A 922,746-nucleotide genomic window follows, 5' to 3' on the forward strand; every position below is an offset into this window, starting at 1 on the left:
TAATGTTAGGGTCGATGCAGGCAAACCGCAAAGGGTCGGGTCGAATGAGATAGCACCTACCATCGTCCCCATGATTGCTGCTACTCCTCCATTAAAAAAACCGGCAAGAACCGATTGTTTCTTTGCCACCGAACTGAATTGAGTGCCTATTACAATACCAATCCATAGGTTAACCGTACAGATAACCGTAAAATCCATCGGAAAAACCAAATATAATGTGATCGCGATGACAAAACTGGTAATTTGCCCCGCGGCTAAGGTAACTGTAAATCTGAGACGGTCGCTGATTCCAAAACGTAACTTATAGAATAATGCATACATATAAACGCCCAACAAACTACTTAACACGAGCAAAAATAATCCAAATAAGATCATCGTATGCCTCTCCTTATGTTTTTCGAGAAGACTTTGTCGCTTTAAACAACATCATAAATGAGCACAAGACGAATAATTCCATCATGATGGCAAACGGAATACTATATGACGCAGCAGCTCCAATCATCGGTGCCATCATTCCCGTCATAAGCCCGCTAATATATCCGGTGAGCAACGTTTGATTGTCAAAAATTCCTCCGAACAAACTTCCCACCAGCATCCCTGTCAAAGCAGCTACTACGGTCACTTCCATATAATAGACCGGGAATTCATAAATCAAGAGGACGCCCGTTCCAAGAGCCAGTCCTCCGCCCGCTACCATGGCGATATTCATGCCCAGATGAAAATCTATCAACTTTCTTCGCCTGTATAAAAACTGATAAGTGACACCAGCAAGTAGAAATTGAAAAATTAACAAGCTCCAAATCCATGCCGACAAACGGATTCCCTCCTCACGACATTGTATGAAAACGGGGAGTAAAAGAATCAAAAAAATGCCAAGCACCAACACAATTTAAAATTGCGTTGGTACTTGGCACCGATTTATTCTGATGAATTGTTTGTTAGTCATTTATCAACCAAAAGATATCACTTCATCGCATGGCAGTGAAAACACCCCACTATTATTTCAGTTAACTAATCGCAATTGAAACATACTGCGACTCTAAGAAGGCCTCAATCCCTTCACGTCCACCTTCACGTCCAACCCCACTTTCTTTCATCCCACCGAAGGGAGCTTGTACTGCAGAAGGTGTTCCATCATTCCAACCCACAATACCAAAGTTAAGTTGTTCGATTAAACGTGTCCCTATAGCAATGCTATCCGTAAATACATAAGCAGCCAAACCGTATGGTGTATCATTTGCTAATACGATTGCTTCTTCTATTGTGTCCACTTTCTGAATAGGAGCCACAGGTCCAAATGTTTCTTCTTTCATAATAACCATGGACGGATCCGCGTTACTAAGGACTGTTGGGGCATAGAAAGTCCCCCCATCTTTTGTAATTAGCTTGCCTCCTGTCATAAGGGTAGCGCCTTTAGACAGTGCATCCTCAACATGATGCGACACCTTCTCAAGACTTGCGCGATTTACTAATGGTCCAATATCTACATTTACATCTGTACCATTTCCTACTTTCAACTGGCTAACTGCTTCAGAAAACTTTTCTACAAACTCGTCATGAATACCTGACTGTACATAAATACGATTAGCGCAAACGCATGTTTGTCCAGCATTCCTGAATGCTGACGCAATCGTACCTTTCACTGCTAGATCTACATTGGCGTCATTTAATACAATCAAAGGTGCATGACCACCGAGTTCGAGTGATAATCGTTTTACCTGATGAGCACTTTGTTCGATTAAAATTTTACCGACTTCGGTAGATCCAGTAAAGGTAACTTTTCGAATTTTTTCATTTTCCATGATTGCTTTCCCTATTTTGCTTGAAGATCCAGTCACCAAGTTAATGACACCTTTAGGGAACCCAGCCTTTTCACATAACTCTATCATTTTAATGGCAGTCAGCGGACTTTCACTTGAAGGTTTAATAACAATGGTACACCCCGCCGCTAAAGCCGGCCCCATTTTCCTCGCTAACATGGCAGCTGGGAAATTCCATGGAGTGATAGCGGCTACAACACCAACTGGTTTTTTCCACACTTGCAAACGTTTGCTCGTCGTATGTGTAGGCAAGATTTCACCGTAAACGCGCTTGCCTTCCTCAGCAAACCATTCTAGAAAAGCAGCGGCGCTTGTCACTTCTCCTATGGATTCATTAATTGGTTTGCCCATTTCCATCGTCATCGTTTGAGCCAAATCATCACGATGTTCTATCATCAGTTCATAGAGCCTTTTCAAATAGTTCGCACGCTCATAAGCTGTCGTTTGTGACCACGCTTGAAATGCATCATAAGCAGCGTCAATAGCCACGTGTGCTTCTTCTTCCCCACCAATTGGCACACTACCTACGATTTGACCATTAGCTGGATTGATAACATCTAATTTTTCTAGATCTCCCCCAAGCCATTCACCGTTTATATACATTAAATGATGTTTCATTTCCTATTACCTCCACTCTCTATTTATTCAACAAACCTATCTATTTCTTTACTACCCTATTTATTCCCTAAGTATACGCTTTATTTCTTGCTTCATCTCTTCATGAGACTTCGCAGTTCCACATCACTACCTACTAGCCCCATCCTAGTTTGATGATTCGTAAAAGTCAAACTAATAGTGTTTTTTTCGAATTAAGAGCAGCCCCACAGTAAAAATGCCCCTGATGGAAATAGAATCAATCCAACTAAATAGAGCCACTTACAAAGACAAGAGATTGTAAAGCAAAATCTCGTCTTTATAAATGGCTACTAGCCCACATCTGTTGATTAACCAAAAGTAAACAGTGAATAACATAATTTCCTACTAGGCGCTACTTGTATAGTTGAATTTTCGAGTGCTCCGGATTGAATGACTTCTATACAGTTACCGGGATGTCTGGCTGTGTAGGGATACGACCTTGTCGCATCCCTACACAGTTTTTTCGGTAATCGTATGGTGGTCCTTCATCCATCGCGCTCTAAATGCATAAGTACTCGTAGTGCTGAAACTTTTTTTGACGAAAGAATAGGTGTCTTCTTAACTGGAAATAAGCCGCCAAAGATGCAATTTTGGCGGCTGATGCTTTCTATAAGACATCACATGAGTTTGATGCATAATCTTTACTAAAAGTAAGCAAGGAACACATTGTACAAAGTTCTAGAGTGCCCGAAATTGTATCTTCGGGCACTAACACTCTCTATAGAAAGTCATCTACTCATTTCTTTCAAAGCAACTGCATTTTCCACTTGAATAGTGTAGGAAGCCGTCCGAAAATAGTGCAGTGAAAATGTAGGTCATCAAACCCGACTCACCAGTATTTTATGCAAAAAACTGGGTAATCAACAGAAGTGCTGCTACCTATTATATATGTTGTAATAAAGAATCCTACCAACAACGCTCTGCGCTAGGGGATACCTCCCACAATAAGCCAGACAGAAAATCACTCTCAGTCTTATTGCTTCAGCTACCCCAGTAGACGCCTTCGCTGAAAATTATATAGTTGTATTATAAGGTTAATCTATTACCTTATCAAAAGTCATCGTACTCAATTAGATTGTTATAATTTATAGTCCATTACAATCGTTTTCTTCAATTGTTTTAAGTGGCGTTTTTCATGCAATCCAACAAAAGGAAACCACTGAATCAGTGGCACTTGCCCAAAAATTGGGTGTTTGAATGATTTTTCACGAAGTACGTCCTTTGTACTTGATTCATATACATCTAATAAAAAGAGGCGCGAATCATAGAGTGCATTTTTCATCTCTATTTTTGATTTGTACTCTTTCGTTGGTGCAGTATAGCCTGGAGCTTCCACTTTTATGAAACGAATCGTAGAAAGTGCAATTGGTTTCTTCATCGATTTCGGGCTATCAGGATTTGTTAGTTCTTTCGCTATATTTGTCGCAATGACTGTCTCCATACGTACAAGGTGTTCAAATATTTGTTTCGGAGACCATCCGCCATTTGAAGGTATTTTATTGAATTGTTCATCCGTTAACCCTTCAATTGCTTTAAATAACTCTTTTCGGATGATAGTATTTTTTCCTAAAATCATTTAAATATCTCCTTTGATAACCTCAGAAATCTTTTCCGTTATTGTTGTTTGCAAGTGGTACGTTTCACATGATAGTACAGTTAATGTGTACGCCTATTTGATAGTGTAGGAACTGATTTAGTCATCTTTTTATTTCCCTACCTACAATAGAAGCTTTTCTCTTTTTTCGCAAGTGATTTAGTGAAAAACACTTTTGCTAAAGACATTTTTATGTCGTTTAAAATGAGGCATTATTCAATTCGTTTTTTTAGTAATTATCCAGATAAAGTTAATCTACAATCAGAGGGGGGTTCTTACAGCCCGTTAATGCGGGATAAATACTAGGACATCGACTACTCGAATACACTCAATCTTTAAAAAGTATTCCTCTCGTTATCGATGAAAAGTTCCCTAATTCTTTTCAGAATTCGCGAACCAGTATGCCGCCCCAACGAACACAGCTCCACCAATTATATTGCCAATTGTTACTGGTACTAAGTTTGCCGTCATCCCGGCCAATGAAACAGTGTCCGGGTGAGGGATCATCAACGAGAGGGAAAGCAAGGTCATATTTGCGATACTATGTTCAAACCCCGAAGTGATAAAAGCAAATAAGCACCAAAAAATCATAATCAATTTTGCTGTTTCATCCTTAAGTTTAAATGCGCACCAAACAGCCAGACAAACGAGTATATTACACAGAATTCCACGCATAAGCAACTCTACAAATGGCGTATTCATCTTGGCGCTTGCCGCTGAATTGATATAGTCCGCCGTCCCACCTATGGCCAGTCCCGAATAGACAAAAAGTGCCGCAACGAGAATAGAGCCTGCAAAGTTTCCAACATAGCTGAATGTCCAAATTTGTATGGTTTCATACCAAGTCGTTTTCTTCGTCAATATACCAATCGTCATGATCATATTATTACTTGTGAAAAGGTCTGCCCCTGCCATTAACACTAAACTTAACGCAATCCCAAATGTAACGCCCATAATAATTTTCGTTCCTGCAAAATCAGTTGGTCCTAACAAACCACCAATCGTAAAAATAAGTATGATTCCAAATCCAACGAAAACCCCAGCCATCATTGTCAATGTTAGGTATCTACTTTTACTCGTATGTAATTGATTCACTTTCGAAATGGCTGTATCACCCAACACAGCGATTGTTGCTTTCATTTTTTTCCCTCCAACTACCATTAGCATGACTTTTTGGATGCCTAGTATCTTTTTTTACCCAAGTATATATTCTATCTCTAACGACTATACTACTAATCACAGATATACGGTACTTCCGACAGAAAACGGATGATAGTACAACGACCAATCCGAGATATGGGGTTGGTTTTTCGTCATTCAGACAATACACCCGTTAAACTAAACCTCCTACTAAGACAACAGTCATGGCACTGGGTAACGCCAACAGACCTTTTCGTAATTCAAGTGTATGATTGTCATGTATACTAGGCATAGTCCTAAACCCATTGTCCTATCATTAAGGGGAACTTAAAATCATTTGAGGTGTCTATCTATGAAAAAAACACGCTATGAAAATACGGATAAGAATGCATCACTTGCCACGTTTAAAGATTTACTACAGTGGCGCAAAGAAAGAAAAGGCAAACTGAAAGATTTATCATTCCAAGTGCCACTAGTAGATAAAACGGAAACAGCGTTCTTGCAATCAAATCGGACGATTCCAACAATCACTTGGATTGGCCATTCCACATTTTTAATCCAACTAAATGGACTGAATATCCTAACAGATCCAGTCTGGGCAAATCGTCTTGGCACAGATAAACGGCTGACACCACCAGGACTGCCAATTAAGGAATTACCGCCAATCGATATGGTCCTAATTTCACATAGCCATTACGATCACCTGAGCTATGGTTCTATTAAAAAACTAAAAGGTGATCCAACTTTTTTTGTGCCAATTGGACTTGGTAACTGGTTTAAAAGAAAAGGATTCAACAAAACTGTGGAATTTAACTGGTGGGATGAGCAACAAATAAGCGGATTAACGATTTCCTTTGTTCCAGCTCAGCACTGGTCAAAAAGAACGCCGACGGATACAAATCACTCACATTGGGGGGGATGGATTATCCAAAATCCAAATCAAACACTCTATTTCGTAGGAGACAGCGGCTATTTCGAAGGCTTTCACACTATCGGAGAAAAGTATGCCATTGATTATTGCTTGATGCCGATTGGCGCATATGAGCCGGAATGGTTCATGGCTGCTCAACACGTAAACCCTGAAGATGCTGTCAAAGCCTTCATCAATACACGGTCGAAAGTGATGATTCCGATGCATTACGGCGCTTATAGGTTAGCTGACGATACACCTAAAGAAGCACTTGATAGATTACAAGCTGAATGGGAGAAAAGAAAGTTAGATGGCAAGAAGTTAACTGTTTTGAAACTTGGGGAAACTATTCAGATGGAGACTCCAACTACTTGAGCTAAAAAGAGCGAACTCCCTATACTTTCAAGGGGTTCGCTCTTTTTAATGGGCCCCAACGCCGGAGACTTGGGTCAACAGGATGTTGGTTATTCAGTAGAAGTGGTGGAATTCTGCTAAATCAAGTTAAATTTCAATAATGACTGGAAGAATCATCGGCCTTCTTTTTGTCCGCGTATATAAAAGTGTTTCAACTGATTTTTTTATGTGTTGTCTGTGATTAATTCGTTGGTTTCCACTTTCGCCTCGCGAGTTGTTAATGGTCGTAATGACTAACTGATTCACTTCATTCAATAGTGCTTGTGAATCATTCCTATAGACGAATCCGCGTGAAATTGTATCCGGATCGGAAATTAGCTGTCCATCTGTTTTACTTAGCGTTAAAACAATAACGAGCATGCCCTCCTCAGAAAGCAATTTACGGTCACGTAACACGATGTTTCCAACATCACCAATGCCCAATCCATCTACGAAAATGTTCCCCGATTGGACTTTTCGTGTTTGGCGGGCAACGCGGTTGTTAATATCGACAACATCACCATTGTTAATAACGAAAATATTTTCTCTTTCCACACCTACGGATTCTGCTAATAAACGATGCTGATAAAGCATTCTAAACTCACCATGAATGGGAATGAAATACTTCGGCTTCATTAAGGTTAGCATTAATTTCAATTCTTCCTGACAGGCATGTCCTGAAACATGCATACCCGTTACAGTCCCCGATCCATAGATCACCTTGGCTCCCAAAAGATATAAATTATCAATAATACGTGATACACTTTTTTCATTTCCAGGAATTGGCGATGAAGCAAAAATAACCGTATCATCAGGGTGGACTTCTACCTCACGGAAGTTTGAACTGGATAGACGTGACAGAGCCGCCATAGGTTCTCCTTGACTTCCCGTGCAAAGAATAACAACCTTCTCCGGATCCATTCCCCTAACTTCATTTTTATCAATTAACATTCCTTCAGGGATAGTCAAATACCCGAGTTCTGAAGCAACTGCTACTACATTCACCATACTTCGGCCAAGCAATGCAAGCTTGCGGTTCGTTTTTTGCGCGGCATCTACTACTTGCTGTACACGATGAACGTTAGAAGCGAAAGTAGAAATAAATACTTTCCGACGGGCTTTGCGGAATGCTTCTTCAATATGCCCTCCTACAAGTATTTCAGACGGATTAAAACCAGGACGTTCCGCATTGGTACTTTCTGATAACAATAGCAACACACCATCACTGCCGATTTTAGCCATTTTATGAATATCCGGATAGTCATTATTGACAGGCGTTAAATCGAACTTGAAATCACCAGTATGCACAACTGCCCCCTCTGGCGTATGAAATACAACGCCTAAACAATCAGGAATGCTGTGGTTTGTTTTGAAAAATGTTACTTTCACTGTTCCAAACTCCAAATCCGAATCAGAATCAATCAGAACTAACTCAGTTTGCCTAAAAAGTCCGTGTTCTTTTAACTTAAGCCCAATTAAACCCAGCGTTAATCGTGTCGCATAAATCGGCATATTTAATTGCTTTAATACGTACGGAATGCCTCCAATATGATCTTCATGTCCATGAGTGATAACTAACGCCCGAATCTTATCCTTATTTTCCTGTAAGTATGAAATATCCTGGATAATCAAATCAATTCCTAATAAACTTTCATCTGGAAACTTAGCACCACAGTCAATCACAACGATATCGTCTTCATATTGTAGGACATACATATTTTTCCCAATTTCATTAATACCACCTAGTGCAAAAACTGATAATTTATTTTCAGTTTTAATCAAATTTAATAGCCTCCTACTTTTGAAATAGTACTCAAAGTATGCCCGTAAAAAATTCTTTTATGACTTAAGGTTCTTAAGAGAACATTCGAGTAGCAGTTTGGCTGATGATAAGTTCGACTGTCACTCTTTTTAGAGCTACCTCTTCCAACTATCTGCAGACATTAAAGTAAATAAAAACCGATTGCCATAATCAGATAAGCGGAGAAGAGGATTAGACCCTCGAACCAATTTGATTCACCATCACTGCACAGAGTAATGACAAGGAATGTTGCGGATACCATCGCCACTAGCTCTGGCACAGTGAAAACAAGTGCCATTGGTTCCGACATTGTTAGTGAAATGAGTACGAGGATTGGCGCAACGAACATGGCGACCTGCAACGTGGAACCTACTGCAATTTCCACAGCTACATCCATCTTATTCTTGACCGCCATTGTGATTGCGGACACATGTTCCGCCGCATTTCCAACAATAGCAACGATAATGACACCAATGAACAATTCGGTCCAACCAAACTTTTCACCAAGCATTTCAAATGTATGAACCAACTGCTCTGATACGAAAGCAACCGTTAGCGTTGCTAAAAATAGTACAAGAATCGACTTGCGCTTTGTCCATTCCGGCGTTTCCTGCTCCTCCACTACCTTATCAGAAGAGGCGAAGACACCTCGATGAGTGACGAGTTTGAAAAACAGCCCTGCAAGATAAAGTGCGATTAGTACAACCGCGATGCCGATACTCAAGTTAAATGTCGTTTGTGTATTCATTGACATGGAGAAAATCTCAGGAATGACAAATGCCACGATGACAGCAAAAATTAGCAATCCCGAATTGTATTGCGCATCATGGAGACTGAAATTTTGACGTTTGAATTTGATGCCCCCCGCGAAGAAGGAAAGCCCGAGCACAAGCAACAGATTCCCAAGTACAGAGCCTGTGAGCGAAGCCAAGACGATGCCCACCATTCCTGCCTTCAATGTAAAAATGGAAATGATGAGTTCGACTGCGTTGCCAAATGTCGCATTCAACAACCCACCAATCCTTGGTCCACTAACGATAGCAAGGCTTTCTGTAGCCCGGCCTATGTATCCTGAAAGCCCTATGATGCTTATACAGCAAAGGATGAACATCAAGATGTCCGACCAATTTAGGAATGCACCAGCAATCACGAGTGGGACACCGGTGATAACAAGGATGGCAAATAACCGATTCAACAGAATCACCTCTTGGGATAATTGAAATCTTCTCCCTATCTTTCCCTTATGAAGATAAAACAAACTTAAAAATGTGTTCATAACTTATTTTGATGCAGCCATATCGGAATACAATGATAGTTAAAAAAACCAACCGGATTACTCTCGGTTGGTTCTTAGTTTTTCTTATGCATTTGTAAATTGTTTACCAACTAATTTCATGCACCCGACGTCAATCCCGGATTTTTTAATCCAATTTTTAACAACTAACTATTTTCTACTATCACTTCTGTTGACTTGGCTTATGACGGGAGGAATCCCCAAGCGAATTCAATGGGGGGTTTTTATTTCAACCTATATATCATGACATTTCCATTAACTTGATTTTAGGTGCTCTTGAGCATGCAAACAATCTATAAGTTCTTTTACGGCAACTTCACCTGCATGAATCCACCTATTTTTATCAACGATTTTCCCATCTGGATCAATCGGTTTTTGGAATTGGCTAAAACCAGTTGCATTTAACAATGAACTTTCATCACTATCTAGACCAACATGCACGACATGCTTAATCACATAAGGTGTTTCAAATTCTATGGAAGCATTATATTCATCAAGTTCTCCGTCCGTTACGAAAAATGGAATTCGCACATAAATAGTTTCACCGCCTTCGCGGCATAAAATATGGTCAAAACATCCTTTATGATAATCCCAGTTTCCACCTAAGTGATAACCGAGCCCTTGAATACAATCACTTACAACACCAAATGAAGCCCTTTGCCCATCAAGCTCAGTTTGTAATTTCAACATTGTTTTTCCTCCTTGTAAATTGCTCTATAAACAGCATTCACAAAAGAAGGCGGAAAAATACTACCAACATTTACAAGGACAATAAAAGAAAAAATGCAGCAAGCAGTCTCTTTATTCCCTTCCCTATCCGCATCAAATTCATAGTGCATTAGATTATTTCCAAACCGTTCGACTAGATTGCCTACGAGGCATTTCCTATAATGTCCCCATTTCAGAACGTTAATTCTCCATTTCTTTTGCTAACATTGAGAGCTTGTTGATTGTTTTCCAATTCCGCATCGTCGAAGGTACCTCTAGTCTTTGTAAATTATTCGCAAGCTTAGCGTTTCGAACACCACGCTGGAACAACAGATAGACCTCCCGCCCTTCGATCAAATACTCATCATTGTCACTTTTATAAGCACCCAATCGATCGATTCTGTCTTGTGAAGGCTTGTCCTGCAATAAAGAAACGTAAAGGCTTTCTCCTTCTGAAGTAAGTTTTGCTTCTGCTACAGCTTCCTCAGTAAACGGACAATTCTTAGTAATCCATTCTAACTCTGCAGCCGTTCTGATTACAACATTGATCGAAAATCCGAAGACCTTCTCAATCTCCCTTTGAATACACTTGATTAGGGATTGCTCACTTTCATCTGATTCGAACAAAACGTTACCACTTTGAATATAGGTCTGCACCCGGCTAAAGCCCAGCATTTCAAATAGCTGTCGTAGTTCTACCATTTTTATTTTATTATGCCCACCCACGTTAATGCCGCGTAGTAATGCAATATTAATTCTCATCCCAATATCCCGCCTTTCTATTAGTAACAACCATTCATTCAAACAAAAGGTGTCTATCTTCTCTACCCAATCTATTAGTAAATTCCACTCATTTAGCCTAATTCCTCTAGCGTGTCATTACAATACGGTTTCGATTAAGTCACGCTGTGCGTTTTTTCGCGTGTTGAAGGATATCATTACCACGAGATGGGTTATGACCGTCTTGAGTGGAGTTATGATCGCCATGAATGGCTTTATGACCGTCTTGAAGCACATTATGACCGCCACACACGAGTTTATGCTCGCCATGCCCTTTTTCTCCAAAAAAAAATTGATTGTCTCCTAAAAAAGAGCCAATCAATTTCCATTGAATATTTATCCCAATATATCATTCACTCGCTTCACATATGGTTTCTTATCATAGGAACGATATAATTCACATGAAAGTTTAATAGGATCGCCAAAGAAAAATCGTTCATATAACGTTTCGCGAGTACCAAAAGAGCTCATCGTTAAATCCCATGCTAAACGAAATATTTTGACACGATCCTCTGCATTTTTGGATTTAGCCTGCAAATATTGATCTAAATCTTTTCTAACACTTGATTGAAAAGCTTTTTCCGTTGGAATGGACATCAAGCCACTTGCACCTAAAAGCTGAATGATTTCAGTAAATCTCGGGTAAACCCGTGGAAATATATTAATCGCGATTTGCAGCGTTGTTCGATTGGGTCGCATAAATCCCCATTCATCGATTTCAGCTTCGATTTCCGATTTCATTACCAATGCCTTCATTGTTTCTAAAGCTACAATAATTTCAGAAGCCTTTTCTTGAACATGCTGATATTCACCGATATTAATGGTTTCGATGATTGACTGAACTATTCCCAATACAAATTCCGTTTTGATAATTTGTCTAGAAACAACTTGATGCAACGTAAATGGTAAGAACGAACTCAAAGCCACGAAACTGTTCGATACTTCTATGTTGTCGTAGTAAAACACGCGCTCCCATGGGACCAATACATTGTCGAAAACAACGATCGTATCCATTTCCTCATACCGCGAACTTAATGGATAGTTAAATGTGGAGTCGCCCCCAACAAATGATTCTCTGCAGACAAACTTTAGACCATGACTATTACTAGGGATAGAAAACGCAAATCCATACGCTTTATCATCAACCCCACCCGCTGAAATCACCATGATTTCATCCGTTATGCCGCCCTGTGTTGCCAGCAACCGCGCACCTTTTATAATGATTCCCGCTTCGTTTCTATCCATCACTTTGGCAGCAATCGGCTCATCTGAATCTTCAAAATAGAATTGCCCCCGGTTTACTTGTGGGTCAATAAATGTATGTGTCATGGACAAATCATTTTCACGTGCATATTCATAGAACGCAAGTATGTTTTCCGGGAAACAATTTTCTTTTCCTTCCAATAAACCCACAGACGATGCAAGAGCCATTAACACAGTATTCATATAATCTGGACTTCTTCCCATCATACCATTGTTCGATTTAGCCCACTGTTGAACCATTGCCCGCCTTTTAACTAAATCCTCTTTTGATTTCGGCTGTAAATAAGACAGACCTATTGAATCTCCAGTTGATGGCGATGGATAGGTCATGACGTCTTTACATGTCGCATCATATTGCAAATCATATAGCGCTGCCTGGCTTTCCATGACACCTTTGAATGCAGGATGTTTAGAAATATTGTCCGTTACAAGTTTACCATCTATCCATACATTCGTTTGTAGCCGATCAATTCGTTCAAGATAATCGTTTCCTGTAATCGCTGGCATAGACACACCCCTAACTAATAGTAGCGGATTGTTTTAGCATCCATCTATTTCTTTAGTTGTATACTATTATTATGTTCTTTCGGTTGTTACAAGGTCATATCTATGCCCATGCGTATTATCAGCAAATCTTACTTAAAAGCGATAGCGGCTTTGACTGCTTTTTGCCACCCAGCGTATAAGTCTTCGCGTTGTTGCTGCTCCATTTTCGGTTCGAAAGGTCGGTCTAGATTCCAATGAGCCGAGATTTCTGAGCGATCCGTCCAAAAACCAACGGCAAGACCTGCTAAGTAAGCGGCTCCTAGTGCAGTTGTTTCACTAATCAGTGGACGCTCGACAGGTACATTTAATAAGTCTGCCTGAAATTGCATAAGGAAATCGTTTTCAACTGCGCCGCCGTCTACACGTAACGTTTTTAAAGAGATTCCAGAATCTGCTTCCATTGCATCAAGTACATCCTTTGTTTGATATGCAAGTGATTCCAATGTTGCACGAATAAGATGTTCTTTCTCTGTACCACGTGTCAATCCGAAAATGGCACCTCTTACATCGCTATCCCAGTAAGGTGTTCCAAGGCCGACAAATGCTGGCACAACGTAAACGCCTTCTGTCGATTCAACGCGTTTAGCGTATTCTTCACTTTCAGATGAATTACGGAACATTCTAAGTCCATCACGCAACCACTGAATGGCAGATCCTGCAACGAAAATACTACCTTCAAGTGCATACTCTACTTTTCCGTCGATCCCCCACGCAAGGGTTGTTAATAGACCATGATCTGACTTGACTGCTTTATCCCCCGTATTCATTAACATGAAGCAACCAGTTCCATATGTGTTTTTTACCATCCCACTTTCAAAACAAGCTTGCCCGAACAATGCGGCTTGTTGATCACCGGCGATTCCAGCAATCGGAGCAGCATGACCAAAGAAGTGACTTTTTTCCGTATGCGCATAAATCTCAGAAGAGGGACGGACCTCTGGTAGCATTGACGCAGGGACGTCTAAGATAGAGAGCAATTCCTCATCCCATTTTAATTCGTGAATATTGTACATAAGTGTTCTCGAAGCATTGGAATAGTCGGTTACATGCCTTTTCCCGCCAGATAATTTCCATACAATCCATGTGTCAATTGTTCCAAATAGAAGATCTCCACGCTCCGCTTTTTCTCTTGCCCCTTGTACGTTGTCCAAAATCCATTTCACTTTTGTGCCTGAGAAATAAGCATCGATAAGTAAGCCAGTTTTATCTCGAAACAGATCATTGTAACCGCTCTCTTTCAGATCGTCGCATATTTCAGCAGTTTGACGTGATTGCCAAACAATGGCATTGTAAATTGGTTTTCCTGTATTTTTATCCCATATAACTGTTGTTTCGCGCTGATTTGTTATGCCAATGCCTTCGATTTGTTCAGCTGCAATATTCTTTTCTGACAATACACCTGCAATAACAGCTAAAACGGAGCTCCAGATTTCGTCTGCATTATGTTCGACCCATCCAGACTGAGGAAAGTATTGAGTGAATTCCTGTTGGACTGTATGTAAAATCTTACCGCTTTTATCGAATAGAATTGCCCGCGAACTTGTTGTGCCTTGGTCAAGAGCCATTATATATTTTTTAGTCATTATTTAGTCCCCCATATAGTGAGTTTTTATTACATAATGTATGAATCATCTTAGCTATTCTGTAACACTTTGTTTTGCGTCTTGTGCTGACTCTTTTCTTAATGAATACTGTGCACCTAACAATACCGCTAACACAATACTACCAACAATCCAAAATGCAATGCTAGTAACACCTTCAAACACTTGTTGATAAAACAGCGCACCAAATGTTCCGCCCAATAACGGACCTACGACAGGTATCCATGCGTAACTCCAATCCGACTTCCCTTTCCCAGGAATCGGCAAAAAGAAATGGGCTATACGCGGGCCTAGATCACGGGCTGGGTTAATGGCATAGCCAGTTGTTCCACCCAATGAGACCCCAATGGCAACAATCAACGCACCTACAATTAGTGGATTCAGGCCTTCCGTAAACTCATTTGCACCGATTGCTAGTAAACCAAGCAGTAAAATGAACGTACCAATTATTTCACTCGTTAAATTGGAGAGTGGATGACGTATTGCCGGAATTGTAGCGAATACAGATAACTTCGCCGCTTCGTCTTCAGTTTCCTTCCAGTGAGGCAAGTAATGGAAATAAACAATGATTGCTCCACAAATCGCTCCAAGTATTTGAGCTAGCATATACATGGGGACATCAGCCCATGGGAATTCACCAATGGAAGCCATTCCGAGGGTCACCGCGGGATTCAAGTGTGCACCGCTGACACCACCAACTGCATATACCCCCATTGCAACGGCGAGTCCCCATCCAATTGTGATTACAATCCAACCAGAGTCTTGGGCTTTCGACTTCTTCATCAAAACACCACCGACGACTCCAGCACCGAAAATAATTAAAATCATTGTCCCAACTAGCTCTGCTATAAAGGGTGTCATTTTTAATCCACCTTCGTTTCTATTTTGTAGTGGTTGATTTTAGACATGAAAAAGCCCACGTTTAAACACCTACATTACGTAGGGTTCAAACGTGGACTCCTTAGCTCAACCACTTACTATTGACTTGCTATTAGTATATTCTTATTAAAAAAGACTGTCAATCTTTGATGAATGAATCCCACAGCTCATGGTCTGATGTTGTTACTGCGACAGCACCCGCATCCAATGCATCTTGGACATGTTTTTTTGTCCGAATCAAGCCTCCATTAATAATTGGAATTCCTGTTCTATCATACACTTCGCTAATGAGTTCTGGTATTACCCCCGGCAACATTTCAATATAGTCAGGAACTGTCTGGTCAATCAAGGAATAACTTTTTTCCAAAGCGATTGTATCTAAGAGAAACATGCGTTGAATAGCGATAATTCCTTTGGCTTTCGCTTTCATGATCATATTGGACCTCGTCGAAATAATGCCAGCTGGTCTAATGTCATTGCATAGAAAATCGGCAGCAAAATTATCCGTTTTCAATCCTTGAATCAAATCGGCATGGATGATTACTTTTTTCCCATATTTCTCTGCTTCTGTTTTGAGCGTTTTAAGATTGCCAACATGCACTTCTAAAAGAACAATGTATTCAAATGGGCTTTTTAGCAACTGTTCAAACTGCTTTAAGCTTCGCGCAGCGGGCAATATCTTTTGATCGTGAAAAGGCATCTTTTGCACTGCCTCCTTTCATGCTTCCTGTCTCCAATATAGCATGTTACAACACTGTTGTTGCAATTGTCAGCTCATCAGCCAGTTCTTTTTCGTATTGCTGACGCTCTGCATCTGTCCACTCGAAAATGAATGCCATTTCATCTAGCACATCTTTTTTCCCTGCTTTAACGTTGTCAATATTGAAGAACATATCCCCAGTTCTCCGAACAAAGAAATCAGTTGGTTTGGCAACCATTTCGGATTCAATTGCATAGCGTAATTTCACATAAAGAATACGTGGAATTGCTGTGTGTGCTTCAAAGGGTATCGCAAATACTTGGTCAACATTGGTGCCATAAAGTGTTGCCAAGTGTCGACTTTGTCGTTCTGTAAATCCAGCTAATTGACCTTTTTCAATCGCCTTGGCCATAAATCGGTTCATATTTGATGAACCACCAATATCACCACCTGAGATTGGCAAATTCTTCGTCCCACACTTATTAAAATGACGAATTTCTTCATGACTAAGCTGATCAACTATTTTATCCACCACAGTTTCCGCCATTTTACGATAGCCGGTCAATTTCCCACCTGCAATTGTAATAAGACCTTTCTCCGATTCCCAAATCTCATCTTTTCTCGATACTTCCGACGGACCTTTGCCCTCCTCATGGATGAGTGGTCTGACTCCTGCCCAACTTGACTCTACGTTTTCCGCTGTCAAGTTAAGACTAGGGAACATATATTGAATCGCATTTAAGATATACGAGCGATCCTCTTCAGTAATTTGCATCACTTTCGGATCTCCTTCATAGAATGTATCCGTTGTTCCCACATAAGCTTTTCCATCGCGAGGCACTGCAAAAATCATACGTTTATCGGGTGTGTCAAAATAAACTGCTTGGTGCAACGGAAAGTCTTTTTGATCGAATACAAGATGCACACCTTTTGATAAAATTAAGTGTTTTCCTTTTGTTGTAGCCTCGCCTTCGATCCCCTTCACATCATCTACCCAAGGTCCAGCCGCATTGACAACTTTTTTCGCCTTAATAACAACTTTTTTATTTGTTAATGTATCTAACACTTGCACACCGGCAATTTTTTCTTGTTTATAAATAAAGGTTTCTGCTTTTGCATAGTTTGCTAAGGTTGCGCCTTTTTCAGCGGCTGCTTTCATAACTTCAATTGTCAGGCGTGCATCATCAGTGCGGTATTCGACGTAAATGCCGCCGCCTAATAATCCTTCTTGTTTCACAAGCGGTGCTTTCTGAAGGGTTTCTTCTTTTGTTAACATCCTTCTTCTTTCAGCTTTCTTAACGCCTGCGAGAAAGTCATATACTTTCAAACCAAAAGAAGTCGAGTATTTGCCAAACGTTCCTCCTTTATGAAAAGGAAGGACCATCCATTCTGGAGTCGTGACATGTGGTCCATTTTCATAGACGATTGCCCGCTCTTTTCCAAGTTCCGCTACTTCTTTGATTTGAAATTGTTTTAAATAACGTAATCCGCCATGGACAAGTTTTGTCGAGCGGCTTGAAGTGCCAGAAGCAAAGTCTTGCATCTCGACAAGCGCTGTTTTCAACCCACGTGCCGTAGCATCTAAAGCGATTCCAGCTCCTGAAATTCCCCCTCCGATTATGAGTAAATCAAATTCCTCTGTTGCTAATTTGTCTAATGTCTCTTCCCGTTCTAATGATGAAAAGTTTGTCATTTATCTCGTCTCCTTCTAAATTATGGTATTTTATAAGTGAAAAAGAGACCTCAAGAAATAAGTTGCGATACGCAACCATTCCCTGAGGTCTCTCATTAGCTCAAACCCAATATATTAACTTACATCTAGTTTATCATATATCCAATGAATTACATAATAGTTTGTTTCATCGAATAACACTCTACCCGGGTTCATTTTTCTTCACTTATCTATAAAAAACAATTTAATTCCGAAACATTATTTCAAACGGAGTGAGATAAAGAATCCCATTGAATTCGCTACGGCTCCCCCTTGTAAGGCACCTTCGATCGGTAAATATAGGTATTCATTTATTCAACATATTATAGAAGGATCCATCTAAGGGCTTTTCATTTTTCTCTACTAATAGAAGGAAAGCAAACATACACTTTAGTAACTACGATTAGGGGCAGGCTAATATAGCTGGATAACAAAGGGTGGAGGCGTCTTATTCATTGATGGAAAAAGCACTTATTTTCATAATTTTATTGAGAATTTTATCAGGAAGTATTGATATTACAGCGGCAATGTTTATGTTTAAATTTAATGATTTAGAAAAAGCCTTTTATATCAACACCCTACTGGCCTTAGTAGGTCCATGTATTTTAATTATTACGACAGGAATAGCATTGGTTGGACTAACTGAAAAAATTTCATTCGTAAGGATGATTTGTCTCTTTGGCGGAATTTTACTCATCCTCATCAGCTTAAAATCTAAATAAGAAAAGCATAAGGCGTCTTCGGTGAATAAACCGATAGAACTATAAGCTTGCAGCCTTGTAAAAAAAAGTTTATTTTTCTATTGCATTATAATAAATTAAATGTTATTATCCGAATAGAAGTTTAATAGCGGATCACATGTTACTGACTCGATCAGGCATGGTGGTAAACTTAGAAGGTTTTTTTAAAATCTTCTTTTTTACCCCATGCCTTTTCTTGTTTGCTCGTTGTGATTGCACAATATAAATCGAGGGATACGAGCCCTACATCACCGACAATAAAGGAGTCCACAGACATGCTATCAAAATTATTCAAGAAGAGTAAATTACAGATATTCGCACCTATTAATGGAGAAATAATCCCACTTGACCAAGTTCCGGACCCAGTCTTTAGCCAAAAAATGTTGGGCGAAGGAGTCGCTATCATGCCAAAGAAAGGTAGTATTCATGCTCCTATAGATGGAACTGTCATCTTAGTATCCGATACAAAGCACGCCATTGGCCTCCGTTCAAGTGATGGGACAGAAATTCTTATTCACATCGGATTGGAAACGGTTTCATTAAAAGGAAATGGTTTTACAGTATTAGTCAAAGCAGGTGACGCAGTTTCGGTCGGTCAATCACTTATTGAAGTAGATTGGGATTATATTAGCGAACATGCAAAAAGCATTATAACACCCATCGTGATTACAAATAGTGCGGAACGGAATGTAAAGTGCGAAGTTGCAAAAGAAGGCATCATGGGAGAAACAGTGTTAATGACAATTTCCACTAAGTAATGCATGAGTATATCCAGTGAAAAGAAGGCGGTGACTTTCGATGAAAATAACAAAGATTCTCAATAATAACGCTGTCGTCGTACTAGATGGCCAGCATGAGAAGATTGCTGTTGGCACTGGGATTGCTTTTAATAAGAAACGCAACGACATTGTGAATGTCGAAAAAATCGAAAAGTTATTTGTTATGAGGGAGAATGACAAGTTACAGCAGCTTCTAAGTCGAATTCCAGAAGAGCATTTCACCATCTCAGAAGAAATTATTACATACGCAGAGGCGTATATGGGCACGAAATTAAACGAGCATATTCACATCGTCCTTACTGATCATCTGTCATTTGCAATCGAAAGAATTAGAGATGGTATTCATCTAAATAATAAGTTATTGCATGAAATAAAAATACTTTATAGAAGAGAATTTGAAATTGGGCTTTGGGCAATCCAACATATAAAAGAAAGATGTCAAGTGGACATGCCTGAGGATGAAGCCGCTTATATTGCACTTCATATCCATACCATGAAACCGCAAGGAGGTGATTTGCATCAAACCCTAAGACAAACGGCGATTATTAGAGACATGGTCCAAACAATCAAGGAACACTTAATGATCACGATTGAAGAGGACGATATTTCTTATCATCGCCTAATTACGCATCTTCGCTCCACCCTAACAAGAATGAATCAGTATGGGCTTCACACGATGGATGAGGAAATGTTGGTCATGATTAAAAAGAAGTTTCCTCTTTCATATAATTGTGCAACCGAGGTTGCAAAGGAATTAGTTGTGTTACATGCAGTCGAGCTGCATGAACAAGAGTTGGGCTATATCGCACTTCATATTGAACGATTAAGAAAGCAATAAAGTCAACATGAGTCGTCATCATATATATTCTTCCGAACAAACTATCTAAAAACTATGAATAGGGGTGAGTTTAACATGATGAAATACCTTCAAAAGCTTGGCCGTTCTTTGATGTTACCTGTAGCTGTATTACCTGCTGCGGCAATTTTAATGGGGATCGGGTATTGGATTGACCATGATGGTTGGGGTTCAGGAAACGTATTAGCTGCCTTCTTAATCAAAGCCGGGTCTTCGATTCTCGACAGCCAAAATATGTCTATTCTTTTCGCAGTCGGGGTAGCACTGGGTATGTCCAAAGATAAGGATGGCTCTGCCGCGTTAAGTGGTTTGGTCGCTTTCCTCGTAACTACGACATTGCTATCAACAGATTCGGTAGCTATGTTACTTAGCACGGATATTGCTAATGTAAATCCTGCATTTGAAAAAATTGAAAACCAATTTATCGGGATATTGTCTGGAATTATCGCATCCATTATGTACAATCGTTTTAGTCATGTACAGTTACCGGATGCACTTGCCTTCTTTAGTGGAAAACGCTTAGTTCCCATTATGACAGCTGCCGCTATGTTAGTCGCTTCAGCAGCATTATTCTTTATCTGGCCTATTGTATACACAGCTTTAGTTAGTTTTGGTGAAGGTATTAGTGGATTAGGTGCTACTGGTGCAGGATTATACGGCTTCTTTAACCGACTATTGATCCCTACCGGATTACACCATGCATTGAACTCCGTATTTTGGTTTGATGTTGCTGGTATTAATGACATTGGTAACTTCTGGGCTGGAACAGGCACGAAGGGTGTTACCGGTATGTATCAGGCAGGTTTCTTCCCAATTATGATGTTTGGGCTACCCGCTGCAGCACTTGCAATGTATCATACAGCTAAAACAAAAAGAAAAAAACAAGCAGCATCTTTGATGTTAGCAGCAGGTTTCGCTGCATTCTTTACAGGTGTTACAGAACCACTTGAATTTGCATTTATGTTCTTGGCACCAGCTCTTTATGTTGTGCATGCTGCGTTAACAGGTTTATCGTTGTTTATTGCCGCTACTTTCCACTGGACAGCAGGATTTGGATTTAGTGCTGGTTTTGTCGATTTAGTCTTGAGTTTCAGATTACCACTTGCTAACCAACCCTATATGTTAATCGTTCAAGGTTTAGTCTTTGCAGTCATTTACTACTTCCTATTCCGTTTCTTAATCGTGAAATTCAACTTAAAAACACCAGGTAGAGAAGACGATGAGGATGTAGCAGATGAGGATGTAGACGGAGTAGCAAGTACTACAACAGGTAATAAATTCTCAGGCATGGCCGCTACGATTTTTGAGGGGTTAGGCGGAGACGCTAACGTAACTTCCGTTGACTACTGTGCAACACGCTTACGTGTAGAAGTAAAAGATATGAATGCGGTCAACCAAAAGAAAATTAAAGATACAGGCGTACCAGGGATAAACGTGGTAGGGCCACAAAGTATTCAAGTTATTGTTGGCACAAATGTACAATTCGTTGCGGATGAAATCGATAAAATCCGCAAATGATAACATGCGATTATGAATGGACCAGGTCTCTGCAGACCTGGTCTTTTTGCATTTTAAAAACAACTATATATGTCGAACAAATGAATACGGCATATGCGCTTTACAAAGGGTTTTGGGAGGCCGCTGAAAAGTTCTAATACTAGAACTCCTACCAATACCGCTTCGCCGCTTTGTGGATGGACTATGTGAGAATGAGCTTTTCGTTATCGGAATGAGACCTGCAATCTCTAGTGCGTCCTTCTTGAACTAAATCACTTTCAAAAAATAATCACATTATAATCTCGGCATATACACTCCGAATCATAACTCTCTTCAATAATGAACAACGCTAGCGTAGGCGCGGCAAAGGGGTAGCCGAAGCCGTGAGACTGGATGCGAAGCGCCAATCCAGGCTTAGGGCGAGAGGCATCCCCAAAGCGCCAAGCGTTCTACAATCCACACCCCGAATTACACCTCTCTCATTATTGAGCGCCACAACAGATTCAATAGTATTTTTTAATTCAACATATATACTTATGAATACCTGTATAAATTGAGCGTATGCGCCTTACAAGAGGTAGCTGATGCGTGTTTGATGGAATATTTCACTATATACATACTCGTGATTACTACCTACTCTTTACTAGCATTCTTAGCCCAATAAATAGTGCCCATGCTTCATTCTTTTCATCAATAAAGAACCGAATCGGCTTCTCGAGCGGCATAATTATTAGTGTTGTCTCGTTACTTGCGCGAAGTGTGTAGGTTTTATTATCAATTGTTGCCATGACGGTTTGATCTTCTAATGAAATATCAACTTGGGACCCTTCAGCTGATATATATGTCCCTAGTACACGCTGTTTTTGTTCTTTAGTCATTTCAAATTCAGGCTCTGTGTTTCTCTTTTGGTCGATTGGGATACCTAATGCAGTATTCACAGCCGCAAGCCAAATTGCGTCGGCACTTACACCGCTCATATTCGCTAAAACGACAGCAACAATTCCCTTTTCTGGAATGAAACCGAAATTAGAAGATACACCCGGCTGGCCTCCGCCATGTTCGACTAATGTAACCGCTGAGTAATTTGGAGTCGTTTGAAGGGCAAACCCATAAAAACTCTTGTCATTCGTTTGATGAACGGGTTGTGCCATTTGTGAAGTATACGCCCTACTGACAATATTCCTTTCAAGTACATCCACATAGATGTTTCCGTATTTCAACAAATCAACTACCGTCGACCGAATACCACCCCCAACGGCATAATTTCCTAACGTCGGCCACGGACATGCTACCGGCTTACCATCCTCCAGCACATATGGTGTTGTGACATTTTCAAAACTCTGTAATCCAAGAAGATTATATGTCGTTCTGGTCATTTGTAAGGGGTTTATAATTTGATTATTGATATATGCCTGATAATTTTCGCCAGTTATTTTTTCAATAATTGCGCCCAGTAAGAGAAACATATCATTGTTATAGCACATATATTCCCCAGGCTTCCCTACCCAGCTCCATGCTTTTTCGTTTAAATAATGAAGATGTTCATCGAATTTCGTGAGTTGTTCCTTTCGCTCCATTGTTGCAAGACCTGTTGTGTGAGAAAGGAGATGACGTATTTTTATATCCTCCATATCGGCATAATCGACTAATTGAAATTCAGGAAGATGCTCGATCACCGCGTCTTCAACTTGTAAACGTCCTTCTTCTGCCAGTTTCATAATAGCAAGTGCGGTAAATGATTTTGTGATTGATGCGATTCCGAAAATCGTTTCTGGGGTGACCGGCTCATTCGTTTCAAAATTCCTTGTCCCAAATCCTCGCTCATAAATGGATTGTCCGTTTTTTGAAAGTGCAACTGCAACACCCGGTATTTGTTCCTTTTCCATTACTTCCACTATAAACTTTTCAAATTGTTCCCACTGCATCAATTGTATCAATCCCTTCGTAAGTTTATTGTTATTAAGTAGATAGGTAGTATTAGACAGGAAATGATTGTGTTAATAATAAGACTGTATAGGTTGAAATCTGGAACACCATTGAATCCGCTGCGGCGCTCGGGGATGCCTCCCGCCATAAGCCAAGCAGCTTTGCTGCCAGTCTTAGGGCTTCGGCTACCCCTTTTAAGGCGCCTTCGCTTAATTAATTATAGATATTACATTTATAGGGATTATGCTAGTAGATAACGTTATCTTAAACGATCTTTAGCAAACAAAAAAGTTGCCCCTGCTAATCAGGACAACTCTACATTAATTGGAACTGCATCTTGTCGGGACATTACTTTTTCATCGTGCAAATGACAGGCGACATAGTGGCCCTTCTCTACTTCCATAAACGCCGGTTCAAGCTCCGCACAAACTTTCATCGCTTTCGGACATCTCGTCCGGAACCTACATCCACTTGGAATGTCGATTGGACTAGGGACGTCACCTTTCAGGACAATTTGTTTTCTAGAGCGCTCCAGGTTCGGATCGGGCAATGGGATAGCTGAAAGTAGAGCCTCAGTATAAGGATGCAATGGTTTCTCATAAAGCGTTTCACTTTCCGTTAACTCCACAATTTTCCCTAAATACATAACTGCAATTCGGTCGCTTATGTATTTCACCATTGATAAATCATGCGCAATGAATAAAAAAGTAAGCTCTTTTTCTTTTTGGAGTTTCTTCAATAAGTTGACGATTTGGGCCTGTATCGATACATCCAGTGCAGCGATTGGTTCATCTGCGACAATAAATTCTGGCTCAACGGCCAATGCACGTGCAATACCGATACGCTGCCTTTGCCCTCCGCTGAATTCATGAGGATACCTTTGCGAATGTTTTTTGTTCAAGCCCACGAGCTCTAACAGCTCATTCACTTTTACTTCTCGTTCTTTCAATGATAACTCGGCTGAATGAATGACTAGCCCCTCTGAAATGATTTCCATAACAGTCATACGCGGATTCAATGAAGAATAGGGATCTTGGAAAATCATTTGCATATTGCGCTTCTTCTTTTTTTGCTCTTGTTTACCGCGTTTTGAATGGACTACTTCATTAGCAAAAAGAATTTGGCCACTCGAAGGCTCATAAATTTGAGTCATGGTTCTCCCGACTGTCGATTTCCCACATCCTGACTCACCAACAAGACCCAGCGTCTCCCCTCTTTTTATCGTAAAACTAATTCCATCAACGGCTTTTAATGTACTATTCTTATTAAGCTTGAAATGTTTTTTCAATTCTGTAACGACTAATAAATCTTCATTCATATTCATTATTTTACACTCCTAACTTTTTCCGGGACATGTTCGGCCGGCGTTCGCACATCTTGCAGCCAACATGAAACTGAGTGACTTTCACCAAGCTGCGTCGTTTCTGGATGGAAGTTATGACAGACCTTCATCGTATACGGACAACGGGCAGCAAATGGACAGCCTGTACCAAGTGTTGCTAAGTCTGGCGGTGAACCCGGAATAGGAATAAGTGGCTCGGATCGACTGGCATTCAAGTTAGGCATGGAATGAAGAAGTCCTAACGTATACGGGTGTTGTGGTTTATAAAAAATTTCATCTAGCGTCCCTTGCTCCACGATTTCACCCGCATACATGACAGCAACTCGATTAGCCATGTTTGCGACAACGCCAAGATCATGCGTAATTAAAACAATTGCCGTATCCATTTTTTCTTGCAAGTCCTTCATCAACCGCAGGATTTGCGCTTGAATTGTTACATCGAGAGCTGTTGTCGGCTCGTCAGCTATTAATACTTTGGGATTACAAGCAAGCGCCATTGCTATGACAACACGCTGCCTCATTCCACCTGAAAACTGATGCGGATATCCATCTAGGCGTTCTTCAGCATTCGGTATACCGACCATTTTAAGCATTTGAAATGCTCTTTGTTTGGCCTCTTTTTTTGTCATCTTCTGATGTTTTATGAGGCCCTCCATAATTTGTTTCCCAATTTTCATCGTCGGATTCAAGGATGTCATTGGATCTTGGAACACCATTGATATTTCTGAGCCTCTTACCTTCTGCATATCACTTAACGATAGTTTTAAAAGATCCCGCCCCTCGTAAGTGATGTCCCCTTGTGGAATTAATGTATTATGCTTTGGTAAAAGACGCATAATTGATTTTGCGGTAACAGATTTCCCTGAACCTGATTCACCAACAATCGCCAACGTTTCACCTTTGTTTAACTTGAAATTCACACCTCTTACCGCCTTAACCGCACCTGTTTGGGTCTGGAAGGAAATGTGTAAGTTATTGACTGACAATATTTCTTCATTCATTAAAGACCCACTCCCTATTTTCTCATTTTCGGATCTAACGCATCACGTAATCCATCAGCGAGTAGATTGAAGCAAATCATAATCGTACTTATTACAAGTGCTGGGAATAGTAGCTTGTATGCGAAATACCTCATAGATTTATAGCCATCTTCAATTAACACACCAAGCGATGCTTGTGGCGCCTGCAATCCTAAGCCTATGAAACTTAAAAAGGCTTCGAAGAATATGGCTGTAGGAATTGTAAACATGATGGTAACGATAATCGGCCCCATTACGTTTGGCAATAAATGCCTCCAAATCAATCTAGAATTTGATGCACCGAGCGTTTGGGAGGCTAGGACAAATTCTTGACTTTTCAATTGCAAAATTTGTCCGCGTACAACACGTGCCATTCCTACCCACCCGGTTATCACCATCGCTAAAATAATGGACGTAATACCCGGTTCAAGAATGAGTATGAATAAGATAATGATAATCAAATTCGGTATTCCCATTAATACTTCAATTATTCGTTGCATAACATTATCTACTCTGCCTCCGTAGAAGGAGGAGATACCGCCATAAACGACACCAATAACTAAATCTAAAGCCGCAGCAACAAGCGCAATGAAGAGTGAAATTTGCGTTCCTTTCCATACCCTTGTCCATAAATCCCGGCCAAATTCATCTGTCCCGAACCAGTAATTTGCTTCTATATTTCTTTTTTCATAAACATCTACACCTTTTATATCTGTTCCATCAAAACCAAGCCACCCGAGTCCAGGGACTTTTGCAGGTAGATTAGAGTGAACCAAGTTTTGACTTCGATACGTATGCTCATTCATTAAGGGACCTATTAGAGCCAAAATGATTAGCAATACGAGTAAAACCAGTGAAATAACTGCTCCCTTGTTCTTAAATAATCGGTGGAATGCCTCCTGCCAAAATGAGACAGATGGCGAATTGATATCTTCCAGTTCCATTGGATCCAGCGGAGCGGGCACGAATAGATCAGCTGTAATTCCATCTGTATTCATTTTAAAGTTATCCGTAGATTTGCTTTGAATGGACGAATCTTTTTCGATTTTGTTCATGCCTGTCCCCCCTGTTTATAATCAATCCGAGGATCCAGAAGACCATATAAAATATCAACAATAAAGACAACGAATATGAACAACGCACTATAAAATAAGGTAATTCCCATAATTACGCTATAATCGAGGACCATAATTGACAATGTGAACTGTTCCCCGAGGCCAGGTACTGAAAATATCTTTTCAATAACTAATGTTCCTGTCATGATCGAAACTGCTAACGGACCGAGCATCGTAACAACAGGGATTAGCGCATTTCGAATGACATGTTTCGCCATAACCGTGGATTCGTGCAAGCCTTTTGCTCTTGCTGTCGTCACATAATCCTGTCCTAATACTTCGAGCATTTCACTTCGTATGAAACGTGCGACCGTTGCGATAACTGTTACTGAAAGTGCGAACGACGGTAAAATGGTACTCGCATAACTTTCCCATAAAGCAACAGGTAATAATTCATACTTCACCCCAATGAAGTATTGTAGCAATGCTGCAAAAACGAACGATGGGATAGACATCCCGAGTACTGCAAGTGTCACAGCACCATAGTCAAGAAGTGTATTATGTCGTAATGCAGAAATAATACCGAGTACTAGCCCTACAATCGTCCCAAATACAAGTGCTTGTAAACCAATGAGCGCAGAAGGGCCAATACGATTAACGATCATACTTTTTACAGTTCGACCTTCATATTGGAATGAATAGCCAAGATCGCCTTGTACTAAATTCCCTAAATAGCGAATGTATTGGATTGCTGCCGGTTGATCTAATCCATATTTGGCATTTAAAATAACGAGTTGCTTATCAGATAACTTTTCCGGGTTTGTAAACGGCGTTCCCGGAAGGAATTGCATAAGAAAGAACGTTGCTGTGATAATGATAAACAATGTAATAATCATAAACCCGAATCTTTTTACTATGTAGCGCTTCAAATCGGACACCCCAATTCCTTAAAAAGCTCTTGATTTTCCTTCTATAAATGTTGATATAAAATATCCCATTGAATTCGCTTCGGCTAACCCTTGTAAGGCGCCTTCGCTCAGATTAAATAGATATTCTTTTCTCAAGTTATTTATCAATCAGAAAACGAAGATGCTCCAGTTGGATACACCTTCGCTTATCTGTTGCTTAAATCATATGTTTATTCGATGTGAGCCCATTTGTAAGTGAATTCAGCACCCGTTGGATGTTTAGCTAAATCTTTGATTTTATCACGTACAAGAATTGCAGACCCTCGTTGATAAAGAGGCGCAACTGCTGCATCTTCTTCCAACAAAACCTTTTCAATACCAAGCAACATCTCGTAACGCTTGCTTAAATCCGTCTCACCGCGTGCATCATGAACTAATGCATCTAATTTTGGATTGCTATAATCCATACGGTTTGAAGAACTGCCTTTTACCCACATATCTAAATAGGTCATCGGGTCACTATAATCTGGTCCCCATGTAGAAAGAGAAAGTTCATAGTCGACTGCTTTTTCAATTTCAAGACGCTGAGCGAATGGTACAGCTTTAATATCAAGCTTAAATCCAGGAAGATTGTCTTCAAGCTGCGCTTGTAAGTACTCAGCTACTTTTTTCATTTCATCCGAGTCAGCAATATTGAGTGACACTGTCAATTCTGTTTGTCCAACTTCAGCTAAAGCTTTTACCCATATTGCTTTTGCTTCTTCAGGAGTCCCTTTATTGAAGTCTCCATTTAACTCTCGGTAATCCTTATTCTCAGGCGAGAAGTAAAATCCTTCTCCAACTACTCCGTAAATTGGTGAAGAACCGTCTTTCAAAATAACATCTGTCAAACCTTGACGGTCAACTGCCATTCCAATCGCACGGCGAATTTCTGAATTCTTAAGCACTGGATGGTTGTGATTAAAGCGTAAGAAGACAATACCTGAGTCTTTTTCAACTTTAAAGTTTTTATCCTCAACATATTGGTCGATAAGTGCAGAAGTTAATTTGACGCGGTCAATTTTCTCTGTCTCATATAAATTCGCCCCGGCAGACGGGTCTTTAACGACAAATACATTTACCTCTTCAATTTTCACTTTTCCTGCATCCCAATAATCTTCATTTTTAACAAGTTTCCAGCTTTGTTCTTGTGACCAGTTATCAAGTTTGAATGGACCATTTGCTAAAATGTTGTCAGCTTCGAGTGCATACTGATCTCCAAGCTCTTCTACAAACTTTTGATTTTGCGGTAAGAATGTCGGGAATGCCAGTAATGTTTCAAATAATGGATTTGCACTTTCAAGTGTCACTTCAAGCGTTTTTTCTCCTGTTGCCTTAATACCAAGTTCTGCAGCATCCATTTCTTCGTTCATGATAGCTTCGGAATTCTTGATGCCTGCAGTAACAAGCATGTAATTATATGCACCAGCTTCTTTCATAACACGTTTCCACGCGTATTCAAAATCGGCAGCTGTTACAGGTTCGCCGTTGCTCCACTTCGCGTCTCTAATTGTAAATGTATGAACGATGCCATCTTCACTTTTCTCATGCTTCTCTGCGAGCGCGGGAACAGATTGGTTACTTTGATCCTGACGATACAGCCCCTCATTCACGTTATTCAAAACGTCAAATGCAATAGCGTCATGCGCTTTTGTTGAATCCAATGTTGGAATATCAGCCGTTGCACTCAAATTAAGTACTTGTGCAACCTTGCCGTCTGCTTCTTTTTCATCCTCTTTCTTGTCGTCTTTCTCTTCAGTTGATGAGCTGAAATTACAACCCGAAACAATCAAAGAAAAAATGGCCAAGAAAATTAAGCCTAACCATGTTTTTTTCTTCATTTCCCATTCCCCCCTTGTACTATTCTAGTAACTATATATAATTGTAAGTGCTTACAATCACAATAGCAATAATATTTTTAATTAATAGATATATCCCTATTGATCTATAAATAAGGTAGGAGTTGTTAACCTCTATGAAAAAGAAAAGCTTACTTCTTTCTTTTTGCATCACATCTTTCGTTATTTTATTCTCTACTGTATTTATGGCCCCAAAGTATATCATTATTTTACTTGATTTATTTTTCTATATCGGCATCATCATGTTACTAATCGGCAGTGTATTACTCATCATCCAAGATGGTTTTTTCACTAGATTTATCAACAACTCGAGACGTTTCTATTCAACCCTTAGCAAACGCGAGCAAGTTATACAGGACGTAGAAGGTAAAAACGGAGAAAACCCGAGTTATTTAAAACAGTTTCCCTTACTAGCCTATATTTTACCCCTCGGCGCTTTCTACTTCTCACTCAGCTTGATTGGCTCTCTTATTACCGTTCAATTAGGACGATGATCCATAAAGTTTTGGTAGGCAAAACCTTTGACCGTCTCTTCACTGTATTTTTTTAGCAACTCATTTAGTAAATTCGGATGCATAGATGCATCTTCCAAATTAACAATCTTCGACGAGATACCATCGAAGTCTGAGCCTAACCCAATTTGTTTCTCTCCGCCTAAAGAACAGAAATGGTCAATATGTTCGATTAGGTCTTTTATCGCAACTTCCCCTTGTTCCTTCACAAACGGCGGATTGTAGACAACATGGACGAGCCCATTTTTTTCAAACAGTGTTCTTGCCTGATCATCTGTCAGATTACGAACATGATTGCATAATGCTCTGGCATTCGAATGGCTCGCAATTGGATAGTTTGCTTCTTCCATGACATCCCAAAAAGCCTTTTCACACAAATGGGAGACATCGGTCAAAATTTTATGTTCATTATTGAAATGAACAATCTCTTTGCCAAACGACGTCAGTCCCGCTCCACGTGGTTCTCCCGCTCCGTCTGCTGCCAAGTTGGCATTATTCCAAGTAAGACCAATCGAACGGACTCCTAATTGATGGAGAATAGATAGCTTTTGTAGATCATTTCCGATTGCATCCACACCTTCAAGCGTTAACATCGCTCCAATTTCTCCGTCTTTTAACTCATCGAAATCGCTCCACTCCTTGATCAGTTTCATATTCGGATTGTTCCTAAGCACATCTGAATAGAAATAATGGATTTGATCTAAAGCAGCTTGAAATTTCTGATCTGACTTCATTTCCGGATACACGAATATAGCAAATGCTTGTACCTTTACTCCACCCTTTATTAATTTTTCATAACTCGTATCAAGTTCCAAAGAATCTTGAAATTTCATTGCCCCTTTTGATTCATACAATCTAAGCAATACATCACAATGCAAATCGATAATTTCCAATTTATTTGCCCCTTTCAGATACACAAATAGAATCAACAATTAGAACTATCTGTTAATAGAAATAGTAGCAAACAACTAGTTGGATTTCAACTTCATATTCGCAAAAATAAATCCATCGCCTATATAGTCCAAGTGATGGATTTCGAGTATCTATTCGATAAACAGTCATGAAGGTTTAGCAACTCACACTAATCCCTTACAAAGGAACTGTAGGTTTAACCTATACCTAAACAATACATTTCGTTTGAAAAAAATCGTGTTGACGAAAGCAGTTGGGTTACTATACAATAAATGAGTCAACAATTATTTAATTTAAGTTAACTCAAAGGGGATTTACACACTATGACTGAGTCAAGTTACAAACTACGAATGATGATTATTTCAGCACTATTCGCAGCAATTATCGGTGTATTAGCACAAGTTACAGTTCCATTACCACTTGTACCAATTACTGGGCAAACGCTAGCCATCGGACTTGCTGCGACAATATTGGGCGCACGATATGGTACATTGTCAGTACTCATTTATTTATGCATGGGCGCAATAGGTATACCGGTATTCGCACAGATGTCTGGTGGTTTAGGGATTCTAGTCGGGCCAACTGGTGGGTATTTGATCGGGTTCATCCCAACTGCACTTATCATTGGCTTTTTTCTTGAAAAAACGAGCTTTACGGTTAAAAATGCAATCATCGCAAACGTAATCGGAATGTTTATTGCGTTAACTTTTGGAACGGTTTGGTTAAAAGTCATTGCAAATCTTTCTTGGACCGCAGCATTTACAGGTGGATTTGCACCGTTTCTTCTTGTTGGCCTCATTAAAGCGACACTGGCAGCATGGGCTGGCATTACTGTTAGAAATAGGTTGAAATCAACAAATCTATTATATGCATGGAACGCTGAAGTAAAATAAATCATACCGGATTCCAAAACGGCTAGTAATTGTTTTGGAATTCGGTATTTCACATTATTCGTCTGCTATTCAACCTACTTTCTCCCTCATAAAACTCTAGTAGATTAACGTCCCATTCCACTATTTCATTCATATTCTAAACGCCAGATATGTGGTTTCTTTGCCATACGGAAAATATCATTGTAGTAATCGTCTTCTTCCCGAGAACTGTAATCGACAAATAATTATTGTGAATTTGGGAACGCTATCTCTTGAAGGTTTTTAAAAAAGTTGAAGGAGGAAGTATAATGACTAACATCAAACCGAATGATTCAGATGACAATGTAAATAGGCTAAAGAAAACCATCAGTAATATGGAAGCAGCCGAAGCAGCGATGGAATTCGCCGAGGGGAAAGAACTTGCTGCAATCAAGGAGAAAAACGAGCGACGTAAAGAAAGCATTGAAGGATTACAAACTGAAATACGGGCAGAAGAAGAATCACGAATTAACGGGTATAAAAAAAGAATGTAAGTATAGGTTTAGCCGACACTGTGCCTAGTTGTGCATTTCTACTACGTATGTATGCTTCGCACAATTTCTTAGCTATATGTATAGTGTCGACAACAGAACCCACCACGCCTCTTACAATGCGGACCATGGTGGGTTATTTTAATATTAAATATTTTTCCACAGATAAAGCCTAGGACTATTCCTATACTGATTAATAATAATTGCCAGACAGACAATCGAGCAATTTATGTATCTAAATATATATAAATAAGTATCCTTCGATTATTACAACGTTTCAATTAACCGTTTCTCATCAAGTTCTGTCGATTTAACAACGGATTCAGTTATATAATAGTCCGATCTTGAATGGTAGAATTTTTACCATTAGATATCGTCGTGATCGTTCTATCATAAGGTCTGGTGCCCAGATTTTTTAAAAATAGTGAAACAAAAGCCAGTATAAAATCAACCTGGTATATAAACATCTAAGTATCAAATAAACGTACCCGACCTAACCAGAGTTGGTCATCTAACCCTCTAGTAAAATACTTACGCTACAAATTTATTCGTTTCGTATCTTGTTATTTTGTAACTTCTTTCTTCAAATTCTTCCTTCGTATTCCGTAAACGATAGCTAACAAAAGTGGAAATATAATTCCGACTACTAATGTAAGGGAATTCCCCGTAGTATTGTCCCAATTCTGTTTATAGATAATATTAGGATAAACCACGAGAGAGAGAACCACTGCAATTATCCCCATTGGCATTATTAAGGGACGATAATCCTTCAAATTTAAGATTTGTGCAATTGCTAAAATAGTAGCGTAAAAATAAAGGATCAACTTGAAATAGAGAGAGATAATCCATAGTAAAGCCATTAATACTTCAATTCGCTCTATAAAATTTCCGACACTAATTCTTTTGGCCAATTCATAGCTTGGATAAAATTCGTTTGCCGTTTTTGCTGCTCCTAATACCGAGATACTCAAAAATGTAATGAGAATGATAATAAGTCCGCCAATTAGATTTCCAATTAGAAAGGATTTTTTTGACTGTTTAACTTCATTTACAAATGCGGGGAAAATCATTAATAAAACAATGGCATTTCCAGAAGACAAAAGGACATAAAAGAAGGAGGATTTGATCATCGTTTTCGGTTCTGCCTCAAACACAGGCTTTAGGTGGTCAACATGGATATCGGGTGCAATTAAAACGGTAAATATAATAAAGATGATGATGAAAAAGGCACCAAAGATTTCTGCAGAACGTGCAATGGTCTCTAACCCAAGGTAAACGCCCATTACCATAACTCCAGCCATCAGAATATTAAGGGCTGATATAGGCGTATTCGGCATAATATGGGTATTAAAAAAATTTCCTGATTGAAATAAAAGAGTTGAAGCATAAAGAAGTGACATCATTACAAATAAAACTGAAACGGCTTTACCAATCCATTTTCCAAATACTTTTTCATTCATTTGAACATAGGTGAGGTGAGGAAACCAAAGTGCTATCGCGGTGAAAAGCCATACAACCAATAACCCGATTCCCGTACCAATTATAGCTGTAATCCAGGCATCTTGGTTCGTTTTTGCTGCTAAAACTGACGGAACTTCTAAGATGCTCGTCCCAATCGTAAAAAAGATAACTAACACTAGAAATTGATTTGAATTTATTTTAATATTATGCATCATTTCAACTCTTCACCCTCCTTACCTCTCTAATTCAACTAACGGAAGAGCGTTTCATTTATTGGTCTTAGAATGAAAGTTAGTAAGTCCATTGGATTTGGAATGGGTTTTCCTAATACTTGAGCAATCCCTAAGCCTGTACCAATAGAAAGAAAGAGTAAAAAGACAACCAATTCTTTTTTGTTTTTTTTTAGTAATAGGGATGGAACTTCAAACCGTACGATTACTACTACTATCAACAGGATTCCAATAATTTTCAGCATATTTCTTTATTCCTCTAACTTTTGTAAGAATGAATTACTTACTGTACCCGTATCACGTATTTTCATATCAACCTCAACGTTCACTGTTAATTCCGTAAACTCTTCATCCCACTGATTTTTAATTTTTTTCCATGTTTTCGGATTGGATCGATGAATAGCTTGTCCAAATCCAAAAATATCTGACTTATATTGTTTTTGTAGCGTTTCAATTGTTTGATGAACGATTTCCTTCAATTCTTTTTCATAACTTTTTTCTAACGCATCTATTGTTTTTGTGTCTTTCATATCGATGTGACATTCCACAGCTCCCACATCCCCCTCTACCTCGATAGTTACATTTACTTCCGGTTTCCCTTTGTTAATCTTTCCTTTCAATTCAGATTTAGAATTAATTACCTCTATCGAAACTTTCCCTTCCTCGGGACATGAAATTGATGCTACTGTCGATTTAACGGAGTCGATAATATAGTTATATCCCTTACTTTCACTTTCATTTAACCATCCCACTAGTTTATCTTGCCTAAATACCGCCAAATAATCATATTGAATTTGGGCAGCAGGCGTAATTGACTCCACATTCTGCTTGCTTGAACCTACTTCCTGATTTCCAAACACCTGAATACCCGTTAAAACTGCATCCTTTCCATCTGTTATAAAATCGCCTAACAGCTCATCTAATGTAACCCCTTTCGTCACAGCCCAGTTTTCCTCAGACGTTTTAAGCGTATTAAACATTTTATTTGCAGGTATGCTTTCAATCGGTGTTGTAACATTCAGTATTTCTGCAGCAGTCTTATCCTTTGCAACAACAACATAAAAATCAGATCGTAGTTCCCAATCTCTTGATAGTAAATCCAATGACTCACCTACACCTGCTTTAGCTAATTCCTCGCCAATCACAAGCATTCGAAGATGACCGGGATATATCTTTCTGGGTGAGTCGATTGTCATTTTTCGAAAGGCTTCAAATATTGTTTCACCGGTAGCTTGGAATAAGGTTACTGTTGAACGACCAGAACTTTGTTTCATGGATACTTCCGACGGTACAACTACTTGAGCAGTTAATTGAAATTCTTCATCCACTTTGTCAATTCCTAGCGCTAAAGTGATCGCAATCTCATTTAATTCCCTCCTGTCCCAACATCCCGTTAAAACAAGACTCAGAATTAGGAGCACAAAAGTATATTTTTTCATCGTTTAGGCTCCTTTTACTCCTCATTTTTTGGTGGCTTTGGTTTTGCAGAAGCTGAATCTTGTTGCCTAACTATATTTTGTTGATTGATAAGACGAGGTCGAGTAATCATTGCCCATCTAGGCAATCGAATAAATGTATCCTTTTGATCGGAAATATTAAATGGACCCAATGGAGACATGTAGGGAATGCCAAAAGAACGAATACTACATAAATGGAGTACGAGGGCAATTAAACCCACCATAATTCCAAATAAACCGAACGAGGCAGCTATTCCCATAAAACCAAAACGCAGTAATCTTACAGCAATCGCTATATCATAAGTTGGAGAAACAAAGCTCGCGATAGCAGTTATTGAAACAATAATTACCATCGCCGCAGAAATCACACCTGCTTCGACAGCTGCCGTCCCTATGACGAATGCACCTACAATAGACATGGCAGATCCAATCGATCGAGGCATTCTTACGCCTGCTTCACGTAATATTTCAAAGGTCAATTCCATTAGCAATGCTTCAAAGAATGCAGGAAATGGAACACCTTCTCGTTGGGCAGTCAGACTAATTAGCAGTGCTGGTGGCAGCATCGTCTGATGAAAAGTTGTGATTGCAATAAAAAACGCCGGCGCCAGCAAAGAAATACCAAAAGAGCCAAAACGAAGGAGTCGAATAAAACTCGAAATATCCGCACGTTGATAATAGTCCTCAGAAGACTGGAAAAATTGAATGAACAACGCAGGAACGATAAGTACAAATGGCGTTCCATCTACCAAAATGGCTATTCTTCCTTCCAGTAGTGCTGCAGCTACTACATCTGGGCGTTCTGTATTGAAAATAGTGGGAAAAGGTGAATGAGGTGAATCCTCAATTAATTCTTCGATATATCCACTTTCTAGAATTCCATCAATTTCGATATTATCCAAACGCAAATGGACTTCTTTCACTATTTTTTCATCTGCAACACCGTTGATGTACATCAACGCAATATCCGTTTTCGTCCGTGTTCCAATTACCTTAGACTCCACCCAAAGATTAGGATCTTTAAGTTTCCGTCGAACTAATGCCGTATTTACGCGTAAGTTTTCGGAGAATCCTTCACGGGGTCCTCTCACTACCGTTTGAGCAACTGGTTCCGTTACCCCACGCTCAATCCAGTGCTTATTTGAAATGACTAATCCTTGTGAATAGCCATCGATTAGTATTATTGTATCGCCCGACAAAAGACCATTATAAAGTACTTCAAAAGTAGTGAAATCTTTTATCTCTCCTACTGTCATGGAAAAATCTTTTAAAATGCTAATAATACTTTGCCCAGTTGACAACTTTACCTGTAATTCAATATCTTTAGTATCCAACATAAGTGTTTCTAATATGAATTCTTGTAACGAAGTTGTATTTGTTAACCCATCAGTGTATATAATGCCCGCTTTAATGCTTCCTTCTTTTCCAATTCGAATTTCTCGAAAGACAATATCCGTACTTTTCCCAAGTGTATCTTTTAAGATTTGTATATTTTCCTGAAGACTAACTTTCAGACCATCTTTTTTATTTGGATCCACCATTTGACTTTGTGAGGGAACAGCTTTATTTGATTCGTTTGTTTTTTTCTTTTTAAAAAACCGCATACTCTCTGTCCCTCACTTTCTATTATGAATACGATTATATTCTGCTAATAAAAATTACATTATTCGGCGGGTCAAGTCCCTTTTATAGTATTCAGCATGAGCTATTTCTCTTTTTTTCATACGTTTGTTATGTCGTAGTCCATAGGTATTCTTGTAAGCTTAAACTAACTCCGTTGTGATTTTAAACCCCTGCTTATCCATCAATACTTACTTTATTAGACAATAGACATTTCAGTTTCGCTGCAAAAAACAACTCGCATCTGGATGAGCGAATACCATCGCAGATACGCATACTTTGGATTCCATCAGCAATCCTTCTGTTAACTGCATGCCAATATCTTCAGGTCTTTTCAAATTAAATAACTTGGCTTGTTTCTAGTAGAATCACGTCACTTTCGCTTGTATCTAAAAGTCATGTCTTACTTAATCAAACCTATTTTCACATGTGACAAGCAGCTTTTTCGTCGCAGGTCCAATTGCTCCAGCACAAAACTTGGCCACTGGTGTAATGATTTCTTCTGTATATTCCCCAACAAATTATACTCTCAGAAATTAATGTCATTACTTTGTCTCCAAGATGATAGTCGTTCAACACAACTGGTTTTCCATCGAACGTAATCATTTAAATGAAATCGGAACCCAGTACTAAATAACCTCCATGAGTATTTTCAATAACCTCTCGATTGCTAGATTAAATTCATTGCCAAATAAATTACACGTATATTGTACAGCATGCAAAATACGCTCCATACTATTGCGTGAGCAATCGAAACACCTCAGTATTATTTCTGCAGATGAAATACTACATGGGATTAATTTCGCCTTCTTTGCCACTACTATATTTGCGATTAGTAGTCTATTTGCCGAGATTTTGTTGGCCATTTGAATACGAAGAAAATCAAGAAATGGTTATCGGTAAAAATCACCTTAAGAGTTTCCACGTGAGAGGAGCAAAATAAGTAATTCACATATCTCAATACACATTAAAAAAACCAGACATTGAGCTGCCTGGTTTTCTTGCTATGCTCATGCAATTGTAGTGTCCCGCTTAGGTAGCTAATAAATTGGGTCGTTTCATAAATATAACCTGAATTGGGTATACTCATATTGTATCTGCATTTTTGAGAGAGATAGAAGATGAATACATAGACTTACTGATACAGGAGGATTAGCGATGAATATTCTAATCGAGTGGATTTACAAAACTCCAAAAGGAGCAGAAACCGTCTTCCGCTCCGAGGAGATGCCGGCAGCACAAGCCATACTAGTTGCGGAAGACTTGGCACGGACCGGACGTACCAAAAATGTACTATTCATTGATCAGTTCGACAGTACGTGGACGGTCAAAGAGATGAAAGGTTATTTGAAAGGAATTGAAACTGAACCACATAACATCACGGTTTATTTCGACGGTGGCTTCGATCATACGACCCGTAAATCGGGATTAGGCTGCGTCATCTATTACGAACAAAGCGGGAAATCATATAGGTTACGGCAAAATGCACCTTCTACCGAACTCTCATCGAATAACGAGGCAGAATATGCAGCACTCTACCTATGTCTACAGGAACTCGAGCTTTTGACTGTCCATCATCTACCAGTTCTCTTCATCGGGGATTCACAGGTGGTCATCAACCAGCTGACTGGAGAATGGCCGGCCCTCGAAAATAATTTGTCTAGTTGGGCAGACCGGATAGAAGAAAAGCTGAAAGACCTTGGTATCCAGCCAGAATACAAACTGGTACAGCGGAAGCTAAATTCAGAAGCGGATCGGCTGGCAACACAAGCGCTGAATGGAGTTTCGATTACGGCCACGAGCGAAGTTACAGTGGATTAGTAAGTCTATAAAGTTCAACTAAAGGCTATCTACAAACAGTCATGAAAGTTAAACTTTCATGACTGTTTCTTATATATACCAGAAATTGTAGTCGGTAATTCCTGGTGAAATTTCATTAAGTATTTCTTACTTGCCTTTACTCAATTTCTTCACAGTTACCTCTCAATCAGATATGTAAATCCCCCGAATTCCCCCTCCCACTATCAAATCTTTTGAATCTACTTATTATAGGAAACAGACATAAGAAAAGTTTCAATGCCCTAACTATTATCCCAAGTTTATTAAATGGGTATTCCAGATTAACTCACTACAAATACCTTTTCAGCTATATCCAATCATTGAACTGAATGAGGTTCTTCTTATCAGAGAATTTGTAAGTTAAGCAAAAGGTATAATACATTTTTAATAGGGTGAAAGGCATATATGTATATTCCGGATTGAATTTCGAGCAAAAACAACCTCCCCATGGCCTGCTTCTATTGTTAATGAGTGCTCCAATTTTGATGAAAGTCATTATTCCCGGAAAATAAATTTCTGGAAATCGGGACAACTTGTAACACTTTCCAACAATTTTAATATATTAGTAATAGCTTATATAAAAGGAGGTGATAAAATGCGTGATTATAGAAACGAAGACAAATGTAAGTATTACCATGAATACGGATGTGAAGACAAGCGAAAAGATAAATGCAAATGTGAAGATAAACATAAAGATGATCATAGGTTAAAACCTATGGTATTATCGACAGGTGTATTGAATACGGTTGTTGGCCAAACTGCAGCTCATATTGAAGTAGCTAACCTTGATCCAACTAGAACCTTTCAAGTAAGGGTACAAGTTATCAATTGGAATAGTGGTGGTCCAGAAGTCCTGCTCAATCAATTAGTGACTCTTTTACCGAATCAACACATCAACTTAAGTCAATTCGTTGAACCATTCCACTATGAAGTTAGAATCTTTCATCCTGGAAGTCCGAATGTTATTGCGAATACTTTTGCAATAAATGCAGGGACTTTCACTCTTCCTGGTTTAACCTTCAACCAAAAAGACCTTATGAAGTTAGATGTATCTTTCATTTAATTTCAAATTCCCCCAATAAATAACCCAGAAGCACCTCATGCTTTTGGGTTATTTTTCTATTACCTGTACATCTAAACATTCACAAGTGTTTCTTACACAGCATACTTCAAACTAGTATAATGGTTTACAAGACTGTTTTCACACGGTCCTATAGCCCCCTTACTAAAATCGAAAAGAGAGTTGGGATAAACAATGATGAATATAGACATACCTTTGTTGAATAAAGCAGCGGGAGAAAAAGCAACTTCTTACATAGCAACATTAACAAAACCTTTAGGTAGTTTGGGCAGGTTGGAAGAAATCGCAATTAGTCTGGCAGAAATGACAGGTAATTTGACTCTAGAGATTACACCACCAGGCATCATCGTATTTGCTGCCGATCATGGCATTGTAAAAGAAGGTGTTTCCGCTTATCCACAGGAAGTGACGCTCCAAATGGTAGCAAATATTGTAAATGGCGGAGCCGCTATCAATGTATTTGGTAGACAAATCGGTGCAAAATTCAAAGTCGTCGACGTAGGTGTAGCGGGAGATGTAACAGAGGTGCAAGTTATTCATAAGAAAATTCGTCAGGGCACTGGAAGCTTCCTCACCGAATTAGCAATGACACGAGAAGAAGCAGAAAAAGCGGTACTCATCGGTTATGAAGAAGGGATTCAGATTATAGAAAGTGGGATCAAATGTCTGATTATCGGTGAAGTCGGTATCGGCAACACGACAGCAAGTAGCGCTGTTCTAGCATCGATTACTGGTGCAGACCCCGCTGCAATTGTCGGATTTGGGACTGGTATTTCCACTGAACAGCATAATCGGAAAGTTGCGGTTGTTCGTGATGCAATCAGCTTACATCAGCCGAAACCGACGGATGCCATTGATATCCTGTCGAAAGTGGGCGGACTTGAAATGGCGGCAATGGCTGGTGCAATGCTCGCCGCTGCAGAAAAGCGGGTACCTATTCTTGTCGATGGTTTTATCTGTACGGTTTCCGCTTGTCTAGCTAAATTGATGGCTCCTACTGTAGTAGATTATATGATTTTATCGCATCAATCAGTAGAACCTGGACATACAACGGCAGTCAAACATTTGCAAAAAGAGCCGTTACTCCAACTAAATATGCGTCTCGGCGAAGGGACCGGTGCAGCCGTCGCTTTCCCGATTCTACAATCCGCAGTCAATATGATCAATGAGATGGCTACATTCGAAAATTCCGGTGTATCGGGCAAAGACGAGACAGAAGTGATAATGAATTCATAACAACGCAATATTCATAGAACAATTTTAAAACCTGACGCATAAGTGAATGGTGGTCAAAAAAATAGCAAAAACGCCAAGTTCACTCCGAACTTGGCGTTTTCATTAAATATATCTAGACATTCCCACAGTTACTCCCAACAAGCCAAGAACTGAAGAAGACCATCTCCTGTAATTTTCGGATGCATATATATGCACTGATCAATCATGATCGTTTATACTTTCAAGTTCATTTGAAAAATATGACAGCATCCATGCAATTAACTTTCTATCCAAAAACGTCTAACCACCGTTCCATCTTCTTCAATAAAGCTCTTGTCTTCAATGCCGCCATTCTTCTCTATCGTTTTTGCTGATCCAATATTGTCTTCATTACAAGTTACCAGTACCCGATCGATTCCGAGTTCACCGCATTTCTTCAATGCCTCTGCAAGAATCCATGTCGCATAGCCTTTCCTTCTTTCCGCAGGTCTCACACCATACCCGATATGCCCGCCGACATTGTGTAAGTAATCTGTCAGATCGTGCCTGATGTCGACCATCGCTAATATCCGGTCATTATAACCCACCAAAAAATAATTCGTACTAGGCACCCATTTTCCGTCTCCGCTTTCTCGGATTTGCAGTGCTTCTAAATACGTTTCATAGTCCTCGTGACCAGCTACATTAAAACTGCTGGGCGTTATCCGGGATTCATCCCACTCTTTCATGTAATCTTCATGCTCGTTTTTCCATTCAATGGATGGTCTCACTAATCGCATAGCCATTTCCCCATTCCCTGTTTTTATAAGTTACCTGTTAAAGACTCAAAAACAAACAATTCATTCGCCGACTTAAATTTGCGGATTGCAGCTTCAAATGCTTTTAGCCTGGCTAACTTTTAATTTCTTTCCTTTGATTGTCGTTTCTTTCATTGCCTGCATAACTAATGAACCTTTGTCATTCAGAATATCAACATAAGTCAACTCATCCTGAATGGTAATAATACCGATATCATCTGCTGTTACTCCAGGAATCTTCGCAATCGTGCCAACAAAATCTACGGCTCGAAGCTTCTTCTTTTTTCCACCATTGAAATGGAGTTTCATGACATCCTTGTTTGGTTGCACATGTATAGTATTTTTGGTTTTCTGACGACCACTGACTTTTTCATCGAAAGCATTTTTTCCAACAGCTACTTTCTGCTGCGTCGGCGCTTCCAAAACAGGTATCTCAAAGCCAATGTATGCTTCAATTGCTTTAATGAGTTTGCTGTCATTTGGAGTTGCAAACGTAATTGCTTTTCCTTTATTACCAGCACGACCGGTTCTGCCAGTTCGATGAACATAGCTCTCTTTTTCCACGGGAACGTCAAAGTTGATGACAAGTGTTATTTTAGCTACATCAATTCCCCTTGCAGCTACATCGGTCGCCACAAGATAACGAAAATTCCCCATTTTGAAGCCTTCCATAACCGCAAATCGGTCCTCCTGTACAATTCCACCATGGATCTTTTCACAAGAATAGTTAGACCTTTCCAATTCCGCAAAAACAGTGTCAACTTGCCCCTTAGTTCTGCAGAAGATAATACAGCTATCTGGGTTTTCAACAACAGTAATGTTTTTCAGCAACGTCATTTTCCCTGCTTCTTTCACTTCAATTACGCTATGTTCAATTGCACTCGTCGTGACTCCTGTAGAAGCGATTTGAATAGAAATAGGTTTTTTCATATAGGTATGGCAAAGATTCTCAACCTTTTTAGGCAACGTAGCGGAAAATACCATCGTTACTCTAGTAGGCGGAAGTTTTTGTATGATAGCTTCTACTTGGGCAACAAAGCCCATAGTCAACATTTCATCAGCTTCATCTATAACCAAGTATTTTATTTCATCTACACGAAACGTTCCTCTTTCAATATGGTCCATCACACGCCCAGGAGTACCGACGACGATATGTGTTTTTTGTTCCAACTCTTCCTCTTGTTTACTAAAGGATTCTTTGCCGTAAACCGCTAAGGCTTTAATTCTTTTAAAACGCCCAATAGCTGTTACATCCTCTTGAACTTGAACAGCAAGCTCTCGAGTCGGCGTTAGAATTAATGCCTGTGGATTTTCCTTCTCCCAATCAATCATTTCGCAAAGAGGGATACCAAAAGATGCCGTCTTGCCACTGCCTGTTTGAGATTTCACGATGAGATCCTGATTTTCCAGTGCTCTCGGCATGACTTCACTTTGAACCTCCGTTGGCCTTTCATATTTCAACAAGGCAAGTGCTCTTGTTATTTCATCGCTTAAATTATAATCCTCAAAACTTCTTTCACTCATTTAAGTAACCTCATTTATTATTATTTGACCCCGTTTTTTTCTGATCAAGTGTAGTCATCCCTAAAATAAAATAATGCTACCCAATACATAAGGTAGCATTATTTTGTACTGCTAGCAAACCATGAAAAGCCAATTATTAAGTCCCACAAAATGTTTGGTAAGGCCTTGTTGATTGCGCGGGAAGTGTGGAATAATCATCCTTCCCAGGAGTGTACGCATACGGATTTGATAGAACTTCTAATAGCCTTTCCATCACACTGTAATCACCTTGGTTCACCGCGGCTTCTAGCGCAGCTTCTACCCGATGGTTCCGTGGGATTAGTACAGGATTACTATCTCGCATTAACTGCTGTGAGCTGATCTTTGATTCTTGCTGTCTGCCTAGTCTTGACTGCCACAGTGCATACCAGTTGGTAAATTCCGGAGTCCCAAAAAGGACATTATCTTCTAAATTATCATACGTTAACGCGCGAAAAGTATTGGTAAAGTCAGCGCGATGTTTCTGCATTAGTCGAAGAAGGTCTTCAATAAGGGATTCATCCTGTTTCTCTTCATTAAATAGTCCTAGTTTCGCTCTCATTCCCGCGAGCCAATTCGCATGATAGTGCTCAGGGAAATCGGAAATGGCATCTTGCGCCAGTTTGGCACCCTCTGCATAATCTTCATGCAGTAATGGTATTAGGGTTTCAGCAAATCGCGCAAGATTCCACCCGACGATATTCGGCTGATTGCCGTAAGAGTAGCGACCTTGAATGTCAATGGAACTGAAGACCGTTGCTGGGTCATAGGTATCCATGAAGGCACACGGACCATAATCGATGGTCTCCCCACTTATCGTCATGTTATCGGTATTCATTACTCCATGGATAAAACCAACCATTTGCCATTGTGCAACCAAGGCGGCCTGACGCTTGATCACTCCCTGAAGCAACGCAAGATAGCGCCTTTCATCAGTTTCAACTTCAGGAAAATGGCGCTGTAGTGCGTAGTCGGCCAAAACTTGTAGTTCCTCATCCGTTCCCCATTTTGCAGCGTATTGAAAGGTTCCAAAGCGTAGATGACTGACGGCCACACGAGTCATAATGGCACCTGGAAGATCGGTTTCACGGATGATAAATTCACCGGTTGTCACTACTGCTAGACTTCGAGTAGTAGGAATACCAAGCGCATGCATGGCTTCACTGATGATGTATTCGCGTAACATTGGTCCAAGTGCCGCGCGACCATCTCCCCCGCGGGAATAGGGTGTTCGGCCCGAACCCTTAAGCTGAATATCAAACCGTTCACCTAAAGGGTTTATCTGTTCGCCAATTAACATTGCCCGGCCGTCCCCTAACATCGCAAAGTGCCCAAATTGATGGCCCGCATACGCTTGAGCAAGCGGCAAAGCGCCTTCAGGAATTCGATTCCCAGCAAGCACTGCCACTCCATCTTCGCTTTGCAACTCATGGACATCCAATCCCAAGGAAATTGCCAAGGAATCATTGAAAATGATCAACTTCGGTGACTGTACAGGGTTAGGGCTGAGGTTTGTAAAAAATGATTTTGGCAGACGGGCATAACTATTATCTAAATTCCAGCCTGATTCTATTAGTTCTTTTCGGTTTGTCATCGTATCTTCTATCTTCCTTTCGTCTGTTTGCCTGATTTTTTTATATAAAACATAAATCACGGTATCCCTATCCATAAGGTAGTCCTTCGTAGTGTCTTCTTCTGTTAATTTAGTATACCCTTTCCACACGTTGGTAACTCCCTTAGTTTTTCGCTAACTATGCAGGGTGCACTAATGTGTTTCCCATAAGTGTCGTATACAGTGACCGACAGCGTACCTACACCAACATTCTCAGTTCTTTATCATAGATTTTTGTCGTTTAGATGCGCGTGTATTTCAAGCATCACTCAAAACTTACGCCACATTTTAACACGATATTTGAACCATCAGGTCAGTGTGATATACCCGGCCATTTCACCATAATATAGTATAAATGGATTTAACTGAAATCCCATGTGGATAAGAACTTTCCTGCGACACATACTTTGGTAATACACAAATTGAGCACAGTTTTTTCAGTTCAGTAAATAATTACACTGAAAGAGGGGTATTCTATTGGCAAAAAAAGTTCTTTTATTTGGTGATATTGGAATAGATGACACAGTGGCCCTTATCTACGCCCACTTTAATGACGAGATTGATATCGTCGGAGTGGTAGCCGATTATGGGAATGTATCAAGAGAAGATGCAATGTCAAATATTCGCTATTTGTTTAACCTATTTAATTTCCCCAATAACATTCCAGTCATAAGTGGTGCAGAAATGCCGCTGACTGCCGAACTCCCCACCTACTATCCGGAAGTCCATGGCGTACATGGTCTCGGACCCATAGTACCGGATGACTATGAATTCGTGATAGAAAACTTCCTGGAGATTGTAAATATAATTAAAATGTATAAGGATGAGCTGATTATCGTAAATATTGGCCGCCTGACTTCACTTGCTACATTGTTTATTCTTTATAAAGAATTAATGGGCAACGTGAAGGAATTTTATATTATGGGGGGAGCATTCGGGGTACCTGGAAATGTAACACCTGTCGCGGAAGCAAACTTCCATGCAGATCCTGTAGCGGTGAAAATCGTCCTTTCTTATGCCAATAATGTCACAATAATTCCTTTAAATGCAACACAAAAAGCAATTGTCACACCTGAAATGGTCGATTATATTGATCACTTTGGAAAAACCGCAATCTTTAAGTCGTTAATGAACTTTTACACCGAATTTTATCAAGAACGGGATCCAACTCTTCAAGGAAGCCCCGTGCATGACGCACTTACACTGATGGCGGTCATACACCCTGAAATGTTCACGTTCAATTCGCGTTCTATCGAAATCGGGCAGCATTTGGAAGGACCTGCAAGGGGGCAAAGTATTGCTGATATACGGCCAGGTGACCAATTTTATGACAACGAAAAAAATCACCGCATTGCATTTGACTTGGACTACGAGACATTTTTCCACAACTTCCTGTCTGTCATGACAGGTAAACAGTCAAAATAAGGTGAGTACTAATCATTCAAAGACTCCACTTCTAAGCAGTGTAAAGTCAACATGGACGTTAACTTTCATTTCCTTGTACAACTCATCCCATTTCTCTTCCGTCAATTCAGAATGACGTACAGAGCTTCTGTAAAACTCACCATAGCCAAAAACATCCGATCCAAGTTTTTGGCAGTAGGCAATTACCCTTGAAATTTCACTTGACAGACTATTGCTAATGGCTTTTTCAAGTGCTTCCGTATTTTTGATTTTCCCTGTATTAACATTTGGTTTTATTTCTAATAATCTGGCTTGCACTGTGAGGTGTAAGTCAAATTCGGGCGTTGTGGCATTGACTACCTTCACATCTTTATGCGTTTTAATCGGATCGAATACCAAGTTAATTTCATCGGGGGGATTCTTCATTACAGATGAAGGCAAATCATCGCCTTTTATTTTTAATTCATATACTCCAGCGTGATAATCATCTCGACTTAACTTTATATAGAAGCTATCATCAACAGAAATTCCACCTATCATTTTGTCCTTTTTAAATAATGCGATTCCAGAAATCTCTATAAGCTCCTCATCTCTTCTTATAATAGGCATCGCTATGTCCTTACCCATGAAATAATAGTCTTTGGCTACTTCATGAAGAGTGGATAAAACCACTTGCTCACTTTTAACATTTTGCTCTAACAGCTTATAAATATGTTCCCCAATGTCTTCTATATCTGGGTATTGGTATTCCAGTAAGGGTTTCGTGTGACCTTCAACAACTGCCATAATAACATCCCCACTCATTGCAGGATTTTTCAACAAGTTATCAATATAATGACCAATGCCGCCTTTGGCAAATTCATCACCGAATAAAACTCCCCTCAATTGTCCGTTCATTATTTTTTCAGCTGCTCTGCGATTGATTTTTGCACGTGTCCCTTGACTTGTTTCGTTTTCAGCAGTAATAACTGCAACTTTACTTTCTAACTCAGTGCTCACTTGGCGAACAACTGCTGTAGTCTCCACGCTTTCCTCTTTCCCCAAATCATAGCCAATTAAAGTGACTAAACCTACCTTTTCAAGGAGTTTTGTTTCTGCACATCCTACCAAAGCTATGCAAAGAAATAGCAGTAGTAAAAAATAACGAAATTTTTTCATTCTATTTGCTCCTTACGTGATTTAAATTTCCTTTTCGCCACTGCTAAGACATACAAGATGATAGGATAAACAAAAACAATATAAAATGCCACCTGGCTAAAGTAATTATTAAATGTATTTATTTGAGGTCGAGTTTTAAGTATTAAACTTGCAATGAATATGATTAACGAGAATACCCAGACAAATTTATTCGCACTTATCTTTACTAGTCGTCTGGTTCCGCGAAAAGCGGCCCATAGAAATAGACAAAGATTCGGCAAAATAATCAACATCCAAAAACAAACCGCTATATACTCAAATCGTTCAATGAACGGAAATTTAACAATACTAAACAGAGACAAAGTCGCCCAAATTGTTTTAGTTAATTGTTCTCCGCTGAAATACGTTAGCGTAACCAACATGATGGCAAGGTAAATCAAGGTCGTCATGAGCAAACCAAGATGAATATGTTTTTTTGCATTCTTTTTATCCTTTACAAAGGGATAAATCACATATAATATTTCAAAGCCAACAATTGTAAAGGTCATGGACTTTACACCTTTCAGTATTCCGCTCATATCGGCCTCTAAAATAGGAAGAAGACTTCTCAATTCCATATATTTCATTGGATAAGCCAACATGGGGAAAAGCCATATGGAAAGTACAAAACTAAAAAAAGAAACGCCCACAATTACCCGTAGACCGCCCGTAAACGTATAAATCACGATTAGCAGCAATGAAGCTGCAAAAAACCAAGTATTCAAATCTGGAAAAACCCATGTTTGAACGACCTCAATATAGTTTCTCAAAACAGAGAAAAAGGCACCTGAACAATAAAAAATATAAATGATATTTAATAAATTCCCTATCCATTTACCAAATACATCTTGATGAATACCGTATAAATCATTTGAACCGTATATTTCCAACGTTTTAAGCATGAAAATTGCGATAATATGCGTGGCGAGACCTGCGAGTAGTACAGAAATCCATGCATCATGTTTTGCATCCTGGTATATAATCCGTTGAAATCCTTGTATCCCGATTCCTATTTGAGCAGTATGAATGATGAAAAAAAGTAGAAAAGCGTTAATCGTATCCTTAGGGCTAAGTTGTATAGAGTTTTTCACTCATTTCACCTTCTGTTCACTTTTTTCAGGATTTATGGGTTCGGGTTTATATTTGTCCTCATCTTCCGGTCTTGTATTTGAAGGTCGCTTAAATGTAAATGGCAACGGTAATCTAATAAGACTATCCCGCCAATCAAGCATGCGAGGAGGATAAAAAGGCGCTGTATACGGCGAACCTAGGCTTGTTTGACGCAAAAGGTGGATTAGGATAAAACAAAGCCCCAGCATAATGCCGTAAAATCCCCAAAGTCCTGCTAATACAATTAACGGAAATCGAATGATTCTGATGACATTACCCATCATGTAACTTGGTGTTGTGAAGGATGCCAATGCCCCTAAGGCGACAATGATAATTAAAATATTACTCGTAATCCCTGCTTGTACGGCTGCAGTTCCAATGACAATACCGCCAACAATACCAATGGTTTGACCAACCTTCGACGGTAATCTAACTCCAGCTTCTCTAAGTAGCTCAATAATGAGTTCTAAAAGTAGGGCTTCAAATAAAGGAGGGAAAGGAACCAATGCCCTTGATTCACTTAGCGGGACTAAAAGCGATTGCGGAATTACTTCATAATGAAATGTCAATGCTGCTACATATAAAGGGGATAAAAAAACAGATAAGACGACTGCACTAAATCTTAATAACCGGGTGAATGTAGCTATCTGCCATCGTAGATTTTGATCTTCCTGACTTTGGAAGAACTCAAGAAATGAGTGTGGGCAAACGATTGCAAGGGAACTTCCATCCACGATAACGCCCAATTTACCATTCAAAAGTTCAGCACAAAGCTTATCCGGCCTTTCTGTTAGTAACATTTGCGGAAAAATCGATAATGAGTTGTCATCTATCAGTTGCTCAAGAATCGAGCTATCTAATACCGAATCAACATTAAGGTCGGCAATCCTTTGTCTTAGCGTGTTCACCATTTCATCGGAAGCAACGCCTTTAATGTATAACATCGCAATCGTTGTCTTCGATTGTTTTCCAATTTCTAATCCTTCATTGCAAAGGTTTGGATTTTTAATATACCTTCGAATCAAGGAAACATTTGTTGAAAGACTTTCAGTAAACCCAACTTGGGCACCGATTACCTGGGATTCATTTTCCGGTGCTGATAATGCCCGTGATTCATTAGTGGAGATATTAGCCATTACAATTTGCGAGTAGCCTTCAACATGAATGAGTACCGTTCCATCCATCATTGCAATTACTGCTTCTCCTATTTCATTAGCCATTTTCACCTGCGCTATTGTCAGGGTGGATATTATATTTTCTGGTGATTCATTTGTATGCTTCAACAAGTCCTTAAGGATATGATTATTTAACGTCGGGACATCCACTAGGTTCTCTATATAAATGAGCGTAAGATTCGGTAATATCGATTTAGTGATTAAATCAGATGAATTGTGAGTAGCATCTTTTATCGACTGAATAAAAATATCACCAGAAGTTGATATCTGTATTTGTATTTCTTCTGTGTTTTTTTCAGCCACAACTCTTGCCTGTTTTTCCTTGGAAGATTTTTTGGACTTTTTGTAAAACAGTAGACTCACCTCATTTGTATCTTTGTCCCTAGAATAGCCTTTTGAGGGAGAATCTATACCCTTCTTTCGGCTTCAGTTAACGGGGAGAGATGGGGTTAATGGGGCGTACGCACTCTGTCTCCCCATTTTTTTAGGCGTTGTTTTTTCAAAATATCCTGGAATTGGTCATTGCAATCAACTACAGTTATTAGCCAATTTGGAAATACTTCAGTCAAAAGTAGCGTACGAATTCCTGTTCTAATTCCGTATCTAAAATCTGTAGTTCATTTTCTCTAACTATATTCACCTATGAAAATGCTTTTATGTTGAGCCCTCACTTCTAAGTGCTAGTCTAGCAAAAACTACCTAAAACCAACCTCTATACCAATCCCTTCCAGACACTTCGTTTTTCAACATAAAGGGTTCAGCTCTTCCTTCTGCGGGTATCACAAGTTGTGAAGCTTATTTTACAGAAGGGGATATATATATGTTTGGACTCAAAGATTTACTGTCATTGATTACTTCAGCATTTATCATCTTACCTCTTGTCATTTTTCTGAGGGAGTCTGGTTATTTTATTGTCAGTGGCATTTTCGGTGTTAAGAACCCAAGGTTGACCATCGGATCAGGTCCTCGGATTTTCAAAATCGGATTCTTTGATGTGCGAAAATATTATCATGTGTATAGTTGGTTTTCCTATGACTCATTGAAAAGAAAAAATAATTTTGCATATATATGTGTTTACTTGGGACCGATTCTTTCCAATCTTGTATTTGCTGTTACTATAAATGCACTTCTAGCCAATGGGATGCTTCACGAGTATAGAACATTTTGGGAGCGATTTATTTTCTATGCGTTCTATTATGTACTTTTTGACGCCATTCCCATGATAACTGTAAACGGTAAGCCGAATAACGGAATGATCATTTATGAAATGCTACGGCATGGTAAACGAACCGACTACAATAACGAGCCTTTTATCCCAGCGACTAGTGACGTAGAAGAGCAATATCAGAAAGAAATGGAAGGTATTCAAGAACTGGAAGAGGATAAAAAAAAGGCTAAACAAAGTATTATAAAGGAAATCCAAGACTTAAAGAAGAAATGAATGAATACACTCCTATCCCATCACGTGTATGAAATGTTTAACAAAAGAGGAAGTGAACCAAAACTTATTGGTGAACTTCCTCTTTCTTGGTTGCAACGTCCTACATTTTCCACAAAGTTTATACCTTCATATTGGCCCCCCTTTGCTAATGAAGATCATTGTACAACTTTAAAACTCTATTCTAGTAAGTAATAGAATAGAGTTTTAACCGCATCATATTAAATTGACATGCCTTCTTACAACTGCGTTTGTTCTTGGAGCTTTGCCGCGAGATATTTACGCGCGTCGGCGGTCAGAATCTGCAACCGAACTTCTTCCTGCCGTTCAAACTCGACAAACATCCCGCTTAAATTTTCATACACATAATGGACTTTAAAGCCCCTATCTAAATAGTCATCTACTTTTTTCATTTCATCCATGCTTAGTAAATGATCAGACATACACACACCTCGCTTTTCTTATTCTTCACCTTTTGCTTCGATTTCTTGCACGACAATATCGTCCCAATCGTGACCAACTGTAATACCTAAATACTTGGCGTCACTAGGATCGTCTAGTTCGGCTTGCGGGTACTTTTTAAACCACCAATATTTCGCCAAGACATAGTACACGAGTGCCCCCACGAAAAAGCCCACCAATGAAGAATACGTTGGGAACATATTCGCTGAGACACCACCAATCACCCAAGCGATTAGCCCCGCTAAGTTAAAGCCATTCATATACTTATATTGGCCGTCTAACTCGTACAGATCTTTTACGTTCACACGACGTTTACGGATTAAATAATAATCGGCGAATAATATCCCCACAATTGCTGTTAAAATACCACCAATGATTAATAGCGCATTGACTAAGACGCCAAATAAGCTCCACGGCTGTGCTAAAATCCCAATAATTCCCGCAATGATAACCCCAGCCCAGAACGGTACTCTGGGTCCACCAATGTTTGAGAAAATCGTGGCCGCAGGAATCACGTTTGCGGACGTATTTGTCGACCATTGCGCTAACACAATCATCAGCAATAAAATTCCTAACGCAATTCCACTTGCACTTTGCTGCAAGGCATTTATCGGATCAGCAGATGCCACGGCCATATAACATACTGCACCAATGGCTACGATAAATGTGTTGGTAATCGGCATCACGATTAAAGAACCAACTAACTGTGTTTTATTGCGTTTGAACCAATTGCGCTCATTTTTTGGCGCTTTAAAGAAACGTGATAGTGTTGGCATATCAGCTGCTAACGTTGCCCAGAATCCCATGTTCGCCATCATCACGACCATGAAAGCAGTAAAAGCTGCCATCCCTGTCGTTGGTGATTCCACCCATGCCCACACGTCTTTCCCTTGTGCCGTTGCTTTATCAGCAAGCGTATAGTACATCCAGCACGATATTAAAATAATAACCGGCGCCGCAAAATCCGCAAAGCGCTCAATGGATTTAATGCCAAGCGATGTGTTAATTAACTGCAATGCCGCAAAAATAAGGAAACATAAAAACCAATTATTAAAGTCGAATAATAAATTCAAAATCCCATTGATGGCCATTGCACCAAAATAGGTGTTAAGACCGAACCAACAAGCCGCTGTCACCCCACGAACGAGCGATGGTATATGCGTGCCAATTGTACCAAAGGGGGCACGCATATAAACCGGGAAGGACAAGCCGTGCTCAATACCAATATCACCGATTAATGTCATAAATACGCCGATTAAAACAGAACCTATCATTGTCGCTAAAATCACCATCGGCAATGGCAAACTTATAATAGCAGATCCACCAATTGCAAAGGCGGCTAAAACGATGGCCATGCCTACCCAAATCACTGCAAAACCAAATGTCCCGATACTTCTTTTTTGATGTGTAACTGGAAGTAAATCTGGTGATTTTAAATAATCCCCACCATTCGCCATTCATGTCTCTCCCCTATAGTAGATTTCCAGTTAACAATGAAAAGCGGCTGGCGCCTGGAGCCTGGACACAATGAATAGCGGAAGGCGCCTTGATAGACCCGAAGAGCGCTGGATGACCTTAAGATAAATGCGCTCTTTGCCCCTTTAACTTAGAACTGAAGCGACTCGAGCGGCTAGGCGCTTCAGTCTAGACACTGCTCCAAGTCTAAAAACGTATACTTTCTTACCTGCAAACAAACAATTGACCTCTTTTTTATGGCTCTACACCAAAATCTGTACTTGAGAGCATATTCCACTACTGATGAACTTTACTTTTTAACGAGCAAAACTGCTGATAAGTGATTGACGGTCGTTCCAAGTCATTGGCGCAATAGAGGACATTCTTTCGACCATCGAAATCGCACCTTCTACTGGGCACACAATCGAGCATAAATTACAGCCTACACAATCTTCTTCACGCACCTTTAGCATCGGACGACCACTCTCTGTGTACATGTCAATACATTGATGTGACGTATCTTCACACGCAATATGGCATTTATTGCAATTAATACAGACATCATTATTAATTTCAGCAACAACTTTGTAGTTTAAATCTAAGTCACCCCAGTTAGAATAACGTTGTACCGACTGACCGACAATATCCATCACCGAGGCAATGCCCTTCTCATCCAGATAATTATTAAGTCCGTCAATCATATCTTCGACAATACTAAACCCGTGGTGCATCGCTGCAGTACAAACTTGTACGCCTGTTGCACCCATCAGCAGAAATTCCGCAGCATCCTGCCAATTTGAAATCCCACCAATGCCTGAAATTGGTACATTGACGAAAGGATTTCGCGCACATTCTGCGACCATATTTAGTGCAATCGGTTTGACAGCAGGCCCACAATATCCGCCATGTGCCCCCTTCCCACCAACATGTGGAACCGTATTCCATGAATCTAAATCGACACCCGCTAAGCTGTTAATCGTATTAATCATACTAACGGCATCTGCCCCGCCACGCACTGCCGCTTCCGCCGTCATCGTAATATCCGTAATGTTTGGCGTTAACTTGACGATAACAGGTGTACGTGCAACTTCCTTCGCCCAGTGCGTTTGCTTTTCAACCAATTCAGGGACTTGACCAGAAGCAGCCCCCATTCCTCGTTCTGCCATCCCATGTGGACAACCAAAATTAAGCTCAAGACCATCAACCCCGACAGCTTCTACTTTTTTAACAATCTCATGCCACTTTTCCTGCTGTGGCTCTACCATTAATGAGGCAATAATGGCATGATTAGGAAACCTTTTTTTCGTTTCAAGAATTTCCTGTAAATTAACCTCTAACGGACGATCTGTAATGAGCTCAATATTATTAAAGCCCGCTACTCTCTGTCCGTTAAAGCTGACAGCCGCAAAGCGCGATGAAACATTTAAAATTGGTTCACCCAATGTTTTCCAGACTGCGCCACCCCAGCCCGCTTCAAATGCACGTTGCACTTGATAGCCCGAATTAGTCGGTGGTGCAGATGCTAACCAAAATGGATTCGGTGATTTAATCCCCGCTAAGTCAATTCGTAAGTCCGCCATGCTCCATCCCCCCTATGCGATCTCGCTCGGTTTTCTTAAACGCTCATGAATGATGTAAGCAGCATCTTTACCTTGCTGTGCAGCTGTTACCACCATTGCTTCCCCTTGGCCATTACCAAACACGACATCTCCACAGGCAAACACTTTGTCATTCGATGTTTGCATAGTCGTTTCGTCAATGTCTACTACTCCATTCGTATGTTGTAATCCAAACGCTTCAATGAGTGAGACAAAGCGCGTTTGTCCAATTGCTTTAATGACCGCGTCCACCTCTATAACAAACTCAGACCCTTTGATTACTTCAGGTCGTTGCCTGCCGTCTACACCCGCCTCTCCAAGTTTCATCTTGACGCATTCAAGTCCCACTACTTTCCCTGCCTCATCACCGATAATTTGTTTCGGCGCTGTCAGCCACTTAAATCCAACGCCATCCTGCTTGGCAAATTCATATTCAAACTGATAGGCAGTCATCTCTTTTTCTGTTCTTCTATAGAGAATGTCTACCTGCTCCGCACCTAGTCGCACAGCACAGGTTGCACCATCGATAGCTGTGTTACCAGCACCGATGACCGCAACACGTTTACCGATTAAGTCTTCTGTCAGTGCACCCATTTTCGTGTGCTTTACAAACTCAATAGCATCATGAACGCCAGCTAGTTCCTCACCTTTAATACCAAGATTAGGCACGGCCCCCATACCAACCGCTAAAATAACACTGTCATATTGCGCTAAAATTTCTGAAGCAGAAATATCCACGCCTACTGTTGTGTTTGTTTTAATGTCAACACCAAGCTTTACAACTTGCGCCACTTCCCAATCCACTACATCATTCGGTAATCGGAATGACACGATGCCGTAGTTGCCCAAGCCACCCGCCTTTGCTTCTGCTTCAAAAATTGTGACACTATAGCCAAAGCGACTAAGCTCACGTGCTGCCGATAAACCAGCTGGACCAGCGCCAACGATCGCTACCTTTTGTCCATTTGATTGACCTTTTTTAAATAGCTCGACGTCTGATTCCATCGCCCAATCTGTTGCATAACGTTGCAAATGCCCTATTTTAATAGGCTTTGTCGAGGAATTTAACACACATGCACCTTCACATAATTCCTCGGTCGGGCATACTCGCGCACAGCTTGCACCAACCGGGTTGGCCTCCATAATTGTCATGGCCGAACCTTTCATATTACTGGAAGCAATTTTTTTGATGAAATTCGGAATTTGAATACTTGTCGGACAAGCTGTAATACAAGGTGCGTCATAGCAGTACAGACAACGATTAGCCTCTTCTTGTGCTTCATTTTTTGTCATCCTGCTAGTCATTTCCACAAAATTCCGTTCGAGTTGCGAAGTCATTGAAACATTCCTCCTCATGGATTGATGTTTACACGTTGATTGTTTGCGCGATCGTCGGTTGTAGTGCACGCTTGATATATCGGCCATTGCCTAATGCTCCTACAAATTGTTTGTTTTTAATGACGTATTCTCCACGCACAAGTACACTGATTGGCTCTCCAGTCACTTCCCAGCCCTCATACGGGTTGTAGTCTACATTCATATGATGGGTATTCGCTGAAATTTCACGTTTTACAGTAGGATCAAAAATTACGATATCGGCGTCAGAACCAATAGCAATCGTTCCTTTTTGTGGATATAAGCCGAAAATTTTTGCGGCACTTGTCGAAATCATATCGACAAAGTCATAGATGGAAATTCGCCCTTTCGCCACACCTTCAGAAAATAAAATGCTGAAACGATCTTCGATAAACGGTCCACCATTTGGTATTTTAGAAAAGTCATTTAACCCTAATTGCTTTTTCCCGTTAAAGCTAAATGAACATTGGTCCGAACCAATTGTTTGCAGTTGCTTGGCTTTTAACGCATTCCACAAATGCTCTTGATGATATTTCGGGCGAAGTGGCGGTGACCAAACATATTTCGCCCCCTCGAAGCCTGGCTGTGCTAACGCTGACTGATCGAGCGTTAAATAAGGTGGACATGTTTCGCCATACACGTCATAGCCCTTTTCACGCGCTGCGATAATTTCATCCAAAGCCTCTTTACACGTCACATGTACAACATACAGCTTGGCACCTGCGATATGCGCTAGTTCAATGGCCCGTTTCGTCGCCTCACCCTCTAATTCCGCGGGACGTGTCAGTGCGTGATAAATTGGCGCCGTCTGACCAGCTTGCTTCGCCTCCTCAACTAATTCATCGATGACTGAGCCATTTTCACAGTGCACCATGACAACAGCGCCAATGTCTTTTGCAATTTTAAAGGCTTTGAACAGCGTACGGTCTGTCGCCTGGAATTCTTTCGCGTAAGCCATGAACACCTTGACAGACGTAATCCCTTCCTGCTCTAGTAACAACGGTAACTCGGCCTCTGTTTCAGGCGTTAAATCACCAATCATTAAATGGAAACCGTAGTCAATGGCTGATTTGTCCTTTGCTTTTACATGCCACTTTGCCACAGCCGTCGCAAGTTTTTCTTCACCCGCAGATAAGCAAAAATCTAAAATAGTCGTCGTCCCACCAAATGCTGCTGCAACTGTTCCCGACTTCCAATCATCGTCTGTCACCGTGTTGTTGAACGGCATATCCAAATGCGTATGCGGATCAATTCCCCCAGGCATCACGTATTTACCCGTAGCATCTACAATTTCCGCTCCATAAGCTGATAAGTTTTTGCCGATTTGCACAATTTTTCCATTCTCTATTAAAATATCTGCCTCATACATATCTGTTGCTGTCACAATAAGTCCACCTGTAATCACTTTTTTCACACTACCCTCACCCTTCGATTAATTAATGTAAAGTTTGTCAATATCCATTAATACGCTAGCTCTCCACCGTGGAGGGGTGGTTAATTTCCGTCTAGCTGGGGTCGTCCAACCTTCACTCCAATCAACCCGCATTCTAATGATATGCAGTTTAATCCAACGTCATCTCTAACTTTTAGTGATGAACCAATATGCTAGCGAATTATAGTATTTCAGCCTGCACTCATCATGAGTTTAGTGTGTATTTTTCGCCCATGCTGAACTTCTTTTGTAGTGTCAACACGGTTTCCAGTAACACGTCTGCCCCCTTTGCACAGTCTTCAAATGTTGTTTCTTCCTCCTCGCAATGACTTTTCCCCTTGATACTTGGAACAAAAATCATTGCCGAGGGGATGAAGCTCGCGATATACTGTGCATCGTGCCCCGCCCCGCTGAACATACGTTGGAAGGAATAACCAAAGTCATGGCATGATTTTTCCACTTCATTGCAAATAGCTGCATCAAATAATACGGTCTCCCGCCCCCATAGCTTGACCGGGCTAATGTGGCAACCGCTTTCCTCTGAAGCTAGACCTGTCAATAGCTTTTCTACTTTGAGCATCACCGCTGGATTTTGATGACGCGAATCCATGGTAAACACTACTTCGTTAGGAATGACTGTATGAATATTAGGTGCCACGTGCATACGCCCAAATGTGAACACAAGCTCTTCGTCGATTTTACCTAGCTGCTCATGCAAAGATGAAATTATACGAGACGCCACAATCATCGGGTCTTTACGCATCGACATTGGCGTTGTGCCAGCGTGATTTGATTCACCTGTCACGGTAATTTCATAGCACACCATGCCTAAAACGCCTTCTACCACCCCAATGTCACGTTGCTTTGCTGCTAATACCGGTCCTTGTTCAATATGCAGCTCAATATATGCAAGGGCTTCTGTTAAGCGATTTCCTTGCTCCCCCGCGTAGCCACTCGCCTGTAATGCTTCTTGAAAAGTAATACTATTTTTATCGATAGATTCTAGCATTTTTTCTTTACTGAATTTTGAAGCAATGACACCGGAACTCATCATCGCCGGATCGAAGCGCGCACCTTCTTCATTCGTAAAATTCACAAGCATTAATGGGATCTCGAGCTCAATGTCGTTTTCCTTTAACGTTCGTATCGCCTCTATTGCGGTTAAAATACCTAAGACACCATCAAACCTGCCACCTTTTTCAACCGAATCTAAATGTGATCCCATTACGATGGGTGGGCACTCTTTTTTTCCTGGTAGAATCGCATAGATATTTGCCATATCGTCTACTTGAATATCCATGCCTAACTCTATGCATATTTCACAAAGATAGTCTCTCGCTAATACATCCTCTTTTGAAAGGGACAAACGGGTTATGCCCCCATTGGCAGTTGCACCAAATTGACTAAATTGTTCAATTAACCCCTGTAATCTACTACTATTACATTTATACATATGCAAGTCCTCTCTTTCACAGTAATAAAATAGTGGTTGTATAAGAAAATTCTAAATTAATAGTTATCAGTAAGTGGTTGTTTATGACAATCATAAAATAGAAACTATTTGGAAGATATGGATATAAAACTAAGAAAGTATGTGCAAGTGCACAATATTTATGGTACGTTATTTGTATAATAAGGGGGGCTGTTATGGGAACGATTGGCAAAATCCTAGAGGGAGCTCTATTCCCGATGCTGACATTAGTAGCTGGAGAAAGCGGTTTGTATCGAAAAGTTTCAGGTATTAACGTAGTAGAAAGCATTGATTTAATCACGTTTTGCCGACCAAATGAATTAGTTGTGACAACAGGCATTAACTTTCCACACCAAAATACATCCTTAGAACAACTCGTTAAACTGGCGTACACTAAAAAAATAGCTGGTATTATCGTGAATACGGGACCTTATATTCCTGACATTTCCGAATCGGTCATCTCGTTTGCCAATGAGCATGAATTGCCCATTTTCCAAATGCCTTGGGACCGCCGTGTAGCCGACCTTTTAAAAACGACATTTCAATTTATCGCCACCCACGAGCAAGAACAATCCACCGAAGACCAAGTCCTTTACAACTTACTGTTTCATTACAAACAGCACGTCGATTCCACAAGGCAAAATTTAACCCAACTTGGATTTCCACAAGGCGCAGAATTGGCCATCATCACTTGTACAACAACAGATGCACGCAGTAGCATTGGCCGTTACGAGGTCCTCATTCAGTTTGCATTCCAAAATAGATATAAACGGTTTTTAAGACTCAAGCACAAAAACCACCTCATCTTTCTCATCAATCGAACACAGATCACTACATCCAATAGTCCTTTCTCAAAAACAGTTGAAGACATCTACGACAAGATCACCCAGAAAAGCGGCAGCTTAAATGTCATCATCGGCAAAGGGAATTTTTATGAAGACTACGAAAACATCCATAAAAGCTACGAGGAATCACTCACTGTCATTCAATTAGCACAGTTGCACAACAACCGCTTCTTATACAAATATAAAGAAATTGGAGCCTATAAAATTATTATGGGTGTGCAAAACCGGACATTAATTGAATCTTTTAGCCAGGATATACTTGGACAACTTTATCGATATGATGATTTACACAACACCGATTACGTGTCATTTTTACGTATTTTCCTTGAAGAAAACGGCAGTACGAGTAAAATTAGTGAACGTCTATTCATTCATCGCAACACTGTCCTATATAAAATCAAAAAAGTTGAACTGCTATTAGATATAGACGCCACCAACCCTTTTACAAAAAACAATTTGTATATGGCCTTTTTAATAGAAGATGTGTTGACGCATCAATAATTATGCGTGATAGGAGGACACTATGAATGAATTTCCACTCACTATAGCAGATGTACTGACGAAAAAGTTATTCAGTAGCGCGAAGCTTCTTGCTGGTGCAGAGGGGCAACTCAATATCATCAAATGGGTGCATATCGTCGAAACTATGGATGCTGCCAAATTATTAAAGGGCAATGAATTAATTTTGACTACGGGTATTCATTTGAAAAACAATGATGATGACTTCCATCACTTTATTCACCAATTAATAGCATCCAAATCAGCTGGGCTGTGCATTGAGCTCGGTAGCGTCATTCAAGAAATTCCTGATTGCATACAGCAACTGGCGACGGACTACCAATTCCCTCTCATCATCTTTCATCAGGAGGTAGCCTTTGTCGAAATCACACAAGAAATACACAGTATCCTCATCAATCAGCAATATGGCATGGTGAAAAACCTAGAGAACTACGCACAGCAAATTAATAAATATACACTGACCGCCAACAATTACGAGCAAATTTTAATGCACCTCTATAAACATCTTGGCTTGCAGGTCATCTTTACATTTAATGGGCAAAAGCCTGTGTTTATTCCCAATATTCAGCAGGACAAGTATGATAAGATGCAACAACAGTCAAGCCCTGATTATGTGGAAAAACATGTTATTCGCTGTGAGGTGAATATTTTCAACCAATATTATGGGGAGGTTTGTTTGTTTTCCCCACAGCGCGTCGTCAATGAATACGATGCACTGATTTTAGATCGCACGGTTATTGCACTTTCACACTATTTATTGCGGGTTTTGTATAGCGAGGAAAAAAAGGCTGTGGAGGATCGTGAAGTTCTAGAGCAATGGCTGAATGGGTTATCCAATATGGAGGAATTGACGCATTTCCTGCAAGACCATCATGCAGATATCACAACAAGTAATTGGCTGGTCATGATTCTTCAAATCCACAAAAGCAAAAGCAGTGATTTAACGTACTATAAGCTGTTTACGCGCAATGTCTTAGAGAAGTTAGAATTCTATCCGTTTATCATAGAAAAGCAACAACAGCTTATTTTTATTTTAGCGAATATACATGCGCAAGAAACATATAAGCAACGTATCGAACAAGCCATTACACAAATCCATGACAATCAGCAAAAATATAAATATGGTGACTTTAAAACTTCAGTCGCTGTAGGAAAATACGTGACTCATTTCCAAGCTCTCAATACTAGCTTTCTAACAGCCAAAGACACCTTACACATTCGATGGAAAGATCCACAGCTTTCGTATTTTTACGAGGATTTACACCTCCATCATTTAATTTTGCAATTACAAAAAAATCCATATATTATGGACATGATGACCGAATATATACAGCCCGTTATTGACTATGACCGCAAGCATAGCAGTAAATTAGTCGAAACGTTAAAAGTATATTTACACACCAATGGTCAAAAAAAAGACACTGCCGAACGCCTGTTTATCGTTAGACAAACACTGTACCATCGTTTGGAAAAAATTGAGCAGTTGCTAGGCTCAGATTTTATGCAAACAGAAAAGCGATTAGCACTAGAGTTAATACTGTTTAGCGACAACTAACCATTCTCTTCACTCACCTTATGTGAAAAGCAACAGCCTATTTATTTTACATTGTGTATAATGCTATTTTTACCGAAAAATCGGATAATAGATTTATAGCATGACACTAGCGTCGCATTATTTCTACCCACTCGCTCTAAATACTCAAAATATTCATTAATTTAATTTTTGCAAACTAAAAAGTCTTTCATAATGGATAAAGCCAGCTGGTACCCTTCCAAATCCAGATGAAAACGAACTTGTCGCACAAGTATAATTGTATATAAAAACCAAATGGATGGAATCACCTCTATTGAAGTGTTTCCCTTTTTGGCTCTGAAATGTGAAATTTAATAGAGTGAATTTTCTGCCTGTATTTATGCAACGCTAGTGATAGCATGATGATAAATGAAGGAGTGATGATGCTCGATGACGAATTTAACGAGTCAAAATTGGCAAGTAAAAGATGAACAATATGTATGGCATTCCATGAAGCCATACAACCCAAACGCGACGACAATCATTCAGAAATCGAAGGGCGCTTGGATAACGGACATTGATGGGAAACGTTATTTAGATGCCATGTCTGGTTTATGGTGTGTGAACGTGGGCTACGGGCGAGAGGAACTCGCCAAAGTCGCTTACGAGCAATTACTGGAAAATGCCTATACTCCTCTATCCGTTGGGCACATCCCTGCCATTCAACTGAGCGAAAAAATCAGCGAATTATTAGGCGATGATTATGTAGTGTTTTTCTCTAATAGTGGTTCAGAGGCGAATGAAGCCGCCTTCAAAATCGCACGTCAATACCATCAGCAAAAAGGTCATACAAATCGCACCAAATTTATTTCCCGCTATCGTGCCTACCACGGCAATACAATGGGGGCATTAGCGGCAACAGGGCAAGCACAACGCAAATATAAGTACGAACCGTTAGCACCTGGTTTCCTCCATGTTGCACCACCAGATGCCTACCGTGCAAACGAAGATCATATTACAGAGCCAACTGCCCTACCTTCTGTTCAGGCAATCGATAATGTCATGACTTGGGAATCATCCGAGACGATTGCCGGCGTAATACTTGAGCCTATTATTACCGGTGGCGGCGTGATTATGCCCCATGAGGACTATTTGCGTGGGGTAAAAGCTGTTTGTGAAAAGCATGGGGCCCTGCTCATTGTCGATGAAGTAATTTGCGGCTTCGGTCGTACAGGCAAAGCATTTGGCTTCCAAAACTATGGCATTCAGCCGGATATTGTCACAATGGCAAAAGGCTTAACAAGTGCTTATATGCCGTTATCTGCTACAGCTGTGCGTCGCGAAATTTATGAGGCTTTCAATGGGAGTGAGGAGTACGACTTTTTCCGCCACGTCAACACATTCGGTGGTTCTCCAGCAGCTTGTGCAGTTGCCCTCAAAAATATCGAAATCATGGAAAATGAAAATTTATTTGCTCGCTCAGAAGAAATGGGCGCAATTATTCATGCGGAACTACAAGAACGCTTAAAGGATCATCCAAATGTCGGCAACATCCGCGGTAAAGGCTTACTGATTGGCATTGAGCTTGTGAGTGACAAAAACAGCAAAGCGCCACTTGATGTAACTGCTGTCAACAAAGTCATCGCTTTATGTAAAGAACAAGGGTTAATCATCGGGAAAAATGGTGTCACGGTTGCAGGCTTTAACAATACGTTAACTCTCGCTCCACCACTGATTATTTCATTAACAGAAAAAGATGTGATTGTTGAAAAACTTACGCACGCTTTAAATGAACTACTGCAAAAAGCGTAAAACACAAGGGGGAAATGAATGTATGGTAACAAATACAGAGGTTAAAGAACTAGGACATTTTATTAATGGTGAAATCGTTGCAGGTACAAGTGGTCACTTCTCAGATGTTTTCAATCCGAGTTTAGGGGCAGTGATTGCACGCGTCCCTATTGCAACGAAAGAGGAAGTGCAAAGCGCAATTGCAACAGCTAAAGCAGCCTTTCCGGCATGGCGCGCCCTATCGATTGGCAAACGCGTTGAAATTGTCATGAAGTTTCGTCAATTGATGACCGCACGTATGGATGCGCTCATCGACATCATTTGTATCGAAAGCGGGAAAACAATCGAGGATGCCAAGGGTGAAATCACACGTGGTTTAGAATCCGTCGACTTAGCCATCAATGCCCCTCACCTATTAAAAGGTGAGTACTCCGTCAATGTTGGTGGGAATATTAATGCTTATTCCGCAAAAGCACCACTCGGCGTTGTTGCAGCGATTTCCCCATTCAACTTTCCAGTGATGGTGCCACTTGCCATTACAACTATGGCGGTCGCAGTCGGCAATTCCGTCATTTTAAAGCCGTCCGAGCGCGTGCCCTGCTCCGCATTATTTTTATCGGAACTGTGGAAAGAAGCGGGTTTACCAGATGGTGTTTGGACAGTCATCAATGGAGACAAGGATGCGGTCAACGAACTATTAGAAAACCCTGCAATTGAAGCCATTTCGTTTGTTGGCTCCACAGCAGTCGCTGATTATATTTACACAACCGGTTCAAAATACGGCAAGCGCGTTACGGCATTAGGTGGCGGTAAAAACAATATGATTGTCATGCCAGATGCAGATTTAGAACAGGTCGCAAACGCATTTTTAGGCGCGGCCTATGGTGCCGCTTCCCAACGCTGTATGGCTATTTCCACAATCATTCCCGTTGGCGAAGAAACAGCGAATAACCTCGTCAAAGTACTGGCTGATAAAATTGCAAAATTAAAAGTAGGGCCATACACAGATTCAGACGTTGATTTTGGGCCAGTTATTACAAAGCAATCAAAGGACGCGATCATTGGCTTTATCGACCGTAGCCTAGAAGAAGGTGCTACACTCGTATGCGATGGTCGCAATCCAGACATCGCTAAAAATTCCAATGGCTTCTATCTAGGTCCTACCTTATTAGATAACGTCAAACCTGGCATGGAGATTTATGAGCAAGAGGTATTCGGTCCTGCTCGTAATGTTGTTCGGGTAGATTCATTAGAGGAAGCAATCGACTTAATCAATGTACATGAGCTCGGTAACGGTGTCACAATTTTCACAAATAACGGAGCGGCCGCTCGCAAATTTACAACGGAGATTGACGTCGGCATGGTTGGGGTAAACGTACCAATCCCAATTCCTGTTGGTTATCATAACTTTGGCGGTTGGAAACGCTCGAGATTCGGTGAGGGGCATATGTTTGGGCCTGACCAAGCCCGCTTCTTCACCAAGACTAAAACCATTTCAGAAAAGTGGTTTGAAGAGAACAGTGAATCCGCGTCAACATTTGCTTTTCCAAGTAACAACGACTGATGGTTCACGTAAAATAAACTACTATATATGTTGAACAAATGAATACCTATATGAACTGAGTGAAGGCGCGTTACTAGGGGTAGCCAACCGAACAACGAAGAGTTCGGTTGGTATAATTTCTGCATTCTCCGCAGAAATTATACCGTTAATGCTAAGAGGCTATTCCATATAGTTTAAAGGATACCTCGTCTGGCTAAGGGCTGGAGGCATCCCCGAGCGCCGTAACGGATTTGATGGGAGTCTTTATTTCAACTTATATAGTTACTCTTGGTAAATCAACAGAAGTGTTGATTTACACAAAAATAATACCGGAATCCCGCCGAGTTTTGGTCGATGGATTTCCGGTGTTTTCTATTCAATAGAATGAAGTGTAATTCTCTCATTTTTCTTTTCATATCACATGTGCTAACTGCTGCAGGATCATTATTTTCTTGCTTCTGTCATTAAGTTTTGTGATGTTCTTTTTTCTCTTTAAACCGTTTCCAAACAATAAGTGGTATCAAAAGTAACGAAAGGTACATGCCGAGAAAGCCTAAAACAGCATAGCTTGAGTAGGCAACAATGATTCCTGACAATATACTGCCTGCTGTTCCAGCTAAAGCAACCCACACATCAACAGAACCTTGTGTTTTTGCACGTGTTGTCATATCAGTTGAATCAATGATGATTGCTGTTCCGCTGATTAAGCCAAAATTCCATCCAAGGCCTAGCACTATTAGTGCAATCGTCAACCAGACGAGGGAATCACCTGGAGAAAAGGCTGCTAGTAATCCCGCAAGTGATAACGTGACACCCGAAGCAATGACCATTACTGTACGACCGAATTTATCGACTAATAGACCTGTACCAAGCGATGGCAAATACATCGCCGCAATATGTAGACTGATCACCAATCCAACGACCGTCAGTCCAGATCCATGGTTTTGCATATGGATTGGGGTCATTGTCATGATCGCAACCATGACGAGATGAGACAAGACGAGAACCATCGCACCGACAAAAATACCGATTCGGTTTACCTTACTCTGTCGTGTTTTATTTACTGTTGTAGTATTTGAATCAACTTGTTTTTCCTGCTTTACCGCAATTGCTCTTGCAACTAGAAATGGATCAGGACGCAAATAGAAGAACAACGTTAGTCCAGCTACGAGATACGCCGCCGCTGCTAATATGAATGGCCCCGCTAAAGCTGGTATACCTAGCGTCATTGCGAAGTTCCCCATCGGTGTCACTAAATTAGGTCCCGCCACCGCACCTATCGTAGTTGAAACCATTGCGATGCTAATGGCAGTCGCACGCTGCTTGTCACTAGCCAAATCTGTTCCGGCGTAACGCGCCTGTAGATTCGTCGAAGTCCCTGCACCATAAACAAATAGCGAAATAAATAATAACAACACATTGTCCATAGTCGTTGCGAAGATGACACCTATCGCACCGATACCACCTGTGATAAACCCAAGTGACAACCCGTACCGACGACCAAAACGCTGCGAAATCCTGCCCACTAAGAACGCTGCAAGCGCAGATCCAAGTGTAAACAATGCAGCCGGCAACCCTGCAAAGCTTGCAGTTCCTAACATATCCCTAGCAATTAATGCCCCCACAGTAATCCCAGCTGCAAGTCCCGCCCCACCAAAAATCTGGGACATCACGACAACAAATAGCGACCGCTTATAAAGCTTTTGTTGTGCTTCAATTGAATCTACATAGTGTGCTAGCCCTAACGAGTCCTTTTTTCTCATATGGAAATCCCCCTTTACCAACTCAAAGAAACCGATAGGACCAAATTTAAGGGTAGTCGTCTAACATACTATCCGTGACTTTATTTTAACACCCCCGTACACTACAAGGGATTTTTATAATAAATTACCTATTTACGTGATTCAATATCCCATTTGATGGTTTATTGTGCTATTAAAAAATCCCGCTTTGGTACGCATTATGAAATGGCGTAGCGGGTGAAGTTGTTATTTGTTTCTGCGCAGACACTTTATTATTGAGTACGGTACAGGAAATTTTATTTTACCCATTCAAGAGAATTTAACAGTACTTCAAGCGCAAGTTGATGTAATAACACACTACACACTTGATTCCTAGAACAAACCGAAAGAAGAATAATATCACTGGTAAAGGGTTCTCGTCAGGGGGGAAATAAATAAAAAATGTAACACTTATTTCAACGCCCCAAAAAAGCATCGATTATAGCACCGATACTTTCTATTTTCAATTCAGGAAATAACGTATTATTTTTTATTTACTTAACACTAGTTCTTTCAATTTCGTGGCATTTTCCTTGTCCATTGTACCGTAAGTATTTTCAACCCTATCAATAATTGTTGCCGTTTCATTACCATCATTAAACCAAATAAAGTATTCAACTAATTTTTCAGTCATATGTTTATCAACACTGAAAAATAAAGTTACTTTTACATCTTCTCTTCTATCCATCTCAGCTTTTACATTTTGTTGCCATTCAATTTGGTCAAATATCACCCTCGACAAATCCACAATATCTTTATCGGTAATCATTACCGCTTCGTCATAGCTTTCATCAGGTTTCACCACTTGAACATCAACTCTAGTTAATTGTTTCACATTCACTTTACTTAGTTTTTCCTCATTATTGCTACAGCTTATCAAAAGCAAGGTAGATATTAAAATGATGGTAAGGGACTTAATCATTTTTTTCACAACTAACACCTCCTATTTCAGTATGTAAAGATTCAATTACACTACTGATGCATTAATATGTGCGTGAAATTAATAATACACATAACCCCAAAAATAGGAAGGAGTCCAAACAAAAAAATCTTTATAATGGAATGCACAGGCACTCTTTATTCAACTTCTCACCAGTCACATGGATCGTATAGTAGTGGGAATGAAGGCCCTTTATTTAACAATCGTAATCGGACAATTTACATGCTTCATTACTTTGTGACTGACGCTGCCGATTATCATTTCTTGAAAAGTATTTAAGCCGCGACTTCCGATGACAAGGTGGTCAATTCCTTCTGAATTCACATACTTTATTATTTCTTGACTTGGATTCCCTTTCAACATGGTAGTCTTCGTCTTCACTCCGACATCTTTTGCTAGTTCTAAAATAGGATGCATTTTTTGCTCTCGTTTTAATGTTAAGCTCTCTGGACTTTGCGATAACAGCCGCTCATCTTTTGCCTTATTATAGTCCGAGACATAAATAACTTCTAACTGCGCATCAGGTAAGTAACGGACGATCGTAATAGCATGTTTTGCTGAACGTAAAGCATTTTCTGACCCATCAATTGCTACAGCAATCTTCATGTGAATTCCTCCCTTATGTTAATCGTTTGTACAATTGTTCACTTGAAGAATTTAACCCTTGAATCTGTACCTTCACACCTTTTTGCTCAAGCTTCTGTTTCACTTTATATATTGCACCGACTGCAGATTCATCCCACAGCTGACTGTTTTCAAAATTAATGACGATTTCATTTTCTGTAACATTGTCGAATGACTGAATAAATTTCGTAGTTGATGCAAAAAACAAAGGTCCTTTCACCTTATATCCATCTAAATCATGCGTTACTGTCACACGAGAAATTTTTGCAACAAAAAATAGCGCACTTAATATAACACCACTAACAACACCAATCGCTAAATTATGTGTATATAAGATAATCGCAATTGTAATGAGCATAACAAGTGATTCCGATTTAGGCGCTTGTTTCAGAAACTTAAACGAACCCCAATTAAATGTTGTAATACTAACCATAATCATCACCCCGACAAGAACAGGCATCGGAATTTTGATAACTACATCACCTAAAACGATAATTAAAAACAGTAGAAATACACCCGCGGTTAATGTTGATAAGCGTCCTCGTCCACCTGATTTAATATTGATGATTGATTGACCAATTAAAGCACAACCTGCCATCCCACCGAAAAAACCAGTGATAAAGTTGGCGATCCCTTGTCCACGTGCTTCTTTATTTTTATTACTCGACGTATCAGTCATATCATCCAATACTTGGGAAGTAAGTAATGATTCCAATAAACCAACAATCGATAAAGCCAAAGCATAAGGGAATATGATTTTTAACGTTTCAAAGTTAAGTGGAATATCTGGAAGGAAAAAAACCGGCAATGAATTTGGCATCGTCCCTAGATCACCAATCGTCTGTAACTTCACACCACTTATGAGCGCAATACAAGTCATAACGACAATCGCAACAAGAGGTGCAGGAATAGCCGTGAAAAATCGTGGAATCGCGTACACTAAAATTAATGTAACAATCGCAAATAGATAGGTCATACTGTTTGACCCAAGTAAATAAGGCATTTGTGTAATGAAAATCATAATCCCTAGTGCATTCACAAATCCAAGCATGACGGAGTTTGGGATGAAGCGCATTAAATTCGCAACACCAAGTCCCCCGAGTATTAATTGAATAATTCCTGTTAATATTGTGGCTGCAAGTACATATTGTAGACCATGATTCGCCATTAAGCTGACGAGCACTAAAGCCATCGCACCTGTCGCAGCTGAAATTAATCCAGGTCGGCCACCTACAAACGAAATAATGACCGCAATTGTAAATGAAGCATATAACGCGACACGTGGATCTACACCCACAATGAACGCAAAAGCCAATGCTTCGGGAATGAGTGCCAGTCCTACAACCATACCTGCTAAAAGATCGGCACGCACATTCCCAAACCACTGTTGTTTTAAAGTATACATACGGTTCCCCTTTCATGATGTCTAAAATTATAAAAAAGCTTATGCCAATGTTAGAATGTTAATATCATATCATTTTTAGTCCCATAAGGTAATACTTTTGGGAAGTTAGGAGCGAAAAAATGAAATACGGATATATCCGTCCGATTGTCTTGGATCAACATTGCGCCCACCAATTAAATGAACTTTTCATTGATACATTATGTAAAGAGACACATGGACTTGCCAGGAAAAGAACAGAGCTTGAACACTTATTAATGGCACTTAAAAAAGATGATGAACTATTCGTCCAAAATATTGTAGTATTAGCTGATTCCCTGCAGCAGCTTTTAGATATTTTACGACTAGCAGAACGAGATCAAATCGCCATTCACTTCCTCGATGAACAATTATCCAATCAAACAATACAAAAAGCTTCACTACTTCAAAGTGCTACTTTTTTCGCGGATTTACAATCTAAATTTCTAAGCCATTCTTCTACATTTACGCTACAAGCTGCTAAACAACAGGGTAAATCGATTGGTCGTCCACGAAAACCAGATGACAATTTACAGCTGGCTTTTTCAATGTATGACAGTAAGAATTATACGTTATATGACATAAAAGAAGCGACTGGAATTAGTAAGTCTACTTTATATCGCTATTTGGATGATCGTTCTACATCGGTATCCGATGAGACAGAATAACAGATATAAAACTAGATATGTTGCAATAAAGAATCCTACCAACAACGCTTGGCGCTAGGGGGTGCCTCCCAATTGGTCTTCTTTCTGGCTTATCGCGGGAGGCATCCACAAAGCGTCAAAGCGGTATTGGCAGGAATTCTAATTAGTTCTAAGTATTAGAACTTTTTCAACGACTTCCAAAAAGAGTGGAGCTCCTCGCCTCGCAATCTAGCCAAACCACTCAGGATGAATCCGGCCGGCATCTCCTACTTCTTTGGATCCGCTGACAAAGATGTATGTTTTTGACCGGGCGTACGTGGATTATAAGCCCTCGATCTCTTCACAGACGATGGCATCTTTTTCGTTTGTAGATTGAAGAAAAACGTCCGCTTTTAAAAACTATTTCACCATTTTATTGTTAGGTTATCACCAGCATGAAATATACTTGTGCCTTTGATATCAATAGTATTACCAGTTGTTTTTGATTTAGAAATAGCACTACTGAATTCATTTCCTTTTAATAGGAAACCTAACTCTTTTATTACTTTATGCGTCTCATTAATCTTATTCAGATCCCATACCATCACACTCTTAGATCCTGCATAGTATCGGTATATCAATTTATTTTTTGTTTCACCTCCTATTTTAATACTTACTGATTCGGTACCTACATTATACTCATATCCATTCCCAAACACAGCCTTAAACTCTTCTCTCACACTATCCAGTGTCCTATTCACTATAGGAGCAGTCACAGGCGTTTTAACTACTGGAGGCGTAATAACAGGTGTAGTAACTACAAAACCCTTACCTTTTACCCTAGCATCTACCTTACTTATACCACTTTCTAATCACCTTTTCACTACGAATACAGGACGCGCTTATACCCCTTCGTATTTGTCACAATACGTGAAGAAAGAGATTACTAGCCTAGACCAATTGAACTTATCTGATCAAACGATGAAAGTCACACCTCACGTTTTTCGACATGTATTTGCGATCATATCAAAGATTAACCGAGTGGATATATACGACATTATGCGTTCTCTTGGTCACGAGAAGATCGAAACAACAATGATCTATTTAGAGAAAATCTTCGAGAAAGAACGTCATGCGATTCATGCATGGAAGCCAGACATATTTGGGGATTATATCTAATTGACATAAAAAAACTGACGTAACAGGACTAAAACCGTAGTTTTAGAGCTGCTGCGCGAGGGTACTCCTCTTAAGTCGTCGTCACAAATCAAGACATATAAAAAGGGTTACAAGGGCTTCACATCGTGAGAAGCCCTTGTAACCCTTCAATTTCTACCACAGAGGTTCATCTTTATTACTTAACTTTAAGAATGGAAGAATACACAACACTCGGAAAAGGAAACTTTGGATAAACTCAGTTAATGCTATTTATCTGCACGTCTTCTCGCAAATGTAGATGGGGAAAATGAAACTTTATATTTGTCTTCAAGTTCTCCCCTTAATTTCTCTGTTAAATACATACCCTGTTTATTATGTTCTTCTTCTAGTTCAATCCCATTTGGAAATACTCCATCTTTATCCCAATCAATCCATTTGCCATATTTCCATACCCATTCCATTAATTCTGATTTCAACGCAAGTGAAATTGGAATATCTTCTATATCCAAGTTACAACCACATTGATTACACCATATAGGGTCGGCTCCTATATCTCCTTCGACTTTTAAGTCATGTACTTCTTTTTGTTTACATAAACATTTCATATTATTTTAGACTCCTTTCTAATATATTGGCCCAGTTAGTCCCCATGCTATTTTGAGAATTGCCGATTCTCCCTTATCACGCAAATAATTGTATGTATACTTAAGTGAAGGTTATTTCGTCAATCAAAACTACGATCCTTTGTCCGATATTCTGTTTAAAGGCGCGAAAACTTAGGATACAGCTTTGCAATCACTGTACCCGAAGTCTCCTAATCCAGCAACTAATATGAACAATTAACTAGTTGCTTTACTCTTATATTAGAGCAATCGTTTTATATGTGAACTCTTCTGTTATCTGAGAGCTATTTCACATCCCCAAACCATTCCCAGTTTTTACGTACCCAACTTGCTTTTGGTGCGGGCTGTAAATAAACTGTACTAACTTCATCTGTAGTTTTCTTAAGTAAGACAGCAGTTTGATTACCTCTATACCAAAGACTTAATTGATTGCATGTAATTTCGCTGAATTGCGTTTTTCTTTATCCTAAATCCATCTATTAAATTTTTTGTGTCTACTTGGTAGTGTCCGTCTCGGGATTACTCGTTCAAAATAAGAATGCTTACTTGTTCGCTATTTTCCACCTGAACAAGGTTATTAATGCCCTATTCCGATTATAACGTTGACATATCAAACTGAATATCCAATCTACAAACTCGGGCTTTGACAAAGAACATTTTAAGTAGAAGGTTTTTCGAATACATTAATGAAATACCTTGAACGAGAAACCTAAAAAAATGACAGGGGCAAGGACTATAAGTCCTTGCCCCTGTCATTTTTATTCTTTCACCTTAATTATTTGAGGCAATCATAGTTTACCTCCGCTTGTCCCCCCGCGATTTATCAATAACGGAAAAGGGGGAGTCAACGATTTCAATGTCTGCTTTATCTCCTAAGTGAATCCAATAACATCGCTCCCCAAATAATCGCCCTCTGTAATATGTACCTGAACAGTAAGCGGCCAAAGCGTAAGACCACATCATGATCGAATCATAACAATTCCGAATTCCCATGATATACTTGAATATAGTCTTTATTTAATGAAATGATGAACATTATTTATAGAAGTTAGAAGGCATGATATTGGAAGGGGAAAAAGAATATGACTGATTCATTCGTAGAATCTATAAGCAAGAATTTAGAGCTATTTGAAGTTCAATTATTTGAAGCATCTTTAGGTAATCTGAAAATTAAAGAGGATCCTTTACGTTATAACAACTTTGCATATAGCTTTCGCGAATTGACTAGGCATATTTTAAAACGGTTAGCTCCCGATGCTGAAGTTAAAAATTGTCAATGGTATGTGGAAGAGCAAGAAGTAATTACTAGAATAAATAGAATGAAATATGCTGTACAAGGCGGTTTGACAAGTGAATTCCTGCAAGACGAATTGCTTGTTAATACGCCCCAGATCACAAAAGCATTTAAAAAGGTAATTGATAAACTAAGTAAATACACTCATATTGAAGAAAATAGTTTTAACATAGACGCTTCAATTGGGGATATAATGGTGGAAAACTCACTTAAAGCATTAGCAGACTTTCTTGACACTATAGAGTTATATAAAGAAGACATTAAAAGGGCTTATATAAAACGCGTATATCAATCAATAATAGAAGCAATTACTTCCGATACTATTAATGAAATTGATATTTTAGCAACAAACTACAGTATTGATGAAATCTATATAGAGGATGTTTATATTGATTCGATTAATTCATCTTTACTACTTGTTAATATTGCTGGCATAGTAGACGTTGAACATCAGTATGGTTCAAACCGTGATTTTAGAAATGGGGATGGGGTAAGAATGATTATGTCCCATCCATTCAATGTCGAATTGCAAATTGATGTAATTACTCCTTTAGAAATAGATATTGAAATTGATGATATTAAAGTAGATAATTCAGGCTTTTATGATGAGTGAATTTAAAGGGGCAAACTCCTTTATTGGAAGTTTTTGAGTACGCTTAAAACGTATATCCGGTGCATAGGCCCCCCCTATCCTCAAGTCCATTAGGTTCCTTCATGTATCAATGCATTCGATAATTTACATATTAATCATTAGGAAGTGAGAATCAATGATTAAACTAGATAACAGTAGAATTGAACGTTTAGCTGTTCAGGCGATTGTAAATGAAGCTAATAGACCTGGTAATCATTTACTCCCAAATATCCCTATTGGGGACAAAGGGATTTCATTTGACGGAGATATTCAAGTATTTGAAAACGAGAATGAAACAGTACAATCGCTATTAGGAAGAGTCCCTATACAAGTAAAAGGCACCCAAGTTAATAAGTTTACAAAAGGATTAATTTCATTTACTTTTTCAATGGAACACTATAAAAATTATTACCAAAATAATGGTGTTTTACTATTTGTCGTTGAAGTCCAGCAAGATGGAAGTACAAAAACCTTTTATAAGAACTTGTTGCCTCTCGAATTAAAAAAATTAATTACCGATTTCGGAGAAAATAAAAAGCAAAAAAGTCGAGTTGTTTACCTAAGAGAATTAGAGGAAACAAATATTCAAACTATCTGTGAAAACTTCCTTTCGGAGAGTCCTAAGCAATCAATTGGTCTAGTCGAATACTGTCCTATTGAAATAAATGAATTCGATTCATTTAGCTTTAAAAGTTTAACTTTTAATCCAAATAATATTTCTACAGATAATATTTTCGAACATGACTTTTATATATATGGTACAAAAAAAGACTTCGACTACCCTATTGGATTTGGAGTAATAGGAAAAATGACTAGGGAAGGAAAAGAAGATTTCGAGGTTGATGGACTATCTTTCAATTTCCACTTAAAAGTTGAAGAGCGGGAAAACTTTATAAAAGTAACGATAGAAAATTCATTGGAAGTCATTTTTGATATTAATGACTCGGAACAACAAATTAAGTTTAATCTCTTTAATTTTCACTCCATTGCATCTCAACTAAAAGTACTCCCCTTCTTAGAGCTCTTATTAGCTGGGAAAACCGTCAGTTTTAGAGGTTTTTTCATCGAAATGAATGACCTTGATACAAAAGAAATGATCGAAAACTCGAAGCATAACTTTAATCTACTAAATGAGGTCAAGCCTGTTTTTGAAGAATTGAATATTCCTAACGAAACAATTATTATTGGAAATATTAAGGACATCTATTTAAAGATCCAAATGATTGCAGATATATTTGTGAATCATGATTATTCGAGAATAAATAAAGAGAGTCTTGAAAAAGGGGGTCTACTAAACCTATATGTAGGTGATTTAAGAATACTCGTCTACTATAATCCAAATGAGAAAAAACTATTAATCAATGCATTCTCTGAAACTTATAGTAAGTTTGAAACAGTTTTGCACTTTTGGGAATCAGATGAAAGATTTGCAATTAGCCCATTTATATTTTCAACTTCGAAAGAGCTAGAAACATGTGCTAATATCAACTTAAGAGTAATTCAGGATTCCTTCATGGACCCTGTTAGGGTATTGAACAATGTGACCTTTCTATGGATAAATAAATTTTGTTTAAGTTGCATAACTTCTTATGATAATACACAAAATACACAGTTCCTTGAATTAGCAGAATATGTTTATATGCAATTGAAGGTAACTGAATTAGATGCGGATTATGAAATGCAAATTGAGATCAATGTACTCCAGGTTTATTATCGTTTGAATGGAAGTCTGAATAAAGAACAAATTGAAGTACTCATTAAAATGAAATACAGTGCAGAATTCCGCGAAAATATTGCAGCGATGTTTAGCTGTAACGTATTGTTAAATAGTAAAACCGAAGCGGAGCACTTCTTTAACCGCTTAACTATAGAAGAAAGAACAGATTACTTGGTGCTTCCAATATATCAATTATATCTAAATATGAATTAGAGTAAGTACGGTAATATTAGTAATTGATTTATAAAATGGTATTATTTAATATATTAGTTTTTTCAATTCAACCACTCCACCTCCAGTCGATACCTTGAATATATTGTAAATACCATGAACTGTAAATCTAATAAAAGTGATTAGGGCAAGGACTTATTGTCCTTGCCCTAATCACTTTTATTCTTATTTCACCTTAATTATTTGGGGTAATCGTAGTTTACCTCAACTTGTCCACCCCCGCGATTTAACCGTAACGGAAAAAGGGGGAGCCAATGATTTTAACATCTGCCTTATCTCTTTGGTGAATCCAATAACAACGCTCCCCAAATAATCTCCCTCTGAACTATGTAACTGAACAGTTAGCGGCCCAAGCGTTACCTTCGTAACAACCACATCATGATAAATCCAATTAATGATTTTTCGCCAATCATCCGAACGGGTGCCAGGAATGAGATTGATTGATTTTTATTTCCACCGAAGCGAGACATAAATCCTGCGAAGTCGTCGGGGGCATTCGTGCCGGGTGCAATAAACTCACCGTCTAATAAAACCTCTTGACCAACAAATATAAGCTCAGGGAAGCGACTGGTGGTTATTGTTCCATGACGAGTATATGAATGGTCATTTCCAACTAACAGCCGGATACCATCAAACTTCGGTTCGTATAACCATCCCTCATCAGAACGTACTTCCTCTTGAGACTCCAATAGCATAGGCTTAACTAACTTCATGCCCGCTTCTTTTGTTCCTTGATTGTTGCAATGCTTTTCTCCATTGCCTCCATTAAATTAATAACATTCGATGGTTGTTCTGCATTCTTAGGTATTTTACTCTTAAGCAATTTTACTAAGCGTTCACGATATTCGTCGTGGTATTTAGTCGGATCAAATTCTGCTGTTAGTTGTTCGATTAAAGATAATGCAATTTCTTTTTCTTTTGCAGTTAATTTGACGTTAGTGATTTGTGGAAGGTCAATTGTAGACCTAACTTCATCTGGGAAATGTAACGTCTCTAGAACTAGATGGTTATCAAGTACCCGTACAGCTGCAAGACGTTCCTTAGAACGTATCGTTATCTTTGCAATGCCAATCTTTTTCGACTTGGCTAACGATTCCCTTAACAATGCGTACGCTTTTGAACCGTTGCTATCTGCAGCCAAGTAATAAGTTTATCAAAATATACCGGATCAATTTCTTTCAACTTCACGAACTCTACAATTTCAACTGATTTTTCTTCTATATCACTCTTCAAGCCCTCTAATTCAGCATCTGTAATAACTACAAATCGGTCAGTCGCATACTCGTAGCGCTTCACAAGTGACTTGGAATCCACATCCTCGTTACAAATAGGACATACCTTTTCCTGTTTAATCGGTTTCTTACATTTATCATGAATCTGCCTTAGCTTAATCCCTTTATCCTCTGTTGCCGAGTGTAACTTTACTGGAATTGTAACTAGTCCAAACGTGATAAATCCTTTCCAAACAGTGTTCACATCAATCACCTCACTCCTACGCCTGATTCATTTGTTCAACATATATAGTTTATATTTCAAAAGCAGTAAAACTGCCTGCGTCATCAAAATCATAAACTTGAATAACCCTGTCTGAAAATTGTTCTACTATATGTATGCTGCTTCCGAGCACTAGGGAAAGAACGTTGAAATCCTTTTCTTTTTTCTTTTTGTTGAATTCTAGTAGAAATGAATCGTTTAAAGTGTCCTCACCATCCGTAACGAAAACCAAATCGGCTTGTTTAAACCGACTTTCATTGATTACATTCATCGCTTCATCAAGCGGAAGTGCAAAATTCGTACCCCCACCTAGAAAGGTTCGAGCCAAACTAACCATATCAGACCCTTTAATTTTCCCTTTTTCATATTTATGAATTTCTGTCAGAGTAGAGAATAATATTAAGCAAAAATCCCTTCGCTGCCTTCTCGCAATGGACATTAGGGTTAATATAAAACCTTTGGATTGTGTATCCAGTTTGTACATACTGCCTGACTGATCTAGACAAAGTACGATTGGCCCCTTCTCCAATACCTCACGCCCTTTCTGTTCATATTGCATGGTTTGGCCTTCCACAAAGCGACGAAGAAAATCGTTCTTCGATAGTGGATGCATGTATAAGCCAAATTCCATCGGGAGTAACCTCTCGATATCGTTGCCTAACGTAACTCCCCTTCTTCCCATAGACTCTTTATGTATGGATTTCTGCTTTTTACGGGCTATCTGTTTGAATCTACCCGCCCACTCCGCTATTTCTTTCATCGTTTTATCAGAAGCCATTTTTTCAGCTAATGCTAGTTGGTCGCGTAAAGGAACCTTTTTTAATTCCGCATCACCACTCCCTGCACTACAGCCGCCAAGCAAAGACTTTAGACCGTCTTTCACTTGTTTTGTTTCTTGCATGGCTTGAGCCAATGCTTGTGAAAAGCTATGACCGTTATTTTGAAGCAACTGTTGCAATTTCTCATCAAATTTAGTCATCATTTCATTAAAAATCTCTTCTAACACCCGACTTCCACTTCCTGGATTTTCTTGCCAATCCTGCTCTTGAAGTCGCCTTTGCATTGCGTGAATTTCCTGGATCTGTTTTTGAAAGTCTTCATCTTCCTCTTTTTGGTCAGCCAGCCATTGATTCGTCTTTTCTCCGAATTTCACCGTGCCGATAGCTGACAATAAATCATTCAATCGGGTGAAGCTTCGGTAGTGTACAAAGGATTCATCCGCCATGATTCTGTCCATGAGTGTTTTATTCACCTTAAGTACACTGTCTACGTCCCCTGCCAAAATTTCTGGTTTCATCTTATATAAGGAAGCCCAAATATCAGCCAATAATGGTTCGAACATTGGCAAAGCACCTTCACCTCTTACCTTTTGAAGACCCAGAGACATGTCGAAAATTTCTTTGAAACGTCTTTTATCGTATGCGTCCGTATTCAAGACTGAACGATTCTTCATAAAGAATACCCCCTTTCACATATTAAAAAAGGTGCTGGTGGAGCCCCTCTTGTCATTTTGGGATTCAAAATACCACGGTTCTAAAATACTATCCAGGATTTCATGTTCCATCGAGGTCACTTTATCAAGTAATGGGCCAATATCAGCCTTCCGACTTTGATTGTTACTTTGGAGATTCTTCAAATCAGCCACTAAAGCTTTCATTTTTTGAGTTGCTTCCATTCCTGCTTCTGGCGAATGATCCTGCAGTATGGCGTAGAATACTTCATTTGCTTCATTTTGTATGGAGTAGAGGATCTGAGTAACAACATCTTGTGAATGGTTGCGAATAATGGAAGACACGGTATCTTTTTGATCCACCGTTTCCCAGAGTACATTTTCCAGGATGACAATATCATCTATCTTCACAACTTGCCTTTGGTTTATCAACGCCTTCGCTTGAAGGACTGAAAGCGACTGTTGAAACCGCCTGTCAGAAGGCCGAATTCCCTCGTCACGCAAATTAGTACGAATTTCCGAAAGAATTTCATACACTTCATCCGGTATTGTAACCCTGTCCGTCAAAAACTGGAGTTGAATCAATTCATCCATCGTCAAGGAAGGCATGGCCTGATTTTGACCGGTCCCCTTCATCATAGAAACAAAATTCGTATCATCCGCAATATAGTTTAGCTCGAACCGAAGTAAAAACCTGTCGAATAGAGCTTCAAGCCCTTCTCCTTCTTCAGGATATTCGTTCGAAGCACCAATAACTGACATTAAAGGAACCTTTACTGGCGTTCCGTTATTATAGAAGAGTCTTTCGTTGATAAGCGTCAGTAAACTATTCAAGATTGCCGAGTTTGCTTTGAATATTTCGTCAAGGAAAACTAGATTAGCTTCTGGCATTTTAGTTGCTGTATTCCTCTTGTACACACCTTGTTCAAGGTCTTTTAACGACAACGGGCCAAAAACTTCTTCGGGTGTACTGAACCTTGTCAGCAACCATTGGAAGTATTCTGTTCCTTGTACGATTTTTGCTAATTCAAACGCCAATGCGGATTTCGCAGTTCCAGCAGGTCCAATCATGAGCATATGCTGTCTAGAGAGCAGAGCTACAAGAATCCCCTCAACTTCGTTCTCTCGTTCGAAAAACCTTGAATTGAGTGCCTGTCTGATTTCCTCTAATTTTTTAAAATTAGTAATTGTCATTTTATATAACTCCTAACTTTGGAATGTAATTAAAAAAGGTATTCGTCTTCAAATGCATCTTGCTTTCCTTTACAAAGAACATGTCGAATTTGCCTCTGAAAGATTCTTGTTCTACATAACAGTTTGATGGATACTCAGTCATTTTAATCATCCAATTACTATAATTTCACCATAGATGTCTTTGCACCAACTATTCTTATAGGTAACGTCATACTACTGTTGAGTAACTCATTCAGTTGGCGCTGGAAATCCGATGAATCATCCCATTTAAATAGAAGGCATCTGTCTGGAAATAAACAACGCCTACAGTTTACAACGAGGGGTCTTCAATATCTGACAGTGGTATAGACAATGATTATCATATGAAAGGCAGTGACTGGCGCCAGTCACCGCCTTTCATAATAGTTAGAAAAATGAAACTCTTATAACATACTTTCCGTATAAGAAGTAGATAAAAAATAAAAAAAGAGGAGGTAGTTGAGACTATGTACCATAATAAATCACGTTCGAATCGTATTTCTTTCTTCATAGAGAAGGTCTTTCGAGGGAAGACTGGCGTTGTCATATCTGCAGCTCTTACATTCCTATTACTTGTAGGCTGTACTCAAGACGAACCACAAGACAAAAACATAGAACTTATTCAAGGCTATCTGGAGTATGAATTGACTACTCCAAATAAAGAAGCAATACAAGCACACAATGAACTGTGGAAGTGGGCTGAGAAACAGAACCAGGCGAGCGTACCATTCAGTAAAGAGTATAGCGCATATTTAAAGGATAGCTACGGACCTTATTTTTCCGAAAGTGGTTACGATAAATTAGTGAGAACTTATGTATTAATGTTCCACTTAGCGGCGGACAAATACGATTATCAGACAACTGTTAGTAAAATCGTTATAGAGCAAAATAAAGACACCCCAACGAATTATTACTTTACTGTTTATATTGAATATGAAAAAAAAGGGGAAGATAAAGTGGATGCAGAAATAACAGGGATAGCGATTCTTCGCCCAGGTGGAATAGAGGAGATTAAGTACCTTGGTGATAAGAAAATGTTGAGAACGCTTCTATCAGACGATTAAGTAGGAAAAGTAGATAATGAAATTTCAAAAGAAATCACCCAACTAATGGATGCTTATAGTTGTAGTTGATAAGTTGTTGTAAAGTGTCTCTCATAACTCACAAAAAAATATATAAAAAGAGCGCTTTTAGGGCGCCCTTTTTTAATGCTTTTATCGATGATAGTCTTCTCTTTAACGTTCTGAGTAAAGTACGATTTCCATTGTTATTTGTTTATTCCCCCAAAAGAGACCCCGTTAGTTATGTCACTGAAATTCTTCTGTTATCTCTTCACTCGTGAAATCGTCATCCCATCCCCGATTGGAATAAGAAGCGATTCCAATTGGGGATGATTTGCTACCGTTTCATTGAATGTTTTCATTAATTCTGTATAACGTTTTGGTTTCGCCTCCGGATTCACTACACTACCGCCAGCCAGTACGTTATCCGTCACGATTAACGCACCCGCCTCCGCAAGTCGAATGCAATAGTCTAAGTAATTTTCATAGTTTTCTTTATCTGCATCGATAAAGAAAAAATCAAATCGCTGCCCCTCGTCAACTAATCCTTCAAGGCTTTTCAAAGCTGGCCCCGTCCTATAAGATACTTGATCACCAAAGCCAGCCTTCGCTAAATTGCTAGCTGCTAACGTTGCATATCTCTCCTCTAATTCAAGGGAAGTTAATTTCCCTTCACTACCAAACCCTTTGGCAAGACAAATTCCACTATAGCCGCCAAGCGCCCCGATTTCCAGCACATTTTTCGCCCCTGAAATGGCTGTCAGCATCGTAAGTAGCTTGCCAGAAGAAGGTGAAACCGATATGGCAGGCATACCGTTTCCTTCAATCGATGCAATCACTTCCTCCAACAGAGTATCTTGCTTCGTAAACACTGAATCGATATATCCGTTAATTTTTTTCATCCAACTCAATCCCTTCCTCATTAGCATCTACCATTGGCTTGCGATCCGACATTTCATCTACATTGATTTCAAATAGTTGAATAAACTCATTAATGATCATATCAATCGCTTTTAATTCACCTACTAAAATCGGCTGGATTGATAGAAACTCGGGTTGATCTAACTGTTGCATAATAGTTGAACGCTTCAGATGCATACGCTCTAAAAACGCAATTGCTCTTCCTCGACGAAAGGTTTTCGCACCACGCTGATGCACGCCCTCTTCCCCTCCGTGGCGTCTGCCGCGATGACGACCTTCTCCCTTGATATGTTCTTCTCTCATTTGTATTCTCCTCCCTTTGTATACATTTGTATACTCAGTGTTATTATCTTAATTGTATACAAACGTATACACACTGTCAATATTAAGTTGTTTGTGTTTATTATAGAAAATAGAGGCTTAGGACTGTTCTTAATCATTTCTCTTTGTTGAATGGATCAAGGCTCGTTAACTCATCGATTGTTATCTTCAGTAAATCTTTCCACATGTCAAATCCATCCCGTTTGGGTAAGCATGCTGTAAACTCTTTGATTTCAGAATTGCCTTGGAGCAGACGCTATATAGAAAGTGACAATGACTTAAATTCAAAACGATATGTTATAAAGATAGAGTAAGTAGTTATTCACTCGTTCCCAAAGTCTTTAGCACTTCGTGTACCTGTACCTTCGGAAAGCGACGGATCAAAGACCACCATACAATTAACGAAAATAGCTGTTTAGGGGTGCGACTTTATCGCACCCCTAAACAGCTATAAATCCCGATAATGATGCAGTAGTCGTTCAATCCAAAGCGATCCGCAAGCACGTGTACATGGGGTGTCTAGTATTCACCGCAAAAGTAAGCAGTAATTTAATGGTTAAATTTAGTTGATTACTATTTGTACAATTAACTCTTTTACTTTCCCTAAAATATAGACTTAATATCACATCCATACCGCGCCAATGAATAATAAAAGGGTGAATGCTACTAAGGGACTGTCCTTCTACGCTTTACGCACCAGAGGAATTTGACCGTTCTTTCATTTTTTGATGCAGCTCATTCAGCCGCGTCATCAGCTCATCATATTCAGACAAGCTGATGTTACAGAGCTGAATTTCTTCTGCGACTTGTTTCGTGATTGGCCCCTGATCGCGGTGCGCTTTTTCTTCTAAATAAATATACACTTTTCGTTCATCTTCTTGTGAGCGTTCTTTTCGTACCCAGCCGTTTTCCTGCATACGTTTAATCATCGGCGTCAGCGTTCCGGTTCCGAGGTCGAGTCGTGTACCAAGTTCTTTCATCGATACTTCATCTTTTTCCCATAACGCTAAAAGCACCAAGTATTGCGGATACGTCAAACCAAACGGCTGCAATACACTTGTATACAGCTTATTAAACTCTCCAGCCGTTTCGTATACAGCGAAACAAAGCTGGCTGTTCAATGACAGAAAATCCTTCATGATAAAATCTTGTTCAAATCTTCTTCGATTTTTCCAGGTTCAGTTTGCGGCGAATATCGCTTTACAACCTCTCCTTGTTGATTCACTAAAAACTTCGTAAAGTTCCACTTGATTTTTTTCGAAAACAACCCTTTTTTCTCTGTCGTTAAGTGTGTGAAAAGTGGATCCGCATCGTCACCGTTCACGTCAATTTTCGCAAAAATGGGGAACGTGACACCATAATTCACTTGGCAGAATTCTGTTGTTTCATTAATATCGTCAAACTCTTGATTATTAAACTGGTCGCAAGGAAATCCCAAAACCGTCAGCCCTTCATCTTTGTACTTTTCATAAAGCGACTGCAATCCGCCATACTGAGGGGTTAATCCACATTTACTAGCTGTATTTACAATAATTAGAGGCTTGCCTTCATATTCTTTCAGTGACGTGATTTCCCCATTTGTTTTTTTTACTTCAAAATCATAAACTGATACCATTTTAAGTCTCCTTTTAGTTAATCACTATTTCAACATCAACGTTACCATTGAGTGCTTTAGAGTACGGACAGTAGTGGTGCGCTTTATTCACATATTCTTCCGCGACGGAATGGTCAACGCCCTCAATTGTTACTTCGAGCTTGACGCCAAGTTTAACACCTTTATCTTCTTTATCTGGGTAAAGAGAAACAGTCGCTATTACTTCACTGCTTAAAAAGTCAACTTTCCCCTTCTCCAACTGTAACTCAAGCGCACTGTTAAAGCATGCGCTGTAACCTGCAGCAAATAGCTGCTCCGGATTCGTTGCAGTTGTGACATCGCCCCCTAGTGCTGCTGGTTTTGCAACATCCAAATTGAAAATATTGTCCGGTGAATAGACATACCCATCACGTCCGCCTGTGTTAATGATCGTCGTTTCATAAAGTGCTTTCATGTCAAAAACTCCTTTTTCTTTTATTTAAATCGTTCACAACTAAATCGTACACGATTCATATTAAAAATGCAAATATAATCTAATTTCTCTTTTTGTTATTTCTACGTTGTGACACCCCATAGATAATCACCAAAAGAACAGAGCCTGTTTATGATGGAATTCGTCAGTGGATCGCTAATTCGGGGTTTTGAATGCTGAAGCATAAAAAAAATTAAAAATCCCTTTGGATACTAGTACCCAAAGGGATAAACCGCTGTAACTTTTAATAAACAGTACGACTTTATTTCAGATGTGTATGGTTTCTGACACTCATATAACTGGAGCCAGTTTATATTAGCATTATTTACTTCTCACGAATAATACTTTATACCACTGATTTACTAGAAACGGCATACAGGACAAGCAATAAATATAACCTAATTGTATCCCACTTAATGTTGCGACTTCAAACACACCCGTAAGCGATGGAACAAATAACACTAAATGTAAACATATAAAACCTATTAAAAATGCTAGCCAAGTATAGAGATTCGAAAACACACCTATTGTGAAGATCGATTCTTTAGATCTAGAATTGAAGCCATGTACTAATCTTGACAAACATAATGTTGCAAATGCCATTGTGCTTGCTGTTTGCGTATCCCCCGTTGACAACCCTATTCGAAAAGCAATGATCGTAGCTATAGCAATTAATAAGCCTTCGAGTATCACTTGAGTCGTAAATGTTTTATTTAATAATGGAGTGTTAATATCTCTTGGCTTGTCCTTCATTGTGTTTTTATTATGCGGCTCTAAACCTATTGCAATTGCCGGCAAACTATCGGTAAGTAAGTTAATAAATAATAGATGCACGGGTGCAAAAGGGACGGGTAAACCTAATACTGTTGCATATAAAACAACAAAAATAGCACCTGCATTCCCTGATAATAAAAATAGAATGGCGTTTTTAATATTCGTATAGAGGCTTCTTCCATTCGAAATAGCTTTGACAATCGTTGAAAAATTATCATCCGTTAAGATCATAGAGGATGCATCTTTCGCTACCTCAGTACCGGTTATCCCCATCGCCACACCGATATCGGCTTGTTTTAAGGCAGGACCATCATTGACACCATCTCCCGTCATCGCAACTACATTTCCTTTTTCCTGCCAAGCTTTAACGATGCGAATTTTATGCTCTGGTGTTACACGGGCATAGACAGAGAAATCTTGAACCTTTTCTTGTAGTTGTTGATCAGTTAATCCTTCAATTTCATGTCCTTCGATCGCTTCTGATGGATCGTTTAAAATACCAATTTGTTTGGCTATAGCAGTTGCTGTTATTTTATGGTCACCTGTAATCATAACTGGTTTAATACCTGCTTTTATACAGCTTTCAACCGCTGATTTTGACTCTTTTCTCGGAGGATCCATCATCGCTATTAATCCGACAAAAATTAAATCTTTTTCGACTTCGACATCGATTAGTTGATTTTTCGATATCTCTTTGTAAGCAATTGCAAGTACTCTTAAACCATTCATAGAAAAGTCACGATTCACTTCTTCAATTTTATTACGATGTTCATCCGTAATATAAAGTACACCTTCTGAGGTTTCAATTTTCGCAATTTTGGATAGAAGAACATCTATTGCTCCCTTTGTAATCAAAGTATAGCGCTGATTGAACTGATGTACTGTACTCATTAGCTTTCTGTCTGAATCAAAAGGTATTTCGGCCAGCCTTGGATAGTGATTTCTTACGATTAATTCGTCAAGATTGTACTGCTTCCCCAATTTCACAAGTGCAATTTCAGTTGGATCACCAATTTCTTTACCATCTCTTTCCAAGGCGTCATTACACAATAGTGCCTTTAAGATAAGATTTTTCTCAATCGCATTTTCTGTATGTAGTTCATCATGCGAAATGACTTTTTGATCAATATATACTTGTTGAACACTCATTTTGTTTTCCGTTAATGTTCCCGTTTTATCTGAACAAATAACGGAAATACTTCCCAGACTTTCAACAGCATAGAGTTTACGTATAATGGCATTTTCCTTCGCCATTTTTTGTGTCCCAAATGCCAGCACAATGGTAATAATCGAACTTAACGCTTCCGGAATTGCTGCAACCGCCAGCGAAACAGCAAACATAAACGAGTCTACTAACTCGCGTCCTCGAAAAAGATCAATAATGAAAATGGCTAAACAGATCATCGTAATTCCTAAAGCTAATTTTTCCCCAAAACGATCTAAATTTACTTGTAAAGGTGTTTTCTTCTCTTTCGCAGTATCCAGTAAATTTGCGATTTTCCCAATTTCCGTTTCCATTCCAATGGATGTAACAATGACGGTACCACGTCCATTGGTGACAAAGCTTCCAGTGAACACCATATTCTTTTTATCGCCAATCGTTACACGATCTTCTTTGATGGGCGCAGTACTTTTCGCAACAGCCAATGATTCACCTGTTAGCGAACTTTCATTAATATGCAAATTATGGCTTTCTGCTAATCTGCCATCAGCACTTATATAGTCACCAGCCTCTAAATAGAGAAGATCTCCAACTACTATATCTTCTGAAGAAATCTCTACTATCTGTTTATCTCGCATCACTTTTGCAACTGGAGAGGTCAAAGCTTTCAGATTATCCAAAGACTGTTCTGCCTTCACATGCTGCACAGTGCCCAGGATTGCGTTTAAAATAACGACAATCATAATCACAATCGTGCTTTCTACTTCACCTAATAGAAATGAAATGAAAGCGGCAATCAATAATATAATGACTAATAAATCTTTAAACTGTCCAAAGAAAACGGAGAATGTACTTGTCCTTTTTCCTTCCAGCAATTCATTATAACCGTATACTTCTTGCCTATTTTGGACGTCATAATCGCTCAATCCTTGATTTGTCACGTCCAACATCTCCATGACTTCAACTGATGATTGTTGATGAAATTCTGACATTCGATTCCCCTTCCAGCGTAAATTTAGTAGACAATACAATAGCACTAAAGCCTAGAAGTGAAATCTCTATGAATTATATTCAGTAGAAAAAATACTTCTATTTAATAATCTTTCTGTTAGCAAATCTCGATTCCCGACGAGCAGACCTCTTATGGATTGTCCTATCTTACGTAGGGAGTGAATCCACTTGAATATATTCCAGAAAACAGCATTCGATAATAAGCTTTTCAATTTTGTTTCCAATCTACTCCACCTCCATAATACTCTACCAATACTATTCCTAGTTCTGTTCCAGTATGCTAATAATCGATATACAAATTAAGTTATTTATTGTATCGGTGAAAACATAAAATAGATTCACTATTACTCTTTAGTTGATTTTAATTATATTAGTTTGGTCCACAAAAAAATAACACCTGAAGTCCACCGACGTTTGGTCAATGGATTTCAGGTGTTTTCTATTCTAAATACGGTACTTATTCACTAAACCAATCATGTGTGAAAAATACAGTTTTGTTTGAAATATAGAATCAACTTTCTATAGGGATTGTAAATGCCCGAAGATGCAATTTCGGGCACTCTTGCACGTTATACAATGCGTTCCTTGCTTACTAGTAGCAAAGAGTATACACGTACCGCCTAAATAGGTAATCATGTTATTCACTAATCATCAGGTGTGGAAGTGCTGCTAATTTGTGCTTGGTATAGAAACAGCCAACCGATTAGAAATTAATTGAGTGTCTTTCCATTTCAAAAGGTTTTCAACATATCCTAATGTATCTGCATTTGTTGGTCCAATAATGCGCTGTAGGGCCAATAAATCATAATTGTAACTTTCGTTAGTTGTAATGATTGGATGTAAAGCTCCTAAGGCAAGAACTTCACCTTTTAACGGATTTTTTAGTAGTCCATTATCATCGTAATACTGTGCTAAATAATCATGGCCTTTGTTGCTGATATCTATGGTGAACAATAGGTTTTGCCGAGAACTTTCAACACGCACTTTATAGAAATCCTCATAATTTACTTGGAATGTGTATTTTTCATTGTAGCTATCGACATTAAAGAGTTCATGTAAACTGTTATTTCTAAAGGAATAGATATAAAAGATGCCATATCCCCCACTCCCACCCGTATCAATGCTTACCATTATGTCAGGTACAAGATCGTTGTCAAAATCGCCAAGGAACAACCGTGCATTATATCCCGCGTTGTTTTTGAGATGTACGGTTGTACTTTTATAAGACTTGCCATCTTGAATAATAAGTGTAATATTGTCAGCGAAGATACCCGGTGGTCCAGCGACTTGACCATATAAATAAACCGTGTCTAGAATACCGTCTCCGTTTACATCTCCTGTCTTCAAGTCCAACAATGTACGATTCCCGTAAAACGCAATCCCTCCTGTTCAAATTCAATTGTTGTCCTTGCACTATATGCTGAAATTAGCTAGAGGATTTCCTTCCAGCAAAACGGAGCCCGACATTATGCTTCTATATCATTTAAGACTTCCAACGATTCCAACACATGATCTAGAAATTCTGAAATGTCACCCATATGTTCCTCGTTAATTTTAGATTTGAATTTCACTTCAATAAGGTTCTGGTAACTTGACGCTTCTTGTTCATACACGAAGCTTACTGTTTGCGTTAACTGAATGTCAGTTTCCCAAATGATATTTAATGCTTGCTCAATTCGCTTGCATTGTACGGCTACATTTTGAACAGGTTTGTTAAAACGTACTACTAATAAACAACCTAGATTTTTACTAGGCAGCTCTAAAATCTCCCCTGCCAAATCTTTTACGGATGCCCGTAATACAATCTCTGCTGTCACATGGGGGTGATCTGCTAGCGTAAATTGAATAGCAAAATCTCGAGCCATAATGGCAAAATCCATTCGGTCGACCCGGTTAGTAATCATGATTTTTCGATCTACATTATCTAAATCATACACCTGATTTTCAAATGCTACTTTTAGATTTTCAAAAATTGTGGGATCATACAAATTGCTTCCTCCAAGTAACAACCGGTTTTAGTTGTGCTTTATTTTCCGCAACATTTTTTATATTTTTTCCCACTGCCACATGGGCAAGGTTCATTCCGGCCCGTTCTCCCACCCTCAATTACGCTAAATGGGGTGCTAGGTAGCGGCATTAAATGGTGTTTCCCCATTTGTGCAAGTTCATGAGGTGTATGACCTCTATTTTCCCAAATGCGCGTGGTGTTCGCAATCATGGTGATAACTTGCATATATTCATTCATTTGCTTCATATCTTTACATTTAAAACGCCCTAAAAAATTCTGCACTATTCCTTGGAAATTAACGTGCACACCTTGTAATTGACCGACCAATTCATCAATTTCATCTTTAATCATGAGCGTACTACCACCAAAAAAGTCTTTCGCAAGCATATTTCCAAGCTTTTCTTGATGGCTTGTCTTTTCATAATATAAATCATCTGCGTAGCGCAATAGCTCTTCTTTTACAGGTACATAAAATGGCTTTCCTATGGTTCCTTCTAAAAACGCAGAATAATTCTCGACATATTCAATGGCTTCATGGATCAATGCTCTCTTATGTGTAACCACACTTTCTTTCGCTAGCTGTTTTGCGGCATGAGTATCTGCTAACAGTGCCTGTAGCTCACTACTCGATACAGCTGGCTCATTTTGAGAATTATAAATCTCCAAAAACTTTGGATACTCAATCAATCCATATAAATTAGTACATGCTATAGCATACTGGACTATAAGGTTTTTGTTGGGCAGTAAGTCAGGATCTACCGACTTTGCACCGCGATATTTATCAGATAGCACATGATAATTTTCATGATCGATATATTGCCATTCTGTCTTTTTGTATTTCACATATTTTAAACGATCATTCAGCCAAGCAATGTCCAAAGGTAAGTAGAACTGCTCCTCCGCCCATGCATATGTGGATAAATAATCTGGATGTGTCGAATCTTGATACACTTCTAGAAAAGCTTCATATCCTGGGGGACCGCCAACATCCTCCGGTGGCGCCGTTCCTTCTCCATTAAGTAATGTGGGATAGCCAAAATAATAATCCTCTACTATTTCTTCAAGCTCCACAAGAATCCGCCAGTCGTCACCAAAATCATAGTTATAAATGAAATGACTGTGTTTTTCAAGATACGAATCGATTTTTATACTCGCTGGCTGCTTGACCGTTTTACCATAATAGGTCTTCCCTTTATATTCGTCTAAAATCGATTCATTATTTGTGATAAAATAATCATCTATCTCCACTCCAAAGGTATGGTACGCCTCAAGTGTGCTTTGAAAATTTGTGACGTTCTGGATTGTTTCATGTAAACGGTTAAATGTCGCACCTGCGGGTAAAATAATGCGCCTCCAGATATGCGGCTTTATGTCTTCAAAGGAAAGTTTTAAAATATATGCTTTCATATGTCATCCTCGTCATTTATTTTCATCTAATGTTATGGCTACTACCTATTTTAACGTAATTAATCCACAACATCGAAGAAAAGACCTTTCGCATGTTCAGTAAACTTGCGAAAGGTCTTACCTATTTGGGATAGTTTCTCACAGAAATACTTCAAATTCATTTCAAATAAAATAATCCGCCATTGATGATGTCAATTTTAATTCTCGCTTCGTATTGTTGGTCCATCGCTTCTTTCTCAATCTCATAACAATCCGGCTTATTTTCTACCCCTTCATAGAAGTATTCTAATACCCTGCGATCCTTTCGCCATCTCAACTTCGCTTCTTCAGCCCATGTGTGATCAGCTTTCTGTATGAAGTTATCAATTATCCCATCCAATCGTTCAAGGGCACGAATGGGTTTAATAATATAAGGTAAATTAAAGGTGTTTTCCGATATAGTGGTATCTAAATCCACTGCACTTAACAATTCCTGAAACCCTTCATTCACCTGGCCCGTCATTAAGTTTATACCTAACGAATAAAGAATTTCCTTCGTTTGATCGCTGTAATATGATATTTTATAATTAACAGCTAACCAAGGTGTTAATATGGTTTGCGTTCCAAGTTTATCTGCTACCCGTTCATACATCTGTACAAAAGAACCCATCTCTTTTGTTGCTTCAAACAGTTGACTGAGCCGTGGGGAACCGAAGTGTATAACTTCCCCTTTAACGTCTTCAACAAGCCTATTTTTATCAGTGATAAAAGTTAGTTGTGCTGGACTGGGCTCACCATCTGTACTCTCTAAGTATTTCCAATAAAATGGTCTGTTCATAATTTTTTTATCCATATCAACCGTTAATTGAACGTTGATATAATGATCATTGTCATTTAATATTTGGCAATTGTTTTCATTAAAAAACTGCAGTAAATAACTGTGAATTTGTTGTGGGTACATGTAATTCCTCCTTCAATTCCCCAAGACTTTCACCTCAAATGGACTCTTTAAAAGCAGATAAAATATCATCCAACTCACCCACTACTTGTTCAAAGACCCCAATTTTAACATGAAGCAAATCCAATATTTGGTCTTCGATTGTATTCTGAATGGCTAAATTATAAATATGAACGTCATGCTCTTGCCCTAACCGATGGACACGTCCAATGCGTTGCTCTAACTTCATGGGGTTCCAAGGTAAATCATAGTTAATGACGTGATGACAAAATTGTAGATTAATCCCTTCACTGCCGGATTCCGTCGCAATTAGCACCTGCGCTTGTTCTTTAAACAGCTGCTTCATCCACTCCCGTTTATTCTTATTGAATTGTCCGTTAAAAGGGACGCTTGTGATTCCTTTTGACTGTAAATACCATTGCAAATAGGTTTGACTTGCTCGATATTCGGTAAAGAGTATAACCTTATCATTTGCCTGAGTAATAATTTCATAAGCTTTTTCTGCTTTTGAATTTATGTCTAGTCCCATCAACTTTTGAATAATTCCTTCCATATAAGAAATGTCTTCTGGTTTAATGCATTTTTGAAGCATGTTAGTTAACGTTAAGCATGTAGCTTCCTTACTGCTGCACATTTCCCTTTGCAGCGTTATCATAGAGAAGGCATCCGAAAAAACGGGACAAACATTTTTAAGTTCTGAAATCAGATCGTATACTTCTTGTTCTTCTTTAGTAAAATCAATCGGTATTATTTGAACACGACGATTTGTCCATTCAATTCCAGTATCCTGCCTTCTATTTCTTACCATCACTTGATTAACCAATTCTTTTAAATAATCGTCGTGTTCCACATTGTGCTTACTCGCGGAAAAAGACGATTGAAAGGTTTCGTAATTTCCTAAGTGCCCTGGTTTTAGTAAAGAAATGAGATAGAAGAGTTCAAATACATCATTTTGAATTGGCGTGGCAGTCAACAACAAACAAAACTTTTTCTTTAAGTTTTGTACAAACTCATAATTTTTAGTTTTGTGGTTCTTTAATTTATGAGCTTCATCAATGATGATTAAATCATACTCTTGATCATAGATGTTTTCTTTATGCGGGCTTCTTTTTGCCATATCTATACTCATAACGACAATCGTACAATGGTTTAAATCGTAATTTTTTTTATATTGCATCGCTGGAATATGAAATTTTTGGTTCAGTTCTTCAATCCATTGATTGACAAGTGATGCTGGAACTAAAATTAACGCCTTCTTCACAAGGCCTCTGATTAAATACTCTTTCAAGATCAAACCAGCTTCGATGGTTTTACCAAGTCCCACTTCATCTGCAAGAATCGCTTTTCCATTCATCCTTTCAATGACCGTTTCCGCCACTTTCAATTGATGGGCTAGGGGTGTAAGATTGGGTAAATATTTAGGTGATTGAAGGCCATTAAAATCTGTAATCAAGTTCGTTTTTACCGCCTCATAACTCATCCTATATAATGTCCAATTATCCCATGCCTCCCGATTCTCCAGTCGCTCTGTAAAGCCTTCTTTCCACTCAGACGACCTTTCAATTATCATAACCATCACCTCATTTTCACTTTTTCTTTCTCATTAGGTTGTCCCAAAAGGAAGTTCCTATGTTTATTGAATTGAAGTTCGAATTTCAGACGTAATTTTTATTGAAAATTCAAAAAGACATGAAACGCTTAACCCTAAAGGTCAAACATTCCATGTCCTATTGTTTTATTCATAAAGGTTTCCGAAGTATACACCTGGTTCGTGAATCCTTTTTATCAGTACTTGTTTACACCTAAATGAGTTAAATTTTTAACTCTATTTTAGCATCTTCTTTTAGCTCTTCAACATGTTTAGCAAGTAACTTCTGTTGTTGTTCTTGATTAATCATTTCTTGGATTTGTTCACTTACTTCTTTAAGCGGTGGCATCTCTTGTCCCGCTTCTTTTGATGAAGACGCAGCTTGATCGTAGTATTCTTTAATTTCTTTATCCGATACTTTTTTCGCTGGAGCTATCTTATCTTGGTACTTTTTATAGATGATGGAATCTGCGATTTGTTCTTTCAATGTTTTTACATCCATGCTTTGAGCTTTGAGCGCTTTCTTCATTTCTTTTTCGCCGCCAAATTGCTTTTCAAATACTGAATACTCTTTATCAATTTCAGATGCAGATGCTTTTATTTCAGCTTCCTTTGCTTTTTGAAGAATCAATGCCTGGTTAACAAGCATATCAAGTGCTTGCATTTTTACTTGTTCCGCTGATTCTTTGCTCGATGGGTCTTGTCCCATTTGTTGCATTTGACCTTGAATTGATGTCACCGCTGCATTATAGTTGTCACCTTTAAGTTCTTCCTTATTTACAACAGCCACAATCTTCTTGTCGTCCACTTGCTGTTCAGCTAGCTTCTCTTGCATCTCTTTTGCAGATGCTTCTTGCTCTTTTGTAGCTTCTGGTTCCTTAGTATCTTCTTGTTTAGTATCTTCTTGTTTAGTATCTTCTTGTTTGGTTTCTTCTTGAGGCTTTTTATCAGTTGCCGCTTTATCTTCGCCACCGCAAGCAGCTAAACTTAATGCTAGTGCACCTGCTATAAATGGAACTAGTACTTTTTTGATCTTCATATCATGTAAACCCCTCTCAAATCTGCCGCTCTTTATTTCTAAAGCTTAGTTTGTATCTTAACGAACATTCATCAAAAGATAAACCCATATCCCTCCACGACACCGAATTGTCACCTGCATGTCATTTAGCAATCACTACAAACGCCTATTAGACGCAGATCTATCGAAATACTGTCATTGAATTATTACAAGGTCAAGTTACGTATAGTTTGCACATTTTCAATCTAATTTGCCCTATTCATTGGATTTTCACTACAGAAGTATAGTACATCTACTCTAGAAATTAGTAATTTAACTATATATGTTGAATTAATGAGTCCCATTGAATCTGCCGTGGCGCTCAATAATAGGAGAGTTGTAATTCGGGGTGTGGATTGTAGAACGCTTGGCGCTTTGGGGATGGCTTCGGCGACCCCTGTTAAGGCGCCTGCGCTAGGGTGTTCATTATCGAGAGAAATGTGATTTTGAGATGTATATGGAGAGACTTTAATGTGATTACTATTTCATACTAATTATATTCAAGAAATCCGCAATCTGGGTTGCAGACTTCATCACAGCTAATGAAATGCGCTTCTCACATAGACAATCCAGCGAAGACGCGACTTCGTGGTAGCCGGAGCGATAAGACTGAAAGCGGCCTCCTTTCTGGCTTATCGCGGGAGGCATCCACAAAACGTTGAAGCGGTATTAGCGGGAACTCCAATTCGTTCCAATTATCAGGACTTTTCGTCGGCATTCCAAAAGCCCTTGTAAAGCGCAAACGCCGTATTCATTTGTTCAACATATATAGCACAAAATAAAGACCATGAACATGAAGAAAAATTCACACTGACAGTTACTGACACCATTCATCCTCTCCGGGTTGTGGTTGAAGCTGCCCCCATACTTCATATGGTGAATATTGTGTATTTCAAAGTACTCATTTATAATTAACTTATGCAAATTTTTACTTACCCATAAAAACTACAATCTGATTTTTTTCAAATTGTTAAGAGGAGGAAATATGAAACTAGGAGCATTCTCTTCAAGTCTAAGTGTAAAAGACATTCATAAATCAAAAGCATTTTACGAAAACCTGGGATTTCAAGTGTTTGGAGGGGATATAACCCACAACTGGCTTATTATGAAGAATGAAAGTTGCATAATAGGACTATTCCAAGGAATGTTTGAAAAAAACATTCTGACTTTTAATCCAGGCTGGAATGAAAATGCCGAAAATCTCGATTCGTTTACGGATATACGAGACCTTCAAAAACATCTTAAAGCAAAAGGAATTAAAATGTTGACTGAAGCAGATGAGTCAAGCGTAGGTCCTGCGAGTTTTACAATTGAAGATCCAGATGGGAATTCAATTCTTGTAGATCAACACGTTTAATGAAGAGCTAATAACGTTTCAAGGAACTTTAGACTGATTTTATGACCACCCATTTCACTTCTTATATAGACACTTAAAACGAAAAAGAATACATCGAATAATTATTTCTTAAGCTCAAAAAAACACTGGAAACCCATCTATGTTCTGCCGATGGATTTCCAGTGTTTTTTTCGGAACATCAGTAAAGTGAAATGATGATGTGTTCCTTTGTAAAGTAAATTCATTATGGGTTGAACTTTCAGGATGCTCCTCTTGCACACAACATACCCAAAATTTATTTTCCGACGGGATCTATTGGTTCTTTCCCCGTTAAAACAGCTACTAAATTCTCTGCCGCTCGCATCGCCATTGCCGCTTCCGTTCTCGCTGTAGCAGATCCGATGTGAGGGACTGTCACGACATTCGACATTTGAAGTAATGGATTAGTTGGATCCACAGGCTCTTTTTCGAATACATCCAGTCCTGCTCCATGAATTTCTCCGTTTTGCAAAGCATGAATAAGCGCTTGTTCATCGACAGTCTGACCGCGAGATATATTTATGAAAACAGCAGATTTCTTCATCAATTTGAATTCCTCTTTACCAATGATTTGGAACGTTTCAGGCGTAAGAGGCGTCATCAACACAATGTAGTCGGAACGTGTTAACAGTGAGGTCAAATCGCAATACTCCGCACCATACTTCTCTTCAGCTGCCTGTTTTCTATTCCGATTAAAATAAAGAACATCCATATTAAATCCGAATTTTGCTCTTCTCGCAATCGCTTCTCCAATTCGCCCCATCCCAATGATGCCTAACGTGGTACTATGTACATCTTTCCCATAGATTTCGCGATAATTTGTCGTCGGTTTCCAGCTTCCCTCTTTGACGAATCGATCCAACTCAGTGATACGTCTAGCTGTGGATAAAATGAGGGCAAATGCTAAATCTGCAACTGTTTCATCCAATACATATGGCGTATTGGTTCCAATTACATTTCGTTTAGTCATAGCGTCTACATCAAAATTATTGTAACCAACAGATACGTTACTAATGACTTTTAGGTGAGGGGCGTGATTCAGTAACTCCTCATCAATTCTTCCAACCATACTGCTACCCCCAGTATATAACCCTTCAACATCAGCAATTTCCTCTAACAGAATATCCCTCGGAGTTCGCCCATCGCCATGCCATTCACGAATATCACAATACTGAGCCATATAGTCTTTCACTTGGTCAGGTATAGAATATGTTGAATAAATTTTTGGTTTCACTTTTCATTCCCCCTACTATTCACTAGCTTCTAACTCCATTGTGCCATAGTTTACAATCTTCGGCACGTGAAATTCCATAGTGTCAGTTGCCTTTGCAAGAAACTATCGTAACTATCTAAACTTTCATGATTTATTACTGTAGGTACCTGCAATAGTTCGAATTATGATCGCAACTTAAGTAATTCTGCATCATCTCCGGAAAGTTTTGCCATAATAACTGCATTTTTCACTTGAATAGTGTAGGCACGCGACAGGCTACTAGCCACAATAAGACTCCTTATAAATATGTCATGTATAGGTAGTCGAAAGCGGGCCGAAAATAGTGCAGTGAAAATGAAGGTCATCAAGCCCCACTCACCAGTTTTTTATGCAAATAAATGGTTAACCAACAGACGTGATGTTGTAATAAAGAATCCTCCCAACAAAGCTTGGCCCCAGTAGACGTCTTCGCTGGACATTATATAGAATCAAGGTATCGTTGAAAGTGATGAAACCTTCTTTCGTGAGTCTATGAAAGGAAATGAAATCCCCCATAGAAAGGCGAAGAAGCGTGGAGAGAAAGATGAAAAACGGGGAATTTCCAACCTGAAAATTGCCGTTGTAGTCGCACAAGACCGAAAAGGAAGTGTGGTTGCTCGTATTGCGGGAAGAGGTCGCCCAAAAGCCGAAGAAATTGACACGGTGATAGGTGAATACATTCACCCATCTGCTTTGCTATCTACAGACACAGCTACGAACTATAAGAAGTTCGCAAAAATAAAAGGACTCAAGCACGAAACGGTAAATGAACGACAAAAACAACGTGTTAAGAAGGGTATCTATCACATCCAACACGTAAACAACTTCCACAATCGTTTAAAGTCTTGGATGGTACGTTTTCAAGGAGTTGCCACCAAGTACCTTGACAACTACCTTTACTGGTTCCGCTGGCTTGACCTCGGCAAGAATTTATCATTTGAGAATCGGGTAGAGCAAATGCTTATTTCAGCGTGTCAAAAATCCAATCATACAACGGTAGCAATGTTGAAAACAACGTAAAAAAAGACCAATTTAATTGGTCCCATGGAACTTAACGGGTAACGCTGAACGAACCATGATTTTGTAACCATTTATCAATTGCTTGTTTGGAAAAGTATAACGTGCCATTAATCTGTATATACGGAAGTTCACTTGATGTACTGTTTTCTCCAGATGGAATTGGTCCCAACATGCTAACATCTTCCTCGCTCAAACCTAAATAAATAGCTAACTCACTCTTATTAAAAAATTGTGGTTTTATTACTTCTTTTTCTTTTTCAGTTTTTAGTGAAACTTCTTTAACACTGGTTGAATTTTCTCTTAATTCGTTAGTGATTAACCAACTTCCTATCATAAAGGATAACGCCAAACAAAAAATAGATAGTGCTATTAAGTTGTTTTTCATACTTTACACCCCTTTCGTTTACTTTCTCTTATTCTATACTTTCCCCTCTAAATTTACGCTCTATTAGCAACAATCTTTACGAAAAGAGCCTTAATTAAAAAGAACTGTCTTCCTAAGTCTGTAAAAAGACCGTAAAGACAGTTCCCTTTCTTCTTACGAATTAAAATAGCATTCAGAAGATTTTTTATATCACATCTAGTTTAGTGGTTGGCCTCTCCTGCTTCTCTTTTCTCCGTTACTCAGACAAGAGTTTAATTGCTTCGTCTAATGATTTCTCGATTGCAATCGGAGCATATGTAAACCACGGATCATCACCAATATAATAGACATCATTATTTTTTACAGCGTCAATACTTTTCCACAAAGAACTTTCTTCGATTTGAGAAAGCATACTATCCTTCTGCTGTGTTTCTTCCCCATACGTTAACATGATAATTTTGTCCCCTGCATAATCCGGCAACTTCTCCATTGATATATCTTCGTAAACAAACTCTTCAAAATCAGGGTCTTTTGCCAGCTTTTCTTGAATGAACGAAGGCGGAGTTAATTGTAATGATCGATAAAGGACATGACCAATGTTTCGTGCGCCATAAAGTCTAAGTGTATCTTTCTCATATGTCATAAAAATCGATACGATTTGATCTTTACCTATTTTACCAGCAATTTTTTCTCTTCCTTCAGCAGCTTTATCATCTAATCTGGCAATCCACTCATCGGCTTCTTTCTCTTTACCCAAGACATTAGCTACCTCTTTAAATTGAGTGAAAACATCTCCATACATCCATGGAATGACAATCGTAGGCGCAATTTTACTTAGTTGCTCCACTTCTTCAGGATCTGCTGAAATAATTAAGTCCGGTGCCATTTCCAGCACTTTCTCGATGCTGAATGGACTTCCAAGGTCTTCTACCCCAGCTTGTAATTCGCCTAAATAGTTATTGTCCAATACATGTGTTGGTGCGCCAATCGGCTTCACACCAAGCGCAAGCATCGCATCTAAATATTGAGTCGTCACAACACGCTGTGGATTGACGGGGATCTCTACTTCTCTTCCGGTTACATCCTTATAGATTCTTGTAGATGTATTCATTTCTTTGCTTTCACTTGATTTTGCTTCTTTTTCAGATTGTTTTGTTTCAGAATCTGTTTTATTAGTTTCTTGTTCGCTACATCCCACCAGCGCTAAGGATAGAAGCGTTATTATAAATAATGTGTGAAATAATAGTTTTGGTTTCATCTTTTGTTACTCCTTTTTCCTCTGCAATTCAACGCTTCTCGATACTATTTTAGAAAGATACGCTGGTATGCCACTATTAAAATAAGTTAGTTTTTCACTGCATACAAATGTTTGACCAATTCACGATTTTTCTCTTTAAAGATGTCATTATGTGAAGAGACCATTCCGTGCCCATAAGCATCTGGCGCGATATATTGTTTCGCTTTATTCACAGCATTAGCCGCGTCCTGAAACGCCCCTGCTATTAAATGAAGCTTCCCTTCATGATTCAAAATATCTCCTGCTGCAAAGAGCCCTGGTACAGATGTTTCACTCATGGGACTGCCTGCAACACTGTATTCATTCGCCATTTCTATATCTAACCCACTATTCGAAGTCAATTCTTTATCACGATCATAGCCATGATTAATAATCACTTCATCAACAGACAGCTGAATCAGATCTCCATCTTCTCCGTTAACTAACTCCACCTTCTCAATCGTTTCGTGGTCACTTGCTGCAATGAGTTTTTGGATTGATGTATTCAATAAGCACTCGACAGAACTATTGAATAGCTTCGATACTTCTGCCTCATGCCCTTTCAACATATCTTTCCGGTAAGTTAAATAGACTTTTTCCGCAATCGGTTCCAACTCATTCGCCCAGTCAACAGCGGCATTACCGCCTCCGGAAATCAATACGGTTTTCCCTTTAAAACGTGCAAGAGATTTCACTGTATAATGCAAATTTGCAACTTCAAAACGTTCTGCGCCTTCAATTTCTAATTTTGTTGGTTTCAAGATTCCCCCACCAACAGCTAAAATGACTGTTTTGGACAAATGCTTTTGGTTTGTAGATGTCTGAATAACAAAATTTCCATCCTCATTTTTGTTAATCGAAGTTACTTTTTCCCCTAATACAAGCTCGGGCTCAAAAGTTAATCCTTGCTGAATTACTTGTTCAATCAGTCGTTCTCCTGTAACCGGTGTGAGTCCGCCAATATCCCAAATCATTTTCTCCGGATAGACATGCACTTTTCCGCCCAAATAAGGTTGGAACTCAATGATCTTAGTTTTCATTTCCCTTAAACCACTATAAAAAGCGGAAAAAAGTCCCGCTGGGCCACCACCAATAATTGTTACATCATATAACTGTTCTGAATTCATCATCCATGCTCCTTTTTCATTTAGTCATTATGCAGCGCGAGAAAGCCAAACTAGTACCCAAAATACAATCTGTCGCCACGATATCTATTATCAATTTTCTTTATAGGCGAAATACCTTCTCTACGCCTAGCTAAACGTAAAAATTTACCTGAAATGATCTTTCCTCATCTTTTTGATAATGATAATCATTCTCACTATTTAACAGTATAAATCAATGTGGAATCGTTTTCAATACTTAACTAACAATCACAACGATATTGTTAAAATACGCTCATGCAGCACTACCATAAAAAAATTACTTCGTTGGATTTTCAATCAGCATGTCTACAAACAAGTCTATTTGCTCATAAATCGCAATCGGATCGTATCGGTAATATGTATCAAAGTCGTTGTAAAACACTCGATTATTCTTCATCGCATCCAATCCTTGCCAAACAGACGAATCCTTCAAGTTCTTTAAAGCCTCTCCTTTTTTCTCAGGATCGTAGGTTGTCAAAAACATATAGTCTGCGGCGTACTCTGGTAATACTTCCATTGACAGCTGGAGTGTTTGTTCTTCATTGTTGTTTTCATGTGGCATGTTAAGTTCCAACGCATTATACAGTGCTTGCCCCCCGCGTCCTGCATTGTCTCCAAAGATCCAAAGATCACCTTTGTCCGTTAATTCATAAATACCGAATGTTGCATCTGCATCAATAACGGCTGATAGCTTTTCCCTTCCTTCTTTTGCTTTCTGGTCAAATTTGCTTATGAATTTATCCGCTTCCTCATGATTTCCGGTAATATCTGCAAACAATTTGATCGTTTCTTGAATATTTGTTGCCGTTCCATATGGAATATGAATTGTTGGTGCAATTTTCGAAAGTTGCTCGTAATTTTCATCATACATAACAACAATTAAATCAGGTTTTAGTTCTAATACCTTTTCAATATTCACTGGCGTTCCAATCTCGACGGCATCTTTTAATAAATCCTTAATAAATGGATTGTCAAAAGCTGTTGGCTCAACACCTACGACATTTGCGTCAACAGAAAGCAACTCTCCTCCGTAATAATCTGTAACAATTCGCAATGGCTTTGTTGGGATTTCAACGGTACCTCTTTCGGTCTCGAACGACCGAGTTTCATCGGTTTGTTGCTCTACTTCTGCTTTTTCTGTCTCATTCTCTGTTTCTGAAGGTTTTGTCGTTGATTTATTACACGCAATTAGTATTGAAGCCAGCAAGAATAGCATTGCAGTCATGATCATTAATTTGTTTTTCTTCACAATCGGTTAACCCCTTTTCTAAATAACTTTTTTACTCAAGTTAATCAACACAAGTGAGAATGAGAATCATTTTCACTAACTAAGTGTATACGACAAAATCGAAAAATACAATAACTTATTTTCACGTCTGTTGATTAACCATTTATTCGCATAAAATACTAGGAAGTAGGGCTTGATGACCTTCATTTTCACTGCACTATTTTCGGCCCGCTTTCGACTAACTATTCGTGACAGATTTACTGAGGGGTCCTACTATGGCTAGAAGTCATTCAATCCGAAGCAATCGAAAAATGCAACTATACAAGTAGCGCCTAGTAGGAGATTATGTTATTCACTGGTTACTTTTAGTTAATAAACAGATGTGACTTATTTTATTAATCCTAAATAGACATCCATCAAATTCGATGTTAAAAAATAAAGAAGCCCTTATAAAGCCAACCTACTTTGAGTAATCAAATAATATCGCAAAGAAAAGATGCTCCTTAAGCCATACAACAGGCTGTGGAGCACCTTTTTCTATTTTTCTAAACTAGTGAGCCAAGTTACAAGCTCTTCTGTCTGAGCAAGGACAGCAATCGGATCATAATACCATGAACGTTCCTCTGGCCATACATAGAGGTGACCATTCTTGACCGCTGGCAGGCTGCCCCAAACAGGATCTGCTTCAAAATCGGCAACTGTTCGACTGTTGGAAGTCAAAATGATATAATCACCTGCGTAACTTTCTAACATTTCCGCCGAGAGTTCGGCCCATTGCTTCTCCATAATTTCATCGGCAATAACGCTAGGTGGTTTGCGTCCTAGTACTTGGTAGACTGGCTGTCCGCCACGGCCGAAATTATCACCGTATACATATGTTGATTTGTCAATGTCCTCCATAATCGAGAAACTTGCATCTTTGCCGATAGCTGCATCAACCTTAGCTTTAGCGTCTGCAATTTGCTGGTCATAATTATTTAGCCAAACTTCTGCTTCCTTTTCTTTACCAAGTAGTTGACCGAAAAAGGTCAGTTCCTCGTGAGCATTTTTCAAATCACCATATGGAATAACGATTGTTGGAGCGATTTTGCTTAAAATCTCATAGCTCTCTCCATTTCCAGTAATGATAAGATCCGGGTTAAGGGCGAGAATACTTTCAGCAGACGGACTTCCGTAAACTCCAGTATCAGAAACACCCAAAAGTTCATTTTCAAAATAATAGTTATTAATTGTCAGTTCCGGTGCTCCCACTGGTATAACATCTAAGGCAATCAGACTGCCAAGGTATTCCTCTGCTACAATACGTTGCGGTTTGACAGGAATTTCAATCTCTCCATTTACTGTAGCAATGGTTTTCGTAGTGCTGTTCGTGTTAGCTCCTGAATTTTGGTCCGATTCCACTTTATCGGCCGCTCCGCTATTTGAAGCTTTCTCTGTCGCTCCGCAAGCGGAAAGGACTATCAAGATTAGAAATAATACTAACGGAACAATTAGCCTCAGCCTCTGCCCCCAATGATGGTTTTCTTGTGTATACAACTTTAAATCCCCCTTAATTAATAATGATAATCATTATCACTTATAATATTAAGGGGTCTGGACAGAATTGTCTATGCACTAAAATGATCTAATCCCCTTCATTATTGTGATATTAGCACCCTCATAAGCTCATGCAACTGAGCTTGGGAGGACAGCGGGTCATAGCCATAAAACAAATCTGGCTGTTCAATTAAGTACATCCGATTTTGTTTGATTGCCTCCATCTTCAGCCAAGACTCTGACTGAAATAAGCGCTTCATTCGTTTCTTTGTCCCTGGATTTGAAGGTATCCCAGTAATAAAGATATGGTCAGCTGGGTGGTCTGCAATAGCTTCAATCTCTTCCTCTACAAACCCCCGTTGTTCAATACCATGCTTAAGCAAAGAGCCTGGAGGACGAAAGCCGATATCTTCATACAAGATTTGGCTTCCTCTTCCATGGCTACTATGAATGCTGTAAGCAGAACTTGTACCGATTTCCCACAATACTGCCGTTCCCCGTTTTCCAAGCTGCTGGTCCAGTTTCTGATTAAAGGCCCATATTTGTTCATCGTAATGTGCGAGCCATTCCTCTACCTGCTGTTGTCTTTCTACAACGTCAGCAATGTGGCGAAATTGCTCTCTCCAGCTCATGTCCATAAAAGGAAGGCCAAGCACGGGAGCCAGCGGTAGAAGTTCTTTGCTCCCCTTCACAGTATAATAATCAATGATTAAATCAGGCCGAGTGGAAGCAATGGTGTTATAAAAAGAGGATGTATTTATTCCAAATTCATAGAGTTTTTGCAAGGGATTCACTGGATTTACACTTTCCATCCAGGAGGAATATACGCCTAGCTCTGGCGTGATACCTAATGCCAGTAAGCATGCAGTATGGTTACTATTAAGAGCAACTACACGTTTTTTCTTTTGATGATAGGCGGTAGGTGATAAACCGACCAATTGCTTAAATTTCCGACTTAAATAAGCACCTTCTTTATAGCCCACTTCCTGTGCCAATTTCTCTAGTTTTGGCATATCGTATAGCAGCCTATTCTGAGATGCACGAATCCGTAGCAAGGCAAGGTAATCACTGAAGGTTTGAGAAGTATGTCTGCGAAATGCACGCGAGAAATGTTCAGGGCTTACTTGTGCGATTGTTGCCATTTGCTCACGCGTCACATCCTCATGAAAATGTGTGTCTACATAATGAAGAACTTGTTCCATCCACGCGTTATTTTTCTGTTGTTGTCCCTCTAGTTCATCATATAGCACCGCTAATAGCTCAACGAATAATTGTTGAAATTGAAACGGTTTACGTTCACTTAGTTGTTTCGAAGCCCTTTCTAGCTCGGCCGTCAGACTTAATATGTTCAAAGAACAGTTCCGAAGAGGTTCAGGATGCTTTAATACATTCGGTTGAATACCATCAGACGTTAAGCAACGGTAGCTAATCAATGTCCCCTTAAAACTTGTATGCAATTGTGTAGACACCTTCAATTCATGGGAATTATGCCATAGCATTACACAACCACGTGACAATTCGTATTGCTGTTCTTGAAGATCTAGTAAACCGCTTCCATTTATAATAACGAGAATACAAGGGAATCGTGTCATTTCTTCATCAATACAAGGTAAAGAACCTTCCCAGTTAGCTATGCTTACAGGGTAATAATATGTATGAGATAATGAGATATTATGCTTAGATAAATGATTAGCCATCACTACATCCCCTCTTAATCACTTAATTTCCAACTAGTAACAGTACAATTGACTATACCTAAGTATCTCAATTATATAGAAATCATTTCCTCACATAAAATCACACATGTGCTGATTAACCAACAAAAACAGTAAATAACTGAACCAACACTAGGAGCTTCGTGTACAGTATAATTGGATCGCTTTTGGATTAAACGACCTCTATACGATTACCAAGATGTCTTGATGTGTAGGAATGCGAGTTCATCACATCCCTACACATTTTTTTGATAATCGTATGGTGTTTATTCATCCTTCGCGCTCCAAATGCATACGTACACAAAGTGCTAACGTTTTTCCGGACGAGAGAATAGCTGGGCTTCTAATCTGTGTAAAAGCCGCCAAAGATACAATTTTGGCGGCTGATGTCTTCTCCAGAGTCTTGTCTTTTTTATTTAAGAAAGAGTCTCTTTCTTATAGTCCATTGCATGATAAGATGCATACTCTTTTTTTAAAGTAAGTAAGGAACACACTGTAGAAAGTACTAGAGTGCCATTTTCTTTCCATAGCTTGGGTTCTCTTTTACACTCCAAATTGTGCTTCGTGTAGTCTATTATAAGCCCCTTTTAGATCGAGTAACTCTTGATGACTGCCTTGTTCTGTAATACCTTCCTCTGTCACAACAATTATCCGATCTGCATTTTTAATCGTTGCTAATCGATGTGCAATCACAAGTGTTGTACGCCCAATAGATAACTCAGTTAAGGCTAGTTGAATTGCGACCTCAGTTTCAGTATCAAGTGCTGATGTAGCTTCATCCAAAATGAGGATAGATGGATTTTTCAGGAACATTCGAGCTATAGATAGACGCTGTTTTTGTCCACCTGAAAGTTTAACACCACGCTCCCCTATCATCGTATCCATTCCTTCTGATTGAGAAAGAATAATATCTTCCAACTGAGCTCTTTTCGCCGCTTCCCATATCTCTTCTTCTGAAGCATCTAGATCGCCATATGCGATATTCTCTCGAATCGATCCGTCAAATAGAAAAACATCTTGTTGAACAATTCCAATTTGGGCACGGAGAGAGGCAAGGGTCATTTTTCTAGTTTCAATTCCATCTATCAGTAAAGAACCTTCCTTTATATCGTAAAAACGAGGTAATAGACTACAAATCGTCGTTTTTCCAGCACCTGATGGTCCAACAAGGGCTACTGTTTCTCCAGCACGAATCGTTAAATTAATATGCTCCAACACATTATCTTTACCTTCATAACCAAACGATACGTCCTCGAACTTTATATTTCCTTCCAAATGACCGACATCCATTGCATCCGGAGCATCTGCTACATCTGGCTCTGTATCTAGCATTTCAGTAAATCGCTTGAATCCAGCAATTCCTTTGGGATACATTTCAATAACACCATTGATTTGCTGAATCGGTCCTAAAAACACATTCGACAGTAGGATAAAGGCAAGGAACTCTCCGTACGTCATGTTTTTATTGATAACAAACCATGTTCCGCATAGTAGAACAAACAATGTGACAATTTTCATGAGAATATAGCTAATCGATGAATTCCAAGCCATAACACGATAAGCGATTAACTTTGAATCACGAAAACGAACGTTGTTTTTATTGAATTGAGCAATTTCATGATCTTCATTGGAAAATGCTTGAACAACGCGCATTCCACTCACATTATTTTCGACACGTGCATTAAAATCTGCAATATCCGTAAAGAAGCGGCTAAATGCTACAGACATTTTCTTACTGAAGTATAAAGAAAGACTAATAATAAGTGGAACAATAATAAAAGTGAGTACAGCTAATTCTGGGTTTATCGTGAACATAATTGCAAATGCACCAGTGAGTGTCATAAGTGCTATGAAGAAATCCTCCGGTCCATGATGCGCGATTTCACCAATATCCATTAAATCGTTTGTCATTCTAGAAACTAAATGACCTGTTTTATTATTATCAAAAAATCGGAACGATAACTTCTGTACGTGCGTAAAGAGATCTTTTCGCATATCCGATTCTATATTAATGCCCAGCTTATGGCCCCAGTAAGTGACAACATAATGGAGAGCTGCACTGATAATATAAATTCCAAGTAACGAGACACACCCCCATAGAATCCAGGTCCAGTTTGAGCTAGGTAACAAATCATCCACTACACGATGGACCGCTAGTGGAAAGGCTAACTCTAGTAATGCGGCTATGACTGCACAGGAAAAGTCCAAAATGAAAAGTTTTTTATATGGTTTATAATAAGAGAAAAAACGTTTTAGCAATAGGTATCACGTTCCTTACATTATTGTTTTTGTGTGGGGCCTTCATCAACTATTCACTTGGTGAAAATGTTAAGAGGCTAGGTCTGACAGCACCCCCCATTCAGAACTAGCCTCCCCTTTATGAATTATTTTTCTTTTTGTTTCTTTTCAACAAGCATATCCGCTACTTCTTCCGCTTGCGCTAACACGGCAATCGGATCATATGGCCAAAACCGTTTTCCATCAAGATAGAAAACATTATCCTTTTTGACTGCATCTACAGATTCCCAAACAGGATCCTCTTTATCTAACGTACCACCATGTGATTGATCGAAAAAGATATAATCACCAGCATAATCAGTCAGTACTTCAAAGGAAACTTGTTTGAATGTCTCCCCAGCATCTATTAACTCTGTTTTAATACGCTCCTGCGGAGTTAACTGAAGATGCTTGTAGATTGCTTGTCCGCCTCGATAAATGCCATCACCATAGATGTACGAGTCTTTACCGAATGCGCCGAAGATAGAAACTGTTTCTCCCTCTCCCATTACCGCCTTGACTTTATCTCTTTGTTGTTGAATTTTCTCATCAAAAGAAGTCAGCCATTCTTCTGCTTCTTTGCTTTTGCCTAGCATCTCCCCAATTGCTCTTACTTCCTCGTAAGCATCGCTATATGTTTCGTAGGGAATAATCACAGTAGGTGCCATTTTGGAAAACTTCTCAAATGTGCTTTTTTCAGAATCCGCACTAATAATCAAATCTGGATTTAAACCCAATATTGTTTCCACAGCACTCTCGCCGGTACTCTCAATACCAGTTATCAAATCCTGTATATGTACGTTCTCAAGATCTGTTTTTGTTGCACCAACAGGTTTTTCTCCAAGGATAAGTAGTGTAGGTAAATAGCTATCTACAACAATCCTTTTTGCGTTTGCCGGTATTTCAATATCGCCGTGAATTGTTTTAACAATTCTTGTTTCTGGTTGTTCACTTTCAGCCTTATCATTCTTTGCTTCTTCCGTACCTTTCTTAGTATCTGATGTTTGACTGCTCGAACTTCCACAAGCAGCAATCATTATAGTAAGTATAACGAGTAATAGACTAAAGATAAGTTGAGATTTATTCTTAAACATTGATATCCTCCTTATTGATAACGATTTTCATTCTCAATGACATATAAAAAAATATAGCCAACTACGTCAATTTTAACGTGTTATTGTTTAAAATTGGAGTTGATTATATTCTCTTCTATACGAGTTTTACTTGGTAAGTGATTCTACAACACCATCAATAATTTGAGTATTAGCAATCGGTCCTGAATATAACCAGCTAGTCTCAGCGGCATATTCATAAATATGTCCATTTTTCACGGCCGGTATATTTTTCCATACTGGATCCAGTAACATTTCTGCGCCATTTCCTTTATCACTATTAATCAAGAAGATATGATCTGCATCTAGTTCAGCTAATCGTTCTAAGGAAATCTCCGACCAATTTCCTGTAGCGGTGCTTGAAATTTCTTTGACTACATTTGGAGTTGAAAGACCAAGATCACCGTATAAGACAGCTCCACTGGATACATTTTCGCTAACTATAAAGAATGTATTATTAACGAGCCAAACAGCTGCAGCTGATTCAGAGCCAATCGAATCCTGTATAATCTTCTTTGAGTCCGTTGCTTTTTTCTCATATTCTTCTAATACCTGTTTTGCTTCATCCGTTTTCTCGAAAATCTCACCTACTTTTAATAATTTTTCGCGCCAATCACTGTTATTCTCTACTTCAAGCACATATGTAGGCGCAATTTTTGAATACTGCTCGTATTTCCCCCCCTCCACTGCTTCCGCAGAGCTCATAACGAGTAAATCCGGAGAAAAGCTTGTCACGACTTCAAATGGAAGGTCATATGGAATTGTCGGTACGTCTTTTAAATAGTCTTGTAAATAATTTTGAATCGATGCGCCGTCATTTACTGTCCACTGTGCAAGAGGCGTAATATCGAGTGCTACTAAATTATCTTCTAAATAAGAAGCAATAATACGCTCAGGTTTTGCAGGTATTGTCACTTCATGCCCCATTGCATCTGTTAGTATTCGTTCCGTTGAAAGCTCTTCAGCTGCCTGTTCTGTTTTGGTATCTTTGGTTTTGGCACCATTTTCACTAGTGTCGCCACACCCAACTAAAGTTAGTGATAGTGCTAGAAAACTAGACATGATTACAGTTCTTTTTTTATTAGTTAACATCGATTCATTCTCCTACTATTCGTTTTTTTATCAAAGAAATAACAATTCTATAGAGTACAATAACTTCATAAGGATTTTTACACAGACGATGGCTCAGATACATCAATCTTTCAAGCGTGACAATAGGTAAAGGAAGTACGGTGCCCCAATAACAGCGACGACAATTCCTGCTGGTATCTCTGATGGCTGTAGTATCCAACGACCAAGTGTATCCGCAACAAGGACTAACAACCCCCCGGTCAAAGCTGCAGCTGGAATTAAAAATTGATGTCTAGATCCGACTAATTGACGTGCTAAATGAGGACCAATCAGCCCTACAAATCCGATACCACCACTAACTGACACGCTAGCTCCCGCTAATCCAACAGCTGCAGCAAGTAATATACGCCGCTCTTTTTCAATCGAGGCACCTAAGCCAGCTGCTGTTAAATCTCCTAAATTTAGTACGTTTAATACACGTGCTTTCGAAAATACAAATGGTATTAAAACGAGGATCCAGGGCAACAAGGACAGCACAAATTTCCAATTTGACCCCCAAATACTGCCCGCTAACCAAGTAGCAACAAATTGATAATTCTCTGGACTTAAGCGCAGTGTTAAAACAATCATGACCGAACTAATACCAGCCGCTACTGCCACACCCGTGAGCAGTAGCCGCATAGGTGAAATTCCCTCATGTCGTTTATAAGCTAACGAATAAATGATCACCGCTGTTATTCCTGCTCCTAAAAACGCTAAAACAGGAAGTAAAAAGACAGGTGTAGCTGTAGTTGATGGGAAAAATGATATAAATAGCATGACAGCTAGCCCAGCACCTGCGTTAATCCCCAATATGCCCGGATCCGCCAAAGCATTACGGGATATCCCTTGTAGCACACAGCCCGAAACTGCTAGTCCCATCCCTACCAATACTGCAATAACTATACGAGGTAATCGAAATTCAAATAGAATGAGGTGTTGCTTCTCCGTTCCAAACCCAAACAACGTTCGGATCACTTCAAGCGGTGTCAATTTAATAAAACCGGTATTCATGCTAATCATGAAAGCAACGACAATGAGCAATCCAAGAACACCGATAATCATCAGATTTTTAGTCTTTGCCCGATGTTGGTTCTTTGTCATATTAATCTTTTCTTTCATAGTTCTTTTCCTCCTTTTCGTGCAAGATACAGGAAGAATGGAACCCCGATTAACGCAATCAATGCGCCAATTGGTGTTTCATATGGAGGATTAATCATTCGTGCTCCGAGATCAGCCAAAACTACTAAAAGACCACCCAGCACAATTGAACAAGGAATAATCCAACGATAATCATGACCAACTAGAAAACGAGTAAGATGAGGAACGATTAATCCAACAAAACCAACTGCCCCTACTACAGAAACAGCAGCTCCAGCTAGGATTAGCACAATAATCATCCCAACTAGTTTAATCGTCTTTGTTCGTTGTCCTAGTCCAATTGCTACTTCTTCTCCAAGGCTTAAGAGTGTGATTGAACGTGAAAGAATCAGTGCACCAATCATTGCAACGATAATCCATGGGGTCATGATTTGGAGATGAACCCATTTCGTTCCCGATACACCGCCAGCATACCAAAAGGCTAAATCTTGCCCAATACGGAAATAAAGGGCAACTCCTTCGCTAAGTGCTCCTAACAATGCGCTTACTGCAGCCCCAGCAAGGACAAGTCGCATTGGAGTCAAACCGCCTCGTGACATCGAGCCGACTCCATACACGATTCCAACACCTAGACCAGCACCTAAAAAGGAATACATGATTAAGTACATATATGGTAAGCCGGGCAAAAAAGCAAAACAAAGTGCCAGCATAAATGCAGCACCTGCATTTAAGCCCAAAAGACCGGAATCCGCTAGTGGATTCCGAGTCATCCCCTGCATAAGTGCACCAGCTACAGCAAAACATGATCCAACCATTGCAGCACCAAGAACGCGCGGCATGCGTATTTCTCGAATAATTTGATGCTGTGTTAGATCAGGATCAAAATGAAACACAGCCGTCCAAACAGTTGCTAACTTAATGTCTGCAGCTCCAAATGAAATGGATAGACCAATTGCAACAAGTAATGCAAACATGCCTCCGAATAAAACAACAACAGCCACAATTGGATGTGAGTGTTTCTTAATTTCTGTTAGCTTTTCTATCTCGGCAGAAACCTCTGCTGAAGCAGACATACATTTTCCTCCCCAAAACGAACTTACAAACGGCATACCTCATTGAGAAAAAGGTTTACCGTTCCTTCTGACACAATTGATACGATAGACAAATTGGATTTTCACTAAATGGACAAGTTGTAATCCTGGCGTCTATGTTAAATACAAGCTGTAAATTAGCACAAGTCATCACTTCTTCTGGTGTCCCCTCTTTTACTAATGTGCCATCTTTCATGGCAATCAAATAATCAGAAAAACGGGATGCATGATTCAAATCGTGAAGAACCATGACAATTGTCCGGCCTTCCTCCTCATTAAGTCGCTGTAGGAGAAGTAAGATATCGAGTTGATGCGCTAAATCTAAATATGTAGTCGGTTCGTCGAGAATTAGAATTTCAGTGTCCTGCGCAAGCGCCATCGCGATCCACACGCGTTGCCTTTGTCCACCTGATAATGCTTCAACAGGGCGATCCTTAAACTCATTTAATCCGGTTACTTCAATCGCCCAGTAAATATACTCATAATCTTCCTTCTTTAATGAACCAAAGCCACTTTGGTGTGGGAAACGGCCATAGGAAACCAATTCAAATACAGTAAGTCCCCCTGGAGCGTTAGCTGACTGTGGCAAAATCGCCATCTTCTTGGCTACTTCTTTCGTTTCTAACTGATGGATTGCACGTCCATCAAGATAGACCGCACCGCTTTTCGTTTTCAATACGCGCGAAATTGCTTTCAATAAAGTAGATTTCCCACAGCCATTCGGACCAATGATCGTAGTTATCTTTTTTTCAGGAATAGACACACTTAATTCATCAATTATTAGTGTGCTTGAATAACCAATCGCAACTTGATCTACTGTAATAGCTGACATTTTCAGTACTTCCTTTCTATATGTAATCGTATCGATTGATTAAGGTTTCTTTCCTTCTTTTACTTTTCTAAGATTAGTTATACGTTAAATTTAATTGATAACGATTATCACTCTCATTTATATACTAGATACTTTTTAGAAGATTGTCAACAGCTTACAGAAGTTAAAGTGAGATTAGTTTTTTGGTGCAGTATTTGATTGTAGTGGACCTTCAATAATCGCATCGTTACGGGAGGTGGAGGGCAACGTTGATTGTCTTAAATTTGGATTTCTTTTTATTAATGAATACGGCGTATGCGCTTTACAAGGACTTTTGGGAGATCACTGAAAAAGCCCTTGTACTTAGAATGAATTAGGATTCCCGCCAATACCGCTTGGACGCTTTGTGGATGCCTCCCGCGATAAGCCAGAAAGAAGACCGCTTTCAGTCTTATCGCTCCGGCTACCACGAAGACGCGCCTTCGCTGGATGGTCTATGTGAGAAAGTGCATTTCATAATTTGTGATAAGATCTGCAACCTGGAGTGCGTCTTTCTTGAATATAATTAATAACAACTAGTAATCACCTTATAATCTCAGCATGTACATCTCAAAATCACATTTCTCTCGATAATGAACACCCTAGCGAAGGCGCGGTAAAGACATCTCCAAAGTGCCAACTGTTCTACAATCCACACCCCGAATTACAACTCTCTCCTTATTGAGCGCCACAGCTTCAATGGGATTCTTTAATTCAACAAATATAGTATATTTTCTTTAATATAAATAAGGATAACCTTGCCGATATAGCAAGGTTATCCTTATTTAAATATATGCAATTACCATCAATTCGTCTATATGACGGTGACAGCGGGAGTCCTCCAGCGTCCAGAGGCTCTATCAATTAAGCATCGTGTCTTCATCACTTTTGTATTCTAAAACATCACCAGGCTGACAGTCTAAAGCTTTACAAATCGCCTCTAAAGTGGATAGTCGAACCGCCTTTGCCTTTCCATTTTTCAATATAGAGAGATTAGCCATGGTTATTCCAACCCTCTCCGAAAGTTCTGTAACGCTCATTTTCCTTTTAGCCAGCATCACATCAATATTGATTATAATTGCCATCGTTATCACCTCAGACTATTAAGTCATTTTCCGATTTTATATCAATCGCTTCTTGTAAAAGTCTTTGAAGAACAGCAGCGAATACTGCGATTACCATTGAAGCAAAGATAGGGACCATTCCAATTATTATGAGACCTGGGGCATCGTCTAGATCTGCTACGAGATAAACAAATGGGATAATTACAACATACAAACCACTGATTGACATTGCACAAAACTTGATTTTTTTCAGAGATTTGACAGACAGTTCAGAGAAAGATTGGTTCTTGTCAATATAGCTTAAAAGTTTAAATGCCTGATACAATGCAAAGAAAAACGGGATAACTGATACATACATGCCTATTAAAATGGGATATAGTATGTGGGCATAGTCTGGATCTACTGGATTATTAGTTAACCAAGGTAACCCGAATATGCACAAAGCAAGAACTGGGATTCCAATAAGAAATACAGCTATCTTTAAAAAGAGTGTTGAACCTTGTTTCATAAAAAAACACCTCACTTATTTATTATTAATTTTATATTAGCACACAATTTATCGTTTCACAATAAATCATTATCCTTTTCACCGATAATTTTATCGTTTTATAAATTTCCTTTTAATTTTAGAGATAGATAAATAGCATTTTTCATTAGCAATAAATTCTTATAACTTTACAGTATTCAATTATTAACTTGTTCAACAGTGTCAATTTTATATATAGAGAACATAGTTTCACTCTTTTTATGCAAGAAGTTTGTTTTCTACTTATCTCCCAATACTCTCTTCCTACACTCATGCGTTGCTAAATCAGCATATCTTGTTGTAATCGGTAATCGACTATCCTTTTCTATAAAGTGTAATGTTAATTCTGTGGCCGTATCTAAATCAATCCAATTACCACAGGATACAAAAACAGGTTTTACGTTCTCTCTTGTTCGTAAGCATCTTCCATATACATCATTATTAATTACTATATCTGTGTATGCGCCTTTTAAATTTTCAGGCATTATAAAATCGACATCCTGTATTTTTAAATAACTCTTCGCGATACCAATCGTTGGTTTGTTTAGATAAAATGAAGCATGTGTAGCAATCCCCATATGTCTATAGTGCAAATAACCGTTGCCATCAAACATATATAAATCTGGATTTATTGTTAATCTTTCTACTGTTTTAAGCACCAAAGGCAATTCACGAAAAGCTAAAAAACCTGACATATACTGAATCTCTATTTTATCAAAGTACTCAATCTGCTCTACTACCTTTTTGGTTTCATGATCAATCACGACTATACAACAAATTCCATAGTCTATCCCCTTTTCAGACCAGTAAGCGATATCTACACCAGCTACAAGATTTATTTCACTTATGACAAAGCTATTTTCAAGTAAAATTTTAGGTTGCAATTTGTTTTGCATTTAAATAAAATCTCTAATCCATCTGTTAATCATCGAAAGTTGTCCATATATTTCAGATCACCTTCGTCTGGACCTGTTTTCTCTTCAATAAGATTTCCGTCTTCATCCCATTTTTTATATTGAATTGCTAACCCCGCAAATCTTTCCCCTTTAAACTCTATTTGTCCATTTTCATAATAACTTAATTGATTTCCATGTGAAGTACCCTTATTCATATTTGATATGGATTTAATCCTAGCATTTTTATAAAACCGAACAGACTGTCCTTCTTTAACCCCATCTTGATAATAAGAATAATATGCTAAATTATCATTATCATATAATTCATAAGCTAGACCAGTAAATGGTTTCCCACTATCCTCTGCATCTATGACATAATCCCCATAGGGTGGCGCAAACCATAATTCTTCATCAAAATCAACTCCATTTTCCATTACATATTCCTTTTTTAAAACATTACTTAACATTTTTAGGCACCTCCGAAATAAATTCAATACCTTCAGTAATATACTCACAATGCGGACATCGTTTCATCATTTGGCCGGCCGGCTTTAATTTTTTCCCATTTCATTAATAGCAAAATAATATTTCCCATTTGTTTTATCATACACACCCGCAAGTGCAGGACCCGCATCATTCTTACTTAGACCTGATAATTTACTAAGTTCCTTCGCTGTTTCACCACGCAAATTAATTCTTTGATGTAATTGCTCTGTTGTGAGTTTACCATACTTATTTTGTAGAAAATCAATTCTTGATAGTCCATCTACTCTGTTGACTCCCTTAGGAGGTTTACTCGTATTCAGCGAATTACTCGTTTCCTTAACACTAACTGCACCCAAAGATTCTTTTGGAGCTATTGCCTTCGCGCCACCCACAAAAGTTGTTGCGAGCCCTAAGCTGTCCAACCAATGTTCCTTGGAAAAGGGTTCTTCCGGTGCGATTGCCCCTTTAACCGTTCCAGCTAAACCGATAGTCCAGTAATTCGTAAAGTCAAAAGCTGAATTCCACATCTTATCCGTTCTGTTTTTTGCCCCCGAGATAATTCCACCTGAAATACCAAGTGTTGCATAGTTCGCAAAGTCATTAGGGGAATCCAATGCTTTATCCGTTCTTGTATTTACTTCATCTACAAAGCCAGTCCCGATTTCCTTAAAGCTATACAAAGATTTCATTACAGGATTAGGTGTAGAATTAGGAAAATCTTTTTGGCTATATTTCTCAAACTCTTTGTTAAATCCATTAATCGGACTTGCCCAAGTTGCCATGCCTGGATATGTGTAATTGCTAGCCCCAAATAAAGTTACAGGCGGGCTGTCCACCATCACCCCGGCTATGTTAGCCATCGGTGCAGTCCGTTGCGCTAAATCTGTCTGAAGTGTATTTTTCGCCGATAATGCTGCCCATTTATCCATTGGGAAGTCTATGGCCGTCACACCGTCAGTGAACAATCCTTCGATATCAGAAATCCATGTTTCCATCGTCTTCAGGTCATTCTCTATCGCTATTAAAGCCCTCGTCTGGTTCGCATCAAATTCATACAAATCGGCAATCGTTTGATCCCGTTTTCTCCGCGCATCTCGAACCCCCTCCTGCACATCACTATCATTCAGATGTGGAAGGGCAATGATATCGGCGACCTGATTCATAATGTCGTTCGCTTCGTCGGTGAGACTGCTTGTCAGTCTCGAAATTACCGTAAGTCCTTCTTCAACTTCTCCTTCAAGAAACGTTTGACGGATGAACCCGTTCATATCCGGCTCCAATGCATCAAGTGCGGAATCCATTTGGGTCAGGACATTTACGTAATTGCTTTTGAATGTCATAAAAAACTGTAAGAACGGCTGGTGGCACTCCGCATAAAATGTACGGATTGCATCACCACCTTGCCCTTTAAGGGAGTCTTCCAGCGCAACAAGTCCTTCGACTGCGGTCTCGATTGCTTTCATTTGATTTTCCAAACGATTTAGCATGGTATTATTCCGCCGCAAGACATCGTGGAAAGGGCCGGTTCTAATTACATTTACAATGAAATCATTTGAAGTTGGGTTTACTCGTAATCGGTGGATTACCCGTCCCCTTACCGCTAACGGTCCATTTTTTTGGAGCTACTGCCTTCATGCCATGCTAACCGTTTAAAATCAACGACATTTTAGGTTACTGCGTTTATGAAATCATTTTCGGTTCAAATGGCACATCCGTATTCACCAGGAACACTGTAAGGATACACGCAAAAAATCAACCATTTGAACATATGGCTGATTTTCGTTCTAACTGTAGGAAAGTGCAATCTATGCTTTGAATTAATCCTGGTACGACAACCCAGTTTTTAATCAATAGTTTTATCCCTGAAAAGTCACACCATTTATTACAATTTGCGAGGCACGGAATGGGATATTTATGTTTATCTTTTCAATATATGGCCCTAAAATGGCGTAGAATGACTCCCATTTCTATCAACCTATTCGTATTTACCATTCTGTTCTGAATAAAGGATACCTGTGTTAAAAAAATACCTGGTATCAACACAATTCGGAATTGTATCAGAACCAGGCACCTTTCACATGTGGATATAATGTAAGCGTCAAATATTAGTTATTTATATCTCTTGGTATTACATTTAACACAATACCAACAGGTCCCAATTTCTCAATTAATTTCTTAGCCTTACCATGCGGGAAATTTTCCATTAATATAAAAGGAGGATTTTTTGAACCCTTTAGTAAATCCGACGTTGAAACATCAGCCCCCAACACGCTTTTTATTTTTACTAAGTCTTTTAATCCCCCGCTTGGAGTTTTTATTAACAATATATCACAAGCATCAAGTGGTTCAACTATTGATTTCTGTACTTTTTCACTTGAACACCCACTATTAACCCATTTGCTAAAATCTGAGGTAATTGCAGTAGCATGATTTGGATTCATATCCCCTGAATCAACGACCACCACTTCTTTTTCCTTGGCACCTCGTAACATTAAGAAAACATTTCCACCACCATCATCACCAATAGAAACATGACCGCTTGCATATTCATCTACTTCCCAGGTCTCGTTCCGTTCTACAAGATCCCCAGTACCGTAAATTACCAATCCTCCGCCAATCGAAAAACTATTTGTATATCTTAATAATTCCTTATATACATTAGGTAATTTAATTTTCATTTGGTCTTCTACTTGTTGGATTTCAATATCACTTGCTGGATTATTCTTTATCAAATCGGGTACGTTAGATAAATCTATCATTTTACGAAACCTCCTAATTTATCGAAATATTTATATGAGTCCCCTATTGCCCTTCGTGCACTTTTCTGTTCAACCCCTGCCTCAATCATTTCCCTATAGCTTTCATTAAATTCATAACGTATATCAGTGTCAAACCCATCAGTTTTTCTCCTTCGCCTTTGCATAGAAGAAATTTCCGCATGTGGTTGGCCTGTGATTGACGGTAGAAGTATAGCATGAGCTTTCTTTTCGCTATAATCAAAACCTCCCCGTTTAGCCCATCTCTTTGCCCATTCATTTTGTATAGGGTGATGAGACTGAATTCGTTTATCAGAAGCTATATTTTTATTTCCTAATGCACGATTAACACCAGGACTTAAATAACCATGTTCATCTACATCCCCAGTTCGATAGCCCTCTGGTCTTTTAGCATTACCGTCAGACCTACTATCAACTGCGGGAGTCTTCTTTACAGGAAGATTCCCTTTATATTTGGATGGCTTAACTCCAGGGATGATAGCGAGCGCCATTTTTTTGAAGCCTTTTTGGACGATTGCCCTCGGATGGATATAATCCACAAATGCTAGCTTCGTACCTTCAAAATAGTTGTCGAGCTCACGAAAACCTCCGTCATCGAATTCTTCTTCCACTTCTTTTACCACTTCGTATTGAATCGGCTTTCTCGTCCCGAGTTGGTATTCTTTTACAATCAGACCATTTTCATAGATGTGGAATTTTAACAGATTGTAGCTTCCATAAGCTCCACGCTCGATTGTCTCGGCTCTTTTACTTTCAAGTGCCTGGAAGGCTCCTGCTTTGATTTCCGTGCCGATCAAATTATCCTGATCACTGTTCCCTAGGCCCCCCGCAACCGCAGAGGTCTGTTGATCGATGGCTGTTTGCAATCCGCTGTTCAGTGTAATTGCCGCCCACTGTTTAGACTCAAAATGGACGCCGGTGAGCCCACCCTTGAAGAGACTTTCGATATCTGCAAGCCATGTCTCCATGATGGAAAGTTCATTCTCTATAGTCATCAAAGCCCTCGTCTGGTTCGCATCAAATTCATAAAAATTGGCAATCGTATGATGCCGAATTCCTTCCTGCACAGCACTATCAATATAAAAAGTAAATAAAAAACAAGGTTACTAACCAAAAAAGCTGGTAGTCAACCTCGTTAATAGAGTATTTAAATATATAGATACTTCATAAATCACTTTAAACTCCAGAAGAGGTAATGATTACTTTGGGTTATTTTTTTTGGGCGAAACTATTTAATCTTTGAATAAATCTTCATCTAAAAATAATTCGATATCATCTAAATTGACATTTGTTTCTCTTTTATGAGGTGTAAATTTTAAAATAAATTCTTCAAAAGAGTTTGCTATAAGATAAAAATATTCTTTACCATCTTCGTCTACCTTTTCTCCTTCATGATACCAATAATAAATTTTACCTCTATAATTATCTTTTAATCCTAAACATATTAAATCTCCCCCGTCTGCGTCTGCAATAGGCATTATATCAGTCCCTAAAATTTCTAAATAAGTTTGAATTACCACTTCAATATCATAGGTATCATTTGTAATGCCATAAAAGCCGCCTATCGAGTCAAAACCATCCTTATGAATTACTGGGGCAATTTCAATTGGCTGATACATTCTATCCTCTTTTAAAAAACATCCTCCATATTCAAGTAAAAACTCTTTATATTCCAATGGTAATTTCACACCATAAATAAGCTCTATTGTAACAATCGATTTATTTGCATTTTCTTTTTTTGAAACTACCATTTCCGTATCAATTATCTCATTTAATAAACTTTTTAATCCTTTATCCAATTTTATTTTCCTCCTCTTAAATCTGATGCTGAACCAATATGTGCTACATTCTCATGCAAATCTGTTGGAATCAATTCAATTTCAGTTGAACTTTGTTGAGACTGAACGTTTTAATACTCTACTCTATCTTAATTATCACCTGAAATTCTATCATCTAGCTTTTCTCTGTCTTCAGCAATTTGTTCATATGAACTAATAAGGTTACTAATATAATCAATTTGAACCTCTCTATCATCTTGAAACAAATGTATTGTAGCCCCCTTACTTATTACAGCTTCCATTGTTTTCTTAAAATCTTTTAATTCATCCGTATCAAAATAATCACATTCTAGCACTACTTTACTATCTTCTATATTTTCTTTAATATCTTGAGTACTCGCCCTATTATTCTGTCTGATAATAGATACATACTTTAATTTATTGGAATCATTATCAATTTTCAATTTCATCTTTACCATAAAATTTCACCTCCCTAAAAGTCTTTAATTGGGATTATAGGTTCACCCGAATTACTTTTCCTCCAATTCCCACCATGCCATCCTTTTAAATGTTCATTAAAATTTACCGAATAGATTATTTCTCCTTTATCGGATGTGGATATTTCGAAGCACTATAACTATGATGCCCTGCAGTTGGTTTACCATCAAATTTAGGAGTTTTACCAGCAAGAATATCTTTTAACTGTTCTTGAGACCAATCTCGAGAAAGTGGTTCATGATTTAATAATCGTTGTTGTTCTTGATACCAAAATTCTTTAACTCCTTTATCCCTTTTAGCAAACTTTTTATTCCAAATGTAGTCTGCATACTCTTGTTTTGTAATAGTTCTAATATCAATTTTATCTCTTAACTCTTTCACTTTCTTAGAACTCATTTGTTTTGTCGTAGTTGGATGCTCATTTAAATCTAGTCCTTTTATCCTCACTGCTATAACATTTTTTGTTTCTTTCACATGAGGGATATCAGAAATTTCCTTACTAACTTCATCCGTACCCTTAGGCGTATTTTCAACTGTGGGAGTCTTCTTTACAGGAAGATTCCTTTTATATTTGGAAGGTTTGACTCCGGGAACTATAGCGAGCACCATTTTTTAAAAAGCCTTTTTGGACGATTTCCCTTGGCTGGATATAATCCACAAATGCTAGGTTCGTGCCTCCAAAATAGTCGAGCTCGCGGACACCACCGTAATCGAATTCTTCTTCCACTTCTTTAACCACTTCGTATTGAATCGGCTTTCTTGTACCAAAATTCTTGCACAAAAAAAGCACTTGTTGCCTAATTGCAATCAAATGCTTAATAATTAGCTATATAAAATAAATCATTAATATTCTATCTTTAAACCAATGAGCCTGTTAAATTTCGTGATTTATCCGCTTATTCTCTGTAACACTTTTTCATTCTTTTTTATCCATCTTTTGCTTTAAGTATTCTGCAATTTTTATTTGTCCTCTTTCAATGGCAAAGGCATAAGCATCCATTTCTTTCATACATACTCTATGATGGTACAACCATCATAGAGTATGTACTTTTTTTCAGCCTATTCTTTTCATTCTACTGCAAACATACTTCATTCGCATTAATCTATATATTCTGCCGTACCAATAAAGTCCAAATTATAGGTATTATTATCTACTAATTTAACAATTTTACCTTCTTTATTATAATCATAATTATAAATTAAAATGATAGTATTGTATTTAGACTTTAACTTAATGTTAATGTACTGTTGTATTAATTGATTATCATATGAAAAATCTACTAATAGCTTTTCTATGTCATCTTCAGCGTCAGTAATCCAATCTTTTTCAACTAAGTCCCTATCATAATAGCCTAATTTAAAATCTTTCTCAAAAATAGAGGGAATACTATCTCCATCTACATTATATTTTATTTCAGTGTACGTTTCGAGTTCATCAAAATCACTAAAGCGCCCTAACCATAAAGAAACATCTTTTTTCATTTTTCACCTCCTCAAACCTTCTGGTAAATCCATAATGCCATTTTTCATTCTATTTTCAGCCCACTCATTAAGCCCTTTAACAAGACTTTCATAGTCACAAGCAGAATCAATAATCTTTAACATCTCATTTATGTGCTTTTGTCGAACCTCTGCTTCCATGACGACCAGGTGGATTTACAAACTCAACGTCTTTGGTCAAAGACCTCATATCTTTAATGTCATCCATACTAATTCCCCGCTGCTTAAATTTAGGAGTTCTTGCTACAAGATGCCACTCATCGTATCCTCCTGGACGTCTAAAGAGATACTTTAAAAAGGTAACTGGTACTAACACAGTTCGGAATTGTATCAGAATCAGGCACCTTAATTTATCAAGCTTTTTTCTTAAAAGTAGTAATTCGTTTATTTTTTCATAAGTTGTTCAATAGGATTTAAAATTTACTTTTTAATTGATTCGATAATTTGTGAGGTACCACTGAATATGATATCTCGCATAACCTCGCTATAATTAGTGTACTCAGTAATATTAGTCATAATTATATCTAGTGCTTGTTTGAATTTACCATCAATCATTATTGTAATACCCTCAACCTCTTGATCTGTTTCACCATTAATAAATTTCTCATTTAACAAATTTAGTTTATTGTCTTGTTCCAAAGGAATTTATCCCCTTTCCTAATAATAATTACTTTCCTCTTTCAGAGAATAGTTTTTGTTATTTATCATCCAGTACGTTTCTTCATCTGGAACCTTGTCTAAGGCTGACATTTTCTACTTTCATAGCGCCATCAATATATATTAACAAGGAACCTATCAAATGCATAAATCTGTATCTTGTCTTTGATAGGTTCCAAGGCATTTTATATTGTTGAATCTCTGATGAAAATCAGTAAAGTCTACATTATTTTCTATGAAAAGCTGTGTAAGTACATCCAGTTCATTTTTCATATTTACACTATCCTTGTAATACATGGACTACTATACCGGAACAAACATGATTGTTATAAAGTTTCACAATTGAATGAGTGACAGTTACCTGATGCTTCTTAATCAGATTTATTGTAGAATCTCTAAAAACTCAGTAAAGTTATCTGCTACTCTGTAAAGAACTGGCTCAAACTCGCCTGACTCTTCATGCGACAACACACACACTGATGGATCCCCTTTATTTTCTCTAAAATCCAAGCATACAAAATCACTGGCGAATATACTAGCTATTGGTAATACTTCCGCGCCTAATAAATCTTCATTATCAGTCAATCTTTCCCCTATTTGCGAAAATACAACGTCAATACCATAGATTCCTTTTGGATTATTTTCATTGTCATTCAGCATACATAAAAACCTTTCTATCACATAAATACGATTGTTACATTCAAACGAAGCTTCTCCAACTTCTGCACCATTAGATACTTTAATAAAGTCTAAGAACGCCCCTGGAAATGTTAGTCTCCAAAATTTTTCATGGTTTTTTATTAATTCTTCTGAAGGTAATGGTTTTACAATAGTGTCCGGATTTATTTTCATGATTTTCCCCTTTCTTTATTATATTATCTAGGAGTATCTGCCCGTATTCCAGCTGACCTCCCACCATTATGAATAGTAATATTCTATAAAAAGCCTCAGAAAGAGACAGTTCGTACATTCTAACTTAGTGATAGGCGAAGAATCGTTCCTTTCTTTGGTGTAAAAATTCACAGAAAAACTCAACTTTTCTGTAGGTTTTCATCATTTAAATGCTCTTTTTTAAAATCCCCAGTTCGCCAATATATCGTTGGTTATATTTCCTGTATATTTTCCTACTCCTATTTCAATTAAAGATTATTAAAGATTTCTGTACATCCAGTTTTTTATAGTGGTGCATTCGACACTAGGTATCCCCTCAACAAAAAAAACTTGAAAGGGACTTGGCCAATCAAGGTTTTAAAATCACATTATATTTTAGGAATATCAACTAATTCACCTGGTGATTTACTAATAAGCAAATCTGATATATTCGGGTTATTTTTTCTAATCCTATATATCTGAATTTTCGTTAATTCAGGTTCAAATGATATATCTTTTGTCTTAAAATTCATTTTTATTAGTTTATTATAAACATTTAATAAAAATCTTTCCACTCTTCTAATGCTGAATCTGAAACTTCCTCTGGATTTTCTAACATTCGAAATCCATCTGCGTAATGAAATATTAGTAATCCTGTTCCTAAATCACAATACTCGTTTTCAATGAGTGCTTTTGGAACATCAAACCCACTATTCCAGTTATAATTTGCTGCAAAAAAATGGAGTATAAGTGGATTGTCTACATTGCCTAATTGACTGATTAAATTATTTTTTCCCTTATTATAAGGCAGTTCTTCCCGAAAAGTAATTTCTGTGTTGCCCTTCAATTGAGTCTCTTCTCCATACTTATAAGTGTTTTCTTTTCATAATTTGTAGTAGTAATAAAGTCAAAATCATTAGTTGAAGTAATTTCATTGTTATACTCAAAGTTATATATCAGAATTACTGCATTATATGATTTTTTCAAGTCTATACTTTCCTTAAATTGTGGGATGATAATTTCTTCATACGAACACCCAGCTAATAATGTGTAAATATCGCTACTACTATTCTTATAGACCGCTTTTTCTATAGTATCCTCATCTGTTTCATCCATATCAATATTAAAATCGATAAAAAATTTGGAAGGTACAGACTCGCCATCCTCATCATACGTTAAATCTACATACTCTCCTATAGAGTCCTCTACTTTAATATTACCTAACCAAAAAGAAACCCATCCTTGTTTTTTCATTATAGGATCCTCCTACTTTAATTTAAGACCTTTGGTATGTCAACACTAAATCAAACGATATTATTAAGGGCTATTTTTTTATAAGCAACCGGACTTAGGTAGCCTAATGTACTGTGCGAACGGATATTATTATACCAATTGACATAATCGAAAAGTTCAAGGGACAGCTGGTTAAGGGTTTGATAGTGGGCTCCGTTGATCAATTCTGTTTTTAAAATCTTAAATGTTGCCTCTGCCACCGCATTATCATAAGGATTCCCTTTATGGCTGAGTGATCTTTTAATTTTGTATCCACTTAATAATTCATCGATACCAACGTTTTTAAATTCAGAACCGCGATCTGTATGAAATAAGTTCACGTTTCCCAATTGGTATTTAACAGAATCGAAGGCACGCTGAACTAAAGCAGCGTCTTTTTGTGCTCCGACGCTCCACCCGACAATTTCACGATTGTATAGATCGATTAAGAAACAAACGTAACTCCAACGGTATCCTACTTTTACGTATGTTAAGTCGCTTACTAACACGGACATCTCTTTGTCCACTTCAAATTCTCGATTTAATACGTTTCGAACGGATTCTTCATTTGGTCCTGTTGCCATTGGTTTAAAGAAGGTTTGGCGTATTTTGATTGAAGTCCAAGTTCGCTCATCAATCTTCCAATTCGGCGTCTCGAGATTGGAAGGCCATCTGTCTCTTTATCTAGTTCTATTTTTAGTTTCCGAGTCCCATAAACGTGTCGGTTTTCATTGAAAACCTTAGCGATCTTTTCTTTTAATACGCGTTCTTCTTCCCGCTTTACTTGCTCTTTTTGAGCGGATACTTCAGTGTCATAATAGAAGGTGCTACGCGCAATTTTTAGGACTTTACACATTGCTGATACCGAATAGGTGTGACGGTTTTGTTGAATCACATCTATTTTCGTCCCATGATCAGCTCTGCTTGCTTTAAAATATCTACTTCCATTTCTAGTTGCTTATTTCTCTTCCGTAAGGCAATCAATTCCTGTTCCTCTGGAGATTGATTATCTTTCTCTTTGAATGAACCAGACTGCCTGAATTGTGTAATCCACCTATCAAGAGCAGATGCGGTTAATTCATATTCTTTGACAATATCTTGTCGGCTTTTCCCGTTTTCATATAGGGCTACCACTTGTTTTTTGAAATCTGTAGAAAATGTTCTTCTTTTTACGGACATAGTAGATCTCCTCACTTCTTGTGTATTATTCTACTAGCCCTTAATTTGATTGTCCAACTAAGTGTAACCTATCCACTTCCGGTAAAGATGAAACCCCACCCTCTAGTCTATAATTAGCCCAATTATTAAGTCGTCTTACAAATGTATTATAGTCGCTAGAAGTATCTAGGCTTACCCTTAAATTAGGTATTGTATCAGAATCAGGTACCTTAATTTAAGGATACTGCTTTAAGAGTGAGCTACATTGTTCATAGGTCTTTTAATGAACTGCTGAAAGCTATAGAGTAGCTTATAGTTTGTGAAAACTTGCAACTTCATTTAATCTATCCAATCCATCACCACTAACCACTAGTCTGCTCCTCTTTCGTGACGAATGAAATAGACCATGCCTTCATAATCGCTTCAAGAATTTAGTAAAAGGTACCTCTAGTTCACGCACAGCAGATTTAATAGCCACCGTTCTTCCCCCTTGGTTATTATTTAATGGGGGTGTTACCATTGTCTTCAACTCCTTCTTTTAGTGAATTTGAGGATTCGTAGTTCAAAGATTGGCACTACTCCTATAACCTAAAAATAATGGTTTTCTAATTTACAACTATTTAACATTAAGAAAACCTTATTTTCATGCAACTTCTTTAATCCATTTCCCGAAAATATCTGACGGCATTAAATCTTCGGAATTTGAGTATTGAATATCATAACTATACTTTCCATTCAGAGAATTCTTTTCGACATTATAAGATAGTTTCATTTCAGTGGGCATCTCTCTATTAAACTCTTTAAATTTATCATGTATTTGTTCCAAGTCTTCTCTTCCAATCTTCATGAGGGTCTTTTGTCGTTCAATAGAAGTATCATAAACATATCCGGCGGAAAATTCATTTAACATATGCTTATGAACAATACTTCCATTAACTTTATAAAATACATTAAAATAATATGTTTCTGGTTCGTAGGAGCAGTAAATATATATCTCCTCTGCCTTTCCATTTACATATTCCAAGCAAATAGAAACCATATCACCTTGTAGTTCTGAAAAATAATCTTCAAATACTTTCATTTTATAAAAACACCTCTATCTATAGTTTTTTATTGTAATAGCATCAAAAACACCGTCAATACCTTCTATTGTATCAATGGTGTTTTATGTCACCTAGTAATACAGCATAGTCCAAGCCTTATCCTTCCAAACCAACATTTTTTCTGTTTACATCAAGCACATCTGAAATACCAAACTCATCGAATTTCGCCATTAAAAAGTCATGCCCATTGTGTAAAGCTATTTCTCTTTCTTCTTCATAAATAGGGAGTAACGTATAAAAATTAATTATTCTATTTTCCATATCTAAAATACTGCCCATATCTTCAGATTCACTTACCAAAATACATGATAACGCTGTAGTGGCTGCAAATGGCATTGGCGGTTCCCCATTTGGAAGAATAACCCCTTCACCTAACCAACCATCATATTTATGCGGAATGTGCGCAACCATTCTCAGCCACTTCAATGGCCAATAATGATCGTTGTTCTTCATTTTCTCTTTACTGATTGGCCATTTTGCAGGTAATTTCAGGACTAATTCGGCGTACTTAAATTCCTCACTGCCTTCTGAATCGTCCATTGCAACATCACTCATCCCAGTTGTCACAAGAGTTATATAATCATGTTCTTTCGATGGCAGTATCACTTGAACATTAACCGCTACCTTACTGCCAGGGATGATTTCACTGATTGTGTGATCAATAGGACCAAACTGTTCAGTTATATAATCTAAAATCTCCGTTGTTTCATATTGCCTAGTATCCTTATATTCTTCTTTTTTATCTTGATCCAATAAATCAGCAATTGCCTTTTGCCCACGTTCATGCGCAAATGCTAATGCATCCATATTTTTCATAGATTCTCCTGTGTACTTCACATGAATGTCAATTCCATTTTCAATCAGAAGTTTTACAATATCTATATGTCCACCCAGAATTGCAGAAAATAAAGGATTCCTTTCTGGTTCGCTCACATCCAATTCAGCTCCACAGGACAATAAATATCTAACAATTTCAATGTGTCCATCTGAAGCCGCTTCATTAATTGCTCCACCACCAAGTATAGCACCGCGCCTATTTAGGTCAGCACCTAACTCTATAAGTTTCTCGACTATTTCAAGCTTTCCATGTTTGGCTGCTACATGAAGAAAAGTTCCAAATGTTGTCACAAAATTCAAGAGTTCCATATCTGAACAAATTAACTCGACTACTCGTTCGACATTATTTTGTTTGATAGCTGTACGTATTTCTTTAGCTAGTTGTATAATTTCCATATTCCCACTATCTCCTTTGAGCGGCTATACGACCTAATCGTTCAAGTATTTGAACTATATCATCCCGGTCACCGCCATTATTTTCCACTTCTTTAATCTTATCTACAACATTTCGAAGTGGCGTAATATCATGTTGACCTTTTATATTTGGTGCCCAAGTCAAATTTTCAAGGCCGTAAATTGGGTCTATATCATATTCTCTTAATATTTCTTGTCCTTCCTTAACAAGCTCTTGTTTAGCTTTTCCATTACCTCTCTTAAATAGAATGTGATGTGCGTGGTGATTCTTCATTTCTTCTGGCGGATCATCTTTGTGTTTTTTCAAGAATTTACCGAAGTCGAAGTTATCGATGTTAACATCTTTGTCAGCATCGATAGTATCAATAGCTTCTCCATTATTACTCGATGCACCTTTACCCTTACCAGTAACATTTTCAACTTTCTTAGGACTTATCCACTTCACAATTGAAGACTTTCTAACAAGTCTAATACCCGCGGTACCCGCTTTTATCGCTGGCACAAAAGGGGTAATCGAGGCCATGGACAGTCCCAGGAACTATCGGGATCCGTGATTGTTTTTAAGTCATCCAGGATTAAGAAGTTAGCTACTCCCAACCCGGCTTTATCAATGAGGCTCAGTTCTTTTGGTCCGTAATCCTTTGAAACACGAACGAGTCCTTGGTTCATCATGATGTATTCGCCTGTATGAGGATCGATTGCATAGTCATTCACAGGATTACCCACATGTTGTTCTTTTTCCATTGCGGCATAGAGTACCTTCAACCGCTCATCTTCAGACGTATTCGCCCCTACTAGATTGCCAAGTTCATTACCGAATTCTTGCCCGGCGTTTACACCGTCCGTTGTGTTAAATCCGTTTGAGTGTATTTTCCACCTGATTATCGTCCTTTTCATAAATTCTTTATTTATTGCTTATTCTAATCACCACAACCGTAACTTTCCATTATACAAAAAACCTTGAAAGGCTATTGCCAATCAAGGAATGAGTATTATTATTGCCTTTTAATTCACGACTCAACTTATTATATTTACCTTTCAGTTACTGATAAAAACTATTTTCTTGGTTGCTAAAAAATTATTGTTCCTCATATAAACTGTCAAGAAATTCATTGAAATTGTTTGATAAAAAATACATATTTTCCATTTTATCATGTTCCTCATCATGAGCCCAATGAAATATTTGTCCAAAACACTCTTTACTTATTCCAATGCATATTTGATTTCCACTTGGGTCATCTGCTATTGGAATAAATCCTATTTCTAATATTTCATCAAAAATATCAAATTTCTTCTTTAAATTATCATACATACTACCAATTCCGTAAAAAATATTTAATATACTTTCTCCCAACTCATCAGATATTTTATAAATACCAGGATTGGGATATCCACCATTATATTCTAATAAAAAATCTCTATAATCTTTTGGTAAGTTTATATTTTGATTTTTCTCAAAAAACTCTAAGTTTCCGATAGATAGATTATCATGGGTTTTTTCAATATTTACCACGCTCTCACTCCTTATTCACTATTTTTACCATTAACTTTTGATTGTCCACCTATGTGTTTAAATTCATCATGAATATCTTTTTCTACAAGAATCATTGTTTCTCCATCTTGATGATGATGCCAAGTGTATCCTAAAGGAGGTCTCCTTATGTCGGAAATTGGAGGATCAGTATCTTTACTAAGTTTAGCTGCTTTATTTGCATTTTCAAAATCTTTTGGATTATTTTTAGGTGAATGAACTTCTATTTTTATCGACTCAACATTTGGATGCTTATAAGGTATAAAATCTGGATAGCCATCTGGATACCTTATTGATATACCAGTCTTATTAGTATATTTCCAAGTTCCGTCACTATCAACAGAGATATCCCCACCCTTTTTATACCACTTTTCAGGTATTGGTGAGTTCATCGGTTTATTCTTTAAAATCTCCTTGGTAAAGTCTTCTAAATCCAACTTACCTTTCCCCATCCCCTTATCAGTAGCCTTTTCAACTTTCTTAGGTCTTATCCACTTCACAATTGAAGACTTCCTAACAAGTCTAATACCCGCGTTACCCGCTTTTATCGCTGGCCCAAAAGGGGTAATCGAGGCCATGGACAATCCCTTGGCCATGTAGGAACTATCGGGATCCGTGATTGTTTTTAAGTCATCCAGGATTAAGAAGTTAGCTACTCCCAACCCGGCTTTATCAATGAGGCTCAGTTCTTTGGGTCCGTAATCCTTTGAAACACGAACGAGTCCTTGGTTCATCATGATGTATTCGCCCGTATTCGGATCGATTGCGTAGTCATTCACAGGATTACCCACATGTTGTTCTTTTTCCATTGCGGCATAGAGTGCTTTCATCTGCTCATCTTCAGAAGTATTTGCCCCTACTAGATTGCCAGGTTCATCACCGGATCCTTGTCCCCCATTTACGCCGTCCATCCCGGCAGTTCGTTGTGCTAAATCTGTCTGAAGAGTATTTTTCGCCGACAATGCTGCCCATTTATCCATCGGGAAGTCGATGGCCGTCACACCGTCAGTGAACAATCCTTCAATATCAGAAAGCCATTTTTCCATTGTCTTCAGATCATTCTCTATCGCTATTAAAGCCCTCGTCTGGTTCGCATCAAATTCATACAAATCGGCAATCGTTCGATCCCGTTTCCTCCGCGCATCCCGAACCCCCTCCTGGACATCACTATCATTCAGATGTGGAAGGGCAACGATATCGGCGACCTGATTCATAATGTCGTTGGCTTCGTCGGTGAGACTGCTTGTCATTTGTGAAATTTCTGTAAGTCCGGCTTCAACTTCTCCTTCAAGGAATGTTTCACGGATGAACCCGTTCATATCTGGCTCCAATGCATCGAGTGCGGAATCCATTTGGGTGAGGACATTTACGTAATTGCTTTTGAATGTCATGAAAAACTGTAAGAACGGCAGGTGGCACTCCGCATAAAATGCACGGATTGCGTCACCACCTTGCCCTTTAAGGGAGTCTTCCAGCGCAACGAGTCCTTCGACTGCGGTCTCGATTGCATTCATTTCATTTTCCAAACGATTTAGCATGGTATTATTCCGCCGCAAGCCATCGTGGAACGGGCTGACATCTACTACTTTCATTATAACATCGCCTGCTTCGGTCCGGATAATGTACTATGCACGACAGTCGCTATTTTTTCGTCTGATTCACGCATGAATTCAACGGAGCTAGTCGTTGTTTTACTATTCTCCATTAATACAGTTTGATAGTTCATCAAAAGCTGTTCCAGTTGAATCGACAACTTCGTCTGTTTAGTCACGACATCCATCGTATTTCCCGTAATCGGTGGTTCAGCTCTTGGAATGAGTGACTCCGTTTTGCTATTCATTTCCCTTAATTGGTTTTCAACTTCTCCATAGTCTATCTTCACTTCGGTCGACATGATAGTTATCTCCCCCGTTGTTAGTTGGAAGTTTTCACTTCTTCTTTTTCCCTTGCCGCTTCCTCGGCCAATAGACGCTCGATAGTCTGTTGAATGGAGGCAATTTCTGCTTGAAGTGAAGCAATTTTTGCTGCAATTGCACTATATACGTTTGCGAACTGGGCACCTGCAATCTCCAAAAAAGCTGTGTGAATTCCCCCTTCACGAATAGCTTGAAAATCAGTAGCATGTCTACCATGCCAAGTCGTGGGCGAAAGTTCTGGTTCCAAACATTTATGTTCATTCATAGTGAATAGCTGCTGTTTTTCGCTTAGTGAGGATTGACACGCATTCAGACGTGCAACCTCCCCTTCCTTCTTACTCAATAGTGCATAGTAATAGCCAAGCAATCCTCATTCCCCCTACCTTTTTTATTCACCTCACATTTACCCCCCAATGACTTATCGGTTACTCGCATCAAAGACACTGATTAATTCTAATATAAGGTTGTAAAATTTTTTCTACTAATCTTGCGTTGCAGCGCATTATGGAACATCATTAAATCTATTATCAATCTAGTAATAACTATCCATAATTAACTCACGCCAATTCTCCATTATATTGTTAATAAAGAATGATATGGTATTTATCCATTGATACTATAAATAGCATTCTAATCTCCCCTTTGTCAAAGACATCTAATATGACATAAAGTTTCCATAAGACTATTATCCCTCTATATATTGTCCCTCCAGAATATTTGGTTCTTAATCACACCTACTTATACCGTCTAAGTCTATGAAATCATGACTTATATAGTAGGTACTTCGAGGTATCTATTCTAATTCCGTGACTTAAGATCCGTTTTCATGCGTATTCAAAAAAATGCTAGCTACAAGTGGTAATTAATAGGGATTGGACGTTGTATCATGCCCAAGCAAAAACGTTAAAAAGAAACCAGTGTCAATATGCAGAAATCTCTAAAGCGAAAAGAAAAGGAAATCTCAGGGACGCCTGTGGAAGCACTGGTAACTTCAGAATGAGTAACTGAGTACGTTACTACTTTGCACAAGAGTAAAAATGACTGATTGACAGACCAAATCCAAATGTGGATCGAAAAAAAAGGCGAAACTACTATTCTGGGCGAACATTTCTAAAATAAGAAAAGCCAAAGGATCTCCAGATTAAGAGATCCTTTGGCGAAAATTGTTTAGTTGCACTGAATTTCAATATAGACAGTCAGGATATTTTGGGGTCATTTGATTCAAAATACCTATAATGTTGTGCGTCAATCAAATATGAAAGTTTGAACAATCTATTTTTTATTTGCCAACTATCTATTTAACATAATAGCGTATCTGACAACTAAACTGGATAAACTTGTCACACGTGCTATACTAAAAATAGTACTTAATACTTTTATCCTATCATTTATGCATAGTAACAATGAATAACTACATAAAATTATGAGGTGATGACATGGTTAAATTGCAGAATTCTCAGTTTGGAAAGAATGTTATTATCGAAGAAAATCCGCTTTCAAGATGGTTATTTTCTAACACGATATCTGCATGGATATGGTTAGTTTTAAGATTATACCTTGGTTATTCTTGGCTGATGGCTGGCATTGGAAAAGTTACTTCTGACGTATGGACAGGTGCTAATGCTGGTGTTGCAATTGAAGGATTTATGGGTGGTGCCCTTGCCAAATCTGAATCGGGGGACGTCGCAGGGTGGTATGCTTGGTTCCTAGAGAGCATCGTGATTCCAAACGCAACACCATTTTCTTATATGGTCGCTTGGGGTGAAGTGTTAATTGGACTTGGCTTAATCGTTGGACTCTTAACAGGAATTGCGGCTTTCTTTGGTGCACTTATGAATATGTCCTTCTTATTGGCAGGTACCGTGAGTACAAATCCCGTTATGTTTATAATTGCAGTATTCTTAATTATGGCCTGGAAAGTTGCTGGTTGGTATGGGCTAGATCGTTGGGTGTTGCCTCGCTTAGGAACACCATGGTCGTCAAACAAATGAATTGTATAAATTGGATGATATCCCAAGTTCTTTTACTTGGGGTATTTTTTTAACTGCCCTACTTGTTTTCTAAAAAGGACTGCCTGCGCCAGACACAAGCACGAAAAATTCACATAGTCGAGTAGTAATAAAAAAAGAATAAAAAACCACATAGATATTGATCAGTTTTGTACTCTTATACAATTGCATTGTATAAGAGTAGTTCCGCACACTGGTACCAAACACTATGGAGATTCCATTACGCCAAGTTTTAGTTTATAAGAAACACGCTCTGTTCAATTTGTTTCATTTCATAGAAGTACCCTTTTTTATCCATCAATTCTTCAAATGTTCCAGACTCAACAATGGTTCCATTGTCCATCACAATGATTTGATCCATCTCTTCTAATCCTGTTAAGCGATGGCTAACGACAATAACAGTATCCACTTTTGCTTTTTCAAATAAATAGCCCATAATATGTGCCTCGGTCAATGCATCAATGGATGACGTTGGCTCATCTAATAGCCATAGAGGCGAATTTCTGAGCAGAGCTCGGGAAATAGCGAGACGCTGTTTTTCTCCGCCTGAAAGATTCTCCCCTTTTTCTAATACTTTATCATCTAAGGTAAAGTGCCCAAGCTTCACCATTCCCAACATGTCTTCCATTTCTGTTTCACTTAATTCATCATTAGCAAGCAGTAAGTTATCTCGAATGGTGCCATAGAAAAAATGATTTTCTTGTAATACCACATTTGTATTCTCCCAAATACACTCCTGTGTTATCTGATCAATCGAATCATTGTTAAAACGAATCTGACCTTGGTTTACACTGTAGAACTTTAATAGCAACTGCAACAACGTCGATTTCCCAGAACCACTCGGACCGACTATAGCTGTTTTTGAACCCGTTGGAAACGCTGTCGTTACATTTGTTAACGTATTATGTGTTTCATCTGGAAAAGCAAAAGTTACATCCTTCATTTCAATTGAAGGAACGCCCTGTATAGTACGTTGTTCAAAACTTTCTTGTGGTTTCTCTTGTACAAAATCTTTACCAACGACTGCGGTAAGTCTTGACGCAGCTTGCCGACTCTCTTCTAAATAGCTTGGGAAAGCTGCCATAGAAGTTGTATTTTCAAAAACTGTCAATGAAACCATGACAAACATCGCAAGGTAAATCCCATCCAGTTGACCATCTGCCACTAAATAAGCGCCAACACCTAAAACAAGCAATGATATGAGAAGCGATAGAAACTTGTTAGCAGCCTGGCTGAACAAATTATGAATACTTTCACGTTCTTGTTCATCTAAGTAGGCATGTACAGATTGATGCAGTTCGCCTTCTTTTTCTTCTAGTTGTTGGTGTATTTTTAAATCACGAAAGCCATAAATAAATTCTGTCACTTTGGTAGACAATTCTCCGCGTCTCTGTCTCACCAGTCGATCCACTTTTCGCTGCGTTAAAGCAAAAATTGATGGAACAACAAAGGTAGTTACTATCAGACCGACGAATACGACCAATGCTACTTCTATTGAAAACAATGCTGTAAAAAAGATTGTACATAAAAATACTAATAGTAAAACAACCGGTGGGTAAAAAACGCGCAAAAAGAAATTTTGTAATGCCTCCACATCACCCACTACTCTAGCAAGAAGATCTCCGCTTCGATATTTCCGGAATATCGTTGGTGCTAATGGTTCTAACTGCTCGTAAAAGGAAACACGCATATTACTTAACATCGTAAATGTCCCTCGGTGAGAAAAATAACGTTCTCCGTAACGACTTAATGCTGATATAATCCCTAAAATTTTAACCGATGCAACGATAATCATTAAGGTATAAATTGAAGGTGTTAAAGCCGCCTTGGAGATCAAATACCCACTGGATGCAAATAAACTAACAGCTGTTATCCCAGATATAAATCCGCAGATAATAGAATAGAAAATATCCTTTTTTTCTACGAATAATATCTTGGTAACAAATCCTAAGTCCTTCATTTTGCAATCCCTCCTTGTTGAACAGACACCATGTCACGATACACTTCCACCGATTCCAGCAGTTCCTCATGTGTGCCAGTTGCTAAGAGTTCTCCGTTGTCCAAGAAAATAATCTTGTCGGCATTTTTAATCGTATGAAGCCTATGAGCAACTGTAATGACCGCTGAAGCTTTAGACAGTTCCTTAATAGATGCTTGCAAGATTTTCTCCGTCCGAAGATCGAGTCCAGTTGTGGGCTCATCAAACAGAATAACAGATGGACTTTTTAAGAATGCTCTCGCAATAGCTATTCTTTGTTTTTCTCCACCTGAAAGGTCTCTTCCTCCTTCACCAATAGCTGTATCATAGCCATGTTTAAGTGAATCGACCAACTCGGAAATTCCAGCCTTTTCAGCAGCTTGTACGATCTCCCCTCGAGTAGCATCCATACGTCCGCCAATCGCAATATTTTCCGCAATTGTTCCTGAAAATAAATAAGGGTTTTGTGAAATATAACTTAATCGATCAAACCAATCTTTCTCTTGAAAGTTTGACCTTGGTTTCCCATTGATAAGCATTTCTCCCTCTGAGACCGAAACAAGTCCGGCAATTACATTTAATAGGGTTGATTTCCCCGCGCCAGTTTTACCGACAATCGCTACTTGTTCATTTGGAACAATTTCTAGTTGAATGTTTTTTAATGTAAATGCATCTTCTCCATAAGTAAATCCCACACCACGCAGTTCAATTGTTAGTGGTACTTCTCTTTCCAAGCTTTCTACTCCCCATAAAACAGGTTTCTCTGTGTCACTTAGTTCATCTGCTAGCTTTTTAGCCGCCCCCATACTTCCCCTACCCGTATGAAAAGCACTACCTAAGTCTTTTAATTTCATGAAAAACTCTGGAGCCAATACCAACATGAAAAACGCGGTAAAAAACGTGATATTCTGAAACACAATTAAACTAAGGGCAAGTTCTAGGGCTATTATCCCCATACTTAGCATCGATATGAATTCTAATACTAAGGAATTTTGGAAAGCAATTTTAAGTACTTCCATCGTCGCATCACGAAAATCAATACTGCTTTTTCGTATCGTTTCTTTTTGTTCTTTGGAACGACCAAGCAATTTAAGAGTTGTCAATCCCTGTAACGTATCGAGGAACCCTCCTGAAAAAGCAGCCATTTTATCCAATTGGTCTTCGGTTTTGTCTTTTGTTTTGATACCAATAATTATCATGAAAACCGGAATAAAGGGTGCAGTGATTATAATAATCACTCCTGTGGATATATGTTGTGTCAAGATAACCACTAGAATGATGAGTGGAATGATAGTAGCTTGAATTACTTGTGGGATATAACCGCTAAAATAACTGTCAACTTCATCCACAGTATCCATCATTACACTTACTTTTTTACCAGACTGTCCTTGAAGTGATGATTGAATCGTATTTCCAGAAAACTTATTCAAAAGGTTTTTCCGAAGATTCCCTTTAACCTGTGAAGCCATTTTCACTCCAGTTCTCCCACTAAGATACTGAAGGATTGTTCTTGCGGAAAACGCGAAGAACAATCCTATCAACAGCGGTACAACATCAGAGAATGATGCATCTTTTATAAAGATACGATCCACAATTGCGACTAATAAATAACCCTGTCCAATAATTGCTACACCTGTTGTGACAGCAAAAATGACCAAGAGAACCAGCTTTCTTTTCTGTTCTAATGCTAATTCCTTAAGTCCTACCATCTCTCTACACCTCCCGAAAAACAAGCTAATTTAGCGAAGTATCCAAAGTTTATACACTGGCAGTAAGACCGCTACCTCCACGTTATATAACTTAAGGATATTTGTTTGGAATTACCGCCAGAAAGCTACTTATATCAGTGGAAGACGCAAGAATCCTCCACTACTAAAAGTTTCAATTTATTTTTCTTTTGAAACAAATCCATCTTTTGGTGAAGTCCAGAATGCACATACTATTGCTGTGAAGATTATGGTACATGGAGCTACAAAGATTAGAATGTCATGTAGCATTCATCTTACTCCTTTTCCCTGTTTTCTATTACATACTCTTTATCAAAGAAGAAAGAATATACTTCCAAAAACAGGGGTAGTGCTCCAGTCCTCCCTGCCAGTTTCATAAAATTTGACCAAAGTAATGAAAGCCGCAGTCCATTCATGGTTCCAGTTACAACACCGACCGAAACCCAGGCGCCCAGCGTTCGGCTATTAGAATATAATGTTCGTTATTTTTCTTAATTACCACTCAATGGGCTATCATGAGTGGAACACCAACCCATATCGTTGCGTAAATAATATAAAATGAATAGGTAAGAAATATTAATTTCCACCTTCTATACAACATCTTTTCCCAAGCTCCGCTTTGAGTAAATTATACAACCAAGGTACATTAATACTATTTTCAAGTCGTAGACCCATTTTAACTGTAATTGACTGTTAGTAGGTGGATATCTTGTGACAGAAACGACGATCATGTGACCGCGATTGGGCATTCTTTAGTTGTAAAAAAAAACACTTAAAATCCAGCTACTATTCTCTGATAATTATGACACCTACAGAAAAAAATGTTAAAATAACAGTTAGAATATAATTCACTACGAAAAGGGAGGGATATAGATGCCGAATTCTTATGTATCGCATGAAGATATGGGGCTGAATACCGGAAATGCATATGTTGAAAAAATTATTTTCAGTTTGACTAAAAGTGGAGCAATTCTAAATGCGAATAAAGATTTCTGTACTCTTTCGGTGGAAAAAATCCCTTCTATAATTGGTACATCTATGTATGAATTTGTTCATGAGGATGATCGGTTGTTATTCATTGAGCGAATTCTTGAATGCTGTGATGGAAATTTGATTCCGTTTACTTTCAGGTTCACTACTAGTAAAAGGGATGGCATGCCGTTTTATGTAAATGTATGCAGGTGGATTAATCAGAATGAAGTGCTTATACATGCCATACCGATTGTAGATACGTTCGCCTATACATCTGTTGAACGCTCGTTAATTGATAAAGAACTCACGGTATTTGACATTACAGATAAAGCTGCCATCAATACTGGTTTTGACGGGACTGTTATTGGTGTTAATGACGCTTATATTGAACTCTTTGGATGGACACGTGAAGAGCTAGAAGAGAAGAAAGCCTCAATGGTTCCTGATTTTCTTATGTACGAACTTATAGAAATTAAGGAACGACTCATTAAGGGCGAAAAAGTTGTTCGTTTGAACACAGTACGAATAACGAAAAATGGACTAATGCTTCCTGTTAACATCGTTTTATTGCCTTATTATGACAGCGTTGGAATGGTTCAAGGCGTTTTTGCGCTTTCGAGAAAGCTTGAGGAAACGCTAGAAATGAAATCGTTTGTTGAAAAGCAGTTGGCAAATATTTTGCAACAGGAAGTATTAATAAAAGATATTACGAGAAATTTGGAATTCGGAGTTTGCCAGTATGATGTTAGAAAGGGAATGTACCTTTACGTAAGCCCTGGAATAGAACAACTTGTCGGTATCTCCGTTTTAGACTTAATGAAAGATCCCGCACTGTTTGTTTCAACATGTCATCCAGATGATAAAATTGAATTGTTTCGTTTTTTTGAGGAGTTATCTAAAGAAAGGACCGAAATTGAGTATCGCGTGCTAAATAAGGATGAAAAAGTTTGCTGGATTCGAACAAAGATTACCCCTGTTATTGATGGGGCGGGAGAAGTTGTAAGATATGTTTCAATTACTCAGGATATTTCTAAACTAAAAATGCAAGAGGAGCTTCTTAGAAAGTGGGACATGCTTAACATAGTTGGACAATTATCTGCCAGCTTTGCTCATCAAGTTAGAAATCCATTAACAACTATAAAAGGATTCATTCAATTATTTCCAATGGGGCCGGAAGATACGTTTGGTCCGATTATGACAGAAGAGCTTATTAAAATTGAAATGATTATAGAAGAATTTCTTCAACTTGCAAAACCGAGTAACGGAACAGGTTTTACAACTACCTCCATTTATAATGAAATAAACCGAACCATTTCATTGATGGAAAAAGAGGCAATACTTCATAATATTTCATTCAATATGAATCTTAATGATAAAGATCAATTCATTCATTGTGAACCGAAGCAAATTCAACAAGTGCTCATTAATTTAATAAGAAATTCGATAGATGCAATGCCAAACGGCGGAGAAATAACAATAGGGACAGTGGTCGAAGAAGGACAAGTCGTCAAAATCATACTTACTGATACTGGTATCGGAATACCAACAGAACGTCTCAATAAGCTTGGAGAACCATTCTATTCACTTAAGGAAAAAGGAACGGGTCTAGGCCTTATGGTTAGTTATAAAATTATTGAAAACCATCATGGATCTATTCAATTCAAGAGTAAAGAGGGTTATGGGACGACTGTAGAAATCACTCTTCCGTTAAGTGCCCCTGTGAATTGAAAATAATTAATACGGTTGACTATAGATTTAACAAGACTGACAGACTTTCATTCCTTTAAAAAGAGGTACTTGTGTCAGACCAAACGTGTTGTACATTAGCAAGATGATGCACAACACGAGTGGTCTCAGACACAAAGACGAATCACCCACATATTCGATTAATTATACGAAAAAACTAAGAAAACCGCACTATATGTTTTGATACGCTTTATAATTTCATATTTTATAGAAGTACAATTTACTTTTCCTTATCCGCTTCTTTTGGTTCATCGCTTCCACGATAGCGATTATAAGGTAGAACATTCCAAGTTCTTTCTTGTAAATAATCTTCACTCAGCACTCTCGGAATGTCCGCAAGAATCTTTTTAGCGACATCAAGTTCACGTTGGGATTCTTCCTTATCCTGATACAAGAATTCATCGGAAGCGGTAGTTGGAGCTAGCGACACTTTCTCCTCCAAGTCCTGAATGACCATTTCTTGTTGAACGCGCATTGACTCCCGGGCATCTGCAATCCACTCCGGTTGCAAACCTCGATTGACATCACCGACGCAACTAAACTCATCAAAAATGTCCCGATAAATTTGGTCTGCATTGGTGCGGACATCCAAGTTCGCCGCTTCCAAATCAAGGTTAGTGAGTTGCTCCACTGTCAAAGGTGTATTGCGTTTTCGTCCACCGAGCCTTGTTCTTGTTAAATAGAAAGGGAATATGCTATTAAGTGTTTTGCCAACCGGTGAAATGGATCTTTCAAACTCATCAAGCCCTTTTGGCTGAACCCCCTGCATCGCAATACGAGCTGATTCAGGACGTACAATTTCCTTCGGTGGCATAATCCCATGACGAAGCATTTCTCGTATACCCGTACCAGAAATATTGATCCGATACTGTTCATCATGTGGACAGGACTGCCCTGTAGCAGGACTATCACAACGTGTGCAGTAAAAGACTTCATGATACAGCCGAACCTCGATCCCTAACTCTTCCGGTTTAAACTCGTCAAATATACTATGACTCGCGTACTTATCATAATAATCACCAATTCCCGCGTGATCTCGCCCGATGAGCGCATGCGTACATCCATAATTCTTCATAATTAAGGCATGTAAAACAGTCTCACGCGGCCCTGCAAAAATATACGTCACTCGCAAAGGTGCAAGAATGGAGCGACCTTTTGGATAATACGTATCTAAAACGCTTCGATAAGACAACATACGGTATTCATGACGTGTATACTCACGTTTGGCCATCTCAACTAAAGGTTGAAGAAGTAAGCAATCCAATTCTTCTAAAGCGTTCTTATGAATATACTCATGACCTCTATGCAAGGGATTGGCCCCTGTTATAAAACCTGCCGCAGTACGAAACTTCTTCTCCTCATAAAATATACGCCACGTATCTTTTGGTTCCAGTCGAAGTTTCTCAAATGGTCCCCAATCCATTCGCCGTAATAACCGAATAGGTCCACCTAAAGAGACATCCCCCATTCTTCTATAAATTGCATCTACCCCTGGATGATTACGATCGGTTGTACCAAAAAGGGCAGATGCACGTCGTTCCTTATCATACTGAAAAACATCTTCTATTTTCATAATAGCGACAGGTTCATTGTTTTCATCGGCAAGTGTGATCTCATCTCCAACTTTTAAGGACTTGACGATTTCCTTGTTCCTATTACCTATTGGAGCAAAGCTTAGCGGCGCCGGCCATATTACGCCACTTGTTAATCGCCCTTTGGAAAGAACAGAATTATAATCAGCTTCGTTCATAAAGCCTTCATTGGGAGATAACACCCCTGTGGCAATCATTTCAAGCGTTATGGAAGCCTCCATGTCTACCATAATCGTTGGTAACTGCTTGGCCCTGACCAGCTCCTCTTCCCGCTCTGTTCCCGTCACAACCTTATCCACTAATTTGCCACCATGAGGCTGTTGTGGATAGTTCAAATACTTATTTTCCGCTACAACATTTACCATCTCATTTCCTCCCCCTTTAAATTGTTTGTCTATATATATATTTAAAAATTCAGAACACTAACACCACTATAACCGCACACTCAAAATAAATCAAATACTCTGAAACTTGTAGTCATTTACTAAAGATACTACTATTTTACAGATTTAAATCACTTGCTAGAATAACTCTACGCAAAAAAAACACAGCCATGTTACGCACAAGCTGAGTTGCATTCTTTTTTTTACTATTTCAGTCAAACTTCTAACTACTAGTTATTCCAAGTTTATCAATCCAGAATTTTAATTGTAACCGTTTTACGTCCCCAATTTAGTGCGTCTTGTTCATTTTCCATGAAGACATCAATTCTCTCACCCTTAATAGGACTACCAGTATCTCCCGCGATGACCTTTTTGTCAGGATTTGAACGCAAGTCAATACCGATGCAGTTAGAGAATTGCGTGCAGGAGGTAGCAATCGCGTGACACTATTCACCTCATTGATTTAATTGTCATAAAAAGAAGGGAACTGGAATATTAAAAGCAATTGGAACTATTGTATATCCATAGAATATCAGTACTTCAAAAGAGGAACTTGAAGCATTAAAAAGTCCATTGGGTACGGACAAGATTTGAGATGGTGTCGGATATGGCGAGTGCTACGCTAGGCACAGATATTGGTGGTTCTATTCGAATTCCCGTAACGGGTTCGGGCTAAGGTCACTTCTTGAGCTAATGAAGTGAAATTTGGTTGTTTGAGAAAAAGCGTGCATGCATACGGTTCGTTTAACAGGCAACCATATAGTTGCTTCACTTGAACAATGTAGAATCGCGACAGGCACTTATTTGCAACAGTATCACTGATAAGAGAGCTGTGAAAATGAAGGTCTTCAAGCCCAACTCGCCAGTGTTTTATGAAAATAAAAAAACTGTCAACCAAATCCGTTTGGTTGACAGTTTATTCATATCAAAGGGGTCCTATGTCAGGAATGAAGTTACACTTTGTTGACGACAATTTCTTCCTCCACGAGATCTACACGGACTTTTTCAACATGATCTTCTAAAATAAGATCTGTTAATGGATCTTCGATTTTATCTTGAATAACTCTGCGAAGTGGTCGGGCTCCGAATCGTTTATCATAGCCTAATTTGACCAATGCTTGTTTTGCTTCTTGGGAAATCGTGATGGCAATATTATTCTCTTCGATTGTTACTTGTAAATCAACAAGCATTAAGTCCACGATTTCCAGTAGATGTTCCTCTGTTAATTCGTTAAATGAAACAATTGCATCGAAACGATTGAGAAATTCAGGTTTGAAATAATCGCCCAGCATTTCGAGTTTTGTAACGGACTCATGTACTGTTTGATTGAAACCGACACTCACTTTTTTGTCACCTGTTCCAGCATTACTTGTCATAACAATGACCGTATCTTTGAAACTGACTGTCCGACCATGTGAATCTGTTAAGCGACCATCCTCCATAATCTGAAGGAACATATTTTGAACGTCTGGATGCGCTTTTTCAATTTCGTCAAGGAGTAAAATTGAATACGGATTCCGGCGTACTTGTTCTGTTAATTGACCAGCTTCTTCATGCCCTATATAACCTGGAGGGGAGCCAATAATTTTAGACACAGCATGTTTCTCCATATATTCACTCATGTCGAGGCGTATTAACGTGTCACGTGAACCAAATAATTCTTCTGCCAGGACTTTTGTGATTTCTGTTTTACCAACACCCGTTGGGCCAACAAATAAGAAAGAGCCAATGGGACGATTTTTGGCTTTAAGTCCCGCACGGCTACGACGAATTGCTTTTGCGATTTTATCGACCGCCTCTTCTTGACCGATGACTTTTTTGCTGAGATTTTCCTGAAGACCTTTCATTTTCACTTGTTCTGCTGCTTGTAGTTTTGTCACAGGAATTCCTGTTTTCTCTTCGACAATTAACTCAATATCTGCAACAGAAACTTCTATTTTTTCCGCTTCCCCACTCTGTTTCGCTTCTTCCAATTGTTTACGTAATTGAATTTCCTCAAAACGTAAATTTGCCGCTTTTTCATAGTCTTCCACTTCTGCTGCTTGTTCTTTTTCTTGAATGATTTCGCCGAGACGCATACCAATTGAATCTAAATCTGAATTAGTGGTGACATGTGTAAGGTTTAAACGTGACCCGACTTCATCCATCAAGTCAATCGCTTTGTCCGGTAAAAAACGATCTTGAATATAGCGTTGTGATAAGGTAACAAAAGCTTGCACCGCTTCATCTGTATAGCGTACTTCATGGAAATTTTCGTAACGTCCTTTTAACCCGTTTAAGATTTTAATCGTATCTTCTGCAGATGGTTCCTTGACGATAATCGGTTGGAACCGACGTTCAAGTGCAGCATCTTTTTCGATTTGACGATATTCTTTCAATGTCGTTGCCCCAATGAGTTGCAAGCCCCCCCGTGCTAAGGCTGGCTTCAAAATATTGCCGGCATCCATTTGCGATCCTTCTGTTGAACCTGCACCAACGAGCAAGTGAATTTCATCGATGAATAAAATTACATCTGTTCGTGCTTGAAGTTCTTCAATTAGTTGTTTCATCCGCTCTTCAAACTGACCACGAATGCCCGTATTGGTAACAAGTGAAGCAACGTCTAATAAGTACACTTCTTTATTCAGTAGTTTCATCGGTACATCGCCTTCGAGGATTTTTACTGCGAGCCCCTCGGCGATTGCTGTTTTACCAACTCCAGGCTCACCTATTAGCACTGGGTTGTTTTTATTTCTTCTATTTAGCGTTTCGATGACACGTCTCACTTCTTGATCACGTCCGATGACCGGGTCAATCAGTCCTTTTCTTGCTTCGTCTGATATATTTTTACCAAGTTGGTCTAACAAACCGTTGCCGTGACCTTCTTCTGTTTGCTTTGTTTGAGTTTTTGCCTGTTGGCCACCGTTTGCTTTGGAAAAGTGATTCGCATTGTCACTAAATGACGGCATCTTGCCTGCCTGTAATTGACCTTGGATTTCTTGAAAGCACGTAAGACACATATTGATGTGCATACCTTGCTGATTCACTTGAAATCTTAAACTCATCGTCGCTTCGTTTTTACCACAATGTTGACACTGCATATTCGTTTCCTCCCTTTATCTTCATTTATCTATCCCGCTTGGCTTTGACTATATTTGATCTATGAATTTATTGTACACTGACCTTTTTTGACTTTCAAGAAACTTGCTTGAATGTCTTTGATTTCCCCAATGAATCCTCATGCCCAAACAGAGTTTCAACATTTGGGATTAGTATCGTATGAAGCTGGGCAACCGCAACAAGTCTAAATTGTGTATACCGAAAGTATGCGTGCTTACAAAACAATAATGTCTAGTGTATCATTGACTTTTCAAGTCAATACCTAGAAATTGAAATAGGAGTGATTCTCTTGACGAGTAAAATTATTTTAAATGACAAAGTAATTCATTTATGTAGTTATGAAGACGAAAAAGTAAATGGATTATATAAAGTTTCAGTTGAATTTAACGTAACAAGTGATGATTACCATGACATTACAACTTTACTTTACAATGGAACTTTTGACGTGAATATTCCTGAGCAAGACTTACTTTTTAGAGGAACGATTCATAATTATTCTACTTCCATTACAAATTTGTACGTAAAAGATCAAATCGGAAAGTTTAAATTGACTTTGTTAGAAGTGAGTCATAAAGAAGAGGAGTAGAATGGAGTTTAACGAGATTAAGCATATTTGATCAGTTCCCGTTCTCTTTAAATAAAAATCGGTACCTATGCAACAAATAACAACGAACAATTCATACAATTACATAAGAATTTATATGACACTAGATATTGAAAAAAATACCTAGCCCGTGCCTAATAAACATGTAATTATAGTGGATTACCAGAATTGTTCCATGCATAGGTACCTGATATTTATTTTAGTCAGGATTTATAACCGCAATTGAATGATCGCTTCTTTCATTTGTTGAGCTGCTTTCTCTACTGTTGAGCGAGAGCAAGCAAGGTTCATACGGACAAATCCTTCGCCTCCAGGGCCAAAGACATACCCTTGATTTAAAGCGACTTTTGCTTTAGAGAGGAACAGTTTTTCCAACTCTTCGGGCGTGAGTCCCAATTCCCGACAATCAATCCAAGCCAGATAAGTCGCTTCTAATGGTAATACTTTTAATACGGGTAAATTGGATTTGAAATACTTCGTAATGAAGTGCAAATTTCCTTCAACATAGTCAAGAACTTCCTCCAGCCATTGTCCACCGTAATTATACGCGGCCTCTGTGGCAAGAGCACCAAATGAGTTCGACATTGTAACAGCGTATTTATCGCCTTCCATTACAAACTTCTCTCGTAGCGCTTTATTGGAAATTATGATATTCGATGTTTGTAAACCAGCAAGATTGAATGTTTTACTTGGTGCCGTACAAATGATGCTATTGTCAGCAAACTGTTCTGAAATAGCCGAAAATGGAATGTGTTTTCCAGGTTTGAATACAAGATCCTGATGAATTTCATCGGATACAACAAGGACTCCACGTTCCAGACAGATGTCACCGAGCCGTTTAAGTTCTGATTCCGTCCAAACACGGCCACCAGGATTTTGTGGATTACAAAGGAGAATCATTTTAACCGAAGAATCTATTTTTGAAATCAGATCTTCAAAGTCCATCTCAAATTTACCTTCATTGAACAGAAGTGGATTATATATGACCTGCCGATCATGATTATGAATCGCTTTCATGAATGGATAATATACGGGCGGTTGAACAATGATTTTGTCACCTGGCTCACTAAAAGCTTGGACAATTAAATTTAAAGCGGTAACGACCCCTGGACTATGACAAATCCACTCTTTTTCTATTACCCAATTATGGTGGTCTTTCATCCAATCGATTATAGCTTCATAGTAGCTTGGCTTCCTCGTCGTATATCCAAAAATACCGTGTTCTGCTTGGGACTGGATTGCTTTGACTACTTCATCTGGAACTTTAAAATCCATATCCGCAACCCAAAGCGGAAGCAACTCTTTTTCACCGAACAATTCCTCTGTTGCATCCCATTTCACAGATGCAGTGTTCGAACGCTCAACTACTTTGTCAAAGTCGTATTTCATAAAAACCGCCCCTTTTTCTACTCATTTGAATTCAAATGCCCTAGTAAGTCTGACATTTTCTCTACTTAAAATTGGATTTCACTTCAAAGCTGTCTATTATGCAGCTCAGTACTAGCAGCTAGTCCTAGGACAAAAGTTGAACTTGAACCCGAAGCTGTCTATCCAAACCATATTTCGGATTGTTCCCTACAATGGTAACATAAGCGCAACTGTTAACATCGCACGAAACGCTTCCGAATCACTAAATTCGCCAATTCCTTTATCTACTATTCTCCTTGTTGGAGTAACGCGCCCGTTTGCTTAATAGCGATGCTTCATCTCTGATTGGTAGTTTTATACAAAATTGATGATAATTTGTTGTCAATCAACGAAACAAACTGATTAACTAGTTACATGATCTAATCGTTAAATAACAAGATTAAAAAAATCAGACAACATATCACTGTCTGATTTCTCGCTACTGACTTAACATTTTAAATTTGAACTATGAATCCCTATTTTATGGTTTAATCAAATTGTTTTTTAGTTCTTTTTTCGCAAAGTAACTTTTTTAAAATAGTAATATACAATGAATCCTGAAAGAATAATGATTCCAGTCACATATTCATTGAAACCTTGTGAAAGCAATCCTGCCTGAATAAGAGTATAAACAAAGAATATAGTAATATTTCCTAATGCTGTTGCGATAATAAAATATGAAAGTCGAATGGTACTAACACCTGAAACACCGTTAATGATACTTGTAGGAGCAAAAGGAAATATTCTTGCCCCAAATACATACCATAGTCCACTCTGTTCTACTTTACTAATATTGGACAAATTAACTTTTTTTAGTACAAAATCTTGAAGGACATATCGAATACTTAGAAATACAATTATCGCACAGAGAATGCTCGTTAATATGCTCCACACGATACCTAATTGAAAACCAAAAAGAGTATTATTTATCAAAATGACAAGGAAAAGTGGTATTACAGGAAATGTATTATGAACCAACATAATCATGAAGGTAATGAACAAAGTGAAAGCTTTATTATCTCCTAATATAGAAGTGATAGACTCTATATTTCCGGAGATAATACTGCGAAATAAATCGGTATTTAAATTAACGAAGAACAAGATCATAATTACGAGAAAAATAATTGTCGCTTTTTTCCCCCTGTTCAATAAGCTCACCCTTCCTCGAAAACAATGCTTTAATTTTATATTCATCCTAGTGTTGATCTACCGTCTGGAATAGAAGTCCAATATTAAAGGCAATCGTTGATTACGGCCACTTGTGACATCTTATTTACCAGTCCACTCCAAGGGATTTACCACGCCACGCCAAATGTATTTGCCAGTTGTGTAATGCAATGTAGAAGTACAGACCTTTGCAACAAATTTGTACAGTTACATGTTGACATAAAGAATCCACTCAACAATGCTCGGCGCTTTGGGATGCCTCCCGCAATAAGCCAGACAGATGGAAGTTAAGGAATGATACTAAACGCTTAATTGTATACATTGGATAGGTCCACATTATCAAGTTCATTTCAAAACATATTCTGCTAGCACGCTTTGTACTTTATAAACATTCAAGGATTTATTGAATTTCTTTTGAATTGGTACAGAACTCCCCGATAGCCAGATTTTCAGTTCAGCCTCCAGATCAAACGTTCCTGCAGTTTCTATCGAGAAATGTACAATACTTTTGTACGGAATGGAATGATACTCAACTTTCTTTCCTGTGACGCCCTGTTTATCTACAAGAATTAGACGTTTATCCGTAAATATCAACAGATCTCTAATCAGTTTATATGCATGCTCTACCTTTTCAGTAAGTGCTAGTAAATCCTTCATTTCCTTCTCTACTTTGCTCACTTCAATTTCAGATACATTCCCCATTATGCCGTCAAAAATACTCATTATTATTCCTCCAATTCATAGTGTTTTCTAAGCCTCTATTAAAAGGTACCCAGTACTAATACATTATATAATTGCCTCGGGACCAGATTCGTTAAATTATTGAACCATTCTCCCACATTATAATACTCATCTGAATCAATTCATCCCGGCATTCGGACATCATTTCATTTCGCTAACATCAAAGACTGTTTCGTATATATTCTGTTAGCAACCACCCATGCAGCTCTAGCATTATACATCTTAATCGCTGGAATCACTTCCTGAATCAACTTTAACACCAACTGGCTTTAAAGAGGTAGCTCCGTGTCAGACACAATGACGAACACTTCACATTTTCAAGTAATTATGCACAAAGTAAAGAAAAACTGCATGGATGTTGATTTATTTTGTATTATTTAGAAATACTTGTATTTCTTTACTGAATAGGTACCTAAAATCTAAAACCCCTTAACCAATTTACATAGGCTAAGGGGTTTCGGTGGTTCAATATTAGTAATCTTCATTTTGTTTGGAAGCATTTACATTTATAATAGACCCCAGTTTGCGGACTTGTATGTCAAATCGATCAACAGCGGCTTTGCTGTTAGGGAAAACGATTTGCAGTTTGCCTTCCGATACACCGGTGATGTGGAATCTGTTGGAGTTTTTATCCCTCGAAATGATGGCAATCTTTTCGCCACCTTTTGGCATAACATATTCTCCAAATTGATCGGCCGTACCACCAAGATCGATTGTGAAAGTTGGTTTTTCTTCAAGCTTATGGACAGATAAATAAAAGGATGGCTTATAGACGGATGCAGCAACCGCATGGCGAGCTTTCTTTCCACTAGCGTATTGGACTGTCGCGATATATTCTCCCGGATCATCTATTGAAAAACACTCGGGAGCGGCGTGGAGAGGATGGTAATCACAAGATTTTAACTTAACTTCCTGTTGGATTGTTTCACCTTCCATCGTGGCAAGTGAAATATTTTTCACCTGTTCTCCCGATGAGCTTAAGAGAACTTCAGTCGTAAGGATGTCTTCTGACTCTTCCAATGTAATTTTTAATTGTTCGTCTTCTTTCGTCACATGTACATAATACTTCCTATAGTCGTCATGCGAATCCACACCTGTTATAGGATCCCTTGTACTTCCCGTCATAGAAAGCGTGGTAGTACCTTCACGCATAGGAACAAGTTGAATTTCTTCCCAGTTGAACTTATCACTTGCAACCGTATGAATGATGTTGTCTTGGTCATGGTAGCTCGAGTATGAATAGATGGAATTCCAGCCATAGTCAGCTGCTTTAAGCGTAACGATTGACGCTTTCACTTTCTCCGCTTTTGTAATGAGTACTGCAGCCTGTGCTCTTGAAATCGGTGCATTGGGGCTGAATGTTGTTGGAGTGGTCCCTGATGTGATCCCCATTTTGTACAGAATGTTAATAGTCGTTTGGTGACTGGCCAAACGTTGGGTATCCGTGAATGGATTTTCACTACTACTGTAGTAATAGGGAGGAAAACCAAAAGCTTTTACAAGAATGGAAGCCATTTGCGCCCGAGTAATCGAATCATTCGGTCCGAATCGTCCATCCCCGTAGCCATTAATAACGTCTGCATTGGCAAGTGCTGCAATTGCACCATAACTCCACTGAGACGACGCCACATCCTTGAATTTAGGGTCTTTGACATTCTTCGTATCATACTTCAACAGCTTCGCGATAATGGCAGCTGCCTGTCCGCGTGTGATGGATGCGGCAGGCTTGAATGTACCATCCTCGTACCCACTTATGATGTTTCGATTTGCAAGTTCATAAACCGCACTCGCATAATGTTTGGTAGTCGGCACATCCGAAAAATCGCTTGAAATTTCCGCACTAGCCTGCGAGACTAACAAACTGCCTGCAATTGCAAGTGCCACCACAGTCAACTTTACCTTTTGGATGAACATTTTATCAACTCCTCTGGAATTTATTAATATAGTAAAAGAGGTACTCATGTCAGACAGAAAGACAAACAATTCACATTCCCATGTAATTTTACAAAGAATCGAGAATAACCGAATAGGTATTGATTTACTTTGTATTATTATAGAATTGAGTTGTCTTTACTGAATAGCTCTGCGCACGGGTACCTAAAATTGAGTGAATGGAAAACCAGATTTGTGTCTTTATATAGTAAGCGGTTGGTTGACGGCTTCTTTTTCTGGACAAATAACACCTGGTTTTCCGAATATTAAAGAGGTACCTGTGTCAGACAAAAAGACGAGTAATTTACACATGCAAGTAATTATGCAAAAATTAAAGAAAAATCGCATAGGTGTTGATTTACTTTGCATTATTATAGAATTGTATTCTATTCCCTAAATAGTTTCGCGCACAGTTATCTAAAAATAGTGAAGTCTTTTTATCATTTCTTCAACGAATGTTTCTTCCCTTTCGTGTCTGTCACAATCAACTGCGTATCCGTCACTTCCATCCGTTTCCCAAGGATATTCGACAACTTGATTGTTTTTTTATCCAGTAAACTGTACTTGAAGACGCCTTTTTTATTGAAATAATACATCGTGGAGTGGTCTTGCAGCACGGAGAGGAATTCTCCGCCCGCTTCGCGATTTCTATGGACATCAAAAAGGTCAAATGTTGCACGTGCGTCAAAAGTAAATTCCTTCCTCTTTTCGCTGCTGCCATCCATCGCTGTGGAATAAAACACTAGCGTACTGTCCTTAAAATCATCCGGACCAATCGCGCGTGGACCCATATCTGTGTAGAAGATCCGGTCATTCCAAACAAACATATTACTCATCTGGCTCGGCTCTTTCATTTTCACCAAATCTTGTCCATCAATCTTCATCTTCATCACAGCGTAAGCGAATGGTAATTCATCCGCTTCATGAAATCCGCCGCTATAGTATGGGATGAAAATCTCTTCGTTATAGACAATAAATCGGGTATCTGAAAATAAGTATAAAGCACTGGAATAATCCCAACTGCTTATCGGTACGTCTTTGGACTTTAATAACACTTCACGTTTGTCGGTTGCCATATTTTTTTTGATAAGTTCAGAATACCCAACCTCATCCAAATCAATGAAATAGGTAAAGCCATCCTTTTCAACGGTTTTCCCTTTCGTGCTGACATATGAACGATAGCTACTGAGCTTCATCTTATCATCCATGGCACGGACTAAAAATGCCGAAAACTGTGCACGCGTGACAGAGTCTGATGGCATATATTTGCCGTTCGATCCGCCCGCGACACGCTGTTTTGCGATTCCGTTGATGTCTTGATAGGCCCAGTGTGACGGTGTGACGTCAATAAATGTTGCTTGCTTGTCGAGCGGCATGTCGAACGCGCGACGCAGGATCGCGGCCATTTGCGCGCGAGATGTTTTTTCACCAGGACGCATGTAGCCATTGTCGCCGCGGAGAATTCCTTTTTCATTCACCGTCGCCAGGATCTGATAATACGGTGATTTTTTGGATACGTCTTTGAATGCGACGGAGGTATTTTCCGCTAGTGGCATTTTTAATGCCTTGATGAGCATCGATGCGGCTTGCGACCGGGTGATTGGCTCATTCGGCTTGAATGTGCCATCCGGATAGCCGCCGATAATATTTCGGTCGGATAAATACATGATTTCATTTTTCGCCCAATGCTTACCCACGTCGGAAAACTGAGTGGCAGCCTGTGCTTGAAATGGGATCGCAGCGAAAATGAGCAGTAGAGCCGTCAATACGGCAGTCAGTTTACTTTTCAAAATGATAGAACCTCCTATTTTTTAATAAGGTGCCTGCGGAAAGAAATGATTCATTCCACAGGCACCTTAAATCCATACTGTTGAGTGGTTGGAAAACCACTATGGTATCTCCATATAAAAAGCGGTACCAGTGTCTAATACAGTTCGAAATTGTGATGGATGCTGGTACCCTAAATTCATTTATACTCCTTCCATCAGTGGTCCACGTAGACATCCTTGTACATACCAATATTCATAATAGGGCCTAATTGCTCTACATACACATTGATGCCTAGGAAATAATTGTCGGTATTGTCCGGGAACTTAATGGAGAATGAACCTGCTTTCTTGGCATCAGCGCGGAACAAGTTACTTTCTGGATCTCTTGTGACCACGGCAATCTGCTCGGCATCTTTTGGTAGTACATGTCTTCCTATCTCCCCATCTGCTCCCAAATTCAATGTCGCGGACGTCTTTTCCTCTAATATCCGCATGCTGAAATAAAAACTCGGAGCGGAACTTTCCACCACCATGCCATACCGTACTTCTTCTCCATCAGCAAAACGGACAGTGGCGATATACCGACCCGGTTTATCGATTCCGATACGGATATTATTATACTTGCCATCCTGATTGACCTCTTCAGCATCGTAGCAATCAGAGGGACTGTTCGAGAGACATTTGCTGAACTTCACGTTGTCAGACAGCTTCTTTCCATCCATCGTGGAGAGCGAAACGTTCTGGACTTGTTCTTTAACACTGATTATAGCTGGTGTAGTTAAAAAATCTTCGGTCTCTTCCAATGTCAACTTCAGCTCGCCATCGACTTCTTTGATATGCACATAATACTTTTGGTAGTATTTCTTATCCGGATTTCCCGAATACACTAAAGCGACACTAAATGTACCCGTCCCTTCTTGTAGCGGGACTAAGTGGATCTTATCCGCCGTACGGCTATTGGGTTTATCGCTTCCTACCACTGCATGGAACAAACCGGTATCCTTATGATTGGAATCGAACATTTTAAACTGTTCCCACTTGTAGTCGCTTGCCCGCACCGTAACAATCGGCGCCTTCGCTTCCTCGGTCGCCTTCAGCATTTTAGCCGCTTGTCCTCTTGTAATGGACTCATTCGGGCTGAACCTGTCAGCAGATTTTCCTGTAGTAATGCCAAGTCTGTAGATGGTCAAAATATTCGGATCATGACCTGTCCCACGTTTCACATCTTCGAATGGACTTTTATACGACGTGAAGTCATAACGCGGCAAATCGAACGCTTTAACGAGAATCGAAGCCATCTGTCCACGTGTAATTGGATCGTTCGGACCATAACGTCCATCCCCATAGCCGCTGATGATGCTTTTTTCCGCCATAGCTGCAATGGCTTTGTAGTAGCCGTTCGCTTTCGGGACATCTTTAAACCCTGGATCTTTCACTTTAGAGGTGTCCAACTTGATCATCTTCGCGATGATTGCGGCCGCCTGTCCTCTTGTGATAGAGTTTCCGGGTTTGAATGTGCCGTCCGGATAGCATCCGATAATATTGCGTTCCGCCAAATTATAGACTGCTTCTGCAAAATGTTTTGATGATGGTACGTCTGAAAATCGCTCTGTGCTTGCTGCAAACGTGCCGGATAAAGGCAGACCGCAAGCGAGCAATAGTGCGCCGAGTACCATAATAAGTTTCTTCCTCACTCGCATTCTTCCTTTCTATTCTAGTAGTAGTTTTTGATATAGAAGAAACTATTCGCTATTACCAATGTTTTTCAAACTAGCTGATGGAAAACCAGGTTGGTGTCTCTATATAGTGAGCGGTTGGTTGACGGCTACTTCTTCTGGACAGCTGCCAACCTGGTTTTCCGAAAAAAATTATGGCGGGGTTCCCATACCCCTCCTTTGCTATTCTGCTATCACCCAACGATCTGAGCCTGCATCCTGCTTCATTGTAAACACCCGCTCCGCTAGCCCTTCTCGCTCATATTGGTAGTGGATTTCAAGCTCATTCTCAGAAACAGGAGCCGTTTTCCGATAAGATGCCTCTAAAAAAAGTTCACCTAACCGGCTAATTTGTGTAAACGCAGGCGTTTCCGGCAAATTGCCGAAGCCCAACAGTTCGTCATACAAATACAAATCAAAATATTGCTCCGGTGTATATTCACCAGTAAGCTGTCCGGATAAATAATCCATATACATCGAATGGGTACGCTCTTCCGTTGCTATGCCTACAACTTCTCCATAAATTTTATGCACTGGGGTAATCGCTGCCCCCTGCACCGTTTTACTTGCTGGAAAATGGTTCACTAATAAATATTCGCGCGCATTCAACAGCTGGTCGTAACCTCCTACAATCGCGATTCCCTGTTTTTCATAACGATCCCTAATTTCAGATGGCAACGGTTTGCCGTTTATCTTCAACTGGCCGTTTTTCAGCACGACACGATCTCCCGGGACCGCAATCACCTCGTAGTAGGCATCCATATATGTCGGTAAATGGCTAGTCGTATTTGTCATCGTGCGTACAATGTCGCCCGCCTCATAGACAACCTCATCGAATAAATTCGCTTTGCGCTCAATGACCGTATGGAATGCATCCGAACTCCCTGTTAATGAAAATTTTTCTTTATCCACATAATATAGACCGTCGACTTGATCAAAATTCGGAAGTGACGCAAATTCCTCATAATCAACTGATGACAGTTGATTCTTCTTCTGCAGTGCCGAGATTTGCGCCAAGTCATCCAGTGGATCATATGGGACACCTGGTCCCTTATTTGAAGAAAGAAAATTCAGAGGGTCGATTGTGAGTATAAAAAACAGTGCAACTACAGGTATCGCCGCAGAGACAAATAGCACTTGCCAAGAAAACTTTTTAACCGGTGGCCGTACACGTTCATGTACACGCTGCTTTATCCGCCTTTCCTGCTTCGATGTATCGCCCATCATTTGATCGAGCTTACTTTTAAAATCGCTCAATTGCTCTCTACCTCCCCGTCCTCTTCCTCAAAAAATTCCTTTAGCTGCTGCTTTGCCCTTCGCAGCCGTGTTTTTACGGTATTTTCATTCAGCTGCAGATAGTTTGCTATTTCCGCTATAGATTGCTCGTCATAATAAAATAATATTAAAGGCTCGCGGTATTTTAACGGAAGCAGGAAAAGATTTTTTTCAAGTGTTGCCAGCCGCTCTTGCTCCAACACTACTTCTTCTGCGCCTTTTGCCGAAACAAAGATTGTATCGAACAGTACATCTTTTTTATGCTTCCACGAGCGCAAATAATCTTTTGCACGATTGGCTGTCATTTTCGTTAAATAGGTCTTCAAGGATGCCTCATTGCGAAACTGGTCACTCTTTTGAAAATACGTAATAAATACTTCTTGTACAACATCCTCCGCAGTCGACCAATTCTTCACATATAAATAAGCGATACGCACTAAATAACGCGAATGCTCATCGATTATTTGATCAATAGTACTCATTTACAAACCCTCGCCCTCTTCTACGGCCACGTCATATCCCCCTCCACATACGCAACAAATTGCTCAAACGACTTTTTTTCTGTTATTCCATATCGGCATACTTCATAATTTGAAGTCTTCCTATTTGCATACCCTTCGGTCGTCGTAAAGCCAATCAGCACCCCTGCCTCTTTAGCCGCCGCGATGAAATCCTCAGTATAATGCCCATACGGATAGGCTAATGAAACCGCTGCCGGCACTTGCTCAATATTTTGCCGTAAATCCAAAAGAATCTCTTCTTTTGAACGATCTAACGCAATACCTTCACCTGAAACCTTATTAAGTGAATGCAATTCATATGTATGTGCTTCGAACTGGAAAACATCCGCCAGCTCTTCTAAATCTGCAGCAGTAAAAAACTGCAGCGGACCTTCCGCATCAAACAGCTGCGCTCCCTGCGCCCGATCCGTACGTGAGGAAATAATGTGCTGAAGCGCACGAAACCCGTATTGCTTCAAAACGGGATATGCATACTCCTTCGTTGACAATAACCCATCATCGAATGTAATGAGCACTGCTTTGCTCGGTACAACAAGGCGCCCTTCCAAATAATCATACAGCTGATGTGCCGTCAGCGTCTCGAAATGATGATCCGCCAAGTACCCCATCTGCTGCTCAAATGCTTCCAATGAAATCGTACTATCCATCGTTCTCATCGACTCGCGAGGCAAAACCTGATGGTATACAAGCACTGGTAGTCCCGCATCCATTGCAACGGACTGCTTAGAAATATATCCTGGTCGCTCTCCTATTGTAAGGATATACCAATCCTCTTCCTCCCGTACAATCGGATAGCGAAACCCTTCTTCCAACTCCAGTATAACGCTGCTCTGCAAATCAGCATCCTCGTAAACTGCCGTTTTTTGCAGCGTATGAACCGCAGCCAACCGCTCCGTATGTACAACTGTCGAAAGCCTCTTTTTTTCAACCATCGCCTGCCCCTTACGGACAAAGGCTGTCATATTTCCCAATCGAAGCTCATAATATGCCTCATCCTCACCTGTGATAGCAACGGGCTGATCCGCCTCCAACTCGCCAATCTGCGTCAAGGCCGCCCCTTTCATGTAAATCGGCTGACGCTCCTGCACTGTCAACACCCGTTCAAATACCCGCTTCGTGACAAACCGCTCCGCTTCCTTACCCTGCGCAAACACTCTTCCTTGCGATTCAACCAAAATCCATATCTCACCAATACTCATTATAAATACAATCAAGCAAACAACAAACGACAATTTACTGGAAATCTTCCTCATTCCTTTACCTCCACTGTCTATTAAGCAACGTACAGACGTAGGTTTTCAGAAAAAGTTTCAAAAGTTTTTTAGGGATGGGAGAATCTATGCTGAAGCCGGGTGACTGCACGCAAAGATGAGGATACTTCATAGGTTAATCCCTCATTTGAATTAGCTTTTGTATTTCTTGATAAATAAGTCCGTTTGTCATTTGTTTAGCCCATCGCCCGCAGGTATTTGAAGATACGCAAAAAACTCAGCCCTTTTTACGTACAAGGCTGAGTTGCATTCTTTTCTTTACAATTTCAGTAAAACTTCTAACTACCAGTAATCGGTAATAGTATCAATCTAGAACTTTAATCGTAACCGTTTTACGTCCCCAATTTAGTGCGTCTTGCTCATTTTCCATAAAGACATCAATTCTTTTCCCCTTAATAGAACTGCCAGTATCTCCCGCAATGGCTTCTCCGTACCCTTCAACCCACACGCGTGTTCCTAGCGGGATTATTGTAGGGTCAACCGCAATGACCTTTTTGTCAGGATTTGAACGCAAGTCAATACCCGATGCCGTTACACCCGAGCATCCTTCACAATAAGCGGTATACGCTGTTGCTGAAACTGTCATTTCATTAGTTGCTGAAGCAACAGCTTTCCTTGTAACATTGTTAGTAGATGAATTTGCTGAAGCTGTTTTTGACCCTTCTACTACTAATTTTTCTCCTGGGCGGATGATATCACTTGAAATACCATTCTTATTCTTTAATTCATCCACTGAGAGGTTGTTATTTTTCGCGATTTCGAAAAGAGTATCACCTTTCACAACTACGTGTACTTCCATCTTATCTTCCACTTTTAGTTTTTGTGACGGATAGATACGAGTAGAATTTAATCCGTTCAAAGTTTGTAATTCTTCTACGCTTACATTAGCCTCTTGTGAAATAGACCATAATGTCTCTCCCGATTCTACCGTATGGACGCTAGATGCAGATGCTTGACCCGCCGCCCCTACTGATAATGTTGCTAGTGCCGCTAGTGCAATGATGTGTTTTTTCATGTGATGAATTTCCTCCCTTTCACTAACCTGCATTAGCATAACACCCGCAGATATCATAGCCGTTACAGAATTGTGTGCAGGAGATATCAATCGCGTGACACTATTCACCTCATTGATTTATTTGTAATATAAAGAGCAGGAGTGACTGGGTTTTAGTACGAAATTGAATGCAATCTATTAATGTATAAATATTACAAATAAGTGGGAATTATAATAGAAAGGGATTCTGTCTTCGAAAAAATCATTTGAACAAACTGATTTAGATGACACAGATATTGCAGTAACCTGATTTAAAGAGTGTTTAGTGATTGTTACCTATATAACAATCACTAAACACTTTTAAGCAATCACACTAAAAGTAAAGACAAACCGTATAGGTGTTGATTTACTTTATATTATAATAAAATTGTGTTTTTTTACTGAATAGGCACCAAAAACTAAGTCGTACGACCAAGTAAATTTGCTAAGTCATCCGTGTTCAGTTCAATAAGGCGCAGGCTAAGAAAGATGCAGAAGTTTTGTATTTCCATCGTAGTGGGAGACGGTCATGGTACAATGTGGTAAACAGTCATTGTGAAGTAGGAGGCATGGAACATGGAGCAAGAAAAAGACAAAGTTAGTGTTAAAAGTGCAGCTACTTGGTTTTGGAAATGGTTTTTAAATAATAAAGTTGTAACAATTTTATTGGTCTCATTATTGGTTTTGCTAAATCTCCTTGTATTTTCTAAAATCACGTATTTATTTAATCCAATCAAAGGATTTTTCAGTGTGATTGGTTTACCCATTTTAATGGCGGGTATTTTATTTTATTTGGTAAATCCTTTGATTGATTGGATGGAAAAAAAGAAAATCCCACGTATTGCTGGAATCGCGATTGTCTTTATGATTATTATTGGCTTGGTTGTGTGGGGGATTATCATTCTAATTCCAATCATACGTGAGCAGACAATGAGTCTAATTGAAAACTGGCCGAATTATTGGGACAAGGTCATTGCTCAATTCGATAATTTATTGAGAAGTAATATATTTTCCCAATTACAGGTTCAATTGACCGATGTAAATCAAAGCATTATAAAATCTATTTCTGAGCAGGCAAACAGTGTCGTGAATTCAACCTTTTCCGGAATTGGTAGTGTGCTAGGAACAATGACTAATATTGTAATTGCCCTTATTACGATGCCAATTATTTTGTTCTTTCTATTAAAAGATGGTCGAAATTTACCTTACTATACAATGAAACTTATTCCGACGAAGTTGCGATTAAGTACGTATAACTTATTAAAAGAAATCAATACGCAAATTAGTCAATATATCCGCGGCCAGTTATTGGTAGCTTTTTTTGTTGCATTAATGTTCTGGATTGGGTTTGCAATTATCGGTCTTGAATATGCAGTGTTACTAGCAATATTAGCTGGTGTATTAAATTTAGTGCCCTATTTAGGTTCTTTTCTGGCAATTATTCCAATCTTAATCATCGCATTAGTGTCTTCACCTGGGATGCTTGTTAAAGTAATAATCGTTTTTGCCATTGAACAAACTCTTGAAGGACGGCTAATACAACCATTAATTTTAGGCAGTAATTTGAAAATACATCCAGTAACCATTATTGTAGTCTTGCTGACGGCTGGGAAATTATTCGGTATTCCTGGAGTGATTCTTGGTATTCCAGCGTATGCCGTAATGAAAGTGATTTTTGAGCATCTATTTATACGGTATCAGACATATTCAGGTTTATATGAGCAGGACTATAATCCCGCCCCTAAACCAAGCACACCTATTGGGAAAATAAAAAAATGAGTGTCAGTGCAGGATGCTATACAGATCATCTATTATTTATTCATGCGACAAAATCATTTCTATTAACGAATAAAAGAGGTGCCTGTGTCAGACACAAAGAATAAAATTTACACATTCAAGTAATTATACAAAAAAGAACAGACATCCACAGATGTCTGTTCTTTTTTTAAAATATACTACTGAAATGCATTTTCGAAATTCATATTATGAATACGAGCAAACACACAGAACTGTTCGATCTTGTATTTTGAAGAAGTTTTCTAAACCTTCCCTATCCATACGAAAATCTGATTTTAGCCTTACGAAACAGCCTATTGAATGCAACATTTTTTCAAGTAAAATCATCGTGCATTGCATGTTCAAAGGAGATAGTTTGTTTCTAAGAAAGAACAGGAACATATTAGGTTAAATTATAAAAGTTTATGAAAGAGGAATATACATACACCAATTCAAATCTTCATCTTCGTCTACTCGTAAGGAAGAGTGAATTCGGTATTGTTTGATTTGGCCTTGATCATCTCCTATAGAAATAAAACTAACCTTCTTTTGCTCGATATGATGTTTTTCCCATAGGGATTTGAAGACCTGACTCTGTTCTTTTAGCTTTGCCAGAAGATCATTCAAAATCTCATCCTCTGGAAAACGATCATAAATACTTCTCCAGACAGCAACCGAATAGGCTGAAAATTCCTCTAAGTTTTGTAAGCGATCTCGAAAATTCTTTTCTAAAAACAATAGTTGAATCAAATGCCGCTCATCATAGCAGGGTACCAAAAATTAATTTAAGCAAATAAAAAAAGACCCTACTTGTAGGGTCTTTTTCTAGCTATTATTAAGCTTTTTGAACGTTTGTAGCTTGTAGGCCACGTTGTCCTTGTTCAATTTCAAACGTTACACTTTGACCTTCGTCTAAAGATTTGAAACCTTCGCTTTGGATTGCTGAGAAATGTACGAATACGTCCTCTCCTGCTTCACGCTCGATGAATCCAAAACCTTTTTCTGCATTAAACCACTTAACTGTACCTTGTTCCATAATTGTTGCCTCCTAGTGCGGATATCCACACAATGTGTTACTACCCTTGCTCAAATACTTAGACGAAAAACAAAATCTTTTCTCAATCTGAAAACGAACAAAAATAACTCTTTCTTAGAATAACAGATATATGTTAAAACAGCAAATGGTCCTGCTCTAAAAAGGGGTATCAGATACAAAGACGAACTACTTACACTTTTGAATAATTATACAAAAAAATAAAGAACTACACACCATAACGGTATCGTCTATGCTCTTCTTCTAAAGAAGACACTACGACCATTCCCTAGAAGATTTTGTATTAAAGATATCCAGACATTATGGTCAGGGTTTGGAGATTTAGATTTCCCCATTCTTGCTAACTGCTGTTCATACCAACCAATTTCTAACAAGGAAGCACTCTTGTCTATTCGTTTAATCCCCGTTCGGATTGGTTTTGCATGAACGGTTTCATAACTGCCATTAAAGATTCTATTTGCCAAGTCCGGCACTAAGGCAAAAGGTCTTGCAATTCCAACCATATCAATTTCTCCGTTCGCAATAGCTTCTTCCATGCCTTTTTGAGTACGAAAGCCGCCTGTGACTACTATTGGAGTAGTGATTAATGCCTGAGCCTTTTTTGCATAGTCTATAAAATACGCTTCTCTTTTTTTTGTAGTTTCTTTTACATCTACACCCATCATTATCGGATTCTCGTAATTCCCCCCAGAAATTTCAATGAGATCAATCCCTAATTCGGACATTTTCTGAAGAACTTCCATGGACTCGTCTTCAGTGAATCCACCCTTTTGAAAATCAGCTGAGTTAAGTTTAATACCGATTGGAAATGATCTCCCGACTTGTTTCCGGATTTCTTTATACGATTCTTCCAAAAACCTCATTCGATTTGCTAAGGTTCCTCCCCATTCATCTGTTCGCTGATTGTGGTAAGGGGATAAAAACTGGTTGAAAAGGTATCCGTGTGCTGCATGGATTTGAACACCTGTAAAGCCTGCTTTTTTCGCAATTCTTGCTGCTTCTCCAAATCGGTTAATCAAGTCTTCAATTTCAGACACCTGAAGAGCACGTGGTTGGTTAAAGAATCGTTTTAAACCTCCTGTAAGAGGAACTGCACTTGGTGCTACAGGTTCTTTTGAAATCATTTTTGGTGACTGCTTCCCTGGATGATTAAGCTGCATCCAAAGGTGAGTCCCATTTTCAGTTCCCGCTTTCGCCCACTTCATTAACATCTTTAAATCACGTTCATCTTCCAAAGCAACGTTATTCGGCTCTCCTAAAGCATTTCGATCTATCATAACGTTACCTGTCATGACAATACCCGCACCCCCCTCAGCCCAGGTTTTATATAAAGTAACCAATGATTCAGTTGGATTTTGATAAACCGTTCCCAACGCTTCACTCATGGCAGATTTAAAAATTCTATTCTTAATGATTGTTCCATTTGGAAGTGGTAGAGAAATACCCAAAACGGACTTTGATTGATTCATTTTTAGCATGTCTCCTTACTATTTCAGATATGTAGAGAACGCAAAGGTATTGATTTATTTTGTATTATTATACAATTGTATTGTATACGCTGAATAGTGTCACGCATAGTACCTAAAATTTAATAAGAAGCAAGAACGAACAATAATAACCAGACCAATAGCATTTAAGCTTAGGTCTGGTTTTTTATTATATAGAAATATCTTGTTCAGCAGCCTGACTAATTCGCTGTTTCTTAGACTTTCTAAAATAAAGCAATTCATATATACAAGGGATAACAATCAGAGTTAGCAGGGTCGCCATGGCTAATCCACCGATAACAACAATCGCGAGACTTTGTGATACTAAACTTCCTGATTCTGCTTGTTTCACTAAAAGTGGAAGCATCGCACAGATAGTTGCAATCGCAGTCATGAAAATCGGTCTCATCCTTGTTGCGGTTGCTTCAACAAGCGCATCACGAATAATCATTTTTTGTTCATTTTGTTTTACTCGGTCTAAAAGTACAATCGCATTTGTTACGACGATACCAATTAGCATTAATGCTCCTAGAAGTGCCGTGATATCAACTGGTATTCCACTGATAAGAATTCCTAAAATGGCTCCTATTGCAGCTAGTGGTAGAGAGCAAAGAATAGCGATTGGCGCTTTGATTGACTTAAATGTGATAACCATTATTAAAAATACAATCCCGATGGAAACAAGCATAATGAGAAATAAATCTGTAAAATCATCTGCTTGTTGGCTACTTGATCCTCCAACTAGAACATCGACATTCTCCGGAAGATCTATGCCTTTTTTGTCATTGTTATCGCCGGAAATTTCTAGATTTACTGCCTTCGAAATTTCCGATAGCTTTGCTGGATCAACTGAAGCTGTTACTCGGAGGTAGGCATCCCCATCTTTATGGAACTGGTTAGTTGAACGCTCTTCACTTTGTAACTTAGCAATGGATGATACAGGGACAAGACCCGTATCAGTCATGACTGGTATATTTTCTATGTCTTCAGGTGTTTTTGTATCTAGGAGAGGTTCTAGAAATACAGTTTTTTGTTTATCATCTAAACTAATCGTTCCAATTGGTGTCTTATTTAACATCACTCCTAACTGTTGTGCAATTTGTTCGGTGTTTCCTTTTGTTGGGTCTACAACGAGGGAGTATACTGTTTTCTTTTCATCTTGATTGGTCGTAACTTCCTCTACGCCTTCAAGGATCTGTACTTTTTCTTTTATAGTAGTTGCCACATCTTCTAAATCTGCTAAATTATCACCTACTACATCAATGATAATATTCGTACTTGCTCCTCCCATCATAAAGGAAGAGGTAGTTACTTCTAAGAGGGCATCAGGATATTGATCTTTTTTCTTTTCCATTTCTTTTACGATGTGTTCTGTATCATTTTTATCTTCTAATAAAATACTGAACGTTGCTTCAGTCTGTGATCCAACCCAGCCATATTGTGCCGCTTCAGCTGGAGAACCTACCTGTGAAAACACATGTTTTACTTCATCCATTTTTTGAATAGATGACTCCAGTTCCATTGTTTTTTCCTTTACTTTTTCAATTGGTGTATCATTCGGGTAACTTAGCGTGGTCAAGACATAGTCTGCAGAGGAGCTATCAACTGCACCTTTTGGGATGACAAAGTAAGTAGCGATGGATCCGATGAAAAGGAAGATGGAAATCGAGAAGACAATCCATTTATGGTTTAAGGACCATGTAACCATTTTCGGAAAACGAACGGCAGGCTTATATTCAGGCAACTTTGTATTCTTCAATAATCCCGCACTCATTAACGGAACAACCGTCAAAGCGACGAGCAGAGATGCGAGCAAAGAATAGGTAACCGTTAAAGCGAATGGTAAAAGGAATTCTTGAAGGCCCCCATTTAATAAGCTCATCGGTAAGAATACGGCTACTGTTGTTAATGTAGAAGCAGTAATAGCGACTCCTACTTGTTTCGTTGCATCAATAATCATTTGGACGGAGAATTTCTCTGTTTGCATTTTGCGAAAAATATTTTCGATGACGACAATACTGTCGTCAACTAGACGCCCAACTGCAACAGCGACACCGCCAAGTGTTAAAATATTCAATGTCACCCCAGACCATGACAGTAGAAATAGTGTGAAGCAAAGGGATAAAGGAATCGATACAATGGTAATAAAGGTAGAACGGATATTTCGTAGGAAGAGCATAATGACAATCGCTGCAAATAGTGCGCCAAGGAGTACTTCTTTTATCATCGTGTGAACAGAATTTTCTACCAAATCAGCAGAGGATATATAAATAACAGATTCTTGCTGATTATACTTTTCATTGATTTCCTTTGTTACTTTTTCAATTTCTTTGCTAATAGTCACTGCATTGGATTGACTATCCTTTGTGATGCTAATATCTAAGCTATCCTTACCGTTGAAACGGCTAATGAAATTCGCATCTTTTGTTTCTTCAACCGTTGCAATATCCGCAAGCGTTAAATCGGGTGTAATCGTTAAACCTTTCAATTTTTCGATGCTTGTTAAATCACCTATTACTTTAATATTACTTGTTTTTCCATCGATCATCTTTTCACCGACAGCTACAGCAGTATTTTGACCTTGAAGAATCCCCATAACCGCTTGAAGAGAAATCTGATTTTCAGCTAATTTTCCATCATCAATCTTGACTGAAATGATGGAATCTGTAATCCCATAGACATCTACTTTGGAAACCCCTTTAATTTCTTGATAGAGAGATGGAAGTTTTTCACGTGCAAAATCCAGATTTTCGGTAGTCAAACCTTCATTAAAGCTGACGGCAATGTTAGCAATTGGAATCATAGAAGTATTTAGCTGTGAGATTGTCGGCTTGGAGAGATAGAGAGGCAAAGCTACATTACTTAACGCTTCTTGTACGTCCTGTTTGGCTTGTTTCATATCAGTTCCTGCCTCGAAGAACAGATCCACTTTTGAAAATCCATCTCCAGTTGTAGAGTAGACTGAGGTTTTACCATTTAATCCTGTAATTGCTCTTTCAATCGGGATGGTTACTTCGGATTCCATTGTTTTGGAGTCAGTTCCCTGACCCATGGAAATAATAGTGACTTGCGGATTATCGGCAGATGGTAAAAACTCCATAGGTAGTCTAAAATAACTGACGACGCCTATCACTATTATTAAAATGGTTAATGCAGCTACAGCGGCCCTGTTACCAAAAGCCCATTTGGTAAATATCGACATAGAAAGTCTCCTCCTAAAAACTAAAGTAATTCAAAAAATCAGACTTGAAAGTATATGCTCCCTTCCATCGTTTTAGTTGCATCTCTATTGTATAAAATAGGAATATATTCCACATTGAACCTTAGTATTATCCTTTTCTAAGACCTAAGGCTTAGCGATAATGGGTAGCAGGTTCTCGTTGAATTTCGAATAGTTTCAGAACCGGATACTTTAAATTAATGATGTGTGGAATAAAGCTCTTTATTACGCAAAAAGCAGTATACCTCCCTATTCCAAAGGAAGTATACTGCTCTTGTACGTATTGTTAAACCATATTGTAGGTCATGATAGATGACAGTCACACTTTCAATTTAGAAACGACTCCGAACATCGGTCGTAATTTCCAGTTAACTGTCAACCACCTAAAGCAACATTCGCAAAAATTGTTCGAAATTCACGCCTGCCTCGTTCGGAACTTGCTCTTTTGACGTAGCTTCAATCGCAGCGGCTAAAAATGCCTCCGCAAGCTTCATGGACTCCACTATGTCCTGTCCACGCATCATTCCACCCATTATGACCGATGCAAACAAATCACCAGTTCCCGAATAACTCTCACCATTATAGTCACGGATACTATAAAATGAGCGATTTGCATCGATATACATATTGCCTACATAGCGTTTGTTCGCATCTGCTGGCGGCGGATTCAAACCAGTAATTATGACGTTCGCCCCTGTTTCATGCTGTAGCTGATGGCCCGCCTCCTCTAGCACCTGAATATAATCTGACTCATTTTGATAGTTCTGTAGCTTCTCATACGACAACCCTGTAAGCAAGCAACACTCTGTAATATTTGGCGTAATAATGTCAGCGGACTTCACTAAATCCTTCATACGATCAAGTAACTCGCCTGTAAACATTTTATATACCTCGCCCGTATCGCCCATTACCGGATCGACAAGCAGCTTCGTTTCACTCGAATGAAACACGTGTAAAAACTGAAATATGTTATCAATTTGCTCTTTTCCTGTCACAAAGCCTGTATGTATGCCATCAAAGGTTGCACCAAGCTTTCTCCATTCCTCCACAAAATAGTCCATTTTTGACGTTAAATCCTCACAATAAAAGCTTGGATACCCAGTCTGCGCCGTTAAAATCGCAGTTGGCAATGGAACTGCCTGTACACCCATCACTGATAGCACAGGAATTGCAGCCGTTAACGAGCACTTCCCAAAAGATGACATATCCTGAATTACAGCAACTTTTTTAATCACATTCGCCACCTAACTAATCCTACTTGTACTCTCTTCATCGTATCATAATAATGCAGAGGCGAAAATGCACCAAAAACTATTAATTTACAGACAAAACAATCTGACCCTTTACACTTCAATGAAATTGACACTTTAACAACAGTCAGCTCTTTGCTAAAGTTAAAGCAACCAAAATATTCATTAAAGTGAGGAAGATGCAGATGCAAAATATACAAAAACAAGCCTATATAAAACCACGAACGAAAACATTTGATTTAGTCATTACCGCAATTTTAGCAGCACTTATTTTCACCGCAACATTGATTAATATTAAGTTACCATTCGGGCAAGGTGGACTGATTCACTTAGGGACATCTATGCTTTTCATGGCAGCGATTTTATTCGGTCCTAAAAAAGGGGCACTTGCTGGAGCAATCGGAATGGGCTTATTCGATATCTTAGGTGGCTGGGCAATTTGGGCACCAACGACAATTATCTCCCGCGCATTACAAGGCTTAATTGTCGGGAAAATCGCTTGGTCTAATGGCCATAGAGGCGACAATATGGGGTTAAACATTTTGGGAGCAGTTGTTTCAATGCCCGTGATGATTGCAGTGTACTATATCGGGCAAGCGATTATGTTCAAAAGCTGGATTGCTCCTATGGCATCAATTCCTGGAGACATCATCCAAAACGTTGTAGGTTTACTTATCGCGATTCCAGTATGTATCGCACTGAAAAAAACACCGTACTTCAAAAAGAAATTTTAAAACGTACAACAGAAGCACGCCATCTCGCTGTTTTGCTGACAGCATAGATGGCGTGCTTCTATTTTTCTAAAATACAATTCAAAACAGGTACCTAAAATTCACTTTAACTTGTCTTTTTCGGCGTGAACCATGTGATAATGAACACTATTATAGAGATAACAAACATATAGAAGTACGTGTTACTCGCCGCACTACTATAACCTGTCGTAGATTCTAAAGAAACATTCAATAATTGAATAGAATAAATCGTCATGATAACTGCTGTACCAATTGCTCCAGCTAGTTGGCGAATTGTGTTATTAATCGCCGATCCATGAGAGGCTAATTCTCTTGGTAATGCATTTAAAGCAGCTGTGTTTAACGGCATCGTAATAAACGCCAAACCAATACGTAATAAAATTGTACGAACTAAAATATATGCTGTTGTTGTTTCTGGAGATAATTCAATAACTGCATACATCGATATCGCAATTAAACCCGTTCCTAAAATGAATAAAGGTTTTGCCCCATATTTATCGAATAGCTTACCTGCTACTGGGGAATGCGTTGCATTGATAATAGCTCCCGGAAATAATAACAATCCTGCTTCAAGTGCTGTAAACCCTCGTCCATCCTGCAAATAAATCGGCAGTAATATTAAATCGGCATACATTAAAATTGTAATCGCAATATTAACTACTGTCGTCATCGTAAATATTTTAAATTTGAAGACATTTAAATTCAATAAAGGTTCAGTAGCCTTTATTTGTCGATGACAGAACAATATCGTTACAAGCAAACCTCCGACAATTGATGTAATAACGATTAAATCATCCCACCCTCGGCTGCCTGCACTGCTAAAGCCAAATAGAACGAATCCAAAGCCAACAGTTGAGTAAATCACACTGACTATGTCGAGCTTTTCTTTTGACGACGTTTCAGCAACATTAACTAAATACTTACTTGCTATAATAATAATCAATGTTACGAAAGGAATCATGATGATAAATAACCATCGCCAAGATAAATACTCTAAAATAAATCCTGCTATTGTTGGTGCAATTGCTGGTGCAAAAATAATGGCGAAGCCAACATTCCCCATAATTGTGCCACGTTTTTCCGGAGGGTATAAATATACAATGACAGTCATCATTAACGGAATGATAATACCAGCACCCACAGCTTGAACCATTCTACCTGTTAATAGTACACCAAAATTATTCGCACATGCTGCGACAATAGAGCCGATTAGTAAAATAACAATGAGCTGATAAATAACTGACGTGTTGAAAAACGTTTCATTAAGTAAGCTGTAATGGGTACTAACACACCGTTTACAAGCATAAAGCCTGTGGCTAACCATTGAATCGTTGCAGCATTCACATCAAAAACAACCATTAAATCACTAAATGCAACGTTTAACAATGTTTGATTTAATGTAGAAAAAAAGGTTCCTGTTATCATGATGATAAGTAGCAATTTTTTAGTTCTACTCGATATTTCATTTTGCATATAAAATCCCTCCCCATATAGTACCTGTTATCGACGAATTGTCTAAAAAACAGCATAGCAGAAGAAGAAAAAAACCCATATACAATCAGGTCATTTTTGTCGATTAGCAGAAAATTAAATATAAAAAGGCTATGTTAAAGGGAAGGGTTGATTAATCTTAAAACGGAATGAAGAACACACTTCACATAATTAAAAAATGTTTAACCTCAATTGGATATTTATGTTAAAATAAATCTAAAGATTGTGAATAAAAGTATTGCCACTAACGGAGCGGTTTAGTGAAAGAAGAGTTTCATGTATATAAATAAAAAAACCTTCCTTTTCTACATCTATCTAAAAAAGGACATGGGGGATTAGAATGAGACGTTTGATAAACTTTTCAATTTTGTTGTTAATGGTTATTTTTATATCTGGTTGTACAGAAGTTAAAGAACAAAACAAAGGAATACAAGAAGAGGAACATGAAAAAGTGGATGATGACAATACTCCTATTGAAACCACTTACTATTTTTCATATAAAGGACAGGAATTTAAGATTATATCATTTTTTGATGAAGTGTTGGAATACGCAAGAATAATTAGTGAGAAACCTGAACTTGATAAAAATGCTATCTATACAGAGCATGTTTTGGAACCATTTAAAGATAAATCCTCTCTTCATTATTTACAGTTAGGAGTAACAAAGAATGACCCTCTTAGACCAACTTCTCAAGTAGAACAACTGAAAAAAAATACAAATGAGCTACTTAAAAAACAAGAAAAAATCAATCAATGGATTGAAGAAGCAATATTGGAATCAGCTGGGCTATTATCATCGGGTTCAAATACATCAATTTATCTATTTCCAGTTAATCCTGAAAACGGGTGGACGACGTATAGTCTGAATGGAGTGGGAGGCTTTGCTTATTTTGGTGATAACGTTTTACTAATGATTGACCCTACTGCATCAAAAGAAGTTATTAAATATGCCATGGCTCACGAATATCACCATACCGTCAATATGACTTTAAACGGCGAACAAAGTGTAAATAGCGTATTAGATTCAATAATTACAGAAGGGAAAGCAGATTCTTTTGCTACTACTCTCTATCCTGAGATAAGTCCTCCGTGGATACAAACTCTACCAGAGGATGTAGCAGCTAGGGTTTTAGATGAATTACGTATAAATGGTAATTCTACTGATTATAAAATTTACAATCGGTTTGTTTATGGTTACCCAGCTAAAGATATTCCACTATGGTCGAATTACAAAATAGGTTATCAAATCAATGAAAGCTTCATTGAAAACAACCCAGATAGTTCAATATTGGAATGGACAAAAACGAATGCAGAGGAAATAGTCAGTAAAAGTAAATATAAAGATAAAATATTTTAATAAAAATCCGAAGCCAAATCATTGATATGATAATTTTTACTATATGGATTAACAATCCTGATTCAACTGTCGAGGCTTTAGCAAAAAAACAGACACCAAAATACCGAGAGTTTGGATATATTTTTCAGGCTCTTTTTTATGTGCTTTATCATTCCATTTAGAATGCAAAGTTTCTCAGTCTCAACTTATCTGCGGTTTCCCAAGTTCCATGAACACTTGCCAAGATAAGCATTTGCTTTTTCTTGCTCAAATCACTTTCCATTTTTCTATTGTCGAGGAATTGAAACCACACTAAATACAGTTGTAAATACTTCGTAGAAACACCATTGAAGCGACTTATCCATTTCTTTAAACGGGAATGGTAATTATTAATATTATTGAGGTGGTATATGCCCTTCTTTACATATTCTTTCTTACTAGCGTTTATGATGATGTGTTCCACATCGTTAGTAGATGTGTAAGATTTGTAAGAATTGTGAGCATCGGAAATAAGCACCGTATCATTCTTAAAATGCGATGTAAGGGCGTTATCAATTTGTTCCATTAGAATTCTACCTGAACCGACTCGTTTTGAAAGGGTTGTTTTGTTTCGGTCTCTAGCTACTAATACACAGACTTGTTCATTAGAAATACCTCTTTTGGTAGCAGAACCGCCACGTTTTCTTGGTTTGCGATTCGGAATAACTCTTCGTCCTTTATAACTTTCTAAGAAGTATGTTTCATCTACCTCTACTATTCCTTCAAATATACCGATACTTTCTTTTGCAAGAGCAGACAACACTTTATGCCTCCAGTAAAAAGCAGTTACATGAGTGATGCCAATTTGAGAAGCTGTTTCACGAAGTGATTGACCATTCAACATACATTCAATAAATGGAATCCATTTGTGTGCCTTTTTCGAACGATACATAGGGGAATTGGTTAAATCACAACTTAATTTATGACAGTCTTTGCACTTATAACGTTGGCGACCGTCTCGCTTCCCGTAACGAACCACTGATGTACTTCCACAATGCCGGCAATGAAAACCGTGTGAAAACTTCCTTTCTCTCAATTCACCAATTAAAGCACCTTGTTGTGAGGATGAGGGCGAGAAATGACGAGTTAGATAATGTAAAATGTATTCTTTGTCCTTATCATTTAGAGAAGAAATATTACTTATTATGTTTGTTAAAGTCATTTAAATTGCCCCTTTTGTAAGATATACAGTCAGAATATTACAAAAGAGGACAATTTATTCAAAATCAACCACTAACTTTAACATAGCCTATAAAAAAGGAATAATTTAAATGACTTTTAAAGAAGGTTCTCGTCCCATACGTACACAGGAAATGCTTAAGGAAGCCCTACTAACACTTTTACAAGAAGGTCACTTACTACACCAAATTTCTATCCAAAAATTAACAAAGAGAGCGAATTTGAACCGGACCACCTTTTATTTACACTATCAAAATATCAATGAGTTGAAGGAACATTTGGTAAGTGATATTTTACAAGTGCTAACTGACAAAATAGAAAACTTAACTTCCATTTTTGGTAGGAATCGAAAAGAGCACTTAATACAGCTATTGGATTATCTTCTTGATCAAAGAAGTTACATACTTGCTTTAGTACAGTTTGAACAAGTTGAAAAACATTTACTTTTGTTGATGAAAGATTTAATAGTAACCCGCAGAAATCAATCTAAAATTAGTGGAAGAAAAATCATTGTAGATACAGATATTAAAGCTGCCTCTATTATTGGTGTCATTATATGGTGGTTAAAAGATGGCCTATACCTGGATTCAGCGTATATCGCAGAGCAAATTAATCTCATGAATCAATCTTAATTTTATTATCTATTAAAAATATGAAATGCCAAAACATTGATTGCACAACGTTTTGGCATTGATTTAGATTCTTGATAGCAACTTGCCATGGTACCTGTGTCAGTTACAAAGACCAACAATTAACACACCCGAATAAACAAACAAATGCATTTTATGGTAAAATTACTATAAATCTAAATACTCTATAATCACTTCTTACACAATAGATCAGCATTACGTAAGGGGGAAAAGTAAATGGAACCATACTTGATATTTGTAGGAGTTTTTCTTGTATTTGTATGTCCAAACCTTTTTTTGATAATGAAGGGTCAACCATATTCCTATTCAAAGAAATTGACTGCTCCGCCATGGGCAGACAAAGAGACCAAACAACTTTTCAGACAATTCAATCGCGCCTGGTCAAGGAAGATTGAGAAAACTGTAAATGTGCGTGTAAAGAATAGAAATCGTACGCTAACAGATGCCGAACTGCGAGAACAGTGGTATGAACTAAAGAAATTTCTTTTGTTAGCAGGTATCTCAAAAAGACTTCCGATGTTTTCCAAAAAGGTAGACGATATTTGGCACTTCTTTTTAGAAGAAGAGCAGCTGTATAATCAATTCTGTTTAGATTTCATTGGTGAACAGATTGAACATCACCCTCATGAAACACCAACACTTCTTCCAAATGAACGCGCTTGGTTCGACGTGTTATATCTTTCTTTTTTCAACGTTACTTCCCGCTCGCATCTATGGGGGAAATTCGCGCAAAAAAAGAAAGAACATGCAAAATGGATAGAGCTTATAGTGAATGATCCAAAAGGAATCATTGAGTCGTTTGGGCGTCACTCATCCGATGCCGCCTCGACACATACATTGGCTACCTTTCTCAAATTCGCACGACAACAAGTGATGAAGTCAAATGGAAAGCGTGTTAAACGAAAAGACGGCTATTGGTATGGTGCCTCACTATTCGCCTTTTATGAGTATGAAACAGTTCAAGTGAAGAAGAAAAAAGTGACCGGTGCTTTCGCAGACGGATCACCAGGCTTTGCAACCGACTTCGATTATAAAGAAGAATGGAACGAGATTGTCACCAATGTGAATTCGTTTGAAGTGGGAACAGACGCCGGAGCTATGCCAAGTGCACCTTCGGATGGAGGGAGCTCTGACTCCGGGAGTAGTTGTAGCTCGTGTAGTGGGTGTTCTTCATAAGAATAAGTAAGTGGAGGGCATCTGTGCTTGACACAAAGACAAATAATTAACACACGTGAATGACCATACAATAAAACCAGACATTCGCCAATTTGTCCGATCTTCATTCTATTATTATGTAATTGTAGCGAATGATCTGAGTAGCTCCACGTGCAGGTAATTGAAATTAAAAAAGGAGCACTTTATGAAGAAGTGGTTGATTATGTTGGCTGGAAGTATTCTTATTTTACAAGGTTGCGTTACAGGTGGGAAAGGTATACCTACCGAACAGAAAAGGGAGGAAAATACATTGAACCTAGAATTACTTAATGCGGTTGAACTTAAAGATACAAATAGCGTAAGTAGACTGATTACTAAAGGGGCAAATATAAACGTACAGGATGAAAACAGTCGTACTGCCACTATGTTAGCTACGTATAATAATGACGTCGTCACGGCAAAAACCTTAATTAAAGCCGGTGCAGACGTCAATATCCAAGATGACATGAAAAACAATCCTTTCTTGTATGCTGGCGCAGAGGGGTACTTGGACATTCTAAAGTTAACAATCGAGGCCGGTGCTGACCCCACTATTACCAACCGATATGGAGGAACTGCTCTCATCCCTGCCTCCGAACATGGATATCTCGATGTTATCAAGGAACTTCTTACTTCGACTGATATTGATGTTAATCATGTAATTAATCTCGGTTGGACAGCCTTAATGGAAGCAATCATTTTAAATAATGGAAACCAAGTACAACAGGAAACTGTACAATTACTTATAGATAACGGAGCAGATGTAACTATTCCTGATAAAAATAATGTCACCCCTCTACAACATGCACGAAAAAAAGGGTTTAAAGAGATTGAGCAAATATTAGTAGATAGTGGTGCTATGTAACAGTATTTTTTTATTTACTCATTAATGTTTATCGCAAAAATATTATTAACGATATAATTTCATCACCACAATTTACTTAATATAACAAACACCGCTAGGATAACTCTAGCGGTGTTTGTTGTTTTTAGCTCAATATACAGGTACCACCACTGGGCTAAAATTCATTTTATAACAGGGTCCATCGGTTCCTTCCCCGTTAAAACAGAAATGTAGATTAGGTAGTCGATTACGTAGGCCTCGCCAGATTCTCCAATCTTCCATACTAACAGATACTGGCTTCCCTTCGCTAAACCTATTATCTGGATGTAGATGATCTTGTTCATATTTAAAGTTTTTATTTGTCCAGTCAAGATTCAAGTAGTAAAGAACCTCTCCAACAACCCTACAACCTTTTTCCATGTTGAGTACATCTTCAATTTCACCATCTGTGACTCTCAAATTATTTATCTGGTCGAGCATTACAATAGTAATTTCATAAACAAAGTTATTGATGTTACTCTTTATCTGTTGCAGCTTATTTGTAGTGCCAGAACATTATCAATTGCTTTTTCTCTTGTAGTTTCATCTTAGAATCTTTCATTCAAGGATGTTTTTCATCTCAAATTGGGTTGGACTCAATCTTCCAATCTTTTCACTAAACCTACAAACTTCATCTGTAAGTAATTACTCTAAAAAGTGGGTATGTACAGTTCTGGGTTGTTTCTTTCAACTGTAAGAGTCACAATCTTATACACCATTTACCCCTCCGACATTATTTTCACACTACAAAGAATACAATCACACTATTCCATTAATTATAGATACTCATAAACTATTTGTATTTACTCACAGCAATAACATGAGAAAAACACCCTGCATTTCTGTAAGGCATCATATCTCAGTAGTCCGCCTATACTTTCATTTCCCCTTCAGCATCCTTGCCAAGTACGCGTCAGATTCGCCCTTCGGAATGCTTAGACTCTTCCACTGCTCTCCTTTAATCTGTTTTCCAATGAACATGACTTGTCCAATATGGATAGCATAATGCGCCATTTGCCGCTCAATCGCATCTATGACGGAATGTGCCTGCCCGCGAATATGAATATTCTTTTCCAAGTCTTGCTCATGCAAGCTTTCCAGCGCATCAAAAAAAACGCGCCAGCCATGTTCCCAATGATCCATCAGCTGCGCTTTTAACAATCTTTTCGTTTCGAATTCCCCATCACGATTACGGTCCGGCTTTTCACCGTCCGTCGTCAGAAAATCCGTCCACCTCGAAACCATATTTCCACTTAAATGCAGAATAAGAATCGCGATGCTGTTTGAATCGTCGTTTGACGTCCAATGAAAATCATCCTCATTCAACTGGTCGAATGTTTTTTCACCTTGCCCCTTTAACCCGATGAACCGCTCTCGAACAACTCGTAAATATTCTGTTCCAATCGACATATGGTGTTCCCCCTCTAGTTCCAAAAATCAGTTCGCTGATGTATTCGATGATAACGTGTGAGAATATTTTCACCATTGCTTAAGGCTGAATAGCCAGAAACGCATAAATCCAAAAAGCACCTACGCCAACAAGTACAGGTTCAATATCGAGAGGCGGTTTCCGGCTGGATGTTGAATAACGAGGCCATCAAAACATCCCATTCTCGTTTGGTGAATCTTCCGGCACCGGTTGGCCAACATCCCACATTTCAACAATCTTGCCTTCATGAAAACTGAAAATATGGACAACCGCTGCCCCTAGGTCCTCCACCTTCTGTTTGATGTGGGAATAAACCATCACGTTTTCTCCCTCTTCAATCGTCTGCTTCACTTCGAGCGTTTTGTTTGGGCTGATACCGTCATTCTCTTCCATCGCTTGCTTAAGCGAATCCGCATCCCCCGGGAAATATGGATTATGATGGCGGAAATCTGGGCTTACGTATTTTTTATAGGCTTCGTCAATCTTTCCAGAGACGATAAGATGTAGAAAGTCCACTGCTTGGTCTTTATGTGGTTTCATGATTTTAACATCCTTTCCTGATATCACTTCTTGATCAGCATATTATTGGTATTCTATAAAATAGCCAAATATCCTTTTCCAATTGTTTTGAAGTACGCATGCAATCCACTTAATATGCGGTCAGTCGCTTTAGAAACATCATAAAAGTTTAAACATTCATGATAGCTTCTTGCACAACGTACCTAAAATCATGTAAATGATGGGTGCGTTTCTTCCCATTTTCCTAGTTTAATTCCAGAACCATAAAGTTGCCCATAATCCATCGAAATGTTCATATTTCACCTCGATCTATGTATTTATAGGTACCGTCCGCTTACCGTTGTTTACATATACTCATTATCGGTAATGATTAATGTGCAATGTTAGTAACTATTAAACGAAGGAGCATGGACAATGACCAATCAAAACCAAGACATAATTACCTATTTTCAAAAACTGGACCGTAGCTTTTTCATGGATGTGCACAAGGAATTCGCCTATATGGACGAAGCAATTCCGATTGGGCATGAACAAACCATTTCCCAGCCTTCCCTCGTACTCGAAATGACATTGGCCCTCGATTTGCAGCCTTATTCAAAAGTGCTGGAAATCGGAACGGGTTCCGGCTTCCAGACCGCCCTACTCGCCGCCTTCTCGAACTCCGTTTATTCAATCGAACGAATTGCTGCCTTGCATGAACGGGCAAAAGCAAGATTAGAAATGGCCGGTTTCTCCAACATCCATTTCAAGCTTGATGACGGTAGCACCGGTTGGGAAGAACACGCTCCTTACAACCGGATTATGGTGACCGCCGCTGCTACCCAGGTGCCACGCGAACTCATAGACCAACTAGGTATCGGAGGGAAAATGATCATCCCAGTAGGAACACCCCTCCTACAGGAACTCTTGCTCTTGGAAAAATATGAAGATGGAGAAATCCATACCACAGTGTTGGATGAAGTGAGGTTTGTCCCATTGAAAGGAAAGTATGAATAGGTGACAGCACTTATTCCGTATCGGTTAAAAAATATAACGCAAAAGAAGTACCTATGCAAGACAAAAAGACAAACAATTCAAATGTTAAAGTAATAATAATAAAAGTAAAGAAAAATCGCATAGGTATTGAATTGAATTGAGTTGTATTTACTGAATCGATACCTAAAATTAATATCTATTAGTATTTCGTCGCTTCAGCAATTCTTTTTACCTTTTGGGCATGGCGGGCAATAAAATGGCTCATATACTTTTCCAAAAACAAATGATTAGCTGCTTTTCCTAAAATGCCAAAAGGGGATTTATATGAGAAAGTATCTATCATGCTCGTTTCTGTGACCCTTTCAATGAATTCATGTGTATGTGTAAAAGATTGAAAGGCACCACGAACCATGGAATCGGTGAATCTGTACAGCTTCACCATTTCAATGACTTGAGACGTTAATTTCTGTTTCATCCCTAAATGGGTCGTCTCCCAAGTAACGAAATCGCCACGCTCCATCAATCCAAACGTAATTCCTTCAATAGCTATTTGTTTCGTCAGCAACGTTTTCCCCGCATGAACTTCAACAGTTCTTGCAAGATCGAAACAAACTTGGATGGGAGCGTGGATTGAAATTTCATGTCTGATGATTGGCATGATGTCACCCTTTTCTGGTCTACCAATATTGTGACGGTTCCTATGCGCAGTGTATTTATAACAATTCAATAGGAAGCCCGTCGATGATAGCTAGTATCGGATTTCAGGTTACATTTTATGCAATTAACCAGGTGTGCCAGCGTCTATTACAAATTTTCAAAAACCCTAGCATCCATTTCTGAATACCATGGCCTTAATCATTCATATGTAGTTCTAAACATCCATCCCCCAGCCATTAAAAGAGGTACACTGTGTCAAAAAAAGACGAACAATTCACACATTCGATTAATTATACTAAAATCAAACACTCCGCCGATGCTGATCCAGATTCACACTTTCTGTATTCCGACAATCAGGATAATTACTGCAACCGTAAAATTTTCCGTATCTACCTGTCTTCAAGGTCAACTGCCCATTACACTTCGGACAAGCAGTATATAATAGTGAGGCATCAGTCTTGGACATCTTTTTCGCACGGCTTGTATGTGAACGTGCCGTCTGCTTGGCATCTTTCGCTTTTCGAATCGATTGCATGTGCTCAGCCTTGAATAGTTTCCTGTCATTTTTATATAGAGCCAAAAGTTCCGCGAGCTTTTCATTGATCCCCTTCACGGTATCCTCACTAATGTGCTGCTCCTTGTACTGGCTGATTGTCGTTAGAAGATCAGGGAACTGTATGACATGTGCTGAGGTGAAACCCTTATTGAATTTAAAAGTAGAGTTAGATGAAAATGCGATGATGGAACAGACATCCTGCATTCCTTCTTGTCCTATGTAGGTAAGTAAAGCTTGAACATGGCCATAATTTTGCCGGATTGGATTGTACATTTTTGTTTTCCGTTTATAAATAACTTGTGTCCAATAGGGTTTAAATTCATCACCAAAAATCCAACCGCTGTAATGTTTTGTTTCGATGACAAACACGCCATACACTGAGGTCACAATATGATCTACTTGCGTCAGTCCCCGCTCACCATTCGGAATATAAACATCATGGAAGACAGTGTATGCATCCCCTAATCTCCGAAGCTTAGTCTTTACAACCCACTCCCCATACTTCCCTTTAATAACCGGCATTTTCCGCTGCAGTATAATCCACAAGATCATGAATATGACGACAACTGGAAATGCAGTTGATGTAATAAGCATCTTGAGTGTAATCAAAATGCCCTCATAAAATCCCGTTATAATACTATTGTCTGCATTCATAATATCCCCCCAAGTTCATCACTCAGTTGTCGCACACACGTCAACGTGCCCACTTTTCCGACTATTACAACAATACCATATAATATGAAAATAGTTCCATAAAAATAAGTACCTGTGTCAACCATAGGAATACCCAAGTCAAATCGCTTCGTCCAGTTTCCGGGTACGTTCTTCAAAAGTAATTTCAGCGTCAATGCCTTTTGGAATATGGGACGATACAGTCTTTAATTTGTCCATCACCCAGAAGTCCCCCCCTACTTTATTGTTAGGTGCACGAAACTTTCATGTTTATTACAACAATCGGAATTATGTTTGAATTGTGTGGTTCACAGACAGCCATCATAAAAGCAATAGTCGTTTTTCCGAATTGCCGAATTAAAAACTTTTTTCACAAAGATGTCCCCTTTCCCCCACTTTTCTTCTATATAAAGAATAAAGGGGATATTCTTTATGACAACTTACCTATCTGAATACGCATACTTCACAAACAAACACGATCTAGACGCGGCAACAAGACAACATGTACTTACGCACTGGAACGATATGAACCAAACAGAGCGGGCTGTTCTCGATATGATTCGTCGTTACTCCGTTAAATACGGCGCTGCCCACTTGAAACACGAAACCATCGAAAAGGCTATCAAGAAATCAAATGCAACTGTTCGACGCGCCATCCGCAAATTAGTAAAGCTCGAAATCATCGAACGCATTCACTATATCCGCCCCGTTATGAGCGGTCTAGGCGCTAACATTTACGTCATTAAACCTACTAATGACCAGTCGAAATTGAACACCCCAGAGAATGACGAAAAACCTTCTAGCAGTAAGTTTGAACCCGCTAATCTACAAACCGAAGCTTTTCTTTCTAAAGCGATAAAACCTAAAGACCTTAAAAGAACGTCTCCTACGGAAGTTGTGCCTACTACACTTTTCGGCAAGATGAAATCTCTTCTTTCTTCAACAATCGGAGAAAGTAAATTAGCACGCAATTTTTACGGCGTCTACCGGAAACAGTCCCTGCAAATGCTAAAGTTCAGCATTCACGAAGACAAGGGGGAGCTTTTCGAGCAATTGGCCATGCATGCCCTTCGTATTGCGGTTCAAACAACCAAACAGAAAAAAATCCGGAATCTGCCCGGCTATTATTCAGGCGTCTTGCGCGAACTCATCGGTAAGGCTTTATTCAGCGAGGCTTTTATGGATTATGACGTGCCAGTTGAGGGATTTTTCTATCGCTGAAATGATTGTGCGGGTTATTGTATGGTGCAAAAACTTTAATGTTTATTTCAGCAAACATGAAGGTTTCATGGATAGAACGACTCAGAATTATGTTTGAATTGTGTGGTGCACAGGCAACCATCACTAACGCGCGCTATTTTGCATTATACAAGTGGATTTCAGTTTAAAAAGCACTTATTAAATGTTAAAATAAGTTAATTTGGTCTGAAGGGGAGCAATTGTGAATTTATTTATGAGGTACAGGGAAGCAAGGGTCAAAAAGTTCACCAACAAGAAGTTGTATGAACAGCTAACGCTGCTAAACAACGAAAAGTCACCGGACACCAGATCGATTATGGTCATTCTTTCGGAGATTGCCCATCGAGACCCTGCGGAGTATGAGGCGGGAAAAATCGAGGCAGAGGTGGAGAAGTCCAAACGCCACACCGTCATGGAGACAACAGACATCCTCTACCTCGAAATCAAGTACAATGAGGATTATCTCGCCAAGCCGGAATCTGAGACTGACCCTTACGAGCGCAAGCTCCGGTTGGCCATGCTTAAAATGGTCCAGAAGGAATTAGGACGTCGTACAATCTAGGTTAGACTATTGCTCTAAAAAAGGGAAAGCCCGATCATTTATTAGCCGTTCAGTTTTGATTTACTTTGCTTTGCATAAATTACACCCCGAAATAGCTAGTCAATTGGCTCTCTGCTTTGTTGATAATTCAATATCTTTCTTAATTATCAACATTGTAGTATGGTTAATAATGGTTTCCATAAATTTATAATGTCGAAATATGATTTAACAGGAGTGGACTAATGAAAAAATTAATAGGAATTATATCGATTGTAGGTCTCGTTATATTTTTAACAGCATGTAGCGGTGATAAGGAAGCAACCAGAACATTTGAGTTAGAGCATGATGGTATTATGACCACAATGATCTACACAGCTAAAGGAGATAAAGTTACCATGCAAACAACTGAAAATATTATTCAATATGACTTAGTTGGTCTTGCATCAAAAGATGAAGCAAAAGAACTTTTTGCTCCTATGATTGAACAATTTCAAAATATCGATGGATTGACGCATAAACTAGAATATGATGATTCAAAAGCAGTTGAAACTTTAGCGATAGATTATGAGGTCGTCAATTTCGAAGATGTCGAGAACCTACCGGGAATGTCCTTTAGCGAAGACCCTAAAGAAAAAGGCGTTAGCATGAAAAAATCTGTTGAACTACTAGAAAGCCAAGGTTTTGCAGAAGTTAAATAGATGAATAATCAACGCACTGGGATGTTTCAGTGCGTTTCCTTATGTTTTCAAAAATATATGCTACCTATTTCAAACACTATAAACTTCTCGTTTCATCTCAACCTTTTACTTGCACTGTCTTGACTGTAAAACTTTTTTCCTTTCACTATAAAATTTCACATAACAGCAGATGTTCCATCAGTAAACTGCATCTACGTTTTTTATAGTACAACTACTCGTAAAAGGACACTTAGAAAAAAAGAAAAGTAACGCTATAGTAGCACCACTCTTCCTAACTGTTTTTTCTGTTAGACTACCCTTTAATACAGACCTGTTCCTTTTAATTGCAGCAAGGTAGTGACAATATATCTTTTTCCAAGCTCCTCATCATCAAAATTCTTTTCGTAAGAGATATGGCCTCTTTCCTTAAAAAAGGTATACCATTTTCCTTCTTCCTTAAAATAATGGAAGCCTTCAACTAGCGTATCTTTGCTTGTTGACTCACTTTGTGGGAGGCCATGGATAGAAATATATTCATATACTTCTTCATAACTTACTGTAAAAACTTCGGAATATTTACGAGTCCTCATATCTTTCACACCTAATGTTTCACAAGCAAAGACTAATGCATTCCCATAAAGCAGAATCTGTACTTGGGTTTCTTTATCAACCAACTCACTCAACTCCTCTATCTATTTTTCAATATTTCTTCTTACATGCCGCCTGTGTACTTTACACCGTACAACATCAACGCAATTCAGAATAGTATCATGCACAGGCAATGGCTTTTTGACTTTTCATGGATAAAAAAACGTAATTGTGTTTGAATTGTGTGGTGCACAGGCAGCCATCACTCTTTTCTTCAATTATTATCTCTGAAAAAGTTCGTGTCATTAGTTGGAAAAATAATTGCTTGTACTATTGTATTGATATATTCATCACCTTGCTTAAAAGAGGTGGTTGTGGAATTAATAATTCCGAATTTCACTTCATTTAAATCAATTAGCTTGAATATAAAACTTTCTCCTTGCCCTCGAAAAGAGTTTGTTTTAAATACAGCATGCCCCAATCCTTTATTATCTTTAACACGAATTCTATAAATTGAATCCATATTAAAATCGCTTAAGCTTTCTATATGTGTATCAAATATAAGCTGTTTAGTAAAACTCATCATGCTTATCAAAAGTTCTTGTTTCTCCAAAAAGTTTATTTCATCTTGGTTTAAGGCCAATCTATTTCTGAGTTCTTTATTTTTTTTATCAAATGGTAATTTCCCTCTTTCACTCTCATATACGCTCAAATGGTTTTGGAAGTTGCTTTGATTCAAAATACACCATTCGATAAAACCAGTTCTTTGAATTTGCACCTGTAGGTCCTGCAATATTCTTTTTAATTTAGGCGGGGTATCTATATCTCCAAATGTTTTCACTATTTTACTTTGTAATAGCTCTAAAGTTAACTTTTCCAGACTGTCACCTAAATTTCTGCTAAGCACAACGAGCTCTTCCATGGTTTTACTGTCAAGGATTTCTCTAGCCACTCTCCCCCAGTATTCATTGTCTAAGTTCTCTTTCATCAATTCATAAGAATTAACAACACTAAAAAAATGATTTCCAAATCCTGAAATCTGATATCCATTTAGAGTACTCATAAAACCACTTAACGAATCTTCCGAAATCTCCTCTTTTAATGTTTCCAACAATTCCAAATAGCGTTTTCCTACTATTGTTTTTTTGAATATTTTCCCTACCTGATATGCACATTCTGGTACGTTCATTATTATTATTCCGCCCTTTCTTGCATCTTGAAAAACAATAAAATACCAATTATTGTATTTACATATTCTATCTTTTTTAAATCAATGTCAGGGATTGATCTTCCATGAACCAAATCATTTCGTTGACTTCTAATAGTTTCGATGTACTCAATATCTACTTCAGTCAAAGGTATTAACAATCTTGCGACCAAGTGTCTTAGGTTTTCCATCAATGGTGGGTTTGACAAAGAGCCTGCTATTATTTGTTTTACTTTAATAGCTTTTGGTTCTGCATCCGCTTCTAAATAAATTTCTTTAAATTGTTCCATTGCCTCATTAACAAAACGTCTTCTCAAAGTCCTCCCCAGTAATTCCTGAGGTTTTTCATCTTCAAGTAAAAACTCCAACGCAATACTAGTAAATATTAGTTTATCCTCCAAATTAGGAATGTCCCAGCTTTTCCTTAAATACCTTAATGCGATAAAAAGTGTTTTAACATTCGATTTTGATTCTTCTTCCATATCCATTATTAGAAGTTTTTCGTACCACTCCAACTTTTCTAATAATATTTCAAACCGATTATCAAGGTCCAAAAACGTTGGTTGTCTAATTAAATCAAGGCTGGTTATCATAAATTCATTTGATACAATATCTTGGATAAATATTAATTTATCTGAACTTACTACAGGACCATAGTTTTTTCTATTCCAAGATAAATTTTCAACTTGTTTATCAAAGAATAAAGAATCATGATTTTTTAAATGATAAATTGAATCTATGGCTTTTTCAATTTGATTTACAGCTAAATTTGTGGCTTCCCAAAAATTAAGACCTTCAACTAAAACTTTAGCATAAGAATCAAAAATAACATTTTGTTTCTCCAAGTGCATCTTCAAATCATCTATTCCAGTTATATAAGATTTATTAACTATTTCAACATTGCCAAGTCCAACACTGTTAGCGACTTTCAAATTATTGAGGGGAACTATACATTGGAAAGTTCGATTTCTTCCCTTAAAACCTTCGATACTGTAATCAATTGAGCTTTTAGCTAAAATAAAGTTAAGTAACTCTAGTGGCTCTCTAATTCTTGATTCCATAAAGGGCTGGATTGCTGTCTTTAAATAATACATAGCACTTGAAAATTTAAATATAAAGTTACTATTTTTCTTTCTCATTTCTAACAATATATTTGTAGAAATATGATTTTTTTGGAATGAATCATTAATATAAATTTTAAACTCTTGAAGCAATCTCATTTTGGATAAATGCAGATTTTCTTCACTTATTTCAATAGTTCCTTCCACATCATTATTTCTATAATTAAATGAATGGAATTTTTCGGGTTGTATAAATTCTCCTTTTATGAACTCTAGTTCATAAGAATATTTTTCAGCATTATTAATATCTTTTGATACTAATATATATAGTGGGCCATTGTTAATAATTTTGTTTCCATTATCCAATGGTGGCATATCATCCATAATAGAATTTAGTAACTGACAAATATCCGAAAACTTCTCTTTATCTTCCTCGTCTAGCTTTGTAATTATCGATAAAAGATATTCATAAACACCATTTATTTCGTTAATATTAACAGGTGTGATTTCATCATTTTTCAAACAATGACTCATTAATAACATTTCTTTTTTGCTTAAAGATTCAATAAATAAGAATTTCGAACACTTGTTATCTTGATATATTATTATTTCCATACATATTGTCGATTTTCGAAAAAAAGGAAGTCCGTCAAGATCTATATTCACAAGTTTATTCAAAGAGGTTTGAAATAACATATAATCCAACTCCTAATAAAAATTATATACTCAATATAACTAGTGTTGCATTAATTGAAACCGAAAAATAAAAGTTACCCAAATCTTCAAAAATATAATGAACCCAAAAGAAAAAGTCCTTTATAATGGTCTGTACAGGTAGTTCCTGTCCAAATCCAATAAAAAGGACCTATGCATGGACAAGAATACACTAAAAACTTCATTTGGTAAATGGGTTGGACCCATTAATTTTGATAAGCTTAGAAAATCTGTCGATTTACACAGACAGGATCATTATACGAAAAAATTAACGACGCAATCTTTCGTGTTATTGATGCTTTATTCTCATTTAAGCGGGCAAGAAAGCTTTCACGCCATGGAGGCTGCGCTTGCTGACGAGAACTTGCAAAATACTTTGGGCTTTTCTTCGATCAGTGTTTCTCAATTATCTAGAAAAAATAATGAAGTTGACCCAGCTATTCTCTCAAGTCTGTTTCTAGACCTTGTCGGTCAATTGAATGCGCGTTATCAACTGCCAAAGACAAAAATGATTTTGAAAATTATTGATTCCACAACGATTCCATTGAACTTGAATCATTTTAAATGGGCAGAATTTCGAAAAACCAAGTCGGGCGATAAACTACATCTACGCCTCGTATTCAACGAAGATGGTTCACACTATCCCGATAAGAAGGTTATGACAAATGCCAAGGAACATGACCGCGGGCAACTTGAAGTTCTTGTCGATGATAAGGAAGCCATGTATGTCTTCGACCGTGGCTATGTAGACTATAAACGCTTTGATACCTTCACAACTGATTTCCCCGTTCCTGGGCCGCCCTTGATTAGAATTGTATGCTTAGCCTCTGAAGCACTTTTGACTTCCTCATATAATGTAACCACTTTTTCATAGGCTACTTTTTGTTCATCCAATAGTATGAATTCCTCATTCCACTGAAATAGAGAACTCACTGTTTCGACTAGTTTTTTTGAAGGACGAATTTTACCTTCTTCGATGCTTTTGACAATTTCAAAGCCCTCACCTTCTGATACATCATTTTTTAGTTTCGCTGCCAATTCACGATCGTTAAACTGAAAGTAAATTGGTGTATCTTCTATGTAATTCAAATAGCGCGGATCAAGTAGTGGTTCATTAATTCTTGCTGGAATATAATTATGCAAATAAGCACAGGATGTAAGATTTATTGTTGAATCCAGATAGAGTGCATCATTGAAGCTTTGGAGATATCTTTTATAGGAGCGTGCTTGATAGGACGGATGAACAGTTTCCCGCTCTCTACCGCCTAAGAAGGTTCTTACAATGCCATCGCCTTTTTCTACCTTTGCTTTCTGCCATTGCTTTAATTCCACAATGACCGCATTTTTCTGTCCCTTTTGTCATGACCTGCTATTAGAAAGTCAATTCTTTTTTCGGTCGGTGGCAACTTGTACTCGAGTAATATATGTGTGTCGTCTTTAACATTTGCATCCCTTAGAACTCTAGCCATTTGTGGAAGCGAATTTTCCCACGATCTTAATTCACTTGCTGATATGGATTTATTCATGAGGTTCTATACGTTATTCTGTAGTACATAACCAATTTCATTATCTAGAATATGTTCTAAAAAACGAGACGATGGTTCGTTATAGATAATCAATTTAATCTGCCCCTTTTCTCAAGAACTATCAGCTAATAATTCCCACTTTCAATATATTTAAGTCAATCGTCATAGTTCAATAGTAACTTTATTAATTAACATAATTTTACCACAGTTACTAACTCAACACGTATGAATGTTCAATTAATTACTTTTTTGATTAGTTTACATTTGATGTATTCCCTTTTCAGATACCACATATACTATTCGCCCTTTATTAAAGTTAATTAAGGTAGCGCGAACCACACCGATTGCATGAAAAAAAACACCAACATCTCATCCTGGTATTTTCGGCTTTATGAAATTGTTAAACTTTCACGACTGCCCTCATACAGTTACTTCCATCCTTTGCTTCTCCTTCAACCGCTCAAATGATTACCCCCCTGGAACAATCCGTCGATTTGAAGGCTATCGATAACCTCGGAAAATCCAATACTTTATACATAGACGAGAATCCCATTATGATAGGATATAGTAAAGATGAGTAGTCACATTAGAAAGTTTTTCGGACCTCTTACATTGATAAAGGTGGGGAATGTTTGTGAAGGTAATATTATATATTGAAGATGATATAGAAATTGGTAGCATTGTTAAAGAGGACTTGGAGCAGCGTGGTTATTTGGTACGCTGGCTTACTTCCGGGGAGGGATCGGAAGAAGCGTTTGCTGATACGGACTTAGTCATTTTAGATGTGATGCTTCCTGGGCTAGATGGGTTTACCGTAGGGCAGCGGTTGAAAAGCAATCATCCAGAGATTCCAATTCTGATGTTGTCGGCTCGGACCGCTGTGGATGATAAGTTACAGGGGCTACAGTTCGCAGATGATTATGTGACGAAACCGTTTCATCCTGAAGAGCTTGCTGCAAGAATTGAAGTGTTACTAAGAAGGAATCGACGGACGTTACCTGAAGAGATTCAGATTGGTCATTTAACGGTTAACATAATGGAAAACCGAATTTTAAAAGATAACGGTGAAGAAGTTTTGTTGACGGCCAAACAGCGTCAAATTTTCATGTATTTATTGGAACATCCAAATCAAATTTTGACAAAAGAACAGCTTTACGAGGCTGTATGGGGAGAATTTTATCTTGAAGGGGATAAGACCTTGATGGTCCATATCCGCTACTTGAGAGAAAAGATTGAGAAAGAGCCAAGTTCGCCTAAAATTATCGAAACAATTCGTGGCCTCGGCTATAGGGTGAAACAATGAAAAAACTGCGAAAGTCATTATTGGCGCAGTATTTGTTAATCATTTTGGTTGCGATGATGATACTCCCTTTTTCCATGCCTGTTTTATCAATTATTTATTATAATAGTATCGAACAAGCTGAGTCTTCAGTTCGATACTATAATGGAACGGATTTAGAAGAAATGTGGATTGAAACAGCCAAAGGTTTATCAGGTGCTTCTGAACAGCAAATCCATCAAAGATTATCACAATTAAAAAATGTTTATCAAGAAGCATCTATGTATTGGGTTGATGATAGAGGGCAGACAAAAGATAAGTTTCCTGAATCGATTGCTGTACCCGACACATGGACAGCATTGGATGCCATTCATTTCATGAAAAAAAATCGTGGATACACAGTCGATCCATTTACCATTGTCGCCTTTATTGGGCATGAACAACAAGAAGGCTTTATGGTGTTACAAATCCCACGTCCGGATATGGTGAGTCCAAATGACAAATTAAGAGCAAAATACAATTATTTTTTCCCAGTGGCTCTTTTGTTTATATTTGCTCTATTTATATTAATTTCTACGCTCTTTTTTTATCGGATTCGAAAAAGACTACTTCATTTGCAAGAAGTAATGGCAACGCCTGAAGCGAATGGTATTCCACCGACTATTGAAGTGTCCAAGCAAGATGAAATCGGCCGCCTTGAACACTCCTTTAATCGAATGGTTCAAGAACTAGAAATGAGTAGAATGCGTGAGATTGAGGAAGAAGAACTTAGAAAAGAACTCATTGCGAATCTATCGCATGATTTACGTACACCCCTTACAACAATACGTGGACACGCTTATCGATTAAAGAAAGAACCACTCAGTACAAAAGGACAGGAGTCTCTAGACTTCATTGATGATAAAGTAGGTTATATGGGCGAGCTTATTGAAAATCTACTTTCGTACACCTTGTTGTCAACGGGAAAGTATCCGTACTATCCAGAAAATGTAGATATGGTTCGACTCGTTCGAAATTCATTTGCGGCATGGTATCCTACCTTTGAAAATCTTCAGTTTGATATTGAGTTAACGATTCCGGATAAACGGTTGATGTGGGATGTCGATCCTCAGTGGGTCCACCGTGTTTTGGATAACCTGTTTCAAAATATTTACCGTCACGCGAAAAGCGGACAGTTTGTAGCGGTTCGAATTGAAAATGAAACAATTGTGATTGAAGATCACGGGCCTGGAATGAAGGGTAATTCGAGCCAGAAAGGTCTTGGGATAGGACTCTCTATCGTTTCACTTATGCTAAAAGACATGCAGTTGGACTGGAATATTGAAACAAGCGAACACGGTACAATTATGACTATTCAACAGATTTAAAATGAAATAAAGCTTGTATCCATTTCCTTATTGTTTGGAAAGGTTACAAGCTTTTTAAATTTTTTTATGCTTTAATGGCTATGTAAATGTCCACCTGTGCATTTTGTGGGTTCTGGCATCTTTCATCATATACCTCAAAATCACCCGTATACGTCCGCTCCACTTCCTCTTGTTCAAACCAGTTCCAAATATCTTGCCATAGTTTAATTACGATTTCTGAAATCGGTCCTTCTTCAGACGTAAATACCAGATATGTTGCAGCTGGTATTGTTTTAACAACATAATCTTCTTGAATCTCGCTATGGTCACTTACTTCTAATCCAGCAGTTATACTATATTCTCCATTCACACCATCTATATAGTCTGAATACAGGCCATAAGTTACAAATGTATTGATAGGATTGGGAATCTCATTAAATAATTTTTGTCCATAATACCGTTCCCATAATCCCGCAATTTTCGCACCTGCTGTCATTTCATTAGCGTTTGTCGTCTTTACTGAAATACCTATAATAGTAAACCGGTCTTTCTTTTTTATTACTGGATTCATCATCTTTTTCTCCCCGCCTTTTTAGGTTTGTTTCAACTATATCAACCTAAACTTGACAGCAGTATGTCATATTGGTTTAATTGTTTTTTCGTATACATCAATGATGTGTCTTACCTTTTGTTGAATCTTTTCTCTTATATGAGCAGGCTCAAGCACCTCCACTTTATCAGCAAAACTTAAGATAAAACCGTATAACCATTCATCTTCTGGTATTTCTATCTTCACAATGGATAGATTGGACTCTATCGAATCCAAACCAAATAGCTCTTCAATTTTTAAGCGATAGTCTGGATGAAATGCCATTCTTAACGTGACCACCTTGCTCGGTGCATACCATGCCTTATCCCAGGGAAGTTCATCATTATTCACTTCTTTACGAATAAAAGATGTATTACACATCTCAAGATCCTTTATCCTCGCTAACTTAAATAGTCGGAACGTGTTCCTGAGAAGGCAATATCCATACACATACCAAATCCTCCCTTTTTGGATGAGCGTATGTGGCTCTATGGAGCGAAATGTGACGTTCCCCTCACTACTTGAATAAGAAAAACGGACACAAATTGTTGTCGTAATCGCGTTTTTTAGCAATGTTACCTTTTCTTTCAAACGAGCGTTTTGCCCCCACGGACTGTCATCTACGAATAGATAGTCGAAAGCTTGCTGTCCCTTCTTTTCCGCAAGTCCTTCTAATTTTTCTAATACCGCTTTAGCGGAAAGGTCTTCATGGGAAGTAAGTATGCTTTTTAAAGCAATCGAGATGGATGTGATCTCTTCCTCCGTAAGAATTTGCTTATCTATTCTGTAGCCTTCAAGCAGACCAATTCCACCATTTGCACCTTGATAACTAATAACGGGAATTCCTGCATTGCTGAGTGTATCAATATCCCTATAAACAGTACGAACAGACACATTAAAGAACTCAGCAAATTCTTGCGCTTTTACTTTTTTACGATTAATCAACATCATGGTCATTGTTAGTAACCTATCTATCTTCATTGGTTACCTCCATTTAAAAGTATTTGTATAATCATGAATTAGCTTATCAAAATATTCTTCTTCATTTTAAACGAAATTTAAACTTGATCACCCCCTCACTTTAACCTTCACACGGTAAGCTGTAAATGAGGTGAGAGAAATGAATGATTTTATTATTGAAACGAAGAAGCTGACGAAAAAGTTTGGCTCGACAAGAGTTGTTAATGATGTAGATTTGAAAGTGAAAAAGGGTGAGATTTATGGTTTTTTAGGGCCGAATGGTGCCGGAAAAACGACGACCATTCGAATGCTTCTCGGGCTTGCTCGACCGACAAAAGGATCAATCCATATTTTCGGCAAGGATGTTAAAAAAGAAAAACTCTCCATCTTAAAAAAGGTTGGATCACTGGTCGAATATCCTTCTTATTATGGGCATTTATCCGCCCGTGAAAATTTAGAAACGGTGCGCCTGTTATTGGACGTGCCAAAATCTAGAATTGATGAAGTCCTTTCAATCGTCCGTCTGACAAAGGATGCGAAACGACCTGTAAAAGGGTTCTCTTTAGGCATGAAGCAACGGCTTGGCATTGCGACTGCTTTACTTGGGAATCCTGAACTGCTCATTTTGGACGAGCCAACGAACGGACTGGATCCATCGGGAATTATTGAGATTCGTGAACTTATTAAAAGTATGCCAAAGGATCACGGGATTACGATTGTCCTATCGAGCCACTTACTTTCAGAAATCGACCAAATGGCGACACAAGTAGGCATTATTTCAAATGGCCAAATGATTTTTCAAGATTCCATTTCGAAACTAAGAGAGCAGTCTACGAGCAAGATTAAGTTAACAGTAAATGACGCGGAATCCGCTTGGAAGACATTATTGACACATGGGTATACTACGGATCTCGTTCACAATCAACTTTCAATTGAAAATGGTTCAGATGAAAAAGTCGCTAAAATTGTGAAATCCCTCGTTCAAAACGATTATTCAATTTACAGAGTAGAAGAAGAGAAAAAATCATTGGAAGAAATCTTTTTAGAATTAACCGGACAGGAGGGCAGTTTGTGATGACGCGGATAATGGCCTCTGAGTTTCTTAAAATCAAGCGAAAAATGATCCTATTTCTCGTACTTCTTGGACCAATGGGGGTCATTGGCCTGGAAGCCGTCAATTTTGGAATACGGTATGATTGGCTCACAGAAGTTTACAAGGATGATTTATGGGTGGGGCTCATTGGTGAGGTTTCTATGTTATCTATCATCACGATTCTCATCGGCTTAACGATATTGACATCAATGATTGCCAATATTGAGCATCAGACAAATGCTTGGAAGCAACTCTTGGCATTGCCCATTTCAAAAACTCAAGTATTTACAGGTAAAGTGCTTCTGTCCATTTTTCTCCTCTTGATTTCTTGTTTCTTCTTAGCGGTTGGTACGATTGTACTTGGCATTGCATTAAAATTCGGCACGGATATACCTTATCTCTATTTACTCAAAATGTGTTTCTTTCCATGTCTTGCTGCTTTACCTTTTATCATCTTGCAAATTTGGTTGGCGATTACATTGAAAAATCAAGCCATTCCATTAACATTTGGAATTCTCGGTGCAATCATCTCTATGTATTCAATGAACTTTGCCGACTGGGTTCCATGGAAATGGCCGTTGTTAATGAATGAATGGGAAAAACCAATGTACTCGGTTTTTGCTGGCCTTGGAACAGGGATTCTACTTTATTTCATAAGTCTCCTAGATTTTAATCGAAAGGACGTGAAATAAATGGGGAAATTATTTCAATCTGAGTTTCTAAAGTTACGAAAATCCTCGATATGGATGCTCATTTTCGTGAGTCCGATTTTATCGTTGTTGCTTGGGCTGAGTGAATTAAGTGAAATTCCAGATTTCAAACAACACCAATGGACCGCAACGCTTGGTATGATGACAATTAGTCACGCCATTCTTTTTTTACCGTTATTAACTGGGATCTTTTCAAGTTTTGTTTGTCGATATGAGCATGTTGGAGGTGGGTGGAAGCAACTTCTTTCACTTCCGGTTTCTAGAAAAAATGTGTATCTCGTGAAAATCCTTATTGTTAGCCTTCTAATTGCGGCCACACAAATCTTATTTATTATGGGTCTTTTCCTCATAGGATGGATAAAAGGATTCCCGGCTGACATTCCTTGGGGCACCATTTCCACAAGTGTCATCGGAGGATGGATTGCCTGCTTACCGTTAATCGCTTTACAAATGTTTGTATCTGTTGCATGGTCGAGCTTCGCCGCACCACTTGCAGTCAATGTGATTTTTACGATACCGAATATGTTGATTGTCAACTCAGAAAGGTTCGCTCCATACTATCCATGGGCACAACCATTTGAGATGATGATGTCCAATTCAGTTGAAAGTTTTGGTGCATTAAATGTTTCTCCTATCACGTTATTCACCGTAATTTTGGGGAGTTTTGTGCTTTTTTTAGGAACTGGCTTTGTTTACTTTTTGAGAAAGGAAGTATGAACGTTAGTGTCTGGCGTCCACATGGATGTTTTGACTGAAAAAGCGTATCCGAAAATTTAAAACAGAAAACCTCGAATGGGTCACTTTTTTTAAAGTGTCCACTATTCGAGGCTCAGTTCAAGACAGGATACTAGGCAATCCTTTTTACTTTGATATTATGTGAAGGGTAGTGCCCTCTACTCAATGACATTGAAGAGTAAACTTCGCTTTATCAAACTGTTTACTCTGAAGGTCGTTTTTATCGATACAAAAGTAAAGAATCCCAACATCGCCCCACATGACATCTATATCATCATCACTATCCATTTGAAACAATAAAACCATTTCATTACGTTTCTGTTTGATTTCCTTCGAGTTCCAATCTATTTTCTCATCGTTATCATAATAAATAATTTCTTCAAACACGTTATTCTGTATGGCAAAAGGTTCTCCAAACATATAGTGCATTGGAGAAGCAATTGATCCACTGTACCTTTCTACTTGTTGCATCATACTCCCTCTGAAATCAAAGTAGTTATCTAATTCCTCTTCGTTCAATACTATCCCCGAAAACTCTTCCGGAAAGGATAATAATTCATTAAACATTGCTTTAAATACAGGCAATTGGAAATAATCTTCTGTCTTTTCGGGATATGGTGTGCGTGTTAACTCTTTTACATCTCCATCGAAATAAAGAACTTTGAAACAATTCTTATCTTCTTTATCAAATCCCCAAGGTTGATCTACTACATCATAAAAGAAATAGAGAATTCCTGTTTTCGGAAGTAGGTTTTCCTTATCAAAAGGGCTAGCTTCTCTTAGATTCAATTGTGCTAAAAATGATAGATATCCATTATGGTATTTGGGAAATGAAAAGTGAGCAGGTAAATCGGGTAAACCACCAAATTTAGAATGCCCTATTGGAATATCCGCCTCGTCTACTAGTTCTTTAACCATTCCAATAGATGAAGCTGTGATTTTCAATAGATCTTCTTTTTTATGGACAAGTTTTATTCTTTCAATAACTTATCAATAACGTGCATAATGCATCTCCCCTTTAATGATTGTTATCCGTTCAACTTGATACAGCTGGGTCCTTGATTAGGTTTTATCATCTAGCCCATACTCTGCCATACAATATTCCGAAGCTCTTTGTCGACTAAAAATAGCCTCCAACAACTTCGTCACCTGGTAAAAAGCATCTATATCCAGATACTCTTCGCTCAGTGTGTTCCTCGCCATATCCCACGGACAAGTTGACGCCTTGTGTACACTTCCATTCCTGCATCGAACGAGATTTTTTCAAGCAACTCGCTACCTTTGTTTCTTTAATCATAGAATTTTTTTTTGATGCAATATTCCCCTAAACAAGAAGTCAAACAGTTCATACATTCAAATAATCATGTCTCACTCATTATCTTTATCCTTTTTGTCTCTACCTCTGTCTCTGTCTCTGTCTTTGTCTTTGTCTTTGTCTTTGTCTTTGTCTTTGTCTTTGTCTTTGTCTTTATCTTTGTCTTTATCTTTGTCCTTGTTTCTTTTGTCCTCCATATCCTTTTTATGTTCTTTATCTCTGTCCTTCCCCTTATCTTTCTTATCCTCTTTATCCTTTTTGTTTTCTTTATCTTTCTTCTGCCCGTTTTCTTTCCTTTTACTTTGTTTCTTTTTCTTCTTTTCAACCAATGGTAAATTAAATTCCTTGTTAGGCAATTCACTTATGGATTTAGATACTATTTGTTGAAAGATTATTGTCACCGTGACACCACTTGTTGCCGTCAAGTAATGGGCTTGATCCGTTTTATCATAGCCTAACCAAGTCGCACCAACGAGATCTGGCGTATATCCAACAAACCAGTGATCTTTTGAACCAGCTACACCAGGGAAAGGTAGTTGTGTAGTACCGGTTTTTCCAGCTACGTCTATTCCGGGTATCTGTGCATTTCTAGCTGTTCCGTTATCCACAACACCTTTTAGCATATACGTCATCTTTTGAGCAACTTCCGGTTCTGTAACCTGCGAAGACTTGTCACTCCACTTACCAATTATTTTTCCTTCTGCATCCTTTATTTCTGATATAGCATGAGCTTGCATCATTACTCCATCGTTAGGAAATGCGGAAAAAGCCTGGGCCATTAACAAGGGTGACGTTCCTTGGTGCAAGCCACCCAATGCTAGCCCGAGATTATGATCTTCTTTTTCTAAAGGAATACCAAACCGTTCAACTGTACTAAAACCTTTTTCAATTCCGATTTCATTTAATAGCCAAACTGGAGGTATGTTATAAGAGTTAATTAGTGCATCATAGAGTGTCACTTGTCCACGGTATCGTTTATCAATGTTTTGTGGTTGGTAGCCATCTATATTGATTGGTTCATCAACTAGCATATCGTCAAAGTCATACCCCTGCTCCAATGCAGCAGTGTAAACAGCAAGCGGTTTTAACGCTGATCCGGGTTGCCTTACTAAATTTGTCGCATTATTAAAACGTTTGTACGTATAGTCTCCTCTTCCTCCAACTAACGCGCTAATCCCACCCGTTTTAGGATTAAGAAATACGGACCCACTTTGAATAAGTTGATCGGGCTTACTATCTGGAAAATTGTCTTCATTTTGATAGACCTCTTCCGTAGCGTCCTGAATAACAGGATTAAGTTCGGTATAAATGTGAAGTCCCCCAGACAACACTTCATTCTCAGTCAAACCGTACATATTTACTGCTTCCTCGATAAGATAGTCCACATAATACGGATATTTCCCTTTATAATCTATCGTCTCTTTATCCGTTAATACGATCGGTTGATCAAGGTTTTTATCCAAATCCTGCTGACTGATGTAGCCTTCGCTCTTCATTAACGACAGCACGATATTTCTTCGGTCAAGCGCTTTTTCCATGTTTTTATAGGGCGATAAGTTAGACGGAGCTTTGACTAGTCCAGCTAGTGTAGCTGATTCGTTTAATGTTAGTTCACTCACATCTTTACCAAAATAGACATGTGCTGCTCTCTGAATGCCCCATGCGCCTTCCCCAAAATAGATTAGATTTAGATAGCGTTCCATAATTTCATCTTTTGAGTATGTTCGTTCTATCTTCTTTGTGAATATAAGTTCTTTGAATTTACGCGTATAAGTAGTTTCTGATGTTAGAAATACATTTTTCGAGAGTTGTTGAGTAATTGTACTACCACCAGCAACCACTTCACCTTTAACTAGATTTTTCATGAATGCTTTAGTAATACCGAAGTAATTAATTCCGTTATGCTTATAAAAATGTTGGTCTTCTGTAGCGACGAAAGCTTCGATGAGTTCTGTTGGAATTTGATCCAAACTCACTCCTTCTATTTTCGAGTTAGACACTTTACTAGCTACCTCGCCATTTATATCGTAAATGTATGTAGGTCTTGGTTCAACGATGTCCAATTTACTAACATCGCTAAACGTTATTAAAATCGTAAATGCCAATAGACCAAAAAAGATAATACCTATGAAGACAACTACTAGTCTACTGATGAGTTTTTTCGATTTAAACCATTCTTTACTTCTGCTTAATCGTGCTTGTTTATTCCTACGTTCCATTCTACTCAATCTAATACCACCTTCTACTTTATTGCCAAATAATTTAACACAAACTTTTGGCAACGCATACCTACCATCCAACACTAAACTAACTCCAATTCGATATCAATAGTGTCATTGTCGCATTCGATATCAGGTATCACCACAAGTTGAAGAGCTCAAAGACAAACGTTTTACACTTCTGAGTACTTATAAAAAAAATATAGTGAAAGTTTCATAGGCATTAATTTATTCGATAGTATGATTGCACCACTCTAAACGTTTTTTGAACCACTAAATATCATAAAATGCACCACCAAAAAACCATAAATTACACCAGATCGATATGTGAACCTGACGGAATCATGAATTTCGTCAGGTACTTTCTACAGTCTGGCTATTGTTAAATCAAAGTAATCCAAGCAAAAATAAAGGTATTGAACTATTTTGTATAAGTTTACTTTACTTTTATTAAAATCGAGTTTATAATTCAATTCAAGAGGTGATGGTCATGAAGAAAGATTTTGGGGATTCGATATCTAACAAGGTTTATGAATATCGTGTACTTGCCAGAATGTCTCAGCAAGAATTAGCTGAGAAAGTCGGTGTTTCCAAACAAACCATCTTCGTGATGGAAAAAGGAAATTATCTTCCGACTATGCTGTTGGCTTTTCGAATTGCCGATTTTTTTAGTGTTGATGTAAACGATATTTTTACTTATCTGAAAGGAAGTGATTAAATTGACAATTAAATCTACAGATATCTCTAATGCGATTTTTTCCCCTTTAAAGTCCTGGGCTGAACAATCTACGGGAAATTGGAATATTCTCATTGGAGTTGGTTTTTTACTGCTTATGGGTAGTGCGATTTTTACCTATGTATGTTATAAGAAGATTGGGCAAGACGACGAACGGACAAATAAAATCTTTTTGAAAAGCTGTTACTATATGCTCTTGGTAATTGTTCTATGTGACATAATTTTCCCAAAAGAATATATGTGGAACATCTTTTTCTTGTTCAAATATACATTGGCATTTTTAGCTAGTGGAATTTACATGGCCGTCCAATATAAAAAGGATTTTTCATAAGGAAAGATCGAAGAGTGAGACTCATCCATGGATGGTGGATTAGACAATGCTGATAAATAGGCTATCTAAACGAAATGGAAATCCAATAGGTTTAAAAGATCTCCCTCTGAATTACAACGCAAAGAATTCGTTTTTCACTGTTGACTTGTATTTATCTAACAAAGGCAGAATTTGATCCACGTTCTTTGTCGGACCGTCATCAAATGTTAAAGCAACGACCTTTTTTCCGTTTCAACTTGGTATGTTAACTCTCCAAGTAATTGAAATGTTCTTAATTTCGTAACCTCAAACGCACCTGCGAATAAAAATAAAAATCCAATTCCAAAAAATAAAATTTTCTTTTTCATCTGTTTTTCCTTTCTTTCAAAACCTAATATATAACGCTTGTATTTTAGCATAATGTAACTTTATTGAAATAAACATGCTACTTTAGTTCAACAAGAAAATAGAATCGTCTAAGTCGCTCAACGATTTTCAAGTAAAGCACTTGTTAGTTGAAGAAGGAATTATTTAACTTCCTCAATTTTAGAAACAGGAATTTCAATTTTTGTTCCTAATACATCATCAGAATCCAAGGATATATTAGCGATAGCTTCAAATTCATAAGTACCCGTCTTTAATTCAAGTTTTTCTATCCCTTTAAATTTTACTCTGTGAGGCTCATTTCGAATCAGTGTTGTTGTTAATAATGGTTGATTCATAGCACCAAAATATTCAAAACTACCATTTTGTTGATAAACATTAAAGAAAAAAATACTTCCACCATGATATATATCTTTTTCGGCTGCTTCTCCTATATAAGTAATTGTGGCATATACATTAAGGTCTTTTTCAACATTTATTGATACTTTGAAATCATCCACCTGTTTAGACTCATTGGCGATTTTCGGTTTACCACTTACATTTTCTTCATTGTTGTTATTTGTTACACAGCCAAATAGTCCGAAAATCAAAATTATAGAAACAACGATAAATAATCTTCTCATCGTTCCCACCCCCTTTTAGGATTAGACGGAATCCTAGTCGGTTTGTTTCATGCTTAATCATACTAACCTGCAAAATGGCCCGTTAGTTAAAGTGTAATCTCCACACACATTTCACTATCCATTATTCAAAATACTTCCAACCTAAAATATTTCAGTATCTTTCAACTTGTAATTCCATATTAATAATAACACTTTACTATCTCTCGTTTTGGGTCATTTATATCTTTGTAATACAAATAAATCTAAGGAAATTAGGGGGAGTTTTATGAAAGCTATCGTTTGTCACAAATATGGATCACCTGACGTACTTGAATTAAAAGAGATAGAAAAGCCTTTGCCTTTAGAGAATGAAGTACTGGTAAAAGTTCATGCAGCATCCTTGAACTTTGGTAACTTGGTTCTTTTGAAAGGCAAACCGTTCTTAGCTCGCTTTGCTTTCGGGCTACTGAGACCGAAATACGCTATACCGGGAGGTGACATAGCGGGTGTAGTTGAAGCTGTTGGCAAGAATGTTAAGCAGTTTCAACCAGGTGATGAGGTATTCGGTGACCTCTCTAGTAGTGGCTGGGGTGGTTTTGCTGAATATGTGTCTGTCCAGGAATTTGCTATAGCTTTAAAGCCAACCAACATCTCCTTCGAGCAAGCTGCTGCCTCACCTATGGGAAGTGTGACAGCCTTACAGGGACTACGTGATAAAGGAATGATTAAGGCAGGACAGAAGGTATTAATTTATGGCGCATCTGGAGGCGTCGGTACTTTCGCGGTACAAATAGCCAAATCATTCGGGGCTGAAGTAACAGGTGTATGCAGTACAAGAAATGTAGAAATAGTGCGTTCAATAGGTGCAGACCAAATCATTGATTATACAAAAGTGGATTTCACCCAAACAAAGGAGCGTTATGATTTGATTCTTGGTGTTAACGGGTCTAATTCCATTTCAGCTTATAAACGTGTATTAAAACCAAATGGGAATTTTGTTCACGTAGGTGGAGCCGAATCCCAAATGTTTCGATCTTTAGTTTTTGGACCTTTTATTTCAATGACTGGAAGTAAGAAAATAAGTAACCTTTTACAGAGAGCAAACCAAAATGATCTAATGTATGTAAAAGAATTACTTGAGACTGGAAAAGTAAAACCAATAATTGATAAACGGTATAAGTTAAGCGAAGTATCTGAAGCATTCAGATACTTCCTGGAAGGTCACGCTCAAGGTAAAGTTATACTTACTATATAATTATTATTAAAATGAAAAACTGACAATAACGAATCTAAATCATGGCTACTTATATAAAATAATTGGAACGCATAATTTTAGCCTATTAAAAATGTGCGTTCCAATTATTCCTTTTTCTTCAAACAAGGTGTTTATCTTTCTGAAGAAAGAATTAACCTCTCTTGCGGTAGATCGTGTTCCTCCCCCTCTCAGAACCGTGCTAAACCGACAAATCCGTACTACTTGACCTTCTACTGTCTCTACTATCATAACCTTTCCTCTTATGGCTTATCTAATTCAATTAGGACAAAAAACCTTCAGAATAAATCGGACTATTATTGTGGTCTAAATTTCCGTTGATGAACTACACAACTTCAGATATATGAGTTGGATTTGCTAAGGCTATCTGTATATTTTCTACTATCTTAACGCTTTTTAAGACAAAAGAGACTTATATATTTCTCCAATAATACCTTCGAGTTGATGAACACCCAATTCTGTATTCGTCATTATGACCGCCCCTTTCCCTAAATAGGGAAAGGCCACCATCATACATTGAAAACCCACTCCCCAACCAAGTGATGTAATTTCTAGTTCTTTTTCAGAGCCTTCAAGAAACACACCTAATCCAGTCCAACTTTTACCTCTTTGTGGGGATATCATTTCTATTGCTAAACTTTCCGAAATGCCAACCTTGCTTTCACCTTTTACAGCCTTCATTAACTCAAGAACTAATTCAGCTAAATCCATAGAAGTTGTCCATAATCCAGAAGCTGCTGGATAAGGATATATAGGATATTTCCCATCTACTAATTCACCGTTTTTATTGTGACCACAAGAAAAATTTTGCCTATCCACTTCCAATACTGTTTTATTGAAATGGCTATTTTCCATACCTAATGGTTTAAATATTTGCTCTTTCATAACTTGATGAAACGGTTTTTTCGCAACATCTTCTATAAGTTGTTGAATAATACAGAAACCGGCATCCGAATAATGGAATTCACTTTCTGGTTCACACTTGACGTCAATTGGAGTTTTACAATAAAGTGTTTTCCCCTCTAATAATTCAACCATCGAAGGAACAGCTATTTTCGAGTTCAGTTCAGGAAAACTACCTTCAGGGTCTTTAATTCCAGATTGATGACTTAGTAAGTTCCTCAATGTCACTTTTTTATTTTTAGTAAAGTCATTTTCCGGTGCTTTCCACTTTTTAAGATTTTCATTCACATCATCATCTAAATTTAGAAGCCCGTCTTCTACTAGCTTCATTACAAGTATTCCTGTTAAGAACTTACTAATTGAACACGCACTAAAAATAGAATCTTCATTTGCTTTTCTATTGCTTTCCACTTCTAATAAGCCATAATTTTCTGTTCCACTAATTTCATCGCCCTCAAGCAATGTGATACTTAAACCTTGCACATTATAATGTTTCATCCGTTCTTGAATTTTAATGTTTTTTAATTTCACGATTATCCTCCTTTGTTAGTAGTATCAATAAATCATAACACGAATGTACGTTCTCATATGTCTATTTGTAAAATAAATTTCTCTTCAACTATAATGCAATCTTATTTAAAAACCGGTAGACCATTTTCTATTTCTAATTAAAAATAAATCCCGTATCTTGCGCTTAGTTTGATCAGGATTGGAGGTTTTACCTGTTAACGCTATTCTAAGTAACTGCATTCGAAGAGATAATCATTTGCAAAACAATGACCGTAAGATTTAATGAAAATGCATACAATGGACACCAAGTGGCAAACTAAAATCATGGAGGTGTTTATAGTGAGTAACAGCCCGAAGAACAATTTAAGTGGTAACGTTAGTGATGAGCAAGCGGCTAAGAAGAATTTATCAAGGGAGTTTGATCATGAACTTGCAAACAAACCCTTGACACCGGCAGAGAGACATAATAATAAGAAAACGAAGAAGCGGCAATGAGCTAAAATGATGTAAGCCCGAATTTAAAAGAATTAGCGTACTTAATTCGAAAACACATTTACTATATACCGCTTATATCTGTAAAAGTTTCTTCAGGTATTCGTAGAGATCGAAACCGTTACTTTTGGCGGTTCTGCGATACTCAGACAGATGGCATTTTCTTTTCTCCAATACACCGCAAGGTATTAGGGAGAGCGCAATTATCTACAGTATCGCGGAGAATGCGAATGAAAATGGAATGCATCCGATGCGTATCCGACAGACGTAAAGCCTTGGACAAATTGATGCATTAGTCAGCGACATTACCTATTACGTGTATTGTCTTTAATATGTATCAAAATGATACAACAAGCCCCCCATCTATAGTAAGGTGGGGCTATTTGCCGCTTGCATTTATAATACAATCGCACAGTACAATCTCTATTCCGATGACAACGTATTATAATTTACACGAGAGGGGATTTTGCTGTCCGTTTTTTACTAAAGCCCCTTATAGTTGAATTAGGATTGTTAATCCAAACGGTAAAAGTCATATCTAAGACTTAGGATTCGCACCCAGTTAGTTCACGAAGTAAACCTGTTTTGCGTAGGACTCCCAATCTTTTTTATCGGTATTTATTTCAATTGTAGGAATGATTGAGTTTACAGCTTGATTTCTATACTCTTGTTGTTGTTCTAATAATAAATCACAAGCCATTTTCATTTCTTCTTCAGGTTTCCCTACCCATTCATTGGGATTCCTACTACTTATTCTTTGTTCTATGTTCTCTGGGGATACAGTTAGTAAGGCACATCTTGCTCCCATTTCAAACAACTCGACTTCTAATTGCTTAATTTCATCTAAAATAGTATGCGAGAATGCTACTCGATGATTTAAATGAAACCTTTCTAATATAAAGAATAAACCTTTTGAACGCTCGGATGATTGTCCAATTTCTCTTGACCAATCATTTAACTTTTTCAACATCATAACTCTTTCTGTTAAGAGTTGTAAGTGTTCCTCACGACCCAACCACTTTAATTCACCATCTACTTTGTGTAATATTTGCGAATAATGCTCACTAAGAATGACAACACTGCGTTCGGCATCATCACATGCCTGAAGTTTTTTCAGCGATTTCAAAACAGAAGTCTTTCCAGCATTCGAATAGCCTTCTAAGATTATCCCTCTAAATTTACTCATCTTCTCCCCCTTAATTAATGCTTTTTCTACTACAATAAAGGTTATAGAATTTTTTTACGCATCTTCAATTAAACTGCCACTTAGAAGATGGAGAAATCATCTAACAGAGCGAGATCCGGAATACATTAATTCTAATGTTGAACGTTAATGTTTGCGGAATGCAAATTAAATTGATATAACATCCGACCTGTTATCTCTAATTATTATGCGTTTCATCATGCATGAAATTAGTAGTATCCATGTTTTCGGGGTGACCGTATTCATATAAAATGACTCGATTCTTTTCGTAAACTTTATAAATATAGTCAACATTTTGTTCATTATCAAAAATCACTTTCACCTTTGTAGGTCTTATTTTTCTTCCTTCTTCTACAATTGTATCAATTGTCCATGTTTCATTCGGATATTTATCCTGAAGGTAAGTGTCAACTATTTCAATAGATTCTTCATACCTGTTCTGTAAGACTTGTTCTCGAATACCATAAAACACCCAGTAACCAATCAATATGGCAATGAATAATAAGGAAATTACTATTCTGCCACGCTTTCTTAAAAAGATAGCAATTAGGAACAATACGAACAAAATAACTCCCAGTAAGAATCGTTCAAGTGCATAATCTCCCATCCATGTTGCCTCCTCTAAATAACCTACTTTTCAATCAGACGAAATATATATAAATCTGTTACATGTAATTCTTCAACTATGTTGTCCCAAACTTAATAATAGCACTTCTAGCAAACGGTCTTTTGCTGTCAATTGTTCAGTAGTCATCGAACTTCTCATCCTTATATGCTTTGGATTAGCATTTTGGTAGCTACTATTTCGGTGTCTGTCACACTGAATTATCCTGACAAGTGTTTATTGTGGTAAAATGGAGAGGTTGGAATAATTATGAAACCTCTATTTACTAAGTTACGTTTATCCTGAAAAGGGTATTCGTTAAACAACACCAAATACTAGGAATAGAGTTGTCATTTCCTTCCCTACTGAAATATAAAAAGTTAGCATAACACAGGGAAACTTCTATAAGTGGCTACCCGAAATGAGAGAGGAATGGACAAATAATGCAATCAGTTGGAGTTTACATGGAGACAGAGAAATTAGCTCTCACGGACAAGTGTTTAAAACAAGCTATAGCTAAATTGCATTTACATTTGACAGAAGAGCAAATTGCAAAACACAAAGAGCTATTGACAGTTTTAATAAGCGAGTTTTCAAAAACACTTCTTTCAAGTAATGAAGAAATAGAGGATATGAATTTAGAATATGACATCGATAACTACTATTACAAAGATGGTACTTTACTTAAAGATACTATCGAAATAATAAGTACTTTTCGCCTGTCTCTTATGCAAGAAATTCAAAAAAAGGGGCTACTGGAGCAATATGATACAGAAGGAGTAGCTAAACTTTACGAGAAAATTACATTTGTTTTTGACGATGCAATTCGTAACACTACGAAAAAGTTTAATGAAAGTAATCAAAAAGTAATTAAAGCAATTGAAAAAGAAATTTTGCAACTAGCTGCACCCATTGTTCCAATTAGAGATGGTATTGCAATTTTGCCCCTAATTGGTGACTTTAGTGAAGAAAGATCGGCTTACATTACAAATACCGTAATTCCGAAAGTAACAAAGTTAAATATCGAGTTGTTGGTAATTGATTTTTCAGGAATTCATGCGATTGATACCTATGTCGCTCAACATGTTTTTCAAATAATCGATATCTTAAAGTTGCTCGGAATTGAGACTGTTATTACAGGTGTAAGACCGCAATTAGCCATGACCACTGTAGAGCTAGGCATAAATACAAAGAACTTGAAAACCTATGGTAACGTTCAACAGTTCTTGGAGACGTTTGATAAAAAAGAACAAGTGTAAGTAGGTGAAAAAATCCACATCTCCCGGTTAATTGAAATCGGGTTATTCTTTTTACTCATTTAAATCAAAAGAAAAATCTTAACTGCATGAATCTGACTAAATATTTTCCGTATGAATACCTAAGAAACGGTAGCTGTGCTGGCAAGTAGTCGTGATAGTCACGATTGTTTCTACACAGCAACCATAAGTGCAAACCGCATGACAATCACTATCTTTACGATAAACGCATATTAATTTTCACTCTTTAGTCACCATCCTCTCCCCGAATACCAAATCATAGAAATCCCCATTTAGAATGTAGATCTTGAATCTTTTTACTCGAATGGTTTTTCAAAGATCGGTACACTTACTATAACTTTGCAAGTTTAAATGTTTTTCCTCAAAATGGTTTAACTTAATGCAACACGGGTATCCATAGACTACAAGGCGAAACTACCGAAGGATGAACCTTAGTAGACGAGTAACCTACAAGTGATTCCGACGATGAACTGCACAGCCTTGGCGGAAAATTTGCTTTGCTGACGATAGGTACACTTTTTTAAGAACCGTGTTATCAGGTTCCAATTCTAATGTGTTAACCAAGCAGTAAGCGTTACGTTTTTTGTGAAAGTGCAACTTGAAGACTGATTTCAAAAGGGCAGATCGCGTACCAACCATCTTGCGACTGCATGGCCGGAATGGCTAATTGAGTCAGCCCTATCAAACTGCACTGACGAGAGTTACATGATTATTCGTCAGAAAGAACAGTTTGTGTGATTAAAAAACTATCAAATTTTCCGAGCGCACCCCCTTTTTATCGGGGTATGGAAAAAGCATGATCCCCTTTGTATAAGGATCATGCTTTTTTCTTGTTTATGGAACTATCACTACCTGCAAAAAAACTGCCCGCAAAAGCTGAATGACATCCAGCCTTCCGGACAGTTCCTCTTTTTATATTCTTACTAATTTCATACCCCTATTAAACAAATAAGCTTAGAAGTAAAACGAAACCGAGACCACTCACTGAAATAACAGTTTCTAGCACAGTCCAAGTTGCGAATGTTTCTTTCATCGTTAAGCCAAAGGACTCTTTAACAATCCAGAAACCAGTATCGTTAACGTGTGAAGCAATGATACTACCTGCACCTGTTGCTAATACCATTAATTCTAAATTGACATCTGTACCTGCCATCATTGGAATGACGAGTCCAGCTGTCGTTAATGCCGCAACCGTTGCCGATCCCTGTGCAACTCTTATAACAGCAGCAATCAGCCAAGCTAAAATTAACGGTGATATTGCACTACCTTCAAAAAGGACAGCGACATAATCGCCAACTCCACCATTGATCAATACTTGCTTAAGTGCGCCACCTGCACCAAGAATTAGTAACATCATCCCGATAGCTCTGACTGCGTTTTCTGCTGATTCCATAAGCTGTTTCATTGGAATCTTCCGTGCGATACCCATTGTATAGATTGCCAGTAATACAGACAGCAACATAACAGTTGTTGGAGATCCAATCATTGTAACTAGGTCAAAAAACACGTTTTCCGTATCATTTGCGTCTCTAGACAATTTGACGATTGTTGAGAAAGCCATTAAAATAACCGGAAATAATGCCGTGAAAGCACTGATACCAAATCCTGGTGTATCTTCTAGTTTAAATTGTTTTGTTTCACCTATCGAAGCAATACTACCGCTTGTACTATCTTTATCAAAAGCTTTTGGTACAAATTTTTTCGCGAACTTTGTGAATATAGGACCCGCGATAATGACGATTGGAATTGCGATTAGGAAACCGTAAAGCAATACCAATCCTACGTTTGCGCCGAATTCATTGGCAATAACTGTAGGACCTGGATGTGGCGGTAAAAATGCATGTGTAGCTGATAACGCGGCCGACATTGGAAGTCCTAAGTATAAAAATGGTACTTTTATTTGCTTAGAAATTTGATAAACGATTGGAATTAATAATACTAGACCTACTTCAAAGAACAATGCAATCCCTAGTATAAATGAGGCCACTACAACAGCCCATTGGATATACTTCAATCCGAATTTTTCAATCAACGTCATTGCAATACGTTGAGCACCACCAGAATCGGCGATTAGCTTACCAAGAATCGCTCCTAACCCAAAGACTAATGCGATACTACCTAACGTTCCCCCCATGCCAGTTTCAATTGATTTAACAATCTCATTTATTGGCATACCTAAAGCTAAAGCGATTAAGAATGAAACAACCACTAATGAAATAAATGTATTTATATTAAATTTCATGATTAATATGAGTAAAACAATAATCCCTAAAGCGACAATTACTAATGGCATAACTTTCTCCCCCTGTTAACTACAGTGTTGGTATAGTTTTAAAAGATGTTCGCTACTATTCTAGAGTTCATCTCTATTTCTTTGATATACAGCAATTGATGCTACCAATTGTGATTTTATGTACTAACCTGTTTTATCATAACTAGCAACGGTAATAACCTTTCGGCAGACTGCCTCAACAAGATCCTCTTGCAATTAACGTTGGTTGTAAACGATATACCTCAGGTTCCCCGTGTTCTTTTTCATTCATTTGCTTCATGAGTAATTTAACAGCTAGATTAGCCATTTCAATCATCGGCTGTGAAATGGTCGTAATTGAGGGTGTATAAAAACTAGCAAATGGCACGTCATCAATACCGATAACAGCTACATCTGCTGGGATTATTAAGTTATGATTTTTTATATACTTCAACACTTCCATTAGCACGAAGTCATTCCCCGCCAATATGGCCTCTGGTGGAGCAACAAGCTCGAACAATTCATCAAGGACCGATGATATGGCATCCGAGTCAGCCGTCTTCACATAGTCTGCGTTAACATTCAACTGATGACTCTCTAACGCTCTTTTATATCCTTGAATACGTTCAATTCGTGGACTAATATTTCTAATAATCGAAGTAGTAACAATGGCGATTTTGCTGTAACCGCTTTCAGTGAAATGGTTAACAGCCAATTCTGCCGCTTTATCGTTATCGAGAAGAACAGTTTCAATCCCGAGATCCGCGATTGTCCTGTCCATAAAAACAAGTGGAAAACCAGATTTTTTCATTCTTTTGTATAAGTCGATATTCCCACCTGTTGGAAATATGATAATCCCATCCACTTGTTTCGCCATGAGCATCTCGATATATTCCTTTTCTTTTTCCGGTTCATCATCCGCATTACAGACAATTATATGAAAACCATGTTCATAAAACTTGTTTTCAATCGCCCGGATAATATGAGTAGAGAACGAATGAAGTATATTTGCGACAATGACACCGACGGTAAAAGTAGACTTCTGCGTTAAACTGCGCGCTACTATGTTTGGACGATAATCCAATTCTTCGACTGCCAATTCAATTCGTTCTCGTGTAAGCTCACTCATATACTCATATCGTTTATTTAAAAATTGAGAAACTGTACTTTTAGATACCCCTGCTAATTTTGCTACATCCGCGATTGTTATGTTCTTCAAATGATCCAACTCCATTATCTAACTTTACACCATTATACACCGGAGTAAGCCATGAAGCCTCCATCTACTTGAATTGTTGTTCCTGTAACAAAACCAGAACACGATTCATCAACAAGAAACAGCATTGCACCAAGTAAATCTTCAGGTTTACCAAATCGTTTCATCGGTGTAGCTGCAATAATTTTAGTTGACCGTGCAGTATGGCTACCGTCTTCATTGAGCAGCAGACCACGATTTTGAGTTGTTAGGAAAAAACCAGGAGCAATCGCATTTACTCTCATCCCTGTTTCCGCGAAGTGAACAGCTAGCCACATCGTAAAATTATTGATAGATGCTTTTGCTGCACTGTACGCTGGTACTTTCGTCAATGGCGTATATGAACTCATTGATGAGAGATTCAATATAGAAGGTGTTTCTGATTTTAATAGTTCTTTTCCGAATACTTGTGTTGCCAAAAAAGTACCGGTAAAGTTTGTAGAAAACACTTCAGAAAAACCGTTTTCATCCAAATCGAAAAAAGTTTTACCCTCTTCTTGTTCATCATAGATCTCCGGATCGGTTATCGCATCAGCATGATTGCCACCTGCTCCGTTAATGAGCAAATCTACTTGGCCGAATTGTTTAACGGTTTCAACCCGTGCACGCTCCAATGATGCTCTATCCAGCACATCCGCCGCTAATGCAATGGCTGTACCTCCAGCTTCTTTAATGCTGTCAACGATTTTCTGACCTTTTTCAGCGTCGCGGTTTAGAATTACCACTTTAACACCTTGGCGCGCTAATTCACGCGCCATTTCTGAACATAAAACACCACTGCCACCTGTTATGACGGCTACCCGTCCATTTAGGTTGTTATGAATTGGAATCATGATTCACCATTCGCTTTTTTCGTTTCATATGCGTCCCATAATCCTAATAAATACATGATGCCTAAAGCACGGTCATACAATCCGTAACCTGGTCGGCAAACTTCTCCCCAGATATGGCGACCATGGTCAGGTCTGACGTATCCATCGTAGTTCTGCCTATTTAGTTCTTCGACGACACCTTTTACGTCAATTGAGCCATCTTGCGTATAATGAGATGTTTCTACGAAATCACCGTTATCATAAATTTTCACATTACGGATATGCGAGAATGGAGCACGTGAAGCGTATTTCTTCGCGACTTGAACCATATCATTCTCCGGATTTGCGCCCATTGAGCCCGTACACATTGTAAATGCATTTGACTCGGAGTCAGAAATAGCAATCAGTCTTTCGTAACTTTCTGGACCTGTCATAATGCGTGGCAGACCGAAAATCGACCAAGGTGGATCATCCGGGTGAATCGCCATTTTTATGCCGCAAGCTTCTGCAACAGGTAAGATCTCTTTTAAGAAAATCTCAAGATTTGCCCAAAGTTGCTCTTCGTCCACTTGTTTGTATGCTTCGAAAAGATCTGTAATCTTATCCAATTTCTCCGGTTCCCAACCTGGAAGCGTCAGATCTGAAGCTTCACTTACGGTACGAATTAACTCTTTCGGATCAAGGCCGTCCACTTTTGCCTTTTCATAAAATAACGCCGTAGATCCGTCTTCTAGCGGATGGAACATTTCCGTACGTGTCCAGTCAAATATTGGCATGAAGTTGTAACAGATAACTTTAACACCGAACTCTGAAAGATTACGGATTGTCTCTTTATAATTTTCAATGTATTTAGCACGATCTTCATTGCCAATTTTGATAGCTTCATGAACGTTTACACTTTCAACAACATCCGCATGGAAACCGAATGATTTAATGTAATCGACTTCTTCTTTAATGGCTTCTTTTTTCCAAACTTCTCCGGCAGGCACTTGGTGCAATGCCCATACGATACCTTTTGTGCCAGGGATCTGCTTTATGTGGTCGAGTGTGACAGTGTCATTGTCTCTTCCATACCAACGAAATGTAATATTCATTATGCCACTCCTTTTATTGTGAAATTTTGTTTATATATTGTTTACTCAGTTCCACTACTGCTTCGTACCCACCCGTTTTGTATGCTTTATTTAAATCACTACCGATTCCAACAGCAACTGCACCCGCAGCAAGCCAATCATTTATATTGTCCAGATTGATACCACCTGTTGGCATAATCTTCACTTGCGGTAATGGCCCGTTCACTGACTTAATGAATGACGGCTTAAAGTCGTTTGCAGGGAACAGTTTCAATACGTCACAACCTGATTCAAGCGCTTCCACCATTTCACGAATCGTCATACAACCCGGGAAATACGGAATGCCGTAACGGTTGCAAATACGTGCAACGTCTTTATTGAAATGAGGACTTACGACGAACTTCGCACCAGCCAAAATGGCATGACGTGCGGTTTCGGGGTCTAAAACTGTTCCTGCCCCTAAAAGGATGTCCTCATATTGCAACTCTTCGAACACTTTTTGAACGTTTGGCGTCGTATACGTCAATTCGATTGCTCGAATACCACCTTCAGCAGCTGCTTTTGACAACTGGATGGCTTCCTCTGCATCACTTCCGCGAATGACCGCAACAACTTTAGATTCCGCTATTTGTGCATGAGTTTCAAACTTTGACATGATTGTTAGCCTCCCTTAGTCGAATACAATAACAGCTTTGCGAACTTTATCTGGATTATTCTCCACAAATGTAAATGCTTCTTGCACATCAGCAAGTGCAAATGTATGTGTGATTAATCCATCGTGGCGAAGTTTCCCTGTGTTTAACAATTCAACAACTCTTGGCATTTGGTTCGTTTGCAATCTTGAGCCAACAATGGTTATTTCTTTTTTTGTTATTAATAACTGTGGAATTTGAGCCGGTCTTTCATCGAAACCAAGGACAACAACCGTTCCAGCTGGTGAAACAACGTCAATCCCCAGTTCGAATGTCATCGGCAGACACACTGCATCAATGACGACGTTTGCTCCCTCGCCTTGCGTCCACTCTTTCACGCATTCTTTCACATCTTCCGACCCTACTTGAACTATCCTATCCGCTCCGTTTTCCCGTGCGAATGCCAAACGTTCTTCGCTTAAATCGGTCATCATAACAGATGCACCTTGTAGTTTGGCGAATTTCAAGATACAGATTCCGATCGGTCCTGCTCCTTGGATAAGAACAGTATCACCTTTCCCGACTTGACCTCTCCATGTCGCTTGAGCGCCGATTGTGTAAGGCTCCGCCATAACAGCTTCGTTCCAATCAAGCGTCGAATCGACTGCGTGGAGTTGCTTTTCAGGAAGAACGAAATACTCTCTCATCCCGCCGTCTTCATGCACGCCGAACACCGATAGCTGTTCACAGACATTCGGACGTCCTTTGCGGCATGCGTAACATTCGCCGCAGTAACTAATCGGTTCTACGACGACATGGTCTCCGACTTTAAGCGTTGTGACATCCACTCCCGTTTCCACCACTTCGCCCGTTACTTCATGCCCGACCACGCGCGGCAATGTCGCCAGCGGATTTGTTCCGTGGTAGATATGCATATCCGATCCACAAATCCCTACGCGCTTCGTTTTCACCAGTACATCCGTAGTAGAAACTAGTTTCGGTTGTTCGACTTCATTGATGACAAGGTCATACGCTTTCCTGACTTGAACAGCTTTCATCTTGTCCACCTCACCTTTCGATACCTTTTTCTTGTCGGATGAAGGGCAATACTTCTTCTAAGTAAGGAAGTCCTTCATTGTCCCCGGATACAGTTGTAACAAGAGCTCCGACGCCATTTGCCAATTCAAGTCTTTCTTGCGGAGAAAACCCATTCAAATATGCGTAGATATAACCTGCATCGTATCCATCACCTGCACCAACTGTGTCCACAGGATTGACTTTAAATGCTTCTTTTTCATACCAAGTACCATCCGTGAGAACTCTTGAACCGTTTGCACCATCTTTTATCACGAACTGATTTATTTGGAAACGCTTTGCACAGTCAATTAGTGCTTCATCTGAAGAATCTTCAAGAATTAGTTCGATTTCATCGAGTCCTGTCAAGAGAATATCTACATACGGGAATATTTGCATAAACGTCGCTCTTGCTTCTTCAATCGTCCACATTTTCAACCGTAGATTCGGATCAAATGAGACTGGAATTCCTGCTTCTTTTGCAATTTCAAGAACTTGTTTCACGATTTCAATATTTTTTGGATTTATCGATAAAAACACGCCGGTGAGATGAATCACATCAACTCCTTCAAACATGTCTTTCGTAATATCTTTTGGCTCCATTGTAAGCATAGGAGACTGATGACGATAATAAAACGTCTTGCCCGAACCGTCTTCTTGAATTTCTTTAAAGTTTAGCGAGGTAGGATACCCATCCATGAGTTCGACATTCGTCACATCGATGCCTTCACCACGCGCGAAATTGTAAATGACCCGTCCAAACTCGTCATTTCCTAAACGGCTCACCCATTTTGACTTAAGACCAAGACGAGAGCATCCAATTGCAAAATTCAATTCTGCCCCGCCCACTTTACGAGAAAAATTTGTTACAAATCGTAAAGGACCAGTATCTGCCGGATTCATCGTAATAAGGCCATCACCAAGTGTTAGAATACTAAAATTTGAAGACACATAATTCCTCCTTTATGCCAATTCGAGCTGCTATTAGTTCTATAATTAATTCAATAAAACGGTTTACTAAATCGGTTTAGTAAATTATACAATGAAAAGGCTTACATAATCAAGCATTAGTTTATGAAATCTAAAAACTCTCTTTCTTACTCCTAATTTTCAAGTGTTTTTTAGAGAATGCTATCTATAGATTCGTTCAGTTTATATTAGGTATTCATTTATTCAACATATAGTCGTAAAAAAGTTTTCTGTTTAAAGTGGTTTATCTTAATTTCACCCGGGTATAGGTAGATTACAAGGCGGAACTACCGGAGGATGACCCTTAGTAGACGAGTAACCTACAGGCGATTCTGACGATGAATTGCACAGCCTTGGCGGAAAATTTGCTTTGCTGGCGAGAGGTACACTTTTCAAGAACCGAGTGATTAGGTTCCAATCTCTATGTGTTTACTAAGCAGTAAGCGTTACGTTTTTTGTGGAAGTGCAACTTGAAGACTGACTTCAAAAAGCAGATCGCGTACCAACCATCTTGCGACTGCATCGCCGAAATGGCTAATTGAGTCAGCCCTATCAAACTGCGCTGACGAGAGTTACATGATTATTCGTCAGAAAGAACAGTTTGTATGATTGAAAAAACTATCAAATTTTCCGAGTGCACCCCCTTTATTGGGGAATGGAAAAAAAGCATGGTCCTCTTAGTTTGAGGGCCATGCTTTTTTATGTACTATAGTGTTTGGTATTGACGATTTCTTATTGGCTTACGCTAGGTTTACCAATTGTCGCCATGTATTCTTTTTCCATACCGCCATCAAATCGGCCTTCCCACTTGGACATTACAACGACTGCCAATGAGTTACCGATTACATTGACAACTGTTCTTGCCATATCTAGAATTCTGTCAATCCCAGCGATGAAGGCAAGTCCTTCAAGCGGAATTCCCACAGTTCCAAGCGTCGCGAGTAGTACAACGAAGGAAACGCCAGGTACACCCGCAATCCCTTTAGAAGTAACCATTAACACGACCATCAACGTAATTTGTTGCATAATACTTAATTCAATTCCATACATTTGTGCAATGAAGATCGCTGCAAGTGCTTGATAAAGTGTAGAGCCATCCAAGTTAAAGGAATAGCCTGTTGGGATGACAAAGGAAACAATGTCTTTCGGACATCCGAATTTCTCCATTTTCTCCATCACTTTTGGTAATACCGTTTCCGAACTTGATGTGGAATAAGCCAACAATAGCTCATCTTTCAAGACTTTGATAAGGTGGAAAACGCTTGTCCCGCACATTTTAGCAATAGCTCCTAGTACCACTATTACAAAGAACGCCATAACTGCGTACACCAGAACGAGTAATTTCCCGAGCGGAATTAAGGATTCTAGTCCAAATTTTGAAACCGTTACACCGATTAATGCAAACACACCAAATGGGGCAAATTTCATAATAAGATTCGTTACCCAGAACATCGCATCTGCGGTTCCCTGGAAGAAGGCAAGTATTGGCTCCCCTCTCTTACCAATTGCCGCAACACCTAAACCAAATAGGACAGAGAAGAAAATAATTGCGAGCATGTCACCCTCAGCCATCGACTGGATAATATTGCTCGGAACAATGTTCACGATAATATCCATAATGCCATTATTCGATACTTCTTCAGTTGTTTGTACGTATTGTGAAATATCCCCTTTTTCCATTGTAGAGATATCCAAACCGACACCTGGTTTAAATAGATTTGCTGCTAACAAACCAACAATAATCGCAACTGTTGTAACAATTTCAAAGTAAAGGAGTGTTTTACCACCGAGTTTACCTAATTTTTTCAAATCCCCTGTACCCGCAACCCCAACGATTAAAGTTGAAATAATAATGGGAACAACAATCATTTTAATCATCCGGATAAACATGTCCCCTATGGGTTGCAGATACTTTTCAACTGCAGGGTTGCCAAAGAAAACTGCTCCGACTGTAATTCCTAATATTAAACCTAGTAAAATTTGATACGCCAATGTAAATTTAAATTTTTTCATGTACCCACCTCTTTTCAAAATATGAAAACGCTTACGAATTCGTTTTTTAGAACTTGTAAGCAATTATATGTGGGCATTGTAAAATCCGACAAAATCCGACATTTTGTTTTAATAGATTAGTTAAAACCTTCTTCGTAATGTAATAACTACAGTATTCTTCCTAATGAACTTAGTTTTGTACGTTAAGATTGATTGTGTTTTTCAACCGTATCAAAGTACATCACTTGAAGGAATTTCTTTATATTTATTTTCACTTTCGTTGATTCATTACTGTTTTGATCAATTTCTTTCATCCGTCGCCGTATTTCCTCAAATTCAAAATAGCGAGGCGCATAATATTCAAACTTCGGATTCATATAATCGATTGACCCTAATGAAGCCAAATTCGTGACTGCTGTCAGGATCGTTCTCCGGATTCGTTGTTCAATCGACTTACTTTCTTTCTTTATATCCTTGTTCTCTGTTGTATTTGAACTAGCTACAGCCTCATAAAGATCTTTCAATGAAGGAAATTGAGTGCTCGACTCTTTACGATTCATTAAAAACTCCATCATCAAAACCATATCCTCACTACCTGGTTCGCTGATAATACCTAACTCATTTAACAATGAATAAACAATTTCTTTTACGCTCTTCCTCTTCGGTAAAACTCCAGTTGAACCGATATGAGCTAATGATTCTCGAATAGACATTAACGAATTTTTCAGCCGGAACTGTTCTGACATTTTCCTTAGGATGCTCTGCACTTCAACACGATTAATTGGTTTATGTATAAAGAACTCAACACCTTTTTCATAAGCTTCCCCTACCATTTCCTTATTTACAATTTGAGAAATCATAATGAATTGGCCTTGGAATCCCAGTGTTCTTAAATGTTCCATCGTTTCGATTCCATCAAGCTCAGGCATTAATAAATCGATCAAGACAAAATCTGGGTTTGTTGAATGGACAAGTGAGAGTGATTTGACTCCGCTTTCCGCCTCACCAATGACAACACCTAATTCACCTTCCGTAATTATTTTCGCCAACATTTTCCGACTGGCCGTATCGTCATCTATAATAAAATAGCGCAACTTGATTCATCTCACTTTCTAATGTTCTTCGTTGGAATTCGGATTTGAAAAATCGTCTCTTCATCCAAAGACTCTACTTGAATTTGACCTTCAAGCGTTTGTATTATGTGTTGCACATGAGACAAGCCGATTCCCGTTGCGGCAACGCCATGATTGTTAAATTTCGTCGTATAACCCGCTTCAAAAATAATTGGTAAATCCTCTTCTAAAATCCCTATTCCCGTGTCTTTTAGTATGAAATGGGTGTATGCCGCTTCTTCGTATACCGTTACTGTAATTTCGCCTTTCTGCTCAATGGATTCAACAGCGTTTGCGGTAAGGTTATTCAATAGTGCGAGCAACGGGATTTGTTGAGTCGTCTCGAAATCAACTGAAAGCGATAGTTGAAAAGCGATTTTTTTCCTAAGCAAAATACTATATTTATCATTTGCGGTAACAACCAAGCTTAGCACTTCCGAAAGTAAGAGGACATCATTTCTTTTTTCTGTAGATATACTGGAAATCCCAGAAAGAATCCGCTGCGTGTCTTTTTTCACTTCGTGTATTTCTTGCGTGATAAGCAATGCTTGCACGCTTAACTCTTGAAGATTTTCCTTTTTTAATTTCCGATACAACTCATGACTCGCTGCCGTGATTTGCTCAATATGGTCCAATGACTTTTGTAGATAAAGACTTTCCGCATATAAGTCTGCACCCACGCCAAGCATTTCTTGCATCTGTTTCTTTTGTTCCGATACCGTGATCATGCTATAAAGTCCCACTACAAAAAAACTGCGAAACAAAGCCGTCCCAGCTATTAATGCCCATTCACGAAAACCTAAATCCACATGCATTGACAATAAATAGCGCATAAGATGCTCCGCGCTATTTCCGATAAATTCAAAAAGGAGAGCCCATGCGCCCAAAAGTAATGGAAACGCTTTGTATGGTTCAATTTTAATAATGCTAAATCCGATTGCAAATAGCACATAATACAAAAATGCAGGCAGGTGATTTTGTAAACTTGCCCAAAATGAAATAGTCTCAGTCGTAAAATCGCCAATTAATCGGAAACAAACCACCGTGATCCCCGTGATAAGACCCGTTCGAATCAATGGAATAGAAGGACGAATAAGAATGAGTAAAAAGAACGTAATACTTCCTAATCCGAAACGGAAATTCTCCCCGTTGAAAGGAATCACTTTAATCTCGCTAGCAATCGCGGTCAATAAAGCAATTACAACGTAAGTGACACCAGTAGTTCCGATACTATTTTTAAGTTTAGTTATAGACAACATTAATTTCTCCTTTTATGTCCCACCACACTGTTTGTGTACGATTATTATCAACCAATTTATTGATAAATGAAAGAAGTAAAATTTGTTTACTTGCGAAAGAGCGTACTGAATTCGATTTGCAGTGTGTTTTCCTGTATTTTGGGGACACTACAGCTTACTGGAGGAGATAAAATGGCTAGCAAAAATAGGATTTTGGTACCTGGTGCACGACAAGCGTTAGATCAGCTGAAAGCGGACGTCATGCAAGCCCAAGGCTACGACGTGGATAAATCTGCACCCAATAACGTGAAATTCGAAATTGCGGAGGAACTCGGCATTCCACTATCGAAGGGCTATAACGGAAAACTAACGTCGGAACAGGCGGGGAAAATCGGCGGCTCGATTGGTGGCAATATGGTGAAAGAAATGGTGAGAATGGCGCAAGAGCAAATGGCAAAGAAATGAATCTAACGCTTGTCCCGTAACCCAAGGGGCAGCGTTTTTGTTTGTTGGACGGTTCGATGTAATGGTTGGACACTTTAACGCGTTCGTTGGATACTTCAGCTTAATGGTTGGAAACCACTACGTTCGTTGGACACTTCGGGATAATGGTTGGACACTTCAGCTTAATGGTTAGAAACCACCACGTTTGTTGGACTAGTTCGGCGTAATGGTTGGACACTCTACCGCGTTCGTTGGACTCTTCAACATAATGGTTGGACACTCTACCACGTTCGTTGAACACTTCAGCTTAATGGTTGGAAACCACCGCGTTTGTTGGATAGTTCAGCTAAATGGTTGGGCACTCTACCGCTCTCGTTGGATAGTACGGGAACAAGACACTCCCAAAAAAGCACCAGCCAAATTGCAGCCGGTGCTACCAATTAAAACTTCGATCCAGTATCTCCGAACTCTTGGAGCAGTTCTCCAAAACTTTTATTTTTCTCACGTTCTTTGCGTTCAAGGCGAATTTGCTCTTGACGTTCCTCTTCTTTCGTCTCTTCAGCAGCTGACAATGCCTTTTTTGCCGCTTTCAATTTTTCAAGAATATCATCATCAAGTGCATCGGAAAATACCGATCCTTCATTGTCTCTTTTTTTCGGCTGAGGTGCAGTTTGTTTACGTTTTTTCGCCATTCTTTTCACCTACTCTCGTTCATGATCGTGTAACAATCGTTGCGACTCCCTGTCCCCCACCTATGCATAGCGTAGCAAGTCCGGATTTCACATCACGACGTTTCATCTCGTGAAGAAGTGTAACTAGGATGCGTGCCCCACTAGCCCCGATTGGATGGCCAAGTGCTATTGCGCCGCCATTAACATTAAGTTTTGATGCGTCAAATTCAAGTTCTTTTCCGACCGCGATTGACTGGGCTGCAAATGCTTCGTTCGCTTCAATCAAATCAATTTCGGATAGTTGCATATTGGCTTTAGTGAGTGCTTTTTTAACGGCTTCCACAGGACCCAGACCCATAACTGAAGGATCGACGCCCGCATTACCATTCGCTACGATTGTTGCTAGTGGCGTCAAGCCAAGCTCGTCTGCTTTTTCTTTCGACATAATAACGAATGCTGCTGCACCGTCGTTAATACCTGAAGCATTTCCGGCTGTTACACTGCCATCTTTTTTGAATGCCGGTCGCAGTTTACCGAGCTTGTCTGCAGTTGTTCCGGCTTTGACGTATTCGTCTTGATCGAAAAGGATAGGATCGCCTTTTCGCTGCGGGATTTCAATCGCAACGATTTCTTCTGCGAAAGTTCCGGCTTCAATTGCTGCCGCCGCTTTTTGTTGTGATGCTGCCGAAAATGTATCTTGCTCTTCACGGGTAATTGAATATCGATCACAAAGATTTTCTGCTGTGATGCCCATATGATAATCATTGAATGCACACCAAAGTCCATCTGAAATCATACTGTCGATAATTTTTTGGTCCCCCATTTTAAAGCCTTCTCGGCCATTTTTCATTATGTATGGGGCTTGGCTCATGTTTTCCATACCGCCTGCGACAATAATATCCGCATCTCCTGCAATAATTGCTTGACGTGCAAGATGCACAGCTTTCAATCCAGAGCCACAAACTTTATTAATTGTCAGAGCAGGAACGGTTTCAGGTAGTCCCGCTTTCATTGCCGCTTGTCGCGCCGGATTTTGACCTAATCCAGCCTGCAGGACATTCCCCATGATTACTTCGTCAACGCTCTCTGGTGCCACCCCTGCACGTTTCAATGCCTCTTTAATAACTGTCGCCCCAAGATCTGTTGCCGGTATATCTTTCAATGAACCAAGGAACGATCCGATAGCAGAACGAACCGCACTGATGATTACGACTTCTTTCGACATTTCTTTTCCCCCATTCCCTTATTTAAGTTGCCTGTATATGCATCCCTTCATTACAATATACTAGAGGAGGGATGATATGTTCATTTTACCAAACAACGTCACAATAATCGAGGTTGGTCCACGCGATGGGCTACAAAACGAAAAGAAACATGTCAATGAAAATGATAAGCTAGCATTTATTGAGGCTTTACAAGGGGCAGGCATTCAAGAAATGGAGCTAACTTCGTTTGTATCACCGAAATGGGTGCCGCAAATGGCGGATGCAAAAACGATTGTAGAAAAGTCAAAAAAGGTCGGCAGGCAATTCGTCCTTGCACCGAATGACAAAGGTGCTGAGCTTGCAATTGAAGCTGGTGCGACCAGTATTGCCGTGTTCGTTGGGGTGAGCAATACATTTAACAAAAAAAACATTAACCGAACAACCGCTGAAAGCATCGATGCGCTTCAGCCCGTCTTTGCGAAATTAAAAATAAATGACGTTTTTATACGGGCTTGTATTTCAACTGCGTTTTATTGTCCGTATGAAGGGAAGATAGAGATAGAGGATGTCGTCGCACTTTGTAAACGATTTGTCGCCATGGGTGCGAACGAACTTAGTGTCGCCGATACGATTGGGAAGGCGAATCCCCGTGAAAGTTATGAGTTGTTCAAGACATTGAAAGAGGAATTTCCAGACGTACTGTTGACAGCTCATTTCCACGATACACGCAAAATGGCGATAGCAAATATTTTTGCTGCGCTACAAGCAGGTATCAACCGTTTTGATACGTCTGCAGGCGGCTTGGGTGGCTGTCCATTCGCACCTGGTGCAACAGGCAATGTTGCGACTGAAGATGTTGTCAACATGCTCGATACGCTCGGCATCGAAACCGGTGTCGATGTAAAAAAAGTTTGTCAAGCAGTCCAAGTGATTGCGCCGCATGTGTCACGGCCAATTGACACAGGAATGTACAGATTGTTTGAGAACGATCAACTGTAAAGGGAGTTGAGTGGGTTGAAACGGCGCGTTCTTTATATAACCGGTGTGATCTCTAGCATTGTTACAGCGTTACTGAGCATTTTCGGATTTCTCGCAACGAATAGACTGATGTTTTTGAAGTTGAAGGATTCCAACTTTATTTTAGAACGTGAAATTATTTCGAAACGGTTCGATGAACATTGGTATGAAACAGTGCGCAAAGACAATATGTGGATTGAGTCACCAAACGGTTATTTATTGAAAGCGGTCTTTCTGAAACCACTTGAAACGGCTAGAACGGTAATCATTTGTCACGGCGTAACGGAAAATAAAATCAATTCAATGAAATATGCCCGTCTTTTTGAACGTCTTGGATTTAATTCTGTCATCTATGATCATCGACGACATGGTGATTCAGGAGGAAGGACGACAAGTTTTGGATATTATGAAAAGATTGATTTACAGGTAATTGTCCGTGCGGTACGGGAACGAATTGGAAAGCGAGCATTGCTCGGCATCCACGGTGAATCAATGGGTGCTGCAACGACGATATTATATGCGGGAACCTTTAAGGATGAAGCAAATTTTCATATCGTCGATTGTCCGTTTTCTGATTTCTCCGAGCAGATTCTTCATATTTTACGGACAAATACACCTATACGATCATCAATGGCTCTACGTGTTGCCAACGTCTTTCTTAAAATGCGCGATGGCTACACCCTGAACCTTGTCTCTCCGCGAGAAGTCGTCAGAAACATTACTAAACCGGTTCTGTTCATCCACAGTTTGGAAGACGATTTCATCCTTCCCTATATGACAGAGGAATTGTACGAAGCAAAGCAAGGCGACAAAATGTTGAAACTTTTTAAAAAAGGTGCCCACGCCAAATCGTTCAATGATAATCCTGTGCAATACGAAAAAACAGTACAGGAATTTCTAGGACGGTTTAAATTTAGAGATTGAAGAAATAAACAAGTTATGAACCATTGAACTGTACCCCGAATTTCGGACACTTTGAAAAAAGACCCGAAATTCGGGGTTTTTGTATAACTTTTTTTTGCGGGACCAAGCGTAAATACTTTGCTACCGATCATAAATGCCCCGCTATCAATCATATCCTATGCGAACCGATCATTAACTATCCACAGCCAATCATATCTTATGCCAACCGAGCATTAACGGCACACGACCGATCATATCCCACGCCTACCGAGCATAAACGACACACGACCAACATATACCACGCCAACCGAGCATAAACTACTCACGACCGAGCATTAACGACACACCACCGATCATATCCCACACCAACCAAGCATTAACGGCACACGACCAATCATATCCCACGCCAACCAAGCATTAACTACTCACGACCAATCATATCCCACGCCGACCGAGCATTAACGACACACGACCAATCATATACCACGCCAACCGAGCATAAACGACACACGACCAACATATACCACGCCAACCGAGCATTAACTACTCACGACCGATCATATACCATACCAACCGAGCAATAACGACATACGACCAATCATATACCACGCCTACCAAGCATAAACTTCACTCGACCGATCATATACCACGCCTACCAAGCATAAACTTCACTCGACCGATCATATCCCCGAGCGTTTACTTATCCTCAGTAGGAAATCAATATATTCCTATACAACAAAAAACCATCTTTCCTGTCAAGCGTTCAACAGAAAAAATGGCTTATTAAGTGATCGGTAGAAAGTTTAAGTAATCCGAGTAAATTTCAGGTGAAAGATTAACCTATGTATAAAAATTTGCAGGCTTTCCTTTTCACTAATCCTTTACATCCCCATTAATAACAGGTATTACGTAATTACTTTTTAACCTTTTTATCTTTTTTGTCACTTACTTTGTTCATTTGGTTCATCATTTGATTGATTTTTTTCTGTGAGGGTTTTTGTCCCATTTGCATCATCATCATACGTAACATGTCTTCATTAATCGGTGGGTTATCTTTCAAATATTTCATCATATATTGACGTGCAATGAAAAATCCGAGGGCCACACCTGCTAATAGCGCGACGATGATCAAAACGATCCACCATACTGTAGTCATCCGCTATACCTCCTCTACTTCAGTTATTCGATTTTACTCTACCATGATGGATTATACAACATTGCACTAGTGAATAGCAATGGACCACAATTAAATATTCTAATCATCGCATAATAGCATTTCTTACTTCACACTATTTAAACAGACAAAATAGACCCTATTTTTGAGATTTGGGTCCTTTTTGTCCCTATCCTTTAAATATCATGTCAAAGATATGCGGCTTCTTCATATGAACGAAAATCAGTCGTTTTGACCGGTTTCAGCCATCCCCATTCCCCGTGCCCATCCATAACAGCGAAGAAGCGATCTGCCGCCCCAGATAAGGCAACAAACAAATCTAAATCGAGCATGCGGGATCCGTCGCAAAAGACATTAAGCGAATACGATGATAACGAAATAAGAATGGATCCTTTGACGGGATGCGTCAGTTTGTATTCCCCATTTCGGGATTCAATCGACGTAAATCCTTCGCCAAGGTTTGCAATGATAGCCTCATCAATCATTTTCTCTTCAAGCCTGTCACATAAGTAATGGACTTCAGGCATACAATCATTATTCTGCTCATCTTCTTTTAATAGGTCATACAACAGCCGTTCACGTCCAATGACGAATGGCTGGTACATTTCTTTCACTTTATAAATTCCGTATGATCGCAATATCGCCACCCCCTAGAGATAATCCTACATGGTTTGATATAAAAAGGTTGTCATATTGCGGAATAGAACTGCACTATTATTGTCGGAAAAGATGGATAACTAAAAATTCTGTCAAGTAGTCTTGAAAAACAGTCCCGATTGCCAGAGTTTCTTCGGCGATCGGGACTGTTTCATTTATTTTTAGTTGTTGATTAACATTTTCACAGTTGCAAGAACATTGTCCTCTGTGAAGCCAAATTCTTTGATGACAGTATCTCCAGGTGCACTTGCTCCGAAAGTGTCAATCGCAATGATTGCTCCTTCGTCACCAACATATTTATGCCACCCTAATGAAACACCCATTTCGATACCAAGACGTTTTTTTACGTCTTTCGGCAATACGCTTTGTTTGTATGCATCGTCTTGTTTCTCAAACAGGTCCCACGAAGGCATTGAAACAACAGTAACATCGATTCCTTCAGCTAATAGTTTCGCCTGTGAAGATACCGCTAAGCTAACTTCAGAACCGGTTGCAATTAAAATTGCGTCCGCTTGTTTTTTGCTTGCAGGGGATACGATGTAAGCTCCTTTTTTGACGCCTTCCATCGCAAGTTCAGCTGACTTCGGCAGGACAGTCAAGTTTTGACGAGACAATACTAGTGCAGTTGGCGAGTTCTTCGACGACACTGCAATATTCCAAGCAGCTGCAGTTTCGTTAGCGTCAGCCGGACGAATAACTGACAATCCAGGCATCGCACGAAGCGCAGCAAGTTGTTCAACTGGCTCATGTGTAGGACCGTCTTCACCAACAGCTACGCTGTCGTGTGTAAATACGTATGTGACAGGGATACCCATCAGAGATGAAAGTCGGATAGCGGGACGTACGTAGTCACTGAACACGAAGAACGTCCCACCGAATACATGTAATCCGCCGTGCAAAGTCATTCCGTTTAACGCTGTTCCCATTGCAAACTCACGAACACCGAACCAAATATTACGGCCGGAATAATCGGTAGCAAGGAAATCTCCTGCTCCCTTAATTGTCGTCTTGTTAGAACCTGCAAGGTCCGCACTTCCACCAAAGAACGAAGGAAGCTGTTTAGCAATCGCATTGATAGCGTCACCAGATGCAGAACGTGTCGCGTGGGATGAACCCGCTTCATACGTCGGCAAAGATTTTTCGAAGCCTTCAGGTAGTTTACGCTCGATTGCATCTTTCAATTGCTTCGCAAGATCCGCATGTGTCGTTTCGTATTTTTCAAAAAGTTCGTTCCATTCCTGTTCTTTTTGCACGCCCAATTTCTCGGCAGATTCTTGGAATGTTTCATAGACGCCTTCAGGTACATGGAAATCTTCTTCGAACGTCCATTTATAATATTCTTTTGTCAATTTCATTTCATCTTCACCAAGTGGCATACCATGCGCATCTGATTTTCCAGATCTGTTTGGTGATCCGTATCCGATGACCGTTTTAACTTCGATCATTGTCGGACCTCCGACATTGCCTTTAGCTTCTTCGATAGCTGATGAAACGAGGCCAATGTCGTTACCGTCTTCAACACGGATGTAATTCCAACCATATGATTCAAAGCGCTTACGAATATTTTCAGAGAAAGACATGTCAAGCTCGCCGTCTAGTGAAATATCATTGCTATCATATAGGACAATCAGTTTATTTAACTGCAAGTGACCTGCAAGTGAAATTGCTTCAGCAGCAACGCCTTCCATGAGATCGCCATCACCGCATAGAGCATATGTGTAGTGGTCGACAACGTCAAAACTTGGTTGATTGTACGTTGCAGCAAGGTGTTGTTCTGCCATTGCCATTCCGACTGCCATACCAATACCTTGTCCAAGTGGGCCAGTTGTTGCTTCGACACCGACTGTATGACCGTATTCGGGATGTCCCGGTGTTTTAGAGTTCCATTGTCTGAAGTTCTTGATTTCATCCATCGGAAGTCCATAACCACCAAGATGAAGAAGACTGTATAAAAGCATTGAGCCGTGTCCTGCCGAGAGAACGAAACGGTCACGGTTAAACCACTGTGGATTTGAAGGGTTGTGTTGCATATGCTTCGTCCAAAGCGTATAGGCCATTGGAGCAGCCCCCATTGGTAAACCTGGGTGTCCAGAATTCGCTTTTTCGATTGCGTCAATAGAGAGCGTACGGATTGTGTTAATGGCTAGCTGATCAATTTGTTTAGTCATTGTGTACATCCTTCCCGTCATATGTAATTATCTACATATCTTAGTTTAGACAATTCGTGCAGTTAATGCAAAGCTCAGTTTAGATATTTTCCGCCACGGGCGTCTTTCACCTTATCAGGTGTCACATCATTGCCTTCAGTATCAAGAACTTTGACATTCTCAATTGTATTGCGCATTGATGAACGAAATGTCTCTAGATATTCTTTTCGCAGTTGTGTCTGTTCTTTGGCTTCTTCGACCGACAGACCTGCCGTCTTCGATTTTTTTGATAGTTCATTAATTCGTTTCATTTTATCAGCTGATAGCATATTATTTCCTCCATTATAGTTTATGACTACAAACGTATACAAAAAGAGCAGAAAGTGCAATAAATCAGCCTTCCTGCTCCACCTCATATTCTTTATACCTGCGATGCACGGTCGCTTTACTAATATCATGCCCCAGTCCTTTCAAGACACCAGTAATTTCTTCATAGGTTAGTCCTTTGTCCCTCAATGAAACGATTTCAGCTATCGGCACTTCAATCCGTTCACGACCGTCCACGTTACCCCTATTTTTCAAGTTACGCTCGGGTCGATAGCCCTCCCTTACTGCGCGTTTCATGCCCCTTTTGATTTTGGCGTTATGTAGTTTGCGCTGGTACTCTTCGACGATAGCTAAAATCTCAAGTAACATTGTATCCATTTCATTTAGTGCTATAGGTCCGCTATCATTATGTGAATAAATCGCCGTGTCCGTTTTTGCCAATAGATGTAAAACTGCCATCCTTGCATTTCCACGTCCAAGTCTTGTTTCGTCTTGAATTAGGATTGCATCGACTTCCTCGTCACGGATGTAATCCAGCAGACTTAGAAGCCCCTCACGGTCAATGTCAAAACCGCTATGCTTATCCATAAATGTCGCGACATGTTCGAGACCGAGTTCAGTTGCCAAGTCCACAAGCTCCTCTTCTTGCCTCACCAGTGACATTTCCTGCGTTTCTTTCTCAGTGCTCACCCGGCAATAGATGACACATCTTTTATAGTGCCCTGTCATCGATTAACACCCGCCAGTTGTGTATTGTTTTCCCCCACAGTCCGTACAGCAGGCAAAAGTAGATCCTCGCCTCTTTTTATTGTAGCAGATGATAGGTCATTCAATTTTATCACTTCTTTGATCCATTTATCTGTAGACATATTATCCGAGTGAAGATAAGCGAGACCCCAAAGCGTATCCCCTTCAGTAATTGTTATTTTCGTGACCATTTGTTCCTTCTCGTATTTACTTACACCTATAATTGCAAAAACCATACATAAAACGATAATAAGTACAACATAGCTATTTCTTTTAATAAAAGTCATCATTACTCCCCCTTGCGAATACTTGTTCGGAATGCTTGTTCTCATTATAGAAAAGGAAAATGAGTTTGTCAACACTTATTCGAACCTGTGTTTGCCATTTATACAAGAGACTGATATAATGAATCTATCGAAAAGACTAGATTGTCGGGAATTTATTTTACGACTTTCGGAAATTAGCAGAATATAAGGTGAGAGGTGAATAGGATGCAAAAAATTTCAAAAAGGCAGGAAGATATTTTGTCTTTCATTAAATCTGAAGTGAAGAAAAAAGGTTATCCACCATCCGTGAGAGAAATTGGCGAGGCTGTCGGTTTGGCATCAAGTTCGACTGTTCACGGGCATTTAGCGCGATTGGAAAGCAAAGGTTTCATTAGAAGAGACCCGACAAAACCGAGAGCAATTGAAGTACTCGATCCAGAAGGCTTAGAAACGTTGAAACCCGGCGTTCTTCACGTACCTCTTGTCGGTAAAGTTACGGCTGGTCTTCCAATTACAGCTATTGAAAATATAGAAGAGTACTTCCCACTACCTGAATCTTTTGGTACATCGGAAGACAATCTGTTCATGCTTGAAATAGTTGGTAACAGTATGATTGAGGCCGGAATTTTGAATGGCGACTATGTTGTCGTTAAACAACAACAGACAGCAAATAACGGCGAGATTGTCGTGGCAATGACCGAATACGATGAAGCTACAGTGAAACGTTTCTTTAAAGAAAAAGATTATTTCCGTCTGCAACCTGAGAATGCTTCAATGGATCCAATCATCCTTGATAACGTATCAATTCTAGGTAAGGTAGTTGGCGTTTATCGTATGATTCATTAATTCTAAGTATGCAAAAGGGCTGTTTCCTTCGATTGAAGGAAACAGCCCTTTTTATTTGTAGCGTTGAGGTGACAGTTTTCGGCTTTGCCGTGACAGTTTACCGTCTTGCCCTCACAGTTTCGCTGATTGCCGTGACAGTTCGGCGTTGCCATTACAGTTTTCCGCCTTGCCCTCACAGTTTCACTGATTGCCGTGACAGTTCGGCGTTGCCATTACAGTTTTCGGCTTTGCCCTCACAGTTTCACTGATTGCCATGACAGTTCGGCGTTGCCATTACAGTTTTCCTCTTTGCCCTCACAGTTTCGCTGATTGGCATTACAGTTCGGCGTTGCCCTCACAGTTTTCCGCTTTGCCCTCACAGTTTCGCTGATTGCCGTGACAGTTCGGCGTTGCCATTACAGTTTTCCGCTTTGCCCTCACAGTTTCACTGATTGCCGTGACAGTTCGGCGTTGCCATTACAGTTTTCCGCTTTGCCCTCACAGTTTCGCTGATTGCCGTGTCAGTTCGTTTAATTTAATTCCCGATTAAGTTTTCCTTAACTAGTTTACCGATTGAAGATAGCACGGCTACTTTTACATGCTCGTACGTCAAGCCACCTTGGACATACGCCGTATAGGGCGGTCTGATGGGGCCGTCTGCCGTCAGTTCGATGCTGGAGCCTTGGATGAATGTCCCTGCCGCCATGATGACATCGTCGGTGTAGCCGGGCATATACGACGGCTCAGGGGCGTAGTGCGCATTGATAGGCGAGTTTTCTTGAATTGACCGACAGAACGCAATCATTTGATCGGCATTTTCAAAGGATACCGACTGAATTAGATCGGTTCTTTTTTCTGTGTAATGCGGCGATGTGTTGAGTCCGAAACTTTCTAGAAGTGCTGCGGTGAAAAGCGCTCCTTTTACGGCTTGACTGACAACATGCGGCGCTAGGAAAAATCCTTGGTACATTTCCCGCAGCGTATCCAGCGATGCCCCGGCTTCTGCCCCTAGACCTGGTGAAGTCATCCGGTATGCACACTTTTCAACTAGGTCTGCACGCCCAGCGATATAACCACCCGTTCTTGCGAGACCTCCACCTGGATTTTTGATCAGTGAACCTGCCATTAAGTCAACACCGACTTGAATCGGCTCTTGTTCCTCGACAAATTCGCCATAACAGTTGTCGACAAACACAACGAGGTCAGGATTGATGGCCTTCGCTTTACGAACCATTTCACCAATTTCATCCACCATGAAAGATGGACGGTCTGAATAGCCTTTTGACCGCTGGATACCAATCATTTTCGTCTTACTGTGAATGTTTTTAGCTACTTCTTCAAAATCGACTGTACCATCTTCATTCAAATCGATATGTTTATAGGTGATGCCATAATCATGCAGTGAACCCGTGTCTTTCCCTTTTCCAGAAACAATGGAGTCCAATGTATCATAAGGTTTCCCTGTAATATAAAGGAGCTCATCACCTGGTCGCAGGATTCCGAAAAGACTGATTGAAATAGCATGTGTTCCAGATATAATTTGATTGCGTACTAGGCAATCTTCTGCTCCAAAAACGTCAGCGTATACTTGTTCCAATACATCTCGGCCCGCGTCATCATAGCCGTAACCTGTTGAACCAGTCAGGTGAAAATCGCTCACCGTATTTTTACGGAACGCAGCGAGTACTTTCCGTTGATTGTAAAAGGCAGTTTTTTCGATACCTTTGAAAAATGGTGCAAGTTTCTCTTCGATCGCTTCCGCATTCTCAAATAAAAGGTCGTCTTGTTCTGTAAACATAATTGGTATTCCTCATTTCATTAAATAGTCACTTCATTATCTTATCAGTCTGTCCGTAGAGGTCAACGTTTACAAGGTTTTCGTCATTGATTATTAATTGTTATCTGTTAGAATTCTTAATGGTATATTGAATGGGGGAAATGAAGTGGCTTGGGATGTTTTTAGCTTTATCGGCACCGCGGCATTCGCCATTTCAGGCGCAATTGTTGCAATGGAAGAGGAATATGACATCTTTGGTGTTTATATATTGGGTATGGTCACTGCTTTCGGCGGTGGTGCAGTTCGTAATGTCTTAATTGGTGTGCCTGTCTCTGTATTATGGGATCAGCAATTCTTATTTTTTGTGGCAAGTATTTTGATAACCATTATTTTCTTTTTCTCTAGGTATCTTCTTTCCCATTGGAATAGATGGGGTAATTACTTTGATGCAATCGGATTGGCTGCATTCGCCATTCAAGGCGCCATGCTTGCCATATCACTGAACATGTCAATTTATGCAGTTATGGTTGCAGCAGTTCTAACGGGAGCAGGTGGTGGTGTCATCCGTGACTTGCTCGCAGGAAGGAAGCCACTCGTCTTCAAACGGGACATCTACGCAGTGTGGGCTGCACTCGCCGGTCTTATAGTCGGCCTCGGGCTATTTAAGAGTGATCTGGCACTTTATGCGTTACTTGTGATGACAGCCGGTCTACGTATTTTCTCGCTTGTTTTCCAATGGAAATTGCCAAATGGAAAAATTCATTAAAACCAAAAGCGGAACGGGGATTTTACTCCCTGTTCCGCTTTTGGTTACGTCTAGACTTCAGCGCCTAGAGGCTCGGTCATAAGTCGGTCCAACTATGCGGCAAAGAACGCCGCTTCGTCGGCACGTCTTATGTCTGCCGCGGGCCCACAGGATGCTGGTCATGTAGCTGTTGCCACAGGAAGTGGCGCACTTAAGCTACATTCATTTGTTACAGGCGCTTTCGCTTTTGGTTACGTCTAGACTCCAGCGCCTAGAGGCTCGGTCATAAGTCGGTCCAACTATGCGGCAAAAAACGCCGCTTCGTCGGCACGTCTTATGTCTGCCGCCTCTGAACAGGCGCTTCCGCTTTTGGTTATTCCGTTTCGTCTTTTAAAATTACCGGTTTCGTTGGGACATATGTGGAGATCGCATGTTTATATATTAGTTGTTGCTTGCCGTCCGACTCAAGCAAGACGGTATAATTGTCATACGATTTAATAAGTCCTTTCAATTGAAATCCATTCAGTAAGAATACCGTTACAAATGTATTATTCTTTCGTAACGAGTTTAAAAACGTTTCTTGCATGTTAACCTGTTTCATACGCCGAATCCTCCAGTTGTCATAGCTATATTTCTAGTGCTCCACTTACTTTATTCGACCCGGATTATCGAAACCCTTCAAGATTGCCAAAATTCTATTTACAATTTCAGTAGTTCCCAATTCTGCATCGACCCAGCTGATGGCCAGTTTGTTGCGGAAATAGGTCATTTGCCGTTTTGCGTAGTTACGCGTATTTTTTTTAATTAATTCAACAGCGTCGTCTAGTAACAACTTCTCTTCGATATATTGATGAAGTTCTTTATAGCCAATCGCTTGTACAGATTGTACGCCACGAATTTCTTCATCCCATAATCGTTTCGCTTCCTCTAGAAGACCTTTCTCCATCATTATGTCGACACGGAGACCAATCCGTTCATAGAGCACATCCCGGTCCATTTCAAGACCAACAATGAGATGGTCATAAAGAGATGCGTGTCCTGCGTCGTCTTCATGATCTTCCTTTGTTTTACCTGTAACTTCAATGATTTCAAGCGCTCGAACAAGCCGGCGATGATTATTCGGGTGAATTTTTTCAGCACTCACCGGGTCAAGCTCAACCAGTTTTTCATACAGATATGCGGCCCCTTTTTCAGCAAGTTCCTGCTCCAAGCGTTTCCTTACTTCTAGATCCGCCGCTTCTTCTGTAAAACGGAAATCGAACAGTACGGATTGAATGTATAATCCGGTCCCCCCTACGATGATTGGCGTTTTTCCACGGCCCTGTATATCTTTTATCCACTTTCGTACATCCGTTTGGTACTCTGCAACAGAAAAAGGTTCATTCGGTTCTTTTACATCGAATAAATGATGCGGGATGCCATTCATCTCTTCTTCTGTGATTTTGGCTGTCCCAATATCAAGCCCTTTGTATACTTGCATCGCATCACCATTAATGACTTCCCCGCCAATTATTTTGGCAAGTTCAATACTTAACGACGTCTTTCCAGATGCTGTTGGTCCGACGATTGCGATTACTTCAGGATATTTGCTCATTTTTTTCAATCCAGTCATAAACGGTTTTGAATACGTGTTGACGGTTCTTTTCATGGAGCATTTCATGCCTGCCACCTTCAAACAAAAGTACCGTAACATCTTCTAGGCCCGCCTTATTGTATTGCTTTGCTACACTCCAAACCCCTTTTCCACTGTCACCTACCGGATCTTCACTCCCTGAAAAAAGGATAATAGGAAGTTTTTTAGGGATTTTATTTATTTCATCTATGTCATGGATTTCTCCAAGTCCTTTGAATAAATCCGCAAAAAAACGTGTGGTTGGGACTACTCCACAAGCGGGGTCAATCAAATATTTCTCAACAGCTTCAGTATCGGTAGAAAGCCAGTCAAATGGCGTTTTCGGTTGATGAACCGACTTATTGAAACCACCAAAAACGAGTTTGTTTAGGAAATTATCTGGCTGATCAAAACCGTTTTTCTTGCCGTGCAGATAAGCAACTGCCTGCCCTGCGAAGCGGCTTGCACCAGGGTCTCCGCCTGTCCCTGAAAATATTGCCTGGTCAACTTCACTGCCGTGGAGTTGGACATATCTCCGTGCGACGAACGATCCCATACTATGACCGAACAGAACGAAACGCGGGGATGGATACTGCTCCCGGAGTTTCGAAATGACTTCGAAAGCATCTTGAACAACGTGGTCAAAGCCGTCCTCATCGGCAAAATGCCCTTTCATTCCGTTCATTTTAGCCGTCTTGCCATGTCCCCGGTGGTCGTGACCAGATACGATATATCCTTTCTCCACGAGATAGTATGCAAATTCTACATATCTGCCAATATGTTCGGACATGCCGTGAAGAAGATGGATATGTCCAACCGGATTACCTTCTGGTTTCATCACGATGGCATGAATTAAAAAACCATCTGACATTTCAAGTGTCGCTTCTCTCATTGGAATGCACCGTCCTTCGCTTTTGTCTCAATAAATATGAACATTTTGATAGGGAATATCTCGTTCCAGTCACGTTTCCGCAACATTTAATACGGCGAATCACCTCTGTAGAGCGGTAAGAGGTCTCTGTCGCTAAGTTCCGAATCCTTGGCTAGCGACTCAAACAATCCACGTGTACACGCATTCAGCACGATTAAACAAGGAGTACGAATATATACTTCCTCAATCTGCTGCCTACATCACTCTTTTGAACATTTTTTCCAGTTCATACGTCGTGAAATGGATAAGCACTGGCCTGCCATGTGGACAAGTAAATGGATTGTCGACTGCAGATAGATCATTCAACAGCCTTTCCATATCTGCTAGTGTCAAATGGTGATTTGCTTTGATGGAGCGTTTACAACTCATCATAATGGCTGCTTCTTCACGCAATTTACCGATATCAATTTTTCGTGTAGTCAACACTTGCTCAATAATATCTTCGATGATAACCGTCTCTTCTCCTGTTGGAAACCAAGATGGATATTCTTTTACCGCATAGGAAGAAGGTCCAAACTCCTCTAGGAAGATACCGACTTCCTGCAACATACTCATGTTTTCCTCAATTTTCGTTTTCTCGTCTGCTGAGTAATGGAACATAAGAGGAATTAGTAACATTTGACGTTCTTCATTATCCGTCTCACTCAATTTATCCCTAAAAAACTCATACTTTATTCGTTCTTGGGCTGCATGCTGGTCAATCATGAAGAAACCGTCTTCATTTTGCGCAACAATATAGGTACCATGAACCTGCCCTACTGGCGCTAGAGCAGGGAATTTTTTATCTACTTCTTGTTGTTCAACTTCTTCTAGGGAAATCTGCGGTTCATTGACCATCCAAGGCGTTTGTTCAACGGGATCATTTTCAGGAAGATCATAAGAATCGTACGTTGGTTTTTCTAGTGGTTGCATTGACGGTACTGACGGTGCTGCCACTGTTGTTGGCCTTTCTGTTCGGAATTGATTCCACATATTTACTTGTTCAGATTGATTTTTCTTGGCAGGTTCTTTTTTTATAGCGTCAGGAACGATTGTGTTTTTCCGAATAGCCTTCTGGATAGATTCTTTAATGAGCGCCAGTAACTCGCCCTCTTTACTCATGCGGATATGTTGTTTGGAAGGATGCACATTGACGTCTGTCAAATAGGGATCCCCTTCAACGTTGATAACCGAGATTGGAGAGCGTCCAATCGGCAAATACGTATGGAATGCATCTAGAATTGCATGATTGATTGCATTGCTCTTCACCCATCTGCCATTGACGATTAACGTCATATAGTTTCTTGACGCACGTGTCATTTCGGGCAATGTTACATGACCCGAAACTTTGTAATCCGCATTCTCGCCCGCGAAGCTCACCATTTTACGGGCGACAGCTATACCGTAAATATCTGAAAGCACACGGCGTTGATCTCCGCTTCCCGCTGTCTGCAATAGTACTTGACTGTAATGCGAGAGTTTAAACGCGATTGTAGGATGGCTTAGTGCAAGTCGATTGACGAGATCGATTGTATGGCCCAGTTCTGTTTGAATTGTTTTCATATATTTTAGTCGTGCAGGCGTATTGAAAAACAATTGAGAAACAGTAATGTCCGTTCCTTTGCGGAATGCCGCATTATCATGTTTGACAAGTCGACCTCCGTCAATTTGGACTTCTGTGCCTTCTGTTTCTCCGTCAGAAGTCCACATAATTATCTTGGACACGGATGCAATACTCGCAAGTGCTTCTCCCCGGAACCCAAGCGTACGAATTCGGAATAAATCATGGTCATTTGATATCTTACTTGTTGCATGCCGCTCAAACGCTTGAACAGCATCTTTTTTAGACATGCCATTGCCGTTATCTGTTACACGAATTGTCAGTAGACCGGCTTCCTCAAGTCCAATTTCAATCACAGTACTTTCTGCATCAATCGCATTTTCAACGAGCTCTTTCACGATGGAAGCAGGACGTTCGACGACTTCGCCCGCAGCGATTTTATTGGACAGCGTATCGTCCATCACTTTGATGATGTCTATCGGTCTCACCCTTTCTTAGGTCTGAGCTTTTCTTTCAATTCATGGATGTATTGCAGTGCCTGGAACGGTGTCATATTAAGTAGATCAGCATCGTTCAGATTAGTCAGCACATCTTGCTCTTCTGCCGACAAGGTAACCTGCTCATCGTGTTGAATATCAAAAAAGTTCAATTGCGTTGGTTCATCTTCATGAACCGTTCGTTTTTCCACATTTTCAAATGTAGTGAGTAATGTTTTTGCTCGGTTGAGAAGCGATTCGGGTAGACCTGCAAGATCCGCAACGTAAATTCCGTAACTTTTATCAGCCGGCCCCGCCATCACTTTATGGAGAAAGACGACTTTTCCATCCTGTTCCATTGCAGCGACATGAACATTTTCAAGTCGAGATAGTTCATTATCTAAATTGGTCAGCTCATGATAATGGGTAGAAAACAGTGTATTCGCTCCAATTTCATTGTGAATATGTTCCATCATCGCCTGCGCTAATGCCATACCATCATATGTTGAAGTACCGCGTCCGATTTCATCAAAAAGGAGAAGACTTTGTGCAGTTGCATTTGCGATTGCGAATTGAGATTCCATCATTTCCATCATAAACGTACTTTGTCCTGAAGCTAGGTCATCCGCTGCACCAATTCTTGTGAATATTTGATCGGTAACAGGAAGTGACGCCTGATCGCAAGGTACGTAGCAGCCAATCTGCGCCATCACGACAATGAGCGCTACTTGCCGCATGTATGTACTTTTACCGGACATATTTGGTCCCGTGATAAGCAACATATTCGCTTCATCAGTCAATTTGCAGTTATTAGGAACATAAAGAGAATGGTCAATCATCTTTTCAACGACCGGATGACGCCCGTTCTTGATTTCCAATGCTTTTCCATCGTGAAATACTGGTTTTACGTAGTTACGCTTTTCCGAAACCGCTGCGAATGAAAGAAGGACATCCAGTTCGCTTAAGACACTTGCAAGATGCTGAATATGCCTAATATGTGTTTTCATGGAATCCCGAACCTTACTGAATAACTGATACTCTAGCTCTAGTCCTCCCGCTTCCGCATTGAGGATAAGATCTTCCTTCTCTTTTAGCTCAGGAGTTATGTAACGTTCAGCATTCGCAAGCGTCTGCTTTCTTTCATATCGTTCCAAATCGGCAAGGTGGATATTGGATTTCGTAATCTCTATATAATAGCCGAATATTCTGTTGTATCCTATTTTTAACGATTTAATGCCTGTCCGCTCGCGTTCCTCGCGTTCAAGTTCTGCAAGCCACGCCTTACCATTTTTTGAAGCATCACGGTATTGGTCAAGTTTTTCATCGTAGCCATCCTTGATGATGCCGCCTTCTTTAACGGATAGTGGCGGATTTTCAGCAATTGCTAGTTCAAGAATGTGTAGCGCTTCTTCGCAACCGTCAATTCGTTCGGAAAACTGATTTAGTAACGGTCTTTCTGATTCATGAAGTGCTTTTTTGATGTTTGGGACACGACGGAGTGAGTTACGAAGTTGTGCAAGATCCCTTCCACTCGCACTTCCCATTGAAATTCGCCCAGCGAGTCTCTCTAAATCGTATACTTCTTTTAGGCTTGTCTTCAATTCATCCCGCAGAAAAAACTCTTCAATAAGTTCAGTTACTGCATCCAGTCGATTTTCAATGGCTCTTTTCTCAGCTAATGGCTGATGAATCCACATTTTTAATTTACGGGCGCCCATCGCTGTAACAGTCTCGTCAAGCAACCAGTAAAGCGTGCCATCCTTGCTACCATTGCGAATTGATTGGATGAGTTCCAGATTACGCATTGAATTGGCATCAATGGATAGTTTCGTTTGTTTCTGGATAAATTCGAATGGACGTATATGATCGAGTGCCGTTTTCTGTGTGCGCCTAACATAAGATACAAGCATGCTACATGCTTCCTTGACCTCGTTCGGAATTGCACCAAAAAGATTCTCCATTTCGAACTGTTCCTCGCCATACTCGATGGACAATACAATACTGCGTTTCGCCATGCTATCACTGAGAGCGAGATGCAGTCCTTCATCGACAACGACTTCTTTCATACCCAGTGCCTCAATTTCGGCAATCAGCGTCCGCTCGTCGCCTTCCACAGACTCCACTTTACCTTCACCAGTTGCTAGGTCAAGATAAGCGAGTGCATACTTATTGCCATCAATAATGTCAGCCGATCCGATGAAATGATTCGTGTTCGCATCAATTGTTTTTCCTTCAGTCATCGTACCAGGGGTAATGATTTTAACGACTTCCCTTTTGACGATGCCTTTCGCTTCTTTTGGATCTTCCGTCTGCTCACAAATAGCCACTTTATGCCCTTTACGTACGAGCGTTTCTATATAACCTGCAGCCGCATGATAGGGTACACCGCACATCGGAATCCGATCTCGACTCCCAGAATCCCGACTGGTTAATGTAATTTCAAGAATTTGAGATGCTTCTTCCGCATCCGTGAAAAACAGTTCATAGAAATCGCCTAATCTAAAAAACAGAAAGGCATCTTTATGTTCCGATTTCACTTTTAAATATTGTTGGATCATTGGTGTGTGTGTTGTCATTTTTTAACCTCGCTACAAATTCTATTTTTTATTATTATAACAAACTTGGGCAACGAAGAGCCCAAGTTCTGCGTGATTTTTACGGTCTTCAAAAATCTAAGCAAATACCGGACAACGAAGAGTCCGGTATTTGTGTAATTGCAACTTCGTAATTCAAATTGCAACTTTTCGATTCTAACTGCAACTCCACCGTTCTAATTGCAACTTTTCGATTTTAACCGCAACTTCACCGCTCTAATCTCAACTTTGCATTTCTAATGGCAACTTCACGATTCTAATCTCAACTACACATTTATCATCATAAACTTCGGCTATGAAGGGTGCGTACCTGCACACCTACGAAATCCATCAAAAAGAAAAAAAGCCGGTAGTGTTTGCCGGCTCTCAAAATGACGATGATTCTCTACCTTGTTTCTGACTATGCCCTTGATCACTGCCCCGCACTTGCGCTTGCTCATGTCCTGGACTGTGGTCATGATCATGTGATGATGATTCATCACGGAATGACCATTCCTCTTCAAAACTTTGTGGATGGACCGTAATACAGACTTTTGTTTCGCCAACAACTTCTGCCATCAATTCTCGTTCGATCGTAATACAGAACTTCTCACCACATTCCGAAATAACCGCTTCTGTACAGTTCGGATGCTGGATAACATCAACGATGACTTCTTCATGCCCAGATGTCGGTTCGTCTCGATAATGCAAACGAATCCGGTCCTTGTAAGGAATTGACTCTGTAAACACAGATGTCTTTGAATGTTCTTGATGGGAATACCAAACATTGACGTCGAACTTACCGGTAACTTCGATGAATTTACCGACCTTTTTCGCCTGATGTGTATGGTTGATGACCCAACATCCGAGTATACTCGTCGGACTATTTGGCGGCTTCAGTGTCACAGTCGTCTCAGTCCGCTTCTTCCCCTTGGCAATAACCGTCTTCGTCACGATCTGACGTAAATTTTTCAGTTCGATTCCTCCTCCATTCGCTTCAATCCATCTTATGCAACAGAAGCCCAGAGAGTGAGAAAAATCGGCAGGAAATATTTTCCCACCGATTGGTATACTTACTTATAGTTTTTCATATGTCGTATTTTTTATATAAGAACCCGTTTCACCACGTCTTACATCGCCATCTGTCGCTTTGATGATTTCATCTGTGACAGTGTTTGCGATTGTGTTCGATACAAGTTGAAGTAAATCATTCACTTCGCCTTGTGATTGTTTAAATTCCTGAACAATAGGAACTTCGTCAATATCACCTTGGATTTTTTCGATTTTACCTTCAATGATACCCAACGCTCTTTCTTTTCCGTACTGTTGGAAATTGACTGCCTGCTTTTGCAATGATTTTAGACTTGCAATGTTTTCACGGATTTTTTGATTTTCATTAATTTGCTCTTCTGCCCGCTTGAAAAACTCCACTTGTTCTGTGTTCGCAATCATTACTGCGATCTCGCGTGCTTTTGCGATAATTTCATCTTTCGAATATAACTTTTCCATTATGACATCACCTTTTCCTTTTCTACTACGCCGATAAACTCACCGTCGAGTGACCATGTTTTGGCCTCTATTATTTTCACATTAACTATTTTACCAATTACAGATTGGGGTGCTTTGAAATTGACGAGTTTGCTCTTCTCCGTATATCCAGCGAGAACTTCCGGATTACGCTTACTTTCGCCTTCAACAAGTACCTCAACGATTTTACCTTTGTAAGGTTTCATCGCTTCTGCGGATAATTCATTGACGACTTTATTTAATCGCTGTAAACGCTCTTTTTTCACGTCCATCGGAATATTATCAGCCATTTTTGCAGCCGGCGTGCCATCCCGTGGCGAATAAATGTACGTGTAAGCAATATCGAAACCAACTTCCCTGTACAAGGATACTGTCTCTTCGAATTGCTCGTCCGTTTCATTCGGGAATCCAACGATAATATCCGTCGTTAATGTAACGTTCGGTATCGCTTTCTTAATTTTCCCCACGAGCTCAAGATAATGTTCACGTGAATATTTTCGCGCCATAATTTTCAAAATATCGCTGGAACCCGATTGAACGGGAAGGTGAATATGATCGACTAGATTGCCACCCTTCGCCAGCACTTCGATTAGATGGTCATCGAAATCACGGGGATGGCTAGTTGTGAAACGGATTCTCGGTATGTCGATTTTGCTTAAATCATCCATTAAATCGCCAAAACGATAACTCGTCTCGTCAAAATCTTTTCCGTACGCGTTAACGTTCTGACCAAGCAACGTAATTTCCTTATAGCCCTCTGCCGCTAACTGCCGTACTTCCTGGATAATATCTTGCGGACGTCTGCTTCGTTCCTTGCCCCTCGTGTATGGCACGATGCAATACGTACAAAACTTGTCGCAGCCATACATAATGTTGACCCAAGCCTTAATGTTTCCGTGACGGACTTTTGGAAGGTTCTCAATAATATCACCTTCTTTTGACCACACTTCTATGACCATTTCTTTTGATAAATAGGCCTCATTTAAAATATGGGGTAACCTGTGGATGTTATGTGTTCCGAAAATCATATCAACCTGATCATACTTTTTAAGAATTTTATTAACAACTGATTCTTCTTGCGACATACAACCACATACGCCGATTAAGACGTCAGGATTTCTTCTTTTCAACGATTGTAAATGACCTAGCTCCCCAAACACTTTGTTTTCGGCATTTTCACGAATGGCACATGTATTGAGCAACACGACATTCGCATCCTCAACGGTGTCTGTCGGTTCATATCCAAGGCCTATTAAAATACCAGCAATCACTTCTGTGTCATGTTCATTCATTTGGCAACCATATGTCCGTATATAAAACTTCCGATTCGCCCCCATTTCACGGAAACGCTCGTCAATTTCAAAGTTATCGTAGTAAGCGATTTCTTCTTTGCCACGTTTTTTAGCGTCTTTCAAAGAAGGCGGTGCGTAGGCTGTCTGAAAATAGCGGCTATAGTCCTTGTCAGCAGTTTTTGCTAGTTTCGGCTTCACTAGTCCTTCATTCAATCGCTGTTCCTCGTTCATTTAACTTGTCCCCTTTCATACAAAGCCTTGGGAATTTTAACGTATGATTACATTATACTTAATTGTTGACCACCTGTACAAGAAGTCAAAGCTTTGTCGGTTGTTTGTCACAGTTATGAAAAGCGGAAGGCGCCGTTTTAGACGCGACAGGCATAAGACGGAACGGCGAAGCGGCGTTCTTTGCCGCATAGCTGGGTGACTCACATCCTGTTAGCCTCCGAGCGTCTGGCGCCTGAAGCCTAGACACCATTCAAAGCTAAAAACTTAGTCTTATCTTCAAAAAAGAACTTTCTCTCGTGATACAACTAAAAGACCACAGGAAATTAACTTATCCTGTGGTCCTGACTCTTTCTAATTTACATATTACGCTGTCGTTTTTCAACAAGTAATTTCAATGCCGTACGTCCTTCACCGTTAATCTCGATATCAGTGAAAGCGGGTGCACAGATGAGATCTCCGCCACTTGGAGCGACGAATCCACGTGCAATTGCAATTGCCTTTATTGCCTGATTTAAGGCACCAGCACCTACTGCCTGCATTTCTGCGTATCCCTGGTCCCGGATAACTGCAACGAGTGCTCCTGCAACAGAATTCGGATTCGAGCGAGATGATACTTTCAATGGGTTCAACATGATTCCTCCTTATTTTTCGGTGTCTATGGATCGGAAATCTCCATAAACCATCCTATGATTCGGAGGTGATGTTTAGACGCATGTCAGCCTTTGAATGTACGGTCAGCATTGATGGCAACACGTTCAACTCTGATAGCTTTTCCTGTTTCATCATCTAATACTGCAAAAAGTCCGTTCAATTGGGTACGTCCTGATTTAGGAACTTCAAAACGAACTGGTAAATTCGTACGGAAACGATAGATGACGTCTTCTTTTTTCATACCCAGGATTTCATCGTAAGGGCCCGTCATGCCGGCGTCAGTTAAATAGGCTGTTCCACCTGGCAGAATGCGGTCATCCGCTGTTTGGACATGCGTATGCGTTCCTACAACAACAGATGCCTTCCCATCAAGATGCCAACCCATTGCGATTTTTTCACTTGTCGCTTCGGCGTGGAAATCAACGAAGACAAGCGGAGAAATCTCTCTTGCTTCCGCTACCAATTCCTCTGCCTTTTCAAACGGATCGCCGTGCGGAGGTAAAAATGTCCGGCCATGCAAATTGATGATAGATAATGTCACACCATTACGTGAAATTGTCGTCATCCCTTTACCAGGTGCTTCATCTGAAAAGTTCGCAGGACGGATAAGGTAATCTGTATCATCGATAAAATCGTAAATCTCTTTTTGGTCCCATGTATGATTACCCATTGTTACAACATCTACTCCAGCACGGAGCAGGTCATCGAATATCGCTTTTGTGATTCCTCTCCCGGCTGCTGCATTTTCCCCGTTCGCAATAATAACATCAGGGTTATACTTCCTTTTGAGTCGTGGTAAATAGTCAAATACCATATCTCGTCCTAGCGATCCTACAATATCACCTATAAATAATACTCTCATAAAATAATCTCTCCCAATAGAAAAAGAGGCTCCCGGACCGAAATGCACGGAAACCCCCTTTTCTTTATTTTGCGTATTCGACCGCCCGTGTCTCACGGATGACCGTTACTTTAATATGTCCTGGATAATCGAGCTCTTCTTCAATCCGTTTCCGGATATCTCGTGCTAGACGATGGGCTGTTATATCATCGATTTGGTCTGGGCGGACAATAATTCGAACTTCGCGTCCTGCCTGGATGGCAAATGATTTCTCCACACCGTCGTACGATTCAGAAATCTCTTCAAGTTTTTTCAGTCTGCGGATATAATTTTCAAGCGTTTCACTGCGCGCTCCTGGTCTTGCAGCGGATAATGCATCTGCTGCTGCAACCAATACGGCAATGACTGATGTCGCTTCAGTATCCCCATGATGGGATGCGATACTGTTAATAACAACAGGATGTTCTTTGTATTTCGTTGCAAGTTCAACACCAATTTCAACGTGACTTCCTTCTACTTCATGGTCAATCGCTTTTCCGATATCATGAAGGAGTCCAGCACGTCGTGCAAGCGTAACATCTTCTCCAAGTTCTGCCGCCAATAAACCTGCTAGATAAGCAACTTCTGTTGAATGCTTCAAGACGTTTTGGCCATAACTTGTGCGGAAACGCAATCTTCCGATGATTTTAATAAGATCTGGGTGTAGATTATGAATGCCAATATCGAAAGTTGTCTGTTCTCCAGTTTCGCGGATGAGTTCATCCACTTCACGTCTCGATTTATCAACCATCTCTTCAATGCGTGCTGGGTGAATTCGTCCATCTTGTACAAGTTTCTCTAATGCAAGTCGTGCAGTTTCCCGACGTACCGGATCAAAGCCTGACAAGATGACCGCTTCTGGAGTATCGTCGATTATTAGGTCAATTCCTGTCAACGTTTCGAGTGTTCGGATATTACGTCCTTCACGACCGATAATACGGCCCTTCATTTCATCGTTCGGTAGATTAACTACCGACACAGTCGTTTCAGCAACGTGGTCTGCTGCAAAACGTTGTAAAGCGATGGAAAGGATTTCACGCGATTTTTTATCCGATTCCTCTTTTGCTCGTTGCTCTGACTCTTTTGTCATTACAGCGATATCTGTAGCAAGTTCTTTCTCCACTTCACTAAGGATGAGCCTTTTCGCCTCATCACGTGTCAGTGATGATATCTTTTCAAGTTCAGTTTTCTGAACCGAAACAAGTTCTTCCGCTTTTTGTTCCATCTGTTCGATATGCTGTTGTCTTCCGGTAAGCGCTTCTTCTTTGCGCTCCAGACCTGCGTCTCTTTTATTGAGAGCTTCATCTTTACGGTCATGATTTTCTTCCCGTTGCAAAAGACGGCTTTCTTGTTTTTGCAGTTCCGCCCTTCGTTCACGGATCTCTGATTCCGCTTCAATTCTCAGTTTGTGAGTTTCATCCTTCGCTTCTAGTAGTGCCTCTTTTTTAAGAGCATCCGCTTCACGCTTCGCCTCTTCGACGATTTGTTCTGCCGTAAATTTGGCACCACTCACTTTTGAATCGTTCACTTTCTTATTAAAGAAATAGGTAACAACGGCACCAACGAGCAGACCGAGCAAAGCGGAGATAATCAATCCTAATGACATCCAGGTCACCTCCTCTTGCTATTCTTTTCATTTTCAGTCGGCTCATATATCGACGTACAACATACTGCCAAATTCATTTCAATGGAATGAAATTATACAATTCTAATTGTATCTATGTAAATTTGACATGTCAAGGATACACAGGTCTTTGAGACACATTATTCTTGGAATAATAATAGTTTTTTCGGAGAATATATAAAAACCGATCACGCCCTACTAAGAGGACGAATCGGCTTTTTGTCTAACTTATTCTTCACCAAGTAGCAGTTCCAACTCTTCGTCTTCGTCTACTTCATGAGCACCAATCACATAGTTTGAGCTTGCAAGTCCATATGATTCACGAATTTTGTTGGCGATTTCCGAACGGATATCCGGGTTTTCTTTCAAGAATTGTTTCGAATTCTCTCGTCCCTGTCCGAGTCGTTCTCCTTCATAGGAATACCAAGATCCACTCTTCTGGACAACTTCGGCTTCGGCACCAAGGTCGATAATTTCTCCTTCTCGGGAAATTCCTTCTCCGTACATAATATCAACTTCCGCTGTTTTAAACGGAGGTGCAACTTTATTTTTCACAACGCGGATTCGTGTTTTATTTCCCACTATGTCATTGCCTTGTTTAATCGCTTCTCCACGTCTTACATCTAGGCGTACTGAAGAGTAGAATTTCAATGCGCGCCCGCCTGGAGTTACTTCAGGGCTTCCGAACATAACGCCGACTTTTTCACGGATTTGGTTAATGAATATCGCGATTGTGTTTGACTTATTAATGGCGCCGGAAAGTTTACGCAATGCTTGTGACATAAGACGGGCTTGTAACCCGATATGCGAATCTCCCATCTCGCCTTCAATCTCTGCTTTAGGTACAAGCGCAGCAACGGAGTCCACGACAAAAATATCAACTGCCCCGCTTCGTACAAGCGCTTCAGCGATTTCAAGCGCTTGCTCTCCCGTGTCAGGCTGAGAAAGTAATAATTCATCGATATTAACGCCTAACTTACGCGCATAAATCGGATCGAGCGCATGTTCAGCATCGATGAATGCAGCAGTTCCTCCAGCTGCTTGTACTTCTGCAATGGCATGAAGGGCAACAGTCGTTTTACCAGAACTTTCAGGTCCGTATATTTCAATGACACGGCCGCGTGGATATCCGCCTATGCCGAGTGCAGCATCAAGAGCAAGGGAGCCCGTAGAAGAAGTTTCAACTTCCAGGTTTGTTTTTTCACCCAGTTTCATAATAGATCCTTTACCAAACTGCTTTTCTATTTGTTTTAACGCCATTTCTAAGGCGGCTTTACGATCGCTCAATTTATTTCCTCCCTCAAGGTAATGTTTCTGTTTTTCTTACTACCTCTAGTATACTCCTTTAATGAGAAATACTCAATCAAAAAGCGAACATTTATTCGATTAATTTTCTCGAATTAAATATATAAGTGAGAATACCTGGGTGTTTAACATTTTTAATTGAGAAAACGGCTTAAATCTTAACTTTGGCCTTCTTTTGTAGTTAGGTGTTTAATCAGATAATAGAGCGCAAATCTTGCTGCTCTGAGACGGTTTGCGTTTCTTGAACCCGATAGTAACAACTTAAATGTCTCTGTCTCTGCATTCGTAGAAGCGATACCAATCCACACAGTGCCGACTGGCTTCCCATCATGTGGATCTGGGCCAGCCGCACCTGTTAAACCAATTCCAATATCCGATTTGAACGTTCGTTTCACGTTTTCCGCAAGGGCAGCCGCGCATTCTGCACTGACGACACCATACTCCGCAAGTAGGGACTGCTCAATACCAAGTTGTTCTACTTTCGATTTCTCATTGTAGACGACAATGCCACCTTCTAGTGACGAACTAATCCCTGGTTCACCGGCCAGTTCTGCCATAAATAGACCTGCCGTCAGACTTTCCGCAGCAGCTATTGTCCAACCGTTTCGAATGAGAAGTTCTGCAGCTTTGGATGCCAATGTATCATCATCAGTTCCGTAGATGTAGTCTCCAACTAGTAAACGTATCTCCTCTTCTATAGGCGCAATCAGCTTCAACGCTGCATCGGTCGTTTTTGCTTTTGCAGTGAGGCGCAATGTGACCGCGTCAGCTGTTGCCAGCGGAGCAACTGTCGGATTCGTTTGTTTTTCCAAAATAGATTGAATCCGGTGTTCAAGCTCCGCCTCCCCAATACCGTAAAACTTCAGAACTCGCGATGTGATAACTTCCTGTTTGCCAGTAACACCTAACAAATAAGGAATCGCCTCATCCGTAAACATCGGCTCCATTTCATGCGGTGGACCTGGGAGAAGGATATAGCGTACTTCATCCTTTTCAACAGCCATTCCGGGTGCCATTCCTTTTCGGTTTGCTAAGACTTTAGCGCCTTTAAACACTAGTGCCTGTTTCTTATTATTCTCCGTCATAACCCTACCGCTACGTTCGAAATATTGCTGAATATAAAGAAGTGCCTCGTCATCGCTGACTAATGTTGTACCGATATGTTTCACGATGGTTTCTTTTGTCATGTCATCTTTCGTCGGTCCAAGTCCGCCTGTAAAGATTAGAATATCTGCACGTTTCATTGCAATTTCAATCACTTCATCCAAACGATCCGGGTTGTCGCCCACAACCGTCTGATAATGAACATCGATACCAATTTCTGCGAGTTTTAATGAAATGAATTTAGCGTTCGTATTCGTAATTTGTCCAAGTAATAACTCTGAGCCAATTGCAATAATTTCTGCCTTCATAGCTACTCATCCCCTTACATTGAATCAACCAGTACACGTCTGTTTTTATAGAAGTAATCGAAACCTGACCAAATTGTAAAGAAGAGCGCGATGTAAAGCATGATGACACCGAATGGTACACCAATCGACTCGAAAAATATATTATTCAACAACAGCGAAGTAATGGCTAAGATTTGTGCCACCGTTTTAATTTTCCCGAGCTGGTTGGCCGCTACGACTTCCCCGCCGCCTGCAAGGATAAGCCTAAGACCCGTCACAGCGAATTCCCGGCTAATAATAATGATGACAATCCATGACGGTGCTATTCCAAGTTCAACAAGTATGATCAAAGCAGCAGAAACAAGCAATTTGTCCGCCAGCGGATCCAAAAATTTCCCCATATTGGTAACAAGATTATTTTTCCGAGCGATATACCCATCAAGCCAATCTGTTATAGATGCAATAATAAAAATAAGTCCACCGATTAAATGTTCTTTCATCATTTCTGTACCAGCGATAGTTATAGTGCCCAATTTAAAATCAACTAGCATGAAAACCATAAAAACTGGAATGAGCAGAACGCGTGATACGGTTATTTTGTTTGGCAAATTCATAAAATACACCTTTCCTTTCAAAGAAAATAGTCATCTAAAGTAGATGACTATTACTCTTTCTTGTATTCAATCATAATATTTTGTGGAACAGTATCCTGTGGTGGCACACCGTATTCAAGTAACACACCGTTGACATATATTTCTGTAGACTTAGGACGCCCAACACGGATTCGTACAGATTCGGTAGCCGTCACATCAAATTCAATCGATTCCCCTGCTACCATAATACGTGCAGGTGTCATCCATTCTTTTCCGGAATTATCTTTTACACCAATCCAAGATCCCCCGGTTAAACGGATTTCAAGTTTGAACGATTCTGCTCCAGTTAGTCCGTACACTGATGTTTCTCCGCTTGCGCTTTCAAAAGCTAAAGTCTGTTCCGGTTTTTCCGGTTCTACCTCTTCCTCCACAGGCTTTTCTTCTACTTTTTCCGTGTCTTTCTTAGGAGGAGTTGGTTTACTATTTTCCATTATTACCGGTTGATTCGTTTCGACGCCATTCACATCATCTTTCTTGCCAGATGACCCTTGATAGAGAGTCCAAATAACAACCACGATAACGATAATAAATAAAGCGACGATGATTTTCGGCATCATTTCATTTAACTGATCATTATTTCTTAAACCTCTTTTACGTGTCAATGTCGACGAAGCACGCTGACCCGCCTCTTCCTCGGATGGCACTTCAGGAGACGTATTTTTATACATAGATAGCATTTCATCAGAATCTAGACCTACTGCCTCTGCATATTGTTTGATGAATGCCCGTACATAAAAAGATCCAGGCATCATGCTGTAATCTTCATTTTCGATACCGGAGAGGTACCGTTTCTGTATTTTCGTTATTGACTGTAAATCATCCAATGTAAATCCTTTAGCCATTCTCGCCTGCTTGAGACGATCACCTAATCCGGTCACCAAAAACACCTGCCTATCAGAAGTTGAATAAACCCGATCCATCCGTTATTCCATGGTCGGACATCATATGGTTTTTTTCCATCATTTCATATGTAATTTCTTGATCTGGTTCTGTTCTTAATTCAATAATATAATCAAAGTCTTCAATACTGTATTCCGAATGCTGAACAAACATATCCGGATGCTCCACAACTTTTATAGAGGGCATTCGCATCATTTCCCTGACAAGTTGCATGTGACGTTCGTCCTCCGCCTTACGCGTAACGATACCGTCCAAGATGAAAATATTATCTTTTGAAAACTCATCGCCCGCTAAGTTTTTCCGCAACGTTTGCTTAATCATCGTCGACGAAAGGAATATCCACTTTTTATTAGCACAAACACTTGCCGCTACGACTGATTCCGTCTTCCCTACTCGTGGCATCCCGCGAACACCAATCAATTTATGGCCTTCCTGTTTGAATATTTCAGCCATGAAATCAACAAGAATCCCAAGGTCATTTCGAAGGAAACGGAACGTTTTCCTTTCGTCTGCATCACGCTGTATATAACGTCCGTGCCTGACCGCTAGAATATCGCGCAACTTTGGCTCACGGATTTTTATTACATGAATCGTTTCCATCGTCTCGGCGATTTGTTCAAAACGCGCTATCTGGTCGTCGTTGTCAGTTCGTAGCAGCATTCCACGATGTCCGCCATCAACACCATTAATTGTAACAATGTTCACGCGCAACATTCCGAGCAACGACGAAATATCACCCAGAAGGCCAGGCCGGTTAACCTGAATTTCATATTCAAGATACCATTCACCCATCAGACACACACTCCTTTGTCCTTTTTTTTGAACACGCACTACTATATGACGCACAAGAAGTAATATAGTTCTATGATAGCTGATTAAATGCATTATGAAAAGGAAAAAGGGGATTGTTTTAATCCCCTTCCCCAATCAATTACATTGCGTACAAATTTTGAATTGCGCTTGCATGCCTCCATGATGCAGGTATGCTACGGGGAGGGATTGAACTACATCCCCCCTTGTTGCCTTTCCACGCACTTCAAAATTCGTGCTATCACCGGAGGCTTAAACTGAATTAAGTTAAATATACCAGCCGCCGTTCACTTTCATAATTTCACCTGTCATATAATCCGCCTTGCCGCTTAACAGGAAATTAACTGCTTCAGCGACATGTGCTGGTGTCCCGGAACTCATAAGTGGTATTTCATCGATAACCATCTGTCGTTCATCTAATGGTATGTCACTATTCATTCGCGTTTCTATCCACCCAGGTGCCACAGCGTTGACGCGTATTCCTGAAAAGGCGGCTTCTTTCGCGTATGCTTTCACAAATGCGTGTTGCGCCCCCTTCACAGCGGAGTACATCACTTCTCCTGCCGCCCCCGTATTACCCCATATCGAGCCAATCATGACAACGTACGATTGCTCAAACTTGCGTAATTGTGGAGATACCAGACTTATAAATCGTGCGGGGTTTTGTACATGGACTTTCCATAGTGCATCCATGTCTTCAGTGCTTGTTTCCGTCAACAGTTTCATCATCGATTGCCCATTTGCAACAACAACAGCACTAATAGTACGAACTTGTTGGACGAGTAATTCTGCTCCATCTTGTGCACTGAAATCTGCTTGGACTGTTTTAAAACTCAATTGCGGATAGGTCATACTCAGTTCCTGCTTCAAAAGAGTAGCATGTGCAGCATTTTCATTGTAATGAAGGAATAGCGACCAGCCTGCAGCCGCTAATGTTCGACTAATCGCATCGCCTATTCCACCTGATGCACCAAGTACAACGCAGTATTTCTGTTCCGTCATTCTGCCTTATCAGCTGGAACAATTGAATAGACCGTATAACCGCTTTCATCCGAAAACGTTTGGAATGCATCTTTCAAGTTTTCGAGCGTTAATTTCTCAAGTGTTGGAACAACATCGAACAAATTCATGTTGTTAAACGTATAGCGAGTAAACTGGTTGGCGATAAACTCCGGAGAATTCAAAGAACGCATGAATTGACCAATTTTCTTTTTCCTCATTCGATTAAGTTCCAAGTCCGTGATTGGCCATGTTTCAACGGTGTTTTTCACAGTTGTTCGGATTGCTTTTTCGAGTTGTTCCGGCTGGTCTGTATCAGAACCAATCATTGCGAAACCGAAGCCATTCTCCATTGTAAAATCATAAGAAAACGACTCATCAATAAGTCCATCATTATACGTTTCTGTATAGAATTCGGATGATCTGCCAAACAGGATATCCAGAACTAGACCCGCTGAAAGTTCCTGAATGAGCATCTCTTCTCCATCAATATCTGTATTAGTACATTTCATACCAATATTCAATTTCGGCTTCGATACGTCCATTGCAAGCTTCCGCTCAGTGATTGCTGCGGTATCCTTTTCAGTAGGGAAACTACGTACAATTTCTGCAGGATCATCGAATGTTTTTGCATCTTGATTTTTCTTGATGAATGCCATCATCTCTTCCGGATCAACAGCACCTACAACGAAAAGCACCATGTTGGACGGATGATAGAACGTTTCATAGCATTCATACAAATAGTCCGCCGTGATATCTTGAATCGATGCGACCGTACCAGCGATATCAATTTTCACGGGATGTTCATGAAACAGGTTTTCGATCGTACCGAAATAGAGACGCCAATCCGGCTGATCATCATACATCGTTATTTCCTGGGCAATAATACCCTTCTCTTTATCAACAGTCTTTTCCGTGAAGTACGGCTCCTGTACAAAATCAAGAAGAATTTCAGTATTGTCATATAATTTATCCGTAGCAGAGAACAAATAAGCAGTTCGTGTGAATGATGTAAACGCATTGGCAGATGCACCGTGCACACTAAACTTTTGGAATACGTCCCCATCTTCTTTTTCGAACATTTTATGCTCTAGGAAATGGGCAATGCCATCAGGAACTGTCACTTCCTCTGTTTTTCCACGCGGGATAAATGTCCGGTCGATTGAACCATATTTAGTCGTGAACGTCACGAATGTTTTCGAAAATCCACGTTTCGGTAAAATATAGACGTCCAAACCATTGTCGAGTTTTTCATTATATAATGTTTCCTGTAAATTATCGAAGTGAATATTCTTCATCATTAATTAGCCTCCTTGCCCGATAACAGATAGACGATTTCTAGTTTAATTTCAGATGCCATATTTTTAACATCGTCTTTTGTAACGGATTCCCAGCCTGCAATGATTGTATCTGCTGTGAAATTTTCATCCAGCTCTTTGTATTGATCAAATACTTCAATCTGTCCTCTTGCAGAATCAAACGCACTTTTAATACCGTTAGCAAGTAAGGCTTTTGTCTGTTCCATTTCAAGGTCTGTAATTTCACCTTGTTGAAGTGCAGTAAGTTGTTCACTAATAAGTTTTACGGCTTTTTCTTCCAGTTCAGCATCAATTCCCGCCATTACATAGAGAAGTCCATAATGCGAAGAATAGGAACTAGATGCGTAATACGCCATGCTTTCTTTTTCACGGACGTTAATGAAAAGCTTACTATGCGCAAAACCGCCGAAAACTCCGTTTGTCATTTGCATTTTCGCATAATCAGGGTGACGGAATGTAACTGGAGTGGTGAAGCCTAAATGGAGTTTTCCTTGTTTCATGTCTTGTTTTTCGCGAACATGACGGACTTCCCTTTCTTGAGTCGCCGTTTGTTGTGTAGCAGTTTGACGTTCATGCACTTTACGGCTATTGAATGTTAATAGTGACCTGATTTTTTCTGTCATTTCATCTTCGTCAATGTCACCGACAACGTAGATATCAATTTCATCTTCGTTTAGCATACTTTCGTATGCTGCAAATAGGTCTGCAGATGTAAGTGCATCTACATCCTCTTCCGTTCCATATGACGGTGCAGATGCGGCGCTATCGGGACGTAATAATTCAAGCATACGCTTTTGAGCATAACGTGTCTTGTCATCGTAAAGCGAACGAATTCGCTCTTTCACTGACCTTTTTTCACGGTTAACAACTGTTTCATCGAACTGTCCGTCCACGACATTCGGGTCAAAAATGACTGTTTTGATCAAGCTTAGTACTTCTTCAAGCACGCCACCTTCAGATAGATATTCGTCATTTACACATTCAGCTGATAGAGACACGATATGCGTTTCTCCACGTTTTCCAGCATCTGTGTACAATACTGTTCCGTATAATTCATCTAACGCATTGCGGAACTCAGTTTGTGACCTGTATCGACCGTTAGATTCTTCTAAAATATTCGCCAATACTGCGCGAGGAGCCGATTTCTTTTCATCAAGAGCCGTTTTCCACTTGACCGAGAAATTGACAGTTTTGAACTGTTCTGACTTGCGGATATATAATGTGACGCCCTCTTGTAGCTCAACTTTTTTGAACATATAAACACCTCTGTTTTAGTTAATATGCGGAATCCTCACTTCACTATACATTCCATAAGTCAAAAGATGCAAATAAACTAGCGGATGCATCGTAACTTATATGAAATATCGTATGCTGAAGGCCCAAAAATGCCCCTAAGTCCAACGTAACAGACTATCGGGGCATTTTCACTTTTTAACGATTTCCTTTGATATACGGTTGTCCACTCGCTTTTGGTGCATTTGCTCTTCCAATGAATCCTGCTAGCGCAAGAATGGTTAATGCATACGGCAAAATGTGGAAATAAACAGCCGGAACATTTTCCAAGTACGATATGCTTGATGAACTGATAGCAAGTGCTTGTGCGAAACCAAAGAACAATGCAGCTCCCATTGCACCAATCGGATGCCATTTACCAAAGATCATTGCAGCAAGTGCCATGAATCCTTGTCCGTTAATTGTCGCATGACTGAAATCATTCGTCATTGTTTGAGAATAGATAGCGCCACCAATACCAGCAAGACCACCTGAAATGATAACCGCAATATAGCGAATTTTAGTTACGTTGATGCCCATTGTATCAGCAGCCATCGGGTGTTCCCCAACCGACCTTAGACGAAGACCAAATGGTGTTTTATAAATGATGAACCAAGCTAAAAAAGCAAGGCCAATTGCCAATATCGATGAACCATAAATCCCAGTGAAAAACATTGGTCCGATAACCGGAATGTCATGTAAAATTGGAACGTTGAAACGCGGAATGCTTTGTTGGATGAAATCCGTCTGTCCTTTGTCAAAAATCATTTTTACAGAGAACAAAGCAATAGCAATCCCTAGCATGTTAATGGCAACCCCTGATACTACTTGGTCAGCACGGAATGTAATCGATGCGACCGCGTGCATAATGGAGAAGATTGCGGAAACAACCATTGCTACAAGTAAGGCAAGCCATGGTGTCCAAGAACCAAATGTATCGGCATAAGTTAGATTGAATATAATACCGATAAAAGCACCCATTACCATGAGTCCTTCAAGCCCAATGTTAACTACACCTGCACGTTCCGAGAACACGCCTCCGATTGCAGTGAAAATAAGAGGGGCAGCGTATGAAATGGTTAACGGAATGATGAAATAAATTATCTCAAGAAAACTCATATCATTTTGCCTCCTTTTTCTTTTTCATCTTGCTAAGAAGAACACGGATGATATAGCCCGATGCAACAAAGAATATGATAAGTGCAATTACAATTGAAACAATTTCAACTGGCACCCCTGCCTCATTCGGCATATTTCCGGCTCCGTATTTTAACGAACCAAACAAGGATGCCCCGAAGATAACACCTATTGGCGTATTAGCACCTAATAGTGCAACTGCAATCCCGTCAAACCCAATACCTGTGAATGCACTACGCGTCACCATATTACCAAATGTCCCAAGAGCTTCCATCGCTCCTCCAAGCCCTGCAAAAGCGCCAGAAACAACCATTGAAAGAATAATGTTCTTTTTCACATTCATTCCCGCATATTGAGAAGCATGGTCGTTAAATCCGACCGATTTTAGCTCATATCCAGTTTTCGTTTTCTCCAAAATGAACCACATAACTGCAACCATCGCCAGTGCGACAAAGATTCCGTAGTGCAATGTAGAGAAGTCAGTTAGATTAGATAAGAATTCTGAACGTAACGATGCCGTCTGGTGGATTTTTTCTGTCTTATATCCACCTTCAGAAACCGCTTTTATTAACGCATTTACTGTATGAAGTGCGATGTAGTTCATCATTATTGTAACAATAACTTCGTGTACATGAAGCGTTGCTTTTAAAATACCTGGAATCAGTCCCCATAGTGCTCCTGCTAATGCTGCTGCAATAAGGGCAAGTGGTAAGTGGATAAATTTCGGTAATTCAAATGCCATACCGACATATGCCGCTGCAAACCAACCAACAATCAATTGTCCTTCTACCCCAATATTGAAAAGCCCTGAACGGAATGCAAATGCAACCGCAAGACCCGCTAGTATATAAGGGCTTATTTGCCTGATTGTTTCTCCGATAGAATACATATCCCCGAAGATCCCTTTCCATAACGCGATATAGCCAGCAACCGGATCGTATCCGCTGAACCACATTACGGCTGCTCCCACTAACAATCCCAAAATAATCGAGATGATGGGTACCAGTATATTTACAAACCTATTCGACATGGTTATCATCACCTTCTTTCAGCGTAACAGCGCCCTTGTCCCTGGAGTGTCCTGCCATAAGAAGGCCGAGTTGCTGCTCTGTTGTTTCCGTTGGAATAACTGTATCAACGATTTCTCCGTCATAAATAACTGCAATTCGGTCAGAAACGTTCATGACCTCATCTAGTTCAAATGAAATGAGAAGAACTGCTTTTCCATTATCACGTTGTTCAATTAACTTTTTATGAATGAATTCAATTGCACCAACATCAAGACCACGTGTTGGAAGTGCTGCAATCAGTAATTCCGGGTTACGATCTACTTCTCGTCCAATAATAAGTTTTTGCTGATTACCGCCTGAAAGCGAACGGACTAACTCATGCTCACCTTGTGTCCGCACGTCAAACATGTCGATGATTTCTTTTGCTTTCTTAGATACGAGTTTATAATTCATAATGCCTTTTTTGGATAAAGGTTCTTTGTAATACGTTTGCAACGCCACATTATAGCCAACAGTGAAATCGAGAACAAGGCCATGCTTATGGCGGTCTTGCGGAATATGACCGAGACCGGATTCTGTTATTTCACGTGGCTTTTTCCCAGTTACATCCTTTGAATCTATGAAAATTTTTCCACTTTTCACTTTACGAAGACCCGCGATTGCCTCAATCAATTCTGACTGTCCATTGCCGTCAATTCCCGCGATTCCTACGATTTCACCTTTACGAACGGATAGATTTAACCCTTTCACTTTCGGTATACCGCGATAATCTTCAACAACTAGGTTTTCTACATGGAGAACTTCTTCGGCCGGATAGGACGGCCCTTTTTCCGTTTTAAATGTTACTTGACGTCCTACCATCAATGTTGCTAGCTCTTCCGGATTTGTTTCTGAAGTAATAACTGTTCCAATCCCTTTACCTTTGCGGATAACCGTCACCCGATCGGAGACATCCATTATTTCCTGAAGTTTGTGTGTGATGATGATAATCGATTTTCCTTCTTCAATCAGTTTCTTCATAATTGAAATTAATTCCGTGATTTCTTGCGGTGTCAAAGATGCAGTCGGTTCATCGAAAATAAGAATTTCTGCTCCACGATAAAGCGTTTTCAAAATTTCTACCCGCTGTTGCATACCGACCGATATATCTTCGATTTTTGCATAAGGATCTACATCAAGTCCATATAATTGCGAAATCTCGGCCACTTTTTTTGCAGCGTCTTTAACGTTGATCATGCCCATTTTTTTCGGTTCATTACCCAGAATAATATTTTCAGTGACAGTTAGATTTTCAACAAGCATGAAATGTTGGTGAACCATTCCGATCCCCAATCTGTTCGCGACGTTCGGATCTGTAATAGCCGTCGCTGTTCCTCGTACCCGAATTTCTCCACCTTCAGGCTGGTAAAGCCCAAACAGCACATTCATTAACGTAGATTTCCCTGCTCCGTTCTCGCCTAATAAAGCATGGATTTCACCTTTTTCAAGCTGAAGCGTAATATCGTCGTTCGCAACAAAATTACCGAACTCTTTTCGAATATTCAACATTTCAATAACATATTCCACTGGGTCCACTCCCTCGCGTCTGCGTATGTAAGAATCAATCACGCCTCGGTGTGATTGCGTCAAGATTTTGAATTGAGCTTTTAACTCTCTACAAAATCTGTGACATCCGCCGGAGGCTTTGGGTTACAATTCAGCAGGGGTTTGAACCCCCACTGAATTGTAGGCTTCGTTTGCATTCATCTCACCATTTATAGAAGTGGGAGACTTCTGTTGCTGACACTTCGCTTTCAGTACAAAAAAATTGCTGAATGAAGTTAAATTAACAGAAGAAAAGAAACCTCGAACGGCATCTTTTCTTCTAGTAATTTAAAGGAGAATCATGGAGACCGAAATAAATCGGCCTTCATGATTGCTTATTTCTTTTATTATTTTTTAGCTCTGAATTCTGGAACTTCGATTTCACCGTCGGCAATTTGCTTAGTGAATTTTTCAACTTCGTCTAATACATCTTGTGGAATTGCTCCGTGCGAATCAGCAAGTGCAATACCGTTGTCAGCAAGACCGAAAGTTGTTACTTCACCGCCAGGGAATTCGCCTTTAGCAGCTAGATCCGCCGTGTTTTTAACTGCAATGTCAACACGTTTAAGCATTGAAGTCAATGTAATGTTATCGTCGCCTACTTTACCTTCATCGTATTGGTCAGAGTCAACGCCGATTACCCATACATATGCATCTGGATCTGCTTTTTTACGTTCTTTAGCTTCAGAGAATACACCATTACCAGAACCGCCGGCAGCGTGGAAAATAATATCTACGCCTGAAGAGTACATACGGTTTGCTGTTGCTTTACCAAGTTCAGCTTTTGCAAAGTCGCCTGTATACTGTACATCCACTTTTATTTCAGGTTTCACTGCAGCAACACCTGCAATGAATCCAGCTTCAAAACGTTCGATAACGGGAATTTCCATACCGCCGACAAAACCGATTTTATCGGATTTCGTCATACGAGCAGCTGCAACACCCGCAAGGAATGCGCCTTCTTGCTCTTTGAACATAAGACTTGCTACGTTTGGAAGGTCAGAAACCTCGTCAACAAGTGCGAAATTGTTGTCAGGACGTTGTGTTGCAACTTCCTCGATTGACTCTTTCAAAAGGAAACCAATTCCATAGATTAGATCAAAATCACGTTGAACTAGTTTGTTTAAGTTTGGTAGGTATTCAGCGTCTTCTTTTGATTGTAAATAATCAAAACCGCCATCGCCTTTTGTATAGTTATTCTCTTTGCCGTATTCTTTAATTCCTGCCCAAGCAGATTGGTTGAACGATTTGTCGTCAACACCGCCTGTATCAGTTACCATTGCGATTGAAAAAGTATCTTCTTTCGAACCGTTTGTAGAACCTTCTTTGTCTTTCGCTTTATCCGTTCCGCATGCACCAAGTAGTGTGCCTGCAGCTAGAACCATCGATAAAGCTAAACCAAATTTACGTTTGCCCATTGTTGGAACCCCCTTGTTTTCTTCATATTAGTAGGACGTATTAACGTCTTATACCCTTTTGCGTACTACGTGGAAGCTGAATTTATCAGCTCGAAAATAATTTTTCGAGTAGAGGACCATTTCGCCTTCCTCACTGTAATGATGTTGCCGGAGGACAAGGAGTGGAACGTCAATCCCACACCTCAGGATGGACGATGCTTCATCATCGTATCCAACAGGTTCAATGTGCGCCACAGCTTGAACAATACGGATTGTACCTGACTTTTCGATTGCGTCGAATAGGGAATTATTCAATAACTCGTCCGTTCCAGACGAAAGATTTTTTGAAAGAACCTTATCAATACAATAGACGACCGGGTCGCCGTCCGCAGTCCTTACTCTTTTAATTGTAACTAGACGCTCATCTTCACTACATCCGAACTTTGCGATACTTTCATCACATGGTATCGTCTCTAAAACGTCCATAAAAATCGTTCCTGGCTCCATCCCCGCATCACGAATCATAGAAGAAACACTGGTTAAGTTTTCAATGCCAGATGAAAACAATGGTTTTGGTTTAACGAATGTTCCAACACCATGTTTACGGACAATGACTTTATCCTCCTCTAATACACGAAGTGCTTCACGGAGTGTTGCACGGCTGACACCCAACGTACGAGCGAGTTCAAATTCCGAAGGGAACCGCTCATTCTCTTTGAATATTCCCGATTCAATGTCCTTTTTCAGACGTTCAATCACCTGGACATATAGATGCCTTTGGTCCGCCTTTACCATCATTACATCTCCCCCTCAACGAGGTCAGACCTCTGATGTTAAACGTCACTACTAATCATCCATACTATATCACTTTCGTCATATAAAATAAACAATACTTCGAAAAATATTATCAATGTGTTCTTTTGATGTGCTCAAATATACCTATTCTGCCATTCTTTTCAGGATTAAATATCCGTTTCGTCCTTACTCATTAGCACTTGACGCGGTTTACTGCCTTCAGGTGGTCCTACAATCCCCCGCATCTCCATCTGATCTACAATGCGTGCGGCTCTCGAATAGCCGACCCTGAAACGACGCTGCAATAAGGAGACGGAAGCTGTCTGCATGTCCGTCACAAGTTGAACTGCTTCATCGTAATAGTCATCCGTTTCTTCATGTGGTGCTACTTCTTCTATTTCTGTTGGAATCATTTCTTCTTGATATTGAGCTTTCTGCTGCTCAATAACAAAATCGACAACTGCCTCAACTTCTGCATCCGTCACGAACGCCCCTTGAATCCGGACCGGTTTTGCGACACCCGCCGGAAGGAACAGCATGTCCCCCCTACCAAGTAGTTTTTCCGCACCGCCGCCATCCAAAATTGTTCTTGAATCGATTGACGATGACACTGCAAATGCAATCCTAGATGGGATGTTCGCTTTTATGATGCCCGTTATAACGTCAACACTCGGTCGTTGTGTCGCAATAATCAAGTGAATCCCAGCAGCACGGGCCATTTGTGCGAGCCGTGTGATTGAATCTTCCACATCGCTGGAGGCGACCATCATGAGGTCCGCGAGCTCATCCACAATAACGACGATGTACGGCATGCGTGGATGCTTTTCCTCATTCTCTTCGTTCCAGACTTCGATATGTTCATTGTATCCTTCAATATTTCTAGTTCCTGTGTGAGAAAACAATTCGTAACGTCTTTCCATCTCAGAAACAACTTTCTTCAGTGCTTGAGATGCTTTCCGTGGATCCGTGACGACCGGGGCAAGCAAGTGTGGAACACCGTTATAGACATTGAGCTCAACCATTTTAGGATCGATCATCATCATTTTCACTTCATGCGGTTTTGCACGCATTAAGATACTGACAATAATGCCGTTGATACATACACTTTTACCACTACCTGTTGAACCGGCAATCAGAACGTGCGGCATCTTATTCAATTCTGCCAGCATCGCCTGTCCTGTTACGTCACGCCCTAGTGAAATCATTAATTTTGAATCAGGACGATTATTCTCTTTTGCTTCAATGACTTCCCTCAGACTGACAACAGCAACCGAACTGTTTGGGACTTCGATACCGATTGCAGACTTCCCTGGAATCGGGGCTTCGATACGAATTCCACTTGCTGCTAGTGCAAGTGCTATGTCGTCAGCGAGGCTCACGATACGGCTTACTTTGACGCCCGTATCCGGTAACACTTCATACTTCGTGACAGCCGGTCCAAGATGCACCTCAGTAACCTTCGCTTTCACGCCGAAACTAAGGAAAGTTCGTTCAAGTTTTTGCGCATTCGCCTGAATCGAATTGTACTCTTCCGATTGATCGATAATGGGCGTTTGTTTCAGTAATGACGGTGGAGGCAAGATGTAAGATTCATTCTCCTCTTCTCCTGTGACACCTGTGTAAGCATTGACTTCTACGGCAACTTCCTGTTGTTCTTGTAGTTGCCCTTCTTCTACAACTGCCGCCTGCTCGTCCTCAACAGGCTTATCTCTCCTTTCACTAAAGGCCGAAATGATTGGTTGTGATACAACCTCTTCGATTTCCGGTTGGTGCGGAGGTAGATTTTGCACAGCTTGTTCATCAGCTGTATTAGCTTTTCTCTTCGAGCGAGTCGTTCTTGATTCGCTCGAAGATTTTTTAACTACTGATCCTTTTTTTGGAATTGAATCTTTCATCGATTTAAGTAGTTTCGGGAAATGTTCGGCTGCATATGGAACAAGCGCTTTGCCCGTTAAGAGAACAATACCGATTAAAAACAATAAAATACCTGCAACTGTTGCCCCAGCCGAGTCAAACAACGAGTAGAACATGGCAAATAGAATTGCCCCCGTCATTCCTCCCCCGAGCGCTCCACTCCTCGATGTGATGCCATCATTTGTGATAAGCACTTTCCATGTTTCTTTAAGCGCCGAATTCGACATAAGAACACGGCTTTCATACAGTTCCTTGAACAAATGGACATGACTAAACAGAACAAAACTTGCCAGGATGAATAAACATCCTCCTACAACACGGTTTCTCCAACCGCCTACCTTCTGTTTTATCATGAACATAAGTGCCTGAACAATGAGTAAGAGTGGGATCGCAACATGCCAGTTACCGAAAATAAATCTAGACAAAGAAGAGAGGCCTCTCCCAGCAATTCCAAATTCAAATATAATGATGATGGCAAGACCAATCATCACCAAGCCCATCACTTCATAGATCAACGGATGTAAATCGGATGACTTCTTTTTCTGCGCGGTTGATTTCTTTTTCTTCTTACTTGATTTTCTAGCCATGTATTTATGGTACCTCCTTTTCAAAAAAAGGGTTTCCCGCCGGTCAGACGGCAAGGAAACCCTTTGTAGCATTATTATCGATTCTATATACTCTGAAATAAAGATTTCCTTCTACCCGTTTCCGCGCTCAGTGATGCCTTGTAAGGCACCTTTGCTCAGTTTATACAGGTGTGAAAGTATTCATATGTTCAATAAATATAGTTGTTGTATTAGTATTCCATTATTATAGGAATAATCATTGGTCTTCTTTTCGTTTGCTGATACAGATACGAACTAAGTGTATCGCGTATCTCTTGTTTAATGTTTGTCCATTCGAACGTCTCTTTATTCACATACTTCTCAACAATTTTTCTGACAAGATTTGCAGACTCTTCAAGAAGCTCTTCGGATTCACGTACATAGACGAATCCACGAGAGACGATTTCCGGTCCTGCAGCGATGCGTTTCTGTTTACGGTTTAGTGTGACAACAACTGTAAAGATCCCATCCTGTGAAAGTAGTTTACGATCACGGAGTACGATATTTCCAACGTCCCCTACCCCAATTCCGTCAATCAGAATATTACCTGCTTGAACTCGTCCACTCATGCGCATTTTATTGTTTTTATATTCGACAATGTCGCCTTTATCTGCAATAAATATTTGTGATTTCTGAAGTCCTGTCTCCTGTGCAAGTTTGGAATGCGCAATAAGCATCCGATACTCGCCTTGGATTGGAACGAAATAGCTAGGTTGCATTAAGTTCAGCATCAATTTCAAATCTTCCGAACTACCATGCCCTGAAACGTGGACATTCTTACTTGAAGTAAGAACATTTGCACCAGCTTTTGCAAGATCATTCATTGTCTGGAACATCGAAACTTCCATCCCAGGAGATGGTGTAAACGTAATAAGAACTGTATCTGTTTCTTTGATACGTAAGTCTCTATGCTGTTTACGTACAATTTTCTCAAGCGCATCAAGCGGCTCGCCTTGGTTACCTGTCACGATAATAACAACTCTATCATCATCATACTTCTCGATTTCTTTGACTGGGATGACAATGTCATCTTCAATCGTTAAATAACCGAGTTTCATGCCGACTTCGAAGTAACTTTCTAGACTCTTCCCAACGACTGCCACTTTTTTACCTGTTTCCAATGCCGTATCGAATACTTGCTGAATACGGATAAAATTCGACGCATAAAGCGCGACAAGAATTCTACCTTCTGCTCCGTGGAACGTTTTAGATAGACTTTTTTCGATAACCGACTCAGATGTCGTATAACCGGGACGCTCTGCTTCGGAAGAATCCGACATTAGGATGAAGACACCTTCTTCACCAAGTGCCGCCATTTTCGCAATGTCGGGACGGTACTTCCCTTTAGCAGACTGATCGAATTTGAATTCTCCGGTATGGACAATTGCCCCTTCACTTGTATGGAATACGATTCCGAGTGAATCTGGTATGCTGTGTGTCGTATGGAAGAATGTTACGTACGTACCTTTAAAATTCATTCGGCTTTTGTTCGTCACTTCAAAAAACTTAACGTTCGAGGGTGCCGGCATTTCTTTCAAATGTTCTTTCGCCAATGCGATTGTCAATTTAGAACCATAGACAGGTGCTTGTACTTTTTGCAGAAGATAGGAAATCGAGCCGATTGCATCTTCGTGACCGTGCGTCAGGAAAATCCCTTTTACGCGGTCTTTGTTTTCTTCAATATAACTTATATCTGGAATGACGATGTCAATTCCAAGCATTTCTCCTTCAGGGAACATAAGCCCCGCGTCAACGATGAACAGTTCGTCATCAACTTCGACCACGTACATTGCTTTCCCGATTTCTCCAACTCCACCGAGTGGAATGATTCTAATTAGTTCATTTTTTGTTTTTGTCACTTTGTTTCCTCCTATTAATAATTCCCGTCCATAACGACTATATTTCATTATACGGGACTGAAGCTATCTGTACAAACAAAAAAAGCCGGTAATTGATACCGGCTCCGATTAATTGAAAATATGAAGGTTTTTTCTATAGTTTTTCCAGACGTTATCAAAGGGTTCATCATTGCCTTCGAGCGCTATCAACGGCAATCTAACTCCCCCAGTTTCAACACCCAGTTTTTCTAGCGCGTATTTCACCATCACTGGGTTGGGAGCGGTAAAAATTGCACGGAATAAAGGTAGCAACGCTCTATGCATCGCCCCAGCTTGTTCTGTTCGCCCATCTTTGAATGCAGCAATCATCTGCTGCATTTCATTGCCTGCAACGTGAGAAGCGACCGACACGATACCTTTTCCACCTATCGCCAAGGTCGGTAATGCCAATGAGTCGTCCCCGCTATAAACTGAAAATCCCTCATCCGTCCCTGAAATAATGTCCACCATCTGCTCCAGGTTTCCACTCGCTTCTTTTACTGCTCGGATATTTGTTATTTTCGATAAAGCGATGAGCGTTTCAGGAAGCATGTTGACAGCTGAGCGCCCCGGAATATTATACAACATCACCGGTAGGCTAGTTTCACCCGCGACATGCGCGAAGTGGGCGTACATTCCTTTTTGATCAGGTTTGTTGTAGTAAGGTGCAACGAGCATAATACCGTCAGCCCCAACCCGTTCCGCCATCCGTGTAAGCTTGACGGTTTCCTTTGTAGAAAACGTACCAGTCCCCGCGATGACTGGTATGCGCTTGTTTACTTCTTTTATCGTGAACGTAAAAAGTGCTTCCTTCTCTTCTACGGAAAGCGTAGGAGATTCACCAGTCGTACCACATACGACCAATGAATCACTCCCATTCGCAATCAGGTGTTCAATCAGTTTGGCAGTTTTGTCGTAGTCAATGTCTCCCGTTGATGAAAAAGGGGTGACCATTGCAGTCGATACGCGTCCAAGCTCCATTGTTATCAGCCCTTTACTTTGTTTTATTAGTTAAGCAGAGTTTCTGCGATTTGCACCGAATTAAGTGCCGCCCCTTTTAGGAGATTGTCCGATACAATCCACAGATGGAATCCAGCCGGGTGTTCTGGGTCTTTTCTTATACGGCCCACAAACACTTCGTCTTTTCCTTCTGCAAATAATGGCATCGGATACAATTGTTTAGATGGATCGTCTTGGACGACGACGCCTGGTGCATTTTCAAGTAGAGCGTGAAGTTCTTCTACAGAAACTCCCTCTTTACCAATTTCAATATAAACCGACTCAGAATGCCCTGTTACGACAGGTAGACGTACACATGTCGCTGACACGGACAATTTCTGATCACCAAATATTTTTTTGGTTTCATTCATCATTTTGAGCTCTTCAAGTGTATATCCTGAAGCATCGAAGGCATCAATTTGAGGAATCGCATTGAATGCGATTGGATAATGCCGTTCTGCTGAAGCAGATGGTAAAATAGCTGCTTCTATTTTCGAGCGGTTTTCAAACTGCAAACTTTGACTTTCCAACTCTTCAATTGCTTCAGATCCGGCACCTGATACTGCCTGATACGTTGAAACAATAATTCGATCCAATCCAAACTTCTCACGAATCGGTTGCAGCGCAGTCACCATTTGAATCGTCGAACAGTTTGGGTTGGCAATGATTCCTGTATGTCCGCTTAAAGCTCCCGCGTTCACTTCAGGAACAACTAACGGAATGTCTTCAATCATCCGGAATGCGCTCGTATTATCAATGACGACCGCTCCTCTTTTTACTGCTTCATGTGCAAACTTTTCTGAAATAGATCCGCCCGCACTGAAAAATGCGATGTCAATGCCTTCGAATGATTCTGGAACCGTTTCTTCAACAATATATTTATGGCCACCTGCCGTAATTTCTGCACCTGCAGATCGCTTAGAGGCTAGCAGCTTAATTGATTGGACTGGAAAATTACGTTCAAGTAATTTTTCAAGAATTTTTGTACCCACAGCTCCCGTAGCACCGACTATTGCAACATTAACCTTTTTCATCTCTATCTCCCTTTCAGCTTATACGGATGCATAAATAATCAGGACATGCATTTTTTATACTGTTTTCCAAATTGCTACAAAAAACAGCATGATTAACATAAATACTTCTGTCCCTTACATCGTTAGCAGTTCATTGGAGGAATTATATCATATATCCGATTATTCTGCTCTGTATTTTTATTTTTTGTCATGAATAATTAATAACGGTTGAAGTTGTCTTTTTTCAAGAGCTGCAGCTGTAGCAGGTACCATAAGCGTGAAATCGGAGATAAGTGAATTTGGTTTTTTTACTGGATCATCTTGCCCAAAAGGGATGAAAAACACATTTTTCATATTGAGTAGCTTCATGAGGTTCATTGCGTTTAAGCCAAGTGCATCGTTTGTTGAAATACCTATAAGTACTGGACTTTCATTCCGTAACGTAGCTTTTGCAGCCATTAAGACAGGTGAATCTGTTGCCGCGTTAGCAAATCTGCTCATGGAATTCCCAGTCATCGGTGCGATAACCATACAATCGACAGGAGTTTTCGGTCCGAATGGTTCAGCTCCTACAATTGTAGAGATAACTTTTTCACCCGTTGCGGCTTCAATTCGTGCAATCCATTCTTCCCCAGTTCCGAAACGCGTTGCGGCTGTCAAAACAGAGTGAGTGATAACGGGCACAACGGTTGCTCCCGCGTCTTTTAGCGCATCAATGACTGGTATAATTTCCTCATACGTACAATGTGACGCCGTAATCCCAAGGCCTATCCTCTTTCCCTTTAGCATCGTGTTCCCCTTTCATCTTCTATACATTCTCTCGAGCGCATCCGCCAAAGCGATTGCTGCATCTACAGGAAAGTGTTTTCCCGGTAATCCGAGGAGTACTGTATAGTATTCAGATGAAAGTTGCGCCTTTAGGCAGCCCGGGGCTGACGCAAGGTCATAAATGTGCAGTCTGGGGTTCTCAGTAGCCACAAGCCATTTTGCGGGAATCGTGTTAATCAGCATTCCCTCTTTCATTGCCCAATCGTCCGTTAACTGCTCCGTCTTATATCCGTGATAACAAGCTTCACCAATCTGAGCTTCAGACCTAGCAACGACAGTCACAACAGCCCCTAAAGATGCCAATGCATGTGCTGTCGCCTTACCAACCTTGCCGAAGCCCGCCACGGAGAAAGGAGTCCCTGAAATGCACCGTTTTGTGCGCGCATAGTATTCATGGATGAATCCCTCGGCAGTCAGCTTCGCATTTTGCCAGATGAATTGCTCTTCTTTTAGATAGCAATGGAGTGACAATCCTGCCTCTCTTAGAGGCTTCAGCCATGGTTCCGAGGCGACTCCTGTATAGAGTTCCGTTCCCTCTTCTAGCAATAAAGGAGGAATTTCGTTTTTCATTTGTAAAATCGGGAAAACAATTTGCCTTGGCGAATAGTTCGCAATCACTTCACCAAGGTCATCCGAATAATGATCGGTTCCAATGTGTTGAGTGGCAAATCCTCTTTCAAACATGATGTCGCTGCAAGCCGCCAATCTGCTGTCCGTCCCTATGAAGAGCCAGTTATTATCTTTCATCGCTAGCCAACTCATCCATACTATGCGTTTTTCCGAATAGAATACGATGTTCTCCAATCAAGACAATTTCGTGCCAAGGTATGAATTCATCCGAAGGTTCTTGACGGTTCTTGAATGAAAATCGACCGAACTTCTTCTTTATTTCAAATCCGATAATATCCCCTGTTCTCCCGTTAAAAATAAGGTCGGTATCCGCCAAATAACCATAGCGGACCCCGTCCTCAACTTGAATAAGCTCCTTCTGAGCAAGTTCTGAAAGTAGCATCGTCATTCCCCTTTCCTTCGTCTCCATCCATCATATGAGATGAGCACGGGAAAACTGACTAACGCTAGCAATCATCTATTAAATTCTTTTAGAACATCCTTTGGGGCGATGATGGATGTTGCCCGTTGCCCACTAAAGATGTCGTTTGCCATTCTATAGACCTGATTTAATTCGATATTATCGATAAGAGCTACAACTTCATCGACTGATTTATGCTCCTCTAAAATGAGTTCATTTTTACCGTTGCGGTGCATCCTTGCTTCTGAACTTTCAAGACCTAGCAGGAACCCGCCTTTTAACTGCTCTTTCGCATTATGCAATTCGTTTTCTGTAACGCCTGCCGTCAATATCGATTGAATTACTTCATCAATCGTATCGGACAATTCTCTGAGATTCTCTGGGGAAGTTCCACCGTATATCATGAATGCACCCGTCGTTTTATACGCGGAGAAATAGGAATGAATTGAGTAGGCCAAACCACGTTCTTCACGGACTTCCTGAAATAGTCGCGAGGACATCGAGCCGCCTATTATACTATCCAACACAATTAACTCTGGAATTCGTTTATCGTCTACAGTAAGCCCTGTAAAGCCAATACAGATATGGGCTTGTTCAATATCTTTTTCTTTCAGCGTAATACCGCCGTGGAATTCAGGTAAAGCTACTTGTGTCGACTGTTCAATCTTCTCGTCCTTTTTGAATGAACCGAATTGAACTTCAATCAGCTGTATTAATCGATTGTCATAGTTGCCAGCTACTGAAATAACAACTTGATCAGGCGTATACGTGCGACCCATGAAGTCATCTATCATTTTGCGGTTGAACGTATTGATTGTCGATTCATCACCGAGAACTGGTTTACCAATCGGTTGTTCTGGAAACATAACGCTCCATAACCGTTCGTCTACATCATCATCCGGTGCATCTTCGACTGCTGCAATTTCATCAAGGACAATCGACTTTTCTTTCTCAATTTCTGCTTCATCAAACGTCGAATTGAAAAACATATCCGTTAAGATGGATAGCGCGCGAGGTGCCTGGTGTCCGAGTACCGTCGTGTAATAACAAGTCATCTCTTTCGATGTGAAGGCGTTAACGTCTCCGCCAATCCGATCAAATTCCTCTGCTATCGTGCGCGCACTTCGTGATGGCGTTCCTTTAAAGAGCATATGTTCAATAAAATGAGCGATTCCAGCTTCTGATTCCATCTCATCTCCTGAACCTGCACCTACCCATATCCCTAATGCAACCGAGCGTACATGCGGCATTTTTTCATGGACGATTCTGACGCCATTTCGGCATACATGTGTTTCTATCATTCTTGGAATCCCCCTTTTAAACTCTATTCTATTTTTATAGTATATTTGATGGATGAAGAAAAGCGCAAGCGGACCGAGTTAGAGAACTCAGCTTAAGTTCACCACAAGAGGAAGGCAGTCTAAAGTCGCCGCGTCCTGCGACACCAAGGAGGGATGCAGTTCAATCCCTCCCGATTGACTTATGACCCGAGCGTGTGGTCGCTAGAGACTGGACAATGAAGAAAAAGCCCCTCATCTTCACTTGAAGAGGGGCTTTCCATTCTAGTGCTGTATGTCGATTCAGCTATTCGCTTTTTCAGCTGCTTCTTTTTCTTCAAGAATGACAATTTTTCTAGACAAGTTAACGCGTCCTTGGTTATCAACTTCAGTTACTTTTACGAACATTTCATCGCCCATTTTCAAGACATCTTCAACCACTTTAGTCCGCTCTTCTGCAATTTCAGAAACGTGGAGCAGTCCGTCTTTACCTGGGAATAGTTCAAGGAAGGCACCGAATTTCTCAATGCGTTTCACTTTCGCCATATAGTATTCGCCAACTTTTGCTTCGCGAACGATATTCTCAATCATCGCTTTCGCTTTGGTATTCATTTCATTGTTTGGAGAAGAGATATAAATCGTACCATCTTGTTCAGTATCGATTTTAACATTCGTCTCTTCGATGATCTTGTTGATGACTTTTCCGCCTGGCCCAATTACGTCACGAATCTTGTCTGGATTGATTTTGATAACGATAATTTTCGGAGCATATTCTGAAAGCTCTTCACGCGGTCCTGAAATTGCTGTGATCATATGGTTTAAAATTTTCAAGCGACCTACTTTTGCTTGTGTCAATGCTTCTTCCAAGATTTCACGTGAAAGACCATCGATTTTAATATCCATTTGAAGCGCAGTGATTCCTTTGTCAGTTCCTGCTACTTTGAAGTCCATATCGCCAAGATGATCTTCCATCCCTTGAATATCGGAAAGAACAGAGTAGTTGTCCCCTTTTTTCACAAGACCCATTGCGATACCCGCAACTGGAGCTTTAAGTGGAACACCCGCATCTAACATGGCCATTGTTGACGCACAGATCGATGCTTGTGAAGATGAACCGTTTGACTCGAGTACTTCAGCTACTAGACGAATTGTGTACGGGAAATCAGTATCATTCGGGATAACCGCTGATAATGCGCGTTCCCCAAGTGCACCGTGCCCAATTTCACGACGTCCTGGTCCACGGATTGGACCCGTTTCACCAACACTGAAGTTCGGGAAGTTATAATGGTGCATGAAACGTTTTGTTTCTTCAAGACCAAGACCATCGATGATTTGTACTTCACCAAGGGCTCCAAGTGTACAAACACTAAGCGCTTGCGTTTGTCCGCGAGTAAAGAGACCTGAACCGTGCGTACGTGGCAAGATGCCTACTTCAGATGCAAGTGGACGAATTTCGTCAAGGCCACGGCCATCAGGACGGATTTTTTCATCCGTAATAAGGCGACGTACTTCTTCTTTAACCATATAATCCAAAACGCCTTTTACTTGTTTCATCGTCGCATCGTCCGCTTCGTTTTCTTTGTAGCGTTCGATTACTTCGTTTTTCACTGCATTGATAGCATCTTCACGCGCATGCTTCTCAACAGTTTGGATTGCATTAACAAGATCGGTTTCACAGCTATTTTTAATATCGGACATAATTGTTTCATCCAATGTGAATAGTGCAACTTCCGTTTTCGCTTTGCCGACTTCAGCAATGATTTTTTCTTGGAATTCAATCAGTTTAATGATTTCACCGTGTCCGAACATAATTGCTTCAAGAATGATATCTTCCGCAACTTCTTGTGCGCCTGCTTCAACCATGTTGATCGCATCTTTCGTACCAGCGACAACAAGGTCAAGTTCACTCTTCTCCAATTGTGCCGGTGTTGGGTTAACGATGAATTTCCCGTCGATTAATCCAATTTGAATACCAGCGATTGGTCCTTCGAAAGGAATGTCAGAAATCGACAATGCAAGTGAAGAACCGAGCATTGCTGCCATTTCAGATGAACAATCTTGATCAACTGACATAACAAGTGAAATAACTTGTACATCATTGCGGAACCCGTCTGCGAATAAAGGACGGATTGGACGGTCGATTAGTCGGCTCGTTAAGACCGCTTTTTCTGATGGACGTCCTTCACGTTTAATGAAGCCACCTGGAATTTTCCCAACAGCATACATGCGTTCTTCATAATTCACTGTAAGAGGGAAGAAATCTAATCCTCGTGAATTTTTAGAAGATGTTGCAGTTGAAAGTACTGTTGTTTCCCCGTAGCGTACAAGTACTGCTCCGTTAGCCTGTTTAGCAAGTTGTCCCGTTTCAATTGTCAACGGTCGTCCTGCCCAATCTAGTGTATAAACTTTTTTCTCGGTCATAATTGAACCCCTCTCCATATCCCAGCCTCGACTGTATACGTGTATGTACTTAGTAGTAGTGTAAGTGATAGCGCTCAGTGAACACAAGTTTTTATCATCATTAACCGTCATCATGGCACATTTGTACAGTATACCACTTTATTGTGGTTTCTAGTATAGAATGGGCGAAATTAGTGGTGTTATGGACTTTTTTGTAGGAAATGAAACACGGAAGTAAAGGACATAAAGAATTCCTGCAATCTGCCTCGCCGCCAGTCTTAGGGCGGGAGACTGCCACCTACTAATACAACACCACTGTGAATGCATAAGCATGTCGTAGTGCTTTATGTTCAAAGTAAAGGCATTGACATGGTTTTTTACGAGTAAGTTCATGGCGAGCATAATAGGGCTAGTGCCGGTCATAATCGAAGCCATGGCGAGCATAACAGGCCTCATGCCGGTCATAACCGCGCCCATGGCGAGCATAATAGGGCCCATGGCAGTCATAACAAGTTAAACGCAATTAAAAATACGCACAAAAAAAAGCGGGCACGAGGCCCACTTTCGATAGTCATCTTATTAACGGCGAAGGCCGAGTTTAGCAATAAGATCACGGTAACGCTGAACTTCATTGTCTCGTAAGTATCTCAAAAGTCTTTTACGAGTTCCGATCATTTTGTAAAGACCACGACGTGAGTGGTTGTCTTTCTTATGAAGACGGAAATGTTCTGTCAGGTTATTGATCTCTTCTGTAAGGACAGCGATTTGTACATCTGCTGATCCAGTATCAGTATCATGAATTTTGTATTCACTGATCAATTCATTTTTACGTTCTTGTGTGATAGCCATCTTCTTCACCTCCATATAGTAAGATATCCCCGGTTCCCGAGCAAGCGTTGGTGATTCGCGATGCCAAGGAATGGTTTGTGCACATTGGCACGTATTTATAGTACCACGCCTATTTTGGAAATGCAACAATCATCCTCGTACTGCTAGAATCTCTTGTGCGCTTTTTTTGTCTTTGGCGATCTGTTCGACAAGCAGATCAATGGAACCGAATTTTTGCTCAGGACGGATATGTCCCACCCAGTCTACAAATGCTTCTTTACCATAGAGATCTCCGGTAAAATCGAGTACATGCACTTCTACGACGGCCTGTCTATCACTTGGATCATGGAACGTCGGTTTAACGCCAACATTACACACACCTTCATATGTTTGTTCATCCACAGTAAAACGCACTGCATAGACGCCATTTGCAGGCAACACTGTACTTTTCTCTGGCATAACGTTGGCAGTGGGGAATCCGAGCAGCCTTCCTCTTTTCTCGCCGTCAACGACTATACCCACTGTCCGGAAAGGTCTGCCAAGAAGCAATTCTGTCTCTTCAACATTACCTTTAGACAAAAGCTCACGAATCCGTGTTGAGGAAATCTTTTGCTCATTATCTGTTACTTTTTCAATAACAGTTGTACCGAATGCCCCGTCTGACAAAGCAGCCATCTGCTCCATGGTGCCCGCGCCCTTCGAACCGAATGTAAAATCAAACCCTGCAGTAACATGCAAAACATGTAGTTCCTTCAAGAAAATATCCACGAATTGCTTAGGCGAAAGCGAAGCAAGTGCCCAGTCAAACGTTACGATGAACAAAGCATCGATCCCCATTGCACTAAGTAGCCTAGCTTTTTCCTTATACTGCGTAATATAACCTACCTTATTTTCACCATCACCAAATAAATGAGAGGGATGCGGATCGAATGTCATAACAGCCGAGCGGATACCTAGTTCTTCGGCCTTTCTTTTCGCTTCGTTGATCACTGTCTGATGACCTCTATGCAAGCCGTCAAAGAAACCAATCGCAAGGGAGTAATTCGCATCATCGTCAATCGTAATTGTTTCTGGATAATGCAATTTGTAGATGTCCATTAGTATCGCCCCTTACCTGTTCAATGGAAACATCTTTTCAGGCTTCATAAGACCAAGCTTGGTAGGATGCTTCCTGTATACTGCAAGTGCCTTGCCTTCATTCATAAACACGAGTGCCTCTTCCGTGTCCAGCAGTGGATGCTCCGGCAACACTTGTCCATTTTCTACTTTCTCCAGAAGCTCCTCAGGGATTTCAATCGCAGTAAAATCACTTAGTGCATCTTCAAGCGGACGAAGTATCGAGGCTATTTGCCCTTCTTCTTGAAGAGCCCTCACTTCATCCAATGTACGGCAATCGTCCTGCACGTACGTTCCTGACGATGTACGGACTAATGCGGCCATATGCGCCGGGAAACCCAGTAGCTCCCCTATTTGGACTGCAAGCGTGCGGATGTACGTTCCTTTGCCGCAAGCAACTCGGATGCGGAATGAAACTGTTTCACCTTCATACCATTGTACAGGATCCAACAATTCGATTTCACGAATGAACACTTTCCGTTCAGGCCTTTCAACTTCAATGCCTTTTCGAGCATATTCATATAACTTTTTACCATTCACTTTTACAGCAGAATACATCGGTGGAATTTGGACGATTTCGCCTGTCAATTTGGCGAGCGCTGCTTCAATTTCCGTTCGAGTGATATGTTTCGGTGATAAATCCGAAGCTACGACTGCTCCATCCGCATCTTCCGTTTCAGTTGCAGTCCCAATGGATACAACCGCAATATATTCTTTGCCAGAATCTGTTATATATTCAGCGACCTTTGTTGCCTGTCCTAGACAAATCGGCAATACGCCCTCTACGCTTGGATCAAGTGTACCGGTATGTCCCACTTTTTTCGTACCGAGAATCTTCCGCAACTTGAATACACAATCATGCGAAGTCATTCCTTTTTCCTTCCACAGGGGAAGTATTCCATTCATACACGCCACCACCTTCACAATTCTTACTATATGTAAAAAGGAGGAAGCCGGAAAGTCCTTGTGGACACCGACTTCCTCCTTTTTGTTACTGGTTAGTCTCCAGGTACCAGATGCTAGGGTCATAAATCAGTCCAGCTCTGCGGATAGTACCCCGCGACGCTGGCCCGCTTTATGCCCGTCGCATCTTAGCGGCACCCTACTCTTTTTCTACTTCATTGTCTTCGTTTTTCACCTGTTTAAGAAGTGATTCGATTCGAGTTCCGTATGCAACGGAAGTATCGTATTCGAACTTAAGTTCAGGTGTTATCCGAAGCCTGATTCGTTGGCCGATTTCAGTACGAATATATCCTTTCGCCTGATTCAGCCCTCTTAGCGTATCCTTTTTTTCCGAATCTTTTCCAAGAACAGAAATGTAAATCGTTGCATGTTGAAGATCACCAGTCACCTCGACATCAGTTACTGTAACAAAACCGATTCGTGGATCTTTAATTTTTTGACCGATGATTTCACCAAGCTCTTTTTTCATCTGCTCTGCAACACGATTAGCACGCATTGTCATGGATGGTCACCCCAATCCCGTTTTAATAATAGTCGAGCGTTAAGTTGGACAATTCCCATTCTGGATTTGACTCCAATAGTCGGATTGCCCGCCTCACCTCACGCTCAGCTGCATCTTTTGATGAGGCAACAGCAACAAGAGCGATTGTTGTTCGTTGCCACAGATCCTGATGATCTAGTTCTGAGATGGAGACATTATAGTCATTTTTGACTCTGTCCGTCATCCGTTTTAAAACAGACCGCTTCTCTTTCAATGAAGCCGCCTCCGGAATGAAGAATGAACATTCCGCATAGACAATCATACTCGTTTAATTTCTTCCATGATGAAGGCTTCGATAACGTCGTCTACATGTATATCGTCAAAGTTTTTGATTGTAATTCCACATTCATAGCCTTTTGCTACTTCTTTTGCATCGTCTTTAAAGCGTTTCAATGTATCTATTTCGCCTTCGAAGATGACGATGTTGTCGCGAACGATACGAACGCTTGAATCACGAGTAATCTTACCGCTCGTCACATAGCTTCCCGCAATCGTTCCGATTTTAGACACTTTAATTGTTTCGCGTACTTCAACTTGGCCGATAACTTTTTCTTCGTATTCAGGGTCAAGCATACCCTTCATTGCCAATTCGATTTCTTCAATCACTTTATAGATGACACGGTGTTGTCTGATTTCAACGCCTTCTTCTTCAGCCGCGCGTTTCGCGTTGACATCTGGACGAACGTTGAATCCAATAACGATAGCATTTGATGCAGCAGCAAGTGAAATATCAGATTCATTAATCGCGCCAGCACCTGTGTGGATGATTTTAACGTTGACGCCTTCAACTTCAATTTTCATAAGAGAAGATGCCATCGCTTCAACCGTACCTTGTACGTCTGCTTTTACGATTAAGTTCAATTCTTTGATTTCGCCTTGTTTCATATGATCAAACAAGTTATCAAGTGTTACACGTGTTTTCTCAACGCGTTGATCTTGCAGCGCTTCACCAGCTCTAGTTTCCCCGATTTGGCGTGCTGTTTTCTCGTCTTCAAAGACAACAAAACGATCTCCAGCTTGAGGTACATCGCTTAACCCAGTAATTTCAATCGGTGTAGATGGGCCAGCTTCTTTCACGCGGCGTCCAATGTCACTTACCATCGCACGTACACGACCATATGTGTTACCAACTACGATTGGATCACCTACACGAAGCGTTCCGTCTTGTACAAGAAGCGTTGCAACAGCACCGCGACCTTTATCAAGAGAAGCTTCAATAACACTTCCGCGTGCGCGGATGTTTGGATCAGCTTTTAGTTCAGCGACTTCGGCAACAAGAAGAACCATTTCAATCAACTGGTCAATTCCTTCGCCTTTTAATGCTGAGATTGGTACGAAAATTGCATCTCCGCCCCATGCTTCAGCAACAAGTCCTTGGTCTGTTAATTCTTGCATAACACGGTCTGGATTTGCAGAAGGCTTATCCATCTTATTCACTGCAACGATAATCGGAACTTCAGCCGCTTTCGCATGGTTGATTGCTTCGATTGTTTGTGGCATAACACCATCATCCGCTGCTACAACAAGAATCGTAATATCAGTCACTTTCGCACCGCGTGCACGCATCGTTGTGAACGCCGCGTGACCTGGTGTATCAAGGAATGTTATTTTCTTGCCCTTTTCTTCGATTTGGTAGGCACCAATATGCTGTGTGATACCGCCCGCTTCGCCTTGTGTAACTTTCGTATTACGAATCGAGTCTAGAAGTGTCGTTTTACCGTGGTCAACATGCCCCATGATTGTAACGACTGGAGGACGTTCAATTGAAGCAATAGCTGTTTCTTCATGCTCCTCAAAGTACGTTTCAAGATCAGTTACATCGATACGAATTTCTTCTTCTACTTCAACTTCATAATCTGCGCAGATGAGTTCAATCGCATCTTTGTCCAATTCTTGGTTGATTGTAGCCATGATACCAAGCATGAAGAGTTTTTTGATGATTCCAGACGGTTCCCGGCCTAGTTTGTTCGCTAGTTCAGCAACTGACAGTGATTCGTAGAAAGTGATTTTTTCCGGTAACGGTTTTTCCACTTTTGGAATCGGGTTCGCTGGACGATATCTTCTACGCCCTTGGTTTATACCACGTGCCGGTGGACGTCCACCGCGACCGCCACCTGGACGACTTGGACCTCCGCCACCTGGGCGTCCGCCTTGTCCACTTGGTGCGCCTTGTGCTGGACGGTTGCCACCTGTTGAACCTTGCGCTGGGCGATTGCTACCCGTTGAGCTTTGCGCTGGACGGTTGCCGCCTGTTGAACTTTGTGCTGGACGGTTGCCACCTGTTGAGCTTTGTGATGGGCGATTGCCACCTGTTGAGCTTTGTGATGGACGGTTGCCACCTGTTGAACTTTGTGCTGGACGGTTGCCACCTGTTGAGCTTTGTGATGGGCGATTGCCACCTGTTGAGCTTTGTGATGGGCGGTTGCCACCTGTTGAGCTTTGTGATGGACGGTTGCCGCCTGTTGAGCTTTGTGATGGGCGATTGCCGCCTGTTGAGCCTTGTGATGGGCGATTGCCGCCTGTTGAGCCTTGCGCTGGGCGATTGCCGCCTGTCGAACCTTGTGATGGTTTTGGAGCCATTTTTTGTTCAGCACCCTTCGTTTCTACTTTTGGCGCACTTGGTTTAGTGACATTGCCACTGAATTTACTATTCAGCTTTGTAATCGAATCATTATCTAATGTCGACATATGATTTGTAACACTTACATTTATCTTTCCAAGCTCATCAATAACTTCTTTACTCGTCCGATTCACTTGTTTCGCGTATTCGTGTACTCGTATTTTCGTCATTAGTCCACCCCCGGTTATATTCGTTGAGTAGCCCGGACACCTTTTTAGCAAAACCGCTGTCCGTTAGCGCAAGCACCACTCGCGACTCTTTTCCAACTGCATGTCCAAGCTCTTCTCGAGTCCCGAAAACATGCTTCTCAACGTTGTAAAATGCACTTTTATCAGTTAATTTCTTCAATGTATTTTTAGATGCGTCTTCTGAAATAATTACAAGACGTGCTTTGCCGGCACGAATTTCCCGAACAACCAAATCTTCACCCATAATAAGCATTCTTGCCCGCGCCGCCATGCCAAGCATTTGATAAATCTTTTTCGGATCTGTCATTTTAATGCCTCCCGGCGGATCGCGTGGAGAAGATCCTCAAATACCTGTTCAGGTACGGCCGTTCCAAGTTGACTTTCAATCGATCTGTTACGGCGCGCGGATTCAACTGCTTCTTCGGATTTTGACACATATGTCCCGCGGCCTGATTTCTTGCCAGTGAGATCGACTGAAACTTCCCCTTCTTTCGGGCGGACGATGCGAATCATTTCCTTTTTGGGAAACATATTGCCTGTCGCCGCACATTTACGCAAAGGAATTTTTTTCATGTTTGTCATGTGTGCTCAACCTTTCCTCTCAGTCTTCGTTTTCCGTATCCGTATACAGATCGATTGTTTCAGTTCCAACGTCTTCTGTTACTTCATCTTCAACGAAGTACGGGTCGCTTTCGTTCGCGTCCCCATCCAACTGGACTTGTTCTATGATTAACGCACTAGTGGCTGACGGATAAATCCCAAGTTCGCGTGCATCCGTTTCGCTCTTAATGTCGATTTTCCAACCAGTCATCTTGGCAGCAAGTCTAGCGTTTTGACCACGTTTCCCGATAGCAAGTGACAATTGATAGTCAGGTACAACAACCGTTGTCGATCGATCTTCTTCATTTACCTGAACGTCAATTACTTTTGAAGGACTCAGTGCATTTGCTACGAATATAGCTGGATCCTCTGACCATTCGACGATATCGATTTTCTCGCCATTTAGTTCATTTGAAATCGATTGAACCCGTGCACCTCTTGCGCCTACACATGAACCAACCGGATCTACTGCATCATTATTCGTATGAACTGAAATTTTAGAACGATCTCCCGCTTCTCGTGCAATCGATTTGATTTCAACGATACCTTCAAAGATTTCAGGAACCTCAACTTCAAACAGTCTGCGAAGAAGTCCTGGATGTGTTCTTGATACGAACACTTGCGGACCACGTGATGTACGTTCAACTTTTGTAATATAGACTTTGATACGATCATGGGGTTGATACTTTTCTGTCGGGATCTGTTCCCCTACTGGTAAAACAGCTTCGACTTTCCCAAGACCAACATACAAATTTCGTGCGTCAAGGCGTTCAACAATACCGTTGACGATATCATCTTCCCTATCGACGTACTCTTCATAGATGATGCCACGTTCCGCTTCCCTCACACGCTGCGTAACAACTTGCTTCGCAGTTTGTGCTGCAACACGACCAAAGTCGCGTGGCGTCACTTCTTCTTCAACAACATCTTCAAGTTCATAAGATGGGTTGATTTTATGTGCATCTTCAAGACTGATTTGTAGACGCTCATCTTCGACTTCTTCGACAACGTCTTTTCTTGAATAAACTTTCATTGTTCCTTTATCAAGGTTCAAGTCAACGCGCACATTTTGTGCCTGATTAAAATTGCGTTTATATGCGGTTACAAGTGCCGCTTCGATTGCTTCCACTAATACGTCCCTAGAAATACCTTTTTGCTTTTCTAAGGCTGTCAATGCATCGAGTAGATCACTACTCATGTTAATCACTCCTACTATTCAATTATGCGGAAAAGTCGATTGCCAAACGGGCAAGTGCGATTTTATCCAGTTCGATTACAACTTTTATTTTTCTAGTCTTAATGCGCATTTCAACTTCAGCGCCTTCAGGACCATATGCCAATAAATAACCTTCGAACTCTTTCATATCTTTAATGGCTTCGTACGTTTTAATGAATACGAACTGTCCAATCGCTTTTTGAAAATCTTCTTCCTTCTTCAACGGACGCTCTGCGCCTGGTGAAGACACTTCAAGAAAGTAGTTTTGCGGAATTGGATCAGTACGGTCAAGCTCTTCACTCAACTTTTCACTAACTTGAGAGCACTGATCAATATCGATGCTTCCGTTAGGTGTATCAATATAGACCCGTAAAAACCAGTCTCTTCCTTCTTTAACGAACTCTACATCGACAAGTTCCAATTCTAGTTCCTCTACAATTGGACCGGCGATTTTTGCGACTTCTTCCGTAATATTACTCATCTTAGCCCTCCCGAAATATTAATCAAATACGCCTCGGCGTATTTGCGCCAAGATTAGGTAGATTTAATTCACTACAAAATCTGTGGCATCCGCCGGAGGCTCTAACTTTATTTGATGAAAGCCTGAACTTCTACCAAATAAAATTAAAAAACAGTACAGAACAACAGAAAAGAGCGGGAAATCCCACTCTTTTTGCGCAAGACTATTACAAAAGTTGTTCCCATCATACCATACGATATTTGCTGGTGCAAACAAACCGAACAAGAAGAGTTCGGTTTGTTTGCATAATTCCAGCTTCCTTTGCGGGGATTATACAATAGATGTTAAACAACGCTACATATTGTATTTCGAAAAACCCAGCAAAAATCCTAGAAGAGGGACAGCTGATTCGCATCAGGCATACCTTCCAAACAACCTAATGCGTCCATATACTCGACAATTGTCTTCGAAACACGGCCGCGCTGTTGGAAATCTTCTTTCGAAAGAAATTCTCCGTCTTTCCTTGCTTCAACAATTGAATTCGCAACGTTCGTTCCAAGAGAAGGAACTGAATTAAATGGCGGAATCAGTGTATCGCCTTCAATAAGGAATGTTGTTGCGTCGGATTTATACAAATCTGGTCTTGCCAATGAAATACCGCGCTCCCACATTTCCAGCGCAATTTCAAGTACCGTGAGCAAGCTCTTTTCTTTCGGCGTTGCATCAAGCCCTTTTGCATTAATCTCTTTAACTTGCGCTCTAACCGACGCAGACCCCTTCGTCATCGTCAGTAGATCGAAGTCCGTTGCCCGTATTGTGAAGTATGTTGCATAGTACAGAATTGGATGATGCACTTTGAAGTATGCGATGCGTAGCGCCATCAATACATAGGCAGCTGCGTGTGCTTTCGGGAACATGTATTTAATCTTTTTACAAGATTCAATGTACCAGTTAGGTACGCTTTGAGCTTTCATTTCCGCTTCAAACTCCGGTGTCAACCCGCGGCCTTTACGGACAAATTCCATAATCTGAAAGGCCATCGACGGATCTAGCCCTTGATAGATCAGGTACACCATAATATCATCACGACAACCAATAACGTCTTTCAATTCGCAAGTTTTGTTCTGAATCAATTCCTGGGCGTTGCCGAGCCAAACGTCCGTACCATGAGACAATCCGGAAATTTGAATCAGTTCCGAAAACGTCGATGGCTTCGTTTCTTCAAGCATCTGCCGTACGAATCTTGTCCCAAACTCAGGCACACCAAGCGTACCCGTCTTACAACCGATTTGCTCCGGAGTGACGCCAAGCGAAGTTGTACCGCTGAATAATTCCATGACGCCTTTATCATCCGGTGGAATCGTAAGTGGATCAATGCCGGATAAATCCTGCAACATTTTAATCATTGTCGGATCATCATGACCAAGAATATCGAGTTTCAACAAGTTATTGTCAATGGAATGGAAGTCAAAATGAGTCGTCTTCCAACTCGAATTCAAATCATTCGCCGGAAACTGAATGGGTGTAAAATCGAATATATCCATATCATCCGGAACAACGATAATTCCACCGGGATGCTGCCCCGTATTCCTTTTAACGCCTGAACAACCTTGTACCAGTCGATCAATTTCAGCGCCACGGAAGTTCAAATTATTATCATTCATATAGCCGCGTACATAGCCATAGGCGGTCTTCTCAGCGACTGTTCCAATCGTCCCTGCACGATAAACAAAATCTTCACCGAACAGTTCCTTCGTATAATTATGAGCATGTGCTTGATAATCACCACTGAAGTTGAGGTCAATATCGGGAACTTTATCCCCATTAAATCCAAGGAAAGTTTCAAACGGGATATCCTGACCATCTTTTTTGAATGGCGTTTCGCATGTTGGGCACATTTTGTCTGGAAGATCGTAGCCAGAACTGACAGATCCATCATCGAAAAACTCGGCTACCTTACAGGTCGGACAAATATAATGTGGCGGCATTGGATTTACTTCGGTGATTTCCATCATCGTAGCAACAAGCGACGAACCGACAGACCCCCGAGACCCAACCAGATACCCTTCATCTAGCGATTTCTTCACGAGTTTATGCGAAATAAGGTAGATAACCGCAAAGCCGTGACCAATAATCGATTTTAGTTCTTTTTCAATACGTGCTTCGATGATTTCCGGCAATTGCTCACCATAGATTCCGTGCGCCATTGAATACGTCAGTTCACGTACTTCTTCATCCGCACCTTCGATTGTAGGGGTATAAAGATCATCTTTGATTGGCTTTACGTTACCGATTCTTTCTAAAATTGCATGCGGGTTGTCGATGACTATTTCTTCCGCGACTTCTTGACCTAGAAACGCAAACTCTTCCAGCATCTCATCCGTCGTCCGGAATTGGACCGCCGGTAGCGAATGCCTGTTCATCGGATTGGCTCCACCTTGTGATCTGACAAGTACTTGGCGGAATGTTGCATCCGTTTCATCAATGTAATGGACATTTCCAGTTGCACAAACGGGTAAACCAACCTTTTTTCCAAGCTTGATTAGTTTCCGCATTATGTCTTCCATATTCCACTCATCGCGAATCAATTCAAGTTCAAGCAAATGCGAATAAACTGGTTTGGGATGGACTTCAAGGTAATCATAAAACTTCGCAATTTCCTCTACTTCTTCCATCGGTTTCTGCATAAGCCCCTCGAACACTTCACCTTTATCACAACCAGAGCCAACAAGCAGCCCTTTACGGTATTTAACTAGCAATGAACGCGGAATACGCGGAATACGGTAGAAATAATCCATATGTGAGTACGAAACAAGTTTGAACAGGTTTTTCAATCCTTCATCATCCACCGCTAAAAGTGTACAATGCGATGGACGGGACCGTTTGTAGACGTCACCTTCACCAATATGGCGGTTAAAGTCATCCAAGTATTCGATGCCTTTGCTTTCCGCATCTTTTAACAAACGAAGGAACAGATGTGCAGTCGCTTCGGTATCATAGATTGCTCGGTGAGCCTGAGTCAGTTCGATTCCGAACTTTTTCGCTAACGTACCAAGCCTGTGATTACCCATTTCTGGGTACAAGAAGCGGGCCAGTTCGAGCGTATCGATAACCGGATAGGCCGCGGCTTCCAAGTCCGCCTTTTTACATGCTTGATAAAAGAAGCCCATATCGAATTTCGCATTATGAGCAACAAGAATCGAATCGCCAATAAATTCGACGAAATCTTTCGTGACATCCTCAATTTCCGGTGCATTTTTTACCATTTCGTCGGTAATTCCCGTCAATCTGGTCGTTGTCGATGATAGCGGATGATGCGGATTTGAGAATCTTTCGAACGTCTCAATAATCTCACCATTTTTCACTCTGACTGCAGCCAGCTCGATGATTCTGTCATACACTGCTGAAAGCCCTGTCGTCTCAACGTCAAATACAACAAATGAATCATCTTCAAGCTTTCTATGCTGTTCATCAAAAACGATAGGCACTCCGTCATCAACTAGATTTGCTTCTAGTCCGAAAATGACTTTCACACCATGTTTTTTCCCAGCGTTATACGCCTCTGGAAATGATTGAACGTTCGCGTGATCTGTAATTGCGATTGCGGGGTGTCCCCATTTCGCCGCTTGTTCAACAAGTGCAGATGCAGATACAACGGCATCCATCTGACTCATCGTCGTGTGTGCATGCAGTTCAATCCGTTTTCGGTCCTTCGGCGCCTTGTCTTGTCTGATAATAGGAGACACTTCCATAACGTCTTGAGCCATCATAATAAGATCCCGTACGAACGTATCGTTTTGGATACCGCCGCGGGCTCGAATCCATGTCCCTTTTTTCAGCGCCTTCATCATTTCCGCATCTTCGTTATCACGCGAGAACATTTTAACAAGAATTGAATCCGTGTAATCTGTTACTTTAATCGTCAACAGTGAGCGTCCACTCCGCAGTTCACGAACATCCGTATCAAACACATAGCCTTCTATTGTCACGCGACGTTCTTCGTCCTGAATTTGCTGAATTTCGAGCATAGGCTCATCTGGTTTAATTGGCGTTCCGAGACGGAATGGTCCAGATACAGTGCCACTTTCTTTCTGGGATGTTTCCCTTAGTTTTAAATCTTCAAGCGCTTTTTTACCATACGCTTCCTCTTCCGCTAGCCGTTGCGCCATAAATGCTTCACGGGCAGCTTCCGCTCCGCTATCTTCATCTGTCAATTTGAAATCGACGACAGGCCGCGGAAATCCGAATGATGTATACACATCCGTGATGAGTCCAGCATATTTGCCTTTCATCATTTGTAGTTCCAAATCATTCGTACAAGAAAGCGTCATTTTACCACCCGTCATGACCGGCTTTTGTCCAATAAGAAGTTCTCTGATTGGCGGAGACATATCACTCAACTCTTCGATGATAAATGGCCAATAATCCGTTAGTAATTGCCCATCTACTTCCTGGTTTCTGGATGTAATATGAAGCTTAACCCTCGCAATTGCCGCAAATGTTTTATTGATACGTTGCGAAAACACTGTATAGACATCTACTGGTAATGGCTTGTCGAGCGTTAAATTAAATTGCCACACTCTTGATTTTCGGTGAATGTTCACACGGTTAAGTTCCGCATGTTCAAAGTGAATGACATATTGATCATCTGTCATCTCGATTTGTTGCAGCAAGATATATAGTTTATTTATAGCGTCCATAAGCCTCTCCAATCCTTCATCAGTAAGAAAAGCGCAAGGCGCCGTCTGGACGCGACAGGCATAAGTCGATCCAGGGACGTGGCGCTCTTTGCCACATAGCTGGATTGCTTATGACCGAGCGGCTGGCGCCTGGAGCTAGACACTGTTCTAGGTCAAAAAACACATTCTTTCTTAATCTTTCGAAAAAGAAGGGAAGTACCGACATGCGGCCTTCCCTTCTCAATAGTTATTCAGCTGTGAAAAATGCTTGTAACTTTTCAGTTAGTTCTTCTTTTTGCCATTCAGCAGTTTCCCCGGTTTGTCTGAATTTGATTTCGACAATTCCTTCTGAAGCTCTTTTCCCGATTGTAATGCGAATCGGTAGACCAATTAAATCTGAATCTGCGAATTTAACGCCTGCACGTTCAGGACGATCATCATACAGGACATCATATCTGTAAGATTTTAGAACACTATATAATTCGTCAGCCAATTCTTTCTGACTTTCATCTTTAAGATTTACGGCAATTAGATGGACATCAAATGGCGCAATCTTCTTCGGCCATTTCAATCCGTACTCATCATTGAACTGTTCCGCGACAGCTGCAAGTATACGTGATACGCCAATGCCATAACAGCCCATGATGTACGGTTTCGATCTGCCGTTTTCATCAAGGAATGTTCCGCCCATCGGTTCACTATATGTCGTACCTAATTTGAATATATGTCCAAGTTCAATTCCTTTGGCAAACTTAATGGTACCCTTGCCATCCGGAGACGCGTCTCCTTCGAGGATGAAACGAAGATCTTCATAGCGATCCACAGCAAAATCACGTTCTGGATTGACATTTGTCAAATGGAAACCGTCTTCGTTTGCTCCGCATACACCGTTGACGATTGATGCGACTGAGTGATCTGCAATCACTTTAAGATCAAGAGGAAGTTTAACTGGCCCGATTGAACCAACCCCACAAGAAAGAAGCTCAGTAACATCACCTTCAGCTGCGAACTCAACTTCTGAGGCACCAAGTACATTTTTCAACTTAATATCATTGATTTCATGATCTCCACGACAAAGGACTGCGATTAGCTCATCATCTGCTTTGAAGATAAGTGTCTTAATAAGACGAGTTGCATCGACATTCAGGTATGAAGCAACTTCGCTGATTGTTTTTTGATCAGGCGTTGCGACTTTTTCTACTTCCCGCAATGCTTCATCCAGTTTTTCATAGTTGACATTCACTTCAGCCATTTCAATGTTAGCTGCATAAGAAGAAGAATCACTATATGCAATTGTATCTTCACCAATGTCAGACAGCGCCATGAATTCATGTGTATCTGTACCACCGATTGATCCACCGTCTGCCATAACTGCACGGAAATCAAGCCCAAGCCTTGTAAAGATATTCGTATAGGCTTGCATCATTTCCTGGTATTTCTCATCAAGACTTTCTTCCGTCGCATGGAAGGAATACGCATCTTTCATGATGAATTCGCGTCCTCGCAGAAGTCCGAAACGTGGACGCTGTTCATCCCTGAACTTCGTCTGTATTTGGAACATTGTCAGTGGTAGCTTCTTATAAGATTTCACTTCATCGCGAACAAGTGAAGTAATTACTTCTTCATGAGTCGCACCGAGGGCGAATTCCCTTTTATGCCGATCAGTCATTCTGAATAGCTCAGGACCATATGAGTACCATCTGCCAGTTTCCTGCCACAGTTCCGCTTGTTGCATAGCAGGCATAAATACTTCTACAGCTTCGATTGCTTCCATCTCTTCACGGATAATTGTCTCGACTTTTTGAAGTACTTTCTTTCCCAAAGGTAGGAATGAATAAATTCCACTTGTATTTTGTCGGATAAAACCTGCGCGTAAAAGTAATTGATGTGATTTTACATCGGCATCAGAAGGTACTTCACGCATCGTAGGTATGAATGTTCGCGATTGTTTCATCTATGTTCCCACCTTAAGTATTGTTTTTGGAATTCCTTGGTATATAGGTCAATATAAAGAATCCCATTTAATTCGCTACGGCGCTCAGAGATACGTGCCGACCTAAGCCAAGTTGCATCGGTCCTGTCGATAAAGGCAAAGGACACCTTTGCCGACAGGCCCTACAGCGCTTGTCGGGGTTAAACGGCGCCTTGCGCTTTTCTTGTCTAGACTCCAGGCGCCAGCCCCTCGAGTCGCTTCGAGCCAGTCGATAAAGGCAAAGGACGCCTTTTCCGACTGGCCCTACAGCGCTTGTCGGGGCTAAACGGCGCCTTGCGCTTTTCTTGTCTAGACTTCAGGCGCCAACCCCTCGAGTCGCTTCGAGCCAGTCGATAAAGGCAAAGGACGCCTTTTCCGACTGGCCCTACAGCGCTTGTCGGGGCTAAACGGCGCCTTGCGCTTTTCTTGTCTAGACTTCAGGCGCCAACCCCTCGAGTCGCTTCGAGCCAGTCGATAAAGGCAAAGGACGCCTTTTCCGACTGGCCCTACAGCGCTTGTCGGGGCTAAACGGCGCCTTGCGCTTTTCTTTAAAAGAAAAAGCGCTGTATATCATTCCAGGTTACTATAAGCATAAGTAACATCAGCAGAACAATCCCTACAAAATGGACCATTCCTTCTTTTTGTTTGGCGATTGGCTTACCACGAATTGCTTCAAACAGGAAGAATAATAACCTTCCGCCGTCAAGTGCTGGCAATGGCAACAAGTTCATAATCCCCAGGTTAATGCTTAAAATTGCCGCCCAGTTCATGAGACTATATATACCGTGCTGCGCCACTTCCCCAGTAGCTTGGTAAATACCTACAGGACCTGATAAGGCGTCGAATGACAATTGACCTGTTACGAGCATTCCGAGTAATTCGGCAATTCTTTTAAACCATACAATTGTTTCTTCTACCCCATACTGAACTGCTTTTAACGGACCTTTCACTACTGGGCTTGTATACTTCACGCCAATCTGGCCGTATTCTTTACCTTTTTCTTCAAGTGTCTTTGGTACAACATCCATCATCACCGAATCACCGTTACGATCCACTTCAAGCTGGAGCAGTATACCGGGACTATTTTGAATGATTTCAGCAAACTCCTGCCATGTTTCGATGGGTTTGCCATCGACCACTTTAACGAAGTCTCCATCTTTCATACCAGCAACCTGTGCAGGATCACCGCTAACCACGTTTGTAATAACGGGTTCATATGTCGGTACACCTTGTAACAGTCCGATCGTAAGGAATATGAAAAACGCCAGAATAAAGTTAAACAATGGACCTGCAAAGATAGTCATTGCTCGGCCGCCGAGAGACTTCGATTCGAATTGGCGATCATACGGGGCAATAAGTGTTTTCTGCCCCTTCTCATAGATAACCGCTTTTCTAGATACATTGTAACGGACAAGCTGCCCTTCTTCATCATAGCCTTCGATGAATAGTTCCTTTTCCAAATCAGATGACTCGGTTTCAAGGAATAGAACGTCAGGATTCGCAACATTGCGGTTCAAGTAAATCTTTTCAACTTCATTCGCAGCATTAATTAATAGACCTACACGATAACCAGCCTGTAATGCAACCGTATCAAAGTCTTCCCCTGCCATCCGGACATAACCACCAAGCGGCAGAAGTCTAACTGTATATAACGTTTCACCTTTTTGAATACCAATAATTTTAGGGCCGAATCCTATTGCGAATTCACGCACCATGATTCCAGCCTTTTTCGCAAACAAGAAATGTCCTAGTTCATGAAAAAAGACCAAAGTACCGAATACGATTATAAACGAAATAACGGTTTCCATGAAAAACCACCTTCACTGACCTCTTTGGCCGTTTCTAAAAAACTCATTCTACCATAGCATACACCATTTTTCGAGTAAGCGAATCTGTTTCCAAAATTGCTTCAAGACTCGGAGTTAGAATTGTTCGATGCGCCTCCATTACCCGTTCAATGATGTCTTCAATTTGCACAAATGGAATACGACCATTCATAAACAACGCTACAGCCACTTCATTTGCAGCATTCATGGCAGCTGGCATTGTACCACCTTCTTTACCAGCAGCATATGCAAGTCCCAACGCCTTAAAACGAACTAGATCCATTTTCTCGAAATGCAACATTCCAATTTCTTCGAGACGAAGCGGTTTCGCGTTTTGCATCGGAATCCGATCTGGATAGGTCAAAGCATATTGGATAGGTACGCGCATATCTGGTGAACCAAGTTGCGCCATGACACTTGTGTCTTCGAACTCGATCATCGAATGGATGATACTTTCCTTATGAAGCAAACAATCAATTTTTTCATAAGGCATTGCAAAAAGATGATGTGCCTCAATCACTTCAAGCCCCTTGTTCAACATGGTAGCCGAGTCGATTGTTAATTTATTGCCCATTGACCAATTAGGATGCGCAAGAGCTTGTTCAAGCGTCACGTTTGAAAGTTCTGCCCGGGTAAGATCCCTGAAACTTCCGCCTGAAGCCGTCAAAATGAGCCTAGAAATACGTTTCGGATCTTCACCGTTCAACGCTTGGAAAAGTGCTGAATGCTCACTATCCACGGGTAAAATCGGAACACCGTATTTACGGGCTTCGCTCATAACGATTTCTCCTGCTGCGACAAGTGTTTCCTTATTGGCAATAGCAATAGTTATCCCAGCGCGGATTGCTTCAAGTGTTGGTTTAAGTCCAACACTGCCGATGACGGCATTAAGCAATATATCAGCACCCGTACGTGCCGCAACTTCAACAAGGCCTTCATCTCCGTAAACAAATTCGATAGCGGGAAATTCCGTTTTCAGCATTTCGGCATCTTCACATCTTATTACAGATATCATTTGTGGATGATACGCTGAAGCAATTTCCCTTACACTATCGATATTCAAACCAGCTGAAAAAGATACGAGCTTAAATTTATCGGGGTTGGAACCAATGATATCCAGTGTCTGTATACCGATGGAGCCTGTAGCCCCTAGTAGACTTATTTTCTTCGTCATGTAGACACCCTTTCCCTTATCCTACAAAGTGTAGAAAATGAAGTAATGGCAGTACAAAAAGGAGACTATCGAACCTGTCTAGAATCCCACCATGACCTGGCAGGAGCTTTCCTGAATCCTTCACTTCATAATGCCTTTTTAGTGCCGATTCGACAAGGTCGCCCAATTGCCCGACAATCGATGCAATAATCGTCACAACAATAAGTATGATATATGTAGAAGCAATAGGGAAGTAGATTTGGAAGATGCAAGCAAAAACAACAGCTGACAATACACCGCCTACAAAACCTTCCACTGTCTTGTTCGGGGAGATCTCCGGCCACAATTTACGCTTACCTATTTTTCTACCTGTGAAATAGGCACCGGAATCCGTAACCCAAATTACCATCAAAGCATATACGACATATTCGATTCCGAATATTCTCGTTTCAATCAAATAATAAAACCCAATTCCGACATACAACACACCCAAAACAGAAAAAGCTGCATGATCGAACGTAAATCGATTTTTAACAACAACTGTATAAATCAATAGCATAAGGACAATAGCAAATGTCATTTCGATTTTTGTATAACCAACCATTTCGAAGACGGTGCTGCTCCAATTGGCAGGCATAAGTAATATTGCAAGCGCAACCCAAGTCAAAATGCCTTCAATTGAAATTAATTGAATGTCCCTCATCCGTAAAAGTTCATATAACCCAATTGTTGCAATTGCATAAACTGCAATCGTGAAGGGCAACCCACCTATTACAACTAGTGGAACGAAAAAGATAAGCGCAACGATTGCCGTTAGTATCCTCTGTTTCAAACGTCTCCATTCCCTTCTACACTACCAAAACGTCTATTTCGCAATTGGAATTCTTCAATCGCATTCAGCATGCATATTTCATCAAAATCTGGCCACAACACGTCTGTAAAAGAAAGCTCGGCATATGCGAGCTGCCATAGCATGAAATTGGACAACCTAACTTCGCCGCTTGTGCGGATCAGTAAATCTGGTTCCGGTAAATGAGCGGTCATTAAATGGGATCCAATGAGTGACTCATCAATATCTTCAGGATTAATTGAACCGTCCGCTACCAGTGCCACAATTTCTTTGACAGATTCGACAAGTTCAAGCCTGCTGCCGTAATTCATGGCAAAGTTCAATGTTAAACCGTCATTGTGCTTTGTTTCTTCAATTGCTTTACTAATTGCTTTTTTCGTATGTTCAGGCAACATATCAAAGTTTCCAATCATTTCAACCTTCACGTTTTGCTCAATTAGTTCGGGGAGGTAGGTACTAAGAAACTCTCCTGGAAGTTTCATCAAGAAATCTATTTCTAGTTTCGGTCGTTTCCAATTTTCCGTTGAGAAGGCGTAAAGTGTAAGTACTTTTACACCAAGGTCATTTGCAATACGTGTTATTACACGAACCTTTTTCATCCCTTCATGATGACCTGCAATTCTTGGTAAATTACGCCGTTTCGCCCATCTGCCGTTGCCATCCATAATAATCGCCACGTGGGCAGGGATATGCTTGCTTTTAACAGTTGTCATTCGGTCCGAAATTGAACTAGCTGCCACCACAGTTTTTTTCCCAAATATTTTTTCCAGCATATCGTTTCCTCCACTCAGCTACTATCAGAGCAAGTACATACTCTATCGTAACAAATTAGACGGTTAATTTCATTTTTTATTGCTGTTCATAAAGAACAAATGCGGAAACGCCTGTTCAGGGGCGTTGGTGTCTCGACGTGGAATAGCACCTTTCACGAATTATCCACAAGCCAAGAACTTTATAATTTCCTAAGCAAAGAAAAAGACGTCCTGAAATAAGGACGTCTCGGAATATAGAAAGTTCTTCTATCAGATTTCCATGATTTCGTTTTCTTTATCTTTTGCAATTTCATCGATTCTCACGATTTGTGAATCCGTCAACTTTTGGATTTCTTCACCATAACGGTGTAGTTCATCCTCAGTAATTGAACTACTTTTTTCAAGTTTCTTGAAATCTTCATTCGCATCACGACGAACATTACGTATCGCTATTTTTGCTTCCTCTGCTTCTTTTTTCACAGATTTCACAAGTTCTTTTCGGCGATCTTCTGTCAATGCTGGAACAGCAAGGCGGATAACGCTACCATCATTAGAAGGTGTAATTCCGATATCCGATTTCATGATTGCCTTTTCAATATCAGCAAGTATTGTCTTGTCATAGGGTTGAATGACAAGCAGACGTGCCTCAGGTACTGAAATACCAGCCATCTGTGATATTGGAGTAGGAGCACCGTAATACTCAACAGTTAATCTGTCCAGCATTGCAGCACTTGCACGTCCTGCACGAATAGAAGCTAGTTCTCTCGTATATCCACCAATTGCTTTTTCCATACGATCTTTCGCTTGATCCATTACTTCGTTAGCCATTATAAATTCCTCCTGACGACCGTCCCGATCGATTCACCTAGGACGGCTCTCTTAATATTTCCATTTTCCATAATAGAGAATACTACGAGTGGGATATCGTTGTCCATACATAGAGTTGAAGCCGTTGAATCCATTACTTCAAGCCCTTGGTTAATGACATCCAAAAACGATAGTTCTAAGTATTTAACTGCATTCTTATCTTTAGCCGGGTCAGCTGAATAAACGCCGTCCACATTGTTTTTCGCCATAAGAATGACGTCCGCTTCAATTTCAGCTGCGCGGAGCGCTGCTGTCGTATCAGTTGAGAAATACGGATTCCCCGTACCTGCTGCAAAAATGACGACACGTTTCTTTTCAAGATGGCGGATTGCTTTGCGGCGTATGTATGGTTCCGCAACTTGTCTCATTTCTATTGAAGAAGAGACACGAGTTTCAACGCCAATTTTCTCAAGTGAATCTTGTAGAGCAAGGGAATTCATAACCGTAGCGAGCATGCCCATGTAATCTGCTGTCGCACGATCCATTCCCATTTCACTGCCAACTTTACCGCGCCAAATATTTCCGCCTCCGACAACAACGGCAACTTCGACATCTAGGTCAACAACTTCTTTCACTTGTATTGCAACGTTTTTAATAACTTCTGGCGATAGACCGAAACCTTGATCACCAGCAAGTGCTTCTCCGCTTAATTTCAAGACGATACGTTTATATTTTGGATTGCTCATTTGTATCCTCCATCTATTCTTTTTTCTTAAGAAAAGCACAAGCGCCTATTATAAATGAACGCAGCCTGTAGAGGCCCACGACATGCATAAGATGGGCCGGTGACGTGGCGTTCTTTGCACACATAGCCGGACTGGCTTATGCCCCAATCTCCTAGGCGCCTGGAGCTAGACACTGTTCCATGTTGAAAAACTTATACTTTCTTAGCTCTTGAAAAATGGGGAACACACGCATGTGTTCCCCATTTGTTAGTCTATAACGGCTCAGTTACCTTTAACTTGGCTCATAACTTCATCTGCGAAGTTATCTTCAGGTTTTTCAATACCTTCACCAACTGCATAACGGATAAATTCTTTCAATGTACCGCCAGTTGATTTCACGAAATCGCCAACTTTTTGATCGGAATTTTTAACAAATGCCTGATCAAGTACACAAATATCTTCGAAGTATTTACCGATACGGCCTTCAACCATTTTCGCAACGATGTTTTCTGGTTTACCTTCGTTAAGCGCTTGTTCTGTAAGGATTTTACGTTCGTGCTCAACTTCTTCAGCAGAAACTTGGTCACGTGAAACGTATTTCGGATTCAATGCTGCAATGTGCATTGCAACGTCTTTTGCTGCATCTGAATCTGTTGAACCTTCAACAATAGTAAGAACACTGATTCGTCCACCCATGTGCAAATACGGTCCGAAAGCATCGTTATCTGTTTTCGTACGAATTTCATAACGACGAAGTGTAATTTTCTCACCAATTTTAGCAACAGTGTTTGAAATATGATCCGCTACTGACAATCCGTTTGGCAATGTAGATGCAACTGCCTCTTCGACTGTAGCAGGCTTTGTAGCAAGAAGGTGTACAGCAAGATCGTTTACAAGTGTTTGGAAACCTTCATTTTTAGCTACGAAATCAGTTTCTGCGTTCACTTCAAGAATAATTGCTTCGTTACCGTCAACATGAATATACGTTGTACCGTCTGCAGCAATACGATCCGCTTTCTTAGCAGAACTAGAAAGACCTTTTTCACGTAGGAAATCAATTGCCGCTTCCATGTCACCGTTTGTTTCTGTTAACGCTTTTTTACAGTCCATCATACCTGTACCTGTTTTTTCCCGTAATTCCTTAACCATTTGCGCTGTAATTTTCATTTTTTCCATTCCTCCTATTTATGCCATCAATTCCGAAAAAAGACGATAAGGGTATAAGCCGCTTATCGTCTTTTCATTTACTGGATTTACTCTGCAGCTACAGTTTCTTCTTGAGTCGCTTCTTCGTCTTCGCCTTGTCTTGATTCAAGCAAAGCATCAGCCATTTTGCTAGTCAATAGACGTACTGCGCGAATCGCATCATCATTCGCAGGAATGATGTAGTCAATTTCGTCTGGATCACAGTTCGTGTCAACGATTCCAACTAGTGGAATGTTCAATTTGATTGCTTCAGCAACCGCGATGCGTTCTTTGCGTGGGTCAACAACGAACATAACATCCGGAATTGCTTTCATATCACGGATTCCGCCAAGGAATTTCACAAGACGTTCGTGTTGTTTCTTAAGTTGTCCAACTTCTTTTTTAGGAAGTACGTCAAATGTACCGTCTTCTTCCATTTTCTCGATTTGTTTCATACGTGCAACACGTTTTTGGATTGTGCCAAAGTTTGTAAGTGTTCCACCAAGCCAGCGTTGGTTAATATAATACATTCCAGCGCGTTCAGCTTCTTCTTTAATTGCATCTTGTGCTTGTTTTTTAGTACCGACGAATAGAACTTTACCGCCATCAGCACCAACTTGACGCATGAATGCGTAAGCTTCTTCAAGTTTTTTCACCGTTTTTTGTAGATCGATGATGTAGATTCCGTTACGTTCCACGAAGATGAATTTCTTCATTTTCGGGTTCCAGCGGCGTGTTTGGTGACCGAAGTGTACTCCGGCTTCAAGCAGTTGTTTCATTGAGATAACTGACATTTTGTATTCCTCCTGTTTTGGTTTAATTCCCTCCGTGCACCTCATCCGCCAAAACGACCTCTCGGCACCATTCCTGACGTCCGTCCACGTGTGTAGTATTACCATTCGATAATATACCATATGATTATCTTTATTGCAACCTTCATAGTTTATATTGAAGAATCCTATTAAATTCATGTCGACTGCCCTTGTAAGGCACCTTCGTTTAGTTTATATAGGTATTCATTTGTTTAACATATATACTTCATCTGAATTTCAAGATTAACTCTATCTCTGTACGCCCTTTGCCTAGTTGCTTAGCAATTTCTTCTATGGACTGCCCCGCGTCGTACAGTCTAATTACCTGTGTTCTTGCATCCTCGGCTTCAACTGGCGCCTTAGACTCCTCAGTGGCCTGTCCTGCTGACTTATAAGACTTGAGAGCAAGATTAACTGGCATTTTAGGTATGCTGGCACGTATTACGGGCCGAACTTCTTCAGAAGCCGCAGGTTCTTGTGAAGCACTTACAGTTGTTTTTTTGAAGTCAGGTTGTTGAGCATGGACTGTAAGCTGTTCAATTAAGCGCTCATTCTCGTCTTTCAACTCCGACAAGTATGCGACAATCGAATTATCCATTTCAGTCATAAGCTTGCGCTGTTTTTTTTCGAGATCATCAAACTTCGTAACTTTAGTGTAAAGCAAAGCTAGGAAGTAAAAACTTATTATTTGTATGATGAATAGAAACACTAAAAAAATCGTTATCATCGTCATTAGCCTGTAAAGTCAACAAACGCACCTTTATAGGGGTGTATCGTCTTCTTTTCCTCTTCATTTTGTTGGTGGTCTCCGTTTTGCAACTCTCCTTGATTATGTTCCTGTCGATGTCCGTCTGCCGCCGCCTTCGCTGCCTCTTCCGATTCCAAGACAGTTTCTTTGCCTTTTAACGCTTGCCGTTCCATAAGTGAATTGGCATGATCTAAGTTTAATTGGGTTTGTTGGTGCTTTTGTTCTGCGATTTTTCCCGCATCGAAGGTCTTGGGTATCGCAATTTGCAGTTCAATCCCCTTCAAACTCATAAGATCCCTCCATCAACAATTTCAGTTGCTAATAATTTGCGAAGTTTGAATAGCGCTTTCGAGTGAATTTGAGAAATACGCGACGTAGATAAACCTAAAATCTCACCGATTTCTGTAAGAGTCATTTCTTCTGTATAAAAAAAGCTCAATACAAGCTGTTCATTTTTATTTAGTTCATTGATTTTAGTAATCAAGTCACCAATCAATTCAGTCATCATAGTCTTCTGCTCAGGAGTCTTTGTACCTTCATCCTTTATGATAAACGACTTTTGTCCTTCATCGTCATCGTCATTGACTTTCTCATCAATAGAAAGGACGTTTGAAAAATAATGTTCATGGACAGTCTGATATACCTGATCTACACTTATTCCCATGTGCTCAGCAATTTCTTCTGGTGTAGCATGACGTTGCAGCTTTTGCTCAAGCTTCATAATTTCTTCTTCTTGTTTTTTGGATTTTTCCCTAGAAGAACGCGGTAACCAATCTTCTTTCCGCAAGCCATCGATAATGGTGCCACGGATACGAAAAGATGCATACGTATCAAATTTTAAATCCCTGCCTGGATCGAATTTCGTCAACGCATCAAATAGACCGTGAAGTCCTAGACTCATTATGTCGTCACGAGAAACGTTACGGGGCAATCCAGAGCTAATCCGTTGCACATGATAGCTGACAAGCGGCGTGTACTTACGGACAAGTATGTCTCCTGCTTCGGGATCACGATTACGAATCCACAGGTCCCAACATACGGCTTCCTCCATCAAATCCTGTTTCGACATCGAATCCCTCACTTTCCATGGTGATTCCGTCATAGTTACTCATATTATAGCAAAGAAACAGAAAAAATGCGCAAGTGCCTGTTCAAAGGTGTTTTATGAACCGGCCCTCTAGACGCTGGGGACTGGACGTAAACTAGCACTTTCCACTGGTTATCCATAGACCAAGAGATTTATAGTTTCTCGGTGCAAAAAAGGCGACTGAACTAATCAGCCACCATGCTTAATTATCCAGCGGAAGAATTCATCCGCTCTATCTTCAAATTTCCTTCGTTCCTAAATTTACTGTTCGGATGTTAAGCATTGATTCTCTAGGATTAAATTCAATTGTACGGCCGCTCGAGCCCCCTGTGTCTTCAGCAATAATTGGGATAGACAATCGTTTCAATTCTTGTTTAACGGCTTCAACGTTTCGCGGACCAATGCGAATCGTGTCGCTTGAACCGAATTGAAACATTTGTGAACCACCCGCAATTTTCGCCTTCAAAGCCATCGGTCTGACACCTTCCGCCTTGAGCAATTCCATCAACGCGTAAATGCCGGTATCCGCAAACTTAGCGACATTAATGCGATCCGATTTACCAAGACTGGAATCCGGAAGCATGATATGTACCATTCCCGCAATCTTTTTACGCTCATCGTAGAGTACAATTCCGACACATGAACCCAGACCTGAAGTTCTAATTGTCATCGGTTCCTTGACGATATTCATATCCGCGATTCCTACCCGAATTACCTCTTTCAAAATCATCATCTCACATTACACCTAGTGAACGGAAAATAGTAACGTAAGATGGGGGGTCCGGAAGCAGGAAAAAGTGACCGTTTACACTTGAAATTCCTTCCTCACCTTCCTCACGAATCTGCGTGTCAATAACGATGACTTCATCGCTATAATGAGAGATTTCAATAAGCCCGAAACTGACGATTGCACCAACCATGTCGACACTTAACGAAGGTACTGTAGGATAAATTTTCAAGCCCGTAAAATCGGACAGTGCGGACAAATATGAACCTGAAAGAATATTGCCAAGTTCTTGCATGGCGGAAACTCCTATTTCAAGAAGATTAGGAGAGGCAAAATCGAATGTCTCGTCCTCAATTAATCTTCTAATGAAGTGATTTGCTGATTCCACGGGTAGTACAAAAAACATACTGCCGGACAAATCTCCCTCAATCCGGAGGAAGATTCCAGCTACTATTGTTTCAGCACCACCGGCAAGGTCAAACATCTCATCAAATGACACTAGTTTGACATTCGGAACATGCATATCAATTTTACGGTTAAGCAGTTGTGACAATGAAGTTGCCGCGTGTGCCGCTCCAATATTCCCCACTTCTTTCAAGACATCAAGATGCATGTCCGTAATTTTATTATCAGAATTCATCTGATGCCACCCGCTTCACGGGCTCAAGAACTTTATCTAGATTCAGCATAACAAGAAGATGTTTTTCCACTTTAGCGACGCCGGATATGAAGTCTGACTCTATAGTACCGACGACTTCTGGTTGTGGTTCGATTGCATTAACTGGAATGTCGAGTACATCATTCGCAGCATCTACAATCAGCCCTACATCATATTCATCTAAAGTGACAATTATTATTCTTGTACTATCATCCATCTCTTTTGATGCGAGACCAAACCGCTCACGTAAGTCGACAATTGGCGTAACGATCCCTCTAAGGTTAATAACTCCTTTAACATAAGCTGGCGTTTTGGGAACCCGGGTAATCGAAAGCACTTTTTCGATTGACTGAACGATATCGACACTGATGGCATATTCCATATCTAACAATTGAAAAACAATTACTTTCATTTCTTTTTGATTGAGTTTATCAGTCATATTTTTCACCCCCGCTTATTTAATCAATGCGTTGCAATCGACAATGAGTGCAACTTGTCCATTTCCAAGAATCGTTGCACCGGATATCGCGAATACACTTTGCAAATAATTACCAAGCGATTTCAACACAATTTCCTGTTGCCCAATGAATGAATCGACAACCAGTCCCGCTAATCTTTCGCCTTTACGGACAATAACTACAGACTGATAGCCATCCAACTCACCATTTTGTTCTGGTATTTCGAAAATTTCCGTCAAATTTAATAGTGGTATGATATTGCCACGGAAATCGATAACTTGTTGGTTATGCGCATTCATAATTTCAGAAGTCTGAATGATAGCCGTCTCAATGATTGATGACAAAGGAATTGCAAACACTTCTTTTTTCAATTCTACTAGCATAACGGAAATGATTGATAAGGTTAATGGAAGTTGAACTTGGAATAAGGAACCTTGTCCTTCTTTCGATTCAATTGACATAAACCCGCCGAGCGATTCAATGGTATTTTTCACGACATCTAACCCTACACCGCGTCCAGATACATCCGAAATTTTTTCAGCTGTCGAGAATCCAGATGCCAGAATGAGTTCAGCTACTTGACGGTCCGTCAGTGTTTCAGCTGTCTCTTTTGTTACAATGCCACTTTTAATTGCTTTTGCAAGTACACGTTCACGATTGACACCGGCTCCATCGTCTTCAAGCTCTATAAATACATGATTACCTGAATGATAAGCACGTAAAGTTACAGTACCTTCTTCAGGCTTCCCTTTGGCAACACGCTCAGCCGGACTTTCGATACCATGATCCAGTGCATTACGAATCAAGTGAACAAGCGGATCCCCGATTTCGTCAATAACTGTTCGATCAAGTTCAGTTTCAGCTCCTATGATTTCGAGTTCAACTTTCTTGTTAAGATCACGTGCCAACTGCCTGACCATTTTAGGGAAACGATTGAATACAGTCTCAACCGGTATCATGCGCATGTTCAAGATGATGTTTTGCAAGTCACCAGATACACGTGTAATCCGTTCGACCGTTTCATTCAATTCTGGGTTATGGATTTCACTTGCAATTGATTGAAGTCTTCCCCGATCAATGATCAGCTCTTCGAAAAGATTCATGAGAACATCGAGTCTATCAATATTCACACGAATTGTTTTATTACCGGATTGTACGCCTGAGTTGCGTTTCCCTTTTTTAGCATCTGCATCTATAGTAGTAGGCGTAATCGATTCTGACTCTTTAGCGGACTCTTCATCTGTATCACGCATCAAGTAATCAGTTGTAACAGGTATGACAGTCACGCTTTCAATTTCGGACACTTTTAATACTTTGGCTTTCAAAACATCCGCATCTTCTTTTGTAATAAGCGCCACTGTAAACGTTTCGTTAAAGTCTTCATTTTCTAGCCGTTCTACTTTGGGCTCTGATTTAATGATTTCACCGGATTTTTCCAGTATTTCAAATACCATATACACTCTTGCTGCTTTCAATAAACAATCGTCTCGTAGTTTCACATTAATTTCAAATGCGCTAAATCCTTGCTCAAATGATTGACTAAGGACAGTCATTTCGTACCCATCATAACGAAGTGAATCTTCATGGCTAACTTTATCTTCTAGTACAACAGCTGCTGCAGTTTCAGCTACCACCGCTCCACCAACTTCAATCCTGTTCAATGATTCAACAAGTTTGGTTACATCCTTCTTACCGGTCCCGCCTGAGGCGATATCCATCACCATCTCTTCAAGGTAATCGACAGCTTGAAAAACGACATCCAAAATTTCAGCTGTAACACGAATTTTCGAATTACGGATTGCGTCCAATACATTTTCCATCATATGTGTAAGATCGGCGATGTCTTCATATCCCATTGTTGCCGACATCCCTTTCAACGTATGAGCGGACCGGAATACTTCATTTACAATGGCAAGATCTAGCGGGTTTTTCTCAAGTTCCAACAGATGTTCGTTGCATGCTTGTAGATGCTCCTTACTCTCATCTATAAACATTTCCAAGTATTGATTTGTATCCATCGTGACGCCTCCTTCAAGACTTTATAATGCCAATAATCGATTCTGAAATATCGTGTAAGTCAACGACCTCATCGGCAAAACCAGCTTCTTTTATTGCTTTTGGCATGCCATATACGACTGATGTCTTTGCCGATTCTGCAATAGTAATTGTTTTACCATTTTTTCGTAACACTTCCATACCGTTTTTCCCGTCATACCCCATGCCTGTCATGATAACGGTCAAAAAGTTCAACTCTGTATTCTCGGCAGCTGACTCCAACAGAACATCAACGGATGGGCGATGTCCCGCACGTGGAGGATCCACTGCATCTAGCCGAACATAATAGAACATGCCTTTTTTCATCATTTTAAGATGTTTGCCACCCGGTGCAATATAGGCTGTACCATTTTCAAGCAACTCGCCATCTTCTGCTTCTTTTACATGAATATCACAAAGACCGTCCAGTCTATCTGCAAGGGATTTTGTAAAACCTGGAGGCATATGTTGAACAACTAGAATTGGAACACCGATTAATGCGGGTATACCCGTCAGCACTTCTTGCAGTGCCCTAGGTCCCCCTGTCGATGTGCCTATTATAACAAATGTTTTGCCTGTTTTGGGAATCTTATTTTTGGACACATTCGTTAACTGACTCCGACTAGGGATAAAGGTAGGTATTTCAGCAACTTTTCCAACCGGTTTAGTAACTGGGTTTGAACTAATCACCTGTGTCAAACGTCGCCCCGTAATTTTTCTTGTCAGCGTAGCCAGCCGTACCTCTGAAGCGGCAATGACTTTTCCTAGAATTTCTTCCTTCACTTCGTGAAGATTCAAGGATATTGCCCCACCCGGTTTCGCAACGAAGTCAACTGCACCGTATTCCATAGCGAGCATGGTGTTCTCCGCCCCAATTTTTGTTGTGCTCGACAACATGACAATCGGCAATGGATTGCGCGACATAATTTCTTTTAACGCTTCGAGACCATCCATAATTGGCATTTCAATATCCATGGTCACAACGTCCGGCTTCAAAGTTTCTACTTTTTCGACGGCCTCTTTACCATTGCGTGCAGTTCCTATTACTTCAATTTCCGGATGACCCGACAGGAAGTCAGATATAAGCTTACGCATAAATGCCGAATCATCCACAACCAACACTTTCTTACGATTGCCTGTATTCAAATCATCCACGCCCTTTCGCAAATATACTTCTCATTTTACCGAGGAATCCTTCTCCTTGTTTGAACCCCTCTTCAGAACTGGGACTAACAAACGACTCTGCAATTGCCATCATTCTTTGGGATATAGGAGCTTTGGGATATAGCAGTAAAAATGGCTCCTGTGCAAGTACAGCCTTATGAACTACAGGATCTTCAGGTAGGAAGCCAAGAATCTTAGTCTCTTTTCCTAAGAACTTACGCATAGCATATTGAAGTCTCGTTACAGCATCATTGCCATCATCCCCCTTTGAAACACGGTTACTGACGATGCTGAATACCTTATCGGGATCTTGCAAACAAATAAATTTCATCATGGAATAGGCATCCGTGATGGATGTTGGTTCAGTTGTCGAAATGACAATAATTTCATCGACAGCGACAATCAATTCGATTGAACGTTGCGTTGCCCCCGCTCCCATATCAAACAAGATAAAATCATATTTTTGTTGTAAATATTCAAACGCTTGGATTAGCCTATCGAACATAGCTGCTGACCATTCCATCACCATATCCAGCCCAGAACCCCCAGAAATGAACGACAAACCTCCCGGCGCTTCATTTACCACTTCATCAATTTCTACCTTATTAAGTAAATAGTCTGTCAAACTATTCCGCGGTGCCATACCAAGAAGAATGTGGATGTTGCCCATTCCAATGTCCATATCAATGATAATTACTTTTTTACCTTTAGCTAAAAGCGCATGGGCGAAATTTGTTGAGAAATTCGATTTCCCAACACCCCCTTTACCACTGACAATGGCAATCGATTTTGACAGTTTACCTTGGGACTTCAGCATCTTGAGCCTAAGTGTTTCCGCCTGATCACGCATCATGAGCACCCTTTACTAACAATGAAATCAGTTTCGTACTATCTGCCTCGGTAATATCTTCCGGCACTTCCTGACCATCCGTGTAATAGGCGGTTCCAATACCATAGTCCTTCATAAGATTAAACATCGGACCAATTGAACCGGTTTCATCCATTTTCGTGAAGATGAACTTTTCAACCGAAAATGACTTGAACTGTTCAATAATTGCTCGCATGTCTTCCTCTTTAGACGTCATTGAAAGAACAAGATACGATTCCATATCAAGCGAAAAATCGATTAATCGTGTCAAATCTTCTACGAATTTAGCCTCTTTGTAATTTCGACCTGCCGTATCAATAAATATCAGGTCACGGTCAGCCAATTTTTCGATTGCTTGTTCGAAATCCTTGCTGTTATATGCAATCTCTACAGGAACTTGTAACAAGTTCGCATATGTACGTAGCTGTTCAATTGCTGCAATTCGGTACGTGTCAGTGGTGATAAAACCGATCTTCTTCTTCTTTTCAAGAAGTGCCCTTGCAGCAATTTTGGCAATAGTTGTGGTCTTTCCAACCCCTGTTGGCCCAAGAACATTAATGAACTTTTTATTGAAAGAAATGCCCCCGAACGGCAATTCACCGATTTGCCGTTCAAGAAGTTGTTTTACGATGAGTAGTTGTTCTTCATTTGTGAAATCTTTTTTCTCCGCTTTCATCCTATCGTAAAGATCCTCACCCAACTCAGTGATAATATTTGTGGACAATCCCTGTTTTTCTAGATGAGTAAGTAACGGTTTCACTTCATCCGGAAAACGGGAATGAGTAGCGGCTTGCTGCATATCCTTCAACATCTTTTTCATTTCGCTCATTTCTTTTTTTAATGCTGCGGACGTATCGTCACCTCTTTCAACGTGCAATGAAGTAGGTGGAAGAACAATTTCTTCTATTTTCGAAACCGGTTCATCAAAACCCGCAACAACTTCCACAGATTTCTTTTTAAACAGTCCTAGAAACCCTTTAGATTTAACGACATTTGAACTAAGGATGAGTGCATCATCCCCAAAGTCCATTCGAACTTTTTTCATGGCTTCTACCATTGTTTCCGCTGTATATTTTTTCATTTTCATCAGATATCCACCACCCCAACACTTTGGACTTCAATTGAAGCTTCAAGTTCATTGTAAGATAATACTGGAATTTGAGGGAAGTATCGTTCCGTTATTTGCCTCAAATACATGCGGATTGCTGGCGTACAGAGAACGACCGGCGATTGATCCATCAATGCGACACGTTCTACTTCACCAGCAATCGACTCGAGGATTTCCTGGGAATGTTGTGGGTCGAGTGATAAATAATTACCTTGTTCCGTTTGCTGGATACTATCTGCAATCATTTTTTCAACTTTGCCAGAGACGGTTAACACTTTAAGCGATTGCCCAGCCGATGCATACTGATTTGTAATTTGCCTTGCAAGAGCCTGTCTAGCATACTCTGTTAAGACGTCAACATCTGATGTATATTTCGAATAATCCGCAAGTGTTTCAAAGATGATTGGCAAGTTCCGTACCGAAACATGTTCGTTCAACAACTTCGCAAGTACTTTTTGAATTTCACCAATCGATAACGGCGTAGGTGTGAGCTCGTCGACAAGAATCGGGAATGTTTCACGCACATGATCGACAAGTTGTTTTGTTTCTTGACGGCCAATCAAATCCGCAGCATTCGCACGAATGACTTCTGTCAAATGCGTTGAAACAACACTCGGCGGGTCAACAACCGTATAACCGAGAATCTCTGCATCTTCTTTAACATCTTCCGTTATCCATTTGGCAGGAAGTCCGAATGATGGCTCGATTGTTTCAATCCCTTCAATCGAATCATCTCCACCCGGGCTCATCGCTAGGTAGTGATCGAGAAGTAATTCCCCTCTTGCTAATTCACTTCCCTTAATCTTAATTCTATACTCATTTGGTTGTAACTGGATATTATCCCTAATACGAACAACCGGAATAACAAGACCCAGCTCAATTGCAAGCTGCCTACGAATCATGACGACACGGTCGAGTAAATCCCCCCCCTGCGTCGCGTCAACTAGCGGGATGAGCCCATAGCCAAACTCGAATTCGATTGGATCTACATTAAGTAGATTGACGACATTTTCTGGACTTTTAAGACCTTCCGTTTCAACATCTTCTTCCATCTCCAACAGTTCCTTAGGATCTTCTACTTCCTTCTTAGACATTATATAGGCCGCGACGGCAAGTGTAATTGCAATCGGAAGTGTAAATATGTCATTAATAGGAGTAGCAAGACCAAGTAACAACACTGTTACAGCTGCGACATAAAGAAGTTTGGGCTGTCCAAGAAGCTGATTTGTAATATCAGACCCCAAATTCCCTTTAGACGCGGCACGTGTAACAACAATACCTGTTGCAGTTGAGATAAGGAGGGCTGGTATTTGTGAAACGATACCGTCACCGACCGTCAATTGTGAGAAGAGGATCGCAGCTTCTGCGAATGGCAGACCCATTTGAGCTACCCCTATTATCATCCCAACAAGTAAGTTGATAATAACGATAATAATACCGGCAATTGCGTCTCCTTTAACGAACTTTGTTGCCCCATCCATTGCTCCGTAAAAGTCGGCTTCATTACTGACTTTTTCACGTCTTGTACGTGCTTCTGTTTCAGAAATCATACCGGCATTCAAGTCAGCATCGATACTCATCTGTTTTCCTGGCATTGCATCGAGCGTGAAACGGGCTGCTACTTCAGAAACCCTTTCCGCACCTTTTGTAATGACGATAAACTGAATAATGACAAGAATTACGAAGATAACGAGACCGACAACGATATTCCCTCCCGTAACAAAGGTACCGAACGTTTCAACAACTCCACCCGCATCTCCGTTTGACAAGATTGCCCGCGTCGTTGAAACGTTAAGGCCCAAACGGAAAAGTGTAAGCAAAAGTAATAAGGTAGGAAAAATTGAAAACTGTAACGCTTCCTGCATGTTCATGGCAGTTAAAAGAACTAAAAGTCCAAGTGTAATATTTATAATTATCAAGAAACTTAAAAGCCATGGTGGAAGCGGGATGACAAGCATCGCAACGATCATGATTACCGAGGCGAGTACTCCTATATCTCTGAATTGCATGTCATCCCTACTTTCTATTATTTAATCAAATACGCCTCAGTGTATTTGCGTCCTGTACGTCCGAGGCTTTTGTCAACAGAGGGGAGGAATTGAACTACATCCTTCCTTATTGCCCAAATCAAATTTTACGTTGAATTCTGTATACATACGCGAGTATTTCAGCTATTGCTTTGAAGAACTCTTCAGGAATCCTTCCTCCAATTTCAACATCGTCATAGAGCGCTCTGGCAAGTGGCCTGTTTTCTACCATGACAATGTTGTTTTCAGTGGCAATCAATTTAATCTTTTGAGCGACGAAGTCAACACCTTTTGCAACAACAATGGGCGCATCCATATCCCCATCCTTATACTTCAGTGCAATTGCATAATGGGTCGGATTAGTGATGACGACATCTGCATTGGGCACTTCCTGCATCATACGTCGCATCGACATTTCGCGTTGGCGCTGCTTGATCTTAGATTTTATAAGGGGATCGCCTTCAGAGTTTTTATATTCATCCTTAATATCCTGTTTGGACATTCGGAGATTTTTTTCATAGTCATATTTTTGATACATAAAGTCAAGAATTGATATGAATAACAAAACAAATGCTGCCGTTATTCCCATCAATGCGGCAAGTTGCCCGACCGTCGTTAATATGTCCCAGGGGCTTTTAAATGCCAGTCCTAGTACTTTATCGATATTCGACATGAGGATAAGTGTTGTAGTTGTTCCGATAAATGAAATTTTTAGTACCGACTTCATTAATTCAATAATGGCACGGATTGAAAAAATTCGCTTAAGTCCTTTAATTGGATCTATTTTCTTCAAATCCATTTTCAATGGTTCAGCTGTAAGAAGCAAACCGAACTGAAATAGATTCCCTGCCACCCCTGCAACTACCGCAATGAGCATGACGGGTAATAAAAGAAATGCCATTTGGATTAAGACATCTCCATAAATGAGCATTGCCTGATCCTCATCTAGATTAGATATAGGTATATATTCAGTGAATGCCTGATGGAAAAACACGAAAAAGCGGTCCCTCATAAATCCTGCGGCAAAAAACAGGAAAAGGAACACGGCAAGTAGCAGGATTGCACTTGTAACATCCTGGCTTTTTAAAACCTGGCCTTTTTTTCGAGAATCTTGACGTTTTTTAGGAGTGGCTTTTTCGGTCTTTTCCCCTGCGAAGAATTGCAGATCTAGCCGCAACATCATACTAGCCACCTCCAAGAATTAACATCAAGTCCCTCATACTAATAATCATTACTTCAAATAATTTCTTCATCATTTGAACCATTACACCCATCATAATGAACAGAACGATGAAACTAACCCCAATCTTGATTGGGAAACCTACAACGAAAATATTTAATTGTGGCACTGCTCTTGCAGTGATTCCAAGTGCTAAATCGACGAGGAATAATGTTGCGACGATTGGAATCGACATTTGAAAGGCGATTGCAAACGAGGTTGCAAAAGTCCGAATGACAAAATCAACCATTCCCTCTTGACCAAAGGCCGGCCAAAGTTGATCTGCCGGGATGAATTGGTAGCTATAAAAAATACCATCCAAGAGCATATGATGGCCGTTTAACGCCAGTAATAATAGAATGGCCAACGAGTTAAAAAATTGACCAAGAAGTGGAGATTGCGCTCCAGTTTGCGGATCAATAACGTTCGCAATTGCAAATCCCATTTGAAAATCGATAAAACCGCCAGCGATTTGAATGGCAGACATAACGATGAACGCGATGATTCCAATGAATAATCCTGTCATTGCCTCTTTCACGACTAACAATAGATACGCACCATTAATCTCCAGTACAGGCATGTCCACTGTATAGACCATCGCCCACGCAAGCAAAGCACCAAATATGATACGCTGAGTAGACGGTATTGCACGATAAGAAAATAGTGGCAGTGTAACAAAAAATGCAGTAACTCGAGTCAGGATAAGTAAGTATGCAGCTAATGAAGGGACTAGTTCTTCCATTTAATCACCCGATATACCGTCCAAGATTCTCAAAGATATCCGCTGAAAACGTTGTAACCCTTGCTAGCATCCATGGACCGAAAATGACAATCCCTACTAGAACAGCAACAATCTTTGGCACGAACGCTAGTGTCTGTTCTTGAATCTGTGTTGTTGCCTGAAATATACTGACGGCAAGTCCCGACACTAGTGCAAGAATAAGGAGTGGGCCTGAAGTTAAAAGAATGATCCAGATTGCACGCTCAGCTATCTCTATGACTAATTCCTGTGTCATTCAAAACCCCTCCTAAAAACTTTGCAACAATGATTTGATAATGAGATACCATCCGTCAACAAGGACGAATAGCAATATTTTAAACGGTAACGAGATCATGACTGGTGGTAACATCATCATCCCCATCGACATAAGGATACTCGCTACAATCATATCGATAACTAAAAATGGTATGAAGATCATAAAACCCATTTGGAATGCAGTTTTAATTTCACTCAAAGCAAACGCAGGAACTAACATTGTCAGTGAAATGTCTTCAAGTGATTCAGGTCGATCCGCTTTATTGTAGCGAAGGAATAACTCCAAATCCTTCTGCCGAGTATGCTTACTCATAAATTCTTTAAGTGGGATACTTCCCTTTTCATAAGCTTCTTCAAGCGAAATCTCGTCCGCAAATAGCGGAGTAAGAGCCTGATCATTCACTTGCTGAAACGTTGGAGCCATGATGAAAAACGTCAGGAACAGTGCTAGTCCAACAATTACTTGGTTTGGAGGCATTTGTTGCGTTGCAAGTGCCGTTCTGACGAATGACAGAACGATGACAATTCTTGCAAAAGAAGTCATTAAAATTAGAATAGCTGGCGCTAAGGACAATACAGTCAAAAGTAGCATCATTTTGATAGATGTCGATACATTTGACGGATCACTGTCTGAAAAAAACTGAGCAATATCATTCATCGCGGTTGCGCTCCTTTTCTGTCAACCGGCTGATATGCCGTTTTCTCTCTTCTTTCATCTCCTCAATCCTTGATTGAAAAACAGTACTGAAATCGGGTGATTCTTCCGTTTTCACATTCGAGTCACTTTTCGATTTACCCGCTACTTTAGCAAGAATCCGATTAAGCATCCCGGATACTATCTCCGTACTATTATCACCCGCGTAGAATTCAACTAGTTTGTCAATTTCATCGGGATCCGTAATTTCTTTTAACAATCGGATATCGTCTCCGACCCCGATAAGGTAATAGGATTCGCCTATGACGACCAGTTGAATCGATTTATGCTGTCCGAGCGAAATACCACCCATGTTTTTCATAAGTCGATTTTTATCGTAGAGCTTATTTTTCCGATTAACGAATTTCAATAGACCAAATAATAATCCAAGGACGAACACTAAAGCGAATAACGTTTTTATGTAGTCCCCCGCTGAGGAACCGACACCCGCCTTGTCCGTAGTGAGATCTTCAGCGGGCGGTGTTATAGCGTCCTCATCGGTGTCCGTACTGGTACCCTTTTCCGGTTCTTTGTTAAATAGTTCGGACACCGGTTTATTCGGATCAGTGTTGGTGTCTGCGTGAACGGAGACGTATGGCAATTGAGTTACTAGGAAGATAAGTAGAATAAAAGCTGACAAGAATTTTTGTACAATCGTTAATTTCATCCTTCGATTATCCTAATGCTTTTTCGATTGCTTCAACAACACGATCTGCCTGGAATGGTTTGACGATAAAGTCTTTTGCACCAGCTTGAATCGCATCGATTACCATTGCCTGCTGCCCCATTGCTGAACACATGATGATTTTTGCCGCGGGGTCTTTTTCTTTTATTGCTTTTAAAGCTGCAATACCATCCATTTCAGGCATAGTAATGTCCATTGTGACTAGATCAGGTTTTAAATCGAAATACTTTTCAATAGCTTGTACACCGTCTGCTGCTTCACCAACCACTTCGAAATTGTTTTTTGTCAAAATATCTTTTATCATCATTCGCATGAAAGCTGCATCGTCTACTATTAATATACGTCTACTCATTATCATTACCCCCGTTAAATTATCTTAAATTATTTAAACGTTCAGCTTGGCTTAGAATATCTGTGATTCGTACCCCGAAGTTTTCGTCGATAACGACAACTTCCCCTTTTGCGATATGGCGGTTGTTTACTAATATATCAACCGGTTCTCCCGCAAGTTTGTCCAATTCAATAATGGAACCGCTCGACATTTCCAAAATCTCCTTAACCGAACGCTTTGTTCTGCCAAGTTCGACCGTTACTTGTAAAGGTATATCAAGGAGCATGTTCAAGTTATTGGACTCTGACTTATTTAAAGATGGACTTTCAAAGTTGGCAAACTGTGCCTGCTGTACTTGTACCTGCGGTTGTTGCGGACGCATTTGCATCTGCTGTTGCGGTGCTGGCTGTCCGTATTGTGTGTCATAAGCCGGTTGCTGCTTACCATGGTCATAACCATTTTGTTCGTACGACTGCTGCTGCACTTGTTGTTGATGTGCTGGCTGTTGGATAGGAGTGGATTGCTGTTCTGTTGGTCGAGTCATCTCGGCAACTGCCGCAGTTTCCTCTTCTGCATCACCACCCATGAGAGAGGCAACTAATTTCTTCCCAAATCCTAGTGGAACTAATTGCATAATGTTTGAATCAATCAGATCGCCTACTTTAAGTGCAAACGATACTTTAATCATTAAATCATCTTCGGGAATAAGATCCCGTCCTTGGTCTTCAAGAACGTCCATCAAGTCAATTGTTGGCGGTGAAATGTCGACTTTTTTATTGAACAAAGTCGACATCGAAGTCGCCGCAGAACCCATCATTTGATTCATCGCCTCTTGGACCGCACTCAAATGGATTTCACCAAGGTCTGTATTTGGATTTAAACCATTGCCGCCTAACATAAGATCCGCAATGATCGCTGCATCGCTTTGTTTTATAACAAGTAAGTTCATACCGCTAAGACCCACTGTATAGTCTACCTTAATGGCCACATATGGATGAATGAATTCTACTTCTAAAGCTTCTTTATCCACAACTGATATAGTCGGCGTCGTTATTTCAACTTTCTGTCCGAGCAATGCAGATAATGCTGTTGCAGAACTACCGAAAGAGATATTACCAATTTCACCAAGTGCATCTTTTTCCATATCGTCTAAATAATCTGCAGTAATTATTCCCTGAGTGGTGGAGTCCTTAGGCTCATCGGTCGACAAAGGCTCCCCACGAAGTAATGCTTCAATTTCTTCCTGCGAAAGGATATTATCACTCATCATCTTCATCCCCTCCGATCTTTGTATCTATTATCTGAACAGCCATCTTATTTTTCAATTGCCCCGGCTGTGCCGTGAATTTAGGAATACCACCAATGTTTATAACGAGTGGATCATCAATTTTACGGTCTAGCTTTACGACATCCCCCGCTTGAAGGTAGAGGAAATCCTCAATTGTCATCTCTGCATTGCCAAGTTCCGCGATAACAGACAAAGGAGCTTGTTTTAAACGTTTTTCAATAACCATACTTTGCTCTGTCGTAGGCTCTTTCTTGTTGGTCTGCATCCAATAACGTACCGATAAGTTCGGAACGATTGGTTCAAGAACGACGTGTGGAATACAGATATTGATCATTCCACTAGATTCTCCGATGATAATATTGAAAGAGATAACGACGACCGTTTCATTCGGCGATATCATTTGAAGGAATTGAGGATTGACTTCAATCTCTGTTAGGAATGGGTCGATATCAATAATTCCTGACCATGCCTCGCGTAAATTGTCAAATGAACGTTCAAATAAGTTTGTCATAATCTTCAATTCAATCTCAGTCAGATTATCGACTTTTCCCGGACTTTCTCCAACCCCACCCATCATTCGATCGAGCATCGTATAAGCAATATTCGGATTTACTTCCATCAGGATATTACCGTCTAACGGTGGAACTTCAAAAATATTAATTAAGGTCATATTCGGTATTGAACGTATAAATTCCTCGAACGGAATCTGATCAACCGATGCAACACTAATTTGGACATACGTTCGTAGTTGTGCTGAAAAATACGTTGTTAATAGTCTTGCAAAGTTCTCATGAATTCTCGTTAAACTGCGAATCTGATCTTTAGAAAATCGAAGGGCACGTTTAAAATCATAGACTTTTACTTTCCGTGTCTCATCTTCTTTTTTCATGTCTTCTGCAGACATTTCCCCTGTTGAAATCGCAGATAATAATGCGTCGATCTCACTTTGGGATAATATATCCCCGGCCATTATATGGTCACCTCCCGCTATCAGACTCTAGTGTAACTACTTGACTATATAGGTGAATTCAATTGAATCCGTTGCGGCGCTAGGGGGTGCCTCTCGCCCAGTTTATATAGTAATATGGGTATTCATTTGTTCAACTTGACTAGTTATTGAATAATGTAAGATACGATATAGACTTTTTGAACTTCCCCATTTTGCATTAGTGGGTTGAGATGTGCTTTCAAGGCATCCTCAAATGCCTTTTTTCCCGCTTTCCCTTCAAGGTCTTTCGACGTCATCTCGGAAAGTTCTTGGATAACAATATTTTTCACTTGGAAGTCCCTTTTTGCAAGTTCTTCTCCAGCCAACTTATTATCTGTCTGGATTTTCAAAGTGAGTCGTACAAATTGTTGATTGCCAAGGTTTGTCGTAATTTCTTCTATATCAACTGATGATTCGATAATCTCATCAATTGTTGGCTCTTTTACTTCATCACCTTTATTCAGCTGCATAACGAGAATGAGTATAACTGCGCCGATAAGTGTGATACAAACTAGTATAATAAGAGATACCGACAGCACTTTATTCTTCATCTTCTTCACTCCAAATATGCGGATTTGATAATAACTGGACCGCCTTATAAAACTTGATAATACGGCTATTCACCTCGACAGCCGAATCAAGGACAACATATTTCGTTCCTGTCGTAAGAGTAATCGTCGTATCAGGAAATGACTCGACTTTCTCTATGTACAGCGCGTTCAATGTAAATTCGGTTTTATTTAGACGCGTAACTCGTATCATATGTAAGGGGCCGGGCACAGAGCCGGCCCGACCCTCCTTTTCTAGTGAAGCTATGTTAGATTACCTGTGTTGTGATTAGTTATCGTTTCAAGTTAACAAGTTCTTGTAGGATTTCATCGGATGTTGTGATAATCCGCGTGTTTGCTTGGAAACCACGTTGTGCGACAATCAACTCAGTGAATTCTTCAGCAAGGTCAACGTTAGACATTTCTAGAAAACCGGAGTTGATTGTTCCAATACCTGATGTAGTGGATGTGTTTAAAATTGCTGTTCCGGAGTTTGGTGAACTATTGAAATTATTTCCACCACTTTTGTTCAATCCACCTGGATTAGGGAATTTAGCTAAAATTAGAGTTCCAGCATATTTAAGAACACCTGCGTCATCCACATATGTTACTTTTCCATCCTGCCCAACGCTCATACTTTGTGCAGTTGTAGGAATAGTAATCGTCCCTAAATTCGTAGTTGGAACAGATAGTGGATTTCCGGAAGGAGTAACTACCGCATCAGCACCATTAATACTAGGAATTCCAACAACATAAAGCCCATCCGAGTTAACTAATGTTCCATTTTCGTCCATATAAAAATTTCCTGCTCTTGTATATTGAATATTATCAATACCTCCAGCCGTTTTTTGACCCACTTGGAAAAAACCATCTCCCGCTAAAGCTAAATCCAATGTATTTCCTGTAAATTGAGTAGATCCAGCTGAATGAATGGTATCAATCGCAGCAATTTGCGAGCCAAGTCCAACCTGCTTTGGATTAACTCCTCCCCGTGTCGTTCCTGGTCCGGAAGCCCCTGCAACCGTCTGGGAAATCAAATCTTTAAAAATCGTTCTACCTTTTTTAAATCCATACGTATTAACGTTAGCAATATTGTTACCAATTACATCTAGTTTTGTTTGGAAGTTTCGTAGACCTGAAATTCCTGAGTACATTGAACGTAACATTTATATTTTTCCCCTTTCGATTTTAAAAAGCGTAACCGCATCTATCAGTCAGCGGTTATTGGCATCCATAAAGGTCCTGCCGAATTTTAACTAAGCACAATTGTGCCGTCGATGTTCGTAAATAATTGATCTCTCGCTTCTATGCGATCCATCGCTGTAATGACTATAGAGTTCTTTGCACTTACGATAAGTGCTGCCTGGTCCATCAAAACGAGCGATTCTTTAATTCCCTTTAACTTTGCCTCGTTCACCTTCTCAGTAACATGTGCCCACTCAGCATCCGATATCTGGATGTTTCGTTCTGCCAAACGCTCTGATGCGTGTTTGCTTATTTTAAGTTCAGCAGGCTGCACCGCTTTGTTCAGATGTTCGAGAAACGATTGCTTTGGGCTTGGTGTTGATGCCAGTGCCTGTCCTTGACGAATAAGCGGCTGTGATGGAATACGATGGAGGTTTAGTTTGTCCATACAATCGCTCCGTTCTTTGTTATTTGCTTATCGATGTAAAGTTTTTACCGTCAATGCGGGTACCGTCTTCTAAGATATATTGCAGTTTTCCATCTTTATTGGAAACCGAAGCGACTATACCTATCTTCTCTTCTTCACCGTCCATATAGCCGACTTTCTTGCCGATTAGCATGCTCGCTTCAACAAGGCTGTTCGTTCCACTTGAACCAGACATTACTTCTGAAATATTACCTGGTGTCAATTCTTTGCCGTCATCCATAATGAATTTGACAGAACCATTGTCATACTTGACGGACACAATACGATTGGTCCCTTCATCTACGATAGGTTTTCCATCTTCACCTACAACCGAATTACCTTTATCATCAACTCTTAGTTCATGCCAACGGACTTCTTTACCGGCAAAACTGTTGTACTGAATGAGTTGTGATTGACCTTGTGCTTCCGCGAACTTTTCAAAGGACTTCGATAAGTTCATCGTCTGTTCAAGTGCCGAGAATTGAGCCATTTGTGCGATAAACTCATTATCTTTCATCGGATTTGTCGGGTCCTGGTTTTGTAATTGGGCGATGAGTAACTTCATGAAATCATCTTTACCCATAACTCCATCGCCAGTTTTACGCTCATCCCGCTTTTTATTGACTAAATAATCCGTTCCTGAAATCGCTTTTTGTCCTTCAATTGCCATTCGTTATACCCCCAAATCAATCATATACTCCTGAAACGTCATTTCTTCTTCATCGTTTTGTTCATGTTGCTCTTCTGTTTCTTGTCCTTCTTTTCTAAAGTGCTGATTAAACGCTTGGTCGCGATCGTTTTTGGTTGTATCTTGCAATGTTTGAGAAACGTCGATTCGTTCTACTTGCAGATTTTGTTGAAGGAAAGCGCTTCTTAGCTGATGCAACTGACTTTCTAACATATCTTTACCGAGTGCAGTGGATGCAAGAATCCGTGCTGTCATGATGCCATTTACCTGTAGCAATTCAATTCGAATTTGTCCCAGATGTTCAGGATAAAGTTTAATGAGAAGGCGGTTCGTTCCGTCCGCTTGACCGAAATTCGCACGTTTGAAAATAGTTTGCATTTCTTTAATCAAGGCTTCATTTCGTGCATTCGTACGATTTTCCACTTCAGTAAGTGTAAGTTCACCTTTAGTTGCTACAACAGTGCCTAATGCACTACTTACAACTTGTTGCGATGCATCTTTGGTACTCACCGTGCTAGGCGATGATTCTGAACCTTTTTCCATAGTTCCATCATCTGTCAAAGTTCGAGCGGCATCTACTGGAACGACAAATCGGACTATGTTTTTCGACTCTATCAATTGTACCATGCCATTCTTTGCTGAACTGCTAGAATTAAGGACATTTTCGAAACGTTCACCTGTTGTTGCAAGATAGCCTTGTAGTGTAAATACTTGCTGTTCCTGCTTCAAAAGCAAATCGATTTTCGGCGCGGTAAGTTCTGCTGTTTTAAGCAACGTCAATAATTCGATTGCCTGTTGTTTCGATATTTCGCCTTTCCCTTCAAGCGCATCTGTCAATTGAGCGAAAAACTGTGGAGCCACTTTATCAATGGCGTTCAATACCGTCCAAAAGTCATTCGTATTGGCTACTGCTGACAATTCCTCTTCGTCAAGACCTGCTTGTTCTAATAGTTGAATCAAGCTTTCAATCAGTTGTTTCGGTTCAAGATTGAGTAGACTTGCAAGCTCTTCTAGATTACCTAGATTAGAAATTGAATCTAGTTTACTTTCGCCATCTGTTAGGTCTTTAATAGCAGTCCCAAGCTCTTCAATAGAAGTTGCATTAAAAATTGCCATTATCGATTCATCGGTTATCCCGCTGACAGTCAGTTCCTGTACAGGAGCGACAGCTAATTGGACATTTCCAGCGATACTGCTGAAAACCGATCCAAATGAATTTGTTGCTTGCTGACCTGACTGAACATTATTCGACGAAGTCTGCACGTTCATCCCAACCATTGCTTGTAATGATGCGATGTTCACTTATTCACCTCCCTTCAAAAGCAGCTGTATAAAGTCCCAATTACTTGGTCATCATCGTCGTATATTTCGCCGCATCTTCCGGCGACATTTTTTCCAGAATCGAAGCAAGTGTATCCGATTTCAAGTTCGTCAAAATTCGTATTGCTTCAGCATCGCTCATTTTCGTAATGACAGGTGCTGAAGATTTTGCAGACATTTGCTCAAATGTCGTTACGATATCACTAAATTTCCGTTTGGAGTCGTCTTTATCGCGCACTAGCACCGCAATTTCGTCAAGGAGTTTCTCTTGTTCAATTAGCAATTTTTCATTTTCAGTAGCTGATTTATCGAGATCCTGCTGAACCTTGAATAGTTGGGCTTCTTTCTCTTGAATTTCCGCCTGCATCGTCACGACCCTCTCTTCGAGGACCAAATCACCTGCTATAGGATCTTCTTCTTTCTTTTCAGTGATGAACGGTAAATTACCAGTCAACTCTTTCGCCTTGTCGAATACGTTGACATCTGCGAATTTCGCAATGATTAGAACGAGTGCCGTTGTGAATAACAATGGAATTAGTACCCAAAGTAACATTTTTTGAAAGGCACTACTTTTCCCCTCTTGTTCTACCTTTGGTACTCGTTCTGTTTGTTTAGTCTTTTTCACCACATTATCACCTATTTTCTCTTCTGCGGAACTTCAACGTCGACAATTCATCGAGCTGAATCGCTTCTAGCTGTTCCATTTCAGCTCGATGATGTTCACGATCTTTTTCTTTCATCTTTTCAAACTTTCGAACTTCAAGCGTCTTTTCCAACAGCTTATTCTCGTACCAATTCATTTTCGAGCGAGCCTGCACGACTTGCTGTTGTACTACTGCTATTCTTTTCTCTAAGCTACTAATGAATCGAGCATAGTAATGAATTTCATTAACCGAAAAACCGACCGCCATCTTGACCTGTTGTTCGGTGAGCGTATCTTCTTTCTTTTTCAGCAAGTCATACAATTTAGTGGCAACTGTTTCGAATGCCTCGACTGACCCTTTAAATTCCACTTCAGTTTCGGTTTTTTCTTGTTCACGGAAAGTCAGTACTTTATCAAAACGGTAATTATAAGGCTTCATACGTTCCCGCCTCCCGCACCGAGTGCCACGAGCTCAGCTATACTGTCCTCAATTGAAATATTATCTTTGAAACCTTGTTTTAAAAAGTTTGTAATAAGTGGTTCGAATTCAATTGCTTGATCAATTTCTTTAGATGTCCCACGTTTATAGGCTCCGATATTAATCAGATCTTCGGATTTATTGTAGGTGTAATAAAGTTCGCGCAATCTTTCTGCTGCTTTGACATGCTCTGGATCCGCAATATGGTTCATAAGCCGGCTAACGCTTTTCAATACGTTGATTGCAGGATATTGTCCTTTGTTCGCAAGTGTCCGATCGAGTACAATGTGACCGTCCAGGATTCCTCGAACTGCATCAGCAATTGGCTCATTCATATCATCGCCATCTACAAGTACTGTATAGAATGCCGTAATGGATCCATTCTCATTGGTGCCCGTACGTTCCAGCAATTTTGGCAAGATAGCAAAGACAGAAGGGGTATAACCGCGCGTAGCAGGTGGTTCTCCGACAGCGAGTCCTATTTCCCGCTGCGCCATCGCTACCCGTGTTACTGAGTCCATCATAAGCATGACGTTCATCCCTTTGTCTCTGTAATACTCAGCGATTGCTGTTGCGGTAAACGCTCCTTTAATACGCATAAGCGCAGGTTGGTCCGATGTTGTAGCAACAACAATCGACCTACTCATGCCTTCAGGTCCAAGATCACGTTCGATGAATTCGCGGACTTCACGGCCACGCTCGCCTATTAGTGCTATGACATTCAAATCGGCTGTCGTATTACGAGCAATCATACCAAGCAACGTACTTTTTCCAACACCAGATCCCGCGAAAATTCCGACACGCTGACCTTTTCCAACTGTCAACATACCATCAATCGCCTTGACACCCACCGCAAGCTTTTCGCTGATTGGCGGACGGGTAAGGGCATTAGGAGGGTCTTGTTCTGTCCGAACAGTCGTCAACCCTCTCGGAAGGATGCTGTTATCGATTGGGTTCCCCATCGAATCAAGCACTTTCCCTACTAAATTCATACCTACTTTGATTTCAAGCGGTTTCCCCAAACTTTCAACAAGGCAACCGCTAGAAATATCACGGATATTTGTGTAAGGCATCAGAATGACGATTTCTTCCTTAAATCCGACAACTTCTGCTTTAATAATCGAGTCGGCCTTGCCTGTATTATTTAAATGGATATGGCAGACATCACCGATTGAACTTTCAGGTCCTTGTGACTCAATCATCAAACCAACAACGCGGACAACGCGTCCAAGCTTTTTAAAAGTCTTTATATTTGGAATGACCGCAATTAAGTCCTCTGCTTTTTTCATCGTCAATCACCACTTTCCATGATACCGATGAGTTTCTCCCTTAGTTCATTCAACTGTTCGTCAATGCTGACAACAATCCGCCCATGATTTGTTTCGATATAGCACTCGTTTGATTCAAAATCATCATTTGCAAAAATAAGGAATGGCACATTCGGCGGGAAAATCGATGCCAATTCAGAACGATTATCGGATACAAGTTCGAAGTAATCTAGAGAAACATACAACTTAATCTCTTTCATTTCACGCGTTTCTTTTAAGGCTCTTTTTACAACCGATAAATAAACTTCCTTATCATCTTGAAGTGCTTGTCCAATAATCCGCTCTGTAGAAAGCATTGCAAGATCGAGAATGATGCGTTCTTGGCTCACAAGATATTGACGCGCATTTTCATAGGATAACACCGTCGTTTCATTTGCAGTACTAATAGAAGCTGCCATATCCGATAATGACTTATTACGCCCCTCTTCGTAACCGACTTGAAACCCTTCATCATATGCTTGTTGTTGAAGTACAGTTTTTTCGTTCTGCCAGGCTGCTTGCATCGATAAGATATCTTCAGTGGCAGTTTGTCTCAGTTGTTCAATTGCCTCTTTTTCCTGCTCATTTATCGTGTTGGCTTCTTTCAACAAGCGGTCCCGTTCAACAAGTATGGATTCTAAGGACAAACTCACTTCCGCGTCGACTTCTTGCGAAACGTAAAGGCTCCGAATGGAGATTTCTTTCGTTTCTCCATCCTCCAATATCGTATTGAATGAACGAAATACGTTAGACAATGATGTCATCTCCTCCACCACGAGCGATTATGATTTCACCTGTTTCTTCCAGTCTGCGAATCGTGCTCACAATACGAGATTGAGCATCTTCGACATCTTTCAATCGAACAGGTCCCATGACTTCGATCTCTTCTTGGAATGATTCCGCCATCCGTTGGGACATATTCCTGAACAAGACTTCTTTCACTTCTTCGCTAGAAACCTTCAGCGAGAGGATTAAATCTTCATTTTCACAGTCGCGGATAATGCGTTGAATCGAACGGTTATCCAATGTAACAATATCCTCGAAGACAAACATGCGTTTTCGAATTTCTTCTGCAAGTTCGGGATCTTGAATTTCAAGTGCATCAAGAATCGTTTTCTCTGTTGTCCTGTCGACTCCATTAAGCACTTCGACGACTGCATCGACGCCGCCAGTTTCCGTGTAATCTTGCGTTACGGTTGAAGATAGTTTTCTCTCAAGTACCGCTTCGATTTCACTGATGACCTCTGGTGAAGTTGAGTCCATCGTCGCAATTCTTCTCGCGATATCCGCCTGCATCTCCTGTGGCAATGCCGATAAAATCAGTCCAGCCTGTTCTGCCTCTAAGTAAGACAAGATAAGCGCAATTGTTTGCGGATGCTCGTTTTGAATAAAATTCAAAATTTGTGATGGATCAGCACGTCTAGCAAAATCGAAAGGTCGCACTTGTAATGAAGATGTTAAGCGGTTGATAATTGCTTGCGCATGATCTTTACCAAGTGCTTTTTCAAGTACAGTTTTCGCGTAGCCTATACCGCCTTGCGAGATATAATCCTGAGCAAGTGCTATGTGATGAAACTCTTCGATAATTTCTTCTTTCACGGTTGCCTCAACTTTTTTGACACCTGAAATTTCAAGCGTTAGGCGCTCAATTTCGTCTTCATTCAAGTGCTTATAAATTGCTGCTGACACTTCCGGACCGAGGGATATGAGCAGAAGTGCTGCTTTTTGTTTTCCTGTCATCCCTTTTTCTTTCTTAACCACAGTTCATCCCTCCGTCATTCCTCGGCTATCCATGTACGCAATAGTTTGGCAAACTCTTCTGGTTTCTCTTTTGCCATCTTCTCGAGTTGTTTCCTACGGACAGTTCCTTCTGTTTCAAGTTCATTATTAATGTCATCTACGTCAAATGTTGCAAGCTGTTCTTCCATAATCAATTCTTCTTCCATTTCTTCCGCTTTTCGGCGATTCCTAATGGACATAAACACTAGAATACCGATAATAAGAAGTAGGACCCCACCAATCACGTAAATCCACCATGGGATTGCGGACTTCGGTGTAGACAAGTCAACTGTTTTCCCATTAAAAGGCTGTACGGAAACAGCAATCTTGTCATTCAATTCCGCCATCGTCAGCGCACCAGCAGCCTCTTTGTCGATAGATGTACGAATGATTGTTTCCAATATGCGCTGGACATCATCTTGCATTCCCGGTGGCATTGATGTTGGATCATCTGCTGTTGGTGGTTCAACCATTACTTGGATTCCGATATCACGAATCTTATAAGGGCTTTCAACAATTTCTTTACGAATGCGGTTCACTTCATTGTTAACCGTTTCTTCGATTTTTTCATAATCGCCGTTTGAAAAGGACCCTTCCACGTAGCCTGTTCCATTATCTGTAGGGTCCTCTCCTGCAGGAGTTCCACCCGCAACTGGCCCATTTCCTGTAAACGATTCAGTAAGACGCTGTACGCTAAGTGCAATGCCTTCCATACTCTCCTCGTCGACGGGCTGTACAAGATTCTCTTCCCTGTTTTCAAGTTGGAAGTCAATATCAGTTGTGACTGAGACCACAATTTTATCTTGTCCCATCATTGTTCCAAGCATCATCTGTACTTGGCGTTGCAAATCACGTTCGATTGTTTTTTTAAGCGTCATTTGATCCGTAATGCTAGGTCCGTACGCATTATCTGTAGCTTTCAAATCAAAATACTCGGAGTACTGATTCATGATGACAATATCATCAGTCGACAGATTCGGTATACTTTTCGATATTAGATTATAAAGTGCAGTAATCTGTGGTTCAGTGAATTGGTGTCCCGCATCAGTTTTCAACATGATTGATGCACTTGCCTGTTGCGTACTCTCATTCAAAAAAACACTCTCTGTTGGCAATGTGACCATTACTTTTGCATCTTTTACACCTTCGATACCTTTAATCAGGTTCGCAAGTTCAGTTTGCATCGAAGCAAGTTTAATCATATTGAACTCATTGTCCGTCGTTCCAAATCCTGCATTTTCTGCAAAGAACGAGTAATCAATCATTCCTGAGTTTGGAAAACCTTCTGCCGCAAGGGACACCAATAAAGAGTCTACGCTGTCCCGCGGCACTAGTATCGATGTCCCACCTGGTGCAACTTTATTTTTAACCCCTTGAGCATCAAGCTGTTCTTTAATGCGTCCGATTTCCGCCCGAGACACCTCCGAATAGAGTGGCACATATTCCGTCCTTGATAGAAAGAACGTCAAGAAAGCAGCGATTAAAATAACGGCGATAGTGGATCCGATATAAGTACCTTTTTGTATTTTTGTACGACTCGACCAAAACGTTTGTAGATCCGTCTTGATTTTCGTCAATCTTTCATTCATTGTAATCCCCCGGTCAACTTGCGTAATTCAATAATGGACAACTTATATGTCGCGTACACTCAAACAGGCATCCGGATGACTTCTTGATACGCTTCAATTACTTTATTTCGAACTTCCATCGTTGCATTTAACGCAATCGACGCCTTTTGTGCTGTAATCATGACATCATGAAGTTCGACATCGCCACCACGCACTAACTTTTCCGTCATCATATCTGAATCTGATTGTTTATTATTAACTTCTTGAATCGCATCTTTTAAAAAGGTTCCGAAACTTTGTTGCGCTTCATATGGTGTTGGAGTTGGTTTCATTTGATTTTCCATCTTAAGTACTCCTGCCGATTGCACAGGATTAAAAATAGACTGTATAGCCATTAAGGTAACATCCTTCCAGTTTCATTATTTGCCGATTTCAAGAGCTTTCATAAGCATTGATTTATTAGCATTAATCACTGTTACGTTTGCTTCATAAGAACGTGTAGCGGACATCAGGTCAATCATTTCCCGCAGCGGATCAACATTTGGCATCGAAACATATCCTTCGTCATTCGCATCGGGATGAGACGGATCAAAGACAAGTTTAAATGGCGTTTCGGTATCTTCTTTAATCCTAGAAACCGTAACGCCATATCCTGCCGACCCTTTTATTGATTTACCCATCGAGGCATTTAGCATCGATGAGAATTGCCCTTCACGCGGTTGAAATGTAACTGATTTACGGCGATAGGGTTGCCATTCACCGTCTACCATTTTCCCCCGCGTTGTATCGATGTTCGCCATATTGGACGAAATGACATCCATCCGCATGCGTTGCGCTGTCAATGCAGATGCAGACGTATTCAAGCTATGGAATATCGTCAACGTCAACGACCTCCTTTAATTACATTTTGTAACGTATTGAACTTTCCGTTAATACGGTCGACAACTGCGTTATAGTAAATTTGGTTAGCCGCAAGATCAGCCTGTTCCTTATCCATATCTACGCCATTTCCATCTTGTCGATAACGAAGATTTGAGTAATTAAAAACACCTGAATGCGCCGTATTAGGCTTGAAATTGATATGCCGCTCGTCTGTTTTATAAGCTTCCAACGAATTCGCTTGAACGTTTGCAAAAACATCTTTAAAGCTGACATTTTTCGCTTTATAATTCGGCGTGTCGACATTTGCTATATTTTGCGAAATCGCTTTCCCTTTTGTTGCAGAATAATCCAATCCGCGCTCCAATTGCGTTATCGTCGATCCAAACAAATTCATTGTTACCACCTCTTGTTCCCTCTATTGGTGAATCAAATAGTATTCATTCCCCAGTACTAATCTATTACTCTTAACACATACTTCTATTGTAGCGGATTTTGTTGATTCTTGTCTATATTAGAAGGGTAATATCTATTAGTTCAAAACAACCTTTTTTATAGTAGATTAATTATATAAATAGAATACTTAGTTCCAAAGCCTTCATTTATCCATTACTCTTATACATACCCTCCAAGTGTCAGTTTATTCTTTTTATTTCGATTTATATTAAGAACAAAAAAGCACTTCTCCCCAAATCCGGAAGAAGTGCCTTTATACCTAATACATACTTATGATTTTTGTTTTTCAAGTTCTTCAAGGAATTTATTATTAAGGACCTTGATATATGTCCCTTTCATTCCTAGGGAACGAGATTCGATAACGCCAGCACTTTCTAGTTTACGAAGTGCATTTACGATTACAGAACGTGTAATACCTACACGGTCTGCAATTTTAGATGCGACTAGTAGACCTTCATTACCATCAAGCTCATGGAAAATGTGCTCAATCGCTTCGTGTTCACTATAAGAAAGGGAATTGATAGCCATTTGAACAACTGCTTTACTACGTGCTTCGATTTCAATTTTCTCTGATTTCTCACGTAAAATTTCCATCCCGACAACAGTCGCACCGTATTCCGCAAGGATCAAATCATCATCCTGGAAATCTTCTTTAAGTCTAGCCAAGATTAGTGTACCAAGACGTTCACCGCCACCAACGATTGGAACAATTGTTGTTAAGCCGTCTTTGAAGAGTTCACGATTTTCAACTGGAAAGACTGTGTGTGAACTGTATACATCCAGATTTGAAGATGTTTCTCTTACTTCAAACAAACGATTTGTATATTCCTCAGGGAATTTACGATCAACGAACATTTGCTTCATGCGTTCGTTTTCGATTTGGTGGTGTATTTCTAAACCAAGTAATTTCCCTTTTCTGCTTACGATAAATGCATTACAGTCGATAACAGAACTAAGCTTCTCAGCCATTTCCTTAAAGTTTACAGGTTTTCCTGCCGATTCTTGTAGCATTGCGTTAATTTCACGTGTTTTTGATAATAAATTCATTTGTTTTTTTCCTCCTCATAATAGTTGCTTAGCGTTTAGTGAATATTCTAAAGGTTTTTAATCATTAAATAAACTAAAACGTTTCAATTAAAGTATAAAATGTGATAAATCTTTATTTTTCGCGATATCTTTCAGCTTTTCATCGACATACGCGGGTGTTATTTTAATCGTTGCCGGTCCGATATCAGCCGCTTCATACGATAGTTCTTCGAGTAATTTCTCCAAGATAGTATGTAGACGCCTTGCACCGATATTCTCCGTATCATCATTCACTTCAAATGCAATTTCAGCAAGTCGGCTAATTGCTTCGTCAGTAAAATCCAAAACAACATTTTCCGTATTGAGCAATTTTTCATATTGACGGATAAGAGAAAAATCAGGCTCTTTTAAAATACGTTCAAAGTCATTCTTCGTCAGCTTTTCAAGTTCGACCCGAATTGGAAAGCGTCCTTGCAGTTCCGGAATAATATCGGAGGGTTTTGACATATGGAACGCCCCTGCCGCAATAAACAAAATGAAATCGGTCTTTACTGTACCGTACTTAGTCGAAACAGTCGAGCCTTCAACGATTGGTAATATATCCCGCTGAACGCCTTCCCGTGAAACATCTGCTGACGAACCACTTCCGCCCCGACTAGCAATTTTGTCCATTTCATCAATGAAGATGATACCTGACTGCTCTGTAAGCTCGATTGCTCGTCTTGAGATTTCATCATGATCAATCAGCTTGTCAGCCTCTTCCGCTTCAAGTGCGATGCGGGCATCCTTTACTTTCATTTTGCGCTTGACTGTCTTTTTCGGCATAAGAGAAGAAAATGCGTCTTGCATATTCGCACCCATCTGTTCCATACCCGACCCTTGTAAAGCGTCAAACATAGATGGCTGCTGTGCAGTAACTTCTACAGTGACCATTTGTTCTTCAAGTTCCCCCGCTTTGAGGCTTGTCGCAATCTCAGAGCGTTTACGCTTCACTTCGGCTACTTCTGCATAATCAGGTTCTTCCTGCTCTGCTTTTTGGCCAAACAACATTTCAAACGGGTTTTGCATACCGCCCATTTTCTTTTTTTCAGGAACAAGTAATTCGATTAGTCGTTCTTCTGCAAGAATAACCGCATGCCCTTTCACAGCTTCACGCTGCTCTTCCCGAACAATTCGAACGCCCGCTTCTGTTAAATCTCTTATCATCGACTCGACATCACGGCCTACATAACCTACTTCTGTAAACTTCGTCGCTTCTACTTTAAGGAATGGAGCATTTACTAGCTTAGCGATTCTTCTCGCGATTTCAGTTTTCCCGACACCTGTCGGGCCAATCATAAGTATGTTTTTCGGTATGATTTCACTTTTCTCGTCATCAGAAAGCAGACTTCTTCTGTACCTGTTACGAATGGCTACAGCCACTGCACGCTTGGCTTTGTCTTGACCGATAATATATCTATCGAGATGTGCAGTCAATTCCTTGGGTGTCAGCTCTTGTCTCTTTATCATTCGAGTACCTCCACAATAATATGATCATTTGTGAAAACGCATATTTCTGCAGCCGTCTCTAGTGCCGCTTGGGCAATTTCTGCTGCAGTGAGCGAATGCCCACTGTACTTTTTCAAAGCCCGGCCAGCCGCAAGTGCGTAATGGCCACCTGAACCGATTGCCAAAACACCATCATCCGGTTCAATTACTTCTCCTGTTCCAGACACGAGTAACAAACGCTCGTTATCCATTACAAGGAGCATCGCCTCAAGTTTCCGTAGAATCCGGTCACCACGCCATTCTTTCGCAAGTTCAACAGAAGCCCTTTGAAGGTTGCCATTGTACTCTGTCAGTTTGGCTTCGAACAATTCGAATAGCGTAAAAGCGTCCGCTACCGATCCAGCAAAACCTGCCAGTACTTTACCACCAAAAATTCGGCGGACTTTTTTTGCCGTATGTTTCATGACGACTGCATTTCCTACCGTCACTTGCCCATCGCCTGACATGGCACAAGACCCTTCATGGCGAATGGCAAAGATTGTCGTTGCATGGAATTCCATCAGATCATCCTCCTATGCTCGCGGATGCGTATTCATATATGTTTTCCTTAAATGCTCTTTTGTTATATGTGTATACACTTGCGTTGAAGATAAGTGACTGTGTCCAAGTAGCTCCTGAACGGTTCTCATGTCGGCGCCCCCCGCCAAAAGGTGGGTGGCAAAAGAGTGGCGAATCATATGTGGATAGATTTTAGAGTGAAGTGATGCGCGTTCCATCATCATGCTTAAGATATGGCGCACACCTCGATCAGTCAGGGGGTCTCCCCGCAAATTGACGAACAGCATGTCGTGCTCTTTCTGTTTCATCAAATTCAGTCTACTTTTCTCACGATAAGCATCCAGTGCAGATTGCGCAAAACTACCGAATGGTACATATCGTTCCTTACGTCCTTTTCCCATTACCAAAACAATGCCAAGGTGATCATCGATATCATGCGTTTTGACAGCAGTCAGCTCGCTGACCCGCATGCCGGTTGCGTAGAGTAATTCAAGGAGTGCATAATCACGCAAAGACTTTCTATCTTCCCCCTCACAAGATGAAAATAAGGACTCCATTTCCTCTTCATAAAAAAAAGCCGGAAGTCTTTCTTCCTTCTTCGGGTGATGGAGAGAACGAAATGCGCTATCACTAATGTCATACCTGTCATTTGAAAATTTAAAAAAGGAACGGATAGAAGATATTTTTCTAGAAATCGATGCTCTCGATAAACCCAAGTCATACAGTTCAGTAGCATAAAGTCTTGCTTCAGGGTAAGTCACATCGTTCAAATCTGTAATTCCTTCGACTTCCAGGAACGACAGAAATGCATCAACATCTTTTTCATACTCTGATACTGTGTGATATGAATAGTTCTTTTCTAAGCGTACGTACGAAATGTATTCATCACGGATGATAGAAGGTTGTACTGTCATACACTTCATCCTCCCTGAATAAAAAGCCTTTAAGTTATTAAAGTATTTCGAGTCATTTGAATAATAACACATTATTTACGAAACGTCATAGTAAAGCGAGTTGACTAATAGCCGAAAGAAAGCGACTAATCCAGAAATTCAAAAGTCATCCACGATTCACTATACAATACATGTTGATCCTACGGCAACTATCAATAGCCAAGAAGTCTGACCTCTTTCAATTTGTTCATGTTCCTGACACAATTTGTTCATATACAGAGCAAAAGCACTGTAATCTAGACGTCAATTCTCTTATTCGTAACTTATCCAGCGTACTAGATTTTATAATTTCCAATATAAATTGAAATGAATAATTCTTTGTAAGGCACCTTCGCTTAGTTTATATAGGTATTCATGGCCAACGTAATTTAGACAATTAAAAGGAGAAGGCTTGGAATACATCCCTAGCCTTCTCCTTTTAATATCAAATTATTCAAGATAGTGATACTAACTGAAACTCACTAATCGCTTTAAGTGCACGTTCTGCATGCTTCTCAGCACGTTCCAATTTGGTCCTAACGCGTTTACCAAGTTCCGGGAAAAGACCAAAATTGATATTCATGGGCTGGAAGTTCTGCGGATTGGCTTCAGTGACATATCGCGCCATGCTCCCGAGTGCTGTTTCGTGCGGGAAAAGGATTAATTCTTTACCAAGTGCCAGATTGGCGGCGTTAATGCCGGCTATCAAGCCCGAACCTGCCGATTCAACATACCCTTCTACACCAGTCATCTGTCCTGCGAAAAATACATTGGAGTTTGCCTTTAACTGATAAGTCGCATCGAGCACACGTGGTGAGTTAATAAATGTGTTACGATGCATGACACCATAGCGGACGATTTCAACGTTTTCAAGACCCGGGATAAGCCTGATTACTTCCTTTTGCGCGCCCCATTTCATATGCGTTTGAAACCCTACGATGTTGAATAGAGTACCAGCAGCATCATCTTGACGAAGCTGAATGACTGCTTTTGCAAGTTTTCCTGTTACCGGATGTTCAAGTCCAACTGGTTTAAGTGCGCCGAATAACAAAGTCTGTGCTCCGCGCTGGGCAACCACTTCCACCGGCATACATCCTTCGAAGTAGATTTCTTTTTCGAACTCTTTAAGGGGTACAATTTCTGCCGCCACAAGCGCATTATAGAATCGTTCAAATTCTTCCTCATTCATTGGGCAGTTTAAATAGGCTGCTTCGCCTTTATCATAACGAGATTTTAAATAGACTTTGTCCATATCGATGGAGTCTTTTTCTATAATTGGTGCTGCAGCATCATAGAAATATAAATATTCCTCGCCTGTCAGTTTACGAATTTGTTCAGCAAGTGCCGGTGATGTCAGCGGACCCGTCGCAATAATCGTAATGCCTTCCGGTAGTTCCGTCACTTCTTCATTTATAATTTCGATAAGCGGATGGTTTCGAATCGTGTCGGTAACATGGCCAGCGAACTCGTGGCGGTCGACTGCCAATGCCCCTCCAGCAGGAACCGCACAAGCGTCAGCTGCTCGAATAATGAGAGAGTCGAGCATCCTCATTTCTTCTTTGATAATTCCAACTGCATTCGTCAAATTGTTCGCGCGCAACGAGTTACTGCACACGAGCTCAGCAAATTTGTCTGTATGGTGCGCAGGCGTCTGTTTTACCGGTCGCATTTCATATAAACGTACGTTCACTCCACGGCTAGCAATTTGCCATGCAGCCTCACTCCCAGCGAGGCCTGCACCTATCACATTTACGATGAGTGTCATCCCGTCACCTTCTCTCTAATGTTCTTGTTGTCTTGGCTTCAGCGCCTAGCCCCTTAAGTCGCTTAAGTCTTGCTGATAAAGGCAAAGTACGCCTTTATCACAAGCCTTCCAGCGCTTTTCGGGGCTAAACAGGCGCTTCCGCTTTTCTCTATTGTCCAGACTCCAGCGCCTAGGGGCTAGGGGGTCATAAGCCAGCCCAGCTATGCGGCAAAGTACGCCGCGTCGCCGGTCCGTCTTATGCCTGTCGCCCCTGACCAGGCGCTTCCGCTTTTCTCATTGTCCAGACTCCGGGCGCCAGATGCTCGGGTCATAAGTCGTTTCGGCTGCGCGGCAAAGTACGCCACTTCGCCAAACCGCCTTATGCCTGCCGCATCTAGGCGGCGCCCTCCGCTTTTCTTTTTTACTGCGTATCTTCTTTATAGTCACATTCTGTACATTGAATCTGTACACCTTTTTTCAGTTTCTTTTCAACTAGCGTGCTTTCGCATTTCGGACATGGTCTTGTAATCGGCTTATCCCATGAAACGTATTCACATTCCGGATATCTGTCACAGCCATAAAATATACGTTTTGTCTTACTTTTCCGTTCGACGACTTGTCCTTCTTTACATGTTGGACAAGTCACACCGATTGGTTTGATAATAGCTTTCGTATTGCGGCAATCCGGAAAATCGGAACAAGCCATAAACTTGCCGTATCGACCCAATTTATAGACCATAGGAGAACCGCATTTCTCACAGTCTTCGCCAGCTGGTTCATCTTTGATTTCTATTTTTTCCATCTCTGCATCTGCGATTTGCACATGCTTCTCAAAATCGCCATAGAAGTTATCAATAACCTTCTTCCATTTAATCAGACCATGCTCCACATTATCAAGTTCTTTTTCCATTTGAGCTGTAAACTCAAGGTCGATAATATTAGGGAAGTATTGATCTACGGCCTGGTGAACAATACCGCCAAGTTCTGTCGGAAGGAATCTTTTCGCATCGAGGACGACATAGCCTCGTTTTTGGATTGTGTCGAGCGTCGGTGCGTATGTTGATGGACGACCTATTCCCTGCTCCTCAAGCGTCTTGACCAATCTCGCTTCCGAAAACCTCGGTGGTGGCTGGGTAAAGTGCTGTTTGGGATCGATTTCACTAAACTTCACTTGTTCGCCTTCTTCAAGCGGCGGGAGGATACGGTCTTTCTCCTCTTCTTTATCATCATCACCTTCAACATACACTTTCATGAACCCTTGGAATTTAACTTGCGAACCATTCGCCCTGAAGCGAACATCACCATTCACAAGATCGACCGCAACCGTATCGAGTACCGCTGGCGCCATTTGACTGGCGACGAGTCGTTCCCATATGAGTTTATAAAGCCGTAGTTGATCCCGTGACAATACTGTTTTCATAGCTGCAGGTGGTCGCATAACAGATGTCGGGCGTACCGCCTCGTGTGCGTCCTGCGTTTTTGCGGTACTGCTTTTAGCTGCTGGCTTTGATGTCGCTACAAATTCTTGCCCATACATTGTTTCGATGAATGATCTTGCTTCCTCTTTTGCGCTATCGGCAATTCGAGTCGAATCAGTTCTCATGTACGTAATTAGACCAACTTGACCTTCTTTACCAAGGTTGATCCCTTCATAAAGCTGTTGGGCAAGCATCATTGTTTTTTTCGCTCGGAAGTTTAGCTTTCGTGCCGCTTCCTGTTGCAAAGATGAAGTCGTGAACGGCAATGCTGGATTTCGTTTGCGCTCTTTTTTAACCACATTCGCAATATCGAATGTATCTCCGCTTAACCGGCTTAAGATTTCATCGACCTGTTGTTTGTCTGTAAGTTTTACTTTTTTCTTCGAATCGCCGAAGAAATCCGCTTCGAATGTTGTATCGTCTTTTTCGAATTGACCGGAGATGCTCCAGTATTCTTCAGGAACGAATGCATTGATTTCATTTTCTCTGTCGATAATCATGCGAAGTGCGACGGATTGAACCCGGCCAGCGGATAACCCTTTTTTCACTTTTTTCCAAAGTATAGGGCTGATGTTGTAGCCTACAAGTCGATCTAAAATGCGGCGAGCTTGTTGAGCATCGACACGATCCATATCGATTGGACGTGGATTCTTAAATGATTCTTTAATTGCTTCTTTTGTTATTTCATTGAAAACAACTCGACAATCTGATTCGATATCTACGCCAAGCTGGTTTGCCAAATGCCATGCAATCGCTTCCCCTTCTCTGTCGGGGTCAGCTGCGAGAAAGATTTTTTTAGCTTTTTTAGCTTCTTTTTTCAAGTCTTGAAGAATCGGGCCTTTGCCGCGAATCGTAATGTATTTCGGTTCGAAATCATTTTCGGTATCTACGCCCATCTGACTTCGTGGAAGATCACGTAAATGCCCGAGTGATGCACGCACTTTATATTTTTTTCCGAGATAGCGTTCAATCGTTTTTGCCTTTGCGGGCGATTCCACAATTACTAGGTAGTCTGCCATTAAGTGTATGCCTCCTTAAAGAGGTTTTGTATTTATTCATCAAAAGAGGTAGTTCAAAAAGTCCGGACTTGCACAGGACATGCTGACTTCTGTGTTGCCGCAGGACGCGGAGTCTTTAACAGAAGTTCATTAATAGCTGTCGAAGGGCCGCTCGAAGCGGGTCACGCGGCTGTTGCCACAGGACGTGGCGATCTTAGGCTGCGTTCTTGTCAGCTTGCTCTTCCGCTCCTCACATATAAACAACATACGCTGCGGTGCTCGAAGGCTACGCTTCTTAATTACTCCTCGGCTTTTTTTGTCCTTCCTTTTGAACTTTAACCCAAAAGAATATCTGTTGCAAAATGTATACCAGTTTTAAGATTAAAGCAACCTTTTCAATGAAAAAGAGTTTTATTCATCCATTGAAAACGAGTGATTCGACGATTTGGAACCCGTTCCATACCGGTCTTGCACCTTCATCTATCAACCTATTTGGACCAGCTGATAACAATGATGTGACTGGCCCGGGAACTGCATAGATATCTTTCCCGTGATCAAGTGCATGTTCGACCGTACTCATCGTTCCACTTTTATCTGCCGATTCGGTGACAACGACCGCATCTGACAACCCGCTTATGATACGATTGCGCATCGGAAAAGTCCAACGTTCCGGGTTTACATATGGTGGGTATTCTGTAATTAGAAGATGATTTAGTGCTATTCTTTCGGCGAGTGCACGATTCTCTTTCGGGTAAAGATGGAAAAATCCATGCCCAAGTACTGCAATTGTTTTACCGCCGTATTTAAGTGCTGCTATATGCGCCATCGTGTCGGCTCCCGTTGCTAATCCCGATACGATAATAGCTCCATTTTCTACAAGTGGAGGTACAATAAGCGACATCACTTCTTGTGAATAAACAGTTGCTTTCCGAGCTCCAATAATAGCCACTTTAAATTGTTTCGCGAGTAATGTGTGGTCCCCTTTTGCATAGAGAACTGCCGGAGGATCAATAAGTACGTGTAACTGGTCAGGATATAAGGGATTGGTGAACGGGATTGGGGTGATTGCATTCCGCTCATATAACGCTTCGTAGGGGGTGTCTGCGTTACGGTCTAGACTGTCTTTCAATTGAATCGCTTTTGACACAGAGATGTTTAGGATATGAGCAAGTTCAACCGCCTTGTAAACATATAACTTTTCGAGATTGGGGTCTATCTCGTAAAGTCTGTTTAATCTGTTCAAAGGCACCGGAAATACATAGTGGAGCGCTAGTAATCGCCTTTCGGCATCTGTCAGTACCATCGAATCCCTCCTTTTAAAGTAAAAAAAGATGCAGCGCATAAACTAGCACGCTGCATCTTTCATATTAATGTGTTTTACACTTTTCGTATAGACCTTTTTCTTTAATTACTTTAATTAATGTTTCGCCGATAACAGATGGCGTGTCCGCAACTTCAACGCCTGCAGCGTTAAGTGCTTTGATTTTCTCAGCAGCTGTTCCTTTACCGCCGGAAATGATGGCACCAGCATGGCCCATACGTTTTCCTTCAGGAGCTGTTTGACCACCGATAAAGCCAACAACAGGCTTCGTCATGTTCGCTTGAATCCACGCAGCTGCTTCTTCTTCACCAGTTCCACCGATTTCACCGATCATAACTACTGCATATGTCTCAGGATCTTCGTTGAATTCTTTTAGTACATCGATGAAGTTTGTTCCATTAACTGGGTCTCCGCCGATACCAACAGAAGTTGACTGTCCGATTCCAGCGTTCGTCAATTGAAGAACCGCTTCATACGTCAGTGTACCTGAACGTGAAACAACGCCTACATGACCTTTTGTATTAATGTAGCCAGGCATGATGCCGATTTTACATTCGTCTGCAGTGATAACACCCGGACAGTTTGGACCGACAAGACGTGTTTTCTTGCCTTCCATGTAGCGCTTAACTTTGACCATATCAAGTACTGGAATATGTTCTGTAATACAGATTGTCATGTCAAGTTCTGCTTCTACTGCTTCAAGGATAGCATCTGCAGCAAATGGAGCTGGAACATAAATAACTGATACGTTTGCGCCTGTTGCTTTTACAGCTTCTTCAACTGTGTTGAAAACAGGAACACCCGCCGCTTCAGTTCCACCTTTACCAGGTGTAACTCCGCCAACAATTTTCGTTCCGTACTCTAGCATTTGTTCTGTATGGAAAAGTGCTGTAGCACCTGTAATTCCTTGTACGATAACTTTTGTATCTTTGTTAATAAAAATACTCATCGTTTGTCCCTGCCTTTCTTAACCTACTAGTTCTACAATCTTTTTAGCACCGTCTGCCATCGTATCAGCAGCGATGATGTTCAAACCTGATTCATTCAAAAGTGCTTTACCTAAGTCGACGTTTGTACCTTCTAAACGAACAACAAGTGGTACTTGTAGACCTACTTCTTTAGATGCAGCAATAACACCTTCAGCAATAACGTCACACTTCATAATACCACCGAAAATGTTGACGAAAATCCCTTTGACATTTGGATCAGAAAGGATGATTTTGAACGCTTCTGTAACTTTTTCAGCCGTTGCACTACCACCAACGTCAAGGAAGTTAGCAGGTGAACCACCGAAGTAGTTAATCGTATCCATTGTAGCCATTGCCAGACCTGCACCGTTTACCATACAACCAACGTTTCCGTCAAGAGAAATATAGCTTAGGTCAAATTTTGAAGCTTCGATTTCTTTTGGATCTTCTTCATCATAGTCGCGAAGTGCTTGGATATCTTTATGACGGTATAGTGCACTGTCATCAAAGTTGAATTTCGCGTCAAGAGCGAGTACATCGTCACCAGCTGTTACAACTAGTGGGTTGATTTCAACAATAGATGCGTCTTTTTCTACGAACACTTGGTAAAGTCCAAGCATGAATTTCGCTGCTTTGTTTACAAGGTGCGTAGGGATGTTCATGTTATATGCCATGCGGCGTGCTTGGAATCCAGTCAAACCAGCAACTGGGTCGATGACTTCTTTGAAAATCTTTTCAGGTGTTGCTTCCGCAACTTCCTCGATGTCCATTCCGCCTTCTTCAGAACCCATAAGTGTTACACGGTCTGTTGCACTGTCAAGGACAAGTCCAAGATAGTATTCTTTTTTGATATCAGAACCTTCTTCGATAAGAAGACGTTTGATCTCTTTACCTTCTGGGCCTGTTTGGTGAGTCACAAGTGTCTTACCAATCAATTCTTTAGCATAAGCACGAACTTCATCAAGATTTTTTGCAATCTTAACGCCGCCCGCTTTCCCACGTCCACCCGCGTGGATTTGTGCTTTAACTACGATAATGTCTGTACCTAGTTCCTTTGCAGCTTTTACTGCTTCCTCAGGAGAGAAAGCAACAAGACCGTTAGAAACTGCTACACCATATTCTCTTAGTAGCTGTTTGCCTTGATATTCATGGATATTCATCTTACATCCTCCATTCGTACTTCTAAGCTATTTAATTTACTGCCTTATCCATTGTAGTAAACATGTCAAACAATGTCCACAATTGAATTCCAAATGTAGAAATTTGTCGAATCTATTTCAAACTTTCATTTTTCGTTTTGCTCCATGTTCGCGGTCAATCTGATAAATGTAGGCAAATACTTCGGATACCGCTTTGTACAATTCCTCTGGAATTGATTCGTTAACGTTTAGTTGCCCTAAAATTTCAACGAGGCTTGGATCTTCCTGAATGGGAATATTATTCGCCTTTGCTTTTTCCAATATATTTTCGGCGATTTTCCCTTTCCCTTTCGCGACTACTTTTGGAGCACCTGCCGAAAACGGTTCATACGAAAGGGCGACCGCCTCTTTTCGAGTATGACGTTCTTCTGTCATATGCGGAAGTCAACTCCTTGCCCATCAATTTTCATTGTTTTCTTCTGTTTCTGCGTGTTTTTTTCTTCCTCGATAAAATTCTTAAAGAATACCCCTGACAATTTATAGCCCGTCGAATCGAGTCCCTCTTTCAATCTCTCCTGAAGAGGCCCTCCTCCAATCGACTTAAGCGTCTCGTCTGCATTAAAGACGGTCACCATTACGACCCTATTCTGGACTTGCATATCGATAATCGTCTTGTTAATAGAGTCGAGTTCGAGATAAAAAAGAATTCGTGCATAGTCAGCATCTATTTTTCCATCTTTTTGCATTTGTCCATTCCACTGCAATGTCGCATCGATACGCTTGCCAAAAAACTCAAGTGGAACTTGCATAATCAGTTGATGTTGCACACCGTTTTCCCCCGAGTGGAGTAACTGCCCATTCATCCTCGTGACGACTGTTTCTGCAGCATCACGGAGAGCCACCGAGACAGATGGATCATGCATCAGAGCCAGTAGCTGCGGTTTCAACATTTCCGCAAGACGTCCGAAATCAGGTTCTTTTCCGAGTAACCCCGCCTCATAATTGAGCCCGAATGAACGCATGACCGTTTGTAGCGCATCTTTCAACGCTTTTCCATCAATCATCGAAGCAACGGCGACTTCTGCTGCCTGCACCGTTTTCTGGATAGCTGGGTTATCAGATCGTTCCGCCCTTTGCAGTAGTACCGCTAACTTCTCAGTCCCTTGCTGACCGAGTAGGGTGAGTAATTGTTCTTTATGCCCCTCCGCTAAGGTACTAGTTTGGAAAGGGGTTACGGCTGCATTTTCTGCCGTTATCCGCGTATATGCCTGACTGAATTCCTGAACAAACTTCGTTGGCGATTGTGCAATTGGTTGTGCATTTACGGCACGATCAATCATTGCCGTGAGCACCGTTTTCTGCTGTGCAGTTGTCCCCGGATCGGATGAAATTAACGTTTTCAAGTTTTCCAACGGGACTTTCTGTTGAGCTGGCGGAGCTTCTCCAATCTGCTTGAGCATTGTCAGCACCTGCTGCACAATCGGTGTTGACGCTAAAGGCGCTTGAGGCTGAATGGCAGCCTGTCTATTCATAGTTGTGACGGGAACGTCCTGCGGTCCTGCCAGGACTGATTGCGATGCAGTTAAGGCATTACTTGGTCGTGCAACGCCTTCTCCTGAAATCAATGAAGCGAGCACTTGCGGCAAGTTTGCAAGAGATGTCCGTTCCGGTAAAACACCCGCACTTTTCAACATTTGCAGGGTAGCAAAACGGTCTTCTCCAGGCGCGGAACGATCCAATAACGTGAGGATAGATTGACCTAGTAGCGCTCCTCCTGTCACCTGGGCAAACGGCTTGGCCATCTTCTCTAGCGCAGATAAAATCGCATCTTTGACCTGCGACGTAACCGTGTTATCCAGGGCCAACGCATTTCGCAACGAAGTCAAAACACTATGCAACCCTTCTTTTGTTTCGACTCCTAAAAGTGACCGAAAGATATTCTCAGTAAGCGGCAATTTCAGCTCAATCATCTTCTGAAGTGACGCGAGTGCTTCATTGCGCGCGGCTGGCGGTACGCCTTTTAATAACGTTTCCGCCTCCAGCAAACTATCCCGCGTCATCGGAATTTTATTCTTCATGACGAATGCCAACAATGCTTGCATTTCTGGCGTCTTTGGCAATTGCATTGCATCCATTAATCCGCCGAGTTGCCGCGCCTGCCCTTCTGTAGCTTGAAGGGGCCCTGAAATGATCTTCAGCTGCAATTCTGGCTTAACTGCATTTACTTGAAAGTAGTAGGAGTCACCCGCTCTCATCGGAATTTCCAATTTAGCGAATACCTTTTGTCCACCAATTTGGACTTCAGCCATTTGGCCGGGAAAAAGCTGCTTAATCTGCCCATGGACCATTTGACCTTCATTCAAGACAAGCGGCCTATTTGGGACTGCGCCCGCCGCCTGACTTGCCGATACTGCCGCAGCAGGAAAATTCATCGGTTCTTCCTCCCTCCGTCCAACATTGATTTAACAGGTTCAAAAGTTGTACGGTGATGTTCACACGGTCCATGTGTTTGAAGCGCTAGAACATGTTCCCCAGTCCCATATCCCGCGTTTTTCTTGAAATTATACATAGGAAAGTCGTTATGTAAATTATCCATAATGGCATCTCTCGTTGTTTTTGCAATAATCGATGCAGCCGCCACAGCTAAACTCAACGCATCACCTTTAATGACTGATTCTGTAGGACAGTTTACAGCGAGTTTCATGGCATCCACGATTACGAAATCAGGATTGACAGTAAGTCCCTCTACCGCCTGTTCCATCGAATCCCTTGTTGCGGCGTAAATATTCATATCATCAATCATATGGGCTGATTGGATATGCGCTGAATAAGCAATAGCGACGCTTTTTATCTGTTCTGCAAGCCGTTCTCGTTCTGCCTTTGATATAGCCTTTGAATCATCCAGTCCAATAAGTTCCGGCGTTTCGCGTGGCAGAATAACCGCTGCGGTGACCACAGGACCCGCTAACGGTCCTCTCCCCGCCTCATCTACCCCAGCGATCAACGCACCTTCAAACGGCGCATAAGACCTATCAAACGCTTCTTTCAGCATATGATTATGTTCTATGGCTTTCCGCTTTTCATACTGGCGCTTCCAGCGACTAAGTGCATTTTGCACGCCTGTTCTTGAATCCTGCGCCAGCACTTCCATCCAAGACTCCGGTTCTTTAACATGTGTCAGCCGTTCCGTAATTTCCTTTATCGTTTTCAATCTGATCACTCTCCAGTAACAGTCGACTTATCGATCCATCTCTTTATTAGTATATCGGCTATCTTTGTCACTTTTCGACTCCCATAAAAGAAAAGGCCGATTGCCGCGGAATTAATTCCGTGCCGGCATCGGCCTAGTCATTTTGTGATTGTTGTGATGTGAAGTCAAATGTCAGTTTACCAAGGTATTCATTACGAATATCACGGACAACCAACTCTGCCACTTTGTCATAATCAACTTCTCCACCGACAGCATACACTTTACGAAGTGAACCAATCTTTTCAAAAATCGGAAGGATTTCGTCGCCGACGGTTGTTAATCCATATCTGTCTGTCAGCCGAGCTGGATAATTCGCCTCGAGGAAACGAAGGCCATACACTGCCAAGTCTTCCATATTTACAATTTTATCCTTAATAGCGCCTGTCAGTGCAAGCTTAAAGCCAACTTCTTTATCCTCGAATTTAGGCCAAAGAATACCTGGCGTGTCTAAAAGTTCAAGCTCTTTTTCATATTTAATCCACTGTTGAGCTTTTGTAACGCCAGGCGTATTACCTGTTTTCGCGATATTTTTCTTGGCAAGTCTGTTAATAAGTGTCGATTTTCCAACGTTCGGAATCCCCACTATCATCGCACGCATGGCGCCCGGACGAATGCCTCTTGAACGCATTCTTTCCAACTTCGGCTCCAAAATCTCTTTCGCAGCTTTTATAACAGTCTGAAGCCCTCTTCCTTCAAATGAATTGATGGCAACTGCACGCATTCCTTGCGCTTCAAAATAACGGATCCAGCGTGCTGTTTCCGTTTCATCCGCAAGGTCCATCTTGTTCAGTATAAGAAGTCTTGGTTTTTGATGAATGACTTCGTCAATCATCGGATTTCTAGAAGATAGTGGAAGCCTAGCATCGATTAATTCAAAAACGATGTCAACAAGCTTCAGTTTTTCGGTTACTTCTCGGCGAGCTTTCGCCATATGTCCGGGAAACCATTGAATTGTCATGTTGTTAGTTCCTCCCGTCAGTTAATAATTCCAAAATCTTTAATCGGCCAGAAAACGACTTTTGTACTACCAATGATTTCATCGATGGCAACAGCTCCAATATGCCTGGAGTCTTTACTCTTTCTTCTGTTATCCCCCATGACAAACACATGATCTGCCGGGACTGTCGTGCTTTGGATTTTCTCTTCAAGTGTGAAATCTTCAGTCAGCGGACTGTCTGCCACTTCCGATTTGTATTGATCGAGATAAGGCTCTTCGAACGGTTTTCCATTGACGTATAAAACGTCATCCCGGTATTCTACTTCGTCGCCAGGAAGTCCAATTACCCTTTTTATGTAATCTTTCTCTTCAGGTGCATGAAACACAACGACATCAAACCGTTTTGGTTCTCCAATTGTATAACCAATTTTATTAACAATCATTCGATCGCCATTCTCAAGTGTTGGCATCATCGAAACACCATCGACAACGATCGGTGTAAAGAGGAAAACTCGGATGATTGCTGCAAGGCCGAATGCGATTAAAAGCGCCTTGACCCATTCCCATGTTTCGTTTTTCTTCTTCTTTTCATCATTCATTGGCAAGGCCTCCTGCTTACTACTGTTCTTATTGTACAGTCTATTTATTTTTGAGGCAAAAAGAAAGGAGGCCGTTTGTGGGCCTCCTGCATTTTTTATCGAAGTTCTTTGATACGTGCAGCTTTTCCGCGCAGACTGCGAAGGTAGTACAATTTCGCACGACGTACTTTACCACGACGAATTACTTCAAGTAGTGTGATTTTTGGTGTGTGTACAGGGAATGTACGCTCAACACCTACACCGTTGGAGATTTTACGAACCGTGAATGATTCACTGATTCCGCCTCCACGACGTGATATAACAATTCCTTCAAATAGCTGAATACGCTCGCGCGTTCCCTCTACGATTTTCACGTGCAAACGAACTGTATCTCCTGCACGGAAAGCTGGATGATCAGAACGAAGCTGATCTTTTGTGATTGCTGCAATAATTTGTTGCATAGTTAATCTCTCCCTATCCTCAGGTGCTCTTACACTTCTTGCCTTTGCAGCGGAACATCTGTCAGTATGTACTTACATAGAAGCACATAGTAGATAGTACCACAAATCACAAGTCGTTGCAAGGTCATCTACTTATTTGTTTTCTCGCTTTAATTGATGAAGGAACTTGCGTTGATGCTCAGTAAGCGGTGCATCTTTCAGCAAATCTTTTCTGCGTTCGAACGTCCGGAGCAATGACTGCTGTTCACGCCATTTATCGATTTCTGCATGATTGCCGGATAACAATACATCCGGTACTTCCATCCCATTAAAATTAGATGGGCGTGTGTATTGCGGATGTTCAAGCAATCCTGTCGAAAATGAATCGAGCACAGGTGAATCAGCATTGCCAAGGACATTCGGCAACAACCGGACAACACTGTCAATCACAGCCATTGCAGCGATCTCTCCACCCGTTAGGACGAAGTCGCCAATGGATAACTCGTCCGTGACAAGATACTGGCGTATACGCTCGTCATAGCCCTCATAATGGCCGCATATGAACACGACATGTTCTTCAGAAGAAAGCTCTTCCGCTATCTTCTGTGTAAATGTTTCTCCCTGAGGACACATCAGAATGACACGCGGGGGTTTTTCAAGCCCTTCAGATATAGCTTCGACTGCTGCAAAGAGCGGTTCAGGTTTAAGGACCATACCCGCGCCTCCGCCATAAGGATAATCGTCAACTTTACGATGCTTGCTTGTAGAATAATCACGAAAATCGGTGACACCAAATGTGACTGCACCGTTCGCCTGCGCCTTTTTCATGATCGAGGAATGAAGAACACCTTCGAACATTTCCGGAAACAGTGAAAGGACATCGATTTTCATCATGAAAGAAGTCCTTCCATCGGATCAATGATGATTTTCTTACCAGCTATATCGACTTCTTTAACGATGTCTTCGATATAAGGAATGTAGTGAGGCTTACCTTTTTCAGGCGTTACCGTCCACACATCATTCGCACCGGTTTCAAGAATTTCAGTCACTTCACCTAGTTCGATACCTTCAGTCGTGAACACTGTACAACCAACGATTTCGTGGTAGTAGAATTCGTTTTCGTCCAAATCGCCAAGTTGGTTTTCCGGTATCATGAAAATACCGTTGCGATACTTTTCAACATCGTTAAGATTTGGATGATTTTCAAATGTTAACAAGTCAAAGGTCTTGTGCTGACGATGACTTGCTACAGTTAAGTAAATAGGTGTCTTGCTGTCCGGCATGAACAAGGCAAGCTTGTTTCCGACCGTATAGCGTTCTTCCGGGAAATGAGTACGCGAGATAACGCGGACTTCTCCACGGATACCGTGCGTATTAACAATTGTACCAACGTTAAACCATTGCATAAAAATCACACCTTCCTTTATTTTAAATAATAATAACTTATATATGCCGAAATAAAGAATTCCATTGAATCCGCTACGGCGCTCGGGGATGCCTCCCGCCATAAGCCAAGCAGCTTCGCTACCAGGCTAATGGCTACGGCTACCCCATTGAGGCGCCTACGCTCAGTTAATATAGGCATTCATGTGTTCAACTTAAATAGACAAAAAAGGAAGGAACATAGGCTCCCTCCTTTTCTGTATCAATCTATAATATCGATATAAACCTTCTTGCCGTGGTGACTGCCTGCTGCTGAATAAACAATGGTGCGTATCGCTTTCGCAACACGTCCCTGCTTTCCGATAACTTTTCCCATATCTTCGGGATTTACGGATAGTTTATAGATGACACGATTATCATGTTCATCCATTGCAATCCGAACATCCTCTGGATAATCGACTAACGGTTTAACGATTGTCTCAATCAGCTGCTTCATGTACACCCCTCCTGATTACTTACCGAGTTTAGCGTTATGGTATTTTTCCATGATGCCTTTGTCGGAAAACAGGTTACGGACAGTATCAGATGGTTTCGCACCCTCTTGAAGCCATTTAAGAGCTAGCTCTTCATTGATTTTTACTTCAGCTGGTTTTGTAAGCGGGTTGTAAGTACCAACCGTTTCGATTTGACGACCATCACGTGGTGAACGTGAATCTGCTACTACAATACGATAGAAAGGAGTTTTCTTTGCTCCCATACGTTTAAGACGAATTTTTACTGACATTTTTACTTGCACCTCCGAATAGTTTCACACAAGATAGTATATTATCAAGCTTTCTGTTGTTTGTAAAGTGTTTTTTCTTAACACCTTGAATTTCTTTCAAAAATCCGGGATTTTATTTAAAAAACGAATCCAATCCAGGCATTTTCATCTTCTTTTTACCTTTTTGTTGCATGCCGGTCATTTGTTTAACCATTTTTTTCATGTCTTCGAATTGCTTTAATAGCCGATTGACATCTTGAATGGTTGTTCCTGACCCTTTTGCAATTCGCTTGCGACGATTTGCATTGATGATCTCAGGTGTATTGCGCTCCGCCGTAGTCATCGATTGGATTACCGCTTCAACGCGCCCCATTTGGCCTTCGTCAACTTTAGCATTTTCGAGACCTTTGATTTTATTGGCACCGGGCATCATTTTCAAAATTTCGTCGAGTGGCCCCATCTTCTTGACTTGCTGAAGCTGATCAAGGAAGTCATCGAGCGTAAATGATTGCGTCCGGAACTTCTCTTCAAGTTCCTTCGACTTCTCTTCATCGACATTCTCCTGTGCTTTTTCAATAAGTGACATGACATCGCCCATACCAAGAATTCGGGATGCCATACGTTCCGGATGAAACGGTTCCAGTGCATCCATCTTCTCGCCCATCCCGACAAACTTAATCGGTTTGTCTGTAACAGCTCGGATAGAAAGCGCCGCTCCGCCTCGAGTATCCCCGTCAAGTTTAGTCAGGATAACGCCTGTTATTCCGACAGTATCATCGAAACTTTTAGCGACATTTACAGCATCCTGCCCAGTCATTGCATCAACGACAAGGAATACTTCGTCCGGTGTACTAAGGTCCCGAATATCCTTCAGTTCCTGCATCAGTACTTCGTCAACATGTAGCCTTCCAGCTGTATCAATGATCACGACATCATGATGTTCTTTCTCCGCCTCTGCAAGCGCCTGGCGTACAATTTCAACAGGTGAAATGTCAGTTCCCAGTGCGAACACAGGCATTGTTAACTGCTTACCGAGTGTTTCTAACTGCTGAATCGCAGCGGGTCTGTAAACGTCTGCCGCGACAAGTAGCGGCTTTTTATTGTGCCGTTTGCGAAGTACGCTTGCCAGTTTCCCCGTGGTTGTCGTTTTACCCGCACCTTGCAGACCGACCATCATAATGACAGTAGGTGATTTTCGTGCAAACTGGATTGGGTTCTGCTCGCCGCCCATCAGATTCGTTAGTTCATCTTTAACAATTTTAACAACCTGTTGACCGGGAGTTAGACTCTTCATGACGTCATGTCCGACTGCACGTTCACTTACTGTTTTGACAAACTCTTTGACAACTTTCAAGTTAACATCGGCTTCAATAAGCGCAAAACGTACTTCACGCATCATTTCCTTGACATCAGCTTCGTCAATCTTACCTTTGCCCCTAATTTTCTGTAGCGTCCCTTGCAGGCGCTGGGCTAATCCTTCAAATGCCATGCACAGAGCCTCCTACTCATGATTTCTTAACGCACTTAACAATTCTTTGATTGTTTCCGATTTTTTATCTGTATCGGTTATGAGCTGCTCAAGATAATCTACAATTTCTGCTCGCTTCTGGAATTCTGAAAATAAATTCAACTTCATTTCATAATCTTCGAGCATCGCTTCCGTCCGGCGAACATTGTCATAGACAGCCTGACGCGATACGCCGTATTCACCAGCAATCTCACCGAGTGAAAGATCTTCTAAATAGTAAAGTTGCATATAAAGTCTTTGTTTATCAGTCAAAAGTGACTGATAAAAATCAAAGAGGAAGTTAATGCGTGTCGTTTTTGCAAGCGTCATACGCTTTGCCTCCCCGCTATGTTCTTCCTAAGTCATCATAGTATGACAACCTCGTACTGTCAAGTCATTTTACTTGTCTGTGTGGAAAAACGCAAACGCCTAGACATTATCTTCTTGTTCAAGTCCATCCGCAAATAGGCCGTAGACATACTTTTCTGGATCAAACGGTTGTAGATCATCCACACCTTCACCGAGTCCAACGAATTTAACTGGGATATTTAACTTTTTCCTAATAGCAAGTACGATGCCGCCTTTTGCTGTGCCATCAAGCTTCGTCAAGACGATGCCTGTAACATTCGTCGCTTCTTTGAATGTCTCCGCTTGGATCAATGCGTTTTGCCCCGTTGTTGCATCGAGCGCTAAGAGTACTTCATGCGGTGCGCCTTCTACTTCTTTACTGATAACCCGGTGCACTTTTTGAAGTTCATTCATCAGATTCACTTTATTTTGAAGCCTTCCCGCGGTATCACAAATAAGAACGTCCACTTTGCGGTTTTTTGCAGCACGGATTGCGTCGTACATGACTGCAGCAGGGTCAGACCCTTCCGATTGACGGATTACTTCTACTCCAGCACGTTCACCCCAGACGACAAGTTGATCGATAGCACCAGCACGGAATGTGTCGCCAGCCGCAAGCATAACCGTCTTGCCTTCTGCCATAAGTCGCGCTGCCAACTTCCCAATTGTCGTCGTTTTTCCAACGCCATTAACGCCTACCATTAAGATAACAGTTAGACCGTCTTCTTGAATACGCAGTTCGTTGTCGAGTTCTTCGCCAGCTTGGTAGATTTCAACCAGTTTTTCAGAAATAACTGATTGAATGCCCGCTGTATCTTTAATATTTTTTCGCTGTACTTCAACTTTAAGTAAATCGATGAGCTCCATGACTGTTTCAAAACCGACATCGGCCTGTAACAGTAGCTCTTCCAATTCCTCAAAGAATTCTTCGTCAATTACTCTGAAACGCGCAACAAGATCATTCACTTTGGATGTGAACTGATCTCGCGTTTTTGATAAACCATCTTTAAATTTCTCTGTTACTGCTTCGTTTGTACCCGTGATTTTTTCCTTGAGTTTCTTAAAAAAAGACAATTATAGTCACTCCTTTACATGATTGCTTCTTCCGGCACCTCGGAAATTTTAACCGAAATAACCCTGGACACGCCTGATTCCTGCATCGTGATTCCATAGAGCACATCCGCACCTTCCATCGTACCCTTCCGATGTGTAATAACGATGAATTGTGTCTTCTCCGAAAACTTCTTCAGGTATTTACTGTAGCGTATGACATTCGCTTCGTCGAGCGCGGCTTCGACTTCATCAAGAATACAAAAAGGTACTGGTCGTACTTCGATGATTGAAAATAACAACGAAATCGCAGTTAACGCACGTTCTCCACCTGATAAAAGGCTTAAACTTTGCAGCTTTTTCCCTGGCGGACGTGCGACAATTTCCACACCAGTTTCAAGTAAATTGTCAGGTTGCGTAAGTATCAAATCCGCCTCACCGCCCCCAAACATTTCCTTAAACACATGTCGGAAGCGGTTCTGGACAGCATTGAATGTCGTCAAAAAACGCGTTGTCATTTCAGCGTCCATCTCACTCATCGCTTCGTGAAGTGTCGTTTTCGCTTCTAATAAATCATTACGCTGTTCATCCAAAAAGAGATGACGTTCAGATACTTCTTCAAACTCCACAATAGCTCCGGGATTAACGGGTCCCAAAACTGCCAGTTGACGTTTTAAAGATTCAACTTTTTCTCTGGTCTTCACTTCATCAAAATCGTCCGCAATAATTCCATCCGCAAACAATCCATATTCAGTTAGAAGCTGCTGCGTGACCGCTTCATATTTCACTTCGAGACGTGATAGCACGATAGAGACCGCATTCAATGCAGAGATTGTTTCTCCCGTACTAGCTCGAAGTTTTTGAAGCGTTGCACTTTTCTCTTCAAGTAAATTTGCAAGCTTTGTGCGGATTTCCCTGTCTGTCATAATCGATTTCTCGATTAATTTCTTGTCAGCAGATGCCCTTTCAATCTCCATTGCGATTTGTTCCGCGCTCAACTCTCCACCATTTTCATTACCAGTGAAATACTGCATTTCATCACGCAAGGCAGTCAATTTAACTTTGGCTTGAGCAGAAGCATCTTCCATTTCGTCGATTGTCACTTGCAGATGTGCTTTCTGTTCACGCAAAACAGCTATGCACTCTCGAAGCTCATTGTATCGACTTGTTAATGTAGCCTCTTCGTTCCTCCGATTAGTAGCTAGACGTTCAAGCGACTCCACTTTGGATTGAATTGCTTCTAGCTCACTTTTCACGCGTTTATGATTTTGATGTAATGCTGCTTTCTTTTCTAACAATTCCGATCCAGTATTCTCGACACCGCGTCTTCCCATCTCAGTCGATGCTATCTCTGATTCCACCGACTTAATGGCGATGTCAGTTTCACGAATGCCAGATTCCGCTGCTGCAATTTCAATTTGCAGACTGTCCGTTAGTTTACGTAACTGATCCACTTCGTATATCTGCTTGGCAACGCCCATTTTCGTGTCGCCTATTTTCTTAGTAGCGGACTCAATTGAATCAGCCATACGAGTTAGTTGCAGCTGTAACGTTTCGAGTTCAGCTTTTCTTGTGAAGACGGATGCCTGTCCTTTGACTCCACCACCTGTAAGTGAACCACCAGCATTCACAACATCCCCGTCAAGCGTCACGACACGGAAACGATAGCCGAGTATCCCCGCAATGGCGGATGCCCCTACGAGCGTTTTTGCGACAATCGTATTACCAAGTAAGTTTTCAGTGATAAGTGCATATGTAGCATCAGTCTGTACAAGACGATCGGCAGTTCCGATGTATTCGGGATGCAGTTCAACCGAGCGCAATGCTGCTGGTTGAATTTTCCGGGATTTCATCACATCTCTCGGCAGGAATGTTGCCCTTCCAGCGTTCTTCGCTTTTAAGTAGCCGATTGCTTTTCTCGCTTCCGGTTCAGTTGCCGTCACAATATGTTGCATCGCACCGCCAAGCGCTGTTTCCACCGCTTTTATATACTCTTTTTCAACGGAAATAAGTTCTGCGACTGCACCGTCAATTCCGGCTAGTTTTCCTGACTTTTTCGCAACAAGAATCTCTTTTACACCTGAATAGAAACCTGAGAAATCCGCTTCCATACTTTCAAGTGCACGAACTCTACCATGCATTTCATGTTGCTTGTTAAGTGCCTTTTGCATGAGTTCCTGCTGTGAAGCGAGTTCATCTTCAGTCTTACGCAACGCCTTTGACAATTCACGATAGGCCGAATCCGATTCCTTCAATTTCCGTTTCAAGACAGTCAACGAATTCGCTTTCACAGATTTTTCCTGTGTAAGTTTTTCATAGCGTTCCTGCAAAATAGATGTCTGAAGTATAATTTTTTCGGATGAAGACTGCTCCCCTTGAAGACGCTCTTCCGCGTGCTTCAAGTCGTTGCGGATCGTCGCTTCCTCGTTCAACCTGTCAATATAAGCTGATTTCAATTCATCTATTTCTTTTTCCGTCTCTTTGACAGAGCGTTTCAGTATGTGAGAAATACCATCCATCTCAACTTTTGTTTTTTCGTATTCTATTTCTGACTGTTGCTGCTTTTCACGGGCCGCACCAAGTTTTTCTGAAAGTGTTGCCAACTCAGTTTCGGTATTAGCAAGTTCAAATCGAGACCTTTCAATTAACTGGTCAGCATTGCGACGTTTTTCAAGTGATAAAAGACGTCTTCCTTCCCACTTTTCTGTCTCTGCACTTGTGACTACAAGTTTTTTTTGTAACGCATCCAATTGTTCGTCCATTTTCGCAAGTTCTTTCTTCGCAAATTCGGACGCTTCTTCAGCTTTCCTTGATTCAGCCTCAAGTAAAATCTTCTTCTCCTGAAACTTTTCGGCTTCTTGCGATCTTTTCAAAATTTCATTGCGGAGATTTCCCGCGTCAAAGGTCAGCAGAGACACATCCGCTTCACGCGTCTCTTCCGAAAGCACTTTATGTTTTTTAGCAGCTTCTGCACTATTCCGTAACGGCTCAATTCTCGATTCAAGCTCTTTTAAAATATCAAGCACACGGTCAAGATTGTCTTCCGTCTCAAATAATTTGTGCTCCGCTTTCTTTTTCCTCGTTCTGTACTTCAGAACTCCCGCCGCTTCGTCAAAAATGCTTCGTCTGTCTTCAGGGCGGCTATTTAAAATTTCATCTACGCGCCCTTGAGAAATCATTGAAAATGCTTCTTTCCCAAGTCCAGAATCCATGAACACATCATTGATATCTTTCAGCCGGCACTGTTGGCCGTTTAATAGATAAGCGCTCTCCCCTGATCGGAAAACGCGCCTGCTGACACTTACTTCCGTATAGTCGAGTGGAAAAAGACCTTTACTATTATCAAGAATAAGCGTCACCTCTGCAAAATTAAGTGATTTACGTGAATCACTCCCCGCAAAGATGACATCTTCCATTTTAGAACCACGGAGCGATTTCGCCGATTGTTCGCCAAGAACCCAACGAATAGCATCTGTAATATTACTTTTTCCACTTCCATTTGGACCAACTACAGCTGTAACACCAGGGACAAAATCAATCGCAATCCGTTCAGCGAATGATTTGAATCCCATAATTTCAAGTCTTTTCAAAAACACGATTAATTCTCTCCTTCAGCCTGCCGACTCTTTAAATCTTGAATTGCATGGCGGGCTGCTTCTTGCTCGGCCTCTTTTTTTGATTTACCGAGACCAGTTCCAAGTTGTTCATCGCCAAGTCGCACGACAGTTACGAAACTTTTCGCATGAGCAGGACCTTTCTCTTCAACGATTTCATACTGCAATTGACCATTATTCGTCTGTTGAACGATTTCCTGAAGACGGCTTTTATAATCCATCACATGCGAAAAAGCACCGACACTAATTTTAGGGAAGACGACTTTTTCAAGGAATGGGATAACCGCCTCCATCCCTTGATCTATGTACAGAGCGCCTATAAACGCCTCAAATACGTCAGCGAGTAATGCAGGGCGCATTCGTCCACCCGTCTGCTCCTCCCCTTTCCCAAGCAGGATAAAGCGACCTAACCCAAGTTCGTTAGAAAACTTCACAAGGGACGGTTCGCAAACAATCGCAGCCCTTAGTTTCGTAAGTTCCCCTTCAGTCATATTAGGCTCTGTCGAATAAAGGAATCGGGACACACCTAACTCAAGAACCGCGTCACCTAAAAATTCCAATCTCTCATTATCCGTGAAATTTTTTCTCCGATGCTCATTCACATAAGATGAATGTGTAAATGCATTATACAGTAGTGATTTGTTTTTGAAATGGACGTCCAATTCATTTTGTAAGTCATCGAATTTGTTTCGAATCGCTACGGGTAAAAGCGCAATTGTTTTTTTTCCTTTGAAGTTGTTTGTATGGGTCATCATCGATTCTGCCTTTCGGTACATAATGTTTATAATTTTACCCTTTTCAACGCCACAGTGCAAAAAAAGTTTGCTATAAACCCGAAAAGAGACGCTTTCAATCCTTTCAAGTAGAAAGGATGAAAGAGTCTCAATCAGAATAGCAATTAGTTCACTTTCGTTTCGATATGCGAAACTGCGTCACCGACAGTTGCAATCTTTTCAGCTTCATCATCGGAAATTTCCATTTCGAACTCATCTTCTAATTCCATTACTAATTCTACGACGTCCAATGAATCGGCGCCTAGATCATCACGGAAAGAAGCTTCCATTTTAACTTCACTTTCATCGACGCCAAGGCGGTCGACAATTACTTTAGTTACACGTTCAAGTACTGTTGACAAATTTGTCACCTCCTCTCAAGAAAAGTGGAAGCGCCTGGTCAGAGGCGACAGGCATAAGACGGGCCAGCGGAGCAGCGTTCTTTGCTACATAGCTGGACCGACTTATGACCCGAGCCTCTAGGCGCTGGAACTGGACAATAAGAAAAGCATAGGCGCTAGAGCAGACACCAAAGCGCTTTAACACCTCTATTACATTACCATACCACCATCAACATGAATCGTTTGACCCGTAATATAGACTGCATCCTCCGATAATAAGAACAGAACAGTACGTGCGACATCTTCAGGTCTGCCAAGTTTACCTAGCGGAATAACCGATAGCATTTGATTCTTCACTTCTTCGCTCAATGCATCCGTCATATCCGTCGTAATGAAACCAGGCGCTACTGCGTTTACATTAATGTTGCGTGAAGCGAGTTCTTTTGCCGCCGTCTTTGTAAAACCGATGACGCCAGCTTTTGCTGCTACATAGTTTGCTTGTCCAGGATTTCCAGAAACACCGACAATCGATGCAACGTTGACGATTCTTCCTGCACGTTGTCTCATCATTTGGCGAGTGACGCCTTTTGTACAAAGAAAAACACCTTTTAAATTGATATTAATGACATCGTCCCATTCGTCTTCTTTCATACGCATGAGCAAATTGTCTCTCGTAATACCTGCATTATTGACAAGGATATCAATAGATCCAAACATTTCCAAAGTTTTATCAACCATGATTTTAACACCGTCAGCATCGGATACGTCTGCCTGAATAGCGAACGCTTCTCCACCGGATTCTGTAATCAACTTAACGACGTCATCCGCTTTATCCTTACTTCCGCTGTAGTTGACAGCAACTCGTGCGCCTTCTTTAGCAAGAAGTAGTACTATTTCACGGCCAATTCCACGTGATGCTCCCGTGACAATTGCGGATTTCCCATCAAATCTACCCATTACGACCACCCTTTCGAAGCTTCGATTACCGTTTGCAATGTCTCTTCATCATAGACTGGGAACACCGTTACACTCCGGTCAATCTTTTTAACGAGGCCACTTAGTACTTTTCCTGGACCACATTCGATGAAATGAGTAACTCCAAGGTCAAGCAATGTACGTACGGAATCTTCCCAAAGTACCGGGGAATAAAGTTGTTCGACGAGGAAGCCTTTTATATCCACACGATCAGTAACGACCGAAGCATTCACATTAGCAACAACTGGAATGGATGCATCCTTCATCTCGACCTCATCAAGTGCAGCCCGCAGTTTTTCTGCCGCCGGTTGCATAAGTGAAGAGTGAAACGGTCCGCTTACATCCAGCGGAATCGCTCTTTTCGCGCCCGCTTCTTTCAATTGGACACACGCTTTCTCGACGCCTGCTTTCGTACCGGAAATAACGATTTGTCCCGGACAATTCAAGTTGGCCGGTTGTACAGCGAAACCATCTGCTGTAATAGCATCTGTTACTTCTTTTAACTTCTGCCCATCAAGTCCAAGAATTGCCGCCATTGCCCCTTCACCAGCAGGCACCGCTTCATTCATGTACAAGCCTCGCTTATGAACGACTGACACTCCGTCTTCAAATGACATTACACCCGAGGCAACGAGTGCCGTATATTCCCCAAGACTATGTCCTGCCGTAAAGTCTGGCGTAACGCCTTCGTCTATCAATCGCGAAGCAATCATCGATCCGACGGTAAGTAGTGCTGGCTGCGCATTGTATGTCAGCGTCAGTTCATCTTGAGGTCCTTCTAGAATTAATTGACTAAGTTGAAAATCAAGTACACGGTCTGCCTGTTCTAAGAATTGCTTACTTTTGTCATGCGTTTCCGCGAACTCTTTTCCCATTCCAGCCGATTGTGAACCTTGTCCCGGGAAAATGAATGCAATCTTTGTCATCAATTTTCCACCTTTCTTATCGTTTCACGAATTGTTCCACAAACATCATATTCCACCATTGTTCTCGCTTGCCGAACGGCGTTCAATATAGCATTCGCATTTGAAGAACCATGTGCTTTTATAACAGGCGAATTCAAACCAAATAAACCCGCCCCACCATACTCTGTGTAATCCATTTTGTTTTTCAGTCCACGCAAATCGTCTTTCACAAGTGCTGCAGACAGTTTTGACTTCAATGAAGCGCTATACACTTCTTTCAACATAGAGAAGAAAGCAGATGCAGTCCCTTCCAGCGTTTTCAGAACCATATTACCCGTGAAGCCATCTGTAATGACGACGTCCGCCACGCCAGTCAATAGATCACGCGACTCAACGTTGCCGATAAAATTAATGGGCGCTTTCGAAAGCAAGTCAAAAGCAGCCTTTGTCAATTCATTCCCTTTTCCTTCTTCGGTTCCGATATTTAATAAGCCGACGCGTGGATTTTCAAGCCCCCGCACCTTTGTGGCGTAGATACTTCCCATAACCGCATATTGTTCAAGATGAGATGGTTTCGCATCCGAATTTGCACCAAGGTCCAGCATGACAAATCCTTTTCCATCGATCGTCGGAAGTGTAGGTGCTAAGGCAGGTCTCTCAATACCATCAATCCTACCTACGATGAATAGACCTGCCGCCATTAAAGCACCTGTATTACCAGCAGAGACGCAAGCTGAAGCTTCGCCATCTTTAACAGCTTGAGCCATCCTTACCATTGACGCATCTTTTTTCCGGCGGATAGCACGAACCGGCTCATCGTCTGGTTCAATTTTCTCTGTACAGTGAATCACTTTTAGGCGGGCATGCTCCTTCAAGAAAGGTGCCATCGCCTGTTCATCACCATAAATATGTATGTTTATATCTTCGAACTCAGCGAGACTTTTAAGCGCACCGGCAATAATTTCACCAGGCGCATGATCTCCGCCCATTCCATCTACAGCTATGATCATTTTAATTCCCCCTGCTTCCTATCAGTCGTCCGGTACATGTGAAATTCGCCAGTGAATACCGTTTCGTCATTGACCGTCGATGCGACCATGACTAATGTCCGCTTTTCTCCCAGACTTTCTTTCTTCACTTCTGCACGTGCAACAACTCTATCGCCAGCACTCACCGGTTTCAAAAAGTCAATGGTCGACTTCACAGTCAAAGCAAGATCATCATTCATAACTGCAACAGCAAGTGAGTTTGCCTGGGCAAACAGATGATGTCCACGCGCAATTCCGTTACGCTGGAAGACATGATCTTCAGTCACATCAAATATCGACAGCGCCCTCTTATCGAGTTCCATATCGATGATATCCCCAAAGACTTCATCGGAGTGAAGAGACTTCACTTCCTCTTTCATCGTTCGAGACGCAACCGTTTTCAAACGTTCCCGCAGTTCGGGAATTCCGCGCTCTAGCCTGTCCAAACGTATCGTCTGGACACTTACAGTAAAATGTTCCGACAATTCTTCATCTGTCAGGAATGGATTTTCTTCAAGCAACTTTCCAAGCAGTCGTTGCCTTTCCTTTTTAGGCATTCTCAATCGGTTCACCTTCCGGATTAGCACTTGGTACTAATAGCAGTATATAAAAATAGAAAAAAGAAAGCAAGCACAGAAATGCGGAGACGACCGTTTAGATGCGACAGGCATAAGACGATTTGGCGGAGCGGCGCCCTTTGCCGCACAGCCGAAGCGGCTTATGACCCGAGCATCTGGGAGTCGAAGCTAGACAGCACTGAAATGCGGAAGCGCCTGTTTAACCCCGAAAAGCGCATGAAGCTGGACAGCACAGAAATGAGGAGACGACCGTTTTTAAGGAACGCAGCCTAAGTTCGCCGCATCGTGCGGCAATTAGGTGGGATGCTAGTTTAGTTCACCCTCCCAGCCGCATGACCGACATCCTGTAGACCCTCAATCAATCCTATCGCCACTAAGAGCACCCGACTCTTCAAGATGCGATCTCAGCATGCCGTATTCCTGATCTTCCCAAAAGTGAAGCGACTCTAATAGTTGTTCCGCGTCTTTCCTTGCCGTTTCGAGCGCCCTATAATCGTGGACGGGATCTGCTACTTTAAACTCAGGCATACCGCTTTGCTTTTTCCCAAAGAAATCGCCGGCACCTCTTAGTTCGAGGTCCTTTTCTGCTAAAACAAATCCATCATTCGTTTCTGTCATCGTTTGCATCCGCTCTTTTCCCTCTTCGGTTTTGGGATCAGCAAGCAGAACGCAATAGGATTGCTCGGCGCCCCGACCTACTCGCCCCCTCAGCTGATGGAGTTGAGCAAGTCCAAAGCGCGTCGCGTCGTAAATAAGCATGAACGTCGCATTTGGTACGTTGACTCCGACTTCAACGACAGTCGTCGACACTAGAACATCGATTTTACCTTCACTGAAATCGCGCATGATGGCATCTTTATCGTCCGAATGAAGACGGCCATGCATGAGACCGACTGTGTATTTACCACTAAAATGAGTCGAAAGCTGACTATGGACATCCACTGCATTTTGGACATCTAATTTGTCGGATTCCTCGATTAATGGACAAATAACATATGCCTGACGTCCGGCACTTAATTCATTTTCCATCTTCCGTAAAACTGGAAGAAGGGAATCCTCTTTCAACCAATGTGTTTCAATAAGTTTTCGGCCAGCCGGCAACTCATCGAGTATGGAGACATCCATTTCACCAAAAGCAGTAATAGCAAGCGTTCGTGGAATCGGAGTTGCAGTCATGAATAGAACATCAGGATTCAATCCTTTATCCCGTAAAACGCGCCGTTGTTCGACACCGAAACGATGCTGTTCATCCGTAATAACCAACCCAGGATTTTTAAAGATGACATCAGGTTGAATGAGGGCGTGCGTGCCGATAAGCAAATCCACTTCACCTGATTCAAGTTTTTCAAGCAAATCTCTTCTCGCCTTCGCCTTTGTAGATCCAGCGAGGAAAGCAACTGTAATGCCGTGCGGTTCAAGCCATTCTGCAAGCGTAGATGCGTGCTGTTCGGCAAGGATTTCTGTAGGTGCCATAAGGGCCCCCTGAAATCCTGCCGTGATAGCAGCATACAAAGCGATTGCCGCTACGACTGTCTTTCCGGAACCAACATCTCCCTGAAGGAGACGGTTCATCCTAGTCGGACTTTTTAGTTCCCCACATAATTCATTGACAACCCGCTTTTGAGCCCCTGTCAATTCAAATGGCAATGCTGCGATGAAAGTCTTCACTTTGGCAAGGTCATAGTCGATAGCTACACCTTTCTCCGCTTCTTTTCGTGCTTTCTTCATGCCCAGCATCTTCAGCTGGAACATGAGCAGTTCCTCATAGACAAAACGTCTTCTCGCATGTTTCACATCAGCAGGGCTTGTTGGAAAATGAATCATCTCAAGTCCATTTCCGATGGCTGGCAATCGATACATTTCACGAATATCAGCGGGTAGTGATTCTGCGTGCTGACCGACAGCTGCATCCAATGCACTTCGCATGAAGCGCCGAAATGTCTTCTGATGCATAACACCTTTCAAACTGTATACCGGCTCAAAATCAGCTTGATCTGTTTTTGGGCCGTCCTTGAAGTTGCTTACATTGATTACTTGCCTGCCCCGATCCCATTTCCCAGTAACTGTGACAATCGTCCCAAGTGACAAACGCTCTTTTAAGTAATGTTGATTGAAAAAAACCGCCTTCACAAGATGCCTTCCGGCAAGAAGACGGATTTGTAAACGGGATCTATTTTTCCCCAAGAAAAGAATGGAAGGCTGACTTTCGACCCTTCCTTCAATTGTGACTCGTTCATTATGCGGGGTTTCAGTCAAATCTTTTAACCTGAAGTCTTCATGACGGTACGGGAACGTCATGAAGAGGTCTTGAAGCGTTGAAACTCCAAGTGCCTCAAGCTGTTCGCCGGCCGCTTTTCCGACTCCTTTTATCGTCGTGACAGAATCATGAATTGACAGTGTCACTATCTACCTTATCCTTACCAAATATCTTCGCTTCAAGCGCTTTTCCGGTTGGCGTAGCAGCCAATCCGCCTTTAGCTGTTTCCCGTAACGCTGAAGGCATTGACTTACCTATTTTATGCATCGCTTCAATTACTTCATCTGTAGGAATACGGCTAACGACGCCTGCTAGTGCCATATCTGCTCCAACGAGTGCCTTTGCCGCTCCCATTGCATTCCGTTTCACACATGGTACTTCAACAAGTCCAGCAACCGGATCACAGACAAGACCTAACATATTCTTCATAACGATAGAAAATGCTTCTGCACTTTGTTGTGGAGTCCCGCCCGCCATTTCAACAATTGCAGCGGCTGCCATTGAACCTGCTGAACCTGTTTCCGCCTGGCATCCACCTGCTGCGCCTGATATCGATGCATTATTCGCAACGACAAACCCGAAAGCACCAGACGTAAATAAATAATTAATCATTTGTTCCCGTGTAGGATTCAATTTATTTTTCACCGCAAACAAAGTACCAGGTACGATTCCTGCTGCACCCGCTGTTGGCGTTGCACAAATCGTCCCCATTGCTGCGTTTACTTCATTCGTAGCGACTGCCTTACTGACAGCATCCATAACCACATCGCCGCAAAGAGATTTGCCTGATGCCATATATTTTTGAATAAGAACCGCATCGCCACCCGTAAGACCGGATGCTGAATGCACACCCTGCAATCCTCTTTCTACCGCCTTTTCCATCACCGTTAAGTTATTGTCCATCTGCGCGATGATTTCTTCTCTTGTACGTTTTGTTATAAGAATTTCTTGTTCAATCATGATTTCTGAAATAGGCTTGTTCTGCGACTCTGCAAGTGCAACAAGCTCTTTAACGTTACTAAATAAAACGTCCATCTATGTTTGCCTCCTATTTTACAGTTCTTTAGTTTGCCAATGTCGAAACTTGCGTTACATTCGGCAATGATTCCAACTCATTTATCAGTGCTGCGTCGATCATTTGATCAACTTCAATCACCATAAGGGCCATATCCCCTTTTTCTTTTCGGTCAACTTCCATATGTGCAATATTTATATTTAGTTTTGCAATTGCGTTGGAAACGCTTGCAATAACACCTGAACGGTCATTATGAACGATGAGAAGTGCGGGGTAATGCCCCGATAATCTAAGCGGGAATCCGTTAAGTTCAACAACTTCCATCGTTCCGCCACCTATAGAAATTCCAGTCAGCTCCATAACGCCCTCACTGTCCCCAATTACAAGACGGGCCGTGTTCGGATGTACCGCCTCTTCCTCTTCAGGAATAAATTCAAAAGTCAATCCAAGTTTCTCTGCATCAGCAAACGCAGACTTTATACGCTCATCGAATGTATCATAATCTAATAATCCACCAATAATTGCTACATCCGTACCGTGTCCTTTATACGTTTCTGCAAAAGAACCATAAAGATGAACCCGAGCCCATTCCGGCTGTCTGCCAAACAGTGTTCGTGCGACACGGCCGATTCTTGCAGCGCCGGCAGTATGTGAAGATGATGGCCCTATCATAACTGGTCCAATTATATCGAAAACTGATCTGAATTTCATAAACGCTACCCCCTCTTAATAAGCACGTACTGTTATTCATTTTACATGAGTTTTGCTTTAAAGACAAAAGATGTTGTTCCTTGTCGACGCAAGTAAAAAGCAGTGCGGCTTTTTACAGGCGCACTGCTCGTTACTAGTTTATTCAACTGAAATGATATAGGGATACAATGGTTGTTTTCCGTTATAAAGTTCAACTTCTGCGTGATCAAAGTTATCCTCTACATAACTTACGATTGCAGAAGCATCTTTCTCGCTAATGTCTTCACCATAAATAATTGTAACAATTTCATCATCTTCATCAATGATCGAGTTCAATAGTGTTTGCATGACATTTTCAAGTGAAGGCGCAGATGTAATAATCTTACCACCTGAAATACCCATGAAGTCGTCTTTTGTAATTTCCACCCCGTCAATCGATGTATCTCTTACTGCATGTGTAACTTGTCCCGTTTTCACGAACGATGCAGCCTCTGTCATCGCTGCGACGTTTACACTCACTTCCGCTTCCGGATTGAATGCAAGTATAGCAGCAAGTCCTTCGGGTACTGTTTTTGTAGGAACGACAGCTGCTTCAATACCGATCACATCGGCCGCTTGCTGTGCTGCCATAATGATGTTTTTGTTGTTAGGTAAAATGAGCACTCGTTCAGCACCGACTGCCTCAATTGCCTTGACAATATCTTCTGTCGATGGATTCATCGTCTGCCCGCCTTCAATAATGGCAGAGGCACCTACGCTTTTCAGTAATTCAGAAATACCTGCTCCCATAGCAACTGTTACGACCGCGTATGGATGTTTTACAACTTCTTTTTTCGCCGCATTTTGTACCGAATAATTTTCTCCGACGATTTCGAGATGCTGCTGACGCATATTTTCAATTTTAATTTTAATAAGGGAACCGAATTTCTGCCCGTAACTAAGTGCGTCACCCGGTTCTTCTGTATGGATATGTACTTTCGCAACTTCATCATCAGAAATAACAAGTAAAGAATCACCGAATTGACTCAATCCTTGGCGGAATTCGGATTCATCGTATGGACTCGTTTGCAGTTTATCATCCTCGAACTTCACCATGAATTCCGTGCAATATCCGAATTCAATGTCTGCCGTATTCATGAACCCTTGGACGCTGCGATGATGTTCCGCACTCACTAAGTCGTCCATGGAATCGACGATAGTTCTTGCTGGTAGTTCTTCACCTTTTAAGCATGCCAAGAAGCCTTCGTATACATAAACGAGACCTTGTCCACCACTATCAACAACTCCAACTTCCTTCAATACAGCTAATAAATCCGGTGTCCGCTCAAGTGATGCTTGTGCTTCTTTCACTATAGCTTCCATTACTTCAATAATGTCATCTGTAGTCGCAGCTTTTTCTACTCCGATAGTAGAGGCATCTTTTGCGACGGTTAAAATTGTTCCTTCAACAGGTTTCATAACCGCTTTATAGGCCGTTTCAACGCCATACTTCAAGGCACCTGCAAATTGTCCTCCATTGACAGTCGCTTCATTTTCAATCGCTTTCCCGAAACCACGGAATAACTGTGAAAGAATAACGCCGGAATTACCGCGCGCGCCCATCAGCAATCCTTTCGATAACGCTTGTGCAGTTTGACCGATATGGGCAACCGCATTTTCTTCAGTTTCCTTCGCTCCTGAAGTCATCGATAAATTCATATTCGTACCTGTATCACCATCAGGTACCGGAAAAACATTTAGTGAATCGACATAATCGGCATTTTGATAAAGATGATGTGCACCCAACTTTATCATTTCCGCAAATTTCAAACCATCTATGGTCTTCATAGAAATTATTTCCTCCTCTTACAGGTTCGTCACTCGGACTCCCTGGACAAAAATATTAACAGATTTCACAGTCATGCCGACTGTCTTTTTCAATGTATACTTCACTTTTGATTGTACTTGGTAGGCGACTTCTGAAATTTTAGTACCATATCCAACAATGATATACATATCGATATGCGTATCATCGCCAAGATTACGAACGATGACTCCCCGCGTGAAATTTTCTTTCCCTAGGATTTCAGTAAGGCCATCTCTTATCTGATGCCTTGAAGCCATTCCGACAATCCCATAACACTCGATAGCCGCCTCACCAACCACTTGGGTAATGACGTCATTCGTAATATCGATTTTGCCGTATTCATTCTTTACTTCGATTGACATGTGTAATACCCCCTGGATCCTTTTTCACTAACCCCATTGTACTATACCTGTTATAATAATAAAAGAAAGCGATTCTATGACTTTTAAACGTGTAAAGGCTTTTACCTTGAAAGATGTCACAAAAAAGGTTGCAACACGTTTACGCATATGATACATTATTATGGTATGCGAATAAAGAAGTAAATCACTTAATCAACATTCGCAAGGAGGTACTATTATGTCTAAAGAATGTGTTATTACAGGACGCAAAGCCCGTACAGGCAATGCACGCTCCCACGCAATGAACGCAACTCGTCGTTCATGGGGTGCGAACCTTCAAAAAGTCCGAATTCTCGTTAACGGTAAACCTAAACGTGTATGGGTCTCTGCTAGAGCCCTTAAATCAGGTAAAGTTCAACGTGTGTAAAGGACTGTAATTAAAGTTTAAGCGCCTTGGTATTTAAACTTTAAAGAAAATAAAACGCCGGGCTGAATTTCTTCAGCCCGACGTTTTTTCTTTTTTCCTTTTTTTATTCTTGGTGTTGCTCGCAGTAGCTTTCGGTGAATCATCCTTCTGGAAAACAACCATACACTTCCTTACAACTCCACTCACAAATTTCGGCATTGTGAAAGTATAAACTCGCAATTCCCCACTCCTTTCAGGAATCTGAACTCCTTACCATTAAGCATATGCCCTCATGGAACGATATAGTACAGACTTCTTCAGCCAGTTCATTACTTGTAAATAACGTCATGCCAGTTTCGAGCGTAGCATCTACCATTTCGAATTTGAAACCGGTAAGTGTAAGTCCACTAACTACCCCATTGAATGAAAAAAATGATATGTATTTAAAACGATCATCCGACGTCACTTGATAACTTCCAGGTGTAAGTATAAAAAGTTCATTCGTCCCATTACGAATCGAGAATGACGTATCGTTATGAGCTATTTGAAGCCGGTACAGAAGATGAAGGGCTGATTCCATATGATCCAGCCTCCCTCCTGTAACTCCCGTCAAAATGACACACTCTGGCCCGTAGGAAAGAGCACGATCTACTGCAAGTTCCGTATCAGTCTCATTTTTTTCCGAACGAAATCGTCCTATTATGCGGACTGCGGCGGCTATCTCATCGTATTCACTTTTCGAAACCGAATCAAAATCCCCCACTGCTTCAAGAGGAACAATACCTCTTTGCAACAAGTGAAGTGCACCTCTATCCGCTCCGATGAACACCGTATCTTTATGATGAAATTCCGTCAAGTCAGCTATTTCTGAATCGGGCCCGCCCGCACAAACGACTGCATACTTCATTTTCTTAGCGCACCTTCACCAGCAGCTTTTATCCGGCGTAAAGCTTCTGCACGATCAGGTGCATTGTAGATAGCTGATCCTGCAACTAAGATTGTAGCACCCGCTTCCACACACGGGATAATCGTTTCTTCATTAATGCCGCCATCGATTTCAATTTCAATCGGAAGTCCTCGCTCACGAATAATATCGGCTAGCTGTTTCACTTTCGGAACGACTGAATGAAGAAACTTCTGGCCACCGAATCCGGGATTGATTGTCATGATTAGGACTAAGTCAATTTCATCTAGAACATGAAGAATCGTTTCAATCGGTGTATGCGGATTCAAAACAACGCCCGATTTCACCCCGTGAGACTTAATCAGTTGCAATGTGCCGTGCAAATGAGGGCATGCCTCTACATGAACCGTAATATAATCAGCTCCGGCTTTTGCAAATTGTTCAATATACAGGTTTGGATTTTCAATCATTAAATGGACATCCAGCGGCAACTTCGTTACTGGTCGAAGTGCCTCAACAACAATCGCTCCCATTGTAATGTTCGGAACGAAATGTCCGTCCATGACATCGATATGGATTAGTGCAGCGCCCGCTGCTTCCACTTCTTTTACTTCTTCGGCAAGCTTTGAAAAGTCTGCTGCTAAAATTGAAGGTGCAATTTTAATCATGTTTTTCATACCTCGGCTTTCGGTCAAGTATTTCTTGCATGAACTGCAAGTAGTGATCATAGCGATGACGTGGAATTTCTCCAGTCTCTACCAACTCTTTTACTGCACACTTTGGTTCTTTCAAGTGCAAGCAACCTCTGAATCTACAGTTTGGCGCAACTTCATCCATATCTACAAAGTAATGAGACAATTCTTCTTTTTCGATATGATCGAATTCGAGAGAGCTGAAGCCTGGGGTATCCGCGACAAGACCACCTGATATCTCAAGCAACTCAACATGTCGCGTTGTATGTTTTCCGCGTCCAAGCGCTTCTGATATTACCCCTGTTTTCAATTCAAGCACAGGCAATACCGTGTTCAACAACGTTGATTTACCAACACCTGATTGCCCGGCAAGAACTGTAGTCTTGCCTTCAAAATAAGGTTTCAATAAGTCAGTCAGTTGAGGATCGTCAATAAAAGTCTCTATAACATCATAACCGATTTTCTTATAATACGCCGCTGATTCAGCTACCATTTTCAGTTCATCAGCATTCGCAAGATCCTTTTTCGTTAGGCAGATAATTGGTTTTACGTCGAACGATTCGACGACAACCAAAAACCTGTCTAATAGATAAAGGCTGAATGCCGGTTCCACTATGGAGAATACAAGCAACGCCTGGTGAACATTCGAGATTGGCGGACGGACAAGTTCATTGAACCGCTCATGGACTTCAGTGACTGTTGCATCATTATCTTCAACACGTACATAGGTCACGAAATCTCCAACCAGCGGATGAATACCACGGTTTCTAAATACTCCACGTCCTCGACATTGAATGATTTCTCCGTCATTTTCTACATAATAATACCCGCTGATTGCTTTTCTGATTTGTCCTTCTGGCATTCTTTCACCCCTTCTAATTAGAGTCACTCTAATTGACCAATTCTGCAATGATAGGTTTTGAATCGCGCGTAACCTTATATGACCCAGTCTGTCCTTCTTCCAAGTTAAATGAAATTGATCTTTCCGTCGTTTCTGTGATTGAAAACTCATCAAAAACATCCGTTATCTTATTATTTTTGTCTTGAATGTAAATTTTAATAAGTTGTGGGACTGGAGCAGGCTGTTCCACTACTCCCGAGTTGTCTCCATCATCCTCTCCATCACCTTCGTCACCATCTTCATCGCTAGGACTAGGGCTAGGCTCAATCACTTCAGGTACATACTCAATTGTCACCTTTTTGACAACGAACTTATCGGGTTTTTTCTCTGGACCTTTTGATACGACGACTTCGACTTTCCCACCTTTTACAATTTCTGTTTTCCCATTTGGTGTTTGCGAAATGACACTACCTTTAGGCACTGTTGAAGAATAATCTTCTCTCACTGTATTTATAGTTAAACCTGATGACTCTTCATAATCTTCCAGCCGGTCCTTGTCATATCCTCTTAGATCGTCAAGAATTTGCTTTTCTTGGCCTTTACTAACAGTAAACAGTAAATCGGTTTCACTGAGAATTACTTCCCCTGAATCTGGTTCTTGTCCAATGATTGTACCCTCTGGTTTATCAGAAAACTCTTCTATAGAATCAATCGACTTAAAAAGTGTATCGGCTAAAGAAGCCATAACTTTATCGGCATTTTCGCCAATATAATCGGCTAAGGTGCTTTTTTCTTTACCGGTACTAATATACAAGGTGATCTCGGAGTCAACACCCCGTTTCTTCCCTGCCTCGGGTATCGTTTTAATGGCTTCCCCTTCATCAACATCATCGGATTGCTGTTCCTCAGTTACAACCGTATTAAAGCCTGTGCTAGAGAGCACATCCCTAGCCTCCGTTTCTTCCATTCCAGCCACAGTCGGAATAACAGCCTTTTTAGGGCCAAATATACCTGGAATAAGGGACAACAAAAGTATCAGGATTGCAATGCCAGCAATTCCACCAACAATGAATGGCCATTTCTTGCGTTTTTTCGGTGGTGTTGGCGGCGGGGATTGTTCAATTGTTACTGGTTCGATCTTCTTAGTCGCTTCAACGCTATCAAATTTTGTAGTTTCACTAACGATTGGTATCGCGCGCGTGCGGTCATCATCGAACACAATTGCGAATCTCTTCTCATTTGCCCGTTCGGGTGACAGTACAGTTAGCAAATCATCATACATTTCATCTGCTGAATCATATCGATATGTAGCATCTTTCATAGTCGCCTTCAAAATAACATTTTCTAAACTTTGTGGAATTGAAGGGAATACCATTCTTACTGAGGGCGTCTCTTCTTGTAAATGCTTCAATGCAATCGCAACTGCAGTATCCGCTGTAAATGGCAATTCACCTGACAGTAATTCGTAAAGTACGATGCCTAATGAATAGATATCAGACTTTTTTGTCGCCATTCCGCCACGTGCTTGTTCGGGTGACAAGTAGTGAACCGTCCCAATGACTGAATTCGTTTTTGTATGTGCTGTTGCACTAAGTGCCATCGCGATACCAAAATCAGTAATTTTAACATTCTCATCCGAATCCATTAAAATATTCTGCGGTTTAACATCACGATGGACGATTCCATTATGATGAGCATTCGCAATTGCAGATACAATCTGTTGCATAATCGGCAAAGCTTGCTTAGGCGTCAAGGCCCCATTATCTTGGATAAACTTCTTCAAGGTTTGTCCTTCGATATATTCCATCACCAGGTAATGCAGTTCACCCTCTTCGCCCACATCGAATATATCAACAATGTGCGGGTGCGTCAGACTCGTTGCGGAAAGTGCTTCTCGTTTAAACCTTCTTTTCAATGCCTCTTCATTCGCAAAATCATAATTAAGAACCTTAATGGCAACATCGCGGTCCAGGATGACGTCATGTGCTAGATATACTTTTGACATGCCGCCGTCACCAATATTCCTTACAATTTCATAACGTCCACCTATTCTTGATCCAATCATGGATTAGTCGCCTCCACTTCAGTCGAGTCGATTAGAATTACGGAGATATTGTCTTCCCCGCCCATCTTGTTCGCTAAATCCACAAGTTCTTCCGTCTTTTCATGCAACGTAGCGTTTGATAGAACTATTTCACTCATCGATTGTTGACTTACTTTATTGCTCAGACCGTCTGTACAAATAAGCATATACATGCCCTCTTCTAACTCAAGCGAATAAAGATCGGGTACAATCGTTTTTTCAGAACCAACTGCTTTCATAATCCAGTTTCGTTGTGGATGAACTGCTGCCTCTTCCAAGGTAATTTCCCCACTGTCAAGAAGTGCATTTACGTAGGAATGGTCTCGTGTTACTTGCCGCACACCTTTCCCATCGATTGCGTAGACACGGCTATCACCAGTATGCGAAATAAGACAAGAACGTCCACGAATGAGAGCTACTTCAAGCGTCGTTCCCATTCCCTTATACGCTTCATTTTCGTTTGCATGTTTGTAAAGTATGTCATTTGCGAGAATGACCGCTTCCTGCAGCCACTGCGCCAACTTATCTTCTGCTTCAAACGTCGAACTATCAAGTTTCATGAATTGCTCGCCAATTACTCTGACTGCTGTCGAACTCGCGTAATCCCCCCCAAGGTGGCCACCCATACCGTCCGCTATCACGGCAAGCATAACGCCCTTTGGAAGTGTGTATACAGCCGCACTGTCTTCGTTGACCGTTCGTTTCTTGCCGATATCCGTCAAGACTTCAAATTGCAACGTCCATCCCACCTTTTGCCTCGAATTCTTAGCTCACTTACTTTTTTTCCGGAAAGCAGCAACAAAAAAGCCATCGCTGCCAAAGTGTTGCGGAAGTACTTGAAGCGTGTTATCTTCAATCGCCAATTTCTCGTTTCCAGTTAGTTGCGGTAAAGGGATTTTCTCCATATCCGTATGACGCACAAGGAATCGTTCAACCATTCCCTGGTTTTCGGCATACTCCACTGTACACGTACTATAGACAATAACCCCGTCAGATTTAATCAATTCACGAGCAGTATCTAGAAGGTCTGATTGTATCGACGTCAACGCATCGAAATCAGCTTGTGTTTTATTGTACTTAATTTCAGGCTTTCTACGGATGACACCAAGACCGCTACAAGGTGCGTCGACAAGAATACGATCGAATGAGGACAACTCGTATAGCTCAGTCAATTTCCTGCTGTCTCCACTCAATGCTTTGATTGACGTTAAGCCAAGGCGAGTCGCATTTGCTTCAATAAGTTTCAGTTTATGTTCATGTAAATCATGTGCAAAAACTTCACCTTTATCGTTCATTTTTTCAGCGATGTGGGTTGTTTTCCCACCAGGTGCCGCACACATATCGAGTACTTTCATACCTGGCGATAAATCAAGAGCAAGAACAGGTAGCATCGAACTTTCGTCTTGAATAGTGATAAGTCCTTTTTTATAGGCTTGCGTATTTGCAGGATTGCCACTATCTGAAATGATGCACTCCGGTACAACTTCGCCTTTTCTTACTTCAACACCTTCTGATTCGAGTAAAGCAATGACTTCGTCTGGCGTTGTTTTTGCTGTATTGACACGAATTGTCATCGCTGCTGGATGATTATTTTCATGTGCCATAATGGCCGCGTCTTCTTCACCAAATTGTTCATTCCAACGCTTAATCAACCATTCCGGATGACTCGTTTCGATAGAAGTTTTCAACGTACCATCTTGCATTTCATCAAGTGAACGGACACCTTTACGCAACACGGAGCGAAGAATACCATTTACAGTTGGTGCTATCCGTTTATGACCGCGTCTTTTCGCAATTTCAACTGCTTCGTGAACAACAGCATGCGGTGGGATTTTTGTTAAATAAACGATTTGATATAACGATAACCGAAGAAGCTCTCGAACCCAGCCATCCAATTTACCACGGACAAACGGCTCAAGATAATAATCGAGTGTCATGCGGTGTTGAAGTGTGCCATACGTCAATTCCGTTAACAAGCCACGATCTTTCGTTTCTATACCATACTTTTCAATTGTTCTATGCAGCAATAGATTGCTATAAGCTTGATGATCATTTATTTCCATCAATATTGAAAGAGCAGCGTCTCGGACGTTGCCATTCCATATTTTCTTTTTCGGTCTAGTATTTATATTCATTCAAAACGGTCCCCCTTACTCCATTTAGATCCGGTTCCGCGAATAAATTCACCCGCCGGCATCCGTTTTTTCCCGGCTGGTTGAAGATCCGTAAGTGCAACAGCGATGTCATCGCCCGCTTTTACAATAATACGATCACTATCGATTGCAATAATCGTTCCTGGTAACGCACTGTCAGTTGTATGGATTTTCTCACTCCACCAAATCTTGACGTTTTCACCTTGGAATGCGGTGTATGCAACTGGCCAAGGATGAAGTCCACGGATTTTATCGTAGATTGCCTTTCCACCTTTAGACCAGTCAATCCGTTCTTGTTCACGGGAGATGTTACGCGCGAACGTCACGAGTGATTCGTCTTGAACTGTTTGTTTATTTGTTTCGTTTAAAATAGAAGGCAATGTCTCTTTCAGTAGTGCCGTCCCTGCCACAGATAACGCAGTGAACATACTTCCTGTGTGATCCGTATCAGAAATAGGCACAATCACTTGTGAAATAATATCGCCTGCATCAAGTTTTTCGACCATATACATGATTGTGACGCCCGTTTCTGTTTCGCCATCCATGATTGCCTGGTGAATCGGCGCACCACCGCGATATTTAGGTAGTAAGGATGCGTGTACATTAATGCAACCGAGCCGAGGGACTTCTAGCAGTTCCTTCGGTAAAATCTGGCCAAATGCTGCAGTCACGATTAAATCTGGTTTAAGCGCAATAATTTCCTCAAGTTCAGCAGAACCTCTCAGTTTTTCAGGTTGAATAATCGGCAGTCCAAGCCGTAGTGCTTCAACTTTTACTGGAGGTGGTGTTAAGACCCTCTTTCGCCCGACTGGTCTGTCCGGCTGAGTGACAACTGCCACGATAGTATGCCCTTCATCAAAGAGCATTGTGAGGACAGATACCGAAAACTCTGGTGTTCCCATAAAGACAATCTTCGTCATTTCAGCTCACCCCCACCGCTTTCCCCTACTATCTCTGCTTCTTCTGTTTCTTCTAATTCAGACGGATCAACAACACGAATGATTTTCGAATCAAATAATACGCCATTTAAATGATCGATTTCATGAAGAATCGCACGTGCTTCATAATCTTCTGCTTCTAATTCATAAAGTGCGCCATTGCGTTCTTGCGCTTCAATGCGTACGAAAAATGGTCTTTCTACTTCGCCGAATAAATCCGGAAAACTTAGACAACCTTCTACTTCTATTTCGGATCCTCCGGTTGCTGTTACAACAGGATTGACCATCTCAATAACGTCTTGCCCTTCGCCCATATCGACAATCGCGACACGCACTGCTTCGCCAATTTGTGGTGCAGCGATTCCTATGCCATCCGCCGCCACCATTGTGTCGTACATATCATCTAGCAGTTTTGAAAGCTTCTTATCAAATTTCACTACTTCTTTACATTGTTGTTGAAGAACCGGAGCCGGATGCTTCACAATTTCACGTATTGCCAAATCTATTCCTCTTTTCTGTCTTGTTATCTAAGATGTAATTTAACCTTGTACTGAGGATTGGGGGCTGACATGGATATTTCACGTCCAGACTCCAGCGCTTTTGTTTAGTATATTGACGCCGGTTCTACATCAACGGTCATTATCAGTCCTGATTTAATCCAGTCCGTCCGGTAATACTTAATGAGCTGCTGCAGCGTTTCTGTCAACTTCGGCTCTTTTTTGTATTTTATCAAACATTGGTAGCGATATCTATTGTTCACTCGACTGATAGCGGAAGCAGTTGGTCCGATGACGACTGTGCCTGCAGATAAGTTCTGTTTTAAGTAGCGTGCTCCCTTTTCTGCAAAGTCAGCTACTTTCAATAAATCCTCGTGCGTAAACTGAACAAGCGTGACGAAATAGAAGGGGGGATAGCCATATTGTCTTCTGGCCGCCATTTCCATCGTATAAAAAGGCTCATAATGCTGTGCTTTCGCTAATTCGATTGCGTAATGTTCAGGGGAATAAGTCTGGATGAAAACCTCTCCAGGCAATTCGTGACGTCCAGCTCGTCCACTTACTTGCGTCATTAGTTGAAAGGTTTTTTCAGCGGCACGGAAATCAGCTAAATGGAGTGTTGTATCTGCGGCAAGCACACCGACAAGTGTAATATTCGGGAAATCTAGCCCTTTCGCAATCATTTGCGTCCCTAGTAGGATATCCGCCTGTCCTTCACTGAACTGTCTAAGAAGCCGCTCGTGTGAACCTTTTTGCCTCGTTGTATCGACATCCATTCGAAGGACACGTGCTGTAGGAAACAGTTTCGCAATTTCTTCTTGCGCTTTTTGGGTCCCTGTTCCGAAAAACCGGATATGTTCACTTTTACATTCCGGACAAACGAGCGGCACTCGTTCTTCATGACCGCAATAATGGCATTTTAACTGTTCGTGTGCACGATGATAGGTCAACGAAATATCACAATTTGGGCATTCAACGACAGTACCGCAATCCCGGCAGAGTACAAAAGATGAAAAGCCTCGCTTATTCAGAAACAGCACGATTTGCTCTCTTTTTTCCAATCGGATACGGACCGCTTCCGCAAGCGGCAATGAAAACATCGAACGATTTCCGGTTTTCAATTCCTCTCGCATATCAACGACTGTTACTGTTGGCAGGGCCTGATCTTTTGGTCGTTTCGTTAGTGTAAGCATGGTATATACACCTTTTGATGCACGTGCATATGATTCCAGTGACGGCGTTGCACTTCCTAAAATAACAGGACAATTGTAATACTCCGCGCGTTTAATCGCAACGTCCCTTGCATGATAGCGCGGTGTATCATCTTGCTTGTACGTCGATTCATGCTCTTCATCGAGAATGATAATACCAATATTTTCAAACGGGGCAAATATCGCCGACCTTGCACCAATGACGACTTTTACTTCCCCCCGTTTTATCTTCCGCCATTCATCGTATTTCTCACCGGCAGACAAGGCGCTGTGCATAACTGCAACGAGCGAACCAAAACGCTCTTTGAAGCGCGACGTCATTTGCGGGGTTAATGATATCTCTGGGACAAGGACGATTGCTTCTTTGCCTTTATCCAAAACGCGTTTAATGGCACGTAAATACACTTCTGTTTTTCCACTTCCTGTAACGCCATGAAGTAGGAATGTTTCTGCCTTTTGATTGTCTTCGGATATTGCTATATGATCAAGTGCAATTTGCTGTTCGTCTGTCAAGACTTCGGGTATCGCTGTATCTTTCAATTGAGGCGCATCAGGTTCACGGTACACTTCAGCAAGTTCTTCGAAGGCTGCTCCTCTTTCAATGACAGTTTTCAGCACAGCCGGTTGAATTCCCGACTGTTCCATCAGTTGTTTTGCACTGATCGTTTTCCCTGCATGCTCCAACATCCAGCGAAGTAATTCAGCTTGTTTTTTCGCATTGGAGTGAATAGAGTCAAGCAAAGTTTGCAGTGTTACCTCATCTGCCATTCGAATCATCCGTACTTTTTTCACAGCAGTTTGCTGCCCTACGGCCGTATCGACCGTGACAATTCCTTCTGAAACATACTTTTTTAACATTTTCATCAATTCTGCTGAATCTACTTCTTTCAACTGAATCCGTTTCCTGCCCGCAAGAAAAGCTTTAAAATCAGCGTCTTCAATTCGTTCCGGTTCTTCGACAATGATGAACTTTTCATATTTTGCACGCATCGCAGCAGGTAACATCACTTGGAGGGCATCAATTTCATATGACAACGTCTCAACCGCGAGCCAGCGCGATAATTCGAGCAGTTCACTAGAAATGACCGGATCCAAATCAATAAGTTCATCAATCGGTTTAATTTTGCCGAGTGCAAGCTCACTTTCGTCCTTCAACATTGTTACGTAACCAAGCACTTTCCTGGGTCCAAACGGAACTTTCACTCTGGTTCCAGGCTCAATCACAGATTCCAATGCTTCTGGAACGAGGTAATCAAACGGCCTGTCGATTGGATAAGCCGCTACATCTACAATGACTTCAGCGATCATTTAGTTGATCACTTTCTTCTTTAATAATTGTTTCCAGCAATAGAATGGCGAGTTCTTTTTTCGGCATTGCTCGGAATGGCATATGTGATCCGTTTTTCGAAAGAAGTGTGACAACGTTTGTATCCTTCCCGAATCCAGCATCCGGATCAGTCACGTCGTTGACGATAATATAATCAAGGTTTTTACTTTCTAGTTTGCCTATGCCATAACCTACTGCATTTTCAGTTTCAGCAGCAAAGCCAACAAGGATTTGTTTCGTTTTCATTGAACCGATTGTTTTCAAGATATCAGTTGTTCGTTCAAGTTCAATAACAGAGTCCCCTACTTGTTTCTTCATCTTTTGGGGCTGAATCTCTCTCGGGCGATAATCCGCTACAGCAGCTGCTTTGATAACGATTGCCGCATCATCGAATTGTGTTCGGACGGCTTCAAACATCTCTGCCGCACTTTCAATATCAATGACTGTTACTCCCGCTGGCTTGTCCAATCCAACAGGTCCCGAAATAAGGACAGTCTCAGCGCCGAGTTTAACTGCTGCTTCTGCCATCGCATAGCCCATCTTGCCACTTGAAAAATTCGATACATATCGTACCGGATCAATCCGTTCACGTGTTGGACCTGCCGTGATCACAACTTTCTTTCCTGAAAGCGGAAGATATTTGGACGTTGTGAACCGTTCTGTTATCAGTTCTACAATCTTTTCGGGTTCTTCCAATCGACCTTTTCCTACATAACCGCATGCCAAAAAGCCTTCAGAGGGCTCGATGAATTTATAGCCATCTTCGTGCAGCGTAGTAATATTTCGTATAACTGCTTTATTCTCATACATATGGACATTCATTGCAGGTGCAATCCAGACCTCAGCCTGAGTAGCTAAGAGTGTAGTCGTTACCATATCGTCAGCAATCCCATTCGCGAGTTTACCAATTACATTTGCTGTGGCTGGAGCAACTACGACAAGATCAGCCCAATCTGCCAAATCAATATGTGCAATCACACGGGATTTTTTTTCATCGAACGTATCGAAAAAAACATCGTTTCGTGACATCGCCTGAAATGTAAGTGGTGTGACAAATTCCTTTGCCGATTCAGTCATTATGACCTTTACGTCCGCTCCTGCCTGAGACAACTTACTTACAAGTGCAACAGCTTTATAGACCGCGATTCCGCCAGTTACACAAAGGAGGATTTTTTTATTCAACAACATGATCTCATCCCTTCTAAAATGACAAACTCCCAAAGAAAAACTCGTTTCTAAGGGAGTATCACGTTTATTTATTATGATATGAAAAGCGTAAGGAGCCGGTTAGATGCGACAGGCATAAGACGGACCGGCGAAGCGGCGTAATTTGCCGCGTAGCTGGGCTGACTTATGTCCCGAGCGTCTGGCGACTGAAGCCTAGACACCATTTCGAATCGAAAATCCCACTGTCTATTAAGTACAAAGATAGCTGGACTTATTAAACTTCGTCTTCGTAGACGATTGAATCGTCCGATTTCTTTTTAGAAAGTACACCGGCTGCCACTTCTTCAAGTGCTTTACCGACATTCTTGTTAGAGACATAAGAAGTAAGAAGCTTATTGCCCTCTTCTTGCATTTGACGCGCACGTTTTGAAGCGAGTGTTACAAGTGTGTATTTCGAGTCGATTTTTTCTTTTAGAGAATCGATTGATGGAGTTAACATTGATTATTCCCCTTTCAGCATACCTAGATAGATTTTTTCTACACGTTCTCTGCGGCAATGTTCGGCAGTGACAATGGCATTGATGCGATCGCAAGCGTTTGTCACTTCGTCGTTTTCTACGACATAATCGTACAAGTTCATCATTTCAAGTTCTTCACGCGCTTTCAAAATACGTGTTGCAATGACATCCGCTTCTTCAGTACCTCTTCCTACAAGTCTGTCTTCGAGTTCAGATAAACTTGGCGGTGCAAGGAAAATGAATAATCCGTCTGGAACTTTGGCACGCACTTGTGCCGCTCCGACAACCTCGATTTCGAGGAATACGTCTCTCCCAGCGTCAAGCGTTGCATTAACATAATCAAGCGGAGTACCGTAATAATTGCCTACGTATTCAGCATATTCAAGAAGTCTATCTTCTTCAACCAACTGTTCGAATTCAGCCCGCGATTTGAAAAAATAATCGGAGCCATCCACTTCACCTTCGCGTGGACTTCTCGTCGTCATTGAAATCGAGTATTCATAATTCGTATCAGGTTGTGTAAAAAGCTCTTTTCGAACCGTCCCTTTGCCCACACCCGAAGGTCCAGATAGAACAATTAGAAGCCCACGTTGTTTGTACATGCAATCCCTCTTCTTATCTAATCTAATTTTACAGTGGAGCTTCAGCACAATCATGCCGGCTCCGATCGTTATCGATCGAAACAATCTGTTCATATTATACCATATATGCTTGTTGTAGTGCTAAAATAGGGAAAAACGATTTGAAAGAGGAATCCTAATGGCATTTGATGGTTTATTCACAACGGCTATGGTGCAGGAGCTACAAGTCTTGAAAAATGGACGTATCTCCAAAATCCATCAGCCGAACGCACAAGAAGTCGTATTTCTAATCCGTGCAGACGGTAAAAATCAAAAACTACTTATTTCAATTCACTCGGCGTATTCACGTATTCAGTTGACAGAAGAAGCGATTACAAATCCTTCTGAACCGCCTATGTTTTGCATGGTTCTTCGTAAACACTTAGAAGGTGGGTCGATTACTTCCATCGGCCAATTCGGGACGGATAGGATTATCACGATTGACGTGAAGGCGAAAAATGAAATTGGTGATGATATTAACAGACGATTGTATGTCGAAATCATGGGCAGGCACAGTAACTTGCTGCTTGTAGATCCCGACCGCGACATCATCGTTGATAGTATGAAACACTTGCCACCATCGGTAAATAGTTACCGAACAATATTACCGGGTCAACCATTCATACCAGCTCCTCCGCAGGATAAAACAAATCCATTTGCGGTAACTGAAGAACAATTTAACGGGTTGCTACCAGAGTTAGAAAGTGCCCGTGAAGTCGTCCAACGATTTTCAGGCTTTTCACCAGTTAATGCGGAGGAATTATTATACCGCTTAAAAAATGCTCCAGAAGCGAATAAATTCATCGTTTTCACATCACTCCTTGGATCATTCAAAGGAATAGCTAGCACACCAAATATTTCGGAAATTGGTACAAAAACCGTATTTTCAGCGACAGCGCTAACACATTCCGATAAGACGATTGCGGAATACAAGACGCTGGGTGATTTGCTGGATAAAGTGTATTTCGCTCGTGCTGAAAGAGAACGTGTGAAGTCACAAGCCGCGGACTTAGAGCGTTGGCTCGACAATGAAGTTGCTAAACTGAATTTGAAAGTGAAGAAACTCGTAAAAGAAAGAGAAGCCGCTGGAAAGCTAGATACATTCCAACTTTATGGAGAATTACTTACTGCCAATAGTTATGCCATTGAAAAAGGTGCAACGGAAGCAATTGTCGCCAACTATTACGAGGAAGGGACAACTGTAACCATACCGCTTGATCCTAGAAAATCACCAATTGATAACGCGCAACGGTTTTATTCTAGGTATTCCAAAGCGAAAACAGCACTTATCATGATTGCTGAACAGCTTGAAAAAACGGCAGAAGATATCGCCTACTTTGAAATGATTAAACAGCAAGTGTTACAAGCATCCCCTATAGACATCGCAGAAATACGTGAAGAGTTGGCGGAACTTGGTTTTCTGAAGGCCCGCAAGTCGAAAAAGAAACTGAAACCGAAAAAACCAGTACCTGAAACATATGTATCATCTACTGGTGTGAAAATTTCAGTGGGCAAGAACAATAAGCAAAATGACTATTTAACATTTAAAATTGCATCCCGGGAACAAACTTGGCTCCATACTAAGGATATCCCTGGATCACACGTTGTCATACACGAGGCGGATCCAGACGAAGAGACAATTCGTGAAGCGGCTATCCTTTCTGCTTATTTCAGCAAAGCCCGCGGATCATCAGCAGTACCTGTTGACTACACAGAAGTCAGGCATGTGAAAAAGCCGAACGGATCTAAGCCTGGATTTGTTATTTATTTTGAACAAAGGACTATATTAGTTACGCCAGATGAGGATATTGTTATGAAACTACGAAAATAACTTCTAACGGCACCTCTTGCTTAAAATCCAGCAGACTTCTGTTGATTATCCATTTATTCACATGAAATACGGGTGAGTAAGGCTTTGGAAAACCCGTTTTCACTGGATCATTTTCGGTTCGATTTCGGCGAACTAATCACGACAATCCGTCACTTCTAGCCACACTTTTTTCGGTAATCCTATTGGGAATAGTTGCCTGTCGCGTCCCTACAATGTTCAAGTGAAAAATGCAGTTAGGTTTAAATGAAATGAATAGATGACTTTCTATAGAAATTGTAAGTGCCCGAAGATGCAATCTCGGGCACTCTTGTACTATGTACAATGCATTCCTTGCTTACCTTTAGCAAAGAGTATGCATGTAATCATGTGATACCTTATAGAAAGCGGCACTTCTTTACTAGTAAAAAGAGAAACCCTAAAGAATGTTTCAGCCGCCAAAATTGTATCTTTGGCGGCTTTTATCCAGGTAGATGCCCCTCTAATATAAAATGCTATTCCACATGGATATCATAATTGTGGAATAGCATTTTTTTGTTTCAAGAAAGTTATTTCAACTTTTTATTATACCCAAATTAAGTAAGTATACGTTTTTCAACATTATGTATTTTCTAGTCTCTAGCACTTTTCTAGTATTCTTTTAAAAAATTGCATCCACACTAAACGGATACACCATACCAAATTATTTTAGCAATTATCTCTAAGCCACTCTCCGCTTTGAAAGGGACTATACAATCATGAAAGCTTTTATTTGTTGATTCCGGACTCAATACAATCACTTGTTGCTGTTCAATTCTTCTATAGCGCCTGACGGCATATTCATTCCCAAAACAGTAAACGGCTATATCACCATTTTCCAGTTTATCTCGTCCAATTTGTAAAGCAACGATGGGAGACCCATCAGGAAATAACAAATTCATACTTTCTCCATTTACTTTAAATGCTATTAGATCTTCGTCTTTCGAGTGCTCCCCTAAGAAACTGACAGGTAGCTTTATAAATTCAATCTCATCACATTCGATACCATCTGTAAGTGAGAGAACACCTGCCGAAATGCTTGGTAAGCACGGAATATTTACCGTCTCTGCAATAGGATAAGCGTTTTCTTTAAAGAAATATTCCATTGGGACATCAAAGTAATGCGCCAATTGTTGTAAAGCCCCAGCCCTTGGAAATTTATTTCCCTTTTCCCATTCTGAGATTGTTGCTTGGCTCATCCCAATCGCTTCGGCAAGTTCCACCATCGTTATTTTATTTCTTTCCCTCAATCGCTTCAAACGTCTGGAAAATAAGCCTTGTACCAGATTGGTCATGAATAGAACCTCCATTTACTTCTCATACTGATTGTACATCATTTCGGAAGTAATCTGTTTTAATACAAAAAAAGCATGTGGTAACTATCCCCATGCAAGTTCTCTTGTTATATCACTTTTAGTAATATATAATTATGTGAATAAGGGGTGAATTATGTGATATCTGAAAATGGAGTGCCATTTTACCTCATCCAAACACTTCATTCTTTACGATTGAAATATGGGATGAATTCTATTGATCTCGCCGAAAGAATAGGAGTCAGCCTAACTACATACGAAGAGTGGGAAAAAGATTCTTCTGCCATCTCGTTTAATCATATGTTGAAGCTAGAAGAAGTATTTCAAATGCCCTCGAAGTATATTTATTTCGGTAAAGATATAACTTTAAGTAATCCTGAAAGAACGAATAGAAAGTAAAGCAAATTATATTACCAACTGTAACATATTCCATTGTCCTATGTTCAAAGATAACTGTAAAAGAAGTTACTTTATACTAGTTTTCATTGAATACAAAAATCGTTACACATTTCAGAGAGGTGTTGTTCTGATAGGATGACCAATTTAGATTCTACACTTGACATTGAGTTAGTCATTTCAAAAATTTCGTCCGACCAATCAAAGTCGTTTCAAACGACTTTAAAGGATTTCCAGACGTTATTAAATGAAGATAAATTAGAAGATTCTATTCTGAAAAATGTCTCCTCTATTTATTATGTATTAGAAAAATTACATAAAGAAAAGAAAATTCATAGACGAGAATTCAACCAACGTACTAAATCCTTAATTAATATTGTCCTACTTGCGAAAGATATAAACGCAAATAATATACGTATAAGTAAGTCTTGAATTGCCAAGACTTGCTATCAAAATAGAACAATGCTTTTAATTAATCCAGATGATGTCTTAGTTATAGACCTATGTAAAAGATGCTATTCCACGATGGTGACATCCATCACGGAATAGCATCTTTTATATTATAGACGACTACTTTTCGGCACGACTATTGATTAACCATTTTCTTACACGAAGCACCTGTAAGAAAAACATACCAATCTAAATTTGCACTTGTACATTTCAGGCTAACTTTGGTTAATCAACACATATTTTTTCTGGGGTAATCCCCCATAAGAACTCCCACCAATTTACTCTGGTGCTTTTTTACTTTTATCGATTCGGTTGTAATCAGACAGTTGAATCACTCGAACATCGCGGGTATTCAACTCGTGGTAAATCCCTCTGCTATCCCGGAACGAAATGTAGCGATCTCGCTCGCTTTGGATTAGTTCTTCTGCTCTTTCTTGGGACTCCATATAAATAAACCTTCTGATATAATGCTCTTCATCAAAAAAGTAAGTTATTTTGAATTCTTTCATGCCATAAACCTCCTGAAATGCGTAAGCGCTCTAGTTCTCTAATGGCCACATCATTCTTCCGTTAATATTCTCCTTTCATTCTAAAAACTCAGCCTATCCATTTCCTTTCGCACCTATTCTTCAACCTCAGAAAGGCAATCTTCAAAAAAGTGTACACAAAACTATGTTACACTTAATTTGGGTACTAAATGGCTGATGATAAACAATCCAGATCATTAGGGAAGGTCAGCACTTACGTTTATCTGCGGTCTATACATATTTCTATTTTTCGGGGAGGGTTATCACTTACTATAAATAGACCTATTACAAAGCAGTATAAACTGCCTGATATGAGAGGAGTTATAGATTTATCGGACATGAAATGCGGGCTTATATGACAGTAATTAAATTGAATGAAGCAAACATCATCAGACTCTAGTAAAATTCCCCATATACTAGCGAATTCTTTATCCTATGCTTTTATAAAGAATTGCTTTCTCTGTCATTCTTCTTTAATGAGGGCGTAACGCCCCCCACTTCTGGCTATTCATACATATATCCATTGTGCTTATTTATGCCCTATTCATTTTTAATCCGGATAATCGGAAAAATTGAGGAGGAACTAAGAACATGACACTTTTAAAAAAGATAACTGGATTTGGAACAGCTGCACTTTTGGCATTCGGACTTGCAGCATGCAACAGTGATGATGCAAAAAACGACGATGAGCAAACATCAGGAACAAAAACAACGGCCGGTGACTCTGTTGACCACACAATTACAGGGATTGATCCCGGTTCAGGACATATGGAATTAACGGCGAGAGCACTTAAAGAATATGATCTGACAGATTGGAATCTCACTTCGGGCTCTGGTGCCGCGATGACAGCTGCTTTGAAAAGAGCTTATGATAAAGAAGAACCAATTATCATAACAGCTTGGAGTCCGCACTGGATGTTTCTAAAATTCGACTTAAAATATTTAGAGGATCCTAAACTAGTCTATGGTGATTCTGAAGAAATTCATTCAATTACTCGAATGGGAATGAAAGATGACTTCCCTGAAGCTTACACGATTTTCCAACGCTTCAACTGGGACATAGAGGATATGAGCGAAATTATGGTCGCGATTGAAGATGGGGTAAAGCCTGAAGAAGCAGCCCAAACATGGATTGACGACAATCAAGACAAAGTAGCAGAGTGGACAGATGGCGTGGCTAACGTGGATGGAGATACCCTCAAGCTCGTCTATGCGCCCTGGGATAGTGAAATCGCAAGTCATAATATGATGAAACTTGTTCTTGAAGATAAGGGTTATAAAGTCGAATTATCGATGGTAGAACCAGGTCCAATGTTCTCAGCTATCGCTGATGGAAGTGCAGATGCAACATTCGCTGCTTGGTTACCTATCACCCACAAAACCTATCTAGATAAATTTGATGGTAAATTCGAAGATGTTGGTATTAATATGGTGAACGTCAAACAGGGACTAGCTGTACCAACCTATATGGAAGATATCAATTCCATTGATGATTTAAAGAAATAATTCCAGAAAAACAGCCCATTGCTTTTAGCGATGGGCTGTTTTCATAAAATGTTTTGACAACTGATTTTTGCTGTGGTTTGATTGTAGAATAGATGGGCAATTAAACTTGTTTTCACTCCTTGTAGAAAGTAGGTATATACCTAAATGACAACTTTTAGTGCTGAATTAAAAAACTTATCAATCGGATTACCGAAAAAAATGAAATATGGTACTGATAAAGAAATGGATACTGGCATCTGCAAAGAAACGATTGAGGAGGTCTTTTTAACAAAAGATGGCTTTAGAGGAGATGGTGTAGCAGACCTTCGACATCATGGGGGGCTTGACCGCGCAGTTTGTGTCTATCCGCATGAGCATTATTCGCTCTGGGAACAGGAGTTTAACAAGCCCCTACCAAGTTCGGCTTTCGGGGAGAATATAACAGTCACCAATATGTTGGAGCAAAACGTTCATATTGGTGACATTTTTCGTCTCGGAGATGCTGTTATTCAAATAACGCAAGGCAGAATTCCATGTAGCACGATTACAAAGAGAACCGATATGCCTCCCCTTCTTAAAAGAATGGTGGAAACCGGGTTCACAGGTTATTTATGTCGTGTTTTAGAAGAAGGCTCTGTACGAAAAGATTCGACAATTACATTAGTAGAATCTCATCCAAAACAAGTGTCCATCCTTTTTGCGAACCAGATTTATTTTCATCATCCAAAGGATATTGAAGGCATCAAAAAAGTGTTGGACGTTCAAGAATTGGCACACGATTGGCGTGAGCGATTGACCAAACGATTGGAGCAATTAACAAATCCATATATGTTGAACAAATGAATACGGCGTATGCGCTTTACAAGGGATTTTGAAAGGCCACTGAAAAAGCCCTTGTAATTGGGATAAATTAGGATTCCCACTAATACCGCTTCGACGCTTTGTGGATGCCTCCCGCGATAAGCCAGAAAGAAGACCACTTGGGAGGGATTGAACTGTATCCCTCCTTGTTCTTATCGCTCCGGCTACCACGAAGACGCGCCTGCGCTAGATTGTCTATGTGAGAAAGAGCTTTTCATTATCTACGATGAAATCTGCAGCCTAGAGTGTGTCTTTCTTGAATAGAATTAGTATCAAAAAGTAATCACATTATAATCTCTGCATATACATCTCAAAATCACATTTCTCTCGATAATGAACAACCTAGCGCAGGCGCGGAAAAGGGGTCGTCGAAGCTGTAAGGCATTCCCAAAGCGCTAAGCGTTCTACAATCCACCCCCCGAATTAATACTCTCTCCTTATTGAGCGCCACAGTAAATTTAGTGGGATTCTTTAATTCAATATATATAGTCTAAAATTTTTTGCATATTCTTATATAGGTTACTAGCAAAACAGCTATTCCACTTGGATTTCACCAACGTGGAATAGCTGTTTTTCATTTCATTAATCCAACTCTTAATTCTCCATGTCAATCAAATAATTTCCTGATTGCTTCTTCAGTGTTCTCGACCAGTCTAGTAGAGAGACTCGGATTGATGCCGGCATTGTCACCAAGTCATCTCAATCAATTGCTTCATCGCAGAAGGTTTGGTATCGCCAGTTTCTTTATCGATTATAGATGTGTATAAATGTGGAATTACGGTTTCTGCACCATTGTCCAGACATGTTTGTACGATTACATGGACGTTGTCTAACGTAATACCACCTGTTGGTTCAATGATTTTAATGCCCGCTTTTACTGCTGCTTGCGTCATTGCTGCTAATTCCTCAAGACCCTTTTCACCTTCGATTGGATATAATTTGATAGAAGGAATCCCGAGCTCAGCAATCATAGCTGCCACAAGTTCACATGATACCTTCTCTCGGTAGGCCGAACTTGCTGGGCCTGTGGAAATATACACTTGACCAGGCATGCCAGTTGGTTCCACCAAAGAGTTTATCACGGGAACATTTTCTGTAGTTTGTTCCATTCTTCCAAGCGTATAACCCGATGCCGGGAATACTTGGTTAATATGATCTGGTAAAGTTGCCACAGATACATTCGCAACTTTTCTCCACATATTAGGATCACCTGCACCTAACCCCACTGAAACGAGAATATTATTGTCCTTGAATTCTTTTACTAATTCGATAGCAGCCTCTTCTGTCGGGAAGTTCTTGACCATGACTCCGACTAGTACACGATCCTTCGCAATTTCCACAAGCTCCAGCGCATTGTTCAAATCCTTGGCTAGCACGTTAAAAAAGACTTGATGTTTAAATGTCATTATTCCACTCCTTGAGCTAGAACTCGTTTGATTGTTTTTGCTATGATATCTTCTTGCCCTTTAAGCAAGGGTCTTGGATCGACAGATAATATTCCGATGTTCACATAATGATGGCGTAAAAAAATAGCCGGATTTCCTGACTCGAGTGCGTGTAGCAAATCCTCTGCATCCATGCCCGCTTCTTTACTATCCACTTCAATAGTTGCACGGTAAATATCCCTGCCTGCTTCATCCTGTTTGACTGAGCATGTCAATCCAGAAACACCATTTAAATCATTACAGAGTTTCTTCATTCTACTAAGCTGCCCCTCTACATCTGTAGCTTTATCGGCATATTGCTTAAGTGCTACGATCAAACCGGCCATTCCTTCTTTTCCAATTTTCATCGGACGACCAATTCCTTTATATTGCTTCCGGCATGCTTCCATTAATTCTTTTCTACCACAAATGAATCCTGATGTTGGCCCTTCCAATGCTTTACCACCACTATATATCACGATGTCTGCACCCATCGCAATATATAGTTTGAAATCCTCTTCAGCTGCAGCATCGATAATAAATGGAATGTGATGCTTCTTCGCAATTTCTATCATAGTTTCAATTGGTTGCATCCCTTTTTGAATAGCATGATGAGATTTAATGTACATCAGTGCAGCAGTATTTTCATTGATTGCTTCCTCAATATGCTGTGCTTCCACTTTGTTTGCTTGACCGACTTCAACCACCTGCCCGCCGCCCAAACTGATCATTTGTGCAATGCTGGCCCCAAAATGAATTTGCTGTCCTTTTTGAACGATGACTTGGTTTTTCAACCCATCTGAATTTGGTAGTCTTTCAATATGTGTCAGATTTTTACCCGCGATAACGGCTGCAGTACTAATCGCAATCCCAGCCGCTGCACCGCTCGTCGGACAGCCATCCTCAGCACCTGTTACTTCAGCAATAACAGTCCCTGTAAGCTCCATGATTTCATCAATGTCTACATAATCTTGAGAGGCTTCTTTAAGTGTTTGCGCAACTTCCTCACTTACGGCTGATGCACCAAGAGCTGTCATTTTTCCGCTTGCATTAATAACTTGTTTTAATCCTAATCGCCTAAAAACACTCATCTTGTTCACCTCAGTCTAATGGTATTGGGAAAAATGCCCCTAAAAGCATTGCTCCTAAAATTGCTCCGCCTACAATAGGCTTCTTTCCCGCGTAAAAAATTGCTGCTCCAACAACGGCACCAACACCAATTGGAATAGATGCAGATGCAGCGGAAATGATAATCAATGGTCCTAAGAATCTTCCTGAAGCATTCCCCGCTCCCATCATGACATCTGCTCCAAAAGTGGAGTTAGATTGCCCTACTGTAAGTTTACGAACCATAATGACAACATACCCGATTGCAAGCCCTAAAATAGCGCCAGTAAGTAAAGCTAGCCCAAAATTTTCAATTGGTGCGGTAATTCCGGAAGCCAGAAGTAATGCAGGTACACCAATTCCAAGTCCCGTTTGAATTGCACCACCTATATCTAAAATCCCAACAAGCGAACCCTCCAAAATGCGTGCAAATAGAAAACTTGCCCCAAATGCTGCCGCTACACCATAGCCACCACCTTGCATTCCTACTTCAAGCATCGCAACAATCGCAACATCATTAAACGCCCCAATTTTATAAACGTAGTACATATGGGTGCCCGCAAATACTCCGGATGACAATAGGGCTACAAAAATCGGAAATGACCAATCGGCATACCAAAAACTTTTCATATTAATTTCATTGTTATCCCCCACTTACTTCACCTCATATCCAATTAGTTTGTGTAGATTGATTAACCATTCAGGCGCTTCAAGATTAAATCCTTGAAGGAACTGAATATCGAATCCACGGAAAAACCCACTAAATATAAACAATAAAATTACAGAAACCATAAGTGTCTTTGTAACTTTATTCCAACCACCGTCATCTACGCCTTTTCCGATTAAAATTCCCAGCACGACACCAGGCACGGCATTTCCCATGACCATATGTGCAGCTCCGCCGAAAATCGTTCCCCAGATTCCCGATCGCTTACCAGAATCCAAAGCTGCCAACCAGAAGATAACCGGCATGACAGGATTGATGAGCAAATTTGCTGCTGGAACCAATACTTTTAACGCAATTGCTTGCAATGACTCTGGAATTGCAGAGGCCGTCGAATTCAAGAATGTTACAACAAGTACCCCGATAATTGCTCCTGCAATTGCCATTTTCTTTGGATTATGCAGTGTATCTTCTGGACGTTTTCCTTTTCTCATTAACACAGCTGCCGCCCAGTTTGGAATAATCCGATGGTCGACGTCTTGCGTGAATGCACCAGCGCCTACAGAAGATGCCCATGCATTAAAGAAGAATCCTAAACCGAATGAAAAGTGTGATGCTGCGTCCCCTGCACAAGCATTTAACTCTCCCAACGTTCGAAATGCGCCCATTCCTTGTGATTTGGGAGCGTGAAACATCCGAGCCGCACCGGCGCCTACGCCGAAACCTACAAATCCTCCAATGATGATAGACTTAAAAATAATCGTAAGTAATTCCATAGTTTATCCCCCTTTATTTCAAGAAATTATTACCCATGATTTGACCCTTCAAACTGTTTCCTTGTTCAACTGTTTCAAATCGAATTTCTTCTACATCCAACAGGAATAATTCCACATCTACATCTAGCACAACCCTGTATTTACTTCTTTTGCGTGGTGCAAAAACGAATAAAAAGCGCTCAACATACGACGTTTCCATCGCTTCTACTACATCAACATTTACAGGCTCAATCCGAATAATCATATTTCCCTTATAGTCTTTCATTACTTTTTTCTGAATATTCCCTAGTGCCGTATTCAGTGCCCTTTCTTTCGAATCCCCTTTGCCCTCAATACGGACCTTTGTTTCAATAATTTTTTTCATGAAATCAGCTCCTTAGTTTTATGAATTCTTCTGTAAGTCTTCTTCCCAATTCTTCCGAATCATTAAAGCCAAAACCAAGAACTGTCTTTCCCTCTCTTAATGCTGTTAGTCCTTCTTCAACGGAACGCATGCCATAGCGTGCTGAATATCCATATTTTGACTGCGCCGTAATAGCCCCTGCTCCCCCACTACCACAAAAAGAGATACCCATATCCGCCTTCACTTCATTCATCATATCGCCCAGTTTCATATCGGCAGCCACTCCACTGATAACGATTGCCTTGCCCCCTGCTGCCTCCACGCCTTTTCCTACATTTTGCCCTTTTCCTAAACGATCGCCAATCACAACAATAATTTCACTCATAACTTATTCCCCCTATTTTCAATTTAATTTTGCAGATTCAAAGTGGATTGATAAAAGATACTTTTCATCATCATGCAAATTGCTAAGTTGTTTGCAAATGTCACTTGCCATTCCAATGGAATCTTGTGTAACCTCACTAAATATTTCTTTTTCAAGCGCTGGAATCGCTTCCATATTTATTGAGCGATAAACCATACCGGAAATGTGTGAAACAAATGAAAGCCACTGCGTTTCTGTCATAATAATTTTTTTAGTCGTTAAAACTTTTTTTGAATAAGTTAATACTTCTATACATAATTCTGAATTCCCGCTTTTATTGATTATCTCGCGCTCTTTTGGAATTTGTTGATTCATCATGGTACACTACCTTCCCATTTCTCAATACCATATATGGTTTAAGTATTTGCTTTGCTTCTAGTTCTACTCCCTCTGAATCTATTAAGATCGTTCGTTGTTTAATAATCTTGAAAATCGTAATATCGGCTTTGGTTCCTAGTGCTAGCGTACCTATATCACTTGCCCCAAGTGCATTTGCTGCTCCCAATGTGACCGACTTCACTACTTCAATTAAAGGGATTCCAAGTTCCAATAGCTTGGTCATCGTAGTCATCAAGCTACAAACAGGGCTTTGATAGTTTTTAATATATATATCGGTACTGGTCGTAAACGAATCGTCATATTGCTCTCTGAATTTCATCATAGTTTCATAGCTAAAGCTAGAGGTACCATGTCCGACATCGAATAATACGCCCCTCTTTAAAGCATCCAACGCTTCTGGAATTAGTTCACCTTCTGCATTCATAATCCCATGTTTTTTTCCATGAAATGCATGTGTCACGATGTCTCCTTTACTTAAGAGAGGGAAAATGTCTTGTAAATGGGGAGGTGGGTTCCCAATGTGGACCATGATTGGAACACTTAAACGGTCCGCTAGCATACGCGCATGTTGAAGAGGTTTAATTCCACTATTTTTAACAACACTCCCACTCATTCTTGCCTTCAATCCAACAATGCTTGGTTCCTTTTTAAAAATTTCTTCTGCTTCTTCTATACTCATTAAATCTTCCATATTTGCAAGTTCAGCAAGACCGCTAGTTAAGCCCTTTCTCGCAATATTAAGGAATGAAAGAACCTTCGTTTGACTCGGTTCAACCACCTTCTCCTTAAAAGCCGCATAATCTGAATATCCGGCACTACCTGCATCGACTACTGTTGTAACGCCTTGCTCAATGCCCACTAGATCAGCATCGATCCCAAGTTCGGTGTGTCCAGTAAAGATATGAACATGCATATCGATGAAGCCTGGTGAAACATAGCATCCTTCTGCATTGATATATGTTACATTTGCAGAACTATTATGTTGTGGCTCCACGAGTAATCCATTTCGTACTGCAATTTCCTTTATTTCGATCGTGTCTTGTTGCGGATCAATGAGATAACCATTTTTTATGATGATTTCTTCTGGCACAAAAACACCCCCAGCTATTTTAAATAATGCAGGATTGCAATGATTTCAGCTTTGTGTGTTTGCAAATCATGCACATCTAAAATTTCTTTGATCTTTTGAATATCCTCTTTGTCATAAGAATGATTGCTAGAACTTGAATAATTGTCGTATTGTTTATCGAAATAAAAGCGATGAACCATTAAAAAAATATGCAGCATGAGTGCCTGCTTCTTGGTAGCTCCTATTTCATCGGTAAAAGCTAACTGGATTTCTTGATTAATCTCAAAACCCTTTAAGATTATTTCTTGACTGATGAATTCAGTATCTTGACTACCGATTGTTTCCTCGGTACTTTCCAACAAGTTATTAAATTGAAAGTTTTTATAACGCAGTAACTCCTGCACCTTACGTTTGATGGTTTCGATATCCCTTTTACTTGGCAGCGGATCCACAATTACTAATGGAAGATCAGTTTCAATTGGAAAGACACTAATAATCAAATCGACTTTTTGCTGGATGCAAATTTCATCCACTTCCATAATCGAACAATTTTTAACGATTTCAATATCATAAATTTCTCTTTCGACTCGATTTTTAATAAGACGCGCCACGCCTCTTCCAGTAGAACATACATATAAAGTACGAATTTTACCTTTTTGATTAAACTTCTTTTCAAAAGAGACAATGAAATGGAGCACGATTAACGATACAAACGAATCCGGCACTGAAATTTTTAGAGGCGCAAGGTATATTTGGCACGCTTTTCTGATAGTTGAGAATAGAACTGAATAGTTTTTCTTTAATTCTTTGGTGAATGGATTAATTTCTGTGAAATTGATTTCCCCTTTTTGAAAACGTAGAGAAAGGTGAGCAAAAAGATTATTATATAGTTTTGGATCCTTATGATAATGAATCCCTTGTATATCACTGACATATTGGATTATTTCTTTTGTGACCTTGACGATGTCGATTTGATTGAGCGCGTTATCCCTATCTCCTGTAATATAGCGGTATTCCTCTTCAAACAAAGGATACTGCATTTGTTCATACACCTTCTCCATTAGCTGAACCGTTAAATTAGGATAATCAGCTTTCTTTATAATCCGATAGTCTTTCATCGTAAATCCAGCGTTCATTCGAGTAATCGAGATTGTCATTCTAAACAAAATCCTTAGTACATCTGATTCATGAAGTACGTGTTTAGGTTGAGAAGCAAATAACCGAGCCATCTGCTTCTCAACGACTTTATACAAAGGAAGTATGTCGGCAAATAGCATAGGTCCTTCAATTAATAAATCTCGACAGGTTACACCACTCATAATTTTATAGATTTCATTATTTGTCAAATCAGCATGGATCAAATGCTCAAACAGCAACCTTAGCGATAGTTCGTCTCCTATTAATTTATAACCCGTTCCGTGCTTTCTTTCTAATTCTATTTTCCAAGGTTGAAGCAATTCATCTATTTGTTTAATATCATTCAAAGATGTATTTCTACTTACATCAAGCCGCTCGGAAAAAGTAGATGCAGTTATGTAGTCAGTGTTCACCAGCATATATAAAATCATTTTCCCTACTCTAGCCTCCTGATTCAGATAGACATCATTTCGCTCAATTTCCGGCAGGGTATGGATGATGGCCAATCGTTTTTCCTCACTACAATCAATCCAAATCCCTTTATTTGACTGTGAAAATAACTCTATCTCCCGGGTATTGAGCCAACCTTTCACATCTTCTAGGTCATATTTAATCATTCGTGTACTCACATTAAATTCTTCTGACAAATCCTTTAGATAGACAGAACCACTAGTTTCTAGAAGCTTCACCAATAACCGAAACGCTCTTATGTTAAGCAATCCCAACACCACCCTATAGTTGTTCGGGTTTCTTCTGTATCTCCGGAGCATTTAGGTTTTTCTAATACAGAAACCGACAATGAAATAAAAGCGCTGAAGTCTAGACGAGGAATCGCTTCTTTTAAAGGGTTTCCACAGTGCAAGACTTTATAGCTCTCTAACCAGACACAAAATAATTTCGTTTGATCCGACTCCGGAGAGGGTCTTGAATCAATAATTCTTTACTAACCCAACTTTAAACTTTTTGCCAATTCAGATAAAGACAAAATCCTTTCCACCTAAATAGGGAAGGATTTTGGAGCCTTAGTAAGTCATGCACCTCCAACCTACACAATACTAGCTGCTAAACATCAAAATCTCCTCATCCGTAACAAATATAAATGATTTCTGTAGTTTGCGCTATTCGCGACAAGCTGTTCTAATCGCGTTAAATGTTAATGGGTACGATAATTAAAAAAAGCTATTCCACATGGATTTCACCGTGGAATAACTTTTTTGTTGGCTTAGGAAACTATTTAATCATGCATTGTGAGTAAACTGCAACATAGAGATTTCACATCCAAACGCCAGCGCCTAGAGGCTCGGGGTCGACAGGATATGGGTCATGCAATGGGGAGGGATTGTACTTCACCCCTCCTTGTTGTCACAGGAAGTGCCGCATTTAGGCAGCATTCATTTATAACAGACGCTTGCCCTTTCGTACTTTATTTCAACAAACCAGCCTTCAATTTCCCGTGCCACTCAAGTAAACTAGCCATTGACTCTTCATTGATAGCCCCTTTTTCTTGTGCGACTTCAGCAAGTGCACCGAAATCAGTCAGGCTTTTGTAAGTCAGTCCTGCAGACGCGAATGTTTCATCTGCACTTTGCAGTTCATATGTAAAGATAGAAACAATACCAGTCACGTCAATTCCTTCAGAACGCAGTGCTTCTGCCGCATTCAAGCTACTACCGCCCGTTGAGATCAAATCTTCGATAATTACCGCTTTATCTGCGACATCAACTTTCCCTTCGATTTGACGGCTTCGGCCATGTTCTTTCGCTTTCGAACGGATATACACCATCGGTAATCCAAGAATGTCCGCAACCCAAGCTGCGTGAGGGATTCCAGCTGTAGCCGTACCAGCTATGACAGTTGTTTCAGGATAATTTTCACGAATCAATCCTGCTAGGCCTTCCGCAATCTTTTTCCGTCCAACCGGATCTGACATCGTCAATCGGTTATCGCAGTAGATTGGGGACTCAATGCCTGATGCCCATGTAAACGGTTCTTCTGGACTTAATTCAACTGCACCAACATGTAACAGGATTTCAGCAACTTCTTTTTTCACCATTGTTATTCCGTCCCCTTCCAAAGTGCAAGTATGTGTTCGTATGCTGCTCGCGGATCCGTTGCCCCTGTAATTGCTCGTCCGACTACGATATGTGTCGATCCTGCAAGACGTGCTTCTTCAGGTGTTGCAATCCGTTTCTGATCATGTGCTCCGCCATCTGCAAGGCGTATACCAGGTGTCACTTTGAAGAAGGGTTTTCCGCAAATATCTGCAATCGCAGTCGCTTCATGGACAGAACAAACAACACCATCAAGACCTGCTTCTTTCGTCAGCTTAGCATAATGAAGGACAGATTCTTGTAGTCCAACACCGATCAACTGCTCTTCACGAACTTGACGGTCGTCTGTAGACGTCAGTTGTGTAACACCGATGAGTGACGGCCGTGATAATCCGGTTGGTGTCCCTTTATCCAATCCTTCAAGAGCCGCCTCCATCATTGTCTTTCCTCCAGCTGCATGAACATTCACAAGGTCAACACCGAATCCCGCAAGCACTTCCATCGCTGATTTCACTGTGTTTGGAATATCATGCAATTTCAAATCTAGGAATACATCATAACCTTGTTCTTTTAACCGAGCCACAATCGCGGGCCCTGCTTTATAATAAAGTTGCATGCCCACTTTGACATTGACGTCTCCATCAAAAGCACGCAGGAAGTCGAATGTCTTTTCAGCTGAATCAAAATCGAGTGCTATAATCGGGGATGTTTTCATAGACGGTGACTCCTCCCTATCAGTTCAGAAATATGATGAATGCCAAGCTCGTCCAACTTAGCTGGCAATTGTTCAATGATTTGCGGACAAATAAATGGATTGACGAAGTTCGCTGTTCCTACCGCTACAGCACTTGCACCTGCAGACATAAAGTCGATAATGTCAGCCGTTTCTGTCACCCCACCCATTCCAATAATCGGAATATTGACCGCTTTACTTACTTCATAGACCATCCGAATCGCAACTGGTTTAACAGCCGGACCAGACAAACCGCCTGTGCCGTTCGCAATAACGGGTCGCCCTGTTTTCTGATCAAGACGCATACCAATCAGTGTGTTGATCATCGTAATGCCATCTGCTCCGCCTGCTTCAACCGCCTGCGCAATTTCCACGATGTCAGTGACATTTGGAGATAGTTTGACATACACCGGAACTGAAGACACTTCTTTTACCGCTCTCGTCAGCTCTTTGGCGATTTCAGGATCTGTTCCAAAAGTAATGCCTCCCGCTTTGACGTTCGGACAAGAGATATTCAGCTCAAGCGCTTTAACATTTGGTGCTTGAGATACGGCTTTCGCCACTTCCACGTAGTCAGCTGTTTCAGTACCCGCAACGTTTGCAATAATTGGCACATCAAACTGTTCAAGCCAAGGCAACTCGCCTTCCAATACGCCTTTTAGACCCGGATTTTGCAGGCCAATTGCATTTAGCATACCGGATGCCGTTTCTGCAACACGCGGTGTCGGATTGCCGAGCCTCGTTTCAAGTGTTGTGGCTTTGATCATAATGGCGCCAAGCAGTGACAAATCATACAGTTGACCATATTCTTTACCGAATCCGAAACAGCCGGACGCAGGCATAATTGGATTTTTTAATGATAAACCTGGTAATTCAATCGATAGCCTATTCATATTGCCACCACCCCTGCCGGGAATACTGGACCATCTGAGCATACTTTAATATAGGCTTTTTCCGATCCTTCCGTTGTTTGACAAACACATGCGAAACAAGCGCCAATACCGCAGCCCATCCGTTGTTCGAATGACAGAAAGCCTTTTTTCCCTGCATACATTTTTTCAATCGCTTCAAGCATCGGCATTGGACCGCAGCTGTAATACGTTGCAAAGTCATTGCCAAGTTCCGCCATGACAGTAGTCACGAAGCCTGCCGTTCCTTGTGAACCGTCAACAGTTACGATATGTGTTTCGCCGAGTTTACTAAATTCTTCTTCGTAAAACACGACATCCTTTGATTGGAATCCTAAGACATGCGTGCATTTCACGCCCTTCGCCGTCATTTGCTTCGACAGCTCATACAATGGTGGTACACCAATTCCTCCGCCAATTAAAATGGCCGTTTCTCCCTGCGACGTTTCTTCAACAGGAAAACCATTCCCTAGCGGACCAAGGACATCAACTTCATCGCCAGCACGTTTCTGTGAAAGGATGGTAGTCCCCCGACCTTCCGCGCGATAAATAATGGTCATTTCGCCAGCCTCTTGATCAATCGAAGCGATTGAAATTGGACGTCTTAATAGTGGTTCAAACGAGTCTGACACACGAATATGGACAAACTGGCCTGGGGAAGTAATTTCCCCGACCAACTTACCGTTTAACTTCATTTCAAAAATATTTTGGGCAATTTGCCGTTGTGAAGTAACCGTCATTCGATCTTGTATGATCATATAGTTTCCTCCGCTTTCCCCATTTCCTCAGTTTGGAATGTCATTGATTCGATAACGCGTAGCATTGCATCTGCCGTATCAAGGGAAGTGAAGCAAGGAATGCCATTTTCAACTGATTCGCGGCGGATTCTAAAGCCGTCACGTTCAGGTTGTTTTCCTTTTGTCAGTGTATTGATAACAATTTGTGCTTCCCCTTTTTGAATAACATCCAGAAGCGTTGGCCCTTCAGAACCAATTTTACCGATTGTCTTCACGCGGATACCTGCGTCCTCTAGAACAGAAGCCGTGCCTCCAGTCGCTAAAATGCGGTAACCAATAGCTGTAAAGCGTTTAGCGATGCTGACCATCTCTTCTTTATCTTTGTCAGAAACAGTCATTATCACAGAACCGTATTCTTTTATTTCCATACCCGCTGCAACAAGGCCTTTATACAATGCTTTTTCGAGCGTAGTATCTTTCCCCATTACTTCTCCTGTCGATTTCATTTCAGGTCCAAGCGTTATATCTACTCGACGCAATTTCGCAAATGAGAAGACTGGTACTTTAACGTAGACGCCTGATGGAGCCTGAGCAAGTCCATTTTTATACCCTTGTTCGATAATTGATTGACCTAGAATGGCTTTTGTCGCTATGTTTGCCATCGGAATGTTCGTGATTTTACTTAAGAATGGTACCGTACGACTTGATCGTGGATTTACTTCGATGACGTAGACTTGCCCTTCTGAAATGACGAACTGGATATTGAGAAGACCTACAATTCCAAGTCCTTTTGCAAGGCGTGTCGTATAATCAGCGATTGTTTCCATCTGAGAAGCCGATAAATTTTGTGGAGGGAACACGGCAATCGAGTCACCCGAGTGAACGCCTGCACGTTCAATATGTTCCATAATGCCTGGGATCAATACATTTTCTCCATCGCATATGCCATCGACTTCGATTTCAGTTCCTGTCAGGTAGCGATCGACAAGTATAGGATGATCTGGGCTTGCTTCAACTGCGTGCTCCATGTAATAAAGAAGTTCTTCTTCATGGTAGACAATTTCCATCGCACGTCCACCAAGTACATAAGAAGGTCTAACGAGTACAGGATAACCGATTTCATTGGCAATCGCGACAGCTTCTGGTACTGAAACAGCTGTTTTTCCTAAAGGCTGAGGAATTCCGATTTCACGCAATGCACTTTCAAACTTATTACGGTTTTCCGCACGGTCAATATCTTCTAGAGATGTTCCTAAAATTTTCACGCCGCGCGCTTCGAGGCCAGCCGCTAGGTTGATGGCTGTTTGTCCACCGAATTGAACGATAACGCCTTCAGGCTGTTCTAGGTCAACAATGTGCATAACATCTTCGATTGTCAGAGGTTCAAAGTATAATTTGTCCGAAATCGAGAAGTCTGTTGACACCGTTTCAGGGTTGTTGTTGATGATGATCGCTTCGTAACCAGCTTCTTGAATTGCCCATACAGAGTGGACCGTCGCATAGTCGAACTCGACGCCCTGTCCGATACGAATCGGGCCAGAACCTAGAACGATAACACTTTTCTTCTCTGTTTTAATGGATTCATTTTCATCTTCATACGTGCCGTAAAAGTACGGTGTATCCGATTCAAATTCGCCTGCACATGTATCCACCTTTTTATAGACTGGAATAAGGCCATGCTCTTTTCGCCAATCGTAAATCACACGCTCATCTGTACTCCATAGTTCTGCAACTGTTACGTCAGAGAAGCCCATACGTTTTGCAGTGCGTAACGTTTCATAGTCAAACGGATTCGCTTTTAAGACTAGTTCAAACTGAACGATTTTCTGGAACTTGCGTAAGAAAAAGGCATCGATTTGACTCCATTCATGAATCGTCTCAACTGTCGCGCCTCTACGGAATGCTTCGCCTATGAAGAACAAACGCTCATCGCCTGCACGACGGATACGTTTTTCAATCCATTCGTCTGTCATTGTCGAACCATTTTTCAACGATAAGCCAAATTGTCCTGTTTCAAGTGAGCGAACTGCTTTCAAAATGGACTCTTCAAATGTACGACCGATTGCCATTACTTCGCCTGTCGCTTTCATTTGTGTACCCAAGTTCCGTTTAGCAGATTCGAATTTATCAAATGGCCAGCGCGGGATTTTCGTCACAATGTAATCGAGTGTCGGTTCGAAACAAGCATATGTTGTACCAGTGACCGGGTTCATCATTTCATCGAGCGTGAGTCCGACCGCTATTTTTGCAGCGATTTTTGCAATTGGATATCCCGTCGCTTTCGATGCAAGTGCAGACGACCGGCTCACACGTGGATTCACTTCAATGATGTAATAGTTAAAGCTGTATGGATCGAGCGCAAGTTGGACATTACATCCGCCTTCGATTTTCAGTGCACGAACAATTTTCAATGACACATTCCTCAGCATCTGATTTTCTCGGTCTGTCATCGTTTGACATGGGGCAGCGACTATTGAATCACCCGTATGGATTCCAACAGCATCAACGTTTTCCATATTACAAACTATAATTGCGTTGTCCGCCGAATCTCGTATCACTTCATATTCAATTTCCTTGTAGCCAGCAATCGACTTTTCTAACAGACATTGCGTGACGGGGCTGTATTTCAAGCCACCTGTGACGATTTCATCAAGGTCTTTATCGTTATAGCAAATTCCTCCGCCAGTTCCACCCATTGTAAATGCAGGACGAACGATAACTGGGTAACCAATTCTTTCGACAAGTGTATAGGCCTCTTCAAGGTTGTGGATAATATCGCTATCTGGAACAGGTTCACCTAGTTCATTCATCAGCGTGCGAAATAGGTCACGGTCTTCCGCTTGGTGAATTGCATTGAGCTTTGTTCCAAGAATTTCGACGCCAAGTTCATCCAAAATACCTGATTCGTGCAGTTCAATCGCCATGTTCAGACCCGTTTGACCACCCAGTGTAGGAAGGAGTGCATCCGGGCGCTCTTTTCGTATAATGCGGCTAATAAACTCGAGTGTAAGTGGTTCAATGTATACTTTGTCTGCAATTTCCGTATCCGTCATAATGGTTGCTGGGTTGGAGTTAATGAGAATGACGCGATAGCCTTCTTCTCTCAACGAAAGACACGCTTGTGTTCCGGCATAGTCGAACTCTGCCGCCTGGCCAATGACAATCGGGCCTGACCCGATAACTAATATAGTTTCAATATCTGTACGTTTAGGCATTGAAATTCCCCTCTCGGCTGCTTGTTTTCATTATATCCATGAATCGGTCAAACAGATGTTTCGAATCTTCTGGTCCTGGTGATGCTTCCGGATGAAACTGTACAGAAAAAGCTTCGTATTTCGTGCTTTTCACACCTTCAACTGAGCCGTCATTAAGTGCTTTGTGTGTCACTTCAAGATTTGTACCTGCAAGTGATTCTTCATCTACTGAGTAGCCATGGCATTGTGAAGTTAATTCCGTCCTACCTGTAGCCAAATCTTTTACGGGATGATTGCCACCCATATGACTATTTTTCAATTTCACTGTGCGTGCTCCACAAGCAAGGGCAAACAGCTGATGGCCAAGCCCTATCCCGAACATTGGGGCTTTTCCTAGCAACTCTTTAATCACTTCAACTGTACCTTCAACATCCATCGGATTGCCCGGTCCATTTGACAACACAATGCCATCTGGTGATAAAGAAAGAATTTCTTTCGTTGTTGTATTATATGGAACGACGATAACATCACAATCTCTCTCATTTAATTCACGTAAAATACCATGTTTCATACCATAGTCGATAAGGATGATTCGCTCTCCGCGACCTGGACTTGGATAAGGTTTTTGTGTCGAAACGCGTGCAACAAGATCTGTCGGTAAGACGTAAGAAGCGACATGCGCAACCGTTTCTTGCACGTTTACTTCTTCTCCTGCAGCAGTCAAAATCCCTTTTAGTGCCCCTTTGTCGCGTAGCAACCGTGTTAGTTTACGTGTATCGATTCCTTGAATTCCAGGAATGCCCTTCATCGTCAACAGTTCGCAAAGCGTCATGCCGCTTCGGAAGTTCGATGGCTCGTCCGCTAGTTCACGAACGACTAAGCCGCTTGCTGCTGGTTCAATTGATTCGTAATCGTCTCGGTTAATGCCATAGTTACCGATAAGCGGGTAGGTCATCACAATGATTTGTCCAGCTCCCGAAGGATTGGAAATGGTTTCCTGATAGCCCGTCATCCCAGTTGTGAATACTGTTTCACCGATTGAAGCCTCGTCGGAACCAAAAGCGATTCCTTCAAAAATTGTGCCGTCTTCTAAAATAAGCATTCTTTTTTTCATCATTGTCCATCCTCCCAAACTACTTTTCCACCGAAAATCGTTTTAACTGGCCATCCTGTGCATGTCAAACCGTCAAATGGTGTGTTCTTACCTTTAGATACAAATGTTGTGCGATCTATTTTTGCTTCTTTGTTCAAATCAAGTAATACTAAATCCGCAGTGCCTCCAACTTCAATTTTACCGTATGGTAAGCCGAATACATCCGCTGGTTTTTTCGTCATCCAATCGATGAGCTGCTGCAATGTCCATGTTCCTTTTTTAACAAAGTTCGTATAAAGGAGTGGGAACGCTGTTTCAAAACCAGTAATGCCGAATGGTGCTTTTGCAAAACCGACTGCCTTCTCTTCCGCAGTATGCGGTGCGTGATCTGTTGCTATGAAATCCAGTGTGCCGTCGAGCAATCCTTCGCGTAGTGCTGCGAGATCTTCTGTTCCGCGAAGTGGCGGATTCATTTTCCAATCGGCATCATCGCCTGGAATATCATCTTCCGACAGTAGAAGATGATGCGGACTTACTTCAGCAGTCACATGGACCCCCGCTTTCTTCGCGTCACGGATTACTCGAACCGACTCTTTCGTGCTGACGTGGCAAACATGATAATGAGCGCCTGCCGCTTCAGCTAATAAAATATCCCGAGCGATATGGACCGATTCTGCTATAGAAGGAATTCCTGGAAGTTCCAGTTCCTTATTACGTTTGCCTTCATGCATAGCACCACCGTAGATAAGCGTATTATCTTCACAGTGTGCAACAATCGGCATACCGATTTTAGCTGCTTCCTGCATCGCTTCGTACATCATTCCGGCCTGTTGTATACCAACACCATCATCCGTAAATGCGAAAGCTCCGTGTTCTTTTAGTTCTGCGAGATTCGTCCGTTCTTTACCGGCTTCCCGAATTGTAATAGATGCGTATGGAAGGACACGGATTAAGGACTTCTGTGCGATTAAGTCATTGACAAATGTCAGATTTTCTTTTGTATCCGGTACAGGCCGTGTATTTGGCATTGCACAGATAGTTGTGTAACCGCCTTTTGCTGCTGCCAATGTTCCGCTTTCGATTGTCTCTTTATGCTCTCCGCCCGGTTCACGAAGATGCACGTGGACATCTATGAAGCCGGGTGCTAGTAAAAGTCCTTTGCCGTCGATTACTTCAGCGTGTTCTACTGGTAACTGCTTACCGATTTCCGTAATTTTATCACCCGTTACTTTTACATCTGCTGTGACAAGTTCCCCGTCACCGTTTAGCATCTGAACCCCTTGAATAAGTTTCTGCATGTCAATTCCTCCCTTTCAATACTGCTTCTAATACGGCCATCCGTATGTATACACCATTTTCCATTTGTTTGAAAATCCGTGATTTCGGACATTCGATTAAGGTATCTGCTATTTCCACACCTCGGTTAAATGGTCCGGGATGCATGATGATTGCATTTTCTTTCATTAGCTGCTCGCGGGCTTCTGTCAGGCCGTATCTTTCATGATATCTTTCACCAGCAAAGTTTATTTCTGCCTCGTGTCTTTCATGTTGAACCCGTAGCAGCATAACCACATCACTGTTTTTAATCACTTCATCCCACGAATCCACACTGTTGAATTCGCCTGCCCATTCAGCCGGGCAAAGGAATGTCACGTTTGCGCCAAGCTTCGTCAGAGCATCGGCATTGGACCGTGCAACTCGGCTATGTGTGATATCCCCTGTAATCAGTACGTTCAATCCTTGAAATGAACCAAACTCTTCTTTAATTGTGAATAAATCCAGCAGTGATTGAGTCGGATGCTGACCTGAACCGTCTCCTCCATTAATGATAGAAACTGACGTTCTACCAATCAACTGCTCATAGTAACCATCTTCGGGATGACGGATAACAAGTGCATCGACACCTATTGCTTCGAGCGTTTTGACTGTGTCATAAAGCGTTTCTCCTTTTAATGTACTAGAGAAGCTGGATTCGAATGGTAATACATCAAGTCCGAGTTTCCGTTGTGCCATTTCAAAACTCATTTTCGTTCGTGTACTCGGTTCAAAAAATAAGTTACTGACACTATATTTCCCGGGCAATTCTCGGACTCCACGTTTTTTGAATGTATCAGCACGATCAAGGATTGCCATAATTTCTTCTTCAGTCAGGTGTTTCATCGAAACAAGATGCTGCATCTGGTTTGTCCTCCTTTTATTGAAAAGCTTAATGGCCTGGGTGCTGAAGCCTAGACATATTGAAAAACGAGCCTTCCCGATAAACGGAAAGGCTCGTTAGGTATGACAATCCAAACCCTACACTTATTGTGCAGAATGGGTGTCAAACGAACCTTTCCCTGACTCTCGGAACAGTGTTAAAAGGTTTTCTATTCTTTTTCGTCAACTAGACTTTCATTTGTTCTCCCCGGCAGGACCAAGTTGAGTATCACACCGATAATTGCCGCTAGGGCCATTCCTTCAATTTGGAAAGTATCACTAAATTCGATGCTCGCCCCCCCGATTCCAATGACTAGAATGACTGAGGCGATGACAAGATTACGCTGGCTGCCAAAATCAATTTTGTGATCCACGAGCATGCGCAAGCCAGATGAAGCAATAATTCCGAACAAGAGAATTGAAACCCCGCCGAGCACTGCCGTCGGAATCGTCGCAATCAATGCCATCACTTTTCCTAAGAAGGAGAAGGCTATGGCGAAAACAGCAGCTCCTAAAATGACATAGACACTGTAAACTCGAGTAAGCGCAAGAACACCGATATTTTCACCGTATGTCGTTTTAGGTGGACCTCCTACAAGACCACTTATGAGTGTTCCAAGTCCATCACCTAGTAATGAGCGGTTCAATCCTGGATTTTTTATGTAATCTCTTCCAACGATTCGTCCAAGGACAAGTTGATGGCCGATATGCTCCGATATTGTGACAATTGCTATTGGCACCATAAGAAAGAGCAGTGTAGGTGTAATGACGAAATCATAATCCACACCTGGAATTAACATTTCCGGAAATTCAAACCACTTTGCTTCCATAACTTTTGTAAAATCTAAGATCCCGATGAAAGCCGAGTAAATGTAACCGACGATGATGCCGATTAGGATTGGCATTAAGCTAATGATTCCCTTGAAAAACATGAGGCAGATGATAGCAGCTGCTAGCGTAACAAGTGCAGCCGAGAAATGAAGCAGGTTATATACCTTTTCATCTCCAACTTGGATGGTACTTGCCATGCTGATTGCAGTTGGTGAAAGTGCCAGTCCAATTACGATGATGACAGGCGCTACAACAATCGGTGGCAAAACTTTCATGATCCAATTGTAGCCCGTTTTCCAAATGAGCAATGAAATAATTCCGTAGACAAGTGCCACAAACATGCTTCCTATCATCGCACTGCCAATTCCACCCGTTTGAGTTGCGACTTGTATCGGGATAATGAAGGCGAAAGATGAGCCTAAGTACGCCGGCACTTGGAATCGTGTAACAAGGATAAAGACGATTGTTGCAATACCACTTGTCAGAAGGGCGATTGCCGGACTTAATCCGACGAGCTGAGGTACTAATATTGTTGCTCCAAACATGGCAAACATATGTTGTAAACTAAGGATAATCCACCTAGCTGGTGCCGGTTTTTCATGCACATCTAACACTTTTTCATCCATTGCCAATACCCCCGTGCGGATTACTTTATTTTGTATTCATATTATGTTGAGATAAAGAATCCCCTTATAAGGCACCTTCGCTACTATTTAGAATGAATCGACACGCTATCTTTGCCATCTGTTTCTTCTACACTCACGACGACTCGCTCATCACTTGAAGTTGGGATGTTTTTACCGACGAAGTCTGGTCGTATTGGCAATTCACGGTGACCACGGTCAACAAGTACTGCTAGTTGGATTGATGCTGGTCTTCCAAGGTCCATAACTGCATCCATCGCTGCCCGAACTGTTCTACCTGTATAGAGAACGTCGTCTACCAAAATTACTTTCATATCTGTCACGTCATGCTTGATGTCTACCTGCTGAACAAGCGGTTCATTGTTACTATGTTTCAACGTGAGGTCATCCCTATATAGTGTGATATCAAGTTCACCGGCTTTAATCGGTTTTCCTTCGATAAGTTCAATCTTTTCAGCAAGTCTTTTCGCTAAGAAAGCACCGCGTGTTTTGATGCCGACAAGAATACAAGCGTCAATTCCTTTGTTGCGTTCAATTATTTCGTGTGCAATTCGGGTAACCGCCCTGCCAATTGCCTGTTCATCTAGAATATTTGCTTTTTCCGTCATTTCAACATCCTCCATTTCCTTGTTTACTTCTGTCTTTCGGTCAAATGCCTTCCAGGAGCCGATTGGCTTGGATATTCTCCTATATGAAAAGCGTAAGGCGCCGTCAAGTGAACACAGCCTAAGTTCGCCACATCGTGTGGCAACGTCTGCGTGACCTACATCCTGTAGGCCCGCGACAGGCATAAGACGGATCGGCGAAGCGGCGTTCTTTGCCGTGTAGCTGGTCTGACTTATGACCCGAGAGTCTGGCGCCTGTTGCTAGACATAAAAAACCCTCCCGGCCTAGGATGGCGGGAGGGTATACGTGCAGAAATAAATGTACATAGAAACTGCGCGCAGCAGTTTGACTGTACTTCCGTGCAACCTTCCCAGCCTCTCTGGACTGATGTTAAAGGTATCGCTATTCAATTGCTTCGTTCAGTATACAATTTACTCTTCTGTTTTGTCAACGCTTTTCCTAACTTCATCAACCAAGTCTTTAAAGTCTTCAGGTAGAGGACTGTTGAATTCCAAGTACTCACCTGTTACGGGATGATCAAAACCGAGCGTACCTGCATGCAATACTTGTCCATTAAATTGAAGTGTTTTTTTCGGTCCATATTTCGGATCTCCAACAAGTGGATAACCAATATATTTCATATGCACCCGAATTTGATGCGTTCTGCCTGTTTCTAATCTGCATTCGACAAGCGTATAATCCCCGAACCGTTCGATTACTTTGAAGTGCGTTACCGCATGCCTTCCTTTATCAACGATAGCCATATTTTGTCGTTCCCGTTGATCACGGCCGATTGGCGCGTCAATTGTTCCATTATCATGTGGTATATGGCCATGGACAAGTGCAGTATAAACACGCGTTACTGACCTGTTCACAAGCTGGTCTACTAACGATACATGTGCCTTATCATTTTTCGCGACCATCAAAAGCCCTGACGTATCTTTATCAATACGATGGACAATCCCTGGGCGCACCACTCCGTTAATACCTGAAAGGTCCGTGCAGTGGTGCATAAGACCATTTACGACCGTTCCTGATGGATGACCTGGCGCAGGATGAACAACCATGCCACGCGCTTTATTGACAACGAGTACGTCCTTATCTTCATAGACGATATCGAGATTTAATTCCTCAGCAACCATGTCAAGCACTTCCAGTTCAGGTTCTTCCACCGTCACTATATCTCCCAGTCTTACTTTATAATTAGGTTTCACTTGAATTCCGCTTACTAGAACAAGGCTGTCTTTCAGCCATGATTGAATTTGCGTACGTGACCATTCAGGATTGACTGCAGACAAAGCTTTGTCTATTCGGCTTCCTTTGTGTTCTTCAGTTATTTCAATTTCTATTTTTTCCATTACGACACCTTTTTCTTGTTCTTTTTTTCATCCATAATAATATGAATGATGATCATAATCACACCGACCGTTAACGCTGCATCTGCAACATTAAAGATTGGAAAATCGTAGTTGATAACCGGGATTGTGACATCGACAAAATCGACAACTTCCTTGCGCCACAGACGATCGATAAAATTACCAATCGCACCACCAAGAAGAAACATTAAACTGAATCCAAAGAGCGGTTGCCCTTTCGCTTCTTTATGGAAGAAATAAATAATACCAATTGCAACGGCAACTGTGACAATATAAAATAACCACATTTGTCCTTCAAGCATACCCCAAGCGGCTCCCTTGTTGCGATGAGAAAGAAGCCCTAAATAAGGATCTGCAATGCTAATTTTTTCGCCGAGCTCCATGTTTTTAACGACTAGCCATTTCGTAAACTGATCCAAAATAATGACGAATGCCGCTAATCCGTAATAAATGAACAATCCAAATACCCCCGTCCGACAGATTACGTTCCATTTTACCACATCGACACCTATATGAGCGCGTTTCAACGCTAAATGAGTAATATAAGAAAAGCGCAAGGCGCCGTTTAGCCCCGACAAGCGCTGGAAGTCTTGATGATAAAGGCGTACTATGCCTTTTCAGCAAGAATGAAGCGAAAGGAAGGCAGTCTAAAGTCGCGACTTCCTGTCGCAAAGACTGCATGACCCCCTTCGTGGGGGCCCAGGGGCTGGCGTCTGGAGTCTAGACACCGATCCATGTAAAAAAACTTATGCTTTCTTACCTTTTAAAAAACCGCTGCAACCAGTCTTATATAAAGACAGCAGCAGCGGCTTACAGTTTGATGATTTTACGAATAATGCACTTTTACAACTTCTGCACAACGTGTACATAGAGTAGGGTGTGTTTCGTCTGAGCCGATTGTTTCAGAAATCGTCCAGCAACGCTCACATTTTTCGCCATCTGCATTTTCAACAAGAACACTTACAGCATCCAGTTTCAAAGTACCTTCCGGCATGTTAGCGATATCTCCTTCAGCAAACTTCGATACGATAAAGAATTGTGCGAAGTCAATATCATCCGCTGCGAATACATCTGCCAGTTTTTCAGGGACAGCAACCGTTACTTTCGCTTCAAGCGATTTCCCGATAATTTTACTATTACGCGCTTCTTCCAGTGCCTTCAAAACATCGTCACGAACAAGCATCAATGTTGCGAAACGCTCACGCAATGCCTGTGCTTCTTGTCCAAGATCTTGTGCTTCTGGCATATCTGTCAGCTGAATACTTTCTTCGGTCTTGTGCTCGATAAATGCCCACATTTCATCTGTCGTATGCGGCACAATAGGTGTTAACAATTTCAACAGCGCAATCAGCGTTTCATACATCACTGTTTGCATCGCACGACGATGTGGATGATCTGCACCTTCGATGTAGACAACGTCTTTGGCGATATCTAGGTAGAACGAGCTCAATTCACCTGTACAGAAGTTATTCACTGCATGATAAACACCAGCGAATTCGTAGTTTTCATAAGCTTCACGCACTTCTTTGATCAAATCCTGTAGTCTCACATAGACAAATTTGTCTACTGTACGCAGATTTTCAAATGCCACAGCATCTGTAGCCGGATTGAAATCTGATGTATTGCCGTGTAGGAAACGCAGTGTGTTACGAATTTTTCTATATACTTCAGAAACTTGCTTGAAGTTAGAATCAGAAACCCGTACATCCGCTGTGTAATCAACAGATGATACCCACAGGCGAAGAATGTCTGCACCAAGCTGGTTCATTACTTTTGCGGGAATGATTACGTTCCCGATTGATTTACTCATTTTACGTCCTTCTCCGTCAAGAGTGAAACCATGGCTTAGCAAGCCTTTATATGGTGCATGGCCATTGATGGCAACACTTGTCGTGAGTGATGAGTTAAACCATCCACGGTATTGGTCAGATCCTTCAAGATACAGGTCCGCCGGGTAAACGAGATCATCCCGTTCTACTAGCACACCTTGGTGTGTTGAGCCTGAATCGAACCAAACGTCCATGATGTCCGTCTCTTTTGTAAACTCTCCGTTCGGACTGCCTTCGTGGGTGAAACCTTCTGGCAGTAAATCTTTTGCTTCTCGTTCGAACCAGACATTCGATCCGTTTTCACGGAACAATTCCGAAACGTTGGCAATTGTTTCATCTGTAATGATTGGTTCACCGTTTTCAGCGTAAAACACTGGAATTGGAACACCCCATACACGTTGACGTGAAATACACCAGTCACCACGGTCGCGAACCATGTTATACAATCTTGTTTCGCCCCATGAAGGTGTGAATTTCGTCTTTTTGATAGCATCAAGTAATTCCGTACGGAACGACTCAATTGAAGCGAACCATTGTGCAGTCGCGCGGTAAATAACCGGTTTTTTCGTGCGCCAATCATGTGGATACGAGTGGGTGATGAATGATAATTTCTTAAGCGCGCCCACTTTGTCGAGTGCCTCTGTAACTGCTTTATTTGCATCTTCATAAAACAGACCTTCGAAGCCTGGCGCTTCATCAGTCATAACACCGCGATCATCGATAGGAGAAAGAGCATCAATACCATATGATTTAGACACGTAGAAGTCATCTTCCCCGTGGCCTGGAGCTGTATGGACACATCCAGTACCCGCTTCGGCTGTAACATGATCACCGAGCATAACAAGCGAATCGCGGTCATACAATGGGTGCTTCGCAACAACACGGTCGAGTTCAGAACCTTTCAGTTCACGCTCAACAACATGGTCTTCCCAGCCAAGTTCTTCTGCGACAAACGTAAGTAAATCTTTAGCGATAAGGAATTTCTCTTCTCCCGCTTTAACAATAACGTATTCAAATTCCGGATGGACAGAAATCCCAAGGTTTGCAGGAATCGTCCATGGAGTTGTCGTCCAGATTAAGAAGTTAACATCTTCATCAATTACGCCAAGTCCATCTTTCACAGGGAAACTAACATAGATAGATGGTGATTTCTTATCCTGGTACTCGATTTCCGCCTCAGCAAGTGCAGATTCACTTGATGGTGACCAATAAACTGGTTTCAATCCTTTATAGATATATCCTTTTTTAGCCATTTCACCAAACACTTGAATTTGACGCGCCTCAAAAGCTGGTTTTAGCGTGATATATGGATTATCCCAATCGCCACGTACACCAATCCGTTTGAACTGGCTACGCTGATTGTCAATCTGGCCAAGCGCATATTCCTCACACATTTTACGGAATTCTGCTACTGACATTTCTTTTCTTTTTACGCCTTTGTTCACTAATGCCTGTTCAATCGGCAGTCCATGTGTATCCCAGCCTGGAACGTATGGCGCGTGGAAACCTGTCATTGATTTGTGGCGGACAATCATATCTTTCAATACTTTGTTCATGGCGTGACCCATATGAAGATCACCATTCGCATATGGAGGACCATCGTGTAATACGAAGAACGGGCGACCCGCAGTTCGTTCCTGTACTTTTTTATAAATGTCCATCTCTGCCCATTTTTCTTGCAGTAATGGCTCTTTGTTAGGTAAGTTACCTCTCATCGGGAATTCTGTTTTCGGCATAAGTAATGTATCTTTGTACTCCATGTTTTTTCCTCCTTTAAAATAGAAAAGCGCAAAAGGATCGCAGCCTTCGCCACGTCCTGTGGCTAAGACCCCATACCTACATCCTGTAGACACAAGGCACAGGCAAAAATAAAAAAATCCCCACCCCTAAAAAGGGACGAAGAATTATTCTCGCGTTACCACCCTACTTGTAGCAAACGAATTTGCTACCACTCAGACACCATAACGGGGTGTTTCCGGGATCACGTAAATTATTCCGCAATCCAGCTCGAGAGTGATTTTCATTTCCAATCCGTTGACCGGGCTTCCACCGCCCCCGGCTCGCTATTCTCAGATTTGGAAGGTACTTTCTCTTTCAACGCCTGTTCTAAATATATGCCTATAAGTATATGTGTGAATTAAGACTAAAGTCAAGTTTCCTTATGAATCCAGGTCGGCTGCCATTTCTAAACGTTCCGCATCGATTTCGTACTCAAGTAAAACGTCCCAATCATCTGACTGAATCAGATCAAGTTGCGCTTCAATGAGCATTTTGAAACGTGTACGGAAAACCTTCGACTGTTTCTTAAGATCTTCAATTTCCACAGAAATTCTACGCGCGCGAGAAAGTGCCTCATTGACAATTCGATCCGCATTTTTTTCTGCTTCCTTGACAATCAATTTCGATTCCTTCATAGAGTTGCGACGAACGTCTTCCGCAGCTTCCTGAGCGATAAGAATCGATTTTTGTAGCGTTTGCTCGATTGAGTTAAAATGGGAGACCTGTTCTTCTGATTGTTTCAAATTGCTTTTCAATGTTTTGTTTTCTTCAAGTATATTTTCAAAATCTTTCATGATTTGTTCCAAAAACTCATTTACTTCATCTTCATCATATCCACGAAACTTATTGGCAAATTCTTTATTATGTATATCAAGTGGTGATAAAGCCATTTAAAGCATCTCCCCTTTAACTTATTCATTCTCTATTATACATGTTAAGGCATCAGATAACAGTTCTTTTTCAAACTATTATCTGACAAGTCATTCTAATTTCCCAACAATGAGACGAATCTTATCTTTACGCGTTCTTCCTTCAATTGCGATCACTTTAAAACGGCCAGAACCTCTAATTGATATCATATCTGACTCTTGAAGTTCGAATGCAGGCTGATCCCTAACAGCCCAATTCACTTTCACTTTTTCCCCGTGCACAAGCGTCGCCGCTTTTTGACGTGGAATAGTGACTAATGCCGCAGTGACTACATCGAGTCGTAATGAACTAACGATATGCATTTCTTCTGTCCATGTATCTGTCGTGACAATCCAGTCTTCGGGACGATTACTTTCTTCAACTGTCACTTTCGCTTTCCCAATCGATAAAAAATTAGCCGTCATATAATCCTTTAACTCATCTGCGACCGCAAACTGGACTTGATCATCAACCACTCGGATGTCCCCAAATTTCGAACGGTCGATGCCTAATGACATCATCGAGCCCAGGATGTCCTTGTGATCAAGTTTCAAAAACTTAGAAGCATACTTCACATCAAAAATAGCTATTCGATAATCGACTGGTTCTGGTACATAATAATCTGGATAGATAAGAACTCTTCGTCTTTCCGCTTCCAGAAAAGCTCCGTACAATCCGACCAATAGCATCGAACTGCCCGCAAGAGATTCTACAATGCGCTGCTGCCTAGGATCCAAGAATCCTGTTAGTTTTGGTGAATAGGTATCTTCCACTTCACGTATCCAGCCAATCGCCATTTCGATGAAAGGCTGTTCATCTTTTCTGAAATGCTGCAGTATAGTTTCCATTTCTCCGGCTCCTTATAGAAAAATCCTCACATAAGTGAGGACGACGTGATCATTTTATAACAACATCAAAAATATTGCTGTAACGCCATCAGAGATAAACCTCAACGCAAATATACCAACGATTGGTGAAATGTCAATCATTCCAAGAGGTGGAATGAATTTTCTGAAAAACCCTAAATAAGGTTCGGTAATCTTTCCAAGTATTATACCAAACTTAGTCTCACGAGAAGCAGGTATCCATGACATTAGTATATAGATAATAAGAAGTATTGAGTAAATCGATATTGCTCCTGTTATTCCTTTATAAATTAACCCTAAAATATTTTCCATTCTGTTGGTACACCTCATTCAATTTCTATCGTTCAAAATAATCGGAGATTGCACCAGCAACTTCCACATTCTCCGGCACGCAAAGGAAAATATCAGTGCCAATTCGCTGGATGTCTCCTCCAAGCGCATAAACAGTACCGCTTAGGAAATCGACAATTCGAATTCCTTGATCACGCTCAATTCGCTGTAAATTCACAACAACTGCACGCTTATTTTTCAAGTGCTCAGAAATGTCTTGCGCCTCAGCATAGACACGGGGCTCAATAAGAATAACTTTGGAAGACTTCTGGACACTTTGCAAGCTGACAACCGTTGCTGACTGTTGTGGTTCGCCTGCTACTTGCTTCCTCATTGGTGCTCTGCTGCGTGGCTGCTCCTGCGCAGGACGCTGTTCTTCCCGGCGTGGCTGTTCTTGTACTTCTTTTTCTTCGTCGTCTAGGTAAAACCATTTCTCAAACTTGTTTTTAATGCTCATACGTCTCCCTCGCTTTCTGCTCCGACAAGTGCAGTCCCGATTCTTACATGAGTTGCACCTTCTTCAATAGCGATAATGAAATCATTTGACATTCCCATGGACAATTGAGTACAAGGTGCATGTGGCAATTTTTTTGCCGAGATGCCGTCTCGAAGTTCCCTTAACGAGCGGAATACGGAACGAATCTCATCCATATTCTTTGTGAAAGGAGCCATTGTCATTAAACCTATAATTCGAATTTTATCATAAGCCGCCACATCTTCAATAAAGCTATCAAGTTCAGCTGGTGTTACACCTGATTTACTTGATTCACCGGAAACATTCACTTGAATGAAACAATCAACAACATGATTGGAACGCTTATGAATTTCCTTAACCAAACTCATTCGATCAACAGAATGTAAATAGTCAATTCGATTGATGATTTCTTTCACTTTTCTGCTTTGAACATTACCGATGAAATGCCAGATGGCACCACTTTGTATCGTTTCCTGTTTCCCTAGTAGGCCTTCAGGTCGATTTTCGCCAAGATGTCGGATGTTTTCTTCCAGCACCGCAGATGTTCTTGCTGTCGAAACTTCCTTCGTAACAGCAACGACCGTAATTTCAGATCTGTTTCGACCTACGCGGTCACAAGTTGCTTGTATATCTTGTTCGATTTTTTGTATTCGTTGCTGTAGATTTCCCATTATAATCACTACTTTTCCTCAATCTTTCACTTCATTGTACCAACCTAGGCTGAACATATCAATAATGAATCATTTTTCTGCATTCTTTTTGCCCACAAGCACAATATCTTTACCGATTGTTGTAATCTCTTTAAGATTGACCTTTTTCGTATCCTTGTCTTTTGTATCAAAAAAACTGTTCCGTTCTCCACCACCTACGTGCAAGGATTCAACTTTTCCAGTTACAGTGTCAATTGTTGCATCCTGGACGAATCCAAGGAACGTTCCCTTAGTAGCGTCGATAACTTCTTTTTTTTGTATTTCTGAAAACCTCATAAAATCCCTCCTTACAATGAATATATGCACATAGGCACGAGAAAAAACGCAATGCAGTTAGCACATTGCGTTACATTTATCATTATTGTTCCATCCCTTCCCGAATGGTTTGAACTGCACTCTTCTCCAATCGGGAAATCTGGGCTTGTGAAATGCCTAGTTCCTTAGCGATTTCGGTCTGCGTTTGTCCCAAATAAAAACGTTTTGAAAGAATTGATTGTTGTCTTTCATCCATACTAGATACAGTTTCTTTAACAGATACATACGTCAGCCACCGTTCTTCTGAAACCGTTTTGTCCTGTATTTGATCCATCATAAATACTGGATCACCGCCGTCACCGTTCATAGGCTCATGAAGGGACATTGGATCTTGAATTGCATCAAGGGCAAAGAGAATATCATCGGCGGGTATACCTGTTGCTTCAGACAAATCCGATATTCTCGGTTCTCTTTGATTATCATTAATGAACTGCTCTTTCGCTCTTATTGCCTTATAAGCGGTATCTCGAAGTGATCTTGATACTCGTATTGAATGATGATCACGTAGATGTCTTTTAATTTCTCCAATAATCATCGGGACTGCGTATGTTGAAAATCTGACATTATGTTTCAAATCGAAGTTGTCAATTGATTTAAGCAAGCCGATACATCCGACTTGAAATAAATCATCCGCTTGTTCCCCCCTGTATGCGAATCTTTGGACCAGACTTAGGACGAGACGCAAATTGCCAATGACGAGCTCTTCCCTTGCTGCATGATCTCCGCTCTGTAACCTGATAAACGTTGCTTTCATCACGTCGTTTGTGAGTAACGGCAATTCGGACGTATCGATTCCACAAATTTCAACTCTTGTACGCACCATTAGCTTTTCCTCCGCATTCTGTAGATGACTGTACAAGATAGTCTGTCCGCAGTCGTCCAGAATATGCGGAAATTCGCATCGCCAATTTCACCCATTATGCAATCGGATGATTCAAGCTTTCACGCAGTTCCGAGATGATTTTTTTTTCGAGCCGTGAAATATAGGATTGAGAAATCCCAAGCAGTTCTGCTACTTCTTTCTGTGTCATTTCCTCTTGTCCCGTCAAACCGAAACGGCATTCCATAATATAACGCTCTCGTTCATCGAGACTCGTAATTGCTTCAATCATATGCTGGCGCTCGATTTTTCTTTCGACATCATCAATGATAATATGCTCATCTGTGCCAAGAATATCCGATAATAGTAATTCATTACCGTCCGCATCTGAATTTAACGGTTCATCAAAAGAAATCTCAGATCGTGTTTTGTTTGTTTTTCGAAGATGCATCAGAATCTCATTTTCAATACAGCGGGATGCATATGTGGCTAACTTGATGTTTTTGTCGGTCTTAAAAGTTTCGATTGCCTTTATAAGTCCGATTGCACCTATACTGATAAGATCTTCAATATGTGTATTTGTGTTATCAAAACGACGTGCAATGTAAACAACAAGACGAAGGTTTTTTTCAATTAGTCTGTCACGCGCGTTCATATCGCCTTCCATAAATGCTTGGATTGTTATTGCTTCTTCTTCCCGGGTCAACGGCTTTGGAAGGGACTCATGACCTCCGATATAGTATGTGCCGCTTTTCCTTTTAAAAAAGCTAGTGATTATCGACATCCATTTTCTAAATTTATACAGCATAAGCAGTTCCCCTCTCCCCGTTTAATGACTCCATTGCGGATACATGCAAGATTGCTCCCGCACCGTCCGGATAACGACGATCATTCTTTGTCACTACAATATAACCAGGTTGCAGCACGTTCCCTTCTCCTAAAACCCATTGCTTGAATCGAAAACCAACTGCCCAAGACTGTCCTTGCACCGTTACTAACCGAATCAGCCTTATTTGTTTGTGATAGCCCTCAGGAAACTCCGACATTGAAGGTGTTCCTTGAGGATTCCAAGCAAGCAAAGGCTTCATCAAATCTTCCGGTATATGCTTTTCCAGCACCTTTAACGAAACAAAATGGACTGGAGAACCAGACAATGGCTCCGTGCAACCGTTACCCGAATCGACGAATACATCAACCTCTACTTCAGCACCCCAAATAGAGAGAACTGAAGAAGCACGAAGCTCGGAAACATGGCGTGCAGTTCTGACATCAAGCCATTTTTTCCTCATGAAATAAAGAGAAATGTATGCGACAACTGCATAGGCAAGAACTGTAAACGCTGAACTGGACATATGGATGCGATATTGAAAAGCCGTTAGTAAACCACCAGCAAATACCGCCCCTATCAAAACCATTGTCGCAGATTTTTTCCACAGCTCAAAAGCCTTTCCAAAAGCGCAAACAGTCATGCAAATAAAAGATAAAACCAAAACACTCACCGATGATGGAAAAATAACGACAGGCATCGCACCCGCAAAAGAGGCGAACAATAATCGTCCGCGGGCGGCTTGTACGTTTCCTACTTTGTTGGCGAATGAAAGAATTGCATAATTGAATAGCATATTCACTCCTACAATGAGTTCCCCATACATAAGCCGCCCTCCCTGACAACAACGATAGCACCTATGGAGTAAAATGTTTGTCGGAACTAGGGGCAGACAAAAAAAAGAAATCGACAGGATTCGATTTTAGATATCGAGCGTTTTAGTTAGTTGAATGAAGCAATATGATCGGTTGGTCGGGGTATATGATTGGTTGGCCCGTTATATGATTGGTTAGACATGCTTTTTGATTGGTTGGCACGTTATATGATCGGCTAGACATGCTTTTTGATCGGTTCGCTCGTAATATGATCGGGCAGCATGCTTTATGATTGCTTGGCTCGTTATATGATTGGTTAGCATTTTTTTTGATTGCTTGGCCTGTTATATGATCGGTCAACATGCTTTTTGATTGCTTGGCCTGTTATATGATCGGTCAATCATGCTTTTTGATTGGTTGGCCCGTTATATGATCGAGCAGACATGCTTTTTGATCGCTTGGCCTGTTATATGATCGGTCGGCCATACTTTTTGATTGCTTGACCTGTTATATGATCGGTCGGCCACGCTTTTTGATTGCTTGGCCCGTTATATGATCGGTCAGTCATGCTTTTTGATCACTTAGCCCGTTATATGATCGGGCAGCATGCCAACAATAATCAGACATCACCTAATCCACTTCATAGCTAACTAAACGTAAAAAAAGCTTTCCAGAAAGCGCGGTTGCACTTTTTGGAAAGCTTTTGGTCTTACATCATTATTAACGACGACGATTGCGTAAAAACGTCGGAATATCGAGCGTGTCATCTTGTTGATTACCTTGAGGTTGGCGTGTTGGTTCCGGTTGTTGGAACTGTGGCGCTTCCTCTCTGCTACGCTCACGTGTTGGTGGCTGTTGAGTTGGCGGTTGCTGCTCACGCGTTGGCGGTTGTGTACGACTTGCACCGAAGCCCGGGCTTCTTGCAGGACGAGATACGGTAAGCTGCTCTTCGCTGAAGCCTGTTGCAATGACTGTTACGATAATTTCATCCTTCAAGTTGTCATTGATGACAGAACCGAAAATCATATTCACATCTTCATCTGAAGCTGAAGCAACGATATCTGCAGCTTCCTGTACTTCGAATAGGCTCAAGTTTGAACCGCCTGTGATATTCATAAGTACACCTTTTGCACCGTCGATTGACGTTTCGAGTAGTGGGCTTGAAATGGCTTTTTTCGCCGCTTCAGCCGCACGATTTTCTCCCGTAGACATCCCGATTCCCATAAGAGCAGAGCCTTTATTGGACATGATTGTCTTAACGTCTGCAAAGTCTAAGTTGATAAGTCCAGGTACAGCGATCAAGTCGGAAATACCTTGAACCCCTTGACGTAGTACATTATCGGCTTCACGGAAAGCTTCGAGCATTGGCGTATTTTTATCTACAATTTCAAGCAATTTATCATTTGGTATGACGATTAGTGTATCCACAGATTCTTTCATAGATGTTATACCGCCGATTGCCTGTGTCTGGCGTTTTCGTCCTTCAAAAGTGAACGGCCTAGTAACAACACCAACAGTCAGAGCACCCAAATCTTTCGCAATTTGTGCGATGACTGGAGCAGCCCCAGTACCTGTTCCACCGCCCATACCTGCAGTAACGAACACCATATCAGATCCGCGCAATGCTTCTTCGATTTGTTCTCTGCTTTCTTCGGCAGCTTTTTTACCAACTTCCGGATTCGCACCTGCCCCAAGTCCGCGTGTCAATTTGCCACCAATTTGTAATTTCACTTCAGCAGTCGAAAGGTTTAATGCCTGTGCATCTGTATTAACTGCTATAAATTCCACGCCTTGCACACCATGTTCAATCATTCTATTTACAGCATTATTACCGCCACCGCCTACACCAATTACTTTGATGACTGCTAACGCGTCAACATTCGTATCGAATTCTAGCATCGTCTCTCCTCCTAGTCCATTTCATACAGTTTTTCATTAAATCATTCGAAGAAATTGTCAAAGACTTTCTTTGCTTTATCTAAAATACCAGGTTTCTTTTCTTTGTTCCGGTCTACTGACTTTTTCTTGTTGACCGGAGCCGGCGTATGATTATCAGAAGCCGAAACTGTCGCTGACTCAGGGACATGACCAAAATAAGAATCTTGCATATGTGCATAGCGAATAAGTCCTACCGCAGTTGCATACATCGGTTCTCTTACCCCGATATACTCTGGTGTATGAATACGGACCCTTGTTTTCAACACATGTCTTGCTAATTGTAGGATACCATCCATCTTCGTTATACCACCGGTCAATACGACTCCACCTGGTAAATCATGTACGCCCATGCGGTACAGCTCTTCCAGAACGAGATCAAAAAGTTCTTCAAGCCGAACACCGATAATTTCCGATATGTATCTTTGGCTGTACTGATCTTTTGAATCAGCACCAATGACAGGTACTTCAAACAATTCATCATCCGATGCATCATCTGAGAAAGCATGTCCATACTGATGCTTAATTTTTCTTGCCTGTTCAGTTGGCGTTTTCAAAATAATTGAAAGATCTTTTGTAATATGATCCCCGCCAACTGGTATGACTGCTGTCGCCATGAATCGGTTTTCGCCAAAAATGGAGACTGTGGTAGAACCACCACCGATATCAATAAATGCACTGCCGTGATTCTTTTCATCATTCGTCAGAGCAAACGTACCGGCAGCAAGCGGTTGCAAGTAGATTTCTTGGATTACAAGACCTGCTCGTTCCACGCAGCGTAGTATATTATGAATAAGTGTTTTTGATGTAGTAATAAGCGTTCCGTCCATTTCAAGCCGGACACCGATCATTCCCCTTGGATCCGTTATTTCATCATAATCGTCAACAATAAATTGTTTCGGAATGATGTTAACGATTTCCCGATCAGGTGGAACTGACATGACCTGCGCTGATTTCATAACCCGATCGAGGTCGTCATCAGTAATTTCACGATTTTCCGAGTTAACTGCAACAACTCCTTTGACGTCCTGTAACGAAACGCCATTTGCAGGAATGCCCAGAATGACTTCACGGATTTGCATCCCTATCATTCTTTCGGCCTGGTCAACCGCTTTTCGGATAGATTGGACAGTTGCATCAATATCGATGATTGTCCCTTTCCGAATTCCCGCAGATTGAACATTGCCAACTCCGATAACGTGCAAGGATCCGCCATCCACTTCACCTACTAACACCTTAACTGACGAAGAACCTATATCAAGTGATACATATAATTCTGATTGGCTCAATTACTGGCACCTCCCAAATCAACTCTTAACTCCCATTCTATTGCATTGGGAGTGCATTGTCTAAATATTTTCGACATCTCTTATTCAAACCCCTTCATTAATGTGCATTTGTGTTGGTAACTTTCCCTCGCTCTGCCCATTTAACAAGCAAAATCCTTCTAATAACGGCGATATTTTGGAATAACCTTACACCGAATGCAAAAATTGCCGCAAGATATAAATCGACTCCTAGATGCACTCCTAAAAATGCCAGTGCGGCCGCCAGTACTATGTTAAAGAAGAATCCAGATACAAACACCTTATCATCGTATACTTGCTGTAAATGAGCCCTGATGCCCCCGAATAGCGTATCAAGGGCAGCCAGTACAGCAATTGATAAGTAATTTTCATATACCTGTGGAATTTGAATGTCTGATAATAGACCCATCGAAATTCCGAGTACAAGACCAAGTAATGGTAACCACATAAGTCATTCCCCTTTCGGCAATTCCTCTAAAAACTGATTTTCCAGCCTTTCTGGATAACCGCGGATTTCCACCGCCATTTCTGGTTTTCCAACTTCAAGGATTAAATCATCCAGATAAAAGTCATCGTGAATCGCCGAGGCTACTAAATAATTGTATACTTTTTCACTGTCTGCAAAGGTCGGAGAAATGATTTTCATGGAAAAGGGCGGTGTTGAAACATTCAACCCATTCACAGTGGTCATTCCATTAATATCTCTGATGGAGCTCAGTATCGTATATCGTTTGCCATCAATTTCAAAAATGAGGCCTTTAAAACGATTCAACTCATTGACAAAACGAGTGAGTAGATCTGGAGATATTCCGGTGATTGGTACACCGATGGCCACACTTTCAGCAGCTGGCCGAACTTTGATAATAATGCCCGGTCCTTCAACGTCAGTAACACCCGCTTGCCGATAGAGCTTGTCCACTGTTTGGGTTAGCGCCCTCCCAGTGTTTTCTATATTTAACGATTTGTATGTGAGTATCGTCTTGTCCAACTCCCGAATTTCAGAAAGCAATTCAGAGTGGAACTGCTTTTCACTTGCCAGGTCTTGACGGATTGCCCAAATGTCCCTCGTATCTCGTTCTTCTGGGTTTTTCATCGAATTGAATTGGATGGCAGTCATAAACCCGACAAGGAGCAAGATCAGCGTGAATCTCCAATGTATTGTTTTTCTCACCCGTCCAACCCCCTACACCAATACTCAACTCTCATTGCGCAAAGCCGACAGCCTAATATCCTTTGATTGTTCTGTAGTGACCACGATATTATCCCTGATCAGGCTGTCGATCACACCACCTTTTAAATGTAAGGCTGAAGAAAGAACGTCCATATCACCAATCGCCTCTATAACAAATGGCGCCGGATAAGTTCTTCCATCAACCGTAATGACTGGTCCTGTGCATTTTATATAAGAGTTTGATGTAATTCGTTGTCCATTTATCGCTAATCCTTGCGCTCCTGAAATCCTTAATTCATTGACGACCCGAAGTATATGACTTTCATGAACAATATAATCATTCGGGTTCTGTTCAACAGGATCATAATCGGCATCTTTCAAAGTAACTTTGAGACCTTGTCCAATAGCAGGGATTGCACCAAGCAGCAAGCGAAGATTTTTCGCCTCATCAACGAGACTGGCATGATCCTTCTCCCCCATGGAGAAAGAACGTTCATACTCACGTATCTCTTCCTGCTTGGCGGCGATTTCATCGGTCAGTTCCTTATTTCGTTCCTGCTGACTGATTAGTCCTTCTCGGTAATCCTCTTCCTTGTTAAATGCAGGCGATTGAGTACTATCGTTCTCCTGGTTTATGCCGAGGGTTCGATATGAAAACGCGAGGATGAAACCCAGCACAAGAAAGACAACTGAAAAAAGAATACTTCTTCCCCTCTTTTTGTATGCATCATTCACCTTCTTCATCAATCGGCTCTTCCTCCTCCTCTACTAACCCGTATACCTTACTAAAAGGAGTGAAAAACGTTCCAACTTCCATATCTATTACACCTTTTTCATAACTATTCAATTGGGCTGTTACATCTGGATAATAAGCCATTTTTTCAGCGAACGTTGAGATGAATGCGCGGACCTCGAATCCATCGTCCATATAGACCGTAATACTATCCGAATCCTTTTCATCCCCTGTAACAATAATTTCTGAAATCAGGTGATAGACAGTGTCGTCCAGTTTCAGCAACTGTGCTGTTATCCGCTTCAGTGTATCAGGATTTTTGAAATTATTTAAGACAGGCGATTCAGCCTCAGGCAACAACATCCCGGTTGGGAACGTTTCCCCACTTTCTAACAGTAAACTATATTGTCCCCCGTCTTCAAGGTAGGCAATCGTCTTCCATTCGGTAATTACGATTTCAATATTCCTAAACCATTCCCGTGACACCGATACCTTTTGTACGCCTTCAATTTTCTCCATAGATTCTTCGATGTCACCGGTACTGAAGCTCCAAAGAGAGTTGTCTATTGTTAAACCACTTTTTTCTTCATAAAATGCCTGCTCATGTAGAACGGCACCACTAACCTTAATCGTCTCTAGCTTACTAAGTGGTGATTGAAAATAAAGGATAGCTAGGAGTGCAACAACAAACACAGTCAACATGAACAGGAATTTTTTATTCGTTTTTCTGCGACGCTTTTCCCGCAAGGATGGAATTCGCTCTTCGATGTCAATGACTTTGTCCATTTTGCCCCTCCTCTATCAACTCGTTTTTTTGCCCACTGTAAAATGCATGATGGTCCCTGCCGCTATCCACGTCGTCATCAAAGATGAGCCGCCATAGCTTATAAAAGGCAATGTGACGCCCGTTACAGGCAAAAGCCCTGATACCACGCCGACATTCAAAAATGTTTGAAAAATGATCATTGAACCCATGCCTGCAACCATCAGAAATGCATATCGTCCTTTCGTTCTGATTGCGATTCCGAAAGTTGATGCCAATAAAACGGTAAACAGCAACAATACCAACGTCGCCCCAATGAATCCTGATTCTTCCGCGATAATCGAAAAAATAAAGTCATTTTGTGGTTCGGGCAAATAGAGATACTTCTGACGGCTATTGCCGTAACCATGACCAACCAACCCTCCGGGCGCAATCGCAAACAACGACTGAATTCCTTGGAAGCCCTTACCAAGAGGATCACTCCATGGGTCGATATACGATTTGATGCGATCCAATCTGTAAGGCGCCGCGGCAATTAATGCAACAAAAGCACCTATTCCAGCAAAACCAAGAAATGCGAAAAATTTTAGTGGGTATCCTGCAATGAATAGAATAACGAACGCAGAGACAATCATAATAACAGCGGAACCAAGATCGGGTTGCAACATGATAAGAGCAGCAGGTAGCAGAATCAGTCCAAAGTGGCTAAACTGAAAAATACCTTTTCCTTGAATTTTGTCCAAGCTGCACGCCAGTTTCCCAATAAGTGCAACTTTGACGAACTCGGCTGGTTGAATACTGAACGGGCCAAGTGCAATCCAGCTTTGTGATCCGTTCCGCATTGCGCCAACCCCCGGAATAAGGACAGCAACGAGTAACAAGATTGTCATCCAATATACAAATGTCCATGTTTTCGGACTCGATGTCAGAGGGCTTTTCATAATTACAAGTGCAATGCCGATTGACACCGCCATATAAATTGCTTGTTTCACGATAAACGGAGAGGAGTCGGCATAATGCACCGCCCCCCAATACGAACCGGCGGAATGGACAAAAGCCAATCCGATGAATGATAGCGCTACGGCAGAAACGATAAATGACGTTTTTAACTTAGCTTCCAGTGAACGCATCCTTCCGCAAATTTGCTGAATCAACTAAATGACTATATAGATATGTTGAAATAAAGAATCCTACCAACAACGCTTGGCGCTAGGGGATGCCTCCCACAATAAGCCGGACCGAAAATCACTGGCAGTCTTATTGCTTCGACTCCCCCTGTAAGGCGCCTACGCTAGTTTATATACCGTATTTAACGAACACCGGTGAGACTTATAGTTCCATAACCGCTTCTATAAACTGATCGCCCCTGGCTTCGAAACTTGGGTACTGATCCCAACTGGCACAGGCGGGTGAAAGCAGGATAATATCTCCCGCTACAGTAAGCGGATAAGCTTTTCGCACAGCGTCCTGTACATCTTCTGCCATCATAATGATTTCGATACCGCATGACGCTGCAAATTCCGCAAACTTCCCGGCTGTTTCTCCCACAGCGACGACTGCTTTTACATCACTCATGTAGGGGCGCAACTCTTCAAATGACTGGCCTCGATCCAATCCACCAGCAATTAGAATAGTCGGTACATCAAACGCAGCTAATGCACTTTTCGTAGCTAGCGTATTCGTTGCTTTTGAGTCATTGTAAAACTTCCGGCCTTGTAATTCCTTAACGAATTGCATCCGGTGCCGAACACCAGTAAAGGAACTTAACACGCTCTCAATTGCTTTTTTGTCACAACCTAAAAGAATTGCTGCCGCAGTTGCAGCAAGAATGTTTTCAAGATTATGTTGTCCCGGCAACTTTATGACGGATCGCAATACATAAGGTTTCCCATTCCAGTATATTTGCTCATCATCAGCCGATATACCGTTTTCTTTCATTCCAGTCAAAGAAAAAGGAACTTTCACAGCAGATGAACGAGCAGCATACTTTCGAAGTTTCGGCTGATCATCGTTATATATAAAGTAATCTTCTGCTGTTTGATTTTTTGTGATGCCATATTTTGCCACCGCGTACGCTTCAGAAGTTCCATGATAATCGAGATGTGCATCATACAAATTCGTCCAAATGGCTATTTTAGGTTGGAACGTATCGATCCCCATTAGTTGAAAGGACGAGGCCTCAAGGACGATGATGTTGTCTTGCGTAGCTTTTTCGGCAACAGTACAAGAGACCGTCCCAATATTTCCCGCGATTAGTGGGTGCTTATTGCCAATATTAAGCATATGGTACAGCAACGTTGTTGTTGTTGTTTTACCGTTCGATCCTGTAATCCCTACAATTGGTGCTTCACTTATCCTAGAAGCAAGTTCAATTTCTGTCCACACCGGAATTCCTTTGCCGATTGCTTCCACAATAACTGAATTACTGTAGGGGATGCCTGGATTTTTCACAACGATGTCATATCCAGCGTCAAGAATATCAGCAGGATGACCACCACATATAACACGGATACCTTTCGAGCGAAGCTCTGCCGCTTCTTCATTACCTGCTTCAGGTGATGCATCATTAACCGTTACATGAGCACCAGATGCATGTAATAGCGATGATGCAGCGCAGCCACTCTTCGCCAGACCCAGAACAAGTATTTTCATTCCGTTAAACTGATTGGCATTTTTCACTTACAACACCTCCAACAAGACAGGGACTATTGCCGCCAAAAACGCGACTCCCCAAAAAACAATAACAATTTTCCACTCGGACCAACCCGATAATTCAAAATGATGGTGAATCGGACTCATTTTAAATACCCGTTTACCCGTCGTTTTGAAACTAATGACTTGGATAATAACAGAAAGCGTTTCAATGACATAAACAATTCCAATGATGACAAGTAGGAATTCTTGTTTAATCAAAACCGAAATCATCGCGAGTGCCCCACCTAGTGCTAAGGATCCTGTATCCCCCATGAAAACTTTTGCAGGCTTGACATTGAAAACTAAAAAACCAAGCATTGCTCCTGTAACTACAAAGGCAAAGACAGCAATATCATGTTGTCCGTATATAAGAGCATGAACTCCAAATGCGGCAAAAGCGATAGATGATGTCCCCGCAACAAGTCCATCCAATCCATCAGATAGATTTACTGCATTGGAAAATCCGACAAGCCAAAAAACGAGGAATGCAACATAGAATACACCAAGCTCAATTTCAAATTCTGTGAAAGGAATTTGTACCGCAGTATCGAACGGTCCTAACTTCAAAAGGAAGAATGCAGCAACCGCAACGATAATTTGGCCAATCAGCTTTTGAATAGATGTCAGCCCAAGATTCCTTTTCAAGACGACGATTATAAAATCATCTAGAAAACCGATGATGCCAAAACCTACAAGAACGAGTAACAAGACAATCGTCTGTGTCGTCAGCACGTCATATATGTACGAAAGGGCAAGCGTCGAAATGATAATTGAACCGATGAAAATAAGCCCGCCCATCGTAGGTGTACCTGCCTTTTTCTGATGGGCTTTGGGACCTTCCTCACGGATACTCTGCCCAAACTTCAATCTCCTAAGGGCTGGAATAATAACAAATCCCAATAATGTTGAAATGATAAACGCGACCACAATGGCCGTCAATGTAGTGACAAGTGTCATAATATTTTTCTCCTTCTAACTTCTGATGCAGCAACTTATTTGCGCTGTACCAGACTTTGCATTTAAATGGTTATTCAGTGTAAACGTGAATAACATCATCAACCGTGATTAATGTTTCAGCTACAGGTAACTGGTATTTCACTTGTTCCCCGGAACCGTGCCATTCGATACGATACGTATACAATTGGCTAGTGATTTTCCCTTTTGTCATTCCTGTCAGATCCGGGACCCGATGTGTTAATGAATCGCCCCATCTATATTCTTTTTCAATTTGCCCTTCCCTACTCGTAATGCCAGCTAGCGGGGCAATTTCTTCAATGATTCGACCTACTATAGGCGCTGCTATGACGCCTCCGAACTGAATGGAGTTTTTCGGACTATCAATTGCAATATAGACGAGTAACTCGGGATCATCTGCTGGTGCAAACCCGATAAACGAAACGATATAATCACCGTCTTTATAAACACCATCGACAACCTTTTGTGCGGTACCAGTCTTTCCGCCAACACGCAGTCCATCTGTAAACGCATTACGGCCCGAACCATTTGCAACAACCGATTCTAGCGCTTCCCTTACTTGCTTAGATGTTTCCTCACTGATTACCTGTCGCTGCATTTCCGGACCAAATGATTGAAGTGTCTTTCCCTTATCATCTGTAATTTCCTTCACGATATACGGACGATAAAGATAACCGCCATTTATCGCTGCTGCAACTGCTTGAACTTGCTGAATCGGTGTCACTGAAATCCCTTGACCAAATGCGGTTGTCGCTTGTTCGACAGGTCCAAAGTTTTTTTCAGAAAAAAGAATCCCTTTTGATTCGCCTGCAATTCCTGATCCTGTTGATTCTCCAAAACCGAAGTCCTTGATATATTTGCTTAACTTTTTCGGCCCTAATCGCTGCCCGATTTCAACAAATCCCGGGTTGCATGAATTTTCAACGACTTCGAGAAAAGTCTGATCCTTATGTCCTTCTCTTTTCCAACAACGTAATCTAGCTTTTCCAATCATTACATAACCTGGATCATAAAAATGCTCTTTATGAAGATCAATGACCTTTTCTTCAAGTCCCGCGGCAAGCGTTAGAATTTTGAATGTCGAACCCGGCTCGAAAGTCATCCAAACAGGTAAGTTACGATTGTAAATGCTTGGGTCTACGTTTTGATATTCCGCAGGGTGAAAAGTCGGTGCGGAGGCAATCGACAGCAATTCGCCTGTTTTAGGGTTCATGACAATCGCCAGTGCTTGAGTGGCATCATACTTTTCCATCGCCTGCAACATTTCACGCTCAACAATCTCCTGCATACGTAAATCGATTGTCAACTCAACAGACGCACCTTTGTCCCCGGTTTTAAAACCGTCGTCCACATGCGGAAGCGGAATTCCTTTAGCATCCGTATATAAACGAATCCTATCGCCCGTTCCTTTTAGAATTTCATCGTATGCGTATTCAATGCCTGCCAATCCATTACCATCATAACCCGTAAAACCTACCAATCTTGATAGTAGCTCTCCGTTCGGATAATGCCTTGCGAAATCAACGCCTGTATATAATCCATCTATTTGCAGGAGGGCTATTTCATCCGCCTGCTCTTTGGTAATATTTTTTCCTTCAGGCGCTATTTTAACCATAACTTCTCTTTTTGCCATTTTCTCTTCTAGCTTGGCTGCATCTACATTTAGAATACTTGCAAGCGCAGTCGCTGCACTTTTCACTTCTCGATTTTGAGATGGCATGAAATAAAGTGTCGGCGCCAATCTATTGCCGACAATCAAATCACCATTTCGATCAACAATATCCCCGCGTACTCCACCGAATGGGATTTCACGATCCCAGTTCGCTTCCGCGCGACCTTTCAGCAATTCATGGTCAATGATTTGTACATGGAATAACTTTGCAACGACCATCCCTAGACAGATTAGAAATATGACAAATACTGCTCGTAACCTTTTTTTAGATTGCAATTGTATAAACGTCCGCAGCGGTTACACACCTCTCGTTTTTCTATCAACGTATGATGTGACATGGACGGCTATTCGTTAGCCACCTACAACGTCCTCTTCCTGGGTGTCTTCCTCTACGGGTTTATAGATTTCTGATGGCGACTGCAACTTAATGACAACTGGCTCTTCTAGCCCGATTACAGACCCTTTTGACAGGCTTTGCTCAGTTACATAGCCATCTCCGTTAAGCCGTAAATCAAGCCCAGATAACATTTTATACGAAAGCACCATTTTTTTCGACCATCCAGTAAAGTCAGGCAATGCGGTTACACCTTTTGTATGCAATAGGACGACCGAGCCTTCTACGAGTTTCGTACCGGCATATGGATATTGTATATCGATTTCCCCACCCTCACCAATGATTTCAGGGACAAAGCCGTCTTCTTGCAATTTTACAATTGCATCGGCCGAATCTTTCCCTGTGTAGTCACGAATGACAGTTGGCTCAACTATGTCTTCTCCACTGGGGACGATATTCATATAGCGCAAACTGTTATCCATAATAGAGGTGAACAGTTTCGAAACCGGATCAGAACCGATTTCTCCTGCTTTCAGCTTCGGTTGCTGGACAATCACATATGTTAGTAACTGGGGATCTTCTGCAGGTGCCATACCGAGAAATGAGTACAAATAATTTCCGTGTCCAGCTAAATAGCCATTACCCGATGGATTCGGAATTTCGGCAGTACCTGTTTTACCGCCTACTGTATAGCCATTAAGAGCAAATTTTTTACCGGTTCCATACTTAGAGGTAACTGTCGAAGCAAGTAATTCCCTTACTTCTTTTGCTGTTTTGGCTGAAACTGGTCTTCCTTGTTCCTCCGGCTTCTGATCTTTTATGATTTTCCCCGTATTCGGATCGGTAATTTTATCGATCACATAAGGTTTCATCATGACACCTTCATTAGCGATTGCTGTTGCTGCTTGCATCATCTGCATTAGTGTGACCGTTGATCCTTGGCCAAAAGCAGTTGTCAATCTTTCGATTGGATACGTATCTAAAATTCTTCCTGGTGCTTCGTTCGGTAAATCAATTCCAGTCTTTTCTCCAAATCCAAACTTCCGTAAATACTCAATATATGTTTTATCACCCATCCGTTCCAGTAAATAAGCCATCGAGACGTTCGAAGACCTTTGGAAACCTTCAAGGAATGAAATGTAGCCCCAGCCTGTAATATTATGGTCGCGTATTGTTCGATCATAAAGTGTATACTGTCCCGATTTAAAGAAGTCGGTTGGAACCCACTTTTTTTCTTCAATCGCCGCAGCAACTGTAAACATTTTAGTCGTAGAGCCCGGTTCGATTGTCGTTTCTACAGCCTGATTCAACCAGTTCTCCGTAAGCCCTTCACGGGTAGATGGGTGAAATGCAGGACGCTGACTCATTGCTAATATTTTGCCCGTTTTTGGATCCGCTACTACAGCGAGTATTTTTTTGGGTGAATATTCGCTTTCAACACGATTCATTGCATCTTCCATGAAGTTTTGAATAGTCTTGTCGAGAGTCAACTGAATTTCATAACCGTCTTTGGCAGCGACAATTGCTTCTTCTGCTTTCGGTAACATGAAACCGAAGCCATCTGATTTGAAATCTACTTTGCCGTCAGTGCCATTTAACTCTTTATTATAGGTTTTCTCCAAACCCATTTTCCCAACAGTAGTTACATTTCTTTCACTATCTTCTTCTTTCATCGCAAAGCCAATTAAATACGATGCAAAAACGCCATTCGGATAATATCTTGTTTGGTCTTCAATGAAAAGGAGTCCAGGTAGTTTCTGCTTTTTAATCGCCATAACCGTTTCGTGATTAATATCACGGCCAGCCTTCCCGAATTCCACTTGATATGTTTCTGCTTTCACATTTGTCAGGCGAGATACAATTGCATCTTTTTCAAGTGGTAAATATTCGGCAAGTACTTCTGCAGTTTTTTCAATATCAGTGATATGCAACGGTTTTTTCGAGCCTTTGCTTGCATCTTTACTCAATACGGCAATGAGCCGGTAACTCAACGTATCGGAAGCGATTAGCTCTCCGTTACGATCGACAATCGTCCCCCGATCCGCTTTCAATACCGATTCTCTTGCGTATTTCGACTCTGCAAGCGTCGCCATCACTTTTCCTTCCGCTTGTCCTGTTGCTTGAATGAATAATATTCTTCCAAACAAAAGGAAAAAGAGCCCTCCGTATACCAAAAACATCAGAAAGGCTCCCCATTGGAATCGAAACTTTTTTTTCATTGTCCAGGCACAACCTTTACGTTGTTCTCGTTTGGATTCAGGCCAAGTTCCTTCGCTTTCTTCCATATCCGATCATATGTAGACTTTTCTTTCACTTGGATGGACAATTCCATATTTTGTTTTGTTGTTTCTGAAACATCCTTTCCAAGCAACTGCACTTCCCTGTTTGTATCATTAATTTGTGCTTGTGTATGTAAAATCATTGTTGAGAATAGGACAAGGATTGTTGCAAACAGCACGAACAGGAATTTCTCCCCGGCAGAAAAGACTTTTCGAGAAGGTCGTATTTGAGGCTGTTTTCTTGGAACTACTGGTGTTTCAAGTTCACGTATAGCTGACGTCTGGAATTTTCTTTGTTCTAATGCCATTCACACATTTCCCCTTTCACTTCTTTTCAACGATTCTGAGTTTAGCGGATCTTGCCCGCTTATTCTCTTCTATCTCTTTTTCACCGGGAACAATTGGTTTTCGAGTCACTAGCTTCAATATAGGCTCCATGCCTTCCGGTATTACTGGCAAGTTCGGTGGAAGATCCGGTAAAGAGGATGCTTCTTTAAATATCGTTTTACATAGCCTGTCCTCTAATGAATGGAATGTAATGACGCTAATACGTCCTCCAGGATTAAGCAATGTAATCGCATCCGTTAAAGAGTCCTCAGCTGCACCAAGTTCATCGTTCACAGCGATTCGAATTGCTTGGAATACTCTTTTCGCGGGATGCCCGCCCGTCCGTCTTGTTGCCGCTGGGATGCTTAGCTTGATCAGTTCAGCAAGTTCAGCAGTGGTTTCGATTGGAGATTGCTGTCTTGCTTCTTCAACTTTACGCGCAACTCTTTTCGAGAACTTTTCTTCGCCATAACGGAAAAAGATGCGTACCAAATCTTCATACGGCCAGTCATTCACAACATCATGTGCGGTTAATAGCGCATCCGTATCCATGCGCATGTCAAGTGGCGCATCCAAATTATAGCTAAATCCTCGTTCAGCTGTATCAAGCTGTGGTGATGAAACACCTAAGTCATAAAGAATACCATCTACTGCAGAAATCCCTATTTTCTCCAATTCAGATTTCATGTTTCTGAAATTCGAATGGACAAACGTTACTTGAGGGAGATAATCCTTCAATCTCTCTTTTGCAACTTCAATCGCCGTTATATCTTGATCAAAGCAGATAAGTCTGCCCTCTGGCGATAATTTCTTAGCTATTTCTATACTGTGACCGGCTCCACCTAAAGTGCAATCGACATAGATGCCATCATTTTTTATATTTAGGCCTTCGACGGCTTCATAAAGTAAAACTGTTGTATGGTTAAAAATCGGAACCGCCCACTTTCAAAAATTCATTTTGTTTAAAAATCAAAGTCAATAATGTTTTCTGCAATTTCATTGAACGATTGTTCAGATTCATCATAATAGGCATCCCACAATGCTTTAGACCAGATTTCAATACGGCCTGAAACTCCAATTACGACACAATCTTTTTCAACCTTTGCATATTGGAGTAATGATGCCGGAATATTGATGCGACCTTGCTTGTCCAGTTCAACCTCCGTTGCCCCAGAAAAGAAAAATCTTGCAAATGCACGAGCATCTTTTTTCGTCACGGGTAAAGCCTTAAGCTTTTCCTCGAGACGCTTCCATTCATCCATCGGGTAACCGAAGAGACAATTGTCCAGGCCGCGAGTCAATACAAAGCCCTCACCTAAATGTTCCCGAAATTTCGAAGGAACAATCAAGCGACCTTTCATATCGACAGTATGCTGATATTCGCCCATGAACATACTCTTCACCCCACTATATGAAGTTAATGTACCACATCCCCCCACATTCCTCCACCTGTTTCCTAACATTTATGCTCTTTTAACGTGAAAATGTGTCAATAGTACTTGTTTCAGTGAGATTTTTCTGAATATAAAGAAAGACACCCTCGCAGCACGAACTGTGCTTGCAAGAGTGTCTTTCTAGTTCACCACTTATAAATAGATGATTTTGTGGGTCCCGTCCATTACAAATGGTAATCCTAAAATATCCCGGATAAGGGTTGGTCCATAACTATTCAAATAAGTGTACGGAGTGTAAAGTCGTTCTTGCAACACACCTTCTGGAAACAATTCCCCTTCCAGTATGCCAAATGTGCGAAGTTCAGCGTCATGCTTCAACAATACTGCTTCTACCGCTTTTCCTTTAAGATAATCCAACTGCTTTGTATGGAAACGAAGATTTTTTTCGAGCAATTCTTGCATCATAGGTCCTTGTTGCTCAGTAAATACAGCAATTTTTTCATACTGCTGACCCAATATCTTCTCCGTTTCATCCACAACCGAATCGAAACGTTCATCCTGTAACCCACTAGCGAATTGCTCCCGCGCAGTAAATACCGCTCCCGACATGACATCATCAAACGTGAAGTTTTTTTCGTCTAATGCATGCTTCACTTGTGGTGTTACCAATGTCATGGACATTCTCGGTACAATAATCGGCATTTTCATATCTAGATGATGGAACGCCTCTTTCAAGACTGCCCAATAAGCAATTTCTCCAGGCCCTCCAACGAATGCAAGTACCGGGAAGACCATGTCTTGCATCAGCGGTCTTGTCGCGACATTATTACTCAATAGCCAAGGTTCTTCTTGAGCGATTCTAAGCATCTCGGCTTTCGAAAACCGGAGGCCTGAGCTTTCATTGACGAAAAAACCATCTTTTCTTGAAAGAAGAACTCGACCCGTGTCATGAATGTAGAAGAGATTCGCCGCATCCAATTCAGCACCCATCGGAGAACCAAAACCTTTTTCTGCAAACAATTCTTCTTTTTTCGAAATGACTTCAGCAAGCTGCTCAGATTCTTCAATTAGATGAACAAAATAGGATTTTTCTAGCTCCCGTAACTGTTTGGATGCTGAATCTATGAACAATAGACCTTCTTCTTTGAAAAGACCGTTCATGAGCCTAACGAAAAACTGTGTAAACGACTTTTCCTGCTCCACCGCACTAAGGACTTCATCCAACAAGTCTTTTGTATATGCCGTTTCACCAAATTTGCCAAAAATGTCTTTCACTAACGATTCCATCACCTGTTTGTCATACTGCGCATCGGATGCCATCAGCTTCAGTATGAAGTTCCCACGGTATTGATGTTTCGTTGCGCGGCCTTCCATTTCCGTATAGACGTGATTAATTTCATTCAAGTCATGATCCTCACCTGCGACCCAAAACACTGGAACAACAGGCACACCAAGTTTCTCCCTTTGCCTTTTCGCAAGTAAGATAACTGATATTGCTTTGTGAACAGAGTATAAGGGTCCCGTTAAAATACCCGCTTGCTGTCCTCCAACTACGGCAACTGCATTTTCCGCAAGTTCTTCAATATGCGTATTAGCATTCGCTGATATTCCAAAGGGTTCCATGAATGAACGGATTGTTTCTGCAAGCTGACGCCTTTCAAACGTACGACCTGCGAGTTCCTTTAGCCTAGCGGGATAAGAGCTTTCTTCATTTTCATAATCAAAAAAAGTATGTAGAAATTCTTTATCGTTATTGTACGATTGCATCACTTTATTTTTTTCTTGTAATGCTAATGATTCTAATTCCATTATTCATGCCCCTTTGTAACTATCGGTATGAACAGAGTATAACATTTCAAGCTACAGGATTGAAAAATATACGCTTACACAATAAACACCGATACCTATCTTACATATTCGACGATCTTCATTACCATACCGGTAATGAAAAGAATGACATAGGCGGCCAATAAAACGAGAAAGTAAAATCGCCATGTTTTTCGCAAGAGCCGAGCAATTTGGAATTCCTTCACTTTGCTGCGCTCAATGAAGGCATAGACAATCGCAATGATGATTGCAATCCCTATTATGTAAACCCATATTCCTTGTCCAAATATCGCTTGTGATACGACATAGACCGCTATAAATAGCAACGGAGTCGTGACGTCCGCGGCAAGCCCAAGGATGGATGCTGGAGCTTTACCCATCTTCCGCATAACAACCATGAAGGCAATCGTCACAATGAACGGAAACAAAATGATCATCCCTAGAAAAGCAGCAACCACTTCATTCATAGCTTCGCCCCTTTCCACTCAACGGCAAACAGCATCTGTTCATATGTCGCCAGAAACGGTAACGACTTGTTACGTCCATTTGCTTTTCGAATTACAGCAGTAACAATCGTCTCGATTTCCATCGGTCGGCCAGCCAAACGATCCACTAGCATCGACGAGCGATTGCGTGCAGTTTTTCTACAGACATCCGCTACGTCTTCGTACGAGAGGATCGACTGCATTTCTGGAAACGCATCTAGCAGTTCTTCATACAAGGCATTGAAAAGTGTGAGGCAATAATCGTTTGTAAGCAACTCACCATTCTCCACCTTGAGAATGGCTGTCAATGGATTAATCATGCAATTAATCAGTACTTTTCGCAGAAGGATCTGTTCCGCATCTGAATGACGCCTTATTGGAAATATGTCCGAATGTACCTGTCCAATTAAATCGAATAGGCTGTCGTCACCGTGGGCAGTTGCAATTGTTACCATCCCAACCCCATTATGTGAGACAGTACGGTCATCTATCCGGCGCGCTCCATGCTCGACAGTCGCAAATGCAACATGCGGTAATTCACAACTTTTCACCAATTCCAAATGCCCGATTCCATTCTGGACGAACAGGACAGGATTGATTATATGTGTTTCCTGCATTTCTGAAAGGAGATCACGGAGACCTGCATATTTGACCGCCACAACCCAAAGCGCGGTAGCCGATAGATTTCGGATATCCGTCGTCGCATGCACACGCAATACGTCTGTAGTATTGTCTTGATTAATGCGTTGAATTCCTTTTGCTCGAATTAGTTCAGCTTGCTCTTCTCTTCTCACGTAGAACGTCACGTCTATTCCAGCCTCGGACAAAAATGACCCAAGCAGTAGTCCAATTGAGCCTGCACCAGCAATGATTACCTCCATACGTTATCCCTCCTTTCAAATGAAAAGCGCAAAGCGCCGTTCAGCCCCGACAGGCATAAGATGGTTTGCGAGGAGGCGCACTTCAGCCACCACAGCAAAACGATTTATGACCCAAGGGGGTGGCGCCTGGAGCTAGACACTGTTCCGTATCAAAAATCGTACACTTATTTTTCTTTAATTGAAAAGGCCCACCTGAACTTCAGTGGACCTTTTTTGTTCTATACTCGATTATACAGGATAAACTGGATGTTTTCTTGGTGGTTGTGGAACATCTTTTGTACTGTAGAAACGATATCTATCCGCAAGCACACCTCTTAAGCTTGATGGTGCTACAATTTCATCAATAATCAGTTCAGATGCCATCTTATAAATATCAATTTCTTCTTTGTATTCCTTATGTTTTTCCTGAACAAACGCAATCCGCTCTTTTGGATCTTCAATCGCTTCGATTTTATTCGAATAGACTGCATTTACTGCTGCTTCAGGTCCCATAACCGCAATTTGAGCAGTCGGTAACGCGATACAGACATCCGGCTCAAACGCTGGACCTGCCATCGCATACAGTCCAGCTCCATAAGCTTTCCGGACAATAACTGATATTTTCGGAACAGTCGCTGAACTCATCGCCATAATTAATTTCGCGCCGTGGCGAATAATTCCTGCACGCTCAACTTTCGTTCCAATCATAAAGCCCGGAACGTCGGCAAGGAATAACAGAGGAATAGAGAATGCATCACAAAGATTAATGAATTTCGTTGCTTTGTCTGCAGAATCCACAAACAAAACTCCACCTTTTACTTTCGGTTGATTGGCAATGATACCAACCGGTTGTCCTTCGATTCTAGCCAAACCTGTAATAATTTCACCGGCAAATAATTTCTTAACGTCAAAGTAACTGCCCTCATCAATTAATGCGTCAATCGCTTCATACATATCAAATGGCGCGTTTTGGTTTTCCGGAATGATTGCTTCAAGCGTTCGGCCTACTTTCGCCTCCACCGTTTCTTTTAAAGCGGGTTTTTCTGTAAAGTTCGCAGGGAAATATGCTAGATAACGACGCGCTTCCGCAATCGCTTCTTCTTCATTCGCCGCAAGGACATCGCCGCAACCACTCACTGAACAATGCATGCGGGCACCGCCCATTTCTTCCAGTGTTACTTTTTCACCGATTACTTTTTCGGCCATACGCGGTGAACCTAAATACATCGACGCATTGCCCTCTACCATAATAACGATATCGCAAAATGCGGGTATGTACGCACCACCTGCAGCGGAAGGACCGAATAGAACACAAATTTGCGGGATGAAACCCGATAACCTCACTTGATTGTGGAATATCTTCCCTGCACCGCGACGGTTTGGGAACATGTCAAGCTGATCTGTAATACGAGCTCCCGCTGAATCGACAAGATATAGCATTGGTACACGGTTCTTCTCTGCAATTTCCTGAATACGAATAATCTTCTCAACCGTACGGGCTCCCCATGACCCTGCCTTCACCGTTGAATCATTCGCCATCACACAAACCGTCTGGCCGTTCACTTTCCCCATCGCCGTAACGACACCATCCGCCGGTAAATCCCCTGCTTCACAATTGGCAAACCTACCGTCTTCTGTATATTCCCCGTCATCGAAAAGAAGTTCCAATCGATCTCGGACGAAAAGTTTGTTCTGCTCTTTCAACTTTTCGTGATATTTTGGATGGCCCCCTGCAAAAATCCCTTGCAATTTCGCTTCAAGTTTTTCATTGTAAGCCGTCTGTTGTGTTATTTTAGTCATTTATAAAACCCCTTTCATCAACCATTTTCCCGCATTCCCTTATGTCTAGCTCCAGCGGCCAGATGCTCGGGTCATAAGCCAGCCCAACTACGCGAGCTTCGCCGTTCCGTCTTATGCCTGTCGCGGGCCTACAGGATGTAGGTCACGCAGCCGTCGCCACACGATGTGGCGAATTTAGGCTGTGTTCATTGAAGGCCGCCTCCACTTTTCTATGTGTCTAGACTGAAGCGCCTAGCCCCTCGAGTCGCTTCAGTCCTAAAGTTAAAGGCAAAAAGCGCCTTTAACTTTAGGCCTTCCAGCGCTTTTCGGGTCTACCAAGGCGCTTACGCTTTTCTATGTCTAGACTCCAGCGCCTACCAAGGCGCTTACGCTTTTCTAGATTTCGATTGTAGCTAGAACGTCTTCTTCGTTAACGAAATCGCCGACTTGTACATTAATTGTTGCTACTTTTCCAGCCGATTCCGCTTCAACCGGAATTTCCATTTTCATCGATTCGAGTACGATGATAACTTGTCCCGCTGTTACTTCTTCCCCTATCGCTGCGTTCACTGTAAACACTGTACCTGCCATCGTTGCTTTTAATGCTGTCATTTTATTGTTTCCTCCTTTTGTTTTGCGCTCCATGTGGTTAAAACCGCTGTCGAATAGTCACCTGTAAGGAATTCCTCAGATTTCAGAAAATTATTGAATAGCGGTATATTCGTTTTCAAACCTTCTATTTCTACTTTTGAAAGGAAAGCTGCCGATTTTTGAATCGCTTCTTCCCGAGTTGTTGCGTGGACAATTACTTTTGAGATGAGTGGATCATAGAAAGGCGTCACTTTCCCACCCTCAACATATCCTGAGTCAATACGGATTCCCGTAGTATCTCCCCAATCAAGTTTATTAATTGTCCCCGGTGATGGCAAGAATTTAACCGGATCTTCCGCGTAAATACGGAATTCAATTGCATGGCCTGTCGACTTGATGCTCGTTTGGTCTATCACAGGAAGCTTATTGCCGTTCGCAATTTCAAGTTGCCATTCGACAAGGTCAAACCCAGTCACTTCTTCAGTCACCGGATGTTCAACTTGAAGTCTAGTATTCATTTCCAAAAAGTAGTGTTCATTATTTTCATCGACAATAAATTCGACCGTTCCTGCATTTTTATAAGAAACCGCTTTTGCTGCATCGACTGCCGCTTTATAAAGACGATGGCGCGCTTCTTCCGGCAAGTGTGGTGAAGGTGATTCCTCAATCACTTTTTGGTTACGTCGTTGTACCGAACAATTACGTTCAAACAAATGGACAACATTTCCGAAGTTGTCTCCGAAAATCTGCACCTCGATATGACGGGCATTCGTTATGAATTTTTCAAGGAAAACAACATCATCCCCAAAATATGCTTTCGCTCGATTCTTTACGGATTGGAATTGTTGACTGAGCGCTTGCTCATCTTCACAACGAATCATACCGATCCCACCGCCGCCAGCACTCGCTTTCAGCATGATCGGATAACCGATCTCAACTGCTGCACGCACGGCATCTTCCAAAGAAGTAATTCCTTCATCAGTTCCATGTACGACCGGCACCCCTGCCGCTTTCATCGTTACACGTGAACCGATTTTGTCACCCATCTTATCAATTGTATCTGCATCAGGCCCTATGAATTGGATTCCCGCAGCTTGTACTTTACGTACAAATTCTGCATTTTCAGAAAGAAGCCCGTACCCCGGATGAATGCCATCTACTCCCGCACGAACCGCAATTTCGATTATATCATCCGCTTTTAAATAGGATTGTTGAACTTGTGCAGGTCCTAGCAAGAACGCCTCGTCCGCTTCTTTCACGAACGGCATGTCTGCGTCTGCTTCAGAATAGACAGCGACAGTGGCAATACCTAGACGTTTACAAGTCTTTATGATTCTAAGAGCGATTTCCCCACGATTCGCAATCAGTATTTTATCCATATTAATCCCCCAAACAATTTGATGTGTATTTCTCCATCCCTCTCTAGTTTATACGATGAATGAAAGCGATTTCAACCTTTGTCTGAAAAAAACATCTTTTCATGCCATTTCAACTAGTCAATTTCCGGAAGTTTTAACTTCAAAATGGTTTTGTGCGATTAAAAAGTCGTGGCGGTCATAATACGGCTGATGCCAAGCATAATAGGGCTCATGCCGGTCATAATCGTACCCAAGGCGAGCATAACTGGCCCCATGCCGGTCATAACAAGATGGACGGTCCCAATCAAAGCAAAAAACGCCTTATAACTAAGGGACAATACTTAACTTATTTAATTCAATTAAAAAAACCGTTGCACATGCATAGGACATGTACAGCGGTCTTTGAAACAATTTATTTTTTCGATAAAAACTGCGCCACTTCTTCATGGTGTGCATCACTTCCCCAAAGAATTGAACATTGACGCGACTCTTCAATCATTCGGTCACGAATAAAATCAGCTGTCCATTTCCGAATAGCAATCGTTTTATACGCTCGATGGACAGCCGGATGATGCGCGGACATTTTGGCAAGAAACCGTTGAAGCCCGTTTTCAGCAGTGCCCTCATAAGTTTCAGTTGCCCAACCCGCTTCAAACATTTCATCAGCCGTATGCACCCCAGCTTCAGACAGTAGGCGCAACACACGGTCATGCTTGCCATCTTTTTCAAATAGCAGCGTAGCACCGCCCCAACCCGTAGTAATAGCAAGTGTCCCTTGAATGAAACCAGCCTTTGCTGTGGATGACATGACCCTGTAATCACAAGCAGTAGCAATTTCACAACCACCACCTACGGCAGCACCATTGATGAGCGCAATGACAGGCATCGGTAGCGTAGCAACCCGGTATAATAGGCCCGCCATTCTGCTTAGCATTGGATATGCCTCATCGGCCGTACGTAAGGCATGGAATTCAGATAAATCTCCACCCGAACAGAATGCCCGATCTCCCGCACCCGTAATGACGGCATATGCGACTTCTTCATTATTTTCAATACGATTTAGAAATTGTTCGAGGCCATCCATAACCGTATAGTTAATGGCGTTGCGCATTTCAGGACGGTCAATTGTAAAAGTAGCAATTCCATTTTCGATAGCAATTGTGTAAGACATGTCCATTCCCCCCATTGTGTGTATAATTTGAATAAAGATTTCCTTCAAATACGCTTCGGCACTCCGGGGTGCCTGCAGCTTTTCTTACTGTCTAGCTGCAGGCGTCAGCCCCTCGAGTCGCTTCAGTCCACAGGAAAAGGCAAAGAGCGCCTTTTTCCTGTGGACTTCCAGCGCTTGTCGGGGCTAAACGACGCCTTCCGCTTTTCTTGTTGTCCAGCTACAGCGGCCAGATGCTCGGGTCATAAGCCGGCCCGGCTGCGCGGCAAAGGACACGCCGCTTCGCCGATCCGTCTTATGCCTGTCGCATCTAAGCGGCCGCTTCCGCTTTTCTTGGGTATAGAAAAAAGGCCACCGTGAGCCATGGTCTCACGGTAGCCTTCATAGGCAAATCTTACTTATTCGCCTACAACTTCTTTTCCTTTGTAATGACCGCATGATTTACAAATGCGGTGAGCCAATTTGATTTCGCCACAGTTAGTACAAGTAGTCATTCCCGGTACTTGCAATTTATAATGCGTACGGCGCTTGTTTTTAACTGTTTTGGATGTTCTTCTTTTTGGTACAGCCATCTGGGGCACCTCCTTACGTTCGCCTATTCGTCCTTGGATTCAAAGAACTTTGCCAAATCGGCAAGTCTAGGATCCACTTTCGTTTCCAGTTCCTTACGGAGCCTGGCATTGTACACCTCGTCAGTCGCGTATGACCAGCCTTTTCCTTCAGCCTCTTGCATATCATCAGCATTTTCGCTAAAAATTTGAAGCGGCACTTCAAGGAGGACGAGCTCCTCAAATACAGGGGTCGGATCGACTACCTCACCTACAACAGGATGAATTTCATCATCTGATGCGAGAACTTCTTCATCCCAGCTGAACTGTTCGTCAGCTTCGATTACGAATGGTAATTCGACGTCTTCCCATGTTCGTGAACAGGGTAATGTCAACGTACCTTCGAGCCGGAATCGGCATATCAATTTCTTGGAGCTGATTGTACAACTTCCGGTCACTCGGACAGGCGTAATATTCCGGATTTCCGGATTCCGTTTTTTCACGGATTCAAGGTCGACAGCTTCGTCAAGCGGCATCGCACCTTGTCTGTATCTCTGCAATTGATGGATTGACCATTTCATGTCTATCACCTCAAGACAACAATGTTGATTATATAATGGGCGAAAAGGGATGTCAAGATATTTTCTTGTCACTTCGTCAGCCGCATAGGTATAATTAATATTCATTGTAGCAAAGGAGTGTCGAATTTGAAAGCTTCAGGAATTATCGTCGAATATAACCCGTTTCACAACGGGCATCTTTATCACGCGATACAAGCAAAAATAACAACTGGCACGGATGTTGTAATTGCCGTCATGAGCGGTAATTTCCTACAACGGGGGGAACCTGCATTTGTTGATAAATGGTCCCGGGCGAACATGGCCTTGAAAAACGGTGTGGACATCGTTTTGGAGCTTCCTTATGCATTCGCGACATCTAATGCCCCATCCTTCGCCAGAGGTGCTATTCAGCTACTGGACGCTGCTCAGTGCAGTGCTTTCTGCTTCGGTAGCGAAGATGGTGAAGTTAACTCTTTCGAAAGAAGTCTTCTTCTTCTCCAACAAGCCGGCGACAATTATGAACAAACTGTGAAAGATGCTGTCAGCCGGGGACTCAGTTATCCTAAAGCGTTGAATGAGGCTTACACCATGGCCGCCAATTCCTCAACAATCGAAGGACCACTTGCTGATCTCTCGAAACCGAACAACATTTTAGGTTTTCATTATATGGAAGCTGCTAGGAATATTGACTCCGAAATGAAAGCCGTCACAATCCCGCGCATTGTCGCCCAGTACCATGACGACGCTGTAGCAGGTAACCCAATTGCAAGTGCAACCGGCATCAGAAAATCCTTTTTTGAATCAGAGACGCTCGGAACGATTACAGACTTCATGCCAGATACAGCACTCGAACTTCTACACGATTGGCAAGCGGAAAATCAATCTTTTGGAAACTGGCCGACTTTCTATCCCCAGCTCCGTTTCACAATTTTACGGGAAGGACCAAAACGACTTGCGATGATTGCAGACGTAACGGAAGGAATTGAGAATCTGTTGTACCGCGCGGCAGCCGATAACGGCACATTTGAAGGCTTCATGAAGGACGTGAAATCCAAAAGGTACACTTGGACCCGACTTCAGCGCATGCTTACTCATATATTTACCGGGTTTACGTACGATATACGGAGCAGTATGAAAACTCCTTCCTATCTACGATTACTTGGAATGACATCTGCCGGAAGATTATATTTGAATGAACATAAAAAAAGGCTGAAGCTTCCTCTAATTAGCAAAGCAGCCGCCTTTTCAAATCCTTCACTTGATTTCGATATCCACGCAGCGGATATGTACGCACTCGGTATCGGAAACGGCACTTCTAGTTCCCGAATCGGTGTTGATTACAATACACACCCAATTATCATTCAGTGAAGATGTTAGTTTGAGATAAAGATTCCGTTCAACTCCGCTTCGGTGCTCGGGGATGGCTTCGGCTACCCCTGTAAGGCGCCTTCGCTAAATTTACATGGCAGTTACTGGCACCACAAACTGCATAGAAAAGACCACACCAAACAACTTACTTCTTTTCCAACGTCGCTAAATAATCAAGTGCATCATCTACAGTTTCCACCGGCACGATTTTCATTTTTGTGCCGATTTTCTCTGCCATCATTACAGCTTCTTCGTAATTAGTCAGTATTCCAGGATTTGCCGCCCTTACTTCATCAGGTAAATCATCTGCTGGTGCGAAGAATATTTCCACGTCTTGGCGGGAAGCAGCAATCACTTTAAAGTCCGCGCCCCCAATTCTTCCGACGGTTCCATCCTCCAACATTTCTCCAGTTCCAGCAATGTTATATCCTTTTGTGAGGTCTTCATCAAGCAACTGGTTCATAATTTCAAGCGTGAACATCAGACCCGCAGATGGTCCACCTATATTCGATGTTTTGAAATCGACTTCTGGATCAGTCGTGAGTGTTCGATCCTCTTCAAAACGTACGCCAAGTCCTGCCCGTCCATCACTATCAGGTATCTCTTTCAAGACAAGTGTTACATCGAGCTTCTTGTCATCCCTATCCAACGAAATCTTTACTTCATCACCCAATTTCTTATCTCCAATAAGCGTAAAGAATTGTCCTGATTCTTTCAACTCCACACCGTCAACCACACGAATCTTGTCTCCAAGTTCCAAGATACCGTCGGCCGCGCCTCCTTCGAGGACCATCATGACAAATACACCATCATACTGGATATCAACAGGAATACCCGCTTTTTCAAATGCAACTGTAATTGCATTGAACTGTGAACCAGTCATGAGTTTCTTCTGCCGGATATTATATTCCTTGTCATTTTCTCCATCTCTTCTTACATTTTCAGCAGGGAGAAGCTTCTTCTTATCGGTGAATTTCGATAAAACATAAGAAGCTGGTGTCGCTTTTGAAACGGAAATCGTCATAAGACTGAATGTCCCAATATCGTTGTTATCTCCGCCTACCACTTCAACGAGTGGATCCAAGTCATAAGCTCCTCCTGGCTGCGATATATAAGAATCGAGCGGGTAAATGAACAAAATGGCTATGATAACAAGCAAAACACCTATCATACTGAATCGTTTCTTTCTCATTTTAGGACCACCTCCGTTAATAGCCTGTACTTTCTTTACATATATATAAGTGTAGCACCAAAAAAAGACTGACAAAAGATTTATACCTAATTTTTTCGTCATGCTTGGAAATCGAAAGGAGCCGAGTGCGTGGTCAACGGAATACATGCACGCCTTTATCATATGATAAATCTTTCAGTCGTTTGGGGACTTATCATTCTGTTCATTTTACAGCCAAGCGTTGCACATGCCGGAGCCGAAGCGGGCGCACAGTTATTTATCCATGCACTGCTTCCTTATTTACTGCCCTATATCATATTGACACAATGGCTTTTAAAAATGCCCAATCGTACACAGAAAGTACCGAAGTGGAGGCGTTTTTTGAAAGCATATGTACTCGGATCATTTGGCGGATTCCCGGTCGGTGCCGTAACAGTGACCGAAATGATGAAAAACGGTGAATTATCTCAGAAGCAAAGCGGCCTACTTCTAGCTGCATGCCATGCACCCGGGCCGATGTTTATCATCGGCTTCGTTGGAACAGAACTATTCGGAAATGTAAGTTCAGGGTGGAAGTTACTTGCGGCCATCCACATCGCGAATATTTTATTCTTTTTACTTGCAGTAGCTTTTCTGCACCGCGAAAGCGAAATAGAAACACCTCTTTCACAACCTCAAAAGAAAGTAAAAGGGGTGCCACTTCTAGACGCTATCAAGGAAAGTTCGACAATCATTATTCTTGTCGCAACCACGGTCATTTTCTTTTCCTCTCTCGGAACCGTGCTGTCAACAGTTTTCACTTCGGCATTCACTGTGGAGATGGGGATTTCGAAAACAATTGCCTTAGCCATTTTCGAAATGACATCAGGTGTTCAATCAGCAACAGATCACTTTTACGGCTTGCCGTTTTTCCCTTTTCTTATCGCTGCAATCATTTCCATGAACGGATTGAGTATCCATATGCAAGTTTTTGTCATCGCAAAGACCTGCAAAATCTCGATGACCCCTTACGTAATCGGACGAATTTGGAGCATCATTGTCGTTCCGGTAATCTTCTACCTTATTTATTAATATAAAATGGTTATGATGAAAGTTTAATTTCATCATAACCATTTAACAATCATCGAGTTTGATATTTCTTTTTCAACGCCTCTTCAACTTGCATTGGCACAAGTCCTGAGATTTCACCGCTGTACTTTGCCACTTCTTTGACAATACTCGAACTGAGGAACGAATACTGATTGTTCGTCATGATGAAAAATGTCTCGATACTCTCATCGAGAAACCTGTTCATAGACGTAATTTGCATTTCATACTCAAAATCGGAAACGGCACGCAATCCGCGAACAATTACAGATGCCCCTACACTCTTGGCATAATCAACGAGCAATCCAGAAGACGACTCCACTTTCACATTCGGAAACACAGACGTCACCTCTTCAATAAGCGCCATACGCTCTTCGACAGTAAACAGTGAGTTTTTTGAGGAGTTATTCATCACAGCAACTCTGACGTCACCGAAAACCCTCGCTGCTCTCTTGATAATATCTAGATGCCCATTCGTTAACGGGTCAAAACTTCCGGGTACAACTGCAATTTTCGACATTATTGAAACCTCATTTCTCATAAATAGATACAGCGCTATTTCCATACACTGAACTTTTTATCTTATAATAACTGCCGTACGCTTCTGGTAATTCCAATTGCTTTTCATGCTCACAAACGATGACAGCGTTTTCAGTCAGAAGGTCTGCTTCTACAAATTCAAGTGCCAAATTATAAAATGCTGTTTCCGCATACGGGGGATCGATAAAAAGAAGTTTTGCTTTCTTCCGTTCCGCTTGCAAAACTTTAACCGCATTTCTAGCATCCGCACGCTTGATATGTAATTCTTCCGTAAATCGGCATTTTTCCGCGTTCGCTTTAATAATCGCACACGCTTTCACATTTTTTTCAAATAGGAATGCCTCATCGATTCCTCTTGATAAAGCTTCAAGGGAAAGAGATCCGCTGCCCCCAAACAATTCTACGGCAATTCCACCATCAAAGTAAGGCCCGATTATATTGAATACGGACTCTTTCACTTTATCCGATGTCGGGCGTGTATCCGTCCCCTGTAAAGATTTCAAGGGAATACCTTTTCTAGTTCCTGCAACAACTCTCACTTGTCGCCCTCCTCTGCCAGTGTTGACATTCTGATGATATCAATCGTATCTGCCGTTTTCTCGACACTTAATAGGAACAACCGTTTAAACCAACTCTCTTCAAAATATAAATCACCTTCCAGTACTTCGAATGGCATAGTTACAACATCGTATTTTTGTTCATTATAGACATAGAATAGTTCTTTCCTAGGAAATCTAAATTTCCTGATGCCATTTTCAATGTAAATGGACCGCGCATTCGTCTTGATGGTATAGCCCGCAAGGTTTAAAATTCTCTTCGCTGGATACAGGGTCTTTCCATCCTTCAATAGAATTCGAATATCTGTAGTGCTAGTGCCATCAAATTTGATTTCCCGTGGATCTTCGATAAGAAACGGATGAGCAGTTGTATCATCATGAATATTTTTCGTAAAGTAAGATGTCTTAAAGCCTGTTATCTCTCCGGCTATCGCGTCCAAAACAGATGCATTAAGCTCTTGCCCTGTCATATTATTCAACACTTTTTTGAATTTCCCAAGTTCCTCTACTGTAATTGATTCAGTAAGGACTTGATAAGCTTTACGTGATTTCCCGAGTCCTGTTGGCGTTTCTCCTAGAATCGAAGCTACCAGTTCGGCCGTCATGCGTTCGTTTTCGGGTATTGTAAAACGTGCATACATACTTTCCCTTAGCAATCGAACCGATACCTTATCCACATCCGCATTTTTTGAAACGATAAACCGGGTAGCATTAACAGCCTGACGTGTATCATCAATTACAATCGTTGAATGATTGGCATCAATTGCTTTAAGTACGTTATCCACTTCCCCAAGTTGCTCAGTATTGCCGCTTTCCCCAAATACCGAGAGCCTATCCCCAGCATAGAGCACAGGCAAATTATTCCGCTGCCAATAAAGTTCCTTGACTTCTCCCTTGCCACGGAATAATGAATAATTGATGTTCGTCATTTTTTTAGTACCCACTCGCTCCAAACCATTTACCCATAATCCACCAACCCCTGTTTCATCAGTCATATGGAATAATGTGTACGAGGCAGAAGAAGCATGTAGTGTAGCGAACGGTTCGTTGAATAGAGCTGTTTGTTTTAGTGGTCCTTTTTTGGGTATTTCATACGAAATGGATTGTCGTCCATTCTCCCCTTCAAGAAAAGCGATAGAATTCTCATCCATTCGATTGCAGGATGTTGCGTCCGCAAGATAACAAGAACGATTGGTGCTGGCTTTTGGCCAAACAATTTCATACCGCATGTCCAATAAGCCACTGAAATGCTGGCGGATATGAAGAGCACCGGGACGATTTACCACTTCAATCTCTTGGGTGAACTTTACAACGCTAGGCTCTTTACTGTCTGCGCCTACCGCTTGATAATAATGCATATAAATTAGAAGACCGTTCACAATCAGTAAAAGAAACATAGTCCTTACGATAAATTTCAAATCCTATACCCCCTAGGACGAATTGATGAATGCACCTTGGCGCTCACAATGGTATGATAAGTCTAGATTTACGTATTTAGAAAGGTAGTGTTATGTATGATATTAAATCAACGATTCATAGAGCTTGGCGAAGGATATGGAGATGTTTATGAACTATGCGAATTAATCAAGTCGAATAGCGACCGCCTGCATAGGACGTTCATCTTATCCTCAGAAACACCTTCAGGTCATGCACTGTCACTCGCGGCAGCCTTCGAACCTGCAAATGACGGTAAGTTCATGCCTATTTACATTTGCCGGGAAGGAATTATCCAGCAGAATACCATCAAATCAAAAAGAAGGCTACTTTTTGAGGAAACAGCAGTGAAAGTTGGGAGCACGCCAGCAGTTATCGAGTTGAAAAACTCTTCAGTATTTGCGGAAACTGAGTTGTTTTATCAATACACAATTGGTATTCTGCGTATCAACAAGCTGCTCCCTCCATTAAGATAGTTCTTATAACCCGGTTTTATAATCATATTCTTTCGCTTTATCCGGTTTGGCATTTTCGTATTCCGTTTTCACAAATGGGCGGTAGGACGGCAAAACCTTTTTTACAGATGGAAGACGTTCTATTTTCCCCATGACCGTATCGACATCTTCCATATTGCAATAAAGGACAACATACTTCATTGTGCGTGATATATAATGGACATGACCGTATTTTCGAAATGACTTTGCTTGTTTTAAATGATGAAGATAGACAATAATACCTTGACGATCGATCATAGATTTCCCCTCTTTTCCTAACCCATACAATACCATAGGACTGAAAAGCCCTGCAACAATAGAAATGCAGAAGGCGTCGTGTAGCCCTGACAAGCGCTGGAGGGCCACAGGAAAAAGGCGTTCTTTGCCTTTATCCTGGGGACTGAAGCGACTCGAGGGGCTGACGCCTGAAGCTGGACAATAAGAAAAGACGAAGGCGTCGTGTAGCCCCGATAAGCGCTGGAGGGCCACAGGAAAAAGGCATTCTTTGCCTTTATCCTGGGGACTGAAGCGACTCGAGGGGCTGACGCCTGAAGCTGGACAATAAGAAATGCAGAAGGCGTCGTGTAGCCCCGACAAGCGCTGGAGGGCCACAGGAAAAAGGCGTTCTTTGCCTTTATCCTGGGGACTGAAGCGACTCGAGGGGCTGACGCCTGAAGCTGGACAATAAGAAAAGCGGAAGGCGCCCGCTAGATGCGACAAGTAGGTGGGATGCAGTTCAATCCCACCCTGCTGGAGGACTTGAATATAAGGCGCTCTTTGCCTTTATATTCAAGAAGGAAGGCGGAAGACGCCTGAATCTGGACACTGAATATTGCTGACAACGTCAATATTTTGCCCTATAATGGGAAAAATAGAGCTGATTCTTAAGGAGGCATCTAAACTAAATGGGTAGAAAAACAAATGTGGTCCTCACAGTAGGTGCGGCAGGCGTTGCCGCGTGGGCAGCTTCCAAAGTTGTCGCAAAACCGGTACCACGTGAAGGTAAAAAAGCACTCGATTTCGATAATCCAGTCATTCTTGCCCACCGAGGTGGACTAGCAGAGGCTCCTGAGAATACATTGGCCGCATTTTCAAAATCGGCCAAGCTTGGCGTACATGGTTTTGCAGTCGATATCCGGTTAACAAAAGACGAGGAAATCATTGTTTTTCACGATGAATTTGCAGATCGAACAACAGATTTCTCTGGAAGAATTGCCGACTATACCCTTAGCGAATTGAAAATGGCTGATGCAGGTTATCAATTTGAAGATGAGGATGGAAATCATTCTTACCGTGGAAAAAACGTAGAAATTATTACCCTTCGTGAACTAATACAGAAGTTTCCGCATATGCTAATTGTTATTAATCTAAAAGATTCTCCTGATACATACGAAGGTAGCTTGATTCCTTCCAAACTTTGGAGACTTCTTGAAGAGCTGGGTGCTGAAGACTGTGTCGCAGTAACAAGCTCATATGATGAACAGACCGACAGATTTAACTTGTACGCACAAAACAAAGTTGCAACCGGTGCGGGTGATAACGAAGTAAAAAGAGCATACGCCTCTTTTACAAGCATGTTCGGTCATCTTTATAGTCCACGTGCAGACTTGTTCAGAATTCCAGAAAAACTGGGCGTATTTTCTCTCGGTACTGAAAGTTTCATGAAGTTTCTTACCCAAATTAATATTCCAGTTTATTTTGAAGGTGTGAATGATAAAGAGTCGTTCGTTAAACTTTTACATGTTGGAGCAGCAGGTTTCATCACAGACAGACCGACTGTCGCGATGAAAATTGTCCAAGAAAACATAGGTGATTAAACAAAAAACAGGTTGCATCCATGTCGACTTTCCGACATGGATGCAACCTGTTTTTTTATGTCTAGACTCCAGGCGCCAACCCCTCGGGTCATAAGTCGTTTTGCTGTGGGGCTGAAGTACGCCTCCTCGCAAACCGTCTTATGCCTTTCGGGGCTGGACGGCGCCTTCCGCTTTTCTTGTTTAAGCCGAACACGAACAGCCTCCGCCGGTGCCGCAACTTCCTCCGCAAGATGAGTCGGAAAAGAATGCACTGCCAGCCGGAACTTTTACTTCATCCGAAACCGATTTAGCGATGATTGAACCAATTTCGTCAAATATAAATTGAACGTCATTCTCAGCCAATCGAAGAGCCGCAACCCGTTCGTTCATATCAAGCTCACGTTTTTGTACGCGGATGCTTTTCATTACTATATTATGATCCGGATGGTATCTTCCGAATCGTTGAACTTCTTCATAACGTTCCTTCATTGCCGTGAACTCTTGAATTGACTTCACAAGTTCATTGTCTGAATAGACATCATCATGGGCTTTGCGGTATTCAGCTACCGCTTCAGAAGAGAGCAACATTGCCGTTAAGTCTTCTGCGTCTTCAATGATGGTGATCCATTCGTCTGTCATCATAGAATGATCCCCTCCAATCATCCATTTATCATAACAGAAGAGATGGTAAACTTGCATCTATTCCATATTTATTTCTTTAATATCCAAAAACGTTTTTTCTGAAAGAGCACGTGCTGCTTCTTCGAGATCAGAAAATGGTATCAGACCATCAGCCGTGTGCTGCGATTTTTCATGACCTTTTCCAGCAATTAGGACGATATCACCCGGCGCCGCGCAAAAAATCGCTTTTCGTATTGCATATTTCCGATCTAGTTCGGCTTCAATCGCCGAACACTCACCTCCGAAACCCTCCATAATATCCGAAATAATTGCTTTAGGATCTTCATTTCTTGGATTATCTGATGTAACAATGACAATTGAAGAGTACAGGACAGCGAGTTCACCCATCTCAGCCCTTTTTCCTTTATCTCGTTGGCCGCCGCACCCAAAGACTGTAATCAATCTCCCATAACACGAATTGGATAGCGTTTGCAGTACCGCTTCAAGCGCATCTGGCGTATGAGCATAATCTACGTAAACTTTTACACCATCCCGCTCAAGTTGCTGCAATCTACCTTCTGGAAGCTGTAACAGTTCGCAGTGCAGCAAAATATCATCTAAGTAATAGCCAAGGACAAGAAGTGCACTAATTGCTGCTAATGTATTCATCCGATTATAATGACCCAGTATATCAGGATTCATTTTTAGTTCTGGGACTTGGACGTCTGCTGACGAATTCGTCCCAAAATAAACCAGTGGAACAGTTGCATTTTGAACCATTTTCACACATTCTTTATCCTCATTGTTAACAATGAATGTTTTCGCCATTTGAATTAAACGCTTTTTCGCATTTATATAAGCAAACTTTCCACCATGTTCTTCGTAATGATCAGTCCCAATATTCAATAGTATTCCAATGTCGATATCACAATGATCTAAACGATTCGAAGACAATCCAAGTGATGATGCTTCAAGAACAATATGACTAACATTTTCATCAACACATTTCTTTAATAAAGGATGGAGGTATTCCGCGGGTAATGTTGTCATTTTGGGGCATTCATAATCAATCTTAACGCCATCGATAAAAATGCCTGTCGTACCGATAACAGCCACCCGATTTCCAAATTTGCTTAATAACTGACCGATGAAATGTGTAACTGTCGTTTTTCCATTTGTTCCAGTCACCGCAATCATTTTCATTCTTTTGGCAGGATTACCAACTAATTGCGCACTTGCATGAGACATGAACTTTGTGCAATCCGAAACCGTAATGACAACAACATCAGCTGGTATTTCTGTCAAATTTGTTCTATCAATAACAATAGCTGCAGCACCTTGTTCAATTGCTTTTTTAATATACTTCACGCCATCGCTTTGATTACCTTTTCTGGCTACAAACACGCATCCTTTCTTTACCCGTGAAGAATCTTCGGTTATTCCCGTGACAACAGTCCTGAGTTCCCCGCCATTGACTGTACAAGGCCAGTCTTTTATAAGCTCCGTTAAAAACAGCACCACTCTCCCCTTCCCGAACATTTTTCTGTGAAAATGAATATATTGAGAGCGAACATACTTTATCGTATGAAAAGAACTCAATGAACGTCACGAAGAAAGTTGGGAGCCTTATGATCATCCAGAAATTCGGTGGAGTAGCAATGAAAAATGAAGAAATGAGATTGAATTGCATTAACCATATAAAAGATGGACTAAATGAGTTTGGCGATGTCGTTGTTGTCGTATCTGCTATTGGTCGCTACGGCGATCCTTATTCGACGGACAGCCTTCTTCAGCTTACGGATGCTTTTTCATCTTCAGCAGCCGCAAGCGACCTTGCAGTGTCCTGTGGCGAACTCATTGCTGCCGCAGTTATATCAGCCGAACTAACACGAGCAGGTGTCCCCAACATTGTCCTGCATGGCATTAAGGCTGGTATAATGACTGTTGGAGAATTTGGAGATGCTACGATTGACCACATCGACCCTGCGTCCATTGCTGAAAACCTTAAACAAACCCGTTGTATTATTATTCCAGGCTTTCAAGGGATCGACAACAACGGGCATGTCATGACACTTGGGAGAGGTGGCAGCGACTTGTCTGCAATCGCGCTTGCAGGAGCACTCCAAGCGTCCCATGTAGAGTTTTTTAAAGATGTACCTGGCGTTATGACTCATGATCCGCGCAAAGTGGAGAACCCCCGTAAACTGGACCTGCTGAAGTTGGACGATTTCATACCACTTCTAGATTGTGAAAGGCCAATCATTCAAAAACGGGCTGCATTACATGCAAAAAAAACGGCGACACCTCTTTATATAAGAGGTGTCGCCAGTACGGAGACAGGAACTTGGATTATTCCTTGAGCAGCAATGAACTTCATTGCTGCCTTTTTTCTTCTGCAAGCTCACGAATCATAACCTGTGTATAATATTTTCCATATGCACCTGTCCCTAGATGTGTGACTTCCTTTTCAAGCAAGACATCACGGTGCGCGGGAGAATTAAGCCAACCATGGACTGCCTCAATTGCATCCACATAGTTGAAAGCAATATTTTCCCGTGCTTTACGATGTTCAATTTCTGCCTCTTTTAACCTATCCGCAAGATTACCGGTCACAGGAGATTCATGGGAAAAGTAATTTTCAAGCGCCATATCCTCACTATGTTTTCGTGCTACAACAGCAAGATCGTAATCACTCAAAAGTTCATTCAATCCATGGTTTTTCCGATAAATATTAGTTAAACTGAAGATTTGACGCTCCATTGCACGATCTACTTCCATCTGCATTGTTGACGATGGACGATCCGCACTAACGATTTCCCCCATATAAGCCATGTCATAGGGCTGGTGCAAAATTAGTGTAATTGGATCAATAAAACGTATCGCTTCCAATTCCCCATCCACACCGTCGATATAAAGCTGCGCATAGACATTCTCATATTCAATAAGCAGCCTATTATTCACATCATCCCCGTTCAATGTAAATGTATAGATACTTTCTCCAATTTGTACAGCCACTTCTGACTCAACAATCGTAAATCGATAGATGTCTTTCACATCCTGCCCAATCTCAAAAGGCTCAATATCGGAGGATAAATCCGCAGTATAAACTTGATTTACTTTCCCTTCCCAAACGCCTACCATTAACTGTTGATCTTTATCGTATATCCACCAATCGTAACCATAGTCTGAGGGTTCAATTCGATCTGGCTTACCCAACTGCTCAAATAGACTGTCTACACTCTTACCGACAAACAGGGACAGGCCCGATTCAGGCCGTGCAGCTTGCGGTAGCGGTAAACCATCCCCACTTCCAGGCACTGGGATCGCCGTCCCATGTTTCACAGGCGACTCAAGCGGTTTATTTTCTTTCACTCGATCATCCATAATATAAAATATCAATAGGACGATGATGAGTAGAATTATTATTTTCCAAAGTGCTTTCATTTTTCGACCTACTTTCTTGAGTATAAAGTTTAGTCAGTTCTTATAAGGATAATACTACTAAATGATTTCTTCTTTCATTATACTTCGTCTATCTGTGAAAAATGTTAAGTATTATCTTATTTATTAAATCATACGTTTGTTGACACAATGTTGTCATTGCAACTGCTGGTGATTTGTTCTATTATAAATAGGTATAGGGAATTGGCTCAACGATATATAAGGAGGATATAAACTATGTATATTGAAGATACAGGCATTGAAAATATTGTTACTGACTTATCAATACTTGATGAAATCATGTTAAAACACGACCTTGTCCGCGCAGGTCAATGGGACTACGAACGCGCAACATTTGATAAGAAATATATGATCAAAGAAGGCACGTTTTATTTGCGCGTATTCAGTTATACAACTGATGGCGATGTTGATACACGCCAAGCGACTATGATCCTTAAAAAACCAGTTGTCGGCAAGCATTACTATCCACATGGCGTTGAATACGGCGAAGGGGAACATTTCCCTGAAAGCCTTGTCAAAGACTGTGTTGCAACACTAAAAGCAGTAAGCGAAGCACTACAGCCTTATAATCTTAAAAAATAACTATGTAATAACCGCCGGAGAACTCAATGTTCTCTGGTTTTTTTATGTTTATTTACCCTTTTACTTTTCCCGACTAATCAATTGCCCATATTTTGGCTATAATTGAAAGAGTGAATAGTTTGGGGGAATAACCATTGGCAAAATGGCTTACAACACGAAACATTAGTATCATACTCATTATAATTTTTATTACTATAACTTTCATCTTTATCATTCCGATATCAATACCAATCATTTTTGCACTTCTTACGGCTTTACTGATTGACCCAATCGTTAGACTTACCGAAAAAAAGTTTAAATGGAGTCGAAAAACGTCGGTCATTTCAGTGTTCATTTTTATCCTAGTTATTTTAGCTTTGTTCTTCTATTATGCAGTCACTCAGTTAGTGGGTAAAATCATACATTTCACAAAGGTAGCACCTGACTATTTCAATTCGCTATCCGGCGTCTGGATTGATGCGCAAAGCAAATTATTCCAATTTACATCTGGAATGCCAAAAGATGTTGTCACTGCAATACAGAAAGAATTCAAAAACATATTCGAATCTATTCAAGAATCAATTCTGGGTTTACTCAGTTACGATAAGATTATGGCTCTAATGACTGAAGTTCCAAATTTCCTTGTCAACTTGAGTGTTTATATCATCGTACTTTTCTTATTTATGCTCGAATTACCTGAATTAAAGAAAATGTTATTTAGACACTTGACTACTTCTACGGCAGAAAAAGCACGGTTCATAATCGCTAAACTAAATTCTGCTTTTTTCGGTTTTATGAAAGCACAGTTTATTGTCAGTTTTATTATTCTTGGAGTTGCTTTTGTCGGACTGTTTTTAATTACACCTAAATATGCACTCATCATGTCCCTCACAATTTGGATTATCGATCTAATCCCCATCCTCGGATCAGTTATTGTCCTTGCGCCCTGGTCACTTTATCAGTTCATCAGCGGCGATATCGCAACAGGAACGAAACTTGCGATTTTGGCAGCAATCTTACTCATCATACGAAGTACAATCGAACCTAAAGTGATGGGATCTCAAATCGGCTTATCACCGCTCCCCACACTAATCGCTATGTTTCTAGGACTGAAGCTATTCGGCTTCCTCGGATTATTTATTGGACCATTAGCTGTCATCCTCTTTACAACAGCCCGTGAAGCCGGAATCTTCAAAATCAATTTCAGGATTTAAACAAAAACGCTTTCACATATTCGTGAAAGCGTTTTGTTCGTTAAAAACCAAGAATTGCTTTAAACATTGACGTTACTTCCCCACCCTTATAAAAAACATAAAGAAGTAAATAAACAGCAACACCTGTTATTGCTGTGAAGAACCAAATAACACTCGTGATTGGACCAAGCTTCCGATGTCTGACCAAATTATTCTTCAATCCTGCATTAATCGTCACCACACCAAATACTGCTCCTGTTGTCGCAAGTATTATGTGGAAAATAAGGAAAATCGTATAATAGATTTTCAAATTCTCCGGACCGCCAAACGACGTATTACCAACCAATATAGTTCTCGAAACGTAAATGATTAAAAAAAGAATTGCTGATACCGCGGCTGCCAGCATCGTTTTCTTATGCGCTTCAATTTTCCTTTTACGAATTAAGTTCCATCCTATTGCAACTAGCACTGCTGATAAAACAATAAAAAACGTACTTATTGTAGGTAGAAAGGGCAGATTCATTCATTATTCCCCCGATTTGTAAAGTTTCCCTATATCTGTATATGTTGAATTAAATAATCCCATTGAATCTGTTGGCGACAGAAGGCTCCCCTTAAAAGGTGCCTTCGCTGTTTATATAAGTATTAAGATTTTCAACTTATAGCCTATTATCTATATAACGTCATTTTTTGACGTTCCAATAACGCGTTGGCAGTAATTTCTTCTGCATTGTCCTGCTCTTCTCTATGCCATTTAATAAAAATACTACCTAGGACACCAACATAAATGATTTCTTGGAACACTTTCATAATAATTCCACCAAGTTGCTGATCAACTAATGTAGGCATATTGGTAAATAATTCAGGACCTGAAATGCCTAAGCCCGCTAATCCTGAAAGTGTACTTGCGGGCACACAAAGCGCCATTGCCCGTAACCAAGATTCGCCAGATTTATATGTTTCATAAACAGGTACATCTACGAAAATGATAAGGGAACATGCAGGAGTGATCAATATTGCACTTAAAATAATATAACCTATTTTTTTCAAGCCATGAAGCTTCGGCTGTCCCTTCAGCGTATTAATGATTGGCCACCAGAAAAACACCGCCGCAACAAATAACGTGATAGTAAAAATTGTGTGCAATGGAGCACTTAATTTCACATTATCTAAAATAAGTGGAATATGGTAAACGGAAAACATACCACAGAATACCAATAGACTGAGAATCGGTTTAGTAAAGAAAGTTATTATGCGGTCAAGAATCCCAATATCAAAAACTTTTTTCCACATCCAGTTAGGAATCCCCATCATGATTAATGGAGCAACCACAAGCAATAGAACCGCCATTTGAACCATGTGAATTGAAAATAAGATATGTCCAAGTAAATCTACAGGTGAACCTTTGACAACATAAAGTATAACCATCCCGGACATGAATAAGATTATTTGTTTTCTTGTAACGGGATACGTATCCTGAAATCGATGACGCATTTTAGTCGTCAATAATAAATATAAGGCCATACCAAGTATGATAATTAGTAAGAACCACGGACTCCACAAAGCTCGGAATCCAAATATACTTAAAGGCATTGCCATCGCTCCCTTTTTTAAAGTCTTTCTTTATTATAAAACTAATAGCGGTGTAACTCAATGTACGAACTATGACAATTGATAAGAAAAGTGCAAGGCGCCGTCCAGCCCTGACAGGCAGATATGAAAAGGAAGGCAGTCTAAGAGCTCCCCGTGTTGTCTTAAACGGCTTCTTGACTATCTCCTCACTTTGGCCAACGAGGAGGTAGTCAAGAAGCTACCAAGGAGGAATGAACGGCTTATGATCTAGGAGGAAACGCAGCCTAAGTGCGCCACTTTCTGAGGGCCTCCTGGCGGTTGGAGCTAGACACTGTTCCATGTTGAAAAACTTATACTTTCTAAGCTTTTAAAAAAAGAAAAAGCCTATGGAGAATAAAATCTTCCATAGGCTTTCTTGTCTATTGATATTACCACCAAACAATTGCTACAAACGTTAACACAACAATGAATCCAAAAATGGCTCCCGTATACATGAACATTTGTGGAATACCATGTCCTTTTTCATTCATGTGCATGAAGTAATACAACTGTAAGCCAACTTGCACAGCTGCAAAAAGCAGAAGCGTTGGGATAATCAAATACTTAGAAAATCCAGCTACGTCAGCTTGATAAGCCATAACCATTGAAAATGACATAATCGTTAAGAAAATCATAAGCGAGAACATCATAATCTGACCGCGCATTGACTTACGTGCGCGTCTTTGACCTAAGTTAAATTCAGCTGGTGACTTTTTATAAACTTGAACGTCAGACATATTAACCTATCACTCCCATCAAGTAGACTACAGTGAAGATGAATACCCAAACAACATCGATAAAGTGCCAGTATAACGAGAATGTATAGTACTTAGGCGCGTTATACAAGTTCAGTCCGCGCTTGGAGTTACGGAAGATGAGTAGCGTAAGCCAGACAAGTCCGATCGCTACGTGGAAACCGTGCGTACCAACAAGCGTATAGAATGCAGAACTAAATGCACTGTTATCAAATGTAAAGCCTAAATGTATATAGTGTACAAACTCATACACTTCGAGCGCAAGGAAACCAAGCCCAAGGAATGCAGTAATGACAAGCCATAGCTGCATTTTCTTGAAATCGTAGTTTTTCAAATGATACATCGCGTATACACTCGTCAAAGATGAAGTTAATAAAAGCAACGTCATGACGAAGACAAGCGGTAATTCAAAAAGCCCTTGTGTCGAAAATTCAAATCCACTTGGTCCTTTGTTCTTTAAAGCAAGATAGGTCGCAAAAAGCGTTGCGAACAAGATTGTCTCTCCGCCAAGGAACAGCCAGAATCCAACAAATTTATTCTTTGCCTCTAACGTTGCTTTTTCCGGATGATCAGGCCACGTCTCAGGGGTGAATTTTTTATTCAAATCCATTATTTTTGTCCCCCTTTACGTTTCATATCTCTTAAGATGTCTTCTTTCTTAACATAGAAGCCAAGATCGTCTTTCAATGAACGCATTGCCATAGAAGCGAAAGTCCATATAAGACCAATTACTAGAACTGCCATTCCCCATGATTCCTCAGTACGGAACATTGCTCCAAATCCTGCAATGAACAGACCTAAACTTAACATGAATGGAATGAAAGAACCGTTCGGCATATGGATATCTTGAACAGGTTCAGCCGGAGTAATTCCCGACAGATTACCTTCCATTTTTTCGATGTACACTGTATCAAGACCACGTACAAGTGGAGTCTGCGCAAAGTTATAGAATGGCGGTGGAGATTCAATCGCCCATTCTAGCGTACGCCCGTCACCCCAAGGGTCATTTGCTACACGTACGTTTTTAATTGAAGTTACGATAATGTTATAAACCATAATCGTAATCCCAATAGCCATTAATAGTGCACCTACAGAACTAATTAAGTTTGCTGAGTTCCAACCTTGACCATTCATGTATGTAAATACACGACGCGGCATTCCCCAGAAACCTAACCAGTGTTGAATTAGGAATGTTAAATGGAAACCGATAAAGAAGAACCAAAATGTAACTTTACCAAGTGCTTCATTTAGCATTGTACCGAACATCTTCGGCCAATATAGATGAGTACCCGCAAGTATACCGAATACAGTACCACCAACGATTACATAGTGGAAGTGAGCAACAACAAAGTATGTGTCATGCAATTGGTAATCAAGTGGTGCAGTACCTAGCATAACACCCGTAACTCCACCCATAACAAACGTTGGGATGAAGCTCAACGCCCAAAGCATTGGTGTTGTTACTTTAATACTTCCGCCCCATATGGTTAGCAACCAGTTAAATATCTTAACTCCAGTAGGTATGGCAATAGCCATTGTCGCTACAGAGAAGATCGCGTTTGCTGTTGGCCCAAGACCAACTGTAAACATATGGTGAGCCCAAACCATGAAGCCTAGGAATCCAATAAGGACGGTAGCAAATACCATCGCTGAATAACCAAATAGTCTTTTTCGAGAGAATATTGTAAAGATCTCCGAGAAAATACCGAATGCCGGTAAAATCAGAATATATACTTCAGGGTGACCAAATATCCAGAATATATGCTCCCATATAATGGTATTACCACCCATCACAGGATCGAAGAAGTTAGCACCAAACATTCTTTCAAATGTCAGAAGGAAAAGTCCTACTGTAAGTGGTGGGAATGCGAACAGAATCATAGCTGACGCAACGAACGTAGTCCATGTGAATAATGGCATACGCATATACGTCATCCCTGGTGCACGCATATTGATAATCGTTACGAGGAAGTTAATCCCCCCTAATAATGTACCACCACCGGCTATTTGAAGTCCTATTGCATAAAAATCAACACCATGTCCTTCAGATGCCATTGCAAGTGATGCGTAAGATGTCCAACCTGCATCAGGAACTTGACCAAAGAACCATGATACGTTTAAGAATACTCCACCGAAGAAGAACATCCAAAAACCTAGTGAGTTAAGAAATGGGAATGCTACATCACGCGCTCCAATTTGGAGTGGCATAATGGCGTTCATAAATCCAATTAATATAGGCATGGCCGCCAAGAAAATCATCGTCGTTCCGTGCATCGTAATAATTTGGTTAAATATTCCTGCACTGACGAGATCGTTGTTTGGCGTTAAAAGTTGCAAACGAATGATCATTGCTTCTATACCGCCGACTATGAAGAAGAATCCTCCACCTAGGAGATAAAGGATACCGATCTTCTTATGGTCAACTGTTGTAAGCCAATCCCATAGCGTTGCGCCAAAACCTCTTTTTTGAGCAACTGAACTCAATTTGTTTACCTCCTCTTCAAATTCACGTTAATAGTTATTTTTCTACTGAAAGTCCCATGAGGTACTCAGCAATTGAATTTATTTCCTCGTTAGAAAGTTGTTCACCGAATGACGGCATCAAGTTTCCTGGCTTTTGTTTCTGAGTGTCTGAAATCCACTCAACCAAATCCTCTTGCGTGTGATCCATAAATCCAGCAACACGATTACGGTCACCAAATGACGCTAGGTTTGGTCCAGCCTTATCTCCGCCTTCACCGACTGCAGATGTCGCATGACATGCAATACAACTTTGTTGGAATAATTCTTCACCTTGACCAGCTGCAGCAACATCTGTTGTTTCTTCACCAGTTGCTTGCATTGCTGTAACCCATTTATCGAATTCAGCACGGGGTAATGATTTTACTTTGAAATCCATAAGTGCGTGTGATGGACCACAAAGCTCCGCACACTTCCCGTAAAACACTCCGTCTTGCACATCTTTCGATTCTTTATCAAACGTTAAATAAAATTTGTTTACGTTTTCAACGTTTGTATCGAGTTTTCCTCCGATTGCCGGAATCCAGAAGGAGTGCTTAACATCTGCCGCAAGGAGGTTGAAATATACTTTTTCTCCAGTTGGTACAACAAGTTCTTGCGCTGTAACAATTCCGAGATTAGGATATTCAAATTCCCACCAGTATAACTTAGCCGTAACATCTACGACCAGATTTTCTGACTCGCCATCCTCATTGACTTCATTCATCGCACTGACATCGCTTAGTTTATATGTGTAATAAACTGTAGGGACCGCTAGAAGTAAAACAAGGAGAACAGGAATAATCGTCCATACAAGTTCTAATGTATGGCTTCCTTCAACTTCTTTAGGAACAAAGTCCTCACCCAGTTTCGAGCGTCTGAAACGAACAATTGCAACTACATAAATAATCACTACTACTAGAATAACCAGTAACATGATTCCTGATGATAACATCAGCAATTTGAATTGATCTTTCCCGACTTGACCAGCCGGAAGAAGTGTGGATAGCCCTTCCTGACCACACCCCGCTAGAAACACGGTAAGAGCTGCTAATAAAGAAAAAAGACGCCACTTTTTGAGTCCTTTCATCATCGCTTAATGATACCTCTCTTTCTAAAAAAATGTTTTTCTTCTTGTGAGGACTGCTGACCTCTTTATATGAATTCCTATGCAAAGAAAGAATTCCAATATGTTAGATGAATATCGAGAAGATAATCATGGCCACAAAAAGGATCGTCATGTAATTCAATGAATAGATGAACATACCCGTTGCCCATTTTATATCATCTTTCGCTTTAAATCCTTTAAGTGCTAAATACAGCCACCCTATATTCAATGCGCTCGCAAGTACTAAGAAGCCTACCCCTAGCTCAGTAAGTAGAAACGGCAATGGAAATAAAAACAGTACCCATACCAACATCGATTTCTTCGTTCTTGCAAAACCTTTTACAACAGGTAGCATTGGAATATTTGCTGCACGGTATTCGTCTGTCCGACGCATCGCCAGCGCATAAAAATGCGGCGGTTGCCAAACAAACATAATCAGGAATAGCGCCAAGGCACCTGCACCAAGTGCTGGTTCAACCGCAGCCCATCCGATTAAAGGCGGAATTGCTCCCGAAACACTTCCAACTACTGTATTAGCTACGTGCCTACGTTTCGACCACATCGAATAGAGTACAACATAACTGAAGATACCTGCAAGTCCCCAAAGACCAGCTGCTATAGAAGCAGAAAACAATAGCACTTCGCCTACTACGATGAAAGTCAGCGCAAGTGTCAATACAGCCGGTGCCTTGAATCGCCCGGTAACTGTTGGTCTGGACTTTGTTCTCGTCATGACTGGATCAATATCACGATCAATCAAGTTGTTCAGTGCCGCAGATCCAGCAATTATCAATCCCGATCCGAGAAGAGCATAGACAAGCAAATCTATATTATGTAGAAAGTTTTTACCAGTGAACTGAAAAGCAAGAAATAGTCCCGTAAAAGTTGTGATCATGTTCGAATTAACAATGCCGATTTTAATGAGCGCAAGGAAGTCCTTATAAAGAGACACCGTCACTACATTCGATTCGACAGGTGTGGAAATTGTATGACCGTTTGACAAGTTACCCCTCCTTCCAAAGTTGTGAGCGTTAACCGCTACAGTTAACTATAGCGAAATTCGGGTAGTATTTCTATACATATACAAAATTTCTACCGAATTCCTTGAAATATCGACACATTTATTACTCAACACCCTCTATAGTAAATCATTTCGATGGGTCTTTTGTGAAGTTAAAGCGTCTTCTTTATGAACAATTTGTGAAAAGGTCCATTACTGAGGCATTTTCAGCCAATCTTCGTTGTCTTTTTACTTATTTTTCGTTATCATCAAAAAAGCAGGGACCTTTTATACAATGGTCATCAATAAAAAAGTAGGTGTCATTTTTTTGAAATCTAATAGATATTTAAAATGGTTCGCAGTCGCATCGACAATAGGCATGCTTTTAATCTTACTTGGAGGGGCGCTTGTTACAAAAACCGATAGCGGCATGGGCTGCGGCAGACATTGGCCAGGATGTAACGGGCAACTTATTCCCGATGAGATTACCGCAGAAGTACTTATTGAATTTTCACATCGGCTGGTAACTGGGTCTGTGGGAATCTTGATTGTCATATTAGCTGTCTGGTCATGGAAATCAATCGGACATATAAGGGAAACAAAATTCTTAGCAATCGCGGCCGTATTCTTCCTTATATTACAGGCATTGATTGGTGCCGCTCAAGTATTATGGGGTCAAGGTGATTTCATACTCGCGCTTCATTTTGGTATTTCTCTTTTAAGCTTTGCATCAGTCCTTCTATTAACCCTTCTCATATTTGAAGTGGATCGAAAGTTTGATGCAGATAAGTTACAAATAGGTAAACGGTTGAAATGGCATACAATTGGCGTATCCGTTTACTCTTACTTTGTAGTTTATACTGGAGCACTCGTCCGTCATACAGAGTCTGGTCTTGCCTGCCTGGACTGGCCACTATGCCAGAACGCGGCATTCGCCCTTCCGCGTAACATGTTCGAGTGGGTTCAGATGGGTCACCGTACTGCCGCGGCATTTATTTTCGTCTGGTTATTAATCATCATGATCCATGCACTTCGTCATTACAAAAATCAACGCGTCATCTATTGGGGCTGGAGTATCGCATTTATACTTGTCGCACTCCAGGCAACAACAGGAATGTTGGTTGTTTTGACTAGACTAAACCTTTATATTGCTTTGCTTCATTCATTATTCATCACGTTGTTATTCGGTTTGTTAACGTACATGATTCTACTTGTATCAAGAAGTAAACTATCAAAATGAGTAGTAAGGACCAGCCCTTGGCCAGTCCTTACTACTTGTCTACCCAACTTATTAACAAAAAAAACAAGAGCACCCGAATATAATTCGAGTGCTCTTGTTTTTATGTTAGTGCTCCAGTTCAACGAGCAAATCACCTGTAGCTATCGATTCTCCTGCAGCCACATATATTTCTTTTACTATACCATCGAAAGGTGCTTGTATCGTTGTCTCCATTTTCATAGCTTCTGTGATGAGCAAATGTTCTCCTCTTTTCACTTTCGCTCCCTTTGAGACTGCAACTTTCAAAACAGTTCCCGGCATAGTAGCAGCAATATGCGCAGCATTTGAGGTATCCGCTTTTTGTTTCCTAACTGCGACGGACTCTACACTCATATCTTCAATAATCACTTCACGCGGCTGTCCGTTCAATTCGAAATAGATGACTCTTGTTGCATCCGATTGCGGTTCGCTAATCGACACTAGCTTAACAATCAACGTTTTCCCTTTTTCAATCTCTACTTCGATTTCCTCGCCGAGACGCATCCCATATAGGAATTCAGGTGTATCAATAACAGATACATCACCGAACTGCTTATTCGTTTGCGAATATTCTTCGAAAACTTTCGGATAAAGGGCATAAGAAAGTACTTCATGGCTAGTAACTGGACGTTCCAATTTCACATTCAATTCATCCCGTAGCTTTTCAAAATTGACATCTTCCAATAGTTCTCCAGGACGTACAGTAATCGCTTGGCGTTCTTTTAAAATGATTTTTTGAAGTTCTTCTGGGAATCCACCATATGGTTGGCCGATATATCCTTCGAAAAACTCAATAACTGATTCCGGGAAGTCGATGGACTTTCCGCGTACAAGGACTGACTTTTCGTCAAGTTCGTTCTGTACCATAAACAAGGCCATATCGCCAACAACCTTCGATGAAGGTGTCACTTTCACAACATCTCCGAATAACAGATTAACGCGAGAATACATGCTCTTCACTTCTTCCCAGCGCTCACCTAGACCTACCGCTTTCGCTTGTTGCTGTAAGTTTGAATACTGGCCACCAGGCATTTCATGTACATAGATTTCCGAATGCGGACTCATCATGCCACTTTCAAAGTGCTGATAATACTTCCGAACATCTTCCCAGTAGTACGATAAGTCTTCAAGTGATTTCACGTTTGCACGTACATTGCGTTTACCGCCTTGCAGCGCGTAGTGTAGCGAACTTGCCGACGGTTGTGAAGTTAGACCTGCCATTGATCCTAAAGCCGTGTCAACGATGTCTACGCCAGCCTCAATCGCTTTGGCATACATATAGATACCGTTTCCACTCGTATCATGCGAATGTAGGTGAATTGGAATGTCCACTGTTGCTTTCAATTCAGAAACTAGTCGATAAGCCGCCTCCGGTTTTAAAAGACCTGCCATATCTTTGATAGCAAGAATGTGGGCTCCAGCTGATTCAAGATCTTTTGCCATCTCTTTATAATAATTAACCGTATATTTCGCTCGGGAATCGTCAAGAATATCTCCTGTATAACAAATTGCCGCTTCGGCAACTTTCCCCGCATCCCGTGTTGCATCAATTGCAACTTCCATGCCTTTAATCCAGTTCAAGCTGTCGAAAATACGGAAGACATCAATCCCAGCATCCGCTGACTTTTTAACAAACTCACGGATGACATTGTCAGGATAATTTGTATAACCTACGGCATTTGCGCCGCGGAATAGCATTTGGAAAAGTACATTTGGAATTTGTTCTCGCAGTTTTAACAGCCTGTCCCAAGGATCTTCTTTCAGGAACCTATAAGCAACATCGAATGTTGCTCCGCCCCACATTTCATAAGAAAACAGGTCAGGCATCAGTCTTGCCGATTCAGCCGCAATTGACGTCATATCGGAAGTACGCACCCGTGTAGCCAACAATGATTGATGTGCATCGCGGAATGTTGTATCTGTCAAAAGTACATCGTCTTGCTCTTTAATCCATTTGATAAGCCCTTCAGCACCACGTTCATCCAAAATTTGTTTTGTACCCGGTTTTGGCGGTGTAAGAAGGTCAATTATCGGTTTTCTTACAGGATGTAGAACCGGCTTAGATTGTTTACCGATTCCCGGGAATCCATTAACAGTCACATTACCAATATAATTCAACATTTTCGTCCCACGGTCTTTGCGGTTCGGGAACAGGAATAATTCAGGTGTTGAATCAATAAAACTCGTATTATAGTTACCTGTTAAGAAGTTTTTGTGCTTCACAACATTCTCAAGAAACGGGATATTTGTTTTGATGCCACGAATCCGGAATTCCTGTAAATTCCTGTCCATTTTGGAAGCAGCTTCACGGAAAGTCATACCCCATGTAGATACTTTAACAAGTAATGAATCATAGTACGGCGTGATGATAGCCCCTTGGAAACCGTTCCCCGCGTCAAGACGAACACCGAATCCTCCACCCGATCGGTAAACCGATAATTTACCAGTATCCGGCATGAAATCATTCAATGGATCCTCCGTTGTCACACGGGATTGGATTGCATATCCGAATAACGGAATCTTGTCTTGTGTTGGTATGCCTGTTTCAGTAGCGTGAAGGTTTTTCCCGTCTGCAATATGAATTTGCGCGTGGACGATATCGATACCCGTCACCATTTCAGTAATTGTATGCTCAACTTGAATACGCGGATTTACCTCGATGAAATAAAATCGGCCATCCGATACGAGAAATTCTACGGTTCCCGCATTTTTATAATTAACATTTCGCATCACCTTTACTGCCGCATCGCAAATTGCTTCCCGTAATCCGTCTTCAAGTGAAATCGAGGGTGCTATTTCGACGACTTTCTGATGGCGACGCTGAATTGAGCAATCCCGCTCGAATAGATGAATGACATTTCCATATGTATCTCCAAGTATTTGTACCTCGATATGTTTTGGTTTATCGATGTATTTCTCGACATACACTTCATCAGATCCGAATGCAGATTTCGCTTCTGACCGCGCACGTTCAAAAGCCTCGTTGACTTCTTCCGCAGAATTCACAATCCTCATTCCGCGTCCTCCACCACCAAGAGATGCTTTAATGATGACAGGATAACCATTCGATTCGCCAAACATTGCGACTTCTCCGACTGTAGAAACCGGACCGTCACTACCTGGAATCACTGGAATTCCCGCTTTAACAGCCTGCTCACGTGCTTTTACTTTATCCCCAAACATATCCAGTTGCTTTGAACTTGGGCCGATGAAAATAATTCCTTCTTCTTCTAAACGCCTTGCAAATTCTGTGTTTTCAGCAAGAAATCCATAACCAGGATGGATCGCATTCGCGCCACAATCTTTCGCTATCGCGATAATCCCTTCGATATCGAGATAAGCATCAATCGGCTTCTTACCTTCTCCGACTAGATAAGACTCATCTGCCTTGTAACGATGGAATGACCCACTATCTTCCGCTGAATAAATACCCACCGTCGGTATATTCAATTCGGTACAAGCGCGAAAAACTCGTATTGCTATTTCTCCACGGTTGGCTACAAGAATTTTCTTAATCTGTTCCATCACAAGGCACTTCCTTTTCTAATTGTTTTTTTCATATTTTACGAACATTGAGACATTCGTTAATATTCCTAAAGCTAAAGATAACAGAATAACAGATGTACCGCCATAGCTAATAAACGGCAAAGTAACTCCTGTAAGCGGTATCAACCCCGTCAGGCCACCCAAATTAACGAATGTTTGAATTCCTATCATACTTCCAATTCCCGCCGCAAGCATGCGCGCATGGGGATCTTTTGCCTGAAGCGCAATAGATAAAGCCCTTAAGACGATGAAACCGAGTCCCCCTATTACGATAATAGCACCAAGAAGGCCTAATTCTTCTGAAATCACCGCCATAATGACATCTGTTTGCGGCTCTGGTAAGTAGCCCATTTTTTGAATAGAGTTACCAAGACCTCTCCCTTGCAAACCTCCAGAACCAATGGCAATATAGCCGTTCGCAATCTGATAGCCAGACCCTTGGATATAATCGAATGGGTTCAGGAATGATAGTATACGGCCAGCCCTACCTGGGGTCATAATCGATTCCCATTTGAAATAAAGGACAAGCGCAGCAAAGACAAGACCCACAGAAATTATCCCGCTAATTTTCATAAAGGTTCTTTTTTTAATACCGCTTGCTGCTAGGACCGAAAGTGCTGTGATGATTATAATGAACGAGCCTCCGATATCAGTCTCGAGCATAATAGAACCCACTGCTAATACTAAAATGACCACGGGCGGTAATATTGACTGGTTAATATTATCGATTGTGCCAGACTCATATTTTTTTGCAAAAACTCCTGAAAAATAGACAATTAAGACCAATTTCGCAACTTCTGAGGGTTGTAGATTACCAAAAGGCGTTTTTATCCAACTAGTGGCTCCAACATGATCACCTGTACCAACGAAATGGACCAGAAACAACAGAAATAGCATACCTATTACAGCAAAAATCATCAATTTTTTCCGTTTATAATTCTTGTACGGAAAAAAAGCCGCCAAAAAGAAAGCGGGAATGGCAAGTTTTAAATTTAACAACTGTTTTTGATAAAAAGAATCTGCCGGAAGATCATACCTACCTACCGCTACAACCATACTTGAACTGTATATCATGACAAGTCCGAACAGACAAAGTAACAGGTAGACAAAAAACAGTGGGAAATCAAAATAGCGGAATAGCTTTTTAGTATATGTTTTCATAGGGTTACCTCTTTTTCATTAAACAAAAAACTCAAACCATTATGTCAGTTTGAGTTTTCGGCTTATTTTCTCGTATATACTTCATGCAACACTGTCATTTCTTTCTCAAGTAAAGAAAGAATTTCATTGCCTTTCGGACGGTCAATCAAACCTAGCTTTACAGCAAAGTCAATTTCACGAGACAAGCCATACATTTGTGTATCCAACACTTCTTCATAGAGTGGGCACTGCGGCATCGTCAAATGGTCCATCTGTACTTTTATAAGTTGACCAATCTTATCAGCATCAGCTTGAAGTTGCTTCAATGCCTTTTCCTGATACGTTTCCTTATTCGTTTCCTGCAATTCTATATCCATGAGGACGCCCCCATCAAACTTTTATTTCTTAATGGTTATTATCAATAAATTGTATCTTTCAGAACAGGAAAAAGCAAGCGTTTTCCCTTTGGCGTTTTACAAAACAAAAATACAAGTGCTTGTAACAGATGAACGAAGCCTAAATGCGCCACTCCCTGTAGCAACAGTACATAACCTATATCCTTCTCAAACAAAAAATGCCGCCTCTTCAGCCCTTCTTATTGCCAGAGTCGCTATGGACTGATGTTAGGTAGTATTATCTTTATGTTACAACTTATCTATAGGACAAAATTCTCTAGTTTCCTAAGCCATCGAAAAGCAAAAGCTTTTCCTTGAGACATCAAAGCGTTATACTAGAAACAAAAGATAATTTAATTCAAGTAGGGGGATATTCATTTGGAATCAATAATTCCGATTAAAGGAAATGTACGTCATGTCATCACACTTGACCCGACCGTGTGGATTTTCGATGATCGTCGCGTTGATTTGAAAACGTACTTTACAGAAAGTCACATCGAAAAAGATGAACTAGAAGAATATAAAAGAGCTATGGGGAAACATTGGTCCCGTGAAATAATGGAAGGCGCAACGTTCCCGCCTACCCTGGAAACAGAAAAAAAGTTTGAAAAACGAAAAGTCCTTACTGGAACATACGGCATCCAATTGCGTCACTTTTTAAAAATCGCGGAGCCTGCCGAAAATGCACGAACATTAGCATTTGAAACATCAGACGGCGAAAGTCACTCATTCCCACTTACGAAAGTCGATGATATCATTTTCAAATTCAGCGACGAGGGTAAGCCGCTACTTGAGGGCGGGCCCGTGCATGTTGTCTTCAAAGACGGTTCGAACAATGATAATCCGATTCGCAACGTCATTGCGATCCGAGTTGACTGAAGGAGGATTTCCAATGCGTGTAAAATGTGTCATCTGTGACAACGTCGGGCAACTTCCAGACGATTTGCCACTAGCAAAAACACTCCGGAATCGCCCTATCCATACGTATATGTGTCAGGAATGTAATAATCGGATTGCCGAAAAAACGATTGCACGAATCGCAACTGGGAATTTCATTTTCTACCGAAGTTCCCAGTCAATCGAAAAAGATTTCTGAGAAAAGCGTAAGGCGCCTGAAGCCTAGACACTGTTCCGTGTCGAAAACTTATACATTCTTACACATGTGTTGATTAACCAAAGTTAACCACAAAACAACTTAATCAAATACTAGGCGTCCCGAGTACAGTTGCTTTGGATTGAACAACTCCTATACCAGTACCGAGATATCTTAATGTGTAGGGATGCGACTTCGTCGCATTCCTACACATTTTTTCGGTAATCGTATGAGTGTCCTTCATCCGTCGCGCTCCAAATGCATAAGTACACGTAGTGCTGAAGCTTTTTGGGACAAAAGAATAGCTAGCTTCTTATCTGGATAAAGGCCGCCAAAGATACAATTTTGGCGGCTGATGCTTTCTCTATGGTTCTTTCTTTTTTATTTTAAAGAAGTGTCACTTTCTATAAGGCATCACATGATTACATGAATAATCTTTGCTAAAAGTAAGTAAGGAACGCGTTGTACGACGGGCAAGAGTGCCCGTAATTGTATCTTCGGGCACCTACACTCTATATAGAAAGTCATCTATTCTTTTCTTTCAAAGCAGCTACATTTTTCACTTGAACTTTGTAGGAACGCGACAGGCAACTATTCGCAACAGAATTACTGAAAAAAGTGTGGCTAGAAGTGACGGATTCACTTCTAGCCACACTAGGGTCCCTCGGTAAAGGTGTCGTGATTATTCAGCCGAAAGCGAACCGGAAATGATCCAATGAAAATGGATTTCCCTAAGCCCTACTCACCAGTATTTGATACAAATAGATAGTTAATCAACAGACGTGACTTTCTTATATTCTAAAAAAGAAGACTCCATCAGATGATGGAGTCTTCTTTTTTCTCTTTATACTCATTCATCCTGCGCACTCGGTAGATAATTAAAATAAGAGCCGCCACGATGAGAGCCTCCACGATCGGGAGGAAAAAGCCAAGAAACGTCAAAATTAGACAGCCGATAAACAAGAAGGCATAGATCAGCAAAGTCTGTAAAGGCCTCAGTTTTCTAGCAAATCCCAGTTTATAAACAATTGCCGACATGAGGAAGACGAGGGCAAAAAGTACATAACCGGCAGCCGTATAGGAAGGCATCACTTCGTATATAAAGCGTGCAATACCCGACATCTTTCCGAATACGAACTCTGTATCGCCAACACTAGCACTCATTCAACACATTCCCTTCTGTAAAGCTTTTCTATAGGTCGGAATAGTAATAATCCCGTCACTGTTAAAGGACCTCAGAAAGCCGCACCTGACCTATCAGTCGACTAGACCTGTATGAGGTAAGGCACTCAAGATGCTTTCTTTTACTAAGATCACTTATGTTTAAACAGCGATTATTTCTTTTTCTGAACACGTTCGCGTTCGTTTTTATCAAGTATCTTCTTACGAAGTCTGATCGATACTGGCGTCACTTCACAATACTCGTCATCACCCAGATATTGTAACGCTTCTTCAAGCGACATAATACGTGGTTTTTTAGTTGTAACTGTTTGGTCTTTAGAAGCTGAACGTACGTTTGTCGCTTGTTTAGCTTTTGTTAAGTTGATTGTCAAATCGCTTTCGCGCGTATTTTCACCAACAACCATCCCAGCATAGATTTCAGTTCCAGCACCAACGAACATAATACCGCGGTCTTCTAGCTGCATGATGCTGTAAGGCGTAGCTGTACCGTTCTCCATTGAAACAAGAACACCGTTTCTGCGGCCGCCGACTTTACCTTTTGCCATTGGCTGGTAAGAATCAAACGTATGGTTCATAATTCCGTAACCTCTTGTCAATGTAAGGAATTCAGTTGAATAACCAATCAATCCACGCGCAGGTACATTGAATATTAGACGAACTTGTCCATTACCATTGTTGATCATATCAAGCATTTCGCCTTTACGCTCACCAATCGACTCGATAATAGAGCCTGTATGCTCTTCAGGAATATCAATTTGTAAACGTTCGATAGGCTCACAACGAACACCATCTACTTCTTTCACGATTACTGTTGGTTTCGAAACTTGCAATTCAAATCCTTCACGGCGCATGTTTTCAATAAGAATAGAAAGGTGAAGCTCTCCGCGTCCTGAAACAGTCCATGCATCAGGCGAATCAGTTGGATCTACACGAAGAGATACATCTGTTTGCAATTGTGATTGAAGGCGTTCGTCAATTTTTCTTGACGTTACCCATTTACCTTCTTTACCTGCAAACGGGCTATTGTTTACAAGGAATGTCATTTGTAACGTTGGTTCGTCAATGAACAACTCTGGAAGTGCTTCCAGATGATCTGCCGGACAAATTGTTTCACTAACGTCAATGTTCTCCATTCCAGATACCGCAACAAGATCTCCTGCGAAAGCTTCTTGGATATCAACGCGTTTCAAACCAAGGAATCCAGACATTTTCGTAACACGATAGTTTTTGACAGTACCATCACGTTTTATAACGGCAACCGACTGTCCGACTTGCATCGTTCCACGGAAAATCCGTCCGATACCGATACGGCCAACATAATCGCTGTAATCAAGAAGTGATACTTGGAACTGTAAAGGCTCGTCTCTATTATCGATTGGAGCAGGGATATGTTCTAGAATTGCGTCATATAGTACACGCAACGTTTCTTCTTGTGTTGAAACGTCTGGTGATAAGCTTGCAGTACCGTTGAATCCTGATGCATAAATAACTGGGAATTCAAGTTGTTCATCATTCGCATCAAGTTCGATGAATAATTCAAGAACTTCATCAACTACTTCTTCCGGGCGTGCAAATTCACGGTCAATTTTATTAACGACAACGATTGGTTTCAAGTTCTGCTCAAGCGCTTTTTTCAGTACGAAACGCGTTTGTGGCATACACCCTTCGTATGAGTCGACAACAAGAATTACACCATCTACCATTTTCAAGATACGTTCCACTTCTCCGCCGAAATCTGCGTGACCTGGTGTATCCAAAATGTTGATTTTTGTATCTTTATATTCAATTGCTGTATTCTTTGCAAGAATCGTAATTCCGCGTTCACGTTCAATTTCATTTGAGTCCATTGCACGATCATCTACTTGTTCGTTAGAACGGAAGATTCCCGATTGTTTTAAAAGTTGATCGACAAGCGTCGTTTTTCCGTGGTCGACGTGGGCGATAATTGCTATGTTACGTAAGTCACTTCTAAGTTTAGTCATGATTTCACTCCATTATTCTTTTTTCGGTTGATTAACTGTGTTATTATAGCACATGTAAAGATAATTCGAAAACATTTAATTGTAGATGGAGGTATTTTTTTGAAAAACATCAAATGGATTTTCGTTTTTTACTCCATTGCCGCTATCGCTTCAATGTGTGCAATCGGCGTTGCAGTCGGTATGAGCAGCCCCACGATTGCGATTGTAGCCATCGTTGCATTGATTCTAATTATGGGTAACGGATTTAAAACAAAAAAGAAATATAGAGAACAAGGCCTACTTTAATAACATTCTTTTCAAATGTGACGTTTCATGGTAATCGTAGTATTCGATGCCTGTAACGTCCTTTTTTTATTGTTTTAGGTCAATATAGTTTGTCACAATATCTTGATGCAATCCAGGCCTCGCGACTATAAATGTATCCTGCCCAAGAAGGTGCGGGAAATCCCCTTTCATGTTTGTTGCAACTGCACCGACCTCCTGCGCAATAACAATGCCCCCAGCAACATCCCATGGCGACAGCCTCATAGACATGTATGCATCCAACCTACCTGAAGAGACATACGCCAACTCGAGCGCTGCCGAGCCATATGATCTTGTCCCTCTACACGTTCTAATCAGTTCAATAATTTTTTCGTTGTCAACGAAGTGATTCGGAGCCACCCAACTGGCATTAATACCAATAACGGCTTCTTCTAGTGGTGTAATCTCCAATTGCGGTAGCCGTTCATCATTGAAATAAGCCCCTTCATCTTTAGCAGCATGATAAAAATCATCGCGCATTACATCATAAATATAACCAAGCATACCGACGCCTTCTGCATATATTCCGAGAGAGATGGCAAAGTTCCGTTTTTGGTGGATGAAATTCATCGTTCCGTCAATTGGGTCAAGCATCCAAACGACCCCATCAAGCGTCTGAACGACATCGCCAAATCCTTCTTCACCGAGAATCTTATGGTCAGGAAAATCTCTTTTAATCCTGCTGATGAAGAATTGTTCGATTTCTTTATCAATATTTGTCACAAGGTCATTCGCACTCGATTTTGTATCGATATCGATTTGATTGAAAAAAGACACGCGAATTTTATGACCCGCTTCTTTTATCAACGACTTTGCATAACGATCAATAATTCCCCACTTCATAAAGCCACCCCTTCCAAACGACTATCTATAGTACACTATATCGAAAAAGGCATCCCATTACACTATCCCTGTTTCTAAAGGATGTGTATGGATGCCTTTTCTGGTCCGACAATCAGAATCATGCGAAGCCATTAAGTATCTCCAGCTCACGGTGAATTTCCATAAGCCTATGCTTGCTTTTCATTTTTTGCTTTGCATCATCTTCTTGCACAGCATCGAAAAGTGTTGCAAGTTCATAATCGAGTTCTAGGTTAAGTAGCTTCACATATTCTTTCTCTACATCGGCTTTGCGAATAACATGGACGACTTGTTTCATAGTTGACACCCCTTTTTCAGTATATAGTCCAAATTTTCCGTTAGTTATACTTAAAATATGCTACGACCAGAGTTCGCTCTAGTTATAAGCCTTGTTACTAAAGATTGTTCCCCTTTTTCTGTTATGATAAACGTGTAAATGTAATTGGGGGTAATGAAAATGGTTGGTCTTTTTTGGGAAAAAGATGATTTTGATGTATTTTCAATTGAAGGGCTAGAAAAGCGGATGGAAGCATTGCAAAATCGAATCCAACCCAAGTTTGGAACTCTAGGTATGCATTTTGCGGACCGCCTTTCAGCACATGGGACTGATGAGTTTTTTCCACATGTCGCAAAACACGCAAGACGGACAGTAAATCCACCAAATGACAGTTGGGTCGCCTTCGCACCTGCTAAACGGGGCTACAAAGCATTGCCTCACTTTCAGATTGGCTTATGGGGGTCACATTTATTCATTATTTTAGCGGTAATTTATGAGAATTCAGATAAAAAAGGGATTGCCGAGCGTCTAGATAGCAAATTGGATGTTTTAACTAGCCTCCCTGGTACTTATATCGTTTCTGGTGATCATATGAAACCCGAAGCTACAACTATCGAACAAGCGGGGGACGTTGGACTCGAACAACTTTTAGAGCGGTTACAAACTGTCAAAAAAGCGGAGTTCCTTGTCGGTCGGCATTTACCAAGTGAAGACGCCGTTAAACTTTCCACCGAAGAATTCATGGCATTTGCAGAAGAGACTTTTGACCAACTGCTACCTGTTTATGATGTAGTCATTAATAAACAATAAAAGCGTAAGCGCCTTGGTAGACCCACAAGCGCTGGAAGGCCTTAAGAGAAAGGCGCTCTTTGCCTTTAACTTAAGGCCTGATGCGACAGGGGAAGGCAGCTTAGGATCGCGACATCCTGTCGCAACAAGGAGGGATGCAGTTTCAATCCCTCCCCACTGCATGACCCACGTCGTGTGTGCCCAGGGGCTAGGCGCTGGAGTCTAGATACTGCTCCAGGTGAAAACCTTATACTTCTTAGCTTTAGATAAAAGGAATGCTCCCGCTTAACGCGAGGGCATTCCTTTTATTATTTCTTCACCACTTGTATCTTTCGCCATTTGAACAACACGGTAACAGACGTAACCGCTCGCTTCCTCAAATTCCTTGCACAATGTTTTTTCTTCCGCCATGGAAGGAACCACTTTTTTGAATCCCCGATATGCCTCCATCAGTTTTTCTCCTGCAATTCCTGATTCATATGCTTTTTCAACCGCCTCATAAAATGCCGCTACTGCGATAATTTCTGTGGTCGACCAATCATGCCTAATTGGATAATTATAATCCATGCTAATTCGCTCCCTTTACTCTCTTTAGTTCCATCTTTTACGAATTGTTTCCGCCTCATTCACCATACGCTCAACTAATTCTGCAACGGATGGTACATCGTTAATAAGCCCAGCAACCTGACCCGCCCATCCATAACCATTATTGGCATCTCCATCATGAATAAAACGGCGATTCGCTTCGCCACTGATTAAATCTTTCATCGCTTCATAATCAGCATTTTTAGCTTCCATGTCAATTATTCTCTTCGTCCAACTTCCCGCTAAGGCTCGAGCGGGTGCTCCTAGTGTTCTTTTAATAACAGTCGTATCGGTTTCACTACTTGCAAGAAGTAGATTGATATAAGCTTGAGATGCATGGACACACTCTCTCGTCGCAATGAATCTTGTTCCCATCTCAATCCCCTCGGCGCCTAATGCCTGAGCGGCCATCCAACCGCGACCATCCCCGATACCACCGGATGCAATAACTGGGATTGAAACAGCATCGACAACTTGTGGAACAAGTACCATCGTTCCGATATCGTCACGCCCAAGATGTCCCCCACCTTCTTGTCCAACAACCATAACTGCATCAGCTCCGAGTGATTCCGCTTTCTGAGCCTGCCTTTTTGCAGCAACTAGCACAAGCTTTTTAACGTTGGTATTTTGAAGTTGGGCAAAAAATGGCGCGGGATTCCCACCCGTTACCGACATTACTGTAACGCCTTCCTCCAGTGCAGCTTCCACCATATGGGCATATGGACGTCCATGTTGTCCAATCGCAAAGTTCACGCCGAACGGTTTATCAGTCAGCGTTTTTACTTTTTTAATTTCAACGCGCAGTGCATCTGCTGAATCCAAACTCATTGCCGTAATTTGTCCAAGTCCACCTGCTTCCGAGACGGCAGCAGCAAGTTGGGCATAAGCCAAGTAAGCGAGTCCCCCTTGAATGATTGGATAATTGATATCGAGCAGTTCCGTTATTTTTGTTTTCCATTCCATTTGAATGCCTCCCCCGTTACTCCACTGACACTCTTCTTCATCCCCATCTACTAAACCTGCAAACAAAAGGCAGAAAAAGCTAGGTCACACGGATCCACATACCTGTTTCATAGTCCGATTCAAACTAAAAAAACCATCTACGAGGATATCTTGCTACCTCATAGACGGTCTTAATCACTGACTCTAGAAAATTATTTCGTAATCATATGAATTGGTTTACCCAAAGCGACTTCAGCCGCTTCCATTGAAATTTCACTCAATGTTGGGTGAGCATGAATTGTCATTGCAACATCTTCAAGTGTCATTCCTGCTTCGATTGCAAGAGCAAGTTCAGCGATCATATCTGATGCACTTTCACCCACAATTTGCGCTCCAAGTAGAAGCCCGTCTTCTTTACGTGATACAAGTTTGACGAAACCTTCAGAAGCATCAAGTGCAAGTGCACGTCCATTAGCTGCAAACGGGAATTTCCCTACTACTGTTTCATAACCTTCTTCTTTTGCCTGTTGCTCGTTCAAGCCAACAGCTGCAAGTTCAGGATCAGTGAAACAAACGGCAGGAATCGCCAAGTAGTCAACTTCAGACTTCTCGCCTGAAATTGCTTCTGCTGCAATTTTAGCTTCATAAGAAGCTTTGTGTGCAAGCTGAAGACCTGGAACGATATCACCGATTGCATAGATATTTGGAATGCTTGTACGGCATTGTTTGTCGACTTCGATAAGACCACGCTCAAGGAACTTGATGCCCATCTCTTCTAATCCGATTTCATCCGTATTTGGACGACGACCTACAGTAACAAGTACGTAATCAGCTTCGACTTTCTTCTCTTCTCCGCCTACTTCGTATGTAACTGTAACGCCAGTAGCTGTCTCTTCAACGCCTTTTGCAGACGCTTTAACAACAACTTCGACGCCTTTTTTCTTCAAGCCTTTTTTAACGATTTGTGTCATTTGTTTTTCAAAACCTGCAAGAATGTCATTGCCGCCTTCAATAATCGTTACTTCAGATCCAAGATTTGCATATGAAGATCCTAGCTCAGTACCGATATAACCGCCACCGATAACGACAAGTTTACCCGGTAATTCTGTAAGACTCAAAGCACCTGTTGAATTGATGACGCGTTTCGTAAATTTGAATGTCGGGATTTCAATCGGACGTGAACCCGTTGCAATGATTGCATTTTTGAATTTATATGTTTGCGCAGAACTTTCGTCCATCACACGTACTGTGTTGCTATCGACGAAATAAGCTTCACCTTGAACATAATCAACCTTGTTGCCTTTAAGAAGTCCTGCAACTCCGCCAGTCAACTTGCTGACTACGCTATCTTTGAACGCTTGCGCTTTAGTGAAATCTAGTTTCACTTCTGTTGCTGTAATTCCCATTGAATCGGAATTTTTTGCATTGGCATAACGATGTCCAACAGCAATTAGCGCTTTAGAAGGAATACATCCTACGTTCAAGCACACGCCACCAATATCGCCTTTTTCAACAACGATTACTTTTTGGCCCAATTGTGCCGCACGGATTGCTGCGACATATCCTCCCGGTCCAGAACCTACGACAAGTGTATCTACTTCGATTGGAAAGTCTCCTACTACCATTGTTTACGCCTCCATTAATAAAAGTTCCGGATTTGCGAGCAATCTCTTAAGGTGATTCAGCGCGTGTTGTGCAGTAGCGCCGTCGATCATCCGGTGATCGAATACCAATGACAATGCTAACATAGGTGCCGCTACAATTTCACCATTTTTCACAACTGGCTTTTCTGCGATACGACCAATTCCAAGAATTGCAACCTCAGGATGATTAATGATAGGTGTAAACCATTGTCCTCCTGCAGACCCAATATTCGTGATGGAACAAGAAGCACCCTTCATTTCAGCAGGTGATAATTTACCATCGCGTGCTTTTACGGCAAGGCTATTGATTTCATCAGAAATTGCGAAGATTGATTTACGGTCTGCATGCTTGATAACCGGAACAAGAAGTCCGCGGTCAGTGTCCGCAGCGATACCAATATTGTAATAATGCTTCTGAACAATTTCTTGTGTAGCATCATCGAGTGAGCTATTGAACGCTGGGAATTCACGCAATGTCGACACAAGTGCTTTTACGACATAAGGCAAATACGTCAGTTTGATATCTTTTTCTGCAGCAATGTCTTTGAACTTTTTGCGATGTGCAACGAGTTCGGTAACATCCACTTCGTCAAGCAACGTAACATGCGGAGCAGTGTGTTTTGAATTGACCATCGCTTTTGCAATTGCTTTTCGGATTCCAGACATTTTTTCGCGTGTTTCAGGGAAATCGCCTTCAAGATGAACTGGAGCCGGAGCCGAAGTTTCTTGTGCAACGCTTTCAGCTTGACCATCTTGATCCGCCACTGCCGGAGTTGCCGCTTTTGTTTGTCCACCATTCTTGAATGACTCGATATCTTCTTTCAAGATGCGGCCGTTTTTGCCTGATCCTGCAACTTGCTGAATTTCGACACCTTGCTCACGCGCAAATTTACGCACGGAAGGCATTGCAATAATGCGGCGATTCGGATCGACGTCTGTTTGTGCTTGCACACTTGCAGTCGGGGCAGCTACTGTTGTAGTTGCTTCTTCCTTAGGCGCCTCTTCTTTTTCAATCGGTTGACTCGCTTCAGCTGTTGCTTGAACTTGTGCTTCAGTTTCTGCGTTGTCATCCTCTTCAGATTTCACATTTTCATAACCAGGTGCATCGAAGCGAATCAATACATCCCCTACGACTGAAACTGTTCCTTCGGAAACGAGTATTTCTTCAACAGTACCCGTAACCGGTGATGGAATTTCCACAACTGCTTTATCGTTTTGGATTTCAAGAAGTATGTCATCTTCATTGATCTTATCGCCTTTAGCGACGAACCATTTTACGACTTCACCTTCATGGATTCCTTCTCCGATATCTGGTAAACGGAATTCAAATGCCACGTGATTCACCCTTTCTTAATTGATACCTTTTTAGAACGTCAATACTTTTTTAGCTGTTTCAATAATATCTTTCGCATTCGGAAGCCAAGCATTTTCACCTTGCGCAAATGGATAAATAGTATCCGGTGCAGTTACGCGAAGAACAGGTGCTTCAAGGCTTAGAATTGCGCGTTCTGTAATTTCAGCTACGATATTCGCAGCGATTCCTGCTTGTTTCTGCGCTTCTTGTACAACGATTGCACGGTTTGTTTTTTCAACAGATGCAATGATTGTTTCGATATCCATTGGTTGAATTGTACGCAAGTCGATAACTTCTACAGAGAAGCCTTCTTTTTCAAGCTCTTCAGCCGCTTTCAAGCTTTCGTGAACCATTGCGCCGTACGTGATAATTGAAAGGTCTTTCCCTTCACGTTTCACATCCGCTTTCCCAAGTGGAATCGTGTACTCTTCTTCAGGAACTTCTTGTCTGAATGAACGGTACAGTTTCATATGTTCAAGGAAGATGACCGGATTGTCGTCGCGGATTGCAGAAATCAGTAACCCTTTCGCGTCATATGGAGTTGAAGGGATAACTACTTTCAAACCAGGCTGTGAAGCTACGAGACCTTCAAGGCTATCAGCGTGCATCTCAGGTGTTGCTACGCCGCCTCCGAATGGTGAGCGGATTGTAACAGGTGCATTGAAACGACCTGCACTACGGAAACTCATGCGCGCAAGTTGACCACTAACTGAGTCAATTACTTCATAAAGGAAACCAAAGAACTGAATTTCCATAACTGGACGGTAGCCTGTGAATGCCAACCCGATTGCTAGTCCACCAATACCAGATTCTGCAAGCGGTGTATCGAATACACGCACTTCGCCAAATTCTTTTTGCAAGCCTTCAGTTGCACGGAAGACTCCTCCGTTATTTCCAACGTCTTCACCGAAGACGAGGACGTTTTCATCATTTTTCAGCTCCGTACGTAGAGCATCAGTTATTGCTTGAATCATCGTCATTTGTGCCATCGGTTACTTCGACTCCTTCTCTGTGTAAATGGCTAGCTGTTCCTGCAAGTTGTATGGCAGGTCGCCTTTGTACATGATGTTGATAAAATCGCTTACTTTTTGTTTAGGAGCTGCATCAGCTATTTTGATTGCTTCTTTAATTTCTTCTTTAGCGCGTTCAATTACTACGTTTTCTTGTTCTTCATTCCAGATACCTTTTGCTTCTAGGTATGTACGGAAACGGATTAACGGATCGCGTTTTTCCCACTCGCTGTCTGTTTCTGAAGTACGGTAACGCGTAGGATCGTCTCCTGCCATAGTATGTGGCCCGTAGCGGTAGCAAAGCGCCTCGATTAGTGTTGGTCCATCGCCATTGATTGCGCGCTCGCGTGCGTCACGTGTAACCGCATACACCGCAAGAGGGTCCATACCGTCAACAAGAACACTTGGTATACCTGCTGCAATACCTTTTTGTGCAAGCGTTTTTGCAGCTGTTTGCATGTCACGTGGAGTCGAAATAGCAAATTGGTTATTCTGAATGATGAAGATTGCTGGAGAACGATATGCTCCTGCAAAGTTAATCCCTTCATAGAAGTCACCCTGCGATGTACCACCGTCACCTGTGTATGTCATAGCAACTGCTTTCGTTCCTCGTTTTTGGAAGCCAAGTGCAATGCCTGCTGCTTGAATATATTGTGCACCGATAATGATTTGTGGCGGGAATACGTTGACGCCTTCTGGAATATTACCACCTTGGAAATGGCCGCGTGACCATAAAAATGCCGTTGATAACGGTAATCCGTGGAATAACATTTGTGGAACGTCACGATAACCTGGAAGGATGAAATCCTCTTTCTCAAGTGCAAATTGTGAAGCAAGTTGTGAAGCTTCCTGCCCCGCTGTCGGTGCATAGAATCCTAGACGTCCTTGACGGTTCAACGAAATTGAACGTTGATCCAAAATACGTGTATATACCATACGAGTCATTAACTCAATGAGTTCTTCATCGGATAAATTCGGATCTGCATCCTTATTAACGATTTCGCCTTCTTCGTTCAAGATCTGGAACATTTCAAACTTTTCTTCAATCGCGTGAAGTGTTTCCACCGGATCGAACTGCTTGTCTTTTTTGGCAGCCATTTCGGCAACTCTCCTTTATAACTGTATTATGAACCATTAGTGTATTGATTGGTACAATCTATTCCCTTCACAGTATATCTAATCAGAACTGAATGGTCAAACATAGTAATCGCATGTACCTTTGCAGATAATAGCTATTAGAATTGATTGTCATTACCAAACTGTATTAGCACAATAAGACGTCTGTATTATAATAGAATACCATTTTCCCGTACTTTATATTTATAGAAAAAAGCATAGAATTAACTCTACTGCCTCACTACTGCTTATTCTTCTTTCTGTAAATTAGAGAAAGTGTCGTCCTTTAACACATTCACTTTGACCGTCGCATCATTAAAAGAGATAACTGCTGTATGGACTAACTCATTCTGTTCATTCACTTCGCCGACCTTATCCTTAAGTTCCTTTAGTTCAACTTCCTCAGCAACAAGCATTCCGTATAACTCCTCTTGAAGACTGGTAAGTTTTTTATATTCAACAACAAAGGCTGAATGGAGCTCATATCGGTTAGTTACAGCTTCTTTCAGTTCTTCTATACTTTTTTCAACAGTTCCATCTGTTTGTTCAATGATTGCATCGAGTTCGTCCACGGATTTGCTTGCTTTACTTATGGACTTTTCTTCTCCTTCTATATGAGTAAGTCGTTGTCCCAGCAATTCTTCAAGCTCAGCTACCTTTATTTTCAGCTCACCTAACTGTTGGTGCGTCAACTCCATCGTCTGATTGAATAATTCCTGTTCCGATTTTTCAAGCTCCGTCAATTCAGCTTGCGCATCCTTATATGCTTGTTCGGCATTATTCATCTTTGTTATAGTAGCTGACAGTTGCGTTTTAATCGTCGAGTCAGAACTACACCCTGAGAGCACCAAAGTTACCGCTAATATGTATCCAATGATAGATTTCTTCAAAATTGCCGACCTCCAATTTCCCTCTACACTATAACGTTTTATATTTCACTATTCAACTTCGCGTTCAATTTCTTCCACCCCTATTCACATTCGTTTATACTATTGAATAGAGTAAAACCGAAAGGAAGATTGCACGATGATTTTAATGGAACATATTGTTAGGGAAGGACACCCTGCTCTCCGCAAACGAGCCGAAGAATTAAGTTTCCCATTGTCCGATGTTGACCGGAAACTTTGCGAGGATTTGATGGGGTACGTTATAAATAGTCAAGATTCCGAACTGAGTGAAAAGTTCGACCTCCGCCCTGGAATCGGCCTAGCCGCACCACAATTGGATAAATCGAAAAGAATATTTGCACTCCATATTACAGATGATGTTCAACAAGCAATTAGTTTTATTGCTGTTAATCCAAAAATCGTCAGTCACTCTATCGAAAAAACCTATCTTCCTTCAGGTGAAGGCTGCCTGTCAGTAGATCGCGATGTAGAAGGATATGTACCTCGTTATGCACGGATTACAATTAAAGCCTATGATCCCGATGGCCATGAATTCAAAAAAAGATTGAAAGGACTTGCCGCTATTGCTTTTCAACACGAACTTGATCACTTGAATGGTGTCATGTTCTATGACCATATTGATAAAGAAGTACCTTTTAAGGATATTCCCGGTGCCACCCCACTTGTTCGCGATTGAAATGTTTTCTGTGTAAACAGAGCGAAGTTGAACGGAATCTTTATATCCTACATGCTCCTAGAGTTTGTTCAGTTTGTAGTATGGTGCCAAGTGTGTGGTACCAGCTACTGTCTCAATTTGAAGGGCAGTAGCTGATACAACCCCCTCCCCCCATGTTACTGGTGATTACTTGGATCTTTCGACTACGCTTTTAAATAACGGATGGATATTTCGGCTATGCCGAAAATCCCGCTTGACACAATGTTCTGAATATAGTATAATGATTTCGAGGAGTGATGTCGCCATGTACAAACGCCTAAAACGAAAATGGTTGAAACGGCTAAATGGCATACTCGGAAAAAAAACTATCGCTTAATTATGTTAAGTCCGCCATCAAATTGGTGGGCTTTTCTTTATTTTAAAGAGGTGTCATGCTAATATAAAGAGAATCAGTTCAAACGAACGTAAAAAGGAGAGCAAACGATGATTTATAAAATCTATTATCAAGATAACTTGCTTCAAATACCAGTCCGTGAAAATACGAAAAGCATGTACATCGAGGCGGACTCGGAAAGGTCAGTCCGTGCGAAGTTGAAAGATCGTGCTTTTAACATCGAATTTATCCAACTTCTTGAAGGTGTTCATCTTGAATACGAACAGGCTGCACCCTATTTCGAGCTTGAAGAGGTTTAAGTATGAAATCTATCAAAAACAATGAAACTGCCGTTTTCGCTTTAGGCGGACTAGGTGAAATCGGTAAAAACACATATGGTGTACAATTTCAAGACGAAATTATTCTAATTGATGCTGGTATTAAGTTCCCTGATGACGCATTACTCGGTATCGACTATGTCATTCCAGATTACACATACCTTGAACGTAATGTGGACAAGATTAAAGGCCTATTCATTACACATGGCCATGAGGATCATATTGGTGGTATTCCTTATCTTCTTCGTAAAATTAACGTGCCAGTATATGGCGGAAAACTTGCACTTGGACTTTTGCGTAACAAACTAGAAGAGCATGGTCTGTTACGGACTACGAAGTTGATTCCTTTTGGTGAAGATGACGTTTTCAAGTTTCGTAAGACAGCGGTATCATTTTTCCGGACTACACATAGTATTCCAGATGCATTCGGTGTTGTAGTTAAAACACCTTCCGGTAATATTGTTCACACGGGTGACTTCAAATTCGACTTCACACCAGTTGGGGAACCAGCAAACTTGACGAAGATGGCGAAAATCGGTAGCGAAGGCGTACTTTGTCTGTTATCAGATAGTACAAATGCTGAAATCCCTAACTTCACAATGTCTGAACGAAAAGTCGGCGACAGCTTGAATGAGATTTTCAGAAAAGTTGAAGGCCGTATTATATTCGCGACATTCGCATCAAATATTCATAGACTGCAACAAGTAATTGAGTCTGCCCAGGTATTGGGTCGTAAAATTGCGGTATTTGGCCGCAGTATGGACAATGCCATTACAATCGGTCGAGAACTTGGTTACATCGATGCACCGAAAGAATTATTTGTCGATACCCAATCATTGAATAAGCTGCCGGCCAACAAAGTATTAATTCTTTGTACAGGTAGTCAAGGTGAACCGATGGCTGCACTTTCTCGTATTGCAAACGGTACGCATAGACAAGTTCAAATCCATCCTGGCGATACGGTAATTTTCTCGTCTTCACCGATTCCAGGCAATACACTTAGCATCAATAAAGCTATTAATGCACTATTCCGTGCAGGTGCTGATGTGCTCCATGGTTCTTTAAATAATATCCATACTTCCGGTCACGGTTCGCAGGAAGAACAAAAATTGATGATCAGATTGATCAAACCAAAATTCTTCATGCCGATTCACGGTGAGTATAGAATGTTGAAAATCCATACTGATCTTGCTGTCTCTTGTGATGTTCCTCGAGAGAACACATTCATCATGGGGAATGGCGATGTACTCGCTCTTACACAAGATGAAGCGCACCTTGCTGGTCGGATTCCTTCTGGTGATGTCTATATTGACGGAAGCGGAATCGGGGATATCGGCAGCGTCGTTCTGCGTGATCGCAGAATTTTGTCTGAAGATGGTCTTGTAATTGTTGTAGCAACTGTAGATCTAAAACGCAATCGTGTCGTTTCAGGACCAGATATCATTTCTCGTGGATTCGTTTATATGCGTGAATCTGGTGCAATGATTCACGAAGCACAACAGATGTTATCCAAACAGATGCAGCGCAAGCTTGCAAGCTCGCCCTCAGATTTCGATGCATTGAAAAGTGAAATCATTGATGTTCTCGGACCGTATTTATACGATAAAACGAAACGTAAACCAATGGTGCTTCCTGTTATCATGGAAGTTTAACAAAGCTAAAAACCGTAAACGCCTATAAGCGTTTACGGTTTTTTTATTCATTAACACATCTGTTGATAAACCTAATAGTAACTAGTGAATAACATGATTACCTACTGGGCGCTACGTGTATAGTTGCATTTTCCGATTGCTTTGGATTGAATGACTTCTAAACAATTAACGGGATGTCTGACTGTGTAGGGATGCGACTTTGTCGCATCCCTACACAGTCTTTTCGGTAATCGTATGGTGGTCCTTCATCCGTCGCGCTCCAAATGGATAAGTACACGTATTGCTGAAGCTTTTTGGGACGAAAGAATAGCTTGTGCTTCTTAGCTGGATAAAAGCCGCCAAAGATGCAATTTTGGCGGCTGATACTTTCTATAAAGGTTCACATGATTACATGCATACTCTTTGCTAAAAGTAAGCAAGGAACGCATTGTACAACGTAATAGAGTGCCCGAAATTGCATCTCCGGGCACTGACACTCTCCATAGAATATAATCTATTCTTTTCTTCCAAACGACTGCATTTTTCACTTGAACATTGTAGGTACGCGACAGGCAACTATTCCCAATAGTATTACTGAAAAGAGTGTGGTAGAAGTGACGAAGTCACTTCTACCACACTCGGACCCCTCAGTAAATCTATCATGAATAGTTAGTCGAAAGCGGGCCGAAAATAGTGCAGTGAAAATGAAGGTCTTCAAGCCCTACTCACCAGTATTTCATGCAAGTAAATGATTAATCAACAGACGTGATTCATTAATGCAGTGCTTTCTTTTCAAACTTATGGATTTCCTCATCCGATCCAATGACAATCAGGATATCTTCAAGTCGGATTTTTTCAATTGCTTGAGGAGATACAAGTATATGCTTACCTCGTTTGATGGCAACAATATTGACACCATATTTGGCCCTAATGTCCAAATCTATTAATGTTGATCCAACGAGTTTATCATTCGCCTTTATTTCCGCAATGGAATACTCATCTGACAGTTCAAGATAATCGAGTATATTATTCGATACCATATTGTTCGCAATTCTAATCCCCATATCGCGTTCAGGGTGTACTACCTGGTCTGCCCCAATTTTACGCAACACTTTTTCATGGGAATCATTTTGAGCTTTCACTGTTATTTTTTTCACACCAATTTCCTTCAACATAAGTGTTGTCAAAATACTTGCTTGGATATTTTCTCCAATTGCAACGACTACATGTTCGAAGTTGCGGATGCCTATTGACCTGAGAACAGACTCATCAGTCGTATCGGCCGCTACAGCTTGTGTAGCAATGTGAGCATACTCATCCACTCTTTCTGATGAAATATCGATAGCCATAACATCAGCATCGAGCTCAATTAGTTCTCTTACAATACTCCCACCAAAACGACCCAAGCCAATTACCGCAAATTCCTTTTTCATAGAGCACCCTCCCCTATCCACTTACTGGATTCGATTAGTGTATCACACTGAATTAGCACGCTCAAATATCCATCTATCGTCTAAAGGCGCCACGTCCTGTGGCGACGTCCTCACTAGTACATCCTGTCGCAATAAGGAAGAGATGCTATTCAATCCCTCCCCACTGCATGACCAACATCGTGTGGGTCTTGGGCCTAGATGTAAAATCTCTATAATACAACTTATCTACAACAGTACGTGGTTTTACTATTTCCTAAACAATTAAAAATGCCCGATGTCGCGAATGCGCAATCGGGCTGATTCTTTACTCTTTTTTCATTTCATCTAGTACGCGGTTAACGCGCTTTTCAAGCATTTTCATGCCCCCGCCGCCTGCTTGGAAGTGACGTAACTGGCCGTCTTTATCAAACACATAATAAGCCGGAACATATTGGTTATCGAATTTATCCGTTAGTGTCGCTTCACTATCGACAAAAATCGGTTGAGTAATGTCGTGTTCAGCTGCTACTGATTTGATTTCAACTAGATCTAAATCGTCTTCAGAACGTGGCATATGAACTGCGATGACGTTTAAATCTTCTTTGTATTTGTCTCTAAATTCATTGACTTCAGGCATTGCTTCCTTACATAAGTGACAGCTAACAGACCAGAAATGGATTAGAGTTGGTTTTTCACCGACCAATTCCTCTTTTGTTCTTTCTCCATTCAACCATGCTGTTGCACCTGTAAGTTCAGGTAATTGATCACGTAGTTTCATGCTTTTTCCTCCTTCGTTTTTCAAAAAAATCCCCACTGCTAATATATGCACGGGGACTTCATTTGGTAAAAATTCAACTGTTACTTATAGTGTCTTCTGACCAGGTCTCCAGTTAGCCGGGCAAAGTCCGCCAGTTTGAAGAGCTTGAAGCACACGCAATGTTTCGTCAACATCACGGCCAATATTGTTGTGGAATACTGTTTGGTATTGAAGTTCACCTTCAGGGTTGATGATGAACAGGCCGCGTAGTGCGATACCTTCTTCTTCAATCAACACACCATAGTCGCGTGAAACTTGGTGGTTAGTATCTGCTGCTAGTGGATATTTCAACTGCTCTAAGCCATTATCTTTACGGTCTGTGTTGATCCACGCAAGGTGCGTGTGGATTGTATCCGTAGATAGACCGATAATTTCTGTATCCAAATCTTCGAATTCATCATAACGATCAGACATTGCTGTAATTTCCGTTGGACACACGAATGTGAAGTCCATTGGATAAAAGAATAATACTGTCCATTTATCGTTTTTCATATTTTCTTGAAGGCTTACTTTTCCAAAAGACTTATCTGCTAGTACCGCATCCAATGCGAAATCTGGTGCTTGCTTACCTACCATACGGTTAATCATTAAATAACCCCTCCACTAATTCTTTTGTGCCAGGACAACCGCCTGCACAATCCTTATCAAGACTAACAAAAAAATCGCCCTATTTCAAACGGAGCGCCTTGTCCAAACAGCGCCCTATTCAATATGTGGCAATTCCATGACGTATATACAGTCATTATGTTTACTCTTCTCCCAATTGAGGGAAAAGAGTTGTAAGTGTTATTTACAATTAGACGGTTTCGCAGGCCGTGCTAGGCAATATTCACAAGTTGGATCACTACAAGAGCTCTCACGCCATTCGTCGCACGATGGGCAAAATATGGAATCGTGTTCGTCATTATAATCTAATGGATCAAGGCAGATTTTGCAGTGATTGGGCAGTTCTACTATATTGCGGATCTTTCCATTTTTCATAAGAAAGATGCCTTCGATTTCTTTTTTATCTTCCAACAGATTACCAATCGATTCCCAACTAAGTCCGAGGTCTTCCATTGTCCATTTACGGTCATCCGGGTCCAAATAAATTACTTTCTTTTTTCCCAATCAAAGCCCTCCTTTATTCGCTATATTGTACCATGAAAAGCCAAAATTTCAATTGATGAAGGATGAGTGAAAATGCAGTTAACAATTCCAATTAATAAACTGGATATTCATCATTCGCATATGTCATTTACTCTTCCTATAAGATATGACAGTATGGGAAAGGATGACCTTGCGCTAACACTTAAGGCAAATGACTACGCTTTTTTTCAGATAGACAAGTCTTTAAGTGAAGGTAGCGTTAACGAAGATGAAATCTCTGTTACTGGCAAAGAACTTAAACAGTATTTTCTACCCTATATCGAAGACAAACTCTTTCCCACTTCGTTAGACGAAAATGGATTTCACAGATTTACAAAGTCTATCATGAAACGCTTTGAATACAAACTTAGAACTATAAATATGTCTTTCGTTATCCAAAGCGTCGATATAATACTCGGCCCTTTCGACATTGCTTTTTTAACTGTCAAAGTTCAATTAGATAACCAGGACCATGAACTAGCAGACGTTCTTGATTTCATGCATCATTTCAGAGCAGTCGAACCTCAGTTAGTAGAGGAACAAGGGATGGTAATTATCTGCCCCGAAAATGGAAATCACTTATCTATTCGACATCTACTTTTTGAATATCTATGTCCTTTTTTGGAAAAATTCATATTGCATGATGATAAGTCGAACGGCTATTCCGGCTCTCTGCCTTACTTTGAAGATGAGAGGATGTATACAACCGCTTTCCTTTTCTGCCAGCAAGATTCTCTCATCACAGATGATCAATTGTATCGAATGGGTGCTTTGGACGGTAGATTACCTAATGGCCAGCTATTCATATCCGCTAATAATCCAAACTATATTCAGCGTTCTCTGAATCAGTCACTTCATGATAGATGGGCCCCAAACACGTATACAGTTACAACTGAGCATGCATTTGTAACTGTTACAAACTGCCTTCCTAAGGATATGAGCAGGGAACTTTCACAATACATGGGTACTCATTATTATAACTTTCTTCTCCATTACTTTTATAAGATAATGTTACTTCGAATGTCTTTCGAATATAGTCAAATCGAATGGGAAAAAGATGAGGAGTATGTAAAATCACTGATTAAGTTCATCACGCTATTTTCAGCCGGCTATTATTCTCAGGAAGTAAGTACACGTTCGGAAGGAAAAGAGCTCTCGCTTATGTTCCGACAAGCATTCAATATTGATTGTCTTTACAAAGAAGTGAATACAACTTTGCACGAACTGTACAAAAGCCAAGAAAATCAAGCTTCCGACAAGATGAACATGCTTCTTTTCATTCTCACTATTTTCACCGTCATTTCAGGAATTTATGGTATGAATCTCGTAATTGAAGACTGGGAATCCCCTTTTGGCTGGAGGCAATTTTCCAGCTACACGTTTTTTGAATGGATCTCACTTGTCACTGCACTGAGTGGCATTGGTCTTTCTGCTTATTTAGTTGTTACTACATTTGGCAAAATGATGATGAGTAAACTGCGCCGAAAGAAATCAAATTCCCGTATGAAATAATGACCGGACCCTCTTTTCTTAACAGGAGGCTAATCCGGTTTTATTTATTATCAATCCAAGTTTGTTGATTAACCATTTTCTCACATGAATCATCTTTCAGAAAAGCATAAAAATTCACATTTACACGTGTACATTTCCGACTCGCTTTGGACGAAATGATCACAATACCTTTACCGCGGGTTAGATGTGGCCGCCGCGCAACCACAATGTTCAAGTGAAAAATGCAACTACTTTGGAAGATTAAAGAATAACTACCTTTCTATAAAGGTTGCAAGTGCCCGAAGATAAAATTTCGGGCACTCCATCGCTTTTAATAAAGTCTCTTTGCTTATTTTAGCAAAGATCATACAAGTAACAGTGTGACGCTATATAGAAAGTGACACTGCCTTACATTCGAAAAGGAAATGCTATAAAGAAGGAGTAAGCAGCCAAAATTGCATCTTTGGCTGCCCTTTGATGGATAAGTAACTGGTTATTTACTCGTTCCCAAAAACTTTAGCGCTTTATGTGAAGCCACTGAAAAAGTTCTTTTTTGATAGTAAGAACTAGTTGATTGTAGTGAAGAGCGGCAACTCCAGCGGGAACAGCGCGAGCTGAAGACCCCGCAGGAACGCAGTGACGAGGAGGCTGAAGCCGTGCCCGCGGAAAGAGTCCGCTCGGAACGGAAATCAACGGGATTGAAGGAAATCGTACTTTTTCAGTGCCCTCCATTGTGTTTATTTAAGTTTGTTTGATTAACCAACACATGTATTATCAATCATGTCATTTATAGAAGCGAGATACTTCTGCTGAGTTATATTAAAGTAACCCTTGATTTTCGCTTGATATTTTGTATAATTAGAAGGGTTTTCAGTAAACTTCAAGTATAGTATTACTAAACTCCATTACGATTAGGGGGATGTCCATGGAGATTGGAAGCAGGATTAAAAGCCTACGCTTAAAAAAGGGGCTCACTCAGGAAGAACTTGGAGAACGGACTGATTTAACGAAAGGGCATATTTCACAGTTGGAACGAAATTTGAATTCCCCTTCGATTGAAACGCTTTTTGCATTATTAGAAGTGTTAGGAACGACACCTAAAGACTTTTTTGACGAACCCAAGAAAAATGTACAAGTTGTCTACTCGACTGATAATCAGACGATCTACAGCGATGATGAAATGAAATATAGTATTCGGTGGTTAGTGCCCAGATCAAATGAGAATGATATGGAACCTGTCCACATCACATTTCACGCACAGGGCGAATTTAAAAAATTCGAGCCATCTCTTGCAGAAACATTTATATATGTTTTGAAAGGAAAAGTCGCCGTGATCATTGGGAATACACAACACATCGCTTCAAAAGGAGATGCAGTCTACTATGATGCATCCGAGCATCACTGTTTATCAAATGCATCTAACGGAACGAGCGAAATACTGCTCGTCGCGACAGAATCTTACTTATAAAGAAAAGGAGTGTCAGCATGACGACTCAGCCAATTATTCGATTCGAAAATGTTACAAAAAAATATAACCACGATACAACTGTATTGAACAGTGTTTCCTTTGAAATGGAACGTGGAAAGTTTTACACATTACTTGGTCCATCAGGTTGCGGCAAAACGACAATTCTTCGTCTCATCGCAGGTTTTATCGAACCCACGGATGGGACAATTTTCTTCAATGGGAAAAAGATCAACAACGTACCTGCCAATGAACGACAAGTAAACACGGTTTTTCAAGATTATGCGTTGTTTCCGCATTTGAATGTTTTTGAAAATGTTGCATTTGGGCTACGTATTAAGAAAGTGAAACAAGTCGAAGTCAAACGTCGCGTTATTGAAGCACTGAAATTCGTCAACTTGGAAGGCTATGAAAATCGGGAAATCGCAGAAATGTCCGGTGGGCAACGTCAACGTGTCGCCATCGCACGTGCAATCATCAACGACCCAGAAGTTATATTACTCGACGAACCGCTATCAGCACTCGATTTGAAACTGCGTTCTGAAATGCAATACGAACTCCGGGAATTACAGCAACGATTAGGTAAAACTTTCGTATTCGTTACACATGACCAAGAAGAAGCACTCGCGATGTCCGATGAAATTTTTGTCTTGGATGCAGGAGAAATTCAACAATCAGGAACTCCACTCGATATTTATGATGAACCTATCAACCGGTTTGTCGCTGATTTCATTGGCGAATCTAATATCGTTCCAGGCATGATGATTGAAGATTTTGTAGTTCAATTTACTGGTAAGACATTTGAATGTGTAGACAAAGGGTTAAATCCAAATGAGAAAGTTGATATCGTCATTCGTCCGGAAGATTTGGAACTCACAACTGTCGATAAAGGGAAATTGAACGTGACAGTAGATACACAATTATTCCGCGGCGTTCACTATGAGCTTTCTACTTATGATGCTGATGGCAATGAATGGCTTGTGCATTCAACTAAAAAAGCGGAAGTCGGTGTAACGGTCGGACTTGATTTTGATCCGGAAGACATTCATGTCATGCGCTTAAACGAATCTGAAGAGGAATTCGATGCAAGACTTGAGGCATACGGGGTAGCGGATAATGAACAATAAACCACTACGCCCGTTGTACACGATTCCGTATACAGCTTGGATTCTACTTTTTGTCATAGCGCCGATTGCACTTATCATTTACTATTCATTTTTTGACTTAGCAGGTCATTTCACTTTTGACAACTATATAAACTTTTTCTCTTCTGTCTATTTGAAACTGACTATCAGTTCATTCTGGTATGCGTTTCTCATTACATTGTTCACGTTACTGTTTGCCTATCCAACTGCTTATTTCCTGACGAAAACGAAGCATAAGCAACTTTGGCTTTTGCTCATTATTATTCCATCTTGGATTAATCTTCTTCTAAAAACATATGCTTTCATTGGCCTTTTCGGACTTTATGGTCCAATAAATGCATTGTTAGAAACGGTTGGTATTGGCAGTCAGCAAATTCTATTCACTGATTTTAGTTTCGTTTTCGTATCCGTTTATATTTTCATCCCGTTCATGATCTTACCGATTTTCAATTCACTTGATAAACTAAATCCGGCGCTTATCGACGCGTCACGTGATCTAGGTGCTAATTCATGGACGACATTCAGGCGTGTCATATGGCCTTTAACATTAAACGGTGTTAAATCGGGAATTCAAGTTGTTTTCATCCCTGCCCTATCGCTGTTCATGATTACTCGACTGATTGCAGGTAACAAAGTCATTACACTTGGAACCGCAATTGAACAACAGTTTCTTGTCACGCAAAACTGGGGAATGGGTTCAACCATCGCCGTATTCCTAATTTTATTTATGTTTATCATCATGTTGATTACGAGCAGTAGCGATAGGGGGACGACAATCAATGGAAAAGTTAAGTAAGCTTCCTAAAATCTATTTGGTAGTCGTATTCATTATTTTATATGCTCCGATCTTCTACTTGATTTTTTACTCGTTCAATTCAGGCGGCAACATGTCTAATTTTGAGTCGTTTACGCTTGAACACTACTCTGCAGTTTTTGAAGATACTCGGCTGATTGTCATTTTAATCAATACAATTGTCGTCGCGTTATTGTCTGCACTCGTTTCTACTGCAATCGGTGTGCTCGGTGCATTGTCTATTGTTTTCATGCGCAATAAAGCGATGCGCAATGCCGTGTTGTCACTCAATAACATCTTGATTGTCAGCCCGGACGTTATCATCGGTGCATCTTTCCTTATTTTATTCACAATGATTGGCGTCAAGCTTGGATTCGCTTCCGTACTTATTTCGCATATCGCATTCAGTATCCCGATCGTTGTCATTATGGTACTGCCTAAGCTACAGGAAATGAGTCCAACGCTAATCGATGCCGCACTCGATCTTGGGGCTTCAAAACGCGATGTCTTGACACGCGTTATTATTCCATTTATTAAACCGGGAATACTTGCAGGATTCTTCCTCGCATTGACGTATTCTCTCGATGATTTTGCCGTAACATTCTTCGTCACTGGAAACGGATTCTCCACGCTGTCTGTTGAAATCTATTCAATGGCACGCGCTGGTATTACGTTGACAATCAATGCATTATCGGGACTTATTTTCTTAGTGACGGTTGTACTTGTTTTAGGCTATTACGCTGTTAGCCGCAAAACCAAAACACCGCTTTCGGGGGTGAAAAAATGAAAGATATTTTACGTGGTGCGGTAGTGATTATTATTATTTCCGCTATTTTACTACTCATCAATAGCAAGTTAAATGAAAGCGGAGGAAGTGCCAGCAAGGATTCCATTACTGTGTATAACTGGGGCGAATACATCGACCCCGATTTACTTAAACAGTTCGAGAAAGAAACAGGCATTAAGGTTACGTACGAAACGTTTGATTCAAATGAAGGAATGATGGGGAAAATTGAACAGGGTGGAACATCCTACGACATTACAATGCCTTCTGAATATATGATTGAAATGATGAAGGAAAAAGATTTACTGTTGCCACTCGACTACAGTAAGATTCCAAACATCAAAAATATCGATTCCTATTTTCTCGATTTACCTTTCGATCCTGACAATAACTATTCGCTACCCTACTTTTGGGGGACGGTCGGCATTGCATACAATTCTTCACTTTTAGAGGGACAGACATTTGAAGAATGGGATGATTTATGGAACCCCACTCTTACACAGCAAGTTATTCTTGTCGATAGCGCGCGTGAAACAATCGGAATGGGGCTAAACTCATTAGGTTATTCATTGAACTCTACCGATATGGACGAATTGCGTGAAGCGACAGATAAGTTAAAAACACTTAGCCCTAATATCAAAGCCGTCATCGGGGATGAAGTGACACAACTGATGATTAATGGAGAAGCTGCTATCTCACTTACTTGGTCCGGCCAAGCCGCCGATATGATGTATGAGAACGAGGATATCGATTATATCGTCCCTGAAGAAGGCTCCAATCTTTGGTTCGATAATATGGTTATTCCCCGAACTTCACGAAATATCGATGGTGCACATGCGTTTATCAACTTCATGCTCGATGCCGAAGTTGCCGCACAAAATGCCGATTACGTCGGCTATTCCACACCAAATTTGGCAGCTCTCGACCTGATGGATGCTGAAGTGACAGAAGATGAACGTTTCTATCCCGATGAAGAAACACGTGATCATCTTGAAGTATATAGAAATCTCGGTCTTGAAATGCTGGGCCATTATAATGAATTGTTCCTGGAATTCAAAATGGATATGAAGTAACGAAATGTCGATGCGGCCGTTTAGATGCGACAGGCATAAGACAGAATGGCGGAGCGGCGTTCTTTTCCGCATAGCCAGGCTGGCTTATGACCCGAGCATCTGGCCGCCTGAGACTAGACAATGTAACGAAATGAGGAAGGCAGTCTAAGTTCGCGACGCCCTGTCGCAACTAGGAGGGATGTAGTTCACAATCCCTCCTAGTTGCATGACCTACACCCTGCAGGCCCAGCGGCGTTCTTTTCCGCATAACTAGGCTAGCTTATGGCGGAAGGCATCCCCTAGCGCCGTAGCTAATTCAATGGGTTTCTTTATTTCAACCTATATAGATATGATAAAGACGCCCTTCATACACACGAAGGGCGTCTTTACTTTCTGTACAGAAGTCTCATTAAAAGCTATTCCCATGCGATTTATGGTATTATACTTTAGTGACACGAAACAGTTTGGAAAGTTGGGATAATTATGGCAGTCAAATCTAATAATTTTGCCTTATACGTTTTAATGTTCAATATGTTCATCGCCATGGCAGGCATCGGTCTTATAATCCCAATTATGCCTGAATACCTGGGCACGTTTGGCGTTGCTGGTCAAGCTCTTGGTTTTCTAGTTGCCATGTTCTCATTTTCACAATTTATCTTTTCTCCGATTGCCGGCGATCTATCTGATAAGCACGGACGGAAAAAGCTGATTATTATAGGATTGATTATTTTTGGTCTATCGCAACTTGCATTCGGAACCTCAACCCAATTATGGATGCTGTATGCCTCACGATTCTTTTCTGGCCTTGGCTCTGCATTCCTCATACCGCCTATGATGGCATTTGTTGCTGATATCACAACATACGAACAGCGAGGCAGAGGAATGGGCCTTCTCGGTGCTTCCATGTCGCTAGGATTCATGATTGGACCTGCAATCGGCGGATTCCTTGCAAAAGTTAGCTTACAATTCCCTTTTTACATCGCGACAGCAGCAGCCTTAACGGCAGCGGTTATTTCCATTTTTGCTTTACCAAATCCGGCGCCTCGTAGTGCAGACAATCCTGGAATTGAAAAAAAGAGGGAAAATCTTGTCATGCAGATGAAGCGCTCAACTACAACCCCTTACTTCGTCATGCTAATTGTCATGTTTGTCTTTTCATTCGGTTTGGCTAATTTCCAATCTACAATTTCACTTTATGTAGACCATAAATACGGCTATACACCTGCCCAAATCGCCGTCATCATTACAGTTGGAGGATTTGTCGGAGTCATCGCTCAGACATTTGTCATCAACAAACTGTTCAATCGATTTGGGGAAATGCGCGTCATTCAAGTCAATCTTATCATCGCGGCTTTTGCAATGATTGGCATTGTATTCGTCAATTCTTTCTTTATGATTCTTTTCGTAGCAACGATTTTCTTCACTGCTACATCTCTCCTTCGACCTGCCGTTAACACACTTATTTCGAAGCTGGCGGGCGAAGAACAAGGTTTTGCAGCTGGTATGATGACTGCATACATGTCTCTAGGTAACATGGTTGGACCTGCACTTGCGGGTATCCTGTTTGATATCAATATTATTTACCCATATATTATCGGTACAGTCATCCTACTGGTCTGTTTTGTCATTGCATCCTATTGGGCAAAACGAAACGGAGATTTACTTACAGGTCTATAAACATATGAAAGAAGCCCCATCACACTTGAAAGATTCCAGTGTGATGGGGCTTCTTCATGTAACAATAACCGGCCTTTACGTTATAACCGCCATGCAGCTTGTTATGCTCGCCATGGATGCAGTTATGACCGCCATGAGACTTGTTATGACCGGCATGACTTAGATTATGACCGCCACCGGTAAAAATCTTTGCAGATAACAGCCTCTACAGGTTTGGAATCTTTCAAATCATCGTTTCTTCTTCGCCTTCAATAATTCAGCAATACTCTCCCCTGCTGTCGATGTCTCCTTGACAACTGGTTCGCGTACTAGAGGTTTCTTCGTAAGCCCTTTGAACATACCGAAACGACGCAACGTAATATCGATAAAGAACAAAATCATCGCTACTAAGATTAGCCATTCTGCAATCCGTATCTTTTCACCACTTTTAAAGGGGTGATCACGGAATGCCTCTGTCGGTTCTTCTAACACTTTTCCGCCTGTCCGTTCGGCAATTTTAGTCATCAGTGCTGCGTTCGGTACTGCCGGTTTATATTCATCGCTATACGGTACTGAAAGGCCAGCTTCGAACAATCCACCTTTATCATCCGATACACCGAAAAATACAAGACCCGGTTTGGCATCTACAGTTACCCGTACTTTACCGGGAGCAAGTGGCTCTGAGGTGAATGGTACTTCTTGTCCTGCTTCATCCACGACGGCTATGTCGAGGAATGCCGCCTTACGAGAACTATCTGTTACCGTATAGGTGCCACCTCGTTCATGGGTGATGATGTAAGGGACTTCTTCATATGACGGCAGCAATCGTGCCACTGCAGTATTCCAAAACTCTGGGTAACCGTCCCATCTTGCTAAATCACCCGTCCACTTCCCTGTTGAGTCAGATGTGAATGCAACAGTCCTTCCGAGTCCATACATCCATTCAGCAATGACTGGGTCTTCTTTATGGCTAATCCCTGCAATCGTCGCTGTAGTTTTCGCTGTCGTTGCAATATAGGCATTCATTTGCGGAACCCCTTCTCTAAACAAAGACGACCATTCAGGAACACCGCCTAGCGTCATATAAAATGGATTATCCTCGATATATGTTCGCGTCATCATCGACGTTTCTCGGGCCAGTATTGCCGGTACTGTCGACTCATCGACGACATCGTAAAACCGTCCGCCACCATTCTCCGCAAGATCTTCTAAAAGCGACCAGTCGGCATCTGAACCGATAGCAACCGTCGACATCGTAATGTTATTTTTTCTACCTTCCGCAATCACTTCTTCGTAATCCGAAGGCATCGGTGATTGGCCATCTGTCATCAAAATAATATGTTTTCTTTGTAGCTTCAAATCCGCAAGATCATCATAGGCTTTTTGCATGCCCGGAAAAATATCCGTCCCCCCGCCTGCCGGAACGGAAAGGATTTGTTCGACTGCGTCCTTCTTATCTTCTAGCTTACCGATTGGAATGACTTCCCATACTTGATCATCAAATGCAGTAAAACCAAACGTGTCATCATCACGGAGAAGCTCTACCGATCGGGCAGCTGCTTCTCTTGCCAAGATGATTTTCGAACCGGACATACTTCCCGATCTGTCCATAACAATCATTAGCCCGAGCGAAGGAAGCGATTCTTTTCCTTTCACTTCCATCTCAACTGGAAGAAGCCGTTCAATCGGAGACTTGAAGTATCCGCCAAGCCCGAAACTTTCGTCCCCTCCGACCATCATGAAACCTGTACCAAAGTTTTTCACAGCCTGTTCAATGACCGTCATCTTATCCTCACCAACGACGTGCCCTGGCACATTATCAAAAATGATAGCACCGTAGCCTAAATAACCCGACAGCGTTTCTGGTAATTGTTCCGCATCAACAACATCTACGCTCATCACGTTTTTATCCAGCAGTGCTGGGATTGCTGATGGATTACGGCTCGTCTGAACAACGAGCACACTCGGGGAACGTTCCATCATTGTGACGGACAGCATTCGGTTGTTTTCTAAAAAGCTGTCATCCGATACAAGGAGTTTAGCTTCGTATTTCAGCAACCCGCCTCCAGTTGCCGATGTCCGAAATGAAAAAGTGTTCTTACCTGGCTCAAGTTTCACCGGCTCTTTGATGATTTCCTTATCATTTTGATAAATGAGCAGTTCACCAGTAGTTCGAGTAGATGATTCCACTTCAACTTGTAGCAACTGCTTCTCGCCTTCGTAAGCAGTCAGAGGCGTATCAAAAATCGAGATCGAAGCGTCCGCACTTCCTGGTCGTTCAAGTAAAACAGTGTCAATGATCATACGGCCTTCACTATATTTAGGCAATAATTCTTCAACCTTGCCCACTGTTTCCAAACCATCAGACAGTAATACGATCCGTGTCGCACTATCATTTTTAGCCACTGCTGCAGCAAGGTCAATCGCTTTCGCAATATCGGTTGCATCTCTTGATTCCATCTGCCCAATTATCGGAAGCTCTACGTCTGCATCTGTCAACTGTGAATCTGTTCGGAACGTCTCTGCGAATGAATACATACCCACTGACTGATTCACTTGACGGCCTTTCAGACTTTCTGCAATCCATTTATCCGCTGAATTTCCGGCACTTTCAATTGAAACAGAGCGGTCTACAACAAACAATATTTGTTCTTTATCAGCTCGCAGCGTTATAAAAGGAGTTGCCAGTGCAAAGATGAGAGCAGCAATCGCAGTACATCTTAGAACAAATAGAATGGTTCCTTTTCCAATAAGCCGCATGCCCGATGATTTCCATGTATACCCCATATAAAGCGCAATTGGAATGAACAATAAAAGCCATACAGGCTGATCAATTCGGATATCCACGTCTTCTTTGCACCTCCCATTCAATAAGTAGAAGAAGCAAAAGTGGCACGAGGAATAGCCAGCCAATCCTATTTTTCCCTTCTTCATTCCCTTTCACATTTTCAGAATGCCCGATTTGGTACGATGAACCCTGTACAAGCTCTTTTTCAGATTTCTCAAGCTGAACAGCAAACATCTTTTCTACTCCTCCGTCCAATGCTTTATAAATACCTGGACGTGTTGGCGCGATGAAACTCGAACCATCCGTAATTGTTGTGACATATTCATCATCTATCGTGTAGATTTCCAGTCCATTCTCTGTTCTACCCGAAAGAACCGCTTTGCGCTCATTCGGTACAAATAACCCTAAAGAATCCGTTTCAGAACGCAACAATTCAACTGTACTCCAAACAAATAGTGGGAAGGACGGATGAAGTGGCCAATCAGTCAGCTCAATATCTGCAAGTATGACAATGTCGCCGCGCTTCGATTTTTGGATGAACGGCTTATCGCCCACAGTCGCGATTGTCGTATACGATTTAAACGACGGATACAAGGCACTTACGTAGACGTCACTAATATTTGCAACCGTAAACAATGGATCTGAGGTGTTTTGTACAGCGCCTGCAACTGGTTCAGTGGATTTATCGTTCCTTCCGACAATTATCACCGGCTTCGTTCCTTTTTTCAGGAATGAAACATCATTTGTCACGATAATGGACTCTTCCTGCGCAGCAAGCATTTCAGTCGTGGAACCGGTCGTAACGGTTAATCCGACAGCTTCAAATGCTCTCTTGACCAACTCATGCAAGTGCCCGTCGACAACAGCCTCCCCCGTCTCATTACCTAACAATATGTAGGCCGTATTATCGACTTCATAATCGTCCTCTACAACGATTTCGGCACGTAATAATTTACTTTCGGGTAATTCCTTGAACGATAAAAGTACTTCTTCCTCGCCTTCAATAGAAAAAGTTTCAGCTATCAATAAGTTACCGGTTAGTAAATCTTTAATATGTACGGCTCCGATTTGAGTATCATCTGAATCATTGGTAATTCTTATAATAGCTTCCGTTCCTTCAGGTGTCTTGACCGCTCCGAATTTATCGATGGAGACATTGATTTTAGGATTTTCATCCCCATGAATCGTCCACGCGATGGCACTTTCTCCTTCAGAAAAAGTTGCTTGATCTAGCGAATCCGTATAAATATGAATAGCAGCACCTGTTGTAGTGATTGACTTTGCAAACTCAATGGCCCGTTCCATATATTCGTGTTCGTATGTAACGGTTAATTTATCGATAGCGGTCATGATTGCTTCGCCGTCTGTTTCCTCCCGTATGACGACAATGGGCTCTTTCCCAGTCGTCATAATTGTGATTGGTTCTCCCGGACGACTCGCGACTAGTTCCTTCATTGCTTCCTGATTTCGCGCAAATAGTGAAGTTCCTTCATTGCTAGCTAGCATAGTCGCAGACGTGTCCACAATAAGAATAGTATGACCACCGACCGCCTCTTCTTTAGTAAGATAAGGCCCTAGTAAAATAAATACTATTAGCAGAAGTGCCGCCATTTGCAGATAAAACAAGGCATTCCGCTGCAAGTTTTTCAAGTAAGGAGACACCCTTGTTTCCCGCATCGATTGTTCCCAGAACAATGTCGATGATATCGTTGTCGTTTCGTAGCGTTTTCGGAAAAAGTAATAGAGAAGGACGGCCAAAGGAAAAACCACCGTCCAACCATTCACTAACTTATCAAATCCCACTTAGCCGCCTCCATCTATCGCACCCATCCTGCATGGCGCATTTTTTTAGTTACGGTTTCCATGACCCCTTCAGCAACTTCTGCACGAATAAGTTGAATACCGAATTTGCGGGCAAGCGCTATCATTTGTGCTTCATGTACCGATTTCTTTTCCAGGTAATCTTGAACCGTACGCCTCGTCATAGTCACTTCGATGCCGTCACCACTCTCGATGTCGACAAATCGAATATCCCCCTCGTAATTTGGAGCTTCTTCCACTTTCGAATGAATCGTTACAACACGTACGTCACCGCAAATTCCTGGCAGACGGCGGAAAAGATGTTCCCACTTTTCGACCTCTTCAAGTCCATCTGTCAGGATGAACAACACCGTTACTGCTTTTGGAATAGACGCAAGTGCTCGGTCCGTGAAATTTTCTGTTGATCCCGGATCCTCAATCGCTGAAATGAATTTCGTCACTGAAGCACGATGCGCAGCGCCTTTCTTTCTAAAAAAGGTATCCTGCTCATCAGTCCACGTGGAAAACGATAGTGTATCTCCACTTTTAAGCGCTAATTGCCCGAGCGCAATTGCCAGCTGACGGGCATAATTCCACTTTCCATCTGCCCCCATTGACTTCGTCGGATCGAGTAAAATATGGATACGCATCTCTTGTTCATCAAGAAACTGCTTAATGTAAGGCTTGTCCGTTCGTGCATAGACATTCCAGTCGATATGGCGCAAATCATCACCGGGATGGTATTCCCTGAAATCAGAGAAATCAAGGGAAGAACCGGTCTTCCTTGAACGATGCGTCCCTTTATGATGTCCTAGACGGCCCGACCGAGAAACAATTGACAATGCACCAAGCCTTTTCGCTAACCCATTAGGAAACAGTTCACCGTTCATTGCACCGATGCTCCTTGACGTACTTCTTCAAGCAATTTAACGATCAGTCCGTCAACGTCAATGCCCTCTGCTTCCCCTTCATAATTGATGAGAATACGATGACGTAACGCAGGTTTAGCAACTGTTTTAATATCCGCAATGGATACATGATAACGACCTGACACAAGCGCACGCGCTTTGGCGAGTCTAATAATTGACTGAAGTCCCCTTGGTCCGCTTCCGTACTGAACATATTTTGCCCAGTCATCGGTTGAACCGTTGTTGTTGTTGTTGTTGTTGTGGGTTGCTGAAACCAAATCGACCGCGTAATTAATCATTTCATCCGCAATAACAACTTCTTTGACCATTTCTTGCGCCATTACGATTTCTTCCGCATCCATTACTTTTTGAATTTCGATAAGTCGCGGTCCCGTTGTACGCAGAATAATTTCCTTCAGTTCTGATTTCGCTGGATACGGTAAAATTATTTTACAAAGAAAACGGTCCATCTGTGCTTCCGGCAATGGATAAGTTCCTTCCATCTCAATCGGATTCTGCGTTGCAAGAACGAAAAACGGACGTGCCATTTGTCTCGTCTCTCCAAGTACCGTCACCGTTTTTTCGCCCATCGCTTCAAGCAAGGCACTTTGTGTTTTCGGAGTAGCTCGGTTAATTTCATCCGCCAATACCATCTGGCTAAAAATCGGACCTTCTTTAAAAGCGAAGCGCTGCATTCCTTCTTCATTTCGTTCCAAAATGCTTGTCCCCGTTATATCGGCCGGCATTAAATCAGGCGTAAATTGAATCCGTGAAAATGACAAATCGAGCACTTCTGAAATCGTTCTAATTAGCATTGTCTTCCCAAGTCCGGGCAACCCTTCCAATAGTGCGTGCCCATCTGCCAAAATCGAATAGATAGAAAACTCGACCGCTTCCTGTTGTCCGACGATGAATTTACCGATTTCCTCTTTAACTAATCCTAGTTTCCCACTCATTTCTTCAAACTGCTCTGGTGTAAATGGCATACGTACACTCCCATTCTGTCTTCATTCGATTGAGGAAAAGTAATCAGAGAGGATGTGCTGCAAATCTGGCGGCAACTTCATCTTATCCGTACTCTTCAGGTAAGAATCTTTATAATCTCCAACAACTTCTTTATAAGGTCGAATTGTTCCTTTTTCAACTGGACCTTCTGTTTCTCGCTCCTCGATGAAACTCCCTTCACCAAGGTCCCCTCCAACAACGGACGAATTCCCTTTTTCCCCTACACGGTCATTCGGGATTGAAAGAAGACTCCTTCCTCCCGAACCTTGGCCAGCACCGGTTCCTCCTTGGCCCTGTCCTTGACCTTGACCTTGGCCTTGACCTTGACCTTGACCTTGGCCTTGACCTTGACCTTGACCTTGACCTTGGCCTTGACCTTGACCTTGACCTTGACCTTGACCTTGACCTTGACCTTGACCTTGACCTTGACCTTGACCTTGACCTTGACCTTGACCTTGACCTTGACCTTGACCTTGACCTTGACCTTGACCTTGACCTTGACCTTGGCCTTGACCTTGACCTTCCCCTTCGCCCTCGCCTTCACTTTCACTTTCGCCTTGACCTTCCCCTTGGCCTTCACCTTCTGATGTCCCAGTTTTAGTATCACCCTCTGTTGCTGAAGAGCTACTCCCTGAGCTTGCAAGGGCGGGTAATGCAGGTGCTTTACCGATTTCATTCAACGCACTATGTGCTTCACCTGCATTTTGCGCAAGTTTATCCGTAAGTTCCATAAGCTCACTAAGTTCTTTTTCTTCCGCCTCGCTTAACGATTTGGTTGGATCACCAGATGTCTTAGCTAACTCTTTTTTGTCTGCTAGACGCTGTTCTTTTAATCGTAATTCCTTCTGTTTCTTAACAAGTTCTTTCAACGCTTCTTCCGACGTTTCCGCTTCCAAAAGCTTTTCAGCGAGTTCCTGCAATTCCTTTTTCACTTCGGGTAATTCTTCTTTTTTAATCAATTCCTGCACATCTTTTTGCATCTCTTCAATAATCTTTTTTTCCTGTTCAATCGCTCCCGCTTCTAACTGCGCTTCAGAGGGAAACGTGATTAATAGGGCAAGACAAGCAGATATAATAATGAATCCACCTAGCATCTTTGGATTTACATACCGTTTCTCCCTTTTTTTAAATTGCTCAAAAGCAACCGCCACTTTCGACTCGGCTGCAATGATAATAGCAGGAGCAAGATGAGTTTCATTGACCTTGATATCCATCGCTGTTATAAGAAGATTATCTGGCATAAATTCATCAAGCTGCCTTACCGCTTCAGCGTTGTTATATCTTTTGTAGATAATGAAAACGATTGTCGCAATGAGTAGCAATACTGCACCGATAAGCGCGATACGTCCATAATAAGGAAGGACAAATAGTCGAGAAGCGACAACTAAAAGGACCGCGAAAAGGGCGGCAGCAAACATTCCAGTCTGCACCGTATAGATGGCTTTTTCAAAACGTAGCCGGTACAGAGTAGCCAGCACATATTTCTTTAATACTGATTTCTTTTCCATTCGCCCACCTCCCTATTATTTTGAACGTTTCATATTAACACGCAATTTCTTTACTGAAATAAATAGTGAAATAACCGTTAGTGACAAATAGAAAATAAGATAGCCTATCCAAATCGGAAATTTCACTTGCGTCATTTCCGAAATGCTATCCCCCATTCCTGTCGAAAGGAATGATGCGAAGAGGATTGCAGGATTAATTGACGCCAGAATATGCCCAAGCATTGAAGTTGGCGGCGTACCTGTTCCCATGTGATTGAACTCTATCATTTGCATAACAATCAAGAATATGAACCCAGTGACGACCGATAGAAACAGCATTGTTCCATACGTTGCAATCATCGAAACAATCGTCCGGCGAATAAGCGTGGAGAACATAACACCTACACTGCCGATTGCAAGAAGCGTTACAAATAAGAAAAAGAACACTTTAACAAAGTCCAATGGAGAGATACCGCCGAATAGGAATACTAAACTATAGACCGGTAATCCCGCCACAATGAGCAGCAACAGGAATGCGATTGATGACGACAACTTTCCTGAAATAATTTGAAATGAACTTTGTGATGTCGTCAATAAAATTGACAGCGTTTGTTTTTCCCTTTCCGAACTAATTGCTCCAGCCGTCAAACCCGGAGTGATGAATAACACAAGTCCTAGTTGGATAAATGCTAACAACCCAAACAAGATGAAACTTTCACTAGGTCTGAAATAAGACGTCCCTGACATCGTCATTGTCGCAAAGATGAAACCAAAAACAAAAATACACATTGCTATCAAGTAGAATAGGATACCAACGAAACTTTTTGGTGAGCGGAACCTTAGTTTCAATTCTTTAAAGAGAACCGGATTATTGAAATTCATCTTCATATTAATCGGCTCCTTTCGTAATTTCCATGAACACATCCTCCAGATTGGTCACGTGCTCCATGAATGAAAGGATTGGAACATTATTCGTGATCGCTTGCTTCAACAATTGGACCTGGTCTTCTTCCGTCCCTTTATATGAAAATCTGACGCCATCATTAGCATCCAACTGTTCGATATTTGACACGTACGGATCTTCTTCGAAAAATGCGATTGTGCTATCGAGCGATCCAGCCAAACGGACTGTAATAACTCTTTCTCCGCGCAGCTTATCTTGAATTTCGGCAACAGAGCCGTGTGCGATGAGACGACCATTATCAATTACCCCAATTTCATCACACATTTCCGCCAGTTCAGGCAAAATATGTGATGAAATTAAAATCGTCTTGCCCATCTTTTTCAATGTTTTTAGAATGTCTCTCATCTCAACACGTGCACGCGGATCCAGTCCAGATGCAGGTTCGTCAAGAATAAGCACTTTAGGATCATGGATAAGACTGCGCGCCAAGCAAAGCCGCTGCTTCATCCCCCGCGACAAAAGATCTACGTACGCATGACGCTTATGTGACAGGTTGACGAGTTCCAACAATTGCGGAATAAGCTTTTGCCGCTCCGCTTCAGGAATGCCATAGCTCGCACCGTAAAAGTCCAGGTACTCGTCCGCCTTTAGCTGATCGTAGACACCAAAAAAGTCAGGCATATAGCCAATCATTTTACGAACTGCCTCCGGATTCTTCCGGATATTCACTCCGTCGATGAAAACGTCCCCCGCAGTCGGTTGTAATAAGGTCGCAAGAATGAGGAATGTCGTCGATTTCCCAGCGCCGTTCGCACCAACAAACCCAAAAACTGTTCCTTCACTCAACGTCAAATTCAAATTATCAAGCGCTTTGAATTGGCCGTACTTCTTTGTAAGTCCTTTTATCTCTATCATTGCGACACCTCCCCATTCAGCTTCAGCATAGGAGCACGGCCTTGATTACCATTCTTTTCATCATGAAAAATGATTCGGACAACAATTTTTCCATCAGGCGTTATATAGTTGTTTACATTTTCCGTCTTCACCAATTTCCCAGACTCTGACTGCTCGTATTGACCCGATCGCACATTTAATATGCTGACATCATATAGTTTTTTTTGTATTTTCGATAGTTCCAGCGATGTCCATTTCATGTTCTTTCCGATTAACCCTGCTGGTAATTGCCATGTTTGATTGTACACGGCCTCATTAAAGTAATATTCATCCGTACCATATCCCTGTGAATCAGGCTGAAACTGTCCATCCTCTGACAGCATCGACATCTCCATCATCTCTGGTTCAACTGTAAACACATCAGTCAACGTCACGTCTACCATTGCTGTTTGAACGAGCATCGTCAATGCTGACACTGAAGGTTTTACTTTAAGAAGTTCAATAGGAACAATCTGTGTATCTGTATAACCAATTACGGCTGGACTCGAAGTCTTGTTCATATAATCACCGGCAAATGAGAGAACGCTATCTTTCCTCATCTTCGTTAAATCATCCATATTGACTGGTGTAGGATTCATATACGAATTGAACATCGATTTTCTCGGAAGCAACGTAGAGGTTTTTAGCGTTTCATCCACTTGGGCAGTTTCCCCCGGTCCAAGATCACCGATTGGAATCAGTTTTGTTCCCGACCAAATCGATACATCCTTCAATGCAAACGGAAATCCATTTGTCACTGAACCCGTCAATTTTTTATCCGTTACATTTAATTGGATTTCGTAATTCCCTTGCTTTTCGATCCTGGTTTCTCCGTACACTGTCCCTACATTCCAATAGCCAATATTTCGAAGATGCATTGTCGTACCTGCTGCGTCCTTTTCAACAATTGCTTGTTTATGGATAGTCGCTTGAGAAGACCTGAAAGGATCATTATTTGGCAACGAAGCACCAAGCGTTGTTTCAACAGGTGCAGTAAATGTAAAGTTCCCAGCTTTATTGGTTAGGATTGACTCCACATAATACCCTGTCAAACTACCATCCTGTTCAACATTTAATATTGCGGAATGTTGAATTTGTGCTCTTCCAATTCGATCTTTCGCTCCGTATGCAAATATGGCAATGGACGCCAGTATCGCAATGGATGGAATAATCCACCACGCATATTCTCGTTTGTCTTTCCGTTTAAGGATAAAGTAAAGCACTGGTATAATAAGAATAATATAAAATATAATTATTCCAAAAATTAATGGCGTAGATACTTTGAATGAAGGAAACAATTCATTGGTGCTAGCTACCGTATGGACAATTGCATTATTCGGACTGTCATAAGGATTCTGTCCCCATTGATTTGAATGTCCCGTCACATCGAATAATGTCCCCCAGAACGCCGGCATTCCAACCATTTTAGCAATTGGGTCATCGCCGACTGAAAAAGCCGTTTGGACGATTTGCCCCCTGCCCAACTTGGAATAGGCAACGAGGACATTTCCTTCATCTTCAAGTAGAGACGATGCACCCGGATTTAATGCTGTTAAATAGGAAGGGATTGTGCCTTCAAATCCTTTTGTTCCCGCCCACTTATTCAAAACTTCAGGATTCGCTTTAGAACTTGCTTTCAACGTCAAAGGCAAATGATCTGAAAAGACACCCGTCTCCGCTTTCACGTTATCAGAACCTCCGATTACTAAGATGCCTCCTGAACGAACCCATCCTATCAACGCATTCTGTTTCTTTTCAGATAAATCGGCAAGCGGATACTCATCGATGATGATAAAATCAGCCGCTCCCCATCCTGCCGCTTCTTCCGGGAAATTTGGTTCACCCATTTTCGACGCACTAATGATTTGGCTAGTAGAAGCATTCAAAATTCGGCTAGTTTTCAAAGCGCCAAGACGATCCGGATTATCCGTAAACGTTACGATGAATTTCGAATCATCGTAAAACATGGTCGTCGTTAATGTTTGTGCTCCTTTATGTACAACTTCTTTCCCTTTTTCCCATCCGCCCTCGTATAGGTAAATTGTTTTCGTGTTCGACATTCCCCCATACATATTGTTCATATCAGTCATACTCGGGATGACAAGCGAAATCGTTTTGGTCTCCCCTGCACCGATATCAACAGGGATAGCTTCCCCACTTCCTGTCGTAAAGTAACTCGGAACGTCGATTACAAGATCCCCGCTAAATGCAGTTCCACTGTTCTCAATCACAATTACTACTGGAGCACCTTTTCCTTCCTTTGCTTTACCGTCGATGCCTGCCGAAACACTCACTTTCAGATTTGGAGCTGCAAGAGCATTGACAGCTGGAATGAAGACAATCATTCCAACAAACAAAACCAACACTACCCCGAACTTTTTCCACATACTAATTTCCTCCTGTCATGCTGAATAGAAATCTATCAGTAGACTAATTGTTCTCATCTATTAGTACGAACGAGACAACCTAAAGTTCCTTTATTTCTCAATAATTGTAATCTTTTTGTAATCTTTCAGCATGACTTTGGACAATTTGTGTAAATGCATCCACTTGTTTTAGTGCAAACGAAGATTCATAGCCGATTAACCATGTATCTCGGGTCAACTCAAATTCTTCTTCATTGTTCAAAAGCGGCATTTTATTGACATCTTCATCACCGGTCAACGTAATTGACGGTAATATCGCATAACCAATCCCATTTAACGCCAGTTGCTTACAAGTCTCAATCTGATCGACTGTAATTTGACGCCCCGGATTTTGGTCGAAATGACGCTGCCACCAACGCTGAATTTCCATATGGTAATTCGAGTCACTCTTGAATTGAATAAATGGACGAGTCGTATCTTTCAATTCTTCGATTGACGTAATTTCACGGTCTACTAAATAGAGATGGTCTCGGAATAAATACGTTTTTTTACTCTTCCAATCTACCTGGCCCCGAACAATTCCAACATGAGCTTCTCCTTCATATAGTGCTTTGACAATTTCTGAACTCCATCCCGTTATCAGCGATATTTTGGCATCTGGATACATTTCAACATACTCTTTCAATACTTGAGGCAACCACGTCTGCCCTACGATGGATGCACATGCAATTTTCAATGTGCCGTGCACTTTGTCCGCCATCGATGCAATCATTTCAAACGTTTCTTCACGTTTTATAATCGCTTCACGTGCATAGCCGATGATCAATTCTCCCGCTGGCGTCGGCTCAAGACCTTTCTGCGAGCGGATGAACAATAACGTTCCCCATTCCTTTTCAATTGATTGTAGCCGCTGAGAAAGTGCCGGTTGCGATAAAAAAAGTCGCTCTGCAGCTTTTCGCATATTCCCTTCTTCTGCTAATGCTTTAATGATTTCAAGTTCTGTCGTTGTCATTCAAATACCCCTTTCCACGTGGAATTTTTAATATAAAGAGCAAGCTGATAACAGCAAAAATGGCTACAGTAATATACACCCATTGCAACGAGCCATCGAGCGCATTTTGTAACAGCTGTACTTTTGTTGCAGGTATCGTTTTTCTCATTTCATCCGTCAGAAGTAAATTGACATCATCTAAACTATAATTCAAATCATCCTTTTTGAACCGGGCCATTAACATGCCATTTAAAATCGCGCCAAATAATGCCGCCCCTACCGTATTCCCGAAATTCCGCATGAACATATTGGCAGCCGTCGCTGATCCTCGCTTCTCTCTTGGAACCGCCCCTTGGATTGTGACGGTGAACGATGTACTTGTCAGTCCCATGCCAACGCCCACAAAAAAGCTTGCAATCGCAGCCCACCAAGGTCCTGACCCAGCGTCCATCATGACAAATAAGGTTGTTCCAAATATGAGTGATAACCCACCTGCAAAAGATACATGAAACGTACCGTAGCGGATTAACAAATGACCTGCAACAGAGGATGCAATCGGCCATCCGATAGACATTGCTGTCAGGGTGAATCCAGCAATTATCGCCGGCTGTTCCATAACACCTGTAACGAATGTCGGCAAATAAGAGGAAACTCCAATCAATATGACCCCTGTCGTTAACGAAACAAGATTCGCATACAATATAACGGGGGTTTTCCACAATGCAAATGGCATTACTGGATCTATTGCTTGTCGTTCGACCCTAACAAATAACGCTAACGACCCGAGTCCTACAATAACGAGGGTGATACTGTAAAACGACAAGCGACCGAATGCCTGACCACCTTCAACAAGCCAGTATAAAATAGTGGATAACGATAACGTAAGTAGGAAGGCACCTTTATAATCAATCGAAACCTTTTTCTCCCGCTTTGGTTCATGTAGAAACAGATAGATACCGACCATTGCAAGTATTCCAAGCGGCACATTCACCCAGAAAACAAACTTCCAATTCATATAGTGAACAATCAGCCCACCAATAACGGGACCTGATACAGCTGAAATTCCCCATACACTAGATAAATACCCTTGGACTTTCGCCCGTTCTTCCGTCGTATATATATCGCCTACAATCGTAGTAGCAATTGGCATTACGGCACCCGCACCGAGGCCTTGAAGTAACCTAAATACAATTAACTGCTCCATCGAAACTGCAAAACCACATAATATAGACCCAATAAGAAATATCGTCAATCCAATAAACAAAATTGGTTTTCGGCCAAATAAGTCCGCCAATTTCCCATAAATGAGTACAGTAACTGTACTCATCAGTAAATAAGAAGAAAAAATCCAACTATATCTTGAAAAACCACCAAGGTCCGAAGCAATTGAGGGCATTGCTGTAGTCACAATCGTCGCTTCCACCGCACCAACAAACATTGCCAACATGACAGAAATGAGCACAAGTGGGCGATTCGTAATTTTATTATTTTTCACAGTCTAGATTCTCCTTTAAACAGAAAAGGGCCCCATTTAGGAGCCCACAATTTAACCAAAACAATTATTCAACCGAGTAAATATATCTTTTAAATTGTTTCATTATTACTCTTCGTGTTAATATGCCTGCAAATGTGCCGTCTTCTTCCGTCACACAAAGAAATGTATGGTCAATTAATAAATCGAGCCCTTTTTGGAATCGATCCGTCGTTTTTATGGATGGCAAATCAGTTTGCATAATTTCATCAACTTTTAAATCGTCAAGACGTTCATATTCAATACGTTCAAGTCCCAAAATAGAATCAGTAATCATCCCCATACTGAGCAACCCTTTTAAACGATATTTCGCATCAAGGACCGGTATAGCTGAATAACCTGTTTTTGTTAGTACAAGGAGGGCGTGCTCTGCATTATTTCCAACCTGAACATGCGCAACTTTTTCAGACGAAATGATAAAATCCGCTATCGGTGTGAAAAGAAAATCCCTATTGTTTATAGAAATCATGTAAATCTACTCCTTCTGTAGCTATGCTTTTCACCTTAAAACTACATATCTATCATATCATAAGAAGGACTTTCTATCCTTGAAAATGAAAAAGAAAACCCCTTCTGTTAAGAAGAGGCAGCGTAATAAAAAATGACAATTCCAATGAAAAATACAGCTACAAGGACAATCCAAATAATCGGATTCAATGTAAATGGGTGCTCTTCAATCGGACCCGAAATCTGATCATCCTGTCCATCAACAACAACGGTCACCTTGTTCCATTTCTTTACGGCGATAAAGCTGATTATACAAATGACCAAAACAACGATAATAAATGGAACTGTCCATACATCCAAACTTATCTCTCCTTTTGAGAGTAGGATGTGCAAAACGACAACATTTATCCTTAAAACGGGGATTTATTAAGCCATTGTCCGCCGTCGAGCGTCACAATTTCTCCATTCATGTAGGACGCCTTATCTGACATAATGAATGCCGCCAGTTCTGCAATCTCTTCCGGCTTCCCAAGACGACCCAAAGGAATCGATTCAAGTGTGCGCTTAGCTGCTTCATTAGACTCCCATAACTTTTCTGCGCCGCCTGTACGTTCAATCGGACCCGGCGCAATACCATTCACACGGATTCCATATTGACTTCCCCATTCAACTGCTAAAGTTCGAGTTAACGACATAACACCTGCTTTAGCTGCCGCGGAATGAATGACACCCGCGCCTGCATCCCATGCATACGTTGCAAGCATATTCAATATCGATCCTTTTTGACCTTTCTCAATCCAGTACTTTCCAACTGCGCTGGAGCAATAAAATGTGCCATTTAGTACAATATCGATAACAGACTTCCAGCCGTTTGGTGATAAATCTTCTGCTTTAACGATGAAATTTCCAGCCGCATTATTTACTAATCCATCAATTCGGCCAAACTTTTCATCCGTGAAAGCGACTAACGCTGCAACTGATTCAACATTCCTCACATCCATCTGGAATGGATGTGCATGATCCCCAATTTCTTCTTGAGCCACATTTAACCTATCTATATCTCTACCCGTAATTACGACTTGTGCACCTTCATCGGCAAATTTCTTCGCCATGTATTTCCCCATCCCATTCGATCCACCTGTTACAATTATGACTTTTCCCTCAAACACAACAATTCCCCCTCTTATAATGAATGAATATTCACTCATAATTGTAACATGTTATCAAGTTCGTTACGAGAACAAAAGTAACCTCACAACGAAAAACGGACACCGAACTTTTTCAGTTGTCCGTTTATACGATTATTTAATAACACATGTTTTAATTAACCAAAGTAAACCCAAATATGACTACTTACTATTCATTAGACGTTCTATGTACAGATACCATCGGATCGCTTTGGACCGAACAAATACTATACAATTATCGGGATTTCTTGCTGTGTAAAGTCTTTGCTAAAATAAGTATAGAAGGCTTTATTAAAGGTGATATTCCTTTATTTTTCCAAAGTGTATAGTCGGCACTAAACAAATGGATTGTTCTTCTAACACCGCTTTGTCGCTAGACTTGTCCGTTATAGGCGAGGCGCACCACCTAGTTAACCCCAAATAAGCAGTGCCGAATATATAGTTGCATTTTCCACTTGAACACTGTAGGTACGCGGCGGATAGATCGTCGTAACAGGATGACCAAGGAGGAATGAATAGCAATTCCTCCTCAAAGAATGTGGTGTGATCATTTCGTCCAAAGCGAGCCGGAAATGTACATGTGTGTAAACTTGTATGCATTTCCTACAGGCGCTTCATATAATAAAATGGTTAATCAAGAGACTTGACTTCATAAATACTTTTCTACAATTTCCTCTACAGGAACTGCCTTACTGTACAAAAAGCCTTGCGCCTTCTGGCATTTAGCTTCAAGTAGAATCATAGCTTGTAAATCCTTCTCTACACCTTCAGCAATTACTTCCATCCCAAGACTGTGGGCTAGATTAATAATTGTCTTCGCTATTGCTTTGTTTTTCACATCAAATTCAATATCTTTTATAAATGAACGATCGATTTTAATGATATCGATTGGATATTGCTTCAAATAACTAAGTGATGAATAACCCGTTCCAAAATCATCGACGGAGATGAAAATCCCGATTTTCTTTAGTTCATTTAATGTTGCTAAAGTTTCATCTATTATCGTCAATGCTCCCTCCGTAATTTCCACTTCAAGGGAAGACGGTAAGATGTCGTAGTAAGAAATCTTCTCTTTCAATTTATCGACAAAGTTTTCCATTCTAAATTGCTTTGGCGATATATTCACAGCTATCCTAACAGCTTTGAACTGCTTATCCTGCCACTCTTTCAACTGTTTACATACTTGGTTTAATACCCAATCACCAATTCCATGAATAAGCCCTGAATCTTCAGCAATGGGGATGAATTGCGCCGGTGATACAAACCCAAATTTTCCATTATTCCATCTAAGAAGCGCTTCGAAACTACTAATATGCCCGGTTTTCAAATCGACTTGCGGTTGATAGTGAATCGTCAATTCATTTAACTCAATCGCCCTGCGTAAATGCGATTCCATCAGTGCTTCATCCGGGAAGGTAGAATTCATCGCTTCTTGATAGAAACGATAATGCGAGCGGCCACGATCTTTCACAAAGGTTAGCGCTTGTTCCGACTTCCTTAGTAGATTCTCAAGTGTTTTTCCATCTTCAGGATAAACAGCAATTCCGATGGATGCAGAAATGAAATACTCCTGATGATTATGATAAAATGGTTTTCCAAAATCATTCAATAACTGTTGTGCAAACTTCTCTGTCTTCAGCACAGAATGATTTTGCAATGAGACGATAAATTCATCGCTGCCATTACGATACAACCTGGCGGATGCAGGACAGATTATTTTTAATCGTTCCGCAACCATTTTTAATATTTCGTCCGCACCATTATGGCCAAGTGATTCATTTATTAATTTGAATCGATCAAGTCCTAAATGAACGAAAGACAGTCTTGTTTCTCTTCGCAAGGCGTTTAGAGAATCCTCCGTAAAGTGTTCTTTCATCGCCTGACGATTCCACAAACCCGTCAAATGATCATGATATGACAGGAATAGAAGTTTTTCATTATTTTTCTGATGAATAGATGTATCCCGTACAATTAGTTGAACTTCTTCTACCTCTCCATCAATCAAGACGGGAATTGCCTTCAAATACGCGGGTAATAAATATCCTTTTTTATGAAAAATAGTTGAATCTTCCATCTCAATGGATTCCCCTGCAAGTGCCCGGGACAAGAAGAGCTTAAATGCTTTTATGTTATCCTCCCCGGAAAGATTCAAAATTGAACGGCCAGAGAGTTCTTTGAATCGATAGCCGAAACCTAAATGAACGGCTCGATTCGCGTAAATAATTTTAAAGTTTTGATCGATGGTTATGATTGGGTCAAGATTATGTTCAATGACGGAATTATATTTATGTTGTAACTCCGACTGCGACTTCCTTACAGTTACGGTATCTAGCCGTTCACGCAATTCAATGATGATAATTTCTCGTTCAAACTCTTCGGTATGACGTTGAAAATCCAATTCGAATAATACGCCTGCCCCACCTCGTATCGATTGGATTTCAGTTGTAAAATCAGATTGATTTTGTAATTTCCGCATCCTGCGCTTAATGGGAATCCATAAATCACCAAAAAAACAAGCAGCCGATTGTTCGATTTCAGTCGAAAAGTATTTTGTCGCCAATGAGTTAGCGTAAAGCACATCAAATTTACCTTGCTCATTTTTCTCAACAAATATGGTCATCTTAAAGGAGTGGTTCAAAATATATGATTCTACAATTTTTTCTAAACGGTCTTTAATCTTAACGTTTCTCATGTGTGCCTCCGTTTGTTATGCATTTATCCAAACTTTTATCGATTAATCCAGGTAAATATGAATCAATCGCCCGAGTACTTTATAGTTAATCATAAATAGATTGTACTTATATCGAAAAAGTATGTATCGAATAAATAAATATAATTATTATATCAGCATAATGCATCTTCGGAAGAATCAGTGTTTTCACTACCTTTTAGATCTGAAGTTGTACAATTCTTTCATTCTTGGTATTATATGAAATATATGTAACCATTCAATCTGCCAATGAAGGAGGCCAATTTTGAAAAACAAGCATTCCATCCGTCAATTGGCAATTGCCATCTACACGGTAAATCGACATGCCAAAACAGCTCCTGACAATAGACAACTTTACGCCTTAAAAAAGATGGCGATAGACAAGTTGCTTAGTTCGGGCATTGCCGAAAAAATCGGATTGCATTTTGTCGACAATCCAAAATTCAGCAAGCAACACTCCACGGTCCTCGTCCGATGTGACGAATTCCTCTTTCATACAATCCCAGAAAAAGAAGACTTTAATACTCTTCCACACCTCGGACAACAAGATCCAGCTTCTCGCAACCCTCAAGAACGGATGAGCTTGAAAACTGCGCGCGAGCTTCTCTCTAAATATGTGGGGCCCACCCACCCGATAATACCCGAGAAGAAAAAAACACTACCAAAAAAGTCTATTCATAGCATTCAGGATTCACAAAACTTCCGTTCATCTTATTTGGATGGTAAATAGAAAAGCGCAAGCGCCTTGGTAGACCCGACAAGCGCTGGAGGGCCTTAAGATAAAGGCGCACTTTGCCTTTAACTTAAGGACTGAAGCGACTCGAGGGGCTAGGCGCTGGAGTCTAGACAATAAGAAAGTCGCTCGAGTACCGCTGCTCTTGGTGAAAAACTTATACTTTCTTATTTTTTAAAAACGGGCTATTCCTGCTGGCTACCAGCGGGAATAGCCCGTTTTTTCTTCTATTACTTAATTTGCTCCGCGATTACTTTTTCAAAATCAACGAGAAGGATCATTCCGTTATCACGCTTGATAACTCCCGAAACAGGTACTTTATTTCCCGTATACATATCGGAAGCAGGTTCAATATCCGTAAAATTGATACGCTGGATTTGGGTAACAGCCGTCACATCTAAGACCACTGTTGTCCCGTCGAATTCAGCGACGATATATTTGGATTCATCACTATTATTATTAGTTGCATTTCCTGTTACTTTCTTCAAATCGATGACAGGAAGTACTTCTCCTCGTAATTGTATGATTCCCTCAATATACGGGTGTGAATGCGGTAATACAGTAACCGGAACGGGTTGAATAATTTCACGTACATGCTGAATGCCTAGTCCAAAATTACTATTTCCTACTTGAAACTCTACAAATTCAAAGACTTCATATGTTACTACATCCGATTTGATTGTATTCACCTACTCAGCTCCTAGATGTTAATAATAGTATATAGATATCCCATTGAATCCACTTCGGCTACCCTTCGTAAGGTGCCTTCGCTCGGTTTACTTAGTATTCACCTGGTCAACATATATAGCACTTAATTAATTTAATTGAACACTTACTTCTATTTTCGGCTTATTTCTATAATTATTTAGCTTTATTAATAACTTTTATATAGGACTTGTGTCCCTTGGTCGCTAAATCCTTTTTCAACAAGTTTCTTATACATTTCACTTGCAAGTTGCAGACCTGGAAGTGATAGATTCATCGCTTCAGCTTCTGCCAGCGCGATGTTTATATCTTTCATGAAATGCTTAACATAAAATCCAGGTTCAAAATCCCCGTCTAACATTCGCGGTGCCAAATTCGACAATGACCATGAGCCTGCCGCACCTGTCGATATAGACTTCAGCACAGTTTCAGGATCCAACCCTGCTTTTTCAGCATAGACCAGCGCTTCGCAAACCCCAATCATATTCGTCGCGATGGCAATTTGATTGCACATTTTTGCATGCTGCCCGGAGCCTGCCAGACCCTGATAAACAATTTGTTTTCCAAAAACCGCTAAAACCGGTGTAATGGCATTGAATACTTCTTCTTCCCCGCCACACATAATTGACAACGTCCCATTCTTCGCGCCAATGTCTCCCCCAGAAACGGGTGCGTCAATTGTCGCCATCTGCAACTTAGCACCAGCATTCGCAATACGTATCGCCAGTGCTGGGCTAGAAGTCGTCATATCAATGAGAATCTGACCTGCCTTACCAGTTGAGAAAATACCACCCTCTCCAAAGTAAACTTCTTCGACATCCCCCGGATAACCTAGCATCGTGAAAACTAATTCCGCATCCTTCACCGCTGCAGCAACTGTATCCATCCAAACAGCACCTGCATCTATTAGAGACCTTGCCTTTTCTTTTGTGCGTGTATATATGGCCACTTCATAATTACTGTCTAAAAGATGGTTAACGACGCTTACACCCATAACACCTGTCCCAAGAAATGCGATCTTTTTGACTTCCATTTCAATTCCCCCTTTATCAAATGCACATCGGCGTACTTAAATTGCCTTCATCCGGCAGGGCTTAGCCCCAGCTGAATGAGGTTGAAAATCGTATTATCTTTTATCCTACCAAAGTATTTGTATTTTTCCATCATTCATTTCTATTTTTGATCAAAAAAAGGAGGACGGAACCCCGTGATAGGGATCCGCCCTCAAAAGGGGGAAATGAGAATGTTGCTGTGTTCTATCTTAATTTCCCCTCTTTTCTTGATTATTAAACATTGTTCGCAAAATATTTTCCCTTGTTTTTTTGAGCAATTCTATAAGTGGCTTCCTTCTTCAAAGATAGTAATAGGAGCAATACCCTATTACTTCGTTATCAGCCTTTTTTTAGCCCTGCGTATTGATCCATGAGATTATCAAGCCTTCTGCTGAATTCTATCGTTTCAGCAGCAGTCAGTCCTTTTTCAGTCGCTGCTTTCATCATCTCTTCGCGTAATAATTCAATTTCTTCTTCTAAAGTCCACTCCAAGATAATCCCTCCATGGATTAACACATAGCTAACTTTTATTATACAGGAATACTCTCATAATAAGTGGTTTAACTTACGACATATTCCGACAACTTCAAATGGTCAGCAATAGAAAAGACTTTACGTTATACTAATTTTAAGGCACACTATAAAAGATTCAATAAACTAAGTTCTATATCTGTTGTAATAAAGAATCCCATTGAATTGGCTACGGCAACAGGCTATCGCTTGTAAGGCGCCTTCACTCAGTTTATATAGGTATTCATTTATTCAACTTATATATAATGAAACATTACGGCGTCTCAGACGTCAAATTTAACCAAGGAGGGGTTTACGATGAAAAGCAGATGGAGTCTTTTATACGCAGCAATCGCGACCACTTTATTACTTACCGCTTGTGGTACAAGTACCGACAAGGAACCAGAAAGTACAAATGGATCAGCGGATGTGGTTGAAAACGTAGACAAAGAAACAGTCACTGAAGGCAAGGAACCGGATACAGAAGTTGATGAGGTTGATGAGGTTCAAGAGGACATAATGAAAAATGCAGACCTGAAGGAAAGCGATGAACAAAGTTACGCTATTTCTGTACTGCCTGACTTTTCATTATCAAGCGAAGAACCCGGTAAGGACAGCCTAATTTCAGCAGACAATGAAGCAGTGTTTATGCGCATCGAGACGGTAGCTAAGGAAGACGGCACATATGACTACTTAGCCGAAAACATGATTGCTGTACTTGAAGCATCAGGGGATGGTAGCGCGCCAATTGAAGTACTAGATGAGAAGTCAATCCCTACAGCTGAAGGCATTGAAAATGCAAAAGTTCTGGCCATAAAAGCTGAAACTGCATCTATTACGGGAATTATTTTCGAACGTGACAATATGGTGGTTAAACTTACAATCTACGATTCTCCAAAAGAAGAATATTTCGAGCAATTCCTTCGTATGGCTGAAACAATAGTTCCTAAATAATGGACGACTATCAAGAGTCAAATGGATAACCATCCGTTTGGCTCTTTTTAATTGTAACAAAAGCGTTCGAGTCTCAGCGGAGGGGAATCGCCTTTCAAAGGCAATTCATATATATGTTGAACAAATGAATACGTCGTAGGCGCTTACAAGGGCTTTTGGGAAGTCACTGAAAAAGTCTCGATACTTGGAATGAAACAGAGCTGCTACCAATACCGCTTCGACGCTTTGTGGATGCCTCCCGCGATAAGCCAGAAAGAGCATTTCATTACCTGGGATGAAATCTGCAACCTGGATTGCGGATTTCTTGACTATGATTATATATGTTGAATCCGGTATATATACTAAGCGAAGGCGCCTTAACAGGGGTAGCCAACCGAACAACGAAGAGTTCGGTTTGTATAATTTCTGTGTTCTTTGCAGAAATTATACAGTTAATGTCAAGAGGTTGTTCCCGATAGGTTAAAGAATACCTCATCTGGCTTATGCGGGAGGCATCCCCTAGCGCCATAGCGGTTCAATGGAATTCTTTATTTCAATTTATATAGGTTCAACTAGTAATCACCTTACAATCTCGCCATATACATCTCAAAATCACTTTTCTCTTGATAATGAATAACCTAGCGCAGGCGCGGCAAAGGGGTCGCCGAAGCCGTAAGACTGGACGCGAAGCGCTAATCTAGGCTAACGATGAGAGGAATCCCCAAAGCGCCAAGCGATCTACAATCCACAACCCGAATAACAGCTCTTGCATTATTGAGGTCCACAGTACATTCAATGGGATTCTTTAATTCAACATGCAAAGGTAAAGTATTATATATATTACTACGCACTAAAAAAACGCAGCACTCGTATGACGAGTTACTGCGTTTTACGATAAGTTCTTTACCGAAAGCCCCAATTTCCGTACTAATTCAATTGCCTGGTCTTGTTCTTCAGTGGAAAGGGAGGACATGATAGATTCGATATTATTCGCATGCTCCGGGAAGATAGATGTCATTAAATTGACGCCGTCCTGAGTAATCGACATATATGTCACCCGCTTATCTTCTTCACAAAAGACGCGTTCCAATAACCCTCTTTTTTCAAGCTTATCGACAACGTAAGTCATCGAACCACTTCGAAGTAAGATTTTCTGCCCAATCTTCTGGATGGGCTGTCTCCCCCTGTGGTGAAGCAATTCAAGAACGGCGAATTCAGTTGGATTAAGCCCATGCTTTTCACTCGTTTTATGCGCTTCCTCCAAAATCACCTTACTCGCCCTTGAAAGAACAATAAATAATTTCAGTGCCCGTTCTGTATCTTTTGTCATAATGCAGTGCCCCTTCTATAATTACGCTCAATAGTCGCCCTCATTATAACGGCAAACACGTCTTCATGTCAAAAAACCAAGAAGACGTTTCGTACCTTTACTTACAGAGAGAGCACTCTTTTTTCAGCTGTATCTTTCATCGTGGCATGCCCCAATGCCGATGGAAATGTTACGATGAAGGTTGTTCCAATGCCGACTTCACTCTCAACTATAACCGTTCCACCATGTTCTTCTATGTTTTTCAAAACAAATGGTAATCCGAGTCCCGACCCGTCTGACTTGGTGGTGAAGAATGGCAAAAAGACTTGCTTTAATTGACGTTTATCCATTCCTTTACCGGTATCTGAAACCCCCAAAATAACTTTTCCAGGGCTGTCCAAATTTACAAAAATTGAAAGATTCCCTCCAGGAGTCATTGCTTCCATTGCATTTTTGAACAGATTGAGAAGAACTTGTTTAATTTTATCAGAATCACCGACAATCAATGAATCTTTAAGTATATTTTCTTTTTGTGTAATAGTGATTCCATCCATCAAGGCTTTCGGATAGACAACCTGAATCATATCTGCAACCAGCACCCCCAAGGAGAATGTCGTTTTTTCATTCAATCCAGGCTTTGATAGGATAAGCATTTCGCTTAATATAGCCTCCATCCTATCGATTTCTTCATCAATAACGGAAAGGTATTTCATCGTATCCGCAGTTGCGGAAATCTTAAGTAATTGGACAAACCCTTTCAAAGTAGTCATGGGATTTCTAATTTCATGCGCTATACTTGCTGCCAGTTCACCAATCGTCGATAATGAGTTTGAATGGGCCAAACGCTTTTCCATGGCCATTTCTTCTGTTCGATCATTCATTCTTACCAAGTACGTTTGTGACTCGCTATCGTATAGTGTTGTTATCTGATAGTAATTAACATCATTCACATTTCTTATATACTTGGTTGTTATTTCAGCAAATCCATACAGATTTACGTCTTTAAAATAATTAAATATTAACTCAGAGTTGTCCGGAAACAATTTAACGATTGCTCCCACTGTTTTGCCAATAAAATAGTCTTTCGGCAAGTTAAAAAAGGAAGTATGCAAATCATTGACATCGTAGATTATCCCATCACGATCAATAACAACCATGAAGCTATCTGAATTACGAAAAGCGTGTATATAGGTTTTATCCGACTTGTCCACAATACTTTGTGGAACATCAAATAGTGCAATCACCTGTTGAACATCATCAAAATACTCAAGATGCATCTTAACAATTTCTACTCTATTTCCAAACAGCCGAATATGCACTTCGAACGTTTTATTCTCAGTTTCCCCAAGATTACTAAAGACATTGTCCCAATGATTAACAGTAGGATTAATGAAAAATTCTTTAATATTTTCTTCTCCATCATTGACAAATTCTTCGCAAAATGAATTATTTACATGTAAAAGACTGCCGTCAAGATCAAAAACGGCACCGGGTCTGATTGTATCATCCAGTAGAAAAGTGATATGCTTCATTACCTTTATATTTTTATATTTCAAGTGTATTCCTCCACATCCCATTTTTAAACAATATGAAAAATAACACTGATTCATGCAGAAAGATTAAATTCATACAATAATAAGCTTATTCAAATTATTCCATATTTACGGTGTGATAGGAATGGTCCTTTTTACCTAAATAAGATGAATGCTTGACTTGATAATAACGTTAGAGAGAAAAGGGTTAGAGCTATGAACATTGTACTATCAACATTAAACGCAAAATATATCCATACAAATTTAGCCATTCGCTGCTTAAAAACTTATGCAATGCCAGAGTACAGTCCGGTCATTGCAGAGTACACAATTAAAGATCCGACCATGAATATTGTATCAGATTTATATCAAAAAATGCCGAATGTTGTCGGTTTTAGTTTATATATTTGGAACATTGAAGAAACAATAAAAGTGATGCGTATGCTAAAAAAAGTAAAACCTGACGTGAAAATTATCGCCGGTGGCCCCGAAGTAACATACGATTACGATTACTGGTTAGAACGTGTACCCGAAATTGATGTCATTGTGATCGGAGAAGGAGAACGAACATTTAAACATCTACTTGACGTCTATGCGGGGAAGGAAGACATAGCGGCTGTCCAAGGGATTGCCTATAGAGAAAGGGAACAACTGAAGATTACGGCGCCTGGGCCAAAACTAGATTTACGGGAACTTCCTTCCCCTTTCCAATTTGCAGAGGACATACCCGAGCTGGGCAAAAGAGTGACCTATATTGAAACAAGCCGCGGCTGTCCTTTTTCCTGTCAATTCTGTCTATCCTCTATCGAAGTAGGCGTCCGCTATTTCAACCGGGATGCCATTAAGGAGGATATCCGGTATTTGATGGCCAACGGTGCAAAAACAATCAAGTTTGTCGATCGCACATTCAATATTAGCAGAAGCTATGCGATGGAAATGTTCCAATTCTTGATTGATGAACATGTATCAGGCACTGTGTTCCAGTTTGAAATAACGGGAGATATTATGCGTCCTGAAGTCATCCAATTTCTAAATGATAATGCGCCAGCAGGACTATTCAGATTTGAAATTGGAGTTCAATCAACAAACGATTTAACAAATGAATTAGTCCAGCGCCGCCAAAATTTCGAAAAACTTTCCCGTACCGTAATGATGGTGAAAGAAGGTGGGAAGATTGACCAACATTTGGACTTGATTGCTGGCCTACCCGAAGAAGATTATAATTCTTTCCGAAAAACATTCAATGAGGTTTTTGCAATGAGGCCAGAAGAGATGCAGCTAGGCTTCCTTAAGTTACTCCGTGGAACTGGCTTACGTATACAAGCCGAACAATATGGCTATCAGTTTATCGACGAAGCACCTTATGAAATATTTTCAAATAACGTATTGACGTTTGATGATATCCTGCGAATCAAACAGACCGAGGATGTTCTAGAAAAGTATTGGAACGACAACCGATTACCGCGAACGGTGGAATATCTTGTATCAGAAGTCTTTGAAACGCCATTCGATTTCTTCCAACAATTCGGCTCCTACTGGGAGAATCAAGGTTGGTCCAGAATCGGACATCAGTTGGAAGACTTATTCATACGCTTGAATGACTTCCTAATGAAAGATGGACGTGCCGATATGGATATCACACGCAGTCTACTAAAAATTGATTACCTTGCACACCATAAGTTCCAACCGCGCAAAGTTTGGTGGATTGAGGATATGCCAGTTGAAGAACGCTCTACTATCGAACAGGCATTGCTCGAAAACCCAACTTTATTAGGAGAACGTTTCAGTTCTTTACGTTTGAATAACCGAAATATCCGTAAGCAAACGTTCATCACACCGATTGCTGTTCAACCTGAAGATGTAGAAATTGGTATTGTACAAAAGGCTGCTGGCTATCTTATCACCGTCTTCAGACATGATGATACCCCGTTCTTTATGTTCCTAGAACAATCAGGAAAAGCGCAAGGCGCCTTCTAGACGCGACAGGCATAAGTCGATCTAAGGGAAGGCAGTCTAAGATCGCGACATGCAGTCGTTGCCGCATAGCTGGATTGCTTATGACCCGAGCGGCTGGCGCCTGGAGCTAGACAATAAGAAAAGCGCAAGCGACTGGTAGACCCGAAAAGCGCTGGAGGGCCTGAAGATAAAGGCGTACTTTGCCTTTAACTTCAGGACTGAAGCGACTCGAGGGGCTAGGCGCTGGAGTCTAGACACTATTCTAAGTCAAAAAATATACTTTCTTATCTTTTGAAAAAGGCTGTCCCAATTTAAACTTGGGACAGCCTTTTTATTAACCAATAATAACCCTTTCTTTCGGGTAATGATATTTCAATTTCTTTGTTTTTCCTCCTAATGTAAAGAGGAACGAAATAAGCCCGACCCGTCCAATGAACATTAGTAACATAATAATCACTTTCCCAGTTACAGAAAGATCCGATGTGATACCAAGTGACATACCACATGTCCCGAAAGCTGACGTTATTTCAAACAGCAGTGCAATGACCGGCACACCGGGTTCTGTAATAAGTAGAATAAGGAGTGCGGTCATAACCATCACCAACGCCAAAATAATGACAGCATAAGAACGGAACACATCTATCAGTTTTATTTGCCTTTTAAAGACATTAATGACTTGATTACCGCGAGCAAAGTTTATAAGAAACAGCACTGCAATCGCGAATGTCGTCGTCCGAATTCCGCCGCCTACCGAACTTGGCGATGCACCTATAAACATCAGTGAACTGATGAAAATGTCCGTCGCTTCGCTAAATTTCGTCACATCATACGTTGTTAGTCCTCCTGATCTGGATGACACTGAATGGAATAACGCCGTAAATAGTTTCTCATGCCATGCCATCCCTTTGAACGAATGCATAGATTCCAAAATGAAAATCATAACTGCCCCGAAAACGAGTAAAAATCCAAACGTCGCTGTCGTTATTTTTGTGAATAAAGAAAAACGAAAATGAGGCACTTTTTTTGAAAAATAACTTTTCACTTCGATAAGAACCGGAAAACCGATGGCACCGAGGATAATTAGAATCATCGTTAATGTCTGAACGAAATAATCATTGAAATACTGCGCGAGTGACGTTCCTTTAATAGCAAAGCCCGCGTTCGTTGTCGCAGATACAGACATGAACATCCCGTTAAGAAGTGCTTCGCTAAATGTATCATAAAACCGCATAATATAAGCTGTAAATATAAGCCCACCGATGATTTCAATTAATAATATTATTTTAATAATTTCCTTGATTAGATGAACAAGTCCTGCAAGGTTATATTGATTATGTTCGACCATGATTAGTTGCCTTTCTCGTAAACCAATCCGCTTCTTAACGAGGAGCCAAAAAAATGTCCCTATCGACATAATTCCAATTCCACCAATTTGCAAAACAAGCATAAGCATACAAATGCCAAAAACCGAATAAGTACTTCCGATGCTGATGGGCGCCAGTCCAGTAACACTTACGGCACTTACGGCTGTAAACAAGCTGTCAATGAAACTTATCTTTACTCCAGGCAAGTATACTCCAGGCAAATTCATCAGTAGTAATGAAAAGGCGATGGCCAGAAAATAATAAAACACTATAACTTGTGCAGGTGTGAACCTGCGTAAATTCTCACGATTGAATTTCAACCAGTTCACCGTTCCTTTCACCAATAATATGGTGTCGTACCTATTTTAGAGAAGTCGCATGAAAAAGGAAAGGACGAATTTGATAAAAATAGAAAAGCAACCATGCAATCACATGGTTGCTTTTCATATTATGCTTTCTTTTTGTTATTTCTAACCCCCGCCAAGTAGCCACTTAGTGCTATTCCAACAAGGACAACCCAGAATGTCACTTGCCATAAAGTTGAATGCGGGAAGCTTTCATCGAGGATTCCCAAGCCTGGATGTGACAGTGTAAGCACAGCCAATTTGACACCGACCCATCCAACAATAAGAAATGCTGCTGTTTCCAAGGTAGGAAACTTTTGCAGAAGAACAACGAATTGACGTGCAGCAAATCGCATGATCACTAAGCCAATAATACCACCCAATAACATGACGATGAATTGTCCACCGTTAATGCCACCTATATCGAAGTTACCAAGCTTAGGCAACGTTACAGCAAGTGCAACCGCCGCCAACATCGAATCGAGCGCAAATGCGATATCCGCAAGTTCGACTTTCACAACAGTCATCCAAAAACCAGACTGCTTACGTTTTTTAGCATCAGGATGTGTATCCTCACCTTTTCGCTGATCCATAATATTCTTAATGGAAATGAACAATAAGTAGATTGCTCCGAGCGCTTGAATTTGCCAAATATTCACTAGGAACGTGATCATGAACAAAGCTGCAAAGCGGAAGACAAACGCTCCTAATAAACCGTAAAAAAGTGCTTTCCTTTGCTGTTCACGCGGTAAATGCTTGACCATGACCGCCATAACAACGGCATTATCTGCTGCCAGTAATCCTTCTAGCACGATAAGTACAACGAGTACCCATGCGTATTCCAATAATATTGCTTCCAAATCGATTCCCCCTATTTTTTTGCAAAATAAAAGAGACCCTCACCTAATAAAAGGCAAAGGTCTCGCTAAGTCGGAATTTTAGTTTTGCAAAAATCCAGCTATCATAACCGATGGCAAAAGCCATGTATTGACGACTATGAAATAGGTTTCCCTATAGCTACTCCCCCTTGACATAAAGTCAAAAGTTATTAAGTTCGGGTTCTTTTGTTTGATTATACCATAGTTGGTCAAAAAGTAAATATTATTACCCGATTTTTATATGATAATCGCTATTTTTCTTATTCTTTTCATAAAATGCTGTCATGGATGGAATCGAGGCTAGGAAATCAGCACAGTGTATATCGCTTCCTTGCAGTAGCTCCTCTGCAACTGTCGTATCGAAAGTGGCATCCCACATCATATAATCCAGTGTTTCTGCCTCCACGCCAAGTCTACGCTGTAAGCGGATTGAGGAAAGACCTCTTTCCGCAAGAAGCCGCGGCAATCTGCCTTTAGGCTTTTTGCCGGTCAATTCAACGACCATTGCGCAGTAAATCTCTTCAATCGGGTGCGGTGTAGGATCTGTTAAGTGAACCGTTTTACCAGTAGCTCCTATGTGATTGGATAAATACACTGAAGCCTCGATTATATAATCAATCGGCACAACATTTATGCATGCCTGCGTTTTCCCCACGTAAGGAATAATTGGCATCCATCGCAATTTATCGATCATATTCATAAAGAAATATGGCCCGTCAAACTTAATCGTCTCCCCAGTTTTCGAGTGGCCTCGTACAATTCCAGGTCGGATAATAGTCACGGCTGCCTCCTTCTTCAGTTCTTCCACAAGTAGTTCCGCTTCAAATTTGGTTTCTTCATAATGATTTTTAAAAGAAGTCGGACGAATCAGCTCAGTTTCAAGCAACTTACCCTCTCGTTTTCCTGCAACATACGCTGTACTAAAATACACGAACCGCTCAATAGAAGAATGAGTCCGGACAAATTCAATCACTTGTCTCGTCCCCTCAACATTTACCTCCCGAGCAATTTCAGCTTTTACCGCGAGATCATATATGGCGGCGAGATGCCACACAGTTAACTTTTCCTCGTGCAAATCTTTAATCGTCTGCTGCGCCATCCCAAGTCCTGATTGCGTAATATCCCCGACCAGAATTTCAAACGGAAAAGTAACATTCATTTCTCTCATAATAGAAGTAGCTTTTTCCTTTGCGAGACCAGCTTGGCTAGATTGAACGACTACGTAAACCTTCCTCACTTCTCCAACACGTACCAATTCTTTTATCAATTGCGTAGCAATAAATCCAGGAAAGCCGGTAAAGAAATGAGTTCGCATATAATCCCCCCCTTATTTTGTAGTATAACATTTGAATTAGACTGTTAGAAGAATATTCTGTTTACTGCCCGACTGGTTCCCTTAGAATAGTTATGATTGCACGTCTGTTGATTAACCATTTTCTTGCATAAAGAGCAGGTAAGAAATGCTTGAAGAACACCGTTTCACCGGATCATTTCCAGTCCGCTTTTGGCGAACTATTCATGACAACTTTACCGAGGGGCAAGTGTGGGTAGAAATGACTTCGTCATTCCTACCCACACTCTTTTCAGTAATCCTGTTACGACTAGTTGCCTGTGGCGTTCCTACAACGTTCAAGTGAAAAATACAGCTGTTTTAGAAAAAAAGAATAGATGACTTTTATAAGGTTATAAGTGCCCGAAGATACAATTTCGGGCACTCTTGCACGTTGTACAATGTGTTCTTGCTTACTTTGAGTAAAGTGTACGCGTCATATCATGCGATGAACTTTAAGAAAGTGACTCTTCCTTAACTAAAAAAGACAAGACTATGGAGAAGACTTCAGCCGCCAAAATTGCATCTTTGGCGGCTATTATCCAGATAAGCAGCCCCGCTATTTTTTCGTCCCGAAAAGCTTTAGCACTTTGTGTACGTATCCATTTGGATAGCGACGGATGAATAAGCACCATACGATTACCGAAAAAATGTGTAGTGATGCGACGAAGTCGCATTCCTACACATAAAGACATCTCGGTAATCGTATAGAGGTCGTTCAATCCAAGCAATCCAAATATACTGTACACGAAGCGCCTGCTGTTTGATTAAGTTATTTACTGGTTGTTTTTGGTTAATCAACACATGTGTTATGATTGTTAACTTTGAGTTTATTACCGTCATGAAAAACTCAACAATTAAAAGAACCTCCCAATAAAGGGAGGCTCTACGGTTATTTACTTTCGACTGCACGTTTTCTCGTCTGTCGATCAAATAAGCTATAAATGATTGGTACAATATACAACGTGAACAAGGTCGAACTAAGTAATCCACCGATAACTGCAATTCCCATCGGCTGATTCATCTCGGTTCCTTCACCAATACCCAGCGCAAGAGGTAATAAGCCAAGAATAGTCGTCAGTGCAGTCATTAGGATCGGACGTAAACGATCCCTGGCCGAGGCAATAATAGCATCATATGAGCTGAGTCCCGCTTCTTTTCGCTGATTAATATAATCAACCAGGACAATCCCGTTGTTGACCACGATACCAACGAGGACGAGAATCCCGATTATTGCTGTGACACTGATTGGCGTACTTGTCAGGAAGAGGCCTAGCCCTACTCCAATGATCATAAGGGGCACAGAGAACATAATGACAAATGGGTATTTAAATGATTCGAACTGTGCCGCCATGACAATGTAGACAAGTACAACGGCTAGTAGTATCGCCATGACCATATCATCAATCGCACTTTCGAATAACTCTCTGTCACCGCCAAATGTTAGGTCAATTTCTTCCGGCAACTTAAGCCTATCAATTGTATCATTCACTTTAGCCGTCATATCACCAAGTGATTGAAACGATTCATACTTCATAGTAAATGTTACCGAGTGTGCTTGATCGACTCGTTGGATAGAAACGGGTCCTTCCGCAATTTCAATTTTAGCAACTTCCCCAAGTCTCACAAATGTACCTGTTGGAGTACGGAGTTCCAATTTTTTCAACTGGTCCATACTGTTACGGAACTTCTTATCGTATTTCACATAGACACCGAACACTTCGTCGTTTTTTCCGATAATCTGTGTGGCTAATGAACCACGAGTCACACTGTTTACTGTTTGTGCAATTTGATAAGGCGCCAGTCCATTGTTAGATGCTTTTTGGCGGTCCACTTCAATTTGGATTTCTTGAACAGTATTTTGAAGATTATTTGTCACTTCCGTTACGGAATCAAGTTCGACCAGTTCATTGTTCAAGTTTGTAACTGCTTCGTTCAGACGTTCTTCGTCTGTATCCTTCAATGAGAATGTCAACGTATTCGGACTTGAACCCGCTGCTGTCTGCATCACGAAGCCTATTTTGGCAGCGTCACCTACAGTTTTCAATACTTTGGGTTGCACATCATCTACGAATTTAAAGATCGAGCGTTCCCTTTCCGCAAGCGGTACAAGTTTGACGGATATTTCTGCAATATTAGCTTTAGATGTACCTTGCGCGATATCCTGTTGCGTTCCACCAACAAGACTAACGTATACTTCCACATCATGCTCATCTTTCAATTGCGCTTCAATTCGTTTTACTACTTCATCTGTCGCATCTGAAGATGAACCGTTTGGTAACTTCACTGTAATGCTGACAAATCCCTCATCAGTCGCTGGCAAGAATTCGGTTCCGACCTTAGTTAAAGCAAAACTACTTAACACCAGCACAATTAGTGTAGTTAACAGGACAACAGAACGATGTTTCAGTGCCCACTTCACCGATCTTTCAAAGTTATTCAATCCTTTTGAGCGGCGTCTCCTAGCTGCTATATTTTTCGTCGGTTTCTTTAGCATACGGCTCGCCATCATGGGTACAACCGTCAATGCAACAACGAGTGATGCGAATAAACTAAAGGAAATTGTCAAGGCAAATTCCGTGAAAATCTGCCCGATTAATCCGCTGATGAAAATAACTGGGACAAAAACGGCAAGCGTTGTTAACGTTGACGCAATAATGGCACCGCCAATTTCCTTCGAACCTTCAGAGGCTGCAATTTGCGGATCCTTCCCCATAGCAAGATGTCGTTCAATATTTTCAATGACGACAATCGAGTTATCAACTAGCATCCCTATACCAAGCGCAAGCGCACCAAGAGTCATAATATTAAGCGAGAAATCAGCAAAATACATGAGAACAAATGTCACAATGACCGAATATGGAATGGCAATACCAATAATAATTGGACTTTTTATGCCACGCAGGAAGAAGAACAATACAAGCATTGCGAAAATACCGCCTAAAATAAGCGACTGTCCAATATTTCCTATGGCGAGTTTTACATAATCCCCTTGGTCAAATAAAATATCTGACTCGACACCTTTGAATTCTTCTTTTTCCAACAGATTGTCAAGAGCCTCTTTGAAGGCGGTCGACACATCCGCTGTATTTGCACCAGATTCTTGCAACACGGACATCAGAACAGCCTGCTGGTCATTTGCACGCGTTTCTGTGGCAGACTCTGCTTCGACAAGTGCAACATCCGCCACATCTGCAATTGTTACTGTAGCGCCATTTAACGGATTCGCACCAATCGCGATACTCCGAATGTCGGAGATGGTCGTTAATGTACTGACAATACGGGTTGTAAGTTGCTTGCCATCCACCGTTTTAATTGGTTCACCAGGCATAGACACATTGTTTGCTTGAATCATCTTGACGATATCGGCTTGTTCAAGGCCATTCGCTACGAGTTTGTTCTGATCCATAATGATTTGTACTTCTTCTATCAATTGACCCGAAACGGAAACACTTGCTACGCCTTTCGTCCGGCGTAATTCAGTTTCTAGCTGATCCGCAATTTTCCGGATATCTGTATCATCCGCAGTTGCACGCAGTGACAATTGAATAACCGGGAACTGGGACGGATCAAATTTCATAAAACGTGGTTTTGTGGCACCTTCTGGGACTGGAATTTGATCTACCCTTTGCATAATATCGAGCTGGACATCATCGATTTTCGTTGACCAGTCAAACATAAGTAAGATGAAATTGGCGCCCTCCTGCGAGGTGGATTGCATTGATTTCAATCCAGGCGCAGTCGAAAGACTCGCTTCGAGTGGTTTTGTTATTTTCTCGCTCACTTCTGCCGGAGATGCACCTGGATAACTTGTCACAACGACAGCAATCGGCGGGTTCAATTCTGGTATTAGCGTCACTGGAATACGAAAGAATGATACCGCCCCTAAAATGATGATAAGAAACATAATGACAATCGTAAATACGGGCCTTTTTATAGAAAAATCACTAATTTTCATGGACACGTTCCTTTCTTTATTGGAAAAGCGGAAGGCGCCGCCTAGCCCCGACAGGCATAAGTGATAAAGGAAGTCAGTCTAAGAACGCGACGTCCTGTCGCAACAAGGAGGTATGTAGTTCAATCCCTCCCCGCTGCGTAACTCACATCCTGTAAGCCTCCGAGTGGTTGGCGCCTGGAGTCTAGACAACGACCAAAGTAGAAAAAATCGGTATTTTCTTATCTTTTAAAAAAGCTTCACTCCATTAATCATAATGAAACATGGTGTCGACTTCAAACGGGAGCGCCTAAAGCTTTGGTAACGGACTTAATTAATATCCTTCAACTGTTCGTAAATGATAAGAAAACCCGACAGGACGGATAGACCGTCTTGCCGGGTTTTTAAATTATAATTGGCTATATAATTCGATTTCCGGATACTTATCATGGAACCAACGCATTGCAAAATCGTTTTCAAATAAGAATACACGTTTGTCGTGGCGATCTTTTACAAGCATTGCTCGTTGCCCTGCCATCGATTCTTTGACGTCACCTTCGTTGACAATCCAGCGCGCAACTTTCGAACCGACGTGCTCCATGCGCACTTCGACGTTATACTCATTCTTCATTCGGTGCTCGAACACTTCAAATTGAAGTTGACCAACTGCACCTAAAAGTACTTCCTCAGTATGGAGCGTCCGGTAATATTGAATTGCTCCCTCTTGCACAAGCTGAAGAATTCCTTTATGGAAATGTTTAGACTTCATAACGTTTTTCGCTGTTACCCGAACAAAGAGTTCCGGTGTAAACTGTGGTAACGCATCGAATAGGAAGTTTGATTTACCACCGATTACTGTATCCCCGATTTGGTAGTTACCTGTATCGTGAAGTCCAATAATATCACCAGCTACCGCTTCCTCCACTATTTCACGATCATCCGCAAGGAACTGCGTTGTCTGTGTCAGTTTGAATGTCCTGGAAATACGCGGAACCGTTACAGTCATTCCACGTTCGAATGCACCTGAAACAATACGAACGAATGCGATTCTATCACGGTGCATCGGATTCATATTCGCTTGAATTTTGAAGATAAAACCTGAAAACTCTTCCGAATACGGATCGATTTCTGTTTTATCTTTTGTTATTCGTGGTTGTGGTGGTGGTGAAAACTGTAAAAACGTTTCCAAAAATGTCTGCACACCAAAGTTTGTCAATGCACTGCCGAAAAATACAGGTGTCAGTTCACCTATTGCTATTTTCTCTTCATCAAAATCATTGCCTGCTTCGTTAAGAAGTAGAACGTCTTCAAGTGCTTGCTTATAATATGATGTTTCCATCATTGGATGTGGTTCTGCAAGCCCTCCGTCTTCATTGATCGCAAGAAAACGCTTGTCATCGTCAACCCGTACCTGTTCAACACGGTTGTTAAAACGATCGTAAATACCAAGGAACTCTTTACCCATTCCAATTGGCCAGTTCATCGCGTAAGACTGGATACCAAGCACTTCTTCCAATTCTTCCATCAGTTCAAGCGGTTCTTTCCCTTGACGGTCCATTTTATTAATGAACGTGAAGATTGGAATCCCACGCATACGGCATACTTTGAATAATTTTATCGTCTGTGGCTCGATTCCTTTTGCTGAATCGACCATCATGACAGCCGCATCGACGGCCATAAGTGTACGATATGTGTCTTCACTGAAATCTTCGTGTCCCGGTGTATCCAAGATGTTAACGCGCTTACCATCGTAATCGAATTGCATGACGGATGATGTTACCGAAATTCCACGTTGCTTCTCAATTTCCATCCAGTCAGAAGTTGCGAATTTCCCTGATTTCTTACCTTTTACTGTTCCGGCATCGCGGATTGCACCACCGAAATAGAGTAGTTTTTCTGTGATTGTCGTTTTCCCGGCATCCGGGTGAGAAATAATTGCAAACGTCCGGCGGGATGCAATTTCTTCATGTATTGGTTTGTCCATTGTATATTGTCTCCTTCTGCTCTGCTTTCCTTAGCATAGACACATTGGAGGATGATTTCAACAATTTTTTATCGGAATTAGTGAAGCACAGGTAAAACTGAACGTCAGATTCCCAAAACTCTTCAACAACAGCAAAACCACGATGTCATCCATTCCACATAAAAAAGAGCTATCCCAAAATCAGGACAACTCTCTCTACTCATTTTCCAACTAATCCTGTACCAAATTTCTTCTCTGCCTCTACCAGCGCAATCTCCGCGTCTGAGTGTGGGTATTTCGTAGAGCCGATAATTTGATAATCCTCATGCCCTTTACCAGCGAAAATGATAATGTCATCACGCTCTGCAACCGCTATCGCATGGCGCACTGCTTCCGGTCGGTCACCAATACATGCATACTGATTATGCTTCATACCCGCTTCCAACTCTGCAAGTATCGATTCATACGGCTCGTCCCGCGGATCGTCCGTCGTTAAGATTACATAATCTGCAACGGATGCTTTATCTGCCATAATCGGACGTTTTATCCGATCACGGTTGCCACCCGTACCAATGACGAATATTAGACGACTTCCTTCCTTCTTATAAGGAAGAACTGCATCAATCGCTTTTTCAATAGCATCAGGTGAATGCGCATAATCGACATACATTGTAATCGGCAATTCTGTCGGTACTTGTTCCATACGCCCTTTAACGGCTGAAATCTTCCCTAGATAGTTAATAACATCTTCAGTCATCATTCCTTTGGCATACAAAGTAGCGATGACCGCGAGCGCATTATAGACACTGAATTCACCAATGAGGCTCATGTCAACTCGGAATTCACCATCGGGCGCAGTAAGCCTGAATGTCGTACCATTTGCCCGTAGCTCAATATCCGATCCACGAAAAACGGCTTCATTTTGGATACCGTATGTCAAAACTGGATAAGAAGTCATTTCCAGTAGCTTGTTGCTCCATTCATCGTCTGCATTGACAACGGCAAATTTACGCTTTTCCAAGTCTTGTCCTAGCTGAGAAAACAACAATCCTTTCGCCTGACCATAATTGTCCATTGTCCCATGGTAATCGAGATGATCATGCGTTAGATTTGTAAAAACAGCGATGTCAAATTCCGTACCAGCCAAACGACCTTCCACTAGACCATGTGACGATACTTCCATCGTCATTGTTGTACATCCTTCATCCGCTGCACGGGCAATCATCCCTTGTGTCGTCAATACATCAGCCGTCGTGTTCTCAGTCTCATAAAGGGTTCCATCCAAATCGAAACCGATTGTTCCAGTAACGGCAGATTTCTCACCCGCCCGCTGAAGAATCGCTTGGATGATGCCACTGACACTCGTCTTGCCGTTCGTACCCGTTACCCCAATCATTGTCATCCGCTTCGATGGATAATCGTAAAAACGGGATGCCAACAAGCTGATAGCCCGTGACGTATTTTCAACCATAACAACCGCGACTTTATCCAAATCGACATCGACTTGCTTCGAAGCAACAATCACCCTTGCTCCATTGTCCACGGCTTTCCCAACGTAATTATGGCCATCTACCGTAAATCCTTCGATACAGACGAAAATTCCTCCTGCATTGACCGCGCGCGAATCAATCGCGATATCCGTCACAGTCAGCGGAACCACTCCTGCTACCCGTTTGACAGGTAACATTGAAAGTAACTTTTCCGTTTCCATTAAACCCCTCCGTTCAGTCCATCATTGCTGAAGTTACATATGCGTGAAGCAGTTGTGCTGATGCTTTTAGCGAATCGATATGTGTCCGTTCCAATGCATGTGATGATTCGATGCCTGGACCAAATAATGCATGTTTCACGTCAAAGCCCGCTCGAATTGCAGCAGATGCGTCTGAACCGTAAAACGGGTAAATATCAAGTTTGAACGGAATGTACCCTTCTTTGCAAAGGCCCGTCAAATGTTGTGTTAACGCATAATGATATGGCCCGCTTGAATCTTTCGCACAAATCGACACTGTATATTCGTCCGAAGTTTGCCCGTCACCAATCGCTCCCATATCGACTGCGATATACTCAACAGTCTCAACTGGAATATTAGAGTTACCACCATAACCGATTTCTTCATTGTTTGAAATATAGAAATGCGTCGTATGCGGAAGTTTGACTCCTTCTTCTTTCAATGAACGAATCAGTTCAAGCAACAGCGCAGTACTCGCTTTATCATCAAGATGACGTGACTTAATGAAACCGCTGTCCGTCGCTTCAAAACGAGGATCAAAGGATACAAAATCGCCCACTTCAATACCTAGTGCACGTGTTCCAGCTGCATCAGTTACTTTCTCGTCAATACGCACTTCGATATTTTCCACGCTTCGTTCTGCAGTCCCTGCGTTTTTATAAACATGAACTGTAGTCTGATGCATAAGAATTGTTCCTCGGACTTCTTTCCCTGACGCCGTATGAATGAGGCAGTATTCTCCTTCAACCGCGTTCCAATTGAAACCACCAATCATTGTCAACTTCAGGCGACCATTGCTTTTCACTTCTTTCACCATCGCCCCAAGTGTATCGGTATGCGCTGTAAGCAGACGATGTCGCGTTGAATCCACTCCTTCAATCGTTGCAATGATTGCCCCTTTGTTTGTTTTCTTATGTGTTACCCCAATTTCGTCAAGTTCCTTTGCTATTAACTTCATCACTTTTTCCGTATAACCTGACGGACTTGGTGTTTCTACAAGCCTTTTTAGCAGTTTAACAATACGTTTTTCATCAAATGTTGTAGTCATTTCTATTTCTCCTCTCTCTCGCGTCGAAATATGTAATTCAATCCCAATGTCGAATCATGTATGATAAGTATAAAGTAATGTTGTGAGGTGCCCAATGAAAGATTCGACAATCGTCCATTCACGCAATATGTTTATTATACTTTTTTTTGCCTCTAGCGTCACCGTACATATTTTCACGTCACTTCTTTTAGATTTTCATAGCGCAATGATTTCAGGCTTTATCGGATTGTTCATCGTTACTGTACTGTTTGTCCTTTATAAATCGGGGATGAATTCTCTTACTTTTCGAATTCCCCTAATAATTGGGTACTTTTTATATATACTTATTTCAAACTTAGTAAATCCTGATTTAGTACACTTATTTTATCTTATCTTCCCTATCGCCTTAGTGGCAATCTACAATATCACTTGGTTAAACATACTGATTATGGCCATCACGGGTATAGAAGTGTTTGTTTTATTTTACTTATTCAGTCCAATTTATAAATCAGTGGATGAAACTCAATTACTCCCCAATATAGCTTTCATTTTCAGCTTGGCGGTGTTCCTTTGCGTACTGTACACTTTCAGAATCACACCGGAATGGAACAATATCTTCAAGGAAAACAAGAAGTTGGATGTTTTACTTACATCCAGAGAAAGCTATCTCGATCTCTTTTTTGAGCATACGGAAGACGCAATTGTTGTGTTCGACTTAGATCAGAACATTGTCGCAATGAATCCCGCATTTGAAAAAACATACGGCTGGAAGCGCGAGGAATGCATGGGACGTTCTCCACGACTCTTCCCTTTGTCCGAGGATGCAACGATTGCAGAGAGGACAAAAAAATTATTGAACGGGGAAAGTTATCATTTTCTGCTAACCAAAGAGATGAGGAAAGATGGTACCGTGTTTGATGCTGAACTGACATTAGCCCCTATCTACGATTCTGAAAAAAAGTTAGTCGCCACGTCATTCATTGCACGCGACATTACACTTAAGCTACAAGCTGAACAACTAAAAATCGATACAGAAAAACTAAAAGTAATCGGTGAGATTGCAGCAAGCGTCGCCCACGAAGTACGTAATCCTATGACATCCATTTCAGGATTCGTACAGATGATGAACAACGATCCCGCTAATCCATATCGCGCATACACCGAAATTATGTATACAGAAATAAACCGTATTGATTTGATAGTCAGCGAGTTTCTCGTCCTATCAAAACCGAATTTAAAAAAATTCACTGATTTCTACATTGAAAAGTCACTTCTAGATGTAGTATCGATATTCGAAACGGAATTTAGTAATCGGTCAATTTTTTGCGATGTTCAGATTCCTAAAAATAATGCAATCATTAGAGGTAATGAAGATGGTATGAAACAAGTCTTCATTAACTTATTTAAAAATTCGTGTGAAGCGCTTGTAAAAAACGGCATAATCACTATCGTTGTCAAATTCCAAGACGAAAGAGTTACTATCTTCATCCGCGATAACGGTCCCGGGATGAATACCGAAACAATTGATAATCTATTTGAACCATTTTACACGACTAAAGCAGAAGGTACCGGCCTTGGCATGCTAATTACAAAAAAAATCATCGTCGATCAAGGCGGAACGATAACCGTGACCAGCAAAATAAATCATGGAACCGAAACAACGATTATACTTCCACTAGTTTAAACGAAAAGAAAACCGCCACCCATTAACGGATGAGCGGTTTTACTATTTTTAATTTATTGCCGTATGGCGGAAATGCAAGTGTCATTGGAATGGACGTACTTTTTTTCATCATGGATTTTGCATGTGTGAACGTATCGAAACTTGCTTTTCCATGGTATGCACTCATACCTGATGAACCGACTCCACCAAACGGTAAATTAACGTTACCAACATGCGCAATTGTATCGTTAATACATCCCCCGCCAAACTGCACGTTTTCAATGAAATAATCCGCGGCTTGCCCGTTTTCAGTAAACATATACGCCGCGAGCGGTTTTGGCAATTTACGAATACTTTGAATCGCTTCACCGAGATTCTCATACGTCATAACCGGTAGGATTGGACCGAATATCTCCTCTTCCATTGAAGCACTATTCCATGAAATAGTATCAAGCACTGTCGGTTCAATGAATAAATCTGAGCGGTCAGAACCACCACCACTTATCACATGTGCACAGTCTTTATTGATGATGTCAACTAGACGATTGAAATGTTTGTCACTGATAATTCTACCGTAGTCCGGACTTTTTGAAACATCTTTCCCGTAAAATTTACGGATTGCAGTAAGCATTTCTTTGACAAGTTTCTCTTTGACAGAATCATGAACAAGTATATAATCCGGCGCGACACATGTCTGTCCTGTATTAACAAATTTCCCCCAGACAATGCGTTCAGCTGCTTTTTTAATATTGGCAGACTGGTCTACAAGTGCAGGACTTTTCCCGCCAAGTTCAAGCGTAATTGGTGTCAGCCGTTCAGCTGCTGCCTTCATAATAACTTTCCCAACTGCTACACTGCCTGTGAAAAATATATAATCGAAGGAAGCGTGGATGAGTGCGGAAGTTTCTTCACGCTCCCCTTCTACGACTCGGATATAGTCTGGCGAGAATGTTTCTTTCACTATTTTTTTAATAATATGTGCCGTGTGGGCAGCTACCTCGGACGGTTTGACAATTGCGCAATTTCCACCTGCAATCGCTCCAACAAGCGGTTCCATCACAAGTTGAAACGGATAGTTAAATGGACCAATGATTAATACGGATCCGTATGGTTCACGAACAATGAAACTTTTCGCAGGTTGTAGATGAACAGGTGTCTTCACCGTCTCATCCTCCATCCAGCCTTCAAGATGCTTAATCATGTAAGAAATGCTTGAAAGGACGAAACCGATTTCCGTCACATAAGACTCGAAAGGACTTTTACGCAGATCTTTATGTAACGCTTCCGTAATTTCAGCTTCATTCGCAACAATTGCGTCTTTCAATGTCAAAAGCATTTCTTTACGGAATGCAAAACTCCTTGTTTGGCCTGAAAAATAATATGCGTGTTGGGAAGCAATCATCGATTCCACGTCTTGTGCAGTAAAGTTCAACTTATTCCCTCCATCCCTTTATACCTTCAATCATAGTTAGAATTGTTGCGGGATGCAAAAGTTAGCACTTTATTCCTTTATCAGGTCAAAAGGTGATCAATCAATTTTTGTATTTCAAGTCCTTCATCAAACGACACAAGTAGCGCAGTTTCACCGTTAGCTGCCGCAATGCACTCATCCGTAAGCGTTTTCACTGTATCGAAGGAAGTCAATATCTCAAAAGGACTGTCTTTTTGTGCCATGCTAAGTTCCGACCAATTGCGCAGTTTCAGAACACCTTCATCTCCATATACTGTATAGGACAGTTCTTCTTGTTGACCGATTCCCGAAACACCATTCAAGAAGACCGGAATGTCATCCGCGGTTTTTCCGATTGTAAGGACACTCGTTTCCGCAAGCGTTTCATCTTCAGGATAAACGGTTTGGTGGGAAGTAATCGCAAGTTGACCAAACATCCTGTACATAAGTTGAAGGTAATGCGGGAATACTTCTCGTGTAAAGCCGCCTTGTTTTCGCGAAGCGATCCACGGATTTTGTTGCCATAAACGTGGCCAATGCGGGAAATAAGTTTGTAGTTCAATTCGAATGATTTGACCAATTTCACCTTCATTAACAAGTTTCATCATATGACGAACGGACGAACTATACATGAGCGGAAAATGCATTGCCGTTTGAATTTTACTGTTCTCTGCAGCCGAAGCCATAACTAATCCATCTGTCACATCGTGTGCAAGTGGTTTTTCACAAAGCACATTCAAGCCTTTTGAAATCGCTGCCGTACTCAGCGCAGCATGCGATACGGGTGGAGTTCCAATATAGATCCAGTCAGGTTTCATCGCCAAAACCTCCTCATAAGAGGATGCCGCAAATAATCCGTATGTATCCGCCATTTCAGAAAGTCGTTCATCATTTTCATCAAACAAGGCAATAATTGTTGCAGATTCGTTATTGCGTAATTGATTGATGATTCGCTCGCCAACAATACCTGTACCAACGAGGGCAAATGTAGTTTTCTTCATAGAAATAACCCCTTTTCACGAATAATTGTATGAAAGGAAAAAGGATAGGTCTAACGATTCCTTTTCACCCTTTGACGTTTTGTATTATAGCATTGAAGGGAATAGAATGTTCAAATAACAAAGAATTTAAAGGAGGAAATGGACATGACAACAACTGATACTTGGTGGGAAACGATCTTTGAAGGAAATCTTTCATTGGGGATTAATAAAGAACGTCTTGTAGAACTTGAAGAAGAAAATTTCCTTTATTTTGATGAAGAGAAGCAACTACAGGTGCCTACACACTGATAATTATTGTAACTAACTTGTCAACGATACCAATTTCCAACGGACCATAAAAACAGCCTTTCCATGTATTTAAAATGGGAAAGCTGTTTTTTTATGTGTACGAATGGTGAGTTGATCTTTCGAGTGTGTGTTGTTTAGTTTTAGGCTTATGTTGTGCAGTTCTAGGCAAGCGTTGTTTAGTTCCCTATATACGTCACTCAATACTGTGCCACAGATAATGTGCTGCATAACTTAGGTACGGTGACCACTCTGGAAAACGGGCAAGCATTTCATCTTGCGTGGGCTTACGATCCATCTTCCACACCTGCTTCAATGCGTTTTGCAAACCAATATCCGCCAGTGGGAATAAATTTGGACGTCCGAGCCCAGACATTAGGAAACCTTGCGCAGTCCAAGGTCCTACACCACGGTAAGCAACAAGTTTTGAAGTTACTTCATCGTCATCCATTTTCCTGAACTGCTCAAGGTCAAGCGTCCCCTCTGCAATCGATTGCGACAAGCCAATGACATATTCAGCCTTACGCGTGCTAAACTGCAGGTCTCGAAGTACTGAGACGTCAAGCGACGCAATACGCTCAGGGGATGGATAACGCCAGACGTCATCGACCATCTCCCCAAATGATTCTACAAAACGTTGCGTCAACGTATGTGAGAACGACAAATTGAGTTGCTGGTGAATGATGCTTTTCATTAGTGTTCCATATAATGAAAAACTTTTAACAAGCGGGGTTCCTTCATACTCAAGAAATAGCGGCCCAAGATCTGTTCCCGCAAAATGTAACCCGATTGCATCCAACGGTTTATCAAAATGAAAGATTGATTTAACCGTTTCAATTTGACTATCATCAATTGCATTTCCCACTATAAATGCAGGTAGTTGTTTCGTGCCTGTACTTTGCAACGTGATATTATTTCCCTCTTCCATAGGGATGCGCACTATGCGGCTTTGCAAATCCACAGAATTCACCGGGTCCCCTGCCAACCGAATAATTGCCCGATCGAAATCATAGACATAAGGCAATGAAAATTGAACGTCGATAAGAAACACCCCCTTTTTTTACAGCATTCTAGTGTCTATTATACTCTTTTTTAAAAAACTTTTCCTAAAGGTGTTGACTTCTATTACAGACCCGCTATAATAATAAATGTGCAGTAAGCAGAAACACAATTTAATTCCCGGTTCCGTAGCTCAGCTGGGAGAGCACTACCTCGACAAGGTAGGGGTCGCTGGTTCGAGCCCAGTCGGGACCATTGGGTGCCAAACCCGAAGAAAACCTTTAGGAACAAAGGTTTTTCCATAAAAAAGACGTTCAGGCCTTGTGCTTGGAGGTCTTTTTTTCTACGGATTTTTACCTAATGTCCGCCATTTGTCCGCAGCTTTTATTGCAGGTCATCCGTATGTTTTCGAATCGCATTGTGGAAAATATCTGCAACGTCACTATGTGATTTAGGTAATAGATGGGCATAAAATTCTAACGTAATTTTGGGATTTGTATGTCCAAGTCGAGCCGCTATTTTAACAACGTCGACTCCTTCCGCTATCAAGATGGAAGCATGCGTGTGCCGCATATCATGAAAGCGGATCGCTGTCACTTTAGCCTCTTTTACAATGCGCTTCATGGCTCGGATTACATTTCGCGGATCTTGCATGGTTCCCGTATTCGTACAAATCACTAAGTCTTGATTTTGGTATAGGCCACCCACAAGTTCTTGCCATTCATCCTGAATTGGATAAAAAATTGGACATTGGACAACTCATTCGAACGGAATGGCTGAAGCAAAACATGAAGCAAGAGAATCTGGCAAATAATATTTGTTCTATTTCTCACTTGAGTAAAATCGAACATGGAGTGACAATGCCAAGTGATGCGGTTCTGCAACAGTTACTGCAAAGGTTGAATATATCGTTAGAAAGTGTAACTGCACACTCGTCTCCTGAACAATTTATACAGTTTCGCGAACATTTCCAAGATGTGATTAATCGGCGTGATAAGCCAGGAGCAGAGTCGCTTTGTGAGGAGATCCATAGCTATTTGAAGGCACATCCACTCTATGACTATCAATTCGACCTATCACTGATGGAAAACCGATTGCTACTCATGACTTCAGCTGATGTTATCGCTATCCAAAGCAACCTAGATATTTCAGCAACTATAAACTGTGAACCTTCACATAACCACCGCAATTGTGTGTATTATAATTTCGCAGCACACACTTATACCTAATTATTTCTTTTTTCCTTCAAAACTGTTGTATTCAACATCCTCCCATATTTCCTTCACCTCAATTAACTCGTAATTATCCTCAAAACGAATTTCAATGGAGTAATTATACAAATATTCCAGATGATCTATATATAAGATGAGTGTATTTTCATCTTTCCACTGTCTACTTACCGAAATTACCCCAAAGGTAGTTTGGCTAATTAAAGGGGTATCACCTAAAGCAATTGATAAATCCTCCTCAATGCCATCATATAGCCATACTTTTAACGCAGCTTCATTTTTACCTTTAAATGATAGACGTAGCTCTTTCCACCCTAATTCATTGGAATCGAAGACATAGCTTTGCTCATCAATTTTTTTTATGTCCTTAGGGGGCATAGATTGTTTCTCTCTCTCATCCTTCACTCTATTTTCCAACTTTATCGACTCAAGTGAATTGTATTTTTCATTATTTGATGCAAGAGCCTCTTCTGATACAGCCGCATTCACAATGAACTTTACACTGTCTTTTAATTTATTGTTAGTTTCAGGTGCATCATATCCCGATGTAAATACTGCAACAATCTCTAAATCAGGGATAACATATATATATTGTCCGTATCCCCCCTGAGCAGAGTAAACATAATGACCCTCTATTTCATCAATAACCCACTGATAACCATAATGACTTCCTCTAAAATAAATAAATCGATCTTCTGATGACTTTTTGGTTGATTCTTCAATCCATTGCTCGGATATAAGTGTTTCCCCATCCCATTTACCTTCATTTAAATATAAAAAACCTATTTTCGCCATGTCACGTGGTGTCATTATTAGCCCATTGCCGCCTACTGCGATATTATCTCTCTCTACAAATTCTCTATTTTGTATGTTAAGCGGTTCAAAAAGATATGTATCTGCGAACTCTACTGTTTTCATGCCTGACTTTTTCTGAAGGATTGCTGTCAATAAAAAAGAATCTCCAGAACTATAATGGTATTGAGTATCAGGTGAAACTCTCATTGGTTTATTTAAAAGAAATGACACTGGATCTTTCACTTCCCAAATCATTACATCATCGCTACCACTATCATTACTATTATCATACTCAAGTCCAGATCGCATGGACAACAAATCCTTAACAGTAATTTGATTTTTATCACTGTCTAGGTTCTGAATATCTTTCTCCGAGAAGATATCCACGACACGCTCTTCCAATTTGAGGATCCCCTGATCTACTGCAATGCCGATGAGAGCTGAGGTTATACTTTTAGTAGCTGAATAGATTCGCTGCTTTATTTCAGGTGTGTATCCCTCACTATATTTTTCAGCAACAATATAACCATTTCTAGTAAGGATTACACTATTAGTTCCAGTTGCTTTTTCATTGACCTCATTAAAAAAATCCATCAACTTTTCCGTGTCCATTCCTTGAGCTTCAGGAGTGGATTTCCTCCACTCGTTTGTTGGAAAGTATTTTTCTTGCGTAAAGTATACATCTTCCATGTTTTGATTTTCGACAACTACATTTTGTTTACATCCAGTTAAGATGAGGAAAACCACAGCGATTAACATAAACCTTTTCATCATATTGCCCCTCTCTCGTAGCATATCGTATTGTCAATACTTTTATAGCCAAAAGTTCATTATGTTCACTAGGTAGTGAATTTCAAAAAAGTGCCACAGTTCAAATAGGAAGCCTCTCAAAAATGATGTTGTCAAAAAACAAAAATACAATCCATATTTCATTCAGCTTTATAGTCATTTGCGGGAGTCTGACTCACTTTATCGATAATAATAGAAAAAATTGTTTTTTCTTTCCAATTTTTTTTAGAAACCTCTTTAAACGACCACCTGCTAAAGTGATGTGACTCCAAAAAGTTAAACTACGTATTTGGAAATTAAATTTTGGATAACTCAGGTATTAACTGTTGTTGAGCTGCAAGTTCCTTATACAGAGGATGTTTTTCAATTAACTCTACGTGTGTACCTGAGCCAGTAACTTGTCCATTTTCAATAACTATGATTTTATCTGAATTAAGAATTGTTGATAGTCGATGTGCAATTATTAGTGTTGTCCTACTTTCCATCAAATTATTTAATGCGTATTGAACAACAGCTTCTGACTTTGTATCAAGATTCGAAGTAGCTTCATCTAGTAATAAAATTTCTGGATCCCTAAGTAAAACGCGTGCTATACCAATCCTTTGACGTTGTCCACCGGAAAGTTTTATTCCCCTATCCCCTACTTGTGTATTATACTTATCCTTGAAATCCTCTATAAACTCATGGGCATACGCCATTTTGGAAACCACGCATCATAAACACATTTAAGTAAAAGGTAGTCTTGATAATCATTTTCCTCACGTATAGCATGGACCTCAGTTTTTTCGAGCCATGCATAGTAGCCACTTCTATGTACTTTTGCGACTTTACATAGGTGAGCTGTGCACCTCTTTAATTGAAATTTACGAATCACTTCATTAATCACCTGATATTTTTCGGCTGATGTTAGTATTATTTTTTCACCTACCTCTCTAGTTCCTCGAGCTTTTTTAACAATTCGACCTCGGCTTCAAGATATTTAATACGTGCTTCAGCTTTTTCAAGTTTTTTCTCAGGAGATAATCCTTCAGTTGATGGACGACCAGGACTTCCTTTTCCGCTCTGATTCTCTTTGACAGCTAATACTTTAAATTCAGGTTTATATTGGATAGAGCGATCTGAAACTGAGTTCATATTAGGATTCGCTTCTAATAATCTACGCTGGTGTTCATTAAAAAGTATTTTACTCATTGAAAACACTCCTGTCAGGATATTTATCTTCAGTATACCTAAGCTTTTAGACAGAAAAAACCCCAAATGGTGTCACTTTTTTAAAGTGTCTACCATTTGGGGTTCAGTTCAAAATAGGAACCGAGCTATTTTTAATTAAACCCACCAACAACTCTTGTGTTGCCACATACACTCTGCACATAACTCTTCATTCCAAATTGCCATGATTCCGACTGCTTCGCAGTGTGTCATAGGCATAGCATCATCATAAGCTAGAATTTCATCTTCGTTATAAATATAAAAACCTGTTGTTAAATCTTCACTTTTCATGCCTATCTCATTGAGTCTCTTTTCATCTGTTGAGAAAAACAGTTCTACCTAATTTATTGTAATTGTTTTGTTCTTAGAATCTACCACATTACCTACTTATTCTTTGAGACTTTCCTAATAAGCTCAAAATATGTGCCACCACCGGATATAATTAATGTATTATCATCTTTTATGAAGAATGTAGAAACATGGCCTTTTGAATCTGAAACATTAATTTCTGTAATAGGTGCTTTAAGACCTAAAAGATCAAATGGGATACGATGTTTTTCTACGAAATCACTTGCTGGAATAATCGTTTCGGTGTAAATAGGATTGGTAGCCACCTTTACTATATCTGAAGGTTTATCTCCAAAACAACTTGCTTTATTAGCTGTAAAAGTTAAACTTTTCCCTAATAAACTTTCTGCATCCTCACTACTATAAGTACCTACTCCATAAGCTTGAACTTGATTAATAATCCACTCACCATAGTACGACTCTGAAGCACGGCGAAAAGCCGGATTCATCGCTCTCGCAAGAAATGCAGATATATGTGCTCTAGATAGACCCTCATTCGGTTTAAATGTACCATCCGGATAGCCCGAGGTTATATTGGCTGCTGCTAACTTCCTGACAGCAACATATGAAGTTGATCCTTTAGGAACATCTTTAAATTTTATATCTGCTTGATTGGTCAATTTAAAGGCATTTGCTATAAAGGCTGCCATATGACCTCTTGTTACTTGTTGTGTCGGTTTAAATGTACCGTCTGGATATCCATTAATAATTCCAGCCCTGACTGCTGAATTAATATAACCCGAAGAATGCCTACTCTCCGGTACGTCTTTAAACTTCGTTTTGGTTTTCTTTCCATCAAGTCCAATTGCCTTAGCAACCGTTATTGCAACTTCTTCTCGTGTGACTTTTTGATTAACCCCAAACTTTTCAGCAGGCTCAATAACCCCCTTTTCCAGTAGATACATAATTTCTGTGTAATTCGGATGGCTTTTAGGCACGTCTTTAAAACCAACATTGTTAGCCTTCGTCTGCGGAGCTAGTGAAAGCAATAATACGAATGTCAACAAAATAGATAATACTTTTCTCATGATAATCCTCCTAAATATATTTCCATAATTTATCGTAACATTAATAATTGGGTATTAACATAAAGTGTTCTGAATAATCTCACTCAAAATAATGGGTGCTTTAGTTTAACAATCGGGATTTCGATGTGAATTGAAATTCCTTAGGTGCCCTGCTCTTGTAAACCATCCTTTTACTTCATGTTAAACCTCTCTAACAACCGTACCCGAAACCTGGTCATGAGGAAGAATTGCCCCATCTTGTACTTCAAACGCTTGCCGATTTTTTAAGTAATCAAGCGTACTCAAAGTATCTCGATAAGCCAACCGTTTAATGATTTGATTAGATGTTAGTTCTGAGCCATCTTGATTTTCTAGGGTTAGTCCCATTGTTTTATAACCGATTGTCTGACCATATTTACGCAGCTGTGCATATTCCAATGACCACATGACGACGAGAGTTGGTGTCACTAGAGCATGAAAAGCTTCATTTTTTACCTTTTTCCGCAAGAAATACTCAACACATGCTGTTACAGCCTTTGAAATTGCAAGGTCAATCAGAATCGCTTTTGTACGTTTTTTCGTAATGGATTTCATTAATATTCCCTCTTTTCTATTTTTTCTTAATGATACATATACGAATGGAAACGAGAAGAGTTTCATAGATAAGTGGGAAATATCGGGTGTAATGTCTACCAAAGTGATGTAGCATACAACCTTGCTGGTTTATTTTTATTCAAGATCCTCAAAGGCTCTTTTTTATTGGTTTTGCTCCGAAGCGGAAAATCTTTCTTTCTCAACTATTCAAAATAAAACTGTATAAAGTATCTTCATTTTTAATTCACATCATCTATCGTCAGTTCTTGTTTTGGCGTAAAACTCACATAATCATAAATTTCTTCCCCGTCTACAATGCTGTGGTATCCGACTTCAGCCATATAATAATCAATGGATTCGCCGTTCAACTGCTGTTGGATCGCCTTGCTCTGCTGCAGCATTTGCTCTTTGGTCAAGTCGCCTTTTTCAATTTCCGTCATAATGAGCATGGGCTTTGGTGTTTTCAGCTGGGGCGTCCATTCCGCGACTTCGTTGCTGTATACTTCTACATCTGTGGACACTCCATTGATTTCTGGAACTCTTTTCTGTAGAAGCGCTAGAATATATTGCTCCGCCTCTGCATTTATTTTTTTTGAGGCCGCTTTGTCGATTTTGGATACGTGGATTGTATCGCCAAGAATTTCGTACGGTTCGAAAGCGGAGACATCGAACATATAGGTGGTTTCAACTCCTATCGGTTCCTTTTCCACTACTTTAAAACGAAAAGTGCCATCGATCCATCCATACTCTGCCGACCGCTTGATCTCATAGTCCATGTCCGGATAAGTTTGTTCTAAAAACGCTTCCAGGCTCTCTTTTGCCCTGTTTTTCTCAATTGGATTTCCGCTCATTTGTATGTAAGCGAACACGACGGCGGCAATTAATAAAATTGCAATTACACTGTATATTATTTTCTTTTTCATGATTAATTTTCCTCCATTATTTTAAGAATACAAAAGCCGATGACGATTCCGATAAATGTAAACAGCAGGTGGACAATTAAGGAAAACAACGATAATTGAAGAGCTTCAGAAAAACTTTCAGCATAAAATTCGCCGAACCAATCTGTCATATATAGCAGGCAATTCCAAATGAAGTTCGGTACACCAGCGAGCAATACAGCAACGAGGACCGAACGATAAAACAGGTAGGTGACGGCCCCTAAAATGGCATAGGTCAGGATAAAGGTCTTGTTGTCATTCATAATGGTGGTGCTCATTGCTAATATAAAGGCAATGGCCACAAAGAAAATCTGTATCGTTGTCAAACGCACGGTTATTTTCCGGATCATTTTTTTAGAAGAACTCCCCGGCTTTACTTGTACAGGCAGCGGAATTTGTGACTGTTCTGCGATATGGCAGCATTTTGGGCAGCTTTGCAGATGCTCTTCAACAAATCGTTTGGTTTCCTCCTGCAATAACTCTTCTTCATATAAAGGCAATAAATCTTGTACAATGGCACATTCTTTATTCATAAAGTCACCTCCATCGCTTTTTGAATTCTTAATTTCAACCGGTGAAAAGTTACGCGTGCGTAGTTTTCCGATTTACCGATCAACACGCCGATTTCTGCAAAACTCAGCTCGCCGTATATGCGCAGTAATACAATTTCCCTCGCAGCATCCTCCATTTTCGAGATATGGTGCAACAGCATTTTTGTATCTTCATTGACTTCCGTTAACTCTTCTATTGACTGTATTTCAGCTTCCGGAATTATTGCGAGCTTTTCCATTAAGCTCTGTTGATATTTATTTTTGCGGTAATACTTTTTTAATAAGTTGTTGGCAATTGAGAACATCCACGTCGACAAGGTGGAATGGCCATTAAAAGATGCAATATTTTTACACGCTTCATAAAAGGTATCGTGACAGAGATCCTGAGAGGTCGCCCGATTTCCTGTCTTGGCATAAAAAAACGCATATATTTTCGGTTGGATCTCTTCATATTCATCTTCAAGCTTATTCATGACGGCCCTCACTCTCACTGTTCTTAGTATTAATACCTTGACCGCAAATTCCGTTACAACTTTTCAAAAAATATATATAAATTTTCCAAGGCAAAATGATTCTTGTTGTTATTTTGCTTACACGATTTTAATATCCACGATTTGCTAAGCTTAACCGACAAAGGCAAGTATCGATAATGAAAATGAGGAGATTCTTTATCATTTATGAAGTACGCTGAAGGCGGCCACCGCATAAGAGACCGATTTTAAGCGGGAAATGACGAGGAAATACAAGGCTTTCGAACAACTCACTCGGAGTGAAATAAACAAGGTAGAAAGCTAGGTATGTAATTTTTATAGGGTACTCATTCATTCACGAATAATTTATTTGAAATTATTATTACTTTTATCTGTTACTAAAAGAAAAGAAGAAACCCTTTGGTAAGTTCCTTCTCTACCTATAACTCCTGAAGTATTCTTTCTCTTAAGAGACTATTTTGAACATGGGTAATTGAAGTTAATAATCTTCTAACTCTGTCTTTTTCCGTTTCATCCATAAAAATTTACCTTATCATTTTTCAATCGCATAATCATATACAAATCTTACCATTACATAAAAAGTTGTATTACTAAAAAAAAGCGTTCGCATAAGTACACTTTTACGAACAGTTTAAAAAGGACTCAAAAACAACAGAAACATTGTTCATAAATGTATTAAAAAACTTTACGAACGTTCATAAATTATAATACACTTTTGCGAACGATTTTCAGGTATAATAAGGGAAAAGAATCTTTTTTCGAGGTGAATTATGGAGCAACGTAAATTTGGTTACATACGCGTCAGCAGTAAAGATCAAAATGAAGGTCGGCAATTGGAAGCTATCAAAAAATTAGATATTAATGAACGCGATATCTATTTGGATAAGCAAAGTGGAAAGAACTTTGAACGTGTAAACTATCAATTGCTCAAACGGATTATCCGAAAAGGCGACATATTGTATATCCATTCGTTGGATCGGTTTGGTCGGAACAAAGAAGAAATCCTACAGGAATGGAATGACCTTACGAAAAACATCGAAGCTGATATTGTTGTAATGGATATGCCGTTACTCGATACGACGCAATACAAAGATAGTATGGGGTCATTTATTGCGGACTTGGTTTTGCAAATCCTTTCCTGGATGGCTGAAGAGGAACGAGAACGTATCCGGAAACGGCAGCGTGAAGGAATTGATTTGGCGTTGCAAAATGGGGTTCAGTTTGGAAGACCTAAAGTTCTGCTTTCAGAAGAGTTTAAAGAGGTTTACAGAAAATGGAGAGCTAAAGAATTAACAGCAGTGCAAGCAATGCAGGAAGCTGGGGTTAAGAAAACTAGTTTTTATAAATTAGTGAAAGCACTCGAAGAAGAAACATCTAGCACATTATAATAGAAGAAGCTCCTATAACCTCCTTTACCGAGAATGGTAAAAGAGGTTTTTATAATACCCAAATTAATTTTTCTTCTATACCTACAAATATTTATCCAAGGTTGTCTCAGACACAGTTAGATAATGCTGAACTAAAGTTTCCAATGATTTATGTCCTGTTTGTTGCGCGATAGTTGGTAAATCTGCACCTGCTGCGTGCATGGCCACCACTTGGCTTTTCCTGAAATTGTATCCGGTAAGTCCCCCGGTCCACCGCTGCAGAGCTTTACAATAACCTATTTCACTAATAGCTGTGCTCTCATAGCGTCCATTCTTATATACTCTCCCTACAAAGTAATCGTCTGCTCTAAGACCGTATTCGTTTATATAAAGCTCTATTGCATTGATTACGTCTTTCGTGAGCCGTTTAGTATGCCATCTTTTTTGCTATTTTCAGGATTGAATAATATTACTGTTGGATTTGTTATCAATTGATAAATAAAAGGGAAGTATAAAATTCTTTCCCGATTTTATTTATACTTATCTTTAATTCTTGGTTCTTTAAATGTATCCATTGTGACTTCAGAGTTCTCGATTTTACAGTACCCGTCATACCCCTGATAATCGGAAGCATTTTGTTCATTTTCAAAAATATGTTGGAAACCTATAAAATGACTAAAATTATCTGCCTCGAATATCAATTTAATAATAGGTTGTGAAGGTTCATCCAGTTCAAATACAAATATTTTATGCATTAAGTGTTCTTTATAAAATAATTGAAGACTTTTAAGTGACAATTCAGATTCGATAGGTTTTCGTTGTACTTTTTTAAGTTCCTCTGAAGTAAGCAATCTAGCAATTTATCTATAATCTCCTAAAAAAAATGACCTTGAGCAAAGCTGCCCAAGGCCATTCTGAAATGAAAAGTTTAATGGTGGTCGATTACGGAAGATATCCCATAACTGGACGGATCGTGAAATCTTTTATGTCCCTCACGCGGGATGATCAGGCCCACCGCTCTGATCAAAGCATCTGCTTCATACATAGTATACGCCAAAGTTGGTTTTATTATATAAAAAGACGATTTATTGCTTTAAAATACCCCTGTTGAATAATTTTTAATTATAAATAGCATACATTTTTTATGCTTACTTAGTTTACATAATACCCGATTGAGGAAGTATTCAACTTCTTACTCCATAAGAAAAACTGCCCTGTAAAGCGGCCATCTAACTTTTAGAGATGGCTGTTTTTTTTATGCGATTATCCTTTTAGATGATGAAACACTCATTCTTTTTCAAATTTATGGGTACATAAGGGAGTGAATCTTGCTTGAGAAAGTGAGCAAATTTCTTCTGTCCTTCATTTGTTTATGGATCGCCTTTGGTTATCTTGAGGTTAGGGTTAAGGTTGTGCCTCAGCTACTTATTAATATAGTTTGGTATATTTTAAACTTAAAAAGCTAACAATAGAATTTACCAATGCTTTTTTACACACAGAGGTGAGGGATGTAAATGTTTTGGAAAAAACAATCAAATGAAAATAAGCCTGTTCCTCAATCAAACGCAGAATCAGAATTATCAGTAGAGGCTCTAAAAAAAGCCCTCGTTCAAATGGATGATGCGGAATTTGTGGAAATCAACATTTCTGAAAATCAAAATGTTGATCTTATCTACGTAAGAACCCTGATTGACCAAGAAAGATTAAATGAAAGCATTGTAAAACCTTTATCTAACTGTTCCAAACAATCCATTCAGGAATGCAATGTTCACTCAACAATAAACTCCATTTCCACTTTTAAAGAGGCAAAAAAGCAGCTGTTTAAAGGATCAGTCTTGTTATTTGACTCTTCGTCAAACCTTTGGTTCGCTATCCCTTTAAAAAATCCACTTGGACGTGCAATTGAACCATCCGATACTGAAACCATCCTTTTAGGAGCAAAAGACAGCTTCAGTGAACAGCTAGAACAAAATATTACGCTCATTCGTAGACGTCTTCCAACACATGATCTGAAAACAGAGAAGTTCACCGTTGGTTCTTTAAGTGAGACAAATGTGGTCTTATTGTACATAGAAGGGCTGACCAATCCAGAATTTGTTTCAACCGTCAAAAAGAAGATTTCGGAAATTAATTATGATCTCTTCTTTGATTCTTCTCAAGTTGCGGTATTCATGGAGGACCATCAAGACAGTATTTTTCCTCAGTTTCAGCAAACTGACCGGCCTGATGTTGTTGCTTATTCTCTGGGAATAGGAAAAATTACGATTCTGGTAGATAATACACCTTTTGCTCTCGTTGCTCCAATTACATTTTTTCATTTGTTCCAATCACCAGAGGATTATATTAATCGATGGGTAGTTGCCAGTTTTTTGCGCATCCTCCGATATGTAAGTTTTATTCTGTCTATCACATTGATTCCATTCTACGTGGCATTAACAACTCATCATTATCAAATGATTCCTTTACAAACACTTTTGGTCTTAGTGGAGTCAAGGAGCAAGCTTCCGTTCACTCCTTTTTGGGAAGCATTTATCATGTTAATTTTTATTGAAATTATAAAAGAAGCAAGTTTACGGATGCCAACAAAAACAGGTCAAACGCTTGGGGTTATTGGGGGCATTGTAATTGGTCAAGCAGCAGTTGAGGCTGGTTTTGCAAGTAAGGTGTTAATTGTCATGGTAGGGATTTCAACTATTGGATCCTTTCTTGGTCCCAATTACCTTATGACAAAGGCGAATTCATTGATTCAATTCATTCTTCTTGTATTTTCTTCGTTTCTTGGGATAGTGGGGATTGTTCTGGGAATGATTATCATTTTAGCCCACCTTAATGGCTTGTCTTCACTCAAGCAGCCATATTTATCCCCTGTTGCCCCTTTCTATGGAAAAGATTGGATTGACCTATTCATTCGAGGGCCTTTAGTCAAAATGAAGGAGCGTCCACAACATCTTAAACCGCTGAAGATGAAGAGATATCAAACTAGGAGATGACCTAATGGAAGCCCTTCAATTATTTAATAAAAATGAAACCTATAATGGGCTCTATGTCATGTTGATGGTAAATCGCCTCCAAATGCTTTACTTTTTTTTGATTATGCCAAGGTTTTTGATCCATCCGTATATGATTTGGGTGATTCTTGCGGTCGGATTATTGTCTCAACTTAACCTTCTTCTTTTATCCAAATGGTTTTCCACCGGGTTTTCGAGCAAAGGATACAACGGATTTGTCCAATTGTTCGGAAAAAAAATTGTGCGTATCCTCTCCTTCATCGGTTTGTTCTTTATCTTGCTTAAACTTTTTGTAGTCATGTTAGGATTCTCAGAAATCGTTCAAATATTTATGTTTCCATCTACAGATTCAAATTGGATTATCTTTTTTATTCTATTGTCTTGTTGGTATGTCGCAGGGAAGGGTGTTGAAAAAACCATTCGTTTCGTAGTGATTTCATTTTTGTGTACATTTTGGATGTTCTTTTTCTTCGCTTTTTTCTTCCTTCCACCAATAGCTCAACTTAGTGACTTGTATCCGATTATTCCAATGGAATGGAATAGAGATTCCTGGAGAGGAATATTTTTAATTTTGTCTTCATTTTCAGGCCCTGAATTTCTAGTATTTTTGGGACCGTGGTTTAAAACAAATAATAAGACATTTCGCTATCTGTCCTATGGCAATGCTTTAACCGTTATAGAGTATGTATTCTTATATATAGCATCCTTATTATATTTCGGTTCCAATTATTTAAGCAAAAATCAATTCCCAATTGTCAATATGGCACGTTATTTTCAAAATCCAATAATTGAACGTATTGATATGGTCATGGTTTCCTTAGAATTATTTAATATCGTTTTTGCTGTGTCTATTTTTCTACTGATGTTTTATGCAGCATCTAAAATTGCTTTTGGGAAAATGGAGAAACCATCCAGTCGAGGTGGCTTTTTATACAGTGTATTCCTTATTTTCATTGGAATGATACTTGTGAATGAATGGATATGGAAGTCAGGTGAAAAGCAGGTCATTTTACTTAATCTTCAAATTTTAGCAGGAAGCTTAAGTTACTTAGTGGCTCCAATTATTATTATCGTAGTGATGAAGATAAAGGGGGTTAATAAACATGAGACTACTAAAGAAGATGGCTAAAAAATTGTCAATCATATTTATGGCATTATGGTTAATTGGATGTGCCCCTTTTACTGAAAATAACATTATTGAAGAGCTTGCTCCAGTCACATTTTTATCACTTAGTAAAGGGGATGAAGGTAAAATAAAAATCAGTACGATTTTGCCTCCTCTAAGCAAAGAAAAAAAGAGTGTAATGACGAAAGAAGTTAGATTAATAAAGGAGGGATTAAAGAATTTTAATTTAAACTTCTACCAGGAAATGAAATCTGGGCAAATGCGAATGCTGATAATTAATGAAGACCTCGGAAAAGAGGGGATTATGTCCATTATTAATGTGTTATTGACTGATCCGGATATTTCTTTGAGAATCTATTTAGTTATCGTAAAAGGAAATTTTGAAGAATACTTGGAAAATCAATTGGACATACAAGAAAATCTTGATTACTCTTTTTACCGAATGCTGAAGCACTATGAGGAAAAAAATCAGGGAGAATTATGTGTCGTTAATCTACATGAATTTAAAAATCTGTTATATACTCCTTATTCAGATCCTTTCTTACCTGTATTCAAAATAGAAAATGACGCTATCAGCTATGAAGGTACAGCCCTGTTTCAAAATGATAAACTAGTTGAAATAATAACAACTTTTGATGATCGTATCTTCCAGCTGTTAAACAACGATCACTACTTAGCAGTTTTACCGATCCCAGAATTAGAAGTTGTTCTAGGTCATGTTAGGTCTAAAACGAAAGTGGATATCAATAAAAGCTTGTCTACAATGACCTATACAGTGAATATAGACTCAAGAATTGAAGAATACCGGGGAGAAAAGCAATTATTTGACCCAAAGGATTTAGAAGATTTAAAAAAAGATATCCAATCCAATCTTGAAAAACAAACACAAGAACTAGTAAAAAAGATGCAAGAATTGAATGTGGATCCATTACAGCTAGGCATTCATACATTAAAACCATTCTCAAAACCAATGGATGAAAAAAAATGGATTGAACTTTTCGAGAAGATGGACATTAAGATTGATTATCAGTTTAATATTGAGCCTTTGACGGATTCAAACGCAAAAAGTTAATTACAATAAAAGAAAAAAACGCACTCACGTGTATGGTAAAGTCTGGTGGTATTATTAAATCCTTTTTAAGAGAGTCATTAGTAAAGACATAGATGCACCGTGATCTACACCCTCTCGGAACGTGGGTGTATCCCGCATGCACAACCAGTTGACATAACACCCCTTCTCGGCAGTTGACCCAGACAGGCCACCCCTTCCAACGCCTCAGTTTCCCTCCTATAGTCCTTTGCTTTCTTTATGCATGTATATATACATCGTTGAACTAACGGTCTTTCTGGTGAACAGCAGTCCTGTCTACATGATTAATTATGCAGATTGACCTCAACAAGAAGCAGACGAAAACCCTCCCTGGTAATTCATAGTGGGGGGGAAGATATTTTCTGGCCGTGATTTTAACATCTCATTGATAGTCAGCATTTCGTCCCCAGTGAATTGCCCATGATTAGCATGTGAATCCGTTTTTCTAAGTTACGACATTCCCGTAATGTCTAAACATATTTGGTAATGTGAAATATCATTCCCTACTCGGATTACGAGTAACATTTTCTAATAAGAAAACTGTTGTAGTATAAAGATTTATTCAAAAAAGTAATACAGACCACCTGCTTACTTTCTTGTCCGCAATTTGTCCGCATAATTAATTTCCTGTACCAAACTTATTTTACTGAATTAATTTACCTGTTCACTAAAACCTTATTAAATCAAACTTATTTAACCTCAACTAATTCAGCTTAACCAGTTTAACTAAGGGATACAAAATCGACAAGGTAGGGGTCGCTGGTTCGAGCCCAGTCGGGACCATTGGGTGCCAAACCCGAAGAAAACCTTTAGGAACAAAGGTTTTTCCATAAAAAAAGACGTTCAGGCCTTGTGCTTGGAGGTCTTTTTTTTATTGTTTTTTTGTAATTGGGGGAGTTGAATAAGGAAACAGCTTTACTCCTTCTTGAAGTAAAGCTATTGTTAGTTGAAGATTCATTAAAACTACCAAGTTAATTCATTTAAAAATGTAAGTATATCTTTGTTCACGTCATTTATATCCGTGCCTAATGTCATTAATTGTTTAGAGTTCGGATACCCCTTCATTGTTTTTTGATCCGTCGCAACGCTTTGAAAAATTACCTCTGCACTTTCTTTATACAATGGCTCATCTAACTCACCATATAATATGCGAATTGGTGATGTTAAAAGTGCTAATTTATCCATCGTTATATCAATTAGCTGTTGGAACTCAACTAATGAATCGATAGAAATATTTTGAAGACGTTTCATTTCTACATTTATTTGTTCTTCATTTTTTCCTTCCAGTTGTTTGTATCCTTTTGCATAATGAAAGACACGTTTTTGTAGAAAAGTAGCTTCCCTATGTATTGGAACTGACATTGTCACAACACCATTTATCTCCAACTCTTGACCAACTTTTAATGCAAACACACCACCAAGAGAAAGACCAATCACAGCTATTTTTTCAAAACCTTTGTCCTTCAACAACTTGTAACCGTTTAGTACATCTTGCCACCAATCTGACGGTCTATGTGTGAGAGATTCTTCTGCTGTTAAACCATGTCCACTGTATAATGGTGCATAGCAAGAATAATTGTTCTTTTGCAAATACCTCCCTAACTTTTTCATATCAATCGTATTGCTTGTAAAAGAATGTAATAGTAAAACGGCTCTCTCTCCACCTTTATAGAAAAAAGGCTTAGGGGGTACTATTTTCATCATTATTTTGAATACCTCACTAACATATTCTCAGAATTTAATTAAATAACAGAACATCGAATTTTTATAATTCTTTTAAAGTATAACATCCATTCATTATTGAACTAAACTGACCGTTGGTACAATACTATTTTTCAGACTACATCTTGTATTACTCACTACTCATTTTAGCAACTTGTGTAACTACTGCTGTAGAAGGTTTTACACTAAAATCCTCTGACAAATTTAGGCCGAATAAAACCGGTATTGTTCCAATTATAGAGATTTTTATATAGGTTCTCCTAGCAATATCGCTCCTAGAATATAGCCACCAACAGGATTTAAAAGCAACCAATTATTTGCTATAATAGCGTCTTTTTTAAGCACGTAAAACAGTAAATAATAGACCTAACCTCAAACCCTTAAAACTTAATCCCCTTTGACTTAAGATACATTGCAATAATAGTTCTATTTCATTAGTGAATACAGTCTCTTCATTTTTTTCGGAACCCAATTAACTAATTGAATATCATTTTCATCCCGAGTAAATGATTTTCCTGATTCTTTTCTGGCAAGTGATTGAATACGCCGCATCCCTGAACTTTTTCTTTCATTCTCAGCAGGGATTTGTTCTGCGTCTTTATCTTATTTTGCCGTTCTCCAATTAATTCCTAACGTTTTTTGATTTTATTGGTAGTTAATGATTTTTGATTCCTCATTAATTTGATACAATTGACTTCAGACATCTTCAGCATTCCTTTCGACCTCCACTGCATTTGATTCTACACACTAAAGCAGAGAAATTTCGGGAGACAGGCAAGTCTTTTTTGTTGAAATTTAAGTTTAACGTTATGTACTTTTTTGTTTCATAACACTTTACTTTTATTTCTCACTATACAATTGTCCGCATACTTTTGTTATATGCGATAGACACTAACTATTAGTCGGAGGTTTTTCTTTGAATGTTGTCATAAACAAATTAAAAAAATTGCTACTCAAAAATATTGTTTTGTACAGCATTATAGCAGTTTGTTTTGTTGGTTCTATACTGTTTGTTCAATACAATTATTCTTTTTACGATCGACCAATTGCTAAAATTATCGAGACCAATCTCGAAGATTCAGTTCAAGTTGTTGATATGCATAACAATCGCGACCAGTTGTTCACACAGCAAATCATCGCCGAGGTTAAAAATGGACAAGAAAAAGGACAACAAATCCATATAACGAACGAGTATTCAACTTCTGGTGCTTATGACCATGCATATCGTGTAGGAAACGATTTATTTGTTTCAATTGATGAGCAAACAAAGGCATCAGGCGATTTAACCGGAAGTATAAAAGATATTAAACGTGATAAATACATTGTTATGATCATGTGGGTATTTATATTTGTTTTACTTCTAATTGGGAAAAAACAAGGATTTTTTTCGATCGTCAGTTTAGCAGTCAATGCCCTCTTATTATCTTTTGCACTAGATGTTTATGTAAACAATTCATCTATCAGTTTACTTTGGATATGCGGGATAACCGTTATTTTATTTACCGTCACCTCTTTGTTACTCGTGAACGGTTTTAACGAAAAAGCATATGCTGCGATTGTCGCAACACTTTTAGGAACATTTTTCTCCTTACTGATTGCTTATCTGGTCATATGGATCACTGCAGGAAGCGGGTTACGATATGAGGAGATGAGCTTTCTGACACGCCCTTATGAAATGGTATTCATGGCTGGTCTCTTCGTCGGTTCTTTAGGTGCAGTGATGGATGTTGCCATTACAATGTCTTCCTCTATCTTCGGGCTTTACGAGAAAGACAATCATATATCGACAAAAGCATTGAAGAAATCCGGTTTAGAAATTGGAAAAGACATTATGGGTACCATGACTAACATTTTGTTCTTTGCGTACATTAGCGGATCCATTCCAGTCCTTATTTTATATATAAAAAACCACACTTCACTGTCATTTGCCCTTTCTATGAACCTTTCTTTGGAATTAGCGCGAGCGTTGGCAGGTGGCATTGGGATTGTACTGGCAATTCCGATTGGTTTATACACTTCTATCTTCTTTGTGAATCGAAAGAGGCATAAATTATGAATGTATTGGTGTGGCTAGCAGCCATTTTGTTTATATTGATGATCGTCATTGGCGGAAAAAAAGGAGCACGGTCCTTCATTTCCTTATTCTTAAACTTTGGTGTCATCCTTCTTATCACATTGATCATGGCAGATCCGAATGCAAACCCAATTATCCTGACGATTATTGGGTGCACGATCATTAGTTGTATTAACCTTTTTTTCATCAATAAAGTGAACAGTAAAACAAAAACTGCATTCCTTTCTACTGCCATCACAATTGTCATTTTATTGATTTTTATCAATCAAGTGACGAAATTAACGATGATTCAAGGGTTTGGCGAAGAAGAAATCGATGAACTGACCATATTTTCTCTTTATATTGGTGTGGATTTTGTTAAAATTGCAGCATCAGTCATTATTATGAGTACAATCGGAGCTATTACGGACGTAGCCATTTCGATTACTTCCCCTATGCTTGAGATATTTAACCAACATCCAACCATTAGTAGAAGAGACTTATTCAAATCTGGGATAAACATTGGAAAGGATATTCTAGGGTCAAATACAAATACGTTGTTTTTTGCCTTTTTTGGGGGTTATATGGCATTGCTTTTGTGGTTTAAAGACTTATCTTATTCTATAGGGGAAATCGTAAATTCAAAGATTTTCGGTAGTGAAATGATTACAATATTTAGTGCAGGTATTGGTATCGCACTGATTGTACCAATTGCTTCCTGGATTAATGCATATTATTTAGTGAGGACAAGGGAAAAAAAGAAAGTTAAATAGGAACCTGACTAGCAAAGTCCAGATGCAACCCTTTACGAGGAAGGATTTCGATCTGGCAATCATCAGTATTTGAAATGCGATTGCCTATTGGCAAACTAAAATCGACCAACTAAATGTCCACAGTATGATAAAGTACGTTCTACCCCTTGATAATCTAGGGGATACAAAATCGACATGGAGAGGACTGGATTGATTCCAGTCGGGATTATCGTTAACCCCTTGTGCATAAGGGGTTACAGAGTAACACAACCCTTTATTGGGTTGTGTTTTTTATTATTAGTAATCATCGAATGACAAGTTTTTATTGGTTATTTTTTTAAATAAAAAAAGATGACCCGTCTAATGATTAACGATAGGTCGCCTTTAATTTTACAAGCCTTCTGTTCAAAAACAACCGTCAATAAATGATTTCCTGCTGTTAAACTAATACGAACGCGCCTGTTTGTTAAATAATAAATATCATTTTACTACATTCGATGGCTGGTATTCTTCCGAGACGATAAAATCATCTTCCAGTAGAACATAGGGATGTGTTTCCATCAAACTCGTTTTGAGGTAGTCGGGCATTTTATTTCCTTCGTATGCACAAATTAATGGAAACGACAGCAGATTTACAGCTTCGTCTACTATTACCTCTAAATCTTTTATAAGATGCAGTGGCTCTTCCATTGTAGCCCACTCGACATGTGCCCATGCTCGGAAAGAGATTTTATTTTCAACATAGGGCTGAATTGTCTTACTGAAGTAATCAGCGATTGAAGGTGGATGATAACTGCCACTTGACCAATAGAATTCGAGGCTATTTACATAGTGTATGAATTCCATTTGATCTTTCGTTAAACGTGTACTTAGTTCTTTGCGAATAATAGGATAAAGACGAGAATTCTCAATGAGAATCACGTAATCTCCCGCTGCAATACCATCTTGTACATAACTCAAAACCTGTATAATGTAATTTTCAATCCCATTATACTTATACAATACATGAAGGTGACCATTCTTTTCGTCCTCGAACAACTGATTCATTTTGCTTTTCATTTCTCTTTTTGCAATACCATTTGAAATTTCAACCACAGTAACTACCTCCTTTATTATTAATTCGACATAGAATCCGATAATTCCTTCTTTATACAGACAGGTAAGCTTTTGAGGTTATCCTCCAAATTCCCCTTCCTACTCTACACGTGCGGCTGTCGATGCATACGGCGTACCGATTAGTTCAATTCAATTTAAATCATCAACTCTTATTGTTATGATACACAAACAAGTGCACCAAATTGTAATAAGGCTACTAACGACAATATCCATCCCTTCATTGTTATATACTTCATAAGACTTCATCCTCCCCTCTCTTCTAAAATTGTTACAGATATTCGAACAGTGAGTAATAAATGGTGAGGTGATTTTAAATACGTTCAGATATAATATGGTCGGTCAGCCACGAGATATGATCAAGCGACTATTCCCCAAACTAAAAATCCCTTCGCATATGAAAACTCATAGCAAAGGGATCTCCATATTCTATTAAGCTACTGTGACTTCCTTGCTATCGTCTTCTTTCTCCCGTGTCATCCACTGGAGTGCGACCATTGCCGCGAACAGAACCAGTCCGATAATGTCAGTAATAGTTTCTGGGTATATGAGAAGCATCCCTGTCGCTAAAGCGAACAGGCGCTCAATCCAATTACATTTTCGATACCAGAAGCCAATCATTCCTGCACCAATCGCAATCATCCCAATAATGGCAGTGAAAACGACCCATAAAATCTCTGGGACAGAGGCTCCCATCATGAGCATCGCAGGATTGAATACAAACATGTACGGTATGATAAATGCCGCAACAGCGAGCTTCGCAGAAACGACACCTGTTTTAATAGGATCTCCGCCTGAGATACCAGCTGCAGCGAATGCTGCAAGGGCAACAGGTGGTGTGATGTCTGCGATAATACCAAAATAGAATACAAATAGATGTGCGGACACAGCCACAACAATTGGAACAGTTGCGCCTGGGTTATCAAGCATAAGAAGCGTGATAATCGCAGGAGCAGCGATTGTTGACGTTATGACATAGTTCGCTGTTGTCGGTGAACCCATGCCCAAAACAATTGCAGCAAGCATTGTAAAGAACAGTGTGAGGAAGATGTTTCCACCTGCAGCTGAAATCAATCCAGTCGCAAGACTTAGGCCTAAACCTGTCTTCACAACAACCCCTACGATAATACCGGCACATGCTGTCGCTGCCGCGACACCAAGCGCTGTACGCGCACCATCAACCAATGCTTCAATCATATCTTTAAATCCAAGACGCGTTGACTTATCGAATGAGCTGACAATAATCGTTAAGACGATTCCCAACAATGCTGCTTTCATCGTAGGAATACCAATTAATAAAAAGACGATAATACCGATAATCGGTAAGAGTAAATATATTTTCTTTAATGTCTTTTTACGGTCAGGAATTTGGTCTTCCGTCATTCCTTTTAGACCGACACGCTTTGCTTCAAAGTGTGTCATAATCCAAACTCCAGTGAAATAAAGGAGTGCTGGAATCGCTGCGGCTTTTGCAATTTGCCAATAGGTAACGCCGCCTATGAATTCAACCATAAGGAATGCGGCTGCTCCCATAATCGGTGGCATAATTTGCCCGCCCGTCGAAGCTGCCGCTTCAACGCCGCCAGCAAATTCCTTTTTATAACCAAGTTTTTTCATCATCGGAATTGTATACGAACCCGATCCAACAACGTTGGCAACCGAACTTCCCGAAATTGTACCTTGTAAAGCACTTGAGAAGATGGCAACCTTAGCCGGTCCACCGACTAAACGGCCCGCCAATACAACCGCAAGATCGTTGAAATAAGCTCCGACCCCCGTTTTGACAAGGAATGCTCCGAATAACAGGAACACGAAAATGAATGTGGAAGATACACTAATTGGCGTACCTAAAATTCCATCTGTCGTGAAAAACATCAATTGAACAACACTTTTCAGATCTTGTCCACGGTGTGCAAGGAATCCTGGGAAATATGGTCCGAAAAATGCATAGACTAAAAAAACAGCCGAAATAATTGTAATCGGCATACCAACCGCTCGTCTCGCGGCCTCCATCGTTAAGAGGATGGCTAGGACCCCAACGATTATATCAAGTATTGATACACGACCAACACGTAACACAAGATCTCCGATTAGAAGCGGCCAATAAAGTCCGACCCCTATAGCCAGAAGCGCCAAAATCATATCGTAAAATGGTACCTTATTTCGTTCTCTCTTACTTTTTTTCCTAGCCGGAAACAGGATGAAAATTAAAGATAATGCAAATCCTAAGTGAATTGAACGTTGAATGTACGCCGTAAAAGGAGTTCCAATTGCTGTATATAATTGAAATATGGAAAACGCTAGTAAACCAAAAAATACAATTTTCTTAAATATGCCTGTAACATCACGTGTATTCGATTCGGGGTCATATTTTTGAAGTATTTCCAGTTGTTCTTCTTCTGACAACATTTTAAACTCTTCTGTTTGCGTTTCCAGCTCTAGCTCATCGTTCCGCTTTGTTTTTTTTCCCATTCATATGAACTCCTTTCAGCATTTGATAGAAGGATAGGTTCACAACACGAAATGTGTACGATTTTCCCCTTATCAACTGTTTCTTTAAATTTAGTTCGTTTCTTAAGTATCGAAAAGCTAATTCTGCATCTACATCTCCAACCAGCATGACAAATGAATCTATAACATTATCATCATATGTAAGCGTATACACCCCATCCTGCACAGTTAGGATTTCTCCTTCTTCTGCATAGCCAGGCAAACCAATTGCAAGATCCTCGTACTGCATCGATAACAGACGTATTTTTCGATCAGCAGTCACTTCATAGAATTCAATGACATCTGTCAAATGAATGGAGTGAACGTATCTGATTTGAAAGCTGTTAGTATTTTTTAAAGGGACATAATAGACGTCAGGGTTTTCCACACGATGTTCAGTAAACGTAAACGCTGGTTTTATTGGAATAAAAAAAAGAATAGCAACTGAACAAATGAAAAAAGTAATAAACGGAACGGCTTTTTTGTGACACATCTCGCCTCTTCCTTCCGTTTCTAATTCATTAGATTAATTTCAAAAATGGGACGGCTAAAGCTTAACAACGCTTCACCGCCCCGCTAACATTACATCTTATTTTTTGATTACTTCATCAAAGTATTTCTGTGCACCTGGGTGAACCGGAATTCCGATTCCATCAAGACCTTTTTCAGCTTGTATCAATTTCCCTTTTGCATGTTGCAATTTAGACGCATTGTCGTAAATTGCTTTTGTAATTTCATAGCCTAATTCTTCAGGAACTTCATTTTGGATAACAAGCATCGCCCCAACGGAAACTGCTGGTGTTTCATTTGCCATTCCATATGTGCCTGAAGGAATCATTTCTTTAGCGTAGTAAGGATACTTTTTGATCAATTCGTCTGCTTTTGCATCTTCAACTGGAACAACAAATACTGACGCAACTGCGTTCAAGCCTTCAACCGCTCCCGTAGGTGTACCAGCTGTGATGAATGCAGCATCAATTTGACCCGCTTGTAGACTTTCTTGTGATTCACCAAAATCTAGACTTTGTGGCTTTATATCATCCATTGTTAGTCCATGTATTTCTAGCAATTGTTCCGCGTTCGCATACGTTCCAGAACCTGGTGCACCAACGGAAACTTTCTTCCCTTTCAAATCTTCATATGTTTTAATACCGTTCTTTTCAAGTGTAATCAATTGAACCGTTTCAGGGTATAATGCACCAATAGCTGAAACATTATCAATTACATCGCCATCAAACATAAGCTCACCTTTAGATGCGTAGTAAGCAATATCTGTTTGAACGAATGCAATGTCAGCATCACCGTCTTGAAGTGATGTCATATTCGCAGCAGATGCTTGTGATACTTCTGCTGTTGTTTTAATACCAGTCGCTTCTGAAATATAATCTGCGAAAGATCCCCCGAGTGGATAATAAGTCCCTTGTGTTCCTCCAGTTAAAATACTTAGAAACTTATAATCTTCTTTACTTTTACCAGCATCTGAATCTTTCTCCGATGTCCCTGTATCTCCTGAGTTACATGCTGATAGAACTAGTAATGCAATCATCATAATAAATGTAAACAATCGCAATCGCTTTTTCTTCATTCCTTCATCCCCTTAAGTGTAATAATTCTCCATAATCCTAAAATACATCTTACCATGAAGTCTCTCTATTTTGTCAATAAACTTTAAAATTAATCAGTTTTTTGCAAGCGTTTACACGCGCTTTCTAACACACTATTCACCAAATTCAAAAAACACCTAAAAGGGAGAATCCTTTCAGGTGTTTGCAGTTATTCACTAAATTTGTGCACCTTTCACTTTCGTTTCAGGCATCGTTTCCTCAGGTGTAATATCTTCAAACGTTTCGCCCGCTTCTTGAAGATCGCGAGTTCTATGTGCGATTCTTGAAGCTGCACAAGCAGCAACACTGGCAACGAGATCATCTAAAAATGTATGAATAGCTTGACCTTTTTTCGTGTCTAGTTCGTTAATGATGCCCATTTTATTTTTATCGAGATGACCAAATGTTGTTACTGCAATGGAACCATATGTAAACACGGCACCCAGTGCTATTGTTTCATCAACCCCGAATAGACCTTCGTCAGACTCAACGATTTGTTGTAATGGGGCGGACAGTTTTCCCTGTTCTGCCAGTTCATCTAATTCAATTCCCACAAGGATCGCATGCTGAAGTTCCCGTTTTCGAAGGACACCTTCGATAGATTCAATGCAGTGGGCCATTGTAAGACCATTATTATACGGATATTGTAGTTCATAGACGATTTCAGCGATTGCTTCCAACGTCACACCGCGCCGTTTCAAAGCCGCTTTCGTTGCTTCAGTCACAACTTTTGAATGTACAATTTTTGTATCATCATGCATTCCTGCCAACCCCTTTTATAGTTAGTATATAAACAGAACACAACTATTATACCTGACCTTAACGATATGATACAATTTCAATATACACGCAATTTGAGGAGGCAACCAGAGTGAAATACGGAAAAATAGAAGATATATCAATTTACAGTAAAGCACTTGATGAGGAAATGCAGTTGCTCATTCATTTGCCCCACAACTTTTCACCTCTCTATAAATATTCAGTGCTGATTGCATCTGATGGGAAAGATTATTTTCAGTTCGGCCGTATAGGACGGGTCGTTGACGAATTAATTGATGCCGAAGAAATTGAAAACGTCATTGTAGTTGGTGTTCCTTATAAGAGTGTCAAAGAACGCAGGCGCATGTATCATCCCGATGGGGACCGACGTGAAGCCTACACCCGCTTCCTTGCTCATGAACTTGTTCCGTATATCGACGACAATTATCCAACATATCAGATTGGGGCAGGCAGGGCTCTTATCGGCGATTCCTTAGCGGCGACGATTTCTCTTCTAACTGCATCGAAGTATCCCAATATATTCGGGAAAGTGATTCTGCATTCCCCTTATGTCAATGATTTTGTGCTTGAAAAAGTGGAAGCTTCACAAGATCCTTCCCGATTCTCCATTTATCATGTAATTGGAAAGGAAGAAACCCAAGTAAATACGCAAGTTGATGGTGTTCAAGACTTCCTTACGCCAAACAGAACATTAAACGAATTACTTGAAAGAAAAGGCTTCCCTTATTTCTATGATGAATTCAATGGAGACCATACCTGGAAGCATTGGCAACCCGATGTCCGCCGCGCCATTCAAATGGTTTTTGGTCACTAATTCAGACAAAACGGACATATTTTCAAGTATTCTGCTATAATCAAATTTATAAAGCTAAAACAATTATTCTAGGAGGTTTTTATTATGAAATACGGTGTCGTTGCTTTCCCATCAAAGAAACTTCAGGACTTGGCAAACGCTTACAGAAAGAGATATGATCCACATTATGCACAAATCACGCCGCATTTGACGGTTAAAGGTGTATTCGAAGCGAACGATCAAGAAATTGAAGAAGTTGCAAAGGCAATTAAAGAAGTAACTAAAAAACACACTCCATTTGAATTAAACGTGTCAAAAGTGGGCACATTCGCTCCTATCACAAATACAATTTATTTTAAGGCTACCCTTAACGATGAATTAGCTGCTTTGCATAAAGACCTGAACAACGATTTCTTCGGTGAAAAACCTGAGTTTGCATTCGTTCCCCACGTGACGATTGCTCAAAAACTTTCTTCTGGCGAACACGATGATATCATTGGTCAACTGAAAATGATTGGTGTCGATCATACTGAAACAATTGATCGTTTGCACCTTACTTATCAACTTGAAGACGGCTCATGGACGGTATATGAAACATTCCGCCTTGACGAGGATAACTGAAAATTGTTTGAAGTAAGATTCGCAACTTCTGACCTTGAACAAGAAGATGCATTTTCTGTCAGAAGAAAAGTGTTCGTGGAAGAACAAGGTGTGCCACTTGACCTTGAACTAGATCATTTCGATAAAACTGCATCACATTTCGTCGTCTATTCATCAGAATCTCCAATCGGCGCAGGCCGAATCAGGGAAATCAACGACGGAATCGGAAAAGTTGAACGTGTCTGCATTTTAGGGGAATTTCGCGGGAAACATCTCGGAAACCTTATCATGCATGCACTTGAAGAACATGCTAAAACAACGGGTATGAACAAGATTATTTTAAATGCACAATCATATGCTGTCCCTTTCTATGAAAAATTAGGCTATGTCATTACTTCACCCGAATTTATGGATGCGGATATCCCGCATCGCGCAATGGAAAAAAGGATGATATGAAAAGCCTAAGTACGCCGTGTCCTGCGGCAATGGCTACGTGACCCCACATCCAGTGGGCCTCCTAGCGGTTGGCACCTGGAGCTAGACACCTACCTAAGTAGAAAAACTTATTCTTTCTTTTTTAAAATAAAAAAGGTTCGCATTGCTTTATAACAGCAATGCGAACCTTTTTCTTATTATCAGTTAGACATAAGCATTTATCGCGATACCTTTCCCTACTACTCTGGCGATCACCGGTGATAGATTAACTGGATTGGGACGGACAAATCCTTGATATGCCAAAGGTGCTGCTACAATGGGTTTTTCCTCCTCTTCCTCCCTTTCTCGTTCTTGATGCGAGGACTCTTTAAATTCATCCAAAAAGTCTGAATTTAACTTAACTTTGTTCACCCGATCAATATAAGCAAAATTATAAGCTTCCATACTCAATCGATTTGCATATATTTGAGATTGGATTGGTTGAATTGGTAAAATATAACCCATCGTTAACACCTCCATTTTTGCTAGTACTATTACTATATCCAGAAGTTAGTATTATTAAACCTATTATTCTGCTTTTTTATTAATTTATTTTATTGTCGGCCAAGCATATCTTGAATATCACTAATATTAACCGCTTTGCCATTCTTGACGATAGAATTAACAAGCTCATCTTCCGTCTGTTGAGGTACTTCTTTTTTGGCGAGCCTTCCGACTTTCCGTATAATTTTCCTCACTTGCCGTTCATCACTGAAATCTGCATATTGAATTGCATTTGCAAGTGCAAAAACTTCTTCCATCGGGACGCCTGTTTTTGATTCGATTTTCCGGAAAAATGAATCATTCATCTGTTATCTCCCCCTTTTTATACGCAAAAAGTGCGGCCTACAATGATAAGCAAGATGAATAGAACCACAATCAGGCAAAATGTTGAACCGCCGCCTTTTTCATTTTCATAACCGCCACAACCTCCGCCGCCGTATCCGCCGCCACCGAAAGAATTACATCCTCCAAACATAATAATACCCCCTTCCTTTCTTCGTATCCTATGCAGACACGAGAAGAAGGAAGAGGGCGCATGACTATTAAACCTTTCCTTTCGATTTAAAAATAACAGATGCAATGAATCCAAATAGGATCGCTGAACTAATTCCTGAACTAGTCACTTCAAACATGCCTGTCATAACACCAATCAGTCCATGTTTTTCGGCTTCTGCCATTGCACCATGGGTTAGGGCATTACCGAAAGAAGTAATTGGTATCGTTGCCCCCGCTCCAGCAAAATCGATAAACGGCTCATACAGACCCACCCCGTCCAACACTGAACCTGCAACAACCAAAATGCACAATGTATGTGCCGGTGTCAGTTTTGCTACGTCAAACAACAGCTGCCCCACAACGCAAATGAGACCACCTACAATAAATGCTGTAATGAAAATCGAAACCATAATCCACACTCATTTCATTGTTAATTCGATTGCATGCGCAATGCACGGAATCGTATCACCTTGTTGAAATGATAACGGAGATAATAGCGCGCCCGTCGCAATTAGAAGGACCCGTTTATATTCACCCGTGCTCATTTTATCAATTATTTCCGCGAAGAAAACGGAGGCAGAACAACCTGCACCACTTGCCCCGGATAAAAATGATGCGTCAGCACCGTAAAATTCTTTACCTGCATCCCGGAAATTTTTAGTCACGTCAATTCCTTGATTGCTCGCAAGTTTTTTGTATAACTCAAAACCAGTTTTCCCAAGATCTCCTGTCATGATCACATCATAGTCTTTCACGTCTTTATTGTGACCTTTTAAATGGCGGGTAAGCGTATCTGCCGCTGCCGGTGCCATCGCCGCCCCCATATTCAGTGGATCTGTCATTCCGAGATCTATTGCGCATCCGATTGTTCCACACTCTATAGAAGGAAACCCTTTTTTATAAGGTGCGACAGCTGCTACCCCCGCCGCTGTGACAGTCCATTGAGATGTCTCAGGCTTTTGTGAACCGTACTCATTCGGATAGCGGAATTGTCTTTCAACTGCATTATGCTGACTAGATGCTCCAGCAATAGCGCAAGTCGACATGCCCGTTTCTGTCAGCAATGCAGCCATTAAAAGCGAAGATACTGACGTTGCACAAGCTGAAAATAGGCCAATATAGGGAATTCCAACCGTTGTAGCCGCAAAATTTGAGGGTGTCATCTGGTTAATAAGATCGCCAATTAACAGGAAATCGGCGTCGCTTGGTACAGAATCCACTTTACTTAACGCAATCATGCATGCATCTTCCATCATTTTTGCATGACCATGCTCATTTGTTTTCATTTCACAGCGCTCATCCTCGTAAACTTTATCAAATTTATCGACGAATAGACTTTTCTTTTCCAAAGGTCCAACTGTAACACCTGTTGCCACAATGGATGGGGTCGTTTTGAATGTCAGCAGGCCGCGCGCTACCATGATACGACACCAAATTTCACAAGTATCGTCTTAATGAGTGCAACAACAAATGCCGAAAAAACACCGAAGAGAATGACTGAACCCGCTAGTTTGAACATGTTGCCGCCAACTCCAAGAACATACCCTTCCGTCTTGTGTTCAATTGCAGCAGAAATGACAGCATTGCCGAAACCTGTAATTGGAACCGCACTCCCCGCTCCTCCAAATTGGGCAATTTTCTTATACAATCCAAAACCCGTTAACAGCATCGCAAAAAATATCATTGTTGCGACAGTCGGGTTACTGGCCGTCCGTTCCGTGAAATCAAAATAGGTCATATAAAATAGCGACACGAATTGTCCTACTAAACAAATTGTGCCTCCCGTCAGAAATGCAAAAATCATATTCCGCATCAATGGTGTTTTAGGGGAAATCTCTTTCTCTAACTTCGCATATTTTTTTTCGTCCATCATGTCTCTTCCTTTATAAGCGATTTCAATTTTTCAATCTTTTTTCCCTGATCCTTTTTGTCATCCAAATCAATGAGCTTGTTCGTTTCCATCCATATTTTACTGTCTGCTGAAACGGTAACGTCCAACTCTGGATAGCTATTTTCTAATTTTTTCTTGAGCTCCTTTTCAATCTTTTCTTTTTTGAAGCGCGAAAAAGTTGTAAGCGTAACGCCAGTTAGCAAGTCATTTTCATGAAAAACAGTGACCGCTGATGTGAGACGTTTGTCATTTATCAATACTTCTTCGGCTTTCGCATGATCCTCACTGGAATTGTTGTCAATCCGGAATCCGCTTCCTGAACAGCCGGATAGTAAGACAACTGCGAAAACCACAAGGCTAAATTTACGGATACGCGTCCCCTCCATTTTTATACAGTATGCCTTTTCATACTAAACTTTATTCATTATTCACCTAAGCGCCCTAACACTATGAACTTTGCCGCATAAAGTATAAAGAATTGAGAAATGGAGGTGGAATTAATGGGATGTGGAAGAAATGAAGAAGATAATGAAAGAAAGCACCAAGATGACTGTGTATGTGAGGTTGTCAGGTTTATCAAACGTTTACAGGATGCTGGAACAGACGATGACTGTGTAGAATGTGAAACAGATTGTTTCATGGCTCCGCTTGGTAGCATATCCAGCCCTGCACGTAACCGTGTTAATACACGCGTTTTCATGCTATTGACGAAGAATGGTGATCCGTTCAAAGCAATGTTCCGTCCGGAAAGCCGAAGACATTACCTACACAATTGCTTCTCTACTTTTTTCAGAGTCCAAAACGTCTTTGACGGCTGCTGCGCAACATTGCAAGTACTAGCACCGTTAGACAGTAACAATAATCCTGTGGACATTATTAAAAACGGTAAGCTAGATCTCGAAGAACTTTGTAAAGTTACAAGGTTTGGTGCGACAGATTCATGCATCACAGTAGACTTGACTTGTTTCTGTGGAATCCAATGTATCAAAGATACGTTTATCGACTTTTGCGACGTAGATTAATTAATACCCTGCAATGCCCAAACAACCCAACAGTTTCAATCTGTTGGGTTGTTTTAATTTTTCTTCATCATTGTAAAAAAGCAGGACGGAGAGATTCCCCATCCTGCCATTTTACAATAATAAGAAAGTATAGGTTTTTCACATGCAGCAGTGTCTAGACTCCATCTCATAGCCCCTTGAGTCGCTTCAGTCCTTAAGTTAAAGGCACCTCTGTTTTCTTATTTAATTTCATCAAACGGCTTACCACGCCATAATACTTCTTCAATCTTCCCCATTTCCACGGCTACTATTTCATGATTATCACCTTCCAGATCAATCCATACTGTTTCTTCTTCAATTTTCTCAATCTTTCCAGCTAGTGTTTCTTCCTCTAGAACAAATTGAAGTGGCTGATAAGCTTGGCGACGGAACGAATTACTTAAGTAAATAATTTTACGTTGAATGCCCGGATTCACTGGCACGACTTCGGTAACACTTAACTGTTCCTCATTTTCCACCACCGATTCCTCTTCATTGTTAAGTAAAAATACTGACGTGCTCTCCTCCACTATAATCGCAACTTTAATAAAGACTGGTGGCCCGTCAACAAACAATAACGGTTTATTTTGATAAATGTTAAGCACATCCTTTTTAACACAGTATATGCGCCCATTTTACGGATGTTCATAAAAAAAGCCCATGACGCTGATTAGCCCCGACAAGCATAGAGGAAAAGGAAGGTAGTCTAAATTCGCGACGTCCTGTCGCAGCGACTACTTACCTGTATCCTTGCAGGCACGAGGATGCGTAACTACAGAGCCCCTACAGCAAACCGTCTTATGACCCATGGGGCTGGCGTCTGGAGTCTAGACATCCACCCAAATAAAAAAGGTTTTCACCAGTGATCTAAAGATCACTGATGAAAACCGTTGCAAGACCAAGATAAATAATAACGCTAATAACATCATTTAATGTTGTGATGAAAGGACCGGACGCAACTGCAGGGTCGATTTTCAACTTATGCATAAGCAATGGGATGAATGATCCTGAAATCGTTGCGACAAAAATTGAGACAAAAATGGCAGCACCTACTAATAGACCAATTACGAATTCATTCTTCCACACGTAAATTAGACCAACTACAAATAGTGCACAGATAAAACCTGTCATCAATCCTGTTCCGGCTTCACGGATAAGTAGCTTGAATTTACTTTCGTCCTCAACATCTCCTGTCGCAATACCGCGCACTGCGACAGCAAGTGCTTGCGTTCCACTATTCCCTGCAGTACCCGCAATAAGAGGAATGAACGCAGCTAGAAGTGCCACTTTCGAAATTGTTTCTGTAAATAAGTCTATTAAATTAGCAGTAAGCATTCCGAGTACTAATAAAATAAGCAACCATGGAAGTCTTTTTTTCATAGCTGAGAATGAGTTTTTATCGAATGTATCCATATTGGAAACCCCAGCAAGTTTGGAGTAGTCATCTGATGCTTCTTCATCGAGTACATCGATAATATCATCGACTGTAATAATCCCAAGTATATGCTGTTGGAAGTCGACAACCGGGACGGCAAGGAAATTATAGTCCTTGATCATCTTGGCAACATCTTCCTGATCTTCTGAAACGAGAACACTTACGACTCGTTCACTCATTATAGAACTAATCAGTGTATCTTCATGTGCAATGATCAAATCGCGTAGCGATATAACACCTGTCAGGCGATTATTATCGTCAACGACAAATATATAATAAATTGTTTCTGCCTTCGGTGCTTCATTGCGCAAAATTGTCATCGCAGAACGGACTGTCGAATTCTGTGGAATTGTAACAAATTCCGTTGTCATGATCGACCCGGCCGTATATTCTTCATAATGAAGTAATGCTTTGATCTCAGCAGCGGCTTCTTTATTCATTAGCGTCAAATAGCTGACAACTTGTGATTTGTCGAGTTCATTCAGGACATCTACCGCGTTATCGACAAACATGAACGAAATCATGTCTGCTGCATACGTCGTGTCCATCTCCTGAAGGAACTGTTTGTATTCATCGTCGCTAATTTCACTCGTCTCAAATATTTCCGCAAGTTCTTTTGGTGATAAGTATTGATAGATGATTTCCCGGAGTTCCGGTTCGATTTTCTCGTAAAATATCGCTCTGTCATACGGATGAAGGCGTAGGTACTCATTTCGGAAAGATTTAATGTTGTGCTGGATAAGTGTCTCTTTCAACTTCTCTTCATCGAAAATAATTTCTTCTTTATGCTCTTCTTTTATGTTCACAGCTACACCTTCCTTTCTACTTCTATCGTGGATTAATAAAGTGAATAAGGGTATTATATACGAATACATATTGTGAAAAAGGGTGATGAAAATATGAAGTACGATATTGTCGGTGATATTCACGGTTGTTATGATGAATTCATGCATTTGATTGACCAATTAGGATACGAGATGATTACAGGTATCCCCCTACATCCCGATGGCAGAAGTCTGGTATTTGTCGGAGATACGATGGATAGAGGGCCTCAGTCGATTAAAATGTTGAATCTTCTTTTCAAAATCCAAGATGAGCATACACTTTATTATTCCCCGGGAAATCATTGCAATAAGTTGTATCGCTTCTCCAAAGGTAACCAGGTTCAACCCACACATGGTCTTGAAACAACAGTAGCTGAACTCGATGCATTATCAAGTGATGCGCGTAAACACTTCTTGACTAGATACCGTCAATTTTACGAAGCTCTACCGTTATACCATACCCTTAATGAAGGTAATCTTATCATTGCACACGCAGGCATCCGTGAAGAAATGATTGGTGCACCCTATTCGGAAAAAATACGGGTATTCGTTCTCTATGGAGATATCACAGGCCAAAAGTTACCCGATGGTAGACCTCTAAGACGTGATTGGGCTAAGCACTACAAAGGTACTCCCTTCATAGTCTATGGTCATACGCCTGTAAAGGAAGTACGCTTTGTAAATAACTCTGCGAATGTTGATACAGGTTGCGTATTCGGCGGTAAACTTACAGCCCTTCGCTATCCCGAAATGGAAATTGTATCAGTTCCTTCTTTACAACCATTTGTGCCAGAGAAATTTACTGTGTTTGTTTGATATCAGTGTTGGTTAGACGCTTTATATCTAACGGAATATCGCATCTAAACTCAACTTTTTCACTTGTAAGTGGATGCAAAAACCCAATCATTGCACAGTGTAAAGCCTGCCGACCAATCAACCCATGGGAGCCGCCATATAAATCATCACCATGTAGCGGATGGCCTGCCCACCTCATATGGACACGTATTTGATGCGTCCTGCCCGTATAAAGGGTTAGTGCAATTTTTGTTAACTGTTGACCTTTTATGTCCGAACGACCCAGTACTTCTACATCTGTCCGAGCGAATTGGCCATCTTCACGCACAATTCGTTCGATAATGCTACCATCTTTTCTACCAATTGGTTGTACAATGCTGAATTGGTCCCTTTCAACATGTCCTTCAACCAGGGCGATATACTGTCGATGAAAACCGGAATTTGTCATCTGTTCACTAAGCAGATGATGAATATGCCGGTTTTTTGCAATACAAATTAGACCCGATGTATCCTTGTCAAGACGCGTGACGACATGTACTGTGGCTGGAAGTCTTTCCTTAGCAAACTTTCCGGCAACGGCATTCGCCATCGTTCCATTGGGGTGATCTCGTGACGGGATAGTACTTTGCCCTGCTGGCTTATCGACAATAATTAGCGCTTCATCTTCATAGACAATTGTTAAATCACCTGTCTCTGGAAGTAAACCTGGGCTTGGCTCTTCTGATGGAAAAATAATAAGTACTTCATCACCTGACTGCAACGGATGTCGCACATTGCGTTCAAAGCCATTCACGCGGATATCTCCGCCATCATATTTAGTCGCAGTTAACGTTCTTTTAGATATCCCTTTTGCGTGCAAGAATTCGCGTAGCAGTATACCGCCTTCATCCACCTGAAATACGAGGCGAAACCTGCGATCCAGCTCATCCCCCTTAGACATCGCTGTCAATGAATGAATCATGCACACGTCTCCAAAATGGAAACGGCCTGAACCTTCCGAAACGTACTTTTTCTTTTGAAACTTGATATTCAATCGACTTCACATCTTTATGTAGAAGTTGCAAATGGTCGACTGTTACCATGAAATCTGGTCCTTTTACAGGTGTTAGTGCACATTTATGATGCGCGGGTAGCACTAGTGGTGCGCCAACTGTACGGAACACCCGATTGTTAATAGATGCCATTTCTGTCAATTGCATGGACGGTAGAGAAGGATGAATAATTGCTCCGCCCAATGCCTTATTGTATGCAGTAGACCCAGAAGGCGTTGACATACATAACCCGTCGCCACGAAAACGTTCAAAATGGTTGCCATTCAGTTCAACATCCATGACGAGCGTCACATCAGGAGATTTCACCGTCGACTCATTCAGTGCAAGGTACAATGCGCTATCCTTATCGTTTCGGTAGTTAATCTTCACATCAAGAAGTGGGTATTCGAAAACTTCGAATTCTTTACGAGCAATAGAAATGACAAGCTTTTCAATTTCAGCCGGCTTCCAGTCTGCGTAAAACCCTAGATGGCCTGTATGAATTCCGACAAACGCTGTATCTTTCAATCGGTACTTATACTTATGAAAAGCGTGGAGTAAAGTACCATCTCCTCCAATTGACAAAACGATGTCCGGTTCTTCTTCATCGAAAAAAAGCCCGAAATCTGTCAAATATTCCTTTGCTTCATCCATAAGTTTGTTCGACAATGCATCGTTTCGTGTCTGTATTGCAAATTTCATAATTTCCCTCCTCCTTTCCCGTTCGCCTCTCCATAGCGTCTTGTCGCCGTTTCTTTGAATGCACTGAAATATTGTTGCGCATCCTGAATTTCATTACGAATCTGCGACATTTCTTCATCTAGCTGGAAGGCTGCTTCCGCTGCTCGTTCTAGACGATGCCTGATTTCATCCGGCATTTCGCCTTCGTATTTATAATTCAATGAGTGTTCAATCGACGCCCAGAAATTCATTGCTAACGTACGGATTTGAATCTCGGCAAAAATCGTCTGCTCCCCATGAATCGTCTGAACAGGGTATTTGATAATTAAGTGATAAGACCTGTATCCACTTGGTTTATTATGTGCGATATAGTCGCGCTCTTCAATCACTTCGAGGTCATTCCGCTGTCGTAACGTTTCTACAACAGTACTAATATCATCGACAAACTGGCACATCAGACGAAGGCCCGCAATATCAGGCAGTTCAGCGGCAAGTTCTGCCGATGGTTCGAATGGAATCCCTTTTTCAAGTGTTTTGTCATAGATACTCGCGAGCGGCTTCACCCTGCCCGTCACGAATTCAACGGGCGTATGTACGTCTTCCAATTCATACTGAGCTCGCAAGCCCTTCAATTTCACTTTCAGTTCATCTACTGCTTGTTTATAAGGTTCAAGAAATTGATTCCACTGCCTCATCCGGACCCCTCCCAGCTGTTATTCCATATGTTGAAGTATCGAGCTGAATGCTTGCTCGACTGCCGAGGAGAATGCTTCCCCGTAATTATCATTACCCTCAATATTAAAAATAAGCATTGTCAGTTCATCTTTGAATCCAGGAAGCGGAATTATTTCATCCTTCCACGAAAGCACCGGATCTAAATTCGTCGTCAATACATCGACCATAAGTGGCCATACAGCCTGTGTTAAATGAAGATGCTCGTACCCTGCTTCTACTTCTAAAAGATAAACAAACGACAAGTTGTCTGAATCTGTTATCATCTTTCCAGCTGGTATACCTTGAGGCTTTTCTGCTTGTTCTGCTACTAAAAAGAGGATTTGTTCATCATTTCGAAGTCCACTATCAATTCGATTTTTAATGTTCACAATTTCTTCTTCCCTTCATGCGTCATTACGTTTATTCTATCATATGCTGCGCGGCCTTGCAGTCTAGAAAATGCGTTTCCCCACATAAATTGGTATACTAATGTTAAGTTATTATTTCGCGAGCGAACAGCTTAACGTCAGAAGGGACAGATCATGATGGATACGCACACAATTCGTACATTAATGGAAATAAATACACTCCAGTCTCTCGGAGCTGTTCAGACACAAACTGAACAAAATAACACATCCCCATCCCTCTTTAACACACTATTAGAGGAGATGTTAGGCGGCACATCCATAACGGATTCCTTATCTTCCGTTTCATCTACACTACTCGGAAACCTCAATACTATAGAAAGCTTGCGCTATGACGGAAAAAATGGTGTGTTTGAACCATCATCTCTCAGCGCTATCCTTTCCGCGGCGCAACAAAGTTCAGCTGTTCCCATGAAAAATACATCCATTGGGGATGACAGCTATCGCGATATTATTAGCCAAGCTGCAAACAAATATAACTTGCCCGATAAACTGATTTCTGCCGTTATCAAACAAGAATCGAACTTCAACAACGGTGTTGTCAGCCACGCGGGTGCACAAGGCCTTATGCAGCTAATGCCCGGAACGGCAAAGTTCCTAGGCGTAAAAGATAGTTTCGACCCTGTCCAGAACGTGATGGGCGGAGCCAAATACTTAAGACAAATGCTTAATCAGTTTGGCGGTAATATCGAGCTTGCCCTTGCTGCTTATAATGCAGGTCCCGGAAACGTAAAAAAACATGATGGGATTCCCCCATTCAAAGAGACACAGCAATACGTAAAAAAAGTGCTCGGCTATTTCAATGCATAAGATTGATAATCTAACCTACTGTTTCATAAACGGAGCGCTTTATTTGTGAAAAGAGTGCAGGGTTGATAGAATATCAATACAGTCAGAGCAAAGGAGATTGACATAATGATGCGAAAACCTTTGATCCCTTATGAGGAGATCGGTGCTACAAAGTTGTCGGAACTCATCGACCTGTTTTACGCTAAAGTGGCCGTACACCCGGACCTATATCCGATTTTCCCAGATGACCTGACAGAAACAGTACGCAAACAAAAACAATTTCAAACACAATATTTAGGTGGTCCCAATTTATATACTGAAGAACATGGTCATCCGATGATGAAAGCTCGTCATATGCCATTCCCAATTACACCAGTTCAAGCGGAAGCATGGCTAGCGTGCATGGCAGAAGCAATGGACGAAGTCGAACTTGAAGGAAATATACGTGATATCTATTATAAGCGCCTCGTCTTGACCGCCAATCATATGGTGAACAGGGCTGGGGAGGAGAAAACGTGAATCGACAAACATTACTGGAGAACCCAATCAGTACTTCCGCATGCATAAGGCCAATCGAGCTATATGTTTTCATCGATCCTTTATGCGGAGATTGTTCGTCGCTCCCGCCTTTACTCCGAAAATTACAAGTTGAATATGATCGCTATTTCACACTGCGCATTGCATTACGCACATCATTGCCTAAAATGAATCTTCAATGTCTGCATAAAGATGAGGATGAGCTGGCTTGTGAAAAAACACATCCAGCTTTCCCAAGTATTGCTGTTAAAACTGCAGAGTTTCAAGGCAAACGTGCCGGTTTTCGATATTTATCAAAAATGCTTGAATATTCATTTTTGAAGTCAAGGAATGTATCGTCTTTTTCCGTACTCGTCGAAATCGCAAAAAAGTTAAATCTTGATGTAGACGAATTTATCCGAGACTTTTCTTCAAAAAACGTCTTGCGCTCTTTACAAGTCGATTTGTACATGGCCAAAGAAATGGAAGTCGACAAAGCACCTACTTTCGTCTTTTTCAATGAAAACATTGAAGATGAAGGATTAAAAGTGAGTGGCTTATACGACTACGATGTCTACGAACAAATTTTAGAAGAGTTAGTCGGCGGACCGATTCTGCCGGACATCCCCCCTCCACTTGAGGATTTGTTCCAACGTTTCGATACACTCTCCACAACAGAGATTGCTAGTATCTACAACATCACGGAAAAATCTGCAGAACGCGAACTCAAGAAACGCCTTCTCCAACAGCATGTCGAACGGATTCATTTCCAGGACATGACATTATGGCGTAAAAAAATGATATGAATTAAGTGAGCTACTTCATTGCCTGGAGATTCCGGGGAGTGAGGTGGCTTTTTTTGTTGAGCGGGTTTGGGTTGTATATGTAGCCATGATAGTTCAGTAGTTTGCACTTACAGTTTTGTGCGTTTTGCCATGACAGTTTGCACGTTTCCCCTTACAGTTCCACAACTTGCCATGACAGTTTTACGGTTCAGTCACAGTTTCATGCGTTGCCATCACAGTTCGCACACTTCCCCTTACAGTTTTGTAACTTGCCATCACAGTTGTCCGGTGCACTCACAGTTTCACGCGTTGCCATCACAGTTCACACACTTCCCCTTACAGTTTTGTAACTTGCCATCACAGTTGTCCGGTGCACTCACAGTTTCATGCGTTGCCATCACAGTTCTCTCGCTTCCCCTTACAGTTTCGCAACTTGCCATGACAGTTTCCTAAAACTCCAATTAAAAGAGCCTTTCTTATTATGAAAGGCTCTACCCAACACAGAATTATCTCTGTTTTCTATTGCTCGAAATATAAAACGTCGCCTTGGACCTTCCTTTTTTCACAAGACCCGATTTTGATAAAATGTAACGAGCTGCATTTGATCCTTTTAATTTTAAAAAACTCCGGCATTCCTCGTTTGTAATTGAATTTTTAACAAGCATGAACCAATCTTTAATTCCATCGCTGTAAGGGTTAACAGTATTCTTCCCACAAAGCTCACAAGACCACTTCTCACGATTTTCTCGCTGAAGTTGCCTATTGCAATATCGGCACAACAAACCTGTCTTTAACTCCCTGTGATCGATATTATAGTATGCACATAACGGAAATGGATTGAAGTGTTGCTTTTCAGCATGAATTTCTCTTGCTAAATCATGTATTTGTGCAGTTGAAAGAATTGTCTCAGCTGGCTGTAGTTTTTGTAGATAGAAAGGGATTTGCTTCTTATAAATAATAGGAAAGTCGGAAGGTGCATCTTTCACCTTTGTCTTCTGGTTAGCCAGAACAAGTAATCCAGATGTCTTCAAATGTATTCCACGCTGACGGAACCATTCATCAAGATTCGATTTATTTGATTCAATTTGATGAATCGGGCAGTCGAGGATTGCTTCTGTACCTGTTTCAAAGATTTGCTCAAGATGTGGGGGATTTTGCACAAAACGGACTGTATCTTTGAGATTTTTCACTTCAACAATTAAGACATAGCGCTCCGTAATAATCAAAGTATCAATCTGAAATGTGAATGTCGGGGAAATTCGCAAATGTACATCGGTAAATATCTTTGTCAAATGGGTTATTTGAGTGCGCTCGATATACGTATCCACATTACACTCACCTGAATATCCAGCACTTATTCGGTAAAGAGAGTCCTTTAAGAACTGTAATTTCCGATGGTCAGGGTGTAACCGGGCTATCAGACGAGGTATTCCCTCTAGCAAATCAGGTTGACTCCTATTAATAATAATGCGTATTTGATTCCACTCCCCTTCAACTAATCTGATAATTCTATTTAATTATACAGAATAGTTGAAGATATGACAATAGCTTTATTATTAACCTTTCCTTTATCTCATTGGAAATGGCAGTTACGAATTGCACTTACAGTTTCACGCATTGCCATCACTGTTCGCACGCTTCCCCTTACAGTTTCGCAACTTGCCATGACAGTCGGCGGATGCACTCACAGTTTCATGTGTTGCCATCACAGTTCGCACGCTTCCCCTTACAGTTTCGCAACTTGCCATGACAGTCGGCGGATGCACTCACAGTTTCACGCGTTGTCATCACAGTTCACTCGCTTCCCCTTACAGTTTCGCAACTTGCCATGACAGTCGGCGGATGCACTCACAGTTTCACGCGTTGTCATCACAGTTCGCACAGTTCCCCTTACAGTTTCACAACTTGACATTACAGTTCCGCACTTTTCCATGACAATCGTCACACAGCTTTCCCCCGTTAAACCAAAAGAAAAGAGCATTCGCTCCTGGGGGGGAGGGAATGCTCTTATTCAAAGGGAATGGGAGAAATGTTCACGTTCAAACAAAAGGGGTGTATGTTTGGTATGTGATTTATTTCACATCCTTACCTTATCACAAAATAATAGTAGCATCAAGAATTCACAATGATTTTCACATGACTGTCACAATGATGATTTCACCAATACGCCTTACTTTATATTTATATAGTAATATGTATAGAAGAAAAAGCCCTATCTCGACCAGAAATATGGCGGATAAGGCTTTTTGCTAGGTCAATTTAATTTATTTTTTCAAAAGAAGTGATTCAAGTTCGTTCAACTTTTCTTCGAAGACGCGGCATGCTTCTTCGATTGGAGCAGCACTTGTCATGTCGACGCCTGCTTTTTTCAGTACTTCGATTGGGTAATCGGAAGAACCGGCTTTCAAGAAGTTATTCACATAGCGTTCAACTGCCGGCTCTCCTTCTGTCAAGATTTGATTGCTTAGTGCGACTGCTGCACTATAACCTGTTGCATACTGATAAACATAATAGTTATAGTAGAAATGTGGAATTCTTGCCCATTCCAAGCCTATTTCCTCGTCGACGACTAGATCTTCACCGAAATATTTCTTATTGAGTGCATAGTACTCTTCTGTCAATTTTTCAGCAGTCAGCGCGACACCTTGCTGATCAAGCTGATGAATAAGGTGTTCGAACTCAGCAAACATGGTTTGACGGAAAACAGTACCACGGAAGCCGTCAAGCCAATAATTCAGCAAATAAATTCGTTTCTGTTCATCATCAATCGTTTTCAAAAGATGATCATTCAAAATAGCCTCATTCACAGTTGACGCGACTTCAGCTACGAAAATGGAATAACCGCTATAGACGAATGGCTGGCTTTTCCGTGAATAATAACTATGAACACTATGGCCGAATTCATGCGCGAGTGTGAACAAGTTACTGACGTTATCTTGCCAGTTCATTAAGACATATGGATTTGTTCCATAGGCGCCTGAAGAATAAGCTCCTGAACGCTTCCCTTTGTTTTCACGGACGTCTACCCAACGATTCTCAAGACCCTCTTTTACGATCGATACATACTCTTCACCTAGTGGGTGGAAACTATCAAGCATCGTTTGTTTAGCTTCGTCATATGGAACTTCCATGCCTGCATCTTTCACAAGCGGTGCATACATATCCCACATATGAAGTTCTTCCAATCCGAACACTTTTTTACGGAGCGCGACATAGCGCTGTAGCAAGTGGACGTTTTTATTGATTGTTGAAACAAGATTTTCATAAACCTGTTCAGGGATATGATTATTTGACATTGCAGCCTCGCGCGCAGATGAATAATTGCGGATACGTGCATTAACGTTATCGCCTTTTACATTACCTGAAAGCGTGGATGCGAAAGTATTTTGGAATTCGCTGTATTTCGAATACATTGCTTTGAACGCATCCTCGCGAACACGCGGATCATCACTTTCCAAAAACCCTACATAACGGCCATGTGATAATTCTACTTCTTCACCTTTTTCATCTTTCACCATTGGGAAAGTTAAATCAGCATTGTTCAACATACTGAATGTTTCTGAAGAATTGCCCGTGACTTCTGATAGTTGTGCAAGCAAAGCTTCTTGTTCAGCAGGCAGCACATGTGGCCGCTGCGTGTTGACTTCTTCGAATTCTTGTTTATAAAGAGCTAGTCCCTCATGCTCAGTAACCAGCTTGTTCAATTCTGTTTCATCAATAGCCAGAAGCTCTGGCAAGAAGAATGATAATGCAGTTGCTACTTTCACGTAAAGTGATTTTACACGGCTATCCATCGCCTGATAGAAGCTGTTTGTCGTATCCTGGTCAGTCTTCAAATGCGCATACGTGTAAAGCCTGCGCAGTCTTTCAGAGAGGGTGTCACGGTATGTCAATGCAGTGTAAAGCGCATCTCCACCACCCGAAAGTGTCCCTTTGTAAGAATCTGCTTTACCGGAGAATTCCTCAACTTCAGCGAATTCTTTTTCCCATGCTTCATCAGTTGCAAATATGTCTTCGAGACGCCAAGTCTCCTCTACCTTTACTTCACCACGAGTTAATACTTTGTTCTTAGTTTCAGCCATCGTCACTTATCCCCCTTCTCCCATTACTTCGGGAAACGAATCAATCCTATTTTCTCAATTTTCATAACGCTTTGCAAGCAATCTTTCTGAAATTAGTTGAATTATTTTTTCTTCGTCAATAACTGTTCTGTTTTGACAAGAATCTACAGTCGCGGAAATAAGGAAATCGCGGTATGCTATGCACGCTTTTCCCTTTGCTTCCGATGGCTCTTCTAACAGAGAGACATATTTTCTAACCTGACTGCGGGATATAGTTCTAACACTAATCCCCTTTCTTCTCAAATAATAAAGGAATGCTAATTGCCATTCACAGTCATGCTCGCGGAATGACTCACTGAAAAGGACGGGTAATCCAATCCATTTTGGAAGATTCGTTGGTATCACTCGCAGTTCATAGCACATTCTTAGAAAAGGATTGTTCACCCCCCTTTTATTCAATAAAATACGGGATTGAATAAATTGATTGCGTATGGATAAATAAAGGGTTACATAACGGTAAATTTCTTGCTCTGTCGGGGTTTTTGGCCGAGCAAATGGAAATATCTGCATCGATAATGGCAAAGTACGATGGATACCAATATAGCGCTTACCTGCGACATGAATAAGACTCGTAAAATAATGGAATCGTTCCGTTTGGGGGTTATATGTGAGTAAGAAATAGCCTTCAGGGGATGTATGTGTCAAGAAGCTTTCGTGGAATCTTGAAAAATCGAATGTACCGACACCTACAGGTAATGAACTAAATTTTGCTGGGGTATGCAAAATCCAGATGGGTTTCATATCTATACTACGATAACCTGCGGATCTAGCCTCTACGTCAGTAATGGGAATCGTACTGCACTGGAATTCAACGGCTATCAATTCAGATTGTGTCGTTATCAGGATATCAGGTCTTTGAGATAACATTCTTAAAAATGGTTCAAGTTCGACAAGCTCGGCATGTTTTTGAAAAAAAGCATACAATTGTTGCTTACCTTGAAGATGGCTGTAAGATTCACCTTCAGAGAATAAAGTAAGACAGGTAGAATCCTTCAAATGTGCGAAATGTGGGATGATAATATCTCCAACTTTCAACTGAACCGGAAAATTACATTGTGGGCAAAAGAATGATCGCAACTTTCGCCATTTGCGCAACCGTTCTCTTTCTAATTCCGGTGTAAGAACAACAAGTTTTCCTTCCTCTGTTTTTGCTGTGAGAATAATATTCAGCTCCTCCCTGCATTAATAATACAAATATTCAGATACTAAAGCAAGTAAAAAAACAGCTACCATTTAAGATAGCTGTTTCTACTGTCCTTTATTTTGCCCCAAAGTATCGCTCTATTGTCACGAAAACATCTGAGTCCATGATAAGTTTGCCGTACTCTTCAATTCGATGAATCGTCATGTTTGACGGTTGACCGAATTCTGAAAGTACGCTAAACAGATCTGTCTTGCGAGAATCATCCATAATTTCATCGTCATATAACAAGTGTAAATAAAAGTTATTTTCAAACGAATATAGAGATGTCTTCACTTCATAATCTTTCATCTTCCCTGCTAGAGGAATAAGATCATCAAATTCGCTAAAGACAAACATATTGTCAAGCCATTCAAATGCTGCATCCCCTATACCTGGCATAGTATCATCATCATCATCGTCGTCATACATTTTGCCATGCTGGAACAGTTTTCTTGGATCATCGTTAGTGAATGGTGATTCAAGTGGTTCACCATCCTCAGACATTTGCGCACGTGTGACCGTCACTTCAATGCCGCCGCTCATCGCATGTACTTGAATCCATAATGGCCCCTCGACTTCAAACTCAGACTCGTCACTGACTTCGTCCATCATCTCCCAGAAGAGTTCCTCGCTCTTGTCGCGATTATACCAAACTTCCTCACGAGTAAAGCCACGCTCTTCGATATCAATATATGAAAGAAAAAACTTAACTGTATTTTCATTAATACGCTCTATTTCCATCCCTTTTCTCTCCCTTCCTATGGAACAGGATTTGTCCGGTTCCCTTCGATGTGTGAAAAAATCCTGCAATGCTTATACTTACTATATGACCGTCCTCTACGTTTTGAAAGGGTTCCGCCTTAGGACGTATAATTTTGATAGTAATAGCATTGTAGAGAACATCCACCCGGAAAGCAAGAGAAACACAAAAAGCCGATAGGTGTACGGCATTTTGCAATGTCAACCCCTATCAGCTTCACACTATTTTACGGATTAGTTTACCATGCGCCGCGCTTCAAGCAGCTGATAGGCTCTTACTTTTCTAGGTAGGAATCGACGAATTTCATCTTCATTGTATCCCACTTGAAGTCTTTTCTCATCAAGAATAATTGGTCTTCTTAAAAGACCCGGATGTTCTTGGATTAACTCATATAGGCGTTGTAATGGAAGGCTTTCCACATCAACGTTTAATTTTTGGAATATTTTCGAACGAGTTGAAATAATTTCATCTGTTCCATCTTCAGTCATACGAAGTATTTCTTTTATTTCATCAATATTCAATGGTTCCGAAAAAATGTTACGTTCAGTATACGGAATCTCGTGTTCCTCTAACCATGCTTTCGCTTTTCTGCATGATGTACAGCTAGGTGAAGTAAATAATGTGACCATCATATGCTGACACTCCCTTTCAGTCGGCTCGAATGTTTTGATTTATATTTTTACGTTTAGATTAGAATTATTTTAAACTGCCTGCTTCTAATCCCTATTATACACATTTTCATTACCGATGAATACACTTTTTAAAAATTATTCGCTATCCCATACACTATTGTCACAGTTCCGCAACATAAGCGACTTTCATCAGTATGTGCATGTTCTCTCTACTGTTATACCCGATGCAAGAATTAATTAAACATCTGCTTTGTCAAATAAAAAACTTTCTCATTTGGGTAGCTGCTAATTGAAAATAATTTAGTGTCTACATTATATAGTACGTCTAAATACGGGCAAAGGTTTCATATTAATTTAAAAAAATTCAGAAACATAAGGCTCACCACTGAAATTCTTTATCTATTTTGGTTTGTAATTAACATTTAGGGAATTCCTATTACCTGAATCCATGAATTTCACCGCATACTTACTATTATCTATATTCAAACACGCAAAAGGACTGGTTCTCTTATCGAAAACCAGCCCAGTTGCTTCTATTTAAACTTACTTTGCAAAAGAATCGAATTCGCGCTGTGAGCAAAGGACAAAATGCCCTGGTGTCACTTCACGCATGATTACTTCTTCATCCTGAAGATACTTATGTGATGTTGAATCGTAGCTTTTTCGTACACGGCTACGCTCATAAGCTGGATCTGGCAACGGAATCGCAGATAATAGCGATTGCGTATAAGGATGTAAAGGCGCCGTATAGATCGTTTCGGCTGGTCCAATTTCGACAAGTTTACCGAAATGCATAACTCCAATTCGATCTGAGATATATTTCACCATCGACAAGTCATGTGCGATGAATAGATATGTCAGTCCTCTTTCTTCTTGAAGCTCTTTCAACAAGTTGACGACTTGCGCTTGAATAGATACGTCCAAAGCTGAAATCGGTTCATCTGCGATAATGAATTCTGGTTCTACAGCAAGCGCACGTGCAATTCCAAGACGCTGACGTTGACCACCAGAGAATTCATGCGGATAACGATTAGCATGCTCACGGTTCAATCCTACCGTCTCAAGGAGCTCATGAACACGTGCAGTACGTTCTTTCGTATTCTTAACAAGACCATGAATATCGAGGCCTTCAGCGATGATATCAAGCACTTTCATACGCGGATTTAATGATGCATATGGATCTTGGAAAATCATCTGCATTTTCCGGTTGAACGCTTTTAGTTCTTTTTTCGATTTTTTCGCATGGACATCGACGCCATCATAAATGACTTCCCCGCCTGTCGCATCGTAAAGACGGATGATTGTACGACCGGTTGTTGATTTACCGCAACCAGATTCACCAACAATACCAAGCGTTTCGCCTTTATAGATGTCGAATGTTATATCGTCAACAGCACGCACTTCATTCTTTGTTCCCACATTGAAATACTGTTTCAAGTTTTTGATTTCAAGTAATTTTTCAGCCATTATCGAACACCTCCTGCATTGCCTTCATAATACCGGCTACCAGGGAATCTCTTCATTCGCTCTATGACCGCTACCGGCGGATCCACTTGAGGTGCATCCGGATGGAGTAGCCACGTCGCTGCATAATGTGTTTCACTTACTTTAAAGAGTGGCGGAACTTGTTCCAAATCAATCTTCATCGCATACTCACTACGCAGTGCAAATGCATCTCCTTTCGGAGGATCCAACAAATCGGGTGGCGTGCCTGGAATCGCATATAGTTTCTCTTCAGATGTATCCAGTGACGGCATTGAACTTAGAAGCCCCCACGTATACGGATGCTGCGGATTATAAAAGACTTCATCAACCGTTCCCACCTCGACGATTCGGCCGCCGTACATGACCGCAACACGGTCTGCAACGTTTGCTACGACTCCAAGATCATGTGTGATGAAAATGATTGCCGTATCAATTTTCTTTTGCAAGTCTTTCATCAATTCTAAGATTTGCGCTTGAATTGTAACATCCAAGGCTGTCGTCGGCTCATCCGCAATGAGAAGCTTTGGATTACATGCCAAGGCAACAGCAATGACGATACGTTGACGCTGTCCACCAGAAAATTGGTGAGGGTATTGTTTCAATCGCATTTCTGGCTTAGGCATCCCAACCAGAGTCAACAATTCAATAGACTTTTTCCGAGCTTCGGTTTTACTAAGTTTTTGGTGTTTTAGCAGTGGCTCCATAATCTGGTTACCAATCGTCATTGTCGGATTAAGTGAAGTCATCGGATCTTGGAAAATCATCGAAATGTCTTTTCCTCTTACTTTTTGCATTTCTTTTTCAGAAATCTTCAGAAGGTCTCTTCCTCCGAATAAAATCTCACCATTTTTGTACTCGGTACTAGACTTCGGAAGGAGCCGCATAATCGATTTCGTCGTTACCGATTTACCTGAACCTGACTCACCAACTATAGCGAGCGTCTCCCCTTTAAATACTTCAAAATTAACCCCTTGAATCGCTTTCACTTCTCCTGCAAATGTATGGAAGGAAAGCTCCAGGTTTTTCACTTCAACAATTTTCTCCATTTCACTTTCCTCCTTTAATCTTTCATTTTCGGATCAAGTGCATCACGTAGTCCATCCCCAATTAAGTTGAACGCAATCATAAGTAAACTTATGACAACCGCCGGGAAGAACAAAATATGTGGCTGATACTCAATGAATTTATAACCATCATTAATAAGTGTTCCAAGAGAAGCATTCGGCGCTTGAAGGCCAAGTCCTATAAAGCTTAAAAATGCCTCAAAGAAAATTGCTGTAGGAATTGTGAACATCATATTTATGACAATAATCGCCATGATATTCGGCAGTAAGTGCTTGCTGATAATTCGTGTATCGCTTGCACCTAAGGTTTTAGCTGCCAAGACGAATTCCTGTGTTTTGTATTTAAGAACTTGTCCGCGTACAATACGGGACATTCCAATCCATCCTGTTATCGATATGGCTATGATAATGGACAATATGCCCGGATCCATGATCATAATCATAAGAATAACGATGACCAGTGTCGGAACTCCAATTAGCACTTCGACAATTCGTTGCATGACATCATCGGTTCGACCTCCGTAATAACCGGAAATTCCGCCGTAGATGACGCCTATCACAACATCAATGATAGCGGCTACGAATGCGATTAACAGTGAGATTTGCGTTCCTTTCCAGAGACGTGAAAACAAATCGCGTCCTAAGCTGTCCGTTCCGAACCAGTAGTTAACTTCTACTTTCTTTAACTCATACAGATTAACTGTTTTAGAACCCAGTTTACCTTCGCCATCAAAAATACCTAATTTTTCAAGCCCTGGAATTTTAGGCGGTAAGCTTGCATGCGCAACTTTTACATCCTCTGGATCATGTTCAACCATGAAAGGACCTGCAAATGCCATAAATACAATAAACACAAGAATGAACATACTGACGATAGCCGCTTTGTTTTTACGGATCCGAAGCCAAGCATCCTGCCAGAAACTCAAACTCGGTTTCGAAATTTTTTCGGCATGCGAGCTATCGATTGTAATCCGCTCAAACGAATCTTTTGGTAGTTTCTTCATGTTAGTAGTCATTACTTGGAACCTCCAGACAAACGGATACGCGGATCAATGACCCCATAAAGAATATCCACTATTAATATAATCACAATTAGGAATACCGAGAAGAACATTGTTGTACCCATGATGACAGCGAAGTCGTTCGAGTTAATTGATTTAACGAACTGTTCACCTATACCTGGGATTGCGAAAATCTGCTCAACTACAAGTGATCCTGTTAATAGTCCTGCTGCAACTGGTCCAAGGACTGTGATTAGCGGAATAAGCGCATTACGGAATGCGTGTTTGAAAGCGATTTCAAACCAATTTGCACCTTTCGCTTTTGCTAGCAAAATATAGTCTGAGCTTAATACTTCTATCATTTCTGTTCGGATGAATCTTGCCGCGATAGCAATAGGTCCCATCGCAAGTGCGATTGAAGGTAGTATACTAGACTTCCAACCTTCCCACAGGCCAACTGGTAGCACTCCAAGCCATACTGCAAAGACATATTGCAGCAATACTGCAAAAACAAAGGACGGTATGGAGATACCGAGAATTGCGATAATGGTACTACCATAATCCCAAACTGTATTTTGTTTCAACGCGGCAATCATTCCGAGAATAATTCCGATTAAGGTCCCGAAAATAAGTGCCTGAGATCCTAAAATCGCCGAGTATTTCAGTTTTTTCACAATAAGTGTTGTGACATCTGCATTTTTATATTGAAACGATACACCAAAGTCACCTTTTGCAAGGTTCCCCATATAGCGGGCGTACTGTACGGGAATCGGATCGTTCAATCCATACTTCTCATAAACGACTTCCCTTTGCTCAACGGATAATTTTGCTGCGGAAGCTAACGGGGACCCTGGAAGCAGTTTCATTAGAACAAATGTAAACGATGCTATCAAGAATAGTGATAGGAACATATAAATCACACGTTTAGTGATATACTTTGCCATTTTCGCACCTCCTATATTTCATAGATGAATTTAATTAAAAAACTATTAATTCTAGCAAATAATACAACGAATTTTTAGTTAGTTTAACCTCAGTGAAAAAGAGAGTACATGGTCATAAATGCCCATATACTCTCTTTTCTATAAGATTTTAAGCTAACAAGTTATACTTCTTACTTTTCTGCAGCTTCCATATACGTCCATTTGTAGCTATAGTCGCCACCGAATGGATGTGTAGCAAGACCTTTTACAGCAGGGTTCATAAGAACCATTCTTCCGCGTTGATACTGAGGTACAAGACCTGCATCATCTTCAAGAAGAATTTTTTCAGCTTTTGCAAATGCTTCAAAACGAGCTACTGGATCAGTTGCAATTGTAGTTTTTGTAGATTCAATAAGTTTGTCATACTCTGGGTTAGAGTAATTCATTTTGTTTTGTGGACTTCCCGTTACGAACAATTCCATGAACGAGATTGGATCCTGGAAGTCAGGGCCCCATCCTGCTGATTGAACATCATAATCACTTGTATCATCAAGTTCAAGACGAACAGCAAAAGGAACTTCTTTCAGTTTGATTGTCAAACCTGGAAGGTTTCTTTCAAATTCCGATTTGAACCATTCTTGTTGTTTTTTAGCGTTTTCAGTGTCGCCACCGAGAATTTCAATTTCCACTTTGTCTGTTCCAAGTGCTGCCAGACCTTTTTTCCAATATTCTTGTGCTTCTTCAACGTTATATGCAGAGAATTCACCGCTGTAATCACGGAAATCTTTTCCATCCGCATCAAAAGTAAAGTCATCTGCAACTAGGAAGTTAGCAGCAATAGAACCATTAGCAAGTATTGCATCTGCTAACTCTTCTTTGTTGAAGGCTCTTGCGAATGCTTTACGAATGTCAGCATTTGCAAGTGGTGTAGCTTTACCGTTACGTTCTTGGTTTAGTTTAAAGTAGAATACAGATGTTTCAAGCTCATTGATGATATTTGGATCATCAGCAAATTGCATTGCATATTCAGCAGAAAGTAGTACACGGTCTTTCTTGCCTTGTTCATATAATTTTACACCTGTTGCAGTTTCTTTAACGACGTCAACAATGATTTCTTCAAGTTTTACAGTATCAGCATCCCAATACTTGTCATTTTTAACATATTTCCAGTTACCAGTACCATCCCAATCAGTTAATGAGAATGGACCGTTATAGATCATTGCTTCAGAGTTAGTTGCATATTTATCACCCTGAGCAGTTACGAATTCTTCGTTAAGTGGGTAGAATGTACCAAAAGACATAAGTGATAGGAAGTAAGCAACTGGACGTTCAAGTTCAACGATAAGTGTTTTATCGTCTTCTGCTTTAATTCCAAGATCTGCAATTTCTGCAGTTCCTTCACCGATTTCAGTTGCGTTTTTAATCATGCCTGCCATCAAATATGGTCCGTAAGGTGAACCAGTATCCGGATCGACTGCGCGCTGCCAAGCATATACAAAGTCATGCGCAGTTACAGGTGTTCCATCAGACCATTGTGCATCACGGATTTTGAATGTGTATGTCAATCCATCTTCACTGATTTCAGGTTCTCCATCTGCCATAGCAGGTACTGGAAGACTGTCTTGGTCAAGACGGTAAAGTCCTTCCATAATGTTGTTCAGTACGTTGAAACCTACAGCATCTTCTGAAATTGATGAGTCAATAGAAGGAATCTCTGCTGTTTCAATCAGATTCAGAACTTGCGCCACTTCTTCATTAGCTGGTTCTTCTGTAGTTCCTTTGTCCTCTTCTTTGTCTTTTACCGGTTCAGTAGTGCCTGCTTCTTCTTTGTCGCCGCACGCTGCTAAGAACACGCTAAGTACAAGCATGATACTAATTAGCCACATAAATTTGTGGTTTTTCAAATCGATGACCTCCTCAAAATTGTCTGAAAACTAGGTACATTTATATTATACAATGATTCTCACAGTTGTACATACCTTTTTGAAATTTTCTAGTGTAATAGAACAGTGTTATATAGACAAAGCCTGCATTGACAACGCTTACAACGATAAATTAATTCATTTTTTTTATTGATATACTTCTGTTATATTGATTTTTTCTTACCAATACTTTACTATTACTTTGGAACGGGGTGGAAATATGAAGAAAATAGTTAGGAATATTCTGATTGCACATGTAATAATTATTCTGCTTATTCTACTCTATTTTAAAGAGCTCACTTTACTCTCTTATATAAACGCATCTTTCATCGTTGGTGGCGTACTAACATTTCTTGGTCTGGTCTCTTTCGTTTTTTCAACCGGATTTTTCGATGTATTTACCGTTAGCATGAGAAAAGTAGTTACACCTAAACGTCGGATGGATGATGTTATGGCGATGCGGAAGCCTTCAGAAGTTTTTTCAGGAAACGTAAGTCCAATGCTCGGAAGCGGTACACTCATTCTTATTATGATGGGAATCGCGCTCCTTATTTTTTATATTTAAGGAGCAAGCCTATTGCATTTTTCCAGTGTAAGATTTATAATTATTAGAAACATTTAGAGCGAATGGCAATGACGGAAAAAAGTATTTCAGTATCAGTCTTTCAGAGAGCCTGTGGGTGGTGCAAACAGGTAGATTGAACCGAAAGAATGGGATCCCGAGCTTGATAAGCGAACCTTTTGAGCTAATTCAAAGTATATGGACTTTTTGAATTAGCCCTAAAGAAGCTCGTCACGTCCCCCGCGTTATGGGAATCAGAGTGGCCTTCGGGCAATTCGGGTGGTACCACGGTTGATCAAACATCAGTCGTCCCTTTTTTTACGGGGACGGCTGATGTTTTTTTGCGTCTACAGTATGTAGGTGTGTAACCATTGCCGGGGTCAGCAGGATGCTGATCATGTAGTCGGTGCGACAGGACGTCGCGTTCTTAGACTACCTTCCGTTATCGGCGAACTTTGGTTGTCTTCCATCGTGGCGAACTTAAGCCGCCTTCCATCGGAGCTTTTTCATCATATTAGGTAGCCTTAACAATTTATTTTATCCATCAAACAGGAGGAGTTTTTCAAAATGAAAACCATTTTTTCAGGCGTACAGCCGACAGGAACAGTAACACTTGGCAACTACATCGGTGCCTTCCGTCAATTTACAGAGTTACAAAACGACTATCAATGCCTATTTTGTATTGTCGATCAGCATGCTATCACAGTTCAGCAAGATCCAGTGGAATTGGCAAAAACAATCCGTTCTCTTGCTGCAATCTATATTGCAAGTGGAATCGATCCAGAGAAAGCGGTATTGTTTATCCAATCAGAAGTCCCTGCACACGCGCAAGCAGGCTGGATGATGCAATGTATTGCTTATATCGGTGAACTTGAGCGTATGACGCAGTTCAAAGATAAATCAGATGGGAAAGAGGGCGTTTCTTCGGCGCTTCTGACATATCCACCACTTATGGCTGCTGACATCCTTCTATATAACACTAATATCGTCCCGGTTGGCGATGACCAAAAGCAGCATCTTGAATTGACGCGTGATCTAGCAGAGCGGTTCAATAAAAGGTTCGGCGGTATCTTGACGATTCCAGAAGTCAGAATTCCAAAGAATGGTGCACGCATTAAGTCACTCCAAGATCCGTTAAAGAAAATGAGTAAATCTGATCCTAATAAAAAAGGGACTATCTCGCTACTTGATACACCCAAAGAAATCGAGAAAAAGATTAAAAGCGCAGTAACAGATTCTGAAGGCATCGTGAAATACGACGTTGAAAATAAACCAGGTGTATCGAATCTATTGACAATTGAATCAGCGTTAAGTGATGTTTCAATTGAAGATCTTGTTGTGAAATATGATGGACTTGGATATGGCGCATTTAAAGCTGGCGTAGCCGAAGCCGTCATCAACCATCTATCACCTATCCAAGAGAGATACTACGAACTTTTGGATTCGCCTGTCCTAGATGAAATTTTGGATGAAGGCGCAGTGAAAGCAAATGCGATTGCAGCTGTCACTCTCGGGAAGATGGAAGTCGCGATGGGACTCGGACGTAGACGGTAAGAATAATCATGATTGTTGCTACGACGAATAACGCAAAATCTGCCGTATGTATTATAAAATAAATGATTTGATACCAGTCGTAACCGAATGATCTGTAATTAAAATAAAATATTATTTGTGAAACAGTAACAACAATTAGCCCATAACTAATTAGAAATAAAAATATGCGTGTCATTAGCATCGTCCTTTTGATTTTCTTTGATTATATGACAGCATGGCCCCCTTTTAGACGAAGGGGGCCATTTAATTTGAAAAGATAGTACTTTGAATGTGTCGGGGTGGGTTGGCGCATTGCGGAACTCTGAGGACAAACTTCGGTACTGTGAGGGCTAATTACCAAACTGTCAGGGCAATCCCCGAAACTGGGAGCGCATCGCAAAACTCTGAGTACAAACTTCCGCACTGTGAGGGCAAATCATCAAACTGTCAGGGCAATCCAAGAAACTGTGATGGCATCGCGAAAATCTGAGGGCAAACTTCCATACTGTAAGGACAAATCGCCAAACTGTCAGGGCAAGCCAAGAAACTGGGAGCGCATCACTAAACTCTGAGGGCAAACTTCCATACTGTAAGGGCTAATCGCCAAACTATCAGGGCAAGCCGCGAATCTTTCTGAACAAGCCCAAAACTACATAAACAAAAAGACGCCCCAGTAAACTGGAACGTCCTGCTAACTTAAACTTATACTTTTTTGAATACGAGTGATGCGTTATGTCCGCCGAAACCGAGTGAGTTGCTCATAGCGTACGTAATGTCCGCTTTGCGCGCACCTTCAGTTACATAGTCGAGATCACACTCAGGATCTGGATTCACAAAATTCATTGTCGGTGGCAGGATTCCTTCTTGCAATGCCTTCACCGTGAAGATTGCTTCCAATCCGCCTGCTGCGCCGAGCAAATGGCCTGTCATTGATTTTGTTGAGCTCATCGTGAGTTTATAAGCGTGTTCGCCGAAAACTGTTTTCGCTGCCATTGTTTCGAATTGGTCGTTATATGGCGTGCTCGTTCCATGAGCATTAATATAATCGATTTCATCTGGACTGATACCACTTTGCTCAATCGCCTGTTGCATCGCGCGTGCGCCACCTTCGCCCCCAGGAGCTGGAGCCGTAATATGGTGCGCATCACCTGTTGCACCATAGCCGGTTAGTTCAGCGTAAATTTTCGCACCGCGTGCAATTGCATGCTCGTACTCTTCAAGGATTAAGATACCAGCTCCTTCTCCAATTACAAAACCGTCACGTTCTTTATCAAATGGACGTGATGCGGTTGCAGGGTCGGGGTTTAACGACAATGCTGTATTCGCACAAAAACCAGCAACTGCCATTGTTGTGATTGGCGCTTCTGCTCCGCCAGTAATCATAACGTCAGCATCACCGCGGCGAATAACTTCAAATGCATCTCCTATCGAGTTCGTTCCTGATGCACAAGCTGTTACGGTACAAGAGTTAATGCCTTTTGCTCCGTGATAAATCGATACTTGGCCCGCTGCCATATCGGGAATCATCATTGGTACGAAAAACGGGCTAACACGTCGATAGCCTTTCTCTTGGAACGTTAGAAACTGTTGCTCATGCGTTTCCATACCACCGATGCCTGAACCAATCCAGACACCCGTGCGAAGAGCTAAATCTCCTTCAAGTTCAAGATTTGCATCTTTCATTGCCATAATCGATGCCGCAAGTGCGTAATGCGTGAATCGATCCATTTTACGCGCGTCTTTCCGAGAGATATATTGTTCTATATCAAAATCTTTCACTTCTGCTGCCACTTTTACAGGAAACTTATCACTGTCAAGTCTTGTTAGTGGTCCGATTCCAGATTTCCCTTCCAAGACCGCTTTCCAAGACTCCTCCGCTGAATTCCCGACTGGAGAAATTGCCCCTATACCTGTTACTACTACACGTTTTATTCCCATATGTGAAAACTTCCCTTCTATTCTATAAAGACTGACGCTTCTTGTCACTTTTCATACACTACAAAACATGTGTACTTTTTTATTTTCCCCACTTAATGCATATTGCGCCCCAAGTGAGACCTCCGCCGAATCCAACCATGACAATAACGTCATCATCTTTCACTCTGCCTTCAGCTAGATCATCGACAAGTGAAATTGGAATGGACGCGGCAGATGTATTGCCATATTTATGGATTGTCTTGGACATTTTTTCTACTGGTAAACCTAGTCGTTCACGAGAAGATTCCATAATTCGTATATTCGCTTGGTGCGGAATAAGGAAATCGACGTCTTCCTTCATTAGACCCGCTTTTCTAATAACGCTTTCTGCGGATTCGCCCATCTGACGGACTGCGAATTTGAATACTTCACGGCCATTCATAACAAGTTTTTCATCCTGATAAAGGTGTTTGCCACCGCTACCGTCTGCACCGAGTTCGAATGACAGGATTCCCCGTCCTTCACTTACTTTTCCTATAATAGCTGCACCCGCTCCATCTCCGAAAAGAATGGCGGTATTGCGGTCTTCCCAATTGGTAATTTTAGATAATTTTTCAACTCCGACAACTAGGACATAATCATATGTGCCAGATTCGACGAACTGTTTCGCCGTTACGACGCCATACATGAACCCTGCACAAGCCGCTGAAATGTCCATAGCCGCCGCATTCGTTGCGCCGAGCTGTTGTTGAAGCATTGTCGACACTGAAGGAAAAGGTCGATCAGGTGTGACTGTAGCTACAAGAATAAGTCCGATCTCTTCTGGTTTGATCCCTGCGTTGTTGATCGCTTCCACTGCAGCGTTATATGCCATATGAGACGTATCCGTTGAATCGTCTGCGATGCGTCTTTCTTCGATGCCTGTCATTGTACGAATCCATTCATCCGATGTATCCAAACGCTTTTCTAGGTCCGCGTTCGTCAAAACGTGTGATGGTACGTATTTACCCATGCCGATAAATCCAGCAGTCATTCCGCATCCCCCGTTCTTTATCATCTATTATTAGTACCTGCTCTTAATCATAAAAGAAACGGGCTCACTTTTCAACCTGTTGACACTTTTTCGCCAAATAAAGTTCCGTTTGCATGGAAATTAGTTTCTCCAATGTAACCACTGTGATATGATTAAATATGAAATAGTAATGTAGAGGTGAATTCAATGAAATACGTAATGACATTTTTCTGGTCTTTCTGTTTAATCACTATGTTGAACTATGTTTCTGGAGCAATTGCTAACTTGCCATTTGACTTCATGCCAGGCGTATATGTTTCGCTTGTCGTTTCTGTAATCGTTATCTTACTGGCTGAATCTTTCCCAGAAGGCGAAATTGCAGATCATTAATCAACAAAAAACCATCTCCCTCGCTGGGGATGGTTTTTATATTGGATACTACATATGTTGATTAACCAAAAACAACCAGTAAATAACTGAATTAAACACTAGGCGCTTCGTGTACAGGTTGTTTGGATTGCTTTGAATTGAATGACCTCTATACGATTACCGAGATGTCTTGATGTGTAGGGATGCGACTTTGACGCACCCCTACACATTTTTTCGGTAATCGTATGGTGCTTATTCATCCGTCGCGCTCCAAATTCCTAAGTACACAAAGTACTAAAATTTTTCGGGACGAAAGAATAGCGGGGCTTCTTATCTAGATAATAGCCGCCAAAGATACAATTTTGGCGGCTGAAACCTTCTCCATAGTCTTGTCTTTTTTAGTTAAGAAAGAGTCACTTTCTTATAGTCCATCGCATGATAAGATGCATACCCTTTACTAAAGGTAAGCAAGGAACACATTGTTCAAAGTACTAGGATGCCGGAAATTGTATCTTCGGGCACTTACAACATGTATAAAAAGTCATCTATTCTTTTATTCTAAAGCAGTTGTATTTTTCACTTTACCGTTGTAGGAACGCGATAGGAAACGATTCGCAACAGGGTTACTGAAAAGGGTGTGGCTAGGAATGACGAAGTCGTTTCTAGCCACACTTGCCCCTCGGTAAGGTTGTCGTGAATAATTCTCCGAAAGCGGATCGGAAGTGATCCAGTGAAAATGGTGTTTTTTAAACCTTTCTTACCTGCTCTTCATGTAAGAAAATGGTTAATCAATAGACGTGATTGGATACTATAGAAAAAGCCGCAGGAAGTTCAAACTTCCTGCGGCTTTTTCTGTTTTAATCTGTTTGAATAACTAATTTCCCGTCTTCCATAGCTAGAACGAGTTTATCATTTAGTTTAAGATCACCTTTAATAATTTCTTTTGCAACCATCGTTTCAACATGTCGTTGGATAAAGCGTTTCAATGGACGAGCTCCGAAATCGGCATCTGTTCCTTCATTGACAATCCAATCGAGCACATCTTCACTATATTCCATAATGATTTCCTGTCCACGTAATCGTTTAACTAGGTCTTCAATCATTTTCCGTGCAATCTTGCGGAATGAATCACCTGTCAGTGAATGGAAAATAATGATGTCATCCATTCGATTTAATAACTCTGGTTTGAAATGATTTTTTAATTCGGCCATGACTAGATCTTCTGCTGCATGGTTTTCTGTATCGTCTAGCCCATGAAGCAAGTAGGCAGAGCCGATATTCGAGGTCATAATGACGACAGTATTGGTAAAGTTGACGAGTCTGCCTTGGCTATCGGTAATTCGGCCGTCATCTAATACTTGCAATAAGATGTTTGCGACATCCGGATGCGCTTTCTCGATTTCATCTAACAGCACCACTGAATACGGATTGCGTCGTACTGCTTCCGTCAATTGACCACCTTCTTCGTAACCGATGTAGCCTGGAGGTGCACCAACAAGCCGTGATATACTATGCTTCTCCATATATTCCGACATGTCGATGCGGATGAAATGATCTTCCGAATCAAACAATGTCGCAGCGAGCGTTTTCGCCAGCTCTGTCTTACCGACCCCAGTTGGTCCCAAAAATAGGAATGAACCAATTGGTTTATCTGGATCTTTAATGCCCGCACGTGCGCGCCACACGGCTTCCGTCACAAGTTGTACAGCATCATCCTGCCCAATTACACGCTCTTCAAGTGTTTCACGCAGACGAAGTAGTTTTTCACGTTCACCTTCAACAAGTTTCGTTACCGGAATACCCGTCCAACGCGCGACAATTGTCGCAATTTCTTCTTCCGTCACTTCTTCACGGAGCAGTCGATTTTCCTGCCCCTCTACAAGCGCGGCTTCAAGTTCATGCAACTCCTCCTCTAGATTCGGGATTTTTCCATAAGTGAGTTCTGCAGCTTTATTCAAATCAAACCGATTTTCAGCTTCTTCTAGTTCACGTCGGAAACGGTCTAGCTTTTCTCGCTTATCCTGGATTCCACGCAATGTTTCTTTTTCAGAATCCCATTGCTCCCGCATGCCTGCAGACGATTCTTTCAGCTCTGTCAGTTCATCACGAAGTACTTCAAGACGATTTTTACTGACCGCATCCTTTTCTTTGCGTAACGCTTGCTCTTCAATTTCAAGCTGCATAATCCGGCGTGTCACCGCATCCAATTCGGATGGCATTGAGTCGATTTCAGTCCGTATCATCGCGCTCGCTTCATCTATTAAGTCAATTGCTTTATCCGGCAAGAAACGCTCTGTCAAATAGCGGTCTGATAATGTTGCCGCAGCAACAATTGCACGGTCATGGATGCGCACACCATGGTGAAGTTCATAGCGTTCTTTCAATCCCCGTAAAATCGACACTGTATCCTCGACGGACGGTTCACGCACGAGTACTTGCTGGAAACGGCGTTCAAGCGCAGGATCTTTTTCGATATATAACCGGTACTCGTCAAGTGTCGTTGCTCCGATACAGTATAATTCACCGCGTGCTAGCATTGGTTTCAGCATGTTGCCAGCGTCCATTGCGCCTTCTGTTTTCCCCGCGCCGACAATTGTATGGATTTCATCAATGAATAGAATGATCTCCCCTGCACTATCTTTCACCTGTTTCAGTACGCCTTTTAAACGCTCTTCAAATTCACCACGGTATTTTGCACCCGCGATAAGTGAACTCATATCAAGTTCAAAAATTTGGCGATCTTTCAATCCTTCTGGCACATCGCCCTTCACAATTCGTTGCGCAAGTCCTTCAACGATTGCCGTCTTGCCGACACCCGGTTCCCCGATTAAAACAGGATTATTTTTAGTCTTTCTTGATAAAATCCGAATGACGTTACGTATTTCCTCATCACGACCAATAACGGGATCCATTTTCCCTTTTTTAACTTCTTCAACGAGATTCCGTCCAAATTGTTCTAGAGGTGTACGCTGGTCTTCTTGCTGTCCGTCCATTCGCATATACATCCGCCTTTCTATAAGTCAACGTCTGACTTTGACTATCTTTGATTAATTAAATTATAAGATGAATTTGATTGAAAGTAAAGCGATTTGCACGACGATTAAAGATAACAAAAGACCCCTACAAAGAAACATCTTAGGGTTTGTCATTAGCTGTACAAATTACGAGTGGCTACCACTACGCCGTCTTCGTCCGCATAGACAAAGTGATTGGGATTCCACTCTACATCTCCGAAAAGCAGTTTACTGTCCTGTTCCCCTTTTCCCTCTTTTGTACTCTTCAACGGATGACTGCCTATTGCCAGCACACCAATATTTTGTTCGATTAATTCTGCTGTATCGCGAACACATCCGTAGATAATAACCCCTGCGAGTTTACGGGTTTCGGCGATAACACCTAAATTGCCGCCCATTAACGCACATCTTTTTGAACCTCCGCCATCGACAACAAGAACACTACCTTCCGGAATAGTTTGCAGTGCTTCTTTCACTAGAACGTTATCCTCAAATACTTTCACAGTAGCAATTGGGCCAGAAAATCTTTTGCTTTTGCCATACGATTTAAATACCGTTGAACACACTTGCAATTCGTTTGAAAAATCATCACATACATCCGCAGTTTTTATCGACATTTGAACACTCTCCCTTATTGGAATTCTTTCTCATATCTATACCATTCGACATTATTTCGATATTCCTTTTTAAGTGAGAAATATAATGTCTGTTGATGAACCACTTTTTCAGATGAAGCACCTGATAGAAAAGCATACAAGTCTGTATTTGCACGTGTACATTTCCGGCTTGCTTTGGACGAAATAATCACAATACTATTACCACGGGTTCAATTTGATTGGAAATGACTTCGTCACTTCCAGCCACATTTTTTTCGGTCATCCTGTTGCGACTATCTGTCCGTCGCATACCTACATTGTTCAAGTGACAAATGCAACTACTTTGGAAGATGAAAGAATAACTAGCTTTCTAGAGAGGTTGCAAGAGCCCGAAGATGAAATTTCGGGCACTTCACTACTTTTAATAAAGCCCTCTTTGCTTATTTTAGCAAGGATCAGACAAGTAACAGTGTGCCGCTAGATAGAAAATAACCCTGCCTTAAATTTGAAAAGGAAATACTATAAAGAAGGAGTAAGCAGCCAAAATTGCATCTTTGGCTGCTCCTTTATTGGATAGCAAAGTGGCTATTCATTCATTCCCGAAAGCTTTGGCACTTGGTGTACCGGTATTTTTGGAGAGCTACGGACGAACTACCGCCATACGATTAACGAAAAAATGAGTAGGGATGCGACATTGTCGCATCCCTACTCAGCAAGATATTCCGATAATTGTATAGTAATCGTTCAGTCCACAGCGATCCGAAAGTACCTGTACGTAAGGATAATCTGTTGTGAAGATTTACCCGTGAAACCAACAAAAAAACCGCGCGACTTATCTCTAAGTCACACGGCTTTACTATTTTCTATTATCTTACGCCTAACGCTATTTTAGCATAACGAGACATATTATCTCTTGACCATGGTGGACTCCAAATGATATTAACATCTACGTTTTTCACTTCTGGAAGTTCCATCAGTTCTTGTGTTACGTTAGCAACGATTTGTGGTCCCATTGGACAACCCATCGATGTTAGTGTCATTGTCACTTTTGACGTGCCTTCTTCGTCCAGCTCTACATCATAAACTAGACCTAAGTTGACGATATCGACTCCAAGTTCCGGGTCAATAACGTTTTCAAGTGCCCCCATCATGCTATCTTTCATATCCTGGCTCATCTTCATCCCTCATTCCTTGTTTTTACTAGCTTCATCATAGCAGAGTTCGGCTGTTCATTTCAAATGGCAGGCAAGCCAATCAGCCGCCTGAAGCATTCCGGCTCTAGAAACGGCATGCCCCGAGGTAGCGCTTGAAACAAATTCAATTCGCTCCGGTTCAGTAGCATACTCCTTCTTGATGGCCTGATAGAAGTTGTGTGTCGGTTCGTATGGCACAACCGCATCCTGCTTACCATGCCAAAAGTAGACAGGTCTATTGTTCAATGCCGATGGATGTTTCGTTAAATCAAACGTAGATAATGTGGCGAGTAATTTCTTCTTTTCATCTTCAGTAACAGGCAATGTAAAACCGCGACGTTCGAACTCAGACATTTGTGCTTTCGCTAACTGGACAAAGCCTGGAGCTCCCATCATAACAGCGGCAGCATCGACCCAATCATAGACAGCAAGACAGCCGAGCGTCGTAATTCCGCCCATCGATGTGCCTCCTAAACCAATTTTACCTGTAGTAAGAAGTCCGCGTTGCACTAGCTCTTCACGAATGACACTCACTTCTTCAATTGACGTCAAAACGATTTCCCAAAAACGTAGACTCAGTTGGACTTCATCAAGATTATCTTCCCGAGCACCGTGTAGATGCGCGTCAGGTAAGAGAACTCGGATGCCTTTCTTCGCCATATTATAGGCATAATGCAAATTATGTTCTTTAGCACTCATGAATCCATGAATAAAAATAACGACTGGAACTTGTTTGTCTTTAAGCTCATCCTCAACTATATGTAATAAGGGGATATCGCCCCATAACTCTTCAGTAACATTCATTGAAATCACACCTTTTCCTTTTCACTTGAGCGTACCAAAGTTTTTCTAAAAAAACAAAAGGCACGATTTCATGACTGGATTTTTTGACTTGATTCATATGTTAGCGATAGACTATTTATAGAAGGAGGCGTTTTTTTGAAGCCACATTTAATCGTCCTCGATCTTGATGGGACATTACTTACAGACGAAAAAGTAATTTCAGATAAAACCAAGCTAACACTGAAAAAAGCAGAAGAAAAAGGTCATCACATTATGATTGCGACCGGAAGGCCATACCGAGCAAGCGAAGTGTATTACCGTCAACTCGGGCTTAAAACACCGATTGTCAACTTCAACGGTGCGTTCGTTCACCATCCTGATAATCGTTCTTGGAAAACAATCCATGAAACAATCTCTCTTCCCGTGGTGAAAGATGTCATTGATGCTATGCAGCAATTTACATTCCATAATATTGTTGCAGAAGTGATGGATGATGTATACATGCACCATCACGATGAAAAACTGCTCGACATTTTTGGATTTGGTGAGCCTAAAATAACGCAGGGAGACATTCGTGAATTTTTGCAAGTCGATCCTACAAGTTTACTGATCCATGCACCTGACGATAAAGTTGATGCAATCAGACGCCATCTTGGTGATGTACACGCGGAAGTCATTGATCATCGTCAATGGGGAGCACCGTGGAAAGTCATTGAAATCGTTCGGCATGGCTTGAATAAGGCTGTCGGACTTTCACACGTCTCGAAGTGGATGGATATTCCAAAAGATCGAATTATTGCTTTTGGTGACGAAGACAACGACCTTGAAATGATAGACTATGCCGGCATCGGAGTGGCAATGGGAAATGGAATTGACAGATTGAAATCAATTGCGAATGAAGTGACAGACACGAATAATGAGGATGGCATTGCACGAGTGCTCCGCGAAAGGTTACACTTGGAATAACTACAATTATCCAACGGAGGGGTCTATATGAAAATATTTGCGGACAGTGCCAGTGATTTACCAAAGTCATTTTTCGAAGACAACGATGTAACGCTCTTCCCATTACGCGTCCTCATCGATGACAAAGAGTACGACGATATAATGACGATCGATTCAAAAGAAGTCTACCAAGCAATTCGCAACGGCAAGCAACCTAAAACATCACAAGTATCACCTGAACTGTTCCTTCGAAAGTGGAAGGAACTCGCATCATCAGGTGAAAGTGGGATTTACATCGCTTTTTCTTCAGAGTTATCCGGTACATTCGACACCGCAATCATGACCGGAGACCAAGCAAAAGAAACGAATCCAAAAATGAACCTTATTATTATCGATTCAAGATGCGCTTCGCTTGGTTACGGTCTTCTTGTAAAAGAAGCAGTTCGGCTACGCGATGCGGGAGAAGACGATGTTCGAACGATTGAGCGTAAAATCCGATACATGGCGGCACATATGGAGCACCTCTTCACCGTGCAAGACCTTGATTATATGGCACGCGGCGGTCGCGTATCTAAAACGAGTGCATTCATCGGCGGGCTGCTCAACATTAAGCCATTACTCCATGTCGAAAACGGCAAACTCGTTCCTATCGAAAAGCACCGTGGCCGCAAAAAAGTATTGCGCCGTATGGCTGATCTTATGGCGGAGCGCGGCGATAATTTAGCTGAACAGACAATTGCAATTTGCCATAGCGACGACGAAGGAATAGCACTCGAATTAAAAGCCATAATAGAAGAGTTATTTCATCCAAAAAGTTTCGAAATCCATATGATTGGATCTGTTATCGGTGCACATGTTGGTCCTGGTACAGTAGGCGTCTTTTTCCTGAATAAATTTAATCAGTAACTTCACTCAACAGAAGTCTTCCCCTTCTGTTGAATGAAGGAAGGCAACCTAAGTCCGCCGCGTCCTGCGGCAACGGTTGCATGACCTACCTTCTGTAGGCCCGCGGATGTCACAGATTTTGAAGGAAGTTAATTGAGCAAGCTCGGGCCTGCGTGATGCAGGTCAGTTGGCCATTGTCGCAAGGATGCGACGTTCTTTGGCTAACTTCATTACTTAAATCTGGACGCAAATACGCCAAGGCGAATTTGATTTAAAGGAGGATTTGTTGATGAAAGTACTCATTGTCGGTGCAATCGCGGGTGGTTCCACTGTCGCCGCACAAATTAGACGCGCAGTTCCAGATTCTGAAATCATATTATTTGGACGTGATCCGGTACTTGGCTATGGGACATGCGGTATGCCATATGTCATCGGAGGATTAATCGAAGATAAATGGCAGCTAGTCGGCTCGTCTCCCGAAAAGTTCAGCGAGCAACGAGATATAACCGTCAAGTTAGGGCATGATGTACTGGCCATTAATCGGGAACAGAAAACGGTTGAAGTACGTAATATGGAAACAGATCATGTCTTTACAGAATCCTACGACAAACTTATTTTATCGCCCGGCGGAATCGCCCGTATACCTGACTTAAAAGGTCTCGGTGATTTGCCATTATTTACGCTGAAGAGCTTTGGGGATATGGAAGAAATCATCGACTATATAGAGCGTGAAAAACCGAAGTCGTGCGCTGTTATTGGAGGCGGATTCATCGGGATTGAACTTATTGAGAACTTCATCCATAGAGGATTACAAACGGCGCTTATTGATCGCAATGAACGCGTCATGACATTAATGGATCCTGAAATTTCACAAGTACTTGGCAAGGAAATGAAAGATAATAAGGTAGACTTTTACTTTGAAGATGCCATCGAACGCATTGAAGGCAAGCGCTTGATTATGAAAAATGGTGTGAACTTTGACGTTGACTTTATCGCGTCCAGTATAGGAATCGATCTTGATACGCAACTCGCGATTGAAGCTGATTTACATATCGGGCCGACGAAAGGGATCGTCGTCAACAGCTATATGCAGACAAATGATCCTGACATTTATGCAATTGGTGACGCGGCAGAATGCAAAGACTGGTTCACCGGTAAACCGAAAAACGTGAAACTCGCTTGGCCAGCGCATAGGCAATCAGTCATCGTCGCACGCCATCTTGCCGGCAATCCAATCGAAATGAATGGGCTTCTCGGCACGACGATTACAAAATTGTTTGCGCTGACTGCAGCTATGACTGGCCATTCGGCGAAAAGTTTAACAGATGAAGGTATCAAGTTTGGCACGGCAGTCTATGAAGGCCGAACGAATGCAGGCTATTACCCTGACCATGGGCGTATTTTACTGCGTGTTCATTATGATGAACAATCCCGGCTCATCTTGGGTGCACAAGCGGTCGGTGACAAAGGAGTCGACAAACGAATTGACGTCATTGCAACTGCAATCATGGGCAAAATGACTGTCGATGACCTTGCAGCCCTTGAACTCGGCTACTCCCCACCCTATTCATCGCCGAAAGATCCCGTAAATATGATTGGTTATAAAGCGCGATAACAAGAAAAGCGTAAGGCGCCGTTTAGCCCCGAAAAGCGCTGGAAGGCTTGACGACAAAGGCGCTCTTTGCCTTTTCGGCAAGACTGAAGCTAGACATCAAAAAACACCAGATCGGCAACTTTGCCGATCTGGTGTTTTCTGTCTTACTTCGCCTTCGTTTCAGCTTTTCTATCTTTTCTGCCTTGACGTCCTTTTCTCCAAGCCATGAATAGGAATCCAAAGAACAGGACATAGATTAAAATTGATGCGATTAGATAAGGCGTATTGAATCCTTTGTCTTCATCAGCGATATAAATCTCTGCAACTTCACGTTCTAGTACGACGCGGTAAATTCCATCCTTACCTTCCCTTACCGAATCACCATCAAGTAGACCACGTAATTTTTTATTGTCCCCGATTACTTCTTTCGGAATTTCTACATTGGCTGTCTCAGTCGTATTATTAAGTGCAACAATCCATGTCTCTTTATCATTTGAAAGCTTATACACTGTAAATCCATTCTCATTGTGTAACATCTCAAAGTCACCGTTACGGAAAGCTTCTGATTGGTTGCGCAACTGGTTAAGGTCACCGATATGGTCAATTAACTCCTCATCGATCTTGAAATTCATGATCTGATGACTTTCAGGAGCAGATTCTCCATTTACCGCAATTTCGGTACCATAAGGCATAATCGGTACGCCTGGCATTGAAAATAGTGCCGTAATGGCTAGCTTCCACCGTGTCGGCGGGAACATTCTTGCTTCCACGATATCGTATGTAAAACGTGGTCCTGTTAATTCATCGAACTGGATTAATTCTTTTTCGGTTGCATTTGACACTATCGATAGCGGTGAAGAATCTACGTCATATTTAACGAATGAATTTCTCATTGCGTTCATTTTTTCGTTATTCGGAGCAGAATCGAAGTCAGCGTCACTTTCTTCATTCGTCAGTACATATGCTTTTGGTTTAACCGTTTTTACAGCTTGAATGATTTCATTCAAAAACGCCGTATCGATTTTATCAATCTTCGTTAAACGGATTCCATCCAACTTATACGTTTCAATGAAATCAACGATGGCTTCCTTCAATGCTTTTTGTGTTGCTGCATCCGAAGTATCCCAATCGATTGTTCCGTCAGCAATAGGAAGTGCTTTGACAGTTCCCTCTTTTGCCCAAACATGATTCGAACTCACTCCCGCAAGTGGAAAGTCAGCAATCACGGACATATCCTGCTTATGAATTGCTTTAATCATCTTGCTAAATTCTTCTGAAGTCCCAAAATGCGGGTCAAGTTTCGCATAATCAAGCACTTTACTTCCATCATACGTTTCCGTTTCAAAGACGGGTCCAAGTGAAATAAGCGTGAAGCCCATTCGGACAATATGCTCAAGTCTCGTAGCGACACCTGTGAAGTCTCCTCCACTGAATGCCGTCAAATCTTTCGTATTTACGTCAAAGTCGTTCTTGCCATCGGCGTTATTAAACCGGTCCACAAGCAAATCATATATACTTTCATCCTCTATTGTTCTTTCCGTTTCTGCAAACACCCCTGCTGGAGATAGGGTAGATACCAGTAATAGAAAAGTTGCAATAAGTCCAAACCATTTATTCGCTTTCACAAAATTGCCTCCTCAATACGAGCTGTCACTCGTCATTTTACCAAACGCCGCCACATGTCGCCATTGTTTACGCCAAAAACCTCATCCTTCCCAATGAAATAGGTCGATATTGTGAATAAGGAAAAGCGCAAGGTGCCGTTTAGCCCCGAAAAGCGCTGGCCGACTAAATTCGCCACGTCCTGTGGCAACGTCGGCACTAGTACGTCCTGTACGTCGAAAGGCTTGATGATAAAGGCGCCCTTTGCCTTTTCAACAAGACTGAATTTAAAGGAAGGCAGTCTAAAGTCGCGACGTCCTGTCGCACCGACTGCATGCCCCACTTCGTGTGGGACCAGGGGCTGGCACCTGAAGTCTAGACAGCAACCTAAATTGAATAAGCTTATACATTATTAACTTTTCACGTCTGTTTTATTAACCATTTACTTGCGTATAAAGCAGGTAAATGGTTAATATCCATTTTTACTGGGTCATTTGCGGTTCGCTTTCGGCGAAATAATCACGACACATTTTCCGAGAGGCATGTGTGGCTAGAAGTGACGGAGTCACTTCTAGCCACACTTTTTTCGGTCATTCTGTTGTGAATAGTTGCCTATCGCGTACCTTCAATGTTCAAGTGAAAAATGCAGTTATGTTTGAATGAAAAAAATAGATGACTTTTTATAGAGATTGTAAGTGCCCGTAGATGCAATTTCGGGCACTCTTGCACTTTGTACAATGCGTTCCTTGCTTACTTCTAGAAAATATTATGTATGTAATCATGTGATAGTTTGTAGAAAGTAACACTTCTTTACTAGTAAAAAAAGAGAAAACCCTAAAGAAAGTTTCAACTAGGTAGATGCCCCTCTATTCTTTCGTACAAAAAAGCTTTTGCACTTTGTGTGAGGCCACTGAAAAAGTTCTTTTTATAGTAAGAAATAGTTGATTGTAGTGGAGAGCGGCGACTCCAGCGGGAACAGCGCGAGCTGAAGACCCCGCAGGAACGCAGTGACGAGGAGGCTGAAGCCGTGCCCGCGGAAAGCGTCCGCTCGGAACGGAAATCAACGGGATTGAAGGAAATTGGACTTTTTCAGTGGCCTCCTTTGTGTACTAATGCATTTGGAGCGCGACGGATGAATAAGCACCATACGATTACCGAAAAAATGTGTAGGGATGCGACGAAGTCGCATCCCTACACATCAAGACATCTCGGTAATCGTATAGAGGTAGTTCAATCCAAAGCAATCCAAATATACTGCACACGAAGCGCCTAGTGTTTGATTAAGTTATTTACTAGTTGTTTGGTTAATCAACACATGTGTTATCTTTTATGTCTGGTCTCAAAACAATAAAAAACACCCGCCAGCACAATCGCCAGCAGGTGTCTCATTCATCAAACAGTTCATCGTCATCAGTAGATGACCGCTTTTTGCGGGAAAACAGGATGACGGAAACAGCAAAGAACGCCATTAACATCAAAACAACGACAAGTAATATCGGTCCGATACTAGATCCCATCTCCATCCCCCGTTTGCGTAAACAACGCATTTTCAGTAATCATTCCCGTAAAGATTAAGCGAACCAAGTAATGCCAAATGGCAATTTAAATCCTAGGAACATCGTCGCCAATACGAAGACGAAAAATAGGATCCATACTACTTTGACACTCTTATTCTTCGCAGAACGGACGAGTACCATCTCCATCATACCAATTGTTAGAAGACCCAATAAGAATTTGACGCCATACAACGCGCCATCAAGCGATGAATATTCAAAGAATAGCGCCGCGCCTGTAATTACAATCAGCACGTAGAATAGACGTGCAATCATATGAAGAATCTTTCTGCCTTTTGACTCTGTGTCCATACTTGCAGCAACGAGGAATAAGATAATTCCAACAACCCATGTGAAAATATGAAGATGTGTAGCGTTTGTTAATACGTCCAAATTAGTCACCTCATTTAATTAGTAATACTAAATAATCGTATCACAATTGACTAATTCGCAAAAGGGAAACTGCTCAAACAAACTTATTTACGAGAGTTCCGATGCTTTCAATGGACACTTTTACAGTATCGCCTTGTTTTAAAAATGTCGGAGGTGTCATGCCTTTACCGACGCCAGCAGGTGTACCAGTCAAAATGACATCGCCTGGTTCAAGTGTCACATAACGTGATATTTCAGCAATCAGTTCGTCGATTTTGAAAATCATCGACGCTGTATTGCCATTTTGTCTCACTTCATCGTTCACTTTTGTCACAACTGATAAATTATGTGGATTCGGTATTTCATTTTTCGTCACAATATAAGGTCCCATTGGACACGATCCATCGAGACTTTTTCCTAAGAAGAACTGGCCATGTGCCGCTTGCACGTCACGCGCCGTCACATCGTTTGCAATGGTGTAACCGAAAATATAATCATAGGCCAATTGTTTCGGGATATTACGTCCTCCCTTGCTAATGACAACCGCAAGTTCCCCTTCATAATCAAGGCTATCCGTCACATCGGCATGGACTGAAACGTCTTGTTCATCCGCTGCAATAGCGGTTGGTGATTTCGTGAAAATCATCAACTTTTCAGGTGGTGCATCTGCGCCCATTTCCGCCGCATGGTCAGCGTAGTTTTTGCCTACGCATAGGATATTTTTAGGCGTTCTCGGAATTGGCGAAAGCCATTCTATAGCAGTGAATGCATATTTGAATCGGTCCGAATTCTCATCCGACCGCGCCTGTTCAGCAAGTTTCCGTACTTTTTCAACGAAATCCAGACCAGATGCAATACCTTCCGTGATTGTTTGTGGAAAATCAGTATCCTCAAATGCTTCTGCAATCGCTAACATATCCCATACTGCATCTTCCTTCTTCACTTTAGGTCCAAATAACGTCCTGCCTTCGTAACGGAACGATAATAATTTCATCTGTCAGCCCATCCCTTCATTAGTAAAACCCTTATTCTGATTACTACGACAAAGGCCGATCCTTTTCCTCTTTATTCGGCAAATTCTTTCCGTATGTTCCTTTGCGCCACAACCACTCTAATGGACCCATGCGGAATTTCGACAGCCAAAGTTCAGCAATTAGAACTTGAATGATGAACACACCAACTGCAATACCCACTCCCGTTGCCAAGTCTACTTTGCCATACATGCCAAAACCGTAGGCGTAAAAAATAAGTGTCGCCACAATCGATTGCGTAATATACGTCGTCAACGACATCCTACCTACTTTTGAAATAGGACGGAATATCGCGCGGAAAAATGGTAGTTGATAGAGTAAGAGCAACAAACCTATATAACCAATTGCTAAAACAGGACCGCCGAATTGCTCTTGCAATACAAGTGCATCCATTGAAGGACCACTAGTATGTGGTATAGCTTTCATCCATATGCCCGCAGCAAGTGAAACAACAGTCACGACTGCGATGCCCACTTTCAATTCCGCGGCGCGCTCAATTACTTTCCATTTAGACAACCCTGCCCCAATCATAATGAGTGGCAATACGACGAAGATACCTAGTAACGAACTCGTCAATCCCAAAGTTAGCCATTCAGTAAAACGGAAGCTAAAGATTTCGCCATAACTACCGTAGGCATACGCTTCAAGCGAGCGTTCAATTTGATGAATATCTGCGTAGCCTTCCATTATTGCATTCGAATCCAATTTATTGAGAAAATAAGTGATTCCATAAATGATTCCCGAAGGCACAATATAGACGAAAGCAGCAATCGGTAACATCCACTTCTTCGGAATCCTAACACACGCAATCATCATAAAGCCCATTAACGCGTACGTAAACAAAATGTCACCCATCCAGATGAACAATACATGAAGTAAACCGAAGACGAGCAAAACGCCCATACGACGTGCCATGACTGGCGCAAATGACATCTTATTTGCCATTGATTTTTCATATTGCATATTTAAACCATAACCGAACAGCATGGCGAAAATCGGGTAAAAACTCGCTTCCACGAAGATATCAACCCATTTAAAGACCGCCATATCACTCGATGCACTAAACCATGAATACGGATCCATATACAAATACGGTGAATGGAATACGAGCATATTCGCGATGAATATCCCGAGTAATGCAAACCCGCGCAGCATATCGAGCGCCTCAATACGATTTCCAAGCGTTGTTGGTGTTAATTTCAATTTTATTCCCCCTGAATATTTATAGTCCTCTGTCCGTCAAATAAATAAAGGACCATCTCTTTAATGTCGATTCCCACAATTTCTTCAATCGCTTTCTTGTACAAGTTCAACTGGATGCCATACCGGACCTGCATTTCTTCGTCGACTTCTTCATCCGAACCAAAGCGTCCGCTGACTCGGTCAGTTTTATAATCTAGCAGGACCCAACCATCTTGCTCTTCGAATAAACAATCCGCGATTCCTTGCAAGATTTGGTAATCCCCGTCGTTATCATCATAAGCGTACGTAAACGGCAATTCGCGCTCTACTTTCTCAGCTTTCATAAGCCGTTTCGCAATCGACGTTTTGAAAAAATGTGCAACCGTATTGGCATCGACTGCAATCGCTTCTTCTGTAGTCAGCAACTGGCGAACCGTCAAATCTGTTAGCAACTTCTCAACGTCAGTAACACTACTTTCTTTCTGGATATCGATATGCTGCATAATCGTATGCATCGCCGTCCCGACTTCCGCTGCAGATAGTGCCCGTGATTGCATAAAGGCTGGTCGATTATGGAGATATGCCGTACTGACATCCGCATTCGTAGACACAAACAAATCATCGTCCGCCTGTTGTTCTAGAATCGACAGCCGTTTCAACTCACTGACCGTCTGCTTAGACCGTTTTGTCACCGATGAAAGATGCGGATATGTCGCGTCAAACCTGCGTTTCACTTCCAACAACATCCCTGCGTCGACTTCTTCAATTGGAACGACATCCAATGATTTCACTGGTTCCTCATCGCTATCTCCAAGCTTACTAAATAATGCCGAAACAGGCAGCGCATCTATCTGCCAAACTGAGGCATCGATTACAGACTGACCTCCCGGGATACTTCCGAATTTCGCAAATGCCGGATGTCTCGCGACTGCTGGACCAATCCAGTCTAAATAACCGTTTGCACGTGACCTCGTATACTCAGGCAACATCAGGTCAGGGCCGATCAGCTGGGCATCTTGCCATTTGACAATCGACTTTTCAATATCTTTTACAGAAGCAATAATCTCAAGATGTTCTTTCGCCCGTGTCATAGCAACGTATAACACACGCATTTCTTCCGCACGCATTTCAAGTTCTTTCTTTTCCTTCATTGCAAGAAACGGCAATGATGTATAGGTAATCCGGTTGTCCGGATCAATCGCTTTCACTGCCAGACCAAAATGCTGATCGAACAAATACGGTTCATTGAAATCCATCTTATTGAATTTCCGACCTGCCCCTGCGATGAAAACGAAAGGAAACTCCAGTCCTTTTGATGAATGGACGGTCATGATACGGACAACGTTTTCCTTTTCAGTAAGCGAACGTGCGGCACCGAGATCATCGCCCCGTTTTCGCATACGGTCAACGAAACGTAGAAAACGGAACAGCCCACGGAACGACGTTTTTTCATAATCGATTGCCCGATCATGCAGCGCACGTAGATTGGCCTGGCGCTGTTTACCATTTGCCATTGCACCGACCATTTCGTAGTAATGTGTATCGGAATAGACTTGCCATATCAATTCGGACAACGAACCGCGTCGTGCCAAGTTACGCCAATCCTCGAACTGATTGAAAAACCGTTGCAATTTTTCCTGCGTTGCTGCTGCAACACCTGCTCCGCCTGTTGTAACGAAACGCTTCAACGCTTCAAAGAACGGCTCGCTTTTTCCGGCAAGACGAATTTGTGCCAACTCATTTTCCGTCATGCCGATAAACGGAGCACGGAGGACGGATGCAAGTGGAATATCCTGATAGGGATTATCTATGACACGCAATGTATTCAACATAATCATCACTTCTAACGCATCGAAATAACCGCGTTTTAGTTCAGCATAGATTGGAATTTCCGCTAGTTTAAATTCCTCTGCGATTTCACCTGACCATGTCATTGAACGCATCAAAATAACAATATCTCTATATTCAAGTGGACGCTTTTTATCGCTAAATGCATCAGTTACTTCAGCGCCAGATGCGATCAGTTCACGAATTTTCTTAATCATAAATCGTGCTTCCGCCTGCGAACTCTTCAAGCTTTGGCCTGCTAATTCCGTTGCATCGTCTAACTCCTGCTCATCTTCCTCTTCTTCATAGAGCAACGTCAAACCAGCTGTTACGGCTTTTTCAGGATAGTTAGCGCCATATTTCAACGCCGCCGCATCATCGTATTCGATTTCTCCGACACGCGCGCCCATCACTTGTGAAAAGACGAAATTTGTCGCATCGAGCACTTCTTTACGACTTCTGAAGTTGGCATTCAAATCGATTTTCAAGCCTTGATGGCCATCCGTTGCCGTAAATCGATTGTATTTTCCAAGAAACAGCATCGGTTCAGCAAGACGGAAGCGGTAAATTGACTGTTTTACATCGCCAACCATGAACAGATTGCCATCCTCTTCCTCTCCGCGCTTAACGAGCTGGATAATCGTCTCCTGCAACATATTGACATCCTGGTACTCATCGACAAGAACTTCTGAAAAGCGATTTTTGTAGTCAACTGCGATATCAGAAGGCACCAGTTCTCCATCTTGAACATTCGATAAAATCCGTAGCGCATAATGCTCTAAATCCGAGAAATCGACAATCCCTCGGTCAATTTTCACTTGTTCGAAACGCCTTCCGAAGTCGATCACTAAGTCAATGAGCGTATGCATGGTCGGCGCCATCAAGCGAATTTCATCTAATAAACGGGCTGGTGTTCTCGTGAAATAAGATTCTTTCAACGTATTAATAATTTTCTTCACCGCATCACGCAGCGCTTTCGCTCGTTTTGCAAGTTCTTCATCACACGAATCTTTGCGGATTGTCCCCGCCTTTGCCCATTTGAGAGAGCCAAAAAATGCGTACATCTCTTCCCATGTACCATCCGTGATGCGTCGAATTGCTTCATTAATCCACATCAAATCTGCTTCAGCCGTAGCAGCAAGTGGTTCCGGCCCGTCCACCATCAGCGCAATATTTCGCATATCGCCAGTTAACGCCGCCGCTTCTTCAAGCGTATGGAGAATGGCCGTTTTCAGCGGTTCGATAAATTCAAGATCATCGATAGAAGCTTGGTCACTAATCTCATATTGCATGGGAATTTCACGCAGCCATTGTTCGGGTACCGGGTGAACGCGGGAATAATCATACAAACGATCAATCAGTGTTTCGATGGACTGATCATTGCGGTCAGACGTAAAACTATCTGCCAGCCGGTACATTGCTTCCGGATTTTCCGCACTATAGGCATCCTCAAGTACAGCCCCAATTGTATCGTCACTTAAAAGCGCCGCTTCCGTACTATCCGCAATCCGGAATCCCGGGTCGATATCGATTAAATAAGCATATTGTCGAACGACATTCATACAAAATGAGTGCAGTGTAGAAATCTGTGCTTTGTTCAATAAATTCAACTGCCTGCGCAAGTGGACAGATTCCGGCCTTGCAGCAATCGCTTCTTCCAACGCTTCCGCCATCCTGTGTCGCATCTCTGCAGCAGAGGCATTGGTAAATGTCACAACGAGCAGTTCATCGACATCGATTGGATTATTTTCATCCAGTACTTTTTCAATCATTCGTGTGATTAACACTTTCGTTTTCCCCGAACCAGCGGCAGCGGAAACGAGAATATCTTTCCCTGTCGCCCAAATTGCTTTCCACTGGGCGTCAGTAAATGTTAGTCCCTCAGGTTTCACGGGTATGTGCATCATCCCCCACCTCCTTACGCATTTTATCGAGAGACAATTCTGGGTCCATTTCGGCATAAGACCGATGCTCTGCTGAGGGATCCGTTTGATCGAACTGACAAACGGATCGATACGAACAAAACTCGCATGGCATTTTATTTTTTAATTTATAGGGATAGACGCGGGTATCGCCCGCAAGCATGGCATCTCCGGCTTTTTGATGGCGCGTTCTGACAAACGACCGCATCATCTGCAAATCATCGGATGACAATACTTTCGATGTTTTCGCAAATGTTCCATCCGTTTTAATCGAGGCTGGCACGATTGAAGAGGATCTGCCAATATCAGCATCCATGCCGATGACAACTTCCTGATTATCGAGCAAATAGCCTCTCATCTTATAGGATTTCGCGATTTCCGCTTCAAGGAGTGCAGGTGTTAATTCGGAACCGGAGCGGATCATCGGGTTATGAATATGCATATACAAAATTCCCGCTGGATCCGCATGTATGCCGAGCCATTCGTCTGCGTTTTCTAGCGCTACGTCAAGATAGGTCATCATTTGTAAGGATAAACCGTAATAGACTTCCGTTAAATCAAGGCTTTTGGCGGATGATTTGTAATCGACAACACGGACATAGTTTTTGCCGCCAATTTCGGTCGCATCGACACGGTCAATCCGGCCACGCAGTTTCATCGAATCACCACGGCGCAATGGAATTTCAAGCGCCGGCAATTCTTCGCCAGGTCCAAATCCTGCCTCAATGGCAACAGGTTTGAATACCGTCGATTTCGCCTGTGTACTCAGTGAATAAATTGTTCGCTGAATAATATGCATGAGCTTGCGTTTAATATAAACATAACGATTCGTTGATAATAGTATTCGATTAAAGAAGTAAGGTGAAATATCTTCCACCGCTGCTCTCGCAAGCTTCCAACATTCTTCGCGCGTCAGCTCTGCCCACGACTTATCGAGGCGCATTGTTTCATCGGACACCCATTTTAAAGCCGCGTGAAATAAATCCCCGATAGCCGGTGCTTCCAGCGTAAATTCTGTCCGTTCGCGCAAACCAAGTCCAAACAAGGCGTAATGTTGGAACGGACAGCTGTAATAGGATTCAATCCGTGACACACTGGAAACAAATGATTCCCCGTATAGCCCTTCCGTTATTTCTGGACGCAGTCGTTCCACCCCATTTTTCGCGTTCATCGGGCGGATGATATGACTGATGACAGACGACCAATACGGATCCTCGTCGTAATACGCCATCACTGCACGCCATTCACGTTCCAACACACCCGACTGTTCCGCCTCTTTCAACTTCATTGATACATAAGGAAGTGCCGAACGCGGGTGGCTAATGTAATCGAATTGATTGGCTTCTAGCGACAATTCGGATGGATCCGTTACCGCTATTTTAGTTTCAGTTCCTGGCAGCATTTGTGCAATTCTCGTAATATACAACGACGGAATAAGTGCTTTCCCTTCCTCGTCTGCAACTGGATACGACACATATAATTTTTCGCGCGGTGCCGTAAATGCACGATAGGCCATATACGTTTCATCCATCAATTTCATCTTCGACGTTGGAGCTAGTTCAAAGCCGATTTCCGAGAACCATTCACGGTCGGCATCTGACAGAAGCCCTTCATTGTCAACCCGCTTCGGCATGACGCCATCGTTCACCCCAAGGACAAATACAGCGTCAATTTCCATTAAGCTTGAAACTTCGACAGTCGACACCGTCACTTGGTCGAGCGACGGCGGAATGCGAGCAAATTCGAGTGAATCAAATCCTTCATCCAAAATCCGTGCTGCTTCTACAGCATCCATTTTTTTATCGCCGAACATAAGGACGAACTGATCTAGTACATTAATCCAGCCGTTCCAAGCTTGTTCATGTTCCGTTGCGCCAAGTAATCGTCCTGCACGCTCTTCTTCCGCACGCAGATCGATGATTTTATCATAGACATTTAAGTTTTCCATGAATAAAAACAGCGCTTCCGCGACATCACGTCCCGTTTTTGACCGTTTCAAACGTTTTTCAAAATCAGTAAGCGGATCCCGAATTTCATCACGAATCACATGCAGTTCTTGCTCCATCGCGATTTCTTCGTCGGTTTGCACATTTGAATGCAATTCAAGACCGCGGTATTTTTTCACGCGCCAACGGCTGTCATCGAACCAACGCTGTCCGTAAATCCCATGTGCCAGAACATAGTTTTCGAGTCTATCTGCTCGATCACGCCATAATAACTTGGTTTCTCGGTGTGGGAAAAAGAGATCTGTTTTTACTGCGCGGAACACCGATTCATATGACCAACCCGTTGTCACCGCTTCTAACACCGAACGTGAAAACTCGATAAGCGGATGATGCAACATCGGTTTCTTCTGGCTGATGAACACCGGAATATCATAATGTGGAAAAATGGTCTCAATCAATTCATCATATTTTTCAGGCTGCCTGTACAAAATTGAAACGTCTTTGTAACGCTTGCCTGCAATCATTAACTCACGGATTGTACGCGCCACTGAGTGGATTTCCGCACGACGGTCCGCTGCTTCAATCAAGACCACATTGCCAGCTGACGGTTGTTGCTTCGCAGGATAGTGGTCGAATTCCGCTTCAAAATGTTTTAAGTCTTCATTTTGATAACGTGGCGAATTCGCCAAATGGACATCTTCCTCTACTTCCACCGATTCAGCACGTGCCAGTTCACGCAATTTGAGGGAGGTCCTTACGGGATTGAAAAATAATTCATGGTCCGCAAACCCTGTGAGAGCGCCTTCCATCGGCAACACAACTGTCAGTCGATTGGCGTGTTTCATCAGTTCCGTGACTATTTCATATTCCCGCGTCGTGAAATTTTCAAAACCGTCGATATAAATATCTGCCCCTTTTAACAGGTCTGAATGGGCAATTTGTGAAGCAAGTAGAGCCAAGTGTCCTTCACTATCGACATAAGTTGTACCCAGCTTTTCTTCAATTTTTGTCAGCAATAATGACAAGTCTTCCGCTTTGTCGAGCAATGTGCGTGGTGCACCTGTTGAAGCTAGTGCATCATGGAGATTGCTCATCGTTTGATGGTCGAGGCAATAGCGACTAAACTCCTTCAGCAAGTCCCCAATTTGTTCCGTGAATCCACGTTTATTAGCCGCTTGTCGGAACAATTTGAACTGGTCCCGATTGTCTTCTAAAACGCTTCGTACAAGCATCCTGTACCCGAAACCATCTATTTCCTTACGCGTAATGCCGCCAGTTTCCTGCAATACACGCCACGCCAACCGCTTGAACGTCAATACTTGTGCACGGATAATCCCTTTTAATCCGAAATTAACGGACAAGCTATGCTCCATCGAAAACGACATCTGGTCAGGCACAATGACAATAACAGGCGCTCCCATTGGATCTCGTTCCAGTTCAGCAGCCATTTCCCGCTCAATGAACGTCGTCTTTCCAGCGCCCGATCTACCGGTTATGAAACGTAGTGACATAAGGTTTCCTCCCTTGCTATTTGGCTATATGTAATTTGTTCCAATAATAAAAACCTGTCATCCTTACTTTCCATTGTACAGAAAGTTAGGGATGACAGGAACCATTTCACATAATAGGGTACGATTACTTATCATTACGCTGGGTGGCAGATGCACGGAAATCGGCCTCCACTTTTGAATTCAGCCTGCGCTCAAAATATTTACCCACGAGCCATAGTAAAAAGATACCGACTACGACAGCCGCAGTTCGCTTTGGATTCGTGAATAACGCTTTTATGTCATAGCCGATATAACTAATCATGAAAATCATGACAAACTTTCCAGCCATCAATGTGATTAGATAATTCTTTTTCTTCATATCAGATAAACCTGCAACAAGATTGACGAGTGCGGACGGTGTAAACGGGAAACATAGGAATAAAAATAAGGGTCCGAAACCGTTTCTCTCCACCCACTTGATTAATTTTTGGATACGTGCGCTTTTTGTCAAGAAATTAAGTAACCGATTGCGTCCATATTTTCGTATGATCAAAAATACAGCATAAGAACCCACAACAGTTCCCGCCCATGACAGAAGGAATCCATACCAAAGACCGTAAGCGCCTGCATTCGCCAGAACAAATGCAAAGAGCGGAAGAAACGGTAGAAATGACTCGATAAATGGCAGTAATAGCCCAAGAAACGGCCCAAGTGATTTATAGTGTTGTGCTAATTCGATTATTTTATCAGGATTCATCCACTCATTCATTAGTAACAACCTCAATTCAAAAACTTTTTTCGTCAGGCTTTCTACTTTTTGATTACATAAAAATACCCCGTATTTAGAGTTTTCCTTTAAATATGAACATTTAAACCCTGAAGTATAGTATAATCGCTTAAATATACTTTGGGAAGATGTGAATACAATGAAGAATAACCAATTCTCAGCTGGTCTAAAAGCAGGGACGAGCATTGCAATCGGATATTTCCCCGTGGCACTTACATTTGGACTGCTCGCTAAAACTGCCGGCTTGTCTATTATAGAAGCTACTGCGATGAGTATATTCGTTTACGCCGGTGCCGCACAATACATGTCACTCAGCCTAATTACATTAGGTATCGACCCGCTGTTGATTGTCATGAATACATTCGTCGTCAATATTCGACATTTTCTTATGACGGCTTCGCTCAATGAAAAGATGCAGCCCGCTCGAAAATGGGTCAAAGCGATCTATGCGTTCGGCATTACAGACGAATCATTTACAGTACTCGCAACAGGGAAGAAAGGAAAGATTTCTACCGCATTCGCATTCGGCGTATCGCTGATTGCCTATGGCAGTTGGGTCATCTTCACTGTCATAGGACATATTATCGGCGCTAATCTACCCCAGTTTTTACAAGCCGCAATGTCGATTGCCCTCTACGCAATGTTCATCGGATTACTTGTTCCTTCGATGAAGGGCAACCGCAAAGTTGTCATGCTCGCTGCACTTGCGGCGGTCATCCATTGCGTCCTGTACGTAACAGAGGCCTTGTCGACGGGCTGGTCCATTCTTGTCGCAACACTTGCATCTTCTATTCTAGTAGAGATTGTTTATTCACGGCGCGGGAAAACGACTGAAACAATGTTCAAACGAGAGGAGGAAGTTTAATGGGGCCAAGTTATTGGTGGATGCTTCTTGGTATGGCGCTTGTGACATACATTCCGCGTATGATTCCGCTGACTGTTTTAGACGGTAAAGAGCTGCCGCCGGTTGTGTCAGGTGTCTTGCGCAACATTCCTTATGCCGTCCTAGGTGCGCTCATCTTTCCAGCAATTTTATTTGTACAGGAAGGGAATATATTGTTTGGGGTGCTTGGAGCCGGTGCCGCGTTTTTAATCGCCATTTTTGGCGGCGGGGTAATGTCCGTTGTTCTTGGCACGATTGCTGTGCTGGCTGTTTATAGTTTGTTTATGTGAGGATGGGGGGCCGCTTGGGTGCGGTCTTTTTTTGTTTTAGGATGATTGGTTGGTTGGCGGCGGGTTATGATCGGTTCGCGGTGGATATGATCGGTTAGTCGCGGGTTATGATCGATTCACGGCGGATATGCTCGGGTCGCCATGTCTTATGATCGGCTCGCGACGGATATGCTCGGGTCGCCATGTGTTTTGATCGGTTCACGACGGATATGCTCGGTCCAACACTCTATTTGCCCCACTATTTCATCCCACAACAAAACCGCTCCTTTAACAGCGAGCGGCTCCATTCGTTAATCCTCTTGTTCATGCTGCCTTGCAATCTTCATCATACGTGTCGCATACCAAAACCCGACCGTGAGCGATAGCGCATCTGCCCCGTAGAGTAGCCAGTTATGCGTATAACCGGCGTATACCGAAGCTGCAATCAAAGCAACCGTCAAAATAAGGCCGACGACGTGGTGAAATGTCACACGGGTGAATAAAATAACAAGTAATCCCGGCAAAAGCAAGGCAAGTAACAGTTTAGTATCGAATGAATCCATTTTCAACATTCCTTCCAGAGTAATCGTTCACTCGATGTTTACCGAACGACGAGAAGTCCTAGGCGATGGTGGTCATGTCGATAAATAACCTGTTGCATAAGCCGAACTTCCCCGTTACGATCAATCACTTGCAAGCGACAATGTGCAGCATTAAGCTGAATCGCATCATATAGTTCTTTCTCGTTACTTACCTGAAGACCATTTACAGCACAAATGTATTCACCCGGCAGAAGCCCCATTTTTTCTCCAGGAGATCCTGGTACAACGCCCGCGATGACAACCCCCGCTGGACGCGGCGCAACAGCGAACCCACCTTGCCTGTCACGTACCGAAGCCGTAATGGAAATGGCGGCGCGACACACTACCCCTAGTAGTAAAGCTACCCATCCTAAAATCGGAAGCCATAATGCAGCAAGCCCTACGATAACGACAATACCGCCTGTCCAAACGATAGCGCGGCCAATTTTTGGGAATAAAATATCTGGATACAGCGAGCGAGCCACTTGTGAAAATCCGATTATAACAGGAACCGGAACAAAACTGAATGCACTCTCTCCAAATGTGAATTGCGGCCAATATGGTACGAAAGCCGAAATCATATCCCCTGGCACCAGAAATACAACCGGCAACAGCCATAGCCGCTTCGTCTTGAAGGCTGCAGCACGCAGTCCACGGTTTGTATGCATCAAGGACGGCGACGCATACCGGATCGTATGACGTCGAATAAGAAGTCCTTCAACAATTAAGAATAACCCAGCGATGACTGGAATCGTTACCGTAAGATCGCCAAGTAAATCCGCCTGCCCTGGCGTCCAACCACGAAACGAGAAATTCCCCATATATTTTTCTATGAAATAAAGAGCGAAAAAAGCCGCAGACGCAAAATAAATCGGTGAAGTCACTTTATAATAGAATGTCAGCAGTGCAATAAGTGCTGACGCAGAAAATAGCACAAGCCAACCCGGATCTGCTAGCAAACCTGCCCCGGAAATCAAAACGGAGAGTACGAGCGCATAGGGCCATGACTCAGCCAAAAGCCGCTTCAATTCTGTTAACCCCGGCAACAATCGGACTTTAAAACTCCGACGCTCTTTTTTCACACGGAAATACCCAACTCCAACTGCTGTAAAAAGAACCGCTATGAATAATGGATTCAGGAAAAACAGCGCAACCGCTTCTACTATGTCAAACATCGTTTTCTCGGACACGAACCGTCACCATCCAATCTTCGTTTACACTATCATGTTTCTACATTGTAACAAAAGAATCCTGCTCTATGTGAAACGGTATTGAATTATTCATTAAATGGGAAAAACCGCTTATAGTTTTGGGGTGGTGTAGGCGATAGTCATGGCTCTTCCCCTTGAAGTCACGGCTATCCCCCGCGAAGTCATGGCCGACAAAGTTAGTAAGGGCAAATACCGACTTTGTCATGGCTAGTCTCCTTGAAGTCACGGCAATCCCACGCGAAGTCATGGCCGCAAAAGTTAGTAAGGGCAAATATCGACTTCGTCATGGCTCTTCCCCTTGAAGTCACGGCCATCCCACGCGAAGTCATGGCTGCACGTGTTAGTAAGGGCAAAACCGAACTTTGTCATGGCTAGTCTCCTTGAGGTCATGGCTATCCCACGCGAAGTCATGGCCGCCTGCCGTCCATCTCATCCAATAAAACAAATAAAACCAAAATACTCCCGACATCGTTACGTCGGGAGTCAACTTTTACTTTCCAGCTACTATATGATGGATATAGCCAATTGCCATTTGCAGCTGATCGTCATTTTTACGGTCGTTTCGGAATTCTTCCACTTTAAGTTTTACAGTTGAGAAAAATAATCGATCCATGGTTGCCCCTACTTCTACTTCAGCATCTTCTCGAAAAGCATTAACTGCACGGGAAGTTGATTCATCAAAAAATCCGTCGTTTCGAGCGACACTATATCCTAGGCCCGTCAGCAACTTCTGGCCATAAGCGATATCGTCGTGATAATCGCCTTCCGTATAGACTTCTGTGACGAGTCGGATATGCTCGCCAAACAATTCACTTTGAACAACTTCAAGGTCTTCTTTCACACCTTTTCCGTGAATCCACTTTTCTTTTGGTGTGAGCCATTTATGAGTTGACAACTTCATCTCTCCACCGTTTGACAAGTCCAATGTTTCTTGAACCGTTCCTTTTCCGAAACTCGTTGCACCAATGATGTAGCCTCTTTTTAAATCTTTCAATGCAGCGCTCATCACTTCACTTGCGGAGGCACTGCCTTTATCCTGCAGTAAAACAATCGGCATTTTTTGCAGCTTTTCATCATATGGAAACTTGTCGGTCTTTTCCGTAACGAGCGGTTCCAGCGTTCCAGCCGCATCTTGCATATAGGCAAAAGTCGTATCTTTCTTCACTAAACTGCCCACGATACCGCCAACAGTATGCAGGTAACCGCCGGGGTTGCCGCGCACATCGATTATCAGTGACTGTGCCCCGTCCTTAATGAGCTTGTTTGTTCCATCCAGCCACTCTTTGCGGCTCTCATTGCCGAACATCGTAATCGATATGTAACCGATCTTCTGTCCACGCTCTTCAATCATTTCAGTGGATACAGTTTTTACAGGAATACTGTCCCTCACGACCGACACTTCGATATGCTTATCCAAATCAGGCCTGAAAATCGTCATGGAAACCGTTGTCCCTTTCTTACCGCGGATTCGCTGTACAACGTCTTGCAGTGATTCCCCTTCAATTCGCTCGTCGTCAATACGAACGATTTCGTCATACGGCTGCAAACCCGCTTTTTCAGCTGGAGACCCTTTCACCGGAGCCACAATGATGTATTTCCCATTCGAGCGCGTAATTTCAGCGCCGATCCCGATTCGCTCTCCTGCCAGCGATTCCTTATGGGCGGCCGCCTCTTCCTGCGACAGATACGTCGAATACGGATCGCCGATGACATCCGCCATTCCGCGCAGCGCCCCTTCAATCAACCTGTCCTTATCCACTGGGTATACGCCTTGTTTCTTGATGACGTTGAACGCTTCATCGATTACCGGAAACGACGCACTTAGCGTCCCCTCTTCCTTCTTAGCACTGCCTTCTCCTGCACAACCATCCAACAGAAGAAAGACGACCGTCGCCAAAGCGGCCAGTATGACGAATAAAATAAACCGGCTTCTCTGCATAATGCAATGTCCCCTCCTCCGTCCACTATATGAACGAAAAAGGAACATTACGACAGCAGAAAACCGGCTTTCTTCAATCTAAATTCTTAACAAGGCTCCTCAATGCTTTTTCATCCATCGGCCCAACGATTTTCTGACTGATCTTACCGTCCGTGCCAATCATAAACGTTGTCGGAATTGGGATAATCCGGTAATCATCGATAACGGTACCTTCTTTATCCAGCGGAATTGGGAACGTTAATCCATAGAGTTTGATGAATTCCTCAACGCCCTTAAGGCCCCGCCTTTCCTCCGTCGTCAAATTGACCGCAATAATTTCCACATTATCGGTATCCTTATATTTCTTATAGTATTTCTGCATATGCGGCATTTCCGCCTTACATGGACCACACCACGAAGCCCAGAAATTTAAAATTACTTTTTTGCCCTTCAAATCCGATAACTTCACCACATCACCAGACAACGTAGACAGTTCAAAGTCAGGCGGAACCGAACCTTTTTCCAAACCAGGCTCATCGTCTAATGCACTAAAGTCGGCACCAATCAGAAATTCATCAATTGGTTTTGGTTTATCCAAATTCGATTTCACCATAATGACCACCATCGATCCGATAAGCAGTACAGCTATGATGAATCCGAGTGTTTTCTTATTCATAGATATCCCTCCAATCTAACTTTCGCATAAACACAATCACAAAAAACAATCCCATGACTACAGTCGTAATAAGCGGTGTCTGCATAAATTCATCTGGTTGGACGGCAGCCACAAAAACATGAACCGCCATAAACACAAGTGCAAGTTGAACCGGCCAATTATCCGCTTTCCCACTATTCATCCAGAAAAATACCGCGAATAACCCAAATACAACTACCGTTACTACTTGCGCAATCATTTCGCCTTCATTCAATAAAACCATTATCACCTGATACACAACTTGAACTAAAACTACACCCGTAAAAAGTGCCCGAAATCCATTAGCATCAAGCCGCCCCTTCTTCATGTCCCATAAGGTCTTCCCGGCAATAAATAGCAGCCCCAAGTAAAAACCGACTGCCCCACCGTGGAAATAAACAATCGCAAGTGGTGACCGAAGAACCGAATTGAAATCAGTGAGGACTATACTCAATTTCCAAACAATCACCAAGTAAAAGAACGCATCTCCTATCATTTCCGCCTGCTTCTTCCCATATCGGAACCGAACTGCACTATATGCAACAACAAATGCTACCATGAGGGCAATCCAAGACGAGGGAATACTAAGGCTTCCTATCGTGAAAAATGAAGTGACTGGCATTCGCATTTGCCCCCTTCAACACCTAATACCATAATCGTATCCAAAAATAGCATCGAAAGCCATCATTCTAGTTGAAAGAAACAAAAAAAATCCGCCTCAGTCTTGAGGCGGACACAATTAGTTAGAATGATACATAACGTAATGGATTCACGGCACTTGGTCCAGATGCAGACCAGTTTCCGATATGCATTTCAAAATGGAGGTGAGGCCCGGTCGATGCGCCTGTGGTTCCAATCTTCCCGATGAACTGGCCTTTCGCAACTTGCTGACCAGCGCTTGTATTAATGCTGGACAAATGTGCATAAACTGTTGTGAAAATCTGCCCATCAATTGAATGTGTCACCATGATTACATTGCCGTAAGTTCCCATTGGTCCGGCGTGGGAAACAACACCGTCACCCGCCGATACAACAGATGTTCCAGTGCTATTCGCAATGTCGGCTCCACGGTGCTGCCTTTGAGTGCCGTAAATTGGATGCGTTCTCCAACCGAATGACGACGTGTAAGTTCCGGAAGCAGGTTTCGTCCATGTCCCATTTGAGACGGGTGGAAGATAAGAAGATGAACCCCCACTACCACTACTATTTTGTCTGTCTTTCGCGGCTTGAGCTGCCGCTGCTTTACGTGCAATTTCAGCTTGACGCGCAATTTCAGCAATACGTTTTTGTTCTGTTATAATTTTCTTTTCAACATCCTTACTAACTTCATAAGTTTCATGCAAATCAACTTCTAGCTTTTCTTTTTCGTTGGCTAATTTCTGTTGTTCTGCTTCTAGTTTATCGATTAACTTATTCTTATCACTTTTCTGTGCTAAAAGAGATGCTCTCAAGTTTTGAAGTTCTTTTTTAGCGGCTTCCTGCTTGGCAAGTTTTGACTCGACAAGTGCTTTTTCTTCTTCAAGCTGCGCAATATCACTCGCTTGTTGCTCCATAATACTTCGATCTGCATCCATTAAAGAATTGACAGCCGAAAAACGGTCTATGAAATCTGCAAAACTATTGGCTCCGAGAAGAACGTCAAGATAGCTAACTTGTCCGCCTTTTACTTGCATAGCACGAACACGTTCACGCAATACCACGTCACGCTCTTCAATTTTCTTTTCAAGATCAGCAATTGAAATGCGTAACGCATCAATTTCTTCGGTTGTTTTATTTATTTGTCCGATAACACGGTTAATCTGTTCATTGGATTCGTTTATTTTAGCGTTAAGTGCTAAAATTTGATCTGTAATTTTTTCGATAGTCGTTTTTTTGCTTTTAATTTCAGTATTCTTTTTACTAATTCCCGTATTCAATTCGCTTTTCTTCTTATCAAGTAATTTCTGTTCTTTTTTCAGGTCATCCAAAGGACTCGCTAAAACTCCCGCTCCACTAATAATAGTGGACAGGAAAACGATTGCAATTGTACCTGACAACAGCTTTTTATATCTATTCAACTTCCCAGTTCCCCTCTCACACTCTATCTATTACTTACACTTTAAGAAATTTACGCACAGACATAAAGCTGCCCCAAATACCAATAAAGATCCCCATAAACAGAATCAGTCCGTTCAGTTGGATTATAAATGGTGTCGTGTTTAGTAATTGGAACAATTCTCCTTGTAGCTTCGGTTCCAAAAGCTCGAATAGTTTGTAATAGGATATAGAAATGATGAGCATTGGAGCTAATGCCCCCAAAATGCCAAGCCACATTCCTTCCAACAAAAACGGAATACGCACGAAGTTATTCGTCGCTCCGACTAATTTCATAATTTCAATTTCAGTTCTTCTAGCAACGATAGTTATTCGGATCGTGTTCGAAATAAGGAACATCGCCGTGAATAACAGTGCCAATATCAAAACAATACCGATATTCCGGCTCAGGTTAAGTACATTGAAGAGTTTCTCCACTTTTTCTTCGCCATACACGACCTCATATGTATAGTCGTATGTATCAATTTTCTTAGCAATAGTAGCAGTCTGTTGTGGATCCTTCGCTTTTACATAAAGTGCATCGCCAAGCGGATTACTCTGTTTATATAAACTAAGTTCGTCACCAAATGATTTAATCATCTTGTCTAGCTCAGCATCTCTCGACGAATAGACCACTTCGAGAACGCCATCTGTCGAACGAACTTTTTCTACCAGCTCTTTAATTATCAACTTATCTGCAGCTGGATCCGCAACCACTTTAATTTCCACGTCATTCTCGATACTTTGCGCGAGATGATTAAAATTCATCATAATCACGATGAATACACCGACAAGCAGGAGGGTGACAGTAACAGCACTGACTGACGCAAATGTCATCCAGCTGTTACGGCGAATACTTTTGAAGCTTTCGCGTACATGCCGACCGAGTGTTCTAGCCTTCATAGTACTCACCTCCGTATTCGTCACGGGTAATGAGTCCGCCTTCTATTGCGATAACACGGTGTTTTATAGCGTTAACAATCTCCCTATTATGGGTGGCCATGACAATCGTCGTTCCACGAGCATTAATCTGTTCGAAGATCCTCATGATCTCCCATGATGTTTCAGGGTCAAGATTTCCTGTCGGTTCATCTGCAATGACAACTTTCGGTACATTGACGATTGACCTCGCGATGGAAACACGTTGCTCTTCTCCACCTGATAATTCGTTCGGGAACATTCGCGCTTTTTGCGTAAGTCCGACAAGCGCAAGAACATCGTTCACTTTTTTTCGTATTTCTGCTGGCGGTGCTTCAATGACTTCGAGCGCAAACGCCACATTCTCGTAAACATTCAATTTAGGTAATAATTTAAAGTCCTGAAAAACGACACCAATCTGCCTGCGCAATTGGGGTACACGTTTGTTACGCAATGTTGCAAGATTTATACCATTAATAAGAATTTCTCCACTTGTTGGTCTTTCTTCACGATACATCATTTTAATAAATGTCGATTTACCTGCACCACTCGGACCGACCACGTAAACAAATTCTCCCCGGTCGATTTCGATGTTAATGCCATTTGCTGCTACGACACCGTTTGGATACTTTTTGTAGACATTTTTCATCACAATCATTCTAAAACCACCTGAATATTTTTGTCTCTCTTTTTTTCCAACAGCCCCATTATAACATGATTCACCTTTCTAAGTATTACAGTTGTGTTTCAATTAAAACTTGAATATAACGTCGATAAACATAGAACGTAGTACTATTATACAATAAAACTAGTAGACCAAAAGTCTAACTCACTTGTTTGTATTCGACCTTTAGGAGGTAACTCCTCTTTTTTTTGACAATAATATTTGAACTAGCGGATGGTTTTATCAAATGATGAAGAGTTCCGTTGAACTGTGAGGGAAATGCGGGAGCTATGTCTAACTGTCAGGGTATTTCTGCTAACTGTGAGGGCTTACTGTCGAACTGTCACGGCATTTCGACATACTCTAAGGGCAACGCCAAACTGTCATGGCTTTTCTGCTAACTGTGAGGGCTTACTGTCGAACTGTCACGGCAAGCCGACATACTCTAAGGGCAACACAAAACTGTCATGGCTAATCTGCTAACTGTTAGGACTTACCGCAGAACTGTCATGGCAAGCCGACATACTCTAAGGGCAACACAAAACTGTCATGGCTAATCTGCTAACTGTTAGGACTTACCGCAGAACTGTCATGGCAAGCCGACATACTCTAAGGGGAACGTCTAACTGTCATGGCTTTCCTGCTAACTCTGAGGGCTTACTGCCAAATTGTCACGGCAAGTCGACATACTCTAAGGGCAACGCCAAACTGTCAGGGTATTCCTGCTAACTGTGAGGGCTAACCGCAGAACTGTCACGGCAAGCCGCCATACTCTACTACCAAACCCCACCCATCCCGCCAATAAACAAAAAAACCGCACCAGGCATATCGCCCAGTTGCGGTTTCATTGTAAAAATTATTTTTTCTCAGCAAGCCATTTTGCAACTGCGTCTGCTTCTTCACCTTTGATAAGACCAGGTGGCATACTGCCGCGGCCGTTGATGATTACGTCATGGATTTCTGTTTCGGACATATGGTCACCAACTTTTGATAGATCGGGACCTACGCCACCTTTAAGTTCAAGGTTACCACCGTGACAAGCGATACAGCTCGTGCTAACCACTTTTTCAACGTCTACTGATGCTGTTTCAGTACCAGTACCTGTTGTACCCTTATCTTCTTCTTTTGCTTTGTCGCCGCCACATGCCCCAAGGACAAGAACAGCTCCCAACATAATTGCTAAAAACTTAGTTTTCATTTTCTTACCTCCATTTATGAATTATTGTACTGCCTACCTAAGTATACCAAAACAACGTGCATTAAAATCACCTAGGGATTACCCTAAATTCATCAAACCGTCGACAAATAGCGTCTTCTCAACCTCCACTACAGTTTGTCTCAACTTTGTGAACTCCATTATTAGACGTGCCAAACGACTAATAACATTAAAATTACGTCTGTATTAGTTAATATACACATAATCCATGCTTCCAAAACCTCTTTATAGGACTATCCATTTTTTTCATTAAAGATGCGGGCAAATGAAAAAGCGCACCGAAGTGCACTCCTTTTCATTTCATTTTATTAAGATATACGTGAACGTAAGTAAGCATTGATGAACAGGTCGATATCGCCGTCCATTACTGCACTGACGTTGCCTGTTTCTGCACTCGTCCGGTGATCTTTTACCATGGAATACGGGTGGAAAACGTATGAACGGATCTGGCTTCCCCAACCGATTTCTTTTTGATCTCCCCGAATTTCAAGAAGACGTGCTTCTTCTTCTTCGACTCTGATCTGGTAAATCTTCGCTTTCAATAAATTGATTGCGCGATCACGGTTTTTAATTTGTGAACGTTCTGTCTGACATGTAACAATTGCGCCAGTTGGAAGATGCGTCATACGGACTGCTGAATCTGTCGTATTGACGTGCTGTCCACCCGCACCGCTTGAACGGTACGTATCGATTTTAACATCTTCCATTTTAAGGTCAATGTCAACTTCGCCTTCAAACTCCGGCATTACTTCTATTGAAGAGAATGACGTATGGCGTCGGCCTGATGAGTCAAACGGAGAAATCCGAACGAGGCGATGAACGCCTTTTTCTGCTTTTAAATAACCATATGCGTTATGGCCTTTAATTGCCAATGTTACGGATTTCACGCCAGCTTCGTCTCCGGCTTGGTAGTCGAGTGTTTCGACTTTGAAGCCGCGATGTTCAGCCCAACGTGTGTACATGCGAAGCAACATAGAAGCCCAGTCCTGGGATTCCGTACCGCCTGCACCCGAATGAAGTTCAAGAACCGCACTATTCGCATCAAATTCATCACTGAGTAGCATTTGCAGTTCGAATTCATCGAGCTTCTTCTTGAATCCCTTCAACTCTACGCCAAGATCTTCTTGCATCTCTGCATCGTTTTCCTCGCGTAATAGTTCAAGCGTCATTTCAAGGTTTTCCTGCTCATCAGTCAACTCCGTGTACTCGCCGACAACGTCTTTCAACGCATTCGACTCGGAGATTACTTTTTGTGCACCTTCCTGGCTATCCCAGAAACCTGGCTCCAGCATTGCTTCATCTAACTCTTGAATTCGTGCCTCTTTGTTTTCTAAGTCAAAGAGACCCCCTAAAGTCCGCTAATTTCTTAGCTGATTTGTCGAGCTCGTTGCGTACATCGGATAATTCCATCATAATAGTTTCCTCCTGAATTTGGGTTGCCCGGTAACTTATGCATTACCGTGGCAGTTTTTATATTTCTTCCCGCTGCCGCATGGGCATGGATCGTTACGACCGATGTTTACTGCGCGACGCACTGGTTTCTTACGCACTTGCTCGCCATCCTCTTTCGGATTAACGGCCTGTGCTTTAACAACTTCTTCACGTTCAAGGTTGTTGCGAATTTCTGCTTTCATCACATATTTCGCTGAATCGGCTTCAATCGATGCGACCATTTCCTCAAACATTGCAAATCCTTCCGCCTGATACTCACGAAGCGGATCAGTTTGACCATATGCACGTAAATGGATACCGTGACGCAATTGATCCATCGCGTCAATATGATCTGTCCATTTCGAGTCAATGGCACGAAGCAAGACGACTTTTTCGAATTCGCGCATGCGCTCTTCCGACATTTCCTCTTCCTTCTCATCGTACCGTTCAGTAACAGCTTCTTGGATCAACGACGTCAATTCCTCAACCGATTTCTCTTCCATAGCCACAGTTGTTATACGACCGTCCGGGAGTATATTTGCGCCCAAGAAATCTTCGAGTCCTTTTAGATTCCAATCGCTTTCTTTTTCTTCCGTCGTATGAATTGCCACAGCATTTGCAATTACATTCGACAGCATTTTCTCTAGTACGCCACGAATGTTTTCTGACTCTAGAATTTCATTCCGTTCTTTGTAGATGATTTCACGCTGCAGGCGTAATACATCATCATACTGCAGCAAACGTTTCCGTGCATCAAAGTTATTTCCCTCTACCCGTTTCTGAGCAGATTCAACCGAACGCGATACCATTTTCGACTGAATTGGCGTCGTGTCGTCCATACCAAGTTTCGTCATCATCGACTTCATTTGGTCCGAACCGAAACGGCGCATTAATTCATCTTCAAGCGATAAATAGAACTGCGTCACACCCGGATCCCCTTGACGACCAGAACGTCCACGTAGCTGGTTGTCAATTCGACGCGACTCATGTCGTTCTGTACCAAGAACCGCTAGACCGCCAAGTTCCTGCACGCCTTCTTCAAGTTTAATATCCGTACCACGGCCCGCCATATTCGTCGCAATTGTAACAGCACCTTTGTGACCGGCTTCCAAAATGATTTCCGCTTCACGACTGTGGTTTTTCGCATTTAAAACATTATGCTTCACACCGTATTTTGTCAAATGCTTAGAAATAATCTCAGACGTTTCAATCGCAACTGTACCAACAAGAACTGGTTGCCCTTTGTCATTCCGTTCTTTGATGTCCTCCGCAACTGCCTGGTATTTACCTTCCATTGAAGAATAAATAAGATCTGCACGGTCATCACGGATTAGCGGACGATTCGTCGGTATAGCAATGACGTTCATGTTGTAAATATTACGGAATTCTTCTTCTTCCGTTTTCGCTGTCCCAGTCATACCAGACAGTTTGTCATACATACGGAAGTAGTTTTGGAATGTAATTGTTGCAAGAGTCATCGTTTCATTCTGAACTTCTAGGCCTTCTTTTGCTTCAATCGCTTGGTGAAGTCCATCACTGTAGCGACGACCTTTCATAAGACGTCCTGTAAATGAATCGACAATGACGACTTCGCCTTCTTGAACAACATAATCGACATCAATATGCATACTCGCATGTGCTTTCAACGATTGGTTAATCGCATGGTTAAGTGTCGTATGTTCCAAATCGAATAAGTTATCAATACTGAATGCAGCTTCCGATTTCTCGATACCACTTTCTGTCAAGACGACACCTTTCGTCGACTCATCATATGAATAATCTTCTTCTTTTTTGAGTGATTGTGTAAATTTATTTGCCAAGCGATACAATTCTGCCGCTTTCGCAGCTTGCCCTGAAATGATTAGTGGTGTACGCGCTTCGTCAATTAAGATCGAGTCAACCTCATCTATAACTGCGTAGAACAGCGGACGCTGCACTTTATGTTCATTATAAAGCACCATGTTATCACGTAAGTAATCGAAACCGAGTTCGTTGTTCGTGCTATACGTGATATCCGCACTGTACGCTTCCCGTTTCTCTTCTTTCGATAAACTATTTAAGTTCAGACCAACTGAGAATCCGAGAAACTCATAAAGCAGCGCCATTTCCGTCGCATCACGACTTGCAAGGTATTCGTTCACGGTTACAACGTGTACGCCTTGACCCGCAAGTGCGTTCAAATAAACCGAAAGCGTTGACGTCAACGTCTTCCCTTCACCGGTTTTCATCTCCGCGATATTGCCCTCGTGTAAAGCAGCAGCCCCAATAATTTGCACACGGAATGGATACATGCCAAGAACACGTTTCGACGCTTCGCGAACGACTGCAAAAGCCTCAGCCTGAAGATCATCAAGCGTTTCTCCTTTTAAGAAACGTTCTTTGAATTCAGTTGTTTTTGCTGTCAGTTGTTCGTCCGTAAGCTGTTCCATTTGTGTTGCAAGCGCTTCGACCTTGTCCGCAATCTTGTCAAGACGCTTCAAATCTCGTTTATTCATATCAAACATTTTATTCAATACGCTAAGCATTTAGGTCACATCCTCATTAGGTTCACCCTTCATTTTAACACTGTGAATTGCACGGTGCAAATGGTCTAGCCAAAACACATTAAGGAAATTTTGTATTGCGTGATGGGAGGACCATAATACGCGGGTATAATAGGTTTTTCCGCTCGTCCCCCACTATTGGAAATCAAAATAAGACCCCTAAGCAGTATTCCCGCTTAGGGGTCTTCCAAACTCAATTATCTATTCAGCTTGTTTCAATTAAGCCATATTTACCATCGCTACGTTTATAAACGATGTTTGTTCCATCAGAATCGGAATCTGTGAAGACGAAGAAATCGTGGCCAAGCATGTTCATTTGAAGAATTGCTTCTTCTTGGTCCATCGGTTTTAGATCAAAATTCTTAGTTCGGACGATCGCAAATGCCTGATCTTCTTCCCCATTTGCATCACTGTTTTTCTCTTCGCTTTTATTGACTGATGCGAAGAATGCTGCAACGCCTTCACGTTCACGGAACTTACGGTTTACTTTTGTTTTATATTTTCGAATTTGACGCTCTAACTTGTCAACAATCAAGTCGATAGCTGCATATAAATCGTTATGACGTTCCTCTGCACGAAGTGTTAAGTTTTTCATAGGAATTGTTACTTCCACTTTAGTTTGCTTATCATTGTAAACTTTCAAATTCACATGTGCAGTTGCGTTCGCATTTTCATCGAAGTATCTTTCGATTTTTTGCAATTTCTTCTCGACATGTTCACGAATTGCCGGAGTTACCTCGATATTTTCACCGCGAATATTAAAATCTAACATATGAACTCCTCCTTTAAGTTAACCTATACAGTACACTTCTACACATTCCCCATAAAGTCCTTCTAAAAACATTTAGAAAATTAAATATATTGTCGATTTGTGACGAATACGTACAAAAATCACTTTTTTTCGTCCTTTATAGCGCTACCCAATGCACTTTCAGAGCGTCTGCGAAGTTTAAGCTCTTCGACGATTAAATGTTCAATTTCTACGTTTTCATCAAAATCATAACCGTACATGTATCCCCCACTATATGGCTTCTTCCACACAATTACGCCTTGCAGGTCGATTAATTTTTCATAAAGTGTGAATTTGATATGCAAGCGGACAGATTCACGTTCAAGAGGAATATCGAACTTCGCAAAAAGCTTTGCACCACCTGGACTGATGTCTAAGAAATGACATTCGCCCGGGCTCGATTCTATATCCGCTCCATTTTCAACGACAATCCGGAATTCAGCTACAAGCGGTTCCCCAAATGTATACCTAAAATATTCAGTCCGTTTATAAAGCATCTTCTCCACTCCGTTCTAACGCACCAAGATTTGTTTCTCTCATTATAGCAGACTACTTAACTTTCAACGAACTTCAGCCAAGCTTGCCGTTCTTCGCATTGTCCCGTCCAGCGTCGTCACAATCTGCTCATTGTCTACAACCGTTCCATGAATCGTAGCGTTCACTTCTTCCAGTGATGCACTCGATTCGGTCAGTAAGTCAGCAAATAAGCTTGTCATACGCCCGATGTCCGTCGTTTCCTTTGTAATTGAAGCCATCTTGTCGTCAAACATGCCAAACTTCCGGTGAAGGTCACTCAATGTGTTGTGCATGAGTCCGATTTTCATTTCAGCGTCCACCGACAATGCTGCCTGTGTAACAAGTTTTCCTGTACTGTTCGTCAAATTGGCACGCGAGCGATCATTCATCGTGTTGACGTTTTCCAAATTGCCATTTATTTCAACCAATGTCACCGCCGTTAATCCAGCAAGTTTCCTGATTTCATCCGCGACAACCGCAAACCCTTTGCCGTGCTCTCCCGCACGAGCCGCTTCAATCGACGCGTTCAATGCAAGAAGATTCGTTTGTCCAGTAATCGTCTCAATCGACTTGGCAAGCGCATTCGTCTTCTCGATATTCTCAGTAAGCGCATCAAATGATCCGTTTAAATCAGTGAGATAGACTTCCACTTCTTGCATACCTGTACGCAAGTTTTGCATGACTTCCACCATGTCTGCAGATTCAGCGCGAAGACTAGCTGTGTCTTCATTCATAAGATGCGTTTCCTTATGCATATCAGCTACATCATCTTGCGTGCGTTGTGCATTTTTTGCGATGTTCGCAATTTGAAATGCTTCCTGTTCAACACTTGCTGAAACGCCATCCATAATTGTCAACAGTTCCTTCTGTGCTTCCAAATGTCGTCCAGCCGTCTCACCAATCGCCGTCAAATCAGCTGCAACCTGTTCAATCCCTTCATTCAACGAACGATGCTTGCTCTCTTCTAAAAGCGTGTGTGCTGCCTGCTCAGTCGTGAACAAATCGACTTGCATTTCCAGCTTTTTCGTCTGCTTTATTTGGATGAACAGCCCCACTGACATCAAGATCAGCACAAGCGCCAAACTTCCTTTGCTCGCTGCAATTTGCTCTTGATACGGATAGTTCATTAAAAATACGACCAGAACAGCAAGGGACAGCGCAAAACCATAGGTCATAATCCGCATGGATAAATGAACACTTGCAATACCTGCTATGAAAAAGGCGATTCCAGCTGTCGCAACAGACGGTTCCCCTATAACCCCATTCAATATCGCGGCAAATCCCGTCACCCCAAGAACAATCCATGGAAACATGTTCTCAAAAATACTGACTTTTTTCGCCAATGCATAAAACAATAGCGTAACAACAACCGGTATCGCCATACTCACTGTCTTCAGCATACCTTGCCCCGTAACAAAATAAAAAATCAAGCCGATGAAACTAGAACCACCAAGTGTCACAAATAGAATGAAGTTCTTATTCGAAAATTCCTTCTGCCGCATGGTATCCACAGTGTGCATTCATAATCCCCCTTAGAAGTTCCTATCTATATACCTATTTTACTTGCAGTTGATTGAATTATCCAACATATTACTGTAAGCCGATCATAAGCAATGCATGACCGAGCATATAACACGCTTACCGATCATATACAACGCACGACCGAGCATATATCTTCCTTACCAAGCATATACAACGCACAACCGATCATATATCATCCCAACCAAGCATAAACAACGCACAATCGATCATATATCATCCCAACCAAGCATAAACCCCGCACGACCGAGCATATATCACGCCAACCAATCATAAGCAACGCACGACCGAGCATATATCTTCCTAACCAATCATAAGCAACGCACAACCGAGCATATATCACCCTAATCAATCATAACCAACGCACGTCCGAGCATATATCTTCCTAACCAAGCATATACAACGCACAACCGATCATATATCACGCTTACCAATCATAACCAATGCACAACCTCATTTATCATCCCTACTAATCATATACAACGGAAAACCGAGCATATTTCACGTTAACCAATCATACACAACCCACAACCGATCATATATCTTCCTAACCAATCATATACAACGCACAACCGAGCATATATCTTCCTAATCAATCATAAACAGCACACAACCGAGCATATATCACCCTAACCAATCGTATACAATACACGACCGGCGAATAACTCCAAAATACGGGGCAACATCGCATTAGTTTCTTATCCGAACTGCTTCCTCATGTGTTTCATTGATATACGTGGCGATTTGTTGTTGTTCTTCAGTCAGTTCGGTCAACGTAGCATTCAATTCTTCCACAGCCGCGGTACTTTGCTCGACAATCGCCGCAAAATCCATCGTCCGTTCCTGAATTAATGCACTGTCTTCCGTAATTTTGCCGAAGTCTTGGATGAAAATCGATAATACCTTCTGCAACTTCGTCATCGTTTCAAACAAATCTATAAAGGACGCACTAGTTTCGTCTGCTACTGCAGTTTGCATCGTCACTTGCTCCAATCCATCTCCAAGTTTTTTAACGGCTATTTCATTATAATTGTTCACTTCTATCAAGTTTGCGTCAATTTTAGTTAAGGTCTCTCTTGTAAGTCCTGCCAATTTCCGAATTTCTTCCGCAACTACCGCAAACCCTTTTCCTTGTTCTCCAGCACGCGCAGCTTCAATCGAAGCGTTTAGCGCAAGTAAATTTGTCTGTTCCGTGATGGCTTTAATGGCACTTGCGAAAAGGTTCGTTTCGTCAATTTTACGTGATAATATACCAAACGTTTCATTTAAATCAGTAAAAAAAGTGGTGAAAGAGTCAATGCTTTCTTTTAATTGTGCAATTTTCATAGTTCCATTTTCCGCTTTACGACCTGCTTCATTCGCCTGAATCACGACCTGACCTAAGCCTTCTGCAATGACTTGAACCGATTCGTAAGTGTGTTCCGCATTTTCCGCGATATCTGAAATATGATCCGCCTGATGTTGACTGCCGACACTTACTTCATTAACAGCCGCAAGCATTTCAAGCTGCGATGTGGCAGATGTCTCCGTATTTGAACGAAGATACGCAAGGTTCGATGTAATCTTTCCAACCGCCTCGTCAAGCTTTTCAGCAAGTGCTCCTTCTTCGCGCACCTTAAGTTCAGTTAGTTCGACAAGTTCCTCCACATGCATGAACATCCGCCCATTTTGACGGACAAGCAAGAATAAGACAATCCCTGCTAGGAAATGAAGTAGTAATAGATTTGTCCCGCTTCCTCCAACGAGTTCTGGAGCAATGAAAAATTGATTATTTATTATCATGCCAATGAAACTCAGTGCAAAACTAAACGCCATAATGGCCATCTTGCCATGAATTGAACCAATCACCAATATAAGGATGATGATCCCAATTGTCCCAAGATTTGCTTCTGAAAAAAAGATGACATTCATCGCAATTGCAAAATTCATGATGAGTAATAGATAAGGCAGAAGAAGTGACAATACCTCAACTTTTTTACTTAGAAAATAGAATAGAATCGCGAGTGCAAAAGGTATGGCAACAGACAAATGAATAGTTATCGGCGAGCGCTGTATGAGTTGGGCTAGTAAACCCAGCCCTGCAGCAAGTGCAAATCCAATCATCATAATCGAGTTTTTCCGAAGCCAATCTTCCCGCTTTAATTGAGTAATATTCATCATCTATTTCCCCTTTGACCTCAATTTTCCCTACACTAAATTCCCCATTAATTGTTCTATGTAAAATGTACCATTAATGAACCATCATTCATACGGGCATAATTAACTAATTATTCAATAAAAAAACCAGTCAGAGAATTAATCTCCAACCGGGTAGTAGTTATTGCTTCGTATCGTAAAATGTACCATCTCGCGCTACATTGCTGTAAGGATTGACGTAGTTTTTCATATTGTCTTTCTTCGCTTGTGATTCCACGATGTCTGTACGAATCAGTTGTGTAAATTGAGCAAGTTTCTTTTGGACATCCGCTTCTGTTTCGACAAGACTTCTGCCAAACACTTCTTCTTCGGGCGTGAACGGGGCGGCAATATGCGGTTGCAACTTATCACGATCATCGAGAAGTGCTTCGATGCCCGCAATCGTCTCATCCCGCTTATCTACCGCTGTTTCTTGCGACAACCTCACTAATTTTCCCGTCACATCACGCCACGCTATCAGCGCAGGCCGAATCATATTTCATCTACGTTCGCGTACTGTTTCTGCCGGTTAATCTGAATAACCTGCTTCCAGGTATCGCGGAACTCCGTAATAATTGCTGACGCTTCATCGAACAGGGCACTGTCGTTTTTAATATTGCCGTCAATCAGTCTGCTGTTTGCAAACTCATAGAGGACAAGCATATTTTGTGAAACTGGGTACGACTTATCGAGCGTCAACATGAGCTCAGAAATGATTGCTTGTGCTTTTTGGACGGCCTTGTTCTTTTCTTCAATATTATTGTCATTCATCGCTCTTTTTGCTTGTAGGATGAATTTCAAACAGCCATTGTAGAGCATAAGTGTCAGCTCGCCTGGCGTTGATGTATTTACAGAGTTGTTTTGATAGGTTGCATAAGGGTTGTTGATAGCCATATTTTATCTGTCTCCTTTAGTTCACTACTGCTGTTGTTAATTGTTACTAAATGCATTCATAAGACTAGCCGACTGTGAGTTGGCGCGATTGATTGCCGTCTCCATTGCGGAGAACTGTTTCCAGTAGCGGGTTTCCATCATTTTCAATCGGTCTTCGAACCGTTCAATCTGGTTATTCATTTCTTTCAGTGAGCGTCCGAGTGAAAACGTATCGTTTACATCGCCCACTTTTCCCGCACGCTGAGCGATTGACGTTTGAGTTTTATCAACTATAGTTCGGAGTTTACGTGCAAATCCTTGTTCAGCCACAGTAGCTCCATCTTTCGAGAACATTTCATGAACTTTATTCGGATCATCACTAATCGCTTTTTTCAATTCTTCTTCATTTATGACAAGCTTACCATTAGCTAAGTAGTCTTTAGACGTTGTAATACCTAGACTTTTTAATGTATCGCTGCCTACAGTCCCCATAAGGGCTGTCCTCATTTGCGTCAGCATACTGGAAATAGTGGAGTCGTTACGAAGCGTACCACTTTTCGCTTTTTCTTCCCACATTTCGATATCTTTATCCGTCATATCTTTCTTCTGCGCAGCTGAAAGTGGCTGGAAATCACGATATTTTGGTTCACGGATTTGTTTGTTTAAATCTTCGATAAGCTTGTTGTATTCGTCGACGAACTTAGTGACGGAGTCGAAGATTTTATCGGTGTCTGGTGCGGAACTGAATGTTACAGGTGGTGCGCCCGATACAGACTCCTGCTTTAATGTAAATTCAAAACCATTAACTTGGAATGTGTTGGAGGAACGCTCTGTTTCAAGTCCATTCAATGTGAATTTTGCGTTTTGACCAGCGGTTGCAGTTGCAGTACTATTCAACCCTAAAGCTTCACCTAAGTCACCGCTAATTGTAATATTCCCTTCTTTTCCACCTTTAGCAATCCTCGTAATTTCTCCGGTATCTGAAATCTGAAATATATCTTCTCCAGCCTCATTATTTATCTTTTTAACAATATGTCCCAATGTATTTATTGAACTAAAAGTTAAGGTTTTAGTGTCATTTCCAGGAATATTAATCTGTATTGTTGTTGCATTTATTCCTTCGTTTTCTAATGTGGAGGTCTTTAATTGACCTTTATAAAGAATAGTTTTGTCGGTCAATCCTAGTGACTCGCCTAATTCTCCGGTAACTTCAATATTTCCAGCCCCGCTATTCTTAGCAGTCATTGCAATTTTTCCCGAATGTGAATCGTAAAATGCATTCACGTCTGTATCTTTATTAATTTTATCAAGTAGAGATTTCAATGTTTCTTTTTCGTCAATTTCTATTTTATGACTCTGCATTTTACCGTCTTTTCCAGGCGCACTAATAGTAATATCCTTTCCCTCAATTTTTAAATCCGCAAGTGTGGTGTTTACTGATTGCATTACTTTTACTTTCGGATCTCCCGTTTCATGCTCAACAAACTTAATACTCTTACCGCTTTGCAAAGTAGCGTTTTTCGCCAATTGCTCAACCTTAATAGTCCCCGAAAAATCACTAGTAGACCCCATATTCCTAATCGCTACATCATTCGGTGAAGAAATATTCACCGTCTTAGCTGAAAATGAAGTCGAAAGAATCATTGTGTCAAACGTCTTTTTACTAAAATCAAACAGTTGGCGGTTCGTCGTGCGGTAATCGTCCAACTGCCATTCTAAGTATTGTTTTTTCTGTGTGATTTTATCGAGAGGTATACGGTGTGCGTTCATTAAATCCGTTACCATTTTCTCCGTATCCAAACCTGAAGCTAGTCCACTAATTCGCATATTATCTCACGCCTTCCTTAAATTTTCCGATCGACAAGCAAGCCGACAAATTCGCGCATTGCCGCATGGATGTCCAAAAGTTTTTTGGACGGGATTTCACGTATGACTTCGTCCGTGGTTGAATCAACGATTGTTACATAGTACTCGTTGAGCTTCTCATGGAACTTGAATCGCAATTGTGTATTCGCACTTTCTAAAAACGTGTTCATGCTGTCAGTCATTTGCTTTGCCTTGTCAGCCGGCAACTGTTGTTCATTGCCGGCTTTCTGCTGCACTTTCTCCTGAATCGCTTGCACTTGCACCACCGAGACTTCCCTGTCCGGTGCCATTTTTTCTGCTAATACATTCACTTGATTCACTACGGCTCCGCCATCCATACGACTTACCATTCGCCAAACCTCCCTGTACTTAACAACATTCAATATGATTTATATCGGCAAACCCATAAGGAAGTTAAGCAAATTGGCAATAAAAAGTATTGGTTTCCGCCAAAGTCATGTTTGCTCGTTTGAATCAAAATAGTTCAACACTACTATTCTCTCTTATTTATTTCATCTACTATCTAAATAAACAAGAATAATTGCCGAAGAATATAAAGTAGTTCATTTAATGTAAGAGAAAGCGAAGGTGCAAGATAAATGTTCAAATCAATCCGAACAAAAATAATTATGACGGTAATGGTGCTATTTCTTATCGGTATCTCCATCATGACCGCCATCAGTAGTACGCAGGCAAAAAATAGAACAGAAGAGAATGTTGTTAGTTCAAACGGCGCGCTCATTAATGAAATGGGTTTTGCAATTGAGAACCTCCTTGGACAATATGGGAAAGGTCTCGCACAATTGTCTACTTCTAGTTCAATTACGGACTTTGCTCTTGAAGAAAGTGCAGAACCGAAAGAGTTTCTTGACACTCTTAATAAGGAGCTCTCTGGATTCTTAGATTTATACAGTGATGCAATAATTGTTTATTTTTCGAATTCCGATCACCATATTAATTTTCCGTATGAAAATCTTGGTCCTGATTACGATCCCACTACACGTGACTGGTACACAAACGCTGCCGCACATCCTAGTGAAGTTCAGTGGTCCACCCCATATATCGACAAAGCAACAGGAGATTATGTAATCACCGCTTCAATAGCTGTAAATGCGGGTGGTAAACTCATTGGAGTGGTAGGAATCGATTTACAACTCATGACACTGAGTGAGAAAATTTCATCCAGTGAGGTTGGCTATAAAGGCTACCCTGTCGTATTTGATACTGAAGGGACAGCAATTGTACACCCTACATTACAAGGGGAAAATCTCATGAACCTGCCTTTCATCGCAGAAATGTACAAAGATGGGAACGAACAAGGCTCGATTGACTATGAATACGAAGGTATCTCTAAAGTTAATGTATATTCCACAATTCCGAATTTCGGATGGAAGATTGGCGCTATCTATGATGAAAAAAATATTAACAAGATTGCAAGCGACTTACGTAACTCGATGTTACTTGTTGCACTTGCCACACTTCTAGTTATTTTTGTCGTACTCTACTTCGTAATCAGTCGGACCATCAAACCGATTGTAAAGTTAAAATCACTAATGGATTCTGTTTCAGAAGGTGATTTGACAGTTCGTTCCGACGTTAAAACGAATGATGAAATAGGTGAACTTGGCGATAACTTTAATATAATGATTGACAACATGAACGCTATTATTACTGTCGTCAACGGTTCTGCTGCGAACGTCCGGGCAAGTTCCGAAAGTTTAAGCGCAGTTGCGGAAGAAACGAATGCATCAGGGGAAGAAGTTGCTCACGCAGTAACTGAAATTGCGTATGGCGCTTCAAAATCTGCTGAAGATGCTGAAATCGTTACGGAAAAAGCCTACCTACTTGGCCAACAAATTAATGAAATCACAACGAAAGCCGTCGTCATGTCTGACATCGCAACAAAAGCCGGCGAAATGAATACCAGTGGTCAAGGTCAAATGCAAGAGCTGAAACTGTCTTTCAATGACTGGGAAACCAATTTACAGTCCATGTCCGAAGTGATCGGTACACTTGAAGGTAAAGTAAATGCGATCGGCGGAGTCATGGAAACGATTACCCAGATTTCATCGCAAACGAATCTTCTTGCATTAAATGCAAGCATCGAGGCAGCCCGTGCAGGTGAACACGGCAAAGGATTCGCAGTCGTTGCGGATGAAGTAAGGAAACTCGCAGAACAATCTGCCCGTTCAACGGAAGAAGTAAAAGTGACAGTCCAGGAACTCCAAACGGAATCAAGACTCGTCTCTCAACAAATGAACGAAACACGCGAAAACTTCCAACGTCAAGGTACCGTCGTACATGACACTGAAATCACTTTCGGAGAAATTTCAACATTGATGTCTGATATGCAAGATTCAATCGATGCAGTGTATGAAGAAATTCAGAAAGTCGCAACACACAAAGACGACGTTGCTGAAACTATCCAAACAATGGCAGCAACTTCACAAGAAACTGCCGCGGCATGCGAAGAAGTCAGTGCTTCAACAGACGAACAGCTTCGTGCGATTCAATCTGTAACTGATGCAGCGGAGACGTTGACGGAGTTAAGTGAGAAATTGAGTTTGGCGGTTAATCGATTTAAGGTGTGAATTTAAAAAATTGCTTACGACATTTTGTCGTAAGCAATTTTTATTTATGTTATAGCGTCGCTCGCAAAAAAAATTCACAAAAATGTATCCTAAACCCCATTCCCCTTCTATATAAAGAATAAAAGGGGTTACTTTTAACGACAACTTATCTATCCGAATATGCACACTTCACAAACAAACACGATTTAGACGAGGCAACAAGACAACATGAAAATCATTAGAATCCTGCTAAGTACTGTGTCGGCACTGCAGTTTCTTTTCTCAATTGCTTAGCAGCTTCCAATGTCCAATAAGGATTTCTCAGCATACCTCTTCCAACAGCAATAAGGTCTGCTTCTTCATTCCCTATGATTGCATTGGCTAGATTTGGATCATCCAATCTACCGACAGCCATGACTGGTATCTGAAGCGCTTCTTTGATTTGTCTAGCTAACGGTACTTGGTAAGCTACATGTGTTCCTGGTCTCCCCCAAGCTGCGATTTGACCCTCTCCACCAGAAGAGACGTCAAACATATCCACTCCAGCTTCCTGATAAACGCGAGCGAACGCAATACTTTCGTTTATTCCATAACCACCTTCTACATATTCCTTTGCAGAGATACGCATCAATAGTGGCATATCGGCAGGCATTTCCGCTTTAGCTGCTAGAATGACTTCGCGGCCAAACTTGGTTAGATCCTGTCCGTATTCATCTTCCCTTTTGTTGGTAAGTGGAGAATGGAATTGATGGATTAAGTAACCATGAGCGCCGTGGATTTCGATTGAATCAAATCCAGCCTCAACCGCGCGTCTTACTGCTTTACGGAACTTCTCCACCATCTCTTTTACTTCATCTGTTGAAAGCGCTCTTGGTGTTTTAGACTTCTCGTCGAATGCGATTGCAGAAGGCGCAACAGGCACAGCTGCATCTTCTGCTTTACGACCAGCATGTGCAATCTGAATCCCAACCTTAGCTCCATAGCGATGACAAGCTTCCACTATCTTCGCCAACGCAGGGATTTGATCGTCAGACCATAAACCCAAATCATAATCCGAAATTCTTCCATCAGGCTCTACATCCGTCATTTCAATCACGATAAAACCCGCTCCACCGATTGCTCTGTTGACATAGTGCAGATAATGCCAGTCATTGGCAATGCCATCTTTCTGGTCAACGGAATATTGACACATCGGTGGCATGACAACCCGGTTTTTTAACTCCAAATTCTTTATTTTGTATGGACTAAACAAATCTTTCATTGCAAAAACTCCCTTGTTAAAATATATATGCATTACACATACATATATATTAGTGCTATCTATTCTCCTTGTCAAATCAAAGTGCTTCTATTGAGCACTTCGATAGAACATGGCAGTTTATAGCTTTTCTACTAATTGTTTTATCAATCCTTCAACATCAATAGCAGAGAGGTGCAATCTAAGTATTTCACGGAAAGAGACTAGACTTTTTTGTAGCTTCTGCTCACCTAGGTTTGTAAGATGCGTATAGGTACCTCTACGGTCATCTGTACAATCATGCTTTTCTAACGCACCGCAGTTCTTCGCTTCCATCTTCCCCACTAATCTGGAAAGTGCACTCTGACTCAATCCAATCATCTCTTGCAATTGCTGTAATCTCAATTTCTTGTCAGGCGCCATGGAAAGATAATAAAGCACGTAGAATTCTTTTAGCGATAGACTGTACTCAGCCTGCAGAACGTTTTCCAATTCTTTCTTCACTTTATTTTGTATTGAGTCTATGGATAACCAGTAATTCATAAAATCATGATTAGTTGTCATATACTATTCCACCTATTCTAAGTCAAATAATTCTGTACTTCAAACTTAATTATAGAGTAACTAAGCGTTATACTCAATCCAAACAATGGCGACAACGACACCAGAAACAGCAGCCTGTGATAAAGTAAGTGCTTCAACAGACGAACAACTTCGCGCGATTCAGTCCGTAACAGATGCGACAGAAATGCTGACAAAGTTAAGTAAGGAATTGAGTCAGGTAGTTAATCAGATTAAGGTTAAGAATTGAATCACCACTTTAGACAACGTTTCCATATTAATAGTTGATAAAACTTCAAGAGCGCCTAGGGTCTATTAATGATCCTAAGCGCTCTTTATATTGATTTTAAAACGATAAATATAGAATGATTATTATCACTTATTGTTTAATTTATCTATCTCTAAACAAATAAGTAATTAGACCGAAGATTACTTTGTGAGTCAATTCAACTAGACAGATAGAGAAAGCGAAGGTGCGCTATGTTCAAATCAATAAAAACAAAAATTATAGTAACAGTGATGGTTCTTTTCCTCATTGGCGTGACGGCAATGACCGTAATTTCCAGTTTGCAAGTACAATATAAAACAGAGAAAAACCTCATCGATCAGAGTGTTGTACTCGTCGACGAGATGGGTGCTTCGATTACGAACTTTTTAGAGCAATATAAAAAAGGCTTAATCCAAATGTCATATTCCAAAGCCTTAACGGATTATACCAATGTCGGTGATGACATTGAAAAAAGCAGTGCTACATTACAGACAGAATTTAAGGAGTTTCAAAATTTATACGATGAAGCTTCGCAAATCTACTTAGCACTTCCATCAAAACACATGACCCTCGTTCCGCATGCTGACCTTGGAAACGATTATGACCCAACCAGCTTTGAGTGGTATCAAGAAGCGGCAAAAAATCCTGATACCGTCTACTGGACGGAACCGCATATCGATCGTGCGACAGGCGAGTATGTCATCAGTGCCATGAAGGCTGTTCTGAAAAACGGAAAACTTATCGGTGTTCTTGGACTGGATATTCAATTGGCTTCGTTGGCCGAATCTATTTCCGAAAGTGATATTGGCTACAATGGCTATCCGGTTCTATTTGATGCCACTGGAACTGCAATGGTTCATCCATCGTTAAGCGGTGAAAATCTGATGAACCTCCCATATATAGAAGAAATGTTCATAGGAGGTTTAGATGAAGGGGCCATCCATTACACACACGAAGGCAGCGATAGAGTGAATGTATTCTCATCCATTCCCGATTTCGATTGGAAAATCTCAGCGATTTATCTCAAAAAAGATATTAACGAAATCGCAATCAATCTCAGAAACTCGATGATGGTTGTAGCAATTGCGACACTGCTATTATTCTTCGTCGTCCTCTACTTCATGATCAGCCGTACAATCAAGCCCCTTGGAATTTTGAAATCTTTGATGGATTCCGTTTCAAAAGGTGACTTGACCGTCCGTTCTGACATTAAGACAAAAGACGAAATCGGCGAACTAGGTGCTAACTTCAATACTATGATTGAAAACATGAATGCTATTATTACTGTCGTTAACGGCTCCGCATCGAATGTCAAAGCAAGCTCCGATAGTTTGAGTGCAGTTGCAGAGGAGACGAATGCATCGGGCGAAGAAGTTGCAAACGCTGTAACTGAGATTGCATATGGCGCTTCAAAATCTGCGGAAGATGCAGAAATCGTGACGGAAAAAGCGTATCTACTTGGCCAACAAATTAACGAAATCACAACGAAAGCCGGTGTCATGTCTGACATCGCAACCAAAGCTGGTGAAATGAATACAAGTGGTCAAGGTCAAATGCAAGAACTGAAACTGTCCTTCAATGACTGGGAAACCAATTTGCAGGCGATGTCCGAAGTTATCGGTACACTTGAAGGTAAAGTGAATGCAATCGGCGGGGTCATGGAAACAATCACCCAAATTTCAGCACAAACGAATCTACTTGCATTAAATGCAAGCATCGAGGCAGCACGGGCAGGCGAACATGGGAAAGGATTCGCAGTTGTCGCGGATGAAGTACGAAAACTTGCAGAGCAATCTGCCCGCTCCACAGAAGAAGTAAAAGTGACAGTCCAGGAACTTCAAACAGAATCCAGACTCGTCTCGGAGCAAATGAACGAAACACGCGAGAACTTCCATCGCCAAGGCACAGTTGTAAACGACACGGAAATCACTTTCGGAGAAATTTCAACATTGATGTCCGACATGCAAGACTCCATCGACGCAGTGTACGAAGAAATACAGAAAGTAGCGACTCATAAAGACAATGTTGCTGTAACAATCCAAACGATGGCAGCAACTTCACAAGAAACAGCTGCTGCTTGCGAAGAAGTAAGTGCTTCAACAGACGAACAACTTCGCGCGATTCAATCTGTAACAGATGCCGCAGAGACATTGACGGAGTTGAGTGAGGAATTGAGTTTGGCGGTTAATCGGTTTAAGGTGTAAGACTTTCAGTTTTGAAAACCGCTTAGGACAATTTGTCCCAAGCGGTTTTTGCTTGTATTATTTAGTTTCAGTTAATCTCCAAATTGCGAACTCTTGTTTTTTATGTTTTTCGGAAGCCGTGATGGTACGATTGACAAACCTGTCGGGGAATCTATAGTCTTCAACATTCAAATATTTCCTTTCACAGACGAGAAAAAAACCTCAGAAATAATAGGATTGCGATCTAACACCCTATTTTGACTGGTTTCACTACCAATATCATGGAATAATAACCATAAGACTTCTTAACCGTTAACCACAAAGAAATAGTACCAGAATAACAGAACGAAAGAAAATTAAGGGAGCAAAACCTATGTGGTTTTGCTCCCTTAATTTTTCAATATCTATTTCTAATAAATCCATAGCCATATTTCTTGAGCATACATTATGAAAATATGCCGAGTTTCTCAATCCTTGAAATAGCTTCGACGATTCGATTTTCATCTACTAATAGTCCAACACGTATATACCCTTCTCCAAACTGTCCGAACGCATGACCCGGTGCTACGGCTATATCTGCTTTGTCCAGTAGTAGTTTGGCGAACGATTCACTTGTATACCCCACCGGAACAGAAAGCCAAGCGAAGAAAGAAGCTGTCGGAGAAACGACATCCCAACCGATTCGTTTGCATTCAGCCATTAGGACATTCCTGCGGCCTTCGTATAGTGAAACGAGCTCATCCACACATTCCTGACTACTCGATAATGCAACTGAGGCTGCGTGCTGAACTGCCGGAAAAATATCAATGAATAGATGGTCTTGCAATAAGTTGATGGCTTCAATGATTTCTGCATTTCCGACAGCAAAACCGACCCGCCATCCCGCCATATTATACGTTTTTGACAATGTGTACAATTCAATTCCGACGTCTTTTGCACCTTTCGCTTGTAAGAAACTGACAGGCTTTACACCGTCAAAACCAATTCCTCCATAGGCAAAGTCGTGCAAAACCGTAATATCATTAGCCTTTGCCAGTGCAATTGTCTCTTCAAAAAATGGAATGTTGGCAGATGCACTCGTCGGGTTATTTGGATAGTTTAAATACATTAGTTTTGCTTGCTTTTTTTGTTCATTCGAAAGGGCGTTATAATTCGGTAAAAAATCATTTTCCGCGAGTAATGGCATTAAGTCGTATTTAATATTTGCCAAGCTAACGCTTGATAAATAATCGGGATATCCCGGATCCGGAAGCAATAGTAATTCACCTTCGTTCATAATAGCAAGTGGTAACTCAACTAATCCAGGTTTTGTTCCAAACATAACTGCGACTTCTGTTTTAGGGTCAATTACAACATTGAATTCTCTTTCATAAAAATCCGCAATTGCTTGTTTTAACTTTGGGGTCCCTCTGAATGGGGAATATCCATGTGTTGAAGGATCTTCAACTGCTTCTTGAAGTGCTTTTACAATATGGGGAGGTGTCGGTTGATCGGGGTTACCTCGCCCTAAATTAATAACATCTCGCCCTTCGGAAAGAGCTTCTTCAACGCTTTGAACAAGTGATGCAAAAAAGTGCGGTGGTAAATTCTTTAATCGATTTGAAATTATCATGTAATAACCTCATTTTTAATTTAGTCATTTTCACTATCCAAGTACTTGATATAAATGGTTCCAGATGAATTTGAAATAAGAACACAGCTAATCAAAATTGAATATCTTTTAAGCAAATATTTTTTTATTCACTAGATATTTTGGTTCTTTTCCATCATATACATCTAATATATTCAAAATTGCTTTTTCCCTAATTTCTATAAAAGCTTTATCCGAATACCATGCTGCATGAGGCGTTAATATGACTTGGTCTAGCTGCCTAAGAATGTGATCGTGTGGAAGCGGCTCAGTTTCGGTAACATCTAAAGCACAACCACTAATCTGGCCATCCTTTAATGCAACGATAAGGGCTTCCTCATCAATGATTGGTCCCCTGGCAGTGTTTATTAAAAAAGCAGTTTCTTTCATTAAATTAAACTCGTTAGTAGAAATTAAATGTCGAGTTTTCTCGATCAAAGGAACGTGTACTGAAATAAAATCGCTACTAGTAAGCAGTTCTGATAAATCAACTTTCTCAACGTCTGCTTTTTCCATTGTTGCTTTGTCGATAAATGGATCGTATGCGATAACTTGATATCCGATTGCATTTAGTTTTTCAGCAAGTCTGGCAGGTATTTTCCCGAATCCAACCAATCCAACTACGGCATTGGAGGCTCGCAGAGGGATAGTAGCTTTTTTAAAATCCCAATCCCCTTTCTTTGTTTGCTCATGATATGTAAATAATCTACGGGCACTTGATAAAATAAATGAAAGTGCATGATCTGAAACTTCATCAACACAATAATCATTCACATTAGCCACCATTATTCCAAGCCGGGATGCAGAATCTACATCAATCATATTAACGCCAATCCCATAACGAGAAATTATCTTTGCTTTTAAAGCGGCTTTTTGAATCTCCTCGTCAATATCTGCGTACATCACTAATAGAGCATCTGAATCTTTAATAGCATCAATGATGTGCTCTTTATTTCGTGATTGCAATACTTGGAATTCAATCGGAGCATCATTTTTCGTTCGTTTTTGTATCCATTCCTGCTCGATTTCTAAATCATCCCACTCATGATCAATAAGCGTAATCTTAAATGGTTTCCCCATTGTATCTACTCCATTCTAGTGTTTATTTTAAGAACATTAAAGAAATCCATGGCACATACGTGATTATCAACAAAACGACTATAAGTGTTATAAAAGCCGGTATGATTTTCTTGACAATTTGCTCGATTTTTAAATTCGAAATGCCTGATGCCACGTATAGATTTAGTCCAAGAGGAGGCGTTATAAATCCAAGGCTTAAGTTGACAATCATTATTATTCCAAAATGGATTGGGTCAATGCCTAACCCCATAGCCAGTGGGAATAAGATTGGTGTCATAATAATAATTGCCGCGATTGTTTCCATAAATGTCCCTATTAATAAAAACAATAAATTAATAATTAATAAAAACACCAATGGGTTATCCGATATTGAAGTAACCACTTGTGCAATTTGATTTGGAATTTGTTCCAAAGTAAGTATTCTACCAAATATTGCTGCCGCGGCAACAATAATCATAATGGTTCCTGTCGTTAATGAAGAAGAAATAGTAACCTTAAAGAAGTCTTTGATATTCATTTCACGGTATACAAACATGCTTAATATAAAGCCATAAATTACAGCGACTACAGCTGCTTCAGTGGGTGTAAATATACTTCCATAAATACCGCCTAGGATTACGACTGGCATTAATAGGGCCCATTTACCCTCATTAATTGCTTGTAGACGTTCTTTCCAACTTGTCTTTGATGATTTTCCGAATTTATGTTTTTTCGCATAAAGTACTGCCCAAATGATTAATCCAACACCCATTAATATTCCCGGAACAATCCCTGCTAAAAACATATCACCAATAGATACATTAGCAGTCACTCCATAGATGACCATCGGTATACTTGGTGGGATAACAATCCCAATCGTCCCTGCCGCCGCAACAAGAGCCGTAGCAAATGGTTTGTCATAACCTTTTTTCACCATTTCCGGAATCATAATTGAACCGATTGCTGCCACAGTAGCAGGTCCTGACCCTGAAATTGCAGCAAAAAACATAGCAGTTAAAATGGTTGCGATTGCAAATCCTCCCGTGAAATGGCCAACAAATGCATTTGCCACTTTAAATAGCCGGGTAGAAATACCGCCTTTCCCCATTATATCTCCCGCCAATATAAAAAATGGAATTGCCATTAACGGAAATGAATCATTAGCAGTAAGTAAAACCTGAGTAATCAAATTGAACGGTAAATCTATTTCAGTCAAAAGAATCGTTAGGACGCTCGATATAATCAGAGCAAATCCTACAGGCACAGATAATAGCAGCAGTACAATTAAACAGATGAAAAGAAATATTGCTGGTGACATCAGTCTTGCACCTCGCTTTGGTTCGTCCATAAGTTAATGGAGACTTGTAAAAGTCGAATTGTTGTCAAAAGAAAGCCTACGGGAAGAGCTAAATACACAAACCACATTGGTATTTGCATGTTCGCCGAGGTCTGTCCAAAAATCATCATTTGTTGTACAAGAATATATCCTTCATATACAAAAAAAACTGATAGACTAAACACCAATAAATATACAATTTGCTTCATTACTTTTTGGACGATAGGTGGACATAAATCTAATATAATATCGATGCTAATATGCTTGTTTTCCTTAAATCCTATTCCAATAGTTAGAAATATTAACCAAATAAACAAATAGCGCGAAGCTTCCTCCGTCCAAGTGACAGAATCCCCAAAAACATACCTTGAAATTACTTGTACAAAAATAAAAATAGACATTGTAATCATAAATAGAGAAATAATAATCTTTTCAAATGAGTCGTCTATTTTTTTTATTATAGACATTTAACTCCCCCCAATAAAATTTATTAAAAAGGAGCATATCTCAATGCTCCATTTTAATAAATAAAGTTTTTTTACATGCCTACTTCTTTCATTAACTTATCGTAAATTTCTTCTCCAACTTCAGCTTTAACGTCACCATAAACTGTTCTCATTGCATCTTGAAATTCTTTTTTATGCTCCTCCGTTAACTCTACTACTGCCATTCCTTCTGCTTTCAATAGATCCAGTGATTTCGCCTCATCTTCTAAAGAAAGTTGTCTATTGTAATCACGCGTTTCAATAGCTGCATCCATAACAACATTCTGCAAGTCTTCAGGGAGCCCATCGTAAAACTTTTGGCTTATGATTACAGGCCATGGAGAATAAAGATGTCCAGTAAGTGTTAAATTATTCTGAACTTCAAAAAACTTCATCGCGTACATAAGTGAAAGTGGTGTTTCTTGAGCATCGACTGTTTTTTGCTGTAATGCAGCATACAGTTCAGTAAATGCAATTGGAGTTGCGTTAGCACCAGTTGCAGACCATGCGCCAATTTGCATTGGGCTTTCTAACGTACGTATTTTAATGCCCTTCATATCGCTGACACTTTCAATCGGTCTTTTATTATTTGTTAAATGGCGGAAACCATTTTCCCAATATACAAGTCCTTTAATTCCTTTATCAGAAAGCGAATCAAGAATTTCCTGTCCTACTTCACCGTCTAAAACTTTATATGCAGTTTCATGATCCTTGAAAAGATACGGTAGGTCCCAAAGTGCCATACTCTTTGAAAAAGATACTAACGGAGCAGATGATGGAAAAGTCATTGTTAAATTACCAAGTTGGATAGCCTCAATCATTTCTCGTTCCCCGCCAAGTTGACCATTCGGATAAATTTCCACTTTAATTTTCCCATCACTATTTTCTTCAACAATTTCTTTGAATTTCTCTATTGAATCTTGTGCGAAGTGATCTTGAGATGCCGCGTGTCCAACTTTGATAAGAAACCCTTTGTCATCTGAAGTTTTAGTACCTTCTGATTCTGTTTTCGAATCTACTTCAGAGCATGCTGCCATAATTACAGTTAATGTCAAAAGCATAAAGAATAACATCTTATTTTTCTTCATAAGTCAACACTTCCATTTCTTATTTATTCTTGGCTAAGGCTAATTCTTGTGCTACCGTTATAATCCAATCTTCTTGACCACCAACTGCTTCGAGTTCTGCTAACCTAGTCAAAATATCCCTAGCATCTACCCCATATTCTTTTCCAGCACGTTCTGCAAATAACAGGAATGATGAGTACACGCCAGTATAACCAAGTGTTAGACTGAGTCTGTCAATCTGAATTGGTCGTGGCATCATAGGTTTCATAATATTTTCCGCAGCATCCATTGCCTTATATAAGTCTAGATTATGTGGGATTTCTAACTTGTTCATGACTGCTATCAATTGTTCAAGTGCCGCATTTCCTGCCCCCGCCCCCATACCCGCGAGACTCGCATCTATTCGCATGGCGCCTTCCTCGATTGCTACTATTGAATTCGCAACGCCAAGAGATAGATTATTATGTGCATGGAAACCTACGGAGACGCCCAAATTCTCTTTAAATAATGACACTCTTTGGCGCACTCCATCCATAGTCAAAGCCCCTGCGGAGTCTACAACGTAAATGGTTTGTGCTCCGTAAGCTTCCATCTTTTTCGCTTCTTCAAGAAGATTTTCCGGCGTAGTCCTATGAGCCATCATTAGAAAACCTACTGTATCCATATTCAATGATCTAGCAGCTTTTATATGTTGTTCCGATACATCCGCCTCTGTGCAGTGTGTAGCAACCCTAACAACCGAAGCACCTAAATCATTTGCGTTTTTCAATTGATCGATTGTCCCGATTCCAGGAACTAGTAGAACCCCAATTTTCGCATTTTTAGCAGTTGCAACAGCTGTTGAAATCATTTCCGATTCTGATACCTTAGAGAATCCATACTGAATCGAACTTCCACCAAGACCATCACCATGTGTCACTTCAATAATGTCAGCACCAGCATCATCGATTATTTCAGTTAGTTGAGCAATCTGCTCTATACTGTACTGATGAGAAATAGCATGCATTCCATCGCGAAGTGTTACATCATTGATTATAATTTTTTCACTCATCAAACATTCTCCTTTTTAGCCATTGATGTAGCCATTAGTTCCCCTGTTCGCACAGCCGCAGATGTGATTATATCCAGATTGCCAGCGTATTTAGGTAGGTAATCTCCAAGTCCCTCAACCTCTACAAAAACCTTTACTATACCGTCTTTAATTTCTGGAGCTGAGATTAAGCGATAACCTGGTACATACCCCTGAACGACTTCCACTACCTTTAATATAGAATCGATAATTTCACTTTCTTTATTCTCGTAACCATCCGCAATTTTGGCGAAAATTGAATTTCTCATTAGAATTGGTGGATTAGCTGGATTTAATATAATAATAGCTTTTGCTTTCTTCGCTCCCCCGACTTTTTCCAAAGCGAGTGCTGTTGTTTTCGTAAATTCATCGATATTCTGTCTAGTTCCTGGTCCTGCGCCTTTACTAGCCGCAGTGGAAACAATTTCTCCATACTCCACAGGTACAACGTTTGAAATCGCTTTCATAATTGGCACAGTAGCTTGCCCACCGCATGTAACCATATTCACATTGTCATACTGTTCGATTGATTCTTCATTTGAGCTAACAGAAGGGACATAAAATGGGCCAATTGCTGCCGGTGTTAAATCGATTACTTTCTTTTCTAAGCTCTTCAATATTTCAGCGTGTTTATAATGGGCTTTTGCCGATGTTGCGTCAAATAGAATAACAGCCATACTCGAGTTTTCTTCAAAACCTTTTATTCCATTATCAAAGGTTTTTAATCCATTTTCTCGGGCCAAGGCTAGTCCCTTTGATTCCGGATCTACGCCAATCATCACCACTGGCTTAAGTGTTTCACTTCTAAGTAGTTTATACATTAAATCCGTCCCTATATTACCAGAACCTATGATGCCTACATTTGTTTTAGTATTCACTTTTCATTTTCATCCTCTCGTAACAATATGGCTGCTTTTTTATAAAACTCCAATGCACCTTTAAGGTGATATTCTAAGAGATCTTGTGCTTTCTTAAATTCTCCCATCTCAAGAGATTTCACTACCAATATATGTTCTTCAATAATTTCTTTTTGATGCCCAGCATAATCTGAAGTTACATTTATTAGCGTTTTCACTATTCCTTGCAACGACTTCCATAATTGTATTAATGTTTTATTCCCAGTGCTTTTTATAAGTAATTCATGAAATAGTAAGTCTGCTTCAACATCACGCTCCCCTTTTTCATGACCTTCCTCCATCAATTCAAGACATCGATATAGGTCGGCTTTTCCATTTTCAATATCCTTTGAAGTGAGCTGCGAAATTGCATACGTTTCAAGATTAATTCTTGTATTGTATAAGTTTTCAAGATCTTTAATTGAAAAACCCTCCACAGTCGTTCTTCCATTTGAATGTGTGGAGACAAGGCCTTCACTTTCAAGTTGTGTTATCGCCTCCCTGATAGGACCTCTACTGACGCCTAGTTCTTTTGACAAAATCGTTTCTTTTAAGTGAAATCCAGATTTTAAATGCCCTAACATAATCTTTTCCCTTAAAATCACCAAAACCTTTTCACCTGTTTTTTCCTTATTGATACTAACTAAATCAATATTACTCATTTTTCTCAACTCCACTTTGTTAACTGTTAACAATTTTTATTCTAGTTAGAATAGACTGAATTGTCAATACCTCTTTTTCCTAGGTTGATGTATATTTTTCCTACCACGAAATAAGATATAAACTTTCTCCGATGATAAGCTTGACGATAAAAGGTATAAATCTGTTATTAAAAAATCACTCATTTTCAATTTCCATGCTTATTCCAAGACATTTCATGCTTGGTTTACTCATATCAACATTACTTTTTTTCGATTTTATTAAGAACAAATTTAAACAAATGCTATTTCGTTTGTAACATTTTCTTTAAAGTTAAATGTATTGAGGTGATACTTTTTCAATAATTACAAACATATAAAGAGTTTATGTCATTACTAAGTTGTCAACTTTCACTAGAATACCTAGTCCTTCAGCTCCGATTTTTGATGTTAGTTCTTTTAGATTAGAAAGAACTCCAGAAAGTTGCAGCATATAAAGACGAGGGCAGTAACTTCGCATAGTCCAATCTTATGCGGAGACGTTGACAGCGTGGAATGAGGAATTGAGTCAAGCAGTTAATTGGTTTAACTTTAAGTACTAAAAAACTACTTAGGACAGATTATCCTAAGCGGTTTTTTCACTTGTATTATTTGGTTTCTGCTAATCTCCAAATTGCAAACTCTTGATTTTTATGTTTTTCAGAAGCCGTGATGGAGCCATTCGCAGTTGACATCACTTTCCCATAAATTTCTTCACCGACTTCTTCGATTGTGTTTAAACCTTCGATTATTTTACCGGCATTCACATCAATATGTTCGGACATAATTTCATACAATCTTTGATTCGTTCCAATTTTTATTACAGGTACGATTGGCGATCCTGTCGGAGAACCTTTACCTGTAGAGAACAAAACAATTTGTGCCCCACCAGCCGCGAGACCAGCTACCGATTCTACATCATAACCAGGCGTGTCCATGAAGATGAAACCTTTTTCTGATGGCGCTTCAGCATAATCAATAACTTCCATTAAAGTCGAATTACCGCCCTTTTTAATACATCCCAATGATTTTTCTTCTAATGTTGTTAACCCACCTGCCATATTGCCTGGCGTCGGATTTGCAGATCTGATATCTTCACCCGTGTCTCTTATGCGCTCCTCATATTCTCTCACTATTTTAAGGAACTTCTTTCCTACTTCCGGGTTAACTGCTCGTTGGGCAAGTATATGCTCTGCTCCAATCGCTTCCGTTGTTTCTGCTAAAATACTTGTCCCGCCGTCTTTTACTATGGAATCTGAACAAGCACCAATTGCCGGATTTGCAGTAACACCTGACCAGGCATCTGATCCACCACATTCTAGTCCGATAATTAACTCTGTAACATCTGCAGTTACTTTTGTCTCAGCTTTACTTCTATCCATTGCTTTTTCTAACCATTCTTTGCCTTCTTTAAGGACCATAGTAATTGGTTTGTCTTTATTAAAATAAACTACATGGACATGATGATTCTCATCTTTTAAAAGTTCTTCGATCTCTTGTGCAAGTTTGTCTTCACCCATCCCCAAAAATAAAGCGCCACTTACATTTGGATGCCCTGCCGTCCCTTTTAATGTCCGAATCGTCTGTTCATAGTCTTCCTTAAATTGAGCTTCTCCACTTTGATGCACGACTGGGATGACACCGGGGACTAGCTGCGCCATTTTCTTTGTGAAGCCCGCCAGCTCACCAACAGTGTTAATGACAATAACATGATTCCTGACACCTATACTTCCATTGGGTCTGCGATATCCTTCGAATGTTTTCATCGACTACACCTTCCTATTCAAACTTTAATGTATCAACCAAGAACCGTTTTAAACGGAAACAGCATGTTCTTTCAACGAAGATAACCGTTCTTTCTCATTTAGACCACGAACATTAAAAACATGTACATGGTGGCCTGGATGAATTTCTTCTGTTGACATCCCCATACATTCTCCATATTTAATAATTTTCTCTTCAAGTCCTATATAAGCAGTTGCTACTTTATGTCCATATGCAATAGCATTTTCCACTTTCAGCTTTTCATCTACACCTTGTATAGAAAGCAGTTCACCAGCTTTAATATTCGTTAGCGCAACAGCTACATTATCACTTACATTTAGTTTCAGTCCATTATATTTCATTTTCATTCCCCCTTTTTTATTATTAAAAGGTAGTTCCTATATGTGGAATAGAGAACTCTCCTAATTCGAATTTCTCAAGACTTGTTTGTTTTCCTGAACTAAAAGCGATAAGTTCTTTCATTAATTTCTCCACTTGTATATTCGTACTTTCTTCCGTAACAATATAATCCGTCAGTTCATCGAATGCGCCATTTGTGCTCTCCGGGGATATCGTCATACATGGTAACGCAATTGAACCCGTCAGGATTCCTCTGCTGCTGACAACTAGTACAATATTACAACCGCTTGATACCATAGTTGAGAATGTCTCAACTATATTAGTTGTGGCCGATGATAAATGGAGCCCTTTGCTTTGCGGCTTTTCATTATAATCAAGCAAGCTATTTATCGGGTTCGCCCCTGTTAATTCTGACTCTAAAATAGCAAAGTTTTTTTCTTCTTCAGTAAATCCTAAAACAATACTATGTTCTTTCTTAATTTCTTTCCACTGCTTCCGTTCTACGCCTTGGCCTAACTTTCTTAATCTGTTTGCCACTTCTTCATGATTGGTTCGTTCAGCTAATAGCAATCCTGCCGGCTCTAACGTTTCTGAAAGTCCCATAACAACCGTTGCATCGTTCTGTATTAATAGATCGATGAGTCCGCCAACGACAGGTGTGACTTTTCTTAACGTATCTTTATCTGTATCTACGGTTACAATCCCTACAATCAAATTGGATAGCGGTAGTTGTTCCCTTTTTTCTTCAGCAACTTCATTCGACCATTTCCCTACTATTTCAACGCCCCTATTTAGGGTATTCTCTCCTCCAGCCATTTGCTGAATTCCAATTCCTTTTACAGGCTTCGATTTGGGAATGCTGTGAAGCAAACCGCTTACTTGGTTCGTTTCACACCCCAATCCAACAAGAAGTGCAGAGTGAAGATTCGGATTCGAAGCGACTCCGACCAACATGTTTTTCGTCAATTGGAAATCATCACCGAGCTGTGCACAACCATTTGCATGGACAATCGGAATCGCTTTAGGGAAGCGGTCCGAAATTTCTTTAGCAATGACACTTGAGCACACAACTGAGCTGACAACACCGATATAATTTCTCGTACCGACAGTTCCATCTTTTCTTAAATAACCTTCAAATGTATATCCCATCTGTTTATCTCCCCCTTCATTAGTAGGTATTCCTTAATCACTTCGTTTAGATTATCCTTGTAAGTCTTCTACGACTGGCACGGTATCTTTTACCCTTTTCTCCTTAAGCACGGCAGATTCTACTCTTCCATCAATACCTTTTCGCCTTTGATATTTATCCGCAAGAATTACGGCAACAGGAACAAGTAATGAGGTAGAAATTGCGGCAATCGAGATTTGAGCAGTGGCAACGGTTGCAAGATTTTGATAAACAAGTGCGTCTGCCGTACTCATTAATCCAGATCCTGCAGCTACGGTAGCCGCTGCAGCAATTGCAGCAGGCGTAGCAACCGCATTTCCTGCCGTAGATGCTTCAGCCCAAGGTGCAATGACACTTTTCTCGCGGAAAATTTTAAATGCCAGTGCCATTGCGCCACCAGAAAGGATAACAGTCATTAATGCTAGTGCAACACCGGCACCCAACACTTCCGGATTAAAGAAGACGGATAGATTCATTCCTGCACCTAACGCAAAGGCAAAGAACGGAATTACCAATGATTCACCGGTAGATAAAAACTCTCGAATATCTTCATCCAAATTCCCAAGTAGCATTCCAAGCAATATTGGTAAGAGAACTGCGATGAAAGCAATCAATGGGAAATTGGCCCCCATCATGCCAAGTGCCATCAAGGTGAAGAATGGCCCATCATTAAGTGAAAGAACGGCTGTTGCACCTACGTCGGAACGATTTCCATATTGTCCTGTTAATGCAGCGAACATACCGCCATTCCCATTAGTCATTGCTGCGATAATTGCCAATGTAGATAATCCAAGGAAGCCATTGACCGGGTCAGATAGCAGACCCCAAGTAATCCCGACGATCACACCTGCAGCATACTTTGAAGATGTTAAAATAACACCTTTTTTTAGTGCTGCCCCTCCTACACGAAGGTTCATTTGACTCCCGGCACAAAATAGGAATAGCGCACATAATGTTAAAGCGCCATCTTTAAATAACGCTTGTGAAAAGCCTCCGATTTTGAAGAATTCATAATACCCGGCATCTGTGGCCGAGACGCCAAGACTTTTTAACATATTCATGATAAATGGAATATGAAGTTGATCTATCGTATTTAAAAACGCACCTGCCAATAATGGAACAACCATTAGACCCCCAGGAACTTTATCGATTGCCTTTTTAATTTTCATGTTTCATCCCCCAATTTTATTTTTTCAGCGAAAAATGTAACCGCTTTCACAGCTCCCGTAAATAGTTAACCAAGTCTTCAGTTACCTCAAGACGAAGATATACTTTCTTTTCGCTTACTTTCAAGCGGTACAGATTTGATAACGGAATTTGTAAGCGTTCCAATGTTTTCAATGAAAATAGATAACTGGTCTCCGTCCTTCAGCCAAACTTTCGGCTCTCTTCCCATTCCTACGCCAGGAGGAGTCCCTGTCGCAATTAAATCCCCTGGTTTTAACGTGATCGATTGTGACAAATAGGATAGGATATACGGTATCCTGAAAATCAAATTTTTTGTATTTGATTGTTGCATCACTTCATCGTTCAACGTTAAAGAGATACCCAAAATATGAGGATCTCCCACTTCATCCTTTGTCACAATAATCGGACCTATCGGTGCAAATGTATCCGCAGTTTTCCCCCGTACCCATTGGCCATCGGAAAATTGGTGATCCCTAGCGCTGACATCATTCATAATTGTATAACCAAAAATATATTCTTCAGCAGCTTCTTCAGTAACCCTCTTTGCTTCTTTACCAATTACAACTACAAGTTCTGCTTCAAAATCGACCTGAGAAGAATTAACAGGAATTTCGATTGCATCATTTTCACCAATAATCGCATTCGGATATTTCGAGAAAATCACTGGTGATGCCGGAGGCTCTAGTCCTGTTTCTAAACAATGATCCATGTAATTTAACCCGACACAAATAATCTTTTCAGGCGTTGAAACTGGTGCTGAAATTTCTATTTCTGATAATTTATACGAAATACTTGTAATATTTTCTTCGTTACTATTATAGAATTCAAGAAGTTCTTGAACATAAGGAAGTGCCGTTTCATTCATCTTAATCAGCTGTTCCATATCAATAAGAAACGTAGAATCTTCCTCGCTATACAACTCATGTAATGCTTTTAAATCCAAGACACTATCCTCTTGTAAAACACCAAGTCGTATTGTTGATTGATAACGAAAAGTCATAAACTTCATGCGGCTTCCCCCCGTCTGTAATCATCCTCCGAAATAAAAATACTTGAGCTAAGCTATTTTTTTGCAAATCTCAAGTATTATAAAGGCCTTATGTTGTTACTAGATTGTCTACTTTCACTGGTATACCCAGTCCTTCAGCTCCGAGTTTTGATGTTTTTGCTTCCGGATAATAACGTTCAATCATTTGCACACCTAGTGCCGTTCGGCGTACACGTTCTTGAGCTAGTTCTACATTTGTTTTCTCCCACTGTTTTCCTGAAGGATACACATCTGGATGATTACGAAGTCCGAATTTAATATAGACCGGAGCCAAAACACGAATGATTTCCGGAATTTCATAGTAGCGAAGGAAGCCACCTAAGTTATCCGGCACCTCAACATATAAGTCGATTGGAATATCGATGGATTGACGGATAGATGCAAGTTTGGCTAGCGTAAGCGCAGTTGGAACGTTGTATGTATCTGCGCCGAGATCTTGCATTAGCTTGACTGAAACGGGGTTTGCTGAGCCCATTTGAACAGATGCCTTCACTACAAAGTCTTCAGGCAATTGTCCTGCTTTTTTCATTTCTTTTGTCAGCATAAGCAGACCTTCATCCGCGACTAATGCACCACGCAAACCTAGTTCAGCGCCTCTTTTTAAGTCCTCCATTGCGTAAACTAATTGATCTGCTCCTTCATGGCGCAAGGCAATAGACTGGCCGCCACTTGTCAAGGGCTGTGCACTGATATCCCATGTTCCACGTGGCCCTACGAATAAGCTAAGTTCCATTCCCCTATCCGCAGTAAGCTCACACATTTCCTTAATTTCTTCATCCGTTTGAAGCATAATTCCACTTCCTTGGGACACTCTGTGAACAGTTAAACCACGTTTATCAATTTCAGCCAATGCTGCTTTTAAAGCAACCGGTCCTTCAACACTCGGAATTTCAATACGATATTGAGCGCCGTCTGGAAACGTTTTCGTTGATGTAGGAAGCTCTTTACAATCTGTTGAAGGGTACCCTAGTCTTTCTAATAGTTCGCGAGATTCTTTCATAATTTCATTCCTTCTTTCTTTTCAATTATTTTTAATAAAGATGAAACCTGTTCTGATAACTCAGCAGAAAATACATCAAATGGTGCCCGATGTCCTGCCTTTTCTGTAAACCATCTTTGATGAACAGCTTCTTTCATCGGCGTGAAAGAGGCTGGGCCAATCGTGTAAATCTCCATTAACTCGGAAAGTTTTTTATGTTCAATTTCAGCTCCGGCGAGATTTCCTTTTTGGTAGGCTTCATACAAACTGACCGAAACCTCGGGTGCGAAAACGCTACTTCCATTAATACTGCCTGCTGACCCAATCATTAATGCGGGTAATAAATGTTCATCAAATGCAGAAAAGACCCTAAATTCCTCCCTCACTGCTTTTACTTGTAAAATCATTTCTCGAATTTGACCAAGCTCACTTACAGTCGCTTTAATACCGCAAATATTCAAGTAATTCAAAGCGAGCCTTTTGACTAATTCAACAGACAGCGACTGACCTGTTAGGCTAGGTATGTTATATAGAATAATAGGCAACTTTGTACTTTCAGCGATGGTTGAATAATAGTTATATAACTGCTCTTCGGATAGTTTCCAATAATAAGGGTTGACCGCAAGTACTCCGTCAGCCCCGTTCGCTTCAGCATGTGAACATAATTCCAGTACATCTTTAAGCGCGGTATGGCCTATTCCCACCAATACAGGAACACGCTTGTTAATACTATTAATCATTTCACTTACATATAATTTTCGTTCAGCCATCGTTAAAGAAGTAAATTCACCCGAACTGCCTGTCAACAAAACACCATGAATACTATGTTTAAGCAGTTCCTCTACGTATCTTCGATTCAAATCTATATCAAGTTCTCCAGCTTCATCAAACAAGGTGACCACTGGAGGGATAATTCCACGAAACTTCATCTCACTTTGCTTCCTTTCCTTTAACCATTCCTGGTATTTTGGTGATTAAGATTTGATGAAAACTGTTTTAATAGCTGTATAGAATTCTATTGCTGATTGTCCTTGCTCGCGAGATCCAGTACTCGATGCTTTCATCCCGCCAAAAGGTGCTTGAAGTTCCACTCCTGCGCTTTCTGCATTGATGCGAACCAGTCCTACCTCAATCTCATCAATGAACTCAAGGATAGAACCTATATTAGTTGTGAAGATTGAAGCGCTCAATCCGTACTTTGTATCATTGGCGATGTCAATTGCGTTTTCTAAGTCTGTTGCACGTAGCAATGCAATAACAGGGCCGAAAATTTCTTCTTGAGCAATTCTCATTTCTGATTGCACATCTCCGAAAATCGCTGGCGTAATATAAAATCCTTTGTCAAACTCTTCACCCGTCAACACCTCTCCGCCAACTAATAGGGAAGCTCCTTCTTCTTTTCCGATTTCAATATAATTTTTCACTGTATTAAACTGACTTTCGCTAGCAGATGGGCCCATCCAAATTCCTTCTTTTAGCGCATCGCCCACAGTGATTTTTTTTGTTTCTGTGACCAACTTATCTACGAAACTATCGTAAACTTGCTCATCTACAATTACGCGGCTTGAGGCTGTACATTTTTGGCCGGATGACCGGAAAGCTCCGCTAATCACCGCTTCTACTGCTGCATCAATATCAGCGTCTTTTGTAACAATAACCGGGTTTTTACCACCCATTTCCAATTGAAATTTAATGCCGCGGGCTGCCGCTGATTTCGCTACACCTTCACCTACGTTTTCAGAACCAGTAAATGTAATCGCGTCCAGAAGAGGATGTTCAATCAAATCCTGGCCAATTACGGATCCTGAACCTGTGATGAAGTTCAGTACTCCAGCCGGTAGTCCTGCTTTAACGAAGCAATCTACTACTTTCGCAGCCGTAACAGCAGCTTCGGTTGCAGGCTTAAACACAACTGTATTACCATAAACAAGTGCAGGTGCAACTTTCCAAATCGGAATTGCTACTGGGAAGTTCCACGGCGTAATGATACCAACAACTCCAAGTGGCGTTCGTTTTGTAAACATAAGAGCGTCTTTGTCGGAAGATGGAATTACATCTCCCTCTTTCCTCATTCCTTCTCCAGCATAGTAGCGAAGAATTGCAACACCTCGTGCGGTTTCTCCTTTTGCTTCCGGAAGTGTTTTACCCATTTCCCTAGTCATTGTTTGAGCAATATCATCTATGTTTTCCTCAAGAATATTTGCAACTTTAAACAAATATTGTCCCCTTGCTGCTTGACCAATTTTCCTCCAAGCCTTTTTCGCTTCATGTGCTGCAACGACTGTTTTCTCTAAGTCTTCTTTGTTTGAGTTCTGAACGTAGCCTACTACATTTTCTTTATTTAACGGGCTAATGCTTTTAATTGTTTTCCGTGAAGATGACTCCACCCATTCGTTGTTAATCAGATTGTTGAATACTTTTTCTTTTGATAGCGTTTGCATAATTAGTTAGCTCCTTTAGAATTATTATTTTCAATATGGATTATTCCATTTCTATATTGACAGCCTGTTTTTTATGGCCAGAATACCCTGCAATCTGGGATAATCGCAATGCTAGATTTAGTATTTCATCTTTTGCTGCATCTTTTTTCGTTTCCCAACTGCTTTTCATCATTGTAAAACTGACACCAGCAATGATTTTATTTTCATAATTATAAATAGGGGCAGCTACGCAATGGAATCCAAGTGATGCTTCTTCATTCTCAATTGCATATCCATTGTGTTTGGCAAGTTGTACATTTTCGTAAAGTTCATCAAGAGATGATATTGTGTTTGGTGTTTTTTGTTCCCAATCACTGGATTCAAATCTTTTCTGCAATTCTTCTTTTGTATGTCCAATTAATTGTATTTTTCCGATTGAAGATGCGTAAGCTGGAAAACGCATTCCAGGATTGGTAACAAGTCGAACTCTTGAGTCCCCTTCCATTTTCCCAAGATAAATCACATCTTCTTCTTCCAAGATTCCTAGTTGAATATGTTCATTAATAACCGCAACTGAAAATCCCGCCTCTTTATGGAACGATTGAAGTATATTGAACTGGTTTAAATACGCCGCACTTAGTGCTCCGAGAGCAGGACCAAGATTATACGTATCACCTTCCTTTGTTATCCATTTTAAATTTTCTAAGGTATTCAACAGAGAAAACAAGGAACTTTTATTTATTTCCAACTCTCTTGATAAGTCTATCAATCGTAATTGATTTGGTGACTGACCTATCTTTTTTAAAACCATGTCTGTTCTTTCTATAGATGGAACCCAATACTTTTTTTCCATATACCTTATCACCTCTAGATTAAAAATAAATTACTTTGGTTTTCTATACAAAACCAGGTTCTCTTTGTTAAACTAAATATATCTTACCACGACCTTTCCGAGCACACAAGTGTTTATCAGATAATTTATAATATTAATTCCATTCCAGTGGAGTATGGAAGTTAATCGTTTAAAGTTTTAGTAGCCATAAAACCCGCTTTGGACAAAGTGTCCAAAGCGGGTTTTCACTTGTATTATTTGGGTTATGAATGATGCCGGTAAAATCTGTACACGCAACTTTAGCCGGAATGCAGGATAATCTGCTCCATGTCTGTCATGCTTTTTGTTTATATTGCCTTCCGCACAGTCTTCTCGATAAGATCCACGAAAATCTCTACTTACTTTTTTCTACATTTGATGAGGTACTTGTATTTTGTGGAAATGAAGAACGGAGAATTGCAAAAGATTCATACATAGTTTTGCAACGTGTATTGCAGACTCCATGTTGTTTTTGACATGGAGCCTCTACGAGCAAGATGCACATACCAAGATGCCTGGCACCACTAGATCCTTTATGAAAGGGATAAGTTAAGTGATCCGAATGATTAACGAATAAATCATAGCAGAGTAATTCATTGATTGTTTTGTCCCAAAACAAAACTTTCTCATGACTACAACTAGGATTGGATTGATGTCAATACAGTTCATATTTCGTAAAATGCCTGCAAACTCGCAGTTGGTAGTCTTACTCAACTTATACCGATTCAATCTGTAACTGATGCAGCAGAAACGCTGACGGAGTTGAGTGAGGAATTGAGTTTGGCGGTTAATCGGTTTAAGGTATAAGTATTGGAAAACCACTTAGGATACTTTTTCCTAAGTGGTTTTCATTTTCACTAATTTCCCAGCGGACTTTTATAAATAAGCTCAGAGTTTTATATCCTCCGCTGCATCAATGACATATCCTATTGTCGATTCTAATTGATTGAGCGGATCAAAATTACGTAATTCTTCATAATCAAGACCCGTAATCACTTCAATTTTTGAAATGGGTACTTGATATGTTTTATATTCACCATAAACAAATTCCAAATCCTCAATCAGATTCTTTTGAGTTTGCAAATAAGCGGTTGCAGATAGATTTCCATCTTTCTTTACAATGACAGCTATTTTCCAAAACTCTGCTGGTATCTGAACTCCCCTGTAAATAATGTCATCCATCCGAAAAACCGGCCCAGTAAACACTGTCACTTTAAGATTTAAGTTTTCGGCATTGTGCAAAATATAATTCTCCAGATCCAGCCAGCTTTTTTGATTCAGCTTACTCTCCTGAGGAGCACAATTTGTAAAATGGAACGTATCCTCATTTGCCTTTTTTGCTGAATCTCCCCAAACAGGATCTAGCCGGCGGACAAGATGCCCCCTATCAAGCGAATTATTTTTATATAATTCAGGGCCGCACTGGTATTCTGTTTTAATGCGGGAATCTAGATACCATTTGTCCTTACGACCAATCTTCATCAATTGATTGCCGTCAATATTCACCACCGTATAATAGGCTAAACGGCGTGACTTGCTCATGACAATTGAAAAATGCGTATAATGGAGCACATTACTCCCGTCTTTTAACTGGGCAATATCCTGTTCAAGATCAGACGGGAATATCGGATGTGGGACTTCATAATCAACACCAAGAAATTGAGTGTCATACCCCCTCGATGATTCATACCATGAATCGCTTAACTTCTCGACTTCCATCTCTTCAGGGGTATAATCGGGAACATCCCACCCCTTCACGATGTCATACAATAACAACTTTTGATCATTACTCAAGCTGCTGCCTTGCTCCGCGACAAACTGGACAATACTGCTTATACGAATCCCTTCATTGGCGATAAATTCGGTTCGGTTCTTTGGATCTGGAACGCCTGCATGGTGGAGAGAGATTACGATCCATTCGTCATTATAGACTGGTGAACCGGATGATCCGGGCATGGTATCAGTTGAGTAGTGAATATAATCCTCAAATACATCCATAATCTGATTTTCTCTGATTGCTACAGCTTTGGGGGCGCCCGAAGGATGTTGAATAATTGATACACATTCGCCAACCAACCCTTTTCCCGTTTGCGAGATGAGTGGCAAGAACCCAAAATCACTTACTTTTGTACCATCAGCTGACACTTCCTCTATCGCCACTAATGTAAAATCAAGCTTCTTATCCGTTATAAAGAAACGTTCAGGTGTAAAACGGAAGCTTTTCATCGGCCTTTCATTTAAGTCAAGATCAACTTCATAGTTAAATTGTGCGACACTGAACTGAGCCGAATTGTAATTCTCCAAAACATGATTATTTGTAAGCAATAAGGAAGGTGAGACAAGAAATCCTGTAGCATGTCCGAGAACTCTGCCTAAACGATCACGAATCTCGATTCTACAAACAGGAGTGGCTGCTTGTTGTCCTGCTTCAAGATAAGAAACAGGAAATAAATCATCTCGCCCAATAATACGTTCTATAGCAAGTCCATCACGTGGATCAATAATCGCTTTACGAGTTGCGACTCGCTCAGGCGTATCTACTTCAAAAGGATTTTTAGTTTGCAGTTCACTAGCAATTCGTTCACGTTCACTAGAACGAGCGATGTAACGCTTTAATGCTTGTTGTTGGTGCAAATCTACAAGATCCACATGGAGACTTTGAAACTTATCCAGTCGTTTAATAGACATGTTTACCCTCCCTAAATTAGTAAATCAAGCTATACAAATTGAAGTGAAGATTTATTTTGAATCTGATTCGACTCTCCCTGGTAAGGCGCCTACGCTAAATTTATACATGTATTCACAAGTCCAAATGAACACATTCTAATAGTTGTGATTATTCTAACACTAAGTGCATTTTTTTAAAAGTTACTTTATCAGTGGTTTTCAAGAAATTTTTAAACCAATAATAATCCACTATATTACTTTAGCCATTCGGAACCTGTTTTCATTGCTTTTATCCGGTTCTTAAGAGTGATAAAGGGGATTAATCGATTTAAGGTTTAAGTAATTCAAAAAAACGTATTGGACATTTTTCTGTCCAATACGTTTTTCATTTTTCTATCCTATATGAGCTGGATCTTCATTTCATAATTTGTGTTCTTAACAAGAAAGAAGTAACTGCCCCCCCATCGGCAGACGTGTGGACAATTACTCTTTCTTCTCGGTCAAATGGCATTTTCTATCCAACTATTTACACAGTCGAACGATATGCAATATCGACCATTAGTACATCTCCTATTCTACCATTATAGGACTGAATGTTCAAACACTTCTTTCTTTGTATATCTGGTAAATATATAATAGATTACCAGATGGAGCGCAATAACTCAGTCCTACATGCATTTGTTGACCTAAATACCTTCATATGTAGACATTGATTAGTGATTAAACTTAACACAATTATTTTTCAGTAGCATGCGTATTTAGGACTTGCTACAACTTAATAGTTAAGAAACATTCACTCATGATATGTAACATGTACTACTAACGGAAAAATCCCTCTTATTATCTCAGCCGCACTAGTGATTATGCGCTAAAGAGAATTCCTCTTTTATAAGACTTCCGAATCGATTATTTAATCTATTCATTATTGATTAGACTGAATAATCAGTCCGTGATATAATGCACAAGAGGGTAACCTAAAATTATCCTTGGTTTTTAATGGATATTTAATACTCATTTACGGAAGCAAGTTTACTTAGTGTAAAGGTATTACATAATAAAGCGGTGATTTTCTTTATGTCGCTCAAATGATATAACTGAAATTTTGGTAGCTATCAAAAAACGCGGTAAATCTTCCCTTCACAAAGTATGAAGGCTAGTCCCCAGAAAATTTCCGTCATTTCTTGTAAAAATTAAGCATATACATACTGACTGTACATATACATAATAGTAGGGCTAATCATATAACTTTTTATCCCTACAGAAATTGCATCTAGATTTCAGTTCATTTACGGAGAATGCATAACCGATTGTTGAGCACTTCCAATTGAAAGGAGGTGAAAACCAATGACAACATACGAAATACTAAGTTTACTCATGACACTATCTGGTGGATGGATTGCTTTTATGTCGGTGTCGTTGTCAGTTATCTTTTTCTTATCAAGAAAGGAGTAATCGCCCCCCATCGGCAGACGTGTGGACAATTACTTCTTTCTTCTCGGCAAAATACTTTTTCTGCCCAACCCATTACACCATCGTACGATGCGCAACGTCGACCATGATTTTGTCTTACAGGTTACTAGTGTAGGACTGAGTGATTAAACGCCCAGTCCTTTTTTATTCTATGTCTCATTTTCTATATTATGATGAATTGCTATCGGAAGTGCAATACTTTTCGCTAGATTAATAGCCTAATCTAGATTTCTTCGTACTTAGTTATTAATCCTAGATTACGGTTACGCATATAGGATCTACTACAACTCACTAAGTACGTTCCGTTTCATTATAGTATGTAGCAAGCACTACTAATAGAAACAAATAGTTTACTATCTTTACTGCCACTGTGACTAAATACTGGTGAAATCTCTTTTTAACTAGATTTCTAATCATACGAGGAGGTATATAGTGGATAATTTTGCACATGTAATCCCATATGAAGTGGTTTTCCAAGTGAATGAGGCCAATGAAGTTCCACCGGGTGTGGCATTAATTCAAGCACCCGCAATTTGGAAGGAAACAAAAGGAAAAGGAATCACGGTAGCGATCCTGGATACAGGATGCGATCGTACACACCCCGATTTACAAGAACAGATTATAGGCGGTCGGAACTTTACGGACGATGATGGAAGCAATCCTGATATTTACCTCGATTACAATGGTCATGGTACTCACGTTGCCGGAACGATTGCTGCACAACAGAACGATATAGGCGTAGTTGGAGTAGCTCCTGAAGCGAGTTTGCTGATCGTAAAGGTATTGAATAGAAAAGGCTCAGGGCAATATGGTTGGATTATCAACGGTATTAATTATGCTATTGAACAGAAAGTGGATATTATTTCTATGTCACTAGGCGGACCAACTGATTTGCCTGAACTTCATGAAGCGATTCAAAAAGCCGTAACTAATAATATACTCGTAGTTTGTGCGGCTGGGAACGAAGGTGACGGCGACGATTCAACAGACGAATTCGCCTTCCCAGGCTATTATAACGAAGTCATTAGTGTAGGGGCCATAAATCTTGAACGTCGCCCTTCTGATTTTACCAACTCTCATAATGAAATCGATTTAGTTGCTCCAGGTGAAAAGATCCTCTCTACTTATTTAAACGGGAAATTTGCAACATTAAGTGGAACGTCAATGGCTGCCCCCCATGTTTCCGGAGCGCTTGCCCTCATCAAAGGGTTCGTCAACAACAGTTTCGGCCGAGAACTTTCAGAACCAGAGCTCTACGCCCAGCTAATTAAAAGGACCGTTCCACTAGGGTTGTCGCCAAAGCTTGAAGGTAACGGACTCGTTTATTTAACGGTCCTTGAACATTTGACAGGTATATTTGAGAAAGAAAGTAAAGCGTTGGTTTTGAGTGCACAGTGATTTAATTAATAAGTGGTGTACTAGCATTTTTTCAGGTTTCTTTAATCAAAACGCGGTCTGGTATTTCCGGGCCGTGTTTTGTTATTCTGATTAGCGTAGAAGATGAAGTAGGCCTCGTGATTGTTGGTTGGCTTTGCCGCTATATCTTTCATTCAAAGAATAAACTACATATTCACCTCAGCATGATCCGTTTGAGGATTGGCGCGTTTGACGGATTTTATCATCACATATTTGTTTTCCGAATTACGTTTGAACTTGGAAACTCGCACTTGTGCGGTGCACAGCGTACTCATTTTTATACTTCCACAGAAATGAGCTGATCTCCTAGTGAAGTATAGGGTATAGCTGTTTTTCCAGAGAACTGAATTCATTCTTCAATGTATCCAGTTCACCATTCAACCTCTCAATTTCAATTGCTGAAAGTGTATGTTCTACAGCGTACTCTGCTATCCTTTTCATTTCATGAAGCTTTACATTCATCTCATCCAAGATACAAACCCGTTCCTTAGTCCATTGAAGCTGTTGTTCAAGGTGTTGCTTCTGTTCTTGTTGGTCTTGATCCATGTTGTTTCCTCCTAGTTAACGACTTCTTAGTATCCTTATAGGGCTAGATGTATGTTGACAGTGGGTGGTTTTACAAATTTCATTTGCACAGCTGATTTATCAGTATCGCGTTCGAGGCTACTACAAAAAAACAAGTTGTGCTTTCACTTCAATAGTTATTACCCGCTTCTTTCGGCAATTTAATTGGCGAATTATTTGTTTCCTTGATTCTCTAGATAACCTTATTCTTTTTTTACTACTTGCGATAAAACACTGGTTTATATCAATATCTTCTCTTCTTCCAGTTGCACCAGCAGCTGATACACTCATTCAGGCGAAAATCGTATGGAGACAGAAACAATTAAGTTTTGAAATTTCACACCGCTTAAAAGAACCGTAAAAAAGTGAATTAGATTTAATGGGGTTAATCCTTCTTTAATAAATGAAATGATAGACTTTTGTAGATGTTTCACGTATGAATATGATATAATCGCCCTATAATTAGAAAAGCTGAACGTCTGAGAAACGTCCAGCTAATCACAGTCACACACCGCTTGAGAGCGGTTGACCAAAGGTAACAAATAAGAGTGTGTTAAAAAGAAGTAACCCCCACGATTATCCTCTGGAAAGGTAATGGGCGGTTACTTTTTTTTGATTTGTGATAACTATAGCCACTATTATCGCTACAACGGCTGTTAATGCTGCAGCAAGGAATATACCGAATTGAAACAGCATATTCATAGCTTCAAAAGTTACCATCATCTATAACACGGGCCCACACGACGTGGGTCATGCAGACGTTGCCGCAGGACGCGGCGATCTTAGTCTGCCTTTCATTTTTAAAAAGGGAGTGTCAACCACCCATCTGCTTTATGCAACTGCTGTTCTTAGTTTAACATGGCCGTGGTATGAATACGATGTCTATTCGAGTTAAAATGACGAATGATTCCACCTATTGCGTAAAAGTGCAAAGAAGATTGGATCTTGTCCTCACCCTCCCCAATTTTTCAGTGGACGACTTTTTGATAAAGATCATTTTTTTTAATGTATTCATAGCAGGAGCCTGGCAATAAATACTGCGGTTCTCCCCCCATTTCAAATTCCTGTCGAATATATGTCGAACTTATTTCCATCGCTAATCCTTTATCTAACAATTGGAATCTACCATCATCATGATTACGTAGAATAGGTGATTTCGAAATCGTGCTCAGAATGTCAATCCCATTTCTAGCCATCACGATAAATTTATTTCGACTAATTAACTCTTCCGCCAATCGCCATTCTCCTTTGCCGATATCCACCAGCAAATCAGCACCCATGATGAAATAAAAATCTGCATCTGGGAACGTTTCTTTGAAATACTCCATTGTGTAATACGTATAGTGATCACCTGGTAATACTTCTAGTTCGTAATCATCCAAGATGAATTTAGGATTATTGTCAATTGCTAACTTTAGCATTTCCACTCGATGCTTGTTTTGCGTTTGCACTTGTTTATCTAACCGTTTGTTCGATGAAGGGAGAAATATAACATAGTCCAATTTTTTACGATGTGCGACTGTTGAGGCTGTCCACAAATGAACGTTGGTCACAGGGTCGAAAGATGAACCGTAAATACCTATTTTCATGCCTTTTTCAAACATTTTCTTGATGTCTTTCCCAGGATTTAGCTCTTGAAGATGTGCTTTTAGTTTTTCTGTCTTTTGCATCATAAGTCATTCCTCCAACGTGTAAGTTTTGTATTTCTTCATTAGCTATTTAGCTTCTGTACTTTTTCTTGTTCCTCACGAATATTTCTCATTTTATTATCCCAACATTTCTGACTTAAATCCACAGGATACTGTTCTGGATTCAAGGTACGCTTATATTCATCCCACAGGAGGTTTAAATTATTTTTAGCAAACGCTTGAATTTCCTGTATAGTTGGGGACACATACACAAGCTCTCCCTCTACAAAAATGTCCTGATGTAATTCGATTGCTTCAAAGTTCGTCACAAACTTCGAGATAAACGTATGAGTCGGGTGAAACATTTTTAATTTTTCTTCCGCTTGCGGATTCTCATCCATCATAGCAATATAATCACCTTCAGCACGATTATTCACCTTATTCACAATACGATACACTCTTTTCAATCCAGGTGTTGTTACTTTCTCTGGATTCCCAGATATTTTAATTGTGTCAACCATCTTCCCGTTATCATCCTCAATCGCCACCAATTTATAAACAGCACCCAGAGCTGGTTGGTCAAATGCGGTAATCACTTTTGTTCCGACACCCCACGCATCAATTTTTGCTCCTTGTGCCTTCAAGTTCATAATGGTTTTTTCATCTAAGTCGTTTGAAGCAACGATTTTCGTTTTTCTAAATCCCGCTTTATCCAACATTTTTCGAGCTTCTTTTGATAAATAAGCCAAGTCGCCACTATCTAAACGAATCGCATTAAAATTAATGCTATCTCCCAGTTCCTTCGCTACTTGAATAGCGATCGGTACACCAGACCGCAACGTATCATAGGTATCCACTAAAAACGTACATTCTTTATGTCGGCGAGCGTATTTATGAAATGCTTTGTATTCATCTTTATACGCTTGAACCATAGAATGTGCGTGCGTTCCAGCCACAGGGATGCCAAACATCTTACCGGCTCTCACATTACTCGTTGCGGAAAATCCTGCAATATACGCCGCCCTTGTTCCCCAAACTGCCGCATCAAACTCATGTGCACGTCTCGTTCCAAATTCCATTACCGTTTGTTCTCCCACCACTTGTTTGATACGTGCTGCTTTCGTCGCAATGAGTGTTTGGTAATTTACAATATTCAAGAGAGCTGTCTCTATCAACTGAGCCTCTGCCAAGCTTGTTTCGACTTGTAGAATCGGTTCATTCGCGAAAACCAATTCCCCCTCTTTCATTGCTCGAATCGTTCCATTAAAGCGCACCGTTTGCAAATAGGCCAGGAAGTCTTCTTCATAACCCAATTCTTCACGTAAATAAGCAAGATCACTATCCGTAAAACGATACTCTTGAATAAATTCAATGATTCGTTCCAATCCTGCAAAAATACCGTAACCCGTTTCAAAAGGCAACTTGCGGAAATAGAGTTCAAACACTGCTCGTTTGTTATGCATATTATCTTCCCAATACGTTTCCGCCATGTTAATTTGGTACAAATCCGTGTGTAGTGCTAGCCCATCATCTTGATATTTTTTAGTCATTTACTTTTCCTCCTCTATAATAGTGCCGCTTCTTTTATTGTACAAACAGCCGTTTTTTGTTCGTCTTCACAACATGAATTCGGTTGAATTTACAATATGAATGCCATACTTCTTTTGAAGTTCTTTAAGTGCATGTTCTGTTGATTTTTCAAATCCAGGGATGGGACTCATGCAGTCATCCAACAAATAAATCTTTGATGGCAATTCATGCTTGTCACCGTAGTACTCGACGATCTGCCGAACGGATTCCAATACACAGTGAGATTTTGCTTCCCCAGCGATAACAATTTTATCGTAAGCGAGTAGGGAATGAAGAAACGCATAATTTGTTCCGTCTGTTTTAGCATACTCCGGTTTAATGATTCCGTACATTTCACTTAATGGATCTTGCCCTTTCACAATCTTTTGTATGTTGGACTGCCGTATCACGGAATGATAGTGAACCATATTCGAAAACTGACCTTCTAAGGCTGCGCCATATGTCCCTTCAATGCAATGATAAGGCCATATCACCAATTGTTTTTTCCCTAAACGCTCCAACTGAATAATGTATGCCAAGCTTTCTTGTTGTTGTTCTACAGCCATCCATTTTCCTTGTTCAACATCTTCTCTTGTGATGACTGTAAATGGAACAGGATGATTTCCTTCTCCATCTACCCACCAACTCGGATGGAATAGTTGATGCAATTCATGTGTATCTAACGACAAGGCAATCGTCGTCACCTTATCTAGGTTTTGATAAAGGAACTTAGTTACCCGTTCAACATCCTTATGGGAATTTGGGACACCTAATTCTCCGTTTTCCATAAAGTCATTTTGAAAATCAATCCCCATAAACAACACTTTTTCAACATCTTCTCTTGAAGGTGTAATTTTCTCCGCATTCGCAAGAACCATTAATTCATTGAATCCCTTCGCATTCTCAATTCCGATTCTTGAAACATCAACGATTTCCTCAAATTTAGTTTTCATCATTTTCAACACACTCCTTTAGTTTAAATTATATTAACAATTGCACATTTGTTAATTGTTATGCCGAAAAATAATAATCACTACCGTTTCTTTGATTTACGATAGATTATGGACACCTGACTGCCTGTAACAGGAGGCATCCATATTTCATTGAATCATAAATTTAGCGCCAAATCGAAGGGGTAATGTCTACATCTACAAATCGGTATAATTTTGATGGCCGTTTCGTAGTGCTTGTCGGATCTGCTGTTTTAGGAACTTGATTGTTGTCTAACGCTTCTACGATGAAAGGCAGATTTGGTGCTTTCCTAAAGAACGCAGGCTTACTATTCACAACAGGATCATTAATAATCGCAAGCAACACCTGGCGTAAATCTTCCAACTTGAATTCTTCTGTTAAAAAGTTTTTAACCACCGTTGTTTGAAACACATCTTTTCGAACGGCTTCCAATGCATCTTTAATCACTTGGTAATGGTCAAAAGCCAAATCTAACGCAAAGAATTCATCTATCGTGAATAATTGAACATCGTCTGCATCATCAGCAGCTTCCCTACTTTTAATGTTTTCTTCAGGAACAATTGCGTAATGAGCATTAGATAATATCCATCCGCGTTTATCTCTACCTAATTTGTCATACACACCATAGTGTTCAATGTGAATGCCGTCTACAGCTGTTTCTTCTTTTAGTTCCCGCTTAGCCGCTTCGTAAGCTGTTTCTTCTGGATGGATAAACCCTCCTGGTAAAGCCCACTTTCCGCCTTCGATGTTAGGTTCACCTTCTGCATCGAACACTGCCCGCTTAATCAACATCAAAGCTAATGAGTGATGAGAGGTCGATTCACTTCCAACAGTCGATTCCTCATTTGGGATTAACGTAAATATCGCAATATCACTTGTATAGCCATCTGGCGTTCTGTACTGACTTGAATCATAATTTTGTAGTGCATCTTCTTCAGTTTTAAATTTGGACATCTGATTTCATCTCCTTTGCTTAAAAATCAAAAACCTTCTACTCAATTAACAATTACCAAACCGTTAATTTAAGTATATATCAGGTAAATAATAAAAGCAAGAAAAGCTTTCTGTATATTAAAAATCAGTGTCTGTGCAACACCACTAGCGTTGTGTCATACACAATGACGAATATTTGACGCTTACCATACAAAAATCCCGAATCGGGGAACTTTTTTCAAAGTGTCCGTGATTCGGGGTACAGTTCGCTAGTTTCAAAGGATTGCCTTCTTTTCTAAGCAATTGTCGTTCCCCCGAATTGTCTAACGAAATTTTTTTCACATTGTTGTCCCCTAAACCTCAATTCCCTTCTATATAAAGAATAAAGGGGATATTCTTTATGACAACTTACCTAACGGAATACGCACACTTCACAAACAAACACGATTTAGACGCAGCAACAAGGCAACACGTACTCACGAACTGGAACGACATGAATCAAACAGAGCGGGCTGTTCTTGATATGATCCGTCGCTACTCTGTTAAATATGGCGCTGCACACTTGAAACACGAAACAATCGAAAAGGCCATTAAGAAATCCAATGCAACTGTACGCCGCGCCATTCGCAAATTAGAAAAGCTTGAAATTATCGAACGTATTCACTATATCCGCCCAGTCATGAGCGGTCTAGGCGCTAATATTTACGTCATTAAACCTACTAATGACCAGTCGAAATTGAACACCCCAGAGAGTACTGAAAAGCCTCTTGGCAGTAAGGTGGAACCCGCTAAACCGCAAACTGAAGCTTTTCTTTCTAAAGCGATAAAACCTAAAGACCTTAAAAGAACGTCTCCTCCGGAAATTCTGCCTACTACACTTTTCGGTAAAATGAAATCTCTTCTTTCTTCAACAATCGGAGAAAGTAAATTAGCACGTAATTTTTACGGCGTCTACCGGAAACAGTCCCTGCAAATGCTTCAATTTAGTATTCACGAAGACAAAGGAGAACTGTTCGAGCAATTAGCCATGCATGCCCTTCGTATTGCGGTTCAAACAACTAAACAGAAAAAAATCCGGAATCTGCCCGGCTATTATTCGGGTGTTTTGCGCGAACTCATCGGCAAGGCTTTATTCAGCGAGGCTTTTATGGATTATGATATAGCCGTTGAAGGGTTTTACTATCGTTGAAATTATTGTGGGGGTGCTGCCTGCACTCCAGAAAACAATTAAAAGTTCATACAAAGCTGAAATATCAGGTGGTGCAACATGCGCCATCGACGGCGGCAAAATCATCTAAAGAGGAAGTGCAATAACCTAAAAGAATAAAAGTATTAAAAAAGAACTTGTCGAGAACGATCTCGACGTTGTGTCTGTCATTGATTATTTGAATGCCTTAGCTTGCAAGCAATTTAAAGCGTTTTCGGAGACGACTGCACAATTGGTGAAAGGGTATTTTAGTGAAGGGTACACAGTAGCGGATTGAAAAAAAGTCATTGACAGGAAGGCTAAGAATTAGCTGGATGATCCACATTGGCTGAAGTATTTTCGCCCTTTCACGAGAACTATTTGGAACAATCGAGGCTTTCATTTCAGCATAAAAAATAACCCATCCTCGCGTTGACCGCTCAGATGAGTTATTCCTTTTTATAAAGTTATTTTTTTTCAACAATAATCCCGTCAAAAGCTGCTTTATAAATTGTGTAAATATCGTCTTTTCCTAAAGGCATTGGGCTACGCGCTAAAATACGTTTTTGCTCAATCGCGTCATTTGTTAGGCTCTCTAGTGCTTCTTCTGTAACATTAAAGCCTTTTAATGTGGATGGAATGTTCACGTCTTCTACTAAACGTTTTAATTCTGCAACACATTTATAAGAAGCTTCTTCTTGTGAAATATTGGCAGAGCTAAAGCCCATAGCATCGTAAATATCTTTCATACGTTTTTCACAGCTTTGGCGAATATAACCCATTACATACGGAAGTAATACGGCGTTTGAGTCTCCATGTGCGATGTGGAATTGACCACCAATCGGATAAGCTAATGCATGAACGCCGGCAACTCCTGCATTGAAGAATGCAAGACCAGCAAGATAGCTTCCGTAGCTCATATCCGTGCGAGCTTGTTTGTCTTCACCGTTCGATACTGCAGTACGGATAGCATTACTGATTAAGCGAACTGCTTGTAAAGCAAGTGCATCAGAAATAGGGCTCGCATTTTTCGAGATATAAGCTTCCACTGCATGAGTTAGTGCATCGACACCCGTAGCAGCGGTTACTTTTGGTGGTAAAGAGATGGTTAAAGCAGGATCTACGATTGCCACATCTGCTAATAAGTAATCGTGTGTTACAACGTCTTTTGTTGTCTCCAGTGATAATACAGAAATATTCGTTACTTCTGAGCCTGTACCTGAAGTAGTCGGGATTAAGATTGTAGGAAGCCCTTTTTTTGTAATTTGTTTTGTACCAGTTAAATTTAAATAATCAGCCACGTTACCTTCATGCGATGCTAATACACCTGCGAGCTTTGTTAAATCTAATGCACTACCGCCACCAATGCCGATAACCATATCAAATTCGTTATCACGCGTGTATGCAACTAGCTTTTCACCAATTGCTAACGGTGGTTCGGGTACGACGTCTGTATAAACTTCAGTTGAGTAGCCAGCGTATTCTAGAGGTTCTACGACTTTATTAGTTAATCCGATATCTTTTAAAAATGGATCTGTAATTACAAGAATTTTTTTCACGTTAAAGCGATTTACTTCTTCTATTAGGTGAGATAGTGAATCCCAGCCGGTATAACTAATTGGTGTGAATGTAATTTTTTCAGACATGCTGTTCACTCCTTAATTGTGATTCCAAACTACTAATTTTGTTTCTGTCATTTCACAAATTGCGTATTTTAAGCCTTCTTTACCAGTACCACTTTCTTTCACTCCACCGTATGGCATATGGTCCACTCGGTATGTTGGAATATCATTAATCATGACACCGCCAACTTCTAATTGTTTAGAAGCATGGAAAGCTGTTTGGATATCATTCGTAAATATACCTGCTTGAAGACCGTAGTTTGAATCATTAATCGCTGCGATACCTTCTTCAACGGATGAAATACGATTAACTACGACGATTGGTGCAAATACTTCCTGGCAAGAAACTTTAGAAGTGGACGATACATTCGTCAGAATTGTTGGCATGAAAACCCCATTTTCAGTTGTGCCTCCTGTTACAATTTTAGCCCCGTTTTGAACTGCTTCTTCCACCCAATTCATAGCACGCTCTTGCTCACTAGGATTAATCATTGCAGAAATATCCGTCGATTCATCGAATGGGCTTCCAATAACAAGTTGCTTTGTCGTTTCAGTAAATTGTTTGATAAATTCCTCAAATAATTCATCCATTACATACGTACGCTGCAGGGAAATACAAACTTGACCTTGGTTTGAGAAGGCACCCATGACACATTTAGGTACAATTTGAGATAAATCAACACCTTTGTCGATAATTAACCCAGCGTTTGACCCTAACTCAAGTGCAACTTTTTTCAAACCTGCCTTATTGCGAATTCCGATGCCAACAACAGGACTACCAGTGAACGTAATCATTTTCACTTTGTCGCTTTCAACTAAAGCATCACCAACCGTTTTACCACTACCTGTAATGACATTGAAGGCACCTTTAGGTAAAGCTGTTTGGTCAACCAATTCAGCTAAAAACAGTGCTGAAAGGGGAGTTTGTGATGCTGGCTTCAAAACAATTGTGTTACCAGCTGCAATTGCAGGACCTACTTTATGTGCAACTAAATTTTGTGGAAAGTTGAAAGGTGTAATAGCCCCGATTACTCCTATCGGCTGTTCAATTGTGTATCCAAAGCGATTTGCTCCGTTTTTCGCGGCGTCCATCGGAATCATTTCGCCAGTCAAACGTTTTGCTTCCTCTGCTGCAAATTTATATGTTTCAATTGTGCGGTCAATTTCACCTAATGCATACTTAATCGGTTTTGCAGCTTCTAACGAAATTAATTCAGCTGCTTTTTGACGATTGTCGGCAAGTAATTGAGCGATATGCTCCAAAATGGCCGCACGCTCATAGGCAGTGAGTTCTGCCATTTGTTTTTTTGCAGCGTCAGCCACCTTGATCACTTGTTCTACCTCTTCACGAGTCGCTTGTGGAATGTATGCAATGACTTCTTTTGTGTGTGGCGACTTTAGTTCCGCAATTTTTTCTGAAGACTTCCATTCACCATTTACATAATATTGCTTGTTCATCGAATCATCCTTTCTTATTGTGCTTTTTCTGTATCTGATTGTTGATCTTTGGAAAATGTATTGTCAACTTCTCCTTTGAAGAAATTTTTACCGTAAATTAATAAGCAAAGCAATATACCCACAGCAAATGCCCATGTAGCACCTTTGATGCAAAGAACAGCAGCGATAATGCCTGCAATACCTAAATCTGTTTGGCTGCGCGCTTCAAGTACACCAACTTTCACACTTACGTAACCTTGAATTAACATAGTTAACGCTAAAGCAACACCTAAAATTGGTTGTACTAAGCTAACGATTGGTAGTAAGGCTAAACCTGTATTCGTACCCCAACGGAATGATCCGATACCTCCGAAGAACGAATCCATTGCTTTACGTCCTTTTTTATAACGCTCAATCATGACTACTTGCATTGCCGTCCAGTTCGGACCAGACATTGTAACGTCTGGACCTAAAATACTCATGAAACTGTTACGCAAACCGAAAATTAAGTGTGCTCGACTTGGCAGATACTCAACTTTTTCATCAGGACGCGCTGCTGCACCATCGGCAATTAATGCTTTACTTTGTAATACATCACCGAATAGCACGATGTAAGCTGCCAAAACCGTTGGCAATCCAGTAACGAACATCATTAGTGGGGGTAAACCTAAACCAAATATTGTGTATTCACTCCATAGGGTAATGAAGTCCGGAGATGAGAAGCCCCATTGAATAGTTGGCCATGGTGCTTCACCAAATAATGGTGCAATTACAACTGCGATAATTATAACTGGGAAGATACCTAATTTAGCTATTATGCCCAAGAATGGATTACGTTTTTGGAATGTAGCAAAATGTTTTGAAAATAAAAGGTAGAAACCGATTCCTATTGCAATTGTAATTGTCCATGGAAATTCGTCGAATTTACCTCCGATTTGAAATACAGAAATAACAGCTGCTAAACCTGCACCTAGGATAATGCCCGCTTTCATGGCAGAAGGGATTAATTGAACTACTTTTGTTGCTAAGCCTGTTGCACCAAGGAATATCGAGAGTAATCCAAGTGTCATCTGGAAAGCGATTAACGAGTGAACTCGTTCGGGTCCTTCAGGGAACTGCTGACAGTACAGTATAATTAACGGAATAGCTGGTGTAATCCAGCCTGGCACAACTGGGTCACCTAGTAAATGGTGAGTCAAATAGAAAAGCCCGTTTAAAATTACAATTGCTAAAGCTACTTCAAACGGCATTCCAAGTAAAGATACTAATAGTGGTATTGCTGACAAATCGACTGCACACATAAGTAGTCCTTGAATATAGTCTGGCCACTCAAAACGATAATGGATAAAAGGTAAGCGAATTTTAAAAGGTCCTGCTGGTATGTACGGCGATTCTTCCCCATATTTCCGGTCTTTCCATTTCATAAACTTATTTCTCCCCCCTGCTAATAAATACACCCCTTACAAAACTAAAAAAACTTGATATATGAATACGTAACCATTTAAAATAAAAAAATATATTACAAAATGGTTACGTATTCATTTTGGGTGAAAATTTAAAACAAACCTATAAAAATTTGTTTTAAATTTTCTGAGTTGTAGTTCTATCAAACACTTTAACAGATTCCGTAATCTGTATGCAACTCTTTTTTTTATTTTCAATCATTTCAATTAACTTCTGAATTGCCAAATAACCAAGATTTTGCTCAGAAATGCTACCGACAGTAGTTAGCTGGATTAACCCGTAACTGCTCAAATCTACATTGTCAATTCCAATAATGCTTATGTCATCTGGTACAGTTAATTTTTCTCGAATCGCATCGTCGATTAAATATAGTGCAAGTGAATCTGCACCAGCACAAATGGCAGTAGGACGCTGTTCCAACTGCATTAATTCATGAAAAGCACGTGTAATATCTTGTTTGGAAGTGTCTGTATTGAAAATATATTGTGTAGGTAACGGTAATTTATAATCTTTCATCGCTTGAAGGAATCCCAGATAACGGTTGTTGAATGTGCTAACATTTAATGTTCCGCCAACCCATGCGATGGCTGTATGACCTTTTTCAATCATATGTTTTGCCGATAAATAGCCTGCTTCGAAATTATCAATTTCTACAAAACACTCATTATTTTTGTGCTTTCGATTATATGTAATGAAAGGAATATCCATTCGTTTAAGCTTTTCAAATATCGGATCGTCGATTAATATACAAGATAAAATTACGCCGTCTACTTTATGTTCGATAGCAGTTGCATAGGCTTCAGGTAATTTTTGGTCATTTACGAATTGTACGTTCACACGATAACCCATTTTAGTAGCATAGTTGACGATGGCTGATGTTGTATCAACAAAAAAAGGGTTATGTAGTGGCCCTGATATAAGAGCAATCGTACCGGTTCTATTTTGAACAAGTGAACGTGCATGTCCATTTGGTACGTAATGTAAATCGTTGATCGCTTTCATAACTTTATCGAGGGTGTTTTTTTTTACAGATGCCGGAGTGTTTAATACACGTGAAACAGTCGTTTGGGAAACGCCTGCATGTTTTGCGACGTCTTTCGATGATACCAAAACAATCCCTCCTTTTAAATTGATAATACAGCATGTTAAACAAAGTTGCTATATGTTACTACCTCAACTTTCGCATACCAAAATTGGCAGATAAGCCTTGATATAGCTGGGCAAATTAAACGGTACCTATTAACAAACAATAACGGACAATTCACCCAATTGTATGAAAATACAAAGAAGATTAGATATTAAAGTAAATACCTAATCCACGCCTTATAAATATGTAATTGTGTGTGTGGTGCCTATGCACGAAAGTTTCATGTTTATTTCAGCAAACATAAAACTTTCATGGAAGGATCAACTCAGGATTGTATTTGAATTGTGTGGTGCACCTATCACCTCATTTATCAAGGATTGGCGGCCACATCGGGATTAGATTGGCACGGTTCAATTTGATTTTAAATGCATATTCATCAAACCGATAATAAAAAGTGATTTTTTCGATGAGCTTGTTCTGAGTGCTATAGGTCAGTCTCTCTGCTTTTAAAAGAGGCGAACCTTCAGGTACATCCAACGCTTTCCCTAACGCTTCGCTCGCTGGGCATGCTTCAATCGATTGAATAGCTTCTCCCAGAGTAATACCTAGCTTATTTTCGAGTAATTCATAGATCGTATTGTTTTCCAATTCATTCTTTGTTAATTTTTCTCCAAGATTGTAGGGTATGTATACTTGAGCAAAAGCTATTGGTAATTCCTCGACGGTATGGAGCCGCTCGATATAAAGACAATGGGAATCGATTTCACTATCTTTTTCTTGCAAAAAAATATTTAGTGTAGATACCATTTCAAGTTTTGTTATTTTTACTTGAGGATGGTAACCACTATTCTTGATAATATCTGAAAGGCTTTGCAACTGATCTAACGTTTGTTCTACCTTTTTCGGTTTTACAAATGTACCTTTCCCTTGACTCGTAAGTACAAGGCCTTCTTTTCCCAAAATCTCAACAGCCTTGCGAATCGTTATTTTACTAACTTGAAATCGTTCTTCCAACTCACGCTCAGATCCAATTTTCTCGCCAGGCTTTATTTTCCCACTCAAGATTTCCTGTTTTAACACGTTTGCTATCTGAAGATACATGGCAATTGGATTATCTCTAGATACAGTCAATAGTACCAACTCCAACAAATTTTCTAATAGAAAAAACCAACAGGATAAATCTGATTTTTTCTATTGCCATATTAGTATATCGTATATTTTCCATTTCCCTCATTTTATATTCAAATAGCCCTTTTCACAATTTACTTGAAAAGGGCATATTTTATTGTTCATTCAGTGAACTGTAGTTTTTATTTGAACGCTTGAAGAAAACTCTTCGAAAGCGCTTACAACCAATTGAATATCTTCATCCGTAATTTGATAATGTACAACCATCCGTACCTGTTTTCCTCCAATATTCTTCACTTTAATTCCTTTAGTAGCTAAAAAATCAATCAAAAGTTTTGAATCCCACTCTTCGTGTGAAATTACAGGTGAAACGATGTTAGTTTGTACGTCTTCTGCTTGAATTTTAATCCCATCTACTGTTGAAAGACTTGCAGCTAATAGCTTTGCTTTTTTATGATCTTCTGAAAGTCGATCGATCATATGATCTAATGCATAAATGGCAGGTGCTGCAATTATTCCAGCTTGACGCATTCCTCCACCAAGTCTTTGACGGTTAATTGTTGCTGTTTCGATAAACTCTTTTGTTCCCGCCAAAATCGAGCCGATTGGACACCCAAGCCCTTTCGTTAAACAAAATTGCACAGCATCCACTTCCCGGCATATTACATCCGGGGTAACTCCTAACTCAATAGCTGCGTTGAAAAGACGAGCACCATCTAAATAGACTGGAATGGAATGTTTATTAGCAATCGCCCTTATCTCTTTCATATTTTCAAGTGATACAATTTGACCCTTGTTCAGGTTATACGTATTCTCTAGACAAATTAAACTTGTTTTCGGTCTTTGAATATCTCCAATTTGAATACGGCTCTCTATTTTGCTTGCATCGTAAATTCCATCTAGGACTTCAATCGTACGAATTTGTACTTGAGCTACTACAGCTGCGGCTGCACCTTCTAGCGTATAGATATGCGAATCTTCTCCCATAATCACTTCTTCTCCCCGATTACAGAGACTCATCAACGTGATTTGGTTAGCCATTGTTCCCGAGGTAACCAATAATGCTGCTTCCATTCCTAACAGTTCAGCCGCCTTTTTTTCCAATTGGTTGACGGTAGGATCTTCTCCCATAATAGAATCTCCTAAAGGCGCATTCCGGATTGCTTCAATCATTTCTGCCTTTGGTAAAGTAACCGTGTCGCTTCTTAAATCAATTACTCTCGCTAGTGACATGTAAATTCCCCTCCAAAACTTCTGCCTCGTTCTCTTTTTTCCCGAAGAATCGGTTAACAATTAACGCCAGCGCTCCGTCTCCAGTGATGTTTGTAGCTGTACCAAATGTATCTTGTACCATAAATAGTGCTAACATTAATCCAAGGCCTACTTCATCGAAACCTAAGATAGACTGTAATATTCCAAGCGTTGCTAAAACCGAACCACCTGGGACACCTGCAGCTCCCGTTAAAACAATACCCAAAACGATGATAAATACAATGATTAAACTAACCGGTGGCAACGCCCCTTGTGTTAAAACGGAAACTGTAATTGCACTAATCGTTAGTGTAAGTGCCGCACCGGCAGAATGAATATTTGCACATAATGGCATTACAAAGTCTGCAATTTTTTTATCCATCCCTGGAATAGTCTTTGCCTGTCTTAAAGAGATTGGCATAGTTGCAGCACTCGACATCGTACCCATTGCAGTAATATAAGCCGGTAACATGCATTTGAGCGCGGTTAATGGATTGGATTTCGAAATAATACCAGCAACTGTATATTCAATTACCAACCAGATAAGTTGTAAGATGATAATTAGCAACAACATCTTTCCAAAAACTGCTATAGCACCTGAAAGCTCCCCTTTTGCCGAGATCCCTACAAAGATACAAAAAATGAAAATTGGGATAATTGGAATCATGAATCTCCTAATTACCACATCAATAATCTCTTTTAACTCATCAACTACGTCTGCAATAATTCTCGATTTTCCCCAACTTGCCGCCAACCCAATCACTATCGCTAAAACTAAAGCCGACATGATGTCCATTAGTGGAGGAAAAGCAATTTCTACAATTGGCTCTCCAATTACTTTAGCTGTAGTCTCCGAAAATGATCTCCCATTAACAAATCCAGGAATGACAATATATGAAGTAACAGCCGCTATGGTACAAGCGATGACAGTATCTATATAAGATAAGCCAACCGTCACTGATAGTAACTTCCCTGCACTTTCCTTTAATTGTGCAATACTAGCAGCTATGAAACTAAAGATGATTAACGGAATAAAAAACTTAATCAAATTGCCCAAAATCACTCTTCCTGTTTCTGTAATACTCGTCAACCATTGAGGAGCATAAATCCCGACAACGATTCCAAGCAATAATCCTATCAATAGTTTCGGGATTAAACCTAGCTTCATCAGTAATTCCTCCATTCGTTTAATAGTTCAATCAGCTAATACAATTATTCCCTTACTAATTTCATAGAATGAAAAAACACTTATCGCTCACTCATTTTTAGCCTCCCTATTTTTTGATTTATCACAACATATTATATGTTGTTATATAATATGTTGTCAATACTGAATATTGGTTATTTTCTTTCAATTAAATGTATTAATAGAGAATTATTTAAAGGATGCTTAATGATAGGGATTACTCAACTAAATGGATTAGCGCAAAACAAAAAAACAGCCATATGTTGACTGTTTTAGCTCGATACAATTGTTCAGATAAGCTGAGGGATTAGGACATAAGTTTTTTCAAATACCCCCTGCAATGTCCAATACAGTTGTGGATAGGTAGTTGTTACAATGAGAATAAAACTTTGGAACCAAGGAGAGGGAGAAATAAATGGTTGAATCTAGGAGTTTTATAATTACATCTGTGGCAAGTGGTTGGGGGGCTGCATTAAGCAGGAAGGAAGAAAACCCCGCTATCAGTTTATGCATCTGACAGCGGACGTTGGATAGGCAGAATACCGCTATGATCATTTGAAAAACTTCATACCTCTATCTCCCCCAGCCTATTGGAAGGTGCTGGATGGAATGTGTGGTGCACAGGCAACCATCACTAAACTCCCTGACTCATATACTTTTCCTTTTGGATTATCTAGTCCAGTGGTTCATATTTCGGGGCTTGCTCCCTATAGCTTACGTCCATTCTAAGCAAGTATAAAAACTCAATCCGAGTTTTTCTTGGATTGAGTTTTTATACTTGCTTAATGTAGGAGTATGACTTTAACTATTACTTTGTTACCTTTTCATAGAATAAAGTTCTTATAATTATTCTTCTATCCAACTACTATTTGATCCTATTGAATATGATCAATATTCAAATTTTATAAAGTTATTGCTTATGACATGGATTTGAACAATTGTAACATCCATCAGCTGCAGCAAATAATTTCTTAGCTGCTAGAACTGCGTCTTTGCAGTTTGAGAATACACCTAAGTAATTACGATTTTCAGCAATTGGTAAATGACTGCATGTACTTACGTGAACTTCATGATCACCGTTCGATTGTGCATTTTTGTTTACATAATAAGACCCCATTTAAACACCTACCTTCTCTATTAAACTTTTATCACGAACAATAGTTCGTGTATTCAGTATTATAGAACATATATTCCTACCAGTCAAGTCATCTACAATTAAACTGGTACCTTTATGACAAGTAATCATTATAAATTGACTTCGATGTTGTAGAATCCTATTTAGTAATTGTTTGGCTGGCTTTCGATTATAGAACAGACTATATCTTCACCCGCACATGATCTGTTTAAAAAAGGTACCTGTGCGTCAAACTTCAATACAAAATCCACCCAATTGTATACTTATAGAAGTAGTATTGGATAAGCTAATAAATAACTATTAAAATTTGCATTTTTATGTAATTGTCTTGAATAGTTAGATTAGTTTTTCGCACAGGTACCTTAAATTTAGTTGATAATACAGCATGTTAAACAAAGTTGCTATATGTTACTACCTCAACTTTCGCATACCAATATTGGTAGATAAGCCTTAAAATCAGTACCTGTGTAACAAACAACAACGAACAATTCACCCAATTGTATGAAAATACAAAGAAGATTAGATATTAAAGTAAATACCTAATCCACGCCTTATAAATATGTAATTGTATTAAATAATCAGAATAGCACCATGCACAGGTACCTGATTTTTTAATCATTTGGCACTTAGTACAATGACAGGGCTTCAATTTCAGTTTTTCACCGTCTATACGCTTTCAAAATATCATAACTTAACTTAGTAAGTACATGCTTCCCACTATTTTGGTCGATATTTTCCTCTGGGAAAGTAATTCTACGAAGCTCCTCGATGCTATAAGAGGAGTCTTCCAAAATACTCTTAATGTCCCCGAGCATTAATTCATCGTAAATGTATGATTTACGAATTAAATCTTTAACATACATTTTATGAGCCACATAGTTTTCATTTAACGCAAATAAACGGATAGATCCCCTAATTCTATCTGCTAAAACTACATCTGATGTTTCAACACTAAAGTCAATTTCAAAGTTTGTACTTAGCCCCATTAATACATTGGCATCTTTCCCCAATATCTTTATACATAGATTATTATTAAATCCTTCTGAAAATGGATTTAATAAATTTAATTCGATAGGATCCTTGGCCCCTTTAAATGAACTGTTACATTGATGACAACTGGGAACTAAATTCATAATGGACAGTGCTAAATAGGGATAAATTGATTTGGGGTAGAAATGATCTAGCTCCGCCCGAACTTTTTTCTTGTTCTTATTAAATGTATAAATAAATTGTCGATCACAATATGGACAAATGTTACACTCTAATTTTTGGAGGTATTCGTAAGCTCCCCACACATTACTATTACTTAAAACGGCATCTTCATAAAAGTCTTCGTAATTAAATATTTCTTCTAGTGCTTGATTAAAAGAGAGTTCGTCTGTTGAACTTAAAACAACCTTTTGTTTCTGTGCAAATTCTTTCATCGCAAAATTGAATTTGTATATTAGACTGAAGCTGTCATTACCTAAGTAATATTCCAAATTGTGTTGACGAATGAATACTGCTAATTCAGCTCCCCTTTTAACCTTTTGTTTTTTTCTTAATTCTATTAATATATTAATTCTAGACGAATCAACAAAATAATATTCTTCAATATGATTGACTATCTCTAATAATTCTTCTGGTGTTCCACCAAGTAATTTATCTATATTGTTTTTTAAATACGTTAGTAATAAGCCGAATTTTATATTTGTATAACTCCAATCTATTCTAGAATGTTGTGCTTCAATCTCTTTTACTATTTTATTCTTATATCTCAATAAATGATGCTCTCTAATATAGGCTAACACTTCTCCAGGTATATTGACTTTATTCATCTTGATTTCGCTCCTGTTCAAAACTTAAAATTTGCTGATTAATAAATTCCTGTATTACTTTCAAATTTTTAAGGTTGTTTTGATACTTTGCATCAAAGCTTTTATCTTGTAGTATTTTCTTTACTGTTAGTTCAGTCAGTACCTTTTTAATTAACGGATCCCCTATTAGATTAGTAAATTGATTGATTTCTTCTAATTCAACCGAAGTAATTGTTTTATTTGGTTCATTCAATTTCTTCAATACCCTGTCAATCTTTTCCTTTACAAACTGCCCCATTGTTGACTCTAGGTAAAAGTTATTTAAATATAGACTATGGATGTTACTTCCAAGCGTTCGCTCTTTACCTGCCTTAATTTTGTGTTCTCCGTTTTCTTTTACTATATAGTTGATTGCATAATGTGGTATATCCGAAGTGATCACGGGTGAATGAGTCGTCATGATGATTTGTATTTTCTTAGACTTTTGTACTGCAATACGTTCAATATTACTTGTTAAAATTTGAATGTATTTTCGTTGCCACTCTGGATGAAGTGTTGTTTCTGCTTCATCTAATAAGATGATTACGTTCTTTTTAGTTGTTGTTTGAATGGCATTGTTAATCACAGCGAGCAGTTTCAGTAAATTTGATTCACCCGAACTTAGATCATGCCAGTTAAAATACAAGAAATTACTATGACTTCCGATGTCTTTATACCTTTTTAAAAACTCAAGCATAAAATTCAAGCCTTCATCATTCATTTTTATTTTAGGGATTTCAACTTTCTGTTTGAAGACATCGTCCGGATTTCCATTTTTAAAAGTGATATTTTCGGGGCTCTCCACAGACGTTTGCTGAAGTAAATTTATATCAATAAATTTTATAAATTCTATATAACCTCTAGTTAGTCTCTTTACCCTATCTTTCAAAACTTTTTTATCAATATGTAACTCATTTTCTGCTGGTATATAATCTTCAATAGTCGTTAAAATTATCTGATGAAATTCAAATAGCTTTCTCAGTAAATTCAAAGAATCTAGTTTTTTTATGTACAATTCTGATTCTCTTAATGCAGATTGAATTTTTTTATACGGAATCATCAAATCTATATCTGTAAAATAACTTTCGACAGTTCGAAGTTTCATAGTATCACTTAACGATATACGCTCTTGCACGTTCTGTCTAAGCTCGTCGTATATTTTTTGCTCAATTAAATAAGCAACTTCTTTTTTTTCATATCTTAATAATATATTTTCATCATGATACAAAAAGTTATTAGCTCGTTTATCTGAGTCCATATAGTCATAGAGTATGTACATATGCTCCGGAATCATTAAAAAACGTTTTAAATATGTCCTATTATTCTCTTCTTTTAAATATTTTAAAATCTCATAGATATCATTCATCTTCTCACGATGTAAATAGTCCAAATCAAATCGATTATCAAATGTAATATCAAATACATCTTCCGGATTCGCTATCCTACTAGGCATTACAAACTTATCGCGTAAAACAGTGTCTAAAGTATTACCTACTGAGAAGTCATAGTAATCATACCCTTTATTACTTGCCTCTTGATCTAGTTCTCTTTCACGAATAGAATACTTCCAATTGTTATCGAAACAAATCATTGCATGGTCATTTGCCAATCGTGTCTCTTTTATTATCGATTGGATATCTTTTTCTTTGCTCTCAATAAAATTAGCACTTATTTTCAGACCATTATCTAAAGTGATATTTGTCCATTGACTCTTAATTGTATATACTATTCCATTAATCTTTATAGTACCCTTAGGAAACAGTTCTGCACTATAAATAAGCTGATAGGTATTTTCACTTTTTGTTATCAATATAGATGAGTCTGATATTGCAAGTCCTTTAAAATAACGATCCCGAATGTATTCAAGCAATGAAGATTTACCTGCCCCATTAGGCCCAATCAAAGCAGATACTGTTTCAATATGTTCACCAAAAAAGCCGGAAATATAATCTGCATTTTTATTTATAATTAATTCTTTTTGTTCCGTATCATAATGAATCTCCCATTCAAAGTCTAAGTTCAAATCTTGATGTTTAAACTTTTCGCCATGATTCGCCAAATAATAGACTAGCATTCTATACACCCCATCATTAGTTTTATTTAAATAGTGTAGAGCATATAAAAAAAACTGAACGTCCAAGAAACGTCCAGCTAATCACAGTCATACAATTGTAGTCTGTTTTCTGAATAGATACTTGAAACAAAGTTTCCGGAAAATAGTACACGGTTCCTACAATAATTTACAGCAAAACAGAAAAGTCCGATTGAGAGAAATCCCTTCGGAACTTTTCAGTTTCTAAGTGTATTCCCGATGCCTAGGAATTAGTGACTGTTGTCCACCAGCATTGTATCTAAAAAATGTGGTATGCAAACACCAAATCAGCTAAGCCCCACCCGAATGCCCTCACTAGCAATCGTCTTCCCAATCTCAACTTCCAACTTATCAAAGTTCAGAATCAGTCGATCCTAAAGGATATTGCCGATTTGAACATAATCCTCTTTTTCAACGGCTTCGCCAAGCTCTCCTTGCATACCAACCAATAATTCAGTATACGTCTCCCAATTGCGGGACGCGCATTGCTACGACCTACAACCGACAGCATGTCATTCAGCCACCCTGCTCCCTCTAGAAGCATATCGAAACTTGCCCATGTTTCAAGTTGTCGGGCTGTTACTAAATCCTTCGTGTAGTACTACAGGCTCGGATTTAGCACGTTTCAGGTAATCTTCTGCTGAAATAAGCACATCATTCATGAATTCCTTTTCTATCTTTGCAACTACTTCAAGCTTTTTAACTCTTCCAAGATTAACAGTCAAATAGTCTAAGTGATCTTCATAAATTTCAATTCCGTCTGCGATGAAATGACTGAAATAATAACCCTCGGCAAGTAATTCATTAATTTTTGTGATTACCTCATCCGAAGATCGTGTCTTTTCAAATTCAATTTGCTGCTGTCCAAAAATAAGTTCCTATGTTGTTCCTCCAATATTTTTTTATGACTGATTGCATTTCCATACCTTTTATATCGGCTCAATTATGAGATATTGAACCATATTTGTTATAATAGGAATAAACGTTTGTAGCCTTGGAGGTGGATAATGTGATAACTGAATCTGGAGGTTTTCATAATTTCATCTGTGGCAAGTTGTTGGGGGACGGCTGCATTACGAAGCAGGACGGTAGAAAACCTCGCTTTCAGTTTATGCATCGAACAGAGGACGTTGGATGGGCAGAATACTGCTATGATCACTTGAAAAACTTCATACCTCTATCTCCCCCGACCTATCGGAAAGTGATGGATTTGCGAATCAAAAAGGGCTATTCTGAAAGCTATATCGTGCAATCCCGGACGGATGAAGTGATTACGAATTTGTATAAGCAATGGTATCCAAATGGGAGAAAGGTCCTTCCTTTCGACTATATTGAAAAGCATTTGGATGAACGAGCATTGGCATGGTGGTACCAGGATGATGGCCATTTAAAGATAGTCAACGGAACTGTTAATAAAATTATCTTATCGACTGATAGTTTTTCTAATCAGGAAAATAACCGGTTGATTCAATTAATTCTTGAAAGATTCAACCTCCGTTTTGTTATAGACGGACAAAATCGGATTCTACTCTATGACCAGTTTCAAATCATCTATTTCCTCCACCTTGTTTCACCCTGGTTGGATGAATCAATGAACAGAAAAGCTTTGCCCGTTCAATCTCTCCGACCGATTGCAAAACGAACTACAATTTACTTGCCGACAAAGTTCAAATTATTGAAACCTACGACTGAAATCAATGAAAAACTGGATAAGCTACACACTTTGTTGGATGATTCTAAGAAGGAGCTGTGTATCCATAATATTTTTTTGATATTCAATCCGTTATTAGCAAACAGAGGAGACGTGAAAGGTTACCAGATTATCATTAATGAAAATCATAGGTATACACTTGCGAGTATTCGACAGCGAACTGGGCTGACGATTAGTCAACTTACTAAATATTGCTTCAATATCTAAAAAACGCGGTCCGGAAATTTCCCGGACCGCGTTTTGTTAACCAAATTAACGAAGAAGCTGTAGAACTCCTTGTGGTAACTGGTTTGCTTGCGCGAGCATCGCCTGAGAAGCTTGTGCAAGAATAGAATTCTTAGTTTGTTCCATCATTTCTTTCGCCATCGTGCGAAACATTTACTTTCATAAATGACTAGACTATATCTTCACCCTCTAATTTCTTAGTAGGGGTCGGGCGCTTCGGATTCGCAATGCTGATGGACATTGTTTCACCTATGGATTTCATCATCATAGCCGAAGCGTTAGATGGTATATCCTAGTCGTTGAACGTTCTCCACTCTTTCGAGACAGGAGCTTCGCTGCTGATTGCCCAATCTTTTCTTTTTTCGAACCGTCACGCTTGTTGTTTCCAACTACGTTGTGGCAAGAAAAGCTCTAAGGGGTTTCCAGCAATTCACCCGATAATACTCACTAGCCGTTACCAGCTAGGACGACTGTGCTTGTCACTACTTAAGCAGCTAAAGCATAATCAACGTCACGGATACGAGATTCCGCAGCAGTTAAGTTTTCAGAAGATGTACCAAGGTTATTGATCGTGTGTTCTAAACGGTTTTGGTTAGCACCAAGTTTAGAACGTTCAGCTGAAACTGTATCAATAGCTGATTGAATTTTTGTAATTGCAGCAGATGCATTACCAGCACTTGATACATCAAGACCGGATTCAACTCCTGCAGAATCAGTACCATTACTTACCTTAGTACCAGCTGTAAAACCAGCTCCTGTACCTGTTAACCCTAGAGCGCCTGCACGCATATCAGCAATTTCAAGTGTTAAACTTTGGTTTTCATTAGCACCAATTTGGAATTGAAGACCAGTACCAGCTTCAACAGCAGCTTTAGCTGCAACTGCTGTTACACCAGGTGTAGTTGCAGTGAAAGTAGCTGTAGATGTCGGAGCTGTAGACGTTTCTTGACCCGCTTTTTGTGTCAAAACAACATCCGCACCACTAGTACTTGCTGTGTACTTAGCAGATAAAGTTGAATCAGCTGCGATCAGAGCAATTAACTCGTCATTATCACTAAAAGAACCTGGCGTTGAGGGTGTTGCATTATAAGTAAATGTTTTCCCATCAATTGTTATATCTGTTGCAGGTGCTGCTGCTAAAGTATATACACCAGCTGTTGCTGGTGTTGCAGCCGTTGCCGGTGCTGCCATCGTTGCTGTATCTTTCGAACCATTCAGTAGTTTTTGAGTATTGAACTCAGTTGTATTACCAATACGGTTAATTTCAGAAGTTAAAGAATCCATCTCTTTTTGGATTTCTCCACGATCGGAAGTTGTATTAGTATCAGTTGATGCTTGCGTTGCTAATTCACGCATACGTTGAAGGATATCAGTAGTTTCGTTAAGAGCACCTTCAGCCGTCGAAATTAAAGAAATTGCATCTTGGGAGTTTTTAGAAGCCTGATCCAACCCGCGAATCTGTCCACGCATTTTTTCAGAAATTGCAAGACCAGCTGCATCGTCCCCAGCTTTATTAATGCGCATACCTGAAGATAATTTCTCCATTGATTTAGATTGTGCGTTTGTTGCACTGTTCAACTGACGGTGTGTGTTAAGTGCTGCGATGTTGTGATTAATTCTCATTATAATTTCCTCCTTGAATGTATGTTGCTCACGTCCTTGTGAGCACATTTTTTATACCAAGGATACCGAGCCGGCCGGACCCCGTTTTCCTCGCTACAATACTATTATCGGATTGACTTTTAGAATGTTTAATAGAAATGTTTATTTTTTTTAAAATGGGTGGCGGCAACTGGCACCCGGGCTTCTATTTTTTTTCGTTTTTGAGAAAGTCCATGAAACCATCTATTTTTACCGCTTCGGCGTTGGACTCGGAAACTTCTTTTATTAATTCTCCACGTAAAATAGTAACGTTTTTAGGTGCGTTGATGGCAATCCGGACTTGGTCGCCTTTTATTTCACTGACGGTGATTTCAATTTGATCGCCCAGCCAAATGGATTCGCCTTTTTTTCGAGATAATACGAGCATGTCGTCACCCCATGTCTTTCTGCATATTGGCATCGATGGAATATCTGATGGGATAGTCCGCGTTTTCCAAAATGCATTGTTTTGCTTTTTTGGACTTTGTGTTGATGATGACGGGTGCTTTTAAATTTACGGTTGAAGCGTTAAAAGGTTCTTTAACTGTAACGATTGTCAGTACAATAATATCCTCTTCTGATTCTATGTTGAGGGCTTCTACAGTTGATTCATCCAAGTCGAACGTATAGTCACTGATGAATAAGTAGGGATTCGCTGTTACAAAGCCTACTTCTTTTGAATTTATTGACTGGAGAATCTGATATACTTCGTTGCCTTCTATTGAGAGTACTATAAAGTCCTTTTCATTTTCGAAGCCTGGTAATCCGTTTTCAAATGTGAGGATCTCGGATTCTAATGCTTCTACTTCTCCAAGGATGGTGGATTGGATTTTCATAAGTTCTTCTCCTTCTTAGCGGGAAGTCTGGCACTGCCTCAATTCGCGGTAGGACGCGAATTGTGTCAATGCCAGGCACCCGGGTATTCTTGGTACCGGATAAGCTATTTATATTTTCCAATCAATTTGAATCGATGGTTTTTGAAGCAATTCCGACATTACTTTTCCAGGTGTGTATGTATGGATTGGTTTGTTCGCATTACTGTTATTAATCACTTTTTGTGGCTCTACTCTAATATCAACACTACCGGGTTCAAATGAAACTTTGACACTACCATAGGATGGGATAAATTTGATGCTTAGACTGCTATAGGGTTGTCTCAGTGCTCTTTCGGCAAATGATTGAATTGGATTCCCCCCGTTTTCAATCATCATAAGTTCAACACCGTCTTGTGCACGGCGGGCGATTCCATTGAAAGCTTCAGAACGGGCATACTGAGCAACTTCTTCTGTACGGCGAGCAGCACTTATTAAGTCCATATCTGCTCGTGCTTCCGTCGTATCAATGGATAGCCTCGACTTTGTTGTATTGATTGTCATTTGTGCTTGTGGTTGTTGAATATCCAATGTTGCACCTGGTTGTTCAATTTCCTGTACAGGTCTTTGGGTAGTCAAACCTAATTGCGCTTTTGTTGTTGTTACTTGAAGTTGTGGGATATTCAATATGTCACCTTCTAAAGAAAGCGTTTGGAGGTTGTCCAAACGCTTTCAGGGATTTTATGGATTGTATTGGGTGCTTATCGTAAGAAATCTACAAGTGATGGCTGGATAATACGTGAGCCTACAGAAAGTGCTGCACGATGGATTGATTCTTGTGTGAGCATATCAGTGATTACTTTTTCGTAATCGATGTCTTCGTTTTCGCTCATTTGTTTTTTTGCAGAGGCTTCTTGAGAATCCAAGCGATTCCCCATCATTTCAACTCGGTTTTGGCGAGCGCCGATGTCTGCACGTGTTGTTAGGACCTTGTCCATATTGGCGTCGACTTTCGCAATTGCAGTGCTGAAGTCTGTATCGGGATTAGCGAATTCGCCAAACATGTCATCGATTTCTTTAAAGAGATTTAACACATTTGCATTTACATTCAATGTAACGCCGTCAAAAACTTCAATATCGACACTTTTTTCAAATGCTGATGGATTATTTGGGTCTACATCCGGATATCCACCTGCTTGTTTATCATAAAGAGGAGAAGCGGTTTTTGTACCACTGAAAATATATTTATCTCCGACTTTTGTATTCGCCATGTCTCGAATCTGCTCACGCAACTGATTGAGCTCACTTTGCACCTTTTCTTTATCTAATGGTGTCATTGTTCCAGTGGCGGCACTTGTAACAAGTTCTTTCGCGCGGTGCATAGCTTGTCCGACTTTATCAAGTGCATCGTCTGAGCTATCAAGGTAATTATTGACTTCACCTAGGTTACGTTGGTATTGGGCAACTTTGTCCACTTGTGTCCTGTAGGCCATACCTTTCATGGCAACGACTGGATCGTCTGATGGACGGTTCACTTTTTTACCTGTATTGAGCTGGTCTTGCAGTTTGCCCATTTTATTGTAGCTCGTGGAAAGATTCCGGAGCATGTTATTGGATAGCATCGATTGTGTTACGCGCATTTAGATGATTGCTCCTTTCTTACATTCCTACTCGGCCCATGCCGTTGATGATTTTGTCGAGGGTTTCGTCGACGACGGTAATCATACGTGCGGATGCGTTGTATGCTTGTTGGAATCTGATCATGTCTGTCATTTCTTCGTCTAGTGAGACGGAACTAATGGAAGCACGTCTGTGTTCGACTGCACCAAGCAGTGTCGCCGAATTGAATGTCATTCGTTCGGCTTGTTGGCCGTCGACACCAAGTTGGCCTATTACACCTTGGAAGTAGGTTTGGAGGGTCGATCCTCCCAGTGTTGCGGAGGTGGAAAACTGAACATTTGCAAGATTTTTTGCATTCTTACCGTTCCCCTCTTCAGCCCCTGTAGAGTCCGATGCCGCGAGTAAATTAGAATCTTTCATGAGGGCTTCAGATACAAAAATATTACCGGCTGTAAATGGACCAGGACCTTTTGTATCAAAGAAATTACCACCTTTGACTCCATTGATATCTGTTCCACTTGTATGAACGATATTCATCTGATCTCCGAAAGCTGCAGCCATTTTGTTTAACTCGGCGATCATTTTAGGGTAAAGACCTTTAGTTGTATCTGGAATTGGAATTCCATTTGTATCTGTATCTACAGTTCCGTATGAGTTCATCAGTGACTTCACTTTTCCTACATCAAGGAGATTTGAATGTTCCGCATCTACTGTCGTTCCATTGGGTTGAGTTATTTTCAAACCTGTAATTGCGTTGTTTTCATTCGTTGAAACGTCGTGAAGAGAAGATGGATTCGTTTCCAACTTTGCATGTTCACTGCGATTGACAAGTTCTACTTTCGTTCCGTCTTTCAATTTCAATGTCACTGTCACCGAACCTTCAGCAATTGCCGATGCCCGTCCACCCGATTTTTCATAGCTCGTTTCAATCGGGAGGTAGCCGGATAGTTCATCCACAAGTGCATCCCGAGCATCGTACAAGTCATTCGGTAAATAGCCGTTTGGTTCGACTTTTTGTATTTGGTCGTTCAGCTCTGAAATCTGTTTAAGGATGGAGTTGACTTGACCTGCAGATATATCAATCTCTGTTCCAAGGTTTGTCTGGATTTCTGTCAATGATTTGTGCATGTGGTTGAATGAATCGGCAACTGTTTGACCACGCTGTACGACAACCGCACGTGCACCCCCGTTTTCAGGGTTGACGGCAAGGTCCTGCAGCGACTGCCAAAATTCGCTGAGTGATTTCTGAAGTCCGTATGCGGAAGGTTCATTCAAGACATCTTCCATTTGAGAAATCGCTTTTGTTTGAGAATCCCAGTAACCAAGTTTGTTCGATTCCTGTCTATACTGCTGATCAACGAAGCCGTCGCGCACGCGCTGAATAGAGCCCGCTTGGACGCCTGTTCCAAGGAACCCGGGCATCGTGCCGGCACTTAGACCGACGCCTGGAAATCCTGCTGTTGCTTCCATATTGACACGCTGGCGTGAGTAGCCGAGTGTGTTGGCGTTACTGATGTTGTGTCCTGTTGTATACAGAGCGGATTGCTGTGTGAACAAGCCGCGTTTGCTTGTTTCAAGTCCCATAAATGTAGACATTATTTTCCCCCTCAGGCATTTGAATCAAAAGATGGTTGTTCTTTTGATATTTTTTGACCGCTGATTTCGGTTTTTGAGTAGTTAACAGATTCCGAACGTGGTCGGACGATGTCCAGCGACAGATTCACGAACTGAAGGGACTGGTAGGTCAGCTTCTGGTTCAAATCATTTTGCCATTTCAAGTCGTGAATCGCATGCAGGAGACGGTCCCTCGCCTCCTCAAGGCTTTTGTTGTCCGCTTCCGGTACGACGTCGAGCAGGTCAGTGACGGTCGGATTGAGTGATGCTGATCGTCCTTGATCAGCCAAATACTGCGCCACATCCCGTTGTCTAAGGCCATCCATTTGGATGATAGCTGCCAAGTGGGATTGCTCGTCTTTCAACAATTGATCGAGTCCTTCCATGTCCCCGTTTTTGATAACTGCCGTCTTGTCGTACGCGATCCGGAGCAAGCTTCTATGAAGTTTTTCCAGGTTGTTAAGTGACGTCAGGATGGTTGTGATAGACATGTTTTCCTCCTACTTTCATTCAATCAGTTTTTACGGTTTAAAGTACTTAACCAAGTTGGAGGCGAGCTGTTCAGGATTGACTTCGTATGTTCCCGCTTGGACTTGCGCTTTTAGTTCTTGGACACGCTCATTGCGCCCCACTGTAAATGTGGACGTTTCCGAAAGTTTTTTTGCTTCGGATGAAATTTCGAGTTTATCGGTTTTCATTTTCGCTTTCTGTTCCGTCTGTTCCGCTTTTAACTGGTTTGTTTTGTACGGGTTGACGGCAGGTACATTAAATTTTTGGATTTTCATTTGTTCTCGCTCCTTTCGTTAGTAGCTTATGCACTACGTTATGCTCTATTCTTTATTTCGGCATAAATTCGTGAACGTTTAGGGCCTTTCGAACGAAAAAACCGGTTAGTCCGAAAACTACCGGTTCATTTTTATTTTAATTTACGATCTGCATGGTAAGTTGCTTTGTCATTTGCGTCGACCGCTTCTCTGAATTCCTTCGCCGCCTCAAACGTTCTAAGCTCATTTTTAATGTCCGCTGTACAACTAACGCACAGTTTCCCTGTGTTCGTCAGCTTGCCGCAATTGTCACATGGGTAACCAAGGTTCGGAAATAATGCAGGCTGAAGTCGGCCTTTCCGCACCCATTGGTGAAGTAGGGTTTCCGTTACGCCTGTCGCTTCAACAATCCGTTCAATTGTTGCCGCCCTGTTTTCACGCCTTCTTAAGAAGCGGTAAACTTCTTCATACATTTTTTCTTCGCTCACAGCGCACTTCGCGCAAACGTCACGTAGACCCGTATAGTTAAAAAAATCGCCACATTTCGGGCAGTCTCGTAGTTCAGCCATCTTATTCATCTCCTATTAATTCATTGCTTAGCTCGAATCAGTGTAACCGCTTCGATACGTGTCGCACCTGCCTCTTTTAAGACAGTAGCCGCATGACGGAGCGTAGTACCGGTTGTATAGATATCATCTACTAGTATGTACGTGCCTGGTTGAATTGCCGTTCCCTGTTCCAACTTGAATAAAGGTTCCATCGCAAGACGTTGAGCCTTCGATTTCTCGCCCATTGCTTCAAATCCTGTTTTTTCAAGTAGATGCGTAAAAGGTATACGTGCACTTTTCAATAGTTCATCGACATGGGCGAATGTCCGCTGCATTCTTTTTTCTGGATGCATCGGTATTGGAACGATTGTTGCTTTTCCTTTTAAGAGGGTACGCAGTTCATTCGCAAAGACGCTTGCTAATGCGACGTCTTGAAGGAATTTATATTGGTGCAGGTATTCACGCATTGCTTCGTTGTATGTGTAAAGTGAAGTGATTTGATCCAAAAAAGATTCTTCTTCTTTTATGTCGGCACGTTGGAACTTTTTTGAACAGTCTTGGCAAATTTCTGTTTGTTTTTCGAGTGCGAGTAGCGCTTTCCAGGACGGTTTTTCTGCAATCGGCGTTTCACACAGTAGGCAGCTGTTCATGCGCGGACACTTCCTTTATTCAACTGAATGATTTCGTTTTTCGCTTCGTCCATTGCGTAGGTGATGCCGTGATGAAAGAGTACGAAATCACCTGATGGATGTTGCGCGGAACGCCCGACACGGCCACCGATTTGGATCAACGCCCCTTTGTTGAATATGAGTTGTTCTGCTCCGACAACGGCGACTTGGACATTTGGGATTGTTATTCCGCGTTCTAGAATTGTTGTCGTGAGAAGGCCAGGAACTTCTTTATCACGCAGTGCTTGGACGTGCTGTTTTCGGTCTGGGTGCGAGGCATGGACCGCGTGAATACGTGCGTCTAGCTGTTGGAATAACGGTTCCGCTTGTTCCATGAGTCCTATGTGATGGAAAAAGATGAGGAACGGTTCTTGCCGCTTTAGTCGCTCTGCTGTCCAGTTGGCGAGCTTTTTGGGTAGTTTACCTTTTTGGATCTGTTTCGTGTAATTCCATAATGTCTCACACCGTGGAACGGGTAATGGGTGGCCGTGATATCGGCGGTCGATCGTTGAAACTTGTCCTGTTCGTTTGATGTCTGCTAGGAGTTTGTCCGATGGTGTGGCCGTGACGAAATGGACGGGTGCTCCAGGTTTCGCTGCCTTTCGAACCGCTCGTCTCAATGTTTCCTCAGCTGTATAGGGGAAAGCATCTGCTTCATCGACAAAAATGGCATCGAAAGCGTGACGGAATCGGTATAACTGATGGGTTGTTGCGAGAATGAGTTGGGGTGAGGATTCTGTTGTTGATTTTGAACCGCCGTATAACGCTTCGATTGCAGTTTGCGGAAATGCTGCGCGTAGGCGTGGTTCGAGTTCAAGAATTACGTCGACGCGGGGTGCTGCGATGCAAACGCGGTTACCTGCTAGTATCAGTTTATGGATTGGTTCGAACAGGATTTCTGTTTTTCCAGAACCACAGACGGCGTGAATGAGATGCGGGATGCGTTTTGTGTTACTGAGTGTTAGTTCGTCTGATGCTTGTTGCTGGCGTGGTGTCAGTGTACCTTGCCAAGCGATGATGTGGTCGGTCAGAAAGGTCGGTGGTTCTGCGTTCCAGACGATGAGTTCAGTACAGGTTGACACACGCCCCATTTTTAGGCAATGCCTACAATAGGTGCAAGGAGCTTCGCATTTTGCGCAGTCGAATGTTGTGAAGCGAGCTTGTATGTCGTTTTCACATCGGTTGCAAAAGTGGCGTGTTTGATTGGCAAATGCTTTGGTTGATTGGATGCCTTGAATGGTTTTGATAAACTTGGAAGCGATGTGTGCGTCGATTGTTTCAGTTGGAAAAGGGGTGTGCGAGCGAAGCCAAATACGGCCAGCCAGGAAGTCCCTGACTGACGGATCGAATGTAATGGTCATTTGCAACACCTCCAATGCGTTCCTTTTTATGGTGTTCTTCTTTTCACCCAACCAAGTCCCATTGATGCTTCCCCAAGATGTGTGCCGATGACGGGTCCAAAGTGGCTGATGGTGAATTTGACGTCTGGCAACTGTGCTGAAAGTGCCGCGTGCCATACTTCGGCATCTTCTGGTCGGTTGGCATGAATGATTGCCGCCTCGAGTGGCATTTCCGCTGCATCCTCCACCAACATGTCCACAATCCGTCTCATCGCTTTTTTACGTGTGCGGATTTTTTCATATGGAACGATTACTTTGTCCTGAAAGTGGAGGATTGGCTTCACTTGAAGAAGTCCGCCAATCAGCGCTTGTGCAGCGGAAAGTCTACCGCCCCGTTGCAGATGTGTGAGGTCGTCCACCATGAAATAAGCGCGCATGGTCTTTTTCATGTCATCTAGCTCAGCCATGATTACTTCTGGTGTCGCTCCTTCTTTGGCAAGTTCTGCCGCGCGGAGTACGTAAAATCCTTGTAAATAACATGAAATTTCGGAGTCAAATGTGACTACTTCGATGCCTTCCACCATCTTACCGGCTTGTTGAGCACCTGCATATGTGCCGCTAATACCACTCGATAGATGGATGGAAATGACTGCGTCATAAGTGTCTTTTAACGACTCGAACAGTTCAATAAATCTGCCAATTGGCGGCTGTGAGGTCTTTGGTAGCGGTCCATCCCCGCGTACTTTATCGTAAAAATCGGTTGAACGAATATCAATTTCTTCATCATAAATAATGCCCTTAAGTGTAACTGCTAGTGGAATCATATGAATATCCAATTCTTCCATTAAAGCTGCTGGTAAATATGCCGTGCTATCCGTAACAATTGCTGTTTTCAATGTTAAATCAGCTCCTAACCCCATTCTACCTAATTTGAGGTGAAATGGGAATGTGAAAGTGTGAGTGGTGGGAATGAAGTGAAAGTATAATGCTTAGATAATGTAATCCCATTGAATGCGCTTCGGCGCTAGGGGATGCCTCCCGCCCTAAGCCGAAGCCACTGAAAAAGTTCTTTTTTATAGTACGTAATAGTTGATTGTAGTGAAGAGCGGCGACTCCGGCGGGAACAGCGCGAGCTGAAGACACCGCAGGAACGCAGTGACGAGGAGGCTGAAGCCGTGCCCGCGGAAAGCGTCCGCTCGGAACGGAAATCAACGACATTGAAGGAAATCGTACTTTTTCAGTGCCCGCCCTAAGCCAGATGAGGTATCCTTTAACCTATATGGAATAGCCTCTTGGCATTAACTGTATAATTTCTGCAAAGAACGCAGAAATTATACAAACCGAACTCTTCGTTGTTCGGTTGGCTACCCCTTGAAAGGCGCCTTCGCTTTGTTAATAAATGAATATACGTTTTCAATTTGGTCTATTCCTATCCAAAGCAATCGCGACCAACAAAAAAAGTAACCGCCTTCTCCATGCCAGGATTGTAGGTGGTTACTCTTTTAGATAAATATCTTTTACGGTGTGTGTTGCAGCATAGTCATACAATTTATCGTACTAAGTGCCCGCAACGTTAACTTTTTTAAAAAAACGTTGTGACAGCAGTAAAGTAAATCCCCCCACCTTTCGTACACTTAAATCAGGGAGTTGTATTCGAATACTGCAAACGCTGTGTCCAACGGTGTGCTTCTAACGTACATTTGCTCAATTCCGCTTGTGTGATTCCCATTTCCGTGATCAGTTGCTCGATACGTAGCCAGTCAAAGCGCTCAACGGCTTCAGCAATTTGAAGATACGGCGTGATTTCTGTCCGCTCCCCTTTTACAGTAAGCGCTACTTTGTCAGACAATGGAATGAGTTGTAAGATTGCATCCCAGTCGCGCTTCATGATGACGTCAATTAGTGAAAACATGCCCGCAAAGAAATATTCTTCGGGATTTTTCTTGCCATCATGTTTCGCGAGTAGTTCGCATATTTTTGCCCGTGTCAGCGAGTAATCAGCAAGCGCTTGTGTGCGACCATTCCCTGATCCTTCCCCGAGTTCGCGCAAAGCAAGGACTTGTACCCACCTTTTCGTTTCACGCAATCCGATAAGAACGATGGCTTGTTTAATGGAACTAATCCGTTTCGGCACTCCGAATGCAAGGGTGTTAATCAGCCTTAGCAATTTATAGGACAGTGAAATATCATGCATGATGAGCTCCGTGATTTCATCGATATTTGGTGGTTCAGTATGAAGACGCTCGATTATTTGAAAATGAAGACTGACATTCGATGGGATTTCGATTCCCGTGACAATTTCTGGTTTGGAGAAGAAATAGCCTTGAAACAATTTGTAACCTGATGCTTTCGCCACCTTGAATTGTTCTTCTGTTTCGATTTTTTCGGCAAGCAGTACGATAGCGGGATACTGTTTAATGACCTTCTCGATTTCTTCTCGCTCGACTGGTGTCGTATTTAAGTAATCTACTTTTATGAAATCGACAATTTCGAACAATTCACTATGTATACTATATTGTTCCTGCAGGATAAAATCATCTAATGCTATTTTAAAGCCTGTCTCTTTCAACAACCGCATTTTAGTTAGGAGCGAGGGGGTAATCTCAACGTTTTCCAAAACTTCAATGACGACTTGTTCAGGGTCAAGGCTTGAAAAAATATCTTGAGCAAGTAATTCTCCTGTAAAATTGATGAATGACAATCTGTTCCCTGCCACTTTCTCGATTCCTATTGTCAGGAATGTATTAACGAGTAAGCCAATTGTCGCTTGTTCAGGGTTCACATTTGGAAAAAAGTTCTTATAACTATTTCTATAGAGCAATTCGTAGCCATAGATGTCGCCGTTTTGGTCCAATATCGGCTGTCTGCCAACGAATGTATTTATTTCATTCATACTAAGCACCCCATTTCTTGTAGTATAGCAAAAAATCATTCTTTTACCATTATAATGATAAAAAAACACTATATATGTCGAATTAAAGAATGCTATTAAATTCGCTACGGCGCTAGGGGGTGCCCTCACTCATTTTATAGTTCAGCTTATATATCAATTAAAATAGCAACACACCATGAATAATGGTATGTTCTAATTATCAATAGGTTTTATTCAAGGAGGGGTTTTATATGGAAGCAATCCATTATGAACAAAAGGGGAATCTCGCTTTCGTGACGCTCAATCGTCCGGGAGCAATGAATGCATTTAACTACGATATGTTGGTTGAACTGGGGCAAATCACAGAGTCGATTCGCATTAATCCAGATATCCGCGCCATTATTTTTACGGGTTCTGGTGATCGTGCCTTCAGCGTTGGGGCTGATCTAAAAGAAAGAAAAACACTTACAGACCTGCAAGTGAAGCGGAATCTTTATAAAATTGGAGAAGTGTTCTCTTCGATTGAGAACTTGCCACAACCTACGATTGCAATGATGAACGGCTTTGCTTTCGGGGGTGGCATGGAACTTGCGCTGGCTTGCGATTTCCGGATTGCGGCTGACACTGCACTCATGGGGTTAACGGAAACGGGACTTGCAATTATTCCAGGAGCGGGTGGAACGCAGCGTCTTCCGCGTTTAATTGGCGAAGCGAAAGCGCTTGAACTTATTTTGACAGCACGCAGAATGTCAGCGGCCGAAGCACATAGCTATGGTGTCCTCACGAAAATTACAACGCCGGAAAATCTTGTTCAGGAGACAGCTGACTTTGCAGATTCAATCCTTGCGAATGGCCCAATTGCCTTACAGCAGGCGAAATTCGCGATTAAACACGGCATGAATGTGGACTTGCAGACCGGACTTGCGATTGAACGGAAAGCCTATGAACTTACGATTCCAACTGAAGACCGTATTGAAGCGTTGAATGCGTTTTCTGAGAAGCGCAAGCCTGTTTTTAAGGGGAAATAAGGAAGTACTGAGTGTTTGTGCGATATGAAGCCTTTCTTATTTTTTGTATAACGATCAAAAGCCTGTCGTCCCCCTCAGAGGTACGACAGGCTTTTGGGTATTATACAGTTGTTTTAGAAGTAACAGGATTCATCACCGGGCAGCGTGGATTATTTGAAACAAAGGTGGCCGCTTTCGTAACGATCAATATAATATTCGTAGCACCTTGCCGATCCGCTACATGTGCCGCCCTGACGTATGGTCCATATTCCTCATTCGCAATATAGCGCGGAGGCAATTCATTAAGCGCGATTGCCATTATATCGTTAAAGCATCGCTCACATTGACACGTCAGTTGCAGTTGGTCTTTATATTGCAACAATACATCGCGAACAATTTCTTCCATGACATTGTAAAGTGCCATTTTCTCACGCTCCAGTTGTTGATAGATATGTTTCACGAACGCATCCACCATTTCCCATTTATCATATCATTTCTGTAATGGATTATCCTCGGCTAAATGACCTAATGAATTCCTTATCTATTTACCTCTACTTAAATCTGGCTATGCCCAAGTCCTTAGTTGACAATGACGCATTAAATTATGCTCTCACTATGTCACTCCTCCGGCGCCAATCCTTTCATCAAAAACTGAATAGTCAAGTCGACCTCCGCTTCGTCATCCCAATCGGCATTAGGTAATATAGCATATCGAGTCACAAAGTAGCCGATGATTGTCGAACCTGTTAAGCGAAGGACGGTATCGATGGGCAGTTTGATAATTTGCCCTTTATCCTGGTAATGTTCAATAATTTGCCTAAGTCGTGTAAAGACTTTGCTGCCGACATGCTCCATGAATTGCTCTTTTAACTCTGGATGAAAAGGGATTTCCTGAATGAAGATTTTGATGATTTTAAGATTACTTTTCAGGAACTTTCTACGATTATCGATCATCGCTCTTACAAAGTCTTCAAATGTTTCATGGTCATGATTCAGTACTTTATTGATATCCTTTATAATAATTGGAGCCATCAATTTGATCATCATCGGTGTGACAATGGACATCAGTAACTCTTTTTTCGTTTTATAATGTCTGAAAATCGTCCCTTCGGCTACTCCCGCTTTTTGGGCAATTTCCTTTGTAGACGTGGCGGAATAGCCTTTTTCAGCGAATGATTCAATCGCTGCGGCTACTATTTTCTTTTGTCGCTCTGTTAAATCACCTTTTTGATTGAACATTTCCTCGATCATTTGATCCTCTTTTGTCATGCTGAACTCCCTTTTCGTCAATCATTTCTGTTAGATTTTACGGTATTTTCGCAGAGCCAGGATGTTTATTATGATAAACAGTAAAGAGAATCCTGCTAATGCTAAAATATCCATGTAAATAGCGCCCCATCCATATCCTCTCACCATTATATCGCGTAATGCATCCGCCGCGTAATACAAAGGCGTGAATGGGCCAACCCAGCTCAGCCACTTCGAGATGGTATCCAAATTGAATAATCCAGAGAAGAAGATTTGTGGGATAACGATGATTGGGATGAACTGTATCATTTGGAGTTCATTTTTGGCGAATGAAGATAGTAAAATACCGAGCGTGAGCGCTGTTAAAGCGAGCAGCAAAGTAATCAGTAATACATAGCCGAATGCGCCTTCCATCATCATTCCGAGCACATAAATCGCGTAAGCAGCAATAATGGTCGATTGAATCATCGTGAATATACCGAAGCCAAATACATAACCCATTACGATTTCCCATTTTCGTAATGGACTTGCAAGTAAACGTTCGAGCGTCCCCGTTGTCCGTTCTCGTAAAAACGATACACCTGCAATCAAAAAGACAAAGAAGAAGACGAAAAATCCGAGAAGAACGGGCCCAAAATAATCAAACGTCCCCATGTCTCTAGAACCGTGTAAGTAGTCGATTTCCAACTGGGGATTATTAGCGTTTTCCTGTCCAGTCGGCATTGCTTGTTGAAGCCATTTCATCGTGGCACCAGCAACACTCGGGTCGCTTCCCTCAAGAACGACGGTGGGCTCGTTGTTTTTAAGTGTTAAGTAGCCATCAATCGTTTGCTCGGATAAATCAGCTTTTGCGCTTTTTTCATCGCTGTATGTGGTGACATCTGCTCCGCCTAAATCCATCTGTTCCATAACTGCATCAGGGACATCAACGAAGCCTATTTTCGGTGTGTAGTCTCCTCCGTTGAATACCAGGTGGAGCATCGTCAACACTAGAATTGGCGCAACAATAAGCAATCCCATTGTCCGTTTGTCACGTACTATTTGCCGTAAAATTCGTTGTGTCAATGCGAAAACTCTCATTCTTTTGCACCTCCGTAAAAAAGGAAAGCTTCCTCAATCGTTGTTGAATTCGTCATTTCTTTCAATTCATCAGGCGTTCCAACTGCAATTAGACTGCCACCGCGAATCAATCCAAGTCGATCACATTTATCGGCCTCATCCATTACGTGCGTCGTCACAATGATTGTCGTTCCATTTTGTTTTAATTTGTAAAAGGCTTCCCAAATGCTTTTTCGTAGAACGGGATCAATGCCGACAGTCGGCTCATCGAGGATTAATATTTTTGGTTCATGAAGTAATGCGATTGCTAATGAAAGCCGGCGTTTCATGCCACCGGAGAAGTTGGAAACTAGCTTTTTCAGGTCGCCTGAAAGTTGAACAAGCTCCATCACTTCTGTTATTCTACGTGTTTGTTTTTCACCTTTCAGCCCATATAAGGACGAGAAAAATTGCAAGTTTTCTTTTGCTGAAAGATCTTCATACAGCGCATCCGATTGCGCCATGTAACCAATGCTGGTAATTAATTTTAATGAAGGCATTTTCGTTTGAAATAAATAACTTTCCCCTGAAGTTGGTGTATCCAAGCCTGTTAGTTGTTTAACTAACGTCGTTTTCCCTGCGCCAGATGGACCGAGCAGACCAAAAATTTCCCCTTCGAGAATATCTAAGTTAATATCCTCTAACACATGGTGTTTCTTATAGCTTTTGGATACGTGGCGAATCGATACACACGTCTTTGGTTGTTCCATCCTTAACACCCCTTCCGCGATAGTGAGTGAGTACTCACTTTTATTGTATGCGAGGGATTTGCGTTTGTAAAGTGTGTAAGCACTCATTATTTTGTGGAATGATTGTATGACTTGGGGAACGATCATATCCTTCCCCGACCAATCATATAACTCGATAAACGATCATATCCCCTCCCCAACCAATCATATCGCTCGGTTAACGATCATATCCTTTCTCGACCAATCATATAACTCGATAAACGATCATATCCCCTCCCCAACCAATCATATAGCTCGATAAACGATCATATCCCCTCCCCAACCAATCATATAACTCGGTAACCGATCATATCTCCTCCCCAACCAATCATATAACTCGGTAACCGATCATAAGTCCCTCTCGCTCCCCGACCAATCATATAACCCAGTAAACGATCATAACCTCTCCCCAACCAATCATATAGCTCGATTAACGATCATATCCCCTCCCCAACCAATCATATAACCCAGTAAACGATCATATCCTTTCCCCAACCAATCATATAACCCAGTAAACGATCATAAGTCCCTCACATTACACCCAAATCCCTAGCTAAATCCTGACATACAAACAGCCATTCCGAGTTTCCGGAATGGCTACCTGTATAAATTGAAGTATTGAATCCGGTGTATAGATTAAGCGAAGGCGTCTTAATAAGGGGCCTCAGCGGTTCAATGGATTTCTTTATTTCAACTTATCTAGTTATTCTTTTGAATCTGCTTCTATACGAATTTCGTAAAATGCCTTGACCAATCCGCTTTCCTTTTCAGAGTCGATTTCTGCGAGCCTTCTCTTTCCAAACCGCCTATCGAATAAGCTAATCGCTCTGACAAACGGATGCTCATGAACAATCGCTTCTTCAAACGGCATATGAACGTAATCGAATAATAGTTCTTTCACATCCCATGCTGGGAAAACTTCGTCTGCAATCATTTCCTTTTCAGTATCCTCATATGCACGATGATAGGCTTTATAGTCTTCAGATTGTTCTAATTCCCGCCAATGGAGGTGCCAAGGAAACGGATTTAATTGTCGCTCGTCCCGTAAATCGTCACTGCGTCGATTCAGTTCCATCGTGTATGGAATATCCGATGCCCAGCCAATCTCTTTTCCATCTAATGTCACACGAAAACTGCTTGTCTGGTCATGACTTTTTCGATGAATGATTGCCTGATAATGTACCCGACCTTTCAGTGACTCACACAACAAACCCTCCGCCATCTGTTTCAGCTTCGACCACCTCATGAAAGTCGGGATTCCCATTCTTCGCGGAGAATACCCATCCGAATCGAATCATAGTAAGTCCCGTTCCAATAACGCACTTTCCGCAACCGCGCTTCCATCGTCATGCCCAGTTTTCCGCCGACTTTAATCATACGCTCATTACCTGACCACGTCGTATAGCCGACACGAACCAACGGCATTTCATTGAATAAATGATCAATCCACATCGTGAATGCTTTCGTTCCGTAGCCGCCGCTCCAATACTGTGGTTCATAAATGACAATCCCCATCTCCAGCCAAAGGGACGGCTTATGTTCCCAGTAATAACTAACCATGCCGATCAATTCGCCATCCACTTCGATGCCCCAATAATCGTCCTGTGCAACGATTTTATCGCGCCTTTCCAGAAACGCTTCGTACGTCATTGGCTGATGTTCATAATAAGGTGCATCCCATTTTTTCCATTCAGGATTTTCATCTTTGAAACTGAGTTCCCACATGCGGTGTAAATCTTGTTCTTGGATCGGACGTATTGTTACGCCCTCATTTGTATAACTCAATCATATTCCTCCGAATCAATTATAGATATTTCGCGAACCAGCCTGTTATCTCGTCCAACCTTGCAATGCGCAGGTTCGGTGTACCCGTGCGCGATAAGTTATGATTTGCATCTGGGAAGCGGACAAATTCCGTTTCTTTCCCCATGCTTTTTAAGGTGATGTATAGCTGCTCTGCTTGTTCAATCGGGCAACGGAAATCTTTTTCCGAGTGTAAAATTAACAGCGGAGTCTCAACGTGTTTCGCATATTTCAGCGGGGAATGTTCCCACAGCTTGTCAACGTCGGTCATGTCAGCGCCGATTTGCCAATCGCTGAAGTAGTAACCAATATCGGATACGCCAAAGAAACTGATCCAGTTAGAAATCGAACGTTGCGTGACAGCTGCTTTGAAACGATCAGAATGGCCAACGATCCAGTTCGTCATGAAACCGCCATAGCTCCCACCTGTTACACCAAGTCGGTTCGTGTCGATCCAGCTATTTTCTTTACAAACATAGTCAAGGCCAGCCATAATATCTTCATAATCTCCGCCACCGTAATCTCCTCGTACTGCATCTACGAATTCCTGGCTATAGCCATGGCTTCCGCGTGGATTAACGTAGAGGACCCCGTATCCTTGCGCCGCCAATAGCTGTAACTCATGGAAAAACGTATTCGCATACATTGCGTGCGGACCGCCGTGAATTTCGACGATTAGCGGATAATTAGTCCCTTCAACGTAGCCCGCCGGTTTCATTAACCAACCATGCACGTCCCAATTTGTCGCCCCTTTATAGACAATTGCTTCTGGTTCAACAAGTTCAACTTCCTCTAAATACGTTGCGTTGAATGAAGTGATGGCTTGTCGTTCGCCTGTTGCGATTGTCTGTTTATATAGCTCTCCCGGATTAATGGCATTGCTGACTGCAACGAGCGCAAACTCGCCGTCGACTGAAATATCATAGCCATATACATGCTCATTTTCAGGTGTTGCGGGATATAACTCCCCTTCGAGTGACGCAAAGTACAGACGGATATCGCCCATTGTCGACAGTTGAAAATACAAATAGTTATCCTTTGTCCAAACTGCAGACGGTGCATCCGCCCCTTGCTGATGATCCGCAACTGCTGCATCCCCAACCGGTGCGTCTATGCTTTCCGTCAAATTCATGCGCATACCGTCTTCCGTGTCATAAACGTACAAACTGCTATGTGTCGCATTTTCGAATGTCCGGTCTGAACCAACGTATGCGATATAGCGATCATCAAAGGAAAATTGGGCGCCGCCGAAATAGCCCTCTTCATCGACAAGAACCGTTTCTTCTTTCGTTTCAACGTCTACAATAATTAGCGGTTGACGGAATTCGAAATCCAAATTATCCTTTCGGTTGACGCCGATAATTAATTTCTTGCCATCATGCGATATGGCTTGCAATCCATGCTGGAAATTCCCCTCAGTGAACTGCGTTACTTCTCCCGTTTCGATGTCGACTAGGCCGATTTGTTTGTACGTGTCTTGTGGCAACAAGCCTGCCCCGTCCATTTGGTATTTCATTTTCGTGGCACGGTACGGCTGCGGCTTTTTCTTTTCGTCCTTTTCTTCTTTATCTGTAAACGTCTTGCCTTCTTTCACGACTGCGTCCACCCAAATTTTCTTGCCGCACGGCGACCAAAGGAAACCCGAAACGCCTTTTTCAAATGTGGTTACTTTCTGTGCTTCCCCACCTCTTGCCTGTAGGATGAACAACTGGTTCTTCTCTTCCCGGTCCGATAAAAAGGCGATTTGTTTCCCATCGGCAGACCATTCAGGTGATGAAATCGTACTTTTGCCATGCGTCCACTGCGTCACTTCGTTCGACTCCAGATCTACGTGAAATAAATTCGCTATATATTTATTGTCTTCCTCATCAATATGCGTTTTTACAAACACCGCTTCCTTGCCATTCGGCGCTAATTGCGGATCCGTCACAGACTGTAATTTAAATAGGTCAGCTACTTCCAGTTTACGTTTTTCCATTGCTAATTCCCCCTTATTTCTTCTCTATCTACTTATTTCGACATTCGTAACAGTTTCCCTTTTTTCATGGGGATAAAAAAATGATCTCCTTGTATGGCGAAGGAGATCTGGTGTCGAGCTATGGGGGCTAGTCGTGAGACTGTCATGGCAAGCTGACTAACTGTAAGGGCAAGTCATCAAACTGTCATGGCAAATCGTGAAACTGTGAGGACATCGCGGAACTGTCATGGTAAGTCGACTAACTGTGAGGACAAATCGTCTAACTGTCACGGCTAACTTCAAAACTGTGAGGACAACGCGGAACTGTCATGGCAAGTCGACTAACTGTGAGGACAAATTCTCTAACTGTCACGGCTAACTTCAAAACTGTGAGGACAACGCGGAACTGTCATGGCAAGTCGACTAACTGTGAGGGCAAATCGTCTAACTGTCACAGCTAACTTCGAAACTGTAAGGACAACGCAGAACTGTCATGGCAAACCGACTAACTGTGAGGTCAAGTCGTCAAACTGTCATGGCTAACTTCAAAACTGTGAGGGCAACACCAAAATGTCACGACACAATTATCTCTCCACATGAAACCTCTCATCCAAAACTACCATTTCGCCTACAAACACCGATTGTGGTCGGAAGATGGTGTTGTCGCTTAACTGTTCAATCGCATGCGCTGTCCAGCCGACGATTCTTGTTGCACTAAACGTTGGTGTGAACAGTTCCGACGGCATTTCGATTGAACGCATGATAGCTGCGGCATAATATTCGACGTTCGTATACAATTTCCGGCCCGGCTTATACTCTTCCAGCAAAGATATGATTTCTTTTTCAGCTGCTGTCGCCAAGTCCAACCAGTCATCTTCCCCCGACATACTGATGCATTTATCTCTCAAAAGAACTGACCGAGGATCTTCCGTTTTATAAATTCGGTGGCCGATCCCCATGATGCGTTCCCCGCGTTTCATTTTAGCCTCAATGACTGGACGGATATTTCCTAACGTTTCCATCTCCTCCAACAAATCGATGACACCCGATGGCGCGCCTCCATGTAACGGACCTTTCATCGTTCCGATTGCCGACGTGATTGCAGATGCTAAATCCGATTCAGTAGAAATGGTGACTCGTGCTGCAAAAGTCGACGCGTTCAATCCGTGTTCCATCGTTAATTTCAAATACGTTTCGAGCGCCTCTACTTGTACGTCATTTGGGATAACGCCTGTTAGCATCCACAAATAATTCGCTGTGTGCGATAAAGTCGGATTCGCTTCAACGATTGATTGTCCATGTTGATTTCGATAATGGCGCGCAATAATCACTGGAAGTGCCGCTGTCAAAACAAGCGCCTGATCCTCGATTATTTCATCCTTAAACGTAGAGTGTCCATAAGCGGAAATCGCCGTTCGCATCGCATCCATCAGTGGCATATCAGCAGGAAGTGCATCAATAATCTTCACAACATGTAGAGGGAGTTCTCTTCCTGCAATCAGTTTTTCATTCAATATACAAAGTTCACTTTCTCCCGGCAATACGCCAGTCCACATAAAATAAGCCACTTCTTCAAATGAATGCGTCGCTATGAGGTCGCCTATAGAAACACCCCTATATCGCAATTCCCCTTTTTCTCCATCGACCGACGCGATTTTCGTGTGTACCGCAATAACATCTTTCAACCCTTTTTGAAACATGATTATTCCTCCTTCTTTTCTTTAGTATAAGGCGAAGGTATAATTACTTAAATTGAATGTTTTTTATCAAATCAATTAGTATTATTAATCAAAAGGAGGTTCACTTAATGGATTTTCAATGGCTCAAAACATTTATTGTCGCCGCTGAGACCTTAAATTTTCGGAAAGCTTCCGAGAAATTGATGCTATCCCAACCAAGCGTAACCGTGCATATTCGTCTTTTAGAGGAACAACTTGGTAGCAAACTTTTTGATAGACTAAACAACCGCGTCACTTTGTCCGATGCCGGGAAGTTTTTTTATATTGAAGCTGTTCGACTTACTAATGACGCGGACGCGAGTGTGAGTCGGATGCATGCGTTTTCGCAAGGCTATCGCCGCAATTGGACAATCGCTATTTCACCGTTAATGGCCGAAACGATCTTACCTTATTTATTACGGACATTCATGGAGCATCATCCCGAAGTCGAACTATCTATTCGCATCGAAGAATCGGAAATGATTGAGCAACTTGTCGACAATGGTGATGTGCATCTTGGTATTTCAGCACTCGATGCTACGTTCAAAAACATTGAATCAATCCTGATTTACAAAGATCCTATTTTATTCATCATACCAACGGATCCATACGATGAGGAAAGCGGCCCACCTATTGACGTTTCTGAAGAACTACAGAAAAACTACTTATTTACGCATCATCACCCCGTCTATTGGGATGACTTACTTTTCACTCTCAATAAACGCATTCCTGGCATACGGACGATGAAAGTCACACAGGCGCACATTGCAAAACGGTTCATCCAGGAAGGATTAGGCATCTCATTCCTTCCTCATTCCATCGTCCGGCGTGAACTGATTGAAGGTAGACTTATGCAGCCACATTTTGACCTATTCGAATTACCGACCGTTTCGACATATATACTGGTGAAAAAGAAAGGAGAGCTTGAAGAGGAATTTATCAATCAGATTTCTAATTATTATTTTAGATAATGAATAATTAACCCCTCTCCGCGTTGGAAAGGGGTTAATTATATAGCCGGTCATTTGGCGTTATATCCTCGGTGAAGATATAATTTAGGTTTTTAATTCTCCATAAAAACTTTCACGTGTACCAGCAAAAAATGATGAGTAACAATTCACCATTTCCTCCACGCAGTATGCCAATTCATAACTGACTTTGTTGTATCGTATATCTAACGAATCGTTATCACCGCCTTGGGTTCATTTATCACCGCCATCGGGCCTGTTATCACCGCCATGGCTTCGATTATCACCGGCATCAACCCCGTTATCACCGCTACTCGTAATTCGCACACAAAAACAGCGGCAGCTTTTCATATGAAAAGACACCGCTGTTTTTATGTTGCTATCAAATTTACTCCACTGATTCTAATTCCTCTCTGATTCCCAGCACACCATACTAATTACCTCTTCATCGCCGCAACGGACTTTCTTCACCATCACAGTTGAATCGACGAATTTTGATGCCTCTTCCCCCAAAACGTTTCACGACTTGTTCAGCATTGCCATCTAAGAGCTTCCCATTAATGGGTTTTTCGTATTGCCGCCTAATCCAATGTGTCCAATTGGCTCCTTATATAGTTTCCCCTAGCCTCAATATAGGTCAATATGAAATCCGGTTCTTGATCAAATACGGCTATATTATCTTTTTCATAAGGATCCTTTAGAACATATGGCCTTATTAAATTATGCATTGCTTGTATTTTAGGTTTCATATACTCCACATTAAACTTGCTGTTTAATATCTCTTCTAATAGGTTCTTGTATTGCATCCGAAAAGTTTTCACATCAAGAATCCTTGCGGTTAATGTATTAAATCCTTCGATTCTCAAATAGTCTTCTCGCATGCTTTCACCATTGACATCTCTTCCCCATGTCGCATCGTAATCCCATGGGATAACTTCAAACAAACCCGTCTCCCCATTACGATAAAGTGCATAGTTATGAACAAATCCATCGAAGTTTTGGGTAAAAATAACCCCGGCGAGCCAGCGTAGATACTTATCTACGTTCACATACTTTACGATTTCATGCTCAAATTCTTCTCTTGGAACGGTGTTGATGTTAACTATCATTTCTTGTAACTGATTATCACCTTGCTCAGTGACACACTTTTTTTCATAGCCTAACGTGAGTGATTTCTTTACTTCTTTATCAAGATTACTCATTAATGAAAAGTTTGCATCCCCATCGACCGCATAATAGATCGGTCCTTCTGGTAGCTGCCGATTCGCCAGAAAAAATTCATCCACTGATTCTATTTCTAAATATATCCCCTCGTTTTTCCCGTTCAGTTTCACAAAAACGAAACGAGAGTTAGGTGATAAGCAGCCGATCTCATTAAAAAAATCAAAAGACAATTTATTTCTCAACAATGATGGATCTTTAAATTCCGCATTCAAATGAAATTCTTTCGCCTTTCTATATATGCTCGGTTTGTAAAATGAGAGCTGATATGATTTCTTTCGTAACTCCCGAATATGGGAACCACGATATACAATATCAATCTCATATTTCTTTTTATTAATCGTCAACTTTGCGGAAACTGGATCATCCATCCAAACATCTTTCCGAAGCTCACTTACAAAGTTAGGGTGAATAAAAAGCTGATACTCAGGTACTTCCATGTCAATATCCACGTGAATTCTATCCCTTCACTTTTATACTATACGTATGTATTCAAATGCTCGATGTTACTCTAACCATATATGTTGAATTAAAAAATCCCATTGAATCTGCTGTGGTTCTCGATAATGAAAGAGTTGTAATTCGGGGTGTGGATTGTAGAACACTTGACGCTTTGGGGATGCCTCTCACCGCAAGCCTGGATTAGCGCTTCGCATCCAGTCTTACGGCTTCGGCGACCCCTTTGCCGCGCCTGCGCTAGGGTGTTCATTATCGAGAGAACTGTGATTTTGAGATGTATATGGCGAGATAATAATGTGATTACTTTTTGATGCTAATTATAGTCAAGAAAGACACACTCCAGGTTGCAGATCTCATCCCCGATAACGAAATGCGCTTTCTCAAATAGACCATCTAGCGAAGGCGCGACTTCGTGGTAGCCGGAGCGATAAGACTGAAAGCGGTCTTCTTTCTGGCTTATCGCGTGAGGCGTCCACAAAGCGTCGAAGCGATATTCGTAGGAGTTCTAATTTATTCCTCATGCATCGGGACATTCGTTGATCACATTCGATCGATTTATAGCACTCCAGGTTGCAGATTTCATCCCCGATAACGAAATGCACTTTCTCAAATAGACCATCCAGCGAAGGCGCGACTTCGTGTTAGCCGAAGCGATAAGACTAAGGAGGGATGCAGTTCAATCCCTCCCAAGGGGTCTTCTTTCCGGCTTATCGCGGGAGGCATCCACAAAGCGCCGAAGCGATGTTCGTAGGATTTCTATTTCATTCCAAGTATTGGGACTTTTTCAGTGGCTTCCCAAAAGCCCTTGTAAAGCGCATAAGCCGTATTCATTTGTTCAACATAATAGTAATTATTTTTCAAGTGCAAGCATTTGTCTCTAACCCTCTTGGTACAACCGCGTACTTTAAGGAGAGAGGAAGGATTGCGTGGTACTTTCTCCCAATAAGCGAAAAAGGAGGGCGGACATGTCGCTATTTTTTGATAATGAAATACAAAAAGTAAAGAAAAGAACTGATCGCTTAGGGTTAGATAACTTAATGTCTCAGGATCCTCGTGATAAACAGAACAATGCTAACAGATATAGAAACACTTCTCAAAATCAAACAATTTCTAACAAGGATCAACATGATTCCGGCAAGCGACCAAATAGAAGGAGAAATAACAAGTACTAAATATAGTGCAGGGCATGGTTCCAGTGAAACTATGAATTTTTCCACTTATCTGGTTTGACTTATGAAGCTCATCTAAGTTTAAAAGGTTTTCTTTCTTATCTTTTAAGAATTGACTCACTTCCCGCCCACTTCTAATTATTTCTCGAAGTGTGTGCGTTTGTCTCGGACACTTAGTGTACGTAAACGTACATTAAGTGGAGAGTAAGGATTTGAGGCAATCCGTAAATGGAATATGAGCAAGTCTTCATTCTTTATCTACAAAAAAAAAAAGGAGGTTTAACGTGTCTCAATTTTTAAGTAACGATGACATTCAAAAAGCGATTAATAAGGTGGTAAGCTTGGGGTTAGACAACTTTATGTTCCAAGAGCCGTCAAGTAACAAACATTGCACAAGCAGTAAACGTTGTTCAAGCAGCAGACATTGCACAAGCAGTAAACGCCGTACAAGCAGCAGACATTGCACAAGTAGTAAACGCCGCACAAGCAGCAGACATTGCACAAGCAGTAAGCGCCGCACAAGCAGCAGACATTGCACAAGCAGTAAGCGCCGTTCTTGTTGGAAAAAACATAATACTTGCGACAAGAAACGTACAGTCTTTGGTCCAATACTTCCAAGCAACAAGCGACGCTCTTGCGACAAGAAACGTTCTAGCTCGAAGAAACACAATACTTGCGACAAGAAACGTACTTGCGTAAAACGACGCACTTGCTGTAAAAAACAGCAGACTTGCGAAAAACGACGCACTTGCTGTAAAAAACGGCAAACTTGCGAAAAGCAACGTCCTTGCTGCAAAAAACAGCAGACTTGCGAAAAGCGACGTCCTTGTTGTAAAAAACAGCAGACTTGCCAAAAGCGGCGTCCTTGCTGTGGCGGCTACTAATTAATCACCTTAGCACTTGCATTCATAGCAATTCTTGCAACTAAATGAAGTGTAACGAAAACCCCTTTCTATTGAGAGGGATTTTCGTTATCGTCTACATTCCAACGTTATTTATTTTTACACTATAAACGTTTGTCCCTGTCATTTGTGGGACAGCCACATAATTTAAGGTGAGGGAAAGATTAGTTACTGTATATGTGAATATCTATATAAACTGAGCGAAGTTACCTTACAAGGGGGAGGGGTAGCCGTAGCGAATTCAATGTAGTTCTTTATTTTTCGTATATATAACAGCGATATGATTCTTATATAAAGAATAGTTATCCACTTTCTTTCTCTTAATAAAGATGAAAGGAGGTAAGGGTATGTCTTCTTTTCCAATGAATAATAACCAAAATGTCGGTAAACATGGTAACGATTGCAGATGTGGGTGTCGTTCGCACAAACCACAGCACAGTCATTCGCAATGCTGTTCAGAAAACAGACCGCAAAATACGTGTACAATCACATTCAGACATACCGGAGTAAGTCGTGTTTGGAGACCTGATACTGGTTGTGACCAGTGTAGGAATTCTAATCATCAACATTGCCACCGCAAGCACCGTTCTTGCGGGTGTAACTTCGGATTTTAAAAGGATTATGGGCTACCCCGTAAGTCGCAATTGAGCGGCTTGCTGGGACTAGCCCTTTTTTATTTCACACCTTACTCACCACTAAAAGACCTCCCCGTCAACAACCCGGAGAGGTCTATCTTGTTAGATTTTCACTTGGTCTTTCAATGACCGTCTCAATATTTTACCAGTCGTGTTTTTCGGCAGTTCATCTAAAAACTCGATTTGTTTTGGTACCTTATATTTCGCCAAACGAGCCGCACAGTATGCGATCAACGCTTCTTTGTCCTCTTTGACACCCTCTTTTAAGACAACAAATGCATGGACCTCTTCACCGAAATCGGGATCAGGTAAGCCAATGACTGCCGCTTCAATGATGTCACGGTGAGCGAATAATACTTCTTCAACTTCACGTGGATAAACGTTATAGCCTCCGACGATAACAAGATCCTTTTTACGGTCAACGATGTAGAAATAGCCATTTTCGTCGCGTTTCGCCATATCCCCCGTGTACAACCAGCCATTACGGATAGCGGACTCCGTTTCTTCAGGCATTTTGTAATAGCCTTTCATGACGTTCGGTCCGCGTACGATTAATTCGCCGACTTCCCCATCTAGTACTTCATTGCCCAATTCATCAACGACTTTATTTTCGACATTGATGATATTCGTTCCGATTGAACCTGGAATACGCTCGCGGTCAGTCGGATTAAAGCATGTAACGGGTGATGCTTCAGACAAGCCGTATCCTTCAGAAACCCTTACATTGAATTTCTCTTCAAAATTATGCAGCAATGCGACCGGTAATGATGATCCCCCAGAAATTGTAGTTCGAACAGATTTGAAATCGCTCGGATCAGCGTCTGGGAACTGGTATAAGAAATTGTACATTGTTGGCACAGCCGCGAAAATAGTAGCCTGCTGTTCTTTCACGACTTTAAATACTTCTGCTGGACTAAAGCGCGGTAGCAATAAAATCGTTGCACCTTTTACTAGTGGTGCATTGACAACGACTGTAAGCGCGAAGACATGGAATACCGGCAGCGTCGCTACAACACGGTCATCTTCCGTGAAATCCAAGTAATCCGCCACATCACGCGCGTTTGAATACAGGTTACCATGTGTCAGCATCGCGCCTTTTGGCTGTCCCGTCGTGCCTGATGTATACAGAATGATAGCGGTTTCATTTTCATCAACAACAACGGGTTCCTGATTAGGTCTTCCTGTAGTAATGAGTTGTGTGAATGAACGGACTTTCGACTTCACTGCAGCCGGAAGTGCGGCGATTTTCTCTGGTGTTTCCGGAACCGTTTCGCAAATTACATAATGCTCAACAGTTGGGAATGCGCCCGCAGCCTGTTCAACAAGTGGCAAAAGAAGGTCAAGCGCGATAACTGCTTTCGCATCACTGTTATGTATGATATACGAAATTTCGTCTGGCGTGTAAATTGGATTGACCGGAATTGCTGTTGCACCAATTCGCATTGTCGCGTAAAGCGATATAAGGAAATGAGGTGTATTACCTAGCAGAAATGCGACGTGATCCCCTTTGCCAACGCCAAGGTCTTGCAGTGCAGATGCGAACATGGATACCGATTGATCGAATTCTGCATATGATGTATCTTTCCCCATAAAGTGATAAGCCGCTTTTTCAGGCTGTGTCATTGCAGTTTCGTGTACTCGCGTAACTAGATTCATAAGTTCATCCCCTTTTGATTAAATGAATGATCATTCATTCCCACTATAATCATTATATAAGAAAAGTTCTGATAAATCAAGACGAGAAAAGCGGAAGGCGCCGCTCAGATGCGACAGGCATAAGGCGGACCGGCTATGCGGCGTTTTTTGCCGAATAGCTGGGCTGACTTATGACCCGAGCATTTGGCGCCTGGAGCTAGACACGAAAAGCGGAGGCGGCCGTTTAGGGGAACGCAGCCTAAGTTCGCCACTTCCTGTGGCAATGGCTGCATGACCTGCATCCTGCAGGCCCGCGACAGGCACAAGACAGTTTGCGAGGAGGCGTACCTCAGCCCCCACAGCAAAATGACTTGTGACCCGAGCATCTGGCCGCTGGAGCTAGACATGAAAAGCGGAAGGTGCCGCTCAGATGCGACAGGCATAAGGCGGACCGGCTATGCGGCGTTTTTTGTCGAATAGCTGGGCTGACTCTTAGGGAGCGCAACCTAAGTTCGCCGCTTCCTGCGGCAATGGTTGCATAACTCACATCCAGTGAGCCTCCGAACCCCTAGGCGCTGGAGCCAGACAATCGAAAAGCGGATACGCCAATAAAGAGGGATGTAGTTCACCCCTCTCCGTTGTATGATTTGCATCATGCAGACTTGTCAAGCCGATGCTTTAATATGCGCAAGATAGCGCCAGCGGATTAAATAGAAATAAAAGATTTGCATTAGCGTAAATCCGACAAGAACGAGAACAAGTTCTTTTACAATTGAAATTTCCGCCAGTGCATCCCAAATCACTTGTAAAGACAGAAATGCAAATGAACTATGAACAAATGCAACTCCCCATGGGAAGAAAAACTGCGGGATTAATTGCCGATTGACAATTTTCTTGAACTCGCGATCCGTGATTCCCATACGTCGTAAAACATCGAACTGTTTACGATCACTTTCGAGCGATGTATACAGTCTGAAGTAGATGAAACTTCCTGCCGCCAGGAAAAATACGGCCGCCAGTAGTAATCCGATGAACAATAACAGTGAAAATGTCGTGCGGATGACCGAATAATTCAAGCCCGGATTTTCAAATGAATATAGTAAATCATCGGATCCCCCCGCAAGAAATGATTCCGAAACCTTGGCATCGATGGACAAGCCAATTTCCTGTGTTTTTTGCCAATCGGGGACATGGAATGCATAGTAGGAAAATGACTTATCCCCCTGTGTTAATCCCTTTTCGAGTACCACTTCATAATCCGCATCATTCAATACGATCGCATTCATTGCAATCGAGTACGAAGAAAATAAATGATAAGGGTACGCCCCATCTATCTTAACGTGGACATCACTTTCTTTGAGTAGCGTTGTCACAGTTCGATCCTTCAGCTGGTCATACGATGAAGCGGAAGGTGGTAAGAAAACGGCTTCGCCCTTTTCCATGTCAATAATTTGATAACCAAACGACTGAGCAAGTATATTCACATTGGATAGCTTCAGTATCGCAACGGGGTTCTTGGTGAACGTCGAAGTCTGTTCCAACACCTGGAACCGAACAAGTGAATAATCGATCTGCTCTGCCTTCAGTTCGTCGACGAGCTGTGTGATATGCTTCCTTTCAAGTTCATTGTTAGACTCGCTTTTGTAAACAAGACCTAACGGATGCATTTCATGGTACTGGGAAGCAAAAGAAGTAAGCGATGCAAGTATGCCAACTGACATGAACGCTACAGTCGATACGATTGTCACGATGAAAAACATGCGCGCATTTTCACGCAGCCGCACGACACCTTCAGATATCGACAGCAACCAAAAATGATGCCAATACAATCGTTTTCGATTGCGAAGCTTATGAAGGAGCAAAGGTAAGGAATCCGTGAAAAAGTAAAAAGTCCCTATTGTTGCAAGCGGTGGCAAGAAAAAGATCAGGCCGGTTACGACGGAATTCGTTGTCGATGCAGCCAGGATATAGGACAATGCAAGAATCAGTAATCCCAGATAGCCACGTGCTTTCGAATAGCCGTACGCCCCTCGACTTCCTGCATCTCCTTGTATGAGATCGGCCACCTCACCGGTCCGAATGAACACCGGAGCCACATACGAAATGATTATAAACAGACTCATGAAAGCACCAATTGTCAGTGCAAATGGTTCCCATGATAAATAGAGGGGCAAAGCTGGCAACAGAACGATTTCCCGTATAATCATAAAAAAGAATTTTGAAAACATAAATCCAAGAATAGTCCCTGCAACAATAGATGCCGTTCCTATAATCATCGTCTCAATGAATATAAGGCGGTTCAATTGTCGCTTCGCCATCCCTAAATGCAGCAAAATGCCGAATTCCTTCGACCTCGCCTGAAGAAATGCCCGCATCGAATAAAACAGGAAAAACACAGTGAAAATATACAATATAATTTCTGCGATTCCCATACCCATTATGGCAATTTCTTGAACAAACCGATTTTCTATGGATGGATGAAACAACAACATGGAATAAAGGAAAAATACCATAACGGAGAAAACGCTTGCCATGAAAAATGCAGTGTAAACACGTCTATTTCGAATAACATTACGGTAAGCGAATTGACGAAAGGTCATGGACATTCCCCCCGAGAAGAGACAAGACGTTCAAAATACGTTGGAAAAATGTTTGACGTCTTTCATCTTTATAGATTTCATTGAAAAATTCGCCGTCCTTGATGAATAGCACACGGTCACAATAACTGGCGGCAATCGGATCATGCGTCACCATAACGACAGTTGTTTTTTCACTTTTATTAATATGGCTTAGCAATTCGAGCACATCTTTCGCGGACTTCGAATCGAGATTACCAGTTGGTTCATCAGCAAGAATGATTTTGGGTTTATGAATAAGTGCCCGCCCAATCGCCGTTCGTTGCGCTTGTCCCCCCGATAATTCGTCGGGCCTACGTTTCAGAATATCTGTCAAATCAAGACGTGCTGCAGTTTCTGCAATACGTCTTTCCATTTCAGGAACTGATAAGCCATCAAGGGTCAACGGTAAAACGAGATTCTCTTCTACCGTCAGCATTTGAAGCAGATTAATATCTTGAAAAACGAAGCCGAGATTGCGTCGTCTAAATAATGCTAGGTCGTTTTGCTTGAGCGCTTCTGGCTCTATTCCATTTATCATCAGGCGTCCATACGTCGGTAATGTAATCGTCGAAATCAAGTTCAGCAACGTTGTTTTTCCGCTTCCAGAAGGGCCCATGACTGCGACGAACTCGCCTTCCTCCACTTCAAAGTCAAGACGGTTCAACGCTCGGTGCATCACTTTTCCTTCATAAATTTTCGTCACTTCCGTCAGTTCCACGATTGTGTTCCGATTCACCCGTCTCACCTGCCTCTCCATTTTCAAATAGTACTGTCACCGTTGTCCCGATTCCTTTTTCAGATTCAATTGACAGTGGATGACCTAACCGATTGCATACTTCTGATGCAATATAAAGTCCCATTCCTGTTGATTCGCCAGTTAGTCGACCATTTTCACCAGTGAAGAAAGCCTTGGTAACTCGCTTCAAATCCGAAGATGGGATACCAATCCCTTCATCTCGAATCTGCAATTTCAGTCCATTCCCTGTACAAGACGCTATTAAATGGACTTTCTTTCCCTCGTCGAACGTATATTTCACCGCATTCGTAATGAACTGCCCGATGACGATTTTCATCCACTTCACATCCGTGGCAACAACGAAGTTGTCATCGATTGAAATAACTGGGAATACGCCATTGGTGATGAACAGCCGCTTATGTTCCGTCACGATTTCTTGTACTAGTTTTTTCAAATCAATGCGCTCGATCTGCATATCTTGTTCAAACGTTTCGAGCCGTGCATTGACAAGTACCGAATCGAGCCCACGCCGTATTTTCTCAACCTCTTCAGTGATACTGTCACGGTCGAGGTCATCTTTTTCCTGCAGTAAAAGTCCCATAACGGAAATCGGTGTTTTCATCTGATGGACCCACTGGTTCATAAAGTGGAGTTGCCGATGTTGGGCTGCATACAAGCGTTGCACTTCGTTTTGATACAGTCGGTACAATTCACGTGTAAATTCAGTCGTTTGCCGATGCTCTGGCGCTTGTGCAAATCGGATCAGTGCATCTTCCATCTTTTCTGGCTTACGCGTGATTGCGTCGTAAAATGAACGCCTCATAATAAACTTCCCTAATAAATAGCCGCTGGTCAACAACATACTCATACTGATTGAATAGATAGCCGTGTTGAAATTGCGGAAACCATCCAACCAATACAGCAACATAATGAACAATATAAGAATTAGTTGAAAAGTGAGGAAAGATAGATGTTCTCTTAGAAAAAGGCTTAGTTTTTTCATGATTCTTCCGGCGCTAATAAGAAGCGATATCCCGCGCCACGCACGGTTTCGATTGAAGATTTAATATCATAATCAGCCAGTTTCTTACGCACTCTAGTCATATTGACATTTAATGTATTTTCATCAACAAATGACTGATCATCCCAGAGTTCTTCAAGCAGTTTTTCCCGCGACACAACTTTCGGCGCCGCGTCCATCAGCAACTCAAGGATGACGCATTCTTTTTTCTGAAGGGGTACACTATTTTCACGAATATGCAGTTCCATCCGTTCGATATATAAATGAAGTGCACCAATTTTCACGGTCCGTTCTGATTGGTTAGGAGCGTATTCGCCAAATGTTCTACGTAAATGGCTTCTTATCTTAGCAAGGACGATTTCATAATGGAATGGTTTCGTGATGAAATCATCTCCACCATTTTCTAGCGCAAATACTTGATCCATGTCGCCAGAACGTGCAGAAATAAATAAGATAGGACACGTCGTATGTTGACGAAGCTGACGGCACCAATAATAGCCGTCATAAGAAGGCAGATTGATATCAAGCAAAATGAGATGTGGATCAAACGCGAGGCTTTCCTTAGTAACTTGGTCAAAATCTTCGACGATTGCAACGTCGTATTGGTATTTCCGGAGCGTGTCTGCTAACAGTTGTGCGATTTTCTTATCATCTTCAACTATGAATATACGATGGTTTTCCATAGGTCAGTCCCCTTTCACACTTCCCTTTATTATAGCGTAAAAACAGGCCCGGCGGTTGGAAGGTTTTTGGGAATGTTGTTGTTTTTTGTGGGGGTTATGATTGGTTGGCTGGGTTATATGATTGGTTGGACAGGCTATATGATCGGTTAGGTAGGCTTATGATTGGTTCGGCGGCTGATTTGATTGGTTAGACAGGCTTATGATCGGGTGGACAAGCTTATGATCGGTTGGCGGCTGATTTGATCGGTTCGACAAGCTATATGATCGGTTGCCTGCTTATATGATCGGGCGGACAAGCTATATGATCGCTTGGCGGTTTATATGATCGGTAGGACAAGCTATATGATCGCTTTGCTTGGCTTATGATCGGTGCGACGGTTATATGATCGCTTGAACGGTGCGGCGGCTTATATGATCGATCACACTTTGAAATGACTTAATCCAAAAAGAAAAAGCCCGACATATCGTCAGGCTTCTAATCTCATCAATAAATCAATTGAAGGAACTCTTCTTTCGTAATGCCACCTAGATATGTCGGAATGTCAATTGGTGCGAGCGCTTCGCTAATTGCCTGTCTCTCATACTGGATACCTTTCAAGCTTTCCTCGATAACTGTCACTTCTCCGACACCGAAAAAGTCGCCGAAAATGTTGACGTCTTCCATGATTCCTTTTTTCACTTGGATACGGACATCGATGCCGCCCACTGGGAATCTGTGTGAGTGCTGCATATTAAACTTCGGTGATTTGCCGTAATTCCAATCCCAGTTTGCATAACGCTCCGCAGAAAGTTTATGGATATTCGTCCAATCTTCATCAGTCAACTCTAGATACTGGATTTTTTCTTCTCCGCCGAAAATCGATTTCAGTATTTCCATTCGGAATTGTTCAATTGTCATTGAGTCATTCAGGAATTCGGAAATATTCGCGACACGACTACGGATTGATTTAATCCCTTTTGATTCAATTTTATCTTTACGTACTTTTAATGCTGAAACAACACGTTCTATTTCTGTATCGAACATCAGTGTTCCGTGGCTAAACATACGACCATTCGTTGAAAACTGTGCGTTCCCTGAAACTTTACGACCCTCAACAAGAATGTCATTGCGGCCGAGTAACTCTGCTTTGACACCCATTTCTGCCAATGCCTGAACGACAGGCTCTGTCACCTTTTTGAAGTTGCGGAACGATTCGCCATCGTCTTTTGTTAGGAAACTGTAATTCAAGTTGCCTAAATCGTGGTAGACTGCTCCCCCGCCGGACAATCGTCTAACAACATGAATACCATTTGCTTCCACATATTCTGTATCAATCTCTTCAATCGTGTTCTGATTTTTACCGATGATGATAGAAGGTTCGTTAATATAGAACAGCAAAAACGAATCTTTGTCGATATCCATATTCTTGAGGACGTATTCCTCTATCGCCAAGTTGATATGCGGATCTGTAATTCCTTTATTATCAATGAAATACATAGTTTATCGCTCCTCATTAATAGCTTCTCACCCATTTTATCATCTTTAAGAAGAGAAGACCCCCTCTTACAACTTTCAGAATAAATCGTGAAATGTGTTGACATCTAGTACACTGTTATAATACACTACTAATAACAGATTTAGTTGTAGTACAAATTAGGAAGGGGAGAATGAAAATATGATTGAGAATGTCATCGAGTTTTTCAAAAATCTACCTGCTAAAACTTGTACATCATGCGGGAGTGAAATCGACGAGCAACATGAATGCTACAGTAACAAATGTGATAACTGCAACATCTTGTAATTTTTTTGCAGAGTCTGTACTATTACACATTAAAAAATAAACCAAACACTAATACAGCAAAAAAGGGGATGTTAGCGATGATTGAAAACGTAATTGAGTTTTTTAAGAACCTACCTGCTAAAGTTTGTACGTCATGCGGCAATGAAATCGAAGAACAACATGAGTGTTACGGCAATAAATGCGATGCCTGCAATACCGTATAACCTTTTGCATATACTGTACTATCACAACGTTAATATTAAGCCTAGTACTAATACAAATAAGGAAGGGGAGAATAAAATATGCTTGAAAATGTAATTGAGTTTTTCAAAAATCTACCCGCTAAAGTTTGCACGGTTTGCGGGAAAGAAATCGAAGAGCAGCATGAATGCTACGGCAACAAATGTGACGACTGCAATATCCTGTGAATTAGAAAAGCGCTGCTCCAGGTGAATAACGTTTACTTATCTTTTTTAAACAGCCGTAGAGACTCCTTCGGCTGTTTTTTGATTGTAGAAAGATATACCTTTTTATTTGTCTAGTATGTCGGGACGATCTGTGTGAATGCCATTTGCACCGATGGCCATCATTTTTAATGCAGTTTCAGCATCAATAATAGTATACGCATAAACGGATAGTCCTTTTTCATGCATTTTCTTTATAAATGGGACCGTTAGTGCTTTATAACTAACTCCCAGTCCAGATGCATATGTCAAAAGCTCATCCAATTCTTTTTTTGACAATTTCGCCTCTTCATCATCATCAAATGAAATGAGTTTTAGAAGCGGGATATCTTGATTTAATTCGTAAACGCGTTTTAATCCTTTTTTACTGAATGACTGGATTGCTACTTTAGGATGTCTATCTTTATCAAACCCAATCATGTCGTATTGCTTCAATGTATCTACCAGTTTTTCTTCGATCCCAGGATAGTCTTCTGGATCTTTCAACTCAATGATGAAATTCATATTGTCCCCAAATTGACCGAATACTTCACCCAGTGTAGGAACTGCATATTCTTCTGATGGGCCATTTACAGCTTTCTTGTCTTCATCCTTGTGCCGAAAGTTAACGGATAACTCCTTCAGCTCACTAAGTGTCAATCCACCGATTTTGCCATTAGCTTCGGTTGTACCAGATACATCCGCGTCATGCATAACCGCAAGTTGGCCGTCTTTGGTCAGATGAATATCAAGTTCAATATAGTCGGCAGCAAGTTCTTCTGCCAAATCAAAAGAAGCAAGTGTGTTTTCCGGCACGTATGCTGACGCGCCGCGATGTGCGATAATGAGGAAATCTTCGCTTGGCATTGGTCCGTTTTCCGCCTCGCCTTTGCTACAGCCCGTTAATAACAACACCGCACACAGTATTCCCCATGTATACTTTTTCATTTTGCTTCCTCTTTTCGTTAACTTTCTATGTTTCTTCTATACCCTTTTTCCAACAAAAAAAATCCACCCGAGGGCGAATCTTTTCAGTCAAATAAATCTTCCAATACTTCTTTCACTGCCGCTCTTCCCTGATCAATACAATCGGGTAATCCGACTCCATTATAAGAGGCACCGGCGAGTTTTACTTGTGGGAACTTCGATTCCAGTTCTGCGCGGGCTGCTGCAATCCGCTGTTTGTGACCAACCCGGTATTGCGGGCGGTCTTTTTTCCAACGGGTAATAACCGTAAAATCCGGTTTCCCTGTTATATTCATAACCCTGCCAAGATCAGCAAGAACGATTTTCTCAATTTCAGCATCTGGTAAATCAACAATCGCTTCATCGCCTACGCGACCTACGAAGGCCCGGATAAGTACTTTTCCAGCAGGTGTTGTCGTCGGCCATTTCCGGTGTGTCCACGTGCACGCCGTGATTGAATAATCGCTGCTTCTTGAGACAAGAAAACCGGTTCCTTCTTTGTCCTGTACGACATGTTCCTCCGGAAAAGCAAGGGCCACTGTCGCAACAGACGTTGTTGGTATTTCTCTTAAATCTTGCAATAATCCGTGCGGAGCAAATAAGCGACCCGCCATCTCATGCCCAGTTGTAAGTATAACTGCATCTGCTTCTATTTTACGGCCGTCATTCATTTCAAGTATAGTCTTTTCCCCGACCATTCCTGGCGCCTCAATTGCATCGATCCGAACACCTTTCATGACGGAACCTGGTTCAAGTTGTTGTTCAATTGCTTCAACAATTGTTTCAAGTCCGTTACGGAACGTGTGGAAAACGCCTTCTTTCTTAGCGCCATGTCCGTCTTTCTGCGGTAGTTGTTTCGGTGTCGTTTTTTTCATCCCGAGAATCAGACTTCGATGTTTCTTTTCCACTGCGTAGAACTGCGGGAATGTAGATTCCAAACTCATGTGGTCAATATCGCCTGCGTAAACGCCAGATAACAACGGTTCAATCAAGTTCTCAACAATTTCCCCGCCAAAACGTCTGCGGAAAAATCCACCGAGTGACTGATCCCCTTTGATGTTTGAGCGTGGGAGGACGAAATCGCCCGCTGCACGCAATTTTCCTGACAACGAAAACAGTCCCGTTTTCAAGAATGGACCAATTTCTGTTGGGATACCCATAACAGAACCGCCTGGAATTGGATGTAACTCGCCACCGACAAGCACGTATGCTTGCCCTGTCGCGTTTTTCACAAGCTCCCCTTCGATTCCAAGGTCTTGTGCAAGGACTCCCATGCTTTTTTTCCGTATAAGAAATGAATCCGGACCACGCTCGATGATAAAACCGTTACGCCGGACTGTCTGGATTTTGCCACCAAGTCGATTTGACGCCTCGACAAGTATGACATCTAGAGGTAAGCCTTTTTCACGCGCTTCTTTCTGCATATAAAATGCCGCGGAGAGGCCCGTAATCCCTCCGCCGACAATAACGACTTTCTTGTTTTGTCCGCTCATGTCCATCATCACTTTCTTTCAACCATATTAAGCTTCTTTCATCTTTTCAAATACTGCATCCACCATCGCATCGATGAAGAGTGGGTCGATGTTCGGCATTGCCGGACGGTAGTAGGATGCACCGATTTCATCACACACAACTTTACACTCATAATCATTGTCAAATAGTACTTCGAGATGGTCGGAAACAAATCCAACTGGCGTATAAACAAATGTTGTATATCCTTTTTCATTATGCAAATCGCGTGTTAAATCTTGAACGTCGGGACCAAGCCATGGTTCAGGCGTTTGCCCTGCACTTTGCCAACCTAGTTCATAGTTTTTCACACCAGCAGCTTTTGCAATCAATTCAGCTGTTTCTTTCAACTGATCTGGATATGGATCACCATTCGCGATTATTTTTTCCGGCAACGAATGCGCTGAAACAATCAGACATGCTTTCGCTCTCTCTTCTTCGCTCATGCTGTCGAATGTACCGCGCACTTGATCAGTCCAGAATTCAATAAACTTCGGCTGTTTGTACCAACTTTCGACAGAAGTAATTGTGATACCATGCTTGTCAGCCTCTTCTTTCGTGCGGCCATTGTATGACTTGACAGAAAACGTCGAGAAATGCGGCGCCAGTACGATTGAGACCGCTTCTGTAATCCCGTCTTCATGCATTTTTTCTACCGCATCCTCAATAAATGGTGCAATATGTTTCAATCCAATATAGACCTTGAATTCAATGTTATCCTGCACTTCATTCAGACGGTTGCAAAGCGCGTTTGCTTGGTCTTCAGTAATTCGCGCAAGCGGAGAAATCCCGCCAATTGCCTCATAGCGATTGCGAAGGTCCTCCAATTGTTCGGGTGCAGGCGGGCGACCGTGGCGGATATGCGTATAATACGATTCAATATCCTCTTCCTTATTCGGAGTCCCATAAGCCATCACTAAAAGTCCCATTTGTTTCTTTGTCATAACATTCACCTCTTCGTTTGGATCAGCACGTTATTTACGCAGCTGTGCACTATATTCATGAACAAATTCAGTTAATCTTTTCAATGTTGCTGGTTTCACATCAGGGAACACGCCATGACCAAGGTTGAAAATGTGGTTACCATGCTCTACGCCTTGTTCGATGATTACTTTCGCACGTTCTTCGATAATGCTCCAATCTGCAAGTAGCAGTGATGGGTCAAGATTCCCTTGCAGCGGCTTCGTTAGACCGCGCTCTCCTGCTTCTTTTACAGATAAGCGCCAGTCGAGACCAACAACGTCTACAGGCAAGTCATGCCATTCGTTTGCCAAGTGGCTTGCGCCGACACCGAATGTGATTAGTGGAACGTTCAATTTACGCAGCTCTGTGAAAATACGCGTCATAACTGGTTTGATGAAGATTCGGTAATCAGATACATTTAATGCCCCTACCCACGAATCAAAGATTTGAATTGCTTTTGCACCCGCATTAACTTGTGCAGTAATATACGTAATCGTCATATCTGCTAGTTTGTCCATCAATGCGAACCATGCTTCCGGCTCAGATACCATGAATGATTTCGTCAAGTTGTAGCTTTTCGATGGACCGCCTTCAATCATATAACTCGCAAGCGTAAATGGTGCCCCCGCAAAGCCGATAAGCGGAACATTCAATTGTTCCTTCGTCAATATTTTAATCGTTTCAAGAACGAAAGGAATATCATCTTGTGGTGATAGATCGCCAAGATTATGGACATCTTGAACTGTACGGATTGGATTTGAGATAACTGGACCAATGCCCGCTTTTATTTTCACATCAATACCAATTCCCGGAAGTGGTGTAACGATGTCTTTGTAAAGAATTGCCGCGTCGACATTATACTGATCAACTGGAAGCTTTGTTACATATGCGCAAAGTTCAGGTTGGTGCGTAATCTCTTCAAGAGAATATTTCTCCTTGATTTTTAGGTATTCCGGTTGTGAACGCCCTGCCTGCCTCATGTACCAAGCCGGTGTATGATCAATTTTCTCGCCTCTTGCAGCGCGTAAAAGTGTATCATTGAATTTTGTCATTTGGTTTATTCCCACTTTCTTAATTAACTATTTCCGTGTTACATATCCGTACTCAATATAGACGTTTCCCTTTGCAAAGTATAGCTTTTAGCCCCGTTATTCATACAATTGTGCTAACTTCTTACTTTTTTCGCCATCATTTTGTCAAAGTTTGTTTTAAGTTCTCAAATAGGGGAAAATAGATAAATAAGAACTACAAGGAGGTTTTTTTGAAAATGAATATTTATATGACATCGGGTACACCTGAATTTATGGAAAGTTTAAAAGAAAAATATGCGGCAGAAAGCTTGATTGCCATGCATGGTCATGGTAATTCTCTTTTACTGCATGAAACGGTAGGTAAAACTGTGTTCCAAACACCACGCCGTTACGAAGTCATTAGCTCCTCGGGAACACTGCAAGATAACGGTTATTTCGTTTTCAACAATATTCCCGTCACGGATGAAGGACGTCCAGTTTTTGAGCATCGCTTTACAGAACTTACGGGTGCTATTGAATCTGAACTCGGATTCATCGCATTTCGTTTGCTCCGCCCACTCGATTCAGACACGTATATCGTTCTGACAGAATGGTCTGATAGCACCCATTATACAAGATGGGAAAACTCATCTGCTTTCGACAAGGCTCACTCCTCAAATCATGCAGAAGCAGGCGTCGATACTTCGCTTCATATTTTCTCGAGCGCTCCTTATGTAACAACTTATACCACGAAAGATAAGATATAAAACGCGCGACCCGAACTACGGGTTGCGTTTTAGTGTTCCCTCTCAAATGTTTGCTATAATAGAAGTAGCAACATTCAAATTAGATAATTTTTAGGGGGAACAGTCCATTGAAAGAACAATTGTATGAAAAGCTCGATAGCGCTTATGAGGATATGGTCGTTATTCGCCGCCACCTTCACATGAATCCTGAATTATCTTTTAAGGAAGAAAAAACTGCGCAGTACATACATGATTTTTACGCTGACCTTGGTATTGAAGTACGTAAGGGGGTTGGCGGCAATGGTGTCGTTGCAAGGGTTTCGGGTGGTAGACCTGGTAAGACGGTTGCACTACGTGCAGATTTCGACGCGCTACCCATTCAAGATGAAAAGGATGTAGCGTATAAATCAACTGTTCCAGGCGTCATGCATGCTTGTGGTCACGATGGGCACACTGCTACACTCCTACAGCTTGCAAAAGCCATTCATGAACTGCATGAAGACCTTGCTGGCGACTATGTTTTCATCCACCAACACGCAGAAGAATTTGCTCCAGGCGGTGCAATTTCCATGATTGAAGACGGTTGCCTTGATGGGGTTGATGTCATTTTTGGAACGCATCTATGGTCTTTGACACCTTTAGGTACAATCGAATATTTGACCGGTCCTGTAATGGCAGCGGCTGACCGTTTCGACATTAAAATCCAAGGCGCAGGCGGTCACGGTGCGGCTCCGCATCAAACGAAAGACGCTATCGTTATTGGCGCACAGCTAGTGATGAATTTACAGCAACTTGTTTCCCGTCGCGTCGATCCAATCGACTCGGCAGTGTTATCTATCGGTTCATTCGTTGCACAAAACGCATTTAATGTCATAGCCGATTCAGCAAAACTAGGCGGTACGGTACGGACATTCAACCCTGACATTCGCCATTTGATGGAACGCGAAATGAAACGCGTTGTTGACGGGACTGCGCTTGCAAATGACTGTACAATCGATTTCGAATATGTACGCGGCTATCCAGCTGTTGTCAATCACAAAGCCGAAACAGAATTTCTGAAGACTGTCGCGGAAGGTATTCTTGGCGTGGAATCAGTCGTGGAATCAACACCACAAATGGGCGGCGAAGATTTTGCATATTATTTGGAAAAAGTACCCGGTACATTTTTCTTCACTGGCGCAAAACCTGACAATCCATATCCACATCATCACCCAAAATTCGACATCGATGAAAATGCGATGCTTCTCGCAGCAAAAACACTCGGCGCTGCAGCTATCGATTTCCAAAATTTATAAAACAAAGGTCTTCCCTCTTAATTATAGGAGTAGAAGGCCTTTTTTTTTCATATGAAATACTGGTGAGTAGGGCTTGGAAAAATCCATTTTCTCTGGACCATTTCCGTTCGCTTTTCGGCGAACTAATCACGACAGATTTATCGTGACGCATATGTGACCAGTAGGTGATTATTTTATTCACTGTTTACTTTTATGATAAAACTCTAGAAGCCTTATGTACAGGTGTTATCGGATCGGTTTGTACTGAACGACTACTGCGTAAGGAAGCGACGGACAGATAGTCGGAAAGGGATGTGACTAGAAATGTACAAGTGCAAATATAGACTTGTATGCTTTTCTTACAGGTTCTCCATGTAAGAAAGTGGATATTCAACAGACGTGATACAAAATCCTGCTCATTCAAAATAATAACAAATTCCATTTTAGTAAATTGCATAATACGAGTGATAATAGCACTAAAAAACAAAATAGTTCAAATAGTTTAATTAAATGGTTGCATTTTAAATTTTCTAATTTATACTAGGACTTATGCAACAACAATAAACTATAAGGGGTGCATTTTATTGGTTAAAAAGAAATGGTTAGGGAAATACATTGTTTCTTTCAATACATTTTTGTTACTACCTGTGGTCCAAGGAAATAAACTATCAACGCTTGTAATCGAACGAAACGGTGAATTGAACGTTTCACGAAAACCCGTTCACATTGTTAAAAATTCTTGTCATTATTATGGTGGTTCTTTACAAAATTCAACAAATACAGCAAAACTAGCAATTGGAAAACGCCATAAAATGCCTATAATTATAGCTCATGATTTCGGAGTACCTTATATCTTTCTACCAACAATGTCTCCGAATTCAGAAGAGAATGTCTGGGTTTCCTATAGTGCGATTGATAATATAGAACCGGATGGTATGGGCTGTATTCTCTACTTGGAAAATGGTCTTTCCTTCAAGCTCGATATTTCAGCTACAACAATGTATCGCCAATATGCAGTCGCTGCACTTCTCGAAAAAAACTTTTTGAAAAAACAAAGACAATTGAACAGGCCATCAAAATTCGATAAATTTGACTTCCCGGATGAGGATTGACTTAACTTTCAAACATGGCGAAGTAAATGTTTAACAGTTCCTTCGTCCAATTACGTAGGCGGATGTTCAAATAACGTCTGTGGTCCTTATTGTCCCCGTATACGAAAATATACTCAGTGAAAGTAGCGTATGACTTTCATATTCTGGCGACGTAAGTAGATGGTGGTTTCCCTAAGTTCAGCACGTGCAGCTCTTGTTGCTTCATCGACAAGTTTGACATAAGGTCCTTTCAGTTTGAATGGACCTTTTTCAAACGAATCTCGATCCTTTTCCAATATAATAAGAAGCATCGGCAAATAAATCATATTCTCAAAATGCGGCAATGCCTCTGCAGATATTAAATGCATTTTAACTGCTCCCATCCTCACACAGAACATTAGTTCTTATTATTGTATACCCATATCACTGATAAGACAACCTACAATTTTTTTGTAGGTTATATGGTTTTGTAGGGGACTGTACGACAGCCACGAAACAAAAAAAGACTTTCGGCTATTACAGCTGAAAGTCTTACATATGAACCACATTTACTCTTTCCCGTCATCACCGATGTAATGCACCGACGCAGCTTTCCAATCGTCACCATTTTTCGTAAATACGGTCACTTGTCTTCCATCTTGTTTTGTCACAAGACCAGTAGATACTTGTTTATATGATGTATTCAAATTCGAGAAGACTTGGGCTTCCTTATCAGAATACTTTACAATCGTTACGTTCGATATTTCGCGATTTAGCTCATATTCACTAAATTGCTCTTCCATGAATGCACGTTCTTCCTCAAAATCATAGTCTTCCGGAGAAAGTGTATTCAAATAGCCATCGATATCTTGTTCATTCAGCGTATCGATATACACCTTATATACTGCTAAAATTTGTTCTTTCTCCTCAGCCGGAACACCAGAAGCTTCTTCTATAACTCCTCCCTCTAAGCTAAAACCCACTTTTTTGTCTTCCACACCATGATCAATTGCACCGTTTTCATTCGCCGCCTCGCCATCATTGACCGAGCCGCTTCCAGTCGACTTCTCTCCATCGCTACTGCACGCGCCAAGTAGTAAAAGAACCGACATACTTATAGGAACAAATATTTTTTTCATTTTCTTTCCTCCTGAACAGGTAAAAAGGCCGCTCCGACTGGATGGCCTTTCTCCTTTTATTTAAGAAAAGCGTAAGGCGCCGTTAAGCCCCGACAGGCATAAGAGACAAGGTAGGCAGTCTAAAATCGCGACTTCCTGTCGCAACGACTGCATACCTGCATCCTTGCAGGCACGAGGAGGCGTACTTCAGCCCCCACACAGGAGGAGGGATGAAGTTCAATCCCTCCCCCAAAACGACTTCCAAGGAACCTAGCCTAAGTACGCCGCGTCCTGCGGCAATGGCTACGTGCCCCACATCCTGTGGGCCTCCGAGGGGCTGGCGTTTGGAGCCTAGACATCATTCCAGGTTGGAAAACTTTTACTTTCTTGTTTTTCAACAAAGTCCGAATTACTTCACTTCAACCCAACCATTTTTAATAGCAGTTACAACTGCTTGTGTCCGGTCATTTACAGCCATTTTTTGCAAAATACTTGAAACGTGGTTTTTAACCGTCTTTTCAGAAATGAATAACGTTTCTCCAATTGTCCGGTTACTTTGCCCATCCGTCAACAGTTGCAATACTTCACACTCACGTTTTGTAAGTAGGTGGAATGGTCGGCGGATATCATTTTGCTGGAATGACCCTTTATGCTCCCGTTCACTCAATCTGCGGAATTCCGTAACAAGGTTATGTGTCACTTTCGGGTGAAGATACGAACCGCCCATTTCAACGACCTTAATCGCTTGAACGATTGCATCTGCATCCATCTCTTTCAGCATATAGCCAAGCGCACCCGTTTTCAGTGCATGCGATACATATGACTCGTCATCATGAATCGACAACATAATTACCTTCGCATTAGGAAACTCTTTAACAAGATTCTCGGTCGCATCGACACCATTCATACGTGGCATGTTAATGTCCATAAGAACAACATCCGGTTCGCACTGTCTATAAAGTTCATTTACTTCGCTACCGTCATCACCTTCTGCAACAACTTCAAAAGAATCTTCAAAGTCCAGAATTCTCTTTACCCCTTCACGGAATAATTGATGATCATCTACAATTAATATTTTCGTAACAGTCATAGTCATTTCCTCCCCATATATCTAGCCGTCAATTATTTCATTCCGAAGCGGGATCCGGAAATGGATCATCGTACCATTGCCAGGCGTTGAAGTGATTGTCATATCGCCTTTTAATAAATCAATTCGTTCCCGCATCCCAATTAAACCGAACGACTTATCTTTCACTTCATTCTGGTTGAATCCTTGTCCATTATCCTTAATGATAATATTCATTATATCGCGAAGCCATTCAGTTTTCACCCAAATGTCCTTCGATTTTCCATGTTTCAATGCATTTGATACAGATTCTTGTACAAGTCGGAAGACCGACACTTCAAAATTCGTTTGAAAACGCTGCTCTTGTCCACTATTTTGAAAGTGAATTTCAACATTTTTTTCATATTCTTCGATTGTCGACAAATACTTTCTCAATGTCGGAATCAGGCCAAGATCGTCAAGTGCCATAGGTCGAAGATCATAAATGATACGCCGGACTTCATAAAGTGCATTCCTCACCATCACTTTGAGATCTGCTAATTCACCCAATGCAGGTTGAGGACCTTTTTCTACAAAGATTTTTTCAATCAACCCAGTACGGATCATCACATTCGCCAACATTTGCGCTGGCCCGTCATGAATGTCACGAGAAAGCCTTTTGCGCTCCTCTTCCTGTGCCTGAATAATTCTGATGCTGAAATCCTGCTTGTGTCTTGCATTTTCAAGTGCTTCACCAACATTTTTTAAATCAGAAGTCAAATAGTTAATAACGGTCGCCACTTGATTAACAAGCTGATCCGCCCGTTCGATTGTATCGAGTAGCGCTACGAGGCGTCTGTCTAAATCGTCCCGACGTGCACGTAGCTGCTTCTCCTCCATCCGGTTAATGGATAATCGGACATGTAAGTCATTTGCAACTTCGTAAGCCTCTCTCACTTGTTCCTCTGAGTAATTCATGAAGTTCTTCGAGACGTCGGCGAGACGTTTGCGTGAATGCCCAGTCATGTTCTCCAAATAGTCGCCTTCGGTTATTGCCTGGGAAATATCACTTTTGACCGTTGCAAGCTCTTTTTTCATATCGACAAAGCTTTGACGGCTTTGTTCGCTTATAATAAAGATATCGTTCTTTGAGTTATCCATAGCACGGACCATACTACTAAAGATTGTTTCAAGCGTTTGGATATCAACTATATTTTCCCTCAAGATTAAGTTCCCTCCCGCCTACAGCCTGAAAAATTACATATATACTATTAAGTAAGAAGTGGTACAGGAATACTGATTTCCTTATGCACTTCATTATAGTATAGCATCATAGTACCAAATGGATATTAAGATTGTATTACAAGTGATGGGGGTGCCGCAAATGCGAGCAGATTATTATACAGTTAAAGATTACGGTGAAAGTGAATTGATCATCCAAAAATCTAGATTTCTCACCTATGTGTCACGTGCAGAGACGGAAGATGAAGCCCTAGAGTTCATTCAAGAAATCAAGAAAAAGCATCATAATGCCAACCACAACTGTTCGGCATATATGATTGGCGAGCACGATACTATCCAAAAAGCGAATGATGATGGTGAACCAACAGGTACGGCTGGCGTGCCAATGCTCGAAGTCTTAAAAAAACAAGGGTTAAAAGATACTGTCGTCGTTGTGACGCGCTATTTTGGGGGTATCAAGCTTGGAGGCGGTGGGTTAATCCGTGCGTATGGCCGCGCGACGTCTGAGGGCATTACAGCCACGGGTACTGTCGTAAGAAAACTTCATCATCTAATGAGAGTAACAATTGATTATACATGGCTCGGAAAAGTCGAAAATGAGATAAGGCAGTCCGCTTATCCACTAAAAGAAATTTCCTATGCGGACGGCGTCAACTTATTCGTATACGTTCCAGTGACAGAAGAGAATGTTTTCACTGCTTGGATGGCCGAATTAACAAATGGTCAGGCGGAAATTGTGTCGACTTCTAGCGAATTTCTCGAGTTCGACAACTAACTAAAAAAATAGTATAATAGAAAAGGTCATGAGTATTTATGTCACAAAACCTTGTGATCCGTTATGCTATCTCTACCTTTTGACGATATTTGTCAATTATATGATCAACTATGAAAAACTTACATAGTCGATTCTGGAGGAACTAAAAAATGAAAAGAAAAGACTATAAAAAAAGAAACAAATCGTCCGGGAAACGCTTAGCCGTAAAAGTTGTGCTTCTTCTCACCTTGTCCCTATTTATTGTTGTTGCGGCATATGCTGCTTCACTTCAGAAAAAAGCAGAAAACATGGCAGTTAGTGCGTATGAAGCCGTCCCTGACCGACCAAAATCCGAAATTCGCGAAGTAAAAGTCGAGCCAGCAAACGACAATGTTTCAATTCTATTCATCGGTGTCGATGACAGTGAAGCGCGCAGCCAAGGAGATAACAACAGCCGTTCGGATGCACTTCTACTCGCTACATTGAATCCGGCGAGTAAATCTGTAAAATTGGTCAGTATTCCGCGTGATTCATACGCCTATATCCCTGAAGTCGGATATCGTGATAAAATCACCCATGCCCATGCATTTGGCGGAACACGTGCAACAATCGAAACAGTTGAAGAATTGTTTGAGATTCCTGTCGACTACTATGTGAGGATGAATTTCAATGCATTCATTGATGTTGTTGATGCAATTGACGGAATCGACGTTGAGGTTCCATACAACCGAACTGAAAAAGACGAAAATGATAAATATACGATTCATTTGAAAAAAGGTCTGCAACATCTTGACGGCAAACACGCCCTTGCGCTTGCACGGACACGTAAACTCGATACCGACGTCGAACGCGGAAAACGTCAGCAAATGATCTTACAGGCAATCATGAAAGAAGCCGCTTCAGTAAAATCAATAACGAAGTACGGTGATGTTATTGAGGCAGTTGGCGAGAACATGAAAACCGACATGACGTTTGACGAAATGAAATCGTTCTTGGAATATGTAAAAGGCGGTATGCCACAAGTCGATACACTAAGTTTGAAGGGTTACGACGACATGTCTACGGGAATTTATTACTGGAAACTTGATGAAACCTATTTAGCTGAAGTGAAGAACATATTGCAAGCACATCTCGGTCTCATCCCCGACTCATCTAGTCTGACTGACAGTGGTTCGACCATAACTGGTTCAACCGAAGAAGCTTTGGAAGATAGTTTTAATGAATGATACCAAAAGAACCAGGCTGAAAGTTAGCTGGTTCTTTTTTCTTTCCACACATAATTCTATAAAAAATGGCCATGCTACCTTAATGAAAAGGTGCATGGCCATTTTTTCTTATTGTCTAGTGTACAAACAGCTGTGTTACTTACCAATCATCCGTACAAGATTTAACAACGGTCGATAGTTTGTACCGGCAAGACCGATTACTTCAACGAACAGTTCAATCGCGATAAGCATGACTACAATAAGCAGAATTGCTCCCCATACTGTCGCTTGCGAGAACAATACAGCTGCAACCCCAAACAGAATTGCAAGCGCATAAATGACCAAGACTGTCTGCCTATGTGAAAAACCGCTACGAAGTAAGCAATGGTGTAAATGTGATTTATCCGGTGCCATAATAGGCTGTTTCGTGCGTATACGGCGAACAATTGCGAAGAACGTGTCAGAAATTGGAATACCCAATATAATAACTGGGATAATCAGTGAAACGACAGCAACGTTCTTGAATCCTAATAATGCAAGAACCGAAATCATAAAGCCCAGGAACAAGGATCCGGTGTCTCCCATAAAGATTTTTGCCGGATGGAAATTGTAAAACAAGAAGCCAAGCGAGCTTGCCGCAAGAATCGAAGCTGTTGCAACTACGAATACATTCCCCATTATCATCGCCATAACAGCAATTGTAATGAGTGCAATCGTTGAAACACCTGCTGCAAGTCCATCCAATCCATCTATAAGATTTATAGCATTTGTAATGCCGATGATCCAAATAATTGTAATTGGAATACTTAAGTAACCAAAATCAAATTCCCCAATAAACGGTAAATTAATAACTTCAATTTGTAAACCGCCCCATACGACAACGACAATAGCCGCAGCCAATTGACCAGCAAGTTTTGCTTTCGCGGTAATTTCAAGCATATCATCGAGAAAGCCCATAACAATGATGATAACAGCACCGATAAGTATTCCAACAGCGTGTTCATCTTTCGGTAGTAATACCGCATAGCCAATTAGAAAAGCACCAAATATCGCAAGACCGCCGATTCGCGGCATAACAGACGCATGGACTTTCCGGTAATTCGGCCGATCGACCGCTCCTATCCGGAATGCCAATTTAATGACGAGTGGAGTAAGTAAGATGGAAGCTAGTAGTGCAGCAGCCATTGCAAGGAATAACATGTCCTTCCTCCCTATAGTAAATCGCTAATTTATCATACCAACAGTATCATAGCATATTTAAACAAGTAAAGCACTTTACTAGAAAACTCTTTTCTAATTATCATTGTTTCCTTGTGTTTAGGTCAGTTTAGAATAATATACTTTGGATAACCTTCGCAAGGCGAATGTTCCACATCAAGATTCCCGCGTCTAGTGCTCGGATAGCCACAGATAGCGGCGTACTCAAACTGCATTCATTTGTAGCGGGTGCTTACAATTTTGTTTATCTTATCTTTCCCTTTCATTCCCCTAGCTATCCCCCCACCTTTTCTTTCCTTACATTATGTAGATTTCAGCTCAAGGTAGTCATTTTCCATTCTTTTTGGTAAAATGGGGACGGGTCCTTTAAAGGGATCGGAAAAAAGGAGCGTTCATCCAATGCTATCAATATTCAAACGTTCAAATCAGACGAACGAAAGACAACTTCGAAAGTATCGGAAGATTGTCCAACAAATAAATAAATTAGAAGCTACATACGAACCAATGTCAGACGAACAACTAACAAGTATGACTACTATATTCAAGGAGAGAATCCAATCTGGAGAAAAGATCCAATCTATTATTCCAGATGCTTTTGCTGTTGTTCGTGAAGCATCCAAGCGAATCCTTGGCATGCGTCATTTCGATGTTCAACTTATCGGCGGACTCGTTCTAACAGAAGGTAATATCGCTGAAATGCCTACAGGTGAAGGTAAAACGCTAGTCGCTTCCCTTCCATCATATGTGCGCGCACTTGAAGGAAAAGGAGTTCACGTTATTACCGTGAATGACTATCTTGCGAAGCGTGACTATGAACAAATTGGTCAAATCCATCGTTTTCTTGGCCTTACAGTTGGGTTGAATGTCCCAATGATGCAAGGTCCAGCAAAACAAGCTGCTTACAATGCGGATATTACGTACGGAGTGGGAACGGAATTCGGTTTCGACTATTTGCGTGATAATATGGCGCACCAAGTATCACAAAAAGTTCAACGTCCCTACCATTTCGCAATTATCGATGAAGTTGATAGTATTCTTGTTGATGAAGCAAAAACACCATTAATCGTTGCCGGTAAAATGCAAGCGGATGCGGATCTTCATCACATTGCGGCACGTCTCGCAAAACGCTTCAAAAAAGGGATCGATTTCGACTTTGATGATGAAACAAAAGCGACTTCCCTTACTGATATTGGAATCGAGAAAGTAGAAAAAGCATTTGGTATCGACAATTTATATGAATTGGAGCACCAAACACTTTATCATTATATGATTCAATCATTACGTGCACATGTCATCTTCGAACGTGATGTTGACTATATCGTAAAAGAAGAAAAAATTGAACTTGTCGATATGTTTACGGGTCGAATCATGGAAGGACGCACACTTTCCGATGGCTTACACCAGGCAATTGAAGCAAAAGAAGGACTACCAATCACTGAGGAAAATAAAGCACAAGCACAAATTACAATCCAAAACTACTTCCGTATGTATAAAGAACTGTGCGGAATGACTGGTACGGCTAAAACACAGGAGAAAGAATTCAATGAAGTGTATGGTATGGAAGTTGTTCAAATTCCAACAAATCGTCCGCGCGCACGTATCGATTCACCTGACCAAGTATATAAAACAATTGACCAGAAATATAAGGCGATGGCGAAAGAAGTCGCTAAGCGTCATGAAAAAGGACAACCCGTCCTTGTCGGCACAACATCCATTTTACAATCTGAAAAAGTAGTAGCGTATTTAGATGAATACAAACTTACTTATAACTTATTGAACGCTAAAAGTGTCGAACAGGAAGTAGACCTTATTTCCCTCGCAGGACAACTCGGTCAAATCACAGTCGCGACAAACATGGCTGGACGTGGAACTGATATCGTGCTCGGTGAAAAGGTTGAAGAAATTGGTGGTCTTTTCGTACTTGGAACAGAAAAGCACGAAAGCCGTCGTATTGACAACCAGCTACGGGGACGTTCCGGAAGACAAGGTGACCATGGTGAGAGTCACTTCTTCCTTTCTCTCGAAGATGATATGTTCAAGCGTTTTGCTAAAGAAGAGCTTGAGAAGTTCCTCAAAAAAGTAACAACAAATGAAGACGGTCTAGTGCAGAATCCCGAAGTAGATGAACTGACAGAACGGACACAGCGTATCGTAGAAGGTGCCCACTATTCAATGCGCGAATACAACTTAAAACTCGACGACGTCATTAACGATCAGCGTGAAGTCATCTATGGGCTTCGTAATAACGTCCTAGACCGCGAAGGTATCCTTGAACAATTAAAATCGATGCTTTCCGAGACAGTAGAATTTGTTGTTTTCGATAGTTGCCCAGATGAAGAGACTTCAAGCAATTGGGATTTCGAACGAATTGAACATACAATGAACAGCCTGTTGTTAGAACCTGTCGTAATTCCGCGGACGCTTGATAAGACGTCTGACATTCTAAAACTATATGATGCTCCACTTACTGAGTTGCTCGACTTCATCGAATCATTCTCAGACGATGAACAGATCAATCAGATGATTCCACAAGTAATGCTGTCTCATATTGATACGATGTGGGTCAAGCACTTGGAAGTTATGACACGCTTAAAAGAAGGTATCGGACTCCGTTCATATGGACAAGAGGACCCAATGCGGATTTATCAGCGTGAAGGACTCGAATTATTCGGGCGTCATTATCAAAAATTACGCCGCAACATCGCATCTGAAGTTATTAGCTTTATGAAAGTTATTACACAACAACAGGAGGTACAACAATGAAGCTTTTCTCATTTTTCAAGAAAACCGAAAAGACAGGATCAGATAGCACAATCGGTTCCGAAGAAATTATTGACGGCCTAAACGCATCGACAAATACAGATGAGGTCGAGACTACGCTATCCCTACACCCAGAATGGAATGTACCACAGGAGCAAGAGTATGTTTTCCGCTTCCATTCGAATGAGCTAGAACCACTTAAACCGAACCAAATCTCCCTTTCAGGCATTGACATCGACGTTGAACCTGCTAATGGTAGCTGGCTCGTTAAAGCGTTTTTCCGTTCTTCACTAGACCAACAGATTTCAGTTGGATCAGTCGAACTGATGCTTCTTGATGAGGAAGGTAAAACACTCGCTTCCGATGAATTCGATTTGAAAGAGCTCGGCGATATTCCGGCACGAAGCGCAAGACCTTGGGTATTCGTCTTCACAAAAGACAATATCTTTGCAGAACAGCCACCAACAGAAAACTGGAAACTTGCATTTAACGTCCAATCGATGGTGCCTCACAAACTAGAGTTGGAGCAAACATGGGAAGACGGTTTAACGGCAGAACAAAAGGATGGACTTACAAAAGTTGTCGAAGGACTTCCAAAATTGAAACCGCGTGAAGTAAATATTAGCGGATTCCAAGTAAAACAACAGGATGACGGCGGTATCGCAGCATCTGTATTTATCCGTAATGGTCACTCGAAACAAATCAATATCGAAAAGCTTCCACTAGAACTGATTGATGCATCTGGCGATCTAGTAGCTAGCGGTTCATTCGCCCTTGATCCACTTTCTGTAAAAGCAAACACTTCAAAACCGTGGACGTTCATCTATCCAAAAGAAATGATTCAAAAAGATGAGCCAGACTTATCTCGCTGGACAGTTCGCGTACCACAACAAAACGCTTAAACAAAAGCGGAAGCGCCTGTCCAGCTCCAAAAAGCGCTGGAGGGCTTACTGATAAAGGCGTCCTTTTGCCTTTATCAGCAAGACTGAAGCGACTCGAGGGGCTAGGCGCTGGAGTCTAGACGTAAACAAAAGCGCAAGCGCCTGTTTAGCCCCGAAAAGCGCTGGAGGGCTTGAAGATAAAGGCGGCACATTCAAATCAGTTACATTCTGATTCGGATGTGCCGCCCTTTTTATTGCTATGTTGAACAAAGGAATGCCTATATTTATCGGACCGCGACTGTTGATTAACCATTTATTTGCATAAAATACCGGTGGGAGGGGCTTGATAACCTCCACTTTCACTGGACTATTTTCGGCCCGCTTTCGGCTAACTATTCATGACAGATTTACTGAGAGGTCCTAGTTTGGCTAGAAGTGACTCCGTCACTTCTAGCCAAACTTTTTTCAGTAATCCTGTTGTGAATAGTTGCCTGTCGCGTTCCTACACTATTCAAGTGAAAAATGCAGTTGTTTTGGAAGAAATGAATAGATGATATTCTATGGAGAGTGTAAGCGCCCGAAGATGAAATTTCGGGCACTCTAGCACATTGTAAAATGCGTTCCTTGCTTACTTTTAGTAAAGAATATGTATCTAATTCATGTGATGTCTTATAGAAAGTGACAGTTCTTTACTAAAAAAGAAAAAACCATATAGAAAGCATCAGCCTCCAAAATTGCATCTTTGGAGGCTTTTCTCCTGGTAAGAAGCCAGCTATTCTTTCGTCTCAAAAAGCTTCATCACTTTGTGTACGTATACTTTTGGAGCGCGACGGATGAAGGACCACCATACGATTACCGAAAAAATGTGTAGGGATGCGACAAACATCTCGGTAATCGTAATAGAAGTCATTCAATCCAAAGCGATCCAAAAGCACGACTATACAAGTAGCAGCCAGGGGGTGATCAAGTTAGTAACTGGAAAATTTTAATTAATCAACAGACTTGATGTTGAACATATATAGTGAAAAACAGCACCAAGTTCCCTATTAAGGGTACTCAGTGCTGTCTGTTTTGTTTTAATTGGCTGAAGCAACTGCATTCACGCCTGAGATGCGTTTTGCACCTACGTAGCGTTCACCCCAATAATAAGGGTCATTCAACTTATCAACGCGTACACCTTTTGATGTCGATGCGTGCGCAAATTTACCATCACCTATGTATATGCCAACGTGTGAAACTCGTTTGCCTGCTGTATTGAAGAATACGAGGTCACCCGTTTCTAAATTCGCTTTACTAACAGAAGTTCCTGATGCATGCATACTAGCAGCAGTACGCGACACTTGGACATTATGTTGCTTGAATACATATGATACGTACCCCGAACAATCAAACCCACTCATCGTGTTACCACCGTAACTGTACTTGACGCCAATTAGGCTTGTTGCCGTTTTTGAAATTGCAGCAGGTTTTGACGAAGCTTCGGCTTGTCCAACGAAAGGTGCGACGAGTAGTAGAAATGACATAGCTATAATTGTAATGGACTTTTTGAATGTGAATGTAAGTTTCATCTGTTCCCCCAAAGGATTAATTTATCTGAAATAATGATCTGTTACAACCTTAACACGCTTCAAACGCCTCCTACATTACAATTGTGTAACAAGTCTATTACACTACTTGTATTAAAGGAGACTTTCGAAACATTATTGTCTTTTTATGGGGTTTATAGTTTTTTAAAACGGGAATTTAGTAAAGTAGCATCTAATTTAATGGGAGGCGTTTGAAGTGAAACACGAAGATGACATTTCAGATAATACGCAAGAGTCTTTTCTTGAAGCACAAGAAAAAGCCCATGGTTGGTTAGGTAACGAAAAAACCGATAAGAAATATTCCGCAAAAAATTATATTCATAATCCATATCTCGATCACGCAGCAGGTGATTATGAACCCCTGAAAGAAGATAGCCGTTTTCATAATTCAGAAGACCCACACCGAACGACTGGGAAATTCAACAAAGAGCGTGGTTTCTCTCAAAAAAAACGTGATGCACTAATTGCCAAAAATGGGCAGCTTGGTGATATGCAAACTATATTCAGTACATTGAATCATGATCGACACTAATCCCCTTCTTTCTATAATAACAAAAAGGTGAGTGCTACTAATCGTAGTCACTCACCTTTTTGTTTAGCTTATTAAATTTCTAAATCCGTAATGACGATGACATCTTTGTGATCAACTAATTTTGTAATCGGCCACTCAGTCGTTACATTACCTTCAAGCAACTTCTCGATAGCTGCACGTTTCTTTTCACCAAATGCTAGTAAAACAAGTTTTTTCGCACCTAATATCGAACTAATTCCCATCGATAAAGCTGTTTCAGGGATTTTTTCATCATTTTCAAAGTACTGGCTATTCACACCCAATGTCGATTCCGTCAATTGCGCTACATGTGTAACGGAATCAAAAGGAAGTCCAGGTTCGTTGAATGCGATATGGCCATTCTCCCCTACCCCAAGTAGCTGGATGTCGAGTGGGTACTCTTCTAAAAGATCTTCATAAGCGGCACACTCTTCAACCAAATCTTCAGCCATTCCATCCGGAATATTTGTTTTTCTAAATTCTTTTTTATCAAACAGATGCTCACTCATAAAATAAGCGTAGCTGTTCGGGCTTGATTCAGGTATTCCGATATACTCATCCAAATTAAAAGTGACAATATTGGAGAAATCAAGATTTGACGAAACCCATTTATCGTAAACAGGAATCATTGTACTTCCTGTTGCCAGCCCAAGTACGTTTAGACGTCCACTTTCAATTTCGTTTTTAATGATTTCGTAAACTTGTTCTGCGCCTTGTTCAGGGCTTTCAACTTTTATAAGTTTTAGATTTTTCATATAGATCAACCAACTTCCATTAAGATTTTGCTCTCGCTTTATTGTAATTTCCCTAAACAGTCTGGTCAACTTTAATCGAACTTAACATACCATCTTCTTTTCTCACATGCATCTCTAGACCTTTATTATAGGTAATTGACGGAAATATGAAGAATGCGTGAACAACTTGTGAAACCCTCCCTTATATCCTTAGGCATAGGGTTTTCCCTAATTCCCATATTAAACCTTAAGACTATGATAAAGGTATGACAGCGAATCCACTTCGCCGGAAATAGGAGGTGTAATAATGGGGAAAAGAAATTCAATGAAACATCAACCCAATACGCATGAATCTACACATAGTTTGAAAGGTACTTTCATAGCCGTCATGCTGTTGGGTGCCGTCATTCTAGTATCTTGGTTCGGGTTTTATGCACTATTTTTATCTAGATAATATTTATATCAGGAGGGTTACTTATGCATTTGCACAAATATGAAAAGATATGGCTTGTTTTCGGAATGGCTTCACTCGTCCTATTCCTACTAATTATCGGCTTCGCTGCTTTCTGGAAAGGGACGCATCCGCAGAGCCATATTGAAACAATCGATCCACAAAATGTTGAAGCACATGACGCATTCAAGCCTGAAAATCTTGGCATTCGTGAAGTAGCTGACGGCAAATATATCGTCAACATCGTTGCTTCTGCGTTCAACTATGATTTCGGTAAAGACACGGAAGGTACTGCTATTAAAACGATTCGCGTGCCAAAAGGTTCCACCGTTCTTTATCAAATCACAACAAAAGATGTTGTCCATGGCTTCCAAGTAGCTGGAACAAACGTCAACATGATGGTTGAACCTGGCCACATTAGCCGTTACGAGACTGTCATGAAAAATGCAGGCGAATTCACGATTGTCTGCAACGAATACTGCGGCATCGGTCACCACCAGATGTACGGAACAGTGGAGGTGTATGAATAATGACTAAGGTTCAATTACCGCTTTCTAAAAAAGAATCCAGATTATATATGGCATTCATGTGGGTTACCTATATCTCGCTTTTTGTCGGAGGTCTGATGGGTTTATTGCAGACTTTTGTCCGCTCTGGGAAATTCAAATTACCGTTTAATATTGATTATTATACAATCCTGACTGTTCACGGTGTCATTCTTGGACTCGTCTTAACAACCTTTTTCATTATCGGTTTCCAGTTTTCACTTATGGGGAAAACGGTTGGGATTTCGGATAAACAGTTGAAAGTCGCATGGCTGTCCTTCTGGGTAATGCTGATTGGAACCATCATGGCCGCAATTACGATTCTTGTAGGCGAAGCTTCAGTATTATACACATTCTATGCACCACTACGAGCTCACCCAGCATTTTATTTCGGTTTAGCACTCGTTATTATCGGTAGCTGGATTGCTGCATTCGTTAACTTCCGTCAGCTTTACGTATGGAAGAAAGCACATAAAGGTGAAAAATCACCATTACCTGCATTTATGGTTATTATCAATATGCTTATGTGGTTCATCGCTACAATCGGCGTAGCAACATCTGTCCTAGTGCTGTTCATCCCTTGGTCACTTGGCTATGCTGAAACAATCAATGTTTTACTAAGCCGTACGTTATTTTGGTATTTCGGACATCCACTCGTTTATTTCTGGTTACTTCCAGCTTATATGGCGTGGTATGTTGTTATTCCAAAGATCATCGGCGGAAAATTATTCAGTGATGCACTTGCTAGAATGGCTTTCATTCTATTACTAATGTTCTCGATTCCGGTCGGATTCCATCACCAGTTGACAGAACCGGGTATTGACCCTACTTGGAAATTCATTCAAGTTGTGCTGACATTCATGGTTGTTATTCCGTCATTAATGACAGCATTCTCGATTTTCGCTTCATTTGAAACAACAGGCCGACGAAAAGGCTATAAGAGCTTATTTGGTTGGTTCAAAAAGCTTCCATGGAAAGATGTACGTTTCCTAGCACCATTCATCGGTATGGCTGCATTCATTCCGGGTGGCGTGGGCGGTATCGTTAACGCATCTCACCAAATGAATGCGCTCGTCCATAATACAATTTGGATTACAGGTCACTTCCATTTAACTGCTGCAACAACAGTCGTTCTAACATTTTTCGGGATTACGTATTGGCTTGTACCGCATTTAACTGGCCGCCGACTGACTCCGAGGTTGAATAGACTCGGGATTATTCAAACATTTATTTGGACAATTGGTATGACAATTATGTCAGGTGCTATGCATATTCAAGGATTACTTGGCGGACCGCGTCGTTCAAGCTTCTCCGAATATGCAGGCGGCGAACAAGTCGCTACATGGATCAATTACCAGATTGCACAAGCTGTTGGAGGAACGATTTTGTTCATCGGTATTCTCTTGATGGTGTACATTTTCATCCAATTAACATTCTTCGCACCACGCGGCGTTCAAGAATATCCGATTGCCGTAGAGGAAGACGATGCAGAGCCTACACCTAAAATTCTTGAAAACTGGTATCTATGGGTTGGGATTACCATTGCATTGATCCTGTTCGCTTACACAATTCCAGTCATTGATATACTGAAACACTCACCTCCAGGTTCGCCGCCATTTGATTGGCTGATTGGTAGATAATTGCATTATGAAGCAGCTCTGATTTGCGGGTATTGTCCGTGAAATCTGGGCTGTTTTCATTTTGTTAGAATTGATGGGTTGGAGGGGGTTGGTTGGACACCGCCCTATTTGTTGGACACTTCGGTATGTTGGTTGCACACTTCGACAGGTTGGTTGGATACTCCGATGAATTGGTTGTACACTTCAGCGGGTTGGTTGGACACCGCCCTATTTGTTGGACACTTTAGCGGATTGGTTGCACACTACAGCGGGTTGGTTGGACACTCCGATGAATTGGTTGCACACTTCAGCGGGTTGGTTGGACACTCCACTGAATTGGTTGCACACTTCAGCGGGTTGGTTGGACACTCCACTGAATTGGTTGCACACTTCAGCGGGTTGGTTGGACACTCCACTGAATTGGTTGCACACTTCAGCGGGTTGGTTGGACACCACCCTATTTCTTGGACACTTTAGCGCTTTGGTTGCACACTTCGACAGGTTGGTTGGACACTCCGATGAATTGATTGCACACTTCAGCGGGTTGGTTGGACACCACCCTATTTCTTGGACACTTCGGTGTGTTTGTTGCACACTTCGACAGGTTGGTTGGACACTCCGATGAATTGATTGCACACTTCAGCGGGTTGGTTGAACACCGCCCTATTTGTTGCACACTTTAGCGCATTGGTTGAACACTTCCAGTAATACCATCAAGGCAATCCATAATCTACTCTGCTCCATAAAAAAAACCTCTTACCTGGTTTATTTCCCCAGGTAAGAGGCCTTTATCAATTATAAGTTATTCGCAACTCGTTCAACCGCAGCTGCTACATTAAGATGGACGTTTGGATCGAGTGGATGTGGGACAAGATCGCCCGGTTTCGTGCTGTCGACAATTGCAAGTGCAGCTGCGATTAGCATCGGATAAGTAATTTCCTTCGCATGTGCATTTAGGGCACCGCGGAAAATACCTGGGAAGCCTAAGATATTATTAACGAGACGGCCATCTGCCGCAAATGCCGCGCCCGCTGCAAGTGCGTCTTCCGGGGTAATTTCAGCGTTTGGATTGGACAAAGCCAAGATAATTTGCCCTTTTCGTATCATTTCTGGTTTGATAAGTCCTGCAACGCCCGTTGTGGCTACGATAATGTCACACGTTGCCATCAATTCTTCAAGTGAATCAATGACTGTGCCGCCATGATCAGCAAGCCTCTGACGTGCGACTTCATTACGGTCAATACCACGCATTTCCTTCACACCATATTTCATAAGCATACGGCTAATTGCTAGACCAGCTGCACCAAGACCAATTTGGCCCACAACCGCTTCCGTTAGCAAAACATCTGTCTGTTGACAAGCTGAAATTACAGATGCCAACGTGACAACTGCTGTACCATGCTGATCATCGTGCATAACTGGAATCGACAGCTCCGCTTTCAACCGCTCTTCAATTTCGAAACAGTGTGGAGATCCGATATCCTCCAACAATATTCCACCAAACCCTTGCTGAATATGTTTAATTGTTTCTACAACTTCATCTGGATCACTCGTGTTAAGCAAGATAGGAATACCACTTATCCCAGCGAATTGATCAAATAACACAGCTTTTCCTTCCATTACAGGCATTCCCGCGACAGGTCCGATATTTCCAAGACCCAGAATCGCTGTGCCATCTGTCACAATTGCGACCGTGTTTGAGATTCCAGTAAAGTATTTCGCCTGTTCCGGATCATTCTTGATAAGTTCACAGACGTTCGCAACGCCTGGTGTATAGACACGTCGCAAATCACCTAAAGAACGAATTTCCATACGGCCTTTCATATGAATCTTGCCGCCTTCATGTGCTTGCAATACATCATCCGTTATAGCGTGGACACTAATTCCGTCGCCGATTTGATTAACCGCTTCAACAATTTGCAACAAGTGCTCTTCACTTGTACATTGAATTGAAATATCACGAATCGTTGATAATGTACCTACTTTTATAGTTTGGATATCACCAATATCTCCATTTAATTGTCCGATAGCTAACGCAACTTTCGCGAAGTTGCCCGGCACTGATGGTGTTTCGATAATTAGATTACGCATAAATTGCACTTGTTCCATTGTATTACCCCCTGATTATACTTGCCAATCCTCATTTTACACGTATAGGACCAGGTCGTAAACATTTTATGACTTCGGTTATAATTAATCGCGAATTCACATATTTCACGCATAATTAAAGGAGGGTTTTCCCATAACAAAACGGTTCCAAGCCGAATTAGAAACTATTTTTTCATTATGAGTCTTTACGTTCTTCGATTGCAAATCGGCTCACAGACGTTTCCAACGCTTCAGAAAGTGTGCATAACACATTTGCCGTTCCTCTCATCGCTTCAACTTCGAACGATATCCGGTCGTTATCGCCTTCATTTCTGAATCCCCTATTTCTATATTATTATTAATTTCACTTAAAAATTGTAAATAGTGCATAGTTTGTCGAAAAAGAAGCGATTATCATAATTATAGCGCGCTTTATGTAGAATCATAGTTAAATAGAACTATTTTCCCCGAATTACTATTTGAATCATTCTCTAACCATCAAACTATTGAATTTGTTAGACAATTGCTCCTCTTTTCGGTTATAATGAAAGGTGGTGAGTTTTTCACATAATTCTTTCAAGGAGTTGCAGTTTACTTGTCTATACAGAAAAATTTCGTGATTGGGCTTATGCTCTTTGCTTTGTTCCTCGGTGCTGGTAATATTATTTTCCCACCGCTTCTTGGGCAAATGGCAGGGGATGAACTTTTCATCGCGATGATTGGATTCCTAATCACAGGAGTCGGGTTGCCTCTCATTGCAGTTCTAGCGATTGCCAATGCAGGCGGCGGATTAGAAACCATTGCAAGTCGCGTCAATCCTTATTTTGGAGTTATTTTCACGATGATTGTCTATATGGCAATTGGTCCATTTTTCGGCATTCCACGAACAGCTACTGTCTCATATGAAATTGGGGTCGTCCCATTTTTGCCTGATAGCATTTCTGGCTCAAACTGGCCACTTGCGTTGTTTACGATCGTCTTCTTTACTATTACGGTCGCTCTCGCCCTAAATCCCGCGAAACTTGTCGATCGCATAGGGAAAGTGTTGACTCCTGTCCTATTTTTAGTTATTGGGGCACTTGCTGTGAAGAGTATTTTGTCACCAATGGGAGATATCGGACAAGCCCAAGGTGAATTTGCAACCAATGCGTTTTTCCGTAGCTTTGTTGAAGGGTATTTAACGATGGATGTCATTGCGGCACTTGTATTCGGCATCGTCGTTATTAATGCGCTTAAAGCAGAAGGCGTGACAGAAAGCCGTGCTGTCATGAAAGCAATGGTTTTCGCTGGTGTTGTCGCAGCTACTGGATTAGCGCTCGTTTACATTTCACTCGGGTATATTGGAGCGACAAGCGTCGATGTTATCGGGATACAAGACAACGGAGGTGCGGTTCTCGCACTCGCATCTACCGTCTTATACGGACCATACGGAACGATGATTCTGGCAATGACAATTATTTTTGCTTGTCTGACAACATCGATTGGTCTCGTTTCAGCATGTGCACAGTATTTCGAACATGTATTTCCACGGAATTCATACAAGACATATGTCTTCATTTTCGCGGGATTCAGTGCAATTATTGCAAACGTTGGATTGACACAGCTTATTTCTATTTCAATACCGGTTTTGCTCACAATCTACCCACTCGCAATTGTTCTGATGCTTATGTCATTCATCGACAAATCGTTTGGTAGAAAGCCAATTGTCTATATCCTGGCGCTACTGGCAACTGCTTTTGTTAGTATCTTTGACGGCTTAAAAGGAGCCGGAATCGACATTAAGCCTGTCAATGATGTACTTGCCCATCTCCCACTCTATGAACAGCAGATTGGTTGGCTTGTACCAGCGATTGTCGGAGCACTTATTGGTGTGGTTCTAAGCCCCTTGTTTAAGAAACGGATTTAGTTCTCAGAAAGTTCATGCTTTTACCTCCAATTTCAGCTATACTGAATGAACATTCAGTATTATGGAGGGTTTTCCAATGACGATGAATTTTGATGACATGACAATGACAACTATTTGGCTTAAAATTGACGAGAAATTGAACGGGGAACCAGGTCCAATTAAAGGAATGACTGTGACCTATTCATTCGATTTATCTGGTGATGATGGCGGTCTATATGGCTTAACGTTAGCAGATGGCAAAGCCGTAACAATTACCGGAGATCCCGGTGAAGTTGATTGTGCGTTAACTATGAGTGTGAAAGATTTCAAGAAACTACTTGCTGGCAACTTGAATTCGACCGCTGCCTTTATGATGGGTAAACTCAAAGTTAAAGGAAATATTGGTCTTGCGTTAAAATTAGAAGGTTTATTAAAACAGTATTCGTTTTAATAGAAGAAAGCGGCTCTCATTAAATGTGGGAGTCGTTTTTTGATTCCCCATAATTAATTGAAATGAGTACGTTTGAAGCCAACTATGAGTAATACTTCCCACTTCAGATAAAGGGAGCCCATTGTCGAATTAGGTATATTGATGTAAAATGAAAGAAAATTCGAAAGAAGGTGCAACTTTTATATGAAAAAATCGAAAAGCATTGCGTGGAAACTTTCAGCACTTATTATTACGCTCTTTTTAGTATTATTTATCTCATATACAGTCGTTACAAGTACCATTTTGCATAATCAAAGTACCAACGACGCGGAGAGTTCTGCAATTGATAACACTGAACTATATGCTGCTAAAATGAGCGACCGATTTAAGAAAACGAATGACATGCTCCACACAACAAAACACATATTTGAAACACTGCAGGCACAAGGTAATTTAACTGCGGACGAAGCCATAACTGTCATAGAGAATAATTTAAAAAACAACACTGATGCTTCTGGAATGGCTGCTATATTTGAAAGCGGATCTATTCCTATTGAAGAGTCTGTTAGTAATGATTTAATAGATCCAGAGAAGCGTTTTATTCCTTATTTGTATAAGGATGGAGACAAGATTACTATGGAGGCTCTTAGCGAATATGAAACAGAGGGCGAAGGAGATTGGTACTTAATACCGAAAAAAGAAAAGCGAGCTGTCTTGACAGAACCGTACGAGTACAGTGCAGGTGGTGAAATCGTCTTAATGACCACCATTTCCGTACCGCTAATTACAAGTTCAGGTTCCTTTTTCGGTGTTCTTACAACAGATATTTCCATCGATTTTTTAAATGAACTCGTGAATACAATCAAGCCGGATGGTGGATATGCTAGCATTATTACCGATGGCGGTTACTTAACTGCCAACAGTATTAGCGAAGAGTTGAACGGGGTAAATGTGCAAGACTCTTATGATTGGAGCACAATTAAGAACACGCTTGGAAAAGGAGAAGTATCGACTTTATATGCTGATTCAAAGCAACTAAATGAAGAGGCCTTTAACTCGTTCGCCCCGATGCTGTTAGACAATATTAAAGATACATGGTCTGTACAGACGGTTGTTCCAAAGTCAAAAATACTAGAAACATATAACACAATCTTACTTCTAACAATCATTTCTGCAATTGTCATGGTTGTTTTAATGTCTGCAGCTACCTTGTGGTTCATTTTCAAACAATTAAAACCACTTGCTTATTTACGAGAGTCAATCGAAACAGCAGCAGCTGGTGACTTGACGAGAAGTATAGATGAAAAACATATCCATCCAGATGAAATTGGTGCTGTAGCTATGGCATATAACAATATGCTCCGTAAAACAAATGACGCCATTCATACAGTTTGGGATTCTTCCACTCAATTAAACAAATCTTCCAATCACGTCCACCATGTTTTCGAGGAGATTGTTGCATCTAGTCAAGAAGTATCTCTAGCAACCGATGAAATTGCACATGGGGCCTCTAAGCAGTCGGAAGATACGGAAGAAACAAGTCACCGAATTTTAGATTTGTCAGACCAAATGGACTCGCTCGCTATTCTTTCAAATAACATGAACGTATTATCAAAACAAACAGGTCAATCAACTATACAAGGAATGACAGAAGTAAAAAAACTGCGCGAACATAATGAAGCTACGAATGATATGAATGAAAAGGTACAGCAACAAATTGAAACACTGACCACTAAAATAGCGGAAATTAATCAGGTTATTGCATCGATTCACGGCATCACTGCACAAACAAATTTGCTTGCACTCAATGCTAGTATTGAAGCTGCACGTGCTGGTGAGCATGGAAAAGGCTTCGCTGTCGTAGCGGAGGAAGTACGAAAACTTGCCGAGCAGTCTCGCTTAGAAACAGATGTTATTCAACAAACGGTTCAAGAAATATTACTAGAGTCACAGCAGACTGTTTCTATTATTACAGCGAATATTCAATTGATGGAAGGCCAAAACGAATCTGTATCAAGTACAGAATCTTCCTTTACCCGCAATGCGGAACTTGCTGAACAGATGGGTGGTTCAATAGACGAGTTAGCCACTAAACTCGCCGATATGATGGAACATAAAGACCAAGCGATGTTGGCAATTCAGAGTGTCTCCGCGATTTCGGAAGAAACTGCTGCTTCAGCTGAACAAGTCAGCGCCTCAGCCGCCGCGCAACAGGGCGAGCTTGAACGCGTCGCAGAATCGACCAATCATATGAATAAAATTGCTCAAGAACTGCAAGAAGTCGTCGATCGATTTAAATTATCATAATCAAGGACCTAAATAAGATTTGCCTGCCCAGTCAAGATTGTTTGCTGGGCAGGCTTTTTTTAGAAGGTGTCTTTAACGTGACTTTCTGCTACTGCGTATGTTGAAATAAAGATTTCCCACCGAATTCGCTACGGCGCTCGGGGATGCCTTGCCCCGTGCCTGCGCTAGGTTGTTCATTATTGGGAGAAATGTAATTTTGAAATGTATATCCCGAGATTACAAGGTGATTACTATTTGATACAAATTGTATTCAAGAAAGACGCACTCTAGGTTGCAGATTCCATCACAGAAAACGAAATGCGCTTTCTCAAATAGACCACCCAGCGCAGGCGCGACTTCGTGGTAGCCGGAGCGATAAGACCGAAAGTGATCTTCTTTCTGGCTTATCGCGGGAGGCATCCACAAAGCGCCGAAGCGGTATTAGCAGGAATTCTAATTCATTCCTCATGTATTGGGACATTCGTTGATCACATTTGATCGATTTATAGCACTCTAGGTTGTAGATTTCATCCCCGAAAACGAAATACGCTTTCTCAAATAGACCATCCAGCGCAGGCGCGACTTCGTGGTAGCCGGAGCGATAAGACTGAAAGTGGTCTTCCTTTCTGGCTTATCGCGGGAGGCATCCACAAAGCGCCGAAGAGGTATTAGCAGGATTTCTAATTCATTCCATTGTAAAGCACCTATGCCCTATTCATTTATTCAACATAAGTTTTTTTATTTTGACATATATAATATTGTAATAACGATCCTCCTGCAATACTCTCGCAATCTACCTGTAACACAAATGTAATTTAACAGTCTATTGTTCTAGTTCTATTAATCAGATAGAATACATATATAGAACTGTTTGTCGTGGAGAGGGGAAAATAGATGCAAAAGAGAGCTTTTTCGGTGCTGGCAGCGTTTGCCCTAGCGGCGTTTATCTCAGTCGGGAGCGCGGATGCAGCAACTGAATCATACACCGTCAAGCCCGGTGACACGCTATGGCAAATTGCTACAAAGCATAAATTAACTGTGGACGAACTTAAAAGTCTAAACAGTCTTGCTTCCGATTCGATTAAAACCAATCAAAAATTGGCCGTTTCTGCAAAAAATGCGGTTGGTCAAAAATCTGGAGTAGTCAGTTCACCCCCAGTAAAAACAGCAAATACGAAAGTTACCACTGTACTAAAGGAGACTTCTTCCACTAACTCATGGAAGAATGCCGTTGCAACAACTGTGAAGCCAAAAGAGTTGAATCTTCCCTCTAAAAAGGTATTACTTAATGCCGTCGAAGTTTCACTTCCACTTTTGGATACACCGTATGTTTGGGCTGGCGCAACTAAAGAAGGCTTCGATTGCAGCGGGTTCATTTATTATGTATTTAACGAGGCAGGACTTACTATACCAAGACTAGATACAATTGGTATGCATACCAATTCTTTTAATGTGGACAAGCCTATACCGGGCGATTTGGTGTTTTTCGCAAATACATACCGTAGTGGCATTTCGCACGCTGGAATTTATTTAGGTGAAGGTAAATTCATCCATGCCGCTACGCAAAAAGTTGAAGTTTCTTCAATTGATTCAGTTTACTGGAAAGACAAATTCACAGGCTTCAAACGTTTTAATCAGCTTAATTGATAGTTAACAGCTTTCCTATTAGTGGGGAAGCTGTTTTTTTACATTGCGTTAGTGTCGTAAAGTTCCACATTTCTGCCGTACAGTTCGTCCTTCTTCTTGTACAATCTTCGACTTTTTTCATCCCATCGAAAATTCTATCTATTCCCTAAGCCAAATGTAAGTTATAATTGAATTGACACCTGTCAAGACACACAATCATGCATTGTGTCGTTCTGGGCATATGCCTCATACGATAAAAAAAGGGGGAACTAATTCATGAAGAAAAACAGCATGTGGTCGCTTAACTTCACGACTGCCGCACTCGTCCTTATTCCAGCAGCTATCGGCATCAACTACCTTGGAAAGTTGTTTGCTGGTCTGCTTAAATTGCCGCTATGGCTCGATTCAATTGGCACAGTGCTTGCTAGTATGCTAGCAGGTCCGATTATCGGTGCCATTGCAGGGATTGTGAACAATATTATTTACGGCTTCACTGCCGATCCGATTTCATTCGTCTATGCAATTACATCGGCAGTCATCGGTCTTGTCGTGGGAATCATGGCCTATAAAGGATGGATAGCAAACGTAGGAAAAGCACTTGTCCTCGGACTTGTCGTCGGCTTAATCGCTGCCACAGTCTCAACTCCGCTTAATATCATGTTTTGGGGTGGGCAAACCGGGAATGTATGGGGTGATGCACTTTTTGCAACAATGATGGCACAAGACATGCCGCTTTGGTTTGCATCATTCGCAGACAGTATTGTCGTTGACGTGCCTGATAAAATGGCGACGGTTCTAATCAGTTTCCTTCTCTTCAAAGGATTGCCTAAAAATTTGACGCATATGTACGACAACCGTTCGGAAATAGAACGTCTTTAAGGACTACGTAAGCGGCCTGCTTCACCGGGCCGCTTACACTAGATTATACTGTTAGGAGGATTCCCGTGAAAAACATGACACTGTATGTAGATAAGGATTCGTTCATCCACAACATCGATCCGCTTACTAAGCTCTTATTCGTCTTCATATCAATCGCATTGACATATATCCTCCCGACTCATTTATTCGTCATCTGTGTCTTGTCATTTACGCTTCTTCTACTACTTGCAGGCAAAGTATTCACGTACATTTTGCCGGTTATTGGTGTCAGCCTACTGTTGATTATTTCTATCATCATTGTTCAAGGTTTCTTCCATCCCGACCGTGCTACACTTCTTTTTGAAATTGGATCTCTTCCTATTTATAAGGAAGGATTCGCATTCGCACTGCTACTTACCCTCCGTATCATTAATATGGTGTGTGCGTTCGGTATTCTCATTTTGACGACGAAACCAGATGACCTGGTCGAATCACTTATCAATAAGGGAATGTCTCCTAAAATCGGCTACGTTTTTCTATCAGTTTTACAGATTATCCCGCAAATGATTGCAATGACTAGTAAAATTACCGATGCTCAGCGGGCACGTGGAATGGAAACAGAAGGGAATTTACTTACGCGTATCAAGTCATTTATCCCACTTCTCGGTCCAGTTGTTCTCAATTCATTAAACGATACGCGTGAAAGGTCTATTGCGCTTGAAATACGCGGCTTCAATGCCAAAGGAACAAAAACATTTTTGAATGAATCCTTTCATTATAAATACGGTCTCATCTTGAAAATTATACTTGTCATCCTATTGATCGCCGCTATCGTCTGGAGGGTTGCCTTATGAACAGTATCCGCGTCGAAAATCTAAAATATAAATACCCGAACACCGATACTTTCGCGCTTGACGATATTTCATTCACAGTTAAAAAGGGAGAATTCATTGGTATAGCCGGCATGAATACCGCTGGAAAAACGACGCTATGTTATGCACTCAGTGGCCTGGTTCCCCATTTCTTCAAAGGTGCGTATGGTGGGGATGTTTTCATTGGCGACATGGACGTGCTTGCACATGAAATCAGCGACATTACAGCGAAAGTTGGACTCGTTTTTGAAAATCCTTTTTCACAAATGACAGGTGCAAAATTCACGGTTTACGATGAAATCGCCTTCGGACTCGAAAACTTGGGCATCCCTCGTGACGAAATGCATAGGCGTATTAAAGAAAGTATGCAGTTCCTCGATATCGAAGCATTACGGGATAAAAATCCGTTCTCCTTATCTGGCGGGCAAATGCAACGTGTCGCAATCGCCAGTGTTATCGCCATGAAACCGGATATTTTAATACTTGACGAACCGACATCACAGCTCGATCCACAAGGTTCTGAGGAAGTTTTCCGCATCGTTGAAAAACTGTCGAGAGAAGGTATGACGATACTAATGGTTGAGCAGAAAATGGAGAAACTTGCCGCCTATTCCGATCGTATTTTTCTCATGCACGAAGGTAAATTGATAGATTCTGGACCGCCTGCTGAAATCTTTTCACGTGATGATTTACAGACTTTCGGAGTCGAACCACCTGTTTATACTTCAGTCGCAAAAGCGCTTCATTTAAAAAACGAGTTGACTGGCCTCTATCCGATTTCACTCGAAGAAATGCCTGTAAGTGGAATTACTATTGGGGATATACGGGCAGTCACCGAATCCTCAACTTCAACAAAAATGGCTAGTCCTGAAATCTCCGTAAAAGATCTCCAGTTCAGCTATAACAAGGATACCCCCATTTTGCGCGGAATTAGCGTGACGTTAAGTGGTGAACCTACAGCCATTATTGGACAAAACGGTGCAGGAAAAACCACTTTCGTCAAATTATTGAAAGCTTTATTAAAGCCAAATGCTGGCGAAATCATCATAAATGGCACGAATACGATAGACACGACCGCGGCAAAACTTGCGGGCACTATCGGACTCATTTTCCAAAATCCAAATGACCAGATTTTCAAAAATAATGTCTTGGATGAAGTAATGTTCGGTCCGCTCAATGTTGGACAAACGCCTGAAGTTGCACGCTTGAATGCCGAGAAAATGCTTAACCGCGTTGGACTATTAACTAAAGCAGAAGAAAATCCATATGATTTAAGTCTAGCCGAGCGAAAAATGATTGCTGTTGCATCCATTCTTGCAATGGATACAGACATCGTTATTTTCGATGAACCGACAATGGGGCAAGATGCAAGCGGTAAGGCGATGCTAAAAGAAATTATCCATGAGTTGCATGCGCAAGGTAAACTTGTGCTTTGTATTTTGCATGATATGGATTTTGTCGCTGAAACATTTGGTCGAACAATTATAGTAAGTAATGGACAGTTGTTATTTGACGGCCCGACTCGTATTGCTTTTTCAGAAGTGGCTATTCTCCACACTGCTCGTCTTGAACAGCCCCATATTACCCAACTTGCTCATAAGATGGGCTATGATGAGATTTTATTAAAAGAAAATGAATTGATCAACGAATAAGTAAAAGACCGCGTCGCCAACTACTAGGCACGCGGTCTTTCACTTTATAATCGGAATCTTGATATCGTTGCGTTCAAATCATCGGTTAGTTCGCGAAGTGCTGTCACCTTGTCCACTACTTTCCCGATAGACTCTAGTTGCTCTTCTGCTGAAGCGGAAATCTCCTCACTACCTGCCGCCGTTTGTTCCACGACCGCACTAATATTTTCGGTATTCTCAAGCACCGTAACATTGAACTGTTTCGAATTATTCACGCCTGTAACGAGCTCTGTCAACGCTTCCGTAATATTCCCCATTCTATTTTCGATGTTTGCAAATGTATCGAGTGTTCGGGTTACATTGCCGTCTTGCGCTTCGGCAATTTCAACACCTTTTCCAACTGATTCAGAAATTGAGCCAAGTCCGCCTTTGATTAGATTAACCATATCGAATATCTGTGCAGTTGCGGTTGTTGATTCATCAGCTAGTTTCCTTACTTCCGATGCAACTACTGCAAATCCTTTCCCCGCTTCCCCCGCACGCGCAGCTTCTATTGCAGCATTTAGCGCAAGTAAGTTTGTCTGCGAAGCAATGTTAGAAACCGCCTTGGCCATATCTTCGATTCTTATTGCATAGTGCGTAAATTGCTCAGTCGCATCTTTAATCGATTCCGATGCTACATTATTGCTATCGATAAGTTCCCGCTGTTCATTGATGGCGCGACGCCCTTCAACAATTGCCTCGTTAGCCATAGCTGCAGAATCAGCCGAATTTCTTGCCCGGTCGACATTAAATTCGAATTCCTCATTCATCTGCTCTATGAGCTCTACGGAATGTTGCAAGTCCTCGGAGATACTTTGGGTTCCCTTTGCAAGCTCTTCCGTCGATAATGTCACCTGGTTGCTCGCTTCTGTAAGATAACGATTTTCTACCTCTAGCTCTTTTGTGTAGTCATCCACTTTTTTGCTTGCCCCGTCAATGGATTGCAATAATGTCCGCAGATGATTGGTCATGGATGTAAATGAGTGATTCAATTGCCCGAGTTCATCTTTTTTATCATACTGAATCGGCTCGACGACCAAATTGCCCGCTGCAATTTCTTCGGCGTTCATCGCCAGCTTCTTAAGTGGATTTGTAATTGCGTTTGCCAGTCGGATAATGATTACCATTGTCCCCATTATGACAAATACGCTACCTATTATTGCGAATGTAATGATGCCTTTAATTTTAGCGATGAGTGCTTCTTGTAAATAATCATAGTGTGCGGATGTATAGAGATCTACCATATAAATATCATTGACAATCCCCACGTTCCGAAGCGATTGTCGATTGATTTCCGCGGAGTTATTTTCCTCAACAGCTGTAAGTGCTTGCTCTTTCAATAAATGAAATTTCTCTTGCGCCTTCAAAAGAATTGCCCGCGGCTCTTTCTCGTTAACAAGACTTTCCGCAACGGAGAATTTTTCAGCGGTCGACTCCAGTTGTTGACGAACATTGTCTTTATTGGCGTCCGTCATGTTATAAGCAAGTGTATTCAAACTCTGCATTGACGCTTTGGTTTCTGCATTTACGTCATGAACAGCTAACAGCACGTTCAAGTAATCATTACTCGTATTTTGAATCGCCAGCATTCTGACAATAATAATCGCGATCATCAGAATTGATAGGCCAAGCATGAAAAGTGAATTGATCACTATTTTTTTCTTTATTGTCATTTCAACTTTCCCTCCTATCATTTCAGTTCTGATGCGGCTTGTTCAATGAGCGCATCTAACTTACCTTGTTCAACGTCCGTCAGTTCTAGCACTCGAAATGGAGCAAGACCTACTCCGTTTTCCGCCAGCCCCAGTTCGACATGACCGGATTGGATTGCTCCCGACTCCTTATAGGAAAGGATGATATCAAACAACGCACTATCAATATTTTTCATCATGGATGTAATGACGGCCTGTTCTGCATAAAAGTATTGATCACTATCTACACCGATTGCGTAAATACCCCTTTTTTCAGCTTCTTTCAGCATGCCCACTCCTGTGAAACCAGCAGCAGAGTAAAGAACATCCGCCTTGTCGTCAATCATCTTCGAAGCAATCTCTGCTCCTAAGCCATCGTCATCAAAGTTATTGGCATATTCATTGAGAATAACAATATCAGGGTTAACCGACTTTGCTCCTTGGATGAACCCTTGCTCGAACCGTTGAATAACTGGGACCTCCATACCACCTATAAAACCGATTACCTGTGAATTTGAAACAGTTGCCGCTACAATTCCAGCAAGCATACTTCCTTCGTCTTCCTTAAATGTAATCGATGTGATATTCGCAGCTTCCGAAACCGCATCAACGAGAACAAATTTTTGATCCGGAAAGTCCAGAGCCACCTTTTCCAACTCCTGCTGACCGGTGAACCCTAGCGCAAACACTAAATCATTACCACTTTCCACAAGTTCTCTAAATCCTTTTTCATAAGTCCCTGTTTCCGCAAGTTCCAAGTATTCGACAACAATATCCTCTTCATCCCGCGCCTTCGTCAAACCCTTGAATGCCAAATCTGAAAATGACTGATCTCCAAGACCATTTTCCGAAAGCATAACACCCACTTTCACTTTTCCATCAAGCGGATTTTTTTCCTCAAGGCCACAGCCTGTAAGTATGAGTAAAGCTGTCGTAGTCGTAAGAACAATCAGTAGTTTTAATTTCATCCCTATCACTCGCTTTCATTTACCTTTTCCCTTATATTACATCGGATATAATTTTGATTTGTTGATAAAAAACAGCTAATGTCGTCTGATGTCTTACAACTGCATATTTTCAGACTATACCAGCGAACAATAGCGTGGTGCGACCTATTGTATGTAAACGCCGAACGAGCATATATCTCGCTAAACAAGCAGAAGCGCTGCACGAACGATCATATATCTCGCAAACCAAGCATAAGCACCGCACGAACGATCATATATCTCGCTAAACAAGCAGAAGCTCCGCGCGAACGATCATATATCTCGCTAAACAAGCATTAGCGCTGCGCAAACAATCATATATCTCTCAAACCAAGCATAAGCACAGCGCAAACGATCATATATCTCTCAAAACAAGCATAAGCACTGGACGAACGATCATATATCTCGCTAAACAAGCAGAAGCACAGCACGAACAATCATATATCTCGCAAAACAAGCATAAGCACCGCACGAACGATCATATATCTCGCTAAACAAGCATAAGCGCCGCGCGCACGATCATATATCCACCCCAAAATCGCGGAATTTCAGCATCCGATGTTTCTCCATTGTCCAAGCACTTTATAATTTCCTACTACAACGAAAAACAGACCGTCACGGATTAAATCCATGACGGTCTGTTTTATTTCCTATATACATAAGCTTCATTAGGGACGTTATCTAGCAGAGTATCCGCCATCAATAACAAGTTCTGCACCTGTAATGTATGCAGCTTCGTCTGATGCCAAGAAAAGAACCGCGTTTGCAACGTCTTCAGGTTTTCCAAGACGGGCAAGTGGTGTCATTCTCACAAGTGCTGTAACTACATCTTTTGACGATTCAAGACCTTTCGTCATCGGTGTTTCAATGATTCCTGGGAAGATGGTGTTAACACGTACACCAAATTGTCCGAAGTCCGCTGCAGCTGCTCGTGAAATTGCGCGAACTGCTCCTTTTGATGCAGAATAAGGGTTCAATCCCATTCCGATAAGTGCTGTATAGGAAGAGATATTGACGATTGAACCTTTAGTTGCTTCTTTCATATAAGGAAGTACATGTTTCATACCAAGGAATGGACCGAAACTATTGATATCCGACAGTCTGCGCCAGTCTTCAATTGTAATTTCATTCATTCCTTTTTCCGTAGAAATACCAGCATTGTTAATTAAAATATCGATTTTCCCAAGTTTAGCAACCACTTTTTCAACGGCCGCTTTCCACTCTTCATCGGAAGTGACATTCAATTTAACAGTCATAACTTTTTCATTGTTGCCCCACTTTTCTTCCAGTGCTGCTTCATTAATGTCTGCTGCAATTACAGTAGCACCTTCAGCAGTAAACATTTTGACCATCATTTCGCCCATACCTGACGCGCCACCTGTTACGAATGCAACTTTATCTTGTAATCTACCCATTATGACCACTCCATTTCAATATAATTTAACGTCTAAACAATAATCCCTTTTAGATCCACTTGCAATCTATTTGATTTAGTAAGTATGTTGAATTCTGCACATCATTCTTTTCATTGAATACATCTGTACGAATCTCAAACCCTTGTTACTACAGCATTTTAGGAATACACTAGAAAGAGGAAGTTTTTGTATTAAGATCCTGAAAGAAGTGAATCGAATGTTCAAGGATAACCGATATCTTGATTACAATGGAGCCGGATTCCGCAAAGATCTGATTGCAGGAATCACTGTTGGTATTGTAGCCATTCCGCTCGGGATGGCTTTTGCAATTGCTTCAGGTGTCAAACCAGAATATGGACTTTATACAACAATTATCGCTGGGCTTATCGTTGCATTATTAGGCGGATCTCGTTTTCAAATCGCGGGACCCACTGGAGCATTCATCCCGATATTGCTCGCAATTGTTCTACAATATGGCTATGAAGATCTTCTTATTGCCGGATTTCTAGCAGGTATTTTCTTGGTTATTATGAGTTTTCTCGGTGTAAGTAATCTAATTCATTTCGTCCCAAGATCTGTAACCATAGGCTTTACTACGGGGATTGCGGTCATTATCTTTACAGGCCAACTAGGCAATTTCTTTGGAATTACCGGCTTAGAAAAAAAAGAGTTTTTTCACGAAAACATGATTGATCTTGTCAATCAGTTTCACACGGTGAACGTCTTCAGCATAGTCACCGCCTTAATCGGGCTCATCGTACTATTCATATTGCCTAAAATAGCGCCGCGTGTCCCATTACTGCTTATTGCACTACTTATTCCGACCCTCATTTCGATTTTTCTATTTCCGAGTAAAGTTGAAACAATCGGAACAGCCTTCGGTGGTATTCCCAACACACTCCCGAATTTTCATTTTCCACAAATTACATTGGAGAAATTGGTCAACCTGTGGCAGCCCGCCCTTATTATTGCCGCACTCGGTGCAATTGAATCATTGTTATCTGCTGTTGTTGCAGATGGTATGAAAAGCGGTGAAAAGCATGATTCGAAACGTGAGTTGTTCGGTCAAGGGATCGCCAATATGATTACGCCATTATTCGGCGGTATCCCTGCTACAGGAGCCATTGCCCGGACAGCTACCAATATCCGGTCTGGAGCAGTCAGCCCAATATCAGGAGTCGTACAAAGTGTTTTCGTTCTTGCCTTTTTGCTCCTTTTCGCACCGTATGCCTCTTACATTCCATTAGCTGCAATGGCGCCGATTCTTATGTATGTCGCCTGGAATATGAGTGCACGCAAATCATTCACGCATATTTTAATGATCCGGTCGGGGGACTCACTGGTTTTATTAACGACGTTCCTTTTGACGATTTTCATCGACTTAACGATTGCCGTTCAGGTGGGGATTTTGCTTGCTGCCCTGTCATTCTTACGTAAAATGAGTGGTAAACTAGATATTAAAGAAGCGAGCCTTTCCGATGTTGAAATCATTAAGTTCAGTGATAGCGATACATCTTCATTAGCAAAATATACCGTGGACGGCCCTATTTTCTTCGGTACCGCAAAAGTATTCGAAGACAAATATCCTGCAATTTTCCTAACAGGCGCGAGGAAAATCATTCTCGATTTGGAACACCTATCCGTTATCGATGCGACAGGTGAAGCAGCGCTCTATGCACTACTTGACGATGCCGATAAAGCGGGTATCCAAATTATTATCAAACGCTTGCCCAAAGAAAAGTTGCCCCTGTTCAAAAAGAGCGGATTGTATAACCGAATTGGCAAGGCTAATTTTTTCATGTAACTATCCACAAATCAAAAACATCGCATTGGGCGATGTTTTTTTGTTTAATCATTTAACATAATTAAACAAATTTTCCCAATTAACGAAACTTTATCAATGCGAAGTCGTAGTAGTAGTAGTAGTAGTAGTAGTAGTAGTTTCATATTTAACTTTTGGCTAAACGTCGAAGAACAAGTTAAAAAGGGGAGGTATCATTATGAATCTTAGATTTATTAATAACTATTCTTCATTCCTTGTTAAAAAGAGCGTCCGACGGAAAATTGAAGTCATTCTCTTTGTTATTCTTCTTAGTTCGTTGGTTACGGGCTGTTCTCAAACTGAATCCGTGGATAAAAATGTTGTTGCGATTCAAACTGTTCTTGAACATGAATTTAATGCACCCGATAAAGAGTATATTCGAATGAAGAACGACCCAAGTAACATGACAATTGTAGACCAAAACGGCCTAGTGTCAGCTCCAGAAGAAGATAATGAACTCGAGATTTACCTGGAGGATAATTTCAGGCCTTATTTAACTGATTTTGGATATAGTGGCAAGGTTCTCTTCCTAACTTTACATTCACCGGCTGACGACAACGGCTATCAAATCACCGTCGACAAGATTAATGTGGAACCAGTCGATGGTAGACCGCGGGATTATGACTTTACCGTTCATGTCACGTATCAAAAAGACGGTGGCGACAAAATGAAAGCAGAGATAACGGGTCTCGCAACTTGTCCGGAAGAAGGGAAAATAGGGAAAATCCGCTATAATAAAGATCATTTTCTATTTGGAGAAATTTTAAGAGGCCAATAAAAATAGAAATGGATAATGTGAAAAAAGAGCTAAAACCATTATGGTTTATAGCTCTTTTTTTATTGATTCTAAACGGCGAGCATTTTGGGATTATCTCTTCAGGTCTTTTCTTCTGAACAATTACGGGCGATACTCCCCGATTCAAATTTATTGTTTAAAAACTATTTTAAACACTTAGTTTGACGCCCGTCCCTAAATTCATAGCTCGAATAGAATGTTAGTGAAAGGCAGTGAAAATATGAAATTTTACAACGACATTAATCATGAATGTTATAAATGCAAAAGCGATTGTTGCTCTTGTCAAAAAAAATGTAGAAAATGTTGCAAAGGTGACATCGGGCCGACTGGGGCTACTGGGGCTACTGGAGCTACCGGAGACATCGGACCGACTGGGGCTACCGGCGCTACGGGTGCTAACGGGGACATCGGGCCGACTGGGGCTATCGGGGCTACCGGAGACATCGGACCTGCTGGGGCTACCGGCGCTACGGGTGCTAACGGGGACATCGGGCCGACTGGGGCTATCGGGGCTACCGGAGACATCGGACCTGCTGGGGCTACCGGCGCTACTGGTGCTACCGGGGACATCGGACCGACCGGTGCTACCGGCGCTACTGGAGACATCGGACCTGCTGGGGCTACCGGCGCTACGGGTGCTACCGGAGACATCGGGCCGACTGGCGCTACCGGCGCTACGGGAGACATCGGGCCGACTGGGGCTATCGGTGCTACCGGAGACATTGGACCGACCGGCGCTACTGGAGCTACCGGAGACATTGGACCGACCGGCGCTACTGGCGCTACCGGAGACATCGGACCGACTGGGGCTAACGGCGCTACTGGAGCTACCGGAGACATCGGGCCGACTGGCGCTACCGGCGCTACGGGAGACATCGGGGCTACCGGCGCTACCGGAGACATCGGGGCTACCGGCGCTACCGGAGACATCGGGGCTACCGGCGCTACCGGAGACATCGGACCGACTGGCGCTATCGGTGCTACCGGGGACATCGGACCGACTGGCGCTACTGGAGCTACTGGAGCTACCGGAGACATCGGACCGACTGGCGCTATCGGTGCTACCGGGGACATCGGACCGACTGGCGCTACTGGAGCTACTGGAGCTACCGGAGACATCGGACCGACTGGCGCTAACGGTGCTACCGGAGACATCGGACCGACTGGCGCTAACGGTGCTACCGGGGACATCGGACCGACTGGCGCTACTGGAGACATCGGACCGACTGGCGCTACCGGCGCTACCGGAGACATCGGACCGACTGGAGCTACCGGCGCTACGGGAGACATCGGGGCTACCGGCGCTACCGGAGACATCGGACCGACCGGCGCTACTGGAGCTACCGGAGACATCGGACCTGCTGGGGCTACCGGCGCTACCGGAGACATCGGACCTGCTGGCGCTACCGGCGCTACCGGAGACATCGGACCTGCTGGCGCTACCGGCGCTACCGGAGACATCGGACCTGCTGGCGCTACCGGCGCTACCGGAGACATCGGACCTGCTGGGGCTACCGGCGCTACCGGAGACATCGGGCCGACTGGCGCTACCGGCGCTACCGGAGACATCGGACCTACTGGCGCTACCGGCGCTACCGGAGACATCGGGCCGACTGGCGCTACTGGCGCTACTGGCGCAGCCGGTGGATTATCCGTATACGGGTATATTTACAATCTAGGTGCTCAGACGGTAGCTATAGAAGCTGATGTTATTTTTGATACAAATGGAATAATCACGGCTGGAATTACGCATGCCCCCGGAACCTCACAAGTTTTATTTACTACACCGGGAGACTACCTGGTTACTTTCTCCGTGTCGGGTGTAGAACCCAACCAATTCGCACTATTTTTAAATGGTGCGCCGGTTGCGGGTACAGTCTACGGTTCAGGTGCAGGCACCCAGCAAAACGACGGTCAGGCTATAATTGCCGTAGCAGCAGGTGATGTTCTTACACTTCGAAATCATTCTTCTGCCGCAGCAGTTACCCTTCAGACTTTGGCAGGAGGCACACAAACAAACGTAAACGCGTCTCTTGTCATTGCAAAATTAAACTAGTTTTGAAAAGATAGGGGACTATCGCAAACTCAATATAAAATTGTCATGCGGTTTTCAAGCTGTCAAGATAGAAAGCCTGACAAAACTTAATAATAACTACCTTGGTATCACAGGGCTCTAACTAAGAATTAAACAATTTCAGACCCAAACAACTAAGGAGCTCTATGACAAAGGTGCTAATAAAAATTTATAACTCTTAATGACTATTAAAGATTAATTTCAGAGTATTCATGTAGTAAGGTGTAAGATTCCTTGTATAAAGTGTATAAAATGTGTTAACAAGTTTTATTGGAGCGATGATTTTGCGTTGCCTCGTAATTTCCCGTTCACCGAAGCTATCACGAATTGTATGACACAATTGGAAAAACATTTTCCATGTGAACTAAAGCATATTTATCTACACCTAAAGAGAAGGCTCCCCGCTATGGGTAGCCTTCTTTTTGAGATTCACACTACTAAGCGAGCACTTTTGTACTCCCCCCTTCCTCAGGTCTTTTCCTCTGAATAAACCAGATGATGCTAATCAACACGAGTCCAATTCCGCTAGATAAAAATTCAGGAATTATTAACATTAACCCAGCACCGAGTAATACAAGCCGCTCCCAAATTTTGGAGTTACGGATGAAAAAACCAATGACAGCACTACTTACGCCAATCATTCCTAAAACGGCGGCTAGAACTCCAATAATCAATTTCCATACGACCACATCTACAAGAACCAGCATCGGATTGTAAATGAATATATACGGAATGATGAATGCCGCAATCGCCAGTTTCACCGCAGTAACCCCTGTTTTAAACGGATTGGCTTTTGCTATTCCCGCCCCTGCATAGGCGGCTAGGCAAACAGGCGGCGTGATATCGGCAACAATACCAAAGTAGAACACAAACATATGTGCAGCAAGTGGAGCCACCATGAAATCATTAATCAATGCAGGTGCAGCAATTGTTGCTGTTACAACATAGTTCGCAGTTGTTGGAAGCCCCATCCCAAGTATGATACAGGCAATCATCGTGAAAAAGAGCGCAAGGATCAAGTGACCACTTGATAACGCGATAATGCCAGAAGCAAATTTCGCTCCAAGTCCTGTAATACTGACGACTCCTGCTATTATTCCCGCAGTCGCCACCGCGGCGATAACCGGCAAAGCAACCCTTGCCCCCTGTTCAAGGACGTTGACGATTTGCCGTACATTCATCCTAGAATCCTTTCGGACGAGCGAAACAAGGTAGGCAGATAAAATGCCAAAGAGTGCTGCCCGTTGTGGCGTGAAGCCTGACATGATGGTCCCGATAATAACGAAAAGAGGAATCAGCATATAACCGTCTCTAATAAGTAAATCCTTGAATCGAGGCAATTCGGATTTCGGCAATCCAATAATTTTTAATTTCTTCGCTTCGAAATGTGTTCCTATGAATATACCCGTGAAATAAAGGATCGCTGGAACAACTGCCGCTAACATGATGGTGGCGTATGAAACACCTAAGTATTCCATCATTATAAATGCCGCCGCCCCCATCATAGGCGGCATAATCTGTCCACCAGTAGAAGCCGCAGCTTCTGTGGCCCCTGCAAATTCCGGTGTGAAACCAGCTTTTTTCATCATCGGAATCGTGAATGATCCCGAGGCGACTGTATTTCCAACTGAACTGCCCGAAACTGTCCCTTGCAACGCACTTGCCACAACCGCAGCCTTGGCAGTCCCGCCCGTAAATCGTCCAGTTAAAGCGAAGGCGATGTCATTAAAAAACTTACCAATTGGTGTATGAACAAGAATAACACCGAAAAATAGAAAGAGATAAATGAACTTTGCCGAAATCTGTATGGGCGTCCCGAAGATGCCACTCTCTCTGTACCATAGATTTGTCGTTATCCGATCCATTGAAAATCCAGGATGAGAAAGAATCTGCGTCGGGATATACTTCCCTACAAGCGTATAGATAATAGCCACACCTGCTACAATGACAATCGGCAAACCAACTGTCCTCCTTGTCGCCTCTAGAACCAAAGCGATCCCTAGAATGGAAATGATGATGTCAATTGTACTATAGCCAGAAACTCGACTTTGCAATATCGAATCGAAGAAAATGATTTTATGGTAGGTCACATACATCGCAGTAAAAGCTAGCGTAACATCGTACCATGGAACTTTTTTATGCGTATTTCTCCATTCCTTTTTTGCAGGATAGAGCAGATAAATAATCCCTAAAGCAGTGCCAAGATGTACCGCCCCTTGTTTTTGGGAAGGGAGCGTACCAAAATAGCCCGTATATAGATGAAAAACAGTGAGTGCAACGCCAAGAAATGTTACGGCCCATGCCCATTTTCCAATTTGAGTGCGAAACTGATTTTCTTTATCATACTTCTCTAGGATTTCTTGTGCGTCATTTTGCTGGGTAGCTTTCAATTGGCGTACTCCCTTCCTATTTAATTATGCGGCTCTATAATTCATTTCAAATCACCAAGACTTTTGATTTTAGTCTTTTCTCTTGTGACAATTTGAATAACTTCAGGGTAGATATGGCCAATGAAAGCCGCATTCTTAACTTCGTGCCCTTCAAACTCAGCTTCCCCATTCAATGCTTGCAGTGCCGGAACATGTACAGACATACCAAGATCCATATGTCCATCACGGATCGTGGATAAATTCTCCACCGAAGCACCCGTTTCCGTATTCGTTACATGCATGCCATCGATATATTTGTTCCAGAGGTTGGCCATCTCGCCACCAAGAGGATAATATGTTCCGCCCTGACTACCTGTTCCAAGTATAAATTCTTTCTTTCGCTTCGTTGCATCAGCAGTAAGTTCCGCAACTTCATTTTCAACCGTTAGCCCTTGTTCTTCGTAATATCTTTTCGCTCCCGGATGGATTAAAAGCCCTTCCGCCCCGCGCAGTGCATTTTCCAATGTCATTTGTTGCGCTTGAGCATGTGTATTTTCGCTAGCATTCTCAATCATACTTTTCGCAATCTCATATCCTAGTTCCTCATCAATCGTATCCGTGCTCCCCATCAGAATCGCGTATGCAGTCACAGTTTCAATATCTTCCGTAAGAAAATCATACGTTTCTTTTGGGATTGTAAGTCGTCGATAACCTGAATTCTTTTCAATATGTTCAATCGCTTTATCCGACAGTCCAAGCATTTTTACATCGCCTGCAGATGCTTGGAGGCTTTCAATACTTGCAGCCGGTAGCCCAAGAATACCAATCGAAACATCGATATTTCCATCTTGAACACCGTCCGCTGCATCTCCAAAGCCTTCTTGGTATGCCTTATAGTCTCCATCTTCAAGCCCATATGCCTGCAGAATCAACTTCGCCACATTATTCGTTTCACTCGCCGCTGGTCCTATGGCAATATTTTTACTTCCCCCGCCGCATGCAGATAAGACTAGTACCATTCCAATAGCCAAGAAAAATAATACATGTACTTTTTTCTTCCTCACCTTATAACCTCCTTGTTTAATTTCTATTTAACTTGTGGACTTTTTCAAATTAGATGTTAGACCCGTAGATTGCTAAGTTCATTTTACGTAACAGCCGTTTGAAATATTCATATTGTCATCAATCCATATATGGGTTTATATGACTTTGAGTGCAAATCTTTAAATTCAGATAAATCGCCAACAAAAAAACGTCAACCAAGCACATAAATGCTCAGATGACGGTTCTTCTTATATTTTCTACTCTACATTATTGACGAGTACTGTCGCAATTTCAGGGAAAAATGATAGGACGACCATGAAGACTAGCATAATAACAGCGTAGGGTATGACGCCTTTAACGATTTCACTAATCGTATTCGATTTATCCAACCCTTTTAAAACGAACAGATTCAACCCTACTGGAGGAGATATCAATGCCAGTTCCATATTAATCACCATAATGATTGCAAACCAGATTGGATCGAAACCGAGTGCAATGATGATTGGGTAAAGAATCGGCAATGTAATAACAAGAATCGAAACCGTCTCGAGAAACATTCCCAAAATCAACAAAACGATATTGATCAAAATAAAGATTATCCACGGGTTAATATCCTGAGACGTTGCAAAACTCACAATCGTTTGTGGTATTTGTAAAATCGTTAGGATAAATCCTAAGAGCATAGCACCGATTATGATAAATAAAATCATCGTGTTTGTTTTTACTGTTGCTAACATGATTTCTTTTAAGTTACTAATCGTCAAATTTTTATAAACAAACGCAGCAATTGCGAAACTGAAAACGACGCCCACTGCGGCTGCTTCTGTCGGTGTAAAAATACCTGCATAAATTCCGCCGATAATGACGACAGGCAACAATAGTCCCCATATCGCTTTCCTCGATGCCTCAAGCCGTTCCCCCCATGTAGCAGGCACATCTTTAATATGTCTCGTTTGATAGGCAGAAAAGATCATAAATGCTATCGTTAAAATAATTCCCGGAATGATTCCCGCGATGAAAAGTTTTCCAACGGATTCACCAGTTACTGATCCATAGATTATCATCGGAATACTTGGTGGAATCAAAATACCTAGTGTTCCACCTGCTGCAAGCAGTCCTAATACATGGCGCTTATTATAGCCTCTCCTCACCATTTCAGGAAGCGCAACGGACCCTACAGTTACCGCGGTTGCGACACTTGAGCCGGATATCGCGGAAAAAATCGTACAACAGAAGAGCGTTGCAATTGCGAGTCCTCCAGGAAAATGACGGAACCATCTACTTGCCATTTCGTATAAATCCCGCCCGACACCACTAATCACCAATACTTGGCTCATTAATACGTACATAGGAAGCGCTGTTAGCGTAAAGTCATCCAACGACTTATAGGCGATTATAGGGACTTGCATAAAAGCGAATGTGCCTCCGTTAAAGAAAAACATGCCCGCTACCGCTAATAATCCAAGGGTGAATGCGACGGGAAGACCGAGCACTAGAAGGATACCCATTCCTCCAGTAAAAAAGAAACTCATATGTTCTCCCCCCCTTTATGTATGCCGCCATCAATAATTTGCATGATAAATGCAATACATAGCAGCGTCCCTCCTACCGGGAGAAATAACTCCGGTAGGTACATAGGGACACGCAGTAAGGATGCAGATGTCACTCCCAGTTCGAATGTTTTCGCAACGTGGAAAAAGCTATACAATGTAAAAATCACGCTAAATACTAATCCTAATGCGTTTGAAATATATGCTAGAACCGTTTTCATGCGGTCATTCACATTGTTAATCAATAAATCTACTGTTATATGAGAATAGGTCCTAACTGCAAAGGCACTTCCCAAAAAACAGCTTCCTATTATTCCATATATTGATAATTCTGTTGCCCATGAGGTCGGCTTATGAAAAAACGATCGTGAAATTACTTCATAAAATGTCATTACCGTCGTAATAAGAATTAAAATCCCGGCAATATACGCTCCCCATCTAATTAAATGATCAAAAAAGTTGTAAATCCTTTTCACAAGCACTTTCCTCCTTTAAATAAGAGTACTTTTATTTCTTATCTGTCATTTCAAGCAACTCTTTACCCAGATCCCCCGTGTGTTTCGTGAATGCTTCCCGTACCGGGTCTGCAGCTTCTTTCCATTCCGCCAAATCTTCTTCCGGAACGACGTAGACTTCCATCCCCTTCTCTTCTAGCGCTTTAGCTGATTTAGAATCTTCCTTTTCTGCTTGCTCACGAATCCAAACTTCAGTTTCCTTTGCAGTTTCTTCAATTAATGCTTGCGTCTTTTCAGGTAAACTATCCCAATAATCTTTATTGACTGCCAATAAGAATTCGAGGTATGCGTAATTATTAATTGTCAAATACTTTGTTACTTCATCATATTTACGCTGTAACATTGCGGTAGTACCTGATGTTGCACCGTCAACTGTGTCGCGTTGAAGAGCCATGTACACTTCTCCGCCACCCATAAACACAGGAGATGCGCCATAAGCTTTTATCAGTTCGGATGGCAAATCACCAATACTTCTAATTTTCAGTCCTTTAAAGTCAGCCGGTGATTTTAATGGACGTTTATTATTTGCAAACTGGACGTAACCATAGTCAGCAAACATTAACACTTTCGCGCCTTTTTCTTCCATTGCACCTCGTAACTTATCTCCAAATTCACTGTTCACGGCTTCGCCTACTGCCGAATAATCATTAAAGACGTAAGGAACGTCGAATATCCCCATTGCAGGAACGGTTGATGCCCATAAAGTCGAGGAATTCACGACCATTTCGACTCCGCCTGACAATAAGGACTGATTCATATCCTTATCACTTAATAATTGGCCAGCCGGGTATACCTGCACATCTACTTTGCCATCCGATTTTTCAGTTACATCTTTTGCAAACTTTTCAATCCCTATAGAAATATGGTGATCCTGGGGCAAGTTATAAGCAAGACGGATTGTCGTAGCTTCGAATCCATCCCCTTTCGTAGCCGCATCGACTTCGTTTGCTTCATTACCGGACTCACTACATGCCGATAACAGTAACACTGTAATAATTGAATAAATCATGATTGACATCCACTTCTTCATCTTCTCATCCCCTTATCTTTTTTCTTTCAACGTGTCTGATACGTCCCAACGTTTTTTTTGAAGACAAACTCGCGGCATAATCCGCAGCATCCAACAATTTCTCAAAATCCACGCCTGTGTCAATATTCATTCTTTCAAATAAGTACACGAGATCCTCAGTAGCCAAATTTCCCGCCGCCCCTGGCGCAAACGGACATCCACCAATCCCGCTTGCAGCAGTTTCAAATATTCTTATTCCCGCTTGATAAGCTGAGTATGCATTGGCCGAACCGAGCCCTCTTGTATCATGCAAGTGGATAGCAACCGGTGTATCGCTTGCTATCTGTAATACTTTCCCCATTAAACGTTCTACTTGATCCGGAGTGGCGATACCGATTGTATCCGCAATACCAATGCGATCCGCTCCTGCCTCTTTAGCCTCCTGGACAAGGGCAAGTACCTGCTCTTCCGAGACATCTCCTTCATACGGACAGCCGAAACTGACCGCAATAGAAAAACAGGTTTTTACTCCATCACTTTTTGCTTGTTTAACAACAGTCTTAAACTGATCCAAATTGTCCTCTATCGACATGCCTATATTTTTGTTATTGAATGTCTCTGTTGCGGAACTCACCCAGTTAATCTCCGAAAGCTGATGGATTCGTGCACGCTCATACCCTTTTAAATTCGGTATAAGTGCAATCGGTTCTAATCCTTTAAATGAAGATACTGCCTTTATGACAGCAGACGCATCGGCCATTTGCGGAACTTTTTCTTGGCGAACAAATGATGTTACTTCGACTTTTGAAACTCCGGATTCAACCAGCATTTGTACAAGAGTCGCTTTTTCCTCCGTCGATACAGACTTCGGATCATTTTGTAAACCGTCTCGCGGACTGACGTCAATTATTGTTACATCCGGCATTTAAACGACTCCCTGCTCTTTTAGTCTTTTAAAGTCTTCAATAGAGAATTTCATGAATTCCGTATATATCTCTTCGTTGTGTTCCCCAAGAGTTGGTCCGTTCCACTCAATTCCACCTGGTGTACCAGACAATTTCGGTACGATTCCAGGTACTAAAACTTTTCCTCCATTCGGCAACTCAACTTCACACAACATGTCACGAGCTTTATAATGTTCATCCTCAACAATTTCTTGGATTCCATAAATAGGTCCTACAGGCACTGACACTTCATCCAGTATTCTTTGCACTTCTTTTAGCGAGTGCTGTTTCGTCCATTCTTCGATTGTCGCATCAATGAACGTTACATCGTCCGCACGTCCTTGATTGGATCCGTAGTTAGAATCGTTGGCAAGGTCTTCCCTTCCAATGGCAGTCATGAGACGCTTAAATATCTTATCTCCGTTTCCGCCAATCACTACGTGTTTTCCATCAGCACATAAATACGTATTGGACGGCGCGATGCCTGGCAACGTAGTGCCTGTTCTCTCCCGAACATGTCCGGTAAGATCGTATTCCGGAAGAATCCCTTCAAGTAAACTAAAAACAGACTCATATAATGCTACGTCTACAACTTGCCCTTTCTTTTCAGAATCTTCATCCCTCGCCCGCAGTGACATTAGCGTCCCTATAACTGCATACAAACCAGCCACCATATCACCAAGTGCGATGCCAACACGAACCGGTGGAAGTTCCGGATACCCCGTCAAATACCGGAGACCTCCAATCGCTTCTGCGACACTACCGAACCCTGGCTTTTCTTTATATGGTCCCGTTTGCCCATATCCTGAAATACGTGTAAGGATAATGGAAGGATTGATTTTCTGCATTTCCTCGAATCCAAGTCCCCATTTTTCCAACGTACCCGGTTTGAAGTTTTCGAGAACTACATCCACTTTTCCGATAAGGGTTTTCACGATGTCCTGTCCCTGTTTTTCTCGCATGTTTACAGTGATTGACTTTTTATTTCTACCTTGGACGTACCACCAGACTGACGTATCCTTATCCATAACACGCCAATTCCGAAGTGGATCACCATTCGTTGGTTCTTCCACCTTAATTACTTCCGCTCCAAACTCTGCAAATATTTTCCCTGCAAATGGTGCTGCAACTATATTTCCTAATTCCAGAATTCTAATTCCATCTAATGGTTTTCTAGTCATTTTTTGAACCTCCTACTATTGCATAGCTGACTTCATAAATAATGTATAATCGTCTTCAATATGTTGTTTCATCAGTTTTCTAGCACTTATGTTATCTTGGTCAACAATTGCTTGGTAAATTTGTCGATGCTCCGCACTTGCATCTACCACGCGCTTCGGATCGAATTCAAGTATAGCTTTCCGATAAAAACTGTTCACACCTCTTAATTGCGAAGTCATTGAGATAAGAAATGGGTTACCACTTGCACGGACGATTGATTCATGAAAACTGACGTTAACATCATGCACATTTTTCAAGGAATTATCGGACGTTACTTTCTCCATTTTCAATATATTCATACGGATTTCTTCTAACTGTTCCGATGAGCGCCTCTCTGCCGCGTAATAGGCGGCGAGTGACTCCATCTCAACCCTGCATTCATACAAGTATCTGAAATCTTCAATTGAAGGTTCTACAACTGTAACTCCACCTGATTTGTTGACAGACAACAGACCATCTTTTTCGAGCATTCTAACGGCTTCTCGAATTGGACTTCGACTCACTTGCAGTTCTTCAGCAACTTTTTCTTCTATGAGCCTTTCCCCCGGTTTAATGCGCCCGAGAATAATATCTTCTTTTAAATACTCATAAACTTGCGATTTTAAAGTTGATTTCTTAATCTCAATTTTTGTCATAAGCTAATTCCTCTTTCCGTCGACTGTATACAATTATCTCTATAGTCAGAATAGGGTTATTATTTTAATTAGTCAACACTATTTTAATATAGTTAACTACCAGTATCTTTATGAACTATTAACATATTACAAACTAAAAAGACCTTCTTACACTGCCGCAATTGGCACAGTGCAAGAAAGTCTTTTTAGTTATTCAAATACGATGCTTTTTTTAACGTTTCCGCCAATACACGCGCTCCAATATCAAGCGCTTCTTTGTTGAACGTCATATCTGGATGATGAAGCCCCGGACTAAGATCTGCTCCGATGCCAATCATTGCGGCTTTTAAGTTCGGATTATGAATCGTATAGAAATGGAAATCATCACTGCCCGATGTAATAATGTCAGATGCATATCCCTCTTCCCCAACTGTTGCCAAGATAGCTTCACGTGCAACAGTTGTAGCTTCTTCAGACACTTCTGCAGCCGGTGTATAGTCACTCCATGCCAATTCAATTTCCACGCCGTGCATCTGTCCAATTGCTTGGATTCCCCGGGAAATACGTTCCTTCAGCTCTCCCAACACCACATTCGATTGTGCTCTAGCATCGATTGCAAACGTTGCAGTTCCCGGAATGATATTAAGACTATCTCCGCCTGCCTGCACTTTTGTCAGTTTTGCTGAGTACGCTTCGTAAGGTGAAAAATGGATTGTTTTCACAAACTGGGCAATCGCAAATAACGGATCGAGTGCATTGTTTCCTTGCTGAGGACGTGCACCATGCGCATCGTCGCCAATGATTTTGCCCTCAAGGAATACAGCCGCCCCGTGATGAATTGCCGGTGTCACTTTTCCATATGGAATTTCTTCCTGTGGACGCAAATGCACACCAAACAAATATGAAACGTCGTCGACCGCTCCTCGCTCAATCATCGAGTTTGCACCATTGCCCTTTTCTTCTGCTGGTTGGAAAATAAATCGGATTCGGCTGCCCAGTTCCTCCTGTTGCAAATAACTAAGCGCACCTAACACCATGGATATATTCGCATCATGCCCACAAGAATGATTCGCCTTATAGACACCCCCGACTTCCTGCCACAATGCGTCAATGTCGGCGCGTACCGCGATAATACGATTGCCTTCACCGATTTCCGCGACAACACCCGTTACATCGTCAAATGTATGATGTTTTACATTCATTTCAGTTAATATTTCTGCTAGTTTTGCAGTTGTCTCTACTTCTTTCCAACTCACTTCTGGATAGGCATGAAAATGTTCAAACCATTTTCCAATTTGCTCTTTGATTACCAATTAAAACACTCCAATCATTCTATGTCTCACCGTTATATTATTAAATACTTCACATCTTTCAGAATAACCTATTTTCTAGAAAATATAAAGGGGGTGCTGGAGATAGTTATGATCGGTTAACAGACCGGTATGATTGGTTCAACGCTATATATGCTCGGTTAGCACTCCGTTATGATCGGGGCAGCAATATATATGATTGGTCGGCGGAATATATGATCGGGGTAGCAACATATATGCTCGGTCAGCGGAATATATGATCGGGGCAGCAACATATATGCTCGGTCAGCGGAATATATGATCGGGGCAGCAACATATATGCTCGGTAGCGGAATATATGATCGGGGCAGCAACATATATGCTCGGTCAGCGGAATATATGATCGGGGCAACAACATATATGCTCGGTTAGAGGAATATATGATCGGGGCAGCAACATATATGCTCGGTTAGCACGCGGTTATGATCGGTTCTGCGGCATATATGCTCGATCGCTCTCTCAAAACCAATAAAAAAGTTGCCCCAAATATCCCAGGGCAACTCCATCACACTATTAAATTACAATTTCCATTTCACTCTCGCATAAATAGCGAGCATCACGAAGTTCACCGCGGCACTAATGACCGTACCGTATGCAATTGCTGAAGCACCGTGCGAGTCAATCATCAAATAAATAACTCCGAGATTAATCGCAAAGACACTTATCAAACTGAATATGACAGGCACCATCGAATTAGCTTTTGCGTAATAGAATCGAGTAATATACGTGTTTGCAGCAAGGAAAAACATCGACAGTGTAAATACACGGAAAAGCGATACCGTTAGCAGTATATCCTTCTCCGTCATTTCTCCATATCCAAAGACAAGACGGACAATTGGATCTGCAAAAAAGTAAGCTATCATAGTTGCCGGCACAAGCAAAGCAACTAAATAAAGCATCCCTTTTTTATAGAGGGCACGGATTGTATCCATATCCCCTTCACCCTCTTTTTTACTGAGGAGAGGATAGATTACGGTTGTTACGGCAGTCATCATTATCGCTTGCGGAAAGCCAGTTAATTTCGAGGCATAGTTGACCGCAGCAATTGTCCCGTCACCAAACTCGCCAGCTACAATTCTGTGAATAACAGCATAAAATTGTAGTGATGCACCACCGAACAAAATTGGCAATGCAATCACCCATAAACGTTTCGTATCAACAGACATGGCAAATGAAGGCTTCAAAGAATAGAGTTTTGATTTTCGAAGTCCTACATATAAGAACACACCCATTAATAACGCACCAACCAGTGCACCAATCCCATAAGATTCAGGACCAAAATAACTTGTTAGAACAACAGCGATTCCGACAAAAGACGCATTATATAGAAGGACTGCTAAACTGGACAAGTTAAATTTACCGTTTACGTTCATTACTCCACTCATCCATGTCGATAACACCAGAATAATAGAAGACGGCATCATCCAAAGGTAAAGAGTTCGCGTCAGCGCAAATTTTTCAGCAGTCATATCTTTGAAAAACAAATGCAAGATAGAATCTGTAAAGATCATCAATATGGCCGTAATCGCAACTGCTGCTACAAGAACCGTCGTAAATGATTTTCGCACGAACAATGCTTTATCCGTCCTTGTAGAATGGTAGACAGATATGAACGCTGTCGTCAACGCACCTCCAACCACTAGGTAAATGAAATTCGGGATAGTATAGGCTGTAATAATCGCATCCGCAGTTGCCGAAGCACCGTATTGATTACTAATCGCCATTTCCCTTGCAAACCCAAACAGCCTTGCAACAATGTTAATAATCGCAACTCCGCCGATAATTTTCATCATTTTACTCACTATGATCAACCTGACCTTTCTCGGCTGAACGATAAATCGACAATAAGTCCTCTAAAATCGTCTCATATGAATGTTGTGCGATTTTTGCCTGCACTACTGTTTCATCAATGACATTAGAATTCTCATCGAGCGCACTCCATAAACCTTTCGCCAATGAATCCGGATTTTTCGGTTCAACCAAAATACCTGCCCGGTCTTTCAACAAATAAGAAAGCCCTCCAACGTCCGTTGCGACAACCTTCGTTCCAGCCGACATTGCTTCGAGCGCAACCAATCCGAACCCTTCATGATAGGAAGGAAGTACAAGCGCATCAGCCGCCGACATCCATAGTGCCAAATCCGCTTGACCAAGAGGTTCTTTGAAATGAATGTCTTCAACATCCTTTTCTCGTATGAACGACCGTAACTCCTCGACAAATTGACCGTCTTTCTGCGAACCAATTACGTACAACGAACTATCAGGAAACGACATTTTCAGTGAATCAAACGCTTCGACAAGTTCAAGAAGGCCTTTTGCTTGAATCACATTTCCGACAAAGATCAATATTTTCTCTTCTATAGGAAGAGATAGTTTTTCCCTCGCCTCTACTTTAGCTACATAGTTAAAAATGGATGTATCGACACCCATACTCATGACATGAACATTCGCTTCCGGAACATCGAAGTTATTTATCACATCTTCCCGAAGTTTGTCGCCAACAACGATGACCGATTCCGCTTGTCGTAAAATGTTTTTTGTCATATCAGCAATGCGCTGACTCCTCGCAGCCATTTTATCGATATCTCCACCATGAACAGTCACAACATAAGGAATACCAAACATCTTTTTCCCAATCAATGAAATGATTCCTGTTGGAAACGCATAATGCGCATGTGTTAAGGATAATTTCTTGCGATTTTTCATCATGTATAAAACAGAACGGAAAAACCATGTCATGTATTTTTTCAATGCCTGTATTTTCCCTTTTCCAGGATTCTGAATAGCAACCACATCGACATCAAGACGAGCAGACTGAAGAAGGCCAACCTGATTTTTCACAAAAAGACCGTATGTTGGATGTTGCATTGACGGATACATATTGCTGAATACGACTATTTTTCTCATTTCATTTCTCAACCCCATCTTTCAATAACCTAACGAGCTAGTCCTATATTTAGATTCAATAATTATAGCATATCATTTTATATTCGACCTCTTGACAGCCAATACTGCATCCAACACTATTTACTAACCACAACAAAAACACCATTTGATAGAATAGAATCCCGTCAAATGGTGTTTTAAGACTACTTATGAGTATAATACTAGCCTTGTAATGCTATTGTAATGTAACTGTAACCGAATTAAAGGTTTAGCTATGCTAAGATGTTGAAAGATAAAGCACACGCTATTATATGTGCGAAAGGGGAAATTGAGAAAAGAATGAAACGTTTTTTATTATTAATTTTTGCAAGCATACTATTTTCAACGTCCATCCCGTCCATGGCTTCAGCAGATTCTGCAACTAATCTCGTAAACACAGCTCGATCATATATAGGTACACCTTATTCATATGGAGGGACAACCACTTCCGGTTTCGACTGCTCAGGATATACGCAATATGTATTTAAACAACAAGGAATTTCCATTCCTAGAACGGCTAGCCAACAGTATGCTATGGGAACATCTGTTGCAAAAAGCGAGTTAAAAACAGGCGACATTGTATTCTTCAATACAAGCGGCAGTGGAGTTTCACATAATGGAATTTACATTGGGTCCGGTCAATTCATCCATTCGTCTACAAGCAAGGGTGTCATGATTTCTTCCATAAACGACCCTGCCTACTGGGGTAGCCGTTATATCGGCGCTAAACGAGTGAATGATTTCACACCAGGTTCTCTCGTCGCATCGGCTGACGTACCAACAGCAGTTAAAAAAGCAGTTACATACGCTTCTCGTGCTGAAATTGCACAAACACTTGTCGATGAACTCGGCTTGAAAAAAACGAGCACTAAATCTTCTTTTTCTGACGTAGCTACAAATCACCCACAACTTGATGCTATCATTGCAGTATCAGATGCAGGTATCTTCTCAGGAAATGACGGCAAATTTGATCCTAGTGGTGAAATGACACGTGCACAACTTGCTAAAGTACTTGTAGAAGCATTTGATCTTAAAGGATCTACAGTTACTTCCTTCAAAGATGTTCCAAAAGATCATTGGGCAAGTGAATATATTAACATTCTTTATCACAATGAAATTACGACCGGTTATGGTGATGGTAATTACGGTCTAAGCGATAAAGTTACTGCAAGTCAGTTCAAGAAGTTCACTGATCGTCTCACTAATTAATTTCTCATTCACCGGATGTTCCACTTAAAGGAACATTCGGTTTTTTTATATAAAAATTCAATTATAGTTATTTATTAGTATAGCAATAATTGGACATCACTGTTAAAATGAATCTACAACTCTAGTAATACAAGGGAGGACACAATGAAAACAATTAAGTGGGCAGCAGTGGTAATGATGATTTTCACACTCGTTTCCATGGTCCCGGGAAAATCTTTCGCTAAAACTCAATTCACGGACGTAACAACTGATAAGGAATACTATGAACAGGTCAATTACATAGCTGATCTTGATATTATTAAAGGATACTTAGAAAATGGGGTTTCAAAATTTAAACCGGGTAATAACTTAACTCGTGCCCAGGCCGCTAAAATGCTGGTCATTGCTGCAAAAAAGCAGAACATCCCTGCCCCGTCTTTACAGTTCAAAGACGTTAAGCCTGGTACCGAGCAATATGAGTATATAAGCCGCGCCGTTTCACTTGGCTATTTTAAAGCGGAATCTAACGGAAGCTTCAAACCAAACGAAAACTTAAAGCGTGGCGAGATGGGTAATGCACTCGCGGTTGCTTTCAATCTTTCAGAAAAGATTTCAACTGAAAAACCAATGATGCTTACAGATATGAAGAGTCATCAATACGCTGAACGTATCAATGGACTTTATTATGCTGGAGTAACAAAAGGTGATGCTGGAAAGTTCCTGCCTAACGATTTCTTAACTCGTTCACAGTTCTCTCTATTCCTAGCTCGCGCAATGAATGATAAGTATGCTTTACCCGTTAAACTACCAGATCAAACTTCAAGTACGTATTTTGCAAGAGTGGCAACAAGTGGAGAAACGCTGAACGTACGCTCACTTCCATCAGTGAATGGGAATATCGTTGCACAGCTAAATAATAAAGATATCGTTGAAGTTGTCGGTAAAACAGGAGACTGGTTACTAATTCTTCTGGATGACGGTGAAGGCTATATCAACGGTAAATATACTGTAGAAGCTGGAACGGAAACACCCGATGACAATGTTGTTACACCTGAAAAACCGACAATTCCTGAAGAACCCAGCGTGACTGGCGACCTAATCGGAAAAGTAACGGTGAAAAGCCTAAACATGCGACAAGCTGCTGGCACTAGCTCCCCTGTTATCGCTGCGTTAACACTAGGGCAAAAAGTTGAAGTGCTATCACTCGATGGTAACTGGGCAAAAATTCGTGTGAATTCTAAAACAGGGTTCGTTAGTAAAACATATTTAAAACTACTCAACCAAAAAGGCAATCCACTTGCTAATCGCATCATCATCTTAGACCCGGGTCACGGAGCACATGATCCCGGTGCTTCAAAAAATAAGGTATCAGAAAAAACCATCACGTTAAAAGTTGGTAAACTTGTAGAAGCAAAATTGAAAAAAGCAGGCGCAAAAGTAATTATGACACGTTCAAATGACACGTTCCTTTCACTTGAACAACGCACTGAATTTGCCAAGAAAAATTTTGCCGAAACATTTGTATCGATTCACGTAAATTCAGCCGCCGCGACATCAGCAAAAGGAACTGAAACGTACTTCGACTCATCTTCGAATGCTAACTCAGTAGAAAGTAAATCTTTAGCAACTTACATTCAAAATAATATTGTTAAAAGAGCAAATATGGTTAACCGCGGTGTGAAAGACAATCGTTTTTATGTCATTAAGAACAACAATATCGCAGCTGTCCTCGTCGAACTTGCTTTCATCTCAAATGCAGATGACTTTAAAAAGCTGACGAGTGATGCCTATCTGGAAATATATGCTGAATCAATCTATCAAGGTCTAGTACAATACTATTCAGCTCAATAATAATATATACCGAAGAGAGTGAAACTACTCTCTTCGGTATTTTTTTGTGAATTTACACAAAATTGTTTTGTCCATTACTGAGCCTAATGGTACAATTGGATTACAGACTATTTCGTCATTAGTTCATATATTTATATGATGATAAAATAGTATAAAAAAAGGAAAAGAGGGTTGTACTTTGTCTATTAAATACTCTAAAAGTGCTACAGCAGCTATGCTTCTATTAAGCTCAATTGCTATTACACCTGTCATGGCTGCCGAAACACCCGTTGCTGCAACTGGGGACTTCTCGATGACGGTTCTCCACACGAATGACACGCACGCAAACCTTGCTACGACTGCGGAACGTGCAGCACTCGTCAAAAAAATTCGTGAAGAAAAGCCTTACAATGTCCTGCTTGATGCAGGCGATGTTTTTTCTGGAACACTTTACTTCAACGAATTTGAAGGACAAGCTGACCTCGCTGTTATGAATTATCTTGGGTACGATGCCATGACATTCGGCAACCACGAGTTCGACCTTGGCTCCTCTGCAGAAGGGCACAAAGCGCTAGTAGATTTCATCAAAGGTGCGAAATTCCCATTCATTAGTGCGAATACTGATTTCTCGGCAGACCCGCTTTTCGATGGTCTTCAATCTAAAACAGTCGAAGCAAAAGCCGAAGACGGTAAAATCTATAACGGAATTATTAAAGAAGTGAATGGTGAGAAAGTCGGTATTTTCGGACTAACGACTGAAGAAACAAAAGACATTTCGAGCCCTGAAAAAGTGATATTTACGAACTATATTGTGGAAGCGAAAGAAGCGGTTGCTGCATTTGAAAAAGCCGGTGTGAACAAAATTATTGCGCTTACTCATATAGGATATAATGACTCTGACAATGTCGACAACGATCTTCTTCTTGCTAAAAACGTGCCAGGTATCGACATTATCGTCGGGGGGCACACGCATGTTAAACTTGACGAACCTTTCGTAGTTAATAAGGATACTGAACCTGTGCTTATCGTTCAAGCGAATGAGTACAATAAATTCTTAGGTCAACTTGACATCACATTCGATGATAAAGGTGTCATTAAAGATTATAGCGGTGTCCTTCATGCTGTCGGCGGTGAAAATGCCGCAGTTGACGCAGGCGCAGCAGAACTTATTAAACCTTTTTCTGATAAAGTAAAAGAGACTATGGAAAAACCAACTGGCGCCACGGCTGGCGTATTCCTTAGCGGTCTCCGTGATCTTGGCGGTGTTCGTGCAGGTGAAACCAATCTAGGGAATATCATCACGGACGGTATGCTCGCTAAGGCGAAAGAAATCGATCCTTCGACTGTTATCGCATTCCAAAATGGCGGCGGTATCCGGACTTCAATTCCACAAGGTCCGATTACATACGGTCAGGCAATTTCTGTACTGCCATTTGGTAATACACTTGCATTGATGGAACTAAGCGGTGCAGAATTGAAATCTGTTTTTGAAAGATCTGTCGAGAAGTACCCAGAGGAGGATGGTGGCTTCCTTCACGTTTCTGGAATGAAACTGATTTTCAATCCCGCAGCTGAAATCGGCAATCGAGTCATCTCAATGGCAATCGATGGCAAGGAAATAGAAGCTGACAAAACATATAAAATCACAACTAACGTCTTCACTGCTCAAGGTGGCGACAACTATGAAGTTCTAAAAAAAGCATATGCAGATGGACGTGCCAGTGAGCCAGGCTTCTCCGACTGGGAAAATTTCGCTGATCATATGAAATCTATCGGCACAATCAACTCTGGAATAGAAGGCCGTATCCTAGCAAAAGTCCCTTATAGTGACGTTGCCTACGATAGCTGGGCTTATCCTTACGTATCAGATCTTTATTACCGCGGAATTTTGAAAGGTACAGATGCGACATATGGTCCAGAAAAAGAAATGACACGTGCACAAGCTGCTTCTTGGATTGTCCGCGCACTTGACCTGAAAGCTGATGGTTCGGCACCATTTAACGACATCGAAAACTATGCTGCTGATACAAAAGCGGAAATTGTTGCAGCATACGAAAATGGATTGATTAAAGGCGTTAACGGCAAGTTCATGCCTAGTGAAAAAGTGACGCGTGCACAATTCGCGTTGATGCTAGAACGCGCGTATGAAAATTACACAGGTAAAAAATACACAGCAGCTGCAAAAGCACCATATGCAGATTTCGGTAACTATGGCTCGGAAGCAGTGAACGCTATCTCTATGCTTCACGAACTCGGAATCACTACTGGGTCTGACGGTAAATTTATGCCTGGTCAATCTACATCACGGGAACATGCAGCGAAAATTGTCTCGAACTTCATTTACAATGTAAAACAAGCGAAGAAGGCTGAATAAAAAAAGCGACATTCAGCCTCGGAGGGGTTAGCGCCTGAAGTCTAGGTACTGCTCGAGGTTCAAAAAATTATACTGTCTTTTAATTATTGGCCTAAAAGCGTTCTTGTACACTTCTCATAGTGTGCAAGAACGCTTTTTCTTTTCATTAAAATGATGGAAGACCTACTTGTGATTCGACCCATCCCTCGTTATACATTCCATCCAATTCCGCATCTTTTAATGGAACAACAATGTACTTTCTGTTGCTATCTCTTATCACGGCAGTAGGGAAAAATTCAGCCTCCCCTATTCCTATGTATTGCTTCCCTGCGAACTTCGTATGATCCACAGAAACTCTTGCGATACCACCTACATTCGTCGAGTCAAACTGCTGCGCTGAATAAAAATTACCAAGTGAATAAAACACTTTCGTTTTCTCTACCTCATCGTATTTTTGCAACACATGTGGATGATGGCCGAAAATTATATCCGCACCAGCATCAGCAATGAGCCCCGCAAACTCCTCTTGCGCTTCCGATATTGTTAATTGATATTCTGTCCCCCAATGCATGGAAACAACCAACACGTCCACCAGGCTTCTAAGTTGGACAATTTCCTCGCGCATCTGTTGCTGCTCAGTGACGGAGACTAAATATTCTTTCCCTTGCGGAATTGGGTTGCCATTCGTGTTGTGCGTATAGCTTAGAACGCCAATCCGAACGCCATCAACTTCCACAATTCGATCTTTCTCCTTGTCTTCACTAGATGTATATGCGCCAACATAGGGCATGCCATACTCTTTAATATTGCTGATTGCTTTCCGCAGACCTGCTTCTTTCAAGTCAATTGTATGATTATTCGCGATCGATACCATGTCAACGCCGGTCTTTTTCAAATCTCGGATAATATGTTTTGGACTGTTAAAGCTCGGATAACCAGATAGTCCTAGCTCCACACCACCAGGCATTGACTCCTGGTTAGCCAGCAAGAAATCAATACCTGTCAGTCGGTCTTTCACGGCCGCAAATGCAAAATCATAATTATTGTAAGTATAGAGCGGATTATGAAGAAGAATATCGCCAATCATACCAATGGTTACCGTCTTCATATCAATCTTTATATCTAGCGTGACCGGTATACTACGTTCTGCAAAATCGGCAGGTACGGTAATCTCAGTGGACTTCTCCCCCATATAATCACGTAGGCTAAACCCGCTTAGAATAAACATTATAATCATTAGCACAAATACTTTCCTTTTCACTAAACTATCCCCTGTCTTGCTAATTTTAGATTTTCACTACTATCTATGTTGAACAAATGAATACGGCGTATACGCTTTACAAGGGATTTTGGGAGGCCACTGAAAAAGCCCTTGTAATTGGAATCAATTAGGATTCCCACTAATACCGCTTCGACGCTTTGTGGATGCCTCCCGCGATACCACGAAGACGCGCCTGCGCTGGATGGTCTATGTGTGAAAGAGCTTTTCATTATCTGTGATGAAATCTGCAAGTTGGAGCACGTCTTTCTTGAAAATAAGTAGTATCAAAAAGTAATCACCTTATAATCTCAGCATATACATCTCGAAATTACATTTCTCTCGATAATGAACAACCTAGCGCAGGCGCGGCAAAGGGGTCGCCGAAGCCGTAAGACTGGATGCGAAGCGCTAATCCAGGCTTATGGCGAAAGGCATCCCCAAAGCGCCAAGCGTTCTTCAATCCACACTCCGAATTACACCTCTCCCATTATGGTGCACCACAGCAAATTCAATGGGATTCTTTAATTCAACATATATATCTAACTCATTATAGACCGGAAGTTAGCGCTGAATAGCGTTTCGTAGAAATTAAAAGACTATGGTAAAGAAAAATGAGACACTTTGGGGGAGTGTCTCATTAATTATATTACTTATCTTTCTTACCATTTTCTGCACTATCCTTAAATTGTTCAACTTGCTGTTTTTCACTCGTTTTTGGTTCGAAGTCTGGATACGGCTTCCCTTCTGGCATTCCCGTAAATCCAGTGTCATTTTCTTTTTTCAAATCTTGCTGCTTTTTTTCAGACATTAAAAACACTCCTTTTTATCGATAGTATTATTAATACCCTAAAAGCCCTTCTTTCAAGCTGAAATAGTGAAAAGGCATTTTGATTTCCAGTTTTCCCTACCTATACACTTTTTCGGCATGCCAATAAATGGATACCATTCTTAAGCGGACTTAACTTTTTTGTGACTAGAATATTGACGTAGCTCCACTTTACTAAGGTAAAGAGAAGCACCTCTTATAGTATTAAAAAATTTGAAAAGAGTAATGTTATGAAAACCGCAAGTAATGCACCTATGCTCCAAATTTGTTCACACCCTCTCAGATCAACTAAAACTAAACAACTCACTAATTACCGAAGTCATCCACGACATTATATTCGCATCAAAAAGAACGGGAAATAGCTAGTTATTCCTGGATGTAGTTCATGAAAAGTATCCGGTCAGCAACCTAAAAATAAGTAAGCCTACAATAAGAACCAATGCCCGCTGAAGGCTCTTACCCGATATCTTATCTTCTTTTTTCGCTTCAGCCATCATCATAGCGCCAAGCAAGAATACTGCTGGAAGGAGCGTGATAGTAACAATCGTCATGAAACTTGCAGAAAACACAGGAATTGTAATCTCCTTCTCTTGTAATACGAAATATATCGCTATTGTAATCACGCTTATTAAACCTAATATACCTGCAGTCCATTTTGCCGTTGAAAACTCCATATTTAATTTCTCCTTTTTTCAGTTAATAAAACCATGCCATTATTTGTAGAAAGATCATCTTCCCATCTCCCCCTACTAACAAAGCCATTGGAATTTCTCAGGGACAAGTATTCGTTACTACCTTCGGTGAGCCAATTTGAACGGAAGAATTGCACTGACTGATTTGTTTGGAACAGTTATGTATTGACCTTTTCTATTGAAGCTTGTTCTCATTCTTTTCAGACTGTGCTTCTTTCTCGCTGCAACCAGCAAGTACAAAAATAAATCAGTCTATTATTATAAACAATAACGTCCTCACAATTTGTCTAACCTCCCAAAAACCTACCTATGTAAATCAAGTTTCCTTTTTATCCATATTTAGCCAACCAACTACTCTATAATTATCATTTCACTATTAAATTGTCAAAAATATTTTATTATGTCGCCGAAGAAAATGATTAAATAGACCATAGGCATTTAGACTTTCTCAACTATTGTTTAAATGAATCACTTATTTTTAGTGAATTATATTTATTTTTCAATTAAAAACCATTCTAATTGCACTAGTTTTTTAAACATAATTAAATAACCGTGACTTTCGCATCTTCATTTGAAACTATTCTAAATAAAAAGTCTCCGTTAAAAGATACTTGAAACTAAGATATATAAAAAAAGCGAACAACATGTTCGAAGACTTGTTGTTCGCTTTGCCTCTTTGTTGTTATTCACACCCTAAAATGCTTCATTTCCATTTGGAGATCTTCGGCAAGTTTTGCCAGTGCTTGCGCGCTAGATGAAATCTCTTCATTGACCGCCAACTGTTCTTCTGTTGCTGCGCTTGTATCCCCCGCAGACGCAGCTGCCTCGCCACTCAGCTGGGCGATTTCACCAGCACCATAGCTCACTTCTTCTGCCATCGCCTGGATTTCTTCAATTGCAGCAGATACTGTCTCGACTTTTGTTGCAACATCGCCGACTGCGTTTTGAATTTCTTCAAAGACCAGACGCGACTGTTCCGTTGCAGCGATACCGATATCTACGCGCTCACTGCCAGCGTTAATGGAAGTGACTGCCCGTTTGGACGCGTTTTGGATCATGCTTACCATTGTGCCGATTTCTGTAGCAGAGGTCTTCGATTGTTCTGCCAGTTTTCGGACTTCCTCTGCTACAACTGCAAAGCCTTTGCCGTATTCTCCTGCACGCGCGGCTTCGATTGCCGCATTAAGTGCAAGCAAGTTCGTCTGCTCAGCAATAGAGGTGATGAGAGTCGTAATTTTCTGTATTTCATTTGAATGCTGCGCCATTTCCTCCATGATTACGGAAGATTCCTGGATTGTCGTATGAATTGTTGTCATTTGAACTGATACTTCCCCGACTACACTTGAACCCGTAGTAACAAGTTTTGATACAGTTTCCGTTGATTGCAACATCTCTTCATTATTACTCGCAATTTCTGCAACCCCTAATGATAGTTCTTCCATGGAAGAACTAGATTGTTCAATAATTCTCTGTTGCTTTTCACTGCCCATTAACTGATTCTCAGCAGTTTTAGCAACCATTTCAGAAGATGCTAAACTTTCTTCTGAGCTTGCGGACAATTCTTCTGACTGAACCGCTAACTGTGTAGCAGAAAGATTGATTTTACGTACCATATTTGCTACATCTGTCCCCATTTTGTTGAATGCAGCCGCCATATCCCCAATTTCATCTTTGTTTTTAACTTTTAGTAAATCAATTGTTAAGTTTCCTGATGCAATTTCATTCAACCCATCCGTTACTACACGGACAGGACGCGCGATACCCCGGCTGATGAATGTTGAAATGACAATACCTAGAAGCGTTGCAAAAATAATAATTCCAATTACAAAGATAATTGTAGCCATCATGAAGCTTTCCAACTCAGCACGAGTTTTCTTTTGCTCCTCAAATTGATCCGCTTTGATGATTTTTGCATTTTCCAGAACAAGAGCGCCCACATTTGCCGAAGCTCGTCCAAGTTCCGTCGCTTTACGATCTTTTCCTTCTTGGACATTCAGTACAATCTCATCTTGCAGGTTTAAATATTTCGTACGTGCTACCTCAAGATCTTCCAGTAAGGCTTTATGTTTTCCAGTCTTAAATAAGACGGTTAATTCTTGATACAATTCGTTGAAACGGTTAACATTTTCCGTCCGCGATTCCAAATGCTTATCGTCTTTGAAAAGCATAAACCCTCGCACATCATCTTGGATTTGATTGTGTTTCAAGATGAATTCATCTACCAATTCTACTTTTTTTACACGATCATCCAATAAAAAAGTATAATCTGAGCCAATCCGAATTGTTGACCATAAACTCAGGCCCCCCACAATTACAAGTAATGTCAATATCGTTGCAAAACCCATCCATAATTTTTTCGCTACAGTAAATTTCATCATTTCCCCCCACGATCTTTTAGCCTATTCAAATTATATAACTATTGACGGATAATAGCATTACTTATATACTAATTCGGAATAATTAGAATAATAGACCTACTATCTTTTCAGATTAATTTAACACCACTACTTGTTACAGTGAATTATACATATATACTAGCTACAGAACGTAGTTTACTTTGTGAAATATGTTGTCTTCGTTCGCAATTATATTGTTTTCCCAGCATCCGTCTCAGCCAACCATTCGTTAATTAACAAAAGCGCGAGCGACTTTCTAGACCCGAAAAGTTCTGGGGGCCTTAAGGGTTCTAAATTCATGAATTCGCGTGGATACAGGGGTTGCGGGTTGGGGAACCAGATGTAAATCTCGACGTTACAACTTATCACCAGTACGAAATTTGATAATTTCCTAGGCAATAAAAAACGTACAAAGGAATTTTCCCCCTTTGTACGTTTTCATTCAGTACATTATTTCTGTTTCAATGAATATTTCGCGAAACCTTCTTCAGTTGGAGACAGATATTCAATACCGCTTCCTTGTGGGATGATTTCTTTCGCTTTTCCAGACGTTTCAAATGTAACATTGATACTTTCATTCAATGGTGCGAATGCCCAGTTGCTGTCTGCAGACGGGTCAATTGTACCTACTTCAATCATGTAGTCCATGATTGCCTGACGATTTTCATAAGCGTAATCGATTGAATCTGTAGCATTGCGTACACCTGGGAAATCTCCGCTTGCACGATAGTTATTCGTCACTACGAGGAATTTTTGTTTTGAATCAATCGGTTTTCCATCATACTGCAAATTGACAACTCGATTAGCTGAGTCATTAATCGTTTTTCCATCGTAATCATATTTAGCAGGTTGAGTGACGTCAAAATCATATGTGACTCCATCGATAACATCGAAGTTATACGTACGGAACTCTTCGTTAATTAAGTTTTGTTGTTCTTTAGATGACGGGTCGATTTGGTTAAATTGGCCTGCCGACATTTCAAGCCATTCTTTAACATCTGCGCCTGTCATAACAAGCGCGAACACTGTATTGTCGAATACGTAAAGGTCTGCCACGTTTTTAATGGCAATTTCACCTGTTGGAATTTCAGTGTAATAGTTTGCTCCATTACGACCACCTGCTTTAAATGGGGCGCCCGATGATAGGACAGGCAGTTTCTCGTATTCAGTGCCCTTAATCTTATCTTCAACGAACCATTTTTGTGCATTTGTCACAATTTGAATTGAAGGATCGTCTTTCACAAGAGCAAAGTAACTATTAATTGGTGCCGTAGTTTTACCTACTGGACTGCGCACATACTCGATTGTTCCCTCATGTGCTTCTTTTACTGCATCGATTACTTTTTGAACAACTTTATCTGATTTTTTATCAATTTCCCGCACTGCACCTTTGCCTTTGATAACAGCCCATTGATCGCCTGATTTTTTTAGTTCAAGATCAATTACGCCCAAGTGACTACCAAATTTACCTGGCATCACGACAGGTGTTCCGTTCACTGTTCCCTGTTCCATATCAATATTTTTAAGATCCCCAAAATCACCTGGGAATACTGCATGGTTATGACCTGTCAAAATTGCATCTACACCATCTAGTTGTGAAATTTGATACGTTACATCATCTTCATCAACAGTATGGATTTCATCTCCCATTCCTGAGTGTGACAAGACCACGATAATATCAGCGCCTTGCCCCTTCATCTCGGGGATGAATTTCTCAACTGTATTCGCTGCATCTTCTACAGTCACTTTACCGTCAAGCAGTGCACGGTCCCAACGAACGATTCCCGGTGCAACAACACCGATAACGCCAACTTTCAACGTATGCGTTTCGCCTATCCCATCGACAACTTCTTTATCGAAAATAGCATAAGGTGTGTAGCGATTATTCTTCGTTTTTGCATCATAGACATTGGCGTTCAATACCGGGAATGGCGCTTCCTCCAATACCGAATCCAAATAATCCAAACCATAGTTGAACTCATGATTGCCTAATGTACTTGCATCATAATTAAGTGACTCGAGGGCAGCCAGTGCCGGATGAAGTTCACCTTTTTCAAGCTTGTCTACGGTTACTTTATAACCACCAAGTGGCGTTCCTTGGATTAAATCTCCGTTATCAAACAGGAGATTGTTTGGCTTTTCTGCACGCGCTTCTTCAATTAAGACCGCTGTTTTCGCAAGTCCTACTTCATTCGATACTTTGTCCTGATAATAATCATAGTTAACAAAGTTCGTATGCAAATCAGATGTTCCTAAAATGCGCAGTGAAACTGAATTCGTTGGCGGTTCCACATTATATGCACGTAACAATCGATCAATAATTTTAGTAACTTGTACTTTTGTTACGAGCTTCTGAGGTTTTGCCGTGCCGTCTTCAAACCCTTGTAACAACCCGAGTCCGACACTTCTTGAAAGCTCCACAAATTCGTTTGTCTTAAATGAACTTTTGTCTTTGAATTTATCAAGCAAATCAGTAGAAAAAACTTCTTCTGACTTGATGGCCCGGGACGCAATCAGAAATGCGTGCTCACGTGTCAGCTTTTGACTCGGCTTGAAAGTTGTTGAAGTAGTTCCTTTGATGATGCCCATTTTCTGTGCGGCTTCCACGTAAGGTGCCAATTGTGCATCTACATCTGTAAATTCGAGCGTCTCGCCGTCACTTAATTCAAATTCAAGTGCTTTAACGATTGCTGTGATATATTCACCCCGGGTCACATCTTGCGTTTTCGTAGCTGCATTCGCTTGAGGTGTAAACAATAACCCACTGAATGTGAGTGCCAAAATAACAATCCACAACCCCGTCTTTTTTAATAAAGACATTCGTCCATCTCCCTTATTTTGTATTCATTTCCGTGCGAATACACGGAATGACAAAGTTGTTCTAGTAAGCTAGCCAACTCACTTTCTAGCATATCACGGAATCCGAAATATTTCGCACTGATTACACTCATTTTTTAGAATAATACGAAATAAGCCCCTATTTTATTTTGTTCAAATAGGGGCTTATTATCTATAGTTCTATTTCTTCGTTTTATTGGCAATCTCCATTGCTCGGTTTGTTCCTTCAGCTGCTTTATCAAGTACTTCTTGTGGGTCCTTTCCTTGATAAAGATCTTCCAATGCAGTGACAATCTGCTGGCGTGATTCCGGGAAGACTGAAATGAGCGCTCCTTGTGTCGCGAGGCCCGGCACCGTGTCTTGCAACTGATCTACCGTTACTTTGTACTGCGGGAATTCCGCCCACTTCTCTTTTACGTTCTCTTCATCATAGGCTTTTGGGTTAATGGCGAAATAGCCTGTATCCAAATGCCATTGTGCCTGCACTTCTGGCGTTGTTAAGTATTTCATGAACTCCCATGCCGCTTCCTGGTCTTTTTCAGCGATGCCTTTGGACATCCAAAGTGAAGCACCGCCAATAACAACACCGTTTCGCTTCACTTCATCCGCATGCGGAATATAGGCAACACCTACGTCAAATGGCGCATTGGTAATGGCTCCTGCTACTCCTGCTGATGAATCCATGTACATAGCAACTTTTCCGGATGCGAATGCTGCGCGAATATCATCCCAGTTCGTTCCGAAGTTACCGAATGTACCAGCTTTGTTCATAGTATCCAAGAAGCTAAAGACATTAAGTCCTTCTGGCCCGTTAAAGAGCGCTTCCGTTGCGTCACCTGAACGACCATTGTCTTCATCGACATATAATCCGCCTTGCGTTGCAACAAGCTGTTCAAAGAACCAACCATACGTCAACATGGAGAATCCATACATCTCACCCTTTTTCAGTTTTGCTGCCGCATCAATTACTTCTGAAAACGTTTCGGGTGCTTTTTCAGGGTCAAGTCCAGCTTCCTTGAACGCATCTTTGTTATAGACCATTACCGGCGTCGATGAGTTGAATGGCATCGAATAGAGCTCACCGTCAACTTTATAGTAATTTAAAATATTCTCTTCAAGCTGAGATAAATCATAATTATCTTTGTCGATGAACTTCTGCATTGGCTCAATATATCCGCTGTCGATCATGTATTTTGTACCGACTTCGAATACTTGCGTAATAGCTGGAGCATCTTTTGTCCCACCGACACCACGTAACTTTGTCAGCGATTCTTCATAGGTACCTTGGAATTCGGCTACCACTTCATACTTATCTTGTGAGTCATTAAAACCTTTGACGATTGAATCGAGTGACTCCTGTCCTGTACCGGACATTGCATGCCAAAATTCAATGGACACTTTTTCATCGCTTTCTTCCGTTTCTGTTCCTTCGCTAGTAGCAGGTTTGGACGTTTCGGTCTCATCATCTTTTGTACTACTATCACTGTTCGTACACGCTGCGAGAACGGCCAAACTCAAAATAAGAAGCCAAACGAACGATAATTTCAACATTTTCATCCTACTGAGCACCCCTTTGTCATAATAGTAATCATTATTTTAAAGCACCTTGAGATAAACCTTTCTGCAATTGCTTCTGCCCGATAAATAACAATAATAATGTCGGAATAATTACTACGATAACACCTGCCATAACCACCCCCCATTCAGTTCCCGTTTCTTGGGATTGTAATTGCTTTAAACCGATTTGAACGGTTCGCACAGATGTATTTGTCGTGATAAGTAACGGCCATAAATACATATTCCAAGTCGTTAAAAAGCCATATGCACCAAGCGTGACAAGACTCGTTTTTGAGACAGGCAAAATCACACGTCGGAAAAAGGCGAATTTACTTAAACCAGCAATTTGAGAGGCTTCGTGCAACTCTTTCGGAATTGTCTTGAAATGTTGCCGTAGCAGGAATGTCCCAAATGCCAGTGCAAAAAAGGGTAACGTCAGCCCTTGATACGTATTGAGCCAATCGAGTTTTTGGATTGTGAATTTATTTGGAATCATTGTTGCTTCCCATGGGATCATCATTGTCGATATGAACAGGAAAAAGATGAAATCGCGCCCTTTGAACTGGATGAAAACGAAGGCATAAGCAGCAAGACTACACACCGCCAGTTGCCCAAGCATCACGCTTACGGAAACGATGAAACTGTTCAATAAGTAATTCAACAATGGCAACCTATCAAACACTTTAATATAGTTATCCAAACTAAATGACTGTGGTAGAAACTTTCCCTGCAATAGTTCGGGTCCTGTCATAAATGAAATCAAAAACGCATACATAACTGGAAAGAATACAAGAAAAGACGTAGTAATTAGCAGGAAATAGATCCAAATCTTTTTAGGAAGGCTTGTTGTCATTGGTAATGAACCCTCCTTTCCCCTAGTTTAAATTGAAGAATAGTCACAATCAGAATAATGATAAACAATGTGACTGCCTGTGCACTCGCCGTTCCAAACTGGTAATTGATAAAGGCTTCGCGGTAAATGGAGTAAACAATTAGATTCGTCGATGCCGACGGACCGCCTTGCGTCAAAATATCAATCTGTCCAAACGATTGGAACGCATTAATAAGTGATATGGTAATGATGAAAAATAGTGTTGGCGACAACATCGGAAGTGTAATTCGACGCAATCGGTAAAAGTATCCTGCCCCATCAATCCTGGAACTTTCATAGAGATGTTCATCAATATTTTGTAGCCCTCCGAGTAATATGAGAAACGAAAAGCCGATGTTCATCCAAATCGTCGAAATGGAGACGGATAGAAGTGCCCACTCCGGATCAAGCAGCCACTGTATTTGTGGCAAATTCAGCATGCTCAACATCCGATTGAACATCCCCATACTAGGATTAAACATGAATAACCAAATCACGGATGACGCTGCAACAGAAATTCCCATTGTTGACGAATATACTGTTCGAAAGAATCCTATCCCTTTCAGTTTTTCATTCGCTAACAAGGCAAAAAATAACGCTAAGATGATGCCAATAGGTACTGTGTATAAGACAAACAACCCGGTTGCTTTCATACTATTGAGAAATGCAGTGGACTCTAGTAAATACGTATAGTTTTCAAAACCTACCCATATCGCGGCGTTTCCATTTTGGTCTGTTAAGAAAAAACTTAAGTAAATTGTTCTAAACATCGGATAAAAGACAAACACTGAAAAAAGGACTATCGATGGCAGTAAATAAAGAAGCGCTGTTCTGCCATTCGTCGTCTTTTTCCAGATTCCCGGCTTTTCAAGCGAAGTCATACAAGCACCTCTTTGCCGAATACGAAGTTTCCAAGGTCCGTCGGCTTTTTGATTAAATCACCAGTTCTAGCTTCAAAGAGACAGAATGCGCCGTAGTCAATAAGGATTGGAATTGAATCTCCAATGTCGATATGCCATTGTCCACTCCATTTGGCCATCCATTCATTGGTACCCAATTTAAATGAAAATACGGTTTCATTGCCCAAAATCTCAACGTTCGTTACGACAACATACAGCTTATCCTTTTCTGGCGTATCTTTTAAGGCTGGTCGTAAATGTTCCGGTCGGATGCCCGCAACAAGTTGATACTCAGGGATACCAATAACTTCCTCAGACGGTACGGGCAAACGCAGTATATCTCCAATGACGATTGCTGAAGCTTTTTTATCGACATCGGAATATGCTAAATTCATTGGTGGTGAACCGATGAACGTGGCGACAAATGGATTGGCCGGATTGTTGTAAATATCAATCGGTTTTCCGACTTGTTGGATCTTCCCTTCATGAAGGATCATAATACGGTCCCCCATCGTCATTGCCTCAACTTGGTCATGCGTCACATAAATCATTGTAATACCTAGTTTCCGCTGGATCCGTCTGATTTCCGTACGCATATGAGCCCGCAACTTCGCATCCAAATTAGATAACGGTTCATCCATCAGGCAAATCGGCGATTCACTCACAATTGCCCGGGCAAGCGCAACTCGCTGCCGCTGACCACCTGATAGTTCGCGTGGCTTCCTTTTTAAGTAATCGGTGAGCCCCAACATCTTCGCCACTTCAGTTGCCCGTTCTCGCTGTACAGCTTTCTTCACTTTTTTCACATCGAGCCCAAACGTAATATTTTGTTGAACTGTCAAATGTGGATAAAGCGCATAGTTTTGGAATACCATTGAAAGGTCACGCTTATCGGGTGATAAGTGGTTGGCAACCTGATCACCGATTTTAAGCGTGCCACTCGTAATATTCTCAAGACCCGCAATCATCCGGAGCATCGTGCTTTTCCCACAACCGGAAGGACCAACAAGGACAAAAAACTCGCCAGGCTCAATGGTTACGTTTATATTGGAGATAACATCCACTTGTTTATCGTATGACTTTGACAAATTAATAAGCTCCACTTTTTTCATAAATTCAATCCCTTTCCATCAAAAAAACCAATTATTTTTCAATAATTTAAAAGGCGATAAGTTCAGCTCTCTGGTATACCTTTCGATAAAAAGGCGCTATTCCCTTCATTATTAACTGAATCTTTACAAACATTTACATTTGCCATTCAAATAAGGAGTGATTGCGATGAAAAGAGTAATGGTGGTGCTTCTATTGCTTTTACTGTCATCTGGTTCTACGAAGCCCACTGTTGAACGTGCGTCTTTACCCGATGATGAATTCCTTGTCATCGCCCATCGCGGTGCATCCGCATATGCACCACCTCACACGTTAGCCGCCTATGAGTTAGCTGTGCAAATGGGTTCAGACTATATCGAACTTGATTTACACATGACAAAGGACGGAAAACTCGTTGCCTTACATGACTCCTATTTAATGTTTCAGGATACTGAACAAGCTGTTGCTGATGTGACATTTAATGAACTTCAACTCTATTTGCCGGGTGAGGAATTTAATGAAACGAACCCTCGGTATGCTTCACCTATTTATAAGCAATTGCGCATTGTTGAATTAGAGGATATCTTTCTCCATTTCGGTGACTCGGTCAATTACTATATTGAAATGAAATCGCCCAATAAGTATCCAGGTATCGAAAAAGAACTCCTAAGGCAACTTCGAGCTAATAATCTTCTCTCAAGTGATGATGGTATACCAAAAGTAGTCATTCAATCATTTAGTGAAAATAGTTTGAAGAACATATTCGACATGGAACCATCTATTCCGCTTATCAAATTATATTCATTCGACAAGGAAGCACATCTTTCAAAAAAGAAAGTACGGCAGCTACTAAAGTATGCATCAGGTGTAGGTTTGAACGTGGATTCAGTGACAAAGAAATTTATAGACGCGATGCATAAAGAAGGATTGGACGTCCATCCTTTCACCGTCAACGACGAAAAAACAATCCGTAAACTTTTAAAACTTGGAGCAGATGGTGTGTTCACAGATAAACCTGATATCGCCGTTCGTGTAAAAAATGAAGAAAGCAGTTTGGATGCCGACTAGGGTCCAAACTGCTTTTCATATTATATGTTGACTGGGTCTCTAAGTATTGTTTTCAAGACTTTTCCGCTGGCATTCCGCGGGAGTGTATCGAGAAATTCGATAGCAGCTGGTATTTTAAAGGATGCCAGCTGGCTTTTACAAAAATCGATAACTGCTTGTTCAGTAAGCTTATTCCCTTCTTTTAATACGATGTAGGCTTTCGCAACCTCTCCGTATATTTCATGAGGAATACCAACGACTGCTGCCTCGAGTACCTCTGGAATGGCATATAACACTTCTTCCACTTCTACCGGATATACGTTTTCTCCCCCGCGGATGATCATATCCTTTTTACGATCCACAATATAAAGCAGTCCGTCTTCATCAAAACGACCGAGATCACCACTGTACATCCAGCCATCTTTTATCGTTCGTGCAGTTTCTTCTTCATTTTTCAAATAGCCTTTCATCACTTGAGGGCCTTTCACAGCGATCTCACCCACCTGACCCGTCGGAAGCGGTTTACCAAACTCATCCATTACCTGTACTTCGGTTTGTGGCAATGGTTCGCCTACAGAACCGATTTTTGACAATGCATGTTGATCTTTTAACGTCGTCGCACCCGGTGAATTTTCCGTCTGCCCATACAAGTTTTGTACGTTGACGTCTGGGAACAATGCTTTCACTTTTTTCACAAGTTCATAAGGCATCGGCGCTGCTCCATAGCAGAGCAGTCGCAAATTGGATAGATCCGCTTTTTCCAGCAACGGCGTATTCAGAAGAATACTGTACATTGCCGGCACGCCAAAGAATATCGTCGCGCGTTGTTGCTCCATCGTACGAATTGTTGCTTCTGGAGAAAACGCTTCCTCAATGATGACCATTCCACCTTGGTAAATGACGGGTATGCTAAATACATGACTTGCCGCACAATGGAAAAGCGGAGCCACAATATGCATACGATCATCCTGATCCATTTCCATCGATTCACTCCATATTTCAGCGATTGCAGCAACGTTTCTATTGGTTAGCATAACGCCTTTTGACCGACCGGTTGTTCCCGATGTGTAAAAGACGACCGCTGTATCAGCATCTAATGCTTCTCGTCGTTCGGCATGACGGCGTTCACCGTCGATAATCGCTTCGAATTCACGATTGGTAACCATTTTATGTTGTAACGCGGGTAATTTCCCTTCGAGTAAATCAAACACAGATGCCAGCCGCTCATCATAAATGAGTCCTTTCGCTTCTGAATGCGCTAAAATGTAGTTCATTTCCGGTGCAGTTAACTTTGTATTGATGGGTAGCGCTGTAAATCCGCCTATTTGGCATGCATAGTAGCCTATTAAAAAGGAATCCGAATTCATGAGACAAAATGCTAAAATGTCATCTTTCACATAACCTAAATCTTGAAAATGCCCTGCTAGATTCTCAGCTTTACGATAGAATTCCCCGTAAGAAAGTTCTTTTCCATTAAATGATGTAATAACTCTTTCTGGATATGCCTCGGAAATAATCTTCAGTTTCTCTGCAATAAACATCGCCAAGCCCCCTTTAATGTCCCTTGATAATTATTAGATAATTATAAATAGTAAAACACCTTAATGCAAGATAATTGGTAGTAAGTACAAATCCTTTAGTATGTTGAAAATGTATTATAGGATAGTAATAGCCTGATTTCATTATGAATACGACTACATGAGCTGAGATAAAGATTCCCTTAAAGTCCGCTTCGGTGCTTGGGGATGTCTTCGCTTTGTTTTCACCTGTAATCTATGCTCAATATAAATAGAAACAGAAAGGGGCGATAAGAGTGGCATCTGCGCTAAATAAAATATTTTGGGGGACACTCCTCGTTTTTCTAGATTTTCATATTAATCATTTCGATATCTTTCCTGATTTCCTTGGTTATCTATTCATCTACCTAGGTTTAGCAGGATTAGTCTCCTATTCGAACCACTTTTCGAAAGCTAAACTTTATGTATTACTACTCGCAGTAGTGTCTGTTCCGTTAATCTACCAATTCGAAGTAACTTTTGTGGGACAGCCGCAACTGACGACAACTACTTTTTTGCTAATGGGCATGTTTACAGTCATCACGCTTATCCACTTGGGATTCGTCTATCACCTTATGCGCGGGCTACTAGAAATCACACAAGAAGTCTCATTCCAACCACTTGAGAAGAAAACGGACCATTTGTTGCGTTTCTATATCATTCTGACAGTCAGCTCGCAAATTATTCCACTTTTTATATTTATCTTACCCGAAGTGGCTTTGTTGCCAATCATACTCGTACTAGCGATTGTGTCCTTTATTGTCGAAATCATGTTACTTGTGTTGATTCGTCAATTTCGGTCAAAAAGCTTAGAACAAGACATGAATTGAAAAAATCCTGTAAGAAGTTATTTCACTTCTTACAGGATTTTTTATAGGGTTATTTATTTACACTAAATCATGCATTCGATACACAAACCGAATGGTACCACCGTTTTTCAATTGGGCCACTTTCGGCAAATCAGCTTTCGCAACCGTACCGATTGTCGCATATCCTCCCGTCGTTTGAGCATCTGCCATTAGAATAATTGGCTGACCATTCGTCGGGACCTGCACAGTCCCAAACTGAGTCGCTTCGCTGACAATGTCTCCACTCTCAATAAACTCAAGTGGGGGCCCGTTGAAATAATACCCCATTCGATCTCCCCCGCGATACGTATAGCTGGAGTTTAGAAATGTATTCACACTCGATTTTTCAAATAGGTCCATATGCGGACTTTTGAACAATTCAATCGTAATGTCTTCAGTATAATTCGGGATTTTATCAACAAGTAAACCACGGTTCAAGCGCTTTTGTTTTAATGAATTCGCATAAAGGAGAGTCTCTTTTTTGACGGTCTCACCAATTAACCCCCTCGGATAACTGGAACTGCTACCCAAAATCTCCTTAACAGCATACCCACCATCCGGAATGATGTACGCAATCGCACCGCTAATCGGTTTAGTAAATGAAATCGTTTGCCCTTTCCAAATCTGAAACGTTTTCCAAAGTGGTGCTGGCGTTTCTCCGTCAATCATTGCACCTAAATCTGCTCCTGCAATGACAATTTTATGATCGGTTAATACCTCTATCATTAAGCCGCCTAAGAAAAGTTCTAGCGCATTTGTGCCTTCATCATTCCCAATAATATCTTGGCCTAACTGGAATGCCTCTCTATCCATTGGTCCAGCAACTGGCATACCGAAACGCCGGAAACCGAATCTACCTTGGTCCTGTATCGTAGCATAGACGCCAGATTTGACGACCCGAAATAACGGAATCATATCGCGTCTCCTAGTGCACTAACACGAACATTAATAGACGCCAACGCTCGACGAATTTGACGGGCATGGGACGCCACACCCTGTCCATCGCCATGGAAACAAATTGTATCTGCTTGTAATGAAATCATTTCTCCAGTTATTGTTTGCACCTGCTTGTTTAACACAATATCCATCACTTGTTTTTCAATTTCTTCATATGTATGGAGGACAGCTTCCGGCAATAACCTGGAGCACAATGTACCTTCTGTCGTATACCTGCGATCTGCAAATGCTTCACCCGCCGTTTTTAGGCCGATTTTATTCCCAGCCTGCAATAACTCACTATTACAAAGCCCATATAAATACGCATTCGGTACAGCATCATAAACGGCTTCTGCAATTGCATCAGCAACAGTCCGGTTAATCGAAGCAGTATTATAAAGGGCACCATGCGGCTTCACATGGTTCAACGTAACACCTTGTATGTCGCAAAATTGTTTGAGTGCACCGATTTGATAGACGACTGCATTGTAAATTTCACGGGGGGACATCATCAGCTCTCTTCTTCCAAATCCCTGTAAATCAGGATATCCGGGATGTGCGCCAATTGAAACCTTTTGTCTAGCCGCTTGTTCTACCGTTTTCTGCATAACATTAAAGTCACCGGCATGAAATCCGCACGCAACATTGGCAGATGTTATCGAGCTGAAAAGGGCTTCATCTTCCCCAACCTTAAATTGACCAAAACTTTCACCGACATCTGCATTTAGATCAATTCGCATTATAATCCCTCCTTTACAAACTGCATTATCATTTCAGGTTCACGCGCTAACTCTTCTTTCATCTCATTAAAGGTTTCAAGAGATATAGAACGAAATTTCAATTGATCACCGGCACGTATTAAAAACGGTTCAATGCGTTTCAAACAGTATAGATCGAGTGGTGTCCGCCCAATTATATTCCAACCTCCAGGAGACTCTATTGGGTAAATACCTGTCTGCGTGCCTCCAATTCCTACGGTCCCTTTAGGTACGCTTAATCGTGGCTTTTTCAAACGCGGGACATGGAGTACCTCCGGCAATTCCCCGAGGTACGGAAATCCTGGTAAAAAACCAATCATATACACCTTATAACTTGTGCCTGTATGTATGGCGATTACCTCTTCACGTGTCAGCCCTGTATGGTTGCAAATCCGCGGTATATCTTCACTAAACATGGTGTCATAACAGACTGGTATTTCAATGGTACGCGTGTTTACACTCAATATACTGTCAGTTCTGTTCACCCACTTTTTCAGTAATTGTTCAATGATTACACTAGGGTTCACAAGTTCTTTGCGAAAAAAAACAGTTACCGTTTTATTACTCGGTACGACCTCTTCAAGTAAATGATTCCTGTCACTTTCAACAACCTGACAAAATTGCTGGATTGTGTGATAGATTTCTCGGCTCGTCTCCGGGCCAAAGTCGAAACGTATTGTTTGTTCGTTCATCACCATTGCACGGGGGATAATTTGCTTGTTAGGATTCATCAGTAGATAGCACTTCGATGCATACGGCGACGCCTTTTTTCAAATCTTCATGTGACCAGCTTGGAATTTTGCCATGTTCAATCGCCAATTCATGTGAAGCAGGTATATGAAGAAAACCCGATTTCAACGTTGGGCGTTGTGTTGCTGCATAATGCAGTCCTTCATACATGACGTTGTTGCATAGATATGTGCCTGCAGTATTTGAAACTTCAGCCGGCAGCCCTTCTTCTAGTAGTCGATTCACCATTGCGCGAACTGGCAGTGTTGACATATATCCCGCTTCACCTTGCGCTTGAATCTGTTCATCAACAGGCGTATTACCATTATTATCAGGCTCGCCGTCTTTCACATTAATCGCAATCCGTTCAGGCGTCATTTTAAAACGGCCTCCCGCAAGCCCCAGTGAAATCACTGCATCTGGTTTTAGCGCTTCAATATGCGTAAGAAGTTGCTCGCCGGATGATTGGAAGTCTACCGTCAATACTTCACTGTGAATTTTGTAGTTGCCGATCACTTCGCCATGCAGTTCTTCTACGATTTTCATCGTCGGATTAACAGTGAATTTTAAAAAGGGCTCAAACCCTGTAAGTAAAAGTGTTTTCATCATGATGACCTGCTTTCTTATAATTGGATAGGACGTTGACGACTCATTTTGAGACCTGTCCTTTCTATCTGCACCTGCGCTTGGAATAAGGTATCGATAATCGCCAAATCAAAAACTTTATGCGCATTGATACAGTCCAAAAGCGCTTCTCCATTGACGATTTCATCGGCTGCTTCTGAAATAATATCTGCCGCAACCCATTCAGGATAACGCATAATCCCAACAGATTTATACGTTGGTGTCACAGTTGTTTCTGTATAGAAATGGATTCCTTCCGTTTCTTCAATTGGGAAGATCTCAGGAAGCCACTGATTTCCATATTTAATAAAACGTTGTTGCCAATAGTCATTCTCCACTGCGATTTTGGTATCTTTTATAAATCCACTTACATTGCTAACGATTTTATCCAAATTCCTTTGGTGCAGTAAATGGTTTACCTCCGGAGAAGTGCGGCCAATGCCGTAAATCTTAGCGCTCGGGAGAAAATAGGATACTGGAAATCTAGGTGGACTATTGTAACCTGCAAAAGGTTGAACCCATTCATGTGCTGGTATTCCGTGATCATCAACGATAATGTCCGGTGCCCATTTCCGCATAATTTCGGGGTAAACATTCGCTTCACCAAACATTGTTTTTTGAAAACGAATATGCGCAAACTCTAAACCGACTGCATTATACCTTGCTGCGTGGTGCTTCCATTCGGGGTGTTCATACATTAACTCTTTAACCAGTTCATAACCATCCGGGTTAGCCAATGGTATTACAACAACATTCATTTCCTTATAAAGATCTTTAAATTGAAGATCCAAATTGTCTACTAATTCCAAGATGGCAGGTATACTCGAAATTTCATTCGCATGATGGCCTGCTTCTATAAATATTGTCTTTTTCATTAATGTCATTTTCAATGTGGATTCAAATACTTCACCTGTCGGCTCATAACACTCGATGACTGGAATGGCATGTCCATTATAAGAATGAGCCGGATAAACTACCTTGTAACTTTTTTGTTCTTTTAACCACATATTTACCTCTTCGTGAATATGTTTAGTCGGGAAATTAAATCGTTCAATTCGCTTGCAAATCACTTTGTTATCCACATTCATTGACGCTTGGTCAAAGGCACCATCAGCAGTAAATGTGACACTGGAAGTGGTTACATCTACGGTATGTTTATCATCCCATTGATAGATACGAATCCTCGCTTCCGGTTTCTCCCCTATGCGTACATGCATATAGGGATGGACGCCACCGGGTGCATTAAACGGTTTACCTTCTACTTCAATACCCATTTGCGCAAAATAGTCGAGCGTATTAAAATACAAATCCTCATGTAATGCTTCAAGTGATGAAATGCGTTCTTCATCAACTGGAAGTTTCTGTTCTTCTTCACTCATCCAGACGTCAAGTTCAATCCGATCAAATAACGGACGTATATGGCCCTGTCCTTCATTGTAGAGTTCAACAGATTTTCGAAGTTTCGGTAAAATTTCTTCCGTATAATAGCGGTAAAACTGTGCCCGATCTGTTTCGATGATTTGTTCTTCAATTACCTCACCATGACGAATGATACGGACCGCACTTGTTGATGGATAAACAACATGTTCACCATCAACATAGTTCATTTTCGATACAGGTACTTGCAGCTTGCCAAGTAGTTTTTTTACGTTATTCTGTAACATACCGTACACGGCGTAAGTACCTTCTAATTCGCTATTTAAGGTAAATGTAACATCATCAGCACGGATAGCCGTTATTTCTTCGATGTATCTATCAATCGGATAGATTTCTTGAATCCAACGTATTGGTAACTCCAAAGCTTGTGCACGCTCTTCTTTTTGTACTTCAATGACCAGTTCTCGGATGTCCTCAGTTAGTTCCGAAATCAGTTCTTCCTGTATCCAATGAAACCCCGTTTTAAATGACGATCTAACTCGGATTGAGTTCATTGCAGGATAATCCGACTTCAATTGTGCAGCCAGCTGTTCACGGATTTCACACGGCTCAGATAGATACACTTCAACATCCGCATGCTCTAAGTTTGTTAAAGATCGCATTGCACGTATCACACGTTCAATTTCCCCTTCATCCGACCAACTTTCTTCTATTAATAATGGGGACTGTGGCTTGTCATCAATAACGTGTTGCTCCCAGTGACCAAATGCACCGCCCTCACTCCAATGGTTGCTTTCTGCCAATGTGCGAAGGGCATTCGGTACATCTGTTTTCGTACCCGCCAATCGAATTCGATTCTTTTCTTCCAACGTCAATACTGATTGCTCTCCGGATGCAACTGTAAACTGGATATGTGCCCCATCCTGTCCAGTTAAAGCGTGTTGGATTTCAGTGCTATGTAAAGCAGTTCTTGCCGCAAAATGACACAATTCTTTCAACAATAATGTTGTCATCATCTGCTCTTCTACTGTGATTTGTAAGCTAAGTGTCCTAGTTGGTGAGGCTTCTGTATGTTGACCAAAACCTGAGAAACTCCAGATGTCACTTATGCTTTCAACATCAGTATAAAAATGTTCGTTCTTTTTATCCGTTAAATCAAACTCACCAAATGCTAACTCTCGTAACAATGACGACAGTTCCTGTTCATTTTTAAAGGTTAAGACCAGTTTTCCATCCAAAAATGTAGCCGTTGTCGTTTCTTCTGAATGCTCAAATGACATCGTCACTTTCTGTCCAACTTCTTCAAAAAACGTAAATGACAGCGCTGTTGTTTCAAACCCCGCTCTTGCGCAAAAATCGATAAGTCCTTCTGGCAATAAGCCTTCGGGTAAATCAATGAACAAAGATATACCATCCACGACGCCGTCTCTATTTTTATCAACAAGCATGCCCTCTAGTGACCATAGTGCGGAAATCTGACTCATTTGCTCATCCCCTACATTTTCATATTCGGATCATACTTATCGCGAAGCCAATCTCCAAGTAAATTAAAGCCAAGCACTGTTAGCATAATTGCTATACCTGGAAATACGGATGTCCACCATGCCGATGTTATGTAGTTTCGGCTATCTGCAAGCATACCGCCCCATGACGGAATCGTTGGATCTACACCTAGACCAAGAAACGTAAGCGATGCCTCGAGTAAAATGAACTCTGCAATATACATTGTTCCCAGTACTAAGATAGAGGACATAACGTTCGGTAAAATATGTTTCCGTATTATTGTAAAGTTTGTTCCTCCAATTGCCTTTGCTGCATGAACGAATTCCTGCTCTTTCAACGAAATAACTTGACCCCTAATTAGTCGAGCAAAACCTACCCAATATGTTATTCCTAAAATAATAATAATCTTCCAAACGCCCGTCCCAAGAACACTCATAATTACGATAGCAAACAAAATGAATGGGAATGCGAGTTGAATATCTGCAACACGCATAATTAAATCATCCAACCATTTACCAAAGAATCCTGAAATTAGCCCCATTATTGTACCGATAACAAGGGATATTAAGACCCCAAAAAATCCAACCATCAATGAAATTCGTGCACCATAAATGATGCGGCTAAATAAATCCCGGCCAAGCTGATCAGCTCCAAGGAAAAACGTTGATTCTCCTGAAGGATCGGCCCAAAATGGAGGATCTAATCGAGAGGTCAGACTTGCTTTAGACGGATCGAACGATACAATCCACGGAGCGAATAGTGCCGAACCGACCGCTAGAAACACTAGAATCATTCCAACAAAGCCAGCAGGGTTTTTCTTAACAAAACGGAAAAAACGTTGCAATATTGTTTTCTCTGGACGCGTTTCAACTTCTTCGATTTGCAACTTTGTCATGATTTGCCACCTCTTCCAGCTTTAATCCGAGGGTCTATCAATGTATAACTTAAATCTACAATTAAATTAACAACAACCATGATAATCGCAAGGAAAATCACTCCACCTTGAATGACCGGATAATCTCGTTGATTGATGGCATCAATGATTAAACGTCCGATGCCTGGCCACGAAAATACTTGTTCAACAATAACCGTTCCACCAAGTAATGAACCGAACTGTAACCCTAAAAATGTAATTGTCGGCAATAAAGCATTCCGGAATCCGTGTTTGATAATGACGGACCATTCACTAATTCCTTTCGACCTCGCAGTTGACATATATTGCTGATTCATCACTTCCAACATTGATGATCGGATTAATCTAGCCAAAATACCCGATAAAATCATTCCGAGTGTAATTGACGGCAGGATAAGTGATGAAAGACCATCGAATCCTGAAGACGGCAACCATTTTAAATTTACAGCAAATATCAAAATCAACATTATCCCAAGCCAAAAGTTAGGGAAAGATATACCTATTAATGAAAATATTCTTCCAAAGAAATCAACAGGTGTTCCACGTTTAACAGCCGATATTATTCCAACTGGAAACGCAATCAAAACCGCAACAATTATTCCACCAAGTGCTAACACTAGTGTAGCCCCAAGCCTTTCAAAGATTAATCCTATAACCGGTGTGCCGCTTCGGAATGATTCACCAAAGTCCAATGTGACTATACCTTTAAGAAAAATACCATATTGCACGTACAATGGTTTATCCAATCCGAGTGCAGTTCTGACTTCGGCTATCGCTTCTTTAGATGGTTCACCTGCTGAAAACATGACGGACACAGGATCCCCGGTCAATCGTATTGAGAAAAATATAATAACGGAAATAGCTAAAACGACTAGAACTGTATGAAATAGCCTCCGGGTAAGGTATGCAATCATTTTCTTTCCTCCGTCCTCTTTAAAAGAAAGAGATAGTATGAGGACCATACTATCTCTATATGAATTGGTTATTGCCTAGCGGTAACCAGCTTATTTGACAGTAACTTCTTCAAGACGCATACGATCTTCATGCGGTGGTTGGAAGTTTTCCAAACGCTCGTTTACTGCATATAAATCTACTGCTTGATACAAGTTCACTTCAGGTGCTAAATCATACAAGAGTGTTGTCAATTCCATGAAAATTTTATGTCTCTCATCTTGGTCAACTGTTGCTCGCTGTGCAGCCAATAATTCTTCTACTTTTTCATCTTTAAAAGATGGGTTCCATTGTTCGCCTTCGTGGTACATTAAGTACGCTGTATTATCGAAGTCCAATGTCCAACCACCCCAGCCTTGGCGGTACATATGGCCTGCTTTACCGTTTGGAATTAAATCTGAAATTAATGTTGTATTATCTACACTGTTTATATTCATTTTCAATCCGACTTCTTCCAGATAAAATGCAACTGCCTGTGTGATTTCTTTAAAGTTTCCATCATTCCCAGGAATGAATACATCTAGTTCTGTTCCTTCAGCAACTCCAGCTGCTTTTAACATGTCTTTTGCTTTTTCAGGGTCATATGCATACGGTTTCAAATCTGGATTATTACCAAATGACAATTCACTTTGATACGTACTGATTGGAATACCATAGCCACCTAGAATTTCTTCAATAATTTCATCTTTGTTAATTGCGTAGTTAATCGCTTGTCTTACTTCTTTTTTATCAAGAGGTGCATTTGCTGTATCAAAACGTAAAGAGAATACAGTCGGTGTTCCAACTTCTTCAAGCTTTAAAAAGTTTGTGTCTTTCACTGTTTTTGTTTGCGCAACTTCAACACGTTTCATAATATCAATTTTTCCTGTTTGCAGTTCTGCAAGTCGTGTAGAAGCTTCAGGTATAATTTTGAAGGTTACTTTATCAAGTTTTGGAAGTCCTTCTTTCCAATAGTCTTCATTTTTCTCCAGAACTACTTCTTGATCACGCTTATAACCTGTCATTTTAAATGGACCTGTACCTACCGGTTTATCATTAAACTCTTCATCCGAAACTTCTGTCACATAACCTGGTGGTACAATGACTGCTCCATATCCGGCTAGTTTGGTAAGCAAAACTGGATCTGGGGAATTCAACTTCATTGTAATTGTGTATTCATCTTTTACTTCGACAGAGTCAATAGAGGTATAGTTTGAATACTGAGGCCCTTTTTGTCCCTCTTCACCCAGTAAACGATCGAACGTAAACTTCACTGCTTCTGCATTGAATGGTTCTCCATTATGAAACACAACGCCTTGACGTAATTTGAACTCTAGCGTACTGTCATCTAAGTATTCCCAGCTTTCTGCAAGTCCCGGTTGCAACTCCAAATCAAGATCCCTTTCTACTAGTCCTTCGAATACTGATATTGCAACAGTACTCCAGTCTAGCAAGAACGTATCGATAGGATCCCAACTTTGTGGATCGCTATTAATACCAACGACTATTTCATTTCCGCGATCAGCCGCGGGATTCTTCCCATTTGCTTCTTTCTTAGTTCCTTCTGTTTTGTCATTTCCGCCGCCTGAACAAGCTGCTAACACAAGCATTACTACCAATAACAATGAAACAACTAGATTTTTATTCTTCGTCATAATTTCTCCCCCATACTATGATTTTTTAAGTGCATTTCTATACGGATACAGATCGGTATAGCCTATTTTCTCCGATATATTTGCCGCTGCCTCCCAAAGAGATTGTAAGAAGTGATTCGCGTTCTCTTTAGGCAGGGATACAGGAAACCCTGCAATACTGATTGAGTATTCTACCTCGCCATGACGATTAAATATTGGAACTGCAATCGAAACAGTTCCTTCTTCAAGCTCCGACAGACTATAAGCGTATCCTTCACTTCTAACTTGCTTAATCAAGGACCATACTTCTTCTGCCGACTTTGGAGTCTGGCTGGCATAATTCGTAAGAGGCATTGATAATATCGCGTCTATTTCTTCATCTGGCAAAAATGATAGTAATGTCCTCGTGCATGCTCCTGCATAAAGCGGGGCATGTCTGCCGACACGCGTGTACAATCTAACTGGCCGAGTGCTTTCCACTTTTTCAATGTAAACGCCATTATTATTTTCCCGTGTAATCAGTTGAACAGCCTCATTGAACTGCATTTGCAATTGCCGCATAAAAGGAAGTGCAATATTTCTTATTTCCAAACCGCTTGCCACACGTTCGCCTAGCTGTAGTAACTTCAAACCAAGCGAATAGCTGTCACCATCTATTATGGCGCCGTTCCTTTCAACAGGTGTCCGCTGTAAGAAACCTGCCTCTACCAATGTCCTCAAAAGTCTTAGTGCTGTTGGTTTCGGAATTTCTGTATAAGCTGAAATTTCATCTAACCGCCAGTAGGGATGATCTTCTGTAAATAAATCAAGCAATTGCAACCCTTTTTCCATCGTTTTACTCATACATGCTCTACCTCGGCAGTCTTGTATAAATGACAAGAAACTGAATGATTTTCATCCATAAGTTGAAGTTCCGGCTTCACCGTTTTACAGACCTCCATACAAGAAAAACATCTTGGATGGAATGTGCAGCCATTCGGTGGACTCGCTGGACTCGGAACATCCCCCCTTAAAATAATTCGTTCTTTTTTCTGAAGTGGGTGCGGACTAGGAAGCGCTGATAACAAAGCTTTTGAATAAGGATGCAGTGGATCGTCGTATAACTTATTCTTCTCTGAAACTTCCACCATCTTACCTAAATACATAACACCAATACGATCACAAAAATGCTTAATGACGCTTAAATCATGGGATATGAAAATATAAGTCAAGCCAAATTCTTTTTGTAAGTCTTTCATAAGATTCAATACTTGTGACTGGATAGAAACGTCCAATGCGGAAACCGGTTCATCCGCTATAATGAGTTTTGGTTTTGAAATTAAAGCACGTGCAATTCCAATTCGTTGACGCTGACCACCCGAAAATTCATGCGGTAATCTTTTCAATTGTGCCTGTGATAACCCGACTTGGTCAGCAACTTCAAGCACGCGTCTATGCCTTTCTGCTTTATCCGTTATACCAAAATTGATTAACGGTTCTTCAATAATCTTATAGACACGCATTCTTGGATTTAATGATGCATACGGATCTTGAAAAACAATTTGGATATCTTTCCGCAACTTTCGCATTTCATCTTTATTAATATTCGTAATATCTTGTCCTTGGAAAAAAATTTTCCCTTCTGTCGGTTCCATCATTCGCATGATTGTTCGGCCAGCTGTACTTTTACCACAACCCGACTCACCAACAATTCCGAATGTTTCACCCTTCTTCACGTTGAATGTAATTCCATCTACCGCTTTTACATGTTGTGTCGTCGTGTTGCCAAATACTCCCCCTTTAATGGGGAAGTATTTCTTCAAGTTTTCAACTCGGAGTAGTTCTTCCCGTTCAATCATTTGGTCATCACCTCCAGTTTTGCTTCATCATATAACCAGCATCTCACTTTGTTTTTATTTTCAGTTTCAATTAGCGGTGGGCTTTGTGTACATCTTTCATGGACCATTGAGCAGCGTGGTGCAAAACGACACCCACTCGGCATACTACCTGGTGCAGGCACCATTCCTGGAATAGAAGATAGATATTCTTGTTGTTCATTAATATCAGGCAATGATGCAAGCAACCCTTTCGTATAGGGATGCTTCGGCTGATCAAATAAATCGACAATTTTTGCCTCTTCTATAATTTCTCCCGCATACATAACGATGACACGGTCACACATTTCAGCAACAACGCCCAAGTCATGTGTAATTAGCACAATTGACATATTCAACTGTTGCTGCAGTTTTTTCATCAGTTCCAAAATCTGTGCTTGAATCGTAACGTCCAATGCGGTCGTAGGTTCATCCGCAATTAAAATTTCCGGATTACAAGACATGGCAATCGCAATCATTACACGCTGACGCATCCCACCTGACAACTGGTGTGGATATTCATCCAGCACTTGTTCAGGTCTCGGTATTCCCACTAATTGCAACATTTCAAGCGCACGGGCTCTCGCTTGCTTTTTATCGATATTTTCGTGATTTAAAATCATTTCTATTATTTGCTTTCCGACTGTATAGACCGGATTCAAGGAACTCATCGGTTCTTGGAAAATCATCGATACTTTCTTCCCTCTAACTTTACGCCAGTCCTTTTTACTGAAGTCTTTAAAATGAAGATCATTCAAATGGATATCCCCACTTTGCCATTCAACTCCCGGTGGCAGCAATCCCATAAGTGAAAGCGCTGTCATACTTTTTCCGCAACCTGATTCACCTACGATTCCAAGCGTCTCACCTTCATTCAATTGAAAACTAATTCCATTGACAATCGCAGTCTTTATTCCATCATCTTGAATACCAACTTGTAATTTATCTACTTCCATTAATGTTCGAACCATTAATACACCCCTCAATGGTTTCATTATTTGAAACGCAGTTTCATTTATCTGATTCTTAACATTGTAACTATAATTCCGCCACTTCGCAATAGTCTTTCAATATTTATTTATTCACATTTTCTGGATACGATTGTATACGGTCGGTTACCTCTTCACACAATAAAAAAAGCTGAACTCTTGTGAGTCAGCTTTTTTCACATCTGTTGATTAACCACTTTTATTGCATAAGTTACTTGTAAGGTAGGCGCAAAATTCTTCATTTGGACTAGTACGTTTTCTGCTCGCTTTCGGCTAAATTAATCACGACAGTTTTACTGAGGAGAAGAGGAGGGTTGCCTGTCGCGTATCTACAACGTTTAAGTGAAAACTGCAGTTGTTTAAAAATTAAGAATCGATTACTTTTCACAGAAGTTATAAGTGCCCGAAGATACAATTTCGGGCACGTTTGCATTTTCTACAATGCGTTCCTTACTTATCTTTCAGCAAAATCACACTTGTTATTACGTGATATCCTGTAGAAATTAACATTTCCTTAAAATAAAAAAGAAAAACCATAGAGAAGGAGTAAGCAGCCAAAATTGTATTTTTGACTGCCTTTATCCAACTAAGAAGCTAACTATTCTTTCATCCCAAAAAGCTTTAGAACTTCGTGTACTTATACCTTTGGAGAACGACGGATGAACGACCACCATGCGATTATCGAAAAAAAAGATCTATGGGGATGCGACTGCGTCGCATCCCCATAGATCAAAATATCTCGGTAATCGGATAAGAGTCGTTCAATCCAAAGTGTTCTAAAAGCAACTGTACACTGAACGCCTAGTGTTTGATAAGGTTATTTTCCATTTGATTCAAACCTGTTTTTTCAACTTCCAGATCTCTGTCGCATAATCTTGGATTGTTCGGTCGCTGGAAAACTTTCCTGAGTGAGCGACATTCGTTACACTCTTATGAAGCCAGGATAATTTATCACGGTACGTTTGCTCCACTCGTTCGTGAGTTTCAAGATAAGGTTCAAAATCTTTTAAGACAAAATAAGGATCATTTTGGGATAGAATATTGTAATAAATATCTTTGAACTCAATTTCATGCGATCCAAATTCACCCTGATTTAATTGGTCTAAAATCCGGCTAATCCTGTCATCCGTATTGTAAATATCCGTAGCATTATAACCGCCATGTTGATGGTAATTCAATACTTCATCCGCTTTTAAACCGAAAATGAAAATATTTTCATTGCCAACAGCCTCTTTAATTTCAACATTTGCACCATCTAGTGTACCAATTGTTAAAGCGCCGTTCATCATCATTTTCATGTTGCCCGTACCTGATGCTTCCTTACTCGCAGTTGATATCTGTTCACTAACATCGGCTGCTGGTATAATTTTTTCAGCAAGGCTAACATTATAGTTTTCTAAAAAAACAACTTTTAGTTTACCCTGAATAGCCGCATCGTGGTTCACAATCGAGGCGACCTTATTAATAAGCTTGATCACTTCTTTCGCTAAATGGTAACTAGGTGCGGCCTTTGCTCCGAAAATAAATGTGCGAGGAATCATATCTAGATTTGGATTTTCTTTTAATTCATTGTATAAATAAATAATGTGGAAAATATTAAGTAACTGACGTTTATATTCATGAAGCCGTTTAATTTGTACATCAAAAATTGATTGATCATCCACTAAAATACCCGTGCGCTCATGAATGAGGTTAGCTAATATTTGCTTATTTTCATGCTTCACTTGATGAAATTTCTCTAAAAATGAAGCATCCTTCGAATATTTTAATAAGCTAATAAGCTGTTTGGGGCGTTGTATCCACTGTGGACCAATTGACTCTGTTATAAGTCCCGATAATTTAGGATTTGCTTGCAACAGCCAACGGCGATGGGTGATTCCATTCGTCTTATTGTTAAAACGATCCGGGAATAGTTCATAAAAATTCTTCATTTCCTTTTCCTTTAAAATATCCGTATGAATTTGCGCGACACCATTCACACTGAAGCTCCCAACAATTGCGAGCCGTGCCATGTGGATTTGCTCATCAGCGATAATTGCTAACTCTGGAATTTTCTCTCTAAGCTCCATATGATCAAACCAGAGCCCTTTACAAAAACGCTCGTTGACTTCATCAATAATCATATAAATACGCGGAAGTAGATGCTCCATCATTCCTTTCGGCCAGGTTTCAAGCGCTTCACTCAATGTTGTATGATTCGTGTAGGCAATTACTTTCGTCGTTACTTCCCAAGCACTGTCCCAACTGAAGTGTTCTTCATCCATAAGTATTCTCATTAGTTCAGGAATTGCTAGAGTTGGGTGCGTATCATTCACTTGAATAACCACTTTTTCAGGTAAATACTTCAACGATTTTTGATGGTTCTTTTTAAAGTCCTTAATGACATTTTGTATACTGGAAGAAACAAGGAAATACTGTTGCTTTAAGCGCAACTCTTTTCCTTCATACTTCGAATCGTCAGGGTATAAATATCCTGAAATTTGTTCAATCGAATGCTTATGATCAAGATCATGGTAATAATGCATTCCTTCTTCTGATGAGCCGTCCCGATCTAGACCAACCGATTCTGCACTCCAAAGACGAAGTGTATTGATCACTTCATTTTTATAGCCAACAATAGGAATATCATAAGGTATCGCCATTACCTTATCTGTATTTTCATGTTTAAATTCAATATTTCCATCATTCCGCTGAAACATATGTACGTTTCCGTGATAATGAATGCAAATAGCTTCGTCTTCTTTTCGTGTTTCCCAAGCGTACTGATCCTTTAACCAATAATCCGGAAGCTCAACCTGGTTACCATGGATAATTCGCTGTTCGAATAACCCATAACGATAACGTATTCCAAAACCATGTCCAGGATATTTAAGTGAGGCTAATGAATCGAGAAAGCAAGCCGCTAATCGGCCTAACCCGCCATTCCCTAAACCAGCATCATGCTCTTGGGCATAGATGTTATCAGGGTCGAACCCTAACTGCTTCAGCGCCTCATTCGATTGTTCAAGCATTCCACAATTAAGCAGGTTACTTTCAATTAAACTGCCCACTAAAAACTCCATCGATAAATAATAAACTTGTTTACAGCTTTTCTCGTTATATCTTTTTTTAGTCGATTGCCAATGCGGTAGGATCTCCTCATTGACAATTGAAGCAATCACATAATAAATTTCTTTATTGGTCGCACCTGCTACTTCTTTGCTTTTGTCTTTTTGTAATTTGCTTATGATCCGCTCTTTAAACTCATCCACAGTTAGTTCAAGCAAGATTCTGCCCCCTATACACTTATTGTCGTTAACTGGTCATAAATAATTGCATAATCTCGAGCTGAACTCTTCCAACTGAACTGACTTTTATTCACATTTTTCACCACTACCGGCCACTGAATAGGATCATGATAAATTCTTAAAGAATAGCGTAAGGTAGCCAATAAATCATCAGCATTGTAATTTGTAAAACTAAATCCATTTCCTTCACCAGTTAGTTCGTTAAACGGTAGAACTGTATCCCTCAATCCCCCTGTCTCCCGCACAATTGGTACCGTTTTGTATTGTAAGGCAATGAGTTGGGCTAATCCACAAGGTTCAAACTTTGAAGGCATGACAAAGAAATCGGCACTTGCATATAATTGGCGCGCTACTCCTTCATCAAAAGCCAACAAGGTCACAAGTTTATTGGGATGACTCTCAGCGGCTTCCGCAAAATACGTTTCAAATTCTTCATCACCGGTTCCTAAGACTATGAATTGAACATCTTCGTGGAGAAAATCATCTAAAATATGTTGAACAAGATGCAAGCCTTTTTGTTCAACAAGCCGAGTAATAATAATATAGAGCGGCTTTTCAGCTATGATTGGCAATCCTAGTTTTTCTTGAAGTATAAGTTTATTCTCCTTCTTTTTAGCTCTTGAAGAACGGTAGTTAACTGCAATTGCCGGATCCGTTTGAGGATTATAATCTTTAGTATCAATACCATTAAGCACACCGATTAAATCAGCGGACCGTTCCAAAAGAAATGGGTGAAGTTCTTCACCATAGTAAGGATCTTTTATTTCTTCTCCATAACTCGGACTAACCGTTGTGATTTTATCTGCATGAAACAAGCCGCTTTTCAAACAGTTCAGCATTCCGTTCCATTCAAAACCACCGATATGCTCCCGTGACATATCAAAGAAATCCTCAAATATGTCGATTGGCATCAGCCCTTGGTACTTAATATTATGAATTGTCATGACCGTTTTCATATCGAATATTGGCTGAATAATTTTAGCAAGAGCAACAGCCATACCCGCTTGCCAATCATGTGCATGGAGTACGTCCGGTTTAAAATCTAGATGGGCTAATGCTTCAATAACAGCACGACTAAAAAACAAAAATCGTTCACCGTCATCGTAATACCCGTATACCCCTTTACGGGTGAAATAATACTCATTTGAAACGAAGTAATAAATGATATTGTTATATTCTAATGAATACATACTTGCTTCCGAATTACGCCAGCCAAGCGGTACATTAAAGCTCATGACATACTCCATTTTATCTCGCCATTCTAGCGGTATTTCATCATAAAGTGGAAGAATCACTCGCACCTCGACTCCTTCATTCTCTTTCAATGCTTGTGGAAGTGACCCGATCACATCTGCTAATCCACCGGTTTTAATAAAAGGTGTGCATTCCGAAGCTACAAATAATACATTTCTCATATGAAATCTTCCCTTTCCAACCAACGATTTCTTTTTTTACATGACTTGTCTTTTTGCAACGACATAGGGTTTATCCTTTGATCCGATTAATTGTTGATTTGCGGTCACATGAACGTCTTTATCTAATATCACATTCTCCAAATGGACACCTGCTTCAATTTTACAACGCTGCATGATAATCGAGTTTTTTACCGTTGCACCTTCTTCTACGGTTACACCTCGAAACAATACACTGCCCTCTACCTCGCCAGCAATAATGCAACCATTTGCCAGAATTGATTTTTTGACACTCGCTTCATTACGATATTTCGTAGGTGGCTGATTCCCAACCTTCGTCCGAATAAATGGTAGTTTATAAAATAATGCTTTATAATTCTCCTCTGATAATAGATTCATATTATGCCGATAATAACTCTCGATCGAATTGATAAACACACCGTAGCCATTGTTTTTATACGTTTGAACCTTTAACGTAGCAAGATTCTCTTTAATGCCATGGACAAAAAAATGATCTTGGTGGTGTGCGATACATTGATCAACTAACGTCATTAATAAGTCTTTATTGATTATATAAACACCCGTGAAAAGGTCGTTTTCTTGCTTATCATTCGTGATAGTAGTGACCCAGCCATCTTCGTCTGCTTCAATTCGAAAAGCAGAATCATGTTCAGTATTTAACGTCTCAACATGAGTAGTAATCAGCGTGACATCTGCTTTATTAGCAAGATGACTTTTAAATGCATCTTGATAATCCGTATTTGATATAAATTGACTTCCGCTAATCAGTACATAGGAAGATTTTCCACGAGCAAAATAATCACGGTTATTATGAAAAAAACTCAAATCGCCTTTTGAAATATCAGATGGATCGTTCCAATCCGGTGGAAGAATAAACAAGCCACCATTGCGCTCATCCATCTCCCAGCTATCACCTGTTTGAAGATGATCCATTAAGGATCTATATTTATTGCGGGTAAAAATAGCCACTGACTCTACATTAGAATTCCCCATATTCGAAAGCGGAAAATCAATTAAACGATAACGACCTGCAAAAGGAATTGTGGCACCACTACGAAAATAAGTTAATTCATGAAAATAATGATGCTCGTGTTCCAGATTAATAAGGCCCATCATTGTGTTCATCTATTTTCCCCCTTAAAATTGTCTAGATAAGTTGAACTAGAGATTCCCTTCAAATCCGCTACGGCGCTCGGGGATGCCTCCCGCCCTAAGCCACGCGGCTTCACTCAGTTTAAATAGGTATTCATTTGTTCAACATCACATGTGTTGATTAACCAAAGTTGACCAGTAATTGACTGCTTACTTTTGTGATAAAACACTAGGCGCCCTATGTACAGGTGCTTTCGGATTGCTTTGGACTGAACGACTACTATACTATTATCGGGATTTCTTGCTGCGTAGGGATGCGACTTTGTCGCATTCCTACGCAGCTTTTTCGTTAATCGTATGGTAGGCGTTCGTCCGTCGCTCACCAAACATACAGGTACACGAAGTGCTAAAGCTTTTGGGAACGAGTGAATAACTACTTTGCTATCCATAGGGGAGCAGCCAAAGATGCAATTTTGGCTACTTACTCCTTCTTTAGAGCATTTCCTTTTCGAATTTAAGGCGGTATCACTTTCTACAAAGCGTCACACTGTTACTTGTATGATATTTGCTAAAATAAGCGAATAAGCTTTATTAAAAGTGGTGAGTGCCCGAAATTTCATCTTCGGGCACTTGCAACCTTTCTAGAAAGGTTGTAATTCTTTCATTTACCAAAGTAGTTGCATTTTGCACTTGAACATTGTAGGTACGCGGCGGACGGATAGTTGCAACAGGATGACTGAAAAGGGGGTGCGAGCATTTCGTCCAAAGCGAGCCGTAAATGTACAAGTGCAAATGTAGCCTTTTATGCTTTTCTTACAGGCGCTTTATGCAAGAAAATAGTTATCTAGCAAATGTGGTGTAACATATATAGTTCCGATGTCACAACACCATTTCACAGATCAGTCCACAAATCATTATACTTTTATTACATGTCCTAATAACTTAATGCTAAAATACCCTTCAGAGTATCTTGATTGATCACGAGCGGCTCTTCAGTAAGTCCAATGCTAATATGTGTGCCTTCAGGAATCTTTGTATTTTCCATTACAATTACTCGTTCTAGAATCGAGTTCTTCCCTACTTCTACGCCTGGATACAAGATGGATTGTTTAACCATGCTATCAGGGTGTATCAATACATTTTCAAATAATACAGAACTGTCAACTGTTCCACACACCCAACACCCAGAATTGATCAATGACTGCTTCACAACTGCAGTTTCCCCGATATACTCTGGGGGAATGTTCGTTTCGTTGGTGTATATTCTCCAGTTTTCATTATTTAACAAGAGACTCCAATCTTTATCCAGCAGGTCCATATTGGCTTCCCAATAGCTTTCGATTGTACCGACGTCCTTCCAATAACCTTCGAAACGATACGCATACAAGCGAAGATTATTATTAACCATCGATGGAATAATATCCTTTCCGAAATCATGACTGGATTGACTATTTTCAGCATCCTCCAACAAATAGGATCTTAATGTTGCCCATGAAAATATATAAACGCCCATAGACGCTAAATTACTTTTTGGATTTTGCGGTTTTTCATCAAATTCGTAGATGCGCATGTCATCAGTTGTATTCAAAATTCCAAACCGCGATGCTTCTTCCCAAGCCACTGGAATTGCGGAAATGGTGACATCAGCGCCCGTTTGTTTATGTTCTTCCAACATTGCTGCGTAATCCATTTGATAAATATGATCACCCGAAATGACAAGGACAAATTCTGGGTCATGCCGGTCGATAAAATGAATGTTTTGATAGATTGCATCAGCCGTACCAGAATACCAGTCTCCTCCGTCTTTCGCGGTATAAGGGGAAAGTATCGTCACACCAGTGTTTTGCCGATTCAAGTTCCACGGTTTTCCATTTCCAATATGTTTATTTAATTCAAGTGGTGAATATTGAGTCATCACGCCCAATGTCTGAAGTCCTGAGTTGGCACAATTACTTAACGTGAAGTCAATAATTCGATACTTCCCTCCGAAGTGCACTGCTGGTTTCGCTAAGTTGTTCGTTAATTTGCCTAAACGTTTCCCTTCTCCACCAGCCAACAACATGCCTACACAATTTTTCATTAATTAGCCTCCTCAATAAATTCAGGTACTTTTTTGCACTTAAAAATTGTGATAGCTAAAGGTGGTACCTTTATTTTTATATGCTGAAATAATCTGTGCCATTCTTGTGGAATACTAAAATGGTCAGCATCGTTTACCTGTCCAGATCCCCCGAATTGACAAGCATCTGAATTAAAAAATTCTTGATAAGTCCCAGGAGTTGGCACACCAATTTTATAGTCAAAAAGGACATCCGGTGTGAAATTGCAGACAACGATTAGTTCCTCCCCTGGGCTTGTACTACGTCTACGAAAAGCAATCACACTTTGATCGATATTATGAGGATCAATCCACTCAAAGCCTTCAGAATCATGGTCTAATTCATAAAGTTCAGGATATTCAAGATAGAAATGGTTGAGCGCTTTCACATAGTTAAAAATTGCTTTATGAAGCGGATAATCTAAAAGTTGCCAATCCAATTGTTCTTGATCCTTCCATTCAGCATACTGTGCTAGCTCACCTCCCATAAATAATAACTTTTTACCAGGGTGCGCCATCATATAGCCATAAAGCAATCTCAGGTTTGCAAACTGCCGCCACTGATCACCAGGCATTTTATCGAGCAATGATTTTTTACCATGAACGACTTCATCGTGTGACAGCGGTAGTAGAAAGTTTTCTGTATGTGTATACATAAATGGGAAAGTTAGTAGATTGTGATGCCATTTTCGGTAAACTGGATCTGCTTCCATATAGGTAAGCGTGTCGTTCATCCAGCCCATATTCCATTTGAAATTAAAACCAAGCCCTCCTACATGTGTAGGTGCCGTAACAAGTGGTAAATCTGAACTGTCTTCAGCCATCATCATTGCCCCAGGCTCATATGAAAAAATAACTTCATTTAATTTGCGGATAAAGGCATATGCTTCAAGATTTTCATCTCCACCGTATGAATTGTAGATTTTATCCTTGTCTTCCGATTTATCAAAGTTAAGATAGAGCATACTAGCTACTGCATCTACACGAATTCCATCGATATGATATTCTTCCAACCAAAAAAGTGCATTAGAGATTAAAAAGCTTTGTACTTCAGGTCGTCCAAAGTCGAAGGTTAATGTTCCCCACAACTTTTTTTCAGCTTTACGAGGATCGGCATATTCATATAATGCCTCCCCATCAAATTGACGAAGTGCAAAATCATCCTTACAAAAGTGACCAGGAACCCAATCCATAATTACACCGATATTCTGTTGATGGCACTGATCAACAAAGTATTTAAATTCATCACGTGGACCATAACGAGACGTGACAGAAAAATAACCAGTTATTTGATAACCCCACGACAGATCAAATGGATGCTCCGCAAGTGGGAGTAATTCAATATGTGTATAACCTAGCGATTTTACATAAGGAACCAATTGATCAGCAAGTTCGCGATATGAATAAAATTCACCGTCTACGTTTGTTTTCCAAGAGCCTAGATGAACTTCATAAATCGATACGGGTGATGAATAAACATCAAACGTTTTCTTTTCTTCTTGCCAATCATCATCACTCCACTCATATCCGGATAGAATCGGGGTTAAAGATGCCGTTTTAGGTCGAAGCTCAGATTGAAGAGCATATGGATCTGCTTTCAGTAGCACTTGACCATTCTCCGATTCAATTTCATATTTATAAGGGATGTTTTCGGGAATGTCCGTATAAAAACCAATCCATAACCCTTCGTTCGTGATTCTCTTTAATGGGTGTAAATTGCCTTTCCATTGATTAAAGTCACCGACTACATGAATTTCTTTAGCGTTAGGTGCCCACACTACAAATCGATAGCCTTGAGTACCTTCCCATTCAATCGTATGGCAACCTAATAATTGGTGACTATGATAATTAGTACCTTGGTGAAATAAAAATAGGTCCTGTTCTGAAATATTGTAATACATCGTGCTGACTCCTTTCTTGAGCCAATTAAGATTATATTCAGGATGGTATATGAATATGACTAGTTCTTCTTTGTCATGGATCTTTTATCATTCACTTCTTTGTAATAGCTCGATAAAAAAAGAAACAACTTTCACGATCTAATGCAGCTACAGTCGTAATGTAGAACCCTTATTAGTAAGGGTTGCACCAATTTTAATATTAGCAGATAATTATGTAAATGAATGTTAAATCGTTCTACAAATTTCTTTTATTGGTAAATTTAATGTAAATTAATGTCGAATGAATGACTTAACTCTGACTCCACATCCATATAGAAATCAATTGCATTACTTAGTTTTAGAATAATGTGACAACTATTTTTTAGGGAAATATATTAATTCCTGGTTAAAATTCAAGTAAGTTTCTTAAAATAGGGGTAGAACATATACTAGGAATAAGCAAGTATGAATGGCAAAAGCGGAGGTAGGTTTTAGGTATTGGCAATAGAGAACTCGGCGTCCATACGTCTTGTATGTTAGATTCAAACAAGAAAAGGGGTTGCTTTTGTGGAAACTCATGTAGCTTGGATCGATGATGTTCACGTGTTAACCGTTATCGTGAACGATATATCTATATTGCTGCACACGGAAGAACCTCCCGTCATTTATTGGGCAGCAAAAGAGAAGTATTTTTCGACAAAGGTTGAAAAAGTAAACGCCGATTCCACCGTAAGGATTATTCTTTTAGAAGAACTGCCAATCGGAGAAAGTCTTGTGCTCTTATGGGGCACAGCGAAGGTCCCTGTTTACCCTAGAGCAATCGTCCGAACGGATTGGTTTGATCAGCACTATGCTGATTTGACTACTAAATTAGGGACTGACTATGAACACTCCGCAACCACATTCTCTATTTGGGCTCCGACGGCTACTTCTGTAAAGTTAAATTTAGATAATCGTGATTTTTTATTAAATCGACAAAAAAGTGGTCTATGGCAACTAAAAATGGATGGTGATTGGCATGGTTTTGCTTATGATTATAAGGTTATCGTCAATGGACAAACGACACGTTTGAATGACCCATACGCGAAAGCTATGCTTGCTAACAGTGAAAAAAGCGTGATTATAGACCCTGCTAGAACTGACCCACCTAACTTTAACAAACGAAACAGGCCAAAACTTCAGAATTTACAAGATGCAATTATCTATGAATTACATGTAAGAGACGCGACCAATCAAGAAGAAAGCGGTGTCGTGAATCGAGGTAAATATTTAGGTTTGACAGAAACAGCTACAACGACAAAAAATGGTTTTTCAACAGCGCTCACTTATATGAAAGAATTAGGTTGCACGCATGTTCAACTTTTACCAATTAATGATTTTGCACGCGTAGATGAGACTAGTCCGAACGATGACTATAATTGGGGGTACGATCCATTATACTTTCAAGTACCAGAAGGCAGTTATTCCCTGACACCTAATGACCCCGTGGCAAGAATCATTGAATGTAAAAAGATGATTAAAGCGTTTCATCAGGAAGAAATCGCGGTCATCCTTGATGTCGTTTATAATCATGTTTTTATCATGGAAGAATCACCATTTGAAAAACTTGTTCCAGGCTATTACTTCCGTTATCACAGTGATGGAAGCCTTAGCAACGGAACTGGGGTAGGTAATGATTTTGCAACAGAGCGAGCAATGGCCCGGAAATTCATTTTAGATACGATTGATTTTTGGCTGAATGACTATCATGTAGATGGATTCCGGTTCGATTTAATGGGGGCCATCGATATCGAGACAATGAACCAAATTCATGAGCGCTGTAAAGAAGAATCAGTGCCAATTATGCTTTTAGGAGAAGGTTGGGATCTTCCAACAGCATTAGCTTCCGAAAAGAAAGCTACTTCCATGCACTCCAATCAATTAACAGGTCTTAAATTTTTCAATGACTACTTCCGCGATTCACTCAAAGGTCAGTTATTTAACAAACACGATACTGGTTATGTAAATGGTCAAGGTCGTTTCATCGAAAGGCTGCCCCACCTCGTATCTGGAACCACTTTAGAAGAATTTGGTGCACCATTTGTGTCCGAGGTGAACCAAACAATTAACTACGTCGAATGTCACGATAACTACACACTATGGGATCGGCTTCTACTTAGCAATGATCAAGACAGCGATTTGACGCGTAAGAAAATGCATCAACTTGCTTCCGGTATCACGTTATTAAGCCAAGGGATTCCGTTTATCCATGCTGGTCAAGAATGGTTTAGAACTAAACAGGGCGATGAGAATAGCTATATTTCCAGTGATTGGATCAATCAATTAGATTGGCGGAAAAGAGAAGTAGAAAATGACTATGTTGAATTTATTAAAACGCTGATTGCGCTTCGAAAAAAATATGATGTATTTCGCCTTACTTCTAACCAAGATATTAGGAGAAGATTATATATATTAGACACGCCCGCTCCTGTTTTTGGCTTCACATTACTTGGAGATAACGAAGATTTTGCAATCTATATTAATCCAACAAAAAAATCCTATGAGTTGCGCTTACCTTCATCGGCAATATGGAGAGTGATGGCGAATAATAATTTTGATAAGAATACGGCGCAACAAGAAGTAAAAGGTGAATTTACTTCTGTTGATGCATACGAGTTAGTTGTCTTGAAGAAATCACGGGAGATCGAATAAGCAAAAAGGGATAGGTAAACTCCGTTTTCACTTGATCATTTCCGTCCGCTTTCGGCGAACTATTCATGACAGATTTTCTGAGGGGACCCCGTATGGCTAGAAGATACTTTGTCACTTCTAGCCATACTCTTTTCAGTAATACTGTTACGAATAGTTGCCTGTCGCGTAGCTGCACTGTTTGAGTGAAAAATGCGGTTGCTTTGGAAGTAATGAATAGATGACATTCTATACAGATAGTAAGTGCCCGAAGATGCAATTTCGGGCACTCTTGCACGTTTTACAATGCGTTCCTTTCTTACTTTTAGCAAAGAGTATGCATCTAATCATGTGATGCCTTATAGAAAGTGACACTTCTTTAAATTAAAAAAGAAAACACCTTACAGAAATTTACAGCCGCCAAAATTGCATCTTTGGCGGCTTTTATCCAGGTAAGAAGCTAGCTATTCTTTAGTTCCCAAAACCCTTAGCACTTCGTGTACCTATGCCTTTGGAGAGCGACGGATGAAGGACCACCATAAGATTACCGAAACAAATATGTAGCGACAAGTAGGTGATCATGTTATTTACGGGTTGTTTTTGGTTAATCAACACGTGTTACAGTACATCACTAAAATATTTCACACTCCTCTTCACTTCCCCAATCGTTCGTTCTGGCCAATTCGTTTCGATGAAAATCTCCATCAGCTTTTCATGTCGACCTCCATGTTGTTCCGACCATTCAAGCGCAACGACCCCTTCATAGAGTAAAGCCATAGTACGCATTAATCCCTTTGCTTCGATTGCTTGATTGTCAGGGTTCAAACTTGCAAATATCGTGAGGTCTTTTGCTAGTGTCTCCACTGCATTGGATATCCGTAGTTTCCATAAGCTTTCGGGAACAGCGTCTAGTCTTTCTGTCATTTCGTCAATGAATAACAAGTGTGCACTGAATTTATTGACGAGCCTGAGGAGCTCCAATCCTAAAATATTCGCGGTCCCCTCCCAAACCGTTAATACTTGTGCATCGCGAAGTAACCGCGGTGTGACGAAGTCTTCTATATAGCCATTTCCACCATGCATTTCAATTGCTTCATGAGCGAAATAGATTGCCTGTTCTGCGGTTTCTTTTTTTACGAGCGCAATCTTCAGGCGGTTCAATGCAGTTTCTTCGTCAGATGCATTCCCAGAAGTTACTTTATCAAAGAGCTTAACCAGATCGAATGTTGTTGCCAGTTCGACTTCGAGCTTCGATTTCATGGTCGCTAAACTTTCCTGGATCATCGGAAAGTCAGTCAACTTTTTGCCAAATGCATTGCGTCTTTCTGCATACATCAAGGCCTCGTTGAACGCACGGCGCATGATGCCAAGTGACGCGACGGCATTACAAATTCGTGATAAATTTAACGCTTCCATCATATAATAGAAGCCCTTTTCCGGATCACCCACGACATAAGCTAGAGCACCATCAAAATCCACTTCGCCAGATGGTACTGCCCGCACGCCAAGCTTATCTTTCAATCTCCGAATCTTAATACCATTTAGTGAACCGTCGTCTTTTCTCCAAGGCACCGCAAATAAACTTAGTCCGCGCGAGCCTTCTGCTGAACCTTCCATTCTAGCAAGAACCATAGCGACGCCTGCCATTCCAGCATTGGATGCAAAATACTTTTCTCCGAATAAACGATAGTTTTCACCGTCTTCCACTGCCTTCACGACATTAGCACCTACGTCTGAACCTCCTTGTCGCTCCGTTAAAAATGTCGCACCTTCAAATAACTCGGTATCACCCGTTGCACAAACATGCGACAGGAACTTCTCCTTCACTTCTTCATTAGCATAATGATCTAGCAAATAAGCTGTGGCTTGCGTCAACGTCACAGGACAATGGAATCCCGGTTCTGCTTGTGATAATAAGTAGCCTTGCGCAAAACTGTAGAGGTAGTTTCCTTTATGGCCGAGTTCCGGGATATCTTTATGAACATAGCCCACAATCCCTGTCCGATACGTTTCTTCCACTGTCTTTTTATAGCCTTCATTGACCCAGACATGTGAACGATCATCTCCGTACTTGTCATAGATTTCAAGACGGGGTTGCCCTTCACGGTCAGTATGTTTGGCACGTTCATCGATTTCATTGGCAACTAGTGAACCAAATTTCGTTAATTCTGAATGGGCATAATCGTAAAATTTAGGAGACAAGGATTCTTTTAATAGTGTTTGTAATGTCTCATCGTGCTCAAAGAAATTCAATGGTGTTTCAATTTCCGACCTTTGCTGTAAGACCATTTACTTCGCCTTCTCTCAATGGTTGTTTTAATATCTTGCCGGATGCATTACGCGGTAGAGCCTCAACTTGTTCATACAAACGCGGTACTTTATACTGCGCAAGCTGTTCTTGCGCAAATTGTTTAACCTCTTCTAGATTAAGCACTTCACTTGCCGCAAAATAAGCCTTAACCGTTTCGCCCCATTCCGGATGCGGCACGCCAACTACTGCCACTTCATTAATTGCCGAATGTGTAATTAGTACTTCTTCAACTTCTTTCGGATAAATATTGACTCCACCGGAAATGATCAGATCTTTTTTCCGGTCGACAACCCAAATGTAACCGTCTTCATCTATTTTCGCCAAGTCACCTGTTTTCAACCAGTCCCCTATAAATGTTTCAGCAGTTGCTTCTATATTGTTATAGTAGCCAAGCATATTTCCTTCCCCGCGTAAAAGAATTTCCCCCACTTCGCCTTGTTGCACGTCTTCCCCGTTCGGATTAACAATCCTAAACTCTGCGTGAAGCGCCGCCCGTTTTCCAATACTGCCTGCTTTCGTTTTATGTTCACTTGCGCTCAATAACGTACCATTCGGACCCGCTTCTGTCAGTCCATAGACACAGATGAAGTTATCCGATTTGAACTTTTCCTGCACAAATTCAACTTCCGGTTGCGATAAAGGCGCGCTGCCGTAAATCCACCATTTCATTGAAGACAAATCAGCTGTTTCCATCTTCGGATTCTTCGCTGTCAATAAATAAACGACAGGTGCCCCGAAGAAGTGCGTCGTTTTTTCTTGCTCAACGGTATCAATTAAAAGATCAGGTGTGAATGTTGGTGTTAAGACGCTAGTCGCACCAACTATTAGCCCCGCCATGAAAAACAGATGGAGCGGTGCAGAATGACTAAGCGGCATCATGATGAGCAAGCGGCTCTCCGGTTTAATTTCCATCTCAACACAAATCATTTGCGCAACTGTTAGGATGTTTTTATAACTGAATAATACGCCTTTCGGTTTACCTGTTGTGCCGGAAGTATATAAAATGGTCGATTCACTGGAATCTGGTAAATTGCACTCGATTGAGGAATCATTGTCATTGAATACTGTTTCAAAACTGATCCACTTATCGTCTAGGGGAGCTCCTGTTTTGATTAACACTAAATTGCTATCCAGGTTTTTCACTGATTCAAACAGCAAGTCATGTGCGATGAAGGCTTTTGCATCAGAATTCTCAAGTACATATTCGACTTCTGACAGCGTCATCTTGGCATTTATCGGGACAATGATTGCCCCAAGCCGCTGAACTGCAAAATAGGCGATAACAAATTCCGGAACGTTTGGCATATATAGAACAGCTTTATCTCCTCGCCCAATTCCAAGAAGCTTGAGGCCGTGCGCAAAACGATTCACAAGCTGATCAAGTTCCTTATACGTATAGCGTTTCCCCATTCCAATAACCGCTTCAGTCATAGGATATTTCCTTGCATTACGTTCCAACAATTGTGAACTGTTCATTTCCTTAATCCCCCTTTAAATTGGTTAGTTTTTCGGCGAATTGCATAAGCAGCTGTTCCATTTCCATCTTCATTTCCGTGAGCTCCTGAATTTTGTCTTCCACTTGTCCGATTTTTTCATTGCCAAAATCGATTGTCCGCTCCAATTGTTTTATCCCAGTCCGATCTTTGTCAAAAAGTAAAATCATCTCCTTTATTTCATCCAGCGTGAATCCGTACCTTTTTCCGCGCAAAATCAGTCGCAGCTTTACGACCTCTACTTTCGTGTAAATCCTTCTATTTCCCGCAGTCCTGTCGGGTTTCAACAAACCAAGTTCCTCATAGTACCGGATTGTACGGGTTGACACATCATATGCCTGGGCAACTTCAGTAATATCCTTCACTTTAGCTCCCCCTTTGAAGTGTTGGAATTTTCAACTATATGAGTAGTTTAACATTGACGTTAACGTTAATGGCAAGTGGGGGTAAGGAAATTTATTAATAGTGTTAGCTGGTGGATAAGATCGGGTGGTGAGGGGATATGATCGAATGCCTGGTTATATGATCGGGTGGCACACGGATATGATCGGGTGCCGGGGGATAGGATCGGGACGCACTCGGATATGATCGATTACCGGGTTATATGATCGGGTGTCACACGGATATGCTCGGTTGACTGGTGATATGATCGGGTCGCATGCGGATATGATCGATTACCTGATCATATAATCGGGACGCACTCGGATATGATCGGTTGCCTGGTTTTATGATCGGGGCGCACGCGGATATGATCGATTACCGGGTTATATGATTGGGACGCACGCGGATATGATCGATTACCGGGTTATATGATTGGGACGCACTCGGATATGATCGATTACCGGGTTATATGATCGGGTCGCTCGCCGATATGATCGGATATCAGGTTATATGATCGGGACGCACTCGGATATGCTCGGTTGGCGGGTTATATAATCGCGTCGCACTCCGATATGATCGGTTGCCGGGTTATATAATCGCTCACCCCTTTTTCCAATAAAAAAAGGCTACCCGTTAAAGGATAGCCCCATCTCAAACACCCACACGCACTTCTTGCTTAAACCGCTGAACTGCCTTCGCCGAATCAACTGAATGACCCATTTCATTCAACGTGTCACCAATTAATTCAATCGCTTGTTCCAACATTTCCTCTGTTGTGTTCCCCATATGCCCAATTCGGAACGCTTTTCCTGCTAAATGAGCAAGTGATCCTGCTACAATCACACCTTTTTTACCAAGCGTTGCGCGGAATTCCGAGTCGCCGACACCCTCAGGATAGAGGATACAGCTCAATGTTGATGCTGCTACATTTTCATCGGCAATTGCTTTCATGCCATATTCAGAAAGCGCGGCTCGCACCGCTTTGCCGAATGCCGTATGGCGAATAATTCTTGTCGACAAGCCTTCTGCGTGAACGAGTCTCATTCCTTCATTATAGGCATAAATCAAGTTCACTGGCGGTGTTGCAAAATATTTTGAAGGGTCGTTCATGACAGGAATCCAATTGTAGATATCGCAATAATAAGCCGGAACGCGTTCAATCTTCTCCCTAGCAGCCAAAGCGGTTTTATTAAAGGCGACAATCGCTAATCCCGGTGGAACGCCAATTGCTTTTTGAGAGCCAGTCAAAATAACATCAATTTTATAGTCCGGATGGCCGTATGTTTTACTCATATCTTCTTCCATCGCTGCCGTTGCACAAACACCATCTAAAATGACAAGTGCACCATGTTTTTTCACGATTGGTACAAGTGCTTCGAGATCAGCTGCAACACCAGTCGATGTGTCTGCATGCGTGATTGTTACTGCTTTATAATGCCCTTGAACAAGTTTCGTTTCCACTTCTTCAGGCGTAACTTGTTTGCCCCATTCCGATTGAAGCACATCCACCTCAATGCCAAAAGCTTGCCCTAATTTTATGAACCGGTCACCGAAATAACCTTGGCTGACCACTAATATCTTTTCTCCAGCCGCGACTGTGTTAACAAGCGCCATTTCCATTGCAATCGTTCCTGATCCGGCAACGACAAAAACTTCCCCATCTGTTTGCAACATTTCACGTGTCTGTTCAATCGCATTTTTGTAAATTGCAACAAATCTCGGATCAGTATGCCCTCTTGTTTCACTCGCCATCGCATCATAAATGGAATCGACAACAGGCGTCGGTCCAGGTATCAGTAACATTTCTTCGTTTCTCATTCTATTTCCCCCCCACTTATTTTCAAAATACAATTACTAGCTCTAGTACTACTTCCATACTTGTTGAGTAAACCCTCTTATATTGAATCAAGGCAAGTAAAAACGGCTTTATTCCACTTGTAGGAATAGAGCCGTTGCTATGTCATTCTTCATTCGAACCAATACACCGCTCGCACTCAAACAATGGGGATTCAATCTGCTCTACAATTTCACATCCACATTCACGACAAATTTTTCTCGGCAATTCTTTCCTATTGTTGTTTGTTTGCATATAAATCTCCTCCACTCTCATATTTTTTACCTCCATTTGTAAATCAATTTAATTTTTCATACCCCGGCAGTGTCAAAAATTCAACGAAGTCATCTTGCACGATTAATGCTGAAAACAGTTCTGCAGCTGCTTCATATTTATCAGTAGTGAACGCAGTGTCACCAACAGTCTGTTTGATTAATTCCAGTTCCTCTTGCAATACTTTTGCAACCAATTTCTCTGTAATATCCGGCCCATCGCTAAGTTTCCCTTGCGGATGACGAATCCATTGCCATACTTGTGATCTTGAAATTTCAGCTGTCGCCGCATCTTCCATCAAATTATTAATAGGAGCTGCCCCGTTCCCTCTGAGCCAAGAAGCAATATATTGAATGCCTACACTGCAATTCTTTCGCAAACCTTGTTCCGTAATCGTTCCTTTTGGGACTTCCAACAGGTCATCAGCGGTAACTTTGACATCTTCTCGTTTACGACCAATCTGATTCGGTGTCGGCATATGCTCGTTGAACTGCTCCATCGCAACCGCGACAAGTCCTGGGTGCGCTACCCACGTTCCATCATGTCCATCCGTCGCTTCACGGCGTTTATCGTCACTTACTTTGCCAAATGCTGCTGTGTTTGCTTCTGGGTCATTTTTAATTGGAATTTGTGCAGCCATCCCACCGACTGCCGGTGCATTGCGCTTATGACAGGTTTGAATACAAAGCAATGTATAAGCCCGCATGAATGGCGATGTCATCGTTACTTGCCCACGATCAGGCAAGATAACGTCCGGTTGATTGCGCAGCCGTTTAATATAGCTGAAAATATAATCCCAGCGTCCACAATTGAGACCTGCTGAATGGTCCCGAAGTTCATATAGAATTTCGTCCATTTCAAATGCCGCCGCAATCGTTTCGATTAACACCGTTGCCCGAATTGTACCGGTTGGAATTCCAAGTTGCTGCTGCGCAAAGACAAACACATCGTTCCACAATCTTGCTTCCAAATGACTTTCAAGCTTAGGTAGGTAGAAGTATGGCCCAGATCCGCGAGCGATTAATTCCTTGGCATTATGGAAAAAGTACAATCCGAAGTCAAAGAAACTTCCTGCAATCGACTCTCCATCAATTACGACATTCTTTTCCAGCAGATGCAATCCGCGCGGCCGTATCATGAGCACCGCGGGTTCATCGTTCAACTTGTATGTCTTTCCAGTGGAATGCTGTTCAAACTCAATCGTCCGCCGAACGGCATCTTTCATATTGAGCTGTCCTTCCAACATGTTTGCCCATGTGGGAGATGTTGCATCTTCAAAACAAGCCATGAATGTTTTTGCACCTGAATTCAATGCATTGATGACCATCTTCCGACCGACAGGACCTGTAATTTCCACTCGTCTGTCCTGTAGATCATGCGGGAGGGGAGCAATTGTCCAATCCCCATCCCGTATATGTTGTGTTTCAGCTAAGAAATTCAGTTTTATTCCACTGTCGATGCTACTTTGACGCTGTTGCCGGTTAGCCAAAAGCTCTCTCCGTCTTTCGTCAAAGTTATCATGAAGAGATTGTAGGAATGCAAGTGCTTCCGGCGTTAAAATCTCTTCACTTTCAGCAGTCAGTTCGCCTAAAACTTTTATAGTATGAGATGTCACTTGATTCGTAGACAGATTGATCACCCTCCCCGATTGTTGTTGGTGCCCAATTACCGATACCATTCATGCCCTTCGAATTGTGGCAGCAACTGGAACCGAAAGATCAAACAAATTGCGCGGTTTCCGTCGAGCCCTTCATCGCGGTCGTAGAAGATGTTCCGCCAGAAATGATTTGTGACACTTCGTCGAAGTAACCTGTTCCAACTTCACGTTGGTGTCTAGTCGCTGTGTACCCTTTGTCTTCATTAGCAAATTCAGCCTGTTGCAGTTTTGAATAGGCCGCCATTCCATTGTCTTTATAGTCATGTGCAAGGTTAAACATGCTGTGGTTCAATGAATGGAAGCCCGCAAGTGTAACGAACTGGAATTTGTAGCCCATTTTACCGAGTTCCACTTGGTATTTCGCGATTGTCGCTTCATCCAAATTTGCTTCCCAGTTGAATGAAGGCGAGCAGTTGTAAGCAAGCATTTTCCCTGGGAATTTTGCATGGATTGCATCTGCAAACTGTTGTGCCTCTTCCAGAGATGGATGCGATGTTTCACACCAGACAAGATCTGCATAAGGTGCATAAGCCAATCCGCGTGCAATCGCTTGATCGATACCAGGTTTCGTCCGGTAGAATCCTTCAGGCGTACGTTCTCCAGTAAGAAATTCAGCGTCTACTGGATCAATATCACTTGTGACCATATCTGCTGCATCTGCATCTGTCCGTGAAATAAGAACAGTTGGTACGCCGAGAACGTCAGCCGCAAGTCTTGCAGCAACTAAGTTACGGATTGCATTTTGTGTAGGTAGCAATACTTTACCACCCAAGTGTCCACATTTTTTTTCGGATGCAAGTTGGTCTTCAAGGTGAACGCCTGCTGCTCCAGCTTCTATCATGCCTTTCATTAATTCGAATACGTTAAGTGGTCCTCCGAAACCTGCTTCAGCGTCTGCAATAATTGGAGCGAACCAGTCAAAACCGTCTACGCGTCCTTCTGAGTGGTCGATTTGGTCAGCCCGTTGAAGTGCTTGGTTGATACGTTTGACGACAGAAGGAACACTATTTGCCGGATATAAACTTTGGTCCGGATACATTTGACCCGAAAGGTTTGCATCTGCCGCCACTTGCCACCCACTTAGATAGATTGCTTGAAGTCCAGCTTTTACTTGTTGAACAGCTTGATTTCCTGTTAGAGCACCAAGAGCATTGATGAAATCTTCTTCGTGCAATGAACTCCATAAGCGAGTTGCACCTTTTGTTGCCAGTGTTTGTTCGATTAAAACAGATCCACGTAGTTTCACAACATCTTCAGCAGTGTAAGGACGTTCAATTCCTTTCCATCTGCTATCCTCCGCCCAGCTTTTCTCCAATTGTTCAATCTGCTCTTGTCTAGTCATATCTACAGTCACACCTTCCAGTTTTTTATGTTCAGCCCGTTATGAAATTAATTCTTTTGTACTGTTTCATAACAGTTGAAGTTGTTATACAGTAATATATAACAGAAGATACAAAGTTGTCTGTACTTTCCGACGAAAGGGCATTATTTTAGGATGAACTCGATTTTACGATGACGAAGTAGTTTGTTATTTTAGAGTTTCATAGAAAACAAGGGGGAAACAGATTTGAGGATTACAAGAGAAACGTTAGAACAATATGTTTCTATACTAGGTGATTGGATACCGAAAGACGCCGCAATCGCGATTGCCATGGGCGACCGCTACATTTATTATGTGGAAGGCATTCAGGATATCCAACTAATAGAAGGGCAACCTGTTGCACCCGGCAGCATTGCGGATAAAGTAATTAATAAACGACTCAAAGTTGATAAAGTTATGGATAACACATTGTTTGGGTCTCCGTATTATGGTATCGGTTATCCGATTGTCCTCCAAGGCGAGCCCGCTGCACTACTTGTCATCTTGCCTTCAAACTATCATGTTCTGAAACAAGAACCCTTTCGTTTCCTCACGGGCAAACAGGAAGAAGAATGGTGTCCGGTTCCAATTGAAGAGATCGCATATATAGAAAGCTTGCAAAAGAAAACTTGGTTTTATGTTGCGAGTGAACAATTCTGTATCAGCTACACGCTGAAAGATTTGCAATTACGACTGCCTAAGACGTTTCTACGTATCCATCGGTCTTACATTGTTAACATCCCATCTATCCAGCGCATTTCCAGAGACATTACTTCTAATCTAGTACTTACATTGAGAGATGGGACAGAGTTGCCTGTTGGTCAGACGTATATGGCTGATGTTAGGAAAGCGCTTGGATTTTAGGGTGATTAGGGGCGAGGTTGAGTGTTGGTCGTTTGGATATGCTTGGTTGGTGAGGTTATATGATTGGTTGAATAGTGGATATGCTCGGTTGGCAGGGTTATATGATCGCTTTGACAGTGGGGATGCTCGGTTTCATTGATATATGATCGCTTTGACCGTGGATATGCTCGATGTCATTGGGATATGATCGCTTTGACAGCGGATATGTTTGGTGTCTTTGGGATATGATCGCTTTGACTGTGGGGATGCTCGGTTTCTTTGGGATATGATCGCTTTGGCTGTGGGGATGCTCGGTTTCTTTGGGATATGATCGCTTTGGCTGTGGGGATGCTCGGTGTCATTGATATATGATCACTTTGACTGTGGATATGCTCGGTGTCAATGGGATATGATCGCTTTGACAGTGGATATGCTCGATGTCATTGGGATATGATCGCTTGGACAGTGGATATGCTGGGTGTCAGTGGGATATGATCGCTTGGACAGTGAATATGCTCTGTGTCAGTGGGATATGATCGCTTGGACTGTGGGTATGCTCGGTTTCATTGGGATATGATCGCTTGGACTGTGGATATGCTGGGTGTCATGGATATATGATCGCTTTGACAGTGGATATGCTCGGTTGGCGTAGTTATATGATCGGTCTACACACTAATTTAGACACTCAAAGGAATAAAAAAAGCCGCCCGGAATTTAATCTAGGGCGGCTTTCGCAATTCATTAGCATATTATTTCTTGATTAATTCCAATTCAACTGGAATTGACGCTTCCACTGTTTCACCTTTAAGTGATAGAACAGCTGCTTCTACTGCTTTTTTACCGATAAGTTCCGGTTTTTGAGCGACAGTTCCAGCCAATTTGCCTGCTTCGACTGATTTTACTGCATCATCTGTTGCATCGAATCCAACAACTTTAACTTCTTTCCCCGCGGCTTCAATTGCTTCAAGTGCGCCAAGTGCCATCTCGTCATTATGCGCGAACACGCCTTTAATGTCAGGGTTTGCTTGCATGATATTCTCCATAACTGTCAATCCTTCAGCACGGTTGAAATTCGCTGTTTGTTTAGCAACGATATCCAATTTACCTTTTACTATTTCATTGAAGCCCATTCCACGGTCACGCGCAGCCGAAGAACCAGCGATTCCTTCCAATTCTACAACTTTTGCTCCATCGCCAACTAAATCAGCTAAGAACTGACCAGCCAATTCTCCGCCTGCTTTATTATCTGAAGCGATATGAGAAACAACGTCTCCGCCTTCAGAGCTTCGGTCGACTGTGATAACAGGAATTCCTGCATTGTTTGCAGATTCAACCGCGGCTACAACTGCGCTAGAATCCGTCGGGTTAATCAAAATCAAGTCCACGCCTTGTTGGATTAAATCCTCTACATCACTCGCTTGTTTTGCTGCATCATCCTGTGCATCGATAACTGTTAACGTTGCATCCATTTCTTTCGCTTGCTCTTTTGCTCCTTCGCTCAATGTTACGAAGAACGGGTTATTCAACGTTGAAATGGAGAAACCAATTTTATAACTTCCTTCTCCACCTTTAGTTTCTTCATCTTTCTTGGCTCCTGGTGCCTCTGTTGAACATGCTGCAAGTACGAGCATAATCGCCATGATCAATGCTATTTTCATTTTTTTCATTTCCCAACATCCCCTTAAGCTGTTTTTTTACGATCTAATAACACCGCAACTAATATAACTGCACCCTTCACCACTTGTTGGAAGAAGGAGGATACACCGATAAGATTGAGACCATTATTCAAAACACCAATAATGAGTGCACCAATTAACGTCCCCACAATCCAACCCCGTCCACCCGTCAAACTTGTCCCCCCAAGGACAACTGCCGCAATGGCGTCAAGTTCAAACATGTTACCCGCAGTTGGTTGAGCGGAATTTAGCCTTGATGTTAAAATCAATGCTGCAAGTGCCGCTAGCATTCCCGTCAGTGCATAAACGTAAATTTTAATACGATCTACGCTGATTCCAGAAAGTCGTGAAGCTTCTTCATTGCCGCCTACTGCGTATACGCGGCGACCAAATGTAGTCTTTTTCAAAATGAAATACAAAATCCCAAAAGTAATGGCCATCGTTATAACAGGGACAGGAATTCCGAAGAAGTACCCTTTCCCTAGCAACTGGAACGCTTGTGAATCACCAAGTCCTGAAATTGGTTTTCCTTCTGTGTATACAAGAGTCAATCCACGGTAAATCGTCATCGTCGCAAGTGTTGCGATGAACGGAGCAACTTTTCCTTTGGCAATTATGACGCCGTTAATTGCACCAAGAACAGCTCCTAGAAGTAATCCGAGGAACATTGCGAGAAGCGGGTCCATTCCACCAGCCATTAATCCGGCAGTCACCGCTCCCGTTAAAGCTAATATCGACCCAACAGATAAATCGATGCCGCCTGTCAAAATGACGAAGGTCATCCCAAATGCTATGAGCGCATTTATCGACACTTGTCTTAAAACATTGAGTAAGTTGTTAAGCGTAAGAAAATTCGGACTCATGATTGAAATGATAATGACAATTAATAAGAGCCCAATAAGGGGTCCGATTTTTTGCAGTACCGACTGTGTATTAGATTTGAGCAACTTTGTCACCTCCCGTAGCATAATGCATAATTCGTTCTTGCGTCATTTCAGCTTTTTGCAGTTCGGCTGTAAGTGTACCTTCATGCATGACAAGTACCCGATCTGCCATGCCAATAATTTCGGGAAGTTCAGACGAAATCATCAAAATCGCGACACCTTTTTCGGCAAGTTCATTAATGATCGAGTAAATTTCTTTTTTTGCTCCGACGTCCACACCTCGGGTCGGCTCATCTAAAATCAGCACATTCGGTTCGATACCCAGCCATTTCGCAATAACGACTTTCTGCTGGTTTCCCCCGCTAAGCGATTTGGCAGCTTGGTTGGGACCCGACGTTCGGACACCCAACCGTTTTACCATTGTTTCGTACAACACTTTCTCTTCATTCGCTTTGATGATGCCATTGCTTGAAACTTTATTGAAATTCGTTAAGCTTATATTGTCTTTTACCGAGAAATCTACGATAAGGCCTTCCGACTTCCGGTCTTCCGTAACATAGCCGAAACCTAGTTTTTTCGCTTGTAGTGGACTGCTGATTTTCACAGGTTTTCCATTAAGAGAAATCGTTCCCTTTTGCAGTTTTTTATAACCGAATAAGGATTGAGCAACTTCGGTTCTTCCCGCTCCCATCAAACCTGCAATACCGAGAACTTCACCTTTACGCAACTCAAACGATATATCTTCGAAATGCCCGTTGCGTGTCAAACCACTTGCCGTCAATTTCACATCACCAATTGTAGCGTTACGCTCTGGGAATCGTTCACCCAGTTCGCGTCCGACCATCATCTGAACAATTTCATCAAATGACGTTTCTTTAATCTCTTTAACGCCAACATAATTGCCATCACGTAAAATGGTAATTCGGTCACATAATGCAAAAATCTCTTCCATACGGTGGGATATGTAGACAAACGATACACCGTTCGATTGAAGGGCTCTGATTGTTTCAAACAACGATACGATTTCTCGCTCAGTTAGTGCAGCTGTCGGCTCGTCCATAACAATCACTTCTGCATTCGATGACATCGCTTTGGCAATCTCAATGATTTGCTGTTTACCTACCGAAAGTTCCCGGGCAACTGTTTTTACGTCGACATCCAGTCCGAGTTCTCCCAAAATCACCTTTGCTTTCTTATTCATTTCTTTGGTTTTTAAAATACCACTTTTACCAAACGTCTTTTCATTCCCCAAAAACAAATTTTCAGCGACCGTCAAATCTGGCAATATATTTAGTTCCTGATGTATAACTGCAATTCCAGCATGTTCTGCTTCTTTCGGGTTTTTGAAATCGACTAGCTTGCCCCTCACTTTGACTTCACCTGTATCACGTGCATAAATACCGGTTAGTATTTTCATTAGCGTTGATTTCCCCGCACCATTCTCACCCATTAAGGCATGAATCTCTCCCTTTTTCACGGAGAATTCCACATTAGTAAGAACGGAGTTGCCATCAAAAGACTTTGAAATCCCAGTCATTTCAATCATACTTCTTCACCCACTTTCATTTAGCAGTCTTTGACGGTGACAGTCACCCAGATCTCCGAGCTCTCTTAAAATATGACGCCCGACTGCAGAACAATATTTGCAAAAGGCGTTGCTTCACCGGTGCGAATGATTACTTTTGACTTGTGCGTCAATTGCTTCAAATCTTCATGTGCCAGCTTTGTTATACTTGGTAATTTAGTGCAAAGGATTTCATACACTTCAGTATTACGACTCTCTATTTCACTCGCAATAAATGCATGTTCTACTTCCAAATCTTCCAAAACCACGCCTACTATTTCAATAAAAGAAGGTTTTCCAATCGTATATGAAAGATCGATACAATGGACACCATCTGGTATAGGCAATCCGCAATCCGCTATTGTCACTTGATCGGTATGACCAAGCTTTGCAAAAACGGCTGCCAGTTCACGATTCAATATGCCATGTTTTTTCATCGCCAATCACTCCCGAGTCGCAGTTCTACGTCAGCGCGCGCCGGCATACCACCTTGTGCACCAAATTTCTCGACGGATAAAGATGCGGCAGCGTTTGCAAACGTAACCGCTTCAGTCAATTCAAATCCTTCGACAATCGCATACGCAAATGCACCGTTGAACGTGTCCCCTGCTCCTGTCGTATCGACAACGTCTGTCTTAAAACCTTCTATGATGACATGCTTTTCACCGTCATAATAACGAGCTCCTGCACTGCCGAGTGTAACAATTAATTGATTTGGATAACTTTCCAACGCAGCCTCCATATCCGGCCCAAAAATTTGTTCACATTCTGTCTCATTCGGTGTTAGGTACGTAAGATATGACATAAATTCATTTTGGAAACCTCCAGCAGGTGCCGGATTCAATAACACAGGAACATTCAGATCAGCGCAGATTTTCAACGTATGTATAATTGTCGGTATCGGTATTTCAAGTTGCAGTAAAACAAGTTTACTTGCTCGAATCGTTTCTTTCATTTCATCAATGCATGCAAGCGTCAGTTCATAATTCGCACCTGGTACGACGATGATTCGGTTATCTCCATCCGACAACAATATATTGGCAATGCCAGTAGCTACCCCCGTACTCTCCGTTACTCCGGAAACGTCTACTGAGTTGCGCTTCAAGTTTTCCAGTAATTCCTCACCAAAACCATCATTCCCAACATTTGCCACCATATGGACATTCCCGCCAAGACGGGCTGCAGCCACTGCTTGATTGGCTCCTTTGCCTCCTGGCACCGTGGTGAATAATTGGCCTAAAACTGTTTCACCTTGTTTTGGGAAAACATCCGTTTGCACAACTAAATCCATATTGACGCTACCGACAACCGTTATCATCATTGTTCACTCCTCGTTGTCCCTCGAATAATCAGTTTAACTGGAACTTGAATTTCTTTTTCTTCGAGCTCTATTTCTTCAATTAACTTAATAAGCATTCGTGTAACGAGTGCCCCTAGCTTATATATATCTTGCGCTACTGTTGTTAGCCCAGGTGATAACATACCGCCAAGTGCTATACCGTCAAACCCGACAATTTGCAACTCATCAGGTACGATAATTCCTAGTGAATGTGCTGCTTTCAACACACCTGCCGCCGAGACATCGCTACTTGCAAAAACCCCATCAATTCCTTTGTGCTCTGACAGAAATTTTCTAGCTATCTCTTCTGATTGCTCAAAATGAAATGGACACTCGATAATATGCGTCACTATTTCCTTACCTTCTACAGCCTCTAAAAAACCGTCTAATCGGTCATCCGCCGTTCCAAGTCCTGTCGGTCCACGCATGCAGACGATATGTTGACAACCTTGTTCGATTAAATGGGCAGTTCCTAACCGTGCACCTTCTTTGTTGTTCGATGAAACTGTCGGTATCGAAGCATCTATCGTACGATCCAGTGCAACCACTGGTATATCCAAGTTTTGATAATGACTCGCTTGCAACTGATTCGTTGTGACGATGAAACCCGCTACATATTTTTGCCTTAATGTCTCAATATAGTGGATTTCTTTTTCTGCTTTTTCATCCGAATTGCACAACACGACCGTATAGTCATAAGTTAGTGCAACATCTTCCACTGCACGAGCAAGCTCTGGGAAAAACGGATTCATAATATCCGGTACAATTAAGCCAATAAGTTTCGTTTGCTTCGTACTTAATGATCGCGCAACAAGGTTCGGTTTATAATCCAATTCTTTGATTGCCCGTCCAATAACCTCTTTTGCTTCTTTACTAACATATCCTTTTTGGTTTATAAAGCGTGAAACAGTCGCTACTGAAACACCGGACTCTTTCGCTACATCCCGAATATTGGCCAACTATTTCACCCTTTTCTATTATGTGTGTAACCGGTTACACACATAATACCAATCTATTGATTTGTTTGTCAACAACAGTTTCATTCCATTCATTCACAATACGAAAACAGCCACAAAAGTAAGTTTCACTTTTGTGGCTGTTTTTATGTCATTTACTTTTTCTTTAGTGCCTTTATAAACTGCTCTGTTCCTTTCATCGATTCATCATACAAATCTTGAGAGAGTTTCTTCGTACTTTCAACCGTTGCAGGCCAGTTTTCTTTCATGTCGTTGAATGCATCCAGGAATAATGTTTGTTGTTTGTTGATGTCTCCGATTGGAAATGCATACTTTTCCAGGTCAGCAAGTTTCATGAAATCATTCACTTTATGATGATAAGAAATTGCCATGACAGGTGTTTCAGTACATGTTGCCAAAATCAAGGAATGGAGTCTCGTCCCAATAATAATGTCTTGCTGTGCTGTCACATCAAGGATCATAGTTGGTAGTAGATTATCATCGATGATTGTCGTCTTATCTTTATGTGTCATTTTCTTCTGAATATCTTTTGTAACATCTGCATCTTGTGGGAATTTTGTCGCGAAAAATGTCAGCTCAACATTGTCTAGTTCAGCTAGATTGTCCAGATTCTTTGCCATGCCTTCTATATAATCGTTATAGATGGCAGGATTCCCTTCAGGCCAATAGCCTGCATTGTAATAAGGAACAGCTGTGATACCGATTTTCGTCGGAACTGTCGATTTCTCAACACCCGTTTGACGCAAGGAAAACGCTGGATCGCCGATAGTCAAAACGCGTTCTTTCACACCGATTGACTTCAACAGTTCAACAGATTCGGGATCGCGTACCGAGATACTTTCTGCATGTTTAGCCATATAGCGAATGAACCATTTTCCTATACCGCTGCTTAGCGGACCCGCGCCGCATCCGTAAACAACATAAGGCGTCTTCGAATTTTTAGCCATCATTGCATATGACCCAAATAATGGCGCTTCCCTTTTATATAAATCCATTAAGATTCCGCCGCCACCAATAATCAGCAAATCAAACGTCTTTACGATTCTCTTATTATTTTGGTACGTTTTAAAAAATGTCTTTACTGCGTTGCCATTTTTATAATACAGTGGAAAACTAGTCACTCCATACCGTTCTGCTGTTTGTTTAGGATTATTACTAAATACCGTTAAATCATTACTGTCTATCTTGAACGTTGACGTCACTTGTTTAATAATGCTGAATAAGATCGCTTCGTCCCCGTTATTATCGTTGCCATAATTGCCTACAATACCTATTTTCATTAGCCGACTTCCTCTACTACATGATGAATTTAGTATAACATAGCTGTGCTACTCGATGAAAATGGAACCCTTTAGCCTGAAGTTGCACTTGTACATTTCCGGCTCACTTTGGACGATGAAAGAATAGCAACCTTTCTATAGAGGTTACACGTGCCCGAAGATGAAATTTCGGGCACGTCACCGCTTTTAATAAAGCAAAGATCATACAAGTAACAGTGTGACGCTAGATAGAAAGTGACACTGCCTTTCATTCGAAAAGGAAACGCTATTAAAAAGGAGTAAGCAGCCAAAATTGCATCTTTGGCTGCTCCTTTATAAATAGGTGAGTGGTTATTCACTCGTTCCCAAAGTTTTTAGCACTTCGTGTACCTGTAACTTTGGAGAGCGACGGACGAACGGTCACCATACGATTAACGGAAAAACTGCGTAGGGATGCGACTTTGTCGCATCCCTACGCAGTAAGTAATCCCGATAATTGTATAGTAGTCGTTCAGTCCAAAGTGATCCAAAAGCACCTGTTCATAGGGTGTCTAGTGTCTTGCGCTTTTCGGGGCTAAAACGGCGCCTTCCGCTTTTCTTATTTATTAATACTGCGGTATAGGAATGCGCTGAATTGCGCGCGGTTCACAGGTTTATTCGGCTCGAAATTGCCTTTTTCATTCCCTGTTGTGATCCCGCTGTTTGCTAGAATATGAACTTGTTTATACGCCCAGTGACTTGTAGGGACGTCTTTGAATTTCTTAGACGATTCGCCTGACAGTTTGTACGCTTTCACAAGGATTGCTGCCATTTGAGCACGTGTCAACTGGCCAGCCGGGTCGAATGTTCCGTCCCCTTTACCGCCTACTAGATTCGCACTTGCAATAGCATTGATTTCATTGTAATAACGGTGTTTTTTAGGTACGTCTTTAAACTGTTGTGTACTTGCAACAGATGCATCTAAGTTGAACACACGACTTAAAATGACGGCCGCATGTTCTCGCGACAATGTATTTCCTGGGTTAAACTTACCATCCAAATCTCCTTGTATATAACCAAGGTCTTTTAGGAAACTTATTTCTGTATAGTATGCGTAAGTGGAAGGTATATCAGAAAACGCTGGTGTATCATCAGACAAAACGATAGGAATGCTTGTCGTTTTCGATCCGAGTGTCACATTTACTGACCCCTTGCCTGCTTTATTAACAGCTTTAAAGGCCCCAGCCGGTGTAATCGTTCCGATATCACCTGTAACGCTCCACTTCACTTGTTCTGGAGAATAAATGATTGGCTTTCCTAGTGCATCCGTTGCATTTGCTTTATAGGTCACGCTTGCACCTGGTTTCACTTTCGTTGTAGAAGGTACAATTGTTAACTTAGCCGGTGCATCGACAACTGATACAGGGAATGACTGCTTCGCATTTCCATATTGCACGGAAACTCGATCTTCCCCAGCTTTTACGGCACTGTACGTTAGTCCCGAACCAGCAACGCTACCTTTTTCTGCTGTCACTTGAATCTGACTGTTGTCCACTTTTAATGGATTGTAATAAGCATCCAGTAAGTAATTCACTGTCAAGGATGTTTTTGAACCTACAAGCATCGTACCAACTTGATTGCGCGAAACGCTAAGTTGTGCAGGTTCGCTTACAGGTGCTGTACTGATTGCTTCCATGATTGCGGACACCTGGCGTTCCGAAGAATCTGACGTCCGGTTTGCCAGCACGACCGTATTACTGCCATGATTCCGTACACCCATCGCTGTAGAACCGCCACCATCGAAATTGAGTGCCCGATCATAGCCTTGTGCTGCTAAATAATTTGCGAATTGTGTAAGCGACATCCCGTTGCTATAGCCTCTTACGTTGTCTACTGTTACAAGATGCACTTGTTTCTTATCTTTACTAATTGCAATTGCTGTACGCGCGGTAAGTGCAGTAGCTCGTGAATTAGATGTATTCATCGTAATATTCACCTTGCCATCTTTCAATAACATCGGACCGCTCGCCAACATGAACTCAGAATCCATCCATTTATCATCGATAGTCAATGCAAGGGATACATCTTCACCCACTTGCATATTTTTGAATTTCTCAAGACCTTTTGCGCCATGGACAGAAAGAACGAATCCTGTTTTAGGTATTTCTACTTTCTCTTTCGATCCATAACCGCGTACTTTCACAACTTTGCCCGTCAGTTTCTGGCCGTATTGTGTATTTGTAATTGGCTGTCCTGTGTCGATAACTATTTCAATTCCGTACTGATTGGAATTCGTATGTGTCTCAATATTCTGTGGTGTGAAAATGATTGTTTCATCATCTTGACGCTGACGATTTATCCCCGTCAATAGATGGTTTGTTCCTTTGTAATCCATACGAACATTAAAATTAAATTGATCGATTTCAGAAAGTCCATCTTTCGTCACACCAAATGCAATCGGTTGACTTACATAATTACTTGTTGAATCGGAGATCACGCCGCCATTAACAATCTCGTTCCCCTGTGAAATCAAATACATCGGCAAGCCGTTTTTCATGTCGAAAAATGAAGCATTAATCGCCCCAACGACACGGTTCCCATCTTTTGAATCGCGATTTGCGAGCACTGTTGTTGCTTGTCTCTTCGCAATCGGTGAAGGAAGTCCAACTTGTAATTTTGTATATGGATCTCCTAAATTGACAGATAGATGATTTATGTATTTTGAAGCTGATTGCGTATATTGAGAATAAGTTACACCCGATGATACCGGATAACTCTTCACCGCATTCTGATTGGCCGAGGCACTTGCTGGTACAGTCCAAAGAAGCGTGGCTGCTACCGCTGTCATTGCGACTTGTTTACTGAAACGTTTCATTGAAGCTACTTTACTAGTGATAAAACGACACTCTCCCTTCCTATGAATATACAGCTTACCAAAGGATTCGATATATTACCATAATCCATAAGAAGGAAATTAAGAGAAAAGCAGTCTAAGTTCGCGACATCGTGTCACAATGACTGCATGACCTACATCCTGTAGACCCAAGCGGAAGGCGCCATCTATATTTTCGGCACTACTTATATAGAATTAACTAGGTGGTATCCCTCACCCGTATAACGAACAACTCTAGCGAAGGAGCGACACTAATGAAAGGCAGCCAAATATCGCCGCGTCCTGCGGCAATGGCTGCACACCTGCAGGCGCCGGAGCAATAAGACCAAGGAGGGATGCAGTTCAATCCCTCCCTAGGGATCTTCTGACGGGCTTATTGCGTAAGGCCATCACCTAGCGACAAAGCGGTGTTGGAAGAACAGTCTATTTGTTAAGTGCCGACTACGTAGACACAAAAAAAAGCCGTCCGAGGCAGATTACTCTTCCCCGAACCGCTCTATTATAAGTCTTTAATTTTAAACTTCACATATTGACTTGTATAAGATGCGAACACTCCAAAGATGATGAAATAGAACATCGTATAGAATTTCAATTCCCAAATATTATAGTAGAATCCTGAGAATCCGGTCGCAAACCAGAAGGCAATCATGAACTTGCCGAATACTGTTTTACGTTCTTTCCAGAACAGCGCAAACATTCCTAGAAGAAACGCTGAGAATAGGGCAACACCTGCAACACCAGTTTCAGCAATTACTTGAATGTACTGATTATCCGAGTAGAAATACTTTCCGCCGTAGATGTCTGAACGAATTCCATAAAACTTATAGATTGGCGATCCATATGACAATGTCGCAGACCCGCCGAATGAACCGAATCCAGCTCCTGCCACTGGATAGTCTTTGAATACTTCAAACCCTTTATTAATATAGAAGAAACGACCACTTTCCGTCATGAGTGCCAAGTTCTTTTGATCGAACGTCTCCCCAAATCGTTCACCGATACTTCCTGGTCCGGTTGGTGGTTTTTCAAGACCGAGTGTTTCGAAATACTGGACGCCCAAATTAACTGGGAAATAAATCAGTATAAATGAAGCCACTCCCGCAATCACAAGTCGTTTCATAAGATGCCAGTTTTTCGACATGATAATGAATATCACACCGAGGATAAATGCTGAAATCCAAGTTCCTCTTGAATAGGTGAGGATGAATACACCAAGGAACAAGACAAGATTAATCGTTAAGAACCATTTATATTTCTCGGTTTTGTAGATTGATTGAAGGAACAGCACAGCAATAATTCCGAACAGCAACAATAACGCCAATGAATTCGGATTTCCTGGTAATCCATAGATTCTTACAAAGTTCGTCGCCGATAACGTTTTATATTTCCATACATCTGGCAATAGGAACTGCCTCATCGACAGCTTTTCGATAATGCCATGAACTGAAACGATAAGGCTTGTCCATACGGTTACCCATGCAAGCCGTTGGAACCATCCTTCCGGTAACAGCATCCGTGAAACAGTATAGTAAAGCAAATACATAATAATAAATGTCCGTAGTTGAAAAATGACCGCAGAAGGTAAAACGCCTTGAACCAGTCCACTGATAGCACCGAACAATAGAAAAGCAAAAAATGCCCATTCAAACCATTTGAACGAAAACAGAGACTTCCAATTTTTTCTACCCGCAATGATTACTTTTGCAAATGCGATGAACGTAATGAGATCCCCGATTAGTTTAAGTCCCGGATTCACTTCGACAAGAAATGGACGGATACTCACATAGACTACGAGGAAAAGCAGGCTTTGTTGCGGTCTGAAAAATGCGAATAACGCAAAGAACAGGGAAGATAGAACAAGTGCAATCGATGATGGGAGCATCAATGCTACGCCGATGACTGCCAATGCTGCAATGAAATACATTGTTTCTTTATCTTTTAAATTTTCTTTTATAGTTGTCATGAAATATTTTCCCTTTCTACGACTAAATCGTCTCATAATAATGAACAAAGTCCTCCGTAATTATAGCATCTTATAGGACGTTGTGGCTTATTCTTTAGTTTCATATTTATTACAAATTCTACTTGTGCAAATTGAACCTTATTATTCTAGCAAACTTCTGATACTATTAAGTAAGATTATAGAAGGAGGTTTACGAGTGAAAAAATTAATTACTTTCACTTTACTCACACTACTCATGTTCTCCCCTGTCTTCCAGATACAAGCACAGGCGAGTGACATTAAAGGTCATCAGATGGAAAGCGACTTGAATTATTGGATTGGAAAAAACGTCATTCGTGCAGACGCAAAAGGAAATTACAATCCCAATAGAGCCGTTACGAGAGGCGAATTTGCTTCGTACATTGCACGTGCTCTTAAATTACCTGTTTCCACAAAGTACACATTCAAAGACTTAAAGGCAAACATGGGTCTAACAATTGAGATTCAAAATGCAGCCGGCGCAGGAATCCTTTCGGGTTATCCCGATGGTACATTCAAAGCCAGCGAAAAAATTACCCGTCAACAAATGGCAGGTATGATGTATAAAGCGATGCGTTATATGGAGCTTCCTGCACAAAAGACAGCTTTGAAATTTAAAGATTCAAAAAAGATTTCAGCTAACTTTATTGACGCCGTCTCAACTGCCGTAAACTTGAACATTATTCGAGGGGATCACCGGAAAGATGGTGTTTATTTCAACCCTAAAGATAACGCAACGATTGCACACGCTTCAGCATTCCTATTCAGATTATTCGCTGCCGCGGAAGTGTTAAAACCGACAGAACCTAGTGAGCCGAGTCCAAGCGAACCAGGTAAACCCGAAGTTCCTTCTGTACCCGACGTTGATCCTGAAGTATACAAAGTAAGTACAATTTCAGGCGGAAAACTCCTTCCCACAACGGCACTCTATAAAACTTATGAAGATGCATTGGCTGCTTACAATGCATCTTCATCTGTTAAGGCCATTGGAAAAAACAATAGGATTATTAAAATAAAATCTGGACGAGCTTTTGGTTCAGAAAACCCTAAACAATATACCTCTCTCTACAGCGATTCCACTTTACGGACTGAAGTAACATATATTCAAAAAGGTTATGAAATGAACTATATCGGAAGTAGTGAGAATCATGTTATTTTGGAAGTTGGTGGGTTAACTTTCTACGCGAAACCTAACGAAGTCGATCTTGTTCCAACAGAACTTGTCACGGGCAACAGCTTTTATGAAGTAGGCACAGATGGTGTCTTATATCATGATACGTATAACAACTTGACTAAAACACGTGGGGTTTATTCTATCGGTCCTGCAGCTTCATCCATGAAAAACGGGAAAAGGTATACAAGTCTTGATGGCGTTCATTTTGATGAAGTAGGTACGAAAAACACAATTACACATTACCCATACTTCCAATTCCAATCAGTCCGTCAAACCTCTTCATACAGCGGTGCAGAACTTGATTACTTCATCACTGAGATTTTGAAAGACCGTCAGAAAACTGGTCTCGCTCGTTACAAAGATGCTCCGACTACATCGAAGTTAATTGGTCTTGGTAATTATTTAAAAACAATTGAAGAAACACATCGTGTCAACGCATTGTTCATTCTTGCAACAGCCATCCACGAAAGTGATTACGGAATAAGCGGAAATTCACTAACGAAAAATAATATTTTCGGTATTAAAGTGTTTGATTCTAGTCCGGAATCAGGTGGAACATACAAACATCCCAACAATAGTGTCGATGCATTTATTAACGAATACATGAACAAAAATTACGCTAACCCGCTAGGCGGATATTCGTATGGAGCTGTTCCAGGCAATAAAGTAGTCGGCTTTAATGTCAGGTACGCTTCTGATCCAAACTGGGGAAGTAAAATCGCCGGACATATGTGGAGAATCGATACATTCCTCGGCAAGAAAGATTACAAACAAGCGGATCTCGGCCGCATCATTTATACCGGTCCCGTAGGTGTCAATGTACGGACAAGCCCTGATCCGCTAAGTGCTAAACTATTCTCTTACAAACAGAAAGACCCCGGCGCCAATGCCGCATTCGGCTATCCAGTAGTTATTGTCGATGAAACAGTCGGTAGCGACGGCTTCAAATGGTATAAGGTAATTGCAGATAGCAATCCTCCTGCAGACTACGGCTGGATTCGTTCAGACCTTATAGAACGAATTACGGAGTAAAATAGGTAAATCCTGTCCACTGGTGTTTAAGTGGACAGGATTTTTTTTACGCAATTAGCCTCCCCTAGTTAATGTGACATTGGTCATAACTTGATTGAAAAATTTCTGGGCACCACTTGTAACTGTAATGGTAAATGACTAAACTCGCATGGCTTCGCCAAACTCTAATGGCAATTCGTCAAACTGGCATGGCTTCACTCGTAACTGTGATGGCTTATGTCTAAACTCTCATGGCTCCGCCATGCTCTAATGGCAATTCGTCAAACTGTCATGGCTCAACTCGTAACTGTGATGGCTTACGACTAAACTCTCATGGCTTCGCCGAACTCTAATGACAATTCATCAAACTGTCATGGCTTCACTCGTAACTGTGATGGCTTATGACTAAACTCTCATGGCTTCACCCGTAACTGTGATGACTAAATATATAATCAAAATGGCAATCCCCTTTCCCCCATCAAAAAATCCCCCGCACTGAATGATTCCAGTGCGGGGGATTTCATATTTCAATCACTTTACCTCAAAGTGCGTCCGTATGTTCACTACCTGCCGGAAGAATATCCGACATGTTGATACGCTCAAGGCCTTTTTTAATCTTCGTCGTATAACCTAACTTGTTTTCGTTCAAATAACCCGCTTTGGAACGTATCATTTCTTCAAAGATAGGCAACTTCGATTCATCGATCGCCGACCACAATTCATAAGAATTGATCAAATCTTCCAAAGTTAAATGAACATAATCGCGTCCAGAGAATTCACGTTCCGGCGAAATTTTATACCAAATGTCACCGTCAGGACGGATCCACTTATTCTTTTCCTTTACGATCGCTGTCTGGATACTCGTTGCAGTAGCTAAATATGCAGGATCGTTTAACTCTTGATAAGCCAATAAAAGAATGTTCATTCCACCAAGCGCATGGTTCATGGACGTATGTGTCTTCACTTTTTGCGCCCCAGGGAAGTAATCAGAAATATAGTAGGACTCGTTGTCCACTTTGATGATATTCCCTTTTTCCTTTTGCGATACAAGCAAATTGGCATAGTTTTTCAGACCGACATTATAGTCCTTATGTTCAAACGCTTTGCCGCCATTATACATGAATAATGCAATTTGTTCGTTGAATCGAGTATCGACGAACGGAGCCGTTATACCGTACAAGCTTTTCAGATACGTGCTTGTTACTTCTGTCTCCCAATACGTCGATTTCCCTCTGAATACATCCAAATTAGCAAATGAATTATAGAGAAGGTTTTCATAATACCGTGCACCAGTTTCGGAGTAAAGGGCCATAACTCGGTCCTCTTTCACAAGAAGTAGATTACGACCATACCCTCTACCCGACTTCGGCATTGGTTCAACCGTTACCGCCATCTTATTGTATGGACCTTCGGCTGTGTACCATTTATTTCGTTTTTTATAATTAACTGCTGACTCAAGCATCCAAGCGTCCATTTGCTTCCGATCCTCAAACAATCGTTCTTCAGAAGCTAGGAGCCATTGGTCAACAACATCAAAACCTCTTGACTGTAATCTGTAAACGGAGAGTTGCGTTTCTCCAAGCATAACGCCGCTAAACGCTTCGCTTTCCTGATGTAATTCCCTCGTATGACTTTCTGCGCCTGTAGGGTATTTCTGGTTCAGTTCAGTTGACTGGTATGACTTCCCAATCATCCGCTGAGATACTTTACCGTCTGTTTGTATTTTTTCGAAAATACCTGTGGGGTACGTCATCAAGTCATAGCCAAATGTCTCATCCACACTTTTCTTGATTGGGAATCGACTATACTCGTGAAGCACGGCTTTCGATAATCCTTCTTCCGTCTGGATAACATCAACAGTTACTGGTATGTTTTGAGGATTTCTCAGTTCGTTGAATAAAAAATAATCGCCGTTAGGCAGTTCCCTTTTCGTCATTTTCACCGTGACGGACGGAAAGCCACTTATGCGGTATGTGTAAATAATATCTGTAGCATGTGCATGTTTGACGGTTTTCTCTCCCGCAAACTGCATGATATAGTTCGAACGCAAATAGGTTTTGGCAGTAGTCGAAAGTGGTACTTCGACAAATTGTTGCTCATGTCGTACGGTATCAAACGTACCGTACGTATTTGGCTCCGTGAATTCTGTTGCAGGCAATTTCTCTATTAGCTTATTTTGCAGCATCGCCCTGTGTAGAAATACGACATATGTCGCGCGGTTGACAGCTGTTTTCGGATCGAATGTACCGTCTTCCTTACCAGTTGTGATACCGTGTTGCGCAAGTACTTTTACGCCTAATTTATGAGATTCACTAATTTTGTTATCGTCCTTGAACGTGATTTCTTCTCCCGTATCTTGCAATTTGAAAGCCCGAACGATGACAGTCGCCATCTGTTCACGTGTCAAAGAGTCACCAACGCCGAACGTCCCGTCTTCTTTCCCTAAGAAAATACCGGCTTCATATGTAGCCATGGCACCTTTCAAATGGGACGACTTTGCACTGACATCTTTAAAAATCGGCTTGTAGGATGAAAATGGCAACTCGAGTGCGTTCGTTATCAAGTTTGCTGCTTGTGCCCGTGATACCTCTAAACTTGGTCTGAACTGCTTGTCCGGATAACCGTTAATAATTTTTAAGTCGACAAGTTGTGTTACTTCATCTTTTGCCCAGAAATCATTATGTACGTCCGTAAAGCTTGGACTAATTGGATTCGCGCTAGCATTCAATATACCAAAGCCAAACAGTGAAAGAACTACGACAATAAGTCCGACTTTCATTGGACCTTTCATTTTTTTCTTGTGTAACATTTACAAATATCCTCCCTCTCCTTACTTAATCTGTACAGTCATCCATCTATAATACCATATATGGGCATAGAAAAACCTCCCATTTACCAGGAGGCTGATTCGTTACTCTATTGTCTTTTGTGCAAACGTTTCGCCATTTTTACGTGCTTGAACATCGATTTTATAATCCGAATATTCTACTTTCAGTTTTTCAGCAAACTTTTCGACAAGTTCTTTTGCTTTCTCTTCTTTCATATCAGCAGCAACATCAAAATCGAGTAGAACGAAGCCACCGCTATCTTCTGTCACGATAATACCGACCGAAGAAACGCCTTCTTCTTTACCAAACTCTTCTTTTAAGTCATCGTCCGATTTTGCCGTTTCTGATTTATCGACAGCTCCTTGTTCCTTAAGGTCTTTTTCAACTGCCTCACTTTTCTTCTCTTCATCAGTTTTCGGCTCATCTTTCTTATCCGACTCCCCGCATGCACCAAGCAAAAGAGCTGATCCTAACAATGCTGCAAACAATAATGATTTTTTCATATTAGGTTCTCCTCCTTCATCTAAAGTATATATTATCCTAACATATAAAAAGTTTAAGCGACAAGGCACACACTACTTGGTGTCGCTTATTGGTTGACTGCTATTCAGTAAAAAAATAGGGCCCCATTGCTGTCATTCGACGGCAGGGACCCTGTTTCATTACGCTTTTCTATTCAACCATTTATATTTAATTGCCATCAGATAAATAACGAATGCAAATGCAAATGTGATAGCAACAAAGACAAATCCTTGTGAGTTCAATACAAGCATCGGAGCAAATGTCACGAGCATAATTTCAACCGGCGCAATTGGTATATAGGCCAAGCTGTAATCATCCAGCGTCTTGCTTTCCGATTTTGGATCTACGATTCTAAGTAGCGCCATACCCATAGCGACCGTTCCTGTTGTCCAGCCCCATGTGAATATCCCCTTTTCAAACCAGTATTCCGGGAAAAACTTCTTCGAAAATACTGCGAAGAATAAAAATGCATACACAAGACCAAACACAAATAACAAAATTAACGGAACAGCATAATCAAGTACGACTGAAATACTAATTGAACCAATTCCGAATGCAACGAGAATATCCGTTGCACTTCCACTAATTCTTGACACAACATCCTTACTGACATATTTATCCGTATCCGTCGAATTCAATATCTTCTTCACGAACAATCCAACAAGAAATGCCAGTGAAAATGCCGGTATAACAACGCTTGGTAATAGCATTGCACCTAATTGACTTAAATAATAACCGCCCATGGCGATAATCGTAATGATAGACAGGTGAAAAACATATGGATCAATCGAAATCGACGATACCGTATCTGTTTCAGATTTCGTTCTAGATTCTGGCGGGATTAATCCCGTTCTCATCTCGTCAGGCAAATCTTTGAACGAAGCAAGGAATGATGTATGCCCCTTCGAAGACCCCCATTTAATAAAGAGGATCCCAATTAGAATCGCACTCATAATCCCTACAGTGGCAGATGTCATAGCCAAAGAAGTCGCTTCTTCCCAGCCATTTTGCTCAAATGTCGCACCAATTGCCGCTGCAGTTCCGTGTCCCCCTACAAAGCCGGCTGCAAGTAACAAACCGAAGCCGTCATGTACATCCCAAAATGGATTAATCAGTAGAAGTGCGAATAACAATCCTCCACCCCACATTAATACCATTGCAAGTTGAGAGTACGACCACATGCTCCCGACTCTTGTCTTAATCGCATTCCAGTCAATCCGTGGTGATAGTAACGGCAGCGTTCCAAAGATTACTGCTATTAAGATTGCCGGATAGACTTTCATTTGATCTGAAAACGGCAAAATTCCGAAACCATTCGGCCCTAACAGCAAAGCCAGAAGCCCCGCAATAATACTGGCCGGCAAAAACATTTGCTGGATGAACTTAACCTTTGCTCGAATAATCGTCCCTACAAGCAGAAGCAATGATATCAAACCGATATCCGTAAATAAAACCCATGGTGAAAAATCCATATAACTATTCTCCTAATCTATACATTATTTTTTTGCTGAATTAAATGCCCCTTTCTTAACATCTATGTAACCGATTACACGAATATAAAAAGCATATTTTTTATCAACTCATATTACAATAACATTTATTAAAGTTCTAGTAAATTTAACGGACTACTTAGAATTCCTTAATGAATTCACAATTGGAAACTAACTAAAAACTCTTTTAAATAAAGAAATATATTCATCATCATTAAATGACTTTCAAGAATATTTCCTACATAAAATATATATATATTCGTAACATTCGACCGCAATTTGTTCGTCAAAATTTTAGAGACTGCATATAAATAGAAGGAAGCTTGGAGGGATAAAAAGTGATAACGATAAGTTTGTGTATGATTGTGAAAAATGAAGAGGAAGTAATAGGTAGATGTTTAGATTCTGTTTGCGAGTTAGTGGATGAAATCAACATTGTGGATACAGGGTCTGACGACCGAACAAAAGAAATCGTAAATAAGTACACCAATCGAATTTTTGATTTTCAGTGGATTGACGATTTTTCAGCTGCACGGAATTTCTCATTCCAACAAGCAACAATGGATTATGTTCTTTGGCTCGATGCGGATGATGTATTTACAGCTGAAGATCAGGAAAAGTTCAAGTTATTGAAACAATCCTTACAACCAACGATTGATGCCGTTTCAATGAATTACCATTTAAGTTTTGATCATGAAGGCAATGTGACCTCCCTTTTGAGGAGATATCGTCTAGTAAAAAAAGTAAATGAGTTTAAATGGATAGGAGCGGTACACGAGTTTCTTTCCGTGTCAGGTAATCTATTCGATAGTGATGTAGCAGTTACCCACTCCCCTTTAAGTCATGATAGTGGACGTAATATCACGATCTATAAAAAGTTGTTATCTTCAGGGAAAACATTGTCCCCCCGTGATACATTCTATTACGCCAATGAATTGATGGATCATAGTGATTTTGAAACAGCAGTCCTTTACTATGAGGAGTTTTTAGATTCGAAACTGGGCTGGATTGAAGACAATATTAGGGCGTGTTTCAGACTGGCTGACTGCTACCATAAATTAAATGACAAGAATAAAGAACTTAGTTCTACCTTACGAACCCTTGCCTATGACGTTCCTCGTCCCGAAGCGTGTTGCCGACTCGGGTATTACTTTATGGAACAATTTAAAAACCACGAGGCTATCCACTGGTATAGTCAAGCGTTCCTATATGAAAATCATCAACAGATAGGCTTTCAAAACACCTCATTTTCTACTTGGCTACCCAATCTTCAATTATGTGTTCTTTACGATCGCTTAAAACAGTACGACAAAGCCTATCATCATAATGAATTAGCCCGAAAATACAAACCAAATAATGACAGTATAATGAAAAATAAAAAGTATTTAGATGAAGTAATTAAAAATAATCAGGAGAAAATTTAAGAGTCAATACACATAGCCAGCAGAATGAGTATTTGTGTAGCCTACAGTTGAAATTCATTCAAGAACTACTTTCAGTAGCTTCATATATCTAACTAACTAGCCGCTTCGACAACTTGTCGGAGCGGCTAGTTAGTTGGGGGCATCAGTGTCCAACATGGCGAGCATATTCAAAACCAAAGCCCTTTCCTTAATAAACCTGGATAAATATTAAAGAAATCTCCCGCCCTCTCTGTGGCATTTCCTAATCTATTATTTTATGCACGTAGTTGATTGCCCGTCCCCCCAACTATTGCTCGAATAGGATGTTACAGAAAGGGGGTGAAAAAATGAATTATTATGATTACAATAAACGAAAATGTAATAAATGCAATAAATGCTGTAAATGTAATGAATGTTATGAATGTGTTAAACATGACAAATGCAATATCGATCCATGTTGTTGTAAAAGAGGACACAGGGGGGCTACTGGCGCGACTGGTGCTACTGGAGCTACCGGAGCTACCGGAGCTACTGGTGTAACTGGAGCTACTGGTGCGACTGGCGCTACTGGGGCTACTGGAGCTACCGGAGCTACTGGTGTAACTGGAGCTACTGGTGCGACTGGGGCTACTGGAGCTACCGGAGCTACTGGTGTAACTGGAGCTACTGGTGCGACTGGCGCTACTGGAGCTACCGGAGCTACTGGTGCAACTGGCGCTACTGGCGCTACTGGGGAAGCCGGAGCTACTGGAGCTACCGGCGCTACTGGTGCTACTGGAGCTACTGGAGGAACTGGTGCGACTGGCGCAACTGGTGCTACTGGCGCTACTGGTGCTACTGGGGCAGCCGGAGCTACTGGAGCTACCGGAGCGACTGGTGCAGCTGGAGCTACTGGTGCGACTGGTGCAACTGGTGCGACTGGTGCAACTGGAGCTACCGGCGCTACTGGTGCAACTGGAGCTACTGGAGGAACTGGTGCTACTGGCTCAACCGGAGCGACTGGCGTGACTGGAGCTACTGGTGCTACTGGTGCTACTGGCGCTACTGGCGCTACTGGAGCTACCGGAGCAACTGGTGCTACTGGAGCAGCTGGTGCAACTGGAGCTACCGGCGCTACTGGGGCAACTGGAGCTACTGGAGGAACTGGTGCTACTGGCTCAACCGGAGCGACTGGCGTGACTGGAGCTACTGGTGCTACTGGTGCTACTGGCGCTACTGGCGCTACTGGAGCTACCGGAGCTACCGGAGCAACTGGTGCTACTGGAGCAGCTGGTGCAACTGGAGCTACCGGCGCTACTGGGGCAACTGGAGCTACTGGAGGAACTGGTGCTACTGGCTCAACCGGAGCTACCGGAGCTACCGGAGCAACTGGTGCAACTGGTGCAACTGGAGTAGCTGGAGTAGCTGGAGCTACTGGAGGAACTGGTGCTACTGGCTCAACCGGAGCTACCGGAGCTACCGGAGCAACTGGTGCAACTGGAGCAGCTGGAGCAGCTGGAGCTACTGGAGGAACTGGTGCTACTGGCTCAACCGGAGCGACTGGCGTGACTGGAGCTACTGGTGCTACTGGCGCTACTGGTGCTACCGGAGCTACCGGAGCTACTGGTGCTACTGGAGCTACTGGCGCTACTGGTGCTACTGGAGCTACTGGTGCTACTGGTGCAGCTGGAGCTACTGGAGCTACCGGAGCTACCGGAGCTACTGGTGCAACTGGAGCAACTGGAGCAGCTGGAGCTACTGGTGCTACTGGCTCAACCGGAGCTACTGGCGCTACTGGAGCTACCGGAGCTACTGGTGCAACTGGAGCAGCTGGAGCTACTGGCGCAACTGGTGCTACTGGTGCTACTGGAGCAGCTGGAGCAGCTGGAGCTACTGGGGGAACTGGGGCAGCCGGAGCAACGGGTGCTACCGGAACTACTGGAGCGACTGGTGGAACTGGGGCAGCCGGAGCTACTGGCGCTACCGGGGCTACCGGGGCTACCGGGGCTACCGGGGCTACCGGGGCTACTGGAGACATTGGTGTAGCCGGAGCTACTGGCGCAACCGGAGCTACGGGACTAGCGGGAATTGCCGGACCTACGGGTGATATTGGCCCTACTGGAGCCATGGGAATTAACGGCATTAACGGTGCTACTGGAGCTACCGGTGCGACGGGAACTAACGGCATTAACGGTAACAGTACGATAATTCCATTTGCAACTGGAACCTCAACAATGGCATTGACTACGTTACTCTTGGGAGCAGTTGGTATTCCTTCTGTTATAGGATTCGGGAGTTCCATAGCAGGTCTTACTGCTCTTGGTGCTACAATAACACTCCCAATTCTAAGTAACTTTGCCTTTATAGTTCCTCGTGCAGGAACCCTTACAGCTATATCAGCATACTTTAATAGTAACGTGGCATTAAGCCTAGGAACGACATTAGTTCATGCTGAAGTATATCGTGCAACTGGAAATAGCAATACCTACAGCGCAACTGGCGTTACAGTAACTCTAACATTCAGCGGATTAACAGTTGGTGCCATACAAACTGGCACTGCCGATACTTTCTCAGTTCCGGTAAACGCTGGAGATCGTTTGCTAATGGTGTTTTCTGCAAGTGCTCCTTTAGTTGGTCTCATACAAGGAGCCGCTAGTGCAGGTCTGACAATCAATTAATAATTTAAAATGTACAGAAACACAGTTCTAAATGAAGCCTACAGACACAAAAAAAGCCCCTTTCATTCAACAACAATGAAAGGGGCTTTTTTAAATTAAATTGTTCAAAGATAGTAATTCTTACGATGATCCTTGCTGCGCTTTAAACACAGCAAGGATATTAAAAATTAAGCACAGAATCATTACATGCTGTTATACAATTTCCTAGTTTCCCAACATCAAAATTTCCGCCCGAAACGATAACACCAATTCGGTTAGATGAAACAGGTAATTTCTTATTCAAGACAGCAGCAACCGCTGCGGCTGCCGCTCCTTCAACAAGCATTTTCTCACGTTCTAACATGAAAAGAATGGCTGATGAAATTTCTTGTTCCGACACTGTAATCATATCGTCTACATAATTGTGAATGATATCCATCGTTACTTTACCAGGTTCTCTGACGCAAATCCCTTCTGCTATCGTCGGTAAAAAGTGAGTCAGATTACTTTTTCTACCGTGATAAGTCGAAGCAATTGCAGGTGCATTTGCGGCCTGAACGCCAATCACTTTTACCGAAGGCCGTATTGTTTTCACAGCAAGTGCAGTCCCTGCTAATAGTCCTCCACCACCTGCTGGTACAACAATTGTATCCAAGTCCGGTTGCTGTTGCAGCATTTCCATCGCAACCGTTGCCTGACCCTCAATAATTGTTATATCATCGAAAGGATGGATAAACGTTGCACCTGTTGCCAGTTGTTCAGTACGAGCGGCTTTATAAGCCTCATCGAAATTTTTCCCAACTAGCTTAACAGTTGCCCCGTATTTCCGGGTAGCAGCCACTTTTGCCGCTGGAGTCGTTTCAGGCATGAATATTGTAACTTTGGCGCCCACTTTCCGTCCTGCCAATGCAACACCTTGTGCATGATTTCCCGCAGAAGCCGCAAGTAAACCTTTCGCACATTCTTCTGCTGTCAGTTGAGAAATTTTGTTGAACGCGCCGCGTACTTTAAACGACCCTGTCTTCTGTAAGTTTTCAAGTTTCAAATACACTTCGGATTGTGTCCATTCATTCAATGTCTCCGATTGTTTAATAGGTGTGCGGTGAACAATTTCAGTTAAGCGTTCAAATGCTTCGAATAAGCGCGCTGTTTCATACAAATTCCCAATTACACCATCTCCCTTTTAAGTTAATGTTTACGCGTTTTGATGTTGTTTTTCATAGTTAGAAATTTGTTCTTCATATTGGAAAGTCAAGGATATTTCATCCCAACCATTTAATAACATTTCTTTATAGTACGGGTCGATATCAAACGAATAGGACTTGCCATCCTGCCCTGTCACCGACTGTTTAACAAGATTAACTTCTACTGAGTAAGGATCTTTTTGCCCATTTGCCAACAACTCTTCTACTTCCGACATTGTTAATTTAATTGGAAGCAAACCGTTTTTCATACAGTTATTATAGAAGATATCCGCATAGCTTGGCGCGATGACGACATTGAATCCATAGTCTAAAATCGACCACGGTGCATGTTCACGAGAGGAGCCGCACCCAAAGTTTTCTTGAGCAACGAGGATTTTAGATCCTTTGAACCGCTCATCATTCAGTACGAAATCTTGAACTTCGCTTCCATCAGCATTATGTCGCCAGTGATAAAACAAATATTTTCCAAACCCTGTTCGCTCAATTCGTTTCAAGAACTCTTTCGAAATAATCTGGTCGGTATCGACGTTTTTACGATCGAGCGGCGTTATGACGCTAACAACTTCATTAATCGGTTCCATCTAATCATCCTTTCCTCAATTATGAATGAACAGCTTCCAATTCCCGTACATCTATAAAATGGCCTGCAATTGCTGAAGCTGCTGCCATGGCCGGACTTACAAGATGTGTCCGTGCCCCTGCCCCTTGTCGTCCTTCGAAATTTCGATTAGATGTTGAAGCGCACCGTTCACCTACAGGAACTACATCATCATTCATTGCTAGGCACATACTGCAACCCGATTCCCGCCACTCGAATCCAGCTTCAAGAAATACCGAATCTAATCCTTCATCCTCTGCTTGTTTTTTAACAGTGCGTGAACCAGGAACGACAATCGCTGTGACAGATGGATGGACTTTCTTCCCTGCAATCACTTTTGCCGCTGCACGTAAATCACTCAATCTTGCATTTGTGCATGAACCAATGAAGACATGCTGGATATCAATCGACTTCAGCGGAGCACCTTCTTCAAGCCCCATATACGTTAGTGCTTGTTTCAATGCGTCTTTATCCGATTCTGATTCAAAATCTTTCGCATAGGGAACGTTCGCTGAAATACCAGAACCCATTGAAGGGTTTGTTCCCCAAGTCACAAATGGTTCGATTTCATCTGCATTCATTTCAAGAATCGTATCATAGGCTGCACCTTCATCTGTTGCAAGCGATAGCCAGTGTGCAGCTGCCGCTTCAAATTCTTGACCTTCGGGAACATATTTGCGTCCTTTTAAGTAAGCAACAGTTGTTTCATCTGGGCTGATTAAACCAGCTTTCGCCCCTGCTTCAATGGACATATTACAAACGGTCATCCGTTCTTCCATCGTCAAATCACGGATTGCTTCACCCGTAAATTCAACAATATGACCTGTGCCCATATCAATTCCGAATTTGGCGATAATTGCTAAAATGACATCTTTTGCGGTAACACCGAATCCAAGTTTACCGTTAATGCGGATTTCCATTGTTTTCGGTTTTGATTGCCACAATGTTTGTGTCGAAAGGACATGCTCGACTTCACTAGTTCCGATGCCAAATGCAATTGCTCCGAACGCCCCGTGTGTGGATGTATGGCTATCGCCGCAGACAATTGTTTTACCAGGCTGTGTTAGTCCAAGTTCTGGCCCGATTATATGGACAATTCCTTGATCTGGATGGTCCATATTTGCAAGTGGGATTTCAAATTCATCACAATTTGTTTGTAATGTGTTTATTTGTTTCCGAGCAATTGGATCTTTAATTTCATCACGGTTTCGTGTCGGAACGTTATGATCCATCGTTGCAAAACAGAGATCGGGTCTGCGCACGGTACGATTCGCAAGTCGCAGCCCTTCAAACGCCTGCGGAGAAGTCACTTCATGTAGTAAATGAAGATCGATATAGAGCAAATCAGGCTTCCCTTGTTCTTCGTAGACGATATGCTGATTCCAGATTTTCTCGATGATATTTTTCGCCATATGGCAGCCCTTCCTCTCTGATCAATTGAATATGGTTAAACGTATGAAAACATAATGCTATTCGAGACGAATTGTGTATCAAGTTCGTCAATGACTTTGTCCGTCCATTCTTTTGTCGATAAAACCCGTTTACCCGGTTCTACAAGATCGGCTGTGAAGAAACCGTCTTCGAACACTGTGTTAACTGCTTCTTCAATCGCTGATGCTTCCGTGTCTAGGTTGAATGAATACTTCAACATCATTGCAATGGATAGAATCGCTGCAGCTGGATTTGCTAAACCAAGTCCTGCAATTTCGGGCGCGGAACCGTGGACTGGTTCGTATAATCCAAAACCATCCGAACGGATACTTGCTGACGGAAGTACGCCAAGTGACCCTGTGATTACAGATGCCTCATCACTTAGAATGTCTCCAAACATATTTTCCGTTACGACAACGTCAAATGCTGCCGGATTTGTAATCAATTTCATAGCAGTGGAATCGACTAACATATGCTCCACTTCAATATCTGGATATGCTTTCTTCTTTTCTTCAACAACTTCACGCCATAGCTTACTCGTTTCAAGTACATTTGCTTTATCAACAGAAGCTACTTTCCCTCTACGTAAGCGAGCAATTTCAAACGCTTTAACAACAATACGTTCAATCTCTTCGCGTGTATAAACGAGTGAATCCACTGCGGCATCTGCCGTCCGACGACTTGGTTCTCCGAAATACAGACCACCTGTCAATTCCCTGACGATCATCATATCTACATCTTTTGCCACTTCTTCTTTTAGAGGAGATGCATGGAGTAAGGATGGTACAGCTTTCACAGGCCGAAGATTAGCAAACAAGTCGAAATGTTTCCGAATCGCAAGTAGTCCTTTTTCCGGTCTCAACGCTGATGGATTTTGGTCCCATTTCGGACCCCCTACAGCACCGAGAAGTACCGCGTCACTCGCTTCACATAGTGCTACCGTTTCATCTGGAAGTGGATTTTGATGTTTGTCAATTGCAACGCCGCCAATTACTCCGTACTCTACATGGAAGGTGTGGCTAAAACGTCTTGCAATCACTTCAAGTACCTTCACTGCTGCTTCAGTCACTTCTGGGCCGATTCCATCACCTGGTAATACTGCTACTTTCTTCTCCATAGAACTTCTCCTCCTTATTGTTTTTGAATCTATTTATGCTCACTATATTAAGTTGAAATAAAAATTCCATTGACTTCGCTTCGACGCTGGGGATGCCTCCCGCCATAAGCCAAGCAGCTTCGCCACTAGTCTTATTGCTTCGGCTACCCCTTTAAGGCGCCTTCGCTTAGTTTGTATAGGTATTTATTTGTTCAATGTAACTGGTTAAATCACAGTTACTTTTGTTTTTGATTGCTTTTTGACCAATTGTCTGTTGATGGCATTAAAGTATGCTTTAGCAGATGCACCCAATACGTCCTGCGCGACATCGCGTCCAATAGATACTTCACCGTTAATACTTAGATTAACTACCGCTTCACCGAGTGCATCGCGTCCTTTGCCAATCGATGTTACACGGTAATCTAGAATGTGAACTTCGCCTTCAACAAGTAGTTCCAACGTATTAAAAATCGCTTCAACTGATCCCGAACCTGTTGCTGTCGCAGTGACCGTTTCCCCGTCCGGATTAACAGCCGTGACGGTTGCAGATGGAACATTCGCAGTTGCATACTGAACTTGAACATCTTTAAATTTATAAACAGGTACATCATTATTTTGAATTTGTTGATCTGTAAATAATACAAATAGATCATCTTCTGTAATTTCTTTTTTACGGTCTGCAAGTTTCTTAAATTCGACAAACGCTTCATTTAACTTCTCAGCACTAAGATCGAAGCCCATTGAAATAGCACGGTCACTAAATGCATGTCTGCCAGAGTGTTTTCCTAGCGCAAGCGGTTCAGTTTTATCTCCAATTAATTCAGGAGTAATGATTTCATATGTTTGGCGATTTTTTAGGTAGCCATCCTGGTGAATTCCTGACTCATGCGCGAATGCGTTCTTACCAACAATTGCTTTGTTTGGCTGAATGACAACGCCTGTCAATTGGCTGACGAGCTGGCTTGTGCGTTTAATTTCGTGTAGATTAATACCTGTTTCCAATCCGTAATAGTCTTTGCGGATATGGAGTGCAACAGCAATTTCTTCAAGCGCAGCATTTCCTGCCCGCTCACCAATACCATTGATTGTACCTTCGACTTGGTCCGCACCATTTTCAATCGCTGCAATTGAGTTGGCTACAGCAAAGCCTAAGTCATCATGACAATGTGCAGAAAGCTTCACTTTATCGATACCGGTCACGTTTTCTTTCAAAAACTTGAATAATGCACCGTATTCTTGAGGTGTTGCATAGCCGACCGTATCAGGAATGTTAATAACTGATGCGCCAGCTGCAATTACTTGATTGATGATGCGTACTAAGTACTCCCGATCTGAACGGAATGCATCTTCCGCAGACCATTGAACTTGCGGGAAGAACTTGCGGGCATATTTTACAGCTTCTACTGCAATTTCGACGACCTGGTCAGGTGTTTTCTGAAGCTTATATTCCATATGGATAGGTGAAGTTGCTAAAAACACATGTAGATGAGGTTGTTCCGCACCGCGAAGTGCTTCCCAAGATGTTTCGATATCGCTTTTCATTGCGCGGGCAAGACCAGTTACCGTCGACTTTTTCACTATATTTGCAATACGTTGCACTGCTTCAAAATCACCGGGGGATGAAGCAGGAAACCCTGCTTCGATGATTGTTGCCCCGAATTTTTCAAGCTGTCGTGCAATTTCTAATTTCTCCGCTGTATTTAGGTTAATACCTGCAGATTGTTCACCGTCCCGAAGAGTTGTGTCAAATATGTCAATTTTTCGCACTACCCACCACTTCTTCCTCTTTTGATTTCGCACCTTCGTTGACGAAAGGCATCATTGCGCGAAGCTTTTTGCCAACTACTTCAATTTCATGTTGTGCTTCTGTTTCTTCAAATCGATTGAAGTTCGGACGCCCATTTTCATTTTCTGCAATCCATTCTCTTGCAAATTTACCTGATTGGATGTCTGTTAGTACATCTTTCATACGCGCTTTTGTATCCGCGTCAACAATACGAGGTCCAGAAACGAAATCTCCCCACTCAGCTGTGTCTGAAATTGAGTAGCGCATGCCTGCCATTCCGCCTTCATACATAAGATCGACAATCAGTTTTGTTTCGTGCAATGTTTCGAAGTAAGCAAGTTCTGGTTGGTAACCTGCTTCAACTAGTGTTTCAAAACCTGCTTTAACAAGTGAAGTCAGTCCGCCACATAGTACCGCTTGTTCGCCGAATAGATCTGTTTCAGTTTCTTCTTTGAACGTCGTTTCAAGTACGCCGCCACGTGCTGATCCAATCGCTTTTGCATACGCAAGAGCTACGTCTTTCGCTTGGCCTGAAACGTCTTGATACACTGCGAACAATGCTGGAACACCTGCGCCTGCTTCGAATGTTCTACGAACGAGATGTCCAGGTCCTTTTGGTGCAACTAGGAATACGTCAACATCAGCAGGTGGAACGATTTGACCGAAGTGAACGTTGAATCCGTGTGCGAAAACAAGTGATTTACCTGCTTTAAGTGCCGGTTCGATTTCTTCGTCATAGACTTGTTTTTGTCTTTCATCCGGAAGTAGAATCATGATAACGTCCGCTTTTTCAGCAGCTTCACGCACAGTCAATACGTTTAGTCCGTCTTGTTTTGCCTGATCAAATGATTTACCTGGGCGAACACCCACAACAACATTAAATCCAGAATCGTTTAGGTTTTGCGCATGTGCATGACCTTGTGATCCGTACCCGATGATTGCTACTAGTTTATCTTTCAAAAGTCCTTCGTTGATATCTTGGTTATAATACATTTTAGCCATAATTGTTTTCCTCCTAATAGTTGGTTTTTTTTAGTTTGTATAATGCTGTCTAGACTCCAGCGCCTAGAGGCTCGGGTCATAAGTCGGTCCGGCTGTGCGGCAAAGAACGCCGCTTCGCCAGCCCATCTTATGCCTGTCGCCTCTGAACAGGCGCTTACGCTTTTCTTATTTCAAAATAGATAACTGAGGTAATTGGACTTTCTGTGTTTCACGAACAAATGCCGTAGCGCCTGTTCTTGTCAATTCTTTAATGCCATATGGTCTAAGCAAATCGATAAACGCCTCGATCTTTTCCGGATTTCCAATCACTTGGTACGTGACGACATTTTTTCCAGTGTCAATAACCGTTGCCCTGAATGGTTCGATGATGCTGTTCATTTCACTTCTAACATGCGGAGGTGAAATGACTTTTACTAGAGCTAGCTCACGCATAACGATTGCTTTATCCGTTATGTCATTAACTTTAAGAACATCAATTTGTTTTTGCAGCTGTTTGACGAGCTGTTCAATTTTCCGTTCGTCTTCCACATTGACGATGAACGTCATTTTCGATCTGCCTGCTATTTCGGTGTGACCAACTGTGATACTTTCGATATTGAACTGCCTTTTCATCAGCAAGCCGGTCACCCTATTGAGCACGCCACTTTGGTTGATAACAGTTACCGTAATAACTCGCTTCATAGTTTACTCACCCCGATCATTTCATGTAGTCCTCTACCTGGTGCAACCATCGGATAGACGTTTTCCAGTTGTTTCACACGGCAGTCGATGAGAACGGGTTCATCAGACAACAGTGCTTCTTGGAATACCGCTTCCGCTTCTTCCAATGTGTCAATCCGATAGCCTTTAATGTCATACGCCTCTGCTAATTTCACAAAGTTTGGCTGAACCGGCATCAATGATTGTGAGTAACGCTTTTCGTAAAACGTCTCTTGCCATTGACGAACCATTCCCAGACAGCCATTGTTGAGAATGATAATTTTCACAGGAATGCGCATTTCTTGTAACAGCGACAGCTCTTGCGCCGTCATTTGGAATCCAGCGTCTCCTACAATTGCAATGACACGCGCATCCGGCTTGGCGATTTGTGCACCAATTGCCGCTGGGAACCCAAAGCCCATTGTGCCAAGTCCGCCTGAGGTTACCCAATGATCTGGATTATTCAGTGAATAGTATTGAGCCGTCCACATCTGATGCTGTCCTACATCCGTTGTGACGATTGCATCGCCTTTTGTAATACGATGAATGATTTCAAGCGCTTGTTGCGGAAGAATTGTTCCTTCATCATCGTTGTCATACCACAGTGGAAACTTCTTGGCGGATTCTTTTAAGTATGTCAGCCAAGTCTCTGTTTCTGGTGACTTGAATTGTTGTTTCAGCAACGCTTGTAATGCTTCTTTGGCGTCTGCCACGATTGGGATTTCTGTCGGTACATTTTTGCCAATCTCAGCAGGGTCGATATCGATGTGGATAATTTTTGCGTTCGGTGCGAATGATGCCAGATTGCCTGTCAGTCTGTCGTCGAAACGCGCGCCGATATTGACAAGTACATCACACTCACTAATGGCCATATTGGATGTCACTGTTCCATGCATACCAGCCATTCCTAGGAATAGTTCATGATCTCCACGGATACTGCCAAGGCCAAGAAGTGTATTTGTTACGGGAATCTGATGTTTCTCTACGAGTTCTTTCAATTCATCCATCGCCTGTGCATGCAAGATACCTGCACCTGCTAGGATCAGTGGTTTTTTCGCTTGTGAAATGGCTTCTGCTGCTTTTTGTATTTGTAAATAGTTCGGAGTCGTTGTCGGCTGATAACCTGGTAAATCTACTTCCGCGTCCAAGTCTCCGGTTGGAATGAAGAGCCCCGTTGCAATATTTTTAGGAATATCAACGAGTACCGGTCCTGGGCGTCCTGTTGAAGCAATGTGGAATGCCTCTTTGATAATTCTTGGGAAGTCAGATACATCATTCACTTGGTAGTTATGCTTTGTGATTGGTTGCGTGATCCCAATAATATCCGCTTCTTGGAACGCATCAGTACCAATGACTGTATTGGCAACTTGCCCAGTGAAAATAACAAGTGGCAGTGAATCCATCATTGCATCCGTAATTCCAGTTACCAAGTTTGTCGCGCCAGGTCCAGATGTCGCAATGACGACGCCAGGTTTTCCTGAAACACGAGCATATCCTTCAGCCGCATGAATTGCGCCTTGTTCGTGACGTGCAAGTATGTGGGAAATAGGGTTTTGATACAATGCATCATAAATCGGTAGTACAGCTCCTCCAGGATAACCGAAAATAACTTCGACACCCTGATCCTTCAAAGCTTGAATGAGTACAGCAGACCCATCTTTCGGTTGTTTGGTCTGTTGTGGCTCTTGCACAGTCTCTGGCGCCATTTCCTCTACTGCTTGCTTCGTTTGAACTTCAGCATTCATCTATAAACTCCTCCTTACTTCTACTTTTGAATAATCAATCTTCTTGTCGAAAAAAAAAGCCTTTTCATCCCACGCAAAGAACTTCTCCTTTACATAGGGATGAAAAAACTTTTCATGGTACCACCCTTGTTCGCAGCAATCTAGCCGCCTCATGAATAGACTAGGTCTATTCTTTATATAACGAGCGCCGATTTCTCTACGCCCGGGATTGCCTACTATAATTTCAGCAATCCACTCCGGGGTGATGTCGCAACTAGTTGTATTACCGGCTTCCAGCATTACCGGCTCTCTGTGAATACAGGTTCTAATTACTTTTGCCCCATCATTGATTTTCACTATTAAATTTTCATAACTCCGCCTGTACTTGCAGATGTGACAAGCGCTGAATATCTAGCTAGATAGCCTTTTTTAATTTTAGGTTCGAATGGTTTTAAGTGTGCTCTTCGTTTTTCTAGTTCTTCATCGGAAACTTCAAGTTCAATTGTCCGATTTGTTAAATCGATTGAGATGATATCACCATTTTCGACTAGTGCGATAGGTCCGCCTTCAGCCGCTTCAGGTGAAATGTGGCCAATCGAGATACCACGAGATGCCCCTGAGAAACGTCCGTCTGTAATGAGTGCTACCTTCGTTGCCAGCCCACGTCCTGCAATTGCTGCAGTAGGTGCGAGCATTTCTGGCATTCCCGGTCCACCTTTCGGACCTTCGTAACGAATAACAACAACATCACCCGCTTTTACTGTTCCGTTGTCGATTCCTTCTTGTGTATCTTCCTGAGATTCAAACACAATGGCTTTTCCTCGGAACTCTGTAATCGATGGGTCAACGGCTCCTACTTTGATGACGCCGCCGTCCGGTGCAATATTACCGAATAGAACGGACAAGCCACCTACAGGACTGTATGCATTATCGTGACGTCGAATGACTTCATCATTGAGAATATGAGAATCTTTTACGTTTTCATAAAGCGATTTACCAGTAATCGTCATCCGGTTTGGACTGACGGCTCCTTCGATTTCACAGAGCTCTTTAATAATTGCACTGACACCGCCAGCAAGATGAACATCATGCATTGTGTAGTCAGAAGATGGACTAATTTTGGATAAATAAGGAATACGTTCAGCAACTTTGTTGATATCACGAACATCGTATTCGATTTCTGCTTCGTGTGCGATTGCCAGTGTATGGAGGACTGTGTTTGTAGAACCGCCCATTGCCATATCAAGTGCAAATGCATCATCGATTGTTTCTTTCGTTATAATGTCACGCGGTTTAACATCTTCTTTCACCATGCGAACAAGATGTTCCGCTGCTTCTTTAATGAGTCTATGTCTTTCATCCGAAGTGGCAACGATCGTTCCGTTACCCGGAACTGTCACTCCCAGCATTTCCATTAACGAGTTCATGGAATTCGCTGTGAACATTCCTGAACAAGATCCGCATGTAGGACATGCACTCTGTTCAATGTCTAGCAGCTCTTCAGCTGTCATCGTACCTTGTTTGTAAGCTCCAACACCCTCGAATACCGAAACGAGTGATAAAGGCTTACCAGTCGATGATACACCGCCTTCCATCGGTCCGCCTGAGACGAATACGGATGGAACGTTCGTGCGAACTGCTGCCATCAACATGCCTGGCGTAATTTTGTCGCAGTTTGGAATGTAGAATACGCCGTCGAACCAGTGAGCGTTGATAACCGTTTCTGCAGAGTCTGCGATGAGTTCACGGCTTGGTAATGAATAACGCATACCAATATGTCCCATTGCAATCCCATCATCAACACCGATTGTGTTGAACTCGAACGGTATACCGCCTGCTTCACGAATCGCCTCTTTGACGACTTCCGCGAATTTATTCAAATGCATATGACCTGGAATAATATCAATATATGAGTTACATACACCGATGAAAGGTTTGTGCATATCTTTCATTCTAACGCCCGTTGCGTACAGCAGACTTCTATGCGGTGCACGGTCTACACCTTTTTTAATCATGTCACTTCTCATTGGTTTTTCCATTGTACTCACCCCTAATCAAATCACTTACATGTTTACATCTGTTTATCTAGTTGTCTAGGTTATGTAGTTTGTGAATTGAATCACGAACTGAATTGGATTGATGTCATCATATCTTGGATACCCACTGGAGTCAACAGTGTTTTTAAAATTGTTAGCCAATTATGAATAGTAGATTTAAATGTATCCGCTTACACGTCAGTTATACAGCGATATATCACATATAGCACATTTTAAAAACTTTTAAAATTATTTTTCATGAATTCAATTTTCAATGATTTTTTCCGATATGAGTACTTTTCTAAAAGCTTAAAAAGCACAATCGCCTGCTCAGCACGATGGGGTTGTTCATTAGTGAGAGAGTCCGGGTCGGAGTGAAGATTGTAGATCGCTTGGCGCTTTGGGGATTGCCTCTTGCCATGAGCCAGGATTTGCGCTTCGCATCCCGTCTCACGGCTTCGGCTACCCCTTTGCCGCGCCTGCGCTAGTGCTTGCGTTATTGAGAGAGTGTGATTCGGAGTGAAGATTGTAGATCGCTTGACGCTTTGGGGATGCCTCTCGCCATGAGCCTGGATTGGCGCTTCGCATCCAGTCTCATGGCTTCGGCTACCCCTTTGCCGCGCCTGCGCTGGAGTTTTCATTATTGAAAGTGATTTTGAGATGTATAGACTTAGATTATAATGTGATTACTATTTGATACTAATCTCATTGAAGAAAGACGTACTACAGACTGCAGGTCTTATCTCCGACAATGAAATACACTTTCTAACATAGATTTATCCAGCGCATGCGCGTCTTCGTGGTAGCTGGAGCGATAAGACTGAAAACGGTTTTCTTTCTGGCTTATCGCGGGAGGCACCCACAAAGCGCAGAAGCGATATTAGCAGGATTTCCGATTCGTTCCCTATATTGCGACTGTTGTTAAATGCATTCCCATGTTTGAAGCAAACCGTACAGGCGCGACTTCGTGGTAGCCGGAGCGATAAGACGGAAAGCGGTCTTCTTTCTGGCTTATCGCGGGAGGCATCCACAAAGCGCAGAAGCGGTATTAGCAGGATTTCTGATTCGTTCCAGATATTGCGACTGTTGTTAAATGCATTCGCATGTTTGAAGCAAACCGTATTTCTAGATGTCGTACCGATACCGAAATGCACTTTCTACATAGACCATCCAGCGAAGGCGCGACTTCGTGGTAGCCGGAGCGATAAGACTGAAAGTGGTCTTCTTTCTGGCTTATCGCGGGAGGCATCCACAAAGCGCTGAAGCGATATTAGCGGGATCCCCCATTTTCACCATATATTGAGACTTTTTCAACGGCCCAGGGGCTAGCGGCTGGAGTCTAGACAATAAAAAACCACTCCAGAGGCGTTTACTGGAGTGGTTACTTATGAGGACGACAGTCACCTACGTGAGTCAAATCCCTATTGGAATGATGTACATACCTGTTTCTTTATCGTTTTTCACAACAACATCAACCCCGTAAATTTCTTTTACAGTTTGAACGGTGATAACTTCACTAGGTGTACCTTTGGCAACGATTTTCCCATCTTTCATCGCAATAATGATGTCACTATAACGTATCGCCTGATTAATATCGTGTAAAACCATGACGATTGACATACCATGTGTGCGATTCAAGCCCTTAATCAGTTCCAACAATTCATATTGGTAATAAATATCAAGATAAGTCGTCGGTTCATCTAATAGCAGGAAGGGCGTTTTTTGCGCTAGCGCCATCGCAATCCAAACGCGCTGCATTTGACCTCCAGACAATTCGTCTATTGGTACTGTTCGCTTATCTGTCAGATTGGTACACGCGAGCGCCCACTCAATTGCCTGTTGGTCGTCATCTGTCGCTGAAGTGAACAAACTCTTATATGGAATCCGGCCATAACCTGTTAGTTTTTCGACGGTCATATCGGATGGGGCATTATTTTGCTGATGCACAACGGCTAATTTTTTCGCCAGTTCCTTCGGTTTAAAATCAGAGAGTGCTTTGCCCTCTAATAGAACTTGTCCACTTTGCGGATGATTATTATTGGCCATCACGCTAAGTAGTGTCGATTTCCCACAACCATTTGGCCCGATAATCGTCGTCACTTTCCCACTATCAATCGTACTGTTGACGCCATGCAACGTATTTACTTTTTTATCGTAGGAGAAAGTAATAGCCTTAATGTCCATAAATACGATCACTCTTTCTCAGCAAGAATATGAGGAAAGGTCCCCCGATGACAGCCATAATGATAGATGCCGGGATTTCATTGGGTGCTATAATCGTTCGGCCTAACGTATCCGCCGTTAAGATCAGCAAAGCCCCTGCCAGTGCTGAAAACGGAATAAGCACTTTGTGGTCCGTTCCGACCAATGACCGTCCAATATGAGGAATAAGCAGGCCTACAAACGCAAATAGGCCTGCGACTGCAGTTGCAACTGAAGCAAGCAGAACAGCCACTAACGAAATCACTAATCTCGCTAGATTTACATTAACCCCTAAATTTTTCGCAGTCTTATCATCTAACGCCAAGTAATTGCACCACGAATAAACGACAAACGACAACACGAGGCCAATCGTTCCATATAAAATGAGTACATCGACATCACTCCACTTTTTCATCGTAAGCGTCGAGGTCATCACTTGACTCATCGATTGTGTAAGTGCACTTCCGCTAAAACCAAGTCCTTGGCTCAGCCCTGTGAATAAGGCATTCACCGCTATTCCGATTAAAATCATGCGCAGTGGATCAAGCCCGGATCTCCAGGACAGTGAGTACACGAGGAAAAATGCCAAAGCTCCACCCAAGAAAGCAAAAAGGGGAACGAAAAAGTACAGTGTTGGAAAAAAAGCGACAACAACTATGGACATAAACCCGGCACCCGCAGAAACACCAATTATTCCTGGGTCTGCTAATGGGTTACGCATTACTGCTTGCAATAGTACACCCGCCACGGATAAAGCTGCTCCTGCAAATAGAGCGATTAGAATTCGTGGAAGCCGCAAATCCTTAATGATAGCAACCTGATCATTTGTCCCCGTTATTAGTCCATGAATCAGTTCGTACGGCGTGACTTTAATACTTCCCATTAGTGCAGATTGAATGCTAACTAGTATGAGTAGAATAATGACGCTGATAAAACTGAGCGCCTTTTTATTTTTCCGTAACATTATTATCCCTGCCTTTAGTTTGGATACAACATTTTTTGCAGTTCGCCCAATGCTTCGACTGCTGCTAAACTGCCTGTTGTTCCAAATAGAAGTTCGTCTAAATCATAGACACGGTCATTTTTAACAGCTTCGAAATGTTGCCAAACGTCATTCGATTTGAACTCATCGTCAAACATTTGAATGACCTGTTCTGGCATACCATGTGAAGCTCTTAAAATGATATCCGGTTTTGCTTGCTGTAAGTATTCTGTATTAGAAGAAAGAAACTCTACTTTTTCTCCTGTAATGACATTTTTACCGCCGCTTCGCTTAACGAGGTCTCCGATATAGGAATGTTCTGTTGCAACTAGATAACTCCCTGGAATACCAAGTAAAATGAGCACAGTAGGCTGGGCTTTACCTTCTGATAGTTTATCAATTTCGGCAACTTTCTCTTCGAATTGATCGACAATCGCTTTCGCTTGTTTTTCGCGATCATACTTCTCACCTAAATGTAAGATTTCGCTGTGCATTGCGTCTATGCTTTCCAAATTTACATAAGTCATATCGATGTCACGTTCGTCAAACATCTCTTGCAAATCATATTTCAACGTTGTCACAGATAATATTTCTGTCGGTTTCAGTGACAAAAGCATTTCCATGTCTGGGCTCATCGGATTCCCGACCTCTTGTACATCGGTGTAGCGTTTCGGCAAGTCTTTGTAACTTGATGGTATCCCGACTAAATCGATTTCTAGGGCATCCATAATTTCCGTCAACGCAACCGTTGTAGCAACGATCCGCTCACCCGCTGGTTCGGTATTTTCTTCATTGGATGAAGTGCCTTTTTGGGACGAACAACCAGCTAGAACTACAGTAGCTAGAAGTATATAAAAAAGATTACGTGCTTTTCGCATGTTCATTAACAACTCCTTGTAGCTTATGTAAAAAAGGGTCTCGCTTTCGTTCTCAAGACCCGACTACCATGTACCTCTTACTTTTCAGTCCGTGTGCGCTGTCTCACAGCAAAGACAATAACTCCACCAAGAATAAGTATCGAGAAAATGACGATATACCATATAGATTTCGAATTCGACTCAGATATTGAATCTGCTTCAACTTCAGCCTCGTTTGCTTCATTCGTTACTTCAGATGACTCTTCTTCTTTTTCTGCCGCTGCTTGATCTTCGGCAACGATTTCTTCTTCACTCGCCACAGACTCAGCTTCTTCTTTCGATTGCTCAGTCTCAACAGTCGCTTTTTCTTCTGCTGTTGTAGCTGACTTTTCACTCGCAACTTCTTTAGATTCTACTGGTTTCGCTTCGTTTTTTTCTTCAGTTTTCGTTTCTACTTTTGTTACAGCCTGTTTGTTTTCAACTGGTTTAGGTGTTGCAGTCGCCTTTTCCGTTACTGAAGGTTTGGGCGTTGGTTTCGGTGTTGGTTGTACTGGTTTAGGTGTTGGTTTAGACGCTGGAGGTGTTGCGGGCTGCCCGGCGACAGGCGCTAAAGGGATATTGGAACTGTTAAATTTGAAGCGGATATCGTATTTGTTGTCATATGTAAAACCGGGTATGCCCGTTACAATGACATGAATTTTGGCATTTACCAATTGCTCAATGTCTGTCACTTCAAATTTCACAACGCGTTTATCATTTGCCGTATCATTACTTACTACTTGTACATCGGCAAATCCACCGCCTGCTTGCACTTTAAAGTATTGCCACCAAGAACTGTTTTTCAATGTAACAACGGCATACGTTTTACCGTTTTGAACGGTTACTTTCGCCGGACTAACCATATAGTCAGCTGTCGTCGATTGCTCATTACCTGTATCTTTTAACACTGTAAACGGAACCGTGTACTCGCCATCGGCATATTTGGAAGCCGCAGCTGCTTTGTCAGGTGCAAGTGTGGGAAGTATCGTAAATAAAGCGAATAATACTGTCATCATAAATACGGATTTTTTTTTCAAATCATTATCTCCTTTACCGAAAACATTTTAATCAGTACAACGCCGGCTGTCACAAATGGTGCAGTGACGCCGGCATTGATTGATTGTATAAAATTATTTTTGAAGTGTTTCGAGTAAGTAATAAACCATTTTAGAAGCATGTGCGCGTGTCGCGTTTGCTTTTGGTTCGAATAGTTGTTTACCTTTTACTTCTTTACCGCCAATGATACCAAGACCAGCTGCCAAGTCGACAGATGTTTTTGCATATGCAGTAATGTCTTTCGCATCTGCAAACGCAACATCATTTTTCACGCCTTCTAGTACACTTGCATCTTTGTATTCAATTGCACGGATAATCATAGTAGCCATTTGTTGACGTGTGATTGCTTCATTCGGACGGAATTTCCCATCAGTTACACTTATGATACCTGCACGGCTTGCCGCTTCAGCTTCGTAAACGATCCAGTCCATGTTTTTTGTTACGTCAGAGAATGTTCCTTTATAATCTTGTTTCGGAAGTTCAAGTGCACGTGACAATAGGATGGCAAATTGTGCTCTTGTAATTTGATCATTTGGAGCAAACGTTGTAGCCGTTTTTCCTTTAACGATTTGTTTTGATGCAAGTGACTCGATGTAAGGTTTTGCCCATGTTTTGTCAATATCTTTAAATGTTACGGGTACTTCTTCAACAGGCGTTTCTACTTCTTCACCAGGTACTTCTTCTGTTACAACTGGTTTAATAGTTGCTTTGTCAAAAGCAAGACGTACAGTATAGTTCCCTGTGTGGTTCGCTGCTGCTACAAATACTGTGAATTTAGCATTGATAATTGTTGATAAATCAGCTACTTCAAATTCAACCACTCTTGTGTTTGCTTCTACATCTGTTTTTACAACAGTTGTATCTACGAATTTACCAGCTTGTTCTACTTGGAAAGCGGTAATTTGTTCATTGTTCGTAAGTGTCATTGTAACAAGGTTTTTACCGTCTTTCACAGAAAGTGCTGCTGGTGTTTCAAGGTATCTAGTCATTGATGAATCTTTATCTTCTTCTTCATGCAATGCTTTGTAATCGATTGTATATGCACCGTCTTTAATTACTTCTGGTGCTGGTGTTACGGGTACTTCGGGAGTTTCCGGTTTTTCAGGAGTTACTTCCGGTACTTCTGGTACTACCGGAGTTTTGCTGTCATCGAATTTCAAACGGATATCATAGCTGTGGTCATACTCGCCTAGGCCTGGTACACCCGTTACGATAATATGGATTTTAGCATTCAGTTCTTTACTAAGATCTTGAACTTCAAATTTAACAAGTCTAGTATCCGTTGCCTTATCTTCACTGATTACTTCTGCATCTGCGAAGTTTGTTTCTTTAAATGTACCTGGTTGTTTTGTTTGGACTTTCAGTGACTGCCACCATTTACTGCTTAATAATGTTACGTATGCGAAAGTTTTGCCGTCTTCAACAACAATTTTCGCAGGGCTTTTCACATATTGAGCTGTTGCTGATTTATCATCATTTTCAACTTGCAATATATCAAGTGGTAGTTCAAATTCTTGTTTCACCGGTGTAGTTACTTCAGCTGCTTCGAATTGGCTAGCAGGTAGTACAGTAAATAGAACGAGTAGTGCTGAAAATAACATCATTAGTTGCTTTTTCATTCGTTAATCCCCTTTTAATGGTTTATTTTTTTACTTTCTTCGCGGAACTGAACTTGCGCACAAAAATAATCGCAATGATAGCGATTATTGCGAGCAATACATAAATAAGTGCTGTGCTACTTGTTGACTCATCTTTCTTTTCAATCGTGTCAACAGATTTTGATTCGGCAACAGGCGTATTAACAACAACCGCAGGAGCGTCTGTCAATTCCATCGTTTCTACATCTAGATTCAAACGGACCGAGTACTTGTGATCATACGACGGCTCCATCTCTTCAATGACAACATGCATTTGTAACAGCAACGGCTCTGTACTATCTCCGTCTACTTTAAATGCAATGACGCGCTTATCATTCTCAAGATCTTCACTGACCATATTCACGTCAGCAAATGATTCAACATTTGCCGATTTTATGAATTTAATCCATTTAGCATGGTTCACTGTGAATTGTAAATACTGCCCGTCTTTATCAATCGTCAGCGTTGCCGGTTTTTCAAAATAATCATTTGCAATCGATACGGAATCATTCTCAGCTTGCAACATTTCGTAGTCGACAACATATGTACCATCCGAGAGTTCGGCTGCGTGAGCATTAGGTGTATAAGAACCAAAAACAACACTAAAAAAAATGAGTAATGAAAGTGGTATGGTTAATCGATGTTTCAAAACACAATACCTCCTCCCTCCACACGGGAAGAATCCATAGTGAGAACAATTATCATCTATTACTCTTCCTATAATAGCTTATAGATTTGTGTTGTCAAACAACTTGCAAAGGCTTTCACAAACTGTTCACATGTGTGGTGACAGTCATCACAACAATCCTGACACAATTCAAAGAAAAACCCCCTCATTGTCAACTATGTGACATTAAGGGGGTTACTGATTTCTAAGGTTCGTTATGGTGTCACCGCATCCACTCTCTTCGCTTGGACTACAAGTCTATATTTGTTCGAGTTCGCAGGATAGCACGTAATTAGCGAGAGCAGCGCGACACCTTTTTTTCGGTCAAGGACATTCACTTCATTCGGCTTGACCACTTTCACATCAAACACTTCGAATTCCATGGATTCTTCAACTGTTTCATAAATGAAGCGAGTACCAACTTCAACTTCATGAAGACGATTAAAGAACGCACCAAACACATGGGCTTGGTGACCTGCGATAGCATAACTGCCGTCTAACTCACCTGGCTTATCCATATCCGCTACAGCACCCAACGCTCTACTTAGGCTAACCGGATCGGCTCCATACAGCACTGGCGATTTTAGATTAATGACAGGAATGGACAATACCCCCTCAATTTCACGGGATTCTTGTTTTTCCCCACTGGAAGGTCCTTGTTCATCAGTTGTTATAGTCCTATCTAAATCGGCTTCCGCTTTGACCGAATCGAAAGCATCTAAAAGGTGGCTTTGCTGCTGTTTGCTAGTCATATTTCCCGCAATCAACCACACCAGCAAAAAAATGCTCGTCATAATCATAATGTTTCCTAGCCATTTCATTGTTTTTTTCATCTACGCATCCGCTCCCTTGCTCTTGAAATCACTTGGATTAATGAGCAAATCGACGGATACCCAGTCCAGTTGCAAGAAGAAACAAGGCTAGTAAAGAAAGGATTATACTATCGAAAAACCCTCCCGTTTTCGGCAATACTTGTCCCATTCCATTGCTGGTTGGAGGATTTTGTTTCATGCCAATTGTATCCATTGCAATAGCTTCTGACATTGCATTAGAATCAGTTGCGGCCCATACTATACCATCAGTTTCCTCCTCTGATGCTGAACTGGCACTGTCTTCACTGTGTGTTATTCCGACTGTATCGTCACTTACGCCCTCTGTATTTTCATTCAGTGTAATTTCCTCGGTCACAGTACTCGGCGTTTGCTCCTCTATATTTACATTGGGTGACACACCATCTGCGTCAGAGCCTGGTTTTAAACCGGTCACATCTTCAGTCTTTGGTGGTGAAACTGTTTCTTCATTTTGGGTTGCGACATCTCCACCTTCATCTGGCGTTAAGCCAGTTGCATCATCTATAGGTGGAGTGAGTTCAGTATCTCCTTCGGTTGAACCGGGCTGCTCCACAGCAGCAACGGGCTGAATAGTTTCATTTGTTAGGATATCGACGTTGATATTTCCAATTGTATCGTTCCCAACAATTAATGAAACACCGCTATGTTTAGTAGATGTCATATTTCCATCTGTGTTCCTGTCTAGCGTAAGAACATCAACTGAAGTTTTATCTAATAACCCATCATCTAAATCGGCTTGTAGCAAACCGGATGACAATGATGTAGTTTCCTCAGCGTTTTTATAGTGACTATCCAAAACGCCTGCATGTACTTCTCCGAGTACTGGCAGATCTTCTGCATTCAACTCTACTAATCCACCATCATACGATGAGGTTTCATCGCCTGACTGTGCATCTGAAAGAAGAACATCCAACTCGACTTCGTTTGTAATCGGTGTCGATAAGTTGACCGATGCGAGCGAGCTTTTGCTTTCCGCCGAGTTCTCGTCTTGCATACTGCTCTGTTCCACGACGGAGACATCCAGATCGTCGATTACCCCATTAGGATTGGTCAATTCTACAGTTGCAAGGGCAGATTTCTGTTGATTATCCTCTCCTACGTCGCTGGTATTCGCAGAGACTGGACTTTTTGCTGGAATCTGTGCTTTCAGGTCTCCTAAAATTGGAACATTATCTGCTTGAATATCCACAATTGTTGCCTTATCTTCCTTGTCATTCAGTAGGTTAATATCCAAATTCAACGAGTTATCTTCTCCTGGTTCATCCGCATTCACAAATGAGGGGGAGAAGCTCAGTGTCAAGCACATCCCTAAAGTGACCCCAGTATACTTCATCCAATTGTTTTTCATTATTATTCCTCTCCTTTTTTATAATGTTTGTTTCACATTTTAAAAAGGAGTTTGTTGCGGCGGTTGCCCTGGAGGAGCATGTGTCCATTGAATCATCGCATGGTCATCTGATGGCATCCATTGCCTACCATTTGAAATAAGTAATAAAAATACATCAACTACTACCCCAAACCCAAAATCATTGTGTCCACTTATTTGTAATGGAGAAGTTGCTATTGAGGACATGGACGATGTTATGGTAGCTACCGAAAGATCTTTCCATTTTTGTCGGGGTACGGTTGGCAGAGTAGACTTTTGATCCACCTCTTTTTGGAAGTTAACAGAGTCACCACCCGTATAATTTGTTAGTTGTGGCGCTACTATTTTCATAGAAACGGGATTTGAAGTATCTTTTGAAATAGTAAGAGCACTAACTATTTCCGCTTCATCAGGAAGTCTATTCGGTCTATCACTAAGGCCTGTCTGTTCTTCCACTACAGGTTCCTCCTGTTTAATCAAATCAGTTGTTTCTTCCACTAGAATTATACGTGTTGCGTTTATTTGTCTTTGGTATGATTTATCGCTCTCCATACTCATTGTCCCGCTATCATTTTGCGGTTCTTTACTTACCGTCTCGTTAGTCTCTACAACTGCATCTATTGGAATACTGTCCGGATTTTTTTCTGTTTCATCCGCAACTGGTTTTACCTGATTTGGTTGAACCGCAGAAACCGTCTCCTTAACCGTATCTCCAACTTCCTTAACAACTGGGGTAACAACAGGAACAGTCGGCAATTCAGCTACAACAGAATCCACTGTCAGATTGACCGTTTTCAGCACTTCAGTCGTTGTTTGCTTCCCTAATTCTTTTACTCCTCCAACAACTGGAGCGACCACAGGCATTTCCGGTAATTCATTTACGATAGAATCTACAGTATTCGTTACTTCAGTTGACGTAGTTCTAATCGTTTCAGTTACTGCTTCAGTCGTTTTTTCCACAACAGGTAAAGTGTTGCCAACCGTGTTTTCTAGTAAACTTTTTGTATTTTTTAGTAGTGAAATTTCAGCTTCACTTTTCGCTGGCTCAGACAAACTCTTAACAGTCTGTTCTGCAAAAACAACTGTGTCTTTAACCGTTTCTCCAGCGCCATGCACCGACTCCTCTACTACCATTCCAATTGACTCTGTTGTGGTTTTTAACTCTGCACCGACATTCTTCAAAGTACCAGCCAATAAGCCATCTGACTTTTCTATCGGCATTTTTTCACCATGAACAAAAGTTGGTGATACGAGAAAGAATGTTATACAAGTCACACAAACAATAAATATTCTCTTCACTCAATTCACCACCTTTCCAGAAACGACTTAGAGTTTTTTAATAATTCATTTATATACAGATACCCTTTGTTAAATCTATCAAACTACTTAAATGACAATAATAAATTCAGATTAATTTCGTAATAAGTGAAACCTTTCTGGAATATACTCGTAAATGGTAGTATACTTACAACTTAGTAGGTTTTTTACCAATAATTTGATGGGGGTTTTATTTCAATGAAGAAGATTATTACATGGGCATTGGCGTTCGTTTTCGCACTATCGTTCGCATTGCCACACGGATCAGCGGCTGCACAATCATCCGCAATGAAGTTAGTAGTAGATGGCGTCGAGGTTACTAGCTACGAGCAACCCTTTATGTCACACGATCAAGTTTTAATTCCGGTGGAAGATTTGTTTAAGGAAGCTGGCTATAAAGTTGCTAAGGACAAATCAGGTAAAGTTAACGTAACAAACACGTACTTGACTGTTGATTTCAATGCAGCTGCAAGTTCGATTGAAGTAGACGGCAAGAAAGCGGACACTGAATTCCCTCTTACTTTGCAAAACGCAGGAAACTATGTTTCTGGTGAGTTTTTAGCAACTTTAGAAGGTTTTGAAGTTGAAGTTTCTGAAGATCAAAAAACGGTTACCGTTACGACAAACCGTGTACAAGACGTCGCTGCATTCTTAGCAAAATCAGCTGCAGCTGACTTGAAAAGTGTTTCTTCAGCATTAACAATGGACATGAAAATGGAGTCATCTCTTGAAGAAAATGAAGCAATCAGCATGCTTATGGATATCAAGATGGACCAAATCAACGAGCCACTATCATTCTATACAATTACTAAAGCATCAACAGACTTTGCCGGAGAAGCAATTGAAGATATTTCTTCTATGTACCTCACAAAAGATGGTTATTTCCAACAAATCGGTGATGTATGGGTCAAGCATGACGATGAACTAACAAAAGGTTTACTTGATCTTTCAACACAAACAGATCTACTTGCACAATTAGAAGAGCTACAAAAGAAATTCACTAAAGGCGTTAACATCTTTGAATACGATGATGTATATGTAATGACACAAACTATTTCTAACGAAGAATTCGCTTCTATGATGGAAGAAGTAACTTCTTTACTTCTAGGATCAGGCTTAACTGAACCAGTTGTATCAGAAGATGTAAAAGCTACTCCTGTAACTGAAGAAGCTAAAACTGAAGAAACGAAAGTTATCGAAGAAGTAGCTGTAGAAGCTACTGAAGAAGCAGTTGTTGAAGAAACTGTTACTGATGAAGCAGTTGTCGTTGAAGAAGAGGCTACTGAGGGAGAAATTACTGAAGAAGTAATTGGTCTTGAGGGTCTAGATTTCAACATCGAGGAATTCTATGTTGTTTCTACAATCGATAAAAAGACATTGTTCCCACTTGATACATCTGCAGTTGCAAATATTACAATGACGATGGATGAGGATACAATCTCTATCAAATTACTTCTTGAAGGAACATTCAGCAACTTTAACGCAGTAAAAGAAATCAAAGTTCCTGCTGACGTTATCAAAAAAGCAATCAGCATGGAAGAGTATATGAAACAATTAGAGTTGGAGTTTGAAAAAGCTGAGGCTTTGAAGAAGTAAGATTTGAAAAAGCGGAACGAGCTCGTAATGAGCTTGTTCCGCTTTTTTGAATTGCATTATAAAGTAGCAGCTAAATATTTACTGTTTTGAAGCAGTTACTTTAACTCCGGATTTTTGAGTGTTCGGAGTTGTTTCTTTGTCTACAACAATAGCAGATGCTTTTGTTTCAACTGTAATATCTTTTGTAATATCTAGAGTAGTTGATGCGCCACCAACTACAGCTTTATCAATTGTAATTTTAATTTTTGTAGGGAAGCCAGATACTTTACTTGCTTTTAATTCTTTTGCTTCAAGATTGATAGCAGTTGTACCTTCCATAATCGTGAAGTCAGCACCTACATCGCTACCAATTAGGTCAACGTTCTCGCTGTAAGTCAATTCGATTGATTTATCGTCAAGTACTTTTGCACTTAATAGTACTGGTGCAACATTATCTTCAACACCTACTGTTTTTGTGTAAGTTTTTAATGTTTTACCAGATGTAGACTGGATGTTTGCTACTGTAAACACAGCTGCTTGATCAGTCTTCTCAACAGATCCAGCTGGTAAAGTAATTGTTGCTACTTTTTGAGCGCTATCTAATGTAATCGTTGTTCCTTCCGCTAGTGGTTTACCAGCCAAAGAATAATTAGCAAGGTCTGTTGCAGAATTTGCAACTGCTCCACCTTTAACAGCTTCTGGGAATGTTACTGTAATAACATTTTTCACTGCATTTGCAGAAGTTAATTCGAATGTAGTTGCAGTTTCTGCTTGACCGAAATCAATTGTGTAGTTGAATGCGTCTGATTTGTTAGCAGTCTCCGCTTGGTCAGAAACTAATTCTTTCGCAAATGATAATGCATATTTACCAGACACTACAGCTGGAGTTTTAGCAGTATAAACTACTTTTGTATCTCCTGCTTTAACTGTTGTAGTGAATCCACCAAGTAAGTTCGATACAGCTACACCATTTTCGCTAACGATTGTTGGTAATGCAGGTGTTCCTGCAGCTAATCCTTCGCTGAAGTCAACTTCAACTGAAGTAACTTTACCAGCGTCGTCTTTGATTACTTTATAGCCAGTTGCTACTGGTTTCACAGTGTCTTTTGTAAGTGTTACATTCTGTGTAGTAGCTGCAATTTTATTACCTAATTTATCTTTGTTTGCATCTGTCAATACGACAGTCAACGTTCTGCTCGCTTTATTCGCAAAAACGTTTTCAGCTGTTACTGGAATCAAGAACTGTGTATCGTTTGAACCTTCTACAGCAGTTACTGTACCTGTTGCAATAGTATTTAATGCTTCATCTTTAACAGATCCACTTACTATAGCATTCTGAACAGATTTAACATCCATTGATTTGTTAAAAGTAACTAGGATTTGTTTTTCACCTTTTGCTGAAAGTGTAGCCGCTGGAGCAGCTGCATCAACGCTTACAGTAAAGTTAGCTGAAGTTGAAACTGTTTTAATACCAGCCAAGTCTTCAATGTTAACTAGTTCGATTGTGTGTGTTTTTCCAGCTTCAAGTGCAAGCCCAGAAACTGAAATAGTAGTTGAATCTGTAAATACTGGAGTTACATAAGTTCCGTTCACTTTAACAAGTCCAGTAGCTTTAATTGGCTCTGAAGTTTTCAAAGTAAGGTTAGTTGCAACGTTACCGCTTGTTTTCGCTTCAACGCTTGCAATTGTCGGAGCTACTTCATCTTTATAAGTAATTGTGGAAACATATTTATCTGTTTTAATTTTTGCATCTGCTTTTGTTTTAATCGGTTCAACAACAACTGTTGCTTTTGTAGCGTTAACTGGTTTCTCAGCAGTTAATGAAAGAGTTTTTCCATCTTGTGACAAAGACTGAGAAGTGAATTTCACGCCTTGTATAGATACTTTGTTAGCAATATCACTTGCATCTACAGCTGTGCTAAACTTAACTTCAACTTGTGTAGCGTTCAATGCATTAACTTCAGTAACAAAGCGATCGTCTGCTGCGAAGTCAAATGTTACAGCGATAGTTTTCTCTGCTTTTGCTTCACCTTTAGTAAGTGTCACAGCATATTCACCAGCAGTTTTACCTGCTACTACTGTTGCTACTACGTCTTTTTCAGTTACAAGTGAAGTAACATATGTTTGAACTGCTGCTAGTTTGTTAGCATCAGTTGCATAGTTTCCACGAGCAACAGTAACTGCGCCAGCTTTAACTTGTTCAGCTGCTGCGTCCACTGCAACTTTATCCACATCTACTACAGGTGCTTTAACTTCAGAGAAGTCTGTTTTAATAGTTTTGTGTAAGAACGTAGCAAACTGTCCACGAGTTGTTGTGGCTTTAGGGTTGAAAGCAGGTGCAGCTGGGTTCGTGATATCGAAGAAATCAAGAACATCGATAGCTGTACGAGCTTCAGCTTTTGCTTTTGCTAGATCAGTAACGTCTTTTTTGAAGTCTTGATCTTTAACATATTTTACGAGTTCTATGTCTTCAACTGTATCAAAAGCACGAACGATAACAACAGCCATGTTTTCACGAGTGATGTTGTCGCCTGCTAATAGATTACCGTTACTCCCGTTAAATACGCCATTTTCTTTTACGACTGCAGCATATTGTAATAGCTCATCATTTGATGTTGGTTTCAAGTCTTTGAAACGCATGTTAGTTTTATAGTCTGTCGGTACTTTATAACCTTCAGATACAAGCCATTTACCCATCAATTTCACAACATCAGAACGAGTCAACGTTTTGTTTGGCAAGAATGAACCGTCTGGATAGCCAGTGATGACACCCGCATCAGATAGTGCGTCGATTGCTGGTTCGTGTGTGTTCCCTTTTGTATCTTTGAAATCTTTCGCACTTGCTACCGGTGCTACTGCCGATGCTACTAGAGCAGCTGTTGCAGCTCCTACTATAAATTTCTTGTACTTCGATGATTGTTTACTAGTCATAAAAAATTCCTCCTCTTAAATACTATAGAATTGCATTGTAAAAATACCAATTCTTAGTGGTACTGCTTATGTACCTTTTTGTTGCACCCTTATCGTAGCATGTAGTTTGAAGTCTATCATGGTCCAATTTATGGGTATAGTTGTTTGCTAGATTAGAAGGCACAAACAGATTAAGCAGTATTGGAACAACGTAAATAGGATGAATTAAACAGCAACCGACATCGCCTAGGACGAGGAGCGCTTCATTCACCTATAGTATTCTATACCCGTTAACCGGACGCTTAAAACAGTCTACCATACTTCTATCTCCCAACCCGTCGAGTGCCATTGTTAAAAATATGGCTCTATAATAGAAGGAACTCATTACAAATCGTAAAAATCATACAAATGCACCACAGAAAAAAACACCATTTGAACTATCAAAATGGTGTCTTTCCTATTTCCCGACTACTTATATCTCAAATTGTACCCCGATGCCTTGAGCATTCGCTTTTCGATAGACGCCTTTCGCAACGGCCAAATCGAAATATGCCGCACCTACCGATTTGAAGAAAGTAATCTCTTCATCGTTCATGCGAGCATCTAACTTTCCGATAACAACATCCATTAGCTCCCCGTGAATCTTTTCGAATCCCCAGTCAGTCTCATTAGCAGCGTGAATCAATTCCCCAGCTTCTTCTGTTACACCTTCCAGATCATCAACGACAATTTTACTGGCACGTTGAATGAATTCGAAATCTACCTCCCTCATATGTGGTAAATACGATCCAACCCCATTAACATGTGTCCCTGGCTTAACGTCGTTTCCGTTGAAAACTGGTGTAGTAGACCGAGTGCTGCAACAAATGATATCTGCACGACGAACCGCGTCAGCTACTTCCCTTACAATAGTAATTTGAATTGCATCGTTAATTCCATATGCTTGAAGTCTTTCTCCAAACTTCACCGCTTTTTCTTCTGTCGGATTAACAAGGAGAATCTCTTTGATATCGCGAACTGCTAGAACACCAAGAACCTGTTCAAATGCCATTCCACCCGTCCCTATAACTGTTAGAACAGTTGAATTCAACTTTGACAATTTCGCTGTCGCCAATCCGCTAAGTGCACCCGTGCGCAATCTCGTCAAATACGATGCATTCATTAATGCAAGATGCTCACCATTTTGTGCATCCGTAACGAGTACGACGCCTTGAGTTGTCGGCTTTCCAACTGCTGGATTATTCGGAAAAATTGTAACCGTTTTCACAGTAACTACTTCTTCTACTAGATCAGCACTTGGCATGTACAATGAAGATGCGTTATGCTCTGGAAATTCAACGACTGTCCGTGGCGGATTCTTTATCTTCCCTTCGACCTTAGAACGTAAAACCTTTTCGATGTCTACTAATGCTTCTTTCATTCCATAAATAGATTGAATCTCATTTTCATTCAATAAAAGCATGTTAATACCACCTTTTTTAATTTATGCGTCCAACTCTTGACCTTTACGATCTTTTACAGCCCAAACCGCTAACAATGAAACGACTGCAGTAAAGATAATATACAGTGCGACTGGCACATATGAGTTGTTGAACTTAAGTAAAAGTGCCGTTGCAACAAGTGGTGCTGTTCCTCCAGCCAATGCTGCACCAATCTGATACCCGAGTGAAATACCCGTATAACGGACTTCTGCAGAGAAAATTTCTGATAACATTGTGCCAAGAACTGCCGTAATCGGTGCCCAAATGACGCCCAGTCCAATTACTGTTGCAATAACTAGAAGTGTTACCGAACCTTGTTTCACTAACCAGAAGTATGGGAACGCATACAATGCCATAGCGATTGTGCCGAATACATACAATGGTTTTCTACCAACACGGTCAGACAAAGCGCCCATAATCGGTATTAAGATCGTTGTAACAATTGTTCCGACCATAACCGCACCTAATGTTGCTGTCCGAGTGAACCCAAGATTTGTCGTTGCATAAGATACAACAAATGTACTGAAAATATAAAATGGTGCTGTTTCAACAACTTTAGCACCAATTGCGATGAGTACTTCACGCCAGTGATATTTTAACGTATGGAATAGCGGTACTTTCGGAATTTCCCCTTTTTCCTGTACTGCCTTAAACGACGGTGTTTCGTCAATTCCTTTACGAATCCATAACCCAAACACGACAAGCAACGCACTCAAGATGAATGGAACGCGCCATCCCCATGTCATAAATGAATCTTCAGGAAGAAGTGTCATAATCGAAAGTGCAATTGTTCCAAGTAACATCCCAATTGTAATTCCCATTTGTGGTACACTGCCATAAAGTCCACGTTTTTCTTTTGGTGCATATTCGACAGCGAGCAGTAATGCTCCACCCCATTCTCCGCCGATTCCTAACCCTTGAATTAAGCGCAGTGTAATCAGTAGAATCGGCGCCCAAATACCGATTGCTTGGTATGTTGGCAATAGCCCCATTCCAAATGTTGCAACACCCATCAGCGAAAGTGTTAGGACAAGTGTTTTCTTTCTTCCTATCCGGTCACCAATATGACTAAAAATAATTCCCCCGAACGGACGGATGAAGAATGCGAGTGCAAACGATGCATACGCTAGTATTAGGCCGACTGACGGGTCTTCGGTAACAAAAAATACTTGATTAAAAACAAGTGCCGCTACCGTTCCGTATAAAAAGTAATCGAACCATTCAATAGAGCTCCCTATAAGACTCGCAAGCAAGACGCGATTCATCTTTCTTTTATCCATACCAAACTCCCCTTTGTTTGTTAACTAAATTGAAGTGACACTTCAATTTAGATTAATTCTATCATATTGATAATAAAATTTTCTGTCAACATTTTTTTAAGGAGTGATTAAATGCAAGATAGTAACTTGGGTATTAAAATAAAGGAAATTCGAACAAAAAGACGTATGACATTGAAAGCCCTAGCTGAAATGACCGGGTTTTCCATTAGCTTTTTATCTCAACTAGAACGTGGGAAATCGTCAGCAACACTGGAGTCCCTTAAAAAGATTTCTATTGCTCTTGAAGTGAATCCAAGTTACTTTTTCATCGACCCAAATGAGGAAAAAGAAGTAGTTCATCGGAATTCAACCGTTCCAATACGGACGAAAGAACATAATATTTATTACAAAGATTTGAGCGGTGAGATGAACCAACCAGCATTTACACCACTCCTCGTTGTCATGAAACCTAATCAAAATGAAGGTGATCCCATCACCCACGAAGGACAGGAGTTTTTATATGTTCTCGAGGGACAATTGACTGTACAAATCGGAGAAAAACTACATACACTCGATGCCTTCGACTCCATAATGGTCGATTCCCGAGACCTACATTATTGGTATAATTATACTGATAACGATGTGCGTTTTTTATGTATTTCGTATGATGAAAAATAACACAAATAACCTCTAACCAGCAATTGGTCGGAGGTTATTTATCTTTTCTCATGTCATTTCCAACATGAAAATGTATTGCACTAACTTTCATGCTCGTGTTGGGATTGAGTAGGTGACTGTCTTCAAGTCTTACCCCAATCAGTTTTAAATGTTGCCAACTGAATTTCTGCATCAATAATTCTACGTTCTTTATCATTGAGCCAATGCATTGCTTCTTTCGTAAACTCTTTCGATTGTTCGAGTGAAGCTTTCATCGTTTCCGCGGAAGGCCCACCGTAGATCGTTCGTATAGCTACGAAATGTTGCGGACGTAATGTTTTATAGAAATCCTCTTCAGTGATTAGTAAATCTTTATTCAAAACAAGCTGTGCCTGGTCATTCGCCAGTTTCCATGTAAGGCTCATTAACGATTCCTCGCCTGCCACTACCAATGCTTTCACACAATTACTGACGATTAGATGGGATTGTCTGAAGGTAATCTGCTCCGAACGAACCAATGTATCAGCCAGTTCTGTCACGTTCGCAAAACTGCTTTCCGCCCGTTCAAGTAACTTTTTCTTATTTACTTTCATTGTTAGGACGACACTGCCGAACAATTGGTAGATTCCAATCAGCCGATCAATCGCTTTCCACAAAAAAGGCTGCATATCGTCTTCCGTGTCCACAATATCCCCAAACGGTGTGTTGTGCACCATCGTCAACACTGTATTCGTATCACCCACAACTGCTGACAATAAAGAACGCATATGTTCAATCGACACCGGGTTTCGTTTTTGAGGCATGATCGAACTTATTTGGACATATGGATCAGCCAATGTGAAAACATTAAACTCCTGCGTCGCCCATGTTAGAAAGTCTTGAACAGTACGCCCTAAATTTAACGCGGACAACTGGACTGCACTCGCCGACTCCGTAATGTAATCCGCGCCGGCCACCGCATCCCATGAATTCTCGATAATATCGTCAAACGCCAGCAAATCTCGCATTCGTTCACGGCTGATTGCAAAACCCGTAGTCGTTAGGGCAGCCGCTCCCATACTGCTTCGATTTACAGTTCCAAACGCCGACTGAACGCGCTTGAAATCTCTGCCGAGTTGATCAATAACTGCCTTTAAATAATGGGCGAGCGTAGTCGGTTGCGCTTGTTGCGTATGGGTATAACCAATCATCACTGTATCGACATGCTCTTCACAAAATGCAATCAGTGCATCTTTTAACGCTAACATCTCACTCATTAGCTCAAGTAGCTTTTTACGAAGCGTCATCCGATAAATAGCGATTCCCATATCATTCCGGCTTCGCGCAATATGCAAATTCCCCGCAATCTCCCCTGCATCCTCAATCAAATCATGCTCAATGCGGAAAAAGAGATCTTCAAACAGCGGATTGTAATGGTCCGTACTGTAATAAGCCACATCGAGTGTCTGGATTGCTTTTCCAATCGTCACTGCATCTTCCTGACTGACAATACCTTGCTCTTCCAACATTTTTAAATGTGCAGTATGAATCTGAATCATCGAATGTAAAAAGTACTTCTTCGCTTCATCATAAGCAGGTTGCAAAACCATTTTCCGATACGTTTTAGACGGAAACTCTTCTCCTTCGACTTCATTGATGCGATCTTTGAAGCTCCTAATCATTAGGTAATCCACCCTTTCATTCGGAATTAAGTAATTAAATCGCCGAACCAGCAGTTCCTTTAGACAACTTTTCAGAAATCGTCAACACAATGAGGATTAAAATGATTTGCAACACACCATAAGCGCAGGCTGTTCCAAATTTAAAGGCATACATCTTTTGGAAAATCGCTACCGATAATGGCATCGTTGACGTACTATAAATGAGGATCGACGCTACAAACTCCCCGATACTTTGAACAAATGCAAGAAGTGTTCCTGCTAAAATTCCCGTCAATGTCAATGGTAAAACAATTTTTCGGAACGTCATCCACCAACCAGCGCCAAGACTCCTCGAAGCCTCTTCTATCGATTGGTCCATCTGCATTAACGACGCTGATGTCGAGCGGAAAACGAGTGGCAAGTGGCGGATGAAATAAGCGAGTGGCAATATCCAAAACGTCCCTATCAACACTTGATTGAAAGCGAAAATATTTTCTTCACTGAATGCTGCAATCAAATTCACTGCTACAACAGTACCTGGAAGCGCCCATGGAACCATGATTAAAATATCAAGCAATGTCTTCCCTTTGAAATTAAGCCTTACCATCGCATACGCCGCTGCGACACCGAACACGATGTTACCAAGCGTTGCCACAAAGCCCATTTGCAACGAGTTCCAAATTGGTCGCCATGTCCTTTCATCCGTGAATAATGCTTTATAATGGTCAAACGTATATTCAGGTGGCAACACTTGAGTCGTCCACGTGCCATCCACAGATAACGATATGAGAATGAGCGTCAAAATCGGCAATAACAAGATGAGAACGCCAACAAAAGATAGAATGACGGAAACCACTTTCATCGCCTTCGACTTCACTTCCGAACGATGGACACTAATTCCTTTGCTTAAGTTTTGGTAATTACGCCTATTTTGGTACCATCTCATGATGATTAAAAATGAAATTGATACAAATGATAAGATCGTAGATTGCGTTGCGGCCATATCCAAGTTGCCATTCGTTCTCGATAAATAGATTTGCATCGTCATCGTCCGCTCCACTCCAAAAATGAGCGGTGCTGTGTATGACGCCATCGAAATCATGAACACGAGAAGCGCCGCGGCCACAATGGAAGGCGTCAGCATCGGTAAAATGATTTTTCGCCATATCCGAATTCTGCTCGCACCTAGGTTTGTCGCCGCTTCTTCGAGTGACGGATCGAGTCCCTTAATCGCCGCCGACGCGGTCAAATAGAAGTACGTATACATCGTAAACGTATGGACTACAATAACGCCCCATACCCCTTTTAGCTTGAAAGGCACTTGCTCTAAGTTGAATAAATGCTGGATACCACGTGGAATAATCCCACTTTCTCCATATAAAAACGTAAACGACAGCACACCAACTAACGGCGGCAACGCCATTGGCACTAAAACGAGAATGGACAACACACGCCGCCCTGGAAAGTCATACCGCTCCAGTAAAAAAGCCATCAACACGCCGACAATCGCACACGTAATAACACTAATTACTGAAATGTACACACTCGTCCAGAGTGCTTCCAGATTGGATGTACTCTCCAAACTGAAAAACTTTTTATAATTGTTCAGCCCTGTCTCACTGCCAAAGCTTTGGATGAACGTTTGGTAAAATGGAAAAATAACATATCCAAACAAAATGAGGAACAATGGTGATATAAGGACATAGATAAATGAAGGAGACCGCGTAATACGTGCCCACAAACTATCTTGCGACGAGTAGATTGTCTGTTTTTTCATAAGTCTAGCCCCCTATTCCCCAAGAAAGTAAAGGCTTCGAGACGGGATACTTAACTGGATGGAATCCCCGATTTGCAACAGTTTTCCGCCTGTATTAATAATCATTACTTTGAGCGTAATACCAGGAATCTTCACGATGTAATTGACACTTAGACCGGTAAATTCAACAAATGTAATTTCTCCAGTCAGTGTGTTTTCCCCATCTCCTTGAAGAATTGATTCTGGACGGATTGACACATGGATTGTTTCCCCTTTATTCATCGGAGCAAGTGGAGAACTGTTTTCAAGAAGTCCCGTCAGCGTGACACCTTGTTCATTTTTCACAACAACTTTTTCACTGTCGATCGACATGATAGTCATTTCTAGCGTATTCGATTCGCCAATGAATGATGAAACGAATCGATTCACTGGACGATTGTAAATTTCCTGCGGCGTGCCAATCTGTTGTACATAGCCGTTTTCCATCACCATAATACGATCAGACATCGCCATCGCTTCCGTCTGATCATGTGTAACATAGACCGTCGTCACGCCCAGTTCCGCTTGCAGCCTTTTTATTTCAATACGCGTTTCTTCGCGCAACTTGGCATCCAAGTTCGATAACGGTTCATCCAACAGTAAAATATCCGGTTTAATGACGAGCGCCCGAGCTAATGCGACACGTTGCTGTTGACCGCCAGAAAGCTCATTGATTTTTCGCCCACCGTATTGTTCAAGCCGCACAAGGCCCCTCACTTCATCTACCTTTGCTTTTATATCCTCTTTCGAAAACTTCCTCACTTCTAAGCCAAACGCAATGTTTTCATTCACCGTCATATGCGGGAAAAGTGCATAGTTTTGAAACACCATACCAATGTCTCGCTTATTTGGCTGCAACCTCGTTACATCACGTTCATCGAAAAAAATCTTCCCTTCCGTTGGGTAATAAAATCCTGCAATCATACGAAGCGTCGTCGTCTTTCCACATCCGCTCGGACCAAGAAATGTGAAAAATTCACCAGGTTGAATATCGATATTCAACTCTTTCACACCGTGAACTTTTCCGAACGTTTTCGTTATATCTTGTAATCGAACACCCTTCATCCCGTCACCCCTTTCGCTCAAATCTATATAGGTTGAAATAAAAAAGTTCATTGAATCCGCTACGGCGCTTGGGGATGCCTCCCGCCCTAAGCCAGATGAGATATCCTTTAACCTATATGAAATATCCTCTTAGCATTAACTGTATAATTTCTGCAAAGAACGCAGAAATTATACAAACCGAACTCTTCGTTGTTCGGTTGGCTACCCCTTAGAAGGCGCCTTCGCTCAGTTTATATAGATGTTCATTTGTTCAACAATATAGTCACTATGTAATGGAAAGACCTCGAGAGTGATAACCCGAGGTCTTACTGAAAAGCACAGCCCGCCTGCCTAGATGCGACAGGAGCCTAGTCATTATTCCATGTAGAAAAAGTGTACTTATGTTTCAACTATAATTACTTCCCTTTACCCTTGATATTTGAATCCCAATGCTCCATCCATTCCGCTTCTTTGTCAGCCATCACTTCCCAATCGATATCAAGTGCCTTCAAGTCAAGGTCTTGATACCAATCCGGCATATCTTCTTTGGCAATATCCGAGCGTGTCGGAATCTGATAAAGTTCTTCTGCAAGTTCCGCACGTACTTCTGGATCAAAGAGGAATTCGTAGAATAATTTCGCATTCGCTTCATTTTTCGCATCTTTGACAATACCGACCGCATCTACCAGAATCGGCGCACCACTTTTCGGATAAATATAGTCAAACGGTTGGTTGTTCAATTTACTTTGCAGCAAGATGTCTTGCAAATTCCACAACGACACCGTTCCTTCTTGACGCACCAGCTTCAAATAGAGATTCGTCGGATCTTGCGCATAATCTTTCGTGTTTGCATCTAAGCCTTTAAGCCATTCATAGCCTTTTTCAGGATCATCCGCACCTTGACGATAAATCATTGATGAGTAAATTGTACGCATCGTACCAGACGCTAGAACGCCGCGGATAACAATTTTGTCTTTCCATTCCGGCTTCAACAAATCATCCCAATCTTGCGGACCCGTTTCCGGTGTTAATACATCGCTATTGATCATAATGACTTCCGGCAATAGCATTTCTCCGTACCATCTGCCTTCAGCATCTTTATAGTCGGCCGCAATCGCCTCGTCAAATGACGGCTTGAACGGCATAAGCAGATCTTCATCCGCCGCCACCATCATTGCGGATTGTGTACCGCCCCACCAGAAGTCCGCTTGAGGATTCGCTTTCTCACCGCGGACACGCTCCAGTATTTGTTGTGCTCCCATCGTCAAATTATCAACTTGAATGTCAGGGTATTTTTCATTGAACATTCCAACGACCTTCTCAACAACACTTTCATCACGCCCTGTGTAAATAACGAGCTTGCCTGAAGCGCCTTCTTCTTTCACTACGTCATCGTCCTTTTTGGTGTCGCCTTCCCCTTTATCATTACCACACCCTGCGGCAACAAGGAGAAACAGGACAAGCAACATACTAAAGATTCCTTTTTTCTTCAATAAAATGACCCCCCTTTAGTTATATAAACGATTGCAAGGTAGCGAGGAATTAACTACCACTCTGTTACTATATGGTTCCCCAACTAGAGATGTTTCATTTAGTGTAAAATGGAAATTCATTCAAGTCAAATTTATCGGTATTTTCTAAATACGTTTTATAACCGTAACTATTTTCATTAAACAAAAAAGAACCCCTTCAAGCACTTTAATGCTTGAAAAGGTCGCTTCATTATTTCATGTTCATCCAAATGGATAGGCGTGTACGGTATTCCCCATTCGTCCCGTAGTCGTCACTGCTTGTGACAATGAATTTAAAATCGCTTCCTCTGTAACATCTGATGCACCTGAAAAAAAGTCATTCATAATCGGATGATCTTCTCTTAGCTCAATCCTTGTTTCAACAGTATCCGTAGTGAAATGCGGTACTTTATGAGCCGTTGAAAAAGCGATGACAATGTCACCACTGCCATTGCTAAAATGACTACCCGTTCTCCCAAGTCCTATACCACATCTTTTCGCCAGCCGCTTTAACTGCCTGCTGCCCAGCGGTGCATCTGTAGCCAAGACAATCATGATAGATCCATCAGCTGGTTTGGGATATGTAGGCACGTTCTGATTGTCACTCAGTTTATATCTGTCCATTTGAAAATCTTCTTTTCTCCCAAAATTACTAAGGACTAAGCAACCAATTGTATAAGTCTCTCCACTTGTGCCATCTTTGATGATTCGTGATGAAGAGCCGATTCCACCTTTATAGCCGAAACAAATCATGCCTTTTCCAGCTCCAACCGCCCCTTCTAGGGAAGCCTCAGTGGAAGCTTCTTTAATAGAAGCAATCGCGTGACTTGGTTGAATCGGTAGCTCGCGAATCGAGTTTAGCCTGCTGTCATTACATTCCCCGACAACCAAATTTATAGTTCCAGTTGTATCTCCAATCTCAGGGTTTTGTTCTAACATATACTGCAAGGCCCCTTGTGTAACCGCTGGAACACCAAACGTATTGGTTAGCATAATCGGTGACTCAATCAGCCCTAATTCATCAACTTGGACGAGTCCTGTTGTCTTTCCGAAACCATTCAACACGTAACTCGCGCCCACTACTTTATTCATGAACAAATTGTCCTCATGCGGTAATATAGCTGTCACGCCAGTAGCGGCGTATTCAGCCCCCTGCAATGGATTATCCAATGTGACATGCCCAACTTTCACACCCTCTACATCCGTAATACAATTCTTTTGTCCGACCGGAAGACGACCAATCGTAATACCTCTATCTCTAATTTTCTTTGGCTGTTGTAGCTTCAATTTTAATCACTCCAGGTAATAATGGTTTTTAGATGAATGACTAGTTCAAGATACTGAACTCGCAATCATGATTGAACTTCTAATCAATTGATAACACTCCAACACATCATCAGTGACAAATGAAATCGTAAGGGGTCCTGTCCTTTTCACGAAGGGTACTATCTCAACTGCATCAGCCAGACCGGTATGCAAAAACTCCATTTTCACTGTATAAGGTGCTTCCATAGTAAATGGTTTAATCTCGTCGCGGTGGAGCAACGCTTTTTTCGTGCCTTCTTTTATGAGTTCCCTTGCCCTAACCGGATGGACGTTCAGAGCCGTAGTTCGATTAATCGTTTGTTTTACGATTGCCTGATGAATATCTGGAATGCACTCCTCGGCTTCGATTGCTACTAAATTACAGCCTGATACAAACACAACTGGCACATCAAAATGACCGGCAACCAGGGCATTTAGACCAAATTCCCCAAGCTCTACTCCATTTACTTCAATAGTCCTGACTACCCGACCATTAAATGTATGATTTAATATACCATCTGTACCCATTCGAGTGTGATACCCGACAAAAAGAACCGCGTCGAAATCCGCACTAATCCCTTCCATCATCGCCAGTTTTTTCGGTCCCCCTAGAATAAGTTCTGCTTTCGTATGTAATTTCTCATGATAGATATTACGCATTGTTCCGTGGGAGTCATTGACAACAACTTTTTCTGCTCCCGCCTCCAACGCGCCAAGTACGCAAGCATTAACCTCTTCAGTCATCAACATCCGTGCATAGTCATGCTCTCTACCATCCCGGGCTGTATGTTCGCCATGAACGACCCCTGAGACACCTTCTATATCAGCTGAAATATAAACGCGCATAGTTGCTCCTTTCACAAAGTGATTTTTCATTCTATATATTGAATTAAAGAACTCCATCGAATCCGCTACGGCGCTAGGGGATGCCTCCCGCCCTAAGCCAAGCAGCTTCGCCGCCAGTCTTAGGGCTTCGGCTACCCCTTGTTAGGCGCCTTCACTCTGTTAAAACACATAGTCCTAGTTACTGACAACATACGATTTGTGGTAGCAACTGGGACTGGCCCAATGTACTATCTAAAAAAACTCCTTGTAATTAGGTTTGTCGGATTATAACTCTCCCAACGCCCCATCTTAAAAGGAGACACTCACAATCAATACTACTTAAGTATGTTGGACAGACTTAACCAGTTCCATAAGCTTTGCATTCAACTTCAAAGTCATTTCCCCAGCAGACCCGTCCTTAATATTCTTCCCGTCTACATTAACAATCGGCATGACTTCATTAGTTGTACTTGTAATGAAAACCTCATCCGCCTGCATCAATTCTTCAGTCGTGAATTGTTTTTCAACAAATGGAACACCAAGACCATTTGCAAGTTCTTTTACCGCCATCCGTGTAATTCCAGCTAAAATATGTTTTGAAAGCGGTGTTGTATAGATTGTCTTGTCGCTTACTATATACACATTAGAACTCGTTCCTTCTGTCACGAAACCATCTTTCACAAGAATTGCTTCATAACAACCAGCGTCTTGGGCGGTTTGTTTAGCCAGTATATTCGGCAGAAGATTTAATGATTTAATATAACAGTTTGCCCATCGTTCATCTTCATGGAATATCGCCTTCATTCCTTTTTCTCTGACGGTATCACTTGTTGGTTTCATTGGCCTAATTGTCATTGAAACCGAGACAGGCACGTCTGGGAATAAGTGCTTTCTCGTTGCAACGCCTCTTGTAATTTGAATATAAACATCACAATCTGCCAAGCCTGATTTCTCAACCGCTTCGTGGATAAGCTGTCGAATCTCTTCTATAGATTGATCACCTTGCAGCCTAATTGCTTGTGCACTTTTAAATAGCCGCTCAATATGTTCTTCTAACATGAAGAATTTACCGTCGTAAACTCGAATCACCTCATAAACACCATCGCCAAATTGATGACCTCGTTCGTCGATAGGAATAACAAGTTGCTCAACTGAAATAAATTCACCATTAAAATAACCAATTGTCATATAATAATCCTCCTCAATATAGGCATCGCTATTAATCCGGTAAATCAATTGATACCACAGAATTTGTTTATCTAAATCTGAACTCGCCTCTAAAATTCGTTACTTGCTACTTCATTGTGCTGTTTCAAAAATGTTTCGCCTTTATCCGATAACTTCGTCCCGCCCCTGCCTTGACGCGCATTGACTAAACCTATCTCCTGCAGTATTTCTAATCGAAGCCGAAGTTGTTGATCGGAAAACGTAATACCAGCATCTCGTAATTTCAGTTTTACTTTTGCACGACCAAAGGATTCGAAATTCCCCTTAGCTTCTTTGTAGACAGCTAAGATTGCTAAACTCTCTTCTAAAAAACCATGTTCTTCAATTTTATCGATAATCGACCTCATTGTTTCTACAGCCAAGGAGTTATACTTTTCCTTCCTATCCTCGACTTTTGAACGCTTATCAGCCTGTTGAACCAATACTTTCTTATACTGAAGTTCGTTTTCATCATTCCACTTTTCTGCCAATGCCAATTGCGATTTATAGAATCTATTCATTAATGAAATCTGTCCCATTTCAGATTTCACGAATTTAGCTGTCTCCAGCACAGTTTTGAAATCCAGTGTCCTTGGAGCAATATCAATCACATTTTCAAATTCCCTCGGAACAAGTTCCTTCTCTCCAGGAGTAACAATCCAATTGATATTGGAAGGCATTAAATTCATAGGATCATAAGCAATATAGTCGTGCTCAAAATAGATACTTTTAAGGGAACGAGCTGTTTCTACAGCATGTTCCATAGTGTCGTTTATGACTAGAATTTGTTGTCCGTTTAGCAGTTTGTACAGGTCTTTCGTTGCTGCTATATTTACTTCGCGCTTGGCAATAATAATTGGACATGATTCCGGTATGAACGGACGAGTTATTCCCTTTAATATCTCTTTAGACAGGATAACAATATCCTGTTCCGCAATGACATCCATTGTAAGCTCTTGGAGCGTGATTGCAGATAACTCAATTTCATCTCCAAATATCTCCACTAATTGATTGACCACGATGTCTAAATAAGCTTTTTGAATTGAAATAACATGAAGTTTTCGCATCTAATTAACCCCGTAATTCTTCTGCAAAATGACAAGCCACAAAATGACCTTTGCCTAATTCCCGGAACTCGGGTACTTGATCTTTGCATAATTGTTGGGCAAAAGGACAACGAGTGTGGAATGTGCATCCAGAAGGCGGATCGGCCGGACTCGGTATATCCCCTTTTAATATAATTCGATCTCTTCTTAAAGTAGGATCCGGTATTGGAACTGCACTTAGTAAAGCTTTCGTGTAAGGATGAAGTGGACCTCCGAACAATCCATCCCGATCAGCCAATTCGACAAGCCTCCCTAAATACATAACCCCAACCCGATCCGAAATATGTTCTACTACACTTAAATCATGCGCGATAAATACATATGTCAAATTATATTGTTCCTGTAAATCTTTTAATAAGTTTAGAATTTGTGATTGAATGGAAACGTCAAGTGCCGAAACCGGTTCATCTGCAATGATAAGCTTTGGATTCACTGCCAGTGCTCGTGCAATACCGATTCGTTGGCGCTGCCCACCACTAAACTCATGGGGATAGCGATTCGCATGGTATCTATTCAACCCGACAACTTCCAATAATTCAATAACACGGTCTGCCCTTTTCGATTTTTCGATATTATGAACGATCAGTGGTTCTTCGATGATTTCTTTTACAGTAAGCCGAGGATTGAGTGACGCATAGGGATCTTGGAAAACCATTTGGAATTCTTTTCGTAGCGGGCGAATTTCATCATCCGTTAAATCGGTGATGTCTTGCCCCTCAAAAATAATTCGTCCTTCCGTCGCATCCAATAACTTCATTAATACTCTGCCGGTAGTGGACTTTCCACAGCCACTTTCTCCAACGATGCTTAATGTCTCTCCCTTTTTCACAGTAAATGAAACACCATCTACCGCTTTTACAAACTCTTTCTTTTTACTGAACAGCTTTTTCTTTATCGGAAAATACTTTTTTATGTTGTGTACTTCCAGCAAGTTCTGACTCATCTTGATGCACCTCCTCGTGTAACCAGCATCTGACAGAATGCTTCACTAATACTTCTTTAAATTCAGGTTCTTTTTCCCAGCATATATCCATTGCATGTGGACATCTCGGGGCAAACTTACAACCTTCCGGCATCCTCGATGGTATCGGAACATTACCCGGAATAGATTGCAATCGTTCTACCCTTTCCCCTATCTTAGGAATAGAAGCCAGTAATCCCTGCGTATAAGGGTGTTTCGGATTAGCAAAGATTGATAGGACATCGCTTTCTTCTACTGCACGCCCCCCGTACATGACCACAACACGATCACACATTTCTGCAACTACACCTAAATCATGCGTAATAAGTAAAATGGCAGTATCTGTTGTTTTCGTCAAGTTACGCATTAAATCTAATATCTGCGCTTGTATTGTCACATCCAGTGCCGTTGTCGGTTCATCAGCTATCAAGACTTTCGGGTTACAAGCCATGGCCATCGCAATCATGACACGTTGACGCATGCCACCTGACAACTGATGCGGAAACTCATGGACAATTTTGTCTGGGCGTGAAATTCCAACTGCTGTTAGCATTTCAATTGATCTAACTCTCGCCTGCTTTTTCGACATCTTTAAATGAAGGATAATAGCTTCTTCCAATTGACGCCCAATTTTAAATACGGGATTCAATGAAGTCATTGGTTCTTGAAATATCATCGCAATTTCATTGCCGCGGATTTTTCGCATTTCATTTTCGCTGATTTTGACAAGATCTCTGCCTTCATAAAGAATTTCTCCACCTGCAATATGCCCGGGTGTGTCTTTCAACAACCTCATAATTGAGAGTGAGGTAACACTCTTCCCGCTTCCCGATTCTCCAACTATGCCAAGTGTTTCACCTTTTGAAACTTCAAAAGAGACTCCGTCCACTGCTTTTACAACACCGGAATCACTTGTGAAATGTGTTTGTAGGTTATTTACTTTCAGTACAGTTTGATCCACTAGAATGCCTCCTTTCTACCAAGTATCAGTCCTTAATTTTCGGATCAAGCGCATCACGTAAGCCATCACCTAGAAGGTTAAATGCAAGTACAGTGATGAAGATTGCGAGTCCCGGAAAGACTGTCACATGTGGTGCAATATTTAAATAATCCCTTCCGCCGCTTAACATGGCACCCCACTCAGGTGAAGGCGGCTGTGCGCCTAGCCCAAGGAAACTTAAGCTTGCTGCTGTTAAGATTGCCGAACCGATTCGCATCGTGAAATAGACAATAATACTAGATAATGTTCCTGGAAAGACATGCTTCCAAATAATTCGACGTGGTCTTGCACCAATTGATTTTGTAGCCTCAACATAGAGGGTTGACTTAACAGCTAGCGTCGAGCTACGTACAATTCGGGCAAATACCGGAACACTGAAAATCGCGACCGCTATGACGACGTTGCTAAGCCCAGGTCCCAGAATTGCAATAATACCGATAGCTAACAAGATTCCAGGGAATGCGAGTAATACATCACACATGCGCATGATAATCATGTCGATTTTTCTACCGTAATAGCCTGCAATAAGCCCTAAAAATGTTCCCCCAATTGCTCCTAAGAAAACGGAAGTTAATCCGACGTATAAAGAAATTTGTGTACCTGCGATAATTCTGCTGAAAATGTCCCTACCATAAGCATCGGTTCCCGCCCAGTGTTGAGCTGAAGGACCAGAAAGTACATTGTCATAATCTGGTTCTGCTATATCGTAAGGCACAAAAAATGGGCCGACAAGTGCAAGTGCAATCAGAAATAGCACAAAAAAGAATGATACAAACGCAAGTTTTTGTTTTTTGAACTTCCTCCAAAACTCAGAGAATGGTGTATTCGATGTAATATTTTCCAAGGTTCGTTGCATATATTCTTCTTTTTTAGACAGTTTTACTTCAACCACTTTGGTCCCCTCCTTACTCATACCGGATCTGTGGATTCAAGATGCCATACAACAGATCAACAATTAGATTAATTACGATGAATTCTAAAGCAAAGATCATCATTTCTGCTTGAATAACCGGGTAGTCACGGTAAGCAACTGAGTCGATTAGTAGTTTTCCTAACCCCGGCCAGCTGAATACAGTTTCAATGACAACTGATCCTCCGAGCAGGAAACCGAATTGCAAACCTGTCATTGTAACAACGGGAATCATTGCGTTTCTTAATCCATGTCCCCACGTAACATTACGTTCGCTTAATCCTTTTGATCTGCCTGTACGGATATAATCTTCTTTCAGCACATCCATCAAAGATGATCGTGTAAAACGTGCGACTACAGCTGCTACACCGGTTCCAAGAGTGAATGCAGGAAGGATATAACTCTTCCATGACTCCATTCCTCCAGTAGGTAGCCAGCCAAGCGTTACGGCGAAAAGTTGGATAAGCATGAGTCCTAGCCAGAATGACGGCAACGATAACCCTGAAACAGCTCCAAACATTCCTAAATAATCCTGCCATTTATTCCTTTTTGTTGCCGAAATTACACCAATCACTAAACCAACAATGACCGCCCACACCATACTCCAGACGGTTAACCAAAATGTCGGCATGAATCGTTCGCCTATCTCATCGCTCACCGGCCGATTTGTTTTTAGTGAATTCCCCATGTCTCCTTTAAAAAGGTTTTTCATATAAGTGACATACTGTTCTACAATCGGCTTATCCAAGCCTAGTTCCTTCCTCACCATCTCCACATCTGCCAGTGTTGCATCTTCGCCGGCAACTAGACGGGCTGGATCCCCAGGAATCATATGTACGAATAGAAAAATTAGAATGGATACTATCAACAGGATCGGGATAATTTCGAGTAGTCTTTTAATGATGAATCGAAACAATTGAACCACTCCTTTGGTATAAAGATAGAGCGCTATATATTAATTATATATAGCGCCCTTTTATCAATTCATTACTCGATTTCGATATCTGATACGCTCAATGAACCATCCGGTAACAGATAGATTCCTTTTAGATAGTTCTTCTTACCAGCCAATGTATTGTCAGCAGATAAGAAGACCCAAGGTGCATCATCCCAAACTAATTTCTGTGCATCTTCATAAGCTTTTGCTCGTTTATCCAAATCTGCTGTTTGCAGACCATCTAGAATTAGCTGATCTACTTCAGGATTGTCGTAATAAGAAACGTTATATGACATAGGCGGGAATGCATCTTTGCCCCCAACAAGTGGACGAATACCCCAGTCAGCATCGCCAGTAGACGGTGACCATCCACCATAGTACAATTCAAGCTCAGCATCGTCTGGGTTTTGAACAGACCAAATTTTGTCCGATATTGTGCCTGATTCCATTGGTACAACTTCAACATCTATACCAACTTGTGCCATTTGCTGTTGTAAGAATTCCATTGCCTTAATCGCGCCAGAGCTGTTGCCGCCCCATAGTTTCGCTTTAAAGCCCTTTTCAACGCCAGCTTCTTTTAGTAGGTCCTGCGCTTTTTCAAGGTCAAATGCATAAGGCTCTTGTTTTGAGTAAAACTGAACGTCAGGTGCAATAATGGAATCCAATACAGTTCCTTGATCGTTCATTACAACTTTGACGAAAGCTTCTTTATTAATTGCATAGTTAAGTGCTTGCCTAACTTTAACGTCATCATATGGTGCTTTTAATGTGTTCATAGACATGTAACGAACTACAATAGAAGGCTTACTTTCAACTTCTATACCGTTTTTCCCGTTAATTCCCTCTACTTGTTCAGTGGGAACTGGATAAATGAAGTCCGCTTCACCTGTTTGCAACATCGCAATTCTTGATCCATTTTCCGATACCGGTTTAAATGTGATGGAATCTACTTTCGGGAATCCTGCATTCCAATATTCTTCGTTCTTTTCAATTTTTAAACCTTCACTCGGTTTCCATTCAACAAATTTAAATGCCCCAGTTCCAACTGGATTTCTTGCAACTTCTTTCCCAAACTCTTCTAAAGCTTTCGGGCTGTGCATTAATCCAGCTGGGTGAGCGAACGTGTTGATCATCGCGCCGAAAGGTTCTGATAGTGTAAATTTCACTTCATATTCATTAATAACTTCTGTTTTTTCAATTAAAGCGTAGAGGCTGTGTCTCTTCAATCCGCTATTTGGATCTGATAATCTATCAAAGTTCACTTTTACCGCTTCTGCATTAAAAGGCGTTCCATCATGGAATTTCACATTTTCACGTAATTTGAATGTGAATTCAGTTGCCTCAGCATTTGCCGAATACTCTTCAGCCAAAAGTGGAATCACATTCATATCTTTATCAAACCCTACAAGTCCTTCAAGCATTGCTTTTTGAGCTGAGCCAGATAGCGTGTCATTTGTGTCATGTGGATCCATTCCTGTAAAGTTATCCGCTACAGCAATGACGATATCCTTGCCTTCTTTTTTAGCTTTTTCAGCTGGCTTTCCATCCTCTTTACTAGCATCTTTACTGCCCTCTTTTGAATCACTGCTACAGCCGGCTAAAACGAGTAGCATCATTAAGGCCAGTAAAGAAATTAAACCATACGCTTTTTTCATCTTCTTCTCCCCTTTACTAACATTTTTTTATGATAAAATGCATTATGCATTTTTCAATGAAAAGATTGGACTTAATTGTCCGATGACTTCCTGTCTCGCATTCTTCAACTTCGGATAGTGGTAGTCATGTAAACGTACACATTGATTTTCAGTGAGTAAATCGAGCTGTTTTAAGACTTCCACCGCAACAGGCGAAGTTGCTCGACCATTACCATCCTCAATTTTAATAGCAATTCCAAGACCTGTTTCGAGATCACCTATACAATAAACCCCTTCAGCCCCTGCTTTCCCAAACATTCTACCCTCTTCAATTTTCATGAAATCTGAACAAAAGCGATCAGTGCCTCCGACCATTTCTGGTGCTGCCATCATTGCTGCAGTCACTTGCTCAATTGCATTTTTTCTTTTTTCAGGAAAAGATGTTGGTTTTGCCATCTTCGCAAAACTTAATGCGAGGTTTTTTAGTGGAATGCCATGGACAGGAACTCCGCAACCATCAATACCAATTTCTATCTCATTTAAGGGTGTTTCAGAGATATCACTTATCACTTCCATAATTCTTTTCTGAACTGGATGATCCGTTTTATAGTAATCTTCCAAACTCTCACCCATATGTATGGCTGTAGTTAACATGCCGCTATGTTTCCCAGAACAGTTGTTATATTCGGGCGTGATTTCCTTACCCGCTATAATTAATGCTTCATACGCTTCTGTCCAGCGTGGAGGATGCGTACCGCATTTCAAATCGTCCGTTCCAAGCCCTAGTCTAGATAAAATGGTTTTTACCCGATCGGTATGCTGATTTTCTCCATTATGTGATGCACAAGCTAATGACAGATCTGCCTGATTGAATTGATAATGGTCAGCTGCTCCTGTTTCAACAATCGGAATCGCTTGTAAAGGTTTCATTGACGAGCGAGCAAACGTTACCCTATTAGGATTTCCTTTGGAATAGAGAAGTTTACCTTCACTATTCACTACTGCAATATGTCCCCAATGCTCACTTTCAACATTATCTCCTCTTATTACATCTACTAAATGTTCAGAATTCATAGTTGCACCTCTTGTTATCTGTATTTTCTAACTATATTATCTCATGTTACACCTTATTACAACCATTTATTTAGAATATGCTCCCTATTCTAAAAACTAATCATGGGTTAATGCGTTGATATATGCGTGAATAGGTAAAATATAATACCTAAAGTGGTAAATTTGGACAATCCTTTGATAACAGATACAATGAGCGGACTTGCAATAACAAGTAGCAACGAGTCTGCAGGTAAAATCATGGACACGTGAAGACCTGTAATTTTAGAGGGCATCGGGTCCAGCATCATATAGAGCTTATATATTGAACATATGAGTAGCTATATAAACTGAGTGTAGGCGATTTAGAAGGGGTAGCGGGGCGGCAGTTTAGGATCCTCTAGCGGATTTTAAGGGAATTTTTTTTCAATCTATATAGTAAGCCAAAGAATTTCCCCACTTTATTCCCTACTATCTTTCGACAATAAAGCGCATCATTCTACATTGTGGATAAAGTTACTAACACTAAACCGACTGATTTATCTATATTAATTAACAATTCCAACAGGTTACTCACATGATATCCACTGCTTTTGTTAATAAGTTTTGATTATTCTTTACTTTCGAGAAACTGACAGTCGTCAATACAATTACGACACAATGAAAGTACTCCGAAGAACGCAAACTACCTGATGCCAATAGAAATTGGGCATCAGGTAGTTGAAGTGTTCTATTTAAATCTCATTATGGATCATCGCTTCAAATCGAGAAGTCTTCTGGAATGAAAACACGAAGTTGATTCGGTTTGATATATACATCTTCACCTGCTTTCACATTTAGCTCCCGGTATTTCTCTTTCGTCAATTCTGCTTCGAGAAATTGATCGTTATCTTGTCGTTTAAGTTCCACTTGCACAGTGCGCCCCACGACATGTATATGGATAATTTTTGCTTTAACTGCTTCCGCATCTGTACTTTCTCGTTCAATCGTCACATCATGTGGCCTAACATAACCAATAGCCAACTTATTTTCAGCTCTTTCAAGATCTACCGCATCCAAATCGACCTGTACATTGAGTAGCTTGCCATTTTGCAAGCGCCCATGAAAAATATTCACATTCCCTAGAAAATCATACACAAATGGACTGTTTGGATGATCATAAACTTCTTCCGGGCTACCTATCTGTTCAATCTTCCCTTCATTCATAACAACAATCCGGTCCGCCACGTCAAGAGCCTCTTCCTGATCATGCGTCACAAATATACTCGTAATATGAAAATCATCATGCAATCTTCGCAACCAACGTCGCAGTTCTTTCCGTACTTTTGCATCGAGCGCACCAAATGGTTCATCAAGTAACAGTACTTTTGGTTCCACTGCAAGCGCCCGGGCTAGTGCAACACGCTGCCTTTGCCCCCCCGATAGTTGAGATGGATAACGAGTAGCAAATGCTTCTAACTTTACAAGTCCTAGTAATTCGTTTACTTTCGCAGCAATTTCTTTTTTAGTTGGTCGTTCTTTTTTGGATCGTACTTTCAATCCATATGCAACATTATCAAAAACCGTCATATGTTTAAACAGGGCATAATGCTGAAAAACGAAGCCAACCTTTCGTTCTGTCGTGCGAATATGGGTCATGTCTTCCTCACCGAATAAGACAACCCCATGATCCGCTTCTTCAAGTCCTGCAATTATGCGTAGTAGCGACGTTTTGCCCGATCCAGATGGTCCAAGCAACGCCACGAGCTCTCCTGTTTTAATGTCGAGATTAATATCTTTCAGTGCATCAAACGAACCAAACCTCTTCGACACTTCTTTTATTTGAATACTCATGTGGTAACCTCCTGTTCTATCCTTGCTGACTTGTTTTCCATTCAATGAAGTTTTTCAAAACTAGCGTAATAATCGCTAAAATGGACATAAGAGATGCAACAGCGAACGCTGCGGAAAATTGATATTCATTGTACAAAATTTCAATATGTAACGGCATCGTGTTTGTAAGACCGCGAATATGCCCCGAAACAATCGAGACAGCGCCAAATTCGCCGACTGCACGCGCATTACAAAGAATGACACCGTATAATAATCCCCACTTAATATTCGGCAGCGTGACATGCAAGAATGTTTTAAATCCACCCGCTCCAAGTGTTAAGGAGGCTTCTTCTTCCGCCGTTCCTTGCGCCTGCATAAGTGGGATCAACTCACGTGCAACAAACGGAAATGTCACAAACAATGTGGCAAGCACAATGCCCGGGACAGCGAAAAGAATTTTAATATCATTTGCAAATAAAAATTCACCGAACAACCCGTGGGCACTGAATAATAAAACAAACACGAGACCTGCAATAACTGGTGAAATTGCAAACGGCAAGTCAATCAAGGTAATTAAAAGACTCTTCCCTTTAAATTCAAACTTAGTAATTGCCCATGCAGCTGCAATTCCAAAAATCGCGTTTAGTGGCACCGTAAGTATGGCGACAAGTAATGTTAGTTTGATTGCCGATAGTGCGTCCGGGTCTGTAATTGCAGCTACATAGACGCCTGCTCCCTTTTCAAAAGCTTTTATAAAGATTGCAACAAGCGGTAATACTAGAAAAAGCAATAGAAATCCGAGTGCAATCGCAATTAGCGGAATACGAACCCAAGGCTGCTCTTCTGTAGTCCGCTTGCTCCCATTCTTACTAACCAACTGCACCTGACTCTGTTTTGCCATGGAATTCCCTCCTAATTATGAACAAATTTCCGATTAGTCCACCATTGCAATCCGTTAATAAATAACAATATAATAAATGAGAAAATGAGCATGACTGCCCCAATTGCTGTAGCAGCAGCATAATCGTATTGTTCAAGTTTTGTCATAATAATGAGCGGTGTTATCTCGGTCTTCATCGGCATATTACCCGCAATGAAGACCACCGAGCCATACTCGCCAATCGCACGGGCAAATGCTAACGCAAAACCTGTCATTGCTGCTGGCAAAATTTCTGGAACAATCACTCTAACAAACGTTTGAAAGCGATTCGCGCCTAAAATAGCAGACGCCTCTTCCATTTCCCGTTCAAGATTTTGAAGAACCGGCTGCACCATTCGGACGACGAATGGCAAGCCGATAAATGTTAATGCAATCGTAATACCGAGAGGCGTAAACGCAACTTTAAACGATAAAAACTGACCAATCCAACCCTTTTCCGTATACAGTGTTGTTAATGCGATACCTGCAACAGCTGTTGGGAGTGCAAATGGTAAATCTACCAATCCATCAATTATTCGCTTGCCAGGGAACGAATAGCGAACGAGTACCCATGCAATCAATACACCAAATAGCAGATTAATGCAGGCTGCTGCAAATGCGGTACCAAAACTTATTTTGTACGATGCAATGACGCGCGGTTCCGTTACCGTTGCCCAAAAATCTGACCACCCCATTGATGAGGTATTAATGAATATCATGGAGAGCGGAAGTAAAACGAGCAAGCTGAGATACAGCATCGTGAATCCGAGCGATAGCCCAAATCCCGGCAATATACTATGTTTCTTTAATCTCCATTTCTTCGCCATTGCTTCACCTTCACTTCTGTAGTTAACTGTTTTTAACGCCTCTAATCCTAGATATCAATTGGATTTTTTACTTAGACACCACTACGGTAGGTAAATTTCATCGAAGGTACCGCCGTCATTAAAGTGTTTTTCCTGGGCTTCTTTCCAACCACCGAAATCATCGTCAATTGTAACGAAGTTAATGTCAGGGAATTGATCTGCATATTTTTTTAATACCTCTGGGTCACGGGGACGATAGTAGTTTTTCGCGGCAATTTCCTGTCCAGTTTCTGTATACAGGTATTCCAGATAGGCCTGTGCGACTTCTTCTGTGCCTTTCTTCTTGACGATTTTATCCACAACTGCAACTGGCGGCTCTGCTAAAATACTGAGTGATGGGACGATAATTTCAAATTCACCTTTTCCAAGTTCATTTAACGTTAAGAAGGCTTCATTCTCCCAAGCAAGCAATACATCCCCAATACCCCGTTCAACAAAAGTTGTCGTTGAACCGCGAGCCCCAGAATCTAGTACTTCAACGTTTTTATAAAGATCGCCAACAAATTCTTTCACTTTCGTTTCATCCCCATTAAATTTCTTATCCGCATAAGCCCAAGCCGCCAAGTAATTCCAACGAGCACCGCCTGATGTTTTCGGATTTGGTGTTATAACCGACACGCCTTTTTTCGTTAAGTCATCCCAATCTTTAATGCCTTGTGGATTGCCTTTTCGAACTAGGAAAACAATCGTTGACGTGTATGGTGTTGAGTTATTTTCCAATCTAGTTTGCCAGTTTTCTGCTAGCAGGTCACGGGCGGCGGCAACTTCGTCAATATCGTAAGCAAGGGCCAGTGTGACAACGTCTGCTTCTAGACCGTCAATTACTGCTCGACCTTGTTTTCCTGATCCACCATGCGACTGCTGAATAGTCACTTCCTGTCCGGTTTCATCTTTCCAATGTGCAGCAAATTCTTTATTAAACTCCTCGTATAACTCACGCGTTGGATCGTAGGATACATTTAACAGCTCGACTGAATTCTTCTTTTCAGCAGAGGCAGTTTGATCCCCACTTTTTTCAGTACCACCACATCCTGTTAAAATCCCAACCGTTGCAGTGATGCCCACTAAAAACTTGATTATTGTCGTATTTTTCTTCATCCTATTAACCTCCACTTCTATTTTCAATTCTTTATAAGAACCCTTTTTGATTGGTTTATGATTGTATCTTCATTTGTCTTCATTGCTCAAGTTGTTGACTTTTTAAAGAAAACCGTCTCTTTTCCAGCCGATCAATATGCTTAATTTGCGAGTCATGAATAACTATTTCCACCGATCCGCATTTGATTTCTTTCACTGACAGTACAATACACTCAATCCATTGCTCATCGATTTGTTTTTCTACCATGTGAGGCCTCCTATTTTCATTTTTAATATCTCAGCTAATGTAGTCGATTATTATAATAAAAGGCTCCAAGAAGCCTATATTCACAAGAATAATAGATTTCAAGGAGCCTTCAATCGTCTGATCAGCAGCCTTTTATATGCAGTTTTCATATCTGGGTAAACGAATTAGCCTTTTTATGGAGAGGGACGTTTAGGACATTTAAGAAGCGAAACATAACTATACTGCACAATTAAAACCTCCCATTATATTTCTTTCGTCCACATACATTCCTTACGTGGCTGACACTGTCTATGATTTTTAAACAAACAAAAAGGCTCTCAACATTAAATTCGGTTGAGAGCCTTCGGTTTTCCGATCAGCTACTATCTTTTTACTATGAAAGACCAAGGGAGAGGTTCCCATACATACTCTTTCTCTGGTCTTATTAAATTCATTTCAACGACTGGATAACTTGCTCCGAACACTAATCAGCAACGGTACCTCCCCAATAACCAAGTAACTCGATATGTTTTGTTAGATTAATAAGATTATAGCGTATCCTTTCTAATCTGTCTAGACGCATTTTTAAAATAAAGGAGTGAATTACAATTAACCCGTATAATTACAACGAATTACCTATATTTGTTAACATAAAGAATCCTCTCAACAACGCTCGGCGCTTGGGAATGCCTCCCGCAATAAGCCAGACAGAAAACCGCTGTCAGTCTTATTGCTTCGGCTACCCCTATGAGGCGCCTTCGCTCAGTTTGTATAGCGAATCATTTGTTTAACATATGTTACTTAGCCAAAGTAAACCCGTAAGTGACTGATAAAACACTAGATACCCTATGTACAGGTGCTTTTGAATCGCTTTGGACTAAACGACTACTCTACAATTATCGGGATGTTTGACTGCTTACTCCTTCTTTATAGCATTTCTTTTCGAATGGAAGACAGTGTCACTTTCTATCTGTTAGCATAAAACTCTCCTTCACACATGACTGTGGATAAAGTTATTAACATCACTCAGACCGAATTATCTGTATTTATTAACATTTCAAACAAGTTACTCACAGGATATCCACCGCTTTTGTTGATAAGTTTGATTATTCTATACTTATTATTTAATTCAACTACACCTTGCTAGTTTCTCCCAATCTATCTATCATAGAGATAGAAACTAGAATAAAGGGGCATACTTAAGATTGAAGAAATTTATACTGTTTTTCCTACTATTACTTGTAGCATTTCCAACTTTCACAGAAGCAACTGAAGCATCAACTGTCAAATCGATAAAAATTACCGAAACCACTCCTGTTTTCGATGACTACCAGAAGGTCGCTGTATTCCTAAAAGGTACTTCACACACCGTGGTAAATGAATCGAACCTTTTTTATCATACGTTCATTGGAAACGACCAAGTTAAACTCTCGAAAAAGAAAGCTGTAATTATTAAGGATCCACCGAATAACTGGAAAGCTGCACATCCAGTTCGAGCCAAGACTTCAAAGCCTGTACAAATCTTGGATCGCCCAGCAGTTAAAGCGAATAGCATTGGACACATCCAACCGAATATGACGATTAATGTACAAAGATTAAAGGGTAATTATTACCCCGTCTTAATAGGTGGGAAAACGGGGTATATACATAAGAACGAGCTGCTCATCGAACCTGGTATCCCTGTCTTGATGTATCACGATCTTGTGCGTAGTAAAACCGACCAAAATGCATCAACATTAGAAATTGCTAAGTTTAAAGAGCAGATGGACTATTTGAAGGCAAACAACTGGACGACAATCACTCCACAACAGTTAGAATCTTGGGTTGCTAAAAAGGGGACACTTCCAAAGAAGTCAGTTCTAATCACATTCGATGACGGCTACAAATCGACAATTGACTTAGCCTATCCTATTTTGAAAAGTCACGGATTCCAAGCTACTTCTTTCCTGATTACAAGTCGTATCGATCGAATTAGCACGGTTTCAGAACAAGATATCATTCAGACTCAGGATGTCTATTCCTATCAAAACCACACACATTTATTCCATATGTTCAATTCATTCACCAACCTAAGCCTGTTACAATATGAATCGGAACTAGCAATCTTTGAAGACATCCAAACAGCAAATGAAACCATCGAACAAATTATTGGCGGGGACTATCAAGTCATGGCCCACGCATACCCGTATGGAAAACGCAGTTTGGCGGCAATTTACGCCTTACAATCCGCCGGGATAACGAGTGCGTATACAATTGATGAGGGCAATGTCTTCCAGGGAGATTCCCTCTTCGATCTAAAACGTCAGCGCATTCACTCCAACATGAACTTGAAGCAATTTGCGGATAAATTGCAAGGAAGATAAAATTTCTTTGCTAGATGACAGCCATCAAGGACACTGTTCTTATATTAAAAAACCATGAACGCTCTCCCAACTCGCGGAGAGCGTTCATGGTTTATTTCATATATTCTGGAAGTTTACTTATACGCCAACCCGATTTCCTCACGTATTCGTACGTAATTTTAAACGTATCAAATGTGCCTGTATAACCGACGGGTACACTCACTTCAAATACGCTTTTATTCTTTTTAGCTTTCACCACTTTTGCTGTCGCCTCACTCCATTGAAGAAGCGATCCACCGTCGACCTCTACCTGCGCCAACCTCCTTTGTTGTTTAATAAAATTTTGGTCCTTCATAAACTGTTTTGCAACTTTTTTCGTCACTGACTTCTCTAGTTCGACCCTCATTTCCTTCTTCGTATCCAAGTGGCTAGCCATGTAGCGATATGTCTTACCTTTATAGTTGAACCTCTTATATTCCCCTTCTATATAATTCCCACCTGCTTCCACAAGACTCGCCGTCGCAGCCCAGTTTGCAGCAATCTCCACTGCTTTTACCGAATGAACTTCACTTTCTTCACCCTCGGCAATAGCCGATTGCTGGCAAGCAGTACATAACAACAGCAATAGCGACAAGCTAAATAGACACAGCTTTTTCAATTCCATGCCACCTCTCATATATTTATAACTTTCAAGTCGTATGTATATTGAACAAATAAAAGTCTATATAATCTTAGGTGGGAGGCATTCCCTAGCACCGTAGCGAATTCAACCTACATATGTTGAACAAATGAATACGGCGCATTCGCTTTACAAGGGCTTTTAGGAGGCCATTGAAAAAGTCCCAATACTTAGAACTAATTAGAATTCCCGCCAATACCGCTTGGACGCTTTGTGGATGCCTCCCGCGATAAGCCAGAAAGAAGATCGCTTTCAGTCTTATCGCTCCGGCTACCACGAAGTCGCGCCTTCGCTGGATGGTCTATGTGAGGAAGAGCATTTCATTATCTG

The 922,746-nt window shown here is 40.9% G+C and carries 814 protein-coding genes, 1 tRNA gene, 11 pseudogenes and 3 other annotated features (1 of these 829 cut by a window edge); of the genes and pseudogenes, 158 read left to right on the forward strand and 668 right to left on the reverse strand.

The annotated features are described in order from the left end of the window. The 5 genes from ACP8HG_RS08705 to ACP8HG_RS08725 form a co-directional block, all read right to left on the reverse strand. Positions 1–375, reverse strand: partial view of a hypothetical protein gene (locus ACP8HG_RS08705; RefSeq protein ID WP_338656207.1) — the 5' portion only. Its footprint begins 90 nt before the window's first position; only the first 375 of its 465 coding nucleotides appear in the window; the start codon lies at positions 373–375; its stop codon lies off the left edge, out of view. Between the two features lie 13 nt (positions 376–388). Then, complete coding sequence (locus tag ACP8HG_RS08710) at positions 389–814, reverse strand: hypothetical protein (RefSeq protein ID WP_231885679.1); 426 nt, start codon at positions 812–814, stop codon at positions 389–391. Between the two features lie 193 nt (positions 815–1,007). After that, on the reverse strand, positions 1,008–2,438 hold the full coding sequence (locus ACP8HG_RS08715) for an NAD-dependent succinate-semialdehyde dehydrogenase (protein WP_338656204.1): 1,431 nt from the start codon (positions 2,436–2,438) through the stop codon (positions 1,008–1,010). Positions 2,439–3,534: 1,096 nt separating this feature from the next. Further along, entirely contained in the window at positions 3,535–4,032 is a 498-nt protein-coding gene (locus ACP8HG_RS08720; protein ID WP_067210644.1) for a DinB family protein, read from the reverse strand. A gap of 390 nt (positions 4,033–4,422) precedes the next feature. Beyond that, positions 4,423–5,190: a formate/nitrite transporter family protein gene (locus ACP8HG_RS08725; protein ID WP_067210647.1), complete on the reverse strand. Its 768-nt coding sequence runs from the start codon at positions 5,188–5,190 to the stop codon at positions 4,423–4,425. Between the two features lie 352 nt (positions 5,191–5,542). On the opposite strand from ACP8HG_RS08725, the gene ACP8HG_RS08730 reads away from it, so the two are divergent. Then, a complete protein-coding gene (locus ACP8HG_RS08730) occupies positions 5,543–6,475 on the forward strand; it encodes an MBL fold metallo-hydrolase (protein ID WP_338656201.1) in 933 nt (310 codons plus the stop codon). A 126-nt stretch (positions 6,476–6,601) separates the two neighbouring features. On the opposite strand, the gene ACP8HG_RS08735 is transcribed toward ACP8HG_RS08730, so the two are convergent. The 10 genes from ACP8HG_RS08735 to ACP8HG_RS08780 all read right to left on the reverse strand — a co-directional run bounded on the left by ACP8HG_RS08735 (position 6,602) and on the right by ACP8HG_RS08780 (position 17,758). Further along, complete coding sequence (locus ACP8HG_RS08735; RefSeq protein ID WP_338656199.1) at positions 6,602–8,275, reverse strand: ribonuclease J; 1,674 nt, start codon at positions 8,273–8,275, stop codon at positions 6,602–6,604. A 161-nt stretch (positions 8,276–8,436) separates the two neighbouring features. Further along, entirely contained in the window at positions 8,437–9,570 is a 1,134-nt protein-coding gene (cax, locus tag ACP8HG_RS08740; protein ID WP_422397635.1) for a calcium/proton exchanger, read from the reverse strand. A gap of 273 nt (positions 9,571–9,843) precedes the next feature. Beyond that, positions 9,844–10,278, reverse strand: a complete 435-nt coding sequence (locus ACP8HG_RS08745; RefSeq protein WP_067210656.1) for a YugN family protein — start codon at positions 10,276–10,278, stop codon at positions 9,844–9,846. Positions 10,279–10,497: 219 nt separating this feature from the next. Then, entirely contained in the window at positions 10,498–11,058 is a 561-nt protein-coding gene (locus ACP8HG_RS08750; RefSeq protein ID WP_187045200.1) for a DUF1697 domain-containing protein, read from the reverse strand. A 139-nt stretch (positions 11,059–11,197) separates the two neighbouring features. Further along, a complete protein-coding gene (locus tag ACP8HG_RS08755; RefSeq protein ID WP_438298498.1) occupies positions 11,198–11,398 on the reverse strand; it encodes a hypothetical protein in 201 nt (66 codons plus the stop codon). A 14-nt stretch (positions 11,399–11,412) separates the two neighbouring features. Next, on the reverse strand, positions 11,413–12,846 hold the full coding sequence (gene hpaB / locus ACP8HG_RS08760; RefSeq protein ID WP_338656195.1) for a 4-hydroxyphenylacetate 3-monooxygenase, oxygenase component: 1,434 nt from the start codon (positions 12,844–12,846) through the stop codon (positions 11,413–11,415). Between the two features lie 128 nt (positions 12,847–12,974). Then, entirely contained in the window at positions 12,975–14,468 is a 1,494-nt protein-coding gene (gene glpK / locus ACP8HG_RS08765; protein ID WP_067210660.1) for a glycerol kinase GlpK, read from the reverse strand. Between the two features lie 54 nt (positions 14,469–14,522). Next, a complete protein-coding gene (locus tag ACP8HG_RS08770; protein ID WP_187045202.1) occupies positions 14,523–15,347 on the reverse strand; it encodes an MIP/aquaporin family protein in 825 nt (274 codons plus the stop codon). A 157-nt stretch (positions 15,348–15,504) separates the two neighbouring features. Further along, complete coding sequence (locus ACP8HG_RS08775) at positions 15,505–16,065, reverse strand: glycerol-3-phosphate responsive antiterminator (protein WP_067210665.1); 561 nt, start codon at positions 16,063–16,065, stop codon at positions 15,505–15,507. Between the two features lie 46 nt (positions 16,066–16,111). Next, positions 16,112–17,758 carry a glycerol-3-phosphate dehydrogenase/oxidase gene (locus tag ACP8HG_RS08780; RefSeq protein ID WP_342538611.1) on the reverse strand — a complete coding sequence of 549 codons (1,647 nt, stop codon included), beginning with the start codon at positions 17,756–17,758 and terminating at the stop codon, positions 16,112–16,114. A gap of 476 nt (positions 17,759–18,234) precedes the next feature. Between ACP8HG_RS08780 and ACP8HG_RS08785 the strand changes: the two genes are divergently transcribed. The 4 genes from ACP8HG_RS08785 to nagE all read left to right on the forward strand — a co-directional run bounded on the left by ACP8HG_RS08785 (position 18,235) and on the right by nagE (position 21,669). After that, on the forward strand, positions 18,235–18,498 hold the full coding sequence (locus ACP8HG_RS08785; RefSeq protein WP_067213988.1) for a YqhV family protein: 264 nt from the start codon (positions 18,235–18,237) through the stop codon (positions 18,496–18,498). Between the two features lie 293 nt (positions 18,499–18,791). After that, positions 18,792–19,274 carry a PTS sugar transporter subunit IIA gene (locus tag ACP8HG_RS08790; protein WP_067210670.1) on the forward strand — a complete coding sequence of 161 codons (483 nt, stop codon included), beginning with the start codon at positions 18,792–18,794 and terminating at the stop codon, positions 19,272–19,274. A gap of 40 nt (positions 19,275–19,314) precedes the next feature. Then, positions 19,315–20,133 (forward strand): PRD domain-containing protein, encoded by an 819-nt coding sequence (locus ACP8HG_RS08795; protein ID WP_067210673.1) that lies wholly within the window; start codon positions 19,315–19,317, stop codon positions 20,131–20,133. 75 nt (positions 20,134–20,208) lie between these two features. Further along, a complete protein-coding gene (gene nagE, locus ACP8HG_RS08800) occupies positions 20,209–21,669 on the forward strand; it encodes an N-acetylglucosamine-specific PTS transporter subunit IIBC (protein WP_342538612.1) in 1,461 nt (486 codons plus the stop codon). A 608-nt stretch (positions 21,670–22,277) separates the two neighbouring features. On the opposite strand, the gene ACP8HG_RS08805 is transcribed toward nagE, so the two are convergent. The 6 genes from ACP8HG_RS08805 to ACP8HG_RS08830 all read right to left on the reverse strand — a co-directional run bounded on the left by ACP8HG_RS08805 (position 22,278) and on the right by ACP8HG_RS08830 (position 29,778). Continuing rightward, positions 22,278–23,573: a serine hydrolase domain-containing protein gene (locus ACP8HG_RS08805; RefSeq protein ID WP_438298499.1), complete on the reverse strand. Its 1,296-nt coding sequence runs from the start codon at positions 23,571–23,573 to the stop codon at positions 22,278–22,280. Between the two features lie 305 nt (positions 23,574–23,878). Next, positions 23,879–24,892 (reverse strand): ABC transporter ATP-binding protein, encoded by a 1,014-nt coding sequence (locus ACP8HG_RS08810; protein ID WP_438298639.1) that lies wholly within the window; start codon positions 24,890–24,892, stop codon positions 23,879–23,881. 5 nt (positions 24,893–24,897) lie between these two features. Next, positions 24,898–25,917, reverse strand: a complete 1,020-nt coding sequence (locus ACP8HG_RS08815; protein WP_338656178.1) for an ABC transporter ATP-binding protein — start codon at positions 25,915–25,917, stop codon at positions 24,898–24,900. Between the two features lie 14 nt (positions 25,918–25,931). Continuing rightward, on the reverse strand, positions 25,932–26,933 hold the full coding sequence (gene opp3C / locus ACP8HG_RS08820; RefSeq protein WP_067213991.1) for an oligopeptide ABC transporter permease: 1,002 nt from the start codon (positions 26,931–26,933) through the stop codon (positions 25,932–25,934). A gap of 53 nt (positions 26,934–26,986) precedes the next feature. Beyond that, positions 26,987–27,919 carry an ABC transporter permease gene (locus ACP8HG_RS08825; RefSeq protein ID WP_067210678.1) on the reverse strand — a complete coding sequence of 311 codons (933 nt, stop codon included), beginning with the start codon at positions 27,917–27,919 and terminating at the stop codon, positions 26,987–26,989. A 209-nt stretch (positions 27,920–28,128) separates the two neighbouring features. Further along, on the reverse strand, positions 28,129–29,778 hold the full coding sequence (locus tag ACP8HG_RS08830) for a peptide ABC transporter substrate-binding protein (RefSeq protein WP_438298500.1): 1,650 nt from the start codon (positions 29,776–29,778) through the stop codon (positions 28,129–28,131). 134 nt (positions 29,779–29,912) lie between these two features. Between ACP8HG_RS08830 and ACP8HG_RS08835 the strand changes: the two genes are divergently transcribed. After that, positions 29,913–30,290: a DUF3899 domain-containing protein gene (locus ACP8HG_RS08835; protein WP_067210682.1), complete on the forward strand. Its 378-nt coding sequence runs from the start codon at positions 29,913–29,915 to the stop codon at positions 30,288–30,290. On the opposite strand, the gene ACP8HG_RS08840 is transcribed toward ACP8HG_RS08835, so the two are convergent. Further along, positions 30,275–31,201 (reverse strand): dipeptidase, encoded by a 927-nt coding sequence (locus ACP8HG_RS08840; RefSeq protein WP_438298501.1) that lies wholly within the window; start codon positions 31,199–31,201, stop codon positions 30,275–30,277. The genes ACP8HG_RS08835 and ACP8HG_RS08840 overlap by 16 nt on opposite strands. Before the next feature lie 342 nt (positions 31,202–31,543). On the opposite strand from ACP8HG_RS08840, the gene ACP8HG_RS08845 reads away from it, so the two are divergent. After that, positions 31,544–32,113, forward strand: a complete 570-nt coding sequence (locus tag ACP8HG_RS08845; protein ID WP_438298502.1) for a biotin transporter BioY — start codon at positions 31,544–31,546, stop codon at positions 32,111–32,113. A gap of 287 nt (positions 32,114–32,400) precedes the next feature. Further along, a complete protein-coding gene (locus tag ACP8HG_RS08850; RefSeq protein ID WP_338656172.1) occupies positions 32,401–32,625 on the forward strand; it encodes a small, acid-soluble spore protein tlp in 225 nt (74 codons plus the stop codon). A 560-nt stretch (positions 32,626–33,185) separates the two neighbouring features. Here the strand turns inward: ACP8HG_RS08850 and ACP8HG_RS08855 are convergent. The 5 genes and pseudogenes from ACP8HG_RS08855 to ACP8HG_RS08875 form a co-directional block, all read right to left on the reverse strand. Beyond that, on the reverse strand, positions 33,186–34,298 hold the full coding sequence (locus ACP8HG_RS08855; protein WP_338656170.1) for a GerAB/ArcD/ProY family transporter: 1,113 nt from the start codon (positions 34,296–34,298) through the stop codon (positions 33,186–33,188). A 35-nt stretch (positions 34,299–34,333) separates the two neighbouring features. After that, a complete protein-coding gene (locus tag ACP8HG_RS08860) occupies positions 34,334–34,558 on the reverse strand; it encodes a hypothetical protein (protein ID WP_438298503.1) in 225 nt (74 codons plus the stop codon). Between the two features lie 6 nt (positions 34,559–34,564). Beyond that, positions 34,565–35,752, reverse strand: coding sequence for a Ger(x)C family spore germination protein (locus tag ACP8HG_RS08865; protein ID WP_438298504.1), 1,188 nt, complete (start codon positions 35,750–35,752; stop codon positions 34,565–34,567). A 14-nt stretch (positions 35,753–35,766) separates the two neighbouring features. Further along, on the reverse strand, positions 35,767–37,374 hold the full coding sequence (locus ACP8HG_RS08870) for a spore germination protein (protein ID WP_067210700.1): 1,608 nt from the start codon (positions 37,372–37,374) through the stop codon (positions 35,767–35,769). 231 nt (positions 37,375–37,605) lie between these two features. Continuing rightward, a pseudogene (locus ACP8HG_RS08875) lies at positions 37,606–37,746 on the reverse strand (vitamin B12 dependent-methionine synthase activation domain-containing protein); the annotation flags it as partial. Positions 37,747–38,548: 802 nt separating this feature from the next. On the opposite strand from ACP8HG_RS08875, the gene ACP8HG_RS08880 reads away from it, so the two are divergent. The 3 genes from ACP8HG_RS08880 to cobT all read left to right on the forward strand — a co-directional run bounded on the left by ACP8HG_RS08880 (position 38,549) and on the right by cobT (position 41,546). Next, positions 38,549–39,211 (forward strand): ribonuclease H family protein, encoded by a 663-nt coding sequence (locus ACP8HG_RS08880; RefSeq protein WP_438298505.1) that lies wholly within the window; start codon positions 38,549–38,551, stop codon positions 39,209–39,211. 613 nt (positions 39,212–39,824) lie between these two features. Further along, positions 39,825–40,292 (forward strand): hypothetical protein, encoded by a 468-nt coding sequence (locus ACP8HG_RS08885; RefSeq protein ID WP_067210705.1) that lies wholly within the window; start codon positions 39,825–39,827, stop codon positions 40,290–40,292. A gap of 192 nt (positions 40,293–40,484) precedes the next feature. After that, a complete protein-coding gene (gene cobT, locus ACP8HG_RS08890; protein ID WP_370569890.1) occupies positions 40,485–41,546 on the forward strand; it encodes a nicotinate-nucleotide--dimethylbenzimidazole phosphoribosyltransferase in 1,062 nt (353 codons plus the stop codon). Between the two features lie 257 nt (positions 41,547–41,803). Here the strand turns inward: cobT and ACP8HG_RS08895 are convergent, their stop codons facing one another. The 3 genes from ACP8HG_RS08895 to ACP8HG_RS08905 form a co-directional block, all read right to left on the reverse strand. Continuing rightward, positions 41,804–42,304 (reverse strand): GNAT family N-acetyltransferase, encoded by a 501-nt coding sequence (locus ACP8HG_RS08895; protein ID WP_342538621.1) that lies wholly within the window; start codon positions 42,302–42,304, stop codon positions 41,804–41,806. A 93-nt stretch (positions 42,305–42,397) separates the two neighbouring features. Further along, a complete protein-coding gene (locus ACP8HG_RS08900; RefSeq protein ID WP_438298506.1) occupies positions 42,398–43,846 on the reverse strand; it encodes a DEAD/DEAH box helicase in 1,449 nt (482 codons plus the stop codon). 136 nt (positions 43,847–43,982) lie between these two features. Further along, positions 43,983–45,458, reverse strand: coding sequence for a protein adenylyltransferase SelO (locus ACP8HG_RS08905; protein ID WP_338656821.1), 1,476 nt, complete (start codon positions 45,456–45,458; stop codon positions 43,983–43,985). Positions 45,459–45,953: 495 nt separating this feature from the next. Here ACP8HG_RS08905 and ACP8HG_RS08910 point away from each other — a divergent pair, with 495 nt between their 5' ends. After that, a complete protein-coding gene (locus ACP8HG_RS08910) occupies positions 45,954–46,901 on the forward strand; it encodes a nucleoside hydrolase (protein ID WP_338656152.1) in 948 nt (315 codons plus the stop codon). Between the two features lie 12 nt (positions 46,902–46,913). Here ACP8HG_RS08910 and ACP8HG_RS08915 read toward each other — a convergent pair whose 3' ends face one another. From ACP8HG_RS08915 to ACP8HG_RS08925, 3 genes are read right to left on the reverse strand one after another with little or no spacing between them, the layout of a single operon-like run. Further along, positions 46,914–48,038 carry a Ger(x)C family spore germination protein gene (locus ACP8HG_RS08915; RefSeq protein WP_438298507.1) on the reverse strand — a complete coding sequence of 375 codons (1,125 nt, stop codon included), beginning with the start codon at positions 48,036–48,038 and terminating at the stop codon, positions 46,914–46,916. Next, the gene (locus ACP8HG_RS08920; protein ID WP_338656147.1) at positions 48,035–49,147 is read right to left on the reverse strand and encodes a GerAB/ArcD/ProY family transporter; all 1,113 of its coding nucleotides are present in this window, start codon (positions 49,145–49,147) and stop codon (positions 48,035–48,037) included. The genes ACP8HG_RS08915 and ACP8HG_RS08920 overlap by 4 nt, the downstream gene beginning before the upstream one ends. Beyond that, entirely contained in the window at positions 49,148–50,644 is a 1,497-nt protein-coding gene (locus ACP8HG_RS08925) for a spore germination protein (protein ID WP_338656146.1), read from the reverse strand. It abuts the gene before it with no gap. Between the two features lie 517 nt (positions 50,645–51,161). On the opposite strand from ACP8HG_RS08925, the gene ACP8HG_RS08930 reads away from it, so the two are divergent. After that, positions 51,162–51,782: a hypothetical protein gene (locus tag ACP8HG_RS08930; protein WP_067210719.1), complete on the forward strand. Its 621-nt coding sequence runs from the start codon at positions 51,162–51,164 to the stop codon at positions 51,780–51,782. Positions 51,783–52,018: 236 nt separating this feature from the next. Here ACP8HG_RS08930 and ACP8HG_RS08935 read toward each other — a convergent pair whose 3' ends face one another. The 6 genes from ACP8HG_RS08935 to ACP8HG_RS08960 form a co-directional block, all read right to left on the reverse strand. After that, on the reverse strand, positions 52,019–52,222 hold the full coding sequence (locus ACP8HG_RS08935; RefSeq protein ID WP_067210720.1) for a hypothetical protein: 204 nt from the start codon (positions 52,220–52,222) through the stop codon (positions 52,019–52,021). An 18-nt stretch (positions 52,223–52,240) separates the two neighbouring features. Next, the gene (locus ACP8HG_RS08940) at positions 52,241–53,698 is read right to left on the reverse strand and encodes an NCS1 family transporter (RefSeq protein WP_421101107.1); all 1,458 of its coding nucleotides are present in this window, start codon (positions 53,696–53,698) and stop codon (positions 52,241–52,243) included. Positions 53,699–54,013: 315 nt separating this feature from the next. After that, positions 54,014–55,276: an NAD-dependent dihydropyrimidine dehydrogenase subunit PreA gene (gene preA / locus ACP8HG_RS08945; RefSeq protein WP_399633004.1), complete on the reverse strand. Its 1,263-nt coding sequence runs from the start codon at positions 55,274–55,276 to the stop codon at positions 54,014–54,016. Between the two features lie 12 nt (positions 55,277–55,288). Continuing rightward, entirely contained in the window at positions 55,289–56,632 is a 1,344-nt protein-coding gene (locus ACP8HG_RS08950) for an NAD(P)-dependent oxidoreductase (protein ID WP_340763707.1), read from the reverse strand. A gap of 28 nt (positions 56,633–56,660) precedes the next feature. Then, complete coding sequence (hydA, locus tag ACP8HG_RS08955) at positions 56,661–58,064, reverse strand: dihydropyrimidinase (RefSeq protein ID WP_438298508.1); 1,404 nt, start codon at positions 58,062–58,064, stop codon at positions 56,661–56,663. A gap of 223 nt (positions 58,065–58,287) precedes the next feature. After that, on the reverse strand, positions 58,288–59,535 hold the full coding sequence (locus ACP8HG_RS08960; protein ID WP_438298509.1) for a Zn-dependent hydrolase: 1,248 nt from the start codon (positions 59,533–59,535) through the stop codon (positions 58,288–58,290). Positions 59,536–59,729: 194 nt separating this feature from the next. Here ACP8HG_RS08960 and ACP8HG_RS08965 point away from each other — a divergent pair, with 194 nt between their 5' ends. From ACP8HG_RS08965 to ACP8HG_RS08980, 4 genes are all read left to right on the forward strand, one after another. Continuing rightward, positions 59,730–60,899: a PucR family transcriptional regulator gene (locus tag ACP8HG_RS08965; RefSeq protein ID WP_438298510.1), complete on the forward strand. Its 1,170-nt coding sequence runs from the start codon at positions 59,730–59,732 to the stop codon at positions 60,897–60,899. Positions 60,900–60,921: 22 nt separating this feature from the next. After that, positions 60,922–62,472: a PucR family transcriptional regulator gene (locus tag ACP8HG_RS08970; RefSeq protein ID WP_067210736.1), complete on the forward strand. Its 1,551-nt coding sequence runs from the start codon at positions 60,922–60,924 to the stop codon at positions 62,470–62,472. A gap of 408 nt (positions 62,473–62,880) precedes the next feature. Further along, positions 62,881–64,242, forward strand: a complete 1,362-nt coding sequence (locus ACP8HG_RS08975; protein ID WP_438298511.1) for an aspartate aminotransferase family protein — start codon at positions 62,881–62,883, stop codon at positions 64,240–64,242. A 22-nt stretch (positions 64,243–64,264) separates the two neighbouring features. After that, positions 64,265–65,785: a CoA-acylating methylmalonate-semialdehyde dehydrogenase gene (locus tag ACP8HG_RS08980; protein ID WP_438298512.1), complete on the forward strand. Its 1,521-nt coding sequence runs from the start codon at positions 64,265–64,267 to the stop codon at positions 65,783–65,785. A gap of 443 nt (positions 65,786–66,228) precedes the next feature. Here ACP8HG_RS08980 and ACP8HG_RS08985 read toward each other — a convergent pair whose 3' ends face one another. The 4 genes from ACP8HG_RS08985 to ACP8HG_RS09000 all read right to left on the reverse strand — a co-directional run bounded on the left by ACP8HG_RS08985 (position 66,229) and on the right by ACP8HG_RS09000 (position 70,514). Next, complete coding sequence (locus ACP8HG_RS08985; protein WP_438298513.1) at positions 66,229–67,527, reverse strand: MFS transporter; 1,299 nt, start codon at positions 67,525–67,527, stop codon at positions 66,229–66,231. Positions 67,528–68,035: 508 nt separating this feature from the next. After that, positions 68,036–68,476, reverse strand: a complete 441-nt coding sequence (locus ACP8HG_RS08990) for a hypothetical protein (protein WP_340742399.1) — start codon at positions 68,474–68,476, stop codon at positions 68,036–68,038. Between the two features lie 201 nt (positions 68,477–68,677). Then, entirely contained in the window at positions 68,678–69,091 is a 414-nt protein-coding gene (locus ACP8HG_RS08995; protein WP_438298514.1) for a universal stress protein, read from the reverse strand. Positions 69,092–69,104: 13 nt separating this feature from the next. Beyond that, positions 69,105–70,514 carry a SulP family inorganic anion transporter gene (locus ACP8HG_RS09000; protein WP_067210751.1) on the reverse strand — a complete coding sequence of 470 codons (1,410 nt, stop codon included), beginning with the start codon at positions 70,512–70,514 and terminating at the stop codon, positions 69,105–69,107. A gap of 119 nt (positions 70,515–70,633) precedes the next feature. Between ACP8HG_RS09000 and ACP8HG_RS09005 the strand changes: the two genes are divergently transcribed. Further along, entirely contained in the window at positions 70,634–71,197 is a 564-nt protein-coding gene (locus ACP8HG_RS09005; RefSeq protein ID WP_067210754.1) for a recombinase family protein, read from the forward strand. Between the two features lie 383 nt (positions 71,198–71,580). Here the strand turns inward: ACP8HG_RS09005 and ACP8HG_RS09010 are convergent, their stop codons facing one another. Beyond that, the gene (locus tag ACP8HG_RS09010) at positions 71,581–71,895 is read right to left on the reverse strand and encodes a hypothetical protein (RefSeq protein WP_438298515.1); all 315 of its coding nucleotides are present in this window, start codon (positions 71,893–71,895) and stop codon (positions 71,581–71,583) included. Between the two features lie 190 nt (positions 71,896–72,085). Here ACP8HG_RS09010 and ACP8HG_RS09015 point away from each other — a divergent pair, with 190 nt between their 5' ends. Then, a complete protein-coding gene (locus tag ACP8HG_RS09015; RefSeq protein WP_354312627.1) occupies positions 72,086–72,334 on the forward strand; it encodes a tyrosine-type recombinase/integrase in 249 nt (82 codons plus the stop codon). A gap of 245 nt (positions 72,335–72,579) precedes the next feature. On the opposite strand, the gene ACP8HG_RS09020 is transcribed toward ACP8HG_RS09015, so the two are convergent. Continuing rightward, complete coding sequence (locus ACP8HG_RS09020; RefSeq protein WP_187045243.1) at positions 72,580–72,918, reverse strand: hypothetical protein; 339 nt, start codon at positions 72,916–72,918, stop codon at positions 72,580–72,582. 1,100 nt (positions 72,919–74,018) lie between these two features. Between ACP8HG_RS09020 and ACP8HG_RS09025 the strand changes: the two genes are divergently transcribed. Then, the gene (locus ACP8HG_RS09025) at positions 74,019–74,843 is read left to right on the forward strand and encodes a hypothetical protein (protein ID WP_338656115.1); all 825 of its coding nucleotides are present in this window, start codon (positions 74,019–74,021) and stop codon (positions 74,841–74,843) included. A gap of 154 nt (positions 74,844–74,997) precedes the next feature. After that, a complete protein-coding gene (locus ACP8HG_RS09030) occupies positions 74,998–76,791 on the forward strand; it encodes a DUF4365 domain-containing protein (RefSeq protein WP_438298516.1) in 1,794 nt (597 codons plus the stop codon). 374 nt (positions 76,792–77,165) lie between these two features. Here the strand turns inward: ACP8HG_RS09030 and ACP8HG_RS09035 are convergent, their stop codons facing one another. From ACP8HG_RS09035 to ACP8HG_RS09050, 4 genes and pseudogenes are all read right to left on the reverse strand, one after another. Further along, positions 77,166–77,504: a hypothetical protein gene (locus tag ACP8HG_RS09035; protein ID WP_438298517.1), complete on the reverse strand. Its 339-nt coding sequence runs from the start codon at positions 77,502–77,504 to the stop codon at positions 77,166–77,168. A 14-nt stretch (positions 77,505–77,518) separates the two neighbouring features. Next, positions 77,519–78,285: pseudogene (locus ACP8HG_RS09040) on the reverse strand (Ku protein). Positions 78,286–78,334: 49 nt separating this feature from the next. Then, the gene (locus tag ACP8HG_RS09045; RefSeq protein WP_338656112.1) at positions 78,335–79,756 is read right to left on the reverse strand and encodes a vWA domain-containing protein; all 1,422 of its coding nucleotides are present in this window, start codon (positions 79,754–79,756) and stop codon (positions 78,335–78,337) included. A 15-nt stretch (positions 79,757–79,771) separates the two neighbouring features. Then, the gene (locus tag ACP8HG_RS09050; protein ID WP_438298518.1) at positions 79,772–80,947 is read right to left on the reverse strand and encodes an AAA family ATPase; all 1,176 of its coding nucleotides are present in this window, start codon (positions 80,945–80,947) and stop codon (positions 79,772–79,774) included. Between the two features lie 485 nt (positions 80,948–81,432). Between ACP8HG_RS09050 and ACP8HG_RS09055 the strand changes: the two genes are divergently transcribed. Further along, the gene (locus ACP8HG_RS09055; RefSeq protein WP_067210762.1) at positions 81,433–82,029 is read left to right on the forward strand and encodes a hypothetical protein; all 597 of its coding nucleotides are present in this window, start codon (positions 81,433–81,435) and stop codon (positions 82,027–82,029) included. A gap of 260 nt (positions 82,030–82,289) precedes the next feature. Here ACP8HG_RS09055 and ACP8HG_RS09060 read toward each other — a convergent pair whose 3' ends face one another. The 12 genes from ACP8HG_RS09060 to ACP8HG_RS09115 all read right to left on the reverse strand — a co-directional run bounded on the left by ACP8HG_RS09060 (position 82,290) and on the right by ACP8HG_RS09115 (position 95,260). Next, the gene (locus tag ACP8HG_RS09060; RefSeq protein ID WP_438298519.1) at positions 82,290–82,928 is read right to left on the reverse strand and encodes an O-methyltransferase; all 639 of its coding nucleotides are present in this window, start codon (positions 82,926–82,928) and stop codon (positions 82,290–82,292) included. Beyond that, positions 82,915–83,250, reverse strand: a complete 336-nt coding sequence (locus tag ACP8HG_RS09065; protein ID WP_187045253.1) for a hypothetical protein — start codon at positions 83,248–83,250, stop codon at positions 82,915–82,917. Before ACP8HG_RS09065 ends, ACP8HG_RS09060 begins: the two co-directional genes overlap by 14 nt. Positions 83,251–83,957: 707 nt before the next feature. Further along, positions 83,958–84,407, reverse strand: coding sequence for a MarR family winged helix-turn-helix transcriptional regulator (locus ACP8HG_RS09070; RefSeq protein ID WP_438298520.1), 450 nt, complete (start codon positions 84,405–84,407; stop codon positions 83,958–83,960). Beyond that, the gene (locus ACP8HG_RS09075; RefSeq protein WP_187045255.1) at positions 84,404–84,883 is read right to left on the reverse strand and encodes a glutathione peroxidase; all 480 of its coding nucleotides are present in this window, start codon (positions 84,881–84,883) and stop codon (positions 84,404–84,406) included. The genes ACP8HG_RS09070 and ACP8HG_RS09075 overlap by 4 nt, the downstream gene beginning before the upstream one ends. 13 nt (positions 84,884–84,896) lie before the next feature. Next, a complete protein-coding gene (locus tag ACP8HG_RS09080; RefSeq protein ID WP_340742414.1) occupies positions 84,897–85,316 on the reverse strand; it encodes an organic hydroperoxide resistance protein in 420 nt (139 codons plus the stop codon). Positions 85,317–85,655: 339 nt separating this feature from the next. Further along, positions 85,656–88,262 carry a cation-translocating P-type ATPase gene (locus tag ACP8HG_RS09085; RefSeq protein ID WP_438298521.1) on the reverse strand — a complete coding sequence of 869 codons (2,607 nt, stop codon included), beginning with the start codon at positions 88,260–88,262 and terminating at the stop codon, positions 85,656–85,658. Positions 88,263–88,950: 688 nt separating this feature from the next. After that, positions 88,951–89,634 carry a VCBS repeat-containing protein gene (locus tag ACP8HG_RS09090; protein WP_438298522.1) on the reverse strand — a complete coding sequence of 228 codons (684 nt, stop codon included), beginning with the start codon at positions 89,632–89,634 and terminating at the stop codon, positions 88,951–88,953. 113 nt (positions 89,635–89,747) lie between these two features. Further along, the gene (locus ACP8HG_RS09095; protein WP_067210781.1) at positions 89,748–90,269 is read right to left on the reverse strand and encodes a hypothetical protein; all 522 of its coding nucleotides are present in this window, start codon (positions 90,267–90,269) and stop codon (positions 89,748–89,750) included. A 38-nt stretch (positions 90,270–90,307) separates the two neighbouring features. Further along, complete coding sequence (locus ACP8HG_RS09100; RefSeq protein ID WP_438298523.1) at positions 90,308–91,696, reverse strand: IS1096 element passenger TnpR family protein; 1,389 nt, start codon at positions 91,694–91,696, stop codon at positions 90,308–90,310. 157 nt (positions 91,697–91,853) lie between these two features. Then, the gene (locus ACP8HG_RS09105; RefSeq protein WP_342538644.1) at positions 91,854–92,636 is read right to left on the reverse strand and encodes a YqhG family protein; all 783 of its coding nucleotides are present in this window, start codon (positions 92,634–92,636) and stop codon (positions 91,854–91,856) included. 34 nt (positions 92,637–92,670) lie between these two features. Beyond that, complete coding sequence (locus tag ACP8HG_RS09110) at positions 92,671–94,203, reverse strand: DEAD/DEAH box helicase (RefSeq protein ID WP_187045260.1); 1,533 nt, start codon at positions 94,201–94,203, stop codon at positions 92,671–92,673. Between the two features lie 241 nt (positions 94,204–94,444). Continuing rightward, positions 94,445–95,260 (reverse strand): SurA N-terminal domain-containing protein, encoded by an 816-nt coding sequence (locus ACP8HG_RS09115; protein WP_438298524.1) that lies wholly within the window; start codon positions 95,258–95,260, stop codon positions 94,445–94,447. A gap of 1,003 nt (positions 95,261–96,263) precedes the next feature. On the opposite strand from ACP8HG_RS09115, the gene ACP8HG_RS09120 reads away from it, so the two are divergent. Further along, positions 96,264–96,635 carry a VOC family protein gene (locus ACP8HG_RS09120; protein WP_067210794.1) on the forward strand — a complete coding sequence of 124 codons (372 nt, stop codon included), beginning with the start codon at positions 96,264–96,266 and terminating at the stop codon, positions 96,633–96,635. A 274-nt stretch (positions 96,636–96,909) separates the two neighbouring features. Here ACP8HG_RS09120 and ACP8HG_RS09125 read toward each other — a convergent pair whose 3' ends face one another. Continuing rightward, entirely contained in the window at positions 96,910–97,887 is a 978-nt protein-coding gene (locus tag ACP8HG_RS09125; RefSeq protein ID WP_255428461.1) for a 2-hydroxyacid dehydrogenase, read from the reverse strand. A 468-nt stretch (positions 97,888–98,355) separates the two neighbouring features. Here ACP8HG_RS09125 and ACP8HG_RS09130 point away from each other — a divergent pair. Then, a pseudogene (locus ACP8HG_RS09130) lies at positions 98,356–98,925 on the forward strand (IS1595 family transposase); the annotation flags it as partial. Between the two features lie 31 nt (positions 98,926–98,956). Here the strand turns inward: ACP8HG_RS09130 and ACP8HG_RS09135 are convergent. The 39 genes and pseudogenes from ACP8HG_RS09135 to ACP8HG_RS09325 form a co-directional block, all read right to left on the reverse strand. Next, the gene (locus ACP8HG_RS09135) at positions 98,957–99,310 is read right to left on the reverse strand and encodes a hypothetical protein (protein WP_067210801.1); all 354 of its coding nucleotides are present in this window, start codon (positions 99,308–99,310) and stop codon (positions 98,957–98,959) included. Positions 99,311–99,545: 235 nt separating this feature from the next. Beyond that, entirely contained in the window at positions 99,546–100,547 is a 1,002-nt protein-coding gene (locus ACP8HG_RS09140; protein ID WP_421101125.1) for an ABC transporter substrate-binding protein, read from the reverse strand. 86 nt (positions 100,548–100,633) lie between these two features. Further along, a complete protein-coding gene (locus ACP8HG_RS09145; protein WP_067210805.1) occupies positions 100,634–101,692 on the reverse strand; it encodes an NAD(P)/FAD-dependent oxidoreductase in 1,059 nt (352 codons plus the stop codon). Between the two features lie 295 nt (positions 101,693–101,987). Further along, positions 101,988–102,959: an ABC transporter substrate-binding protein gene (locus ACP8HG_RS09150; RefSeq protein WP_399633055.1), complete on the reverse strand. Its 972-nt coding sequence runs from the start codon at positions 102,957–102,959 to the stop codon at positions 101,988–101,990. A gap of 516 nt (positions 102,960–103,475) precedes the next feature. Further along, positions 103,476–104,474, reverse strand: coding sequence for an ABC transporter substrate-binding protein (locus ACP8HG_RS09155; RefSeq protein ID WP_438298525.1), 999 nt, complete (start codon positions 104,472–104,474; stop codon positions 103,476–103,478). Positions 104,475–104,575: 101 nt separating this feature from the next. Next, positions 104,576–106,171: an ABC transporter substrate-binding protein gene (locus tag ACP8HG_RS09160; protein ID WP_438298526.1), complete on the reverse strand. Its 1,596-nt coding sequence runs from the start codon at positions 106,169–106,171 to the stop codon at positions 104,576–104,578. Between the two features lie 561 nt (positions 106,172–106,732). Continuing rightward, positions 106,733–108,448 (reverse strand): ABC transporter ATP-binding protein, encoded by a 1,716-nt coding sequence (locus ACP8HG_RS09165; RefSeq protein WP_338656080.1) that lies wholly within the window; start codon positions 108,446–108,448, stop codon positions 106,733–106,735. A 125-nt stretch (positions 108,449–108,573) separates the two neighbouring features. Further along, positions 108,574–109,560 carry an ABC transporter substrate-binding protein gene (locus ACP8HG_RS09170; RefSeq protein WP_438298527.1) on the reverse strand — a complete coding sequence of 329 codons (987 nt, stop codon included), beginning with the start codon at positions 109,558–109,560 and terminating at the stop codon, positions 108,574–108,576. 126 nt (positions 109,561–109,686) lie between these two features. Next, positions 109,687–110,670, reverse strand: coding sequence for an iron-hydroxamate ABC transporter substrate-binding protein (locus ACP8HG_RS09175; RefSeq protein WP_067210817.1), 984 nt, complete (start codon positions 110,668–110,670; stop codon positions 109,687–109,689). A gap of 102 nt (positions 110,671–110,772) precedes the next feature. Next, the gene (locus tag ACP8HG_RS09180) at positions 110,773–111,792 is read right to left on the reverse strand and encodes a FecCD family ABC transporter permease (RefSeq protein ID WP_370570007.1); all 1,020 of its coding nucleotides are present in this window, start codon (positions 111,790–111,792) and stop codon (positions 110,773–110,775) included. A 14-nt stretch (positions 111,793–111,806) separates the two neighbouring features. Then, complete coding sequence (locus tag ACP8HG_RS09185) at positions 111,807–112,862, reverse strand: FecCD family ABC transporter permease (protein ID WP_067210820.1); 1,056 nt, start codon at positions 112,860–112,862, stop codon at positions 111,807–111,809. A gap of 55 nt (positions 112,863–112,917) precedes the next feature. Next, positions 112,918–113,712, reverse strand: a complete 795-nt coding sequence (locus tag ACP8HG_RS09190) for an ABC transporter ATP-binding protein (protein WP_067210822.1) — start codon at positions 113,710–113,712, stop codon at positions 112,918–112,920. Positions 113,713–114,590: 878 nt separating this feature from the next. Further along, positions 114,591–114,815 carry a helix-turn-helix domain-containing protein gene (locus tag ACP8HG_RS09195; RefSeq protein ID WP_067210825.1) on the reverse strand — a complete coding sequence of 75 codons (225 nt, stop codon included), beginning with the start codon at positions 114,813–114,815 and terminating at the stop codon, positions 114,591–114,593. A gap of 10 nt (positions 114,816–114,825) precedes the next feature. Next, positions 114,826–115,302 carry a DUF2975 domain-containing protein gene (locus ACP8HG_RS09200; protein WP_342538652.1) on the reverse strand — a complete coding sequence of 159 codons (477 nt, stop codon included), beginning with the start codon at positions 115,300–115,302 and terminating at the stop codon, positions 114,826–114,828. Between the two features lie 257 nt (positions 115,303–115,559). Then, positions 115,560–116,216: an endonuclease V gene (locus ACP8HG_RS09205; protein WP_438298528.1), complete on the reverse strand. Its 657-nt coding sequence runs from the start codon at positions 116,214–116,216 to the stop codon at positions 115,560–115,562. Between the two features lie 29 nt (positions 116,217–116,245). Continuing rightward, positions 116,246–116,683 carry a toxin-antitoxin system YwqK family antitoxin gene (locus tag ACP8HG_RS09210; RefSeq protein WP_340767560.1) on the reverse strand — a complete coding sequence of 146 codons (438 nt, stop codon included), beginning with the start codon at positions 116,681–116,683 and terminating at the stop codon, positions 116,246–116,248. An 84-nt stretch (positions 116,684–116,767) separates the two neighbouring features. Further along, positions 116,768–118,207, reverse strand: coding sequence for a ribonuclease YeeF family protein (locus tag ACP8HG_RS09215; protein WP_438298529.1), 1,440 nt, complete (start codon positions 118,205–118,207; stop codon positions 116,768–116,770). 600 nt (positions 118,208–118,807) lie between these two features. Then, positions 118,808–119,461, reverse strand: coding sequence for an SMI1/KNR4 family protein (locus ACP8HG_RS09220; protein WP_438298530.1), 654 nt, complete (start codon positions 119,459–119,461; stop codon positions 118,808–118,810). Next, positions 119,458–120,474: a hypothetical protein gene (locus tag ACP8HG_RS09225; RefSeq protein WP_438298531.1), complete on the reverse strand. Its 1,017-nt coding sequence runs from the start codon at positions 120,472–120,474 to the stop codon at positions 119,458–119,460. The genes ACP8HG_RS09220 and ACP8HG_RS09225 overlap by 4 nt, the downstream gene beginning before the upstream one ends. Before the next feature lie 237 nt (positions 120,475–120,711). After that, positions 120,712–121,278 carry an SMI1/KNR4 family protein gene (locus ACP8HG_RS09230; RefSeq protein ID WP_438298532.1) on the reverse strand — a complete coding sequence of 189 codons (567 nt, stop codon included), beginning with the start codon at positions 121,276–121,278 and terminating at the stop codon, positions 120,712–120,714. A gap of 128 nt (positions 121,279–121,406) precedes the next feature. Beyond that, positions 121,407–121,736: a hypothetical protein gene (locus tag ACP8HG_RS09235; protein WP_338656022.1), complete on the reverse strand. Its 330-nt coding sequence runs from the start codon at positions 121,734–121,736 to the stop codon at positions 121,407–121,409. Between the two features lie 115 nt (positions 121,737–121,851). Further along, the gene (locus tag ACP8HG_RS09240) at positions 121,852–122,229 is read right to left on the reverse strand and encodes a hypothetical protein (RefSeq protein ID WP_438298533.1); all 378 of its coding nucleotides are present in this window, start codon (positions 122,227–122,229) and stop codon (positions 121,852–121,854) included. A 91-nt stretch (positions 122,230–122,320) separates the two neighbouring features. Further along, positions 122,321–122,494, reverse strand: coding sequence for a hypothetical protein (locus tag ACP8HG_RS09245; protein ID WP_438298534.1), 174 nt, complete (start codon positions 122,492–122,494; stop codon positions 122,321–122,323). A gap of 177 nt (positions 122,495–122,671) precedes the next feature. Beyond that, positions 122,672–122,764: pseudogene (locus ACP8HG_RS09250) on the reverse strand (ankyrin repeat domain-containing protein); the annotation flags it as partial. Positions 122,765–122,853: 89 nt separating this feature from the next. Beyond that, the gene (locus ACP8HG_RS09255; RefSeq protein WP_438298535.1) at positions 122,854–123,237 is read right to left on the reverse strand and encodes an immunity 22 family protein; all 384 of its coding nucleotides are present in this window, start codon (positions 123,235–123,237) and stop codon (positions 122,854–122,856) included. Positions 123,238–123,240: 3 nt separating this feature from the next. Further along, positions 123,241–123,396 carry a hypothetical protein gene (locus ACP8HG_RS09260; RefSeq protein WP_438298536.1) on the reverse strand — a complete coding sequence of 52 codons (156 nt, stop codon included), beginning with the start codon at positions 123,394–123,396 and terminating at the stop codon, positions 123,241–123,243. A gap of 279 nt (positions 123,397–123,675) precedes the next feature. Next, positions 123,676–123,894: a hypothetical protein gene (locus tag ACP8HG_RS09265; RefSeq protein WP_438298537.1), complete on the reverse strand. Its 219-nt coding sequence runs from the start codon at positions 123,892–123,894 to the stop codon at positions 123,676–123,678. 399 nt (positions 123,895–124,293) lie between these two features. Beyond that, a complete protein-coding gene (locus tag ACP8HG_RS09270) occupies positions 124,294–124,764 on the reverse strand; it encodes an SMI1/KNR4 family protein (protein ID WP_438298538.1) in 471 nt (156 codons plus the stop codon). Positions 124,765–125,338: 574 nt separating this feature from the next. Beyond that, on the reverse strand, positions 125,339–125,629 hold the full coding sequence (locus ACP8HG_RS09275) for a DUF4274 domain-containing protein (RefSeq protein WP_438298539.1): 291 nt from the start codon (positions 125,627–125,629) through the stop codon (positions 125,339–125,341). Beyond that, positions 125,626–126,036 (reverse strand): immunity 22 family protein, encoded by a 411-nt coding sequence (locus ACP8HG_RS09280; protein WP_438298540.1) that lies wholly within the window; start codon positions 126,034–126,036, stop codon positions 125,626–125,628. Before ACP8HG_RS09280 ends, ACP8HG_RS09275 begins: the two co-directional genes overlap by 4 nt. Positions 126,037–126,086: 50 nt before the next feature. Further along, positions 126,087–127,233 (reverse strand): annotated as a pseudogene (locus ACP8HG_RS09285) (IS3 family transposase). A gap of 622 nt (positions 127,234–127,855) precedes the next feature. Beyond that, positions 127,856–128,293: a DUF600 domain-containing protein gene (locus ACP8HG_RS09290; RefSeq protein WP_438298541.1), complete on the reverse strand. Its 438-nt coding sequence runs from the start codon at positions 128,291–128,293 to the stop codon at positions 127,856–127,858. A gap of 118 nt (positions 128,294–128,411) precedes the next feature. Continuing rightward, positions 128,412–129,548 (reverse strand): suppressor of fused domain protein, encoded by a 1,137-nt coding sequence (locus tag ACP8HG_RS09295; RefSeq protein WP_438298542.1) that lies wholly within the window; start codon positions 129,546–129,548, stop codon positions 128,412–128,414. 7 nt (positions 129,549–129,555) lie between these two features. Continuing rightward, on the reverse strand, positions 129,556–130,011 hold the full coding sequence (locus ACP8HG_RS09300) for a hypothetical protein (RefSeq protein ID WP_438298543.1): 456 nt from the start codon (positions 130,009–130,011) through the stop codon (positions 129,556–129,558). 44 nt (positions 130,012–130,055) lie between these two features. Then, positions 130,056–130,463 carry a hypothetical protein gene (locus tag ACP8HG_RS09305; RefSeq protein WP_438298544.1) on the reverse strand — a complete coding sequence of 136 codons (408 nt, stop codon included), beginning with the start codon at positions 130,461–130,463 and terminating at the stop codon, positions 130,056–130,058. 181 nt (positions 130,464–130,644) lie between these two features. Then, a complete protein-coding gene (locus tag ACP8HG_RS09310; RefSeq protein WP_187045274.1) occupies positions 130,645–131,079 on the reverse strand; it encodes an SMI1/KNR4 family protein in 435 nt (144 codons plus the stop codon). 11 nt (positions 131,080–131,090) lie between these two features. Continuing rightward, positions 131,091–132,689: a T7SS effector LXG polymorphic toxin gene (locus ACP8HG_RS09315; RefSeq protein ID WP_438298545.1), complete on the reverse strand. Its 1,599-nt coding sequence runs from the start codon at positions 132,687–132,689 to the stop codon at positions 131,091–131,093. Further along, positions 132,689–132,991 (reverse strand): YwqI/YxiC family protein, encoded by a 303-nt coding sequence (locus ACP8HG_RS09320; RefSeq protein WP_342538668.1) that lies wholly within the window; start codon positions 132,989–132,991, stop codon positions 132,689–132,691. The genes ACP8HG_RS09315 and ACP8HG_RS09320 overlap by 1 nt, the downstream gene beginning before the upstream one ends. Before the next feature lie 20 nt (positions 132,992–133,011). Next, a complete protein-coding gene (locus tag ACP8HG_RS09325; protein ID WP_438298546.1) occupies positions 133,012–133,380 on the reverse strand; it encodes a YwqH-like family protein in 369 nt (122 codons plus the stop codon). Positions 133,381–134,449: 1,069 nt separating this feature from the next. On the opposite strand from ACP8HG_RS09325, the gene ACP8HG_RS09330 reads away from it, so the two are divergent. Next, a complete protein-coding gene (locus tag ACP8HG_RS09330; RefSeq protein WP_187045283.1) occupies positions 134,450–135,004 on the forward strand; it encodes a DoxX family protein in 555 nt (184 codons plus the stop codon). Positions 135,005–135,254: 250 nt separating this feature from the next. Here ACP8HG_RS09330 and cydC read toward each other — a convergent pair whose 3' ends face one another. From cydC to ACP8HG_RS09350, 4 genes and pseudogenes are all read right to left on the reverse strand, one after another. Continuing rightward, positions 135,255–136,982 carry a thiol reductant ABC exporter subunit CydC gene (cydC, locus tag ACP8HG_RS09335; protein ID WP_187045284.1) on the reverse strand — a complete coding sequence of 576 codons (1,728 nt, stop codon included), beginning with the start codon at positions 136,980–136,982 and terminating at the stop codon, positions 135,255–135,257. After that, a complete protein-coding gene (gene cydD, locus ACP8HG_RS09340) occupies positions 136,979–138,709 on the reverse strand; it encodes a thiol reductant ABC exporter subunit CydD (RefSeq protein WP_187045285.1) in 1,731 nt (576 codons plus the stop codon). Before cydD ends, cydC begins: the two co-directional genes overlap by 4 nt. A gap of 177 nt (positions 138,710–138,886) precedes the next feature. Next, positions 138,887–138,997 (reverse strand): cytochrome bd oxidase small subunit CydS, encoded by a 111-nt coding sequence (cydS, locus tag ACP8HG_RS09345; protein ID WP_399627966.1) that lies wholly within the window; start codon positions 138,995–138,997, stop codon positions 138,887–138,889. A gap of 41 nt (positions 138,998–139,038) precedes the next feature. Next, positions 139,039–139,328 (reverse strand): annotated as a pseudogene (locus ACP8HG_RS09350) (cytochrome ubiquinol oxidase subunit I); the annotation flags it as partial. Between the two features lie 272 nt (positions 139,329–139,600). Here ACP8HG_RS09350 and ACP8HG_RS09355 point away from each other — a divergent pair. Further along, complete coding sequence (locus ACP8HG_RS09355) at positions 139,601–141,427, forward strand: ATP-binding protein (protein ID WP_438298547.1); 1,827 nt, start codon at positions 139,601–139,603, stop codon at positions 141,425–141,427. Between the two features lie 238 nt (positions 141,428–141,665). Here the strand turns inward: ACP8HG_RS09355 and ACP8HG_RS09360 are convergent, their stop codons facing one another. The 3 genes from ACP8HG_RS09360 to ACP8HG_RS09370 all read right to left on the reverse strand — a co-directional run bounded on the left by ACP8HG_RS09360 (position 141,666) and on the right by ACP8HG_RS09370 (position 146,500). Beyond that, positions 141,666–143,402 carry a sulfate adenylyltransferase gene (locus tag ACP8HG_RS09360; RefSeq protein WP_340742436.1) on the reverse strand — a complete coding sequence of 579 codons (1,737 nt, stop codon included), beginning with the start codon at positions 143,400–143,402 and terminating at the stop codon, positions 141,666–141,668. 266 nt (positions 143,403–143,668) lie between these two features. Next, on the reverse strand, positions 143,669–143,812 hold the full coding sequence (locus ACP8HG_RS09365) for a 3D domain-containing protein (protein ID WP_340767547.1): 144 nt from the start codon (positions 143,810–143,812) through the stop codon (positions 143,669–143,671). A 561-nt stretch (positions 143,813–144,373) separates the two neighbouring features. Further along, positions 144,374–146,500, reverse strand: coding sequence for an ATP-dependent Clp protease ATP-binding subunit (locus ACP8HG_RS09370; protein WP_338656007.1), 2,127 nt, complete (start codon positions 146,498–146,500; stop codon positions 144,374–144,376). 308 nt (positions 146,501–146,808) lie between these two features. Between ACP8HG_RS09370 and ACP8HG_RS09375 the strand changes: the two genes are divergently transcribed. Continuing rightward, positions 146,809–147,105 (forward strand): DUF3219 family protein, encoded by a 297-nt coding sequence (locus ACP8HG_RS09375; RefSeq protein ID WP_338656005.1) that lies wholly within the window; start codon positions 146,809–146,811, stop codon positions 147,103–147,105. 228 nt (positions 147,106–147,333) lie between these two features. Here the strand turns inward: ACP8HG_RS09375 and ACP8HG_RS09380 are convergent, their stop codons facing one another. From ACP8HG_RS09380 to ACP8HG_RS09425, 10 genes are all read right to left on the reverse strand, one after another. Beyond that, a complete protein-coding gene (locus tag ACP8HG_RS09380; protein WP_340742437.1) occupies positions 147,334–148,512 on the reverse strand; it encodes a MalY/PatB family protein in 1,179 nt (392 codons plus the stop codon). A gap of 522 nt (positions 148,513–149,034) precedes the next feature. Then, positions 149,035–149,724, reverse strand: a complete 690-nt coding sequence (locus ACP8HG_RS09385) for a TVP38/TMEM64 family protein (RefSeq protein WP_338656003.1) — start codon at positions 149,722–149,724, stop codon at positions 149,035–149,037. 318 nt (positions 149,725–150,042) lie between these two features. Further along, complete coding sequence (locus tag ACP8HG_RS09390; protein WP_067210880.1) at positions 150,043–150,420, reverse strand: PH domain-containing protein; 378 nt, start codon at positions 150,418–150,420, stop codon at positions 150,043–150,045. Between the two features lie 489 nt (positions 150,421–150,909). Continuing rightward, positions 150,910–152,352 (reverse strand): S-layer homology domain-containing protein, encoded by a 1,443-nt coding sequence (locus tag ACP8HG_RS09395; protein WP_340742439.1) that lies wholly within the window; start codon positions 152,350–152,352, stop codon positions 150,910–150,912. Between the two features lie 458 nt (positions 152,353–152,810). Further along, positions 152,811–154,160: an S-layer homology domain-containing protein gene (locus tag ACP8HG_RS09400; RefSeq protein WP_340742440.1), complete on the reverse strand. Its 1,350-nt coding sequence runs from the start codon at positions 154,158–154,160 to the stop codon at positions 152,811–152,813. A 194-nt stretch (positions 154,161–154,354) separates the two neighbouring features. Next, positions 154,355–155,833 carry an S-layer homology domain-containing protein gene (locus ACP8HG_RS09405; RefSeq protein ID WP_438298548.1) on the reverse strand — a complete coding sequence of 493 codons (1,479 nt, stop codon included), beginning with the start codon at positions 155,831–155,833 and terminating at the stop codon, positions 154,355–154,357. 204 nt (positions 155,834–156,037) lie between these two features. Continuing rightward, complete coding sequence (locus ACP8HG_RS09410; protein ID WP_438298549.1) at positions 156,038–157,111, reverse strand: S26 family signal peptidase; 1,074 nt, start codon at positions 157,109–157,111, stop codon at positions 156,038–156,040. Continuing rightward, the gene (locus ACP8HG_RS09415; RefSeq protein WP_338655994.1) at positions 157,108–157,611 is read right to left on the reverse strand and encodes a sigma-70 family RNA polymerase sigma factor; all 504 of its coding nucleotides are present in this window, start codon (positions 157,609–157,611) and stop codon (positions 157,108–157,110) included. Before ACP8HG_RS09415 ends, ACP8HG_RS09410 begins: the two co-directional genes overlap by 4 nt. Positions 157,612–157,631: 20 nt before the next feature. After that, positions 157,632–158,903: a polysaccharide deacetylase family protein gene (locus ACP8HG_RS09420; protein ID WP_438298550.1), complete on the reverse strand. Its 1,272-nt coding sequence runs from the start codon at positions 158,901–158,903 to the stop codon at positions 157,632–157,634. A 322-nt stretch (positions 158,904–159,225) separates the two neighbouring features. Continuing rightward, on the reverse strand, positions 159,226–159,936 hold the full coding sequence (locus ACP8HG_RS09425) for a LysM peptidoglycan-binding and 3D domain-containing protein (protein ID WP_340742444.1): 711 nt from the start codon (positions 159,934–159,936) through the stop codon (positions 159,226–159,228). 594 nt (positions 159,937–160,530) lie between these two features. Here ACP8HG_RS09425 and ACP8HG_RS09430 point away from each other — a divergent pair. Continuing rightward, positions 160,531–161,733, forward strand: a complete 1,203-nt coding sequence (locus ACP8HG_RS09430; RefSeq protein ID WP_354312544.1) for an AI-2E family transporter — start codon at positions 160,531–160,533, stop codon at positions 161,731–161,733. 420 nt (positions 161,734–162,153) lie between these two features. Here ACP8HG_RS09430 and ACP8HG_RS09435 read toward each other — a convergent pair whose 3' ends face one another. From ACP8HG_RS09435 to ACP8HG_RS09455, 5 genes are all read right to left on the reverse strand, one after another. Further along, on the reverse strand, positions 162,154–162,480 hold the full coding sequence (locus ACP8HG_RS09435; RefSeq protein WP_354312542.1) for an MmyB family transcriptional regulator: 327 nt from the start codon (positions 162,478–162,480) through the stop codon (positions 162,154–162,156). A gap of 85 nt (positions 162,481–162,565) precedes the next feature. After that, positions 162,566–162,766, reverse strand: a complete 201-nt coding sequence (locus tag ACP8HG_RS09440; protein WP_025783429.1) for a cold-shock protein — start codon at positions 162,764–162,766, stop codon at positions 162,566–162,568. A 248-nt stretch (positions 162,767–163,014) separates the two neighbouring features. Then, a complete protein-coding gene (locus tag ACP8HG_RS09445) occupies positions 163,015–164,253 on the reverse strand; it encodes an NADH:flavin oxidoreductase/NADH oxidase family protein (protein WP_340742446.1) in 1,239 nt (412 codons plus the stop codon). Between the two features lie 187 nt (positions 164,254–164,440). Next, positions 164,441–167,473 carry an efflux RND transporter permease subunit gene (locus ACP8HG_RS09450; protein WP_438298551.1) on the reverse strand — a complete coding sequence of 1,011 codons (3,033 nt, stop codon included), beginning with the start codon at positions 167,471–167,473 and terminating at the stop codon, positions 164,441–164,443. A gap of 401 nt (positions 167,474–167,874) precedes the next feature. Next, on the reverse strand, positions 167,875–168,726 hold the full coding sequence (locus tag ACP8HG_RS09455) for a pyridoxamine kinase (RefSeq protein WP_338656816.1): 852 nt from the start codon (positions 168,724–168,726) through the stop codon (positions 167,875–167,877). 200 nt (positions 168,727–168,926) lie between these two features. Between ACP8HG_RS09455 and ACP8HG_RS09460 the strand changes: the two genes are divergently transcribed. Continuing rightward, complete coding sequence (locus ACP8HG_RS09460; protein WP_067210922.1) at positions 168,927–169,475, forward strand: ECF transporter S component; 549 nt, start codon at positions 168,927–168,929, stop codon at positions 169,473–169,475. 103 nt (positions 169,476–169,578) lie between these two features. On the opposite strand, the pseudogene ACP8HG_RS09465 reads toward ACP8HG_RS09460, so the two are convergent. After that, positions 169,579–170,966, reverse strand: a pseudogene (locus tag ACP8HG_RS09465) (DHA2 family efflux MFS transporter permease subunit). Between the two features lie 358 nt (positions 170,967–171,324). On the opposite strand from ACP8HG_RS09465, the gene ACP8HG_RS09470 reads away from it, so the two are divergent. Beyond that, entirely contained in the window at positions 171,325–172,341 is a 1,017-nt protein-coding gene (locus ACP8HG_RS09470; protein ID WP_438298552.1) for a DUF2268 domain-containing protein, read from the forward strand. Between the two features lie 157 nt (positions 172,342–172,498). On the opposite strand, the gene ACP8HG_RS09475 is transcribed toward ACP8HG_RS09470, so the two are convergent. Then, the gene (locus ACP8HG_RS09475) at positions 172,499–173,521 is read right to left on the reverse strand and encodes an IS1595-like element ISSpps1 family transposase (protein WP_067210926.1); all 1,023 of its coding nucleotides are present in this window, start codon (positions 173,519–173,521) and stop codon (positions 172,499–172,501) included. 109 nt (positions 173,522–173,630) lie between these two features. Between ACP8HG_RS09475 and ACP8HG_RS09480 the strand changes: the two genes are divergently transcribed. The 3 genes from ACP8HG_RS09480 (at position 173,631) to ACP8HG_RS09490 (ending at position 176,247) form a co-directional block, all read left to right on the forward strand. Continuing rightward, positions 173,631–174,170, forward strand: coding sequence for a TetR/AcrR family transcriptional regulator (locus ACP8HG_RS09480; protein ID WP_438298553.1), 540 nt, complete (start codon positions 173,631–173,633; stop codon positions 174,168–174,170). Positions 174,171–174,404: 234 nt separating this feature from the next. Beyond that, positions 174,405–175,364, forward strand: coding sequence for a hypothetical protein (locus ACP8HG_RS09485; RefSeq protein WP_438298554.1), 960 nt, complete (start codon positions 174,405–174,407; stop codon positions 175,362–175,364). Positions 175,365–175,548: 184 nt separating this feature from the next. Beyond that, positions 175,549–176,247, forward strand: a complete 699-nt coding sequence (locus ACP8HG_RS09490; protein WP_438298555.1) for an ankyrin repeat domain-containing protein — start codon at positions 175,549–175,551, stop codon at positions 176,245–176,247. An 897-nt stretch (positions 176,248–177,144) separates the two neighbouring features. Here the strand turns inward: ACP8HG_RS09490 and ACP8HG_RS09495 are convergent. Beyond that, positions 177,145–177,675, reverse strand: a complete 531-nt coding sequence (locus tag ACP8HG_RS09495; protein WP_340767526.1) for a DUF1572 family protein — start codon at positions 177,673–177,675, stop codon at positions 177,145–177,147. Between the two features lie 187 nt (positions 177,676–177,862). Further along, the gene (locus ACP8HG_RS09500) at positions 177,863–178,234 is read right to left on the reverse strand and encodes a nuclear transport factor 2 family protein (RefSeq protein ID WP_067210937.1); all 372 of its coding nucleotides are present in this window, start codon (positions 178,232–178,234) and stop codon (positions 177,863–177,865) included. A 393-nt stretch (positions 178,235–178,627) separates the two neighbouring features. Between ACP8HG_RS09500 and ACP8HG_RS09505 the strand changes: the two genes are divergently transcribed. Next, on the forward strand, positions 178,628–179,209 hold the full coding sequence (locus ACP8HG_RS09505; RefSeq protein ID WP_354312535.1) for a protein-L-isoaspartate(D-aspartate) O-methyltransferase: 582 nt from the start codon (positions 178,628–178,630) through the stop codon (positions 179,207–179,209). 178 nt (positions 179,210–179,387) lie between these two features. On the opposite strand, the gene ACP8HG_RS09510 is transcribed toward ACP8HG_RS09505, so the two are convergent. Beyond that, the gene (locus ACP8HG_RS09510) at positions 179,388–179,846 is read right to left on the reverse strand and encodes an SRPBCC family protein (RefSeq protein ID WP_438298556.1); all 459 of its coding nucleotides are present in this window, start codon (positions 179,844–179,846) and stop codon (positions 179,388–179,390) included. Between the two features lie 300 nt (positions 179,847–180,146). Beyond that, positions 180,147–181,055, reverse strand: coding sequence for an NERD domain-containing protein (locus ACP8HG_RS09515; RefSeq protein ID WP_438298557.1), 909 nt, complete (start codon positions 181,053–181,055; stop codon positions 180,147–180,149). A 450-nt stretch (positions 181,056–181,505) separates the two neighbouring features. Between ACP8HG_RS09515 and ACP8HG_RS09520 the strand changes: the two genes are divergently transcribed. From ACP8HG_RS09520 to ACP8HG_RS09530, 3 genes are all read left to right on the forward strand, one after another. Continuing rightward, positions 181,506–182,294, forward strand: coding sequence for a helix-turn-helix domain-containing protein (locus ACP8HG_RS09520; protein ID WP_438298558.1), 789 nt, complete (start codon positions 181,506–181,508; stop codon positions 182,292–182,294). A gap of 220 nt (positions 182,295–182,514) precedes the next feature. Next, positions 182,515–182,874, forward strand: coding sequence for a hypothetical protein (locus tag ACP8HG_RS09525; protein WP_354312530.1), 360 nt, complete (start codon positions 182,515–182,517; stop codon positions 182,872–182,874). Between the two features lie 221 nt (positions 182,875–183,095). Beyond that, on the forward strand, positions 183,096–183,551 hold the full coding sequence (locus tag ACP8HG_RS09530) for a YehR family lipoprotein (protein ID WP_187045312.1): 456 nt from the start codon (positions 183,096–183,098) through the stop codon (positions 183,549–183,551). 299 nt (positions 183,552–183,850) lie between these two features. Here the strand turns inward: ACP8HG_RS09530 and ACP8HG_RS09535 are convergent, their stop codons facing one another. The 3 genes from ACP8HG_RS09535 to ACP8HG_RS09545 form a co-directional block, all read right to left on the reverse strand. After that, complete coding sequence (locus ACP8HG_RS09535; protein WP_187045313.1) at positions 183,851–184,204, reverse strand: hypothetical protein; 354 nt, start codon at positions 184,202–184,204, stop codon at positions 183,851–183,853. A gap of 188 nt (positions 184,205–184,392) precedes the next feature. Beyond that, positions 184,393–185,307: a hypothetical protein gene (locus tag ACP8HG_RS09540; RefSeq protein ID WP_438298559.1), complete on the reverse strand. Its 915-nt coding sequence runs from the start codon at positions 185,305–185,307 to the stop codon at positions 184,393–184,395. A 5-nt stretch (positions 185,308–185,312) separates the two neighbouring features. Further along, positions 185,313–187,082, reverse strand: coding sequence for a hypothetical protein (locus ACP8HG_RS09545; protein ID WP_438298560.1), 1,770 nt, complete (start codon positions 187,080–187,082; stop codon positions 185,313–185,315). A gap of 175 nt (positions 187,083–187,257) precedes the next feature. Between ACP8HG_RS09545 and ACP8HG_RS09550 the strand changes: the two genes are divergently transcribed. The 3 genes from ACP8HG_RS09550 (at position 187,258) to ACP8HG_RS09560 (ending at position 191,272) form a co-directional block, all read left to right on the forward strand. Further along, positions 187,258–187,974, forward strand: a complete 717-nt coding sequence (locus tag ACP8HG_RS09550) for a DUF4372 domain-containing protein (RefSeq protein ID WP_438298561.1) — start codon at positions 187,258–187,260, stop codon at positions 187,972–187,974. 1,280 nt (positions 187,975–189,254) lie between these two features. Next, the gene (locus tag ACP8HG_RS09555; RefSeq protein ID WP_438298562.1) at positions 189,255–189,929 is read left to right on the forward strand and encodes a response regulator transcription factor; all 675 of its coding nucleotides are present in this window, start codon (positions 189,255–189,257) and stop codon (positions 189,927–189,929) included. Then, a complete protein-coding gene (locus ACP8HG_RS09560) occupies positions 189,926–191,272 on the forward strand; it encodes a HAMP domain-containing sensor histidine kinase (RefSeq protein ID WP_438298563.1) in 1,347 nt (448 codons plus the stop codon). The genes ACP8HG_RS09555 and ACP8HG_RS09560 overlap by 4 nt, the downstream gene beginning before the upstream one ends. Before the next feature lie 64 nt (positions 191,273–191,336). Here ACP8HG_RS09560 and ACP8HG_RS09565 read toward each other — a convergent pair whose 3' ends face one another. After that, positions 191,337–191,822, reverse strand: a complete 486-nt coding sequence (locus tag ACP8HG_RS09565; protein ID WP_354312521.1) for a GyrI-like domain-containing protein — start codon at positions 191,820–191,822, stop codon at positions 191,337–191,339. A 66-nt stretch (positions 191,823–191,888) separates the two neighbouring features. Then, complete coding sequence (locus ACP8HG_RS09570; RefSeq protein ID WP_438298564.1) at positions 191,889–192,821, reverse strand: helix-turn-helix transcriptional regulator; 933 nt, start codon at positions 192,819–192,821, stop codon at positions 191,889–191,891. Between the two features lie 139 nt (positions 192,822–192,960). Between ACP8HG_RS09570 and ACP8HG_RS09575 the strand changes: the two genes are divergently transcribed. The 3 genes from ACP8HG_RS09575 to ACP8HG_RS09585 are packed head-to-tail and all read left to right on the forward strand — an operon-like array spanning position 192,961 to position 195,320. After that, on the forward strand, positions 192,961–193,875 hold the full coding sequence (locus ACP8HG_RS09575) for an ABC transporter ATP-binding protein (protein WP_438298565.1): 915 nt from the start codon (positions 192,961–192,963) through the stop codon (positions 193,873–193,875). Next, complete coding sequence (locus ACP8HG_RS09580; protein WP_067210967.1) at positions 193,875–194,585, forward strand: ABC transporter permease; 711 nt, start codon at positions 193,875–193,877, stop codon at positions 194,583–194,585. The genes ACP8HG_RS09575 and ACP8HG_RS09580 overlap by 1 nt, the downstream gene beginning before the upstream one ends. Then, positions 194,586–195,320: an ABC transporter permease gene (locus tag ACP8HG_RS09585; RefSeq protein ID WP_067210970.1), complete on the forward strand. Its 735-nt coding sequence runs from the start codon at positions 194,586–194,588 to the stop codon at positions 195,318–195,320. Between the two features lie 180 nt (positions 195,321–195,500). Here the strand turns inward: ACP8HG_RS09585 and ACP8HG_RS09590 are convergent, their stop codons facing one another. From ACP8HG_RS09590 to ACP8HG_RS09600, 3 genes are all read right to left on the reverse strand, one after another. Further along, positions 195,501–196,256, reverse strand: coding sequence for a YwqG family protein (locus ACP8HG_RS09590; RefSeq protein WP_438298566.1), 756 nt, complete (start codon positions 196,254–196,256; stop codon positions 195,501–195,503). A gap of 202 nt (positions 196,257–196,458) precedes the next feature. Next, a complete protein-coding gene (locus ACP8HG_RS09595) occupies positions 196,459–196,635 on the reverse strand; it encodes a hypothetical protein (RefSeq protein WP_438298567.1) in 177 nt (58 codons plus the stop codon). A 71-nt stretch (positions 196,636–196,706) separates the two neighbouring features. Further along, positions 196,707–198,872 carry a transglycosylase domain-containing protein gene (locus tag ACP8HG_RS09600; protein ID WP_438298640.1) on the reverse strand — a complete coding sequence of 722 codons (2,166 nt, stop codon included), beginning with the start codon at positions 198,870–198,872 and terminating at the stop codon, positions 196,707–196,709. Between the two features lie 490 nt (positions 198,873–199,362). Between ACP8HG_RS09600 and ACP8HG_RS09605 the strand changes: the two genes are divergently transcribed. Both ACP8HG_RS09605 and ACP8HG_RS09610 read left to right on the forward strand, forming a co-directional pair. Continuing rightward, complete coding sequence (locus tag ACP8HG_RS09605; RefSeq protein ID WP_187045333.1) at positions 199,363–199,590, forward strand: helix-turn-helix transcriptional regulator; 228 nt, start codon at positions 199,363–199,365, stop codon at positions 199,588–199,590. A 1-nt stretch (position 199,591) separates the two neighbouring features. Then, entirely contained in the window at positions 199,592–199,939 is a 348-nt protein-coding gene (locus ACP8HG_RS09610; RefSeq protein WP_399628062.1) for a DUF2178 domain-containing protein, read from the forward strand. Positions 199,940–200,053: 114 nt separating this feature from the next. Here the strand turns inward: ACP8HG_RS09610 and ACP8HG_RS09615 are convergent. After that, a pseudogene (locus tag ACP8HG_RS09615) lies at positions 200,054–200,286 on the reverse strand (polysaccharide deacetylase family protein); the annotation flags it as partial. 159 nt (positions 200,287–200,445) lie between these two features. After that, positions 200,446–200,925 carry a hypothetical protein gene (locus tag ACP8HG_RS09620; RefSeq protein WP_187045335.1) on the reverse strand — a complete coding sequence of 160 codons (480 nt, stop codon included), beginning with the start codon at positions 200,923–200,925 and terminating at the stop codon, positions 200,446–200,448. Between the two features lie 265 nt (positions 200,926–201,190). Here ACP8HG_RS09620 and ACP8HG_RS09625 point away from each other — a divergent pair, with 265 nt between their 5' ends. Then, positions 201,191–202,159 (forward strand): NAD(P)-dependent alcohol dehydrogenase, encoded by a 969-nt coding sequence (locus tag ACP8HG_RS09625; protein ID WP_342538705.1) that lies wholly within the window; start codon positions 201,191–201,193, stop codon positions 202,157–202,159. 414 nt (positions 202,160–202,573) lie between these two features. Here ACP8HG_RS09625 and ACP8HG_RS09630 read toward each other — a convergent pair whose 3' ends face one another. Then, a complete protein-coding gene (locus ACP8HG_RS09630) occupies positions 202,574–203,611 on the reverse strand; it encodes a serine hydrolase domain-containing protein (protein ID WP_438298568.1) in 1,038 nt (345 codons plus the stop codon). A gap of 318 nt (positions 203,612–203,929) precedes the next feature. On the opposite strand from ACP8HG_RS09630, the gene sspO reads away from it, so the two are divergent. After that, on the forward strand, positions 203,930–204,085 hold the full coding sequence (gene sspO / locus ACP8HG_RS09635) for a small acid-soluble spore protein O (RefSeq protein ID WP_255428466.1): 156 nt from the start codon (positions 203,930–203,932) through the stop codon (positions 204,083–204,085). Positions 204,086–204,644: 559 nt separating this feature from the next. On the opposite strand, the gene ACP8HG_RS09640 is transcribed toward sspO, so the two are convergent. Together ACP8HG_RS09640 and ACP8HG_RS09645 are read right to left on the reverse strand one after the other, a co-directional pair. Beyond that, a complete protein-coding gene (locus ACP8HG_RS09640; protein ID WP_399628073.1) occupies positions 204,645–205,268 on the reverse strand; it encodes a hypothetical protein in 624 nt (207 codons plus the stop codon). A gap of 196 nt (positions 205,269–205,464) precedes the next feature. Then, positions 205,465–205,893: a hypothetical protein gene (locus ACP8HG_RS09645; RefSeq protein ID WP_438298569.1), complete on the reverse strand. Its 429-nt coding sequence runs from the start codon at positions 205,891–205,893 to the stop codon at positions 205,465–205,467. A gap of 440 nt (positions 205,894–206,333) precedes the next feature. Here ACP8HG_RS09645 and ACP8HG_RS09650 point away from each other — a divergent pair, with 440 nt between their 5' ends. Next, entirely contained in the window at positions 206,334–207,149 is an 816-nt protein-coding gene (locus ACP8HG_RS09650) for an STAS domain-containing protein (protein ID WP_067211008.1), read from the forward strand. Between the two features lie 958 nt (positions 207,150–208,107). Here ACP8HG_RS09650 and ACP8HG_RS09655 read toward each other — a convergent pair. From ACP8HG_RS09655 to ACP8HG_RS09700, 10 genes are all read right to left on the reverse strand, one after another. After that, positions 208,108–209,460, reverse strand: a complete 1,353-nt coding sequence (locus tag ACP8HG_RS09655) for a gluconate:H+ symporter (protein WP_067211010.1) — start codon at positions 209,458–209,460, stop codon at positions 208,108–208,110. A 175-nt stretch (positions 209,461–209,635) separates the two neighbouring features. Continuing rightward, positions 209,636–210,637, reverse strand: a complete 1,002-nt coding sequence (locus tag ACP8HG_RS09660; RefSeq protein ID WP_438298570.1) for a LacI family DNA-binding transcriptional regulator — start codon at positions 210,635–210,637, stop codon at positions 209,636–209,638. Between the two features lie 32 nt (positions 210,638–210,669). After that, positions 210,670–211,506, reverse strand: coding sequence for an SDR family oxidoreductase (locus ACP8HG_RS09665; protein ID WP_067211015.1), 837 nt, complete (start codon positions 211,504–211,506; stop codon positions 210,670–210,672). Continuing rightward, positions 211,503–212,579, reverse strand: a complete 1,077-nt coding sequence (gene uxuA, locus ACP8HG_RS09670; protein ID WP_342538710.1) for a mannonate dehydratase — start codon at positions 212,577–212,579, stop codon at positions 211,503–211,505. Before uxuA ends, ACP8HG_RS09665 begins: the two co-directional genes overlap by 4 nt. 13 nt (positions 212,580–212,592) lie before the next feature. Beyond that, a complete protein-coding gene (locus ACP8HG_RS09675; RefSeq protein ID WP_354312502.1) occupies positions 212,593–213,213 on the reverse strand; it encodes a bifunctional 2-keto-4-hydroxyglutarate aldolase/2-keto-3-deoxy-6-phosphogluconate aldolase in 621 nt (206 codons plus the stop codon). Positions 213,214–213,228: 15 nt separating this feature from the next. Beyond that, positions 213,229–214,248 carry a zinc-binding alcohol dehydrogenase family protein gene (locus ACP8HG_RS09680; protein WP_342538711.1) on the reverse strand — a complete coding sequence of 340 codons (1,020 nt, stop codon included), beginning with the start codon at positions 214,246–214,248 and terminating at the stop codon, positions 213,229–213,231. 10 nt (positions 214,249–214,258) lie between these two features. Then, positions 214,259–215,215, reverse strand: a complete 957-nt coding sequence (locus tag ACP8HG_RS09685) for a sugar kinase (RefSeq protein WP_187045347.1) — start codon at positions 215,213–215,215, stop codon at positions 214,259–214,261. Between the two features lie 750 nt (positions 215,216–215,965). After that, the gene (locus ACP8HG_RS09690; protein ID WP_067211029.1) at positions 215,966–217,246 is read right to left on the reverse strand and encodes a cation:dicarboxylate symporter family transporter; all 1,281 of its coding nucleotides are present in this window, start codon (positions 217,244–217,246) and stop codon (positions 215,966–215,968) included. Positions 217,247–217,428: 182 nt separating this feature from the next. Continuing rightward, a complete protein-coding gene (locus tag ACP8HG_RS09695; protein WP_067211031.1) occupies positions 217,429–218,319 on the reverse strand; it encodes a response regulator in 891 nt (296 codons plus the stop codon). An 11-nt stretch (positions 218,320–218,330) separates the two neighbouring features. Then, positions 218,331–219,593: an ATP-binding protein gene (locus ACP8HG_RS09700; protein ID WP_231885692.1), complete on the reverse strand. Its 1,263-nt coding sequence runs from the start codon at positions 219,591–219,593 to the stop codon at positions 218,331–218,333. A gap of 174 nt (positions 219,594–219,767) precedes the next feature. On the opposite strand from ACP8HG_RS09700, the gene ACP8HG_RS09705 reads away from it, so the two are divergent. Then, positions 219,768–220,040, forward strand: a complete 273-nt coding sequence (locus tag ACP8HG_RS09705) for an alpha/beta-type small acid-soluble spore protein (RefSeq protein ID WP_338655930.1) — start codon at positions 219,768–219,770, stop codon at positions 220,038–220,040. 419 nt (positions 220,041–220,459) lie between these two features. Here ACP8HG_RS09705 and ACP8HG_RS09710 read toward each other — a convergent pair whose 3' ends face one another. Both ACP8HG_RS09710 and ACP8HG_RS09715 read right to left on the reverse strand, forming a co-directional pair. Then, complete coding sequence (locus tag ACP8HG_RS09710; RefSeq protein ID WP_067211039.1) at positions 220,460–220,711, reverse strand: DUF3886 domain-containing protein; 252 nt, start codon at positions 220,709–220,711, stop codon at positions 220,460–220,462. Positions 220,712–220,730: 19 nt separating this feature from the next. Continuing rightward, entirely contained in the window at positions 220,731–221,915 is a 1,185-nt protein-coding gene (locus tag ACP8HG_RS09715; protein WP_399628100.1) for an acetyl-CoA C-acetyltransferase, read from the reverse strand. 76 nt (positions 221,916–221,991) lie between these two features. On the opposite strand from ACP8HG_RS09715, the gene ACP8HG_RS09720 reads away from it, so the two are divergent. Further along, positions 221,992–222,894 carry a hydroxymethylglutaryl-CoA lyase gene (locus ACP8HG_RS09720; protein WP_187045351.1) on the forward strand — a complete coding sequence of 301 codons (903 nt, stop codon included), beginning with the start codon at positions 221,992–221,994 and terminating at the stop codon, positions 222,892–222,894. A 15-nt stretch (positions 222,895–222,909) separates the two neighbouring features. Then, complete coding sequence (locus tag ACP8HG_RS09725) at positions 222,910–223,836, forward strand: alpha/beta hydrolase (protein WP_067211046.1); 927 nt, start codon at positions 222,910–222,912, stop codon at positions 223,834–223,836. 892 nt (positions 223,837–224,728) lie between these two features. Here ACP8HG_RS09725 and ACP8HG_RS09730 read toward each other — a convergent pair. The 6 genes from ACP8HG_RS09730 to yneA form a co-directional block, all read right to left on the reverse strand. Continuing rightward, positions 224,729–224,971 (reverse strand): YneF family protein, encoded by a 243-nt coding sequence (locus ACP8HG_RS09730; protein WP_067211048.1) that lies wholly within the window; start codon positions 224,969–224,971, stop codon positions 224,729–224,731. Between the two features lie 206 nt (positions 224,972–225,177). Next, a complete protein-coding gene (gene sirA, locus ACP8HG_RS09735) occupies positions 225,178–225,627 on the reverse strand; it encodes a sporulation inhibitor of replication protein SirA (protein WP_067211050.1) in 450 nt (149 codons plus the stop codon). Positions 225,628–225,807: 180 nt separating this feature from the next. Next, positions 225,808–227,814, reverse strand: coding sequence for a transketolase (tkt, locus tag ACP8HG_RS09740; protein WP_438298571.1), 2,007 nt, complete (start codon positions 227,812–227,814; stop codon positions 225,808–225,810). 74 nt (positions 227,815–227,888) lie between these two features. Further along, positions 227,889–228,122, reverse strand: a complete 234-nt coding sequence (locus ACP8HG_RS09745; protein ID WP_067211055.1) for a DUF896 domain-containing protein — start codon at positions 228,120–228,122, stop codon at positions 227,889–227,891. A gap of 64 nt (positions 228,123–228,186) precedes the next feature. Further along, a complete protein-coding gene (locus tag ACP8HG_RS09750) occupies positions 228,187–228,849 on the reverse strand; it encodes a YneB family resolvase-like protein (RefSeq protein WP_067211058.1) in 663 nt (220 codons plus the stop codon). Next, positions 228,846–229,154 carry a cell division suppressor protein YneA gene (gene yneA / locus ACP8HG_RS09755; protein ID WP_067211060.1) on the reverse strand — a complete coding sequence of 103 codons (309 nt, stop codon included), beginning with the start codon at positions 229,152–229,154 and terminating at the stop codon, positions 228,846–228,848. The genes ACP8HG_RS09750 and yneA overlap by 4 nt, the downstream gene beginning before the upstream one ends. 204 nt (positions 229,155–229,358) lie before the next feature. Here yneA and lexA point away from each other — a divergent pair, with 204 nt between their 5' ends. After that, complete coding sequence (gene lexA, locus ACP8HG_RS09760) at positions 229,359–229,979, forward strand: transcriptional repressor LexA (RefSeq protein ID WP_067211062.1); 621 nt, start codon at positions 229,359–229,361, stop codon at positions 229,977–229,979. 514 nt (positions 229,980–230,493) lie between these two features. On the opposite strand, the gene ACP8HG_RS09765 is transcribed toward lexA, so the two are convergent. Further along, positions 230,494–231,756, reverse strand: coding sequence for an aminotransferase class I/II-fold pyridoxal phosphate-dependent enzyme (locus ACP8HG_RS09765; protein WP_438298572.1), 1,263 nt, complete (start codon positions 231,754–231,756; stop codon positions 230,494–230,496). A gap of 145 nt (positions 231,757–231,901) precedes the next feature. On the opposite strand from ACP8HG_RS09765, the gene ACP8HG_RS09770 reads away from it, so the two are divergent. Further along, entirely contained in the window at positions 231,902–232,501 is a 600-nt protein-coding gene (locus tag ACP8HG_RS09770; RefSeq protein ID WP_067211066.1) for a trimeric intracellular cation channel family protein, read from the forward strand. Between the two features lie 352 nt (positions 232,502–232,853). Here the strand turns inward: ACP8HG_RS09770 and hfq are convergent, their stop codons facing one another. The 121 genes from hfq to ACP8HG_RS10375 all read right to left on the reverse strand — a co-directional run bounded on the left by hfq (position 232,854) and on the right by ACP8HG_RS10375 (position 360,354). Beyond that, complete coding sequence (gene hfq, locus ACP8HG_RS09775) at positions 232,854–233,081, reverse strand: RNA chaperone Hfq (protein WP_067211068.1); 228 nt, start codon at positions 233,079–233,081, stop codon at positions 232,854–232,856. 45 nt (positions 233,082–233,126) lie between these two features. After that, positions 233,127–234,092, reverse strand: coding sequence for a tRNA (adenosine(37)-N6)-dimethylallyltransferase MiaA (gene miaA / locus ACP8HG_RS09780; protein WP_438298573.1), 966 nt, complete (start codon positions 234,090–234,092; stop codon positions 233,127–233,129). Further along, on the reverse strand, positions 234,058–234,984 hold the full coding sequence (locus tag ACP8HG_RS09785; RefSeq protein WP_399628118.1) for an alpha/beta fold hydrolase: 927 nt from the start codon (positions 234,982–234,984) through the stop codon (positions 234,058–234,060). The genes miaA and ACP8HG_RS09785 overlap by 35 nt, the downstream gene beginning before the upstream one ends. 234 nt (positions 234,985–235,218) lie before the next feature. Beyond that, complete coding sequence (mutL, locus tag ACP8HG_RS09790) at positions 235,219–237,042, reverse strand: DNA mismatch repair endonuclease MutL (protein ID WP_438298641.1); 1,824 nt, start codon at positions 237,040–237,042, stop codon at positions 235,219–235,221. Positions 237,043–237,047: 5 nt separating this feature from the next. Continuing rightward, the gene (mutS, locus tag ACP8HG_RS09795) at positions 237,048–239,615 is read right to left on the reverse strand and encodes a DNA mismatch repair protein MutS (RefSeq protein ID WP_067211073.1); all 2,568 of its coding nucleotides are present in this window, start codon (positions 239,613–239,615) and stop codon (positions 237,048–237,050) included. Positions 239,616–239,999: 384 nt separating this feature from the next. After that, positions 240,000–240,566, reverse strand: a complete 567-nt coding sequence (gene cotE, locus ACP8HG_RS09800; protein WP_231885693.1) for an outer spore coat protein CotE — start codon at positions 240,564–240,566, stop codon at positions 240,000–240,002. Between the two features lie 123 nt (positions 240,567–240,689). Then, a complete protein-coding gene (locus ACP8HG_RS09805; RefSeq protein WP_067211076.1) occupies positions 240,690–241,121 on the reverse strand; it encodes a RicAFT regulatory complex protein RicA family protein in 432 nt (143 codons plus the stop codon). Next, entirely contained in the window at positions 241,121–242,662 is a 1,542-nt protein-coding gene (miaB, locus tag ACP8HG_RS09810; RefSeq protein ID WP_438298574.1) for a tRNA (N6-isopentenyl adenosine(37)-C2)-methylthiotransferase MiaB, read from the reverse strand. The genes ACP8HG_RS09805 and miaB overlap by 1 nt, the downstream gene beginning before the upstream one ends. A 356-nt stretch (positions 242,663–243,018) precedes the next feature. Then, entirely contained in the window at positions 243,019–243,291 is a 273-nt protein-coding gene (locus ACP8HG_RS09815; RefSeq protein ID WP_067211081.1) for a stage V sporulation protein S, read from the reverse strand. Positions 243,292–243,377: 86 nt separating this feature from the next. Next, on the reverse strand, positions 243,378–244,175 hold the full coding sequence (locus ACP8HG_RS09820) for a TIGR00282 family metallophosphoesterase (protein WP_067214009.1): 798 nt from the start codon (positions 244,173–244,175) through the stop codon (positions 243,378–243,380). Positions 244,176–244,239: 64 nt separating this feature from the next. After that, a complete protein-coding gene (rny, locus tag ACP8HG_RS09825; protein ID WP_067211083.1) occupies positions 244,240–245,799 on the reverse strand; it encodes a ribonuclease Y in 1,560 nt (519 codons plus the stop codon). 246 nt (positions 245,800–246,045) lie between these two features. Then, positions 246,046–247,104 (reverse strand): recombinase RecA, encoded by a 1,059-nt coding sequence (gene recA, locus ACP8HG_RS09830; protein ID WP_067211085.1) that lies wholly within the window; start codon positions 247,102–247,104, stop codon positions 246,046–246,048. A gap of 176 nt (positions 247,105–247,280) precedes the next feature. Next, positions 247,281–248,534 (reverse strand): competence/damage-inducible protein A, encoded by a 1,254-nt coding sequence (locus ACP8HG_RS09835; RefSeq protein WP_340740381.1) that lies wholly within the window; start codon positions 248,532–248,534, stop codon positions 247,281–247,283. Between the two features lie 14 nt (positions 248,535–248,548). After that, the gene (gene pgsA / locus ACP8HG_RS09840) at positions 248,549–249,127 is read right to left on the reverse strand and encodes a CDP-diacylglycerol--glycerol-3-phosphate 3-phosphatidyltransferase (RefSeq protein WP_067211090.1); all 579 of its coding nucleotides are present in this window, start codon (positions 249,125–249,127) and stop codon (positions 248,549–248,551) included. A gap of 50 nt (positions 249,128–249,177) precedes the next feature. Then, a complete protein-coding gene (locus tag ACP8HG_RS09845) occupies positions 249,178–250,086 on the reverse strand; it encodes a helix-turn-helix domain-containing protein (protein ID WP_338655908.1) in 909 nt (302 codons plus the stop codon). Beyond that, entirely contained in the window at positions 250,061–250,858 is a 798-nt protein-coding gene (locus ACP8HG_RS09850) for a DUF3388 domain-containing protein (RefSeq protein WP_067211096.1), read from the reverse strand. Before ACP8HG_RS09850 ends, ACP8HG_RS09845 begins: the two co-directional genes overlap by 26 nt. 285 nt (positions 250,859–251,143) lie before the next feature. Further along, positions 251,144–251,878, reverse strand: a complete 735-nt coding sequence (ymfI, locus tag ACP8HG_RS09855; protein ID WP_067211097.1) for an elongation factor P 5-aminopentanone reductase — start codon at positions 251,876–251,878, stop codon at positions 251,144–251,146. Further along, positions 251,875–253,173 carry an EF-P 5-aminopentanol modification-associated protein YfmH gene (gene yfmH, locus ACP8HG_RS09860; RefSeq protein ID WP_067214010.1) on the reverse strand — a complete coding sequence of 433 codons (1,299 nt, stop codon included), beginning with the start codon at positions 253,171–253,173 and terminating at the stop codon, positions 251,875–251,877. The genes ymfI and yfmH overlap by 4 nt, the downstream gene beginning before the upstream one ends. Before the next feature lie 2 nt (positions 253,174–253,175). After that, positions 253,176–254,450, reverse strand: coding sequence for an EF-P 5-aminopentanol modification-associated protein YfmF (gene yfmF / locus ACP8HG_RS09865; RefSeq protein WP_187045360.1), 1,275 nt, complete (start codon positions 254,448–254,450; stop codon positions 253,176–253,178). 175 nt (positions 254,451–254,625) lie between these two features. Beyond that, entirely contained in the window at positions 254,626–255,585 is a 960-nt protein-coding gene (locus ACP8HG_RS09870; RefSeq protein ID WP_338655906.1) for an ABC transporter permease, read from the reverse strand. A 1-nt stretch (position 255,586) separates the two neighbouring features. After that, positions 255,587–256,633 (reverse strand): ABC transporter permease, encoded by a 1,047-nt coding sequence (locus ACP8HG_RS09875; protein ID WP_187045362.1) that lies wholly within the window; start codon positions 256,631–256,633, stop codon positions 255,587–255,589. Further along, complete coding sequence (locus ACP8HG_RS09880) at positions 256,623–258,179, reverse strand: ABC transporter ATP-binding protein (RefSeq protein WP_187045363.1); 1,557 nt, start codon at positions 258,177–258,179, stop codon at positions 256,623–256,625. Before ACP8HG_RS09880 ends, ACP8HG_RS09875 begins: the two co-directional genes overlap by 11 nt. 365 nt (positions 258,180–258,544) lie before the next feature. Then, positions 258,545–259,615, reverse strand: coding sequence for a BMP family lipoprotein (locus ACP8HG_RS09885; protein ID WP_338655904.1), 1,071 nt, complete (start codon positions 259,613–259,615; stop codon positions 258,545–258,547). 48 nt (positions 259,616–259,663) lie between these two features. Further along, positions 259,664–260,392: a GntR family transcriptional regulator gene (locus ACP8HG_RS09890; protein WP_067211112.1), complete on the reverse strand. Its 729-nt coding sequence runs from the start codon at positions 260,390–260,392 to the stop codon at positions 259,664–259,666. Positions 260,393–260,556: 164 nt separating this feature from the next. Then, positions 260,557–262,890: a DNA translocase FtsK gene (locus tag ACP8HG_RS09895; protein WP_438298575.1), complete on the reverse strand. Its 2,334-nt coding sequence runs from the start codon at positions 262,888–262,890 to the stop codon at positions 260,557–260,559. 209 nt (positions 262,891–263,099) lie between these two features. Continuing rightward, positions 263,100–264,767, reverse strand: coding sequence for a ribonuclease J (locus ACP8HG_RS09900; RefSeq protein WP_067211116.1), 1,668 nt, complete (start codon positions 264,765–264,767; stop codon positions 263,100–263,102). A gap of 108 nt (positions 264,768–264,875) precedes the next feature. After that, the gene (dapA, locus tag ACP8HG_RS09905; RefSeq protein WP_342538726.1) at positions 264,876–265,766 is read right to left on the reverse strand and encodes a 4-hydroxy-tetrahydrodipicolinate synthase; all 891 of its coding nucleotides are present in this window, start codon (positions 265,764–265,766) and stop codon (positions 264,876–264,878) included. 26 nt (positions 265,767–265,792) lie between these two features. Further along, on the reverse strand, positions 265,793–266,818 hold the full coding sequence (locus ACP8HG_RS09910) for an aspartate-semialdehyde dehydrogenase (protein ID WP_067211122.1): 1,026 nt from the start codon (positions 266,816–266,818) through the stop codon (positions 265,793–265,795). A gap of 177 nt (positions 266,819–266,995) precedes the next feature. After that, a complete protein-coding gene (locus tag ACP8HG_RS09915) occupies positions 266,996–267,586 on the reverse strand; it encodes a dipicolinate synthase subunit B (protein WP_187045368.1) in 591 nt (196 codons plus the stop codon). Positions 267,587–267,598: 12 nt separating this feature from the next. Then, complete coding sequence (locus ACP8HG_RS09920; RefSeq protein WP_438298576.1) at positions 267,599–268,372, reverse strand: NAD(P)-dependent oxidoreductase; 774 nt, start codon at positions 268,370–268,372, stop codon at positions 267,599–267,601. Then, positions 268,362–268,637 carry a YlmC/YmxH family sporulation protein gene (locus ACP8HG_RS09925; protein ID WP_067211130.1) on the reverse strand — a complete coding sequence of 92 codons (276 nt, stop codon included), beginning with the start codon at positions 268,635–268,637 and terminating at the stop codon, positions 268,362–268,364. Before ACP8HG_RS09925 ends, ACP8HG_RS09920 begins: the two co-directional genes overlap by 11 nt. Positions 268,638–268,708: 71 nt before the next feature. Continuing rightward, positions 268,709–269,956, reverse strand: coding sequence for a M16 family metallopeptidase (locus ACP8HG_RS09930; RefSeq protein ID WP_438298577.1), 1,248 nt, complete (start codon positions 269,954–269,956; stop codon positions 268,709–268,711). A gap of 279 nt (positions 269,957–270,235) precedes the next feature. Continuing rightward, complete coding sequence (gene pnp / locus ACP8HG_RS09935) at positions 270,236–272,353, reverse strand: polyribonucleotide nucleotidyltransferase (RefSeq protein ID WP_067211135.1); 2,118 nt, start codon at positions 272,351–272,353, stop codon at positions 270,236–270,238. Positions 272,354–272,911: 558 nt separating this feature from the next. Beyond that, on the reverse strand, positions 272,912–273,181 hold the full coding sequence (gene rpsO, locus ACP8HG_RS09940) for a 30S ribosomal protein S15 (protein ID WP_067211137.1): 270 nt from the start codon (positions 273,179–273,181) through the stop codon (positions 272,912–272,914). 129 nt (positions 273,182–273,310) lie between these two features. Next, on the reverse strand, positions 273,311–274,258 hold the full coding sequence (locus ACP8HG_RS09945; protein ID WP_187045371.1) for a bifunctional riboflavin kinase/FAD synthetase: 948 nt from the start codon (positions 274,256–274,258) through the stop codon (positions 273,311–273,313). A gap of 12 nt (positions 274,259–274,270) precedes the next feature. Continuing rightward, the gene (gene truB / locus ACP8HG_RS09950) at positions 274,271–275,182 is read right to left on the reverse strand and encodes a tRNA pseudouridine(55) synthase TruB (RefSeq protein ID WP_340740388.1); all 912 of its coding nucleotides are present in this window, start codon (positions 275,180–275,182) and stop codon (positions 274,271–274,273) included. 196 nt (positions 275,183–275,378) lie between these two features. After that, positions 275,379–275,741 (reverse strand): 30S ribosome-binding factor RbfA, encoded by a 363-nt coding sequence (gene rbfA, locus ACP8HG_RS09955; protein ID WP_067211145.1) that lies wholly within the window; start codon positions 275,739–275,741, stop codon positions 275,379–275,381. Positions 275,742–275,763: 22 nt separating this feature from the next. Beyond that, positions 275,764–276,042, reverse strand: coding sequence for a DUF503 domain-containing protein (locus ACP8HG_RS09960; protein WP_067211147.1), 279 nt, complete (start codon positions 276,040–276,042; stop codon positions 275,764–275,766). After that, positions 276,039–278,570 carry a translation initiation factor IF-2 gene (gene infB / locus ACP8HG_RS09965; protein ID WP_438298578.1) on the reverse strand — a complete coding sequence of 844 codons (2,532 nt, stop codon included), beginning with the start codon at positions 278,568–278,570 and terminating at the stop codon, positions 276,039–276,041. Before infB ends, ACP8HG_RS09960 begins: the two co-directional genes overlap by 4 nt. After that, the gene (locus tag ACP8HG_RS09970) at positions 278,518–278,895 is read right to left on the reverse strand and encodes a YlxQ family RNA-binding protein (RefSeq protein ID WP_067211153.1); all 378 of its coding nucleotides are present in this window, start codon (positions 278,893–278,895) and stop codon (positions 278,518–278,520) included. Before ACP8HG_RS09970 ends, infB begins: the two co-directional genes overlap by 53 nt. After that, positions 278,892–279,170 carry an RNase P modulator RnpM gene (rnpM, locus tag ACP8HG_RS09975; protein ID WP_067211155.1) on the reverse strand — a complete coding sequence of 93 codons (279 nt, stop codon included), beginning with the start codon at positions 279,168–279,170 and terminating at the stop codon, positions 278,892–278,894. Before rnpM ends, ACP8HG_RS09970 begins: the two co-directional genes overlap by 4 nt. Before the next feature lie 19 nt (positions 279,171–279,189). Continuing rightward, positions 279,190–280,386 (reverse strand): transcription termination factor NusA, encoded by a 1,197-nt coding sequence (gene nusA / locus ACP8HG_RS09980; protein ID WP_187045374.1) that lies wholly within the window; start codon positions 280,384–280,386, stop codon positions 279,190–279,192. A gap of 22 nt (positions 280,387–280,408) precedes the next feature. Then, a complete protein-coding gene (gene rimP, locus ACP8HG_RS09985) occupies positions 280,409–280,885 on the reverse strand; it encodes a ribosome maturation factor RimP (RefSeq protein ID WP_067211160.1) in 477 nt (158 codons plus the stop codon). A 368-nt stretch (positions 280,886–281,253) separates the two neighbouring features. Beyond that, a complete protein-coding gene (locus ACP8HG_RS09990) occupies positions 281,254–285,576 on the reverse strand; it encodes a PolC-type DNA polymerase III (protein WP_370569894.1) in 4,323 nt (1,440 codons plus the stop codon). Positions 285,577–285,790: 214 nt separating this feature from the next. After that, a complete protein-coding gene (locus ACP8HG_RS09995; protein ID WP_067211165.1) occupies positions 285,791–287,497 on the reverse strand; it encodes a proline--tRNA ligase in 1,707 nt (568 codons plus the stop codon). 566 nt (positions 287,498–288,063) lie between these two features. Further along, positions 288,064–289,323 (reverse strand): RIP metalloprotease RseP, encoded by a 1,260-nt coding sequence (gene rseP / locus ACP8HG_RS10000; RefSeq protein WP_438298579.1) that lies wholly within the window; start codon positions 289,321–289,323, stop codon positions 288,064–288,066. 43 nt (positions 289,324–289,366) lie between these two features. Next, complete coding sequence (locus ACP8HG_RS10005; RefSeq protein ID WP_340767463.1) at positions 289,367–290,515, reverse strand: 1-deoxy-D-xylulose-5-phosphate reductoisomerase; 1,149 nt, start codon at positions 290,513–290,515, stop codon at positions 289,367–289,369. Between the two features lie 16 nt (positions 290,516–290,531). Beyond that, entirely contained in the window at positions 290,532–291,326 is a 795-nt protein-coding gene (locus ACP8HG_RS10010) for a phosphatidate cytidylyltransferase (protein ID WP_340767462.1), read from the reverse strand. After that, positions 291,323–292,117 carry an isoprenyl transferase gene (locus ACP8HG_RS10015; protein ID WP_187045379.1) on the reverse strand — a complete coding sequence of 265 codons (795 nt, stop codon included), beginning with the start codon at positions 292,115–292,117 and terminating at the stop codon, positions 291,323–291,325. Before ACP8HG_RS10015 ends, ACP8HG_RS10010 begins: the two co-directional genes overlap by 4 nt. Before the next feature lie 249 nt (positions 292,118–292,366). Continuing rightward, entirely contained in the window at positions 292,367–292,924 is a 558-nt protein-coding gene (frr, locus tag ACP8HG_RS10020; RefSeq protein WP_067211177.1) for a ribosome recycling factor, read from the reverse strand. Then, on the reverse strand, positions 292,924–293,649 hold the full coding sequence (gene pyrH, locus ACP8HG_RS10025; RefSeq protein ID WP_067211178.1) for a UMP kinase: 726 nt from the start codon (positions 293,647–293,649) through the stop codon (positions 292,924–292,926). Before pyrH ends, frr begins: the two co-directional genes overlap by 1 nt. Positions 293,650–293,910: 261 nt before the next feature. Next, a complete protein-coding gene (gene tsf, locus ACP8HG_RS10030; RefSeq protein ID WP_067211181.1) occupies positions 293,911–294,795 on the reverse strand; it encodes a translation elongation factor Ts in 885 nt (294 codons plus the stop codon). 86 nt (positions 294,796–294,881) lie between these two features. After that, complete coding sequence (rpsB, locus tag ACP8HG_RS10035) at positions 294,882–295,607, reverse strand: 30S ribosomal protein S2 (protein ID WP_067211184.1); 726 nt, start codon at positions 295,605–295,607, stop codon at positions 294,882–294,884. 244 nt (positions 295,608–295,851) lie between these two features. Next, a complete protein-coding gene (locus ACP8HG_RS10040) occupies positions 295,852–296,352 on the reverse strand; it encodes a DUF6115 domain-containing protein (protein ID WP_187045380.1) in 501 nt (166 codons plus the stop codon). A 5-nt stretch (positions 296,353–296,357) separates the two neighbouring features. Further along, positions 296,358–296,663: an RNA polymerase subunit sigma gene (locus ACP8HG_RS10045; RefSeq protein WP_187045381.1), complete on the reverse strand. Its 306-nt coding sequence runs from the start codon at positions 296,661–296,663 to the stop codon at positions 296,358–296,360. After that, the gene (locus ACP8HG_RS10050; protein ID WP_438298642.1) at positions 296,660–297,442 is read right to left on the reverse strand and encodes a FliA/WhiG family RNA polymerase sigma factor; all 783 of its coding nucleotides are present in this window, start codon (positions 297,440–297,442) and stop codon (positions 296,660–296,662) included. Before ACP8HG_RS10050 ends, ACP8HG_RS10045 begins: the two co-directional genes overlap by 4 nt. Before the next feature lie 256 nt (positions 297,443–297,698). Beyond that, entirely contained in the window at positions 297,699–298,193 is a 495-nt protein-coding gene (locus ACP8HG_RS10055) for a chemotaxis protein CheD (RefSeq protein ID WP_438298580.1), read from the reverse strand. A 1-nt stretch (position 298,194) separates the two neighbouring features. After that, on the reverse strand, positions 298,195–298,827 hold the full coding sequence (locus tag ACP8HG_RS10060) for a chemotaxis protein CheC (RefSeq protein ID WP_338655890.1): 633 nt from the start codon (positions 298,825–298,827) through the stop codon (positions 298,195–298,197). Next, entirely contained in the window at positions 298,817–299,284 is a 468-nt protein-coding gene (locus tag ACP8HG_RS10065) for a chemotaxis protein CheW (RefSeq protein WP_067211196.1), read from the reverse strand. The genes ACP8HG_RS10060 and ACP8HG_RS10065 overlap by 11 nt, the downstream gene beginning before the upstream one ends. 15 nt (positions 299,285–299,299) lie before the next feature. Beyond that, a complete protein-coding gene (locus ACP8HG_RS10070) occupies positions 299,300–301,321 on the reverse strand; it encodes a chemotaxis protein CheA (RefSeq protein ID WP_067211199.1) in 2,022 nt (673 codons plus the stop codon). A gap of 13 nt (positions 301,322–301,334) precedes the next feature. Further along, a complete protein-coding gene (locus ACP8HG_RS10075; RefSeq protein ID WP_422397630.1) occupies positions 301,335–302,504 on the reverse strand; it encodes a protein-glutamate methylesterase/protein-glutamine glutaminase in 1,170 nt (389 codons plus the stop codon). Further along, a complete protein-coding gene (locus ACP8HG_RS10080) occupies positions 302,485–303,351 on the reverse strand; it encodes a MinD/ParA family protein (RefSeq protein ID WP_067211203.1) in 867 nt (288 codons plus the stop codon). Before ACP8HG_RS10080 ends, ACP8HG_RS10075 begins: the two co-directional genes overlap by 20 nt. Next, positions 303,344–304,456, reverse strand: coding sequence for a flagellar biosynthesis protein FlhF (gene flhF / locus ACP8HG_RS10085; RefSeq protein WP_338655886.1), 1,113 nt, complete (start codon positions 304,454–304,456; stop codon positions 303,344–303,346). The genes ACP8HG_RS10080 and flhF overlap by 8 nt, the downstream gene beginning before the upstream one ends. After that, positions 304,456–306,486: a flagellar biosynthesis protein FlhA gene (gene flhA / locus ACP8HG_RS10090; RefSeq protein ID WP_338655884.1), complete on the reverse strand. Its 2,031-nt coding sequence runs from the start codon at positions 306,484–306,486 to the stop codon at positions 304,456–304,458. The genes flhF and flhA overlap by 1 nt, the downstream gene beginning before the upstream one ends. Positions 306,487–306,604: 118 nt before the next feature. After that, the gene (gene flhB / locus ACP8HG_RS10095) at positions 306,605–307,687 is read right to left on the reverse strand and encodes a flagellar biosynthesis protein FlhB (protein ID WP_067211211.1); all 1,083 of its coding nucleotides are present in this window, start codon (positions 307,685–307,687) and stop codon (positions 306,605–306,607) included. A 1-nt stretch (position 307,688) separates the two neighbouring features. Beyond that, on the reverse strand, positions 307,689–308,465 hold the full coding sequence (gene fliR, locus ACP8HG_RS10100; protein ID WP_067211213.1) for a flagellar biosynthetic protein FliR: 777 nt from the start codon (positions 308,463–308,465) through the stop codon (positions 307,689–307,691). 4 nt (positions 308,466–308,469) lie between these two features. Then, positions 308,470–308,739: a flagellar biosynthesis protein FliQ gene (gene fliQ / locus ACP8HG_RS10105; protein WP_338655881.1), complete on the reverse strand. Its 270-nt coding sequence runs from the start codon at positions 308,737–308,739 to the stop codon at positions 308,470–308,472. A 12-nt stretch (positions 308,740–308,751) separates the two neighbouring features. Then, the gene (gene fliP, locus ACP8HG_RS10110) at positions 308,752–309,417 is read right to left on the reverse strand and encodes a flagellar type III secretion system pore protein FliP (protein WP_067211217.1); all 666 of its coding nucleotides are present in this window, start codon (positions 309,415–309,417) and stop codon (positions 308,752–308,754) included. Further along, the gene (locus ACP8HG_RS10115) at positions 309,410–310,120 is read right to left on the reverse strand and encodes a flagellar biosynthetic protein FliO (protein WP_342538737.1); all 711 of its coding nucleotides are present in this window, start codon (positions 310,118–310,120) and stop codon (positions 309,410–309,412) included. Before ACP8HG_RS10115 ends, fliP begins: the two co-directional genes overlap by 8 nt. Before the next feature lie 7 nt (positions 310,121–310,127). Further along, entirely contained in the window at positions 310,128–310,490 is a 363-nt protein-coding gene (locus ACP8HG_RS10120) for a response regulator (RefSeq protein ID WP_067211221.1), read from the reverse strand. Between the two features lie 19 nt (positions 310,491–310,509). Then, positions 310,510–311,736, reverse strand: a complete 1,227-nt coding sequence (gene fliY / locus ACP8HG_RS10125) for a flagellar motor switch phosphatase FliY (protein ID WP_338655876.1) — start codon at positions 311,734–311,736, stop codon at positions 310,510–310,512. Further along, on the reverse strand, positions 311,729–312,727 hold the full coding sequence (fliM, locus tag ACP8HG_RS10130) for a flagellar motor switch protein FliM (protein WP_067211224.1): 999 nt from the start codon (positions 312,725–312,727) through the stop codon (positions 311,729–311,731). Before fliM ends, fliY begins: the two co-directional genes overlap by 8 nt. A 143-nt stretch (positions 312,728–312,870) precedes the next feature. Further along, positions 312,871–313,296 carry a flagellar basal body-associated protein FliL gene (fliL, locus tag ACP8HG_RS10135; protein ID WP_338655872.1) on the reverse strand — a complete coding sequence of 142 codons (426 nt, stop codon included), beginning with the start codon at positions 313,294–313,296 and terminating at the stop codon, positions 312,871–312,873. Beyond that, entirely contained in the window at positions 313,286–313,507 is a 222-nt protein-coding gene (locus ACP8HG_RS10140; RefSeq protein ID WP_354312475.1) for a flagellar FlbD family protein, read from the reverse strand. Before ACP8HG_RS10140 ends, fliL begins: the two co-directional genes overlap by 11 nt. A gap of 79 nt (positions 313,508–313,586) precedes the next feature. After that, a complete protein-coding gene (gene flgG, locus ACP8HG_RS10145; protein ID WP_438298581.1) occupies positions 313,587–314,459 on the reverse strand; it encodes a flagellar basal body rod protein FlgG in 873 nt (290 codons plus the stop codon). An 86-nt stretch (positions 314,460–314,545) separates the two neighbouring features. Continuing rightward, positions 314,546–314,926 carry a TIGR02530 family flagellar biosynthesis protein gene (locus tag ACP8HG_RS10150; RefSeq protein ID WP_438298582.1) on the reverse strand — a complete coding sequence of 127 codons (381 nt, stop codon included), beginning with the start codon at positions 314,924–314,926 and terminating at the stop codon, positions 314,546–314,548. Between the two features lie 19 nt (positions 314,927–314,945). Next, positions 314,946–315,614: a flagellar hook assembly protein FlgD gene (gene flgD / locus ACP8HG_RS10155; protein WP_338655866.1), complete on the reverse strand. Its 669-nt coding sequence runs from the start codon at positions 315,612–315,614 to the stop codon at positions 314,946–314,948. Between the two features lie 3 nt (positions 315,615–315,617). Then, positions 315,618–316,934, reverse strand: a complete 1,317-nt coding sequence (locus ACP8HG_RS10160) for a flagellar hook-length control protein FliK (protein ID WP_438298583.1) — start codon at positions 316,932–316,934, stop codon at positions 315,618–315,620. A 40-nt stretch (positions 316,935–316,974) separates the two neighbouring features. Continuing rightward, positions 316,975–317,577 (reverse strand): MotE family protein, encoded by a 603-nt coding sequence (locus ACP8HG_RS10165; RefSeq protein ID WP_338655863.1) that lies wholly within the window; start codon positions 317,575–317,577, stop codon positions 316,975–316,977. A 7-nt stretch (positions 317,578–317,584) separates the two neighbouring features. Then, on the reverse strand, positions 317,585–318,034 hold the full coding sequence (gene fliJ / locus ACP8HG_RS10170; protein WP_067211244.1) for a flagellar export protein FliJ: 450 nt from the start codon (positions 318,032–318,034) through the stop codon (positions 317,585–317,587). Beyond that, the gene (gene fliI, locus ACP8HG_RS10175) at positions 318,031–319,362 is read right to left on the reverse strand and encodes a flagellar protein export ATPase FliI (protein ID WP_342538743.1); all 1,332 of its coding nucleotides are present in this window, start codon (positions 319,360–319,362) and stop codon (positions 318,031–318,033) included. Before fliI ends, fliJ begins: the two co-directional genes overlap by 4 nt. Before the next feature lie 2 nt (positions 319,363–319,364). After that, a complete protein-coding gene (gene fliH / locus ACP8HG_RS10180; RefSeq protein ID WP_342538744.1) occupies positions 319,365–320,135 on the reverse strand; it encodes a flagellar assembly protein FliH in 771 nt (256 codons plus the stop codon). Then, entirely contained in the window at positions 320,128–321,141 is a 1,014-nt protein-coding gene (gene fliG, locus ACP8HG_RS10185; RefSeq protein ID WP_067211247.1) for a flagellar motor switch protein FliG, read from the reverse strand. Before fliG ends, fliH begins: the two co-directional genes overlap by 8 nt. Positions 321,142–321,155: 14 nt before the next feature. After that, the gene (gene fliF, locus ACP8HG_RS10190) at positions 321,156–322,748 is read right to left on the reverse strand and encodes a flagellar basal-body MS-ring/collar protein FliF (protein WP_067211250.1); all 1,593 of its coding nucleotides are present in this window, start codon (positions 322,746–322,748) and stop codon (positions 321,156–321,158) included. A 59-nt stretch (positions 322,749–322,807) separates the two neighbouring features. Then, positions 322,808–323,071: a flagellar hook-basal body complex protein FliE gene (gene fliE, locus ACP8HG_RS10195; RefSeq protein ID WP_231885696.1), complete on the reverse strand. Its 264-nt coding sequence runs from the start codon at positions 323,069–323,071 to the stop codon at positions 322,808–322,810. Positions 323,072–323,146: 75 nt separating this feature from the next. Continuing rightward, positions 323,147–323,608: a flagellar basal body rod protein FlgC gene (flgC, locus tag ACP8HG_RS10200; protein WP_067211254.1), complete on the reverse strand. Its 462-nt coding sequence runs from the start codon at positions 323,606–323,608 to the stop codon at positions 323,147–323,149. Between the two features lie 2 nt (positions 323,609–323,610). Next, positions 323,611–324,003 (reverse strand): flagellar basal body rod protein FlgB, encoded by a 393-nt coding sequence (gene flgB, locus ACP8HG_RS10205; protein WP_067211257.1) that lies wholly within the window; start codon positions 324,001–324,003, stop codon positions 323,611–323,613. Positions 324,004–324,332: 329 nt separating this feature from the next. Next, a complete protein-coding gene (codY, locus tag ACP8HG_RS10210; protein ID WP_067211258.1) occupies positions 324,333–325,109 on the reverse strand; it encodes a GTP-sensing pleiotropic transcriptional regulator CodY in 777 nt (258 codons plus the stop codon). A gap of 87 nt (positions 325,110–325,196) precedes the next feature. Beyond that, positions 325,197–326,594 (reverse strand): ATP-dependent protease ATPase subunit HslU, encoded by a 1,398-nt coding sequence (gene hslU / locus ACP8HG_RS10215; protein WP_231885845.1) that lies wholly within the window; start codon positions 326,592–326,594, stop codon positions 325,197–325,199. Beyond that, entirely contained in the window at positions 326,594–327,139 is a 546-nt protein-coding gene (hslV, locus tag ACP8HG_RS10220; RefSeq protein WP_156476072.1) for an ATP-dependent protease subunit HslV, read from the reverse strand. The genes hslU and hslV overlap by 1 nt, the downstream gene beginning before the upstream one ends. 9 nt (positions 327,140–327,148) lie before the next feature. Continuing rightward, positions 327,149–328,048 carry a tyrosine recombinase XerC gene (gene xerC / locus ACP8HG_RS10225; protein WP_421101223.1) on the reverse strand — a complete coding sequence of 300 codons (900 nt, stop codon included), beginning with the start codon at positions 328,046–328,048 and terminating at the stop codon, positions 327,149–327,151. 472 nt (positions 328,049–328,520) lie between these two features. After that, positions 328,521–329,831, reverse strand: a complete 1,311-nt coding sequence (gene trmFO / locus ACP8HG_RS10230) for an FADH(2)-oxidizing methylenetetrahydrofolate--tRNA-(uracil(54)-C(5))-methyltransferase TrmFO (protein WP_438298584.1) — start codon at positions 329,829–329,831, stop codon at positions 328,521–328,523. A 400-nt stretch (positions 329,832–330,231) separates the two neighbouring features. Then, positions 330,232–332,307 (reverse strand): type I DNA topoisomerase, encoded by a 2,076-nt coding sequence (gene topA / locus ACP8HG_RS10235; RefSeq protein WP_067211271.1) that lies wholly within the window; start codon positions 332,305–332,307, stop codon positions 330,232–330,234. Positions 332,308–332,701: 394 nt separating this feature from the next. Beyond that, a complete protein-coding gene (gene dprA / locus ACP8HG_RS10240) occupies positions 332,702–333,589 on the reverse strand; it encodes a DNA-processing protein DprA (RefSeq protein ID WP_067211274.1) in 888 nt (295 codons plus the stop codon). A gap of 64 nt (positions 333,590–333,653) precedes the next feature. Beyond that, positions 333,654–334,556, reverse strand: a complete 903-nt coding sequence (gene sucD, locus ACP8HG_RS10245) for a succinate--CoA ligase subunit alpha (RefSeq protein ID WP_067211276.1) — start codon at positions 334,554–334,556, stop codon at positions 333,654–333,656. An 18-nt stretch (positions 334,557–334,574) separates the two neighbouring features. Then, positions 334,575–335,735 (reverse strand): ADP-forming succinate--CoA ligase subunit beta, encoded by a 1,161-nt coding sequence (gene sucC / locus ACP8HG_RS10250; RefSeq protein WP_067211279.1) that lies wholly within the window; start codon positions 335,733–335,735, stop codon positions 334,575–334,577. 117 nt (positions 335,736–335,852) lie between these two features. Beyond that, a complete protein-coding gene (locus ACP8HG_RS10255) occupies positions 335,853–336,149 on the reverse strand; it encodes an EscU/YscU/HrcU family type III secretion system export apparatus switch protein (RefSeq protein WP_067211281.1) in 297 nt (98 codons plus the stop codon). Continuing rightward, positions 336,146–338,146 (reverse strand): hypothetical protein, encoded by a 2,001-nt coding sequence (locus ACP8HG_RS10260; RefSeq protein ID WP_438298585.1) that lies wholly within the window; start codon positions 338,144–338,146, stop codon positions 336,146–336,148. The genes ACP8HG_RS10255 and ACP8HG_RS10260 overlap by 4 nt, the downstream gene beginning before the upstream one ends. Then, positions 338,143–338,934, reverse strand: a complete 792-nt coding sequence (locus tag ACP8HG_RS10265; protein ID WP_338655850.1) for a ribonuclease HII — start codon at positions 338,932–338,934, stop codon at positions 338,143–338,145. The genes ACP8HG_RS10260 and ACP8HG_RS10265 overlap by 4 nt, the downstream gene beginning before the upstream one ends. Positions 338,935–339,058: 124 nt before the next feature. Beyond that, complete coding sequence (ylqF, locus tag ACP8HG_RS10270; RefSeq protein ID WP_338655849.1) at positions 339,059–339,922, reverse strand: ribosome biogenesis GTPase YlqF; 864 nt, start codon at positions 339,920–339,922, stop codon at positions 339,059–339,061. Positions 339,923–339,939: 17 nt separating this feature from the next. After that, a complete protein-coding gene (lepB, locus tag ACP8HG_RS10275; RefSeq protein ID WP_067211292.1) occupies positions 339,940–340,500 on the reverse strand; it encodes a signal peptidase I in 561 nt (186 codons plus the stop codon). Between the two features lie 95 nt (positions 340,501–340,595). Then, positions 340,596–340,940: a 50S ribosomal protein L19 gene (gene rplS / locus ACP8HG_RS10280; protein ID WP_067211295.1), complete on the reverse strand. Its 345-nt coding sequence runs from the start codon at positions 340,938–340,940 to the stop codon at positions 340,596–340,598. Positions 340,941–341,072: 132 nt separating this feature from the next. Then, complete coding sequence (gene trmD / locus ACP8HG_RS10285; RefSeq protein WP_438298643.1) at positions 341,073–341,810, reverse strand: tRNA (guanosine(37)-N1)-methyltransferase TrmD; 738 nt, start codon at positions 341,808–341,810, stop codon at positions 341,073–341,075. Further along, the gene (gene rimM / locus ACP8HG_RS10290) at positions 341,810–342,325 is read right to left on the reverse strand and encodes a ribosome maturation factor RimM (RefSeq protein ID WP_067214014.1); all 516 of its coding nucleotides are present in this window, start codon (positions 342,323–342,325) and stop codon (positions 341,810–341,812) included. Before rimM ends, trmD begins: the two co-directional genes overlap by 1 nt. A gap of 239 nt (positions 342,326–342,564) precedes the next feature. Next, a complete protein-coding gene (locus ACP8HG_RS10295) occupies positions 342,565–342,798 on the reverse strand; it encodes a KH domain-containing protein (RefSeq protein WP_067211298.1) in 234 nt (77 codons plus the stop codon). A gap of 15 nt (positions 342,799–342,813) precedes the next feature. Further along, the gene (gene rpsP / locus ACP8HG_RS10300) at positions 342,814–343,086 is read right to left on the reverse strand and encodes a 30S ribosomal protein S16 (protein WP_067211301.1); all 273 of its coding nucleotides are present in this window, start codon (positions 343,084–343,086) and stop codon (positions 342,814–342,816) included. Between the two features lie 112 nt (positions 343,087–343,198). Further along, a complete protein-coding gene (ffh, locus tag ACP8HG_RS10305) occupies positions 343,199–344,554 on the reverse strand; it encodes a signal recognition particle protein (RefSeq protein WP_340740418.1) in 1,356 nt (451 codons plus the stop codon). Between the two features lie 12 nt (positions 344,555–344,566). Further along, positions 344,567–344,902 (reverse strand): putative DNA-binding protein, encoded by a 336-nt coding sequence (locus ACP8HG_RS10310; protein ID WP_067211307.1) that lies wholly within the window; start codon positions 344,900–344,902, stop codon positions 344,567–344,569. A gap of 99 nt (positions 344,903–345,001) precedes the next feature. Next, positions 345,002–345,994, reverse strand: a complete 993-nt coding sequence (gene ftsY / locus ACP8HG_RS10315; protein ID WP_067211310.1) for a signal recognition particle-docking protein FtsY — start codon at positions 345,992–345,994, stop codon at positions 345,002–345,004. A 14-nt stretch (positions 345,995–346,008) separates the two neighbouring features. Then, complete coding sequence (smc, locus tag ACP8HG_RS10320) at positions 346,009–349,566, reverse strand: chromosome segregation protein SMC (protein WP_438298586.1); 3,558 nt, start codon at positions 349,564–349,566, stop codon at positions 346,009–346,011. 2 nt (positions 349,567–349,568) lie between these two features. Next, entirely contained in the window at positions 349,569–350,336 is a 768-nt protein-coding gene (gene rnc / locus ACP8HG_RS10325; protein ID WP_067214016.1) for a ribonuclease III, read from the reverse strand. A gap of 146 nt (positions 350,337–350,482) precedes the next feature. Next, on the reverse strand, positions 350,483–350,719 hold the full coding sequence (locus ACP8HG_RS10330) for an acyl carrier protein (RefSeq protein ID WP_067211315.1): 237 nt from the start codon (positions 350,717–350,719) through the stop codon (positions 350,483–350,485). A gap of 189 nt (positions 350,720–350,908) precedes the next feature. Then, positions 350,909–351,655 carry a 3-oxoacyl-[acyl-carrier-protein] reductase gene (gene fabG / locus ACP8HG_RS10335; protein WP_438298587.1) on the reverse strand — a complete coding sequence of 249 codons (747 nt, stop codon included), beginning with the start codon at positions 351,653–351,655 and terminating at the stop codon, positions 350,909–350,911. Further along, positions 351,655–352,599 carry an ACP S-malonyltransferase gene (fabD, locus tag ACP8HG_RS10340; protein WP_342538754.1) on the reverse strand — a complete coding sequence of 315 codons (945 nt, stop codon included), beginning with the start codon at positions 352,597–352,599 and terminating at the stop codon, positions 351,655–351,657. The genes fabG and fabD overlap by 1 nt, the downstream gene beginning before the upstream one ends. Then, entirely contained in the window at positions 352,599–353,588 is a 990-nt protein-coding gene (plsX, locus tag ACP8HG_RS10345; protein WP_354312451.1) for a phosphate acyltransferase PlsX, read from the reverse strand. Before plsX ends, fabD begins: the two co-directional genes overlap by 1 nt. Continuing rightward, positions 353,585–354,169, reverse strand: a complete 585-nt coding sequence (gene fapR / locus ACP8HG_RS10350) for a transcription factor FapR (protein WP_438298588.1) — start codon at positions 354,167–354,169, stop codon at positions 353,585–353,587. Before fapR ends, plsX begins: the two co-directional genes overlap by 4 nt. A 369-nt stretch (positions 354,170–354,538) precedes the next feature. Continuing rightward, positions 354,539–356,581: an ATP-dependent DNA helicase RecG gene (recG, locus tag ACP8HG_RS10355; RefSeq protein WP_438298644.1), complete on the reverse strand. Its 2,043-nt coding sequence runs from the start codon at positions 356,579–356,581 to the stop codon at positions 354,539–354,541. Beyond that, the gene (gene sdaAA / locus ACP8HG_RS10360) at positions 356,568–357,476 is read right to left on the reverse strand and encodes an L-serine ammonia-lyase, iron-sulfur-dependent, subunit alpha (protein ID WP_186671272.1); all 909 of its coding nucleotides are present in this window, start codon (positions 357,474–357,476) and stop codon (positions 356,568–356,570) included. Before sdaAA ends, recG begins: the two co-directional genes overlap by 14 nt. 28 nt (positions 357,477–357,504) lie before the next feature. Continuing rightward, positions 357,505–358,167: an L-serine ammonia-lyase, iron-sulfur-dependent subunit beta gene (sdaAB, locus tag ACP8HG_RS10365; protein ID WP_187045421.1), complete on the reverse strand. Its 663-nt coding sequence runs from the start codon at positions 358,165–358,167 to the stop codon at positions 357,505–357,507. A gap of 138 nt (positions 358,168–358,305) precedes the next feature. Then, the gene (locus ACP8HG_RS10370; protein WP_399628239.1) at positions 358,306–359,973 is read right to left on the reverse strand and encodes a DAK2 domain-containing protein; all 1,668 of its coding nucleotides are present in this window, start codon (positions 359,971–359,973) and stop codon (positions 358,306–358,308) included. An 18-nt stretch (positions 359,974–359,991) separates the two neighbouring features. After that, positions 359,992–360,354 (reverse strand): Asp23/Gls24 family envelope stress response protein, encoded by a 363-nt coding sequence (locus ACP8HG_RS10375; protein WP_067211331.1) that lies wholly within the window; start codon positions 360,352–360,354, stop codon positions 359,992–359,994. 217 nt (positions 360,355–360,571) lie between these two features. On the opposite strand from ACP8HG_RS10375, the gene rpmB reads away from it, so the two are divergent. Further along, positions 360,572–360,760 (forward strand): 50S ribosomal protein L28, encoded by a 189-nt coding sequence (gene rpmB / locus ACP8HG_RS10380; RefSeq protein WP_067211334.1) that lies wholly within the window; start codon positions 360,572–360,574, stop codon positions 360,758–360,760. A 72-nt stretch (positions 360,761–360,832) separates the two neighbouring features. On the opposite strand, the gene spoVM is transcribed toward rpmB, so the two are convergent. The 13 genes from spoVM to gmk form a co-directional block, all read right to left on the reverse strand. Further along, a complete protein-coding gene (spoVM, locus tag ACP8HG_RS10385) occupies positions 360,833–360,979 on the reverse strand; it encodes a stage V sporulation protein SpoVM (protein ID WP_418064629.1) in 147 nt (48 codons plus the stop codon). A 13-nt stretch (positions 360,980–360,992) separates the two neighbouring features. Then, on the reverse strand, positions 360,993–361,646 hold the full coding sequence (locus ACP8HG_RS10390; RefSeq protein WP_067211337.1) for a thiamine diphosphokinase: 654 nt from the start codon (positions 361,644–361,646) through the stop codon (positions 360,993–360,995). Continuing rightward, the gene (gene rpe, locus ACP8HG_RS10395; protein ID WP_067214018.1) at positions 361,643–362,311 is read right to left on the reverse strand and encodes a ribulose-phosphate 3-epimerase; all 669 of its coding nucleotides are present in this window, start codon (positions 362,309–362,311) and stop codon (positions 361,643–361,645) included. Before rpe ends, ACP8HG_RS10390 begins: the two co-directional genes overlap by 4 nt. Continuing rightward, entirely contained in the window at positions 362,304–363,197 is an 894-nt protein-coding gene (gene rsgA, locus ACP8HG_RS10400; protein WP_187045423.1) for a ribosome small subunit-dependent GTPase A, read from the reverse strand. Before rsgA ends, rpe begins: the two co-directional genes overlap by 8 nt. A 28-nt stretch (positions 363,198–363,225) precedes the next feature. Continuing rightward, positions 363,226–365,241 carry a Stk1 family PASTA domain-containing Ser/Thr kinase gene (pknB, locus tag ACP8HG_RS10405; protein ID WP_438298589.1) on the reverse strand — a complete coding sequence of 672 codons (2,016 nt, stop codon included), beginning with the start codon at positions 365,239–365,241 and terminating at the stop codon, positions 363,226–363,228. Continuing rightward, on the reverse strand, positions 365,238–365,996 hold the full coding sequence (locus ACP8HG_RS10410) for a Stp1/IreP family PP2C-type Ser/Thr phosphatase (RefSeq protein ID WP_067211345.1): 759 nt from the start codon (positions 365,994–365,996) through the stop codon (positions 365,238–365,240). Before ACP8HG_RS10410 ends, pknB begins: the two co-directional genes overlap by 4 nt. 33 nt (positions 365,997–366,029) lie before the next feature. Beyond that, complete coding sequence (gene rsmB / locus ACP8HG_RS10415) at positions 366,030–367,394, reverse strand: 16S rRNA (cytosine(967)-C(5))-methyltransferase RsmB (RefSeq protein ID WP_067211347.1); 1,365 nt, start codon at positions 367,392–367,394, stop codon at positions 366,030–366,032. Next, positions 367,391–368,332: a methionyl-tRNA formyltransferase gene (fmt, locus tag ACP8HG_RS10420; RefSeq protein WP_187045425.1), complete on the reverse strand. Its 942-nt coding sequence runs from the start codon at positions 368,330–368,332 to the stop codon at positions 367,391–367,393. Before fmt ends, rsmB begins: the two co-directional genes overlap by 4 nt. Then, complete coding sequence (gene def / locus ACP8HG_RS10425) at positions 368,329–368,850, reverse strand: peptide deformylase (RefSeq protein ID WP_067211352.1); 522 nt, start codon at positions 368,848–368,850, stop codon at positions 368,329–368,331. The genes fmt and def (ACP8HG_RS10425) overlap by 4 nt, the downstream gene beginning before the upstream one ends. Before the next feature lie 104 nt (positions 368,851–368,954). Next, a complete protein-coding gene (priA, locus tag ACP8HG_RS10430) occupies positions 368,955–371,366 on the reverse strand; it encodes a primosomal protein N' (protein ID WP_438298590.1) in 2,412 nt (803 codons plus the stop codon). Continuing rightward, on the reverse strand, positions 371,356–372,573 hold the full coding sequence (gene coaBC / locus ACP8HG_RS10435; protein ID WP_187045427.1) for a bifunctional phosphopantothenoylcysteine decarboxylase/phosphopantothenate--cysteine ligase CoaBC: 1,218 nt from the start codon (positions 372,571–372,573) through the stop codon (positions 371,356–371,358). Before coaBC ends, priA begins: the two co-directional genes overlap by 11 nt. A gap of 253 nt (positions 372,574–372,826) precedes the next feature. Beyond that, complete coding sequence (gene rpoZ / locus ACP8HG_RS10440; protein WP_067211360.1) at positions 372,827–373,051, reverse strand: DNA-directed RNA polymerase subunit omega; 225 nt, start codon at positions 373,049–373,051, stop codon at positions 372,827–372,829. Between the two features lie 3 nt (positions 373,052–373,054). Continuing rightward, positions 373,055–373,672 (reverse strand): guanylate kinase, encoded by a 618-nt coding sequence (gmk, locus tag ACP8HG_RS10445; protein WP_067211363.1) that lies wholly within the window; start codon positions 373,670–373,672, stop codon positions 373,055–373,057. A gap of 157 nt (positions 373,673–373,829) precedes the next feature. Between gmk and ACP8HG_RS10450 the strand changes: the two genes are divergently transcribed. Next, complete coding sequence (locus ACP8HG_RS10450; protein ID WP_438298591.1) at positions 373,830–375,521, forward strand: Rqc2 family fibronectin-binding protein; 1,692 nt, start codon at positions 373,830–373,832, stop codon at positions 375,519–375,521. A 656-nt stretch (positions 375,522–376,177) separates the two neighbouring features. Here the strand turns inward: ACP8HG_RS10450 and ACP8HG_RS10455 are convergent. Next, complete coding sequence (locus ACP8HG_RS10455; protein WP_187045428.1) at positions 376,178–376,831, reverse strand: XRE family transcriptional regulator; 654 nt, start codon at positions 376,829–376,831, stop codon at positions 376,178–376,180. A gap of 156 nt (positions 376,832–376,987) precedes the next feature. Between ACP8HG_RS10455 and ACP8HG_RS10460 the strand changes: the two genes are divergently transcribed. Next, the gene (locus ACP8HG_RS10460) at positions 376,988–377,248 is read left to right on the forward strand and encodes a helix-turn-helix transcriptional regulator (RefSeq protein WP_067211370.1); all 261 of its coding nucleotides are present in this window, start codon (positions 376,988–376,990) and stop codon (positions 377,246–377,248) included. A gap of 725 nt (positions 377,249–377,973) precedes the next feature. On the opposite strand, the gene ACP8HG_RS10465 is transcribed toward ACP8HG_RS10460, so the two are convergent. Continuing rightward, positions 377,974–378,204, reverse strand: a complete 231-nt coding sequence (locus ACP8HG_RS10465; RefSeq protein ID WP_067211375.1) for a hypothetical protein — start codon at positions 378,202–378,204, stop codon at positions 377,974–377,976. A 609-nt stretch (positions 378,205–378,813) separates the two neighbouring features. Between ACP8HG_RS10465 and ACP8HG_RS10470 the strand changes: the two genes are divergently transcribed. Together ACP8HG_RS10470 and ACP8HG_RS10475 are read left to right on the forward strand one after the other, a co-directional pair. After that, positions 378,814–379,728, forward strand: coding sequence for a glycine betaine ABC transporter substrate-binding protein (locus ACP8HG_RS10470; protein ID WP_187045430.1), 915 nt, complete (start codon positions 378,814–378,816; stop codon positions 379,726–379,728). A gap of 144 nt (positions 379,729–379,872) precedes the next feature. Then, on the forward strand, positions 379,873–380,550 hold the full coding sequence (locus ACP8HG_RS10475; RefSeq protein ID WP_067211381.1) for an MOSC domain-containing protein: 678 nt from the start codon (positions 379,873–379,875) through the stop codon (positions 380,548–380,550). 704 nt (positions 380,551–381,254) lie between these two features. On the opposite strand, the gene ACP8HG_RS10480 is transcribed toward ACP8HG_RS10475, so the two are convergent. From ACP8HG_RS10480 to ACP8HG_RS10745, 54 genes are all read right to left on the reverse strand, one after another. Beyond that, entirely contained in the window at positions 381,255–381,974 is a 720-nt protein-coding gene (locus ACP8HG_RS10480) for a KDGP aldolase (protein WP_438298592.1), read from the reverse strand. Further along, a complete protein-coding gene (locus ACP8HG_RS10485) occupies positions 381,974–383,083 on the reverse strand; it encodes a DgaE family pyridoxal phosphate-dependent ammonia lyase (RefSeq protein WP_438298593.1) in 1,110 nt (369 codons plus the stop codon). The genes ACP8HG_RS10480 and ACP8HG_RS10485 overlap by 1 nt, the downstream gene beginning before the upstream one ends. 10 nt (positions 383,084–383,093) lie before the next feature. Further along, entirely contained in the window at positions 383,094–383,729 is a 636-nt protein-coding gene (locus ACP8HG_RS10490; protein WP_067214019.1) for a DUF4310 family protein, read from the reverse strand. 24 nt (positions 383,730–383,753) lie between these two features. Next, a complete protein-coding gene (locus ACP8HG_RS10495; protein WP_067211390.1) occupies positions 383,754–384,539 on the reverse strand; it encodes a DUF4311 domain-containing protein in 786 nt (261 codons plus the stop codon). A gap of 13 nt (positions 384,540–384,552) precedes the next feature. After that, on the reverse strand, positions 384,553–384,903 hold the full coding sequence (locus ACP8HG_RS10500) for a DUF4312 family protein (protein WP_438298594.1): 351 nt from the start codon (positions 384,901–384,903) through the stop codon (positions 384,553–384,555). 4 nt (positions 384,904–384,907) lie between these two features. Next, positions 384,908–385,267 (reverse strand): SFCGS family glycine-rich protein, encoded by a 360-nt coding sequence (locus ACP8HG_RS10505; protein WP_438298595.1) that lies wholly within the window; start codon positions 385,265–385,267, stop codon positions 384,908–384,910. 18 nt (positions 385,268–385,285) lie between these two features. Further along, positions 385,286–385,624 carry a PRD domain-containing protein gene (locus ACP8HG_RS10510; RefSeq protein WP_067211395.1) on the reverse strand — a complete coding sequence of 113 codons (339 nt, stop codon included), beginning with the start codon at positions 385,622–385,624 and terminating at the stop codon, positions 385,286–385,288. Next, positions 385,581–386,735 carry an amidohydrolase/deacetylase family metallohydrolase gene (locus ACP8HG_RS10515; RefSeq protein WP_438298596.1) on the reverse strand — a complete coding sequence of 385 codons (1,155 nt, stop codon included), beginning with the start codon at positions 386,733–386,735 and terminating at the stop codon, positions 385,581–385,583. The genes ACP8HG_RS10510 and ACP8HG_RS10515 overlap by 44 nt, the downstream gene beginning before the upstream one ends. Positions 386,736–386,749: 14 nt before the next feature. Further along, positions 386,750–388,570: a BglG family transcription antiterminator gene (locus tag ACP8HG_RS10520; RefSeq protein ID WP_438298597.1), complete on the reverse strand. Its 1,821-nt coding sequence runs from the start codon at positions 388,568–388,570 to the stop codon at positions 386,750–386,752. A gap of 704 nt (positions 388,571–389,274) precedes the next feature. Then, positions 389,275–389,904, reverse strand: a complete 630-nt coding sequence (gene pyrE / locus ACP8HG_RS10525) for an orotate phosphoribosyltransferase (RefSeq protein WP_338655809.1) — start codon at positions 389,902–389,904, stop codon at positions 389,275–389,277. Between the two features lie 2 nt (positions 389,905–389,906). Then, positions 389,907–390,617, reverse strand: a complete 711-nt coding sequence (gene pyrF / locus ACP8HG_RS10530) for an orotidine-5'-phosphate decarboxylase (RefSeq protein ID WP_438298598.1) — start codon at positions 390,615–390,617, stop codon at positions 389,907–389,909. Beyond that, a complete protein-coding gene (locus tag ACP8HG_RS10535) occupies positions 390,614–391,528 on the reverse strand; it encodes a dihydroorotate dehydrogenase (protein WP_340767416.1) in 915 nt (304 codons plus the stop codon). The genes pyrF and ACP8HG_RS10535 overlap by 4 nt, the downstream gene beginning before the upstream one ends. Then, positions 391,525–392,301: a dihydroorotate dehydrogenase electron transfer subunit gene (locus ACP8HG_RS10540; protein WP_438298599.1), complete on the reverse strand. Its 777-nt coding sequence runs from the start codon at positions 392,299–392,301 to the stop codon at positions 391,525–391,527. Before ACP8HG_RS10540 ends, ACP8HG_RS10535 begins: the two co-directional genes overlap by 4 nt. Next, a complete protein-coding gene (gene carB / locus ACP8HG_RS10545; RefSeq protein WP_342538779.1) occupies positions 392,298–395,495 on the reverse strand; it encodes a carbamoyl-phosphate synthase large subunit in 3,198 nt (1,065 codons plus the stop codon). The genes ACP8HG_RS10540 and carB overlap by 4 nt, the downstream gene beginning before the upstream one ends. Continuing rightward, a complete protein-coding gene (locus ACP8HG_RS10550; protein ID WP_067214020.1) occupies positions 395,488–396,588 on the reverse strand; it encodes a carbamoyl phosphate synthase small subunit in 1,101 nt (366 codons plus the stop codon). The genes carB and ACP8HG_RS10550 overlap by 8 nt, the downstream gene beginning before the upstream one ends. After that, on the reverse strand, positions 396,588–397,865 hold the full coding sequence (locus tag ACP8HG_RS10555; protein WP_438298600.1) for a dihydroorotase: 1,278 nt from the start codon (positions 397,863–397,865) through the stop codon (positions 396,588–396,590). Before ACP8HG_RS10555 ends, ACP8HG_RS10550 begins: the two co-directional genes overlap by 1 nt. Position 397,866: 1 nt before the next feature. Continuing rightward, the gene (locus ACP8HG_RS10560; protein WP_340740438.1) at positions 397,867–398,745 is read right to left on the reverse strand and encodes an aspartate carbamoyltransferase catalytic subunit; all 879 of its coding nucleotides are present in this window, start codon (positions 398,743–398,745) and stop codon (positions 397,867–397,869) included. Positions 398,746–398,933: 188 nt separating this feature from the next. Continuing rightward, positions 398,934–400,220 (reverse strand): uracil-xanthine permease family protein, encoded by a 1,287-nt coding sequence (locus ACP8HG_RS10565; RefSeq protein ID WP_067211428.1) that lies wholly within the window; start codon positions 400,218–400,220, stop codon positions 398,934–398,936. Between the two features lie 83 nt (positions 400,221–400,303). Continuing rightward, a complete protein-coding gene (pyrR, locus tag ACP8HG_RS10570) occupies positions 400,304–400,846 on the reverse strand; it encodes a bifunctional pyr operon transcriptional regulator/uracil phosphoribosyltransferase PyrR (RefSeq protein WP_067211431.1) in 543 nt (180 codons plus the stop codon). 429 nt (positions 400,847–401,275) lie between these two features. Further along, positions 401,276–402,202 (reverse strand): RluA family pseudouridine synthase, encoded by a 927-nt coding sequence (locus ACP8HG_RS10575; RefSeq protein WP_067211434.1) that lies wholly within the window; start codon positions 402,200–402,202, stop codon positions 401,276–401,278. Then, positions 402,202–402,678, reverse strand: a complete 477-nt coding sequence (lspA, locus tag ACP8HG_RS10580; RefSeq protein ID WP_067211436.1) for a signal peptidase II — start codon at positions 402,676–402,678, stop codon at positions 402,202–402,204. The genes ACP8HG_RS10575 and lspA overlap by 1 nt, the downstream gene beginning before the upstream one ends. A 368-nt stretch (positions 402,679–403,046) precedes the next feature. After that, entirely contained in the window at positions 403,047–405,809 is a 2,763-nt protein-coding gene (gene ileS, locus ACP8HG_RS10585) for an isoleucine--tRNA ligase (RefSeq protein WP_438298601.1), read from the reverse strand. Positions 405,810–405,938: 129 nt separating this feature from the next. After that, positions 405,939–406,156 (reverse strand) — a binding site (T-box leader). A 52-nt stretch (positions 406,157–406,208) separates the two neighbouring features. After that, positions 406,209–406,718 (reverse strand): DivIVA domain-containing protein, encoded by a 510-nt coding sequence (locus ACP8HG_RS10590; protein WP_067211441.1) that lies wholly within the window; start codon positions 406,716–406,718, stop codon positions 406,209–406,211. Positions 406,719–406,808: 90 nt separating this feature from the next. Next, the gene (locus ACP8HG_RS10595; RefSeq protein WP_438298602.1) at positions 406,809–407,585 is read right to left on the reverse strand and encodes an RNA-binding protein; all 777 of its coding nucleotides are present in this window, start codon (positions 407,583–407,585) and stop codon (positions 406,809–406,811) included. A gap of 54 nt (positions 407,586–407,639) precedes the next feature. After that, on the reverse strand, positions 407,640–407,915 hold the full coding sequence (locus ACP8HG_RS10600) for a YggT family protein (protein WP_067211446.1): 276 nt from the start codon (positions 407,913–407,915) through the stop codon (positions 407,640–407,642). A gap of 25 nt (positions 407,916–407,940) precedes the next feature. After that, positions 407,941–408,390, reverse strand: coding sequence for a cell division protein SepF (locus ACP8HG_RS10605; protein ID WP_067211448.1), 450 nt, complete (start codon positions 408,388–408,390; stop codon positions 407,941–407,943). Continuing rightward, positions 408,387–409,079, reverse strand: coding sequence for a YggS family pyridoxal phosphate-dependent enzyme (locus tag ACP8HG_RS10610; RefSeq protein ID WP_438298603.1), 693 nt, complete (start codon positions 409,077–409,079; stop codon positions 408,387–408,389). Before ACP8HG_RS10610 ends, ACP8HG_RS10605 begins: the two co-directional genes overlap by 4 nt. Positions 409,080–409,148: 69 nt before the next feature. Beyond that, complete coding sequence (locus ACP8HG_RS10615; RefSeq protein ID WP_067211451.1) at positions 409,149–409,394, reverse strand: PRC-barrel domain-containing protein; 246 nt, start codon at positions 409,392–409,394, stop codon at positions 409,149–409,151. An 82-nt stretch (positions 409,395–409,476) separates the two neighbouring features. Further along, complete coding sequence (sigG, locus tag ACP8HG_RS10620) at positions 409,477–410,256, reverse strand: RNA polymerase sporulation sigma factor SigG (protein WP_067211453.1); 780 nt, start codon at positions 410,254–410,256, stop codon at positions 409,477–409,479. Between the two features lie 94 nt (positions 410,257–410,350). Then, on the reverse strand, positions 410,351–411,061 hold the full coding sequence (gene sigE, locus ACP8HG_RS10625) for an RNA polymerase sporulation sigma factor SigE (protein WP_082786644.1): 711 nt from the start codon (positions 411,059–411,061) through the stop codon (positions 410,351–410,353). Then, a complete protein-coding gene (locus ACP8HG_RS10630; protein ID WP_342538786.1) occupies positions 411,051–411,905 on the reverse strand; it encodes a sigma-E processing peptidase SpoIIGA in 855 nt (284 codons plus the stop codon). Before ACP8HG_RS10630 ends, sigE begins: the two co-directional genes overlap by 11 nt. A gap of 709 nt (positions 411,906–412,614) precedes the next feature. Further along, on the reverse strand, positions 412,615–413,793 hold the full coding sequence (gene ftsZ / locus ACP8HG_RS10635) for a cell division protein FtsZ (protein WP_067211458.1): 1,179 nt from the start codon (positions 413,791–413,793) through the stop codon (positions 412,615–412,617). Between the two features lie 41 nt (positions 413,794–413,834). Further along, positions 413,835–415,118 carry a cell division protein FtsA gene (ftsA, locus tag ACP8HG_RS10640; protein ID WP_067211461.1) on the reverse strand — a complete coding sequence of 428 codons (1,284 nt, stop codon included), beginning with the start codon at positions 415,116–415,118 and terminating at the stop codon, positions 413,835–413,837. Positions 415,119–415,215: 97 nt separating this feature from the next. Next, complete coding sequence (locus ACP8HG_RS10645) at positions 415,216–415,584, reverse strand: small basic family protein (protein WP_067211463.1); 369 nt, start codon at positions 415,582–415,584, stop codon at positions 415,216–415,218. Positions 415,585–415,587: 3 nt separating this feature from the next. Then, positions 415,588–416,307 (reverse strand): DUF881 domain-containing protein, encoded by a 720-nt coding sequence (locus tag ACP8HG_RS10650; protein ID WP_338655796.1) that lies wholly within the window; start codon positions 416,305–416,307, stop codon positions 415,588–415,590. Positions 416,308–416,331: 24 nt separating this feature from the next. Continuing rightward, on the reverse strand, positions 416,332–417,051 hold the full coding sequence (locus tag ACP8HG_RS10655) for a DUF881 domain-containing protein (protein WP_067214023.1): 720 nt from the start codon (positions 417,049–417,051) through the stop codon (positions 416,332–416,334). After that, complete coding sequence (locus ACP8HG_RS10660; protein ID WP_067211468.1) at positions 417,035–417,826, reverse strand: cell division protein FtsQ/DivIB; 792 nt, start codon at positions 417,824–417,826, stop codon at positions 417,035–417,037. Before ACP8HG_RS10660 ends, ACP8HG_RS10655 begins: the two co-directional genes overlap by 17 nt. Before the next feature lie 15 nt (positions 417,827–417,841). Beyond that, positions 417,842–418,933, reverse strand: a complete 1,092-nt coding sequence (ftsW, locus tag ACP8HG_RS10665; RefSeq protein WP_067211470.1) for a putative lipid II flippase FtsW — start codon at positions 418,931–418,933, stop codon at positions 417,842–417,844. Positions 418,934–419,132: 199 nt separating this feature from the next. Then, positions 419,133–420,482: a UDP-N-acetylmuramoyl-L-alanine--D-glutamate ligase gene (murD, locus tag ACP8HG_RS10670; protein ID WP_082786646.1), complete on the reverse strand. Its 1,350-nt coding sequence runs from the start codon at positions 420,480–420,482 to the stop codon at positions 419,133–419,135. Next, a complete protein-coding gene (mraY, locus tag ACP8HG_RS10675) occupies positions 420,483–421,454 on the reverse strand; it encodes a phospho-N-acetylmuramoyl-pentapeptide-transferase (RefSeq protein ID WP_067211472.1) in 972 nt (323 codons plus the stop codon). Between the two features lie 70 nt (positions 421,455–421,524). After that, positions 421,525–423,363 (reverse strand): penicillin-binding transpeptidase domain-containing protein, encoded by a 1,839-nt coding sequence (locus ACP8HG_RS10680; RefSeq protein ID WP_082786648.1) that lies wholly within the window; start codon positions 423,361–423,363, stop codon positions 421,525–421,527. A gap of 132 nt (positions 423,364–423,495) precedes the next feature. Further along, the gene (locus ACP8HG_RS10685; RefSeq protein WP_438298604.1) at positions 423,496–425,697 is read right to left on the reverse strand and encodes a penicillin-binding protein; all 2,202 of its coding nucleotides are present in this window, start codon (positions 425,695–425,697) and stop codon (positions 423,496–423,498) included. After that, entirely contained in the window at positions 425,694–426,065 is a 372-nt protein-coding gene (gene ftsL, locus ACP8HG_RS10690) for a cell division protein FtsL (RefSeq protein WP_067211479.1), read from the reverse strand. Before ftsL ends, ACP8HG_RS10685 begins: the two co-directional genes overlap by 4 nt. 16 nt (positions 426,066–426,081) lie before the next feature. Next, positions 426,082–427,014, reverse strand: coding sequence for a 16S rRNA (cytosine(1402)-N(4))-methyltransferase RsmH (gene rsmH / locus ACP8HG_RS10695; RefSeq protein ID WP_354312766.1), 933 nt, complete (start codon positions 427,012–427,014; stop codon positions 426,082–426,084). Positions 427,015–427,046: 32 nt separating this feature from the next. Further along, entirely contained in the window at positions 427,047–427,478 is a 432-nt protein-coding gene (gene mraZ, locus ACP8HG_RS10700; RefSeq protein ID WP_067211481.1) for a division/cell wall cluster transcriptional repressor MraZ, read from the reverse strand. A gap of 192 nt (positions 427,479–427,670) precedes the next feature. Next, positions 427,671–429,287 carry a bacillithiol biosynthesis cysteine-adding enzyme BshC gene (gene bshC / locus ACP8HG_RS10705; RefSeq protein WP_438298605.1) on the reverse strand — a complete coding sequence of 539 codons (1,617 nt, stop codon included), beginning with the start codon at positions 429,285–429,287 and terminating at the stop codon, positions 427,671–427,673. 95 nt (positions 429,288–429,382) lie between these two features. Continuing rightward, positions 429,383–429,772 carry a DUF3397 domain-containing protein gene (locus ACP8HG_RS10710; protein WP_187045447.1) on the reverse strand — a complete coding sequence of 130 codons (390 nt, stop codon included), beginning with the start codon at positions 429,770–429,772 and terminating at the stop codon, positions 429,383–429,385. Next, positions 429,769–430,671: a ketopantoate reductase family protein gene (locus tag ACP8HG_RS10715; RefSeq protein ID WP_438298606.1), complete on the reverse strand. Its 903-nt coding sequence runs from the start codon at positions 430,669–430,671 to the stop codon at positions 429,769–429,771. The genes ACP8HG_RS10710 and ACP8HG_RS10715 overlap by 4 nt, the downstream gene beginning before the upstream one ends. Positions 430,672–430,899: 228 nt before the next feature. Then, a complete protein-coding gene (locus ACP8HG_RS10720; protein ID WP_338655785.1) occupies positions 430,900–432,450 on the reverse strand; it encodes an acyl-CoA carboxylase subunit beta in 1,551 nt (516 codons plus the stop codon). 375 nt (positions 432,451–432,825) lie between these two features. Continuing rightward, entirely contained in the window at positions 432,826–433,041 is a 216-nt protein-coding gene (locus tag ACP8HG_RS10725; protein ID WP_438298607.1) for a biotin/lipoyl-binding carrier protein, read from the reverse strand. After that, positions 433,038–434,399: an acetyl-CoA carboxylase biotin carboxylase subunit gene (locus ACP8HG_RS10730; protein WP_438298608.1), complete on the reverse strand. Its 1,362-nt coding sequence runs from the start codon at positions 434,397–434,399 to the stop codon at positions 433,038–433,040. The genes ACP8HG_RS10725 and ACP8HG_RS10730 overlap by 4 nt, the downstream gene beginning before the upstream one ends. Before the next feature lie 391 nt (positions 434,400–434,790). Next, positions 434,791–435,549, reverse strand: a complete 759-nt coding sequence (locus ACP8HG_RS10735) for an enoyl-CoA hydratase/isomerase family protein (RefSeq protein WP_187045451.1) — start codon at positions 435,547–435,549, stop codon at positions 434,791–434,793. Between the two features lie 395 nt (positions 435,550–435,944). Then, entirely contained in the window at positions 435,945–436,118 is a 174-nt protein-coding gene (gene rpmF, locus ACP8HG_RS10740; RefSeq protein WP_067211505.1) for a 50S ribosomal protein L32, read from the reverse strand. 23 nt (positions 436,119–436,141) lie between these two features. Next, the gene (locus ACP8HG_RS10745) at positions 436,142–436,675 is read right to left on the reverse strand and encodes a YceD family protein (RefSeq protein ID WP_067211507.1); all 534 of its coding nucleotides are present in this window, start codon (positions 436,673–436,675) and stop codon (positions 436,142–436,144) included. A 117-nt stretch (positions 436,676–436,792) separates the two neighbouring features. Here ACP8HG_RS10745 and ACP8HG_RS10750 point away from each other — a divergent pair, with 117 nt between their 5' ends. Then, entirely contained in the window at positions 436,793–438,022 is a 1,230-nt protein-coding gene (locus ACP8HG_RS10750) for a nucleotidyltransferase (protein ID WP_338655778.1), read from the forward strand. A 145-nt stretch (positions 438,023–438,167) separates the two neighbouring features. On the opposite strand, the gene ACP8HG_RS10755 is transcribed toward ACP8HG_RS10750, so the two are convergent. Beyond that, complete coding sequence (locus ACP8HG_RS10755) at positions 438,168–439,214, reverse strand: SepM family pheromone-processing serine protease (RefSeq protein ID WP_067211511.1); 1,047 nt, start codon at positions 439,212–439,214, stop codon at positions 438,168–438,170. A gap of 129 nt (positions 439,215–439,343) precedes the next feature. On the opposite strand from ACP8HG_RS10755, the gene ACP8HG_RS10760 reads away from it, so the two are divergent. Then, positions 439,344–440,264 carry a hypothetical protein gene (locus tag ACP8HG_RS10760; RefSeq protein ID WP_067211514.1) on the forward strand — a complete coding sequence of 307 codons (921 nt, stop codon included), beginning with the start codon at positions 439,344–439,346 and terminating at the stop codon, positions 440,262–440,264. A 49-nt stretch (positions 440,265–440,313) separates the two neighbouring features. Here ACP8HG_RS10760 and coaD read toward each other — a convergent pair whose 3' ends face one another. Genes coaD through ACP8HG_RS10775 form a run of 3 tightly spaced genes read right to left on the reverse strand, consistent with a single transcriptional unit; the run spans position 440,314 to position 442,794 of the window. Beyond that, positions 440,314–440,799, reverse strand: coding sequence for a pantetheine-phosphate adenylyltransferase (gene coaD, locus ACP8HG_RS10765; RefSeq protein ID WP_067211517.1), 486 nt, complete (start codon positions 440,797–440,799; stop codon positions 440,314–440,316). A gap of 10 nt (positions 440,800–440,809) precedes the next feature. Continuing rightward, a complete protein-coding gene (gene rsmD / locus ACP8HG_RS10770) occupies positions 440,810–441,358 on the reverse strand; it encodes a 16S rRNA (guanine(966)-N(2))-methyltransferase RsmD (RefSeq protein ID WP_067211518.1) in 549 nt (182 codons plus the stop codon). Beyond that, positions 441,355–442,794 carry a hypothetical protein gene (locus ACP8HG_RS10775; protein ID WP_438298609.1) on the reverse strand — a complete coding sequence of 480 codons (1,440 nt, stop codon included), beginning with the start codon at positions 442,792–442,794 and terminating at the stop codon, positions 441,355–441,357. Before ACP8HG_RS10775 ends, rsmD begins: the two co-directional genes overlap by 4 nt. Before the next feature lie 96 nt (positions 442,795–442,890). On the opposite strand from ACP8HG_RS10775, the gene ACP8HG_RS10780 reads away from it, so the two are divergent. Continuing rightward, complete coding sequence (locus tag ACP8HG_RS10780) at positions 442,891–443,286, forward strand: DUF7147 family protein (RefSeq protein WP_438298610.1); 396 nt, start codon at positions 442,891–442,893, stop codon at positions 443,284–443,286. Between the two features lie 3 nt (positions 443,287–443,289). Here the strand turns inward: ACP8HG_RS10780 and ACP8HG_RS10785 are convergent, their stop codons facing one another. Then, positions 443,290–443,562, reverse strand: a complete 273-nt coding sequence (locus ACP8HG_RS10785; protein WP_067211526.1) for a YlbG family protein — start codon at positions 443,560–443,562, stop codon at positions 443,290–443,292. Between the two features lie 647 nt (positions 443,563–444,209). Between ACP8HG_RS10785 and ACP8HG_RS10790 the strand changes: the two genes are divergently transcribed. Further along, the gene (locus ACP8HG_RS10790) at positions 444,210–445,121 is read left to right on the forward strand and encodes a glycerophosphodiester phosphodiesterase family protein (protein ID WP_438298611.1); all 912 of its coding nucleotides are present in this window, start codon (positions 444,210–444,212) and stop codon (positions 445,119–445,121) included. Between the two features lie 180 nt (positions 445,122–445,301). Here ACP8HG_RS10790 and ACP8HG_RS10795 read toward each other — a convergent pair whose 3' ends face one another. Both ACP8HG_RS10795 and ACP8HG_RS10800 read right to left on the reverse strand, forming a co-directional pair. After that, on the reverse strand, positions 445,302–445,742 hold the full coding sequence (locus tag ACP8HG_RS10795) for a YlbF family regulator (RefSeq protein ID WP_067211531.1): 441 nt from the start codon (positions 445,740–445,742) through the stop codon (positions 445,302–445,304). A 57-nt stretch (positions 445,743–445,799) separates the two neighbouring features. Next, positions 445,800–447,239 carry a UDP-N-acetylmuramoyl-L-alanyl-D-glutamate--2,6-diaminopimelate ligase gene (locus ACP8HG_RS10800; RefSeq protein ID WP_438298612.1) on the reverse strand — a complete coding sequence of 480 codons (1,440 nt, stop codon included), beginning with the start codon at positions 447,237–447,239 and terminating at the stop codon, positions 445,800–445,802. 80 nt (positions 447,240–447,319) lie between these two features. Here ACP8HG_RS10800 and ACP8HG_RS10805 point away from each other — a divergent pair, with 80 nt between their 5' ends. Next, the gene (locus ACP8HG_RS10805) at positions 447,320–448,081 is read left to right on the forward strand and encodes an amino acid kinase family protein (protein ID WP_438298613.1); all 762 of its coding nucleotides are present in this window, start codon (positions 447,320–447,322) and stop codon (positions 448,079–448,081) included. 13 nt (positions 448,082–448,094) lie between these two features. On the opposite strand, the gene ACP8HG_RS10810 is transcribed toward ACP8HG_RS10805, so the two are convergent. Then, a complete protein-coding gene (locus tag ACP8HG_RS10810) occupies positions 448,095–449,165 on the reverse strand; it encodes a CAP domain-containing protein (RefSeq protein ID WP_067211536.1) in 1,071 nt (356 codons plus the stop codon). Between the two features lie 234 nt (positions 449,166–449,399). Between ACP8HG_RS10810 and ACP8HG_RS10815 the strand changes: the two genes are divergently transcribed. Both ACP8HG_RS10815 and ytvI read left to right on the forward strand, forming a co-directional pair. Continuing rightward, a complete protein-coding gene (locus tag ACP8HG_RS10815) occupies positions 449,400–449,765 on the forward strand; it encodes a YugN family protein (protein ID WP_067211539.1) in 366 nt (121 codons plus the stop codon). Between the two features lie 134 nt (positions 449,766–449,899). Continuing rightward, entirely contained in the window at positions 449,900–450,958 is a 1,059-nt protein-coding gene (gene ytvI, locus ACP8HG_RS10820) for a sporulation integral membrane protein YtvI (protein WP_067211542.1), read from the forward strand. A 40-nt stretch (positions 450,959–450,998) separates the two neighbouring features. Here the strand turns inward: ytvI and ACP8HG_RS10825 are convergent, their stop codons facing one another. The 7 genes from ACP8HG_RS10825 to cyoE all read right to left on the reverse strand — a co-directional run bounded on the left by ACP8HG_RS10825 (position 450,999) and on the right by cyoE (position 457,913). Continuing rightward, positions 450,999–451,460 (reverse strand): DUF420 domain-containing protein, encoded by a 462-nt coding sequence (locus ACP8HG_RS10825; RefSeq protein ID WP_067211545.1) that lies wholly within the window; start codon positions 451,458–451,460, stop codon positions 450,999–451,001. 146 nt (positions 451,461–451,606) lie between these two features. After that, a complete protein-coding gene (gene ctaG, locus ACP8HG_RS10830; RefSeq protein WP_067211548.1) occupies positions 451,607–452,530 on the reverse strand; it encodes a cytochrome c oxidase assembly factor CtaG in 924 nt (307 codons plus the stop codon). A 407-nt stretch (positions 452,531–452,937) separates the two neighbouring features. Further along, positions 452,938–453,285: a cytochrome C oxidase subunit IV family protein gene (locus ACP8HG_RS10835; protein WP_067211550.1), complete on the reverse strand. Its 348-nt coding sequence runs from the start codon at positions 453,283–453,285 to the stop codon at positions 452,938–452,940. A gap of 1 nt (position 453,286) precedes the next feature. Next, positions 453,287–453,913, reverse strand: a complete 627-nt coding sequence (locus ACP8HG_RS10840; protein ID WP_067211552.1) for a cytochrome c oxidase subunit 3 — start codon at positions 453,911–453,913, stop codon at positions 453,287–453,289. Then, entirely contained in the window at positions 453,913–455,787 is a 1,875-nt protein-coding gene (gene ctaD / locus ACP8HG_RS10845) for a cytochrome c oxidase subunit I (RefSeq protein WP_342538801.1), read from the reverse strand. Before ctaD ends, ACP8HG_RS10840 begins: the two co-directional genes overlap by 1 nt. A 34-nt stretch (positions 455,788–455,821) precedes the next feature. Continuing rightward, positions 455,822–456,895, reverse strand: coding sequence for a cytochrome c oxidase subunit II (coxB, locus tag ACP8HG_RS10850; RefSeq protein WP_342538802.1), 1,074 nt, complete (start codon positions 456,893–456,895; stop codon positions 455,822–455,824). A 100-nt stretch (positions 456,896–456,995) separates the two neighbouring features. Further along, positions 456,996–457,913, reverse strand: a complete 918-nt coding sequence (gene cyoE, locus ACP8HG_RS10855; protein ID WP_067211558.1) for a heme o synthase — start codon at positions 457,911–457,913, stop codon at positions 456,996–456,998. Between the two features lie 292 nt (positions 457,914–458,205). On the opposite strand from cyoE, the gene ACP8HG_RS10860 reads away from it, so the two are divergent. Continuing rightward, on the forward strand, positions 458,206–459,150 hold the full coding sequence (locus tag ACP8HG_RS10860; protein WP_187045463.1) for a COX15/CtaA family protein: 945 nt from the start codon (positions 458,206–458,208) through the stop codon (positions 459,148–459,150). A gap of 105 nt (positions 459,151–459,255) precedes the next feature. Here ACP8HG_RS10860 and pyc read toward each other — a convergent pair whose 3' ends face one another. The 3 genes from pyc to ACP8HG_RS10875 all read right to left on the reverse strand — a co-directional run bounded on the left by pyc (position 459,256) and on the right by ACP8HG_RS10875 (position 464,231). Continuing rightward, positions 459,256–462,693, reverse strand: a complete 3,438-nt coding sequence (gene pyc / locus ACP8HG_RS10865) for a pyruvate carboxylase (RefSeq protein WP_187045464.1) — start codon at positions 462,691–462,693, stop codon at positions 459,256–459,258. 18 nt (positions 462,694–462,711) lie between these two features. After that, positions 462,712–463,875 (reverse strand): FtsW/RodA/SpoVE family cell cycle protein, encoded by a 1,164-nt coding sequence (locus tag ACP8HG_RS10870; RefSeq protein ID WP_067211561.1) that lies wholly within the window; start codon positions 463,873–463,875, stop codon positions 462,712–462,714. 62 nt (positions 463,876–463,937) lie between these two features. Continuing rightward, positions 463,938–464,231: a YlaN family protein gene (locus ACP8HG_RS10875; RefSeq protein WP_067211564.1), complete on the reverse strand. Its 294-nt coding sequence runs from the start codon at positions 464,229–464,231 to the stop codon at positions 463,938–463,940. Positions 464,232–464,262: 31 nt separating this feature from the next. On the opposite strand from ACP8HG_RS10875, the gene ACP8HG_RS10880 reads away from it, so the two are divergent. The 3 genes from ACP8HG_RS10880 to ACP8HG_RS10890 all read left to right on the forward strand — a co-directional run bounded on the left by ACP8HG_RS10880 (position 464,263) and on the right by ACP8HG_RS10890 (position 465,345). Continuing rightward, positions 464,263–464,475, forward strand: a complete 213-nt coding sequence (locus ACP8HG_RS10880) for a hypothetical protein (RefSeq protein WP_156476075.1) — start codon at positions 464,263–464,265, stop codon at positions 464,473–464,475. Between the two features lie 152 nt (positions 464,476–464,627). Then, positions 464,628–465,128, forward strand: coding sequence for a peptidyl-prolyl cis-trans isomerase (locus tag ACP8HG_RS10885; RefSeq protein ID WP_187045465.1), 501 nt, complete (start codon positions 464,628–464,630; stop codon positions 465,126–465,128). 13 nt (positions 465,129–465,141) lie between these two features. Beyond that, a complete protein-coding gene (locus ACP8HG_RS10890) occupies positions 465,142–465,345 on the forward strand; it encodes a YlaI family protein (RefSeq protein ID WP_067211571.1) in 204 nt (67 codons plus the stop codon). A gap of 813 nt (positions 465,346–466,158) precedes the next feature. On the opposite strand, the gene ACP8HG_RS10895 is transcribed toward ACP8HG_RS10890, so the two are convergent. Further along, on the reverse strand, positions 466,159–466,506 hold the full coding sequence (locus ACP8HG_RS10895) for a YlaH-like family protein (protein WP_067211573.1): 348 nt from the start codon (positions 466,504–466,506) through the stop codon (positions 466,159–466,161). A gap of 170 nt (positions 466,507–466,676) precedes the next feature. After that, a complete protein-coding gene (typA, locus tag ACP8HG_RS10900; protein ID WP_067211576.1) occupies positions 466,677–468,506 on the reverse strand; it encodes a translational GTPase TypA in 1,830 nt (609 codons plus the stop codon). Positions 468,507–468,605: 99 nt separating this feature from the next. Between typA and ACP8HG_RS10905 the strand changes: the two genes are divergently transcribed. Then, complete coding sequence (locus tag ACP8HG_RS10905; protein ID WP_067211578.1) at positions 468,606–468,791, forward strand: YlaF family protein; 186 nt, start codon at positions 468,606–468,608, stop codon at positions 468,789–468,791. A gap of 66 nt (positions 468,792–468,857) precedes the next feature. On the opposite strand, the gene ACP8HG_RS10910 is transcribed toward ACP8HG_RS10905, so the two are convergent. Together ACP8HG_RS10910 and ACP8HG_RS10915 are read right to left on the reverse strand one after the other, a co-directional pair. After that, positions 468,858–469,652 carry an inositol monophosphatase family protein gene (locus tag ACP8HG_RS10910; RefSeq protein WP_067211581.1) on the reverse strand — a complete coding sequence of 265 codons (795 nt, stop codon included), beginning with the start codon at positions 469,650–469,652 and terminating at the stop codon, positions 468,858–468,860. A gap of 118 nt (positions 469,653–469,770) precedes the next feature. Further along, positions 469,771–469,968 carry a hypothetical protein gene (locus ACP8HG_RS10915; RefSeq protein ID WP_067211583.1) on the reverse strand — a complete coding sequence of 66 codons (198 nt, stop codon included), beginning with the start codon at positions 469,966–469,968 and terminating at the stop codon, positions 469,771–469,773. Positions 469,969–470,127: 159 nt separating this feature from the next. On the opposite strand from ACP8HG_RS10915, the gene ACP8HG_RS10920 reads away from it, so the two are divergent. After that, positions 470,128–470,757, forward strand: a complete 630-nt coding sequence (locus ACP8HG_RS10920; protein WP_067211585.1) for a YktB family protein — start codon at positions 470,128–470,130, stop codon at positions 470,755–470,757. 264 nt (positions 470,758–471,021) lie between these two features. Here the strand turns inward: ACP8HG_RS10920 and ACP8HG_RS10925 are convergent, their stop codons facing one another. The 7 genes from ACP8HG_RS10925 to ACP8HG_RS10955 form a co-directional block, all read right to left on the reverse strand. Continuing rightward, positions 471,022–471,303, reverse strand: a complete 282-nt coding sequence (locus ACP8HG_RS10925) for a UPF0223 family protein (protein ID WP_067211588.1) — start codon at positions 471,301–471,303, stop codon at positions 471,022–471,024. A gap of 24 nt (positions 471,304–471,327) precedes the next feature. Beyond that, on the reverse strand, positions 471,328–472,284 hold the full coding sequence (locus ACP8HG_RS10930; protein ID WP_067211590.1) for an NAD(P)H-dependent flavin oxidoreductase: 957 nt from the start codon (positions 472,282–472,284) through the stop codon (positions 471,328–471,330). A 191-nt stretch (positions 472,285–472,475) separates the two neighbouring features. Further along, a complete protein-coding gene (gene lpdA, locus ACP8HG_RS10935) occupies positions 472,476–473,888 on the reverse strand; it encodes a dihydrolipoyl dehydrogenase (RefSeq protein ID WP_067211592.1) in 1,413 nt (470 codons plus the stop codon). A gap of 3 nt (positions 473,889–473,891) precedes the next feature. Then, positions 473,892–475,241 carry a dihydrolipoamide acetyltransferase family protein gene (locus ACP8HG_RS10940; RefSeq protein ID WP_340740457.1) on the reverse strand — a complete coding sequence of 450 codons (1,350 nt, stop codon included), beginning with the start codon at positions 475,239–475,241 and terminating at the stop codon, positions 473,892–473,894. A gap of 30 nt (positions 475,242–475,271) precedes the next feature. Continuing rightward, a complete protein-coding gene (locus tag ACP8HG_RS10945) occupies positions 475,272–476,249 on the reverse strand; it encodes an alpha-ketoacid dehydrogenase subunit beta (protein ID WP_187045468.1) in 978 nt (325 codons plus the stop codon). Positions 476,250–476,252: 3 nt separating this feature from the next. Beyond that, positions 476,253–477,368, reverse strand: coding sequence for a pyruvate dehydrogenase (acetyl-transferring) E1 component subunit alpha (pdhA, locus tag ACP8HG_RS10950; protein WP_067211600.1), 1,116 nt, complete (start codon positions 477,366–477,368; stop codon positions 476,253–476,255). Between the two features lie 266 nt (positions 477,369–477,634). Continuing rightward, entirely contained in the window at positions 477,635–478,276 is a 642-nt protein-coding gene (locus tag ACP8HG_RS10955; protein WP_342538807.1) for a YkyA family protein, read from the reverse strand. A gap of 136 nt (positions 478,277–478,412) precedes the next feature. On the opposite strand from ACP8HG_RS10955, the gene def (ACP8HG_RS10960) reads away from it, so the two are divergent. From def (ACP8HG_RS10960) to rnjA, 3 genes are all read left to right on the forward strand, one after another. Beyond that, entirely contained in the window at positions 478,413–478,970 is a 558-nt protein-coding gene (gene def / locus ACP8HG_RS10960; protein WP_067211605.1) for a peptide deformylase, read from the forward strand. A gap of 462 nt (positions 478,971–479,432) precedes the next feature. Further along, positions 479,433–479,642 carry a DNA-dependent RNA polymerase subunit epsilon gene (locus tag ACP8HG_RS10965; protein ID WP_067211608.1) on the forward strand — a complete coding sequence of 70 codons (210 nt, stop codon included), beginning with the start codon at positions 479,433–479,435 and terminating at the stop codon, positions 479,640–479,642. 2 nt (positions 479,643–479,644) lie between these two features. Beyond that, positions 479,645–481,312, forward strand: a complete 1,668-nt coding sequence (rnjA, locus tag ACP8HG_RS10970) for a ribonuclease J1 (protein WP_187045469.1) — start codon at positions 479,645–479,647, stop codon at positions 481,310–481,312. Between the two features lie 752 nt (positions 481,313–482,064). On the opposite strand, the gene ACP8HG_RS10975 is transcribed toward rnjA, so the two are convergent. From ACP8HG_RS10975 to ACP8HG_RS10990, 4 genes are all read right to left on the reverse strand, one after another. Continuing rightward, positions 482,065–482,724 carry a potassium channel family protein gene (locus ACP8HG_RS10975; RefSeq protein ID WP_067211613.1) on the reverse strand — a complete coding sequence of 220 codons (660 nt, stop codon included), beginning with the start codon at positions 482,722–482,724 and terminating at the stop codon, positions 482,065–482,067. Between the two features lie 304 nt (positions 482,725–483,028). Further along, on the reverse strand, positions 483,029–483,481 hold the full coding sequence (locus ACP8HG_RS10980) for a TlpA family protein disulfide reductase (RefSeq protein ID WP_187045470.1): 453 nt from the start codon (positions 483,479–483,481) through the stop codon (positions 483,029–483,031). Positions 483,482–483,565: 84 nt separating this feature from the next. Then, positions 483,566–484,108 carry a peroxiredoxin gene (locus ACP8HG_RS10985; protein ID WP_067211617.1) on the reverse strand — a complete coding sequence of 181 codons (543 nt, stop codon included), beginning with the start codon at positions 484,106–484,108 and terminating at the stop codon, positions 483,566–483,568. 198 nt (positions 484,109–484,306) lie between these two features. After that, the gene (locus ACP8HG_RS10990; protein WP_067211620.1) at positions 484,307–484,630 is read right to left on the reverse strand and encodes a hypothetical protein; all 324 of its coding nucleotides are present in this window, start codon (positions 484,628–484,630) and stop codon (positions 484,307–484,309) included. A 72-nt stretch (positions 484,631–484,702) separates the two neighbouring features. Here ACP8HG_RS10990 and ACP8HG_RS10995 point away from each other — a divergent pair, with 72 nt between their 5' ends. From ACP8HG_RS10995 to ACP8HG_RS11025, 7 genes are all read left to right on the forward strand, one after another. Then, positions 484,703–486,160: a hypothetical protein gene (locus ACP8HG_RS10995; protein ID WP_342538808.1), complete on the forward strand. Its 1,458-nt coding sequence runs from the start codon at positions 484,703–484,705 to the stop codon at positions 486,158–486,160. Between the two features lie 904 nt (positions 486,161–487,064). Continuing rightward, a complete protein-coding gene (locus tag ACP8HG_RS11000; protein WP_067211624.1) occupies positions 487,065–487,607 on the forward strand; it encodes a helix-turn-helix domain-containing protein in 543 nt (180 codons plus the stop codon). A gap of 17 nt (positions 487,608–487,624) precedes the next feature. Beyond that, on the forward strand, positions 487,625–488,731 hold the full coding sequence (locus tag ACP8HG_RS11005) for an ABC transporter ATP-binding protein (protein WP_342538809.1): 1,107 nt from the start codon (positions 487,625–487,627) through the stop codon (positions 488,729–488,731). Then, positions 488,721–489,545 carry an ABC transporter permease gene (locus tag ACP8HG_RS11010; RefSeq protein ID WP_067211627.1) on the forward strand — a complete coding sequence of 275 codons (825 nt, stop codon included), beginning with the start codon at positions 488,721–488,723 and terminating at the stop codon, positions 489,543–489,545. The genes ACP8HG_RS11005 and ACP8HG_RS11010 overlap by 11 nt, the downstream gene beginning before the upstream one ends. Beyond that, the gene (locus ACP8HG_RS11015; RefSeq protein WP_067211630.1) at positions 489,529–490,329 is read left to right on the forward strand and encodes an ABC transporter permease; all 801 of its coding nucleotides are present in this window, start codon (positions 489,529–489,531) and stop codon (positions 490,327–490,329) included. The genes ACP8HG_RS11010 and ACP8HG_RS11015 overlap by 17 nt, the downstream gene beginning before the upstream one ends. Next, on the forward strand, positions 490,326–491,399 hold the full coding sequence (locus ACP8HG_RS11020; RefSeq protein ID WP_342538810.1) for an ABC transporter substrate-binding protein: 1,074 nt from the start codon (positions 490,326–490,328) through the stop codon (positions 491,397–491,399). The genes ACP8HG_RS11015 and ACP8HG_RS11020 overlap by 4 nt, the downstream gene beginning before the upstream one ends. 462 nt (positions 491,400–491,861) lie before the next feature. Next, positions 491,862–493,055: an MFS transporter gene (locus tag ACP8HG_RS11025; protein ID WP_187045474.1), complete on the forward strand. Its 1,194-nt coding sequence runs from the start codon at positions 491,862–491,864 to the stop codon at positions 493,053–493,055. Between the two features lie 228 nt (positions 493,056–493,283). Here the strand turns inward: ACP8HG_RS11025 and ACP8HG_RS11030 are convergent, their stop codons facing one another. From ACP8HG_RS11030 to ACP8HG_RS11095, 14 genes are all read right to left on the reverse strand, one after another. Continuing rightward, positions 493,284–495,881, reverse strand: a complete 2,598-nt coding sequence (locus tag ACP8HG_RS11030; protein WP_342538811.1) for a VWA domain-containing protein — start codon at positions 495,879–495,881, stop codon at positions 493,284–493,286. Next, on the reverse strand, positions 495,865–497,625 hold the full coding sequence (locus tag ACP8HG_RS11035; protein ID WP_342538812.1) for a vWA domain-containing protein: 1,761 nt from the start codon (positions 497,623–497,625) through the stop codon (positions 495,865–495,867). The genes ACP8HG_RS11030 and ACP8HG_RS11035 overlap by 17 nt, the downstream gene beginning before the upstream one ends. Positions 497,626–497,639: 14 nt before the next feature. Beyond that, positions 497,640–498,512 (reverse strand): DUF58 domain-containing protein, encoded by an 873-nt coding sequence (locus ACP8HG_RS11040; protein WP_187045477.1) that lies wholly within the window; start codon positions 498,510–498,512, stop codon positions 497,640–497,642. Further along, entirely contained in the window at positions 498,509–499,516 is a 1,008-nt protein-coding gene (locus tag ACP8HG_RS11045) for an AAA family ATPase (RefSeq protein ID WP_342538813.1), read from the reverse strand. Before ACP8HG_RS11045 ends, ACP8HG_RS11040 begins: the two co-directional genes overlap by 4 nt. Before the next feature lie 21 nt (positions 499,517–499,537). Next, positions 499,538–501,043 carry a hypothetical protein gene (locus ACP8HG_RS11050; RefSeq protein ID WP_438298614.1) on the reverse strand — a complete coding sequence of 502 codons (1,506 nt, stop codon included), beginning with the start codon at positions 501,041–501,043 and terminating at the stop codon, positions 499,538–499,540. A 15-nt stretch (positions 501,044–501,058) separates the two neighbouring features. After that, a complete protein-coding gene (locus ACP8HG_RS11055) occupies positions 501,059–501,910 on the reverse strand; it encodes an ABC transporter permease (RefSeq protein ID WP_067211648.1) in 852 nt (283 codons plus the stop codon). Between the two features lies 1 nt (position 501,911). After that, positions 501,912–502,841: an ABC transporter ATP-binding protein gene (locus ACP8HG_RS11060; RefSeq protein WP_067211650.1), complete on the reverse strand. Its 930-nt coding sequence runs from the start codon at positions 502,839–502,841 to the stop codon at positions 501,912–501,914. Next, the gene (locus tag ACP8HG_RS11065) at positions 502,838–505,246 is read right to left on the reverse strand and encodes a hypothetical protein (protein WP_438298615.1); all 2,409 of its coding nucleotides are present in this window, start codon (positions 505,244–505,246) and stop codon (positions 502,838–502,840) included. The genes ACP8HG_RS11060 and ACP8HG_RS11065 overlap by 4 nt, the downstream gene beginning before the upstream one ends. Before the next feature lie 97 nt (positions 505,247–505,343). Next, positions 505,344–506,237 (reverse strand): LysR family transcriptional regulator, encoded by an 894-nt coding sequence (locus ACP8HG_RS11070; RefSeq protein ID WP_067211655.1) that lies wholly within the window; start codon positions 506,235–506,237, stop codon positions 505,344–505,346. Next, the gene (locus tag ACP8HG_RS11075) at positions 506,218–507,663 is read right to left on the reverse strand and encodes an MDR family MFS transporter (RefSeq protein WP_082786834.1); all 1,446 of its coding nucleotides are present in this window, start codon (positions 507,661–507,663) and stop codon (positions 506,218–506,220) included. Before ACP8HG_RS11075 ends, ACP8HG_RS11070 begins: the two co-directional genes overlap by 20 nt. A 112-nt stretch (positions 507,664–507,775) precedes the next feature. Further along, positions 507,776–508,216 carry a cyclic-di-AMP-binding protein CbpB gene (gene cbpB / locus ACP8HG_RS11080; RefSeq protein ID WP_187045481.1) on the reverse strand — a complete coding sequence of 147 codons (441 nt, stop codon included), beginning with the start codon at positions 508,214–508,216 and terminating at the stop codon, positions 507,776–507,778. Between the two features lie 107 nt (positions 508,217–508,323). Then, positions 508,324–508,554 (reverse strand): hypothetical protein, encoded by a 231-nt coding sequence (locus ACP8HG_RS11085; protein ID WP_067211663.1) that lies wholly within the window; start codon positions 508,552–508,554, stop codon positions 508,324–508,326. Between the two features lie 50 nt (positions 508,555–508,604). Further along, positions 508,605–509,363, reverse strand: coding sequence for a 2,4-dienoyl-CoA reductase (gene fadH, locus ACP8HG_RS11090; RefSeq protein ID WP_067211665.1), 759 nt, complete (start codon positions 509,361–509,363; stop codon positions 508,605–508,607). 667 nt (positions 509,364–510,030) lie between these two features. After that, on the reverse strand, positions 510,031–512,073 hold the full coding sequence (locus ACP8HG_RS11095; RefSeq protein ID WP_342538816.1) for an EAL domain-containing protein: 2,043 nt from the start codon (positions 512,071–512,073) through the stop codon (positions 510,031–510,033). A 283-nt stretch (positions 512,074–512,356) separates the two neighbouring features. Between ACP8HG_RS11095 and ACP8HG_RS11100 the strand changes: the two genes are divergently transcribed. Then, complete coding sequence (locus ACP8HG_RS11100) at positions 512,357–512,821, forward strand: YkyB family protein (RefSeq protein ID WP_082786653.1); 465 nt, start codon at positions 512,357–512,359, stop codon at positions 512,819–512,821. 233 nt (positions 512,822–513,054) lie between these two features. On the opposite strand, the gene ACP8HG_RS11105 is transcribed toward ACP8HG_RS11100, so the two are convergent. From ACP8HG_RS11105 to ACP8HG_RS11115, 3 genes are all read right to left on the reverse strand, one after another. Further along, positions 513,055–513,513, reverse strand: a complete 459-nt coding sequence (locus tag ACP8HG_RS11105) for a chemotaxis protein CheW (RefSeq protein ID WP_067211674.1) — start codon at positions 513,511–513,513, stop codon at positions 513,055–513,057. Between the two features lie 185 nt (positions 513,514–513,698). Beyond that, on the reverse strand, positions 513,699–514,562 hold the full coding sequence (locus ACP8HG_RS11110; protein WP_338655703.1) for an NAD(P)-dependent oxidoreductase: 864 nt from the start codon (positions 514,560–514,562) through the stop codon (positions 513,699–513,701). Positions 514,563–514,920: 358 nt separating this feature from the next. Then, the gene (locus ACP8HG_RS11115) at positions 514,921–515,073 is read right to left on the reverse strand and encodes an aspartyl-phosphate phosphatase Spo0E family protein (protein WP_082786654.1); all 153 of its coding nucleotides are present in this window, start codon (positions 515,071–515,073) and stop codon (positions 514,921–514,923) included. Between the two features lie 336 nt (positions 515,074–515,409). On the opposite strand from ACP8HG_RS11115, the gene ACP8HG_RS11120 reads away from it, so the two are divergent. Beyond that, a complete protein-coding gene (locus tag ACP8HG_RS11120) occupies positions 515,410–516,045 on the forward strand; it encodes a hypothetical protein (protein ID WP_342538817.1) in 636 nt (211 codons plus the stop codon). An 868-nt stretch (positions 516,046–516,913) separates the two neighbouring features. Here the strand turns inward: ACP8HG_RS11120 and ACP8HG_RS11125 are convergent. Both ACP8HG_RS11125 and ACP8HG_RS11130 read right to left on the reverse strand, forming a co-directional pair. Further along, complete coding sequence (locus tag ACP8HG_RS11125; protein WP_067211682.1) at positions 516,914–517,357, reverse strand: MarR family winged helix-turn-helix transcriptional regulator; 444 nt, start codon at positions 517,355–517,357, stop codon at positions 516,914–516,916. A gap of 98 nt (positions 517,358–517,455) precedes the next feature. Then, a complete protein-coding gene (locus ACP8HG_RS11130) occupies positions 517,456–518,889 on the reverse strand; it encodes an ATP-binding protein (RefSeq protein WP_067211685.1) in 1,434 nt (477 codons plus the stop codon). Between the two features lie 192 nt (positions 518,890–519,081). On the opposite strand from ACP8HG_RS11130, the gene ACP8HG_RS11135 reads away from it, so the two are divergent. Next, positions 519,082–520,842 carry a B12-binding domain-containing radical SAM protein gene (locus tag ACP8HG_RS11135; protein WP_340740470.1) on the forward strand — a complete coding sequence of 587 codons (1,761 nt, stop codon included), beginning with the start codon at positions 519,082–519,084 and terminating at the stop codon, positions 520,840–520,842. A 313-nt stretch (positions 520,843–521,155) separates the two neighbouring features. Here the strand turns inward: ACP8HG_RS11135 and ACP8HG_RS11140 are convergent, their stop codons facing one another. The 8 genes from ACP8HG_RS11140 to ACP8HG_RS11175 form a co-directional block, all read right to left on the reverse strand. Next, a complete protein-coding gene (locus tag ACP8HG_RS11140; protein ID WP_438298645.1) occupies positions 521,156–522,505 on the reverse strand; it encodes a TrkH family potassium uptake protein in 1,350 nt (449 codons plus the stop codon). Between the two features lie 128 nt (positions 522,506–522,633). Further along, positions 522,634–523,389, reverse strand: a complete 756-nt coding sequence (locus tag ACP8HG_RS11145; RefSeq protein ID WP_354312384.1) for a TerC family protein — start codon at positions 523,387–523,389, stop codon at positions 522,634–522,636. A gap of 244 nt (positions 523,390–523,633) precedes the next feature. Next, positions 523,634–524,722, reverse strand: coding sequence for an SDR family oxidoreductase (locus tag ACP8HG_RS11150; protein WP_438296275.1), 1,089 nt, complete (start codon positions 524,720–524,722; stop codon positions 523,634–523,636). A 470-nt stretch (positions 524,723–525,192) separates the two neighbouring features. Next, a complete protein-coding gene (locus ACP8HG_RS11155) occupies positions 525,193–525,486 on the reverse strand; it encodes a hypothetical protein (RefSeq protein WP_438296277.1) in 294 nt (97 codons plus the stop codon). A gap of 143 nt (positions 525,487–525,629) precedes the next feature. Then, the gene (locus tag ACP8HG_RS11160) at positions 525,630–528,695 is read right to left on the reverse strand and encodes an efflux RND transporter permease subunit (RefSeq protein WP_438296279.1); all 3,066 of its coding nucleotides are present in this window, start codon (positions 528,693–528,695) and stop codon (positions 525,630–525,632) included. Between the two features lie 385 nt (positions 528,696–529,080). After that, the gene (locus ACP8HG_RS11165) at positions 529,081–530,655 is read right to left on the reverse strand and encodes a peptide chain release factor 3 (protein ID WP_067211702.1); all 1,575 of its coding nucleotides are present in this window, start codon (positions 530,653–530,655) and stop codon (positions 529,081–529,083) included. A gap of 199 nt (positions 530,656–530,854) precedes the next feature. Beyond that, positions 530,855–532,345 (reverse strand): UDP-N-acetylmuramoyl-L-alanyl-D-glutamate--2,6-diaminopimelate ligase, encoded by a 1,491-nt coding sequence (locus tag ACP8HG_RS11170; RefSeq protein ID WP_438296282.1) that lies wholly within the window; start codon positions 532,343–532,345, stop codon positions 530,855–530,857. Between the two features lie 13 nt (positions 532,346–532,358). Then, positions 532,359–533,411: a M42 family metallopeptidase gene (locus tag ACP8HG_RS11175; RefSeq protein ID WP_338655682.1), complete on the reverse strand. Its 1,053-nt coding sequence runs from the start codon at positions 533,409–533,411 to the stop codon at positions 532,359–532,361. 94 nt (positions 533,412–533,505) lie between these two features. Here ACP8HG_RS11175 and ACP8HG_RS11180 point away from each other — a divergent pair, with 94 nt between their 5' ends. Then, entirely contained in the window at positions 533,506–535,074 is a 1,569-nt protein-coding gene (locus tag ACP8HG_RS11180) for a two-component system sensor histidine kinase NtrB (RefSeq protein ID WP_338655680.1), read from the forward strand. A 22-nt stretch (positions 535,075–535,096) separates the two neighbouring features. Here the strand turns inward: ACP8HG_RS11180 and ACP8HG_RS11185 are convergent, their stop codons facing one another. Then, positions 535,097–536,485 (reverse strand): aldehyde dehydrogenase, encoded by a 1,389-nt coding sequence (locus tag ACP8HG_RS11185; protein WP_340740475.1) that lies wholly within the window; start codon positions 536,483–536,485, stop codon positions 535,097–535,099. 80 nt (positions 536,486–536,565) lie between these two features. Continuing rightward, positions 536,566–537,504 carry a Gfo/Idh/MocA family protein gene (locus ACP8HG_RS11190; RefSeq protein WP_187045495.1) on the reverse strand — a complete coding sequence of 313 codons (939 nt, stop codon included), beginning with the start codon at positions 537,502–537,504 and terminating at the stop codon, positions 536,566–536,568. A 144-nt stretch (positions 537,505–537,648) separates the two neighbouring features. Here ACP8HG_RS11190 and ACP8HG_RS11195 point away from each other — a divergent pair, with 144 nt between their 5' ends. Further along, entirely contained in the window at positions 537,649–537,792 is a 144-nt protein-coding gene (locus ACP8HG_RS11195) for a hypothetical protein (RefSeq protein WP_187045496.1), read from the forward strand. 193 nt (positions 537,793–537,985) lie between these two features. On the opposite strand, the gene ACP8HG_RS11200 is transcribed toward ACP8HG_RS11195, so the two are convergent. Continuing rightward, complete coding sequence (locus ACP8HG_RS11200) at positions 537,986–538,831, reverse strand: DNA-3-methyladenine glycosylase family protein (RefSeq protein ID WP_340742527.1); 846 nt, start codon at positions 538,829–538,831, stop codon at positions 537,986–537,988. Between the two features lie 139 nt (positions 538,832–538,970). Here ACP8HG_RS11200 and ACP8HG_RS11205 point away from each other — a divergent pair. Beyond that, positions 538,971–539,043 (forward strand) — tRNA-Val (locus tag ACP8HG_RS11205). 129 nt (positions 539,044–539,172) lie between these two features. Here ACP8HG_RS11205 and ACP8HG_RS11210 read toward each other — a convergent pair. Next, a complete protein-coding gene (locus ACP8HG_RS11210) occupies positions 539,173–539,496 on the reverse strand; it encodes a tyrosine-type recombinase/integrase (RefSeq protein ID WP_067211718.1) in 324 nt (107 codons plus the stop codon). An 80-nt stretch (positions 539,497–539,576) separates the two neighbouring features. On the opposite strand from ACP8HG_RS11210, the gene ACP8HG_RS11215 reads away from it, so the two are divergent. Further along, on the forward strand, positions 539,577–540,017 hold the full coding sequence (locus ACP8HG_RS11215; protein ID WP_438298646.1) for a helix-turn-helix domain-containing protein: 441 nt from the start codon (positions 539,577–539,579) through the stop codon (positions 540,015–540,017). Here ACP8HG_RS11215 and ACP8HG_RS11220 read toward each other — a convergent pair whose 3' ends face one another. The 9 genes and pseudogenes from ACP8HG_RS11220 to ACP8HG_RS11260 form a co-directional block, all read right to left on the reverse strand. Next, positions 540,018–541,586, reverse strand: coding sequence for a serine hydrolase domain-containing protein (locus ACP8HG_RS11220; protein WP_438296286.1), 1,569 nt, complete (start codon positions 541,584–541,586; stop codon positions 540,018–540,020). Between the two features lie 311 nt (positions 541,587–541,897). After that, positions 541,898–542,305 (reverse strand): annotated as a pseudogene (locus ACP8HG_RS11225) (ATP-binding cassette domain-containing protein); the annotation flags it as partial. A 220-nt stretch (positions 542,306–542,525) separates the two neighbouring features. Then, the gene (locus ACP8HG_RS11230; protein WP_438296288.1) at positions 542,526–542,792 is read right to left on the reverse strand and encodes a hypothetical protein; all 267 of its coding nucleotides are present in this window, start codon (positions 542,790–542,792) and stop codon (positions 542,526–542,528) included. Positions 542,793–542,927: 135 nt separating this feature from the next. Beyond that, positions 542,928–543,101, reverse strand: a complete 174-nt coding sequence (locus ACP8HG_RS11235) for a hypothetical protein (protein WP_338655674.1) — start codon at positions 543,099–543,101, stop codon at positions 542,928–542,930. A 92-nt stretch (positions 543,102–543,193) separates the two neighbouring features. Further along, positions 543,194–544,186 (reverse strand): S-layer homology domain-containing protein, encoded by a 993-nt coding sequence (locus ACP8HG_RS11240; RefSeq protein ID WP_438296291.1) that lies wholly within the window; start codon positions 544,184–544,186, stop codon positions 543,194–543,196. A gap of 180 nt (positions 544,187–544,366) precedes the next feature. Beyond that, complete coding sequence (locus ACP8HG_RS11245) at positions 544,367–544,759, reverse strand: RDD family protein (RefSeq protein WP_187045498.1); 393 nt, start codon at positions 544,757–544,759, stop codon at positions 544,367–544,369. A 239-nt stretch (positions 544,760–544,998) separates the two neighbouring features. Then, the gene (locus tag ACP8HG_RS11250) at positions 544,999–545,682 is read right to left on the reverse strand and encodes a hypothetical protein (RefSeq protein ID WP_187045499.1); all 684 of its coding nucleotides are present in this window, start codon (positions 545,680–545,682) and stop codon (positions 544,999–545,001) included. A gap of 2 nt (positions 545,683–545,684) precedes the next feature. After that, complete coding sequence (locus tag ACP8HG_RS11255; protein WP_187045500.1) at positions 545,685–546,233, reverse strand: zf-HC2 domain-containing protein; 549 nt, start codon at positions 546,231–546,233, stop codon at positions 545,685–545,687. Further along, a complete protein-coding gene (locus tag ACP8HG_RS11260) occupies positions 546,230–546,724 on the reverse strand; it encodes an RNA polymerase sigma factor (protein WP_067211747.1) in 495 nt (164 codons plus the stop codon). The genes ACP8HG_RS11255 and ACP8HG_RS11260 overlap by 4 nt, the downstream gene beginning before the upstream one ends. A gap of 788 nt (positions 546,725–547,512) precedes the next feature. On the opposite strand from ACP8HG_RS11260, the gene ACP8HG_RS11265 reads away from it, so the two are divergent. Next, positions 547,513–548,130: a recombinase family protein gene (locus tag ACP8HG_RS11265; protein WP_338655668.1), complete on the forward strand. Its 618-nt coding sequence runs from the start codon at positions 547,513–547,515 to the stop codon at positions 548,128–548,130. A 509-nt stretch (positions 548,131–548,639) separates the two neighbouring features. On the opposite strand, the gene ACP8HG_RS11270 is transcribed toward ACP8HG_RS11265, so the two are convergent. After that, entirely contained in the window at positions 548,640–548,960 is a 321-nt protein-coding gene (locus ACP8HG_RS11270) for a hypothetical protein (RefSeq protein WP_438296295.1), read from the reverse strand. A 663-nt stretch (positions 548,961–549,623) separates the two neighbouring features. Here ACP8HG_RS11270 and ACP8HG_RS11275 point away from each other — a divergent pair. From ACP8HG_RS11275 to ACP8HG_RS11285, 3 genes are read left to right on the forward strand one after another with little or no spacing between them, the layout of a single operon-like run. After that, the gene (locus ACP8HG_RS11275) at positions 549,624–551,099 is read left to right on the forward strand and encodes a spore germination protein (RefSeq protein ID WP_338655664.1); all 1,476 of its coding nucleotides are present in this window, start codon (positions 549,624–549,626) and stop codon (positions 551,097–551,099) included. 4 nt (positions 551,100–551,103) lie between these two features. Continuing rightward, positions 551,104–552,246: a GerAB/ArcD/ProY family transporter gene (locus ACP8HG_RS11280; protein WP_338655662.1), complete on the forward strand. Its 1,143-nt coding sequence runs from the start codon at positions 551,104–551,106 to the stop codon at positions 552,244–552,246. After that, a complete protein-coding gene (locus ACP8HG_RS11285) occupies positions 552,221–553,315 on the forward strand; it encodes a Ger(x)C family spore germination protein (RefSeq protein WP_438296298.1) in 1,095 nt (364 codons plus the stop codon). The genes ACP8HG_RS11280 and ACP8HG_RS11285 overlap by 26 nt, the downstream gene beginning before the upstream one ends. A 981-nt stretch (positions 553,316–554,296) precedes the next feature. Here the strand turns inward: ACP8HG_RS11285 and ACP8HG_RS11290 are convergent. Beyond that, positions 554,297–555,037: an alpha/beta hydrolase gene (locus ACP8HG_RS11290; RefSeq protein ID WP_338655658.1), complete on the reverse strand. Its 741-nt coding sequence runs from the start codon at positions 555,035–555,037 to the stop codon at positions 554,297–554,299. Positions 555,038–555,971: 934 nt separating this feature from the next. On the opposite strand from ACP8HG_RS11290, the gene ACP8HG_RS11295 reads away from it, so the two are divergent. Further along, complete coding sequence (locus tag ACP8HG_RS11295) at positions 555,972–557,111, forward strand: YibE/F family protein (protein WP_187045510.1); 1,140 nt, start codon at positions 555,972–555,974, stop codon at positions 557,109–557,111. Further along, the gene (locus ACP8HG_RS11300; RefSeq protein WP_067211806.1) at positions 557,108–557,881 is read left to right on the forward strand and encodes a YibE/F family protein; all 774 of its coding nucleotides are present in this window, start codon (positions 557,108–557,110) and stop codon (positions 557,879–557,881) included. The genes ACP8HG_RS11295 and ACP8HG_RS11300 overlap by 4 nt, the downstream gene beginning before the upstream one ends. A gap of 459 nt (positions 557,882–558,340) precedes the next feature. Here the strand turns inward: ACP8HG_RS11300 and ACP8HG_RS11305 are convergent, their stop codons facing one another. From ACP8HG_RS11305 to ACP8HG_RS11325, 5 genes are all read right to left on the reverse strand, one after another. Next, entirely contained in the window at positions 558,341–558,955 is a 615-nt protein-coding gene (locus ACP8HG_RS11305) for an MEDS domain-containing protein (RefSeq protein WP_335339506.1), read from the reverse strand. Positions 558,956–559,405: 450 nt separating this feature from the next. After that, on the reverse strand, positions 559,406–561,445 hold the full coding sequence (locus tag ACP8HG_RS11310; protein WP_187045511.1) for a TRAP transporter permease: 2,040 nt from the start codon (positions 561,443–561,445) through the stop codon (positions 559,406–559,408). Then, positions 561,417–561,956, reverse strand: a complete 540-nt coding sequence (locus ACP8HG_RS11315; protein ID WP_438296302.1) for a DUF1850 domain-containing protein — start codon at positions 561,954–561,956, stop codon at positions 561,417–561,419. The genes ACP8HG_RS11310 and ACP8HG_RS11315 overlap by 29 nt, the downstream gene beginning before the upstream one ends. 96 nt (positions 561,957–562,052) lie before the next feature. Continuing rightward, positions 562,053–563,048 (reverse strand): TAXI family TRAP transporter solute-binding subunit, encoded by a 996-nt coding sequence (locus tag ACP8HG_RS11320; protein ID WP_187045513.1) that lies wholly within the window; start codon positions 563,046–563,048, stop codon positions 562,053–562,055. Between the two features lie 195 nt (positions 563,049–563,243). Then, complete coding sequence (locus tag ACP8HG_RS11325) at positions 563,244–563,828, reverse strand: phosphatidylglycerophosphatase A family protein (protein WP_067211817.1); 585 nt, start codon at positions 563,826–563,828, stop codon at positions 563,244–563,246. Positions 563,829–563,938: 110 nt separating this feature from the next. Here ACP8HG_RS11325 and ACP8HG_RS11330 point away from each other — a divergent pair, with 110 nt between their 5' ends. The 3 genes from ACP8HG_RS11330 (at position 563,939) to ACP8HG_RS11340 (ending at position 565,696) form a co-directional block, all read left to right on the forward strand. After that, positions 563,939–564,661, forward strand: a complete 723-nt coding sequence (locus tag ACP8HG_RS11330) for an alpha/beta hydrolase (protein ID WP_082786660.1) — start codon at positions 563,939–563,941, stop codon at positions 564,659–564,661. An 84-nt stretch (positions 564,662–564,745) separates the two neighbouring features. After that, entirely contained in the window at positions 564,746–565,261 is a 516-nt protein-coding gene (locus ACP8HG_RS11335; protein WP_067211818.1) for a YjcG family protein, read from the forward strand. A 3-nt stretch (positions 565,262–565,264) separates the two neighbouring features. Beyond that, positions 565,265–565,696, forward strand: a complete 432-nt coding sequence (locus ACP8HG_RS11340; protein ID WP_187045514.1) for a GNAT family N-acetyltransferase — start codon at positions 565,265–565,267, stop codon at positions 565,694–565,696. Between the two features lie 183 nt (positions 565,697–565,879). Here the strand turns inward: ACP8HG_RS11340 and ACP8HG_RS11345 are convergent, their stop codons facing one another. The 7 genes from ACP8HG_RS11345 to ACP8HG_RS11375 form a co-directional block, all read right to left on the reverse strand. Further along, entirely contained in the window at positions 565,880–566,179 is a 300-nt protein-coding gene (locus ACP8HG_RS11345) for a hypothetical protein (RefSeq protein WP_338655648.1), read from the reverse strand. Positions 566,180–566,268: 89 nt separating this feature from the next. After that, complete coding sequence (locus tag ACP8HG_RS11350; RefSeq protein ID WP_067211824.1) at positions 566,269–566,523, reverse strand: stage VI sporulation protein F; 255 nt, start codon at positions 566,521–566,523, stop codon at positions 566,269–566,271. A 17-nt stretch (positions 566,524–566,540) separates the two neighbouring features. Further along, the gene (locus ACP8HG_RS11355; protein WP_082786662.1) at positions 566,541–566,693 is read right to left on the reverse strand and encodes a YjcZ family sporulation protein; all 153 of its coding nucleotides are present in this window, start codon (positions 566,691–566,693) and stop codon (positions 566,541–566,543) included. A gap of 67 nt (positions 566,694–566,760) precedes the next feature. Next, positions 566,761–567,123 carry a stage V sporulation protein AE gene (gene spoVAE / locus ACP8HG_RS11360; RefSeq protein ID WP_067211825.1) on the reverse strand — a complete coding sequence of 121 codons (363 nt, stop codon included), beginning with the start codon at positions 567,121–567,123 and terminating at the stop codon, positions 566,761–566,763. 9 nt (positions 567,124–567,132) lie between these two features. Further along, positions 567,133–568,134 (reverse strand): stage V sporulation protein AD, encoded by a 1,002-nt coding sequence (locus ACP8HG_RS11365; RefSeq protein ID WP_187045516.1) that lies wholly within the window; start codon positions 568,132–568,134, stop codon positions 567,133–567,135. Further along, positions 568,128–568,583, reverse strand: coding sequence for a stage V sporulation protein AC (spoVAC, locus tag ACP8HG_RS11370; RefSeq protein WP_438296308.1), 456 nt, complete (start codon positions 568,581–568,583; stop codon positions 568,128–568,130). Before spoVAC ends, ACP8HG_RS11365 begins: the two co-directional genes overlap by 7 nt. Continuing rightward, positions 568,583–568,990: a hypothetical protein gene (locus ACP8HG_RS11375; protein ID WP_354312363.1), complete on the reverse strand. Its 408-nt coding sequence runs from the start codon at positions 568,988–568,990 to the stop codon at positions 568,583–568,585. The genes spoVAC and ACP8HG_RS11375 overlap by 1 nt, the downstream gene beginning before the upstream one ends. 114 nt (positions 568,991–569,104) lie before the next feature. Here ACP8HG_RS11375 and ACP8HG_RS11380 point away from each other — a divergent pair, with 114 nt between their 5' ends. Continuing rightward, positions 569,105–569,626: a CotY/CotZ family spore coat protein gene (locus ACP8HG_RS11380; protein WP_187045518.1), complete on the forward strand. Its 522-nt coding sequence runs from the start codon at positions 569,105–569,107 to the stop codon at positions 569,624–569,626. A 218-nt stretch (positions 569,627–569,844) separates the two neighbouring features. Here ACP8HG_RS11380 and ACP8HG_RS11385 read toward each other — a convergent pair whose 3' ends face one another. Both ACP8HG_RS11385 and mgtE read right to left on the reverse strand, forming a co-directional pair. After that, a complete protein-coding gene (locus ACP8HG_RS11385; RefSeq protein WP_338655643.1) occupies positions 569,845–570,249 on the reverse strand; it encodes a hypothetical protein in 405 nt (134 codons plus the stop codon). A 262-nt stretch (positions 570,250–570,511) separates the two neighbouring features. Then, positions 570,512–571,885 (reverse strand): magnesium transporter, encoded by a 1,374-nt coding sequence (mgtE, locus tag ACP8HG_RS11390; protein ID WP_231885702.1) that lies wholly within the window; start codon positions 571,883–571,885, stop codon positions 570,512–570,514. Between the two features lie 93 nt (positions 571,886–571,978). On the opposite strand from mgtE, the gene prpE reads away from it, so the two are divergent. Next, complete coding sequence (gene prpE, locus ACP8HG_RS11395) at positions 571,979–572,719, forward strand: bis(5'-nucleosyl)-tetraphosphatase PrpE (RefSeq protein WP_438296311.1); 741 nt, start codon at positions 571,979–571,981, stop codon at positions 572,717–572,719. Here the strand turns inward: prpE and ACP8HG_RS11400 are convergent. The 4 genes from ACP8HG_RS11400 to ACP8HG_RS11415 are packed head-to-tail and all read right to left on the reverse strand — an operon-like array spanning position 572,703 to position 575,513. Then, the gene (locus ACP8HG_RS11400) at positions 572,703–573,659 is read right to left on the reverse strand and encodes an RluA family pseudouridine synthase (protein WP_187045521.1); all 957 of its coding nucleotides are present in this window, start codon (positions 573,657–573,659) and stop codon (positions 572,703–572,705) included. The two genes, prpE and ACP8HG_RS11400, sit on opposite strands and share 17 nt — an antisense overlap. Beyond that, on the reverse strand, positions 573,631–574,431 hold the full coding sequence (locus ACP8HG_RS11405; RefSeq protein WP_067211841.1) for an NAD kinase: 801 nt from the start codon (positions 574,429–574,431) through the stop codon (positions 573,631–573,633). Before ACP8HG_RS11405 ends, ACP8HG_RS11400 begins: the two co-directional genes overlap by 29 nt. Further along, positions 574,428–575,105, reverse strand: coding sequence for a GTP pyrophosphokinase (locus ACP8HG_RS11410; RefSeq protein ID WP_067211844.1), 678 nt, complete (start codon positions 575,103–575,105; stop codon positions 574,428–574,430). Before ACP8HG_RS11410 ends, ACP8HG_RS11405 begins: the two co-directional genes overlap by 4 nt. 18 nt (positions 575,106–575,123) lie before the next feature. Further along, positions 575,124–575,513: a hypothetical protein gene (locus ACP8HG_RS11415; protein WP_187045522.1), complete on the reverse strand. Its 390-nt coding sequence runs from the start codon at positions 575,511–575,513 to the stop codon at positions 575,124–575,126. A gap of 153 nt (positions 575,514–575,666) precedes the next feature. On the opposite strand from ACP8HG_RS11415, the gene ACP8HG_RS11420 reads away from it, so the two are divergent. From ACP8HG_RS11420 to ACP8HG_RS11430, 3 genes are all read left to right on the forward strand, one after another. Continuing rightward, positions 575,667–576,359 (forward strand): lytic transglycosylase domain-containing protein, encoded by a 693-nt coding sequence (locus ACP8HG_RS11420; RefSeq protein ID WP_438296315.1) that lies wholly within the window; start codon positions 575,667–575,669, stop codon positions 576,357–576,359. A gap of 105 nt (positions 576,360–576,464) precedes the next feature. After that, complete coding sequence (locus ACP8HG_RS11425) at positions 576,465–576,857, forward strand: globin (RefSeq protein ID WP_067211850.1); 393 nt, start codon at positions 576,465–576,467, stop codon at positions 576,855–576,857. After that, on the forward strand, positions 576,854–577,660 hold the full coding sequence (locus ACP8HG_RS11430; RefSeq protein ID WP_338655632.1) for a DsbA family protein: 807 nt from the start codon (positions 576,854–576,856) through the stop codon (positions 577,658–577,660). The genes ACP8HG_RS11425 and ACP8HG_RS11430 overlap by 4 nt, the downstream gene beginning before the upstream one ends. A 485-nt stretch (positions 577,661–578,145) precedes the next feature. Here the strand turns inward: ACP8HG_RS11430 and ACP8HG_RS11435 are convergent, their stop codons facing one another. The 10 genes from ACP8HG_RS11435 to ACP8HG_RS11480 all read right to left on the reverse strand — a co-directional run bounded on the left by ACP8HG_RS11435 (position 578,146) and on the right by ACP8HG_RS11480 (position 590,712). After that, a complete protein-coding gene (locus ACP8HG_RS11435) occupies positions 578,146–579,081 on the reverse strand; it encodes a nuclease-related domain-containing protein (protein WP_421101366.1) in 936 nt (311 codons plus the stop codon). Between the two features lie 822 nt (positions 579,082–579,903). Next, entirely contained in the window at positions 579,904–581,721 is a 1,818-nt protein-coding gene (gene pepF / locus ACP8HG_RS11440) for an oligoendopeptidase F (protein WP_187045525.1), read from the reverse strand. Positions 581,722–581,775: 54 nt separating this feature from the next. Continuing rightward, complete coding sequence (locus ACP8HG_RS11445; protein ID WP_438298647.1) at positions 581,776–582,930, reverse strand: competence protein CoiA; 1,155 nt, start codon at positions 582,928–582,930, stop codon at positions 581,776–581,778. Between the two features lie 88 nt (positions 582,931–583,018). Then, positions 583,019–583,684: an adaptor protein MecA gene (gene mecA, locus ACP8HG_RS11450; RefSeq protein WP_187045526.1), complete on the reverse strand. Its 666-nt coding sequence runs from the start codon at positions 583,682–583,684 to the stop codon at positions 583,019–583,021. Between the two features lie 252 nt (positions 583,685–583,936). Further along, entirely contained in the window at positions 583,937–584,332 is a 396-nt protein-coding gene (gene spxA / locus ACP8HG_RS11455) for a transcriptional regulator SpxA (protein ID WP_186669618.1), read from the reverse strand. Between the two features lie 546 nt (positions 584,333–584,878). Continuing rightward, the gene (locus tag ACP8HG_RS11460; RefSeq protein WP_067211875.1) at positions 584,879–585,802 is read right to left on the reverse strand and encodes an ABC transporter ATP-binding protein; all 924 of its coding nucleotides are present in this window, start codon (positions 585,800–585,802) and stop codon (positions 584,879–584,881) included. Further along, positions 585,802–586,866: an ABC transporter ATP-binding protein gene (locus ACP8HG_RS11465; RefSeq protein ID WP_067211878.1), complete on the reverse strand. Its 1,065-nt coding sequence runs from the start codon at positions 586,864–586,866 to the stop codon at positions 585,802–585,804. Before ACP8HG_RS11465 ends, ACP8HG_RS11460 begins: the two co-directional genes overlap by 1 nt. A 14-nt stretch (positions 586,867–586,880) precedes the next feature. Continuing rightward, positions 586,881–587,900: an oligopeptide ABC transporter permease gene (gene opp3C, locus ACP8HG_RS11470; RefSeq protein WP_067211880.1), complete on the reverse strand. Its 1,020-nt coding sequence runs from the start codon at positions 587,898–587,900 to the stop codon at positions 586,881–586,883. Next, complete coding sequence (gene opp3b / locus ACP8HG_RS11475; RefSeq protein ID WP_067211883.1) at positions 587,900–588,829, reverse strand: oligopeptide ABC transporter permease; 930 nt, start codon at positions 588,827–588,829, stop codon at positions 587,900–587,902. Before opp3b ends, opp3C (ACP8HG_RS11470) begins: the two co-directional genes overlap by 1 nt. A 170-nt stretch (positions 588,830–588,999) precedes the next feature. Next, positions 589,000–590,712: a peptide ABC transporter substrate-binding protein gene (locus ACP8HG_RS11480; protein ID WP_354312351.1), complete on the reverse strand. Its 1,713-nt coding sequence runs from the start codon at positions 590,710–590,712 to the stop codon at positions 589,000–589,002. A 238-nt stretch (positions 590,713–590,950) separates the two neighbouring features. Between ACP8HG_RS11480 and ACP8HG_RS11485 the strand changes: the two genes are divergently transcribed. Together ACP8HG_RS11485 and trpS are read left to right on the forward strand one after the other, a co-directional pair. Further along, positions 590,951–591,295, forward strand: coding sequence for a DUF3899 domain-containing protein (locus ACP8HG_RS11485; RefSeq protein ID WP_067211888.1), 345 nt, complete (start codon positions 590,951–590,953; stop codon positions 591,293–591,295). A 59-nt stretch (positions 591,296–591,354) separates the two neighbouring features. After that, positions 591,355–591,609, forward strand: a binding site (T-box leader). Between the two features lie 250 nt (positions 591,610–591,859). Continuing rightward, positions 591,860–592,846, forward strand: coding sequence for a tryptophan--tRNA ligase (gene trpS / locus ACP8HG_RS11490; protein WP_187045527.1), 987 nt, complete (start codon positions 591,860–591,862; stop codon positions 592,844–592,846). Between the two features lie 681 nt (positions 592,847–593,527). On the opposite strand, the gene fabF is transcribed toward trpS, so the two are convergent. After that, positions 593,528–594,763 (reverse strand): beta-ketoacyl-ACP synthase II, encoded by a 1,236-nt coding sequence (fabF, locus tag ACP8HG_RS11495; protein ID WP_067211893.1) that lies wholly within the window; start codon positions 594,761–594,763, stop codon positions 593,528–593,530. Between the two features lie 79 nt (positions 594,764–594,842). After that, positions 594,843–595,775 (reverse strand): beta-ketoacyl-ACP synthase III, encoded by a 933-nt coding sequence (locus ACP8HG_RS11500; protein WP_067211895.1) that lies wholly within the window; start codon positions 595,773–595,775, stop codon positions 594,843–594,845. Between the two features lie 186 nt (positions 595,776–595,961). On the opposite strand from ACP8HG_RS11500, the gene ACP8HG_RS11505 reads away from it, so the two are divergent. After that, positions 595,962–596,144: a DUF2929 family protein gene (locus ACP8HG_RS11505; protein WP_067211898.1), complete on the forward strand. Its 183-nt coding sequence runs from the start codon at positions 595,962–595,964 to the stop codon at positions 596,142–596,144. 836 nt (positions 596,145–596,980) lie between these two features. On the opposite strand, the gene ACP8HG_RS11510 is transcribed toward ACP8HG_RS11505, so the two are convergent. The 4 genes from ACP8HG_RS11510 to ACP8HG_RS11525 form a co-directional block, all read right to left on the reverse strand. Continuing rightward, a complete protein-coding gene (locus ACP8HG_RS11510; RefSeq protein WP_187045529.1) occupies positions 596,981–599,116 on the reverse strand; it encodes an ATP-dependent Clp protease ATP-binding subunit in 2,136 nt (711 codons plus the stop codon). Positions 599,117–599,271: 155 nt separating this feature from the next. Then, a complete protein-coding gene (gene rraA / locus ACP8HG_RS11515) occupies positions 599,272–599,754 on the reverse strand; it encodes a ribonuclease E activity regulator RraA (RefSeq protein WP_438296322.1) in 483 nt (160 codons plus the stop codon). 845 nt (positions 599,755–600,599) lie between these two features. Continuing rightward, a complete protein-coding gene (locus ACP8HG_RS11520) occupies positions 600,600–600,908 on the reverse strand; it encodes a metal-sulfur cluster assembly factor (RefSeq protein WP_067211901.1) in 309 nt (102 codons plus the stop codon). A gap of 54 nt (positions 600,909–600,962) precedes the next feature. Beyond that, complete coding sequence (locus tag ACP8HG_RS11525; RefSeq protein WP_187045530.1) at positions 600,963–601,730, reverse strand: prolyl oligopeptidase family serine peptidase; 768 nt, start codon at positions 601,728–601,730, stop codon at positions 600,963–600,965. Positions 601,731–601,865: 135 nt separating this feature from the next. Here ACP8HG_RS11525 and ACP8HG_RS11530 point away from each other — a divergent pair, with 135 nt between their 5' ends. The 3 genes from ACP8HG_RS11530 (at position 601,866) to ACP8HG_RS11540 (ending at position 605,154) form a co-directional block, all read left to right on the forward strand. After that, positions 601,866–602,675, forward strand: coding sequence for a Cof-type HAD-IIB family hydrolase (locus tag ACP8HG_RS11530; RefSeq protein WP_067211906.1), 810 nt, complete (start codon positions 601,866–601,868; stop codon positions 602,673–602,675). 27 nt (positions 602,676–602,702) lie between these two features. Further along, the gene (locus tag ACP8HG_RS11535; RefSeq protein ID WP_438296325.1) at positions 602,703–603,560 is read left to right on the forward strand and encodes a DegV family protein; all 858 of its coding nucleotides are present in this window, start codon (positions 602,703–602,705) and stop codon (positions 603,558–603,560) included. A gap of 268 nt (positions 603,561–603,828) precedes the next feature. Then, complete coding sequence (locus ACP8HG_RS11540; protein WP_438296327.1) at positions 603,829–605,154, forward strand: CoA-disulfide reductase; 1,326 nt, start codon at positions 603,829–603,831, stop codon at positions 605,152–605,154. Between the two features lie 143 nt (positions 605,155–605,297). Here ACP8HG_RS11540 and ACP8HG_RS11545 read toward each other — a convergent pair whose 3' ends face one another. The 9 genes from ACP8HG_RS11545 to ACP8HG_RS11585 form a co-directional block, all read right to left on the reverse strand. Continuing rightward, positions 605,298–606,758 (reverse strand): alpha-amylase family glycosyl hydrolase, encoded by a 1,461-nt coding sequence (locus tag ACP8HG_RS11545; protein WP_338655607.1) that lies wholly within the window; start codon positions 606,756–606,758, stop codon positions 605,298–605,300. A gap of 32 nt (positions 606,759–606,790) precedes the next feature. After that, positions 606,791–607,078, reverse strand: coding sequence for a hypothetical protein (locus tag ACP8HG_RS11550; RefSeq protein ID WP_067211914.1), 288 nt, complete (start codon positions 607,076–607,078; stop codon positions 606,791–606,793). Between the two features lie 1,042 nt (positions 607,079–608,120). Then, complete coding sequence (locus ACP8HG_RS11555) at positions 608,121–608,258, reverse strand: hypothetical protein (RefSeq protein WP_438296329.1); 138 nt, start codon at positions 608,256–608,258, stop codon at positions 608,121–608,123. A gap of 48 nt (positions 608,259–608,306) precedes the next feature. Continuing rightward, positions 608,307–608,681, reverse strand: a complete 375-nt coding sequence (locus ACP8HG_RS11560) for a YisL family protein (RefSeq protein WP_067211918.1) — start codon at positions 608,679–608,681, stop codon at positions 608,307–608,309. A gap of 73 nt (positions 608,682–608,754) precedes the next feature. After that, positions 608,755–609,654, reverse strand: a complete 900-nt coding sequence (locus tag ACP8HG_RS11565; protein WP_067211921.1) for a fumarylacetoacetate hydrolase family protein — start codon at positions 609,652–609,654, stop codon at positions 608,755–608,757. A 43-nt stretch (positions 609,655–609,697) separates the two neighbouring features. After that, a complete protein-coding gene (locus tag ACP8HG_RS11570) occupies positions 609,698–610,894 on the reverse strand; it encodes a DUF418 domain-containing protein (RefSeq protein WP_342538841.1) in 1,197 nt (398 codons plus the stop codon). A 2-nt stretch (positions 610,895–610,896) separates the two neighbouring features. After that, positions 610,897–614,604, reverse strand: coding sequence for a helicase-exonuclease AddAB subunit AddA (addA, locus tag ACP8HG_RS11575; RefSeq protein ID WP_438298648.1), 3,708 nt, complete (start codon positions 614,602–614,604; stop codon positions 610,897–610,899). Next, the gene (gene addB, locus ACP8HG_RS11580; RefSeq protein ID WP_438296332.1) at positions 614,582–618,079 is read right to left on the reverse strand and encodes a helicase-exonuclease AddAB subunit AddB; all 3,498 of its coding nucleotides are present in this window, start codon (positions 618,077–618,079) and stop codon (positions 614,582–614,584) included. The genes addA and addB overlap by 23 nt, the downstream gene beginning before the upstream one ends. Positions 618,080–618,203: 124 nt before the next feature. Then, positions 618,204–618,827, reverse strand: a complete 624-nt coding sequence (locus tag ACP8HG_RS11585; RefSeq protein ID WP_354312336.1) for a TVP38/TMEM64 family protein — start codon at positions 618,825–618,827, stop codon at positions 618,204–618,206. A gap of 157 nt (positions 618,828–618,984) precedes the next feature. On the opposite strand from ACP8HG_RS11585, the gene ACP8HG_RS11590 reads away from it, so the two are divergent. Further along, positions 618,985–619,710: an AzlC family ABC transporter permease gene (locus tag ACP8HG_RS11590; RefSeq protein WP_338655594.1), complete on the forward strand. Its 726-nt coding sequence runs from the start codon at positions 618,985–618,987 to the stop codon at positions 619,708–619,710. Then, positions 619,710–620,018, forward strand: coding sequence for an AzlD domain-containing protein (locus ACP8HG_RS11595; protein ID WP_067211936.1), 309 nt, complete (start codon positions 619,710–619,712; stop codon positions 620,016–620,018). The genes ACP8HG_RS11590 and ACP8HG_RS11595 overlap by 1 nt, the downstream gene beginning before the upstream one ends. Before the next feature lie 290 nt (positions 620,019–620,308). Here ACP8HG_RS11595 and ACP8HG_RS11600 read toward each other — a convergent pair whose 3' ends face one another. The 19 genes from ACP8HG_RS11600 to flaG all read right to left on the reverse strand — a co-directional run bounded on the left by ACP8HG_RS11600 (position 620,309) and on the right by flaG (position 641,355). Beyond that, positions 620,309–620,560, reverse strand: a complete 252-nt coding sequence (locus ACP8HG_RS11600) for a CsbA family protein (RefSeq protein WP_067211939.1) — start codon at positions 620,558–620,560, stop codon at positions 620,309–620,311. A gap of 38 nt (positions 620,561–620,598) precedes the next feature. Further along, complete coding sequence (locus ACP8HG_RS11605) at positions 620,599–621,753, reverse strand: PDZ domain-containing protein (protein WP_438296336.1); 1,155 nt, start codon at positions 621,751–621,753, stop codon at positions 620,599–620,601. Between the two features lie 526 nt (positions 621,754–622,279). Beyond that, positions 622,280–623,728 carry a S41 family peptidase gene (locus ACP8HG_RS11610; protein ID WP_438296338.1) on the reverse strand — a complete coding sequence of 483 codons (1,449 nt, stop codon included), beginning with the start codon at positions 623,726–623,728 and terminating at the stop codon, positions 622,280–622,282. A 73-nt stretch (positions 623,729–623,801) separates the two neighbouring features. Beyond that, the gene (locus ACP8HG_RS11615; protein ID WP_438296340.1) at positions 623,802–624,383 is read right to left on the reverse strand and encodes a redoxin domain-containing protein; all 582 of its coding nucleotides are present in this window, start codon (positions 624,381–624,383) and stop codon (positions 623,802–623,804) included. After that, positions 624,376–625,023, reverse strand: a complete 648-nt coding sequence (locus ACP8HG_RS11620; RefSeq protein ID WP_438296342.1) for a hypothetical protein — start codon at positions 625,021–625,023, stop codon at positions 624,376–624,378. Before ACP8HG_RS11620 ends, ACP8HG_RS11615 begins: the two co-directional genes overlap by 8 nt. A 121-nt stretch (positions 625,024–625,144) precedes the next feature. Beyond that, the gene (locus tag ACP8HG_RS11625; protein ID WP_231885703.1) at positions 625,145–626,458 is read right to left on the reverse strand and encodes a murein hydrolase activator EnvC family protein; all 1,314 of its coding nucleotides are present in this window, start codon (positions 626,456–626,458) and stop codon (positions 625,145–625,147) included. 34 nt (positions 626,459–626,492) lie between these two features. Further along, positions 626,493–627,377: a permease-like cell division protein FtsX gene (ftsX, locus tag ACP8HG_RS11630; protein WP_067211956.1), complete on the reverse strand. Its 885-nt coding sequence runs from the start codon at positions 627,375–627,377 to the stop codon at positions 626,493–626,495. Then, positions 627,367–628,050 (reverse strand): cell division ATP-binding protein FtsE, encoded by a 684-nt coding sequence (gene ftsE / locus ACP8HG_RS11635; protein WP_067211958.1) that lies wholly within the window; start codon positions 628,048–628,050, stop codon positions 627,367–627,369. Before ftsE ends, ftsX begins: the two co-directional genes overlap by 11 nt. 862 nt (positions 628,051–628,912) lie before the next feature. Next, on the reverse strand, positions 628,913–629,254 hold the full coding sequence (gene cccB / locus ACP8HG_RS11640; protein ID WP_354312331.1) for a cytochrome c551: 342 nt from the start codon (positions 629,252–629,254) through the stop codon (positions 628,913–628,915). 326 nt (positions 629,255–629,580) lie between these two features. Continuing rightward, a protein-coding gene (gene prfB / locus ACP8HG_RS11645; RefSeq protein WP_156476176.1) for a peptide chain release factor 2 occupies positions 629,581–630,682 on the reverse strand; the annotation gives its coding sequence in 2 pieces (ribosomal slippage) (positions 629,581–630,609 and positions 630,611–630,682; 1,101 coding nt in all). A gap of 38 nt (positions 630,683–630,720) precedes the next feature. Then, the gene (gene secA, locus ACP8HG_RS11650; RefSeq protein ID WP_067211966.1) at positions 630,721–633,228 is read right to left on the reverse strand and encodes a preprotein translocase subunit SecA; all 2,508 of its coding nucleotides are present in this window, start codon (positions 633,226–633,228) and stop codon (positions 630,721–630,723) included. Positions 633,229–633,451: 223 nt separating this feature from the next. Then, complete coding sequence (hpf, locus tag ACP8HG_RS11655) at positions 633,452–634,018, reverse strand: ribosome hibernation-promoting factor, HPF/YfiA family (RefSeq protein ID WP_067211968.1); 567 nt, start codon at positions 634,016–634,018, stop codon at positions 633,452–633,454. A 119-nt stretch (positions 634,019–634,137) separates the two neighbouring features. Beyond that, a complete protein-coding gene (locus ACP8HG_RS11660; RefSeq protein ID WP_438298649.1) occupies positions 634,138–634,533 on the reverse strand; it encodes a PilZ domain-containing protein in 396 nt (131 codons plus the stop codon). A 63-nt stretch (positions 634,534–634,596) separates the two neighbouring features. Then, positions 634,597–636,072, reverse strand: coding sequence for a methyl-accepting chemotaxis protein (locus tag ACP8HG_RS11665; protein WP_438296346.1), 1,476 nt, complete (start codon positions 636,070–636,072; stop codon positions 634,597–634,599). A 709-nt stretch (positions 636,073–636,781) separates the two neighbouring features. Further along, complete coding sequence (locus ACP8HG_RS11670) at positions 636,782–638,248, reverse strand: methyl-accepting chemotaxis protein (protein ID WP_438296348.1); 1,467 nt, start codon at positions 638,246–638,248, stop codon at positions 636,782–636,784. Between the two features lie 160 nt (positions 638,249–638,408). Next, positions 638,409–638,762 carry a hypothetical protein gene (locus tag ACP8HG_RS11675; protein ID WP_067211977.1) on the reverse strand — a complete coding sequence of 118 codons (354 nt, stop codon included), beginning with the start codon at positions 638,760–638,762 and terminating at the stop codon, positions 638,409–638,411. After that, on the reverse strand, positions 638,759–639,160 hold the full coding sequence (gene fliS, locus ACP8HG_RS11680; RefSeq protein ID WP_067211979.1) for a flagellar export chaperone FliS: 402 nt from the start codon (positions 639,158–639,160) through the stop codon (positions 638,759–638,761). The genes ACP8HG_RS11675 and fliS overlap by 4 nt, the downstream gene beginning before the upstream one ends. Before the next feature lie 36 nt (positions 639,161–639,196). Next, on the reverse strand, positions 639,197–640,966 hold the full coding sequence (gene fliD / locus ACP8HG_RS11685; RefSeq protein WP_438296351.1) for a flagellar filament capping protein FliD: 1,770 nt from the start codon (positions 640,964–640,966) through the stop codon (positions 639,197–639,199). A gap of 17 nt (positions 640,967–640,983) precedes the next feature. Next, positions 640,984–641,355, reverse strand: a complete 372-nt coding sequence (gene flaG / locus ACP8HG_RS11690; protein WP_354312323.1) for a flagellar protein FlaG — start codon at positions 641,353–641,355, stop codon at positions 640,984–640,986. A gap of 249 nt (positions 641,356–641,604) precedes the next feature. Here flaG and ACP8HG_RS11695 point away from each other — a divergent pair, with 249 nt between their 5' ends. Then, positions 641,605–643,596: a methyl-accepting chemotaxis protein gene (locus tag ACP8HG_RS11695; protein WP_438296353.1), complete on the forward strand. Its 1,992-nt coding sequence runs from the start codon at positions 641,605–641,607 to the stop codon at positions 643,594–643,596. Between the two features lie 217 nt (positions 643,597–643,813). Here ACP8HG_RS11695 and ACP8HG_RS11700 read toward each other — a convergent pair whose 3' ends face one another. Together ACP8HG_RS11700 and ACP8HG_RS11705 are read right to left on the reverse strand one after the other, a co-directional pair. Then, positions 643,814–644,836, reverse strand: coding sequence for an NADH:flavin oxidoreductase/NADH oxidase (locus tag ACP8HG_RS11700; RefSeq protein WP_067211988.1), 1,023 nt, complete (start codon positions 644,834–644,836; stop codon positions 643,814–643,816). Between the two features lie 117 nt (positions 644,837–644,953). Beyond that, positions 644,954–645,376: a MarR family winged helix-turn-helix transcriptional regulator gene (locus tag ACP8HG_RS11705; protein WP_187045550.1), complete on the reverse strand. Its 423-nt coding sequence runs from the start codon at positions 645,374–645,376 to the stop codon at positions 644,954–644,956. A gap of 85 nt (positions 645,377–645,461) precedes the next feature. Between ACP8HG_RS11705 and ACP8HG_RS11710 the strand changes: the two genes are divergently transcribed. Together ACP8HG_RS11710 and ACP8HG_RS11715 are read left to right on the forward strand one after the other, a co-directional pair. Next, on the forward strand, positions 645,462–645,623 hold the full coding sequence (locus tag ACP8HG_RS11710; protein WP_156476081.1) for a hypothetical protein: 162 nt from the start codon (positions 645,462–645,464) through the stop codon (positions 645,621–645,623). Positions 645,624–645,853: 230 nt separating this feature from the next. Further along, positions 645,854–647,845, forward strand: coding sequence for a methyl-accepting chemotaxis protein (locus ACP8HG_RS11715; RefSeq protein WP_438296356.1), 1,992 nt, complete (start codon positions 645,854–645,856; stop codon positions 647,843–647,845). A 424-nt stretch (positions 647,846–648,269) separates the two neighbouring features. On the opposite strand, the gene ACP8HG_RS11720 is transcribed toward ACP8HG_RS11715, so the two are convergent. The 18 genes from ACP8HG_RS11720 to ACP8HG_RS11805 form a co-directional block, all read right to left on the reverse strand. Next, positions 648,270–649,436 (reverse strand): pyridoxal phosphate-dependent aminotransferase, encoded by a 1,167-nt coding sequence (locus tag ACP8HG_RS11720; RefSeq protein ID WP_438296358.1) that lies wholly within the window; start codon positions 649,434–649,436, stop codon positions 648,270–648,272. Between the two features lie 108 nt (positions 649,437–649,544). Beyond that, positions 649,545–650,534, reverse strand: coding sequence for a C-terminal binding protein (locus tag ACP8HG_RS11725; protein WP_438296360.1), 990 nt, complete (start codon positions 650,532–650,534; stop codon positions 649,545–649,547). A 22-nt stretch (positions 650,535–650,556) separates the two neighbouring features. Then, entirely contained in the window at positions 650,557–651,831 is a 1,275-nt protein-coding gene (locus ACP8HG_RS11730) for a TRAP transporter large permease (RefSeq protein WP_399628531.1), read from the reverse strand. Beyond that, entirely contained in the window at positions 651,831–652,316 is a 486-nt protein-coding gene (locus ACP8HG_RS11735) for a TRAP transporter small permease (protein WP_399628534.1), read from the reverse strand. Before ACP8HG_RS11735 ends, ACP8HG_RS11730 begins: the two co-directional genes overlap by 1 nt. Positions 652,317–652,387: 71 nt before the next feature. Next, complete coding sequence (locus ACP8HG_RS11740) at positions 652,388–653,422, reverse strand: TRAP transporter substrate-binding protein (RefSeq protein WP_399628537.1); 1,035 nt, start codon at positions 653,420–653,422, stop codon at positions 652,388–652,390. Positions 653,423–653,441: 19 nt separating this feature from the next. Continuing rightward, positions 653,442–654,452 carry a 4-hydroxy-2-oxovalerate aldolase gene (gene dmpG, locus ACP8HG_RS11745; RefSeq protein ID WP_399628540.1) on the reverse strand — a complete coding sequence of 337 codons (1,011 nt, stop codon included), beginning with the start codon at positions 654,450–654,452 and terminating at the stop codon, positions 653,442–653,444. Then, on the reverse strand, positions 654,452–655,291 hold the full coding sequence (locus ACP8HG_RS11750; protein ID WP_438298650.1) for an acetaldehyde dehydrogenase (acetylating): 840 nt from the start codon (positions 655,289–655,291) through the stop codon (positions 654,452–654,454). The genes dmpG and ACP8HG_RS11750 overlap by 1 nt, the downstream gene beginning before the upstream one ends. Before the next feature lie 53 nt (positions 655,292–655,344). Next, on the reverse strand, positions 655,345–656,028 hold the full coding sequence (locus ACP8HG_RS11755) for a GntR family transcriptional regulator (RefSeq protein ID WP_399628543.1): 684 nt from the start codon (positions 656,026–656,028) through the stop codon (positions 655,345–655,347). 623 nt (positions 656,029–656,651) lie between these two features. Continuing rightward, positions 656,652–657,809 carry a UxaA family hydrolase gene (locus ACP8HG_RS11760; protein ID WP_399628545.1) on the reverse strand — a complete coding sequence of 386 codons (1,158 nt, stop codon included), beginning with the start codon at positions 657,807–657,809 and terminating at the stop codon, positions 656,652–656,654. Positions 657,810–657,857: 48 nt separating this feature from the next. Then, a complete protein-coding gene (locus ACP8HG_RS11765) occupies positions 657,858–658,169 on the reverse strand; it encodes a UxaA family hydrolase (protein ID WP_399628548.1) in 312 nt (103 codons plus the stop codon). Between the two features lie 22 nt (positions 658,170–658,191). Then, positions 658,192–659,316 (reverse strand): UxaA family hydrolase, encoded by a 1,125-nt coding sequence (locus tag ACP8HG_RS11770; protein WP_438296364.1) that lies wholly within the window; start codon positions 659,314–659,316, stop codon positions 658,192–658,194. Positions 659,317–659,367: 51 nt separating this feature from the next. Continuing rightward, the gene (locus ACP8HG_RS11775; protein WP_399628553.1) at positions 659,368–660,504 is read right to left on the reverse strand and encodes a 2-keto-3-deoxygluconate permease; all 1,137 of its coding nucleotides are present in this window, start codon (positions 660,502–660,504) and stop codon (positions 659,368–659,370) included. 86 nt (positions 660,505–660,590) lie between these two features. Next, the gene (locus tag ACP8HG_RS11780) at positions 660,591–661,532 is read right to left on the reverse strand and encodes a fumarylacetoacetate hydrolase family protein (RefSeq protein ID WP_438296367.1); all 942 of its coding nucleotides are present in this window, start codon (positions 661,530–661,532) and stop codon (positions 660,591–660,593) included. Between the two features lie 88 nt (positions 661,533–661,620). After that, a complete protein-coding gene (locus ACP8HG_RS11785) occupies positions 661,621–662,571 on the reverse strand; it encodes a U32 family peptidase (RefSeq protein ID WP_399628555.1) in 951 nt (316 codons plus the stop codon). Further along, entirely contained in the window at positions 662,568–663,479 is a 912-nt protein-coding gene (locus ACP8HG_RS11790; RefSeq protein WP_399628558.1) for a dihydrodipicolinate synthase family protein, read from the reverse strand. Before ACP8HG_RS11790 ends, ACP8HG_RS11785 begins: the two co-directional genes overlap by 4 nt. Before the next feature lie 45 nt (positions 663,480–663,524). After that, positions 663,525–664,991 carry an alpha-ketoglutaric semialdehyde dehydrogenase GucD gene (gene gucD / locus ACP8HG_RS11795; protein WP_399628561.1) on the reverse strand — a complete coding sequence of 489 codons (1,467 nt, stop codon included), beginning with the start codon at positions 664,989–664,991 and terminating at the stop codon, positions 663,525–663,527. Positions 664,992–665,031: 40 nt separating this feature from the next. Continuing rightward, positions 665,032–665,823, reverse strand: coding sequence for an IclR family transcriptional regulator (locus tag ACP8HG_RS11800; RefSeq protein WP_399628564.1), 792 nt, complete (start codon positions 665,821–665,823; stop codon positions 665,032–665,034). Between the two features lie 906 nt (positions 665,824–666,729). Further along, positions 666,730–668,529 (reverse strand): DNA/RNA non-specific endonuclease, encoded by a 1,800-nt coding sequence (locus ACP8HG_RS11805; RefSeq protein ID WP_438296370.1) that lies wholly within the window; start codon positions 668,527–668,529, stop codon positions 666,730–666,732. Between the two features lie 1,881 nt (positions 668,530–670,410). Here ACP8HG_RS11805 and ACP8HG_RS11810 point away from each other — a divergent pair. Beyond that, positions 670,411–671,376 carry a S8 family peptidase gene (locus tag ACP8HG_RS11810; RefSeq protein ID WP_354312315.1) on the forward strand — a complete coding sequence of 322 codons (966 nt, stop codon included), beginning with the start codon at positions 670,411–670,413 and terminating at the stop codon, positions 671,374–671,376. Positions 671,377–671,700: 324 nt separating this feature from the next. Here the strand turns inward: ACP8HG_RS11810 and ACP8HG_RS11815 are convergent, their stop codons facing one another. From ACP8HG_RS11815 to ACP8HG_RS11840, 6 genes are all read right to left on the reverse strand, one after another. Next, entirely contained in the window at positions 671,701–671,940 is a 240-nt protein-coding gene (locus ACP8HG_RS11815; RefSeq protein ID WP_354312313.1) for a hypothetical protein, read from the reverse strand. 594 nt (positions 671,941–672,534) lie between these two features. Next, a complete protein-coding gene (locus tag ACP8HG_RS11820) occupies positions 672,535–672,681 on the reverse strand; it encodes a putative holin-like toxin (protein WP_438296373.1) in 147 nt (48 codons plus the stop codon). Positions 672,682–672,926: 245 nt separating this feature from the next. Then, positions 672,927–673,562 (reverse strand): nicotinate-nucleotide adenylyltransferase, encoded by a 636-nt coding sequence (nadD, locus tag ACP8HG_RS11825; protein ID WP_438298651.1) that lies wholly within the window; start codon positions 673,560–673,562, stop codon positions 672,927–672,929. Positions 673,563–673,669: 107 nt separating this feature from the next. Further along, positions 673,670–675,136: a nicotinate phosphoribosyltransferase gene (locus tag ACP8HG_RS11830; RefSeq protein ID WP_438296375.1), complete on the reverse strand. Its 1,467-nt coding sequence runs from the start codon at positions 675,134–675,136 to the stop codon at positions 673,670–673,672. 66 nt (positions 675,137–675,202) lie between these two features. After that, the gene (locus tag ACP8HG_RS11835; protein WP_438296377.1) at positions 675,203–676,111 is read right to left on the reverse strand and encodes a hypothetical protein; all 909 of its coding nucleotides are present in this window, start codon (positions 676,109–676,111) and stop codon (positions 675,203–675,205) included. 160 nt (positions 676,112–676,271) lie between these two features. Then, a complete protein-coding gene (locus ACP8HG_RS11840) occupies positions 676,272–677,081 on the reverse strand; it encodes an NUDIX domain-containing protein (RefSeq protein ID WP_438296379.1) in 810 nt (269 codons plus the stop codon). 379 nt (positions 677,082–677,460) lie between these two features. Here ACP8HG_RS11840 and ACP8HG_RS11845 point away from each other — a divergent pair, with 379 nt between their 5' ends. Beyond that, positions 677,461–678,249, forward strand: coding sequence for a helix-turn-helix domain-containing protein (locus tag ACP8HG_RS11845; protein WP_438296381.1), 789 nt, complete (start codon positions 677,461–677,463; stop codon positions 678,247–678,249). 464 nt (positions 678,250–678,713) lie between these two features. Here ACP8HG_RS11845 and ACP8HG_RS11850 read toward each other — a convergent pair whose 3' ends face one another. From ACP8HG_RS11850 to ACP8HG_RS11900, 11 genes are all read right to left on the reverse strand, one after another. Next, positions 678,714–679,892: an iron-containing alcohol dehydrogenase gene (locus tag ACP8HG_RS11850; protein WP_438296383.1), complete on the reverse strand. Its 1,179-nt coding sequence runs from the start codon at positions 679,890–679,892 to the stop codon at positions 678,714–678,716. 12 nt (positions 679,893–679,904) lie between these two features. Beyond that, entirely contained in the window at positions 679,905–681,326 is a 1,422-nt protein-coding gene (locus ACP8HG_RS11855) for an aldehyde dehydrogenase family protein (RefSeq protein ID WP_438296385.1), read from the reverse strand. Positions 681,327–681,340: 14 nt separating this feature from the next. Then, a complete protein-coding gene (locus ACP8HG_RS11860) occupies positions 681,341–682,729 on the reverse strand; it encodes a hypothetical protein (protein WP_438296387.1) in 1,389 nt (462 codons plus the stop codon). Between the two features lie 157 nt (positions 682,730–682,886). After that, on the reverse strand, positions 682,887–683,879 hold the full coding sequence (locus ACP8HG_RS11865) for a LacI family DNA-binding transcriptional regulator (RefSeq protein ID WP_338655540.1): 993 nt from the start codon (positions 683,877–683,879) through the stop codon (positions 682,887–682,889). 340 nt (positions 683,880–684,219) lie between these two features. Further along, on the reverse strand, positions 684,220–684,987 hold the full coding sequence (locus tag ACP8HG_RS11870; RefSeq protein ID WP_438296389.1) for a GntR family transcriptional regulator: 768 nt from the start codon (positions 684,985–684,987) through the stop codon (positions 684,220–684,222). Positions 684,988–685,149: 162 nt separating this feature from the next. After that, positions 685,150–686,217 carry a threonine aldolase family protein gene (locus ACP8HG_RS11875; RefSeq protein WP_438296391.1) on the reverse strand — a complete coding sequence of 356 codons (1,068 nt, stop codon included), beginning with the start codon at positions 686,215–686,217 and terminating at the stop codon, positions 685,150–685,152. Further along, on the reverse strand, positions 686,195–687,403 hold the full coding sequence (locus ACP8HG_RS11880) for a cation:dicarboxylate symporter family transporter (RefSeq protein WP_438296393.1): 1,209 nt from the start codon (positions 687,401–687,403) through the stop codon (positions 686,195–686,197). Before ACP8HG_RS11880 ends, ACP8HG_RS11875 begins: the two co-directional genes overlap by 23 nt. Positions 687,404–688,331: 928 nt before the next feature. Further along, positions 688,332–688,538 carry a hypothetical protein gene (locus ACP8HG_RS11885; RefSeq protein ID WP_438296395.1) on the reverse strand — a complete coding sequence of 69 codons (207 nt, stop codon included), beginning with the start codon at positions 688,536–688,538 and terminating at the stop codon, positions 688,332–688,334. A 677-nt stretch (positions 688,539–689,215) separates the two neighbouring features. Then, entirely contained in the window at positions 689,216–690,373 is a 1,158-nt protein-coding gene (locus ACP8HG_RS11890) for an HNH endonuclease (RefSeq protein ID WP_438296397.1), read from the reverse strand. After that, positions 690,366–692,465: an AAA family ATPase gene (locus tag ACP8HG_RS11895; protein WP_438296399.1), complete on the reverse strand. Its 2,100-nt coding sequence runs from the start codon at positions 692,463–692,465 to the stop codon at positions 690,366–690,368. The genes ACP8HG_RS11890 and ACP8HG_RS11895 overlap by 8 nt, the downstream gene beginning before the upstream one ends. Before the next feature lie 581 nt (positions 692,466–693,046). Then, positions 693,047–693,208: a hypothetical protein gene (locus ACP8HG_RS11900; protein ID WP_438296401.1), complete on the reverse strand. Its 162-nt coding sequence runs from the start codon at positions 693,206–693,208 to the stop codon at positions 693,047–693,049. Positions 693,209–693,492: 284 nt separating this feature from the next. Here ACP8HG_RS11900 and ACP8HG_RS11905 point away from each other — a divergent pair, with 284 nt between their 5' ends. Further along, a complete protein-coding gene (locus ACP8HG_RS11905; protein ID WP_438296403.1) occupies positions 693,493–694,401 on the forward strand; it encodes an endonuclease in 909 nt (302 codons plus the stop codon). Between the two features lie 45 nt (positions 694,402–694,446). On the opposite strand, the pseudogene ACP8HG_RS11910 reads toward ACP8HG_RS11905, so the two are convergent. The 14 genes and pseudogenes from ACP8HG_RS11910 to ACP8HG_RS11975 all read right to left on the reverse strand — a co-directional run. After that, positions 694,447–694,560: pseudogene (locus ACP8HG_RS11910) on the reverse strand (flagellin); the annotation flags it as partial. A 345-nt stretch (positions 694,561–694,905) separates the two neighbouring features. Then, positions 694,906–696,042 carry a flagellin gene (locus ACP8HG_RS11915; RefSeq protein WP_354312291.1) on the reverse strand — a complete coding sequence of 379 codons (1,137 nt, stop codon included), beginning with the start codon at positions 696,040–696,042 and terminating at the stop codon, positions 694,906–694,908. Between the two features lie 184 nt (positions 696,043–696,226). Further along, positions 696,227–696,448, reverse strand: a complete 222-nt coding sequence (gene csrA, locus ACP8HG_RS11920) for a carbon storage regulator CsrA (RefSeq protein WP_354312289.1) — start codon at positions 696,446–696,448, stop codon at positions 696,227–696,229. Between the two features lie 4 nt (positions 696,449–696,452). Next, positions 696,453–696,896: a flagellar assembly protein FliW gene (gene fliW, locus ACP8HG_RS11925; protein WP_438296406.1), complete on the reverse strand. Its 444-nt coding sequence runs from the start codon at positions 696,894–696,896 to the stop codon at positions 696,453–696,455. 108 nt (positions 696,897–697,004) lie between these two features. Then, the gene (locus ACP8HG_RS11930; RefSeq protein WP_438296408.1) at positions 697,005–697,559 is read right to left on the reverse strand and encodes a DUF6470 family protein; all 555 of its coding nucleotides are present in this window, start codon (positions 697,557–697,559) and stop codon (positions 697,005–697,007) included. Positions 697,560–697,633: 74 nt separating this feature from the next. Continuing rightward, positions 697,634–698,512: a flagellar hook-associated protein FlgL gene (flgL, locus tag ACP8HG_RS11935; RefSeq protein WP_438296410.1), complete on the reverse strand. Its 879-nt coding sequence runs from the start codon at positions 698,510–698,512 to the stop codon at positions 697,634–697,636. 19 nt (positions 698,513–698,531) lie between these two features. Beyond that, the gene (flgK, locus tag ACP8HG_RS11940; protein WP_438296412.1) at positions 698,532–700,088 is read right to left on the reverse strand and encodes a flagellar hook-associated protein FlgK; all 1,557 of its coding nucleotides are present in this window, start codon (positions 700,086–700,088) and stop codon (positions 698,532–698,534) included. 11 nt (positions 700,089–700,099) lie between these two features. After that, positions 700,100–700,597, reverse strand: a complete 498-nt coding sequence (locus tag ACP8HG_RS11945) for a flagellar protein FlgN (RefSeq protein ID WP_338655510.1) — start codon at positions 700,595–700,597, stop codon at positions 700,100–700,102. Between the two features lie 30 nt (positions 700,598–700,627). Then, a complete protein-coding gene (gene flgM, locus ACP8HG_RS11950) occupies positions 700,628–700,891 on the reverse strand; it encodes a flagellar biosynthesis anti-sigma factor FlgM (RefSeq protein ID WP_338655509.1) in 264 nt (87 codons plus the stop codon). Between the two features lie 131 nt (positions 700,892–701,022). Next, the gene (locus ACP8HG_RS11955; RefSeq protein ID WP_342538887.1) at positions 701,023–701,439 is read right to left on the reverse strand and encodes a TIGR03826 family flagellar region protein; all 417 of its coding nucleotides are present in this window, start codon (positions 701,437–701,439) and stop codon (positions 701,023–701,025) included. 20 nt (positions 701,440–701,459) lie between these two features. Beyond that, complete coding sequence (locus ACP8HG_RS11960) at positions 701,460–702,068, reverse strand: ComF family protein (RefSeq protein WP_438296415.1); 609 nt, start codon at positions 702,066–702,068, stop codon at positions 701,460–701,462. Then, the gene (locus ACP8HG_RS11965) at positions 702,065–703,177 is read right to left on the reverse strand and encodes a DEAD/DEAH box helicase (RefSeq protein WP_438296417.1); all 1,113 of its coding nucleotides are present in this window, start codon (positions 703,175–703,177) and stop codon (positions 702,065–702,067) included. Before ACP8HG_RS11965 ends, ACP8HG_RS11960 begins: the two co-directional genes overlap by 4 nt. A gap of 296 nt (positions 703,178–703,473) precedes the next feature. Further along, positions 703,474–704,322: a DegV family protein gene (locus ACP8HG_RS11970; RefSeq protein WP_338655504.1), complete on the reverse strand. Its 849-nt coding sequence runs from the start codon at positions 704,320–704,322 to the stop codon at positions 703,474–703,476. 743 nt (positions 704,323–705,065) lie between these two features. Next, positions 705,066–706,319, reverse strand: coding sequence for an EAL and HDOD domain-containing protein (locus ACP8HG_RS11975; RefSeq protein WP_438296419.1), 1,254 nt, complete (start codon positions 706,317–706,319; stop codon positions 705,066–705,068). A gap of 230 nt (positions 706,320–706,549) precedes the next feature. On the opposite strand from ACP8HG_RS11975, the gene ACP8HG_RS11980 reads away from it, so the two are divergent. Next, positions 706,550–707,326, forward strand: coding sequence for an enoyl-CoA hydratase-related protein (locus tag ACP8HG_RS11980; RefSeq protein ID WP_342538892.1), 777 nt, complete (start codon positions 706,550–706,552; stop codon positions 707,324–707,326). Positions 707,327–707,426: 100 nt separating this feature from the next. Here the strand turns inward: ACP8HG_RS11980 and ACP8HG_RS11985 are convergent, their stop codons facing one another. The 9 genes from ACP8HG_RS11985 to ACP8HG_RS12025 all read right to left on the reverse strand — a co-directional run bounded on the left by ACP8HG_RS11985 (position 707,427) and on the right by ACP8HG_RS12025 (position 715,839). After that, positions 707,427–707,765 carry a late competence development ComFB family protein gene (locus ACP8HG_RS11985; protein ID WP_354312267.1) on the reverse strand — a complete coding sequence of 113 codons (339 nt, stop codon included), beginning with the start codon at positions 707,763–707,765 and terminating at the stop codon, positions 707,427–707,429. Positions 707,766–707,923: 158 nt separating this feature from the next. Then, entirely contained in the window at positions 707,924–708,574 is a 651-nt protein-coding gene (locus tag ACP8HG_RS11990; RefSeq protein WP_438296422.1) for a TetR/AcrR family transcriptional regulator, read from the reverse strand. 30 nt (positions 708,575–708,604) lie between these two features. Then, the gene (locus tag ACP8HG_RS11995) at positions 708,605–709,633 is read right to left on the reverse strand and encodes an ABC transporter permease (RefSeq protein ID WP_438296424.1); all 1,029 of its coding nucleotides are present in this window, start codon (positions 709,631–709,633) and stop codon (positions 708,605–708,607) included. Next, positions 709,630–710,361 carry an ABC transporter ATP-binding protein gene (locus ACP8HG_RS12000; RefSeq protein ID WP_342538896.1) on the reverse strand — a complete coding sequence of 244 codons (732 nt, stop codon included), beginning with the start codon at positions 710,359–710,361 and terminating at the stop codon, positions 709,630–709,632. Before ACP8HG_RS12000 ends, ACP8HG_RS11995 begins: the two co-directional genes overlap by 4 nt. Positions 710,362–710,666: 305 nt before the next feature. Further along, the gene (locus tag ACP8HG_RS12005) at positions 710,667–710,792 is read right to left on the reverse strand and encodes a hypothetical protein (protein ID WP_438296426.1); all 126 of its coding nucleotides are present in this window, start codon (positions 710,790–710,792) and stop codon (positions 710,667–710,669) included. Between the two features lie 290 nt (positions 710,793–711,082). Beyond that, positions 711,083–711,625 carry an SF0329 family protein gene (locus tag ACP8HG_RS12010; RefSeq protein ID WP_438296428.1) on the reverse strand — a complete coding sequence of 181 codons (543 nt, stop codon included), beginning with the start codon at positions 711,623–711,625 and terminating at the stop codon, positions 711,083–711,085. Beyond that, on the reverse strand, positions 711,622–712,164 hold the full coding sequence (locus ACP8HG_RS12015) for a GNAT family N-acetyltransferase (protein WP_438296430.1): 543 nt from the start codon (positions 712,162–712,164) through the stop codon (positions 711,622–711,624). Before ACP8HG_RS12015 ends, ACP8HG_RS12010 begins: the two co-directional genes overlap by 4 nt. Positions 712,165–712,183: 19 nt before the next feature. Beyond that, positions 712,184–714,160, reverse strand: coding sequence for a S9 family peptidase (locus tag ACP8HG_RS12020; RefSeq protein ID WP_438296432.1), 1,977 nt, complete (start codon positions 714,158–714,160; stop codon positions 712,184–712,186). 563 nt (positions 714,161–714,723) lie between these two features. After that, positions 714,724–715,839, reverse strand: a complete 1,116-nt coding sequence (locus ACP8HG_RS12025; RefSeq protein WP_438296434.1) for a citrate synthase/methylcitrate synthase — start codon at positions 715,837–715,839, stop codon at positions 714,724–714,726. A gap of 107 nt (positions 715,840–715,946) precedes the next feature. On the opposite strand from ACP8HG_RS12025, the gene ACP8HG_RS12030 reads away from it, so the two are divergent. Continuing rightward, positions 715,947–716,828 (forward strand): LysR family transcriptional regulator, encoded by an 882-nt coding sequence (locus tag ACP8HG_RS12030; RefSeq protein ID WP_438296436.1) that lies wholly within the window; start codon positions 715,947–715,949, stop codon positions 716,826–716,828. Between the two features lie 578 nt (positions 716,829–717,406). On the opposite strand, the gene ACP8HG_RS12035 is transcribed toward ACP8HG_RS12030, so the two are convergent. Beyond that, a complete protein-coding gene (locus ACP8HG_RS12035) occupies positions 717,407–718,486 on the reverse strand; it encodes a CotH kinase family protein (RefSeq protein WP_438296438.1) in 1,080 nt (359 codons plus the stop codon). Positions 718,487–719,470: 984 nt separating this feature from the next. Between ACP8HG_RS12035 and ACP8HG_RS12040 the strand changes: the two genes are divergently transcribed. Together ACP8HG_RS12040 and ACP8HG_RS12045 are read left to right on the forward strand one after the other, a co-directional pair. Further along, the gene (locus ACP8HG_RS12040) at positions 719,471–719,677 is read left to right on the forward strand and encodes a hypothetical protein (RefSeq protein ID WP_067212067.1); all 207 of its coding nucleotides are present in this window, start codon (positions 719,471–719,473) and stop codon (positions 719,675–719,677) included. Between the two features lie 281 nt (positions 719,678–719,958). Next, positions 719,959–720,039 (forward strand): annotated as a pseudogene (locus tag ACP8HG_RS12045) (hypothetical protein); the annotation flags it as partial. 45 nt (positions 720,040–720,084) lie between these two features. On the opposite strand, the gene ACP8HG_RS12050 reads toward ACP8HG_RS12045, so the two are convergent. After that, on the reverse strand, positions 720,085–720,441 hold the full coding sequence (locus ACP8HG_RS12050; RefSeq protein WP_438298686.1) for a hypothetical protein: 357 nt from the start codon (positions 720,439–720,441) through the stop codon (positions 720,085–720,087). 513 nt (positions 720,442–720,954) lie between these two features. Between ACP8HG_RS12050 and ACP8HG_RS12055 the strand changes: the two genes are divergently transcribed. Continuing rightward, on the forward strand, positions 720,955–721,086 hold the full coding sequence (locus tag ACP8HG_RS12055) for a hypothetical protein (protein ID WP_338655487.1): 132 nt from the start codon (positions 720,955–720,957) through the stop codon (positions 721,084–721,086). Positions 721,087–721,313: 227 nt separating this feature from the next. Here the strand turns inward: ACP8HG_RS12055 and ACP8HG_RS12060 are convergent, their stop codons facing one another. From ACP8HG_RS12060 to ACP8HG_RS12085, 6 genes are all read right to left on the reverse strand, one after another. Further along, the gene (locus tag ACP8HG_RS12060) at positions 721,314–722,867 is read right to left on the reverse strand and encodes a fatty acid--CoA ligase family protein (RefSeq protein ID WP_438296440.1); all 1,554 of its coding nucleotides are present in this window, start codon (positions 722,865–722,867) and stop codon (positions 721,314–721,316) included. 644 nt (positions 722,868–723,511) lie between these two features. Further along, positions 723,512–725,446 carry an FtsX-like permease family protein gene (locus tag ACP8HG_RS12065; RefSeq protein WP_438296442.1) on the reverse strand — a complete coding sequence of 645 codons (1,935 nt, stop codon included), beginning with the start codon at positions 725,444–725,446 and terminating at the stop codon, positions 723,512–723,514. After that, complete coding sequence (locus tag ACP8HG_RS12070; RefSeq protein ID WP_255428711.1) at positions 725,418–726,140, reverse strand: ABC transporter ATP-binding protein; 723 nt, start codon at positions 726,138–726,140, stop codon at positions 725,418–725,420. Before ACP8HG_RS12070 ends, ACP8HG_RS12065 begins: the two co-directional genes overlap by 29 nt. 10 nt (positions 726,141–726,150) lie before the next feature. Continuing rightward, positions 726,151–727,203 carry a sensor histidine kinase gene (locus ACP8HG_RS12075; RefSeq protein ID WP_438296444.1) on the reverse strand — a complete coding sequence of 351 codons (1,053 nt, stop codon included), beginning with the start codon at positions 727,201–727,203 and terminating at the stop codon, positions 726,151–726,153. Next, positions 727,200–727,904 carry a response regulator transcription factor gene (locus ACP8HG_RS12080; RefSeq protein WP_187045604.1) on the reverse strand — a complete coding sequence of 235 codons (705 nt, stop codon included), beginning with the start codon at positions 727,902–727,904 and terminating at the stop codon, positions 727,200–727,202. Before ACP8HG_RS12080 ends, ACP8HG_RS12075 begins: the two co-directional genes overlap by 4 nt. A 484-nt stretch (positions 727,905–728,388) precedes the next feature. Then, positions 728,389–729,381: a lipoate--protein ligase gene (locus tag ACP8HG_RS12085; protein ID WP_067212088.1), complete on the reverse strand. Its 993-nt coding sequence runs from the start codon at positions 729,379–729,381 to the stop codon at positions 728,389–728,391. A gap of 178 nt (positions 729,382–729,559) precedes the next feature. Between ACP8HG_RS12085 and yhfH (ACP8HG_RS12090) the strand changes: the two genes are divergently transcribed. The 3 genes from yhfH (ACP8HG_RS12090) to yhfH (ACP8HG_RS12100) all read left to right on the forward strand — a co-directional run bounded on the left by yhfH (ACP8HG_RS12090) (position 729,560) and on the right by yhfH (ACP8HG_RS12100) (position 730,092). Further along, complete coding sequence (gene yhfH, locus ACP8HG_RS12090; protein ID WP_187045605.1) at positions 729,560–729,685, forward strand: protein YhfH; 126 nt, start codon at positions 729,560–729,562, stop codon at positions 729,683–729,685. Positions 729,686–729,762: 77 nt separating this feature from the next. Beyond that, positions 729,763–729,888, forward strand: coding sequence for a protein YhfH (gene yhfH / locus ACP8HG_RS12095; RefSeq protein ID WP_187045606.1), 126 nt, complete (start codon positions 729,763–729,765; stop codon positions 729,886–729,888). A 78-nt stretch (positions 729,889–729,966) separates the two neighbouring features. Further along, entirely contained in the window at positions 729,967–730,092 is a 126-nt protein-coding gene (gene yhfH, locus ACP8HG_RS12100; RefSeq protein WP_082786678.1) for a protein YhfH, read from the forward strand. Between the two features lie 102 nt (positions 730,093–730,194). Here yhfH (ACP8HG_RS12100) and ACP8HG_RS12105 read toward each other — a convergent pair whose 3' ends face one another. From ACP8HG_RS12105 to hemE, 4 genes are all read right to left on the reverse strand, one after another. Next, a complete protein-coding gene (locus ACP8HG_RS12105) occupies positions 730,195–731,055 on the reverse strand; it encodes a glycerophosphodiester phosphodiesterase family protein (RefSeq protein ID WP_342538904.1) in 861 nt (286 codons plus the stop codon). Between the two features lie 83 nt (positions 731,056–731,138). Then, positions 731,139–732,566 (reverse strand): protoporphyrinogen oxidase, encoded by a 1,428-nt coding sequence (hemY, locus tag ACP8HG_RS12110; protein ID WP_067212092.1) that lies wholly within the window; start codon positions 732,564–732,566, stop codon positions 731,139–731,141. 27 nt (positions 732,567–732,593) lie between these two features. Further along, positions 732,594–733,526 carry a ferrochelatase gene (gene hemH, locus ACP8HG_RS12115; protein ID WP_067212099.1) on the reverse strand — a complete coding sequence of 311 codons (933 nt, stop codon included), beginning with the start codon at positions 733,524–733,526 and terminating at the stop codon, positions 732,594–732,596. A 30-nt stretch (positions 733,527–733,556) separates the two neighbouring features. Beyond that, a complete protein-coding gene (hemE, locus tag ACP8HG_RS12120; protein ID WP_067212102.1) occupies positions 733,557–734,597 on the reverse strand; it encodes a uroporphyrinogen decarboxylase in 1,041 nt (346 codons plus the stop codon). Between the two features lie 215 nt (positions 734,598–734,812). Between hemE and ACP8HG_RS12125 the strand changes: the two genes are divergently transcribed. From ACP8HG_RS12125 to ACP8HG_RS12135, 3 genes are all read left to right on the forward strand, one after another. After that, positions 734,813–735,322, forward strand: a complete 510-nt coding sequence (locus ACP8HG_RS12125) for an antibiotic biosynthesis monooxygenase family protein (RefSeq protein WP_067212104.1) — start codon at positions 734,813–734,815, stop codon at positions 735,320–735,322. Positions 735,323–735,429: 107 nt separating this feature from the next. Then, positions 735,430–736,596 carry a M20 metallopeptidase family protein gene (locus ACP8HG_RS12130; protein WP_067212106.1) on the forward strand — a complete coding sequence of 389 codons (1,167 nt, stop codon included), beginning with the start codon at positions 735,430–735,432 and terminating at the stop codon, positions 736,594–736,596. Positions 736,597–737,159: 563 nt separating this feature from the next. Continuing rightward, on the forward strand, positions 737,160–737,687 hold the full coding sequence (locus tag ACP8HG_RS12135; RefSeq protein ID WP_338655466.1) for a competence protein ComK: 528 nt from the start codon (positions 737,160–737,162) through the stop codon (positions 737,685–737,687). 113 nt (positions 737,688–737,800) lie between these two features. Here the strand turns inward: ACP8HG_RS12135 and ACP8HG_RS12140 are convergent, their stop codons facing one another. The 4 genes from ACP8HG_RS12140 to ACP8HG_RS12155 all read right to left on the reverse strand — a co-directional run bounded on the left by ACP8HG_RS12140 (position 737,801) and on the right by ACP8HG_RS12155 (position 741,035). Beyond that, positions 737,801–738,049 carry a hypothetical protein gene (locus ACP8HG_RS12140; protein WP_438296450.1) on the reverse strand — a complete coding sequence of 83 codons (249 nt, stop codon included), beginning with the start codon at positions 738,047–738,049 and terminating at the stop codon, positions 737,801–737,803. Positions 738,050–738,214: 165 nt separating this feature from the next. Further along, on the reverse strand, positions 738,215–738,784 hold the full coding sequence (locus tag ACP8HG_RS12145; protein ID WP_338655463.1) for a nuclear transport factor 2 family protein: 570 nt from the start codon (positions 738,782–738,784) through the stop codon (positions 738,215–738,217). Between the two features lie 388 nt (positions 738,785–739,172). Beyond that, positions 739,173–739,853 carry a response regulator transcription factor gene (locus tag ACP8HG_RS12150; protein WP_067212111.1) on the reverse strand — a complete coding sequence of 227 codons (681 nt, stop codon included), beginning with the start codon at positions 739,851–739,853 and terminating at the stop codon, positions 739,173–739,175. A gap of 21 nt (positions 739,854–739,874) precedes the next feature. Next, positions 739,875–741,035 carry a sensor histidine kinase gene (locus ACP8HG_RS12155; RefSeq protein WP_338656778.1) on the reverse strand — a complete coding sequence of 387 codons (1,161 nt, stop codon included), beginning with the start codon at positions 741,033–741,035 and terminating at the stop codon, positions 739,875–739,877. Between the two features lie 157 nt (positions 741,036–741,192). Here ACP8HG_RS12155 and ACP8HG_RS12160 point away from each other — a divergent pair, with 157 nt between their 5' ends. Together ACP8HG_RS12160 and ACP8HG_RS12165 are read left to right on the forward strand one after the other, a co-directional pair. Continuing rightward, a complete protein-coding gene (locus tag ACP8HG_RS12160) occupies positions 741,193–741,825 on the forward strand; it encodes a YigZ family protein (RefSeq protein ID WP_067212114.1) in 633 nt (210 codons plus the stop codon). 149 nt (positions 741,826–741,974) lie between these two features. Then, complete coding sequence (locus tag ACP8HG_RS12165; protein WP_354312243.1) at positions 741,975–743,030, forward strand: LCP family protein; 1,056 nt, start codon at positions 741,975–741,977, stop codon at positions 743,028–743,030. Positions 743,031–743,165: 135 nt separating this feature from the next. Here ACP8HG_RS12165 and ACP8HG_RS12170 read toward each other — a convergent pair whose 3' ends face one another. Continuing rightward, positions 743,166–744,209 carry a glycosyltransferase family 4 protein gene (locus tag ACP8HG_RS12170; protein ID WP_067212122.1) on the reverse strand — a complete coding sequence of 348 codons (1,044 nt, stop codon included), beginning with the start codon at positions 744,207–744,209 and terminating at the stop codon, positions 743,166–743,168. Between the two features lie 417 nt (positions 744,210–744,626). On the opposite strand from ACP8HG_RS12170, the gene secA2 reads away from it, so the two are divergent. Then, entirely contained in the window at positions 744,627–746,990 is a 2,364-nt protein-coding gene (secA2, locus tag ACP8HG_RS12175) for an accessory Sec system translocase SecA2 (protein ID WP_438296453.1), read from the forward strand. Then, complete coding sequence (locus ACP8HG_RS12180) at positions 746,987–747,889, forward strand: accessory Sec system S-layer assembly protein (RefSeq protein ID WP_067212129.1); 903 nt, start codon at positions 746,987–746,989, stop codon at positions 747,887–747,889. The genes secA2 and ACP8HG_RS12180 overlap by 4 nt, the downstream gene beginning before the upstream one ends. Before the next feature lie 1,055 nt (positions 747,890–748,944). Here ACP8HG_RS12180 and ACP8HG_RS12185 read toward each other — a convergent pair. Continuing rightward, on the reverse strand, positions 748,945–749,436 hold the full coding sequence (locus ACP8HG_RS12185; RefSeq protein WP_438296456.1) for a C40 family peptidase: 492 nt from the start codon (positions 749,434–749,436) through the stop codon (positions 748,945–748,947). 214 nt (positions 749,437–749,650) lie between these two features. On the opposite strand from ACP8HG_RS12185, the gene ACP8HG_RS12190 reads away from it, so the two are divergent. Next, positions 749,651–749,986: a hypothetical protein gene (locus ACP8HG_RS12190; protein ID WP_354312237.1), complete on the forward strand. Its 336-nt coding sequence runs from the start codon at positions 749,651–749,653 to the stop codon at positions 749,984–749,986. Between the two features lie 71 nt (positions 749,987–750,057). Here ACP8HG_RS12190 and ACP8HG_RS12195 read toward each other — a convergent pair whose 3' ends face one another. Next, positions 750,058–750,759, reverse strand: coding sequence for a glucosamine-6-phosphate deaminase (locus ACP8HG_RS12195; RefSeq protein ID WP_340767210.1), 702 nt, complete (start codon positions 750,757–750,759; stop codon positions 750,058–750,060). 286 nt (positions 750,760–751,045) lie between these two features. Between ACP8HG_RS12195 and ACP8HG_RS12200 the strand changes: the two genes are divergently transcribed. Genes ACP8HG_RS12200 through ACP8HG_RS12210 form a run of 3 tightly spaced genes read left to right on the forward strand, consistent with a single transcriptional unit; the run spans position 751,046 to position 753,374 of the window. Further along, entirely contained in the window at positions 751,046–751,192 is a 147-nt protein-coding gene (locus tag ACP8HG_RS12200) for a cytochrome c oxidase subunit 2A (protein ID WP_082786682.1), read from the forward strand. Positions 751,193–751,215: 23 nt separating this feature from the next. Further along, entirely contained in the window at positions 751,216–751,719 is a 504-nt protein-coding gene (locus ACP8HG_RS12205; RefSeq protein WP_067212141.1) for a cytochrome c oxidase subunit II, read from the forward strand. Continuing rightward, positions 751,719–753,374 (forward strand): b(o/a)3-type cytochrome-c oxidase subunit 1, encoded by a 1,656-nt coding sequence (locus ACP8HG_RS12210; RefSeq protein ID WP_354312235.1) that lies wholly within the window; start codon positions 751,719–751,721, stop codon positions 753,372–753,374. Before ACP8HG_RS12205 ends, ACP8HG_RS12210 begins: the two co-directional genes overlap by 1 nt. Before the next feature lie 774 nt (positions 753,375–754,148). Here the strand turns inward: ACP8HG_RS12210 and ACP8HG_RS12215 are convergent. Beyond that, a complete protein-coding gene (locus ACP8HG_RS12215; RefSeq protein ID WP_342538911.1) occupies positions 754,149–755,462 on the reverse strand; it encodes an NAD-dependent malic enzyme in 1,314 nt (437 codons plus the stop codon). A gap of 574 nt (positions 755,463–756,036) precedes the next feature. Between ACP8HG_RS12215 and brnQ the strand changes: the two genes are divergently transcribed. The 7 genes from brnQ (at position 756,037) to ACP8HG_RS12250 (ending at position 765,050) form a co-directional block, all read left to right on the forward strand. Beyond that, the gene (gene brnQ / locus ACP8HG_RS12220) at positions 756,037–757,347 is read left to right on the forward strand and encodes a branched-chain amino acid transport system II carrier protein (protein ID WP_438296460.1); all 1,311 of its coding nucleotides are present in this window, start codon (positions 756,037–756,039) and stop codon (positions 757,345–757,347) included. A 76-nt stretch (positions 757,348–757,423) separates the two neighbouring features. Further along, a complete protein-coding gene (locus ACP8HG_RS12225; RefSeq protein ID WP_338655449.1) occupies positions 757,424–757,777 on the forward strand; it encodes an SCP2 sterol-binding domain-containing protein in 354 nt (117 codons plus the stop codon). A 183-nt stretch (positions 757,778–757,960) separates the two neighbouring features. Further along, positions 757,961–760,063 (forward strand): methyl-accepting chemotaxis protein, encoded by a 2,103-nt coding sequence (locus ACP8HG_RS12230; RefSeq protein WP_338655447.1) that lies wholly within the window; start codon positions 757,961–757,963, stop codon positions 760,061–760,063. Positions 760,064–760,936: 873 nt separating this feature from the next. Next, positions 760,937–761,689, forward strand: coding sequence for a C40 family peptidase (locus tag ACP8HG_RS12235; RefSeq protein ID WP_338655446.1), 753 nt, complete (start codon positions 760,937–760,939; stop codon positions 761,687–761,689). A 255-nt stretch (positions 761,690–761,944) separates the two neighbouring features. Then, positions 761,945–762,547: an ECF transporter S component gene (locus ACP8HG_RS12240; RefSeq protein ID WP_067212160.1), complete on the forward strand. Its 603-nt coding sequence runs from the start codon at positions 761,945–761,947 to the stop codon at positions 762,545–762,547. Between the two features lie 74 nt (positions 762,548–762,621). Further along, positions 762,622–763,380, forward strand: a complete 759-nt coding sequence (locus ACP8HG_RS12245; RefSeq protein ID WP_438298652.1) for an energy-coupling factor transporter transmembrane component T family protein — start codon at positions 762,622–762,624, stop codon at positions 763,378–763,380. Further along, positions 763,377–765,050 (forward strand): ABC transporter ATP-binding protein, encoded by a 1,674-nt coding sequence (locus ACP8HG_RS12250; protein ID WP_342538912.1) that lies wholly within the window; start codon positions 763,377–763,379, stop codon positions 765,048–765,050. Before ACP8HG_RS12245 ends, ACP8HG_RS12250 begins: the two co-directional genes overlap by 4 nt. A 44-nt stretch (positions 765,051–765,094) precedes the next feature. Here ACP8HG_RS12250 and ACP8HG_RS12255 read toward each other — a convergent pair whose 3' ends face one another. The 3 genes from ACP8HG_RS12255 to ACP8HG_RS12265 form a co-directional block, all read right to left on the reverse strand. Continuing rightward, positions 765,095–766,744, reverse strand: a complete 1,650-nt coding sequence (locus tag ACP8HG_RS12255) for a methyl-accepting chemotaxis protein (RefSeq protein ID WP_438296464.1) — start codon at positions 766,742–766,744, stop codon at positions 765,095–765,097. 17 nt (positions 766,745–766,761) lie between these two features. After that, entirely contained in the window at positions 766,762–767,730 is a 969-nt protein-coding gene (locus ACP8HG_RS12260) for a BMP family lipoprotein (RefSeq protein WP_438296466.1), read from the reverse strand. A gap of 695 nt (positions 767,731–768,425) precedes the next feature. Then, positions 768,426–769,163 carry an SDR family NAD(P)-dependent oxidoreductase gene (locus tag ACP8HG_RS12265; protein ID WP_338655441.1) on the reverse strand — a complete coding sequence of 246 codons (738 nt, stop codon included), beginning with the start codon at positions 769,161–769,163 and terminating at the stop codon, positions 768,426–768,428. Between the two features lie 217 nt (positions 769,164–769,380). On the opposite strand from ACP8HG_RS12265, the gene ACP8HG_RS12270 reads away from it, so the two are divergent. From ACP8HG_RS12270 to ACP8HG_RS12280, 3 genes are all read left to right on the forward strand, one after another. Next, a complete protein-coding gene (locus tag ACP8HG_RS12270; RefSeq protein WP_438296468.1) occupies positions 769,381–770,967 on the forward strand; it encodes a SulP family inorganic anion transporter in 1,587 nt (528 codons plus the stop codon). A gap of 196 nt (positions 770,968–771,163) precedes the next feature. Next, positions 771,164–771,763 carry a hypothetical protein gene (locus tag ACP8HG_RS12275; protein ID WP_438296470.1) on the forward strand — a complete coding sequence of 200 codons (600 nt, stop codon included), beginning with the start codon at positions 771,164–771,166 and terminating at the stop codon, positions 771,761–771,763. A 238-nt stretch (positions 771,764–772,001) separates the two neighbouring features. Next, positions 772,002–773,837, forward strand: coding sequence for a BclA C-terminal domain-containing protein (locus ACP8HG_RS12280; RefSeq protein WP_438296472.1), 1,836 nt, complete (start codon positions 772,002–772,004; stop codon positions 773,835–773,837). Positions 773,838–774,292: 455 nt separating this feature from the next. Here the strand turns inward: ACP8HG_RS12280 and ACP8HG_RS12285 are convergent, their stop codons facing one another. The 11 genes from ACP8HG_RS12285 to ACP8HG_RS12335 form a co-directional block, all read right to left on the reverse strand. Then, positions 774,293–776,245, reverse strand: coding sequence for a TRAP transporter permease (locus ACP8HG_RS12285; RefSeq protein ID WP_438296474.1), 1,953 nt, complete (start codon positions 776,243–776,245; stop codon positions 774,293–774,295). Positions 776,246–776,286: 41 nt separating this feature from the next. Beyond that, positions 776,287–777,288, reverse strand: coding sequence for a TAXI family TRAP transporter solute-binding subunit (locus tag ACP8HG_RS12290; protein ID WP_421101467.1), 1,002 nt, complete (start codon positions 777,286–777,288; stop codon positions 776,287–776,289). Positions 777,289–777,525: 237 nt separating this feature from the next. Next, on the reverse strand, positions 777,526–778,800 hold the full coding sequence (locus ACP8HG_RS12295; RefSeq protein WP_187045631.1) for a TRAP transporter large permease: 1,275 nt from the start codon (positions 778,798–778,800) through the stop codon (positions 777,526–777,528). Beyond that, complete coding sequence (locus ACP8HG_RS12300; RefSeq protein WP_342538917.1) at positions 778,797–779,294, reverse strand: TRAP transporter small permease; 498 nt, start codon at positions 779,292–779,294, stop codon at positions 778,797–778,799. The genes ACP8HG_RS12295 and ACP8HG_RS12300 overlap by 4 nt, the downstream gene beginning before the upstream one ends. Positions 779,295–779,325: 31 nt before the next feature. Further along, positions 779,326–780,363 (reverse strand): TRAP transporter substrate-binding protein, encoded by a 1,038-nt coding sequence (locus tag ACP8HG_RS12305; protein ID WP_342538918.1) that lies wholly within the window; start codon positions 780,361–780,363, stop codon positions 779,326–779,328. A 4-nt stretch (positions 780,364–780,367) separates the two neighbouring features. Beyond that, entirely contained in the window at positions 780,368–781,267 is a 900-nt protein-coding gene (locus tag ACP8HG_RS12310; protein ID WP_438296478.1) for a hydroxymethylglutaryl-CoA lyase, read from the reverse strand. Then, positions 781,268–782,467 carry a CaiB/BaiF CoA transferase family protein gene (locus ACP8HG_RS12315; RefSeq protein WP_438296479.1) on the reverse strand — a complete coding sequence of 400 codons (1,200 nt, stop codon included), beginning with the start codon at positions 782,465–782,467 and terminating at the stop codon, positions 781,268–781,270. Between the two features lie 15 nt (positions 782,468–782,482). Beyond that, positions 782,483–783,142: a GntR family transcriptional regulator gene (locus tag ACP8HG_RS12320; protein ID WP_187045636.1), complete on the reverse strand. Its 660-nt coding sequence runs from the start codon at positions 783,140–783,142 to the stop codon at positions 782,483–782,485. Positions 783,143–783,327: 185 nt separating this feature from the next. Next, a complete protein-coding gene (locus ACP8HG_RS12325) occupies positions 783,328–784,434 on the reverse strand; it encodes an amidohydrolase (protein WP_342538921.1) in 1,107 nt (368 codons plus the stop codon). A 554-nt stretch (positions 784,435–784,988) separates the two neighbouring features. Beyond that, entirely contained in the window at positions 784,989–786,263 is a 1,275-nt protein-coding gene (gene murJ, locus ACP8HG_RS12330; protein ID WP_438296482.1) for a murein biosynthesis integral membrane protein MurJ, read from the reverse strand. 1 nt (position 786,264) lies between these two features. Further along, complete coding sequence (locus ACP8HG_RS12335) at positions 786,265–787,377, reverse strand: glycosyltransferase (protein WP_438296484.1); 1,113 nt, start codon at positions 787,375–787,377, stop codon at positions 786,265–786,267. Positions 787,378–787,638: 261 nt separating this feature from the next. On the opposite strand from ACP8HG_RS12335, the gene ACP8HG_RS12340 reads away from it, so the two are divergent. From ACP8HG_RS12340 to ACP8HG_RS12350, 3 genes are all read left to right on the forward strand, one after another. Beyond that, entirely contained in the window at positions 787,639–788,604 is a 966-nt protein-coding gene (locus ACP8HG_RS12340; protein ID WP_438296486.1) for an NlpC/P60 family protein, read from the forward strand. A gap of 144 nt (positions 788,605–788,748) precedes the next feature. Beyond that, positions 788,749–790,434 carry an N-acetylmuramoyl-L-alanine amidase gene (locus tag ACP8HG_RS12345; RefSeq protein WP_438296488.1) on the forward strand — a complete coding sequence of 562 codons (1,686 nt, stop codon included), beginning with the start codon at positions 788,749–788,751 and terminating at the stop codon, positions 790,432–790,434. A 178-nt stretch (positions 790,435–790,612) separates the two neighbouring features. Beyond that, positions 790,613–792,787, forward strand: coding sequence for a 5'-nucleotidase C-terminal domain-containing protein (locus ACP8HG_RS12350; RefSeq protein ID WP_342538923.1), 2,175 nt, complete (start codon positions 790,613–790,615; stop codon positions 792,785–792,787). Positions 792,788–792,932: 145 nt separating this feature from the next. On the opposite strand, the gene ACP8HG_RS12355 is transcribed toward ACP8HG_RS12350, so the two are convergent. The 9 genes from ACP8HG_RS12355 to ACP8HG_RS12395 form a co-directional block, all read right to left on the reverse strand. Then, entirely contained in the window at positions 792,933–794,027 is a 1,095-nt protein-coding gene (locus ACP8HG_RS12355; protein ID WP_067212189.1) for a CapA family protein, read from the reverse strand. A 646-nt stretch (positions 794,028–794,673) separates the two neighbouring features. Then, entirely contained in the window at positions 794,674–794,835 is a 162-nt protein-coding gene (locus ACP8HG_RS12360) for a hypothetical protein (protein ID WP_399628742.1), read from the reverse strand. A 401-nt stretch (positions 794,836–795,236) separates the two neighbouring features. After that, entirely contained in the window at positions 795,237–795,527 is a 291-nt protein-coding gene (locus ACP8HG_RS12365) for a hypothetical protein (RefSeq protein ID WP_187045642.1), read from the reverse strand. 704 nt (positions 795,528–796,231) lie between these two features. Next, positions 796,232–797,920 (reverse strand): methyl-accepting chemotaxis protein, encoded by a 1,689-nt coding sequence (locus ACP8HG_RS12370; protein ID WP_438296491.1) that lies wholly within the window; start codon positions 797,918–797,920, stop codon positions 796,232–796,234. Between the two features lie 471 nt (positions 797,921–798,391). Further along, complete coding sequence (locus tag ACP8HG_RS12375; protein ID WP_438296493.1) at positions 798,392–800,761, reverse strand: bifunctional 2',3'-cyclic-nucleotide 2'-phosphodiesterase/3'-nucleotidase; 2,370 nt, start codon at positions 800,759–800,761, stop codon at positions 798,392–798,394. Between the two features lie 198 nt (positions 800,762–800,959). Next, positions 800,960–802,336, reverse strand: coding sequence for an ABC transporter substrate-binding protein (locus ACP8HG_RS12380; RefSeq protein ID WP_370569909.1), 1,377 nt, complete (start codon positions 802,334–802,336; stop codon positions 800,960–800,962). 34 nt (positions 802,337–802,370) lie between these two features. After that, entirely contained in the window at positions 802,371–803,189 is an 819-nt protein-coding gene (locus ACP8HG_RS12385; protein ID WP_067212201.1) for a carbohydrate ABC transporter permease, read from the reverse strand. Continuing rightward, entirely contained in the window at positions 803,186–804,088 is a 903-nt protein-coding gene (locus tag ACP8HG_RS12390; RefSeq protein WP_067212202.1) for a carbohydrate ABC transporter permease, read from the reverse strand. The genes ACP8HG_RS12385 and ACP8HG_RS12390 overlap by 4 nt, the downstream gene beginning before the upstream one ends. Further along, positions 804,085–805,218: an ABC transporter ATP-binding protein gene (locus ACP8HG_RS12395; RefSeq protein ID WP_187045645.1), complete on the reverse strand. Its 1,134-nt coding sequence runs from the start codon at positions 805,216–805,218 to the stop codon at positions 804,085–804,087. The genes ACP8HG_RS12390 and ACP8HG_RS12395 overlap by 4 nt, the downstream gene beginning before the upstream one ends. A 166-nt stretch (positions 805,219–805,384) precedes the next feature. On the opposite strand from ACP8HG_RS12395, the gene ACP8HG_RS12400 reads away from it, so the two are divergent. Continuing rightward, the gene (locus ACP8HG_RS12400) at positions 805,385–806,263 is read left to right on the forward strand and encodes a glycerophosphodiester phosphodiesterase family protein (RefSeq protein ID WP_187045646.1); all 879 of its coding nucleotides are present in this window, start codon (positions 805,385–805,387) and stop codon (positions 806,261–806,263) included. A gap of 20 nt (positions 806,264–806,283) precedes the next feature. Here the strand turns inward: ACP8HG_RS12400 and ACP8HG_RS12405 are convergent, their stop codons facing one another. Beyond that, positions 806,284–807,783, reverse strand: a complete 1,500-nt coding sequence (locus tag ACP8HG_RS12405; protein ID WP_438296497.1) for a class I adenylate-forming enzyme family protein — start codon at positions 807,781–807,783, stop codon at positions 806,284–806,286. A 272-nt stretch (positions 807,784–808,055) separates the two neighbouring features. On the opposite strand from ACP8HG_RS12405, the gene ACP8HG_RS12410 reads away from it, so the two are divergent. After that, positions 808,056–808,628, forward strand: a complete 573-nt coding sequence (locus ACP8HG_RS12410; protein ID WP_438296499.1) for a hypothetical protein — start codon at positions 808,056–808,058, stop codon at positions 808,626–808,628. A gap of 57 nt (positions 808,629–808,685) precedes the next feature. Here ACP8HG_RS12410 and ACP8HG_RS12415 read toward each other — a convergent pair whose 3' ends face one another. The 16 genes from ACP8HG_RS12415 to glgB all read right to left on the reverse strand — a co-directional run bounded on the left by ACP8HG_RS12415 (position 808,686) and on the right by glgB (position 830,703). Further along, positions 808,686–809,561, reverse strand: a complete 876-nt coding sequence (locus ACP8HG_RS12415) for a biotin-dependent carboxyltransferase family protein (RefSeq protein ID WP_187045649.1) — start codon at positions 809,559–809,561, stop codon at positions 808,686–808,688. Continuing rightward, positions 809,558–810,325 carry a LamB/YcsF family protein gene (locus tag ACP8HG_RS12420; protein ID WP_438298653.1) on the reverse strand — a complete coding sequence of 256 codons (768 nt, stop codon included), beginning with the start codon at positions 810,323–810,325 and terminating at the stop codon, positions 809,558–809,560. Before ACP8HG_RS12420 ends, ACP8HG_RS12415 begins: the two co-directional genes overlap by 4 nt. Next, complete coding sequence (pxpB, locus tag ACP8HG_RS12425) at positions 810,322–811,071, reverse strand: 5-oxoprolinase subunit PxpB (protein ID WP_354312202.1); 750 nt, start codon at positions 811,069–811,071, stop codon at positions 810,322–810,324. The genes ACP8HG_RS12420 and pxpB overlap by 4 nt, the downstream gene beginning before the upstream one ends. Next, positions 811,061–811,675 (reverse strand): pyroglutamyl-peptidase I, encoded by a 615-nt coding sequence (locus tag ACP8HG_RS12430; RefSeq protein WP_438296501.1) that lies wholly within the window; start codon positions 811,673–811,675, stop codon positions 811,061–811,063. Before ACP8HG_RS12430 ends, pxpB begins: the two co-directional genes overlap by 11 nt. A gap of 17 nt (positions 811,676–811,692) precedes the next feature. Then, a complete protein-coding gene (locus ACP8HG_RS12435) occupies positions 811,693–814,554 on the reverse strand; it encodes a M14 family metallopeptidase (RefSeq protein ID WP_438296503.1) in 2,862 nt (953 codons plus the stop codon). A gap of 11 nt (positions 814,555–814,565) precedes the next feature. After that, positions 814,566–815,468 carry an ABC transporter permease gene (locus ACP8HG_RS12440; protein ID WP_187045653.1) on the reverse strand — a complete coding sequence of 301 codons (903 nt, stop codon included), beginning with the start codon at positions 815,466–815,468 and terminating at the stop codon, positions 814,566–814,568. Further along, a complete protein-coding gene (gene nikB, locus ACP8HG_RS12445; RefSeq protein WP_187045654.1) occupies positions 815,465–816,400 on the reverse strand; it encodes a nickel ABC transporter permease in 936 nt (311 codons plus the stop codon). The genes ACP8HG_RS12440 and nikB overlap by 4 nt, the downstream gene beginning before the upstream one ends. A gap of 90 nt (positions 816,401–816,490) precedes the next feature. After that, positions 816,491–818,071: an ABC transporter substrate-binding protein gene (locus tag ACP8HG_RS12450; RefSeq protein ID WP_438296506.1), complete on the reverse strand. Its 1,581-nt coding sequence runs from the start codon at positions 818,069–818,071 to the stop codon at positions 816,491–816,493. A gap of 15 nt (positions 818,072–818,086) precedes the next feature. Continuing rightward, complete coding sequence (locus ACP8HG_RS12455; protein ID WP_342538930.1) at positions 818,087–818,893, reverse strand: IclR family transcriptional regulator; 807 nt, start codon at positions 818,891–818,893, stop codon at positions 818,087–818,089. Next, on the reverse strand, positions 818,890–819,888 hold the full coding sequence (locus tag ACP8HG_RS12460) for an ABC transporter ATP-binding protein (protein ID WP_338655410.1): 999 nt from the start codon (positions 819,886–819,888) through the stop codon (positions 818,890–818,892). Before ACP8HG_RS12460 ends, ACP8HG_RS12455 begins: the two co-directional genes overlap by 4 nt. Then, on the reverse strand, positions 819,885–820,874 hold the full coding sequence (locus ACP8HG_RS12465; RefSeq protein WP_338655409.1) for an ABC transporter ATP-binding protein: 990 nt from the start codon (positions 820,872–820,874) through the stop codon (positions 819,885–819,887). Before ACP8HG_RS12465 ends, ACP8HG_RS12460 begins: the two co-directional genes overlap by 4 nt. Before the next feature lie 851 nt (positions 820,875–821,725). Beyond that, positions 821,726–824,158 (reverse strand): glycogen/starch/alpha-glucan phosphorylase, encoded by a 2,433-nt coding sequence (locus ACP8HG_RS12470; protein ID WP_438296509.1) that lies wholly within the window; start codon positions 824,156–824,158, stop codon positions 821,726–821,728. Positions 824,159–824,169: 11 nt separating this feature from the next. Continuing rightward, positions 824,170–825,594: a glycogen synthase gene (locus ACP8HG_RS12475; RefSeq protein WP_438296511.1), complete on the reverse strand. Its 1,425-nt coding sequence runs from the start codon at positions 825,592–825,594 to the stop codon at positions 824,170–824,172. Between the two features lie 36 nt (positions 825,595–825,630). Continuing rightward, the gene (gene glgD / locus ACP8HG_RS12480) at positions 825,631–826,737 is read right to left on the reverse strand and encodes a glucose-1-phosphate adenylyltransferase subunit GlgD (protein ID WP_187045661.1); all 1,107 of its coding nucleotides are present in this window, start codon (positions 826,735–826,737) and stop codon (positions 825,631–825,633) included. 901 nt (positions 826,738–827,638) lie between these two features. Further along, the gene (locus ACP8HG_RS12485) at positions 827,639–828,784 is read right to left on the reverse strand and encodes a glucose-1-phosphate adenylyltransferase (protein WP_438296513.1); all 1,146 of its coding nucleotides are present in this window, start codon (positions 828,782–828,784) and stop codon (positions 827,639–827,641) included. After that, positions 828,784–830,703 (reverse strand): 1,4-alpha-glucan branching protein GlgB, encoded by a 1,920-nt coding sequence (gene glgB / locus ACP8HG_RS12490; protein ID WP_438296515.1) that lies wholly within the window; start codon positions 830,701–830,703, stop codon positions 828,784–828,786. The genes ACP8HG_RS12485 and glgB overlap by 1 nt, the downstream gene beginning before the upstream one ends. Before the next feature lie 546 nt (positions 830,704–831,249). Between glgB and pulA the strand changes: the two genes are divergently transcribed. Then, a complete protein-coding gene (gene pulA, locus ACP8HG_RS12495; protein ID WP_438296517.1) occupies positions 831,250–833,373 on the forward strand; it encodes a type I pullulanase in 2,124 nt (707 codons plus the stop codon). 594 nt (positions 833,374–833,967) lie between these two features. Here pulA and ACP8HG_RS12500 read toward each other — a convergent pair. From ACP8HG_RS12500 to aceA, 7 genes are all read right to left on the reverse strand, one after another. Next, positions 833,968–835,638 (reverse strand): acyl-CoA dehydrogenase family protein, encoded by a 1,671-nt coding sequence (locus ACP8HG_RS12500; protein WP_438296519.1) that lies wholly within the window; start codon positions 835,636–835,638, stop codon positions 833,968–833,970. Then, the gene (locus ACP8HG_RS12505) at positions 835,610–837,136 is read right to left on the reverse strand and encodes a class I adenylate-forming enzyme family protein (protein ID WP_438296521.1); all 1,527 of its coding nucleotides are present in this window, start codon (positions 837,134–837,136) and stop codon (positions 835,610–835,612) included. Before ACP8HG_RS12505 ends, ACP8HG_RS12500 begins: the two co-directional genes overlap by 29 nt. A gap of 4 nt (positions 837,137–837,140) precedes the next feature. Further along, positions 837,141–837,518, reverse strand: a complete 378-nt coding sequence (locus ACP8HG_RS12510) for a MerR family transcriptional regulator (protein ID WP_438296523.1) — start codon at positions 837,516–837,518, stop codon at positions 837,141–837,143. A gap of 667 nt (positions 837,519–838,185) precedes the next feature. Next, positions 838,186–839,352 (reverse strand): pyridoxal-phosphate-dependent aminotransferase family protein, encoded by a 1,167-nt coding sequence (locus ACP8HG_RS12515; protein WP_438296525.1) that lies wholly within the window; start codon positions 839,350–839,352, stop codon positions 838,186–838,188. Positions 839,353–839,494: 142 nt separating this feature from the next. Further along, positions 839,495–839,659, reverse strand: a complete 165-nt coding sequence (gene yhfH, locus ACP8HG_RS12520; RefSeq protein ID WP_399628794.1) for a protein YhfH — start codon at positions 839,657–839,659, stop codon at positions 839,495–839,497. Positions 839,660–839,666: 7 nt separating this feature from the next. Continuing rightward, positions 839,667–841,319, reverse strand: a complete 1,653-nt coding sequence (gene aceB, locus ACP8HG_RS12525) for a malate synthase A (RefSeq protein WP_438296527.1) — start codon at positions 841,317–841,319, stop codon at positions 839,667–839,669. A gap of 40 nt (positions 841,320–841,359) precedes the next feature. Continuing rightward, the gene (gene aceA, locus ACP8HG_RS12530; protein WP_438296529.1) at positions 841,360–842,640 is read right to left on the reverse strand and encodes an isocitrate lyase; all 1,281 of its coding nucleotides are present in this window, start codon (positions 842,638–842,640) and stop codon (positions 841,360–841,362) included. 225 nt (positions 842,641–842,865) lie between these two features. Here aceA and ACP8HG_RS12535 point away from each other — a divergent pair, with 225 nt between their 5' ends. Continuing rightward, positions 842,866–843,522 (forward strand): LytR/AlgR family response regulator transcription factor, encoded by a 657-nt coding sequence (locus ACP8HG_RS12535; protein ID WP_421101505.1) that lies wholly within the window; start codon positions 842,866–842,868, stop codon positions 843,520–843,522. A 728-nt stretch (positions 843,523–844,250) separates the two neighbouring features. On the opposite strand, the gene rbsB is transcribed toward ACP8HG_RS12535, so the two are convergent. From rbsB to ACP8HG_RS12580, 9 genes are all read right to left on the reverse strand, one after another. Next, positions 844,251–845,168 (reverse strand): ribose ABC transporter substrate-binding protein RbsB, encoded by a 918-nt coding sequence (gene rbsB / locus ACP8HG_RS12540; RefSeq protein WP_338655396.1) that lies wholly within the window; start codon positions 845,166–845,168, stop codon positions 844,251–844,253. 14 nt (positions 845,169–845,182) lie between these two features. Next, complete coding sequence (gene rbsC, locus ACP8HG_RS12545; RefSeq protein ID WP_067212262.1) at positions 845,183–846,124, reverse strand: ribose ABC transporter permease; 942 nt, start codon at positions 846,122–846,124, stop codon at positions 845,183–845,185. After that, on the reverse strand, positions 846,111–847,607 hold the full coding sequence (locus ACP8HG_RS12550; RefSeq protein ID WP_438296532.1) for a sugar ABC transporter ATP-binding protein: 1,497 nt from the start codon (positions 847,605–847,607) through the stop codon (positions 846,111–846,113). Before ACP8HG_RS12550 ends, rbsC begins: the two co-directional genes overlap by 14 nt. Before the next feature lie 65 nt (positions 847,608–847,672). Next, positions 847,673–848,062: a D-ribose pyranase gene (rbsD, locus tag ACP8HG_RS12555; RefSeq protein ID WP_067212267.1), complete on the reverse strand. Its 390-nt coding sequence runs from the start codon at positions 848,060–848,062 to the stop codon at positions 847,673–847,675. Next, on the reverse strand, positions 848,059–848,943 hold the full coding sequence (rbsK, locus tag ACP8HG_RS12560) for a ribokinase (RefSeq protein WP_438298654.1): 885 nt from the start codon (positions 848,941–848,943) through the stop codon (positions 848,059–848,061). The genes rbsD and rbsK overlap by 4 nt, the downstream gene beginning before the upstream one ends. Continuing rightward, positions 848,943–849,923 carry a LacI family DNA-binding transcriptional regulator gene (locus ACP8HG_RS12565; protein ID WP_438296534.1) on the reverse strand — a complete coding sequence of 327 codons (981 nt, stop codon included), beginning with the start codon at positions 849,921–849,923 and terminating at the stop codon, positions 848,943–848,945. The genes rbsK and ACP8HG_RS12565 overlap by 1 nt, the downstream gene beginning before the upstream one ends. Positions 849,924–850,075: 152 nt before the next feature. Continuing rightward, entirely contained in the window at positions 850,076–851,221 is a 1,146-nt protein-coding gene (locus tag ACP8HG_RS12570; protein WP_438296536.1) for a polysaccharide pyruvyl transferase family protein, read from the reverse strand. Between the two features lie 577 nt (positions 851,222–851,798). After that, a complete protein-coding gene (locus tag ACP8HG_RS12575; protein ID WP_187045676.1) occupies positions 851,799–854,054 on the reverse strand; it encodes an S-layer homology domain-containing protein in 2,256 nt (751 codons plus the stop codon). Between the two features lie 517 nt (positions 854,055–854,571). Beyond that, a complete protein-coding gene (locus ACP8HG_RS12580) occupies positions 854,572–856,035 on the reverse strand; it encodes an O-antigen ligase family protein (RefSeq protein WP_438296538.1) in 1,464 nt (487 codons plus the stop codon). A gap of 196 nt (positions 856,036–856,231) precedes the next feature. On the opposite strand from ACP8HG_RS12580, the gene ACP8HG_RS12585 reads away from it, so the two are divergent. Further along, complete coding sequence (locus ACP8HG_RS12585) at positions 856,232–858,259, forward strand: S-layer homology domain-containing protein (protein ID WP_438296540.1); 2,028 nt, start codon at positions 856,232–856,234, stop codon at positions 858,257–858,259. Positions 858,260–858,779: 520 nt separating this feature from the next. Here ACP8HG_RS12585 and ACP8HG_RS12590 read toward each other — a convergent pair. The 3 genes from ACP8HG_RS12590 to ACP8HG_RS12600 form a co-directional block, all read right to left on the reverse strand. Next, entirely contained in the window at positions 858,780–861,047 is a 2,268-nt protein-coding gene (locus tag ACP8HG_RS12590) for an S-layer homology domain-containing protein (RefSeq protein ID WP_187045679.1), read from the reverse strand. 102 nt (positions 861,048–861,149) lie between these two features. Further along, positions 861,150–861,569 carry a hypothetical protein gene (locus ACP8HG_RS12595; protein ID WP_067212285.1) on the reverse strand — a complete coding sequence of 140 codons (420 nt, stop codon included), beginning with the start codon at positions 861,567–861,569 and terminating at the stop codon, positions 861,150–861,152. Between the two features lie 159 nt (positions 861,570–861,728). Then, entirely contained in the window at positions 861,729–863,060 is a 1,332-nt protein-coding gene (locus tag ACP8HG_RS12600; protein ID WP_338655386.1) for a sodium/glutamate symporter, read from the reverse strand. Positions 863,061–863,416: 356 nt separating this feature from the next. Here ACP8HG_RS12600 and ACP8HG_RS12605 point away from each other — a divergent pair, with 356 nt between their 5' ends. Next, positions 863,417–864,502, forward strand: coding sequence for a tetratricopeptide repeat-containing glycosyltransferase family 2 protein (locus tag ACP8HG_RS12605; RefSeq protein WP_340740632.1), 1,086 nt, complete (start codon positions 863,417–863,419; stop codon positions 864,500–864,502). A gap of 326 nt (positions 864,503–864,828) precedes the next feature. Continuing rightward, positions 864,829–867,138, forward strand: coding sequence for an exosporium glycoprotein BclB-related protein (locus ACP8HG_RS12610; protein WP_438296543.1), 2,310 nt, complete (start codon positions 864,829–864,831; stop codon positions 867,136–867,138). A 160-nt stretch (positions 867,139–867,298) separates the two neighbouring features. On the opposite strand, the gene ilvA is transcribed toward ACP8HG_RS12610, so the two are convergent. The 18 genes from ilvA to ACP8HG_RS12700 form a co-directional block, all read right to left on the reverse strand. Further along, positions 867,299–868,276: a threonine ammonia-lyase gene (ilvA, locus tag ACP8HG_RS12615; protein ID WP_340740634.1), complete on the reverse strand. Its 978-nt coding sequence runs from the start codon at positions 868,274–868,276 to the stop codon at positions 867,299–867,301. A gap of 36 nt (positions 868,277–868,312) precedes the next feature. After that, positions 868,313–868,903 carry a 3-isopropylmalate dehydratase small subunit gene (gene leuD, locus ACP8HG_RS12620; RefSeq protein WP_187045683.1) on the reverse strand — a complete coding sequence of 197 codons (591 nt, stop codon included), beginning with the start codon at positions 868,901–868,903 and terminating at the stop codon, positions 868,313–868,315. Between the two features lie 19 nt (positions 868,904–868,922). After that, the gene (gene leuC, locus ACP8HG_RS12625) at positions 868,923–870,332 is read right to left on the reverse strand and encodes a 3-isopropylmalate dehydratase large subunit (RefSeq protein WP_067212325.1); all 1,410 of its coding nucleotides are present in this window, start codon (positions 870,330–870,332) and stop codon (positions 868,923–868,925) included. 35 nt (positions 870,333–870,367) lie between these two features. Further along, a complete protein-coding gene (gene leuB / locus ACP8HG_RS12630) occupies positions 870,368–871,468 on the reverse strand; it encodes a 3-isopropylmalate dehydrogenase (protein WP_438296546.1) in 1,101 nt (366 codons plus the stop codon). 204 nt (positions 871,469–871,672) lie between these two features. Then, the gene (locus tag ACP8HG_RS12635; protein ID WP_067212332.1) at positions 871,673–873,214 is read right to left on the reverse strand and encodes a 2-isopropylmalate synthase; all 1,542 of its coding nucleotides are present in this window, start codon (positions 873,212–873,214) and stop codon (positions 871,673–871,675) included. Beyond that, on the reverse strand, positions 873,201–874,235 hold the full coding sequence (gene ilvC, locus ACP8HG_RS12640) for a ketol-acid reductoisomerase (protein ID WP_067212335.1): 1,035 nt from the start codon (positions 874,233–874,235) through the stop codon (positions 873,201–873,203). The genes ACP8HG_RS12635 and ilvC overlap by 14 nt, the downstream gene beginning before the upstream one ends. Positions 874,236–874,400: 165 nt before the next feature. After that, positions 874,401–874,916 (reverse strand): acetolactate synthase small subunit, encoded by a 516-nt coding sequence (gene ilvN / locus ACP8HG_RS12645; protein WP_067212339.1) that lies wholly within the window; start codon positions 874,914–874,916, stop codon positions 874,401–874,403. Further along, the gene (ilvB, locus tag ACP8HG_RS12650) at positions 874,913–876,640 is read right to left on the reverse strand and encodes an acetolactate synthase large subunit (protein ID WP_255428716.1); all 1,728 of its coding nucleotides are present in this window, start codon (positions 876,638–876,640) and stop codon (positions 874,913–874,915) included. The genes ilvN and ilvB overlap by 4 nt, the downstream gene beginning before the upstream one ends. Positions 876,641–876,771: 131 nt before the next feature. Beyond that, positions 876,772–877,014, reverse strand: a binding site (T-box leader). A 3-nt stretch (positions 877,015–877,017) separates the two neighbouring features. Further along, positions 877,018–878,685: a dihydroxy-acid dehydratase gene (gene ilvD, locus ACP8HG_RS12655; RefSeq protein WP_067214050.1), complete on the reverse strand. Its 1,668-nt coding sequence runs from the start codon at positions 878,683–878,685 to the stop codon at positions 877,018–877,020. 1,422 nt (positions 878,686–880,107) lie between these two features. Then, positions 880,108–880,878: an ABC transporter ATP-binding protein gene (locus ACP8HG_RS12660; RefSeq protein WP_067212347.1), complete on the reverse strand. Its 771-nt coding sequence runs from the start codon at positions 880,876–880,878 to the stop codon at positions 880,108–880,110. Beyond that, positions 880,868–881,860 (reverse strand): FecCD family ABC transporter permease, encoded by a 993-nt coding sequence (locus tag ACP8HG_RS12665; protein WP_067212349.1) that lies wholly within the window; start codon positions 881,858–881,860, stop codon positions 880,868–880,870. The genes ACP8HG_RS12660 and ACP8HG_RS12665 overlap by 11 nt, the downstream gene beginning before the upstream one ends. 14 nt (positions 881,861–881,874) lie before the next feature. Further along, on the reverse strand, positions 881,875–882,762 hold the full coding sequence (gene isdE / locus ACP8HG_RS12670; protein ID WP_338655378.1) for a heme ABC transporter substrate-binding protein IsdE: 888 nt from the start codon (positions 882,760–882,762) through the stop codon (positions 881,875–881,877). Positions 882,763–882,833: 71 nt separating this feature from the next. Further along, positions 882,834–883,811 carry an NEAT domain-containing protein gene (locus ACP8HG_RS12675; protein ID WP_438296550.1) on the reverse strand — a complete coding sequence of 326 codons (978 nt, stop codon included), beginning with the start codon at positions 883,809–883,811 and terminating at the stop codon, positions 882,834–882,836. Between the two features lie 93 nt (positions 883,812–883,904). After that, positions 883,905–885,449, reverse strand: a complete 1,545-nt coding sequence (locus ACP8HG_RS12680; RefSeq protein ID WP_438296552.1) for an NEAT domain-containing protein — start codon at positions 885,447–885,449, stop codon at positions 883,905–883,907. A gap of 22 nt (positions 885,450–885,471) precedes the next feature. Continuing rightward, positions 885,472–886,116 (reverse strand): NEAT domain-containing protein, encoded by a 645-nt coding sequence (locus ACP8HG_RS12685; RefSeq protein WP_438296554.1) that lies wholly within the window; start codon positions 886,114–886,116, stop codon positions 885,472–885,474. A gap of 233 nt (positions 886,117–886,349) precedes the next feature. Then, positions 886,350–886,967, reverse strand: a complete 618-nt coding sequence (locus ACP8HG_RS12690) for a class D sortase (RefSeq protein ID WP_338655375.1) — start codon at positions 886,965–886,967, stop codon at positions 886,350–886,352. Between the two features lie 37 nt (positions 886,968–887,004). Beyond that, the gene (locus tag ACP8HG_RS12695; protein WP_438296556.1) at positions 887,005–888,333 is read right to left on the reverse strand and encodes a hypothetical protein; all 1,329 of its coding nucleotides are present in this window, start codon (positions 888,331–888,333) and stop codon (positions 887,005–887,007) included. Positions 888,334–888,372: 39 nt separating this feature from the next. After that, a complete protein-coding gene (locus ACP8HG_RS12700; RefSeq protein ID WP_438296558.1) occupies positions 888,373–889,650 on the reverse strand; it encodes a hypothetical protein in 1,278 nt (425 codons plus the stop codon). Between the two features lie 216 nt (positions 889,651–889,866). Between ACP8HG_RS12700 and ACP8HG_RS12705 the strand changes: the two genes are divergently transcribed. Next, complete coding sequence (locus ACP8HG_RS12705; RefSeq protein ID WP_338655368.1) at positions 889,867–891,264, forward strand: DUF6612 family protein; 1,398 nt, start codon at positions 889,867–889,869, stop codon at positions 891,262–891,264. 78 nt (positions 891,265–891,342) lie between these two features. Here ACP8HG_RS12705 and ACP8HG_RS12710 read toward each other — a convergent pair whose 3' ends face one another. The 3 genes from ACP8HG_RS12710 to ACP8HG_RS12720 form a co-directional block, all read right to left on the reverse strand. Next, positions 891,343–894,174 (reverse strand): S-layer homology domain-containing protein, encoded by a 2,832-nt coding sequence (locus ACP8HG_RS12710; RefSeq protein ID WP_438296560.1) that lies wholly within the window; start codon positions 894,172–894,174, stop codon positions 891,343–891,345. A 451-nt stretch (positions 894,175–894,625) separates the two neighbouring features. Continuing rightward, positions 894,626–895,615 carry an ornithine cyclodeaminase family protein gene (locus ACP8HG_RS12715; RefSeq protein WP_438296562.1) on the reverse strand — a complete coding sequence of 330 codons (990 nt, stop codon included), beginning with the start codon at positions 895,613–895,615 and terminating at the stop codon, positions 894,626–894,628. Between the two features lie 21 nt (positions 895,616–895,636). Next, positions 895,637–896,914 carry an MFS transporter gene (locus ACP8HG_RS12720; RefSeq protein WP_187045698.1) on the reverse strand — a complete coding sequence of 426 codons (1,278 nt, stop codon included), beginning with the start codon at positions 896,912–896,914 and terminating at the stop codon, positions 895,637–895,639. Positions 896,915–897,025: 111 nt separating this feature from the next. Between ACP8HG_RS12720 and ACP8HG_RS12725 the strand changes: the two genes are divergently transcribed. Further along, entirely contained in the window at positions 897,026–897,571 is a 546-nt protein-coding gene (locus ACP8HG_RS12725) for a helix-turn-helix domain-containing protein (protein ID WP_338655362.1), read from the forward strand. A 122-nt stretch (positions 897,572–897,693) separates the two neighbouring features. On the opposite strand, the gene argH is transcribed toward ACP8HG_RS12725, so the two are convergent. From argH to ACP8HG_RS12820, 19 genes are all read right to left on the reverse strand, one after another. Further along, a complete protein-coding gene (gene argH / locus ACP8HG_RS12730) occupies positions 897,694–899,211 on the reverse strand; it encodes an argininosuccinate lyase (protein WP_187045700.1) in 1,518 nt (505 codons plus the stop codon). Positions 899,212–899,245: 34 nt separating this feature from the next. Continuing rightward, complete coding sequence (locus ACP8HG_RS12735) at positions 899,246–900,967, reverse strand: ABC transporter permease (protein ID WP_067212385.1); 1,722 nt, start codon at positions 900,965–900,967, stop codon at positions 899,246–899,248. 12 nt (positions 900,968–900,979) lie between these two features. Further along, entirely contained in the window at positions 900,980–902,050 is a 1,071-nt protein-coding gene (locus ACP8HG_RS12740; protein WP_354312169.1) for an ABC transporter ATP-binding protein, read from the reverse strand. Positions 902,051–902,445: 395 nt separating this feature from the next. Further along, positions 902,446–903,522 (reverse strand): extracellular solute-binding protein, encoded by a 1,077-nt coding sequence (locus ACP8HG_RS12745; protein ID WP_438296565.1) that lies wholly within the window; start codon positions 903,520–903,522, stop codon positions 902,446–902,448. A 240-nt stretch (positions 903,523–903,762) separates the two neighbouring features. Further along, positions 903,763–904,827 (reverse strand): P1 family peptidase, encoded by a 1,065-nt coding sequence (locus ACP8HG_RS12750; RefSeq protein ID WP_438296567.1) that lies wholly within the window; start codon positions 904,825–904,827, stop codon positions 903,763–903,765. 45 nt (positions 904,828–904,872) lie between these two features. Continuing rightward, positions 904,873–905,721, reverse strand: coding sequence for a M55 family metallopeptidase (locus tag ACP8HG_RS12755; RefSeq protein ID WP_338655357.1), 849 nt, complete (start codon positions 905,719–905,721; stop codon positions 904,873–904,875). A gap of 288 nt (positions 905,722–906,009) precedes the next feature. Further along, entirely contained in the window at positions 906,010–906,858 is an 849-nt protein-coding gene (gene dat, locus ACP8HG_RS12760) for a D-amino-acid transaminase (RefSeq protein WP_338655356.1), read from the reverse strand. An 89-nt stretch (positions 906,859–906,947) separates the two neighbouring features. Then, positions 906,948–907,943: a winged-helix domain-containing protein gene (locus tag ACP8HG_RS12765; RefSeq protein WP_338655355.1), complete on the reverse strand. Its 996-nt coding sequence runs from the start codon at positions 907,941–907,943 to the stop codon at positions 906,948–906,950. Positions 907,944–907,947: 4 nt separating this feature from the next. After that, positions 907,948–908,925 (reverse strand): ABC transporter ATP-binding protein, encoded by a 978-nt coding sequence (locus ACP8HG_RS12770; protein ID WP_187045707.1) that lies wholly within the window; start codon positions 908,923–908,925, stop codon positions 907,948–907,950. Then, positions 908,855–909,904, reverse strand: coding sequence for an ABC transporter ATP-binding protein (locus tag ACP8HG_RS12775; RefSeq protein ID WP_338655353.1), 1,050 nt, complete (start codon positions 909,902–909,904; stop codon positions 908,855–908,857). The genes ACP8HG_RS12770 and ACP8HG_RS12775 overlap by 71 nt, the downstream gene beginning before the upstream one ends. 25 nt (positions 909,905–909,929) lie before the next feature. Then, positions 909,930–910,799 (reverse strand): ABC transporter permease subunit, encoded by an 870-nt coding sequence (locus tag ACP8HG_RS12780; RefSeq protein WP_187047977.1) that lies wholly within the window; start codon positions 910,797–910,799, stop codon positions 909,930–909,932. A gap of 49 nt (positions 910,800–910,848) precedes the next feature. Then, complete coding sequence (gene gsiC, locus ACP8HG_RS12785) at positions 910,849–911,769, reverse strand: glutathione ABC transporter permease GsiC (RefSeq protein ID WP_187045709.1); 921 nt, start codon at positions 911,767–911,769, stop codon at positions 910,849–910,851. Positions 911,770–911,840: 71 nt separating this feature from the next. Further along, entirely contained in the window at positions 911,841–913,445 is a 1,605-nt protein-coding gene (locus tag ACP8HG_RS12790; protein ID WP_438296571.1) for a glutathione ABC transporter substrate-binding protein, read from the reverse strand. A gap of 42 nt (positions 913,446–913,487) precedes the next feature. Beyond that, the gene (locus ACP8HG_RS12795; RefSeq protein ID WP_438296573.1) at positions 913,488–914,498 is read right to left on the reverse strand and encodes an asparaginase; all 1,011 of its coding nucleotides are present in this window, start codon (positions 914,496–914,498) and stop codon (positions 913,488–913,490) included. Positions 914,499–915,233: 735 nt separating this feature from the next. Beyond that, the gene (locus ACP8HG_RS12800) at positions 915,234–916,307 is read right to left on the reverse strand and encodes a sulfate/molybdate ABC transporter ATP-binding protein (protein WP_438296575.1); all 1,074 of its coding nucleotides are present in this window, start codon (positions 916,305–916,307) and stop codon (positions 915,234–915,236) included. A 16-nt stretch (positions 916,308–916,323) separates the two neighbouring features. Beyond that, positions 916,324–917,187, reverse strand: coding sequence for a sulfate ABC transporter permease subunit CysW (gene cysW / locus ACP8HG_RS12805; protein ID WP_187045713.1), 864 nt, complete (start codon positions 917,185–917,187; stop codon positions 916,324–916,326). An 11-nt stretch (positions 917,188–917,198) separates the two neighbouring features. Beyond that, a complete protein-coding gene (cysT, locus tag ACP8HG_RS12810; protein WP_187045714.1) occupies positions 917,199–918,032 on the reverse strand; it encodes a sulfate ABC transporter permease subunit CysT in 834 nt (277 codons plus the stop codon). An 81-nt stretch (positions 918,033–918,113) separates the two neighbouring features. Beyond that, positions 918,114–919,169: a sulfate ABC transporter substrate-binding protein gene (locus ACP8HG_RS12815; protein WP_342538972.1), complete on the reverse strand. Its 1,056-nt coding sequence runs from the start codon at positions 919,167–919,169 to the stop codon at positions 918,114–918,116. A gap of 79 nt (positions 919,170–919,248) precedes the next feature. Then, positions 919,249–919,416, reverse strand: a complete 168-nt coding sequence (locus tag ACP8HG_RS12820; RefSeq protein WP_082786694.1) for a YezD family protein — start codon at positions 919,414–919,416, stop codon at positions 919,249–919,251. Positions 919,417–920,600: 1,184 nt separating this feature from the next. Between ACP8HG_RS12820 and ACP8HG_RS12825 the strand changes: the two genes are divergently transcribed. Beyond that, positions 920,601–921,758 (forward strand): polysaccharide deacetylase family protein, encoded by a 1,158-nt coding sequence (locus tag ACP8HG_RS12825; RefSeq protein WP_338655336.1) that lies wholly within the window; start codon positions 920,601–920,603, stop codon positions 921,756–921,758. Positions 921,759–921,849: 91 nt separating this feature from the next. Here ACP8HG_RS12825 and ACP8HG_RS12830 read toward each other — a convergent pair whose 3' ends face one another. Then, a complete protein-coding gene (locus tag ACP8HG_RS12830; protein ID WP_438296579.1) occupies positions 921,850–922,395 on the reverse strand; it encodes a DL-endopeptidase inhibitor IseA family protein in 546 nt (181 codons plus the stop codon). Between the last annotated feature and the right edge of the window lie 351 nt (positions 922,396–922,746).

The sequence above is a fragment of the Sporosarcina sp. FA15 genome (assembly GCF_051550195.1).
GTDB classification, from domain to species: Bacteria; Bacillota; Bacilli; order Bacillales_A; family Planococcaceae; genus Sporosarcina; species Sporosarcina psychrophila.

Coding starts and splice junctions, on each gene's coding strand:
- ACP8HG_RS08715 (WP_338656204.1), bottom strand. CDS start 2,438: ATGAAACATCATTTAATGTATATAAACGGTGAATGGCTTGGGGGAGAT.
- ACP8HG_RS08720 (WP_067210644.1), bottom strand. CDS start 4,032: ATGATTTTAGGAAAAAATACTATCATCCGAAAAGAGTTATTTAAAGCA.
- ACP8HG_RS08725 (WP_067210647.1), bottom strand. CDS start 5,190: ATGAAAGCAACAATCGCTGTGTTGGGTGATACAGCCATTTCGAAAGTG.
- ACP8HG_RS08730 (WP_338656201.1), top strand. CDS start 5,543: ATGAAAAAAACACGCTATGAAAATACGGATAAGAATGCATCACTTGCC.
- cax (WP_422397635.1), bottom strand. CDS start 9,570: ATGAACACATTTTTAAGTTTGTTTTATCTTCATAAGGGAAAGATAGGG.
- ACP8HG_RS08745 (WP_067210656.1), bottom strand. CDS start 10,278: ATGTTGAAATTACAAACTGAGCTTGATGGGCAAAGGGCTTCATTTGGT.
- ACP8HG_RS08750 (WP_187045200.1), bottom strand. CDS start 11,058: ATGAGAATTAATATTGCATTACTACGCGGCATTAACGTGGGTGGGCAT.
- hpaB (WP_338656195.1), bottom strand. CDS start 12,846: ATGCCAGCGATTACAGGAAACGATTATCTTGAACGAATTGATCGGCTA.
- glpK (WP_067210660.1), bottom strand. CDS start 14,468: ATGACTAAAAAATATATAATGGCTCTTGACCAAGGCACAACAAGTTCG.
- ACP8HG_RS08770 (WP_187045202.1), bottom strand. CDS start 15,347: ATGACACCCTTTATAGCAGAGCTAGTTGGGACAATGATTTTAATTATT.
- ACP8HG_RS08775 (WP_067210665.1), bottom strand. CDS start 16,065: ATGCCTTTTCACGATCAAAAGATATTGCCCGCTGCGCGAAGCTTAAAG.
- ACP8HG_RS08780 (WP_342538611.1), bottom strand. CDS start 17,758: ATGACAAACTTTTCATCATTAGAACGGGAAGAGACATTAGACAAATTA.
- ACP8HG_RS08785 (WP_067213988.1), top strand. CDS start 18,235: ATGGAAAAAGCACTTATTTTCATAATTTTATTGAGAATTTTATCAGGA.
- ACP8HG_RS08790 (WP_067210670.1), top strand. CDS start 18,792: ATGCTATCAAAATTATTCAAGAAGAGTAAATTACAGATATTCGCACCT.
- ACP8HG_RS08795 (WP_067210673.1), top strand. CDS start 19,315: ATGAAAATAACAAAGATTCTCAATAATAACGCTGTCGTCGTACTAGAT.
- nagE (WP_342538612.1), top strand. CDS start 20,209: ATGATGAAATACCTTCAAAAGCTTGGCCGTTCTTTGATGTTACCTGTA.
- ACP8HG_RS08805 (WP_438298499.1), bottom strand. CDS start 23,573: ATGCAGTGGGAACAATTTGAAAAGTTTATAGTGGAAGTAATGGAAAAG.
- ACP8HG_RS08810 (WP_438298639.1), bottom strand. CDS start 24,892: ATGAATGAAGATTTATTAGTCGTTACAGAATTGAAAAAACATTTCAAG.
- ACP8HG_RS08815 (WP_338656178.1), bottom strand. CDS start 25,917: ATGAATGAAGAAATATTGTCAGTCAATAACTTACACATTTCCTTCCAG.
- opp3C (WP_067213991.1), bottom strand. CDS start 26,933: ATGAATACAGATGGAATTACAGCTGATCTATTCGTGCCCGCTCCGCTG.
- ACP8HG_RS08830 (WP_438298500.1), bottom strand. CDS start 29,778: ATGAAGAAAAAAACATGGTTAGGCTTAATTTTCTTGGCCATTTTTTCT.
- ACP8HG_RS08835 (WP_067210682.1), top strand. CDS start 29,913: ATGAAAAAGAAAAGCTTACTTCTTTCTTTTTGCATCACATCTTTCGTT.
- ACP8HG_RS08845 (WP_438298502.1), top strand. CDS start 31,544: ATGACTGAGTCAAGTTACAAACTACGAATGATGATTATTTCAGCACTA.
- ACP8HG_RS08850 (WP_338656172.1), top strand. CDS start 32,401: ATGACTAACATCAAACCGAATGATTCAGATGACAATGTAAATAGGCTA.
- ACP8HG_RS08855 (WP_338656170.1), bottom strand. CDS start 34,298: ATGATGCATAATATTAAAATAAATTCAAATCAATTTCTAGTGTTAGTT.
- ACP8HG_RS08860 (WP_438298503.1), bottom strand. CDS start 34,558: ATGCTGAAAATTATTGGAATCCTGTTGATAGTAGTAGTAATCGTACGG.
- ACP8HG_RS08865 (WP_438298504.1), bottom strand. CDS start 35,752: ATGAAAAAATATACTTTTGTGCTCCTAATTCTGAGTCTTGTTTTAACG.
- ACP8HG_RS08870 (WP_067210700.1), bottom strand. CDS start 37,374: ATGCGGTTTTTTAAAAAGAAAAAAACAAACGAATCAAATAAAGCTGTT.
- ACP8HG_RS08880 (WP_438298505.1), top strand. CDS start 38,549: ATGAATATTCTAATCGAGTGGATTTACAAAACTCCAAAAGGAGCAGAA.
- ACP8HG_RS08885 (WP_067210705.1), top strand. CDS start 39,825: ATGCGTGATTATAGAAACGAAGACAAATGTAAGTATTACCATGAATAC.
- cobT (WP_370569890.1), top strand. CDS start 40,485: ATGATGAATATAGACATACCTTTGTTGAATAAAGCAGCGGGAGAAAAA.
- ACP8HG_RS08895 (WP_342538621.1), bottom strand. CDS start 42,304: ATGCGATTAGTGAGACCATCCATTGAATGGAAAAACGAGCATGAAGAT.
- ACP8HG_RS08900 (WP_438298506.1), bottom strand. CDS start 43,846: ATGAGTGAAAGAAGTTTTGAGGATTATAATTTAAGCGATGAAATAACA.
- ACP8HG_RS08905 (WP_338656821.1), bottom strand. CDS start 45,458: ATGACAAACCGAAAAGAACTAATAGAATCAGGCTGGAATTTAGATAAT.
- ACP8HG_RS08915 (WP_438298507.1), bottom strand. CDS start 48,038: ATGAAAAAATTTCGTTATTTTTTACTACTGCTATTTCTTTGCATAGCT.
- ACP8HG_RS08930 (WP_067210719.1), top strand. CDS start 51,162: ATGTTTGGACTCAAAGATTTACTGTCATTGATTACTTCAGCATTTATC.
- ACP8HG_RS08935 (WP_067210720.1), bottom strand. CDS start 52,222: ATGTCTGATCATTTACTAAGCATGGATGAAATGAAAAAAGTAGATGAC.
- ACP8HG_RS08940 (WP_421101107.1), bottom strand. CDS start 53,698: ATGGCGAATGGTGGGGATTATTTAAAATCACCAGATTTACTTCCAGTT.
- preA (WP_399633004.1), bottom strand. CDS start 55,276: ATGGCGGACTTACGAATTGACTTAGCGGGGATTAAATCACCGAATCCA.
- ACP8HG_RS08950 (WP_340763707.1), bottom strand. CDS start 56,632: ATGACTTCGCAACTCGAACGGAATTTTGTGGAAATGACTAGCAGGATG.
- ACP8HG_RS08960 (WP_438298509.1), bottom strand. CDS start 59,535: ATGTATAAATGTAATAGTAGTAGATTACAGGGGTTAATTGAACAATTT.
- ACP8HG_RS08965 (WP_438298510.1), top strand. CDS start 59,730: ATGGGAACGATTGGCAAAATCCTAGAGGGAGCTCTATTCCCGATGCTG.
- ACP8HG_RS08970 (WP_067210736.1), top strand. CDS start 60,922: ATGAATGAATTTCCACTCACTATAGCAGATGTACTGACGAAAAAGTTA.
- ACP8HG_RS08975 (WP_438298511.1), top strand. CDS start 62,881: ATGACGAATTTAACGAGTCAAAATTGGCAAGTAAAAGATGAACAATAT.
- ACP8HG_RS08980 (WP_438298512.1), top strand. CDS start 64,265: ATGGTAACAAATACAGAGGTTAAAGAACTAGGACATTTTATTAATGGT.
- ACP8HG_RS08985 (WP_438298513.1), bottom strand. CDS start 67,527: ATGAGAAAAAAGGACTCGTTAGGGCTAGCACACTATGTAGATTCAATT.
- ACP8HG_RS08995 (WP_438298514.1), bottom strand. CDS start 69,091: ATGAAGATTGCTGTAGCAATTGATGGGTCAGAAAATGCTTTACGTTCA.
- ACP8HG_RS09000 (WP_067210751.1), bottom strand. CDS start 70,514: ATGTATACTTTAAAACAACAGTGGTTTGGGAATGTGCGTGCCGATCTT.
- ACP8HG_RS09005 (WP_067210754.1), top strand. CDS start 70,634: ATGAAATACGGATATATCCGTCCGATTGTCTTGGATCAACATTGCGCC.
- ACP8HG_RS09020 (WP_187045243.1), bottom strand. CDS start 72,918: ATGAAATGTTTATGTAAACAAAAAGAAGTACATGACTTAAAAGTCGAA.
- ACP8HG_RS09025 (WP_338656115.1), top strand. CDS start 74,019: ATGACTGATTCATTCGTAGAATCTATAAGCAAGAATTTAGAGCTATTT.
- ACP8HG_RS09030 (WP_438298516.1), top strand. CDS start 74,998: ATGATTAAACTAGATAACAGTAGAATTGAACGTTTAGCTGTTCAGGCG.
- ACP8HG_RS09035 (WP_438298517.1), bottom strand. CDS start 77,504: ATGCTATTGGAGTCTCAAGAGGAAGTACGTTCTGATGAGGGATGGTTA.
- ACP8HG_RS09045 (WP_338656112.1), bottom strand. CDS start 79,756: ATGAAGAATCGTTCAGTCTTGAATACGGACGCATACGATAAAAGACGT.
- ACP8HG_RS09050 (WP_438298518.1), bottom strand. CDS start 80,947: ATGACAATTACTAATTTTAAAAAATTAGAGGAAATCAGACAGGCACTC.
- ACP8HG_RS09055 (WP_067210762.1), top strand. CDS start 81,433: ATGTACCATAATAAATCACGTTCGAATCGTATTTCTTTCTTCATAGAG.
- ACP8HG_RS09060 (WP_438298519.1), bottom strand. CDS start 82,928: ATGAAAAAAATTAACGGATATATCGATTCAGTGTTTACGAAGCAAGAT.
- ACP8HG_RS09065 (WP_187045253.1), bottom strand. CDS start 83,250: ATGAGAGAAGAACATATCAAGGGAGAAGGTCGTCATCGCGGCAGACGC.
- ACP8HG_RS09070 (WP_438298520.1), bottom strand. CDS start 84,407: ATGAAGGATTTTCTGTCATTGAACAGCCAGCTTTGTTTCGCTGTATAC.
- ACP8HG_RS09075 (WP_187045255.1), bottom strand. CDS start 84,883: ATGGTATCAGTTTATGATTTTGAAGTAAAAAAAACAAATGGGGAAATC.
- ACP8HG_RS09080 (WP_340742414.1), bottom strand. CDS start 85,316: ATGAAAGCACTTTATGAAACGACGATCATTAACACAGGCGGACGTGAT.
- ACP8HG_RS09085 (WP_438298521.1), bottom strand. CDS start 88,262: ATGTCAGAATTTCATCAACAATCATCAGTTGAAGTCATGGAGATGTTG.
- ACP8HG_RS09100 (WP_438298523.1), bottom strand. CDS start 91,696: ATGAAAGCATATATTTTAAAACTTTCCTTTGAAGACATAAAGCCGCAT.
- ACP8HG_RS09105 (WP_342538644.1), bottom strand. CDS start 92,636: ATGTACCCACAACAAATTCACAGTTATTTACTGCAGTTTTTTAATGAA.
- ACP8HG_RS09110 (WP_187045260.1), bottom strand. CDS start 94,203: ATGATAATTGAAAGGTCGTCTGAGTGGAAAGAAGGCTTTACAGAGCGA.
- ACP8HG_RS09115 (WP_438298524.1), bottom strand. CDS start 95,260: ATGAAGATCAAAAAAGTACTAGTTCCATTTATAGCAGGTGCACTAGCA.
- ACP8HG_RS09120 (WP_067210794.1), top strand. CDS start 96,264: ATGAAACTAGGAGCATTCTCTTCAAGTCTAAGTGTAAAAGACATTCAT.
- ACP8HG_RS09135 (WP_067210801.1), bottom strand. CDS start 99,310: ATGAAAAACAACTTAATAGCACTATCTATTTTTTGTTTGGCGTTATCC.
- ACP8HG_RS09140 (WP_421101125.1), bottom strand. CDS start 100,547: ATGAAACCAAAACTATTATTTCACACATTATTTATAATAACGCTTCTA.
- ACP8HG_RS09145 (WP_067210805.1), bottom strand. CDS start 101,692: ATGAATTCAGAACAGTTATATGATGTAACAATTATTGGTGGTGGCCCA.
- ACP8HG_RS09160 (WP_438298526.1), bottom strand. CDS start 106,171: ATGGCTAATCATTTATCTAAGCATAATATCTCATTATCTCATACATAT.
- ACP8HG_RS09170 (WP_438298527.1), bottom strand. CDS start 109,560: ATGTTTAAGAATAAATCTCAACTTATCTTTAGTCTATTACTCGTTATA.
- ACP8HG_RS09175 (WP_067210817.1), bottom strand. CDS start 110,670: ATGTTAACTAATAAAAAAAGAACTGTAATCATGTCTAGTTTTCTAGCA.
- ACP8HG_RS09180 (WP_370570007.1), bottom strand. CDS start 111,792: ATGACAAAGAACCAACATCGGGCAAAGACTAAAAATCTGATGATTATC.
- ACP8HG_RS09185 (WP_067210820.1), bottom strand. CDS start 112,862: ATGTCTGCTTCAGCAGAGGTTTCTGCCGAGATAGAAAAGCTAACAGAA.
- ACP8HG_RS09190 (WP_067210822.1), bottom strand. CDS start 113,712: ATGTCAGCTATTACAGTAGATCAAGTTGCGATTGGTTATTCAAGCACA.
- ACP8HG_RS09195 (WP_067210825.1), bottom strand. CDS start 114,815: ATGGCAATTATAATCAATATTGATGTGATGCTGGCTAAAAGGAAAATG.
- ACP8HG_RS09200 (WP_342538652.1), bottom strand. CDS start 115,302: ATGAAACAAGGTTCAACACTCTTTTTAAAGATAGCTGTATTTCTTATT.
- ACP8HG_RS09205 (WP_438298528.1), bottom strand. CDS start 116,216: ATGCAAAACAAATTGCAACCTAAAATTTTACTTGAAAATAGCTTTGTC.
- ACP8HG_RS09210 (WP_340767560.1), bottom strand. CDS start 116,683: ATGTTAAGTAATGTTTTAAAAAAGGAATATGTAATGGAAAATGGAGTT.
- ACP8HG_RS09220 (WP_438298530.1), bottom strand. CDS start 119,461: ATGATAGATTTATCTAACGTACCCGATTTGATAAAGAATAATCCAGCA.
- ACP8HG_RS09225 (WP_438298531.1), bottom strand. CDS start 120,474: ATGACTATAGAGAATGAACTTTCCATCATGGAGACATGGCTTGCAGAT.
- ACP8HG_RS09235 (WP_338656022.1), bottom strand. CDS start 121,736: ATGGTAAAGATGAAATTGAAAATTGATAATGATTCCAATAAATTAAAG.
- ACP8HG_RS09255 (WP_438298535.1), bottom strand. CDS start 123,237: ATGAAAAAAGATGTTTCTTTATGGTTAGGGCGCTTTAGTGATTTTGAT.
- ACP8HG_RS09260 (WP_438298536.1), bottom strand. CDS start 123,396: ATGGAAGCAGAGGTTCGACAAAAGCACATAAATGAGATGTTAAAGATT.
- ACP8HG_RS09270 (WP_438298538.1), bottom strand. CDS start 124,764: ATGAAAATAAATCCGGACACTATTGTAAAACCATTACCTTCAGAAGAA.
- ACP8HG_RS09280 (WP_438298540.1), bottom strand. CDS start 126,036: ATGAAAAAACAAGGATGGGTTTCTTTTTGGTTAGGTAATATTAAAGTA.
- ACP8HG_RS09290 (WP_438298541.1), bottom strand. CDS start 128,293: ATGAAAGTATTTGAAGATTATTTTTCAGAACTACAAGGTGATATGGTT.
- ACP8HG_RS09295 (WP_438298542.1), bottom strand. CDS start 129,548: ATGGAAATTATACAACTAGCTAAAGAAATACGTACAGCTATCAAACAA.
- ACP8HG_RS09305 (WP_438298544.1), bottom strand. CDS start 130,463: ATGAAAAGGACGATAATCAGGTGGAAAATACACTCAAACGGATTTAAC.
- ACP8HG_RS09315 (WP_438298545.1), bottom strand. CDS start 132,689: ATGAAAGTAGTAGATGTCAGCCCGTTCCACGATGGCTTGCGGCGGAAT.
- ACP8HG_RS09320 (WP_342538668.1), bottom strand. CDS start 132,991: ATGTCGACCGAAGTGAAGATAGACTATGGAGAAGTTGAAAACCAATTA.
- ACP8HG_RS09330 (WP_187045283.1), top strand. CDS start 134,450: ATGGTTAAATTGCAGAATTCTCAGTTTGGAAAGAATGTTATTATCGAA.
- cydC (WP_187045284.1), bottom strand. CDS start 136,982: ATGAAGGACTTAGGATTTGTTACCAAGATATTATTCGTAGAAAAAAAG.
- cydD (WP_187045285.1), bottom strand. CDS start 138,709: ATGGTAGGACTTAAGGAATTAGCATTAGAACAGAAAAGAAAGCTGGTT.
- cydS (WP_399627966.1), bottom strand. CDS start 138,997: ATGCTACATGACATTCTAATCTTTGTAGCTCCATGTACCATAATCTTC.
- ACP8HG_RS09355 (WP_438298547.1), top strand. CDS start 139,601: ATGCCGAATTCTTATGTATCGCATGAAGATATGGGGCTGAATACCGGA.
- ACP8HG_RS09360 (WP_340742436.1), bottom strand. CDS start 143,402: ATGGTAAATGTTGTAGCGGAAAATAAGTATTTGAACTATCCACAACAG.
- ACP8HG_RS09370 (WP_338656007.1), bottom strand. CDS start 146,500: ATGCAGTGTCAACATTGTGGTAAAAACGAAGCGACGATGAGTTTAAGA.
- ACP8HG_RS09380 (WP_340742437.1), bottom strand. CDS start 148,512: ATGAAATACGACTTTGACAAAGTAGTTGAGCGTTCGAACACTGCATCT.
- ACP8HG_RS09385 (WP_338656003.1), bottom strand. CDS start 149,724: ATGAATATAAAATTAAAGCATTGTTTTCGAGGAAGGGTGAGCTTATTG.
- ACP8HG_RS09390 (WP_067210880.1), bottom strand. CDS start 150,420: ATGAGTATTTTTGACGGCATAATGGGGAATGTATCTGAAATTGAAGTG.
- ACP8HG_RS09395 (WP_340742439.1), bottom strand. CDS start 152,352: ATGTTCATCCAAAAGGTAAAGTTGACTGTGGTGGCACTTGCAATTGCA.
- ACP8HG_RS09415 (WP_338655994.1), bottom strand. CDS start 157,611: ATGAGTACTATTGATCAAATAATCGATGAGCATTCGCGTTATTTAGTG.
- ACP8HG_RS09420 (WP_438298550.1), bottom strand. CDS start 158,903: ATGAGGAAGATTTCCAGTAAATTGTCGTTTGTTGTTTGCTTGATTGTA.
- ACP8HG_RS09425 (WP_340742444.1), bottom strand. CDS start 159,936: ATGAAAAAACACATCATTGCACTAGCGGCACTAGCAACATTATCAGTA.
- ACP8HG_RS09430 (WP_354312544.1), top strand. CDS start 160,531: ATGGAGCAAGAAAAAGACAAAGTTAGTGTTAAAAGTGCAGCTACTTGG.
- ACP8HG_RS09440 (WP_025783429.1), bottom strand. CDS start 162,766: ATGGAACAAGGTACAGTTAAGTGGTTTAATGCAGAAAAAGGTTTTGGA.
- ACP8HG_RS09445 (WP_340742446.1), bottom strand. CDS start 164,253: ATGAATCAATCAAAGTCCGTTTTGGGTATTTCTCTACCACTTCCAAAT.
- ACP8HG_RS09450 (WP_438298551.1), bottom strand. CDS start 167,473: ATGTCGATATTTACCAAATGGGCTTTTGGTAACAGGGCCGCTGTAGCT.
- ACP8HG_RS09460 (WP_067210922.1), top strand. CDS start 168,927: ATGCAAAATATACAAAAACAAGCCTATATAAAACCACGAACGAAAACA.
- ACP8HG_RS09470 (WP_438298552.1), top strand. CDS start 171,325: ATGAGACGTTTGATAAACTTTTCAATTTTGTTGTTAATGGTTATTTTT.
- ACP8HG_RS09475 (WP_067210926.1), bottom strand. CDS start 173,521: ATGACTTTAACAAACATAATAAGTAATATTTCTTCTCTAAATGATAAG.
- ACP8HG_RS09480 (WP_438298553.1), top strand. CDS start 173,631: ATGACTTTTAAAGAAGGTTCTCGTCCCATACGTACACAGGAAATGCTT.
- ACP8HG_RS09485 (WP_438298554.1), top strand. CDS start 174,405: ATGGAACCATACTTGATATTTGTAGGAGTTTTTCTTGTATTTGTATGT.
- ACP8HG_RS09490 (WP_438298555.1), top strand. CDS start 175,549: ATGAAGAAGTGGTTGATTATGTTGGCTGGAAGTATTCTTATTTTACAA.
- ACP8HG_RS09495 (WP_340767526.1), bottom strand. CDS start 177,675: ATGTCGATTGGAACAGAATATTTACGAGTTGTTCGAGAGCGGTTCATC.
- ACP8HG_RS09500 (WP_067210937.1), bottom strand. CDS start 178,234: ATGAAACCACATAAAGACCAAGCAGTGGACTTTCTACATCTTATCGTC.
- ACP8HG_RS09505 (WP_354312535.1), top strand. CDS start 178,628: ATGACCAATCAAAACCAAGACATAATTACCTATTTTCAAAAACTGGAC.
- ACP8HG_RS09510 (WP_438298556.1), bottom strand. CDS start 179,846: ATGCCAATCATCAGACATGAAATTTCAATCCACGCTCCCATCCAAGTT.
- ACP8HG_RS09515 (WP_438298557.1), bottom strand. CDS start 181,055: ATGAATGCAGACAATAGTATTATAACGGGATTTTATGAGGGCATTTTG.
- ACP8HG_RS09520 (WP_438298558.1), top strand. CDS start 181,506: ATGACAACTTACCTATCTGAATACGCATACTTCACAAACAAACACGAT.
- ACP8HG_RS09530 (WP_187045312.1), top strand. CDS start 183,096: ATGAAAAAATTAATAGGAATTATATCGATTGTAGGTCTCGTTATATTT.
- ACP8HG_RS09540 (WP_438298559.1), bottom strand. CDS start 185,307: ATGAACGTACCAGAATGTGCATATCAGGTAGGGAAAATATTCAAAAAA.
- ACP8HG_RS09545 (WP_438298560.1), bottom strand. CDS start 187,082: ATGTTATTTCAAACCTCTTTGAATAAACTTGTGAATATAGATCTTGAC.
- ACP8HG_RS09550 (WP_438298561.1), top strand. CDS start 187,258: ATGGACAAGAATACACTAAAAACTTCATTTGGTAAATGGGTTGGACCC.
- ACP8HG_RS09555 (WP_438298562.1), top strand. CDS start 189,255: ATGTTTGTGAAGGTAATATTATATATTGAAGATGATATAGAAATTGGT.
- ACP8HG_RS09560 (WP_438298563.1), top strand. CDS start 189,926: ATGAAAAAACTGCGAAAGTCATTATTGGCGCAGTATTTGTTAATCATT.
- ACP8HG_RS09565 (WP_354312521.1), bottom strand. CDS start 191,822: ATGAATCCAGTAATAAAAAAGAAAGACCGGTTTACTATTATAGGTATT.
- ACP8HG_RS09570 (WP_438298564.1), bottom strand. CDS start 192,821: ATGAAGATAGATAGGTTACTAACAATGACCATGATGTTGATTAATCGT.
- ACP8HG_RS09575 (WP_438298565.1), top strand. CDS start 192,961: ATGAATGATTTTATTATTGAAACGAAGAAGCTGACGAAAAAGTTTGGC.
- ACP8HG_RS09580 (WP_067210967.1), top strand. CDS start 193,875: ATGACGCGGATAATGGCCTCTGAGTTTCTTAAAATCAAGCGAAAAATG.
- ACP8HG_RS09585 (WP_067210970.1), top strand. CDS start 194,586: ATGGGGAAATTATTTCAATCTGAGTTTCTAAAGTTACGAAAATCCTCG.
- ACP8HG_RS09590 (WP_438298566.1), bottom strand. CDS start 196,256: ATGGTTAAAGAACTAGTAGACGAGGCGGATATTCCAATAGGGCATTCT.
- ACP8HG_RS09595 (WP_438298567.1), bottom strand. CDS start 196,635: ATGATTAAAGAAACAAAGGTAGCGAGTTGCTTGAAAAAATCTCGTTCG.
- ACP8HG_RS09600 (WP_438298640.1), bottom strand. CDS start 198,872: ATGGAACGTAGGAATAAACAAGCACGATTAAGCAGAAGTAAAGAATGG.
- ACP8HG_RS09605 (WP_187045333.1), top strand. CDS start 199,363: ATGAAGAAAGATTTTGGGGATTCGATATCTAACAAGGTTTATGAATAT.
- ACP8HG_RS09620 (WP_187045335.1), bottom strand. CDS start 200,925: ATGAGAAGATTATTTATCGTTGTTTCTATAATTTTGATTTTCGGACTA.
- ACP8HG_RS09625 (WP_342538705.1), top strand. CDS start 201,191: ATGAAAGCTATCGTTTGTCACAAATATGGATCACCTGACGTACTTGAA.
- ACP8HG_RS09640 (WP_399628073.1), bottom strand. CDS start 205,268: ATGAGTAAATTTAGAGGGATAATCTTAGAAGGCTATTCGAATGCTGGA.
- ACP8HG_RS09645 (WP_438298569.1), bottom strand. CDS start 205,893: ATGGGAGATTATGCACTTGAACGATTCTTACTGGGAGTTATTTTGTTC.
- ACP8HG_RS09650 (WP_067211008.1), top strand. CDS start 206,334: ATGCAATCAGTTGGAGTTTACATGGAGACAGAGAAATTAGCTCTCACG.
- ACP8HG_RS09655 (WP_067211010.1), bottom strand. CDS start 209,460: ATGCCATTAGTAATTGTCGCTTTAGGGATTATTGTTTTACTCATATTA.
- ACP8HG_RS09665 (WP_067211015.1), bottom strand. CDS start 211,506: ATGATTCCAATTCATAACAACCTAAATGGACGGGTAGCCGTCATAACA.
- uxuA (WP_342538710.1), bottom strand. CDS start 212,579: ATGAATATTACATTTCGTTGGTATGGAAGAGACAATGACACTGTCACA.
- ACP8HG_RS09675 (WP_354312502.1), bottom strand. CDS start 213,213: ATGTCAAAGTTTGAAACTCATGCACAAATAGCGGAATCTAAAGTTGTT.
- ACP8HG_RS09680 (WP_342538711.1), bottom strand. CDS start 214,248: ATGAAAGCTGTTCAAGTCAGGAAAGCGTATGACCTTGTCATCAATGAA.
- ACP8HG_RS09690 (WP_067211029.1), bottom strand. CDS start 217,246: ATGAAAAAATTTAAATTTACATTGGCGTATCAAATTTTACTAGGTTTA.
- ACP8HG_RS09705 (WP_338655930.1), top strand. CDS start 219,768: ATGGCTAGCAAAAATAGGATTTTGGTACCTGGTGCACGACAAGCGTTA.
- ACP8HG_RS09710 (WP_067211039.1), bottom strand. CDS start 220,711: ATGGCGAAAAAACGTAAACAAACTGCACCTCAGCCGAAAAAAAGAGAC.
- ACP8HG_RS09715 (WP_399628100.1), bottom strand. CDS start 221,915: ATGTCGAAAGAAGTCGTAATCATCAGTGCGGTTCGTTCTGCTATCGGA.
- ACP8HG_RS09720 (WP_187045351.1), top strand. CDS start 221,992: ATGTTCATTTTACCAAACAACGTCACAATAATCGAGGTTGGTCCACGC.
- ACP8HG_RS09730 (WP_067211048.1), bottom strand. CDS start 224,971: ATGACTACAGTATGGTGGATCGTTTTGATCATCGTCGCGCTATTAGCA.
- tkt (WP_438298571.1), bottom strand. CDS start 227,814: ATGACTAAACAAATTGATCAGCTAGCCATTAACACAATCCGTACGCTC.
- ACP8HG_RS09745 (WP_067211055.1), bottom strand. CDS start 228,122: ATGCTATCAGCTGATAAAATGAAACGAATTAATGAACTATCAAAAAAA.
- ACP8HG_RS09750 (WP_067211058.1), bottom strand. CDS start 228,849: ATGACAGGGCACTATAAAAGATGTGTCATCTATTGCCGGGTGAGCACT.
- yneA (WP_067211060.1), bottom strand. CDS start 229,154: ATGACTTTTATTAAAAGAAATAGCTATGTTGTACTTATTATCGTTTTA.
- lexA (WP_067211062.1), top strand. CDS start 229,359: ATGCAAAAAATTTCAAAAAGGCAGGAAGATATTTTGTCTTTCATTAAA.
- ACP8HG_RS09765 (WP_438298572.1), bottom strand. CDS start 231,756: ATGTTTACAGAACAAGACGACCTTTTATTTGAGAATGCGGAAGCGATC.
- hfq (WP_067211068.1), bottom strand. CDS start 233,081: ATGAAACAGGTTAACATGCAAGAAACGTTTTTAAACTCGTTACGAAAG.
- miaA (WP_438298573.1), bottom strand. CDS start 234,092: ATGACTGGATTGAAAAAAATGAGCAAATATCCTGAAGTAATCGCAATC.
- ACP8HG_RS09785 (WP_399628118.1), bottom strand. CDS start 234,984: ATGAGAGAAGCGACACTTGAAATGTCAGATGGTTTTTTAATTCATGCC.
- mutS (WP_067211073.1), bottom strand. CDS start 239,615: ATGACAACACACACACCAATGATCCAACAATATTTAAAAGTGAAATCG.
- ACP8HG_RS09805 (WP_067211076.1), bottom strand. CDS start 241,121: ATGGAAAAGTTATATTCGAAAGATGAAATTATCGCAAAAGCACGCGAG.
- miaB (WP_438298574.1), bottom strand. CDS start 242,662: ATGAACGAGGAACAGCGATTGAATGAAGGACTAGTGAAGCCGAAACTA.
- ACP8HG_RS09820 (WP_067214009.1), bottom strand. CDS start 244,175: ATGAGAGTATTATTTATAGGTGATATTGTAGGATCGCTAGGACGAGAT.
- rny (WP_067211083.1), bottom strand. CDS start 245,799: ATGTCATTAGGATTGATTATCTCCGCTTTGCTCGGTCTGCTCGTTGGT.
- ACP8HG_RS09835 (WP_340740381.1), bottom strand. CDS start 248,534: ATGAAGGCAGAAATTATTGCAATTGGCTCAGAGTTATTACTTGGACAA.
- pgsA (WP_067211090.1), bottom strand. CDS start 249,127: ATGAATTTGCCAAACAAAATAACCGTATCACGCGTTCTGCTCATTCCA.
- ACP8HG_RS09845 (WP_338655908.1), bottom strand. CDS start 250,086: ATGGATCGGGTTTATTCAACTTCTGATAGGCAGGTGTTTTTGGTGACC.
- ACP8HG_RS09850 (WP_067211096.1), bottom strand. CDS start 250,858: ATGGGTGAATGGTATCTTGAATATGAAATTCAGGTTAACCGGCCTGGC.
- ymfI (WP_067211097.1), bottom strand. CDS start 251,878: ATGACGGAACAGAAATACTGCGTTGTACTTGGTGCATCAGGTGGAATA.
- yfmH (WP_067214010.1), bottom strand. CDS start 253,173: ATGAAGAATATTCACTTCGATAATTTACAGGAAACATTATATAATGAA.
- yfmF (WP_187045360.1), bottom strand. CDS start 254,450: ATGTTCAAAAAAGTTGAGCTACAAGAGGGCGTCACATTATATATCCGC.
- ACP8HG_RS09870 (WP_338655906.1), bottom strand. CDS start 255,585: ATGAGTTTTCTTGAGATAATTTATTTCATCATTCCGTTAACCATTTCA.
- ACP8HG_RS09875 (WP_187045362.1), bottom strand. CDS start 256,633: ATGTCGAATAGGTTTGTAAATATACTGGTACCCATCATCTCGATTATT.
- ACP8HG_RS09885 (WP_338655904.1), bottom strand. CDS start 259,615: ATGGGCAAACGTAAATTTGGTTTAGCTTTATCGATGGTTCTAGCTGCA.
- ACP8HG_RS09890 (WP_067211112.1), bottom strand. CDS start 260,392: ATGATGGTAAAGGCGGACCAAAGGCATCTATATGTCCAGGTGATTGAA.
- ACP8HG_RS09895 (WP_438298575.1), bottom strand. CDS start 262,890: ATGGCTAGAAAATCAAGTAAGAAGAAAAAGAAATCAACCGCGCAGAAA.
- dapA (WP_342538726.1), bottom strand. CDS start 265,766: ATGGAGCTTGGACGCGTATCGACTGCAATGGTCACCCCTTTTTCATCA.
- ACP8HG_RS09910 (WP_067211122.1), bottom strand. CDS start 266,818: ATGAAAAAGGTTAATGTTGCAATAGTCGGTGCTACGGGAGCTGTGGGT.
- ACP8HG_RS09915 (WP_187045368.1), bottom strand. CDS start 267,586: ATGCTAAAGGGAAAGAGGATAGGCCTTGGGATTACGGCGTCACATTGT.
- ACP8HG_RS09920 (WP_438298576.1), bottom strand. CDS start 268,372: ATGAAAGATAATAACTGGCTCTTCATAGGGACGGACAGCAGATTGGCG.
- ACP8HG_RS09925 (WP_067211130.1), bottom strand. CDS start 268,637: ATGCTACTTTCAGAACTTGCTCAGAAGGAGCTTATTCAAGTTGAGGAC.
- ACP8HG_RS09930 (WP_438298577.1), bottom strand. CDS start 269,956: ATGATAGAAACACATGTATGCCGAAATGGCGTCAGAATCGTCCATGAA.
- pnp (WP_067211135.1), bottom strand. CDS start 272,353: ATGACCGAGAAAAAAGTTTATACACTAGATTGGGCAGGACGACCGTTG.
- rpsO (WP_067211137.1), bottom strand. CDS start 273,181: ATGGCTATCACACAAGAACGTAAAAATGAATTGATCAGTGAATACAAA.
- ACP8HG_RS09945 (WP_187045371.1), bottom strand. CDS start 274,258: ATGGACATCTACAAATTGCATTATCCAGAAACAATTACGATTGACGAT.
- truB (WP_340740388.1), bottom strand. CDS start 275,182: ATGAATGGAATACTTCCCCTGTGGAAGGAAAAAGGAATGACTTCGCAT.
- rbfA (WP_067211145.1), bottom strand. CDS start 275,741: ATGACAATGCGTGCTAATCGTGTTGCAGAGCAGATGAAAAAAGAGCTT.
- ACP8HG_RS09960 (WP_067211147.1), bottom strand. CDS start 276,042: ATGATTGTCTATGCGGAATGTTCATTCTTCATTCCGGAGGCGGCTTCA.
- infB (WP_438298578.1), bottom strand. CDS start 278,570: ATGACGAAAATACGAGTACACGAATACGCGAAACAAGTGAATCGGACG.
- ACP8HG_RS09970 (WP_067211153.1), bottom strand. CDS start 278,895: ATGACAGATCCGAAAAAGATTTATCAAATGCTTGGCATGGCGGCGCGG.
- rnpM (WP_067211155.1), bottom strand. CDS start 279,170: ATGACAAACATGAAAAAAATTCCTTTGCGTAAATGTGCGGCGACAGGC.
- nusA (WP_187045374.1), bottom strand. CDS start 280,386: ATGAGTAGTGATCTACTCGATGCATTGACAGCCTTAGAAAAGCAAAAA.
- rimP (WP_067211160.1), bottom strand. CDS start 280,885: ATGAGTAATATTACGGAAGAAGTCGCAAAAATCGCCGGTCCAATTGTA.
- ACP8HG_RS09995 (WP_067211165.1), bottom strand. CDS start 287,497: ATGAAACAATCGCGAACATTCATACCTACGATGCGTGAAGTACCTTCT.
- rseP (WP_438298579.1), bottom strand. CDS start 289,323: ATGGAAACCGTTATTTCGTTTATAATCGTATTCGGTACTTTGGTCTTT.
- ACP8HG_RS10005 (WP_340767463.1), bottom strand. CDS start 290,515: ATGACGAAGAAAATAAGTCTACTAGGGGCTACAGGCTCCATCGGTATA.
- ACP8HG_RS10015 (WP_187045379.1), bottom strand. CDS start 292,117: ATGCTGGAAAAAATATTTGGGAAAAAAACTGTGGTGGCAGCTAGTTCA.
- frr (WP_067211177.1), bottom strand. CDS start 292,924: ATGGCTAACGAAGTAATGGATCAAGCGAAAGATCGTATGGAAAAAGCA.
- pyrH (WP_067211178.1), bottom strand. CDS start 293,649: ATGAGCAATCCAAAATATAAACGTATCGTCTTGAAATTAAGCGGAGAA.
- tsf (WP_067211181.1), bottom strand. CDS start 294,795: ATGAAAATTACAGCGCAAATGGTTAAGGAATTACGGGAAAAAACAGGT.
- rpsB (WP_067211184.1), bottom strand. CDS start 295,607: ATGTCAGTTATCTCAATGAAACAACTGCTTGAAGCCGGAGTACACTTC.
- ACP8HG_RS10040 (WP_187045380.1), bottom strand. CDS start 296,352: ATGATAACGATTTTTTTAGTGTTTCTATTCATCATACAAATAATAAGT.
- ACP8HG_RS10045 (WP_187045381.1), bottom strand. CDS start 296,663: ATGAGTTTGAAGGGGATTGAACTGCAAATTGCGATACCCAAGACCTTC.
- ACP8HG_RS10050 (WP_438298642.1), bottom strand. CDS start 297,442: ATGTCGAAACAGGATTTGATGGAGGAAGCCGTATGTTGGGACCTGTGG.
- ACP8HG_RS10055 (WP_438298580.1), bottom strand. CDS start 298,193: ATGATGATTTTGAAAGAGGTAATTCGGGTAGGAATCGCGGATATGAAT.
- ACP8HG_RS10060 (WP_338655890.1), bottom strand. CDS start 298,827: ATGAATTCTGATAATAAAATTACGGACATGCATCTTGATGTCTTGAAA.
- ACP8HG_RS10065 (WP_067211196.1), bottom strand. CDS start 299,284: ATGACTGATAAACTCAATCAAAAAGAAATGAAAGTAATTGTTTTTCAA.
- ACP8HG_RS10070 (WP_067211199.1), bottom strand. CDS start 301,321: ATGGATACAAATCAATACTTGGAAATGTTTATAGATGAGAGTAAGGAG.
- ACP8HG_RS10080 (WP_067211203.1), bottom strand. CDS start 303,351: ATGCGTGATCAGGCGGAAACACTTAGGCTCAAGATGCTGAAGTCCCAA.
- flhF (WP_338655886.1), bottom strand. CDS start 304,456: ATGAAAATGAAAAAATATACAGCGGAAACAATGGTAGAAGCCATGAAA.
- flhA (WP_338655884.1), bottom strand. CDS start 306,486: ATGCAATTCAGAGATATAGGAGTACTCGCCTCGGTAATCATGATCGTT.
- flhB (WP_067211211.1), bottom strand. CDS start 307,687: ATGATGTTGCGGCTAGATCTGCAATTCTTCGCAGGGGAAAAGACCGAA.
- fliR (WP_067211213.1), bottom strand. CDS start 308,465: ATGGAAGAACTAGTCCCTTCATTAGCTGCATACTTACTTATCCTGACT.
- fliQ (WP_338655881.1), bottom strand. CDS start 308,739: ATGACACAGGAATTAGTCATAGAGATAGCTGAGCGTGCAATCTGGATC.
- fliP (WP_067211217.1), bottom strand. CDS start 309,417: ATGAATGATATTGCTCAGTTTTTTTCAGACAGTGATCCGTCAAATGTA.
- ACP8HG_RS10115 (WP_342538737.1), bottom strand. CDS start 310,120: ATGAAATTAACGATTGTACAAAAATTCTTGTCAGCTTTTATTCTACTT.
- ACP8HG_RS10120 (WP_067211221.1), bottom strand. CDS start 310,490: ATGAGTAGACGTATATTAATAGTAGACGATGCAGCTTTCATGCGAATG.
- fliY (WP_338655876.1), bottom strand. CDS start 311,736: ATGAGTGATAATATCCTTTCGCAGGAAGAAATTGAAGCATTACTTCGT.
- fliM (WP_067211224.1), bottom strand. CDS start 312,727: ATGGCCGGGGATATATTATCCCAAAGTGAGATCGACGCATTATTATCT.
- fliL (WP_338655872.1), bottom strand. CDS start 313,296: ATGAAGAATAAAGTGCTGTCGGTATCTCTTATTATACTAGTTTGTATC.
- ACP8HG_RS10140 (WP_354312475.1), bottom strand. CDS start 313,507: ATGATACGAGTTACGCGTCTAAATAAAACCGAATTTACATTGAACGCG.
- flgG (WP_438298581.1), bottom strand. CDS start 314,459: ATGTTACGTTCAATGTACTCAGGAATTTCAGGTCTACGAAACTTCCAA.
- ACP8HG_RS10150 (WP_438298582.1), bottom strand. CDS start 314,926: ATGGACAAACTAAACCTCCATCGTATTCCATCACAGCCGCTTATTCGT.
- flgD (WP_338655866.1), bottom strand. CDS start 315,614: ATGGCAATTGAAGGACAAAAAGCGATTTCAGGAACGGATTATTTAGTC.
- fliJ (WP_067211244.1), bottom strand. CDS start 318,034: ATGAAGCCTTATAATTACCGTTTTGATAAAGTACTGACTTTCCGTGAA.
- fliI (WP_342538743.1), bottom strand. CDS start 319,362: ATGAAAAAAGCAGAGGACTTAATTGCGGTCATTCCAAATATAAAGACT.
- fliF (WP_067211250.1), bottom strand. CDS start 322,748: ATGAATGAAAGATTGACGAAAATCAAGACGGATCTACAAACGTTTTGG.
- fliE (WP_231885696.1), bottom strand. CDS start 323,071: ATGGAAAATCAAATGAAACCAACTCCAACACCATATGAAGCGCAACAA.
- flgB (WP_067211257.1), bottom strand. CDS start 324,003: ATGAATTTGTTTGGATCGACGATAACGCAATTGGAGCGCGGATTGGAT.
- codY (WP_067211258.1), bottom strand. CDS start 325,109: ATGAATTTATTATCAAAAACACGTGAAATTAACGCAATGCTACAAGAA.
- xerC (WP_421101223.1), bottom strand. CDS start 328,048: ATGACAGTACAACCTTCTATCATCCGTGATGAATACATTTCGTACGTA.
- trmFO (WP_438298584.1), bottom strand. CDS start 329,831: ATGACACTCATCGTAAATGTGATAGGTGCAGGCCTCGCTGGGAGTGAG.
- topA (WP_067211271.1), bottom strand. CDS start 332,307: ATGGCAGACTACCTAGTAATTGTGGAATCGCCCGCAAAGGCAAAAACG.
- dprA (WP_067211274.1), bottom strand. CDS start 333,589: ATGGTACTGACAGATGCCGAAAGGCGATTACTAGCGCTCCACTATGTA.
- sucD (WP_067211276.1), bottom strand. CDS start 334,556: ATGAGTATTTTTATTAACAAAGATACAAAAGTTATCGTACAAGGAATT.
- sucC (WP_067211279.1), bottom strand. CDS start 335,735: ATGAATATCCATGAATATCAAGGCAAACAGCTACTAAGAGAATATGGT.
- ACP8HG_RS10255 (WP_067211281.1), bottom strand. CDS start 336,149: ATGACAGAAGAACGTCATACTCGAAAAGAGGCGGTCGCCCTTTCGTAT.
- ACP8HG_RS10260 (WP_438298585.1), bottom strand. CDS start 338,146: ATGAATTTTCCTGCTGCGGCAGTATCGGCAAGTCAGGCGGCGGGCGCA.
- ylqF (WP_338655849.1), bottom strand. CDS start 339,922: ATGACAATTCAATGGTTTCCCGGACATATGGCGAAAGCTCGCCGAGAA.
- lepB (WP_067211292.1), bottom strand. CDS start 340,500: ATGAATGATGAAAAGAAGAAGAAAAACGAAACATGGGAATGGGTCAAG.
- rplS (WP_067211295.1), bottom strand. CDS start 340,940: ATGCAACAAATTATTGCAGCAATCACAAAAGATCAGCTTCGTTCTGAT.
- trmD (WP_438298643.1), bottom strand. CDS start 341,810: ATGAAAATCGATGTCCTTTCACTGTTTCCGGAAATGTTCGAAGGTGTT.
- rimM (WP_067214014.1), bottom strand. CDS start 342,325: ATGCAATGGTTTAACGTTGGTACAATTGTTAATACGCACGGTATCCGT.
- ACP8HG_RS10295 (WP_067211298.1), bottom strand. CDS start 342,798: ATGAAGCAGCTGATTGAGACAATCGTTAAACCGTTAGTCGATTATCCA.
- rpsP (WP_067211301.1), bottom strand. CDS start 343,086: ATGTCAGTAAAAATTCGTCTTAAACGTATGGGAGCAAAGAAAACTCCT.
- ffh (WP_340740418.1), bottom strand. CDS start 344,554: ATGGCATTTGAAGGATTAGCCCAGCGCCTGCAAGGGACGCTACAGAAA.
- ACP8HG_RS10310 (WP_067211307.1), bottom strand. CDS start 344,902: ATGACGCTTGCAAAAACGACACGCATTAACTTCCTCTTTGATTTTTAT.
- rnc (WP_067214016.1), bottom strand. CDS start 350,336: ATGACCCATACAAACAACTTCAAAGGAAAAAAAACAATTGCGCTTTTA.
- fabG (WP_438298587.1), bottom strand. CDS start 351,655: ATGGGTAGATTTGATGGGAAATCCGCAATTGTCACGGGAGCATCACGT.
- fabD (WP_342538754.1), bottom strand. CDS start 352,599: ATGACAAAGATTGCATTCATTTTCCCGGGACAAGGTTCACAATCGGCT.
- plsX (WP_354312451.1), bottom strand. CDS start 353,588: ATGATCATAGCTGTAGATGGAATGGGCGGAGATCATGCGCCTGGTGAA.
- sdaAA (WP_186671272.1), bottom strand. CDS start 357,476: ATGGACGTTTTATTTAGTAACGTTAAAGAGCTTGTTGCACTTGCAGAG.
- sdaAB (WP_187045421.1), bottom strand. CDS start 358,167: ATGAAATTCAGATCAGTTTTCGATATAATTGGACCAGTTATGATAGGG.
- ACP8HG_RS10370 (WP_399628239.1), bottom strand. CDS start 359,973: ATGAAGACCATAGATGGTTTGAAATTTGCGGAAATGATAAAGTTGGGT.
- ACP8HG_RS10375 (WP_067211331.1), bottom strand. CDS start 360,354: ATGTCAATCGAAGTAAAGAATGAATACGGCAAAATCGATATTACGAAT.
- rpmB (WP_067211334.1), top strand. CDS start 360,572: ATGTCTAAAGAATGTGTTATTACAGGACGCAAAGCCCGTACAGGCAAT.
- ACP8HG_RS10390 (WP_067211337.1), bottom strand. CDS start 361,646: ATGAAGTATGCAGTCGTTTGTGCGGGCGGGCCCGATTCAGAAATAGCT.
- rpe (WP_067214018.1), bottom strand. CDS start 362,311: ATGATTAAAATTGCACCTTCAATTTTAGCAGCAGACTTTTCAAAGCTT.
- rsgA (WP_187045423.1), bottom strand. CDS start 363,197: ATGCCAGAAGGACAAATCAGAAAAGCAATCAGCGGGTATTATTATGTA.
- pknB (WP_438298589.1), bottom strand. CDS start 365,241: ATGATTGGATCAAGAATAGGTGGACGTTATGAAATTGTAAGGAATATT.
- rsmB (WP_067211347.1), bottom strand. CDS start 367,394: ATGAATATAAATACTAGACCGAAAAAGAAAATATGGAATGGCAACGTC.
- fmt (WP_187045425.1), bottom strand. CDS start 368,332: ATGACGAAGATTGTCTTTATGGGAACACCAGAGTTTTCGGTATCTGTC.
- priA (WP_438298590.1), bottom strand. CDS start 371,366: ATGATCGCTGAAGTCATTGTAGATGTAGCGGCTTATCCAATCGACAGG.
- coaBC (WP_187045427.1), bottom strand. CDS start 372,573: ATGTTGTTGAATAAAAAAATCCTCCTTTGTGTAACTGGCGGAATCGCG.
- rpoZ (WP_067211360.1), bottom strand. CDS start 373,051: ATGTTAACTCCATCAATCGATTCTCTAAAAGAAAAAATCGACTCGAAA.
- gmk (WP_067211363.1), bottom strand. CDS start 373,672: ATGTACAAACAACGTGGGCTTCTAATTGTTCTATCTGGACCTTCGGGT.
- ACP8HG_RS10450 (WP_438298591.1), top strand. CDS start 373,830: ATGGCATTTGATGGTTTATTCACAACGGCTATGGTGCAGGAGCTACAA.
- ACP8HG_RS10455 (WP_187045428.1), bottom strand. CDS start 376,831: ATGACCAATCTGGTACAAGGCTTATTTTCCAGACGTTTGAAGCGATTG.
- ACP8HG_RS10465 (WP_067211375.1), bottom strand. CDS start 378,204: ATGAAAGAATTCAAAATAACTTACTTTTTTGATGAAGAGCATTATATC.
- ACP8HG_RS10470 (WP_187045430.1), top strand. CDS start 378,814: ATGACACTTTTAAAAAAGATAACTGGATTTGGAACAGCTGCACTTTTG.
- ACP8HG_RS10475 (WP_067211381.1), top strand. CDS start 379,873: ATGACAACTTTTAGTGCTGAATTAAAAAACTTATCAATCGGATTACCG.
- ACP8HG_RS10480 (WP_438298592.1), bottom strand. CDS start 381,974: ATGACATTTAAACATCAAGTCTTTTTTAACGTGCTAGCCAAGGATTTG.
- ACP8HG_RS10485 (WP_438298593.1), bottom strand. CDS start 383,083: ATGAGTGTTTTTAGGCGATTAGGATTAAAACAAGTTATTAATGCAAGC.
- ACP8HG_RS10490 (WP_067214019.1), bottom strand. CDS start 383,729: ATGAAAAGTTTTTGGTATGCCGATTGGTCATTTCCGATTTTTGTAGCC.
- ACP8HG_RS10495 (WP_067211390.1), bottom strand. CDS start 384,539: ATGGAATTACTTACGATTATTTTTAAGTCTATCATCATTGGAGGATTT.
- ACP8HG_RS10500 (WP_438298594.1), bottom strand. CDS start 384,903: ATGAAAAAAATTATTGAAACAAAGGTCCGTATTGAGGGCAAAGGGGAT.
- ACP8HG_RS10505 (WP_438298595.1), bottom strand. CDS start 385,267: ATGAGTGAAATTATTGTTGTGATTGGCGATCGTTTAGGAAAAGGGCAA.
- ACP8HG_RS10510 (WP_067211395.1), bottom strand. CDS start 385,624: ATGATGAATCAACAAATTCCAAAAGAGCGCGAGATAATCAATAAAAGC.
- pyrE (WP_338655809.1), bottom strand. CDS start 389,904: ATGGTGAAAAAAGAAGTTGCTGAAATCCTGTTACATGTTGGTGCAGTT.
- pyrF (WP_438298598.1), bottom strand. CDS start 390,617: ATGAAAACATCCCCGATTATAGCACTCGATTTTGATTCAGCTGAAAAG.
- ACP8HG_RS10535 (WP_340767416.1), bottom strand. CDS start 391,528: ATGAATAGGCTATCGATTGAATTACCAGGTTTATCATTAAAAAATCCA.
- ACP8HG_RS10540 (WP_438298599.1), bottom strand. CDS start 392,301: ATGATCATACAAGATCGAATGACGGTTACTTCACAACGGCAAATTGCC.
- carB (WP_342538779.1), bottom strand. CDS start 395,495: ATGCCTAAACGTACAGATATTGAAACTATATTAGTTATCGGGTCAGGC.
- ACP8HG_RS10550 (WP_067214020.1), bottom strand. CDS start 396,588: ATGAAAAAAAGAATGCTTATTTTAGAAGACGGCACAATTTTTGAAGGA.
- ACP8HG_RS10555 (WP_438298600.1), bottom strand. CDS start 397,865: ATGCAGAAACTTATTCAAGGGGTTCAGATGCTAAACGGTGACGGGGAA.
- ACP8HG_RS10560 (WP_340740438.1), bottom strand. CDS start 398,745: ATGCAGCATCTTGTTTCGATGAAACACCTGACTGAAGAAGAAATTATG.
- ACP8HG_RS10565 (WP_067211428.1), bottom strand. CDS start 400,220: ATGGATGAAAAAGTGTTAGATGTGCATGAAAAACCGGCACCAGCTAGG.
- pyrR (WP_067211431.1), bottom strand. CDS start 400,846: ATGACGGAAAAAGCAAATATTCTAGATGAACAGGCAATTGGCAGGGCG.
- ACP8HG_RS10575 (WP_067211434.1), bottom strand. CDS start 402,202: ATGGAAAAAATAGAAATTGAAATAACTGAAGAACACAAAGGAAGCCGA.
- ileS (WP_438298601.1), bottom strand. CDS start 405,809: ATGGAGTACAAAGATACATTACTTATGCCGAAAACAGAATTCCCGATG.
- ACP8HG_RS10590 (WP_067211441.1), bottom strand. CDS start 406,718: ATGGCTTTATCACCACTTGATATACATAATAAAGAATTTGCCAATAAG.
- ACP8HG_RS10595 (WP_438298602.1), bottom strand. CDS start 407,585: ATGGAAACTATACTGCAGCATTTCAGAAAAGATGAACAGCCTTTCATC.
- ACP8HG_RS10600 (WP_067211446.1), bottom strand. CDS start 407,915: ATGGAAAATATTTTAGGGTTAATTTATAAAGGAATAACAGGAGCAATA.
- ACP8HG_RS10605 (WP_067211448.1), bottom strand. CDS start 408,390: ATGAGCATTAAAAACAAGTTTGAGAAATGGTTTTACCTAGACGACGAA.
- ACP8HG_RS10610 (WP_438298603.1), bottom strand. CDS start 409,079: ATGGGAAATCTACAGCAACGAATACAAAAAATCGAACAAGATATACAA.
- ACP8HG_RS10615 (WP_067211451.1), bottom strand. CDS start 409,394: ATGAGGTTTTCAGAAATACAAAAAAAAGAAGTTATCGACGCTACTAAG.
- sigG (WP_067211453.1), bottom strand. CDS start 410,256: ATGGTGCGTACAAGAGTTGAAATTTGTGGAATCGATACGTCCGAATTG.
- sigE (WP_082786644.1), bottom strand. CDS start 411,061: ATGCTGTATAAATTTAGAAAATGGATGTCGATAATCACTAGCTTTTTT.
- ACP8HG_RS10630 (WP_342538786.1), bottom strand. CDS start 411,905: ATGTATGGGGAACTCATTGTAGGAGTGAATATGCTATTCAATTATGCA.
- ftsZ (WP_067211458.1), bottom strand. CDS start 413,793: ATGCTAGAATTCGATACGAATGTTGACGCGTTAGCAGTCATCAAAGTA.
- ACP8HG_RS10645 (WP_067211463.1), bottom strand. CDS start 415,584: ATGTGGTTACCATTACTTGGTCTTGTACTCGGAATTTCGATGGGTCTA.
- ACP8HG_RS10655 (WP_067214023.1), bottom strand. CDS start 417,051: ATGAAGAAGGTGAATGATGCATACAAAAAGAGGGGAAGAAGTATTCTT.
- ACP8HG_RS10660 (WP_067211468.1), bottom strand. CDS start 417,826: ATGGACAAAGTCATTGACATCGAAGAGCGAATTCCATCCTTGCGGGAA.
- ftsW (WP_067211470.1), bottom strand. CDS start 418,933: ATGCGTTCACTGGAAGCTAAGTTAAAAACGTCATTTATCGTTTCTGCC.
- mraY (WP_067211472.1), bottom strand. CDS start 421,454: ATGACACTTGTCACTACATTGACGGCCATTGTGGTCGCGTTTATCATT.
- ACP8HG_RS10680 (WP_082786648.1), bottom strand. CDS start 423,363: ATGGTCGTTGCAAAGTTATTCCATGTACAAATCATTGACCATGAATTG.
- ACP8HG_RS10685 (WP_438298604.1), bottom strand. CDS start 425,697: ATGAAAAAAAAGTTTCGATTCCAATGGGGAGCCTTTCTGATGTTTTTG.
- ftsL (WP_067211479.1), bottom strand. CDS start 426,065: ATGGCATTAGAACAAAGAAAATTCCAGACGTCAGCTATACGTGAACTT.
- mraZ (WP_067211481.1), bottom strand. CDS start 427,478: ATGTTCATGGGCGAATATCAGCATACTGTCGATATGAAAGGTCGCTTG.
- bshC (WP_438298605.1), bottom strand. CDS start 429,287: ATGGAATTAGAATCATTAGCATTACAAGAAAAAAATAAAGTGATGCAA.
- ACP8HG_RS10710 (WP_187045447.1), bottom strand. CDS start 429,772: ATGAATGAAGTGGTTGCTGCTTTTCTAGGGATGATCATTTTGTTTCCG.
- ACP8HG_RS10715 (WP_438298606.1), bottom strand. CDS start 430,671: ATGGAGGTAATCATTGCTGGTGCAGGCTCAATTGGACTACTGCTTGGG.
- ACP8HG_RS10720 (WP_338655785.1), bottom strand. CDS start 432,450: ATGACTAAAATAACACAACAGACGGCTTACAATGAAAAACTTGAAGCG.
- ACP8HG_RS10725 (WP_438298607.1), bottom strand. CDS start 433,041: ATGACAGCATTAAAAGCAACGATGGCAGGTACAGTGTTTACAGTGAAC.
- ACP8HG_RS10730 (WP_438298608.1), bottom strand. CDS start 434,399: ATGGATAAAATACTGATTGCGAATCGTGGGGAAATCGCTCTTAGAATC.
- ACP8HG_RS10735 (WP_187045451.1), bottom strand. CDS start 435,549: ATGTCTTACACAATTGCTATCGAAAATGGAATTGCTACTTTTACAATT.
- rpmF (WP_067211505.1), bottom strand. CDS start 436,118: ATGGCTGTACCAAAAAGAAGAACATCCAAAACAGTTAAAAACAAGCGC.
- ACP8HG_RS10745 (WP_067211507.1), bottom strand. CDS start 436,675: ATGAAATGGTCAATCCATCAATTGCAGAGATACAGACAAGGTGCGATG.
- ACP8HG_RS10755 (WP_067211511.1), bottom strand. CDS start 439,214: ATGAGAAAGAAACGATTCAGTATGATAGGTGTTTTGCTTGTTATCATA.
- coaD (WP_067211517.1), bottom strand. CDS start 440,799: ATGTCGAAAATTGCAGTTGTACCCGGAAGTTTTGACCCGTTAACGAAT.
- ACP8HG_RS10780 (WP_438298610.1), top strand. CDS start 442,891: ATGATATTAAATCAACGATTCATAGAGCTTGGCGAAGGATATGGAGAT.
- ACP8HG_RS10785 (WP_067211526.1), bottom strand. CDS start 443,562: ATGATCGATCGTCAAGGTATTATTGTCTATCTTCATCATTTAAAACAA.
- ACP8HG_RS10790 (WP_438298611.1), top strand. CDS start 444,210: ATGGGTAGAAAAACAAATGTGGTCCTCACAGTAGGTGCGGCAGGCGTT.
- ACP8HG_RS10795 (WP_067211531.1), bottom strand. CDS start 445,742: ATGATGACAGACGAATGGATCACCATCATTGAAGACGCAGAAGACTTA.
- ACP8HG_RS10805 (WP_438298613.1), top strand. CDS start 447,320: ATGAACGTCACGAAGAAAGTTGGGAGCCTTATGATCATCCAGAAATTC.
- ACP8HG_RS10810 (WP_067211536.1), bottom strand. CDS start 449,165: ATGAAAGCACTTTGGAAAATAATAATTCTACTCATCATCGTCCTATTG.
- ACP8HG_RS10815 (WP_067211539.1), top strand. CDS start 449,400: ATGTATATTGAAGATACAGGCATTGAAAATATTGTTACTGACTTATCA.
- ACP8HG_RS10825 (WP_067211545.1), bottom strand. CDS start 451,460: ATGAATCTGCCCTTTCTACCTACAATAAGTACGTTTTTTATTGTTTTA.
- ctaG (WP_067211548.1), bottom strand. CDS start 452,530: ATGCCTTTAAGTATATTTGGATTCCGAGCTTTGTGGAGTCCGTGGTTC.
- ACP8HG_RS10835 (WP_067211550.1), bottom strand. CDS start 453,285: ATGTCTGACGTTCAAGTTTATAAAAAGTCACCAGCTGAATTTAACTTA.
- ACP8HG_RS10840 (WP_067211552.1), bottom strand. CDS start 453,913: ATGGATTTGAATAAAAAATTCACCCCTGAGACGTGGCCTGATCATCCG.
- coxB (WP_342538802.1), bottom strand. CDS start 456,895: ATGATGAAAGGACTCAAAAAGTGGCGTCTTTTTTCTTTATTAGCAGCT.
- ACP8HG_RS10860 (WP_187045463.1), top strand. CDS start 458,206: ATGGTCATCAATAAAAAAGTAGGTGTCATTTTTTTGAAATCTAATAGA.
- pyc (WP_187045464.1), bottom strand. CDS start 462,693: ATGGAACAGATTAAGAAAATTCTTGTAGCCAACCGTGGAGAAATAGCA.
- ACP8HG_RS10870 (WP_067211561.1), bottom strand. CDS start 463,875: ATGAAAACATATACTAAAAAGCTATTCCGCTATTTTGATTTCCCACTG.
- ACP8HG_RS10875 (WP_067211564.1), bottom strand. CDS start 464,231: ATGGATATAGAATTGCAGGAAACGAATAAGGAAACGTATCAGGAAAAG.
- ACP8HG_RS10880 (WP_156476075.1), top strand. CDS start 464,263: ATGGTTATTATCAATAAATTGTATCTTTCAGAACAGGAAAAAGCAAGC.
- ACP8HG_RS10890 (WP_067211571.1), top strand. CDS start 465,142: ATGCGTGTAAAATGTGTCATCTGTGACAACGTCGGGCAACTTCCAGAC.
- ACP8HG_RS10895 (WP_067211573.1), bottom strand. CDS start 466,506: ATGAGTGCTAGTGTTGGCGATACAGAGTTCGTATTCGGAAAGATGTCG.
- typA (WP_067211576.1), bottom strand. CDS start 468,506: ATGACTAAACTTAGAAGTGACTTACGTAACATAGCAATTATCGCCCAC.
- ACP8HG_RS10910 (WP_067211581.1), bottom strand. CDS start 469,652: ATGAAGTGGGGAATTATTGATCGTTATGCAAAGTCGTTGATAAAAGAA.
- ACP8HG_RS10915 (WP_067211583.1), bottom strand. CDS start 469,968: ATGAAACAAGTCGTCCATGTTATTCGCAAAGCCGATGTAGAGAAAGAA.
- ACP8HG_RS10920 (WP_067211585.1), top strand. CDS start 470,128: ATGGTTGGTCTTTTTTGGGAAAAAGATGATTTTGATGTATTTTCAATT.
- ACP8HG_RS10925 (WP_067211588.1), bottom strand. CDS start 471,303: ATGGATTATAATTATCCAATTAGGCATGATTGGTCGACCACAGAAATT.
- ACP8HG_RS10930 (WP_067211590.1), bottom strand. CDS start 472,284: ATGGAATGGAAAACAAAAATAACGGAACTGCTCGATATCAATTATCCA.
- lpdA (WP_067211592.1), bottom strand. CDS start 473,888: ATGGTAGTAGGAGACTTTCCAATCGAAGTAGATACACTTGTCGTAGGT.
- ACP8HG_RS10945 (WP_187045468.1), bottom strand. CDS start 476,249: ATGGCACAAATGACGATGATTCAAGCAATAACTGATGCTCTACGTACG.
- pdhA (WP_067211600.1), bottom strand. CDS start 477,368: ATGGCTGCCAAAAAAGACAAGCAGTTCGATCCGGTGGAAACACTTCAC.
- def (WP_067211605.1), top strand. CDS start 478,413: ATGATTTTAATGGAACATATTGTTAGGGAAGGACACCCTGCTCTCCGC.
- ACP8HG_RS10965 (WP_067211608.1), top strand. CDS start 479,433: ATGATTTATAAAATCTATTATCAAGATAACTTGCTTCAAATACCAGTC.
- rnjA (WP_187045469.1), top strand. CDS start 479,645: ATGAAATCTATCAAAAACAATGAAACTGCCGTTTTCGCTTTAGGCGGA.
- ACP8HG_RS10975 (WP_067211613.1), bottom strand. CDS start 482,724: ATGAAAAAGGAATTTGCGGTAATTGGCTTGGGTCGTTTTGGTGGGAGT.
- ACP8HG_RS10980 (WP_187045470.1), bottom strand. CDS start 483,481: ATGAAACTACGTGATCAATTACCTGAACTTACAGGTGCAACAGCATGG.
- ACP8HG_RS10985 (WP_067211617.1), bottom strand. CDS start 484,108: ATGATTAACCGTATGGTAGGTAAGCAAGCACCAGATTTCGCATTGGAT.
- ACP8HG_RS10995 (WP_342538808.1), top strand. CDS start 484,703: ATGCAGTTAACAATTCCAATTAATAAACTGGATATTCATCATTCGCAT.
- ACP8HG_RS11000 (WP_067211624.1), top strand. CDS start 487,065: ATGGAGATTGGAAGCAGGATTAAAAGCCTACGCTTAAAAAAGGGGCTC.
- ACP8HG_RS11005 (WP_342538809.1), top strand. CDS start 487,625: ATGACGACTCAGCCAATTATTCGATTCGAAAATGTTACAAAAAAATAT.
- ACP8HG_RS11010 (WP_067211627.1), top strand. CDS start 488,721: ATGAACAATAAACCACTACGCCCGTTGTACACGATTCCGTATACAGCT.
- ACP8HG_RS11015 (WP_067211630.1), top strand. CDS start 489,529: ATGGAAAAGTTAAGTAAGCTTCCTAAAATCTATTTGGTAGTCGTATTC.
- ACP8HG_RS11020 (WP_342538810.1), top strand. CDS start 490,326: ATGAAAGATATTTTACGTGGTGCGGTAGTGATTATTATTATTTCCGCT.
- ACP8HG_RS11025 (WP_187045474.1), top strand. CDS start 491,862: ATGGCAGTCAAATCTAATAATTTTGCCTTATACGTTTTAATGTTCAAT.
- ACP8HG_RS11040 (WP_187045477.1), bottom strand. CDS start 498,512: ATGAACGGTGAACTGTTTCCTAATGGGTTAGCGAAAAGGCTTGGTGCA.
- ACP8HG_RS11045 (WP_342538813.1), bottom strand. CDS start 499,516: ATGCCATTTACACCAGAGCAGTTTGAAGAAATGAGTGGGAAACTAGGA.
- ACP8HG_RS11050 (WP_438298614.1), bottom strand. CDS start 501,043: ATGGAAAAGAAATCAGTATTAAAGAAATATGTGCTGGCTACTCTGTAC.
- ACP8HG_RS11055 (WP_067211648.1), bottom strand. CDS start 501,910: ATGAAGATGAATTTCAATAATCCGGTTCTCTTTAAAGAATTGAAACTA.
- ACP8HG_RS11060 (WP_067211650.1), bottom strand. CDS start 502,841: ATGATAGAGATAAAAGGACTTACAAAGAAGTACGGCCAATTCAAAGCG.
- ACP8HG_RS11065 (WP_438298615.1), bottom strand. CDS start 505,246: ATGTGGAAAAAGTTCGGGGTAGTGTTGGTTTTGTTTGTTGGAATGATT.
- ACP8HG_RS11070 (WP_067211655.1), bottom strand. CDS start 506,237: ATGACAACGACAGAACTTGAAATCATTAAAGCATTAGCAGAAGAAGGG.
- ACP8HG_RS11075 (WP_082786834.1), bottom strand. CDS start 507,663: ATGTTGGCAATGTTTGTTGGTGCGGTGGAAGCGACGATTGTGACTACA.
- cbpB (WP_187045481.1), bottom strand. CDS start 508,216: ATGATTTCTATAAACAATAGGGATTTTCTTTTCACACCGATAGCGGAT.
- ACP8HG_RS11095 (WP_342538816.1), bottom strand. CDS start 512,073: ATGAGAAACGTTAAGATTAAAGACCGTTTAGAAAAAATTGTAGAATCA.
- ACP8HG_RS11110 (WP_338655703.1), bottom strand. CDS start 514,562: ATGGAAGTCAAAAAGATCGCATTTCTTGGGACAGGTGTTATGGGTGTA.
- ACP8HG_RS11120 (WP_342538817.1), top strand. CDS start 515,410: ATGAAAAGCAGATGGAGTCTTTTATACGCAGCAATCGCGACCACTTTA.
- ACP8HG_RS11135 (WP_340740470.1), top strand. CDS start 519,082: ATGAACATTGTACTATCAACATTAAACGCAAAATATATCCATACAAAT.
- ACP8HG_RS11150 (WP_438296275.1), bottom strand. CDS start 524,722: ATGCGAACTCATTTCTTTACCGGCTTTCCTGGATTTATTGCTACGCAA.
- ACP8HG_RS11160 (WP_438296279.1), bottom strand. CDS start 528,695: ATGAAAATTAGTGATTTTTCTATAAAAAGGCCCGTATTTACGATTGTC.
- ACP8HG_RS11165 (WP_067211702.1), bottom strand. CDS start 530,655: ATGGACAAACCAATACATGAAGAAATTGCATCCCGCCGGACGTTTGCA.
- ACP8HG_RS11170 (WP_438296282.1), bottom strand. CDS start 532,345: ATGGAAACGGAAAAGTTACTTTCAATGTTACCTGTCAAACGGGTAGCA.
- ACP8HG_RS11175 (WP_338655682.1), bottom strand. CDS start 533,411: ATGACTACAACATTTGATGAAAAACGTATTGTTAAACTGCTAAAAAGG.
- ACP8HG_RS11180 (WP_338655680.1), top strand. CDS start 533,506: ATGAAAGATTCGACAATCGTCCATTCACGCAATATGTTTATTATACTT.
- ACP8HG_RS11190 (WP_187045495.1), bottom strand. CDS start 537,504: ATGAAGAAAACTACATTTGCCCTCGTTGGTACAGGTATTGTTGGCGAG.
- ACP8HG_RS11195 (WP_187045496.1), top strand. CDS start 537,649: ATGACAACAACTGATACTTGGTGGGAAACGATCTTTGAAGGAAATCTT.
- ACP8HG_RS11215 (WP_438298646.1), top strand. CDS start 539,577: ATGAAGCAAGAGAATCTGGCAAATAATATTTGTTCTATTTCTCACTTG.
- ACP8HG_RS11220 (WP_438296286.1), bottom strand. CDS start 541,586: ATGATGAAAAGGTTTATGTTAATCGCTGTGGTTTTCCTCATCTTAACT.
- ACP8HG_RS11230 (WP_438296288.1), bottom strand. CDS start 542,792: ATGAGTAAAATACTTTTTAATGAACACCAGCGTAGATTATTAGAAGCG.
- ACP8HG_RS11235 (WP_338655674.1), bottom strand. CDS start 543,101: ATGAAAAGTGAAGATTTAACAACAGGTTTTTATATTTATAACGAAGAT.
- ACP8HG_RS11240 (WP_438296291.1), bottom strand. CDS start 544,186: ATGAGAAAAGTATTATCTATTTTGTTGACATTCGTATTATTGCTTTCA.
- ACP8HG_RS11245 (WP_187045498.1), bottom strand. CDS start 544,759: ATGAAATCCATTACGAAAAAACGTACAAAAGCGATTCTGATTGACCTT.
- ACP8HG_RS11250 (WP_187045499.1), bottom strand. CDS start 545,682: ATGAAAAAGAAAATAATATACAGTGTAATTGCAATTTTATTAATTGCC.
- ACP8HG_RS11255 (WP_187045500.1), bottom strand. CDS start 546,233: ATGAATAAAGAATGTGCCATTGTACAAGATTTATTGCCTTTATATGAA.
- ACP8HG_RS11260 (WP_067211747.1), bottom strand. CDS start 546,724: ATGAATAAGCTTGAAGATGAATATGAAGAGATCCAACCGAAAATATAT.
- ACP8HG_RS11265 (WP_338655668.1), top strand. CDS start 547,513: ATGGAGCAACGTAAATTTGGTTACATACGCGTCAGCAGTAAAGATCAA.
- ACP8HG_RS11275 (WP_338655664.1), top strand. CDS start 549,624: ATGTTTTGGAAAAAACAATCAAATGAAAATAAGCCTGTTCCTCAATCA.
- ACP8HG_RS11280 (WP_338655662.1), top strand. CDS start 551,104: ATGGAAGCCCTTCAATTATTTAATAAAAATGAAACCTATAATGGGCTC.
- ACP8HG_RS11285 (WP_438296298.1), top strand. CDS start 552,221: ATGAGACTACTAAAGAAGATGGCTAAAAAATTGTCAATCATATTTATG.
- ACP8HG_RS11290 (WP_338655658.1), bottom strand. CDS start 555,037: ATGATGAAAATAGTACCCCCTAAGCCTTTTTTCTATAAAGGTGGAGAG.
- ACP8HG_RS11300 (WP_067211806.1), top strand. CDS start 557,108: ATGAATGTATTGGTGTGGCTAGCAGCCATTTTGTTTATATTGATGATC.
- ACP8HG_RS11310 (WP_187045511.1), bottom strand. CDS start 561,445: ATGGGAAAAAAAACAAAGCGGAACGATGAGCTAGAGCTGGAAACGCAA.
- ACP8HG_RS11315 (WP_438296302.1), bottom strand. CDS start 561,956: ATGTGTCACAAAAAAGCCGTTCCGTTTATTACTTTTTTCATTTGTTCA.
- ACP8HG_RS11320 (WP_187045513.1), bottom strand. CDS start 563,048: ATGAAGAAAAAGCGATTGCGATTGTTTACATTTATTATGATGATTGCA.
- ACP8HG_RS11325 (WP_067211817.1), bottom strand. CDS start 563,828: ATGCATGATGATACAAAAATTGTACATTCAAAAGTTGTGACTGAAGCA.
- ACP8HG_RS11335 (WP_067211818.1), top strand. CDS start 564,746: ATGAAATACGGTGTCGTTGCTTTCCCATCAAAGAAACTTCAGGACTTG.
- ACP8HG_RS11345 (WP_338655648.1), bottom strand. CDS start 566,179: ATGGGTTATATTTTACCAATTCAACCAATCCAATCTCAAATATATGCA.
- ACP8HG_RS11350 (WP_067211824.1), bottom strand. CDS start 566,523: ATGAATGATTCATTTTTCCGGAAAATCGAATCAAAAACAGGCGTCCCG.
- ACP8HG_RS11355 (WP_082786662.1), bottom strand. CDS start 566,693: ATGTTTGGAGGATGTAATTCTTTCGGTGGCGGCGGATACGGCGGCGGA.
- spoVAE (WP_067211825.1), bottom strand. CDS start 567,123: ATGGTTTCGATTTTCATTACAGCATTTATTGTAGGTGGTCTCATTTGC.
- ACP8HG_RS11365 (WP_187045516.1), bottom strand. CDS start 568,134: ATGGTAGCGCGCGGCCTGCTGACATTCAAAACGACCCCATCCATTGTG.
- spoVAC (WP_438296308.1), bottom strand. CDS start 568,583: ATGGACGAAAAAAAATATGCGAAGTTAGAGAAAGAGATTTCCCCTAAA.
- ACP8HG_RS11375 (WP_354312363.1), bottom strand. CDS start 568,990: ATGGAGGGGACGCGTATCCGTAAATTTAGCCTTGTGGTTTTCGCAGTT.
- ACP8HG_RS11380 (WP_187045518.1), top strand. CDS start 569,105: ATGGGATGTGGAAGAAATGAAGAAGATAATGAAAGAAAGCACCAAGAT.
- prpE (WP_438296311.1), top strand. CDS start 571,979: ATGAAGTACGATATTGTCGGTGATATTCACGGTTGTTATGATGAATTC.
- ACP8HG_RS11400 (WP_187045521.1), bottom strand. CDS start 573,659: ATGATTCATTCATTGACAGCGATGTCTAAGGGGGATGAGCTGGATCGC.
- ACP8HG_RS11405 (WP_067211841.1), bottom strand. CDS start 574,431: ATGAAATTTGCAATACAGACACGAAACGATGCATTGTCGAACAAACTT.
- ACP8HG_RS11410 (WP_067211844.1), bottom strand. CDS start 575,105: ATGAGGCAGTGGAATCAATTTCTTGAACCTTATAAACAAGCAGTAGAT.
- ACP8HG_RS11420 (WP_438296315.1), top strand. CDS start 575,667: ATGATGGATACGCACACAATTCGTACATTAATGGAAATAAATACACTC.
- ACP8HG_RS11425 (WP_067211850.1), top strand. CDS start 576,465: ATGATGCGAAAACCTTTGATCCCTTATGAGGAGATCGGTGCTACAAAG.
- pepF (WP_187045525.1), bottom strand. CDS start 581,721: ATGGCTGAAACTAAGAACAAAGTATTAACTCGTGGTGAAGTAAAGGTA.
- mecA (WP_187045526.1), bottom strand. CDS start 583,684: ATGGAAATAGAGCGTATTAATGAAAATACAGTTAAGTTTTTTCTTTCA.
- spxA (WP_186669618.1), bottom strand. CDS start 584,332: ATGGTCACATTATTTACTTCACCTAGCTGTACATCATGCAGAAAAGCG.
- ACP8HG_RS11460 (WP_067211875.1), bottom strand. CDS start 585,802: ATGGCTGAAAAATTACTTGAAATCAAAAACTTGAAACAGTATTTCAAT.
- ACP8HG_RS11465 (WP_067211878.1), bottom strand. CDS start 586,866: ATGGAGAAAATTGTTGAAGTGAAAAACCTGGAGCTTTCCTTCCATACA.
- opp3C (WP_067211880.1), bottom strand. CDS start 587,900: ATGACTACTAACATGAAGAAACTACCAAAAGATTCGTTTGAGCGGATT.
- opp3b (WP_067211883.1), bottom strand. CDS start 588,829: ATGGCAAAGTATATCACTAAACGTGTGATTTATATGTTCCTATCACTA.
- ACP8HG_RS11485 (WP_067211888.1), top strand. CDS start 590,951: ATGAAGAAAATAGTTAGGAATATTCTGATTGCACATGTAATAATTATT.
- trpS (WP_187045527.1), top strand. CDS start 591,860: ATGAAAACCATTTTTTCAGGCGTACAGCCGACAGGAACAGTAACACTT.
- fabF (WP_067211893.1), bottom strand. CDS start 594,763: ATGGGAATAAAACGTGTAGTAGTAACAGGTATAGGGGCAATTTCTCCA.
- ACP8HG_RS11500 (WP_067211895.1), bottom strand. CDS start 595,775: ATGACTGCTGGATTTATCGGCATGGGTAAATACGTACCATCACACGTT.
- ACP8HG_RS11505 (WP_067211898.1), top strand. CDS start 595,962: ATGAAATACGTAATGACATTTTTCTGGTCTTTCTGTTTAATCACTATG.
- ACP8HG_RS11510 (WP_187045529.1), bottom strand. CDS start 599,116: ATGGACGGACAGCAAGAAGACCAGCGTACACCTCTAGAACAATTTGGA.
- rraA (WP_438296322.1), bottom strand. CDS start 599,754: ATGTCGATAAAAACTGCGGATGTATGTGATGATTTTTCAAACGAATTG.
- ACP8HG_RS11520 (WP_067211901.1), bottom strand. CDS start 600,908: ATGAGCCAGGATATGAAAGATAGCATGATGGGGGCACTTGAAAACGTT.
- ACP8HG_RS11525 (WP_187045530.1), bottom strand. CDS start 601,730: ATGAATGTTACTGAAGAGTTATGGGGCGATATCCCCTTATTACATATA.
- ACP8HG_RS11535 (WP_438296325.1), top strand. CDS start 602,703: ATGAAAATATTTGCGGACAGTGCCAGTGATTTACCAAAGTCATTTTTC.
- ACP8HG_RS11540 (WP_438296327.1), top strand. CDS start 603,829: ATGAAAGTACTCATTGTCGGTGCAATCGCGGGTGGTTCCACTGTCGCC.
- ACP8HG_RS11555 (WP_438296329.1), bottom strand. CDS start 608,258: ATGGAGATGGGATCTAGTATCGGACCGATATTACTTGTCGTTGTTTTG.
- ACP8HG_RS11565 (WP_067211921.1), bottom strand. CDS start 609,654: ATGAAATTATTATCGTTCCGTTACGAAGGCAGGACGTTATTTGGACCT.
- addA (WP_438298648.1), bottom strand. CDS start 614,604: ATGCACATACCCGTGAAACCTGAGGGACTAACATTTACTGACGCCCAG.
- addB (WP_438296332.1), bottom strand. CDS start 618,079: ATGTCACTACGTTTCATAACCGGTAGATCGGGCGCTGGAAAGACGACG.
- ACP8HG_RS11585 (WP_354312336.1), bottom strand. CDS start 618,827: ATGAATGAGTGGATGAATCCTGATAAAATAATCGAATTAGCACAACAC.
- ACP8HG_RS11590 (WP_338655594.1), top strand. CDS start 618,985: ATGAAGAATAACCAATTCTCAGCTGGTCTAAAAGCAGGGACGAGCATT.
- ACP8HG_RS11595 (WP_067211936.1), top strand. CDS start 619,710: ATGGGGCCAAGTTATTGGTGGATGCTTCTTGGTATGGCGCTTGTGACA.
- ACP8HG_RS11600 (WP_067211939.1), bottom strand. CDS start 620,560: ATGGATTCATTCGATACTAAACTGTTACTTGCCTTGCTTTTGCCGGGA.
- ACP8HG_RS11605 (WP_438296336.1), bottom strand. CDS start 621,753: ATGTTTGACATAGTAGAAGCGGTTGCGCTGTTTTTCCTGAATCCATTA.
- ACP8HG_RS11610 (WP_438296338.1), bottom strand. CDS start 623,728: ATGCAGAGAAGCCGGTTTATTTTATTCGTCATACTGGCCGCTTTGGCG.
- ACP8HG_RS11615 (WP_438296340.1), bottom strand. CDS start 624,383: ATGAATAAGAAAACACTCGGATTCATCATAGCTGTACTGCTTATCGGA.
- ACP8HG_RS11620 (WP_438296342.1), bottom strand. CDS start 625,023: ATGCCAGTCACTTCATTTTTCACGATAGGAAGCCTTAGTATTCCCTCG.
- ftsX (WP_067211956.1), bottom strand. CDS start 627,377: ATGAAGGCTAGAACACTCGGTCGGCATGTACGCGAAAGCTTCAAAAGT.
- ftsE (WP_067211958.1), bottom strand. CDS start 628,050: ATGATTGTGATGAAAAATGTCTACAAAAAGTATCCAAACGGTGTCGTA.
- cccB (WP_354312331.1), bottom strand. CDS start 629,254: ATGAAAACTAAGTTTTTAGCAATTATGTTGGGAGCTGTTCTTGTCCTT.
- secA (WP_067211966.1), bottom strand. CDS start 633,228: ATGCTTAGCGTATTGAATAAAATGTTTGATATGAATAAACGAGATTTG.
- hpf (WP_067211968.1), bottom strand. CDS start 634,018: ATGTTAGATTTTAATATTCGCGGTGAAAATATCGAGGTAACTCCGGCA.
- ACP8HG_RS11660 (WP_438298649.1), bottom strand. CDS start 634,533: ATGCTTTATAAACGGACTGAATATTTTAGGTATACATTTGGGGAACCG.
- ACP8HG_RS11665 (WP_438296346.1), bottom strand. CDS start 636,072: ATGCACACTGTGGATACCATGCGGCAGAAGGAATTTTCGAATAAGAAC.
- ACP8HG_RS11670 (WP_438296348.1), bottom strand. CDS start 638,248: ATGAATATTACTCAATTAAAGCGGGAAGATTGGCTTCGGAAAAACTCG.
- ACP8HG_RS11675 (WP_067211977.1), bottom strand. CDS start 638,762: ATGATTCGGCCTGCGCTGATAGCGTGGCGTGATGTGACGGGAAAATTA.
- fliS (WP_067211979.1), bottom strand. CDS start 639,160: ATGGCTATCAACAACCCTTATGCAACCTATCAAAACAACTCTGTAAAT.
- fliD (WP_438296351.1), bottom strand. CDS start 640,966: ATGCGAATTAGTGGACTAGCTTCAGGTTTGGATACGGAGAAAATGGTA.
- flaG (WP_354312323.1), bottom strand. CDS start 641,355: ATGGTAAGTCGTATGGATGGCGGAGCCGTAGTGAATCAAGTGAATGTA.
- ACP8HG_RS11695 (WP_438296353.1), top strand. CDS start 641,605: ATGTTCAAATCAATCCGAACAAAAATAATTATGACGGTAATGGTGCTA.
- ACP8HG_RS11700 (WP_067211988.1), bottom strand. CDS start 644,836: ATGAAAGATTTGTTTAGTCCATACAAAATAAAGAATTTGGAGTTAAAA.
- ACP8HG_RS11705 (WP_187045550.1), bottom strand. CDS start 645,376: ATGACAACTAATCATGATTTTATGAATTACTGGTTATCCATAGACTCA.
- ACP8HG_RS11710 (WP_156476081.1), top strand. CDS start 645,462: ATGGCGACAACGACACCAGAAACAGCAGCCTGTGATAAAGTAAGTGCT.
- ACP8HG_RS11715 (WP_438296356.1), top strand. CDS start 645,854: ATGTTCAAATCAATAAAAACAAAAATTATAGTAACAGTGATGGTTCTT.
- ACP8HG_RS11720 (WP_438296358.1), bottom strand. CDS start 649,436: ATGATAATTTCAAATCGATTAAAGAATTTACCACCGCACTTTTTTGCA.
- ACP8HG_RS11725 (WP_438296360.1), bottom strand. CDS start 650,534: ATGGGGAAACCATTTAAGATTACGCTTATTGATCATGAGTGGGATGAT.
- ACP8HG_RS11730 (WP_399628531.1), bottom strand. CDS start 651,831: ATGTCACCAGCAATATTTCTTTTCATCTGTTTAATTGTACTGCTGCTA.
- ACP8HG_RS11735 (WP_399628534.1), bottom strand. CDS start 652,316: ATGTCTATAATAAAAAAAATAGACGACTCATTTGAAAAGATTATTATT.
- ACP8HG_RS11740 (WP_399628537.1), bottom strand. CDS start 653,422: ATGAAGAAAAATAAGATGTTATTCTTTATGCTTTTGACATTAACTGTA.
- dmpG (WP_399628540.1), bottom strand. CDS start 654,452: ATGAGTGAAAAAATTATAATCAATGATGTAACACTTCGCGATGGAATG.
- ACP8HG_RS11750 (WP_438298650.1), bottom strand. CDS start 655,291: ATGTATAAACTACTTAGAAGTGAAACACTTAAGCCAGTGGTGATGATT.
- ACP8HG_RS11755 (WP_399628543.1), bottom strand. CDS start 656,028: ATGAGTAATATTGATTTAGTTAGTATCAATAAGGAAAAAACAGGTGAA.
- ACP8HG_RS11760 (WP_399628545.1), bottom strand. CDS start 657,809: ATGAAAACATTCGAAGGATATCGCAGACCCAATGGAAGTATAGGTGTC.
- ACP8HG_RS11765 (WP_399628548.1), bottom strand. CDS start 658,169: ATGAAATATAATGGACTGAAACTAAATGTAAGTGATAATGTAGCTGTT.
- ACP8HG_RS11770 (WP_438296364.1), bottom strand. CDS start 659,316: ATGGGATATACATTTGAAGGTTATTTAAGAAAAGATGGAACTGTCGGT.
- ACP8HG_RS11775 (WP_399628553.1), bottom strand. CDS start 660,504: ATGAAAATTAAAAAGGCAATCGATAAAGTTCCTGGGGGTCTAATGGTT.
- ACP8HG_RS11780 (WP_438296367.1), bottom strand. CDS start 661,532: ATGAAGTTTATGACTTTTCGTTATCAATCAACAATACGACTTGGTGTT.
- ACP8HG_RS11785 (WP_399628555.1), bottom strand. CDS start 662,571: ATGAAAGAATCTCGCGAACTATTAGAAAGACTAGGGTACCCTTCAACA.
- ACP8HG_RS11790 (WP_399628558.1), bottom strand. CDS start 663,479: ATGAAGTTTCGTGGAATTATCCCTCCAGTGGTCACCTTGTTTGATGAA.
- gucD (WP_399628561.1), bottom strand. CDS start 664,991: ATGCAAACGCTATCAAAAGAAAAAGTATTCAACAATCTGATTAACAAC.
- ACP8HG_RS11800 (WP_399628564.1), bottom strand. CDS start 665,823: ATGGAAAAAAAGTATTGGGTTCCATCTATAGAAAGAACAGACATGGTT.
- ACP8HG_RS11805 (WP_438296370.1), bottom strand. CDS start 668,529: ATGTCTATTAAACGACTGGATAAGTTTCAAAGTCTCCATGTGGATCTT.
- ACP8HG_RS11815 (WP_354312313.1), bottom strand. CDS start 671,940: ATGGATCAAGACCAACAAGAACAGAAGCAACACCTTGAACAACAGCTT.
- ACP8HG_RS11820 (WP_438296373.1), bottom strand. CDS start 672,681: ATGATGGTAACTTTTGAAGCTATGAATATGCTGTTTCAATTCGGTATA.
- nadD (WP_438298651.1), bottom strand. CDS start 673,562: ATGTTTGAAAAAGGCATGAAAATAGGTATTTACGGTTCATCTTTCGAC.
- ACP8HG_RS11830 (WP_438296375.1), bottom strand. CDS start 675,136: ATGACTAAAAAATATCAAGATGATGGGCTAGCACTACACACGGATTTG.
- ACP8HG_RS11835 (WP_438296377.1), bottom strand. CDS start 676,111: ATGATGAAAACTAAATTTGAGGAAATCGTTGATGTTTCAAGAATCGGA.
- ACP8HG_RS11840 (WP_438296379.1), bottom strand. CDS start 677,081: ATGTCCAAATTTAAAACTGAAGAAGATGCACTACAAAATTATGATTCA.
- ACP8HG_RS11845 (WP_438296381.1), top strand. CDS start 677,461: ATGACAACTTACCTAACGGAATACGCACACTTCACAAACAAACACGAT.
- ACP8HG_RS11850 (WP_438296383.1), bottom strand. CDS start 679,892: ATGTCTGAAAAAATTACATTCACACCAATTAGTTATACCGGCTGGGAT.
- ACP8HG_RS11855 (WP_438296385.1), bottom strand. CDS start 681,326: ATGAACAAGCAATATTATGTAAATGGTGAATGGAAGTCTTCAGAAAAA.
- ACP8HG_RS11860 (WP_438296387.1), bottom strand. CDS start 682,729: ATGAAATGGAAAGACCGGAAATATGGGGAAGAATCGCCGTACATACCA.
- ACP8HG_RS11875 (WP_438296391.1), bottom strand. CDS start 686,217: ATGTCACTAGCGAGAGTAATTGATTTAAGAAGCGACACGGTTACTTTA.
- ACP8HG_RS11880 (WP_438296393.1), bottom strand. CDS start 687,403: ATGAAGCTAGGTTTAATCCCGAAACTATTGATAGGATTATTGCTTGGA.
- ACP8HG_RS11885 (WP_438296395.1), bottom strand. CDS start 688,538: ATGGGGTCTTATTATGTAAACAAAAATGCACAATCGAACGGTGATCAT.
- ACP8HG_RS11890 (WP_438296397.1), bottom strand. CDS start 690,373: ATGAATAAAGTCAATATACCTGGAGAAGTGTTAGCCTATATTAGAGAG.
- ACP8HG_RS11895 (WP_438296399.1), bottom strand. CDS start 692,465: ATGCTAGTCTATTATTTGGCGAATCATGGCGAAAAGTTTAAACATCAA.
- ACP8HG_RS11915 (WP_354312291.1), bottom strand. CDS start 696,042: ATGAGAATTAATCACAACATCGCAGCACTTAACACACACCGTCAGTTG.
- csrA (WP_354312289.1), bottom strand. CDS start 696,448: ATGCTCGTATTATCTCGAAAAAAAGGCGAATCCATTTGGCTGGGCGAT.
- fliW (WP_438296406.1), bottom strand. CDS start 696,896: ATGAAAATCCAATCCACCATCCTTGGAGAAGTAGAAGCATTAGAATCC.
- flgL (WP_438296410.1), bottom strand. CDS start 698,512: ATGCGCGTAACACAATCGATGCTATCCAATAACATGCTCCGGAATCTT.
- flgK (WP_438296412.1), bottom strand. CDS start 700,088: ATGTCTACATTTATGGGACTTGAAACAAGCAAACGCGGCTTGTTCACA.
- ACP8HG_RS11945 (WP_338655510.1), bottom strand. CDS start 700,597: ATGTCTATCACAACCATCCTGACGTCACTTAACAACCTGGAAAAACTT.
- flgM (WP_338655509.1), bottom strand. CDS start 700,891: ATGAAAATCCAAAAATTTAATGTACCTGCCGTCAACCCGTACAAAACA.
- ACP8HG_RS11955 (WP_342538887.1), bottom strand. CDS start 701,439: ATGGCTGAACTACGAGACTGCCCGAAATGTGGCGATTTTTTTAACTAT.
- ACP8HG_RS11960 (WP_438296415.1), bottom strand. CDS start 702,068: ATGAACAGCTGCCTACTGTGTGAAACGCCGATTGCAGAAAAACCGTCC.
- ACP8HG_RS11965 (WP_438296417.1), bottom strand. CDS start 703,177: ATGGGGCGTGTGTCAACCTGTACTGAACTCATCGTCTGGAACGCAGAA.
- ACP8HG_RS11975 (WP_438296419.1), bottom strand. CDS start 706,319: ATGAATGAAATAAATACATTCGTTGGCAGACAGCCGATATTGGACCAA.
- ACP8HG_RS11980 (WP_342538892.1), top strand. CDS start 706,550: ATGGAAGCAATCCATTATGAACAAAAGGGGAATCTCGCTTTCGTGACG.
- ACP8HG_RS11990 (WP_438296422.1), bottom strand. CDS start 708,574: ATGACAAAAGAGGATCAAATGATCGAGGAAATGTTCAATCAAAAAGGT.
- ACP8HG_RS11995 (WP_438296424.1), bottom strand. CDS start 709,633: ATGAGAGTTTTCGCATTGACACAACGAATTTTACGGCAAATAGTACGT.
- ACP8HG_RS12000 (WP_342538896.1), bottom strand. CDS start 710,361: ATGGAACAACCAAAGACGTGTGTATCGATTCGCCACGTATCCAAAAGC.
- ACP8HG_RS12010 (WP_438296428.1), bottom strand. CDS start 711,625: ATGAGGTGGTCGAAGCTGAAACAGATGGCGGAGGGTTTGTTGTGTGAG.
- ACP8HG_RS12020 (WP_438296432.1), bottom strand. CDS start 714,160: ATGGAAAAACGTAAACTGGAAGTAGCTGACCTATTTAAATTACAGTCT.
- ACP8HG_RS12025 (WP_438296434.1), bottom strand. CDS start 715,839: ATGTTTCAAAAAGGGTTGAAAGATGTTATTGCGGTACACACGAAAATC.
- ACP8HG_RS12030 (WP_438296436.1), top strand. CDS start 715,947: ATGGATTTTCAATGGCTCAAAACATTTATTGTCGCCGCTGAGACCTTA.
- ACP8HG_RS12035 (WP_438296438.1), bottom strand. CDS start 718,486: ATGGAAGTACCTGAGTATCAGCTTTTTATTCACCCTAACTTTGTAAGT.
- ACP8HG_RS12040 (WP_067212067.1), top strand. CDS start 719,471: ATGTCGCTATTTTTTGATAATGAAATACAAAAAGTAAAGAAAAGAACT.
- ACP8HG_RS12055 (WP_338655487.1), top strand. CDS start 720,955: ATGTCGGTAAACATGGTAACGATTGCAGATGTGGGTGTCGTTCGCACA.
- ACP8HG_RS12060 (WP_438296440.1), bottom strand. CDS start 722,867: ATGAATCTAGTTACGCGAGTACACGAAACTGCAATGACACAGCCTGAA.
- ACP8HG_RS12065 (WP_438296442.1), bottom strand. CDS start 725,446: ATGACCTTTCGTCAATTCGCTTACCGTAATGTTATTCGAAATAGACGT.
- ACP8HG_RS12070 (WP_255428711.1), bottom strand. CDS start 726,140: ATGCACCGAGCGTTGAACCGTCTTGACTTTGAAGTGGAGGAAGGCGAG.
- ACP8HG_RS12075 (WP_438296444.1), bottom strand. CDS start 727,203: ATGAAAAAACTAAGCCTTTTTCTAAGAGAACATCTATCTTTCCTCACT.
- ACP8HG_RS12080 (WP_187045604.1), bottom strand. CDS start 727,904: ATGGAAAACCATCGTATATTCATAGTTGAAGATGATAAGAAAATCGCA.
- ACP8HG_RS12085 (WP_067212088.1), bottom strand. CDS start 729,381: ATGTATTTCATTGATAATAAAGGAATTACAGATCCGCATATCAACTTG.
- yhfH (WP_187045605.1), top strand. CDS start 729,560: ATGATTGAGAATGTCATCGAGTTTTTCAAAAATCTACCTGCTAAAACT.
- yhfH (WP_187045606.1), top strand. CDS start 729,763: ATGATTGAAAACGTAATTGAGTTTTTTAAGAACCTACCTGCTAAAGTT.
- yhfH (WP_082786678.1), top strand. CDS start 729,967: ATGCTTGAAAATGTAATTGAGTTTTTCAAAAATCTACCCGCTAAAGTT.
- ACP8HG_RS12105 (WP_342538904.1), bottom strand. CDS start 731,055: ATGAAAAAGTATACATGGGGAATACTGTGTGCGGTGTTGTTATTAACG.
- hemY (WP_067212092.1), bottom strand. CDS start 732,566: ATGAGCGGACAAAACAAGAAAGTCGTTATTGTCGGCGGAGGGATTACG.
- hemH (WP_067212099.1), bottom strand. CDS start 733,526: ATGACAAAGAAACAAATGGGACTTTTAGTGATGGCTTATGGGACTCCG.
- hemE (WP_067212102.1), bottom strand. CDS start 734,597: ATGACAAAATTCAATGATACACTTTTACGCGCTGCAAGAGGCGAGAAA.
- ACP8HG_RS12125 (WP_067212104.1), top strand. CDS start 734,813: ATGAATATTTATATGACATCGGGTACACCTGAATTTATGGAAAGTTTA.
- ACP8HG_RS12140 (WP_438296450.1), bottom strand. CDS start 738,049: ATGGGAGCAGTTAAAATGCATTTAATATCTGCAGAGGCATTGCCGCAT.
- ACP8HG_RS12145 (WP_338655463.1), bottom strand. CDS start 738,784: ATGAAAAAAATATTTGTTCCTATAAGTATGTCGGTTCTTTTACTACTT.
- ACP8HG_RS12150 (WP_067212111.1), bottom strand. CDS start 739,853: ATGACTGTTACGAAAATATTAATTGTAGATGATCATCAATTATTCCGT.
- ACP8HG_RS12160 (WP_067212114.1), top strand. CDS start 741,193: ATGCGAGCAGATTATTATACAGTTAAAGATTACGGTGAAAGTGAATTG.
- ACP8HG_RS12165 (WP_354312243.1), top strand. CDS start 741,975: ATGAAAAGAAAAGACTATAAAAAAAGAAACAAATCGTCCGGGAAACGC.
- ACP8HG_RS12170 (WP_067212122.1), bottom strand. CDS start 744,209: ATGTTATTCCTTGCAATGGCTGCTGCACTACTAGCTTCCATCTTACTT.
- secA2 (WP_438296453.1), top strand. CDS start 744,627: ATGCTATCAATATTCAAACGTTCAAATCAGACGAACGAAAGACAACTT.
- ACP8HG_RS12180 (WP_067212129.1), top strand. CDS start 746,987: ATGAAGCTTTTCTCATTTTTCAAGAAAACCGAAAAGACAGGATCAGAT.
- ACP8HG_RS12185 (WP_438296456.1), bottom strand. CDS start 749,436: ATGAAACTTACATTCACATTCAAAAAGTCCATTACAATTATAGCTATG.
- ACP8HG_RS12195 (WP_340767210.1), bottom strand. CDS start 750,759: ATGAAAAATCTAAAACTTATAAAAGTTGAAAGCCCTGAACAAGGCGCA.
- ACP8HG_RS12200 (WP_082786682.1), top strand. CDS start 751,046: ATGGGGAAAAGAAATTCAATGAAACATCAACCCAATACGCATGAATCT.
- ACP8HG_RS12205 (WP_067212141.1), top strand. CDS start 751,216: ATGCATTTGCACAAATATGAAAAGATATGGCTTGTTTTCGGAATGGCT.
- ACP8HG_RS12210 (WP_354312235.1), top strand. CDS start 751,719: ATGACTAAGGTTCAATTACCGCTTTCTAAAAAAGAATCCAGATTATAT.
- ACP8HG_RS12215 (WP_342538911.1), bottom strand. CDS start 755,462: ATGGAACAAGTGCAATTTATGCGTAATCTAATTATCGAAACACCATCA.
- ACP8HG_RS12225 (WP_338655449.1), top strand. CDS start 757,424: ATGACGATGAATTTTGATGACATGACAATGACAACTATTTGGCTTAAA.
- ACP8HG_RS12230 (WP_338655447.1), top strand. CDS start 757,961: ATGAAAAAATCGAAAAGCATTGCGTGGAAACTTTCAGCACTTATTATT.
- ACP8HG_RS12235 (WP_338655446.1), top strand. CDS start 760,937: ATGCAAAAGAGAGCTTTTTCGGTGCTGGCAGCGTTTGCCCTAGCGGCG.
- ACP8HG_RS12240 (WP_067212160.1), top strand. CDS start 761,945: ATGAAGAAAAACAGCATGTGGTCGCTTAACTTCACGACTGCCGCACTC.
- ACP8HG_RS12245 (WP_438298652.1), top strand. CDS start 762,622: ATGACACTGTATGTAGATAAGGATTCGTTCATCCACAACATCGATCCG.
- ACP8HG_RS12250 (WP_342538912.1), top strand. CDS start 763,377: ATGAACAGTATCCGCGTCGAAAATCTAAAATATAAATACCCGAACACC.
- ACP8HG_RS12255 (WP_438296464.1), bottom strand. CDS start 766,744: ATGACAATAAAGAAAAAAATAGTGATCAATTCACTTTTCATGCTTGGC.
- ACP8HG_RS12260 (WP_438296466.1), bottom strand. CDS start 767,730: ATGAAATTAAAACTACTGATTGTTCTTACGACTACGACAGCTTTACTC.
- ACP8HG_RS12265 (WP_338655441.1), bottom strand. CDS start 769,163: ATGGGTAGATTACAAGATAAAGTTGCATTCGTAACAGGTGGCGCGTCA.
- ACP8HG_RS12270 (WP_438296468.1), top strand. CDS start 769,381: ATGTTCAAGGATAACCGATATCTTGATTACAATGGAGCCGGATTCCGC.
- ACP8HG_RS12275 (WP_438296470.1), top strand. CDS start 771,164: ATGAATCTTAGATTTATTAATAACTATTCTTCATTCCTTGTTAAAAAG.
- ACP8HG_RS12280 (WP_438296472.1), top strand. CDS start 772,002: ATGAAATTTTACAACGACATTAATCATGAATGTTATAAATGCAAAAGC.
- ACP8HG_RS12295 (WP_187045631.1), bottom strand. CDS start 778,800: ATGAGTTTCTTTTTTACTGGAGGAATGGGTATCCTTCTAGTGCTCGGT.
- ACP8HG_RS12305 (WP_342538918.1), bottom strand. CDS start 780,363: ATGAAGAAGTGGATGTCAATCATGATTTATTCAATTATTACAGTGTTA.
- ACP8HG_RS12310 (WP_438296478.1), bottom strand. CDS start 781,267: ATGCCGGATGTAACAATAATTGACGTCAGTCCGCGAGACGGTTTACAA.
- ACP8HG_RS12315 (WP_438296479.1), bottom strand. CDS start 782,467: ATGACTAGAAAACCATTAGATGGAATTAGAATTCTGGAATTAGGAAAT.
- ACP8HG_RS12320 (WP_187045636.1), bottom strand. CDS start 783,142: ATGACAAAAATTGAGATTAAGAAATCAACTTTAAAATCGCAAGTTTAT.
- murJ (WP_438296482.1), bottom strand. CDS start 786,263: ATGATGAAAATTATCGGCGGAGTTGCGATTATTAACATTGTTGCAAGG.
- ACP8HG_RS12335 (WP_438296484.1), bottom strand. CDS start 787,377: ATGAGAAAAATAGTCGTATTCAGCAATATGTATCCGTCAATGCAACAT.
- ACP8HG_RS12340 (WP_438296486.1), top strand. CDS start 787,639: ATGTTGAAAGATAAAGCACACGCTATTATATGTGCGAAAGGGGAAATT.
- ACP8HG_RS12345 (WP_438296488.1), top strand. CDS start 788,749: ATGAAAACAATTAAGTGGGCAGCAGTGGTAATGATGATTTTCACACTC.
- ACP8HG_RS12360 (WP_399628742.1), bottom strand. CDS start 794,835: ATGTCTGAAAAAAAGCAGCAAGATTTGAAAAAAGAAAATGACACTGGA.
- ACP8HG_RS12365 (WP_187045642.1), bottom strand. CDS start 795,527: ATGGAGTTTTCAACGGCAAAATGGACTGCAGGTATATTAGGTTTAATA.
- ACP8HG_RS12370 (WP_438296491.1), bottom strand. CDS start 797,920: ATGAAATTTACTGTAGCGAAAAAATTATGGATGGGTTTTGCAACGATA.
- ACP8HG_RS12375 (WP_438296493.1), bottom strand. CDS start 800,761: ATGTCTTTATTAAAAAAGACGGGGTTGTGGATTGTTATTTTGGCACTC.
- ACP8HG_RS12380 (WP_370569909.1), bottom strand. CDS start 802,336: ATGAAAATGTTGAAATTATCGTTCGTTTGGCTTCTTATTTTGAGTTTG.
- ACP8HG_RS12385 (WP_067212201.1), bottom strand. CDS start 803,189: ATGACAACAAGCCTTCCTAAAAAGATTTGGATCTATTTCCTGCTAATT.
- ACP8HG_RS12390 (WP_067212202.1), bottom strand. CDS start 804,088: ATGACTTCGCTTGAAAAGCCGGGAATCTGGAAAAAGACGACGAATGGC.
- ACP8HG_RS12395 (WP_187045645.1), bottom strand. CDS start 805,218: ATGAAAAAAGTGGAGCTTATTAATTTGTCAAAGTCATACGATAAACAA.
- ACP8HG_RS12400 (WP_187045646.1), top strand. CDS start 805,385: ATGAAAAGAGTAATGGTGGTGCTTCTATTGCTTTTACTGTCATCTGGT.
- ACP8HG_RS12405 (WP_438296497.1), bottom strand. CDS start 807,783: ATGTTTATTGCAGAGAAACTGAAGATTATTTCCGAGGCATATCCAGAA.
- ACP8HG_RS12415 (WP_187045649.1), bottom strand. CDS start 809,561: ATGATTCCGTTATTTCGGGTCGTCAAATCTGGCGTCTATGCTACGATA.
- pxpB (WP_354312202.1), bottom strand. CDS start 811,071: ATGAATCCTAACAAGCAAATTATCCCCCGTGCAATGGTGATGAACGAA.
- ACP8HG_RS12430 (WP_438296501.1), bottom strand. CDS start 811,675: ATGAAAACACTTTTACTTACAGGGTTTGAGCCCTTTTTAAAATTCACT.
- ACP8HG_RS12435 (WP_438296503.1), bottom strand. CDS start 814,554: ATGAGTCAGATTTCCGCACTATGGTCACTAGAGGGCATGCTTGTTGAT.
- ACP8HG_RS12440 (WP_187045653.1), bottom strand. CDS start 815,468: ATGACAAAGTTGCAAATCGAAGAAGTTGAAACGCGTCCAGAGAAAACA.
- nikB (WP_187045654.1), bottom strand. CDS start 816,400: ATGATTGCATACCTTACCCGGAGGCTATTTCATACAGTTCTAGTCGTT.
- ACP8HG_RS12450 (WP_438296506.1), bottom strand. CDS start 818,071: ATGACGAAGAATAAAAATCTAGTTGTTTCATTGTTATTGGTAGTAATG.
- ACP8HG_RS12455 (WP_342538930.1), bottom strand. CDS start 818,893: ATGAGTAAAACGATGGAAAAAGGGTTGCAATTGCTTGATTTATTTACA.
- ACP8HG_RS12460 (WP_338655410.1), bottom strand. CDS start 819,888: ATGATTGAACGGGAAGAACTACTCCGAGTTGAAAACTTGAAGAAATAC.
- ACP8HG_RS12465 (WP_338655409.1), bottom strand. CDS start 820,874: ATGGTTCGAACATTAATGGAAGTAGATAAATTACAAGTTGGTATTCAA.
- ACP8HG_RS12475 (WP_438296511.1), bottom strand. CDS start 825,594: ATGAGAAATGTATTATTTGTAGCTTCGGAATGCACACCTTTTATTAAA.
- glgD (WP_187045661.1), bottom strand. CDS start 826,737: ATGAACACAATGATGGGCCTTATTAATCTGGAACACGAGCATCATTAT.
- ACP8HG_RS12485 (WP_438296513.1), bottom strand. CDS start 828,784: ATGAAAAATTGTGTAGGCATGTTGTTGGCTGGTGGAGAAGGGAAACGT.
- glgB (WP_438296515.1), bottom strand. CDS start 830,703: ATGTATTACAATATTTCAGAACAGGACCTATTTTTATTTCACCAAGGT.
- ACP8HG_RS12500 (WP_438296519.1), bottom strand. CDS start 835,638: ATGGTCTTACAGCAAAGGTCGGAAATTGAAACACCATTGAATTTCTTT.
- ACP8HG_RS12505 (WP_438296521.1), bottom strand. CDS start 837,136: ATGAACAGTTCACAATTGTTGGAACGTAATGCAAGGAAATATCCTATG.
- ACP8HG_RS12515 (WP_438296525.1), bottom strand. CDS start 839,352: ATGAGAAACGAAGAAATGTTACTGATACCTGGACCGACGCCTGTTGTC.
- yhfH (WP_399628794.1), bottom strand. CDS start 839,659: ATGGAGGTAAAAAATATGAGAGTGGAGGAGATTTATATGCAAACAAAC.
- aceB (WP_438296527.1), bottom strand. CDS start 841,319: ATGGTATCGGTAATTGGGCACCAACAACAATCGGGGAGGGTGATCAAT.
- aceA (WP_438296529.1), bottom strand. CDS start 842,640: ATGACTAGACAAGAGCAGATTGAACAATTGGAGAAAAGCTGGGCGGAG.
- rbsB (WP_338655396.1), bottom strand. CDS start 845,168: ATGAAAAAAATGAAAATAGCATTGATCATGGCGATTATGCTCGTACTT.
- ACP8HG_RS12550 (WP_438296532.1), bottom strand. CDS start 847,607: ATGATTGAAATGACTGGGATTTCAAAGTCTTTTGATGGCAACTCCGTT.
- rbsD (WP_067212267.1), bottom strand. CDS start 848,062: ATGAAAAAACATGGCATATTGAATCGTGAACTGGCAGCCGTTTTTGCA.
- rbsK (WP_438298654.1), bottom strand. CDS start 848,943: ATGATAACGGTTGTCGGTAGCGTCAATATGGATTTAGTTGTGCAAACG.
- ACP8HG_RS12570 (WP_438296536.1), bottom strand. CDS start 851,221: ATGAAAATAGGTATTGTAGGCAATTATGGCAACGATAATAACGGGGAC.
- ACP8HG_RS12575 (WP_187045676.1), bottom strand. CDS start 854,054: ATGAAACGTTTCAGTAAACAAGTCGCAATGACAGCGGTAGCAGCCACG.
- ACP8HG_RS12580 (WP_438296538.1), bottom strand. CDS start 856,035: ATGACAACTATAAAAGAAAATTTAAAAGATAAAGAAACAATGTATTTC.
- ACP8HG_RS12590 (WP_187045679.1), bottom strand. CDS start 861,047: ATGTTACACAAGAAAAAAATGAAAGGTCCAATGAAAGTCGGACTTATT.
- ACP8HG_RS12595 (WP_067212285.1), bottom strand. CDS start 861,569: ATGAAAAAATCATTATTGTTTGCAGCATTGTTAGGATCAGCTCTTTTG.
- ACP8HG_RS12600 (WP_338655386.1), bottom strand. CDS start 863,060: ATGGATTTTTCACCATGGGTTTTATTTACGGATATCGGTTTGATATCA.
- ACP8HG_RS12610 (WP_438296543.1), top strand. CDS start 864,829: ATGAATTATTATGATTACAATAAACGAAAATGTAATAAATGCAATAAA.
- leuD (WP_187045683.1), bottom strand. CDS start 868,903: ATGGAACCGATTAATGAAGTTGTTAGCGTCATAACGCCGCTCGATCGT.
- leuC (WP_067212325.1), bottom strand. CDS start 870,332: ATGGCGAAAAATATCATCGAGAAAATCTGGAATCAGCATATCGTCTAC.
- leuB (WP_438296546.1), bottom strand. CDS start 871,468: ATGGAGAAGAAAGTAGCAGTATTACCAGGTGATGGAATCGGCCCAGAA.
- ilvC (WP_067212335.1), bottom strand. CDS start 874,235: ATGGCTAAAATGTATTATAACCAAGATATCAACGAAGGACTTTTGAAA.
- ilvN (WP_067212339.1), bottom strand. CDS start 874,916: ATGAAGCGAGTTATTACGGTAACTGTTATCAACCAAAGTGGCGTGCTC.
- ilvB (WP_255428716.1), bottom strand. CDS start 876,640: ATGGCGCCAGAGACTGTGCAAGAGCCACAACAGACCAAACAACCGAAA.
- ilvD (WP_067214050.1), bottom strand. CDS start 878,685: ATGAGAAGTGACATGATTAAAAAAGGTGTAGACCGTGCACCGCATAGA.
- ACP8HG_RS12660 (WP_067212347.1), bottom strand. CDS start 880,878: ATGGACATTAAGGCTATTACTTTCTCCTACGATAAAAAAGTAAATACG.
- ACP8HG_RS12665 (WP_067212349.1), bottom strand. CDS start 881,860: ATGTTACGGAAAAATAAAAAGGCGCTCAGTTTTATCAGCGTCATTATT.
- isdE (WP_338655378.1), bottom strand. CDS start 882,762: ATGAACATGCGAAAAGCACGTAATCTTTTTTATATACTTCTAGCTACT.
- ACP8HG_RS12680 (WP_438296552.1), bottom strand. CDS start 885,449: ATGAAAAAGCAACTAATGATGTTATTTTCAGCACTACTCGTTCTATTT.
- ACP8HG_RS12690 (WP_338655375.1), bottom strand. CDS start 886,967: ATGAAAAAAACAATGAAATGGCTAGGAAACATTATGATTATGACGAGC.
- ACP8HG_RS12695 (WP_438296556.1), bottom strand. CDS start 888,333: ATGAAAAACAATTGGATGAAGTATACTGGGGTCACTTTAGGGATGTGC.
- ACP8HG_RS12705 (WP_338655368.1), top strand. CDS start 889,867: ATGAAGAAGATTATTACATGGGCATTGGCGTTCGTTTTCGCACTATCG.
- ACP8HG_RS12710 (WP_438296560.1), bottom strand. CDS start 894,174: ATGACTAGTAAACAATCATCGAAGTACAAGAAATTTATAGTAGGAGCT.
- ACP8HG_RS12715 (WP_438296562.1), bottom strand. CDS start 895,615: ATGCTTTTATTGAATGAAAATGAGATTCAATCTATTTATGGAATGAAA.
- ACP8HG_RS12720 (WP_187045698.1), bottom strand. CDS start 896,914: ATGGATAAAAGAAAGATGAATCGCGTCTTGCTTGCGAGTCTTATAGGG.
- ACP8HG_RS12725 (WP_338655362.1), top strand. CDS start 897,026: ATGCAAGATAGTAACTTGGGTATTAAAATAAAGGAAATTCGAACAAAA.
- argH (WP_187045700.1), bottom strand. CDS start 899,211: ATGATTAGGAGCTTCAAAGATCGCATCAATGAAGTCGAAGGAGAAGAG.
- ACP8HG_RS12735 (WP_067212385.1), bottom strand. CDS start 900,967: ATGAAAAAACAGACAATCTACTCGTCGCAAGATAGTTTGTGGGCACGT.
- ACP8HG_RS12740 (WP_354312169.1), bottom strand. CDS start 902,050: ATGAAGGGTGTTCGATTACAAGATATAACGAAAACGTTCGGAAAAGTT.
- ACP8HG_RS12755 (WP_338655357.1), bottom strand. CDS start 905,721: ATGAAAAATCACTTTGTGAAAGGAGCAACTATGCGCGTTTATATTTCA.
- dat (WP_338655356.1), bottom strand. CDS start 906,858: ATGACAATTGGTTATTTTAATGGTGAATTTATTTCAGTTGAGCAACTT.
- ACP8HG_RS12765 (WP_338655355.1), bottom strand. CDS start 907,943: ATGCGAAAACTTCATGTTATTTCAATTCAAAAAGCTTATTTAGACATC.
- ACP8HG_RS12770 (WP_187045707.1), bottom strand. CDS start 908,925: ATGAGTCAGAACTTGCTGGAAGTACACAACATAAAAAAGTATTTTCCG.
- ACP8HG_RS12780 (WP_187047977.1), bottom strand. CDS start 910,799: ATGCAACGAACCTTGGAAAATATTACATCGAATACACCATTCTCTGAG.
- ACP8HG_RS12790 (WP_438296571.1), bottom strand. CDS start 913,445: ATGAAAAAAGCGTATGGTTTAATTTCTTTACTGGCCTTAATGATGCTA.
- ACP8HG_RS12795 (WP_438296573.1), bottom strand. CDS start 914,498: ATGAATTCTGAACATTTAGTAGATGTAATAAGAGGAGATAATGTTGAA.
- ACP8HG_RS12800 (WP_438296575.1), bottom strand. CDS start 916,307: ATGAGTATTCAAATAAAAGAAGTGTCGAAGAGGTTTGGTTCGTTTGAT.
- cysW (WP_187045713.1), bottom strand. CDS start 917,187: ATGGCAAAACAGAGTCAGGTGCAGTTGGTTAGTAAGAATGGGAGCAAG.
- cysT (WP_187045714.1), bottom strand. CDS start 918,032: ATGGCGAAGAAATGGAGATTAAAGAAACATAGTATATTGCCGGGATTT.
- ACP8HG_RS12815 (WP_342538972.1), bottom strand. CDS start 919,169: ATGAAGAAAAATACGACAATAATCAAGTTTTTAGTGGGCATCACTGCA.
- ACP8HG_RS12820 (WP_082786694.1), bottom strand. CDS start 919,416: ATGGTAGAAAAACAAATCGATGAGCAATGGATTGAGTGTATTGTACTG.